The 922,746-nt window shown below is 60.9% G+C and carries 745 protein-coding genes, 89 pseudogenes and 3 riboswitches (1 of these 837 running past the window's edge); of the genes and pseudogenes, 315 read left to right on the top strand and 519 right to left on the bottom strand.

Annotated elements, in window-relative coordinates; genetic code table 11:
• Window positions 1–300: 300 nt before the first annotated feature.
• From A9K68_RS25615 to A9K68_RS25630, 4 genes are all read right to left on the bottom strand, one after another.
• Window positions 301–888 carry a histidine phosphatase family protein gene (locus tag A9K68_RS25615; protein WP_065006208.1) on the bottom strand — a complete coding sequence of 196 codons (588 nt, stop codon included), beginning with the start codon at window positions 886–888 and terminating at the stop codon, window positions 301–303.
• Window positions 889–945: 57 nt separating this feature from the next.
• Window positions 946–1,764 (bottom strand): enoyl-ACP reductase FabI, encoded by an 819-nt coding sequence (gene fabI / locus A9K68_RS25620; protein WP_065006207.1) that lies wholly within the window; start codon window positions 1,762–1,764, stop codon window positions 946–948.
• Between the two features lie 229 nt (window positions 1,765–1,993).
• A complete protein-coding gene (locus A9K68_RS25625; RefSeq protein WP_065006206.1) occupies window positions 1,994–2,914 on the bottom strand; it encodes a DnaJ C-terminal domain-containing protein in 921 nt (306 codons plus the stop codon).
• A 96-nt stretch (window positions 2,915–3,010) separates the two neighbouring features.
• Window positions 3,011–3,484, bottom strand: coding sequence for an RT0821/Lpp0805 family surface protein (locus A9K68_RS25630; protein WP_065006304.1), 474 nt, complete (start codon window positions 3,482–3,484; stop codon window positions 3,011–3,013).
• 41 nt (window positions 3,485–3,525) lie between these two features.
• Between A9K68_RS25630 and pdxH the strand changes: the two genes are divergently transcribed.
• Window positions 3,526–4,143: a pyridoxamine 5'-phosphate oxidase gene (gene pdxH, locus A9K68_RS25635; RefSeq protein WP_065006205.1), complete on the top strand. Its 618-nt coding sequence runs from the start codon at window positions 3,526–3,528 to the stop codon at window positions 4,141–4,143.
• Window positions 4,144–4,229: 86 nt separating this feature from the next.
• On the opposite strand, the gene A9K68_RS25640 is transcribed toward pdxH, so the two are convergent.
• Both A9K68_RS25640 and A9K68_RS25645 read right to left on the bottom strand, forming a co-directional pair.
• On the bottom strand, window positions 4,230–4,979 hold the full coding sequence (locus A9K68_RS25640; protein ID WP_065006204.1) for a crotonase/enoyl-CoA hydratase family protein: 750 nt from the start codon (window positions 4,977–4,979) through the stop codon (window positions 4,230–4,232).
• Between the two features lie 53 nt (window positions 4,980–5,032).
• Window positions 5,033–6,802, bottom strand: coding sequence for an acyl-CoA dehydrogenase (locus tag A9K68_RS25645; RefSeq protein ID WP_065006203.1), 1,770 nt, complete (start codon window positions 6,800–6,802; stop codon window positions 5,033–5,035).
• 198 nt (window positions 6,803–7,000) lie between these two features.
• Between A9K68_RS25645 and A9K68_RS25650 the strand changes: the two genes are divergently transcribed.
• Together A9K68_RS25650 and A9K68_RS25655 are read left to right on the top strand one after the other, a co-directional pair.
• Window positions 7,001–7,237 carry a hypothetical protein gene (locus A9K68_RS25650; RefSeq protein WP_065006202.1) on the top strand — a complete coding sequence of 79 codons (237 nt, stop codon included), beginning with the start codon at window positions 7,001–7,003 and terminating at the stop codon, window positions 7,235–7,237.
• A gap of 172 nt (window positions 7,238–7,409) precedes the next feature.
• Window positions 7,410–8,510: a GH25 family lysozyme gene (locus A9K68_RS25655; protein WP_246811430.1), complete on the top strand. Its 1,101-nt coding sequence runs from the start codon at window positions 7,410–7,412 to the stop codon at window positions 8,508–8,510.
• 20 nt (window positions 8,511–8,530) lie between these two features.
• Here the strand turns inward: A9K68_RS25655 and purD are convergent, their stop codons facing one another.
• Complete coding sequence (gene purD / locus A9K68_RS25660; RefSeq protein WP_065006303.1) at window positions 8,531–9,808, bottom strand: phosphoribosylamine--glycine ligase; 1,278 nt, start codon at window positions 9,806–9,808, stop codon at window positions 8,531–8,533.
• 160 nt (window positions 9,809–9,968) lie between these two features.
• Here purD and ubiA point away from each other — a divergent pair, with 160 nt between their 5' ends.
• The gene (gene ubiA, locus A9K68_RS25665) at window positions 9,969–10,952 is read left to right on the top strand and encodes a 4-hydroxybenzoate octaprenyltransferase (RefSeq protein ID WP_065006200.1); all 984 of its coding nucleotides are present in this window, start codon (window positions 9,969–9,971) and stop codon (window positions 10,950–10,952) included.
• On the opposite strand, the gene A9K68_RS25670 is transcribed toward ubiA, so the two are convergent.
• The 3 genes from A9K68_RS25670 to A9K68_RS25680 all read right to left on the bottom strand — a co-directional run bounded on the left by A9K68_RS25670 (window position 10,953) and on the right by A9K68_RS25680 (window position 14,116).
• Window positions 10,953–11,519, bottom strand: a complete 567-nt coding sequence (locus tag A9K68_RS25670; protein WP_065006199.1) for a DUF6101 family protein — start codon at window positions 11,517–11,519, stop codon at window positions 10,953–10,955.
• Between the two features lie 185 nt (window positions 11,520–11,704).
• Window positions 11,705–13,135 carry an FAD-binding oxidoreductase gene (locus tag A9K68_RS25675; RefSeq protein WP_065006198.1) on the bottom strand — a complete coding sequence of 477 codons (1,431 nt, stop codon included), beginning with the start codon at window positions 13,133–13,135 and terminating at the stop codon, window positions 11,705–11,707.
• A gap of 9 nt (window positions 13,136–13,144) precedes the next feature.
• On the bottom strand, window positions 13,145–14,116 hold the full coding sequence (locus A9K68_RS25680; protein ID WP_065006302.1) for an L-threonylcarbamoyladenylate synthase: 972 nt from the start codon (window positions 14,114–14,116) through the stop codon (window positions 13,145–13,147).
• A 191-nt stretch (window positions 14,117–14,307) separates the two neighbouring features.
• On the opposite strand from A9K68_RS25680, the gene A9K68_RS25685 reads away from it, so the two are divergent.
• Window positions 14,308–14,763 (top strand): hypothetical protein, encoded by a 456-nt coding sequence (locus A9K68_RS25685; RefSeq protein WP_065006197.1) that lies wholly within the window; start codon window positions 14,308–14,310, stop codon window positions 14,761–14,763.
• Between the two features lie 28 nt (window positions 14,764–14,791).
• On the opposite strand, the gene glyS is transcribed toward A9K68_RS25685, so the two are convergent.
• From glyS to A9K68_RS25710, 5 genes are all read right to left on the bottom strand, one after another.
• On the bottom strand, window positions 14,792–17,251 hold the full coding sequence (glyS, locus tag A9K68_RS25690; RefSeq protein ID WP_065006195.1) for a glycine--tRNA ligase subunit beta: 2,460 nt from the start codon (window positions 17,249–17,251) through the stop codon (window positions 14,792–14,794).
• 147 nt (window positions 17,252–17,398) lie between these two features.
• Window positions 17,399–17,671 (bottom strand): DUF559 domain-containing protein, encoded by a 273-nt coding sequence (locus A9K68_RS25695; RefSeq protein ID WP_163603073.1) that lies wholly within the window; start codon window positions 17,669–17,671, stop codon window positions 17,399–17,401.
• A gap of 491 nt (window positions 17,672–18,162) precedes the next feature.
• Window positions 18,163–19,110, bottom strand: coding sequence for a glycine--tRNA ligase subunit alpha (locus A9K68_RS25700; protein WP_065006193.1), 948 nt, complete (start codon window positions 19,108–19,110; stop codon window positions 18,163–18,165).
• 126 nt (window positions 19,111–19,236) lie between these two features.
• Window positions 19,237–21,012 carry a tetratricopeptide repeat protein gene (locus tag A9K68_RS25705; RefSeq protein WP_065006192.1) on the bottom strand — a complete coding sequence of 592 codons (1,776 nt, stop codon included), beginning with the start codon at window positions 21,010–21,012 and terminating at the stop codon, window positions 19,237–19,239.
• Window positions 21,013–21,285: 273 nt separating this feature from the next.
• Window positions 21,286–21,891, bottom strand: a complete 606-nt coding sequence (locus tag A9K68_RS25710) for a TetR/AcrR family transcriptional regulator (protein ID WP_065006301.1) — start codon at window positions 21,889–21,891, stop codon at window positions 21,286–21,288.
• Window positions 21,892–21,994: 103 nt separating this feature from the next.
• Here A9K68_RS25710 and A9K68_RS31900 point away from each other — a divergent pair, with 103 nt between their 5' ends.
• Together A9K68_RS31900 and A9K68_RS31905 are read left to right on the top strand one after the other, a co-directional pair.
• Complete coding sequence (locus A9K68_RS31900; RefSeq protein ID WP_246811235.1) at window positions 21,995–22,759, top strand: MFS transporter; 765 nt, start codon at window positions 21,995–21,997, stop codon at window positions 22,757–22,759.
• Window positions 22,760–22,773: 14 nt separating this feature from the next.
• A complete protein-coding gene (locus tag A9K68_RS31905) occupies window positions 22,774–23,427 on the top strand; it encodes an MFS transporter (RefSeq protein WP_348640729.1) in 654 nt (217 codons plus the stop codon).
• A 39-nt stretch (window positions 23,428–23,466) separates the two neighbouring features.
• Here the strand turns inward: A9K68_RS31905 and A9K68_RS25720 are convergent, their stop codons facing one another.
• Window positions 23,467–24,483 carry a polyprenyl synthetase family protein gene (locus A9K68_RS25720; protein ID WP_065006300.1) on the bottom strand — a complete coding sequence of 339 codons (1,017 nt, stop codon included), beginning with the start codon at window positions 24,481–24,483 and terminating at the stop codon, window positions 23,467–23,469.
• A gap of 166 nt (window positions 24,484–24,649) precedes the next feature.
• Here A9K68_RS25720 and A9K68_RS25725 point away from each other — a divergent pair, with 166 nt between their 5' ends.
• From A9K68_RS25725 to moaB, 6 genes are all read left to right on the top strand, one after another.
• Window positions 24,650–24,874, top strand: coding sequence for a DUF2007 domain-containing protein (locus A9K68_RS25725; RefSeq protein ID WP_029355541.1), 225 nt, complete (start codon window positions 24,650–24,652; stop codon window positions 24,872–24,874).
• Entirely contained in the window at window positions 24,874–25,674 is an 801-nt protein-coding gene (locus A9K68_RS25730) for a tRNA1(Val) (adenine(37)-N6)-methyltransferase (RefSeq protein ID WP_065006191.1), read from the top strand. Before A9K68_RS25725 ends, A9K68_RS25730 begins: the two co-directional genes overlap by 1 nt.
• Window positions 25,675–25,758: 84 nt before the next feature.
• The gene (locus A9K68_RS25735) at window positions 25,759–26,625 is read left to right on the top strand and encodes a S49 family peptidase (protein ID WP_065006299.1); all 867 of its coding nucleotides are present in this window, start codon (window positions 25,759–25,761) and stop codon (window positions 26,623–26,625) included.
• 82 nt (window positions 26,626–26,707) lie between these two features.
• Window positions 26,708–26,893 carry a hypothetical protein gene (locus A9K68_RS25740; RefSeq protein ID WP_065006190.1) on the top strand — a complete coding sequence of 62 codons (186 nt, stop codon included), beginning with the start codon at window positions 26,708–26,710 and terminating at the stop codon, window positions 26,891–26,893.
• A gap of 25 nt (window positions 26,894–26,918) precedes the next feature.
• Window positions 26,919–27,821: a 4-(cytidine 5'-diphospho)-2-C-methyl-D-erythritol kinase gene (locus A9K68_RS25745; protein ID WP_065006189.1), complete on the top strand. Its 903-nt coding sequence runs from the start codon at window positions 26,919–26,921 to the stop codon at window positions 27,819–27,821.
• On the top strand, window positions 27,808–28,365 hold the full coding sequence (gene moaB, locus A9K68_RS25750; protein WP_065006188.1) for a molybdenum cofactor biosynthesis protein B: 558 nt from the start codon (window positions 27,808–27,810) through the stop codon (window positions 28,363–28,365). Before A9K68_RS25745 ends, moaB begins: the two co-directional genes overlap by 14 nt.
• 32 nt (window positions 28,366–28,397) lie before the next feature.
• Here the strand turns inward: moaB and A9K68_RS25755 are convergent, their stop codons facing one another.
• The 4 genes from A9K68_RS25755 to A9K68_RS25770 all read right to left on the bottom strand — a co-directional run bounded on the left by A9K68_RS25755 (window position 28,398) and on the right by A9K68_RS25770 (window position 32,270).
• The gene (locus A9K68_RS25755; RefSeq protein ID WP_065006187.1) at window positions 28,398–29,372 is read right to left on the bottom strand and encodes a hypothetical protein; all 975 of its coding nucleotides are present in this window, start codon (window positions 29,370–29,372) and stop codon (window positions 28,398–28,400) included.
• 256 nt (window positions 29,373–29,628) lie between these two features.
• Window positions 29,629–30,456 carry an MBL fold metallo-hydrolase gene (locus tag A9K68_RS25760; RefSeq protein ID WP_065006186.1) on the bottom strand — a complete coding sequence of 276 codons (828 nt, stop codon included), beginning with the start codon at window positions 30,454–30,456 and terminating at the stop codon, window positions 29,629–29,631.
• A gap of 193 nt (window positions 30,457–30,649) precedes the next feature.
• The gene (locus A9K68_RS25765; RefSeq protein ID WP_348640694.1) at window positions 30,650–31,534 is read right to left on the bottom strand and encodes a cyclase family protein; all 885 of its coding nucleotides are present in this window, start codon (window positions 31,532–31,534) and stop codon (window positions 30,650–30,652) included.
• Between the two features lie 229 nt (window positions 31,535–31,763).
• Window positions 31,764–32,270 (bottom strand): glycosyltransferase, encoded by a 507-nt coding sequence (locus A9K68_RS25770; RefSeq protein ID WP_065006297.1) that lies wholly within the window; start codon window positions 32,268–32,270, stop codon window positions 31,764–31,766.
• A 151-nt stretch (window positions 32,271–32,421) separates the two neighbouring features.
• On the opposite strand from A9K68_RS25770, the gene A9K68_RS25775 reads away from it, so the two are divergent.
• Complete coding sequence (locus A9K68_RS25775) at window positions 32,422–33,576, top strand: PA0069 family radical SAM protein (protein WP_065006185.1); 1,155 nt, start codon at window positions 32,422–32,424, stop codon at window positions 33,574–33,576.
• Between the two features lie 154 nt (window positions 33,577–33,730).
• A complete protein-coding gene (locus A9K68_RS25780) occupies window positions 33,731–34,426 on the top strand; it encodes a ribonuclease HII (protein ID WP_029355520.1) in 696 nt (231 codons plus the stop codon).
• Window positions 34,427–34,700: 274 nt separating this feature from the next.
• Here the strand turns inward: A9K68_RS25780 and A9K68_RS25785 are convergent, their stop codons facing one another.
• The 13 genes and pseudogenes from A9K68_RS25785 to A9K68_RS25840 form a co-directional block, all read right to left on the bottom strand.
• A complete protein-coding gene (locus A9K68_RS25785; RefSeq protein ID WP_065006184.1) occupies window positions 34,701–35,192 on the bottom strand; it encodes a F0F1 ATP synthase subunit B in 492 nt (163 codons plus the stop codon).
• A 10-nt stretch (window positions 35,193–35,202) separates the two neighbouring features.
• Window positions 35,203–35,802, bottom strand: coding sequence for a F0F1 ATP synthase subunit B (locus A9K68_RS25790; protein ID WP_065006183.1), 600 nt, complete (start codon window positions 35,800–35,802; stop codon window positions 35,203–35,205).
• A 76-nt stretch (window positions 35,803–35,878) separates the two neighbouring features.
• On the bottom strand, window positions 35,879–36,103 hold the full coding sequence (locus A9K68_RS25795) for a F0F1 ATP synthase subunit C (protein WP_023799397.1): 225 nt from the start codon (window positions 36,101–36,103) through the stop codon (window positions 35,879–35,881).
• A 78-nt stretch (window positions 36,104–36,181) separates the two neighbouring features.
• The gene (locus A9K68_RS25800; protein WP_029355511.1) at window positions 36,182–36,940 is read right to left on the bottom strand and encodes a F0F1 ATP synthase subunit A; all 759 of its coding nucleotides are present in this window, start codon (window positions 36,938–36,940) and stop codon (window positions 36,182–36,184) included.
• Between the two features lie 71 nt (window positions 36,941–37,011).
• Window positions 37,012–37,410: an AtpZ/AtpI family protein gene (locus A9K68_RS25805; protein ID WP_065006182.1), complete on the bottom strand. Its 399-nt coding sequence runs from the start codon at window positions 37,408–37,410 to the stop codon at window positions 37,012–37,014.
• A gap of 242 nt (window positions 37,411–37,652) precedes the next feature.
• Complete coding sequence (locus tag A9K68_RS25810; RefSeq protein ID WP_065006181.1) at window positions 37,653–38,837, bottom strand: cell wall hydrolase; 1,185 nt, start codon at window positions 38,835–38,837, stop codon at window positions 37,653–37,655.
• A gap of 278 nt (window positions 38,838–39,115) precedes the next feature.
• Window positions 39,116–39,364, bottom strand: a pseudogene (locus A9K68_RS25815) (ribosome biogenesis GTPase Der); the annotation flags it as partial.
• A gap of 2 nt (window positions 39,365–39,366) precedes the next feature.
• Window positions 39,367–40,257 carry an SDR family NAD(P)-dependent oxidoreductase gene (locus A9K68_RS25820; RefSeq protein WP_065006179.1) on the bottom strand — a complete coding sequence of 297 codons (891 nt, stop codon included), beginning with the start codon at window positions 40,255–40,257 and terminating at the stop codon, window positions 39,367–39,369.
• A complete protein-coding gene (locus tag A9K68_RS25825; protein WP_065006178.1) occupies window positions 40,254–41,033 on the bottom strand; it encodes a hypothetical protein in 780 nt (259 codons plus the stop codon). Before A9K68_RS25825 ends, A9K68_RS25820 begins: the two co-directional genes overlap by 4 nt.
• 10 nt (window positions 41,034–41,043) lie before the next feature.
• On the bottom strand, window positions 41,044–41,631 hold the full coding sequence (locus tag A9K68_RS25830; RefSeq protein WP_065006296.1) for a protein-S-isoprenylcysteine O-methyltransferase: 588 nt from the start codon (window positions 41,629–41,631) through the stop codon (window positions 41,044–41,046).
• Window positions 41,632–41,790: 159 nt separating this feature from the next.
• The gene (locus tag A9K68_RS25835; protein ID WP_065006177.1) at window positions 41,791–42,375 is read right to left on the bottom strand and encodes a hypothetical protein; all 585 of its coding nucleotides are present in this window, start codon (window positions 42,373–42,375) and stop codon (window positions 41,791–41,793) included.
• A 142-nt stretch (window positions 42,376–42,517) separates the two neighbouring features.
• Window positions 42,518–42,658: an ABC transporter gene (locus A9K68_RS31910; RefSeq protein WP_082982116.1), complete on the bottom strand. Its 141-nt coding sequence runs from the start codon at window positions 42,656–42,658 to the stop codon at window positions 42,518–42,520.
• A gap of 198 nt (window positions 42,659–42,856) precedes the next feature.
• A complete protein-coding gene (locus A9K68_RS25840) occupies window positions 42,857–43,453 on the bottom strand; it encodes a L,D-transpeptidase (protein ID WP_029355497.1) in 597 nt (198 codons plus the stop codon).
• A gap of 188 nt (window positions 43,454–43,641) precedes the next feature.
• Between A9K68_RS25840 and A9K68_RS25845 the strand changes: the two genes are divergently transcribed.
• A complete protein-coding gene (locus A9K68_RS25845) occupies window positions 43,642–44,397 on the top strand; it encodes a glucose 1-dehydrogenase (RefSeq protein ID WP_065006176.1) in 756 nt (251 codons plus the stop codon).
• A 247-nt stretch (window positions 44,398–44,644) separates the two neighbouring features.
• Here A9K68_RS25845 and der read toward each other — a convergent pair whose 3' ends face one another.
• A complete protein-coding gene (gene der / locus A9K68_RS25850; RefSeq protein ID WP_065006175.1) occupies window positions 44,645–46,078 on the bottom strand; it encodes a ribosome biogenesis GTPase Der in 1,434 nt (477 codons plus the stop codon).
• Between the two features lie 3 nt (window positions 46,079–46,081).
• Window positions 46,082–46,747: a tetratricopeptide repeat protein gene (locus A9K68_RS25855; RefSeq protein WP_065006174.1), complete on the bottom strand. Its 666-nt coding sequence runs from the start codon at window positions 46,745–46,747 to the stop codon at window positions 46,082–46,084.
• Between the two features lie 206 nt (window positions 46,748–46,953).
• On the opposite strand from A9K68_RS25855, the gene A9K68_RS25860 reads away from it, so the two are divergent.
• The gene (locus A9K68_RS25860; protein WP_065006173.1) at window positions 46,954–47,949 is read left to right on the top strand and encodes a polysaccharide deacetylase family protein; all 996 of its coding nucleotides are present in this window, start codon (window positions 46,954–46,956) and stop codon (window positions 47,947–47,949) included.
• A 57-nt stretch (window positions 47,950–48,006) separates the two neighbouring features.
• On the opposite strand, the gene sbmA is transcribed toward A9K68_RS25860, so the two are convergent.
• From sbmA to A9K68_RS25875, 3 genes are all read right to left on the bottom strand, one after another.
• On the bottom strand, window positions 48,007–49,281 hold the full coding sequence (gene sbmA / locus A9K68_RS25865) for a peptide antibiotic transporter SbmA (protein ID WP_065006172.1): 1,275 nt from the start codon (window positions 49,279–49,281) through the stop codon (window positions 48,007–48,009).
• Between the two features lie 122 nt (window positions 49,282–49,403).
• A complete protein-coding gene (locus A9K68_RS25870; protein WP_065006171.1) occupies window positions 49,404–50,564 on the bottom strand; it encodes a YbfB/YjiJ family MFS transporter in 1,161 nt (386 codons plus the stop codon).
• Window positions 50,565–50,669: 105 nt separating this feature from the next.
• On the bottom strand, window positions 50,670–50,894 hold the full coding sequence (locus A9K68_RS25875; RefSeq protein ID WP_065006170.1) for a hypothetical protein: 225 nt from the start codon (window positions 50,892–50,894) through the stop codon (window positions 50,670–50,672).
• A gap of 97 nt (window positions 50,895–50,991) precedes the next feature.
• Here A9K68_RS25875 and A9K68_RS25880 point away from each other — a divergent pair, with 97 nt between their 5' ends.
• The 3 genes from A9K68_RS25880 to A9K68_RS25890 all read left to right on the top strand — a co-directional run bounded on the left by A9K68_RS25880 (window position 50,992) and on the right by A9K68_RS25890 (window position 53,648).
• Window positions 50,992–51,906 (top strand): LysR substrate-binding domain-containing protein, encoded by a 915-nt coding sequence (locus A9K68_RS25880; RefSeq protein WP_065006169.1) that lies wholly within the window; start codon window positions 50,992–50,994, stop codon window positions 51,904–51,906.
• Window positions 51,907–51,989: 83 nt separating this feature from the next.
• Window positions 51,990–53,246: an aminopeptidase gene (locus A9K68_RS25885; RefSeq protein WP_065010117.1), complete on the top strand. Its 1,257-nt coding sequence runs from the start codon at window positions 51,990–51,992 to the stop codon at window positions 53,244–53,246.
• Between the two features lie 45 nt (window positions 53,247–53,291).
• Window positions 53,292–53,648, top strand: a complete 357-nt coding sequence (locus A9K68_RS25890; RefSeq protein WP_065010116.1) for a DUF488 domain-containing protein — start codon at window positions 53,292–53,294, stop codon at window positions 53,646–53,648.
• A 50-nt stretch (window positions 53,649–53,698) separates the two neighbouring features.
• Here the strand turns inward: A9K68_RS25890 and ugpC (A9K68_RS25895) are convergent, their stop codons facing one another.
• From ugpC (A9K68_RS25895) to A9K68_RS25915, 5 genes are all read right to left on the bottom strand, one after another.
• The gene (gene ugpC / locus A9K68_RS25895) at window positions 53,699–54,766 is read right to left on the bottom strand and encodes a sn-glycerol-3-phosphate ABC transporter ATP-binding protein UgpC (protein WP_065010115.1); all 1,068 of its coding nucleotides are present in this window, start codon (window positions 54,764–54,766) and stop codon (window positions 53,699–53,701) included.
• A gap of 31 nt (window positions 54,767–54,797) precedes the next feature.
• Window positions 54,798–55,523 (bottom strand): SDR family oxidoreductase, encoded by a 726-nt coding sequence (locus A9K68_RS25900; RefSeq protein ID WP_065010114.1) that lies wholly within the window; start codon window positions 55,521–55,523, stop codon window positions 54,798–54,800.
• 64 nt (window positions 55,524–55,587) lie between these two features.
• Window positions 55,588–57,093, bottom strand: coding sequence for an extracellular solute-binding protein (locus tag A9K68_RS25905; protein WP_065010113.1), 1,506 nt, complete (start codon window positions 57,091–57,093; stop codon window positions 55,588–55,590).
• 59 nt (window positions 57,094–57,152) lie between these two features.
• Window positions 57,153–58,025, bottom strand: a complete 873-nt coding sequence (locus tag A9K68_RS25910; protein ID WP_029355470.1) for a carbohydrate ABC transporter permease — start codon at window positions 58,023–58,025, stop codon at window positions 57,153–57,155.
• A gap of 1 nt (window position 58,026) precedes the next feature.
• Window positions 58,027–58,914, bottom strand: coding sequence for a sugar ABC transporter permease (locus A9K68_RS25915; RefSeq protein WP_082982563.1), 888 nt, complete (start codon window positions 58,912–58,914; stop codon window positions 58,027–58,029).
• A 155-nt stretch (window positions 58,915–59,069) separates the two neighbouring features.
• Here A9K68_RS25915 and A9K68_RS25920 point away from each other — a divergent pair, with 155 nt between their 5' ends.
• The gene (locus A9K68_RS25920) at window positions 59,070–59,990 is read left to right on the top strand and encodes a sugar-binding domain-containing protein (protein WP_065010111.1); all 921 of its coding nucleotides are present in this window, start codon (window positions 59,070–59,072) and stop codon (window positions 59,988–59,990) included.
• Between the two features lie 182 nt (window positions 59,991–60,172).
• Here the strand turns inward: A9K68_RS25920 and A9K68_RS25925 are convergent, their stop codons facing one another.
• Together A9K68_RS25925 and A9K68_RS25930 are read right to left on the bottom strand one after the other, a co-directional pair.
• Entirely contained in the window at window positions 60,173–60,982 is an 810-nt protein-coding gene (locus tag A9K68_RS25925) for an HAD-IIB family hydrolase (protein WP_065010110.1), read from the bottom strand.
• A gap of 4 nt (window positions 60,983–60,986) precedes the next feature.
• Window positions 60,987–62,315, bottom strand: a complete 1,329-nt coding sequence (locus tag A9K68_RS25930) for a sn-glycerol-1-phosphate dehydrogenase (RefSeq protein ID WP_065010109.1) — start codon at window positions 62,313–62,315, stop codon at window positions 60,987–60,989.
• A 140-nt stretch (window positions 62,316–62,455) separates the two neighbouring features.
• Here A9K68_RS25930 and A9K68_RS25935 point away from each other — a divergent pair, with 140 nt between their 5' ends.
• Both A9K68_RS25935 and A9K68_RS25940 read left to right on the top strand, forming a co-directional pair.
• On the top strand, window positions 62,456–63,439 hold the full coding sequence (locus A9K68_RS25935; protein WP_065010108.1) for a sugar-binding transcriptional regulator: 984 nt from the start codon (window positions 62,456–62,458) through the stop codon (window positions 63,437–63,439).
• A gap of 54 nt (window positions 63,440–63,493) precedes the next feature.
• Entirely contained in the window at window positions 63,494–64,990 is a 1,497-nt protein-coding gene (locus A9K68_RS25940; protein ID WP_065010107.1) for an FGGY-family carbohydrate kinase, read from the top strand.
• Between the two features lie 54 nt (window positions 64,991–65,044).
• Here A9K68_RS25940 and A9K68_RS25945 read toward each other — a convergent pair whose 3' ends face one another.
• A complete protein-coding gene (locus A9K68_RS25945) occupies window positions 65,045–65,401 on the bottom strand; it encodes an ArsC family reductase (RefSeq protein WP_029355455.1) in 357 nt (118 codons plus the stop codon).
• 176 nt (window positions 65,402–65,577) lie between these two features.
• Here A9K68_RS25945 and A9K68_RS25950 point away from each other — a divergent pair, with 176 nt between their 5' ends.
• From A9K68_RS25950 to A9K68_RS25960, 3 genes are all read left to right on the top strand, one after another.
• Complete coding sequence (locus A9K68_RS25950) at window positions 65,578–65,943, top strand: metalloregulator ArsR/SmtB family transcription factor (RefSeq protein ID WP_065010106.1); 366 nt, start codon at window positions 65,578–65,580, stop codon at window positions 65,941–65,943.
• Entirely contained in the window at window positions 65,940–66,425 is a 486-nt protein-coding gene (locus tag A9K68_RS25955; RefSeq protein ID WP_065010105.1) for an SRPBCC family protein, read from the top strand. The genes A9K68_RS25950 and A9K68_RS25955 overlap by 4 nt, the downstream gene beginning before the upstream one ends.
• 123 nt (window positions 66,426–66,548) lie before the next feature.
• Window positions 66,549–66,725: a hypothetical protein gene (locus A9K68_RS25960; protein ID WP_156768444.1), complete on the top strand. Its 177-nt coding sequence runs from the start codon at window positions 66,549–66,551 to the stop codon at window positions 66,723–66,725.
• 210 nt (window positions 66,726–66,935) lie between these two features.
• Here A9K68_RS25960 and A9K68_RS25965 read toward each other — a convergent pair whose 3' ends face one another.
• The 7 genes from A9K68_RS25965 to A9K68_RS25995 are packed head-to-tail and all read right to left on the bottom strand — an operon-like array spanning window position 66,936 to window position 73,562.
• Window positions 66,936–67,913 (bottom strand): 2-dehydropantoate 2-reductase, encoded by a 978-nt coding sequence (locus tag A9K68_RS25965; protein ID WP_065010121.1) that lies wholly within the window; start codon window positions 67,911–67,913, stop codon window positions 66,936–66,938.
• A gap of 2 nt (window positions 67,914–67,915) precedes the next feature.
• On the bottom strand, window positions 67,916–69,466 hold the full coding sequence (locus A9K68_RS25970) for an acyl--CoA ligase (RefSeq protein WP_065010103.1): 1,551 nt from the start codon (window positions 69,464–69,466) through the stop codon (window positions 67,916–67,918).
• Window positions 69,459–70,157: a fumarylacetoacetate hydrolase family protein gene (locus A9K68_RS25975; RefSeq protein WP_065010102.1), complete on the bottom strand. Its 699-nt coding sequence runs from the start codon at window positions 70,155–70,157 to the stop codon at window positions 69,459–69,461. The genes A9K68_RS25970 and A9K68_RS25975 overlap by 8 nt, the downstream gene beginning before the upstream one ends.
• 2 nt (window positions 70,158–70,159) lie before the next feature.
• Window positions 70,160–70,915 carry an ABC transporter permease subunit gene (locus A9K68_RS25980; protein WP_065010101.1) on the bottom strand — a complete coding sequence of 252 codons (756 nt, stop codon included), beginning with the start codon at window positions 70,913–70,915 and terminating at the stop codon, window positions 70,160–70,162.
• Window positions 70,916–70,921: 6 nt separating this feature from the next.
• The gene (locus tag A9K68_RS25985) at window positions 70,922–71,725 is read right to left on the bottom strand and encodes an ABC transporter ATP-binding protein (RefSeq protein ID WP_065010100.1); all 804 of its coding nucleotides are present in this window, start codon (window positions 71,723–71,725) and stop codon (window positions 70,922–70,924) included.
• Between the two features lies 1 nt (window position 71,726).
• On the bottom strand, window positions 71,727–72,554 hold the full coding sequence (locus A9K68_RS25990; protein ID WP_065010099.1) for an ABC transporter permease: 828 nt from the start codon (window positions 72,552–72,554) through the stop codon (window positions 71,727–71,729).
• A gap of 12 nt (window positions 72,555–72,566) precedes the next feature.
• On the bottom strand, window positions 72,567–73,562 hold the full coding sequence (locus tag A9K68_RS25995) for an ABC transporter substrate-binding protein (RefSeq protein WP_065010098.1): 996 nt from the start codon (window positions 73,560–73,562) through the stop codon (window positions 72,567–72,569).
• A gap of 175 nt (window positions 73,563–73,737) precedes the next feature.
• Between A9K68_RS25995 and A9K68_RS26000 the strand changes: the two genes are divergently transcribed.
• The gene (locus A9K68_RS26000) at window positions 73,738–74,430 is read left to right on the top strand and encodes an FCD domain-containing protein (RefSeq protein WP_065010097.1); all 693 of its coding nucleotides are present in this window, start codon (window positions 73,738–73,740) and stop codon (window positions 74,428–74,430) included.
• Window positions 74,431–74,496: 66 nt separating this feature from the next.
• Here the strand turns inward: A9K68_RS26000 and A9K68_RS26005 are convergent, their stop codons facing one another.
• The 7 genes from A9K68_RS26005 to A9K68_RS26035 all read right to left on the bottom strand — a co-directional run bounded on the left by A9K68_RS26005 (window position 74,497) and on the right by A9K68_RS26035 (window position 81,890).
• The gene (locus A9K68_RS26005) at window positions 74,497–75,924 is read right to left on the bottom strand and encodes an aldehyde dehydrogenase family protein (protein WP_065010096.1); all 1,428 of its coding nucleotides are present in this window, start codon (window positions 75,922–75,924) and stop codon (window positions 74,497–74,499) included.
• 38 nt (window positions 75,925–75,962) lie between these two features.
• Window positions 75,963–77,048, bottom strand: a complete 1,086-nt coding sequence (locus tag A9K68_RS26010; protein WP_065010095.1) for an ABC transporter ATP-binding protein — start codon at window positions 77,046–77,048, stop codon at window positions 75,963–75,965.
• Window positions 77,038–77,646: a cupin domain-containing protein gene (locus A9K68_RS26015; RefSeq protein ID WP_065010094.1), complete on the bottom strand. Its 609-nt coding sequence runs from the start codon at window positions 77,644–77,646 to the stop codon at window positions 77,038–77,040. The genes A9K68_RS26010 and A9K68_RS26015 overlap by 11 nt, the downstream gene beginning before the upstream one ends.
• 62 nt (window positions 77,647–77,708) lie before the next feature.
• On the bottom strand, window positions 77,709–78,779 hold the full coding sequence (locus A9K68_RS26020) for an ABC transporter substrate-binding protein (protein WP_065010093.1): 1,071 nt from the start codon (window positions 78,777–78,779) through the stop codon (window positions 77,709–77,711).
• On the bottom strand, window positions 78,764–79,642 hold the full coding sequence (locus A9K68_RS26025; protein ID WP_065010092.1) for an ABC transporter permease: 879 nt from the start codon (window positions 79,640–79,642) through the stop codon (window positions 78,764–78,766). The genes A9K68_RS26020 and A9K68_RS26025 overlap by 16 nt, the downstream gene beginning before the upstream one ends.
• The gene (locus A9K68_RS26030) at window positions 79,639–80,526 is read right to left on the bottom strand and encodes an ABC transporter permease (protein WP_065010091.1); all 888 of its coding nucleotides are present in this window, start codon (window positions 80,524–80,526) and stop codon (window positions 79,639–79,641) included. The genes A9K68_RS26025 and A9K68_RS26030 overlap by 4 nt, the downstream gene beginning before the upstream one ends.
• 83 nt (window positions 80,527–80,609) lie before the next feature.
• A complete protein-coding gene (locus A9K68_RS26035; RefSeq protein ID WP_065010090.1) occupies window positions 80,610–81,890 on the bottom strand; it encodes an FAD-dependent oxidoreductase in 1,281 nt (426 codons plus the stop codon).
• A gap of 225 nt (window positions 81,891–82,115) precedes the next feature.
• Between A9K68_RS26035 and A9K68_RS26040 the strand changes: the two genes are divergently transcribed.
• The 5 genes from A9K68_RS26040 to A9K68_RS26060 all read left to right on the top strand — a co-directional run bounded on the left by A9K68_RS26040 (window position 82,116) and on the right by A9K68_RS26060 (window position 87,466).
• The gene (locus tag A9K68_RS26040) at window positions 82,116–83,273 is read left to right on the top strand and encodes a fumarylacetoacetate hydrolase family protein (protein WP_065010120.1); all 1,158 of its coding nucleotides are present in this window, start codon (window positions 82,116–82,118) and stop codon (window positions 83,271–83,273) included.
• 264 nt (window positions 83,274–83,537) lie between these two features.
• Entirely contained in the window at window positions 83,538–84,470 is a 933-nt protein-coding gene (locus A9K68_RS26045; RefSeq protein ID WP_065010089.1) for a substrate-binding domain-containing protein, read from the top strand.
• 119 nt (window positions 84,471–84,589) lie between these two features.
• A complete protein-coding gene (locus A9K68_RS26050; RefSeq protein ID WP_027152255.1) occupies window positions 84,590–85,576 on the top strand; it encodes an ABC transporter permease in 987 nt (328 codons plus the stop codon).
• 3 nt (window positions 85,577–85,579) lie between these two features.
• Window positions 85,580–86,374 carry an ATP-binding cassette domain-containing protein gene (locus A9K68_RS26055; RefSeq protein ID WP_065010088.1) on the top strand — a complete coding sequence of 265 codons (795 nt, stop codon included), beginning with the start codon at window positions 85,580–85,582 and terminating at the stop codon, window positions 86,372–86,374.
• Window positions 86,375–86,443: 69 nt separating this feature from the next.
• Entirely contained in the window at window positions 86,444–87,466 is a 1,023-nt protein-coding gene (locus A9K68_RS26060; protein ID WP_029355410.1) for a LacI family DNA-binding transcriptional regulator, read from the top strand.
• 610 nt (window positions 87,467–88,076) lie between these two features.
• On the opposite strand, the gene A9K68_RS26065 is transcribed toward A9K68_RS26060, so the two are convergent.
• Window positions 88,077–88,667: a TetR/AcrR family transcriptional regulator gene (locus A9K68_RS26065; protein ID WP_065010087.1), complete on the bottom strand. Its 591-nt coding sequence runs from the start codon at window positions 88,665–88,667 to the stop codon at window positions 88,077–88,079.
• 256 nt (window positions 88,668–88,923) lie between these two features.
• Between A9K68_RS26065 and A9K68_RS26070 the strand changes: the two genes are divergently transcribed.
• The 7 genes from A9K68_RS26070 to A9K68_RS26100 all read left to right on the top strand — a co-directional run bounded on the left by A9K68_RS26070 (window position 88,924) and on the right by A9K68_RS26100 (window position 98,846).
• Window positions 88,924–89,181 carry a hypothetical protein gene (locus A9K68_RS26070; RefSeq protein WP_065010086.1) on the top strand — a complete coding sequence of 86 codons (258 nt, stop codon included), beginning with the start codon at window positions 88,924–88,926 and terminating at the stop codon, window positions 89,179–89,181.
• Complete coding sequence (locus tag A9K68_RS26075; RefSeq protein ID WP_065010085.1) at window positions 89,175–92,351, top strand: multidrug efflux RND transporter permease subunit; 3,177 nt, start codon at window positions 89,175–89,177, stop codon at window positions 92,349–92,351. The genes A9K68_RS26070 and A9K68_RS26075 overlap by 7 nt, the downstream gene beginning before the upstream one ends.
• Before the next feature lie 16 nt (window positions 92,352–92,367).
• Complete coding sequence (locus A9K68_RS26080) at window positions 92,368–93,522, top strand: efflux RND transporter periplasmic adaptor subunit (protein ID WP_065010084.1); 1,155 nt, start codon at window positions 92,368–92,370, stop codon at window positions 93,520–93,522.
• Window positions 93,523–93,751: 229 nt separating this feature from the next.
• Complete coding sequence (locus tag A9K68_RS26085; RefSeq protein ID WP_065010083.1) at window positions 93,752–94,489, top strand: GntR family transcriptional regulator; 738 nt, start codon at window positions 93,752–93,754, stop codon at window positions 94,487–94,489.
• Between the two features lie 56 nt (window positions 94,490–94,545).
• A complete protein-coding gene (locus A9K68_RS26090; protein WP_065010082.1) occupies window positions 94,546–95,652 on the top strand; it encodes a mandelate racemase/muconate lactonizing enzyme family protein in 1,107 nt (368 codons plus the stop codon).
• A 348-nt stretch (window positions 95,653–96,000) separates the two neighbouring features.
• Complete coding sequence (locus A9K68_RS26095) at window positions 96,001–97,323, top strand: homoserine dehydrogenase (protein ID WP_065010081.1); 1,323 nt, start codon at window positions 96,001–96,003, stop codon at window positions 97,321–97,323.
• A 20-nt stretch (window positions 97,324–97,343) separates the two neighbouring features.
• The gene (locus A9K68_RS26100; protein WP_065010080.1) at window positions 97,344–98,846 is read left to right on the top strand and encodes an FGGY family carbohydrate kinase; all 1,503 of its coding nucleotides are present in this window, start codon (window positions 97,344–97,346) and stop codon (window positions 98,844–98,846) included.
• Here the strand turns inward: A9K68_RS26100 and A9K68_RS26105 are convergent.
• Window positions 98,836–99,798 carry a sugar-binding transcriptional regulator gene (locus A9K68_RS26105; RefSeq protein WP_029355395.1) on the bottom strand — a complete coding sequence of 321 codons (963 nt, stop codon included), beginning with the start codon at window positions 99,796–99,798 and terminating at the stop codon, window positions 98,836–98,838. The genes A9K68_RS26100 and A9K68_RS26105 overlap by 11 nt on opposite strands.
• 433 nt (window positions 99,799–100,231) lie before the next feature.
• On the opposite strand from A9K68_RS26105, the gene A9K68_RS26110 reads away from it, so the two are divergent.
• From A9K68_RS26110 to A9K68_RS26145, 8 genes are all read left to right on the top strand, one after another.
• Window positions 100,232–101,242, top strand: a complete 1,011-nt coding sequence (locus A9K68_RS26110; RefSeq protein ID WP_082982562.1) for an ABC transporter permease — start codon at window positions 100,232–100,234, stop codon at window positions 101,240–101,242.
• A gap of 115 nt (window positions 101,243–101,357) precedes the next feature.
• A complete protein-coding gene (locus A9K68_RS26115; protein ID WP_065010079.1) occupies window positions 101,358–102,296 on the top strand; it encodes a sugar ABC transporter substrate-binding protein in 939 nt (312 codons plus the stop codon).
• 17 nt (window positions 102,297–102,313) lie between these two features.
• Window positions 102,314–103,822, top strand: a complete 1,509-nt coding sequence (locus A9K68_RS26120) for a sugar ABC transporter ATP-binding protein (protein WP_065010078.1) — start codon at window positions 102,314–102,316, stop codon at window positions 103,820–103,822.
• 139 nt (window positions 103,823–103,961) lie between these two features.
• Window positions 103,962–104,726, top strand: coding sequence for an SDR family oxidoreductase (locus A9K68_RS26125; protein ID WP_065010077.1), 765 nt, complete (start codon window positions 103,962–103,964; stop codon window positions 104,724–104,726).
• Between the two features lie 12 nt (window positions 104,727–104,738).
• Window positions 104,739–105,524: an SDR family oxidoreductase gene (locus A9K68_RS26130; RefSeq protein ID WP_065010076.1), complete on the top strand. Its 786-nt coding sequence runs from the start codon at window positions 104,739–104,741 to the stop codon at window positions 105,522–105,524.
• 438 nt (window positions 105,525–105,962) lie between these two features.
• Entirely contained in the window at window positions 105,963–106,937 is a 975-nt protein-coding gene (locus A9K68_RS26135) for an ABC transporter substrate-binding protein (protein ID WP_065010075.1), read from the top strand.
• Window positions 106,938–107,012: 75 nt separating this feature from the next.
• On the top strand, window positions 107,013–108,098 hold the full coding sequence (locus A9K68_RS26140) for a glycine betaine/L-proline ABC transporter ATP-binding protein (RefSeq protein ID WP_065010074.1): 1,086 nt from the start codon (window positions 107,013–107,015) through the stop codon (window positions 108,096–108,098).
• A complete protein-coding gene (locus tag A9K68_RS26145) occupies window positions 108,095–110,077 on the top strand; it encodes an ABC transporter permease subunit (RefSeq protein WP_065010073.1) in 1,983 nt (660 codons plus the stop codon). The genes A9K68_RS26140 and A9K68_RS26145 overlap by 4 nt, the downstream gene beginning before the upstream one ends.
• A gap of 360 nt (window positions 110,078–110,437) precedes the next feature.
• Here the strand turns inward: A9K68_RS26145 and A9K68_RS26150 are convergent, their stop codons facing one another.
• Complete coding sequence (locus tag A9K68_RS26150) at window positions 110,438–111,460, bottom strand: IS110 family transposase (protein WP_065010339.1); 1,023 nt, start codon at window positions 111,458–111,460, stop codon at window positions 110,438–110,440.
• A 207-nt stretch (window positions 111,461–111,667) separates the two neighbouring features.
• Between A9K68_RS26150 and A9K68_RS26155 the strand changes: the two genes are divergently transcribed.
• Window positions 111,668–112,270 carry a sulfotransferase family protein gene (locus A9K68_RS26155; protein WP_082982469.1) on the top strand — a complete coding sequence of 201 codons (603 nt, stop codon included), beginning with the start codon at window positions 111,668–111,670 and terminating at the stop codon, window positions 112,268–112,270.
• Window positions 112,271–112,427: 157 nt separating this feature from the next.
• Here the strand turns inward: A9K68_RS26155 and A9K68_RS26160 are convergent, their stop codons facing one another.
• A complete protein-coding gene (locus A9K68_RS26160; protein ID WP_244749587.1) occupies window positions 112,428–113,081 on the bottom strand; it encodes a gamma-glutamylcyclotransferase in 654 nt (217 codons plus the stop codon).
• Window positions 113,082–113,376: 295 nt separating this feature from the next.
• On the opposite strand from A9K68_RS26160, the gene A9K68_RS26165 reads away from it, so the two are divergent.
• Complete coding sequence (locus tag A9K68_RS26165) at window positions 113,377–114,402, top strand: serine hydrolase (RefSeq protein WP_065008323.1); 1,026 nt, start codon at window positions 113,377–113,379, stop codon at window positions 114,400–114,402.
• A gap of 305 nt (window positions 114,403–114,707) precedes the next feature.
• Here the strand turns inward: A9K68_RS26165 and A9K68_RS26170 are convergent, their stop codons facing one another.
• On the bottom strand, window positions 114,708–116,066 hold the full coding sequence (locus A9K68_RS26170) for an NAD(P)/FAD-dependent oxidoreductase (RefSeq protein WP_065008324.1): 1,359 nt from the start codon (window positions 116,064–116,066) through the stop codon (window positions 114,708–114,710).
• A gap of 256 nt (window positions 116,067–116,322) precedes the next feature.
• On the opposite strand from A9K68_RS26170, the gene A9K68_RS26175 reads away from it, so the two are divergent.
• The gene (locus tag A9K68_RS26175) at window positions 116,323–117,030 is read left to right on the top strand and encodes an XRE family transcriptional regulator (protein ID WP_065008325.1); all 708 of its coding nucleotides are present in this window, start codon (window positions 116,323–116,325) and stop codon (window positions 117,028–117,030) included.
• A gap of 212 nt (window positions 117,031–117,242) precedes the next feature.
• Here the strand turns inward: A9K68_RS26175 and A9K68_RS26180 are convergent, their stop codons facing one another.
• The 4 genes from A9K68_RS26180 to A9K68_RS26195 are packed head-to-tail and all read right to left on the bottom strand — an operon-like array spanning window position 117,243 to window position 120,999.
• Window positions 117,243–118,283: a DUF3445 domain-containing protein gene (locus A9K68_RS26180; RefSeq protein WP_065008326.1), complete on the bottom strand. Its 1,041-nt coding sequence runs from the start codon at window positions 118,281–118,283 to the stop codon at window positions 117,243–117,245.
• A gap of 9 nt (window positions 118,284–118,292) precedes the next feature.
• Window positions 118,293–119,258, bottom strand: coding sequence for a PDR/VanB family oxidoreductase (locus A9K68_RS26185; RefSeq protein WP_065008327.1), 966 nt, complete (start codon window positions 119,256–119,258; stop codon window positions 118,293–118,295).
• Window positions 119,255–119,851, bottom strand: coding sequence for a dimethylamine monooxygenase subunit DmmA family protein (locus tag A9K68_RS26190; RefSeq protein ID WP_065008328.1), 597 nt, complete (start codon window positions 119,849–119,851; stop codon window positions 119,255–119,257). The genes A9K68_RS26185 and A9K68_RS26190 overlap by 4 nt, the downstream gene beginning before the upstream one ends.
• A gap of 14 nt (window positions 119,852–119,865) precedes the next feature.
• A complete protein-coding gene (locus A9K68_RS26195; RefSeq protein ID WP_065008329.1) occupies window positions 119,866–120,999 on the bottom strand; it encodes an aminomethyltransferase family protein in 1,134 nt (377 codons plus the stop codon).
• Window positions 121,000–121,166: 167 nt separating this feature from the next.
• On the opposite strand from A9K68_RS26195, the gene A9K68_RS26200 reads away from it, so the two are divergent.
• The 12 genes from A9K68_RS26200 to A9K68_RS26255 all read left to right on the top strand — a co-directional run bounded on the left by A9K68_RS26200 (window position 121,167) and on the right by A9K68_RS26255 (window position 137,082).
• On the top strand, window positions 121,167–122,564 hold the full coding sequence (locus A9K68_RS26200) for an ammonium transporter (RefSeq protein WP_065008330.1): 1,398 nt from the start codon (window positions 121,167–121,169) through the stop codon (window positions 122,562–122,564).
• A gap of 22 nt (window positions 122,565–122,586) precedes the next feature.
• A complete protein-coding gene (locus A9K68_RS26205; RefSeq protein WP_029355351.1) occupies window positions 122,587–122,805 on the top strand; it encodes a hypothetical protein in 219 nt (72 codons plus the stop codon).
• 131 nt (window positions 122,806–122,936) lie between these two features.
• Window positions 122,937–123,833, top strand: coding sequence for a glutamine amidotransferase family protein (locus tag A9K68_RS26210; RefSeq protein WP_029355349.1), 897 nt, complete (start codon window positions 122,937–122,939; stop codon window positions 123,831–123,833).
• A 4-nt stretch (window positions 123,834–123,837) separates the two neighbouring features.
• Window positions 123,838–124,584 carry a GXGXG domain-containing protein gene (locus tag A9K68_RS26215; RefSeq protein WP_065008331.1) on the top strand — a complete coding sequence of 249 codons (747 nt, stop codon included), beginning with the start codon at window positions 123,838–123,840 and terminating at the stop codon, window positions 124,582–124,584.
• A 6-nt stretch (window positions 124,585–124,590) separates the two neighbouring features.
• Window positions 124,591–125,919: an FMN-binding glutamate synthase family protein gene (locus A9K68_RS26220; protein ID WP_065008332.1), complete on the top strand. Its 1,329-nt coding sequence runs from the start codon at window positions 124,591–124,593 to the stop codon at window positions 125,917–125,919.
• Window positions 125,920–125,960: 41 nt separating this feature from the next.
• The gene (gene glnT / locus A9K68_RS26225) at window positions 125,961–127,268 is read left to right on the top strand and encodes a type III glutamate--ammonia ligase (protein ID WP_065008333.1); all 1,308 of its coding nucleotides are present in this window, start codon (window positions 125,961–125,963) and stop codon (window positions 127,266–127,268) included.
• Window positions 127,269–127,360: 92 nt separating this feature from the next.
• Complete coding sequence (locus A9K68_RS26230) at window positions 127,361–128,614, top strand: sarcosine oxidase subunit beta family protein (protein WP_065008334.1); 1,254 nt, start codon at window positions 127,361–127,363, stop codon at window positions 128,612–128,614.
• A 16-nt stretch (window positions 128,615–128,630) separates the two neighbouring features.
• On the top strand, window positions 128,631–128,906 hold the full coding sequence (locus A9K68_RS26235; RefSeq protein WP_065008335.1) for a sarcosine oxidase subunit delta: 276 nt from the start codon (window positions 128,631–128,633) through the stop codon (window positions 128,904–128,906).
• The gene (locus A9K68_RS26240) at window positions 128,906–131,890 is read left to right on the top strand and encodes a sarcosine oxidase subunit alpha (protein WP_065008336.1); all 2,985 of its coding nucleotides are present in this window, start codon (window positions 128,906–128,908) and stop codon (window positions 131,888–131,890) included. Before A9K68_RS26235 ends, A9K68_RS26240 begins: the two co-directional genes overlap by 1 nt.
• Window positions 131,883–132,512 (top strand): sarcosine oxidase subunit gamma family protein, encoded by a 630-nt coding sequence (locus tag A9K68_RS26245; RefSeq protein WP_065008408.1) that lies wholly within the window; start codon window positions 131,883–131,885, stop codon window positions 132,510–132,512. Before A9K68_RS26240 ends, A9K68_RS26245 begins: the two co-directional genes overlap by 8 nt.
• 125 nt (window positions 132,513–132,637) lie before the next feature.
• Window positions 132,638–135,007 carry an aminomethyltransferase family protein gene (locus tag A9K68_RS26250; protein ID WP_065008337.1) on the top strand — a complete coding sequence of 790 codons (2,370 nt, stop codon included), beginning with the start codon at window positions 132,638–132,640 and terminating at the stop codon, window positions 135,005–135,007.
• A 365-nt stretch (window positions 135,008–135,372) separates the two neighbouring features.
• Entirely contained in the window at window positions 135,373–137,082 is a 1,710-nt protein-coding gene (locus A9K68_RS26255) for an APC family permease (protein WP_065008409.1), read from the top strand.
• A gap of 165 nt (window positions 137,083–137,247) precedes the next feature.
• On the opposite strand, the gene A9K68_RS26260 is transcribed toward A9K68_RS26255, so the two are convergent.
• From A9K68_RS26260 to A9K68_RS26275, 4 genes are all read right to left on the bottom strand, one after another.
• Window positions 137,248–138,741, bottom strand: a complete 1,494-nt coding sequence (locus tag A9K68_RS26260) for an aldehyde dehydrogenase family protein (RefSeq protein ID WP_065008338.1) — start codon at window positions 138,739–138,741, stop codon at window positions 137,248–137,250.
• Window positions 138,742–138,808: 67 nt separating this feature from the next.
• On the bottom strand, window positions 138,809–141,955 hold the full coding sequence (locus A9K68_RS26265) for an efflux RND transporter permease subunit (protein WP_065008339.1): 3,147 nt from the start codon (window positions 141,953–141,955) through the stop codon (window positions 138,809–138,811).
• A gap of 248 nt (window positions 141,956–142,203) precedes the next feature.
• On the bottom strand, window positions 142,204–143,364 hold the full coding sequence (locus A9K68_RS26270; RefSeq protein WP_163603074.1) for an efflux RND transporter periplasmic adaptor subunit: 1,161 nt from the start codon (window positions 143,362–143,364) through the stop codon (window positions 142,204–142,206).
• A 53-nt stretch (window positions 143,365–143,417) separates the two neighbouring features.
• Complete coding sequence (locus A9K68_RS26275; RefSeq protein ID WP_065008340.1) at window positions 143,418–144,035, bottom strand: TetR family transcriptional regulator; 618 nt, start codon at window positions 144,033–144,035, stop codon at window positions 143,418–143,420.
• A 275-nt stretch (window positions 144,036–144,310) separates the two neighbouring features.
• Between A9K68_RS26275 and A9K68_RS26280 the strand changes: the two genes are divergently transcribed.
• Window positions 144,311–144,664, top strand: coding sequence for a VOC family protein (locus A9K68_RS26280; RefSeq protein WP_065008341.1), 354 nt, complete (start codon window positions 144,311–144,313; stop codon window positions 144,662–144,664).
• A gap of 186 nt (window positions 144,665–144,850) precedes the next feature.
• Window positions 144,851–145,744 (top strand): PhzF family phenazine biosynthesis protein, encoded by an 894-nt coding sequence (locus tag A9K68_RS26285; RefSeq protein ID WP_065008342.1) that lies wholly within the window; start codon window positions 144,851–144,853, stop codon window positions 145,742–145,744.
• Window positions 145,745–145,867: 123 nt separating this feature from the next.
• Here A9K68_RS26285 and A9K68_RS26290 read toward each other — a convergent pair whose 3' ends face one another.
• A complete protein-coding gene (locus A9K68_RS26290) occupies window positions 145,868–146,323 on the bottom strand; it encodes a DUF417 family protein (protein WP_065008343.1) in 456 nt (151 codons plus the stop codon).
• Between the two features lie 159 nt (window positions 146,324–146,482).
• Window positions 146,483–148,120, bottom strand: coding sequence for an acyl-CoA synthetase (locus A9K68_RS26295; RefSeq protein ID WP_065008344.1), 1,638 nt, complete (start codon window positions 148,118–148,120; stop codon window positions 146,483–146,485).
• 192 nt (window positions 148,121–148,312) lie between these two features.
• Here A9K68_RS26295 and A9K68_RS26300 point away from each other — a divergent pair, with 192 nt between their 5' ends.
• The gene (locus A9K68_RS26300) at window positions 148,313–149,278 is read left to right on the top strand and encodes a sugar-binding transcriptional regulator (RefSeq protein ID WP_065008411.1); all 966 of its coding nucleotides are present in this window, start codon (window positions 148,313–148,315) and stop codon (window positions 149,276–149,278) included.
• An 87-nt stretch (window positions 149,279–149,365) separates the two neighbouring features.
• Entirely contained in the window at window positions 149,366–151,420 is a 2,055-nt protein-coding gene (locus A9K68_RS26305) for a bifunctional aldolase/short-chain dehydrogenase (protein ID WP_065008345.1), read from the top strand.
• A 66-nt stretch (window positions 151,421–151,486) separates the two neighbouring features.
• Here the strand turns inward: A9K68_RS26305 and A9K68_RS26310 are convergent, their stop codons facing one another.
• Genes A9K68_RS26310 through A9K68_RS26320 form a run of 3 tightly spaced genes read right to left on the bottom strand, consistent with a single transcriptional unit; the run spans window position 151,487 to window position 155,182 of the window.
• Window positions 151,487–152,542 (bottom strand): substrate-binding domain-containing protein, encoded by a 1,056-nt coding sequence (locus tag A9K68_RS26310; protein ID WP_065008346.1) that lies wholly within the window; start codon window positions 152,540–152,542, stop codon window positions 151,487–151,489.
• A 60-nt stretch (window positions 152,543–152,602) separates the two neighbouring features.
• Window positions 152,603–153,598: an ABC transporter permease gene (locus A9K68_RS26315; RefSeq protein WP_065008347.1), complete on the bottom strand. Its 996-nt coding sequence runs from the start codon at window positions 153,596–153,598 to the stop codon at window positions 152,603–152,605.
• A 57-nt stretch (window positions 153,599–153,655) separates the two neighbouring features.
• Window positions 153,656–155,182 carry a sugar ABC transporter ATP-binding protein gene (locus A9K68_RS26320; protein ID WP_065008412.1) on the bottom strand — a complete coding sequence of 509 codons (1,527 nt, stop codon included), beginning with the start codon at window positions 155,180–155,182 and terminating at the stop codon, window positions 153,656–153,658.
• A 136-nt stretch (window positions 155,183–155,318) separates the two neighbouring features.
• On the opposite strand from A9K68_RS26320, the gene mtnK reads away from it, so the two are divergent.
• From mtnK to A9K68_RS26365, 9 genes are all read left to right on the top strand, one after another.
• Entirely contained in the window at window positions 155,319–156,590 is a 1,272-nt protein-coding gene (gene mtnK, locus A9K68_RS26325; RefSeq protein ID WP_065008348.1) for an S-methyl-5-thioribose kinase, read from the top strand.
• Entirely contained in the window at window positions 156,587–157,678 is a 1,092-nt protein-coding gene (mtnA, locus tag A9K68_RS26330; RefSeq protein ID WP_065008349.1) for an S-methyl-5-thioribose-1-phosphate isomerase, read from the top strand. The genes mtnK and mtnA overlap by 4 nt, the downstream gene beginning before the upstream one ends.
• 365 nt (window positions 157,679–158,043) lie before the next feature.
• Window positions 158,044–158,871 carry a phosphogluconate dehydrogenase C-terminal domain-containing protein gene (locus A9K68_RS26335; RefSeq protein ID WP_065008350.1) on the top strand — a complete coding sequence of 276 codons (828 nt, stop codon included), beginning with the start codon at window positions 158,044–158,046 and terminating at the stop codon, window positions 158,869–158,871.
• 271 nt (window positions 158,872–159,142) lie between these two features.
• Window positions 159,143–160,084 (top strand): D-ribose ABC transporter substrate-binding protein, encoded by a 942-nt coding sequence (locus A9K68_RS26340; RefSeq protein WP_065008351.1) that lies wholly within the window; start codon window positions 159,143–159,145, stop codon window positions 160,082–160,084.
• 76 nt (window positions 160,085–160,160) lie between these two features.
• On the top strand, window positions 160,161–160,820 hold the full coding sequence (locus A9K68_RS26345) for a DUF2291 family protein (RefSeq protein WP_065008352.1): 660 nt from the start codon (window positions 160,161–160,163) through the stop codon (window positions 160,818–160,820).
• Complete coding sequence (locus A9K68_RS26350; RefSeq protein ID WP_065008353.1) at window positions 160,817–162,373, top strand: sugar ABC transporter ATP-binding protein; 1,557 nt, start codon at window positions 160,817–160,819, stop codon at window positions 162,371–162,373. The genes A9K68_RS26345 and A9K68_RS26350 overlap by 4 nt, the downstream gene beginning before the upstream one ends.
• Window positions 162,366–163,430 (top strand): ABC transporter permease, encoded by a 1,065-nt coding sequence (locus tag A9K68_RS26355; RefSeq protein ID WP_065008354.1) that lies wholly within the window; start codon window positions 162,366–162,368, stop codon window positions 163,428–163,430. Before A9K68_RS26350 ends, A9K68_RS26355 begins: the two co-directional genes overlap by 8 nt.
• A gap of 2 nt (window positions 163,431–163,432) precedes the next feature.
• Window positions 163,433–164,467, top strand: a complete 1,035-nt coding sequence (locus tag A9K68_RS26360) for a Gfo/Idh/MocA family oxidoreductase (protein WP_065008413.1) — start codon at window positions 163,433–163,435, stop codon at window positions 164,465–164,467.
• Window positions 164,464–166,302: a hypothetical protein gene (locus tag A9K68_RS26365; RefSeq protein ID WP_065008355.1), complete on the top strand. Its 1,839-nt coding sequence runs from the start codon at window positions 164,464–164,466 to the stop codon at window positions 166,300–166,302. The genes A9K68_RS26360 and A9K68_RS26365 overlap by 4 nt, the downstream gene beginning before the upstream one ends.
• A 2-nt stretch (window positions 166,303–166,304) precedes the next feature.
• Here A9K68_RS26365 and A9K68_RS26370 read toward each other — a convergent pair whose 3' ends face one another.
• Window positions 166,305–167,018, bottom strand: coding sequence for a transcriptional regulator NanR (locus A9K68_RS26370; protein WP_065008356.1), 714 nt, complete (start codon window positions 167,016–167,018; stop codon window positions 166,305–166,307).
• A 142-nt stretch (window positions 167,019–167,160) separates the two neighbouring features.
• On the opposite strand from A9K68_RS26370, the gene oiaX reads away from it, so the two are divergent.
• The 9 genes from oiaX to dhaL all read left to right on the top strand — a co-directional run bounded on the left by oiaX (window position 167,161) and on the right by dhaL (window position 177,487).
• On the top strand, window positions 167,161–168,411 hold the full coding sequence (gene oiaX / locus A9K68_RS26375) for a 3-oxo-isoapionate-4-phosphate decarboxylase OiaX (protein ID WP_065008357.1): 1,251 nt from the start codon (window positions 167,161–167,163) through the stop codon (window positions 168,409–168,411).
• 4 nt (window positions 168,412–168,415) lie between these two features.
• Window positions 168,416–169,750 carry a four-carbon acid sugar kinase family protein gene (locus A9K68_RS26380; protein ID WP_065008358.1) on the top strand — a complete coding sequence of 445 codons (1,335 nt, stop codon included), beginning with the start codon at window positions 168,416–168,418 and terminating at the stop codon, window positions 169,748–169,750.
• Window positions 169,751–169,919: 169 nt separating this feature from the next.
• Complete coding sequence (locus A9K68_RS26385; protein WP_065008359.1) at window positions 169,920–170,801, top strand: AraC family transcriptional regulator; 882 nt, start codon at window positions 169,920–169,922, stop codon at window positions 170,799–170,801.
• A gap of 90 nt (window positions 170,802–170,891) precedes the next feature.
• Window positions 170,892–171,551: a 2Fe-2S iron-sulfur cluster-binding protein gene (locus A9K68_RS26390; protein ID WP_065008360.1), complete on the top strand. Its 660-nt coding sequence runs from the start codon at window positions 170,892–170,894 to the stop codon at window positions 171,549–171,551.
• Window positions 171,552–171,554: 3 nt separating this feature from the next.
• A complete protein-coding gene (locus tag A9K68_RS26395) occupies window positions 171,555–172,541 on the top strand; it encodes a xanthine dehydrogenase family protein subunit M (protein ID WP_065008361.1) in 987 nt (328 codons plus the stop codon).
• A 9-nt stretch (window positions 172,542–172,550) separates the two neighbouring features.
• Entirely contained in the window at window positions 172,551–174,839 is a 2,289-nt protein-coding gene (locus tag A9K68_RS26400) for a xanthine dehydrogenase family protein molybdopterin-binding subunit (protein ID WP_065008362.1), read from the top strand.
• Window positions 174,840–174,963: 124 nt separating this feature from the next.
• Window positions 174,964–175,210: riboswitch (FMN riboswitch) on the top strand.
• 71 nt (window positions 175,211–175,281) lie between these two features.
• Window positions 175,282–175,773, top strand: a complete 492-nt coding sequence (locus A9K68_RS26405; RefSeq protein WP_065008363.1) for a 6,7-dimethyl-8-ribityllumazine synthase — start codon at window positions 175,282–175,284, stop codon at window positions 175,771–175,773.
• Between the two features lie 56 nt (window positions 175,774–175,829).
• Window positions 175,830–176,837, top strand: a complete 1,008-nt coding sequence (locus A9K68_RS26410; protein WP_065008414.1) for a dihydroxyacetone kinase subunit DhaK — start codon at window positions 175,830–175,832, stop codon at window positions 176,835–176,837.
• A gap of 11 nt (window positions 176,838–176,848) precedes the next feature.
• Window positions 176,849–177,487: a dihydroxyacetone kinase subunit DhaL gene (gene dhaL, locus A9K68_RS26415; protein ID WP_065008364.1), complete on the top strand. Its 639-nt coding sequence runs from the start codon at window positions 176,849–176,851 to the stop codon at window positions 177,485–177,487.
• Here dhaL and A9K68_RS26420 read toward each other — a convergent pair.
• The 3 genes from A9K68_RS26420 to A9K68_RS26430 form a co-directional block, all read right to left on the bottom strand.
• Complete coding sequence (locus tag A9K68_RS26420; RefSeq protein ID WP_029355267.1) at window positions 177,484–177,927, bottom strand: RpiB/LacA/LacB family sugar-phosphate isomerase; 444 nt, start codon at window positions 177,925–177,927, stop codon at window positions 177,484–177,486. The two genes, dhaL and A9K68_RS26420, sit on opposite strands and share 4 nt — an antisense overlap.
• Window positions 177,928–177,954: 27 nt before the next feature.
• Window positions 177,955–178,740, bottom strand: coding sequence for a triose-phosphate isomerase (locus tag A9K68_RS26425; protein ID WP_082982382.1), 786 nt, complete (start codon window positions 178,738–178,740; stop codon window positions 177,955–177,957).
• An 83-nt stretch (window positions 178,741–178,823) separates the two neighbouring features.
• Window positions 178,824–179,591: a DeoR/GlpR family DNA-binding transcription regulator gene (locus A9K68_RS26430; RefSeq protein ID WP_065008416.1), complete on the bottom strand. Its 768-nt coding sequence runs from the start codon at window positions 179,589–179,591 to the stop codon at window positions 178,824–178,826.
• A gap of 292 nt (window positions 179,592–179,883) precedes the next feature.
• On the opposite strand from A9K68_RS26430, the gene fba reads away from it, so the two are divergent.
• On the top strand, window positions 179,884–180,948 hold the full coding sequence (fba, locus tag A9K68_RS26435) for a class II fructose-bisphosphate aldolase (protein ID WP_029355262.1): 1,065 nt from the start codon (window positions 179,884–179,886) through the stop codon (window positions 180,946–180,948).
• A 35-nt stretch (window positions 180,949–180,983) separates the two neighbouring features.
• On the opposite strand, the gene A9K68_RS26440 is transcribed toward fba, so the two are convergent.
• The 10 genes from A9K68_RS26440 to A9K68_RS26485 all read right to left on the bottom strand — a co-directional run bounded on the left by A9K68_RS26440 (window position 180,984) and on the right by A9K68_RS26485 (window position 192,822).
• Window positions 180,984–181,946 carry a TIM barrel protein gene (locus tag A9K68_RS26440; RefSeq protein WP_065008417.1) on the bottom strand — a complete coding sequence of 321 codons (963 nt, stop codon included), beginning with the start codon at window positions 181,944–181,946 and terminating at the stop codon, window positions 180,984–180,986.
• Window positions 181,946–183,463, bottom strand: a complete 1,518-nt coding sequence (locus tag A9K68_RS26445; protein ID WP_065008365.1) for a glycerol-3-phosphate dehydrogenase — start codon at window positions 183,461–183,463, stop codon at window positions 181,946–181,948. Before A9K68_RS26445 ends, A9K68_RS26440 begins: the two co-directional genes overlap by 1 nt.
• Window positions 183,464–183,512: 49 nt before the next feature.
• Window positions 183,513–184,553: a 2-hydroxyacid dehydrogenase gene (locus A9K68_RS26450; RefSeq protein WP_065008366.1), complete on the bottom strand. Its 1,041-nt coding sequence runs from the start codon at window positions 184,551–184,553 to the stop codon at window positions 183,513–183,515.
• Window positions 184,554–184,563: 10 nt separating this feature from the next.
• Complete coding sequence (locus A9K68_RS26455; RefSeq protein ID WP_065008367.1) at window positions 184,564–186,117, bottom strand: FGGY-family carbohydrate kinase; 1,554 nt, start codon at window positions 186,115–186,117, stop codon at window positions 184,564–184,566.
• Complete coding sequence (locus A9K68_RS26460; RefSeq protein ID WP_029355254.1) at window positions 186,117–187,241, bottom strand: ABC transporter ATP-binding protein; 1,125 nt, start codon at window positions 187,239–187,241, stop codon at window positions 186,117–186,119. The genes A9K68_RS26455 and A9K68_RS26460 overlap by 1 nt, the downstream gene beginning before the upstream one ends.
• Window positions 187,238–188,356: an ABC transporter ATP-binding protein gene (locus A9K68_RS26465; protein ID WP_065008368.1), complete on the bottom strand. Its 1,119-nt coding sequence runs from the start codon at window positions 188,354–188,356 to the stop codon at window positions 187,238–187,240. Before A9K68_RS26465 ends, A9K68_RS26460 begins: the two co-directional genes overlap by 4 nt.
• 5 nt (window positions 188,357–188,361) lie before the next feature.
• Complete coding sequence (locus tag A9K68_RS26470; protein WP_065008369.1) at window positions 188,362–189,219, bottom strand: carbohydrate ABC transporter permease; 858 nt, start codon at window positions 189,217–189,219, stop codon at window positions 188,362–188,364.
• A 9-nt stretch (window positions 189,220–189,228) separates the two neighbouring features.
• Window positions 189,229–190,152, bottom strand: coding sequence for a sugar ABC transporter permease (locus tag A9K68_RS26475; RefSeq protein ID WP_029355248.1), 924 nt, complete (start codon window positions 190,150–190,152; stop codon window positions 189,229–189,231).
• Between the two features lie 205 nt (window positions 190,153–190,357).
• A complete protein-coding gene (locus tag A9K68_RS26480) occupies window positions 190,358–191,803 on the bottom strand; it encodes an extracellular solute-binding protein (RefSeq protein ID WP_065008370.1) in 1,446 nt (481 codons plus the stop codon).
• Between the two features lie 44 nt (window positions 191,804–191,847).
• Complete coding sequence (locus A9K68_RS26485; RefSeq protein WP_065008371.1) at window positions 191,848–192,822, bottom strand: sugar-binding transcriptional regulator; 975 nt, start codon at window positions 192,820–192,822, stop codon at window positions 191,848–191,850.
• A 458-nt stretch (window positions 192,823–193,280) separates the two neighbouring features.
• Here A9K68_RS26485 and A9K68_RS26490 point away from each other — a divergent pair, with 458 nt between their 5' ends.
• Genes A9K68_RS26490 through A9K68_RS26515 form a run of 6 tightly spaced genes read left to right on the top strand, consistent with a single transcriptional unit; the run spans window position 193,281 to window position 202,110 of the window.
• Window positions 193,281–194,681 (top strand): SWIM zinc finger family protein, encoded by a 1,401-nt coding sequence (locus A9K68_RS26490; protein ID WP_065008372.1) that lies wholly within the window; start codon window positions 193,281–193,283, stop codon window positions 194,679–194,681.
• Window positions 194,678–196,132 carry a DUF5691 domain-containing protein gene (locus A9K68_RS26495; RefSeq protein ID WP_065008373.1) on the top strand — a complete coding sequence of 485 codons (1,455 nt, stop codon included), beginning with the start codon at window positions 194,678–194,680 and terminating at the stop codon, window positions 196,130–196,132. Before A9K68_RS26490 ends, A9K68_RS26495 begins: the two co-directional genes overlap by 4 nt.
• Window positions 196,133–196,134: 2 nt before the next feature.
• Window positions 196,135–197,214 (top strand): AAA family ATPase, encoded by a 1,080-nt coding sequence (locus A9K68_RS26500; RefSeq protein ID WP_065008374.1) that lies wholly within the window; start codon window positions 196,135–196,137, stop codon window positions 197,212–197,214.
• Between the two features lie 6 nt (window positions 197,215–197,220).
• Window positions 197,221–199,479, top strand: a complete 2,259-nt coding sequence (locus A9K68_RS26505) for a DUF5682 family protein (RefSeq protein ID WP_065008375.1) — start codon at window positions 197,221–197,223, stop codon at window positions 199,477–199,479.
• Entirely contained in the window at window positions 199,472–200,713 is a 1,242-nt protein-coding gene (locus A9K68_RS26510; protein ID WP_065008376.1) for a VWA domain-containing protein, read from the top strand. Before A9K68_RS26505 ends, A9K68_RS26510 begins: the two co-directional genes overlap by 8 nt.
• Window positions 200,714–200,718: 5 nt before the next feature.
• A complete protein-coding gene (locus A9K68_RS26515; RefSeq protein WP_065008418.1) occupies window positions 200,719–202,110 on the top strand; it encodes an FAD-binding oxidoreductase in 1,392 nt (463 codons plus the stop codon).
• A 36-nt stretch (window positions 202,111–202,146) separates the two neighbouring features.
• Here A9K68_RS26515 and A9K68_RS26520 read toward each other — a convergent pair whose 3' ends face one another.
• Entirely contained in the window at window positions 202,147–203,076 is a 930-nt protein-coding gene (locus A9K68_RS26520) for a pseudouridine-5'-phosphate glycosidase (protein WP_082982386.1), read from the bottom strand.
• 30 nt (window positions 203,077–203,106) lie between these two features.
• Window positions 203,107–204,216, bottom strand: a complete 1,110-nt coding sequence (locus A9K68_RS26525) for a carbohydrate kinase (RefSeq protein WP_065008378.1) — start codon at window positions 204,214–204,216, stop codon at window positions 203,107–203,109.
• 164 nt (window positions 204,217–204,380) lie between these two features.
• Between A9K68_RS26525 and murQ the strand changes: the two genes are divergently transcribed.
• The 3 genes and pseudogenes from murQ (at window position 204,381) to A9K68_RS26535 (ending at window position 206,596) form a co-directional block, all read left to right on the top strand.
• A complete protein-coding gene (murQ, locus tag A9K68_RS26530; RefSeq protein WP_065008419.1) occupies window positions 204,381–205,304 on the top strand; it encodes an N-acetylmuramic acid 6-phosphate etherase in 924 nt (307 codons plus the stop codon).
• 37 nt (window positions 205,305–205,341) lie between these two features.
• Window positions 205,342–205,459 (top strand): annotated as a pseudogene (locus tag A9K68_RS31915) (esterase); the annotation flags it as partial.
• Window positions 205,460–205,465: 6 nt separating this feature from the next.
• Window positions 205,466–206,596: an anhydro-N-acetylmuramic acid kinase gene (locus tag A9K68_RS26535; RefSeq protein ID WP_065008379.1), complete on the top strand. Its 1,131-nt coding sequence runs from the start codon at window positions 205,466–205,468 to the stop codon at window positions 206,594–206,596.
• A 17-nt stretch (window positions 206,597–206,613) separates the two neighbouring features.
• On the opposite strand, the pseudogene A9K68_RS31920 reads toward A9K68_RS26535, so the two are convergent.
• Together A9K68_RS31920 and A9K68_RS26545 are read right to left on the bottom strand one after the other, a co-directional pair.
• Window positions 206,614–206,721: pseudogene (locus tag A9K68_RS31920) on the bottom strand (GNAT family N-acetyltransferase); the annotation flags it as partial.
• Window positions 206,684–207,919 (bottom strand): MFS transporter, encoded by a 1,236-nt coding sequence (locus tag A9K68_RS26545; RefSeq protein ID WP_065008380.1) that lies wholly within the window; start codon window positions 207,917–207,919, stop codon window positions 206,684–206,686. The gene A9K68_RS26545 and the pseudogene A9K68_RS31920, both read right to left, overlap by 38 nt.
• A gap of 48 nt (window positions 207,920–207,967) precedes the next feature.
• Here A9K68_RS26545 and A9K68_RS26550 point away from each other — a divergent pair, with 48 nt between their 5' ends.
• The 3 genes from A9K68_RS26550 (at window position 207,968) to A9K68_RS26560 (ending at window position 210,186) form a co-directional block, all read left to right on the top strand.
• Window positions 207,968–208,507 carry an Lrp/AsnC family transcriptional regulator gene (locus A9K68_RS26550; protein ID WP_065008381.1) on the top strand — a complete coding sequence of 180 codons (540 nt, stop codon included), beginning with the start codon at window positions 207,968–207,970 and terminating at the stop codon, window positions 208,505–208,507.
• A 141-nt stretch (window positions 208,508–208,648) separates the two neighbouring features.
• Window positions 208,649–209,188 (top strand): dihydrofolate reductase family protein, encoded by a 540-nt coding sequence (locus A9K68_RS26555; RefSeq protein WP_065008382.1) that lies wholly within the window; start codon window positions 208,649–208,651, stop codon window positions 209,186–209,188.
• 23 nt (window positions 209,189–209,211) lie between these two features.
• A complete protein-coding gene (locus A9K68_RS26560) occupies window positions 209,212–210,186 on the top strand; it encodes a sigma-70 family RNA polymerase sigma factor (RefSeq protein ID WP_082982383.1) in 975 nt (324 codons plus the stop codon).
• A gap of 30 nt (window positions 210,187–210,216) precedes the next feature.
• On the opposite strand, the gene A9K68_RS26565 is transcribed toward A9K68_RS26560, so the two are convergent.
• From A9K68_RS26565 to A9K68_RS26590, 6 genes are read right to left on the bottom strand one after another with little or no spacing between them, the layout of a single operon-like run.
• A complete protein-coding gene (locus tag A9K68_RS26565) occupies window positions 210,217–211,476 on the bottom strand; it encodes an ABC transporter substrate-binding protein (protein WP_065008383.1) in 1,260 nt (419 codons plus the stop codon).
• A 53-nt stretch (window positions 211,477–211,529) separates the two neighbouring features.
• Window positions 211,530–211,958, bottom strand: coding sequence for a DUF4440 domain-containing protein (locus tag A9K68_RS26570; protein ID WP_065008420.1), 429 nt, complete (start codon window positions 211,956–211,958; stop codon window positions 211,530–211,532).
• 8 nt (window positions 211,959–211,966) lie between these two features.
• Entirely contained in the window at window positions 211,967–213,022 is a 1,056-nt protein-coding gene (locus A9K68_RS26575; RefSeq protein ID WP_065008384.1) for an aldo/keto reductase, read from the bottom strand.
• Complete coding sequence (locus A9K68_RS26580) at window positions 213,019–213,378, bottom strand: TIGR04076 family protein (RefSeq protein WP_065008385.1); 360 nt, start codon at window positions 213,376–213,378, stop codon at window positions 213,019–213,021. The genes A9K68_RS26575 and A9K68_RS26580 overlap by 4 nt, the downstream gene beginning before the upstream one ends.
• Entirely contained in the window at window positions 213,379–213,864 is a 486-nt protein-coding gene (locus A9K68_RS26585; protein ID WP_065008386.1) for a DUF3830 family protein, read from the bottom strand. It abuts the gene before it with no gap.
• A 4-nt stretch (window positions 213,865–213,868) separates the two neighbouring features.
• On the bottom strand, window positions 213,869–214,597 hold the full coding sequence (locus A9K68_RS26590; protein WP_065008387.1) for a GntR family transcriptional regulator: 729 nt from the start codon (window positions 214,595–214,597) through the stop codon (window positions 213,869–213,871).
• Window positions 214,598–214,724: 127 nt separating this feature from the next.
• Between A9K68_RS26590 and A9K68_RS26595 the strand changes: the two genes are divergently transcribed.
• The 5 genes from A9K68_RS26595 to A9K68_RS26615 are packed head-to-tail and all read left to right on the top strand — an operon-like array spanning window position 214,725 to window position 219,469.
• Window positions 214,725–215,525 carry an ABC transporter ATP-binding protein gene (locus A9K68_RS26595; protein WP_065008388.1) on the top strand — a complete coding sequence of 267 codons (801 nt, stop codon included), beginning with the start codon at window positions 214,725–214,727 and terminating at the stop codon, window positions 215,523–215,525.
• On the top strand, window positions 215,522–216,289 hold the full coding sequence (locus A9K68_RS26600; protein WP_065008389.1) for an ABC transporter ATP-binding protein: 768 nt from the start codon (window positions 215,522–215,524) through the stop codon (window positions 216,287–216,289). The genes A9K68_RS26595 and A9K68_RS26600 overlap by 4 nt, the downstream gene beginning before the upstream one ends.
• Window positions 216,286–217,194 carry a branched-chain amino acid ABC transporter permease gene (locus tag A9K68_RS26605; protein ID WP_065008390.1) on the top strand — a complete coding sequence of 303 codons (909 nt, stop codon included), beginning with the start codon at window positions 216,286–216,288 and terminating at the stop codon, window positions 217,192–217,194. The genes A9K68_RS26600 and A9K68_RS26605 overlap by 4 nt, the downstream gene beginning before the upstream one ends.
• The gene (locus tag A9K68_RS26610) at window positions 217,191–218,174 is read left to right on the top strand and encodes a branched-chain amino acid ABC transporter permease (RefSeq protein ID WP_065008421.1); all 984 of its coding nucleotides are present in this window, start codon (window positions 217,191–217,193) and stop codon (window positions 218,172–218,174) included. The genes A9K68_RS26605 and A9K68_RS26610 overlap by 4 nt, the downstream gene beginning before the upstream one ends.
• A complete protein-coding gene (locus tag A9K68_RS26615; protein WP_065008391.1) occupies window positions 218,171–219,469 on the top strand; it encodes an FAD-dependent oxidoreductase in 1,299 nt (432 codons plus the stop codon). Before A9K68_RS26610 ends, A9K68_RS26615 begins: the two co-directional genes overlap by 4 nt.
• Window positions 219,470–219,477: 8 nt before the next feature.
• Here the strand turns inward: A9K68_RS26615 and A9K68_RS26620 are convergent, their stop codons facing one another.
• The 6 genes from A9K68_RS26620 to A9K68_RS26645 form a co-directional block, all read right to left on the bottom strand.
• Window positions 219,478–220,314, bottom strand: a complete 837-nt coding sequence (locus tag A9K68_RS26620) for a GNAT family N-acetyltransferase (protein WP_065008422.1) — start codon at window positions 220,312–220,314, stop codon at window positions 219,478–219,480.
• 5 nt (window positions 220,315–220,319) lie between these two features.
• Window positions 220,320–221,066, bottom strand: coding sequence for an aspartate/glutamate racemase family protein (locus tag A9K68_RS26625; protein ID WP_065008392.1), 747 nt, complete (start codon window positions 221,064–221,066; stop codon window positions 220,320–220,322).
• An 8-nt stretch (window positions 221,067–221,074) separates the two neighbouring features.
• The gene (locus tag A9K68_RS26630; RefSeq protein ID WP_065008393.1) at window positions 221,075–221,893 is read right to left on the bottom strand and encodes an ABC transporter permease; all 819 of its coding nucleotides are present in this window, start codon (window positions 221,891–221,893) and stop codon (window positions 221,075–221,077) included.
• Window positions 221,894–221,897: 4 nt separating this feature from the next.
• Window positions 221,898–222,809: an ABC transporter permease gene (locus A9K68_RS26635; protein ID WP_065008394.1), complete on the bottom strand. Its 912-nt coding sequence runs from the start codon at window positions 222,807–222,809 to the stop codon at window positions 221,898–221,900.
• 255 nt (window positions 222,810–223,064) lie between these two features.
• The gene (locus A9K68_RS26640; RefSeq protein WP_065008395.1) at window positions 223,065–224,354 is read right to left on the bottom strand and encodes a PotD/PotF family extracellular solute-binding protein; all 1,290 of its coding nucleotides are present in this window, start codon (window positions 224,352–224,354) and stop codon (window positions 223,065–223,067) included.
• 33 nt (window positions 224,355–224,387) lie between these two features.
• On the bottom strand, window positions 224,388–225,476 hold the full coding sequence (locus A9K68_RS26645) for an ABC transporter ATP-binding protein (protein ID WP_065008396.1): 1,089 nt from the start codon (window positions 225,474–225,476) through the stop codon (window positions 224,388–224,390).
• A gap of 258 nt (window positions 225,477–225,734) precedes the next feature.
• Here A9K68_RS26645 and A9K68_RS26650 point away from each other — a divergent pair, with 258 nt between their 5' ends.
• A complete protein-coding gene (locus A9K68_RS26650; protein ID WP_065008397.1) occupies window positions 225,735–226,448 on the top strand; it encodes a GntR family transcriptional regulator in 714 nt (237 codons plus the stop codon).
• Window positions 226,449–226,616: 168 nt separating this feature from the next.
• Here the strand turns inward: A9K68_RS26650 and A9K68_RS26655 are convergent, their stop codons facing one another.
• The 6 genes from A9K68_RS26655 to A9K68_RS26680 form a co-directional block, all read right to left on the bottom strand.
• Window positions 226,617–227,201 (bottom strand): HupE/UreJ family protein, encoded by a 585-nt coding sequence (locus tag A9K68_RS26655; RefSeq protein WP_065008398.1) that lies wholly within the window; start codon window positions 227,199–227,201, stop codon window positions 226,617–226,619.
• A 37-nt stretch (window positions 227,202–227,238) separates the two neighbouring features.
• Complete coding sequence (locus A9K68_RS26660) at window positions 227,239–227,766, bottom strand: hypothetical protein (protein WP_065008399.1); 528 nt, start codon at window positions 227,764–227,766, stop codon at window positions 227,239–227,241.
• Window positions 227,767–227,768: 2 nt separating this feature from the next.
• A complete protein-coding gene (locus tag A9K68_RS26665; RefSeq protein ID WP_065008400.1) occupies window positions 227,769–228,977 on the bottom strand; it encodes an agmatinase family protein in 1,209 nt (402 codons plus the stop codon).
• 12 nt (window positions 228,978–228,989) lie between these two features.
• On the bottom strand, window positions 228,990–229,802 hold the full coding sequence (locus tag A9K68_RS26670; protein WP_065008401.1) for an ATP-binding cassette domain-containing protein: 813 nt from the start codon (window positions 229,800–229,802) through the stop codon (window positions 228,990–228,992).
• Window positions 229,799–230,611 carry an ABC transporter permease gene (locus A9K68_RS26675; protein WP_246811237.1) on the bottom strand — a complete coding sequence of 271 codons (813 nt, stop codon included), beginning with the start codon at window positions 230,609–230,611 and terminating at the stop codon, window positions 229,799–229,801. The genes A9K68_RS26670 and A9K68_RS26675 overlap by 4 nt, the downstream gene beginning before the upstream one ends.
• Before the next feature lie 105 nt (window positions 230,612–230,716).
• Window positions 230,717–231,781 (bottom strand): putative urea ABC transporter substrate-binding protein, encoded by a 1,065-nt coding sequence (locus A9K68_RS26680; protein ID WP_065008402.1) that lies wholly within the window; start codon window positions 231,779–231,781, stop codon window positions 230,717–230,719.
• Window positions 231,782–231,881: 100 nt separating this feature from the next.
• Window positions 231,882–231,996, bottom strand: a riboswitch (guanidine-I (ykkC/yxkD leader).
• A gap of 550 nt (window positions 231,997–232,546) precedes the next feature.
• Between A9K68_RS26680 and A9K68_RS26685 the strand changes: the two genes are divergently transcribed.
• Together A9K68_RS26685 and A9K68_RS26690 are read left to right on the top strand one after the other, a co-directional pair.
• Entirely contained in the window at window positions 232,547–233,593 is a 1,047-nt protein-coding gene (locus A9K68_RS26685; RefSeq protein WP_065008403.1) for a hypothetical protein, read from the top strand.
• Between the two features lie 210 nt (window positions 233,594–233,803).
• On the top strand, window positions 233,804–234,055 hold the full coding sequence (locus A9K68_RS26690) for a hypothetical protein (protein ID WP_065008404.1): 252 nt from the start codon (window positions 233,804–233,806) through the stop codon (window positions 234,053–234,055).
• A 599-nt stretch (window positions 234,056–234,654) separates the two neighbouring features.
• Here A9K68_RS26690 and A9K68_RS26695 read toward each other — a convergent pair.
• From A9K68_RS26695 to A9K68_RS26710, 4 genes are all read right to left on the bottom strand, one after another.
• The gene (locus A9K68_RS26695; protein ID WP_065010339.1) at window positions 234,655–235,677 is read right to left on the bottom strand and encodes an IS110 family transposase; all 1,023 of its coding nucleotides are present in this window, start codon (window positions 235,675–235,677) and stop codon (window positions 234,655–234,657) included.
• Between the two features lie 148 nt (window positions 235,678–235,825).
• On the bottom strand, window positions 235,826–237,706 hold the full coding sequence (locus A9K68_RS26700) for a hypothetical protein (protein ID WP_065007130.1): 1,881 nt from the start codon (window positions 237,704–237,706) through the stop codon (window positions 235,826–235,828).
• Window positions 237,703–238,203, bottom strand: coding sequence for an ABC-three component system middle component 2 (locus A9K68_RS26705; RefSeq protein ID WP_065007129.1), 501 nt, complete (start codon window positions 238,201–238,203; stop codon window positions 237,703–237,705). The genes A9K68_RS26700 and A9K68_RS26705 overlap by 4 nt, the downstream gene beginning before the upstream one ends.
• The gene (locus A9K68_RS26710; RefSeq protein ID WP_065007128.1) at window positions 238,200–239,201 is read right to left on the bottom strand and encodes an ABC-three component system protein; all 1,002 of its coding nucleotides are present in this window, start codon (window positions 239,199–239,201) and stop codon (window positions 238,200–238,202) included. Before A9K68_RS26710 ends, A9K68_RS26705 begins: the two co-directional genes overlap by 4 nt.
• A 394-nt stretch (window positions 239,202–239,595) precedes the next feature.
• Here A9K68_RS26710 and A9K68_RS26715 point away from each other — a divergent pair, with 394 nt between their 5' ends.
• Complete coding sequence (locus A9K68_RS26715) at window positions 239,596–240,249, top strand: hypothetical protein (protein ID WP_065007126.1); 654 nt, start codon at window positions 239,596–239,598, stop codon at window positions 240,247–240,249.
• A 161-nt stretch (window positions 240,250–240,410) separates the two neighbouring features.
• Here A9K68_RS26715 and A9K68_RS26720 read toward each other — a convergent pair whose 3' ends face one another.
• Window positions 240,411–241,067 (bottom strand): GntR family transcriptional regulator, encoded by a 657-nt coding sequence (locus A9K68_RS26720; protein ID WP_246811432.1) that lies wholly within the window; start codon window positions 241,065–241,067, stop codon window positions 240,411–240,413.
• Window positions 241,068–241,388: 321 nt separating this feature from the next.
• Between A9K68_RS26720 and A9K68_RS26725 the strand changes: the two genes are divergently transcribed.
• From A9K68_RS26725 to A9K68_RS26795, 16 genes and pseudogenes are all read left to right on the top strand, one after another.
• Window positions 241,389–242,516 carry a BMP family ABC transporter substrate-binding protein gene (locus A9K68_RS26725; RefSeq protein WP_065007124.1) on the top strand — a complete coding sequence of 376 codons (1,128 nt, stop codon included), beginning with the start codon at window positions 241,389–241,391 and terminating at the stop codon, window positions 242,514–242,516.
• A 58-nt stretch (window positions 242,517–242,574) separates the two neighbouring features.
• A complete protein-coding gene (locus A9K68_RS26730; protein WP_065007123.1) occupies window positions 242,575–243,699 on the top strand; it encodes an ABC transporter permease in 1,125 nt (374 codons plus the stop codon).
• On the top strand, window positions 243,699–244,625 hold the full coding sequence (locus A9K68_RS26735) for an ABC transporter permease (RefSeq protein WP_065007122.1): 927 nt from the start codon (window positions 243,699–243,701) through the stop codon (window positions 244,623–244,625). The genes A9K68_RS26730 and A9K68_RS26735 overlap by 1 nt, the downstream gene beginning before the upstream one ends.
• Window positions 244,626–244,650: 25 nt before the next feature.
• Window positions 244,651–245,352: an isochorismatase family cysteine hydrolase gene (locus A9K68_RS26740; RefSeq protein WP_065007121.1), complete on the top strand. Its 702-nt coding sequence runs from the start codon at window positions 244,651–244,653 to the stop codon at window positions 245,350–245,352.
• Window positions 245,353–245,361: 9 nt separating this feature from the next.
• Window positions 245,362–246,891 carry an ABC transporter ATP-binding protein gene (locus A9K68_RS26745; protein WP_065007120.1) on the top strand — a complete coding sequence of 510 codons (1,530 nt, stop codon included), beginning with the start codon at window positions 245,362–245,364 and terminating at the stop codon, window positions 246,889–246,891.
• On the top strand, window positions 246,891–247,559 hold the full coding sequence (locus A9K68_RS26750; RefSeq protein WP_065007119.1) for an isochorismatase family cysteine hydrolase: 669 nt from the start codon (window positions 246,891–246,893) through the stop codon (window positions 247,557–247,559). Before A9K68_RS26745 ends, A9K68_RS26750 begins: the two co-directional genes overlap by 1 nt.
• A complete protein-coding gene (locus tag A9K68_RS26755; protein ID WP_065007118.1) occupies window positions 247,552–247,902 on the top strand; it encodes a cupin domain-containing protein in 351 nt (116 codons plus the stop codon). Before A9K68_RS26750 ends, A9K68_RS26755 begins: the two co-directional genes overlap by 8 nt.
• Window positions 247,899–249,728 carry an allophanate hydrolase gene (atzF, locus tag A9K68_RS26760; RefSeq protein WP_065007117.1) on the top strand — a complete coding sequence of 610 codons (1,830 nt, stop codon included), beginning with the start codon at window positions 247,899–247,901 and terminating at the stop codon, window positions 249,726–249,728. Before A9K68_RS26755 ends, atzF begins: the two co-directional genes overlap by 4 nt.
• A gap of 400 nt (window positions 249,729–250,128) precedes the next feature.
• Window positions 250,129–252,135, top strand: a complete 2,007-nt coding sequence (locus A9K68_RS26765; protein WP_246811238.1) for a di-heme oxidoredictase family protein — start codon at window positions 250,129–250,131, stop codon at window positions 252,133–252,135.
• 35 nt (window positions 252,136–252,170) lie between these two features.
• Window positions 252,171–253,018: pseudogene (locus A9K68_RS31925) on the top strand (putative sulfate exporter family transporter); the annotation flags it as partial.
• A gap of 186 nt (window positions 253,019–253,204) precedes the next feature.
• On the top strand, window positions 253,205–253,561 hold the full coding sequence (locus A9K68_RS31930; RefSeq protein WP_246811433.1) for a di-heme oxidoredictase family protein: 357 nt from the start codon (window positions 253,205–253,207) through the stop codon (window positions 253,559–253,561).
• A 45-nt stretch (window positions 253,562–253,606) separates the two neighbouring features.
• Window positions 253,607–254,401, top strand: coding sequence for a phosphoadenylyl-sulfate reductase (locus A9K68_RS26775; protein ID WP_246811239.1), 795 nt, complete (start codon window positions 253,607–253,609; stop codon window positions 254,399–254,401).
• A 200-nt stretch (window positions 254,402–254,601) separates the two neighbouring features.
• Complete coding sequence (locus A9K68_RS26780; RefSeq protein ID WP_065007116.1) at window positions 254,602–255,330, top strand: GntR family transcriptional regulator; 729 nt, start codon at window positions 254,602–254,604, stop codon at window positions 255,328–255,330.
• Window positions 255,331–255,422: 92 nt separating this feature from the next.
• Window positions 255,423–255,959 (top strand): flavin reductase family protein, encoded by a 537-nt coding sequence (locus tag A9K68_RS26785; protein WP_065007115.1) that lies wholly within the window; start codon window positions 255,423–255,425, stop codon window positions 255,957–255,959.
• Window positions 255,960–255,973: 14 nt separating this feature from the next.
• Entirely contained in the window at window positions 255,974–257,461 is a 1,488-nt protein-coding gene (locus A9K68_RS26790; protein WP_065007114.1) for a 4-hydroxyphenylacetate 3-hydroxylase N-terminal domain-containing protein, read from the top strand.
• An 8-nt stretch (window positions 257,462–257,469) separates the two neighbouring features.
• Complete coding sequence (locus A9K68_RS26795; protein WP_065007113.1) at window positions 257,470–257,850, top strand: cupin; 381 nt, start codon at window positions 257,470–257,472, stop codon at window positions 257,848–257,850.
• A gap of 407 nt (window positions 257,851–258,257) precedes the next feature.
• On the opposite strand, the gene A9K68_RS26800 is transcribed toward A9K68_RS26795, so the two are convergent.
• From A9K68_RS26800 to A9K68_RS26815, 4 genes are read right to left on the bottom strand one after another with little or no spacing between them, the layout of a single operon-like run.
• Complete coding sequence (locus A9K68_RS26800) at window positions 258,258–259,436, bottom strand: hypothetical protein (protein WP_065007112.1); 1,179 nt, start codon at window positions 259,434–259,436, stop codon at window positions 258,258–258,260.
• 54 nt (window positions 259,437–259,490) lie between these two features.
• Window positions 259,491–260,501 (bottom strand): succinylglutamate desuccinylase/aspartoacylase family protein, encoded by a 1,011-nt coding sequence (locus A9K68_RS26805; RefSeq protein ID WP_065007111.1) that lies wholly within the window; start codon window positions 260,499–260,501, stop codon window positions 259,491–259,493.
• Between the two features lie 9 nt (window positions 260,502–260,510).
• Window positions 260,511–260,855, bottom strand: coding sequence for a RidA family protein (locus tag A9K68_RS26810; protein ID WP_036267438.1), 345 nt, complete (start codon window positions 260,853–260,855; stop codon window positions 260,511–260,513).
• A gap of 44 nt (window positions 260,856–260,899) precedes the next feature.
• Window positions 260,900–262,219 carry an alanine racemase gene (locus tag A9K68_RS26815; RefSeq protein WP_065007110.1) on the bottom strand — a complete coding sequence of 440 codons (1,320 nt, stop codon included), beginning with the start codon at window positions 262,217–262,219 and terminating at the stop codon, window positions 260,900–260,902.
• Between the two features lie 229 nt (window positions 262,220–262,448).
• On the opposite strand from A9K68_RS26815, the gene A9K68_RS26820 reads away from it, so the two are divergent.
• A complete protein-coding gene (locus A9K68_RS26820; protein WP_246811240.1) occupies window positions 262,449–263,234 on the top strand; it encodes an amidohydrolase family protein in 786 nt (261 codons plus the stop codon).
• On the opposite strand, the gene A9K68_RS26825 is transcribed toward A9K68_RS26820, so the two are convergent.
• The 4 genes from A9K68_RS26825 to A9K68_RS26840 are packed head-to-tail and all read right to left on the bottom strand — an operon-like array spanning window position 263,208 to window position 267,718.
• Window positions 263,208–264,179 carry an ABC transporter permease gene (locus tag A9K68_RS26825; protein ID WP_065007109.1) on the bottom strand — a complete coding sequence of 324 codons (972 nt, stop codon included), beginning with the start codon at window positions 264,177–264,179 and terminating at the stop codon, window positions 263,208–263,210. The two genes, A9K68_RS26820 and A9K68_RS26825, sit on opposite strands and share 27 nt — an antisense overlap.
• The gene (locus A9K68_RS26830; protein ID WP_065007108.1) at window positions 264,176–265,141 is read right to left on the bottom strand and encodes an ABC transporter permease; all 966 of its coding nucleotides are present in this window, start codon (window positions 265,139–265,141) and stop codon (window positions 264,176–264,178) included. Before A9K68_RS26830 ends, A9K68_RS26825 begins: the two co-directional genes overlap by 4 nt.
• A complete protein-coding gene (locus A9K68_RS26835; protein WP_065007107.1) occupies window positions 265,138–266,646 on the bottom strand; it encodes a sugar ABC transporter ATP-binding protein in 1,509 nt (502 codons plus the stop codon). Before A9K68_RS26835 ends, A9K68_RS26830 begins: the two co-directional genes overlap by 4 nt.
• A gap of 19 nt (window positions 266,647–266,665) precedes the next feature.
• A complete protein-coding gene (locus A9K68_RS26840; RefSeq protein ID WP_065007106.1) occupies window positions 266,666–267,718 on the bottom strand; it encodes a substrate-binding domain-containing protein in 1,053 nt (350 codons plus the stop codon).
• A 240-nt stretch (window positions 267,719–267,958) separates the two neighbouring features.
• Between A9K68_RS26840 and A9K68_RS26845 the strand changes: the two genes are divergently transcribed.
• Window positions 267,959–268,759: an IclR family transcriptional regulator gene (locus tag A9K68_RS26845; protein ID WP_065007105.1), complete on the top strand. Its 801-nt coding sequence runs from the start codon at window positions 267,959–267,961 to the stop codon at window positions 268,757–268,759.
• 240 nt (window positions 268,760–268,999) lie between these two features.
• Here A9K68_RS26845 and A9K68_RS26850 read toward each other — a convergent pair whose 3' ends face one another.
• From A9K68_RS26850 to A9K68_RS26890, 10 genes are all read right to left on the bottom strand, one after another.
• The gene (locus tag A9K68_RS26850; protein WP_065007104.1) at window positions 269,000–270,019 is read right to left on the bottom strand and encodes an isopenicillin N synthase family oxygenase; all 1,020 of its coding nucleotides are present in this window, start codon (window positions 270,017–270,019) and stop codon (window positions 269,000–269,002) included.
• A 212-nt stretch (window positions 270,020–270,231) separates the two neighbouring features.
• Window positions 270,232–270,942, bottom strand: a complete 711-nt coding sequence (locus A9K68_RS26855; RefSeq protein WP_065007103.1) for an SDR family NAD(P)-dependent oxidoreductase — start codon at window positions 270,940–270,942, stop codon at window positions 270,232–270,234.
• A 98-nt stretch (window positions 270,943–271,040) separates the two neighbouring features.
• Window positions 271,041–271,913, bottom strand: coding sequence for a hypothetical protein (locus tag A9K68_RS26860; RefSeq protein WP_156768229.1), 873 nt, complete (start codon window positions 271,911–271,913; stop codon window positions 271,041–271,043).
• Between the two features lie 116 nt (window positions 271,914–272,029).
• On the bottom strand, window positions 272,030–272,410 hold the full coding sequence (locus A9K68_RS26865; protein ID WP_065007101.1) for a hypothetical protein: 381 nt from the start codon (window positions 272,408–272,410) through the stop codon (window positions 272,030–272,032).
• Between the two features lie 148 nt (window positions 272,411–272,558).
• The gene (locus A9K68_RS26870; RefSeq protein ID WP_065007100.1) at window positions 272,559–275,237 is read right to left on the bottom strand and encodes an AAA family ATPase; all 2,679 of its coding nucleotides are present in this window, start codon (window positions 275,235–275,237) and stop codon (window positions 272,559–272,561) included.
• A gap of 58 nt (window positions 275,238–275,295) precedes the next feature.
• Window positions 275,296–275,514: a TOBE domain-containing protein gene (locus A9K68_RS31935; RefSeq protein WP_287092629.1), complete on the bottom strand. Its 219-nt coding sequence runs from the start codon at window positions 275,512–275,514 to the stop codon at window positions 275,296–275,298.
• 72 nt (window positions 275,515–275,586) lie between these two features.
• Window positions 275,587–276,168: a DUF1349 domain-containing protein gene (locus tag A9K68_RS26880; RefSeq protein WP_065007099.1), complete on the bottom strand. Its 582-nt coding sequence runs from the start codon at window positions 276,166–276,168 to the stop codon at window positions 275,587–275,589.
• An 82-nt stretch (window positions 276,169–276,250) separates the two neighbouring features.
• Window positions 276,251–277,735, bottom strand: coding sequence for a peptidase S10 (locus tag A9K68_RS26885; RefSeq protein WP_246811435.1), 1,485 nt, complete (start codon window positions 277,733–277,735; stop codon window positions 276,251–276,253).
• A gap of 135 nt (window positions 277,736–277,870) precedes the next feature.
• A complete protein-coding gene (locus A9K68_RS31940) occupies window positions 277,871–278,050 on the bottom strand; it encodes a beta-propeller fold lactonase family protein (RefSeq protein WP_246811241.1) in 180 nt (59 codons plus the stop codon).
• Window positions 278,017–278,967, bottom strand: coding sequence for a lactonase family protein (locus tag A9K68_RS26890; RefSeq protein ID WP_246811242.1), 951 nt, complete (start codon window positions 278,965–278,967; stop codon window positions 278,017–278,019). Before A9K68_RS26890 ends, A9K68_RS31940 begins: the two co-directional genes overlap by 34 nt.
• A gap of 138 nt (window positions 278,968–279,105) precedes the next feature.
• Between A9K68_RS26890 and A9K68_RS26895 the strand changes: the two are divergent.
• The 3 genes and pseudogenes from A9K68_RS26895 to A9K68_RS26905 form a co-directional block, all read left to right on the top strand.
• Window positions 279,106–279,225, top strand: a pseudogene (locus A9K68_RS26895) (amine oxidase); the annotation flags it as partial.
• Between the two features lie 3 nt (window positions 279,226–279,228).
• Window positions 279,229–280,388: pseudogene (locus tag A9K68_RS26900) on the top strand (CaiB/BaiF CoA-transferase family protein).
• A 20-nt stretch (window positions 280,389–280,408) separates the two neighbouring features.
• Window positions 280,409–281,533, top strand: coding sequence for an extracellular solute-binding protein (locus A9K68_RS26905; RefSeq protein ID WP_203546936.1), 1,125 nt, complete (start codon window positions 280,409–280,411; stop codon window positions 281,531–281,533).
• Between the two features lie 20 nt (window positions 281,534–281,553).
• On the opposite strand, the gene A9K68_RS26910 is transcribed toward A9K68_RS26905, so the two are convergent.
• Complete coding sequence (locus A9K68_RS26910) at window positions 281,554–282,390, bottom strand: amidohydrolase (protein ID WP_065007096.1); 837 nt, start codon at window positions 282,388–282,390, stop codon at window positions 281,554–281,556.
• 67 nt (window positions 282,391–282,457) lie between these two features.
• Window positions 282,458–283,246 (bottom strand): IclR family transcriptional regulator, encoded by a 789-nt coding sequence (locus A9K68_RS26915; RefSeq protein ID WP_065007148.1) that lies wholly within the window; start codon window positions 283,244–283,246, stop codon window positions 282,458–282,460.
• Window positions 283,247–283,328: 82 nt separating this feature from the next.
• Here A9K68_RS26915 and A9K68_RS26920 point away from each other — a divergent pair.
• The 4 genes and pseudogenes from A9K68_RS26920 to A9K68_RS26935 all read left to right on the top strand — a co-directional run.
• A pseudogene (locus tag A9K68_RS26920) lies at window positions 283,329–283,751 on the top strand (enolase C-terminal domain-like protein); the annotation flags it as partial.
• Window positions 283,752–283,761: 10 nt separating this feature from the next.
• A complete protein-coding gene (locus A9K68_RS26925; protein ID WP_065007095.1) occupies window positions 283,762–284,091 on the top strand; it encodes an L-rhamnose mutarotase in 330 nt (109 codons plus the stop codon).
• Entirely contained in the window at window positions 284,084–285,160 is a 1,077-nt protein-coding gene (locus A9K68_RS26930; RefSeq protein ID WP_065007094.1) for a Gfo/Idh/MocA family oxidoreductase, read from the top strand. Before A9K68_RS26925 ends, A9K68_RS26930 begins: the two co-directional genes overlap by 8 nt.
• Before the next feature lies 1 nt (window position 285,161).
• Window positions 285,162–285,620, top strand: a complete 459-nt coding sequence (locus A9K68_RS26935; protein ID WP_065007093.1) for a MaoC/PaaZ C-terminal domain-containing protein — start codon at window positions 285,162–285,164, stop codon at window positions 285,618–285,620.
• A 299-nt stretch (window positions 285,621–285,919) separates the two neighbouring features.
• Here A9K68_RS26935 and A9K68_RS26940 read toward each other — a convergent pair whose 3' ends face one another.
• The 3 genes from A9K68_RS26940 to A9K68_RS26950 all read right to left on the bottom strand — a co-directional run bounded on the left by A9K68_RS26940 (window position 285,920) and on the right by A9K68_RS26950 (window position 288,996).
• On the bottom strand, window positions 285,920–287,014 hold the full coding sequence (locus A9K68_RS26940) for an LLM class flavin-dependent oxidoreductase (RefSeq protein WP_065007147.1): 1,095 nt from the start codon (window positions 287,012–287,014) through the stop codon (window positions 285,920–285,922).
• Between the two features lie 67 nt (window positions 287,015–287,081).
• Window positions 287,082–287,735 (bottom strand): PQQ-binding-like beta-propeller repeat protein, encoded by a 654-nt coding sequence (locus tag A9K68_RS26945; RefSeq protein WP_065007092.1) that lies wholly within the window; start codon window positions 287,733–287,735, stop codon window positions 287,082–287,084.
• A gap of 40 nt (window positions 287,736–287,775) precedes the next feature.
• Entirely contained in the window at window positions 287,776–288,996 is a 1,221-nt protein-coding gene (locus A9K68_RS26950; protein WP_065007091.1) for a DNA-binding protein, read from the bottom strand.
• 133 nt (window positions 288,997–289,129) lie between these two features.
• Between A9K68_RS26950 and A9K68_RS26955 the strand changes: the two genes are divergently transcribed.
• Window positions 289,130–289,900, top strand: coding sequence for a DUF899 domain-containing protein (locus tag A9K68_RS26955; RefSeq protein WP_065007090.1), 771 nt, complete (start codon window positions 289,130–289,132; stop codon window positions 289,898–289,900).
• Window positions 289,901–289,906: 6 nt separating this feature from the next.
• Window positions 289,907–290,212, top strand: coding sequence for a hypothetical protein (locus A9K68_RS26960; RefSeq protein WP_065007089.1), 306 nt, complete (start codon window positions 289,907–289,909; stop codon window positions 290,210–290,212).
• 77 nt (window positions 290,213–290,289) lie between these two features.
• Here the strand turns inward: A9K68_RS26960 and A9K68_RS26965 are convergent, their stop codons facing one another.
• The 10 genes from A9K68_RS26965 to A9K68_RS27010 form a co-directional block, all read right to left on the bottom strand.
• Complete coding sequence (locus A9K68_RS26965; protein WP_065007088.1) at window positions 290,290–291,327, bottom strand: phosphotransferase family protein; 1,038 nt, start codon at window positions 291,325–291,327, stop codon at window positions 290,290–290,292.
• A gap of 23 nt (window positions 291,328–291,350) precedes the next feature.
• A complete protein-coding gene (locus A9K68_RS26970) occupies window positions 291,351–292,562 on the bottom strand; it encodes an acyl-CoA dehydrogenase family protein (protein WP_065007087.1) in 1,212 nt (403 codons plus the stop codon).
• Between the two features lie 189 nt (window positions 292,563–292,751).
• On the bottom strand, window positions 292,752–293,201 hold the full coding sequence (locus A9K68_RS26975) for a lipocalin-like domain-containing protein (RefSeq protein WP_065007086.1): 450 nt from the start codon (window positions 293,199–293,201) through the stop codon (window positions 292,752–292,754).
• A 42-nt stretch (window positions 293,202–293,243) separates the two neighbouring features.
• On the bottom strand, window positions 293,244–293,579 hold the full coding sequence (locus tag A9K68_RS26980; protein ID WP_065007085.1) for a hypothetical protein: 336 nt from the start codon (window positions 293,577–293,579) through the stop codon (window positions 293,244–293,246).
• Between the two features lie 117 nt (window positions 293,580–293,696).
• Window positions 293,697–294,026, bottom strand: a complete 330-nt coding sequence (locus A9K68_RS26985; protein WP_245497161.1) for an SMP-30/gluconolactonase/LRE family protein — start codon at window positions 294,024–294,026, stop codon at window positions 293,697–293,699.
• A 16-nt stretch (window positions 294,027–294,042) separates the two neighbouring features.
• A complete protein-coding gene (locus A9K68_RS26990; RefSeq protein ID WP_065007084.1) occupies window positions 294,043–295,005 on the bottom strand; it encodes a 3-keto-5-aminohexanoate cleavage protein in 963 nt (320 codons plus the stop codon).
• The gene (locus A9K68_RS26995) at window positions 295,002–295,949 is read right to left on the bottom strand and encodes a 3-hydroxyacyl-CoA dehydrogenase (protein WP_065007146.1); all 948 of its coding nucleotides are present in this window, start codon (window positions 295,947–295,949) and stop codon (window positions 295,002–295,004) included. Before A9K68_RS26995 ends, A9K68_RS26990 begins: the two co-directional genes overlap by 4 nt.
• 10 nt (window positions 295,950–295,959) lie before the next feature.
• The gene (locus A9K68_RS27000; RefSeq protein ID WP_082982252.1) at window positions 295,960–296,766 is read right to left on the bottom strand and encodes an SDR family oxidoreductase; all 807 of its coding nucleotides are present in this window, start codon (window positions 296,764–296,766) and stop codon (window positions 295,960–295,962) included.
• A gap of 256 nt (window positions 296,767–297,022) precedes the next feature.
• On the bottom strand, window positions 297,023–297,610 hold the full coding sequence (locus A9K68_RS27005) for a sulfocyanin-like copper-binding protein (RefSeq protein WP_245486011.1): 588 nt from the start codon (window positions 297,608–297,610) through the stop codon (window positions 297,023–297,025).
• A gap of 244 nt (window positions 297,611–297,854) precedes the next feature.
• Window positions 297,855–298,526 (bottom strand): GntR family transcriptional regulator, encoded by a 672-nt coding sequence (locus A9K68_RS27010; RefSeq protein WP_065007082.1) that lies wholly within the window; start codon window positions 298,524–298,526, stop codon window positions 297,855–297,857.
• A 146-nt stretch (window positions 298,527–298,672) separates the two neighbouring features.
• On the opposite strand from A9K68_RS27010, the gene A9K68_RS27015 reads away from it, so the two are divergent.
• The 9 genes from A9K68_RS27015 to A9K68_RS27055 all read left to right on the top strand — a co-directional run bounded on the left by A9K68_RS27015 (window position 298,673) and on the right by A9K68_RS27055 (window position 308,823).
• Window positions 298,673–299,260, top strand: a complete 588-nt coding sequence (locus A9K68_RS27015) for an amino acid synthesis family protein (RefSeq protein WP_065007144.1) — start codon at window positions 298,673–298,675, stop codon at window positions 299,258–299,260.
• Window positions 299,253–301,061: an alpha/beta fold hydrolase gene (locus tag A9K68_RS27020; RefSeq protein ID WP_065007081.1), complete on the top strand. Its 1,809-nt coding sequence runs from the start codon at window positions 299,253–299,255 to the stop codon at window positions 301,059–301,061. Before A9K68_RS27015 ends, A9K68_RS27020 begins: the two co-directional genes overlap by 8 nt.
• A complete protein-coding gene (locus A9K68_RS27025) occupies window positions 301,058–302,110 on the top strand; it encodes an LLM class flavin-dependent oxidoreductase (protein ID WP_065007080.1) in 1,053 nt (350 codons plus the stop codon). Before A9K68_RS27020 ends, A9K68_RS27025 begins: the two co-directional genes overlap by 4 nt.
• Window positions 302,107–303,582, top strand: a complete 1,476-nt coding sequence (locus A9K68_RS27030; RefSeq protein WP_065007079.1) for an aldehyde dehydrogenase — start codon at window positions 302,107–302,109, stop codon at window positions 303,580–303,582. Before A9K68_RS27025 ends, A9K68_RS27030 begins: the two co-directional genes overlap by 4 nt.
• 65 nt (window positions 303,583–303,647) lie before the next feature.
• Entirely contained in the window at window positions 303,648–304,652 is a 1,005-nt protein-coding gene (locus A9K68_RS27035; RefSeq protein ID WP_065007078.1) for an ABC transporter substrate-binding protein, read from the top strand.
• 67 nt (window positions 304,653–304,719) lie between these two features.
• Window positions 304,720–305,580, top strand: coding sequence for an ABC transporter permease (locus tag A9K68_RS27040; RefSeq protein ID WP_065007077.1), 861 nt, complete (start codon window positions 304,720–304,722; stop codon window positions 305,578–305,580).
• A gap of 1 nt (window position 305,581) precedes the next feature.
• Window positions 305,582–306,382, top strand: coding sequence for an ABC transporter permease (locus tag A9K68_RS27045; protein ID WP_065007076.1), 801 nt, complete (start codon window positions 305,582–305,584; stop codon window positions 306,380–306,382).
• A complete protein-coding gene (locus A9K68_RS27050; RefSeq protein WP_065007075.1) occupies window positions 306,379–307,458 on the top strand; it encodes an ABC transporter ATP-binding protein in 1,080 nt (359 codons plus the stop codon). The genes A9K68_RS27045 and A9K68_RS27050 overlap by 4 nt, the downstream gene beginning before the upstream one ends.
• Before the next feature lie 468 nt (window positions 307,459–307,926).
• A complete protein-coding gene (locus A9K68_RS27055; protein WP_065007074.1) occupies window positions 307,927–308,823 on the top strand; it encodes an arginase family protein in 897 nt (298 codons plus the stop codon).
• Between the two features lie 60 nt (window positions 308,824–308,883).
• On the opposite strand, the gene A9K68_RS27060 is transcribed toward A9K68_RS27055, so the two are convergent.
• The 13 genes and pseudogenes from A9K68_RS27060 to A9K68_RS27110 form a co-directional block, all read right to left on the bottom strand.
• Window positions 308,884–309,744: an alpha/beta fold hydrolase gene (locus tag A9K68_RS27060; RefSeq protein WP_065007073.1), complete on the bottom strand. Its 861-nt coding sequence runs from the start codon at window positions 309,742–309,744 to the stop codon at window positions 308,884–308,886.
• A 235-nt stretch (window positions 309,745–309,979) separates the two neighbouring features.
• The gene (locus A9K68_RS32510; RefSeq protein WP_348640730.1) at window positions 309,980–310,273 is read right to left on the bottom strand and encodes an oligopeptide/dipeptide ABC transporter ATP-binding protein; all 294 of its coding nucleotides are present in this window, start codon (window positions 310,271–310,273) and stop codon (window positions 309,980–309,982) included.
• A 195-nt stretch (window positions 310,274–310,468) separates the two neighbouring features.
• Window positions 310,469–310,690: pseudogene (locus A9K68_RS32515) on the bottom strand (ATP-binding cassette domain-containing protein); the annotation flags it as partial.
• The gene (locus tag A9K68_RS32520) at window positions 310,587–310,973 is read right to left on the bottom strand and encodes an ATP-binding cassette domain-containing protein (RefSeq protein ID WP_348640695.1); all 387 of its coding nucleotides are present in this window, start codon (window positions 310,971–310,973) and stop codon (window positions 310,587–310,589) included. The pseudogene A9K68_RS32515 and the gene A9K68_RS32520, both read right to left, overlap by 104 nt.
• A 439-nt stretch (window positions 310,974–311,412) precedes the next feature.
• Entirely contained in the window at window positions 311,413–312,447 is a 1,035-nt protein-coding gene (gene proX, locus A9K68_RS27070; RefSeq protein WP_065007072.1) for a glycine betaine/L-proline ABC transporter substrate-binding protein ProX, read from the bottom strand.
• Window positions 312,448–312,586: 139 nt separating this feature from the next.
• Window positions 312,587–313,546, bottom strand: a complete 960-nt coding sequence (locus A9K68_RS27075) for a proline/glycine betaine ABC transporter permease (protein ID WP_065007071.1) — start codon at window positions 313,544–313,546, stop codon at window positions 312,587–312,589.
• Entirely contained in the window at window positions 313,539–314,681 is a 1,143-nt protein-coding gene (locus tag A9K68_RS27080) for a betaine/proline/choline family ABC transporter ATP-binding protein (RefSeq protein ID WP_082982249.1), read from the bottom strand. Before A9K68_RS27080 ends, A9K68_RS27075 begins: the two co-directional genes overlap by 8 nt.
• Before the next feature lie 269 nt (window positions 314,682–314,950).
• The gene (locus tag A9K68_RS27085; protein WP_065007070.1) at window positions 314,951–315,265 is read right to left on the bottom strand and encodes an NIPSNAP family protein; all 315 of its coding nucleotides are present in this window, start codon (window positions 315,263–315,265) and stop codon (window positions 314,951–314,953) included.
• On the bottom strand, window positions 315,262–316,071 hold the full coding sequence (locus A9K68_RS27090; protein WP_065007069.1) for an alpha/beta fold hydrolase: 810 nt from the start codon (window positions 316,069–316,071) through the stop codon (window positions 315,262–315,264). Before A9K68_RS27090 ends, A9K68_RS27085 begins: the two co-directional genes overlap by 4 nt.
• A gap of 1 nt (window position 316,072) precedes the next feature.
• The gene (locus tag A9K68_RS27095; RefSeq protein WP_065007068.1) at window positions 316,073–317,152 is read right to left on the bottom strand and encodes an LLM class flavin-dependent oxidoreductase; all 1,080 of its coding nucleotides are present in this window, start codon (window positions 317,150–317,152) and stop codon (window positions 316,073–316,075) included.
• A gap of 41 nt (window positions 317,153–317,193) precedes the next feature.
• Entirely contained in the window at window positions 317,194–318,705 is a 1,512-nt protein-coding gene (locus tag A9K68_RS27100) for an aldehyde dehydrogenase (protein WP_065007067.1), read from the bottom strand.
• A gap of 20 nt (window positions 318,706–318,725) precedes the next feature.
• Window positions 318,726–319,712 (bottom strand): flavin reductase, encoded by a 987-nt coding sequence (locus A9K68_RS27105; protein ID WP_065007066.1) that lies wholly within the window; start codon window positions 319,710–319,712, stop codon window positions 318,726–318,728.
• A 161-nt stretch (window positions 319,713–319,873) separates the two neighbouring features.
• Complete coding sequence (locus A9K68_RS27110; protein WP_065007142.1) at window positions 319,874–321,667, bottom strand: helix-turn-helix domain-containing protein; 1,794 nt, start codon at window positions 321,665–321,667, stop codon at window positions 319,874–319,876.
• Window positions 321,668–321,832: 165 nt separating this feature from the next.
• Here A9K68_RS27110 and A9K68_RS27115 point away from each other — a divergent pair, with 165 nt between their 5' ends.
• Together A9K68_RS27115 and A9K68_RS27120 are read left to right on the top strand one after the other, a co-directional pair.
• Entirely contained in the window at window positions 321,833–322,423 is a 591-nt protein-coding gene (locus A9K68_RS27115; protein ID WP_065007065.1) for an amino acid synthesis family protein, read from the top strand.
• A gap of 368 nt (window positions 322,424–322,791) precedes the next feature.
• Entirely contained in the window at window positions 322,792–323,691 is a 900-nt protein-coding gene (locus A9K68_RS27120) for a proline iminopeptidase-family hydrolase (RefSeq protein ID WP_065007064.1), read from the top strand.
• Between the two features lie 70 nt (window positions 323,692–323,761).
• Here A9K68_RS27120 and A9K68_RS27125 read toward each other — a convergent pair whose 3' ends face one another.
• From A9K68_RS27125 to A9K68_RS27160, 8 genes are read right to left on the bottom strand one after another with little or no spacing between them, the layout of a single operon-like run.
• Entirely contained in the window at window positions 323,762–325,633 is a 1,872-nt protein-coding gene (locus A9K68_RS27125) for a CocE/NonD family hydrolase (RefSeq protein ID WP_065007063.1), read from the bottom strand.
• Between the two features lie 20 nt (window positions 325,634–325,653).
• Complete coding sequence (locus tag A9K68_RS27130) at window positions 325,654–326,649, bottom strand: oligopeptide/dipeptide ABC transporter ATP-binding protein (RefSeq protein WP_065007062.1); 996 nt, start codon at window positions 326,647–326,649, stop codon at window positions 325,654–325,656.
• Between the two features lie 56 nt (window positions 326,650–326,705).
• Window positions 326,706–327,668, bottom strand: a complete 963-nt coding sequence (locus A9K68_RS27135) for an ABC transporter ATP-binding protein (RefSeq protein ID WP_065007061.1) — start codon at window positions 327,666–327,668, stop codon at window positions 326,706–326,708.
• Entirely contained in the window at window positions 327,665–328,561 is an 897-nt protein-coding gene (locus tag A9K68_RS27140) for an ABC transporter permease (protein ID WP_065007141.1), read from the bottom strand. The genes A9K68_RS27135 and A9K68_RS27140 overlap by 4 nt, the downstream gene beginning before the upstream one ends.
• Before the next feature lie 28 nt (window positions 328,562–328,589).
• Window positions 328,590–329,567 carry an ABC transporter permease gene (locus A9K68_RS27145; protein ID WP_065007060.1) on the bottom strand — a complete coding sequence of 326 codons (978 nt, stop codon included), beginning with the start codon at window positions 329,565–329,567 and terminating at the stop codon, window positions 328,590–328,592.
• A gap of 58 nt (window positions 329,568–329,625) precedes the next feature.
• Window positions 329,626–331,236, bottom strand: a complete 1,611-nt coding sequence (ggt, locus tag A9K68_RS27150) for a gamma-glutamyltransferase (RefSeq protein WP_065007059.1) — start codon at window positions 331,234–331,236, stop codon at window positions 329,626–329,628.
• Complete coding sequence (locus tag A9K68_RS27155; protein ID WP_065007058.1) at window positions 331,233–332,093, bottom strand: hydrolase; 861 nt, start codon at window positions 332,091–332,093, stop codon at window positions 331,233–331,235. The genes ggt and A9K68_RS27155 overlap by 4 nt, the downstream gene beginning before the upstream one ends.
• A 12-nt stretch (window positions 332,094–332,105) precedes the next feature.
• Window positions 332,106–333,707, bottom strand: a complete 1,602-nt coding sequence (locus tag A9K68_RS27160; RefSeq protein ID WP_082982247.1) for an ABC transporter substrate-binding protein — start codon at window positions 333,705–333,707, stop codon at window positions 332,106–332,108.
• 120 nt (window positions 333,708–333,827) lie between these two features.
• Here A9K68_RS27160 and A9K68_RS27165 point away from each other — a divergent pair, with 120 nt between their 5' ends.
• Window positions 333,828–334,730, top strand: coding sequence for an IclR family transcriptional regulator (locus A9K68_RS27165; protein ID WP_163603075.1), 903 nt, complete (start codon window positions 333,828–333,830; stop codon window positions 334,728–334,730).
• A gap of 14 nt (window positions 334,731–334,744) precedes the next feature.
• Here A9K68_RS27165 and A9K68_RS27170 read toward each other — a convergent pair whose 3' ends face one another.
• From A9K68_RS27170 to A9K68_RS27225, 12 genes are all read right to left on the bottom strand, one after another.
• Window positions 334,745–336,601: an adenylate/guanylate cyclase domain-containing protein gene (locus A9K68_RS27170; RefSeq protein WP_065007056.1), complete on the bottom strand. Its 1,857-nt coding sequence runs from the start codon at window positions 336,599–336,601 to the stop codon at window positions 334,745–334,747.
• Between the two features lie 81 nt (window positions 336,602–336,682).
• Window positions 336,683–337,483, bottom strand: a complete 801-nt coding sequence (locus A9K68_RS27175; protein WP_082982244.1) for a FecR domain-containing protein — start codon at window positions 337,481–337,483, stop codon at window positions 336,683–336,685.
• A gap of 11 nt (window positions 337,484–337,494) precedes the next feature.
• Window positions 337,495–338,769 carry a tetratricopeptide repeat protein gene (locus tag A9K68_RS27180; RefSeq protein ID WP_156768228.1) on the bottom strand — a complete coding sequence of 425 codons (1,275 nt, stop codon included), beginning with the start codon at window positions 338,767–338,769 and terminating at the stop codon, window positions 337,495–337,497.
• 313 nt (window positions 338,770–339,082) lie between these two features.
• The gene (locus A9K68_RS27185; protein WP_163603076.1) at window positions 339,083–341,248 is read right to left on the bottom strand and encodes a SulP family inorganic anion transporter; all 2,166 of its coding nucleotides are present in this window, start codon (window positions 341,246–341,248) and stop codon (window positions 339,083–339,085) included.
• Between the two features lie 124 nt (window positions 341,249–341,372).
• On the bottom strand, window positions 341,373–342,560 hold the full coding sequence (locus tag A9K68_RS27190) for a magnesium transporter (RefSeq protein WP_065007139.1): 1,188 nt from the start codon (window positions 342,558–342,560) through the stop codon (window positions 341,373–341,375).
• 351 nt (window positions 342,561–342,911) lie between these two features.
• Window positions 342,912–343,724 carry an SDR family oxidoreductase gene (locus A9K68_RS27195; protein WP_065007052.1) on the bottom strand — a complete coding sequence of 271 codons (813 nt, stop codon included), beginning with the start codon at window positions 343,722–343,724 and terminating at the stop codon, window positions 342,912–342,914.
• A complete protein-coding gene (locus A9K68_RS27200; RefSeq protein ID WP_065007051.1) occupies window positions 343,721–344,722 on the bottom strand; it encodes a sugar phosphate isomerase/epimerase in 1,002 nt (333 codons plus the stop codon). Before A9K68_RS27200 ends, A9K68_RS27195 begins: the two co-directional genes overlap by 4 nt.
• 40 nt (window positions 344,723–344,762) lie before the next feature.
• Complete coding sequence (locus tag A9K68_RS27205; RefSeq protein WP_065007050.1) at window positions 344,763–345,536, bottom strand: SDR family oxidoreductase; 774 nt, start codon at window positions 345,534–345,536, stop codon at window positions 344,763–344,765.
• Window positions 345,537–345,540: 4 nt separating this feature from the next.
• Window positions 345,541–346,638 (bottom strand): sn-glycerol-3-phosphate ABC transporter ATP-binding protein UgpC, encoded by a 1,098-nt coding sequence (gene ugpC, locus A9K68_RS27210; RefSeq protein ID WP_065007049.1) that lies wholly within the window; start codon window positions 346,636–346,638, stop codon window positions 345,541–345,543.
• 10 nt (window positions 346,639–346,648) lie between these two features.
• Window positions 346,649–347,551, bottom strand: a complete 903-nt coding sequence (locus tag A9K68_RS27215; RefSeq protein ID WP_082982243.1) for a carbohydrate ABC transporter permease — start codon at window positions 347,549–347,551, stop codon at window positions 346,649–346,651.
• Window positions 347,544–348,479, bottom strand: coding sequence for a sugar ABC transporter permease (locus A9K68_RS27220; RefSeq protein WP_065007048.1), 936 nt, complete (start codon window positions 348,477–348,479; stop codon window positions 347,544–347,546). The genes A9K68_RS27215 and A9K68_RS27220 overlap by 8 nt, the downstream gene beginning before the upstream one ends.
• 60 nt (window positions 348,480–348,539) lie before the next feature.
• Window positions 348,540–349,805: an ABC transporter substrate-binding protein gene (locus tag A9K68_RS27225; protein WP_065007047.1), complete on the bottom strand. Its 1,266-nt coding sequence runs from the start codon at window positions 349,803–349,805 to the stop codon at window positions 348,540–348,542.
• A 142-nt stretch (window positions 349,806–349,947) separates the two neighbouring features.
• On the opposite strand from A9K68_RS27225, the gene A9K68_RS27230 reads away from it, so the two are divergent.
• Window positions 349,948–351,144, top strand: coding sequence for an ROK family transcriptional regulator (locus A9K68_RS27230; protein WP_163603077.1), 1,197 nt, complete (start codon window positions 349,948–349,950; stop codon window positions 351,142–351,144).
• A 64-nt stretch (window positions 351,145–351,208) separates the two neighbouring features.
• On the opposite strand, the gene groL (A9K68_RS27235) is transcribed toward A9K68_RS27230, so the two are convergent.
• From groL (A9K68_RS27235) to A9K68_RS27250, 4 genes are all read right to left on the bottom strand, one after another.
• Window positions 351,209–352,852, bottom strand: coding sequence for a chaperonin GroEL (groL, locus tag A9K68_RS27235; RefSeq protein ID WP_065007045.1), 1,644 nt, complete (start codon window positions 352,850–352,852; stop codon window positions 351,209–351,211).
• 55 nt (window positions 352,853–352,907) lie between these two features.
• Window positions 352,908–354,125 carry a 5-aminolevulinate synthase gene (gene hemA / locus A9K68_RS27240; RefSeq protein WP_065007137.1) on the bottom strand — a complete coding sequence of 406 codons (1,218 nt, stop codon included), beginning with the start codon at window positions 354,123–354,125 and terminating at the stop codon, window positions 352,908–352,910.
• Between the two features lie 212 nt (window positions 354,126–354,337).
• On the bottom strand, window positions 354,338–354,580 hold the full coding sequence (locus A9K68_RS27245; RefSeq protein ID WP_065007044.1) for a hypothetical protein: 243 nt from the start codon (window positions 354,578–354,580) through the stop codon (window positions 354,338–354,340).
• Window positions 354,581–354,660: 80 nt separating this feature from the next.
• Window positions 354,661–355,263, bottom strand: a complete 603-nt coding sequence (locus tag A9K68_RS27250; RefSeq protein ID WP_065007043.1) for an SCO family protein — start codon at window positions 355,261–355,263, stop codon at window positions 354,661–354,663.
• A gap of 174 nt (window positions 355,264–355,437) precedes the next feature.
• Here A9K68_RS27250 and A9K68_RS27255 point away from each other — a divergent pair, with 174 nt between their 5' ends.
• The 9 genes from A9K68_RS27255 (at window position 355,438) to A9K68_RS27290 (ending at window position 364,693) form a co-directional block, all read left to right on the top strand.
• Window positions 355,438–356,154 (top strand): carboxypeptidase regulatory-like domain-containing protein, encoded by a 717-nt coding sequence (locus A9K68_RS27255; RefSeq protein WP_246811244.1) that lies wholly within the window; start codon window positions 355,438–355,440, stop codon window positions 356,152–356,154.
• A 91-nt stretch (window positions 356,155–356,245) separates the two neighbouring features.
• On the top strand, window positions 356,246–357,391 hold the full coding sequence (locus A9K68_RS27260) for a metallophosphoesterase (RefSeq protein WP_065007042.1): 1,146 nt from the start codon (window positions 356,246–356,248) through the stop codon (window positions 357,389–357,391).
• Between the two features lie 11 nt (window positions 357,392–357,402).
• A complete protein-coding gene (locus A9K68_RS27265) occupies window positions 357,403–357,867 on the top strand; it encodes a hypothetical protein (protein WP_065007041.1) in 465 nt (154 codons plus the stop codon).
• Between the two features lie 130 nt (window positions 357,868–357,997).
• Complete coding sequence (locus A9K68_RS27270; RefSeq protein ID WP_065007040.1) at window positions 357,998–359,440, top strand: cbb3-type cytochrome c oxidase subunit I; 1,443 nt, start codon at window positions 357,998–358,000, stop codon at window positions 359,438–359,440.
• On the top strand, window positions 359,437–361,101 hold the full coding sequence (locus tag A9K68_RS27275; RefSeq protein ID WP_065007039.1) for a cbb3-type cytochrome c oxidase subunit II: 1,665 nt from the start codon (window positions 359,437–359,439) through the stop codon (window positions 361,099–361,101). Before A9K68_RS27270 ends, A9K68_RS27275 begins: the two co-directional genes overlap by 4 nt.
• A gap of 150 nt (window positions 361,102–361,251) precedes the next feature.
• Complete coding sequence (locus A9K68_RS27280; RefSeq protein ID WP_065007038.1) at window positions 361,252–361,476, top strand: hypothetical protein; 225 nt, start codon at window positions 361,252–361,254, stop codon at window positions 361,474–361,476.
• Window positions 361,477–361,628: 152 nt separating this feature from the next.
• Window positions 361,629–361,751, top strand: coding sequence for a hypothetical protein (locus tag A9K68_RS32345; RefSeq protein ID WP_281409489.1), 123 nt, complete (start codon window positions 361,629–361,631; stop codon window positions 361,749–361,751).
• Between the two features lie 30 nt (window positions 361,752–361,781).
• A complete protein-coding gene (locus A9K68_RS27285) occupies window positions 361,782–362,510 on the top strand; it encodes a sulfite exporter TauE/SafE family protein (RefSeq protein WP_065007037.1) in 729 nt (242 codons plus the stop codon).
• 56 nt (window positions 362,511–362,566) lie between these two features.
• Window positions 362,567–364,693, top strand: coding sequence for a cation-translocating P-type ATPase (locus A9K68_RS27290; RefSeq protein ID WP_065007135.1), 2,127 nt, complete (start codon window positions 362,567–362,569; stop codon window positions 364,691–364,693).
• A gap of 8 nt (window positions 364,694–364,701) precedes the next feature.
• On the opposite strand, the gene A9K68_RS27295 is transcribed toward A9K68_RS27290, so the two are convergent.
• The 4 genes from A9K68_RS27295 to A9K68_RS27310 form a co-directional block, all read right to left on the bottom strand.
• Window positions 364,702–365,865 (bottom strand): NAD(P)/FAD-dependent oxidoreductase, encoded by a 1,164-nt coding sequence (locus tag A9K68_RS27295; protein ID WP_246811248.1) that lies wholly within the window; start codon window positions 365,863–365,865, stop codon window positions 364,702–364,704.
• Between the two features lie 111 nt (window positions 365,866–365,976).
• Window positions 365,977–366,282, bottom strand: coding sequence for a c-type cytochrome (locus A9K68_RS27300; protein WP_065007035.1), 306 nt, complete (start codon window positions 366,280–366,282; stop codon window positions 365,977–365,979).
• A gap of 88 nt (window positions 366,283–366,370) precedes the next feature.
• The gene (gene soxZ, locus A9K68_RS27305; protein ID WP_065007134.1) at window positions 366,371–366,673 is read right to left on the bottom strand and encodes a thiosulfate oxidation carrier complex protein SoxZ; all 303 of its coding nucleotides are present in this window, start codon (window positions 366,671–366,673) and stop codon (window positions 366,371–366,373) included.
• A 39-nt stretch (window positions 366,674–366,712) separates the two neighbouring features.
• Window positions 366,713–367,159, bottom strand: coding sequence for a thiosulfate oxidation carrier protein SoxY (locus tag A9K68_RS27310; protein ID WP_065007034.1), 447 nt, complete (start codon window positions 367,157–367,159; stop codon window positions 366,713–366,715).
• A gap of 229 nt (window positions 367,160–367,388) precedes the next feature.
• Between A9K68_RS27310 and A9K68_RS27315 the strand changes: the two are divergent.
• Both A9K68_RS27315 and A9K68_RS31950 read left to right on the top strand, forming a co-directional pair.
• Window positions 367,389–367,680, top strand: a pseudogene (locus tag A9K68_RS27315) (transposase family protein); the annotation flags it as partial.
• A 621-nt stretch (window positions 367,681–368,301) separates the two neighbouring features.
• A complete protein-coding gene (locus A9K68_RS31950; RefSeq protein WP_246811249.1) occupies window positions 368,302–370,191 on the top strand; it encodes an OmpA family protein in 1,890 nt (629 codons plus the stop codon).
• A 312-nt stretch (window positions 370,192–370,503) separates the two neighbouring features.
• Here the strand turns inward: A9K68_RS31950 and A9K68_RS27325 are convergent, their stop codons facing one another.
• Together A9K68_RS27325 and A9K68_RS27330 are read right to left on the bottom strand one after the other, a co-directional pair.
• A complete protein-coding gene (locus A9K68_RS27325) occupies window positions 370,504–372,939 on the bottom strand; it encodes a spermidine synthase (protein WP_065007032.1) in 2,436 nt (811 codons plus the stop codon).
• Between the two features lie 11 nt (window positions 372,940–372,950).
• Window positions 372,951–373,742 carry a protein-L-isoaspartate(D-aspartate) O-methyltransferase gene (locus tag A9K68_RS27330; protein WP_240992519.1) on the bottom strand — a complete coding sequence of 264 codons (792 nt, stop codon included), beginning with the start codon at window positions 373,740–373,742 and terminating at the stop codon, window positions 372,951–372,953.
• Between the two features lie 1,315 nt (window positions 373,743–375,057).
• Here A9K68_RS27330 and nuoH point away from each other — a divergent pair.
• From nuoH to A9K68_RS27345, 3 genes are read left to right on the top strand one after another with little or no spacing between them, the layout of a single operon-like run.
• The gene (gene nuoH / locus A9K68_RS27335) at window positions 375,058–376,044 is read left to right on the top strand and encodes an NADH-quinone oxidoreductase subunit NuoH (RefSeq protein ID WP_065007031.1); all 987 of its coding nucleotides are present in this window, start codon (window positions 375,058–375,060) and stop codon (window positions 376,042–376,044) included.
• Between the two features lie 23 nt (window positions 376,045–376,067).
• The gene (locus A9K68_RS27340) at window positions 376,068–376,634 is read left to right on the top strand and encodes an NADH-quinone oxidoreductase subunit I (protein WP_065007030.1); all 567 of its coding nucleotides are present in this window, start codon (window positions 376,068–376,070) and stop codon (window positions 376,632–376,634) included.
• A gap of 39 nt (window positions 376,635–376,673) precedes the next feature.
• Window positions 376,674–377,114: a CBS domain-containing protein gene (locus A9K68_RS27345; protein ID WP_065007029.1), complete on the top strand. Its 441-nt coding sequence runs from the start codon at window positions 376,674–376,676 to the stop codon at window positions 377,112–377,114.
• A 21-nt stretch (window positions 377,115–377,135) separates the two neighbouring features.
• On the opposite strand, the gene nuoG is transcribed toward A9K68_RS27345, so the two are convergent.
• The 16 genes and pseudogenes from nuoG to A9K68_RS27425 form a co-directional block, all read right to left on the bottom strand.
• Complete coding sequence (gene nuoG / locus A9K68_RS27350; protein WP_065007028.1) at window positions 377,136–379,748, bottom strand: NADH-quinone oxidoreductase subunit NuoG; 2,613 nt, start codon at window positions 379,746–379,748, stop codon at window positions 377,136–377,138.
• 31 nt (window positions 379,749–379,779) lie between these two features.
• Window positions 379,780–381,045, bottom strand: a complete 1,266-nt coding sequence (nuoF, locus tag A9K68_RS27355) for an NADH-quinone oxidoreductase subunit NuoF (protein WP_065007027.1) — start codon at window positions 381,043–381,045, stop codon at window positions 379,780–379,782.
• A gap of 5 nt (window positions 381,046–381,050) precedes the next feature.
• The gene (nuoE, locus tag A9K68_RS27360; protein WP_065007026.1) at window positions 381,051–381,563 is read right to left on the bottom strand and encodes an NADH-quinone oxidoreductase subunit NuoE; all 513 of its coding nucleotides are present in this window, start codon (window positions 381,561–381,563) and stop codon (window positions 381,051–381,053) included.
• Between the two features lie 17 nt (window positions 381,564–381,580).
• A complete protein-coding gene (gene nuoD / locus A9K68_RS27365; protein ID WP_065007025.1) occupies window positions 381,581–382,795 on the bottom strand; it encodes an NADH dehydrogenase (quinone) subunit D in 1,215 nt (404 codons plus the stop codon).
• 28 nt (window positions 382,796–382,823) lie between these two features.
• Window positions 382,824–383,360: an NADH-quinone oxidoreductase subunit C gene (locus tag A9K68_RS27370; RefSeq protein ID WP_065007024.1), complete on the bottom strand. Its 537-nt coding sequence runs from the start codon at window positions 383,358–383,360 to the stop codon at window positions 382,824–382,826.
• Window positions 383,357–383,860: an NADH-quinone oxidoreductase subunit B gene (locus A9K68_RS27375; RefSeq protein ID WP_065007023.1), complete on the bottom strand. Its 504-nt coding sequence runs from the start codon at window positions 383,858–383,860 to the stop codon at window positions 383,357–383,359. The genes A9K68_RS27370 and A9K68_RS27375 overlap by 4 nt, the downstream gene beginning before the upstream one ends.
• Entirely contained in the window at window positions 383,848–384,213 is a 366-nt protein-coding gene (locus A9K68_RS27380; RefSeq protein ID WP_065007022.1) for an NADH-quinone oxidoreductase subunit A, read from the bottom strand. The genes A9K68_RS27375 and A9K68_RS27380 overlap by 13 nt, the downstream gene beginning before the upstream one ends.
• A 152-nt stretch (window positions 384,214–384,365) precedes the next feature.
• Complete coding sequence (locus tag A9K68_RS27385; RefSeq protein ID WP_065007021.1) at window positions 384,366–385,805, bottom strand: NADH-quinone oxidoreductase subunit N; 1,440 nt, start codon at window positions 385,803–385,805, stop codon at window positions 384,366–384,368.
• Window positions 385,802–387,277 (bottom strand): NADH-quinone oxidoreductase subunit M, encoded by a 1,476-nt coding sequence (locus A9K68_RS27390; RefSeq protein WP_065007020.1) that lies wholly within the window; start codon window positions 387,275–387,277, stop codon window positions 385,802–385,804. The genes A9K68_RS27385 and A9K68_RS27390 overlap by 4 nt, the downstream gene beginning before the upstream one ends.
• A 7-nt stretch (window positions 387,278–387,284) precedes the next feature.
• Window positions 387,285–389,045: a Na(+)/H(+) antiporter subunit D gene (locus A9K68_RS27395; protein WP_065007019.1), complete on the bottom strand. Its 1,761-nt coding sequence runs from the start codon at window positions 389,043–389,045 to the stop codon at window positions 387,285–387,287.
• Window positions 389,038–389,292, bottom strand: a complete 255-nt coding sequence (locus A9K68_RS27400; protein ID WP_065007018.1) for a hypothetical protein — start codon at window positions 389,290–389,292, stop codon at window positions 389,038–389,040. Before A9K68_RS27400 ends, A9K68_RS27395 begins: the two co-directional genes overlap by 8 nt.
• Complete coding sequence (locus tag A9K68_RS27405; RefSeq protein ID WP_065007017.1) at window positions 389,289–390,752, bottom strand: monovalent cation/H+ antiporter subunit D family protein; 1,464 nt, start codon at window positions 390,750–390,752, stop codon at window positions 389,289–389,291. Before A9K68_RS27405 ends, A9K68_RS27400 begins: the two co-directional genes overlap by 4 nt.
• 4 nt (window positions 390,753–390,756) lie before the next feature.
• The gene (nuoK, locus tag A9K68_RS27410) at window positions 390,757–391,059 is read right to left on the bottom strand and encodes an NADH-quinone oxidoreductase subunit NuoK (protein WP_023800378.1); all 303 of its coding nucleotides are present in this window, start codon (window positions 391,057–391,059) and stop codon (window positions 390,757–390,759) included.
• Window positions 391,059–391,559 carry an NADH-quinone oxidoreductase subunit J gene (locus tag A9K68_RS27415; RefSeq protein ID WP_023800377.1) on the bottom strand — a complete coding sequence of 167 codons (501 nt, stop codon included), beginning with the start codon at window positions 391,557–391,559 and terminating at the stop codon, window positions 391,059–391,061. The genes nuoK and A9K68_RS27415 overlap by 1 nt, the downstream gene beginning before the upstream one ends.
• 284 nt (window positions 391,560–391,843) lie before the next feature.
• The gene (locus A9K68_RS27420) at window positions 391,844–392,275 is read right to left on the bottom strand and encodes a CBS domain-containing protein (protein WP_065007016.1); all 432 of its coding nucleotides are present in this window, start codon (window positions 392,273–392,275) and stop codon (window positions 391,844–391,846) included.
• Window positions 392,276–392,394: 119 nt separating this feature from the next.
• A pseudogene (locus A9K68_RS27425) lies at window positions 392,395–392,502 on the bottom strand (DUF2161 family putative PD-(D/E)XK-type phosphodiesterase); the annotation flags it as partial.
• A gap of 32 nt (window positions 392,503–392,534) precedes the next feature.
• Between A9K68_RS27425 and A9K68_RS31460 the strand changes: the two are divergent.
• Window positions 392,535–392,708, top strand: coding sequence for a hypothetical protein (locus A9K68_RS31460; protein WP_164759793.1), 174 nt, complete (start codon window positions 392,535–392,537; stop codon window positions 392,706–392,708).
• A 552-nt stretch (window positions 392,709–393,260) separates the two neighbouring features.
• Here A9K68_RS31460 and A9K68_RS27430 read toward each other — a convergent pair.
• From A9K68_RS27430 to A9K68_RS27455, 5 genes are all read right to left on the bottom strand, one after another.
• Window positions 393,261–394,379 (bottom strand): ABC transporter ATP-binding protein, encoded by a 1,119-nt coding sequence (locus A9K68_RS27430; protein WP_065007014.1) that lies wholly within the window; start codon window positions 394,377–394,379, stop codon window positions 393,261–393,263.
• Entirely contained in the window at window positions 394,376–395,449 is a 1,074-nt protein-coding gene (locus A9K68_RS27435) for a carbohydrate ABC transporter permease (RefSeq protein ID WP_082982239.1), read from the bottom strand. Before A9K68_RS27435 ends, A9K68_RS27430 begins: the two co-directional genes overlap by 4 nt.
• Window positions 395,446–396,621 carry a sugar ABC transporter permease gene (locus tag A9K68_RS27440; RefSeq protein WP_082982238.1) on the bottom strand — a complete coding sequence of 392 codons (1,176 nt, stop codon included), beginning with the start codon at window positions 396,619–396,621 and terminating at the stop codon, window positions 395,446–395,448. Before A9K68_RS27440 ends, A9K68_RS27435 begins: the two co-directional genes overlap by 4 nt.
• Before the next feature lie 13 nt (window positions 396,622–396,634).
• On the bottom strand, window positions 396,635–398,107 hold the full coding sequence (locus tag A9K68_RS27445) for an extracellular solute-binding protein (protein WP_246811250.1): 1,473 nt from the start codon (window positions 398,105–398,107) through the stop codon (window positions 396,635–396,637).
• A 2,248-nt stretch (window positions 398,108–400,355) separates the two neighbouring features.
• Window positions 400,356–400,844, bottom strand: coding sequence for a hypothetical protein (locus A9K68_RS27455; protein ID WP_065007010.1), 489 nt, complete (start codon window positions 400,842–400,844; stop codon window positions 400,356–400,358).
• Here A9K68_RS27455 and A9K68_RS27460 point away from each other — a divergent pair.
• The 4 genes and pseudogenes from A9K68_RS27460 to A9K68_RS27475 all read left to right on the top strand — a co-directional run.
• Window positions 400,816–401,163, top strand: a pseudogene (locus tag A9K68_RS27460) (resolvase); the annotation flags it as partial. The gene A9K68_RS27455 and the pseudogene A9K68_RS27460 sit on opposite strands and share 29 nt — an antisense overlap.
• 1,353 nt (window positions 401,164–402,516) lie before the next feature.
• Window positions 402,517–402,813 (top strand): co-chaperone GroES, encoded by a 297-nt coding sequence (gene groES, locus A9K68_RS27465; RefSeq protein ID WP_008871949.1) that lies wholly within the window; start codon window positions 402,517–402,519, stop codon window positions 402,811–402,813.
• A gap of 62 nt (window positions 402,814–402,875) precedes the next feature.
• Entirely contained in the window at window positions 402,876–404,549 is a 1,674-nt protein-coding gene (gene groL / locus A9K68_RS27470; RefSeq protein WP_095780304.1) for a chaperonin GroEL, read from the top strand.
• A 122-nt stretch (window positions 404,550–404,671) separates the two neighbouring features.
• Window positions 404,672–405,448, top strand: a complete 777-nt coding sequence (locus tag A9K68_RS27475; RefSeq protein ID WP_065010507.1) for a sulfite exporter TauE/SafE family protein — start codon at window positions 404,672–404,674, stop codon at window positions 405,446–405,448.
• Between the two features lie 250 nt (window positions 405,449–405,698).
• Here A9K68_RS27475 and A9K68_RS27480 read toward each other — a convergent pair whose 3' ends face one another.
• The 13 genes from A9K68_RS27480 to ccoN all read right to left on the bottom strand — a co-directional run bounded on the left by A9K68_RS27480 (window position 405,699) and on the right by ccoN (window position 418,273).
• Complete coding sequence (locus A9K68_RS27480) at window positions 405,699–406,286, bottom strand: EAL domain-containing protein (RefSeq protein ID WP_245430148.1); 588 nt, start codon at window positions 406,284–406,286, stop codon at window positions 405,699–405,701.
• Window positions 406,287–406,316: 30 nt separating this feature from the next.
• Entirely contained in the window at window positions 406,317–407,498 is a 1,182-nt protein-coding gene (gene ubiM, locus A9K68_RS27485; protein ID WP_065010505.1) for a 5-demethoxyubiquinol-8 5-hydroxylase UbiM, read from the bottom strand.
• A gap of 52 nt (window positions 407,499–407,550) precedes the next feature.
• A complete protein-coding gene (locus A9K68_RS31955) occupies window positions 407,551–408,000 on the bottom strand; it encodes a hypothetical protein (RefSeq protein WP_245430147.1) in 450 nt (149 codons plus the stop codon).
• On the bottom strand, window positions 408,001–409,902 hold the full coding sequence (locus A9K68_RS27495; protein ID WP_065010504.1) for a beta-L-arabinofuranosidase domain-containing protein: 1,902 nt from the start codon (window positions 409,900–409,902) through the stop codon (window positions 408,001–408,003).
• Window positions 409,899–410,021 (bottom strand): hypothetical protein, encoded by a 123-nt coding sequence (locus A9K68_RS32350; protein WP_280952211.1) that lies wholly within the window; start codon window positions 410,019–410,021, stop codon window positions 409,899–409,901. Before A9K68_RS32350 ends, A9K68_RS27495 begins: the two co-directional genes overlap by 4 nt.
• Window positions 410,022–410,241: 220 nt before the next feature.
• Window positions 410,242–410,397, bottom strand: coding sequence for a cbb3-type cytochrome oxidase assembly protein CcoS (gene ccoS, locus A9K68_RS27500; protein ID WP_008871940.1), 156 nt, complete (start codon window positions 410,395–410,397; stop codon window positions 410,242–410,244).
• Window positions 410,394–412,676, bottom strand: coding sequence for a cation-translocating P-type ATPase (locus A9K68_RS27505; protein ID WP_065010503.1), 2,283 nt, complete (start codon window positions 412,674–412,676; stop codon window positions 410,394–410,396). Before A9K68_RS27505 ends, ccoS begins: the two co-directional genes overlap by 4 nt.
• Entirely contained in the window at window positions 412,673–413,170 is a 498-nt protein-coding gene (locus tag A9K68_RS27510; protein WP_065010502.1) for a FixH family protein, read from the bottom strand. Before A9K68_RS27510 ends, A9K68_RS27505 begins: the two co-directional genes overlap by 4 nt.
• Entirely contained in the window at window positions 413,167–414,726 is a 1,560-nt protein-coding gene (gene ccoG / locus A9K68_RS27515; protein ID WP_065010501.1) for a cytochrome c oxidase accessory protein CcoG, read from the bottom strand. Before ccoG ends, A9K68_RS27510 begins: the two co-directional genes overlap by 4 nt.
• Window positions 414,727–414,892: 166 nt before the next feature.
• A complete protein-coding gene (ccoP, locus tag A9K68_RS27520; protein WP_065010500.1) occupies window positions 414,893–415,756 on the bottom strand; it encodes a cytochrome-c oxidase, cbb3-type subunit III in 864 nt (287 codons plus the stop codon).
• Between the two features lie 2 nt (window positions 415,757–415,758).
• Window positions 415,759–415,908, bottom strand: coding sequence for a cbb3-type cytochrome c oxidase subunit 3 (locus A9K68_RS27525; RefSeq protein ID WP_065010515.1), 150 nt, complete (start codon window positions 415,906–415,908; stop codon window positions 415,759–415,761).
• 11 nt (window positions 415,909–415,919) lie between these two features.
• Entirely contained in the window at window positions 415,920–416,651 is a 732-nt protein-coding gene (gene ccoO, locus A9K68_RS27530) for a cytochrome-c oxidase, cbb3-type subunit II (RefSeq protein ID WP_065010499.1), read from the bottom strand.
• On the bottom strand, window positions 416,642–418,273 hold the full coding sequence (ccoN, locus tag A9K68_RS27535; RefSeq protein ID WP_065010498.1) for a cytochrome-c oxidase, cbb3-type subunit I: 1,632 nt from the start codon (window positions 418,271–418,273) through the stop codon (window positions 416,642–416,644). The genes ccoO and ccoN overlap by 10 nt, the downstream gene beginning before the upstream one ends.
• A gap of 414 nt (window positions 418,274–418,687) precedes the next feature.
• Between ccoN and A9K68_RS27540 the strand changes: the two genes are divergently transcribed.
• Window positions 418,688–418,858, top strand: a complete 171-nt coding sequence (locus A9K68_RS27540; RefSeq protein ID WP_156768462.1) for a hypothetical protein — start codon at window positions 418,688–418,690, stop codon at window positions 418,856–418,858.
• Here the strand turns inward: A9K68_RS27540 and A9K68_RS27545 are convergent.
• On the bottom strand, window positions 418,853–419,617 hold the full coding sequence (locus tag A9K68_RS27545) for a Crp/Fnr family transcriptional regulator (RefSeq protein WP_065010514.1): 765 nt from the start codon (window positions 419,615–419,617) through the stop codon (window positions 418,853–418,855). The genes A9K68_RS27540 and A9K68_RS27545 overlap by 6 nt on opposite strands.
• Window positions 419,618–419,774: 157 nt before the next feature.
• Between A9K68_RS27545 and hemN (A9K68_RS27550) the strand changes: the two genes are divergently transcribed.
• Window positions 419,775–421,124 (top strand): oxygen-independent coproporphyrinogen III oxidase, encoded by a 1,350-nt coding sequence (gene hemN / locus A9K68_RS27550; RefSeq protein WP_065010513.1) that lies wholly within the window; start codon window positions 419,775–419,777, stop codon window positions 421,122–421,124.
• A 152-nt stretch (window positions 421,125–421,276) separates the two neighbouring features.
• On the opposite strand, the gene A9K68_RS27555 is transcribed toward hemN (A9K68_RS27550), so the two are convergent.
• The 13 genes from A9K68_RS27555 to glmS (A9K68_RS27615) form a co-directional block, all read right to left on the bottom strand.
• Window positions 421,277–421,549: a DUF2274 domain-containing protein gene (locus A9K68_RS27555; protein ID WP_065010512.1), complete on the bottom strand. Its 273-nt coding sequence runs from the start codon at window positions 421,547–421,549 to the stop codon at window positions 421,277–421,279.
• A 12-nt stretch (window positions 421,550–421,561) separates the two neighbouring features.
• Complete coding sequence (locus A9K68_RS27560) at window positions 421,562–422,773, bottom strand: TrbI/VirB10 family protein (RefSeq protein ID WP_065010497.1); 1,212 nt, start codon at window positions 422,771–422,773, stop codon at window positions 421,562–421,564.
• A 13-nt stretch (window positions 422,774–422,786) separates the two neighbouring features.
• On the bottom strand, window positions 422,787–423,812 hold the full coding sequence (gene trbG, locus A9K68_RS27565; RefSeq protein ID WP_065010496.1) for a P-type conjugative transfer protein TrbG: 1,026 nt from the start codon (window positions 423,810–423,812) through the stop codon (window positions 422,787–422,789).
• On the bottom strand, window positions 423,802–424,533 hold the full coding sequence (gene trbF, locus A9K68_RS27570; RefSeq protein WP_065010495.1) for a conjugal transfer protein TrbF: 732 nt from the start codon (window positions 424,531–424,533) through the stop codon (window positions 423,802–423,804). The genes trbG and trbF overlap by 11 nt, the downstream gene beginning before the upstream one ends.
• A complete protein-coding gene (gene trbL, locus A9K68_RS27575) occupies window positions 424,534–425,856 on the bottom strand; it encodes a P-type conjugative transfer protein TrbL (RefSeq protein WP_065010511.1) in 1,323 nt (440 codons plus the stop codon).
• 29 nt (window positions 425,857–425,885) lie between these two features.
• Entirely contained in the window at window positions 425,886–426,611 is a 726-nt protein-coding gene (gene trbJ / locus A9K68_RS27580) for a P-type conjugative transfer protein TrbJ (RefSeq protein WP_065010494.1), read from the bottom strand.
• Window positions 426,608–429,058: a conjugal transfer protein TrbE gene (trbE, locus tag A9K68_RS27585; protein WP_065010510.1), complete on the bottom strand. Its 2,451-nt coding sequence runs from the start codon at window positions 429,056–429,058 to the stop codon at window positions 426,608–426,610. Before trbE ends, trbJ begins: the two co-directional genes overlap by 4 nt.
• Window positions 429,052–429,324, bottom strand: a complete 273-nt coding sequence (locus A9K68_RS27590; RefSeq protein WP_065010493.1) for a VirB3 family type IV secretion system protein — start codon at window positions 429,322–429,324, stop codon at window positions 429,052–429,054. The genes trbE and A9K68_RS27590 overlap by 7 nt, the downstream gene beginning before the upstream one ends.
• Window positions 429,324–429,632 carry a TrbC/VirB2 family protein gene (locus A9K68_RS27595; protein WP_008871922.1) on the bottom strand — a complete coding sequence of 103 codons (309 nt, stop codon included), beginning with the start codon at window positions 429,630–429,632 and terminating at the stop codon, window positions 429,324–429,326. The genes A9K68_RS27590 and A9K68_RS27595 overlap by 1 nt, the downstream gene beginning before the upstream one ends.
• A gap of 11 nt (window positions 429,633–429,643) precedes the next feature.
• Window positions 429,644–430,612, bottom strand: a complete 969-nt coding sequence (gene trbB, locus A9K68_RS27600) for a P-type conjugative transfer ATPase TrbB (protein ID WP_065010492.1) — start codon at window positions 430,610–430,612, stop codon at window positions 429,644–429,646.
• Complete coding sequence (locus A9K68_RS27605; RefSeq protein WP_065010491.1) at window positions 430,609–431,022, bottom strand: CopG family transcriptional regulator; 414 nt, start codon at window positions 431,020–431,022, stop codon at window positions 430,609–430,611. Before A9K68_RS27605 ends, trbB begins: the two co-directional genes overlap by 4 nt.
• Window positions 431,023–431,142: 120 nt before the next feature.
• Window positions 431,143–433,173 (bottom strand): conjugal transfer protein TraG, encoded by a 2,031-nt coding sequence (locus A9K68_RS27610; RefSeq protein WP_065010490.1) that lies wholly within the window; start codon window positions 433,171–433,173, stop codon window positions 431,143–431,145.
• Between the two features lie 246 nt (window positions 433,174–433,419).
• The gene (gene glmS, locus A9K68_RS27615; RefSeq protein WP_065010509.1) at window positions 433,420–435,243 is read right to left on the bottom strand and encodes a glutamine--fructose-6-phosphate transaminase (isomerizing); all 1,824 of its coding nucleotides are present in this window, start codon (window positions 435,241–435,243) and stop codon (window positions 433,420–433,422) included.
• A gap of 326 nt (window positions 435,244–435,569) precedes the next feature.
• Here glmS (A9K68_RS27615) and A9K68_RS27620 point away from each other — a divergent pair, with 326 nt between their 5' ends.
• Window positions 435,570–435,791, top strand: a complete 222-nt coding sequence (locus A9K68_RS27620) for a hypothetical protein (protein WP_065010489.1) — start codon at window positions 435,570–435,572, stop codon at window positions 435,789–435,791.
• A 430-nt stretch (window positions 435,792–436,221) separates the two neighbouring features.
• Here A9K68_RS27620 and A9K68_RS27625 read toward each other — a convergent pair whose 3' ends face one another.
• The 15 genes and pseudogenes from A9K68_RS27625 to queC all read right to left on the bottom strand — a co-directional run bounded on the left by A9K68_RS27625 (window position 436,222) and on the right by queC (window position 451,085).
• Window positions 436,222–436,521, bottom strand: a complete 300-nt coding sequence (locus tag A9K68_RS27625) for a hypothetical protein (RefSeq protein ID WP_065010488.1) — start codon at window positions 436,519–436,521, stop codon at window positions 436,222–436,224.
• 580 nt (window positions 436,522–437,101) lie between these two features.
• Complete coding sequence (gene rlxS / locus A9K68_RS27630; protein ID WP_065010487.1) at window positions 437,102–439,072, bottom strand: relaxase/mobilization nuclease RlxS; 1,971 nt, start codon at window positions 439,070–439,072, stop codon at window positions 437,102–437,104.
• A 212-nt stretch (window positions 439,073–439,284) separates the two neighbouring features.
• Complete coding sequence (locus A9K68_RS27635) at window positions 439,285–439,971, bottom strand: lytic transglycosylase domain-containing protein (RefSeq protein WP_065010486.1); 687 nt, start codon at window positions 439,969–439,971, stop codon at window positions 439,285–439,287.
• Window positions 439,959–440,507 (bottom strand): S26 family signal peptidase, encoded by a 549-nt coding sequence (locus tag A9K68_RS27640; protein WP_065010485.1) that lies wholly within the window; start codon window positions 440,505–440,507, stop codon window positions 439,959–439,961. Before A9K68_RS27640 ends, A9K68_RS27635 begins: the two co-directional genes overlap by 13 nt.
• A complete protein-coding gene (locus A9K68_RS27645; RefSeq protein ID WP_065010484.1) occupies window positions 440,504–440,773 on the bottom strand; it encodes a helix-turn-helix domain-containing protein in 270 nt (89 codons plus the stop codon). Before A9K68_RS27645 ends, A9K68_RS27640 begins: the two co-directional genes overlap by 4 nt.
• 176 nt (window positions 440,774–440,949) lie before the next feature.
• Window positions 440,950–441,273 (bottom strand): DUF736 domain-containing protein, encoded by a 324-nt coding sequence (locus A9K68_RS27650; protein ID WP_065010508.1) that lies wholly within the window; start codon window positions 441,271–441,273, stop codon window positions 440,950–440,952.
• A 620-nt stretch (window positions 441,274–441,893) separates the two neighbouring features.
• Window positions 441,894–442,367, bottom strand: coding sequence for a hypothetical protein (locus A9K68_RS31965; protein WP_245430145.1), 474 nt, complete (start codon window positions 442,365–442,367; stop codon window positions 441,894–441,896).
• 558 nt (window positions 442,368–442,925) lie between these two features.
• Window positions 442,926–443,345, bottom strand: coding sequence for a DUF2958 domain-containing protein (locus A9K68_RS27660; RefSeq protein WP_065010483.1), 420 nt, complete (start codon window positions 443,343–443,345; stop codon window positions 442,926–442,928).
• A 129-nt stretch (window positions 443,346–443,474) separates the two neighbouring features.
• Window positions 443,475–444,461 carry a zincin-like metallopeptidase domain-containing protein gene (locus A9K68_RS27665; protein ID WP_095780303.1) on the bottom strand — a complete coding sequence of 329 codons (987 nt, stop codon included), beginning with the start codon at window positions 444,459–444,461 and terminating at the stop codon, window positions 443,475–443,477.
• 403 nt (window positions 444,462–444,864) lie between these two features.
• Window positions 444,865–445,581, bottom strand: a complete 717-nt coding sequence (locus A9K68_RS27670; protein WP_065009035.1) for a DsbA family protein — start codon at window positions 445,579–445,581, stop codon at window positions 444,865–444,867.
• 147 nt (window positions 445,582–445,728) lie between these two features.
• Window positions 445,729–446,872: pseudogene (locus tag A9K68_RS27675) on the bottom strand (cation:dicarboxylase symporter family transporter).
• Window positions 446,873–447,294: 422 nt separating this feature from the next.
• Window positions 447,295–448,554, bottom strand: coding sequence for a glycosyltransferase family 9 protein (locus tag A9K68_RS27680; RefSeq protein WP_163603079.1), 1,260 nt, complete (start codon window positions 448,552–448,554; stop codon window positions 447,295–447,297).
• Between the two features lie 745 nt (window positions 448,555–449,299).
• Window positions 449,300–450,034, bottom strand: coding sequence for a 7-carboxy-7-deazaguanine synthase QueE (queE, locus tag A9K68_RS27685; protein ID WP_065010612.1), 735 nt, complete (start codon window positions 450,032–450,034; stop codon window positions 449,300–449,302).
• Complete coding sequence (gene queD, locus A9K68_RS27690) at window positions 450,031–450,387, bottom strand: 6-carboxytetrahydropterin synthase QueD (protein ID WP_065010611.1); 357 nt, start codon at window positions 450,385–450,387, stop codon at window positions 450,031–450,033. The genes queE and queD overlap by 4 nt, the downstream gene beginning before the upstream one ends.
• Window positions 450,387–451,085: a 7-cyano-7-deazaguanine synthase QueC gene (queC, locus tag A9K68_RS27695; protein ID WP_065010615.1), complete on the bottom strand. Its 699-nt coding sequence runs from the start codon at window positions 451,083–451,085 to the stop codon at window positions 450,387–450,389. The genes queD and queC overlap by 1 nt, the downstream gene beginning before the upstream one ends.
• 308 nt (window positions 451,086–451,393) lie before the next feature.
• Between queC and A9K68_RS27700 the strand changes: the two genes are divergently transcribed.
• Complete coding sequence (locus A9K68_RS27700) at window positions 451,394–451,894, top strand: hypothetical protein (RefSeq protein ID WP_245430144.1); 501 nt, start codon at window positions 451,394–451,396, stop codon at window positions 451,892–451,894.
• Between the two features lie 1,069 nt (window positions 451,895–452,963).
• On the opposite strand, the gene A9K68_RS27705 is transcribed toward A9K68_RS27700, so the two are convergent.
• The 4 genes from A9K68_RS27705 to panB all read right to left on the bottom strand — a co-directional run bounded on the left by A9K68_RS27705 (window position 452,964) and on the right by panB (window position 456,258).
• Window positions 452,964–453,593, bottom strand: coding sequence for an acyl-homoserine-lactone synthase (locus A9K68_RS27705; RefSeq protein ID WP_065010610.1), 630 nt, complete (start codon window positions 453,591–453,593; stop codon window positions 452,964–452,966).
• A gap of 94 nt (window positions 453,594–453,687) precedes the next feature.
• Window positions 453,688–454,413 carry a LuxR family transcriptional regulator gene (locus A9K68_RS27710; protein ID WP_065010609.1) on the bottom strand — a complete coding sequence of 242 codons (726 nt, stop codon included), beginning with the start codon at window positions 454,411–454,413 and terminating at the stop codon, window positions 453,688–453,690.
• Window positions 454,414–454,525: 112 nt separating this feature from the next.
• Window positions 454,526–455,425: a pantoate--beta-alanine ligase gene (gene panC, locus A9K68_RS27715; protein WP_065010608.1), complete on the bottom strand. Its 900-nt coding sequence runs from the start codon at window positions 455,423–455,425 to the stop codon at window positions 454,526–454,528.
• Complete coding sequence (gene panB / locus A9K68_RS27720) at window positions 455,422–456,258, bottom strand: 3-methyl-2-oxobutanoate hydroxymethyltransferase (RefSeq protein ID WP_065010607.1); 837 nt, start codon at window positions 456,256–456,258, stop codon at window positions 455,422–455,424. The genes panC and panB overlap by 4 nt, the downstream gene beginning before the upstream one ends.
• Before the next feature lie 173 nt (window positions 456,259–456,431).
• Here panB and A9K68_RS27725 point away from each other — a divergent pair, with 173 nt between their 5' ends.
• From A9K68_RS27725 to A9K68_RS27770, 10 genes and pseudogenes are all read left to right on the top strand, one after another.
• Window positions 456,432–457,394 carry a hypothetical protein gene (locus A9K68_RS27725; protein WP_065010606.1) on the top strand — a complete coding sequence of 321 codons (963 nt, stop codon included), beginning with the start codon at window positions 456,432–456,434 and terminating at the stop codon, window positions 457,392–457,394.
• Between the two features lie 65 nt (window positions 457,395–457,459).
• Window positions 457,460–458,434: a quinolinate synthase NadA gene (gene nadA / locus A9K68_RS27730; RefSeq protein WP_065010605.1), complete on the top strand. Its 975-nt coding sequence runs from the start codon at window positions 457,460–457,462 to the stop codon at window positions 458,432–458,434.
• Window positions 458,431–459,978, top strand: coding sequence for an L-aspartate oxidase (locus tag A9K68_RS27735; RefSeq protein ID WP_065010604.1), 1,548 nt, complete (start codon window positions 458,431–458,433; stop codon window positions 459,976–459,978). The genes nadA and A9K68_RS27735 overlap by 4 nt, the downstream gene beginning before the upstream one ends.
• Window positions 459,975–460,862: a carboxylating nicotinate-nucleotide diphosphorylase gene (gene nadC / locus A9K68_RS27740; protein WP_065010603.1), complete on the top strand. Its 888-nt coding sequence runs from the start codon at window positions 459,975–459,977 to the stop codon at window positions 460,860–460,862. Before A9K68_RS27735 ends, nadC begins: the two co-directional genes overlap by 4 nt.
• A 225-nt stretch (window positions 460,863–461,087) precedes the next feature.
• Complete coding sequence (gene bioB / locus A9K68_RS27745) at window positions 461,088–462,056, top strand: biotin synthase BioB (RefSeq protein WP_176478093.1); 969 nt, start codon at window positions 461,088–461,090, stop codon at window positions 462,054–462,056.
• Window positions 462,053–463,192: an 8-amino-7-oxononanoate synthase gene (locus A9K68_RS27750; protein WP_065010601.1), complete on the top strand. Its 1,140-nt coding sequence runs from the start codon at window positions 462,053–462,055 to the stop codon at window positions 463,190–463,192. The genes bioB and A9K68_RS27750 overlap by 4 nt, the downstream gene beginning before the upstream one ends.
• Complete coding sequence (gene bioD, locus A9K68_RS27755; RefSeq protein WP_065010600.1) at window positions 463,189–463,824, top strand: dethiobiotin synthase; 636 nt, start codon at window positions 463,189–463,191, stop codon at window positions 463,822–463,824. The genes A9K68_RS27750 and bioD overlap by 4 nt, the downstream gene beginning before the upstream one ends.
• On the top strand, window positions 463,824–465,089 hold the full coding sequence (locus A9K68_RS27760) for an adenosylmethionine--8-amino-7-oxononanoate transaminase (protein ID WP_065010599.1): 1,266 nt from the start codon (window positions 463,824–463,826) through the stop codon (window positions 465,087–465,089). The genes bioD and A9K68_RS27760 overlap by 1 nt, the downstream gene beginning before the upstream one ends.
• Window positions 465,086–466,069, top strand: a complete 984-nt coding sequence (locus A9K68_RS27765; protein WP_065010598.1) for a beta-ketoacyl-ACP synthase III — start codon at window positions 465,086–465,088, stop codon at window positions 466,067–466,069. The genes A9K68_RS27760 and A9K68_RS27765 overlap by 4 nt, the downstream gene beginning before the upstream one ends.
• Window positions 466,070–466,396: 327 nt before the next feature.
• A pseudogene (locus tag A9K68_RS27770) lies at window positions 466,397–468,042 on the top strand (MFS transporter).
• Window positions 468,043–468,521: 479 nt separating this feature from the next.
• On the opposite strand, the gene A9K68_RS27775 reads toward A9K68_RS27770, so the two are convergent.
• Window positions 468,522–469,775 carry a type II toxin-antitoxin system HipA family toxin gene (locus tag A9K68_RS27775; RefSeq protein WP_245430143.1) on the bottom strand — a complete coding sequence of 418 codons (1,254 nt, stop codon included), beginning with the start codon at window positions 469,773–469,775 and terminating at the stop codon, window positions 468,522–468,524.
• Between the two features lie 35 nt (window positions 469,776–469,810).
• Entirely contained in the window at window positions 469,811–470,143 is a 333-nt protein-coding gene (locus A9K68_RS27780; RefSeq protein WP_065010596.1) for a helix-turn-helix transcriptional regulator, read from the bottom strand.
• Window positions 470,144–471,038: 895 nt separating this feature from the next.
• Here A9K68_RS27780 and A9K68_RS27785 point away from each other — a divergent pair.
• Both A9K68_RS27785 and A9K68_RS27790 read left to right on the top strand, forming a co-directional pair.
• A complete protein-coding gene (locus A9K68_RS27785) occupies window positions 471,039–472,193 on the top strand; it encodes a porin (RefSeq protein ID WP_065010595.1) in 1,155 nt (384 codons plus the stop codon).
• Between the two features lie 1,058 nt (window positions 472,194–473,251).
• On the top strand, window positions 473,252–475,771 hold the full coding sequence (locus tag A9K68_RS27790; protein WP_065010593.1) for a two-component system VirA-like sensor kinase: 2,520 nt from the start codon (window positions 473,252–473,254) through the stop codon (window positions 475,769–475,771).
• A gap of 117 nt (window positions 475,772–475,888) precedes the next feature.
• Here the strand turns inward: A9K68_RS27790 and virB11 are convergent, their stop codons facing one another.
• The 14 genes and pseudogenes from virB11 to A9K68_RS27860 all read right to left on the bottom strand — a co-directional run bounded on the left by virB11 (window position 475,889) and on the right by A9K68_RS27860 (window position 487,955).
• Entirely contained in the window at window positions 475,889–476,929 is a 1,041-nt protein-coding gene (virB11, locus tag A9K68_RS27795; protein ID WP_065010592.1) for a P-type DNA transfer ATPase VirB11, read from the bottom strand.
• A complete protein-coding gene (virB10, locus tag A9K68_RS27800; RefSeq protein WP_065010591.1) occupies window positions 476,913–478,055 on the bottom strand; it encodes a type IV secretion system protein VirB10 in 1,143 nt (380 codons plus the stop codon). Before virB10 ends, virB11 begins: the two co-directional genes overlap by 17 nt.
• Window positions 478,052–478,933, bottom strand: coding sequence for a TrbG/VirB9 family P-type conjugative transfer protein (locus A9K68_RS27805; RefSeq protein ID WP_065010590.1), 882 nt, complete (start codon window positions 478,931–478,933; stop codon window positions 478,052–478,054). The genes virB10 and A9K68_RS27805 overlap by 4 nt, the downstream gene beginning before the upstream one ends.
• Window positions 478,930–479,643, bottom strand: a complete 714-nt coding sequence (locus tag A9K68_RS27810; protein ID WP_065010589.1) for a type IV secretion system protein VirB8 — start codon at window positions 479,641–479,643, stop codon at window positions 478,930–478,932. Before A9K68_RS27810 ends, A9K68_RS27805 begins: the two co-directional genes overlap by 4 nt.
• Window positions 479,640–479,798, bottom strand: coding sequence for a type IV secretion system lipoprotein VirB7 (locus A9K68_RS27815; RefSeq protein WP_082982598.1), 159 nt, complete (start codon window positions 479,796–479,798; stop codon window positions 479,640–479,642). The genes A9K68_RS27810 and A9K68_RS27815 overlap by 4 nt, the downstream gene beginning before the upstream one ends.
• A 25-nt stretch (window positions 479,799–479,823) precedes the next feature.
• Window positions 479,824–480,711 (bottom strand): type IV secretion system protein, encoded by an 888-nt coding sequence (locus tag A9K68_RS27820; RefSeq protein ID WP_065010588.1) that lies wholly within the window; start codon window positions 480,709–480,711, stop codon window positions 479,824–479,826.
• Window positions 480,712–480,769: 58 nt separating this feature from the next.
• On the bottom strand, window positions 480,770–481,453 hold the full coding sequence (locus tag A9K68_RS27825; protein WP_065010587.1) for a type IV secretion system protein VirB5: 684 nt from the start codon (window positions 481,451–481,453) through the stop codon (window positions 480,770–480,772).
• 13 nt (window positions 481,454–481,466) lie between these two features.
• Window positions 481,467–481,847, bottom strand: a pseudogene (locus tag A9K68_RS27830) (type IV secretion system protein VirB4); the annotation flags it as partial.
• 148 nt (window positions 481,848–481,995) lie between these two features.
• On the bottom strand, window positions 481,996–482,751 hold the full coding sequence (gene istB, locus A9K68_RS27835; RefSeq protein WP_065008691.1) for an IS21-like element helper ATPase IstB: 756 nt from the start codon (window positions 482,749–482,751) through the stop codon (window positions 481,996–481,998).
• Window positions 482,752–482,763: 12 nt separating this feature from the next.
• Complete coding sequence (gene istA, locus A9K68_RS27840; RefSeq protein WP_141246659.1) at window positions 482,764–484,275, bottom strand: IS21 family transposase; 1,512 nt, start codon at window positions 484,273–484,275, stop codon at window positions 482,764–482,766.
• Between the two features lie 194 nt (window positions 484,276–484,469).
• Window positions 484,470–486,467 (bottom strand): annotated as a pseudogene (locus tag A9K68_RS27845) (VirB4 family type IV secretion/conjugal transfer ATPase); the annotation flags it as partial.
• On the bottom strand, window positions 486,467–486,793 hold the full coding sequence (locus tag A9K68_RS27850; RefSeq protein ID WP_065006389.1) for a type IV secretion system protein VirB3: 327 nt from the start codon (window positions 486,791–486,793) through the stop codon (window positions 486,467–486,469). The gene A9K68_RS27850 and the pseudogene A9K68_RS27845, both read right to left, overlap by 1 nt.
• Entirely contained in the window at window positions 486,793–487,158 is a 366-nt protein-coding gene (virB2, locus tag A9K68_RS27855) for a pilin major subunit VirB2 (protein ID WP_065006390.1), read from the bottom strand. Before virB2 ends, A9K68_RS27850 begins: the two co-directional genes overlap by 1 nt.
• 14 nt (window positions 487,159–487,172) lie before the next feature.
• Entirely contained in the window at window positions 487,173–487,955 is a 783-nt protein-coding gene (locus tag A9K68_RS27860) for a type IV secretion system lytic transglycosylase VirB1 (RefSeq protein WP_065006391.1), read from the bottom strand.
• A gap of 1,300 nt (window positions 487,956–489,255) precedes the next feature.
• Here A9K68_RS27860 and A9K68_RS27865 point away from each other — a divergent pair.
• Both A9K68_RS27865 and A9K68_RS27870 read left to right on the top strand, forming a co-directional pair.
• Window positions 489,256–489,981, top strand: a complete 726-nt coding sequence (locus tag A9K68_RS27865; RefSeq protein ID WP_082982151.1) for a response regulator — start codon at window positions 489,256–489,258, stop codon at window positions 489,979–489,981.
• A 155-nt stretch (window positions 489,982–490,136) separates the two neighbouring features.
• Window positions 490,137–491,222: pseudogene (locus A9K68_RS27870) on the top strand (IS110 family transposase).
• A 291-nt stretch (window positions 491,223–491,513) separates the two neighbouring features.
• On the opposite strand, the pseudogene A9K68_RS27875 reads toward A9K68_RS27870, so the two are convergent.
• The 4 genes and pseudogenes from A9K68_RS27875 to A9K68_RS27890 form a co-directional block, all read right to left on the bottom strand.
• Window positions 491,514–492,031, bottom strand: a pseudogene (locus tag A9K68_RS27875) (transposase); the annotation flags it as partial.
• A 127-nt stretch (window positions 492,032–492,158) separates the two neighbouring features.
• Window positions 492,159–495,572, bottom strand: a pseudogene (locus A9K68_RS27880) (Ulp1 family isopeptidase); the annotation flags it as partial.
• Between the two features lie 126 nt (window positions 495,573–495,698).
• Window positions 495,699–497,444, bottom strand: coding sequence for a type IV secretion system ATPase VirD4 (virD4, locus tag A9K68_RS27885; RefSeq protein ID WP_065010962.1), 1,746 nt, complete (start codon window positions 497,442–497,444; stop codon window positions 495,699–495,701).
• Between the two features lie 247 nt (window positions 497,445–497,691).
• On the bottom strand, window positions 497,692–498,552 hold the full coding sequence (locus A9K68_RS27890) for a hypothetical protein (protein ID WP_065010963.1): 861 nt from the start codon (window positions 498,550–498,552) through the stop codon (window positions 497,692–497,694).
• Between the two features lie 2,681 nt (window positions 498,553–501,233).
• On the opposite strand from A9K68_RS27890, the gene A9K68_RS27895 reads away from it, so the two are divergent.
• Both A9K68_RS27895 and A9K68_RS27900 read left to right on the top strand, forming a co-directional pair.
• Window positions 501,234–504,062 carry a molybdopterin cofactor-binding domain-containing protein gene (locus A9K68_RS27895; protein ID WP_065010964.1) on the top strand — a complete coding sequence of 943 codons (2,829 nt, stop codon included), beginning with the start codon at window positions 501,234–501,236 and terminating at the stop codon, window positions 504,060–504,062.
• A gap of 23 nt (window positions 504,063–504,085) precedes the next feature.
• Complete coding sequence (locus A9K68_RS27900; protein ID WP_082982644.1) at window positions 504,086–504,604, top strand: 2Fe-2S iron-sulfur cluster-binding protein; 519 nt, start codon at window positions 504,086–504,088, stop codon at window positions 504,602–504,604.
• A 370-nt stretch (window positions 504,605–504,974) separates the two neighbouring features.
• Here A9K68_RS27900 and A9K68_RS27905 read toward each other — a convergent pair whose 3' ends face one another.
• The 4 genes from A9K68_RS27905 to A9K68_RS27920 form a co-directional block, all read right to left on the bottom strand.
• The gene (locus tag A9K68_RS27905; protein WP_065010966.1) at window positions 504,975–506,012 is read right to left on the bottom strand and encodes a nucleotidyl transferase AbiEii/AbiGii toxin family protein; all 1,038 of its coding nucleotides are present in this window, start codon (window positions 506,010–506,012) and stop codon (window positions 504,975–504,977) included.
• Window positions 506,002–506,598, bottom strand: a complete 597-nt coding sequence (locus A9K68_RS27910; RefSeq protein ID WP_065010967.1) for a DUF6088 family protein — start codon at window positions 506,596–506,598, stop codon at window positions 506,002–506,004. The genes A9K68_RS27905 and A9K68_RS27910 overlap by 11 nt, the downstream gene beginning before the upstream one ends.
• 108 nt (window positions 506,599–506,706) lie before the next feature.
• Complete coding sequence (locus A9K68_RS31975; RefSeq protein ID WP_245430182.1) at window positions 506,707–507,000, bottom strand: hypothetical protein; 294 nt, start codon at window positions 506,998–507,000, stop codon at window positions 506,707–506,709.
• A 1-nt stretch (window position 507,001) separates the two neighbouring features.
• The gene (locus tag A9K68_RS27920) at window positions 507,002–507,346 is read right to left on the bottom strand and encodes a hypothetical protein (RefSeq protein ID WP_065010969.1); all 345 of its coding nucleotides are present in this window, start codon (window positions 507,344–507,346) and stop codon (window positions 507,002–507,004) included.
• 377 nt (window positions 507,347–507,723) lie between these two features.
• Here A9K68_RS27920 and A9K68_RS27925 point away from each other — a divergent pair, with 377 nt between their 5' ends.
• Window positions 507,724–508,245 (top strand): helix-turn-helix domain-containing protein, encoded by a 522-nt coding sequence (locus tag A9K68_RS27925; protein WP_141246647.1) that lies wholly within the window; start codon window positions 507,724–507,726, stop codon window positions 508,243–508,245.
• 282 nt (window positions 508,246–508,527) lie between these two features.
• On the top strand, window positions 508,528–509,082 hold the full coding sequence (locus A9K68_RS27930; RefSeq protein ID WP_245430183.1) for a hypothetical protein: 555 nt from the start codon (window positions 508,528–508,530) through the stop codon (window positions 509,080–509,082).
• On the opposite strand, the gene A9K68_RS27935 is transcribed toward A9K68_RS27930, so the two are convergent.
• Window positions 509,025–509,318, bottom strand: a complete 294-nt coding sequence (locus A9K68_RS27935; protein WP_065010972.1) for a hypothetical protein — start codon at window positions 509,316–509,318, stop codon at window positions 509,025–509,027. The two genes, A9K68_RS27930 and A9K68_RS27935, sit on opposite strands and share 58 nt — an antisense overlap.
• A 618-nt stretch (window positions 509,319–509,936) precedes the next feature.
• Between A9K68_RS27935 and A9K68_RS27940 the strand changes: the two genes are divergently transcribed.
• From A9K68_RS27940 to A9K68_RS27955, 4 genes and pseudogenes are all read left to right on the top strand, one after another.
• Window positions 509,937–510,845: a hypothetical protein gene (locus A9K68_RS27940; RefSeq protein WP_065010973.1), complete on the top strand. Its 909-nt coding sequence runs from the start codon at window positions 509,937–509,939 to the stop codon at window positions 510,843–510,845.
• 615 nt (window positions 510,846–511,460) lie between these two features.
• Window positions 511,461–511,760 (top strand): hypothetical protein, encoded by a 300-nt coding sequence (locus tag A9K68_RS27945; RefSeq protein ID WP_082982646.1) that lies wholly within the window; start codon window positions 511,461–511,463, stop codon window positions 511,758–511,760.
• Window positions 511,757–512,188, top strand: coding sequence for a PIN domain-containing protein (locus A9K68_RS27950; RefSeq protein WP_065010975.1), 432 nt, complete (start codon window positions 511,757–511,759; stop codon window positions 512,186–512,188). The genes A9K68_RS27945 and A9K68_RS27950 overlap by 4 nt, the downstream gene beginning before the upstream one ends.
• Window positions 512,189–512,238: 50 nt before the next feature.
• Window positions 512,239–512,421: pseudogene (locus A9K68_RS27955) on the top strand (DUF5131 family protein); the annotation flags it as partial.
• 8 nt (window positions 512,422–512,429) lie between these two features.
• On the opposite strand, the pseudogene A9K68_RS31980 reads toward A9K68_RS27955, so the two are convergent.
• The 3 genes and pseudogenes from A9K68_RS31980 to A9K68_RS32525 all read right to left on the bottom strand — a co-directional run.
• Window positions 512,430–513,066: pseudogene (locus A9K68_RS31980) on the bottom strand (nucleotidyl transferase AbiEii/AbiGii toxin family protein); the annotation flags it as partial.
• A pseudogene (locus tag A9K68_RS27965) lies at window positions 513,059–513,677 on the bottom strand (type IV toxin-antitoxin system AbiEi family antitoxin domain-containing protein). The pseudogenes A9K68_RS31980 and A9K68_RS27965, both read right to left, overlap by 8 nt.
• A 670-nt stretch (window positions 513,678–514,347) precedes the next feature.
• On the bottom strand, window positions 514,348–514,530 hold the full coding sequence (locus A9K68_RS32525; RefSeq protein WP_065010976.1) for a hypothetical protein: 183 nt from the start codon (window positions 514,528–514,530) through the stop codon (window positions 514,348–514,350).
• A 102-nt stretch (window positions 514,531–514,632) separates the two neighbouring features.
• Between A9K68_RS32525 and glyA (A9K68_RS27975) the strand changes: the two genes are divergently transcribed.
• From glyA (A9K68_RS27975) to metE, 4 genes are all read left to right on the top strand, one after another.
• A complete protein-coding gene (glyA, locus tag A9K68_RS27975; RefSeq protein WP_065010980.1) occupies window positions 514,633–515,970 on the top strand; it encodes a serine hydroxymethyltransferase in 1,338 nt (445 codons plus the stop codon).
• A gap of 54 nt (window positions 515,971–516,024) precedes the next feature.
• On the top strand, window positions 516,025–517,200 hold the full coding sequence (gene metK, locus A9K68_RS27980; protein ID WP_065010977.1) for a methionine adenosyltransferase: 1,176 nt from the start codon (window positions 516,025–516,027) through the stop codon (window positions 517,198–517,200).
• A gap of 108 nt (window positions 517,201–517,308) precedes the next feature.
• Window positions 517,309–518,301 (top strand): adenosine kinase, encoded by a 993-nt coding sequence (locus A9K68_RS27985; RefSeq protein ID WP_065010978.1) that lies wholly within the window; start codon window positions 517,309–517,311, stop codon window positions 518,299–518,301.
• 387 nt (window positions 518,302–518,688) lie between these two features.
• Window positions 518,689–518,890: riboswitch (cobalamin riboswitch) on the top strand.
• Window positions 518,891–519,002: 112 nt separating this feature from the next.
• A complete protein-coding gene (metE, locus tag A9K68_RS27990) occupies window positions 519,003–521,348 on the top strand; it encodes a 5-methyltetrahydropteroyltriglutamate--homocysteine S-methyltransferase (protein ID WP_065010981.1) in 2,346 nt (781 codons plus the stop codon).
• A gap of 138 nt (window positions 521,349–521,486) precedes the next feature.
• Here metE and A9K68_RS31985 read toward each other — a convergent pair.
• Window positions 521,487–521,637, bottom strand: a pseudogene (locus A9K68_RS31985) (IS5/IS1182 family transposase); the annotation flags it as partial.
• 465 nt (window positions 521,638–522,102) lie between these two features.
• Here A9K68_RS31985 and A9K68_RS27995 point away from each other — a divergent pair.
• The 7 genes from A9K68_RS27995 to tdh all read left to right on the top strand — a co-directional run bounded on the left by A9K68_RS27995 (window position 522,103) and on the right by tdh (window position 529,236).
• Window positions 522,103–523,046 (top strand): IS630 family transposase gene (locus A9K68_RS27995; protein WP_245430216.1). Its coding sequence is split into 2 segments (ribosomal slippage): window positions 522,103–522,438 and window positions 522,441–523,046, totalling 942 coding nucleotides; the frame shifts between segments, so codons are not numbered across the junction.
• A 228-nt stretch (window positions 523,047–523,274) separates the two neighbouring features.
• Window positions 523,275–523,436, top strand: coding sequence for a hypothetical protein (locus A9K68_RS28000; protein ID WP_156768248.1), 162 nt, complete (start codon window positions 523,275–523,277; stop codon window positions 523,434–523,436).
• 271 nt (window positions 523,437–523,707) lie between these two features.
• The gene (locus tag A9K68_RS28005; RefSeq protein WP_163603080.1) at window positions 523,708–523,869 is read left to right on the top strand and encodes a hypothetical protein; all 162 of its coding nucleotides are present in this window, start codon (window positions 523,708–523,710) and stop codon (window positions 523,867–523,869) included.
• A 38-nt stretch (window positions 523,870–523,907) separates the two neighbouring features.
• Window positions 523,908–524,069 carry a hypothetical protein gene (locus tag A9K68_RS28010; protein WP_156768246.1) on the top strand — a complete coding sequence of 54 codons (162 nt, stop codon included), beginning with the start codon at window positions 523,908–523,910 and terminating at the stop codon, window positions 524,067–524,069.
• A 511-nt stretch (window positions 524,070–524,580) separates the two neighbouring features.
• The gene (locus A9K68_RS28015; protein WP_065007344.1) at window positions 524,581–525,666 is read left to right on the top strand and encodes an HlyD family efflux transporter periplasmic adaptor subunit; all 1,086 of its coding nucleotides are present in this window, start codon (window positions 524,581–524,583) and stop codon (window positions 525,664–525,666) included.
• 32 nt (window positions 525,667–525,698) lie between these two features.
• Complete coding sequence (locus A9K68_RS28020) at window positions 525,699–527,855, top strand: peptidase domain-containing ABC transporter (protein WP_065007343.1); 2,157 nt, start codon at window positions 525,699–525,701, stop codon at window positions 527,853–527,855.
• Window positions 527,856–528,183: 328 nt separating this feature from the next.
• On the top strand, window positions 528,184–529,236 hold the full coding sequence (tdh, locus tag A9K68_RS28025; RefSeq protein WP_095780367.1) for an L-threonine 3-dehydrogenase: 1,053 nt from the start codon (window positions 528,184–528,186) through the stop codon (window positions 529,234–529,236).
• A 220-nt stretch (window positions 529,237–529,456) separates the two neighbouring features.
• Here the strand turns inward: tdh and A9K68_RS28030 are convergent, their stop codons facing one another.
• Window positions 529,457–530,494, bottom strand: coding sequence for a cytochrome-c peroxidase (locus A9K68_RS28030; protein ID WP_095780368.1), 1,038 nt, complete (start codon window positions 530,492–530,494; stop codon window positions 529,457–529,459).
• A 536-nt stretch (window positions 530,495–531,030) separates the two neighbouring features.
• Between A9K68_RS28030 and A9K68_RS28035 the strand changes: the two genes are divergently transcribed.
• Together A9K68_RS28035 and hemN (A9K68_RS28040) are read left to right on the top strand one after the other, a co-directional pair.
• Window positions 531,031–531,498 (top strand): MucR family transcriptional regulator, encoded by a 468-nt coding sequence (locus A9K68_RS28035; protein WP_065011147.1) that lies wholly within the window; start codon window positions 531,031–531,033, stop codon window positions 531,496–531,498.
• A 204-nt stretch (window positions 531,499–531,702) separates the two neighbouring features.
• Window positions 531,703–533,037, top strand: coding sequence for an oxygen-independent coproporphyrinogen III oxidase (gene hemN, locus A9K68_RS28040; RefSeq protein WP_065011146.1), 1,335 nt, complete (start codon window positions 531,703–531,705; stop codon window positions 533,035–533,037).
• A 456-nt stretch (window positions 533,038–533,493) separates the two neighbouring features.
• On the opposite strand, the gene A9K68_RS28045 is transcribed toward hemN (A9K68_RS28040), so the two are convergent.
• Window positions 533,494–534,327, bottom strand: coding sequence for a prephenate dehydratase domain-containing protein (locus tag A9K68_RS28045; protein ID WP_065011145.1), 834 nt, complete (start codon window positions 534,325–534,327; stop codon window positions 533,494–533,496).
• Between the two features lie 218 nt (window positions 534,328–534,545).
• Entirely contained in the window at window positions 534,546–534,758 is a 213-nt protein-coding gene (locus A9K68_RS28050) for a cold-shock protein (protein ID WP_008874821.1), read from the bottom strand.
• A 518-nt stretch (window positions 534,759–535,276) separates the two neighbouring features.
• On the opposite strand from A9K68_RS28050, the gene A9K68_RS28055 reads away from it, so the two are divergent.
• From A9K68_RS28055 to A9K68_RS28075, 5 genes are all read left to right on the top strand, one after another.
• Window positions 535,277–536,836, top strand: a complete 1,560-nt coding sequence (locus A9K68_RS28055; RefSeq protein ID WP_245430188.1) for a pitrilysin family protein — start codon at window positions 535,277–535,279, stop codon at window positions 536,834–536,836.
• A 1-nt stretch (window position 536,837) separates the two neighbouring features.
• The gene (locus A9K68_RS28060; protein ID WP_082982669.1) at window positions 536,838–538,226 is read left to right on the top strand and encodes a pitrilysin family protein; all 1,389 of its coding nucleotides are present in this window, start codon (window positions 536,838–536,840) and stop codon (window positions 538,224–538,226) included.
• Between the two features lie 282 nt (window positions 538,227–538,508).
• Window positions 538,509–540,350: a HipA domain-containing protein gene (locus A9K68_RS28065; RefSeq protein ID WP_065011144.1), complete on the top strand. Its 1,842-nt coding sequence runs from the start codon at window positions 538,509–538,511 to the stop codon at window positions 540,348–540,350.
• A 342-nt stretch (window positions 540,351–540,692) separates the two neighbouring features.
• On the top strand, window positions 540,693–542,168 hold the full coding sequence (locus A9K68_RS28070) for an NAD-dependent succinate-semialdehyde dehydrogenase (RefSeq protein WP_065011143.1): 1,476 nt from the start codon (window positions 540,693–540,695) through the stop codon (window positions 542,166–542,168).
• A 373-nt stretch (window positions 542,169–542,541) separates the two neighbouring features.
• Complete coding sequence (locus A9K68_RS28075) at window positions 542,542–543,315, top strand: HAD-IIA family hydrolase (protein ID WP_065011142.1); 774 nt, start codon at window positions 542,542–542,544, stop codon at window positions 543,313–543,315.
• A gap of 1,439 nt (window positions 543,316–544,754) precedes the next feature.
• Here the strand turns inward: A9K68_RS28075 and A9K68_RS28080 are convergent.
• The gene (locus A9K68_RS28080; RefSeq protein ID WP_176478106.1) at window positions 544,755–545,270 is read right to left on the bottom strand and encodes a DUF2285 domain-containing protein; all 516 of its coding nucleotides are present in this window, start codon (window positions 545,268–545,270) and stop codon (window positions 544,755–544,757) included.
• A gap of 1,524 nt (window positions 545,271–546,794) precedes the next feature.
• Here A9K68_RS28080 and A9K68_RS28085 point away from each other — a divergent pair.
• The 3 genes from A9K68_RS28085 (at window position 546,795) to A9K68_RS28095 (ending at window position 553,117) form a co-directional block, all read left to right on the top strand.
• Window positions 546,795–548,918, top strand: coding sequence for a prolyl oligopeptidase family serine peptidase (locus tag A9K68_RS28085; RefSeq protein WP_065011140.1), 2,124 nt, complete (start codon window positions 546,795–546,797; stop codon window positions 548,916–548,918).
• A gap of 659 nt (window positions 548,919–549,577) precedes the next feature.
• Entirely contained in the window at window positions 549,578–550,270 is a 693-nt protein-coding gene (locus A9K68_RS28090) for an OmpW family protein (protein ID WP_065011139.1), read from the top strand.
• A 534-nt stretch (window positions 550,271–550,804) separates the two neighbouring features.
• Entirely contained in the window at window positions 550,805–553,117 is a 2,313-nt protein-coding gene (locus tag A9K68_RS28095) for a S9 family peptidase (protein ID WP_163603081.1), read from the top strand.
• Window positions 553,118–554,574: 1,457 nt separating this feature from the next.
• Here the strand turns inward: A9K68_RS28095 and A9K68_RS31990 are convergent.
• The 10 genes and pseudogenes from A9K68_RS31990 to A9K68_RS32010 all read right to left on the bottom strand — a co-directional run bounded on the left by A9K68_RS31990 (window position 554,575) and on the right by A9K68_RS32010 (window position 560,876).
• Window positions 554,575–555,075 (bottom strand): hypothetical protein, encoded by a 501-nt coding sequence (locus A9K68_RS31990; RefSeq protein ID WP_245430207.1) that lies wholly within the window; start codon window positions 555,073–555,075, stop codon window positions 554,575–554,577.
• 66 nt (window positions 555,076–555,141) lie between these two features.
• A complete protein-coding gene (locus A9K68_RS31995; RefSeq protein ID WP_246811255.1) occupies window positions 555,142–556,017 on the bottom strand; it encodes a hypothetical protein in 876 nt (291 codons plus the stop codon).
• Complete coding sequence (locus A9K68_RS32000; protein WP_245430204.1) at window positions 556,014–556,184, bottom strand: ParB N-terminal domain-containing protein; 171 nt, start codon at window positions 556,182–556,184, stop codon at window positions 556,014–556,016. The genes A9K68_RS31995 and A9K68_RS32000 overlap by 4 nt, the downstream gene beginning before the upstream one ends.
• Before the next feature lie 266 nt (window positions 556,185–556,450).
• Window positions 556,451–556,792: pseudogene (locus tag A9K68_RS28105) on the bottom strand (DUF2958 domain-containing protein); the annotation flags it as partial.
• 13 nt (window positions 556,793–556,805) lie between these two features.
• Entirely contained in the window at window positions 556,806–557,000 is a 195-nt protein-coding gene (locus tag A9K68_RS28110; protein ID WP_065007529.1) for a hypothetical protein, read from the bottom strand.
• Window positions 556,997–557,960 (bottom strand): annotated as a pseudogene (locus A9K68_RS28115) (zincin-like metallopeptidase domain-containing protein). The gene A9K68_RS28110 and the pseudogene A9K68_RS28115 overlap by 4 nt, the downstream one beginning before the upstream one ends.
• Before the next feature lie 414 nt (window positions 557,961–558,374).
• A complete protein-coding gene (locus A9K68_RS28120; protein WP_203546867.1) occupies window positions 558,375–558,758 on the bottom strand; it encodes a transposase in 384 nt (127 codons plus the stop codon).
• A 350-nt stretch (window positions 558,759–559,108) separates the two neighbouring features.
• Window positions 559,109–560,077: an omptin family outer membrane protease gene (locus A9K68_RS28125; RefSeq protein WP_065006590.1), complete on the bottom strand. Its 969-nt coding sequence runs from the start codon at window positions 560,075–560,077 to the stop codon at window positions 559,109–559,111.
• A 344-nt stretch (window positions 560,078–560,421) separates the two neighbouring features.
• Entirely contained in the window at window positions 560,422–560,679 is a 258-nt protein-coding gene (locus A9K68_RS32005; protein ID WP_246811256.1) for a GNAT family N-acetyltransferase, read from the bottom strand.
• Between the two features lie 32 nt (window positions 560,680–560,711).
• A complete protein-coding gene (locus A9K68_RS32010; protein ID WP_246811257.1) occupies window positions 560,712–560,876 on the bottom strand; it encodes a hypothetical protein in 165 nt (54 codons plus the stop codon).
• A gap of 593 nt (window positions 560,877–561,469) precedes the next feature.
• Here A9K68_RS32010 and A9K68_RS28135 point away from each other — a divergent pair.
• Window positions 561,470–561,676 (top strand): hypothetical protein, encoded by a 207-nt coding sequence (locus tag A9K68_RS28135; RefSeq protein ID WP_065006591.1) that lies wholly within the window; start codon window positions 561,470–561,472, stop codon window positions 561,674–561,676.
• A gap of 228 nt (window positions 561,677–561,904) precedes the next feature.
• Here A9K68_RS28135 and A9K68_RS28140 read toward each other — a convergent pair.
• Both A9K68_RS28140 and A9K68_RS32015 read right to left on the bottom strand, forming a co-directional pair.
• Window positions 561,905–562,770 (bottom strand): annotated as a pseudogene (locus tag A9K68_RS28140) (adenosine kinase); the annotation flags it as partial.
• A 211-nt stretch (window positions 562,771–562,981) separates the two neighbouring features.
• Window positions 562,982–563,074, bottom strand: a pseudogene (locus A9K68_RS32015) (helix-turn-helix transcriptional regulator); the annotation flags it as partial.
• 225 nt (window positions 563,075–563,299) lie between these two features.
• Here A9K68_RS32015 and A9K68_RS28150 point away from each other — a divergent pair.
• Both A9K68_RS28150 and A9K68_RS28160 read left to right on the top strand, forming a co-directional pair.
• Window positions 563,300–563,536 (top strand): hypothetical protein, encoded by a 237-nt coding sequence (locus tag A9K68_RS28150; protein ID WP_245430202.1) that lies wholly within the window; start codon window positions 563,300–563,302, stop codon window positions 563,534–563,536.
• Window positions 563,537–563,851: 315 nt separating this feature from the next.
• Window positions 563,852–565,519 (top strand): sulfotransferase, encoded by a 1,668-nt coding sequence (locus A9K68_RS28160; protein WP_065006593.1) that lies wholly within the window; start codon window positions 563,852–563,854, stop codon window positions 565,517–565,519.
• Window positions 565,520–565,858: 339 nt separating this feature from the next.
• Here the strand turns inward: A9K68_RS28160 and A9K68_RS28165 are convergent, their stop codons facing one another.
• Window positions 565,859–566,992: a porin gene (locus A9K68_RS28165; protein WP_095780371.1), complete on the bottom strand. Its 1,134-nt coding sequence runs from the start codon at window positions 566,990–566,992 to the stop codon at window positions 565,859–565,861.
• A 315-nt stretch (window positions 566,993–567,307) separates the two neighbouring features.
• On the bottom strand, window positions 567,308–567,955 hold the full coding sequence (locus A9K68_RS28170) for a hypothetical protein (RefSeq protein WP_065008561.1): 648 nt from the start codon (window positions 567,953–567,955) through the stop codon (window positions 567,308–567,310).
• 444 nt (window positions 567,956–568,399) lie between these two features.
• Between A9K68_RS28170 and A9K68_RS28175 the strand changes: the two genes are divergently transcribed.
• Window positions 568,400–568,627 carry an iron-sulfur cluster assembly scaffold protein gene (locus tag A9K68_RS28175; protein ID WP_245430208.1) on the top strand — a complete coding sequence of 76 codons (228 nt, stop codon included), beginning with the start codon at window positions 568,400–568,402 and terminating at the stop codon, window positions 568,625–568,627.
• Between the two features lie 566 nt (window positions 568,628–569,193).
• On the top strand, window positions 569,194–570,222 hold the full coding sequence (locus tag A9K68_RS28180; RefSeq protein ID WP_065006357.1) for an IS110 family transposase: 1,029 nt from the start codon (window positions 569,194–569,196) through the stop codon (window positions 570,220–570,222).
• A gap of 362 nt (window positions 570,223–570,584) precedes the next feature.
• On the opposite strand, the pseudogene A9K68_RS28185 reads toward A9K68_RS28180, so the two are convergent.
• The 13 genes and pseudogenes from A9K68_RS28185 to A9K68_RS28245 form a co-directional block, all read right to left on the bottom strand.
• A pseudogene (locus tag A9K68_RS28185) lies at window positions 570,585–571,597 on the bottom strand (1-aminocyclopropane-1-carboxylate deaminase).
• A 243-nt stretch (window positions 571,598–571,840) separates the two neighbouring features.
• Window positions 571,841–573,091 carry a D-amino acid dehydrogenase gene (locus A9K68_RS28190; RefSeq protein WP_065008916.1) on the bottom strand — a complete coding sequence of 417 codons (1,251 nt, stop codon included), beginning with the start codon at window positions 573,089–573,091 and terminating at the stop codon, window positions 571,841–571,843.
• A 125-nt stretch (window positions 573,092–573,216) separates the two neighbouring features.
• A complete protein-coding gene (gene purU, locus A9K68_RS28195; RefSeq protein ID WP_163603082.1) occupies window positions 573,217–574,101 on the bottom strand; it encodes a formyltetrahydrofolate deformylase in 885 nt (294 codons plus the stop codon).
• A gap of 163 nt (window positions 574,102–574,264) precedes the next feature.
• Window positions 574,265–575,542: a serine hydroxymethyltransferase gene (glyA, locus tag A9K68_RS28200; protein ID WP_065012406.1), complete on the bottom strand. Its 1,278-nt coding sequence runs from the start codon at window positions 575,540–575,542 to the stop codon at window positions 574,265–574,267.
• A 346-nt stretch (window positions 575,543–575,888) separates the two neighbouring features.
• Window positions 575,889–576,308 carry a hypothetical protein gene (locus tag A9K68_RS28205; RefSeq protein ID WP_065012407.1) on the bottom strand — a complete coding sequence of 140 codons (420 nt, stop codon included), beginning with the start codon at window positions 576,306–576,308 and terminating at the stop codon, window positions 575,889–575,891.
• Between the two features lie 4 nt (window positions 576,309–576,312).
• Window positions 576,313–576,696, bottom strand: coding sequence for a hypothetical protein (locus A9K68_RS28210; protein WP_065012408.1), 384 nt, complete (start codon window positions 576,694–576,696; stop codon window positions 576,313–576,315).
• Between the two features lie 281 nt (window positions 576,697–576,977).
• On the bottom strand, window positions 576,978–579,977 hold the full coding sequence (locus tag A9K68_RS28215) for a hypothetical protein (protein WP_065012409.1): 3,000 nt from the start codon (window positions 579,975–579,977) through the stop codon (window positions 576,978–576,980).
• 117 nt (window positions 579,978–580,094) lie between these two features.
• Window positions 580,095–580,244 carry a hypothetical protein gene (locus A9K68_RS28220; RefSeq protein ID WP_156768606.1) on the bottom strand — a complete coding sequence of 50 codons (150 nt, stop codon included), beginning with the start codon at window positions 580,242–580,244 and terminating at the stop codon, window positions 580,095–580,097.
• A gap of 36 nt (window positions 580,245–580,280) precedes the next feature.
• Window positions 580,281–581,333 carry a dipeptide ABC transporter ATP-binding protein gene (locus A9K68_RS28225; protein ID WP_065012410.1) on the bottom strand — a complete coding sequence of 351 codons (1,053 nt, stop codon included), beginning with the start codon at window positions 581,331–581,333 and terminating at the stop codon, window positions 580,281–580,283.
• Window positions 581,330–582,337: an ABC transporter ATP-binding protein gene (locus A9K68_RS28230; protein ID WP_065012411.1), complete on the bottom strand. Its 1,008-nt coding sequence runs from the start codon at window positions 582,335–582,337 to the stop codon at window positions 581,330–581,332. The genes A9K68_RS28225 and A9K68_RS28230 overlap by 4 nt, the downstream gene beginning before the upstream one ends.
• A 1-nt stretch (window position 582,338) precedes the next feature.
• On the bottom strand, window positions 582,339–583,220 hold the full coding sequence (locus A9K68_RS28235) for an ABC transporter permease (RefSeq protein WP_065012412.1): 882 nt from the start codon (window positions 583,218–583,220) through the stop codon (window positions 582,339–582,341).
• A gap of 1 nt (window position 583,221) precedes the next feature.
• Complete coding sequence (locus A9K68_RS28240; RefSeq protein WP_095780372.1) at window positions 583,222–584,163, bottom strand: ABC transporter permease; 942 nt, start codon at window positions 584,161–584,163, stop codon at window positions 583,222–583,224.
• 3 nt (window positions 584,164–584,166) lie between these two features.
• A complete protein-coding gene (locus A9K68_RS28245; RefSeq protein WP_065012414.1) occupies window positions 584,167–585,765 on the bottom strand; it encodes an ABC transporter substrate-binding protein in 1,599 nt (532 codons plus the stop codon).
• Window positions 585,766–586,189: 424 nt separating this feature from the next.
• On the opposite strand from A9K68_RS28245, the pseudogene A9K68_RS28250 reads away from it, so the two are divergent.
• Window positions 586,190–586,309, top strand: a pseudogene (locus A9K68_RS28250) (transposase domain-containing protein); the annotation flags it as partial.
• A 337-nt stretch (window positions 586,310–586,646) separates the two neighbouring features.
• On the opposite strand, the pseudogene A9K68_RS28255 reads toward A9K68_RS28250, so the two are convergent.
• From A9K68_RS28255 to istA (A9K68_RS28265), 3 genes and pseudogenes are all read right to left on the bottom strand, one after another.
• Window positions 586,647–587,026, bottom strand: a pseudogene (locus tag A9K68_RS28255) (3-methyl-2-oxobutanoate hydroxymethyltransferase); the annotation flags it as partial.
• 256 nt (window positions 587,027–587,282) lie between these two features.
• Window positions 587,283–588,038, bottom strand: a complete 756-nt coding sequence (gene istB, locus A9K68_RS28260) for an IS21-like element helper ATPase IstB (RefSeq protein WP_065008691.1) — start codon at window positions 588,036–588,038, stop codon at window positions 587,283–587,285.
• 12 nt (window positions 588,039–588,050) lie between these two features.
• On the bottom strand, window positions 588,051–589,562 hold the full coding sequence (gene istA, locus A9K68_RS28265) for an IS21 family transposase (protein ID WP_141246659.1): 1,512 nt from the start codon (window positions 589,560–589,562) through the stop codon (window positions 588,051–588,053).
• Between the two features lie 335 nt (window positions 589,563–589,897).
• Between istA (A9K68_RS28265) and A9K68_RS28270 the strand changes: the two are divergent.
• A pseudogene (locus tag A9K68_RS28270) lies at window positions 589,898–590,577 on the top strand (hypothetical protein); the annotation flags it as partial.
• Window positions 590,570–591,020: pseudogene (locus tag A9K68_RS28275) on the top strand (L-aspartate oxidase); the annotation flags it as partial. The pseudogenes A9K68_RS28270 and A9K68_RS28275, both read left to right, overlap by 8 nt.
• Before the next feature lie 168 nt (window positions 591,021–591,188).
• Here the strand turns inward: A9K68_RS28275 and A9K68_RS28280 are convergent.
• From A9K68_RS28280 to A9K68_RS28315, 8 genes are all read right to left on the bottom strand, one after another.
• Window positions 591,189–592,135 (bottom strand): IS630 family transposase gene (locus tag A9K68_RS28280; RefSeq protein ID WP_246811258.1). Its coding sequence is split into 2 segments (ribosomal slippage): window positions 591,189–591,794 and window positions 591,797–592,135, totalling 945 coding nucleotides; the frame shifts between segments, so codons are not numbered across the junction.
• A gap of 734 nt (window positions 592,136–592,869) precedes the next feature.
• Window positions 592,870–593,790, bottom strand: a complete 921-nt coding sequence (locus A9K68_RS28285; RefSeq protein ID WP_163603083.1) for an ABC transporter substrate-binding protein — start codon at window positions 593,788–593,790, stop codon at window positions 592,870–592,872.
• 124 nt (window positions 593,791–593,914) lie between these two features.
• Window positions 593,915–594,748, bottom strand: a complete 834-nt coding sequence (locus A9K68_RS28290) for an ABC transporter ATP-binding protein (protein ID WP_065011370.1) — start codon at window positions 594,746–594,748, stop codon at window positions 593,915–593,917.
• Entirely contained in the window at window positions 594,748–595,800 is a 1,053-nt protein-coding gene (locus A9K68_RS28295) for an iron ABC transporter permease (protein WP_082982685.1), read from the bottom strand. The genes A9K68_RS28290 and A9K68_RS28295 overlap by 1 nt, the downstream gene beginning before the upstream one ends.
• A 1,144-nt stretch (window positions 595,801–596,944) precedes the next feature.
• Window positions 596,945–597,727: an amino acid ABC transporter ATP-binding protein gene (locus A9K68_RS28300; protein ID WP_065011372.1), complete on the bottom strand. Its 783-nt coding sequence runs from the start codon at window positions 597,725–597,727 to the stop codon at window positions 596,945–596,947.
• A 2-nt stretch (window positions 597,728–597,729) separates the two neighbouring features.
• On the bottom strand, window positions 597,730–598,704 hold the full coding sequence (locus A9K68_RS28305; protein WP_065011368.1) for an amino acid ABC transporter permease: 975 nt from the start codon (window positions 598,702–598,704) through the stop codon (window positions 597,730–597,732).
• Window positions 598,704–599,909: an ABC transporter permease subunit gene (locus A9K68_RS28310; RefSeq protein ID WP_065011367.1), complete on the bottom strand. Its 1,206-nt coding sequence runs from the start codon at window positions 599,907–599,909 to the stop codon at window positions 598,704–598,706. Before A9K68_RS28310 ends, A9K68_RS28305 begins: the two co-directional genes overlap by 1 nt.
• Window positions 599,910–599,957: 48 nt before the next feature.
• Entirely contained in the window at window positions 599,958–600,914 is a 957-nt protein-coding gene (locus tag A9K68_RS28315; protein ID WP_245430198.1) for a transporter substrate-binding domain-containing protein, read from the bottom strand.
• 560 nt (window positions 600,915–601,474) lie between these two features.
• On the opposite strand from A9K68_RS28315, the gene A9K68_RS28320 reads away from it, so the two are divergent.
• Both A9K68_RS28320 and A9K68_RS28325 read left to right on the top strand, forming a co-directional pair.
• On the top strand, window positions 601,475–602,719 hold the full coding sequence (locus A9K68_RS28320; RefSeq protein WP_065011365.1) for a Zn-dependent hydrolase: 1,245 nt from the start codon (window positions 601,475–601,477) through the stop codon (window positions 602,717–602,719).
• The gene (locus A9K68_RS28325) at window positions 602,719–603,648 is read left to right on the top strand and encodes an ornithine cyclodeaminase family protein (RefSeq protein WP_065011364.1); all 930 of its coding nucleotides are present in this window, start codon (window positions 602,719–602,721) and stop codon (window positions 603,646–603,648) included. The genes A9K68_RS28320 and A9K68_RS28325 overlap by 1 nt, the downstream gene beginning before the upstream one ends.
• A 37-nt stretch (window positions 603,649–603,685) precedes the next feature.
• Here A9K68_RS28325 and A9K68_RS28330 read toward each other — a convergent pair whose 3' ends face one another.
• Window positions 603,686–604,627, bottom strand: coding sequence for a LysR family transcriptional regulator (locus A9K68_RS28330; protein WP_065011363.1), 942 nt, complete (start codon window positions 604,625–604,627; stop codon window positions 603,686–603,688).
• A 330-nt stretch (window positions 604,628–604,957) separates the two neighbouring features.
• Here A9K68_RS28330 and A9K68_RS28335 point away from each other — a divergent pair.
• Both A9K68_RS28335 and A9K68_RS28340 read left to right on the top strand, forming a co-directional pair.
• Window positions 604,958–606,578, top strand: a pseudogene (locus A9K68_RS28335) (FumA C-terminus/TtdB family hydratase beta subunit).
• Between the two features lie 17 nt (window positions 606,579–606,595).
• Window positions 606,596–607,552: a LysR family transcriptional regulator gene (locus A9K68_RS28340; RefSeq protein WP_065011362.1), complete on the top strand. Its 957-nt coding sequence runs from the start codon at window positions 606,596–606,598 to the stop codon at window positions 607,550–607,552.
• Here the strand turns inward: A9K68_RS28340 and A9K68_RS28345 are convergent.
• The 9 genes and pseudogenes from A9K68_RS28345 to purU (A9K68_RS28380) all read right to left on the bottom strand — a co-directional run bounded on the left by A9K68_RS28345 (window position 607,503) and on the right by purU (A9K68_RS28380) (window position 615,304).
• Complete coding sequence (locus tag A9K68_RS28345) at window positions 607,503–608,387, bottom strand: CoA ester lyase (protein WP_065011361.1); 885 nt, start codon at window positions 608,385–608,387, stop codon at window positions 607,503–607,505. The two genes, A9K68_RS28340 and A9K68_RS28345, sit on opposite strands and share 50 nt — an antisense overlap.
• Window positions 608,380–608,778 carry a CoA transferase gene (locus A9K68_RS32530; RefSeq protein ID WP_348640696.1) on the bottom strand — a complete coding sequence of 133 codons (399 nt, stop codon included), beginning with the start codon at window positions 608,776–608,778 and terminating at the stop codon, window positions 608,380–608,382. The genes A9K68_RS28345 and A9K68_RS32530 overlap by 8 nt, the downstream gene beginning before the upstream one ends.
• Before the next feature lie 34 nt (window positions 608,779–608,812).
• Window positions 608,813–609,550, bottom strand: a pseudogene (locus tag A9K68_RS32535) (CaiB/BaiF CoA-transferase family protein); the annotation flags it as partial.
• Window positions 609,547–610,818 (bottom strand): annotated as a pseudogene (locus A9K68_RS28355) (methylaspartate ammonia-lyase). The pseudogenes A9K68_RS32535 and A9K68_RS28355, both read right to left, overlap by 4 nt.
• 15 nt (window positions 610,819–610,833) lie before the next feature.
• Window positions 610,834–611,424, bottom strand: coding sequence for a hypothetical protein (locus tag A9K68_RS28360; RefSeq protein WP_245430197.1), 591 nt, complete (start codon window positions 611,422–611,424; stop codon window positions 610,834–610,836).
• Window positions 611,382–612,485, bottom strand: coding sequence for a glutamate mutase L (locus tag A9K68_RS28365; protein ID WP_095780370.1), 1,104 nt, complete (start codon window positions 612,483–612,485; stop codon window positions 611,382–611,384). Before A9K68_RS28365 ends, A9K68_RS28360 begins: the two co-directional genes overlap by 43 nt.
• 25 nt (window positions 612,486–612,510) lie before the next feature.
• Window positions 612,511–612,801 carry a methylaspartate mutase subunit S gene (glmS, locus tag A9K68_RS28370; protein WP_203546871.1) on the bottom strand — a complete coding sequence of 97 codons (291 nt, stop codon included), beginning with the start codon at window positions 612,799–612,801 and terminating at the stop codon, window positions 612,511–612,513.
• 709 nt (window positions 612,802–613,510) lie between these two features.
• A complete protein-coding gene (locus tag A9K68_RS28375; RefSeq protein ID WP_065011359.1) occupies window positions 613,511–614,416 on the bottom strand; it encodes a bifunctional methylenetetrahydrofolate dehydrogenase/methenyltetrahydrofolate cyclohydrolase in 906 nt (301 codons plus the stop codon).
• A 3-nt stretch (window positions 614,417–614,419) separates the two neighbouring features.
• A complete protein-coding gene (purU, locus tag A9K68_RS28380; protein ID WP_163603084.1) occupies window positions 614,420–615,304 on the bottom strand; it encodes a formyltetrahydrofolate deformylase in 885 nt (294 codons plus the stop codon).
• 452 nt (window positions 615,305–615,756) lie between these two features.
• Between purU (A9K68_RS28380) and A9K68_RS28385 the strand changes: the two genes are divergently transcribed.
• Together A9K68_RS28385 and A9K68_RS32020 are read left to right on the top strand one after the other, a co-directional pair.
• Window positions 615,757–617,088, top strand: coding sequence for an amidohydrolase family protein (locus A9K68_RS28385; RefSeq protein WP_065009120.1), 1,332 nt, complete (start codon window positions 615,757–615,759; stop codon window positions 617,086–617,088).
• 74 nt (window positions 617,089–617,162) lie between these two features.
• A complete protein-coding gene (locus tag A9K68_RS32020) occupies window positions 617,163–617,351 on the top strand; it encodes an MFS transporter (protein ID WP_280952234.1) in 189 nt (62 codons plus the stop codon).
• On the opposite strand, the gene A9K68_RS28395 is transcribed toward A9K68_RS32020, so the two are convergent.
• Window positions 617,348–618,291, bottom strand: a protein-coding gene (locus A9K68_RS28395; RefSeq protein WP_245430216.1) for an IS630 family transposase whose coding sequence is annotated in 2 segments (ribosomal slippage) — window positions 617,348–617,953 and window positions 617,956–618,291 — 942 coding nt in all. Because the reading frame shifts where the segments join, the coding sequence is not laid out codon by codon here. The two genes, A9K68_RS32020 and A9K68_RS28395, sit on opposite strands and share 4 nt — an antisense overlap.
• Before the next feature lie 921 nt (window positions 618,292–619,212).
• On the opposite strand from A9K68_RS28395, the pseudogene A9K68_RS28400 reads away from it, so the two are divergent.
• A pseudogene (locus tag A9K68_RS28400) lies at window positions 619,213–619,467 on the top strand (transposase); the annotation flags it as partial.
• A gap of 240 nt (window positions 619,468–619,707) precedes the next feature.
• On the opposite strand, the pseudogene A9K68_RS28405 reads toward A9K68_RS28400, so the two are convergent.
• Window positions 619,708–620,759 (bottom strand): annotated as a pseudogene (locus A9K68_RS28405) (IS110 family transposase).
• A 65-nt stretch (window positions 620,760–620,824) separates the two neighbouring features.
• On the opposite strand from A9K68_RS28405, the pseudogene A9K68_RS28410 reads away from it, so the two are divergent.
• Window positions 620,825–621,129: pseudogene (locus A9K68_RS28410) on the top strand (IS3 family transposase); the annotation flags it as partial.
• A gap of 154 nt (window positions 621,130–621,283) precedes the next feature.
• Here A9K68_RS28410 and istB (A9K68_RS28415) read toward each other — a convergent pair.
• The gene (istB, locus tag A9K68_RS28415; RefSeq protein ID WP_065009183.1) at window positions 621,284–622,084 is read right to left on the bottom strand and encodes an IS21-like element ISSme2 family helper ATPase IstB; all 801 of its coding nucleotides are present in this window, start codon (window positions 622,082–622,084) and stop codon (window positions 621,284–621,286) included.
• A complete protein-coding gene (gene istA / locus A9K68_RS28420) occupies window positions 622,084–623,370 on the bottom strand; it encodes an IS21 family transposase (protein ID WP_065009182.1) in 1,287 nt (428 codons plus the stop codon). Before istA (A9K68_RS28420) ends, istB (A9K68_RS28415) begins: the two co-directional genes overlap by 1 nt.
• Window positions 623,371–623,569: 199 nt before the next feature.
• On the opposite strand from istA (A9K68_RS28420), the pseudogene A9K68_RS28425 reads away from it, so the two are divergent.
• Both A9K68_RS28425 and A9K68_RS28430 read left to right on the top strand, forming a co-directional pair.
• Window positions 623,570–624,316 (top strand): annotated as a pseudogene (locus tag A9K68_RS28425) (formyltetrahydrofolate deformylase).
• A gap of 74 nt (window positions 624,317–624,390) precedes the next feature.
• Window positions 624,391–625,642: pseudogene (locus tag A9K68_RS28430) on the top strand (D-amino acid dehydrogenase).
• A 219-nt stretch (window positions 625,643–625,861) separates the two neighbouring features.
• Here the strand turns inward: A9K68_RS28430 and A9K68_RS28435 are convergent.
• Window positions 625,862–625,980: pseudogene (locus tag A9K68_RS28435) on the bottom strand (ACT domain-containing protein); the annotation flags it as partial.
• A gap of 225 nt (window positions 625,981–626,205) precedes the next feature.
• On the opposite strand from A9K68_RS28435, the pseudogene A9K68_RS28440 reads away from it, so the two are divergent.
• Window positions 626,206–627,151: pseudogene (locus A9K68_RS28440) on the top strand (IS630 family transposase).
• Between the two features lie 36 nt (window positions 627,152–627,187).
• Here the strand turns inward: A9K68_RS28440 and glyA (A9K68_RS28445) are convergent.
• The 6 genes and pseudogenes from glyA (A9K68_RS28445) to A9K68_RS32025 form a co-directional block, all read right to left on the bottom strand.
• Window positions 627,188–628,465, bottom strand: coding sequence for a serine hydroxymethyltransferase (gene glyA, locus A9K68_RS28445; RefSeq protein ID WP_065009179.1), 1,278 nt, complete (start codon window positions 628,463–628,465; stop codon window positions 627,188–627,190).
• A 216-nt stretch (window positions 628,466–628,681) separates the two neighbouring features.
• Entirely contained in the window at window positions 628,682–628,864 is a 183-nt protein-coding gene (locus tag A9K68_RS28450) for a hypothetical protein (RefSeq protein ID WP_065009178.1), read from the bottom strand.
• Between the two features lie 120 nt (window positions 628,865–628,984).
• On the bottom strand, window positions 628,985–630,565 hold the full coding sequence (locus A9K68_RS28455; RefSeq protein WP_065009177.1) for a carbamoyltransferase C-terminal domain-containing protein: 1,581 nt from the start codon (window positions 630,563–630,565) through the stop codon (window positions 628,985–628,987).
• Between the two features lie 843 nt (window positions 630,566–631,408).
• On the bottom strand, window positions 631,409–632,536 hold the full coding sequence (gene alr, locus A9K68_RS28460; RefSeq protein ID WP_065009176.1) for an alanine racemase: 1,128 nt from the start codon (window positions 632,534–632,536) through the stop codon (window positions 631,409–631,411).
• Window positions 632,537–632,875: 339 nt separating this feature from the next.
• Window positions 632,876–634,093: an arginine deiminase gene (locus A9K68_RS28465; RefSeq protein ID WP_065009175.1), complete on the bottom strand. Its 1,218-nt coding sequence runs from the start codon at window positions 634,091–634,093 to the stop codon at window positions 632,876–632,878.
• A gap of 689 nt (window positions 634,094–634,782) precedes the next feature.
• A pseudogene (locus tag A9K68_RS32025) lies at window positions 634,783–635,092 on the bottom strand (hypothetical protein); the annotation flags it as partial.
• Window positions 635,093–635,152: 60 nt separating this feature from the next.
• Between A9K68_RS32025 and A9K68_RS28470 the strand changes: the two are divergent.
• A complete protein-coding gene (locus A9K68_RS28470) occupies window positions 635,153–635,377 on the top strand; it encodes a hypothetical protein (RefSeq protein ID WP_065009174.1) in 225 nt (74 codons plus the stop codon).
• A gap of 67 nt (window positions 635,378–635,444) precedes the next feature.
• On the opposite strand, the gene A9K68_RS28475 is transcribed toward A9K68_RS28470, so the two are convergent.
• The 4 genes and pseudogenes from A9K68_RS28475 to A9K68_RS28490 form a co-directional block, all read right to left on the bottom strand.
• Window positions 635,445–636,377: a LysR family transcriptional regulator gene (locus tag A9K68_RS28475; RefSeq protein WP_065009190.1), complete on the bottom strand. Its 933-nt coding sequence runs from the start codon at window positions 636,375–636,377 to the stop codon at window positions 635,445–635,447.
• 56 nt (window positions 636,378–636,433) lie between these two features.
• Window positions 636,434–637,441 carry an ATP-grasp domain-containing protein gene (locus tag A9K68_RS28480; RefSeq protein ID WP_065009173.1) on the bottom strand — a complete coding sequence of 336 codons (1,008 nt, stop codon included), beginning with the start codon at window positions 637,439–637,441 and terminating at the stop codon, window positions 636,434–636,436.
• Between the two features lie 733 nt (window positions 637,442–638,174).
• Window positions 638,175–638,647: pseudogene (locus A9K68_RS28485) on the bottom strand (SMC-Scp complex subunit ScpB); the annotation flags it as partial.
• A gap of 2 nt (window positions 638,648–638,649) precedes the next feature.
• Window positions 638,650–639,604: pseudogene (locus A9K68_RS28490) on the bottom strand (DUF1403 family protein).
• Between the two features lie 69 nt (window positions 639,605–639,673).
• Between A9K68_RS28490 and A9K68_RS32030 the strand changes: the two are divergent.
• A pseudogene (locus tag A9K68_RS32030) lies at window positions 639,674–640,006 on the top strand (integrase); the annotation flags it as partial.
• A gap of 8 nt (window positions 640,007–640,014) precedes the next feature.
• On the opposite strand, the gene A9K68_RS28495 reads toward A9K68_RS32030, so the two are convergent.
• A complete protein-coding gene (locus A9K68_RS28495; RefSeq protein WP_082982464.1) occupies window positions 640,015–640,248 on the bottom strand; it encodes a helix-turn-helix transcriptional regulator in 234 nt (77 codons plus the stop codon).
• Between the two features lie 116 nt (window positions 640,249–640,364).
• Between A9K68_RS28495 and A9K68_RS28500 the strand changes: the two genes are divergently transcribed.
• On the top strand, window positions 640,365–640,646 hold the full coding sequence (locus A9K68_RS28500) for a DUF2285 domain-containing protein (protein WP_065009171.1): 282 nt from the start codon (window positions 640,365–640,367) through the stop codon (window positions 640,644–640,646).
• A gap of 315 nt (window positions 640,647–640,961) precedes the next feature.
• On the opposite strand, the gene A9K68_RS28505 is transcribed toward A9K68_RS28500, so the two are convergent.
• Complete coding sequence (locus A9K68_RS28505; protein WP_065009189.1) at window positions 640,962–641,687, bottom strand: LuxR family transcriptional regulator; 726 nt, start codon at window positions 641,685–641,687, stop codon at window positions 640,962–640,964.
• 2,231 nt (window positions 641,688–643,918) lie between these two features.
• On the opposite strand from A9K68_RS28505, the gene A9K68_RS28520 reads away from it, so the two are divergent.
• Both A9K68_RS28520 and A9K68_RS28525 read left to right on the top strand, forming a co-directional pair.
• Window positions 643,919–644,905, top strand: a complete 987-nt coding sequence (locus A9K68_RS28520) for a hypothetical protein (RefSeq protein ID WP_141246639.1) — start codon at window positions 643,919–643,921, stop codon at window positions 644,903–644,905.
• A 3-nt stretch (window positions 644,906–644,908) separates the two neighbouring features.
• A complete protein-coding gene (locus tag A9K68_RS28525; protein ID WP_065009168.1) occupies window positions 644,909–645,592 on the top strand; it encodes an NADAR family protein in 684 nt (227 codons plus the stop codon).
• A gap of 595 nt (window positions 645,593–646,187) precedes the next feature.
• On the opposite strand, the gene A9K68_RS32035 is transcribed toward A9K68_RS28525, so the two are convergent.
• Window positions 646,188–646,328, bottom strand: a complete 141-nt coding sequence (locus tag A9K68_RS32035; protein WP_245430172.1) for a hypothetical protein — start codon at window positions 646,326–646,328, stop codon at window positions 646,188–646,190.
• A gap of 193 nt (window positions 646,329–646,521) precedes the next feature.
• Here A9K68_RS32035 and A9K68_RS28535 point away from each other — a divergent pair.
• A pseudogene (locus tag A9K68_RS28535) lies at window positions 646,522–646,794 on the top strand (hypothetical protein); the annotation flags it as partial.
• Window positions 646,795–647,048: 254 nt separating this feature from the next.
• Here A9K68_RS28535 and A9K68_RS28545 read toward each other — a convergent pair.
• The 21 genes and pseudogenes from A9K68_RS28545 to A9K68_RS28630 all read right to left on the bottom strand — a co-directional run bounded on the left by A9K68_RS28545 (window position 647,049) and on the right by A9K68_RS28630 (window position 669,435).
• Window positions 647,049–647,783, bottom strand: a complete 735-nt coding sequence (locus A9K68_RS28545) for an autoinducer binding domain-containing protein (protein WP_065009167.1) — start codon at window positions 647,781–647,783, stop codon at window positions 647,049–647,051.
• Window positions 647,784–648,985: 1,202 nt separating this feature from the next.
• Window positions 648,986–650,641, bottom strand: coding sequence for an MFS transporter (locus A9K68_RS28550; protein WP_065009166.1), 1,656 nt, complete (start codon window positions 650,639–650,641; stop codon window positions 648,986–648,988).
• Window positions 650,642–650,974: 333 nt separating this feature from the next.
• Window positions 650,975–651,825: pseudogene (gene purU / locus A9K68_RS28555) on the bottom strand (formyltetrahydrofolate deformylase).
• Between the two features lie 75 nt (window positions 651,826–651,900).
• A pseudogene (locus A9K68_RS32040) lies at window positions 651,901–652,052 on the bottom strand (electron transfer flavoprotein subunit alpha/FixB family protein); the annotation flags it as partial.
• A 111-nt stretch (window positions 652,053–652,163) separates the two neighbouring features.
• Entirely contained in the window at window positions 652,164–653,045 is an 882-nt protein-coding gene (locus tag A9K68_RS28565; protein ID WP_065009165.1) for a 3-hydroxybutyryl-CoA dehydrogenase, read from the bottom strand.
• 251 nt (window positions 653,046–653,296) lie between these two features.
• Window positions 653,297–654,703 carry an aminotransferase gene (locus A9K68_RS28570; protein WP_065009164.1) on the bottom strand — a complete coding sequence of 469 codons (1,407 nt, stop codon included), beginning with the start codon at window positions 654,701–654,703 and terminating at the stop codon, window positions 653,297–653,299.
• Between the two features lie 164 nt (window positions 654,704–654,867).
• Complete coding sequence (locus A9K68_RS28575; protein ID WP_245430174.1) at window positions 654,868–655,221, bottom strand: Lrp/AsnC family transcriptional regulator; 354 nt, start codon at window positions 655,219–655,221, stop codon at window positions 654,868–654,870.
• A gap of 33 nt (window positions 655,222–655,254) precedes the next feature.
• Window positions 655,255–655,365 (bottom strand): annotated as a pseudogene (locus tag A9K68_RS32045) (AsnC family transcriptional regulator); the annotation flags it as partial.
• Window positions 655,366–655,852: 487 nt separating this feature from the next.
• Window positions 655,853–657,397, bottom strand: a complete 1,545-nt coding sequence (locus A9K68_RS28580) for a fumarate hydratase (protein ID WP_065009162.1) — start codon at window positions 657,395–657,397, stop codon at window positions 655,853–655,855.
• Window positions 657,398–657,403: 6 nt separating this feature from the next.
• Window positions 657,404–658,837 (bottom strand): NAD-dependent succinate-semialdehyde dehydrogenase, encoded by a 1,434-nt coding sequence (locus A9K68_RS28585; protein ID WP_065009188.1) that lies wholly within the window; start codon window positions 658,835–658,837, stop codon window positions 657,404–657,406.
• A gap of 193 nt (window positions 658,838–659,030) precedes the next feature.
• On the bottom strand, window positions 659,031–659,957 hold the full coding sequence (locus A9K68_RS28590; protein WP_065009161.1) for a LysR family transcriptional regulator: 927 nt from the start codon (window positions 659,955–659,957) through the stop codon (window positions 659,031–659,033).
• A 149-nt stretch (window positions 659,958–660,106) separates the two neighbouring features.
• Window positions 660,107–661,003: a CoA ester lyase gene (locus A9K68_RS28595; protein WP_065009160.1), complete on the bottom strand. Its 897-nt coding sequence runs from the start codon at window positions 661,001–661,003 to the stop codon at window positions 660,107–660,109.
• A gap of 112 nt (window positions 661,004–661,115) precedes the next feature.
• Complete coding sequence (locus A9K68_RS28600) at window positions 661,116–662,273, bottom strand: CaiB/BaiF CoA-transferase family protein (RefSeq protein ID WP_065009159.1); 1,158 nt, start codon at window positions 662,271–662,273, stop codon at window positions 661,116–661,118.
• An 18-nt stretch (window positions 662,274–662,291) separates the two neighbouring features.
• Window positions 662,292–663,545 carry a methylaspartate ammonia-lyase gene (locus A9K68_RS28605; RefSeq protein WP_065009158.1) on the bottom strand — a complete coding sequence of 418 codons (1,254 nt, stop codon included), beginning with the start codon at window positions 663,543–663,545 and terminating at the stop codon, window positions 662,292–662,294.
• Window positions 663,546–663,972: 427 nt separating this feature from the next.
• Window positions 663,973–664,067: pseudogene (locus A9K68_RS28610) on the bottom strand (IS5/IS1182 family transposase); the annotation flags it as partial.
• Between the two features lie 180 nt (window positions 664,068–664,247).
• Window positions 664,248–664,532, bottom strand: coding sequence for a gamma-glutamyltransferase (locus A9K68_RS32355; protein WP_280952218.1), 285 nt, complete (start codon window positions 664,530–664,532; stop codon window positions 664,248–664,250).
• 70 nt (window positions 664,533–664,602) lie between these two features.
• Entirely contained in the window at window positions 664,603–664,959 is a 357-nt protein-coding gene (locus A9K68_RS32540) for a gamma-glutamyltransferase (RefSeq protein ID WP_348640697.1), read from the bottom strand.
• The gene (locus A9K68_RS32545) at window positions 664,952–665,689 is read right to left on the bottom strand and encodes a gamma-glutamyltransferase (RefSeq protein ID WP_348626650.1); all 738 of its coding nucleotides are present in this window, start codon (window positions 665,687–665,689) and stop codon (window positions 664,952–664,954) included. Before A9K68_RS32545 ends, A9K68_RS32540 begins: the two co-directional genes overlap by 8 nt.
• A 572-nt stretch (window positions 665,690–666,261) precedes the next feature.
• The gene (locus A9K68_RS28620; RefSeq protein WP_065009157.1) at window positions 666,262–667,257 is read right to left on the bottom strand and encodes a succinylglutamate desuccinylase/aspartoacylase family protein; all 996 of its coding nucleotides are present in this window, start codon (window positions 667,255–667,257) and stop codon (window positions 666,262–666,264) included.
• Window positions 667,258–667,444: 187 nt separating this feature from the next.
• Window positions 667,445–668,149, bottom strand: coding sequence for a hypothetical protein (locus A9K68_RS28625; RefSeq protein ID WP_163603085.1), 705 nt, complete (start codon window positions 668,147–668,149; stop codon window positions 667,445–667,447).
• 125 nt (window positions 668,150–668,274) lie between these two features.
• Window positions 668,275–669,435: a Xaa-Pro peptidase family protein gene (locus A9K68_RS28630; RefSeq protein WP_065009156.1), complete on the bottom strand. Its 1,161-nt coding sequence runs from the start codon at window positions 669,433–669,435 to the stop codon at window positions 668,275–668,277.
• Between the two features lie 554 nt (window positions 669,436–669,989).
• On the opposite strand from A9K68_RS28630, the pseudogene A9K68_RS28635 reads away from it, so the two are divergent.
• Window positions 669,990–670,606, top strand: a pseudogene (locus tag A9K68_RS28635) (integrase core domain-containing protein); the annotation flags it as partial.
• Between the two features lie 96 nt (window positions 670,607–670,702).
• Here the strand turns inward: A9K68_RS28635 and A9K68_RS28640 are convergent.
• The 3 genes from A9K68_RS28640 to A9K68_RS28650 all read right to left on the bottom strand — a co-directional run bounded on the left by A9K68_RS28640 (window position 670,703) and on the right by A9K68_RS28650 (window position 674,845).
• On the bottom strand, window positions 670,703–672,481 hold the full coding sequence (locus A9K68_RS28640) for an ABC transporter permease subunit (protein WP_065009155.1): 1,779 nt from the start codon (window positions 672,479–672,481) through the stop codon (window positions 670,703–670,705).
• Between the two features lie 21 nt (window positions 672,482–672,502).
• Window positions 672,503–673,552 carry an ABC transporter ATP-binding protein gene (locus A9K68_RS28645; RefSeq protein WP_245430175.1) on the bottom strand — a complete coding sequence of 350 codons (1,050 nt, stop codon included), beginning with the start codon at window positions 673,550–673,552 and terminating at the stop codon, window positions 672,503–672,505.
• Window positions 673,553–673,744: 192 nt separating this feature from the next.
• Window positions 673,745–674,845: an ABC transporter substrate-binding protein gene (locus tag A9K68_RS28650; protein WP_065009186.1), complete on the bottom strand. Its 1,101-nt coding sequence runs from the start codon at window positions 674,843–674,845 to the stop codon at window positions 673,745–673,747.
• A gap of 486 nt (window positions 674,846–675,331) precedes the next feature.
• On the opposite strand from A9K68_RS28650, the gene A9K68_RS28655 reads away from it, so the two are divergent.
• From A9K68_RS28655 to A9K68_RS28665, 3 genes and pseudogenes are all read left to right on the top strand, one after another.
• On the top strand, window positions 675,332–675,985 hold the full coding sequence (locus A9K68_RS28655; RefSeq protein ID WP_065009153.1) for an IS110 family transposase: 654 nt from the start codon (window positions 675,332–675,334) through the stop codon (window positions 675,983–675,985).
• A 103-nt stretch (window positions 675,986–676,088) separates the two neighbouring features.
• A pseudogene (locus tag A9K68_RS32050) lies at window positions 676,089–676,416 on the top strand (transposase); the annotation flags it as partial.
• Between the two features lie 355 nt (window positions 676,417–676,771).
• A complete protein-coding gene (locus A9K68_RS28665; protein WP_065009151.1) occupies window positions 676,772–677,326 on the top strand; it encodes a GNAT family N-acetyltransferase in 555 nt (184 codons plus the stop codon).
• Between the two features lie 135 nt (window positions 677,327–677,461).
• On the opposite strand, the gene A9K68_RS28670 is transcribed toward A9K68_RS28665, so the two are convergent.
• From A9K68_RS28670 to A9K68_RS28755, 17 genes and pseudogenes are all read right to left on the bottom strand, one after another.
• On the bottom strand, window positions 677,462–678,055 hold the full coding sequence (locus A9K68_RS28670) for a hypothetical protein (RefSeq protein WP_245430173.1): 594 nt from the start codon (window positions 678,053–678,055) through the stop codon (window positions 677,462–677,464).
• A gap of 38 nt (window positions 678,056–678,093) precedes the next feature.
• Window positions 678,094–679,152, bottom strand: coding sequence for a Xaa-Pro peptidase family protein (locus A9K68_RS28675; protein WP_348640698.1), 1,059 nt, complete (start codon window positions 679,150–679,152; stop codon window positions 678,094–678,096).
• An 875-nt stretch (window positions 679,153–680,027) separates the two neighbouring features.
• A complete protein-coding gene (locus A9K68_RS28680) occupies window positions 680,028–681,323 on the bottom strand; it encodes an acetyl-CoA carboxylase biotin carboxylase subunit family protein (protein ID WP_065009149.1) in 1,296 nt (431 codons plus the stop codon).
• Window positions 681,324–682,059: 736 nt separating this feature from the next.
• Entirely contained in the window at window positions 682,060–682,335 is a 276-nt protein-coding gene (locus tag A9K68_RS28685) for a hypothetical protein (RefSeq protein ID WP_141246641.1), read from the bottom strand.
• A gap of 222 nt (window positions 682,336–682,557) precedes the next feature.
• Complete coding sequence (locus A9K68_RS28690; protein WP_065009147.1) at window positions 682,558–683,064, bottom strand: hypothetical protein; 507 nt, start codon at window positions 683,062–683,064, stop codon at window positions 682,558–682,560.
• Window positions 683,057–686,122 (bottom strand): sarcosine oxidase subunit alpha family protein, encoded by a 3,066-nt coding sequence (locus A9K68_RS28695; RefSeq protein ID WP_065009146.1) that lies wholly within the window; start codon window positions 686,120–686,122, stop codon window positions 683,057–683,059. The genes A9K68_RS28690 and A9K68_RS28695 overlap by 8 nt, the downstream gene beginning before the upstream one ends.
• Complete coding sequence (locus A9K68_RS28700) at window positions 686,119–686,385, bottom strand: sarcosine oxidase subunit delta (RefSeq protein WP_065009145.1); 267 nt, start codon at window positions 686,383–686,385, stop codon at window positions 686,119–686,121. The genes A9K68_RS28695 and A9K68_RS28700 overlap by 4 nt, the downstream gene beginning before the upstream one ends.
• A gap of 18 nt (window positions 686,386–686,403) precedes the next feature.
• A complete protein-coding gene (locus tag A9K68_RS28705) occupies window positions 686,404–687,660 on the bottom strand; it encodes a sarcosine oxidase subunit beta family protein (RefSeq protein ID WP_065009144.1) in 1,257 nt (418 codons plus the stop codon).
• Window positions 687,661–688,541: 881 nt separating this feature from the next.
• Complete coding sequence (locus tag A9K68_RS28715; RefSeq protein WP_065009143.1) at window positions 688,542–689,972, bottom strand: dipeptidase; 1,431 nt, start codon at window positions 689,970–689,972, stop codon at window positions 688,542–688,544.
• Between the two features lie 566 nt (window positions 689,973–690,538).
• Complete coding sequence (locus tag A9K68_RS28720) at window positions 690,539–691,327, bottom strand: hypothetical protein (RefSeq protein WP_065009141.1); 789 nt, start codon at window positions 691,325–691,327, stop codon at window positions 690,539–690,541.
• Window positions 691,328–691,464: 137 nt separating this feature from the next.
• Window positions 691,465–692,646, bottom strand: a complete 1,182-nt coding sequence (locus A9K68_RS28725) for a Xaa-Pro peptidase family protein (protein WP_065012429.1) — start codon at window positions 692,644–692,646, stop codon at window positions 691,465–691,467.
• Between the two features lie 100 nt (window positions 692,647–692,746).
• On the bottom strand, window positions 692,747–693,487 hold the full coding sequence (locus A9K68_RS28730) for an amino acid ABC transporter ATP-binding protein (RefSeq protein WP_065012430.1): 741 nt from the start codon (window positions 693,485–693,487) through the stop codon (window positions 692,747–692,749).
• A gap of 119 nt (window positions 693,488–693,606) precedes the next feature.
• Entirely contained in the window at window positions 693,607–694,581 is a 975-nt protein-coding gene (locus tag A9K68_RS28735) for an amino acid ABC transporter permease (protein WP_065012428.1), read from the bottom strand.
• A gap of 63 nt (window positions 694,582–694,644) precedes the next feature.
• Window positions 694,645–695,487, bottom strand: a complete 843-nt coding sequence (locus tag A9K68_RS28740) for a transporter substrate-binding domain-containing protein (protein ID WP_065012427.1) — start codon at window positions 695,485–695,487, stop codon at window positions 694,645–694,647.
• 546 nt (window positions 695,488–696,033) lie between these two features.
• Entirely contained in the window at window positions 696,034–697,053 is a 1,020-nt protein-coding gene (locus tag A9K68_RS28745; RefSeq protein ID WP_065012426.1) for an aryldialkylphosphatase, read from the bottom strand.
• 232 nt (window positions 697,054–697,285) lie between these two features.
• Entirely contained in the window at window positions 697,286–697,774 is a 489-nt protein-coding gene (locus tag A9K68_RS31475) for a hypothetical protein (RefSeq protein ID WP_245430209.1), read from the bottom strand.
• 490 nt (window positions 697,775–698,264) lie between these two features.
• A pseudogene (locus A9K68_RS28755) lies at window positions 698,265–699,584 on the bottom strand (aspartate aminotransferase family protein); the annotation flags it as partial.
• Between the two features lie 357 nt (window positions 699,585–699,941).
• Here A9K68_RS28755 and A9K68_RS28760 point away from each other — a divergent pair.
• From A9K68_RS28760 to A9K68_RS28770, 3 genes and pseudogenes are all read left to right on the top strand, one after another.
• Window positions 699,942–701,039, top strand: a pseudogene (locus A9K68_RS28760) (IS110 family transposase).
• 459 nt (window positions 701,040–701,498) lie between these two features.
• On the top strand, window positions 701,499–702,329 hold the full coding sequence (locus A9K68_RS28765) for a 3-keto-5-aminohexanoate cleavage protein (RefSeq protein ID WP_065012424.1): 831 nt from the start codon (window positions 701,499–701,501) through the stop codon (window positions 702,327–702,329).
• A 115-nt stretch (window positions 702,330–702,444) separates the two neighbouring features.
• A complete protein-coding gene (locus tag A9K68_RS28770) occupies window positions 702,445–703,407 on the top strand; it encodes a MurR/RpiR family transcriptional regulator (protein ID WP_065012423.1) in 963 nt (320 codons plus the stop codon).
• Window positions 703,408–703,738: 331 nt separating this feature from the next.
• Here A9K68_RS28770 and A9K68_RS28775 read toward each other — a convergent pair whose 3' ends face one another.
• Entirely contained in the window at window positions 703,739–703,960 is a 222-nt protein-coding gene (locus A9K68_RS28775) for a hypothetical protein (protein WP_065012422.1), read from the bottom strand.
• 220 nt (window positions 703,961–704,180) lie between these two features.
• On the opposite strand from A9K68_RS28775, the gene istA (A9K68_RS28780) reads away from it, so the two are divergent.
• Together istA (A9K68_RS28780) and istB (A9K68_RS28785) are read left to right on the top strand one after the other, a co-directional pair.
• Complete coding sequence (gene istA, locus A9K68_RS28780; RefSeq protein ID WP_141246659.1) at window positions 704,181–705,692, top strand: IS21 family transposase; 1,512 nt, start codon at window positions 704,181–704,183, stop codon at window positions 705,690–705,692.
• 12 nt (window positions 705,693–705,704) lie between these two features.
• Window positions 705,705–706,460 carry an IS21-like element helper ATPase IstB gene (istB, locus tag A9K68_RS28785; protein WP_065008691.1) on the top strand — a complete coding sequence of 252 codons (756 nt, stop codon included), beginning with the start codon at window positions 705,705–705,707 and terminating at the stop codon, window positions 706,458–706,460.
• Window positions 706,461–706,594: 134 nt separating this feature from the next.
• On the opposite strand, the gene A9K68_RS28790 is transcribed toward istB (A9K68_RS28785), so the two are convergent.
• The 3 genes from A9K68_RS28790 to A9K68_RS28800 are packed head-to-tail and all read right to left on the bottom strand — an operon-like array spanning window position 706,595 to window position 710,156.
• Window positions 706,595–707,185: an enoyl-CoA hydratase-related protein gene (locus tag A9K68_RS28790; protein WP_065007546.1), complete on the bottom strand. Its 591-nt coding sequence runs from the start codon at window positions 707,183–707,185 to the stop codon at window positions 706,595–706,597.
• Window positions 707,182–709,371: an acetate--CoA ligase gene (locus A9K68_RS28795; RefSeq protein WP_065007547.1), complete on the bottom strand. Its 2,190-nt coding sequence runs from the start codon at window positions 709,369–709,371 to the stop codon at window positions 707,182–707,184. Before A9K68_RS28795 ends, A9K68_RS28790 begins: the two co-directional genes overlap by 4 nt.
• 2 nt (window positions 709,372–709,373) lie before the next feature.
• Window positions 709,374–710,156 (bottom strand): enoyl-CoA hydratase/isomerase family protein, encoded by a 783-nt coding sequence (locus A9K68_RS28800; RefSeq protein ID WP_065007549.1) that lies wholly within the window; start codon window positions 710,154–710,156, stop codon window positions 709,374–709,376.
• Window positions 710,157–710,376: 220 nt separating this feature from the next.
• Between A9K68_RS28800 and A9K68_RS32055 the strand changes: the two are divergent.
• A pseudogene (locus A9K68_RS32055) lies at window positions 710,377–710,657 on the top strand (transposase); the annotation flags it as partial.
• A 229-nt stretch (window positions 710,658–710,886) separates the two neighbouring features.
• Here A9K68_RS32055 and A9K68_RS28815 read toward each other — a convergent pair.
• Window positions 710,887–712,086 (bottom strand): Xaa-Pro peptidase family protein, encoded by a 1,200-nt coding sequence (locus A9K68_RS28815; RefSeq protein WP_163603087.1) that lies wholly within the window; start codon window positions 712,084–712,086, stop codon window positions 710,887–710,889.
• Window positions 712,087–712,305: 219 nt separating this feature from the next.
• On the opposite strand from A9K68_RS28815, the gene A9K68_RS28820 reads away from it, so the two are divergent.
• Together A9K68_RS28820 and A9K68_RS28825 are read left to right on the top strand one after the other, a co-directional pair.
• On the top strand, window positions 712,306–712,584 hold the full coding sequence (locus A9K68_RS28820; RefSeq protein ID WP_141246658.1) for a hypothetical protein: 279 nt from the start codon (window positions 712,306–712,308) through the stop codon (window positions 712,582–712,584).
• Window positions 712,585–712,667: 83 nt separating this feature from the next.
• Window positions 712,668–713,320 (top strand): annotated as a pseudogene (locus tag A9K68_RS28825) (transposase); the annotation flags it as partial.
• A 65-nt stretch (window positions 713,321–713,385) separates the two neighbouring features.
• On the opposite strand, the pseudogene A9K68_RS28830 reads toward A9K68_RS28825, so the two are convergent.
• The 3 genes and pseudogenes from A9K68_RS28830 to A9K68_RS28835 all read right to left on the bottom strand — a co-directional run.
• Window positions 713,386–713,694, bottom strand: a pseudogene (locus tag A9K68_RS28830) (transposase); the annotation flags it as partial.
• A gap of 3 nt (window positions 713,695–713,697) precedes the next feature.
• Window positions 713,698–713,879 (bottom strand): annotated as a pseudogene (locus A9K68_RS32060) (IS110 family transposase); the annotation flags it as partial.
• A 376-nt stretch (window positions 713,880–714,255) separates the two neighbouring features.
• The gene (locus A9K68_RS28835) at window positions 714,256–714,804 is read right to left on the bottom strand and encodes a GNAT family N-acetyltransferase (protein ID WP_065007544.1); all 549 of its coding nucleotides are present in this window, start codon (window positions 714,802–714,804) and stop codon (window positions 714,256–714,258) included.
• Window positions 714,805–715,601: 797 nt separating this feature from the next.
• On the opposite strand from A9K68_RS28835, the gene A9K68_RS28840 reads away from it, so the two are divergent.
• A complete protein-coding gene (locus A9K68_RS28840; RefSeq protein ID WP_163603088.1) occupies window positions 715,602–716,801 on the top strand; it encodes an IS256 family transposase in 1,200 nt (399 codons plus the stop codon).
• 178 nt (window positions 716,802–716,979) lie between these two features.
• Window positions 716,980–718,008: an IS110 family transposase gene (locus A9K68_RS28845; protein ID WP_065007842.1), complete on the top strand. Its 1,029-nt coding sequence runs from the start codon at window positions 716,980–716,982 to the stop codon at window positions 718,006–718,008.
• Window positions 718,009–718,485: 477 nt separating this feature from the next.
• On the opposite strand, the gene istB (A9K68_RS28850) is transcribed toward A9K68_RS28845, so the two are convergent.
• The 11 genes and pseudogenes from istB (A9K68_RS28850) to A9K68_RS32070 form a co-directional block, all read right to left on the bottom strand.
• Window positions 718,486–719,358, bottom strand: coding sequence for an IS21-like element helper ATPase IstB (istB, locus tag A9K68_RS28850; RefSeq protein ID WP_065008564.1), 873 nt, complete (start codon window positions 719,356–719,358; stop codon window positions 718,486–718,488).
• A complete protein-coding gene (istA, locus tag A9K68_RS28855; RefSeq protein WP_065008565.1) occupies window positions 719,355–720,617 on the bottom strand; it encodes an IS21 family transposase in 1,263 nt (420 codons plus the stop codon). The genes istB (A9K68_RS28850) and istA (A9K68_RS28855) overlap by 4 nt, the downstream gene beginning before the upstream one ends.
• 190 nt (window positions 720,618–720,807) lie before the next feature.
• Window positions 720,808–721,596, bottom strand: a complete 789-nt coding sequence (locus tag A9K68_RS28860) for a hypothetical protein (protein WP_163603089.1) — start codon at window positions 721,594–721,596, stop codon at window positions 720,808–720,810.
• A 289-nt stretch (window positions 721,597–721,885) separates the two neighbouring features.
• The gene (locus A9K68_RS28865; protein ID WP_156768384.1) at window positions 721,886–723,046 is read right to left on the bottom strand and encodes a Xaa-Pro peptidase family protein; all 1,161 of its coding nucleotides are present in this window, start codon (window positions 723,044–723,046) and stop codon (window positions 721,886–721,888) included.
• 704 nt (window positions 723,047–723,750) lie between these two features.
• Window positions 723,751–724,509 (bottom strand): class I SAM-dependent methyltransferase, encoded by a 759-nt coding sequence (locus A9K68_RS28870; RefSeq protein WP_065009139.1) that lies wholly within the window; start codon window positions 724,507–724,509, stop codon window positions 723,751–723,753.
• A 149-nt stretch (window positions 724,510–724,658) separates the two neighbouring features.
• Window positions 724,659–724,910, bottom strand: a complete 252-nt coding sequence (locus tag A9K68_RS28875) for a hypothetical protein (RefSeq protein WP_141246653.1) — start codon at window positions 724,908–724,910, stop codon at window positions 724,659–724,661.
• Window positions 724,911–724,985: 75 nt separating this feature from the next.
• On the bottom strand, window positions 724,986–726,038 hold the full coding sequence (locus tag A9K68_RS28880; RefSeq protein WP_095780377.1) for a lysine 2,3-aminomutase: 1,053 nt from the start codon (window positions 726,036–726,038) through the stop codon (window positions 724,986–724,988).
• Window positions 726,035–727,657, bottom strand: coding sequence for a condensation domain-containing protein (locus A9K68_RS28885; protein WP_065009136.1), 1,623 nt, complete (start codon window positions 727,655–727,657; stop codon window positions 726,035–726,037). The genes A9K68_RS28880 and A9K68_RS28885 overlap by 4 nt, the downstream gene beginning before the upstream one ends.
• A 656-nt stretch (window positions 727,658–728,313) precedes the next feature.
• Window positions 728,314–728,780: pseudogene (locus A9K68_RS32370) on the bottom strand (transposase); the annotation flags it as partial.
• 71 nt (window positions 728,781–728,851) lie between these two features.
• A pseudogene (locus A9K68_RS28900) lies at window positions 728,852–729,725 on the bottom strand (IS630 family transposase).
• An 84-nt stretch (window positions 729,726–729,809) separates the two neighbouring features.
• Window positions 729,810–730,071 (bottom strand): annotated as a pseudogene (locus A9K68_RS32070) (transposase); the annotation flags it as partial.
• Between the two features lie 318 nt (window positions 730,072–730,389).
• Between A9K68_RS32070 and A9K68_RS28905 the strand changes: the two are divergent.
• Window positions 730,390–731,679: an acetyl-CoA carboxylase biotin carboxylase subunit family protein gene (locus A9K68_RS28905; protein ID WP_163603091.1), complete on the top strand. Its 1,290-nt coding sequence runs from the start codon at window positions 730,390–730,392 to the stop codon at window positions 731,677–731,679.
• 688 nt (window positions 731,680–732,367) lie between these two features.
• Here the strand turns inward: A9K68_RS28905 and A9K68_RS28910 are convergent.
• The 5 genes and pseudogenes from A9K68_RS28910 to A9K68_RS28930 form a co-directional block, all read right to left on the bottom strand.
• Window positions 732,368–732,535 (bottom strand): annotated as a pseudogene (locus tag A9K68_RS28910) (IS110 family transposase); the annotation flags it as partial.
• Window positions 732,536–732,741: 206 nt separating this feature from the next.
• A complete protein-coding gene (locus tag A9K68_RS28915) occupies window positions 732,742–733,581 on the bottom strand; it encodes a hypothetical protein (RefSeq protein WP_065006791.1) in 840 nt (279 codons plus the stop codon).
• A complete protein-coding gene (gene ectB, locus A9K68_RS28920) occupies window positions 733,574–734,830 on the bottom strand; it encodes a diaminobutyrate--2-oxoglutarate transaminase (RefSeq protein WP_065006790.1) in 1,257 nt (418 codons plus the stop codon). The genes A9K68_RS28915 and ectB overlap by 8 nt, the downstream gene beginning before the upstream one ends.
• 445 nt (window positions 734,831–735,275) lie before the next feature.
• Window positions 735,276–736,038, bottom strand: a protein-coding gene (locus tag A9K68_RS28925) for an IS5 family transposase (RefSeq protein ID WP_246811259.1) whose coding sequence is annotated in 2 segments (ribosomal slippage) — window positions 735,276–735,699 and window positions 735,698–736,038 — 765 coding nt in all. Because the reading frame shifts where the segments join, the coding sequence is not laid out codon by codon here.
• A 291-nt stretch (window positions 736,039–736,329) separates the two neighbouring features.
• Complete coding sequence (locus A9K68_RS28930) at window positions 736,330–737,076, bottom strand: LuxR family transcriptional regulator (RefSeq protein ID WP_065006794.1); 747 nt, start codon at window positions 737,074–737,076, stop codon at window positions 736,330–736,332.
• A 702-nt stretch (window positions 737,077–737,778) separates the two neighbouring features.
• Here A9K68_RS28930 and A9K68_RS28935 point away from each other — a divergent pair.
• The gene (locus tag A9K68_RS28935) at window positions 737,779–737,940 is read left to right on the top strand and encodes a hypothetical protein (RefSeq protein ID WP_156768207.1); all 162 of its coding nucleotides are present in this window, start codon (window positions 737,779–737,781) and stop codon (window positions 737,938–737,940) included.
• Window positions 737,941–737,996: 56 nt separating this feature from the next.
• Here A9K68_RS28935 and A9K68_RS28940 read toward each other — a convergent pair.
• From A9K68_RS28940 to A9K68_RS28985, 11 genes and pseudogenes are all read right to left on the bottom strand, one after another.
• A pseudogene (locus A9K68_RS28940) lies at window positions 737,997–739,009 on the bottom strand (1-aminocyclopropane-1-carboxylate deaminase).
• 423 nt (window positions 739,010–739,432) lie between these two features.
• The gene (locus A9K68_RS28945) at window positions 739,433–739,639 is read right to left on the bottom strand and encodes an exopolysaccharide production repressor protein (protein ID WP_348640731.1); all 207 of its coding nucleotides are present in this window, start codon (window positions 739,637–739,639) and stop codon (window positions 739,433–739,435) included.
• Between the two features lie 47 nt (window positions 739,640–739,686).
• Complete coding sequence (gene fdxB, locus A9K68_RS28950) at window positions 739,687–740,004, bottom strand: ferredoxin III, nif-specific (protein ID WP_065012178.1); 318 nt, start codon at window positions 740,002–740,004, stop codon at window positions 739,687–739,689.
• A complete protein-coding gene (locus A9K68_RS28955) occupies window positions 740,001–740,204 on the bottom strand; it encodes a CCE_0567 family metalloprotein (protein ID WP_065012179.1) in 204 nt (67 codons plus the stop codon). The genes fdxB and A9K68_RS28955 overlap by 4 nt, the downstream gene beginning before the upstream one ends.
• Window positions 740,205–740,229: 25 nt before the next feature.
• A pseudogene (locus tag A9K68_RS32075) lies at window positions 740,230–740,678 on the bottom strand (DUF269 domain-containing protein).
• Between the two features lie 361 nt (window positions 740,679–741,039).
• Window positions 741,040–742,194 carry a TlpA disulfide reductase family protein gene (locus A9K68_RS28960; RefSeq protein ID WP_065012183.1) on the bottom strand — a complete coding sequence of 385 codons (1,155 nt, stop codon included), beginning with the start codon at window positions 742,192–742,194 and terminating at the stop codon, window positions 741,040–741,042.
• A gap of 603 nt (window positions 742,195–742,797) precedes the next feature.
• A complete protein-coding gene (locus tag A9K68_RS28965) occupies window positions 742,798–742,998 on the bottom strand; it encodes a hypothetical protein (RefSeq protein ID WP_065012180.1) in 201 nt (66 codons plus the stop codon).
• A 1,170-nt stretch (window positions 742,999–744,168) separates the two neighbouring features.
• A complete protein-coding gene (locus A9K68_RS28970; RefSeq protein WP_245430178.1) occupies window positions 744,169–745,431 on the bottom strand; it encodes a class I tRNA ligase family protein in 1,263 nt (420 codons plus the stop codon).
• Between the two features lie 446 nt (window positions 745,432–745,877).
• Window positions 745,878–746,655: pseudogene (locus A9K68_RS32550) on the bottom strand (phytanoyl-CoA dioxygenase family protein).
• A gap of 765 nt (window positions 746,656–747,420) precedes the next feature.
• Complete coding sequence (locus tag A9K68_RS28980; RefSeq protein ID WP_245430177.1) at window positions 747,421–748,665, bottom strand: SidA/IucD/PvdA family monooxygenase; 1,245 nt, start codon at window positions 748,663–748,665, stop codon at window positions 747,421–747,423.
• An 88-nt stretch (window positions 748,666–748,753) separates the two neighbouring features.
• Window positions 748,754–748,915 (bottom strand): hypothetical protein, encoded by a 162-nt coding sequence (locus tag A9K68_RS28985; protein WP_156768581.1) that lies wholly within the window; start codon window positions 748,913–748,915, stop codon window positions 748,754–748,756.
• A 760-nt stretch (window positions 748,916–749,675) separates the two neighbouring features.
• Here A9K68_RS28985 and A9K68_RS32080 point away from each other — a divergent pair.
• Window positions 749,676–749,831, top strand: coding sequence for a GDP-mannose 4,6-dehydratase (locus A9K68_RS32080; protein WP_245430176.1), 156 nt, complete (start codon window positions 749,676–749,678; stop codon window positions 749,829–749,831).
• Window positions 749,832–749,942: 111 nt separating this feature from the next.
• On the opposite strand, the gene A9K68_RS28995 is transcribed toward A9K68_RS32080, so the two are convergent.
• Window positions 749,943–750,809: a radical SAM/SPASM domain-containing protein gene (locus tag A9K68_RS28995; protein WP_065012182.1), complete on the bottom strand. Its 867-nt coding sequence runs from the start codon at window positions 750,807–750,809 to the stop codon at window positions 749,943–749,945.
• Between the two features lie 557 nt (window positions 750,810–751,366).
• On the opposite strand from A9K68_RS28995, the pseudogene A9K68_RS32085 reads away from it, so the two are divergent.
• Window positions 751,367–751,659: pseudogene (locus A9K68_RS32085) on the top strand (transposase); the annotation flags it as partial.
• Window positions 751,660–752,055: 396 nt separating this feature from the next.
• Here the strand turns inward: A9K68_RS32085 and A9K68_RS29000 are convergent.
• A pseudogene (locus tag A9K68_RS29000) lies at window positions 752,056–754,378 on the bottom strand (prolyl oligopeptidase family serine peptidase).
• Window positions 754,379–757,487: 3,109 nt separating this feature from the next.
• Between A9K68_RS29000 and A9K68_RS29005 the strand changes: the two are divergent.
• A pseudogene (locus A9K68_RS29005) lies at window positions 757,488–757,859 on the top strand (LysR family transcriptional regulator); the annotation flags it as partial.
• A 618-nt stretch (window positions 757,860–758,477) separates the two neighbouring features.
• Here the strand turns inward: A9K68_RS29005 and A9K68_RS29010 are convergent.
• Together A9K68_RS29010 and A9K68_RS32555 are read right to left on the bottom strand one after the other, a co-directional pair.
• Window positions 758,478–758,828: pseudogene (locus tag A9K68_RS29010) on the bottom strand (SMC-Scp complex subunit ScpB); the annotation flags it as partial.
• Between the two features lie 347 nt (window positions 758,829–759,175).
• A complete protein-coding gene (locus A9K68_RS32555) occupies window positions 759,176–759,535 on the bottom strand; it encodes a hypothetical protein (RefSeq protein WP_156768484.1) in 360 nt (119 codons plus the stop codon).
• 188 nt (window positions 759,536–759,723) lie between these two features.
• On the opposite strand from A9K68_RS32555, the gene A9K68_RS29020 reads away from it, so the two are divergent.
• Entirely contained in the window at window positions 759,724–761,505 is a 1,782-nt protein-coding gene (locus tag A9K68_RS29020; RefSeq protein ID WP_082982609.1) for an acetolactate synthase 3 large subunit, read from the top strand.
• A 403-nt stretch (window positions 761,506–761,908) separates the two neighbouring features.
• Here the strand turns inward: A9K68_RS29020 and A9K68_RS29025 are convergent, their stop codons facing one another.
• From A9K68_RS29025 to A9K68_RS29035, 3 genes and pseudogenes are all read right to left on the bottom strand, one after another.
• Entirely contained in the window at window positions 761,909–763,075 is a 1,167-nt protein-coding gene (locus A9K68_RS29025; protein ID WP_065010702.1) for an FAD-binding oxidoreductase, read from the bottom strand.
• A gap of 458 nt (window positions 763,076–763,533) precedes the next feature.
• Window positions 763,534–764,520, bottom strand: a pseudogene (locus tag A9K68_RS29030) (NAD(P)-binding domain-containing protein).
• 652 nt (window positions 764,521–765,172) lie between these two features.
• Window positions 765,173–765,450: pseudogene (locus A9K68_RS29035) on the bottom strand (oligopeptide/dipeptide ABC transporter ATP-binding protein); the annotation flags it as partial.
• Window positions 765,451–765,642: 192 nt separating this feature from the next.
• Between A9K68_RS29035 and A9K68_RS29040 the strand changes: the two are divergent.
• Window positions 765,643–766,305 carry a hypothetical protein gene (locus A9K68_RS29040; RefSeq protein ID WP_141246643.1) on the top strand — a complete coding sequence of 221 codons (663 nt, stop codon included), beginning with the start codon at window positions 765,643–765,645 and terminating at the stop codon, window positions 766,303–766,305.
• A gap of 526 nt (window positions 766,306–766,831) precedes the next feature.
• On the opposite strand, the gene A9K68_RS29045 is transcribed toward A9K68_RS29040, so the two are convergent.
• The 9 genes from A9K68_RS29045 to nifH form a co-directional block, all read right to left on the bottom strand.
• Complete coding sequence (locus tag A9K68_RS29045) at window positions 766,832–767,719, bottom strand: universal stress protein (RefSeq protein WP_065010705.1); 888 nt, start codon at window positions 767,717–767,719, stop codon at window positions 766,832–766,834.
• Between the two features lie 97 nt (window positions 767,720–767,816).
• Window positions 767,817–768,602, bottom strand: coding sequence for a response regulator transcription factor (locus tag A9K68_RS29050; protein ID WP_141246642.1), 786 nt, complete (start codon window positions 768,600–768,602; stop codon window positions 767,817–767,819).
• 27 nt (window positions 768,603–768,629) lie between these two features.
• Window positions 768,630–769,109, bottom strand: a complete 480-nt coding sequence (locus A9K68_RS29055; RefSeq protein ID WP_065010706.1) for a NifX-associated nitrogen fixation protein — start codon at window positions 769,107–769,109, stop codon at window positions 768,630–768,632.
• A 17-nt stretch (window positions 769,110–769,126) separates the two neighbouring features.
• Window positions 769,127–769,624, bottom strand: a complete 498-nt coding sequence (nifX, locus tag A9K68_RS29060; RefSeq protein ID WP_163603092.1) for a nitrogen fixation protein NifX — start codon at window positions 769,622–769,624, stop codon at window positions 769,127–769,129.
• Window positions 769,590–770,972 carry a nitrogenase iron-molybdenum cofactor biosynthesis protein NifN gene (gene nifN / locus A9K68_RS29065; protein ID WP_065010708.1) on the bottom strand — a complete coding sequence of 461 codons (1,383 nt, stop codon included), beginning with the start codon at window positions 770,970–770,972 and terminating at the stop codon, window positions 769,590–769,592. The genes nifX and nifN overlap by 35 nt, the downstream gene beginning before the upstream one ends.
• The gene (gene nifE / locus A9K68_RS29070) at window positions 770,969–772,471 is read right to left on the bottom strand and encodes a nitrogenase iron-molybdenum cofactor biosynthesis protein NifE (protein ID WP_065010709.1); all 1,503 of its coding nucleotides are present in this window, start codon (window positions 772,469–772,471) and stop codon (window positions 770,969–770,971) included. Before nifE ends, nifN begins: the two co-directional genes overlap by 4 nt.
• A gap of 62 nt (window positions 772,472–772,533) precedes the next feature.
• Window positions 772,534–774,075 (bottom strand): nitrogenase molybdenum-iron protein subunit beta, encoded by a 1,542-nt coding sequence (nifK, locus tag A9K68_RS29075; RefSeq protein ID WP_065010710.1) that lies wholly within the window; start codon window positions 774,073–774,075, stop codon window positions 772,534–772,536.
• 131 nt (window positions 774,076–774,206) lie between these two features.
• Complete coding sequence (gene nifD, locus A9K68_RS29080; RefSeq protein WP_065010711.1) at window positions 774,207–775,709, bottom strand: nitrogenase molybdenum-iron protein alpha chain; 1,503 nt, start codon at window positions 775,707–775,709, stop codon at window positions 774,207–774,209.
• 92 nt (window positions 775,710–775,801) lie between these two features.
• Window positions 775,802–776,695: a nitrogenase iron protein gene (gene nifH / locus A9K68_RS29085; protein ID WP_065010720.1), complete on the bottom strand. Its 894-nt coding sequence runs from the start codon at window positions 776,693–776,695 to the stop codon at window positions 775,802–775,804.
• A 633-nt stretch (window positions 776,696–777,328) separates the two neighbouring features.
• Between nifH and A9K68_RS29090 the strand changes: the two genes are divergently transcribed.
• The 3 genes from A9K68_RS29090 (at window position 777,329) to rpoN (ending at window position 782,056) form a co-directional block, all read left to right on the top strand.
• Window positions 777,329–778,546 (top strand): MFS transporter, encoded by a 1,218-nt coding sequence (locus tag A9K68_RS29090; protein ID WP_065010712.1) that lies wholly within the window; start codon window positions 777,329–777,331, stop codon window positions 778,544–778,546.
• Between the two features lie 1,385 nt (window positions 778,547–779,931).
• On the top strand, window positions 779,932–780,465 hold the full coding sequence (locus A9K68_RS29095; RefSeq protein WP_065010713.1) for a peroxiredoxin: 534 nt from the start codon (window positions 779,932–779,934) through the stop codon (window positions 780,463–780,465).
• 181 nt (window positions 780,466–780,646) lie between these two features.
• On the top strand, window positions 780,647–782,056 hold the full coding sequence (gene rpoN, locus A9K68_RS29100; protein ID WP_065010714.1) for an RNA polymerase factor sigma-54: 1,410 nt from the start codon (window positions 780,647–780,649) through the stop codon (window positions 782,054–782,056).
• On the opposite strand, the gene A9K68_RS29105 is transcribed toward rpoN, so the two are convergent.
• From A9K68_RS29105 to A9K68_RS29115, 4 genes and pseudogenes are all read right to left on the bottom strand, one after another.
• The gene (locus A9K68_RS29105; protein WP_065010715.1) at window positions 782,035–782,679 is read right to left on the bottom strand and encodes a nitrogen fixation protein NifQ; all 645 of its coding nucleotides are present in this window, start codon (window positions 782,677–782,679) and stop codon (window positions 782,035–782,037) included. The two genes, rpoN and A9K68_RS29105, sit on opposite strands and share 22 nt — an antisense overlap.
• A 424-nt stretch (window positions 782,680–783,103) precedes the next feature.
• A complete protein-coding gene (locus tag A9K68_RS29110; protein ID WP_065010721.1) occupies window positions 783,104–783,673 on the bottom strand; it encodes a nuclear transport factor 2 family protein in 570 nt (189 codons plus the stop codon).
• A gap of 174 nt (window positions 783,674–783,847) precedes the next feature.
• A pseudogene (locus tag A9K68_RS32560) lies at window positions 783,848–784,120 on the bottom strand (ferredoxin); the annotation flags it as partial.
• The gene (locus tag A9K68_RS29115) at window positions 784,015–785,232 is read right to left on the bottom strand and encodes a cytochrome P450 (protein WP_065010716.1); all 1,218 of its coding nucleotides are present in this window, start codon (window positions 785,230–785,232) and stop codon (window positions 784,015–784,017) included. The gene A9K68_RS29115 and the pseudogene A9K68_RS32560, both read right to left, overlap by 106 nt.
• Before the next feature lie 425 nt (window positions 785,233–785,657).
• Here A9K68_RS29115 and A9K68_RS29120 point away from each other — a divergent pair, with 425 nt between their 5' ends.
• Window positions 785,658–786,821 carry an IS110 family transposase gene (locus tag A9K68_RS29120; RefSeq protein WP_163603093.1) on the top strand — a complete coding sequence of 388 codons (1,164 nt, stop codon included), beginning with the start codon at window positions 785,658–785,660 and terminating at the stop codon, window positions 786,819–786,821.
• Between the two features lie 1,079 nt (window positions 786,822–787,900).
• Here A9K68_RS29120 and A9K68_RS29125 read toward each other — a convergent pair.
• Entirely contained in the window at window positions 787,901–788,299 is a 399-nt protein-coding gene (locus A9K68_RS29125; RefSeq protein ID WP_065011121.1) for a hypothetical protein, read from the bottom strand.
• 10 nt (window positions 788,300–788,309) lie between these two features.
• The gene (locus A9K68_RS29130) at window positions 788,310–789,368 is read right to left on the bottom strand and encodes a ChuX/HutX family heme-like substrate-binding protein (RefSeq protein WP_065011122.1); all 1,059 of its coding nucleotides are present in this window, start codon (window positions 789,366–789,368) and stop codon (window positions 788,310–788,312) included.
• A 321-nt stretch (window positions 789,369–789,689) separates the two neighbouring features.
• Between A9K68_RS29130 and A9K68_RS29135 the strand changes: the two genes are divergently transcribed.
• The 10 genes from A9K68_RS29135 (at window position 789,690) to A9K68_RS32385 (ending at window position 798,848) form a co-directional block, all read left to right on the top strand.
• The gene (locus A9K68_RS29135) at window positions 789,690–790,010 is read left to right on the top strand and encodes an iron-sulfur cluster assembly accessory protein (RefSeq protein ID WP_065011123.1); all 321 of its coding nucleotides are present in this window, start codon (window positions 789,690–789,692) and stop codon (window positions 790,008–790,010) included.
• Window positions 790,011–790,192: 182 nt separating this feature from the next.
• Window positions 790,193–791,392, top strand: coding sequence for a cysteine desulfurase NifS (gene nifS / locus A9K68_RS29140; protein WP_065011124.1), 1,200 nt, complete (start codon window positions 790,193–790,195; stop codon window positions 791,390–791,392).
• Between the two features lie 172 nt (window positions 791,393–791,564).
• A complete protein-coding gene (locus A9K68_RS29145) occupies window positions 791,565–792,449 on the top strand; it encodes a hypothetical protein (RefSeq protein WP_245430192.1) in 885 nt (294 codons plus the stop codon).
• Complete coding sequence (gene nifW, locus A9K68_RS29150) at window positions 792,433–792,810, top strand: nitrogenase stabilizing/protective protein NifW (protein ID WP_065011126.1); 378 nt, start codon at window positions 792,433–792,435, stop codon at window positions 792,808–792,810. The genes A9K68_RS29145 and nifW overlap by 17 nt, the downstream gene beginning before the upstream one ends.
• Before the next feature lie 181 nt (window positions 792,811–792,991).
• Window positions 792,992–793,840, top strand: coding sequence for an electron transfer flavoprotein subunit beta/FixA family protein (locus tag A9K68_RS29155; RefSeq protein ID WP_065011127.1), 849 nt, complete (start codon window positions 792,992–792,994; stop codon window positions 793,838–793,840).
• An 18-nt stretch (window positions 793,841–793,858) separates the two neighbouring features.
• Entirely contained in the window at window positions 793,859–794,968 is a 1,110-nt protein-coding gene (locus A9K68_RS29160) for an electron transfer flavoprotein subunit alpha/FixB family protein (protein ID WP_065011128.1), read from the top strand.
• Between the two features lie 11 nt (window positions 794,969–794,979).
• Entirely contained in the window at window positions 794,980–796,287 is a 1,308-nt protein-coding gene (locus A9K68_RS29165; RefSeq protein ID WP_065011136.1) for an FAD-binding protein, read from the top strand.
• Between the two features lie 12 nt (window positions 796,288–796,299).
• The gene (locus A9K68_RS29170) at window positions 796,300–796,599 is read left to right on the top strand and encodes a ferredoxin family protein (protein WP_065011129.1); all 300 of its coding nucleotides are present in this window, start codon (window positions 796,300–796,302) and stop codon (window positions 796,597–796,599) included.
• A 259-nt stretch (window positions 796,600–796,858) separates the two neighbouring features.
• A complete protein-coding gene (gene nifA / locus A9K68_RS29175; RefSeq protein WP_245430191.1) occupies window positions 796,859–798,538 on the top strand; it encodes a nif-specific transcriptional activator NifA in 1,680 nt (559 codons plus the stop codon).
• Between the two features lie 181 nt (window positions 798,539–798,719).
• On the top strand, window positions 798,720–798,848 hold the full coding sequence (locus A9K68_RS32385; RefSeq protein ID WP_280952227.1) for a hypothetical protein: 129 nt from the start codon (window positions 798,720–798,722) through the stop codon (window positions 798,846–798,848).
• Window positions 798,849–798,962: 114 nt separating this feature from the next.
• Here the strand turns inward: A9K68_RS32385 and A9K68_RS32100 are convergent, their stop codons facing one another.
• Complete coding sequence (locus tag A9K68_RS32100) at window positions 798,963–799,184, bottom strand: hypothetical protein (protein ID WP_246811440.1); 222 nt, start codon at window positions 799,182–799,184, stop codon at window positions 798,963–798,965.
• On the opposite strand from A9K68_RS32100, the gene nifB reads away from it, so the two are divergent.
• The 8 genes from nifB (at window position 799,099) to A9K68_RS29215 (ending at window position 809,829) form a co-directional block, all read left to right on the top strand.
• The gene (gene nifB, locus A9K68_RS29180; RefSeq protein WP_246811436.1) at window positions 799,099–800,517 is read left to right on the top strand and encodes a nitrogenase cofactor biosynthesis protein NifB; all 1,419 of its coding nucleotides are present in this window, start codon (window positions 799,099–799,101) and stop codon (window positions 800,515–800,517) included. The two genes, A9K68_RS32100 and nifB, sit on opposite strands and share 86 nt — an antisense overlap.
• Before the next feature lie 32 nt (window positions 800,518–800,549).
• Window positions 800,550–800,744 carry a 4Fe-4S binding protein gene (locus tag A9K68_RS29185; protein WP_065011132.1) on the top strand — a complete coding sequence of 65 codons (195 nt, stop codon included), beginning with the start codon at window positions 800,550–800,552 and terminating at the stop codon, window positions 800,742–800,744.
• Between the two features lie 85 nt (window positions 800,745–800,829).
• On the top strand, window positions 800,830–801,150 hold the full coding sequence (locus A9K68_RS29190) for a nitrogen fixation protein NifZ (RefSeq protein ID WP_065011137.1): 321 nt from the start codon (window positions 800,830–800,832) through the stop codon (window positions 801,148–801,150).
• Window positions 801,147–801,359, top strand: coding sequence for a putative nitrogen fixation protein NifT (gene nifT / locus A9K68_RS29195; RefSeq protein WP_040594248.1), 213 nt, complete (start codon window positions 801,147–801,149; stop codon window positions 801,357–801,359). Before A9K68_RS29190 ends, nifT begins: the two co-directional genes overlap by 4 nt.
• Window positions 801,360–801,397: 38 nt before the next feature.
• On the top strand, window positions 801,398–802,321 hold the full coding sequence (locus tag A9K68_RS29200; protein ID WP_065011138.1) for an SIR2 family protein: 924 nt from the start codon (window positions 801,398–801,400) through the stop codon (window positions 802,319–802,321).
• Window positions 802,322–802,374: 53 nt separating this feature from the next.
• Window positions 802,375–804,237 (top strand): ABC transporter ATP-binding protein, encoded by a 1,863-nt coding sequence (locus tag A9K68_RS29205; protein WP_065011133.1) that lies wholly within the window; start codon window positions 802,375–802,377, stop codon window positions 804,235–804,237.
• On the top strand, window positions 804,237–806,147 hold the full coding sequence (locus A9K68_RS29210) for an ABC transporter ATP-binding protein (RefSeq protein ID WP_065011134.1): 1,911 nt from the start codon (window positions 804,237–804,239) through the stop codon (window positions 806,145–806,147). The genes A9K68_RS29205 and A9K68_RS29210 overlap by 1 nt, the downstream gene beginning before the upstream one ends.
• A gap of 256 nt (window positions 806,148–806,403) precedes the next feature.
• Entirely contained in the window at window positions 806,404–809,829 is a 3,426-nt protein-coding gene (locus A9K68_RS29215; RefSeq protein WP_141246648.1) for a hypothetical protein, read from the top strand.
• A 336-nt stretch (window positions 809,830–810,165) separates the two neighbouring features.
• Here the strand turns inward: A9K68_RS29215 and A9K68_RS29220 are convergent.
• The 11 genes and pseudogenes from A9K68_RS29220 to A9K68_RS29270 form a co-directional block, all read right to left on the bottom strand.
• Window positions 810,166–811,320: pseudogene (locus A9K68_RS29220) on the bottom strand (tetratricopeptide repeat protein); the annotation flags it as partial.
• A 6-nt stretch (window positions 811,321–811,326) separates the two neighbouring features.
• Window positions 811,327–812,271, bottom strand: a complete 945-nt coding sequence (locus A9K68_RS29225) for an IS630 family transposase (protein ID WP_163603094.1) — start codon at window positions 812,269–812,271, stop codon at window positions 811,327–811,329.
• A 77-nt stretch (window positions 812,272–812,348) separates the two neighbouring features.
• A pseudogene (locus A9K68_RS29230) lies at window positions 812,349–813,077 on the bottom strand (adenylate/guanylate cyclase domain-containing protein); the annotation flags it as partial.
• Window positions 813,078–813,607: 530 nt separating this feature from the next.
• Window positions 813,608–814,516: a restriction endonuclease gene (locus A9K68_RS29235; RefSeq protein ID WP_065008522.1), complete on the bottom strand. Its 909-nt coding sequence runs from the start codon at window positions 814,514–814,516 to the stop codon at window positions 813,608–813,610.
• A 180-nt stretch (window positions 814,517–814,696) separates the two neighbouring features.
• On the bottom strand, window positions 814,697–816,082 hold the full coding sequence (locus A9K68_RS29240) for an SIR2 family protein (RefSeq protein WP_163603095.1): 1,386 nt from the start codon (window positions 816,080–816,082) through the stop codon (window positions 814,697–814,699).
• A 348-nt stretch (window positions 816,083–816,430) separates the two neighbouring features.
• A complete protein-coding gene (locus A9K68_RS29245) occupies window positions 816,431–817,387 on the bottom strand; it encodes a hypothetical protein (RefSeq protein WP_065008523.1) in 957 nt (318 codons plus the stop codon).
• Window positions 817,384–818,034: a TauD/TfdA family dioxygenase gene (locus tag A9K68_RS29250; protein WP_065008551.1), complete on the bottom strand. Its 651-nt coding sequence runs from the start codon at window positions 818,032–818,034 to the stop codon at window positions 817,384–817,386. The genes A9K68_RS29245 and A9K68_RS29250 overlap by 4 nt, the downstream gene beginning before the upstream one ends.
• A gap of 150 nt (window positions 818,035–818,184) precedes the next feature.
• Complete coding sequence (locus A9K68_RS29255) at window positions 818,185–818,655, bottom strand: hypothetical protein (protein ID WP_065008524.1); 471 nt, start codon at window positions 818,653–818,655, stop codon at window positions 818,185–818,187.
• Between the two features lie 3 nt (window positions 818,656–818,658).
• Complete coding sequence (locus A9K68_RS29260; RefSeq protein WP_065008552.1) at window positions 818,659–819,624, bottom strand: toll/interleukin-1 receptor domain-containing protein; 966 nt, start codon at window positions 819,622–819,624, stop codon at window positions 818,659–818,661.
• 373 nt (window positions 819,625–819,997) lie between these two features.
• A complete protein-coding gene (locus A9K68_RS29265) occupies window positions 819,998–820,465 on the bottom strand; it encodes a hypothetical protein (protein WP_065008525.1) in 468 nt (155 codons plus the stop codon).
• A gap of 41 nt (window positions 820,466–820,506) precedes the next feature.
• Window positions 820,507–821,196 carry an ATP-binding protein gene (locus A9K68_RS29270; RefSeq protein WP_082982395.1) on the bottom strand — a complete coding sequence of 230 codons (690 nt, stop codon included), beginning with the start codon at window positions 821,194–821,196 and terminating at the stop codon, window positions 820,507–820,509.
• A gap of 443 nt (window positions 821,197–821,639) precedes the next feature.
• Between A9K68_RS29270 and A9K68_RS29275 the strand changes: the two are divergent.
• From A9K68_RS29275 to cas7c, 5 genes and pseudogenes are all read left to right on the top strand, one after another.
• Window positions 821,640–822,921: pseudogene (locus tag A9K68_RS29275) on the top strand (IS1182 family transposase); the annotation flags it as partial.
• A 434-nt stretch (window positions 822,922–823,355) separates the two neighbouring features.
• Window positions 823,356–825,656 carry a CRISPR-associated helicase/endonuclease Cas3 gene (locus A9K68_RS29280; RefSeq protein ID WP_065008527.1) on the top strand — a complete coding sequence of 767 codons (2,301 nt, stop codon included), beginning with the start codon at window positions 823,356–823,358 and terminating at the stop codon, window positions 825,654–825,656.
• 46 nt (window positions 825,657–825,702) lie between these two features.
• Complete coding sequence (cas5c, locus tag A9K68_RS29285) at window positions 825,703–826,371, top strand: type I-C CRISPR-associated protein Cas5c (RefSeq protein WP_065008528.1); 669 nt, start codon at window positions 825,703–825,705, stop codon at window positions 826,369–826,371.
• Window positions 826,368–828,113 (top strand): type I-C CRISPR-associated protein Cas8c/Csd1, encoded by a 1,746-nt coding sequence (gene cas8c / locus A9K68_RS29290; protein ID WP_065008529.1) that lies wholly within the window; start codon window positions 826,368–826,370, stop codon window positions 828,111–828,113. Before cas5c ends, cas8c begins: the two co-directional genes overlap by 4 nt.
• Window positions 828,110–829,066, top strand: a complete 957-nt coding sequence (gene cas7c, locus A9K68_RS29295; protein WP_065008530.1) for a type I-C CRISPR-associated protein Cas7/Csd2 — start codon at window positions 828,110–828,112, stop codon at window positions 829,064–829,066. The genes cas8c and cas7c overlap by 4 nt, the downstream gene beginning before the upstream one ends.
• 4,552 nt (window positions 829,067–833,618) lie before the next feature.
• Here the strand turns inward: cas7c and A9K68_RS29300 are convergent.
• A pseudogene (locus A9K68_RS29300) lies at window positions 833,619–834,080 on the bottom strand (SLC13 family permease); the annotation flags it as partial.
• A gap of 480 nt (window positions 834,081–834,560) precedes the next feature.
• Window positions 834,561–836,807 (bottom strand): heavy metal translocating P-type ATPase, encoded by a 2,247-nt coding sequence (locus A9K68_RS29305; protein ID WP_065008537.1) that lies wholly within the window; start codon window positions 836,805–836,807, stop codon window positions 834,561–834,563.
• A 70-nt stretch (window positions 836,808–836,877) separates the two neighbouring features.
• Here A9K68_RS29305 and A9K68_RS29310 point away from each other — a divergent pair, with 70 nt between their 5' ends.
• The gene (locus A9K68_RS29310; RefSeq protein WP_065008538.1) at window positions 836,878–837,300 is read left to right on the top strand and encodes a helix-turn-helix domain-containing protein; all 423 of its coding nucleotides are present in this window, start codon (window positions 836,878–836,880) and stop codon (window positions 837,298–837,300) included.
• A gap of 522 nt (window positions 837,301–837,822) precedes the next feature.
• Here the strand turns inward: A9K68_RS29310 and A9K68_RS29315 are convergent.
• From A9K68_RS29315 to nifA (A9K68_RS29330), 4 genes are all read right to left on the bottom strand, one after another.
• A complete protein-coding gene (locus tag A9K68_RS29315; protein WP_065008539.1) occupies window positions 837,823–838,938 on the bottom strand; it encodes a Fic family protein in 1,116 nt (371 codons plus the stop codon).
• A gap of 296 nt (window positions 838,939–839,234) precedes the next feature.
• A complete protein-coding gene (locus tag A9K68_RS29320) occupies window positions 839,235–840,263 on the bottom strand; it encodes an LLM class flavin-dependent oxidoreductase (RefSeq protein WP_065008540.1) in 1,029 nt (342 codons plus the stop codon).
• 86 nt (window positions 840,264–840,349) lie between these two features.
• The gene (gene hisC, locus A9K68_RS29325; protein WP_065008541.1) at window positions 840,350–841,498 is read right to left on the bottom strand and encodes a histidinol-phosphate transaminase; all 1,149 of its coding nucleotides are present in this window, start codon (window positions 841,496–841,498) and stop codon (window positions 840,350–840,352) included.
• A gap of 234 nt (window positions 841,499–841,732) precedes the next feature.
• Window positions 841,733–843,514, bottom strand: coding sequence for a nif-specific transcriptional activator NifA (nifA, locus tag A9K68_RS29330; RefSeq protein WP_065008553.1), 1,782 nt, complete (start codon window positions 843,512–843,514; stop codon window positions 841,733–841,735).
• Between the two features lie 1,157 nt (window positions 843,515–844,671).
• Between nifA (A9K68_RS29330) and A9K68_RS29335 the strand changes: the two are divergent.
• The 4 genes and pseudogenes from A9K68_RS29335 to A9K68_RS29355 form a co-directional block, all read left to right on the top strand.
• Window positions 844,672–846,064, top strand: a pseudogene (locus A9K68_RS29335) (dicarboxylate/amino acid:cation symporter); the annotation flags it as partial.
• Window positions 846,065–846,252: 188 nt separating this feature from the next.
• Window positions 846,253–847,317 (top strand): LacI family DNA-binding transcriptional regulator, encoded by a 1,065-nt coding sequence (locus A9K68_RS29340; RefSeq protein ID WP_065011499.1) that lies wholly within the window; start codon window positions 846,253–846,255, stop codon window positions 847,315–847,317.
• 448 nt (window positions 847,318–847,765) lie between these two features.
• Window positions 847,766–847,933, top strand: a complete 168-nt coding sequence (locus A9K68_RS29350) for a hypothetical protein (protein WP_156768530.1) — start codon at window positions 847,766–847,768, stop codon at window positions 847,931–847,933.
• 1,042 nt (window positions 847,934–848,975) lie between these two features.
• Complete coding sequence (locus A9K68_RS29355) at window positions 848,976–849,437, top strand: transposase (RefSeq protein WP_065011504.1); 462 nt, start codon at window positions 848,976–848,978, stop codon at window positions 849,435–849,437.
• Window positions 849,438–849,866: 429 nt separating this feature from the next.
• On the opposite strand, the gene A9K68_RS29360 is transcribed toward A9K68_RS29355, so the two are convergent.
• The 4 genes and pseudogenes from A9K68_RS29360 to A9K68_RS29375 all read right to left on the bottom strand — a co-directional run bounded on the left by A9K68_RS29360 (window position 849,867) and on the right by A9K68_RS29375 (window position 855,121).
• Window positions 849,867–850,709 (bottom strand): TIM barrel protein, encoded by an 843-nt coding sequence (locus tag A9K68_RS29360; protein WP_065011503.1) that lies wholly within the window; start codon window positions 850,707–850,709, stop codon window positions 849,867–849,869.
• A 326-nt stretch (window positions 850,710–851,035) separates the two neighbouring features.
• A pseudogene (locus A9K68_RS29365) lies at window positions 851,036–851,340 on the bottom strand (FMN-binding negative transcriptional regulator); the annotation flags it as partial.
• A 1,340-nt stretch (window positions 851,341–852,680) separates the two neighbouring features.
• Complete coding sequence (locus A9K68_RS29370; protein WP_176478102.1) at window positions 852,681–853,403, bottom strand: B3/4 domain-containing protein; 723 nt, start codon at window positions 853,401–853,403, stop codon at window positions 852,681–852,683.
• 179 nt (window positions 853,404–853,582) lie between these two features.
• Complete coding sequence (locus tag A9K68_RS29375; protein WP_065011497.1) at window positions 853,583–855,121, bottom strand: PLP-dependent aminotransferase family protein; 1,539 nt, start codon at window positions 855,119–855,121, stop codon at window positions 853,583–853,585.
• Between the two features lie 68 nt (window positions 855,122–855,189).
• Between A9K68_RS29375 and A9K68_RS29380 the strand changes: the two genes are divergently transcribed.
• Window positions 855,190–856,428, top strand: coding sequence for a PLP-dependent transferase (locus A9K68_RS29380; protein ID WP_082982704.1), 1,239 nt, complete (start codon window positions 855,190–855,192; stop codon window positions 856,426–856,428).
• Window positions 856,429–856,468: 40 nt separating this feature from the next.
• A pseudogene (locus A9K68_RS29385) lies at window positions 856,469–857,372 on the top strand (dihydrodipicolinate synthase family protein).
• 267 nt (window positions 857,373–857,639) lie between these two features.
• On the opposite strand, the gene A9K68_RS29390 reads toward A9K68_RS29385, so the two are convergent.
• A complete protein-coding gene (locus A9K68_RS29390) occupies window positions 857,640–857,912 on the bottom strand; it encodes a DUF982 domain-containing protein (RefSeq protein WP_348626648.1) in 273 nt (90 codons plus the stop codon).
• 625 nt (window positions 857,913–858,537) lie between these two features.
• Here A9K68_RS29390 and nodU point away from each other — a divergent pair.
• From nodU to A9K68_RS32390, 3 genes are all read left to right on the top strand, one after another.
• On the top strand, window positions 858,538–860,223 hold the full coding sequence (nodU, locus tag A9K68_RS29395; RefSeq protein ID WP_065011495.1) for a nodulation protein NodU: 1,686 nt from the start codon (window positions 858,538–858,540) through the stop codon (window positions 860,221–860,223).
• Between the two features lie 894 nt (window positions 860,224–861,117).
• Entirely contained in the window at window positions 861,118–861,519 is a 402-nt protein-coding gene (locus A9K68_RS31480; protein ID WP_176478104.1) for an MFS transporter, read from the top strand.
• Complete coding sequence (locus A9K68_RS32390) at window positions 861,519–861,641, top strand: hypothetical protein (protein ID WP_280952216.1); 123 nt, start codon at window positions 861,519–861,521, stop codon at window positions 861,639–861,641. The genes A9K68_RS31480 and A9K68_RS32390 overlap by 1 nt, the downstream gene beginning before the upstream one ends.
• A 264-nt stretch (window positions 861,642–861,905) precedes the next feature.
• Here A9K68_RS32390 and A9K68_RS29405 read toward each other — a convergent pair.
• From A9K68_RS29405 to A9K68_RS29420, 4 genes and pseudogenes are all read right to left on the bottom strand, one after another.
• Window positions 861,906–862,102 (bottom strand): annotated as a pseudogene (locus tag A9K68_RS29405) (nitrogen fixation protein NifQ); the annotation flags it as partial.
• A gap of 86 nt (window positions 862,103–862,188) precedes the next feature.
• The gene (locus tag A9K68_RS29410) at window positions 862,189–863,094 is read right to left on the bottom strand and encodes a LysR family transcriptional regulator (RefSeq protein ID WP_095780353.1); all 906 of its coding nucleotides are present in this window, start codon (window positions 863,092–863,094) and stop codon (window positions 862,189–862,191) included.
• Between the two features lie 51 nt (window positions 863,095–863,145).
• Complete coding sequence (gene nolL, locus A9K68_RS29415; protein ID WP_065011500.1) at window positions 863,146–864,267, bottom strand: nodulation factor fucose acetyltransferase NolL; 1,122 nt, start codon at window positions 864,265–864,267, stop codon at window positions 863,146–863,148.
• A 190-nt stretch (window positions 864,268–864,457) separates the two neighbouring features.
• Window positions 864,458–864,869, bottom strand: a pseudogene (locus A9K68_RS29420) (NodA family N-acyltransferase); the annotation flags it as partial.
• Window positions 864,870–864,991: 122 nt separating this feature from the next.
• Between A9K68_RS29420 and A9K68_RS29425 the strand changes: the two are divergent.
• The gene (locus A9K68_RS29425; protein ID WP_095780354.1) at window positions 864,992–865,927 is read left to right on the top strand and encodes a LysR family transcriptional regulator; all 936 of its coding nucleotides are present in this window, start codon (window positions 864,992–864,994) and stop codon (window positions 865,925–865,927) included.
• Here the strand turns inward: A9K68_RS29425 and A9K68_RS29430 are convergent.
• The 11 genes and pseudogenes from A9K68_RS29430 to A9K68_RS29480 form a co-directional block, all read right to left on the bottom strand.
• The gene (locus A9K68_RS29430) at window positions 865,868–866,653 is read right to left on the bottom strand and encodes a TIM barrel protein (RefSeq protein ID WP_245430171.1); all 786 of its coding nucleotides are present in this window, start codon (window positions 866,651–866,653) and stop codon (window positions 865,868–865,870) included. The two genes, A9K68_RS29425 and A9K68_RS29430, sit on opposite strands and share 60 nt — an antisense overlap.
• 57 nt (window positions 866,654–866,710) lie before the next feature.
• Window positions 866,711–867,352, bottom strand: coding sequence for a LysE family translocator (locus A9K68_RS29435; RefSeq protein WP_065010677.1), 642 nt, complete (start codon window positions 867,350–867,352; stop codon window positions 866,711–866,713).
• Between the two features lie 28 nt (window positions 867,353–867,380).
• Window positions 867,381–868,004 carry an FMN-binding negative transcriptional regulator gene (locus tag A9K68_RS29440; protein WP_065010655.1) on the bottom strand — a complete coding sequence of 208 codons (624 nt, stop codon included), beginning with the start codon at window positions 868,002–868,004 and terminating at the stop codon, window positions 867,381–867,383.
• A gap of 465 nt (window positions 868,005–868,469) precedes the next feature.
• Window positions 868,470–869,129, bottom strand: coding sequence for a chitooligosaccharide deacetylase NodB (nodB, locus tag A9K68_RS29445; RefSeq protein WP_065010656.1), 660 nt, complete (start codon window positions 869,127–869,129; stop codon window positions 868,470–868,472).
• Window positions 869,130–869,345: 216 nt separating this feature from the next.
• On the bottom strand, window positions 869,346–869,450 hold the full coding sequence (locus tag A9K68_RS29450) for a hypothetical protein (RefSeq protein ID WP_082982601.1): 105 nt from the start codon (window positions 869,448–869,450) through the stop codon (window positions 869,346–869,348).
• Between the two features lie 492 nt (window positions 869,451–869,942).
• Window positions 869,943–871,130: pseudogene (locus tag A9K68_RS29455) on the bottom strand (PLP-dependent aminotransferase family protein); the annotation flags it as partial.
• 638 nt (window positions 871,131–871,768) lie between these two features.
• Window positions 871,769–873,784, bottom strand: a complete 2,016-nt coding sequence (locus A9K68_RS29460; RefSeq protein ID WP_065010678.1) for a carbamoyltransferase — start codon at window positions 873,782–873,784, stop codon at window positions 871,769–871,771.
• Window positions 873,785–874,076: 292 nt separating this feature from the next.
• On the bottom strand, window positions 874,077–874,865 hold the full coding sequence (locus A9K68_RS29465; RefSeq protein ID WP_065010657.1) for an ABC transporter permease: 789 nt from the start codon (window positions 874,863–874,865) through the stop codon (window positions 874,077–874,079).
• A 3-nt stretch (window positions 874,866–874,868) separates the two neighbouring features.
• Window positions 874,869–875,891 carry a nodulation factor ABC transporter ATP-binding protein NodI gene (gene nodI, locus A9K68_RS29470; RefSeq protein ID WP_082982602.1) on the bottom strand — a complete coding sequence of 341 codons (1,023 nt, stop codon included), beginning with the start codon at window positions 875,889–875,891 and terminating at the stop codon, window positions 874,869–874,871.
• A gap of 49 nt (window positions 875,892–875,940) precedes the next feature.
• Window positions 875,941–877,215 carry a chitooligosaccharide synthase NodC gene (gene nodC, locus A9K68_RS29475; protein WP_065010658.1) on the bottom strand — a complete coding sequence of 425 codons (1,275 nt, stop codon included), beginning with the start codon at window positions 877,213–877,215 and terminating at the stop codon, window positions 875,941–875,943.
• A 55-nt stretch (window positions 877,216–877,270) separates the two neighbouring features.
• Window positions 877,271–877,867: a NodA family N-acyltransferase gene (locus tag A9K68_RS29480; protein WP_065010659.1), complete on the bottom strand. Its 597-nt coding sequence runs from the start codon at window positions 877,865–877,867 to the stop codon at window positions 877,271–877,273.
• A gap of 941 nt (window positions 877,868–878,808) precedes the next feature.
• Between A9K68_RS29480 and A9K68_RS32105 the strand changes: the two genes are divergently transcribed.
• Window positions 878,809–879,102, top strand: coding sequence for a hypothetical protein (locus tag A9K68_RS32105; RefSeq protein WP_163602975.1), 294 nt, complete (start codon window positions 878,809–878,811; stop codon window positions 879,100–879,102).
• A gap of 708 nt (window positions 879,103–879,810) precedes the next feature.
• On the opposite strand, the gene nodS is transcribed toward A9K68_RS32105, so the two are convergent.
• The 4 genes and pseudogenes from nodS to A9K68_RS29505 all read right to left on the bottom strand — a co-directional run.
• Window positions 879,811–880,380, bottom strand: a complete 570-nt coding sequence (gene nodS, locus A9K68_RS29490) for a nodulation methyltransferase NodS (protein ID WP_065010680.1) — start codon at window positions 880,378–880,380, stop codon at window positions 879,811–879,813.
• A gap of 388 nt (window positions 880,381–880,768) precedes the next feature.
• Entirely contained in the window at window positions 880,769–881,950 is a 1,182-nt protein-coding gene (ubiM, locus tag A9K68_RS29495; RefSeq protein ID WP_065010661.1) for a 5-demethoxyubiquinol-8 5-hydroxylase UbiM, read from the bottom strand.
• 415 nt (window positions 881,951–882,365) lie between these two features.
• A complete protein-coding gene (locus A9K68_RS29500; RefSeq protein ID WP_176478101.1) occupies window positions 882,366–882,551 on the bottom strand; it encodes a hypothetical protein in 186 nt (61 codons plus the stop codon).
• 278 nt (window positions 882,552–882,829) lie between these two features.
• A pseudogene (locus A9K68_RS29505) lies at window positions 882,830–883,078 on the bottom strand (ArdC-like ssDNA-binding domain-containing protein); the annotation flags it as partial.
• A 635-nt stretch (window positions 883,079–883,713) separates the two neighbouring features.
• On the opposite strand from A9K68_RS29505, the pseudogene A9K68_RS29510 reads away from it, so the two are divergent.
• From A9K68_RS29510 to A9K68_RS29525, 4 genes and pseudogenes are all read left to right on the top strand, one after another.
• Window positions 883,714–884,389 (top strand): annotated as a pseudogene (locus tag A9K68_RS29510) (aldehyde dehydrogenase family protein); the annotation flags it as partial.
• Window positions 884,390–884,531: 142 nt separating this feature from the next.
• Window positions 884,532–884,938 (top strand): annotated as a pseudogene (locus A9K68_RS29515) (transposase); the annotation flags it as partial.
• A 349-nt stretch (window positions 884,939–885,287) separates the two neighbouring features.
• The gene (locus A9K68_RS29520; protein ID WP_082982603.1) at window positions 885,288–886,259 is read left to right on the top strand and encodes a glycosyltransferase family 10; all 972 of its coding nucleotides are present in this window, start codon (window positions 885,288–885,290) and stop codon (window positions 886,257–886,259) included.
• A gap of 252 nt (window positions 886,260–886,511) precedes the next feature.
• A pseudogene (locus A9K68_RS29525) lies at window positions 886,512–887,363 on the top strand (IS630 family transposase); the annotation flags it as partial.
• Window positions 887,364–887,444: 81 nt separating this feature from the next.
• On the opposite strand, the gene A9K68_RS29530 reads toward A9K68_RS29525, so the two are convergent.
• The 3 genes and pseudogenes from A9K68_RS29530 to A9K68_RS29540 all read right to left on the bottom strand — a co-directional run.
• Window positions 887,445–887,816 carry a hypothetical protein gene (locus A9K68_RS29530; protein ID WP_065010667.1) on the bottom strand — a complete coding sequence of 124 codons (372 nt, stop codon included), beginning with the start codon at window positions 887,814–887,816 and terminating at the stop codon, window positions 887,445–887,447.
• A 55-nt stretch (window positions 887,817–887,871) separates the two neighbouring features.
• Window positions 887,872–889,182, bottom strand: coding sequence for an acyltransferase (locus tag A9K68_RS29535; RefSeq protein WP_082982604.1), 1,311 nt, complete (start codon window positions 889,180–889,182; stop codon window positions 887,872–887,874).
• 103 nt (window positions 889,183–889,285) lie between these two features.
• Window positions 889,286–889,399, bottom strand: a pseudogene (locus tag A9K68_RS29540) (transposase); the annotation flags it as partial.
• Between the two features lie 129 nt (window positions 889,400–889,528).
• Between A9K68_RS29540 and A9K68_RS32110 the strand changes: the two are divergent.
• Window positions 889,529–890,017: a hypothetical protein gene (locus A9K68_RS32110; protein ID WP_246811260.1), complete on the top strand. Its 489-nt coding sequence runs from the start codon at window positions 889,529–889,531 to the stop codon at window positions 890,015–890,017.
• Between the two features lie 24 nt (window positions 890,018–890,041).
• Here the strand turns inward: A9K68_RS32110 and A9K68_RS29545 are convergent, their stop codons facing one another.
• The 5 genes from A9K68_RS29545 to A9K68_RS29565 all read right to left on the bottom strand — a co-directional run bounded on the left by A9K68_RS29545 (window position 890,042) and on the right by A9K68_RS29565 (window position 894,607).
• Window positions 890,042–890,362, bottom strand: coding sequence for a GNAT family N-acetyltransferase (locus tag A9K68_RS29545; RefSeq protein ID WP_245430168.1), 321 nt, complete (start codon window positions 890,360–890,362; stop codon window positions 890,042–890,044).
• 201 nt (window positions 890,363–890,563) lie between these two features.
• Window positions 890,564–890,794, bottom strand: a complete 231-nt coding sequence (locus A9K68_RS29550; RefSeq protein ID WP_141246637.1) for a hypothetical protein — start codon at window positions 890,792–890,794, stop codon at window positions 890,564–890,566.
• 539 nt (window positions 890,795–891,333) lie between these two features.
• Window positions 891,334–892,302 (bottom strand): GDP-L-fucose synthase, encoded by a 969-nt coding sequence (locus A9K68_RS29555; RefSeq protein WP_065010672.1) that lies wholly within the window; start codon window positions 892,300–892,302, stop codon window positions 891,334–891,336.
• Between the two features lie 72 nt (window positions 892,303–892,374).
• Entirely contained in the window at window positions 892,375–893,475 is a 1,101-nt protein-coding gene (gene gmd, locus A9K68_RS29560) for a GDP-mannose 4,6-dehydratase (RefSeq protein ID WP_065010673.1), read from the bottom strand.
• Between the two features lie 142 nt (window positions 893,476–893,617).
• Window positions 893,618–894,607 carry a nodulation protein NodZ gene (locus A9K68_RS29565; protein ID WP_065010674.1) on the bottom strand — a complete coding sequence of 330 codons (990 nt, stop codon included), beginning with the start codon at window positions 894,605–894,607 and terminating at the stop codon, window positions 893,618–893,620.
• Between the two features lie 465 nt (window positions 894,608–895,072).
• On the opposite strand from A9K68_RS29565, the pseudogene A9K68_RS29570 reads away from it, so the two are divergent.
• Window positions 895,073–895,648: pseudogene (locus tag A9K68_RS29570) on the top strand (hypothetical protein); the annotation flags it as partial.
• Window positions 895,649–895,676: 28 nt separating this feature from the next.
• On the opposite strand, the gene A9K68_RS29575 reads toward A9K68_RS29570, so the two are convergent.
• The 6 genes from A9K68_RS29575 to A9K68_RS32120 all read right to left on the bottom strand — a co-directional run bounded on the left by A9K68_RS29575 (window position 895,677) and on the right by A9K68_RS32120 (window position 901,826).
• Window positions 895,677–896,267 (bottom strand): NodA family N-acyltransferase, encoded by a 591-nt coding sequence (locus tag A9K68_RS29575; RefSeq protein ID WP_065010676.1) that lies wholly within the window; start codon window positions 896,265–896,267, stop codon window positions 895,677–895,679.
• A gap of 477 nt (window positions 896,268–896,744) precedes the next feature.
• Window positions 896,745–897,482 carry a 3-oxoacyl-[acyl-carrier-protein] reductase gene (fabG, locus tag A9K68_RS29580; protein ID WP_095780357.1) on the bottom strand — a complete coding sequence of 246 codons (738 nt, stop codon included), beginning with the start codon at window positions 897,480–897,482 and terminating at the stop codon, window positions 896,745–896,747.
• Between the two features lie 310 nt (window positions 897,483–897,792).
• On the bottom strand, window positions 897,793–899,001 hold the full coding sequence (locus A9K68_RS29585; RefSeq protein WP_065008437.1) for a beta-ketoacyl-[acyl-carrier-protein] synthase family protein: 1,209 nt from the start codon (window positions 898,999–899,001) through the stop codon (window positions 897,793–897,795).
• Window positions 899,002–899,283, bottom strand: a complete 282-nt coding sequence (locus tag A9K68_RS29590) for an acyl carrier protein (protein ID WP_065008438.1) — start codon at window positions 899,281–899,283, stop codon at window positions 899,002–899,004.
• A 1,375-nt stretch (window positions 899,284–900,658) separates the two neighbouring features.
• Entirely contained in the window at window positions 900,659–901,396 is a 738-nt protein-coding gene (locus A9K68_RS32115) for a transposase (RefSeq protein WP_246811261.1), read from the bottom strand.
• A complete protein-coding gene (locus A9K68_RS32120) occupies window positions 901,371–901,826 on the bottom strand; it encodes a hypothetical protein (protein ID WP_246811262.1) in 456 nt (151 codons plus the stop codon). Before A9K68_RS32120 ends, A9K68_RS32115 begins: the two co-directional genes overlap by 26 nt.
• A gap of 420 nt (window positions 901,827–902,246) precedes the next feature.
• Between A9K68_RS32120 and A9K68_RS29600 the strand changes: the two genes are divergently transcribed.
• The 12 genes and pseudogenes from A9K68_RS29600 (at window position 902,247) to A9K68_RS32125 (ending at window position 915,634) form a co-directional block, all read left to right on the top strand.
• Window positions 902,247–903,479 (top strand): cytochrome P450, encoded by a 1,233-nt coding sequence (locus tag A9K68_RS29600; protein ID WP_065010997.1) that lies wholly within the window; start codon window positions 902,247–902,249, stop codon window positions 903,477–903,479.
• Window positions 903,480–903,495: 16 nt separating this feature from the next.
• Complete coding sequence (locus A9K68_RS29605; protein WP_065010996.1) at window positions 903,496–904,698, top strand: cytochrome P450; 1,203 nt, start codon at window positions 903,496–903,498, stop codon at window positions 904,696–904,698.
• A 94-nt stretch (window positions 904,699–904,792) separates the two neighbouring features.
• Window positions 904,793–906,082 carry a cytochrome P450 gene (locus tag A9K68_RS29610; RefSeq protein ID WP_065010995.1) on the top strand — a complete coding sequence of 430 codons (1,290 nt, stop codon included), beginning with the start codon at window positions 904,793–904,795 and terminating at the stop codon, window positions 906,080–906,082.
• 1 nt (window position 906,083) lies between these two features.
• The gene (locus tag A9K68_RS29615) at window positions 906,084–906,392 is read left to right on the top strand and encodes a ferredoxin (protein ID WP_065010994.1); all 309 of its coding nucleotides are present in this window, start codon (window positions 906,084–906,086) and stop codon (window positions 906,390–906,392) included.
• Complete coding sequence (locus A9K68_RS29620) at window positions 906,379–907,224, top strand: SDR family oxidoreductase (protein WP_065010993.1); 846 nt, start codon at window positions 906,379–906,381, stop codon at window positions 907,222–907,224. Before A9K68_RS29615 ends, A9K68_RS29620 begins: the two co-directional genes overlap by 14 nt.
• Window positions 907,224–908,567 carry a cytochrome P450 gene (locus tag A9K68_RS29625; RefSeq protein WP_065010992.1) on the top strand — a complete coding sequence of 448 codons (1,344 nt, stop codon included), beginning with the start codon at window positions 907,224–907,226 and terminating at the stop codon, window positions 908,565–908,567. Before A9K68_RS29620 ends, A9K68_RS29625 begins: the two co-directional genes overlap by 1 nt.
• Before the next feature lie 148 nt (window positions 908,568–908,715).
• Window positions 908,716–909,714, top strand: coding sequence for a polyprenyl synthetase family protein (locus A9K68_RS29630; protein WP_065011000.1), 999 nt, complete (start codon window positions 908,716–908,718; stop codon window positions 909,712–909,714).
• A gap of 283 nt (window positions 909,715–909,997) precedes the next feature.
• Complete coding sequence (locus tag A9K68_RS29635; RefSeq protein ID WP_065010990.1) at window positions 909,998–911,548, top strand: hypothetical protein; 1,551 nt, start codon at window positions 909,998–910,000, stop codon at window positions 911,546–911,548.
• A pseudogene (locus A9K68_RS29640) lies at window positions 911,545–912,446 on the top strand (hypothetical protein). The gene A9K68_RS29635 and the pseudogene A9K68_RS29640 overlap by 4 nt, the downstream one beginning before the upstream one ends.
• An 84-nt stretch (window positions 912,447–912,530) precedes the next feature.
• Window positions 912,531–913,577, top strand: a complete 1,047-nt coding sequence (gene fni, locus A9K68_RS29645) for a type 2 isopentenyl-diphosphate Delta-isomerase (protein ID WP_065010989.1) — start codon at window positions 912,531–912,533, stop codon at window positions 913,575–913,577.
• Between the two features lie 81 nt (window positions 913,578–913,658).
• A complete protein-coding gene (locus A9K68_RS29650; RefSeq protein ID WP_245430189.1) occupies window positions 913,659–914,885 on the top strand; it encodes a hypothetical protein in 1,227 nt (408 codons plus the stop codon).
• Window positions 914,879–915,634 carry a hypothetical protein gene (locus tag A9K68_RS32125; RefSeq protein WP_065010987.1) on the top strand — a complete coding sequence of 252 codons (756 nt, stop codon included), beginning with the start codon at window positions 914,879–914,881 and terminating at the stop codon, window positions 915,632–915,634. The genes A9K68_RS29650 and A9K68_RS32125 overlap by 7 nt, the downstream gene beginning before the upstream one ends.
• 303 nt (window positions 915,635–915,937) lie before the next feature.
• Here A9K68_RS32125 and A9K68_RS29660 read toward each other — a convergent pair whose 3' ends face one another.
• The 4 genes in view from A9K68_RS29660 to A9K68_RS29675 are tightly spaced (each overlapping or abutting the next) and all read right to left on the bottom strand, a layout consistent with a single transcriptional unit that may run on beyond the window.
• A complete protein-coding gene (locus A9K68_RS29660; protein ID WP_065010985.1) occupies window positions 915,938–917,164 on the bottom strand; it encodes a Wadjet anti-phage system protein JetD domain-containing protein in 1,227 nt (408 codons plus the stop codon).
• A complete protein-coding gene (locus A9K68_RS29665; protein WP_065010984.1) occupies window positions 917,161–920,595 on the bottom strand; it encodes an SbcC/MukB-like Walker B domain-containing protein in 3,435 nt (1,144 codons plus the stop codon). Before A9K68_RS29665 ends, A9K68_RS29660 begins: the two co-directional genes overlap by 4 nt.
• On the bottom strand, window positions 920,592–921,239 hold the full coding sequence (locus A9K68_RS29670; RefSeq protein WP_065010983.1) for a DUF4194 domain-containing protein: 648 nt from the start codon (window positions 921,237–921,239) through the stop codon (window positions 920,592–920,594). Before A9K68_RS29670 ends, A9K68_RS29665 begins: the two co-directional genes overlap by 4 nt.
• Window positions 921,229–922,746: the 3' portion of a Wadjet anti-phage system protein JetA family protein gene (locus A9K68_RS29675; RefSeq protein ID WP_065010999.1), read on the bottom strand. The gene runs 42 nt beyond the window's last position; only the last 1,518 of its 1,560 coding nucleotides appear in the window; the start codon falls outside the window, past its right edge; its stop codon occupies window positions 921,229–921,231. Before A9K68_RS29675 ends, A9K68_RS29670 begins: the two co-directional genes overlap by 11 nt.

Below are 922,746 nucleotides of genomic sequence, written 5' to 3' on the forward strand. Positions count from 1 at the left end.
TCGTTCACGACACACTCCGTCGGGCAGCGCACCACGCCTGCTCGGCAAATGGGCGGCTCCATCGTCGACATGGCCGGTGAAGAGTTCCGGCTAGATCTCGGCCTGACTCATCCCCGGAGCTCCATCGAGCCAGAGCTTGTTCGCAGCCCTCGACCGGATCGGGGCCGCGATGATCGTCGCCACGGCGTCAAGATCGCCAGGTGTCCTCAATGTCAGCACGTCGGACGGCTTTGCCGGCCGGTGTGAAGCGACGGCGAGAGGGGCTGAACTCGGTCGTTCAGAGTGATTGGGTTTCGACCCCTAGAGCCACTCCAGGCGTCGTCCCTCCAGCCTGAGCAAGCGATCCTGCGGCACATTCAGGTTTGCGGCTTCTTTCTCGGGCATTCCCAGCATCATGCGGAACAGGGCGCGCACGACGCCGCCATGGGTCACGCAGACCGTCTGGCGGTCCAGCGCCTCGAACCACGGCTTTATCCGTTCGAGCAGCATTTGATAGCTTTCGGCGCCCTCGCCAGGCGGCAGGAAATTCCATTTATCGAAGCGCCTCTCCTTGGCTGAGCCCAAATGCCGGGCCTCGAGTTCGGGAAAGGTGAAACCCTGCCAGTCGCCGAAACTCATTTCGACAAGGCGAGGATCGGTACGATAGGCATGCGGATCGAGCTTCATCGCCGCGCGCAGGCGCTCCATGGTTTCGCGCGTGCGCCGCATCGGGCTGGCGACAAAGTCGAAATCCTGGGGGTTATGGACAAATTCGGCCAGCCGGCGCCCGTTGCGGCTAGCCTGCTCGCGGCCGAGCGCATTGAGATCGGTGTCGGCCTGCCCCTGCAACCGCGACTCGGCGTTCCACTTCGTCTGGCCGTGGCGTGCGATGTAGACGAGCGGATACATCAGGTCTTCCGGAAGAGATCGGGAGCAGACAGGCAGGATCGGTGTTCGCGGAAGGAACTAGTCCTTGACGGTCGAAATGTCGGGTGCGTCGACGGCCTTCATGCCGACGACATGGTAACCGGAATCGACATGGTGGATCTCGCCGGTGACGCCGCGTGAAAGGTTGGACAGGAAATAGACGGCTGAATCGCCGACTTCCTCCTGAGTGACCGTCTGCTTCAGCGGCGAATTGTATTCGTTCCACTTCAGGATGTAGCGGAAATCGCCGATGCCGGAGGCCGCAAGCGTCTTGATCGGCCCGGCCGAGATGGCGTTGACGCGGATCTTCCTGGCGCCAAGGTCGACGGCCAGATAGCGCACGCTGGCTTCGAGCGCCGCCTTGGCGACGCCCATTACGTTGTAGTGCGGCATCACCTTTTCCGCGCCATAATAGGTCAGCGTCAGCAGCGAGCCGCCCTCGCTCATCAGCGCCTCGGCGCGCTTGGCGATGGTGGTGAAGGAATACACCGAAATGTCCATAGTGCGCAGGAAATTGTCGCGCGTCGTCTCGACATAGCGGCCTGTCAGTTCGTCCTTGTCGGAAAAGGCGATGGCGTGGACGAGGAAATCGAGCTTGCCCCAATGCTTGGCGATGTCGTCGAACACCGCATCCAGCGTTGCCGGATCGGTCACGTCGCAATGGCCGGCGACATGGGCGTTGAGTTCCGCCGCCAGCGGCTCGACGCGCTTCTTGAACGCCTCGCCCTGATAGGTCAGCGCGATCTCGGCGCCGTGGTCGACGCAAGCCTTGGCTATGCCATAGGCGATCGACCGATTGTTCGCGACGCCGAGGACAAGCCCGCGCTTGCCGGCCATAATGCCCTGTCCACCAGCCATGTGAGCGCTCTCCGCAAGATCTTCTGCTTTGTGGTGAGCCCTATCGCACAGGCACCGAGCCCCTTCAAGCGCTCAAACTGGACAGTTCGGCGGACAAAAGTGTCGCTCTACAGCGCCGCGCGTCCTTTTGGACGCGCAAAGGACGCTGTAGCACTTAATCTTGCGCATGATCCCCAGCGAAAATCGATTCCGATTTTTGCTACGCTGACTTTCGGTTCGGGGTCACGCGCTAGCGTTTTCGGTTGCGCATCAGCGCTTCGAGATCGCTGTCGCCACCTTCAGGCAGCATCAACCGTACATGCGCGTAGAGATCGCCGTGACCGCCGACTTTTTCCGGCAGGCCCCTGCCCTTCAGCCGCAGGACCTTGTCCGAGCTCGACCAGGCGGGAACATTGACCGCAAGCTTGCCGGTCGGCGTTTCGACCGCCACCTTGGCACCCAGCACGGCATCCGCCAGTGCAACCGGCAGGTCGGCATGGAGGTCGCGGCCTTCGACACGATAGCGCGGATGCCGCCGGAAGTGGATCTTGACCAGCGCGTCGCCCGGCTGCCCCGGCCCTTGCTCGCCCTGGCCTTTCAGCCGGATGGTCTGGCCGTCCTCGACATAGGCTGGCAGCTTGACGGCGACCTTGCGTCCGTCGGGGAACATCGCCGTCACCTTCTCCGCAGTCGCCGCTTCCTCGATGGTGACGTCGAGCGTCACGTTCAGGTCGGCGCCGGACGGCGCCTGCCGGCCGGCGCCCGTGCCGGCACCGCGAGAGAAGGTCTCACCGAAAATCTGGCTGAAGATGTCGCTGTTGCCGTCGAACGGGTCGCCGCCCGGACGGCTTGAGCGAAACTCGAAGCGCGAGCCGCCCGGTCCTTGCTGCCGACGGAAGCCGGCGAACGGATCGGCGCCGCCCGCGGCACCCTCGAAGCCCTGGAAACGCGGCTTGCCGTCGGCGTCGATCTCGCCGCGATCGAAAGCCGCACGGTTCTTCTCGTCGCCGACAATCTCGTAAGCCTGATTGGCTGCGGTAAACCGCTCCTTCGCCTTGGGATCCGGATTCTGGTCCGGATGATACTCCTTGGCGAGTTTGCGGTACGCCGATTTTATGTCCTTGGCCGATGCGTTCTTAGCAACGCCCAGGACCTCATAGGGGTCGCGCATGCTTCCTGCCCTGGAGAAGAGAGTCCACGATTGCCACCTATATGCGCTCGCATAGGAAGAAATTCCAGTGGCGCGCGGTCATATGATGGCGGAAAATCAGAGCGCTTTGAAGTCCTGCATCCTCCAGGCGCCGGCGCCGGCCAGGCACACCTCGCCCTTGAACAGGGCGACGCCGTCGAAGCTTTCGCGCGAGGCGGTGAAGCGGCGGCAAAGCTGGCCGTTGTCCTTGAACTCGGCCAGTTCGGTGATCGAGCCGCGCGAACCGGTATCGGAATTCGCCCAGGGAACGGCCTGCCCGCCAAGTTCCTGGATGTCGACGGAGGACACCGCGTTGCGGATCGTCGCCTGGTCCGAGGCGCGATCCTGATCGATCGGCGAAGCAGAAGCAGGCGTGCTGCTGGTGAGGATCGTACGGTCGACCTCCGCCTGCTCCAAACTGAAGCCACCGGCACCGCAGGCGGCAAGCGGCAAGGCGACTAGCACGATCACGACCTTGACCGCAGCCTGGGCGCTGGCCGAAGCAATAAGGCTCCATTGCCTGCTCTCAATAGGTTGCGCGATGCGCGACAAATCGGCAATCTCCCCAGCCGGCAATAGAATTTGGAAAAACTATGAGCGAAACTGAGTTAACAAGCGGTGACTTTACCGAGGCTGCCGAGCCATTCCGCCTGTTTGCCGCATGGCTCGACGACGCGACGAAGAGCGAGATCAACGATCCCAACGGAGTGGCGCTGGCTACCGTCGATGCCGAGGGCATGCCGAATGTGCGGATGGTGCTGCTCAAGGGGTTCGATGAAAGCGGATTTGTCTTCTATACGAATTTCGAGAGCGCCAAAGGCCGCGAGATTCTTGGCAGCATGAAGGCGGCGATGTGCTTTCACTGGAAATCGCTGCGCCGGCAGGTGCGCGCACGCGGGCCGGTGGAGATCGTTACCGAGGCCGAAGCGGACGCCTATTACGCGACGCGTCCGCGCGGCAGCCGCATCGGCGCTTGGGCCTCGAAACAATCGCGGGCGCTGGAGAGCCGCTTCGCACTGGAAAAAGCCGTTGCCGAATACACGGCGCGCCATGCGATCGGCGAGATCCCACGGCCGAAACACTGGTCGGGCTTCCGTATCGTGCCGCAGACGATCGAGTTCTGGCACGATCGGCCTTTCCGGCTGCACGACCGCCTCGTCTTTTCCCGCAACGCGGAGGGCGGCTGGGACAAGACGAGGCTTTATCCCTAACCTTCAGGCCATCAACTTCTTCGGGAAACGATCGGGATGAAAATGCCCATTATCGGATTGAAGAGTTTTGATCGCAGAATGCTAGGTTATTTCTTCCTGGTCATAAAGGCCATCAAGGCCGCGCGGGCCTCGTCGGATTTGAGCCGCTCGCGGAAATGCTCGCTTTCCTGGCCAATACGGGCAACAAGGTCTTCACGCGAGCCGCGCATCAGGTCACGCGCGATCTTCAGCGCTTGCGGCGGCTTAGCCGCGATTTGACTGGCCGCTGCCAGGACGGAGGCTTCGAGCTCGTTCTCCTCGACCACCGTGTAGATCAGTCCGGCAGCTTTCGCCCGCTCGGCAGAAAAACCTTCACCGAGTCCGAGCAGCGCGAAGGCGCCTTGCCGGCCGAGAATCTGCGGCGCAAGCAGGCTCGATCCCGCCTCGGGGACCAAGCCAAGATCGACGAAGGGCGTGCGGAACATTGTGCGCGGCGTGGCAAAGGTCAGGTCGCAATGCAGGTTGAGCGTGGTGCCGATGCCGACCGCGATGCCATCGACGCCGGAAACCACGGGCTTTTCCGTCCTGGCCAGTGCCATCAGGAAATCCCAGACCTCGGTGCCGCCCTCGCCGCCGGTGGCGACGACCATAAAATCGGCAAGGTCGTTGCCGGACGAGAAGGCGCCTGAAACACCGAAGAAGACATGGACGCGGATCGCCGGATCGGCGTCGCCCTCGGCAAGCGCCGCCGACATTTTCGCATACATGGCGCGCGTCAGCGCGTTCTTCTTGTCCGGACGGTTCATGCGGATGATCTGGATGGCGCCCTGGCGCTCGACGAGGATGTGGTCTGTCACGGGTGATCCTTTGTGAACGTCAGCCTTTTCGTGAAACGGCAACCTTGTGGATGTCAGGCAGAAATCAGTGTCTTGCCCGCAGCGGCAAGGCTTTCGGCGCCGCCGATGACGCGCTCCTTCAGCGCGCCCGCCTCGCCAAGCAGGTTTTCGGCGAAGAAACGGCAAAGGGCGACGCGGCTTTGGTCGGCAAGCGCGCCGCGTGCCAGATAGGCGCCGCCCGCCGCAAGCGAGATCAGCCGCAGATACGGCGTAGCACCGGCCAGCGCCTCGTCTGAGCGCCCATCGGCAAGCAGCCCTTGCAGGAAACGTGTCGCCTGGCCGAGGTCATCGAGCGCCCGGTCGAGACCATCGGCGGTGCGGCCAAAACCCCTGGGATTTGAGGTCCGCACTTGATTGGCGACCGCTTTTAGTTCGGCGATGTAACCATGCACATGCTCGCCACCGCCAAAAGGCAGCTTACGCGCCACCAGGTCGATCGCCTGGATGCCGTTGGTGCCTTCGTAGATCGGCGCGATGCGCGCGTCGCGATAAAGTGCTGCCGCACCCGTCTCCTCGATGAAACCCATGCCGCCATGCACCTGCAGCCCGAGCGAGGCGACCTCGACGCCGACATCGGTGGAAAAGGCCTTGGCCAGCGGCGTCAACAGATTGGCACGCTCCTGCCAATGGGCGGCTTCATCGCCACTGGATATCCGCGCGTGGTCAATGGCATGCGCGCAGGAATAGCTGATGGCGCGCGCAATCTGGGTCAGCGCCTTCATGGTCAGGAGATTACGCTGCACGTCCGGGTGATGGACGATCGGCGCCATGCCGTTGCCATTATAGCTCGCGGCCTTACCTTGCCGGCGGTCATTGGCGTAGGCGAGCGCCTTCTGCGTGGCCGTTTCGGCGACCGCCACGCCCTGCATGCCGACGGCGAGCCGCGCATTGTTCATCATGGTGAACATGCAGGCGAGGCCCTTGTTTTCCTCGCCGATCAGCCAGCCGATTGCGCCGGGCGCCATCCCTTCGAAACCATCGCCATAGATCATGGTGCAGGTCGGCGAGGCGTGGATGCCCAATTTATGCTCCAGCCCGGAGCAGAAGACATCGTTGCGCGCGCCCAGCGCGCCATCGTCGCCGACAAGGAATTTCGGCACCAGGAACAACGAAAGGCCACGTGTCCCGGCCGGCGCATCCGGCAGCCGCGCCAGCACCAGATGGACGATGTTGTCGGTGAAATCGTGCTCGCCATAGGTGATGAAGATCTTTTGCCCGAAGATGCGGTAGGTGCCGTCGCCAGCCGGCTCGGCGCGGGCGCGCAACGCATTCAGGTCCGAGCCCGCCTGTGGCTCGGTCAGGTTCATCGTGCCCATCCATTCGCCGGAGACGAGCTTTTTCAAGTATTTGGCCTTCAGCGCCGGTGAGGCGTGCTTGTCGAGCGCCTCGACCGCGCCCATGGTCAACGTCGGGCCGATGCCGAAGGCCATCGCAGCGGAGTTCCACATATCGAGCGCGGCGACGCCCAGCATGGTCGGCAGCGCCTGGCCGCCGAATTCCTCCGGTGCGGACAGCGCGTTCCAGCCGCCGTCGATCCAGCGGCGATAAAGTTCCTTCCAGCCAGGCGGCATGGTGACGGCCGCACCCTTCAGCACCGCGCCTTGTTCATCGCCGATCTTGTAGAGCGGCGCGACCTCCTCTGTGGCGAAGCGGCCGGCTTCCGCCAGAATGGCGTCGACGATGTCTTCGTCAAGGTCGCCAAAGGTGCCGGCGTCAAGCGTCGGCTTCAGGCCTGCCACATGCTTCAGCGTGAAGGCGATTTCCTCGACCGGTGCCCGGTACATGCTGCTCGCTCCTCTTCTGTCCGGCAGGGCAACTTAAGATCCGTGCCATCTGCTTTTGGGTCACCTCTCCCACCTTCTTTTTACGTAAACGTCAAATTTTGTCACGCGGATTTTGCAATTAGCGCTGTTCACGCTAAAATCGGCAAAAGCCGGACAGCTCGACCGGCGACAGATCAAGAATACCGGATCGGACCGCCCGTGCTCGCCAGACCTGACGCCTATCGCTGCATCGAATGCGGCCTGCCCTATCGAGCGGCAGGTTTTTGGCACCATCGGGGCAAGATCGAGGGCGGCTCCGCCTATTGGTCGGATCGCGGCATTCTGTGTTCGCCGCAATTCTCGCTGGCCCATCATCGCAAACGCGAGGCTGAGGGAACGCTGCCGCAGGCGCCGGCGCCCGACCTGTTCCAGATCCAGCCGCTCTCCCCTCGTTGATGGCCAGCAAAACCATAACCGGCCGAATTGCGGCATTCGCCACGGACCGCCGAAAGCATTTCCTTAACCATGGCGGTTCAGGATCAGGCTTTGGCCAGCAAGGATCTGCTGTTTGAAGCCGCCGGCGCACCCTCTCCGCCGCCTAGGATTCCTCGTCGCGACCGCGATGACGATGGTGTTGGAGCCGACACAAGCCTCGGATTTCTCCGCGCCGTGGAAGGCTGCCGACCGGGCGCTGGTGATCGACGCCTACGAATACAATTCCATCGATTGGGCTGAACTTGCGACCGACAAGCGGATCGTCGGCTTCATCAACAAGGCGTCCGACGGGATGCCGCCAGCCTATTTCTGTTTCGGCGACGAGACCGAGACGCGGCTTTGCAAGACGCTGTGGAAGCGACATGCGGTGGCACAGGAACTGTTCCAGACGCGCAAGGTGGTGGCCAAGGCGCTCGGCCTGAAATGGGGCGCTTACCATCTCGCCCGCCCCGGCAACCCCGTGGGACAGGCCAATAATTTCATCAACTTCGCGAAACCTGGTCCGGATGACCTGCTCGCCCTCGACATCGAGGATGACGACCCCACGAAATGGATGTCGCTCGAGGATGCAGAGGAATTCGTCCGCCATGTGCATCGGCGGCTGGGCCGCTTTCCGGTGCTCTACACCAACGGCAAGACCGCCAGGCACATCGCCGACAACAAGTACAAATACCGGCTCCTGTCGCGGCTGCCGCTCTGGTATGCGCGCTACAAGCCGGACATCGGCGTGCATTTTCCGATGGGCAACTGGCAAGGCTACGCACTCTGGCAGTTCTCGGCAAAAGCCAATTGCGGCCGGTTCCGCTGTCCTTACCGGGTGGCCGGCACGCCGAACGATATCGACGTCAATGTCGCACCGATGGATGCCGCCACATTGCGCGCGCAATGGCCCTTCGGCGGCCTGATCGACGTGCAGCCGGACTACCTTGCCTCGATACCGGTGCCTCTCTCGCGCGAGGCCGGCCTTGCGGGCAATGCCATCACCTACGCCACCGTGGTGGCACCACCGACCTTCACCGAAATGACCGCCATGTTCAGCGCCCGCTGGGCCAAGTTCCGCAGCAGCTTTCAAATGCCTGCTGTGAAGACGTTGCTGCGCCTTCCGCGCGGGATTGCCGAATATGTGGCCTGGACGCGGAACGAAAAGCACTCGGCATCAGCGGTTAAAGCCACGCCCGCCGCCGGCGATCCGGTCAGCACCGCATCAACCGAGTTCGACCATCGCCTGCGCTGAGAGTTGAAAGCCGTTCGGCGTCAGCGCGCCTGCTCGCGCGCGACGGCCTGCCAGCCGATGTCGCGGCGGCAGAAGCCTTGCGGCCAATCGATCTGGTCAAGTGTGGCATAGGCTCGTCTCTGCGCCTCGCCGACCGTGCCGCCGACAGCCGTGACGTCGAGCACACGTCCGCCATTGGCGACCAGCGCGCCGCTGTTGATGGCGGTGCCAGCGTGAAAGATCTCGACGCCATCGCCCGCGGCCTCTTCGACGCCGCGGATGACCGAGCCCTTCTCCGGCGTGCCGGGGTAACCCCTTGCCGCCATCACCACGGTGAGCGCCGCCTCGTCGCGCCAGCGCACGGAGGTATGTGCAAGCTGGCCGTCGGCAGAAGCGTTGAGCAGGACCAGGAGATCGTCCTTCAGCCGCATCATCAGCACCTGGCATTCCGGGTCGCCGAAACGGGTGTTGTATTCGATCAGCTTCGGCCCCTGGCCTGATATCATCAGCCCGGCAAACAGCACGCCGGTAAACGGTGCGCCAAGTTCGGCCATGCCGCGCATGGTTGGCTCGACGATCTCGCGCATGGTCCGGTCGATGATCTCCGGCGTCATCACCGGAGCCGGCGAATAAGCCCCCATACCGCCGGTGTTCGGGCCGATGTCGCCGTCACTGAGGCGCTTGTGATCCTGTGCTGTGCCGAACGGCAACGCGGTGGCGCCGTCGCACAGGCAAAAGAAACTCGCCTCCTCGCCGGTGAGAAACTCCTCGACCACCACCTCGGCGCCGGCCTGTCCGAAAGACCCGTCGAAACAGGCATCGAGTGCGGCCAGCGCCTCGGCCAATGTCATGGCGACGGTGACGCCCTTGCCGGCGGCGAGGCCGTCGGCCTTGATGACGATCGGCGCGCCCATCTTTTCGACATAGGCCCTGGCCGAGGCCAAGTCGCCGAAGCGGCCATAGGCGGCGGTCGGGATGTCGTATTTCCCACAGAGGTCCTTGGTAAAGCCTTTCGAACCTTCCAGCCGCGCCGCCGCCCGGGATGGGCCGAAGACGCGAATGTTCGCGGCGCGGAGGTCGTCGGCAATGCCGGCAACCAGCGGCCCTTCCGGCCCGACCACGACGAGGTCGATGTTTTTCTCCGTGCAGAACCGGGCCACCGCCGCATGATCGGCAATGTCTAACGTCACCAGTTCGGCTTCGTGGCCGATGCCCGGGTTGCCGGGGGCCGCGTAAAGCTTCGTCAGCAGCGGCGAGGCCGCGATCTTCCAGGCCAGCGCATGCTCGCGGCCGCCGGAGCCGATCAACAAAACACGCATGCCCAGATCCCTTGCCATTCCACGATCAGGACTGCGCTATTGCGCCCCGGACGATGGGTCAAGACATTTGGGAGAGTTTGAAGCAATTCCACACGGGAACGAGAATCGGTCGGCCTGCTTGATGCTTGACGGCGTTCGCCACTGCTGCCACTCCAACACTATGGAACCTATCCAATCGAAAGCTGCCCAGGGCCGCGTCGCCGATGCGCCGAGCGGCCACTGGGTCTACCGCATTCTGCCGCGCTGGCTGTGGCCCTATGCGCAGCTTGCCCGGTGGGACCGGCCGATCGGCTGGCAGTTGCTGCTGTGGCCGTGCTGGTGGTCGGCAGCCCTTGCCGCGAGTGCCTATTCACGCCCTACCGATACGCTGTTCTCGCTGCTGCCGACACCTTTGTACCTGCTGCTGTTCCTGATTGGCGCCATCGCCATGCGCGGCGCCGGCTGCACCTATAACGATCTGGTCGACCAGGACATCGACAACCAGGTGGAACGTACGCGCTCACGGCCGCTGCCGGCGGGAAAGGTCACGCGCCGGCAGGCCTGGGCGTTTCTCGTTATCCAGGCACTGATTGGACTCGCTGTGCTTCTGCAGTTCAACGGCTTTGCCATCCTGCTCGGCATCTGCTCGCTCGCCATCGTCGCCATCTACCCATTCATGAAGCGGTACACCAACTGGCCGCAACTGGTTCTCGGCCTTGCTTTTTCCTGGGGTGCGCTGATGGGATGGGCGGTCGAGTTCGGCGATCTCGACGGCCCGCCCGTCATGCTCTATATCGGCTCAAGCCTGTGGGTGATCGGCTATGATACGATCTATGCGCATCAGGACAAGGAGGACGACGCCATCGTCGGCGTGCGCTCGACCGCACGCCTGTTCGGCGACAACACCAAGGCCTGGCTCGTCGGGCTTTATGGCGGGGCGCTGGTCTGCTTCGCCATCGCCTTCGCGTCGGCGCAGGCGCCCGTGCCGGCGCTGGCCGGACTGATCGCCGCCGGAGCGCATATGGCGCGGCAAATCGCAGTGCTGGACATCGACGATCCGGACCAGTGCATGCTCTTGTTCAGATCGAACACCCAGGTCGGCTGGCTGATCTTCCTTGGCCTGATCGGCGGCGCGCTGTGGGTGGCGTTGAAGCCGCTGGTGTAGCTATCCGCGCGAAATGATCTCCTGGCCGCCAATCACCAGCCTGAGGCCGAGATCGCCGGCCCTGCGACGGGCGAGGAAGCGCGGACGACGCGTGGTCGAAACCCGACCCTTGCGGCGGCTCTGCGCCGGCAATGTCTTGATGGCGGCGCCAAGCGATTCCTCCAGCGTGCGGGCGATGCCGTCTGATTCGATCAGAAGCATCGGCAGACGGTAGGCATCGGCCCAGGCACGCCAGTCGGCGGCGACATCCTCGAGATCGTCGGCCACTAGCAGCGGCACCGACAGCATCGGATCATTGTGCAGAAGCTCCAGCGTCACCGTGACATTGCCATCCGGATCCTCCATCGCGCGGGCGGCCACGCCACGAAACGCGTTGGCGGGCAGAGCGATGAACGCCGGCAGGCCGCTCATCTCCAGCATGCGGCGAATGACGGCGCCACGGTGGTCGATGGTGAAGGTAACGTCGCCATAATCGTCGCGCGTGGCGTAACTCACCACCTGCGGCAGGCGGAATGGGTCGAGGCGCATGTTGCGCCCGGCCCAGACTGGCTTCAGTCCAGTGTTCATATTGTGCCTTTCCTGTCTCTCCTGAGAGCCGGTCTTCCGGTTCTCCGGGCCGGTTTTTCCAGCCTCGTTGTGGGGAAACAATTAGCGCGGGCTTCTTATCGCAGCGCTTAAGAAAGTCGGTTAAATTTTGCTGATCTCGAGGGGATGGTTATCGGAATGCAACCATTCACAAGACGTCGAAAGGATCAGATAACCTTACCGGGATTCATGATGCCGGCCGGGTCGAAGGCCGCCTTCACCCTGCGCATCAAATCGATCGCCATCGGCGGCGCTGTCGCGATCAATTCATCCCGCTTCAGCTGGCCAATGCCATGCTCGGCCGAGATCGAGCCGTGAAAGCTGCGCACGACATCGTGCACGGCCTTGTTCATGGCGTGATAGAGCCCGAGAAACGCTTCGTCATCGCCGCCGACCGGCCGGGAGATATTGTAGTGGAGATTGCCGTCGCCCATATGGCCGAAACACACCTCGCGCGCACCGGGGCTGACCGATTGAACGGCGCCGGCCGCCTTTTCGATGAATTGCGGGATGGCCGCCACCGGCACAGAGATGTCGTGCTTGATCGAGGCGCCTTCGGGCTTCTGCGCCTCGGGCAGCACCTCGCGGAAATTCCAAAAGGCATCGCCCTGCGCGATGCTCGCCGCAATCACTGCATCGCCGACGATCCCCTGCTCGAGGCCGGCTGAGAGCACCTCCTCGATCAAGGCCCTCGCATCCTCCGCCGAGCGCCCCGACGAGATCTGCATCAGCACATACCACGGCCAATCCCCGGACAGCGGCCGCACGACGCCTGGCGCGTGCAGAAGCGTAAAATCGTAGGGTCTCTGGCCGATCAGTTCGAAAGCGGTGAGTGCAGCGCCGGCGCGATCCATCGCCAGGCTGAACAGGGACAGTGCCGCCTCCGGCGAGGATAGGCCGGCAAAGGCCACCTCGCGCCCCTTGGGCTTGGGGAAAAGCTTGAGCACGGCGGCGGTGATGACGCCGAGCGTGCCTTCAGCGCCGACAAACAGGTCCTTCAGATCGTAGCCGGTGTTGTCCTTCTTCAGCTTGCGCAGATCGTCGAACACCTCGCCGGTCGGCAGCACCACTTCGACGCCGAGGCAGAGCTCACGCGCATTGCCATAGGCAAGCACGCCGGTGCCACCGGCATTGGAAGAGAGATTGCCGCCGATCTGGCAGGAGCCCTGCGCGGCAAGCGACAGCGGAAACAGCCGGTCGGCGGCGTCGGCCGCTTCCTGCAGCGTCTGCAGGATGACACCGGCCTCGACGGTGATGGTGTTGGAGAGGAGGTCGATCTCACGGATGCGGTTCAGCCGCGACAGCGACAGCACGATCTCGCGGCCGGACATATCCGGCACCTGCGCGCCAACCAGCCCGGTGTTGCCGCTTTGCGGCACGACCGGCGTTCCCGTCTCGGTCGCCAGCCGCATGATGCGGCTAACCTCGTCGACGCTGCCCGGCCTCAGCACCAGCGCCGTTCGGCCATGCCAAAGGCCGCGCCTTTCTATGAGATAAGGCGCGATATCCTGCTGGTCCCGAAGCGCGTATTTGTCGCCGACGATTGCCGCAAAGCGGTCGATGAGGGCGAGGTCGATATCCCGGGATATGTCGTTCATAGGTGGAAACTATGGTGGCCAATCGATCTTGTCACGAGGGGCGGCAGCGCGCGAAAGTCGGTCGTTGATCGCCTCGCCCAGCCCGTCGAACGGAATCGGCTCGACGGCGATTGTCTTGGCGCCGCTGCGATCGAGATCCTGCATGTGGGCAAAAAGGTTGGCCGCGGCTTCGCGCAGGTCGCCGGTCTCCGACAGGTTGCGCAAAGCGGCAGCACCTTGCCAGCCTTCGGCACGGCGGGGGCCGAACGCCAGCAAGGCTTCGCCCTTTGCGACTTTTGCGGCGTTGACCCGCACCGCAGCACCCGGCGCGTAATGCGAGGCGAGCATGCCCGGCGCCTCGATACCCGTCGCACCGCGCGACAGCGTCGTGCCGGCGACCGCTTCAATTTCCTCGGCGGCAATGCCTCCCGGTCGCAGCAGCCGCAGCTTTCTGTCCTCGATCTTGACGATCGTCGATTCGAGCCCGACGGACGTTGCGCCGCCATCGACCACCAGCTTGATTTTTGCACCGAGATCCGCCGCCACTGCCTTGGCTGTCGTGGCGCTGATCTTGCCTGAGGAATTGGCGCTGGGCGCTGCGAGCGGGCGTCCGAGCCTGGCGATCAGTTCGCCGCCAAAGCCTTTCGGCATGCGCAGCGCGATCGTATCCAGCCCGGCGGTGACCAGCGGATGAATGCCGTTGCCGGGCCGCTGCGGCAGCACCATCGTCAGCGGTCCCGGCCAGAATGTCTGCGCCAGTCTTTTCGACAGGGAATCGAACAGCGCGATGTGCTCGGCCATCGCCAGATCGGCAACATGGGCGATCAGCGGGTTGAAGCGCGGCCGGCCCTTGACCTCGAAGATGCGCGCCACGCCGACGCCATCGGTGGCGTCGGCGGCCAGCCCGTAGACGGTTTCCGTCGGAATGGCGACGACATCACCGCCTTCGAGCAGCGCCAGCGCCCGCTCCATCGCCTCGCCGGCGGCAAGTATCTCAGCCACTCTCATCACCTTACAGAAGCAAGACCTCGCAGATGTGGGACCTCACAGATGTGGGTGCGTAATACGGTGACGTTTACGGGGCAAGTCCGGGCGTTAGCGAATTACCAAATCGCTAAAATGCTAGCCTTCCTCGCAAGCCCGCATCAATTCCCGGACGGTATGTTGACTGTTTGTTGGGCAGGGGATCTATCATGGTCTGGGTGCGTATCCTGGGAGCGCTTGGTCTCACTCTGGCGGCGGGCGGAGCACACGCTTCGTCCTTCATTGTTCTCGTTGCACCATCCTCGACGCCGTCCGTCGTCAAGCTCGGCGCGCCTGAACCGGTGAAGGTGGCTGGGAGCTCCTCGACGCAATCGATCGTGGCGCTCGGCGAAGCAGTGCCTGATGTCACCTATGAAAAAGTTGCTGCGATCCCGAGCCAGCCCAAGCCCAAGCATGATTTCATGCAAAGCCCGATGATCATTCGCGGCGGCATCGTCGGCGATGCCTTCGCAAAGCCGGCCCCGAGCGCCGCACCTGCCGCGACAACCGCTGCCGCACCTGGGGCGGCCACCAGATCCGACAAAAAGATAACGGCAACGAACAGCCCGCCTGAGCCGGCAACGCCGCAACCGACGCCCATTCCCGAGATCGAGCAGGCCAGATAGCCGTTCGAGGCTATGATAACGCTCGCGCTCAGCCGGCGATTTTCGAGAAATCCGCAACCTGGTCGGTCGCTGCCCGGACGCGTGCCAACAGTGCCAGACGATTGGCACGCACGGCTTGGTCCTCATCATTCACGAGAACGCGTTCAAAGAATGAATCAACCGGTTCGCGCAACGCGCTGAGCGCCAGCATGGCGGCGGAAAAGTCTTGGTTTTGAATCGCTTCGCCGGCTTCCTTCTCGGCCTGATTCACCGCGGCAAACAGCGCTTTCTCGGCCCCTTCCCGGAACAGAGCCGGCTCAGCACGTTCGGCAACCGTCGTTTTCTTCTTTTCCTCGGCGGCCAGAATGTTGGCCGCACGCTTGGTGCCGGCAAGCAGGTTCCTGCCGTCCTCGGTGTCGAGGAAGGAGCCAAGTGCTTGCACGCGGCGGACGATTTGCAGGAGGTCGTCGTTCGGCGATTGGCCAATCTCCCCCCTTGAGGGGGAGATGCCCGGCAGGGCAGAGGGGGGCGCGACAGGATGAGAGGTTGGCGGGACAGCGCCCCCCTCTGTCGGCTTCGCCGACATCTCCCCCTCTAGGGGGGAGATTGGGCGCGAGCCCGCTGACAACACCGCATCGATCAGATCATACCGCGCGCCCTGGTCACGGAGGTAGACCTTCAGGCGGTCGTGGAAGAAGGCGAGGAGATCGGCGCTAAAGGGCCGTCCGGACGCGAGATAGTTCGCCATCTGGTAAGCGCGGTCGAAGAGAGATGTCAGCGCAAGCCGGACACGATTCTCAACCAAAATCCTCACCACGCCCAGCGCCGCTCTTCTCAGCGCATAGGGATCCTTCGACCCCGTCGGCTTTTCGTCAATCGCCCAGAACCCGACGAGCGTATCGAGCTTGTCGGCGAGCGCGACGGCGACCGACACTGGATCTGTCGGCACGCGGTCGGATGGACCTTGCGGCTTGTAGTGTTCCTCAATTGCGGTGGCGACCGAGGGATGCTCGCCTTGCAGCAGCGCGTATTTGCGGCCCATAGCGCCCTGCAATTCGGGGAATTCGCCGACCACCTCGGTGGTGAGATCGGCCTTGGCCAACACCGCGGCGCGCCGTGCGAGTGCGGGAATCTCCCCCCTTGAGGGGGAGATGTCGCCGAAGGCGACAGAGGGGGTCGGTACGCCCTGACGCAACGCTCTCTCGCGGACAGAGGATGCCGGCGCTTCACGCGGGGCGACCCCCCCTGGCCTGCCGGCCATCTCCCCCTCAAGGGGGGAGATTGAACTCGCTACGATCGGCGCCAACTCGTTAGCAAGCCGTGCAATCCGCTCCACCCGCTCACCTTGGGTGCCGAGTTTGGCATGGAAGGTGACGCCGAGATGGTCGAGGCGGGCCATGCGCTGGTCGAGCGGCTTTTTGAGATCGAGCCCGAACTTTTCCGCCGATGCCTGCAACTGGTCGAGATCAGGCAGGTCGGCCTGGTCTGTCTTCCAGAAATAGAGCGCGTCGGACAGCCGCGCGCGCACCACCTTGCCGTTGCCGTAGGCGATCTCCTTGCCGCCATCCTTGGCCTCGATATTGGCGGTCAGGATGAAGCGGTTGGAAAGCTCTTCACCGACGCCCTGCGGCCGCGTGACGAAACACTTCTGGTTGGCGCGGATGGTCAGCCGGATCACCTCGGCCGGAATGGCGAGAAAGTCTTGCTCGAACTCGCCCATCAGCACCACAGGCCACTCGACCAAGCCTGACACTTCCTCGAGCAGCCCCTCGTCCTCGACAAGGTCGAGCCTGTTGGCGAAAGCGAGATTCCTGGCGTCGGAAAGGATGATCTCCTTTCGCCGGTCGGCGTCGAGCACGACCTTCGCCGCCTCCAGCTTGGCGGCATAGTCGTCGAAGCGGCGCACGGTGATCGCGCCCGGGGCGTGAAAACGATGGCCGTAGGTGATGTTGCCCGAGCGGATGCCGTCGATCTCGAAATCGACCACCACCGGCTCCTCGGTTTCCGGGCCGAAGGTGCAGAGGATGGACTGCAGCGGCCGCACCCAGCGCAACGATCCGGGTTTCGCCGAGGCCGGCCCCCAGCGCATCGATTTCGGCCATGGAAAGTCGCGAATGATGCCCGGCACCAACTCGGCGATGATCGCCTCGGCCGCCCGGCCCGGCTTCGCAATATGGGCGACATAGAAGTCTCCCTTCTTCGGATCGGCATGGATATGCGCCTCGGCGATCGAGGAGAGACCGGCCTTGCGCAGAAAACCCTGGACCGCTTGTTCGGGAGCCTTGGTCGAGGGCCCCTTGATCTCCTCGCTGATGTCCTTCGAGCGCGCGGTCACGCCGCGAATGTCGAGCGCGAGCCGCCGCGGCGTCCAATATTCGCGCGCCGCCTCATAGGTCAGCCCGGCCTCGACCAAACCGTCCGTCATCATCTTCTTCAGGTCGCCCGCCGCCTTGCGCTGCATGCGCGCGGGAATCTCTTCCGAACGGAGTTCTAAAAGCAGGTCGGGCATAAATTAGCTCCTCACCCTCCCCTTGATGGGGAGGGTCGGCGCGTCAGCGCCGGGGTGGGGTGGCGGCGTCTCGGTCACCAGCGCCCTCTGCGTTATCTCTCGGGGCGAAGGTGTGATTTCCGTTCTTCCACCGCCGCATAGATCGTATCAAGCACGGAATCCAGTTCGTTTTTTTACTTCACGGTTCCAGAAGCGGATCACGCGATAACCCTGGGTTTCGAACCGATTCGTTCGGACCTCATCATGGCGCTGCTGGTCATCAAAGCTGTGGTGGGCACCGTCGACTTCGATGATCAATTTCAGCCGACGGGACATGAAGTCCGGAAAGTAAATCCCGACGGATGCTTGTTTACGGAAGTGCGTGCCTTCCACGGGGATTCGCCAGAGATGCCGCCACAAGAGGCGTTCCTCATCGGTCATTGCCGCCCGAAGCCGTTGCGCAGACAGTTCGAACCGGTCAAGCTTCGGGATTGGCAAATCGCCCCGGCACCCCCACCCGCCGCTTCGCGGCGACCTCCCCCATCGAGGGGGAGGTAAAGAGGGCATAGCAACTCGGCTGGCTGCTGTCACCCTTCCCCATGCAATCGGCATGTTTACCAACGATTTCCAAAAATATTCTGCTGCCTGTCGGGTCGAAGCGGGGCTGTCCGTCCTTGGATCACAGATTTCCATGAACCGAACTCGGCGCTGAAGCGACCAACGCTCAGGCAGAGGACTATTGGCTGAACGACCATGAAGACGGCATCGACATTCCTGCAGATCCTCGCGCTCAGCGCCTGTTTCGCGGCGCAGGCTCATGGCACGTTCACGATGCCTGGTGTTAGACAGGCGGTGCGGACGATGGCTGGTTCCAGCGGCCAAGGCGTACTGCCAATCAGCGCTTCAGTCGAAATCGCAAATTGTCTCTGGAGCTAAGCCGCCAGCCCACCTGCCTGCGTCAGCAAAAACGCCTCGCCGCAGGCTTTCGCCAGATTGCGCACCCGCAAGATGTAGCTCTGCCGCTCGGTGACGGAAATCACGCCGCGCGCGTCGAGCAGGTTGAAGACGTGGCTGGCCTTGATGCACTGGTCATAGGCGGGGAATACCATCCGGTGGTTCCCCTCCCCCTTGAGGGGGGAGAAAGGCGCGCCGGCTTCGAGCAACGCCTTGCACTCCGCTTCGGCGTCCTCGAAATGCCGAAGCAGCATCGCGGTGTTGGCGAATTCGAAATTGTGCCGCGAATATTCCTGCTCGGCCTGCAGGAAGACGTCGCCATAGGTGACCTTGTCGGCGCCGTCGCGGCCGTTGAAGTTGAGGTCGTAGACATTGTCGACGCCCTGTACATACATGGCCAGCCGCTCCAGTCCGTAGGTAAGCTCGCCCGCCACCGGCGCGCATTCGATGCCGCAGACCTGTTGGAAATAGGTGAACTGTGACACTTCCATGCCATCGCACCAGCACTCCCAGCCCAGCCCCCAGGCGCCGAGCGTCGGGCTTTCCCAGTCGTCCTCGACGAAGCGGATGTCATGCAGAAGCGGATCGACGCCGATCGCCGCCAGCGAGCCGAGATAAAGCTCCTGCAGATTAGGCGGGTTCGGCTTCAGGATCACCTGGTATTGGTAATAGTGCTGCAGCCGGTTCGGGTTCTCGCCGTAGCGCCCGTCCTTGGGCCGGCGCGAAGGCTGCACATAGGCCGCGTTCCAGCGCTTTGGCCCGAGCGCGCGCAGTGTCGTCGCCGGGTGGAACGTGCCGGCGCCGACTTCCATGTCATAGGGCTGGAGAACGACGCAGCCATAGTCGGCCCAGTAGTTATGCAAGGTCAGGATCAGCCCCTGGAACGACCGGCTGGGATGCATATGGGCTGGGATATCAACGGTCACGGCGGCCTCGACGGAGCGGCGGGATGCGGCAACTGTTGGGTGAGACCGCATGATCTTGTCCGAAAAGTCTGCAACTTTTCGGGATCAGGCTCTAGAGCGCCGCCTGCCAAGCGTCAAGGCGAAGGGTCAGCCCTTCGGCGCGGGCGCCGGTTCGGGCTTGACCTTCGGAGTTTCCTGCGCCGTGTTGGATTCGATCGGCGGCAGGCCCTTCAGCAGTTTCTGCTGTAACGCGGCGAGCACGTCGGGATCCGGCTTCAGGTCGCGGGCCTGGTTCCACTGGAAGGTGGCTTCCAGCCTGCGGCCGACGCGCCAATAGGCATCGCCGAGGTGATCGTTCAGCACCGGATCTTCCGGCTTCAGCGACACGGCACGCTCCATTTCGCGCACAGCGTCTTCAAACCTGCCCAGGCGGAAATAGGCCCAGCCCAGCGAATCGACGATGTAGCCGTCGCTCGGCCTGAGGTCGACGGCCTTCTGGATCATCTGAAGGCCTTCCTCGAGGTTGATGTTCATGTCCACCCAGGAATAGCCGAGATAGTTCAGAACCTGCGGCTGGTCGGGGAACATTTCCAGCGCCTTGCGGAAATTCGGCTCGGCCTTCGGCCACTCCTTCAGCCGCTCATAGGCGATGCCGCGCTGGTAGAAAATGTTCCAGTCGGCGCGGGTCGGGGTCTTCAGCATCGCTACCGCCTTGTCATAGAGACCGGCCGCGGAGCGGAAATCCTCCTTCGAGGCATAGACGCCACCGAGCGCCTGATAGGCGCGCATGTCGTCGGGATGCGCTTCGACGAGGGCCTTCAGATGGGCGATGGCCTCGTCATAGCGGTCGAGATCGGCAAGGTTGAGGCCGAGCTGCAGTTCCGAAAGCGGCTTCAGCGGCGAACTGGCCGGGATGCGGCGATAGAAGGCGATGGCGCCCTCGCCGTCCTTCAACTGCTCGGAAACGGCGGCGAGTTGGACAAGGGCCGCGTCGCTGTCGGGCCGCAGTGCCAGGGCATATTGCAGATAGAGGCGGACGAACGGCTCGCCGCCACCGCGATTGAGCGCGGTGGCGAGATCAAGCAGTATTTCCGAGGCGCCGTCGGACGGGCCGGCAACGAAGGGTTCGACCTTCTCGCCCTTGGTGATCCTGTCGCGAAGCGCTGATATCTCAACCTTGCCGGGTGCAAATGCCTCGGCCTGATCGAGCACGGACAGCGCCTTGTCCTTGTCGCCCTTGCGGGCAAGGAAGGAGGCATAGGCCTGCGCATTCCGCATCCAGGTTTCGGGCGCCGCGCTACCGGTCGCGGTGTCCTGCAAGGTGGCGGCGTAGATCGCGTCCGCCTTTTCGGGCAGGCCCGACGCATCGGCGATCAGCGCGCGATGGAAGGATTTGAAGAGGCCGAACCAGTCCGGACCCTGCAGCCTGTCGATGGAGGACATGGCCTCGCTGGGGTCGCCGGCGCCCTGCTTGGCCCAGCCGGTCATAACGCCGGAGATCAGCCGGTCGAGGTCGGATTCGAGCGAAAGCTTGAGCCAGTACTCGGCCTTGGTGAAATCCTTTTTGTGAAAGGAACCGACGGCCAGCGCCAGGCGCGAGAACCGCTCGACGTCGGGAACCGCCTTGAGCTTGTCGGCATAGACCAGCGATTCTTCGAAGCGCCCTTGCGCGATCAGCGACAGCATCAGGCTTTGCTGCAACGAGGTATCACCGGGAGCGAAGGCGAGCGCCTGCTTGTAGTAGGCGATGGCGCTGTCGAGATCATTGTCGCCTTCGGCGACCCGCGCGGCAAGATAGGCGCCCGAGAACGACGTGATATTGACTGGCTCGGTGGTCTCTTTGGCATAGGCAGGCAAACCGGAGATCGCCATGCCCGTCACAATTGCCAGCCCTGTCAGCCAGCGCGCACATCCTTGCCGCATCGTATCCCTTTCAGTCAAAGCCATGGCCGCGTCAGCGGGATCGCCGTAGACTCGATCTTTTCCAGGCAAAGCATGGCCTTTTTGGGGTCATGCTTCAACCCGGCCGAATTCACAATCGGGTCATGCGATCAAAAACCAAGCGAGGAGCGCCAACTGCGACCGTCCAGCGCGCTTCGTTGAAGATTTCTGCGGCAGGCCGGATTTCTGTATACAGGTATCCCCATATCCGCTTGAACGCGCTGCACAGGCCGGCCCATCCACGATGCGTGAAATTCACGGTTTCCCCGAAGGTCTTGCCTCCAGCGACTGCATCGCCACGGTAATCAGAGCGTGCAGCCGCTCTTTAGGCACACCGTCGCGTGCCTGCACCGAGAGACCAAACAGAATCGTGGTGTAGTAATCACCCAGGACCTCCGGGTCCGTGTCCGGTTTGAGTTCCCCGTCCCGAATGCCCTTTCTCAGGCGTTCGACAATGAGTGTATTGCGCGCCCGGCGACGCTCAGCCAGCCAGCGTAGCACACCATCGTTTTCAACGGCGCAGTTGGTCGCCGCCGAGACTACCATGCAGCCCCGCGGCAAATCCGGCCTGGTATAGACTTCGATTGCATCGCGCAGCAACCGCTCGACAAACCGCCGAGCGGTCGGCTCCTCGGCAAGCGCCCGGGTGGCGAAGCTTCCTTCCCTGGTTTCGTAAAGAACGACAGCTTCCCGAAACAGGTTCTCCTTCGAGCCGAAGGCGGCATAGATACGCGGCGAGGCCAGACTAAGCGCCGACACGAGATCGGCCATCGAGGTGCCCTCATAGCCGCGCGTCCAGAAGGCGTCGCGGGCCTTCTCGAGCGCCTGGTCCCGATCGAACTCCCTTGGCCTTCCCGCCATTGCGGCCTCCATTTTTTATCAATCAACAAATAATCCGCTTGACTTCGGAATGCAAACTTAATTCTTTGTCGATCGATAAAGAATCATCAGCATGGAGATTGACATGAGTTCACTCGATCAAGGCGCACCGTTCGGCGCCGCGGCAACAGGAGGAGTCGGCGCGAAGCGCGGCGCCACGCTGGCATTGCTCGCCTTCGCGCAGCTTATCATCGCACTCGACCTCAACATCGTCTTCGTGGCGTTGCCGGAAATCGGCGCGGGGCTAGGCTTTTCGGGCCAGACCCTGCAATGGGTGGTCAGCGCCTACACCGTATTCACCGGCGGCTTCCTGCTGTTCGGCGGCCGCGCCGCCGACCTGATCGGCCAGCGCCGGATCTTTATCTTCGCGCTCTGGCTCTATGCGCTTTCGTCCCTGGTCGGCGGCTTCGCCTGGTCGCCGGAAATCATCATCGCGGCCCGTGCGGTGCAAGGCATCGGCGCCGCGTTCCTGTTCCCGGCCACGCTGTCACTGATCAATCGCCTGTTTGCCGAGGGGCCGGAACGCAACCGGGCGCTTGCGGTCTGGGGCGGCGCCGGAGCGAGTGGCCTGACGCTCGGCTCGCTGGCGGGAGGGCTTCTCACCAGCGCGTTCGGCTGGCCATCCGTCTTCTATGTCAACGTGTTTTTGGCTGGGATCGCCATCATAGCGGCTTTCGCCATCATTCCGCGTGACGGCAAGCGGCATGAACATCGCAGCTTCGATCTGCCGGGCGCGCTAACCGTCACTGCCGGTGCGACCCTGCTTGTCTTCACGCTGGTCCAGGGGCCCGAATATGGCTGGGGTCGGCCGCCATCGTCTTCAGCGCTGCACTGGCGGCATTCTTCCTGATCGCCTTCGCAGCGATAGAGGCAAGGAGCGCCGACCCGCTGATGCCGCTGCGCCTGTTCCACAACCGCAGCCTCGTCGCCGGCATGACGATCACCTTCCTCTTCATGGGGACTTTCGGCGCCCTGCCCTACTTCCTCACCGTGCTTTTACAGAACGTGCATGGCTTCACCGCCTTGCAGGCCGGCCTGGCGTTCCTGGTGCCATCAGTCGCCATCGCGGCCGGCACGCAGGTCGGCGAACGTCTGGCAACGCGTTTTTCGACGCGCGCCACGCTGGTTGGCGGCATGGTCATCGGGGCGATCGGGACGGCCTTGATCGTATCAGGTGCAAACGCCGACAGCAGCTATCTATCCCTCGTACCCGGCCTGATCATCTCCGGAGTCGGACAAGGCATCGTCTGGACCGCGATGTGGATCGCCGCCGCTTCGGGTGTTTCCCATGACGAGCAGGGTGTCGCGTCGGGGATGGCCTCCACCATGCTCAATGTCGGCAATGCGATCGGCATGGTGGTGTTGATCGCGATTGCCAACCGCAATGTCGGCGGATTGACAGGTGATGCCTTGAAGATCGCTGTCGCCGACGGCATCCAGGTCGCCTTCTGGCTCGCTGCGGCAGGCATCGTTTTCAGCCTGCTCGCTGCAATGGTTCTTCCGGGGAAACCAAAATGACGTGCGGACGCCGTGCCGGCCAAATATCGGCGATGCCTCTCAGTTCACCCGGCTGATGCAGAAATCGATGACGTCGATCAGCGCCGATTTCTGCGGCGTCGCTTCGAGCGGCGCCAGCGCGTCGCGGGCGATCTCGCCGAAATGGCCGGCGCGCCCGATCGTGTCGGCGATCGCGCCGTGGCGGGTCATCAATCCGATCGCCTTCTCCAGCCCGGTGCCGTCGGTGACATTGTCCTCTATGGCGCGCTTCCAGAAGGAGCGTTCCGCCTTGGTGCCGCGCCGGTAGGCGAGGATCACCGGCAGCGTCACCTTGCCTTCGCGAAAGTCGTCGCCGACATTCTTGCCCAGATCCTTGCTGGTGCCGCCATAATCCAGCGCATCGTCGATCAGCTGGAAGGCAAGGCCGAGATTCATGCCGTAGGAGCGCAGCGCCGCGCGATCGTTGCGCGTAGCCTGGGCGATGACCGGACCGACCTCGGCGGCGGCCGAGAACAGGGCCGCGGTCTTGGCCTTGATCACCGCGAAATGCTCATCCTCCGTGGTTTCGAGGTTCTTGGCGGCGGCGAGCTGCATCACCTCGCCCTCAGCAATGATCGAGGCGGCGCTGGACAGGATGTCGAGCGCTTCCAGCGAACCGACATCGACCATCATGCGGAAAGCCTGGCCAAGCAGGAAATCGCCGACCAGCACGCTCGCCTGGTTGCCCCAGATCATACGGGCGGTCTTCTTGCCGCGCCGCATGCCGCTCTCGTCGACGACATCGTCGTGGAGGAGCGTGGCGGTGTGCATGAACTCGACCGATGTAGCGAGCTTGACGTGGCCCTCGCCGGAATAGCCGAACATCTGGGCCGAGGCGAGCGTCAGCATCGGCCTCAGCCGCTTGCCACCGGAAGAGATCAGGTGGTTGGCAATCTCCGGGATCATCTCGACGTCGGAACCGGCCTTCGACAGGATCAATTTGTTGACACGCCCCATATCGGTCGACGTCAGGTCGATGAGATCCTTTATGGAGGCGGCATCGCGCTTCCCGTTTTCGATGTTGAGAACGACACCCACCACAAACACTCCCGTCCAGAAGTCACGCGCACGACGGCACCCCGATCCCGCGGCAGACTCTAGGGCGGTACCCACGGGCACGGCAAGAGGCGAATTGGCGCGGTCGAGGCTGGCGTCCGGAGCCACCCACATTTACATAAACGCTGCAACCTGCGAGTTTCGCCCGATGATAGAGCTTATCCGCACCAACGATGCCGTGATCATTTCCTTTGTCGAATCGCTGATGCGCGATGCCGGCATCGGCTGTTTCGTCGCCGACCAGAACATGAGCGTGCTCGACGGTTCGATCGGCATCCTGCCCAGGCGCATCCTGGTTGACGCCGACCAGGCCGATGCGGCGCGGCGCATCCTGACGGATGCCGGCATCGCCAACGAGATCCGCCAGACATAATGTCCGCGGCGCGCGCCACCCTTGTCCAGGACACGCCGGCCCATACGGTCGATGCCTTCCATCGCGGGCGGTTCTGGCTGGTGCAGCCGAAACAAGCCGGCCATCGCGCCGGCATGGACGCCATGATGCTGGCCGCTGCCGTGCCCTCCTCCTTCGCCGGGCGCCTTGCCGATTTCGGCGCGGGCGCTGGCGCCGCAGGCCTGGCCGTGCTGTCGCGCTGTCCTGATGCCGAGGCCGTGCTCATCGAACGGTCTCCGGAAATGGCAGCCTTCGCCGCAACGACGCTTGCCCATCCCGGCAATGCGCATCTCAACGACCGCGCCTCGGTGCTCGCCGCGGACGTTGCGCTGTCGGGCCAAGCGCGAACAGCCACTGGGCTTGCCGACAACTCCTTCGATTTCGTCATCATGAACCCGCCCTTCAACGCCGCCGAGGATCGCGCCACGCCCGACCCGCTCAGGAAGGCGGCGCATGTCATGGAGGATCGGCTGTTCGACAGCTGGATCCGAAGTGCGGCTGCCGTGGTCAGGCCGCGCGGCGGTCTTGCCGTGATTGCCAGGCCCGATCAGCTCGGCGCCATCCTCGATGCGATATCAGGCCGCTTCGGCGACGCCGAGATGCTGTCCGTCCACCCTCGCCCCGAAGCAGCGGCGATCCGCATCGTCGTCAGGGCAATACTCGGCTCACGCGGAAAACTGTCGATCCGCCCGCCGCTGATGCTGCATGCGCGATCGGGCGACGGACCAACGGAGCGGACCGAGATGATCAATAACGGGCTGGCTTCGCTGTTCGGCGACTGAGCCTTTTCTACCAGCAAGCGGCGCGGGCATTGCCGTTGGCCGGCGAATCCCTACATGCCTTCAAGCCAATTGACCGGAGACCCCGTGAAACGCTTCCTAAACCGCCTGCTGCCGAAATCCTGGCGCTCCGACATCGTCGTTATTCCTGTTATCCGGCTGCACGGTACGATCATGCCCGGCGGCGGCCAGTTCCGGCCGAGCCTGTCGCTCGCGTCCACTGCCGGCCCTATCGAGAAGGCGTTTTCCTTCGATGCGCCCGTGGTCGCCATTTCGATCAATTCGCCAGGTGGCTCGCCAGTGCAGTCGCGGCTGATCTTCAGACGCATCCGCGATCTGGCGACCGAGAAGAACAAAAAGGTTCTGGTCTTCGTCGAGGACGTGGCGGCTTCGGGCGGCTACATGATAGCGATTGCCGGCGACGAGATCTTTGCCGATCCGTCCTCCATCGTCGGTTCGATCGGCGTGGTGTCGGCCTCGTTCGGCTTTCCCGAGCTGTTGAAGAAGATCGGCGTCGAGCGCCGCGTCCATACTGCCGGCCAGAACAAGGCGGTGCTCGATCCGTTCAAGCCCGAGAAGAAGGAAGATATCGAACGGCTGAAGGCGCTGCAGCTCGATGTCCACGAGACCTTTATCGATCTCGTCAAGGACCGGCGCGGCCCTAAGCTCAAGGACGACCCGGACCTGTTCACCGGCCTGTTCTGGACCGGTAAGAAGGGGCTGGAGCTCGGCCTTGTCGATGCGCTCGGCGATATGCGCAGCGTGCTGAAGACCCGTTTCGGGCCAAAGACCCAGCTCAAACTGATCACGGCGCCGCGGGGCCTGTTCGGCCGGTTCGGCTGGTTCGGCTCGAGCAGAGCGGGTTTTTCGGCGCCCGAGATCGCCGCGGCTGCCGCAAGCAGCGTGATCGATGCGGCGGAAGAGCGCGCATTATGGGCGCGCTTCGGGCTTTGAAAAGCCGGTAAAAGCGTTTAGCTTGAAAGCTTGAGCGACCCGACCGGCCGCCGCAGTCGGCCTTGTGAGGGAGGAGTTTGACATGCCACAGATCATTTTCTTCATCACCGTCGGCCTGCTCGCCTATTTCGGCTATCGCTCCTTCGTCAGGGAAGCTGAGCGCGTGACGGCCAAGATACGGCGCACCGAAAAGCAGGCTACCAACGGCACAATGGGCACGTTGGTCAAGGACCCGAAGACCGGCGAATACCGGCTGGCCAAGGACTGACATCATCCCCCTCGCGACTGACCCCGTGGAATCCGGCATCACTGTCCGGGCGTGGCATGCGCACGCCAAGATAAATCTCGCGCTGCACGTCACCGGCAGGCGCGCCGACGGCTATCACATGATCGAGAGCCTGGCGGTGTTCACGCGCTTCGGCGACAGGATCGAGATCGAACTTGCCGACAGCGACGGGTTTTCCGCGTCGGGCCGATACGTCTCCGCGGTCCCGCTCGACGACAGCAACCTAGCCGTCAAAGCGCGCGACGCGCTGCGAAAGCAGGCCGGTCCGGCGCAAACGCCGCCGGTCGCCATCAGGCTCGAAAAGAACCTGCCGGTCGCATCCGGCGTCGGCGGCGGGTCGAGCGACGCCGCAACGGTGTTGCGCGGGCTCGCTGAGATATGGAGGCTGGATCTCAACGACGCCGAACTGGCGCGGATCGGCCTCTCGCTGGGCGCCGACGTTCCCATGTGCCTTGCGGCAAAGCCGCTGATCGCGCTCGGCATTGGCGAAGAGTTGTCGGCCGTGCCGGGCTTTCCGGCACTCGGGCTGGTCCTCGTCAATCCCGGCACCGCCGTCTCCACGGCCGAGGTGTTCAATGCCCTTTCTGATCGCCACAATGAGGGCCTGCCGCCGCTGCCGCGCGACCTCGACTTCCACAGCATCCGCAACTGGCTGGAGATTACGCGCAACGATCTCGAGCCCGCGGCGCGGGCAATCCAACCCGCCATCGGCAAGGCGCTTTCGGTGCTCAACAAGGCTGGAGCGGGGTTCACCCGGATGTCGGGTTCCGGCGCGACCTGCTTCGGGCTGTTTGAGACTGGCAATGTCGCCAAGCGCGCGGCCGTCGATATCCGCAGCCGCCATCCCGACTGGTTCGTCGCCGCAACGCGAACCATGACATCTGAGGCTGACACGCATGGCCAGGATTGACGAGAGCCGTTCCTTCATTCCCGTGCGCATCGCGGTGCTGACCGTTTCCGATACGCGCAGCCTCGCCGACGACAAATCCGGCCAGACGCTGGTCGACCGCATCGTGGAGACCGGCCATTTACTGGCCGCCCGCGACATCGTCACCGACGACCGCGAGAAAATTCGAGACAAGGTTCTGGGCTGGTCGAGGGACGAAGCGATCGATGTCGTCATCACCACCGGCGGCACCGGCTTTACCGGTCGCGATGTGACGCCGGAGGCGCTGGAGCCGATCTTCGAAAAGCGCATGGACGGCTTTTCTGAAGTGTTCCACCGCATTTCCTACGACAAGATCGGCACTTCGACGATCCAGAGTCGGGCGACCGGCGGCGTCGTCAACGCGACCTTCGTTTTCGTGCTGCCGGGTTCGCCCGGCGCCTGCAAGGACGCCTGGGACGGCATTTTGAAGCCGCAGCTCGACTACCGGCACATGCCCTGCAACTTCGTCGAGATCATGCCGCGCTTGGACGAACATCTGCGGCGCGGCGGGACCAAGACAAGTTAGGCCAAGCTCCCAAGGCTGTTTCGGGGCCAAAATCAGCGAATAACCGGCTCGCCGTGGAACCGCCGGCGCGAGGGCGGCGAAACGCCGAAGCCGACTTCCATCATCAGCCGCGGCTTGCGCGTCGGCACTGTGCCCATGTGGAAGCCGAAGGGATCCTCGACAAAGCCCAAACCTGCCTCGCCGGTCAGCGTAATCGGGCTCTGCGCGCCGTAGACGTTCAGAACCTCTTCCGCGGGATGGCCGACGAGGAGCGTCAATTGGTGCTTGAGGGCGCGGCGGTTGTGGCTGCCGCGGACATAGACATGCGGACCAGTCCCGGAATCGACCGGATTGAGATAGAAGAAGAATTTCAGCATCCGCCAATCGTCGAGATCGAAGTGGTATTTGCCAAGCGACGCCAGGTTCTTCTCGGCGTCGGAGACGGAGCTCGTCGGAAAGCTCCACCAGACGCGCGTGGTGATCAGCTTCGCCTGGCCGCCGAGATAATGGGCGGCGATGTCGAGAAGCAGCGGATCGCGCTGCACGGTAAGCGCAGCATTGCAGTCGAGAACCCGCTCGAAAAAGTGGCCGCTGAGCAAGGGACGGCCGAAGTGCTTCTCGGCGTCGGCGTGCTCGGCCGGCAGGAACTCCAGCCGTCGGTCGAAATTGCCGAAGCAAGGCGTGCGCTGCGCAAAGCTGGCGATCTCCTGGTGGACCGACGACGGCAGGGCAAGCCCGGAAAAGAGGCCGTCCGAGCGGAGCGCGCCGACCACGGCATCACGGTCGACGCCGGTGAACATCGTCTCCTCAGCTTTTTGTGCCGGTCGAACCGGTTTTGCGCCACGCCAATGCAACCGCCGCCCCGGCATGGTGCGCGCCAGCATGAACATCGGCAGCCATGCCGGATTCTCGCGAACATCCGACAGATAGGTTGGAATCCGCACGGCAATGCGGCGCAGCAGGCTGCCGTTTCGAGCGATCGACTCGAGGCTTGCAGCACCGGATTTGTCAGGGCTTGAAAGGGCCATCAGGATCCTCAGCTATGAGGGCAGCGTCGACGAAGCGTCGGCCGCTCACCGCTCAGGCGTTACCCATACCGATCCGCCCGCATTATAGGAATGGTAACCCCCGGTCAGATTTTGTGCAATGCACAATAAAAGGAGCTGTCGCAAACTTTCCGGCAAGCTTGACAGAGCATTAAGGCTCGTTGATTTCGCGACAGCGAGTGTTTCGAGCGAGGTGGAACGGAGGCCGCGCGCGGCGGAGAAGATCGCGACGAAGCGATCAAACCCCGTCGAGAATGATGATCGTCGGCCGGTCGGGCAGGGTCTTCAGCGAAACCGTCAGCGACCGGCCGGAGAGGAATTCCACCGCGAAATCGTCGCCCATCCTGCCTGTGAATTCGCTGATCGCGGTGGCATGGCGATGCATCGGCAGGATCATCGAGGAATAGAGCCGCGCGGTGATTTCGGTCATCCGGTCAAGCGACAGCGTCATGCCGCCGTCGATAGGCACCATAAGGATATCGAGCCGACCGATGGCGCCGTAATGCGCATCCTCCAGCCGGTGGTGCAGATGGCCGAGATGGCCGATGCAGAGTCCCGCCACTTCGAAAATGAATATGGAATTGCCGTCCTTGCCGAGATCGCCGCCATTACGGATATCCGTGGGCACGTTGCGGATGTAGACATCGTCCACGACAACGGCGTGGCGCGCCGGACCGCCGTCTGGATTCCAACCGCGCAGCACATGTTCGATGGCGGGATCCGGATGGTCCGAATAATGGGTGCGGTGGGCCTTGTTCATGGTCACCACGCGCGGCAGCGGGTCGGCGCCATAGACGCCGGAAAAGTCGGTGGCGATCCTGACGCCAGCGGGCGTCTCGATGATGTAGGTCGAATGGCCGGCATAGGTGATCGTAACGTCGCCGTCGACGAAAGCCTCGGCCAGCAGAGGCGTCTGCGCCTTTGGCGCTGTGAAGCTGGCATAGGTGGCCGACGGCAGCGCTTCGGCGATCGCAACGCATCTCGATGGCGGCGGCTCTTCCTGGGCCGGCGCGGCGAACGGCCAGAAAGCCAGGGTCAGCAGAACGGCAGCAGATGGGCGGAGCATGACTGCCTCCCGTGGCAGGATCGGCGCTCATGCTACGATAACGCTAGCAATTGTGATGGCTATCGTCGGGACAGTCACGTTTTCGCGAGCGCCGGAGGGGTTGGTAGTCTGGACCTTTTGTCCCGACTTGCGCGACAAATCGCGCGGAATGGAACCCGCCATGGCTCGGCCTCCCGACTGACATCGCCAGTGATCAGGGCGTCGGATGGAAGACGCCGTTCTCGTCGCGCTTGAGCGGTGCGGTTTGCCGGGAAAGCGGCACACCAGGCGCTTCGGTGACCGAAACGCCCTCCGTCCAGTCGGCGGGTGCAATAGCGATGTAACGCGCATATCCGCCTGACCCGCCGAGCGGCTTGGCAAAGCCGATTGTGACCAACGCCCCGGCCTCTGGCACCTTATCGAGATTTGCAACGCCTTCTGCCTGCGTGAAATCGTTGTGAAGCAGCCAATGTTCGCCTTCGAGATTGGGCGTGGTGTCGGTGTCGAGCGGCTCATGACCATGAAACAGAATCTTCCGCTCCAGATGCAGAAACTTCAGCGCGTTCAAACTGACGCCTGGAAACGGCTTCTGGTTGAAGCGGGCGGCATCGGACCATTTCTTGTGCCAATCCGAACGCACAAAGACGACCGAACCCTCCGGTATGCGGCCGTGCTCCTTTTCCCATTCTTCGATGTCAGCGACCTGGAGGTGATAGCCTTCGTCAGTCTGCACCTTGCCGCTGATGTCGATTACGACGAGCGGCCGCACGGCATAAGTGGCCGGCAGGTCGCTGATCGTTGCACCGAGTGGGTTCCAGTGGGAGGGCGGATCGAGTTGCGTGCCATACTGGTCCGTCGTCAACTCGTAGGCGCTCGCGACGAACCCATGCTTGTCGTAGGTGAACTCTTCGCCGGCCTTGACGTAGCCCTCGATATCCTTGCCGGCGACAGCCGGTTTGAACTTGGCATTTGCGAAGCCTGGCCATACGGGCTGCACCGGCTCGAAGGCATGGGTCAGATCGATGTACTTGGCCGATTTGAGCGTGTTCTCATAAACCGACCAAAGGGACGATTCCTGCGCCACCGCGATCGCTGGCACTGACCAAGCGGCTCCGAGTAAGGCGATACGAACGAATTGAGATACATTCATCTGCAATCTCCCCTAGACGTCGCCGAGTATCGCGAGTTTCCCGCAGGACGACAAGCATATGCATTCCTCGCGCCAATACGGCTTCCACCAAGCCGCTTTCCGCCCACGGCTTGAGCGCCGCCTCATCCCAGCGGAGGACGCGCTCTTCCCTCGTCCGCTTACCGGAGAGGGACGCCCTTCACTTCACCGGCGCCACCCAGATCTCGGCGTCGAGCCTCTTGGTCGCGAGGCCGCGCGCGATGGCTTCGGCGCTGCGGGCGTTTTTCGACATGGCCGCGGCCTGACGCTTGCTGATCACCAGCCCTTCGGCCAGTGCCCGGTTTCCCGAAAACACCCGCGACAGGAACGGCACGCGGCTGCCGCGCGCCCGCGAGAACCGCGCCGGCATGGTTTGCCTGGCTGTGTGGGCGACGACCTCGTCGATCCAGCCCTCCGCCAGCCGTGCGCCCGGCTCCAGCAGCAGCAGCCAGTCGCCCTTGGCCTGCCTGATGCCGGCAGCAATGCCACCGCTCGCCACATAAAGGCAACCGGCATGTTCGGCAACGCGGTGCGTCTGGTCGGTCGAGCCGGTGTCGCAGACGATGACATCGCGCACCACGCCCTCGACCGCGCCGCCGATCAGCGAGGCGAGCGTGCGGGCAAGTCTTTCCTCGTCATTCAGGGTCTGGATGAGAACGCTGAGCATCGTTAGCCGAATAGCGGAAAGCCGGGCGCAGCGCCAGTTTTTGCGTCGCATCATAAAATTGTTCTTGATTTGTTCCAGTAAACGAAATAGGAATAATTTCATGAACAGAGCGATTCGACAGCCAGCCGACAGTCCCTGGGAGAGGGCGAAAATGGAACAGATCGTGCGTGCCGACATTGCAGCCTTCGGAGCAGGAAGAGCCGAGATGGCCAATGCGATGATCGAACAGAGCGGGATGCGCGTGCGTCCGGAGCGCAATCGCGGCCGTTCCGCGGGCATCAATCCGTCCGGGCGGTTCGAGCCGGTCAGCCGGCATGTCTTCGATGACGGCTGGAATTCGCTGGAGGAGTTGCCGCCGTTCAAGACGGAGGTGCAGGTCGAGAAGCCGCGCACCATCATCACCCGCAACGAATCACCCGATATTTCCTTCGACCGCTCGATCAACCCCTATCGTGGCTGCGAACATGGCTGCGTCTACTGTTTCGCCAGGCCTACGCATGCCTTCATGGGGCTGTCGCCGGGGCTGGATTTCGAATCGAAGCTGTTCGCCAAGCCGGATGCGGCGCGCATGCTCGACAAGGAACTGTCGAAGGACGGCTACCAGCCGCGCACCATCGCGATCGGCACCAACACCGATCCCTACCAGCCCATCGAGAAGCAGTACCGGATCATGCGCGAGATCCTCGAAGTGCTGGAGGCGCGCGGCCACCCGGTCGGCATCGTCACCAAATCCGCGCTGGTGACGCGCGACATCGACATCCTGTCGCGCATGGCCGAGCGCGGACTGGCCAAGGTGGCGCTGTCGGTGACGACGCTCGACCGCATGCTGGCGCGCACCATGGAACCCCGCGCCTCGACGCCGAGCAAGCGGCTGGAGGCGATCAGGCGGCTTTCGGATGCCGGCATTCCGGCCTCTGTCATGGTCGCACCGATCGTCCCTGGCCTGACAGACCAGGAGATGGAGCGCATCCTCGATTCGGCCTACGCGGCGGGCGCGCGTGAGGCGGGTTACGTCCTGCTGCGGCTACCGCTGGAGGTCGCGCCGATCTTCAAGGATTGGCTGCTGCGCCATTATCCCGACCGCTACCGTCACGTGATGTCGCTGATCCGCTCGATGCGCGACGGCAAGGATTACGATTCGGAATGGGGCAAGCGCATGAAAGGCTCTGGCCCGTATGCCTGGCAGATCGGCCGGCGCTTCGAGATCGCCGCCAAACGGCTTGGCCTCAATGCCGAGCGCCGGTCGCTCAGGACCGACCAGTTCGTCGCTGCGGCCAAGGCAACCGAGCAACTGATGCTGCTTTGAAGGCATCATGTGCCGCAGCAGCCGGCGGCACATGGAAAAATCCCGTCCGGCCTGTCCTGTCCCCGGGCTTGCAGACGGTGCCCTCCGGGTCCGGTGCCTCACCGCCCCGGAGGGGCTTGCGGAGAATCGGAGCCGATGCGAACCTCGCCGCAACATGGCTCGCGCGCGTTCTGATTCTCCGCTTCTCTTCGAAATCGTCGAGAGACCCGATTTCTCCTTCGAGACGAAGGCGATGGCCGAAGGTCTGTGGCCGGTGGCGGGAATGGACGAGGCCGGCCGCGGCCCGCTCGCCGGGCCAGTCGTCGCGGCAGCGGTGGTACTCGATCCCGCCAACATTCCCGATGGTCTCGACGATTCCAAGCGCCTCAGCCATCTGCAGCGCGAGGCACTGTTCCTGAAAATCCTCGGCTCCGCTCTTGGCGTGTCGATGGCCTCGGTCAGCGCGGAAGGCATCGATGGCAGCAATATTCTCAAGGCCAGCCTCGAGGCGATGCGCCGCGCTCTGGTCGGGCTCTCGGTGCAGCCAAAGCTGGCCCTAGCCGATGGCCGAGACGTGCCGCCCGGACTGCCATGCGAAGGAAGAGCGCTGATCAAGGGCGATCAACGCTCGCAGTCGATCGCCGCCGCCTCGATCGTCGCCAAGGTGATGCGCGACCGCATGATGTGCGGCTGCGGCAGCCATCACGCGCATTACGGGTTCGAACTGCATATGGGCTACGCCACGGTCCGCCACCGCACCGCAATCGAGATGCATGGACCGGTGGCGCGGCTGCACCGCGCGTCCTTCGCACCGTTCCGGCTTGGCGGAACCGAAGTGCTCGATGAAGAGAGCCTTTCCGGCCTGGACTAGCGAAAGCGGTGGCTAATCTCCTCCCTTGAGGGGGAGATGGCCGGCAGGCCAGCGGGTGTCGCCGCGCGTGAAGCGCCGACCTTCTCTTTCATCCGACGTGTTATCCGATATGACGTCGCGACGCTGAGGCGACCCCCTCTGTCGCCTTCGGCGACATCTCCCCCTCAAGGGGGGAGATTGTGCGCTCGACCGTTTTCGCCAATCTCCACTGTCGCCCAACAAAAAAGCCGCCAGGTTTCCCGGGCAGCTTTCGATGGCTTCTGGATGAAGTCGCTTAATTCAGCTTGGACTTCACTTCCTGAAGAGAGGCCTTGAACAGGTCGGCGCCGGCCTTTGCGTCAATCTTGCCGGCGAGCAGCGTGCGGGCGGCTTCGACGGCGATATCGACGGCGCTGGCGCGCACCTCGCTGATCGCCTCGCGCTCGGCCTGACCGATCTTCTGTTCGGCAAGCGCGGTGCGCCGGGCGACATAGTCCTCGGTCTTCTTGTGCGCCTCGGCAGCCAGCATGTCGGCCTCGCGCTTGGCGGCGGCGACGATGTCGGCGGCCTCCTGCTCGGCTTCCTTGCGCTTGCGCTGGTATTGACCGAGCAATTGCTGGGCCTCCTCGCGCAGCCGGCGCGCTTCTTCAAGCTCGTTGCTGATCTTGTCGGCGCGGGCGTCGAGCGCCTTGGCGATCAGCCTCGGCACCTTGATGTAGACGGCAATGGCCAGGAAAATGACGAGGGCAACGGTGGCCCAAAGCGTCGCGAGTGATGTGGCGTCCATGATGCGCTCCTCACCGGGCCACGGATTTGACGGCTGCCGCGATCTCGGCCTTGCTGGCCTTGCCGCCGACAAGCGCCTCGACGATGGCCGAAGCAGTGTCCTCGGCGATCGTGCCGACCTCCTTCATGGCATTGGCCTTGATGGACGAAATGCGAGCCTCGGCTTCGCCAAGCTTCTGGTCAAGCGCTTCCTCGACCTTCTTGCGGGCGGCTTCGACTTCCGCCTTGGCGGAATCGTTGGCCTGCTGACCGATCGCATTGGCCTTGGCCTTGGCCTCCGCCAGCTCCTGCTCATAAGCGGCAACGGCGGCATCGGCCTCGCCCTTCAGTCTGGCGGCATGATCGAGATCTTGGGTGATGCGGTCGTTGCGGACATCGATGATGCCGCCGACACGCGGCATCACCACCTTCTTCAGGAAGAGGTAGAACAGCCCGAAGGTGATCGCCAGCCACAGAAGCTGCGACGGGAATGTCGCCGGATCGAATGGCGGGAACACGCCGTGCGCCTCGGCAGGCACGCCGGTCCCGGAATGCGTATCACCTTCCGTGCCGGTATGGCCGCCTTCAACGGCGGGCGCGGACTCTTGCGCAAAGGCAGATGTCACGAACATGGACTATCCCCTGATATCAAGCCTGCCGCCGATTGCGGCCGGCCCGTCCAATTCCCAATCTTAGCCGAACAGGGGCTCAGCCGAACAGGGCCAGAAGCGCGATGAGAAGGGAGAAGATGCCCAGCGCTTCAGTCACGGCGAAGCCGAAGATCAGGCGGCCGAACTGGCCATCCGCAGCCGACGGATTGCGCAGCGCGCCCGCCAGATAGCTGCCGAAGATGTTGCCGAGGCCAATACCGGCGCCACCCATGCCGAGGCATGCGATGCCGGCGCCGATGAACTTTGCTGCTTCTGCTTCCATTTGTTCAACTCCTTTGGATCTAAAATTCCGTTGCAATTCCATCCGGCAGCAATGCCGGAAACTCTTGGCCAGCCTGGGTCAGTGCCCGGGATGCAGGGCGTCGTTCAAATACATGCAGGTCAGCACGGCAAAGACGTAGGCCTGCAGGAAGGCGACCAGCAATTCCAGCGCCGTCAGCGCCACGGCCATCGCCAGCGGCAGGACCGATCCGGCAACGCCGAGCGTGCCAAGCGCGCTCAAGCTCACCACGAAGCCCGAGAACACCTTCAGCGTGATGTGGCCGGCCAGCATATTGGCAAAGAGACGAACCGAGAGGCTGACCGGGCGCGAGACGAAGGAAATCACCTCGATCAGCACCACCAGCGGCAGCAGGTAAATCGGCACGCCATGAGGGACGAACAGTTTCAGGAAACCGAGGCCGTGCTTCATGAAGCCGTAGACGACGACAGTTCCGATCACCAGCGCGGCAAGGCCGAAAGTGACGATGATGTGGCTGGTGACGGTGAAGAAATACGGGAAAAGACCGAGCAGATTGGCAACGAGCACGAACATGAACAGCGAAAATACCAAGGGGAAGAACTTCATGCCTTGGGTTCCGGCCGCGTCCCTCAGCATGTTGCCGACGAATTCATAGGCCATTTCGGAGACCGACTGAAGACGGGTGGGAACGAGGCTGCGGCTCGAGGTGGTGAGATAGAGGAACGCCGATGCGACGGCGACGGTCGCGACCATGAAGAGCGCCGAATTGGTGAAGGACAGGTCGTAGCCGCCGATCTCGATCGGAATCAGCTTGTTGATATGGAACTGGTGGATCGGATCGACCTTGTCAGCAGCCACTTTAAATCCCCATCAAAGCCGCACGCGGCTTTAGCGTCCTGTTCACTGCGCCGGCAAGCGGCGCCTCAAGTTCATTCTTTCGGATCGCGGGTTTTGTCGCCCTGTCCGAATTCCGCCATAAGTCCCGCGGAGCGCAGGACATTGAGAACGCCGGCGCCAAAACCCAGCAGCAAAAAAACGATCAGCCCCCATGGCGAGGTCCCCGCCAGACGGTCGATGATCCAGCCGAGACCAGCGCCAACCACTATCCCGGCGATGAACTCGCTGGATAGCTTGAGCGCCTGGCCATATCCGGCCGCACTGCCCGCTTTCGCGTCGTCTTTCCCCTCGAGCCGGCCCGGCCGCCTTGTCGCAAGCGATGCTTCAAGGTTGCGCCGGCGGCGCTCAAGATCGTCGTCGCGGATGTCGGCTTGACGCTGTTTGCCGCGGCCGGTTTCTCCGGTTCCGTCTGGCCCGTTGTTGTCGGCCATCGCAACCCCCTTGCCAGGTCAGATCGTCGCCGTCCGTCCGCTCTTAAGTCGCCGGCAACATAGTTAGAGGGTCCGCGCCCGTCAAGCCACGGGTGGGACTTCAGCCTTAAGTATTTTCCCTATTTAAATCAAGCGCTTGCCAGGGTGCGACATCGTGCCCGCTACCGTCGTTGGCGTGCCGCGAGCGAATCCCTCCGGCAACGGGTGCTCGATCGGCCGCGCCCGGGGCCTTGCCGGAGCGCTCAGCTCCAGCCGCCGCCATAGGTGCGGTAAAAGATATGCAGGCCGATCTTGGTCATTTTTTTCATCGTTCGCGCCCAACCCGGGTTGACGTAGTTGGCGTAGTAATGGGTCGACGATCCGACTTCCGGGATGAAAATCTTGCCGGCAGTGACCGCCATGGCGATATCCTGCGCGGTCTTGTAGTGGGAAGGGCTCTGGATGCGCTTCTTCCTGCCGTCGCAAGCGAAGGAAAACTGGCAACGGTTGAACCATTTGTCGTTCTGGTAGACGACGCCGCAGATCGAGTTCGGATAGGCCGGATTGCGAACGCGATTGAGGATGACCTGGGCGACGGCGGCCTGGCCGCGCACGGATTCACCGCGCGCCTCGAAATAGATGCCGTTGGCGAGGCAAGTCTGTTCCGGCTTGGAGAAGACGCTCGCCGGCAGCGGAGTTTGCATCCACGAATGATCGCCCTTGGCCACCGGCGGAATGAAACGGCCATCGTTCGGCTTCTCGTCCTTAAGCAAGGCCTCGAAGGGCGAAGCCTGCGCATAGTCGGGCGCGGCCGCTGCGTAGGCGGTCGCCAGGACGTCGGGGCGATCGTTGTTGACCAGTGCGGCCAGCATGGCCGGCACCCCAGGATCCGGCTTCTTGTCGACGCGCCTATGAAACGCGGCGGCAATCTGGATTTCCTTGCCTTTGATCTCGGGCTTGGCGAAAGCCATCTTCAAGCCGCTGTCCATGCTCGGGCGAAGCAGCGAGGAGGTGCGCTCGAAAATCGAGCCGGCGTTGAAGTTCTTCGGCGGCGCGACCGGTGAGACGATGATGATGCGGCCCTTCTTGTCGGCGCGCATGATGCGGTCCTCGTCGGGCGTCGTGCTGGCCACGCTGCCCTTGCCGCGAAACGACACGGCGCCGACGCCGGGCAACCGCACGCCGGAACCGGAGATCGAGCCGGTGGTGTCGGAATCGAGGAAAGGCATTTCGGCGGCATGGACCGAGCCGGCGACGGATTTCTCGACATAGGCGTTCCAGCGGGCATTTGGCGCCTTGAGGCCCGAAATCAGGCTCGTCATGTCCTGGTAGGCAATGACATTGGGAAAGCCGACCCAGATGCCAAGTCCAATGACCAAAGGAGACAGAAAGGAACGTTTTTTCTCACCGGCGACAGCGACAAGCCGCTTCAGAACACGTCGATGCACGGAACTCTCCAGAAACGCAACTGACCCCACTGGAGAGGCACAATGATGCATTAACCTTGATGGGGCGTTAACAGGTTGGATCGTGTTTTCCTGTCGATCCCCCTGTCGATCTGAAGTCAGGCGCTTTTGCGGCCATGTTCGGGCCGAAGAAAGATCGGCCAGGCGATCAGCGCGCAATAAGCCGCAGCCAGCCAGACGCCGGTCACGACCAGATGACGACAAGCCCGAAAATGCGAGGCATGAAAGCTGAAGAAAGTGGCTTGATGACGAGACAGCGCTCAGCGGCGTTTTTTCGCCTTGCCGGCGAACGGATTTTCCGAGGTGCGCAAGGCGATGCGGATCGGCACACCTGGCATGTCGAAGGCTTCGCGCAGGCTGTTCGAGAGATAGCGGACATAAGATTGCGGCATCGCGTCCGGCCGTGAGCAGGACACGACGAAGCCTGGCGGGCGAGTTTTGGCCTGCGTGACATATTTGATCTTCAGCCGGCGCCCCGCCACTGCGGGCGGCGGATGATGCGCCAGGATGGTCAGGGGATAATTCCCCGAGGGCCGCGGCGTAGCTGGATCTGGCGGGTACCGCAGCATTTCTTGAACTTCATACCTGAACCGCAAGGACATGGATCATTGCCGCCGCGTTGCAGCCGGGCGATCAGGGGCAGCATCGCTGCGGAAGGCAGGAGCGCCGCCGCAAGGGCAGCCAACTTGGCCGAGATTCCCGGTACGACGAGACGACGACCGGATTTGAACCCTCGCCACGCACGTTCGGCCACATACTCCGGATCCACCTTGGGCAAGATGTTGAAGAGCACCGTCTGATAGGCGCCTGACCTTGCGAGAAACTCCGTCGACACCGGGCCCGGTGCCACGCATGTGACCGTCACGCCGGTTCGGCGCAACTCCTGATGAAGCGCCTCTGAGAAGAAGCGCACGAAACCTTTGCTAGCGAAGTACAGAGCCATATAAGGCCCGGGAACGAACCCGGCGACAGAACTGAGATTGAGCACCCCACCCCGTCGGCGTGCCATCATTCCCGGCAGAAAATGGAGGGTCAGTTCTGTGAGGGAATGTATGTTGAGATCGATGATGCCGAGTTGACCATCAACAGGCAGCGCCGTCACCGCGCCGCGCAGGCCATAGCCGGCGCTGTTGACCAGGACATCACAGACCAGGCCGTGTGCGGACAGAAAGCCCTCCAGGCGCGTTGGCGCATCGCCTGCCACGAGATCCAACTCGAGCGTGAATGCCTCGCCACCCCCCTCCCGAACCTCAGCCGCCGCGGCGGCCAAACCCTCGGGCGAGCGGGCAACCAGCACAACCGCGCCGCGCTCCCGTGCAGCGACGCTCGCAATTGCCCGGCCAATTCCACCCGAGCCGCCAATCACGACGACGGCTGGCCGGAATTCACCGTGCGAAATCATGTCGCGTTCCTCTGTCTTGCAGGAGCGGCAACATTTTGACCGAGCAGCATCACTTCATTGGCGACAGTGCCGTTCAGAATCTTTTCAAATCTCTCCAGTGCTCGTGCGACGTTTGCTCCATCCATGACCCGATGATCGTAGTGGATGCGGACATTCACCGATCCGTCTTTTTCGATCGGACCGTAGTTTAGAAGCGTGGTCAATGGTGTCAGCGGGTTGAGTGATTCCGCACCGAGACCAGAATAGACGGACAGTTGGAAGGTACCGAAGTAATTTGCCCTTTGCCGGCCGATGTTCAACCCTAGCCACATAAGCAGCCACCTGACTGGCGCGGGCGCACCTGCCATCCGCAAGGCACGCCGGAACTCCGGGACCTCCAGGATAGGCCGTGATCGAGCCGCGTGGATGGATTCCTCAAGTTGCGTGATAGAGTAGCGCTCCGGGCACTTGATGCAGCTCAGCAGAACGGCCGGCTCGCCATTATATTCGCGCTCGTGGGCAATCGAGGCTACGCTTGCCGGATACTCGTAAAGCTGCGGCCAGGGCAACTTGACATAGGCGCGTCGTAGGTCCGGCACCTCTTGGGCGAGAAGCGCGTATCCCTTCAGGAAGATCGCGGTCCATGAGGGCCTGGTCTGCTGCGCCATTCTAGCCCTTACGAGTGGGCCGAGGTTCATCTGACGCTGCACCGCGACCCGTGGCACGCCGATCGAAAACCTCATCAGATCGCCAACAAGGCGCCGGGGCGCCGAAAGCTTGAGGGCTCGGCCTCGCATCAAAAGACCTCTAGTAAAGATAAGGGACTATTCGCTTGGTCTTTTCCATATAGGCACGGTATTGCGAGCCGAAATTCTCCAGCATCATACGCTCTTCCTTATCCACTCTCAGCAGGAAAAGCACTGCGAAACCGATCAAACCGGATATGCCCGCAACCCAGTTCGGCAGCAGAAAGACCTGGCCGAGCCCCATAAGCAGGAACGAGGTGTACATCGGGTGACGGACCAGGGCATATGGCCCGGCGTTGACCAGTTCATGCCGTTCGCGAATCTCGAGCGTAATCGACCAGTTACGGCCAAGTTCCCTGTGGGATAGACGAAAAATCCACAGCGCAGAGCAGAAGATGATGGTTCCGAGCGCCACGGACCACGCGCTGGCCGGATGGTCAGCCGCTGCGGGGATGCCGGTGGCGACATAGAAGCCAGGCAGGATCGCGAGGCCAAGGAGGGCCGATGCAAGCCCGACAGTGTCGGAACTTGAGCGGCCGCCAGCTACAATTCGAACGCGCCTTGCCCGGCGCTCGAAGGGATACCGGATCACGTACCAAGCAACGATGCCGATCACCCATATGATCTCGCCAAGTGAGGCTACAGCAATGGTCACTTCAGGTCACCGGAGCCTTTTCTCGATCTGGGACCACGACAAGCTGTCGCAACGATGTCACCGTCCGAATTGTCGACCGATTGACATTCAGAGCGCGTTCCTTTCGGACTTAACCGGGCAATGAGACGCGAAAGCGGTTTTGCCAATCGCATTTCAACCCCCGTTCATCTCCCGAAGCTTGGTTATGAATTGTTGCGGCCGGAGCCAGGTACCGGGGGTCTTATACCCCATGGATCTGGCGATGTCCGCTACGAATGCGTTGCAGTTGTAGAGCGAGGCGTGCCAAAGCGGAGAACTGGCCTGCAACTTTCGTATGCTCGCGACGACTTTCCTATATTCGGCTTCGGTAAGTAAAACTCGCCAGCTTGCCGACCGGTAGGCATCTTCCAGGTCGCCGTCCGTCCACCCGGTCGAGGCTGGCACGGGCGCCAAATGGCCGAGAACATAGACATTGGGATCATCGGACTTCGGAGCGAGCCCCGCGACTTCGGGATTGACCATCCGTCCCGCCTGGTTCAATTGTCCAAAAATCACGTAGGAATGGCCGTAGGTAAGGGCGTATCGGGAGCGGAACTCGATGAAATGCCGCTGGGCCGCGCGCGCCGGCATCGCCGCGGTTTTCAGTGCCCGATCATTGGACACAAAAGTCGGCTGGGGCTTGTTGTCCTGCGACTGACATGACGCCGCGACAAGCGCGAGCAGGGCCACAATTGTTGAACGGCCACTTACAAGCGTCATCTCATCCACAACTCCGAGGACCGCAGACCTAGTGCCAGCCTATGCCCGCCAACCGCAGGCAGGCTGCGAATCCGGCCTTGGCCCCTGCATATCGATGGGGAAGGGCCCAGCGGCCCTTCCCCAAATCACCGAAAGCCGGTGCTTATTTAATCACTGGCTCTTCTACGGCAGCGGGTTCCGGCGGAGGAGCCTTCCCCTTTCCTTTACCGATCCAGCCGTTCGCGCAGCCGCTCAGGCTGGCAACGGCGAGGGTAGCAACCATTACAATCAACATCCTGCTCATCAAGCAATCCTTTCCCCGGGGGCGGAACAGCCTATAGAATCGCCACAAATAAAACGATATGCAGCCCCGCCAAGTTAGCTGCGATCTACACCAACGCCTAGTGCAGAAATGACACAGTCGGCGCCCGGTTGCAGGCGGCACCTTTGCGGTGACGTGCCGGCAGGGCTCACCATCCAACGAAGATCAGGCCTGCCACCATCAAACGACCACCACCGTCGTGCCCAAAGGAGTACGGTCGTAGAGGTCGATGATGTCGTCATTTGTCAAACGGATGCACCCGTTCGATACCGCTGTGCCTATCGTCCATGGCTCGTTTGTACCATGTATCCTGAAGTGGGTGTCGCGCCCGTTGCGATAGAGATAAAGGGCACGCGCACCAAGCGGGTTGTTTGGTCCGCCAGGGACCCCCCCTGCATACTTCACCAGGCGCGGCTTGCGCCTCATCATGTTGGCGGTGGGTGTCCACGACGGCCAGTCCGCCTTGCGGGCGACGGTCGCTGTACCCTTGAACGAAAGTCCCTGCTCCCCGACGCCGACGCCGTAGCGCGTCGCCCACCCGTCGCCCTCGACGGCATAGAGAAAACGTTGCGACGTATCGACGACGATCGTTCCAGCCGGCTCGTTTCCGTCGTACCGCACATGCTGCCGTCGGTAACGGGGACTGAGGCCACTTCTTGGTCCGAACGCGGATGAAATCGGCTCCGTCACCTGTCGTAATGTCGACGTACATCCGGAGACCATCAGAGCCAGACTACCCAGCACGAGCCCGCGGCGCGCAATGTGGTGTTCTTCCATTTTTACCTGCTAGGAAACTGGTCAATCTACCCCGCCCTCGTCTCTACCATTCCAGGGCCTGCGGGCCAAGTCTCGCTGTGTGGTGGCGAAATGAATTCACAGGATTGACAAGCGAATTGGAGCAAAACTTCTTGCGATAACCGTCTGCCTCTGTTCGGTTATGCCACAATGGGCATAGGACAGGGACGATGAAGGCTGACTTCCATGGGAAAGTCGCGATTGTGACCGGTGCAGGCTCCGGAATAGGAGCGGCTGTTTCACGGCAACTCGCGCAAGAAGGAGCCGAGGTTGTTGTCGCCGACCTTGATGCCGAGGCCGCGCGCTGCATGGCCGCCGAAATAAACGCGCAAGGAGGCAGGGCCTACGACTTTGCGGTCGATGTCACGGATGCGGCAGCCGTCGAAAAGTTGATCGAGTTCACTGTCCAGAAATGCGGCGGACTGGATATGGCCGTAAACAATGCAGGTATCGACGGCATTCGAAAAGCAACGGCAGACTATCCGCTCGACAACTGGCACAGGCTGATAAACGTCAACCTAAATGGCGTTTTCTACAGCATGAAGTACGAAATCGCCGCCATGTTGGATCGAGGCGGAGGCGCCATCGTGAACATGTCCTCTGTTCTCGGTTCCGTCGGCTTGCCAACTGCGTCCGCTTACACGGCAGCAAAACACGGGGTCGTTGGACTGACCAAGGTTGCGGCGATCGAATATGCGAGGATGGGCATCCGGATCAATGTCGTCGGCCCCGGCTGGATCGAAACGCCTCTTTTATCGGAGCAAACGGAGGTATTAGCCAGCCGGCGCATGGCAGGTCTTCAGCCGATGGGCAGGCGCGGCAAACCGGAAGAGGTAGCGGCTCTTGTGTGCTTCCTGTTGTCCGATCAGGCCAGCTTTATCACTGGGAGCTACCATCTGGTGGACGGAGCCTACACCGCCCATTAGGTGCAGTGGCTGTCCCCACTGGCTACTGTCAGGGTGATGACGCCGCAGATCGCCGGGCTGCCCGCACTGCCCGAGATGGCGCTGTCCCCGCGTCGCAAGGAAGGCCGAGCCAGACCCGGTGGCGGGGCGACTTGCCGACATCCTGCTGCAGGTTGCGGTGGAATCGCTTGCCCGAAAATGTGCAGGCGCTGCCCGCGAGCCCGCCTGCGAAGCGTAGCCTGATGCTGGCGCCCAGAAGACGCAGCGCTCAGCGGCGTTTTTTCGCCTTGCCGGCGAACGGATTTTCCGAGGTGCGCAAGGCGATGCGGATCGGCACGCCTGGCATGTCGAAGGCTTCGCGCAGACTGTTCGAGAGATAGCGGACATAGGATTGCGGCATCGCGTCCGGCCGCGAGCAGGAGACGACGAAGCCCGGCGGGCGCGTCTTGGCCTGGGTGACATATTTTATCTTCAGCCGGCGGCCTGCCACGGCGGGTGGCGGATGATGCGCCACGATGGCTTCCAGCCAGCGGTTGAGCTTGCCGGTCGAGACGCGGCTGTTCCACACTCTGTGCGTTCTGATGACGGCATCCATCAGCTTGTCGAGGCCGCGCCCGGTCTCGGCCGAGACCGGCACCGCCTGCATGCCGCGCGCCTGCGGCAACAGCCGCTCGGTTTTCTCGCGCAGTTCCGCCAGGAGTTCCTGAGGATGGTCGATCATATCCCATTTGTTGAAGGCGATCACCGGTGCGCGGCCCTCGCGGATGATCAGGTCGGCGATCTGCAGATCCTGCTTCTCGAAGGGAATGGTGGCGTCGAGCACGATGATGACGATCTCGGCAAAGCGGATGGCGCGCAAGCCGTCCTGCACCGACATCACTTCCAGCTTTTCGTGAATCCTGGCCTTGCGGCGCATGCCGGCGGTGTCGAACAGTTTGAGGCGGCGGCCATGCCAGTCCCAGTCAACGGAGATGGAATCGCGGGTGATGCCAGCTTCCGGCCCGGTCAAGAGCCGCTCCTCGCCGATCAGCGCGTTGATCAGCGTCGATTTGCCGGCATTCGGGCGGCCGACGACGGCGATGCGCATCGGTTTGGTATCGTCATAGCTCGGCTCGGCATCCGGATCGGTGATGTCCTCGCCGATCAGCACCTCGCTAGCGGCGGTCTCCTCGTCCGCAACCTCTTCTTCTTCGCCGAAGGCGCGCGCCTCGCCCAGTGCGGCGATCACCGCATCGCGCAAATCGGGCAGGCCCTGGCCGTGTTCGGCCGAGACCGGGATCGGCTCGCCAAGGCCGAGTTCCCACGCCTCCAGCATGCCGCCCTGGGCGCCGTGCGCCTCCGCCTTGTTTGCGACGACGACAACCGGCTTGCCGGACTTGCGAACGATTTCGGCGAAGGTCTTGTCGTCAGGCATCAGCCCGGACTTGGCATCGATCGTGAAAAAGATCAGGTCGGCTTCGCGGATGGCGATCTCGGTCTGGGCGCGCATGCGGCCCGGCAGCGTTGAAGCAGCAGCATCCTCGAAGCCGGCAGTGTCGATGACGTCGAAATGCAGATCGTAGAGCTTGGCGGCATGGACGCGACGGTCACGGGTGACGCCTGGCGTGTCGTCGACAAGCGCCAGCTTCCTTCCCACCAGCCGATTGAAAAGGGTCGATTTGCCGACGTTAGGCCGGCCGATGATGGCGACTTTGAACGTCATCCGTCACGACACGCCGCCCGACCCACGGATCAGCTCGGACATCAACGTCGCCCGCTCGCGCGCGTTGCGCGGGGCGCTGTCATCCGAGGCGATCTGGTCGAACAGTTTCAGTGCGTCCGTCGCCTTGCCTTCCTTCCAGGCGGCAAGGCCGAGCGCTTCGCGCGCCGTGTGGCGCAGCGGATTGGTATCAGCGGTGAGCGCCTCGACGCGGCTCGAGACATCGGCGAACGAACCGTGGTCGACGAGCAGCAATGCTGCCCTGAGGCGCGCCATGTCGCGAAGGCCTGATGGAATGTCCGTGTCGGCGGCGACCTCGTCGAAGTCCTTGACGGCGGCGGCGACATCGCCCTTATCCGCCTTGACAGTTGCCGCGCGCATGCGGGCGAGCAACGGATAGGCGCCGTAGCCATCCTTCTCCAGCTCAGCGAGGGCTGCCAGCGCTTCGTCGCTCTTGCCCTCATTGGCAAGCTTCAGCGCCTGCGAGAAGGCGTCGCCCGAGCGATTGGCGCGGGTCTCGTCCCAATAGCGATAGCTGACAAAGGCGGCGGTGCCAACCACCACCAGTATCGCGAGCGCAAGCAGGGCAGGGCCAAAACGGTCCCATAGCGCATGCGCCTGATCGCGCCGCATCTCTTCGTTGACTTCGCGGATAAAACTGTCGTCCGACATGGATCAAAACCATTCCTGCCCCTGAGGGGGGTACATGAGCCCCGCGTTTTAGCGAAATTTTGTCGGCATGGAAGGGGTTCGACCGGAAAATCGGCTAGTCGCCGGACAGGCGATGTAAAGGACGACTGAAAAGGGCGACCGCACCCGCGCCACATTTCGCCGATAGCTGGTGCTCGAACCCTCCTCACAATCCAGATCAGAGATCGATGCCTCGTTTGTCCCGCGTTGTTGCGTTCTCGATTGTGTCGCTTGCTGCGGCGGACGCTGCTGTCGCCGATCCGCCAGCGCCGGTAACGCCGAAGCAGGCCGTCATCATCTCGTTCGACAGCGCCCGCGATATTTCGCAATGGAAGCGTAGCCGCGCGCTGGCCGCACGCACCGGCGCCCATTTCACCTATTTCGTGTCCTGCGTCTTCTTGCTCTCGCCGGAGACGCGCAAGGAATACACGGCGCCCCGCAAGACATCAGGCAAATCCAATATCGGCTTCGCCGCCTCGAAACAGGAAGTCGCTGACCGGCTCGAGCAGATAGACCTCGCCGTCTCGGAAGGTCATGACATCGGCAGCCACGCTTGCGGCCATTTCGACGGCAAGGACTGGAGCAAGGCCGACTGGCTGAGCGAGTTCGGTTCGTTCAAGCGCATTCTCGAAAACGCCTATTCGATCAACGGCATTGCGCCAGAACCCGCAGGCTGGCGCAAGATCGCGCGTAAGGCGGTCGGCTTTCGCGCGCCTTATCTGTCGGCGAACAAGGCGCTCTACGAGGCGCTGCCAAAGGCGGGCTATCTGTTCGACGCGAGCGGTGTGGCGCGCGGCCCCGCCCGACCGCGTACCGTGAGCGGCATCACGCGCTTTTCGCTGCCGCAAATTCCGGAAGGTCCCGACACAAGGCGGGTGATCGCGATGGATTACAATCTCTATTTCAGGCATTCCGGCGGTTTCGAGCGGCCGAGCAAGGCGGAGGAATTCGCCGACCGGACCTATGACGCCTTTCGCGCCGCCTTCGACGCCCAATACCAGGGAAAACGCATTCCGCTGGAACTCGGCTTCCACTTCACGCTGATGAATGACGGCGCCTACTGGAATGCGCTGGAGCGCTTCGCCGGCGAGGTCTGCACAAAGCCCGATGTCGAGTGCATCAGCTATCGCGACTTTATTTCACGGCGACGTGACGGCGAAAAGCGGGCGTCGGTGGGCGGCTGAACCGGAAGCGGGCGTCGGTGGGCGGCTGAACCGGAAGCGCTCGCCGCCCGCTACTCCTCAACTTACCGGCTGATCTTCAGGGCGCAAGCCGGCTCGCTCTCGCTCCAAATAGTCCTGGTCGATTTCCGGTAGCGGCGCGCCTTCAAGCGTCGCCTCGAACGCGCGCAGGCGCTTGTAGATGGATATCAGCTCGACGATGGTCGGCCAGGAATTCACGAGATATTGGAACGAACTGGCGACTTGGGAAAACGCGGTGACAATTTGCTGAAAAATCCCAAAGGTTATCTTACCAATAGCTAAGGTAGGAACAAGAATGAGGGTAGCGAAAACGTTGTCAACTTGGAGATATAGATAGCGAACCATGTCGAAGTAGACATAATGAGCGTACAACGTGAAGTAGTTCTTCCGAACATTTCTGAAAAGCTCAGCCAGCGTTGGTGGCTGAGCTCGTGCCGTATCGTCCTCACCAAGGACAAGCTCCTTGCGCAGAGCGGCTTCAACACGCTGATTACGAAATTCCAGCCCGGGTAGCTTGATGCCGACCACGGCTAGCAAGCTGGTGCCGAACAGCGACCAAGCGATCGCCGCGATGACCAGCGGATAAGGGATTGCTCCAACTATGGGGAGAGTTTGAACGTGAACGGAAAGGGATGCCAGCAAGGGTAGGAACGCGATTAGGGTCATAACCGAATCGATGAAGTTAACACCCAGCCCCTGCATCGTGCCGGAGAACCGCATCGTGTCGTCCTGAACGCGCTGCGACGCCCCTTCGATATGGCGCAGCCTCGGCCAATAAGCGGTAAAGTAATCGTTCATCGCCGTGCGCCAGCGGAAGACATAATGCCTGACGAAGAAAACATTCAGAACGGCAATGCTCATATAAACCAGAGCCAAAGACAGGAACTGCCACACTCCGTAGTAAAGCTCGGCCGGCGTAACGGATCCAGGCGTGGTAAGCGCCTTCTGCACCATGTCGTAAAACATGCCACGCCAATCATTTAGCGCCACGCTTATCTGCACAATGAAATTGGTGACGAAAATGACCAGGCCGGAGCCAAGGATCGACCAGTTTTGCCAAGGATGTGGGGCATACAGCGCCCAGAAAAGATAAAATAAAGCGATACCCGCGAAAAAGTACCCGTAAAACCAGAGGAATGACGGCACCAGGAATCTCAATGGGCTTATGATAGGCGCCTGCGGATCGACCGGCGGCATGCCAAGCATCGTGCCAAGGTGTTCGCCGCCCAAGAACCACAGGATGACGAGCAGAAGGCTCCATGCGACGGCCGAAATGAAGAACAGCTTCGGCTGCGGGAAGAAGGATACGAACACGGTGGGGAAATCCTCGGTCGATGCGCAAATCAGCGGCGTTGCTGTTCAGCGGGCATAAGGTCACACATCGATCGGAATGAAAATGGCCGGTGCGCGATGCCCGACCCCGAGCAAGACCACAATCATGGCGATTTTGGCGCAGCCGACCACGTGATCGCGCCTGAGACAAGCAGGACGGCGGCGGCCATGATCGATGCGAGGAAGAAGTCGCCCGAGGCTTGCGCAAGCAGCCCGGCAACGATCGGACCGATGATCTGACCGAGGCCGAACGAGGCCGTCATCAACGCTAGGACCCGGCGTGGCGCTTGCGGGGCAAGCTGCCTTCCGGTCTGCAGGCCGAGCGCGGTGATGGCGATGAAGGTCCCGCCAAGCAGAAACCCGCCGAGCAGCGGCCCAATTTGTCCGCCGACGGCGACGCTCGAGGTCACACCGACGACCTCGACGAGGCACCCGAAGGCATAAGCCTGGTAGAGCCCGATCTTTCCCGCAATCTTCTGCCAAAGCCAGACCGAGGGTATCCCGGCAAGGCCGGTGACCATCCAGACCATGGCTTCGAAGACGCGGCTTCCGCCGCCCTGCCGGACGATGGCGACCAGAAATGTCGCCGTCACGATATAGCCGAAGCCGAACAGCCCATAGGCGACAATGATCTTCACCAGCGACCGATCCTTCGGCAGCGCCGGTTCGCGACCATCGGCTCCGTTGGCGGTCGCAGTGCTGCCGAGCAGCAGTGCCACGAGGGCAAAGGCGCCGGCTGAGATCACGGCGGACCAGAACCAGCCCGCCGCCCAAGCGGCTTGTGCGGTGACGAGGCTTTCCATCAGCGCCGAGGACGCCGCTATGCCGAGACCGACGCCGCCGAAATGCAGCGCCTGCAGGTCGTTTCGGCCGGCCGCGGCCAGATGGCCGAAAACGATGCTGGACATGAACACCAAGACAAAAGCGCTAGCCAGACCGGCAAGAAACCGGATGACGAGAAACGCCGCCATCGTTTCGGCCAGGCCCATCAGCCCGGTGAGGACTGCGGTGGCGGCAAGACCAGCCAGCATCAGCAGGCGCTCACGACCGTGCGCCCAGCCGCCGACGGCCGCAAGTGCACCAAAGAGATAGCCGAGATAGTTGGCGGATGCGATCCAGCCGGCATCCGCCGGCGACAGGCCTAGTTCCTCCATCATGCCGGGCAGGATCGGCGTGTAGACGAAGCGGCCGATGCCCATGGCAACGGCCAGGGCAATCATGCCGGCGAAGGCGAGACGCAAAGGGGATGGCGAGGCGGCTTTCATTGCAGTGCACAATAGGTGCACGAGCCTGTCAAACAATCCGCTTGTGTTGGGCCAGGACGGCTCGCAACGGCTGTTGGCAGGTGTCCGCCGCAGAGGGCCGGACCGCTAAATCTGTTTCATTAGCCGCAGGCGACCTGTGATGCCCGTCTCGTAGGCAGTGCGCCGGGCCGTCAGCCTGAACGGCACGTCAGCGAGTTCGCGCTCCGACATGGTGTCGAGCACAGGATGCGACAGCGGATCGGTCGCCCATCGGGTGGTCTCACTTTCATGCGACCGGCTTTGCCGCGCGCCGGCAACGGAAAAGCCCCTGAACAATAATAAAATCTTCATCGGATTTTCCTCGATAGGTCTGGCTGTTTCCTTAAAATCTGCCCTTCCGCCGTATGTTTCAATTGAGATTTCAATCGTGTCGGTTTAGAAAAACTGTATGGCCATGCTGAACCGCGTCCACCTCAACGGCCTGCGCGCCGTGGAAACCGTCGCGCGTCTGGGATCGCTTTCGGCTGCGGCGAGCGAACTCAACGTGTCCGCTAGTGCCGTCAGCCAGCAGGTCAAGCGGACGGAAGAGCAACTCGGCCAGGCGCTGTTCGAGCGAACGGCAAGTGGTCTCGTGCTCACCGAGTTCGGCGCCGTCTTCGCCGCCCGGCTCGGGGCAGGGTTTCGCGAACTCGCCCAGGCGATAGCGCTCGCCGACAAGGCATCGCAATGCACGCTGGTGGTTTCGGTGGCGCCGGCCTTTGCGTCGAAGTGGCTGTTACCAAGACTGTCACGCCACTTCGCCCGGCATCCGGACGTGCTTTTGCGCATCGACGCCTCAGTGCGGATCGCCGATCTCGACCGCTCCGATATCGACATAGCCATCCGCCTTGGCGACGGCAAATGGCCGGGCGGGCGCGCGGAACTGCTGCTGGCGCAGGAGGTCTTCCCGGTCTGCGCCCCGGTGATCGCCAACAAACTGAAATCGATCGAAGACCTCGCCTTGACGTGCGCGATCACCGACGAAAGGTCGATGATCACTTGGGAAAGCTGGTTTGAGGCCGCCGGGGTAAAGCCGGTGACCTTCCTTAAAGGCGCGCGCTTCACCGACCCGATGCTTTGCTTGGAATCGGCGATCGCCGGACACGGCGTCATGCTCGGCTGGCAATTGCTGGCCGCCGACGCGCTTGCCGACGGCCGCCTTGTCGCGCCCTTCGGAGTCCGCGCCAAAAGCGGGCTGGGCTACTGGCTGGTGACCTCCGCCGCCAAGACCGAAAGCCGCAAGGTCAGGGATTTCAAGATCTGGATCCGCGAGGAAACAGCGGCAACGATGGCGCAATTCGGGTCGCACACCAGCGCGAACTGAACCTGCCCCGTGCAATCGCGGTGGAAAGCTCAGGGGCGGCGATCTATGTAGGAACCAGACCCCACATCGCGACAGGCAGGATCATGACCACACATTCGCGCGGCGTTTCCGCAACGATCGACCCGGTGAAGCTCGATAGGCTGGCCGAAGTCGCCATCAAGGTTGGACTGCAATTGCAGCCGGGGCAGGATCTGGTGCTGACATCGTCGATCGCAGCGCTGCCTTTGACGCGACGGATCGTCGAGCATGCCTACAGAGCCGGCGCCGGCCTGGTGACGCCCATTTTCAATGACGACGAGATGACGCTGGCGCGCTTCCGCTACGGGGCCGATGCCGGCTTCGACCACGCCGCCGGCTGGCTCTATGAGGGGATGGCGAAGGCCTTCGCCAACAATGCGGCGCGGCTTGCCGTGCGCGGCGAGGACCCCATGCTGCTGTCGGCACAGGATCCGGCCAAAGTAGCGCGTGCCAACAAGGCGAATTCCATCGCCTACCAGCCGGCGCTGGAAAAGATCACCGGCTTCGACATCAACTGGAACATCGTCGCCTATCCCGACCTGGCCTGGGCCAAGCAGGTGTTTCCGGGCGATACCGACGACGTCGCCGTGGCAAAACTCGCCGACGCGATCTTTGCCGCCTCGCGGGTGGATGTGGAGGATCCGATCGGCAACTGGACGGCGCACAATGCGGCACTGAAGAGCCGGACAGAATGGCTGAACGGCCATAATTTCCATGCGCTGCATTTTACCGGGCCGGGAACTGATCTCACCGTCGGGCTGGCGGACGGCCATGAATGGATGGGCGGCGCTTCGACCGCCAGGAACGGTATCACCTGCAACCCAAACATCCCGACCGAGGAGGTCTTCACCACGCCGCATGCCAGGCGCGTCGAGGGGCATGTCTCCTCGACCAAGCCGTTGTCTTACCAAGGCACGCTGATCGACGAGATCTCGGTGCGCTTCGAGGAAGGCAGGATCGTCGAGGCAAAGGCTTCGAAGGGCGAGGACGTGCTGAAGAAGGTGCTCGACACCGACGAGGGTGCGCGCCGGCTCGGCGAGGTCGCGCTGGTGCCGCATTCCTCGCCGATCTCGGCGAGCGGCCTGCTGTTCTTCAACACGCTGTTCGACGAGAACGCCGCCTGCCACATCGCGCTCGGCCAGTGCTATTCGAAGTGCTTCGTCGACGGCGCCTCGCTCAGCCAGGAGGAGATCGGGACGCGTGGCGGCAACAAGAGCTTCATCCATATCGACTGGATGATCGGTTCGGACAGGATCGACATCGACGGCGTCGGCAAGGACGGCAGCCGCGTGCCGGTTATGCGTAAGGGCGAGTGGGCGTAAGGAGCCGCCAACAAACCGTCACGGCGATCAACCCCGGAGTTGGCAATGAAACTCGATATCAAGGTCAAGCGCATCTACGAGCCGCCTTCGCCTGGCGATGGCCAGCGGGTGCTCATAGACCGCGTATGGCCGCGCGGCGTCCGCAAAGAAGACGCCGCGCTGACGCTATGGCTGAAGACCGTCGCGCCAAGCGATGAATTGCGCAAATGGTTCGGCCACGAGCCGACGCGCTGGATGGAATTCCAGCAGCGATATCGCGGCGAGCTCGACAGGAACAGCGACGCGGTCGGCCAATTGCGCGCGCTCCTCGACAATGGCCGGGTGACGCTGCTCTACGGCGCCCAGGACGACGTGCATAACAACGCAGTGGCCCTGGCTGACTATCTCCGCCTAAAGGGCTGAGGCAGCGCGCACGCTGCCGGGTCACATCGACGCCTTTATCGCTGATCTCCTCAGGCCACACGCAGTTCCGTGGCCGCATCGAAGAGGTGCACTTTGCCCGGCAGTACCGAAAGATTTATCGCGGCGCCGGCGTTGCGGCGCTCGTCACGCGGCACCACGGCGACAGCGTCATATCCCGCCACGCGCAAATGGATCTGAACATCCGCGCCGGTCGTTTCGGACAGCACGACCTCGCCCTTGATCTCACCCGTATCCGAAATGCCGAGATCGTGCGGCCGGACGCCCATGATGACCTTTTGGCCTGGCTTCGCCTTGATCTCCGGTGAGAGGCCGATCGACACGCCTTCGGCGACGAAGCGAGGACTGCCGCCCGCGGTCTCCACAGCGCCAGCGATGAAATTCATCGACGGCGAGCCGATGAAATCGGCGACATATTTCGAGTTCGGGCGCTCATAGACCTCGTCGGGCGTGCCGATCTGCATGATCCTGCCGGCGTGCATCAGCACGATCTTGTCAGCCATCGTCATCGCCTCGATCTGGTCATGGGTGACGTAGATCGTGGTCGTGCCGAGACGATTGTGGAGTTGGCGGATTTCCACGCGCATATGCGTGCGCAGCTTCGCGTCGAGATTGGAGAGCGGTTCGTCGAAAAGGAAGACGGCGGCATTCCGCACCATGGCGCGGCCCATGGCGACGCGCTGGCGCTGGCCACCCGACAGTTCCTTGGGATAGCGCCCGAGATAGGGCGTGAGATTCAGGATTTCCGCCGCCCATTCGACCTTCTTCCTGATCTCCGCCTTTGGCACTTTCGCCACTTCGAGACTGAAGCCGATATTGTCGAACACCTTCATTGTCGGATAAAGCGCGTAGTTCTGGAACACCATCGCGATATCGCGATCGCGCGGGTGAACGTCATTGACCCGCCTGTCGCCGATCAACAGATCGCCGTAGGTCACGCTCTCGAGCCCTGCTGTCATGCGCAGAAGCGTGGTCTTTCCGCAGCCCGACGGCCCAAGAAGCACGACGAATTCGCGGTCGGCAATGCCGAAGGAGACGTCCTTCATCACCTCGACATGCCCGAAATTCTTGGCGATGTTCCTATATTCTACGGTAGCCATTCGCTCTCTCCAGAAGCCCGGATTCGGATCGTCAGTATTTCTGCCTTGTCGGCGTGATGACGATTTCCTGCACGAGGGCGTTCTGCGGCATCTGGTAGGTGTGCAGCATAAGGTCAGCCACGTGCTCGGGCCCGATCCCGCCACCGATCTTGAGCTTGTTGGCCTTGTAGTTGGCGAGCGTCTGCGGATCGAGGACGCCGCTCAGAACTTCGGTTTCGATCACCCCGGGCGAAAGCACGACCACGCGGACGTCATAGTCGGAAAGATAGTCGCGCAGCGACTCCGACACGGCGTGAACGAAGAATTTCGTCCCGCAGTAAACCGTATGGTCCGGATAGACCTTCCGGCCAGCGATCGAACTCATCATGAACAGCGTTCCATGACGGCGCGCCATCATGCCCGCCATCACGGCGTGGACCGAATTCAGCACGCCCTTCGTGTTGATGTCGATCATCTCGTCCCATTCCTCGGGCGGCTGGCGGCCTATATCGGCAAGACGCGCGATGCCGGCATTGGCAAAGAGCATGTCGACCGGTCCGTATTCGGCTTCCGCCTCCTTCACGGCGGCCGCAATTGCGGCGCGGTCCCGGACATCAACCTGCCGGGCCATACTGTCAGGCAGGTTCAGCGCCTCCATGCGCTCCAGACGGCGGGCCATCATGAGAACTGGATGGCCGGCGCGCGAAAACACCTTGGCGACCGCTTCGCCGATACCAGAACTGGCTCCTGTCACTGCTACGAGCTGTTTTCCAGCCATTGTTTTTCCTCATGGGAATTGTCGATACCCGGGGTGGCGGCCCAAGGCCGCCACCCCGGAACACTCAGCCCTTGGCGACGAGATCGTCGACCTGGGTTTTCAGGGCGTCGAGCGACTCCTTGGCCGAGCCCGACTGGCCGGCGAAGTATTTGCCCAGCGCAACGGGGATCATATCGCTCGAGAGTTCTGCCCACGCCGGCAGGTCGGGCTCGGATCCCATGTAGTTGGCGATGGTGTCGCGCACGACCGGCAAATGGCGGGTCGTGCCGGCGCCGACACGCGCATTGGCCAGCACGCGCGGATCATCATAGACGCTGGTGCGCGTTGGCCCCGTACCGCCGCCGAGAACGGTTATCAGCGCCTGGGTATCGGCTGAGGTCGCCCACTGCATGAAAATCCAGGCAGCGTCTGGGCTCTTCGAGTATTTCGACACCGCGAGCGAAGAACCGCCCTGGTGACCAACGCCTGGAATTTCGCCGAATCCGGTCTGTTCGACCGTGCGTGGCGTGGCGGCAGGTTTCGGTGGAACCATCGCTTCCATCAGACCGGAGACCTTGGAAGCCTTGGGATCGTCGAAGAACGGGAAGAATTCGCCCCAAGAGAGCATCGAGGCGGCGACGCCCTGGCCGACCGACTGGCCCTCGCCATCCCATGTCCAGCCGTCGACGCCGGGCGGCATCGTCGCCTTGAGCTTGTCCCAGTAGGCCATGGCGGCCAGGCCAGCTTCGTCATTGCCGGTGAATTTGCCGTCGGGGCCGAAAATCGAACCGCCATGGCCCCAAAGCCACGCCGTCCAATCGCATTCGAGGCTGTAATGGCCCGATTTCATCTGGCCGCTGGTGCCGTACATGTTCGGGCCCTTGGCGTCGGTGATCGCCGCAGACGCCTTCAGCAAATCGTCCAGCGTGGCCGGAGGCGGCAGCTTGAGCTCGTCCCAGACGTCCTTGCGGTACTGCATGATGAAGATCGGGATGTCATAGGGCACGCCGACCATGCGGTCCTCGTACATGGCGATACCGTCGACGAGCGGCTTCAGGAAGTCGTCGATGTTGTAGTTCGGCATTGCCAGATCAGCGTTCTTGAGCTGCTCGCGCGGATCGAAGACGTCCTGGCTGAAGCTCGCCGCCCAGCTCTGGTCGATATAGTAGAGGTCGTAAGTGCCGAGGCTCGACGCCACGTCGAGCGTCAGCTTCTGCAGCACCTGCTCGAGCGGCAGAACTTCGATCTCGACCTTGATGCCGGTAGCCTCCTCGAAATACTGCTTGAGTTGCGTGGCGATGGCATTCGACGGCGGCGTCGATTCGGTGGCGAGACGAAGGGTCGTTCCGGCAAAGGGCTTGCCGACATCCGAGAGCCACTTGGTGATTTCGGCGCTGGGCTTCAGTTCCTGTTCCTGAGCCGATGCCTGGCTGATGCCGTAGAACGGACGTCGTCCCAGGCCCATGCCGAGCGCGCCGGCGCCGAGGCCGAGAATGCTTGCTACGCGAAGAAACGAGCGCCGGTCCATCTGTCCGCGAACGAAGCGATCGGTGACAGAGGCAAGATGCGCCTTTCTGATGCTGTCTTTCATTGTCTACTCCTCCGGTTTAATTCGCGATTTTCACAAGGCTGCGAATTCGAGCCTCCCATCTATTGTTTCAACGATCCCATCGTGAGACCGCGCACGAGGTGCTTTTGAACCAATAGAATGAAGATGAAAGCGGGAATGATGGATGCGGCGCCAAGCGCGGCCATGTTGCCCCAAGCGGTGCCGATCGAGGTGACGAAGGTCGACGAGACGACAGGCACGGTCTTGACAGACGTGGTGGTCAGGGTCAGCGCAAACAGGAATTCGGTCCAGCTGAAGATGAAGCAGAGGACCGCCGTGGCGGCGATGCCGCCCTTGGCCATCGGCAGCACGATCCGCCGGAAGATCATGAACCGGCTGGCGCCATCGACAATGGCGCTCTCGTCGATCTCCGACGGAATGTCGTCGAAGAAGCTCTTCATCAGTAGGACGGCGAGCGGCAGGTTCATCAGCGCGTGGATCAGCACCATGCCGGTATAGGTGTCGATGAGACCGAAATTCTTGTAGATGAAGAACATCGGAACCGCGACCGCGACGGGTGGCATCATGCGCGTCGACAACACCCATCCGACAAAACTGTGCCGGCCGCGGAAGTTCATTCGCGATAGGGCATAGGCGGCAAGCGTGGCGATGGCGACGGCGAGCACGGTCGACAGCGTCGCGATCACGATCGAATCCCAGACGCGGGGCGCCATGTAGAAGTTGCCGCCGCCCGGCGTCACGGTGATGCCGCCGCTGCCCAGCGAAATCCCGAACACCTTCTGGAAATTGTCGAAGGTCGGCGTGAAGGCGATCAGTTTCGGCGGCCGGTTGAAGATGTCATTGCCGTGTTTGAACGCCACCGACGTCCAGTAGTAGATCGGAAAGAAGAAGACTGCGACCACAACCCAGGCGGCGATGGTGCGAAGCATGCGCGTTGAGAAGGAGCCGTTCATTTTACCATCTCACCTTGGCGATACGGATGAAGAGATTGGCAATGACCAGGATGATCACCAGGGTGACGAGACTGAGCGTGGCTCCATAGCCCCATTTTACGAAGCTGAACGTCTGCTGCCATGCATAGAGGGACAGCGAGTAGGTTGACGCTCCCGGCCCGCCGGACGTCATGACGAAGACATAATCGAAGACGCGGAAGAGATCGATGCCGCGGACCAGCACGGCGATTGCGATCACCTTCGACATCATCGGCAGGGTGATGCGCCGGAAAATCTGGAACGACGACGCGCCGTCGATCATCGCGGCCTCGTAAGGCTCCGGCGGCAGCGCCCTGAGACCGGCAAGGAAGATGAGGACCATGAACGGCGTCCACTGCCAGATTTCCGCGACGAGAACGCCGGCTAGCGCGGTCGACGCCGTGGCGAGGATAGGGTTGTTCGGATTGAGCAGGCCGATCGACTGCAGCACGTAGCTGATCACCCCGAACTGCGGGTCCTCCATCAGCAGATACATCATGCCGACGATGGCCGGCGGGATGACAAGCGTCATTGTCAGGACGCCTCGCAGGAATCCGAAACCGAAGCCGTCGCTGTCGAGGAGCAGCGCGATCGCCATGCCGAGCACCAGTTCAAAGACCAGTGCGATGGCGAAATAGGTGAAGGTGATGACGAGCGACTGCCAGAACCGCGTGTCGTTCCAGAGCTGCACCCAGTTTTCCGTTCCGACGAATTCGAGCGCCCGTCGGCGCGGGACGAACTCATGGAAGCTCAGCCAGACGTTGTAGATCAGGGGGTAGACCGTGAAGACAAGCAGGATCGCCACCAGCGGCAGCAGCCAGGGCAGCGGGTGATCCGAAACGACGAAACGTCTGGCTTGGGCAACCCGCACGCGTTCCTCCCGAACCGCTTCGTTTTGCGATCCACAAATGTTCATATCTTGTGCATTTGTTCAAATGCTATATTGTCATCCTGTCTGTGGCAAGCACTTGTTGGCCGGCTACAGCGGCATTCGGATGGGTGCGCCACCAGCATCGGAGGACCCTCATGACGTCGATCGGTCTCCTGGCACGGGTAGCCCATCAGTATTTCGTGTTGGGCGAAACGCAGCAGGCCATCGCCGAGCGGCTGCAGATCAACCGCACCAAGATCCACAGGTTGCTGGCCGAGGCGAAGGAGCGCGGCATCGTCTCGATCCGCATCAACGCCGGGACGTCCCAGGCGCTCGAAATGGAAGAACAGCTCAGGCGGAAGTACCGGCTCGACATATGCAGCGTCACACCGAACGATACCGGGTCGGAGCTCGGGCTCGCCGAAGTGATCGGCATCTATGCCGCGCAGACCGTCGAGACGCTGCTCAGGGACGACATGACGGTCGCCATGGCGTGGGGCCGAACCATGAGATGGCTCGCCTCCAACATCGAACCGGTGGCCCTCAGGAACGTTACCGTCGTACCGCTTCTCGGCTCTCTGTCGCGCCGGTCGTCGATCGACAAATACGACGCCGCCGCCGTCTTTGCCCAGCGCACCCAGGCCGAATCCTATTATCTCCCCGGACCCATCATCTGCGACAGCCGCGACAGCCGCGAGACGATCCTGCAGCAACCGAGCGCGCGCGAGGTTATCCAGAAGGCACTGAACGCCGACCTTGCGCTGATGAGCGTCGGCGGCACAACCAGCTCGACGCTTCGGAGCGTCGGTTATATGACCGACGAGGAATTCGACGATATCCTCAGAATGAAACCGATCGGGAACTTTCTCGGCTATTTCTTCGACCGGCACGCCGAACTCATCGACCATCCCGTCAATGAACGCATTGTCGGGGTTTACCCTCTCGACACAATGAACATCCCCAAACGCATCCTTGTTTCCGGCGGAAAGAATAAGGTCGGCATCATGGCCAAGCTCCTGGAAAAGGGATTCTTCACCGGCCTCATCACCGATCAGGAGACGGGGAGTTCGCTCTGACATCCACCGGCCGGGATTGCGGTAGAAACCAAAGGTGCTGTGCGATTTTGCCTGGTGCACGGCGCTCGCTTTCCTCTGAAAGCAGAATGGCATCGAATCTTTCCTAAGCCGTCCCTGGTTCGGTTCCATCGCCTGCAGCATCCTTTGCGTCGTTTGCGGGCGGCACATTTCGCGCCGGCCGATCAGACCACCCCCGACCTCCGGTTTGCCAGGATCATATCGGCAACCTCGACGAAGCCGCGTCCACCCCGCGACCTGGCGACGAAAGCGGGTTCGGCGTCGATTTGTCCCTGGAAGTCCATGACATTCGCGACCCCGAACGAGGTCGGAAAAAAACCGAACATCGGAGCGTCGTTCGGACTGTCTCCGACGAACGCGTAGGCCTGCCTTTCGCCATCGAGATCGGTTCCCAGCCTCTCGCTCGCAAAGCGGCGCGTCATCGACAGCTTGTCGTATCGGCCAAACCAGCCATTCACATGGATCGACGAAATCTTGGCGACAGCGCCGGCTTCCTCGAAAATCTGCTTGATGTGCATGGCGTCGGAGATCGGCAGAGCTGGAACATCTTCGCAAAAGTCGATGGCCAGATCGGCTTCGCGATATTGCTGGTCGGCGGATACGGCCGAACCCGGCACTTCCTGGACAATACGCTTTTCCAGGTCCGTGAGCCTGCGCCTGTTTTCCCGGCGTTCCTCAGCGCTCGCGGCGAAAACCCGGATCATCTTTCGCGTTGCCTGATCATAAGCGAAGTAAAAAGCGCCATTTTCGCCGACCACGCCGGTCACCGGCCAGAACCGGGCAATCATGTCGCACCAGCCTGCCGGTCTCCCGGTAATGGGAGCAACGACAAGGCCCGCCTCGTGCAGACGTTCGAGCGCACGGTAGGCGTCGGCTGGAAGACGCCCCTCGGTCGTCAAGGTGTCGTCGATATCGCAGAAGACGCCGCGAATGCGCGCCGCAGTTTCGGGTCTGAATTCGGCGAGGTCGCGCATCCCGTCAGGCTTCCCCACGCGCAAAATCCTCCAGCATTCCTGCATCCCCAGCAATGTCGAGGAACGAGAAGCGATTGCGCATCTCCCGGCAATGAACGACGGCTTCGCGGTAGAAATCGGGTGGCGTGCCCAATTCGGCGGCTGAGATCGGCCCGCCGGTGGATTTCAGCAGGCGCTGCATCTCGTCGACCGGCACCATGAATTGCTTGAGCTCCTGCCTGAGTGTCGGCCAGAGCTCCTGCAGCCGCTCGTTGAATGCGGCGGCGGCATTCTCGTCGAAGGCCTTCTTCTTCAGTTCGTCGAGACATTGTGCGGCGACAGCCGGGCTCATGCGGCGGACCATGTCGTCAGGGTCGATCTTCGTCGCCTTCACCACCGGCGGCTTGTCGCTAGCAAGCATTGCTTGCTGCAATCGCGCCATGCTGAGCGAAGCGACGCCGACCTGGGTGCCGTGGAGCGTACCGGGGTGACGCTCGCCGGCGAAGCAGTCTATATAGTGCGATATCTGATGCTCGCCCATGGAACCGTGATTGGAGACGCCGGTGAAGGAAATTCCGAGGCCGCAGAGCGTCAGCACGCGATAGAGATAGCCATTGGCCTCGATGTCGTGTTCGGCAAGCTTTGCCGCACGCTCGTTGAGCGCCGCTTCATCCTTTTCCTGGATGAGAAACGGGACCTGATGGTAAGCAGTGCCAAGCAGACGGTGCGACATCCACCAGTCGATCTGGGCGACCGAGCGGCAAAGGCAGTCACCGAACCCCGCCGCCGACAGATAGGTCGGGGCGGCAGCGGAGACGCCGAGGTCGACGAAAAAGCCTGATGGCGCGTGGGAAGGGAGCGATACCTTCAGGCCGCTTTCAAGTGTGATGGACGCGGTCGTCGATGTGTAGCCGTTCATCGAACCGGCCGTCCCGAACACGCAATAGCGCCGTTCGTTCCTTCCGGTGACGAACTTGCAGAGATCGTTGATCGTGCCGGAACCGACCGCGACCACGGCATCCGCATCCGCGAGTTTGACGGCCAGGCTTTCGACGTTGGCCATGTCGGCGTGCGGGTGGTCCAATATCAGGACATCGACAGGGCCGAGCGTCTTCAGTTCGCGCGCAACGCGTTCGCCAAGCGCATCATAGGTCGCGGCATCCGCGACGACGGTGAACCGCTCACCCAGACCGAGCTCCGAAACGAGATCGGCCGCCCGCCCGTCGAGGCTTTCTTCGATGACGATCCGATCATAAGGCACCACGGCCTTTTTCCCGGTCTCCGGGCTGGTCCAGTTCCCGTCCAAAATGTCGTCGATTAAAGTCGTCCAGGATCCGGCTGCCGGATTCGTCATGGCGTCCTCTTGTGGGGGCAACTCTCTAGTCCAGACACAGGCGCGCTGCGCCATCGAACAATAGTCACCTATCACTGTCTTTTGTCAAGCATCTGCCCGCAAAGCTTGACTTCGTTCTGCAAACCTGCGGAAAAAGGGACATGAATGCCAACGCCGACATCGACGTGGTCCGAACATCTGGGCTCTCGGCACTGCCGCCCGAATTCGACAGCGCGGTGGCGTGGGCTGCCTGGCTCTACTATGTCGACCAGCTCAACCAGAGCGATGTGGCCAAGGTCATGAATGTCTCCAGGGCGAGCGTGGTAAACTATCTGCAGGAGGCACGCGAAAGCGGACTTGTCGCCGTGCAGGTCGATCACGACGCTTTTGCCCGCACGTTGACCTCGCGGCGCCTCATGGAAAAATACGGCCTTCGCGGCGCGGCGGTTATCCCCGACCTCGATCCAAACGATGCCGACCGCCGCATCGGCGAAGCGGCAGGACGGTTGCTCGCATCCATGGTCGATCCGGGTGACACGATCGGCGTCGCCTGGGGAAAAACGGTGCTCGCTGCCGCCCGCTCGATTCCACGATTACGGCATGACCGGAACCTCACCGTCGTCCAGCTCTCGGGAAGCTCGATCGGCACCAGCGATTTCTCGCCGGAATTCTGCACCTCGCTGATGGCCAATCGGCTCGGAGCCCGCTGTATCAACCTGCTTGCCCCGGCGATCGTCTCCACCGACGAACTGCACGACGAACTCATGCAGGAGCCGATGCTCGTCAACCAGTTCCGTATGATCCGTGCCGCCGGCAAGGTCATCTTCGGGATCGGCGATATAGGGCCGGAGAGCACCTATGCCCGAGCCGGGATATCGGATGCCGACGCACTTGCAGGTATGATCGAGCAGGGAGCGCTCGGGGTCATCATCGGGCGGTTCATCGACGCTCGAGGCGCCCCTTTCGCTACTCCGCTCGACGGACGCACCGTCGGCATCACGCTCGATGAACTGAAAGCGGTGCCCATCCGTATCTGCGCCGCCGGCGGCGCCCGCAAGATGGGGGCGATCAGGGCTGGGCTCGGCGGCGGATATGCGACACATTTTGTCACCGACATGGCCACCGCGAACATTCTCTTGGAATAACCGGCACTCGACTAACCAGCACTCGGTGGAACTCATCGTCTCGGGAGGACAATCATGGGCAGCAGCGACGGACCCCTTGTCGTCGGCCTCGACAGTTCCACGCAATCCTGCAAGGCGATTGCCTGGAGCCGGGACGGACGAGCCGTGGCGGAAGGCCGCGCGCCGCTCGATCTGATGAAGCCGAGGCCGGACTATGTCGAGCAGGAGGTCACCGACTGGTGGCGGGCCGCAACAGTGGCGCTGCGACAGCTTGTCGGCGCGGTCGATGCGAAACGCATCGCCGGTATCGCGATCTCGAACCAGCGCGAGACCGTTGCCCTCATCGACGGCGCCGGCGAGCCGATCGGACCCGCGAGCCTTTGGCTCGACGAACGCGCCGCCGGGCTGGTCGACCGTTTCGCGGCGGAAATCGGCCGTGAGCGGCTGCACGCGATCACCGGCAAGCCGATCGATGTGACGCCGGTGGTCTACCGCCTGAAGTGGCTGCGCGAGAACGAACCGAAACGGTTGGACCATGCGAAGAAAATCCTCGACGTGCACGGCTACCTGACGCTGAAACTGACGGGAACGCCGAGTGCGAGCTGGACGAGCGCCGATCCGTTCGGTCTCTTCGACATCTCGCGCAAGGCATGGTCGCAGCCGCTCCTCGATCATCTCGGCATCAAGCCGTCGCAACTTCCCAACGCGGTGCGGTCCGGCACGCGGGTCGGGACCGTCCATGCCGCGGCCGCCACCGCAACAGGGCTAGCCGAAGGAACGCCGGTGATTGCCGCCGGCGGCGATGGGCAATGCGCCGGGCTCGGCGTCAATGCCATGCGCGACGGCGTCGTCTATCTCAATCTTGGAACTGCGATCATCGCGGGAATCTGGTCGCGGGAACCGGTGGTCGGCGCCTTCTGGCGCACCATGACCTCGCCGACAGGCGATGGCTATTTCCTCGAGGCGGTGCAGCGGGCGGGTGTCTATTTCGTCAACTGGTTCGTAGACATGTTTGCCGGCGGACGCTCCAATCCGGCGATCTTCGACCGCCTGGAAACTGAAGCGGCGGCCGTCCCGATCGGCTCGGACGGACTTCTCGCCGGCACCACCCTGGTCGGTTGCATGGACCCGCATTGGGATCCGAGCGCACGCGCGAGCTTCATCGGCATGCACCCCTCGCACACGCTCGGTCATTTTTATCGTGCGGGGCTAGAGGCGATGACGCTGCAAACCGCCAGGGCTCTCGAAGAGATGCGCAGCCATGGTCTTTCGCCGGCGCAAATGGTGGCGATCGGCGGCGGCGCCAACAGCAAACTTTGGTCAAAAATGATCGCGGACGCGACCGGGATCTCGATCCATAAGGGTCACAACGCTGAAGCCTCCTCCCTCGGCGCAGCCATCAGCGCAGCGGTCGGCATCGGATGGTTCGAGAGTTTTGCTGAGGCAGCGGACGCCATGACGAGCATCGCCGAGACAATCGAGCCGGACCCACGCAGACGCGAAGCATGGGACGCGCTGTCGGCCAGGCAGGCCAAGGTCTTCCCCGCGACCCAATTCGCCTGGCGGAATTGAGACCGGCGCGGCAAGCAGGCTCTCGAACTGGAGCGCGAAAAGCGTCCCGTCCCGCTACTTCAACCCGCCCACCGCCTGCTGGTAAACATCAGGCTTGAAGCCGACGAGGATGCGATCGCCAAGTTCGAGGACCGGCCGCTTGATCATCGTCGGGTTGGCCAACATCAGCGCCTTGGCCTTCTTCTCGTCGAGGCTCAGCTTGTCCTTGTCCGACAGTTCGCGAAACGTCGTGCTCGCCTTGTTAAGCAGGATTTCCCAGCCGACTTTGCGGGACCAGCCGTTCAGCCGGTCCGCGTCCAGTCCTTCGACCCTGTAGTCATGAAAGCGGTAGGCGACATCGTGGCTTTCCAGCCAGACACGCGCCTTCTTGATCGTATCGCAATTGGTGATGCCGTACATCGTGATGGTCAAAATTTTGGCCCCTCGGACTGATCGTTCGTCGAATCTGGCGGCACCCTAAACCACCCTTCAGACTTTGTCAGAGACCCCGCAGGCATCCTCAGAACTTTTGGGCTTGCCTATACTAAGGAATTTTCCTAAGTGTTTTCCGAACCATCTTTGGCCATGCGCAGTGGCGCGAGGAAGACATGACCGTCGCAACAAGCCCACAGACCTCGAGTCCTAGCATCCCGCCGATCGACGGCATTTTCCGAGCGCTGGCCGATCCGACGCGGCGGCGCGTGGTCGAGCGGCTGAACCGAAGCCCGGCATCGGTCAGTGAGCTCGCCCAGCCGTTCGAGATGGCTCTGCCCTCCTTCATCGAACATCTCAGGGTTCTGGAAGGCTGCGGGCTGGTGCGTTCCGAAAAGGCCGGCCGCGTCAGGACCTACCGGCTCGCGCCGGAGCCGCTGAAGGTCGCGGAAAATTGGCTGGCCGAGCAGCGCGTACTGTGGGAACGCCGCCTCGACCAGTTCGATGCCTACGTGATGACACTCAAGGAGAAAGACAAATGAGTTCGACCCCGCTTTTCAACCCCGACCCGAAACGCGATCTCGTCCTCGAACGCGTCATCGAAGCGCCGCGCGAGCTTTTGTGGACAGCCTGGACGACGCCCGAGCATGTTCGGCAGTGGTTCACACCGAAGCCGTGGATCGTCACCGATTGCGAGATCGACCTCAGGCCCGGCGGCCTGTTCCGGACCCGCATGCAGTCGCCTGATGGCAAGGAGGTCAACGACCGGCATTGCTGCTACCTCGACATCGTGCCTAACGAGCGGCTGGTGTGGACCGATGCGTTGCTGCCCGGCTATCGGCCGTCAGGGGACCCGTTCATCACAGCGGTGATATCATTGCACCCGGAAGGCAAGGCGACACGCTACATCGCGACCGCCATCCACCGCGATGAAGCCACACGCAAGAACCATGAGGAGATGGGCTTTTTCGAGGGCTGGGGCACCGTGGCCGACCAGCTTGCGGCATATGTCAGAACAATTTGAGGCGGAGTAGTGCCTCGACGAGCGGCGGCTGGCTTCTTTGCGATCTCAACGCGCCATTCGGGCGTCCTGTTCTCGGCGCGCTTCTTCCCGCCCTTCGCTACAAGAGATTTTGGCGGCAGGGTCTTGCTAGATCTGGTGGGGTTAGTCCTCATCCTCACGGAGCAAGCGGTCGAAATTCTCTGGCGGCATCCGCCGCAGCCGCTTGCTGAATTCGGGATCGAAGTGTCGATCATTGGGGTCGAGACCATGTCGGTCACTGGATTTACGGCCTACAGCGGCAACGAACTCAGTTATCTCTGACGCTTTCCGCGCTCGCTTCTGACCAGAATTAAGACGGATGCGCAATTGCTCCGACATGAGGCCTCCGATGTTTTTCGCTAAGCCTATAGGGGCTTTCGCCAACTTTCAAACTACCTGAACCGACGATTCGAGCATCATGACAAAGAGAGAACATGCGAAACGAAAAAATGACCTGGCGAGGATGATGGGACTGCCTGGCCCGCTCCTGTGTCAATAGCAGCCGCGCTCGATGGCGAGGCGGCGCACCAGCGCCAGCACGTTGTCGATGGCGGGCGTTGGCTGGCCAGTCAACCGGCCGAGTTCCTGAACCGCCGTCACCAGCGCATCGATCTCCATTGGTCGGCCGCGCTCTAGATCCTGCAGCATCGACGTCTTGTGCTCGCCGACATCGCCCGCCCCCTTGATACGGCGGTCGACATTTATCGGGAAACGCACGCCGAGACTTTCGCCGATCGCCTGCGCCTCCAGCATCATGGTGCGGGCAAGCGCGCGGGTTGCCTCGTCGGCAGCGATTGCCGCAAGCGTGCTGCCGGTCAGCGCGGAAATGGGGTTGAAGGAGAGATTGCCCCAGAGCTTCACCCAGATCTCACTTCGGATGTCGTCGCGAACCGGCACCTGCAGCCCTGCCGCAACCATCTCCGCAGCAAGCCGCGTGACACGTTCGCTCTTCTCGCCCGAGGGCTCGCCGAGCGAAAAGCGTTTTCCCTCGATATGGCGGACCAGGCCGGGCGCATCCACCTCAGCCGCGGGATACACGACCGAGCCGATGACGCGATCCGGCCCAAGCCGATCCCAGATCGCTCCACCGGGATCCACCGCTTGCAACCGCGTGCCTTCGAGCGAACCGCCGATCTTGTGGAAGTACCACCACGGCACGCCATTCTGCATGGTGACGACAGCCGTCCCCTCGCCCAGCAGCGGCGCGATCTGGTCCAGCGCCGGCGCGAGAGAATGGGCCTTGAGCGCCAGTACGACATAGTCCTGGACGCCTAGCTCCTGCGCTTGCGCGGCGGCCCTGACAGAGGCGACGGATTCATGACCGTCTTCGATCAGGCGAAGTCCGGCCGTCTTGATCGCATCGAGATGAGCGCCGCGCGCCATGATCGACAGATCGACCCGGCCGGCCATGGCAAGTTTGGCCGCGAGATAGCCGCCGATCGCGCCGGCGCCAAAAATGGTGATCCGCATCATCATCCAAGCCCGGGTTTGGCAAGCCCGGGTTTGACAAGACCCAGTTTGGTCGCCAGACCGATGCGCTGCAGCTTGCCCGTCGCGCCCTTCGGGATTTCGTCCAGGATCAGGACAATGCGCGGCACCTTGAAGTCGGCAAGCCGCATCGCGGCGAAGCTGCGGATATCGCCTTCGGTAGCGGCCATGCCCTCGCGCAGCACGATCGCAGCCGCGACCTCCTCCCCGAGCTTGTCGTGTGGCGTGGCGAAAGTGACGACCTGCGCCACCGCCGGATGGTCCATCAGCACGTCATCGACCTCGAGCGGCGAGATCTTCTCGCCGCCGCGGTTGATGATCTCCTTGAGCCGGCCGGTGACGCGCAGATAGCCGTCGCCGTCGAGCACACCCTGGTCGCCGGTATGAAACCAGCCATGCGCGAAGGCAGTGGCATTGGCGTCCGGATTCTTCTCGTAGCCCGCGGTGACATTAGGCCCGCGAATGACGATCTCGCCGGTCTCACCGGGCTTAAGCAATTGCCCGTCCAGCGCCATCACCGCCACTTCCGGTCCGGCGGCGGCGCCGACGCTGCCCGGCTTGCGCAGGCCTGGCGGCAACCGGTTCGAGGCCATCTGGTGGGCGGCCTCGGTCATGCCGTAGGATTCGATCACCGGACAGCCGAAGGTCGCCTCAAGCTCGGCCATCACTTGCGGCGGCAGCGATGCCGAGGACGAGCGGATGAAGCGAAGAGGCGCCGCTGCCAGTGCATCGGCATTGCGTGCCGCCCGCGGCAGGATCGCCTGATGCATGGTCGGCACGGCCGTGTACCAGCTCGGCCGCGCCTCGCCTAGCCAATGGAAGAAGCGCAGCGCGTTGAAGCCCGGCGTGCAGAAGACGCTGCCGCCGGCGGCGAGCGAGGACAGCACCGCCGCGATCAGACCATGGATGTGGAACAGCGGCATGATGTTGAGGCAGCGATCGCCTGATGTCAGGCCGAGCGTCGCGCCGATATGGGCGGCCGAGGCGGCAAGATTGGCATGGCTGAGCGGCACCAGCTTTGGTCGTGACGTGGTGCCTGAAGTGTGCAGCAACAGCGCGATGTCGCCGTCCTCAGCCAGTTCGGGCGCAGCCGGCGGGCCGATCGGTTCGCCCTCGATCCTGAAGCTTCCGGCAGGCGCGTCGCGCAGTGCTGCGAGCCTGAGCACCGCTATGCCCAGGCGCTCGGCAACGGCAATCGCCGGGCCGCTTTCGTCTTCGGCAACCAGGATCGCCTTGGCGCCAATGTCGGTCAAGTAGAAGTCGAGCTCGTCTGCCCGGTAGGCCGGGTTGAGCGGCGCCGTGGACGCCGCCGCGGCCACCGCGACAAAGGCCGTCGCCATCTCCGGCCCGTTCGGCAGCACGATGGCCACCCGATCGCCGCGGCCGAGACCCAGCGCGTGCAGTTGCGCTGCCGTTTCAGAGATCAGGCGGCGCAGTCCGCCATGGGTGAGCGTGATCCTGTCGGGTGCCGAAATCGCCGGCGCATCGTCCGCTCCGACAGCAAGCCGTTCAATGATCGACGCCGCTTCAGACAACGCGAACCTCTAGGTCGCCGACGCCATCGATATGACCGCGAAGAACATCACCGCGAACAACTGCCCCGACGCCCGCCGGCGTGCCGGAAAGAATGATGTCCCCCGGCATCAGCGTGAAGAGACCGGAGAGATAGCTGATCATTTCCGGAACTTTCCAAATCATCTGGTTGAGATCGCCGGTTTGTTTTCGCTCGCCATTGACGTCCAGCCAAATCGCTCCCTGGGTTGGATGACCGATCGAACTTGCCGGAACCAATGGCGTGCATGGCGCCGATGCCTCGAAGGCCTTGCCGACCTCCCATGGACGGCCCATGTCCTTCGCCTTACCTTGCAGGTCGCGCCTGGTCATGTCGAGACCTACGCCATAACCGAACACGCAGTCCAAAGCCTTTTCGGCCGAGATGTCCGTGCCGCCGCTCTTCAGCGCCACGACCATTTCGATCTCGTGATGGACATCGTTGGAAGCCGGAGGATACGGAAATTCTCCTGTCGTATCGAGGTTGTCGGGATTCTTCTGGAAGAAGAATGGCGGCTCCTTGTTGGGGTCGTGTCCCATCTCGACTGCGTGCGCGGCATAGTTCCGTCCGACGCAATAGACCCGGTGCACCGGAAACATCTTGTCAGTTCCCGCCACCGGGATGCTGGGGATTGCGTTCGGTTCGATGACGTAGCTTGAGGTCGTGCCGTGCATGTTCACTGTCTTGCTCCTGCATAGTATTCGACTTTGGCTTCGGCCCTTTCGATCAGTTCGGCAATCAGCAGGGCGAAGGCAAAAAGGATGATGGTCAGGGCCCAGAATTCGGCCATGCGGAAATTTCGCGAGAAGGTCTCGAACAGCGCGCCGTAGCCGACGATGGCGACGAGCAACTGGCCGATGACGACGCCCTTGACGCCGCGGATGAGGCCGAGGCGGATGCCGGCAAGGATCTCCGGAAGCGCCGCCCACAGGATGATCTTGGTATAAAGGGCCGGGCGCGAGGCGCCATAGGAACGCGCCATCTCGATCAGCGACGGCGAGATGTGGCGGACCCCGGCGCGCGTGTCGAGTACGATGATCCAGATCGCAAACAGGAACACCGCCGCAACGATCGTCTGCTCGCCGAAGCCGAACAGGATCATCAGCACCGGGACGATCGCCGAGAGCGGTGCGCTTGAAAAGATATTGACCCACATGCCGAGCAGGTCGTCGGCGATCTTGACACGTCCCATCAGGATGCCCAGAGGCACGCCGATTACGATCGACAGGGCCATGCCCATGGCGAAGGCGCGAAGGGTCGTGACCGTCGCGCTCTGCCAGGACGGGGTCTGCACCAAACCGACCGCGGCAGCCAGCACGTCGCTAAACGGTGGCAGCAGAAAGACAAGGTCCAGCCGGCCGACGATTTCCCATACGACGCACCAGACGAGCAGGGACGCCATCATTGGTACTCGGTAGCCAAACAGGGTCATGACCGGTCACTCCACATACTGCTTCAGCCCCTGCCATATCTCCTCGACCGTATCGAGATAGTGCCTGTCGCGATGAATGCGCTCGGGGTCGCCGGAGCGATCGATTTCCGGTTCAATGATCTGCGACACCCGGCCGGGTCTCGGTGACAGCAAGACGATGCGGTCGGAGATGTAGACTGCCTCCTCGATCGAGTGCGTCACGAAGATGAAGGTCTTGTTCTGGTTGGTGCGCAGTCGGATCAGATCTTCCTGGAACTTCCGCCGGTTCTGCTCGTCGACCGCCGAAAACGGTTCATCGAGGAGCAGGACGTCGGCATCGACCGACAAGGCCCGCGCCAGGCCGACGCGTTGGCGCATGCCACCCGACAACTCGTGCGGGTATTTGTCCTCGAAGCCGGCGAGACCCACCTCAGCTATATAGCGGCGGGCGATCTCCTCACGCTCGGCCTTGTTGGTGCCGCGCAATTCAAGCCCGAAGGCTACATTGCGCATCACGGTCGCCCAAGGCATCAGCGCAAAGTCCTGGAACACGAAAGCGCGTTCGGGGCCTGGGGCGCTGACGCGCTTGCCGTTGATCGCGACAGTGCCGCCATCGGCCCGTATCAGCCCCGCTATGATCTTCAACAGGGTCGTCTTTCCGCAACCGCTGGGTCCGAGAAGGCTGGTCAGCTTGCCCCTGGGAAAGTCGAGGTCGATGCCGCGCAGCGCCTCGACATTGCCGTAGGTCTTGGAAATTCCTCTCACCTCCACGATTGAATCGATCGGTGCGGGAACCGGCGACGGTCCATTTCGCAATGCGGTCGCGCCCATCTTAAGCACCTCTACTCTCCGGCCTGAAAACACGGACTTCCACCCACTGCAGAAAGACGAGCGTCAGGGTGGAAAGCGCAATGATCGAGGCAATTGTTGCGTACATCTCGGCGTAGTCTGCGCGCGAGCGGTGGAAGGTTATGAGGTCGCCGATGCCGGTCGGGGTGATCAGCAGCTCGGCGAGCACCACGCCGACGAACCCGGCAGCGACGCCGAGGCGCAAACCGGCAAAAATCACTGGACTGGCGTCCGGAAGAATGATCTTGGCGACGGTCTGCCAACGTGTGCCCAGGAATGATCGGCACATGACCAGCAGCGACTCGTTGACGTTGCGCACGGCCTTGTAGGTATTGAGCACGATGACCGGCAGCGCCAGGATCATGACGGCGAGCGTTTTGGCGGTCATGCCTATTCCGTAGACGAAGGTGACCATTGGAACGAAGGCGGCGACAGGTGCTGCCTGAAGCACGATGAACACAGGGATCACCAGCCATTCGCCGCTGCGCCACAGGCCACAGATCGTGCCGAGGCCGACACCCAGGAACGCCGACAGGACAACGCCGAGCAACAGCGGCTGCAGTGTCGAAAGATAGGCAGTTGCCAAGCTGCCGTCGGCGAGCAATCCGAAAAATGCGACGATGGTGTCGGAAAAAGTCGGAAAGGCGAAGCTGACGGGAATACGCCCGGCCACTTCCCAAATTCCCGCGAACAGAGCGATCGACACCAGCCTGAGCAGGATCGGCTGGTCCCACGATGCGCCCGTTGCGCTTCGAGTCGATGGAGAAGCGAGGCCGGCAGCCTCGCCGTCAGTTCTGATGCTTACGGCCATCCGGCAGGCGGCCTATTTCTTGCCGAGCTTGGCGACGGCGCGGTCGATTGCGGAGACATCCCAGAAGTCCTCGACCTTGAGGCTCGCGGGATCCCCTTCGATCTGGCCGGCAAGGCTGAAGAAGGCAAAGTCGTCTTTGGCCGCATCCACTCCGCCGCCATTCAGCGCAAGGCTGCCGGCTTCCGCGGTTTCCTTGTAGTATTCGGTGATTTCGCTATCAGCCTCCGCGCCGAGATCCGGCAGCAGTTTGTACTTGTTGCGGAGCTCGACCGCCACGGTTGGATTTTCAGTTATTTCACGCGCGGTCTTCATCAGTTCCTCGACCAGGATGTCGACGTCGGCGGCGTTGTTCTTCAGATAGTCTGCGGTCGCGAAAAGCGCTTCGTCCGAGGCGCCGAGATCCTCGACTGGCAGGACGATGAACTTGCCGGGGGCTTCGGCCTCAAGCGCGCGCCTGTTGGCGGCATCGACGATCGACGCCTTGATGGTCCCCTGCAGCAGCGCATTGCGGCGAACCTCGGAACCCGGGACATAGCTGATGTTGCCGAGCTTGATGCCGTGGTTTTTCGCCATCAGGAGCATGACCGCCTCTGTGCCGGAGCCGCGCGCCTGAACGGCGACTTCCTGCCCGTCCAAATCCTTCCATTCCTTGTAAAATTCGCTGTTGACGACAGGAAAGAAGCGCAGCGTCGATATCTGCGCAAAGATGCGGATCGGCACGCCAACCTTCTGGATCAAAGTATAGGGCGCGCCGATACCGACATCGGCCTGGCCGCCGACAATCGCCTGGGCAGCCAGATCCTCGTCATTGAGAACAATGAGCTCGACATTCACGCCGCGTTCCTTGGCGCGCTCTACCGCGGCGAGCGTCTGGATGGATTCTATACCGGGAAGGTCGCCGAATGCGATGCGCATGTCGCCCGCATTTGCGGCCGACAGGTGCGATGCAAATGCCAGAAACGCAGCGAAAGCGGTGGCAAGGACGGTACGTCCGGTCATGCTGGCCATTGTCATTCCTCCCGTTTGTAACCATTACCTTAATTGGTTAAGGCTGTGGAGCGGATTGGTCAAGGAGAAACTGCGCGATGGCAGATGCGCGGGCCCAGAAAACTCGGCAGTTGACGGTTTCCGCTAATCGTTTTAACACCGGCAAAGGGAAATCATATGCGAATTGGTTAAATTGATGGACGATCCCGGTAATGGCGGCCACGCCGCCCTGGTTCAGCTTCAGGCCTATCTTGCCCAGATGGATCATGCCGGCGAGACACGGCTGCCTGCCGAGCGGGAACTGTCGGAGAGCCTCGGCGTATCGCGCGGCGATCTGCGCAAGGCGCTGGCGGTGCTCGAGAAGGACGGCCGCATCTGGCGTCACGTCGGCAGGGGCACCTTCGTCGGCAGTGGACCGGTCGAGGAGACGATCGGGATTTCGGAAATCGCCGGGCGCACGAATCCGGCCGACGTGATGCGCGCGCGCCTGATCATCGAGCCCGAGATTGCGCGCGAAGCGGCGCTGCACGCCACGCTTTCCGATATTGCCTCGATGCGACAATCGCTGGTGCAGACGCGGGAAGCCGTCACATGGCGGCAATACGAGAACATCGACAATCTGCTCCACCGGCAGATTGCGCAGGCGAGCCGCAACAATGTGCTGCTCGGCCTGTTCGACGTCCTGAACGCCGTGCGCCGAACCGTGGTGTGGGGACGTCTTCGTTCAGAAGGCGCCCGCCCTCCGGCAGACCATCACAGCTTCGCGGACCATGAACGGATCGTCGAAGCGATAGCCGAGCGCGACCTCGGCGGCGCGGCCGCGGCGATGCGGCTGCATCTCCAACAGGTCGAGCGGCGTTTGATCCCCGTCCGCGAAGCCGCCGAATAGCTTGGCTTTGCCCACGCTACGCGCGCGCGTCCTTCTTGGACACGCGGCGCTGTTCGCAGTCTTGCGCTAGGCGCCGTAGCCGATGATGCCCTTGATCTCGAGGAAGTCATGGATCGCCCAGTCGGCATATTCGCGGCCATTACCCGACTGCTTGTAGCCGCCGAAGGGCGCGAATGTGTCCCACTTCGGATAGTTGATCGAGACCTGCCCGGCGCGCAAGCGGCCGGCGATCTTGCGTGCGTGGTCGATGTCCCCTGACTGCACATAGGCGGCGAGGCCATAGACGGTGTCGTTGGCAATCTTCACCGCGTCGTCATCGTCATCGTAGGACATGACCGAAAGCACCGGCCCAAAGATTTCTTCCCGCTCGATTGTCATGCCTGGTGTGACGTGGCCGAACACGGTCGGCCTGACATAGTAGCCGCGATTGAGGTGCTCCGGCCGGCCCGGACCTCCGGTGACCAGTGTCGCACCCTCGGCGATGCCGGCCTCGATCAGCCGCTGGATCTTGTCGAACTGGATGTTGCTGACCACCGGCCCGAGCTTGGTTTCTTCCGAGCGCGGATCGCCGACCTTGTGCGCCTCGGCTGTCTTCTTCGCGATCGCAAGCGCCTCGTCGTGGCGGCCGGCCGGCACCAGCATGCGCGTCGGCGCATCGCAGGATTGGCCGCTATTGCCGAAACAGGCGTTGACGCCCTTGCGCACGGCCTTCTCGAAATCGGCATCGGGCAGCACGATGTTGGCCGACTTGCCGCCGAGCTCCTGCGCGACGCGCTTGACCGTCTCGGCCGCTGTTTTGGCGACGATGATGCCGGCCCGGGTCGAACCGGTGAACGAGACCATGTCGACGTCGGGATGGCCGGCCATGACCTGTCCGACATCCGGACCGGTGCCGTTGACCATGTTGTAGACGCCCTTCAGCGTGCCGGCCGCTTCCATCACTTCCGAAAAGATGACGCCGCTGATCGGCGCGATCTCGGAAGGCTTTAGCACGACCGTGCAGCCGGCGGCGATCGCCGGCGCCACCTTGCAGACGATCTGGTTGAGCGGCCAGTTCCACGGCGTGATCAGCGCGCAGACGCCGATCGGCTCCTTGACCACCATCGTGGTGCCGCGCTTCTCGCTGAATTCGTAATCCTCCAGCGCCTTGATGGTGGACTCCATATGCGCCCTGCCCGCCCAGGCCTGCGCCTCGCGCGCCCAGGTGATCGGCGCGCCCATCTCCTGGCTGACAGCCTGCGCGATGTCCTCGTAGCGCTCGTTGTAGACTTCCAGGATGCGCTTCAGCAGCTTCAGGCGCTCGGCCTTGCTGGTCTGCGAGAAGGCCGGAAAGGCCGCCTTCGCCGCTGCCACAGCGCGATCCACATCCGCCTTCCCACCGACAGAGATTTTCGTATAGGCCTCCTCGGTGGATGGATCGATCACATCCAGCGTTGCCGGCACTACGGGCGCGACCCATTTTCCGTCGATGAAGAAGTTCAGGTGATTGCTCATGGGTTATGCTCCGATTTTTTGGAAGGATGGGGATCAGATCAGCCGGGCAGCATAGGGCAGTTAGCGCCGCGGCGCAGGCTGATATGCGCCACATCGCCGACGCTGAATTGAAAACCTTCCGCCCGGCGTGGCGCATCGATCACCACTGGTATCCCCTGAGACAATTCGGCGTGCAGGCGCAGGGTGCGGCCGTGAAAGACGATGCTGCTCACCCGCACCGGCGCGGTGCCTGTCGCTGCTTCGGTCGTCGCTAAAAGATCCTCCGGACGCACACCGATGGTTCGCACCGCGCCTTCTCCGGGCGCTTCGCCGGTTTCCGACGTGGCTTCGAGCGGTAGAGCGCCGGCGCTGAAACGCAATCGATCGCCGTCACGGCCGACAAAGCGCGACTGCAGAAGATTCATCGTGCCGATAAAACTGGCGACGAATTTTGTGGCGGGCCTGTCGTAGAGCGTGGCCGGCGGTGCGATCTGCTCGATGCGGCCCTTGTTCATGACGGCGATGCGGTCGGAGATCGACAGCGCCTCGGTCTGGTCGTGGGTGACCATGACGAAAGTGGTGCCGAGCCGCGACTGCAGCCGCTTCAATTCGACCTGCATCTGTTCGCGCAGATGCGCGTCGAGCGCCGACAGCGGCTCGTCGAGCAACAGCACACGCGGTTCGCAGACAATCGCACGGGCGAGCGCGACGCGCTGGCGCTGGCCGCCCGACAATTCGAACACGCGGGCACCGAGCTTCTCGGCAAGGCCGACCATGTCGAGCGCTTCGCCGACGCGCTTTGCCTGTTCAGCCCCAGAAAGCTTGCGCAGCGACAGGCCAAAGCCGACATTTTCGGCAACGTCCATGTGCGGAAACAGCGCATAGTCCTGAAACACGGTGTTGACCGGCCGGTCGAACGGCCGCAGCGAAGTGATGTCACGGCCTTCGAGCAACACCCGTCCGCTCGATGGGCTTTCGAAACCGGCGATCACCCGCAGGCTGGTGGTTTTGCCGCAGCCGGAGGGCCCGAGCAAGGTCAGGAACTCGCCGCGGGCAATGTCGAGATCGACGGCGTCGAGACCGACGATGCCGCCGGGGAAAATCTTCGAGACCGCATCCAGCCGGACGAGAGGTTCAGGCGCCATCGCGAACCTCGGACGGCTTGGTCGTGTTGACCCAGAGAATCTGGCAGCGCTCGGCGCCCGCATTGCGGAAGGCATGCAATAAGGTGCTCTTGAAGGCGAAGCTGTCGCCGGTCTTCAGCCCATAGGTGGTTGAATCGACCACGAGTTCGACTTCGCCCGACAGGACGAAACCGAATTCGTGGCCGGGATGGGCGTAGGCTTCGACGGTGCCACCACCGGCTTCCACCGTCACCAGCATGCCGGTGAGCGTGGCGGCCGGCGGCGACAGCAGCGCCTTCGCGATGCCTTCAGTTTTCACCGGGATCTGCCGACGGCTATTGGCCCGCACGCAATAGAGATCGTTGCCGGCACCGTTGCCGTCGGCGATCAGCGCCGACGGCTCGATATCGAGAGCGGCGGCAAGCGGCCAGATCACTTTGACGCGAAGCGAGGACAGGCCACGCTCGATCTGGCTGAGCGCCCCGATCGAAACGCCGGCCTTGGCGGCAAGCTCGGCCAGCGAAAGATTGCGTTCCAGCCTAAGCGCCCGCACGCGCCGGCCGACCCGCACGTCGGCGTCGTCTTTCGGCTTTTCAGCCGCTTCGTTCAGCATGTCCATGCATACTTCCTCGTTTGCCAACGCTTTCCGTTCTCCTCGTTGTGGGAGAAGGAAGAGCGAACTCAGCCGCCTGCCTTGACCTTCTCGAACATCTTGGCGAGTTCGTCATTCTGCTTCATCGGCCCGGTGAAGACGGTGGTCTTCAGCATCACTTCCGGATCGGACGGCAGCTGCAGCTTTTCCAGCTCCTCCTTCGGCACCGCGGCGAAGGCCGAGCTGTTGGAGCTGCCGTAACCATAGGCCTGGATCAAGTATTTTCCCGAATCCGTCTCCAGCCGGCTGTTGATGAAGTCATAGGCGAGGTCGACATTCTTGGCGTCCTTGAGCATGACGAAGCCGCACGCCCAGGTCAGCATGCCTTCCCTAGGCTTCATGAACTCGACAGGCACGCCCTGCTTCTTGAGCGAGGTGGCCGACGCGTTCCAGGTCATGGCGGCGACAAGCTGGCCACTCGCCAGCGCCTGTTCGACCGAGGTCATGTCGGTGGTGTAGTTCGAGAGCAGCGGGCGCTGCTCGCGCAATTTTTCCGCGACCTTGTCCATCTGCTCTGGCGTCATGTCGAACGGATTGACGCCGGCGAGAAGCGCCGCCACCACCGGCGTGTCGTGTACGGCGTCGATCGTCGCCATGCGCCCGGCGTACTGCTTGTCCCACAAAAGGTTCCAGCTCGGTTCCGGGTTCTTCACCAGATCGGTGCGGTAGAGGATCGATGTGTTTCCCCAGTCCCACGGCACCATCCAGACCTTGCCGTCGCCGGCCTGCAGGTCGGGCAGGTTCTTGAAGACCGGAAAGATCGAATCCCAGTTTTTGATGCGCTTGGTGTCGATCGGCTGCAGCAGGCCTTCCTTGTTCCAGCGCGCCACCTTGTCGTAGCACGGATGCGCGACATCAGGGCGGAAGCCGGCCTTGACCTTGGTGAAGGCGTCATCGTCGTCGCCGAACATCGAGGCCTCGACGCCATCGGGGTGTGCGGCGAGGAAGCTCTTGTTGAACTCGGGCAGTTCGTAGCCCGACCAGGTGAAATATTGCAACTTGTCGGCCGCAAGCGCGACGGTCGACGAAAGCGCCAACGCGAAGGCTGCCAATCCGGCTTGGACTGTCTTGCGATTTATCGATTTCAGGTCGAATGCCATTGCAGTTCTCCTCTTTCGGTTTCTTCTGGTTTGGACAGGTCGGCGGGGACCGGCCGTTGGGCGGCGGCGAGCCCGCGATGGCGCAGGATTTCGGCAATTGCCGCGATGACGAATGACACGGCCAGGATGGCCGTGCCCAGCGCCATGACGGTCGGCAGCGACTTGGGGAATCGCAGCTGGCTCCAGATGTAAAGCGGCAGCGTCGGCTCGGTGCCGGCGAGGAAGAAGGCGACGATGAACTCGTCGAAGGAGGTCAGGAAGGCCAGCATGAACGCTGACACAATGGCGGGCAGGCTGAGCGGCAGCATGACCCGTCTGAATGTCGTCCAATCGGAAGCGCCGAGATCGAGCGCGGCCTCGCGGATCGTCTTCGGGATAGCAGCGAAGCGGCTTTTCATGATCACCACCGTCGTCGGCAGCGCCACCAGTATGTGGCCGAGCACGATGGCAGTGCGTGACGGCCCGAAGCCAATGAGGTTGACCAGTATCAGCAGCGAGATGCCGACGATCACGCCGGGGATCAGGATCGGTAGCCGCGCGATGGCGCTGATCGTGGCGGCAAGCGGCGAGCGGCCGTAGAGGTCCATATAGGACACTGTGATGCCGCAGAGCGTCGCGCCGGTGGCGGCAGTTGCACCGATGACGAGGCTGTTCCCAAGCGCGCCGGACAGCGCCGAATTGCCGAACAGCGTCGCATACCATTCCAACGTGAAGCCTTGCAGCGGAAACGCCGCCTGGATCGAATTGTTGATGGAAAACAGCGGGATCAGCAGTATCGGCAAGTACAGGAACACCAGATAGGCAAGGACATAGGCGCCCAGCCAACCGCCGCCCTGCTTTGCATCGATACGCGCCGTGTTCATGTCCGGCTGCCAAATCTGCGGTCGGCGGAACGCACCATCAGCACCACGGCAAGGATGACCAGCATGACGGCGACGGCGAGTGCGGCGCCGAACGGCCAGTCATTGGCCTTGCCGAACTGGGCCTGGATCAGCGAGCCGATCATGGTGCTGGCAGGGCCGCCGACCAGCGCCGGAGTGACATAGTCGCCGACCGTCGGCACGAAGACGACGAGAGCAGCCGCCAGCACCCCCGGCATCGAATTCGGCAGCACGACGCGGCGGAAGCTGGTGAACGGTCTGGCGCCGAGGTCGGAAGCGGCTTCGAGCAGCGATTTCGGGATCGTGTCCAGCGCCACATAGATAGGCAGGATAGCGAACGGCGCATAGGCGTGAGCCAGCGTGACGACGACGGCGGCGGGCGTGTTGAGAAACGCCAGTGTCGGTTCGGACCAGATGCCGCTTTCGACGAGCGCCGAGTTCAGCACGCCATTATAGGCAAGCACGATCTTCCAGGCGAAGACGCGCAGGAGATAGCTGGTCCAGAACGGCAGCGTCACCAGAAACAACAGCAGCCCGCGCCGCCGTCCGGCATGGAAGGCAAGGTAGTAGGCGACGGGATAGGCGGTGACGACCGTTGCCAGCGTTACCAGGCCGGCAATGGCCAACGAGCGCAGCGTTACCGTCCAGTACAGAGGATCGGACGCCACCGTGACGAAATTCGCAAAGGTGAAACCGGCGCCCAGCAGCGAACCGTCATTGCCGCGAAAGGCGAGGAAAAGTACGAGACCAAGCGCAAACAGGATCAGGAAGAAGGTGACCAGCCCGACCGGCAGCAGCATGGCCAACCGGAAACCCGTCGAGGACCGGGACTCCGGCAGTGGCTGCCTTGCAACGATGGTCGACATCGCATGCCCATCGGAATTTGAAATCCCCTAAAGGTTTTTCATAATTATGAAACTGTCAAGGAGATTCCTACGCCGGTATGGAATCAGCGCTCCAGTGCATCCAGCGTACGATACCAAGCGATCGTCGCGGCGACGCCGACCTGCCGAAAGACGTGGAACGGTATCGGCCGGATCGGCGAGACCGGCAACGGCAATTGCCTGGCGTCGCCACTCGCCAGATAGCCGGCAATGCGCTCGCCAAGCGCGGTCATCAGGCCGACGCCACGGCCCTGGCAGCCGACCACGGCCATCAGGCCCTGCTCGGGCTCGTGAATATGCGGGAGGTGATCCGGCGTCATCGCCACCCGGCCAAACCAGCGCTTTTCGATGCCGACGCCGGATAGCGCGGGATAGAGCCGGAGCAGCGCGCGCTCGAGATGCGCCCAGTCACCTTCGCTGGTCGGCTGCGCCATCCGGCCGCGCCCGCCAAGCACCAGCCGCCCGTCGGCACTCTTGCGGTAATAAACGAGGATGCGGCGCGAATCCGACACCGCCTGTCCCTCCGGCAGAATCCCGGCCGCCAGATCGGCCGGCAGCGACGCTGTCGCGATCTGGAAGGAGTGCAGCGGAACGATCGTCTCGGCGAGACCGGGGAGCAGATCGCCGGTATAGGCGTTCGTCGCCAGAATGACCGCCTTCGCCTGCAATTCGGCGCCGCCCTCCGTCGAGATACGCCAAAGGCCGGCGTTCTTATCGAGGCGCACCACCTTCTGGTGCTCGGCGATCTTCACGCCCGCGGCCGAGGCGATTCGAGCCAGTTCCGACGTGTAGGCAAGCGGATCGATCACGCCGGCGCGGCGGTCGAGCCAGCCGCCGAGATAGCCCTGCGCGCCGGTCAACGCGGCGATCTCGGTCTGGCTCAGAAGCCGGACATCGGCGCCGCGGTTCCGCCACTGCCTGTTCCTGTTCGCCGCCGCCTTCAGCGCCGTCTCGGTGTGCGCTGCCTGGATCCAGCCGTTGCGAACGAACGGCACCGCCAGTTTCTCGTCGCGGATCAATTCGAAGACGGCGTCCGCCGTCGAGGCGGCAAAATTGACGAGGATCTCGCCGCGTTCGGGGCCAAAATGCTCCAGCAGCCATTCCGGATCATATTTCAGGCCGGGGATCACCTGGCCGCCATTCAGGCCCGATGCGCCTTGGCCGATCTCGCCGGCTTCCAGCACCTGCACGGCAAAGCCGAACCGGGCTGCATGCAAGGCAGTCGACAAGCCCATGATGCCACCGCCGATGATGACGACATCGACGGGTTTACCGCCGACAAGCGCCTGGGGTGCGGCGGCCGATTCCGGCTTCTGCCAGATCGGATCGGAAAACGGTGCGGGCAAGGATCACCTGGGGTGCAGTTCGTTGTGAAAATCCTAGTCACCATTTCATATTTTGAAAGCTCGTTTCCGCTTCGCAATCGGGACACAAAACTCGCCTTGAGGACGGGATAGACCTTTGGCCGGAATTTGTTGAAAGTGCCGCCGCCGCTGGCCAAGCTATTTGTGAACCATTGGTCCGGCAGCGACGACCGTCGCAGCAGAACCAGACAGCAGAGGACCGTAGCCATGACGAACACCACTCTCCTGCCCAACGAGGGCCTCTTCATCGGCCGCGCCCGGACAAGCGATAGGTCCCATCCGCTGGTGGTCACGGTGCGCGACGGCACGGTGTTCGACATCACGTTGAGCATGGCACCAACCGTGCGCGACGTCTGCGAGATGCCAGACCCGGCAGGGTACGTCCAGGCGGCCAGAGGCGAACCGATCGGATCACTTGATGCGATCGCCGCCAACAGTTTCCAGGTCGCGCGCGATTCGCAAAAACCGTACCTGCTTTCTCCGGTCGACCTGCAGGCGGTCAAGGCGTCGGGCGTCACCTTCGTCGTCAGCCTGCTCGAACGGGTCATCGAGGAGCAGGCGCGCGGCTCGGCGGAAAAAGCCGACGCCATTCGCGCCGACATTGCCGGGCTGATCGGTCACGATCTGTCGAAGCTCAAGCCCGGCTCGCCGGAGGCGATGGAGATCAAGGCAAAGCTCATCCAGCGAGGCGCCTGGTCGCAATATCTGGAAGTAGGCATCGGCCCTGATGCCGAAATCTTCACTAAATGCCAGCCGATGGCGTCGGTCGGCTTCGGCGCCGATGTCGGCCTGCATCCGGTTTCCACCTGGAACAATCCGGAGCCGGAGATCGCCATGATCGCCGCCAGCAGCGGCAAGATCGTCGGCGCGACGCTCGGCAACGACGTCAATCTGCGCGACGTCGAAGGGCGCTCGGCGTTGTTGCTCGGCAAGGCCAAGGACAACAACGCCTCGGCCGCGCTCGGCCCATTCATCCGCTTGTTCGACGCGACATTTTCCATCGATGACGTGAAGCAGGCCATCGTGCGTCTAAAGGTCGAGGGCGAAGACGGTTTCTCGCTGGAGGGCGCCAGTTCGATGGCCGAGATCAGCCGCTCGCCGGAAGAACTGGTCGCCGCCGCCATGGGTCCGCATAACCAATACCCGGACGGGCTGGCGCTCTATCTCGGCACCATGTTCGTGCCGTCGAAGGATCGCGGCGAAAAGGGCAAGGGTTTTACGCACAAGGTCGGCGACATCGTCACCATATCGTCGGAGAAATTCGGCGCGCTGGTCAACCGGGTGCGGCTGTCGCCCGATTGCCCGCACTGGACCTACGGCGCCAGCCATCTGATGCGCGACCTCGCCAGGGCCAACCTCATCTAGGTTCCCGCCCCCCTGCGACATTAGATTTCTCGGCCCTCGAATTGAGGGGCCTCGCTCGTAGAATATCAGCCAAACTGATGCAATCTGATGGGACCGCTGATGGCGCCTTGTCGCGCGCCGACTACCACTGGCAAATGGAGGCTTGCCATATGTCGAAAAAGCGGATGCTCTGATGCATCCAGGTCGGCGCTGGCAAAAATACGATCAGGGTTTGTCGTGATCGTCGTCGGAGGTGGAGGAAGTTTTCAAATGGGAGGAAATCAAATGCTGACAAGGCTACGACTATTTGTATTCGGCTTGATCGTGGCGCTGGCCATTCCGGCGGCGGCACAGGCCAAGACCTTCTACTGGATTTCGCATGGCGGCCCGGCCGATCCGGTCTGGACCTACTTCCTCGCCGGCGCCAAGCAATGGGCGACGGACACCGGCAACACCGTCAACACCTCGTTCCACAATGGCGACGTGTCGTCCCAGCAGGAGGCGGTTCGCGCGGCCATCGCTGCAAAGGCCGACGGCATCACCACCACCAGCCCCGACCCGGGCAGCCTTATCGAGCTGGCTAGGGAAGCACGGGCGGCAAACATCCCGATCATCAACTTCAACACGCCCGATCCGAAGGCGGACTTCAACGCCTATGTTGGCGGCGACAACGTCACCTTCGGCAGGAACTGGGCGCAGTATCTGGTCGACAAGGGTCTGGTGAAAAAGGGCGATTTTGTCTGGATGCCGGTGGAAATCCCGGGCGCCACCTATGGCGTTCAGGAAGAAGAAGGCATCAAGAGCGTGTTCGAGCCGCTCGGCATCACCTATGAAATCACCGAAGCCACGCTCGACCAGGCCGAAGCGATCAACCGTATGGTCGACTACCTCACCGCTAACAGGACCAAGGTCAAGGCGATCATCGGCCTCGGCGATCTGGTGACCGGCTCGATAAAGCGGGTGTTCGACCAGGCCGGCATCAAGCCGGGCGAAATCCCGGTCGTCGGCTGGGGCAACTCGCTCGACACCACCCAGGAGGTGCTGACCGGCTACGTCAATGCCGCACAATGGCAGGATCCGCAGGCGACCAGCTATGTGGCGCTTTCGATCGCCAATATGGCCGCCAGCGGCATTCCGCCCGGCTTCGACGTGATCACCGGCGCACTCTACGAAAAGGACACCGCGCAGGTCTACGACGACATCCTGTCTGGAAAATAAAACCGCGATCGGGATGGTCGCGGCACGCCTGCCGCGGTCATCCCCATCATTCCGCCGAGCCTCGAACCGCCTTGCGCGGTGCCGGGCTTGGCCAGTCCCAACCATGTCGCGGGTCCAACGTGGAAAACAGTTCCATCATCCAACGCTCGATCGCCAGGCCGGAATTCGGGCCCTTCGTGCTGCTCGTCGTCGAGCTCGCCGTGTTCTGGGGGTTCAACCACGACTTCCTGTCGCCGCAGAACATCAGCAACATATTGGCCTTCACGGTCGAGCTTGGCCTGATTGCGCTGGCGATGACGCTGTTGATGACTTCGGGCGAATTCGACCTCTCGGTCGGATCGCTGTTCGGCTTCTCGCCAGTCTTGATGTGGACGCTCTTCAACAGCGGCCTCACCTCGCTGGAAGCTGGCTTCGTCGTGGCCCTGCTGGTTGCCGCCTTCATCGGGCTGGTCAATGGCTGGTTCGTGACGCAACTCAAGATTCCCTCGTTCCTGGTGACGCTCGGCATGCTGCTGGTCGTGCGCGGCACCGCTCTGTTCGTCACCAGCGGATTTCCGCAACGCACCTGGAGCGCCGAAGGCAGCTGGCTTGCCGAGGCGCTGGTCGGCGATTTCTTCATCGGGCCGTTCCGCATTTACATGTCGCTGTTCTGGTTCATCGCAGCAGCGATCGCACTCGGCTACGTGCTGACGCAGAGCCGGACCGGCAACTGGATCCAGGCGGCCGGCGGCAACCCCAATGCGGCAAGGGCGCGCGGCGTCAATGTCAGCGGCGTCAAAATCGGCCTGTTCATCCTGTCCTCGATCATGGCCTCGCTTGCCGGCGTCATCAGCTCGCTGCGCACCTCAGCGGCCAACCCGAACAGCGGCACCGGCTACGAGCTCGAAGTCATCGCCATGGTGGTGATCGGCGGCACGGCGCTGACCGGCGGACGCGGCACCATTATCGGTACCGTGCTCGGTATCCTGATCCTGCGCGTGATGCGCAACGGCATCGTGCTGATCGGCGTGCCAGGGCTTGCCTACAACATCTTCATCGGCGCGATCATCCTCGGCATGATGGCGCTCCACTCATGGCTGGAACGCCGGCATCAGGCGGGGACTTGAACCATGGCCGAACCGCTTGTCCGCATGGAAAACATCCGCAAGTCCTACGGCCGTGTGCAGGCGCTGGTAGACGCCAATTTCCATGTCAATGAAAGGGAGATCGTCGGTCTGCTCGGCGACAATGGCGCCGGCAAGTCGACGCTGATCAAGGTGCTGTCGGGTGCGGTTCCGCTGACCAGCGGCGACATCTTCATCCGCGGCAAGAAGGTGGACTTCCGCAGCACCAGCGACGCCATCGCCCACGGTATCGAGACGATCTACCAGGACTCGGCACTGGTCACGCAATTGTCGATCGCGCGCAATCTGTTTCTCGGGCGCGAGCCGATCAAGCCGCCGCGTTTCCTCAACCGCATGGACCAGGAAGCAATGAACGTGGTCGCCCGCGACCTGCTCAAGCAGGTCGGCATCTCGAAGAACATCCCGCCGACCACGCCGATCGGCTCGCTCTCCGGCGGTGAGCGGCAGGCCGTGGCGATCGCGCGCGCCATGCATTTCGACAGCGACTTGATCATCCTCGACGAGCCGACCAACAATCTCGGCGTCGCCGAGACGCAAGGTGTGCTGAGCTTCGTGCGCAGCGCCCGCGATTCGGGGCATTCCTGCATCTTCATCGCCCATAACATCCACCATGTCTTCCAGGTGGTCGACCGCATCGTCGTGATGCGCCGCGGCAAGGTGGTTGCCGACGATATCGATCCGACGAACACCAACGTCGCGGAAGTCGAACGGATCATCACCGGCATGTCTGACAAGGAGATCCACGACGCCATCGTGCAGGGGAAGCAACCGCAGGGCTGAGTGGCCAGCTGGAAGCCGGGTTGGCCGTATCTCTGGCACAGGATCGCATCGGCTCCTATGACTGCGACAATGAAAGCCACCGTTGCCGACATCGCCAGAAGCTGCGGGCTGTCGACCGCGACGGTCGACCGGGTGCTGAACAACCGGCCAGGCGCCAGCGCGGCCAACCGGCAGCGCGTGATGGAGGCGGCCAAGCAGCTTGGCTATTTGCCGGTCGTGGATCAGGTCACACTGCCGTCGCGGCCGGCGCATCTCGAGTTCTTCCTGCCGATCGGCACCAATGCCTTCATGATGGATCTGGCAAATCATATCGAGGATTATGCGGCACGCCTGCCGCTTGTCGCCTCCTGCCGGATCCACAAGCTCGCAGGCATCTCGCCGAACGCGTTGCAGGCGGCGGTCGAAAACCTCTCGCTCAAGGCAAACGGCGCCGGCGTCATCGCGATCGATCATCCGAGAACGCGCAACATCCTGCGCGAGATCGTCGAGGCCGGCATCCGCCTCGTCACGCTGGTGTCGGACGTTCCGGGCGCACCGCGATCGGCCTATGTCGGCATCGACAACCGTGTGGCCGGGCGCACCGCAGCGCTTTTGATGGGACGTTTCGTGGGCGGGCGCACCGGGCATCTGGCAATGGTCGTCGGCTCACGCTCCTATCGCGGGCATGAGGAACGTGAAATGGGCTTTCGCTCCGTGCTCAGCGAGGAGTTCCCCAATTTGACCGTGACCAGCGCCGTCGAGATCAACGACGAGCCTGATATCAGCTACACCGCGACGATGAAGGCGCTGCACAACGAGCCGGAACTGCTCGGCATCTATTGCGTCGGCGCCGGGCGTTCGGGCGTGGCGAAGGCGCTGCTGGAAGCCAAGCCGCAAAGGAAGCCGGTGTTCATTTGCCACGACCTGACGAGGGCGACACGCGGCTATCTCGTCGACGATCTGCTCGATGTCGTCATCGACCAGAATGCACGACTGATCGCCGAGCAATCGGTCATTCGCCTGCTCGGCTCGATCGCTTCCTCGGCACCCTATCTGACACGAAAATTCATCGAGCCGCGACTGATCTTCAAGGAAAACGTTCCGGTCCAGTGATGCCGCGCAAACGGCTACCGTCAGTTGTTCGAATGGTTAAAATTCTGTTGATACCGCAGATCTGCACATCTGCTATGCATCTTTCGTTGTTGCCGAATCATTGGGCAACTGCTAGTTTCGCAGGTGTCGGCCATCTACTCCTCCCAGATGCGATGCCGACGCTGAGTGCGGTACACCTCCTCCCGTCCCGTATTCGAAATCAAGCCCGCTGCCACCTCCTCCCGGCAGCGGGCTTTTTTGTTCCGGCTCCGGATGCTGGGCAAAGATTGAGGTCACGAAGATCACCGCCTTGATCGGCGTCGAATGACCAATACGGGCGACCGGCTTGTTCGGGAGCCGTCACCAGGGTTGATGCCGCCGGCATATTCGCCAGCAAGGGTGTTGAGCCGCGATCAGCGGATCCGTCGGAATCCCGTCACACTTGTCACTCTCACCAATTCGCTATCGGTTCTATCCTGCCTCACCAACAAGCAACAGGTAGCGCCGGGAATGGTTCGGCGACAGACCGGCAAAGGAGAAGCGCGATGACGGCTCGTCCGAACGGACAAAAGAGCATTCGGCGGTGCGGCTCGCAATGAACACGCTACCGATCGTTTCGCCGCTTGCGAGACTATCTGGCCGCAGCGCCCCGGAAAGAGGCGATCAGGCCTTCCGCCATGCGGACAAATTGCGCGCTGGGGCCTTCGGCTCCGACGCTTTGAAGGCTGACACGGGCGCCTTCAAGCAGCAGCGACAACGTATCGGCGAGAAGCTCTGCCTGGCCGATGCCGGCATCCCGGCACAGGCCGACCAAACGGTCGCGCTGGGCCTGCTTGAGTTCCTTGATCACCCGACGGGCCGGATGGTCGGTCTCGCTCAACTCGATGGCGGCGTTCGCCATGTCGCAACCGCGGCCGTCCACCATCAGGCAATCGGCCGCCATCCGAACCCAGGCGTGCAGTTGCGCAAGCTTGTCGCCCGGATGCTCGGCCTCGAACTTTTGCCACATCGCGTTGGCGCTGCATGCGGTCGCCCGCAGGCACTCGATGACCAGATCGTCCTTGGACTCAAAATGACGGTAGAGCGTCATCTTGTTGGTACCGGCGGCCTCAGTGATCGCGTCGACACCGACGCCCTTGATGCCATGCTTGTGGAACATATCCCGTGCCGTCTCCAGGATGCGATCCCGGGGGCGGATGCGTTCCGCAGTGCCGTCTTCCATCAAAACCTCCTTGCTTCCGGGGTTTCCGAAAAATCCCTCGGTACACCTCTTGACTAGGGTGTTACCGGTCTGTAACTTCTAGATGTTACTTACTGGTAACACCCCCATTGCCTCGTGTCAATCTCGCAGGCGCCTGTGAACAGCCTTCGCCGAATCGGCCCAGGCATCAACTGCGCCCCAGGCGACTTTGGCCGCGAACAGGAAGACCACCCGATCTGCGGCGTCCGCCGCAGATCGCAAGCCAGGAGCCGCTACGATGTCGCAGCGCAAGGATTTGACGATCGACGAAGTTGTGAAGGATCCGATGATCCGGATGCTGATGAAGGCCGACCGTGTCGACCCGCGCTCTTTCGAGACAATGCTGCGTACCCTTGCGGATACGCAAGGCCGCAGCCGCAAGGCGCCGCCTCGTTTCCTGGAAGACCCTGGGCAAAGCCGCAGCCGACGGCTGTCCAGAGTGGCCAAGGCCTTCGGCCAGGCGAGAGCATCGGGCGAGGCGTACGTGTCATGGTAAACTTCTTCATCCACCGACCGATCTTCGCATCGTCGATCGCCATCATCATGGTGCTCGCCGGGGCGATCTGCTATTTCCTGCTGCCTGTCTCGCAATTTCCCGACATCACGCCGCCTCAGGTCGTGGTCAGCGCCAACTACCCGGGCGCCAGTGCGCAGGTTGTGGCCGACACCGTCACGACGCCGCTCGAACAGCAGATCAACGGCGTGCAGGGGATGACCTATATGTCGTCATCGAGTTCCAATGACGGCTCGTCGACGATCACGATCACCTTCGAGGTCGGCTACTCCCTGAGCACCGCTGCCGTCGACGTCCAGAACCGCGTGTCGCAGGCGGCCTCCTCGCTGCCGGCCATCGTCAACCAGGGCGGCGTGACGATCAAAAAGCAGAATCCGAATTTCGTCCTGATCGTCAACCTCACCTCGCCCGACGGCTCCGTCGACCCGGTTGCGCTCAGCAACCTCGCCTACCTGCAAGTGGTCGACCCGCTTAAGCGCCTGCCGGGCGTCGGCGACGTGCAGATCTTCGGCGAGCGGCGCTATTCGATGCGCGTATGGCTCGATCCCGACAAGCTCGCCAATCTCGGCATTACAGCCGTCGATGTCCAAAACGCCATCGCCGAGCAGAATGTCCAGGTTGCGGCCGGCAAGATCGGGCAGTCGCCTGCGCCGGCGGGTACTGCTTTCGAAATGCAGGTCAACGCTGTCGGCCGACTGAGCGATCCCAAGGAATTCGGCGATATCGTCGTGCGCGCCGATGCCGCGAACGGTTCGTTGGTTCGATTGCGCGACGTCGCGCGCATCGAACTCGGCGCCCTGCAATATTCGTCGTCAGCGTTCTTCGGCGAGGATCCGACCGTGGTGCTTGCGGTCTACCAGATGCCGGGTTCGAACGCGCTCGATCTGCAGCAGCGCGTCAAGGACAAGATGCAGGAACTGTCGGCCCGTTTCCCGAAGGGCGTCAGCTACGCCATGCACTACGATACGACACGTTTCGTTTCGGCGTCGATGCACGACGTGCTTGTCACGCTCGGCGAGGCGCTGGTCCTGGTTGTCGCGGTGGTGTTCATCTTCCTGCAGAGCTGGCGCACCACGATCATCCCGACGATTGCGATTCCGGTGTCGCTGGTGGCCACGCTCATCGTCATGTACATGTTCGGCTTCTCGCTGAACATGCTCAGCCTGCTCGGCATGGTGCTGGCGATCGGTCTCGTCGTCGATGACGCGATCGTCGTCGTCGAGAATGTCGAGCGCCAGCTGGAGGCCGGCCTCAAACCGGTCGCTGCCACGCGCGCGGCGATGGCCGAGGTCACCGGCCCGATCATCGCCACGACCGCCGTGCTGATGGCCGTGTTCGTGCCGGTCGCCTTCATACCCGGCGTTTCCGGCCGGCTCTACAACCAGTTTGCGCTGACGGTGGCGATCTCCTTCGGCATCTCAGCCTTCGTCTCGCTGACGCTCACCCCGGCGCTCAGCGCCGCCTTCCTGCGCCACCGCCCGGCAACGCAGTTCGCGCCGTTCCGCTGGTTCAACACGGGCTTCGAACGGCTGTCGCATGCCTATGCCCATGGTGTGCGCATCCTCATCCGCCTGCGCTGGATCATGCTCGGGCTGTTCGCGGCCGGCCTTGTCGCGACCTACTTCGTCTGGCAGCGCCTGCCCTCGACCTTCCTTCCGGTCGAGGACCAGGGCTATTTCTTCGTGGTCATCCAGTTGCCGGATGGGGCGTCGCTGGAGCGCACCGACGCGGTGGCCCGGAAGGTACGCGATGTCCTGCAGAACACGCCCGGCGTCGATATCGTCGGCTCGATCAGCGGCTTGAACTTCCTCACCAGTGCCGCCCAGTCGAACTCGGCGGTGGAATTCGCCATTCTTAAGCCATGGGACGAACGCGGCCCTGACCAGAGCGCCTCGAGGCTCGTCGCCGACGTGCGCTCGAAGCTTATGGAAATTCCGGAGGCCTTCGCGCTGAGCTTCGATCCGCCTTCGATCCCTGGCATCGGCACGACCGGCGGTTTTGAATTCCAGGTGGAGGACCTGACCGGTCGCGGCAGCGCTGCGCTCAACGACGCGACGCAAGCCGTGCTTGCCGAAGCGCGCAAACAGCCCGAGCTCAACCCGCAGCAATTGTTCTCGTCGTTCTCGACCTCGACGCCGCAGTTCAACTACGACCTCGACCGCAACAAGGCGAAACTGCTCGGCCTCAGTCTGCCTGACGTGTTCAACACGCTGCAGATCTATCTGGGCTCGCTTTATGTGAACGACTTCAACCTGTTCGGCCGCACCTTCCGGGTGACGATCCAGGCCGACAAGGATGCGCGTGCGGGTGCTGCCGATATTTCGCGGCTCTATGTGCGCAATGCATCCGGCGGCATGGTGCCGTTGAGCACGCTCGGCAAGCTGGTGCCTATCGTCGGCCCGGAAACCGTCCCGCATTACAACAACAATGCGTCGGCCCTGATCAACGGCGGTGCCGCACCCGGCTTCTCCTCGGGCCAGGCGGTCGCCGCGATGGAACGGGCCGCCGCCACGGCACTGCCGAAGGATTTCGGCTACGAATGGACTGGCATCACCTATCAGGAGCTCAAGGCCGGATCGATCGCCTCGATTGTCTTCGGTCTCGCCATGGTCTTCGTCTTCCTGATCCTCGCCGCCCAATATGAGAGCTGGGCCATGCCCTTCATGGTTCTGCTCGCGGTGCCGCTTGCCCTGTTCGGTGCCTTTGTCGCCTTGTTGATGCGCGGCATGCAGATCGACGTCTATTCGCAGATCGGCTTCGTCATGCTGATCGGGCTGGCGGCGAAGAACGCCATTCTGATCGTGGAGTTTGCCCGGCGCCGGCGCGAGGAAGGTCTCAGCATCGTCGACGCCGCAATGGAAGCGGCGCGCCTGCGGCTGCGGCCCATCCTGATGACCGCCTTCGCGTTCATCCTCGGCGTGCTGCCGCTGATGTTCTCCACAGGTGCTGGTGCAGCGAGCCGCCAGTCGATCGGCACCACCGTCTTTGGCGGCATGGTCGCAGCGACGATCCTGTCGCTGGTGTTCGTGCCGGTCTTCTATGCGGTGATCGAGCAGCTGCGCGAGCGCGGCAGCAAGAGCGAACCCGTTGCCGAACCGACTGAACCAACTGCCGAACCCGCTTTCGAGCGATTGGCCGAAGCGGCCGAATAGGATTGGAGAATTGATCATGCGTAAATGGAAAATTGCATTGGGAGCGGCCGTTGCCGTTGGGGCGATCTCGGTGGCCAGCGTTCACTTGCTCGACATGGGCAATTTCGGGCTCAACGCCGGTACGGCAGGAGCGGCAACGCCCGAACCCGCGGCGTTTGTCATGCCGGTGCCGGTGGTGAGCGTCGTCAAGAAGACGATCCCGATCTATCTCGACTATGCCGCCCGCACAGAGCCGATCCGCAGCATCACGCTGCAGGCGCGCGTACCGGGTTATCTGCAGGAGCAGGTCGCGCCCGACGGCAGCGATGTCAAGAAGGGCGACCTTCTCTACAAGATCGCTCCAGAGGATTTTCAGGCCGCCCTCGACCAGGCGAAGGCTCAGGTCCAGCGCGACGAAGCAACGCTCGACTATGCGCGTTCCAGCCTTGGTCGCGGCACCGAGCTCGCCAAGAGCGGATACATCGCCAAGGATGCGTTCGACCAGCGCACCAGCAGCTTGCGCGAGGCCCAGGCCTCGCTCGCCGTGAACCAGGCGGCTGTGCGGACCGCCGAGCTCAATCTGAGCTATTCCGAAATCAAGGCGCCGTTCGCCGGGCGCGTCGGCCGCAACCAGGCCTCGGTCGGAACCCTGGTCAGCGTCGCCGGCACTGGGCTCAACACGCTGGTGCAACTCGACCCGATCTATGTCACCTTCAATCCGAGTGAAACAGATCTGGTGCAGATCGAGGAAGCCCGCGCGGCGGGGCCCGTCGATGTCGACGTCCTGCTTCCCGGCGATACGGAGCCGCGCCAGAGAGGTCAGCTCACCTTCATCGACAACACGGTCGATCGTTCGACCGGCACCATCACCGCACGGGCGACGATCGGCAATGCCAAGTTCACACTGCTGCCGGGCCAATATGTTCGCGTCAGGCTGCACATCAAGCAGCAGCCCGATGCACTGATGGTGCCGCAGACGGCGTTGGGATCGAGCCAGCTCGGCAAATACCTCTACGTCGTCGGCAAGGACAACACTGTCGACCAGCGCATCGTTTCGCTCGGGCCGACCAATGGCGATCTGGTGGCCATCTCGAGCGGCGTATCGGAAGGCGACCAGGTGATAACAGGCAATCTGCAGAAGATCGGCCCTGGAATGCCTGTCTCGCCGCTGCCAGAGAAACCGGCCACCTGATACCCCCCATCAGGCCCGGTCCAGCGGCGCCCCCGGCTATGCCGAGGGCGCCGTTTTGCTGAGCAGTTCGACAAGGCCGCGACATCGGCGCGATCGGCCTTGGCCGCGAGCATGAACGCGCAATAGGGATCGGAAAGCCGGACCGAGATCTGCCCGAAATCCAAAGATACTGCTTGTTAGATTGTCGACAATCTGCTTCTCTGCTTCCAGCACCTTGTGGAGTTGAGGAATGGGGAAGCTGGATTTTGCTCCGATCGCGAACACGACAAGACGCGCCGAGATCGTGGCGTTGCTTCGGCGTGCAATCCTGACCGGCCAGCTGGAACCCGGGCAGAAACTCAACGAACTCAGGATTGCCGAGCAGATGCGGGTGAGCCGCGCACCGCTGCGCGAAGCGATGCGTGAGCTGGTCCAGGAAGGCATCCTGACCAGCATTCCTTACGCCGGAACCTTCGTCATTGATGTGACCGCCAAGGACATCGACGACGCCTATTCGCTCAACAAGGTTCTGGATGAGTTCGCCATCGAACTGACCTGGCCGCTTCGCGACCAGCGGTTCTTCGATGAGCTGGACCGGCGCCACGAGGCGGTGAAGCAGGCGACGCGCGACCGCGACACCACAAGGCAGATCGAAACGGCGCTGCAATTGCACGGCCTGATCCACGAATGGGCCGACAATTCGGTTCTGCTCGAGACCTGGCAGCGACTGACCAGCCGGCTGCAGATGTATTTCGCCCTGCATCAGCGGGCGCGCAAAGAGCCGGTGCCTGACGAAGATATCCACAAGACCTATGTGCGGTTGCTGAAAGGCGCCGACATGCGCGCCGCACAAAGCCATGCCCGCGAGCATATCGGCCTCGACTTCGAAGAACTGCTCGCCTATGCGCGCAGCCTCGAACAGCGTGCTCCCAATGACACCAATCCCTATCGCGCCGGCTTGACGCGCAACCGGCCAGAAGCCAGCTGAGTCCACCGGCGCCAATTGCGGCTTCGTCAGGACATCACAGACAACGGACAGAGAACGTGCAGATCAGAACCATCAAGGCCTACCATGTCGTGCAGCCCTTCGTGGACGGGCCCTATCGTATGTCCAAGGGTCGTGTCGCCGACGCGTTCGACGCGGTGATCGTCGCCATCACCGCCGACAGCGGGCTGACCGGGTGGGGCGAGATGGCGCCGCTCGGCAATTTCTACTCGCCGGCATTCGCGGCCGGCACTCGCGCCGGCGTCATCGAAATCGCACCGCATCTGCTCGGCCACGATCCCCGCGCCTTGGCCAGTATCGGCAGGCTGATGGACACGGTGTTCAAGGGCCATCCCTACATCAAGTCGGCGCTCGACATGGCATGCTCGGATCTCGCGGCACGCGCCGCCGACATACCGCTGGTAACGCTGCTCGGCGGGCGCGAGAGCGAGACGGCAGAACTATACAAGGTCGTCACCCATGGCACGGTCGATGCGATGGCCGCACTTGCCAAGCGCATCGTCAAGGACGGGTTTCACCGGCTGCAGGTCAAGGTCGGCGGCAACGTCCATGACGACATCGAGCGCGTCACCGCGGTCGCCGCTTCGGTGCCGAAGGGCACCGTCATCTTCTGCGACGCCAATGCCGGCTGGACGCCCTATCAGGCGCGCCAGTTCACTGACGCGACGCGTGCCATCGACTACACGTTCGAGCAGCCCTGCACCACGATCGATGAATGCATGTCGGTGCGCCGCTCGCTCGACAAGCCGATGGTGCTGGACGAATCCGTCGCCTCGCTGGACGACATGCTCGACATCCATCGCAAGGGCGCGGCCGACGGGCTGACGCTGAAGATCTCGCGGCTCGGCGGCGTGACCAAGACGCGCCAGATCCGCGACCTTGCCGTCGATCTCGGCTTCATGATCACCGTTGAAGACACCGGCGGCGCCGAGATCGACACATCAGCCATGGCGCATCTGTCGCTGTCGACGCCGGAGGAGCGCCGGCTGCACGCCATTGCCTTCCACGAATGGGTGACGGTGCGCACCGCAGCGAACATGCCGCCGGTTTCGGGAAGCCGCATCGGCATTCCGGACGGACCGGGCCTCGGCATCGATGTCGTTCCCGACCTGCTTGGCGCGCCCTTCTTCGAGGTCGGCAGCTAAATACTGGCATGCGCCGATCGGGCATGCCGGTTGGCGATACCTGTCGCGCGATTCGTCGTTAGCGTAAGACGCACCGGCAGCTGAGCCGCCATGAAGCAGCTTATCGCCGCACTTGCTCGCTTGCGAGAGGCGATGTCTCGGTCATCGCGGTCTGCATCCCTAGAGATCACCGCCTTCTGCTCCCTAGCTGACCGCGCAGCCAAGCAGCATCCCAAGGGCGCACGAATCGAATCACACAATTTTGGAAAGAAGGCTGCCGAATTCCAGGTTGAAATATTTTTCATTTAGAAATAGGAATGTTCAAAATGACTTGGAGGCCGCGGCGCGGCAAGAGCTGGAGGAAGCGACATGGCCCATCCGCAATTTACAGCGGAACTTTTGCAACGCGCTGAAAAGCAGGGGCCGATCACCATCGGGCTTGCCGGCGCCGGGCAGATGGGCACCGACATCGTCGTCCAGGTGGCGTTGATGCCGGGCATGCGGATCGGCGCCATTTCCGAGGTCAGGCCGCAGGCGGCGATCGATGCAGCGCTGCTCGCCGGCCACGACCGCTCGGACATCGTCCACGCCGGCAATGCAGCTGATATCGACCGCGCCATCGAGGCCGGCAAGATTGCGGTGACCGAAGATTTGCATGCGCTGGCTTCCGCCGGCCGTATCGACGTTATCATCGACGCGACAGGCAATCCCAACATCGGCACGCTGTTCGCGCTCGAAGTGATGAAGAACGGCAAGCATATCGTGATGCTCAACGTCGAAGCCGACATCACCATCGGTCGCTTTCTCAAGGAGGAGGCGCGCAAGGCGGGCGTCGTCTATACGGGTGCGGCCGGCGACGAGCCGGCCTGCACGCTGGAGATCATCGGCTTTGCCAAGAGCCTCGGCTTCAACATCATCGCCGCCGGCAAGGGCAAGAACAATCCGCTGAAGATCGACGCCATGCCGGCCGATTACGAGAAGGAGGCGGCCGAGCGCAACATGAATGCGCGCATGCTGGTCGAATTCGTCGACGGCTCGAAGACGGCGATCGAGATGGTGGCGATCGCCAATGCCACTGGTCTGGTGCCCGACGTGCCCGGCATGCACGGCCCGACCGCGACGCTGGAGGAACTCGCCAGCGTGCTTTGCCCGCGCGAGGATGGCGGCGTGCTGCATCGCAAGGGCGTGGTCGACTATTCGATCGGCAAGGGCGTCGCGCCCGGCGTGTTCTGCATCATCGAGACCCGGCATCCGCGCGTGCTGGAGCGCATGATCGACCTCAAGGTCGGCAAGGGCCCCTATTTCACGATCTTCCGCCCCTATCATTTGACCAGCCTGGAAGTGCCGCTGTCGGCGGCGCGCGCCGTGGTCTACAAGCGCGCCGACATGGAGCCGCTCGACCATCCGGTCGCCGAGGCGGTGGCGGTTGCCAAGAGCGACCTTGGCCTTGGCCAGTCGCTCGGCATGATCGGCGAGAACGACTATCGCGGCTTCGCCATGACCTGGGAGGACGCGCGCGCCCGCGGCGCCCTGCCGCTCGGCCTCGCCGAGCGGGCCAAGGTGGTCAAGCCGGTCAAGACAGGCGATTTCCTCACCTACGAAAACTGTGTACCCGACGATTCGATGGTGATAACCCAGATCCGCCGTCGTCTCGACCAGTCGGACGGACGGTTCGTTACGCACGCCGCCTGAATCCGCTGGATTTCCACCTGATGGACGATGTCGTAATCGGGATCGACGCCTCGACGACGGCCGTGAAGGCGATCGCTTTCACGCGCGACGGCGAGGAACTGTTCCAGGCGCGCGAAGCCTATCCGCTTTCAAATCCCAAGCCCGGCCATTTCGAGCAGGATGCCGAACATTGGTGGACCGCGCTGCTCGGTGCATTGAAGCAGGTCACTGAGGCGGTGGGCGCTTCGCGGGTGGCGGCGATCTCCATCGCCCACCAGCGCGAGACCTTCACGCTGATCGATCACGCCGGCAAGCCGCTTATTCCGGCGATCCTGTGGCTGGACGAGCGCGCGCGCCCGCAAGTTATCAGGCTTTCGGCTGAGCTCGGCCGCGAGACGATCCGCGACTGGAGCGGCAAGCCGCCAGACCCGACGCCCGCGCTCTATGCGATCGCCTGGCTGGCCGAACACCAGCCGCAAACGCTCGACGACGCAGCCGCACTCTTCGACGTGCATGGCTTCTTCGTCCACCGGCTGACCGCACATCTGGTCACCAGCACGGCAAGTGCGGATCCGCTCGGGCTGCTCGACGTCAGGAATGGCACTTGGCACCCTGAGCTCGTTACCGCCGCAGGACTCCGGCCGGACCAGTTGCCGGAACTGGTCGCGCCGGGCGCAATCTGCGGCGGACTTGTCGAAAGTGCGGCACGGCTGACCGGCCTGAAGGCCGGCACGCCTGTTGTCGCCGGCGCCGGCGACGGCCAAGCGATGGGCCTCGGCATGGGCGTTCACGCCGAAGGCAAAAGCTATCTCTCGCTTGGCTCGGGCATCGTCAGCGGCTGTTATTCCGGTAAGATCACGACGTCGAACGCGTTTCGAACGCTGGTCTCGCCGACCGGTTCGGGCTTCATGTTGGAGACCGTGCTGCGCTCGGGCATGCAACTGGTCGACTGGATCGTTCGCACGACCGGCTCGCCGTCGGCCGCAGCGCTGGAGAAGGCGGCGGTCGACGTTTCCGCCGGCAGCGAGGGCCTGCTTGTCATGCCCTATTGGGCCGGTGTCATGAGCCCCTACTGGGACGGCGCGGCGAGAGGCGCCATTGTCGGTCTGTCGCTGGACCATGAGCCGAAGCACCTTTTTCGAGCGGTTCTGGAAGGCATCGCCTTCGAGCAGGCCATCGCCAGCGAAGCAATGGAAACTCAAGCCGGCGGCAAACCGGCGGCTGTGATAGCTGCCGGCGGCGGCACCAACTGCGCCCTGCTGATGCGGATCATGGCAAGCGTGCTCGAGCGGCCGCTCTCCGTCTCGCCGGTCAACGAAGCCGCAGCGCTCGGCGCCGCCATGCTGGCGGCCTCCGCCATCGGATGGTTTGCCTCGCCGGAGACCGCGGCTGAGGCGATGGCCGCGCGGCCAACCAGGCATGTCGAGCCGGTCGAGGGGCTGATCTCCGGTTATCGCGCGCGCAAGGCGATCTACCGCGACCTTTATCGGGCGACGCGCGACATCCATGCCCGCCTCGACGCGCTAAGCGAGGCTAGCGGTTGAGCAGGCCCTTGGCCGCATCCTCGTCGGTGATCAAAACCGATATCTTGGTGTTGGCGAGCGCCGCCCGCATGATGGCAATTTTTTCCTGCCCTCCCGAGACCAGGATGATGGCCGGGATGTCCGACAGGTCCTGCAGCGGATAGGCGCAGACCCGGCGGTTGACCTCATGGTCGACGAGCCGGCCCTCGGCGTCGATGAAATGGCATAAAATATCACCAACTGCGCCGGCCGCCTGCAATTCCTCGAGTTCGCTGGGCTTGATGAAGCCGTAATTGGCGATCGGGCTGTCGTTGGAAAATGATCCGACGCTGAGCACGGCGATGTTTGCCCGGCGCGCGCGGAAGACAACGTCCTGAACGCTGCGCTGGCTCATGAAGGCTTCGCGCTGCTCCGGCCTGTCGGCATAGACCGGTACCGGCAGCAGAAAGCACTCCGCACCGATCTTTTCGGCGAATTCCCAGGCGCTCTCGGTCGGGTTGAGCGGCTGGGCATGGGTGAGGCCGCCCAGCATGGAAACCACCGTCGTCCTGGCGATCGGCCGCCGCGGCAATTCGTTGATGGCGAATTTCAGCGTCCTCCCCCAGCCAAGTGCGATGACATCGCCGGCATTCACATTGTCGGCCAGATAGGCGCCCGCGGCATGGCCGATCATCAGCGGCGTGTTGGTTCGGTCGGCGGCCGACGGCACCACAACCGCCTGGCTCAGTCCGAAACGCTGCTTCAGAGCCTCTTCCAGCACTAAGCATTCGACGACGCTGTCGCGGATGCGGAACTGGACGACGCCCTCCTCACGCGCGGCGGACAGGATGCGATGCACCTTGATGCGACCGATGCCGAGGATCTCCGAAATCCTCTCTTGCGTCAGCCCCTCGACATAATAGTGCCAAGCGGCACGTGCCTTCAGTTCGGCATCCGGGAAGCGCGAGGCCTTGTCATTCTCCGTCATCGCCATCTTTTTGCCCTCCCGCGGTCGTCCGAATCCTTAAATGCCATTCAAGTGGCGTATCCCACCAAGCGCCACGAAATCGTTCTGCGTGCCCAGGATTCAAGATTTATGACATCGACAGGATATCGTCTACAACGCGAGATGAAAGCCAAAATGGTGAACATTTACTTCGTCTTGGCCGTCTCGGCCTGCTCAAGCAGCCGAAACGAAGTCGCGGGATGAGAGCGCACCTGAAACGCGGCATTTCATGCCCTTTCGTAAGGCAAACCGGCTGGCGGCGCAAACCGGCGTGGAATAATGCGGCGGGCCTTGACAATTTTCCGACGAACAGTTTAGCTGAACAAAATTGCATATCAAAGATAAATTGTTCACAGGGAGGTGCCTGGTGAGCAAGAGTGAGCCGACGACGCATCGCCGGATCGCTGATGGAGGAGACAAAATGGCTCTGAGCAACGGTGCAAGCGAGTTAAAGGCCGGCCCAGGTGCGCAGGCCGCGGCGGGCGCGAAGCTTTCGGCCCTGTTCGCCGGGACCATGGGACCGCTGATCGGGCTGGTGCTGCTGTGCCTTGCGCTGTCGCTGGCCACCGACACGTTCCTGACCGTTCGCAACATCCTCAACGTGCTCGACCAGGTCACCGTGCTCGGCATCATGGCGATCGGCATGACGCTGGTCATCCTGATCGGCGGCATCGACCTGTCCGTCGGCTCCGTGCTGGCGCTCGCCGCCATGGTGATGGGGTTCGTCGCCCATCCCGACCATCTCAATCTCGGCATGCCCGCCGGCATCGTCACAGCGCTTGTCGTTGCTGGACTTTGCGGGCTGGTTTCAGGCCTGCTCGTAACCGTCACCAAGCTGCCGCCCTTCATCGCCACGCTGGCCATGATGTCGGTGGCCCGCGGTCTCGCCAACATGATCACCGACGGCTCGCAGATCATCGGCTTCCCCGACTGGTTCACTAGCCTGTCGATCATCCGCCATTTTGGCTTCCTGTCGGTCACCGTCGGCTTGATGATCGTTCTGGCGATCATCTTCGCAATCTTCCTCAACTATCGCGCGACCGGTCGCAGCCTCTATGCGATCGGCGGCAGCGCCGAAGTCGCCAGGCTGTCCGGCATACCGGTCAAATCGCTGACCAACTGGGTCTATGCAATCTGCGGCGTGCTGGCCGGGCTTGCCGGCATCGTGCTTGCGGCACGGCTCGATTCCGTCCAGCCGAGCTCCGGCTTCGGCTACGAACTGGACACGATCGCGGCGGTGGTGATCGGCGGCGCCAGCCTGTCGGGCGGCGTCGGCTCGATCGGCGGCACCGCCATCGGCGTGCTCATCATAGGCGTGCTGCGCAACGGTCTGAACCTGCTCGGCGTGTCGCCCTTCATCCAGCAGGTGGTGATCGGCGTGGTGATCGCGCTGGCGGTGGCCACGGATACGTGGCGGCGCAGAACGCAATGAAGAATTCGCCAGGGTGTCCGGGCGAAAACGGATCGGTGATCCGAACTGGGAGTTGTTCGGCCAAGGGCGCCGTGATGCGCCGGCAGAACAGATTGAACATCAACGGAGGAAACACATGCTGACCAAACGTTCATTGCTGCTTGCTGCCGCGGCCGTCATTCCGCTGCTCGGACTGTCCGAGATGGCGTCGGCCAAGGAGGCCAAGAAGCTTGGCCTTGCCGTCGCCAATCTGCAGGCCGATTTCTTCAACCAGATCAAGCAGTCCGTCGAAGCCTACGGCAAGGAAAAGGGCATCGAAATCATCACCGTCGACGCCAAGGGCGATTCGGCGACCCAGGTCAGCCAGGTGCAGGACCTGATCACGCAGAACATCGATGCGCTGATCTACATCCCGGCCGGCGCCACCGCCGCCACCGTGCCGACCAAGACGGCCAAGGCTGCCGGCATCCCGGTCATCAATGTCGACCGCAATGCCGAGGGCGCACCCGGCGACACCTTCATCGCCACCAACAGCGTGGCATCGGCCAAGGCGGTGTGCGACTACATCGCCAAGCAGGCCGGCGGCAAAGGCGAGCTGATCATCATCCATGGCCAGAAAGGCACGACGCCCGAGGTCGACCGGTCGAAGGGCTGCGGCGACGCGCTGAGCGGCTATCCCGACATCAAGGTGGTCGGCGAGCTGTGGAGCGAAGGCTGGCATCAGGACGAAGGCTTCAAGCTGACGCAGGACCTGCTGCAGTCGCATCCCGACGTGTCGATCGTCATCGGCCAGGCGGATGCGCTGGCGCTCGGTGCCGCGCAGGCGGTCAAGGTCGCCAATCCCGGCCACAAGGTCTGGGTTGCCGGCTTCGACGGCGACGTGGCGGCGCTCAAGGCACTGAAGGGCGGCGTCTTCGACGTAACCGCGACGCAGCAGACACAAGGCATGGGCCGGCTTGCCGTGGACGCGGCGATCAAGCTGGTGGCCGACGAAACCGTTCCCGCAGAACAGCTGCAGGACGCGACGCTGACCACCAAGGACAATGTCGACCAGTTCATCGCCAAGCATCCCTGACAATCGGTAACGAAACGATGGCCTTGGATCCCAGCCATACGCAGACCCCGCATCTGGGGCTCTTCGTCAGCGGCCTCTGCAAGAGCTACGGACCGGTCCAGGTTCTGGCCGATGCGAGCTTCGAGGTGCGGCCGGGAGAGGTCGTGGCGCTGCTTGGAGAAAATGGCGCGGGCAAGTCCACCGTTTCGAACATCATCGCCGGGTCGACCAAACCCGATGCCGGCAGCATCACATGGCGGGGGAAGCCCTATTCCCCCGCCTCTCCCGCCGACGCGATCGACGCCGGTGTCGGCATGATCCACCAGGAACTGAAGCTGCTGCCGGATCTGTCGGTCGCCGAGAACGTCTACGTCGGACGCCTGCCGATGCGCGGCGGCCGCATCGACCGTGCAGCCATGAATGCGCGGGCATCGGCGCAGTTGAAGCGGCTCGGCCTCGACGTTTCGCCGGAGCGCAAGGTGCGCACGCTGCGCATCGCCGCCCAGCAGCAGGTCGAGATCGCCAAGGCGTTGACGCTCAATGCCGAGCTTCTGATCTTTGACGAACCGACAGCAGCACTTGGCAGCGAGGAAACGGAACTGTTGTTCCAGCAGATCCGCAAGCTCAAGGCGGAAGGCATGTCCTTCATCTATATCAGCCACCGGCTGGACGAGATCGCTGAGATCGCCGACCGAGTGGTGGTGATGCGAGACGGGCGCATCGTCGCCCGCCACGAGCGCGCCGACATTCCGGTGCGCACCGTGGTCGAGCAGATGGTTGGCCGCAGCGTCGAGCGGATGTTCCCGCCGCTCTCGGAGCCGGGCAGCGAGACGTTGCTCGAGGTCGAGAACCTGTCCTCGCCGGAACGTAGCTTTCAAAATGTCAGCTTCTCGGTGCAGACCGGCGAAATCCTTGGCATCGCCGGCCTGATCGGCGCCGGCCGCACCGAGCTAGTGCGGGCGATCGCCGGCGCCGATCCGATTTCCTCGGGGTCGGTGCGTGTCGCCGGCAAACCGGTGCACCTCAATGGCCCGTCGGCGGCGATCAAGGCCGGCGTCGTGCTGGTTCCGGAAGACCGCAAGGCGCAAGGCGTGGTGCTCGACCAGACCATCGGCGAGAATCTGGCGATCGGCAATTTCGACCATGTCGCGCCGAATGGCTGGGTATTTCCCAAGGCGGTACAGAAATTCGCCGAGACCGGCATTGGCCGGCTCGGCGTCAAGGGCCGGCCTAACCAGGCGATCAGCAAGCTTTCCGGCGGCAATCAGCAGAAGGTGATTATCGCCAAATGGATTTCACGGCCGCCTAAGGTGTTCATCCTGGACGAGCCGACACGCGGCATCGATGTCGGCGCCCGCGCCGCAATCTACGATGTCATCGGCGACCTCGCCCGCTCCGGAATGGCGGTGGTGGTGGTGAGCTCCGACCTCGAGGAAGTGCTCGGTCTGTCACATCGCGTGCTGGTGCTGAGCCGTGGCCGCCAGCGCGGCATTCTCGACCGCAGCGAAGCGAGCAACGTCGCCGTCATGGAGCTCGCCACAAGCTAGGACGTGACCAGCGATTGGGGAATCGGAATAAAGCGCAGCAGGTGATACCCTCCCAAGCACCGGACCGCGCGGGGCGCCAGCTAGGACTGGCGCCCCTTCCTTGCTAGGCAGCACCGGCGGCTCAACAGGAAACATTTCGATGAAACTATTCAATCTTCATGGGGACGTTGCCCTCGTTACCGGCGCCGGCAGCGGCATCGGCCAAGCAATCGCCATCGGCCTGGCCGAGGCCGGCGCCGACATCGCCTGTTTCGGCCATGCCTCGAACGGCGGGCTGGACGAAACCGCCCACAGGATCTCGGCTCTTGGCCGCAAGGCACTGGTGCTGACCGGCACGGTGACTTCAGAGGCCGATCTCGCGGCGGCGATCGAACGCACAGAGAAGGAACTCGGCGCGCTGACCATCGCCGTCAACAATGCCGGCGTTGCCGCGGCCGAGCCGGCCGAGACATTGTCGCTGGAGAAATGGCAGAAGCTTTACGACGTCAATGTCAACGGCGTGTTCCTGTCCTGCCAGGCCGAAGCGCGCGCAATGCTGACGCGGCGCAAGGGCACGATCATCAACATCGCCTCGATGTCGGGCTCGATCGTCAATCGCGGCCTGACCCAGGCGCATTACAATTCGTCGAAGGCCGCCGTCATCCATATGTCTAAGAGTCTCGCCATGGAATGGGCCGATCGCGGCCTGCGCGTCAACGTCGTCAGTCCCGGCTACACGCTGACGCCGATGAACAAGCGGCCGGAGGTCGCCGACCAGGTCAGGATCTTCGAGCGCGACACGCCGATGGGGCGCATGGCGGCGCCGGAAGAGATGGTCGGCCCGACCGTGTTCCTGGCCAGCCGCGCTTCGAGTTTCGTCACCGGCATCGACCTGATCGTCGATGGCGGCTTCGTCTGCTGGTAGGAGAACAGGCAAGTGCAGAAGCGGTTCGAGGGAAAGACGGCGGTCATCACCGGCGCCAGCGGCGGCATTGGCGCGGCCATGGCCAGGCGCTTCGCGGCTGAGGGCGCGGCTGTCGTCGTCAGCGCCATCGACCCGCGCGTCGACGAGATCGCCGCCGGACTGAAGGCTGAAGGCGCCAAGGTCGCATCGCTGCGCATGGACGTGACCAAGAAGGACGAGGTCGCCGCCCTCTACGATCTGGCCGAACAGCAGTTCGGCCGCGTCGACATCTCCGTACAGAATGCCGGCGTCATCACCATCGCCAGGATCGAGGCGATGACCGAGGCCGAATGGGACAAGGTCATGGCGGTCAACACCAAGGGCGTGTTCCTGTGCTGCCAGGAGGCGATCGCGCGCATCCGCAAACATGGCGACGGCGGCAGGCTGATCAACACCGCATCCGGCCAGGCGCGACAGGGCTTTATCTACACGCCGCACTATGCCGCCTCGAAATTCGGCGTCGTCGGCATCACTCAGAGCCTCGCCAAGGAGGTTGCTAAGGAGAAGATCACCGTCAACGCGATCTGTCCCGGCATCATCGACACCGACATGTGGGCCTACAACGACGCGGCATGGGGCAAGCTGATGGGCGATTACAAGCCCGGCGAGTTGATGGCCGAATGGGTGAAGAACATCCCGATGGGCCGCGCCGGCCGCGGCGAGGACGTTTCCGGCCTGGTCAGCTTTCTGGCCAGCAACGACGCCGCCTACATCACCGGTCAGACCATCAATGTCGATGGCGGGCTGATCATGTCGTGAGCAACGGGGCAGGTTCACGCGTCAGTCTGCTGATATAATCGGCAGGCGGCGAAACTGCAGCCGAATTGCGCGATTCGCGCCGCGTTAGTCGTTGCGCGACATGAACGTTGGTATATATAATTTCATCCCATGAAAATGGCTTCGGCGACTGCCGGCAGCCGACATTATGGGAACTTGATGGCTTGCAAGCTTGAGGGCGCCGCAAAACCGGCGATCGATCCGCGGATCACTGCTTCGGCAGCACGGCAGCCATGACGCGGTCCCGTCCCGCACGACATCTTCATCGAATTGGGCATCATTGCGTCTGCGCCTACTTAGCGCCGACAGCAATTTGGTGCCAATGGACTTGCGCAACGACCAGCTTTTCCAACACAATCAAAAAAGACGCAAGAAGGGAACGAACGATAACTTCCACCAGAGCTTGACAGGAGAACAGGCATGTCACTGCGGAGTATGATTTCGAGACTATCAATGGGAGCCTTAACACTTGCCGCGGCAAGTGCACTCGCGCCTTCGGCCCAGGCTGCGGCGCCAGAATCCAATGATCCGATCAAGATCGCGTTGTTCGACTGGACCAGCGTCAATCTGAACGCCAAGATCCTCGGCGGCATTCTTGAAAAGCTCGGATACACGGTCGAGTACCCGACCGCCGACTATCTCTCCAGCCTGACCACCGGCCTCACCAATGGCGATCTCGCTGTCGCTCTGGAATTCTGGGACACGACTGCCGGCGAAGCCATGAAGGCCTCGGATGCGACCGGGCAGACCGAACGGCTCGGCAAGCTTGGGCCAAAGGCCAAGGAAGAATGGTGGTATCCCGAATACATGAAGGAGAAATGCCCGGGCCTGCCGAACTGGGAGGCGCTGAAGGACCCGAAATGCGCCGAAGCCTTCTCGACGGCGGAAACGGCGCCGAACGGCCGCTATCTTGGCGGTCCAGTGACATGGGAGGGTTTTGACGACGAGCGTGCCGCGGCGCTGAAGCTGCCCTTCACCGTCATCCATGCCGGCACCGACGCCGCGATGTTCGCCGAGCTGGATTCGGCCTACCAGCGCAAGGCGCCGATCATGCTGTGGGTCTATTCGCCACATTGGGCGCCGGCCAAATACAAGGGCGAATGGGTCGAATTCCCCGACTATACGCCGGAGTGCTACAACGATCCGAAGTGGGGCGTAAACCCTGAAGCGAAATATGACTGCGGCAAGCCGCATGGCGAGATCTGGAAATATTCCTGGGCCGGCATGAAGGACAAATGGCCGGTCGCCTACAAGGTCGCGAAAAACTACACGGTCGACACGGACGAGCTCAACAAGATGAGCGGCGAGATCGATCTCGAAGGCAAGACGCCGGAAGACGTCGCCGCTGCCTGGATCGCCGCCCACGAAGCCGACTGGAAAGCCTGGGCCGAGTGATCGTTCCAACTGGAAACTACGAGACCCGGTCATTCATGGCCGGGTCTCTATTCCATATTCCAGAAGGACGACTGCATGGCCGATACGACTGAACAGGTGCTACAAGCAGCAGGCACGCCAAAGGATGCCCGCCCGATAAAGCTCGCCTGCTACAATGTCTGGAAGCTGTTCGGGGCGAACGCGGCCAATTTTATCCGCCAGCGTGACGGCAAGGCCAGCATGGCGGAAGTCGCCGCGGCCGGGCTGGTCGGCGCGGTGCGCGCCGTCGACCTCGAAATCCGCCAGGGCGAGATCTTCATCATCATGGGCCTGTCCGGCTCCGGCAAATCGACGCTGGTGCGCTGCATGTCGCGGCTGGTCGAGCCGACGCATGGCAAGGTCGAGTTCGAGGGCAAGAACCTTCTCAAGATTTCCGATGCCGCGCTGATCGAGCTGCGGCGTCACCGCATGGGCATGGTGTTTCAGAATTTTGCCCTGCTGCCGCATCTGAACGTGCTGGAGAACATCGCCTTTCCCCTGGGCATCCAGGGACAGGACCGGCCGACGCGCGAAGCACGTGCACGCGAGGTCATCGAGCTTGTCGGCTTGCGCGGTCGCGAGCATTTCTATCCGCGCGAGCTTTCCGGCGGCCAGCAGCAGCGTGTCGGCATCGCCCGCAGCCTCGCCACCAAGCCGGAAATCTGGTTTCTCGACGAGCCGTTCTCAGCGCTCGATCCGCTGATCCGCCGTGAGATGCAGGACGAGCTGATGCGGCTGCAGACCATGCTGCACAAGACCATCGTCTTCATCACCCATGATTTCGATGAGGCCATCCGGCTGGCCGACCGCATCGCCATAATGAAGGACGGCGAGGTCATCCAGATCGGCACGCCGGAAGAGCTGGTGGTCAATCCGGCGACCGACTATGTCGCCGAATTCACCCGCGACGTCGACCGCGCCAAGGTGATCTCGGCGCGAAGCCTGATGCGCGCCTGTCATGGCACCGAGCATGGCGGCGTGGTCGCGCCGGACGCCAAGATATCAAGTTTTTCGGCAAGCATTGTGTCGGCCGGCAAGCCGTTCGCGGTGGTCAATGGCACCGGCAAGCCGATCGGCGAGGTCACGCCGCAAGCCGTGATCGATCTTCTGGCCGGGATCGAGCGTCGCGGGGCTAGCGCATGACGGTGACGGCAAGCACCAGCGAGGCGAGATCGCGGCCGGTTCAGCTCCGGCTGGTGGTCTGGGCCTGCGCCTTTGCCGCCGTGCTTGCCGTGTTCCTGCTACAGGACAGGCTGCCCTGGGCAGTCAACTATCCGGCCGGCGCAATCGTTTCCGTCGCCGACTGGGTCAGCGCGCTGATGAACCTGATAAAGTCGAACTTCTCCTGGCTGACGCGGTCGATCACCGCGGCGCTCGGCGTGCCGCTCGATTTCGCGCTCAATCTGCTTGCCAAGAATTTCAAGATCGGCCGTGGCGCGGATATGGTCGTCCTGCCGCGCCTGTCATGGGTCGGCGTCTGCATTGCTGCATTCCTGGCCGGCCGCGCCGCCGGCGGCTGGAAGCTCGGCGCGCTGGTCGGCGGCTGTTTCCTCTACATCGCGCTGTTCGGCCAATGGACCAGCGCAATGCTTACGCTCGGGCTGATCTCCATCGCCGTGCCGTTCTGCATCGTCACCGGATTGTTCGTCGGCATCTGGGCGTGGCGCAAGCCATGGGCTGAGAGGCTGTTGATCTCTCCTGCCCTCGATCTGATGCAGACCATCCCAACCTTCGCCTATCTGATCCCGATGCTTCTTTTGTTCGGCAACAGTCCGGTTTCGGCGATGATCGCGACGGCCGTTTTCGCGACGCCGCCAATGGTGCGCGCGACGATGCTGGGACTGTCGCGGGTGCCGTCCGAGATCGACGATTTCAGCGAGATGGCCGGCTGCACGGCGCGCCAGAAACTGTGGCGCGTGCTTTTGCCGTCGGCGCGTCCTGCGCTGATGGTCGGCGTCAACCAGGTCATCATGCTGGCGCTCAATATGGTGATTATCGCTTCGATGATCGGCGCCGGCGGCCTCGGCTACGACGTGCTTTTGGCGCTGCGCGCGCTGAAGGTCGGCGAGGCAATGGAAGCCGGCCTTGCCATCGTCGCGCTGGCAATCGCGCTCGACCGGCTGAGCCAGGCGATCGCGCGCAATCACGCGCAAGGCCATGTTTATCAGGAGGTGAGCCCGAGCTTCTGGCGCCGCTACCCCAATCTGACGCTGGCCATCGCCGTCCTTGCCGTCACGACGCTGCTTGGCCTGTTTGTGCCGGCGTTCGCGGCGGTGCCGAAAGCGATCACTTTCACCACCGCCCCGATGTGGAAGACAGCGGTGAGCTGGATCACGATCAACTTCTTCGACACGATCGAAGCGTTTCGCGTGGCGCTGATCCTCAATGTGCTGAACCCGGTGCGCGCCTTCTGCGAGGGCTTCCCGTGGCTGGGCGCGGTGTTCCTGCTTGGCCTTGCCGGTTACCAACTCGGCGGCCTGCGCCTCGCCGTCCTGGTCGCCGCGCTGACCATCTTCTGCGCGGTGACCGGCCTGTGGGAAAAGACCATGGCGACGGTCTACCTGTGCGGCATCTCGGCCTTCATCGCTTGCCTGATCGGCATCCCGATCGGGCTGATGGCTTCGCGCAGCGACCGCGTCGAGAAGGTCGTCACGCCGGTCATCGACACGCTGCAGGTGCTGCCGTCGTTCTGCTTCATCATTCCAGTGGTGATGCTGTTCCGCGTCGGCGACGTGACGGCGATGATCGCCACGGTCGCCTTCGCCGTGGTGCCTGCCATTCGCTACACCAATTACGGCCTCCGGCAGGTGCCGCCGGCACTGATCGAGGCGGCAAAGGTGTCGGGCTGCACCAAGCGCCAGACGTTCCTGCGCGTGCAGCTGCCGCTGGCGTTGCCCGAGATCATGCTTGGCGTCAACCAGACGATCCTGATGGCGCTGGCGATGATCATCATCTGCGCCATGGTCGGCACGCGCGATCTCGGCCAGGAAGTGTTCATTGCGCTGTCCAAGGCCGATTCCGGCCGCGGCATCGTCGCCGGATTGGCCATCGCCTTCATCGGCATCGTGGCCGACCGGCTGTTCAACGCCTGGACGGCAAAGGCACGGGCAAGACTGGGGTAGCCGGAAAAATAGGGATCGCGCGCCCCGCGAAACGGCAGCTTGCACAGAAGCTGTCCTTGCCAAGCTGATCGCAAAAATGTCTGCATCGGGGCCGTGTATGGACGGCTCTCCGTTGGCAAGGGTTTATTTGAGCATTTTGCAGTTGCTGGTTGGTGCGGCCATGTATCCGACCTGTAAGTGCGGCTTTTCACGCGCCGCTGGCCATAATGCCATTCGCGCGGCTCAGGTCCCGATCGAAAGCTCGCACTCGAGGTGCACGGCCCCAGTGGGTTTTCCTGATCCGGCGGTTTCAACCGGCTCTGTGCATTAGCTCCTGTTCGCCCTTTCCAACTCGTCGGCGATCACTCGCCCTATCTCGATTTATGCGATGATCGGCTCCTTGTAGCGCTCGCCGTTCGTCATCAGTGCCCAGACCATCCGGGCGGTCTTGTTGGCGAGCGCGACCGCCGCCACCTTCGTCGTTCGTCGGGCCATCAGCTGCACGAGCCAGGGTCGCCTCGTCCCGTGCCGCTCGGCATAGCGGATGACCGCCATCGCTCCGACCACGAGCAGCTGGCGCAGGTATCGATTGCCGGCTTTGGAGATGCTGCCGAGCTTCTCCTTGCCCCCGCTTGAGTTCTGCTTGGGAACGAGCCCGATCCAGGCCGAGAGGCATCGCCCCGACTTGAATGCGAGCGGATCGGCGACGGTCGCGACGAACGCACTCGCCAACAGCGGGCCCACCCCTGGTATCTCCATCAACCTGCGACCCAGCTCGGTCTCTCGTGCACTCGCCCGCACCCTGCGATCGTTCTCGAGGATCTGTGCCTTCACGACTGTGAGCTGCGCCTCGAGCATCCGCAGACAGAGCCGCGCGTCAGCCGGTATCCTCGTGTCGTTATCGTCGTTAATGACGACAAGCAGTTGCTCGATCCCGATCCGCCCGATCGGCGCCACGACTCCGAACTCGGACAGATGGGCCCGCAACGCGTTCGATATCTGCGTGCGCTGGCGGTTGAGCATCAACCGAACCCGGTGCAGCATCATCACGCTCTGCTGCTCGGGTGACTTCACCGGGACGAAGCGCATGGTCGGCCTGGTCACCGCCTCGCAGATGGCCTCGGCATCGGCCGCATCGTTCTTCTGTCGCTTCAAATAGGGCTTCACATACTGTGCCGGCAGCAGTCGCACATCATGACCTCGTGCGGTCAGCTCTCTCGCCCAATAGTGCGAGGAACTGCAGGCTTCGATCCCGACCAGACATCGCGGCAGCTTCTCGAAGAACCCCAGCACTCGCCCACGGGTCAGCTTCCTTCGAATGACAACCTGGCCCACGGCATCTACGCCGTGGACTTGAAACACGGACTTCGCGATATCCAGACCAATCGTCGTACCCTTGTCCATCTCAGCTCTCCTCCAGCTCTGGCCCAGCGACTATAGCCGCAAGGCGGAGGAGAGCCGTCCACCGCATCAAAAGCGGAAGGTCAGCTTTCAGGACAGATGCAACAGAAAGAGGACGTTCCGTACCCGACCCCAGCTAACCTTCAAATATGTAGCGAAATAAAGGGAACAGCGGTATTTTGACCGATTGAAGTCGCCTTGGGGATGCTCATGGCTCTAGATGTCATTGGCGCGGGCATGGGCCGCACTGGCACATATTCGCTGAAGCTCGCGTTAGAGCATCTTGGGTTCGGGCCTTGCCACCACATGGCAGACGTGAATGCCAATCCCGAACAGAAAGTGCTGTGGCGCGCCGCTGGCCAGGGACAACTCCCGAACTGGGATGTGGCATATGCCGGCTATCGTTCCGCGGTCGATTGGCCAACGGCGCATTTCTGGCGCGAAGTGAGCGATCACTACCCTGATGCAAAGGTTGTCCTCACAGTCCGTGACCCCGAAGCCTGGTATAACAGTGTGGCGCAAACGATAGGACTCGCCATGGACGCTGGCAGCAATGACCCACAGTCCTTCGGTGTGGCGGTAGTTGGCAATGGCGTCTTTGGCGGTCGCTTCAATGACCGTGATCAAGCAATAGCCGTCTATGAAGCACATAACGCCGCGGTGAGAGCCACGCTACCTTCCGAACGTCTTCTTACCTATCAGGTCTCCGAAGGGTGGGGATCGCTGTGTGCCTTTCTCGGGGTACAATTGCCTACCGAACCGTTTCCACGCACCAATTCGACTGCCGAATTTCGTGCTCGCATAGGGCGCTGAACGGCGGCCTGGCCTCAGAGCAATCCCGCGACCGCCATCGTAGTCAGATCTCGGTTCCCCCTGCGAGGGTCAGCGCCTCCTCAACGTCCACGCGAGGGCATCAGACTATGATTTCAATCCACTAGTGGTCATGGTCTGAGGGTTGAGCCCCGTGGGCTCATTTCGCGGGAAGATCTTCGGCCGTCGACGCTTCGATGCGTTCGCCTACCAACTCCTGCAAACGCCACAATTGCCTGTCGTGAATCCCCATACCTTCAAGGTGACTTACAGTGCTGTGGAGATAGTCGGCCATGGAACCCCACGGACCGCACGCGAGCGCGAGCGCGTCGGCGATCTGTTCCAGCGACAGCCCGCGGACATAGCGTCCGCTGTTCCGGTTAATCACAAAGGTGATCGCGTGGAGCGGTCCGTTCTCGGTGCGAACATTCACCCAACGCGGCGAATGAGCGGACGGCTTGGCGCGCATCTCACGACGAAAGAGCCTGCCGAGATTTGCCTCAATAGCATCCGGCGGCAGGCGATAGACCGCGCCCTTGCACTGCCCGCCACGGTCGAGCGACAACATGAGACCGGGTTGCCTGTCTGATCCTCGAAACCACCGGTCCCAACCGAGGCAGAAGGAGCGGTGCCACCCGGGCACAAAGCCAACCCGCTGCTCCACGAAATCACAGGCCGGGTTCCACATCAGCGATCCATAGGCAAAGAGCCAGACCTCGTCAGCTGACGGTGCGGCGGCAAGTATCGCCCTGACGGTGTCATCATGGTCGGCGTCGGACGGCGCGGTGAAGGGCTGTGGCAGGGAATCGTCCACACTGAGGACTCTGGCGACCAGCTCGGGCGTTAGCCGCATTTGACTTGGTTTCGGGGCCATGGCTCGCCACACTCGCAGCAGTCGACCAAGGCATCAAGTGTCAGATTCGCACCATTAGGCTGCGGCGAGAACGACTGGAACGGGTCAGAAACTCCGGTTCGGGGAGCTGCTGATGCTCGAATAGCCGCTGCCTTGCCCCGGACGCCTGCCCTATCCGACTATCTTGTGCGAGGCAGACGTCTTTGCTAGCCCGCGTCACCTTTGTCTTGCCAGAAATGCGTCCCAGGCTGGTTTCATGCTGAAGCGCCCCACCGTGAGTTTAGTCTTTCTCCTCATCTTTTCCGTCGCTGCTCACGGTGCGGACGGCCTGGGGGAGCGGCTTGAAAAGCTCTTTGATGAGGCCGAACGCCTGACGCCGCTGCACACAATTGTCATCGCGCATGAGGGCGCGTTGGTGGCGGAGCGTGGCTATCGCGGCCACTCTCCGGCACGTGCTGCCAACATAAAATCGGCCTCCAAGTCGATCATCTCCGCGCTCGTCGGCATCGCCATCGACAAGGGCGTGCTCCAAGGCACTGACCAGAAGATCGCTCCGCTTCTTCAGGCCGACCTGCCCGCCGACGTGGATCCGCGGCTCCAGCAGGTTACGATCGGTCATCTGCTTTCCATGCAGGCAGGGCTGGGTCGGACCTCCGGCCCAAACTACGGGCGCTGGGTGGCAAGCGGCAACTGGGTGCGGGCAGCGCTCGCCATGCCCTTCGACGGCGATCCGGGCGGTACCATGCTCTATTCCACCGGCTCGACCCATCTCCTTTCGGCGATCCTGACGCGGCGGACCGGCCGCTCAACCCTGGAACTGGCACGCGAATGGCTGGGGCCGCAGGAGGGCTTTTCCATCGCCGCCTGGGACCGCGACCCACAGGGCATCTATCTCGGCGGCAACCAGATGGCCATGAGCCCGCGCTCGCTGCTCGCCTTTGGCGAGCTCTACCGCAGCGGCGGGGTGAGCCGCGGCGGACGGCAGCTCGTGCCGGCCGATTGGATCAAGCTCTCCTGGCAGCCACGCACCGCGTCCCGTTTCACCGGTGACGGTTATGGCTATGGTTGGTTCATCCGTCAGATCGCGGGCGAAGCGGTCTTCTACGGGTGGGGGTATGGCGGGCAGATGGTCTATGTTGTGCCCGGGCGCGCTTTGACCGTGGTCATGACATCAGATGAAAACGGCCCCGCCGGCCGCAGCGGCCACCGCGACGATCTGCATGCCCTGCTCGAGCGGATCATTGAGGCGACGAAAGACGTGCGCGAGGCTCGCAGCAACTAGTGCCTCTGCACAGCGGATTTGACGGGTTCGATGGGTTGCAACCTGGGCAGGCTGTCGGGTCCAATGAGCAGTTCAATGCTGCGCGCGAGGCCAAGGTTGCTACGGCGCTGCATGTCGCGTTCGGCCGGCGAGCGACCGTTAAGCATGGCGTAGGTCCAGATAAGGCGAGATACTGGCCCTGCTTTTCGGTGAACTGGGGTTGGGCTCGCAGCTGTCCGTCAAGTAACTGATTCATTTTCCGATCTTCCGGAACCTACATAACCCAAGGAGGCCATTTGATTGCAGCCGGTGCGGTGAGGAAGCTGCTACTCCGCCGCCACCCCTTTCACTTCCAGATAAGATTCCATCGAATCGTCCATCGCCTGCAGCCACGGCGTATGGTGCAGCGGCGCCATCGTGCCGGTCATCAGCGAGCGATAGGCATTGTCGCGGAAGCCCATGATGTTTTCCATCTTGTGGTGTTCCCACTCCATGAAGGTCTGATTGACAGCCTCGACGTCGAAGCCGGGATAGTCGGTCTGATCCATCAATTCCTTGGTGTAGTCGCCCTGGAACCAGATCATCTGCTCGGCGTCCTCCAGCGTTTCCTCTCGCGCCCGCCATTTCCTGCCGTGTTCCGCCATCACTTCTGCCGAAGGCAGCTTGGTGCGGCCCATGATGACGTCGCGGGCGAACCAGGCCTGCGCGTCGAACATGTTGAAGGTGTAAAACTGGTCCTGCATGCCGATATAGAACAGCCGCGGGTTCTTCTCCCAGACGACGCCCTCGTAGAGCCCGTCCGGCCACATGCGGTTGGCGGTCTTGAGCTTCAGATCCTCCGTGAGGAACGGGAAGGAGTGGAGGTAGCCGGTGCACAGGATTATGGCGTCGACATCCCTGGTGCTGCCGTCCTTGAAATGCGCGGTCTTGCCGACGACCTTCTGCAGCAGCGGCACTTCCTTCCAGTTGTCCGGCCATTTGAAGCCCATCGGCTTCGAGCGGTAGCTGGAGGTGATCGATTTGGCGCCGTATTTGTAGCATTGCGAGCCGATATCCTCCGCCGAATAGGAGCGGCCGATGATCAGGATATCCTTGTCCTTGAATTCCATGGCGTCGCGGAAATCGTGGCTGTGCAGGATGCGGCCGTTGAAGGTCGAGAAACCCTCGAAATAGGGGACGTTCGGCACGGAAAAATGCCCCGAGGCGACGACGACGTTGTCGAACTCTTCCGAATAGGTGACGTCGTTGGTGCGGTCATGCGCGGTGACGGTGAACTTTTTCGTCGTGTCGGAGAAGGTCACCATGCGCACCGGGCTGTTGAAGCGCACCCATTGGCGCACGCCGGATTTTTCGACGCGGCCCTTGATGTAGTCCCACAGCACGGCGCGCGGCGGGTAGGAGCCGATCGGACGGCCAAAGTGCTCCTCGAACGTATAGTCGGCGAATTCGAGGCATTCCTTCGGTCCGTTCGACCAGAGGTAACGGTACATCGAGCCATGCACCGGGTCGCCATGCTCGTCGAGGCCGGTGCGCCAGGTGTAATTCCACAGGCCGCCCCAGTCGGACTGCTTTTCGAAGCAGACGATTTCCGGAATATCCGCGCCCTTGTCGGCAGCCGACTTGAAGGCTCGAAGCTGGGCCATGCCGGAAGGTCCGGCTCCAATGACGGCAACACGACTTTTCATTGCAAAGCCTCCCGGTCTCATTTCCCTAACGAAACAAATTTCACTGACAGGACAGTAATTGCCCCTTCGATGCTGTCAACAGGCCTTGTGCTGAAACCACGTTTCCCCAGACCGGATTTTCTGCAAAACCGCCGACGGCCGAAATCCGGAGAGCACGCCGTTCGACATAAAGTGGGTTGCTGTCGCAGTTGCGCTCTGTATCCGCACCGAATATGTTCACCGTGAGTGAAATAAATCCGCAGAACCGGGTGGCGAGATGCCGAAGAAAGCTTCCAATTTCAGGAATGGGGCAGCCGCCAGGGCCAAGCCATCGCCGAAGGGGGTGGTAACGATCCGGACTCCACTGACCCAGGACCCGCACGCCGTTCGCGACACCCGCGAAAAGGTCCTGGAGGTCGCGATCGGTCGCGAGGTGCGGGCGTTTCGCAAAAAACTCGGCATCACCGTCGCCGATCTTGCGGCTGCCACAGACATTTCGCTTGGCATGCTGTCGAAGATCGAAAACGGCATCACTTCGCCGTCGCTGACAACTTTGCAGGCACTGTCGCGGGCGCTCGGTGTTCCGGTCACCGCTTTCTTCCGCCGTTTCGAGGAAGAGCGCAGCGCCGTCTTCGTCAAGGCCGGCGAAGGCCTCGACGTCGAGCGGCGCGGCACGCGTGCCGGCCACCAGTACAATCTGCTCGGCCATATCGGCTCCAACACCAGCGGCGTCGTCGTCGAACCCTATCTGATCACGCTGACCGAAGATTCCGATGTGTTTCCGACCTTCCAGCACGAAGGCATGGAGTTCCTCTACATGCTCGAAGGCGAGGTTGTTTACCGGCATGGCAGCAATCTCTATCCGATGAAGCCCGGCGACAGCCTGTTCTTCGATGCCGACGCGCCGCACGGCCCGGAACAGCTGACGCAACTGCCGATGCGCTATCTCTCGATCATCTGCTATCCGCAGAGTAGTGCGGGTTGAGCGGGTTCGTCTGCGAAGGACTGCGCCTCATTCCAGCGTGGGTTCCTCGCCCCCACGAAGTGGGGGAGAGGTGGCTCGGCGAAGCCGAGACGGAGAGGGGGACTGCGCCCTACGAAGCCCCCTCTCCGGGCGCTTCGCGGCCACCTCTCCCCCGCTAGCGGGGGCGAGGAACCCAGGGCTTGAGGGGCGGCACAAACATAGCAGGCAGAAACTTAGTCCGGCCCAAACCCCGGGCTCGTCGGGCTGCCGTCGTCGAGCTTCGACAGCCATTCGACCAGTGTCCGCCGATAGCGTGTCAGGCCTTTGTAATTGGCGAGCTCGTCGGGAAGGTCGCGGATGACGCGGTGCAGGCGCCGCGCCCATTTCGGCTGCGTCACCAGCTCATCCATCTTGATCAGGTAGCAGCGGATCGGGAAGACGATGCCGTTCGAGCGCGGCAGCCGCCAGAAGCTCTGCAATTCGACACGCAGATGGACCTTATCGCCAACGTTTTCGGGCGTCACCGTCGCCCGGTCCGGGCCCCATTTGTGATAATTTTCCGGACTGGTGTCGAGGCGCGGATTGATCGTCATCGTCCAGTTCAGCCGCCGCGCCGGCTTGCCTTGCTGAATGTTGGTGAGGAACTTCAGCGCCCGGGTGAATATGCCCTTCTCATGCGCCAGCGGCACCGGCGCGTGCCACTCGAAGAAGTTCATGCCAATGTCGAAATCGAGCGACCAGTCGGCCTGGGTTGTGACCATGCCGGCATCCATCCACAGGTTGCCGTCACGCTGGTCTAGGATGCAGAAATCGCCTTGTGATTGCCGCGTGATGTATTCCATCGGCCCGTAAGGCAGAGTCGACACGTCGCCGAAGGTGAAGCTGTCGTCGATGCCGAGCGGCCGGTTTATCCAGCGCCATTTGTCGCCGTCGCGCGTCAGCGTGAAATGCTCGGGATAACCGAGCGCCTGCTGTTCCATTAGAAGCTCTAGCAGGTCCCAGCCGGCCAGGGTCATGTGCGGCAGCGACTGGCAGCGCAGCGGGTCTTCCGCCAGCACCAGCGCGCGGTCCTGCATCTCGGCGACATAGTGCTCGTCGACGTCGATCAGGTTTTCGAGGACGCTGCCTTTCGGCCCCAGAACATGCGGCTCGATATTGACCGCATACATGTAGCTGTCTTCGTGGAACGGGAACGGAAACCGCCTGATGTGCTCCGGGCTGTTTTTGAACGTGAAGTCGTCGCGGAACGTTTCCTTGCGAAAGGTGATTCCCAAGCTCGCCTCCTATCTTTCCAGCACCAGCGACCTGCCCTCGAAGCGCGAGACGCAGGGCATGATCTTCTTGCCGCAACGGTGCTCTTCCTCGCTCAGCCAATGGTCGTTGTGGATGAATTTGCCGTCATGCGCGATGACGTTGGTTTCGCACTGGCCGCAGACGCCGCCGCGGCAGAGATAGGGTGGATCGACGCCGGCGGCCTCGATCGCCTCGAGCAGGCTCTGCTGCTCGCCGACGCGGATCGTCTTGCCGCTGATCGCCAGCGTCACGTCGAAGGGGGCGCCGGGCTGTGGGGCGGCAAAATGCTCGAAATGCACGGTTTCCGTGGGCCAGCCCAGCGCAGCGGCGCGGTCGCGCACCCAGCCGATCATACCGGACGGGCCGCAGACGTAGAGATGTGTGCCGAGCGGCTGTGACGACAGCAGCCGGTCGAGCTCGATGCGCTCGTCGCGGTCGTCGTGATAGAGCCTGACGCGGCGGTCATAGCGCTCTCTGAGCACATCGGCATAGGTGCCAAGCGAGGCGGTGCGGCAGGTGTAGTGCAGCTCGAAATTGCCGCCTTCCGCTGCCAGCTGCGCGGTCTGCGCCATGAACGGCGTGATGCCGATGCCTCCCGCCAGCATCAGATGCTTCCTGGCGCGCAGATCGAGCGAAAACAGATTGACCGGGAAGCTGATCACCATCTCCATGCCGGGCCTGACATGCCTGTGCATGAACAGCGAGCCGCCGCGGCCGACGTCGTCGCGGCGCACCGAGATCGTGTATTCGCGTGTGTCGAGCGGCGAGCCCATCAACGAATAGGGGTTGAGCCTCGTCCGCTCGCCGTCGCGCATCTCCACCACAACATGGGCGCCGCCGGAAAATGTCGGCAAAAGCTGCCCGTCGCGCCGGCGGAAATGGAAGCGCGTGACCAATTCGTTGACCGGAACGACATCGCTCACCACGACGTCAAGCTTGGTTGTGCCGGTGCTCATCGAAAGATCTCCTCCGTCGGAGGAATTTCGCTGCGGTCTTCCGCATTGATGCAGACGCCCTGGAATGCCGCGAGGCGCCTGGAATAGTGATCGCGTACCAGAAGAAGCAGGCCACAATGCGAACACGTTGCAGGCTGCGTCGTCACGTTTTCGGTGATGCCCTTGCAATGGACGCATTGGATGCGGCGCGCCAGCGAGCCGCGGTGCTCGGTCTGGATGGAGGTGTGGTCGATGCCAGCTTCGAGCGCCGCCTGCATGGCCTGGCCAATCAGCCCCTCGGTGCCGGCGAGATAGAGACGCAGGCCCATATGGGCGTTGGCCAGCGTCTGCTTAAGCCGCGGGAGGGCGCTGCCGAAGGAAGGCCCCTGGTAGAACTGCGCCGGCTTCAGCGCTTCGAGCGCGGCGACATGCTTGCTGTCATTGCCGGGGATGAAGATGATATGGGCATCGGCAAAGAAACCATCGGGCGCCTTGGCGGCCAGGTCTGTTATGGCCAGCGCTCCTTCTGCATCCGCCACGAAAAGATGGTGCTTGCCGGGCTGCGGGGACAGGGTTCCGTAGACCGGCCGGCTGATGATGCTTTTCGCTGCCATTCTCTCAGTATGCCTCAGCCTTTCGCCGTGCGCTTGGTCTTCTTCGGATCATCGAAGGGAAGCGGCTCGGCCGTCGCGCTGATGGCGCCGCTCTGGTTGCGGATCTCGAGCCTGGTGCCCTGGACGGCGCAGTCGACATCGAGCCGGGCAATGCCCATCGATTTCTTGACCAGCGGCGAATACATGGCGCAGGTTACCACACCGACCTTTTTGCCGTCGCGATAGACCGGCGCGCCCTCGTCGGCCGGCTCCTTGCCTTCGAGCAGCACGCCGAAGATCTTGAACCGCTCCTTGCCCTTGAGGCGGTAGTGCTCCTCGGCACCGCGAAAGCCTGTCTTGCCGGGGCTGACTGTGAAGTCGAGGCCGAGCTCCCACAGTGTGTCGCCGGGGCCTTCGTTCTCGAACGGATACTTCTGCGAATTGTCATAGGGATAGAACAAGAGATAGCTCTCGACGCGCAGCATGTCGAGCGTGGTGAACCGGCACGCGATGATGCCGGCGCTCTTGCCCTCGTCGAGGATCGTGTCCCAGATCGTGCCGGCATCCTGGCCACGGCAGAAGATCTCGTAGCCGCGTTCGCCGGTGTAGCCGGTGCGCGAGATCATCACCGGAAAACCGAACAGCCGGGTCTGCATGTGGTGGAAATAGTTGAGGTCGCGAATGCCCGGCACATGCTTTGCCAGATAATCGACGGCTATCGGCCCCTGCAGCGAAAGGTCGTGCAGATTGTCGTCGAAACGCAGCGATACATCGCGGCCCATGGCGGCGCGCTGCAACTCCTCATGGCCGGTGCCCGAACCGTGCACGACCATCCAGGCATTCGGGCCGGTGCGGTAGAGAATGCAGTCGTCGGTGAACTTGCCGGCCTCGTTCAGCATGCAGGCATAGGCCGACTTGCCGGGATAGATCTTCTCCACGTCGCGCGTCGTGGCGAGGTCGATCAGGTGCGAGGCATGCGGCCCGGTGATGTGGACCTTCTTCAGGCCCGACACGTCCATCAGCCCGGCCTTGGTGCGGATGGCGATATACTCCTCGTCGGCGTTCTTGTCGTAGGTCCAGGCGGTGCCCATCCCGCTCCAGTCTTCGAGCTTCGAACCGAGCGCACGATGGCGATCCGCCAAGGTCGAAAATCTCCAGGATGCGGTCATGGACTTGCTTCTCCTCACACGATTGCCGGTGTTTCGCCGCTCAAGGGCACTGAGGGCCCGGCGACGGTCTGCGCCATATTGACTCAAAACTCCAAAAGCGCGCAATACTAAGATGCAAAAAGTTTTACTCAGAGGCAAGGAACGCAACTGAACGGAGGGGACATGAAATGGAAGGGAATCTCAACGCTCTAACGACCATTTTCACGGAATTCTATTACTGGGTGACCATCGTCATGATGTTCCTGATCCATGTCGGGTTCTGCATGTACGAGGTCGGCGTGTCGCGCCGGCGAAATCATCTGAAAACGCTTATGAAGAACGCGATGGCGATCCCGCTCGTCACGATCACGTTCTATTTCTTCGGCTGGTGGATCTATTTCGGTTTCCCCAATGGGCCGGGCATCGCCGGCGGACTTGTCACCGCACCATTTGCCGAACCATGGAATCCGCTGATGGGCACCCACCTCTCCGGTGTCAATCCAGGCGAGACGGGGGTCACCCCTACCGATGCCGCGCTGTGGCATCGCCTCAATGGCGTGTTCTGGGGCGCCTTCCTGCTGTTCTCCATCACGACGGCGTCGATCATCTCGGGTTCGATCATAGAACGCGTGCGCTCGGGTGCGTTCTGGATCGTCGCGGTGCTGGTCGGTTCGGTCCTGTGGATCCTCGACGCGTCCTGGGGCTGGCATCCGCAAGGCTGGATGGTGAAGCTCTGGGGCTATCATGATGCCTATGCATCGGGCGTCGTGCACGCGATCGCGGGCGGAGCGGCACTCGCCTTTCTCATCGTGTTGGGTCCGCGCATCGGCAAGTTCAGGCCCGACGGCACGGCGCGCGATATCCCACCTCACAATGTGTGGCTGGTCACGATCGGCCTGTTCCTGATCTTCACCGGCTTCTGGGGCTTCTACGCCGCGTGCAACATTCCGCTGATCAGCCCGGCCACGATTGCCGGCCAGATCACCGGCGAGACCTGGACGGCGACCAACATCTATCTCGCGCCGACCACGCTCTCGGCGATCACCTTCAACTTCCTGATGTCGCTGTCGGGCGGTATGCTGGCCGGCTACATCGTCTCTAAAGGCGACCCCTTCTGGACATTCTCGATGGGGCTTTGCGGCATTATCTCGGCCTCAGCCGGCAATGACCTCTATCACCCGATCCAGGCACTGCTGATCGGCGCGATCATCCCGACCATCTGCTACAAGCTGCACTATTTCGTCGAACGCCGCTTCAAGATCGACGATGCGGTCGGCGCCGTCGCCGTGCACGGTTATGGCGGATTCCTCGGGGTCGTGGTGGCGGGCTTCATGCTGTGGGGACAGCCGTCCTCGCCCTATGAGGGCTTCGCGCACATCAACCCGCTCGGCAATTTCGCTGGTGCGGTGCTGATGTTCGTGCTCGGTTTCGTCCCCACCTTCGTGGTCTGCAAGATCCTCAACAGCATGAACCTCCTGCGCGTACCGGCGAAGGTGGAACTCGAGGGCGTCGACTTCGCCCTCAATCATGCTTTCGAGGCGTCGGTCCGCGAAGTGGGAACCGCCGAAAAAGCCATGATCAAATAGTCAACGGGCAAGGAGAACCGCAATGTCTACCAATGGAATGGAAAGCTGGGCCGTGGACCTCAAGGACGTCGGCGCGATCTACCCGTTTCAGGGTTCCGAAGTCGTGATGGTGATCATCGGCCTCGTCTTCTGGATCGGATGGCACGTCCTCCAGACGCGCCACGAGAGTGCTGAAATCGAGGCCGATATGGCTGCGGATCGCACTGGAGATGAGACGAGAAAGGCGATCGACCGCCATTAAGTCGCCGGCGGTCGTCTGGCGCGTCATTTGCGCCAGACGACTTGTCCAAGATGAAAAAAACTTTCATACGAGTTGAATTCGACTCATGAAGCTGGTAGCAGCTAAATCATACCTCATCTCGGGAGCCTGACATGTGCGGAATCGTCGGACTGTTTTTGAAGGACAAGTCGCTCGAGCCCCGGCTCGGCTCGATGCTTTCGGAGATGCTGATCTCGCTCAGCGATCGCGGTCCCGACAGCGCCGGCATCGCCATCTATGGAGCGCCATCCGGCAACGAGGCCAAGATCACCATCCAGTCGGCCAAGCCGGAGCACGATTTCCGCAACCTTGACGCCGAACTCGCCAGGGCGATCGGAACGCCGGTGAACATCGCAGTGAAATCGACGCATGCGGTCGTCAGGACCACGCCCGACAAGATCGATGAAGTGCGCGAGGCCATCCAGGCGCTGCGCCCCGATATCCGCATCATGGGCGCCGGCGATGTCGTCGAAATTTACAAGGAGGTCGGCTTGCCCGAAGCGGTCGTCGATCGCTTCGACGTGCGCAGCATGACCGGTACGCACGGCATCGGCCACACCCGTATGGCAACGGAATCGGCGGTGACGACGATGGGCGCGCATCCGTTCTCGACCGGCGCCGACCAGTGTCTGGTGCACAACGGCTCGCTGTCCAATCACAACAATGTCCGTCGCGAGCTGATCCGCGAAGGCATGAAATTCGAGACCGAGAACGACACCGAAGTCGCGGCCGCCTATCTCTCCTCGCAGATGGCGCATGGCAAGAATCTCGGCGAGGCGCTGGAAGGCACGCTGAGCGACCTCGACGGCTTCTTCACCTTTGTCGTCGGCACCAAGAACGGCTTCGGCGTGGTGCGCGATCCGATCGCCTGCAAGCCTGCCGTCATGGCCGAGACCGACCAGTATGTCGCCTTCGGCTCGGAATATCGCGCGCTCACCAAGCTGCCCGGCATCGACAATGCGAGGGTCTGGGAGCCCGAGCCCGCAACCGTCTATTTCTGGGAGCATTGAGCTCATGCCGGCAATCAACGTCTCCAAGGCGACCCGCGAGCAAGACCATGGGCAGCGTCGAGCGTCGACGGTCTTCGACCTGGCCGAAATGCCGCTGCGCGAGCTCAACCAGGCGCTACACAATCTGACCCCTGGTTCGAACCAGACCGCCTGGGAAGTGCTGAACCCGAAAGGCACCCATTCGGTCGCCGTCGGCGTCGACCAGCCGATCACGATCGAAGTCCGCGGCAGCGTCGGCTATTATTGCGGCGGCATGAACGACGGCAGCGCCATTACCGTGCATGGCTCGGCGGGACCCGGCGTCGGCGAAAACATGATGTCGGGTTCGATTACGGTCAAAGGCGATGCCAGCCAGTATGCCGGCGCCACCGGCAGGGGCGGGCTGCTGGTCATCGAAGGCAATGCGTCGTCGCGCTGCGGCATCTCGATGAAGGGCATCGACATCGTCGTCCACGGCAATATCGGCCACATGTCGGCCTTCATGGCGCAATCCGGCAATCTGGTGGTGCTGGGCGATGCCGGCGACGCGCTCGGCGATTCCATCTACGAGGCGCGGCTGTTCGTGCGCGGCAAGGTCGAAAGCCTCGGCGCCGACTGCATCGCCAAGGAGATGCGGCCAGAGCATCTGGAACTCCTGCAGGGCCTTCTCGACCGTGCCGGCGCGACCGGCGTCAAGGCGGCGGAGTTCAAGCGTTACGGCTCGGCGCGCACGCTCTACAATTTCAACATCGACAACGCCGACGCGTATTGAGGCTCAATGACCTATCGCAACCCGCCGACGACGCCGCGCAAATCCGCGACTTTCGACGACTACACGCTCTCCGAGATCCGCCGCGCGGCGGCGACCGGCATCTATGATATTCGCGGCGCCGGCGCCAAGCGCAAGCTTCCGCATTTCGACGACCTGCTGGTGCTCGGCGCCTCGATCTCGCGCTATCCGCTCGAAGGCTATCGCGAGCGCTGCGACACCAGCGTGGTGCTGGGTTCGCGCCATGCGAAAAAGCCGATCGAACTGAAAATCCCGATTACCATCGCCGGCATGAGTTTCGGGTCGCTCTCCGGCCCGGCGAAGGAAGCACTCGGCCGCGGCGCGACGCTGTCGGGCACCTCGACGACCACCGGCGACGGCGGCATGACCGAGGAAGAGCGCGGCCATTCCAAGACGCTGGTCTACCAGTATCTGCCATCGCGCTACGGCATGAACCCGCGCGATTTGCGGCGGGCGGATGCCATCGAGATCGTCGTCGGCCAGGGCGCCAAGCCCGGCGGCGGCGGCATGCTGCTTGGCCAGAAGATCTCTGACCGCGTCGCCGAAATGCGCACGCTGCCGAAGGGTATCGACCAGCGCTCGGCCTCGCGCCATCCCGACTGGACCGGGCCTGACGATCTGGAAATCAAGATCCTGGAACTGCGGGAAATCACCGACTGGGAAAAGCCGATCTACGTCAAGGTCGGCGGCGCGCGGCCCTATTACGACACAGCCCTTGCGGTTAAGTCAGGCGCCGACGTCGTCGTGATCGACGGCATGCAGGGCGGCACCGCCGCCACCCAGGAAGTGTTCATCGAGAATGTCGGCCAGCCGACGCTTGCCTGCATCAGGCCGGCGGTGCAGGCAGTGCAGGATCTCGGCATGCACCGCAAGGTGCAGCTGATCGTCTCCGGCGGCATCCGCAATGGCGCCGACGTCGCCAAGGCGCTGGCGCTCGGCGTCGACGCGGTGTCGATCGGCACGGCCGCACTTGTCGCGCTCGGCGACAACGACCCGCGCTGGGAGGCGGAGTACAACGAGCTCGGCACTGCCGCCGGCGCCTATGACGACTGGCATGAGGGGCGCGACCCGGCCGGCATCACCACGCAAGACCCCGAACTAATGAAACGGGTCGATCCGATAGCGGCCGGCCGACGGCTGGCGAATTATCTTAAGGTGATGACGCTGGAGGCGCAGACGATCGCGCGTGCCTGCGGCAAGAACAGCCTGCACAATCTCGAGCCCGAGGATCTCGTCGCGCTGACGATCGAAGCCGCCGCCATGGCCGGCGTACCGCTGGCCGGCACCAACTGGATACCGGGGAAGAACGGCTTCTAAGATATATCAACCACCAAGAATGCCATAAGCGAGGAACTACAATGGGGAACGATCTCGCCGCCTTTGCCAAAGAGAACGGCGTCAAATATTTCATGATTTCCTACACCGACCTGTTCGGTGGGCAGCGCGCCAAGCTGGTGCCGGCGCAAGCCATCACCGACATGCAGAAGGACGGCGCCGGCTTTGCCGGCTTTGCCACCTGGCTCGACCTGACGCCGGCGCATCCAGACATGCTGGCGGTGCCGGATCCGGATTCGGTCATCCAGCTCCCGTGGAAGCCGGAAGTCGCCTGGATTGCTGCCAATTGCATTATGGACGAAAAATCGGTCGAGCAAGCGCCGCGCAACACGCTGAGGCGGCTGATTGACGAGGCGGCCGGCGACGGTATGCATGTCAAGACCGGCGTCGAGGCCGAGTTCTTCCTGATCTCGCCGGACGGCAAGACGATTTCCGACGAATACGACACGGCGTCAAAGCCCTGCTACGACCAGCAGGCGGTGATGCGCCGCTACGATGTCATCGCCGAGATCTGCGACCACATGGTGGCACTCGACTGGGGCCCCTACCAGAACGACCATGAGGACGCCAACGGCCAATTCGAGATGAACTGGGCCTTCGACGACGCGCTGGCGACCGCCGACAAGCATTCCTTCTTCAAGTTCATGGTCAAATCAGTGGCCGAAAAGCACGGCCTGCGCGCCACCTTCATGCCAAAACCATTCCCCGGCCTGACCGGCAATGGCTGCCATGCCCATATCTCGATGTGGGACAAGGACGGCAAGACCAATGTCTTTGCCGACAACGCCATGGAGCTCGGCCTGTCGGCGAAGGGCAAGAATTTTCTCGGCGGCATCATGAAACATGCCTCCGCACTTGCTGCGATCACCAATCCGACGGTCAATTCCTACAAGCGCATCAATGCGCCGCGCACCATTTCGGGCGCCACCTGGGCGCCAAACTCGGTGACCTGGACCGGCAACAACCGCACCCATATGGTGCGCGTGCCCGGCCCCGGCCGTTTCGAGCTGCGCCTGCCCGACGGCGCGGCAAACCCTTATCTGCTGCAGGCCGTCATCATCGCCGCCGGCCTGGACGGCATCCGCTCGAAGGCCGATCCGGGCAAGCGCTACGACATCGACATGTACCAGTTCGGCCATACGGTGGAGGGTGCGCCGAAGCTGCCGCTCAACCTGCTCGATGCTTTGCGCGAGTTCGACAATGACAAATCGCTCAAGGCGGCGCTGGGTGAGGAATTCTCGTCGGCTTATCTAAAGCTCAAGCACCAGGAATGGAATTCCTATGCTTCCCACTTCACCCAGTGGGAGCGTGACCACACGCTGGATATCTAGAGCATCCGACCGAAAAGTGTGAAGCGGTTTTCGGATGATTCCGATGCGCCAAGAAAGGTGCTGCGTGGCGCGAGCGATCTCGGAATAGATTTATGAAATACTCGATCTTCTCCCTCGCCCGCGCCGCGTTTTCCGGTCACAAGACCTGGCAGCGCACCTGGCGCGACGCCAGCCCGAAGGATCACTACGACGTGGTGATCATCGGCGGTGGCGGCCACGGCCTGGCGACGGCGTGGTTCCTGGCCAGCGAGTATGGCATCAGGAATGTCGCCGTGCTGGAAAAAGGCTGGATCGGCTCCGGTAATGCCGGCCGCAACACCACCATCATCCGCTCCAATTACGGGCTGCCCGGCAACACCGGCTTCTACGAACTGTCGATGAAGCTGTGGGAGCGCATGGAGCAGGATCTCAACTACAACACGATGGTCAGCCAGCGCGGCGTCATCAACCTCTACCACTCCGATGCGCAGCGCGACGCCTATGCGCGGCGCGGCAACACGATGCGCATCAACGGCATCGACGCCGAGCTGCTCGACCTGGCGGCGGTCAAGAAGATGATGCCGTTCCTGAACTTCGACAATGCACGCTTTCCCGTGCAAGGCGGGCTGCTGCAGCGGCGCGGCGGCACGGCGCGCCACGACGCGGTGGTCTGGGGCTACGCCCATGCGGCGAGCGCGCTCGGCGTCGACATCATCCAGAATTGCGAGGTGACAGGTTTTTCGCGCGACGCCAACGGCAAAGTGACCGGCGTCGAGACTTCGCGCGGCACAATCGGCGCCGGCAAGGTCGGCATGGCCGTCGCCGGCAGTTCGTCGCGTGTCGCGGCGATGGCGGGCCTGCGCCTGCCGATCGAAAGCCATGTGCTGCAGGCCTTCGTCTCCGAGGCGATCAAGCCGCTGCTCCCCAACGTCATGACCTTCGGCGCCGGCCATTTCTATGTCAGCCAGTCCGACAAGGGCGGGCTGGTCTTCGGCGGCGACATAGATGGCTACAATTCCTATGCCCAGCGCGGCAACATGCCGGTCATGGAAGACGTCTGCGAGGGCGGCATGGCGTTGATGCCGATGATCGGCCGCGTGCGCCTCTTGCGCCAGTGGGGCGGCATCATGGACATGTCGATGGACGGCTCGCCGATCATCGACAAGACGCCGGTGGAAGGGCTCTATCTCAATGCCGGCTGGTGCTATGGCGGCTTCAAGGCGACGCCCGGCTCCGGCCTCGTCTTTGCCCATCTTCTGGCCCGCGACGAACTGCACACAGAAGCGGCGCGGTTCCGCCTCGACCGGTTCCGGCGGGGTGCTGTGATCGATGAAAAGGGCGTCGGCGCCCAACCGAACCTGCACTGAGGACGGTCCAAAAAGCATGCGTATTGTCTGTCCCTTCTGCGGCGAACGCGAACTCGGCGAGTTCAGCTATCTCGGCGACGCCAAGCCGGTGCGTCCGGCAGCCGGCGCCCCGGAGGATGACGTGTTCGACTATGTCTACCTGCGCGACAACATTGCCGGTGCGATAAGCGAACATTGGTACCATGCTGGCGGCTGCCGGGCCTGGCTGAAGATCACCCGCAACACGCTGACACACCAGATTTCCTCGGTCGAGCCGGCGGCGGGCGCAGGCGCTGCAAAGGTTGGCGCCTGATGGTTAGTCACGCGCAGACGCACCGGCTGGAGAGCGGAGGCCTCATCGACCGCTCGGCGCCGCTGAACTTTCGCTTCGACGGCAAAACCTTTGCCGGCTTCCAGGGCGACACCCTTGCCTCGGCGCTGATCGCCAATGGCGTCAAGCTGGTCGGCCGCTCGTTTAAATACCACCGGCCGCGCGGCATCCTGACATCAGGCTCGGAAGAACCCAACGCGCTGGTCGAGCTGCGCACGGGCGCGCGGCGCGAGCCGAACACCAAGGCGACCACGGCAGAACTTTATGACGGTCTGGAAGCGGCCAGCCAGAACTGCTGGCCGTCGCTGCGCCACGACCTGATGGCGGTGAACCAGCTGTTCTCGCCGATCTTCGTCGCCGGCTTCTACTACAAGACCTTCATGTGGCCGGCGAAGTTCTGGGAAGCGATCTACGAGCCGGCGATCCGCCGCGCCGCAGGGCTTGGACGCGCGCCGGGCGTCGCCGATCCCGACCATTACGACAAGGCCTGGGCGCATTGCGACGTGCTGATCGCCGGCTCCGGCCCGGCCGGGCTGGCGGCAGCACTTGCCGCCGGTCGCAGCGGTGCCCGCGTCATCCTGTGCGAGGAAGATTTTGCGCTTGGCGGCCGCCTGCTTGCCGACGGCGGCACGATCGACGGCATGCCGGCGGCCGAATGGACTTCCCGCACCCTGGCCGAACTCGCCACGCTGCCCGATGTTCGCATCATGAACCGCACGACGCTGTTTGGCGTCTATGATGGCGGCACCTATGGCGCGATCGAACGGGTCAACGATCATCTGCTCTCGCCACCCGAACACCAGGTGCGCCAGCGGCTGTGGCGGATCGTGGCCAAGCGCTGTGTCGTTGCCGCCGGCGCCATCGAACGGCCGATCGTCTTTGCCGGCAATGACACGCCCGGCGTGATGATGGCTTCGGCGATGCGGACCTATGTCGCGCGCTATGCGGCGACCCCTGCGAAGAGGATCGCCCTGTTCACCAACAATGAGGATGGCTGGCGCACAGTCGAGACGGCGCTCAGTGCCGGATTGCAGATCGCGGCCGTCGTCGATGCTCGCCCAGACGTGTCCGCCGCGCATCGCGCGCTTGCCGCCAAAGCCGGCTTTCCCGTGCTGAACGGTTCGGTCGCCAGTGTCGAAGGCGGCAAGGACGGTGTCAGGAAAATCTCGATATCGCTGACCGGCGGCGCACGCGCGGAAGTCGAAGCCGACGGACTTGCCGTTTCCGGCGGCTGGAACCCGGCGGTCGGGCTGACGTCCTACCATCGCGGCCGGCCGAAATGGCAGGACGATATATCAGCCTTCGTGCCGGACGGCGCCCCTCCGGGCATGGTGGCCGCCGGTGCTGCCAACGGCGCCTTCGGCCTCGGCGCATGCCTGAGCCAAGGGTTTGCCGCCGGTGCGGCAGCGGCACACAGTGCCGGACACGACGGCAATGCCGGCACGCCGCCAGTCGCCGACGACGAGGCTTTTTCGCTGGCTCCGCTCTGGCATGTCGCAGGCAAAGGCAAAGCCTTTGTCGACTACCAGCATGATGTCACCGCTTCGGACATCGAACTGGCGCAGCGCGAAGGCTTTGAATCGGTCGAGCATCTCAAGCGCTATACGACGCTCGGCATGGCCACCGACCAAGGCAAGACCTCGAACGTCGCCGGCCTCGCCATCCTGGCGGCGGTATCAGGCAAATCCATTCCCGAGACCGGCACGACGATCTACCGTCCGCCCTATGTGCCGGTCGCCATCGGCGCCTTTGCCGGCCATCATCGCGATGAGAACTTCCATGCGACAAGGCTGACGCCATCGCATCACTGGGCAGCAGAACAGGGCGCGGTGTTCGTCGACACCGGCCTGTGGAAGCGCGCGCAATGGTATCCGCGCGCCGGCGAGAAGGACTGGCTGGAATCGGTCACCCGCGAGGTCAAGGCGGTGCGCTCTGGCGTCGGCTTCTGCGACGTCTCGACGCTTGGCAAGATCGACGTGCACGGACCGGATGCCGGCGCCTTCCTCGACCGCGTCTACATCAACACCTTCTCCAATCTTGCGGTGGGAAAAGCGCGCTACGGGCTGATGCTGCGGGAGGACGGCATGGTCTATGACGACGGCACCACGTCGCGGCTGGCCGAGGACCATTATTTTCTGACCACCACCACCGCCAAAGCAGGGCCGGTGATGCAGCATCTCGAATTCTGCCGGCAGGTGCTGTTTCCTCAACTCGACGTGCAGCTGACATCCGTCTCCGACCAGTGGGCGCAATTCTCGATCGCCGGGCCGAAGACCCGGGACCTGCTTCGAGAAATGATCGATCCAGCCGAGGATTTGTCGAATGAGGCGTTCCCGTTCATGGGGGCGCGGGAAGTAGCGCTTCGCGGCGGCATCAAGGCACGGCTGTTCCGCATCTCGTTCTCCGGCGAGATGGCGTTCGAGATTTCCGTTCCCGCCCGCTACGGCGACGCGCTAGTGCGCAATCTGATGCTGGCCGGCAAACAATTCGGCGTGACGCCTTATGGCACCGAGGCGCTCGGCGTCATGCGCATTGAAAAGGGCCATGTCGCCGGACCGGAGCTGAACGGCACGACGACGGCCGCCGACCTCGGTCTTGGCAAGATGATGTCGACCAAGAAGGATTTTATCGGCCGCGTCATGGCCGGGCGCGAGGCGCTGGCGGCAGCGGATCGGCAGGTTGTGGTTGGCATCAGGCCGACCGACAAGACGCGCCGCCTGCGCTCCGGCGCACATATCATTCCGAAGGGCGAGATACCAGGTTTCGCCAACGATCAGGGCTATGTCACGTCGGTCTGCTTCTCGCCGACGCTCGACCAGTGGATTGGGCTGGCGCTTGTCGAGCGCGGGCGCGAGCGGATCGGCGAGATCGTCCATGCGCATGACCCGCTCCGCGGCGAGGATTACGATGTCGAGCTGTGCAATCCCGTCTTTTACGATCCGGATGGAGGGCGCCAGCGTGGCTGAATTTTCGTGGCTTCCCCGCAGTCCGCTGGAACGCGCGCTTGTTGCGGGCGCTTATAGCGAGCGCGAGGTCGCGCCGGGCATTTTCCTCACTGAAGTTCGCAATTTCGAGTTGATCCAGGTGATGGCGCGGCGCGGCAAAGGGGCGGAACTGGCGAGCGCCACCACAGCCCGTTTCGGCTTGGCGGCTCCGGATGTGCCGAAGGCGGTCAGCGCTTCGGACGTGATGCTCATCTGGTCGGGACCGGATCAGTTCCTCGTCTTATCGAAGGGCGGTAAGTACACGATAAACACATTGAGCCAGGTGTTTTCGCAATCCGCCTCGCTGTCGGACCAGTCGCATGCGCGCGCCTGGATCAGCGTCTCGGGAGCCAAGGCGCGCACCATGCTGGCGAAATTGTCGTCGATCGATCTGCACCCGACGGCGTTTCCGATCGGCGCCGCTGCCGCGACGTCGATCGACCATACCAGCGTCAATCTCTGGCGCGGCCATGACGGGCCGGATGGGCAGGCGGTGTTCAATCTTCTGGTGTTTGCAACCTTCGCCGAAAGCTTGTGGCACACAATGCTCGACGCGGCCGCCGAATACGGCGTCGACATCAGGCATTCCGAGGAATTCGCGTAAAGTTTCATCCGCGTGTCTGCGGCCGGCACGAAGCCTCACCTTGCCAAATACGGCCTTGCCGCCTATTCTTGCCGCTAAAATAATTTCACGTACAGGCAAACTTGTTTCTCGAAACTGGGGTTGAGATGAGCCAGTCGCCCTACCCCGCCGTCGCCGCCGGACCGCCCCGGCCGAGCCTGATCCTGCGGCCCGGCCAGATGGCGCTGCCGGCTGGCATGGAGCGCTATTTTGTTCACGGCAATGGCGCGGTGCTTATCGACGTCGAGGCCGGCGACACGATCAGCGTGCGCAATGTCGAAGGCGGGCAGGCCTGCGAGCTGCTCGCATGGGACAAGACCGGCGCGACCGATGCCGGCATTTTCGGCGAGAAATCGAACAGCAATGCCGCCGGCATCAAGGCGCTGCTGGCCGATGGCGACGACAGCCTCGCTTCCTTGCGCCGGGGGCTGGAGCGACGCCAGGTGCAGCTGGACCAGGCAAAGACGGTTCGCGTTTTCGGTGGCGCCACCCCTGCCGGCACCGAACAGAGTTTTACCGTAGCCCGCAATGGCTCGATGCTCATCGCCGCCCCGGGTGGTCCTATGCTGGTCGACGGCCATGACACGGCGACGCCGCTCAGCATCATTGTGCGGCGCGCCACCATTCGCCCGGCGGCGAAGTCGCAGCTTGGGGACCCGCTGGCCGATCCAGTGCTCGACTTGCGCGTCCATTCGGCGACCGCCGAATCCTACTTCGTCAAAGCTGGCGACTATTTGCAGATCATCGATGTCGACGGGCGCCAATGCACGGACTTCCAGTGCTTTTCGGCGCGCAAGCTCGACAAGGGACGCGACCATCCGCTCGACGTGACGACCACCCGCACGCTGATGGGTTCGAGCTACCCGATGCCCGGCCTGCACTCAAAATATTACGACCAGGACATGGAGCCGCTGGTCGAGGTCGTGCAGGACACTTGCGGTCGGCATGATGCGTTCGCGCTCGCTTGCGCTGCCAAATATTACGACGACATCGGCTATCCCGGTCACCCCAACTGCTCGGAGAATTTCAACCGTGCGCTGTCGGACAAGGGTGTAAATCCTCGCGCCGGCTGGATGGCGATCAACTTCTTCTTCAACACGGCGATCGACGCGCATGGCGTCATGGTTTCCGACGAGCCGTGGTCGCGGCCGGGCGACTATGTGCTGCTGCGCGCCTTGACCGACATCGTCTGCGTCTCGTCCGCCTGCCCCGACGACACGACGCCGGCCAATGGCTGGAACCTGACCGACATCCATGTGAGGACCTATTCCGGCCAGCACAAATTCTCGCGAGCGATCGCCAGACGCATGACGCCCGATTCGGAACCGAAAATGACCCGCGAGACATCATTTCATTCGAGCTTTGCCAGGCACACCCGCAACTTCGTCGAGTACAGGGGGTATTGGCTGGCCAACGCCTTCGCCAAGGAGGGGCCGATCGCCGAATACTGGGCCTGCCGGCAGGACGCGGTGATCATGGACCTTTCGCCGCTGCGCAAATTCGAGGTCACCGGCCCCGATTCGGAAGCGCTGCTGCAATACACGCTGACCCGCGACGTAAAAAAACTCGGCATCGGCCAGGTGGTCTATTCCGCCATGTGCTACGAGCATGGCGGCATGATCGACGACGGCACGCTGCTCAGGCTCGGCAAGGATAATTTCCGCTGGGTCGGCGGAGACGATCTTTCCGGCGAATGGCTACGCGACACCGCGACGAAACTCGGCCTCAACGTGCTGGTGCGTTCGTCGACGGACCAGATGCACAATGTCGCCGTGCAAGGACCGAAGAGCCGCGACATCCTGAAGGAGATCATCTGGACTTCGCCGCTGCAGCCGTCGATCGAGGAGCTCGAATGGTTCCGTTTCGCCGTCGCCCGGATCGGCGGCGGCAACGGCATTCCGGTCGTCGTTTCGCGCACCGGCTACACCGGCGAACTCGGCTACGAGATCTGGTGCCATCCGCGCGACGCCGAAAAGGCGTTCGACGTCATCTGGGAGGCCGGCCAGCCGCATGGCTTGAAGCCGATGGGATTGCAGGCGCTAGACATGGTGCGCATCGAGGCCGGTCTGATCTTTGCCGGCTACGAATTTTCCGACCAGACCGATCCGTTCGAGGCCGGCATCGGCTTCACGGTGCCGCTGATGACCAAGACCGACGATTTCATCGGGCGCGAGGCGCTGATCCGGCGCAAGGAAAACCCGCAGAGGAAGCTGGTCGGCCTCGACATCGGCGCCAATGTCGCGGTTGGGCATGGCGATTGCGTCCATGTCGGCCGCGCCCAGATCGGCGAAATCACTTCGAGCATGCGTTCGCCGGTGCTGAACAAGACCATCGCGCTGGCCAGGCTCGACGTCACCCATGCCGCGATCGGCACCGAGGTCGAGATCGGGAAGCTCGACGGCCACAGCAAGCGGCTGCCGGCGCGCGTCGTGCCCTTCGCCCACTATGATCCGCAAAAGAGCAGACCGCGCTCCTGACGGCGGCATCCCTTGCCTTCTCCCCCTGTGGGTGAAGGTGGATCGGCGCGCAGCGCCGAGACGGAAGAGGGGTGCTGGACGGAGTGCTGTCGGTGCCAAGCTGGATCACCCCTCATCCGACCTCGCTTCGCGAGGCCACCTTCTCCCACAATAAGGGGAGAAGGTAAGAGCGTGTTCCGCAACTGCGATGTGCACAGCTTCACAAAACGCTTGACGTGAAAGCATGACGGATCGATCTTCACTGCCAAGAAAAAAATACTACTGAGCGGAAACCGCCTGAGCTCATTTCAACGCGTGCGTCGGTGACGCATCGCGAGGTGTCGGCTGTCGCCGATGGGAAGATCAAAAATGGGGAATCCACGTATATGAGCACAATAGTCTCTGCCCTGGTGCCGCCTGCCGAAGGGCAGCTGCACCGCAATATCGATTGGCGCGGCGCCTTCTGGGTGGCGAGCGGCGTTCCCGCCCTTGTCCTGTTTTCGATCGGCGGCATTGCCGGCACGACCGGCAAGCTGGCCTTCCTGATCTGGACGGTGTCCATGATCATGGGCTTCCTGCAATCCTTCACCTATGCCGAGATCGCCGGCCTGTTTCCGAACAAGTCCGGCGGCGCTTCGATCTATGGCGCCACCGCCTGGCTGCGTTATTCCAAGTTCATCGCGCCGCTGTCGGTGTGGTGCAACTGGTTCGCCTGGTCGCCGGTGCTGTCGCTCGGCTGCTCGATCGCCGCCGCCTATATCCTCAACGCGCTGGCGCCGGTGCCGCTGTTTACCGACGCCTCGCCGGAAGTCGCCGCCTATATCGCGGCTAATACTGGGGCGAGTGCCGCCGATGCCATCACGGCGGTGACCGCGGCCGCCACACCGGCGATCCGCAACTGGACGCTCTACGGGCACACGCTGGGTCCGGTCTCCTTCACCTTCAACGCCACCTTCTTCATCGGCGCCGTGCTGATGCTGATCATCTTCTCCATCCAGCATCGCGGCATCCTGGGCACGGCAAACGTGCAGAAATATATCGGCCTGTTCGTCATCATTCCGATGCTGATCGTCGGCGTCGTGCCGATCGTCACCGGCCAGATCGACTGGGCGAATTTTTCGCCGCTGGTGCCGCTGGCGGCCGCCTACGCGCCGGAGCCCGGGGCGTGGAACATTGCCGGCTGGACGCTCGTTCTCGGCGGCATGTTCATTGCCGCCTGGTCGACCTACGGTTTCGAGACTGCCGTCTGCTACACGTCCGAGTTCAAGAATCCCGGCACCGACACCTTCAAGGCGATCTTCTATTCCGGCCTGCTATGCATGCTGCTGTTCATCCTCGTGCCGTTCACCTTCCAGGGCGTGCTCGGCTTGAATGGCATGCTGGCGACCCCGATCGTCGACGGCTCCGGCGTTGCCGACGCACTGGCCGGCATGGTCGGCGGCGGACAGCTGATCCATAGCCTTCTGGTGATGCTGATGATCCTGGCCCTGGTGCTGTGCATCATGACGGCGATGGCGGGGTCCTCGCGTACGCTCTATCAGGGCTCAGTCGACGGCTGGCTGCCGCGCTATCTCAGCCATGTCAACGAACACGGCGCCCCGACCCGCGCCATGTGGACCGACCTGATCTTCAACCTGGCCGTGCTGGCCATCGCTTCGGCCGACGCGACCAGCTTCTTCTTCATCCTCGCCGTGTCGAATTGCGGTTACATCATCTTCAACTTCCTCAACCTCAATGCCGGCTGGATCCATCGCATCGACAACGGCCATATCGCGCGGCCGTGGAAGGCACCGAGCTGGCTGCTCGGCCTCGGCGCCATCCTTGCCTATGTCAACATGATCTTCATGGGCGCCGGTGCAAAGGTCTGGAACCCGATGGCACTGTGGGCAGGGCTGATCACGGCTGGCCTCATCATCCCGGTGTTCTGCTTCCGGCATTACATTCAGGACAAGGGCAAATTCCCCGACCACATGCTGGTTGATCTCGGCATGACCTCATCCGATCTCGCCGTCAGAAAGGCGGGCATCCTGCCCTACCTGACGCTGATCGCCGGCGTCGTGGTGATGCTGCTCGCCAACTGGCTGTTCGTCATCTGACCTCCGCCTCAAAGATTGAGCGCGCGATGCGCGCTCGATCCCCTTGCACGTTTGTTCTTTCTTTGTTCGGCAGTTATGCTAGTGATTTAGCTGTAGTGCCGATTGGCACCGATAACCCGCCGCCGAGGCGGGTTTTTTCGTTTCATGCCATATCCCGCGTGAGACTCAATCGATCTTGATGAACACGCCCTTGGTGTTGAGATACTCGTCGAGGTGCTCGGCACCGCCCTCGCGGCCGTAGCCGCTCATCTTGTAGCCGCCGAAAGGCATGGCCGGATCGATGGCGTGATAGGTGTTCACCCAGACCGAGCCGGCGCGGATTTTCCTGGAAAGCTGGTGGGCGGTGGCGAGATTTTGGGTGAACACCCCTGCGGCAAGACCGTAGGGCGTGTTGTTGGCTCGCTCGACCGCCTCGTCGAGCGTATCGAACGGCAATGCCGAGATGACCGGCCCGAAGATTTCCTCGCGCGCGATCCTCATGTCGTCCGAGACACCGGCAAAAACCGTCGGCGCGACGAAATTGCCGGCGGCCAGCGCACCCTCCATAAGGCGTTCACCGCCGGTGACGAGGGTCGCGCCCTCCGCCGTGCCGGCCTCGAGATACGAGGCGACCCGTTGCAGCTGTTTTTCGGAGACGAGCGGGCCGATCTCGGTCGCCGGGTCGATGCCGTCGCCGATCCTGAGGCCCTTGGCATAGACCGCCAGGCGCTCGACGAACTCGTCATGGATGGAGCGTTCGACGAACAGGCGCGAGCCGGCGATGCAGATCTGGCCGGAATTGGCGAACACCGACATCGCCGCGACCGGCACCGCCCTGTCGAGATCGGCGTCGGCGCAGACGATGACCGGCGACTTGCCGCCAAGCTCCAGCGAGACGCGTTTGAGGTTGCCGGCCGAGGCGCGGACGATCGATTGGCCCGTTGCCGTCGAGCCGGTGAAGACGATCTTGTCGACGCCCATATGCTCGGAAAGAGCGGCACCTGCCTCCGCACCGGTGCCGGTTACGATGTTGACGACGCCTGGCGGAACGCCGGCCTCGTTCATGATGTCGGCGATCAGAAGCGGCGTCAGCGGCGCCTCTTCCGAAGGTTTCAGCACCACGGTGCAGCCCGCGGCAAGCGCTGGCCCGATCTTCCAGATCGAAGCGGCCGTCGGTGCGTTCCAGGGGATAATGGCGCCGACGACGCCGACCGGCTCCTTGCACGTGAAGGAGACGATTTCGCCCTGCAGCGAGTTCTCAATCGTCTCGCCATGCAGGGACGTCGCCATGCCGGCGTAGTAGCGCAGCATACCGATGACGCGGTTGCGGTTGGCACGGGTACGCACGATCGGCATGCCCATGTCGGTCGTGTCCGAGCGACTGATCTCCTCCCAGTGCTTTTCGAAGAGGTCGGCGATCCTGAGGAGCAGCACTTGTCGCTCGTAAGGCTTATACCGGCTCCACGGCCCGTCGAAGGCCCGGCGCGCCGCGGCCACCGCCAGCTCGATATCATCGCGGTCGCCGCGCGGCACCGTGGCAATGACCGCGCCGGCGGCTGGATTGCGGGTCTCCACGGTGCGGCCCGAGCGGGCGTCGACCCAGGCGCCATCGACGAACATCTGACGGTGGCGTCCGTCGATCGGCTGGCGCAGCGCCACCGGTGTCTGAGCTACGGTCATGACGTCCTCCTCCAGAGCTCTGCCGGTGGGCGGATTTAACCCCTGGACGTCACATCTGCCAACAGCTCTATTCGGCGGCCAGAGCCAGTGGCGGCCTGTCGTCGTTTTCTGCCAGCTCCGGCTCGGCCGCCTGCTCCGCATCCTCGGCCTTCTTGCGCTCCCTGCCGAAGAACAAGGCATAGCCTGCCGGAAGGACGAGGATGGTGAGCACGGTGGCAACGAGGATGCCGCCCATCATGGCATAGGCGAGCGGACCCCAGAAGACGCCGCGCGAGATCGGGATCAGCGCCAGGACCGCCGTCAGCGCGGTCAGCATGATCGGCCGGAAACGGCGGACCGCCGAGCCGATGATGGCCTCCGAGCGCTCCATGCCGGCCGCTATATCCTGGTCGATCTGGTCGACCAGAATGATCGAGTTGCGCATGATGATGCCAAGCAGGGCGATCACGCCGAGGATGGCGACAAAGCCGAACGGCGCGCCACTGATCAAAAGTGCCGCCGCAGCTCCGATGATGCCGAGCGGACCGGTCGCCAGCACCAGTATCGCCTTGCCGAAATGCTGCAATTGGATCATCAGCAGCACGACGATGACGGCCAGCATGATTGGAGCTTTCGCAGCAATGGAGGCCTGGCTTTCGGCCGAATCCTCGGCGCCGCCCTGAATCTCGATGTTGTAGCCGGGCGCCAGACCGTCGCGCAGGCCTTGCATCTCGCTGTACATCTTCATGACGACATCGTTCGACTGCACGCCATCCGGCAACGTGGCACGCACGCTGATGGTCGGCAGGCGGTCGCGCCGCCACTCGACGCCTTGCTCCAGCACCGGGACGACCTTGGCGACCTGCGACAGCGGCACGAAGCCACCGAAATCCGTCGGGACAGAGACCGAGTCGACCGCCGACAGCAGGTGACGGCTTGCTTCCGGTTCGCGGGCGACGATCGAAACGGTCTCCTCGCCGTCGCGGAAATCATCGAGCGGCGCGCCCGACATGGTTGCCTGCAGCATCTGGCGGATGCGCTGCGAGGTGACGCCGAGCGCACGGACGCGATCCTGGTCGATCACCAGCTTCATCTCCGGCACCGGCTCCAGCCAGTCGTCGTGGACGGCGCCGAGCAGCGGATTTGCCTGGAACTTCGCCTTCACCTCGTCGGCGATGCGGCGCACCTCCTGGCGATCCGGACCCATGACGCGCATCTGCACCGGCCAGCCCGTGGGCGGCCCAAGGAACAGGCGGTCAACCTTGGCGCGAACCGACGGGAAATCCTCGGCCAGAATGGTGCGCAGCTTGACGATCAGCCGCTCGCGGGCCGGTTCGTCATTGGCCATCACCAGAAGCTGGGCGAAGTTCGGATTGCGAAGCTGCTGGTCGAGCGGCAGGAAGAAGCGCGGCGCGCCCTCACCGATATAGGTGGCGATGAAGCGCTTGTCCTTGTCGTCCATCATCCTGGTTTCGAGCGCCTTGGCCTGCGTCTCGACTTCCTTGATGCTGGTGCCTTCCGGCAGCCAGAGGTCGACAAGGATTTCCGGACGCGATGACTGCGGAAAGAAATTCTGCGGGATAAACTGGAACGCCCACAGGCTGGTGACGAAGGTCACCAGCGTCATGACCAGCACGATGATGCGGTGGCGCACGGACCAGCTGACGGTGGCGCGAAGCCGGCGGTAAAAGCGTGTGTCGAAGACATCGTGATGGCTGCCGGCGTGTTTTCGCTGCTTGAGGATCATGTGACCAAGCCACGGCGTGAAGTAGACCGCCACGAACCAGGAGACGACCAGCGCGATGCCGACAACGTAGAACAGCGAGCGCACATATTCACCGGCCGTCGAAGCCGCGAAGCCGACCGGGATGAAGCCCGCGGTGGTGATCAGCGTGCCGCTCAGCATCGGGAAGGCCGTCGAGGTATAGGCGAAGCTCGCCGCCTCGATTTTGACCAGTCCTTCCTCCAGCTTGCGCTCCATCATTTCGACGACGATCATCGCGTCGTCGACGAGCAGACCGAGCGCGATGATCAGCGCGCCGAGCGAAATGCGCTGCAGATCGATGCCGATCTCGTACATGATGGCGAAGGTGGCGGCCAAAACGAGCGGAATGGTGATCGCGATCACCAGGCCCGAACGCCAGCCGATCGTCAAGAACGAGACGACAAGCACGATCAGCAGCGCCTCGCCAAGCGCCTTCATGAACTCGCTCACCGCTTCCCGCACGACTTCCGGCTGGTCGGCGATCTGATCGACCGAAACGCCGTAGGGCAACGCTTCTTCGAAGCGGTGATAGGTCGCCTCGACCTCCTTGCCGACATCGGTGACGTTGAAGCCCTTGGCCATGACGACGCCGACCTGGACACTGTCGTGGCCGTTGAAGCGGTATTTGCGCTGATAGGGGTCTTCGAGGCCTGTGGTCACGGTTGCGATGTCGCCGAGGCGCGTCACCTGGTTGCCGGCGCGCAGGCGAAGTTCGCGGATGTCGGCCGCCTCCGTCACGTTGCCTTCGACCGAGATGCGCACCGAACGCTGGCCGGTATCGACCGAGCCTGCCGGATCTACATTGTTCTGGCCCTTGATCGCGTTCTGCAGATCGGTGAGCGTCAGGCCACGCTCAGCAAGCACCTTGGACGAAACGTCGATGTAGAGTTTTTCCGGCTGGTCGCCGATAATCACGGCCTTCTCGACGCCGGGCGTCGTCAGCAGCATGTCACGCGCCTGGGTGGCTAGTTTCTTCAGCTCGGGATAGCTGTAGCCGTCGCCGCTGATCGAATGCAGGGTGATGAAAGTGTCGCCGAACTCATCGTTGAAGTAGGGCCCAAGCAGCCCTTGAGGCAGCTCATTGGCGATATCGCCGACCTTCTTGCGTACCTGGTAAAACGCATCCGCGACCTGCGTAGGATTGGTGTCGCCTTCCACCTGCAAGGTAATGATGGCGCTGCCGGCGCGCGTGTAGGAACGGACGAAATCGAGATGCGGCGTTTCCTGCAGCTTGCGCTCGATCTTGTTGACGACCTGGTCCTCCATCTCCTGGATCGAGGCCCCCGGCCAGACAGCCTGGACGACCATGACGCGGAAAGTGAAGTCCGGGTCTTCCTTCTGGCCCATGCGCATCAGGCCGAGCGCACCGGCAACGATGATCAGGCCGAACAGGAACCGCGCAATGCTCGGGTGCCCGATTGCCCAGCGCGAAAGATTGAAGGGCCGCTTCTCATTGGTGTCGGTGGTCATAGCGCCAGTCCATTTGTCTGATCGTCAGCGCACGCACATGGCATGCCCACGGAGCTTCTAATGCTGGCTTCCGGGCGGCGAGGCTTTCCGAGCGGAGAGACACTCATCGCGGTGGGACGCGGGGATCGATGTGGGGGGTTACATCGACTTGACGTCTCGACAATCGGGCACCTGCCGCCCGGAAACCATGAACCGCTTGACCTCGCGGCTTGCGCCGATGCGAGGAAAAGCCGTTTTATTCTTGGCCGTCAGCGCACGCGCTTGGCGGCGTCGCCATCGTCGTCCGCCGATGCGGACTGCTGCACCGCATCGCCGGTCAGCTTGACCTTCAGATTCTCGGTCATGAATTGCGTGCCCGCCGCAACGACGACGTCGCCGGGGTTCAATCCTTCGGCAACATGCACGCCGTCGGCGGTGAATTCGGCTACCTTGATCGGACGCGCATGGACGGTCTCGCCGTTGCGGTCCACGGTCCAGACGATCTGCTGGCCTTCCTTTTGCGCCAGCGCGCTCAACGGGATCGATACGCTCTGCGGGCTGTTGTTGGCCGCCGAAGCCTCGATGTTCGCGGTCATGCCGAGAAGCACGCGCGGATCGTTGGGCAGGCTGACGCGAACGGCAAAGGTACGCGACTGCTGATCGGCGCTGCCGGCGACTTCACGGACCTTGCCGTCGAGCGTCAGCGCATCGTCGGACCAGAAGCTTGCCTTGACGTTCTTGCCCGGCTTGAACTGGGCGATATCCATTTCCGGAACGGCGATCAGCACTTCCTTTTCGCCATCGACGGCAACGGTCACAACCGGCGTGCCGGAGCCGACCACCTGACCGACATCGGCGGTGACTGATGTGACGATGCCGTTCCTGTCCGCCTTGAGGTCGGTGTAGAGGACCTGGTTCTTCGCCTGGTCAAGCGATGAGCGCGCGGAATTCCGAGTGGCGACCGCCTGATCGTAGCTGAGCGTCGCCTGTTCGAGTTGCGATTTCGACGCGAAGGTCCTGGCAAACAGCTGTTCGGCACGACGGCGGGCAAGGCCCGTTGTCTCGACCTGCCGCTCGGCGGCCTCGAGGCTGGCTTCGGCACTCTTGACCGAAAGCTCGTAGTCGGCCGGATCGATGCGGGCCAGAACGTCGCCCGGCTTCACGCGCTGACCGATGTCGACCAGGCGCTCGGTGATCTTGCCGTTGATACGGAACCCGAGGTTCATCTCGGTGCGGGCGCGCACCGATCCGGAGTAGGAGAGCTCACGGGTATCGTTTGCCTTGGCGATCTCGACGACCTTGACCGGCCGGACGATGTCCTTGACTTCCACTTTTTCTTGCGAGCAACCGGCGAGCCCAAGCGCCGCGACGACGACCAGTGCCGGTCCAATAACCGGCAGCCTGTTCATGATGGATTTGGACAAAGGCACTTGCGTACTCCCGAACTGGAGATGGGTTGTGGACGCCCTGCGGACGCCGCCGGTCATTTCTTCAAAGCCCTGATGGCAAACTCGATAAGCTCGTCCGGCATCGCCCGATTCTTCTTGGCAAGGCACTGGGCGACCATTTGGGGGTGACAGAGGGTAATGATAGCGGCGCCGAAACACCGCGAAGCGACTTCCGGGTCCTGGTCGGGAAACTCGCCTGCTGCGATTCCCTCGCGGATCACCTCCTCCACCAAGCCGCGGATCCTGTCGATATGCTTCTCGATGACATGCCAATCGCGTTCGATGGCAACGACCACCATTTCGTGCACCTTCTCCTGGTCGAGCATGGTGTCGCGGGTCCACTGATAATGCGTTTGCACGTAGCGGCGAAGCCTTTCGCTGGCCGTTCCGGGACTATGGCAGGCGTCGTAGGTCAGTTGGTAGCAGGTAGCGAGCATACGGCCGCAAACGGCTTGGTGGATCTCAACCTTGGAGGCGAAGAAACGGTAAATGTTCGCCGTCGACATGCCGAGTTCACGCGCTATGTCGGCGACATTGGTTTTGCCGTAGCCGTAGTGGCGGAACAGTCGCTCTGCGCAATCGAGGATGCGCGCGACATTCTCCTGCCGGACCAGGTCGGCCGTCGTGGCGAGGGTATCAAGGGTATCATTCATCGTGTTTCAATTAGCTAAATTACGAGTGACGAATTTTGAATTTCGTCACTCGTAATTCGAAATCACCCGCCTGTCAACTGCGACATTATCCGTCTTGGGCGACTGGTGACATCTGTTGACACAACTTGGGCGTGAACAGCGTTAATGAAGCCTGCTGCGGGCCGTGCACGGGCCACCCGCCAGGCTCAGGTGATCGGGCGCCTTATTTTATTCAAGACGTGCTCCGTGGCGCGCAGCAATGCGTTATCATCCAAGCCGCGGAAAGGAGAGTTGGGATGACCGTGCTGCGCATCGTCTCGAATATTGCAACAGACAGCATTCCGGATGTTCGGAAGTTCTATTCCGACCTATTCGGCCTCGATGTTGTCATGGATCACGGGTGGCTCGTCACGCTGGCGTCCCGGGAAACAACCATTCCCCAGATCAGCATCGCCAGCGAGGGTGGCTCAGGGACCCCCGTACCCGATCTGTCGATCGAGGTCGACAATGTCGACGAGGTATATCTTCGCGCAAACGAGATCGGTTGCAGAGTGGTCTATGATTTGACCGACGAACCGTGGGGCGTAAGACGTTTCTTCATTGCCGATCCGACCGGCAAGCTGCTCAACGTGCTCTCGCATCTTCGCTAAAGCGCGCCGCATTTGACCGACCTCACGCGAGGCGCTTTAGGTCGTTGTTTTGTGCACGTCGTTATCGCAAAACCGCTGCACACTTTTGCGCGACATGCATTAGGATTGTTCTGCAATTCGGGACATTGACCACCTTCCAAACATTAGCCGAATAACGGAAACGGGCGGCGGTCACCGGAGGAAACCATGAGCAGAACAATTCCATTTCATTTCGTCGATGTCTTCGCGGTGGCGCCGCTGACGGGCAATTCACTTGCGGTTGTGGACGGCGGTGGCGAGTTGGCGCTCGAGCTCATGCAGAACATTGCACGTGAGTTCAACCAGTCCGAGACCACATTTGTCCTGCCGGCGACCCGGGCGGACGCCGATTGGAAAATGCGCTCTTTCACGCCGAAAGGCGTAGAGGTTTTCGGTGCAGGCGGCCACAACACGCTAGGGGCTTGGTGGTGGCTCGCTGCGGCGGGGCGGCTCGAGCTGGCCGATGGCCCAACATGGTTTCACCAACAGATCGGCGACTTGGTGTACCCATTGGCCATCTGGCAAAGCCAGGGGAAACTCGAAAAGATCATTATGCGGCAAGAAGCCCCAGTGGCCGGCCGGCAGCTCTCAAACCTTGGCGCTCTTGCCACGGCACTCGGGCTTAATGCTGAAGAAATAGCGGACGTTGTGCCCTGCCAGGTGGTCTCGACTGGTGCTGCCCATCTCCTGGTGCCAATCCGCGATCGCGAAGCCGTCGACCGGATTTGGCCTGATGCCAAACAGCTTTTCGACCTGCTCAAGGAGGTCGGCGGGGAAGGCTGCTATGTCTTCTCACTCGATCCGCTACAGCCCGGAACCACAGCGTATGCACGCTTTTTCAACCCGACTGTCGGCATTTCCGAGGATCCGGCAACCGGTACGGCGGCTGGTCCGCTCGCCGCACATCTCGTTGCACACAGTCTTGCACAGCCCGGCGTAATCAAGGTCGAGCAAGGCACTACTCTCGGACGTACCAGCATCATTGAGGTAGTTGTAGATGCCGGCTCAGTGAGCGTTTCCGGACGCGGCATCGTGGTGGCGAGCGGGGCTTTTTCGATCTAGTCGAATGTGTAGTCCGGTGGCCGCGGCGAACCTGTGCCCGTCCCACAAGTTCGCAGTAGCCCGCCATTTGGCGCGGCTATGCGGATGACGTGATTCTGCCACTCGCCTTCGACTTGGATCCGCTTAGGTAGCCGGTCTGTTCAGTCTGTTCAGGCTTTCGCCCAGTATGACAAGCGCGATGCCGAGCAGCGCAATGTCCTTGATCAGGAACTGACCGGCGGGACCGAGCGCGGGAAAGCCGAGCGCAGGCTCCCAGATCGGCAGGGCAACCATGATGGAACAGGTGACCAGGAAAATCAGCGCGGCCAATGCCCCACCGGCCACACCGGCGCGCGTCGACCAGGGAGAGGCAATCAGCAGAAGCGCGGTCGCGATCTCGACGACGCCAAGCACATAAGAGGCACCAGCTTCACCGAATACCGGATACATCCAGGCGAGCCAAGGCGTGCCGCCGATCAGCGGCCTCAACGCCTCGATCTCAACAGCCGTGAACTTCATCCCACCGATCATGAGAAGCGGTAGTATGACCCCGATCAGGGCGAGGATCCGCCCCGCTTTGCTGACCGCGGTGTTCTCCATCGGAATGCTCCTCCTGCTAGATCTTCTTCTGTCGGCTTGGTTTTGTATCGAGGACGATCGGAAGGCACTCGATCCGACACTGAGGGATCTTTTTGCTCCGTTCATGTTGGCTTATCTGGGCCAACAATGATCTGACACGGATTATGGGTCCTGACCTGCCTACCCCTTGGCCATCTCCCTCAGCCTGAACTTCTGGATCTTGCCGGTCGAGGTCTTCGGGATTTCGGCGAAGATCACCGCTTTGGGCACCTTGAAGCGGGCGAGCAGCGCGCGGCAGTGATCGATGATCTCGGCTTCGGTCGCCGTCCTGCCCGGCTTCAGCTCCACATAGGCGACCGGCACCTCGCCCCATTTGTCGTCGGGCCTGGCAACGACGCCGCAGGATGCGACGGCAGGATGCTTGTAGAGCGCCTCCTCGACCTCGATCGAGGAGATGTTCTCGCCGCCGGAAATGATGATGTCCTTGGAGCGGTCCTTGAGTTGGATATAGCCGTCGGGATGCCTGACGCCGAGGTCGCCCGAGTGGAACCAGCCGCCGGCAAAGGCCTCGTCGCTCGCCTTGCGGTTCTTCAGATAGCCCTTCATGACGATGTTGCCGCGGAACATGACCTCGCCGATCGTCTCGCCGTCGGCCGGCGTCTCCTCCATCGTCTTGGGGTCCATCACCGTCAGATCCTCGAGCGCGGCATAGCGCACGCCTTGCCTGGCCTTCCTCGCCACCCTGAGACCCTTCTCCAGCCCATCCCACTCGCCATGCCATTCGTTGACGACGGCCGGGCCATAGGTTTCGGTAAGGCCATAGAGGTGAGTGACCGCAAAGCCCGCATCAGCCATGCCCGACAGCACCGCTTCCGGCGGCGGTGCCGCGGCCGTGCTAAAGGTGACCGTCTGCGGAAATTGCCGCTTGTCCTCGTCCCTGGCATTGATCAGCACCGACATCACGATCGGCGCGCCGCACAGATGAGTGACGCCATGATCGGCGATGGCGTCGTAGATCGGCTTCGGCCGCACCCAGCGCAGGCAGACATGGGTGCCGGCCTGCACGGCCAGCGTCCACGGAAAGCACCAGCCATTGCAGTGGAACATCGGCAGCGTCCACAGATACACCGCATGCTTGCCCATGCCGGCATGGATGGTGTTGGCGTAGGCCATCAGTGCCGCACCGCGATGGTGATAGACGACGCCCTTCGGATTGCCTGTGGTACCGGACGTGTAGTTGAGCGAGATCGCGTCCCATTCGTCGTCGGGCATCGACCAGGCGAAATCCTCGTCGCCGCCCGCGACGAAGTTCTCGTAGTCGAGCGTGCCGATCCGCTGGCCCTTGGGATATGGGGCGTCGGCGGCGTATTCGGGATCGTCGTAGTCGATGACCAGCGGTTCTACCTTAGCCAGCGCCAGCGCCTCGCTGACGACATTTGCGAATTCGCGATCGACCACAAGCACCTTGGTTTCGGCATGGTCGAGCTGGAAGGCGATGACCGCGGCGTCAAGGCGGGTGTTGAGCGAATGCAGTACCGCCTTGGTCATCGGCACGCCGAAATGCGCTTCCAACATCGGCGGCGTGTTGGACAACATCACGGTGACGGTGTCGCCCTTGCCGACGCCGCGCCTCTGCAGCGCCGAGGCAAGCTTCAGCGACCGCCGCCAGAAATCACGATAGGTCGTGCGCTGGCGACCGTGGATGACGGCGACATGGTCGGGAAAGGTCTTTGCCGCCCGCTCCAGATAGCCGAGCGGCGTCAGCGGCTGGTGGTTGGCTGGATTCCTGTCGAGATCCTGTTCGTAGGGATTGCCCATCCCGTCCTCCCAATATCGTTCTCGAACCTTCTAACCACAGGCCTCGGACCCGTCACCATCAACGATGCCACGATAGAGCGCATTTGGCACAATGATGATCTGGATTCCGCGAGCGAAAGAGTATCGTTTACCCCCCCCCGCTCGATTTGACTTTTGTCGAGAGCCATGAATAATGTCAGCGAGGAGATGGGCATGGCGATCCGACCGGCAGAACAGCTTATCCACAAGGCCGCCTGGCTCTACTATGCCCATGGGCTGCGTCAGGACCAGGTGGCCAGCCAGCTCAAGATTTCCCGAGCCTCGGTCGCCATGTATCTGCGCAAGGCGCGCGAGACCGGCATCGTCAACATCTCGACCTCAACCCAGCTTTTCACCGACGATGTCATGGCGCGCAAGCTCGAAGACGCATTGAAGCTCGATGCCGTCTGGATCGCGCCGGAAAACGGCCATGTCGCCGATCCGTCGACCGACATCGCGGTGCTGGCGGCCAGCGTCTTTCTCGAACTGATCAAGAAGGGCGACCGCATCGGCGTCGCGTGGGGAAGGACCGTCTATACGATCGCCGACATCATGTCCTATGCCGATCTGCAGGATGTCACGGTGGTGCAGCTCTGCGGCAATCTGGGAGCCCCCTATTCCTACCGGCCCGACCAATGCACCATGGAAATCGCACGCCGGCTCAACGCCAAGGGGCTCAATTTCTACGCACCGCTGGTGCTGACGACAGAGGAACTGGCACGCGGCCTACGCGCCGAGCCGGTGATCCGCGACCAGTTGTCGGGCATCAGTGCGTGCAACCTGGCGCTTTACTCGGTCGGCACCGTCGACGCCGATAGCCATGTTGTCAAATGCGGCGCGCTGACTGCGAGCGAAATGGAGGTGCTGCGCCGTGCCGGGGCCGCCGGCGTCATCGCCGGGCAGATCATCGACGGGCAAGGCAAAGCGCTCGACTGCAGCTACAACCGGCGGATCATTTCGGCGGAGCTGTCATCGCTGCGCAAGATTGAAAAACGCCTGGTGGTGGTGCAGGAAGACAACAAATTCGAGCCGCTGGTGGCGGCGATCGCAGGTGGGCTGTGCACGCATCTGGTGGTCGGCGCCCGGATGGCGCGACGGCTGCTCGACCATGCCGGACCGGCGGCGGAGAAGGTCGCCTAGATACGCAAAACGCCGGCGCGGGCGCATTGTCATCAAAGCGTCGCGGCGTTCCCGTTCACAAACAAAGAGAAATCGGACGAAGCGAACATGAAGAACCTGTGGAATGACGGTGACGCGGAGAAGCTGGTTGCCGACTATGCAACAAAGGGCGTTGCCCGCGACCTGGCGCTGCGCGTCTATACGACCAGGCTTCTGGGCGGCGAACCGCGGCTTGTCCTGCATGGCGGCGGCAACACATCCTGCAAGACAAAGGCCACCGACCTCGTCGGCGACGAATGGGACGTGCTCTGCGTCAAGGGCAGCGGCTGGGACATGGGCGTCATCGAGCCGCAGGGCCTGCCGGCGGTCAAGCTCGGCGCCCTGCTCAAGGCGCGGTCGCTCAAGAAACTCTCCGACGAGGATATGGTCGCCCTGCAGCGGGTGAACCTCATCGACCCGTCTTCGCCAAACCCCTCGGTCGAGACGCTGCTACACGCCTTCCTGCCGCATAAATTCGTCGACCATACGCACTCGACCGCAGTTCTGGCCATCGTCGATCAGGATGATAGCGAGGCACTGAGCAAGAAAGTCTTCGGCAACAAGATGGGGTTCGTGCCTTACATCATGCCGGGCTTCGACCTGGCGAAGGCGGCGGCCGATGTCTTTGACGCCGACCCGACGGTCGAGGGCCTGATCCTCGACAAGCATGGCATTTTCACGTTCGGCGACGATGCCAAACAGGCCTACGACCGGATGATCCACTATGTGAACGCCGCCGAGGAGTTCATCGCCAGCCACGGCAAGCCGCTTGCCGAAAAAACCGCCTTGCCGGCCAGGCTGGCCAAGCCTGCGGACATTGCGCCGATGCTGCGCGGCGCGGTGGCGGTAGCGCGCGGCGAAGCCCGCTTCGACCGCATGATCAGCGATTTCCGCACCTCGGACGCGATCGTGGATTTCATCAATTCGGCTAGGATTGCCGATTATGCCGGGCGCGGCGTATCGACGCCCGACCTGTCGATCCGCATCAAGACCGGGCCGATGGCGCTGCCGGCGCCCGACGCGGACAAGATCGGCGACTACAAATCCGTCATCCGCCAACATGTCGAGAAATTCGCCAGGGACTATCGCGCCTACTTCGAAACCAACGACGCGCTCGATGATGTGAAGCGCACGATGCTCGACCAGATGCCGCGGCTGACGCTGGTGCCCGGCCTCGGCATGGTCGGCCATGGCCGCACGCTTAAGGATGCGAAGATTGCCTCCGACGTCGGTGAAATGTGGATCGAGGCGGTGCGCGGGGCCGAAGCGGTCGGCGATTTCCGCCCGCTGTCCAAAGCCGACCTGTTCCCGCTCGAATACTGGTCGCTGGAACAGGCCAAGCTCGCCTCCAACAAGCCGAAGCCGCTGACCGGGCAGGTTGTGCTGGTCACCGGCGGCGCCGGCGCAATCGGCGCCGCCACGGCAAAGCTGTTCGCCGACAACGGCGCCCATGCCGTCGTCGTCGATCTCGATGCGTCAAGGGCGGCGGAAGCGGCGAAGAAAGCCGGCAACAGTTCGATCGGCATCGGCGCCGACATCACCGATCCGGCGCAGATGCGCGCGGCATTCGACAAGGCGGTGGCCGTCTTCGGCGGCCTCGACATTCTCGTCTCGAATGCGGGGGCTGCCTGGGAAGGCCGGATCGGCGAACTCGACGACGCGACTTTGCGCAAGAGCTTCGAGCTGAATTTCTTCGCCCACCACTCAGCGGCGCAGAACGCGGTGCGGATCATGCTCGAACAGGGCACCGGCGGCGTGCTCCTTTTCAACACCTCCAAGCAGGCGATCAATCCGGGTCCGAAGTTCGGCGCCTATGGCATCCCGAAGGCGGCGACGCTGTTCCTGTGCAGGCAGTATGCCCTCGACTATGGCGCCCATGGCATCCGCTCGAATGCCGTCAACGCCGATCGCATCCGTTCCGGATTGCTTACCGACGCCATGATCGCCAGCCGTTCGGGCGCGCGCGGCGTGTCGGAAAAGGAATATATGGCGGGCAATCTGCTTGGTCAGGAAGTGACGGCCGAAGACGTGGCCCAGGCTTTCCTGCATCAGGCGCTGGCCGAGCGGACCACCGCCAGTGTGACGACGGTCGACGGCGGCAACATCGCTGCGGCGATGCGGTAGGAAGAACAGTCCAGACGCAAAAGAGCGGCCCGCAAGCCGCTCTTTCCTTTTGCCTGCGATAAAAAGCTACTTGGCGTTCGGGTTCGGCATCCAGGCCGGCATCGCGACATCGGCATGGGCGAACTGCGGCAGCTTGGCCGAAAGGTCTTCCATGTTCTTGATGTCCTTGTCGATCAGATCCTTCTGGGTGATCAGCGTCGGCGGCACGATGACGTTGTGGCCGGGGTCTTCGCCGGCCAAAAGCTGCGCCAGGGCGCGCACCGAAACCTGGCCGACGACGGCCGGATTGGTGGCGGCGGTTGCAGCCCAGGCGCTGTCGGGCTCGCGCATCGCGGCGATGTCGGAGGTCGAGATATCGGCCGAATAGATCTTGATGTCCTTGTTGAACCCCGCCTCGTCGACTGCGATCTTCACGCCCTTGGCGAATTCATCATAGGGCGCGAACATCACCTTGATGTCGGGGTTGGCCGACAACACCGAGCGGGCCTGGTTGGCGACGGAATTGGCGATCGGATTGTCGAGCGTACCGAACATCGCCGCCTCGTTGATCCCCGCATATTTCTTCTTGAAGTCAACCCAGGTCTCGTTGCGGCGGTCGAGCGGCGCGATGCCGGCGACATAGACATAGCCGGCCTTCCAGCTCTCGCCATTGTCCTTGATCGCCTGTTCGAGCGCGAGGCGTGCGAGGTCGCGGTCGGACTGTTCGATCTGCGGGATCTTGGGGTTTTCGACGTTGACGTCGAACGCTACGACCTTAATGCCGGCGTCGACCGCGCGCTGAGCGGCTTCCTTCATGGATTCCGTCAAGCCGTGCTGGATGATGATGCCCTGGACGCCAAGCGCGATGGCCTGGTCGACCATGTCTGCCTGGAGGGCGGCGTCCTGACGGCTGTCAAGGACGCGCAGATCGACGCCGAGCGCCTTGGCCTGTGCTTCGACACCGGACAGATAGGCCTGGAAGAAGTCACCGGTCGAGAGATAGCGGACCAGCGCGATCTTGACGGCGCCGGGCTTGTCGAACGGCGCCGGCCTGTCCTGCGCCATCGCCGGGACCTGCATCAGCAGCGCGGCGCCGGCAAGCCCGAGTGCTGCCTTCCCCAAAAGTCTTCTCGTGATCTTCATGTTGTCTCCTCCACTTGTTGAACTGAAATTTCAGCCGGTCAAATCCTATCCGTCGAAACCCTACCGCTTGCCCCTGCCGGAAAGGGCGAAGGTGAAGACAAGGGCAACCACAAGAACCACGCCCTTGATGAAATCCTGCGTGTAGTAGGGCGCGTTCATCATCGTCAGGCCCTGCAGCAGCACGCCGACAAACACCGCACCGACGGCCGTGCCGAAGGCGTTCGGCTTGGCGGCCCCGAGAACCGCATAGCCGATGAGCGCCGCGGCGACAGCGTCGAGCAGGAGATTATTACCCGAGGCGATGTCGCCGCGTCCAAGCCGGGCAGCGAGCAAAATGCCGCCGATCGAGGCAAAAACCCCTGAAATAACGTAGGCCCAGATTTTGTATGCCTTGACAGGCGCGCCGGCGAGTTCGGCAGCCCGTTCGTTGCTGCCGACCGCATACATCATGCGGCCGAAACGGGTGTATTCGAGAAAAAACCAGATCAGCACCGCAAGCACGAGCAAGACGACTACCGAAACCGGGATGAGGTTGGGGATGAAGAAATCGAAGCGGTGGCGGCCAAGCGCCAGGAAACCAGCGCCGAACGTGCCGTTGGCGACCGCGCCATCGGGCATCGTCATGCCGGTGGCGATCGAGCGGCCCTCGGTCGGAATGCGCTGCAGGCCGACGAGCAGGAACATCATGCCGAGCGTCGCCAGAAGGTCCGGTACGCGCATATAGACGATCAGCCAGCCATTGATGAGGCCGACAACGGCACCGATCAAAAGACAGGCGACAACCGCGACAACGGCGTTCTGCTCCAGCACCACCATGACATAGGCGGCTGCCATCATGGCGCTGGTGGCGACGGAGCCGATCGACAGGTCGAAGCCGCCGACGACCAGGGTGGCGGTGACGCCGAGCGCCAGCACGCCGGTGATGGCGACCGACTGGAAGATGAAGACGGCGCTCTGCGGCGAGACGAAGCCATCGGCGGCGATGGCGAAATATGCAATCAACCCGAACAGCAGAACGATGAAGCCATAGCGGATGGCATGGTCGCGCGCTGCCATCCTTACCAAACCCGAACCCATGCCCTCTCCATTCCACGTCCCATTATCTGCCCGCCCTCACGCTGCGCTGTGCAACGGCCTGCCCGCCACTTCGGCCAACAAGCGCTCGAGGTCGATGTCGGCGTTGCGGTGTTCGCCAACGATTGTCTGCTCCGACATCACCAGGATGCGGTCGGCGGTCTCCAGCGCCTCGTCGAGTTCAGTGACGAACAGCAGCGTCGCACGGCCGTTCGCGCTCGCCCGCAGCTTGGCCGCGATGTCGCGCCTGGCCGAAATGTCGACGCCCTGAAACGGCTCGTCGAGAATGAACAGCTTTGCCGCCTGCGAGATCCAGCGGGCGACCATCACCTTCTGCTGGTTGCCGCCGGAAAGGGCTGACATTTCGTCCTTCTCCGAGCGGCAGACGATGCCCAGTTCCCGAATCTGCTGGCGGGCGGTGGCGCGCTCGATGCGGCGCTTGAGAACGCCCATACGCGACATCCGCCTGTGGAACGGCAGGCTGATATTTTCCTGGATGTTGAAGTCGCCGACGATCCCGTTTTCGCTCCGGTCCTTGGCGACGAGAAACACGCCGGCGGCGATCGCCTCGCCTGTCGAACCCGGAGCATAGGGTTTTCCGTCCAACGTCATGGTCCCGGTGAGCGGCTTGCGGACGCCAAACAGCGTCTCGGCGAGCGCGGTCTTGCCGACGCCGACGAGGCCGGTGATGGCAACGACTTCGCCGTCGCCGAGCGTCAGCGAGATCGGCATGGAGCCTTCTGCAATCCGCAACCCGTCGATCGTCAGGATAGGCTTGGCCGAATTCCTGGCGACGATTCGGTCGAGGTGGATCTTGCGGCCGAGCATGGCGTTGACGGCGCCTTCAAAATCGAGCGGCTTGCGGTCGAAAACACCTGAGATCGCGCCGTCTCGCATCGAGACGATCCGGTCGGCAAGCCGCCTGATGTCGGACATGCGGTGCGAGATGTAGAGGATCGCGACGCCCTGCTCGCGTAGCCTGTCGACCAGCGCGAACAGCCGGTCGGCTTCGGCGCTGGACAAGGAGGAGGTCGGCTCATCGAGGATCAGGACCTTCGGCTGATGCGCCATGGCGCGGGCAATCGCCACCATCTGGCGGTCGGCCAGAGACAGATCGCTGATCCGGGCCTTCAGGTCGATGGCCAGCCCCATGCGGTCGGCAACCGCTTTTGCCTCGCGACGCACCCGGCCCGGATTGAACAGGGTCGGCGCGCCGCTGCCGCTCAGCCTGTCGAGCGTCAAATTGGTGGCGACGTCGAGGTCGGCGACGACACCGTCATTGATGTTTTGATGAACGGTGACGACGCCGGCGCGGATCGCCTCGGCCGGCGTTTTTGGCGCGAAATCCTCCGGCGCGAAGTCGTGGCCGGCAAGGCTCATCGTGCCGCCGCCGCGCTCGTAGACGCCGCTGATAATTTTGACGAGGGTGGATTTGCCGGCGCCGTTGGCGCCCATCAGCACGGTCACTTCACCGGCATGCAAATCGAGCGAGACGCCGCCAAGCACCTCGATATGGCCAAAGGACTTCCTCAGGCCGTGCACGCGGAACACGGCATCATTGCCCATTCGTTCCTCCCTGACCATGACGCTAGGGGCTGCTCCGGCAATTGTCAACACGATTGACAATTGCCAGAGAGCTTCCTAGCTTGGACCAACCGCCTTGGCTCCACTATGATGGGAGCACATCGGCGGGAGGGTAAGGATGACTGGGAAATTGCCGTTCGAAGCACTGTCGGTCGAGACATTGGCGGCACGCCTTGGCGCCAACGAGGCGCTGTGTTCGCATATCGGCAAGGACACGGCCCGCTGGAAGGTCCGCGAGGTCGGCGACGGCAATCTGAACCTGGTCTTCATCGTCGAGGGCGCCACGGGTGCTGCCGTCGTCAAGCAGGCCCTGCCCTATGTTCGCCTGGTCGGCGACAGCTGGCCGCTGCCATTGAAGCGCTCCTTCTTCGAGTATCACGCGCTGACGCGGCAGGAAGCGAGAGCGCCCGGTTCGGTGCCGGCGATCTATCATTTCGACGAAGTCCAGGCGCTGATCATCATGGAATATCTGTCGCCGCACATCATCTTGCGGCGGGCGCTGATCGAGGGCCGCCAGTTGCCGAACATCGCCAGGGATATCGGCTTGTTCATGGCCCGCACGTTGTTTCGCGGCTCCGACCTCAGCATGGTGACCAAAGATCGCAAGGCGGATCTGGCGCTGTTCGCCGACAACGTCGAGCTCTGCGATATCACCGAGAATCTGGTGTTCTCCGATCCCTATTTCGACGCCAAGATGAACCGGCATACGAGCCCGCAGCTCGACGGCATCGTCGCAGAATTGCGCGCGGACCGCGATCTCAAGGTCGAGGCGCAGCGGCTGAAGCATCTTTTTGCGGCCAATGCAGAAACGCTGCTGCACGGCGACCTGCATTCCGGCTCGATCATGGTCACCGACTCAGAAACGCGGATGATCGACCCCGAATTCGCCTTCTACGGGCCGATGGCCTTCGATGTCGGCATGCTGCTCGCCAATTTCTGGATGGCGTTCTTTTCGCAGCGCGGTCACGAACAGAAGGAAAAGCGCGACGCCATGCGCGGCTATTTGCTCGATGTGACGGTCGAGACATGGTCGGTATTCCGCACCGAGTTTTCGCATCTGTGGCGAACCGAGCGCACCGGCATGCTCTACCAGAAGAGCCTGTTCGAGGATCAGGGCGACAGGCTTGGCGCCGAACAGGCGCTCGACCACATGCTGCATTCGATTTGGACCGACATGCTGGGCTTTGCCGGCGTCGAGGTGCACCGGCGTATTCTGGGCCTGGCGCACAACGCCGATTTCGAGACCATTGCCGACGAGGATCTGCGCGCCACATGTGAGGCGAAGGCACTGAAATTCGGCCGTCACATCGCCGTCAACCGGCGCCAGATTCACAGCATCGACGAGGTCAACACATTGGCCGCGCTGATCGAACAGGAGAACAGAATTTGAACGTCGGCGACCGTCACTACCGGACCATCTGGCTGAGCGACGACGGCCGTTCGGTGGACATCATCGACCAGCGCTGGCTGCCGCATGATTTCCGCGTGGAAAAAGTCGGCACGGTTGCCGGCATCGCGACGGCGATCCGCGACATGTGGGTACGCGGCGCGCCACTGATCGGCGTCACCGCCGCTTATGGCGTCGCCATGCAGATGGCCGACGATCCATCCGATGCAGCACTCGACGGCATCTGGAAGGTCTTGCACGAAACGCGCCCGACCGCGATCAATCTGCGTTGGGCGCTCGATGAGATGCGAGGTTTCCTGCGGCCGCTTCCATCTGGACAACGCGCCGAGGCTGCTTACCGGCGCGCCGGAGAAATCGCCGACGAGGATGTCGGCCTCAACCGAGCCATCGGCGTTAATGGACTTGAAATCATCAAGGAAATCGCGGTGCGCAAGCGGCCGGGAGAGCCGGTCAACATCCTGACCCATTGCAATGCCGGCTGGCTCGCCACCGTCGACTACGGCACCGCCACGGCGCCGATCTATTTGGCAACGGAAGCGGGCATTCCCGTTCACGTCTATGTCGACGAAACACGCCCGCGCAACCAGGGCGCTCAGCTGACCGCATGGGAGATGGCCGGCCATGGCGTGCCGCATACGCTGATCGTCGACAATGCCGGCGGCCATCTGATGCAGCGCGGCCAGATCGACATGGTCATCGTTGGCACCGACCGCACCACCGCCGACGGCGATGTCTGCAACAAGATCGGCACCTATTTGAAAGCGCTGGCCGCGGCCGACAACGACGTGCCGTTCTACGTCGCGCTGCCGTCGCCAACCATCGACTGGACGGTGGGTGACGGGCTGGCCGAGATCCCGATCGAACAGCGCTCCAGCGACGAGGTCTCGCTGGTCTGGGGCAAGACCGCGAATGGCGAGATTGCGCAGGTCCGCATCTCGCCGGATACGACGCCCGCGGCAAACCCGGCCTTCGACGTGACGCCGGCGCGGCTGGTCACCGGATTGATCACGGAGCGCGGCGTCGCCAGGGCCTCGCGCGAAGGCTTGAAGGCGATGTTTCCCGGACGCTGATGATCCGGCTTCATTGACTTTTTGAAGCGGTATCAGCGGATAACCGAGAGTCCAGCCGTTGATTGCCCCATCCGCAGCAAGGGCGCGGCTTGCGTCTCATCCAGAGTAGCTCGTCTCTGACAGCCGGCATTTTGGTGACGGCCGATTCTGCGTGACATCCTGGTGCTCGCCTCGCCGGCACGCGGACAAAGTTAAAGCGACGCGATCGTCCGTCGATGCGGTGGGCGATGCTAATAACCTACGACACTGACGGAGCGGGCCGCATCCGATTCCTATCCAGTTGCCAAGCCGTGGTAGTGTGATTATACCAGTTGATTAGATGACGATCGGCCGGGCCATCGTTCGAGATCAGGAGTAACGGCTACATGACAACGATAGCGCTGTTTGGTGCCGGCGGCAAAATGGGTTACCGCCTGTCGACCAATTTTCGCGGCTCTCACTACACGATACGGCATGTCGAGGTCAGCGACGTCGGCCGCGAGCGGCTAAAGACGGGGCTGGGCATCAACGCGGTCAGCGCCGACGAAGCCCTCGATGGCGCCGAGGTGGTCATCCTCGCGGTTCCCGACACCCATATCGGCAAGGTGGCGGCCGGCATCGAGGGCAAGCTTGCTGCCGGCACTATGGTCGTCGTGCTGGACGCCGCAGCACCTTTCGCCGGCCATTTGCCCAAGCGGCCGGACCTGACCTATTTCGTCACCCATCCCTGCCATCCGCCGATCTTCAACGACGAGACCGATATGGCGGCCAAGCAGGACTATTTCGGCGGCGTCAAGGCCAAGCAGCATATGGTCAGCGCGCTGATGCAGGGACCGGAGGAAGATTTCGCCAAGGGCGAAGCGATCGCCAAGATCATCTGGGCCCCGGTCATGCGGTCGCATCGCGTCACGGTCGACCAAATGGCGCTGCTCGAACCCGGCCTTTCGGAGACTGTCTGCGCCTCGTTGCTGGTCGTGATGAAGGAAGCGGTCGACGAGGTCGTCGGGCGCGGGGTCGACCAGCAGGCCGCACTCGACTTCCTGCTTGGCCACATGAACGTGCTCGGCGCCGTCATCTTCGGCGAGACCAAGGGCGTGTTCTCCGATGCCTGCAATAAGGCCATCGAGTTCGGCAAGCCGGTCTTGATGCGTGACGACTGGAAGCGGGTCTTCGAGCCGGAAGAGATTGCAGCGAGCATTCAGCGCATCACCTGAGGCAGGTACATATCATCTGAATTAGTGATTGACTCATCATACCAGTTGGCTTAGCTGTTCGTAAGCTCGGGCCAACCCAGGCCTCGCCAGGGAATTCGAGGCTTGGGCGAGCGGAGGAGGCCGGGACTGTGGGGGGCACGACGATCCGTTCAGAGGAAGCCGGCAAACGGTTTTGAAACTGAGGCGATCCGCGATCTCTTGTGCCGCCTGGCGAATTGAGACGCAGACAGTGGCCTAAGTTGATCAGGGCTTTTTCAAACGGGAGGAAATCATGAAACTCACTCGCAGAATAACACTTGTAGCTTTTGCCGGCATGCTGGCGCTTGGCACCGCCGCACCCGCCAATGCGGCGGATCTCATTGCCATCATCACGCCCTCGCACGACAACCCGTTCTTCAAGGCGGAAGCCGTCGGCGCGGAAGCCAAGGCCAAGGAACTCGGTTATGAAACGCTGGTGCTTGTCCATGACGACGACGCCAATAGGCAGTCGGAGCTGATCGATACAGCGATCGGCCGCGGCGCCAAGGCGATCATCCTCGACAATGCCGGCGCCGACGCCACCGTCGCCGCCGTGCAGAAGGCCAAGGACGCGGGCGTTCCGTCCTTCCTGATCGATCGCGAGATCAACGCCACCGGCGTCGCCGTCGCGCAGATCGTCTCCAACAACTATCAGGGCGCCCAGCTCGGCGCGCAGGAATTCGTCAAGCTGATGGGCGAGAAGGGCAATTTCGTCGAGCTGGTCGGCAAGGAATCCGACACCAATGCCGGCATTCGCTCGAAGGGCTATCACGATGTCATCGACGACTATCCGGACCTGAAGATGGTGGCGCAGCAGTCGGCCAACTGGAGCCAGACCGAAGCTTATTCCAAGATGGAATCGATCCTCCAGGCTAACCCGGACATCAAGGGCGTGATCTCCGGCAACGACACGATGGCGATGGGCGCCTATGCCGCCCTTGCCGCCGCCGGCCGCAAGGATGTCATCGTCGTCGGGTTCGACGGATCGAATGACGTGCGCGATTCGATCGCTTCAGGCGGCATCAAGGCCACAGTCCTGCAGCCGGCCTATGCGCAGGCGCAGATGGCAGTCGAGCAGGCCAACGACTTCATCAAGAACAAGAAGTCTCCGGCCGAGGAAAAGCAGCTGATGGACTGCGTCCTGATCAATGGCGACAATGCCGCCAAGCTGGAAACCTTCGCGCTGACCAACTGAGCCGGCGTAACATCAATCGCAAGGGACGAGCTTCCGGCTCGTCCCTTGCTTCCATTTACTGGGTGCCCTGACCGCCATGCCGAACAAGCCGACATGTTCGATCCTCGCCGCCCCGCTCCTTGCCGTGACCGTCGGCGTCAGCCTGATCGGCTGCAAGATCCTGCCGACACCGTCAGCGGAAAACGGCGGCAAACCTCCGGCCTTCAATGCGGACAAGATGGTCGGCGATATCTGGGCTGCCAAGGCGGTGCCCTATCTCCAGCAGAAGGCCGGGCCATTTCCCGAGGTTCACGCCCTGGCGAAAGCCGATCCAGCGGCTGCCGGCGCCAAGTATGGCAATCCGAAGAAACAGGCGAATTCGCCATGGACCTTCTCGGTTCGCCTCGAAGGCAAGATTGTTGCGGCGAATACACAGTCACGCGCGGCAACCATGGATGTCGATGCCGACGGCGACGGCAAGGCGGATGCGCGGGTGCAGATCGGACCCGCAATGCGTGGCACCGCGCTACGCGACAGTCTCGACTTCATCCAGTTCAACGATTTCACCAACCAGATCGACTTCGCCCAGTTCGGCAAGGCGTTCAACACCTACGCCGACAAGACAGTGCTTTCCAAGCTGCCGCGCGAAGCGCTGGAGGGCCGGAGCGTCAGGGTTGTCGGCGCCTATGTCATCGGCAGCGGCCAGGACCTGCCGCTGGTGACCCCGGCGGAGGCAGAGATCGGGCCGAAGCCATGACTGCCGCCACCGATCACGATGTCATCCTGACGCTGGAAGACGTCTCCAAGGTCTATTCGGGCACCGTCGCGGTCAAGCGCGCGAATTTCGAGGTGCGCAAGGGCGCGGTCAACGTGCTGGTCGGCGAAAACGGCGCCGGCAAATCGACGCTGATGAAGATCATCGCCGGCGTCGAACAGCCGACGCTCGGCCGCATAATCCTGGAGGGCGAAGAGGTTTCCTTCTCCTCATCCGGGGACGCGGTCAATCGCGGCATCGGCATGGTGTTTCAGGAGCTGAACCTGTTCGGCAACCTGACGGTCGCAGAAAATATTTTTGCCACCCGCGAGATCACCAACCGGCTCCGCAAGATCGACAGCCGAGAACAGGAGCGCCGCGCGGCGGAATTCCTCGAGCGGCTGGAAGCCGGCATCCGGCCGGACATGCTGGTCGAGGATTTGCGTATCGGCCAGCAGCAGCTGGTCGAGATTGCCAAGGCGGTTTCGCTCGATGCGCGCATCCTGATCATGGACGAACCGACCTCGGCGCTGAGCGCGGCGGAAGTCGAGATCCTGTTCAAGGTGATTGCCGACCTCAAGGCGCGCGGCGTGGCAATCGTCTACATCTCGCACCGGCTCGAGGAACTGATCCGCATCGGCGACTACATCACCGTGCTGCGCGACGGGCGGATCACCGGCCAGGAGAAGATGAAAAACGTCGACACGCAATGGATCGTGCGGCAGATGATCGGCTCGGACGCCAAGGACTTCGCCAAGGCCGACGGCCATGTTCCGGGCGAAGAAATATTCCGCGCCGAGGACATCTGCCTGCCGCGCGTGACCGGCGGGCTTGCGGTCGATCACGTCTCGCTGTCGCTGCGTGCCGGCGAGATTCTCGGCATATACGGCCTGATGGGCGCCGGACGCACCGAATTGTTCGACTGCATCATGGGACGCCATGGCCATGCCACCGGAACGATCTTCATCGCCGGCAAAAAGATCAGAGAGCGCGACACGACACGGCGGATCCGGCGCGGGCTGGCGCTGATCCCCGAGGACCGCCAGCGCGAAGGGCTGGTGTCGATCCTCTCGGTCGCCAGCAACCTGACGCTGGCCAGCCTGTCGCGGTTTGTCCGCATGTTCCATATCCGTGGCGCCAAGGAAAACCAGGCGGTGACGCAGATGGTGCGGGAGCTGGCGATCAAGGTCGCCAATCCGGCGCAAGAGGTCTCGTCGCTGTCGGGCGGCAACCAGCAGAAGGTGGTCATCGGCAAGGCGCTGCTCACCGGACCCAAGGTGCTGCTGATGGATGAACCGAGCCGCGGCATCGATGTCGGCGCCAAGGCCGACGTCTTCCGCACCATGCGCAAACTGTCCCGCGACGGACTGGGCATACTTTTCGCCACCTCGGATCTCGACGAGGTGATGGCGCTGTCCGACCGGGTCGCGGTGATGAGCAATGGAAAACTGACCGGCATGTTCGATCGCGCCGAGGCGACGGAGGCGGCACTTGTCGCCGCATCGGCGCTTGGCCACGGACCGGTCCCGCACACGGAGAGCCACGCCCATGACTGACATCCCGGCCAAGGCTTCAGTTGCCTCCGCCTCGAGCGGCTCCGTCCTGCTGACGCTGATGAAGGCGAGGACGTTCATTGCGTTGATCGCCGTCCTGATCTTCTTCTCGATCGCAGCGCCGAATTTCCTGTCGGCCGCCAATCTGATCCTGATGTCGAAGCACGTGGCGCTGAATGCGTTCCTCGCCATGGGCATGACTTTCGTCATCATCACCGGAGGCATCGACCTCTCGGTCGGCTCGATCGTCGGCCTGTGCGGCATGGTCGCCGGCTATCTCGTGCTCAACGGCATCGACCTGCAGGTCGGCTATACGATCTATTTCAACGTCTTCGAAATCGCACTGATCACGCTGGCGGTCGGCATATTGATCGGCGCCGTCAACGGATTGCTGATCACCAGGCTGAATGTCGCGCCGTTCATCGCCACGCTCGGCGTGCTCTATGTCGCACGCGGCCTGGCGCTGCTGTCGTCCGATGGCCGCACCTTCCCGAACCTTGTCGGCAAGCCCGATCTGGGTACGACTGGGTTCGGCTTCCTCGGCGCCGGCCGGCTGCTCGGCCTGCCGGTTTCGATATGGATACTTGTCGTCGTAGCACTTGGGGCGGCCTATCTCGCCAAATACACCCCGCTCGGCCGCCACATCTTCGCCGTCGGCGGCAACGAACGGGCGGCGCGGATTTCGGGCGTCAGGGTCAACATGGTGAAGATGTTCGTCTACATGTTCTCTGGCTTCTGCGCGGCGGTCGTTGGCCTGATCATCTCGTCCGAGCTGATGGCCTCGCATCCGGCGACCGGCGAGACCTTCGAGCTCAACGCCATCGCAGCGGCGGTGCTCGGCGGCACCTCGATGTCGGGCGGCCGCGGCACGATCGGCGGCACCATCGTCGGCGCCTTCGTCCTCGGCATTCTCTCGGACGGGCTGGTGATGATGGGCGTAAGCTCGTTCTGGCAGATGGTGATCAAGGGCCTCGTCATCATCGTCGCCGTCGTCGTCGACCAGGCGCAGCGCCGGCTGCAGAGCCGCGTGACGCTGATGCAGATGGCAAAGGCAGGCTGATGGTGGCGGAACTGCGTGGAGCGCTGATCGGCTGCGGCTTCTTTGCCGTCAACCAGATGCACGCCTGGCGCGACATCGCCAATATCTCGATCGTCGCCGTCTGCGACCGTGACCCGGAACGGCTCACGGTTGTCGGCGACCAGTTCGGTATCGCGCGACGCTACACCGACGCGGCAGCACTTTTCGCCGGCGAAAGCCTGGATTTCGTCGATATCGCCACCACCGCGCCTAGCCATCGTTCGCTCGTCGAGATGGCAGCACGGCACGGCGTTCCGGCGATCTGCCAAAAACCTTTCGCGCCGTCGCTTGCCGACGCCAAGGCCATGGCGAAGGCCTGCTCTGACGCCGGCGTGCCGCTGATGGTGCATGAGAATTTTCGCTGGCAGTCGCCGATCCAGGCGGTGCGCGCCGTGCTCGACAGCGGTGACATCGGCACCCCGTTCTTCGGGCGGATCTCGTTCCGCTCGGCCTATGACGTGTTTTCCGGCCAGCCCTATCTGGCGACGGGAAAGCGCTTCATCATCGAGGACCTCGGCATCCACAGTCTCGACATTGCCCGCTTTCTGCTGGGCGACGTTTCGACGATCACGACACGAACCGCTCGCATTAATCCTGAGATCGCCGGCGAGGACGTCGCTACAATGCTAATGGACCACGAGAGCGGCGCAACGTCTGTGGTCGATTGCAGCTATGCGACCAAGCTCGCCACCGAGCCGTTTCCGCAGACGCTGGTCGAGATCGACGGCAACGGCGGCACCATCCGGCTCGAGCAGGATTACCGGCTCACCGTCACCGGCAGGAACGGAACCGCGGTCAGCGACGTCTCGCCACCGCTGCTGCCATGGGCATCGCGACCATGGCAAAACATCCAGGAAAGCGTCGTCGCCATCCAAAAGCACTGGGTCGATTGCCTGGCGAACGGGACCGAGCCGGCAACCTCGGGTGCGGACAATCTCAGGACATTGGCCCTGGTCGAGGCCGCCTATGCGGGCGCTGCGAGCCGTGAGCCGGTGCAGCTCGACACTTTGCTGAAATGACCGCCGACGCCTTCCTCCTCTATGGCACGCGCGCGGTCGAGGCCGAGCCGGTCAGGCTGCGCGCCGGTGCACTCAGCGCCGACTTCGTCAACGGCAATCTGCGCACCATCCGCCACGGCGGCACGGAAGTGCTGCGCACCATCGCTTATGTCATCAGGGACCGCCACTGGGGCACTTACGAGCCGGCGCTCACAGATCTAGTCATCGCCCAGGGTGCCGACACTTTCTCCGTCAGCTATTCGGCAAGTTGCGTCGGACCAAAGGGAAGCCGGCTCGGCTTTCGCGCGACGATCGAAGGTTCCGCCGACGGCCAGCTGGTTTTCGACGTGAGCGCGCGTCCCGAAGACGATTTCGAGACCAATCGCTGCGGCTTCTGCATCCTGCATCCGATCGCCGGCCTGGCCGGCAGCCCGATCACCGTCGAGCACACCGACGGCAGCGTGGTGGAAACGAAGCTTCCGCAGCTGATAGACCCCTGGCAGCCTTTCAAGGATTTGCGGGCGATCGCTCATGAGGTCCGGCCCGGCGTCACCGCCGAATGCCGGATGGAAGGCGACGTGTTCGAGATGGAGGACCAGCGCAACTGGTCGGACGCGTCCTACAAGACCTATGTCCGGCCGCTCGCGCTGCCATGGCCCTATGTGCTGCCTGCCGACGAGACTCTGCGCCAGACAATCAGCTTGCGCATCTCAGGCGACGTGAAGGCGCCGGCTGCCGCAACAGCCGCCGAACACGTCCGCGTCGAGCTCGGCGAAGCCGGACCGGCACTACCGGATATCGGCGTGATCATCTACCCGGATGAGGTCGAGGCGGCGCTGGCAAAGCTTCTGACGCTGTCCGCGCTTGGTCCGCAACAGCTGACGTTTCACTACGACCCGACGTGTGGCCACGGCCTCGAAGCCTTGCAGTCCTATGCCCGGCTCGCCGCAGCCTGCCCGGTCGAGACGACGCTTGAATGCGTCGTTTCCTGCGTTGGCGATCTCGACGCTGAGCTTTCAGGCGTCGCCGATGCGGTGCGACAGGCCGGGCTGAAGCTCTCGGCCATCGCCGTTTCGCCTTCGGTCGACCGGCAGTCGACGCCGCCGGGCAGCGCATGGCCTGAATGTCCGCCGCTCGAGGACGTCTATGCCGCCGCGCGGCGCGCCTTTCCCGATATCCGCCTCGGCGGCGGCATGTTCAGCTATTTCACTGAGTTGAACCGCAAGCGCGTTCCCGCCGACTTGCTCGATTTCGTCACCCACTGCACATGCCCGATCGTGCACGCCGCCGACGATCTCAGCGTCATGCAATCGCTGGAGGCGCTGCCTTTCATCACTGCATCGGTGCGGGCGATCTTCGGGCCAAAACACTACCGGATCGGCCCGTCGACCATCGCCATGCGGCAGAACCCCTATGGCGGTGCGACCAAAGCCAATCCGCACCGTCAGCGCATCGCCATGGCCGACCGGGATCCTCGCCATGCCGGCATGTTCGCGGCAGCATGGACGATCGGCTATGCCGCGCGCGTCGCCCCGGCCGGGCTGGAGATGCTCACGCTGTCCAGCTTCACCGGACCGTTCGGCGTGCTGGCGGCATCCGGGGAACCCGTCGGCGAAGGTGAACCCCGGCCGATTTTCGAAGCTATCAAGGGTCTTTGCGAACTGGCCGGCTTCAGGCACATAGCGGCGAGGACTAGCGATGAGACGCGGGTGCTCACGCTGGCCGGCCGTTCTCCCGCGGGCCAGACCGTCATGTGGCTGGCGAATCTGACGGCGAGCGAAGTGACGGTTGATATTTCCGGGTTCGAACGACGCCACCTTGTGATGCCGCCTTACGCGATCACCCGGATCGGGTGAAATCAGGTGCCGGAATTCATCACGTAGAGCGCGCGCGAGCGCTCGAGGTGCTTGATCATCGCCTTCTCGGCTGCGTCCGCATCCTTCTGCTCGATGCGCCCGATGATCTCTTCGTGCTCGGTCAGCGTGAAGTTTTCCTTGCCGGTCCAGATCAGCATCTCGGTGTGATATTCCTTCAGCCAGCCAAGCATCGCTTCGCTGACCGCGACATAAATCGGGTTGCCGGATATTGCCGCGATCTGGGTATGAAACTTCATGTCCGCGGATATGAAGGCCTCGGAATCGCCGCGAAAGCTCCGCTGTTCGGCAACGGTGGCCCGCAGCCGCTGAACGTCCTCTGCTGTGGCCTTTTCGGCGGCCTCCCTGACCATGCCGCGCTCGAAGAAGATGCGCGCGCTCTTGAGGTGCTCCAGCGTGTCCTTCGACGACGACAGGATGATCTTGGCCGCGCCGTCGACCTGTTTGATGATCGACTTGGCGGTCAGCTGAAGCACTTTCGCCCGCTCGCCGTGCGAGATCGCAACAAGACCCATATTGCTCAACGCCTGCATCGCTTCGCGGATCGCAGGCCTGCCGACTTCGAAGCGCTCCATCAGTTCGCGCTCCGACGGCATGTCGTCGCCTGGCTGCAATTCGCCGCTGGTGATCAGGCGCTTTAGCCTCAAAAATACTTCGTCAGAAAGCTTGCGCCGGACGATCGGCTCCGAACGGTTCATCGTCGCGAATCACTCCTTACCGGCGTCTATTTAGCATTGTCGCCACGATTGCCGGAATGCCTGCGCGAGAGCAGGATATCGCTTGCAATACTCATGTACTCATTATACCAGATTTCAAAGATCGGGGAACTTTTTTCGAGCTATGATCATCCTCACCTATCGCATCGAGACCTCGGCGAGCATCGAGGCGCTGGCGAGCAAGATCGCCAGCGACCAGTCGACCGGAACCTTCGTTGCGCTGGCCGGCGAGACCGAAGAGCTCAAGGCGCGGGTGGCGGCACGCGTCCTGGTGATACGGTCTTTGCCGGACGCCGATCGTCCATCGCTTCCCGAAGCCGGCGACGGTCCCTTCAAGCGCGCGGATGTCGACATCGCGTTTCCGCTGGATGCCATCGGTACCGATCTTTCGGCGCTGATGACCATCGCCATCGGTGGCGCCTTTTCGATCAAGGGCCTGTCCGGCATCCGCGTCGTCGACATGAAGCTGCCGGATGAGTATCGCAGCGCCCATCCCGGTCCGCAATTCGGCGTCACCGGCAGCCGCCGACTGACCGGCGTGGAGAACCGCCCGATCATCGGGACGATCGTCAAGCCGGCGCTCGGGCTTCGACCGCGCGAAACGGCGGAGATGGTGGGTGAGCTGATCGCCGCCGGCGTCGATTTCATCAAGGACGACGAGAAGCTGATGAGCCCGGCCTATTCGCCCCTGTCGGAACGGGTGAAGGCGATCATGCCGCTCGTCCTCGACCATGAGCAGAAGACCGGTAAAAAGGTCATGTATGCCTTCGGCATCTCGCATGCCGATCCTGACGAGATGATGCGCAACCACGATCTGGTGGCGAAGGCCGGCGGCAATTGCGCTGTGGTCAACATCAACTCCGTCGGCTTCGGCGGCATGGCTTTCCTCAGAAAGCGCTCCAGCCTGGTGATCCACGCCCACCGCAACGGCTGGGACATTCTCACCCGTCACCCCGGGCTTGGCATGGATTTCAAGGTCTGGCAGCAGTTCTGGCGGCTGCTCGGCGTCGATCAATTCCAGATCAATGGCATCGCCTCGAAATATTGGGAGCCGGACTGGTCATTCGTCGAATCCTTCAAGGCGGTGACTACGCCGATCTTTTCGCCTGATGATTGCGCGTTGCCGGTCGCCGGCTCCGGCCAGTGGGGCGGACAGGCCCCCGAAACCTACCGGCGAACCGGCCGAACGGTCGATCTTCTCTATCTCTGCGGCGGCGGCATCGTCAGCCATCCGGACGGGCCGGGTGCCGGCGTGCGCGCGGTGCAGCAAGCCTGGCAGGCGGCGGTCGATGGTATCCCGCTGGCGGAGTTCGCCCTGACCCATCCCGAATTGGCGCGGTCGATCGAGAAATTCGGCGACGGCAAAGCAGCCTGACCCCATGCAAAATCTGCTTCTCAGCTACTATGGCGATGATCTCACCGGCTCGACCGACGTCATGGAGGCGCTCGAGCTCGGCGGCGTGCCGACCGTGCTGTTCATGCGCCAGCCCGACGAGGCCCTGCTTTCGCGGTTCCAGCATTGCCGTGCCATCGGCCTGGCCGGCACCAGCCGAAGCGAGACGCCGCAATGGATGGACACGCATCTGCGGGGCGCCTTCGCCTGGCTGAAGACCCTGAACGCCGAGATCTGCCATTACAAGGTCTGCTCGACTTTCGATTCCAGCCCGGCGATCGGCAGCATCGGCCGGGCGATCGAGATTGGCCGCTCGGTGTTCAGCCAAGACAGCGTGCCGCTGGTGGTCGGCGCGCCGCAGCTCAAGCGCTACACCGCCTTCGGCCATCTGTTCGCGGCCTACCGCGACAAATATTTCCGTATCGATCGCCATCCCGTGATGAGCCGCCATCCGACCACGCCGATGGATGAATCCGATTTGCTGATCCATCTGTCGCGCCAGACAGACCTCACCTCGGGGCTGGTCGACCTCGCGACGCTGCAGTCAGCGTTCCGATCGGAAGTGTTCGATCGGCTGACCGAAAATGGCAGCGATATCGTGCTTTTGGACGTCGACAGCCGCGAGACTCAGGCGCTTGCCGGCAAGGAGATATGGCGCGTTCGCACGCCGGGCGGCTATTTCGTCGTCGGCTCCTCCGGGATCGAATATGCGCTGCTGGCCGAATGGGCGTCGAACCATACCGTCAGTGCCGAGTCCAGCTTTTCGCCGCCGGGCGCGGCCGACCGGATCGCGGTGGTCTCGGGCAGTTGTTCGCCGACAACGGAACGACAGATCCGGCATGCTTTGACGGAAGGTTTCGACGGGATCGAGGTGGACCCTGTCGAACTGGTCTCAGAGGATTCCGACAAGGCGATCGCTCGTGCGGCAGCAAGCGGTCGCGCCAGTCTGGAGGCCGGGCGCAGCGTCGTCCTCTACACGGCGCTTGGACCAGCAGCCGACCGCGGCGCCGAAATCGACCGGCAGGAAGGCGCCCGCCACAAGCTTGGCCGCGGCCTCGGCGAACTTCTTCGCGAGCTGACGATCGAACAAAAGTTGCAGCGCGTGGTCATCGCCGGCGGCGACACGTCGAGCCATGCACTCGGCCAGATGGGCGTCGATGCGCTGACGGTGCGGATGCCGCTGCCCGCCTCACCAGGTTCGCCGCTCTGCGTCGCCCACTCGCGCGTCAAGACGATCGATGGGCTGGAAGTTGCGCTCAAGGGCGGACAGGTCGGAACCGATCGCTATTTCTGCGCCATTCGCGATGGGCTCGGTGATTGACAGGAGGCGCGCTGGATTTTCCTGATCTCACGACTTCTTGAACACGGCGCGGTTACCAACGCACGATGCCTGTCCCACATAAGCCGCCGTATGCGTAGCGGCGGGGCGGCGCACAGCGCTCAAGCCGGAGCTGACCACGGCTCCGCGAGTGAACCAGCGGGATGCCGCGATGTCATTCAGACCGTTGCTTGGTAACGGACGGGTTCGGAGCCAGGAAGAGAAATCGGAGCCCCTGCAGACCGCGTCGTGGGGCAGCTCCTCGATTGTATTCGACAATCGGCGGTGGGCGTGCCGGGAGGCGGAACTCCGATGGACAGCCCCTCATCATCTGATCGTGCTGACCGAAGAAGGCGGAACGTCCCATACATCCATCCGGCACGAGGCAAGATCCCTCTACGACGGAATGGATCGTCCCGGAGCCCTCACCTTCGTCCCCGCAGGCGCGGAGCGGCTCGGCTTCTATCGCGATGTAAACCTTTCCTATTCAGCCTTATGGATCGATCCCGATATCGGGCTTCCCGGATGCGAACGCCTGAGAGATTTGCCGATCCTGGTGAACAAGGAAGACGCGGTGATCACCACGCTGCTGAGTTCGCTTCGCGACGAGATGGCACTCGGCCACAAGCCGGACACTGCCTATGTCGAGCATCTGGTCGCCCTGGTCAGCCTCCGCGTGGCCATTCTGAACCGGGATCAACATCCTTCTCTGCGTCACGGCTGCCTCAGCCGTCGGGCGCTTGGTCGAGTTCGAGCTTACATCGATGCACATATGCATTCCGACGTTTCGCTAAGCGAGCTGGCAGCCGCGGGCATGGCCGTCGACAGTTTTGCGCGTCGTTTCAAAGCGACGACCGGCCTTGCACCCTATGCCTATGTGATCGAGGAACGCGTGCGGCGTGCGGAGATGCTGCTGCGCGAAACGGGTTTGTCGATCGGTAGCATTGCCTTTCGGCTCGGCTTTTCAAGCCAAAGCCACTTCACCACGACGTTCCGGCGTCTCAGGGGGATGACGCCTCGGGCCTATCGGGTGAATTCTTCTCCGGAATCCTGACATTGCCGCCGGTTTCTTGAAAGAAAGCCGCCGGCCGCACCCCCACCTCCAGTGTCGATGAGTGACAGAACTGCGACTGGGAGATCATGCATGGCCAGAACAGACAACAGGAGCGGGCCGACTCGTCGGATGGTGCTGGAGGGCGGGGTGGCGACCGGCGTGCTCCTGGCTACCGGTATACCGGTTGACGCCGAGCCGGCCGACAGCGTCACGGCGGCCGCCTCGCCCACGCCGGTACCGACGATGCCGATGTCCCTGCGGATCAACGCGAAGGATCTTGCCGTCGAACTCGACCCGCGGACGACGCTGCTCGACGCCCTGCGCAACCACCTCGGTCTCACCGGCTCGAAGAAAGGCTGCGACCACGGCCAGTGCGGCGCATGCACGGTGCTGGTCGAGGGGCGCCGGATCAATTCCTGCCTCACGCTTGCCGCAATGCATGAAGGCGACGAGATCACCACGGTCGAGGGCCTTGCCGAGGGTGACCGGCTGCATCCGGTGCAGGCCGCCTTCGTCGCCCGCGATGGTTTCCAGTGCGGCTATTGCACGCCGGGCCAGATCTGCTCCGCGGTCGGTATGCTGGGCGAGGCCAGGGCCGGCTGGCCGAGCCACGCGAGCGCGGACGTGGCGGCGGCTTCTGTCGCTCTCAGCGATGCCGAGATCCGCGAGCGGATGAGCGGCAACATCTGCCGTTGTGCCGCTTATCCGAACATCGTCGCTGCAATCCGCGACGCGGCAGAGGAGGCGTGAGCAATGCAGTCCTTCACTTATGAACGTGCGGCAAATGCCGAGCAGGCAGCCGCCGCGGTTGCGGCCCGGCCGGGCGCCAAGTTCATCAGCGGCGGCACCAATCTGCTCGACCTGATGAAGCTCGAGATCGAGCGCCCAGCGCATCTCGTCGACATCAGCCGGCTGCCGTTCGATCGAATCGAGGAGACGGCGGAAGGCGGGCTTCGGGTCGGCGCCCAGGTCCGCAACAGCGATCTCGCCGCCGATCCGCGGGTGAGGTCACGCTACCCGATGCTCACGCAAGCGCTGCTGGCGGGAGCGTCCGGCCAGATACGCAACAAGGCCTCGACCAGCGGCAATCTCCTGCAGCGCACACGCTGCCCCTACTTCTACGATCGCAACATGCCTTGCAACAAGCGCGAGCCGGGTTCGGGCTGCGCGGCGCTTCAGGGCTTCAATCGCATGCACGCCGTACTTGGCGCGAGCGAAGCCTGCATCGCGGTGCATCCCTCCGACATGGCGGTCGCCATGTCCGGGCTCGACGCCAGGATCGAGACCATATCGCCCGGCGGCGAGACCCGCACGATCCCGATCGGCGATTTCCACCGATTGCCAGAGGCGATGCCCCATGTGGAAACCGTGCTCGGCCACGGCGAAATGATCGCCGCGGTTACCCTGCCGCCGCCGCCACCCGGCCGGCAGGTTTACCGCAAGGTGCGCGACCGTGCCTCCTACGCCTTCGCGCTGGTGTCGGTGGCAATAATCGTCGAGAAAAGCGGCGACCGTGTCCTAAGCGCTCGGATCGCCATGGGCGGCGTGGCAGCGAAGCCCTGGCGCGCAACGGAGGCGGAGCGCATGCTCGCAGGAGCGGCGGCGTCCGACGGCGCCTTTACCGATGCGGCCGAAGCCGCGCTCGCCGGAGCCGTCGGATATGGCGGCAATGATTTCAAGATCCCGCTGGCGAAACGGACGATGCGGCACACGCTCGCGGCCGCCGCCGAGAGTACATGAGGTGACACCATGACAGAGACGAAGACCAGCGAGATCCGTCCTTCCGAATCACGCAATGGCGTTATCGGGCGCCCAGTCGATCGCATCGACGGTCCGCTCAAAGTGACAGGTAATGCCACCTACGCCTACGAGAATGCGCTGGATGGCACAGCCTATGGCTATATTCTCGGCGCCGCCGTCGCCAAGGGGCGCATCGCCGAGATCGACACGGCCGAAGCCGAACGGGCGCCGGCAGTGCTGCTTGTCATGACGCACCGCAATGCGCCGGCCCAGCCGGATTTCGGCCCGGCGGTCACGCCGACCGTACCGGAGGTCTTCACGCGCGCCCGCCCCGCGCTCAACAGCGACCGGGTGCGCTACTACGACGAGCCGGTCGCGCTGGTCGTTGCGGAGACGTTCGAGGCGGCACGCGCTGCGGCGGGCCTCATCAAAGTGCGCTACGACGAGGAGCCGGGCCTCTACGATTTGCCGGGGCGTGTGGCCGACGCCTATGCACCGAAGCGGACCAACGCCGGCTTCGAGACCGACAGTGCGGTCGGCGACTTCGAGAGCGCCTTTGCGGCGGCTCCGGTCAAGATCGATGCTACTTACCGGACCCCCTTCGAACATCACAATCCGATGGAGCCCCATGCGACGCTCGCCGCCTGGTCAGGCAACGAGCTGACGATCCATACATCGGCGCAAACCCTGGCGAACTTCCGGGCTGGGATCGCCAGCACGCTTCGCATCCCGCCCCAGCGTGTGCGTATCGTGAGCCCCTTCGTTGGCGGAGGCTTCGGCTCCAAGCTGATTGCCCATTCCGATACAATCCTGGCCGCGCTTGCAGCGCAGGTCCTGCAGCGTCCCGTTAAGATCGCGCTGACGCGACAGCAGATGTTCGCCAATGCCGGTCACCGCGCAGAGATGATCCAACAGGTACGTCTCGGCGCAGACACCGATGGGCGGCTCTCCGGGGTCGCGCACGATGTCTGGTCCGCAACGTCCGGCTTCGAGGAGTTCTGCGAGCAAACGGCAGTTTTTGCCCGCTCGCTCTACGCGGCGCCGAACCGTATCACCCGCCATCGCCTGGTTCCGCTGGATATCAACCGCGGCGAATGGATGCGCTCGCCCGGCGAAGCGCCCGGCATGCTTGCTTTCGAATGCGCCATGGATGAGCTTGCCGAGCGGCTCGGCCTGGACCCGATCGAACTCAGGATCCGCAACGAACCGGAACAGGATCCCGAGCGCGGCGTGCCGTTCTCGACCCGCAATCTCGTCGCCTGCATGGAGGACGGCGCCCGCCGTTTCGGTTGGGAGCGGAGAAACCCGACACCCGGCCGCACCCGAGAGGGCCGGAAGCTCATCGGCTACGGCATGGCGGCGGCGATCCGTCCGAACTACATCGGCGCGGCGACGGCGCGGGTTGCACTCGACCGGGACGGTCGGGTGACGGCGCGGCTCGACATGACCGATATTGGGACCGGCACTTATACGATCCTGACTCAGATCGCTGCGGAAAATCTCGGCGTGCCGATCTCGTCCGTCAAAGTGGAGCTCGGCGACAGCCGCTTCCCGCGTACCGCCGGCTCCGGCGGTTCCTGGGGCGCGGCAAGCGCGGGTTCGGCGCTGCATAACGCCTGCAACGCCCTCAAGCAACGGATCGTGGAGGCGGCGCGGTCGAGCGAAGCCTCGCCACTGCACGGCGCGAACGCCACCGAGGCAAGCTTTGCCGACAGCGAAGTCAGGTTCGGCCAGCGGTCGGCAGGCCTGGCCGACCTCATCCGGAGGATCGCTCCCGACGGGCTCGAGGCCGAAGGCTCCGTAGCCGCAGGCGCCGCCACCCAGTCATACAAGGCTTACTCGCAGCATTCCTATGGAGCACATTTCGCCGAGGTCGCAGTCGATTGCGATACCGGTGAGATCCGCATGCGCCGGATGCTGGCTGTGATGGGCGCGGGCCGTATACTCAACGCCAAGACCGCGCGCTCGCAAATCATCGGCGGCATGACCTGGGGGATCGGTGCGGCGCTGATGGAGCAGACGGTGCTCGACCGGCGCTACGGCCACTTCGTCAATCACGACCTTGCCGAGTATCACGTCCCGATCAACGGCGACGTTCCCGACATGGAGGTCGTCTTCCTCGAGGAACATGACGATAAGGCCAATCCACTCGGCGCGAAGGGTCTCGGCGAGCTCGGCGTCTGCGGTGCGGGGGCCGCTATCGCCAATGCCATTTACAACGCGACCGGCGTGCGAGTGCGTGAATTTCCCATCACCTTGGACAAGGTGCTGCCGGCCTTGCCCGTGATCGCCCTTTGACGCTGAAAGTTATCAGCTCCCCTGCCCTCAGGGTGATCAGGTCGGAACGGATCGCTATTCCTGCGCTATCCGCAACGACGTCGGCGGTTGACAGCGCTCTTCGGCCCTTCCATACAAACGCGGTCAATGTTCTCAGGGCGGGGTGAAAGTCCCCACCGGCGGTAAAGGTTTTGGCCCAAGCCCGCGAGCGCTTTCCAGTCACCGCATCGGCCGAAAATCAGAACTGATTTTCGGAAAGCACGATGCGGAGATTCAAAATGCTAGAGCGTCCTTTGCGCGTCCAAAAGGACGCGCGGCGCTCTAGTGGAGGGTCAGCAGATCCGGTGTGATTCCGGAGCCGACGGTCACAGTCCGGATGGTAGAGGACGAAATGGAAGACGGTCCGCTTTTGCGGCTCGGATTCCGTGTCGTGCGTCCTGATTCTGGATCGAAGGATGGACCCATGAATCAGCATTCCCAGAAAGATTATCAAACGATCCGCGTCGCCGTCATTCGCGCGCGCTGGCACGCCGATATCGTCGACCAGTGCGTTGTAGCGTTCGAGGCGGAACTGGCGGTTCTCGGAGAGAAACGCTTTGCCGTCGATGTCTTCGATGTGCCGGGCGCCTATGAGATTCCCTTGCATGCAAAGACCTTGGCCCAGACCGGCCGCTATGCAGCGATCCTCGGCGCGGCGTTTGTCGTCAATGGCGGGATCTATCGGCATGACTTCGTGGCGAGCGCTGTCATCGACGGCATGATGAACGTGCAACTGTGCACCGGCGTGCCGGTGCTTTCGGCGGTGCTCACCCCGCACAACTACCATGACGGCGCGGAACATCACCGCTTCTTCTTCGAGCACTTCAAGCTCAAGGGCAAAGAGGCAGCCAATGCCTGCATGCAGATCCTGGCCGCGCGGGAACGTATCGCCGCTGAAATGTCCGTCGCCGGGTAGAAATCCCGGTAACACGCTGTACTATCTGAGAAAATACGAAACTCGGGAGGATGCGGGTGCAGACCAAGAAGATCGTCAACGACGGCAACCGCACTGTCGATGAGATGCTGGAAGGCATCCTGGCTGCGCATCCCCGCCATCTCAAAAGCGCGGCGGGCAGCCCACGCTCGATTATCGCCCGCGATGGACCTCGCCAGGGCAAGGTCGGCCTCGTCATCGGCGGTGGCTCCGGCCACGAGCCGACATTCCTCGGCTTCGTCGGCAAGGGGCTGGCCGACGCGGCCGCGATCGGCAATGTCTTCGCCTCGCCGCCGCCCGACCCGATCCTCGAATGCGCCAAGGCGGCCAGCGGCGGCGCCGGCGTGCTGTTCATGTATGGCAATTATGCCGGCGACGTGATGAATTTCGACATGGCCGCCGAGATGGCGGCGATGGATGACATTGAGGCGCGCACCGTGCTGACCACTGACGATGTGGCATCGGCGCCGCGAGACCAGAGACACAGAAGGCGTGGTGTCGCCGGCAATTTCTTCATCTTCAAAGCCGCTGGTGCAGCCTGTGACCGGATGCTGTCATTCGATGAATGCGAGCGCATCGCCAGGAAGGCCAACGATCACACCTTCACCATGGGCGTGGCACTGTCGCCCTGTTCGCTGCCGCAGACCCGCCGGCCGAATTTCGAGATCGGACCGGACGAGATGGAGATCGGCATGGGCATTCATGGCGAGCCGGGCACCGCGCGTGGAAAACTGAAAACGGCCGACGAGATCACTGACGAGATGCTGGACAAGATCCTCGACGAGATGGCGCCGGCGCATGGCGACAAGGTCGCCGTGCTCGTCAATTCGCTCGGCTCGACGCCGCTGATGGAGCTTTACATCATGAACCGGCGCGTGAAGCGTCGGCTGGATGACATCGGCGTGTCAATTCACGCGACATGGGTCGGCAACTACTGCACCTCGCTCGAAATGGCCGGCGCCTCGGTGACGCTGATGCATCTCGACGCCGAATTGCAGACGATGCTCGACCATCCTTGCGACTGCGCCATGTTTCGCGCCGGCTGAAAGTAGCATCCATGACATCCATCGATACGGCCGATCTGAAAAGAATGTTTGATGAAATCGCAGTGGCGATCGAAGCCGACAAGGACAGGCTCTGCCAGCTCGACGGCGTCATCGGCGACGCCGACCATGGCATTGCCATGGGGCTCGGTTTCGGGGCGGTGCGCGATGCACTCGCTTCGCTCGAGCTCGCGGCGACCGAGCCGACAGCTCTCCTCAACACCGCGGCCAAATCGTTCCTCAACGCTGTCGGCGCCTCGTCGGGCCCGCTTTATGCGACCGCCTTCATGCGAGGTGCGGCCGCCGTCAAGGGCAAGGCGACGCTGGCGAGCGCCGACGTCATCGCCCTGTTCCAGGCGATGGCGCAAGGCATCCAGGATCGCGGCAAGGCCAAGATCGGCGAAAAGACAATGGTCGACGCTTGGCTGCCTGCGGCTGAGGCGGCTGCGGTCGCGCATGCCTCCGGCAAGACACTGTCCGAAAGCCTAGCAGCCGGCCTTGAAGCAGCCGAACGGGGCGCCGAGGCGACCAAGGACATGATTGCCGCGAAGGGTCGCTCATCGCGGCTTGGCGAACGATCGCTAGGGCACATCGACCCCGGCGCCGCGTCGGCCGTCACCGTCATTGGCGCGATGCGGAAAAGCTTGGGTTAGCCCAGCTTCGCCGCGTCGAGCCTGTCGATGGCCTGGACATTGCCAGCCGACGGTCCCTTTTCGTCGAACTCCGATGCGAGCCAGGCGTCGACGATCGACTTGGCCAGTTCCGGGCCGATGACGCGGGCGCCCATGGTGATGATCTGGGCATTGTTGGATTTCGCAGCGCGCTCGGCGGAGTAGGTGTCGTGGGTAAGTGCTGCGCGAATGCCGGGCACCTTGTTGGCCGAGATGGAAACGCCGATGCCGGTGCCGCAAAACAGGATGCCGCGATCGTTCTCGCCGTCGAGGATGGTCTGGGCGAGCTTCTGCGACAGGTCGGCATAGTAGCCCGCCTGGCTAAGGTCGCTGACGGTGAGACCGGGTTTGGTGGCGAGATGCGCGGCAATGACGTCGAGCAGCGGCTTGCCCGCGCTGTCGGCTCCAATGGCTATTTTCATTTTATTGTCCTTTCCTGTTCATCGATACTAGATCGCCGCCGAGGCGCGCTGGAGGATGTCGATATAGCCTTCCGCCTGCCAAGCGGAGCGGCCGATGAACAGCCCGTCGATATGCGGCTGGCCGATCAACTCGGCGGCATTTTGCGGATTGACGCTGCCGCCATAGAGCACTGGCGGCACGGCCGGCAGGAGTTCGCCGGCGATCTTCTTGATCAGCGCCTGCTGCCTATCGGCGTAGTCCGCACTTGCCGGAATGCCCTTGTCGCCGATCGCCCAGACCGGCTCATAGGCAAACAGGATCGCCGCCGCTTTCGCCTCGCCTTCGAGGACCTTTAGCGCGCCGTGCACCTGCAAGGCCAGCACCGCATCGGCCTGGCCGCTGTTGCGTTGCGCCAATGTCTCGCCGACGCAGATGAGCGGCACCAGCCCGTGCTTTACCGCCGCAGCTGCCTTGAGGCCGACAGCATTGTCGGTCTCGCCGAAATGCTCGCGCCGTTCGCTATGGCCGAGCTCGACGAGGTCGAGGCCGCAATCCGTCAGCATCACGGGCGAGATCTCCCCGGTCCAGGCTCCGGCGTCGAACCAGTGCATGTTCTGGGCGCCGACCTTGACCCGCGTCGTCGCCAACGCCTTCTTGACCTCGCGGACCGCCGTGAAGGGCGGGATGACGAAGGGCTGGATGCGGTCGTCGAAACCGGGGACGAACCCCGCCAGCGTCTTGGCGAAGTCAGTCGCCTCTGCAAGCGTCTTGTTCATTTTCCAGCTTGTGCCGACCCAGTAAACCACGCGTCCTCCTTCTAGCGCCTGTTCCATCCCGCGTAGCGGGATGGAGCTCTATCTTCTTCTTTGACCATGATCTTTTCCGAAAACCGGTTCCCACTTTTCGGGATCATGGTCTAGTCCTTCTCGACTAGTGTCAGCGAAACGTCGGCGCCATCCAACGCCTCGCGCATCTGCGGTCCCAGTTCGCGACCGGTGAAGACGGCGTCGAACGCCTTGAGATCGGTCAGGAAATGCAGGGCCGTGCGGCCGAACTTGCCGTGATCGACCAGCAGATATTTACGCGCGGCGGCGGCCATCATCAGCCGCTTGGTGTGGACCACTTCCTGGTCCTGGTGGAAGGCGGAAGCGCCGTGGATGGCAGACGACGACAGGAAGGCCACATCGGCGCGCAACGATCTCAACGTGTCCTCGGCAAGCAGGCCGAAAAACCCGTGAAATTTCTTGCTGTACTGGCCGCCGAGCGCAATCAGGGTGATCCCTCCAATGCCTGCCAGATCCTGTATGACGGCCAGATTGTTGGAGATCACAGTCAGCGGGCGGAGATCCGCAAGGTGGCGCGCGATGCTACCGGCCGTCGAGCCGTCGTCGATGATCACCGTCTGGCCCGGTTCAATCATCGCCACTGCGGCAGCCGCCAGGCGCTGCTTCTCCTCACCGGCCTGCTTCTGACGGTAGCGGAAATCGCTTTCGAACAGGCCGCTCGGCTGGATCGAGGCGCCGCCGCGCACCTTGCGCAGGAAACCGCTTTCCTCAAGCTCGTCGAGGTCGCGATGGACGGTCATCTTCGACACGCCAAAGCGCGAGGCGAGGTCATCGACACTGGCCGTGCCAGTGTCCATCAGAAAATCCATGATGCCTTGCCGGCGGCCGCCGCTCTTCATTGTCCAGCCTGTTTCCTGAATCCGGTCCGCTGTGAATCCGCCGTGGCGGAAACCGCGAGCCAAAGCGATTATAACAGAGGAAAACGCATAGGCGTCAAATTTTTTGTGATGATGTTACATTTCTTTGGGATATTATTCGCTTCTGATTGCTGTGCTGTAACAAGAATTGCTTCTCGGTGGCATGGCCAAAGGTTGCGGTTCTCCGGAAATCCGGCCAGAAGCATCAAAGGGCTGAACGACGATCGGACGGCTCGCAACCATAGGCTTGAAACCAAATACGGGAGACTATTGGGTGGCTCGCATCACATTGAGACAATTGCTCGACCATGCCGCCGAACACGGCTATGGCGTGCCTGCGTTCAACATGAACAATATGGAACAAGGCCTCGCCATCATGGAGGCCGCCGAGGAGACCAAATCGCCTGTTATTCTGCAGGCGAGCCGCGGCGCCCGCGCCTATGCCAACGACGTCGTGCTGGCCAAGCTGATCGACGCGCTGGTCGAGATCCACCCCGATATCCCGGTCTGCATGCATCTCGACCACGGCAACAACGAAGCCACCTGCGTGACCGCGATCCAGTATGGCTTCACCTCGGTGATGATGGACGGCTCGCTGAAAGAGGACGGCAAGACGCCGGCCGATTACGATTATAATTCGGGCATCACGGGCCGCGTCGTCGATATGGCGCATTGGGGCGGCGTGTCGGTAGAAGGCGAGATCGGCGTTCTCGGTTCGCTGGAGATGGGCGGCGGCGAACAGGAAGACGGCCATGGTGTCGAAGGCGCTGTCAGCCACGACCAGTTGCTGACCGATCCGGAACAGGCGGTGCAGTTCGTCAAGGACACACATGTCGACGCGCTGGCCGTCGCCATGGGCACCAGCCACGGCGCCTATAAATTCTCGCGCAAGCCGGACGGCGCTGTTCTGGCCATGAACGTGATCGAGGAAATCCATCGCCGCCTGCCCAACATGCACCTGGTCATGCACGGCTCGTCCTCGGTGCCGGAAGAACTGCAGGAGATCATCAACAAATATGGCGGCCAGATGAAGCCGACATGGGGCGTGCCGGTCGAGGAGATCCAGCGCGGCATCAAGCATGGCGTGCGCAAGATCAACATCGACACCGATAACCGCATGGCGCTGACCGGCGCGATCCGCAAGGTGCTGACCGAAAACCCGAGCGAATTCGACCCGCGCAAGTATCTGACGCCGGCTATGGCCGCCATGAGGAAGCTGTGCAAGGAGCGCTTCGAGCAGTTCGGCACCGCCGGCAACGCTCCCAAGATCAAGCCGCTGCCGGTCTCGGAAATGGCCAAGCGCTACAAGTCGGGCAGTCTCGATCCGAAATTCGGCTGAGTTCGGCCGGCTTCATCTGACCGGGGCGGCCCGGTTCAACGGGCAGGGGCCGTACCCTGCCCGTCTCGCGGCAGGAGTGCCGCCCTGCCGGTCTCGATGAACGGCGCCCAGTAGTCGACCGACTCGCGGATCATGGCGACGACCTGGTGATCGACCGGCTCGCGCTCGCGAAACGACAGTTCGAGGCAGATCTCGTTGTCGACGCCGCCGCCGCGGCGAACCGTCTCCAGGAATTTTTCCGGCGTGATGCGGCCGTCCTGGTTGTAGGCGGCGATGAACGGCCAATGACCGCCCTTGTTCATCGACGACTGCTTGACGTGGATGATCGGCGATACGTTGGGGAAGGCTTCGGCCCAGGCATAGGGGTCGATGTCGGCCGGATTGCTTGACGTCACGTCGCCATGGTCAATGTCGACCATCATCTTCATCGGGATGGCCATGCCGGCTGCCTCGATCTCGTTGTGCAGTACCCGGCAGCTGTCGATTGTATGGCCGAATTCGCGCCCGACCGACATCGGCTCCCAGAACAGATAGGTTAAACCGGCCGCTTTGGCGTGCTCGGCGACCTCGCGCCAGCATTCCAGCGCGATGTCGAACAGCCGCGCGCGGCGCTCGGGATCGTCGAAATCCCTGTGCGTGAAGATAGCGAACTGGGTCCCCAGACCGGTCGCGCCGAGCTCGGCCGAAATGTCGGCAAAGGTCTTGAACCAATCGACATAGTAGCGGCGCACATCGGCGTCCGGATGGCCGAAATGGTTGAGCCGCCCATAAGGGCCGGTCATCCCCGACGTCACGCGCACGCCAGTGCGGTCGAGCGCGTTGCGGAACAGGCGGATGAATTTCGAGATCGTCGCCGCCGGCCAGCCGGGATTGACGAATTCATGCGTGAGCTGCACGTCCCGGATGCCGATGTCGTAAGCGATCGCATCGATCAGATCGTCCGGTTCGGCGAAACGGTTGACCAGCGGATTTGTGTTGAGAGAAAGCGTAAAGGCCATCAGCTTGCTTTCACCAGCCGGCTCGCGCACCAGTCCTCGAAGGCGGCTCTTTCTGCGGCGGACAGATGCAGCTCATGCTTGGTGCGCCGTTCGAGAATGTCGGCAGCGGTCAGCGCCCATTCATATTCGAACAAATAATTGGCTTCGCGTTCGAAAAAATCCTTGCCGAAGCACCGCCCCAGATCGGCGACTGACCTGGCCGCACCGACCAGAACGCGCGTCCTGGTGCCATAGAGCCGGCCATAATGCTTGACCAGCGATGCCGGCATCCAGGGATATTCGCGGCCGAGATCGCCGAGAAACTGCTCGAAGTCGGCATTAGCGATATCGCCACCCGGCAGATAGCCTTTCGATGTCCATGGCGTGCCCATTTTCGGAAAGAACGGGGCGATCCTATCCAGCGCGTGCTCGGCCAATTTGCGGAAGGTGGTGATCTTGCCGCCGAAGACGGACAGCAACGGCGCCTGCCCGGCCGATGCGTCGAGCTCGAAAATATAATCGCGCGTTACCGCGCTGGGGTTGTCGGCGTTGTCGTCATAGAGCGGCCGGACGCCGGAAAACGAGTAGATGACATCGTCGCGGGCAAGTTCGCGCTTGAAGTAGCGGTTGACGATTTTGATCAGGTAGTCGATCTCGCTGCTATCAGCCTTCACATCTTCCGGCCGCCCGTCATAGGGGATGTCGGTGGTACCGATCAGCGCCAGATCGTTCTGGTAAGGGTTGATGAAGATCACGCGCTTGTCGCTGTTCTGGACGAGATAGGCCTGCCGCCCCTCCCAGAATTTCGGCACGACGATGTGGCTGCCCTTGACCAGGCGCACATTTCGTTTGGAGTTCTGGCCGGCCACGCGGTTGATGATATCGTTGACCCAGGGACCGGCGGCGTTGATCAGCGCCCGTGCCCGAACCGTTGTCGTCACGCCGGTTCGGCTGTCGCGCATCTCGACCGACCACAGGCCGTTTTCACGGCGGGCGGCGGTGCAGGCGGTCCGGGCAAGGATCTTGGCTCCGCGCTCCGCGGCATCGAGCGCATTGATGATGACGAGACGGGCATCGTCGACCCAGCAATCGGAATATTCGAAACCGCGCTTGAACACATCCTTGATCGGCGCGCCTTCGGGCGCGGTGCGCAGGTTGAGCGTGCGGGTGGCCGGCAGCCGCTTGCGGCCGCCGAGATGATCGTAGAGGAACAGGCCGAGCCGGACCAGCCATGCCGGCCGGTCGTCAGGGCTGTGCGGCAGCACGAAGCGCATCGGCCAGATAATGTGCGGAGCGGATTCAAGCAGCACTTCGCGCTCGATCAGCGCCTCGCGCACCAGCCGGAATTCGTAATATTCAAGATAGCGCAGGCCGCCATGGACGAGCTTTCCCGATCGCGAACTGGTGCCTTCGGCCAGATCGTCCTTCTCGCACAGAATGACGGACAAGCCGCGGCCGGCTGCGTCGCGCGCGATGCCGGCGCCGTTGACACCGCCGCCGATAACGAAGAGGTCGACGATTTCAGTGGCGCCGCTCATCTCGCCGGGTCCTCGGTGTCTGGATTGTGTTTCATGGCTGCCGCGACCTTCAGCATGGATTGACCGGTGGGAGCCCGGCGATGAAGCGGCGCACCTCTTCGGCCGCCTGCTCGGCCGCATAGGTCACCGTGCGCACCGATGCGCCGGCGATATGCGGCGTCAGCGTGACGTTCGGAAGCTGCAGCAGCGGCCAGTCCGCAGGCACCGGCTCGACCGCGAACGTCTCCAGCATCGCGCTGCCGATATGGCCTGAGACGAGCGCATCGTAAAGCGCGTTGTAGTCGACCAGCGGCCCGCGCGCCGTGTTGACGAAGATCACCCCAGGCTTCATTCGGGCGATGGTGTCCTTGTTGATCAGTCTGCGGGTCTCCTCAGTCACCCGGGGATGAAGCGTGACCACATCGGAGCGGGACAGGAGATCGTCGAGCGCGACCAGTTCGACGCCGCCATTGCGGTCTTCGGCGCTCAGTTGCACGTAGGGATCGGTGACCAGGATGCGGCAGCCGAACGCGCGCAGCAGGCGGACAACCTTGGTGCCGATATTGCCGTAGCCGATAACGCCGACGGTCATTTCGTTGAGCTCGCGGCCGGTGCGGTCGGCCCGGTAGAGATCGCCGCGCCATTCCCCTTTGCGCAAGGCTTCGTGCCCGACCCGGATCAGCCGCGTCTCGGCAAGGATGGCACCGATGGTGAACTCGGCCACCGCACTTGCATTGCGGCCGGGCACATTGACGACGGTGACGCCGTGGGCCTTGGCGGCAGCCATGTCGATGTTGATCGGGCCGCCGCGCGATACCGCAACCAGTTTGAGTGTGGGCAGGCGCTGCATCATGGTCTCGGAGAGCGGCGCAAGCTGGGTGACGAATATCTCGGCGTCGCCGATGAAATCGACCACCTCGTCCGGATCGCCAAAATACTCCTTGACCTTGTCGAGGCCGAGCGCCGCATTGCCGAACTCCATCGGCTCGTCGGGCCACGCTGTCTCAAGGGTACGAATGTCGAGATTGTCGCCGCAGGCCTTCTCGATTTTCTCGCGAAACACCTCGGGAAGCATGAAGCGGTCGCCAATGATTGCAATCTTCTTACGCATGCTCGACTTCTCAGTTTGCCCTGGATGCGGCCATCGACCGCCAGACCGGCCGCAGCGCCTCATGCGCCAATGTGTAGGACGGAGCCACCCGCTCATAGATCGCGGCAAGTTTTCGGTCGCGCGGTTCCGCCGCGCCAAGCAGCGGCGTGACCCATTCGCCTACGCATTCGTCCATCGACCTGTATTGGCCGACGCAAACCGCAGCGATCATCGCGGCGCCCGCCGCACCGGCTTCCTCGCGTTGGCTGGTGCGAATGTCGGCGCCGACGACAGCGCCCAGGATCTTGCGCAGAGCCGGGCTCCTGGCCGCACCGCCTGTCAGCCGGATCTCGCTCGGCAGCGGCCCCATGGCGGCGTAGCAATCGCGCGACGCAAATGCCAACCCCTCGAAAACGGCGCGGACCATGTCGGCATAACCGTGCCGCGACGAAATGCCGACGAAACCGGCCCTGGCATTGGCATCGACGAACGGCCCCCGCTCGCCGGCCTCCGACACGTAGGGCTGATAGAGCAGCGAGGCCGGCTCGGATACGGATATCCACTGATCGACCAGCGCGATCATCTCGCCATTGGTGCGCGTAATGCCTTGCGAGGCGAGAATGCCGGAGGCGAGGCTAAGGACCCAATCGATGTTGAGTGTCGCCGCCATGTTCGACTGCATCTGCGCAAAGACGCCGGGCGTCGGCATCGTCATCGTGTAGCCGGTCGCCGCCTCGTTGAGCAGCACCTCGTCCGGCGTCTCCGCAAGCCGCATATGCATGCCGGTGGAGCCGATGATGGAGCAGCCGGGCTTGCGCTCGCGGTCGAGCAGGCCGGCGCCGAGCGCGGTGCAGGCCACGTCGACATAGGCCAGCACCACCGGCGTACCGGAAAGCAGCCCGGTCCCTTCGGCAGCCGCCGCCGAGAGGCCGGCGCTATGCCTGGTGCCGTCGACGATCGGCGGCAGCAGATGCCTGAGATCAGCGACGCCGAGCACCTCAAGCACATCGTCGCAATAGCCACGAGTGCGGAAGTCGCCAAAGGTGAAGGTCCCCTCTGACGGATCGGTGGCGCGTTCCCCGGTCAGGTTGAAATAGAGCCAGTCCTTGCAATGGAATGCCGTCGCCGCCTTGCCAAGCATGTCAGGCGCGTTGCGCTTCATGAAGGCAAGCTGCGGCCCCTGCTGACAGGCGGCCAGCCCGCTGCCGGTCTTTTCGAAACGGAGCCGGTCATCGGGCCGCGCGCGGATCTCCTCGACGATCGCGGCAGCGCGCGCGTCGAGCCACAGCCAGCCCTTCGCGACCGGCTCACCCTCCTTGTTGATCAGCCAGGTGCCATCGCCCTGCCCGGTCACGGCGATGGCAATGGTGCGGCTGGCAAGGTCCGGCACCTTGTCGGCAAGCTGGCGCAAGGTGGTCGCGGTATCGGCCCAGGTGCGCGCCAGATCCTGCTCGGCGCCGCCGCCCGGCAAGGTCTCATACCGGTTCGGCAACGCCGTGGCCGCGAGCTGCCGGCCCGCCGTGTCGAAGGCGACGGACTTGATGACAGACGTGCCGGCGTCGATGCCGATCAGCACATCCCGCATCAGGCAAGCTCCATGCCGTGCGAAATGGCCATGCCGCTGGACTGATCGAAGACGTGCAGGTTTTTCGGATCGATGCTGATATTGATCGGCGCGCCAAGCTCCAGCCGGGTCCGGTCATGTTCGACCAGAACGAGCGAACCGCCGGCGAAATCCGCCGCGATATGCGTCTGGTCGCCGAGCCACTGGTTGGCCGAAACCGTTGCCGGCACGCCGTCCTTCGAGCGGCGAACCGCGTAAGGCCTTATGCCGATGACGACCCGCTGCCGTTTGAGCAATTCGTCGCGAACCGAGCCGCTGAACGCGTCCTTGTCATAGTCGAGCGAAAGTCCGTCGGGCAGCCGCAGATTGATCTTGTCGGCAGCCGTGCCGACATAGGCCTCGAAGACATTCATCGGCGGCTCGCCGACGAAGGTGCCGGTGAACAGGTTGGCCGGCCGCTGCTTGAGCATGTCGGGCGTGTCGAATTGCTGCAGCACGCCGCCTTCCATGACCGCGATCCGGTCGGCAAGCGCATTGGCCTCTGTCTGGTCGTGGGTGACGAGGATCGCGGTCAAGCCGCGCTCCTTGATGAAGTGCTTGATGCGGCCGCGCAGCACGGCGCGAAGTTGCGGTTCGAGCTGGCCCATCGGTTCGTCCAGCAGATGAAGATCCGCCTCGCGGATCAGCGCCCGGCCGAGGCTGGCGCGCTGCTGCTGGCCGCCGGAGATGGAGCTTGGATAGCGCTCCAGAATGTCCTCGATCTCGAGCAGCTTGGCGATGCTGGCAACCTTCGCATCGACGTCGCTTTTCCGCAGTTTGGCCGCCTTCAGCGCAAACGCCATGTTCTCGCGCACGGTCAGCGGCGGATAGAGCGAATAGCCCTCGAACGCCATCGCCACATTGCGCTTGACCGGAGGCAGCGTGTGCACCTTGCGGCCGGCAACCGAGATAGTGCCGCGCGACACCTCCTCGAAACCGGCGATCATGCGCAATGTCGAGGTCTTGCCGCAGCCGGACGAGCCGAGCAATGCGACGATCTCGCCCCTGCCGATTTCCATCGTCAGGTTCTGGACGGCGTGCACGCCCCTGTCGATCGGACCATAGAACTTGTCGACGCCGGAAATGGTGAGTGCGCTCGGGATCATGCCGCTTCTCCGCTGCGCAAATTGACGACGTTCCTGGCGCCGATTCTGTCGCCGCTCGCCTGATCGAACAGCAGGGCGCTTTTGCCGTCGACGGCGATATGAGCCCTGCCCTCGGTCTGACCCGGTGTTCCGGCCGGCCGGGAGACCAGGATTTCACGGCCGCGCACGGTGCGCACCAGCGTGACGATCTTTTCATTGAGCGGCGTCTCCGCCTCGACCGTCACCGGAATGGCAGCGGGCGTTCCTTCGTCGACGAAGCTCAGGGCTTCGGGCCGTAAGCCGATCACGCAGTCGCGGCCGACCGTCGCGTCATAGGCACCCGTCAGATGAACCTGGACGTTCGACAGGCCGACATAGATGCCCTTGGCATCGCGCGACGGCTTGACGTCGAGCAGGTTGATGGTCGGGTCGCCAAACAGCCGCGCGATCTCGATGTTCGCCGGCTCACGATAGATCTGCTCGGGTGTGCCGAGCTGCTTGATGACGCCTTGCGACATCACCGCGATGCGGTCGCCGAGCGCCATTGCCTCCTTGTAGTCCTGGGTGACGTAGACGACGGTCGCGCCACGGTCGGCCAGCAGCCTCGGCAATTCGAGCCGCATTTCGAAGCGCAGTTTGGCATCGACGTTGCGCAAGGGGTCGTCGAGCAGGAGAACCGGCGGCGCGCCGACCAGAGCGCGGGCGAGCGCGGTACGCTGCTTCTGGCCATTGGACAGCGCCCGTGGCTTGTGGCTGAGCACGTGGCCGATCTTCAGCAGCTTAGCGGCGCTCTCGACGCCCGCCTTCATCGCACTCTGCGACGAACGCTTGGCCTGTAGCGGCGTGGCGATGTTGTCGAAGGCGGTCATGTGCGGAAACAGTGCGAAATTCTGGAACGCCATGCCGACGCCGCGGAACTCGGCGTCAAGATCGGTCATATCCTCGCCGCCGATGAAGATCTTTCCCTCGTCCGGGTCGATAACACCGGCGACCAGCCGCAGCAGCACCGTCTTGCCGGCGCCGGACGGTCCGAACAGGACAAGGGTTTCGCCGTCGGCGACGGTCAGCGACAGATTGTCGAGAACAGTCTGGCTCTTGTAGCGCTTGACGACATTTCGCAGTTCGAGGCTGGCCATGAGAACTATCCCTTTACCGCGCCGAGCGACAGGCCTTCGACGAGATAGCGCTGTGCATAGAGGGCGAGCGCCAGCGTCGGCGTGATCGAAAGCACGATCGCCGCCGAGATCTGGCCATACTGGATGCCGGAGGAGGTGATGAAGGCCAGCGCACCGACTGTCACCGGCTGCTTGTCGGCCGAGGCGAGCACGAGCGCGAAGACGAAATTGTTCCAGGCGAAGATGAATGCGAGCAGGCCGGCAGCCGCAATGCCCGGGCCGGCGAGCGGCAGCGCGATCTTGCGGAAGGTGGCGAACCAGGAATGGCCGGCGATGCGATAGGCATATTCGATGTCGGCCGGGATGTCCTCGAAATAGCCGCGCACGATCCATAGGATCAGCGGCAGGCAGATCAGCTGATAGACCCAGATCAGCCCGATATAGGTGTTGGCCAGTCCAAGCTTCTGGAAATAGAGGGTCAGCGGCAGGAGCACCAGCAGCGCGGGCGCGAACCGGAACGACAGCAGCGTAAAGGCAATGTCTTCCGAGCCGCGAAACTTATGCCGTGCAAAGGCGTAGGCCGCCGGAACGCCGAGCAGCAGCGCGACGGCGACCGAGGTGACCGACAGGAACACCGAATTCCAGAGGTTGCGCATGAAGGCGATGTCGAGCGTGCCGGCCGCCGTCGTCAGCGTTCCGGTGATCAGCGCGGTGTAGTTGGCCAGCGTCGGCTTGAAGACAAGCTGTGGCGGAATCCGCAAGATGGTTTCGTTGGTCTGGAACGACATCATTAGGATCCAGACGATCGGGAACATGAAGAAGATCACGACCAGTGTCAGCGCTATGCCGCGCAGTGTGCGTTCGAGAAGCGAGGTGTGTTCCATCTCAGCCTCCTATGCCTGGCCGCGGGCGCGTTCGCGCAGCCGCAGCCAATTCTTGATGAAGATATTCGAGAGGAAATAGGTGATTGCCCACAGGATGATCATCAGCGCTGCCGAGCGGCCGACATTGGTCGACTGGAAGAAGTTGAGATAGGCCTCGACCTGGAAGACGGTCAGCGTGTCGCCCGGACCGCCCTGGGTCATGGCATAGATGATGTCGAACTGCTGGATGGAATCAAGCAGACGGAACAGCGTCGCCGTCAGGATGTAGGGCATCAGCATCGGCAAGGTAATGCGGAAGAACACGAAACTCCTCGGCACGCCGTCAAGTGCTGCCGCCTCGAAGGGCTGCGTCGGCAGGCTGCGCAGGCCGGCAAGCAGCAGGATCATGATGAAGGGCGTGTAGACCCAGATGTCGACAAGGACCACGGTGAAAAGCGCGGTCGACGGCGACGAGGCCCAGCGGAAATCGTGCAGTCCGATCAGACTGGCGAGATAGCTCAGCACGCCGAAGCCGGGATTGGTCATCAGCTTCCACATCAGCGCGGCAAGCGCCGGCGCCGTCATCAGCGGCATCAGCAGCATGATCGAGATGAAGTTGTTCAACGTCGAGCGCTTCTGCAAGAGCATGGCGATGCCGAGACCGAGAAGCAGTTCGAGCAGGACGGTGATACCGGCATAGAGCAGCGATATCTCCAGCGTGTTCCAGAACTTCGGGTCGGTGAAAAAAGAGATGTAATTGTCGCCCCAGTTGAACTGACGCGCCCAGGGCTGGCTCAGCCGGTAGCGCTGGAACGAATAGACGACCGATGTGAAGAACGGGATCAGGATACCGATGCAGACGAGCAAGGCCGGCAGGCTGAGCACATAAGGCAGCACCCTCTTGCTGATCCTGAAGCCGGAAGGCTTGTTTCTTTGCATGGTCGCCGCAGTCATCGTGCTGTTCCATCATCTCTGTTGCTTCGCCCTGCCGACCGCCCAGGGAGCTAGGCGGCCGGTTGGGCGAGTGGCGGTACCGCCAGTGTTTGAGCATCGGATTTTCCCAAAACCGGTTTCCACTTTTGGGTCCGATGCTCCAGGCGCCGCTTCGCAGTGGAATGGCCGGCTGGCCCGCAATAGCGGGCCAGCCGTTCGCCAGGACTTAGCCGAGCCCGGCTTCCTTGAGCTGGCCATCGATGCTGGTGGCCAACATGTCGATGCCTTCGTCGACGGGCACTTCCTTGGCCACCATCTTCTGCAGCGTCGCCGCCCATTCGGTGGTGAGATCGAAGAACAGCGGCTGCGGTGTGAACTTGATGCTGGCGCCGGGCGCCGAGACGTCGAACATCTCGACATAACCCGGGTAGCTCTTGTTCAGCTTCTCGCGGAACATCTCGTCGTTCCAGACCGACTGACGGACCGGATTGACGAAGTCCATCTTGGTCGCGCCGAACAGTGCATGCTCGGGCCCGGATGCCCATTGCATGAAGTACCAGGTGGCGTCCTTATCCTTCGAGAAATTGGACATCGACAGCGACCAGATCCAGATGTTGGGCGTCGGCGCCTTGGCGGCGGGATTGGCCTTGAAGGCGGAGAAGGCGAGCTTGCCTGCCATCTTGTTGTCGCCGCCATTCATGAAGTAGCCGAGGATGTCGGCGTCGAAAATCATCGCCGAGGCGCCGGCGCCAAGATCGGTGCCGACCTGATACCAGGTATAGGTCGACCAGTCCTTGGGGCCGCTCTCCTGGATCATCTGAACCCACTGCTTGTGGAAGGCCTTGGATTCGGCGGTGTTCATCGCGGCCGACAATTTGCCGTCGGCCGAGACATTCAGGTCCTTCTGGTCAAAGTTGGCATAAGCCGAGAGGAAGCCGGGATGGATCGTCGCCCAGGAGCGCGAGCCGCGCACGCCGATGCCGTAGACGCCACCACCGACATCCTTGGTAAGCTTGGCCGCCGTAGCGACCATCTCGTCCATATTGCCGGGAACGCCGACGCCGACCTTGTCAAACATACCCTTGTTGTAGGTGATGTTGTTCTGTTCGAAGCCCCACGGAATGCACCACTGCTTAGCGTCGTCGGAGCCGAGCACTCCGCCGGGCTGGCCGTTCCAGGCGCAGGACTTCCTGACACCGGGCAGGAAGTCGTCCCAGGCATAGTTCACGTTGGTCTTGGTCGGATCCTTGATCCACTCGTTGAGGTCGGTGATCCAGCCGGCCGGGCCGTAGGTCCAGGTCATGTAGGCGCCGGTCATGAAGGCATCGTATTCAGGCGAGTTGGCCGACAGCGCAGCGGTGACCTTGTCGAAATAGACGTCTTCCGGGAAGACGTCGTAGACGACCTCCATGCCGGTCAACTTCTTGAAGTTTTCAAGGTTGGCGATCATCGCATCGGCGTAAGGATGCTTGTTGAGCAAGAGCTTGATGGTCTTGCCCTTGTGCGCCTGCCAGTCGAAATCCGCCGCCAGTGCGCGGGTCTGCCCCAGATTGAGCAGCGTGCCGGCAGTGCCGGCGGCAAGGCCCATTGCGCCGAGGCCTTTGATCAGCCCACGACGATCGACTTGTCCGCGCAGGAACGCGTCGATCAGGTCTTTTTCTTTCTCATGCATTTGTCTTCTCCTCCACAGGGTAGTTTCAATCGAATGGCTGCCGGCTACCCGACCGACTTCTGCTCCACGAGTGATCGCGCCGTCCGCTCATCGGTGACCAAGCCCTTGAGATAGCGGCCCTCCAACACCGACTTGATGGCACGAACCTTCACCTTGCCGCCGGCGACGGCGACAATCCTGCGATTGCTGATGTCTTCGCGCGCCAGCGCCAGCGCCCGGTTGGAAAGGGTCGTCTCGACCGCCTTTCCAGCATCGTCGAAGAAATGGCCGAGCAGTTCGCCGACGCCGCCATTGCGGCGAATCTCTTCCATTTCGCCCTTTTCGATCATGCCGGTGGCGACCAGCGACGCCTCGCGCTCGGCGGTGCCGATGCCGGCAATGAGCAGGTCGGCGGCCTTGCCAAGATCGAAGACCTCACTGATGCCTTTCTGCCCGAGCAGCACGGTTCGATCCTCGACCGTGTTGGCGAACATCGGCACCGGCATCACATAGGCTTCCGCGCCGGTCCGTTCGGCCAGGCGGTGAATGACGTCGTGCGGATTGGCCGAGAATTTGCGTGTCAGGCCGCCAAGCAGTGAGACGAAGCGGGTCTTTTCGGCAGATATGCGCGGCAGATACTCCACGCAGGCGGCCAGCGTGCGGCCGTGACCGACGCCGATCAGCGTATCCTCGCCGCGCTCGATCTCACGCTTGAGAAATTGCGCGCCGGCAATGCCAAGCGCCTTAAGCGGCAGGTCTTCGCCATCGAAGTCGGGAACGACTTCGCAATAGTCGAGGCCGTAGCGGCTGGACAAATCGTCTTCAAGCGCGACGCATTCCGACACTTCGCCGTCGATATAGACTTTGACCAACCCCTCCTGATTGGCCTTGGTGATGAGGCGATGCGCCTTGAGGCTGGTCAGGCCAAGCCGCTTGGCGACCTCCGACTGGGTCAGGCCACCAGCATAATGAAGCCAGGCGGCACGCGTCGCCATACTGGTTTCATCGTCGCGCAGGAGGCCGTTTCCAAAACCAACCATTTCCGCCCCGAGATATTTTTATCAGCTGATGCAAAATTTTTCACAAGGCGTTGCAGGAGTCAAGCACCGCACCGTTCAAATCGCACAAAAAGGCGCCAAAAAGATTCAGCCCGCTGGAGCGCGATCGTGCAGGTTAGCGCCCGTTGAAGTGTCGGGCCTGTCGACCTGAAGGGCAAAGGCTGAACGGCTCGCTCCAAGCGAACCAGTTGCATGGCGGCTAAGGCCTGCTCCCGTCCACTGAGCGCATAACTGGGCTGGCCGACGCCAAACGCCGTTTTGCTGAAATCCTCTGCCTGCCGAAATGGCGGTGCACCGCGCTTGCGGACCAGGTGAATTCGGCCGCATAAGGATAAGATCGAGAAGTATCGATCTTCGCTTCACGAGAGCTACAATAATTCTTCACAAACGGCTATCTATCCTGGCGACAGGCGTTTGGTTCGAGTCACGAGGGGCGCGGCTTGGAATTCGATTTGAAGACCATCGAGGCGCTTGCCCCCGATCAGGCGTCGCTGAGCGCCGCCTCCAAGCTAACCAAACGATCGAGCTGGCCGCGGCTGGAAAAGAATGAGCAGCAGGCGCTCATCTGGGGTGAATGCCAGGGCTCCGGCTCCAATCCTTATCGGGTGGTGATCGACACAGGCGACCACGGCTACAAATGCACCTGCCCGTCGCGAAAATTCCCGTGCAAGCACACGCTGGCCCTGATGTGGATTGCCGCCACTGCGCCAGCCAGTTTTACAGCCGCTGAATCGATACCGGAATGGGTGAATGACTGGCTCAGCCGGCGCAGGAAGACGACGCCACCGCCAGGGCAATCGACATCCGGCGCGGCAGCCAAGAGCATCGATGAAGCCGCACGGACGGACCAGAGCGCCGCGGTCGAAGACGTTGCGGCGGTGGAGCGTCGTGAGGCAGCGCAGCGCAAGCGGGCGGAAGACACACGACAAGCAGTGTCGGCGGCGCTAGATGAACTCGACCAATGGATCACCGACCAGTTGCGGCTTGGCCTTTCGGGTTTTATCGACGGCAGCAGCGACCGTTGCCGCCGGATTGCTGCGCGGCTGGTCGACATGAAGGCAACCGCGCTTGCCGGTCGCATCGACGAGATCCCATCGCGGCTGATGGCGCTACGCAGCGAAGAAAGACCGGATGCGGCGATCCGCGAGCTCGGCAAGCTTGTGCTGCTGGCCAAGGCGTGGCGGTCGGCGCCTGACGATCCGGAGCTGAAGCGCCTCGTATCGACTTCTGAGACCCGCGAACAGGTTCTGGCCAATCCCGATGCAAGACAGGTCGAAAGCTTCTGGGAAGTTCTGGGCGAGAAGATCGAGAGCCGCCGTGACGGTCTCGTCAGCCATTCGACCTGGCTGCTTGATCTGAAGAGCACTACCCCGCAATTTGCCGTGCTGCTCGATTATTTTCCGGCTTCTGCCGGACGCCGGTCCAACGCTTTTGCTCCGGGCGATCGTTTCGATGCCCGGCTGGTCTTCTATCCATCACGCAAGCCGCTCCGCGCACTGGTGGCGGAGCGCATGGGTGAAGTGATATCCGGCGCGTGGCCTGATTTCAGCTTCGGCGCTGCAAAGGACCCACTCGCCACGCATGCTTCCTATCAGGATGCTGCACCTTGGATTGCCGATTGTCCTCTCATGCTGCCGCCTGGTGCGATCCTGGTCGACGACCGGGGCACAGGCTGGTGGCAGGCTGCGGATGATCCGCAAGGGATCGCCTTGCCGATCGCAGGCGCGGTAAATCAAACATTGCTCGGCCTCGACCTTGCCGCCACGGCAGCGCTCTGGGATGGCGCCCGGCTTGACCTTCTGGCGGCGCAAAGCGGGTTCGGGAGGCTTGACCTGTCGTGAACGAGGGCGAGCAAACAGGCCTGGCGACAATGCGCGATTGCTGGATCACCGGCGGCGCCGCTTTCGATCTGGCTCCGACCGCCTGGAAGACGATCGCCGGCGGTGCAAGTCCCGACGAGCAGGAGCGTCGACTCCTTGCAATCGCAGCACAAGCGCTCGACGTCGCCCTGCGGCCTGCGGCGCCGAAAACACTCAAGCGCCGTCCCCCGCTGCCCAGGCTTGCGCTCCCTATGCTGCCGGAGCGGTTGCGGCCGCAGTTGAGAGCCGCTCTGAAACACGCCGTCGACGCGAGACGCAAGACGCGCGTGGTGACGCTTGTCGTCAGCCGCGGCTTTGTCCTCCATCCGATGGACTGGATGCCCTCGGATCAGAACAGTCCGGACGTCTACGCTCCCTGGATCGACTGGAAAGCAAGCTTCGACGGGGAGAGACATGCCCCACTAGAGAAACTGACGGCGGAAAATTGGGATGAGTTCTATCCCGCCGCGCGACGCATCGCGCTGGCAGACATGCGCCGCAGTGAACCGGCTTCGGCTCGACTGCTGGTCGAGGCCAAGGCGTCAGGCGAGTCCGCCGAGGTCAGGCTTGCGCTGATCGAACTCATGCGCTTCGGCCTGAATCCTGAGGACGCGCCGTTCCTTAAAAGCCTCTCCGCCGACAGGTCCGGCAAGGTGCGCGAACTGGCTGGCCGGCTGCTGGCAAGGTTGGGAGAGCACGGCCGTTCAAACGATGGCGGGGAGGGTGATCCCGCAGCTGAACTCGCCGCGTTCATCAGCGAAGGCAAATCCGGCTTCATCCGCCGCCGCAGCATCTACACGCCGGCGAAGTTGAAATCGCCGGCGCAGGAAAAGCGTCGCGCCGAATTGTTCGAGACCTGCAATCTGGTCGACCTGGCCGCGCGGTTCAATGCTACCGAACCTGAGTTCATAGGAGCCTGGCAATTCGGCGCCGACAACAATGCCGACATCCTGATCGCACGAATGGTCGCCGCTTCGGGGAGCGACGACGCGGTGACGCATATGGCGGACGCACTTGTCGCCGATGGCGGCAAGCCAGCGCTGTTCGTACTGCACCTCGCGCCGCGCCTGGACAGTCGCAGAAAACGAGCCCTCGTCCGGCTGATCCTCAAGCAAGCGAATTACCTCAACGCGATCAATCTGGCGGAAGGCATTGATGCTGGCTGGCTGGAATGGGACGATCTTTCGAATGGATCGGCTCTTACGGCGCTGCGCTCCGCCGTTGCGGGAAACGAGGACGCCATGCGCCGGGGCGCCGACGATATACTGGAAACGATCGGCTTCCTTGCCACAGCGACCACAGCGGCAAAATTGATCGACGAGGTCGTCGCAGCCGGCATGCCGCCTGCAGCCCCATCACTCAGTGTCCTGCGTCTCAACGCGGCGCTGCCGAACATCAATCTAGAACCGACACATGATCAATCCGGAGAATAGATATGAACGCTGCCATCCGTCTCCCGGTCGAGCAGGCCTATGCCTCTGAATTGCAGGCGCTGGCGCGCAGTGACGACAGGCAAAAGCCTGCCGGCTGGAGCCTCTCGCCACAGGCTGTGCTGACTTATCTGCTGGGCGGGAGGGCCGGTGACGGCACGCCGGTAACGCCAAAATATGTCGGTCGCCGCCGACTGATGGAGACCGCGGTGGCAACGCTCGCCACCGACCGCGCATTGTTGCTACTCGGCGTTCCCGGAACGGCCAAGTCCTGGGTGTCGGAACATCTCGCCGCCGCCATCATGGGCGACTCGACGCTGATCGTGCAGTGCACGGCCGGCACCGACGAGAACCAGATCCGCTATGGCTGGAACTATGCGCAACTTCTGGCAAAGGGCCCGAGCCAGGAAGCCTTGGTGCCGACGCCGCTCTACCGCGCCATGCAGACCGGCAAGCTCTGCCGGCTCGAGGAACTGACGCGCATGGGCTCGGATGTGCAGGACACGCTGATCACCGTACTTTCCGAAAAGATGATGCCGATCCCGGAATTGAACACATCGATCTATGCCCAGCGCGGCTTCAACATCATTGCCACGGCAAACAATCGGGACAAGGGTGTGAATGAACTCTCCTCGGCGCTCAAGCGTCGCTTCAACGTCGTGGTGCTGCCATTGCCGGAAGACATGGCTGAAGAGGTGGCGATCGTCTCCAAGCGGGTCGATGAGATGGCCGGCGGGCTCGACCTGCCGGTGCCGAAAAATGTCGGCGAAGAGATAGCCCGGGTATTGACCATCTTCCGTGAATTGCGGTCCGGTGCGACCGCCGACGGCAAGGTGACGCTGAAGACGCCCTCGGGCTCGCTGTCGACCGCCGAGGCGATCGCGACGATGGTTGGCGGGCTGAGCCAGGCGGCGTGGTTCGACAGCGGCAAGCTCGGCGCCGAAGGTCTCGCCGCCAGCCTGGTCGGCGCGATCGTGAAAGACCCGGTACAGGACAAGGCAGTGCTTGAGGAATATCTGGAAACGGTGCTCAAGAAGCGGCCTGACTATGCCGGCTACTATGCGGCCTTGAACGCAGCGATCTGACGCGTCATGGGGCACAGCGACGTCGCCTATTTCGGCATACGCCATCACGGGCCGGGTTCCGCCGACAGCCTTGTGCAGGCATTGCAGGATTTGCAGCCTGTCGCCGTGCTGATCGAGGGTCCGATCGATGCCTCCGCGCTGCTGCCGTTGCTGGCCCGCCCGGAAATGCAGCCGCCGGTAGCACTGCTTTGCTATCCGGAGGAGGATCCGGCTTCGACAAGTTTTTGGCCGTTCGCCGAGTTCTCGCCGGAATATCAGGCGGTGCTTTGGGCCGTGAACAACAAGGCGGCGTTGCGCTTCATCGACCTGCCGTCGTCGGCGCGCTTCTCGGAAGCGACGGCCGACAGCACAGAAGAAGCCGATGTCGGCGAAGCGAAGGAAGCAAGCGAGCATGATGATGTGGCTTCGCATCGGCGTGACCCGATAGGCACGCTGGCCCGCGCCGCCGGCTATGAGGATGGCGAAAGCTGGTGGTCGGACATCATCGAGCAGAATCCGGAACCAGGCCCGATATTCGCGGCGATCTCCGACGCGATGATGACGCTGAGGGATGGTGAAGGCTCGATCGCTGAGTTCGAGGCCCAGCGCGAAGCGCATATGCGGCTCGAAATCGCTGCGGCGCGCAAGGAATTCGACGGACCCATCGCTGTCGTCTGCGGGGCGTGGCATGTGCCGGCACTGCAGGCGACACACCCGCAGAAAAACGATCAAGCCCTGCTCAAGGGGATCGCAAGGCGCAAGAGCACGATGACATGGGCGCCGTGGACGGGACCGCGTCTGGCGCTGGGCTACGGCTATGGCGCGGGCGTCGTCGCACCCGGCTGGTGCAAGCATCTCTGGCGCACGCGCGGCCGGCGCGATGCAGCAACCTTGTGGCTTGCAATGATTGCAGCGGTGTTGCGCGTGAAGGGTCACCTGGTCTCGACCGCTTCGCTGATCGAAGCGGAGCGGCTCGCCCGCACGCTCGCCGCGATTCGCGAGCGGCCGAAACCCGGGTTTGAGGAATTGCGCGACGCCGCAATTGCGGCCCTGTTCAATGGCGAAGCGTTGCTGTGGGCCCTGGTCGAGGCAGAGCTGCTTCTAGGTGCGGACGTCGGCGAAATTCCACCCGACACGCCGTTGGCGCCGTTGATCGAGGATCTGCAGCGCAACCAGAAGGCGGCGCGGCTGAAACCTGAAGCGTTGGAGCGGGAACTATCCGTCGACCTGCGAAGCGACAGCGGGCTGTTTCGTTCGACATTGCTGCATCGGCTGAACGTGCTTGGTGTGCATTGGGGCAAGTTGACCGACGCCGGTCGTAGCCGTGGCACCTTCCGCGAGCGATGGACCCTGGCCTGGGAGCCGGAATATGCCGTTCGCCTGGTGGAGAACCTGATCTACGGGCCGACCATCGAAAAGGCTGCCAACGGCCGCCTGATCCAGATGATCGAAGCCGCAGCAACCCTCGATACTCTTGCGGTACTGGTCCAGGGCGCCATCACGGCAGGCCTGTCGGAAGCATCGACGGCCGGTCTCGGGGCCCTGGAGGCGCGCGCGGCGCGCAGCAGTGAATGCCTGGAGATTCTGGCCTCGATGCCGCCGCTCGCCGACATCATCCGCTACGGCGAGGCCCGCGAGACGGAGACGAACCGGCTTTCCGGCCTGATGGAGCGGCTGATCGTCGAAGGTGCGATCGCGCTTCCCTATGCGGCACGCGACCTGGATGAGCAGGCCGCCGCGACGCTGGCTAGCACGATGCGCAAGGCCGACGAGGCGATCAGGCTGGTCGAGCCCGGGGAAGACGTGCTGAACGGATGGCGCAACGGGCTGGCTGCCGTGCTGGAGGGGTCGCGAGCGACGGCGCTGCTGGCCGGATGCGCCGCGCACCTGCTCTATGAGGCCGGCCGCCTGTCCGCCGAAGCCGCGGCCGGGCTGCTCGGGCGACGCCTGTCGCCGGGCACACCGGTCGCCGAGGCGGCAGGGTTCTTCGAGGGCTTCTTCAGCACAGCCGGTCAACGGCTGATCTATGACGAAGGTCTGCGCGGCGCGGTCGATTCCTGGCTCAAATCTCTCGACGAAGATGCTTTCATCGCGCACCTGCCGTTGCTGCGCCGCGTCTTTTCCAATCTGGACAGCATGGAGCGCCGGCGGCTGATCGAAGCGGTTCTCGGCCGCGCCGCGCGCTTGCCGGCTGGCCTGACGCCGATGCCGGATGGCGGCGAGGCATGGCGCCGACACCTGGAACGGCTTGGACCATTGCTCACGGGAGGAAACGGCAATGGATGACGAGGGCGAAATGAACGGGCCCGGCCCACTCACTGCAGATGCCGGAGGGGAGCGCCGCTGGCGCCTGGCGATCGGCGCCGATGACGAGGCGTCGGCGGCACTTTCCAGCGACGACAAACGACTTTCGGCGGCACTCGATGCTCTCTACGGCGATGGTGCCAGCGCGGCGGCCAGTGACCCGCGCAAGCGGCGTGGCGGGCTTGGCCGTTCGGCACCGCGCGTTGCGCTATGGATGGGCGATATCAGGTCGTTCTTTCCCGCGCAGGTCGTTCAGATTGTCCAGAAGGACGCTTTCGAACGGCTGGACCTGAAGCAGATGCTGATGGAGCCGGAGTTCCTCAAGGCGATCGAGGCCGACGTCAACCTGGTCGCCGACCTGATTTCGCTCCGCTCGGTCATGCCGGCCAAGACCAAGGACATCGCCCGCACGATCATCGCCGACATCGTCGTCAAGCTGATGCAGAAGCTGGAGCAGAAGACCGCCGAGGCGATACGCGGCGCACTCGACCGATCGAGGCGCACCAACCGCCCGCGTGCACGCGATATCGACTGGCAGCGCACCATCTCGGCGAACCTTCGCCACTACCAGCCCGAGCATAAGACTATCGTGCCGGAGAAGCTCGTTGGTTTCATGCGCAAGCAGCGCCGGCTGGTCGATCTCGACGAAGTCGTTCTCTGCGTCGACCAGTCCGGCTCGATGGCAAGCTCGGTGATCTACGCCTCGATCTTCGCAGCGGTTATGGCCTCGCTGCCCGTTGTGCGCACCAAGCTCGTTTGCTTCGACACGGCCATCGTCGACCTTACCGAGGAACTCAGCGATCCCGTCGAAGTGCTGTTCGGCGTGCAGCTTGGCGGCGGCACCGATATCAACCAGGCCGTCGCCTACTGCGCCGACCGTATCGAGCGGCCAACCAAGTCGCATCTGGTGCTGATCACCGACCTCTATGAAGGCGGCAATGGCCAGGAGTTGCTGCGGCGGCTGGCGGCGCTGGTTCGATCCGGCGTCAATGTCGTCGTGCTTTTGGCACTGACCGACCAAGGCCGGCCCGGCTATGACCCGGCCATGGCAGGTTCGGTTGCCGCACTTGGCATTCCGGTCTTCGCCTGCACGCCAGATCTGTTTCCGGACATGATGGCGGCGGCATTGCGCCGGGAAGATATCGGTTCCTGGGCGGCGGGAGCCGATATCAAGCTCATTCGCGCCGACGCCGAGGCGCCTAGGGCGGACGAGTGAGCCCCATGTCAGAGAAGGTTGCCGAGCTCCTGTCGCGGCTGGAAAAACGGCTGGACAGATCAGCGATCGTCTCGGCCAACGATGCCGGACCACGCTACCAGGAAGACCCCGACGGCAAAGCCGGCGCACGGCCGGAGTTCGTGCTGCGTCCGCGCACGGCCAGCGAGGTGTCGGACATACTGCGCCTGTGCAACGAGGCGGGGCAAAGGCTTGTCGTCCAGGGTGGCCGAACCGGGCTTGCCGGTGCGGTTCGCATCCAGCCCGGCGAAGCGGTGCTGTCGCTGGAGCGCATGACGGCGATCGAGCCGCCCAACCGCGAGGCGGCGACGATCGTCGCCGAGGCCGGCGCACCACTACAGATGGTGCAGGACGCGGCCGATACGGCCGGCTTGCTGTTCGGCATCGACATCGGCGCGCGCGGCACGGCCACGGTCGGCGGCAATGTCGCCACCAATGCCGGCGGTATCCGGGTGCTGCGCTACGGCATGTACCGCGCGCAGGTGCTCGGCCTGGAAGCGGTACTTGCCGATGGCAGCATCCTGACGTCGCTCAAGGGCTTGTCCAAGGACAATTCCGGCTATGATCTCAACCAGCTCTTCATTGGCAGCGAAGGCACGCTGGGCGTCGTCACGCGCGCCTGCCTGCGGCTGCACCCGAAGCCGGCCACCGAGGTCAACGCCTTCTGCGCGCTTGCGTCGCTCGACGCGGCGATCGCGCTGCTTGCGCTGCTCAGGCAGAAGCTCGGACCCCTGCTCTCCGCCTATGAAGTGAATTTCGCGCCGCTCTATGGCGCCATGGTCGCCGGCATGGATGCGCCGGTGCCGCTGCCCGTCGGCTCGCCCGTCTATGTGCTCGCCGAGATACAGGGCAGCGAGCCCGACCGCGACGGCGAACGTTTTGCCGCTGTGCTGATGCAGGCGGTCGAGGACAGCGTGATCGACGACGTGGTGGTCTCGCAGTCGCCGCGCGAATTCCGCGCGCTGTGGGCGGTGCGAGAGGACGCCAATCGCTTCCTGTTTTCGATAAAAGGCCTGGTCGGCGTTGATGTCAGCATCCCGCTGGCGAGGATGGGCACTTTCCTGCGGGAAACGGAAGCTGCGGTCCAGGCCGTTGACCGCAACGCCGACATCTACGTCTTCGGCCATCTCGGCGATGGCAATCTGCACTATCAGGTCCGCACGGTGGATCCGGCGGCGGCATACGACATCGTCTATCGCAGCGTGGCTGCGGCCGGCGGCGGCGTCTCGGCCGAGCATGGCATCGGCCTCGACAAGAAGGAATGGTTGCACCTTGTGCGCAGCGATGCCGAGATCGCGGCCATGCGGCGCTTGAAAGCGGCTTTCGATCCGAACAATATCCTCAATGCCGGGCGGGTTTTCGATCTCGGGCCTGCCTGAAATCGAAGGCCGGGAGCGCCGGCCGGGGTGCTGAGCCTATTTGGCCATGCGCTTCAACCGCGCATGCGCCACCGCAATACGGGCGGCAAGCGCGGCGTTGTTGCGGACCAGCGCGATATTGGCCTTCAGGCTGCGACCCTGCGAAAGCTCGTTGATGCGGGCGAGCAGGAACGGCGTCAGTTCCTTGCGCCCGATGCCGCGTTTCTCGGCCTCTGCCACCGCTGCCGTGATCGTGCCGTCGATGAAGGCCGGATCGAGCGCATCCACTTCCGGAATTGGATTGGCGACGAGAATGCCGGTGCCCGAGCCGATCTGCTCGTGCAGCAGCATAGCCCTCGCAATGTCCTCGGGCGTATCGAGGCGGTGATCGGCTTTCAGTCCGCTGGAGCGCGTATAGAAGGCCGGAAAATCGTCGCTCTGACAGGCAATCACCGGCACGCGCTGGGTCTCCAAATATTCCAGCGTTTTTGCAATGTCGAGGATCGATTTCACGCCGGCGCAGACGACGGTCGTGCCGGTCTGGCCGAGTTCGGTCAGGTCGGCCGAGATATCGAAAGTGGCCTCGGCGCCACGATGCACGCCGCCGACACCGCCGGTCGCGAAAATGCCGATGCCGGCGAGTGCGGCGATCCGCATCGTCGCCGAAACCGTGGTTCCGGCCGAGCCGCCGCCCACCATGATGGCGGCGAGGTCGCGCCCGGAGGCCTTGACCATCTCCTTCGCCGCCGCCAGCTTTTCCAGCTCAGTGTCATCGAGCCCGACCTTGATCTTGCCGGCGACCACCGCGATCGTGGCGGGCACAGCACCGTTCTCGCGCACCACGGTTTCGACGCCGCGCGCGGTCTCCAGATTGGCCGGATAGGGCATGCCATGGGTGATGATCGTCGATTCCAGCGCCACCACCGCGCGGCCTTCCCGGAGTGCTACGGCGACTTCGTCATTCAGGTGGAGAAGGGAAGGTTTCATCGTCATTTCGCTTTCAGGGTTGGCTCGCGTTCAGGCGGGAATGCGGTCCATGCCGGCGGTGAGGAAGCGCGGCGACAGATCGGGATGAACGCTGGATTCGCTCTCGGTGGTCAGCGTGGCGAGCAGCGCCCCGGTGCGGGCCGCGTCGGGCACGGAATCTCCCGAAAGCACCTTGTACAAGGTGCCGGCAATCATCGCGTCGCCGGCGCCAGTGATATCGACGGCGCGGGCCGGGACGGAGCGCATCGTCGACACACCATTTTCGGTCGCCACCGCAAATCCATGCGCGCCCATTGTCACGATAACTTCGCTGGCGCCAGCGTCGCGCAAAGCGGCCGCAGCCTCCTTCGGCTTCAGCCGCTTGTCGGCATCGATGACGCCAAGCATCATGTTGGCCTCGTCGTGGTTGGTGAACAAGAGGTCGATGCCGGTCAGGTCCTTCGGCAGGCGCGCCGATTTCGGCGACGACACCGTGTCGACGGCGAGCTTGAAGCGCGCGCCCTGCTTGCGCGACATCAGCGCGGCGATCGTTGCGGCCGGCAGGTTGCAGTCGATGAACACCCATGTCGCCGAAGCAAGATGCGGCCAGAAACGGTCGAGATAGGACGGCGAAAACAGATCGAAAATCTCCATGTCGGCGATGCCGAGGACGAGATCGTTGTTGAGATCGAGGATGGCCGCATATTCCGCCGTCGGCCGCTCGGTGGTGGTGATCACCTGGCTGACATCGGCGCCGAGGTCGCGCAGATGCCGTACCAGCGAGCGGCCGGTCTCGTCGTCGCCGATAATCGAGACGAAGCTTATGTCGACGCCGAGGCGGACAAGGTTCTCGGCGACGTTGCGGGCGACGCCGCCGAAGCTGCGATAGCCGTCGACCGGATTCGACGTCCCGAAGATCAGATCCTTCTTGGCGTGGTACTTGCGGTCCAGGACGGCGCCGCCGATGCAGATCATGCGCTTGGAGGCCGGCAACACATAGCCGCGACCAAGAATGTAGCCCTTGTTGACGAGCTGCACGATGTGGGCCGCGACGGTCGAACGGGCAATGCCAAGCGCGCTCGCAATGTCCTGCTGGCCGGCGAAAGGGTTCGCCGCGATGAGATCCAGCACTGCCTGTTCCTGTGCTCCAAGGTCGTCCATCGTCTCACCCGGCCCCGCGCAATTCATGGCTGGACTTTGATCAACAACAGATGATGTTGTCAACATTTGTTTAAAGCGAGGTCCGTCAATTGCTGGTACTGGTCGACGCTTGGCGCCGCATCACATTACTTATTGCCGACGGCAGGAACTTTGAAAGCAAGCGGATGAGCGAACAGGAGTTGATGTCGGAGCTGGAACGGTTGGTTTCCGAGGAGCGGAACCCGAGGACGATGGATATCGACCTGCTGCCGACCATCGAGATCCTGCGCAAGATCAATGACGAGGACAGCGGCGTTCCGGCCGCTGTCGAGAAAGTCATTCCGGAAATTGCTGCCGCGGTAGACCGGATCGTTAGTGCGTTTCAAAAAGGCGCGCGGCTTATCTACATCGGCGCCGGCACGAGCGGCCGGTTGGGAGTTCTCGACGCCTCGGAGTGTCCACCGACATTCGGTGTGCCCGAGGACATGGTGCTCGGCCTGATCGCGGGCGGCCCCAAAGCGCTGATGCGGGCTGCGGAAGGCGCCGAGGATGATCCGCAACAAGGCATGAAGGCACTGCAGGACATCAAGTTGACCGCCGACGATGTGGTGGTCGGCATCGCGGTCAGCGGCCGCACGCCTTATGTGATCGGCGGTTTGACCTACGCAAAGCAGGTGGGAGCGACGACCGTGGCGCTCTCCTGCAATCCCAGATCGACCATTGCCGGCATTGCCGACATTGCCATCTCTCCTTTTGTCGGCCCCGAGGTTCTCGCCGGCTCGACCCGGCTGAAGTCGGGAACCGCGCAAAAGCTGGTTCTCAACATGCTGACGACAGCCAGCATGATTCGGATCGGCAAGAGCTATCAGAACCTGATGGTCGACCTTAATCCCAGCAACAAGAAACTCGTCGCCAGGGCGGTTGGGATCGTGATGCAGACCACCGGCTGCACAGCGCAGGAGGCACGACAGGCGCTCGACCAGACCGGCAAAGACGTGAAGCTTGCGATCCTGGTGACAATCACCGGCATGAGCGTCAAAGAGGCGCGGCAAGCCCTCGACAATGCGGGCGGGTTTCTGCGAAAGGCGATAGGCGAAAAGACGCTGTGAAGCCGCCTGGATACCGCGATACTGGTATACAGGACGGATCGACTTCGACAAAGGCAAGGCATCGACCTTGCTCACCAACCGGATCCATCCGACACGTCAACAGCGGGATTATCGAGATTCGCCAATCGGTCGGCGATCTCGTCAACGGAGCCTAACAAGTGATGATTGCGAAAAGTGGGGAACCAATCTGGGCCGTCGGCCTGATGACCGGCACCGTGCTGGACGGCAATATCGATGTTGCGCTGATCAAGACCGACGGCGAGCGGATCGCGGATTTCGGCACCTACACGCTGGCGCCCTACCCCAGGTCGATCCGGATCCTGCTGGAGGAGACGCTGCGCCAGGCCAGGACCTGGAATTTCACCGGGCCGGAGCCGGCGATCTTTCGCGAAGCCGAGGAAGCGCTGACGCGCGCCCAGTCGGCGGCCGTCAAGGACCTGGTCGAAAGCTACGGGCTGACGATGGCCGATATCGGCGTCGTCGGCTTCCATGGCCAGACCGTGCTGCATCGCGCCCCGCAACCCGGCCGGCTCGGCCAGACCCGCCAGCTCGGCAATGGCGAGTTGATGCATTCTATTCTGGAAACCAAGGTCGCCTATGATTTCCGTTCGGCCGACATGCGCGCCGGCGGGCAAGGCGCGCCGCTGTCCGCTGCCTATCATGCCGCGCTGCTGCGCGATACCGATACCAGCGGCGACACGGCCGTGCTCAATCTCGGCGGCGTCGCCAACATCACCTGGTGGGACGGCAAGGACGATGTCGTCGCTTTCGACACCGGACCGGCCAATGCGCCGTTGAACGATTTCATCAAGTCCAAAGGGCTCGGCGAAATGGACCGCGACGGCGCGCTGGCCCGCGCCGGCACTGTCGACGAAGCGCGGCTGGCCACGCTCTTGCAGCATCCCTATCTGGCCAAGCCCTATCCAAAGTCGCTGGACCGGTTCGACTTCGGCGCAGCCATGGCGGATGGGATGAGCGCTGAGGATGGCGCTGCACTGCTGACGGCCTTCACCGCCGCCGCCGTCGGCAAAGCGCTCGACCTCCTGCCGCACCGGCCGAAGCGGCTGGTGGTCAGCGGTGGCGGCCGCCACAACCCGACGATCATGGCCATGCTCGCCAGCCGTGCCGGTGTCGAAGCCGTGCCGGCGGAGGCACTCGGCTGGAAGGGTGACGCGGTGGAGGCGGAATGCTTTGCCTTCCTTGCGGTTCGCGTGCTCAAAGGCCTGCCGATCAGCTTCCCGACCACCACTGGTGTGCCACAGCCGATGCGCGGCGGACGCCTCGCCGGCTAATCAAGCCGACAATTCTTCTACAGGGAGACGCGGCTGCGGCCGACGGGAAGATCGGGAAGCACGCCGAAAGGCCGATAACCCCGACGCTCATAGACCTTGACCGCCTGGGGATTGAACGTCTCGATCAACCGCGTGGCTCCGCGACTGCACGGACCGCGGCGAACGCCACACCGCCGCTGAGGCCGCGACCAGCATGAGCAACGCTGCGACCATGGCCGATGCCGCAAAACCAAAGCTGGAATAAAGCGGTCCGAAGGCGGTGGTTCCGACAAACACCGCGAGATAGGTCATGGCGCTGTTCAGACCCATGATCGTGCCGCGCCGCGCCGGATCGAGCGCCGAGAGGCGCATCACCAGGACGTTCAGTCCAAAATGATTGGCAAGACCCCAGGCCGCCACCATCGCGATGGTCAGCCCGAAGCTGCCGCTTGCCGCGGCAAGCGCGACATAGACGACCGCAACGAGAAGATAGGCGAACGGCATGACGCGTCGCGCGCCAAGGCGATCGATCACGCCGTCGAGAAGCGCCGCCATGCCGAAGCCGGCGCCATAGGCGAGCGCAGCCAAGCCGTTGGCGCTGACCGGCCGTCCCAAGCCATTGTGAAGATGATCGCCGAGATAGCCGTAGACACCGTAGAAGGCGGTCATGAAGGCGCCGCAGGCGACCAGAAGCGGCACTATGCCGGGCACGGCCAAAGCGCCGAGCGGCGTCGGCGCCGGGCCGCTTTTCCTGACATCGCTCAGCGACGTCAGCGTAAGACCGGTCAATGCGAGCGCCGCAAGGACCGCTACCGCCGCAAAAACAGCGCGCCAATGCACGAGGTCGGCAAGCACCGCCGATAATGAGACGCCGGCCACCATGCTGAGGGTCCATCCGGTCAGCACGACGCCGATCGTCCCGCTTTCGCGGCCAGGCGGCGCAATCGCGGCCGAGCTGGCATAGATTGCCGGCATGGCGACACCGGCAGCGATGCCGGCGAGAAGCTGGGCCGCAACCAGCGTCGTTACCGTCGGCGCGGCAGCGCTGGAGACAAGTGCTATCGCCAGCAGCAGCAACGCCCCTTGCAGCATGCGACGGGCGCCGAGCCGATCGATATAGCGGGCCAGGAACAAGGCGCTTGCCGACGTGCCAAGACCGAACGCAGCGGACGCGATCATGACGGCCGGCACGCTCGTCGTAAACGACGCGGCCACTGCCGGTGCTATCGGACCGAGGACCAGCGAGTTGGAGCCGATCACGGCTATGCATCCGGTCAGCAGATAAGCGAGCGCCGGGATAGGCGGCCTTGCCGTCAAAGTTTCGACTTGATCACTGTTCGTCATATGGCCATAATGGCCGTATTAAATTCTGTATCAATAAGGAACTTCATTATGGATGAAGAAACAGATGGCGTTCCGCAGAACCGGCCAGCTGCCCGCGATGTTGACGCAACCGACCGAAAGATATTAGGCGTTCTGGTCGATGACGCCACGATCAGCTATGCCGAGCTCGGTGATCGCGTCGGCCTGTCGCCGCCGGCAGCGCATGAACGGGTGAAGCGGCTTCGGCGCAGCGGCGCCATCCGCAACACCGCGGCGATCATCGATCCCAAGGCGGTGCGCAAGCCGTTGCTCGCTTTCGTGCACATCGACACCAAGGGTTGGGGAAAGACCCCCGAACTGATGGCGATTTCCGAGCACCCCGAAGTCGAGGAGATTCATTCGGTGGCCGGCGACACATGCATGCTGATCAAGGTCCGCACCGAGGACACTCGGGCGCTCGAAGGCCTGCTGTCCCGGCTTTACGAAACGCCCGGCGTCACCTCGACACGAAGCTACGTGGTTCTGTCGACCTATCTCGAGCGGCCGGTGCAGCCCGGGATCACCACAGAATGGCCGTCGCCCCGGCACATGGCCAAGCCGCTGTATTAGTTCAAACGATCTTCACGCGCGTATCCAAAATCGAACCGGGAACGTCTTAGCTATCGGGTGCCTTGTCACGATCGAGGGACCGGTTCGTTCGCCGGTTCTCGATCATGACGGGAAGGCCCGCTGCGCAACCGGAGACGTGCAATGAGAAAATTGATCGTGGGCAGCTTCATTTCGCTGGACGGCGTCATCGAAGCACCAATGGACTGGGCTTCGTCCTTCTTCGACGAAGAAGCCAGGGAGCATTCTTACCAAAAGGCTGGCGAGGCGGATTTTTTCCTGCTCGGTCGCGTGACCTATGAAATGTTTTCGGCGCGCTGGCCGCAGGTCAAGGGTAGCAAGTATATGGATCGCATGAACGGGCTGAAGAAGCTTGTCGCATCGCGCAGCCTCAAAGACGTGAGCTGGAACGCGTCGCTGATCGAGGGTGATGTCGCCGCCGAAATCGCTAGGATCAAGCAGCAGGCCGGCGGGGACATACTGAAATATGGGGTGAGCAATCTCGACCAGACGCTGCTCGCCAACAAGCTTGTCGACGAGTATCAGCTGTCCATCGTGCCCACCCGTGTGGGCCATGGCAAACGCGCTTTCCAGGATATCGACCCGTCCCTGGTCAAGCTGGAGCTTGTGAACACGCACCGTTTCAAGAACGGCGTCATCACGCTGACCTATATCCCACGGTGATCCGTCTCTGGATATTGATACCCATGAAGATGCAGCCAAGAATCGATCCAACCGGGCTTTTTGACGTCCGCTACGCCGCGTTCCTGGAGACGGTCGCACATTTGCGTGGACGGCTGCACCGCTACTGTGCACGCATGACAGGTTCGACGCTCGACGGCGAAGACGTCATGCAGGAGGCCCTGTTCGAAGCCTATCGGAAGATCGAGAAGCTTGACGATCCGAGCGCTCTTCGCACTTGGCTGTTTCGCATTGCGCATAATCGCTGCATCGATTTCCTGCGAAGCAGACAAGCGCGCGAGCGTGCGGAGGCCAATTTCGTCGAAAACGAAATCATCCTGCCGATCGAGCCGCCGGGCCAGGGCGCCGATCGCGCGATCGAACGGCTGGTGATCCACCTCCCGCCCAAGGAACGCGCCTGCGTCCTGCTCAAGGATGTATTCGACTATTCGCTGGAAGAGATCGCCGGCCTCGTCGGCTCGACCGTGGGTGGCGTCAAGGCGGCGTTGAGCCGTGGACGCTCCAAGCTGGCGATGCTGCCAAACGAACCAGACGTCCGTTCGGAGTCCCAGCGCAATGCCGAGCTTTCAAAATTGCTCAACCGCTATGTCGAGCTTTTCAATCGCCGTGACTGGGATGGCGTGCGGGCGTTGACCAGCGCCGATGCCCAATTGCGGGTCGCGGATTGCTTCAAGGGCCAGTTGTTGGAATCGCCCTATTTTGTCGAGTATGAAAACGCCCAAATGACCTGGAAGATGGTGACTGGCGAGATCGATGGCGAAGCGGTGCTGCTCGTGCTCCACCGCGGCGAAGGCGGTTGGAAACCAGCCCATCCGGTTCGGATCGAAGCGATCGACGGGGTCATAAACCGCATTGCCGATTATTACGCCTGTCCCTGGATAATGCCGGCGGCCAGAGCGGTGTTCGTTTCCATCCCCAACCAACCGGGCGCATGCCCGGGCAACAAACGGGACGATGCAAGTGTCCGGCATCAACCCTAGTGAAATGATGCCGGACAAGACATAGGCGCCTTACTGAAGCTTCGCCTGCAGGGCGTTGACGTCATCCGTGGTCATCTCGCCGTCGGTCGTCACCTTGCCGTCGACGATCTTCCAGAGGCGAAACGGGCCGGTGATGTCGCCGTACTTGTCGAATGCAACCGGGCCGATGACGCCTTCGTAACGGATCGGCTTGCCATCCTTGATCAGGCCGAGCGCTTTGGCGAACTCGTCCTTGCCGGCATAGATCGGCGTGCCGGCCGGATCGACCGCCTTGTAGATCGCGTCCTTGATCTTGGCCGGATCCTCGGAACCGGCAATGGCTATGGCCAACCCGACGATGGCGCCGGCATCATAGGACCGGTCGGCTGCCGGGTTCGATGGTTCGATACCGGAAAATTCCTTGTAGTTCTTGGTGAAATATTCGGTCGATGCGGTCGGGCTGGTGCCCGACGAAGTGCCATAGGCGTCCTTCAGGTAATCGGCGCCGACGGATTCGATGAAGTCCGGGCTGTTCATGCCGTCATTGAGCAGAAATTTCTGGACGCCGCCTTGCGAAATCCAGGTGCGGGCGATGGTTGCGCCGTCGACAGGCGTGCTGACGAGATAAAGCCCGTCCGGCTCGCCTGACATCGCCGCGGTCACTTCCGAGGCATAGCTCGACTGCTTTTCATTGTAAGGCGTGTCGGAGACGATGGTGCCGCCGAGCGCCTTATAGGCGCGCGAGAATTCGGCCACCATGTTGACGCCGAAGTCGTTGTTGACGTGGATGACCGACAGCTTCTTGAAGCCCTTGTCTATGGCATATTTGGCGGCGGCGACGCCCTGCAGCGCATCCGAGGTGATGGTACGGAAGAAGATGCCGTTGGTCTTGCCATCGCGCCCGAGCGCCGTCAGCGTCGGCGACGAGGAAGCTGGCGACACCTGGACGATCTTGGCCGGAGCGGTGACCGAGGTCAGGATCGGGATCGACACCGAGGAGATGATGCCGCCGATGATCACCGGCACCTTCTTGACCTGCACGAGCTGGGTCGCGGCGTCGACCGCAATGTTGCCCTGGCTCTGGCTGTCGCGCGTGTCGGTCGCGAGATCGCAACCGCGAACGCCGCCGGCGGCGTTGATATCGCGGAAGGCCATCTCGACCGATTTGGCGCCGGCTTGGCCGTATTCGCCGGCCGGGCCAGTCAGTTCCATGACGAGGCCAACGGTGATCTTGCAATCGGCGGCTTGCGCTGCACCTGCTGCCGTCAGCAGAGCTAGCGCGGTGGTGATCAGAAGTATCATCTTTGTCATTGTTGTTCCCCTTTCGTCACACGACTCTGGTTCAATTCATGTCTTGAGCCTGTTCAGCCTTCCGGCATCTGCAGCCAGGTTTCATGCAGATGCCGCCATTCAACGCCGTTGGGCGCCGATGAACTGGTGGTGAAAACGGCGCTCGAGCGACGACGGCTGTGCTTGCCGGCGCGCTGCTGTGCCTCGACGTAGCTGATGACGATCGTGTCGCCGGCCTGCCAGCCGGCCCGGATATCCTCGATCGAGATGGCGAAATCGCCGTCACAGGTGGCGCGGCTTGCCTTGATATGATCGAGCACCGCCTTACGATCGAGGACCTGCCCGCTCGGCGCGACCATGCAGAAGCCGTCACCCATGACGCGTTCGAAGCGGCTGAAATCCACCATGTCGGCGCTCGCCCTGTCGAACCAGTCGACGAAGAAGCGATGCAGATCGACGATCTCAGCGCTTGCGCGTGAAAGCAGAGAGGGCTTCTCGTTCATGGCCGCGCTCATTTTCTTCCCGCGTTCAAATTGTAGTGCATGATCGAGCCATGGCGACCGTGGCGGTCGCGCTCCAATGTGTAGACGTCACCCAGAGGCCCGCGGCTTTGCGCGATCACTGCGGCGATCCGCGCCCGGTCCTCGACATCGAGCGCGACGTCCATGATCCCGGCATTGGCAAGAGCGTGCGCCTGGTTGCGGGCGCCGACGATGACGGCCGCCACTTGCGACTGCTCCAGCACCCAGGCGCTGGCGATGGTGGCGATGTCGACGCCGTGGCGGTCGGCAACCGCCTTCAATGCCCCCAGCAGTTCCTGGAAAAGATCCCAGCCGCCGAAATCGTCGATGATTAGCTTGTATTTGACCAGCGACCGGTTTTCGAGCGGCGTCTGCGGCTCGGCGACATCAAGCCATCTCTCGCTGAGGAAGCCGCCCGCCACCGAACCGTAGCAGAGGAAACTGACGCCGTTCTGGCTGGCAAGTGTTGCAAGGCTGTTGGCGGGCCGCTGATCGAGCACGGAATATTGCAGCTGCTGGCTGACCAGCGGCACGCCGGCGGCCAGGATCTCGGCCAAATGCGGCGCGTCGAAATTTGTGGTGCCGACATTGCGCAGCTTGCCTTCGAGACGCAGGTCGTTGAGCCAGCCGATCGCATCGACATAGCCAGGCAGCGCATAATCCCACCAGTGGAACTGGACCAGATCAAGCCGCTCGGTCCTCAGCCGCCGCAGCGACTGCTCGACGATGCCTCTGACATAGTCGCGGCTGATGTTGGAAAGCCTTTCGAGGTCGGGGACCAGCTTGGTGTGCACCTTCATTTTGGCGGCGGCATCAAGGCCGCGCTCATTGGCAAGCCGCAGCCGCGCCGCACCGATCAGTTCCTCGACACCGGTATAGATATCGGCGCAATCATAGGTCCTGATGCCGGCGTCGAACGTGGCGATCAGGTCGGTCACCGCCTGTTGGCGGTCGATCGCGCCGTGCCCGCCGGCGAGCTGCCAGCCTCCGCGAATGACGCGCGAGATCGTATAGCCGGGGCTGAGCTCGAAGGACTTTTCGGTCATCTCTGGTCATTCTCCTTCGGCAGCGGCACCGCCGTGGTCTCGGCATGGCTGAACCGGCGCTTGCCCGCTCTGACGATCCTCAGCCGGCTGGCGCAATTGGGATCGGGACAGGCGATCTCGGCGTCCGACGTCATCCAGTCGTTCCTGTGGGTCGGGCGCTGTTTTGCCGCCAGAAGCGGCAACACAGCAGCGATGGAGTAGATCGAGAAGCCCTGCCCCGCCGGCATCGACAGCATCTCGCCCTTGAGCTCGAAGTAATCGCCTGATTTGGCGCCGCAATAGATCGGCTTGCCCTCGGGGATGACCGCCTCGACGCGAAGGTCGAAAAGTTCGAAACTGTCGTCGCTCTCAGCCATTCAGATCTCCACCCGCGTGAAGGTGATTTCGCAAGCGCCGTTGCGGCGGATCACGCCGCAGGCGACGGCGAACCGGTCGCGCTCCTCGGGACGCACCTGCGCGACCACGCTTCCGGCAAGCCAGCCGATCGGGAACAGCAGACGCGCACCCTGGCCATAAAACAGGCCGATGTCGAATATCGCATTCGGACTGCCGCCCCACATGCGCGGCGGCACGTAGGATAGCACGATGTCGCCCGGCTGCGGCGTCAACGTTGCATTCTCCGCCGGCAACGGCCTGGCATAGGCTTGGCCCTCAATATCCGCTGATGGAACCGGGCAGGAGATTTCCGGCCCTGTCCACATCGCATGGATGCCGGCAACGACGCGCGGCTGCTCGAGATAGGCCAGCAGGAAAGCAGCGTTCTCGGGCGCCTTTTCAGGCAACAGAAGCGCCGTCACGGACAGCTTTGAGCGTGGCTCGGCGATGCTGATGGCAAGCCTCATGCCCTCAATCTTTCGTATTGGCGGATTGAAGCTTGTCGCGCAGGAAAGCGAAGGGCCGGCTGATGTCGGCCACCAGCGCCTCGCGCGCTGCTTTGGCATCCTGCCTTGCAAGCGCTGCGACAATGCTGCGGTGATAGTGGGCGGTATCGACCTCGCCGGCATCCGAAAAGGCGTAGATGGCGACGCGGATACAGGGTCCGGATTGTAGCCACAGGCTCTCGATCATCGGGATCAACACGGCGGAGCCGCAGCAACGGTAGATCTCGAAGTGGAAGCTCTGGTTGAGCGTCGCCTCGCGGTCGATATCCTTTTTGTGCTTTAACGCCCGCATCTCGTCCCACTCGCCGAGCATGGCTTCGACCGAAGCAATCTGGCGCGGATTCATGCGCGTGGCGGCCAGCGCGATCGCTTCGCCCTCGATCAGGGAGCGGGCGCGCAAGAGATCGTCGATACGCTCCAGCGTGATCGGCGGCACGCGCACGGAACGGTTGGGAAGCGCCTCCAGCGCCTTCTCCGTGATCAGCCGTCCGAGCGCCTCGCGCACCGGCATGGTGCTGGTGACCAGTGCGTCGGCGAGGCCGCGGATTGTCAAAACCTGGCTGGGCTCGAAAAGACCGCCGATCAAGGCCCGGCGCAACTCCGAATAGACGCGATCCTGCACGGTCTCGCGGCCGACCGGCGTAAGCTGGGCTGCGATCACCTCATTGTTCTTTTCGATGACGACCTTCTGCATTGCAGTCCCGGTCTCGGCCCGTTTTTCGGCTTGCGGAAGAAATTAAAGCCGAATAGCGTGATCAAAGCAAGTGTGATCACAAATCAAAACCAGAAGGCGGCGACGATCGCTTTCGGCCAGAGGTTCCATGAGTGACACAACCGCACAACAGCGGGCGAACACCCTTACGCCGGTTCTGACGGCCAGGAACGTCGTCAGGCGCTTCGGCGGCCTTGTCGCAGTCAACAATGTCTCGTTCGAGGTCCGGTCGGGTGAGATACTCGGCCTCATCGGTCCGAACGGCGCCGGCAAGACGACGATGTTCGACCTGCTGGCCGGCAGCATCCTGCCGACCAGCGGCGAGATCCTTCTCAACGGCACACCGCTGTCGGGGGAAGCTGCCCATCGCCGCATCGGCCGCGGCCTTGGCCGCACCTTCCAGATCCCCCGGCCGCTGCCCAATCTGACGCTGATCGAAAACGTCATGCTGGCCGAGCAGGGCCAGGCCGGAGAAAGACTGCTCGCCAATTTCCTGACTCCACGGCGGGTCGCCGCCGAAGAAAGAGCGGCCGAGACGAAAGCCATCGAGCTGCTCGAGCTCGTGACGCTCGCCCGCCTGGCGCACGAGCCGGCGCGTCTACTTTCCGGCGGCCAGCGCAAGCTGCTCGAACTCGCCCGCGTCATGATGGCTGACCCGGCGATCATCCTGCTCGATGAGCCGGCGGCCGGCGTCAACGCGACGTTGCTCGAAGTCATCATCGATCGCATCCGCGACATCAACGCCCGCGGCATTACTTTCCTGCTGATCGAGCACAATATCGACGTGGTGACGCGGCTCTGCCACCGCGTGCTGGTCATGGCGAGCGGCCAGCTTCTGTGCGAAGGCACCCCCGATGAGGTGGCGCGCGATCCACGCGTCATCGAAGCCTATCTCGGAGGCGCGGCATGAGCCAAACAGTTCTCGATGTCCGCGATCTCGAAGCCGGCTACGAGCCAGGCGTGCCGATCGTGCGGGGCGCCACAATCACCGTCGACAAGGGTGAGATAGTTGTCGTTCTCGGCCCCAACGGCGCCGGCAAGTCGACCTTGATCAAGGCGATTGCCGGCCTTGTCCCGATCACCGGCGGCACGGTCCTGCTGGACGGCAAGGATATCACCGCGGCGCCCGCCCACACCATGGTCCGCCTCGGCCTTGCCTTCGTGCCGCAGACCGAAAACATCTTCCCCTTGATGTCAGTCGAGGACAATCTGAACGTCGCCTGTGGCATCCTGAAGCCGCGCGAGACCCCTGCCCGCATCGAGGAAATGTATGGGGCCTTTCCCGATCTCGCCCGTCAGCGCAGAACCGCCGCCGGAAATCTCTCGGGCGGACAGCGGCAGATGCTGGCCATCGCCCGGGCATTGATCGTTCATCCCAAGGTGCTGGTGCTCGACGAGCCGTCGGCCGGCCTGTCGCCGAAATTCGTGTCGATGGTGTTCGAGATGCTGGCCGGTATACGCAAATCCGGCGTCACCATTCTCCTGGTCGAACAGAACGCCAAGGCAGCACTTGCCATCGGCGATCGCGCGTATGTGCTGGTCGAGGGCAAGGACCGGCACGAGGGCATCGCCTCCGAGCTCTGGAACGATCCGGTCGTCGCCGAACTCTATCTTGGCCAGCGCCGCCTCAATCCTGAAAGAGACCGGCACTCGGGCAAAGGAAGCGCGGCATGAACCTGCAATTTGTCGTCGACGGACTGCTGGCAGGTTCGATGATCGGCCTCGGCGCCATCGGCGTGACGCTCACCTATTCGATCCTGCGCTTCTCGAACTTCGCGCATGGCGACTTCATGGCCTGGGGCGCCTATGCGACGCTCGCCGTCGTCGGCGCCATCGGCGCGATGTTCGGCAAGATCGCGCCGATGGCTCCCCTGTCCTTCGGCTGGCCGCTGATCGCCGCGGTAATCGTCGGCATGGCGATCACCGGCCTGCTGGCGCTGCTGCTCGACATGATGCTTTTCGCGCAGCTGCGGGCCAAGGGCCAGGCGATCATTGTGGTGATGGCGAGCTTCGGCGCCTCGATGGCGCTGAGAAGCCTGCTCGAATTCATCTTCAGCTCGCGTCCGACCTATTTCAGCCGGGCCATCCAGATCGCCATGCCGGTCGGCTTCGGCATTCGCGTCACTCCCGACCAGATCGCGCTGCTGCTGCTGACCGCCGTTCTCGTGCTCGGCGTGCATCTCTTGATGACCCGCACCCAGACCGGCCGTTCCATGCAGGCACTGAGCCAGAATGCGGCCTTGGCGCGCATTGTCGGCATCGACGTCGCCAAGATCGTGCGCGTCACCTGGATCATTGGCGGAGCGCTAGCCTGCGTCGCCGGCGTGATGATCGGCATTCTCATCCAGATCCGTCCATTCATGGGTTTCGACATGCTGCTGCCGATGTTCGCGGCCGCCATCCTCGGCGGCATCGGCAGCGTGCCTGGCGCTGTTCTCGGCGGATTGATCATCGGTATGGCCGAAGCCGGCGCAGTGCAGTTGGTCGGCGCCGAATGGCGCGCTGCCGTCTCCTTCATCATCCTGATGTCCGTGCTGTTCGTGCGGCCTATCGGCCTTTTCGGAGTGAGAGAACGCTGATGGATCTGCTCGGCTATGGCGCTTTCTTCCTGACGACCGCACTGATCTTTTCGCTCGTCACGCTCGGGCTCAACCTGCAATGGGGGCTCACCGGCCTTTTCAATGTCGGACTCGCGGGCTTCGTTGCCATCGGCGCCTACACGTCGGCACTGCTGACCACGCCCGACGATGCTGCGCGCCTGGGCGGCTTCGGCCTGCCGATCCTTGTCGGCTGGCTCGGCGCCATGCTGGTGGGCGGCATCGCCGCCGCGATTACCGGCATTGCCACGCTGCGCCTGAGATCAGACTATCTGGCGATCACCACCTTCGGCGTTGCCGTCGTCGTGCAGCTGGTGGCGCTTAATGCCCAGAAGCTGACGGGCGGCCCGTTCGGCATCGGCTTCATTCCGCGTCCTTTCGGCGGCCTCGCCGAAACGCCTTTGCTGTTCAACCTGTCGAACCTTGCCGTCGTCTCGGTGGTGACGCTGATCGTCTATCTCGCGCTGGAGCATCTGTCGCGCAGCCCGTGGGGGCGCGTGTTGAAGGCGCTTCGCGAGGATGAGCGGGCAGCGATATCCCTGGGGAAAAGCGCACGCTTCTATCGCGTTCAGGCCTTTGCCGTGGGCGGTGCCATCATGGCACTGGCCGGCGCGTTGCAGGCGCATTTCACCGGCTTCATCGCTCCGGACAATTATTTGCCGGCGCTGACTTTCCAGGTCTGGGTGATGCTGATCGTCGGCGGCTCGGGCAGCAACATCGGCGCCGTCATCGGCAGCATTCTTGTCTGGGCGATATGGGCCGGATCGGGAGCGTTAACGAGCGTGTTGTTTTCGCCGGAGCAGCAGGCCCGCGCCGCCTCGCTGCAGATCGTCGCCATCGGCGTGATGCTGTGCGTCATTCTTCTGGTCAGGCCGAACGGCCTGTTTGGCGACAGGCCGTGGCGGCCAAGATTCGGCAAGCGTGTCCGAGTGGCTACGGGTGAGAGCGGAACAGCGTCATGATCGAGGTTGCCGGGTCTTCCGGCGTTTCCCTCTGGCACGCCGTCAGCCGCAATCGCCGTGACCGGCCTACCCTCGAAGGCGCACTCGATGTCGACCTGGCGATTGTCGGCGGCGGGTTCTCAGGCCTTTCCACCGCGCTGCATACCGCTGAAAAAGGCATCTCCGTCGCCGTCCTCGAAGCGGAAATCATCGCCTGGGGCGCGACCGGCAGGAATGCCGGCTTCGTCGTGCCGAATTTCGCGAAAAGAGACCCCGACGATATCGCTGCCGAGCTCGGACCCGAACGCGGCGAACGCCTTGTCGAGTTCGCCACCGGCAGCGCCGACCTCGTCTTCGACCTGATCAGGCGGCACGGCATCGAATGCGACGCAGACCAGAGCGGATGGATACAACCGGCCCATTCGCAGGCCGCTCTCGAAAAAACCAGGTCGCGCGCCGAACAATGGGCAAGACGCGGAAGAGCGACTGTTACGCTGGACAGGCAGGAAACCGAAGATCTGACCGGCATTCGGGGTTATCCCGGCGGCTGGATGGACCCGTCGGGCGGTGTCCTCAATCCGGTCGAATACGCACGCGGCCTCGCTGACGCGGCGGAAAAGGCCGGAGCCCGCATCTTCGAGCATACGCGCGTTGCATCGATCGATCGCAACGGGGATGGCTGGGCTTTGAAGACGGAATCGGGTTCGGTGCGTGCTGGAAAGGTGCTGATTGCCACCAACGCCTATGGCGGACCACTGAACCGCGCGCTGCAGCGAACCTACTTTCCTCTGAAAATCTTCCAGATCGCGACGGCTCCGCTGCCGCGCGAATACCGCACTTACCTGCTTCCAGGCGGGCAAGGCGTCGGCGACACCAGGCGCAATCTTTTCACCTTCCGCTTCGATAGCGAAAACCGGCTGATAACCGGCGGCATGCATAGTCTTGGTCCCGGCGCCGACGCGCGGGTGCCGCATGCGATCTGGCGCCGGCTTGCAAAACACCTCGATCTCCCGGAAATCCCACCACTCGCCTACAGCTGGTCGGGGATGGCCGCCGTCGAGCCCGACTTCCTGCCGCACCTTGTCGACCTGGGGCCTGGCCTGATCGCGGGCTTTGCCTGCAACGGACGTGGCATTGCTATGACGACGAGCATGGGCAAGGTGCTTGCGGATTGGGCTGATGGAACAAAGCCGCAGGATTTGCCGCTGCCGTTTGCGCCGCCGTCGCCGATCCGGCTCCATGGCCTGATGCGGCATGCGCCAAACATGCTGCTTCCGCTAAGCATCCTGCGCGACCGGCTGGATGAGGGGCGCTAGTCGACGTCTCAACCAAGCTCCAAGGTCGTTATCGCAAAGACGCCGGACTGCGCGAGCTGCGGCGCTTTTCCCTTGTACATTCGAGCCGTTTCAAAGCCCGGCTGGAGACCGGCGGACGTCAGCCGAGCTGCAAATTGCCCACTGGTCTCGGGAACGTCGAGATGGACATTTCCGGGTCCGGAGGCATTGGCGAGCGCGGCGAAGAGACGGCTTGCCACGTCAAGGCTGTTGGAAAAAAGCGGGCCGATCTTATTGCCGTCCCGGCATTGGCGCCCGACGCCGTACCCCGCAATGGCGCCCTCCTCGAGGATCGCAAGTGCCATGTGCGGCGGGCGCAGCCAGTGGTCCAGGAAGGATCGCCTCGAAGCCGGAAAGAATCGGCGGTCATAGTCCAGGACATCCGCGATGAGTTCCGGGCCTATGACGCAAATGCCGCTGTCGGTGGCTGCCGGAACATTTGGCGCTCCAACGAACCGGATCGTCCGGTGGACCGGCGCAAAACCCATGCTGCGATAGTTGGCCTGCTGTTCGACGACGCCATCGAGGCCGATCGTGCGATTGCCGAGCCGCGCCATGCCGGCGTCCCAGACCGCCTTGCCATGGCCCTCGCCGCGCCTGTCCGGCCGACAGATGTAGAGGCCGATGAAGCCGAAACCGCCGCCATAGGCCACAGCCGAAATGCCGGCGACCATCTCGCCATCGACGAAAGCGCCAATGAAGCCCTCGGGATCCGCTGCCTGGAACGCCATGGCATCGCCGAGGCCGGGATTCCAGCCCTCCGCTGCCGCCCAGTCGACAAGGATTTCCACTTCTTCAAGTGCGAGCGTTCTGATCGTTCGGCGCATTGCGATCACTCGGCGGCAACAGAACCGGGGGCGAAGGATTTCAATGCGCCACGATAGGGCTTTGCTAGCGGGTTTGCATAGGCGCCGCGCTTGGACGTCGACAGGCCAAGCGCGACGAGTGCCTCGGCTTGCTTGACCGCCGCGCCGACGCCGTCGATGACCGGAACGCCGAACTCCCGCTGCAGCTCGGCGGCGAGGTCGGCCATGCCGGCACAGCCGAGCACGATGGCCTCGGCGCGATCCTCCTCGAGCGCGCGCGCGATCTCGCCGCGCAGTTTCAGGATCGCGTCCGATGTCGGGTCTTCGAGGGCAAGAACCGGAACGTCGGCGGCGCGCACGCGCGCCCGCCCGGCCATGCCGTAGCGCTGCACCAGCCCTTCGACCGGCACCCGCGAGCGCTCGGTCGTGGTGACGACGGTGAAGCGCTGGGCGATGAACGAGGCCGTGCTGAGCGCTGCCTCGCAAATGCCGATGACCGGCATGTTGGCCATGGCGCGCGCGGCATCGAGGCCGGTGTCGTCGAAACAGGCGATGATCGCGGCCTGCGCGCCCGACCGTTCGCCCGCGGCGATTTCGACCAGCAGGCCGGGCACCGCGAGCGCCTCGTCGTAGTAGCCTTCGATCGAAACTGGCCCCATCGACGAGGTGACGGCGACGATTTCCGTCTCGGCGCCGGCGACCAACCGCGCCGCCGCTGCAATGGTTTCGGTCATGCTGGCGGTGGTGTTCGGATTGACAACGAGGATTTGCACTGCGGTTCTCAAATACGCGCCCGGCGACGGCCGACATAGATGATTGCGCCGAGCGTCAGCAGGATCACCAGGAAGGAAAACATGGTCGTCACGGTGCCAAGCGCATAGAGCACCGGCGTCGTGACATTCGTCGTCATGCCGTAGATTTCGAGCGGCAGCGTGTTGAACGTGCCCGAGGTCATCAGCGTGCGGGCGAACTCGTCATAGGAGAGAGTGAAACCGAACAGGCCGACGCCGATCAGGCTAGGCGCGATCATCGGCAGGACGACATGCGCGAAGGTCTGCCAGGACGACGCTCCGAGATCACGCGCGGCTTCCTCATAGGCCGGTGAGAACCGGTTGAAGACGGCGAACATGATCAGCACGCCGAAGGGCAAGGTCCATGTCAGATGCGAACCGAAGGCGGATGTATACCAAGCGGGACGGAAGCCGATCTGCTCGAAGACGACGCCGATGCCGAGCGAGATGATGATCGACGGCACGACGAGACTGGCGACCGCCAGATAGAACAATGCGGTGGCGCCGCGAAATTTTTGGCGGAAGGCAAGACCGGCAAGCAGCGACACGCCGACGGTCACGATCATCACCATCAGGCCAAGGATGAAGGAGCGTTTGAAACTGCCGCCGAAATCGCCGACCGCCTGGCGCTCGAACAGGTTGGCGAACCAGTGCAGCGAAACGCCGTTCAGCGGAAACGTCAGCCCGCCATTCTCGCCCTGGAAGGACAGGATCAGGATCGCTGAAAGCGGGCCGTAGAGAAACAGCACGAAAAGGGCGAAGAAGGCCGCCAGCACGTAGAATTCAAAGGTGCGTTTCTCCCGGCTCATCGCCTCACAGCTCCTTGCGAATATCGACGATGCGCAGGATGCCGGCGACCATCAACAGCACCAGCACCAGGAGCACGACCGCGTTGGCGGCCGCTGCCGGATATTGCAGCAGCGACATCTGGTTCTTCATCATCAGTGCGACGGATGCGCTCTGCCCGCCGGACATCACCTGCACTGTCGAAAAGTCGGCCATCACCAGCGTCACGACAAAGATGGTGCCGATCGCCATGCCGGGCTTGGCGAGCGGAATGATGACGTTCCACAGGACCTGCCAGCCGGAAGCGCCGGCGTCACGCGCGGCCTCGATCAGCGACTTGTCGATGCGCATCAGTGTGTTGAAGATCGGCGTCACCATGAACAGCGCGTAGAGATGCACCATGGCCAGCACCACGGCGAATTCGGAATAGAGCAGCCATTCGATCGGCTTCGGGATCAGCCCCATCTGAACCAGGGTTGAGTTGACGAGGCCGTTGCGGCCAAGCACCGGAATCCACGAGATCATGCGAATGATGTTGGAGGTCAGGAACGGCACGGTGCAGACAAGGAACAGCACCATCTGCATGGCGGTGGTCCTGATATGGAAGGCGAGGAAATAGGCGACCCAGAAGCCGACGAACAGCGTCAGCGCCCAGACAATGGCGGCGTATTTCAGCGTATTCAGATAGGTTTTCCAGGTGACCCAGGAGCCGAGCGTGTCGGAATAGTTGGTGGTCAGGAAATCCGGGTACATCGCCGCGAAGTCGTAGTCCCAGAAGGAGACCACGGCGATCATCAGGATCGGCAGCAAAAGGAACGCGCCGAGGATCAGCGCCAGCGGCGCCGCCTGCAGGTAGGGGATGAGGCGGGCGACCGAGACGCGGCGGCGACGCCTGGCGGGTTTGGCGGCGGCTATAGGCTGATCGAGAGCCACAGTCATCTGGAACAGCCTTGGTGCGATGAGGAGGGCCGATAATCTGGCAAGCTGTGATCCGTCGCGCCCCACTCTGTCCTGCCGGACATCTCCCCCACATGGGGGGAGATCGGCCGTCGCCGCCGCTTTCGCCAATCTCCAACGTTGCAAGAAGAGGTGCCAACAACGAAGCTGCCAATCTCCCCCCAAGTGGGGGAGATGTCCGGCAGGACAGAGGGGGGCGCCAAGGAATGCAACATCTCAGTTATTGCCTGCCTTGCATCAAGCCGCGATGAACTCGTTCCAGCGCCTCACCATGTAGCGGTCCTCGTCCATGACCGAGTTCCAGCAGGCGACCTTGCCCATGCGCTCGACGAAGGAGCCGCCGTCGCGCACGGCGCCCGCCTTCTCCATGACCTTGCCGTCCGGCGCCATGATGTCGCCCTTGGCCGGCTTGCCGTCGACCCAGTAGCCCCATTCGTCCTCGGACATGAACTGCTTGGCCGTGTCCATGGCGGCCGAGTAGTAGCCCTGGCGGTTGAGATAGGCGCCGACCCAGCCGGACAGGTACCAGTTGATATATTCGTAGGCGGCGTCGAGCTCAGCGCCCTTGAGATGCGCTGCAAGGCCAAGGCCGCCGCCCCATGAGCGGTAGCCTTCCTTGAGCGGCTGGTATTTGCAGGCGATGCCCTTGGAGCGGACCGCCGCGACGGCCGGCGACCACATCGACTGGATGACCACTTCGCCTGAAGCCATCAGGTTGACGCTCTCGTCGAACGATTTCCAGAACGCCCGGAATTGGCCGTCCTGCTTGGCCTTGATCAGGAAGTCGATTGTCTTGTCGATCTCCTCCTTGGTCATGTTGCCCTTGTCGGCATATTTGATGTTGCCCATGGCTTCCATGATCATCGCCGCATCCATGATGCCGATCGACGGGATGTTGAGGATGGCGGCCTTGCCCTTGAAGGCCGGATCCATGATGTCGGCCCAGGTGGTGATGTCGCGGCCGACAAGGTCGGGTCGGATGCCGAGCGTATCGGCATTGTAGATGGTCGGAACCATCGTCATCCACTGGGTCGGCTGCTTGGCGAAGGTCTTGGCGTCCTGTGCCTCGACGAAGCCGACCGTATGCGGCGCGGTGCCCTGGGCAATGACGCTGTCGGGCGTCAGCTTGCCGGTGATGAAGAGCGGTACGATCTTGTCGTAATATTTCAGCTTCTTGACATCCATCGGCTGCATCACGCCGGACGGATACACCTTCTTGGCGATCCAGTATTCGATGTCGGCAATATCGTAGCTGTCCGGCTGGGTCACCGCGCGCTGAGCGGCGGCATCGGAATCGGTCGCCGTCATCTCCAGCGTGATGCCGAGGTCCGCCTTGCACTTGTCGGCGATGGCGTTGAGGTTGGACACGCCGGTGCCGAACTGGCGCAGCGTGATCGGGTTCTGCGCCCAGATCGTCGGGAACCCGGTGATCACGCCGGAGCCGGCGGCAAAACCGACGGCGGCGGCACCTGTCTTGAGCAGCGAGCGGCGGGAAATTCCTGTCTTCTTGTCGGTGGTGTTGGTCATGTCAGTTCCCCTGTTTGGATTGGTTGTTCTGGTTCAGGAATCGAGACGGCCAAGGACGATCGCGTCCTCGGTGTCCCAGGCGATCGGCACGGCGTCGCCGACGGCAACCGGCTTGGCGAAGAAGCTGGTGTCGTCGACGATCACGGTAAAATCCTCGATGCCGGCGCCATTGACCGAGAGCTTCACGGTCGAGCCGCGGTATTCGATATTGGAGACGATGCCGGCGAAACCCAGCCCCATGGCCGGCGGGTCGCCGATCCGCACGTGGTCGGTTCGAATGGCGATATCGATCGGCTCGCCGATCGCCCTGCCCTGCCCGCTGGCCGCTAGCGAGGCGCCACCCGGCACATCGAAGACAACCATGCCGTCGCGGCTGCCACTGACGCGGCCGGAGACGACGTTGTGATCGCCCATGAAACGGGCGACGAACGCGGTGGCCGGCCGCTCGAAGACGACGCGCGGATGCGCCGCCTGCTCGATGCGGCCGTCATTCATAACCACGATCAGGTCGGCGAGCGCCATCGCCTCCTCCTGGCTGTGGGTGACGTGGACGAAAGTGATGCCGAGCGACGTCTGCAGCTTCTTCAATTCCGCCCGCATGCGGATCTTCAGGAACGGATCGAGTGCCGATAGCGGTTCGTCGAGCAGCAGTGCCTCGGGGTCGGTGATCAGCGCGCGGGCCAGGGCGACGCGCTGCTGCTGTCCGCCCGAAAGCTGTGCCGGGCGGCGGCCGGCATAGGCTTCCATCTGCATCAGCTTCAGCATATCGAGCGCTTTGGCGCGGCGCTCCTCCTTGCCGACACCCTTCATCTTGAGGCTGAACGCAACATTGTCGACCAGGTCGAGATGCGGAAACAGCGCGTAGGACTGGAACATCATGGCGGTGCCGCGCCTGGCCGGCGGCAGATCGGTGACCACTGTGTTGCCGAGACGCACGTCGCCGCTCGATATGCTCTCGTGCCCGGCAATCATGCGTAGCGTCGACGTCTTGCCGCAGCCGGACGGGCCGAGCAGGCAACAATAAGTTCCCGCGGGGATTTTCAGGCTGATGTGTTCGACGGCAGTCGTTGCGCCATAGATCTTCGATACGGACACGATGTCGATTTCGGCGGCTTTGGACATCCGGCTTCCTCTCTGCTCAACTTAAGCAAAGCATCATGCATGCCAGTTGCCTGCATCGGCCTCAAACGGTTGATTCTTTGGGTAAATCGGGACTGCATGCGACCGCCCGTCGAAACGGCACTCTTGTGCTATGCACAAAATATAGGCGATAGCTGGCGATTCTCGCAAAAATCGTATGCAATCTTTCCTGACATCGTATTCACTTTAGCCCTCTGCAACCGACCAGATTCAGGGTAGAAAGGTACAGGGACTATCATCATGAATATAGCCGACCAGACTTTCCCTGCTGTCGACAGTGCCAACGAGGATCGCGCCCAGGCGATCCGCGACCAGTTGCGCGACGCGATCGTCGATCGCCGGCTGGCGCCCGGAACCAAGCTGTCGGAAGGCGAGGTCGGCACTCTGTTCGATGTCAGCCGCACCGTGGCGCGCGCAGCACTGCAGATGCTCTCCTTCGAAGGCCTGGTTCGGACCGAGCGCAATCGTGGCGCCTTCGTCGCCAACCCGTCGCCGGAGGAAGCGCGTCAGGTCTTCGCTTCGCGCCGGCTGATCGAGCCCGGCATAGCTATCGCCGCCGCCGGGCGGATGACGCCGGCGCATGTCGTTGCCTTCAAGGCGCAGCTCGATGAAGAGGGCCGCTTCATTGCCGAACGCGGACCAAATGCAAGACGCTCGGAAATCAAAGCTTCGGGCGATTTTCACCTGCTGCTGGCTTCGGTTGCAGGAAACACCATCCTCCAGCGCTTCATGGAAGAACTGGTGGCGCGGTCATCGCTGGTGATCGCGCTCTACGGCCGCTCGGGCGTGTCGAGCTGCGGTCATAGCGAACACATGAACATCCTCGAAGCGCTGGAAAATGGCAATTCCGAACGCGCCAGCGCGCTGATGCTGCATCACATTGACCATATTGAGGCCGACCTCGATCTGCGCGTCAGGAGCGGTCCGGCGCTCAGGCAGGCGCTCGAGTTCTGACGCTCATTTCGACCGGAGGGACGCGAAAACCGCGCCCCTCAAAGCCGCTCGGCCCGGATTTTCAGGATCTGGTACAGCAAATCGCGGATGCGCCGCAGCCTCATCGACAGTTTCTGGCTCATCTGCATTCCAGTTCTGTTTGCCGACTGCCTGCGTTGATCGCCTCACTCAGAAGGTCTGGGCCGCCATGGCCATTCCAACCAGCGAGGTGGCGAGCCCTGCGGTGCGGACCTTCATCGGCCAACGGGCGAGCTTGAAGACGGACAACACCCCGATCGCATGCAGCATCGATGTGCCGAGCACGAAACCGGCGGCGTAGGCGATGCCGCCGGCGCTCTCGGGAATCTCGAGGCCGTGGGCGTTGCCGTGAAAGAGGCCGAACAGGGCGGTCAGCGCCGCGGCGGCGGCCAGCGGCAGCGGCTTGGAAAGGCCGACCATGGCGCCGAAGACCACCAGCGACAGCGCGATGCCCGTTTCAAGCGAAGGCAGGCCGATGCCGGCCATGCCGAGCAAGGCTCCGGCGACCATGGCCGAGACAAAGGCCAGCGGGACAAGGACAATACTGCGCCCGCCGGCGCGAGCGCCAATGATGCCGACCGCGATCATGGCAAGCAGATGGTCCATGCCGAGGAGCGGATGTTCGAGGCCGGCGAAAAAGCCGTGGATGTGAGCGCCGCCGCTATGGGCAAACGCCAGCGACGGTGTGAGGCCGGCGAGAGCTGAAAGGATGCCAAGTCTTGCAAATGTTTTCATGGTTGTACCTGTTCGATGAGAGTGACGGGTTCTGGTTTCAGTGCCCGGGAACGGCGAATTGCGAAGCGGCGGAACGGTCTGCAAGGGCGCGCGCCGCGGCGAAGCCGAGCGGCTTTTGCTCATTGCCATCGTGATAGATGAAAGCGAGGCGGCGGCGGTGCGATGTCAGGCGGGCCGGCAACGGGTGATAGGCGACGCCGGTGCCGCCGACGAGCGGCATGACCGCGCCGACATCGACCAGATCCTCGGTCTCGATGCGAAGCAGATGAAGCCGCACGCCGTCCGCCGTCTCGCCGACAAAGGGTATGCCGGCCAGGCGCAGAAAGCTGGATGGGTCCGGCGCCCGTGCAAAGCCTTCGAGGAAGGCGGTTTCAACAAGATCGAGGTCGACCGTCGCTGGATCAACCGGCGGCTCGTGAGCTTGATCCGGCAGATGCGGCGTCTGCCATTGCAGCGGCTTGCCGGCGGGCCCGTTGTGGCCGGGGGCGTGCGGATGGTCATGATGACCGTTCGGCCGGTGGTGGCCGTCGTCATGGCCATGACTGTGGTGGTGGTCATCGTGCATGGTCAAAAACTCACCGGTTTGTCGATGATCGATTTGTGCTTGCCGAGATTGCCGTGGGCGACCATCGAGCCGAGCGCTTCGACGACGACGCGCACACCGAACAGCGCGGTGATGTCCGACGTGTCGTAGGGCGGCGAGACCTCGACCACTTCCAGGCCGCAAATGCCAGGCGCCGTCACCAGCCCAAGCAGCTTGAGCGCCTCGCGCGGCAGGAAGCCGCCCGGCTCAGGCCAGCCGGTGCCGGGCACGAAACCACAATCGAGGCTGTCGACGTCGAAAGAGATGTAGACGGCGTCGGTGTCCTTCCATGCGAGTTCGAGCGCGATTTCCGCCGCCTTCTCAAGTCCCATCTGCTCGATGTCGGCAATGGTCAGCACGTTGGTGCCGCGTTTTCTCGCCTCGGCGACGCCGTAGCGGGGGACCTGCCAGCCGCCGATGCCGAGCTGCACGAGATTGGTCGCCGAGACGTTCGGCAGGTTGGTCGCCCAATACCAGGGCGTGGTGTGCATGCGCTCGTCGAGATCCTTTTCCTGGATGTCGATATGGCGGTCGAAATGGATGATGCCGATCCGCTTCGAGGTCACGTCGGCGATGCCGCGCACGCAAGGGAAACCGATCGAATGGTCGCCGCCCAGCATGATCGGCAGCGCGCCGGACGAGGCGACATGGCTGACGCCCTTGGTGATCTGGTCGAAGCTCTTTTCGAGGTTGGCGGGAATGGTGAAGACGTCGCCGGCGTCGCACAACGTCATCTGCTCGCGCAAATCGACGCCGAGCTCGTAGTTGTACGGCGTGTAGAGCGCCGAGATGCGGCGAATGCCTTGCGGCCCGAAGCGGGTTCCCGGCCGGTAGGTGGTGCCGCTGTCGAAAGGAATGCCGACGACGGCAGCATCATATTTGCCGACATCGCGGACGTTCTCGACATAGGGTGCCTTGAGAAAGGTATTGATGCCGGCGAAATGCGGCAGCTCGCCGCGCGCGAATGTCGGGATCGACTTGTCGACGATCGACTCCGATCCCGGCAGGCCCATGTCGAGCGCCCATTGCTGCTCCTTGCGCCAGCCGCTTTCCGGCAGCTTGCCCTCGGCCTCGATCGACTTCCATCCCTGCGTGCCGCGGGCGTCGAAATCGGGGTGGTGAAACCGCTCCCGGGCCGCCCGGGCGACGAGCCCTGCCCGGCGGTGGCTGCGTTCGGGGATGTTTCTGGACATTCAAACTCTCCGTTACGACGCCGTCGTCGCCATTGCTGTTTCCGGCCGGGTCGTCCCGACCATCGCGGCCACCTTGGCCAAGTGATGATGAGAGGAAGCCCGGGTCTTGCGGTCGAGCCTCAGATCGTAGGTGATCGTCGCGCCGTAAGCGGACGGGAACTGCGGATCGTGGCGCACCTTGTCGAAGACCAGCACGCGGGTGCCGAGCTTGAAGGCCTCGCCGATATCGTGGGTGACCATCACCACCGTCATGCCATGCTCGGTCCAGAGCTCGGTCAGCAGGTCGTGCATCTCGACGCGGATGCCGGGATCGAGCGCCCCGAACGGTTCATCGAGGAGCAGGATCTGCGGACGGCCAAGCAAGGTCTGTGCAATCGCCAGCCGCTGCTGCATCCCGCCGGAGAGCGATGCCGGATAGAGGTCGCGCGCATGGGCAAGGCCAACCCGCGCCAGCATGGCCTCGGCCTCTTGCCTGGCGTTTCTGCGCCTGGCGCCGAAGACGCGGCCAAACGGCCCACCCGAGCGAAAGTCTTCGACCAGCAGCAGGTTCTGGATTGCGGTCAGATGCGGAAACACCGAATAGCGCTGAAAGACGATGCCGCGCTGTGGCGTCGGCTCGGGCACGATCGGGCCATCGCCGACGATGACGACGCCGCTGCTCTGCTGCTCCTGGCCGAGCAGAATGCGCAGGAACGTCGATTTTCCGCAGCCGCTGGCGCCGACCAGCGACAGGAATTCGCCGGCTTCGGCGGTGACGTTGACCCGCTCGAGCACGCGGGCATCGCCATAACTCTTTTCCAGCCCATGAACGAGGATGCGGCTCATCTGGTCCCCACCGGATGCGCCCAAGGGGAGATTGCCCGCGACAGCCGCGCCAGCAGCCAGTCGGTGATCACGGCAAGCAGCGTGATCCAGGCGACATAGGGCAGGATGACATCCATCGAGAGATAGCGGCGGACGAGGAAGATGCGGTAACCCAGCCCTTCGGTCGAGGCGATGGCTTCGGCGGCGATCAGGAACAGCCAGGCCGGCCCGAGCGCCAGCCGCACGCAAGTGATGAGGCGCGGCATGACTTGCGGCAGCACCAGCCGCAAGACCATGGTCCAGCTGTTGCCGCCAAGCGTCTGCGCCTTGGCCACCAACTCTGGTGGCAACTCCATCACCCGGTTGGCGATGTCGCGCACCATCACCGGCGCGACGCCGACGGCGATCAGCGTGACCTTGGCCGTTTCGCCGAGGCCGAGCGCGATGAACAGGATCGGCAGCAGCGCCAGCGGAGGGATGACGCAAACGACGGTGACGAAGGGCAGCAGGAACGCTCGCACCCGCGGGATGAAGCCGATGGCGATGCCGAGCGAAAGCGCGGCGACCGTCGCAACGCCTACGCCCGCGAACAGCCTGAGGAGACTGGCATAGGTGTCGACCCACAGGATGAGGTCGCCCGAGCGCTTGTCCGGCACCGTGGCAAGGTCAAGAAAGGCCGACCACATCTGTACCGGCGAAGGCAGCAGCTTGTCGCTGGGATTGAGCGCCAGTCGTTGCGCCGAAGCGATCAGATAGGCGATTGCCACGAACAGGAACGGCAAGCCGCCGAGGAACAAGGCGGCGCCGCGCGAGACCTTCGCATTGATCATGCGAAGTCGCACCCTCGGCTTTGGCCGGGAAAGGCGCATGGTGCCCTCACCGCCCGTCGCGGAGGCTTGATCCCTGGCACTCATTCCCTTGGCCAGCATGTCGGGTCAGGGCGTTGCGGTTGCCGCCTCGGCCATGAAGGCTGGATCGAAACGCAGCTTGACGTTCTTGGCGTCGCCCAGCGTGGATCCGTCGGCAAAGCTCATGCCGACCACGTCGACACTCGTCGCATTGGTGCCGAGAATGCCGTGGCTGAACAGGAAGTTGCGGACCAGATCCATCGTCTTCGGCAATTCGCTGCCATTGGTGAACTCGACCGCCTTGGCGGGATCGTAGAACATTGCCGTCGAGGCAAGCTGCGCGTCGAAGCCGGCGAGGTCGGTGCCGGACGCCTTGGCCATCTCCTCCTTGGCTGCCTTGCCTTCCGGCGTGTCGGAGGTCATCAGCTCCATCACCTCGTACCACGCGCCGACAAGCGCCTTGCCCAGCGCCGGGTTGTCCTTCAGCGTCTCGGTGTTGACCACCATCATGTCGATGATCTCGCCGGGAATCTGCGCGGAATCGAAAACCTTGTGCGCACCCGGCATGGCGACGATCTCGGAAACCAGCGGGTTCCAAGTGACGACCGAGGTGACGTCGCTGGTGCCATAGGCGGCGACCATGTCGGCGTCGGATGTGTTGACGACGGTGATGTCCTTCTCGGCGAGATTGACCGTGTCCAGCGCCCGCGCCAGCAGGTAATGCGAGACGGAGAGCTCGACGAGATTGACCTTCTGGCCGGCAATGTCGGCGAGTGCTGCCTTGTCCTTGAGGATCACCGCATCATTGCCGTTGGAGAAGTCGCCGATGATCAACGCGGTGGTGTCGACGCCGCCGCCGGCGGGGATCGACAGCGCGTCCATGTTGGTCATCGAACAGCCGTCGAAACCGCCGGCGGTATACTGGTTGATGCTTTCGACATAGTCGTTGATGCGGGTGATCTCGACATTGATGCCGTTTTTTTCAGCCCATTTCTTCATGATGCCGCTGTCGGAGAGATAGCCCCACGGCATCCAGCCGACATAAATCGACCAGCATATTTTGAAGTCTTTCTTGGGCGCCGCGTCGGCGGCGGAAACGATGGGAAGGCTGAGTGATGCGGCTAGGATGATTGCGGCCAGCTTGCGAAGCATTGCGTACCCCTGTTCGCGATCCGGATTGCGTCCGGACCTTATGTTGGGGCTTACGGAGCGCGCATCCGGGAGAGGTTCGCGCCAGCAAACCCGTGCAGGGTTCTCCCGGGATTTTGGCCCGCCGTGTTCCGCCGGATGCCTCAGTGCATCCCTGGCGGTCGCATCTCTTGGACCAGCACCGCCTTGTCGCGGCCGGAACCCTAGACGCTCTGCACACCATCTACGAAGCAAGGAGCATGCCAAAGCCGAATTATGCCAAATGGCCGGCATTTGTGGAACTGTGCGGCTTCGAGCATTCGCCCGAGTGACGCGAAAATCATCGCATCGCCGACGGATTGGGCAGTTTGCCTGATTGCTGCTAGTTCACAAAATCTGACGCTTGCTTCCGGGGCCGTTAGCCCGCTCAGGGTGGGAAGGAGACCTAACTCACCAGCTCTCCGACGGCGCGTGTGCGCCAGGAGCGGTCCTTCAAGCCGCTGTTATGGAACGACCTGTGTGGGGCCGGAGACTGACCGTCTGCTATCAGGACGGCAATAGCAGAATGCGGTCGTTGCGTTACCGATCTTACTCGGCCATTCGAGAAAAGCGACCGGACGGCGAAAGGCCAGTCGCAAGCCCCACAAAGTTTATGCATAATCAGTGACGGTGCCCTCGACTTTGAGCCCTGCAGTTCTCCATTCGCAAGACCATCGTCGTGCGACGAAGCGAATGCATGCCATAATCCTCAGGCTAAAGACTTTCCCAGCCTCGAAACGGGAGCGCCTGATGGCCGTGTATGATGAGTCAAGGCTGGAGGTCATCAACCTGGAGGAAGCAATGGACGACCAAGACCCGGTCCGCACCGCCAACGAGTGGCTCGACAGCCACAGCGCGCTTCGGATTTTGCAAGACCACTTCGAATACACCACGCGTGAGATCGACGAGCTGTGCTTGCGCTATACGGGTAAGCGCTGCTGTCCCAGCGTCATCTCCAAATTCGTCAATCGCCGTCCTCAGGCGCCCGCGAAACTGCCCGGAGTTTCTCATGTCGCGATCCGGGTTATGGCCGACACGGCTACGGGCATCGCCCGGCGGTCTCTCTTGAACGAACTCGAGATTCGGGCGGCGTCAGCGGCAGTCCTCAAGGCAAATACTCCGGCAAACAGGGCGTATTTGAAACGCCTGCTGCGCGCGGCGCAGTTCGACGTTACTTACGAGCGCCGTCTCATTGCCCAGTTGGCCAGGCCCATCAGTGAGCATGGTAGCACCGAGCGCGATCTCGACCTCGCCTCCGTGGATTACCTCGAAGGCCAGATCAACATCCACGCAGCGCGGCTCTTCGCTTGTGATGAATCTGACAAACTGCAGAGGCTCGGTGTCGGTTTTGCCCTCATGGCAGGCGTCACAAAACGGCTGGACCCAGCTCTTCGGGCGGGCCCTCGGTGCGCCGAAACAATCGATCTTATGCTGGGTGTCAATGCCCGCCTGAACGGCTACTTCGTGGCCTACGAGATCGATGACCTGAAAAAGGACGCCCAATTCGGGACCGCGCGACTAGCCGCCGAAAAGATCGCGGAACCACTGTTCCTCGCGGCAGCAAGGCACTGTGCAACGCTGCAGAATGACCCAAGGGTGCTGTTCAACGCCGCGTCGGGCACCGGTCTTGCCGGACAAAACCATCAGGCGAAGAAGCATTTGGAGCTTGCTGCAGAGCTCGACGGCTTCAAAGGGGACAACATCCTCAACTGGTATCCCGACTGGATGACCGAACGTCTCAGCGAAGCGACCGAATTGGCCGAAGCTTTGAAGCTCATAAATGGAGAACGGAAATGAAGCGAATTCTGATCTTGGCAGCGGCATTCACGCTCGCCTTCAGCATATCCTCTCTGGTCTTGCCTGCCGGCAAGGTAGAAGCGCGCCCGGTCCACATCGGTGTAATCAGCTGAAGCAAACGATGTTTCGGTAACCGCGAAATCGAAACGGCACGCAAGAAGCCGGGTGTTTCATGATCGTGTTCAACTCCATTGAGGAAAGGACACGTACTTGAACAAACTTATCGCCGCTGCCGCTGCCTCGATCCTGATTGTGACCGCTGCACACGCTGGGCAGGAGACGACTGTCTCGGCTGGTGCAACGTACAACACTGACAGCAAGAAGCTGGACTGGAACGCTAGCGCCTCGCAGTCGAACACCACGTCTTCCGAGCGGGGCAGCTCGACGACGAAGGTCGAGGTTTCGACCACCAATGGGACCAGTTTCGGGGGGCAGGCCACCCAGACGACCACCCGCAAGTAATTGCGTTCCGTCACTTCAAAAGCGCTATCTGGAAATCTAGAATTGAAGTAGGCGGGCGGCCTGGCGGGCGGCCCGCCTTACTCTAGTCCAGCAGCGGTGTATCCTCTTCCGCCTTGGCACGAGTGTAGCGGCCCTGTAGCAGGCGCCGTCGCCTCGCGACGAAGCTGTCACGCTACCAAGGCGGGCCGATAAACTGGCCAGAGTCGCATTCACTCCCAAGGATCGAAATGACTGCTCCTGGCGCTACTACGACCTCCAACAGGTCGCCCGAGATGGCTGCTTGCTTCTCTATGCTGACATGGAGACGCATGCCGCCCGGCAGCCCTGGGGCCGTGTATGGACGGCTCTCCGTTGGCAAGGGTTTATTTGAGCATTTTGCAGTTGCTGGTTGGTGCGGCCATGTATCCGACCTGTAAGTGCGGCTTTTCACGCGCCGCTGGCCATAATGCCATTCGCGCGGCTCAGGTCCCGATCGAAAGCTCGCACTCGAGGTGCACGGCCCCAGTGGGTTTTCCTGATCCGGCGGTTTCAACCGGCTCTGTGCATTAGCTCCTGTTCGCCCTTTCCAACTCGTCGGCGATCACTCGCCCTATCTCGATTTATGCGATGATCGGCTCCTTGTAGCGCTCGCCGTTCGTCATCAGTGCCCAGACCATCCGGGCGGTCTTGTTGGCGAGCGCGACCGCCGCCACCTTCGTCGTTCGTCGGGCCATCAGCTGCACGAGCCAGGGTCGCCTCGTCCCGTGCCGCTCGGCATAGCGGATGACCGCCATCGCTCCGACCACGAGCAGCTGGCGCAGGTATCGATTGCCGGCTTTGGAGATGCTGCCGAGCTTCTCCTTGCCCCCGCTTGAGTTCTGCTTGGGAACGAGCCCGATCCAGGCCGAGAGGCATCGCCCCGACTTGAATGCGAGCGGATCGGCGACGGTCGCGACGAACGCACTCGCCAACAGCGGGCCCACCCCTGGTATCTCCATCAACCTGCGACCCAGCTCGGTCTCTCGTGCACTCGCCCGCACCCTGCGATCGTTCTCGAGGATCTGTGCCTTCACGACTGTGAGCTGCGCCTCGAGCATCCGCAGACAGAGCCGCGCGTCAGCCGGTATCCTCGTGTCGTTATCGTCGTTAATGACGACAAGCAGTTGCTCGATCCCGATCCGCCCGATCGGCGCCACGACTCCGAACTCGGACAGATGGGCCCGCAACGCGTTCGATATCTGCGTGCGCTGGCGGTTGAGCATCAACCGAACCCGGTGCAGCATCATCACGCTCTGCTGCTCGGGTGACTTCACCGGGACGAAGCGCATGGTCGGCCTGGTCACCGCCTCGCAGATGGCCTCGGCATCGGCCGCATCGTTCTTCTGTCGCTTCAAATAGGGCTTCACATACTGTGCCGGCAGCAGTCGCACATCATGACCTCGTGCGGTCAGCTCTCTCGCCCAATAGTGCGAGGAACTGCAGGCTTCGATCCCGACCAGACATCGCGGCAGCTTCTCGAAGAACCCCAGCACTCGCCCACGGGTCAGCTTCCTTCGAATGACAACCTGGCCCACGGCATCTACGCCGTGGACTTGAAACACGGACTTCGCGATATCCAGACCAATCGTCGTACCCTTGTCCATCTCAGCTCTCCTCCAGCTCTGGCCCAGCGACTATAGCCGCAAGGCGGAGGAGAGCCGTCCACCGCATCAATAGTGGACTGTCGGCTTTGCGGTAGAGCTAGAGGAAAGCTGACGACTTCGTTGATCCGAATCCAGCCATTCGGTACAGTTATCCTCTTGCCGGAAGAAACAGCCCGGCGCGTCCGGTAGCCGGGTTGCCAGTCAGCGTCTCTACCTTGCCAAGGGATTCTATGTTGGAAGGCAGTTCCACGTTCTCGATGACCAAAAACTGGCAGGTGTCGCCATTCTTGGAGAGATGCTCGAAAAAGAAGTCTTTGAGCGACGTGTTGCTGAGAGCCGCCTCATCCGGTGTCAGCGGCCCTGCTTTGGAATGAATAGGATCTCGGTAGGTAAGCAAGGGCGTATCGAGCAACACGAAGCCAGGATGTGGAAGCTGCCGCTCTCGGCAAAACAAGAACAGTGCCACTTTGAAAGCCGCATGAGTGATCGCGCGTACGCCTTTGCCGTTGTCGCGGCGATGCTTGCCGTCAATGATTAGGTCAAAACTCGTTTCGTCGAAGGAAACGTTGCGCTGTCCGGGAAATTGCCATTCTTCGAGCACAGAACTCACCATCTGTGCAAAATCATAAGCGACGTTGGTCGGTAGACTGAGGTTCGGCCTCTCATTCTTTGCGGCAGGCCGAAGAGCAGCAAGTGCAGTTCGTCGATCGAGGAGTGATGCTCGCTGTTCGATCAATGCGAGGCCCTCGCGAACTTTGTCTCGAACCGACAATGCCTCATGCAATCGCCTTCGTGCTTCATTGGCGGTGGGCGCTAGCTCGGCGAGACCGCGTTCAACGTGAGCAAGGCCATCGTATGCTTCGATAAGCTCCTTTTCGCGTTGCAGCCCTTCGGCATGCAGGTCTGCCAATGCGGTCTCCAGCTCAACACTTTGGTGTTTGATCTTTGCAATTTCCGCACCGGCGGCAGCCCGAGTCTTCTCGATCTCATCAAGACTACGCGCATGCTTTTGGTTCTCTGGAATCGCACCGCATAGCGGACAATCGCGGTCTCCGCCAAGGCCCAGCAGAAAGCCTGCTTCTTCGATAGACTCCAGCCGCAAAACGTCGGACTGGTACACTTCCTGGAGCTGTTCAAATCTTCCGATATTGATATGAATTTCCGCTCGCCTGGCCTCCAGTCGCGAAATCGCATCAGCATAGTTCCGCTTTGCCGCTAGTCTGGCTCGAATAGACTCTTGAGCCTGATCAAACTCACGCCGGGCGTTGTGATACGTCTGCTCCAGTGATGCATTTTGATCGACCAGTTGATCCGCATTGGGAAAATCTGCCGTCAGCTTCTCGTCAAGTGCAGAAATCATATCATCGAGGACTTCAAACTTGCCTGTCGTTGATGCTTTGAAGGTTTTCCTATCGACCACCGGTACAATGGCGCTGTCGTCATCACCGGTGAGCATGAGCTTGAACACGCTTCGTTCGGCAGTGACAGATGTATATTGTCCTGAGAGAGCCGGTGATGTTTCGCTTTGGATCGAGGTTTCATCGACAATGCAAAACTTGGAGAGGTCACGAAAACTAAGTGGACGTTTCTTGCCATTGGCATCCGTCGCGATCTCGCGGCCGGTGAGACCTATTTCATTCAACAGAAACTGAGAGACATTATCCGTGTTCGCGCTGTCGTGCCGTCCTGACAGCGCTCGGATCATGTTCGCTCCGTTTGTGGGAGAAGATGTGACGAGGTCGGGATGGTACTCAAGGGAGCCGCCCGCCAATGCGCGCATGAACGTCGATAATCCTGAGATAGGGAGCTCAAGACCGAGCCAACCACGGTCGTAGGGCGCGCGCTCCGCTATGCCTGGCAGCTCTCTGGCTGCACCGAGAAGAAAGTCCAAAGACTTGACCGAGAACGACTTGCCGGTATTGGACGCCCCATAGAGCACGTAAAGGCCCGGCGAGAAATCCAGTGTGGCTGCCTCGCCGTTGGGGCCTGTAAACGTGAGGCGATTGAGGGTGAGCCACGGTCGTTTCAAGCGCCGTCTCCTAGCTCACCGCCTTCACCTTGGAATTCGACTGTCCATCTACCGATGCGTCTTGAGATCATCTCCGCCAGATCATTGTCGGATCTTTGGCCGACATAATTGGCGAGCCATTCGGCGCGGGATTTTAAGCCTTTGCCGTAACTCGTGCGAAGAGAATCGACGAACGCAGCAGCCTCCTCTCGCGCGACATACATAATCCCGTCGTCCCCGGTCTGGGCATCGACCAAATGGAGCTGACGCATAAGGGTAAGACCATTCTCGACAAGTCGACGCCTCACTAGAAGTTCACCGGTGCGTTGCGGAATATCGGGATGGAGGCTTTCTGGTCCTCCTATGTCCGCCGTATGAACCACTAGATGATCGAGCCAGACCAAATGCGAAAGATCAAATGCGCGCGGAAACGCCGCATCCAACATTACCACCGCGCGGGTTCCCGTCTCGAGGGCGCTGTTGAACAGCGGAGTCCGCTCTGCTTCATAGCTGGTCATTCCTTGCGCCATTTGAGCACGCCTTCATTCGCGAAATGGTGACAAATCCCCTGCTTCACCGGAACGCGGGCATACTTGGCCAGTGCGCCGGACGGCTGAACGTTTGCTGCTTGCGTCATGACAGCGTCAACCCGGCGCAGACTATCGAGATAGTCCGCCTTGTGCGTCTCCGCGACGCCGTGGTGGAGATCTCGACGTAAGATATCGATCTCCTCCTGCATCGTATTGTCCCGATAAAACCGTGTGAACGAGTCGGCGTCGAAAAATCGCTCACGCTGCATTTTCAGATGCAGGCCGTGAATGGCGTGCGTTCGCGCCGCTTCTTTGTCGATCGCACTTCCCTCACGCTCACCGTATGCGTCTAGCAATTGTCCAACGTATGGCAGCTCATGTAGTTCGATCTCGTCGGGCACAGTACCCACCGGCGCTGGACCAGGGTCGATTCCGAACCACGATTGTAGTACCGGCTTGGCCGCAGAATCCGTCAGGATTTCATCGACCATCACCAACTCTACCCGTGAGAAATCCCAAGCCTCGATGAACGCACGCAACTCGGCTGTCAGCGGAATGGTGGGCCCATCCACAATGGTAGTTCCACAGTAAGTATCCCACTTTTCCAGAATTGAAGCTCTGAATTCTGAGGGTTTGGCAATGAGGCGCTTTAGGTTTCGGTTCACACCGCGTGGCGCTACAAAGTAATACTTGGTTGGAGCGGTGAATTCCCCTTTGTAGCTGTAGTACAAAATCTTACCAAGCTCGGCGATTCCTACATCGGTTGCTAGAGATCTTCCGTACTGCTTACACTGATAGTTATGCCATTCACCTTCTAGCTGCTGAACGGTCAGATAGCCGACCACATCGCGGCCCATGTCGCCAGGGCCGGTGAATCGTTGTGCTTTCACATATCCTGCCTTGTGGCCGATCCATTCTCGCACAAAGCTTTCGAGTTGCTCATCGGTAAGCGCGAGGATTTGACGATCTATTGGAACCTTGACCATGCGCAAGAATCAACAGAGTGATGACAACATATGATTGTGCGTACGCTGCCCGAAGCAACTTTACAACTACAACCGCCAATTAATCTCGGCAACGTATCTCGCCGCTATGCAGACGGGCCATCCGTAGCTAGCATTCGCCAAAAATGTGTGCGCGGAAGCCAGGCAAATCGCCCACTTATCTATTACGAATTCCGGAGATCGCGAGCGCAAAGCTGGTTCTGCCTATCCACAGCGTTCTTATAGGGAATAATAATTCCGGCAAATGCTCGGCGCTCGAAGCGATCGACCTGGTGGCTTCCGACCGCATCAATCGTTTCGGCGCAACTGGCGAGCACTATAACGGCTTCTCCTATAAAGAATGCCTTTGACCGAGAGGAGCAAGGGAGGAGGAACGATGACCGAGCGAACTTATCGTCGCTATACCAATCTGGCATCGGCGCTGCACATCCTGCGCAACAAGTGCCTGACGCTATTGAGCCCTAATACATGGGACGACAGGAATGATGCCTTCTTCATGGCAGAATACAAGCGGCTGAAACAAGCAAAGACCATCCTGGCGATTTGTCTCGCAGTCCGAGAGGAGACGTATCACCATTGGCAGGTATTCTCCCATGGGGCAGACGGAGTCTGCTTAGAGTTTGACAGCGAAAAACTGCGTTCAGCCTTTAGTCGGGCAGAGGGCGTGCGCCACCAGATGGTGAACTACCAACTGATCAATCAAGTCAACAAGATGGCGGACGTGGACCTAGAGCGGTTGCCGTTCATGAAGCGCTGGCCATACGGCGACGAGAGTGAGTATCGCGCGGTCTACGTCGACAATGATGAGGAACTACCCGCCTATGCTGTGCCGATTGGGCTAAATGCAATAACCCGCATCACACTCAGTCCTTGGCTCGCTCCAGCCTTGGTCCCTGTCGTGAAGGAAACCTTGATGTCTCTGCCCGGATGCTCGGGGTTACGTGTCTATCGTTCAACACTCATAGACAACGACCAATGGAAAAAGCTGACTGGGCGTGTGACGATACCGGTCATGCCATCCGGAAGTTAAAGCAGATCGCTGTTCTCCACCTTTTTATGGCTGTGTCGATGTCAGCTTTTGGTGAGCAGCAGCGCGGACCTTAACGGCCGCGTTTAGGCGCGAAGCGGCCATTCGCTACACGCAAGACATAGGTCGCCTCGGGGTCAAAACGGTACGTCAGGTTTTGTCCACTAGGGAGACATCCCGATCGAATCCGCTGCCGGCTTCATCGGGTCAACCGCGGCAAAAACGGCGCTCGCCTCGCTGACGATGGAAACGTGATCCTTGGCTGCCTGTCCTGCGGCAGCGCCGTCACCGCGCATGATTGCGGTAACGATGACGTCATGCTCCTGCCAGGATTTGGCCAGGCGGCCCGGCAGCATGAATTGCGCGCGCCGGAACGGCGCCAGCCGGCTGCGCGTCATGAAGGCCAGTTCATGGATGTGCTTGCTGTGCGCGCCGCGATAAAGCCTTGTGTGGAACTCGGTGTTGTAATACTCGTAGTCCTCCTCCGCACCCAGCTGCACAAGGCGCGCGGATGCCTGGTGCTCGATTTCGAGCGCGCGGCGTTCGCCGGCGGTCATGCGCTCGGCCGAGAACCGCGCGCAGATCGCTTCAAGCTCGGCCATGCTCTCGAACATCGAGGCAAGGTGCTCCTGCGTCACCACGGCGACGGTGGCGCCCCGGTTGGGCCGCCTTTCGACCAGCCCCATGGCGCTCAGCCGGCCAAGCGCCTCCCTGACGGGGGTTCGCGACACGTCGAAGCGGGCAGCCAGCGAGGCCTCGTCGAGCTTTTCGCCGGGGCGCAGGAAGCCGGTGACGATCCGGTCGCCGATCGCCCTCACCATCTGATCGACGGTTGTGCCCGACCTGATCAAGCTGCGCTTCGCCGACAATTTTCCTCCGTCCAGGCTTTGCAGAGGCGAGTGGCTCGCCGGAAGTTTCGACTCGGACGCGTCCTCTATGCCTCTATTTTAATCTACCTGTCAAACTGACTATTCGAAAGGCAAAAAGTGCATGCAATTGCCTTTCTCTTAAGCAGGACTGGTCTGTGTATCGACTGATTTCATTGAATAAATTTTAGTTTTGAAACTGGCACAGTGATTGCATGCACTTTTCCGAGAAGGGAATCAATCGACCCGGAAAAGGGTCCAACAGGGAGCATCGACATGACCGAGAGATTCATGCTTAGCCGCCGCGATCTGCTCAAGACCTCCGCCGCCGGAGCGGCGCTCGGTCTCGCCGCGGCGTCATTTCCGATCAGCAGGGCGTTCGCCGCTGCCGTCACTGTCGGCTTTATCTATGTCGGACCGAAGGACGACTACGGCTACAACCAGGCGCATGCCGAGGGAGCCGCCACATTGAAGGCCATTGAGGGCATCTCCGTTGTCGAGGAGGAGAACGTCCCCGAAACGGTCGATGTCCAGAAGACAATGGAATCGATGATCAACCTCGACGGCGCGTCGCTGATCTTCCCGACCTCCTTCGGCTATTTCGATCCGCATATGCTGGCCATGTGCGAGAAATTCCCCGACATGCAGTTCCGCCATTGCGGCGGCATGTGGAACAAGGACAAGCATGCGATGAATGCCGGTTCCTATTTCGGCTATATCGGCATGGGCCAGTACCTCAACGGCGTCGCCGCCGGCCACGCCACCAAAACCAAGAAGATCGGCTTCGTCGCCGCAAAACCCATTCCGCAGGTCCTGCTCAACATCAATTCCTTCCTGCTCGGCGCACGCTCGGTCGACCCGGCAATCACCTGCCAGGTGATCTTCACCGGCGAATGGTCGCTAGCAGTCAAGGAGGCGGAAGCCACCAATGCGCTGGTCGATCAGGGTGCCGACGTCATCACTTGCCATGTCGACAGCCCGAAAGTGGTGGTCGAAACAGCGGCGGGACGCGGTGCCTTCATCTGCGGCTACCATGCCAATCAGAGCCCGCTGGCGCCGGAAAAATATCTGACCGGCGCGGAATGGAACTGGGCGAAGGTCTACAAGATGTTCGTCGACGACCTCGTGGCCGGCAAGCCGCTGCCCAATTTCACGCGTGGCGGACTGGCCGACGGCTTCGTCAAGATGAGCCCGCTCGGTCCCGCCGTCAGCGAGGCGGCGCGCGCACAGTTCGACGGCACGCTCGCCGAAATGATGAAGGGCGGCTTTTCCGTGATCAAAGGTCCATTGAAGAACAACAAGGGCGACGTCGTCGCAACCGAGGGCCAGATCTTCGTCGAGGCCGCGATCGAGCTGGAAAGCATGGACTATCTCGTCGAGGGTGTCGTCGGCTCGACCGCTTGAGGATGGATCGGAGACGGGGGCCATGGCAGACACGGTGAGCAGTGCGGGCGCGCCAGTGATGTTCGGCGCGAAGGCCTATCCGACGGCGCTCGAAGGGATCGCCCGGCGGGCGGAAGCCTTCGTCATCCCGCTCGCCGCGCTGATCGTCGGCATGGCCTTGTTCAGCCTGTTCATCGCGCTGGTCGGCAAGTCGCCGGTGCAGCTCTATGAAACGATGTGGCGCGGCGGCTTCGGCTCGTGGTTCTCGATCCAGAACTCGCTGTCGCGGGCCGCACCCTTGCTGCTAGCAGCACTCTGCGTGGCACTGCCGGCCCGGCTCGGCCTCGTCGTCATCGGCGGCGAAGGCGCGATCGTACTGGGCGGTGTTGCCGCGGCTGCAACTGGCGTGGCCACCAGCGGCACGCCGGCCTTTTTCGTTGTTCTTGCCATGGGCGTGGCGGGCATGGCCGCCGGCGGCATCTGGATCGGTGCCGCCGGCGCGCTACGCCACTACCGTGTCGTCAACGAAACGATATCGAGCCTGTTGATGGCCTATATCGCCATCGCCCTGATGAACCATCTGGTGGAAGGACCGCTGCGCGATCCCGCCTCACTCAACAAACCGTCGACCGAGCCGTTGGCGGAGGCCTACCGCATCGGCAATATTCCGGGCATGGACGTGCATTGGGGCCTGGTCGTTGGCGTCATCGCGTGCATTCTGTCCTGGCTGCTGATCGAAAAGACCCGCTGGGGGTTCGCCGCCCGCATCGCCGGCGGCAATGTCAGGGCAGCCCAGGTGCAGGGACTTGCCGTCGGGCCGCTGATCGTCGGTTTCACCGCGCTGGCCGGAGGCTTCGCCGGTCTTGCCGGCATGCTGGAAGTCGCCGCCGTGCAAGGCAGCGCCAACGCCTCGCTCGCCGCCGGCTATGGGTATACCGGTATACTGGTCGCCTTCCTCGCCCGCCACAATCCGCTCGCCATCATCCCGGTCGCCTTTCTGCTTGGCGGCATCGACGCCTCCGGAGGCTTGATCCAGCGCCGCATGGACCTGCCCGACGCCACCGTGCTGGTGCTGCAGGGCATGCTCTTCGTCGTCATCCTGTTCAGCGAAACCTTCTACGGCCGCTTCAAGGCCTTCAATCCCGACCTCTGGCAGAGGGGCGATCTCTTGAAGAGGCCCGATCTCCTGAAGGGAACTGCCTGATGGACCCAACCGAGATCGGCCTCTGGGGCGTTCCGCTCGCCATGCTCGGCGGCGCCATCCGCGTGTCGACGCCCTTCATCTTCGTGTCGCTGGGCGAAGCCATCACCGAGCGTTCGGGGCGCATCAATCTCGGTCTCGAAGGCACGCTGGTGTTCGGCGCGATGACCGCCTATGCCGTGGCGGTGATGACCGGCTCACCATGGCTCGGTCTGCTGGCCGCCGCCGCCGCCGGTCTTTGTTTCGGCCTGTTCCACGGCTGGATCTGCAAATTCCGTGGGGTTAACGACATCGCCATCGGCATTGCGCTGATGCTGTTCGGCTCGGGTCTCGCCTTCTTCTTCGGCAAACCGTTCATCCAGCCCTCGGCGCCCGACCTGCCGGCCATCCCCTTTGGCGGCTGGTCCGACGTTCCGCAGGTGCAGGCGGCGCTCAACGTCAATGTGCTGTTCCTGATCGGCGCAGCCCTTGCCGTGTTCCTATGGTGGGCTTTCCGCAACACCCGCGCCGGCCTGATCCTGCGCGTGGTCGGTGACAGTTCCGACGCGGCGCGCGCCATGGGCCTCAACCCGAATACGGTGCGCCTCATCGCCACCGGCATCGGCGGTGCGCTGGCCGGTATCGGCGGCGCCTATCTGTCGCTCTACTATCCCGGCAGCTGGACCGAAGGCATTTCGTCGGGCCAGGGGCTGATGGCGGTGGCGCTGGTTATCTTCGCGCGCTGGAACCCGCTCGGCTGCTTTGCCGCCGCGCTGCTGTTCGGCGGCGCCGGCGCGCTGGGGCCGGCGCTGCAATCGGTCGGCGTCACGCAAGGCTACTATCTGTTCTACGCCGCACCCTACATTCTCACCCTCGTCATCATGATCGCCAGCTCGTCGCCGAGCCGTTCGCTGACCGGCGCGCCGGGCGAACTGTCGATCACCAAATGACGTTTCCAGACTGGAGTTTTGCTCAATGAACGCCAGAGCCGAAATCACGCAGCGCTACATCGACGCCGACCCCTATCCATGGCCCTACAATGGCGAGCTTCGGCCCGACAACACGGCGCTGATCATCATCGACATGCAGACCGATTTCTGCGGGCCGGGCGGCTATGTCGACCATATGGGCTACGACCTTTCGCTGGTGCGGGCGCCGATCGAGCCGATCAGGTCGGTGCTGTCGGCCATGCGGGCGAAGGGCTACACCATCATCCACACGCGCGAGGGCCACCGGCCCGATCTCGCCGACCTGCCGGCCAACAAGCGCTGGCGCTCGCGCCGCATCAATGCCGGCATCGGCGACCCCGGACCCTGCGGGCGCATCCTGGTGCGCGGCGAGCCGGGCTGGGACATCATCCCCGACCTCTATCCGGCCGAAGGCGAGCCGATCATCGACAAGCCGGGAAAGGGCTCGTTCTGCGCCACCGACCTGGAGCTGATCCTCAACCAGCGCGGCATCGAAAACATCGTGCTGACCGGCATCACCACCGATGTCTGCGTGCACACGACGATGCGCGAAGCCAACGACCGCGGCTTCGAATGCGTGATGCTGGAGGATTGCTGCGGGGCGACCGACTACGGCAACCATCTCGCCGCGATCAAGATGATCAAGATGCAAGGCGGCGTGTTCGGCGCGGTGTCCAATTCGGCGTCCTTCGTTGCCCAGTTGCCATGAGGTTCGACCATGAGTGATCGCGGCGAAAGAGCAGTTGGCGTCGAGACCATCGGCATGAGCATGCGCTTCGGTGCCTTCACCGCGCTCGACGACGTCTCAATCAAGGTGCCGGCGGGATCGTTTCATGCGTTGCTTGGCGAAAACGGCGCGGGCAAGTCGACGCTGGTCAAATGCATCATGGGTTTTTATCACCCGACCGCCGGCGACATTCTGATCGACGGCCGCGAGGTCGGGATCGCCAGTCCGAAGGATGCCTCGGCGCTCGGCCTCGGTATGGTCTACCAGCATTTTACGCTTGTCCCGTCACTGACGGGTGCGGAAAACCTGGTCATTTCGCGCGAGAAGGTGCCGGGGATTATCGACTGGCGCAACGAGCGCGCCGCACTTGCCCAATTCATGGAGCGGATGCCGTTCAAGCTGCCGCTCGACGTCAAAGTGGCCGAACTCGCCGCCGGCGAGAAACAGAAGCTCGAAATCATCAAGCAGCTTTATCTCGGCCGCAGTTTTCTGGTGCTGGATGAGCCGACGTCGGTGCTAACCCCCGGCGAGGCGCAGGAAGTGCTGGGCCTCGTGCGCGGCATGACCAAGGCGGGCGATCTCACCGTGCTGATGATCTCGCACAAATTCCACGAGGTGACGGCTTTCACCGACGACATCACGGTGCTGCGCAAGGGCAGGCTGACTGGAACGGGGAAAGTGTCGGAGCTGTCTCACAAGCAGATGGCGGCGATGATGATCGGCGATCAGCCGATTGCCGCGCTTGACTCGCGCGCTCCAGTGCCGGCCGAAGCCAGGCAGGTTCTGACGGTGAAGGCGCTGAAGGCGCCCGACCGCACCGGCCTGAAAACCATCAATATCGGCGAGCTCGATGTGAAGTCCGGCGAGATCGTCGGTGTCGCCGGCATTTCCGGCAACGGCCAGAAGGAGTTTTTAGAAGTCCTTGCCGGGCAGCGTACGCGTGATGCCGGCGACGTTCTGGTGAAGGGCTCGCCCTACGGCGCCAGCCGCGCCGAGGCCCGCACGCTCAATGTGCGATTCATCCCGGAGGAACCGTTGCGCAATGCCTGCGCGCCGAGGATGACGGTTGCCGAAAACATGGCTTTCCGGACCTTCGACCTGAACGAGGCCGGCAAGCCGATAAGCTGGATCCGGATGAGCGCCATCAGGGACTATGCGACGCGCCTGGTCGAGCAGTTCAAGGTCAAGACCGCCTCGCTCGCCTCGCCGATTTCATCGCTGTCCGGCGGCAATGTGCAGCGCGCGGTGCTCGCCCGCGAACTGACCGGCGAGGTCGATCTTCTCATCGTGTCCAATCCCTGCTTCGGCCTCGACTTCTCGGCGGTCGCCGAAATCCGCGCCCGCATCATGAAGGCGCGCAATGCCGGGGCGGCGGTGCTGCTGATGTCGGAAGATCTCGATGAGCTGCTTGAACTCTCGGACCGGATTTTCGTCATGTCCGACGGCGCGCTGGTCTATGAGACGCCGATCGCCCAGGCGAGCGTCCAGACGATCGGCGAGCATATGGCGGGACATCACTGATGGCGGAGATCGACGCGCTGCCGTTTCCGTTTGGCTGCAAGCCTGAGGCGATGGCGCTGGTCGTCATCGACATGCAGCGCGATTTCGCCGAGCCGGGCGGCTTCGGCGCCAGCCTCGGCAACGACGTCAGCCGGGTGGTGGCGATCGTGCCGATGGTGAAAAGGCTGATCGAGGGATTTCGCGCAGCCGGCCTGCCCGTCATCCACACGATGGAGTGTCATCGGCCTGATCTCTCGGATCTGCCGCCAGCCAAGCGTAGTCGCGGCAATCCATCGATCCGGATCGGCGACGTCGGCCCGATGGGCCGTGTGCTGATCGTCGGCGAGCCGGGAACGGCAATCCTCGACGAGCTTGCCCCGCTGCCTGGCGAAATCGTCATCGAGAAGCCTGGCAAGGGCGCCTTCTACGCCACCAGCTTCGGTGAGAACCTGAAACGGCTCGGGGTGCAGCAGCTCGTCTTCGCCGGCGTCACGACGGAAGTCTGCGTGCAGACTACGATGCGCGAGGCCAACGACCGCGGCTATGAATGCCTGCTGGCGGAGGATGCGACGGAGAGCTATTTTCCGGAGTTCAAGGCGGCCGTGCTGGCCATGATCAGGGCGCAGGGCGCGATCGTCGGCTGGACGGCGACAACGGACCAGGTGCTCAAGGGAATTGCCGATGCCTAACATTGCATACCCGGCTCTCATCCATGGGGGCTGGCGTGATCTGGCATTCGAGCATTTTCGCGACGGCATCACGGTGCATTGGCTGCTCAAGGGCGGACCGGCCGAACCGTCCGCCGCCATCCTGAACTATCGGCCCGGCGCCGGCGTACCGCGCCATCGCCATGTCGCACTGGAAACCATCGTCATGCTGGAAGGCACCCAGAGCGACGAGAATGGCAACTATCCGGCGGGCAGCGTGATCCTGAACCCGGTCGGGACCGAGCATTCGGTATGGACGAAACACGGCTGCGTCGTGCTGATCCAGTGGAATCTGCCGGTGGTCATTCTGGACGAGACGAAATGAGCGACATCCGCTTCGATATCGGCAGCCTGCACGCGAGCTATGCCTCCGGCATATCGGCCGCTACCATTATTGAAACCGTGTTTCAGCGCATAGCGAAAGCGGACGATCAAGGCATCTTCATCCATCTGGCGAGCAAGGCGGACCTGCTCGCCGAAGCCAAGGCACTCGGCGGATTCGATCCCGTGGCAAAGCCGCTCTGGGGCGTGCCGTTCGCGGTCAAGGACAACATCGATGTTGCCGGCATGCCTACCACGGCCGCCTGCGCCGAATATGCCTACTTGCCGGCGAAAGACGCCACCGTCGTCGCGCGTCTGAGGGCGGCCGGCGCGCTGGTCGTCGGAAAAACCAATCTCGACCAATTCGCCACCGGCCTCGTCGGCGTGCGCACGCCCTATCCGATCCCGAGAAACGCGATCGATCCGAAACTGGTGCCGGGCGGTTCCTCGTGCGGCTCGGCCGTGGCGACGGCGCACGGCATTGTTTCTTTCGCGCTCGGCACCGATACCGCAGGATCCGGCCGTATCCCCGCTGGCCTCAATAACATCGTCGGGCTAAAGCCGACGGTCGGCGCGCTGTCGGCCGCCGGCGTCGTCCCGGCCTGCCGTACGCTCGACTGCGTCTCCGTCTTCGCACTCACCGTCGATGACGCCTACAGCGTCTTCAGGGCCGCGGCGGCAGAGGACGACGCCGATCCTTATTCGCGCGCTATCGCGGCGGCGCCGCTCGGTCCGCGCCCATCCGTGCTGTCTGTCGGCGTTCCGGCAAAGACGGACCGGGAGTTTTTTGGCGACGCGGCCATGCAGGCGGGATTCGAAACGGCGCTGCGGACGCTGGAACAGCTCGGCTGCCGATTGATAGAAATCCCCTTCGGCGATTTCTACGCCACCGCCAACCTGCTCTACGAAGGCGCCTGGGTGGCCGAGCGCTATGCGGCGATCGCGGATTTCATGGACGTGAACGAGGCAGCCATGCATCCGGTGACGCGCCAGATCATCGGCGGGGCGCGAAAACTTTCCGCAGCGGATGCTTTCAAAGGCCTCTATGCGCTGCAGGCCTACAAGGCCAGGCTCGCGCCGGTCATAGCGTCGGTCGACCTTTTCTGCGTGCCGACGGCGCCGACGCATTACACCATCGGCGCCGTCTTGGCCGACCCGATCCTCACCAACAGCCGGCTCGGCACCTACACCAACTTCGTCAATCTGCTCGACATGTGTGGCATCGCCGTACCGACGGGCAAGCGCGACGACGATCTGCCGATGAGCGTCACCTTGCTTGCCGCCGCCGGCAAGGACGCCTTGACGGCGACGCTGGCCAGCGAGCTCCATGCGGCCAGCGGTCTCGGCCTTGGCGCGACAGGCTGGGCGATGCCTGCCAATGTCGCCAAAATCCCGGAGTTCGATGACGGCATGATCGAGATCGTGGTCGTCGGCGCGCATCTGTCGGGAATGCCGCTCAACGGCCAGCTCTGTACGCTAGGCGGCCGAATGAGCAGGGCCGTCAAGACGGTCGCCTCCTATCAGCTCTATGCGCTCGCCGGCCAATCCGTGCCGAAGCCGGGGCTCGTGCGTGTTGCCGATGGCAACGGGAAGTCGATCGATGTCGAGGTCTGGCGGCTTTCGGCGGACGCGTTCGGACGCTTCGTGGCCGCGATCCCGCCGCCGCTCGGCATAGGCACGATCGAGCTCGATGACGGGACATCGGCCAAAGGCTTCCTGGTCGAAACCGCCGGGTTGTCACAGGCTATCGACATTTCAGCCTATGGCGGTTGGCGCAGCTTCATCGCAAAAGCCGGCAGAGAGCGACTGGAGAGCGTTCCGGCCGGCTGAACGACCTGCCACTCGCGCCGGCAGCTGACCTCAAATCATAGCAGCATGCTCGGCGAGCCAGTCACGCCGAATGCCGTAAGCGATCCGTAAGCGCGCGTGTGCGAAAGTTGCACCGTGAGTGGCAGGTGTGACCAAGCGCTTGCCACTGCCGGAGACTTCGCGATGCGAATAGGCAGTGCAGTGGCTCCAACAGATTTCGTCGGGACTCATCAGACCCGGCGATGGTCCGTGCTGTCGGGTTTTTCTTCTCGCCGGACCATCGCAACGGCGGCGATATTTCTCAGCCTGCTGTCGGGTTCGGGGATCGCTGGGGATCAGATCCCCGATTGGCGCCTGAACGCTCGAATCGTCGCGGTCGGGCTGTCCGACGTGGCCGGCGTGCGCGAGGTGGGCCGCTTTCATGTCGGCGGGCCGATACCGGGAAATCCGGAATTTCTCATGGCGACGCGCGAAGGGCGGGGTGCTCGATCCGCTCAGGGTTCTGGTGGCCGTAGGCAGCAATTTCGGCGCACCGCCGGGTAACCCAGCACTTGAGGACGGGGCGATCCTGTCCATCGATCCGCAGGGAACCGAGTCAGGCGACCCCATCGTCGTTCCGGAAGATCTCGCCAGCGACAATCGGGAGAACCGGGTTCAGCTCTACACGGCGCAGAGCGAACGGTTTCTCAACCGGCGATACAATGCCGGGGCTCGAACCGCGCGCCTCGCAGCCGCATCCGGACCGCGATATATTTCGGTCAACAACGCCTTCGGAAGGCCCTGGATCGCTAACGCGCCGAACGGGGTGGCCGGCGAGGGCAGCGTGACGGTCGTCGACCCCGACGGTGCGCCACTCGCCAACGCGCCAAGCCGCGAGGCCGGCGGCGTGTTCGCCGGCCGGCATACCGATCGCGAGCAGATGCCGAAAGCACAGCCCAGCGGCTGGCTTGGCAAGCTGTTGAATTATCAGGCAAGCGGCCAGCTGACATCGGGCGGAATGCAGACGGGCGCGCTCGGAACGGCGTTTCTCGGTCCGTCGCCGGACGGCAGCGGCTTTGCCGTTTTCGCCGCCGTCACCGCGGATGGCGGCGTTGTTCAAATCCATGTCCAGGACGGCGTCGATGGTTTGGCCGGGCCTGGCACGGTGAGTACCGGCCAGGGCACGGCAAGCACCGGCCTTGGCACGGTAAGCGCCGGCCATGGCACGGCAAGCGCCGGCCACGGCACGGTAAGTACCCGCCCCGGCACGGTAAGTACCGGCCCGGGCATCGGCGACGATCCCGGCGTCATCGGCATCGCCTTCAAGTGGAACCCGGACCGCGCTCTCTACATCGCCGATCCGGGCCGCAACCGGCTGGTGCTGCTTGAACTGGAAGACGACCGGCGGCATTTCACGGTCGCCAGGACCCGCACGATCTCGCTGCCGCAATTCGACCATCCGGTCGACGTTGCCGCCGCCATTCCCGAAATCGCCAATCCGCAGTTCTCGAGCCACACGACGCTCGCCGGCGGGTCCGATCTGTTCGTCGCCAATCGCGGCGACGGCTCGTTGCTGCGCTTGAGCCAGGACGGCCGGCTTCTCGCCCGGGCGACGATCGATGTTCCCGGTCTTGGGCCCCTCGGGCCCGATCGTCTTCGCGCGATCGCGACGTCGGCGGACGCGCAGCGGATCTGGATAACGATAGGCGGCGACGCACCGGGATTTCCGGGCCGCGAAGGTGCGCTCATCGAGATCCCCACCTTCGGCGAGCACGGCGCGTCGACGACGATGCGGAAGACGCAAGGCACACAAGCCGACGCCAATCTTGCGGCGCGCGGAAAACAAGTGTTTCAGACCGACTTCACGGCGCAGATGGGCCTCGGCCCATTGTTCAATGCAACGTCCTGCGTGGCCTGCCATCCCGGCCCCGGCGGTGCGAGCATTGATGAAAGCCTCTTTGCGCGCAGGATAGCCCATATGGACCCGGGCTCTGGGCGAATGGTTCCGATCGATCATCCCAACAGTCCGGTCGCCAGACGCCATGCGTTGCGCGATGGCATGGGGATAGTGTCGGCGGCGATCCCAAGCCAGGCCAATGTGATTTCGCTGCGCATGCCGCTCGCTCTCTATGGTCTCGCCAGGATCGACGAGATACCCGACAGCGTCATCGAAGCGCAGGCGGTCAGCAAGGGCGACGGCATCAAAGGCCGCGTGCACCATGTCGTCGACGCCCAAGGCGCATCGCGGGTCGGCCGATACGGCTGGAAGGCTGACATAGCCACCCTCGAAGATATGGTGGCGAACGCTTTCGCAAACGAACTCGGCGTCACCAGCGCGACTGTCAGCCGCGAGGCGGGCACACAGCCGATCGAAGACGATTCCGCACAGATCGACGCGGTCGCTTCCTATCTGCGAGCGCTCCGCCTGCCCGATGGGGCAAAGCCATGAGCCTTGCCCTGACGCTCTCCCATGCACCGGAAAAAATGCGCCCGGTCTTGCCTGGCGTCATCGTTGCTGCGGCACTCGCCCTTGCGGCCGGCTGGATCGCCGGCGGACTGGGCGAGCCGTTGTCGCGCAACCCGGTCCTCGTCGCCATGCTCTTCGGGCTGCTGATCGGCAGCAGCTTCGCCTGTCCGGACGCCTTGCGCCCAGGGCTCGACTTCACCAAGCGCTATCTGTTGCGGCTCGCCGTGGTGCTGGTCGGCTTCCGTATCACGACGCGGCTGTTCCTGGATCTGGGGTTCATGCCGCTCGCGGTGGCTGCCGTCGAGCTGCTCCTGGTGCTGACGCTGCTCTACGCCGTCGCGCGCAAGCTGTTCAGGCTCGACGCCGAGATCGCGCTGCTTGTCGCCGTCGGCAGCGCCGTCTGCGGCGCCGCGGCGATCCTCTCAATGGCCGCGCTCGTGCGTGCGCGCGACCACAGCGCCGGCATCGCCATCGCCTTGATCACGCTGAGCGGCACCGTGGCGTTGCTCGCCTATCCGGTCATGTTCCTGGGCGGATGGCTGCCGCATCTCGACGACCGCCTCTATGGCGTGTTCGTCGGGGCGAGCATTTTCGAGCTGGCGCAGGTCTACGGCGCCTCCTTCGCCGTTTCCGATGACGCGCTTAACACCGCCACACTGGTCAAGCTCAGCAAAGTGCTGATGCTCGTCCCGCTTCTGCTGGCCGCCAGCCTGGTGTTTCGCAGCCGCAACAAGGCGCAAGAGGCCCGCCGATCCCGTTCCCGTGGTTCATCGTGGCGTTCATCGGCGTGGTGATGTTCAATTCGGAGATCACCCTCAATCCGCAACTGCGCCGCGTCATCCTCGATGCCGACCAGTTCCTGTTCCTCATGGTGATGGTCGCGCTCGGCATCACCACCGGGGTCGGCCGGCTCGGAGAGGCCGGCGGCGCCTGGCGCCTGATCGGCGTGGGTTTCGTCGGGGTGGCTCTGTCGGCGGCCCTGGCCTATGGCGCGCTGATCCCCTTCTCGGCGACCTTCCGGGCCGCATCGCCTTCATCGAGCCAGAGCGCGATGCTTGGCAACCATGGCGGACGGCTTTTCGCCTCGACCGGTTGCGCCAAATGCCATGTGCCGGCGCTGGAGGGCATCAACGGCGAGGTCCGGCTCTATTCCGACCTTTTGCTGCACGACATGGGGCCGGCGCTCGACGACAAGATCGTCCAGGGCGATGCGATCGGCGCCGAATGGCGGACCGCCCCGCTCGTCGGCATCCGCCTACGCCAACGCTACCTGCACGACGGCCGCGCGACCACGCTGCGCGATGCCGTCTTCGCCCATGGCGGCACGGCGCAGATCGTGCGCGACCGCTTCTTCGACCTGGACGAGACCGACCGCCAGGCGATCCTCGATTTCGCGGCGAAGCTATGATGCGGCTTTATCACGCCACCACCGTTTTTGATCGGCCGAACCGCCATGTATGAAGCCGTCATCGCAGAGCTGAACCATCTCGACGGACCCGAGTTGCTGGCGCCGCTCGTCACCGACCTGTTTTGTGGAAACATAGCGCTGGTGTCCTCGTTCGGCGCGGAATCCGCGGTGCTGCTGCATATGGCGGCCTCGATCGACCGTTCGCTTCCTGTCATCACGCTCGATACCGGAAAGCTGTTTTCGGAAATGATCGCCTATCGCGCGCAGCTGACGGCTCTGCTCGGCCTCACCGATCTGCGTGTCGTCACGCCTCAGGCGGATGTCTTGCGGGTGCTCGACGGCGCTGGATCGCTGCACCGCCGCGATCCGGACCGATGCTGCCACATCCGCAAGGTTCTGCCGCTCGAAAATGCGCTGACTGGTTTCAAAGCCTGGATTTCCGGCTGCAAGCGATATCATGGCGGGCTTCGCGCGGATGTTCCGACGCTTGAGGAGACTGACGGACGCCTGAAGATCGACCCGCTTGCCCGCTTCACCCGCCGGCAGATCGAGGCCTATCTCGATTACTATGATCTTCCGCGGCATCCGCTCCTCGAAAAGGCTACCACTCGATCGGCTGCGCGCCCTGCACGGTCCAGTGCGGCAGCGCGGACAATCCGCGCGCGGGCCGCTGGAGCGGACTGTCGAAGATGGAGTGCGGGATTCACCGGTCGCCCATTGCCTCTCGCAATTCGGCCCCGTCTGCTTCCTGATTTCCGGTTACGCAGACATCGAGGTCCGCACCCCCCAGGGAATCGGCCATTGCCGCTTCATCTGCGAAGCCACTACGAATTGTCGTAATGATTGAAAACTAGGCAAAGCTCGCGAAAACCAGGAGATCAGCTGCCGGAAACTAGTGGTGAAAAGCCGACACTTGGTTACCCCGATGCAACAGGCGCCCCGGATGGAATCTTGCGGTCTGAGCTGACACCGGAATGTGAAGCTAGCGCCATTTCCGTCGAAAATTAGCTTGATCTTATGGTCGACAACATGTATACATCATGTCTATGTCAAACCCTTATCAATCACAACGCCCTGCCATAGGTCAACGCGCCGATGCTGCGCAGGACGTCGTCTACCGCTGGCTGAAGCAGCATGTGCTGGACTTGCCTAGCCGCGAGGGCACGTTCCTTACCGAGGCTGAGGTCTGCCGCGAGACGGGAACGTCGCGGACGCCGGTGCGCGAGGCGCTGTTGAGGCTCGAAGCAGACGGCCTCCTGCAGATCGTGCCGAAAAAGGGCGCCTATGTACCGCCGATCACCGAGACGGAGATCGAAGCGGTGATGCAGGCGCGCGGCTTGGTGGAAGAGTGGTGCGCGCGGCAGGCGGCCGGCTTCGGCGACATGCTTGCGACGGAACTCGACAGGCTGATCGCCCGGCAGGTGGAGGTGCAGCACGACACCGTTGCGTTCATCGAATGTGATCGGGAATTTCATCGTACGATCGTGCGCGCCGCCGGCAATCCGGTGCTCGCCGACTTCTACGAGAGCCTTCGGGACCGCCAGTTGCGGATGGGCGTGCGCGCTATCACAATCTCCGGCGGCCGTGGCGACAGCGTGCTTGCCGAGCACGCAGCGATCGTCGAGGGCATACGCCGCGGACAGCCCGAACAGGCGGCCGCAGCCGTCGCCCAGCATCTGACGCGGACCCTCGTCGCGTTGCGGCTGCCGATCGCGGCAGGCTGGGGTTCGGTTGCAACCAAGCGCAGTCCGGCGGTGGCAGCGCAGTAAGAGGAAGGCCGCGGCGTTCGCATGGCAGTTGGTCAACGGAATTGGTGAATTGATTATCGTGATTTAACAGATCGGTGCCGAAAGGGCCGGGCATGATCATCCACAGGGAAACGGCTTTCGACGTGCGCGCGTTCCGCCAGGCACTGGGACAGTTTCCGACCGGCGTCTGCGTCGTCACCTGTGTGGCCGATGGCGAGCAGCTCGGCATGACGATGAGTTCGTTCAACTCGCTGTCTCTCGATCCACCTCTCGTACTGTTCAGCATCGACCGTCGTTCAGCCGGCCTACCGCTCTGGCAGAAGGCCGCCAGTTACACGGTCAACGTCCTCTCGGAAAACCAGAAGGACATTTCCAACCGCTTCGCCAAGCCACTTTCCAACAAGTGGGAGGGGATGCGGTTCGAGCAAGGCCGCTCTGGCGCCCCGGTGCTGCCCGGCGCGGCGGCGCTGTTCGACTGCGAGCCGTGGGCCAGGCACGAAGCCGGCGACCACGTGCTGTTCATCGCTAAGGTGAAGCATTTTCGGTCCTTCGCCGACCGGCAACCGCTCGTTTTCGGCAAGGGGCGCTACGCATCACTGCAGCCAACGGAGTTCGCGGCGCCGCTTTGGCCGCTCGACATCCACTACTGATCGCGGAGGGTAAGATGATCAAGACTGGGGCGCAGCATATCGAGATGCTGAGAGACGGCAGGCAGGTCTACATCAACGGGCAGACGGCCGGCGACGTCACCGCGCATCCAGCCTTCCGCCAGACGATCCGGTCGGTCGGCATGCTCTACGACTTCCAGGCGCGGCCGGATAACCGGGCGCTGATGACCTTTGAAGTTCCCGAAAGCGGCGGGCAGCGGGCCAATCGCATCTGGCAGTTGCCGCGCAGCCATGCCGAGCTCGTCGAACGGCGCAAGGCGCTGGAAACCTGGACGGAGCTTCATTACGGCTTTCTTGGCCGCGCCCCAGACCATGTCGCCTCCTGCATTTCCGGCATGTTCATGGGGATCGAGGTCTTCGAGGCGTACGACAAGGCGCGAGCCGCGGCACTTGCCGATTATTACCGCTACGCCCGGGACAACGAACTCTATCTCACCTATGTCATCATCAATCCACAGGCAGACCGCTCGAAGTCCGCGGGTGAGCAGCAAGACCGCTTCCTCACCGCCGGCGTCGTCGACCAGGACGCAGCAGGCCTGACAATCCGCGGCGCCAAGATGCTGGCGACCGGCGGCATCATGGCAAACGAGGTGTTCGTCACCTGCATCCAGCCGCTACGTGAGGGCGACGAGCCCTATGCTGTGTCCTTCGCCGTGCCGATGAATGCCGGCGGGCTAAAGATCCTGTCGCGCAAATCCTACGAGGGGAGCGCCGCCAGTGTCTTCGATAATCCACTGGCCAGCCGCTTCGACGAGAACGATGCCGTGCTCTACTTCGACAATGTGAAAGTCCCCTGGGAGCGCGTATTTATCAATGGGGACATCGCCATGTGCCAACGGCAGTTCCATGCCACGCCGGCGCATGTCTTCCAGAACTACCAGGCGCAGATCCGCCTGATGGTGAAGATGCGCTTCCTTGTCGGCATCGCCCGGCGCATCGCCGAGACCAACGCCGTCACCAACTTTCCGCAGGTGCGCGAGACGCTGGGAGTGCTTGCAGCGCAGAACACCATGGTCGACGCATTAGTACACGCCATGGAGGTGAAGGGCCGCATGCTTGGCGCCTATTTCGTGCCCGACGCGCATACGCTCTATTCGGCTCAGGTGCTGACACAGCAACTCTATGCCGGGGTGATCCTCGCCTTGCGCGACCTGGCGGGCGGCGGGCTGATCATGCTGCCGTCTTCAGTCCAGGATTTCGCCGATCCGGAGCTGTGCAGTCTGATTGAAAAGACACAGCAATCGCCGGTCACTTCGTCGAAGGGCCGGGTAAAATTCTTCAAGCTGGCCTGGGATGCGATCGGCTCAGAGTTCGCCTCGCGCCACACGCAATACGAGATGTTCTATGCCGGCGCCACCTTCGTGACCAAGGGGCACAGCTTCCGCACCTTCGACTGGGACCGCTGCACGCAGCTGGTCGACCACATGCTCGACAGCTATTCGCTGGACGACGAGGTCGACCGTGCCGCTCCGGTTGCCGCTTGAGGTTTGCCATGCCGATCCGAAAGGAACACAAGGAATTTCACACGATCGACATGACCGGGGAGGACTGGCATTCGCCGCCTGGTTACCCGCCCGGCATCGAGCAGAAGATTCTTGCCGGCCGGCTCGACGACGCGGGCAAGACCGGGCACCGAACGCGGCTGCTGCGGTTTGCGCCGGGCGCCTATACGACGGTGCCGTTCGTCCATGAATACTGGGAAGAGGTCTATCTCGTATCGGGAGATCTCATCGTCGGCGGATCTTCAGTCGAAGAGCCGTCGCTGAGTTTTGCCCCGAACACCTACGCTTGCCGGCCGCCTGGCGTCTATCACGGTCCCTTCCGGTCGCATACCGGGTGCCTGTTGCTCGAGCTTCACTACTACGAGACTTAACTTTTCTCGAACGATGTCCGCGCCCAAGCATGCGCCGCCGAGCCGGTAATAGCGCGTCTCTGACGTTCCTAATGTCTGTTGCGGGTCACCGACCGTAAAGGGGTGGCTGCGGGTCAGCCCCGCCTGGATCAACGTGAGGTTCTGGGGGCCGAGGGAAAAGATAAGCCCGAGGCCGAACACGAAGCCGGATTCCGCTGCCGGCGACAACAGGGCGTCGGCTGTCATGTGACGCCACCAGGCTTTTTCGGTCCCGCACCCTTCTGCATCTGCCGCCTCCCACGCGACGTAGTGTGGAAGGCAGGCGCATATGGATCGCTTACGGCAAAGCCGGCAGTCCCGCTCCCAGGTTCACGGTTCGAGGACCGGACCTGGATTGACAGCTAGACTGCGGCACACGGATCGATTGTTCAAACAGCTTGTGCTGCACGCACCCAATCGAGTCTTGCGGCGGGAACAAGGCCGTAATTGTAAAAATTGATACCGTCGACGTCCGGCGCCAGCGCCGGTTTCACCTTGGCGGCGAGGATTTCAGGGCCCGCCATTTCCGGATAGAAGAGCCGATAGCCGGCGCCGAGGAATTTCTCTGCTCCGAGCGCGGTACGGCCGGCCGCCATCAGGCCTGCGACATCGCCGGCCTGCATGTCGTAGGCACACAGGATCGCCCCGTCACAGACCTTGCCGAGCGCTGCCAGATCGCAGCCGCCGAGCCAGCCGTCTTTGAGGTCGATGATGAGGACACGTGTCTCCGGGTCGGCAACCTCGCGCAGCTCGGCGACAAGACTGGTCACCGGCTCGAACCGCCACAACAGATAGGCATGGAGTTGCGGCCAGGGCAGAAAGGTGTCGAGGCCACTTGCGGGAAATTCTGGAAAGCGCCGTTCAGGAACCGCGCGCTCGCACGCCTCGGCAATCCACTGCTTGACGAGCTCACGCGCCGCCTCGCCTTCGATGCCGGCACCGGCCGCACGCGCGAGGCAGGACGGACAGAAGCACAGCGACAGAAGGAAATCGTCTTCCGGCGTCAGCCCGACACCGTCCTTCTCGTGATGGTATTCATGGGCAAAGCCCATGAAGGACGGGCTTTCAAGTTCGATTCTGTCCGGCTTGTAAGTATGCGTGATATCCGCGGCCAGCGCGCGGACGTAGGCGCGAGCATCCGGATGCGATGGGCAGAGATTGTAATAATTGGGGTCGCCAAAGGCGTTGCGGGTGACGGCCTGCGGATAAAGCATGCCGAGGCGGGTATTGTGCAGGCAGACCGTCCAGCACGACACCTGGAGGCCGCCTGCCTCGCGCCGTTGGACAAGTTCGGCCAGAACGTCGCCACCTTCCGTGATCACGTCCGCCACCTTGGGCTGGATCACGAGATCGGCCCATCGCGCGGTGGTTGGTTTGAAGTAGATCGTGCCGTCCTCCGGGAAATAGGCTTTGCGGCGCGGGCTGCGCGGCTGCAGGAACCGGCCGGCATGATAGGAGGTCGCCAAGCTGATCATGTTGAGCCCGGCACGCTCGAACAGATCGCGTTCGACCATCTCCAAGCCCAAATCCTGGACATCCCAGGGATAGGTCCACATCGAAAGCTGCATGAAATATCCTCAGTTTTCTGCAATGGCGCCGTGAAGACGCCGATTGGGCTCCCGTCAGCCTTCCACCGGTTCGGCGACTTGCAAGAGGCAGTCTCCCGCCTCGCACATCGTGTGCAGCCGGCGCGAAAGTACGATACCGCTTTCGGCGAAATGCAGGGCTTCCTCGGCAAGATCGAGCCGTTCGAGGTCGTGATACCAGCCGGCCAATTGTCCGGCGGCCACGCCGTCGCCGAGCCTGACGGCGGGTTCGAACCAGCCGCGGCGGGTGGCGTACAGGCCCTGACTGTGCCGGGAAAGCGAGAGCAGTCGCGTCGGCGCCGAAGGCTTTGACTCAGGCGCAAGGACCGGCGCTTCGACCACGCCGAGGGTGATCATCAGACTGTCGATCGCGCGAGCGGTAATCGCCATCGTGTCGACTGTGGCGGTGCCGCCGCCGCCGAACTCGCCGCTGACGCCAATGGCACCGGCCCGGCGGGCTGCGCCCATGGAGGTCGGCGAGGCCCGGCCATTGTCGGCCACGAACCCATACGGCATGCCGAGCGCCCGCATCAGCTCAACCCCGCGCCCCTGCCGGTCGGGATCGGTATTGCGCTCGACAAGCGCCGTGGGAAGATGCTCCATCGAGGTGCCGCCCGAATGAATATCGAAGATGACGTCGTGCCGGGGAAACAGTTCCGTCTCCAGGAAATTGGCAAGCCGGCTTGTCGGGGTGCCCAACGGATCGCCGGGAAAGGCGCGGTTGAGATTGCCGCCGTCAAGCGGCGAACAGCGTTTGGCGGCCATGACCGCCGGTGCGTTCGCCATCGGCAGAATGGTAACGCGGCCCTTGATCCGCTTGGGATCGAGCCGGCGGATCAGCTTTGCCAGCGACAGCTCGCCCTCATATTCGTCGCCGTGATTGCCGGCCATCAGAAGCAGCGATGGGCCTTCGCCGTTGCGAATGAGGCAGATCGGGACTTTGACCTGGAAATAGGGCGAACGGTCTATCGAGAAGGGAATGCTGAGATGGCCTGATGTCTTGCCGTCCCGGTCGAAGTCGAGCGTATGGGTGACGCCGGTGTGCATGGCGACAACTCAGACAGCGGCAACCGCGGTGACCTCGATACGGAGATCGGGGTCGGCGAGACGAGCCTCGACGCAAGCCCGCGCCGGCAGGCGTTGAGGATCCACCCAGGCATCGTAGATGCTGTTCATTGCGTCGAAGTCGCCGATCTGCGGCAGGAAGATGTTGACCGCCACAAGCTTCGACTTGCTGCTGCCGGCCTCGACTAAGAGCGCCTCGATCTTTGAGAGCACATCGCTGGTCTGGCCTTCGATACCGGCCTTGCGATTGTCGGCCACTTGGCCTGCGATGTGGACGAGGCCACCATAGACGACCGCCTGCGACATGCGGGAGCCGGACTGGAAATACTTGATCATATTGGATCCTTTCGAGGTTCTCTTGGGGCCGCCGCAAGATCCGGTCAGCCGAAATAGGTGGGAAAGGCGTGGCGGACATGGCCGGCCGCGTCGACGCCGAAGATCACGCGATAGCGATCGAGGCAGGTGCAGGGATGGGAGATGCCGAATTCAATGATGTCGCCAACGGCAATGTCGTCGCTGGGTGCAATCGACAGGAAGGCGTGCTGGTCGTTGAGCTTGAAGACCTCGGCGTGCGGTACCGGCAGCGGCTTGCCGGTCCGGAAGACCGCGAGCACCATCGGAAACCCCTGATCGAACGACACGTCGCGCATACCCATGCCGCATATCGCGAGGCCGGACTCCGGCCGCGACAGCACTTCGGCCCATAGGCGCAAAGCCGGACGAAACGAGTTTCGTGCGGAAACACCAACGCCGCCGACTGCAAAGCCCTTGCGAGCATCGAGTGCGCTAAGCGAGCGATCATAGATGCCATGGTCGTGGAAGAAGATGGCGCCGCTGCGCAACACCAGCGTCGCATTGCCGTCCCTGGACACGGCGGACGAAAGCGCGGCGACCACTTTGTCGAAGAACACCGAGCCGCCGGCCGTGACGACCAGCGGCGCAGCGTCGCCGACGCGGGCGCGAAGCCGCAGCAACATGTCGGCGGTCATCGCCAACAAGTCGGAGATCACCTCCTCGGCGCGGCCGGAGTCGGGTTGCGCCGCGGCACCTTCGTAGGTTGCGACACCGGCAATCAGCAGCCGTCCGCCGGCTGCATCAACTGCATCGGTGATCGCCTCAGCTTCGCCAGTAGTCCGCGCGCCTGCCCTCCCCGCACCGAGTTCGACGAGCACGCGCAACGGCGGCAGCATCGCATTGGACCGCCAGGCTTCGGCGAGCGCATTCACGGCGACGGCAGAGTCGGCGAAGACGAAGAGTTCGACGCTTGGCCAGGCGCCAACCAGCGCGGCGAGCCGGTTCGCACCGCCTGATCCACCAACCTCGTTGGCGATGATCAGCCGTGTGAGGCCGGCCCTGAGCATCACCGCGGCTTGTCTGATATCCGCGACGGTCGTGCCCCATGCTCCGGCCTCTACCAACGATCGAGCAAGGTCCGGCGCCATCGGGGTCTTGGCATGCGGCGCGATCATGGCACCATGTTCACCTGCATAGCGCAGAAACAGGTCACGATTGGCGATGAAGGCCTCCTCGTCGAGGGTCAGCACCGGCAGCGACATGCGCCCATCAGCCGGGTGCCAGCGCTCAGATGCGACAAGGCTGCTGTCCAGCCCGAAGGTGCCGGGCGGCACGCCGCGGATGCAATCATCGAGCAGGAACTTTTCATGGGTCGCGAGCGACGGTACGGGTGAGTTTTCGGTCATCCGATGCTAGTCCTTTCGCCTTCGCAGGATGAAGTCCGGATCGATTTCCACCGGCCACAGCAAGAGAGAGATGCGTGCCAAAGCTTTACTCCGGACCGATCATCGATGCCCACCATCATCTTTGGGATCTCGGCCTCGGCCGGCACCCCTGGCTCGCTACAACGGCTGGCGAACGCGGCGGCCTGGGCGAGGTTGGCCCCTTGCGGCGAACTATCTTCCAGAGGATTATTTGCGCGACGCCAGCCGGCACAATGTCGTCGCCACCATCCATGTCGAAGCCGGTTGGGCCGGGGATGACTGCGTCGGCGAAACGCGGTGGCTTGAAACGCTCGACAAGTCGCGTGGCGTGGCCGCCCGCTACGTCGTTCACGTCCCGCTGGCGAACCGCCATGCGCCGGCACTGGTCGAGGCGCAGGCGGCATTCGACCGTGTCGTCGGCGTGCGCGACATACTGAGCTGGGATCCTGACCCTGCCCGCCGTTTCGCTGCCCGTGACGGCATCATGGACGATCCGGGCTGGCGGGCCGGCCTGTCCCTGCTTGCCGGCCATCGGCTGGTTTTCGATCTGATGGTGTTTCCGCGCCAGCTCGCCGGTTCGGCGCGCCTTGCAGCGGCCTATCCGGACCAGTTCTTTGTCCTCAACCACTGCGGCAGCCCGATCGATCGCGATTCCGACGGAATGCGGGCGTGGCGCGAAGGAGTTCGGCGTTTGTCCCAGTGTGACAACGTCGCCATCAAGATATCGGATCTGGTCGCCTACGATCATGACTGGACGCTCGACAGCCTGAAGCCGGTTGTCATGTATTGCATAGACTGTTTCGGCACGCGGCGCGCGATGTTCGGCAGTGACTTCCCGGTGGCCGGTCTGCACGCGTCGTTCGATGCGGTATATGACAGCTTCAAGGCCATTGCCTGCGAGCTTTCCGCAGACGAGCAGACGGCGCTGTTCTTCGGCAATGCAAGGCGCATCTACCGGCTGGACGGTATGTCATCGGCGGGCCTGCTCCCTGCCTGAGAGAAGCAGCAGCCCAAGGATCAGTGAACCGAACAGAATGCTGCGCCAGCCGGGCGATGCGTTGACGACGGTGATCAGAGCCGTGATTGTGACCAGCAGGATGGCGCCGGGGATGGTGCCGGCATAGGTGCCGAGCCCGCCAAGGATCGAGGTGCCGCCGAGAACCACGGCGGCAATCGAGGCGAGGAGATAGGGATCGCCGATCCCGACATAGCCCTGTCCGTTCATGCCGAGCACCAGCACGCCCGCGAGCCCTGAAGTGAAGCCGCTGATGCCATAGACCGCCAGGGTGGTCGAGGCGACGGGAACGCCGGAGAGTGCCGCGGCGAGTGGGTTGGCGCCCATGGCGAAGAGCCGTGCCCCAAAGGATGTGGCATGCATTGCGGCCAGAACGATCACGGAGACGGCCACCCACAAGAGCACGCCTGCGGGAATACCGGCCGGCCGCGCATTGCCGAGCCAGCGGACCAGCGGGTTTTCGGCGGTCACGGCGCTGCCGCCGGCAATGATGATCAGCAGACCCTGCAGGAATGTCGCCATTGCCAGGGTCATGATCATAGGATGAACGCGCAACAGCGCCACGCCCAGCCCGTTCACCAGACCGATTGTCGTCGTCAACGCAAGGACGGCAAGGACGGCGGTGAGCCCGGTCGGATCCGCCTGCCACGACAGCAGCGGCAGGCTGACGGCGCTCACTGTGACGATCGCCGCGACGGAAAGGTCGATGCCGCCGGCGATGACTACGAAGGTCTGGCCGGCCGCAACCAAGCCAATGACCGCGGCCAGTTCGACCAGATAGCGCAAATGGCCATAGGCGCCGAAGCCACGCGAAGCGAAGCTCGCCGCGATCCACACCGCTGCTACGATGGCGACCGTGAGGAAGGGCCGGCTGCACAGGATTGTCAGGGCGCGTCTGCCGCCAACGGTCTCTTTCCATGCTGTCATTGCTGCACCTTGCGGAATTGCGGGATGGCGACCGCCCCGATGATGATGAGGCCCTGGGCGACATACTGGGCGACCGGCGTGAAGCCGAGGAAGAACATGACACTGATCATCAGGCTGAGCAGCAGGCTGCCGGCAAGAGCGCCGCGCATCGTGCCTTGCCCGCCGAGGAAACCGATGCCGCCGAGCACGGCGGCGGCGATGGAATTCAGCGTGAACGCCGTGCCGATGACCGGATCGCCCGAACCCGTTTGCGCGGCGACGAACAGGCCGGCGCCTGTGCAAAGCAGACCGCTGATCGCGTAGGCGGCGATCCGGGCACCGTCGACCGGCACGCCGGAGCGGTAGGCGCCGACCGGATTCTCACCGGCGGCATAGAGGCTCAAGCCAAGCGGCGTGGCGAGATAGAGCTTCCACAGAAGGACGATGAGCACCAGCAGCACGAAGGCCGCGGGCGTGTTGCCGGCAAGCAGGTCCGACAGCCATTCCGGAATGGCGCCGCCGGGCCTCGGCAGGATGAGCAGCGCAGCACCGCCGATGATGAAGGAGCCGGCGAGCGTCACCACGATCGCCGGCAACCGAAGTTTTACGACAATCAAGCCGGTCGCGGCCCCAATGCCGAGGCCGGTCAGCGCCACCGCAGCGGCACCGCCGGCTACGCCCAGCGGCCCGGTCATCGTCGTCGCGGCGATGACGGCGCCCAGGCTGACCATTGCGCCGATGGCCAGGCTGATGCCGCCGGTAAGCATGAGGATCGCCTGAGCCATGGCGACCAGAGCCAGCGGAAACCAGCTCTGGGTGAATTTGGCGAAGCCGGAAGCGGTCAGAAGGCCAGGAAACAGGACGCCATAGGCGACGAGGAATGTCATGACCACGGCGAACAGGCCGCGCACGCCGACATTGCGGCGCAGCTGAACCGGCCAGTAGAGAGCGCCGGTTTGCCTTGAGGAGCCCACCGTACTCATGCCGCCACCTTGCGCTGTTCGGCGCCCATCGCGGCGGAAACGATCGCTTCCTCGCTCAGTGCGCCGCGCTCGAGCATGGCCACGATGTGGCCCTCCCGGACCACCGCGACGCGGTCGCAAAGGTGCACCAGTTCGGGTGTGTCGGAACTGAGCAGCACGACCGCCTTGCCGGCGGCGGCGAAGTTGCGAAGCATCATATAGATTTCGCGCTTGGTCTCGACATCGACGCCGCGTGTCGGGTCATTGAGGAGAAGCACAAGCGGGTCGTGCGGCATCCATTTCGCCAGCGCGACCTTCTGCTGGTTGCCGCCCGACAGGGCCTGTGCCGGCCGGCCGAGGTCACCCTTGATGGCAAGCTGGACGGCGAGACCTCTTGCCGTCTCACGCTCGGCACGGCGGCTGCGCAGCTTCAGCGCCGGCAGTCTTGCGAAAGCGGGCAGCATCATGTTGGTGATGATGGAATGGATCAGGTGCAGGCCTTCGCGCTTGCGGTCGGCCGGAACATAGGCGAGGCCAAGCGTGTTGGCCTTCGGCACACCGGCGGGCAGACCCGAAGCACCGTTGACGGTCGCGGATGCCGTCCTCGCCGGAATGGCACCGTAGAGGCCGAGCAGCAAATCTTCTTGCCCTTGCCCAACCAGGCCTCCGATGCCGAGCACCTCGCCCTTCCTGATATCGAGATCGACATCGCGCATCAGGCCGGCCGAAAAATTGCGAACCGAGATGGCGCTGGCAGCCGATGCCAAAGGCTGCCAATGCGGAAAGAGGTCGCCGGGGTCGCGGCCGACCATCAGCCGTACCAGTCCGCTGGCGTCGGTTCCTTCCAGCGTGCGGTCCGCCGTGCAGGTGCCATCCTTCAGGACAGTGACATGCTGGCACAGCGCCATGACTTCGTTCAGCCGGTGCGAAATGTAGAGAATAGCGATGCCCTCGCCGCGCAGCCTCTCCAGCAACTCCGTCAGGACTTTCGTTTCGGTCGCCGAAAGCGACGAAGTGGGTTCGTCGAGAATGAGCACGCGCGGCCGGCGGTAAAGCGCCTTGGCTATCTCCACCATCTGCCGGCGGCCAAGCGACAAATGTCCGACCGGTATCGAGAGCGGTTCGTGAAGCCCGACAAGATCGCATGCTGCCCTGGCCCGCACGGCGAGTTCGGGATAGTCGAGCAAACCGAACCGGCGCGGATAAGCGCCAAGGCCGATGTTCTCGGCAATGGAGAGGCTGGCCGTCAGGCTGAGTTCCTGCTGGACAACCGCGATCCCCGCCTGTTGCGCATAGGCGGGAGTCATGCGCGACACCGGGCGCCCATCGATCTCGATCGCCCCCCCGTCCGGGCGCAAGGCACCGGACAAGAGGTTGATCAGCGTCGACTTTCCGGCGCCGTTCTCGCCGAGCAGCGCATGCACGCGGCCCGGCTGGAGAGCGATGGACACGTCGCGCAGGACGGGGTTGCCGAAGAAGGACTTCGACACCCCCCGCGCGGCAAGAAGCGGAGCCGTGGCCACCAATTTCTGCGACCTTTCAGGCTTATTGTTCAGCCAGCAGCTTCTTGAACAGTTCCTCGTCGTAGGGCGAATAGATGTAGCCGTCGGCCGGAAAATCGGCCGCCCGGCCGAGGTACTGATCGATGTTGGAATTGTCGATCACCGGCAGCGGGATCTTGACGAAAGCCGGGACATCCTTGCCCTCCAGCGCCTGGACGGCGGTGTAGGCGGCGAAGGCGCCGAGCCAGTTCGGCTGCATAGTCGCCCAGCTCTTGAGGTCCTTTTCCTTCCAGAGTTCGAGGAACTGACGGGCATTCTCGCCGGTGATCGGCACCTGTTCGCGGCCCTGCTTGTCGAGGGCGAGTACCGCACCCGCCGACAAGGCGCCGCCGAGCGACAGAATTCCGTCGATCTCGGAATTGGCGAACAGCAGGCTGGTGACGGCTTCCTGTGCAGGCGCGACGTTGTAGGGCGTGTTGGTCTCGGCAAGGACCGTCACGTCAGGATGGGCCTTAAGCGCCGCGTCAGCGCCTTTGCGACGATCGTCGCTAACCGAAACGCCGGCCGGGCCGTTGAGGATCAGAATCTTGCCCTTGCCGCCGATCGCGTCGATCAGGAACTTGGCCGCCTGATCGCCCCACTGGGCGGAATCGGTGTTGACCTTGGCGGTCACCTGGTCGGTGTCGACGAGGCTATCGAAGTTGATGATGGCGATGCCCTTGGCGCAAGCGTCCGCCAGCACACGCGCCGGCGCGGTCGACGAGCCGGCAATCAGGATGATGGCGTCGACGTCGGAATCGATCATCGACTGGATCTGCTGGATCTGAACGTTGGCGTCGCCCTGGGCGTCGGTCACCACAAGCTTGTCGACCAGTCCTTGCTTCTTCAACGCCTCGACTTCGGCTTCGATAGTGCCCTGTGTCTGCTTCATCCAGGTCGGCACTGAATAAATGTTGGCCCAGCCGATCGTGTACGGCGCCTTGCGGTCGCCCTTGATGCATTTGGCGGCCGCATTGGCCTGCGAGCCGGCGCCGAGGCTCAGGAGGAGACCGAAGCAAAGGGCGCTGGCGGATGCGAAAAACGATGATTTCGTCATGATTGTTCCCTTCTGAGGTTAGGCCTGGACGTGCGGGGTCCGGACGAAAAAGCTCGCCGGTTGCCGCATCCGGAAACCGCCTGTGTTTTCGTCAGAATTTTCTGCGCCTGGCTCGTTATTGTCTGATATTTCAGACAGCATGTCTGTATATCGGACAAATCGGATGCTAGACTGAGCCTTGACATCTTTCAAGCGTCTTGAGACGAGGGCCGAATTGATTTGTAGGCGGATGCGGCCGACATGAGCGATAGCGCCACTGGTCTGATCGAAACGGAAGCCGGCGCCGAGCCGCGTAATGGCGAACGGCGCCGCGGCATCGACCGCGTCATCATGCTGCTGGAAGCGCTTTTACGATACCGCGCGCCGATGCGCGTTGGCGACATCGCCAAGATGATCGGCGCACCGCGTTCGACCACCTACGAAATCGTCAACAGCCTGCTCGAAGCCGAAATGCTCGAAAATGTCGGGACGGAAGGCTACGTCTATTTCGGGCGGGCTATGCATCTGTTCGGCTGGGCCTACTCGCATCACAACGCCCACTACCGACGCATCATCGAGACGCTGGACAAGATGGCCGCTGAGACAGGCGAGACCGTGCAGCTGTGCGGCCTGCGCGGGAACAAATACATCGTTCTCGATTGTCGCGACTCTTCCGGCCCTTTCCGGATTTCAAGCGATGTCGGGGTCGAGGTGCCGATCCCGTGGACGGCATCCGGGCGGCTCTTGCTTGGCCATATGAGTGAGGAAGAGGTGAAGGACTTCATCCCGCCTGGCGACTACAAGCTGCCCGACGGCCGCGTCATTGCGCCAGCCGAATTCTTCAGCGATGTCGCCCTGGCCCGCCAGCAAGGTTTCAGCGAGACCGCTGCTCTGGCCGACCGCTTCACGTGGTGCATGGCCGCGCCTATCCGCGACGGCCACGGCGCCATCAACAAGACCCTTTGCTTCGTATTGCCAGTCGACACAGCGGAAACGCGGCGCAGCGAGTTGCTTGCCCTGCTGTGCGAACGCGCCCGTGGATTGTCGTTGGCGGGAAGCTAATTTTTGAAGAATCGGCCCTGACGCATTCGCCAAGAGAGCGCGGAAAAAAAGGCCGGGCTCGAATCGGCCCGGCCAAAATGAAGGTTACAACCTTCAGAGGGGGAACGCGGTTCAGCGGAATGGGAGGAAACCGTCGAACGGTGTTTACCTGTTTGAGCTTGTTTGGGCGTGTTGGCGACGAACAAAATTCCAAAAGCCGGCGGGATGACGAAAATTCCTGTTCTATTTGCTCTGACGTTTTCAGACAGATGACGCCCTCGTCTCAAGGAGATCGGCATAATATCGGCGCGCCACGTCGGGGTGCGAGCGCAGGCGACTTTTCAGCACGTTGGTTCCGGCGTCGCGAAACAGCGGGTTGTCCGGATCGCTCGCCGGTCCGCGCGCCTCGGCAACCAGTTCTTTAGGCAGTGTCAGCAGCGGGATCGTCGCATCGAGCCGGGCGCTGAAGAAGAAAGGAACGGAAATTCGCTCGACACCGGCCGGCGGCGTGACGACACGATGCACCGTCGCCCTGAGATAACCGTTCGATGCCAGTTCGAGAAGCTCGCCGATGTTGACCACCAGCGTTCCGGGGATCGGATCCACATTCACCCAGCTTCCGTCATATTCGACCTGCAGCCCCTTGTTCTCGTCCTGAAGCAGGAGCGTCAGGAAACCGCCGTCCTTGTGTGCGCCGACGCCCTGGTCGCCCCCGGTTGCGTCGCGCCCGGGATAGCGCACGATCTTCATGCGATGGTTGGGCTCACCGCTATAGATCGGATCGAACGCGTCCTCGGCCTGGTCGAGCGACAGCGCAAAGGCATTCAACAGGCGGACTGCCACCGCCGTCGCCTTGGTCTGCCATGCCAGCAGCGCCGGCTTGAGTTCCGGCAGGGCCGAAGGCCACTGGTTCGGCCCTTGCAGTCGCGTCCAGGCAGGAATGCCCGCCCCCGGTGGTATGGATCGACGCTCGACGCCGATGTCGAGCTGTTCGCGCCAGTCGGCCTTGCCCTTGGTCAGTTCGCCACCGCTGCGCGTGTAGCCGCGGAATTGCGGGGATTTGACCATTTCGATGGCCAGCTTGTCGGCTTCCGGCAAGGCAAAGAACCGACGCGAGGCGTCGAGCACCTCGTGGATCTCAACAGCCGAAATTCCATGCCCGCTGAGATAGAAGAAGCCGACATCGCGGGCCGCCGTGCGCAGGTCGAACAGAAAGGTCCGACGCTCCGACGCGCCCTGTTCGAGACGGCTGAGATCGAGCACGGGTACAATCTTGGCCATGGTCAACCTCCTCCTGCCTCAACCCTTGGATCAGGCCTTACGGTGACACGCAGGTCGTTGCGATCAAAGCTATGGTCGATCCAATCGCGACGCCAATGGAAGAAAGTCAGCGCTGCGTTTGGCGGCCGGCAGGCAAATAACGTCCGAACGGGTATTCCATGGCACGAAGGCATCACGGCAACCATATAGGCGAATTGCAGTGCGGCCGACGCTCAGAAATTCTCGAGCCATGGCCTGAGTTCGAGCTCCCAAGTCCAGGCGCTGCGATGCTGCCGGTGGGTTGCGAGATAGGTTTCGGCGATCGCGTCCGGAGATAGCCGGCGATCCTGCCGGTCGGGTTCGGCTGGCCTGTCCGGCCTATTCTGTCCGGGCTCGTTCGGCGCGATCACGCCGTCGATGATGAAATGCGCGACATGGATGTTTTTCGGGGCAAGTTCGCGGGCCATGGATTGGGCCAGTCCGCGCAGGCCGAACTTTGGCATGGCAAAGCCGGCCGAACCCGGAAACCCCTTGACGCTGGCGGTGGCGCCGGTGAACAGGATCGAGCCGGAGCCGCGGGAAAGCAACCGGCGCGCAGCCTGCTGGCCGACCAGGAACCCGCCATAGGCGCCGACCAGCAACGCCTGCCTGACCGATTCGGGATCGAGGTCGGCGATCGGTCCTCGGGCGCGGCCGCTGGCGTTGAAAACCACAAGCGACAGAGGACCGGCTTTGTCGGCGACGTCGAACAGGTTTTCGACTGACGCGACATCGGCAACCTCCGTTTCGACCGCCAGCGCGCCGGTCTCGTCGACCAGCGTGCTCAGCTTGCCGAGGTTGCGGGCAGCCAGGACCACGCGAAAGCCCTCCTTGGTGAGAAGACGTGCAAGCGAGGCGCTCAGCCCCAGCCCTGCTCCTGCGATAACTGCCACGTCTGATGTCATGGAGCTTCTCCTTTACGGATTCTGGTATGGTACGGATTCTAGTGCGGCGGATTGGCGATTCAGGTCCTACCACTCGTGTTTCTGAGGCAGACCGTCCGTCAGATCGTAAAAATCGGATTTCGAGCCGACGTAAATATGTTCGCCGAGACGAAGGCCGGTCGGCCGATCGAGGATCGACTTGCAGCACGCCATGACGGCAAAGTTGCCGCTGGTGCGCGCGCATTGAGCAGCGACAGGCGATCGGCTGAGCAAGCTCGCCTGCAATCTCGTAGCGCACGCCGGCCGCAGAGACAACGTCCCGTCGCCATCCGGTCCTCCGTGATCCGCCGCAATCGAGTAGTGCGGTTGGATTGTTGTGACATCGAGGGTTTTGGCGGCAGCACAGCCGCTGGTGTGGTGAACGGCCCCTGCGTAGCGAAAAGGACGATGCCCGCATCGCGCAGGAGGTCGATGCGGACCGCTTCTTCAAACTGATGTTCGATCTGCTGCGGGATTAGGGCGAATTCGAACGGCACCCTCCTGATCTTTGCGTGGATCGCAGAGGGCGGCGCTACCGACTTGAAGGATCGGCGCGCGCACCCGCCGACGGCGCGCAATTTCGACGCCGTCGGCGGCCTCCTGTGCCTCACCCCACTGCCCTCTTCCTTCGGATCAGGAAGGCGTGAATGATCTTGGGAGAGTCTTCCACGCTGCGACCCAACTCTATACGTGCCGGCGGGTACGCAAATCGGTGCCATCACCCATTTTTGGGCGGCCGGTTCCCCAGTTTTCGCGGGCGTGTTCTTGCTTTTGCGGGAATTACCTAATTTTCGTGCGGTTCCAGGCGCTAGGCGCCCGTCGGAACGACGCGTTTTTGTATGCAGCGGTATCGCCATGCAATCGGCGGTGGCTCCGATGCTCACGGCGCTTATGAAACCGAGCAGGATGATGGAAATGCAGCAAACAGCGTTGATCGCGAGCGCCGTCACCATCTGCCAGTCCCCCACCGCTACGAGGGTGTAGGCGACAGTGGAAAGATGCGATGCGGCGAAAGGCTCCAGGGCCAATAAGAGACCGCAGTCGCGCTGAGCGGCGGCCCATTACCGGCTCACCGGTCGAGAGCGTCCTGGATCGCTGCTTGTTCCATCGGATCGGCCATCGGAGTGGCAGCGGGCTCGCTCACGAGAACCGTGGCGCCGTCCCGCATGATCTCGAAATCGAGAGATGGCTGGCCGACGGCTTGAGGCAAGGAGATCACCATGTGTTGCCCCGGTCCGAGCGTGGAGACGAAACGCATCGGCTGCGCATCGGCCCCTGAAGCCAGGGTCGCAACGACCCGGTAGCCGTCCTGCTCAACCGTGTAGTAGACGACGCCTTTGACGTGGCCGAAATGGATGCTGTGGCCGTTCCCCGGCGCAAGTTCCGAGGCCGCGGCCACGCTCGTGGTGGCGAGCAAGACCGTCGCAAATGCGGTAGAAGACCTGATCATTGCTATTCTCTCCGATTGGCGAGCTCATGGACTGCTTCGCAGTCTGTTCCAAACTCACAAGCGCAACCTATGCGCGGGGGCATTCGCGCACATCGGTACGGTCACCTAGTTTCCCGGCAGCTGATCTCCTAGTTTTTCACGGGCTTGCCTAGTTTTCACGGACTTGCAGCGCGACTGCCGACGGCAAAAGCCAGGGCTCGCCGCGAAGGCGGAGCAGAATTTCCATCCGGTTTGCTGCGTTGAATTTGCCGAGCACGGCGGAAACCTGGTGCTCGATTGTCCGCGGCGAGCGCGACAGACGCCGTGCCGCCTCCTTGTTGCCCAAACCTTGAGCGATCATTGTGAGTACCTGTTGTTCTTGCCTCGTCAGGCCCAGTGGATGCTGCCTAGCCACGGTGTACGGCCCCCGGCGCTGCTTCGGCAGCTGATTGGCAGCTCCGATGCGCTGCGCCAGCTTTCGCGCCAGCGCTGCCGCGGGGCGCGCTTCGACGCCCTCGAATGTAGCCACGGCGCGCGCCAGCGCCGCGCCGGCATCGGTTCCGCGGACCTGCATGAGGGCGAGCGCTGACTCATAGGGAAGACCCAGGCGGGACCATTCTGCAGAGGCCGCCATTGGGTCGCCGCGGAGTTCCAACGCTTGCGGCAAAGGAATGCGGCCGGCCGGCACCGGCAGCGATCCCGCCATTCCGCAGCGCTGCCACCAGACTGCCAGTTCACCGACATCCCAGGGACGGAAATTGTCGAGGTCCATTTCGGTGAGGGCCGTCAGCTGCTCGTGGCCGGCGCCGGGCTCCTCGGCAAGCCAGGCGGCCTCGGCCAGCGCCAAGCGAACCGGTATGACGCGTTGAGCCTCGCCGGTCGTCAGACCCTCCTGGAGCGCCTGCTCCAGTAGGGCCGCGCCACTGGGTTCACCCAGCCGGATCCGCGCCCTGCCGAGTTCCGTCAGAGCCGGCAGGTGCATCACCATCGGCAGGCGTTCCAGATTCATGACGCCTTGGGCAATCGTCTCGGCCTCGCGAAAGCGGCCCTGCTCGGTACGAAGCTGTGCCTGCCGGCCGAGCAGGTATTGCGCCGCCGAATCGAGGTCGTGCCTGGCGCAATACGCAATCCCTTCCGCGAGCAGCCGTTCGGCCAAGGCGAAGTCCTTGGCCACTACCGCGCATTCGGCGAAGTTCGTATAGGCCCGCGACGCATGGTCGTGAAACCCGTGATCGAGCGCCAGGGTAAGGCTTTCCTCTAACCGCTCACGCCCGCCCGGGCGGTCGGCGAACATCAGCGCTGTGCCGACATTGTTCAGGCCGTGGACGCGTGTCTCGACCTCACCCAACCGGTCCGCCAGGCTGATCGCGCGCTCGCCCCATTCGATCGCCTCGTTGAAGCGATAATGCAGCATGTGTAGCTGCGAGCGCGTGCTGTAGGCCATCGCCAGTTCCGGCCCAGGCGGCAGGTTCTCCACTTCACGCACTGCCTGATCCGCGTAGTCTTCCGCCTCCTGACCCTCTCCGCGGCGCCAGTGGAGACGCGACAGCCAGCGCAGATTGGCCCCGACCTTGTCGATGCGCCCAAGCTCCCGCCAGATCGCAATGGCGCGATGCCGCGCCTCGATGATTTCATCGTAGACGAACAGCGACAGGCCCGCCTCGTAGGCCCAGTCTTCACAAAGCTGGGCAGCCAGCGCCGACGGAGCCTCTGAAACGTATCGGAGTGCGGTCGCCAGATGTGAAGCCGCCTCTCTATGCGCGCCCAGACGCGCGGCCTGCTCGGCGGCCTGCGGCGCGAGTTCCAGGACGCGTTCGCCGTTGTCGGCGCCGCCGGCATGGTGCACCCGTCGCGAAAGTAGAGCGCTTGCCTGCGCCGCCGGAAGTTCGGAGAGTGCCGCTTCGACTTTCGCATGCAGCGACCGTTGGAAAGACGGAGCGAGGCGGTCGAGCGTCGCTTCCCTGGCAAGCTCGTGGCGAAACGTCAGCGCGCCTTGAACATCCCGCCGCAGCAATCCCCGTCCCACGCACTGATCCACGAGAACTTCGGTCTCGTCCCCGAGAAGTGCCCGGATCAGCCACGGCTCAACGCTGCCCGGCATGATGCTCATGACCTCCAGCACCTCGCGCTCTCCAGGGGTCAGGCGCGACAAGCGCGACCAGACCGCATCGCGTATGGAATCGGGCACGCGCCCCGATTCGACCTCACTGCTAGACAGGAGTTCGGTGACGAAGAAGGGATTGCCCTCGGTAATGCGATAAAGCCCGTCGGCGGAGCGGCCGGCCTGCTCGGCCAGCACCGTCACCGCCTGCGAAGACAGCGGCTCCAGGGTCACGCGGCTCACCGAGGCGGACGGAAGGTCGCCGAGCACGTGGGTCAGAGGATGATCGGCACTTATCTCGTCTCTGCGCATGCTGAGCACCAGCATCGTGCGAAGCAGGGAGACGCGGCGACCGAGGTATCTTACCAGGTCAAGTGTCGCATTGTCGGCCCATTGCATGTCCTCGAAGACGAGCACGGTCGTGCCCTTGGTGTGCTGAAGCGCATTCAACAACGCCGGAAAAAGCCGCTCCGGCGCCGCGGTCTCCTCGAGCAGCTCCGCCACGCGGGGGTCTAGCAGGTGCGCCATGTCCTGAAGAGGACCGAGCGGGCGCGGTGTGAAGAGCGCCTCGCACCAGCCCCACAGTATCCGGTAATTCCTGTCCGCGTTTTCCGCGAATTCGCGCAGGAGGGAAGTCTTGCCGACGCCCGCTTCGCCGTCCACCAGCACGGTCCCGCCGTGTCCGGCCGCAGCTCTCTCGGCGCTGGCCAGCAAAGTTCCAAGCGGCCCCTCTCGCTCAAGCAGCATAAAAGCTCACGCCTCCTTAACCTTGAAGGTACAGCAGTAAGCCTCGAGTGCAACAACGTCATTTCACGCGGATTGATTGGAATGACGGCTTTCGTCTATTTCGTCTTCGATCGCATCGTCGATGGCTGCCGACGGCGCGAACGCCGTCGGCCAGGCAGATAGTGTAGAAAGACCTGCTGCCGATGAAGATGACATCCTCGACCCGTCCCACCGCCGATTGCGTGGTGTCGTTGTCCCGGTTGAAGCGGAAGGATTCCGGTCGGATTGAGACGATCACCTTGCCGCCTAATTCGCTGGCGGGAACGATGCTGCTGCGAAAGCGGAGCCCCCGAACCGGTGGCGGGACGCATCAGTCATGGAGCTCCCGCGAGATCGCCGGGCCGACCGAAAAATCGCTGAATGTGACTTCGAAACCTTCGCGTTGTGGCGAACAGCACATCATGCCGATATCGACTGTTTTCGAGGGCGGGAAGTAGGCGAGCCGCACCGGCTTCCAGTGATGGTCGGAGGCATCAAGGTACTGAACACGGATGGTCTCGGCGTGGCGGGTCAGCCGGATCGTGACGCCGTCCGGACCAGCCGGGATGCTGACCAACGACCAGTCGGAAGCATCATTGGTGACGACGACGGAAAAATATGCCAGCCCGTCGGTGAACTCGATGCCGGCCTTGACCCAGTGCGTCTCGCTCAGCCGGACCATCAAACCGGCCTGATCATAGAGCACCTTGTAGTCTCCCTTGACAGTGACTTCGGCGCTGAAATCGCCCTCGACCTGCCGGTAGAGGAAGTGGCCATTGTCGCGCCAGAAGCCATAAAACGTCTCGCGCCAGAAATCAGTCTCCTTGCCGGTCCGCACATGCACGGAGCTGTCGCCGAAAGCATGATGCGGTGGCGGGTTGAGCCAAGTCAGTTCTGCATCCTGAGATGTCATCGTTGCTCGCCTCTCCGGTTCGTGTTGCGTTATCCGTCGAGGCTACGCCCTCATCTGGACCTTTGTACGCGGGTTCGACGTTTCATTTCGGCATTTGGTAAAGCTCGGACGCGGCCTCTCTCAGCGCGCGCCGGCTCTCTGGCCTGAAATACATCATGTGGCCGCCTTCCAGTAGGTCAATGCGGATCGGCTTTGCGCCAGGAAGTGAAGGAATCTGGCCGACAAGGTAGCGGGATGCCAAATAGGGTGTCACCAGGTCGGTGTAGCCGTTGACGATCAAAACGCCGAGGCCGGGGTTCAGCGCTCGCGCCTGCTGAAGGTCATCCATCACGCCGACATAGCCCTGACGCGTCGGGCTCGTCCCGTAATCCCAATTGCCGCTGACTTCACGGTTGAGAAGCCGGTAGCTTATATCGGTGCGGAATTTCAATTCCTCACGCACATAGCTGACAAAGGCGGAAGTGAGCACCGGCACGCTTCGGTCGAGGACCGGATCAGGACCGCGAGGCCTTGGACTTTCCGGGGCGATGTCCGCCGTTTCGATCGTGCCGTCATAGGCGCTGAGAACATTGCCCCTTGCCCGCGCAAACTCCTTGGCGAAGAGTTCGGTGGGAATGCGTGCAAAGTTTCGTTTGACGAGTTCGAGCGGCAGGCCGGTGATTTCGGCCACGCGCGGGCTCGCCAGGCGCCCACCCTGTTCCAGCCCGCTGGCAAGCGCGACAAGATAGTCGCCGAGGGCATAGCGTTCGACATCGGCCAACCGCTCGTGCAGCTCGGAACCGGTGACGCCTTCGCTGCGCAGGCGCACCGCCGCCAGCGACGGGAGCTCAAGCGCCCAGTGGAGCGGCTGGAACTCGTCTGGGCGCACGAGCGTGAATTCGAGCGCCGGCGAGATGAGCACGATGCCGCGAGGACTGACGCCGATATCATCCTGAAGCGTCTTGGCGAGCAGTGCAGCCCGAAACCCGCCATAGCTTTCGCCAGCAAGAAACACCGGTGACGCCGTGCGGCCCGCCTGTGCCAGATAGAAGCGAATAAAGGCGCCCATCGAGGCGGCGTCCTGGTTGACGCCCCAGAAGCTGCGCGCCTCCGTCCCGGGTGCTTCGCGGCTGTAACCCGTTCCGACGGGGTCGACAAAGACCAGGTCGGTCATGTCGAGCCATGTGTTCGGGTTGTCCAAAAGCCTCTGCGGCGATGGGAGAAAACTTCCATTATCCGCCGTCGCCATCACGCGGGGACCGAGCGCGCCGAGATGCAGATAGGCGGAAGCCGCTCCTGGACCTCCATTGAATACGAACGTAACGGGACGCCGGGGGTCAGGTTCCCGGCTTGGCTCGGGACGTAGCGTGTAGGCGACATGAAAAATTTCCGCCGTGACGTCGCCCTTACCGGATAGCAACGAGAGAGTGCCGGCCTTTGCCTGATAGTTCAGCGTACGTCCCGCGATCACGATCGAATGATCAGAGATCTGGGGAAGCGGGAGGAGAGACAGAACTCCACCCGAAGGCGACGGCCGCTCGGCCACTTGCGCATGGCCGGCTGGAAGGCCGCCAGCCAGCAGCAACATAGCAAGGTTGAATTCTAGCAGCTTGGTACGCATGACGACTCCGCAGCGGAAACAACTGGAAGCTATCACGCTGATGGCTCAGCCGAAATCACAGGATCGTGCAGCCCTTAGCTGCTGGAACGAGACCGATGGCTTTCAAGGCACGATCTTCACGCACATTGGCGTGCCGATATCGATGGATCGCCCGGTGTCGGCCAGCCGCCCCATGGCCGCGTCGCGCGCGAAAATCGAGATGCGGTCGGCGTTCTGGTTGGCGGAGAAGAGGTGGCGGCCCGAGGGTGTCAGTGCCAGATGCGCGGCGTAGCGCCCCCGCACGGCGCATAGTCGACGAGCGCAAGCGTGCCTGTTTCCTGGTCAACCGAAAACACCGCAACGCTGACATGGCCGCGGTTGGAACTGTAGAGGAAGCGGCCGTCGGGCGAGATCTGGATGTCGGCGCAATGATTGCCGTCGCGCGCCGCCGCCGGCACGGCCGGTTTCGTGTCGATGACCGAGAGCCTTCCTGGCAGATTGTCGAGCGCAAGCGACACGATCGTTGAATCCAGTTCGTTCATGACGAACACGAAGCGCCCGCCCGGATGCAGCGCCACATGGCGCGGGCCGGCGCCGGGCGCAAGCGCCTGCTCCGCCAGTCTGGTCAGACTGCCATCAGGCCCGATGCGGTACGAGACAAGCCGATCGATGCCGAGATCGGCGACGATTGCCACGCCGCCGGCAATCGTCTCGGTGACGCGGTGAGCATGGGGGCGTTCCTGACGAGCTGTGTCAGGCCCGTTTCCCTCGTGGGCGACGCTCGACAACGGCGCGGTCAGGCCGCCATCCTCGCGCAACCCGTAAACCACGACCGAACGATCGGGGCCGCCCTCGCCCATGCCGTAATTGGCGACCAGCAGCCTCGTCCCGTCGCGCGTGATGGGGTTGTGCGCCGTGATGCTGCCGATGGTCGGCTGCTTGTTGATGTAGGAAAGCGCGGCGGTTTGCCTGTCGAAGCGGTAGGCCGAGACCACGCCCTCGCGCCAGGTGAACACTTCGGAGTTGGCGTAGATGTGGGAGCCGTCCGGCGTCACCGACAGGAAAGTCGGATGGTCGATGTCACCCGTCTCAGTCAGTTTCCTCGTCTCCAGCGTCTCTTCGTCGAAGCTGTAGACACCCAGCCCGACGCCGCGCGCCCCCTGAAAATAAGGCGCCTCGCGGTTGAGGCTGCCGACAAAGACCAGACAGGCATTCCGCATAAATCCTCCCTTGTTCCGCCGGCGTTAGCCGCCACGGATCGCCGCAAAATTTCGCCGAGACTCGCTTGCAACATAATCCCATATGTGAAAATACTATTCATATAAGAAGATTGACGGGAGGACCGGTCATGCAATTCGCTGATCCGCGCCAGCTATGAAGTCTTCAAGGGTGAAGGAGAGCTTGTGCTTTATTGCGAGCACCTGCAGACGGTGAAGTACAGCAATCCGGCCGATTTCGCCGGGAAGACGGAGAAATAGGCGATGGCCGCCACTGCCGAATTGCCGCTGACCGGGCTCGTCGTCGTCGACATGAGCCAGTTCCTGTCCGGACCCTACTGCTCGCTGCGGCTGCTCGACCTCGGCGCCCGCGTCATCAAGATCGAGCGGCCGGATGGCGGTGACCTGTCGCGCCGGCTTTATCTCAGCGACACCGAGATCGGCGGCGACTCTACAATCTTCCACGCCATCAACCGCGCCAAGGAAAGCTTTGCCATCGACCTCAAGGAGGAGGTTGACCTTGCGGCGCTGCGCGGCCTGCTGGCCAAGGCCGACGTGCTGATCCAGAATTTCCGGCCCGGCGTCATCGAGCGCCTGGGCCTGGACTTTGAGGCGGTGCGCAAGATCAATCCGCGCCTGGTCTATGCCTCGATCAGCGGCTATGGCGAGGAAGGCCCGTGGGTCAAGCGGCCAGGGCAGGATCTGCTTGCGCAAGCTCGCTCCGGCGTGATGTGGCTGAACGGCGACGAGGACCAGGGACCGGTGCCCTTCGGCCTGGCGATTGCCGACATGCTGGCAGGCTCCGCCGCCGCGCAAGGCATCCTTGCCGCACTGGTGCGGCGCGGCGTGACCGGCACGGGCAGCCATGTCGAGACCAGCCTGCTCGAAGCGCTGGTCGACTTCCAGTTCGAGGTGCTGACCACGCATCTCAATGACGGACGCCGCCTGCCGCGGCGATCGGCCTACCGCAGCGCCCATGCCTATCTGTCGGCGCCTTACGGCGTCTATCCGGCCAAGGACGGCTATCTGGCGATTGCCATGACGCCGGTCCCGAAGCTCGCCGATCTGCTGGAGCTCGAAGAGCTTGCGCCCTATCGCGATCAGCCGTCGACCTGGTTCACCGCCCGCGCGAGATCAAGGCGATCATCGCGCAAAAAATCGCGACGAAGTCGGTCGACGAATGGCTTGCCATCCTCGAGCCAGCCGACATCTGGTGCGCCAAGGTGCTGACCTGGCCGGAAATGATGGCCAGCGAAGGCTTCCAGGTGCTCGAAATGCTGCATACGGTGACGCGCTAGGATGACGTCTCGATCCTCACCACGCGCTCGCCGCTCAGGGTCGATGGCGTCCGCGCCAAGGTCGAGCGCGCCGCGCCGCGCATCGGCGAGCACAGCGCAAAGATCCGCAAGGAGTTCGGATTGTGAGCGACGTGATGCTCAAAGGCATGACCTGGACCCATCCGCGCGGCTACGACCCGATGATCGCCTGTTCGGCGCTGTGGAAGCAGCGCACCGGCGTCACCATAGAATGGGACAAGCGCTCGCTGCAGGATTTCGAATCCTTTCCGGTCGAGGAACTGGCCCGTGCCTACGATCTGATCGTCATCGATCATCCGCATGTCGGCCAGATCACCGCCGAGAACTGTTTGGTGCCGCTCGACGTCGCGGGCCGCGAAGCGGAGCGCGCAGCGCTGGCGGCGGGCAGCGTCGGCCGGTCCTATCCGAGCTACAACTGGCAGGGCCGGCAGTGGGCGTTTCCGATCGATACGGCGAGCCAGGTGCAGGCGTGGCGGCCTGATATGCTTTCCGCCGCGCCGGCTAACCGGTCCGACGTGCTCGATCTGGCGCGGCAAGGCCGCGTGCTGCTGCCGCTCAGGCCGCCGCATTCGGTGATGGTGTTCTACACGCTTGCCGGCAATCTCGGCCGGCCCGCCGTCGAAGAGCCTGGCGCCCACGTAAATCCTGACACGGGCAGCCGCGTTTTCGAGATGATGCGCGAGGTCGCGGCTCTCGCCGATCCGGCCTGCCTCGGCATGGACCCGATCGACGTCCTGGAGGAGATGGCCAGCTCCGGCTCGCGGATCGCCTGCGCGCCACTGATCTACGGCTATGTCTCCTATGCCATTGCCGGATTTCGGCCCAACCGCCTTGCCTTTGCGGACATCCCGGCTGCGGGCCATGCCGGTCCGGTCGGCTCGGCGCTCGGCGGGACCGGCATTGCCGTGTCGGCCTTTTCGAAGGCGACGCAGGCGGCCATCGACTTTGCCTACTGGATCGCCAGCGGCGAGGTGCAGCGCGGCCCCTATGCGTCGGCCGGCGGCCAGCCCGGCCATGCCGCAGCTTGGGACGATGCAGCCGTCAACGCAGCCACCGGTAATTTCTACATGGACACCCGCGCCACGCTCGAGGGTGCCTGGGTCAGGCCACGCCATGATGGCTACATGACATTCCAGCAGGCCGCGTCCGATCGCATCAATCTCGGCCTGACCGAGAAGCACGATGCCGGCCGCGTCGTCGCCGATCTCAATCGCCTGTTTGTGGAGAGTCCCCGGCACCCGGCGCTGAGCTGAGGCAGAGTTCGCTTACTTCTCTACAAACGCCAAAGCCGCTTCGCATTGCCGGAGAGCAGCTTTTGCCGTTCATCGATGCTTGCACCGGCAAGCAGCGCGTGCGTCGCCGCCACCCAGGTCGCAAGCCCGCCACCAAGCGTGCAGACCGGCCAGTCGCTGCCCCACACGACGCGGTCCCAGCCGAAGCATTCGATGGTGTGCTCCACATAGGAACGCAGCGTTTCGACAGTCCACGATCCAGTGTCCGCATAGGCGACCACACCGGAAATTTTGCCGACGACGTTTGGGCGGCGCGCAACCTCCGCCATATGCTCGCGCCAGGGATGCTCACTGCTGCCCTTGATGTCGGGCACGCCGCAATGGTCGAGCACGAACTGCACGTCCGGCGCAAGATCGACGAGTGCAATCGCCTTGGGGATTTGGTGCGGCAGGACGACGAGATCGAAGGTCAATTGCGTGCCGGCAAGCCGTTTGATGTTTTCCCGAAACAGCGCGCCTTCCGAAAGCTCGTCCGGCATGACGTGGAGCACACGGCGAAACCCCTTGACGAAGGGATCGGCGCGCTGGCGCTCGATATAGGCGGCAAAGCCAGGCTCTTCCGGACGGCAGGAGGCGATCGCCCCGCGCAGCAAACTGTCCTTCTGATGTGACAGCGCTTTCACATGGCTGGTCTCGGTTTCGATGTCGGCTGGATCGACATCGACTTCCATGTGCAACGCGCCCTCTATGCCGGCGCGGCGAGCCTGGACTGCATATTCGTCGTGGGAAAAATCGCGGTTGAGCGCCGGCACGCCGGAAAGCCAGGGGTAGCGCAGCGCCGACTGGTCGATCAGGTGCAGATGGGTATCGAAGATCATGACGGCGCTCTCCTCCTTCGGCGTTTCAAAATCATCTCACGCAGAAATTGTTCATTCAGATAAGAATCTATTTCGCCTGCTTGGCCGATGCTCCCGCCAGTTGCGACAGCTTTTCGGTCGCTACCAGCAACAGTTCTATCGTCCTCGTAATGTCGGGCGCCTTGGGTGCGTTGATCAGAGTTATGTAGGGGATCGACAGCGCGGCGATCGCCCTGCCGTCCGAGCCAAGCACAGGTGCCGACAGGTTGAATACACCGGCGGTCTGCATCGATGCCATCATTTCATAGCCGCGTTGCCGGATTTGCTCGAGTCGGGCAAAGAATTCCGGCGATTGAGGCGGCTTGTGGGTGCTGCGCAGATGTTCGGAGATCATCATCTGCCGCTCTTCCAGCGAGCGGAACGCCAGCAGCACATGTCCGGAGCCGGTGTCGAACAGGCTGACATGCGCGCCGACCCGAATCGAAATGCCCCAGTAGTCCGGCGCTTCCTGCTGTGCGATCACCACTGCGGAACCGCGGTCGAAGACGACGAGTTGGTTTGCCTGCTGCGAGGTTTCGGCAAGTTCACGCATCAGCGGCGTCGCATAGGAAACCAGCCGCCGCACCGGCGCGTGCAGCTGCGCTAGGCCAAACAGCTTGAGGGTCAGCGAATAACGGTCGCCGTCTGGCCGCGTGACGTAGCCGCGTCGCACCAGCCGATCGAGCATGCGATAGAATTCGTTGGGGCTGCGATCGAGTTTCTTGGCGATTTCCGCCTGCGTCAGGCCGCCGTCGACGCCGGCCAGAAGCTCGAGGATGTCGAGCCCCTTGTCGAGCGCCGGGGCGCGATAACGGTCGTCGTCCTCGTCGCCTGCCATAGTCACTTCCCGGTGAATTTCGCCTTTCATATATGCACAATGACCTGCTTCCGGAAGAACTTTCAACTTGACGTCTTTATGCGACATAGACGGCCATGTGCGGCTGTCGAATGCGACGACGCCGATCGCCATCGGCGAGTCGCTCTATTCGATCCGGCATTTCCGCAAATACATGCAAAAAGGCGGCTGCTCGATCGTGCAGGTCGATGTCGGCTGCATCGGCGGCATCACGCCGTGGCTGAAGGTCGCGCATGCGGCCGAGGCATTCGATATCCCGGTCTGCCCGCATTTCCTGATGGAACTGCATGTCAGCCTGACCTGCGCCATTCAGAACGGCCGATATGTCGAGTATATTCCCCAGCTCGATGAACTAACCGGCAAGAAAATGCGCATCGAGGACGGCCAAGCACTGGCACCGGACGAGCCCGGCATCGGCATCGACTGGGATTGGGATGCCGTCAAGGCGAAGAGCATTGCGGAATTCACCACCGAAATAACAAAATAGGGAGCCGGACATGCAGCGGATGGGAATGGTGCTCGGCCTCAAGCCGGAAAAGGTCAGCGAGTATGTGCGGCTTCACGCTGCCGTATGGCCTGACGTGCTTGCCATGATTTCCGCCTGCAACATCAGGAATTATTCGATCTATCTTAAGGAGCCGGAGCACCTTTTGTTCAGCACTTTCGAATACCACGGCACCGATTATGCCGCCGACATGGCGAAGATGGCCGCCGATCCCAAGACGCAGGAATGGTGGGCGCTGTGCATGCCTTGCCAGGAGCCGCTGCCGACCCGCAAGGAGGGCGAGTGGTGGGCATCGATGGACGAAGTCTTCCATCATGACTGACGGCGCTTTTGATCCTGACTCGCTCTCCCAGTCCTGGGCGAAGCCATCGAAGCCGAGGCCGATCGTGATTTTCGGCGCCGGCTCGATCGCCGGCGATGCGCATTTCCCGGCCTATGGAAAAGCCGGCTTTCCGGTCGCCGGACTTTTCGATCCCGACCATACCAAGGCGGAAAGACTGGCGCAGAAATGGGGCGTCGCCACTTACCGGTCGGTCGGGGAAGCCGCAGCGATCAAGGACGCCGTCTTCGACCTGGCGACGCCGCCGGCTCATCATGCCGGCGTGCTCAGGGCGTTGCCAGATGGTGCAGTGGCGCTGATCCAGAAGCCGATGGGCAGCGATCTCAGCGAGGCGACCGAAATCCTCGAAATCTGCCGCTCCAAAAAACTGAAGGCGGCGGTGAACTTCCAGCTCCGCTTCGCGCCGATGATGCTGGCGCTGAAGGATGCGATCGCCAAGGGTTGGCTGGGCGACGTGGTCGATTTCGATGCATGGCTGGCATTGGCGACGCCGTGGCAACTCTGGGAGTTTCTGGTGAAGGCGCCGCGCGTCGAGATCGCCATGCATTCGATCCACTATCTCGACCTGATCCGGCAATTGCTCGGCGATCCCCGGGGCGTTCACGCCAAGACGCTCGGCCATCCCGGCCACAAGGTCGCACAAACGCGCACCAGCGCGATCCTCGACTATGGCGGCACTGTGCGATGCGCACTGTCGATCAATCACGATCACAAATTCGGCCGAAAACATCAGGCCTGCGAATTCCGCATCTGCGGCACCGAGGGCGCCGCCTATCTCAAACTCGGACTCAATCTCGACTATCCGCGCGGCGAGCCTGACATCCTTGAAATCTATCCGAAGGGAGGCTCTGACTGGGTTGCTGTGCCACTCATCGGCCAATGGTTTCCCGACGCCTTCGTCGGCCGCATGGCCAATGTGCATCGCTATGCATCAGGCGAGGACACCGAGCTCGTCAGTTCCGTCGAAGACGGCTGGAACACGATGGCGCTGGTCGAGGCCGCCTACCAATCGAGCGCGGCGCCGGCAACACCAATCGCGGCGAGGCCCTGACATGGAGCAGACTGTCTATTTCGAAGACTATCAGATCGGTTCGTCGCGCATGACCAGCGGGCGCACCATCACCGAGACCGACTTCGTCGTTCATGCCGGCCATACCGGCGATTTTTTTCCCCATCACATGGACGCCGAGTTCATGAAGACGACGCCGTTCGGTCAGCGCATCGCCCACGGCACGCTGGTCTTCTCGGTCGGCGTAGGGCTGACGGCAAGCGTCATCAACCCGGTCGCCTTCTCCTATGGCTACGACAGGTTGCGCTTCATCAAGCCGGTGTTCATTGGCGACACGATCAAGACCCGCACCACCATTTCGGCCAAGGAGGACGACCCGAAGCGGCCAGATTCGGGCCGGGTCATCGAGCGCTGCGAGGTGATCAACCAGCATGGCGATGTGGTTCTGGCGGCCGACCACATCTACATCGTCGAGCGCCGCGACAAGCCGGAGCCGGGCTGAGCTAATTGCTGCCGAGAGCAGTCATATTCGGTTGACCGGATATACCGGCTTGCCACCGCGCAGGACGATGCGACATCGGCAAACACCTTGTTGCGAACCTCAGCGTAAGACTGGGTCGAATAGTGCGCCGCGTGCGGACTGACCAAGGCGGCGGTCGCCGTGATGCCCCAAAGCCGATCTCGTCGTGCTCCGACGCGAGGATGGCGACCGGGCCCGCCACCGCCCGCATCGCCTGCTTGAAGGCGGATTAATGGCGTCGTGCCCATCCGCCCATGTCGTCGGAGTGTCGGCCGCTGGCATCAATTTACGCGAAGCCCGGCCTGGCGCATCAGCGGCAGCACCCGGTCGCAAAAGAAGGGCAATTCGTAGGTGTAGTTGACGAATGTGAGGGCGGCGCCGGAATAACCCTGGTCCATGATTTCAGTGAGATCGTCGACGATTTTTTCCGGTGTGCCGATGAGCGGAAACGTTCCAGCACCGCCGGCGAACCTTTGCCGATACTCAGTGAAGGCCTTCGCGTCGTGGGAGTTCGCGAATTCCTTCTTCTTGCGCATATGCTCGTCGACCGCGCCTTCGTCCGCGCATTCCAGCGCGTAGTGCCGGTAATAATCCTCGGCTTCTTGCTGGGTCTCGCGGCAGACGACGTGGCAGACCGTATAGACGCCGACTTCGCGTCCAACTTCAGCCGCTCGGTTGGTGATGTCGACCACATGCGCGCGGCCATCGGCGATTTCGGAAAAAGTCGAAAACAAATAGTCGCAGTGGCGGGCCGCATAGTTGCGCCCCGGTGCGCCGAAGGCGGCGTTCATGGTCACCGGGCGCGGCGCCTGCAGGCTTGGCGGGCGGCTGACAACCCCCTTCAGATCATAGAACTCGCCGCCGAAGTCGAACGGCTCCCTGGATTGGTAGGCACGCTCGATGATGTTGATCCATTCTTCGGCCTGATCGTAGGTCCGGTCGCCGACCGTCTGCCCGAACATGGCGAACTCGTCCGGGTTCCAGCCGCAGACAATGTTCAAGCCGGCACGCCCGTTGGAGATGTGGTCGACGGTCGCCAGCGCCTTTGCAGCCTGCAGCGGATGAACCAGCGGCACATGCACCGTCATGAACAGACCGATGTTCTCCGTCGCGACGGCGAGACCCGCCGCCCAGGTGAAAGTCTCAAACGACCATTCCCGCACATGCGTCAAACCGCCGAAGCCGCGCCAGCGCGCGATCGGCAGCAGAAACTCCAGGCCGGCGCGATCGGCGATGCAGGCAGCATTGAGGTTGTCTTCCCAGCGGGCGCGCCAGCGCTCAGGAACGGTGGTCATTGCCAGGCCGCCATCGGCATTCATCGAGAAGACGCCGAGCTTGAACCTGTTCGGTCCTTTCAGCGGATGCTGCTTTCTGATCATGATTTTCCCTGCCGCGGGACGCTCTCAGCTTCATCGTCGAACTGTTGCAACGGTGGGCTCAGCTTCATGAACGCTCCTCGGAGCCTCGCCTGGGCCGGCGGATGGCTCTCACCTTGCCGCTGTTTCCGCCGCCGCAGAAGAACTGATCGCCACCATCGGACTCGAGTCCCGACACGCCTGTTCCGGGGGGCATATCAAGCTTCTCCAGGACCTTTCCGGTTTCAGGATCTATCCGCCTGACGTCGCTCTCGTCACCTTCCCAGGTGCCGTGCCAGAGTTCGCCGTCGATCCAGGTGACCCCTGTGACGATCCGGTTGGAATCGATTGTGCGAAGAACTGCCCCTGTCTGCGGGTCGATCTGATGGATTTTGCGACCGCGATTCTGCCCCACCCAAAGTGAGCCTTCGGCCCAGGCGAGCCCGGAGTCGCCGCCGCCACCTGGCGCCGGAATCGTGGCGAGGACGCGGCCTGTGTTGGGATCGATCTTCTGGATGCGATCTTCGGCGATCTGGAACAGGTGCTGACCGTCGAAGGCCGTTCCTGCGTGCGCGGCGACCTCAATCGCGCGAACCACTTTCCCGCTCGCATGATCCAAGGCGTTCAGCCTGTCTCCGGACGCAAACCAGACATGCTGACCGTCGAACGTAACCCCAGCCACCTGGTCGACACCCGGAAAGGGTCCATATTCGCGGAGGACTTCGGCTGCAGAACGTTTCATGCTTCTCCTCCAGGCTCAGATCTGTTGAATTATTCCGACACTAGTAGCCAGATAGTGAGCCGGGGAGTAACAAGATTGTCGGGAATCCCGGCACGGGCGGGGTCATCCAACGGCGCGCTCGCCCGCGACCGAACGATTGCACCTTGCCTGCTGCCGCAAGCTGCTCGAGCGATCGCTGCACGGTGCGCGAGCTGGCTCCGAGCGCAATTGCGAGCGCCGAGCTCGACCACGACTCGCCATCAGCGAGGAAGGCGAGCACCGCTGCATGCTGCTCGTCGACGGGCGGTGCCAGAACCACCACATCGCGTGGGCGGCGCGGCTTAAGCGCAAAGCCTCGCTTGGTCGCGCTCACATCCGCCAGTGACCGCAGCTCCGCGCGAAGCCGACCGACTTCGACCCGCAACCGGGCGCGATGCGATTCATCGGCGTGCTTGCCGCCGAACGCGCGGGCGACGAGCGTGCTTCGCGGCACGTCCGCGGGCCAGGCTTCGCCCAGCGTGCGGGCAAGCGCGAACAAGACCGGGCGCGTCGCGAGCGGGACGATCATGCCGGCGTCCCGCACGATATTGCGGCAGGCGTCGACGACGAGCGCCCCCGACGCCAGCAGCGCTTCGACCTCCTCAAGCAGGAGGGGGCGCTCCTCACCACGCGCGATCAGGCGCGCCGCGGGCGTGTTCATCACGAGGGATGCGCTTTCGACCTCTGCCGTCAGCGCCGGGATGTCCGCCTCGCGGGCGGCATGCTCGGCCCGAGCGAGCGCAGCGCGCGCCGCCTTGGTCCGGAGGCGTCGAATCGCGATCCCCGCAATCACCAGCTCGTGGGCGGCCCTCGACGCGGGTGGGAGCGGTGTGGGATCGAACCCGGCCAACCTGCGCTCGGCCTCGTCGAGGCGTCCGATCAGGAGCAGGCGCCGGACTTCGAGATTGCGCGCATGCGCGGCATTAAAGCGGTCGCCGTGCTTTTCAAGCGTCGCCCGCGCGGCGTCGAGTGCCTTCGCCGGCCACCCGAGGTCACGCGAGACGAGTGCGATCTCGGCTTCGGCGACGACGCACCTCGCGCGGGCCACGGCCTCTTTCGGACCGAAGGCGCGCGCAGCACTTTTGAGGAGAGCCTTTGCTCGAACGAGATCGCCGAGCTGCGCCATGGCGATGCCGCGCAGCGCAAGCGCAGGCGCATCGTCACGCAGGGCGACCCGCTTCAAAGCGCCGAGAGGATCACCCGTTGCGAGGGCGCGCGCCGCAGCGGTGATCAGCGAGTCCATCGGAATCCCGTCACATTTGTAACTCTCACCATTCGATGTCCGGTCCTAATCTATCTCAGGACCAACAGCCAGCGCGCTGTATCGAAACGCGCCGTATCGAAAACGGTGCGAACATCGAGAAAGGAGACGAACGATGCCGACACACAGAACCGGAACACGTGAGGAGTGGCTGGCAGCGCGGCTTGATCTGCTCAAGGCGGAGAAGGAGCTCACGCGACAAAGCGATGAGGTGGCGCGGCGGCGGCAGGAATTATCGTGGGTTCGGATCGACAAGGATTACCGATTCGAGACCGATGAAGGCAGCGCCTCGTTGGCAGACCTCTTCCAAGGACGCTCCCAGCTCCTCGTCTACCACTTCATGTTCGGGCCCGATTACACGGCGGGGTGTCCGGCCTGCTCGGCGATTGCGGACGGATTCGACGGCTTCGTCATCCACCTGGCCAACCACGACGTCACGCTTTCGGCGGTATCGCGGGCACCGCTCGGGAAGCTGAAGGCGTACAAGCGGCGGATGGGATGGACGTTCCCCTGGGCGTCCTCACACGGCGGCGACTTCAATTTCGACTTCGACGTTTCGTTCACCGAGGAGCAGCAGCGCGAGGAAGGCATCGACTACAACTATGTCCGCGAGGCACCTCTCGCCGAGATACCCTCGCGTACGACTGCCGACGGCTCCGAGACGTTCGCTGCAATGAGCGGAACAGACATGGCCACGTACACGCGCGAGAGGCCAGGCATGAGCACGTTCGTGCTCGAGGACGGCGTCGTCTACCACGCCTATTCCACCTATGCGCGCGGATTGGACGGCCTCTGGGGCATGTATCAGTGGCTCGACCGCGCGCCCCGAGGGCGTAACGAGACGGGCGTCTGGTGGCGCCGTCACGACGAGTACGGCCAAGGCTGACGTTCGATGACACTGCACTCCAACGATACGCAGAAGATGCCGCCCGCAGGCAGCGGATCTGCCGATTTCCCAAGCGACAATGTCGCCGCCCGCGGCGCGGCCGACTGGCTATCCCTGGCAGCCGCGCCAACCTTCGCAATGATGGCGCTGCAGACGGCCGTTGCCGGTGGTGCGGACATGATCTGCTCGGCGGCGCAAGATGCGTCGCCGCTGAGCGGAATGGTCATGATGTACTTGCTGATGAGCGCCTTCCATTTGGCGCCTTGGCTGAAGCTGGTCGCCAGCCGACGAAGCGCTGTCCGCCGGTCGTGATCCGGCGTTCGCAAAGCCTCTGGGATTGGCTTGCTAACGCCGCGGGTAGGGAAAGGACCAGGGCGCGAGCGCTCGTCTCAGGCGGCGCTCCACGGTCTTGCCCCTTGGATGATCTCTTGAGCACGTACGGCAAAGCGGCCGGCGAGAGGCCACTTGCCGGCGGCATCGGCCGACGCCGCGCTGCCTGCCCGCGCCCGGTCGGCGATGCCGACGAAGATCACCGCGAAACGGAACAGCGAAAAAACCAGGTGGAAGCGTTGCAGGGGCGCGGTGGGCACGGCATGGGCGAAATAATGGTCGAGGAATTCGCGCTGGCTGGGGATGCCGAGTGCCTCGTGATCGAGGCCGAGGATGCCGCCATATTCGTCCGGGGCCGAATGCCAGGTCATCGAGCAAAAGCCGAGATCGGCGAGCGGATGGCCGATCGTCGACAGCTCCCAATCGAGAATGCCGATCACCTGCGGCTTGTCGGGATGGAACAGCAGATTTCCGAGGCGGAAGTCGCCATGGGCGATCGACAGGCGCCCGTCATCCACGGGCATATGCTGCGGTAGCCAGTCGGCGACCGCTTCGAGTGCCGGAATCCTGTCGCTCGGCGATTCCCTGAGCTGCCTGGTCCAGCGGCCAATTTGGCGCTCGAAATAGTTGCCGGGCCGGCCGTAGTCGCCGAGACCGACCTCGTCGGGACGGACGGCATGCAATTTGGCCATCGCTTCTGCCATGCCGAAATAGATGCCGCGTCGCTGCGCGGGCGAAAGGCCAGGCAGCGAACAATCGTGGAAGATGCGACCATCCAGCCGCTCCATCAGGTAGAAGGGCGTGCCGAGCAGCTCGGCACCGTCGTGATAGAGCACCGGCCCGGGCACCGGGACGTTGGTCGGTGCCAGCGCTTCAAGCACGCGGAATTCGCGATCGACGGCATGCGCCCCGCGCAGGATCGGCCCGGCCGGCTTCTTGCGCAGCACCATGCGATGCGCACCATAGTCCACGAAATAGGTAGGATTGGACTGTCCGCCGCCGATCCGCCCGAGCGACATTGAGGCATCGCCGAAGCGGCTCGCCAGAAAACCCTTCAATGCCGCAGGATCGAAGTCCGCATTCAACGGCTGCGCCATCTTTCCTCCTGAGCGCGCGTCCCTTATGCCTCGCCTTCGACAGTCCAGCGCCAGAAGCCCCTCTCTTCCTCATTGAGGAAACGGTTCAGCACCATCTTGTGGACCTCATCGGCGCCGTCGACCAGCCGCGCCTGGCGAGCATAGCGGTAAATCCATTCGAGCACCGTGTCCTTGGAATAGCCCCGCGCGCCATTGATCTGGATCGCCACATCGGCCGCGTCATGCAGCACATTGGCGACCTGGACCTTGGCCATCGACACTTCCTTGCGGGCAAAGCCGCCGCGGTCCAGTTCCCACGCAGCCTTCATCACCAGAATCCGGCCAATTTCGATGCGCATGGCGAGGTCGCCGAGCTTCAGCTGGACGCTTTCGCGGTCGGCGAGACGCTGGCCGAAACCATGGCGCTCGGCAGCGTAGGCGCGCGCGATCTCGACGCAGCGCCTGGACAGTCCGAGCCAGCGCATGCAGTGGGTAAGTCGTGCCGGGCCGAGCCGCACCTGCGTCACCTTCATGCCCCTGCCTTCGCCGACCAGCATGTCTTCGACAGGGATTTCGAGCCCATCGAATTCCAGCTCGCAATGCCCGCCATGCTCCTCCGGGCCCATGATCTCGATGCGGCGCATGATGCGCCAGCCCGGCTGGTCCTTGTGGAACATCAGGGCCGACAGACCATGGCGCGGGTCGTCCGAGGTTCGCGCGATCAGAATGAAATGGCTGGCCTCCTCCGCGCCGGTGATGAACCATTTGCGGCCGGTCACCACATATTTGTCGCCGCGCCGCTTCGCACGCGTCATAATCATCGAAGGATCAGAGCCGCCGCCGGGGTGCGGTTCGGTCATGGCAAAGGCCGAGCGCACCTTGCCCTCGACGATCGGCTTCAGCCATTTTTGCTTTTGCGCCGGTGTGCCGAGCGCCTCCAGAACCATCATGTTGCCATCGTCGGGCGCTGCCGAATTGAACACCACGGGTCCGAAGATCGACCGGTTCATCTCCTCGTAGCAGACCGCCATGTCCATCTTGCCGAGACCGGCGCCGCCGGATTCGGGCTTGAGCTGCAGGCACCACAGCCCCGCCATCCGCGCTTTGGCGCGAAGCGCCTCCAGCAGCGGCAAGGTGATATTTCCATGCGCGTCGTAGGACATGTTGTCGGCTTCGAGCGGCAGTATCTCACGCTCGACGAAGTCGGCAATGCGGACGCGGTAATCTTCGGTCTGGGCTGGAATATCGAAATTCATGGAAAAAACTCACAGCGATGAAACGAGGCGGCGCCATCGGCCATGGACGAGCTCGCCGAAAAGCATTGGGTCGCCACCTGATGGTGAAATCTGACGGCTTTGTATCCAACACAGGCTCCCGCTTTAGGTGGAGAACCGCCGTTCGACGAAGGTTCAACTGAACGGCTCAAATGTGGACCTTCCGGGCGTTCAATGCGACGACGTCGATGTAATCTTCTCAAATCTAACGGTATGAACGCAATCTTTCCCATCCAGCGGGTTCTGTGCCGGGGCCGATCTGTAGAGGAGCGTTCGACCGTCGGTCTCTAGGTACCGGACTTGTTCGGTACCCTCCCAGCTTTGGTTCCAGCTCATGTCAATATGATGGACGATCCGGTCATGCTCGACAGAGTATGTCCCGGCATAGGCAAACATGGAATCGTAGAGTGCAATCTTTTCATTCGAGGTGGGGACTAGGGCCGCAGGCGTGCTGCGATCTGTTCGAAGGACGAAAACCATCATCCTGCCATCTGCTGAGTAGGAGATTATGCCACGGGGATTCTGCCCCAGGGCATCGAGCACTTCGCCGGTTTCAAGGATCTCATAGACCCATGATGTCATTCTCCAAGATCCAAGTAGCAGCGTCTTCAGTTGCGACATGACAGCCCCCTAGAGAAGGACTTCGGAGCGTAGCACGAGACCTTAGACGTTGCACGGGCAAGGCCCAAACACGCTCCGCCTACCTTTCAAATTGTTTGCATCAAACGAGTACTGGCCACTGTCGCCTGTGATCCTGGTCAGCGCCTCCGACAGCACATCGAGAAGGATCTGCGCGTCGGGGTGATCAGGATCCGTTTTTACAATGATCATGTGCTCGACGTCCAAACTGTAGCTGTGGCGACTTGCTGGCACGACTGGCGGCCATGGCTCAGATTGCCGGGAAAGAACGACCGCTGAGGGCTCAATCGAGCCGTCCGCGATGGTTGTTGCGGACGGCCAGAGTGGGTCGAAACCGGTATTTGGCTCCGATACCAGCATCAGATTTTCACCACTAGAAATCGAGCGAGCGTTCGTTTTCCTTATTCGCCTCTATCCCTTTTTGCAGCCGCCATCAGATTTTCACCACAAGAAATCGACCGAGCGTTCGTTTCCTTATTAGCCTCTATCCCCTTTTGCAGCCGCCGTCACCCGGCGAATCCTGGTTCCGCAACGCCTTTTGATTCCAAGGCCGGTTATAGCGAACAGGCTGCCGCGCAGAACGCCATCGCCGGGGAATCGCGGCAGCGGCGGTTTTGCCATCGAGGTCACGTAAAGGGTGTCGAGCTTCGGTCCGCCGAACATCACGCTGGTGATCTTCTTGACGGGCATGTCGATGGTGCGATCGACGCTGCCGTCGGGTGCGTAACGCACCAGCCGCCCGTCGTAGACGAGGGCATTCCAGGGAAAGCCTTCGGCATCGACGGTCGACCCATCGGCGCCACCCATGCGGCGACAGGCGAGATCAGAACTCGACCTTGTCGCCGCCCTTCAGTGATAGGATTTCGCGCGCCTCGTCGGGCGTCGCCACTTCCATGCCGAGCCCCTCGATGATCTTGCGGGCAAGCACCACCTGCTCGGCGTTCGATTTCGCAAGCTTGCCTTTGCCGGCCCAAAGACTGTCTTCGAGCCCGACGCGGATGTTGCCGCCAAGCGCTGCCGATTGGGCCGCGATCCGCAACTGGCTGGCGCCGGCGCCGAGCACCGACCAGCGGAACTGGTCTCCGAACAGCCGGTCGGCGGTGCGCTTCATATGGGCGACGTCTTCGGGATGCGTGCCAATGCCGCCAAGCAGACCGAACACCGACTGCACGAAGAACGGCGGCTTGACCAGGCCGCGGTCGGCGAAGTGCGAGAGATTGTAGAGATGGGCGATGTCGTAGCACTCGAACTCGAAGCGCGTGCCGTTGTCGTAGCAGGTTGCCAATATGTATTCGATATCCTTGAAGGAGTTGCGGAAGACCAGGTCGCGCGTCGCTTCCAGATGCGGCTTTTCCCAGTCGAACTTGAAGGTCTCATATTTGTCGACGAGGTGGTAGAGCCCGAAATTGATCGAACCCATGTTGAGCGAGGCGACCTCGGGCTTGAACTCGGCGGCCGGGCGCACGCGCTCCTCGACCTTCATGTAGGGACTGCCGCCGGTGGTGATGTTGATGGCGGCGTTGGTGGCCTGCTTGATGCGCGGCAGGAAGCGGGCGAACGCCGCCGGCGTCTGGTCAGGCTTGCCGGTCTCGGGGTCGCGGGCATGCAGGTGCAGGATCGCCGCACCTGCCTCCGCTGCCGCGATCGCCTCGGCGGCGATCTGGTCCGGGGTGATCGGCAGATAGGGCGACATGGTCGGCGTGTGGATCGCCCCGGTCACCGCACAAGTGATGATAACTTTGCCTTTGGGCAGCTGGGCGCCGGGCTTGCGGCTTGTTTCCGTCATCTTCCAAACTCCTGATCCGATTTTTTCTTGTGCGCTGCCAGCGCCATCAGCCGGCGGTCGCGCCATACCTGCCGTTCGACGAGTTCTTCCCGCGGCAGCCGCTTGCGGCGGTCGGCCTCTACCGTTTCGATGACCTCGCCGGCCCAGTCGACGCGGCGCAGCATTTGCGGGAAGATGTTGGAATAGATCGTCTGGTAGCGCTCGACATAGTCGCGTACGCCGCCCGGCGCGTTGAGGTCGATCGTTTCGAACGGACCCATGAACGACCAGCGCAGCGCCAGCCCATCGCGAATGCCGATATCGACATCCTCGACGCTGGCAAAGCCGTCGGCGACAAGTCGAAAAGCTTCCTCCAGCAGCGCGCCCTGCAGGCGGTTCATGATGAAACCGTCGAGCTCGTGCTTCATCACAAGCGGCGCGTGGCCCGCGGCGACGAGGAAGGCGCGAGTCCTTTCGACCGTTTCGGGGGAGGTCCATGGCGCCGGCACGACTTCAGCGGCCGGGATGAGATAGGGCGGATTGATCGGATGCACGACCACGCAGCGGTGCCGCCCTTGCAGATGGTCGGTGAATTTTGACGGCAGCAACGCCGAGGTGGAACTGGCGATCACCGCGTGCGGACCGGCCAGTGCGTCGATCAGGGAGAACACCTCGCGCTTCACTTCGAGGTTTTCGGGCGTGTTCTCCTGGATATGGACCGCATCGGTCAGCGCCTCGCCCAGTTCCGCCACCACGGCGATGCGATCAAGCACGGCGTCGATTGCCTGTCCCCGCAGCAGATCGTTCGCGGCGAGGTCGCCCAGCACGCCGGCGATGTAATCGTGCGCGCCGGCCGTCGCGGCCGGCGACTGGTCCCACATCCGCACATCATGGCCGGCGCGGGCGAAGCTGATCGCCCAGGCCCGTCCGATGAACCCGCTGCCGACAATTGCTACCTTCATCATGGTCCGTTCCTCAAAGCGTTTCGACATTGCCGTCGACGCCGAGCGACTGGCCGGAAATGTTGATGCCCGCATCGGACAGCAGGAAGGCGACCATCGCGGCGACGTCATAGGGGCTGGTCATGCGGCGCAGCGAGATGTTCTGGAGATAGCGCTGCGTCATCTCCTCGTTCGAAACACCGAGCTGCCTGGCCCGGTCGGCGATGACCTTGTCGATGCGTGGTCCCTCGATAATGCCGGGCAGGATGGCGTTGACGCGTATGCCGTGCGGCCCGAGTTCCTTGGCGAGGCTTTGCGTGAAACCGATGACGCCGAACTTGGCCGCCGAGTAGGGGGTGCGGAAAGCGTAGCCGTGGCGGCCGGCGGCGGACGACATCGAGACGATCGAGCCGCCGCCCGCCGCCTTGATCAGCGGCACGGCACGCCGGGCGCACAGGAACTGGCCGGTCAGGCAGATGTCGATGCAGCGCCGCCAGTCCGCCGGATCGATTTCATCGACGCCGCCGGTCGGCCCGGCGATGCCGGCATTGTTGATCAGCGCGTCGAGGCCGCCGAGCTTTTGCTTCACGGTCTCGAACAGCCGGTCGACGTCGTCTTCGCGCGAGACATCGGCCTTGACTGCGGCAACTAGGGCGATCTTGTCCGGAGCAGCGGCCAGAGCCCCGTCCGAAACGTCGCAAACGACGATGCGCGCGCCGAGCCGCGACAGCGTGTCGGCAATGGCCAGGCCGATACCGCCGGCACCTGCCGTCACCAGCACGCGCTGCCCCTTCAGCCCGGTCAGAAAATCGTCCGCCGATGTCGGCGCCCCTTTACTTATCGCCGTCGCACTCATCGTCCCGTCCTTTCTCATTGCAGCCGCCGTTCGCGCAGCGCCATGACAGCGCCCAGAACGACCAGGCCGTACAGAATTGCCCTTGTAGTGACGAAAGCGCTGCCTCGCTGGTGGCTTGGCAAGCAGAAGCAGTTCTAACCTGCTCGGGCACGCCAATACTCTCGAGTTTCCAGATAAGCCGCCTTGGATTTGCATTGATCTCCACGACCACGCCATAATGCGCGGCTAGCTCGCATAGCCCCTAAGGGCGCCCTGGAGGCTGCTCCTGCGGAAAATTGGTTTCGTCTATGATTGCCACGGCCTGTTTGATGCTGTCTCTCACCTCGAAACCGATCCAGTGTCCGTCCATCAGATGCGTTTGTCTGGCACAGGCGAGGAAATAGTTCCCGGCCTGCTGCGCAACAAAGTTGAGTTGCCTCCGCTCATTGATTTTAATTCCCTCCGGCGGATCGGTGTACACCCCCCAGATAGCATCCTCGGCCGTCAACTCCACTGGCATCTCTGACTGAGCGTAGACCCTGGTCACCATCAGGCTGTGCCGGAAAGACGAGGAGCCATTGATGAACTCGATCTCTACCGACCATTCTGCTGGCACGACGATGGTGAGATTGCCGCCCCAGTAACCGTTGAAGTCGATAATGTCGGTCCGGATGTTGTCCCTGCGATACCGCTCGACTTGGTTCCAATCGGCAACAATCTCTATGGCCACTGTCTTGGCTGCAGGATCGTTCTTGATCCAGCTCGGGACGAAAGGCTCCCCAGCCAGCGCAATTCCAGGCAATAATGCCAAGGCGACGGCGAGAAGGGCAAGGTGAGCAAAGCGCGCCATCGCAATCAGAGGCTCCTCCCGAGCGGAGCGGCCGAGCGCAAGCGACCGCCAATCGAGGTCGACCTGGCTTGTTCCCTAAGGAAGAGAATACGCTCGAAATAGCATCCACACCAGCAAACCCAGAGTGCGCTATCAGGAACAACGCCATTGTTGCTGCTATGTCATCGGGTTGGATGCGTGTTGGAATGCCTGCGGTGCGTCAATGCGAGGGCGACGGGCGATTCCCTAATGTGAAGTTTCTGCCTCAGCTATGGCGAAGGGTCTGTTGCGCAATTCGCCACGCCTGCTCCACATGTCGCCGGGCCGCGGCTTCGGCATCATCGCCGTTGCGCGACTTGATCGCGTTCATGATGTCGGTCATTTCGGCGATTGCGGCATCGCGACGATTCACCGAAGCGATCGTCATGGAACGCAGTTGGTTGATGCGGACGTTCAGGCCCTGGACGATCTCCCAGGCGATGCGCTTGTCGGCGGCATCGAAAAGCACTTCATAGAATTTTGTAGTCGCCCGCATCACCTCGATCGGATTGGCTGAGGCCCACGCCGTGAGCAGCACATTCAATGCGCCCTCAAGCGCGGCGATCTGGTCCTGCGTCGCCGTGAGCGCACAGGCACGCGCTGCGATGCCTTCCATCAGAGCGCGCAGTTCGTAAATCTCGTCGGTGCGGCTGAGATCTGGGCGGGCCACGGCAGGTCCGTGGCCAGGTATCATCTGGACAAGCCCCTCGGTCTCCAACTGCCGCAGAACTTCGCGCACCACCGAGCGACTGACGCCGAGCTGGTCGCAAAGCGGCCGTTCGACCAATCTTTCGCCGGGCTGGAAGTGAAACCCCATGATCGCGTCTCGCATGCGCTCCAGCGCCAGTGTTCTGAGCGTTTTGGTGGATCGTTCGATCCTGAGCGTGTCGTCGGCCAATTCTTCTCTCCCAGCATCCGCAAAGAAACAGATTCGATGATCCGTTGACAAGGGATTTGGTTTTCAGTAGTATGGTATACCATAAGATTGTCGAGGCAAAAGGAACTTTTCCGGATGTCTCGGCCCGATCCACCACCGAGGATTCGATGAAGCCGGCCATCCGAAAAATCGTCACCTATGTCGAGAACACGCTGATTGAAGGCGGCAAGGTGGCTCCCCGGGCGCTGCGCCTGATCGGCGTGGCGGCAGTGCTCGACAATCCCTGGGCCGGGCGCGGTTTCATCGAGGATCTTTCTCCCGAGATCCGCGCCTATGCGCCGGTTTTGGGGGAGATGCTGACCCATGAAATTCTCGCAGTCGCGGGATCCGGCGAAGCGATCGAAGGCTACGGCAAGGCCGCAATATGCGGCACTTCGGGCGAGATCGAGCATGCCTCCGCGCTCATCCACACGCTGCATTTCGGCAACCACTATCGGCGTGCCGTCGGCGCCAAGACGTATCTTGCCTTCACCAACCTCCGTGGCGGGCCGAACACACCCATCATGATCCCGCTCATGGACAAGAACGATGAAGGCCGACGTTCGCACTACCTGACAGTGCATTTCCAGATCGGCGATGCACCGGCGCCGGACGAGCTGGTGGTGGCGCTTGGCGCCTCGATTGGCGGACGACCTCATCATCGCATCGGCGACCGCTATCAGGATCTCAAGGAGGTCGGCGACCTGCATGGCTGAGCTGACCGCCCCTGGCTGGCATCGCGGAACGGCGCCTGACGGCACTGGCTTCATCCGTGCCGGATCCGGCGCGCCGGTCCTCCTCATCCACGGCGTCGGCATGAATGCGGCGGTCTGGGGCCCACAGATCGAGCTGATGAAGGACAGATGGGATGTGATCGCGATCGACATGCTGGGACACGGCCGGTCGCCGCTACCACCCGAGGACGCCAGCCTTGCCGACTATGCCGGACAGGCGATCCGGCTTCTTGATCACCTTGGCTTGGGTGCCGTCTCAATCGTTGGCCATTCAATGGGGGCGCTGGTCGGGCAGGAAATCGCTCTCGATGCTCCCGAACGGGTCCGCAGCATCGTGTCGCTCAACGCGGTCTTTCGCCGCCCGGCGGCCCTTGCGCAGGCGGTGCGTGAACGCGCCGCCGAATTGAACGGCGCGAAAAACCCGTCAGGAACGGACGCAACGATCGCGCGCTGGTTCGGCAACCCGGTCCCCGACAGCCTGGCAGAGGCCGCGAGGACGACGCGCGCGGCACTGCAAAGCGTCAACCGCGAAGGCTATGCGCGCACCTATCGACTTTTCGCCCATGCGGATGCGGCGCATGGCGATCGTCTCTCGGGTCTTGCGGTGCCGGCCCTGTTCATGACCGGCTCGCAGGACAGGAATTCTTCACCTGCGATGTCGGCAGCGATGGCCCGCCTCGCGCCGCGTGGTCGCTGCGTCGTTCTGGAGGGCGAACGACACATGATGGCCATAGCCTCGCCTGACGCGGTCACACGGCGCATTGTCGATTTTCTCGAGAGCAACGACAGCACAAGCACATCGGGGCGACCGGCGATGAACACAGCCTTCGACGCGGGCGAATTCAGGCGGGCGCTCGGTTCCTTCCTGACCGGCGTTACCATCGTCACTGCGATCGGGCCGGAAGGGGAGCCTCGAGGCTTTACTGCCAATTCGTTTACATCCGTTTCGCTCGATCCGCCGCTTGTCCTGGTCTGCATTGCCAAGAAAGCGCTGGGTTATCCTGTGTTTTCGACCTCGAAGTGCTTTGCCATCAACGTGCTCTCGGAGGAACAGAGAGCCGCGTCCGGCGTCTTCGCTTCGAAATCGCAGGACAAGTTCTCGGCTGTCGAATGGCGTTTCGGCCCGACCGGCAGCCCGCTGCTCGGTGGATCGGTGGCGACGTTCGACTGTGACATGGAGCAATTGGTCGACGCCGGCGATCATTCGATCCTGATCGGCCGCGTTCGCGAATTTTCCCACAATTCATCGCAGCCCCTCGGCTATTGCCGTGGCGCCTATGTCTCGCCCGGTCTCAGCCAGGAAGCGCTGGCGGCCGCGCCACCCGACATGGAGGTCGGCGCTATCCTCGAAGATGAAGGCCGCGTGCTGTTCTTCGAAACTGTCGATGGCTTTTTCGAATTGCCGGCGGGCCGAGGACTGGGGACGTCCGGCGATACACGAAGCCTCAACGGACGCCTCGCTGCGCAGGCCATCGAGGCTCATCTCGGGTTCCTGTTTGCGGTCTGGGACGATGCAGCAAGCCCATCGCGAACGCATGTCTACTACCGCGGCACGGTAGACACGCCCCACTCCAGCAATGGCCAGGTCCAGCTCGTCGACATCGACAGGATTGCCGGACTGAACATCGCCGACGCTGCTGTGCGCTCGATGCTTGCCCGCTACGTTCGCGAATGTCGGGAGGATGCGTTTGGAGTCTATGTCGGCAACGAGGTCGAAGGTGAAGTCCGTCCGCTCGCCAAGCCGGCACCCATGAACACTTCTAATCCGGGTGAACAGATATGAAGTTCTCGCTCTTCGTCCATATGGAACGCTCGGACTCGGCAAAGCCGCATGCCGAGCTCATCGACGAGCTTGAGGAACTGGTCCTGATGGCCGAGGCGGCAGGCTTCGAGACGGCCTGGATCGGCGAACACCACGGCATGGAGTTCACCATCTCGCCAAACCCGTTCATCAACATCGCCTATCTCGGCGCCAGGACGAAGCGCATCCGGCTCGGCACAGGAACGGTCGTCGCGCCGTTCTGGCATCCGATCAAGCTTGCCGGCGAAGCAGCAATGACCGATGTCGTCACGGGCGGCCGGCTCGACATCGGCATCGCGCGCGGCGCCTACAGCTATGAATACCAACGCCTGTTCCCGGGGCTCGACGCCTGGGGCGCGGGCCAGCGCATGCGCGAGATCATCCCCGCTATCCAGGGCCTCTGGCAAGGCGACTTCGAGACGTCCGGGGAGTTCTGGTCGTTTCCATCGACCACCTCGTCGCCCAAGCCCGTGCAAAAACCGCACCCGCCGATCTGGGTGGCGGCGCGCGATCCCAACTCGCACGACTTCGCCGTGTCCAACGGCTGCAATGTCCAGGTGACGCCGCTCGCCTCGGGCGATGACGAAGTGACCAGCCTGATGGAGCGCTTCAACGCGGCGTGCGCGGCGCATCCGGACATGGCCCGCCCCGATATTATGCTGCTGATGCACACATTCGTTGCCGAGGACGCCGCCGATGCGGAGCAGCTGACGAAGGACCTGTCGCTGTTCTACTGCCAGTTCGGCGCCTGGTTCCAGAACAAGAAGCCTGTTCGTCAAGGCATATTGGAGGCGCTCACCGACGACGAGATCGCAGCCATGCCGCAATATGCGCCGGACAAGATCCGACAGCACCTGGTTATCGGCGAAGCCGAAGAGGTGATCGCCCGGCTGAAGGCGTACGAGGCGCTCGGCTACGACCAATATTCGATCTGGATCGACAGCGGCCTGCCACACGAGCGCAAGAAAAAGTCGCTGCAGCTGTTCGTCGACAAGGTGATGCCGGCCTTCCGGCATGGGAGGCCGCAATGACCCTTGCGGCCTTCAGGAACTTCATAGATGGGGCGTTCGATACGCCGACAGCCACCTTCGAAAGCATTGATCCATCCACCGGGGCGCCCTGGGCGACGATGCCCGCCGCAACCGAGGCCGATGTTGACCGCGCCGTCGAGGCGGCGCACCGGACGCTGCGCTCCGCCGCGTGGACATCGCTGACGGCGACGGCGCGCGGCAAGCTGCTGGTGCGCCTCGGCGAGCTGGTCGTCGCCAATGCCCGCCGCCTGGCCGAACTGGAGACGCGCGACACCGGAAAGATCATCCGCGAGACCCGCGCCCAGATTGCCTATGTCGGCGACTATTATCGCTACTATGGCGGGCTTGCCGACAAGCATGAAGGCTCGCATCTGCCGATCGACAAGGCCGACATGGACGTCACCATCCGGCGCGAGCCGATCGGCGTCGTCGCTGCCGTCGTGCCGTGGAATTCGCAGCTCTTCCTTTCGGCCGTCAAGCTCGGTCCGGCTCTGGCGGCCGGCTGCACGGTGGTCTTGAAAGCCTCGGAAGACGGCCCAGCGCCGCTGCTGGCCTTCGCCGAACTCGTTCACGAGGCCGGATTTCCCGCCGGAAGCGTCAACATACTGACCGGGTTCGGGCACGATTGCGGCCGGCGCCTGACAAGTCATCCACTGGTTTCACGCGTCGCCTTCACCGGCGGCCCTTCGACCGCTCGCGCGGTCGTCCGCAACACGGCGGAAAATCTCGCCTACACGACGCTGGAGTTGGGCGGGAAAAGCCCTGTTGTCGTTTTCGCCGACGCAGACCTGGACAGTACGGCAAACGCGGTCGTGGCCGGGATTTTCGCGGCTTCTGGACAAAGCTGCGTCGCCGGCTCCCGACTGCTTGTCGAGCGTTCGATAAAGGCCGAGTTCCTTGACAGGCTGAAGCACAAGGCCGAGGCCATCAGAATCGCCGATCCGCAGGATCCGGCCACCGAAATGGGACCGTTGGCCACGCCACGCCAGCGGGAATGGATCGAGAAGATCGTTGCCGAGAGCCTCGCCAAGGGCGGGACGCTGGTCACCGGCGGAAAAAGGCCCGACGACCATCCGCGCGGTTTCTACTACGCACCGACCATTATCGACGCCGAGGACACAGGACTGCCTTGCGTGCGCGAGGAATTGTTCGGTCCGGTGCTCAGCGTTCTCACCTTCGACACGGAAGCTGAAGCCCTGGCGCTTGCCAACGACACGCCGTTCGGCCTGGCCTCAGGCGTTTTCACCACCAATCTCGCCAAGGCGCACCGCATGGCGCGCGACATCCATGCCGGCGTCGTCTGGGTCAACACATACCGCGCCGTTTCGCCGCTCGTGCCGTTCGGCGGCTATGGTCAGTCGGGGCTCGGCCGTGAGGGCGGGCTCGACGCCATCCGCGATTACACGCGCTCGAAATCCGTCTGGATACGGATATCCGACGAGCCGATCCCGGATCCGTTCGTCATGCGATGAGGCAGCGCCGCGATCGCGCAATTTCACAACAACAAGAAACCAAGCAACCAACAGAGGAGAATGACATGAAACTGATTTTGACCGGCATTTTGGCCGGATTCTTGGCAGCCACTGCCGCGCACGCCGATGAGATGGTGTTCACCAGCTGGGGCGGAACCACCCAGGAAGCGCAGACCAAATCCTGGGCTGCTCCGTTCGAAGCGAGTTCCGGCATCAAGGTCCTGCAGGACGGCCCGACGAACTACGGCAAGCTGAAGGCCATGGTGGAAGGCGGCAGCGTCGCCTGGGATGTCGTCGATGTCGAAATGGATTTCGCCATCAAGGCGGCCAAGGACGGCCTGCTGGAGCCGATCGATTTCAACGTCGTGCCGAAAGCCGATCTCGATCCTCGCTTCACCACCGACCATGCGGTCGGCAGCTTCTACTACTCCTTCGTTCTTGCCTGGAACAAAGGGGCAGTGTCGGGCGAACCAACGGGCTGGGCCGACATGTTCGACCTGACGAAATTTCCCGGCAAACGCACGTTCTATAAATGGTCGGCGCCGGGCGTCATCGAAATCGCACTGCTGGCCGACGGCGTGCCGGCAGACAAGCTCTATCCCCTCGACCTCGACCGGGCGTTCAAGAAACTCGACACGATCAAGTCGGAAATCGTCTGGTGGGATAGCGGCGCGCAGTCGCAACAGCTGATCGCCTCCGGTGAAGCGGCCTTCGGGCAGCTCTGGAACGGACGTGTCTTCGCCCTCAAGCAGGACGGCGCCGATGTCGGCGCATCCTGGAATCAGAACATGACCGCCGCCGACGTGCTCGTCATCCCCAAGGGTTCGAAGAACAAGGCGAGCGCCATGAAATTCCTGGCCACAGCGACAAGCCCGAAAAGCCAGGCAATGTTTGCTGAAGCAAGCGGCTACGCACCCATCAACAAGGCAGCCAAGGCCGAAATGCCGGCCGATGTCGTCAAGTCGTTGCCGGACGCCTATGTCGACGGGCAGATCAACCTCGACATGAACTACTGGGCTGAAAACCGCGACACGATCGCGGAGCGTTGGTACGCCTGGCAGGCCAAATAGAAGCCGACCTCACCCATGAACCGACGGGGCGTCGCTAGGCGTCCCGCCTGAGCTGCGGATCATCGCCATGTCGGGCAATTTGCTTCATCGACAGCCAATCCTCCGAAGGCCAGATGGCGTCGGCGGCGCCCTGCCAGCGCTGACCCTCATCACCCTGTTCTTCGTGGTGCCGGTTGTTGCGCTGCTGTTGCGCAGCGTAACCGAACCCGTACCGGGCCTGCAGAACTACGCAATCCTGTTTGGCGACGGCACCTATGCGCGAGTCTTCTTCAATACGTTTCTGGTCGCCACAGTCGTCACCGCCGTCACCGTGATCGTGGCGTTTCCAGTCGCCTGGATGCTGGCGATCATGCCGCCTGCCCTCGGCTCGATCGTCTTCGGCATCATCATCCTGTCGATGTGGACCAATCTGCTCACCCGCACCTATGCCTGGATGGTGCTGCTTCAACGCACCGGCGTCATCAACCGGACGCTGATGGATATCGGCCTGATCAGCGAGCCGCTGCCGCTGATCAATAACCTGACCGGCGTCACCATCGGCATGGTCTACATCATGCTGCCCTTCATGATACTGCCACTGGTCGGAACCCTGCGCGCCATTGATCCGATGACGCTGCGCGCCGCCGCTCTGTGCGGTGCGAGTCCCTTCGAGGCCTTCCGCCGCATCCTGCTGCCAATGTCGCTTCCGGGAATAGCTGCAGGCGGCCTGATGGTTTTCGTCATGTCGCTCGGCTATTTCGTGACACCGACGCTGCTCGGCGGCACTTCCAACATGATGCTCGCCGCATTGATCGCCCAGATGATCCAGTCCTTGCTCAACTGGGGGCTCGGAAGCGCGGCGGCTTTCATCCTGCTTTTGGTTACCATGGCGCTCTACGCGCTGCAGCTGCGCCTCGTCGGCGCCAAGCGCATGACAGGAGGTATCTGAGATGCTGCTCGACTACGACCGGCTGGGCTGGCTGCGTGCAGCACTTCTCGGCTTCACCGGCCTGGTTGCCGCGTTTCTGCTACTGCCGGTAGTCTTCATTGTGCTTCTGTCGTTCGGATCGTCGCGGTGGCTGGCTTTTCCGCCGCCCGGCTGGACGCTGAAATGGTATGAGGAGCTCTTCGCCGATCCGGCCTGGCTCGAAGCGGCGCTGACCAGCGCGCGCATTGCTACTATGGCTGCGATCCTTGCCGTCGCCATCGGGCTCCTGGCTTCTTTCGCCCTGGTCAGGGGACAGTTTCGCGGGCGCAACACGCTTCGCGGCCTGCTGCTGACGCCAATGGTGCTGCCGGTCGTCGTGTTCGCCATCGCCATCTATGCATTCTTCCTGCGGATCGGGCTTGGCGGCACCACGGCAGGCTTCGTCATCGCACACACAGTCCTGGCACTCCCCTTCGCCATCATTCCCATCACCGCGGCACTCGAAGGGTTCGACAAATCCATCGAGGATGCGGCGATCGTCTGCGGCGCAAGCCCATTCGAAGCAAAACTCCGGGTCACCTTGCCGGCGATCAAGATCGGGATTTTCTCGGCGGCGATCTTCGCCTTTCTCGCCTCATGGGACGAGGTGGTGGTCGCGATCTTCATGGCCAGCCCCACCTTGCAGACTTTGCCGGTCAAGATCTGGGGCAGCCTGCGCCAGGATCTGAGCCCGGTCATCGCCGCGGCGTCCAGCCTTCTCGTTCTCCTGACGCTGAGCCTGATGATCGTAACCGCACTCATTCGGCGGAAATTGTCGAAATGACCGAACCCTTCCTCTCCATTCGCGACCTGCGCAAAACATTCGGCAGCTTCGTCGCCGTGCACGATGTCACGATCGATATACCCAAGGGCGAGTTCCTGACCTTTCTCGGCCCTTCCGGCTCTGGCAAGTCGACGACGCTCTACGCGATCGCCGGATTTCAGCATCCGACATCCGGCAACGTTCTTCTCGAAGGGAGGTCGCTGCTGTCGGTGCCGTCGCACAAGCGCAACATCGGCATGGTGTTCCAGCGCTACACGCTGTTCCAGCATCTCACCGTCGCCGAGAATGTTGCCTTTCCGTTGCGCGTGCGCCGCCGGCCGGACGCCGAGGTCAAACGAAAAGTCGCCGAGATGCTGTCGCTGGTGCGGCTGGAGAGTTTCGGCGGCCGATATCCTGCCGCGCTTTCCGGCGGACAGCAGCAGCGCGTGGCGCTTGCCCGGGCGCTGGCCTACGATCCGCCGATCCTTCTGATGGACGAGCCGCTTTCGGCACTCGACAAGAAGCTGCGCGAGGAAATCCAGGCCGAGATACGACGCATCCATCGCGAAACCGGCGTAACGATCCTTTACGTCACCCACGATCAGGACGAGGCCCTGCATCTTTCGGATCGCATCGCCCTGTTTCGGGAAGGGCGCATCGAGCAGATCGGCACCGGTGAGGACCTCTATCTGAGACCGGCGAGCGAATTCGTGGCCAGCTTCATCGGAAATTCCAATTTCCTGCCAGCCGAGCATCTTGAAACCATCAACGGCTCCGCCACGATCCGCCTGGCCGATGGCTCGGTTGTCTCGGGCGTCAGGATCGATCAGGACTTCAGCCATGGCCAGAAGACCAGGCTGATGGTGCGGCCGGAAGCGTTTCGGCTGAGACCCGGGCCGGCCACTGCCGGGCTTGCGGTCGAATTCGTCGACACCGCTTTCTTCGGCGAGCGGCGACGTGTCATCGCGCGAACGGCCGCCGGTCAGGAGATCGACGTCAGGCCGACATCCGACATGGCGGAAGCACAGGAAGGCATCGCCTCGAGCAGACAGCAGATTTTTTTCGATCCCGCTGCCGCATTTCTGTTTCCAGCCTGATAGACGACAGTTGACTTCAGCACGGCGTAACTCGCGCTAGGGCCTCGCCAGGTCCGAGATGTTCATCGCCACATGCTGCAGCAACACCACGTCGACGCACCAAGACCTGTCTTCCACGGTCAGAATTTGCGGTTTTGACTTCAAAAGGGAATTGGGCGGGTTGAATTGTCCTCGGCTTTGTCCACTTTCGGTATCAATTGCCCGCGTGGTGCGACTTCCGGCGAAAACAACGCGATCGAATTGACGAGAAAAATACCGTCAGCGGTGCTGGAGACAACGTCGAAGAGCGTGGCGGCCTGAAGCGTACGAGAGGTGTTGCGTACCGAGGCTACGTCGGCTGCGAGGTGAGTTTTGGCCGCAAAAGCATTGCTTATGTGGCCGTTAGACGGGCAGCCTCGGCCCGCAGCGCTCAGTGGCAGAGACCGCCGGCATTGCGCCGGTTCTTATTCGCCATATCTGGAGCATCTGATGCCGACCCGACCCTATGCCATCCTTGAAGCGCCTTCTTCGCTGGGTCTCGCGACCGACGGCGTCGAGGGCTTGCCCGGTCGGCTGCTGGAACTGGGCCTCGCCGACCGCATCCATGCGCGCCATGCCGGGCGACTGGCCGTCCCGCCGAAAGACCCGAAGCCCGACCCTGCCACTCTGACGCTGAATGCCAACGCGATCGCGGCGTGGTCGCCCAAGCTCGCCGACGCCGTGGAGGAGGTGCTGGATGCGCGCGAATTCCCGGTGGTGCTGGGCGGCGACTGTACGATCGTGCTGGGCCCGATGCTCGCGCTGCGCCGGCGCGGCCGCTACGGCCTGTTCTTCATCGACGGCCACGCCGACTTCTTCCAGCCCGAGGCCGAGCCGAATGGCGAAGGCGCGTCCATGGACCTGGCCTTCGTCAGCGGCTACGGGCCGGCGCTGCTGACCGACCTGGAGGGTCGCCGCCCGTTGGTGCGTCCCGAGGACGCTGTCGCCTTCGCATTTCGCGACCACGAAGACCAGGCCGAATTCGGCAGCCAGCCTTTGCCAGCGGAGCTCATGGCCTACGATCTGCACGCCATCCGCCGCCTGGGCGTCGAAGCCGCCGCCCGGGCGGCCGTTGGCCACCTGACGCGGGCGGAAGTCGACGGCTTCTTCATCCATCTCGACGCCGATTGTCTCGACGATGCGATTATGCCGGCGGTCGATTTCCGCGTACCGGGCGGGCTGTCGTGGGACGAACTGTCGGCGGCGCTCCGGATCATCCTGGCGAGCGGAAAGGCGGTCGGGCTCGAGGTCGCCATCTACAATCCGCGCCTCGACGTCGACGGCAGCGCCGGCCGTGGCCTTGCTGATGTCCTGGCCGTAGCTCTCGGCACTGCCACGCCTGCTTAGTATTGAAACCAATAACAAATAAATTTGCTGACGGCGGTCAAATTCGACACCGTGACCCATTCACCTGGACCGGCCCTTTTCCCTGTTGATGAAATCAAGGATCAGGTGAGCTGCCGCTTCCGCACGGGTTTCGAGCAGGAGATGACCGGCGTCGAGGATATGGGCGTCCATACGGGGAAGCGCCTCGATCCAACTCATGGTTTCGGCGAGTTCGAAGAAGGGGTCATGGCGACCCCACACCATCAGTGCAGGCGGCTGGTAGATTTGCAGATAGCTCTGGATCTCTGCGAAGCGGCGCACATAGTTTCCATAGTCCGCCACGAGGGCACGTTGTGCCTTGAGCCGTCCTGGCAGGCTCATCACGCGCCAGTCCTCATCCCAGTTTTCGGCGGCGATGGACTTTGCAATATCGTCGGGCAGGCCCCCGACATACTGATACCGCATCCCTTCCCAGGTCAGATGAGCGGTGGCGGCGGCCTCATTCTCCGCGGTGGGGTTCGACCAATAGGCGATGGTATCTGCCCATTGGCGGCCGAACCCACTGGTATGAGCATTGGCATTCTGGATGATCAGACCCGTCACCAGCACGGGCGCATACATCGCGACATGAAAGCCGACTGGCGCGCCGAAATCGTGAAGATAGATGAAGCGGGGACCGACGGAGAAGTGGTCGAGGACTTCGAGGATTGCCTTCCCCATTGCTTCGAAGGAGGTCGAGGCAAGGACATCGGACTCCCCGAACCCCGGAAGATCGGGAGCGATGACGAACAGGTCGTCGAGGAGCATCGGGGCCAGACGCCGGAACGTGCGCGTTGAGCTGGGAAAGCCGTGCAGCAGCAATAGGGCGGGACTGGAGGGATCCCCTCCGACATCCACCGCGAGACGGCTTCCGCCCATGACACGAAGATAGTGCCGGATCATCGCAGGCCTCCTTCTCTCGCCGAGCCATTGCTCGGTTCGCCCGCCGTTCTCCCGGATTTATTCTAAATCAGTGGGTTACGTGGCGCTATAGCGTGCTTGCGGATACGCCCGGACGGGCAAAAATCACTCCCAGTCGATTGTTTTTGAGGGACAACTTTGTTCCTCAAACACAATCGCCGTCGGACTGTTCGGGGTTCCCAGCCTTCCACCTGTTTTCCCGACGAGATCCCGCGCCTTACCCGCCCCCTGGATGGTGGCAAGCAACCAGGCGACCGTCTCCCGTGCTCTGCAGAAGCGGCCGCTCGTTGCGGCACGTGGAGGTAGAAGCCGGGCAACGGGTGTGGAACCGGCACCCGGAGGGTGGGTTCATAGGGCTCGGCAGGTCATCCTTCAGGACGAGCCGCCCATGCCGCGCCCGATCGACACTAGGAATCGGCACCGCGGAACGGAGTGCCGCAGTGTAGTGGTGCCTGGGTGCCGCAAAGACCAGATCGGTCGGCCCGCTTTCCACGATCGATCCCAGATACATGACGGCCACTCGCGTCGAAATCTGACGCACCACGGAGAGGTCATGGGCGATGAATACATAGGTCAGGTTGAACTCCTCGCGCAGATTGGCGAGCAGATTGACGATCTGGGCCTGGATCGAAACGTCGAGCGCCGAGACCGGCTCGTCGGCCACGATCAACCGTGGCCGGAGCGCCAGCGCGCGAGCAATGCCGATACGCTGGCGCTGGCCGCCCGAGAATTCGTGGGGATAGCGCGACGCGTGCTCGGGGGACAATTCAACCCGGCGCAGAAGCTCGGCGACGCGGTCCGCCATTTCGGATGCCGAGAGGCGCTCATGGATGCGGAACGGGTCGGCCAGCAGATCGCCGACGCGCCGGCGCGGATTGAGCGAGGCGCTCGGATCCTGAAAGACCATCTGCATCTGCCGCCGCAACGGACGGAGTTGGCGCTGGGACGCGTCGGTAATGTCGCGGCCCTCGAACTCCAGCGAACCCGGAGGTGATGTCGGTCAGGCGCACCAGGCATCGGCCGAGAGTGGATTTACCGCAACCGGACTCCCCGACGATGCCAAGCGTTTCCCCGGGCCAGATATCGAGCGATACCGTGTCGACCGCCTGGACCGTCCGGCGCTGCGCCGGGAAGATCGAGCGGCCGACGTGATAGTGTTTGGAAAGGTCGCTGGTCCGGAGCAGCGGGCGCTCCCGCAGCACGCCGCTCATACTGGCGTCTCGATGCTGGCAACCTCGCGTATATGGAACCGTTTGCGGCTGGTTTCCGGCAATGCGCAAGCAGCACGATGGCCGTTCCCGCCGACAAGCGGGGGCTGGACAACGCAGGCATCGTGGCGGAACGCACAGCGCGGGCCGAAGGCGCAGCCTTTCGGGGGTTGGAAAGGGAAGGCGGAGTTCCCGGAATCGCGGCGAGCCGTGCCGGACATCGTTCAGCGCAATAACGCAGATGTAAGCCCCACACGCCAATTCGCTGTCTTGGACCGTCTCGAAACTGGCTCAAGGAACTCAATAGCGAAAGCTCCGCATTTTGCAGTATGGCAAAATCGAATTGCCCCGACGGCTTGCGACGGCGGGGCATTCCTTGCATCGTCAAACCCCGGCGTCGTGCCAAGCTGGCGCGGCTGCCTCGTATCGAGCGCCGTTGTGATCAGCTTGCAATTTTGGCACGGTCAACCCAGGCGTTGAACTGTTCCTGATGGGCTTCGATCCATCCCTGCGCCAGCTTCTTGATGTTGCTGTCGCTGCCGCCCTTTTCACTGATCGTTTGTTCCCAGGTCGACCAGTCGGCCAGCGGGAACGACATCTGCTCTACGAGCTTCTTGACGGCCGGATTGGCTGCAATGAACTTCCGGTTGGCGACGGCGTTCCAGTTCCATGCCGCCATGGCCATGCGGCATGGATCAGCACCGCCAGCGCAACCGCTGACGCCTGGCACCAGGGCAGAGCCCTTGTTCGGGACCGATTCCGGCAAGGCATCGAAGGGCGTCGGCAACCAGACGACATCCTTGCCGGGCACCAGAGCCTTGTTCATCCACGAAGGGCTCCAGGCATAAAAGAATACCGGCTCGCCGCGCTTGACACGGGCGACGGCCTCGACCATCAGCGCCTCGTATTTGCCGCGGACCGAATTGACGCTGCCCTTGAGTCCGAATTTCTCAAGCTGGAAGTCGACGACGTCGCCGCAACTCCAGCCCGGATCGCAATTGATGAGGTCGGCTTTGCCGGTCGTGCCGAAAAGAGCTGCGATCTTCGCATCCTTCATCTGATCGAGCGTGGTGATGTTGTTTGCGTCGGCGGTTTTCTTGTCGATCAGATAGCCATTGATGCCGCCGCCTTGAATTAGGCCACCGCCGACGATCTCCGCCTCCGCCTCGACCTTCTTGTAGCCCGGCTCGCGCTGCGGGAAGTTTATATCGGTCGCGATATCGAGATCGCCTTGGGCCGCCGCCTGGAAGAACAAGGTGGTGTTGAGCGTGCTAAGCTTGACGTCGTAACCGAGTTCCTTCATCGCCGCCATGCCGATCTGGGCAACGACATAATTGGCGCCTAGGCTGTCGGACTGGGCGTACCGCACCATCTTGCCGCTCCCAGGTAGGTCTTCGGCGAAAGCAGTTTGGCCTAGAGAGGCCGCCAGCACCATGCCGGTGACAAAAAGGGAAAAGGTTTTCAGGCTGTGCTTCATCGATGTTCTCCTTCTGGATTTTTCTTTGGACTTCACTGAGTTCGAGGTTTGGCTGTAACGCGGGCCCTGCAAGGCATAGGCAAGTGAATTCCTGTCCGGCGGAACGAGCCGCCGGTGTCTGTCGTCATTCCGGTGGTGGTTACCGCCGGAGCGGTTCCGCTGAATGCGTGCGGTTCGCTGCGGTTGTTGCGATGGCCTCGTGCGATCGCTCTCCCTTGAAAAGATTGAAAAGGTGGCGCAGCACCGACCTGCGCTTGCGGTCGGTCGGCCGGGCAAGCTGCTGGGTGATCCGGTCAAGCATCATGGCGAGCAGGACGATGGCGATGCCGCCGACGGCGGCGCGACCGACATCGAGACGTCCGAGACCTTGGAGAACCACGAGGCCAAGGCCTTCCGCGCCGATCATGGCAACGACTACGGACATAACCATCGCAGTCAGCACGGTCTGGTTCAGTCCTCCGAGAATGGTGGGGATAGCCAACGGCAGCTGTATTTCCCACAGAAGCTGGCGCTTATCGGCGCCGAAGGCGAGACCTGCTTCGACCATTTCCTGCTCTACCATGCGAATACCCAGATTGGTGAAGCGGATGAGCGGCGGTGCAGCTGCTGTTACGACCGCCACTTCGCCCGGCACTGTGCCGACGCCGAACAGCATGACGACCGGTACGAGGTAAACGAATGTCGGTGTGGTCTGCATAATGTCGAGCACCGGCCGCACCACGCTCCAGACCTTGTCGTTACGAGCACACCAGATGCCGGTCGGCACGCCGATGGCGGTGCAAAACACGATGGCCGTGGTAATCAGCGAAAGCGTTGTCATGGCCTCGGTCCAGACACCGATGGCTGCGATCACGACAAGTGAGATGGCGCTGAACACCGCGATGCCGATGCTGGCAAGCCGATAGGCGGCCAAGAACACCAGAACGACGAAGATCGGAAACGGAATTTCGTGCAGTATGTAATCGTTGAACGACAACAGGTTTTCGACCGGCCACTTGATCGCAAGAAACAGTGGACGGAGGTGGAGCGCGACCCATTGGACGGCGTCTGCAATCCACTGGTCCACCGGAAAGATGGCTAGATCATCGGCATCAAGCATTGTGGCCTCCCATCGAAGCAGGCGCTGGTGATCTCGCCGCCGAGGCGATCCGTCCAAGGATATGTTCGGGTTCAAGCATGCCGAGGAAGCGGCCGTCCTCGTCAATGACGGCCATTGCCTTGCCGCTCTGATACAAGCCAGCGACATCCACGAGCTTGGTGGCGCCGCTCACCGCGACGAAATCACGCGTCAAAAGGTCACCGACCGGCTTGCCAGCCTTTACCTGTTGCAGGGCTGCAGCATCGAGACAGCCGACGATGCGGTTCGACGCGTCGATGGCAAAACTCATAGCCTCGGGATGCTCGGCGTCGCCGACGATCCGCGCCGAACCATCGCCCGACACCGTCGAACCGGTGCGCATCACCGACCGTGCATCAAACAATCGCGACCGGTCGACTTCGCGCGTGAAGGCGGCGACATAATCGCTGCCTGGTTCGAGCACGATCGATTGCGGTGTTCCCTCGCGCACCAACTCGCCTTCGGACATAATGGCGATGCGCGTTCCGAGTTTCAGCGCCTCCTGGAAGTCATGAGTGATGAAGAGGATGGTTTTCTTCAGCGTGCGCTGCAGCCGCAGTAACTCATCCTGCATCTCGGTCCTGATCAGCGGGTCAAGGGCGCTGAAGGCTTCGTCCATTATGAGGACGTCGGCATCGGTCGCCAGGGCCCGCGCCAAGCCGACACGCTGGCGCATGCCGCCGGAGAGTTCATGCGGGCGATGATAGGCCCATTTGGCGAGACCGACGATCGCCAGCACCTCTTCAGCGCGCCTGCGTCGCTGCGCGGCGGAAACGCCACGCAACTTCAGGCCGAATTCGGCATTTTCGATCACCGATTTGTTTGGCAACAAGGCAAAATGCTGGAAGACCATGGAGATGCGCGTGCGCCGCAATTCGCGAAGCGCGTCCTCGCGTAGCGGCACGATGTCGATATCGTCGAGCAGGATCTTGCCTGCCGTTGGTTCGTTCAGCCGGTTGATGCAACGCGCCAGCGTCGATTTGCCGGACCCCGAAAGGCCCATGACCATGTAGATCGCGCCCGAGGGAACGGAAAGCGAGACGTTGTTCAGACCGACGACGGCGTCGGTCTCCGCAAGGACACGCGCCTTATCCGCGCCGGTGGCGAGCAGCGTCATGGCTCTGGTGGGTGAAGGGGCGAAAATCTTATACAGATTCTCTACTCTCAATCGCTCTGTCACCATTGGCTCCCATGTTTCAACGATACGGATGTTCCCGATCCGCAATTTTTTGAAGAGGATCAATTAAGGGGCATGTCAGCTAGATCGTCTTCCGCGAACACGGAGGATTTTTGCTGCTACGCTTCCTCCAAACCGAGGTGCATTTACTGCAGTGCAACTCCACCGTGCGCGGTTGGCTTCAGGGTTTGCCTTGCGTTTCCCTTCTTCTATTGAAGTGGTGAAAAATCGGTCGGAAGAAGGATACGGTTTTCCGCGCTTTCGATCAGCGCCGTCAGTTTCGGAATGAAGGCCCGCCAGCGCGAATCTTCCGACAACGTGCGCCGGCGCGCGACGCGATCGGCGAAATCGGCATATCGCCACAGATGGACCACCTGGTTCAGCGCCTCGACCTCGGTGACGAAATAGCCGATCAGTCCGCCGAGAATCGGTTCCTGGATTGCCAGCCCCTCCTCGCGCACAAGCTTCAGATATTCGGAGGTTTTGTCCGATCTTATGCGATAGATACGCTCTTCAACGATCATTTCACGGTCTCCGGCACGGTCAAAAAGTCCGCCATCATCGATGCGACGAGATCGGCTGCTTCCGTCAGGATTGAATGCCGCAGCCCCGGAAGGACGCGGAGCTCGGAGCCAGGGATGCGCTCATGCATATATCTTGCCATGCGCGGATTGGAGCCTGCATCCTCCTCGCCGGTTGCAATCAACGTCGGGCAGCGAATCTGGTCGAGAAAACCGCCGAAGTCGGTCTCGGCGAGAACCCGGTAGGCAGAAGCGTAACAGTCCGGATCGTTCTGAGAATTTCGCTGTCTAAGCGTTGCGATCAGATCGGGATTCTTCTTCTGGAAATCCTCAGTCAGCCAACGCGACAGGGATGCGTCGTAGTGCGATCCCGGTTCGCCGCTGCGAAGAGCGGCGAGGCGGGCGAGGACGCGCTCCCGCTCCTCAGGCGTACGTCCCGCGACCGTCGAGAGGAGAATCAGGCGCTGAATGCGCGGAAGATGCGTCAGTGCCAACCGCTGTGCGATCAACCCGCCAAGCGAAAAACCGGCCAGATGGAAACGGTCGAAGCCGACACTGTCCGCCAACGCAAGTGTTTCGGCAACGAAATCGTCGATCTCGTAGCGGCCTTTGACGCGCGACGAGTTTCCGTGACCCCGTAGGTCGAACGTCAGGATGGTGAACCGATGCTTCAGCCGCTCGACGACCCCGCTCCAGGCTTCAAGGTAGGAACCGACACCGTGGATGAGCACCAGCGGCTCTGCCCCATTGCCGTCAACCCTATAGTTCAGGACCACATCTCCGACCGTATGACGCTGCGTATCAGTCATACTAATACCCTGCCGCGGCCAGTTGCTGGGTTTCGCGCTCGCGTTCCGCAAAGAAGGGCATGACCTCGTCTGTGAACAGGCGAAGCGTCTTCTTCTGCAGTTCGAAGGGCAAGTTGAAGCTGAGGCCGAGACAATATTGATCGACGCCAGCTGCTTCGTAGTCGAGCAGCTTCTCGATCACTTCGTCGGGCGTTCCGAACATCAGGTTCTTGCGGATATTTTCCGGGTTGTAGTTGTCGCGGCCCTTAACGCTTTCGAAGGGCACGGCCTCCGGGAAACCGTTCTTCACGGTGCCAATGTTCTGCATCAGGTTTTCGAAATAGCGACCATAGTTCATGCTGTGCTCGACGGCGAGATGCCAGTCATCGACCTTGTCATAGACACAAGTGCGCCGCTGCATCATGAATTTTGGGCGTTTCACCTCGGGATGATCGGCGACCGCCTTGTTGAACTTGCTGGCGAGCACGCCGATTTCCGCCGCCGGAAGCGAGAGCGGCGTGGAGAGAATGTTGGCGCCGATGCCGAGCGCCCAGTCGAAGGTGCCGGGATCGCGGGCGGCGACCCAGATGCGAGGACCTCCCTTCTGCAGCGGCTTCGGCACCGAGGTCGCTCGCGGAAAATTCCAGTACTGGCCCTCATGCGCATAGTCACCGGCCCAAAGCTTCTGGACCGCCGGCACCAGTTCCTTCATGTAGCCGACGCCCTCCTGCTGCTGGACGCCCGGCGCCATTCGGTCGAACTCGTACTGATAGGCGCCGCGGGCGATGCCGAATTCCAGGCGCCCGTTTGTAAGGTGATCGCACAGTGCGGCCTCGCCAGCGAGACGGATTGGATTCCAATAGGCGGCGGCAAGCGTTGCCGTTCCCAGGCGGATCCGGCTCGTATGCTGAGATAGCCACGTGAGGATCTGAAACGGATTAGGTGATATCGTGCACTCGATTGTGTGGTGCTCCGGCGTCCAGATCGCCTCAAACCCGCCGGCGTCCGCGATTTTGGCAAGTTGCAGCAGATTGTCCATTACGGCCGTCATCGAGGTTTCTGGCGAGAAACGCTCCATGCCCAATGAGACGGCAAATTTCATTTCAATCTCCCTTGGATGGTTTGTCCCAGTGTTTCTGACGGTCAGCGCAGTCGAATGACAAAGGGATCCTGCATGGCGCCGGAATAGTCGATGACGACATTTTTTGCCCTGGAGAACTCGCGCATGACGTCGAAACCGCCACGCCTGCCGTAACCACTTTCCTTGAAGCCGCCATTTGCGGACATGTAGGCTGCTGACCGGTAGGTGTTGATCCAAACGGTACCTGCATCGATCCGGTTGGCGAAGCGCATCGCCCGGTCGATATTCTGGGTCCAGATCCCGGACGCGAGGCCGTAGCGTGTGTCGTTGGCGAGTTCGATCATGTCTTCTTCCGAGGAAAAGGGCATGACACCAACGACCGGTCCGAAAAGCTCGTCGCGCATGAAGGACATATCGTTCTTGGCGTCGATCATGACGGTCGGCTCGAAATACCAGCCGCGGGCGAGTTCTTCCGCCTGAGGACGCTTGCCGCCTGACGCGATCCGTGCCCCTTCCTTGACGCCCGAAGCAACGTAGGACTCGACTTTCGTCAGTTGCGCCGACAGAGCCAGCGGGCCGATATCCGTCTTGTCCTCCAATGGGTGGCCGACGGTGATACGGTTGGTGCGTTCCACCAACGCTTCGATGAAGCGGTCGTAAACGCTGGCCTCCACGAAGCAGCGCGAGCCGGCGACGCAGGTCTGGCCCGCAGCCGCGAAGATGCCCGAAACGACCCCATTAACGGCCTTTTCGATATCAACATCGGAAAAGATCACGTGGGGAGATTTGCCGCCGAGTTCCATCTGGCACTGCGCAAGGTTGGCCGCCGCGTTAGCGGCAATTTTACGGCCGGTATCGGTGCTGCCGGTGAAGACGTATTTTGCGATGCCCTTTTGCCGCGTCAACGCGTCGCCGGTTACCGCACCCGTTCCCGAGACGACGTTGACAACGCCGGCCGGAAACCCCGCTTCCATGATTAGCTCGGCCAAGGCCAGCGTCGAGGCGGTCGCGTGCTCGGAAGGCTTGATGACGATGGTGTTGCCAATCGCCAAACAGGGAGCGAGCGTTCCTGTCAACATCATCAGCGGCGAGTTCCAGGGTGTGATCATGCCGACGACGCCGATCGGTTCGCGCATGTTGAAGTTGAGCTGGTCCAGCTTGTTGACCGGGATCGTATCGCCCTGCAGTTTGTCAGCCATGCCGGCAAAGTAAGTGTAAGAGTCCGGGATCGAGCGCATCTGCGCCCGCATTTCCTTGATCAGCTTCCCATTGTCGCGTGTTTCGATCAGCGCGAGGTCGTCGGCATTGGCGAGAACCAGATCGGCCAGCTTGCGCACCAGCTTTCCGCGATCGGTCTGCGTCATACGTCGCCAGGCAGGATTGACGAATGCCTTTTGCGCCGTCTCAACCGCCAGTCGCACATCGTTGGCGTCGGCTTCCGCAAACTGATACCAGGCCTCCGCGGTGGTCGGGTCGAAACTGTCCAGGTAGCGACCGGATGTCGGTTCGACAAACCGGCCGTCGATAAAGAGGTTGAGGCGCATTCCCTCGAGCGATTTCACCGTCGTCTTCATCGTCGCTTCCTGATTTCGGGTTAGTCTTGAATGGCCTGATGCCACGAGCGGGCCTCGCCCTCGATCATTGCCAGTCGCCCGCCGTCGCCGGAATCCATGTAGATGCCAAAGCGTTCCTGCTTGCGCTCGCGGACATAGCGGCGGAGCATCGCCCGCAATTCCCGGGTCGGGATGAGGTCATAGGGCAGCTTGTCAATGGCAAAGAACCGCAGGTCTTCCGGCAGGTCGCGCCCTTGTCCGCCATCGGCAAGTCGGGCGCGATAGATTAGATAACCGGGGTCGCAGTCAGCAACATCGAAGATCGAGTAAAGAAAGGTGTTGTCTGACAGCAGCTTGAGGGATTTTCCGTCGTTGAGCGGCAGTTCGCTGCCGGCCTTACGGCGTTTGGCCGTTGGCAGAGCCCAGCCACCGCTTCCATCCGCTCGCAGCAGAATCTCGCCGCTGGCTTCGATCAGATAGCCGATGATCATGTTGTGCGAGGCCAGCCAGCCGGACGGCAGCGGATCCTTGACGCTGGCGTATCGGCCGCGGCAAAAGCCGAGGGGCGCTGAAGGGCTCGTGCCGAAAGCCTGCACCTGGCCGATCAGGATGACATGATCGCCTGCATCGACCCTGTTGTAGATCGTGCAGTCGAACCAGGTAAGGCTGTCCGTCAGGATTGGCGCGCCGGTATGAACGCGGTCGTGATTGACGGACTGGAATTTATCGGGGGATTTCGAGGCGAAGATCGCCGAGATGTCGACCTGCCCCTCATGTAGCAGGTTAACGGCAAAGGAATCCGCCGTCGTAAAGGCAGCAAAGCTTGACGCCGATTTTGCGACGCAGACGAGCAGCAGCGGCGGATCGAGCGAAACCGAGGTGAAGGAATTGGCCGTCATGCCGCGCGGATTGCCGTCCGAGTCGCGCGTGCTGATGATGGTGACGCCGGTGACAAAGGTTCCGAAAGCGCGACGCAACGCGATTGGGTCGATGGCCGTCGCAATCTTTGCGGTTCCCGTGGTCAACATGGGATCAGCGCCTCCTGCTGGTTGATAGCGGGAAGGCTAATCGCAAGAAGAGCGAGCTTCTTCCTTCATTCAGCCGGAAGAGCGCGGAATATATTGCTACTGTTTGCGGTAAGAGACGAAGGGTGCCGATCCGCCGTCTCGAGGGTCAGGTCGATTGATCGTCAGCCACGACCTTCCGTGACACCATGCAGGTGAATGGCCAATTCGATGGCAAAGCGCTGCTCGGGCGTCTCGACATTGATGCCGAACATTTCCTGGATTCGCGAGAGGCGATAGCGCAGCGTGGTTACGTGCAGGCCCATCGCATCGGCGCAGGCGCCGCTGCGGCAGCCTTCCCGCAGATAAGTCGACAGCGTTTTCAGATAGGGCGTGCCATGCTGGCGGTCGTGGGCGGCGATGGCGCCGATGCTTTCCTGCACGAAAGCGCGTACATCGTCGGCGCCTGCGGCCGCTACGAGCATCGGCAACGGCCCGAAATCCTGGCCGGACAGCGCACCGGTGCGACCGAACGAACGGGCGATGGCAATCATGCGACTGCAGCGATCCCAAGCCAACGGATAATCCGTCAACGTGGCACAGACGTTGCTGGCGATGACGATTGGTTCTTCGTCAAAATATTGGCCGAGATCCGCTGCGATACGCCGCATCAGTTTCGATGTCCGCTCCTGTTTCCAGATCTCGTCACAGGGAATGAGGCACACCAGCCCGCCATCGATGGCCACCACGCTCGCGGGGACGGAAGCTTGCTGCATGATGCGAGCGAGACTGTGATGCAGATCGACGGACGTTCCGCCAAGATTCTTCGCGCTCTCGGGAAAGTCGACGACGACGATTTGCTGAGTTGTCATGAAATTGATGCCGAGCCGCTGGGCCCGCTGCTGGACATCTGCCGCGTCGCGCCAACGCCGCTCCACCACCTCGAAGAAAAGCTCGGTCTGTGTGCGGGTTTCGAAACGGAATCGGATGAAACTGCGCATCATTTGGACGCTGAGCGCGAACTTGGCGCTGTCAAGCAGCAACTGGTCCAGATCGCTGAAGGCACGCGACGTGGAAAAGATGATCAATGCCCCGACAAGTTGGCGGTCGACCGTCAAGGGCTCGATGCGGGCGGCGAGATTGAGCCGGGAGCAGCCGTCATCGAGAAAAAGCGTCGCCCCGCTGTTGCCGCCCCGCTCAATTGTATCGCGTGCTGCCTTTCCCAGTTGTCGGCTCAGCGGACCCGCCGCTGACGATTGCCAAGCGACATCATCGAACTGCACCTCGCTTGGCGAGCGGCCGGCGACAATCTGGTTCGCAGTAAAATCGACGACGACGACCGGATTGGGCAGCAGGCTGCCGACCATCGCCGACAATGAAGAAACCGAGCCGTCTGCAAGCACGTGTTCAAGTAGTGAGGTGTGCGCCTTGAGCGCCTTTTGCAACCTGTCTCCGGCCTGCCGTTCGGCTTCCAGCCGCTGCTCCCTCTCGATCGCGATGGCGCCGAGATGGACGATCATACCCAGAAACGCCAAATCCTCTTCCGGGACCTCCATGATATCCCGCGACACAACGCTCAGCACCATTGGCCGGCCCTCGAAGTCGCTGCAGTTCATAGGCATGACCAGGACGGTACGGTAGTCTCGCTCGAAAGCTTCGCGGCGATAACCTGGAAACTCCTCGGATTCGCGCACGTCGCGGATGTAGACTGGCTCGTTCCGCTTCAAGGCGATCAGCGAGGGGCTCGTCGCCAGTTCCCAACGGTCAGGGAGCGTTCGCTCGATCAACGTCGGATCATAGCGAACCATCACATGGGCATAACCATGAGCGGCATCGATCGACATGATCGAACCGAGCGTCCAGTTCGCATGGCGGCAGGCGGCGAAAACCAAGTGCTTCAGAATCGTGACAAGATCGCCGCCGGAATTGATCTCACTCGCGACATCTTTGAGAACCGAGATTTGCGCCTTCCTGTCCACGATCGCTCCCTGCGCCACGACCCGCTGAGTTAGGCATGCGACGAAGCTGAATTCTACATCGTTTCGAAGTGCCGGCCATTCTGTTTTTCCTCCCTAACGAAGGAAGACATTCACCGTCGTTGCTCATTAGGTTGCGCCACAATCCAGCGAACAGATGAGGAATCCATGGATCTCGGAGTGAGAAAGTTCTGCACATTCATCGAGGAAGTATTCGTCGAGGGTGGCAAGAAAGCCGACCAACCGATCTCCATGGTGGTGGTCGCAGCCGTCTTGAAGAACCCGTGGGCCGGTCAAGGGTTCGTTGAAAATTTGCGCCCTGAGATTCTCCGGTTGGCGCCGGGTCTTGGCGCCGAAATGACCAAGCGGTTGGTGGCGCTCTTGTCGGCGGATAAGGTCGAGGCTTACGGCAAGGCGGCTTCGGTCGGCGTCAATGGCGAGATCGAACATGCATCGGCGCTGATCCATACCTTACGGTTCGGCAATATGTTCCGCACGGCGGTAAACGGCACGACCTATCTGAGTTTCACGAATACCCGCAACGGGCCTGGCGCCCTTCTTTCCCTGCCGATGACCCACAAGAGCGAAACCGGCAAGCGCTCCCACTTCCTGACGGCCAGTTTCCAGGTTCCGGACGCGCCCGGTGCGGATGAGATACTGATCGCCATTGGCGCGTGTGATGGCGGGCGGGCGCATCCGCGTATCGCCGACCGCTTCCAGGACCTGGCGGAAATGGAAGCTGAGGAGCAGGCACGCTGAGCTTCCTCTTTCGCGGTAATCCCGAGGCGCCGAAATGACCTTCCTCTATGATTGCGATGCGGAACGCGGTGCCGAGTGGGCAGCGATTTTTGCCAAACGCGCGCCCGAAATCGCATTCCACTATCGGGCGGCGCGATCGACCCGCGTTCGGTGAAATATCTCGGCGTCTGGAATCAGCCTATAAACCTAAGCGCGAAGAGCCGGAGCATTGAGGCTCTCCGCCTGAGGGCCACCGGCCCCCGCCAGGCAAACCTATAAACAGTGCTAGCTGTAAATGGGCCGGGCCGCTTAGTACCGTCGGCCGCAAACAAGGCTTGGGAGGGTCCGTCATTCGGTTCCTGCCGCGCCATGACGCGGAGCTTGGAACTGTGACGGCACATGCGACCACCGAAGGATTTAGCGACTACAGGGGCTACCGCACCTGGTATCGCGTAATCGGAGATCTCAACTCGGGCAAGCTGCCGCTGGTCATTGCTCACGGCGGGCCGGGTTGCACCCACGACTATGTCGATTCATTCAAGGAGCTTGCCGATACCGGGCGGGCCGTCATCCACTACGATCAGATCGGCAACGGCAAATCGACCCATCTGCCCGACAAGGGCGGCGACTTCTGGACCGTCGATTTCTTTTTGGGCGAACTCGATGCGCTGCTCGCTCACATTGGCATTGCCGAGCGTTACGCCCTGCTCGGCCAGTCCTGGGGCGGCATACTTTCGGCCGAACATGCCGTGCGACGTCCTGCAGGGCTCAAGGCATTGATCCTGGCCAATTCGCTGGCCTCGATGGCGCTATGGGTGGAAGGCGCGCTGCAATTGCGCGCCGGGCTGCCGGCCGATGTGCAAAATGCGCTTGACCGGCACGAGGCCGCCGGGACCACCGATCACCCGGATTATGTTGCGGCGACCAAAGCCTTCTACGAACGCCACGTCTGCCGTGTCCTTCCGACGCCGCCGGAGGTCGCCCGGACATTTGCCGCAATCGATGCGGATCCGACGGTTTATCACACCATGAACGGACCCAATGAATTTCACGTCATCGGCACGATGCGGGACTGGAGCATCGTCGAGCGCCTGCATCTGATCGAGACGCCGACCCTGGCGTTCCGCGGATTTTACGACGAAGCGACCGAAGCCTGCGTCCAGCCTTTTCTCGATCATATTCCCGACGTCGAAGGCATGGTCTTCCCCAATTCCAGCCATATGCCGCATGTCGAGGAGAAGGACGACTGCCTCGCCGCCGTCGGACGCTTTCTGGCCAGATACGACTGAGGTCCATACCCCCACAGCAGCCTATCCTTGCGCAAGCTCATTGTGCAGGGCTTAGAGCCGCCCGATTTGCTCATAATCTTTCCACGATCAGCCGCGATGGCCGCGTCCCATCGAGAAAAACCGTGTTGCGCGCCACTTGCCGGCTACGGCCGAGGCCAGCCGGCGCACCGGTATTCGGATTGACGTCGAACTTCGGAAAATTGCTCGAAGAGATGTCCAGCCGCAGCCGATGGCCGGCACGGAACAGATTGGCGGTCGCAAATAACTCGATGCGAAGCCGCATGATCTCCCCGGGCTTCACGAGCTCGGCTCTTTCGAATGAATGCCGGAAACGGCAGCGGAAAATCCCGTCTGTCAGGTTCAGGGCAAAGCCCGTCGGATAGTCGGCGCTCGGTGGATAGACGTCGATCAGTTTCGCCGTGAAATCGGTGTCGGTTGCATCGGTCGCCGCCCAGAGCTCCACCGCCACCCGTCCGAGCACGGTCAAATCGTCGGCAAGCGGCTCGGTCTCGAAGGAGAGGACATCGAGACGGGCGGAAAGCGGCAAGCCAAAATTGCGGCAGCCGAAGAACCTGTCGTCCTCTCTCTGGTCGAAGCCGCCGCCGGCGAAGATCGGCTGACCGCTGGTCAGCGCCCCGCCGATGGTCGGGACGGGATCGGCGGGATCGAAATCATAGGTCAGCGCGACGGCGTCGGCCGCAGGAAAGGCCTCCGAGAGCCTGCCGTTGGGGTGCAGATAATAGCTTTGCTCCGTCACGCCCGCCAGCGGCCACCGCTTGGCTTTGATCCAGCGGCCGCCGTGATCGAGACGGCCCGTTTCATTTTTCGTGCCCTTTCCCCCGCCCATGACAAAAAGGCGGATCGGCTCCTCGTCGAGATCGCCCTCCGGCCCGCTCTTCAGCCAGCGATCGAACCAGCGTCGACGAAACTCCAGCCAGCTCGCCGCCACATTGCCGCCGAGCGGAGCGTTCGGTCCGAAATCGACGTCGCCGGCAAAGGACAGATTGCGGTCGCCGTGCAAGCCCGGACCCATGATCAAGGCGAGCGGCCGTTTGCCATTGCTGGCAAGGCCAGCCAGATTCTCGAACGTCGTCGGGACATAGACGTCGAACCAACTCGACATCAGCGCGATCGGAATGTTGGGAATGGCATCGTAAAAGCCCGCTGCATGAATGCCCACCTGCTTCCAGAAATCGTCGAAGGTCTCGTGCCGCCACTGCTTGAGCAGATAGGCCTCGTATTGCGGAGCCCAGCGGAGCGGCGAACGTCCCTCCGACCACGGCATTCTGCCGAACCAGCGATGCAGGTTTTCCGCTCCGAGCGCCTTTTGGCCCAACTCGTCGCCGGCGGCAACGGCGCTCTCGCGGGCTTCCCGGTAGGCCCAGGTCGCCTGCTTCAGCTCGAACGCGCCACCTTGGCGGATGCCGCAGGTGAAGGCGTTAGAGAACCCGCCGGAATCAAGGATCATGGTAGCAAGAGCCGGTGGCGCAAGGCACGCCGCCGCCATTTGGGTATGTGCGGCATAGGAAAGGCCCATGGTGCCGATCCGGCCGTTGCACCAGGGCTGGGCTGCGATCCATGCAAGCGTGTCGTAGCCGTCCGGACCTTCGGAGCGATATTTGACGAACTCGCCTTCCGAGCCATAGCGGCCGCGGCAGTCCTGATAAACGACGATGTAACCATGGCGCACGAAATGCTCGGCGACCGTCGCGCGATCCATCGGTTCGGTCATACCGACCTCGAGCTCGGCGCGCGACGCCATCGCCTTGCCATAAGGCGTCCGCTCAATGATTACGGGAGCTGGCCGGTCCAGCGCGCCGCCTCCCCTTGCCGGTCTGTAGATGTCGGTCGCCAGTCTTACCCCATCGCGCATCGTCACCATGACGTCGCGGCAGAGCACCATGTCATCGGTCACGGACTGGAGCGCCTGGAGGTCGGTCATCTCTAAAAATTCCAAGGCGTTCAGACGGCAGCGTCATTGAGGTGGCATGCGCTCTTGTGTCCGGCAGCAACCACCTTCAGTCGCGGCGCTTCGGTCCGGCAACGAGGCATCGCGTGCGGGCAGCGCGGGTGGAAATGACAGCCGCTCGGCGGCGAGAGCGGGCTCGGCAATTCACCTGTGATGGCGGCAAAGCCGCGTTTGGTGGTTTCGATCCGCGGCACCTCGGCGAGAAGCGCCTGCGTGTAGGGATGGTTGGCCCGGGCAAATATCTCCTGGGACGGGGCCTCTTCGACGATGCGGCCGAGATACATGATCGCCACCCGATCGGAGATGTGCTCGACCACCCCGAGATCGTGGCTGATGAACAGGTAGGTGAGGTTCAGTCTCTCGCGCAGGTCCATGAAGAGATTGAGGATTTGCGCTTGGATCGAGACGTCCAGAGCGGCAACGGCCTCATCGCAGACGAGAAATTCCGGCTGCACGGCGAGCGCGCGCGCAATGCCGATCCGCTGGCGCTGACCGCCGGAAAACTGATGCGGAAAGCGGTGCTTCAATGCCGGATCGAGGCCGGCACGTCGGAACTGTTCATCGACAAAGGTGCCGAGATCGCCGCCGACCAGCCCGTGAACGCGCGGGGCCTCGCCGACGATATCGGCCGCTTTGCGGCGCGGATTGAGCGAGGCATAGGGGTTCTGGAATATCATCTGCACGCGCAGCTTGGCTTCACGCCGCTCGGACGGCGGGAGCGCCTTCATATCCTTGCCGCGCCACGATACCGATCCCCTGGTGGGCGACACAATGCCCGCGACGATCCGCCCCAGCGTGGACTTGCCGCATCCCGACTCGCCAACGAGGCCCAGAACCTCACCCGTGCGAACGGCGAGACTGACACCGTCGATCGCCTGCACCCTTGCCGCCGGTTTGGCAAGTTTGAGCGAGATCGCCAATCGAGCAGCGAGATCGGGCCGAGTGCCGAAGCTGTGAGAAATCTCGTTCAGCTCGATCAGCGGCGTCATCCCGCCAGAACCCGGTGAGGAGCTTTGAATGTTTGCCGCAACCGGAGTGGAGGAGATCATACGCGGAGCTCCGGCAAGGGATGGACGCAACGGTGCTCGCGCGGGCCAGCAGCGAACAGCGGCACCGCCTGGGCACACACCGCATCGGCACGTGCGCAGCGCGGGGCGAAAGCGCATCCGGTCGGCAGCCGCGCAACACTGGGCGCCATTCCGGGGATCTGCCGAAGCCGCTCGCCGCGCTGGTTGCGGCTGGGAACGGAGTCGATCAGACCGGCGGTATAAGGGTGCAGCGGACGGGCGAGAACGTCCGACACCGGACCGGATTCGACGATGCGGCCCGCATACATCACTGCGATCCGGTCGGCGAGCCGCGAGACGACGGCGAGATCATGCGTGATCCAGATCAGCGACGTGTTGTTCTGCGCCACGAGCTTTTGCATCTCGGCGAGAATCTGCGCCTGGATCGTCACATCGAGCGCGGTGGTCGGCTCGTCGGCAATGATGAAGTCCGGCTGGTGCAGCAGCGCGATAGCGATAACGACGCGCTGGCGCATGCCGCCGGAAAACTGATGCGGATAGGCCTGCAGCCGCTCGTCCGGGCTCGGAATCCCGACCATACCGAGCGCGTCGCGCGCCCGCGCCCTGGCATCGGTGCGCGAGACGTTTTCATGCGCCTGCACCGCCTCGATCATCTGCGTATCGATGCGCAGGACCGGGTTCAACGTCATCATCGGATCCTGGAAGATCATGGCCATGCGGCGGCCGCGCAGCGCTCGCATCTCCTCGCGGCTGGAGCGGGTGATGTCGCGGCCGTTGAAGACGATCTGACCGCCGACGATCGTCCCGGGCGGATCGACCAGGCCGATGATGGAAAAGCCAGTGACCGACTTGCCGGACCCGCTTTCGCCAACGAGACCCAGAACCTCGCCGCGCGCGACGCTGAACGAGACGCCGTCGACGGCTTTTGCTTGTCCGAAATGGGTCCTGAGATCGCGGACTTCGAGTACGGTCGCATTCATTCGCGCCCCCGCGGGTTGAGCACGTCGCGCAGCCGATCACCGACGAGGTTGATCGCAACCACGGTAATCAGCAGCGCTACGCCCGGATAGAAGCTGATCCAGGTCATGCCGGAGAGCATGTACTGGTAGCCGTTGGCGACCAGCAGGCCGAGACTGGGCTCGGTGATCGGCACACCCAGGCCAAGGAAGGACAAGGTCGCCTCCAGCGAGATGGCGCGCGCCACCTGCACCGTCGCGATCACGATCAGCGGCGGCAGGCAGTTGGGCAGCAGATGGACGAACAGAATGCGCCATCGTGGAATAGCGAGCGACTCCGCTGCTTCCATGTATTCCTTGCGCCGCTCCACCAGCGCCGTGCCGCGCGCGGCACGCGCGTAGGTCGCCCATTCGACGATCACCAGAGCGAGTACAACGTTGAGGATTCCTTTGCCGAGAAAGGCGAGGATCATCAGCGCAACGAGAATGGAGGGGAAGGAGAGTTGCAGATCGACGATGCGCATGATCGCCGTCTCGGTCCGACCGCCAACATAGGCGGCGAGCAGGCCCAACGAGGCGCCGAACAGCGCTGCGAAAAGCGCCGAGCTGACGCCGACGCCGAGCGATATGCGCAGGCCATAGATGATGCCGGAAAGCATGTCACGACCCTGGTCGTCGGTGCCGAGCCAGAACGTCATGCCCGTCATCGATTGCGAGCCGGGCGGCAGGCGACTATCCATGATGTCGAGCTGGTTCAGGTCGTAGGGATTTTGCGGCGCTATAAGCGGCGCAAGCAGCGCCAGCCCGATAACCGCGGTTAGCAGCACGAAACCGATAACGGCGGCGGGCGAGCGGAAGAATGCCCGCACGAGCACTTGAAACGGCGCCTCTTCACCCTTTTCGGCCTCGACCGGCATCGGCGGCGGCAAGGTGTCGACGCTCATCTCACGATCCCTCGCCCTGGAGCCGCACCCGCGGGTCGAGTGCCGTATAGGTCAGGTCGACGACGAGATTGATGATGACGAAGAAGGCGACGATCGCCATCAGGTAAGCAGTGATGATCGGACGGTCCAGCACGTTGATGCTGTCGATGATCAACTTGCCCATGCCCGGCCAGCTGAAGACGCTTTCGGTGACAACCGAGAAGGCGACGATAGAGCCGAATTCCAGGCCGATAATGGTTACCACCGGGATCATGATGTTCTTCGAGACGTGGACGCCGATCACGCGCGTTTCTTTGAGGCCCTTGGCCCGTGCGAACTTGACGAAATCGAGCGGCAGGACTTCGGCGACGCCGGCGCGCGTCAGGCGTAGAATGAGGCAGGCGTCGAACAAGGCGAGGTTCACCGCCGGTAGGATCAGGTGGGCAAGGCCGTCTTTGGTCAGGAACGCCCATTGGACGCCGAACAGTTCGGCGGTCTGGCCGCGCCCACCGCTCGGCAACCAGCCGAGTTGCACGCCGAAAAACATGATCAGCACCAGCCCGACCCAGAAGGTCGGCAGCGAGAAGCCGAGGATGCTGACGGTCATGATGACGCGGCTCAAGATGCCGTCCGGCCGCAGCCCGGCATAAAGCCCGAGCGGCACGCCGACGACGATGGCGATGAGGATGGCAGCGACGGCCAGCTCGAGCGTCGCCGGCAGTCGCTCCAAAATCACCCTGATCGCCGGCTCGTTGTAGACGTAGCTCTCGCCAAGGTCGCCATGCAGCGCCGCCCAGAGGAAGCGGAGATACTGCTGCCAAAGCGGCAGGTCGAGCCCGAGGGCCTGGACGACGCGCGCGCGCTCGATCTGATCGGCGTCGGGAGAGATCAGAATGTCGACGGGGTCGCCGATGACGTTGATCGCGATGAAGACGATGAGCGTCATGGCGAACATGACCATCACGGCCTGGAGCAGCCGGCGCACGACGGCTGCGGTCATGGCATCGCTCTCCAGCCTGATTGCCGGAAAGGCTCGTCGGTCGTCTGTGCGCGGCACATCACGCCGGCACCGCCATCGCCATGCCGTCGCGCTGCGGATCGGCACCGCCGCGGCAAACTCCGTCTTCGATCTGGATGCCGTGAAGGGCGGCAAAAGCGTAACTTTGCCAGGAGCGCTTCACCTCGTAGCCCCTGCCCTCGATTTCTTCAGTGACATAGCGCGGAATGCGATTGGAGACGTCGATTGTGTTCGACACCGCCACGATCCTCGGGGCGGCCACCGCTTCGGGCATGCTCATATCGAAATCAATGAGGTTCATCAGGCCCTGCGCCATGGACGGCGCGATATAGCTGCCGCCGGGCGCTCCCATGACGATCACGGGCCGGTCGTCCTTGAAGACGATGGTGGGCGCCGCAGAGCTGGCCCGCCGCTTGCCGGGAGCCAGCGATCCGGCCCTGCCCGGCCTTGGGTCGAAGCGGCTCATCGTTCCGTTGTACATGAAACCCAAGCCATCGGTGATCGCCCCCGACGGACTGCCCAGCGTGTGGGTCAAGGCGACGGCGTTGCCCTCCCGGTCGACTACCGAAATATGAGTCGTCTCGCGCGGCGACCGGTCGTCGACGCGCTCGATCCTGGCGCGCAGCCCAGCCTTGATCTCGGCGGCAAGCCCGCCGCAATAATCGCGGGACAGCAGCCGCCCGATCGGAACGTCAACATAGGCAGGATCGCCGAGGTGGCGGTCCTTGTCGATGGTCATGCGCTTCATCGCCTCTGCCAGCAGGACGATATGCTCGGCACCGCCATGCTCCATGGCTCCAACATCAAAATGCGCGAGGATGTGGAGCAATTGCAGCATGGATATGCCGCTGGCGGGCGGCGGGCTGGTCGCGATATCGTAGCCGCGATACTCGCCCCAGAGCGGTTGCGCGGTAGAGAGCTCGTAGCACGCCAGATCATCCGTCCCGATGAGGCCTCGGTTGGCGGCCATGTCGGCGGCGATTTCTTCGGCGATCTCGCCCTTGTAGAAAATGTCCGGACCGGCCGCCGCGATGCGCTCGAGCGTTTGAGCGAGATCGGTGTTGACGACGACGTCACCTGGCAGCTTCACCGTGCCGTCAGAGCGAAAATAGATTGCGCGCCCCGTGTTGCTGAAGCGCAGCTTGTCAAGTGTCCGCACTTCGCCGGTGTCGACGCCGTCCTGCGACCAATACCAGTGGACATGCGGGCGGACCATGAAGCCTCGCCTGGCCTGCGTGGCGGCGGGTGCGACGACATCGGCCCATTCAAAAGTGCCATATCTCGCCAGCGCCTCAGCATAACCCTTGATACTGCCCGGCGTGCAGACGGCGAGGTAGCCGATCTCGCTGATGCCGCCTTCCAGCAGAAAGGCGAAGCCATCGCGAGACTGGCCGACCAGGAGGTCGCTCCACATTTCGGGCGATGCTTTGAGCGGCGCCCTGGCGTAGAATTCAAGCACCTCGTGCACGCCGCGTCGCGGCATGTAGACCTGCATCGAGCCAAACCCCCCGATGCCGGCCATTTGAGGGTCGACGACGCCTTGCATGAAAGCGCAGGCGATCGCCGCATCGACGGCGTTGCCGCCGCGTTTGAGCACCAGCGCGCCCGCCTCGACCGCCTCCGGCTGCGGCGCAACGATCATTGCGTTCATCTTGAGGCGTTCCGTCGTTCCTTGAGCGCCTGGGCCAGGAAATCCTTGACCGGATCGAGAACCGCGTCGCGTTCGTGGGATACCCCGGGCAACAAATCAAAGCGTACGCGCACACCGGCTTCCTCGAACGATCGACACAACGTCCTGAGGCGTTCCGGCCTCGTTTGTCCTGCATCGTTGGCGCCCGGCATCCAATGGGTGCTGCCTTGGACATGCGTGATTTCCCAGGTCTCCAGGTCGGCATCGCCGACGATCATCTGGACCGGCACTTTTGCCAGCGCTGCGGCGTCGAAGGTGATGCCGAACTTCTCCGCCAGGTCGCGAATGCCCACCCACCAGTCCCGCGTCGGATCGAGCAAGGTCACCGAGCCTGGCGCACCGATCGACGCCGCCCAGAGCCTGTCGGGATGGAGGATGGCGAAGCGATGGGTGAAGTGCCCGCCGCCGGAAAATCCGAACATGGCGAAGCGGGTCCAGTCCTGACGGTATTTCGCGACAACTTCCTCGACTATGGCGAGCAGCACCTGATCGTAGCGGATGTCGCCCTCGATCATGTATTTGTATCCGCTGCGGGCGTCGTCGCCGAGAACGCCCATTGGAAACACCGGGCACAAGATGGCGCAGTCGTTCCAGCGTCCGAACTCGGCGAACGCGTCGCGGAAACCCAGGAACGAGGTGCGGCCAGTGCCATGGACGGCCACCAGCAGGTCGACTTGGGCGCCTTCCCCAACCGCGGGCGGTACATACAGGCAATAGTGGAAGCGTGGGTCTGATTTGGAAGCAAAGATGGCGGTCGCGCCAAGATCGTATGTAGCGCGACCGCGATCCGCGACGGATCCCGTGGCGATGCTCGTCAAGTCTACAACTCCTCAGACAGTCTTGGCATTCATCGCCAGCGTATACTGGTCGGCCCGCGTCGTGAACTGAAGGTCCTTCCGGGCAGCCACGACGAGGACCTCGTGGTGCATCGGAATCACAGCGACGTCGTTGAAGACGATCTCGCTGAGCTCCGAGAGCATCTTTTCGCGTTTGGCATCGTCCAGCGTCCGCTTCGCCACAACCAATTTGGCATCGAGATCGGGGTTGGAGTAGCGGCCCGAATTGGCAATACCCATACCGGCATCCGGGTTCTGCGTCGCGACCAGCGCTGTCATCGGGTTAGAGGTTTCGCCCGTGTTGACGCCCCAGGAGTCCAGATTGATGCTGAACTCATGGGCATCCGCCTTGTCGGCATAAACCGACCAGGGCATGACCTCGACGCTGACTTCCAGGCCGATGCGGGAGAACATCTGGGCCACGGCCTGCACGATCTTCGAATCGTTGACGATACGATCATTGGGCCCGTGGATCGTCAGTCGGAAGCCGTCGGGGTAGCCAGCCTCGGCGAGCAGGGCCTTGGCTTTTGCAGCGTCGAATGGAACGGGTTTGATAGCAGCCGAGGTGCCCGGGGCGCCGGCAGGCAGAAACTGCGAAGCGACAATGGCATTGCCCTGCATCAAGCGCTCCACAATGGCGCTGCGGTCGATCGCCATGGACAGCGCCTGCCGCACGCGCAGATCCTTCAGCGGGTTGCGGTCGAGCGGCTTGCCGTCCTTGCCAGTGATGAAGGGCGTGACGTCCCGGAACGTGTCCAGCGAGAAGAAGACGACCCGGCTCGAGACGCCGCGAATGATGTGAAAGCGCTCGTCTTTTTCGATGCGAGCAACACCCTCGTAGGGCACCTGTTCAACGAGATCGAGATCGCCGGCGAGCAGGTTGGCAAGCCGCGCGCCGGCATCGGTGACGATGCGGAGCTCGACGTCCGGCAAAGCAGGCTTCGGTCCCCAGTAGTTTGGATTGGCGGAAAGCGCGACACGGTTGCCGGAAACATATTCCTTCAGCACATACGGGCCGGTGCCGATCGCCGCGGTGCCGTCGTTGAACTGATCGCTAGGGGTATCCTTGAACTTGGCGCGGATGATGCGAATGCGACTGAGGGAATTGGGCAGAAGCGGCTCCGGCTGCTTGGTTTCGATGAGAAGCTTGCCGGGTTGGGGCGAGGTGATCGAGTTGATGTTGCGCGTGTAGGTCCGGAACGACGCCGTGCTTTCGATGGTGTTGGCCCGGTCGAATGAGACGACGATGTCGTCTACGGTGAGCGGCTCGCCGTCGCTGAAGCGCACGTCGGGCCGCAGGTCGAACTCCCAATGGGTGTCGTCGACCACGCGCCAGGCCGTCGCGAGCCCCGGTCTGGAGATCGATTTTTCGTCGTTGATGACGAGCGTGTCGTAGATGTGGGTGGCAAGCGCGTTGTTCGGCGCATTGCTCTTCAGATGCGGGTCTAGCGTCGTCGGCGGAGCAGCCATGCCGATCCGCAGCTGGCCATTTGCCGCGGCCTGGGCAAGCCCCGTCCAGCTGATGCCTTGCAAGACAGCGGCACCCCCGAGCGCCCATTGCATCAGCGCACGGCGCGATATTGTCCGGTTCATCATTGGTTCTCTCCGTGTCCACTCTGGATAGTTCCGTCGGAGGAGTTCTTTTCCGCTGCCGCTTGCCATCATCGAGCCCAGCCCAGGATCCGCTGACGGTGCCGGCCTCCTTCCTGACGGGAGTTGAAACTAAAGCTCCTCCGTTTGTCAATACAGATAAACCATTGTTTCACTGGACGAGACAAATTTTCTCGTTTAGGCTTCAGCATGAGAGTTTTGGCGAGGAAACGAGAAATGACCGATCAGGCAGACACCCGGTACACAGTCGATTCCGTCGATCGCGCGATCAGCTTGCTGCAGACTGTGGCCGGAGAGGCCGATCTTGGCGTTTCCGAAATCGCGCGGCGTTCCGGCGACAGCAAGGCACGTGCTTTCCGGCTTTTGCAGACGCTGGTGCGACGCGGTCTGCTGGCGCGGTCATCGGATGGAAAAGGCTATCGCCTCGGCCTCGCCGCGCTGATGCTCGGCCACGCCGCCAGCGAACAGATGGACCTGATCCGCATTGCAAACCCTGTTCTGGAAGAACTCGGTCAGGCGATCGGCGAAACCACCCAGCTGCGAATCCGCGATGACCAGGAAAGCCTTTGCGTCGCCAAATGGGAGCCGAAGCGGGACCTTCGCGTCAATGCGATTGTCGGCCGCCGGCGGCCGCTACATGCCGGTTCGAGCAAGGCGTTCCTGGCCCATATGGATGATGAGGAGCGCGAGGCCATTCTTTCGGGCCCGTTGAAGCGCTTCACCAAGAAAACTGTGACCGATCCTCGGCTTCTAAGGGGCGGGCTCGAGCAAATCCGCAAGGCGAAGTTTTTCGTCAGTCGCGGCGAGATCAACGACGATCTGATTTCGATCACCGCACCGGTGTTCTTGGCACCGGGCAAGATAATCGCGGCGCTGAATATCGCTGCCCCGGAAAACCGGGTGCCGGAGGAGCGGATAAGCGAACTGGGCGGTATGGTAGCCCGGGCCGCCCATCGTATTTCCGCCGCCCTTGGCTTTCGCTCGCCGGCCAATGAGATAGCGAGTTGAACCGGTGCCAAACATCACACGACTTCCTTGGCGGATTGGGATGAGGGGTGTATCTCCGGAACGGTGAAAATCGACACCTCGCCCTTGAAGCCTTGGAGTTCAAAGGCGCCTGCCTGCACAACCGGCATCGATGCTCCTTGCGCAAATCCGGGACCAAGCACCAGAGGGATGCTCAGCTTTTTGGTGGTTGACTCGAGCCGTGCGGCGCGGTTCACCGGCGAGCCGATCGCGGTGTAATCGAAGCGCCGTTCGGAGCCGAAATTCCCTACGGAGCAGATGCCAGTCTCGATGGCGACGCCGATTTGGATAGAGGGGTGCCCGCGCGCGGTGAACGCGGCGTTTTCGCGCCTCACCCGTTCGATCAGGGCAAGCCCCGCTTCGAGCGCGCGCTCGCGATGATCTGGCTGGTCAAGCGGCGCGTTCCAGAAGGCTAGCACGGCATCGCCCATGAACTTATCGATGGTCCCGTCCCGCTTGAGTATCTCATCGGTCGCAAGGCCGAGGAAGTGATTGACCACCTTTGCGATTTCTTGGGCATCGAGTTGTTCGCTCATCGCCGTGAAGCCGCGTATGTCACTCAGCAGGATTGTGATCTCGCGCTTCTCTCCGGACAGGATCGCTTCGGTATCCGAATTTGCGAGGCGCTGCACCACGGAGGGCGACAGATATTGGGAAAACTGCCGTGCCAGGGTGGACCGGCGCTGCTCGCTGCGCCTGTAGAGGACATAGCCTTCGAAGCCTGCTAAGAGGATCGTCGCAAGCGCCGGCTGTAGTGGGTCGTAGAGCTTACCCTGCAGGCTGTATTCGAGAGCGCCGAACGCGAAGGGCGTGGCAACAAGGAGCGCCAGAGCGAGGGCGCCAAGCATGACACGCTGGGCGAGAACTCCCGAAAGTCCGATGAAAACGATGCCACTGAGGACCAACCACAGCCGCTCGAGCGTACGCGCTTGCGTTGGCTCTGCAAGATAGCGCGCGGCAAGCATCTGGCCGATTGCATCAGCGTGGATCTCCACGCCTGGTCGCGCCGGACGCGTCGGGGTTGGCAGGTACTGCATCAATCCCACGGCCGACAGGTCGACAATGGCGATGGCGTTCCGCAGCAGCGGATCGCCGCGGCCCGAAAGAATACTACTGGCAGATATGCGCGGCGTATTGGTGTCGGTTTCCCAGAGGCGGATGCTGCCCTGCGGCTCGAGTGGCACGATGGTCCCGGCCATCCTGAGCGCGTCAAACCCGGCGGCATTCATCCGGGCTACGTAGCCGTTCTCTCCGGCGTAGAGGCGCAGGAGTTCGAGCGCGAAGGACGGCCAGAGCTGAACGCCTTGAGCCGTATTTCGGAGCCAGAGCAGCGGCACATGGCGTAGTACGCCGTCGGGATCCGGCAAAGTGCGAATTGCGCCGAGGCCTGCAGCGGCGCTCGAGAAATCCGGAAGCGAGCCTGTCAGACCGGTGAAGCCAGGAAGAGTCTCGGGTACTTGCCCGACGATCGACCAGCCGGCTTTGGGCTCTGCTTCTGAAACCGTCGCCTCGTTACCCAGGCTGACGGCGAGCGCCGTTCGATTTTTCGCCAGTGCGCTGGCGAGGCGCTTGTCTCCGGCGATGCCATCAGGAGAGATGTCAGCCTCGGGCAGCATCAGCGCAAGCCCGATCACCGCGGCACCGGACGCGGCGACACCATCGACTAGATCGGCCAAAAGGCCACGGTTCCAAGGCCATCGCCCATATGCCTTAAGGCTCGCGTCGTCTATCGAGACTATGACAACAGGATTGCTCGTCGCCTCGCGCGGAGCGAGAAACTGGTAGAAGTCGTACGTACGCTCGCGCAGGCGCGATAGCGGCCCGTCGAAAGCAAAATGGCAAGCGAGCAGCAAGAGTACGACCGCAAGACCAGGTATTTTCCGCCTGGCAGCCCGCCGCCAATCAAGCGAGGGGCTCATGCCGATCGGCCGGGCTTACCGGCAGTCGGGAAAGCAGTCATCATCCTCATCATCCACCCCGCTGCCTACAGGGGGCGTTGAGCTGTCAGGGAATTCCATGGCCACGCCGGGCAACGCGCCGTCGGTGGACTTGCAGGCTTTGAGCGAGTTGCCGAGTGCTGACGCACAAATCGCGCTTACGTTCAGCCCCGGACCCGGTTCGCCTGGCATGCCGGTGCCGGCTATCCGATCGATGCTGTCCAATATCGGGAAGGCGTCGATACCGCCGTAGCCGGTCAGCAGTTTGCCATTGTCCGACGTGCAGGCGTGGCCCGGGTTTGTGATCACGAGCTTGCGACCATTCAACATGCAGGTCATGCGGCCGGCGCGCAGTATGCCGACGGTCTGACCAGCTATCACAAGCACTTCAATGATGCCGCCTCTGGCTCCGAGCACCATGTGTGGCGTCGCAACTTGCATGTCGCCGCCCTTCGAAACCTGACCGCCGTAGAAACGGGCCAGGCCGCTGTTCATCCTGATGTCGATCTTTCCTGATCGGGACCCCGGATTGTAGACGAATTCATCGATCGTCAGGCTGGTGTTCGGACCAATCTTGGCGCTCGACTCGTCCCGGAACACGAGCATTCCCAGACCGGTGATATTGCTGCGCAGTTGGTCGCCGAGTTCGACGGCAGCGCCGACGTTCATCGCCTCGCGGTCATTGCGGATGATGTCGGTCTGGTAGGCCGTCATGGACCCGACCGTTTCAGCGACAGACGGTGCCGCAAAGCCAAGGCAGGCGATACAGGTGGCTATCTGACGATACAGGGTCCTCATCGCGGTCTCTTTCAGTTGAGCGTCAACGTGTAGCTCACGAGCAATTCGAATGAATTTCGGTCGCGGCTAGCGATATCGAAGTCGGTTTCGCGATAGGCGAGGTCGACGCTGACCTTCTGCCACTCAGTGAGCTGAAAATCGCTTTCCGAGGCAATGCGCCAGAAGTCGCTTTCTATGTTCGTGCCGATGCCGACGGACAAGTCGGGAGTGTCGCTGTGGCCGGCCGAGACGGCGACCTGGTGAGACCATACGAACAGGTCCGGTACTTCCATCAGCACGCCGCCGTACCGGATCTCGCCCATGTAGCTGCGGCCGATTTCGCCAGATCCGGAGGCGAAGTCATTCGAGCCGACCAGGCGCAATCCGAGCGCCTGGCCATTGCGGAAGCGGTAGCTGCCGCCTGCCTCATAAAAGACCCTGCTATCGGCGAAAATGCCTTGCGAGGCGCTTAGATCGATGTAGCCGCCGCCTGCAAAAAGCGTCGTCTCGACGGTCGGGCGCACAAGAAAGCGTCCACTGAGGCCGATGCCGGTTTCGTGGATATCGCTGTCGAAACGATCTGTAACGGTAAACGCCGAAAGCAGCAGGCGCAGCGAATCGATCCCACTGTTGGGCAGCCCCTTGTCCCAGGTGATCGCGGCGTTGCCGTGGATGAAAGTCTCCTTGCTACCCGGAACCGACAGGTCTGGCGTGAAAAAACGCTGTGTCGCCGTCAACGACCCTGAAAGAACGAGAGCGTCGGCACTTGGCGTGCCGAGGTCCCATCGCACAAAGCCTTCCGCCCGCCCATAGGGCGAGACGAAGCTGTCGTCGTCCTGGGCCCCACCGGGCTCAAAATCGGTGAATGCGCTGAACACGCCGCCGGTCAGGGCGAGTTCCCAGGTGACGCCACGCAACGCGCGCTCGATGCGGGCAAGCAGGCGAACAGCTTCCTGCTGCTCAGCCGCGGACAGGCCCCCGACCTCGATGCCGTACTGCACCTGCCGCCGGGCCAATTCATAGGAGCCGACATGATAGTACAACCGGCTGGCCGCAAGCCGGGCGCGGGCATCGCGGGGATATTTGATGAGATACTGCTCGACCGACGAGATCGCCTGATCGTACTGCCCGGCGTTGACGGCAACCGTGACGAACTGGGCGAGCGTTCTGTTGTCGGCCGGACTGGCGATGCGGGCTGAAAAAGCATCGTCATAGGCCGGATAGGGACCTTGTGCGCCGGCCGGCGATATGCCGGTGCAAAGCAGCGCCGCGGCGAAGCCGAAGATCATTGAAAACGAGGAATGCATGCCGAGAAACCCACCCCAACCCGACTAGTGCAGCGATCTAGCACGCCTGCACGAAAAAAAGCGACAGAACTGGCACAAAACCTTCCGACTCTTCAGCAGCTGTTGCAGCTGCGCAACAAACTATCGGGTTCATTCGCATTTCGGCTACCCTGGTTGGCCAAGCATCTTCTCAGCGTTGCTGGACTTCGAGCAAGTATTCGGTACAAACGGCAACTAAGCCAAATCATAATCAGCCGTGGATCGCGCAGCCGACAAGATCAATATTGTTTGCGCGATTCTGCGCATATCTGGTCGCCGCCTGACGCATCAAGTGTCACATGTAGCTCATCCGAAGGTCTTCCGTCGCGTTGCGCAAGCGGTCGGAGAGCTGGCGGGCGATGCTTCTCAGGACGGCCTGCGCAATGTGCGGCCTAGCCTTTGTTATCTTGTTGAACGCCCACGAGGTCAGCTTATAGGCAACAACATCCTCGTCGGCGATCACGTCCGTCGAGCGTGGTCGCTCGGTCAGGAAACCCATTTCGCCCACTGTGCATCCAGCCCCGATGCTCGCCAGCCGGCGCCGCCCGCCAGGCGTAATTACCCAGACGCTGATACAGCCGCGCGTCAGCATCCACAGTCGGTCCGCCGGATCGCCAGCGCGGCACAGCACTGCGCCCTTCGGGAATTCGACGTGGTCGAGATAGCTCATCAGCACCTTCAAATCTTCCGGCTGCGTGGTCATGCCGAAATCGGTGCGTTCGAGTGGCACCTCTATCACGGAGCGGGCTGCACTGTCGGTCCGCTGCACGATTTCCTCTTCGAAGCGCTCCAGCGCTGTTTCGAGGTCGGGGTAGATATTCGGTCCATTAGGTTGCGACGTGCACTCCTCCAGAACCTGGGCATCCTTGAGGTCACTGAAGAACAACCGCTGACCACGCCTGGCGCACCGAGCGGCGATCTGCTGCAATGTCAATGCGCCGGAGGCGTCGATGTCGCTGACGGCGCGGAAATCGAGAATGATCACCCGCACGGCGATGGGCAGCCGGTCGATCTCCTCCGCGAGCTCATCGGCATTGCCAAAGAATAGCACCCCCTGCAGCTCGAAGACTGCAAGCTCCCGCTCGTGGGCCGCCAGCAACTCGTTCTGAGCTGTGGAACGGATGCGCCTGGAGCGCGTCTTGCCGACTATCTCCTTTCGCCGCACCACGGGCCGGTTCATTTCGATCATGAAGACGATGCAGGCCAGCGCCACGCCGACCACGGCGCCGACAACGGGTTGGCCAAGCACTGTGGCGAGCGCCACCGTAGCGACTACGCCGATATTGCGCTGTGCCTGGATGCGGCCCGTCGCATCCTTGCCGAAGAGTGCCTGGCGCGCGGTCCGCAGCGCCCAACGGTCTATGGTATTGATGCCGACGAAAACCAGAATGGCGGCCAGCACAACCAGCGGCATCGAGAAGATCAGACCCGGGAACGCAAGGATGGCCGCAAGCAGCACCGCCCGGCTCGCAAATGTCGAGGCGCGCGTGCGCCCACCGGCACGATGGTTGGCGGCAGTCAGCGAGGCTGACGTGGAGACGAACAGCCCGCCCATAATAGGGGAGACAAGGTTGGCGATGCCCAGCCCGACAAGGGCGCGGTCCGGACCGATCTGAATGTCAGCCAGATTGCGCGCCGTGCGGAGGGTGAAGACCGTGTCAAGCGTTCCCACGATCGCCAGGGTCAACGAGCCGGCGATCAGGGTCCACCAGATATCTCCGAACCCGAGCCGGAGTGCGATGGCAGCGTCGTGTAGGCCTATCGGCGCCCAACCGCCCAGATCGATCGTGCCGACAACGGGGCCGAGCTCAATGCCGGGCGCCCACAGACGGGCAGCATGGTAGATCAGATAGCCGATCAGCAGGCCGGCAAGCAGCGCCGGAATCCTGGGTGCATGTCGCGTGATCACCACCATGGTCGCGATCAGCGCAAGACCGAAGGGAAGTCTTGTCAGAGTAGCGAGGCTGAAATCTGCCGCCGCGACCCCACTCCAGGACGAGACCGCGAGAAGCACCGGGGTCTGACTCTTGATGATCAGGATGCCAACGCCCGAGATGAACCCGGCGACAACCGGGTGGGGGGCAAGCTTGACGATTCGGGCGAGTCCGGTCGCCCCGATGAAGATCATCCAGAAGCCGGCCAGCATTACGCATCCGACGAAAGCAAGCAGCGCCTGGGTCGTGTTGCCGTCGAGAGCGACGAGCAAGGATCCCAGCAGGCTGGCCTGGATCAGTGAGTTGCTGGGCATGGTCGTCACGAAGGACGACCGTTGAAACACGGAAGCGACGATGCCGCCGACAATGGCCGCGATGACGCCGGCAAGCGCGCCTTCCGCCACCCGATCCTCGCCGAGCGGCGAAAGGGCAAGGACGCCGGAGGAGATGCACATTGGCAGCGCTACGCCAGCCGTCGTCACACCTGCGGTCAGTTCCTGGGCCAGAACGCCCAGCCCGGCGCTCAAGCGGCGCGCAAAATCCGTCTGTGTCCCAACCTGCTCAACCACCATTCAGAGCCCCTACAACCTCACGGCGGTGATCCCGCCAACGCCATCCTTAATGTCGGCACGCGTCCGCGGCCGCGACCCACTACAGCACGAGCGTAGTGGCCAGCCCCAGCATCAGGCCCATGCCTACAATATCTGTCACCGTGGTAAGGAAGATCGCGGAAGCCACGGCCGGATCGGCGCCGACCCGCCGCAGGCCCAACGGGATCAGCACGCCGGAGATCCCGGACATGAGGCACGATCCGGACATGGCGAGCAGGATCACAAGTGCCAGCATGGGCGCCTGGGATGCCGACTCCGGTTGCTGCGAGGCGTAGAACCACATGGCCGCGGCCGCCACGAGACCGACGAGCAGGCCGTTGGCGATCCCGAGCGCTCCCTCCCTCAGCACCAGGTGCAGCTTCGATCGTTTGTCCACATCCCCTAAGGCGAGGCCACGCAGCGTAATAGCCAGCGCCTGGCAGCCGGTGTTTCCGCTCTGTCCGGCCAACACCGGGAGGAACGCCGCCAAGGCGACGATTTTCTCGATCGTGCCTGTGAACGAGCCGACCACGAAAGCGGCTATGAAGGCCGTCAGCAGGTTGAGCTGCAGCCACGGATGGCGTTTCAAGAAGGCTGAAAACAGCGGCGTGAAAGAACGCTCCTCCTTCTGGACACCCACCATCTGGCCAGGCTGGGCAGAAATCTCGATGATTTGCTGCTCGAACAGCCGCCAGCCGCGAACCTGCCCGAGCAGCCGGTTCTCCGCGTCCACCACGGGATAGACAGGGTAGTGACGGCGTACCGCCGCCTTGCAGGCTTCGCTCAAAGGCATATCGAGGTGAAGGGCGAATGGACTTGCCAGCATGATCTGATCCACCGTCGCGTCGGCCTCGCTCAGCATCAGATCGCGCAAGACCACCAGGCCAACCAGTTTATCGCCATCGTCCGTGATGTAGAGGTAAGTCAACTCGGTCGGCACCTGCGCGCGCCTGACGGCCTCGACCGCGGCGGCTACCGTCGTCCCGACAGCAACGCTGGCGGGGATCGGGTCCATCAGCTCGACGATGGCCTCGGGGATCGCGAGATCCTTTCCGTCGGTATGAGTTTTAATGGGCCTCCTTTGCGGTGGCAAATACTCCGCCACCTTCCGGGCGTGCCTATCCGGTAACAACTCTAGTGCGTCGCGGATGAACTCGGGAGACTCTCGGGCTAGCAATTCAGCCGCGTCGTCAGGTGCTCGAGCACGCAGCGTGCGCACCAACTTCTGAATGTCGTTCTCTTGCCTCATCTGTTCCCCCAACCTCTAATGTTGCGCCTCTTGAGCTTAAAGACCGCACCGGTTCGCTCTGCCCAGGCGCACGGTGGCCCAAGCGCCTCGATCCGGAAATCTTCGCCTTCTCAGGGCGCCGAGTAGACCGAACCCAGACAAATCTGAGCCATTGCGTGGGTGCATACAGGCGGGCTGTAACGTCAGCGTGTCGCCAAGAGAATTGTCGTGTTGCCGAAATTCACCGTCGATCCCTGGGCTCCGCGAGCACGTCGCAGCCCCAGCGGCGAAGTAAGGTCGGCAATGGGCCGTCGTGGCCCTGTTCATTAGGGTGCGCTCAGCCCGACAGTTTCCGGTGTGAACGGCCGCGCTTTAACCTGGGAAGATGGTGAAACCGCCATCGACGCGAATGACCTGCCCATTGATGAAGCGCGCGCGCGGACCGGCGAGGAAGGCGACCGCTTCGGCGACCTCTTCGGGCTCGGCATATCGGTTCAGCGATTTCTTGCTCGAGTCCATACGCTCCGGATCGACGACGCGGCTCGCCTGGAAGCGTGCCGTCTTGGTGGCGCCGGGGCTCACCGCATTGATGCGCACGCCATCGTCGATCAATTCCTTGGCCAGGCAGCGCGTATAATGGACGACGGCAGCCTTAAGCGTGGAGTAGACCACCTCCGGCGAGCATCCGATATGCGCTGCCGCCGAGGCAATGTTGATCACCGAGCCTGAGCCGCGATTGACCATAGGCGGAATGAACGCCTGGCAGACCAGCATCGTACCGATAAGATTGTTCTCGGTCAGAACCTTGATGTCATCATAGTTGATGTCGAGCGCGTTGTTGGGACTGGGCTTTACCCCCTTGGCGCCGATGTCGCCGCCGGCGCAGTTGACCAGAACATGCACATCGCCGAGGTCCGCCTCGATCTTCCTCTTCATTTCGGCGACGGCTTGCGTGTCGCCGATGTTGCCCGTGACCGCGGTCACTCGTGTCCCATGCTTTTCCAAACCCCTGGCGGATTCGCCGAGGTCTGCGAATTCGCCATATTGGGATGGCCGGGTCCAATCGAGATCGTGAATCGCGACGTTTGCGCCAAGTTCGGCCAAGCGTTCGGCCATCACACGGCCGAGGCCGCGTCCCGAGCCAGTCACGAAGGCAGTCAGGCCACTGAGTTCTCGGGCGGTCATGCTGATTTCTCCATTGCAATGAAATCGAACTTCTTCATGTTGGCGGCGCTGCGCCGGATCATGTCGAGCTCATACGAAACGAGCGCGCCGTCATCGTCGCGCTCCCACGGCGTCCGGTAGTCGGCGTCGTCCGCAAGACGGTTCACGCGCGCAGCACTCAGGCAGGCCGCGAACTCGCGCGCGGTCTTCGGCGCATATCCGTTCCACCAGTCGTCGGTGAGACAGCGAACGTGACGGGCCTCCAGCGCGCCTGGCTCGAGCACGGCCGTTAGCGTATCATGGTGCTCGGCGAGGATGGCTGCCAGTTCGGCGAATGGCACGGCGCCATCGCCGATCGCGCAGCGGACCAGACGGTAGCCCTCATCCGTGAACTGCACGCGATAGTCCTTGAGGTGAACGTGGCGGACATGCGGCGCGATCCGCCGGGTGAAGGAAAGCGGTGCCTCGCCGACAGGGAACGCGTTGCCTGTATCGTAGGTGATGCCCACACCGGGCCCGCCGAGTTCGCAGAACGCGACCAGTTCGTCGCTGCCGAAATCCTGATGGTTCTCGATGCCGAGCACGCGGCCCTCAGCCGCCGCACGCGGTCCCCATTCCGTCAAGGCGGCGCGGATCGTCGCGTTGAACTCGCTCCATTTCGCGCCCCAGACGTTGCGGTCGCCGCACAGGACTGGGGTCAGTGCGATACGGATCGTTGTCGCCTCGAGCAGGCGCGCAGCCCGAAATGCGTTGTGCAACGGACCTGCCAAGAGAAGTCCGCCACTTACCACCGGGACGATGTCTAGCGCGGTCAGACGCCTGCGCAGGTCGACGACCTCGGCGTCCGGCAAATCGGTCAACCACGGTTCGTAGATCTCGAGCGTGTGTGCGCCGAGTTCCTGCGCGAGCGCTATGAAGCCTTCCAGCCCCGCCCCATCCGGATTGTGCCGCGGCGTACCGCGGCCCTGCAAGCCGAGATGGTAGGTCAGTCCGTAGGGATTGAGGCCGAGACGAAGCATCAATTTGGTAGTCCCTTTGAAAGATGTGGAAGCGATCGCATCAGCGCAGACCCGCATCCACGGCGATGGACTGCTTCGTGATCATGCGGCTGTCATCGGCGGCAAGGAAGAGCACGGTCCGTGCAATCTCTTCGCCCAGCAGGACGCGGCGGATCAATTGCCGCTGCACCGTCTGGTCGATCGCGTCCTGCGTCTTGAACCACAACGCGCGCTGCCGCTCGGTGATGACAGCGCCGGGTTCGACTGCATTGACGCGAATGTTGTCGGATCCGAACGACCGCGCCAGCGCGCGCGTCAGCGCCACCACAGCGCCTTTGGCGGTGGCATAAGCCACCATCTGGTCCGCCCCGAAACGCCAGGCGATGGAAGAGAAGTTTATGATCGAGCCAAAGCCGAGTTCCTTCATATGCGGATGCACCGCCTGCGCGGCGAAGAAGTGATGCCGGAGATTGACGTCGAAGCTGCGATCCCAATATTCGGCTGTCACCGCGTCAACCGCATGGCGCTGATCATCAGCAGCGTTGTTCACCAGGACGGCGACCGGACCAAGCTGCGTGCGTACGCCTTCGACCGACGCCTGCAGCGCAGCGACGTCGGTCACGTCGCAGTGGAGGTACAACGGGGCCTGCTTGGCGGTACCACCGAGCTCGCGCACCAATGCCACCGCGGGTTCATCCTGCACATCGAGAAAGCTCACGCGGGCGCCATTCGCCACGAAAGCACGGACCATATCGGCCCCGATCCCGGAGGCACCGCCGGAGATCAGCACGACGCGATCGGTCAAGCTCGGATAAGTCGCGAATTGTTTGGACATCAGATCACAGAAGCGCCTTGGTTGTTGGATCGAACAGACAGGCGCGCGACATGTCGATGCCGAGCGTTATCGTCTCGCCCATGATGGGAGCGTCATCCGGCTCGAAACGGCCAGTGATTTCCAGGTCGCCTAGCCTGAGGACGGCAAGTGTCTCGGCCCCGGTCGGTTCGACCAGTTCGACGGGCGCCTGCATCGACTGCACAGCCGGTTTGCGCGACTTCAAGTCGGTCGTGAAGCGGTAGATGTGTTCGGGCCGAACACCCAGCACCACGTCCTTTGGCGCACCGACAGGCAGCGGAGCGGCAAGGGCAAGAGTGGCGTCGCTGCCGTCAGCAGCGCGCACCGCGATGCTGGTTGTGCCGGTAAGCCGGGCGGGGATGAAGTTCATCGCCGGCGATCCCATGAAACCGGCTACGAACATGTTGGTCGGCCGGTCATAGATCCGCTTCGGCGTGTCGAACTGCTGCACCGAACCCTGGTTCATCACCGCAATGCGGGACGCGAGCGTCATCGCCTCGACCTGATCGTGGGTGACGTACACAGTCGTCTTGCCGACGCGGTGGTGAAGCTTCTTGATTTCGGTGCGCATGTCCACGCGCAGCTTGGCGTCGAGGTTGGACAAGGGCTCATCAAACAAAAACAGCTTCGGGTCGCGTACCAGGGCGCGCCCCATCGCAACGCGCTGCCGCTGGCCACCCGACAATTGCCCGGGCTTGCGGTTGAGCAACTGCTCGATCTGCAGGAGTGCGGCAACCCGCTTTACCGCTTCTGCCTGCTCCGCTTTGGGCACGCCTCGGCTTTCCATGCCGAAGGTGATGTTCTGGCGCACCGTCATGGTGGGATAGAGGGCGTATGACTGGAACACCATCGCTATGTCGCGGTCCTTAGGCTGCACGGAGTTCACCAGCCGGTCGCCAATCCAGATCTCACCCGACGTGACGGTTTCCAGGCCGGCGATCATGGCGAGCAAGGTTGACTTGCCGCAGCCGGAGGGACCGACAAGGGCGATGAATTCGCCGGTCCGCGCCTCGAGATTGATGCCGGCCAGAATCTCGAGGCCGCCATAGCTCTTGTGAAGGTCGCGGATCATCAGCGCGGACATGGGCGATGCCTCATTTGATGGCGCCCTGCGTCAGGCCGCGCACGAAGTATTTTCCACCGAACAGGTAGATCAGCAACGGCGGTAGCGCGCCGATCAGCACGGCTGCGCTCATCACGTCGTAAGCACGGGCGGTCGTGCCGCCGGCAGTGAGCGCGACCAATGCCGCCGTAATCGGCTGCTGCTGGCCGGAGGTGAAGACGACCCCGAACAGATACTCGTTCCAGATGCCGGTGAATTGCCAGATGACGGTGACGATCAAAATCGGCGGCGACAGGGGCAGGATGATCTTGCGGAAAATCCGCCAGAAGCCGGCGCCGTCGATGCGTGCCGCCTTGATGAGGTCGTCCGGTATGCTGACGTAGAAATTGCGGCAGAACAGGGTCGTGAACGAAATGCCCTGAACGACGTGAATCAAGACCAGCCCGTATGTCGAATTGGTTAGGCCGAGTTTGCCGAGCAGGAACGCCCACGGCATCAGCGAGATCTGGCCGGGCATGAAGACGCCGAGCAGCATCAGATTGAACAGAATTTCCGAGCCCTTGAAGAGCCATTTCGACAGCACATAGCCGTTCATGGCGCCGAGAAGCGTGGAGATGACCGTCGCGGGAATCGTCATCCAGAGCGAGTTGAAGAAATTGCGCTTCATGCCTTCGCAGGTGCCGCTGACGCAGTAAGTACTCCAAGCCTCCGCCCAGGCGTCGAGGCGGAAGCTGCGCGGCAGCGAGATGAGGCCGTTGCGGGCAATCTCCGACTGCTCCCGCAACGAGTTGAAGACCACGACCAGCAGCGGTGCCAGGTAGATGACAGCGAAAAGCGTCAGCACCGCATACGTAAGAAAGCGGTTCCAGAAATATCGCCGCGTAGCCGCCGCCGCTTCGGGATCATGCCGGGGGTTGGGGGCAATTTCAGCCATTGCGGCCCTCCGCTCGCCTGCGCCAAACGATCCACAAGGAATAGGGCACCAGCACAACCGCAAGGGCGGCGAGCATCATCATCGCCGCAGCGGCACCCTCGCCGATCTGCCCGCGCTGGAACATCAGGTCGTAGACGTAGATCGCCGGGAATGTAGTGGACACACCTGGCCCGCCCCGCGTCAACGCCGCCACCAGGTCGAACGTTTTGATGGCGAACTGGATTTGAATGACGGCCACCGCCAAAAAAATCGGGGCGATCGTCGGCAGGATGACCTTCCGATAGGTTCGGGAAACCGACGCACCGTCGATCTGGGCTGCTTTGACGAGATCCGGATCGACCGACCGCAGGCCAGCCAGGAAAAGCGCCATTGCGAAGCCGGACGACTGCCAGATACCGGTTATGATCACCGCATAGATCGCGGTGTTTCGGTTGGCCGTCAGGGCGAAGCTGAAGTCGGTCCAGCCGAGCCCCCGCACGAAGGCTTGGATGCCGTCGACGGGATTGTAGAGCCAGCTCCACACAGTACCGGTGACGATGAAGGACACCGCCAGCGGGTAGAGGAAGATGGTACGCCAAACCGCCTCGCCGCGAACGCGCTGGTCGATCAGGATCGCCAGAAGCAGTCCGATGGCCATTGAGCCGACAATATAGAAGCTGCTGAACAGGAAGAGGTTGGTATAGGCGATGTTCCAGCGCCGGTTCGCCCAGAGCGAAGCATAATTGTCCAGACCGACGAACAAATAGGTCGGCATCAGCGACGAGTTGGAGAGCGAGAGATACAGCGTCCAAATCGTGAATACGAAGACGTAGATGAAACTCGCCGCAAGCGACGGCGCCAGCACCAGAATGGGCACCATCGTGCCCAGGCGCTCCCGCCACGGGGTTGCGGGAGACGCAACCGGTACAGTCAGGTCATGTGTGGACATCGGCTGCTCCGGGGAAGTCAGGCCGGGCGCGCCGGCGCCCGGCCATCATCGGCAGCTTCTTCACATCTGAGCTTCGGCCGCATCAGCCATGGCACTAGCTGCGTCCTGCGCGGTCATATCCGGCGTCGCGACGAATTCAGTGACGGTATCCATGATCGCACCGCGCACCTTCTGCGGGATCGTCATGTTATGCGCCATCGAACGGACAAGCGTGCCGCCATCGATCGACGCCTGCAGGTCCTTCTGGGAGAGCTGCTGGCAGGGGTTGAAGCCGTTCGAAAGATCGACGTCGAGACGGGCCGGGATCGAGCCCTTGGTCTGATTGAAAATCGTCTGGAACTCGGGCGACAGGATGGTGCTGGCGAGCAGTTTCTGCCCCTCGACATAGTCCGGATCCTTCTGCTGGAAGAACACGACCGAGTCGGAATTCAGGATGAAGCCCGGCTTGCCCCAATCAGTCGGCGCCTGGGCGCAGACATAGTCGGTGCCCTCCTTGAAGCCGCCGGCCGTGAGCAGGCCGAGCGTCCAGTCGCCCATGATGTGAAAAGCGGCCTCGCCGCGGCCGACCAGATGCGACATGGTATCCCAGTCGCGCCCGTTCATGCCGGGGTCCATATATTTCGTCGTCATCGTGCGGAACTGCTCGAAGGCCTTGACCATGCCGTCGCTGCGCATTGCCTCGACGTCACCCTCGACGAAGGCCTTCTTGAAGAGATCGAGATCCATTCCGTAGACCACGACCTCGAAGACCGTCGAATCGGTCCAGTCGGCGGTCGAGTGCGAGATGCAGATTTTGCCTGACGCCACGATCTTGTCGCAGGCGGCGTTGAAGTCTGTCCATGTCTTCGGCACTTCGGCGACGCCTGCGTCCTGCATGACCTTCGGCGATGCCCACAGCCAGTTGATGCGATGGATGTTCATCGGCGCCGCTACCCAGCTGCCGGTCGGCTTCATCACCGGCAGCAATTCGGGAGCGACGACCTTCTCCCAATTTTCCGCTGTCGCCAGTTCGTCGAGATTGGCTGTCATGCCGGTCTCGTTCCATTCGGCGATCTCGGGTCCCTTGAGCTGCACCGCGGGGGGTGCATTGCCGGCGATCACGTCGGCGCGCAATTTCGCCAGCGTGTTGGCCGTGTGGCCCGCGATGGAGGTCTGCTGCCAGGTGCCACCCTTGGCGGTAAACATCTCGCCGAGCTTGGCGATAGCCTGGGCGTCCGATCCGGTCGCCCATTGATGCAACAGGTTGGTCTTGGGCTCTGCGAACGCGGCTCCCGCAACAAAGGTGTACGCCGCAGCGGCCGCAAGGGCCGTCCTCAGGTATTCCATCGTTTCACTCCCATGTGATGTTACGGTTCGTATCGACCGCCTGTGGACGCAATTTGAGCTCGTCGCAGACGGAGATGCAGTAATCTCCGTTCTTTCCAAGATGACATATTTGGGCTATCAGTCAACGTCCTTTGTGCTCATCATGAACAAACCTTCGCTTAGAAATTGGCTGATCGACAGACCCTCCGCATCACCGGAGAGCCTGATCGTTCTATGTCTACGTGAGCGCGGCGTGCTTTCTGCGTCGCAAATTACCCGCATCACCGGTTTGGCGCGGTCGACGGTTTCAACCGCGCTCAATGGCTTGAGAAAGTCCGGAATGGTGATCGAATCTTCGACCCACCATGACGGGATCAGGGGTATCGGCAGGCCTGCGACGACATTGACACTCAATCCCGCTGCGGGCACCTGTATCGGGATCCACCTAGGCCTTGATGAGATGCGGTGCGTCGTCGCCGACGTCTCGCATTCTGTCATTACCGAACAAACTATCCCCATGGGTCTGGACTACCAACCGCAACAGGCGGCCCAGCTCGCCAAGTCAGCAATTGCCCAATGCTACGAAGAGAACGGTCTGCCGATGGCGGGGCTCCTGGGGGTTGGGGTCTCTGTCTCGGGCCCTGTCAGCCGCGAAGGAGTGGTGCAGCGTGCGAGTATTGTTCCGACCTGGGCCGGGGTCAACATCCGCGATGTGTTCGGGCCGGTTCTCGAACAGCCGATTTTCGCCGATAACGAGAGCAACTGCTCGGCCATTGCGGAGCTGATGTGGGGCGCGGCTGTCGGCCAAGATGATTTCGTGCTGTTCAAGATCGATCTGGGCGTCGGCGGGGCCATTGTCCAGCATGGCCGGCTGGTGACTGGCATCGCCGGCGGCGCCGGTGAATTCGGGCACATCAGCGTTGATCCCAGCGGCGATCTTTGCCGGTGCGGCAATCGCGGATGCCTCGAGCTTTATGCGAGCTTTGCCCGGCCGCTCGAGCAGATTTCGCGCATCATGCGGCGGCCGGTCACGATGGACGAGGTGATCATGATGGCTGAACAGGGCGACGTCGGGGCGCTGCGGATGATCGAGGACACCGCCGAGTTCGCCGGCCGTGGTCTTGGCTTAATCGGCTCGGTGATCAATCCGCCACTCATCATTATCGGTGGCCGCATGGCTTTGGCGGGCGATATTCTCCTGGCACCGCTGATCGCGTCATATGAACGCCACACGCTTATCAAGTCCCGCGATCTCGCGCCCGCCCTGCGCACGCGGATAATTGTTGGCAAGCACACAGAGAACGACGCATTGCTGGGCGCAGTCGGCCTCGTGCTGCGACACAACAGCCGACTGCAATGATCTGGCCTTGCGCCGAGTGGCCTACCGCCCGCCGCCGCGAGCCCGGATTACGACCGCGAAGCGGTCAAAAATCCAAATCCATATCGTGATGATGATGCTCGTGACCGGGAAGCTCCGGCGGCGGCGGGCCAGGCACTTCGACCACCATGGTCTCCGTCATGATGAGGAGGCCTGCCACCGAGGCTGCGCCCTGGAGCGCCGTTCGCACCACTTTGGCCGGGTCGATGATGCCCTTTGACACCAGATCCCCGTACACGCCCGATTGGGCATCGTAGCCATAGGCGTTGTCGTCGTTTTCGAGGATCCCGGCGATGACGACCGAGCCTTCCAGGCCGGCATTGATCGCGATTTGCCGAGCCGGCCAGGTGATCGCCTTCCTGACGATCGCGATGCCGACCTGCTGGTCCTCGTTGCTGCCCTTGAGCTTCTTGAGCGCCCGGCCGGCGCGCAGCAAGGCGACCCCACCGCCGGGGAGAATGCCCTCTGCAACCGCGGCTCTTGTCGCGTTCATCGCGTCATCGATGCGATCCTTCTTCTCCCTGACCTCGACCTCGGTTGCACCGCCGACTCGGATAACGGCGACGCCACCGGCGAGCCTGGCCAGCCGCTCCTGGAGCTTCTCGCGGTCGAAATCGGAGGTGGTTTCCGCAAGCTCGAGCTTGATCTCGGCGATGCGGGCCTCGATCCTTTCCCGCTTGCCGGCGCCGCCGACAATCGTGGTGTTTGCCTTGTCGATCATCACCTTCTTGGTGCGCCCGAGCATATCGAGGGAAGCATGCTCGAGCTTGATGCCCAAATCCTCCGAGATCACCGTTGCGCCGGTCATCAGTGCGAGATCCTGCAGCATCGCCTTGCGGAGGTTTCCGTAGGCCGGCGCCTTCACGGCTGCAACCTTGAGAGCGCCGCGCAACTTGTTGACCACCAGCGCCGCCATCACCTCACTCTCGACATCATCGGCGATGATGAGCAGCGGCTTGCCGGCCTGCACCACCTTCTCCAGCAGCGGCAGTATTTCGTTCAGACTGGACAGTTTCTTCTCGCTGATGAGGACATAGGCATCCTGCATCTCGACACGCATCTTTGCGCGATTGGTGATGAAATGGGGCGAGATATAGCCGCGGTCGAACTGCATGCCCTCGACGAATTCGAGTTCGGTTTCGAGCGACGTCCCGTCCTCGACAGTGATCACGCCGTCATTGCCGACCCTCTTCATGGCGTCGGCGAGGCAGCGGCCGATCTCCCTGTCGCCGTTGGCCGAGATGGTGCCGACTTGCGCAATTTCGACGTTCGAGGTGACCTTCGTGGCTTTGTTTTTGAGTTCCGCGACGACGGCTTCGACCGCGAGATCGATGCCGCGCTTCAGGTCCATGGGATTCATGCCGGCGGCCACCGCCTTGGCGCCCTCCTGGGCGATCGCATGCGCGAGCACGACGGCGGTGGTCGTGCCGTCGCCGGCCTGATAGGAGGTTTTTGTTGCTATCTCACGCACCATCTGGGCGCCCATGTTCTCGAACTTGTTGTCGAGTTCAATTTCCCTGGCGACGGTCACGCCGTCCTTCGTGACCCGCGGCGCGCCGTGCTCCCTGCCGATCGCGACGTTGCGCCCCCGCGGGCCAAGCGTGACGCTCACCGCATTCGCCAGGGTGTCAATGCCGCGCAGCATTCTGTCGCGAGCCTCGAACGAAAACATGATCTCCTTGGCAGCCATTTCCTTGATCCTTAAGACCTAATCTTCGGGGAACGGCGAAGCTTCAATCGGCCGCTCAGGCGAGATTGTCCCGAGGCAGCCCGAGCCGATTCCAGACATCGAACAAAGCTGCTGCGAGCCGATCAATCATGATGTCCTCATGACAAGGTGTCGGCGTGATGCGCAGCCGCTCAGTTCCCTTCGCCACGGTCGGATAATTGATCGGCTGGATATAGATGTCGTGATCGCTCAGCAGCAGGTCGCTCGCCGCTTTGCAATGCGCCGGATCGCCAACTGCCACCGGAACGATATGGGTGTCGCTCAGGATGACCGGCAGCGCAGCGGCACCCAGCGCCGCCTTGACCCGCCGGACGCGGTCCTGCTGGCGCTTGCGCTCCCACTGCGAGGTTTTCAGATGCCGGATCGCCGCTGTGGCCGCTGCGCAGATCGCCGGCGGCAACGCAGTGGTGAAGATGAAACCCGGAGCATAGGAACGAACCGCATCGATCAGCACAGCACTTCCCGTGATATAGCCGCCGAGGCAGCCGAAGGCCTTGGCGAGCGTGCCTTCGATCACATCGATCCGGTTCATGGCGCCGTCGCGCGCGGCGATGCCGGCGCCGCGAGGGCCGTACATGCCCACAGCATGGACCTCGTCGAGATAGGTCATTGCGCCGTACCGATCGGCGATTTCGCAAATGCGATTGATTGGCGCGACGTCGCCGCCCATCGAATAGAGACTTTCGAAGACGATGAGTTTTGGCCGGTCCGGACCCGCCGCCTTCAACAATCCCTCGAGGTGATCGACGTCGTTGTGGCGGAAGATGCTCTTCTCCGTACCGGACTGGCGGATGCCCTCGATCATCGAATTGTGGTTGAGCGCATCGGACAGGATCAGACAACCGGGGATCAGCTTGGCGATGGTCGAGATGCCAGTCTGATTCGAAACATAGCCGGACGTAAAGACCAGCGCCGCCTCCTTGCCGTGAAGATCGGCAAGCTCGCTCTCGAGCTCTAGGAGCGGATGGCTGGTACCGGAGATATTGCGCGTCCCGCCGGCCCCCGTTCCCAGGCGGGTAGCAGTCTCCACCATGGCGGCGACCACTTTTGGGTGTTGTCCCATCCCGAGATAGTCGTTGGAGCACCAGATCACGACGTCCTTCGGTCCATGCGGGGAATGCCACACGGCATTGGGAAAGCGTCCGGCGAGGCGCTCAAGGTCCGCGAACACACGGTAGCGCCGTTCCTCCTGCAGACGCGCGATCGCATCTGCAAAGAAACCGTCATAACTCATATTGCCTGGCCCTAAGATACGGCCTTGCCCATCGGCCTTATCGCCCGCATCTCCGGTCATCGGAGGTCCAAATCGCCGCGACCCAATGACGTTCTTTACGCCGCCAGGTTTGCCGGTGTGCAACGCTGTGGGTTCCGCCATCGCCCGATTCCCCTGCTTGCATCCGAATTATGTCGAAGCGCGATGCGCGCGGATCCTGCTCGCATCGTTCCTCACGAACCGCGTTCAGGAAGGTCGAAGTTGAGCTGCAACATTCGCACGATGTTTATCAGTATCGTCTCGCAGACCTTATCTTGATTAGGATCCAGATATTTGACAGTCCAGTTTGCCCCGTTCTCCTTGGTTTCGAGCCGCTGAATCACAAAATCAGTGACGTGCTCGCATCCCGGCTCCTTATGAAGATCCGCGAGGATCAATGCCTTAAGCTCCGAAGCTTCCTTTGTATGTCTTTGCATGGTCGCTCTCCTTCCGGATGACAACATTGTATGGATCGATCAACTGCATAACCGTGATCTCCGCCATCCCAGGGCTGGTGTCATCGCACCAGTTCACCCAACGTAGCGGCAATGCCGCTGCTTGGTGTGTCAGCGTCTAGCCCCTCCACGAATTGCCCCTGTGGGTTCATGATGTAGATGTGGGTGCCGTGATCCATTAGGTAGTCGTCACCGCCCGCCTCGTCCTGGCGCGCCACACCGTAGGCGCCATATGCCTCCGAAACCGCAGCGACCTGTTGCGGGCTGCCGGTCAGTCCCACGATGCGCGGATCGAAAGCCGCGGTAAAGCTTCCCATCACCTCAGGCGTGTCGCGTTCGGGATCGACAGTGATGAAGAGCGGCTGCAGTTTTGCGGCGTCGGGGCCGAGTTCCTCAATCGCGGCGGCGATTGATGACAGCGTCGTCGGACAGATGTCGGGACAAGACGTATAGCCGAAGAAAACCAGCAGCCATTTGCCGCGATAAGTCTCATCGGTGACCGTCGTTCCGTCCGGCGCCGTAAGCGTGAATGAGCCGCCGACCGTCTCGGGCGTGTCACTCCGCGCGAGCGGTTGGCAGATCGACAGGGCCGCTGCGAATATGATGCAGAAGCGGGATATCGGGGACCGTAGGCCCGGAGCGAGGAGTTCATGCCGTCGGCTCATTAGTACCTCCGGTACCTCGAGAAAGACGCTCCAAAACCCCGCGACGTTTGCAATTAGCAAACTCGCCTAAACTGCCGAACCTTATCATATTTTTTTGCTGAATGGCTAGACATGGTGCTGGTTTGGCCCTATTTTTAAAAGTTGCCCCTCAACCTAATGAAGGAGGTGGCGTCCATGACCATTCGCGAATTGATGAGCGGGCTGGCGGCGATCGCTGTCGTTGCGACAATGTCCGCGCCTGCGCAAGCCTACGAAGTGGGTCCGGTCACGGGAGGCGGAACGATCGAGGGTACGATCGTCTACCGCGGCGACGTGCCGACAACAAAGATCATCCCCACCAAGGATATCGAGGTGTGCGGCGACCCCCGCGAGGAGCCGCTGATCGAAGTCGGCAGCGACCAGGCCGTGCTGAACGCGGCGGTGCAGCTGGTCGACGTGGCACAGGGGAAGGCTTGGCCGGAGCCCGGAAAGCCGCCTGAGCTTAACAACCTCAAATGCCGCTTTGAGCCCGCGGTTCAGATGATACCCGCCGGTTCGCTGGAGGTGGTCAACAGCGACCCAATGCTCCACAACACCCACGGCTATTATGGCAAGCGAACCGCCTTCAACCTGGCGCTGCCCAATAAGGGCCAGCGGATACCCGTCGAACTGAAGCGGGCCGGCACTGTCCGCGTCGACTGCGACGCGCATGGCTGGATGGAAGGCTGGGTCTATGTGGTGGACAATCCCTATTACGCGGTCACCGGCGCCGATGGCAAGTTCAGCATAACCGATGTTCCGCCGGGCGACTACAAACTCGTGGCGATCCACCCCTTCACTGGGCCCATCGAGCAGCCCGTAAAGGTAGAGGGGAATAAGGCCACCAGTCTGACGCTTGAACTGACAAAATAAAGAAAATTTGCGACCGACTGATTCAACAGGGTCGCGCTCCTGCGAGAAGACCGACGCTTTAAGAAACGGTCTGCACTGAGGAGGAACCGTGATGTCTGACGAGCTTGACCGCATTCGGCGCGAAATGCATGCGGTGCTGCAGCCGCCTGGAGTACGGCCCGACGACTCGCTCCAAATCACCCGCCGCACCTTCATTCACAGATCGCTGCTGTTCGGTGCTGCTTCCATCGGCCAGACCTTCGCGTGGTGGCCGCTGCTCAACACTATCGACGTCGCTCACGCCGCCGAAGCGCCCTTCAAATTTGCCTGGATTTCGGACACCCATCTCTACGAGAGATCCCTCAACACGCGCTTCGTCGACAAGGTGGTGCGCGCGGTGCAAGAGGTCCAGGCCATGGATCCGCCGGCCGACTTCCTGATCTTCGGCGGCGACCTGGCCCAGCTCGGAAAGATCGAGGAACTTGAGCTTGGCGTTGAGCTCCTCAAGGATCTGAAGATCAAGAAGTACTACATCCCGGGCGAGCATGACTGGTATCTGGATATGGGCAAGAAGTGGGGCGAGTTGTTCGGCCAACCCAACTGGACCTTCGATCACAAAGGCGTGCGCTTCATCGGGCTCGATACGGTCAGCCGGGGACCGGACTACTGGACAGCGAAGAAGATGACGCCGGAGGAGCGCATGGGCCACATGGCTACCCTCGACGGCACGGTTGCCGGCGCGTGGGCTGGTGTCGGCCGCGAGCAACTCGACTGGATGCAGAAGACACTCGCCGACTGGGATAAGTCCAAGCCGATCGTCATCTTCAGCCACAATCCGCTGTACGAGTACTACCCGCCCTGGAATTTCTGGGTGCGCGACTGGCGCGAAGTGAATGACGTGCTGAAGCCTTATACTAAGGTCACCAACATCCACGGTCACGTCCACCAGGTGCTCTACAACGAGATCGGCAGCATGCGCTCGATCGGCATGCTGGCGACCTCCTGGCCATGGCCGTATGCGCCGGAAGGCGTGCCCAAGCTGACCAAGCCGATGATCCGTGTCGATCCGGGCGATCCCTTCGACGGGGTCGGTTGGCAAACCGTGAACGTCAACGCCGACGACAAGGTCGATGTCGAGTACATCATGTGGGGGCGCAAGGAGGTGTTCGTCCAGACGCCGGAGGACCACGACAAGAGCATTGAGGAGGTCATACGGCCACGCATCGCCGACAATCAGTACCCGTGGGCAAATCCATAGAGGGGGTGGCTATGATAAACACATCGACATTCCTGTGCATTCTGAGGCGTTCCACAGTCGCAGGAGCAGTCGTCGCAGCTGCCGTCGTCGTCGGGCCGGCCAGTGCCAATAAGGATCCGGTGACGCCAAAGCAGCTGAAACTCTATCAAGAAGCGTTCATGGAGGAGGTCAGGAAGGGAGACCTCCTGTTCCACGGTGATGCGGCGATGGCGGAGCAGTTGGGCGTCAAGCTGTCGACCACCGGGTGGGCCTGCGCCATGTGCCACCCGATGGCCTCCGATACCCACCCGCAGGCGTTCCCGAAGTTCCAGCAGTCGATGGCTAAGTTCGCGACACTGCGCGACATGATCAACTGGTGCATCGAGAAACCGAACCAGGGCGAGAAGATCGATCCCGAATCGGAGGCGATGAAGGCGCTCGAGGCGTACATCACCTGGTCGAACACCGGCTCGGTGTTGGTGCCAGGCAAGTACTAGTCTCGTCGATAGCCGGGCACCGGCTTCACGGGAGCTCGAAGCGCGCGTCCCATCGGGAGGGGTGGGGTTGAAGCAGTGTGGTGCGGCCCGGGAACCGCGCGGGGAGGTCTATGCGTTGGCAGAGACTGGGATGGAGCTGCGCGGCAAGTTCGCGAATGTGGACCTGGATGCGCTGGTCGACAACCGGGTCGTGCGGACCTGGCTTTATTTCGGCATGTTCTGGCTGATGGTGACGCCATCCGTCGGCGTCCTGATCTCGAGCACCTTCAACTACCCCGACTATCTCGGATCGGGAAACCTCGAGCTCACCTTCGGCCGGCTGCGCCCGGTCCACGTCAACGGTGTCATCTTCGGCGCCTTCTCGACGCTTTTCATCGGCCTTTGTTATTATCTCGTGCCGCGTCTGTCGGGGGTGCGGGTGATATGGTCTGAGTGGTCGGTTCTCCTCGCATGGATCTGGAACGTCGCAACGCTTGCCGGTTTGGTCGGCTTGCTGTTCGGCGACAGTGACGGTTTGGAAGCCGGAGAGTTTCCGCTCTATGCGAAGGTCGCGTTCTTCATCGTAGTGGCTGTTGCTACCGCGCAATTCCTGATCACGATCAGTCGAAGGCTCGAGCCGGCGATCTATGTCGCGCTATGGTACTTGATCGCCACTTTCGTGTGGACGACGATGAACTTCGTGCTTGGAAGCTTCATCCTGCCGTACACGATCTCGGGCATCAACAGCGCCGCCTTCCATGGCCTCTATCTCCACTACATCGTCGGGCTGTGGCTAACGCCCGCGGGCTACGTGATCATCTACTATTTCCTGCCGATCAGCGCGCGGAATCCGCTCTATGCCCATAAGCTCTCGCTGGTCGGCTTCTGGTCCCTGGCATTGTTCTACCCGTTCGTCGGCATCCACCATTACCTCTACAGCCCGATCGCGGACTGGGCCGAGACCTTGGCGGTCGTCACGTCGATGCTGCTGATCATTCCGGTGTGGACGGTGCTGGTGAACTTCTTCGGCACCATGATGGGCAAGTGGCATGAGTTCGGCAGGAACTTGCCGGCGAAGTTCCTGATCATGGGCTCGCTCATGTATCTCGTCGGCTGCTTCCAGGGCTCGACCGAGGCGCTGCGGCAGCTGCAGCAGCCGACCCATTTCACCGATTTCGTCATCTCGCATTCGCATCTCACCGTGTTCGGCACCTTCGTCGTCTGGGCGATGGGGGGCCTCGTCTATACTTGGCCGCGGCTGTTCGGGCGCGAACTCTGGTCCTTCAAGCTCGGCAACTGGTCGTTCTGGCTGATCACCGTCGGCATCGCGACCATGGGCCTGGTCCTCACAGCGGGCGGGCTGCAGCAGGGTTATCAATGGATGAATGGGGTCGAATGGCTCGACTCGCTCGTCTGGGTGAAGCCCTACTGGCTGGCGCGGACCCTGGCAGGCATCAGCATGGATATCGGTATGTCGCTGCTGGTGGTGAATCTGATGCTGACCGCACTGACCAGCCCGGCGGCTGAGGCGCGACGCGTCCGCGGGCCGGTGGAGGCGCCTATCCCGGCCCCGGCCGGAGGGCCCGCGCAGTGAACGTTCGCTTCTTCGCGCTGTTCGCCGGCGTCTTCTGCATCACCCTTGCGGTGATCACGCAGGGCGTTCTGCCCTTCGTGGAGCCGTCCTCGCGAACTACGCGCGTGACCTCGGTGGTGCGCACGGATTTCGGCCAGCTGAAATGGACGGTTTCAGAGGCGACGGACTACACCGAGCAGCAGCGTCGCGGCCGCAACATTTACCTGCGCGAAGGCTGCTGGTATTGCCATTCGCAATTCGTGCGGCCGGTGACCGGCGAGATCCGCCGCTGGGGACCGGTCAGCGAGGCGGGCGAATACGCCTATGACTTGCCGCACCTGTTAGGCACACGCCGGATCGGGCCGGACCTGACGCGCGTCGGCCTGAAATACAGCGACGAATGGCACCTGGCGCACTTCTACAATCCGCGGATGCTGGTGCCGGACTCGATAATGGCGCCGTATCGCGGCCTCTTCCACGAACCCGATGCAGCCGTCCGTATCGTTGACGACGGCACTGGCAATCGGACCCTGGAAAGGACAGAGGTCACCCAAGGCCTGTTCGACTTCGACAGCCAGCAAGCGATCCAGCTGACGCCGAATGCATATGGGTTGCTGTTCGTGCCGCTGAAGGCGCGCGAAAGAAAGCCGATCATCCTGACGCCGAACGACGAATACACAGGAGAAACCGTCAGCATCGCGGCGGAGACGGAATCGGTGGCGGCGCTCGTTTCCTATGTCCAGAAGCTCGGCATGAACCGGGGTAAATGGCGGGATCTTTTCGAGCCGCAGAGCCTGGAGGTCATGGATGCGACGATGCCGCGCTCCGAGGAATGGATTGCCTATGGCAAGGAAGTCTATGAGCGCCGCTGCATCGGTTGCCACGGTGCCAAAGGCGACGGCAACGGGCCGGCCGCCACCTTTATGTTTAACCAGCGGCCCAGGGACTTCACGTCAGCAGTCTTCAAGTTCAGGTTGACAAAGGAGCCCCTGCCCACGGACGGTGACATGCTGCGCACCATTACTCGCGGCATCCGCGGCACGGCAATGCCCCCGTGGTACGAACTGCCGCTGAACGATCGGCTGGCGGTGATCCAATACATCAAGTATGAACTAGCGGTTGACCGTTCCGACCCCGCCAGTCCTTACGCTTTCTTCGTCGAGGAACCGCCTGGCCCACCGTTGTATATCGGGCGCCCGCCGACCGCGTCGCAGACGATGCTGGACCGTGGCAAGGAGGTTTGGCAGGTGGCGAAGTGCTGGGAGTGCCACGGCCAAGGTGGCAAGGGCGACGGCGAGAAGGCTGCCGGCCTCAAGGATGATCTCGGGTTCGCCACCGTGCCGGCCGACCTCACCAGCGGGCAGTTCAAGTCTGGCCCGGCCGTCGAAGACATCTTCCGGACGATAACTACGGGCCTCAGCGGCACGCCGATGCCATCCTATCGGGATTCCCTTCCGGACGAGGACCGGTGGGCGCTTTCCTATTTCGTGGTGGCGCTTTCCGCCTATAAAGACCCGCTTTCGCTGCAGCCGCTCTCGATCAAGAAGGAGGCCCGCGCGGCGCTGAACGATCTGGAACTGGTCGCTGACAAGCCTGAGCGAGCCTACGTGCCCGATCCGTCGGTGCCGGCGTCCGGCCCGCCAGCGCCGCCTGGCGAGGAACAGGCGCCCGCAGGAGGATAGCCATGCTCGGTTTTGAAGTTACCGGACCCTATGCGGGCGCCATGATGATGAGCCTAGCGGCCCTGTTCTTGTTTATCTGGGGTGTCCTATCCGGCGCGTTGAGCGGCACCGACAAAGCCGCCAACGGGTTTTTTGAAAGGGAAATGGAAAATGAGCGATCTGCAGAGCAGCGATCCGGAGAGCCCGACGCATCCGGAACTGGAAGTGCGTCAAAGCTCGCACCCTGAACTGGAAGACTATGCCGGCGGCCTGATACAGGCGCGTGTGGGATTCATTCCCATATGGCTTCTCGTCGTCTACTGCCTGCTGTTCGCCTGGGGGCTGTATTACATGTATGTCTATTGGGGCGGACTCGGTCCCGGCCGTCTGTTCTAAGAAGACTGTCGCAAGGCTGGTTAGGCAGGAGTGATGGAGATGTTGGTAGCCAGAATTCTTCTTGGGGTCGCCGCATTGAACCTCCTTTTCCTGGCCTTCGAGGTGGCGACAAACGTGCTTCGTCTTTATTTCGGCTAACATAGGAGCAACGGATGCTACAGGACACCGTTTTCAAGCTCGCTGACGTCGGCTTGCCGCAGATGCTCGGCTTCCTCATCTATGGCGGCTGCACCGTCGGCTTTATCATCTATCTTGTCTATCTTGTGCGGCAATAGCGGCGCGGACGCGGCGCTGCGAAAACACCAATGATCTACTACCTCGTGATCTTCGCCGCTGGATTTGCAGGCAGCTTTCATTGCATCGGCATGTGCGGCGGCTTTGCCTGCGCACTGGGCCGCGATCAGCGAGGCGGAGGCGCAACGATCCTTCGCCACCTGCTCTATAATACCGGCCGATTGACAACCTATTGCTTTCTGGGCGGGCTCGCGGGTGCGATCGGTCAGGTCATCTGCACCACGCAAGGTCTCACGGCGGCGCCGCTCTTGAACGGCTCCCTAGACATCGCCCAACGAATTCTCGCGACCGTCGCTGGCCTGCTAATGATTGCCATGGCGTTGCAGTTCTTCGGCTTGCTGCAGGTCTTTCATCGCCTTGCGATCGGATTTGGCGGCAGCACATTTGCATTGTCCCTGCGCGGTCTGTTAGCCGCCCGGAGCAGCGCCGCACCGCTCGCCTTTGGCGTTTTCAACGGCTTCCTGCCATGTCCCCTGGTCTATGCCTTCGCCGCCCAGGCGGCGAGCACCGCCGGAGCGCTTCCCGGGTTTCTCGTCATGGCATGGTTCGGACTGGGAACCTTCCCCGCGATGTTGATGATGGGCGGCGTTGGCCAGATACTCGGGCCAGCCTGGCGGCGGCGCGGCGTGCGGCTGGCTGGTGGCTTTATTCTTTTGCTCGGTCTCATCACGCTCGGCCGTGGTCTTCTGCCTTCCGACGCGCATATCGGCCTTGCCTGGCTGGGCGGACATCCCGCATGACTGCGCATGGCGATATCCTCTGTAGCCATTGTTCGCTGCCCGTCGGCCTGCGCCCGATGGAGCGCAGGCTCAACGGTGAGGCTTGCGCGTTCTGCTGCTACGGCTGTTGCATCGCCTTTCAGGTGAAGAGCGGCAGACACGAAGAGTGGGAAGCCGCATGGCTTCTGATCCAGCTCGGCGTGGGAGGCTTTCTCTCCATGAATATCATGATGTTCAGCCTTCTCCTCTATTCGGACGCGTTCACCGGCGTCGATGCGGGCGTGCTGCCGTGGATTCACCTTTTGCTCTGGATCTTCGCGACGCCGGCGGTGGTGATTCTCGGCGGACCCTATCTGCGCGAAATGTGGCTCAATGGCATTCAGGGACGAGTGACGTCGTCGGCACTCATCGTGCTTGGCGTCGCTGCCGCTTACCTCTATTCGGCATTTGCCGTGTTCGAGGGCAGCACGCATGTCTATTTCGACACCGCCGTGATGGTACTGATGCTATTCACCGCTGGCCGCTATCTCGAAGCTGTTGGCCGCGCCAGGGCGGCGCGCGACCTCGAACCTCTTCTTGCCGCAGAAAGCGAGAGCGCGACCGTGGTCGATGGCGCGGCAGAGATCCGCCGTCCGGTGCGGGAGGTGTCGGCCGGCATGCTGGTTCGGGTCCGGCCAGGCGAGCGCATTCCGGTCGACGGCGTGGTTGTCGAGGGGGAGTCGAGCACCGATGAAGCCGTGATTACCGGAGAAAGCCGGCAAGTGACAAAGGGCGCCGGCTCCAAGGTGATTGCCGGCAGTATCAATATCGACGGCCCGCTCCTGATCCAAAGCAGCGGTGACGGAACCGCAACCCGCTGGGCCCGGATTTGCCGGTCGGTGCGCGAAGCGCTGGGCCGTCGCAGTCCAACCCAGCGCCTTGCCGATCGGATCGTTGGCGTGTCAGTGCCGCTCGTCCTCGCCCTCGGCGGGCTGACGATCGTTTACTGGGCGCAGTCATTGCCGTTCGATGGGGCGTTGCTGATTGGCCTCTCGGTACTGGTGGTTGCCTGTCCTTGTGCCGTCGGCCTCGCTGCTCCGATGGCGACATCACTCGGCATCGGCCGGCTGGCGCGGCACGGCTGCCTAGTCCGCGACCCCGGCGTGCTCGAGACCCTCGCGCGTGTCCGGCTGCTCGCCTTCGACAAGACCGGCACTCTGACGGCGGGCAAAGCGCGTCTCGTCGGCGTCGACTGCGAGGAGGTCGGCATCGACGAAGTACTGGCGCGCGCCGCCGGTCTGGAGCGCCTTTCCGAGCATGGTCTGGCGCGGGCCATCGCGGCAGCCGCCGCTCAGCGGGGCGTCACGCCGCTCGTCACCCGCGATGTCCGGACGGTTCCCGGCCGCGGCGTCCGAGGCAGTGCCGAAGGCCGGCCCGTGGCGGCAGGGAACGGCAGACTGATGAATGATCTGGGCTGGCCGCTTCCCCCGTCGCTTGCCGAGCGCGCGCGGTCGCTGGAGGCGAGCGGTCATTCGGTGGTCTATCTCGGTTGGGGCGAGCAAGTTCACGCCGTGCTGTCACTCGATGATTCACCGCTTCCCGAGGCGCAGGCCGCGATCGCGGCCCTGCGTAAGCGCGGGCTCGACGCCACGCTGTTGACCGGCGACTTGGCGCAAGCGGCGGAGCGGATCGCGGCCCTGGTCGGGATCAAGGACATCCAAGCGGGCCTTTCGCCGGAGGCCAAACGGCTGGCCCTGGATCGGCTCCGCCATGACCACGGTTCGGTGGCGATGGTCGGCGATGGACTGAATGACGGGCCGGTCCTGGCCGCCGCAGATGTCGGTATCGCCGTCGGCTCCGCCACCGATCTCGCCCGCGAGACTGCGGCGCTCGTGCTGCCTGCTGACGGATTGTGGATGCTGCCCTGGATCGTCGACGTGGCCCGCGCGGTCCGCAGAACCATTTTGACCAACCTTATGTGGGCGTTCGGTTACAACCTCGTCGCCCTGACGTTCGCAGCATTCGGACTTCTGCAGCCAATCCTTGCGGCGGCGGTCATGGCCGGCTCGAGCATCCTCGTGGTGGTGAATTCGCTGCGGCTGGAGCGGCTGCCCGATCCTGTTCCAGCGCTGATCCCGGAGCAACGATCCGGTGCCAAGGCGGAGCGTACCCAGCATGGTGCCGGCATTTCCGCAATGGCCGGCCCGGCCGTCGAGCGGAGTTGAGTTTCGTTTCAGCCAAACACGTCGTGCGTGAACGCGTCATACCAGCCTTCCGCCGCGCGCGCAGCCTGCCGGCGGACCTCGGAGCTTTCCTCGACCTTGCTGATGAAGCTAATGACGCTCTTGAGCTTCCCGTCGACGGGCTTGAAGCTGATGGCGTTGCTGAACGCATCGTCCGGGGCGAGATAGGTGTAGCAGGTGTTGAACAAATGCGCCGGGAAACGTGTTGATCCGGTGAGATCGGCCGCGATAGCAAAGGCGCAGGCTTTGGCCTGGCTGTTGGCGCAGAAGGCGGATTTCGGCATATCCCAGCCGATGATCGCGTCGCCGACCAGATGGACGCCGGGCTGCAGCGCCGATTCGAAGGTGACCGGATCAACCGGACACCAGCCCGACTGATTGGCGAGCCCTGCCTGCTGCGCCAAGCGCCCGGCCATTTGCGCCGGGATGACATTGGCCACCGCGGCCTTGAATGTTGCTCCCTCGGTGATCACCGACCGGGTCTTCGCGTCGATCGCCGTGACCCCGCCAGTGAACTGGGCCGGTAGCCATTCGATCATTCCCGGATAGTGGCGGTTCCAAGCGTCCTGGAACAGGTCCTGCGCGTTGAAGCTGTCTTTCGCATCCAGGATCAGAATTTTGGCCTTGGGTTTGCGGCGCTGGAAATAGGATGCGACGAGCGAAGCGCGCTCGTAGGGGGCTGGCGGGCAGCGAAACGGATTCGGCGGAGCAACGAGCACGAACAGCCCGCCGTCCTCCATGCTTTCCAGTTGCTGGCGCAACAGCCTGGTTTGCTGCCCTGCATTCCAGGCGTGCGGCATGATCTCCATCGCCGCTTCGTCATAGCCGTTAAGCGCCCGATCCCTGAATGCGATGCCTGGCGCAACAACGAGACGGTCGTAGCTGAGCTTCGAACCGTTGTTCAGCGCAACGGTTTTCACCGCCGGGTGAATCGCCGCGGCGGACTCATGAATGACGGTGATGCCATATTGTTTTGCCAGCGCTTCATAACCATGACTGAGCGATTCGAGCGGGCGCAGCCCGGCGAGATAGAGATTGCTGAAGAAACAGGTCGCGTAGCTCTGCCGCGGTTCAACCAGGGTCACTTCGATAGCCGTGGCGGTGGCGGCGAGATATTTGGCGACCGTTGCGCCGCCGATGCCGCCGCCGATCACGACGACACGCGCCTTGACCTGGCCCCGCGCCTTCGGCTGGTTGAGCGCCGTTAGCAACGCTGCTCCGGTGAGGCGGCCGAACTCGCGACGGGTCCAGGATTTCATGGCGCGTTACTTTCCCTGCGCTGCGACATAGCGCGCGACGCTGGCGATCTCCTCGTCGTTGAGCGACAGCGCGATAGCGTGCATGATGTGATTTGGACTCTCGCTCGCCCGGTAGGCAAGCAGGGCGTTGGTGAGCCTCTCCTCACCAAGCCCGATGATGCTGGGAATGATTGTGCGGCCGCCATCGAGGCGATGGCAGGACGCACAGGTCGCGGCGAGTTGAGCGCCTTGATCGGCCTCCGCCGCCGCGCCGGATTGGCTGACGAGCAGTACGAGGCCCGTGGCAATCGCAGATCTCGCGACGGGGCGCATGCTGAATACCCGTCTGTTTCGGAGTTTTCGGGTCACGCTCCTGCCCAGCTCTTCACATCAATTCGCGCAGCTGAATTGCGCAACCACCTCAACCGACCGTGAGCTGGTGCGACAACGCAAAGACGGCACCGCCATCTTCTTCCCAAACGAAATCGAGCCGGCCGCTCTCCGTCGCGCGCAAGGAAAATTCGAAGAACGGGTTGGCCGAAATCGCCTCGTGGAGATCGACACTGAACACCACGGTTTCGTTGTAGCGGCAGCCAAACTTGTTGATGATCTTGCGCGGGATCACATTGCCTTGATCATCATGGCGCAGCCCTGTTTCCATCTCATGGCTGATGATGGTCTTGACCTGAAAAATCTCTCCCTTCGCCGCGGCGCTCGGCACGATCACGCGTGGTGTCGGGGTGGTCACTGTCTCTCTCCGATCTCAGGCACAGCCATCCGTGGCGACACGGACCCACGTCGTGGTCATCAGCAAATTGCCGTCATTCATTTCGGCAACAGCGATGACATGTTGCGGTCTGGCAAGACGGATGCGTGTCGACACGCGAGGTAGACTGCGTTGGGGGACGAAATGGAAACTGGCGACTTCGATAAGCGGGTTCCGCGGCGCGAACACGCGCATCTGCCTCACATGGTCGGCCTCAGTCATTGGGCTGTCGATGTAAAGGCTCATGGGCACGGTATAGCCGGTCGGGAAGTCCGTCGGCATTATCAGGTGCAGGCGATCCGACACCGTGGCCGTCCGACCGGTGAGCTGTTCGACGAGATCCAGCGCTTCATCGTTCGCGCGCGCGCTCTGCAGCGAGAAGAGCGAAACCCCGGCAAAACCCACACTCCCGGCGATCAAGACATCGCGGCGCGTCAAGCTCATCGTCCCGGTCTCCAAACCCTGCCACTCTTTAGGCCATTCCAAGAACACATCGGCGGCGGCGGGCGGCGCACTCGGACATATCAGTGCGGCTGCTTCTACCAAATTTAGCACCGACAACCGCTGGGAGCAATCTCGGGGAAGTTGGACACAGGGCTGCGAACTCGGGTTAACGGGCTTTAGGGATTGCGGTTGATCTGATTTCCATGGGGCTTCGATTCAGAGCCCTGCCATGCCCCTTGCCGCCCTCGAAGGATTTGAGAAGCCGCGCCTGAAGGCGCTTCTGGAGCATTTCGCCTCGATCGAAGACCCGCGCGCGCCATGGCGGGTGGCGCATCCGCTGCCGGAGTCCTGCTTCTGGTTGTCTGCGGCACGATCTGCGACTGCGACGACTATGATCTCATTGCCGATTGGGGCGCGGCGCGTCTCAACTTCCTGCGCCGCTACTTGCCCTATCATCACGGCGTGCCGGGCGGGCGCTGGCTGACCTGCTGATGAACCGCATCGACCCGGGCCTGTTCTCGGCCGCCTTCACCTCACGCCTTCCAGCTGACCTCAGACGATACATAGCCTCAACGGACTGCAGCTATCCACTCTTCTGCGACCTTCCCGCGCCGATTTTTAGGAGGTCAATCGGAAGGAGCAACGAGCGCCAATTCCGGACCAACATCGAGGTGACCCTGTCGGTCGCCTCTCCGATCCGTTGGCCGGCCTTCGTGTTGCTTCGCGGCAAGTACCACACAGGGGTTAGCGGTTCGACGTCGCTGCGGGCGAACATAGTAGAACGGTGTCGGCCGATCATTGTCAAAGATCTGACCGTCATCGAGCTTTCCTGAAAGACAAAGGTCGCTTGGACGTGGGTGCGAGATTGGCATTTTCCAGTGTCGCTCGCGATGCGTACGCAGAGGTCCAACATTGTCTTTCGTTCTTGACGATCGATGATCATCGACAGCGGTCCCGTGAAACTCATCAAAAGTGTCGCGCTTCTCGCCATTCCCGGCTGCGGCCGGTGAAGCGCCGCGCTCTGGACATATTCTCGACGGAAAAACGCCTCGAAGCGCCCGGCAACCGACCGATTGGGAACAATCTTACCTGTTTCAAGGTTGGGGATGCGCAAGGGACTGCTCTACGGAATTTTTGTCCAGATGAAACGCCATTTTCGGATTCTTGTCGGTGCCACGGTCGGCCTCACATTGACACCTGCTCCGCTTCCCGCACTTTCGCGCGACGCCCAGCCGCTCGCGGCACCCGTCATTCTGGCCCAAGCCCAGTCGTCCGAAGAGGAAGAGCTGCTGCGCAGGAAGAAGAGAAACGGGGCCAAACGCGACGAGCAGCGGACTCCCCAGGCAGAAAGGCCGGCGCAGCGCGAGCGGGCCAAGCGGCCTGCGGCGCGGGAGCGCGAAGCCATCAAACGGCGTGCCGCCGAACCCGAGCCGGCGATCACCGAGGAACGCCAGAAGCGGCGCAAGGAGCGCGAAGCCATCAAACGGCGTGCCGCCGAACCCGAGCCGGCGATCACCGAGGAACGCCAGAAGCGGCGCAAGGAGCGCGAAGCCGTCAAACGGCGTGCCGCCGAACCCGAGCCGGCGATCACCGAGGAACGCCAGAAGCGGCGCAAGGAGCACGAAGCCGTCAAACGGCGTGCCGCCGAACCTGAGCCCGCGATCACCGAGGAACGCCAGAAGCGGCGCAAGGAGCGCGAGGCCGCCAGACGGCCTGCCGCCGAACCCGAGCCGGCGATCACCGAGGAACGGCAGAAGCGGCGCAAGGAGCGCGAGGCCGCCAGACAGCCTGCCGCCGAACCCGAGCCGGCGATCACCGAGGAACGCCAGAAGCGGCGCAAAGAGCGCGAAGCCGCCAGACAGCGCAACGCCGAACCTGAGCCCGCGATCACCGAGGAGCGCGTGAAGCGGCGCAAGGAGCGCGAAGCGGCGATGCGTCGTCCCGAAAACGCCGCCAGGCTCTTCGACAGCGCCAAGGAAAAGCCGGTGAGGCGCAAGACGGGCGGCGCCGAGCCGGATCAGCCCGCTCGGGCCAGGGCCGAGCGGCTGCCCGAAAGCGACGCCGCGGCGCAGGCGCGAGCCTCGAGAGATCCAGTGCAAATCGGCTCCGTCATCTCCGAGGAAGGCCGCCGCATCGAACGCCCGCGCAGGGCGCGTCCCGAGGTTCCGCAGGGCGCGGAACTCGTGCGCGAGGTCAACAACCGCTTCATCTTCCGAACCGACAACACCTATTTCATCGAGCGGCCCCGCGAGGAGCGATTCATCATCGACGCGCGCGAGGTCTACTACGAGGAACTGCCGCGCAGCCGGCAGCGCGAGGTTGTGGTCCGTCCCGACGGGACGCGGATCGTCACGATCCGCAACCGCTGGGGAGATGTCGTCCGCCGTGTGAAGATCCTGCCCGACGATCGCGAGATCGTCCTCGTCTATGTCGAAGACGACTATTACGACGAGGTGCTGGAATGGCGCGATCCCGGCCTCGAACTGCCGCCCCTCGACCTCGAGATTCCGGTTCGCGACTACATACTGGACGCGGAATGGGTTGAGGACCCCGAAGACTACTATACATTCCTCGACCAGCCGCCGGTCGAGCAGGTGGAGCGCACCTACTCGCTTGACGAGGTCCGGCGTTCGGCGCGCATCCGCGACAAGGTCAGGCGCATCGATCTCGATATCATCAATTTCGAGTTCGGCTCGGCCCAGATCCCGGAAAGCGAGATCGGCAAGCTCGAAGGCGTCGCCGAGGCCATGCAGCGCCTGCTCAAGGAGAACCCGGGCGAGACCTTCCTGATCGAAGGTCACACCGACGCGGTCGGGGCGGAGGTGGCGAACCTGGCGCTGTCGGACCAGCGGGCCGAGGCGGTGGCGACCGCGCTGACCAACGTCTTCGACATAGCGCCCGAGAACATGGAGACGCAGGGCTATGGCGAGCAGTACCTGAAGGTTGAAACCCAGGAGCCCGAACGCGAGAACCGGCGCGTCGCGATCCGCCGCATCACGCCGCTGGTCGCACCCGTGGCGAGCTCCGAATAGGCCCCACCCTTGTTTTGAGCCTGCCGGGAAGGTAGCGCCAGGCTCAGCGTATCGAGCGGGCCAAATAGACGACACGTCCAGCCCGGTCAAGATCCGCTTCCGCCGCCTGTTGCGATATTGAGGTCGAAATCGAGCAACAACTGGGTTGGGTCAAGCCCTGCCCTGCCTGAGTGAACCGGATTAATTGACGCCGAGGAAGTGGGCGGCGCTCGGGCGTGTTAGAGCTGGCGAAGACCTTGCCGGGCGGGACGATCTCGTGGATGCGGCCAATCGGGAGATCGTCGATGGCGCCCCGGTTAGGCGTGAAGAACTTCACGACCGGAAAGGGATCGTGGTTCGGAACCGATTTGCAAGCAAGGCTGGGGCGACAAGATAAAGGACCATGGCGATCATCACGACGCCGGAGAACCCGATATGCATTGCAAGCAGCGTGGCGAGAATCGCGCTCAGCACGGACGCACAGCCGTTGATTCCCCACGCCCAGGGAATGAATGTTTCCGAACGCGCCCCGACATGCCCGAGGCCGAGGGGAAACGGCATGCCCATAAAAAGAGCGAGCGGCGCTATGAGAAGGAGCGCGATCGCGATCTTCGCGGCGTCCGGGAACGCCAGCAGCCTTTCGAATACTGAGGGTAGCGCGAGAAGGTAGGTGGCAGCCAGGACCGCGATAACCCCGACAGCGAGGGCGATGCCGCGCACCGCCGATCCGCGCCCGACAGCCGCTGCCCAGCGTGCGGCAACGGCGCTACCGAGACCGGCGAAGGCGAGGAAGCCCGCAAGCACGACAGCGACAGCGTAGAACGGATGACCGAGGAACAGCACAAAGCGCTGGATGAAGGCGATTTCGATGAAGAGGAAGGCTAGCCCCAAGGCAAGGAAGTAGAGCCCGAAGCGCAGCCGGTGCAAAGCTTTCCCGAGCGCGTGTCTGCGAAGCCATAGCGGCAGGAGGATCAGGACGGCGCTGAGGATGGCAGCCTGGACCAGAGTCGTCACGAGGATCAGGTAGCTCCAGTCGAGCATCGCTGCCCCGCCCTGGGTGCGCAGGGCTAGGAGTTCGGGCAGGGCGCGCCAGCGGAAGAAGTCGAAGAAATAGGGCCGATTGTCGGTCGCCGGTGCGATGGCGAACTTGTAGCGCTCGATGAAGTCGGCGCACTCAGGGCCGAGGAGGGCGAGGGCTCCCTCGTAGAGATATTCCTGATCGAGCTGGTTGAAGTGGTTCACATCGCTCGCGGAGATGCCTGGCACCCAAGAGATGTCGAAGAAGTTCTCGGCCGCGAAGCTGCGAATGGCCGCAATGTCTTCGCCTTTGAAGGGCGACTTGGCGACGAGCAAAGTAGCGGTATTCCAGCTCCGGATCAGCGCCAGGTGCCGGCCCGGCTCGGCCACGCCTTCCGCCTTGAGCGCTGCTATGGCGGTGGCCAACAGCTTAAGGCTGTCACGCGGCGGCACTCGCAGCCATCGTGTGAAAGCGACGACACCATCTGGTCTGAGAATCGCTAGGTAATCCCGCATTGCCTCCACGGTATAGGTGTAGTTTTCATGCAAGCTCTGCACGCCGGCCGCGGCCGCGCTGAAGGAGTCAAGGAGCGGCATCTGGATCAGGTCGTAGCGCTCGCCGGCAGTCGCAGCGAAGGCGCGCGCCTCGGCCAAATGCAAGCGCAGGTTCGGTCGGCTGAAGATACCGCCAGCGAAGTCGGCGAAGCGATTCCGAGCCAAGTCGATCATTTGCGGGTTGACCTCTACCGCATCCACCCTATCGGCCCCGGCGCGCAGCGCCAGCAGCACCTGCTCGCCGCCCCCGGCGCCGAGGATTAGTACCCGCGGCCGCTCGAGGATGCGGTACGGCAGCGCCGCCGTTGTCCGGTCGAGATAGGCGACCTTCGCCGGATCGCCTCCATAGGCGGTAATCGCCGCAATACTGTCGCCATCGGTGAAGACGGCGAGTTGCGCAGGCGGCTCTTGGGTGTTGGCTAGGCTGAGGCCAGGCGCGTAACGGAAGGGGACGGTCGGACTCTCGACAACCGTCAGCAACCCGAGCGGGCTCGATCGCTCCTCGATCACCCGGGCGTTCGGAACCTCCAGGGCCATGCGGAGGCCCTTATACTGCGACATATGCGGCTCGGGGGCCACCCAGGACGGCGGTAGCGATACTGCAACGAACGCCGCCGCCAATCCAAGGCCGCCCGCTGCGAGCCACCGATGGCGGACCATGCCGAACGCGGCAAGGGCAGCCGCCGCGAATGCCAGTGCTGCAACGAAACGCAGCGCCGTAGATGGGAAGACCAGGAACAGGAGCCCGACGATACCCAGCGCACCGATCCCTGCGCCGGCCAAGTCGAAGGCGTAGACGCGTCCGATCTGTCCGGGATGACGGCAGAAAGCAAGGCCGACGCAGGTCGCGCCAAAGAAGAACGGCAGGATCAGAAGCGCATAGCTGGCCGCGAGCCAACCGAGCTGTCGCGGAGCCCAGATGATCTCGAGCGCGTTGAACGGCAGACGTTCGGCGATGGCGAAGCTGGCTACCGCGGTCATGCCGAACAGCGCGGCCGATGCCGCGAAAGCAGCCGGGTACCGCTCCACTAGCCAGCGCTGGGCGAGCGCAATGAACGTACCGCTCGCGCCGAAGCCCAAGAGCGCGATGCTGATGATCATGTAGGCAAAATGGTGCCATTGAACGATCGAAAACAATCGCATCAGCAGCAATTCGTAACCGAGAACCGCTGCCGAAATGAGACCGACTGGTAGCATGCGGCCCGCTCTCACCGGGAGGGACCTCCCCGCAGCGGAACGAAGCTCACCGGCAGCAGCTGCCGGGTCGTGATGCCTCCGCCTAGTCGCTTCTCGACGAGCATGAGAAACTGGGTTGCAAAGGGGCCTCCCACGGGGATGACCATCCGACCTCCTTCAGCGAGCTGCTCGACAAGCGGCGGCGGGATATGGCTGGCAGCCGCGGTCACTACGATGCCGTCGAAGGGCGCGTGCTCAGGCCAGCCGTAATAGCCGTCGTCCACCTTCACCTGAACGTTGTCGAAGCGGGGCACCGCAAGTCGTGCCGCTGCCCTCTTGCCCAGTTCCGGGATAATTTCGATCGAGTAAACCTTGGCGGCGAGGGGCGACAGGACGGCTGCCTGATAGCCCGAGCCGGTGCCGATCTCGAGGACGGTGTCGCCAGGCCGGACATTGATCAGGTCGGTCATAAGCGCGACGATAAAGGGCTGCGAGATCGTCTGACCGTGCCCGATCGGCAGGGGCCGGTCATGATAGGCCGCGCCGCGCTGCGCCTCGGGTACGAAACGGTCGCGCGGCACGGTGCCCATTGTCTTGAGCACCGCCGGATCGATACTGTATGCCGCGGAGCGGGCGTGTCCCTTTATCGTCTCGATCATGGCCGCACGCTCGGCTGCGCGGTCCTGGGCGGGCGCCGATGTCGAAACGAAGGCGGCGACACTCGCGAGAAACGCGGCCAGCAACGCTCGGCACTGGGCTAGAGCACTCATGAACCTCTCCTGGCCCACGACGTCGAGAACAAAGGCGGCGGCTTTTTGAAGCAAACGCCGCTCCGATCTCACACCAAACATGTCGCGGCACCAGGTCCGGATCAACCCCGTTGGAGGTTGGTGGTGCGCCAGAAGGCGTCTTCCGCCTCAGGCGGCGACCGCAAATGGGACGGCAAGCAGCCTGACTGCATTATGCATCCTTCAGGGGTACCAGGGACCTTGCGGTTACCTGCCTGCAAGTCCGCTATCCACTTCATTGCAGCCCCTCCGACGAATCGACACAAAGGTCGGAGCGGGTCATGTCGAGACCTCAAGCAGGACTCGCCAAGCGGCTTTGGCGCAGACCAAATCAGCCGATTGCACGCCAGAGTACGCCGTAGCTCCCCCACGACGGTAATGCCCCTTTACACTCGGCTCCGACCGGGCTTGAGATAGTCTAGTCGTTGGAAGGAAGCTGAGAGCCGTAAGCAGCCAACATCGAACGGAGACCAACTGGGCGCCGAATCTGCGCTATCGCCGCCGTTTGCCCCTACTCCCACTCGATTGTCTACTGCCCTCATAGCTTATTCATTAGATAGAATTCTAATTGGCGTTCCTTTCGAATACCGTCAACAATACCGTCACAAAATGGCTTAAATCCAAATCTGCGACGGAGCACCTCGCAGTATCCGAAACACCGCCGATCGCCGCACGGCCGTGCAGTGTCCTGAGATACCATCTTTCTGTTGGCCTCTGCTGTAGGGATGCCTGTCAGATCGTTAGCTCGGGATCGTGCTGCTTGCCAACCGGGTTTTTTGTGCTCTGACGGGTCCATGGGCTGTAGCGCGGCTTTTGTTCCCATCGCGGCTGAGGAAGCGGGTCGTCAGTCAGGAAATGACCGATAGCATTGACAATGCACCAAACCCTCCTCGCCTTTGGTCCGTTGGACCGATGGCGCTGCCGAGATTTCCCCATTTCTCGTCTGCGTTGTCGGTCTCTTTTTTGGCCGGGCGGGCGGCAACTCGTTCGGATTGCCCTTTAGTGGGGGAGCGTCACCTGCACCGATTAAGCGGTTCAGTGCCCTGCGTTCTGGCCCTTAGGAATGTGTCTCGTGCCGAATGCCGTTGTTGAACGGTAAGAAGGGGGCTGTTTGTGGAGGCGTTCAGTATTAGGCGCTGGGGCCATCTGGTCCCGTCATTGCGTGCCATTGCTCGATGTGCGTGTCCGTTTGAGCGCCCAGCGACACACACCATGGCCAGCAACGGTAAGACTGTGATACCATTGCACAAGTTGCGTCGTCGCCGCCGGCAGACTGTCGTTTCCGCGAAGCCGGACAAGCGCAGTGCTCAGTATCGTAAGTCTCAACCCGATGAACAAGTAGCCGCGGATTATGGAACTTGTCGTCGCCCTTGGCCTGATCGCCTTCAAGGTCGCGTTGCTGATTGCGATCCTGCTGCTGCTGCCTTTGCCGCTGACCTGGGTGGAACGCAAGATCGCCGGGCACATCCAGCAGCGGATGGGGCCGATGCGCGTGGGGTGGCACGGGCTGCTGCAGCCGGTGGCGGACGGCATCAAGCTCTTGACCAAAGAGGACCACATCCCGGCCGAAGCCGACCGCTTCCTGTTCAAACTGGCGCCGATCCTGGCGCTCGCCCCGCCCTTCGTGGTGTTCGTCGCGATCCCCTTCGGCGAAAGCGTCTCGGTCCTCGGCGCCGAGATCACGCTCTACGTCTCCAACATGAACGTGGCGCTCCTTTTCGTCTTCGCGGTGATCGGGATCGAGGTCTATGGCGTCATCTTCGGCGGCTGGGCCGCGAACAGCAAATACGCGGTCCTGGGCAGCCTCAGGACTTGCGCGCAGATGATCAGCTACGAGATCCCCATGGGGTTCGCGGTCGTCGGCGTGGTAATGCTGGCGCAATCCATGAGCCTGCTCGAGATCGTACGGGCGCAGGCCGATGTCTGGAACATCGTCTACCAACCGGTCGGGTTTTTCGTATTCTTCGTCGCCGGGCTGGCCGAAGCGCAGCGCATTCCATTCGACCTAGCGGAGGCGGAAGGCGATCTGGGGGCCGGGTTCCATACCGAATACAGCGGCATCCGCTTCGCGTTCTTCATGGTCAGCGAATACGCCGTCATGCTGCTGGTGTCGGTCCTGTCGGTCATCCTGTTCTTCGGCGGCTGGAACGGCGTGCTGATCCCGTTGCCGCCGCTCCTCTGGTTCACGCTCAAGGTCGCGTTCTTTCTCTATGTGTTTATGTGGTTCCGCTTCACCTTCCCGCGCTATCGATACGACCAACTGATGGCGATCGGGTGGAAAGTCTTGCTTCCACTGTCACTGGCGAACATAATAGTAACAGGAGTTGCTTTCCTTTGAGGGCCACTCCAAGCGAGGCGGCGATGTCGCGCGCACTGCACATACGTGGAACATGGATCGGCTGGGCATTCTTCGCCGATCTAGCGGGCGCTTTGGCGCTGACCTTCGGCTACATGTTCTCCAGATCCGTGACCATGCAGTATCCTGACAAGGAAAAATGGTTGCCCTATTCGCGTTACCGCGGGCATCACTTCCTGACGCGCGACGAAGAGGGCGAGATCAAGTGCGTGGCCTGCGAGCTCTGCGCGCGCATTTGTCCCTGCGACTGTATCGAAGTCATTCCCTACGAGGACGAGAAGGGCAACCGGCATCCAGCAAAATTCGAGATCGACATGGCCCGCTGCCTGTTCTGCGGGCTGTGCGAGGACGCCTGCCCCGCCGACGCGATCGCGCTTGGCCAAGAGTACGAATTCTCGAGTTTTTCCTCGCGTGACCTAGTGGTCGGACGTGACGATCTGCTCGGCAAACCGGGCAAGGCGACGACCGGCGGCGGTGTGGTCGCGGCGCGTCTGAACACCGAACAGGACGTGCTGGTCGAGACGAGTGAGCCGCAGGGATACAACTGGTGGCGGAATATCCGCCGACCGTGAACGCGCGGTAGCCGTCAAGCCGGAGCACAGGAGGCTCAGATGCTTGTCTGCCAAATCTTGAAGACCAAATCTCCCGAGCTCATCTCGGTCACACCAGATCAGACGGTCGTAGAAGTCCTGCGGCTGTTTCGGGACAACAACATCGGATTCGTGGTCGTCAGCAGTTCGCCCGGGGAATGCCTGGGCACGCTGTCGGAGCGGGACTGCTGCTATGCGGTGGCTGAATACGGAATCGAGGCGCCCACAATGCGGGTCGCCGACATCATGAACCGCAGTGTGGTGACCTGTTCGACACAGGATTTGCTGCCCTTTGTGATGTCGCTCATGACCGACCGACGCACGCGCCATGTGTTGGTCATGGACGGCGACGCTTCTGTCGGCGTGGTGAGCATCGGCGACGTGGTCAAGCACCGGCTCGACGAATTGCTCCGTACCGAGCAAGCGTTGAGCGATTACATTGCCGGGACCCCTTATCACTGAGGATACGAACCCGGGAGCCGATTAGGGTGAACTGCCCGGAAGCTCGGCAATGCCTCGGCCGCGACTTTCAGGGCGCGCCTCGACTCCGGTGGCGAAGGCAGTGTGCGCCTTTTGAACCTCCACCGGACAAGGGTATTCGCCCCGCCGCATAAGGCTGTTGAGACGCAGGTCTCTATAGTTTTCCGGCACGAACATGAGCCTCCCGGGAAAATGCCTATTGACCTTGAGCTGCGCCCTCAGTTCGCCCTGGGTGGATCGTACGATCACCTGATCGCGATCCGAAAGGCCAAGCTGTGCGGCGTCCCACGCGCTCATCTCAACATACGGGTCATCCGCCACCGTATTTAGGATCTCCGAGCGTTCGGAAAGATATCCATTGTGGAACAGGCAGTTGCCGGTGACCAACATGAGCCGGTCGGCCGCATTCGGGTTAGGCGGAGGGGCGAAGAACTCGCCAGCCGGCGGCGTCGGGTCCGCCGTGGTGAATGCTCCGTCAGCGCCAAGCCCGTCCTGCGTCAGCCCTTGGTAGGCCGGAACCAGCCGGGCAATCTCGCGGAAGATTTCGCCTTGCATCGACGGTTGCATTGCCTGGTTGCGGAGCGCTGCGACGAAGTCCAAGATCGCCAGATTGCCCCGCGCCTCGAAGGCGGGTTCGCGGAACTTGCGGACCGCCTGGATCCGGCCCTCGTTGTTGGTGAAGGTGCCGGATTCCTCTCCATAACCCGCCGCAGGCAGGACGACATCGGCCAGACCCACGGTATCGGTGAGGAAGGTGTCCTGCACGATCAGGAGATCGGTGGCATCAAGCGCCCGTTTGACGAATCCCCGGTCGGGATAGGTCATCAGGGGGTCGCTTCCGACGATATAAAGCGCGCCTACCCGCCCCTTGTCACAAAGCGCCAGCATTGCGTCGAGATCCGCGCCCGGCTCAGGCGGAATTTCGGCGCCCCAGGCCCGTATGAGAGCTGTGCGCGCCGTGTGATCGCCGACCGGGCGCAGCCCCGGCAGGGCCGCCGGCAGAACCCCCATGTCCCAGGCGCCCAGCTGGTTGGCTCGGTCGAAGAGGAACTGCATCGCCGGGCCCTTGCCGAGCACGCGGAGAACCCGCAGCAGGTTGGCGAGCTGCTGCAGCGTTGCGCGCACTTCGGAAAGCCTCAGGAGGTCGGCGCTGACAAGCACAGCGACGCTCCCGCCGTCCAGCAGCGCAGCGGCTAGACGGTCCGGCCCGTCGCTGCCGGTAGTCGCTGGTGCCCAGCCGGTTGCCGCGCCGACGCCCGCAAGAACCTCGCTCGGCAAGGCTTGGCCGGCCGCCGCCACGAGACCGGCCACCACTGCGGCAAGGGCCGCAGCCTCAGCGCCCGGAGCAACACGAACGACCGCTCGGGCATCGGTGTCCAGCCGGGATGGCCTCGCCGAGAGCATGAGCAACCTGGTCTGCCTCCGCCGCGCCGCGTCTCGCAGCAGGTATTCAGTGACCGGGTTCTCGTCGGTCACGTTGCCACCGACGACAAGCACGCAGTCGTTGCCGATCACCTCCTCCAGCGGCGCGCGGCTGTAGAAGCCCGCCACCAACGGGCCAAGCGTCTCGAAGGGCGTAGACCAGCGCGACGAGCAGTCGATGTTGTTGGTCCGGAATACCGTCCGCATCAGCTTCTGGAACTGATAAAGCACCTCGTTGGGCAGGCGCGGCGAGGCCAGCCCGCCCGCAGCCTTGCTCTCGACGGCCGACAGGCGCCGGCGCAGGTAGTCCCCGGCTTCGTCCCAGGAAACCGGAACCAGTGCGCCGTCACGGCGGATCATCGGCCGCTTGATCCGGTCCCGGCTCCCGACGAAGTCGAGGCCGAAGCGCCCCCGCACGCAGAGCGTTTCGCGATTGACACCATGCTCCCACTTCGAGCGGACCCGCATGAACTCGCCCTTGCGCGCGCCGACGGTGAGCTGGCAGCCGGTGCCGCAATGCGGGCAGACCGTGTCGGTCTCGACCAGATCCCAGGGCCGTGCCTTGTAGCGATAGGGGAAGCTCATCAGCGCGCCGACCGGGCAGACCTCGACACAATTGCCGCACTGGTCGCAACTCGCGAGACTGCCCTCGAAGCCGGTGACGGCGGTATCCATGCCTTTTTCGATGGTGCCCAAGGCGACCGCTCCGACCACGTCCTCGCACATCCGGACGCAGCGCTGGCACTGGATGCAGCGGTTGACGTTCATGATGATGACGGGGCTGAGACGGATGTCCTCGGAGTGGAACACACGTTTGGCATCGCGGAATCGGCTTTCCCGGGGCCCGTATGCCATCACCATGTCCTGAAGCTCGCACTCGCCGCCCTTGTCACAGATCGGGCAGTCGAGGGGGTGGTTGGCAAGCAGCATGTCGAGCATGGAAGAGCGCGTTTCGTCGATTAGCGGCGTGTTAGTCCGCACCACCATGCCGTCGGTGACCGTGGTGGCGCAGGAAGGCTGCAGCCGCCGCTGCCCTTCGATCTCCACTAGGCACATGCGGCAGGAGGCCAGCGCCGGCAGCCGCTTCAGATAGCAGAAGGTCGGGATTGCGATGCCCAAACGCTCGGCAGCCTGCAGCACCGTAGAGCCTGCGTCCACTTCCAGCGTTTGTTCATCGATCGTGACGCTAACCATGACTTCTTGCGGCCTTCTCCCTGCGCGCTCCTTAGTGAAGCGAGCACCTGCCCTCCTCGATATGGGCGACGAATTCATGCTCGAAATGCGCCAGTGCCGCCCGCAGCCCCATAGCCGCGCCGTCACCCAGAGCGCAGAACGTGTTGCCGAAAATGCCCTTGCAGAGCGATTCCAGCTGTTCCAGATCGTCCGGCGCGCCCTGCCCTGTCTCGACCCGGCGCAGCACTTTCACCACCCAGTTCAGCCCTTCGCGGCAAGGCGTGCATTTCCCGCAGGACTCGTGGTGGAAGAACTCGATGATTCGGGTGGCGACCTTGACCATGCAGGTCGAGTCGTCGATCACGATCACTCCGGCTGAGCCAAGCATCGAGCCGACCGCAGCCAGCGAGTCGAAGTCCATCCCGACATCCAGCCCGCGCTCGGGGATCAGCGGCGCCGAGACCCCGCCGGGGATCACCGCCTTGATCCTGCGCCCCGGCGGCGGCCCGCCGGCGCGGTCCTCGACCAGTTCACGCAGCGATATGCCCATCGGCAGTTCGTAAAGGCCCGGGTTCCGCACGTGCCCGCTGAGGCAATAAAGCTTCGGACCGGGGCTCTTGTCAGGACCGATGCTGCGAAACCAGTCCGGCCCCCGCGCCACGATATGCGGCACGCAGACCAGCGTCTCGACATTGTTGATCACGGTCGGGCTGGCGTAGAGCCCCGCGACCGCCGGAAATGGCGGTTTCAGACGGGGCTGCGCCCGCTTGCCTTCGAGCGAGTCGAGCATCGCCGTCTCCTCGCCGCAGATATATGCGCCGGCGCCGCAATGGATGTGCACGACGAAATTAAAATCCGAGCCCAGAATCCGTGTTCCCAGATAACCCTTCGCATGGGCCTCGGCGATCGCCTGCTTCAGCCGGTGGATCGCCAGCACATATTCCCCGCGGATGTAGACATAGGCGGTTTCCGCCCCGATAGCGTAGGCGCTGATCACCATGCCCTCGATCAGTTGGTGCGGATCACGCTCCATGATGATCCGGTCCTTGAACGTGCCGGGCTCGCCCTCATCGGCGTTGCAGCACAGGTATTTCGGCTTGTCGGCCCGTTTCGGCACGAAGCTCCATTTCAACCCGGTCGGGAATCCGGCGCCGCCGCGACCACGCAGGTTCGATTGCTTGACGAGGTCGATGATCTCGTCGGGCGTGTGCTCGCGCAGCGCCTTCGCCAGCGCCTGGTAGCCGCCGCCGGCCTCATAGCTCGAAAGCAGATGGCCATCCGGCACGTCCATGTTTCTGAGAAGGACCGGTTCGAACATGGCGGCTATTCACCCGGCGGTCCTGCGGCGGCGAGTTCGGCGCCAGTCGCTTGCCCTGCCGCCGCGCGCAGCCTGTCCAAGAGCGCGTCGATCCGCGCAATGTCGAGGTCGCCGTGATAGTCGTCGCCGACCTGCATCACCGGGGCCATCTCGCAAGCGCCGAGGCATTCGACGGTCGAAAGCGTGAACAGCCCGTCCGGGGTCGTGCCGCCCTTTTCGATCCCCAGCACAGTCTCCAGATGCCTCAGCAGGTCCTCGGATCGGCGCAGCATACAGGATAGGTTGTCGCAGAGTTGCAGGTGGAACAGACCCACCGGCTCGGTATGGAAGAGGGTGTAGAAGGTCGCCAATTCGTAGACCCAGACCCGCTCGACACCGAGGATGTCGGAGACCTCTTCCAACACCGGGCCGGGTAGATGGCCATGTTCCTTTTGCGCGATCAGAAGCGCGGGCATGATCGCCGAGCGCTGGTCGGGATACCGCGCCGCCGCCGCCTCGATCTGTTCGCGCATGTTCATGGCGCCAAAATCTCCTGCTACTTGTCCACCTCGGCCATCACAGGGTCGAGGCTGCCCAGCACGGCGATCATGTCCGCCAGGTAGCGGGCATTGCCGACCCCGAACAGTCCCTGAAGGTTGACGAATGACGGTGCCCGCACTTTCATCCGGAACGGTTTTTGCGACCCGTCGCTGATGATGTAGAACCCGAGCTCGCCCTTTGGCGCCTCGATCGCCGAATAGACCTCGCCCTTCGGCACCTTGAAGCCATAGGCCGAGAGGTCGAAATGCTGGATCAGCGCCTCCATCGAGCAGTGCACCCTGTCCTTATCCACTGGGAAAGCGATGGTCGGCATATCGATCTGGAACGGCCCCTCGGGCATCTGGTCAAGGCATTGCTCGATGATCCGGACGCTCTCGCGCATCTCCTCGACGCGGCATTGCCAGCGCGCGTAGCAATCGCCCTCATCGCGGGTAATGACGTTGAAAGCCAACCGGTCGTAGATCTCATAGGGCTCGTCGCGGCGGATGTCCCAGTCGACGCCCGAGGCCCGCAAGTTCGGGCCGCTCAGGCCAAGATCGATGCCGTCCTCGGCGGAGATCACGCCGACCCCTTGCGTGCGCTTCAGGAACACCCGGTTGTTCTCGATCAGCCGTTCATAATCGCGGATCCGGTTCGGGAAGATGTCGCAGAACTCCCTGATCTTGGGGAAGAACCCGTCGGGCAGATCCTCGCGCACGCCGCCGACCCTGCAGAAAGAGGTGTGCATACGCGCCCCGCTGATCATCTCCAACAGGTCCATGATCATTTCACGCTCGCGCATGGCGTAAAGCAACGCGGTCATGGCGCCCAGGTCCATCGGCAACGCACCGGTGATCAGGAGGTGACCGGAGATCCGCGCGAGTTCGGCCATCAGCACGCGGATATATTGCGCGCGGATCGGCGCTTCGATGCCCAGGAGCTTCTCCACCGCTAGCGCGAAAGCGAGGTTGTTCGAGGGCGGGCAGAGGTAGTCGAGCCGGTCGGTTAGCGGAAAAATCTGGGTGTAAGTGAAGCTCTCGGCCAGCTTTTCGGTGCCGCGGTGGAGGTAGCCGATGTGTGGGTCCACGCGTGCTACATACTCGCCGTCCAGCTCAAGGACGAGCCGCAGCACCCCATGCGTGCTGGGATGCTGCGGGCCGAGGTTGAGAAGCACCTCCTTTGTGTCGAGCGCCTCACCTGCCGGCCTGCTCAGTTCCGTGACTTCGGTCATCTCACTTCCCGGCGTCGAACGGCCTCCCTTATGGAATGTCCTTGGTGGCGAGATCGGGCTGCGTCGGCGGCGGGCCTTCCGCGCCAAACGGGTTCAGCGTATCCTTGTAGCCCCGGAGCGGAAAGTCCTTGCGCTGCGGAAAGCCCTCGAAGCCTTCCCACATATAGATCCGGCGCAGGTCGGGATGGCCCTCGAACCGGATGCCATACATGTCCCAAGCCTCGCGCTCGTGCCAGTTGGCGGTCCGCCAGACTCCCGTCACCGACGGGACCCGCGGCGGATCGCCGAGGCGGCATTTGATCCGAACGCGCCATTTGTTCGGCAGCGAATAGAGGTGGTATACCGCCTCGTAGCGCAGCGTTTCGGGATAATGGTCGACCCCGCAGATGTCGGACAGGAAATCGAACCGCAGCGTCGGATGGCCCTTCAGGAATTGGCAGAGCTCGACGATCATGTCAGGCGGTGAGGCGAAAGCGTGAACCCCATGCGAGAAGTCAAGCTCCTCGATTTCCCCCCCGAAACGTTCCGCGATCAGGGTGCGGATGAGGGACGTCTCCACGCTCATGAGGCTACAACCCGGTCCAGAGGCGTCCCGGCCAGCGCGCGGGACCTCTTGATCTTCTCTTGGAGCAGAAGAATGCCATGCATCAGTGCCTCGGGCCGCGGCGGGCAGCCGGGCACATGCACGTCCACCGGCACGAAAGTCTCCGCCCCCTGCACCACGGCGTAAGTGTTGTAGACCCCGCCCGAGATCGCGCAGGTGCCCATGGCTATGACCCAGCGTGGCTCCGGCATCTGGTCGAAGAGCCGGCGCACGACCGGAGCGAACTTCCGCGTCACCGTGCCGGCGATGATCATCACGTCGGACTGGCGTGGCGAAGGTCGAAACACCACGCCGAAGCGGTCGAGGTCGTAGCGGGCGCAGCCGGCCGAAATCATCTCGATGGCGCAGCAGGCAATCCCGAAGGTCTCGGGCCAGAGCGCCGACCGCCGGCTCCAGCTGATGACGCTGTCGGCGGTGGTGAACAGCACGCTGTCGCGAATCGTTTCGCCTATTCCTCCCATTCCAGCGCTCCTTTCAGCCAGGCGTAGGCGAAGCCCACGATGAGCAGCAGCATGAAGACAAACATCTCGACATAGCCGACGAGCCCGATCTCCTCCAGCACGACGGCCCAGGGAAACAGGAACATCGCCTCGACGTCGAACACCACCAGCAGGATTGCTAGGATGAAGAACTGCACCCTAAAGCGGCCCCCGGCGGCCTCGCCGGCCGGGTCCATACCGCACTCATAGGGCATGTTCTTCGCGGGATAGGGGTTGGACGGGCGCAGGAGCGAGGAGACGAACAGCGTCGCCACGGCCACCAGGACAATTCCGGCGACCATGAAGAGAACCGGCAGGAATTCCATTCCAGTCATGTCGCGCTGCCCCGGTCACCCACCGAGGGCTTGCTCAAGCTGCGACCGACCAATCTTCTGGCCGGCGGTGCGGCCCTCGTGCAGCGACTAGGGCATCCTTTCGTAGCGCCAAGAGTATTCGGTTGGCCCGTTCATTGCAAATCCAATCGTAGTCAACCGCCGAACACGGAACTCTGGGCAAGCCTCAGAAACCACGCCGGAAAAAGTCCGATGCCGATGGTGCCGGCGGCGGTCAAGGCGAGCGTGGTGCGGACGGACGGCGTCAGGGCAGGCTCGAACGCGCGCCCCGGCTCGCGCATGTAGATCACCATGACGATGCGGATGTAGAAGTAGGCGGCGACGGCGCTCAGCAGCACCGCGATCACCGCCAGCGTGACGAAACCCCGCTCGACGAGCGCCACCAGCACGTAGAACTTGGCGAAGAACCCGGCTGTCGGCGGAATGCCGGCGAGCGAGAACAGGTAGAGCAGCATCAGAAGCGCCAACCCGCGATGCGACTTGGCGAAGCCGGCGTAGTCCTCGATGACCTCGCCGGAGAAATCGCCATTCCGCATCATGATGACGATGCCGAAGATACCGAGATTCATGAAGGCGTAGATCAGCAGGTAGAGCATCACGCCGGCAATCCCGTCGGCGCCACCCGCCACCACGCCGAAGAGCGCGAAGCCCGCATGGGCGATGCTGGAATAGGCGAGCAGGCGCTTGAAATTGTCCTGCACCAGCGCCACGAAGCTGCCGAGCGCCATCGTCACCACCGCGATCACCGCGACGATGATCCAGGCGTCGGAAGCGGCGACCAGCGGGTTGAGGAACACCCGCAGGATCACCGCGAACCCCGCCGCCTTGGGGGCGACCGACATGAAGGCCGTGATTGTCGTCGGCGCGCCTTCATAGACGTCCGGCACCCACATGTGGAACGGCACCGCGCCGACCTTGAAGACCAGCCCCGCGACGATGAAGACCACCGCCAGGAGCAATCCGGGATCGAGCGGGTCGCCGATCACCGCCGCAGCCATCCCGTCCAGCTGCGTCGTGCCGGTGATCCCGTAGATCAACGAGACGCCGTAGAGGAAGATTCCTGTCGAGACCCCGCCGAGAACCACGTATTTCAGCGCCGCCTCGTTCGACCGCCGCTCCTTCCTGAGGAAGCCGGTGAGCACATAGGTCGAGAGCGCCATCAGCTCAAGGCCGACATAGATCGACAGAAGATCGGTTGCCGAGGCCATGATCATCATGCCGGAAAGCGCAAAGAGCAGCAGGACATAGTATTCGCTCAACGCGATCTCCTCGATCTCGGCATATTTTCGCGACAGGAGGAACGTCAGGATGGTCGAAAGGTAGAACACCATCTTGAAGAAGACCGCGAAGCGGTCGGCGATAAACATGCCCGAATAGGCCGGCCGCACCTCGCCCGCCAGTAACAGTGTCGCCAGGGCCGCAACCAGCACGGTTGCAGCGGAAGCCCAGACGAGGAAATACCCCTGTCCCTTTGGCACAAGCTGTCCCAGAATCAGCAAGATGCAGGCCCCAGTGACCACCACGATCTCGGACAGGCTCGCTAGGATCGACTGGAAAACCGTGGCAGCGGTCATTGGCCGCCCCCGTTAGAATGCACCTGCGTGAGCAGATGCCTCACCGAAGGCCCGATGATGTTGAGAAAAGGTTTCGGATAGAGCCCGACCCAGAGCACGAAGACCGCCAGCGGCAGGATCGCCACCAGTTCGCGGGCGTTCACGTCGCGAATCTTGAACCGCACGCCGATGCTGGCTGGACCAAGCGCGACTTTCCTGTACATGCCAAGCAGATAGGCCGCGCCCAGCAGGGCCCCCAAAACGGCGGCCGCGCCGACGGCCAGATTGGCCGCAAACGCGCCCGACAGCACCAGCAACTCGCCCACGAACGAATTCGTTCCCGGCAGCGCCATCGACGACAGGGTGAACAGCGCAAGAAACGCGGTATAGACCGGCGCCGCCTTCATCAGCCCGCCATAATCCCCGATGCTGCGGGTATGGGTCCGCTCGTAGATCAGGCCGACGAACAGGAACAACGCGCCCGTCGTTACGCCATGATTGAACATTTGCAGGATGCCGCCCTCGAGCCCGTGGAGGTTCAACGTGAAAATACCCAGCGTCACGAAACCCATGTGGCTGATGCTGGAATAGGCCACCAGCTTCTTGAGGTCGTCCTGCGCCAGCGCGAGTAACCCGCCATAGACGATTGCGAGCGCCGAAAGCGAAAGCATTAGCGTCGAATAATACAGCGACGCCTCCGGCAGCATCGGCAGCGAGAACCGCAGGAAGCCGTAGGCGCCCATCTTCAGGAGAACGCCGGCGAGGATGATGCTACCCGCCGTCGGCGCCTGCACATGGGCGTCCGGCAGCCAGGTATGGACCGGGACCATCGGCACCTTGACTGCGAAGGCGATCAGGAAGGCAAAGAACAGCCAGGACTGAACCCGGAACGGCAAATCCTGCGCCGTCAGGGCGAGGATGTCGAAAGTCTCGCCGCCGTGGAAATAGAGCACGATGACACCGATCAGGAACAGAAGGCTGCCCGCCAGCGTGTAGAGGAAGAATTTGAACGCCGCATAGACCCGGCCGTCGCCACCCCAGACGCCGATGATTACGTACATCGGGATCAGCATTGCCTCCCAGAAGACGTAGAACAGGAACAGGTCGAGCGCGCAGAACACCCCCAGCATCAGCGCCTGCATGGCCAGCAGGCTGACCATGAACTCCTTCACCTTGCGGTCGATCGCGACCCACGAGGCGAGCACGCAGATCCAGCCCAGTAACGCAGTCAGGAATACAAAGAGCGCGCTGATTCCGTCGATGCCGAGCGCGTAAGTGATGCCGAGCGCGGGCACCCACGGGCGCGTCTCGGTGAACTGCATCTCGTGGGTAGTGGTGTCAAAGCCGGCCAGCATAGCGATGCAGAGAGCGAGGTCGAGGACGGTGACACCTAGCGCCGTCCACCGCACCGTCTCGTCGCTGCGGAGAAACATCAGAACCGCTGCCCCGGCGGCGGGCATGAACACGATGAGGCTAAGCAGCGGGACCGCCATCGCACCCCTACCGCCACACCACAGCGAAGACGGCGATGGCTGCGATCACACCGACGATCATCGCCAGCGCGTAATGGGTCACGACGCCGGTCTGCAGCTTGCGCAGCGCACCGCCACCGCGCAGGATTGAGCGGGCGACGCCGTTCACGACGGCGTCCACACCGTTGAGATCGATCCGCAGTCCGGCCCGTGCGGTTCCGTGCAGGAAGGGCAGCACCGCGGTCTCGGACACGTCGCTCACCGCCTTCTCGTAGCGCGCCAGCGGTTTTTCGGCGAGCCACATGAAATGCCGCGCGCCTTTGCGGTAGAACCAGTCGGTGTCGATGCTGATCGTGTTGTCGGGGTCGAGCGCCCTGAGGAACAGCACGAAGCCCAATGCGGTGAACATCAGTATGCCGAGGCTCTCGGTGATATGGACGCCGGTGTAGGGTTCGAAGTCGACTGGATGGGGCAGCAGCGCGTAAAGTGGTTGGGGGAACACCCCGATCGCGATGCACAGCACCGCCGCCATTGCCATCGCAACCAGCATATTGCGGGGCGGCTCCCGCGCCTCCAGCTTCCGGTCCATGCCGAAGAACATGTAGTATGGGAGCTTGAGCCCAGTGTGCAGGAAGGTCCCAGATGATGCCATCGTCAGCGCCAGCACCACCAGCGCGCGGTGATCCTGTCCGGCGGCGGCCACCACCATCGATTTGGTCACGAAGCCCGAGAAGAACGGAAATGCCGAGATCGCGAAGGCGCCGACCATGTAGAGCGCCACGGTCAGCGGCATGGTCCTGTAGAGCCCACCGAGTTCGGTGAGCTTGCGCCGCCCGGTGACGTGGATCACCGCCCCAGCACCCATGAACAGGAGCGCCTTGTAGAGGATATGCGCAAAGGCATGACTGGAGGCCCCGTTCACCGCCATCTCGGTACCGATGCCGATGCCCGCCACCATGTAGCCCACCTGGCTGACGATGTGATAGGCCAGGAGCCGACGGCAGTCGTTCTCCAGCACCGCGTAGATGACGCCGTAAAGCGCCATTGCCGTGCCGAGCCAAACGAGAAGCTCGGTGCCCGGAAACGCCCGGGCCAGCACATAGACGGCGGTCTTGGTGGTGAAGGCGCTCATGAACACCGCTCCGGTGACGGTCGCCTCCGGGTAGGCGTCTGTCAGCCAGGCGTTGAGAGGCGGCACCGCGGCGTTGAGCATGAACCCGGCAAGGATCAGGTAAGCGGCGACGCCCATCCCCCCCTCGATCGGGCCGAAGAGCAGCGAACCTGTGGCGAGCCCGTGGAGAATGACGCCACCCAGCAGGGCGACGCCGCCGGTGATATGGACCATGAGATACCGGAACCCCGCACGGATCGCCTGCTTGCCGCGCTGGGCAAAGACCAGATAGGCAGAGGCAAACGCCATACCTTCCCAGAACAGGAACAGGGTCAGGTAGTCGCCTGCAAACACCACGCCGAGCGCGCTGCCAACGTAGACGAACGCCGCCACATGCTCTCCGGCGCCCGCCAGGTGCAGCGCGTAGACCATGCCGATCAGCGCCATAATGGTGAAAACGGTGGCGAAGACGATGCTCAGTCTGTCGACCTTGGCGATCAGGATTTCCTGCCCGATGAACTCCGCCGCGCCGTGGCTGCCTGGCTGCACGGTGAGCACGGCGAGGATCGCCAGCGCGGGGATCAGCATCAGATAGGCCTTGCGGATTGATCCTTTCAGGAAAGGGATCGGCAGGGCGCCAAGAATGAACAGCAGGGCGGGATGGACGAAGTCAATCATAATAGTCCTCGCGCCGCATCAACCCGCCCTGATGGCCGAGGAACTTGGAGACGAAGATCAGCAGGACGCAGGACAAGAAGCCATAGACGGCCGACCAGCCCGGCAAGCGGTCCCACAGGTATTCAGCGTGTTCGCGGGGGACCAGAAAATCGGCGATGACGATCAGAACGAGCGCCAGATAAAACAGCCGGCGGCGTTGCTCCGCGTATCTCGCCTCACCAAAGAAATTGACGACACGCCTGATCATCTGACCACTCCTTCCGCCAGGGTGAGAAAATAGCCGGGGAAAATACCCATCGACACCGACAGGATCGCGGTCGCGACCAGCGGGATCGTCACCATCGGAATTTCACGGACCGTCGCCGGACTTTCCTGTGTCTCCGTCCCGAAAAAAGCGACATAGCTGACCGGCAGGAAATAGGCGGCGTTCAGCACCGAACTCACCAAGAGCACGACCAGGAACGCAATCTCCCCCGCCTCCACCGAGCCCAGCGCCAGATACCACTTGCTGACGAAGCCCGCGGTGGGCGGCACCCCGATCATGCTGAGCGAGGCCACGAAGAACGCGCCCATCGTCCAGGGCAGCCTGCGGCCGATGCCGGCCATGTCGCTGATGTTCCGCTTGCCGGACGCGCAATAGATCGACCCGGCGCAGAAAAAGAGCGTGATCTTGGAGAACGCATGCGCCGCAATGTGGATGATCCCGCCGACCATCGCGACCGGCGACAGCAGGACCGCGCCCAGCACGATGTAGGAGAGCTGGCTGACCGTCGAATAGGCGAGCCGCGCCTTCAGGTCGTCCCGCGTCAGGGCGTAGATGGACGCCATCAGGATGGTGAACGAGACCAGATAGGCCGTTGCGATGCCGAGCCCCAGCCCGTCCACCAGCCCCGTGCCGAAGACATGGAACACCACCCGCAGCACGCAGAACACGCCCATCTTGACCACGGCCACCGCATGCAAGAGTGCGCTGACCGGTGTCGGCGCGACCATCGCGGCAGGCAGCCAGGCGTGCATCGGCATCACCGCGGCCTTGGCGAAGCCGAACAGATAGCAGAAGTAGATCACGGTCATTAGCGCCGGCGAGGCATCGACCCCGGCCAGCAGCCCGCCTGGCACGAAGTCGAGCGACCCCGCCAGATGGTAGGTCAGCGCCAGCGCGGCGAGAAGCACGCTTTTCGACGCCCCCATCAAATAGACGAGATACTTGCGGCTACCCGTCCATCCCTCTTCGTCCTCGTGGTGATAGACGAGCGGATAGGTAACGAGGCTGAGCACCTCGTAGAAGATCACCAGCGTGAACAGATTGGCGGCGAAGGCGCCCCCGACGGCCGCCGCCAGACTGGCGGCGAAGCAGGCGAAGAACCGGGTCTGCGCGTGCTCGTTCAGGTGGCGCATGTAGCCGATGGAATAGATCGCCGCCACGATCCACAAGAGCGACGAGACGGTGGCAAACACCATGCCGAGCGCATCGACCCGGAAAGCGAAGTCGATCCCCGGCAGAATCTCGAACAGGCGCAAATCGACCGTCCCGCCGGCCAGCACCGTGGGTGCCATCGAGGCGACAATTGCGAACATGGCGATCGCGGCTAAGGGCGAGACGAGATCGCGGAGTTTCTCGCGGTTGTTCAGAACGAAAACTGCAAGGGCCGCCAGGCCTGCGACGGCGACGGCAAGCAGCGGCCGGATCGATATCACCGGGTCCAAGCCGCTATCCTTTCATCATGGTCACGTCGTCGACCTTGAGGGTGGACTTGTTCCTCACGAGGGCGACCAGAATCCCGAGGGCGACGGCAACCTCCGCCGCGGTGATTGCGATGACGAAGATCGCGAAGATCTGCCCGCGGAAATCGTCGTAGTAACGCCCGAAAGCGATGAAATTGATGTTGACCGAGTTGAGCAGCAACTCCAGCGACATCAGCACGACCAGGATGTTGCGCCTGAGCAGCACGCCCGCCGCTCCGATCACGAACAGGACCACTCCGAGCAAAATATACCACCAGAGCGGAACCATCACCCCTGCTCCTTCCGCGCCAGCACGATGGCGCCGACCAGGGCCGCCAGCAGGATCACGGAGGCGGCTTCAAACGGTAGGAGATAGTCGGCGAAAAGTGTCATGCTGAGCTGCCTGATCTGATCGCCGCCGCGCATCGCGACGGGCTCCGTGACCGAAAAGCGGTCGCTCCAGAGCACCAGTACAAGCATCTCGACCCCAAGCAGGACGAGCAGCACCAGAGCCGGCAGGTTGCCGCCCGGCAAGAACCGCTGCAACACCGCTTCGCGCACATCGATCATCATGATCACGAACAGGAACAGGACCATGATTGCGCCGACATAGACGAAGATCTGGATGACAGCGAGCAACGGTGCCTCGAGCAACACGAAGATTGCCGAGATCTGTAGGAAACACGCCATCAGCGCCAATGCGCTGTGAACCGGATTCCGCGCCAGGACCACGGTCAGTGCCGTGATCACGGACGCCGCAGCGAACAGAAGAAAGAACGCCTGATCCATCGACGCCAACCCTCCGCCGCGATCTGTCCCTCGGCGCAAGACGGCCGGCTTTGAGATAGCTGCGCACTTCAGATGCGTCTACAAATTGTGCCCTAGTATCGGATTTTTCTCAAGATTACATGGTTTGGCGCTACGTATGCCCAAGTCTCAGCATCTGATACGGTGTGCGATCCCGCAGCCTGCTTATCCGTTATTCAGGCTGCCGAAGGAGGTCGGCACGGGATCAGAAACCCTGAAAACCTGAAAAAAGGACGTCGCGGCCAGACGGCGGGCCTTTGGCGAGCTTACCCCGCCCAGATGTAGTGAATAATCTCTTCGGCCTCGTGCTCGACCTCCTCGATGCGCTTCTTCACCACGTCGCCGATCGAGACGATGCCGTCGAGTTGGCCGTTCTTCACCACGGGCAGGTGGCGGAAGCGGCCTGTGGTCATGATCTCCATGACCTGGTTGACCGTGTGGTTCTCGGTGCAGAGCTTGACCTTGGCGGTCATTGCGTGACGGACACTCTGCTCCAGCGCCGCAGCCCCATGCTTGTCCAAGGCGCAGACGACGTCGCGCTCGGACACGATGCCGACCACCTTGCGATCACCATTGGTAACGACCAGTGCGCCGATCCTGTGTTCGGCGAGCCTGTTGATCGCCACGGCGAGCATCTCGTTCGGGCCGATCGTCTCGACGGCTCGACCCTTATCCTCGAGAATCGATTTGACGTTCATGGCTTCCTCCAAGCGCTGCTACGCTCCAGCCCTCCGCCCCATCTCCCTCTTGGTGCATTTCTGCGTCATCGTGCGCCGCGCGCCTTCATATTTCAAGTCCGACTTGCGTGCTCAGGCGCCAGTGCTTCCTGGCGGTAGGCCTTCATGATTGGCTCACACAAACCGCCGCCTGCTACAGGGTCGCCGTGCCGTCGCCGATGCTCATTGATCAGCCGAGAGCGCCGCCGCAAAGGCAGGGCGCATGCAACAGGAGGAAATAATGCAAACCGAAGCCACCCCCGAGGATGAGAGCAAGGACGAATTTTTCGAACGGCTCGCCAAACTGTCGGAAGAAATGGTGACCAAGCACGGCAAGGATTTCAGCATGGGCGCATTGGTGCTTGCCGCTCGCTGGATTGCCGAAAACCGCGTTGGCCAGCTGAAGACCAACTAGGCTCACCACCAACCAATTGCGCTCGTAGCCGTAGCTCCGAAGGAGCTTCAGGCGCGCCGCGGCCTGCGGTCGCCTTGATCTGTGATCGACCGCGGCAACCAGAATACCATGGACTTGCGGAAAATACGGTCAGAGCAGACATGGCTCCTTGAACTGCATTTTTTCTCATAGTTTCAAAGCTTAGGCCGTGGGAAATACCGTCAGCACGCTGATTCACCTGACGGTATGTGGCCCGGCCCGTATCCGAGGCCCAATTGATGATGGATTCAACAAGATCGCGGATAACCTATGCTTTTCCAGCGAATATGGCGGTTTCGCCGAACTCCGCAGGCTTTCCCGCTACTCCATTATATCCCAGCAATTTAAATAGGAATATTTTTTCAGATTTTTTGAGACCGTCAGAACGACCGTCGAAAACTTAGCCTTTTGGCCGGATCGAAGATCCGGATGGGCACCGAATCGAGGGGGTAGGTTTTGACGCCAAGGATAGCCGTCAACGCCTGGCACTTAGACTAGTTCACCAGGTGCAGGCTTGGAGCCTGCAAGAATCGGTCAGAATACGGACACGAGCCGGGCCGCCAGGCGCACACCTGAATGGGCGTCGAACAGAAAGCCTCGATCGAGCGGAAAGTGCACGGCGACAGCCTTGTCGAAGTCGATGTCGTAATCCTTCGGCATCTTGACCGACAGGCTCTCCTTGCCCACCACGAGCGTGACCAACGTCACGTCGCCGGTAGGCTCGGCGGCGTAGACCGTAGCATCGAACAGACCAGCGCCGGGCTTGACGATGTCGGCGTCTTCCGCGCGGAAGCCCATAACCACATCCTTGGCCATGGTTTCCTTATCTGGTGCCACCGGCAGGCTCACGCCTTGGCTCTCGAAGCGATTGTTCTCGATCCGCCCGCGCAGGAAGTTCATCGGCGGCGAGCCCATGAAACCGGCGACAAACAGGTTCGCCGGGCGATCATAGACCTCGCGAGGGGTGCCGATCTGCTGCAGCACACCGCGGTCCATGATCGCAACGCGATGCGCAAGGGTCATGGCCTCGACCTGATCGTGGGTGACGTAGACGGTGGTCACCCCGAGCTGGTGCTGCATGCGCTTGAGCTCGGCGCGCATGAAGCCGCGGAGCTTCGCATCGAGGTTGGAAAGCGGCTCGTCCATCAGGAAGGCCGAGGGCCGTCGCACGATGGCCCTTGCCAGGGCCACGCGCTGACGCTGGCCGCCGGACAGCTGGCGCGGGTAGCGGTCGAGGAGATCCTCCATATGGACCTGCGCAGCAGCGTCGCGGACGGCGAGCTCCCGCTCCTGCTTCGACACACCACGGACCTTCAGCGGGAAATCAATGTTCTCGGCGACGGTCTTGTGCGGATAGAGGGCATAGGACTGGAACACCATCGCCACGTCGCGGTACTTCGGCAGCATGTCGGTGACGTCGGTATCGCCGAGCACCACCTGGCCCGAATCGGCGGTTTCCAGGCCGGCTATGATCCGAAGCCCGGTGGTCTTGCCGCAACCGGAGGGCCCGAGCAGCACCAGAAACTCTCCCGGCGCAACGTCGATACTGAGATCCTTGACGACGTGCACCGCACCGAACGATTTGTTCAGACCGCGCAGCGACAGCCGCTGCGCCCGATGACCGGTGTCGATGCCCCTCTCTTCCACGTTCATCCCTTCACCGCCCCCAACAGTATCCCCCTGGAAATGAAGCGCTGAAGGACGAGCGCCATCAGTACGACCGGAAAGATCATGACGATGATGACCACCGCCATGCTCCACCACAGGATGCCGCGCTCGCCCGCATTCATGGCGGCGACCAGGATAGGCATGGTCTGCGCATTGGACGTCGAAAGGAACAGCGACAGCAGATACTCGTTCCAGCACAGGATCAGCACCAGCAGCGTCGTCGCCGCGAGACCGGGCTTCGCCAAGGGCAGAATGATCTCGACGAAGGTGGTAAAGCGGGTGGCGCCGTCGAGCTGCGCGCTCTCGTCGAGGTCGGTCGGAATGGTGACGAAGAAGTCGTGCATCAGCCAAACGACGATCGGCAGGTTGACTACCGCGTAGGCCAGGATCTGCGCGATGTGGGTGTCGAGCAGCCGAACGCTCTGAAACATCATGTAGATCGGAATGACGGCGACGATCGGCGGCAGGATGCGCTGCGAGATCATCCAGAAGAGGATATCTCCATTCCCCAGCGTGGCCTTGAAATGGCGACCAACGGCGCGGGCGAGAACGAAGAAGACCGCGAGCGCGACGGCAAGCGACAGGCGCCAATCGACCCCCCAACGGCCGACCACCACCGCCATCACGACCAAGCAGAGAACGAAGAGAACGATCGTCGCGAATTTGGGCTTGTACTGAATACGCCCCAAGGCATAGGCGGCCATCGAGCCGATGGTGACGCAAAGGACTGTGGCGAGAAGCGCGATGATGATCGAGTTGATGTAGGCCCTCAGCGTGTCCTCGTAATCGAAGACGAACAACTCGCGCCATGCATGCAGGCTCGGCGTGAAGTCGATCCAGGGCAGGTAGACCGGGCCGGCGTTGACGTCGGCTGGCAACTTGAACGACGTGATCAGGAGCCAATAGAGCGGAAACAGGACAAACACCGCCCAAAGGATCAGAAGGCCGTAGACGATGACGGCCGTGGCCGGCGCCATCTTCTTGATTGACTTCGGCTCGAACCACCGCCTGAGCAGGGATCTCCGGGGTGACATCCGGATGTTTTGCGTGATCATGCCGGCCTCAATCGCTTGAGGACGAGGAGATTGAAGAAGGAGACGCACAACACCACCGTCACGAACAGAAGCAGGTAGGCGATCGCCGCAGAATCCCCGAGGTTCAGCGCCCGCCATGCAAAGAATGAATGAAGCGTCATTGACTCGGTCGCGATGCCGGGGCCTCCGGACGTCATGATGTTGGGGAGGTCGACAAGCTTGAAGGCCTCGATGATCCTGATCAGCATCACCGTGGCGGCAACCGGCGCAATCTGCGGCCAGGTTATTTCCTTGAACACCTGCCAACCGCTGGCACCGTCGACCTGGCCGGCCTCCACCTGATCACGGGAAACATTCTCAAGCGCCGCAAGCAGGATGACGAAGATGAACGGGATCCACTGCCAGGAATCGCCGATCACGATGAACAAGCGGGCAGTCCAGGCATGGTTAGCCCAGCCGAAGTCACCGAGGCCGATCCACTGCCAAACCGGCGAGAACGGACCCTTGGTCGTGTCCGCCAGCATGCGGAAGCTGTAGCCGATGCCGATCGGCGTGATCATCAAGGGGATGAAGAAGACGACGCGGAAGAAGGTCCGGCCCTTGATCGGCTGTGCGCAAAGAACGGCGAGGCCAAGGCCGATCAGGAACTGGATGGTGCACCCGACGATCACGTAGAAGATGGTCACGCCGAGCGTGCCGAACGGATTGCCGCTGAACAGCGTCGCGGAAAAGAGAAGCGCCAGTCCGAATCCCATGCTGGCGGTGATCAGCCGGCCAATAAAGCCGAGGATCGTGAAGTCTCGCTTGGCATAGCGGTAGAGCCACCAGATGAGGCTGGCCGCGCTCGCGATCGTGACGATCCAGCCGAGCAGGCTGATGCTGGTGAAGGTCCCGAAGAAATGGAACTGCTCGGTGCCGAAGAACTGCTTCCGGAAGTTCCTCAGGCCGACGAACTGGACCTGATAGGAACCGGCCCTGAGGCGGATGTTGGAGAAGGCGAGCACCAGCGACGCTATCGTCGGGAACACTGAGAAGATGAGAATCATGATCACGGCGGGAGCGATGAAAAGCTTGCGCGACTGGCGGTCGAGCCACTCGTTCAGCCTCGCCCTCGTCGTGACGGAAGCATTGAGGCCGGCCGGGGCGACACGCCCCAGCCGACTGGTTGTCGTTGCTCCGGTACCGGAGGTCACTGACCCTCAACCCTCAGTTTGTGATGCCGAGCGAAGACTTGTACAGGTTCTTCTGCTCGTCCCGGCCGAAACGCTCTGTGATCTCTTCCCAGCCGGTCTCGACGTTCGCCACCGCCTCGTCAGCCGTGATCTCGCCGGCAAGGAAGCGAGCGAGCTCGCGGTCAAGCACGACACCCTGATACTCGGCGGTCCCCGGGATCTTGAGGTCCGAGGCCATGTTCGGGTTGTTCAGGCTGTCCTTGATGGCGCCAAGATAGTTCTTGGCTGACTCCTCCGTGAACCCGGCCTTGATCCACGGCTCGAGATTGTCTAGCTGCGAGTTGCGGTAGGGGTTGTAACCAGTCCAGCCGATCGTCACGTCGACATTCGATTGGGCCGCCTGGTTCATGTAGGACAGGAAGTCATAGCCGGCCTGTTTCACCTTGTCGTCAGCCTTGGCGTTGATCCCGCCGGTCCAGCCACCGAACGCCGCGAACGGCGAGTAGTTGATGCCGTCGATCGCATGCGGGCAACGGGTGGCATCGCAGTCGACGAGCTTGCCGGTGGCCTTGTCGAGCACCTTCTTGGTGCCCATCATGACGGTGGCGCCCATCTTGTTCTTGATGGCCTCGCCGCCTGGGTCGAGAGACAGGGGGCCGATGTCGCCCCAGTCGATGGCCAATGCACAGCGACCAGTCGTGACGAGTGCCCGGGTGTCACCGATGTCGTGGTTGAGCTCATCGGGTGGTCCGTATTCGCCGTTCTTCTTGTAGATCTTGAAGGCCTCAGCCCAGGCTTCGTTATTGACCAAGGGCTTCATGGTCGCGGGATCGAAGAACATGCCCTCAGAGGTGCCCTGAGTCTGAACGTAGGCGGCAGCGATCGACATGATGGCGAAGTATGACTGCGCGTTCCGCTTCTTGAACATGCAAGAGCCGAAATCCGGCGTGCCGTCGCCGTTCAGGTCCTTGCCGTCGGTCGCAGCAGCAACCGCATGATACTCGTCCCACGTGCGCGGCGGCTTCAAGCCCATCTGGTCCAGAATGTCCTTGCGGTAATAGACCATCTGGAAGTCGCCATCGACGGTGATCAGGTAGGTCTTGCCGCCGACCTTCTGGTTATATTCGCGGAAGAACGGAGCAATGTCGTTGATTTCGATCTTGGTGTCCTTCGCGACATAGTCGGTCAGGTCCTGGAGTAGACCGGCGTCGACATATTCGGGCGCCCAGCTCGAAGCAAAGACGCCGACATCGATGGAGTTGGTGCCGGTCGCCCAGTCGGTGAGAAGTTTCTGGAACAGCTCCGCGAACGGGACCTCGGCGACCTCGATCTTCGCCCCGGTCATCTCGGTGAATTCCTTGCCGCGCTCGACAAGACGCTGGGCAATAACCGGTCCGGGTCGGGTCATGATCCTGACCGTGACGCCGTCATACATTTTCTGCGCTGCCGCAGGCCCGCTCGCCGCGACGCCGGCCATGGCCATTGCGCCAAGAAGGAGTGGGCTCAAAACTTTTCCGACGTAGTACATTGGTTTCCTCCCTTTGTTGGTTCGCTCACCCTGGTGTCATTGATTCCAATGTCTTTTCAAGGACATAGATGTCATTGGGCCCGGAGACGGTAGGCTAGCCGTGTCTTTCGCCTGGCGGTACCCCTCCTGACAGTTGTGGTCTTCGAGCCGTAAGCCTGTCCTTCCGCCGATCCTCCATCAAGGCCAGGTTGGCTCGACTCCTTAAGCCGCATATTCGGTTACGCTCGTGACAGGAGGAGCCGAAGTCGAGACGCCAGGCGCTCCGCGGGATCGGCCGCTTGAAGAAGTCGTGCTCCTTCAGTCTCACCATCAGCATGTCATCGACCTTGCCCTTGGAGGCGACTTCGCCGTCCTTGTCATAGGGCCTGCCCAGAGATTGTAGAACAACTCCGCAGGTCGCGTGAGCAAATTTGTGAATATCTGTTGGGCTACGCAGGCTACGTCGCTGCGACTCTCCATGAATCGATGGAAACGAGCGTGCGCAAGGGCTTGGCCTTCCGCAATGGCTGGGGAGGCGACCGCACGCTTGCGGCCCATCCGGAGATGCGCGGCCGCGGGTTCGGCCGTCTGCTTTTGAATAGATGCCTCAAGGCGCCCAGCCGTCGTGGCGCTCGTGAGCATCCATACGGCCGCCGTTATGAAGGTCGCGTGCCACCAGTATGAGAGAAGCGGCTTTGTCCGCTGCCCCAGATAGGACCTGCTCGCATCTGATATCTTCACCTGGGAAAGGGCGTCGGGTGACAAGCAGGTCATCGCCTATCGGCTGGATCTAACCGCGCCCTCGTTCGGCGACATCTGAAGGGCTCTGAGAGCCTCCCAATTGCACTCCATAGTGCGCCAGAGTACCCCGCAAACTCAAACTCTATTTGCTTCCCGAGCGACCGCATCCAAATTGAACGAAGAGAGCACCCTGACCTTGATCGACTATAGCGAAGAGCAGAGGGCCTACCGAATCTTTCAACCTACGATATGGCCGCCGAGTCGCCTCACTCCCACTCAATGATCAAGTAGGTCTATAACTGCTTGTTTTAATTGAGAAAATATTATCATCCTTCCAAGGAATACCGTCAAGAATACCGTCAGATTGTTAGGCTGTTGAAAAGACTAAAACAATGTGGTCGCCGTCGCGGTATGCACACTTTTGACTGCATTATTTACGACTGCCATTCGGCGAGGTCAAAGCCGGAGTTCACAGACCATAGGGCAAGGACGGTCTTGCTCATGCTCGACAGCCCTAGGTCGAGTAGACGGGAATGGGCTGGCAGGAGATGGGTGTCGTGTCGAATCCTGTCGATCCTCGATCGACCAAAGCTTCGCATTCTCATCTGCTGTGACATTGTGTGGGCACACCTTTTTGAGGTCGTTCATTGGCAGGTCTTTGATGCTTGAAATTCTTCGGTGCTAGCAACATCACGTAATACGCTGGCAGGTTGACGACAAATCTCCTGTTCGATGGAGCTTGTCGTGCATTTTTTGGATGAATCACCGTGCTAGCGTGGACACATAGGCCCAATGATCCTCTGTCCTTCAACGTTTCCGCTTCGGAAGACGACCCAAGAAAGGCTTTCTCGGCAGTACTTTCGCGTACTGAAGTACGGAAAAATTAGAATGCCTCTCCATCTGGTCGGGGAAACGATCGAGAAGACACGCAGAGACGGGCAAACTGGTGAAGCTGATGCGCGGCATCTACGTCGATGCCGATGATGACATCGACATGGTGCTCCTCCGACACGCTGTTCGCATGTCCCAATATCTATACCCGCGTGCTATCTCTCTGCAGCCATTTCCGTGCTGCTCGGCCCAACGCGCGACGGTCGCCTCTTCCTAAGCGGTCGACGTAAGCAGCCGACCCGGCTCCGTTTCACTCAAGATCATTCAGAACGAAGGCCCGCCAACCCCTCTGTCGCACAAGCAGTGATCAACGACATTGTGAACGAGTTCCGGATGGCAGTCTCTTCCTTGCACCAGCGATTCCCCGAGGCCTTTCGGCTACGCACAGAGCATGCAGCGTCAATGGACGACGCCATGCGGGAGGCGATCGCGAATAGGCTCATAGAGGAATACAGCAGCGCGAAGGGAGCGGCAGACGCGGTGTGGACGCTTGCGCGCGAAAACCAATGTATCGCGAAGGCCAACAGGCCGAAGGCTATGTGCTCCGTCGCCGCGGTCGTCCCGGTGCGCAACGAAGCTGCGATGGATCTGATCGTGGCCTGGCCATTGCCGGCAACTATATGCATATCACCGTCGCCGAGGTCCGTTGGGTTCGCCAGCGCGGACGCGTTCGTTGGCGGGATGCGCCGAAGGGGCCTATCGGCGCGAGCAGGTCGTCACAATTCAGACGCTTGTCATTGATCGTCTGCCGGCGTCGGTTCGCTCCGCGATGTTTCCTGCGGATGGCTATTGCGAAATCCGGCCGACCGGGCGCGAGTCGCCGCGTGAGCTTGGATTTCCCCGCAATGTTGGGATTCGTAAACTTGAAGATCGCCTCCTCGACCTTGCACACGCGCAACGACTGCGTTTGGTCGCGCAGCGGATCGATCCCGCGCTGACCCGCTGTTTGCCGGACGCAACTCGGTTCGCGCGCGATCGTCTGCATCAGAGTGTGGTTCTTCATTGGCTTGTCGAGATAGATCGTCGAGCAGGTTGGCACGTCGAAGACAGTGATCCACATGGCGCAGACGAAGACCAGTCTCGACTTCCCCACCTCCTGGAGCATGGCTTCAAGCGGAACCGACGAATTCACCGCCCGGACAGGAGGCCATCAACGGGATGATGCTGGACATGATCGCCGCGATTGCCCGCAAGGACTATGACGACAGGCGGCGGCGGCAGGCCCAGGGTATCCAGAAGGCCAAGCAGGAAGGGCGCTACCGGGAGCGGCCTGAGGACCAGGAGCGCAATGCGGCATAGTGAAGATGCTCAAGGCGGGCCAGTCCTGGAACAACATCGTGGCCGCAACCGGGGCCTCCAGGAGCACCTTGGCTAGGCTGGCGAAGCGGAGCCATTTAGCGCTCCCCTCGCCACGTCATACATAAGCAGGTGGTCCGTACCGTCTGCCCTACGCACTCCAACCGCTGGACAAGGATAGCCCCGCCAGCGCGTGCTCATGTCGGTCTGAGGTACCGCCACCGGGCAGCCTCTCGGCGTCTGGCGGTCGTCTCGCCCGGGCCTGTGTCGTGAAACCGAAGGGGCACGGGGGGATGGGTCGTAAGAAAATTTGGCCCGGATATTCCGACCCCTCCTTTTGACCCCGTTGAACCCGCTCACCCGAATTGTCTATCCGAGCTAGCCCAAGCGGCCGATTTGGGGGCGATCTTTATCGGCTACTAATGACCTGTCGCTTGACGCTGGGGTCAATCGGGTGGGCACTCGTCATTGGGTGGGCACGCGCGTCAGGCCGGAGTGTAGGCTGGGGTACGGAAGTCGCAATCTTTGAAGGCCCGTCCCCGGCCGCACTCTTGAGACAACCCGCCCGGGTGGCCTTGGGGGCGGCACTAGCCGGTGTAAGACTGACAGGGTGCCCAAGGCTCCGCTGTCTGGGTCCTGTCATCGCTCAGTCACTATTTAGTTGTGCTGCCACTGCACCCTGCGAAGGCAGCTCAAAGCAGCGGGGACTAACCCCAAGCCCCCCACCCGGTCCCCGCTGCTCATTTACCGTCGCAATGACGTCAAGGCCCGCGTGACCACCTACAACATCGCAGCACACGCCAGTACCCGGCATGATCGTCAAGGCTTTCCGGTGCCGTTGCGGCTCAACGCGCTGCGTTCACGGCGGAATTCGCGAAGGGAGAAATTCGCGGTGGGCGCACTGGACGGGCGCGCCATCTTGTCTATCTAATCGCCGACGCAAACCTCACCACGGAACAATCCACCTCGATCACGAAATCCCAAACACCGTCCTCAAAACGAGCATTCCTCTCGACCTGCTGATCGGAACCTACCGAACAAGCAAATTGCGAGCACCTTGCTTTGGGATTGCCAGGCGCTTCGGCAGGCATTTGCAGACCATCGATTGCGATAAGCGCTCCTTTTGGCGATGCCACTTAGGTTATGATGAATTGCAAAGAGCTCAAGACTGTGTGGCTGGCCATCGATTCCGGCCGACTGCTCGGCCATTAATTTCACATAATTTCACATTCCAAACAGAGACGAAAGTTGGCCCAGAGCTTACGGCCGAAACGCTCGCTTACGCAGTTGGATGCACCGTAACGGGGGCGAGGCTTCCGCGCCTATTCCAAATCCTTTGCTCTTCGGCCGTCCCCTCGTCCGTCTTGACTAGTACGAGCCCACAGCCTATTTCAGCGCCACGTTAGCACTCTCCACTGGCGAGTGCTAACCACGCTCCGGCAACGGAGAACCTTTCAACCTCCGCACCAGGGATATCCAAAATGGCAAAGTCGAATTTCCGGCCGCTGCATGACCGCGTGGTCGTTCGTCGGGTCGAATCCGAATCCAAGACCTCAGGCGGCATCATCATCCCCGATACGGCTAAGGAAAAGCCGCAGGAAGGCGACATCATCGCCGTTGGTTCCGGCGCCCGTGACGAAGCCGGCAAGCTCGTCCCGCTGGACGTCAAGGCCGGCGATCGCATCCTGTTCGGCAAGTGGTCGGGCACCGAAGTCAAGCTCAATGGCGAAGACCTTCTGATCATGAAGGAATCCGACATCATGGGCATCATCGGCTGAATCTCGGCCTCACCATCACTTAAACCCCAGGGCTCAATTCAAGCCCCTGCCAGGAGCTAAAAATGGCTGCCAAAGACGTAAAATTTTCCCGCGATGCCCGTGAGCGCATGCTGCGCGGCGTCAACATCCTCGCCGACGCTGTGAAGGTCACGCTCGGCCCCAAGGGCCGCAACGTCGTCCTCGACAAGTCGTTCGGCGCACCGCGCATCACCAAGGACGGCGTCACCGTCGCCAAGGAAATCGAACTTGAGGACAAGTTCGAGAACATGGGCGCGCAGATGGTCCGCGAAGTTGCTTCGAAGACCAACGACATCGCCGGCGACGGCACCACGACCGCGACCGTTCTGGCGCAGTCGATCGTCCAGGAAGGCCACAAGGCGGTTGCCGCCGGCATGAACCCGATGGACCTGAAGCGCGGCATCGACCTTGCGGTTGGCGACGTCGTCGCGACGCTGATCAAGAACGCCAAGAAGATCAAGACCTCGGAAGAGGTTGCCCAGGTCGGCACCATCGCCGGCAATGGCGACGCTTCGGTCGGCTCGATGATCGCCGAAGCGATGCAGAAGGTCGGCAATGAGGGCGTCATCACGGTCGAGGAAGCCAAGACCGCCGAGACCGAACTCGAAGTCGTCGAAGGCATGCAGTTCGACCGCGGCTATCTCTCGCCCTACTTCGTCACCAACGCCGACAAGATGGTTGCGGATCTGGAAGACGCCTACATCCTTCTCCACGAGAAGAAGCTCTCCAACCTGCAGGCCATGCTGCCGATCCTCGAGGCTGTCGTGCAGACCTCGAAGCCACTGGTCATCATCTCGGAAGACGTCGAAGGCGAGGCCCTGGCCACGCTGGTCGTCAACAAGCTGCGTGGCGGCCTGAAGATCGCCGCCGTCAAGGCGCCGGGCTTCGGTGATCGCCGCAAGGCCATGCTGGAAGACATCGCCATCCTCACCGGTGGCCAGGTCATTTCCGAAGATCTCGGCATCAAGCTCGAGAATGTTGGCCTCAACATGCTCGGCCGCGCGAAGAAGGTGTCGATCTCCAAGGAGAACACCACCATCGTCGACGGCGCCGGCAAGAAGGCCGAGATCCAGGGCCGCATCGCCCAGATCAAGCAGCAGATCGAGGAGACCACCTCGGACTACGACAAGGAGAAGCTGCAGGAACGTCTCGCCAAGCTGGCGGGCGGCGTTGCCGTCATCCGCGTCGGCGGTGCGACCGAGATCGAAGTCAAGGAAAAGAAGGACCGCGTCGATGACGCCCTCAACGCGACCCGTGCGGCCGTCGAAGAAGGCATCGTTCCCGGCGGCGGCGTCGCACTGCTGCGCGCTTCGCTGGCCATCACTGTCAGCGGCGCCAACTCCGACCAGACCGCTGGCATCAGCATCGTGCGTCGCGCGCTGCAGGCTCCGGCCCGCCAGATCGCGGCCAACGCCGGTGCGGAAGCATCGATCGTTGCCGGCAAGATCCTCGAGAACACGGGCCCGACCTTCGGCTTCAATGCCCAGACCGGCGAATATGGCGACATGATCGCCATGGGTATCGTCGATCCGGTCAAGGTCGTGCGCACAGCTCTCCAGGACGCGGCCTCGGTCGCCGGCCTGCTGGTCACCACCGAAGCCATGATCGCGGAGGCTCCGAAGAAGGAGTCGGCTGGCGGCGGCATGCCTGCCGGCATGCCCGGCGGCGGCATGGGTGGCATGGGCGGTATGGGCGGTATGGGCGGTATGGATTTCTAAGGTCCACGCACTTCAATAATCTCGATGGGCGGCAGCGATGCCGCCCTTTTCTCTGACTCGGAGCCAAGCCGGAAGCCACATCCACAAGGCTACATACGGCGGCACGTTCACGGCGGACACCAATGACTGACTTCATTCTGTTCGCCATTGTCGGCTTCCTCGCCCAGGCGGTTGACGGCGCGTTAGGCATGGCCTATGGCGCGATCTCCTCCACCGTGCTGCTCTCCTTCGGTGTTCCGCCGGCGCAGGCTTCCGCCGCGGTACACGCGGCGGAAGTGTTCACCACGGCCGCTTCCGGCACGGCGCACCACTACCACCGCAATATCGACTGGAAGCTGTTCTGGCGGCTTGCTCCTTTCGGCATTCTCGGCGGCTGCCTCGGCGCCTTCGTGCTGACCTCGTTCGACGGCGACATGGTGAAGCCCTACGTCACGACCTATCTCGCTGTGATCGGGCTCTGGCTGTTCCTCCGGTCGTTCCGCAAGATCCCCAGCAATCCGGTTCCTACCCGTCTTGTGGCGCCGCTGGGTACTGTAGGCGGCTTCCTCGACGCTGCAGGTGGCGGCGGATGGGGCCCGATGGTCGTGACCGGATTGCTCGGCGCCGGCGCGCCGCCCCGCTACGTGATCGGCACTGTCAATGCGGCCGAGTTCCTGATCACGCTAGCGGTGTCCGTCACCTTCATCGTCGCGCTCGTCAGTGGGCACTGGCAGGAAGCGGGGGCGCTGTCGACACATGCAAGCTCGGTGCTGGGGCTGATCGTGGGCGGCATAGTCGCCGCTCCGCTTGCCGGATGGGTGCTCAAGGCGATTGCCGAGCGGACGCTTTTGCGGCTCGTCGGCTGCCTGATCATGCTGCTCGCTTTGTTCCAGACCGCCCAACAACTGGGATTCGTCTGACCTGAGCAAGCGGACTACCCTTCTAAGCCTTCGCTTTGCTTCCGGACATCATGATCGGCGTAACCGAAGTGAATCGCGGACTGGAGGCGACTTGCCACCCTGGAAAACCTAACCTGCGCCACAAACAGCGTATGGCACGCCAGTGATCAACGTGTTTCCCATTTCCGCCTCGCCCGGCCCATCGGTCCTTTTACGCTCTGCTCGATGCAGTGACTGCTCTGCTCGATGCAGTGACTGATGACGGCGGCGATCAACATTGCTTCGCGTGCTCTTTTAGTGCCAATTTAAGCGCTTGGCTCAAAGGCACCGCCTTGGAGAATAGGAAGCCCTGAGCGGTTCTGCAGCCAAGCTTGTGCAGAATTTGCCGGTCTGCCTCTGTTTCGACGCCCTCGGCCATGACATCGATCCCGAGCGCCCGACCAAGATCGATCACCGTTTTGACAAGCAGCCGGTCCTCCCGAGACTTGGCCAAGCCGCGGATGAAGCCTTGGTCTATTTTCACCTTGCGTATCCGACTGTCCTTGAGCGACGCCAACGTGGAAAAGCCGGTGCCGAAGTCATCGAGCGCGATGGAAATTCCGGCATGTGAAAGCCGTCCGAGCTTTTCATCCAGTCTTTCCGGGTCCACTGGAGATTCTTCGGTAATCTCGATTTCGAACATCGTTGCCGGAAGGTCTTTTGCCGCCAGACCATTCAGAACCATGTCGTCGATATCGCCGGCTTCCAATTCGCGCGGTGACAATACCTCTTCGGTGCGACATTTAGGGCCTGCCGCGGGAAGCTGCCGCCTCTGCGTGCAGGGGCAGCGATTACTCCGGCGAATGAGGCCCTCTTTCATCGCGCACGGTCCAAAGCTGCTGGTACGGTTTCATCGCCTAAGCATGGCCGAAATGCCATGCCGCATAAAGGGGGCATGTTGGGCGAACCGAAGCCCCACATGTCGTGCAAGCCGTGCCGCCGGGTGCTCGCTTGAGTAGAGTCCGACAAGAATGTTCGTGCCGTGGAAGAGCGGCGCCGCTGACAGGCGCAGCCACCTTTCGTATCCGTGCAGCATGTCGGGATCGGCAATCTCGCGACCGTCGCGACATGCTGTTAGGATTCCATAGGCGAGTTGCTTCTGGCCGCTGATACCGATGTTGAAACCATGCGCAGTCACCGGGTGCATGCCGATGGCAGCGTCGCCGATGAGTGCGGCGCTGGGAGCTCGGAATTTGTGCGCCCAAGTCGTGACCAGCGGATAGGTATGGCGCTTGCTTGCCAAGGTCATTTTTCCAAGGCGCCCCCGACACCGGTTCGTCAATTCCCTCAGAAACAAATGGTCGCTGAAGGCCAGCAGTCTATCGGCCTCGTTTGAGCGCAGGGTGAGCAGCAGCGACGACACTCCCTCCGCCAGGGGCAACATCGCTATCGTCTGATGGTGATCGAACCATTCGATTGCCACCTGGTGGTGGGGGCGCTCATGCCGCACCCGGCATATTAGCATCGAGTAGCCAAGCCGATTGATATCGGCGCCTATGCCGAGCAGATCACGAGTGGCCGACAGACGTGAATCGGCGGCAACCACAAGGCTAGCGTTCAACTGCACGCCATTCGACAGCGTTACGAGTGCTCCTGTGCGGCTGGTTGTTGCATCTACGACCGAGTGGCCGCACAGCAGCCGCGCGTGATTCTGCACGTGGATTGTCTTGAACAGCGCGTCGCGGATCCGGCAATTTGGGACCAAAACTCCGAGGGGTTCTCCAGACCCGCTGGGAGGATCGAAACGCAGAGCGAAAGGGCTCGAACCGTTGAGCACGCGCGCGCCGTGAAGCTGTGATTTGTCCGAAGCGGGGATGGCATCCCAGGCGCCGATCTCGCGAAGGATTCTGATCGAGGCGTGGGTCAGCGCGATTTCCCGGCCGTCAAAAGGCGGATTGGCGAGAGTATCAATTGAGTTCTGTTCGACAACTGCGACCTTGAGTTGGCTTTGAGCGAGTGATGCGGCGAAGCAAAGTCCGACCGGCCCCGCTCCAACGACAATGATGTCGAAGCTGTCATCGGAGTCGGCCATCAGCGTGGCGCCATCGCGTAGGCTCTCCAGTGCCCAAGCACGAGCTGCGAAATCAAAAAACGCCTCTGATGCTAGTTAAGCACGACGCGCACAAGCTATGGCCGCCTAAATAAGTGGCAAGCCGCCTCATCAGCGGCAGATGCTCACAAAGCCGTTGCTTGACGGCTGTAGCTGGCAAGTAAGCGGTCGATCGGGCCGTTGCTGCGGCGCGATCTCGCGATCCTGGGAACTGCTGCTGCTGCTGCTGATATTGCTGCCGCCGCAGCCTGTTCTCCAGCATCAGTAATTCGTTCTGCTCGACCATCCCATTGCGATTGGCGGGGTTGAGGACTGGTGCCGAGGCGACTGGATCCGGCAACGTCGCCGTTCCCAGCATTCCCGACATGAAGATCGTCAATAGGCGAAATCGCGACATCCGTTCACTCCTGCAAACAAAACTTTGGCATACTCCGCTCACCTGGGCAGATAGCCAGCCAACCCACGGGTTTCTGACCTCGGCCATTCAGCTTTCCAGCAGCCACACTTGCATCGAGCCTTTTGCCCGATTGTTCCAGAGATAGTATGGCAGGGCGGTTAGCCGGCAGTCCGAAGCGATGGGGGGCGTATTTCTGTATAGGCTGTCTCCCCAGCCTTGGTCTTCGACGCGCTGCGCGGAGGCAGTCAGCGTGACCACGCCATCGAAAAGATCGCCCCGTTCCATCGTTTCGATCTTGGACTCTCGCGGCAGTGTGAGCTGCTGCACGGGCGCCCCGGGATTGTCGACCTCTTCAACGCAATAAACCAATGGTCCGCGCTTAAGCGCCACCCGGCCGATATCCTGCTTGACCGAGGGATGAGCATAGATGCGCTCGGGAGAAATCGGTAGTTCGAGGGCGATGGTGTCTCCGGCATTCCATAGCCGCGAGATCGCAAGATAGCCATTTCTGGTGCATGCCGTTACGTCGACTGCACATCCCCCGACCGAAGCTTCGGCTTCATGAGCCCAACCGGGAATGCGGAGGTTGATCGTGAACTCGGCCGGCGCGTCAGGGCTGACCTCGATCCTGATCGAGCCGAAAAATGGATAGGCGCTGGTTTCCCGCAGGAACACATTGCCCGTAGCGAGTTGGATGTTCGTCGAAACGCCGCCGTAGAGATGGAAGGCGATTGCGTTTTCACTGGCCGAGACGAAATAGCCTCCGATCGAAGCAATCAGACGAGACGAATTCATCGTGCAGCATGGGCATGAGTGCCAGGCCCATCTGCTGCGTCGCCCATCGCTCTCGAGCGGATTGGAGTAGAAATAGCGCTCGCCATCGCGCGAAAGGCCGGTCAGCGCGCCGTTGAACAACGCCTGTTCCAGAACGTCGGCGTATCGGCCGTCGAGTTCGAGATGCAGCATGCGATGTGCCCAGAAGATCAGGCCTACCGAGGCGCAGGTCTCCGCATACGCCGTATCGTTCGGCAGGTCGTGATCCTCAGTAAAGCCTTCATTAGCGGCAGCCGGACCCAAGCCGGACGTGATGTAGATTTTCGAGGAGATGACGTCGGCCCAGAGCACCTCGCATGCTTTCTTGAGGCTGTCGTCATTCAGTTCCGCAGCGAGGTGGGCCATGGCAGAAAGCATGTACATCGCTCGGACCGCATGTCCGACCACCTTAGTTTGCTCGCGCACCGGCCTGTGCGACTGGTTGTACTCATATCTTTTCTCCCTGAAATCCCTGGGGTTCTCCCCGCGCGCGACCGCTTCCTGATCGAAGTAGTGCGGCTGACGCCCGCGCTCATTCATGAAATAGGCCGCGAGGTCGAGATGCATTCTGTCTCCAGTCAAGCGATAGAGCTTAACGAGGGCCAGCTCGATTTCCTGATGGCCGCAATAGCCGCGCTTCTGGCCGGGGTTCGGGCCGAATGTCTTGCGCACATGGTCAACATACCGCTCAAGGATGTCCAGGAGCCGGCGCCGGCCCGTCGCGAGGAAGTAGGCGATACCGCCCTCGAGCAGATGTCCAAGATTGTAGAGTTCGTGATTGTCGCGCAGGTTGGTCCAGCGCTTGTCGGGCTCGCGCTGCAGGTACCAGCAGTTCAGATAACCGTCGGGAGCCTGCGCCCTTTCGAGATCATCGACAATGTTTTCGATCCATGCCTCGATGTCGGGATCACGCCTGTGTGACAGCGCGTAGGATGCTGCTTCTATCCACTTGCCAGCGTCGGAATCCCAGAACACCTGCCCGGAATCGTGCTCGTTGCCTGGGACGCTCAGTGGCAACGACTGGTTCGGCAGTGTGAGGGACAGCAATACACCTTGCTTGCCAAGCTGGACGTGCTGGCTGGGGATGGTCCGTGTCAGCACCGTCTCCAGCCGCTCGCGCCAGAATTGCCCCTCCAGCGCGACATCAACGAACCGAACTGGCTTGAACTCGCTCATTCGAACGCATCGGCTCCTGCAATGACGTGGGCCGGCCTGCTCACGGCTTCGAGAATGCCGGCGCCCCCGGCGAACACGGCCAGCACCTGATGCCGCTCAGCTTCCGTCCGGCTAGACATGCGTTCTCCCCTTGAAAAGACTCGTCCATTGAAATCAGGGCGATGAGGAGACAGCACTGATCTGGGTCAGCCAGACACGACAAATCCGCGCCGCCGGTCTATCCGCTCCGTTGCACTTGGAACACGTACATCGCCAGCGCTCGTGCGGCCGTGGGAGGTACTTCGTGGCATCAGCCGCTCGCTTGGAGGAATGGGCGGCGCAGGCCTTCGAGTGACGGAATCAGCGTTCCGGCCTCTCGTCCCGGTCAATGAGGATACGCTCGGCGGCTCCGTCGAGATCCTCGTATTGACCACTCCTCAAGGCCCACAGGAAGCCAGACAGTCCAAGCCCGCCCAACAACAGAGCCACCGGTATGAGATAGACCAGGATTGTCATGAGGGTTGCGTCAATGTGCCGGTGTGGGAGCGGCTATCAGGCGGAGCAGTTCTCCTTGGCACGTCTGGCACAAAACCTTGCAGCCTCGACGCATTGCCAATGACAAGCAGTGATGAGGCCGACATCGCGATTGCCGCAATCAATGGTGTTACCTGCCCCAAAATGGCGATCGGGACGGCAATGGCGTTGTAGACAATCGCGATGGCGATGTTTTGCCGGATCAGTTGTCCGGCCTTTCGCGAAACGTCGAGGGCAAGGGAGACGGCCGAAAGGCTTTCGTGCAGGAAAACGAAATCCGCAGCTTTGCGGCCAACATCGGCCGCCGTGGCTGGAGCGATCGAGACATATGCCGCGCCCAGCGCAGGGGTGTCGTTGAGGCCGTCGCCAACCATGAGCACCTTGTGGCCGTCCTTCGCCAGGTTTTCAATATACTTGACCTTGCCGGAAGGAAGCAGCGCCGGAACAAAGTGATGTATCCCCAACGTCGTCGCGACCTCGCCGCATGCAGCCCCGGTATCGCCCGACAGCATTTTCACGGAAACTCGGGCGTTGTTCAATTGCTCGATGGCCGCCCTGGCGTCCGGACGCAGCGCGTCCTTGAAGACAAAGGACGCCACGATGATCCCGTCTTTGGTCAGAACCGTTCCGCCGTATCTGCTTTCGCCACCGGTTCGGGCCTTCCATCCAGCCCAACCACGCCGCCCCAGTCGCCAGGTGCTTCCCCTCGTGGTGGCTTCGATGCCGAATCCGGGGTGTTCGCTGACAGCTTCGAGCTTTGGCTGACCGGCGAAACCGGCAAAGGTGGCAATGGCATTTGAATGCGGGTGACGGGAGTGCGCGGCCATCTCGGCAGCGATTGCCAGCATGGCCGGATCGATGGAAGACGCGTTGACGAGCCGGGGCTCACCGAGCGTAAGCGTGCCGGTCTTGTCGAACACCGCCGTGTCGATCGCCGCCAAGCGCTCCATGGCCGAACCGTCCTTGACCATCACGCCATTTTCGAACAGGCGCCGCGCGGCGACCACCTGCACGATCGGCACGGCGAGGCCGAGCGCACAGGGACACGTGATGATAAGGACGGCGATGGCGATCGTCATTGCCCGGTGCCAGTCGCCGATGGCCACCATCCAGCCGAGGAACGTCACGAAGGCGGTCAGATGGACCACCGGAGCATAGAGCGCCGAAACGCGGTCGGCGATCCGGCGATAATGCGCGCGCCCCCCCTCAGCGGCTTCCATCAGGCGCACCATCTCGGCCAGGAAGGAGTCTTTTGCGGCGGCTGTTGCTTCGATGGTCAGCGGGCCCGTGAGATTGAGTGTGCCGGCCTGCACGGTTTCCCCTGACGACACGGTTCTGGGTGTGCTTTCACCGGAAACCAGTGAACAGTCGAGATCCGAAGAGCCTCGAATGACCTTGCCGTCGACGGGAATCCGTTCGCCGGCAGCGATCAGCAACTGCATGCCTGGTTCGATCTCGTCAACCGGCCGGTAGTCGCGCGTGCCATCGTCGCGCAATACTGTGGCGCCGCGCGCCGCCAGCCGTGACAGGCCGTTCACCGCGGTCCGGGCACGCTCGCGCATCACGTGATCAAGCGTGCGGCCGATCAGCAGGAAGAACAGTAGCGATACCGATGCATCGAAGTAAGCGTGGTCGCCATGGTTGATGGTTTCGTAAAGGCTCATCGCGTAGGCGAGCGAGACACCAACCGCAATCGGCACATCCATGTTCATGCGGCCGTGACGCAATGCGTTCCATGCCGAGCGGAAGTAGATGCCACCAGCGAAGGCGAGCGCGGGGATGGCGATCAGTGCCGAGACCCAGTGGAACAGGTCACGGGTCGCACCTTCAGCGCCGGACCAGACCGACATTGAAAGCAGCATGATGTTGCCCGCTGCAAAGCCGGCAACCCCCACGGCCCGGATCAGCTCCGATAGCGTCTTGTCCTTCTCCCCTGTCTCGGGCGCGAACAAATGCGCTTCGTATCCCAGCCGTCCAAGCGCGGCGACAAACGGTGGAACCTCATTTCCGCGCCACCGGATCGCAACCCGTTTCGTCGACAGGTTGACACGTACACCCTCGACGCGATCGAGTTTTCCAAGCGCCCTCTCGATACTCTGGATGCAGGCTGCGCAATGCACCGTCGGGACCGAGAGATCGGTTTGGTGCAGATCGCCGCCAAGCGAGCGGCTCGCCAGCCTGACCTCTTGGCTTGATGGCAGGACGGATATGCTGCTTTCCAGATCCAGCGCCGTTTCGGCGCCCGGTGCACAACAGCTCATTGTAACGCTCCATGGGAAATTCTAATTCGACGGACGTCGCGATAGGGTTCTGCCAGACCAGCATCGGCGTCGACTTGGACGATCCAGACGCCGTCCCTTGGCGTATGCTGGGCGGCAAATTCCTGGCTCGTGGCGAGCGCAAGCATGACGGCTTTGTCCTCGGCCTCGTAGGCGGGATGACGGAACAGGAGCCTGACGCCGTGCAACTGGACCGCTTTGCCGGCGGCATCGCTGAGGCCGTAGCGGACCTCGCCCCGTGCGATGGTCAGTTTGCCGGTCCAGCCGAGTGCGGCCTGCGCGCGCCCTTCCTCGGCCATCCGGTTGAACTGCTGGCTCGCGACATAGGTGTTTTCGACGACGAGGCCGGTCCAGCTTGTGCTGGCGAGTGTTGCCATGGTCAGGTTCACACCAACGATCACGCCGAAAAAGCTAAGGATGATACGCAACATATGCCTGCCGGTGAATTCGGGGGGCCTTCGTGCATTGACGCTCATCTAACGATCTCCGGTGCGTTGAACGTGGCCGTGTATTCGTCCGACTCGAAGCTCGCCTTGTCCTCGACCCGAAACTTGAACGTCTGCGCTTGGGCATTGATCTGTTCCGCCGGCTGGCGGACGAAAACCTTCAGCATTTTCAGCCGGTCCGGTTCGACCGGAACGGAGAGGGAGCGATCCGCAGGCATGTCGATCCCGACGACGCTCATCTCGGCATCGGCCAGGCCCTGCATGGTGACGACGATCGTTCTTGGCTCTGGGATCATGTTGAGCAGCTTGACGGTGTAACCATTGCGGATCGAACCATCGGACAGCGTGACGAACTGCGGATTGCGGTCGTGCAGAACGTTGACCTCGAGCCGATCGCGCGTCAGCAGCGAGTAGAGTAAGGCGAGACCGACCGCCGACCACGCACTCATGTAGACGAAGGTGCGCGGTCGAAAGATCTTGCGGACATGGAAATGGGCTAACCTGTCGGAGAAAGCGCCGCCGTCGGTCCGGACGAGCGACGGGTTCACCGAGCAGGAGCCGCCTGCAGTCGCTACCGCCATGTTGGCGTTGTAATCGGACAGCGTCGCATAGGAGATCAGCCCGCGCTCCTTGCCGAGCTTGTCCATGACGCTATCGCAGGCATCGATGCACAGCGCGCAAGTGATGCATTCGAGCTGCTGGCCATCGCGAATGTCGATCCCCATCGGGCAGACGGCGACACAGGCATTGCAATCGACGCAGTCTCCGACCGGCTGCCCCGCGGCCTGGACCTTTTTGGCGTGCCGCGAGCGAGGTTCGCCGCGCCAGTCATTGTAGGTCACGGTGAGCGAATTTTCATCGAGCATGGCCGCCTGAATGCGCGGCCACGGGCACATATAGGTGCAGACCTGCTCGCGCATCAGCCCGCCGAATGTGTAGGTGGTTGCCGTCAGCACGCCGATGGTGATGTAGGCGACCGGCGCCGCGGTGCCAACGAAGACCTCGCCAATCAGCATTGGCGCATCGGCGAAATAGAAGATCCAGGCGCCGCCGGTCGCTGACCCTATGGCCAGCCAGATCGCGTGTTTCGATCCACGCAGCACAAGCTTGCGCGCGGTCCACGGTCCGGCGTCAAGTTTCATGCGGGCATTGCGATCTCCCTCGATCGCACGCTCCACAACCAGAAACAGATCGACCCATACGGTCTGCGGACAGGTATAGCCGCACCAGGCTCTGCCGACTGTGGATGTGATTAGGAAAAGGCCGATGCCGGCCATCACGAGAAGGCCGGCCACATAGAAGAATTCCTGCGGCCAAATCTCGATGAAGAAGAAATAGAAGCGGCGGTTGGCAAGATCGATCAGCACGGCCTGGTCCGGTGCAAACGGACCTCGGTCCCAGCGCAGCCAGGGCGTCAGATAGTAGATCGCTAGCGTGATCGCCATCACCAGCCATTTGAAGCGACGGAAATTACCCGAGATTCGCTTGGGGAAAACCTTCTTGCGTGGGGCATAAAGCGGCTCACGGGTGTTGGGGGAGTCAATCGCTTCTGCTTGGGGCGGTTCTGTCTGCGTTTTATCACGCACGTGGCATCTCCAGTCCCGCTGCCGATGTCAGGGCCGCCCATCGAACAGCCTCGCCGTGGGCGGTCCGCCCGTGTTGATGCAGGTCACAGCCGGAATTGTGTCGAGGCCCGGCTCGCGCCGGGCCTCGTCGCTTGGCAGGGGGAGGGCCGAGAATAGGCTTCCGTTCCTATTCTCCGCCGCCAAGCGAATGGACATAGACCGCAAGTTCCTTGACTGTGACCTCGCCGAGACGCCCACCCCAGGCAGGCATTACGCCTTGCTTTGGCGCGCGAACCTGCGCGGCGATAGCCGTCTCGCCCGCCCCGTAGAGCCAGATCGCGTCGGTCAGGTCGGGTGCGCCAAGCTCCGTGTTTCCCTTTGCATTATCACCATGACAGGCGGCACAATTTTCGGCGAAAACATTGGCGCCGGGTATGACCATTGCTTGATCGCCGACAGCGCCGGAGAGACTCGAGACATAAGCGCTGACCTGTCTAATCTGCTCGGGCGCAATGATGTCACCAAAGGCCGGCATTTCCGACAGGCGCGTGTCGGGGTCGGAGGCAACGCGGATGCCGTGCGTGATTGTCTGCTGGATTTGCTCGGCCTTGCCGCCCCACAACCAATCGTCATCATTCAGGTTGGGAAAGCCCTTCGAACCCTGGGCGCCGGAGCCATGGCACTGAACGCAATTGACCTTGTAGGCGGCGCCACCGGCCGCGATAGCAAATCCGCGCAAAACATCGTCGGCGGCAATCTCGGCGACAGTCTTCGCCTGAAGGGCGGCAACATACTTGCCCTTAGCGACCTCGGCCGCTGCCAGCTCATTCTTGACATCGTTGCGGCTGGAATAGACGAGCACGCCTCGGGTGGCGGAGCTTAATATAGGCCATGCGGGATAAGCGATGGTGTAGCCGATCGCCCAGACAATGGTGACGTAGAAGGTGATCACCCACCAGCGCGGGAGCGGATTGTTGAGCTCCTTGATCCCGTCCCATTCATGGCCGGTGGTCGAGACATCGGAGACTTCGTCAATGTGCTCACCGCTCATGATCAGTCGTCCTTGAGAGGGATTTGAGCAGCTTTGTCGGCTCGCGTCCTGCTGCCGGGACGGAGCGCAAAGGTGATGCATCCGACGAAGAACAGCGCCATAGCGAGCAGGCCCCAAGTGTCGGCAAACGCCCGCATGAAGTTGTAGGTCATCACCATTCTCCTCAGCGGTAACCGGCGGCTTCGTCGTAGTTTTTGAAATCGACCAGAGTGCCAAGCATCTGGAGGTAAGCGACCAGCGCGTCCATCTCGCTGACCTGTTGCGGATTGCCATCGAAGTCACCGAGCTTGGCCTTTGGATACCGCGCTTCAAGACCGGATGTGTCGATGTTGGGATCTGCCTGCGCCATGAGATCGGCATTCGCGCTCGCGATCATGTCGTCGGAGTAGGGCACGCCCACACGCCTGTTCGCGATCAGGTGCGTCGAGAAGTCCTTCACCTCAATCGGCATTTCTTTCAGGAACGCGTAGCTCGGCATTATCGATTCCGGCACCACGGAGCGCGGATCCACAAGGTGCTGAACGTGCCATCCATTCGAATAACGGTCGCCCACTCGCGCGAGATCCGGTCCTGTGCGTTTCGATCCCCACTGGAACGGGTGGTCGTACATCGACTCGGCCGCCAGGCTGTAGTGCCCATAGCGCTCGACCTCATCGCGGAACGGCCTGATCATCTGGCTATGGCAGAGGTAGCAGCCCTCGCGCACATAGATGTTGCGGCCGGCGAGTTCGAGCGGCGAATAGGGCCGCATGCCTTCGACCTTCTCGATCGTATTGTCGAGATAGAAGAGCGGCGCGATCTCGACGATGCCGCCGATCGTCACCACCAGAAGGGAGCCGACGAGAAGAAGCGTGGCGTTCTTCTCGATGACGGCGTGTTTGTCCATCAAGCCCATTTTCTGGCTCCTGATCGCGCTGGTCGGACGGCGGCGATGGGACGCGGCATCGGTTTCTCCTCGCGCTGGTAGCCGAGGATTGTCATGGTGACATTCCATGCCATGATCAGGGCGCCGGACAGGTACATCGCGCCGCCGATGGCGCGCATGATGTAGTAGAGATGCATGGCGGCGACAGTTTCGGCGAACGAGAAGACCAGAAAGCCGTGGTCGTCGTATTCGCGCCACATCAGGCCCTGCATAACGCCGGAGACCCACATCACCGCGGCGTAGACGACAATCCCCAGCGTTGCCAGCCAGAAGTGCCAGTTGACGAGCCGCAGCGAATAGAGCCGCTCGCGGTTCCACAACTTCGGCACCATGAAATAGATCGCGCCAAACGAAATCATGCCGACCCAACCGAGCGCGCCGGAATGCACGTGGCCGATGGTCCAGTCGGTGTAGTGCGACAGCGAATTGACAGCCCTGATTGACATCATCGGGCCTTCGAAGGTCGACATGCCATAGAAGGCTATGGCCATGACCATCATGCGGATGATCGGGTCCGTCCGCAGCTTGTCCCAGGCGCCGGACAGCGTCATCAGGCCGTTGATCATGCCGCCCCAGGAGGGCATCCAAAGCATGATCGAGAACGCCATGCCGAGCGTCTGGGCCCAGTCCGGCAGGGCGGTGTAGTGGAGGTGGTGCGGGCCGGCCCAGATGTAGAGAAAGATCAAAGCCCAGAAGTGGATGATCGACAGCCGGTAGGAATAGACTGGCCGGTTCGCCTGCTTCGGCACGAAATAGTACATCATGCCAAGGAAGCCGGCGGTGAGAAAGAAGCCCACGGCATTGTGGCCGTACCACCACTGCGTCAAGGCGTCCTGGACGCCAGAGAAGGCTGAATAGCTTTTTGAACCCACGAACGAGACTGGCATCGACAGGTTGTTGATCACATGCAGCATCGCGATGGTCACGATGAAGGACAGGTAGAACCAGTTGGCGACGTAGATGTGCGGTTCCCTGCGCTTCAGGATGGTGCCGAGGAACAGGACGAGGTAGGCGACCCAGACGATGGTCAGCCAAAGATCCACATACCATTCGGGCTCGGCGTATTCGCGGCTTTCGGTGATGCCGAGCAGGTAGCCCGTCGCAGCCATGACGATGAACAGCTGATAGCCCCAGAACACGAACCAGGCGAGATTGCCGCCGAACAGCCGGGCGCGGCAGGTGCGCTGTACGACATAAAGGGACGTGCAAAGCAGCGCATTGCCGCCGAAGGCAAAAACCACGCCGGATGTATGCCACGGCCGCAAGCGGCCAAAGTTGAACCAGGGCTCGACGCTGAGATCGGGATAGGCAAGCTGCAGCGCGATGACCACACCAACCAGCATGCCTACGACGCCCCAAAACACCGTCGCGAGGGCCCCGTAACGGATTGGACTGTCCATAAAAGCGGCGGGGTCTATCGGAACTGCAGGCTTGAACTCCGTATTGCGCAACAGGATCGCGGTGAAACCAGCTACGGTGAAGAACAACACCCACATATGCTGGCGGAAAGGTTCATCTACGCCGAACCCGGCAGCCACCAGGGCCGCAAAAGCAAACAGGCTTAGAAGCACGATCTCTGTGCCGAATTTCATCGCAAATCCCGATCTCGAACCCGGCGGACGCCAAATCCGCTGTGCATCAATTGCGCAGCCGCCGCCTGCTCGCCCTGATCCATGTCAGGGGCCGCACGATTTTTCGGCAGCTAGGTTGACCTTCACGGCGGCCGGTGCGCTACGCACGCCTGCCCGACCAGATCGAGCTGACGATCGTCGCAACCAAGAAGGACAAGCCAACCCACTGGGCGCCAGGAAGATTAGGGAGCTCCTGATTCGGAGGCTCGCCGGCGATGTCCGCATACCCTCGAAGAGCACGGCGCATGCCTGCTCGATCGTCACGGCCTGTAAAGCGCGCCCGTCAGCGGCAGCGCTTCGGCACGCAACTATCACCAACGCGTTATGGTGCACGGACTTCTAAGGGGAGTTCCGGCGGGCGATGGTCGACTTGTGATGGTCACCGACCAGGCCTCGCGCTACCTGCTCGCCTGCGAAGCGCTCGAATCGAAGAAGGAAGGACCGGTCATCGAGGCCGCCATCCGCCTGTTCAGGGAACGCGGCCTGCCTTCCGCCATCAGGAGCGACATCGGCCTGTACCTTCTCTTCGCCGAACGGCCTCTATAACCTGTCCAGGCTGTCGGTCTTCTGGCTCAGGCTCGGCATCGCCATCGAGCGCAGCCGGCTCATGCTGTCCACCATCACATGGCGTGTGTTCTCGATCCGAATCACGCCGTCAGCCCGCAATTGCGTCAGCTGCCGGCTCACAGTCTCGTTCGTAATTCCAAGAAAATCAGAGATCTCGGCGCGCGTCAGCGGCAGATCGAAGGACGCTGACCTGGCTACCGAGTCAACACCGGAATCCATATTCCGAGCGATCATGAGGAGAAAACTCGCCACCTTTTCCGATGCGGTCTTGCGCCCCAACGTCACCAGCCACTCGCGTGCTTCATCGAGTTCATTCAGCGTCTGCTTGAGCAGGCGATGCTCGAATTCCGGCGACCCCTTCATCATCCGTTCGACGGCTGCCCTCGGAAACGAGCACAGCGTGACAGCTGTCACCGCTTCCGCATTGATCGAGCTTTCCACCTTAAAAGGACGTCCCAGAAAATGCGGTGCAAACTGGAGACCGACGATCTGCTGGCGACCATCGGAAAGGCTCTTTGTCAGCTTAACCACGCCTGAAACCAGGTTCGAATAGCTGTCAACCGCCTGTGCGTCGCCGATCAGTTCCACTCCTGACTCGATCTGGCGCCGCGAGCAAGTCTTGGCGAGCCCAACCAAATTGTCTGGACGAAGCGAACCGCAGACGCCGCGATGCCGTGCTTCGCAATGGACGCAAAGAACGGGGATACCGGAAGTGTAAATGTCTCGCCGTACTGACATGCGCTCGCTCAACCCGATCCCAAGTGCCGGCAGGATACCAATCTAAGGTAGAAAAATCCTTGCGGCAGTTTGTCCGAGTTGCTGATTGACCGAAATCAGGGCTTTGGCTTGCCAATAAGCCCAGAGTTCCAGCGATGCAAACATGGTGGACCACGACATGCAGTCCGAATTAGCTGCCCGGGTTGGCGAGAACGTCCCGCGCTATACCAGTTATCCGACTGCACCGCATTTCCACACGGGCGTCAATCCTGCGGTTTATCGTGGCTGGCTGGAGGCGCTCAAAAGTGGCGGCGAGATCTCGCTCTATCTGCACATCCCCTATTGCGACAGACTCTGCTGGTTCTGTGCGTGTCATACCAAACAGACGCGCCACTATGAGCCGGTGACGGCCTATCTGCGCTCGCTACACGCGGAGATCGCGACGGTTGCGGGACTCGTCAGCGGCAAGGGCCATGTCCGCGCAGTCCACTTCGGCGGCGGTTCGCCCACCACGCTGAAGCCCGGGGACATGGTGGCGCTTGGCGCGCTCTTGCGGGACAGCTTCGATTTTGTCCCGGACACAAAAATCAGCGTCGAGATCGATCCAAACGACATGGATGAGGCGCGCCTTGATGCGCTGGCCGAAATCGGCATGACCAGGGCGAGTCTCGGCGTCCAGGATTTTGAGCCAAAAGTGCAAAAGGCAATCAACCGCGAGCAAAGCTTTTTGCAAACGAAAGCTGTCGTCAACGGAGTTCGCTCCCGCGGCGTCGGTTCCGTCAATCTGGACCTGCTTTACGGATTGCCTCACCAGAGCAGGGAGAGCGTCTGTTCCACCGTAGCGCAGGCGCTGACCCTGGAACCGGACAGGATGGCGCTGTTCGGCTACGCGCATGTGCCCTGGTTCAAGAAGCATCAGACGATAATCAAAGAGGCGTGGCTGCCTGGCCCCACGGAGCGCTTGGCGCAATCGCAACTCGCCGCGCGAGCGATTGTGGACAAGGGGTATGAAGCAATAGGGCTCGATCATTTCGCCAAGCCAGGCGATGCCTTGGCGATAGCGGCGCGCGCAGGGGCTTTGCATCGCAGTTTTCAGGGCTACACGGAGGATCGCTGCGAGACACTGATCGGGCTTGGCCCTTCGTCCATCGGCCGTTTTCGCCAGGGCTACGTGCAGAACAATATTTCAACCGCCGAGTACGGAAGTATAGTCGCGCATGGCGGGCTGGCGGTTGTCCGCGGTATCGCGCTTTCCGACGACGACCGCGTTCGCGGCTGGATCATCGAGAGGCTAATGTGTGATTTCGCCTTCTCGGCAGTCGATCTGGTGGAACGCTTCGGCAAAGCCGGCCAGAAGCTCCTTCTTGAGTCGAGTACCATGGCCCTCCACGATCCCGTTCGATTGCTTGAACTGGATGGCGACCGTTTCGTCGTGCCGGCTGAAAGTCGCCCATTCGTCCGAAGCATCGCGGCCAGGTTCGACAAATATTTCCAAAGCGGAAGGGCCAGGCACTCGGTTGCAGTTTGAGCCAAAGAGTGCGGTCGCGGTGACGTGCTCCCCTGTTTGCTTCCATTTGTGAGTGAGCCTGTTCACGTGTGATCCTTGACGGATCGGGTTACATATTCAAGCGGAGTTAGTCCATCGAGGCTCGTGTGCGGGCGGTTCACTCATTGCCTTGATTACTCGGAATCTGAGCCTGCCAGACGCCGCGACTTCTCCGGCATGCTGGACGTCGGCAAACCTTCTTTTCTGGCCTTGGCAAACGCTCGGTCGCCTTCCAGAAACCCCGCCAGCATGAAAGGGATGAGTTCTGCCACGGTTTCAGACTCGCCATAGGCCTGACGATAAAGGGCAGCATACTCCTTGAGTGCTCGGCCCAACTCCGCGCTGACGGTGATGGTAATCTTCGAAGGTGTTCGGTCTGGAAGCTTTCCAAGTTTCAAGTTGGCCATATTCACTCCCGCTCAACTCGCGTATGGCCGTAGCACCAGATCCTTGTGCACGATGACGCGCAGTGGCCAACCTGGGCGGATGGTGATGGTGGGCTGAACATTGAGGTTCTTCTCGGTGATGCGCTGGCCGGCTTGACTGACGTTCTGCTGAGTGGATTCCCGGATCGCTTTGACCAGATCGCTTTCGTTTTCTCCAAAACTTAACTCGGTGCCGACGCCCAGCAATGTGGCCAGCGCGACTCCCTTAATCAGCTGCCAGGTGTGGAAATCGATCTTGTCCTCGAGCCCGGCATAGCCGGCAGTGTCTGTCGCCGGCAGATTGTCGATTTCGATCGAAGAACCGTTTGGCAGTATTATTCGCTGCCAAACCAGAAGCGCCCGTTTTTGCCCAAAAGCGACGACGCTGTCATAGGTCCCGATCAGCCGCGAGCCTTGCGGGATAAGCAGGATGCTGCCGGTGAGCGTGTCGTGCACGTTCTCGGTGACCTGCGCGACGACAAACCCGGGCAAGTCGGAATTTATGCCGGTGATGAGACTTGCGGCGATCACGCTGCCGGCCATGAGCTGATTTGGCGAAGCTGGCGTCTGCAATGCATGCGGGTTGTAGATCCCGCTGGTGTTGCGCTGGCTGACAAAATCGAGCTTTCGTTGTTGATTGTTCTGATCGCCCTCAGCCGGGGCAACGGAATCTGCCGGCCGAGCGGCATCAGATTGCGGAGGCGCCCCGAACGGCTGCTGGGCACTTTTCGCATTACCGATGCCCGCCTCCTTGGGTTGATTTTCAATGCGGAAGAAGACTTGTGATTCGCGCGCCTCAATCGCTTGCTGGGCAACACGCTGCTCCTCGGCGGAGTTGTCCTGCCCTGGCGCGATGCCGAGCTGGCGCCGCCGCTCAAGGATGGGGCGACCGAGATCGCCCGGCAGTGGTGGTCCAAGCACAGGATGGTTCGGCTTCACTCCGGAATAGTCCTTGGGAAGTGTTTCAAGTCCTTCAGGGGTTGGCTTGCGGTCAGTGTTGTAGAGATCTTCCGCCTGTTCTTTGAAGCGAAGCGCCGGCCCCTGCAGCGCCATCATCGTGACGCCCAGGATGGCACCGGACCCGACGGCAGCGATGGCGATGATCACGCCGCGCCTGAACCGCACGGCCCGGCGGGGCGAGGCCCGTAACTGCAGCTGCTCGGGATCGAGTTTTGGCGGAGCATTGGATGGGGAAGTGTCAGTCATAAGGCCCCTCTCCTCACCTGCTGGAGCGCGCAAAGAGAGATACGCGACGCGGCGGTTGCCGGCCGTCCGTCCTTGTGATGCGCACCACTTGCTGCTGCTTGGTGCCGAGGCGTAGTTCGGCCGCGGCGAAGAGCCGATCGACAATGTAGTAGTTGCCGCGCATGCGGTAGTTGACGAGCTGGTTGTCCCCGTCAGAGCCGACGATGAAGAGTGGCGGGGCCTCTCCCTGGTCTATGCGGCGCGGGAACTCGATGTAGACCTTGCTGCCATCATCGAAGGCTCGCGTCGGTCTCCAGGGCGGTGTGTCGCCCCTAATCGAGTAGCGAAAGCGAATGTTTTCGAGCGCCACGTTCGACGCCACCGGCATGGTAGCCTCGGCCTGAGCGTTACGCTGGCGGAGCGCGACGATTTGGTCCTCGCTGTACGTCCAGGAGATCGCCGCCATAGCGGTCTTATCGGTGCTTTGAAGCTGCAAGTGGTAGGTGCGTCGTTCCGTGGTGATCACCAGATTGGTGCTAAGCCCCGGCGCGAAGGGTTTTACCAGCACATGGGTGCGCTGGTCGTCACCGGTGCCGCTGACGGTATCGCCGATGACCCAGCGCACCGTGTCGCCGGCCGACACGGCTGTCAGTTTCTCGCCCGGCTGTAGGGCGATATCGGTGACGCGCTCCGGCGCGGCATAGAGCTGATAAAGCGCGCCATCGGTGAAGGGATAGACCTGCACCGCATTGACGTAGCCGTACCGGGTGGGTTGCTGCGTCGCCGCCTTGTTGGCGTCGGCGACGCGTTCTTCAGGAGGGCGCTTGTCGTAGGCGATTTTGCCCGGTTCTGGCTGCAACTGGCCGGGGAGCGGCAACGGCCTTGGCACCTCGACTATCTTGACCGGTGTCTCTGGCGCCTTCTCGATTGCCGCTGCTTTGAAGTCGGCAGCATCATACGAGATCTCAGGCGGCACCGGCTTCGATGCGCAGGCCGAGAGAACTGCTGCCGATGCGGATAGGATCAGCGCGGCACGGAACGATTGGGCTCTATTTGTCATCGGCGGGCTCCTTCGGGGAAACGGATGTCGGTGCGGCACTGTCGAGCTCGCGCGACCAGTCGATGGCGTTGATGAATACACCGAGCGGATTGTTGCGCAGCTGATCCGTATTGCTTGGCGGGCGGATCACGATGGTGAGGATCGCGGTCCAGCGCGTGGTGCTGGCAAGGCTGCCGCGCTCAAAGACCTGCTCAGTCCATTTGACCTGGAACGAGCTGTCGGAAGCCCTGACCACACTGGTCACCTGGACGGACACGCTGCGCGTTCCGATCTGACCGAAGGAATCGTTCGCCTTGGCGTACTCATTGAGGAAGAGTGCCGCACGGTCGGTGGCAAGGTCGTAAGCCGCCAGCCAATTCTGCCGCACCAGCACCGGATCAGTGGAGACGGAACGGACATTCTGGATGAAGCGGCCGAGGTGCCAGGCTATCTCGGCGTCGGAGGGCTCGTAGTCTTGGATAGCCGGCGCGACGGCGCGTGCCTCGCCGAAGCGGTCGACCTCCACGACGTAAGGCACAACACGGCTCTGCATCGACTGCCATACGAGTCCGCCAGAGAGCCCGGTCGCCAAGGCCAGACAGCCGAGGGCCATGAGCCGCCAGTTCCTAGCCTGTACTCGAGATGAGCCGATGCGCTCGTCCCATAGCTGGGCGGCCTTTTGATACGGCGTGACCGGTTCGGGTGTCTTGCCGTAACGTTGAACGGGTCGCTTGAACAGCATCTAGTCATCCTTGTCGTTGAGAGAGGGATTGGCGCTGCCTCCCGGCCTGTCGCCTTCACGGACAGCCTGCATGGCGGCGTGGCGGTGGGCACGGGCGGTCTGTTCGGAACGCAAGCGCCTTGCCCACGTCGGAGCGGCATTAGGATCTGCAGCGGTTGGGTTTCCAGTCATGGACGCGGTGGGCGCACCACCGGTCGCGGTCCATGCCGCTTCCCGGCCGGCATCGGCGCTGCGCCCGAACGTTCCCGCGGCAGCTCTTGCTGCTCGCATCGCGGCGCCGCCGGCGGCACTGGTCACGCCCTGCAATCCAGCAGCCACACCGGACAGGCCGGTGTGGGGCGAGGTTGCTCGCCCGATCTGCCAGGCTGTTAAAGCAGCCGATCCCATCGTTGTGCCGGCCCGAATTGCGGCGAGACTGCCGCCGGCTGCCATGCGCGCGCCAGCAAATGCCGTGCCTCCGGCAACGAGCGATGCACCAGCAGCCGCCGCAGTCGTGCCAAGTGCGGCGCCCGCGCCAAGCTGCGGCGCGCCGGACACTAGACCCGACGCGATGCCGGGCCCAAAGATGCCGAGCCCAAGCAACGCCAGCGCGCCCAGCACCTGTGACATCGCGGCGGCCAGGTCCGGCTCCTTGCCTTGCAGCGCGGAAGCAAACTCGCCGAAGAGTGTGGAGCCGATGCCGACGATGACGGCAAGTACCATCACCTTGATGCCTGAAGAGATGACATTGCCGAGCACGCGTTCGGCCAGAAACCCCGATCGATTCCAGAGTGCGAAGGGAACCAGAACAAAGCCGGCAAGCGTGGTGAGCTTGAACTCAAGGATTGTGATGAACAGCTGAATGGAAAGGATGAAGAAGGCGATGATGACCAGGAACCAGGCCATGAGCAGCACGAAGATGGTGAGCGCGTTGCCGAAGATTTCTGGAAAGCCGAGCAGCTGACTTGCCTGATCAAGCAGCGGCCAAGCGCCTTCGAAACCGGTCGCCGCGATGCGGCCCGGGCGCAGGAGATTGTCTGGGGAGAGATTGCCGGAGGACGCGTTGATGCCGAGGCCGGCGAAGGAGCGATAGACGATGTCGGCAAGGTTCTTAAAATTATTCAAGATGAAGGCGAAGACGCCGACATAGAGCACCTTGCGGGTAAGCCGGCCGAGAATGTTGGGCTCGTCGCCGAGTGCCCAGGCCAGCCCGGCCAGCGTGATGTCGATGCCGATCAGGATGGTGGTGAGGAAGGCGACGTCGCCCGAAAGCAGACCGAACCCGCTGTCAATGTAGCGGATGAAGGTCTCCATGAAGCGATCGATGACGCCAAGGTCGTTCATGCCGCCGCCTTCCTCGTCAGAGTTGGTGATCAATTGCCGGGATAGGCCGAGCCGGTACCCAGGAAGCGCTTGGTCGTCTCGCGGGCGGCTTCCTCGGACTGCGCCTTGCGCGCGGCATCCTCGGCCTCAGCTCGAAACTGAGTCGCGAGCAGCGTTTGGATCTGCATCTGCTGCTGGGTCGAAAGCGCGATCAGCTGGTTGGTGGCCTGGCTTGCCTGAAGCGCACCGGCTGCCCCTTGGCTGCGGTTGACGAGATCGGCAAGCAGGTCGCCGTCGGCGCGGACGTTCTCGACGATCTGCGACTGGACCCGCATGGTCTGGCGGAACGCCTGCATGGCGCTCTGCCAGCGCTCGCGCGCTGCGGTTGCCACATCGCTGACCTTGATCGTGGCCTCGTAGCTTTCTGGATATTGGCTGCGCCACTGGTCTTGAAGCTTGCCCAGATCAAAGCTGAGGCCACTCGCCTGGTCCATCAAACCGTCAATGCGATGGAGCGAACCGGTGAGTTGGCCCACGGAAGAGAAATCCAGACGCTGAAGATTGCGCGCCATGTTCTGCAGCATGGTTGCCTGGTTCTGCAGCGACTGGATCTGGTTGTTGATCTGCTCCAGCGCGCGCGCCGCCGTCAGCACGTTCTGCGCATAATTGGATGGATCGAACACGATAAGGGCGTAGGCCGGCTGCACATAGTCGGCCATTGGCTTGGCGATCAGGGAAACGGTGATCAGGCTGGTGAAAAGACGGCGTCCAATCATGACGATTGCTCCATGTCTGGTTGAGGGAATTGCTGCAGAAGCTCGGCAGCCCAATCGAGGCCGCGCGCGCTCAGAAATCGGGAGGCAAAGCTGTCTTGCCCGTCTTCAGACTGGATTTTGTCGATCAGGGTCTGCGTCGCCGGATCGGAAGCGCCGCAAAGCGCAAGAGTGATGGGGCCAAGCCCGAGCTCGAAGAGACGGTTTCCGCTACGTGACTGAAGATAGTAGTGGCGCTTCGGCGTGGCGCGGGCGATCAATTCGATCTGCCGCTCGTTCAAGCCGAAGCGCTCGTAGGCTGCCCGCGCTTGCGGTTCCACAGCACGATCATTGGGAAGGAAAATGCGCTGGGGGCAGCTCTCGATGATCGCCGGCGCGATTGAAGAGCCCCCGACATCAGCCAGCGATTGCGTAGCGAAAATCACCGAGACATTCCGCTTTCGGAGCACCTTCAGCCATTCGCGGATACGGGCGGCAAAGAGCGGATTGTCGAGATAGAGCCAAGCCTCGTCGAGCATCAGCAGCGTCGGCCGTCCATCGAACCGCTCTTCAAGACGATGGAACAAGTAAGTGAGCACAGGCAGCACAGCGCCTTGGCTCTGCATCAGCTCTTCCGTCTCGAAACACTGCACATTCGATAAGGCCAGCCGATCATCATCGGCGTCGAGCAGGCGGCCGAAAGGACCGTCGAGTGTGTAGGGCATCAACGCGGACTTCAGCCTGTTGGACTGAAGCAGGACCGAAAGGCCGGTCAGCGTGCGTTCCTGCGCCGGCGCGGTGGCAAGGCTGGTGAGTGCCGACCAGATTGCCTCCTTCACCTCCGGCGTGACGGTGACATTCTCATGGGCAATGAGGCCGGCAATCCACTCGGCTGCCCAACTGCGGGCAGCCTGGTCGCCGATATTGCGCAGGGGCTGGAAGGCGAGCGCACCGTCAGCACCCAGCGCGTGGTGTTCTCCACCCGTGGCAAGGACTGCCGCGCGCGCCGAATTGCCTTTGTCGAAGACATAGACCTGCGCGCCGGCATAGCGCCGGAACTGCAGTGCAATCAGGGCAAGCAGCACCGATTTGCCGGCGCCGGTCGGGCCAACGATCAGCATGTGGCCGACATCGTCGACATGGGTGGATAGCCGGAATGGTGTCGACCCGTTGGTCTCTGCGAACAGAAGTGGCGAGGCCTCTCGCTGGGTGACCTTGGCGAGATGCTCGTTCGCCGTAGGACCTGCCCAGACCGACGACAACGGGATGAGATGCGCAAGGTTCAATGTGTGAACGAGCGGCTGGCGAACATTGGCATAGATATGACCAGGCAGCGAGCCGAGCCACGCCTCGACCGCATTGACGCTTTCGCGGATGGTGGTGAAGCCGAGCCCATTGATGATTCGCTCGACCGCGCGAAGTTTCTCCGCGGCGGCTTGATGGTCCTCATCCCACACTGTCACCGTTGTGGTGAGATAACCGAAGCCGACATGGTCGCCGCCCAACGCCTGAAGGGCTGCGTCGGCATCGAGCGCCTTGTTGTCGGCATCGCTGTCGACCAGCGGGACAGGTTCGTTGGTCACGACCTCGCGCAGGATGGCCGCGATCGATTTGCGCTTGGCAAACCACTGGCGGCGCAACCGTGTCAGCGTCTTCGTGGCTTCCGTCTTGTCGAGCGGGATGAAGCGCGTCACCCAGCGATAGGCGAAATCCTGATGATTCAACGCGTCGAGAATTCCGGGCCGGGTGAGATTCGGGAATCCGAGGACGGTAAGGGTGCGAAGATGGTGTTCGCCGAGCATCGGCTCCAAGCCGCCGGTAAGCGGCGCGTCGACCAGGATGCCGTCGAGATACATCGGCGTTTCCGGGACAGCGAGTGGATGGCGGCGGGTCGAGATTGTGCCGTGCAGGTAAGTCAGGGTCTCGGCATCGTCGAGCACGCGCACCTCGGGCATGAAGCCGGACAAAAGATCGAGGACCCGGTCGGTCTCGTCGCGAAACCGCGCCAGCTCCTGGGGCCAGTCTCTCCCGCCGCCAGATTGGTGTGCGTCAACGAGCGCGCTTTCAGCCCTCGCCCGTGCGTCCGGGGGCGGCATGAACAGCAGAGTCAGATGATAGCGGCTCTCGTAATGCGCGACCTTGCCCTCGAAGGCCGCGCGTCGTTCTTCATCGACCAGCCAAGACGCGGCGTCGGGAAAGGTTGAGTTAGGATAGCCGAGCGCCTCTATGCGCTCGGCTTCGAAGAACAATGCCCAGCCGGAACCGAGCCTTCTCAACGCGTTGTTTGCCCGGGCGCAGATGCCGACAAGTTCTGCTTCCGTCGCGCTTTCGAGATCGGGCCCGCGGAACCGTAAGGTCCGCTGAAAGCTGCCGTCCTTATTGAGCACGATGCTGGGCGAGACGAGCGCTGCCCAGGGCAGATGGTCGGCAAGTTTGTCGGCTTTGCTGCGGTATTCTGACAGGTTCAGCATGCCAACCATCCCTTCACACGAAGGTGACGAACGAGCACGCTGGCGAAGTCTGGATCGCGTCTTGTGGCAAAGACCGCCAGCGTGTGGCCGGCAATCCACAGCACCAGCCCAGCGATCCACTGCTGCAAACCGAGGCCGATAGCTGCGGCCACCGTGCCGTTGAGGATCGCCACCGCGCGCGGTGCACCGCCCAGCAGGATGGCTTCGGTCAATGCCCGGTGAACGGGAACCGCGAAGCCCTCAATATGCTGCTCTCCAGCGACCATCAGACGAGTGCTCCGCCGCCAAAGGAGAAGAAGGAGAGAAAGAAGCTCGATGCCGCGAATGCGATCGACAGCCCGAAGACGATCTGGATCAGCCGGCGGAAACCGCCTGCGGTGTCACCGAAGGCAAGGGTTAAGCCCGTGGTGATGATGATGATCACGGCGATAATCTTGGCGACCGGTCCCTGTACAGACTCCAGGATCTGCTGCAGCGGCTGTTCCCAAGGCATGCCGGAGCCTGCTGCGCGGGCTGAGACCGTGAGAACAAGCACGAGCGCGGTGGACGAAAGAAAGCGAAGCTTCTTGCACATGAATTGGCCTTTCAAAACTGCTGAAGTTGCGGGAGCGTCAGTTGGGTGACGGCGTAATCGCCGCTGCCGTCGAGACCGGTGACCTCGGCGATGGCGTCAATGCGGCGCGAGGATCCGCGCCCGGCGATGAAGACAATCAGATCGATGGCATCGGCGATCAGACGGCGTGGTACAGTGACGACGGCTTCCTGCGCGAGTTGCTCGATCCGGTAGAGGGCGGAGCGCGCCGAATTGGCGTGAACCGTTGCGATGCCGCCGGGGTGGCCAGTGTTCCATGCCTTCAGCATATCGAGGGCTTCCGCACCCCGGACTTCGCCGACGACGATGCGGTCGGGCCTGAGCCGCAGCGTCGAGCGAACGAGATCGGCAAGCGTCACCGAGCCCCGTCTTGTCCTGAGTGCAACGCAGTCCTTGGCAGCGCACTGCAGCTCGCGTGTGTCTTCGATCAAGATCACCCGCTCGTCGCATTCCGCGACTTCGGCCAGCAGCGCATTGGCGAGCGTGGTTTTACCCGACGACGTGCCGCCTGCGACCAATATGTTGCGCCGCTCGCGCACGGCCTTCCTCAGCGCATCGGCCTGCAGCGGCAGCATGATTTGGTCGGCGACATAGTTGGCCAACGTGTAGAGTTTTGCGGCCGGTTTGCGGATGGCGAAGCATGGCGCCAGAACGACTGGCGGCAACAGCCCCTCGAAGCGCTCGCCCGAGGGCAGTTCGGCGCTGACGATCGGACTACCCGCATGCGCCTCGGCACGCACATGGGAAGCGACCAGGCGAACGATGCGTTCCGCCTCGGATGGGTGCATATGCACGCCGGTACCGACCCGACCTTCTCCCAGCCGGTCGAGCCGCAGCGCACCGTCGGGATTGACCATCACCTCGACAACAGATGAATCGGCAAGGGCCTCAGCGATTGCCGGGCCCATGGCGGTGCGCAACATGGCACGATGGCGATGGTCGACCTCCGGATGAGAACTCATCCTTCCCCTCCCCCGCCATTATCCGTACCAAGCGACCGTTTGCCGGAGGCGATCTGGCGGCCCACTTGCTCGACGAATTTGTCGAAGCGCTCCTGGGCTATCGCCTGCGTCGCCCTGTCCGGGACTGGCGTGTGAGCATGAAGCGTGATGGAAAAGCGAATGAAGAGCGCCAGGCTCTCTAGGATCATCTCGACGTCGCGTCTGAGATGACCGAGGTCACGAGAAAGACGGTCGAGCCTTACGCCGTAGCGCCGGTCGAGCTCGTTCTCGCCACGCCGCTCGATAAAGGCCTCGACTGCCTTCGCCACGATCGCTGATTTGGTCGTCGATGGATCGCGGTTGAGGTCGTCCAGTTTCTTGCTCAGGTCGGGTTCGAGCAGAAACTGATGACGAATGCGCTGAGGGCTCATGTGGCTCGTTCCAACTGTCCCAGCGCTGTTGCGCGGGCGGGAACGAGCATCGGCGACTTCCTCGAAATTGCTTATGGCCGTTATCTACGCTGATTTGCGCTCTGCCTTCGGCAGCTTCTTTCAGAAGCCGGGCACGATGTCCTTGTTGTCGCCCGTTCCCTCGTTGATGCCATAGGCGCGTGCGGCAGTGGAAATTCGGTCCATCACGCGCCTGTCGGCAACTGCGTCGCTATCATCGTCCGCGGGCTTGAGCAGGTCGTCCCGGTCGGGCTCCAGAGTGACGGCTGTATGCTCTTCAGGCAGACCCGGATGTCGCTGTTGCTGGACACCTCCTTCATCTTCAATTGCCTCGCCCGCGCTTCCGCCGCCGCCAGCCAGACGGCGGTCAACGCTCCGCACCTGCCCGATCCAACAGTCCGGGCGCGGTACTGGCCGATCCGCGTAAGCGCCGTCGCGCAATACCGGCGCAGAAAGCACGCGCTCGGTGAAATTTCGATCCTGGTAGTAGCGCAGCTTCTTCGCCCGGATCGGCGGCAGCCCTGAAACCAACACCAGTTCATCGGCTTGCGGCAACTGCATCACCTCGCCCGGTGTCAATAGTGGGCGGGCGGTCTCCTGGCGGCTAACCATCACGTGCGACAGCCAGGGGGCCAAGCGATGGCCGGCATAGTTGCGCATGGACCTCAGCTCCGTCGCCGTGCCGAGCGCGTCCGAAATGCGTTTGGCCGTGCGCTCGTCATTGGAGGAAAAGGCAATCCGCACATGGCAGTTGTCGAGAATGGCATTGTTGTCCCCATACGCCTTGGAGATCTGGTTCAAGGATTGCGCGATCAGATATGCACGGATGCCATAGCCGGCCATGAAGGCGAGCGCGGTTTCGAAGAAATCAAGGCGACCGAGCGCCGGGAATTCGTCCAGCATCATGAGCAGTTGATGGTTCCTGCTCTTCTTAGGATCCCCCTCCAGCCGCTCCGTCAGACGCCTGCCGATCTGATTGAGCACAAGTCGCACCAGCGGCTTCGTGCGCGAGATGTCCGATGGCGGCACGACCAGATAGAGTGACATCGGTCGCTCAGCATCCAGGAGGTCGGCAATGCGCCAGTCGCAGGCTGATGTCGCTGCCGCCACCGTAGGATCGCGATAGAGGCCGAGGAACGACATGGCGGTCGAAAGAACGCCTGAACGCTCGTTCTCCGACTTGTTCAACACCTCGCGAGCTGCCGAGGCCACGACAGGATGGACCTGGGGCTTATCCGCCGCGCCGAGATGGTTGGTCGTCATCATCCGCCGTAGTGTCGCGGCAAACGAGCGTTGCGGGTCGGACAGGAAGGTGGCGACGCGAGCGAGCGTCTTTTCCTCTTCGGCGTAAAGCACGTGCAAAATGGCGCCGACCAAGAGTGAGTGACTGGTTTTCTCCCAGTGGTTCCGCCGGTCCAGCGCGCCTTCCGGATCTACCAGGATGTCGGCGATGTTCTGGACGTCGCGGACCTCGTCTGGACCTTTTCGTACCTCCAGCAGCGGGTTATAGCGCGCCGACCTCGGATCGGTCGGATTGAACAGAAGACAGTAGGAGAACTTCGAGCGCCAGCCGGAGGTCAACTGCCAGTTCTCGCCTTTGATATCGTGAATGACGGCCGAGCCGGTCCAGGACAGAAGAGTTGGAACAACCAGTCCGATGCCCTTGCCTGATCGTGTTGGGGCAAAGGCCATGACGTGCTCGGGCCCGTCATGGCGCAGATAGCGATCCTTCAGCTTGCCTAGGAAAACGCCGGCCGGCCGAAACAGCCCTGCCGTCTCGATCTCGTGAGTCGCGGCCCACCTTGACGAGCCATATGTGGTGACCGACCCGAGCTGTCGCGCGCGCCAGAGCGAGCCGGCGATCGCGGCGGCACAGCCCAGCAACCCACTGGCGCCGGCAAGCGCACCGGCCTTATCGAAGACCTCGGGCGCATAAGCGTCGAAGTGGAACCACCATTCGAACAGTTTCCACGGCTTGTAGATCTGCCAGCCAGCCGCGACTAACCATGGCGCGCCGAGTGGCGGTTGATGGCCGAGCATGTGGGCGCACCACTGCGTGGCCGCCCATACGCCGAGTATCACGATTGCGAACACGACGGCGATCTGCCCAATCAGCAACTTCGTAGGCGTCATTGGCTTTCTCCGCAGTTCTGGACATGCGGGGCCAAGCATCGCGCGGCGCGATGTGAACTGAAATGCACACTACGCACGACCAGGTGCGATGAGGGAATGGGCTGGATCGCTCAGACTGGAAACTTTCGGTGGAGCAAATATGCCCACTTGGCCGCAGACCTGATCTGCCTCTCGTCGACATCCAAATGCCGGTGACGCTTTGAAGTGTATTTCCGATGTACGCATGCCACCTATGAGCGCGTCACATCATTCGACGGTGACCGATTTTGCGAGATTGCGCGGCTGGTCGACATCTTTGCCCATGGAGACCGCCGTATGATAGGCAAGAAGCTGTATCGGCAGCGAGAAGATCATCGGCGCGATAATCTCGTCGACGGCCGGCAGCACGATCGTATGCATCGTGTCGAGTTTCGACGCAGCGGCCCCATTTTCATCGGTGATGAGGATAATCCGCCCTCCACGGGCGGCCGCTTCCTCCATATTGGAGACGGTCTTGTTGAAAAAACGATCATGTGGCGCGATGACGATCACTGGCATATTCTCGTCTACCAATGCGATCGGACCATGCTTCAATTCGCCAGCCGCATAGCCCTCCGCATGGATGTAGGAAATCTCCTTGAGCTTCAGCGCACCTTCCATCGCCAGTGGGAAACTGGTGCCGCGGCCAATATACAGGACACCATGACACTTTGACAGTTCGCGCGACAGGAGCTCGATATCTGGCTGGATGCTGTTCAGTACCCGGCCCATGACGCCCGGCATTTCGGCAAGGCTCCCGACGAGCGCCTTCACCTCATATTCAGTTAGCGTTCCACGGTCCTTGGCAGCGCCGATGGCGAGTGTTGCCAGAACCGCAAGCTGGCACGTGAAAGCCTTGGTGGAGGCGACGCCGATCTCCGGGCCGGCAAGGATCGGGAAGATCGCGTCGGCCTCCCGAGCGATGGTCGATTCGCGGGAATTGACGACAGCGCCGGTTTTCAGCCCACGCCCCTTGCAGTACCTCAGGGACGCGAGCGTATCGGCGGTTTCGCCGGATTGCGAAATGAAAAGAGCCGCCGATTCAGGCGGCAACGGGATCTCCCGGTAGCGGAATTCGGACGCAACGTCGATTTCGACCGGCAGGCGCGCATAGCGCTCGAACCAGCATTTTGCGATCAGTCCGGCCAGATAGGCGGTGCCGCAAGCCGAGATCGCCAGGCTCGGGATGCTGGAGAAATCTATGCTCGAAACCGTATCGACGCGATTCCCTTCGAAGTTGATGTAATGTCCGAGCGCACGGGCGATGACCTCGGGCTGCTCGTAAATTTCCTTCTCCATGAAGTGGCGACGGTTGCCCTTATTGGCCAGGTATGCCCCGGCCGTGGAAGTCTGGCGCGGACGTTCGACGGGATGGCCATCGAAATCGAAGATATCGGCGCCTGCCTTGCCGATAACGGCCCAGTCGCCGTCGACGAGATATGTGATTGCATTTGTGAAGGGAGCTAGCGCCATGGCGTCGGAGCCCAGGAACATCTCGCCGTCGCCGTGACCGATCGCCAGCGGTGGTCCATTGCGCGCCGCCATGATGGTCGACGGATCATCCTCGAAGAGAATGGCAAGCGCGTAGGCGCCCCTGACGCGCTTCAGCATGGCGTGCATTGCCTCACCCCGTCCCATGCCCTCCCGGCGGTGTCTTGCCAAGAGATGCACGACGACCTCGGTGTCGGTGTCGGTCTGGAACTCGGCGCCCGCCGCCACCAGTTCGTCCTTCAACTCGGCGAAATTCTCGATAATGCCGTTGTGAACGACGGCCACACCGTCCGTAAAGTGCGGGTGCGCGTTGCGCTCAGTCGGTGCCCCATGCGTTGCCCAGCGCGTGTGTGCGATGCCGATGGTGCCACTCAGCGGCTCTTCCTTCAACCTCGTCTCGAGATTGATGAGCTTGCCCTTGGCGCGCCGGCAGTGCAACGAGCCCTCGGTGATGGTGGCAACGCCGGCTGAGTCATATCCTCGATATTCGAGACGCTTCAAAGCGTCGACCAACCGATCAGACACCGGCTGATGCCCAACGATGCCAACAATCCCGCACATGATCGTCTCCGAATTCTTCCCGGTAGCCTCAGCCGACCCGAAGGGCACCGCCCGGCGCTGAGCCTCCTAGTAGAATTCGGTAAAACAGGTAAAATCGATTGTTGGGATGGCTGCCATCCAGCCAGTGGATAGAAGAGGACGTGTTGACCAGCGAGAAACGGTACGCGCGGTGCCGGCTTGCGTCCACCAACCGCCAGTTGGGCCGAGTTTCCGTAGTCGGCTGAGGCGTAACGATCATCGCAATGTCCGCTTTTTACATGCTGTTGACTCGCCCAGTTAACGGCCCTTAGAACCATTGACTGCTACAATGCTTAGGGGTTTTCAAAATGCCGTTCAAACGGGCCGGTCTATACCCTGCCGATCTCGATCTATGCCAACGGGTATTCGACCAGATATGCAGTGACGAGCATATCGCCCGCTCATCGTTGGAGGCGGACAATCTCGCCCTGGATATTTTGGTCACGTTGGAAGAAGAGGCTGACGCGGATGAGGCTGAGCTGCTTGAACTCATCAGATCGAAGCGGCGGGCTACTCGTCATCTCCGCTGAGGGATGCAGTCACCCGGACCTTCCCTTTGCCTGTTCGACTGCCTTGCTGGCCGCCTTGGCAAACTCCTGCATGATTGCTCACGCGCACTGTCGGCCGTCTGGAACTTGCGCCAAACTCATCAGTTCTGGACAATGCCAAACAGCGCGTGGCAACGACCCTGACTTCCATCGGCACGCTGACATCCCGGCCGGCGGCTCAACGCCCCTCAAAGCGTGGCCTGGAAGCGTCGCAGCGCCCGCGGCAGCGCGGCGGCCAACCTTGACTGCGTCTCGACACGAGGTCGGCGCTTCACCGGAAACGACGCAAGGGCAGCGACAAGCACATGCGCAGGAGCCTGCCGCGGCAGTCAACTGAACCAGCAAGCGGCCCCGGGTGTTCTTCCGCTTTCATCCGGGCTTCGCCGTCAACCCAAAGCGGACAGCTGATGTGCTACAAAAACCGGACTACGACAACTTCGGCGTCGAGCTCCGGCCGGAGTTTCGCCACCACCGGGCCGATCCCCATCTCAAAGAAGTAGACAGCCTCTATAGGGGCGTTTGCCGTTTCGAGTTGGGTTCTCAATGGCAGATAGCTGCGGTGAAGGTGTGGGCTGAGCAATTGCGGGTCGGCCGCAGACATGCGCAGCAGCAGTTCGTTTTTATGTGCCGTTGCTGGGTTATGAATCGGCTGCGCACGGTCGCGGTCTTTTGAGTAGGCAAGGCCAATTTTCGAGGTGTTGGGGCTGCTCATGGCTCCCTCCCGAGTTGGGACGGGTGCATGATGCTGATGCTCGCCTACAGCCGACGATGCTCGTAACGTTTATCGCCGATGTCGACATCGTTACACCCTATCGGTGCGACGAGCCTCGCCTTTTCCGAGCATAAGAGCGGTTCACCTCGTCCACCGATCAGCTTGGAAAGCGGCGATACTCTGATGCTCGAAGCGCATGGCCAAACTGCTCGACCTCGTCAGATCGTTCGCGAGCCATTGAAGCGGAGGCGGACTCGTTGCTCGGAATGCCCTTAACCTCATGTCATGTGGAAGGGCATCCACAGCGACAGCAGCTGGGAGGAGCTCGATCCCTTGTTTTTTGTCGAGCTGGTTCAGTAAATGTCCTCGACCTTTGCGCGAGCTCCGGCAAGCTTAACGGCGATCTGGCGCGAGCCCGAGCATCTTGGTTAGAATGGGATCGCAATTGGCCACGGGGCGCGCTGTCCTTGGTCCGATAGACCTACCAGAGCTGGTGGCACTCACGCTATCGGAGCGCCTTGGTCGAACTCTTGCCGGGCCATCGAAGGCACACCGCACTCACGCATGGCTGCCACACAAGTTATGAAACGCTAGGCCCACTCCTTTGCCGACCGATGTTCCAGGAGATACCGTCTCGCTGCACTATGCCAGAAATCTCTTTGCCGACATGCCGCTCGAGCACCGGCCGCCACGGGACGAGGACAAACTCGCGCGATTTCTCGATAAGGGCGTATTTGCCGCTGGCGAGCTCAACTGAGCGGCGGAGAGTGCCTTGTACCCGGTCTCCGGGTCGCACTTCAGCATAGGACAGACCGAGCTCTTCCGAGAGCTGACCGGCAACACGGTTCAGTTCACGCTGGCGGAGGATCGAAATCATGTTGGCGCGATAGACGGTGCGGTCCTGCTCTTCATGCGCGAGACCCTGAGCAATCAGCCATTGCCGCCTGCGGGCTTGCGCCTCCCGCACGTCACGGCCAAAGCCGGAGTTGCGCAGGGCCTCCGGTGAATCGGAAACCATTTCCCGGTCGATCCAGGTGGCACCGTCGAATCCGATTTGCTGATCAAGCGGCATTGATGAGAGCTTGTCGACGACAACAGGCACAGCCATGGCTCGCTTGCGCTCGTAGTCGGCGACTTGGTCGAGATGGTTCGGCGCGATAATCCATGTGCCGTCGGCTTCGCGCCTGACCGTGCCGGTTTCGCGGCGAATGGCTTCCAGACGACGCACATGGGTTTCGGCGAAGCGTTCGCTGGCAGACGGATCATGCTTCAGGTGGATATCAACATTGTAGCGCCCGCCGTGGACGGCAGCGATCTCGGCGACGGTGCGGTCAACCTGCCTCGGCCCGGTGTTTCTCGGCGTGACACGGACGATGCAGCCGTCGGGCGTCGGTTCGGTGGCCTCGCCTTTGCCGACATCGATGTAGTGGCTTTTCCCGTCCACCCCATCCACAATGAGGTAGTGGCGGTCGTTGATCTCGTCGGCAAGCCCGCGCGCCACAAGGCGGCCAACGAAAGGTTGCGCGAGCTGCCCGGATTGATCGTGGATCACACAGTCGGCTGCACTTCGGGATAGTCCTCTATCCGCAATTTCTCGGTGCATCGTCTTGATTATGTCACCGCGCTCGCCGATGCGCTGCAGTGTCGCTTCGAGCTCATCGTCGAGGCGCCAGCGGCCGGAGCTGATCTCCTCGGCCAGACCCATCCGTCCGAGTTTGCGCAGGCGGCCCTGGTGCAGGGTCTGTCGAAAGGCGTCGCGGCCGACCGGAGAAACCAGTCCATCGCTGTTGCGCATGCTGAGCAGCTGCCGGTCGATGCTGGTGAAGCGCTCCTGCTCCATTTCCTGGCGCAGGCGGTGCTCGATCTCGCGATCGGTTCGTGGACCGAGATCGAGGCTGACCAGCTCGGCGGTCCGTTCGCGGATTCCGCTTGAGATATATTCCCGCGCAATGACGAGGTTCTCGCCGCGGTCGTCCTTGCCACGGACGATGAGATGGGTGTGCGGGTGGCCGGTGTTGAAATGATCGACGGCAACCCAGTCGAGCTTCGTGCCGAGATCCTCCTCCATCTGCGCCATGAGCCGGCGCGTGAGTGGCTTCAGGTCGTCATACTGGATGCCGTCTTCGGGTGCGACGATGAAGCGGAATTGATGCCGATCGCCATCGGCACGATCAAGGAAGGCCTTGCTGTCGACGCGATCACTGTCGGCGCCGTAGAGCTCGCCAGGCGCGCCTTCCCGGGTAACGCCGTCGCGTTGGATGTAGCGCAGATGCGCACGCGCCCCACCCTGGCCTTTGCCGGCCAGCTTGACGACGCGCGCCTTGACCACCACCCGCCGCTGCCGGAAGGCAGCATACCTGTCGCGTGATTTCAGCAGCGCGGCGGCCGCTCCGCCGCGCCCTGCCCGGCTGCCGTTAAAGCGGCCGCCGCCCTGCGGCCGGCCGCCGGCTCTGTTAATCGCCGCCCGGACCTGGCTGGCGAAGCGTTTGCCTGCCTTCGAGCCGCGCGAACCTATTCTGCCGAGCTTCGGCCTGAATTCGTCATCCTGCATCGTGGCCTCCCAGAAATTTCAAGCAGAGTCAGTTACTTGCGTGTCCCACACTCCCGGCTCTGCCAGCAGCCTCCGGGAAAAACGATGTGCAGACAAAGACTTCGCCGCCTCCTGGAGGCACTGCCTTTATCTTGCCTTACGCCGCCCTTCCCCCTTCCGGCTTCCGCACCTGCTCTTTCCCGCCCCGCAAAACCGCGCCCCCGCTCGCCGAGTCACCCGCCATTCGGCTCGTTCGTCCGAGCGCGATTGACGCACAGCGGCACAAAGAGATCGCCTTTCGCTTCGCCGGCGCGAACGCCGTTACGAAGGAAGAAGAGCGAGCGGCCGGAGGGAGCGTTTTGGCTGTTTGGCGCCTTGGAGTCCCCTTCGAATTGATCAAAGTCGTCTGCCGAAATCCCCTTCCCCCTGAGCTGTTTAAGATAGGCAGCTGTCTCCTTGGGCAGCGGCTTCCCGCGCTTCAAATGCTCTTCGTAGCGCTCGGGTCCTGCGTTATAGGCGGCAAACAGGCCGGGGAATCCGAAGCGGTCAAACATGGCGCTGAGATAGGCGGTTCCGGCGAGAATATTGTCACGCGGATCCTGCGGATCGGCTCCCAGACCGTATTTGGCACGCATGTCCTCATACGTTTCCGGCATCACCTGCATGAGGCCCATTGCGCCCGCGCGTGAGGTAATTGGGCGGCCGTCGAGCATGGTCTTGCCGCCGCTTTCGGCCTCCATGACCGCGTAAATCCAGGCCTGAGGAATACGGAAGCGTCTGCTTGCTTCGCCTGTGAACTGGTGCCACCTATGAAGCTGCGGAATTTGGGAGATGGCGACCGGCTCAGCGCCGGTCGAGGCGGAACAGGCGCATGGCGCAAACGCGATCGTGCCGAACATCAGGAGGGTCACTCGGTCCATAGCGGCACGAGCCTCCCAATGACATTTGCGCGCGGCACCGGCCCGAAATAGCGGCTGTCGAATGACCGAATATCGTCGCTGCCGAGCAGGAAGATTTCGTTGTCGGCGAGTGTCCGGCACCCGTTCCACCGTGGCAGCGGGCGGCCTCTGGTATCCTTCGCCAGCCGTCGCGCAACGATCTCGCCGTCGATGATGACCGCTTCATTGAAGGTGCAGACTTCGTCGCCCGGCAGCGCGGCAAGACGTTTTACCAGCGGCACGTTGCGGGGCAGATAGCCGCGTTGGGCGGCGAGTTCAGCGAACGATTCTGGCGGGCGGACGAGCGCCAGATCGCCCCGAGCCGGTGCTGCAAACCCGAGGCGATAGAGGCCGACGGGCGCGCTGGCCGAGGCGTTCCAGACCAGCCAGGGCCTTGGTTTGACGGTGCCGGCGAAGCCGATCAGGGTCAGTCCAATCACGGCAGCGGCGATGGTTTTGCGTGCCTGGAGGCGCCGCAGGCGGCTGCCGATCAGACGGATGGAAGGGCGCCGGCTCATGCTCGGCCTCCCTGGCCGGCTTGGCCGGAACCGGCCTCACCACCCTCGTTAACGGCGTACTGCGGGTGTCCTTTCGACCATCCGTCGAGTTCGTCGATGTGGTAGCGGACATAGCGGCCGTGCTTGCGGAATTTCGGGCCGCCGCCCGTGAGCCGCATCTTTTCCAGGGTGCGCTGGGAGAGCCCGATGTAGAAGGCTGCTTGGGCTGTGCTGAGAAAGGGACTGCCCTTTTTGGCGCGGGCCGCGCGTTCGTTTTCGTCGTCCATGGTGATCCTCGTTTCGCTTCGGACAAGCGAGGGCGAGGATGGGCGAGCGAGATCGCCTCCGGGACGGGCGAAGAGTCCGGGGAGAGTTTTCGCCGCCTTTTCGGGCGGACGGGTTTGGCTGGAGCGCCTGGGAATGAGCCCCGCGCCGGCTGGGGCGCGAGGCTCGGGTCGGCCGATCAGTCGGCCGGGTTCCAGATGATGGCGTAGGTGTCGTCATCGTCCTGGCCGGCGGCGCGGCCGAGATTGGCGTAGAGCTTGCGCGGTCCGAACTCCGGCGCCGCAATCGACAGGCTCACATAGTCCTTGCCGGAGGTTTCGCCGGTGCGGATCCAGCCGGCGCCAACTTCGACCCCTTGCGTCAGCACCCGGAAGTCGGGATGGTTGTCGGCGCTCTTGGCCTGGTTGGGGACGATGTCGATGTCGGCGCGGACGCTGAGCGTCTTGAGCTGGCCCTTGTAGCCGCCGTTTTCCTGCTTGTTGACGTAACCGATCGCGGTCATTTCGAAGTCTCCTTTTGCTGTCGCCGGGGACCATCCCCGCCGATGGCGGACCGTAATGGGCGCGTCCGGACCGCCTGAACCCGACAGGGCCGAAGCGATAGCGGAGGACCCGAGCGGGCAGCTTTTTTGAAGCGAAGCGGCGCGAGGAAGCCGCCGCAGGCGGCGGGGAAAAAAGCTGATCGGCGAGGGTTTCGGGCGGCCGGATCCGCCCATAGGTCACAAGCCAGCCGCAGGGGAATGGTCCTTGAAGAGAGCAGGAGATCGTGGGAAACGCGGTCGCTACAGCCAGGCAGGAGGGGCGGGAATTTACAAGGCCTGCGGCTGATCAGGTGCCCACGCCGATCGAGATCGTGACCGCAGGTTGGGCGCAGATCAGGCATCGGGCGGGCGGACCGATCCAGGGATCAGGAGTTTGCCGGCCTGGATTTTGGTGCGCGATGCGGGGCAAAGGAAGCTCGAACACGCAGCCACTGCGACCGGGGTACAGTGCCGAAGGGCTGCTGCCGAGAAGCCGCGGCCGGCCGTGACAGGCTATTCGCAGACGAACAGCGACCTGACCCGTGCCCTTCGATCGGCGGTGCGGAAGCCGCCTCGATCAGTGTAGCTTTCGACCGGGAATTTCATCCAGCACGGCAGCCAGGTCTCGACTTGTCTGCGGCGTTATCGCCCGAAAGAAAGTCGCGGATGATCTTCTTTTGCGTCTTCACCTTTTCGGCGACATTGCCGTCCGCGACATGTTTGCCGCCGACTTCGGCAAGCATGGAATTGGCAATTTCCTTGTCGCGCAACAGGTCGAAGAAGGGGTCGTCCGGTTGCCAGCAAGCGCCGATGTCGACATTCAGATGCTTGCCGAGCGCCTCGATGACGGCGCTGCCGGCTTCAAGTGTCTCGTCCATGACGATGCTGAGAACGCGCACGACATGATCGTCGCGGAGCGCCAGGAGCCGCGCGAAGATGCTTGCCGTGCCGAAATCGTCGCCATTGCCGCCAGCGATTGTGCCATCCTCATCCGGTTGCCCAAGCAGCGCCAAGACCTCGCGCCGTTTTTCGGCGAACGCGGCTTCCGCCCTGCTTCCGGCGAGGCTTGCGGCCACGATCTCGCTGCAAGCGCGCTACGGTTCGCGGCGAACCTGCCACAGGCCGGAACCGCTATCGCATGCGCCACCATCGGGCGAAGTGCTGCGCTCGGATGGTCGAGCAGCCCCAAGCGCACGCCTCTCTGATCAGCCGTGAGAACGTCTCCCATTGCGACGCTTCGTCGGAGTCGAGGCGGGCGACGTTCTCGATCAACGAGGCTTCGAGAGCATCGGCGTCCTCGCCAGCCTCCATGATGGCGCAGGGCAAGGGATGGCTTTACCTCGCCCGTGGGCGAGCGGTTTCGAGGCGAAATAGCGCGCCGTCCGGCGACGAGATCGAAGCTTTCCGGCGAGCCGTTGGGCCGCACCAGAAGCGGCACGAGGACGCCGCGCGCGCGGACGGACGGCAGAATGTCGGACAGGTCGGGCGTGCGTTTTCCGTGGCGCATGTTGAGGGCGGAAATATTCAGTCGGTCGAGTGGAATATGGGCAAGTTTCATGTCTTTCTCCTTCGTTTGGGGCGCGATTGTCCCGCCGGGGAGACCGAAGGCCGATGCGGCGGGGACGGGTTTGCGCCTACCGGCGCTCTGGCTCCGCCGCGTCTGGCGGAAGCTCGGAATGGGATTTGGCAAGTGCTTCCGCTGCCTGCCTCAGAAGCCGCTCGGCTTCGGTGATCTGGCCGGCGCTGCGCGCGGCCTCCGCATAAACGGACAGCGGACAACGCGCTATGAAATAAAGGTCGCGCTCGATGCCCAGTCCGAGCGGACCCTTGATGGATTCGAGTTCGGCAAGGCTGACGCTGCCGAGTTCAGGGAAGCCGAAGCCGAGGTCGCAAAGGCCGAACAGCGTGTCGCCGTCTACATCGAGTTCGGTCAGGAGCCAGATCGCAGGACCGGCCGGATCGAACAGTTTCACGACCGGTGCGTGGTCGGTTTCGGTGTCGGCAGCGCCGTTGGCGAGGAGCCGGGCGCGCAGTTCATCGGTGATCAGGATCATTGCGGAATTCCTTCAAGACGTTCGGGCTGATTGAGTGCGGCTTTTTGAAACAGGCGGATACGAGCGGCTGGTGCGCCGCGCGCGGGCGCGCATCGGCGCGCCGTCAGAAGCGCAAGCGATGGAGCGCGCTCACGCGGCGATCTCGGCATTCGCCTCACCTTCGATCTCGGCATGCGCCTCGCTTTCGACGTCGGCATTGAGGCCAAGCAGGAAATCGGCGGCTTTCGAGGCGTGGCTGGCGGCGCGGAAAATGGCGCGATTGTCCTCGCGCAGCACCGTCAGCCATGAGCCGATGTAATCGGAATGGCGCACGGTCGGCTCGATACCGAGACTGCTGCAGATGAAGGCTGCGGCCATCTCGGCGACCAATTCCTCGCGCGCATAGGTTCTGGAGCCGAATGAGCCTGACAGGTCGCGCGAGAGTCGCGTCGGGTGGCCGGTCCAGTGGCCAAGCTCGTGAAAGCAGGTCCGGTAGTAGTCGATCTGGTGGAAGAAAGCCGGCTGCGGCGGCACCTGAATAAAGTCGCTGCCCGGCATGTAGAAAGCGCGATCGCCGCCAATGCGAAAATCAGCACCACTTGCATGAATGAGCGCCTCGGCTTGCGGGACGATCTGGCGCGCGGGCAGCGGTTCGGCGGCGGCATAGAGATGTTCGGGCAGGTTATCGCACTGCGCGACATTGAAGACGGTGAAGCGCTTCAAATAAGGCACGGCCTGCGGCTCATCGCCATCGGCCTTCGCGCGTTCCTTCTCGTCCTTTGGGACAAAGCGATCGGCATGCACGATGGTGGTGCCGTGTTCGCCCTTCCTGACATTGCCGCCAAGGGCAAGCGCCTGCCGGAACGTGAGCCAGTTCTGGCTGGGGTATGAGCGCTCGATGACGGCGCCCCACAGGATCAGGATATTGATGCCGGAATAGCGCCGCTGGGTGGCTGCATTCCTGGGCAGGCCAAGGGCTGCCTTTGCCCTGCCCCAGGGCTTGACCCATGGCACGGTGCCGCGCTCCAGTTCGGCAATGATGCGGTCTGTGATCTCCTGATAGAGGCTGGCGCCCGTGCGCCCGCCCTTGCCCGCGCCAGCCTCTCGGCTGGCGGAACGCTTGTGTTTTGCACGCATCTTTTGGTCCTCCGCTCTTCAATCCCGCGCCTTTCCCCGGAAGCGGGGTGGGCGGCGAAAGCGACCGGAAAGGCCCGACGTCAAAGGCGGAGCGCATCCGTAGGACCGGAACGAAGAGGAGGACCCGGAGCGCCAAGCGAAGGGTTGCGGGCCGCCGCGGCGGGCCTAGAAGGGAGTGCCGCCCACCCCGTGCCACCGGGGAAGGCCACCACAAAAATCGACGCCGGCCAGCTGGCCGGCGACCGTCAGCAGCCGACAGGCTGCCGGCGTCAAGGGGGCGAAGCCGGATGGCCGAGACCGCCTGAGCCTGTCGAAGAAAAGCGGGCTCGGTGCACGAGCACCCGGCGCGCGCCTTCAGGCGCGCGGGCGCTCAGGACTCTGGTCCCGAGAGCAGTTGATGCGGTCATAATGCCGATTTTGCAGCTGTGGAAGACTGAACCTTGGCGTTTGCGCGCACATCGGCGATGCAGCTTCGCAGCCCGGCCGTCTCTACCACCCCGGCTATCACTTCGTCGCCGACCACCAACGCCGGCGTGCCGGTGATGTACAGCTCGTTGGCGAGCGCGCGATCGCGTGCGATGGCTTCGGTGATGGCCGGGCCTTCCATATCCCGCTTGAGCTGCTCAACATCGAGGCCGACACGTGCCGCAATGACTAGGGTGGTTCTTTGGTTCACCAAGCCGGGAAAAGCAAAAAGGGCGCGATTAAACGCCTCATATTTTCCCTGTTTGTGGGAGGCGAGCGCCGCACGCGCGGCGAATTCGGAAGCAGGTCCCAGGACCGGGAGCTGTTTACGCACAATCCTCAGATTGGAATCATGCTTGAGGGCTTGCTGGAGAATGAGGTCCATTTCCTTGCACAGCGGGCAGTTGTAGTCGAGGAATGAGACCAGGGGGACGTCGCCCTGCGGATTGCCGGCGATTGGCGAGGCGAGGTCGTTGAGGAGTGCGTCGCGATGCTGCGGAATGAGTATCCTCAAGTCCGCCGCGAGCAAGGCGTTCATCTCCGAGCCGTTGCAGGTCGTCAACCTATCTGGCTGTCGCCTTAGCGTTCCCAGCACGGACAGGGCGAGGACTAAAAAACCGATTACGGCGACAAGGCCGGCGTTTTGCTTGGACATGGGTCGGGCTCCAATCAGCCGTTAACGGGGCAGCAACGGCTGGCCTTTTGGCGTGAAAGTTGGTCGTCGCTTTGGATCGCTTGCCCGGCAGTTCCCGCAGTCGCGGGGGGCTCACAATGTCGGTGCCGGCGCCATCTGGCGGTTGCTTTATGGCGGCTTGCTCCAACGGGCTGACTGCAATAGCTGAGCGGCGCTCGCGAGTTGCCAGCCGAGACCACCGGTCATCACGCCGGGCGATCTGCCCTTCAACGCCCGAGCGCCGAAGGACCCGCTCGCGAGAGCCTTTGCCAATCGTCCATCATCCGGCTCGCCCTTCGGGCAACACGAACCTTCCCACTGCGTTGCCGAGAAAAATGGTCAGCACACGGCACTCCGACACAAAGTGGTCGACGCGAAGAATAAGCGTCACGCCGACAGCTGGGGCGGTCGGAACGACAAAGAGCGCCGCGGCCAACGTGAGGAGGCCCGCACCGGTAATGCGAGTTGTTCCCTTCGAAGAGAGCAAGGCGACGAACAGCAGCAGGATCCGACCGCCGATCGACATATCCGTGTTCGTCGCCTGGGCGAGGAAGAGGGGGACCAGCGTCAGGTGGATATTGGTGCCGTGCAGATTGAATGAATATGCGGCCGGGATGCCGAGGCCCACGACCGAACGCCTGGCGCTCGCCCCTTCGACGGGCGCGGCCCTCATCAGAATGCCGACCAGCTTGAACACCGGTGCGAGGAGCGCCTGAAGCAAAGAAAGCACAGGCTTGCCCGTGTCGCCGACCATCGCCAGAGCGATGCCGAACAGCACCGAGAAGAACAGGACCTGCATGATGTCGCCTTCGGCGAAGGCACCAACGATTGACGGCATCAGCAAGCCGGTCACGAACTGCTCGTGGATCTTCGCCGCATAGCCCTTCACGGCCTGAGCATCGAGCGAGGCTGGATCGATGTTGAGGCCGGCACCTGGCTGAACGACATTTGCGACAATGAGACCGACAATCAATGCGAGGCTCGAGAAGGTGAGGAAATAGATCATTGCCTTGCCGGCGACCCGGCCGACCTTCTTGAGATCGTTCATGCCGCCGATGCCGGTTGCAATTGTCAGGAAGATGACAGGCGCGATGATGATCTTCACGAGCTTGATGAAAGCATCGCCGAGCGGCTTCAGAGCCTCTCCGCTCCCCGGATAGAAAAAGCCAACAGCGACGCCAAGGGCGACGGCGGCAAGCACCTGAACGTAAAGCCGCGCAATATGGGGCTTACGAGGCCCGGCGTTCGCGCTGTGGACTTGTGGAGCTAACACCGTTTCTCTCCCTGCCGGATCGGGGCGGGCTCTTCCTCGCTTCAACGCCTCTCACTGGCGGCGCTCCGGTCGAACGCTGCTGCCATCTCGGGCGCAAGTGCCGTGCCAAGCAGCGGCGGCGCGATAACGCGCAGGACCTTTCACGCAGTGCCGCATTCGCCGCAGGCGCGTGCCCTCCTAAAAACAAGGGCAGACCGTCGGCTGACATGCGGCCTGGCAGCGGCCGAAAGGTCGTCGAGGCAACCTGTTTGCCTTGGTGGCTGCGATCGGGATCTAGATGGTCGACACCTGGCTATGGCTATGTCGAAGCCATCGCCCAGTCGGCTGAGCTTGTCGGATATCAAACACCGCCGTCGACAGGGGATCGCTATCGCGATCCGTATAGTCTGGCGCTCCACAGATGGAGTAATCGACCGGCCGGGTTACGGCATGGGCCCTGAGCTGCCTCTTCGCGCGCGATCGTCGTTCTGGCCGCACCGCCCGCGAGCCACAATAAGTTTGTCCCGCCCCTTACAATAATTCATCAAGGCGTCTACCTCGGCAATCACCAGATCGGGCGTGATGTCGAACTTGCAGCGGACTTTGACCGGACAGCGCCGCACTTTGTCCAGACCACATCCGCGACATTCAATAACGCTCATAAGCATGCTGACCAGGGGCCCACGAAATCCCCAAATTTCCGGTAGATGTGACGCGGTGAAAATGCCGACAGTAGGGCGGCCAAGCTGGGCAGCGACATGCCCAGTGCCTGAATTGTTCGACACCACGAGCGCGGCCGAATTCATGAGATGATTGAATTCCAATTCTGACAAGTCGACAGCCGTTCGAATCTCCGCGGCTCCACAGTCGCGAGCTGTCATCGCGACCTCCTCAAGCGCTTCCCGGCTTTCGCCACGGCCGACGAGAACCACCTCACCGCGGGCAGAAAGAGCAGCGACAAGTTTGCCAAAATTTTCAATCGGCCAATCGCGCAGGCTGGAATTCGAAAACGGAGCCACGACGATCGGGGACTTGCCTTCTGCCGAACTCTGTCGGCGGCCCGCTTCACTTTCTGCGTCGAAACAGGCCGCTGCCTTTGCGACCAGAAACAGGAGGATTTCCGACACATGCTGGAGACGTACCTGCTTACGGTCAACGAACCAATCAAGCCATGTGCGAGGGAATTTGTCGGCGATCCCTATTTTTTGGGCCAGCTTGTAGAGGATGGTTCTGCGCAATTTCAGATCGAATGGCGCTATCGCAATATCGATCTGATGCATTCCGTAAGGATCAACTATCGCCGCACGATGCCTGGCGGGGACTTCGAGCAAAATGGGCCTTGTCTCATCCGGGACACGCATATCAATGGCGAGATCAAACTCGCCGGTCAGCAGCGGCCGTATGTCGGCCGCTTTCTTGCGGGTATCGACCTTCGGGTTGCGAGGAAAGAAGTCAAAAGCAACGTAATCGTCGGCGAGGTCGAACTGTTTTGCAGTGTCGATGTTCCAGCTTCCGACCACCAGCGTAATGTGGGCATCGGCAAAGCGCTGACGCAGGTCCATCAGGGGCGCTAGAGACATCCAAAAGTCCCCAACACGATCAAGCTTAAGCGCCAAAATTCTCATCTTGGCGCTTGGCTGTTCCGACTCTTCCCAACTGCGGTATATAATTTGATTGGCGTCGCGCTTTGTAAAGTATCCCATTGCCATTCCGAGGTTATACGTACAACATTGCTAGCCAAGTTATGTGTGTGTAGGTTGGATTCTTCCAATCTGATCCGCGTTAACAATTTAACGCGGCAAACGACTCTGAAACGACTGGTGATTTGCAGTGTTCGCGTCTGCGAACCGAAAGAGGAGTTCCGGCGTCAGCCCCGGTCAGTCCGGAAGCTTTGCCGACCAGCGACGGCAACGACGAGCGGAAAGTGGGCTGTCGAATTTCTTTGCGGGAAGAGGCAGGTGCGGACTGGCCTGAATGAGTTAGGCCTGGGTGACGCCGGTCGTTCAACGGTTCTGAGAGGGGAAAGACTCCGCTAAGAAATCGAGGTCGGACAATTCGAAATCGTCGGCCTGCTGCAACTCATTCCCAGGACAATTTCCAGCGCACGTCTGAGGTCATGCAAAGATTTTCCCCTTTCGGGCCCCTTTTCACGCGACAGAGGCAGCGGATGGTCGATGGGTGCCGGTGCTGACGTCAATGCGAGATTCCGGAAGGTTGAGAAAATCGTTTGTTTCGATGAAGCCCATCCACGCCATGGATAGATGGCTGCCAAAGTTTGCGGCCACAATACAGCGGAGCGGTAGCCTAGCCGCTCCGGTGCGCGCTCACTTTCGAAGCGCCCAGCACCATCTCGGCATCGAGCACCTCCGGAAGTACCCGGCAGCGCCGCCAAATGGCGGCCAACCCGTCGAACCGAAAATCCGCGGGCGCATTCCCGCACAGGCGCGACTAGACGCCTCTCCTGTTTCCCCAGAGCATAACGTGCAACTGCGGCAACACGCGTGCTTCGAACCACCTGTCGTGTGTCACCTTTTCCACAAGCCACTCCATGCGTTTTATTATTCCGTCCAGGTCGACAGGTGCGTCTTCATTGCCAGGGCGCGGTGGCGTGTGGTTGCCGGGTTGCAGATAGACCGGAAGGCGCGGAAATCGCGCGGCGGCGTCTTTGGCATAGGCGTAGTCACTCTCGTCGAAAACAACGAGCTTGAGCACGATTTGCGGCTTCTGCTGCGCCGCTTCTATGCACGCCTCGAATGCAGCCCAATCGGTCCTCATTTCGCTTGACGGCGGCTTTGGGCTGAGAACCAGCACATCAAGATCCGCAAACCAGTCGCTGACCACAGAACCCTGGGTTTCCAGCGCAAAACGGTAACCTTCACCACGGCCTCGCTCGATCAGCCCACCGAAGGGCTGAATGGCCGGATTGCCGCCTGACAGCGACACCATCACTGGCCGGCCACCGGAAAGCCCAACGACGCTTTGCCACACCGCATCGATTGGCATCATCTCCCATTCGTGGCGGAATTGGCTGTCCACCGCATGGAGGCTGTCGCACCAGGAGCACCGGTAGTCACACCCGCCGGTTCTGATGAAGACTGTAGGCAACCCGATGAGCACCCCCTCGCCCTGGATCGTGGGCCCAAATATCTCGCTCACACGGATTGCGGGACGCGTGTCCGTCACGGCCGGTATTCCGCCCAGGTTTTCGGGGTTTCGCTCACCCGTACGGCCGCGGTTTCCGGCAGACGTGCCTTGCACCATTCATAGAAATGTCTGGCCAAGTATTCCGCCGTGACTTGCTCATGTCCCAGCACCTCGTTGAGGTGCCGATGGTCGAGGCTCTCGTCGATATAGCGTTTGAGCGGCGCCAGATCGTGATAGTCGCGCACAAAGCCGTGCGCGTCCAGGTCCTTCGCCGAAAGTTCCACTTCGACGATGTAGTTATGCCCGTGCAGGCGCGCGCACTGATGATCCGGCGGCAAAGAGGTGAGCTGGTGCGAGGCCGAGAAGTGGAATTCCTTGGTGATGCGGAACATCAGGCGCTCCTCCTCCGCAGCGCCTCGAGCCAGAAGACAGGGTCTTCGTAGTCGGTAGGATCAGCGTGCCCCGCGAGATGAAATCCCTCGCGCCGCTCCACGCATGTCCCGCACCGTCCGCAGTGACGCTCGCCGCCCTTGTAACACGACCAGGTCTCCGCAAATGGCGTTCCGCGTCTTGCTCCATCCCGGACGATGTCGCCCTTTGTGAGGTTGACGTAAGGCGTGTAAAGGCGAATCTCTGCGTAGCCTTCCAGCGCGCGGTCTTGCATCATCTGGAAAGCTTCGATGAAGGCCGGACGGCAATCTGGATAGATGAAATGGTCCCCACCATGGACGGCCATCGCCACCGCTTCGGCCTTGTGCGCGGTGGCGAGACCAAAGGCAATTGCCAACATGATGGCGTTCCGGTTCGGCACTACCGTGATCTTCATCGTGTCTTCGGCGTAGTGGCCGTCCGGCACGTCGAAATTATCGGTGAGCGCTGAGCCGGAAAGGCCGCGGCCGATTTCGGGGATGTTGATGATCTGGTGCATAGTGTTCAGTCGCTCCGCGCAGAGAGCGGCGAAGCCCAATTCTTTCCTGTGCCGTTGGCCGTAATCGAAAGACAGGAGGCCGGCGAGCTCGTGCTCCGCTGCCACGCTGTGAGCAAGGGAAACGGAGTCCAATCCGCCGGAGCAGATGACGAGAGTCTTCATCGTGGTATCCTTGTTTTGACCGGGTAAGGCTGCGACCGGAGATTTCTCTGCGGTCCCCCTACCCCAGCTAGTCAACTTTGTGAACCCGGTGGAGTCTGAACGCTGACGTGCCGAGGCGCACCGGGCGCCAGCGGGCTCTTTCATGGATGTCCAAACCCAAGCATATGCTCAGAAGGACAAATCGAAGCGACTCGAGGCATTGCTGGGAAAGAAGCTGACCTATCCAAATCTGCGTTACGGATGCTTGCATAGGCCACACGCGAATTGGCGAAGTAACGAGGAAGGTACGGAGTTCGTTAACGGCGGGAGTGCAGAAGCCCAAGTTCAAGGACAGAGCGCGCGCCCCGCTTCAGGATCAGTTCGATCTGGAACACGAATCCGTCGTTGCAATCACCCCTATATTGCGCGCAATAGCCTACATGGCGTTGGATGAACTGGATTTGGCGATTCTCCAGATGGCGGTCGAAAGCGTCCGCTCACTCTCCCTAAGCTTCAACCAAAAAGCCGCAGAGATAGCCACGAGGAGCCACGGTGTCCTGGTTTTCGACGTGCGGGTCGATGGTGACTCGGAGGTCCAGCGGATCGCAGCCATCCGATATCGAGCCGACCAGACGGGCGTGGTCGCGTTGGACAGACAAGGCCTTGTTACCCGCTCTTGCATGGTCAATGGCACTTTCTCACATTTCATTTCGCCATTGGAGAACTGGGCCAGCATGCCCCTGTCAATGCAGGCCAAGATCGATGTCACCGTCCATGCCGGTCTCTTCCTAGGCGCTTTGCGAAATGCCGGTCATATGCGTGGCAGCTAGCATGACCGGAATGCATCTGCGGATTTTTGGTCCGCCTGCGCGTCCGAGCGACCGGCCACCGAGGCTCCGTGACGCGCGGATGTGTTCGGGGAGAGCGCGACGATCTGCTGCACACGTTCGGATATACCTCACGTGCAGGAGCCGCGCTCCTTAGTTACCTTCTCCTTCACGTTACAGGATTGCGCGAAAATATTCCGCCGGTGCGCCTGCTTGGCGGTTACGCCGCGCTTCTGCAGTTAATTGAGCAGGAAAAGCGCGCAATCAGTGGAGATCCATGAGAACTGGCTTGAGGCGACCCGCTACCTCAACATGGATCATCTGCGCGAGCACAAGAAGGAGAACCTGAGGGCATTGGCCGCCTGAGACGCGGCCCGCCATGTCCGCCGCTCCGCTAAACACGGGGGTTGCGCGACGGACACGCCAACGTCACCGCTAATGCCCTGCCATTTTGCAGAACTCAGCACACTACCGCTGGTGCTTTACAATCAGGTGGCAAACTGATCATGCGATTCACCGATCCTGCGGGCTTCACCCCAGCCTTTGGCTCTTAGGCCTACGGCAGCGTTGATCCATGCCAGCAACACTTCTTACGTGGGAGCATGAATACGAACCCCGTTCGCCGAGCTATTGCGCGATTCACCATTCATTCACTTTATTAGCGCACGTTCAGAAGCGGACATGTTGGTGTAGCTCGTACGTGCCCAAAGCCCCGGCGCATCGACCCAGCGCCGGGGCTTTTTTGGTACCAGAAGGCACCGCTGAGAGGAGCAATCGTCCAGCGGTGCAGGCCTTGGCTGCTTGTGAAGGATCCGGAGTTGCTGCTTTTTTGCGGCGTAAAGAAATCCGGGCTTTTACGGCGTCCAAAAACTCGGGTGTCTGCGGCGGGGCGCGCCATTTGGCGTGGCAACGCTGGAACTGCGGATTGCACCTAAAAACTTCCCGGGCCCAGGTCGTGCGGGAGAATCGACCGGAATAGTCGTAAGCTTCGCACTACGCCGTCCGGCCAGCATATCAACCGTACGTAGCGCACGCGGGCGGGAGCATTGGTCAGGCTGAGCATCGTTAAGCGCTACGCCGACAGGCCGAGAACCGGTTGCCATAATACAGGTCCGTTCAGACGTCCCCTCCAGCGGATGCGCTTGAGGCTAGCGTGGGAAATCTCGAGAAAACCGGCGACCGCCTCCGTGTTACCAACCGGCTTCGGCTGTCCGATGCGCGACAACGGCCACGTTGCGAGACGCAGGATCCGTTCCATGCGCGTATCGGTCACTGTCACAATCCGAGTGAGATTGTTTGCCAAGCCGAATTCGATCATGCCGGCGAAGAGCTCGTACGTTGCTTGCGCCAGTCCGCCAGACTTAGGCGCTGATGGAGGGAGATCGAGTGCGAAACGACTGCTCTCCCAAATGCGGGCACTCGCGGGCGCCGCAGTCTCACCCAGCAGCATCGGAAAGGTGTCGCGCAACATTGTCGGTCCGGTAGTCGGTAAAAGACGGACGCAACCGCAAATTCGCCAGTCAGATCCCTTGAGAAGCAGATAGACTGGGTTCAGGCTGTCAAATGCGTCTGTTTCCATCTCGCTTTCGGTCTGAACTTCCCAATCCAGCCTTTCCTTGAAGACCCGATGCCTGAGCCCGTGCATTTCATTGAGCTCGTTTGGAAACTCGCCATAGAGCTCAGGTGTTATCAGCTGCATCATCTGTCGCCTCCGTGCAGGATGTGTTCCCGCTATCGAAGAGCAAAGCCGACATTGATGCAGCCTGTAGACCTTTACAGCTTTCCAACAAAAGGAGTCAGGATCTCCACTGACGGGACGCAGTTAGCCGTGCTATGCCCTGGTTTATGGTTCGCACGCCAAGCTTTGCCTTGGCGTTTTCCAGATGGAAGGTCACGGTGCGTTTCGAGACGCCGAGGATCTGGCTGATATCCCAGGCGGACTTACCGCGCGCCGCCCATTTCAGGGATTCGAACTCCCGCGGGGTCAGCGTTATGCCATCCACCACGCAATCTTCGGCGAGCTGGCGCCGGGCATGTATATGAAAGTTGATTGCGACCAGCTGCAATGCTTTTTCGTAGCGAGTGAGTGACCGCAAGAGAGGCGGACGGGACTGGTCGGAAGCGAAGGTCAGCGCCGCAAACCGGCCGCGACGGTCATGCATGGACATGGTCAATCCGCCGCGAATGCCAAAGTGAGCTGCTTTTTCCAGGATCTCTTGCTGCGAGGCCGGCAGACACTGGCGGGGTCGATCCACGCCCCAATCAAAAGTATCCCAGCCTTGCAGCCCGCGCAGGATCACCGGATCATGGCTGTGGTAGCGCAGTTGCAGATAGTGCGATGTCCAGGATGAAGGATAATTTGAAATCAATCGCGGCCTCTGGCCGGAGGCCGACGGGTAACTGAAATAGGCGAAGAGCGGAAAGTCGAAGCCGGCTGCGGCGGACGCAATCGCCTCATGGAGGTCGACCGCATCGACGCTTGCAGAGAGTTGCTCGACGAAGTTTTCGAATACGCGATACATCAGCCCCTTTGCGCCACCTCCTCGAATGTTGCTCGACGCCAGGCGGAAACCTGGGTCTAAATGACCCCGCATCGATGCGACGCGGACGATTTGGTCGCCATCATCGCCGGCATTACTTTGTTGCTTCCCCGTGAAGCGAACGCCGCGCACCTGGCCGCATACCAACCGGGGATGTTGAGACGTTATCGATGAGCCGTGTGTCGCCGAGCCAAGCCGCGATAAGCAAGCGTGCTGGTCGGTCAAGCCTTGCTAGCGGCTGCAGGTCTGTTTCGCCGCGAAGTTCCAGGTACTCGACCTCGCGATAGCCTGCCGCCAGAATTGTTGCACGCGCTTCATCAAGCGTGGGCAAGACAGGAGAGCCACGCGCAAGCCGCTCAGCCGTGTCGAGCAAGACCGAAGCCAGCTTTGGGGCAATGGCGCGTTCTGCTGGCGAAAGCCGGCTATTGCGCGACGATAGTGCAAGACCATCGGTTTCGCGGACTGTCGGACATGCGACCACCGTGATCGGGATGTCAAGGTCCCGGACCAAGCGCCTGACAAGCTGAAGCTGCTGGAAATCCTTTTCGCCAAAGAAGGCGAAGTCAGCGCCGGTCTGCAGGAAGAGCTTGGCCACGACCGTCGCCACGCCATCGAAATGGCCGGGCCGGAAGGCGCCGCACAGGCCCTCGCTGAGAGCGGACAGCGAAACGGCCGTGGCGAAGCCCGCTGGATACATCTCGTCTGCATTCGGCACATAGAGCAGATGTGCGCCTGTCGGCACGAGCTTGGCAGCATCTTCGTTTTCCGTCCGGGGATAGGCGGCAAGGTCGGCGGCACTGTTGAACTGCTTGGGATTGACGAACAGCGTCACGACTACCCGCTCGGCCTTCTGAAGCGCGGCACGCACGAGGCTCAGATGGCCTTCGTGCAAGGCTCCCATGGTCGGCACAACGGCGATACGGGTGCCTGAGCGACGCCATCCCGCGGCAACAGCGCGGAGCTCGGCAACGGTTCGAACGATCGGCACGCTCATGTGACGCCTCCGGCCTCCGTCTCGTTGGCGTAGAGATGTTCGGCCGCTGGAAAGCGCCGTTCCCTCACGTCGGCGGCGTAAGCCGCTATCGCCGCATCGGCCTGGTCGCCTAATTCGGCGTAGCGCTTGACGAATTTCGGCCGGAAAGAGCTGAAAAGCCCGAGCATATCGTCGCTGACCAGAATCTGGCCGTCGCAGGCGAGCGAGGCACCGATGCCGATCGTGGGGACGGCGATCTCCGCAGTGATGCGCCGTGCAAGCGGCTCGGGCACTTTCTCCAGCACCACCGAGAAAGCGCCGGCTTCCGTGACCGCACCGGCGTCGCGCCTGATGCGCTCGGCATCGTCTCCCCGCCCCTGGACGCGGTAGCCGCCGAGAGTATTGACCGCCTGCGGCGTCAAGCCGACATGGGCCATGACAGGCACGCCGCGCGCGGCGAGGAAGCGGATCGTCTCGGCCATGGTCTGCCCCCCCTCGAGCTTCACCGCTGCACAACCGGTCTCCGCCATCAGGCGCGCAGCGTTGCGGAAGGCCTGGTCGGGGCTTTCTTCATAGGAACCGAATGGCAGGTCTACGACCATCAATGCTCGCACCAGACCGCGGCGCACCGCCTGGCCGTGCATGATCATCATGTCGAGAGTGACGCCCAGCGTCGACGAGAGGCCGTGCAGGACCATGCCGACGCTGTCGCCGACGAGAACGATGTCGCAGTGTCGATCGGCCAACCTGGCGATCGGCGTGGTATATGCCGTCAGGCAGACGAGTGGAGTCTGGCCTTTTCGCATCCGAACATCCAGCGGTGCAATTCCCTTTCGATCACCAGCTGCGCTCAACCCATCCCTCCTTCCCTAGCGTTACCCGCCGCAGGTGTCGCGTTTGGCACATTTTTGTGCAAGTGCGAAGAGCTAAAAATGGGGATGCAGCTGTGCGGTGTTGACGTGCGGACAGCCTCGCTTACATTAAATCGATTAAGGCTCCCGGGCACGGGTCAACCACTTTCACGAACATGGACGATCAGGCAACAGGAACCAGGAAAGACAAAGCCGGCAAGGCGGACCAAGTCAAAGTGGACCTGATCGCCGTCGTCGTGGCCGTAAATGAAAGTGACCCCTGTCTCCTAACCATCGGGGAGGCTGACACCCTGCCGTCCGGACCTTTTGCGCTTGAGCACCGGTCGCCGCAATCCGGTTTGAGGGGGTGGGTCGAGCAGCAGACCGGCCAGCCCTTGGGGTACATCGAGCAGCTTTACACCTTCGCCGATCGGGACCGAATCGGCGTCGAACGCCAGCAACGCGTCATCTCCATCAGCTATCTCGCTTTGACCAGCAAAGAACAGGCAGCGGGCTCATCCAAGTGCGGTTGGCAAAGCTGGTACGACTATTTTCCATGGGAGGACCACCGCTCCGGCACCCCGCCGGTGGTGCTGGATGTTGTGCGACCGCGCTTGATCGGTTGGGCAGACGGAGCCAGCGACGCGGCCACGCGACGCGAACGCCGGCAGCGGGCGGCGATCGCCTTTGGCTTCGACGACCGTTATTGGAACGAGGAGCTCGTGCTTCAGCGATATGAGTTACTTTATGAAGCAGGCCTGGTCCAAGAGGCCGGAAGCGGACGGGAGACGCCGCTTCCCCTGGTGCCGAGCAAACCTATGGTCGCTGATCATCGCCGTATCGTGGCAACGGGCATTGCGCGGCTGCGCTCCAAGATCAAATACCGGCCCGTCGTCTTTGAGCTTATGCGACCGACCTTTACGCTACTGCAGCTGCAGCGAACCGTGGAGGCGCTCGCCGGCAGGCTCATCCACAAGCCCAACTTTCGCCGCCTGATCGAGCAACAGGAACTGGTCGAGGAGACCGGTGAGACAACTGCGGAGACCGGTGGTCGGCCGGCGAAGCTCTACCGCTTCCGCCACGCCGTTCTCGACGAAAGGGCCATCGCCGGGACAAAATTGCCGCTGGCGCGGGGTTGACATCCCTTATACTCACGGCAAGTATATACCGGTTATCTTCAACTAGAGTATAAGCGGGGGCATCAATGAGCGCCGTGCTGCCTACGGCCGCGTTCCTCTACGAGCGCGTCCGGCGCGTGATCCCGCCGATTGAATGGCCGTCTTTCGTGGACGATATCGAAGCCATCCTTGCGCTGAAGCGCGATCGCAATGCGGTCATCCTTGCGCACAACTACCAAACGCCGGAGATCTTCCATTGCGTAGCCGACATTGTCGGCGACAGCCTCGCACTGGCCCGCAAGGCGGCTACGGTCGAGGCGCAAATCATCGTGGTTGCCGGCGTGCATTTCATGGCCGAGACGGCCAAGCTGCTTAATCCGAACAAGACCGTGCTTATCCCCGACCTCGGCGCTGGTTGCTCGCTGGCCGATTCGATCACGGCACAAGACGTGCGGCTGATGCGACAGAGTTATCCCGGCGTGCCCATTGTCACCTATGTCAACACCTCCGCCGCTGTGAAAGCCGAGTCCGACATCTGCTGCACCTCGGGCAACGCAAAGGCGGTGGTGGAATCGCTCGGCGCGCCGCGTGTGATCATGCTGCCCGACGAATATCTCGCCAAGAACGTCGCCGCCGAGACGAAGGTCGGGATCATCGCCTGGAAGGGTCGTTGCGAGGTGCATGAGCGCTTCACCCCGGCCGATATTCGCGAACTGCGCGCCGCACATCCGGGTGTCATCGTGCTGGCCCATCCCGAATGCCCCCCGGACGTTGTCACAGAGGCGGATTTTTCGGGTTCCACCGCGGCCATGTCGGATTATGTCGAGCGGGAAAAACCACCCCGCGTAGTGTTGATGACGGAATGTTCGATGAGCGACAATATCGCGATCGCGCATCCCGACGTCGAGTTCGTCCGCCCCTGCAATCTCTGTCCGCACATGAAGCGCATCACGCTGGCTAACATTCGCGTCGCACTCGAGGAGAACCGGCATGAGGTTCGGATCGATCCCGGGATTGCAGGGCGCGCGCGCCGCTCGGTCGAGCGTATGCTTTCCATATGAGCCTCGACGTTCATGACATCGGCGGGGCGCCGGTCATCATCGGCGCCGGTGTGGCAGGCCTGATGACGGCGCTTCATCTGGCGCCGGAACCGGTTGTGCTTCTGTCCAATGCGGGGCTGGGAACCGGAGCCTGCAGCGAGCTCGCCCAAGGCGGTCTTGCGGCAAGTGTCGGCGGCGAGGACAGTCCCGAACTTCATCTTTGTGACACCGTCGCGGCCGGCGACGGTCTCTGCGACGTGACGACGGTGCGGCGAACGGTCCGAGCTGCACCTGAAGCGATCAGGACTCTAGAGCGCTTCGGTGTCGCATTCGACCGACGCGCTGACGGCGCGTTGCGGCTCGGGCTTGAGGCGGCGCACTCGCAGCGGCGGATCGTGCATGCGGCGGGCGATGCCACCGGTCGCGAGCTGGTCCGCGCGCTGATCGCCGCGGCACGGCGCACAGCCTCCATCACTATTCTGGAAAACGTGGAGGCCCGCCGGCTTGTCGTGGAAGACGGGGCGATTATCGCCGTGGTCGCGGCCGGGTGCACGGGCGCAATCGCCTTGCCAACGCGCCGCGCGGTCCTGGCGACCGGCGGCATCGGCGGCTTGTTTAGCGATACGACAAACCCGCCTGGCTCATGTGGACAGGGGCTCGCGCTCGCCGCCTGTGCCGGGGCGGAGTTCGCCGACCTGGAATTCGTGCAGTTCCACCCGACCGCCCTCGAGGGTCCGCGGCGGCCGATGCCGCTGGTGAGCGAAGCGGTGCGCGGCGAGGGTGCTGTGCTCATCGACGAGCAAGGAGAGCGTTTCCTCGCTGAAACCCCCGGGGGCGAGCTTGCGCCTCGCGACGTGGTTGCGCGCGCGGTTTGGCATCAGCTCGCTGTCGGACGCCGTGTGTTCCTGGACGCAAGGCAATGTCTCGGCCTCAGATTTGACAAGCGCTTTCCGGCGATCGCCGATTTGTGCCACCAGGCCGGCATCGATCCCGCGACCGACCCGATCCCGGTGCGTCCGGCGGCACATTATCACATGGGCGGTGTCGCTGTAGACGCTGCCGGCCGCAGCTCCATCGAGGGATTGTGGGCATGTGGCGAGGTCGCATGCACCGGTCTGCACGGCGCGAACCGACTCGCCAGCAACTCGCTTATCGAAGCGGCGGTCACAGCGAGCTGGGTTGCTGAAAGCGTCGCCGACGTATCACACACCCGGCGTCCGCGCGTGTGTTCCGCATTCGTGCCTCGACGGCCAGACGCCTCCGGCATCCGCCCAATCGTCTCGGCCGCGCTCGGCATCATCCGCGATAGCGAGACGCTACGCGACGGGGTGGCGGCCCTGTTGCCGATCGCAGCTCACGACAGCGCTGCCTCCGGCCCCGCCTTGGTCGCGCTGATGATCGCCATTGCGGCCCTGCGGCGCGAAGAGAGCCGCGGCTCGCACTGTCGTTCCGATTTCCCCGGACGCGATGCAGATGCGCGCCAGTCACGGCTGACACTGCGCAGCGCAATACAGACCGCCGTCGCACTCAGCTGGCGGGCGCCGATACGGAGCACCCTGACATGAATTCGTTCTCACCCCTTCCCTCAACCCTGATCGAGCCGATCGTGCGCGGTGCTCTTCTCGAAGACCTGGGCAGATGCGGTGATCTGACCAGCGACGCCGTGATCCCGCGTGATCGCACGGCCACCTTGGTGCTCAAGTCGCGACAGATGGGCATCGTTGCCGGTCTCGATCTGGCCGCCTTCGCCTTCATGCTCGTCGAGCCTGCGATCGACATGCACATCTGGCGAGCTGACGGCAGCGATGTCGCGGCGGGCGAGACTATCGCCAAGTTGTGCGGACCGGCGCGAGGCCTGCTCACGGCCGAGCGCACGGCGCTCAATTTTCTGTGCCGCCTGAGCGGCATCGCCACTGCCACAGCGACGATGGTCGAGGCCGTGCGTGGCCACAAGGCGAAGATCGTGTGCACGCGAAAGACGACGCCCGGCCTGCGCGCGCTGGAGAAATATGCGGTACGCGTTGGCGGCGGCGCCAATCACCGCTTCGGGCTCGACGACGCCGTGCTGATCAAGGACAACCACATCGCGATCGCCGGCGACATTCGCACGGCAATAGAGCGGGCGCGCGCCGCCGCAGGCCACATGGTGAAGATCGAGGTCGAGGTCGAGACCCTTGAGCAGCTCGATACAGCGCTCACGCTGGGAGTCGACGCAGTGCTGCTCGACAATATGTCGGTTGAGGACCTTGCCCGCGCCGTGGCAATCGTCGGTGGCCGCGCCATCACCGAGGCTTCCGGTCGGGTGACGCCGAAAACGGCTCCGTCGATTGCTGCGACGGGGGTCGACCTCATCTCAGTCGGATGGCTGACACACAGCGCGCCTATCCTCGACATCGGCCTGGATATGCCGGCGCATCGGCGCGCGCTTGAACTGATGGAGATGGAATGAAAAGCATTCCCACCTCCGCTGGAGCGCGCCGACGCAGGAACTGCTCCATGCGAGCCTGCATCTTCGTGCGGCGCACCCTCCAACTGGTTCAGGCTCATCGGGCTGATCGACGATCATAGCGAACCCGAGGAGGGTCGACAGCCTCCTGCACGTGCTGTTGGACCAGCGACAAAGCTTTTGATGATGACGATTGGAACGAACTCGGAGTGCGACGTGAAGCAAGCCATGCAATCGATCGAGGGGGCACTATCCCGATGGAACCGCAAAGAGGCCGAGGCTATCCACGGGATGCCGTTCAATGACCTGCTCTTCCTGGCTCAGACAATCCACCGCCAGAACTTCGATCGCAACCGGGTGCAGCTGTCGCGGCTGCTCAGCATCAAGACCGGCGGATGCCCGGAGGATTGCGGCTATTGCAGCCAGTCTACGCATTACGAAACCGGCCTGAAGGCGTCCAAGCTGATGGAGGTGGAGCGTGTCATTGCCGAAGCGATCAAGGCGCGGGACGCCGGCGCCACCCGCTATTGCATGGGCGCCGCATGGCGCAGTCCGAAGGAACGCGACATGGGTTCCGTCGTCGCCATGATCGAGGGCGTGAAGGCGCTCGGCATGGAGACCTGCATGACGCTTGGAATGCTGGACCTCAGTCAGGCGCAGCGCCTGAAGGCGGCCGGTCTCGACTACTACAACCACAACATCGACACGTCCGAGCGCTATTACGGCGAGGTTGTTTCAACCAGGACCTTTGCCGACCGGCTGGAAACACTTGGGCACGTGCGCGAGGTTGGCATGAAGGTCTGCTGCGGCGGCATTGTCGGGATGGGAGAGGAAAAGGCCGATCGCATCGACATGCTGGTCACACTCGCGAACCTGCCCGAGCCGCCGGAAAGCGTGCCGATCAACATGCTCATCCCCATCGAAGGCACGCCGCTTGCCGAGGCCGAGCGCATCGATCCGATCGATTTCGTCCGCACCATTGCGCTCGCCCGCATCATGATGCCGAAGTCCTATGTAAGGCTCTCCGCCGGCAGGACGGCGATGAGCGACGAAACGCAGGCGCTGTGCTTCTTTGCCGGCGCCAATTCGATCTTTGTCGGCGACATGCTGCTGACGGCGGACAATCCCGGCGAGGACAAGGATAATCGTCTATTTAGGCGTCTCGGCATTGAGCCGATGCCACGCGAGGCAAGATGAACGAGCCGCCGCTTGCCCGCTATGAAGCAACCTTGCAGGGTCTGGCACGCAAGGGCCGGCTGCGGACGCTGGCGCCGCGCGCCGGGCTCGACTTCTCGTCCAACGATTATCTCGGGCTTGCTGCGTCGAAGAGACTTGGCGATGCAGTCGCGGCGGCAATCGAGGGGGGCACCCCGGTCGGCGCTACCGGATCGCGGCTCCTGCGCGGCAACGCGCCGGAACATGAGGCGTTGGAGGCAGATGCGGCGGCGTTCTTCGGGGCCGAACGGGCGCTGTTCTTCGGCAGCGGCTACATCGCCAACTTCGCCCTGCTGAGCGCCCTGCCGCAGAAGGGCGACCTGCTGATCCTCGACGAACTCGCGCATGCCAGCATGCATGAAGGGGCGCGGGCTGGACGCGCCGAGTTCAGGCCGGCCACGCACAACGACATAAATGCTTTTGAGGACGCGATCAGGCGCTGGCGCGCCGAAGGTGGCATGGGGCATATCTGGATCGCAGTCGAAAGCCTGTATAGCATGGATGGCGACTGGGCGCCGATGGAGAGCCTGGTCGGGCTTGCCGATCGGTACGAGGCATTCATAGTGGTCGACGAGGCACATGCCACCGGCGTCTGGGGACCGGACGGCCGGGGGCTGGCCGCCGCTTTCGAGGGCCGCGACAACATTGTCGCGCTCCACACATGCGGCAAGGCGCTCGGCGCATCCGGCGCACTCGTCACTGGGCCGGGAGTGCTGTGCGACTATATTGTCAACCGCTGCCGGCCCTTTATCTACGCCACCGCGCCATCGCCGCTAATGGCGGTGGCGGCGCGCGAAGCGCTCGCAATCCTGGTCGATGAGCCGATGCGCCGCGTTCAGCTGCATGAGTACATTGCCTTCGCGGGCCGCCAACTGGCCGAGCGCTGTGGCGTGGCGCGCAGCGGCTCGCAGATCCAGCCACTTGTCATTGGTGACGTCAGCCGCACCATGGTGATGGCGGCGGCACTGCAGGCCCGCGGCTTCGACATACGCGGCATTCGCCCGCCGACCGTGCCGGAGGGCACGTCGCGGCTGCGCATTTCGCTGACGCTGAATGTCGGTAAGGCTGACATTTCGGCCATGGTCGAGACGCTCGTCGAGGTGTTGGGCACGGCATGACCACGCGTATCGTCGTCACCGGAACAGACACCGGAATAGGGAAGACCGTGTTTTCGGCTGGGCTCGCCGGGCTGCTCGACGGCTTTTACTGGAAGCCGGTGCAATCGGGTCTCGATGAGGAGACCGATAGTGAGGCGGTTGAACGACTCGCCGGCCTGCCGTCAGGGCGCGTGCTGCCGGAAGCTCACCGGTTGAAGAGCCCGCTGTCGCCGCATCGTTCAGCCGAAATTGACGGGGTCTTGATTGAGGCTGCCGATCTTGCATTTCCGGTCCTGCCGACACCGCTCGTCATCGAAGGCGCTGGCGGACTGATGGTGCCGATCAACCGACACACAAGATTTATTGACATCTTCGCTGAATGGCGGCTGCCGGTCGTTCTGTGCGCCCGCACCGAGCTCGGCACGATCAACCACACTCTGCTGTCGATCGAAGCCCTGCGGGCTCGCTCCATCCCGCTGATCGGCATCGCCTTCATCGGCGAAGAGGTAGCCGATACGCAAAGGACAATCACCGAATTCGGCGCGGTGCGTCAGCTCGGCAGGCTGCCACACCTCGTTCCGTTGACGCGCGAAACTCTGCGGAAGGCGATGTTTGCGGGCTTCGACCTCGCCAAGATTGCCGGAGGCGAATGATGTCGCGGTCGCCGGTCTGGCATCCATTCACCCAGCACGCGATCGAGCCGGCCATGCCGTCCGTTGTCCGCACGGAAGGGGCGTGGCTAGAGACGAATGACGGAAGGCATATCCTCGATGCAATCTCCTCCTGGTGGGTGGTCACCCACGGGCACCGCCATCCACGGATCATGGAAGCAATCCGGAATGCGACTGAGATGCTTGACCAGGTGATCTTCGCCGGTCTCACCCATCAGCCGGCAGAGCAATTGGCCTCGGCGCTGATCGAAATAATGCCGGCAGGCCTCGACTGGGTCTTCTATTCCGACAGCGGATCCACGTCCGTCGAAGTCGCGCTGAAGATGGCGCTCGGCTATTACCGCAACATCGGCGCGCCGCGTTCGCGCATCGTCGTCATGGAACACAGCTATCATGGCGACACGATCGGCACGATGAGCGTCGGAGCCCGCGGCGTGTTCAACGCCGCCTACGAACCCCTGCTGTTCGAGGTCGACACCATTCCGTTTCCGGCCGCAGGGCGCGAGCAGGAAACGCTGGATATATTCGAGGCTTTCTCCCGCGACCGCCGCGCCGCCGCGCTGATCGTCGAGCCGCTCGTGCTTGGGGCCGGCGGCATGCTGATGTATCCGGCCTGGGTTCTGGCCGAACTGAAGAAGATCGCCGAGGCATACGGCACAATGCTGATCGCCGACGAGGTGATGACCGGCTGGGGGCGCACCGGAACCATGTTCGCCTGCGACCAGGCATCGATTTCTCCTGATATCCTGTGCACCTCGAAGGGCTTGACTGGCGGCGCAATCCCGCTGGCGGCCACGCTTGCCACCGACACCATCTTCCGGGCCCACTATTGCGAGGACCGGAAGAAGACCTTTTTCCACTCGAGTTCCTATACCGCCAATCCGATTGCCTGCGCGGCAGCATTTGCCAATATCGAGATCTGGCGTGACGAGCCGGTCGCCGAGCGGATCGCGGCCCTGAGCGCGATGCAGTCCGCCGGGCTTCGACGCTTTCGCAACAATACCAACTTCACAGATTGCCGGGCTACCGGCACGATCGCAGCTCTCGATCTGCGCGCCGGCTCGGCCGGCTATCTGGCCGAGATCGGACCAAAGCTGCGCGCTTTCTTCCTCGATCGCGGCCTGCTCGTGCGCCCGCTCGGTAATGTGCTCTATCTCCTTCCGCCCTATTGCATCACCGGCGAGGAGCTAGACGGGCTCTATGACGCCATCGAGGAGGCCGGCGAACGCTTCGGTTCGCGGTCATGAACCAGTCGTCGCGCATACTCGGCTTCGGTCATCATGCGCCGGCGCGTAAGGTTGGGAACCCGGAGATCGAAAACCGCCTCGGGCTCGAACCCGGCTGGATCGAGCGACGCACGGGAATCCGTTCGCGCTTCTGGGCAACGGGCGAAGACACGCTATCGGGCCTTGCCGCGCGTGCCGGCGACATGGCGCTGGCGAATGCCGGTGTCGACCGTGGCGATATCGGCCTGCTGTTGCTCGCCACCTCGACGCCCGATCACCTTCTGCCGCCGAGCGCACCGCTGGTGGCACACCGGCTGGGACTCGACCGCGCCGGCGCAGTTGACCTCACAGGCGCCTGCGCCGGCTTCATCTATGCCCTGATGTTTGCGGACGGATTCACCCGCCTGCATGGCAAAGCGAGCCTGGTCATTGCCGCCAACATCCTCAGCCGCCGCATCAATCCAGCCGAGCGCGCAAGCGCGGTGCTGTTTGCCGATGCCGCCGGCGCCGTGGTGGTTGCCCCTTGCGAAGAGCCGGATCGAGGCATCCTCGGCGCCGCGCTGGCCTCGGATGGCTCGCGCTATGGACTGATCCAGATTCCCGCCGGAGGAAGCAACACACCATTCCACGGCGGCCTGGACCTCGAGCAGACCTGGATGACGATCGCCGACGGCCGCGAAGTGTTCGCCAAGGCCGTGGAGATGATGTCTCGCTGCTCTCAGGATGCCCTCTCTGCTGCCCGAATGGGATCGCAAGACATCGACCGGTTCGTGCCACACCAGGCCAATGCCCGGATTTTCGATGTGGTCGGGAGGAACCTCGGAATCGCCGATGAAGCAATCGTCAAGACGATCGCCGAGTACGGCAACTCTTCCGCCGCGACCATCCCGCTCTCGCTCTCGCTTTCGCATCGGGCGCAGCCGTTTCGGCCGGGCGAAAAGGTTCTCCTTGCGGCGGCGGGTGCCGGTCTCACCGGAGGCGCCCTCATCCTCGGAATTTAGCGGTACGACGGCCATGCACAGGATTTGTCACGAATGACACTAGCAAAACGGGCCCAATGCGAAAAAAATAGTCGCCGGCAAGCTGCATGGGCGCTGGTTCGGTGACGCGAGAGCGAAAACCCTGCAGACGATTTTCTCGAGCAGGACGATCGGCAAGGCTACCTTGCTGGGCGAGGAGTGGTTTGCGCCAGTCTAGAGAGCGGAGGTATCCAACTCCTCATTGCGATGAAGTCATCCTCGATATGTCGGCCCTTATTGGCCAACATCGTAACGGCAGTAGTGGCAGCCGTGAATTGAATAACCGCCCCCTCGAAGGCATCAACCGTCATGCAGTCCGAAAAAAATGCTCATCTGCCTGTCTCAACAACGCTGGCTCCATTTCGGAACCCGGTGTTTCGCTCGATCTGGACGGCCACACAAATATCCAGCCTCGGGTGGCTCGTGCAAACGGTGGCCATCAGTTGGCTGATGGCCACGATTTCCGCTTCGGATCTGATGGTTGCACTCGTGCAGGCCGCATCCACATTGCCGGTATTCTTCCTCTCAATTCTTGCCGGAGCCATCGCCGACAACTTCAGCCGCCGATGGGTGATGTTTGCGGGGCACTTCCTGATAGCCTTGGCATCGACGACGCTGATGATTTCGGTGGGCCTGGGATTTGTCGATCCCTGGCTCCTACTTGGATTGGGCTTTCTGGCTGGCTGCGGCTTCGCTCTGAATGATCCGGCCTGGCATGCCTCGGTCGGCGATATCTTGGACAAGCGCGACATTCCGGCCGCAGTGACGCTGATGTCTGTCGGATATAACATCATACGCAGCATAGGACCCGCTTTGGGTGGGACGATGCTGGCCTTCTTTGGGCCGCTCGCCGCTTTCGCCCTGGCCGCGCTGAGCGATCTGGTCCCTCTCGGCGCGATATGGCGTACCAAATGGAAGGTTCGCACTTCGCCTCTCCCTCGTGAGCGAATGACGATGGCAATTCATGACGGAGTGCGCTTCACGGTATTGTCCTTGGAGATCAGGGCAGCGATTGCCCGTGCAACCTTTTTCGGGTGGCAAGCATCTCCATACTTGCGCTACTCCCACTAGTCGTCCGGGATCAGCTGAAAAGCGGCCCAATCGTCTACGGCATCTTGCTGGCCGGCTTCGGCATGGGTGCTTTCGTCGCGGGCATGAGCAATAGCTTTTTAAGGCGGATCACGTCTCAAAACAGGCTGGTATCGTTCGCCTCTGTTGCTTGTGCAGCATGTTGCCTTTCCCTTGCACTCACATCATCGGTCGCCGTGGCGGCCATTTCGCTGGCACTTGGTGGCGCGGGTTGGCTTATCACCTGGACCGGCATCGACGTGTCGGTGCAGCTGGCAAGCCCAAGGTGGGTCGTCGGCCGCACACTGTCGATATACTACGCCCTGAGCGCAGGGGGTATGGCGGCCGGCAGCTGGATCTGGGGTACTGTCGCACAGGACTACTCCTTAGCCTGGGCTCTGGAAGGCGCCGCAGGCGCTCTGTTGCTGGTTGCAGCTGCGGGTATACTGTTCCCGGTCCGTCCATGGGAAGAAGCGGATCAGGAAAGTTCGGATTTTCACCCGCCGGAGCTGGCACTCGAGTTGAAGCCGAGGAGTGGCCCCATAGTCGTCAAGGTCGAGTATCTTATAGCCGAAGAGAATATCGAGACCTTTCTGGGCTACATGCGCGCAAGGCGCCATGTTCAGAGCCGTGCCGGTGCGCGAAACTGGACACTCCAGCGAAATCTTCAAACGCCTTCGATTTGGACAGAGACATTCCGCACGCCAACCTGGATGGACTTTCTTCGCCTGAATCATCGGCTCACGGCAGCGGACAAGGAAGTCGGCCAGCGTCTCCTGGCACTGCATGATGGAGAGCGTCCTCCGCAAACAGTGCTTTCGATCGAACGAACGACTGAGGCAGCTCGTATCCGTGCCTCGACAATCTTTTCTCGTCCTCCGAGGTGACGTGATCACGAAAGCGATCGCATCGCGCATTGGGATCTGCCGCGCCGGTCGACTTGAAGCAGCGCGAAGGCCGCATCCCAGTACGCGGAGCCTATGCGTCCGGCGCTCTCTCGCGAATACCCATGCCGCCGCGGGGCTCGAGGCCGGGGGCAGGAACGGTCCGTTCTGGGCCATCTTCGATGCGGCGCGCGACGGCAAGAAGGAGGGCATCGGTTTCGAGCGCTGGTGGTCGCGCCTGCGCACAAGCCGATCAGCATCACGTTCGACGTGCGCTTCAGCAGCGCTGTGCGGCTCAGAGACTGGCAGAGGAGGATCTGACTCGCTACCGGCTGGCGCTGGGCCAGCCGGAACCAGGCCTGTTCGAAGACGGCGCTGGCGCTCGACCTTTCGGCGCCGGACATGGAGTGAGGGTGGGCGACGGAGCACCAGTCGCCTTGACGCCCTTGCAGGACGCCATCTTAACCGCGAACGGCGAGCTTTCAGGGATCATTGCTGCGCCTTTGGGCGGCTTGCCGTTCCCGATGTTCGAACGCGTCGGTGAAGCTATCGAGTTCTTGGGGGGTCATCCCAAGCGCCCGCCCCTCCTCCCGCCATGACGCGACCGCCTTTTCGACTTCTGCGAGTATCGTCTTCGCTCGATCGCTCCTGATCCGGAAATAAGCGATTACCGACATCAGTGCGTCGACAGTCGCTTCGGGCCCAGTTTCTTCGGATATCCAGGTTTTCAGCTCTCGCACGCGCTCAGGGAACGGGTTGATGTCGAATGCAGGCGCCAGGCGCCATTGCCCGCGATGCACATGGAGAAAGCCGTGATTGTGGAGGTGGTCATCGACATTGGTGATAAGGATCGAGAACGCGATGCGCCGCCAAAGCTCTTCGATGTTGGCTGCTGGCTGGCTGCCGTGCTGACGAAGCACATCCACGAGTTCAGTATAGCTATGCTCGCCAACGTCCCCTGACTCTGCGCCGATCATCGTGGCGGCCGAGATATACATGAGTCGATTGCCGTTCGGAGTCCTATCGAAACGCCGTATGAGCGCGACAGGGGCGCCGTCGCTGTCGAGCAGACGTGTCTCAGCAGCATCCACGCCGGCTTTTCTGGCCAAATTCATAGCGAGCACTTCGCCTTTTGTGACAGATCGATCATCGGCAACGCTCGGAAACTTACCGATAGCGAGGCGTCCGTCATCGTCGACGACAGAGCATTTCGGACGAAGGCCCCCAAGAGACGTGCCACGTCCACGCAAATAGGCGAGATCCATTGCCGTCTCGGTGTTCGTCTCGACGGCGTGCGTGGCTGCGAGGAGTTGACCGATTTCAATGAGCGGCGGCGTGGTGCGTCGACCCTCCTCGGTCGTTCTTTGGTAACGCCCTTCTTCGTCCTTCAACCGGAGCGCACCAATGCGGCTCATGTCGTCCACTGCCAAGAGGTAATCCATCGCGTTCAGAGGCCGCGTTTCGGCGACATTTCCCGCCCGGCGCACCTCTTGGCGACGCTTGGCGTGGTCGCGCTGGATGACACGCCGGCCCCATCCGTCCGGCTCCGTGTCGGCGATCGCGTTGTGGAACACGGATCCGTCGCCGGTCTTTCGATGGAATTGAGGGCCAGTAACGAGTGGCAGACCGGGTTCGATCGAGAAGCCTTCCGCTGCTCTCAGCCAACCTCCATCATATTCAAAGGCAGCGCTCTCGCGCGCACCCTGCTGATCATAGCGCAACGTACCCAGTGGCATCGCTTCTTCGCCAATGTGAACAGCAATAGAACGTCTCATATTGCACCCGGTGGCTTCCGCACCCTTACCCTCTTGGGCAAACGTTCGGCGTCGAGGAGCAGGCCTTGCTCATCGCGATGTGCGTCGATGATCTGCGCCAAAGCCTCATCAAAGCCCAAAACGAAAAAGGTCATGGCGTAGGCCCCCATAGCGACAGTCGGGTCTCCTTTTTCGATCTTCAGATAGGTGCTCTTTGCGACACCCAGTCGTTCCGCCATCATCATCACGGTCAGGCTGCGCTTCTTACGGGCGAGCGCAATGTCGGCGCCGAGCTTGCCAAGCGCCCTCTTGACTCTGGGAGGCAATGTATCTGTCACTGTTGAGCGCATGTTTGTCTCATATAAACGACCTTAACTCATTCTAGGGTGCTTATATAAGACCTAAACCGTGATCTGTCGAGAGTTGGCCTGTTTGACCGATCGACAAGGCGGTGGCCCTGCAACCAACCACACTACTCTCGTGAGCATGCATCCATCCGATCCGCAATGGGCGCTAGGTGAGTCGCACGGGGGTGTGAACGATTGCGCCGCTGCAAAACGAAACGGGCCATCCTTGGCACGATCCAGATGTGTGCTGCAGCGGGGCTCCCGCCTGACGTACCGAGCGGCGCCGCCGCATGCTGTCTCGACCCGAGCTTCACAACAAACAGGTGCTGTCGGTATCGAACGAAAGTGTCACATATCGAACATACGAGCCTGTCCCAAAACGTCTGCTCGGTGCTCAGCCTGACCCCCAAAAAGCAAAAAGAAGGGAGCGCGACGAAGTTGCGCCGGCCAATTCAAGTGTCAGCGCGGAGCTACCTCTTCAGGATGGCACGTCGCTTGCTGCTCCGCATCGAACGCCGACGGCCAACCCACAAATAACGGAGATGAATATTGGTTCAGAAATGCTGAACCCCCGGTGTACTGAAAGAATTTGAGGAACGGTTGTGGGAAGCGCGGCAAGGCAATAGGCGATTTTGCCTTTCTTGGATCCGGACGGAGGTCGAATCTCACCTCGTTCGGGCAGTTGGTAGCCAACCACAGTTGTTTCTTCCATAAATCGAACTGCGATAAAGCACAGTACAAGTATCACTTGGCTTACTCACACCGGAACTCCTCTAGTCAACTTAGTATCGCGCATTCCTCAAAGAGGAGCGAGATGCACATGTTTTTGGTCCTGGGATAGGCCGCCGGTTCGCCCTTTGACGCGTCCGCCTTTTATTCTTTGAACTGGAGATCCAGAATGAACGTAAGCAGCCTTCTTCTCGGCTCAGTTGCGGCCCTGATCTCCGTTTCCGTCGCTCGCGCGACGGACGAAGTCTCCGCGCCGGCTCCGACCGAATACGTCAAGATCTGCGACGTCTACGGTTCGGGCTACTTCCATATCCCCGACACCGAGACCTGCGTGCGCATCGGCGGCTACATCCGTTACGACGTCGGCCTCAGCGATGTCCGATCGTATGACGGGATAAGAACCTCCGATGTGAGAACTGGCGAGGCTCAGGGCACCTGGCGAAACAACACGCGTTTCACGTTCAAAACTTGGACGCGCCAGGAGACCGAACTAGGCGCACTGAAGACCTATACTGAAACTCGCGTGAACTTCGGCAACCACAACGCTTATCCGGGTCCGGAAAGCCCTCACAACTATATCTTCAACAGCGGCGTCAAGTTGACTTCCGCCTGGATCCAGCTTGGTGGCCTCCGAGTTGGCAAGGACGATTCGGCCTTCGACACGTTTACAGGCTACGCCGGAAACGTGCTCAATAACGTACTCGTTCCGTACGGCGATTTCGATACCAACGTGGCTCAGTATTACTTCGATGCCGATAACGGCTTTTCGGCTCTGGTTTCACTTGAACAAGGGTCGGGTGTAGTCGGTACTATCGACAGCCATGTTCCGCACGTCGTCTTCGGCGTGAAACAGACGCAGGGCTGGGGCGCGATCACCGGCGTAATCGCTCGTGACAGCGACTACGAAGCTTTGGCCGGCAAGCTCCGAGTCGATGTCAATGTCACAGATGACCTGTCGCTATTCGGAATGTTCGGCTACGGCTCCATTGGCAATCTCAACGATGACCCAACCAACGCGGTCGCCGCTCACGGTCGCGGCATCTACAAAATTTGGAGCGGCAATTGGGCTTTCTGGGCGGGCGCCACTTACACGTTAACCGAGAAAACTTCGTTCAACCTTCAGGTCTCGGGTGATCAGCTCAGGGACTCAGGACTGGCTGCAAACGTCGCCTATATGGTCATTCCAGGTTTCACAGTCACAGCCGAAGTCGATTATGCCCATTACGCCAAGTTCGCTGCCGTCGACCGTTCCGGAATGAACCCGGCTCACGTCGGCAAAAGGAACAGCCTCGGCGGCGTGCTGCGATTCCAAAGCTCGTTCTAACGGAGCGAACCTGAATGTCGGAGGCCCGACTGGAGGCGTCGGTGTCTGGCTTTACGATGTTCAAGATGTGGTTCCGGACGATCATGCCCGGACATTGGTTGCCGGACTTCATAGCCTGATCAGCGAGGCTTCCATAGAGCGCTTAGCAATTCCACTGAATAACTCGTCCAGGACATGTCTCTCGGCCCCATCTGCATCCCTGTTGTGCTACCCTCATTGCGATGAGCGCTCGAGATCGAGAGCTTCGGAGGCACGGCAAGAACGGCTGAGAAATGCCTGGAAGCTTCGTCCAGGCATTCGTCAAGTTTCCTCAGTGGTTCAGAACGACCGTCATTGCAAAATCAGTTCGGTTCAGTAAGATTCTTGTTCTGTTTGGGTCATCTTGAAGGACTAGTGTCTGAGTCGCAGCGGACCGTCCAGAGGCGCGCAAGCCTTTGGTCCTGATCGAACGGAACGCGTGACAGCATAAGCTCGATCTTTAGTCCACGGTGGTGCTACGTTGCCTAGTTCTCCGGCGCGTGATTTGACGCCGAGATATGGCGGATCGAGCCGGCGTCCTCAGCAGCACCGCAAATTGTGCGTGATTGCATCCATGTCGTGGATGTTCTTTATCGAAGCAATCGATTTTTCTGGCTGTCCGATGATGAATATGAAGCGTCACTTGGCGTGGTGGGCGCCATCGGAGTAGTTGCATGGAATGTTTGTCCAGTGTGGCCCGGGTGCCGAGGCGATCTCCGGTGAGGTCGACCATGTGATCAGCAATCGAACGGCAATCGACGGTCGTGGAGACAATGAGCACGGATTCGGCCAGCTAGCTGGGACCATCTACCTGATTATAGCTGCTACAAACCGCATGTGGTCGGCGAGCACGGCTCAGCTGAGGCCCCTGCCGCCGTGAGGGGTCGAAGCACCGCCTGCGAGCTATATTCATCTGCTTCCAAGATCGTGAGGATGTGCTCCGCGTCGCGGAGGCTTTGGGAGCTCATCTCGTCCTGGAAGCGGACCAAGACCAAGTTTGGCAACGGTGTTAAACCGTCCTCATAAGGGGAGAGGTAGGCGTGGCTTTCCTGTTCCAGCAAAATCCGGCCGCATACCGAACCTATAAGGAGCTGGAATTCAGGTCGGACCTTCGCAAGGCGTGCACCACGGATCAAACGCCGTTTCCTTGGGGAACATGGCTCAGTTCCGACAAAGCAATTGTAATCGCCCTAGCTGCCTCGATTGCGCTCTTGGTCGGGACGCAGGGGCCCCAGATCAACGACGCGGTCCTAAGCCAGCTGCGAACGATTCAGATCAACGATGCATTGCTCCGGCGCGACGTCGCCCGCGCTCGGACCGATATGGCATTGGACTACCGTTCGGTTGCTTCTACCGGACAGGCATTGCAAAGGAATCGTGAATACTTGCAACGCCCTCTCGACGTTTCGCCCGATGAGAGCTCCGGGCAATCCAAATTGCTCGCGCAGCTCATAAACTCGATCGAAAACAAAGAGGCTGCCATCTCAGCCTTGATCAAGCAAAATCAGCTTATGCAAAGCTCTCTCGCAGATCTTGCTCGCTCGATTGGTCGCCTCGGGGGGGCACCCTTGGGCAGGGTTGAACTTTCGAAGCTGATCGTGTTTTCGGCTGAACCGGGGCTCACCCTCGCATCACAGATGGATCAGCCTCTCGACCGATTTGCTCCGAACCAGGCCCGAGCTGCCGCGGATGCTTTGGGTAATTTCCTGTCTTCTTTATGGAGGTTGGACGAAGCTGCCAATCAGATCGCATCCCTCGACACGTTCTCCATGGCAGCCGAACTGGAGCGAGAGCATCTGAAAGGCTACAGCTTGGCCAACGCGCAAGCGCAGCGTACGCGACTTTTCTTTGGCTTGGTGTCCATATGCCTTTGCTTGCTTGCGATCATTCGGTCCTCCAGGCAGCATCTGCGGACGAACCGGTTGAAAAGGCGGTTGGAGCTTGAAGAGGCGTTGAATGAGATCGAAGCTCGCTTCAACGATAGTAAAGCAAAGAACGCCTCGGCGCGCTTTTCCGCCGAAGCAGCGCTTAGACTCGTTCAACGCGTTTTCGATGCGGATCAATGCGCGCTTGCTCTGGTGGATCCGAGTCTCAGCAGGCATACCGAGTGCTTTATGGCCAACACGTGCATACCCGTCTGGAACGTCGCGCATATTGATCAAGTCGTTTCACTTGTCCGCCCCGGACGGCCAGTGTTTCGCGTCATTCCGGCGGCGGAAATGGTTCGGACCGCCATAGGCACTTCCGGTGTGTGTCAAATTGTTGGATGCCGGGCCTCCGATCAGCAGGCTGTGGTTTGCATCCTTGTTTTTGAAGGAGATCGCTCACTCCCCTCAGCAGACGACCTCCGGGTTCTTGCCAATGCTATTGTGCGTTTAAGCAACCATCTTGAAATGCAACGTGTAAATGCGGAATGCGACCTTCTGGTGAGTCGATGGGAGCATGTGGAAAGGCTGAGGACTGTCGGCACAATCGCAAGCGGCGCCACACACGAATTCAACAATATTTTAGGAGCAATAATTGGATACTCAGAGATTGCCCAAAGTCTTGTGCGTCGTCCCTCAAGACTTCGTAACCACATCGATCAAATCATCTTAGCTGGACACCGAGCCAAGCTGATCGTTGACCAGATTTTGTCACTCAGCCGAAACCGACAGCGCGTGGCAGTGCCTTTCAATGTCTCTGAAATTCTTATGGATCTTGCGCCATTGCTGCGGGTCACAGTTCGTGCCGATGTTCAGTTGAACTTCAAGATCAACGAGTGGCAAACGGTGGTCGAGGGCAGCCCAACCGAGATACAGCAGATTCTCATGAACCTGTGCAAGAACGCGTCGGAGGCTGTCTTGAACGAGGGCCGTGTCGAGGTTAGCGTTTCTCGCGCCCAGGTGTGCCAAACCAAGCCGCTGGCTCAGGGAACCTTGAGACCTGGAGATTACGTTCTCATCTCCATCAGCGACAATGGCCCAGGAATCGCAAGTTCGATACTTCCGCATGTCTTTGAGCCCTTTTTTACCACGCGCTCTTGCGTCGGCGGGACCGGGCTGGGTCTTGCCGCGGTTGACAGGCACGTGAGCGCGCTCGCAGGATGCCTTGACGTCACCTCGGCTGTTGGCCGAGGTACGCGCTTTGATATTTACTTACCGGCCTCCGAGGAGGAGCCAGTCAGCGCTGACATCGCTTTCGGTCCCTACGAGGGATCACTCGGCAACGGAGGAATCATTGCAGTCGTGGAGCCCGATCCAGCAGAGTTGGAGATCTACAAGGACAAGGTCGCCGCGCTGGGTTATAAGCCGGTCGGCTTCGCGACCTTCGAAAGTCTTTGCAGCTGGATCGAGAGCGGGAAAGCAGCTGACCTGCTAATCTTGGGTAAAATGCCTTTCCTCGAGCGAGGACAGGCCGAATCCGTATGCCCCACCCTCATGACGGTGCCTGTCATAGTCGTCGGTGAAATCGACCCCATGCCGGTCACATCTGATAATCAGGCCTTCGTCCTTTGGCTAGCGAAGCCGGTCTCGTCCAGGACAATGGAGCATGCAATTCGTACAATGATCATGGCATGATGCCGCCGGCTCGCTCGGGCCTCAAGCAATCCGGGAAGGCCTCTCAAAAGACATCGAAGCAGAATAAAATGACGCGTCACATCACCGACTTATCGATCCCGAGACGTTGTTTCAACCTTAGTGCTTGTTGAGAAGGTCGGCTACTGTCTCTCCCCGTCGCCGGGCATCAGCGGCGAGCCATACTTCTCCCACCTCATACACTTCGCCTTGGGTACTGAACGGGACAATGACGTCAACGGCAGCCGACAGCATGTCAAGAAGCGTGCGGTCTTCCACAGCGGCTCCTTGCGCGCTGCTCTTGACGAGTGAAAAGAGCTTCTTGAAGCCTTGGACCGGATCAGCCCCGTGGATGGTTGATATTGATCCCGCATGGCCGGAGACGACTTCGCTAAGGTAAGCCCAAGCAGCATCATCGCGCATCTCGCCGAGCAATATTCGATCAGGGCGCATGCGCAAGCTGGCCTGCAACAGTTGCTCGGCTGTCACCGCACCTAAGCCTGTTCGGTCCTTCGGATAGAGTAACCGGACATGATTCTCGTGCGGGATTGCAAGCTCGAGCGTGTCCTCGATACTGATCAACCTCTCTTGGGGGGGTATAGCATCGATCAAAGTCTTGCTCATTGTCGTTTTGCCGCTTCCAGTAGGTCCGCAAAGCAGCATCGTGAGCCGCCCGCAGACGCAGGCCCGCAAAAATTGCTCCAAGTCACCATGGTCGTAGTGCTGAAGAATCGTTTCGTCCTGCCGCTCCTGGCGCTCTTTTCGTGACCGCCATTGATTCCAACGCGAGTGTTCGTAGCGAGAAGAAACTTCCTTGAGTTCAGTCACACGACTTGAGGGACGCCGTATCGTCAGGCTTATTGTTCCTGAGGGAACGGCGGGCGGCAAACAGATCTGCAACCGCTCTCCGTTCGGCAGCTCAGTCGCACAGAGGGGGCTTTGCGGTCCGACATCTTGCTTGCGCAGCGCTCCAGCGAGGATCGCGATGTCCTCCAGATCGTCATAAGACAGCGGCAGCGGATGTTTCGTGAAAACGCCGGCCTGTCGGACAAAGGCTTCCCCAGGCCGGTTGATAGCGACCTCTTCGGTCCTTGGCTCCTCAAGCCATTTCAGAACGGGCTCGAGAAGCAAACGCAATTGAGGATCAGCCTCCGATTGCATTATTGTCTCTCCGGCGTTTGCGATATTGGGGGGCTGGCGCGACGGCAGTCGCTCTAAGATCGTATACATCTGAGAAATCGAGGTCCCGAGCCACAAAGATGGATACGGCATCTCCCTGGTTTTTCTTCAGGGTTGGCGGAACGTTGATCGTCGCTCTCAGTGTCGTCTCGACGGCTTGTCCACCATTGCTCTGAAAGCTGTTGATGCCGCTTCCTCCGCCAGAGCTGGCCGCGTATTGACCGGCCGCCTGAAACGCGCCTTGGATGACGCTCATGAGCATCGCTCCGCCAAAGCGTTGCCAGAAGTGATTGTCCACCGTGCCAGGCATTCCGGAGCGGCCGAGCTCGTCAGCGCCCGGCGATGCTATCGAAACGAGGGCATGGTCAGGTGTTTCGATGCGCGTCCACAGCACGAAGACACGCGCATCCCCCTGCTGGAGACCGCGCTGGATCTCGCCAATCACGGTCGTCCCGCGATCCAAGAGCACGACATTGTTGGTGGCGCCGCGGACGTCTTTTGGTAAGACGCACTTCACATAGCCGGGTAAATTTGTGTCGACTGCCGTTTGCAAAATGCAGGGAATGATCGTTCCTTGAGTAATCACGAGATCAGGGTGCGGCATAAGTGTGGCCCGGCTCGGCTCCTGTATATCTGGCTTCAATCGGCCTGACAGATCGCCACCGTTTGAAATCTCATCCGCGGTCGCGGGAGTATCCTTATGGTTGTCTTCGCTCCGCTGACCGTCATTGGGCATTTGACTGCTGCTACTGTAGGCGAAAATTGGCGTTTCCTCGGGCGGCGGATCAGCTGGCGCCGGTGGGGGCGGCGTGGATGGCGCAGCATCTGCCGCCTGGGCCGCCTGTACGGGTGCTGGAGGTTCAGGAGCAATCTCAATTGGCACAGGGCGGAATGGCTCGGCGTTGGCGACAATTGGCGGTTTTGGCTGAGACGGATCGTCTTGTGTGCCGGGACGACCTCCGAGCCAGATGAGCGATAGAGATGAGACGAGAACAAGAGCAGCGACGGCCAACTTCTGCAATCCCGAAACATGCCGGCGGGCCGGCTCCGAGACCATCGATCCGGATGCATGGACATCATGTCCCGACTGTGGGCCGGTTTCGTTCATCGGCCCGAGCCTTTCAAAACGCGCCACACGTCGGGTGTCACTGTACCGGTCACTGGCGCTCGTCCCACAGGATCATAAGCCCTGTTGAAAATGGACAAGACCGTATTGCCATCTCTCAGACGCCATTCCCGGGCGACTGCGGATACTTCAACATAGTCCCCTTTGACCGTGTAATTGGCAGCGGCTTCTTTGCCGTCGGGATTGATAACGTAGAGGGAGGGTATGCGGGAATTGCTTGCGAAGCCAAATACGGTCGTAAAGCCATTATCGAAAACTTCCAGCGGCGCCAGCGATCGATCGCCCTTTGCGACGTAGTGGAAATTGCTTTCGTCCGGACTGGCAGTTGCGGCGGGCCGATTCAACAGATCCTGAACTCTCTCGTCTTGCAGCACTTTCGCCCGGGCCTGACCAAGAATCGAGCGCCTTTCTGCTTCCTTTCTCTGAGCAGCAGCCTCATCAGCAGGATAGGTGAACTGCACACTGTAATATAGGTCAGGTTGCTGCTCATCGAGTTTTGGCATCGCTTTCGTTGAAATACTGAAGACGTATCTCCGTGTACCGGACTCACTCTCGGCCAGCACGATGACCGGCTGCGGCGGGAGCATCCGGCTAGCCTTAAAAAAGAGATAGTTGGCGCGCGGGAGCGCAGCCAGGTCTTTGCTGTTGGAAACGGCCACGGCTGCGACGGTCTCGTTGGCCGCGAATGTGACAACCAGCGTTGCCCCCACTGCGGTCGATAGGCGCACCACTTCGTCGGGACGGTAAGCCAGGTAGCGCATTCGCGCATCATGCTTGCCGGCAAGTGGCGTGTCTTCCGCGCACGCTTCCATGGTTAGGAAAAGTGAACAGGCCAGCGCGAGAAATGCTCTTTTTGTCATGGCTGCGCATAGCCCAGGTTCGATACGCTATCTTCCGAGGCTTGATAGGACGTGACGAGTAGACCTCCCGGATTGGTGAGTCTCGATTGGCCAGGCAGACCCGTCAAGCGCTCGTAGCGGATGGTAGCTGTCCAGGTGGTCACTATCGGCATCTGCCCATCGACAACAAGCGTACGCTTGTATCGGATCTGTTGAACGTCCGGACTGATGTCGTTTGAGGAAATATGCCCGACCTCGAGCTTGCCGCGCTTGCCGACCGTGACTTGCGGTGAGGTGGGATTCGGATAGTTGAAGAAATCTTGATATTGCTGTTGCACAGCCGGTGCGCTGAAACTGGACACGAGGTCATAGGCATATTGGGCTGTATCTGCTGTGTAGCCCTCGCGCAGGCGTACATATTCCCACAGCGAAGCATTTATGACGGCTCGATCTTGGGTTGCCGGCAGTCGAGAGATTGACACTTCGCTGTCAACGGTCCCATCCGGCCGTACCCAGAGGAACACAGGTACGAGCTTGGCCAACGGGACCATGGCAGCGATGGTAAATGCCTGGGCAACATTTCCTAGGACCGCCGCTGCGGCAAAGGCTATCAGGGCCTTTGACAGGCGCCGCGCAGACTTCGCTCGTGAAGTTTGAAACGCTTCCACCTTCTTGTAGTGGGCGGCTAGCGTTTCTCTCTCCACCAGAAGGGCATGTTCAGGAAATTTCACTTGGGCTCTTCCGCACATTCGACCTGAAGATCCTCAGGGGTGGTTTCCCATTGTCCCACGTTCAGTTGGAATGGCGCACCCGTGCAGGTCGCAAGCCGGTCGGTTGTCTTGCAGGCCGCCAAAGCGAGGATTGACAAAAGTAGATAAAGTTTCATTTTTGGCACCGCGCTTGTCGATTGGTTAACCACCCGCCGTTTTGGCAAAGTGGCGATTGAGGTTGTTAAGAGGTTGGTTCGCACCTGCCCAAGAGCCGCCGGCGATGCTGCTGGCGATCGTCGGAAGCGCGACGATCAGAGCGTCACCAGCCAGGAAAAGCATGTCGAGCTCGTAAAGCCCGATGATCTTGGCTGCTGTCGTGCCCGAGAATTTGATCACCCCCAGCATGAATACCAGCGAGGCTGCTTCGGCAGCGATAACTATCGTTGCAACGATATTGAGGAGGAGAAGCAGCAGCCCGTACGAGAGCAGTTGGCCGATCCATCTGGTGGCTATGTCTCGAGTGTGATCAAAAAGGTAGCCTACAAGGACCAGGGGGCCGATCGCCAAGAGCACCTTCGTCAGGATTCCAACGGCATCGTAAATCTCGAACGCTGTCCACAGCGCGCCGTAGAAAATCCATTGCGCTCCCTGGAAAGCAAGTATGTCCTGGCCGTTCATAGGCCCAATTTCGGAAGCAATCACCTGAAAGACATACTGACTTGAAGCAAACATGAAGTCGAGCTTCTGGGGGATCGCCATGAAGGGCAAGTCGCTGCCACTGATGTGGTGAGCCAACCTCGGGATCGTGTCGTCGAAGACCGCTTCAATGTACTGCTGGTAGTTGGCCTGCCCTAAGATAAGAGCAACGACAATCGATACCATGATTACGCGCGAGATACCCCCGCGCGCATCGACTTGACCACGCATGACCAGACAGCCTTGGATTATTATCCAAAGCGTGACACACGCAACCAGAGGCGCACTGACCGCCTCTTGGATCTTTTCAAGCACTTCGTGCAGCCCTAACGTAAAGGCCTCATGAAAGATCGTGTGTATAGCCGTGAATGGCGCGGGAATTTTGAAATTCATGGCGTGAGCCTGATTTGTCCCTGATCAGCGCAGCTGAGCCGAATGAACTCTGCGTGGTTTACGGGAGGATGCTAAACATCTTGGCGGTGTCCTGGCGTTCGCGACGCTGCGTGGCGGCCTCCTCCGCGGCGTGAAGGCTGCCTTGTGCAGTGGCCATCGTCAGCAGACTCGTGGCCTGGGCATTTTGGATAATCGCATCATGAATCTGCTTGAGGACCAGACCGTTGGTCACGGTGGCCTGCACAATATTTCTCGAGCTGGAAAGCTGACCAAGCGTGTTGTCGTTAGCCTTAAGGCGCTTGTCCATTACGCCCAGAGTGTCGGCTGCAAGAGCTGCGGCATTGGCGGCACCAGCGATTTGCCCCTCTAACAGTTTCGCTTCTGCATCGGTGCCGGTGACTCTCCGAGTCGGGTCCTGCGCAATGTTACGCGCCATGGTCGAAACTGGCGCCCGAGCATCAAACATCTGCCCCTCCAGCGTATTGCTCGACGGGTAGTGATTTCCTTGGTTCAGTGTGCCCAGCAGTCCCGTGACACCGAATGACGACTTTAGCATATCCACCATTTCGATCGTGGTAGCGAGCGTCGTGATTGACCTCTCAAGGATCGCCGCATTGGAAATCGCTGTTAAGGTCACTTGTGTTTCTGTTACCGGGTCGCTGACGACAAATTGCGACCGGGCCTGTGTGCTAAGCAGAAAGGAAGCAGCAAGCGTTGTTGCTGCAAGCTTGGCAAATCTCATGAATATTCCTCCGTCAGTCTTGAATTTCGTGGTAACGAGCCATGAACTTGTCGAGCCACCCACTTGGGGCATCTCCGTACTGGTCACGAAGCTGGTCGGCAAAGCGCACGGTGTTGGCCCGCCCCGAGAGTACGGCTACATATTCGCGCATCTGCCCAAGATCGAATTCGCAAACAACACTCCCGCTGTCGCGCTTGAGCAAAAACTTGCGGCTGCCAATTGCCATTCCGTGGCGGATTGCCTCGAACTCCTGCGTAGTGCACTTCAAGCCATCGACATACGCCGCTCGGTCCGCCGTCGGTGATGGGTAGAAAATCTTCGTCATGCATTGTGCAACGAGACTAGCTCCGAGGGGCGATTCAAGCACGTGTTCAGGCTGCTGCGTTGCGAGTATGCGTGTTCCGATGAAGCCGGCCACCGATTCCGATTTGAAGCCGGCCAGTCATTCCGATTTCATTCCGGCCGCCATTCCGATTTGAAGGCGGCCATTTTTCGGACTGATCCTGGGTCTCGTTGATGTTTGGGTTGGGTTTTGTTTCAGGTCAAGCTTCGGTGTTTTCGGGGACGATTGGCGGGCGCTGTTTTCGCATGCTTTCACCGGTGAGATCGATGCGATAGGCGTTGTGAACGAGGCGATCCAGGATGGCGTCGGCCAAAGTTGGGTTTGCAATAATCTCCCACCAGCGATCCACGGGCACCTGACTTGTGACGATGGTTGAGCGTCGTTCGTAGCGATCCTCAATGATCTCCAGGAGATCGCGGCGTTGGTCATCATTGAGTTTTTCCGGTCCCCAGTCATCGAGGATCAGCAGGTCGGTCCTGGCAAGAGATTTGAGGATCCTGCCGTATCGCCCGTCGCCTCTTGCAAGCGCGAGGGCGGCGAACAGCCTGGGAACCCGGTGGTAGGCGACTGAGAAGTCTTCGCGGCAGGCCTGGTGGCCAAGAGCGCAGGCAAGCCAGCTTTTGCCGACGCCGGCTGGTCCGGTGACAAGAAGACCGTGATGCTTTCTGATCCAGTCGCAGCCGGCAAGCGCCATGAACATATTGCGGTCGAGGCCGCGTGCGGCGCGGAAGTCGGCATCCTCGATCTGCGCGTCATGGCGAAGCTTGGCAGCCCTGGCGCGAGCCTCGAAACGCTTCTGGCGGCGCATGGTCGCCTCGCGTTCGAGCAGCATGGCAAGCCATTCGCCGTGCTCGAGGCCGCGCACTTCGGGCTGCGTGTCGAGTTCCTGGAAAGCGGTTGCCATGCCGTAGAGGCCGAGCTCTCGCAGCATGTCGATGGTGGGATTGATCAGCATGGGTGGATCTCCTCAATGAAAGTAATCAGGGCCACGCAGATTGGCGTGATCGACGATGGCGGTTGGTTCGGTGGAATGGCGTGCGGCCTTGTGATTGGCGATGAGCGAAGCAATGCTCTTGCAGTTCAAGCCACCGATCTCGACAGCGCGGGCTGACACGGCTTCTGCCCGATTGCGATCGATGTCGCGAAACAGGCGCAGGATGCCCAGACATGTTCGAAAGCCCTGCTCTGGATGCGGACGGCTGGCGAGAATTGCGATGACCAGGCCTTCGGTCTGTGGCCCGATCGACGTGGCCCAACGCCGAAAGCGCTCCGGCGTCCATTCGGCATAGCGCCGGTGGGAACTGGGCATGTGATCCGGATCGGTTCCATGGCGAGGACCTCCATGGCGGCGCTGATGCACCGCGACGCGCTTGCCGCGGTGGAAGATCTCGATGGTGCGCGCCGTTGCTCTCAGATCGACCTGCTGACGAATGAGGCTGTGGGGCACGGAATAAAAGAAGGTCTTGAACTCGACGTGATAATCCGTCGAGACGCGGGCCAAACGCCATTCGGCAAACTCGTAATCCTCCAGTGGAAGACTGGCCAAAGCCGGGCTCTCGACGGTCTCGAAGAGCTGCCGGCGACTGACGCCCAGCCGGCGCATGACGTGGTCGTTGATGCGATCGAGCGCCTGGGCAATGGCGGCATTGGCCTCAGCCAGCGAGAAGAAAGTCTGGTTGCGCAGGCGCCCCAGAATGCAGGACTGGGCGAAACGCACTCCATTCTCCACTTTCGATTTATCCCGAGGCTTTCTTGGCCGTGCCGGAAGAACGCCGACGCCATAGTGGGAAGCCATCATGCCGTAGCTGCGATTGATCTCGGGATCGTAGAAACTAGCGCGACTGACGCCAGACTTCAGATTGTCGGGAATGACGAGTCTGGGAACGCCGTGAAAAAAACGAAACATCCGGACATGCGAGCCAATCCAGTCGGGAAGCGTTTGCGTCCAGGTGGCCTCGGCAAAGGTGTAGCTGGACGCACCCAGCACCGCCACGAAGATCTCCGCCTCGCGGATCTCGCCGGTCTTGCGATCGACAATCGGGATCTTCTTGCCGGAATAATCGACGAAGACCTTGTCGCCGGCCGCATGCTCCTGGCGCATCGTCGGCGAAAGCCGCTGCTCGAAACTGCGAAAGAGTTCGCAGAAGCGACTATAGCCGTAACCGTCGGGATGCGACCCACGATACTCCTCCCACAGGATGAGCAATGTGACGCCGGGCTTCTTGAGCTCGACCGCAAGATCGGCCCAGTTCGGTTCCGTGCGTCGCCGCGTGCCCTGTTTGACGCCGTTGCGACTGAAGAGCTTGTGCTCAAGCGCATCGTCGGTCAGCTCGCCCGGCAAGGGCCAGCTCAATCCAACCGCGGCTGCACGCTGCAAATTATCCTGCACCGTACTGCGCGCTATCCCCAACACGACCGCAATCTCGCGGGAGCTCGTCCCGCTTCCGGCAAGCCGCAGCATTTGTCTCAATTGTCTCATGGTCAGCCTTCTCTTTGCCGGCATCAAAATGTCCCCGTTCATGGCGAGGTGATTGATGCCAAAGTTGCTGACCCAGGAGGTAATCTTCAGTGCCGAAAACTGGCCGGCTTTTGATTGGAATGGTGGCCGGCTTCAAATCGGAACGGTGGCCGGTCTTTGATCGGAATGGCGGCCGGCTTCACGTCGGAATCCGCAGCGAGTATCAACATCCCGTTGTTTTTGCGGACGGTGAGCAAGAACTTGTCAATAACAGCCGAGAACTGGGGGTTGAGCAGATAGAAACGAAATTCGTCGCAGCTCATGACAAACCGACGGCCATCGACAACAGCGCCCACGCGATGCAGAAGATATGCGGCGGCCGGCGCACAGACCTCCTCAAATTCCAGGAGCTGCGTCATGTCGAAGCCTGTAATGGAGGCATCCAGCCTTACTTCGTCCACATCGCCGTCAAACGCCCATCCAAGCGCATTCCCTCTACACCACCGCTGCAGCCGTGCTCCTGCGCCCTCGGAGGGGCTGTGCAGCAGAAATTCGCGTAGGCCCGCAAGTGAGCGCATGACGGGGTCGAACGAAAGTTGACGAACAATGCCACGTTCCAATCGACGGCTTTCCTCCGGCGAGATCGGACCACGGCCGTCACTCTCGATCAGGGCCATCAACCATTCGCGCAGAAAATCCAACGAGGCGGAGGTGTTGTCCAGTCCACGCAGGGGGGCCAAGCCGCTCGGAGTGCCTCTGCGCAACGCCAGATATGTCCCTCCCGTGGCTCGAACCAGCAGTTCACCACCCCGGTCCTTATCGAAAAATACGATGGCACCATCGCGATCGACCACGCTTTGCTCAAGCATCGCGAGGATAAACGTCATCAGCGTCGTCTTGCCTTTGCCGACGGGTCCGAATATCGCCGTCATGCCGACGTCATTCTCATGGGGGATGTAGTCGAATGAAGTTCCACCGTTCGTGCGAAAGCGCGCAACCGCTTTGCCCCAGTGGCCGGAAGTGGAACCGCTTGGGAAGTTTTCAAATGACACAAGCCCGGCAAAATTGTGCGAGGTGATCGCCCCGGGGCGTGTGCGCCACCTGTTGTTGCCCGGAAGTTGGGACCAGTATGCGGCCTCCATGCCGATACCCTCCTGGACGATAACGGCGCCCGCATCGGCCAGCCTTGCGCGCGCATTGGCTGCGCGATCTGCAAGGCTGTTGAGGCTCTCGGCATGGACGCACAGGCTCAGATGATGCGAACCCATGACGAACTCGTTGCTTGCCAGTGCGTCCTCTGCCTCGGCAAGTTCATTGATCTGGGTGAGAGCCTTGTCGCCGGCGCTCGTCATCTGGCTGGACTTAAGGCTAAGCTTCGCATGAGCTTGTGGCCGTGTGAGGAAGGAAAAGCTCTGGCTGAGCACAAGCGGGAAGTTGGCCGACAGCAAGGGATTTAGCATGCCTGGCCGCGTCGTCGCCGGATATTCACGGAATGAAAACAATGATCCCACGGAGCTATCCCCAGGTCTTTGAATCTCAAGCGCCCGCTTCCCGCAGATGACCTGGTCAGTGTAGATCGAGGCGCCGAGTGAGCCGGTAACCATCGGAACCGGAAGAAACCGGCACGTCATTATCAGCCGAAGCGCCTCACCGATTTCGGTGAAGAGCACGTTGCCTTTCTCACGAATACCCAACCGGCGCAGACCGTAACCGCCCAGTGAGCCAGCAATGATCTGCCAGAGGTCTTCCAGGCTTCGAATTTGGGCGGCTAGATCATTGTCATTCCGGCTGGGGGACTTGAAAAGCCGCAAGCCGATCTTGCCGATTGCGCTGCGGGGGAACACGACGACAGTGAGGAAGTGATCGTTGCGAAAGAGCTTTCCCGACAGCACACGGCGCTCGTAGGCCTCGCTCAGACTGCCAGCGAATGCACTTTGAAACTGGCGCGGCGCTGGCGCCGGCACATCATTGTGTCGCACAAGGTGAGCGTATATCGAGACATTGTCATCTGCGATGTTGCGCAAGAGAGTGTTGAACGCGCGGCAGCGCGAGTTGCGCATCTCAGCGTCTTCCAAATCAAACGGCAGCCCGTTCACATGTGCCATGGCCATGATCGATCCGTCTTCCAAAAGGACAACCTGATCGCTTAGATGACCGACATACGGAAGGTAGATCTCGCCAGATCTCTCGGTCCGGCCACTGGCGCCAAACATTACACCATTCCTCTTCCGCGTTTCGGCACTCTGATCGGATTGGCGCTGACGCTCGCGCCGCCCCAGACCGGCCCGTCCACGCTTCTGCCGGCCGTTTGCAAATAGAGGAACGCGACGCTTGCGGCGTTATAGTCACGCTCAACAATCAGCCGTGCTCCGAACCAGAGTGGCACGAGCACGACTTCATAAAGCGGGTTCTTAAGGATAATGATGATGAGCCCCGCCAGCATCATGAGCGCTCCGGCCAGTGTCAGCGGCACCCCCAGAAACAGTGCGGGGCGTGTCGCCGCCACATAGAGGGTGCTCACTTCCAACCGGTCGCTCATCAGCCACCGCCTATGAGCGCCTTGCCCAGGAAGCTGGCGCCAAACATGATGACAATTCCTCCAACAACACCCGCAACCAGGCCAAGTGAAGCACGACCGAACATCCAGGAGATGCCGATGGCCACGAGTCCGAGCACGGCCAGTGATTGTCCGAAGGGACCAAGTATGAAGGCGCAGATATTCTGGACCATCTTGGCAGGATCCGTCCCTCCGGTCACCTGGGCCGCGGCCGGCCCGCTGGAGAAGACCGTCCACGCGACGCCCGCAGCAGCGGCCGGTACATATTCAGCCGCCATGCGCAGCATGGAAAAAGGCGAAGGAACACGCGTTTTAAGTGCACGAAGTATTTTGAGTGGCTTCATCATTGTATCTCCATGTTTCAATCGAATACGAGTTTGTTCGGGTTCGAGGGTTCCCGCTCGTCCGCAGCCTGGCTGCCTGTCGGACCGGAGGGATCGGCCCCGGAGCGGTTTCGCTGATAGGAGCCCCAAACGTCCCACGAATCTTGTGCGGGCTGCTTTTCATTAGTCTGTTGGCTCTGTTCGAGCAGAGGGGGCACGGTTTTCGGACCGGCTGCCTCAAGGCCTGGCACATCTTGAGCGGTCGGCTCCAGCGTTCGCTCAAGGAGACTTGACATGTCCTTTGCGGCCGACTCGACCTTGCGTACATAACCGTTGGTGAAGCCACGCGTGACGTCGCCCGTGTTATAGGCCGAGATGGCACGGCGAAGCGCCAGTTGCTGTGCCACAGCAGTCGTGCCGCCGGCATACCGGCTTTCAAGTAAGTGGGCGGCAGCCGAAAGCGAGGCGCAGGGCTCGAAAGCTTTTTCCGGCGTGAGATTGAGCATGGGAAAGTTGTTGCTGTTTATCTGCATCAATCCAACATCGACAGAATGTTGTGCTTCGAGGCGGTGCTTGATGCCCCGCGTGGCTTCCAGGTGATCTATCCAGCGAAGCTGCTCACCTGTGGTGTTGTCATGAGCCACCAGCGTTTCAAAGCCACTTTCAATCTTGGCAATCGCGGCGAGGGTGGACGGCGCAACCCATGGAGCGCATTTGCGCGACAGGCTGTGGAACTCACGGGGAGAAAGTGGCGCGGGCTCGGCTGGGAGTGACATGGATGTCAACAGGACGATGGCCAGGGGCCAAGCTGCAATAAACATTCCCTATTACCTGCCTTTCCAAGCCGCCGCACGAGTTCTGCCCCTGTCCGGCACGCGCTTATCGGGGAGGTTTGTTACTCTGTGATGTTCAATTTCAGCTTTTCGGTTTCAACTGAAGCAAAGACCGTGTTGGTGTCAGCGTGGGTGGAGCAGCTTGCGCATGCGTGGGGTGGCGCCGGCCCGATCAGCCAGCGACATCTGGAGCATCTTGGTACGATGACTCCTGTGCGGGATTGCTCGTCCCGGCCGTCCGTTGCTCCTGGACCGTGGCCCGCGACTTCGGCGTCATGGATGGTGATGGGACCTTTTGTCAGCGCTAAGCCAAGGACAAAATGGGAAGCTTGGCGGGTTTGTTCAGGCTCGGGATCACCGTGGGGAATCGACGAAGGCGCTAAAGCAGCCCAACTTTGCCGATATGCTGCCGGTGCTTTAAGAGACAGCCATGCGCGGCCCTGCACACTCAGATCATTGTTTGAGACCGCGAGCTCGTCCGCGAAGCTGGCTCGAAGGGGCAAATCCGCGGGGGCGAGGGTCAACTGGGAATACGTGGCGGCGCAGCCCACCTGGTGCGAGCCTGGTTCAGCTGATCGGTCGCGCCGCCAACGGGTGGATCATGCACAGTCCCATCGGCAGAAAACCGCACGCCATTAACGGAGTCCGACGGCGCAATGGACAAGCATAGTGACACCCTCCAGATGGAGGAGTTGCAGTAACTGAGAAATGTTAGCCCGGACGTTCACCACAATCGGCGACCTGCCGGTCGCCCGAAACAGCATTTGGGCCGCCGGCCACCTTGGACGAAGCCGGCTTGGCAGGAGACATACTATTTGGCACAAGGCCGCTGCAGCGAATCACGGTCTTCTTCCGCCGACCGCCTTTCCGATCAACCAAACGCCGCGCTGCTCAACCATGTCCGAGCTGGATCCACGAGCCGGAGGATGTCGAGATGATCCAGGTCCGCAAACTCCAGGATGACAAGGATGCAAGGGCATAGCAGGAAACTTGGCATCCATGAGGTCGAACTCGAATGGTATTGGCAGGCCTGCACCAACGGGGGAGCTCGAAGCGAAAAAGCGAAGGACCACACGGCAGGGTCATCTCGGCGCTTGGACCTGTCTGGTGGCCACGGGCTGCCTGGGTGCGGTCAATTCGCCACGGATGAAAAGACCAGGACGAGCACGGCCTCACATTGGCCGCAGGCAACGGCGAGTGATATCAAGGGGCAGCTGTTCTGCGTCGGTGCCCCAGGGTTGCTCAGAAACAGGTTTAGACAAGGGGATTCAAGATTGAAGGTGTGCCGTTGAAACATGTTCTTGTCATTGACGATGATGCCGCAATGCGGCGCCTCATCGCCGGGTATCTCACGATGCATGCCCTGAAGGTAACCGCAGTCCACGATAGCAAGCAGTTTGACTATGTTCTTTCACATGAGGCAGTCGATCTCGTGGTTGTTGACCTTAACCTAGGCCGGGAGGATGGACTTGCGATTGTCCGCAATCTGGCGACAAGATCGGATGTTCCTATCATAGTGATCAGCGGCGACCGGCTTGATGAGGCGGAAAAAGTGGTTGCACTGGAGCTCGGCGCAACCGATTTCATTCCCAAGCCTTTCGGGATGCGCGAATTCTTGGCCCGCATTCGAGTAGCGTTACGCGAGCGCATTTCCAGTCCGCGAACCAAAGATCAGCGCTCATTTCGCTTTGGGGCCTGGAAGCTCAGCGTCAAGCAGCGGCGACTGATCTGTACGGAGCGTGGCGAGGTCAAGCTTACCGCATGTGAGTTCAATCTCTTGATCGCATTTCTGGAGAACCCCCGCAACGTGCTATCCAGAGAACGGCTTTTGCTCGCGAGCCGTGTGCGTGGAGAAGAGGTGTACGATCGAAGTATCGATGTCCTAATCATGCGCTTGCGCCGAAAGCTGGAGGCTGATGCGGCCAATCCTCGCCTAGTCAAGACATGCCGTGGTGCAGGGTACTTCTTCAACGCTGACGTAGACGTTAGCTACGGAGGCACCCTGGCCGCGTGACAGGTAGTTATGCTGGAGATTGGCTGACGAGGCTGTTCAAGCGTAAGACCGTATGTCCGCTTCTGCCGGTGAGGTGGCTCGCCCTACACTGCGCGTCCGAGGGTTGCTCGGGCGGGCCGAGCCGATCCTCATCACAGGAGGACGAGCCGTGGCAGATTATAGGGAATGTTGCGAAGCAGAGGAATGCCGTCGCGATTGCGGAAGCCGGCCGGGAGGGCGAGGTTCGCTTCTTCGGCGAGGTCGATGCATCGGATACGAGCATGCGCCGCGTTATCCAACGGATCGCCGCCAAGTTCGATCGGATCCACCTCTGCTACGAGGCGGGCCCAACCGGCTATGGCCTCTACCGACTGATCCGTTCCCTTGGCCATGAATGCACCGTAGTCGCGCCATCGCTGATTCCAAGGAAACCTGGCGATCGGGTGAAGACGAACCGCCGGGATGCTCTTTCATTGGCAAGGCTGCTGCGCGCCGGCGAGCTGACCGCGGTGTGGGTCCCCGATGAAGACCACGAAGCCATGCACGATCTCGTTCGCGCCCGGGCCGCCGCGGTCGAGAGGCTGCGGGTCCATCGCCAGCAGGTGGGCGCTTTCATGCTCAAGCATGGTCGTGCCTATCCACGCAGGAAGAACTGGACCATGCGCTAGCTGCGTTGGTTGCAGGAGCAGCGGTTCGATTATCCTGCACATCAGATCGCACTCCAGGAGATGGTCGAAGCGGTGCGCGTCTCGAAAGAGCGTGTGGAACGGCTTGAGCGCGTGATCGAAGAGTTCATCCCGAACTGGTCGCTGGCGCCGATCGTGCGAGCGCTCCAGACATTGCGTGGGGTCGATCTGATCGTCGCCGTAACGTTCGCTACCGAGATCGGCGACGTAAGCCGTTTTGAGAGCCCTCGCCAACTCATGGGGTATCTCGGCCTCGTTCCCGGCGAGCGATCGACTGGAGAGACAATCAGGCGTGGCGGCATCACCAAGGCAGGCAATGGCCGCGTTCGCCACATGCTGGTCGAGAGCGCCTGGACGTATCGACACCCTCCCCGGATCGGCAAAGCGAAGCTGTACCGGCTGGAGCAGGCGCCGCCGAAAGTCGGTGAGATCGCATGGAAGGCTCAAGCCCGCCTGACGACCCGCTATCGAAAGCTGGTCGGGCGAGGCAAGCGAACGACGGTGGTCTGCACGGCGATCGCCCGCGAACTAGTCGGCTTCATGTGGGCCGTCGCCAGGGAGGCACGCTCCACCTGATCGCTCGCCGCGGCAGTGTACACCTCGCGCATGGGCGGAGGCGGGACCACGGCAGGGGAATGCCCGTCAGACGCTTTGTGGCCGGCAAATTGACCGACGCCCGCAGTAAGATAGGAACAGCCCCGGACGCACAATCGGGAATGCGGTAGCCAACCCGCGCATCAGAGCTTGATCACCGACGTCCTTCAGTTCCGCCTCCTCCCATACGCGATCATCAGCACGACAGCCGCTCCCCGGATCGGATGATTTTGTGCGCCCACAGCGTTGACAGCGGTCATCAGAGCGCTGTTCTCAGGCCACGGCTTTGAGCTCGGGCGCCCGGATGCAGGCCCAAGGCAGCAGGTCGTTGATCTGGCTGTTCGGATGGCTGTTGACGATCCTGGTGAGGACGTCGGCGAGATAGCCGAGTGGCTCGACACCATTGAGCTTGCAGGTTTCGAATCAGCGACGCGATGACTGCCCAGTTTTCGGCACCGCCGTCTGAACCTGCAAAGAGCGCGTTCTTGCGGTTGAGCGCCATCGGACGGCTTGAGCGCTCGACGGTGTTGCTGTCGATCTCGATGCGGCCGTCGTCAAGGAAGCGCGAGAGGCCTTCCCAGCGTGAGAGCGTGTAGCGGATTGCCTCGGCGAGCTTGGTCTTCTGACTGATCAGGCCGAGCTTTTCGCGCAGCCAAGGTTCAAAATCGGCGACAATAGCGCGGCTATTTTCCTGACGCATCGCGCGGCGTTCATCGGCCGATCGGCCGCGGATATCGTCCTCGATCTTTATAGAGGTCGGCGATCCGTCTCAGCGTCTGGGCGATCGGCGAGTTCCAGGCCTACATCGCCTTCCAGCAGTGCCAGCCTGATCAATTACGGCGAGAGCTACCGGTCCGGAGATCGGATCAGCGCCTCTGTCGTCAAAAGAGCCGTTCTGTTTGACCCCAGCCATGGAGCTCAACGCCCCGCGTCGGAGCGCTCTCTGCTTCTGAAGGAAGCCATTAGGTCGGCTCGGGCTTGATCGGAGGCTTGGTTGATGGACGTCGTGGTTGCTTCGCTCGGCTGCCGCCCCATGGCGAGGCTTTGCGGATTATCAGTCCTCTGCCTCTTCCCCGGTCTCAATAGCGCTGTGTAGTGTTCATTGTTTATGACGACGCCCCCGCTGTTCACGAGGTTGCTCCTGTCGAGTGTACTCGTCAGCTCGTCCTGGGCCTCGCGAGTCCTGCCCAAGCGCCGTTCAAACGGCGCTGGCGCGACTTGTCGGGCTTGCTGCTCTTGCAACACGGCTTGTTGCACCTGCGACGCGGCTCCAAAAGCTTCCGGGGGGATTGCGGCAAGCTCGTGCGGCAAGCGGCCCTGCCTCAGTCGGTTTTGCAGCGCCTGCCGATCGGCGACGAGGTCGTCGAGGTGCAGCGGCCGCAGCCGTTCCGGAAACTCTTGGTTCGCCAATCTCTGAACCAGCGCGCGCGTGCCGTCCACCACAAAGACTCCGCAATCAACACCGTTGTTCTGCCGGGCCATGGCGGGTGTCACCAGGGTGGTCGCGCCCAGTGTTGTTGCGAGCTCTCGTGCAGGCGCGTCATTGTATCCCCGTCCATAGCTCTGATGGATGGAATCGTAGTGATAGGCGACCGCTCTTTCCGGGTCGCGGCGATCAACGAGCAGCAGCGACCAATGCTCGTTGCGTCCATCAGTTGCCACCGTAGCCAAAGGGTTGCCACTGTTCACCGGCAGGAACACGAAGTCGGCTGCGACGTCGTTGTGATGATAGATGGACAGCAATGTAAGTTGCGGGTCCCGGTCGTGACGGCGCAGTTGCTGGGAGACCAAGGGATCCACCAGCCGCGTTCGGGCGGCGAGCGCTGGGTGGGCCTCCTGCAGGTCCTGCTCCAGCAACCGGTAATCCCTGTGGATATGGGCGTCGCTCAGCAGGTCGGCACCGAGCACCACCCCCTCGGGGAGGTTGGACGAACCTGACGGAAGCGCTGCGATCCGTGCATCGGAGGAGGTGGTCAGATTGACTAATGGAACACCGCGATAGGTGTCTGACAGCCTGGCGTTCGCTGGCGAGGCGGGTTCTGGGGCCTTTGCCAGTACTGCTGCCGCTGCAGCTTCCCTCATCGGACCGCGATCGACGAGCCAAAAGTCGTTGCCCCCTTCTGGCCTCTCGGCGGTGTAGCCGTGACCTTTAATCTCGTAGTTCCATTTCGGGTTTTCCGCATCCGGCAAGAGGCCATGGTGGTCCAAGAAAGGGAGCATCGCGTCTGGGACGGGCTGAGTCCCATGGGAGAAGCCTTTGGGGACGGCGAATGAGACGTTTATGGAGTTCTCGATCGCAGCGGGGGGTGCCTCAAACCTTGCTGAGGGCGCGGCCTCCGCATGCAGCCTTCCGATGTGTTCGGACCCAGTCCCTTGAACGGGTACCCCTTCCAATGGCAATTCACCCAACTGCTGCATGGGGGGCTGCATCGGCACGCGGCCGCCTGAATGGCCGATTTCGCTCAGCGGCTGCTGAATGGCGGCGGCTTGCGGCGTATTCAGGGCCCTCTGCCTCTCCGCTGGCCGCAACAGCGCTGTGGAATGTTCATTGTTGATAAACACCCGCTCGGGTGGCAGGTGGTTGCCCTGGTCAAGCGCATCCGGCCAGGGCCGGATCTGCTGTTGGCTGGCAGCTAACGCTGGCGGGGCGGCGGCCTCAACTCCGGCGTGCCCAGAGCCGGCCGCTGCGAAAGCGTCGGCCACGCTGCTGTTGAGGTTATCCGGTCCAGCGAGATTTCCTGGGTCGCCGAAAAAAGACGAATCGGCTTGATCATCCTGCCGTCGCTGAAGCACTTCGCGGAACCCCTGTTCCAGTCGCAGAAGCTCCTCCGGATTGGTTGGCGACTCGTCAGCTTGAGCGAACAGCCTCCGAGCCTCGGAAACGTCTGACGCGGGCTCCGCATCGCGAACCCGTTCCAGCGCTAAGCGGAGATAGCGGTTGCCTGGAAACAACCTCTCGGCGAATTCGATCCGCGAATAGTGATCCAGCCCAGAGATCGTCTGGCCCCGACTCTCAAGCGCCTCAGAAAATTTGCGAAGATTACGACCATAGATAGCACGGGTGCTTGAGGCCAAGCTGCTGTCACTGGTCACTTGTTCTAAGACATGCGCGTCTGCCTTTGAGGGCACCGGCACTGGCCACCGGCCAGTCGCTGAATAGCCCGGCTCATGATACGCACGCAGGACGTTCAACGCCGTCTTTATATCAACGTTTTGCGGAAAGAAAGTATCTAGGTGATCGACCAGGGATTGGTGATTTTTTAGATCAGTCGCTTGGCCGCGAGCGCCGAGATCATTCGCCAATCGGCGAAGCGCATGCGAGTATATTCGGAGCGTCGCCGCGCTATGGTGTTGCTGAGCCGCAGCGTGGGCGATCGCCTTATCAATCACGTCCCGGTGTTCGCCGGACAGATGGCGATAGCGGGTAGCACGGGCGCCACTCGCGACAGGTTCGGCTCGGCGCGGCTCGGCCACGTGCTGCTCAAAGCTCACGTGCCGGGCCTGGCCCGCATCCGGCAAGGGGTCATGGCGGCCCAAGAAAGAGAGCATCGCGTCTGGGACGCGTTGAAAAGAGAGCATCGCGTCTGGGACGCGTTGAAAAGAGAGCATCGCGTCTGGGACGCGTTGAAAAGAGAGCATCGCGTCTGGGACGCGTTGAAAAGAGAGCATTGCGTCTGGGACGCGTTGAGTCACATGGGAGAAGCCTTCGGGGATGGCGAATGAGATGTTTATGGAGTTCTCGATCGCAGCGGGGGGTGCCTCAAACCTTGCGGAGGGCGCGGCCTCCGCATGCAGCCTTCCGATGTGTTCGGACCCAGTCCCTTGAACGGGTACCCCTTCCAATGGCAATTCACCCAACTGCTGCATGGGGGGCTGCATCGGCACGCGGCCGCCTGAATGGCCGATTTCGCTCAGCGGCTGCTGAATGGCGGCGGCTTGCGGCGTATTCAGGGCCCTCTGCCTCTCCGCTGGCCTCAATAGCGCTGTGGAATGTTCATTGTTGATGATGACCCACCCGGGTGGCAGATGGTTGCCCTGGTCAAGCGCATCCGGCCAGGGCCGGATCTGCTGTTGGCTGGCAGCTAACGCTGGCGGGGCGGCGGCCTCAACTCCGGCGTGCCCAGAGCCGGCCGCTACGAAAGCGTCCGCCACGATGCTGTTGTGGTCACCCGGTCCAGCGGGCATCCCTGGGCCGCTGAAAAAAGACGAGGCGGCGAGATTATCCTGCCGTCGCTGAAGCACTTCGCTCAACCCCTGTTCCAGTCGCAGAACCTCCTCTGGATTGGTTGGCGACTCGTCAGCTTGATCGAACAGCCTCCGGGCCTCGGCAAGGTGCTGCTCATCGCCCACTTGCCGGGCCTGGTCCGCTTGCCCCTCTTCCAACCCGGCGTCCTGCACCTGCGACAAAGCTGTTACACGGGATGGATTACTATTTCGCGGGTCCACACTAGCCTCACATCAAACTGTATCGTCAAAGTCTTGCGCCGATCCACGCAGCGGGTCATCGAGTTGAGATTCTGCGGAGAGCCCCTCGTCTGCTATCGTCAAGGGTACCGGCTCCGGGAGGGCGCCTGTCTGGCTTTCAAAGATGCGTTTCAGGATGCGATCCGAAAAATATCGCACCTTCCTCAACTGCAATGGTGGCAGACCTTTGATGAGAACGATCTCGTACTCGTCATTAAGTAGCCGCACCTGTTCGGGACGCAACAGCGGTGCACCCTGATGTGAATTCTGGATGTTCCAATCGAACGTTCGCGCCTGGCTGTAGGAAATCGATTGGGCTTGAAATGTGTATTCACCGATAGCTTTGGAAATGTAGTTCGGAGTCTCGTCATCGGCAGTGGCCATGAACACTTGCAGTCCGGTATTGCTGAGAAAATTCTGCTTGCCAGCCTCGCCATAGGCCCCCGTCAGTGCGGAGAGGCTCTGGATGATGAGCATGAAGCGACCCTTGTAGCCCGCGATGGTCGTAATTGCGGTCTCGATCGCCTCCAGCTTACCCAAGTGCTTGAACTCATCGAGCAGAAAGAGAACCTCGTTCTTTTCATCCCGGCGGGGCAGCGACCGCTGCAGAATTGAAACGATTTGCTGAAAAAACAAGCGTATCAAAGGCGCGATCACCTCAAGGTCGTTCGGACCAACACAAAGATAGATGCACGTTCTGCGACGGCGAAGATCATAGACCGAAAAGTCCGAGCGACTTGTAGCTGCCTTTACAGCGGGATCCGCCCACAGGTTGAGCCCGCCATCGCCGAGCACGGAAGTGTAGGAGGTCAGGATTTTCGTGTCGTTCCCCGCCATGTCGTCGAATATGCGTTGTGCCTCTTTGTTCTGGGTCTCCATGGCGAGTCGCGCGAAGAGCTTAAACTTCTCCCCCGGCTGGGCGAAGAGATCATAGACGGCGCCGATTGTTGGCGTGCCCCGCTCGATGCAGGCAAGGATCCCCGCGACAAAGATATCTCGCGCGCCGCTGACGAAACCTTCCGCGCCCTCCCCCTTGGCCGTAATCAGGTTTGCGGCCAAGCGGCGGGCTTCGGTGAATTGCTGCTGTGGCGGCAGCGCTATAAGATCCAACAGCGGATTGTAGCAGTTTGTGCGCCGCTCCGAATCCAGCGGGGCGAATTTGAACACGTCGTCGCCTGCGGCTTTGCGCGCCCTCGAGGTGAGCTCAAAGAGCTCCCCTTTGACATCCAGAGCTATCACTGAGCCTTTGAATGTAAGTAGCGTTGGAATGACTATGCCGACGCCCTTGCCAGCGCGGGTCGGTGCAACGATGAGGCTGTGAGGCTGCTCGCCATTGGTCAGGTAGTAGCCAGGCCAGAAAGGGCCACTCGTCTTCCCAAATACCGGGCCTGTCACGCCACGGTATCGTCGCAGATATCCGGTGCGTCGCATTTCATCCACTCGAGCCCAACGAGCCGTCCCGTGGTGTTCGAGCTTGCGGCGCAATACGATCTGCTGAATCAGCAAGACGACCGCGGATGTCGAGAGCACGATAGCCGCGCCCCGATAGAAAACGGGGGTTGCGAAACCCAGATAGAAGGGCGTCTCAAACCAAAAGGCACGGACATCAAACGTCATCAGAGCCTCGCCGCCACCGCCGTGGCGGAAGGTTGCGTACAGACTTGCCGCACAGAAGCCCAAGGCGAGTGAGCAGGCGATGCTAACGGCTATGTTAGGGGGCGTCGTTTTTGTTGAAGGCATTGTTCCATTGCCGATTAGCCGTAGCTAATGCTGCGCTTGCTTCAGACACCGAACCGACGTCGCGCGCGATGTCGCCACTCGACAGATCGATGCCGCGGCGGGTGGTGCGACGCTTGCATCGCACCACCCGGAAGACGTGGTTTTTGGAGTTACACTAAGCAGGTACGTCAACGGCCAGCGACCTGGAAACGGCAAGGCCGTAAACGGAATTCGGGAGAGAAAGCGTCCCTATACCGTGGCCGAGACCTCAACGGCCCTCGCGATCCCTGTTTCTGGTGGCCTCCAGTAGGTCCGCTCGGGCGTGACTGTAGTTGCGGTTTATGGCCTGCCCGATTAGACCACCCCGCTGCAGCTGTTCATAGGAGATTTGCGCGCCTGTCGCACGGGCTGCAGCCTCAAGACCTGCTATGTGGCCGTCCAGATTCGCATTTCGTTCCTCTGCCTCATGCTGCGGCGGAGGCATTTGCCGCAAGATGTTTTCCATGCCGGGAACTGCGTGAGCTTGGGCCTGTTGATTTGCATCGAACTGGTGATACGCGGCTATAATAGCATTGCGTGCCACCGTCCTGATGTTGCCATCCGGATCAGAAGCCAATTCAACGGCCTGATCAAGAATGCGAGATTTGTTTTCCTCATTGAACTTACCGAAGTTTGGCGCAACGTTAAAAGCTCCGAGAGCTTGCGAGGCCGGCTCCATGTTGCCAATGCGATTGACAACAGCATCTTGCATATGTGGCGTTAGGTAATTGGCTATGTTGCTGACCGCTCTGACTTGCTCCAATGCTACGTTATCCGGCCGGTACCCCAATTCGGATGTCAATTTCCAGGTCAGCTCTCTGGCTGATTGTCCGAGCTGATTGCCCCGCCTTTCAAATTTTGCGAGTTCAGTTTCTGACCCGGGTTGAGTGCCCCGAACGGCTGTTCGCGCTTGCCTCCCGAGGTCTTTGAAGCCCGCAAGATTTCGCGCTGTATCGCGTGGGTTAGCGGTTACCAGCCGTTCTGCTACCTCGCTTAATGGCCCCTCTGGAAGGGACAGGATGTTACTGGGTTCCCTCCCGCCTTGGGATGAACTTGCAGCTGCGCGTGCGCGTTTGTTATCGCGATCCATGCTCGGTCTCCAAAGTCGTTATTCTACGCAATGAGGTTACCACCGAAGCTTGACCTGCTGAACCGATATGATGTTACAGTTGTAGTCTGGCAGAGGGTTCCCAGCCCCGTCTAAGCCAAAGATGATGAGGCTGGCATCAAATGCGATGAGTGAGTTCTGCCTGAGCGCATGAATGGCACGCCGTCGCCGACTCTTTGGCTGCTTCCGGTCCTTGCAAGAGCCCGGCATGATGTCCGCCGCAGCAGCTTCTCCTTTGAGCGCAGGTTTGCATGCTCGAGGATTTCATGACGAGGATCGCCCACTCCGGCTGATCAGCCGCGGCCGAGTTGTCGTGCTCCCTCGGCAAGGAAAACAGTCGCGACCTGACCGGTAATTTGCGCAGCGCCGCGCCAATAGCATCACTGTGCCATGCCCGCGACTAAGGCATTCCTGCTGGAGGCCCGTGGCAATCTCCCGACCCAGCCGGCGCTAGGCGAGGAGCAAAGGTCCGACGAGGAAAAATCGCGCGTGGGCGGGCCGCACGGTCGCGCAATGCCGCCCCGTCCTTCACTCGGCCGTGTGTCGTCTATGAGTGCCGCGGTCGTCAGCACCAGCCGGTGGCGAGCCAACCAAGCCTGGGCGATCGCGACTTCTTCAATGCCTTTGGGCCTGGGTTTTCTCAACGGGAGTCGCCTGGCAGCCACCGCGGAACGGACGGCATATATTCAGCGCCACCTCCGCAGCAACATGACCGGCTGCAATTGCCGCGCTGCCCCAATCGCATCTTTGCAGGCGCACCATCGATATAACTTGCTTTGGCTGCATCATCCCTCGCCTTCCACGCCCCTCGACGGTGCAGGACTCACAGAAAATTTCAATTCCCTAAAGACGGGTTCAGTTCTTCACGCTGCAGTCTGGGGCCAACCTTGCACGGTCCTACACGATCGGGTGCAAGGGGGTGAATGAGGGTGCAAGTGGCGCCGACGCGCTCTGCTTGTGAGAAGCGATTGGCATTACTGCCGGAATGCAGCCATCCTGGCCGCCACCATGCCTGTTCATGGGCGCAGCCTGAATTGAAAGCCCTATCAAGGCTCAAATACGCTTCAGCTTACCGTCGCGATCGGCATTAGACACTCTCGCCACCCACATTTCTGCGCGATGCCAAAGCAAACGATCTACGCTAACTGTCAGGCCAGATTTCTCGAGTGGATCCGACCGCAATGATGTATTCGCCAGAGGGAGCATGGGCACGTACTTGTGACGTTTTTGCCTATGCCCCCGCGCCTCACCGCCGAGACGGCTCTGGGCTTGCGTGGTCGCGACCGAAGATCCCAAGCCCTGTCGCCAGCCATGACGACCAGTGTCGGCTTTGCAACAAAGTCAGAGGTCCGACGGACAAGGGCGGCTCCTAAACCGTGTAATTGAAACCTTTTCTTTTTGGCACGCTCAGTGCAGCAGATGATCCTCAAACGATGCACGGAACCGCGATACACAGTGAGGGGAAATGAACATGACAGGCATCATTGCGTCGGTTGCGCTGTCAACTTTGTCTGGCTGCCAGAGGTTGGACCCAGGCCTGATATCGTTAGAGGTCGATCCTACAAAGCGGCATTCCACGTCCTGGGGGACCCCGATACGCAGAGCAACGTAGACGGTCAGCGTGTTTTCACGTGTGAAGGCCTGAGAAGCGGCTGTACACGGTTCCAACATTGATTTCGACCACGACCTGGGGAACGGGGGGCCGATCCCAGGCACAGAGACCGAGATTTACCACGATCACTGCGCCATGACGAAATCGTTGGATCATCAGGCATGGTTGAGGGCACCAACTATGATGGGAGCATCGACAGAGGCGATGGGTATGCAAGCCTGCTTAGCGACCAGCAACAGTTTGCTACTTTGAACGAGCTCTCACAACGAAGGCATCGTAGAGCCGGCCAGAGTTGCCTCTCGCCTGAAGCCGAGGCGCGCCTCAAACCATTTTGCTGTGCAGGTCTTTGCCGCCCCATGCGATTTGGGAGACCACGCATCGTTGAAGCGGATCAGCTTGCTTCTGCTGAGCGCATTTCGGGGGTCGGAAGAGAGTGGTTCGATCCGGCACTGACCCTAGAGCGGGGGGGCTTGGTTGAGCCGGTGCCGGACCGAACCGTCTCAGGCAACGCCGGCTATGTCGTGGGATATTGCGGCAACTCCGTGGCCAAACCGCGGCGGTGATGTGTCGCAGATTCACCGATTCCAACACGCGCATTGCAAACGTGACTGGACGTCCCGGAAACCGCGCAACGCTACTGGGTATGACGGGAGCTCTGCCGGTGGGCGGCCACTCTTGGCTATGAAATTAGCCGCCCGATCACGACAGTCCGATGCAGGAAGGAAAATACTCGCAATGTTGATTCCGTGGGGCGCCTGACGACACACCACCACAAGCCAGCCTGCGTCGCCCGACCCCATCGAGTTCGACCAGATCCTTCGGACGGGCTCACAACAGAGGACATGCTATCCAAACATTCGGATTCGAAGCAGAAGTCATGCGCTTCAATATTGCGGACTGATGCAACAGGCCCGGCGATTTTCATGACCGGGCAAGGCCGTTCCGTTTGTCAGCGATGCCGGAATGGCGGAACGGCCCCGAGTCGGCAGTATACAGGTGAGGCGAGCCAGCCGGGTGTAGGGTCGGGCTCTCGGCCTTTCGGGGAGACCGCATGAGCGGCAGGGTTTCGCGGCGCCAGTTCATCGCAGCGGCGGCTGGCGCGGGGATCGCGGTCAAGATCCGTTTTCTGGGCCGGCCCGCATCGGCTGCGCCCATTGCCAATTCGCCCGGCCATTCGCCAAACTGGATCGGACCGGACGGTCGGCCGCGTTTCAGGATCGACGCCGTGGCCAAGGTCACGGGGGACAAGACCTTCACCCGCGATTTTCGCGCCCGGGACATAACGGGCTGGCCGCACCAACAGAGCCACGCCTTCCTGATCCGCGGCACCTGGGCCGACGCCCCGTTGGACGGGCTGGACCTCTCACTGCTGGGCGAAGGTCTCAAGCCCGACCAATTGATAGCCGGCGAAGACCTTGTGCGCGATGGTCTTGCGCCGCCAGAAACGACGGCTCCCGGCTTCTATGGCGACATGTTCCTGGTGCCGAAGGGACGCATTCCGCGCCTGCTCGGTCAGCCGGTCGCGCTCTTGATCTACAAGGATTTCGCGCGGTTCGACGCGGCCAAGCGGCTGGTCCGTTTCGCCAAGGGCATCGTGCGCTGGGGCGCGGTCGGCGGCTACGACACGCCACCCCATTACAGCGCCAGCCGGTTCGTGCGCATCGGCGGCGCGACATCGAATGAAACCGATCCGCTCGAAGACACCACCATCTACGGCAGTTTCGACGGCGATCGGGTCGTCTGGCCGAAGCCGGATCAGAGCGGCGATGCGGCGGCCCGCGCCCTGTGGGCGGCGGGCGAGATCGAGCGTGAGATCACAGCAACCGGCGACGATGCGTTGGTCCTGAAGCGAAGCTATTTCTCGCAGTCGACCGACGCCTGCGCGATGGAACCCGACAATGGCAATGCCTGGTTCGAGCCGGGCAGTTCGACCCTGCACGCACTCATCGCGACCCAATCGCCTTATGAGGTGGCGACCTCGACGCTGGAAATGCTGTCGAAATCGCGGTTCGCGGTGAAGGCGCTCGACCTTTCGATCGGTTACACGGTCGGATACGGTACCAAGGATCATTCCATCTTTCCCTACTACGCTATCCTGGCAGGCCTCTATGGCGACGGGCGCCCGGTGCGTCTTGCCAACGACCGCCTCGAGCAATTCCAGATGGGGTTGAAGCGCCATGCCTTCTGGATGGAGAATACGCTTGTCGTGGATCGCTCCACGCACGCCTTCCGCATCATGAAAGGCAGGTATCGCATGGATGCCGGAGGGCGGCGCAACTTCTCGCCCGACGTTGGCAAGGTCGGGGCCAGCGCGGCGCAGAGCATCTATTATCTGCCGAAGAGCGATTTCTCGGTCGAAGTCCGCGCTTCGCGCGCTGTCGATGCTGGCTCGACGCGCGGGTACGGAACGCTGCAGACCATGGCCGCGACCGAGATGATGGTTGATGAGGCCGCCGAACTGCTCGGCATCGATCCGATCGAGCTTCGCCTCAAGAACGCGTTCAAGACCGGCATGAAGAACTCGCAGGGCGCCATTGCCGGCGGGGCGCTAAGGACCGAGGAGATCCTGGAGCGGGCTCGTGCCCATCCGTTGTGGAGGGATCGCGATACGAACAAAGCGGCGTTCGATACCGCCAATCCGGGTAAGCGCTATGGCATCGGTTTCGCGCAGGTGCAGAAGGATTACGGCACCGGAGCCGAGGCAGCGGTGACCACGCTGTCATTCGATCCGTCCGGCCGGCTCACCATGCGCCAGAACGGCAATGATATTGGCACGGGCCTGACCACCTCGCAGGCGGTGATGGTCGCCGACATCATCGGCCGGGTGCCGGACGACTGCGCCTTCGGGATCGTCGACTGGCCCGAGATGCCTCTCGTCTCCACCGAGGAGCCCTATACGACGCCGCAGGACAGGGAGGACGCGCTGGCACGCAATCCACGCTGGACGCCCTCGTTTATTTCACCGATGAGCGCCTCAAACAGCGCCTATTTCATCGGCCACGCCACGCGGATGGCGGCGCGCGCGCTGCTGCACCTGTCGCTCTGGCCGGCTGCGGTCGCGCTCTGGTCTAGTGGACCGGGCGGCGGGCGGGCGGGGCCGCTCGCTGTTGACATGGCGGACGTGCGGATCGCAGATGGCAAATTGACGGCTGGAGGGATGGAGCCGCTCGCACTGGAACAACTCGCGGCGGCGGCGCACAGGCTCGGCCTGGTCACGGGGGTCAGCGTCCATGTCTTCAATCGCGGGCAATGGGCCGAGGCGGTGTTCGATGTGCCGAACGTCGGCGCCGTCCGCTTGCCGGTCGACGCGCTTTCGGTCTGCTATGGCCAAAGCGCGCCGGCTGGTTTGAAGGCGCTGATGACCTGCGGCGGCTTCCATTTTCTCGACCGGCGCCAGGTCTTCTATCCGCCGGTACAGCGCCAGAACGCCGCTGGCACCTGTTACACGGGCGTGGCGACGATCGCCGAAGTCGCAGTGGACACCGCCTCAGGCGACGTGAAGCTCCTTTCGCATCATTCCATCCTCGAATGCGGCACTCAGATCGTGCCGGAACTTGTCTCGGGTCAGCTCCAAGGCGGCATGGCTATGGGCGTCGGCCACGCCTTGCTCGAGGAGTTGCCGCTCTATGAAGACGGTCCCGGCGACGGGACGTGGAACTGGAACCGGTATCGCCTGCCGCATGCCAGGGATGTCGCGGTCTGGACACAGACATCGGAGGTATTGGCGCCGCTTTCCGATATCGATCCACCAAAGGGAATGGCCGAGGTTGTGATGATCGCGATCGTTCCGGCGATCGTCAATGCCGTTAACCATGCCATCGGCAAGCGTTTTTATCAGACGCCGATCACGCCAGAGAAGATTCTGCAGGCCCTGCCGTGACCGTTGCCACACGACCACTTTCGATGACCGTCAACAATCGCAAGGTCGGTCCGTTCGACGTACCTGACGATCTCATGATGATCGACTTCCTGCACGAATATCTCAACCTTACGGGCTCGCGGCTTGGCTGCGGCCAAGGCATCTGCCACGCCTGCGCGATCATTCTCGATGGGCCGGAAGGAAGTTCCCGCGAGATCCGCAGCTGCATCACCGGAGCGCATTTCTTCAAGGGCAAGTCTGTCCGCACCATCGAAGCGCATGCCGAACGCGACGCGAATGGCGATGTCGTTCGGCTCTCCGCGATTCAGCAGGCCTTCGTCGAACGTTTTTCGTTCCAGTGCGGCTATTGCACGCCGGGCTTTGTCACCGGTGCAACCGTGCTGGTTGAGCGTCTCAAAGAGAAGCCGGTCCGCAGGGCGGATGTCGAACGCACAATCGAGCAGGCGCTTGCGCCGCACATTTGTCGTTGCACCGGTTATGTCCGTTATTATGAGGCGGTCCGTCACGTGATCCTGAGCAGGCCCGGCCTGGTACAGGGCTGAGGTCCGGCGATGAGGCGGTTCCTGGATATTTGGCCTGCGGCACGCATCAGGTCGACGTGCAGCACGGGCGTTTCTGTTTCCGGCACCTGGGCGTGTCCCTTTTGCTCGCCGCGATACGGTCAAATAGTTCCCGTCCGTGCCTGCGCTTGCGCGGCACGCCTCGCATTGCGGTTCATTACGCTTCCTATGTCGGTGTGCTTGGTCAAGCCTTGTTTGAGCGACAGCGCATCCACATCCATCATCGCGATGAAACCGCGCTTCAGGACTGCCGACCAGCGTTTCCAGTTGCGTCGCGCTAGATGCTTTTCCCGACAAAGCCACGGTGACCGGCGCGTTCATACAAAAAGGACAGCAGGCAGCCCTGCACAGCTCACGCCCTCTTCCTCGCCGAACCCAAGGCACTGTTGATGGCAACTTCCATCTCCTTGCAGCTCTGCACGACCGCCCCGAAATCCGGCGCGTCTGCGGCTGTGATGCCGCTTTCCTGCATGATGCGGTAGTCCTTCTCCAGTTCTTTCAAGGCGGTGCCAGAAGGCACCATAACGATCTCGCCGGAGACCGCCTTGCCGTAGTCCACGATCTGGCCGTCCTTGTCCTTCTCCTTGAAGAAAAATGACTTGTGGCGCGCGACCTTCCTCGCGAGCTCCGCGTCTTCGAGCGCAGATGCCCAATGTTTCGACTTGTAGATATAATGGAGATCATGCCAGTGCCTCGAGAAGCGGTCTTTCTTGAGGTTCTGCTGAAGACAATAAACGTGAGCCGCTGTCGCCTTCTCCCAAAAGGTGCGCTCCACCGCCATCGCGTGGACCGACGCGGTCGGAAACACGAGACCTGTGTTCGCCTGAGCCGCATCGCAAATTATTGCGTGTTCTTCGGCCGGCCGACCTGTGGACCGAGCGCCGAACTCCAAGAGAACCGATGAGCGAACGTAAGAGTGACCATCGAAACGACTCTCAAAGTCGACATTGAGCGTTTCCGAGGAATTATAGGCCAAGGTCACCTTGATGCCCTTGTCGGCCATGGCTCGCGCCATCATCGGAGCGAATTCGCCCTTAATCCACTCCGGCAAGCGCTTCCTGACCATCTCAGTTAGTTTGCTCGCCTGCGATCCGCTCGGAGGAATGCCGTCCTCATCAAAGTTCCCACCATCAAGGAACTTTGTCATGTCATAGGTCAGATCCAAATCTTCAGAGAATCTGTCAATCAGCCGATAGACTTTGGAAAGCGAAGTACCCCCTTTGAAATACAGGAGGTCCCTAAATGCGGAGGTGTAGACAGCGTCAAGCGTCGCGACGACCATGATATCCTTTTCAAGGATATGCGGCTCGCGTCCCAATGTTGCCGAAGCGGCCAGAAGAGCGTCTCTTTGCTGGCCACGTTTCAAATCGAAGAAGGATTCACCGCTCATTTTCTGCTTTCGAGATCGCCGTATGGAGCCAAGCGGGCACTTTCGCCTTGAGGGCGACTACGCGAGTCCATTCCTCGGGGGTCAGTCTGTTCTTGAGCAATTTCGCGTAGTGGACACCGTTAGCTCGGCCAAGGTGCGCGATTGCCCGGATGGCTTCGCCCGACCTGTTCTTTGGCAGGCTCGTGATCCAAGCGGGCGCGTGCTTGAGGCGTATTGTGCGGCGGCCAAGTTTCAGGTTCTTCGACTTTCCGGTCGTGAGAAAGACTTTTTGAACCGGAACTTGTGTCGTCAGGCCCAGCTGGTTCGCCGCCGTAGCACCGGAATTGACGACCTTCTCACCTGACAAGGAAGCGTACGACTTCACGATGGCTTCCGCTTCCGGCAGCACATATCCATACGGCGTCTTCCTTGAGGGCGTGTACATTCCTCTGTAGACGCGCGCCAGTTCGCCCTTTTTCGCAAGTCTGCTCAGAGCTTGATCGGCTGCCGCACGGTTTCCAGAGCCAACGAATTCCTTCGAAGTGAGCAAAGCACCTTCCTTGGCTCTTTTCGTACGCATTTGAACCGCTCGCGTGACCTCTTCCATGGCATTAGCTCCTGTCAGAGAGAAGATTCGAGTTTCTGACCGAATTGGCTCTTATCATATTGAATTGCAAAGAAACAGATCAAGATAGGCTATGGCCAAATCTGGACGCTATATCCCACCCAAATTATGACGCGGCCTGCCTGTCCAAACGGGACGTCTGGCATTGAGCTTTTGGAACGGGATCAGGCTGCCGCAGGTCTTCGACCTTCCTGCATGGATGAATGAGGCATCCGGGTAAGGCGACTGCGGAAGATGGCCCGAGTCATTGCCGCCCTCGCCCGCAACTTCAGGCCCGACGAGGTTGCCGATGATCGGCAGCTCCATTTCGGGGCCGCGGCTCAAGGGTTTTTGGGAATCAAATCGCGACCATCTTACGGCCGCACCAAAGTCGAAATCGGTCAATTCAGAATCCGAGCTTCAGCGTCGGATCCACAGTTTCCCGTGTTTTCCTGAAGGTCTCGGCGAAGTTGTCTTCCAGAGCCACGTTTGCCAGCGCAAATTCGACGAGCTCGGTATCAGATGTCAATCCGCTTCGAGCTTTGGCCTTCTTAATTAGATCAGCACTCACCCGTCCCGCAATCCTGCCGTCCTTCTCAGCGCGCAGGCCGGATTCTTCCGCCCTCTGCAGGACGGCGTTAATCCTGGCCAAGCGACGCATCTGCAATTTCTCAGCCAGTTTGGGAAAGGTTCTCGTCCGCTTGCCCACCGACCCTTGGCCGCGACGCATACGTACAGCTATCTTCGTCATCGGGGTTCCTCGCAGGTCCCATTAACAAAAATCGATTTTAGACAACATAGCCGGCGAGTGTTGCCAGCATCGCGCCAATTCGAAGATCGGTGAGGCCTTGACCCTCGCCAGCACCTGACATGCTTTCTATAAGCAACTTGCGTAGGGATCGCGTGTGCAGCTATGATATCGAACTCATTGTGGACGCTGACATTTCGGAGGACCCTGCCTCCTCTTTGATGTCGTCTAGCCCGATGGCGTGCTTCAGCTATTGGGGGACGTGGAGATGGGCAGCAACCATCTGGTTGTCCGTGACCTGCATATCGGGGGCGATGCCCAGGTCCAATGGGGTTGATCCAAATTGCGCAAGCTCGGTCGAGTGATCGCGGAGAAGCTTAATGTCGACTACATCGAAGTTCATGGAGCGGTTCGGACAACGGGTGCGAACCCGGGACGTCGTCCGGGTGTCGTCAGGCTCTCCCGTCCGGCTGAGCCTCAGCTTTCTACACGGCGCGAATACTCCTGAGGCTGCTCGGGTTCTTGTCAGGAGACAGCTGCCGCTGAGGACGGCCCATGCGGTACTCACGGAAATGGTCGATCACGGCAAGGCGTTCGTAACTGTTCCTTGCGTCGACGACCTGCGGGCACTTAAGGACGAACTCTCGTCCGCAGGAGTGATCGCGAAGGTTCATGCGCCGCGGCCGATAAGCGTTCGCGAAGTTCGGGATCGCACCAAGCTGTCCCAGGAGGCGTTCTCCGTGAGGTATGGCCTCGATCTGGCAACGCTTCGGAACTGGGAGCAAGGTCGCTCGGAACCGGATGCAGCGGCGAATACTCTCCTTTGGACCATCGCCCGGAATCCGGAGGCAGTCGAAAAATCGCTCGACATGGAGGACGAAGTGGCGGCGCCGTCTCCCTAGTAGTCTAAGTCTAGGTAGAGGACTGTCGGAACGGCCACTCCATCGCGCCGCTACTCGGGAGCCAACGCGATGGCCGGCCGCCGGACGGGAGGCAACGTCAGGATCCGCGAGATGAGCGGATCCGGCCTGCTGTAGCGCCTTTCCGTCAGCCGTTTCTCGCCTGACCGCCGCAGTGCCAGAACGGGCCGCCCCGCCTTCCGACGCGTGTAGTGGCCCCGGTCACTCAGCAAGAAACTCGATTTGTTTTCGCGCTGAATATATGCACAGGAAATCAGCATCTTTATGTTGCGCTATATGGCTATCGAAGAACGCAAATATCCCGGCGAGCTAGCGTCGCCACAGCAGGTTCACGAGCTGGCAGAGGAAAACCGCAAGGCGGCAAACCACCTCCTTGAGCTCGGACGACCCGGCAAGCCGCTCACCAGAGCGCCGTTCAGATTGGCGGCGATTCATGCGATCGAACTCCACCTGACCGCGCTTTTGCTCCATCGTGGGCACAATCCCAATCAGATCCGCAAACTGCAGCACGACCTGTCGAGACGCACGGAGCACGCACTGGAGGCGGGCCTGCGCCTTCGCGCGAAGACGGCCAAGCATCTCCAGTCCCTTAGCCAGAACCGGGAATATCTCGTCACCCGCTACGGCCCGGAACGGGCCGCCACCGCCTCGCAGATAAACCGCCTCACTGCCACCCTTGAAGAGGTGGCGGCAAAGGTCAGTGCATTGATCGCGCTGCCCGCGAGATTGCAGCAGGCAGATCCAGCTGCCTCCGGGGAGGTTCACGGCCGGGATTCAGCGGCCTCCTGGTCTGCTTCGACAGTTAGTCCAATGACATGATGCACCAGGAACACGTCGACTAGGTACGCAGCCTCGTCCCGTGAAATCGGTAACATGTCTGCCGTGATTTCATTATCGATATAGGACTCGGCGTCCCAAAGGGTGCGAGTCAGCTTCTCGTTGTCCGGCTCAATCCGCTCAACGACCCTTTCGAACGCGGCGTTGGCAGCCTCGATAAGCACAGTACGGTCGGCCCCGGCGACTGGCAGGGACGCAATAACGGCATGGGAATCCATGACGAACGTTTCCTTCTGGAGTGGCGGTCTCTTGCCTCAGCATTTTCGGTCGCCATGCCGACGCTGGTTCTCGCTGGGGTGGCTCGTCGAAGCGCCAGGCGCCACCTTGTGCTCACATGCGCAGCCGCAGGATACGCGAGAATTCGGCAGATGCAATCCAAGGTGACATCGTCGAGCACGGCAGGGCCAGGGACAGAACAGTGTCGGCGCAGTAGGCGAAAGGCGGTTTCCGAGCTTTAGCTTCCCGCACGAAGCGATCTGGAACCAAGCCTGATCTCCGGAGCCGCCGTCGCGCGTCCCGTCAAGCGCAGGCGCGCGCACTCCGCAAGGGCTTGAGCGGAGCGTCCCTTGAGGACGAGCACGGCTGCGCGAGGGACAGAGCGCGTCGGAGGCGGAGCGGGAGCGGGTTCAGGCGGCCTGATCCTTGGTGTGTCCAGAGCGTCTTCTTTGGTCGGCCGCTTACGCCGTTCCTGGGGGTGGCAACCTGGCCCTATCCTTGTCGAAAGCAACGAGCTAACGGGATTAAGTCTTCCGGTTTCGGCACGCGTTGTCTAGTCGTCGGATAGGTGAGTGTTGTGATGTCTGCTACAATCGAAAAGTAGAGTCGAGGGGGCGACAATGGTTGAAGTGTTCCGCGGAAGGAGCGGTAAACTCGAACACGAAGGGGCCGCGCTCGGTAGAGTCCATGCGCAGGCAAATCACCGCAAGGCGTTGGGGTACTGGCTCGGGTTCTTGAAGGGCGTGATGGCCAGCGAGCGGGTCGAGCGGGCGGAGATGCCGCCACTCAGGGTCGAAGCTGAGCAGTTCCTGTCCCTTCTTCACGACGATGATGCTGCCGAGCTCATCCGAGATCTGGATATTTGGGGTAACGCGCCCGAAGAGATCTACGCCGTCCTTGAAACAATAATCGGCATACGCTCACGGGAGTTTGTCGCAGCTGACGACAAGGACGAAGTCAACGAGTTCTACGGATTCTGTGCCGGTATCGCCTGCGACAACTCCATCACGGCAGCAGAGGTCGAAAAACTGCTGTCCAGGTTGGACTCGAGTGTTGTCCTGCGCAGAGACAGCCGCGTGGCATCTCTCGGAGAAACTGCCAGAAGGTCTTTTGCTGACGGTCGCATAACCGCCGACGAGGCAGAAGACATATGCGGGTGGATTGCCCGTCTTGTCGGCGACAGCGCGACAGACACGGGGCTGCCTACCTTCGGCAATGTGGGTGTCATTGACGGCGCCTTGGAGGATGCAAGCCAGTTCGTGATTCCGAGCCGGATGTTCGTCCTGACAGGAAAATTCGTCATCGGCCCGCGAAAGGTAATCGCTGCGATGATTTGCGAACGCGGCGGTGATTGGAAGGACACCGTCTGCGGCCAGACCGACTACCTCATCGTCGCGGCCGAAGCGTCTCGGGACTGGAAGCACAGCCACGAAGGCACGAAGATCATCAGGGCAATGGAGCTTCGCGAAAAGGGAGGTCGGCCGCATCTGGTTCTTGAACCGACGCTGGCCAAAGCGTTGGGTTTCTGACCGCCTCCATCCGGCAAACGGAAAACCTATTATCTTGGAGGTGCGGCTTCAGAGCCTGGTCGCGTCGGAAGCGCGGAGCTGAACACCTGAGCCTTAGTGAATCGTGATACGGGTGTCTGGGCGCTCGCCACACATTTCTGACAGTTTTAAGGCGAGCAGCGGCGGCACCTGCAGGAACAATATCTCCCGCAGGATCGCGGCACCGTCGTGCTTCACTGGTTCACCGGAAGCAAAAGCGAGGCTCGAACGTGCGGCGATGCTCGGCTGCTATTTCTCCGTCAAAGCCGAGATGACCCGTTCGGATCGCGGCCGCTCTCTCGCCTGCACTTGCCCATCGATCTGATGGTGACAGAGACAGACGGCCCTTTCACTGCCAAATGTTTTCTGGCAACGAGAGAATTTTGAAGTTTCGTAAACTATCGGGACCAGTTGGACGATTTTGCACCTCGCGGCCTCCCGGCGGCTGCTTGACGCTCGTTAAATACCGTCGCGCAACATATATCACGCATCCTAGACCGATGCCATCCAACCGCAAGGGAGCACCGCCCGGACTGCCCGCGCCTTGATCAAACCCTGCGTTCTGGTTATATTACTGGAAATATGTCGGAGGCAACTATGGGCAGCTCGCAAAAACGCGCCATTCAAAACTATCGATCTCGCCTCAGCGAGCGCGGCCTGGCGCGCTTCGAAGTGCTTGGCCGCGATGCTGATCGCGACCTCATTCGATCTTTGGCTCGCCGCCTGGCCGAAGATGGGCCGGATGCCTCTAGCCTGCGCGCTGCTGTCAGCCAGACCATCGCGGGCGAGCCACCCAAGCCTGGCGGGATCCTCGCCGCATTGCGTCGTTCGCCGCTGGTGGGAGCTGACCTCGATCTTTCCCGCCCCCATGAAGAGGGACGGAAGATCGACCTGTGACAGGCTACCTCCTCGATACCAACATCATCAGCAATGTCGTCAAATCGCAGCCGTCGGAATCGCTCCTGGCATGGATGTCGAGACAGCGTGACGAGGATTTGTTTATCGCTTCGCTGACCGTTGCGGAAATTCTTCGCGGGGTTCTGGAGAAGCCGCGCGGGAAAAAACGCGACGCACTTGAAAAGTGGTTCTCTGGGCCTGAGGGGCCGCCGGCGCTGTTTGCGGGCCGCATCCTCTCGTTCGACGACAAAGCCGGGCTGATCTGGGCGCGGCTGATGGCAGGAGGAAAAGCGGCCGGCAAGCCGCGCAGCGGGCTCGACATGATCATCGCCGCTGTCGCCGGAGCGAACGAGTGCGTGCTGGTAACGGATAACGAAAAAGACTTTGCCGGGCTCGAGGTCGTCAATCCGATACGCGGAGCGGTCTGATGCGGCGGCGGGTCAAGGAATGCTCGGGAGGGTAAGATGACTGAACTCAGATAGAGTGGACAGACTCCACTTGGAACCCGGTCGCAGGGTGCTCGATCGTTACGGCAGGCTGCACCCATTGTTATGCAATGGAGATGGCCAGACGGCTTGAGGCCATGGGCATCGCGAAATATGCGGGGCTTACCCGTAAAACGGGAAAGCGCACGGTGTGGAATGGCGTGGTGCGGGAAGACCGCGAGGCGTCGTCGTCGAAGGTGAAGGATCGGCTGAGAATCCAGATGTCGTAGAAGTCCTTCATCCTGCTATTCGCCCGCCCCAGCGCCACCATCGCCTGATATTTCTCGGCAATGACAGTTTCCCGCGCATAAGCCCGCAGCCGGGGCATGGGAAGTCGAGCATGGAAAAATAGTCCAGCTCTTCGGCACCAGGCTCCAGCGCATCGCCAAAGCCGATGTCGATCGTCAGGCTGACCCGGGCGCCGCTGATCGAGGCCGTCGTCCGCAGCCTGAGACCACCATACTCCAGCTCCTCGCGTGTGCGGTCGACCCGGAGTGCGTCAGCGTCGAACTCGACGCCATCGCCGGCGTCCTGCGCCAGGACCTCCCGAAAGGTCGCCAGCATTGGCTCCGCGCTCGGATCGCCAAAATCCAGCAGGTCAAGGTCGCGGGTGCCGCGGTGCGGATCATCGAACCAGCTCATCATCAGCATCGCGTCTTCAGCACGAAACGGTCGGCGTGGGGTGACTGGCTAAGCCGGAAAAGCAGCCGCTCGAGGGCGAAGCGGGTCAGAACCAGATCGAAGCTCTGGCCACTTACCTTGGCGAGTTGCAGCAGACGTGCGCGCACCGAGGCGCCGATGTTCTTGATCTCTTTAGCCATTGGCAGTCAGCGCCTCGATATACGGCCGGATGACCGTGGCGACACCGCCACGCTCGGACTGCCTGGCAATTTCGCCGGGCGTGGCCTTGCGCTGGCGAAGCGCTTCCTGGAGGCCCTCGATCGCCACCGACAGGCCGATCTTGTTGCGATATCGGAAACAGTCCGCGATTGTTGTGACAACCCCAAAGACCTTTACGGTCACGCCCTCGACAACATGAGTTTCGACGCTGTCGTTGAGCAGACTTTCGGTAAAACGCACGATGCGAATGGGTGTGCCGTTGGGTTTGGGAGCCCAGTCCTTCTGGGCCGATGGCCAGCCATACCTGTCTCGGAAGCTGATCGGTCAGCTGGTGGAATGCCAGGGCTGACACAAGGCAGACAACGCCTTTGGGTACGCGCTTGGCAGCCTCGGCTAGGCTATGATTGGCGTCGAGCGGCGCATCGGAGAGCTGGTAGAGGCCGCGTGCGAGCCGGAGCACCTCCCCATCCCGTTCCATGCGACTCATCGTGGCCGCTGTTACGCCGGCGTTGCGCAGCTCCGCGAGACGCGCGATTCCGCGCACTGTCAGAAGTGCGTGGGCGATTTGGCGCTGGGGAGCGGGCTCTGGCATTGATACGAAATCTCGGGACTAAGGGGTTACAGTCCGAGGATTTGTATCACTTGTTGAGAATCAATGAAGCCAATCGTCAGCTGCATTGAGCCTTGCGCCGCAGCCATGCTTTGAGTTCGCCGTGGACGGCGGCGACTTCGAGCAGGATATTGGTTTCCCAGGGATGTGGTCCATCGGGATAGAGATCGGAGCCATGGACAACATGGATTTTTCATCCCCGTCGATGCTGAGCGTCCTGCCCATCGCGCGGGGACCAGCGCATGAAGGCCTCGGCCGTTCGCCGCATCTTCGCAAGCCGGCCTTACCGCGCAGCCGCCGTTGTGCTGGGGCGCATCCTAGCCGGTATGCACGTGTCGCAACAGATCCTTCAAAGAAAATCGCGGACTTTTAGCACTCTAAACCGCTGAGAATATGTACGTTGAGCCTGTCATTTGGGCCGCGGGTCGAGACCGTGGCGTATCGGAAACGATCTGCGATGCGGTCGGGCGTATTGACCTCGCCGGACGGCAAGATTGCCTCTGAAATTAGTGGGAGGACGCCAAATGGACGAAGTCAATACAAGGAGTGCCGGCCGATGGTGACACTGGTCATGCGCCTAAAGGCCGCGGCTCATCTTGATCGACTTCGAATCCTGGGACTTTGTGCGCATGCGGACCTAACCGTCTGCGAGCTAGCAGAAGTTCTGAGTCTGTCTCGCGAGCACGTGGTCGCACACGTCCGCCAGCTCGCCAGAGCCGGCTTTCTTCTCGGCAACGAACAGCGCCCCTGGCCTTCGTACCACCTCGAAGCAGGAGGCTCGGACGGCGGCTTGGTTCAATTGCTGGTTGATCTCCTGCCCCACGGCGATGGCCATCACACACAAGACCTACAGCGCCTGGAGGCGATACAGGGGGCGCGGTCCAAGGTGGCCGCCTGCTTGTCCTGAAACTTAGTCCCAATGGAGCGCGAAGCTGATATGAACAATTCGACTGGCGGCGCCATCGCGGAGCCTGACACTTACGGGTGGCCTCACCTGGCTGCCGTAGATTCTCGCGTTCACGAGCTGCTTGTAAGACAGGAGCGCCAGGAGCGGACGACCCTCAAACTTATCGCCTCCGAGAACTTCGCGTCCTCGGCGGTGTTGGAAGCGACCGGGTCTATTTTCACTAACAAGTATGCCGAGGGATATCCCGGCGCGCGCTACTACGCCGGAAACGAGATCGTCGATGAGCTTGAGAACCTCGCCATCGGGCGATTGAAGGCGCTATTCGGCTGTGAACACGCCAACGTGCAGCCTTATTCCGGCTCGCCGGCCAATCAGGCTGTCTGTCGAGCGCTGTTGTGTCCGGGAGACAAGATGATGGGCTTGACCCTCCCCGGCGGCGGGCATCTGACTCACGGTTGGGTCGTCAACTTCTCCGGCACTGACTATCAGCGAGTTCCGTACGGGCTGCACGAAAAGACGCAGCAGATTGACCATGACCGCTTGCGCGAGACGGCCAAACGGGAACGACCGAAGCTCATTTGGGTCGGCGGAACTGCTTATCCGCGTATCTTTGACTATGAGGCAATGGCCGAAATCGCTTCCGAGGTGAACTCCTATCTGGTGGCCGACATCGCCCACATCACCGGCCTCGTTGTCGCAGGAGTGCATCCGAATCCTGTTGGCCATTGCGATGTGGTCACCAGCACCTCTCACAAGTCGATCCGCGGCCCTCGCGGTGGCTTCATCTTGTCAAGGAATGAAGACCGCTATCAGGCGCTCTATCATTCCAAGAGCAAACACAATCTGGCCAAACGCATAGACCGTGCCGTGTTCCCTCTCCTCCAGGGCGGACCGCACATGAATACGATTGCCGCGCTAGCTGTCGCTCTGCAGGAAGCAGGGAACCTGTCCTTCCGTGTGTACGGTCAGCAGATCGTCAAAAATGCCAAGGCGCTGGCCCAGGCGCTTCTACAGCGAGGTTATGAGCTCGTCACGGGGGGCACTGACAATCACATGCTGATCCTTGATCTTCGGGACCGGCCGCTATCCGGGAAAGCCTATGCCGAGCGCTTGTCGCAAGCGGGCATCATTACGAATTTCAACATGGTGCCGGGCGACCGGCGCCATCCCGCGCTCACCAGCGGCATACGCTTAGGTACGCCAGCAGTGACGTCTGTGGGCATGCGCGAGGCGGAAATGGTGCAGATTGCCGCTTTCATCGACCTGGTCTGTCGCCAGCCCGATGATTCGGACGTGCATGCCAGGGTGCGCAGAGACGTTGCCGACTTCTGCGCTGCGTTCGACGTGCCTGGCATCTCCGACAGGTAAGACGGCCAGATCAACTGTCACATCCAATTCCAACGTTTGAAGCGAGGACATTCCATGACCAGACAATTCGTGTTCTCTTCCGAATCCGTCGGCGCGGGACATCCCGACAAGATGGCCGACAATATCTCAGATGGCGTCCTCGATGCGATCCTCCGCAAGGATCCTACGGCTCGTGTTGCTTGTGAAGCGTTGGTGAAGTCAGGGATGGTCGTTCTGGCTGGCGAGATCACCAGCGACGCGCAGATCGACTACAGCCAAGTTGCCCGCGATATCATCTTGGACATTGGATATGACGACGATGCGATCGGCTTTGACGGCCGGCGTTGCGCCGTGATCTTGGCCTTGACCGAGCAGTCGCCTGACATCAGCCAGGGCGTCGACGAGGGACGAGGGCAGGATCTCGAGCAGGGAGCGGGGGATCAGGGCCTCATGTTCGGGTACGCGTGCAACGAGACCGAAACATTGATGCCGTTGCCAATCCAACTCGCTCACGAATTGACAAAAAAACAGGCAGAGGTGCGCCAAACCGGACGCCTTGGCTGGCTTCGCCCGGACGTTAAATCTCAAGTGTCCGTCCGTTATGAGGGTTTGCGCCCGGTAGCGCTTGATACCATAGTCCTGTCGACGCAGCATGACGAGGAGGTCTCACAAGCCACAGTCCGCGAAGGCGTCATTGAGGAGATCATAAGGCCGGTCTTGCCCCACGACTTGGATACGACGGGGATAAGGTTCCTGGTCAATCCAACAGGCCGGTTCGTGGTCGGTGGGCCGCGCGGCGACTGCGGGCTCACCGGACGCAAGATCATCGTCGATTCCTACGGTGGGATGGGGCGTCACGGCGGCGGCGCCTTTTCGGGCAAGGACCCGTCCAAGGTTGATCGCTCGGCCGCCTATGCGGCGCGGTACGTCGCAAAAAATGTCGTTGCAAGCGGCCTTGCGGATGTCTGCGAGGTTCAGCTTGCCTACGCGATCGGTGTGGCCGCGCCGGTGTCTATCCTGATCAATACCTTCGGAACCGCAAAGATCGACGAAAAAAGGATCGAGCGCGTCGTTCTTGAGCTTTTCAATCTCCGACCGAAAGGCATCATCAAGATGCTTGATCTCTTACGCCCAATATACCGCAAGACCGCGACATACGGACACTTCGGCCGCGAAGAGCCGGAGTTCACGTGGGAAAGGACGGACAGAGCTGAGGACCTGCTGCGTGAGGCAGGACCGGCAGCAGCGTGATGCGCCGATGTTGGATGCAGCGGCATACGGCAACTCCATTCCACACCTGCAAAAACCCGCCCGCGCCCGGCGCGGCAGAGGGTGGGTTTTTGGCGGAGATATGAATAGATGCTGGACTATGACGTGCTTTGTATCGGTAATGCCATTGTCGACATCATCGCCCAGTGCGACGAGGCATTCCTTGAGACGAACGGCATCATCAAGGGCGCGATGAATTTGATCGACATGAGGCGCGCCGAGCTGCTCTACAGCCGCATGGGCCCGGCCATCGAAGCCTCCGGCGGCAGCGCCGGCAACACGGCGGCGGGCGTCGCCAGCTTCGGCGGCCGCGCCGCCTTCTTCGGCAAGGTCTCGAATGACACGCTCGGCGAGATCTACGCCCATGACATGCACGCCCAGGGCGTCGCCTTCGACACCAGGCCGCTCAATGGCGAACCGCCGACGGCGCGCTCGATGATCTTCGTCACGCCGGACGGCGAGCGCTCGATGAACACCTATCTCGGCGCTTGCGTCGAGCTCGGTCCGGAGGATGTCGAGGCGGACAAGGCGTCGGGCGCCGCCGTTACCTATTTCGAGGGCTATCTGTGGGACCCGCCGCGCGCCAAGGAAGCGTTCCGGCAGACGGCGAAGCTCGCCCACGCAGCCGGGCGCGAAGTGTCGATGACATTGTCGGATTCGTTCTGCGTCGACCGCTACCGCGAGGAGTTTCTGGAGCTGATGCGCTCGGGCACCGTCGACATCGTGTTTGCCAACAGCCACGAGATCAAGTCGCTGTACCAGACCGCCTCGTTCGACGAGGCACTGGCGCAGATCCGCACGGATTGCAGGATCGCCGCCGTGACCTGTTCTGAAAAGGGCTCGGTGATCGTGCGCGGCGGCGAGACCGTGGTGATCAAGGCGACCGCGATCAAGGAACTGGTTGACACGACAGGCGCCGGCGATCTCTATGCCGCCGGCTTCCTGCATGGCTACACGCAAGGCCGCGACCTGCAGACCTGCGGCGACCTTGGCTCACTGGCGGCCGGATTGGTGATCCAGCAGATCGGCCCCAGACCCCGGCAGAATTTGCGCCGCGAGGCTGAACAGGCGGGTTCGCTGTAGGGCGGCATTTCCGCCACGTGTTGCCCACCTTCCTGTTGTGCAGGCTGTCCAGACGAGCGCGTGTAAATCGAACGCGTACCAGTCCGAGAAGGATGGCGGTTTTTCTCCAAATTTCTGGTTGTTGAGGCTCAGGAACGTTGTCGCACTTCGGGCCAGTACTGCCCGATCATGAATGGCCAACACGCGCCATTTTTGACGAAGTCGTTTTGGGACGGGATCGTACAAATGGCAGATAGCCCGAGCGGCCAGGCACAGCCTGCGCACACCGGAGAGTGGCGCAGAAGGCTCAGCTCTACGGCGACCTCCGAATTGGGAGCCGCAGGTGAACAGTTCACATAAACACATAAACATTTCTTTATACCTCATTGACAACAAAGCGGGCTGCTGCGATTGTCCGCGTGTCGTGGTTCTCCGCTAGGCGTTGCCGTAGCAGAGCTAAGAGGGAAGCCGGTGCAATGCCGGCGCTGCCCCCGCAACTGTAAGCGGCGAGCCAGACCCATCAATGTCACTGGGGCGAACTGCCCCGGGAAGACGGGGCAGAGGCTGTGACCCGCGAGCCAGGAGACCTGCCACGGTAAACAACGTCACGGGCGGGGTGTCTGGTGGCCGCGGCAGCTCGGCGTTTATGCCGGCCTGCTAGCGCCTTCCTTGTCCCCGCCGCAACCATCGGGGGTGGGATGAATGTCTCCCAGCAAGTTCCCATAGCAACGCTTGGCATGCCGCGTGTCGGTCGCCGGCGAGAACTGAAATTCGCGCTCGAAAGCTACTGGTCCGGAAAATCTTCTGCTGCCAACCTTCTGTCGACGGCGAAGGCACTCCGTGCCGCCAGCTGGAGCGAGCAGCACGACCGCGGCGTGTCGAAAATCCCGTCGAACGACTTCTCACTGTATGACCATGTGCTCGACACCGCAGCAATGGTCGGCGCCGTGCCAGCTCGTTACGGCTGGACGGGCGGCGAGGTCCCGCTCGACATCTACTTCGCGATGGCGCGCGGGACGCAAGGCGATACTGCGGGTTGTGGACACGCCAGTCACGGGCATGCAGTTCAGGGGCAGCGCGTAACCGCGATGGAAATGACCAAATGGTTCGACACTAACTACCACTACATCGTGCCGGAGCTGAGCCAGGATCAGACATTCGCGCTCTCGTCGACGAACCCAGTCGATCACTTTCTGGAGGCAAAAGAGCTTGGCATCCATACACGCCCGGTCATCCTTGGACCGGTCACCTTCCTCAAGCTGGCGAAGTCTCCCGGCCAGGGTTTCGATCCGATAGCGCTCCTACCGCGGCTGCTGCCCGTCTACGAGCAACTCCTGCGGACGCTGGAGCTCTCGGGGGCGGACTGGGTGCAGATTGATGAGCCGGCGCTTGTGCTCGATCTTAACCCGATCGAACGAGCTGCCTTCGAATTCACCTATGGCCAGCTGTCGAAAGCCGCGCCCAAGTTGAAAATTATGCTGGCTACCTATTTCGGGCCGCTCGGGGACAATCTCGAGACCACGCTTTCGCTGCGCCTGGCGGGCCTACATCTCGATCTCGTGCGCGCTCCCGAGCAGTTGGAGACGGTTGGTCGGCTCGCACCGAAGGATCTGGTGCTCTCACTTGGCTTGATCGACGGCCGCAACGTCTGGCGCGCGAACCTGGCTGCCATTCTCGACCGCATCAAGCCGGTCGTTGCCGGCTGGCCGCTGGATCGCGTCGAGATTGCGCCTTCCTGCTCGATGCTTCATGTGCCGATGGACCTGCGGATGGAGACCGCGCTGGATGTGGACGTCAGTTCGTGGCTGGCATTCGCCGCCCAGAAGACTGAAGAGCTGCTCGTGCTGGCCCAAGCCTTATCCGAAGGCAGGGAGGCCGTAGCAGGCTCACTGAAAGCTTCTGCCGAGGCGGCCGCCGCGCGCGCAATGTCTACAAAGGTCCATGATCCGCTCGTCCACGGTCGAATTAGCAGCATTGACGGCGTCATGAAGCAACGAAAGAGCGCATTTGCCAAGCGCTCGAGAGTCCAGGCCGACACGCTCCGCCTGCCGCCGTTCCCGACGACGACCATCGGGTCCTTCCCGCAGACGCCCGAGGTGCGCAGGGCGCGCTCCGCTCACGCGAAGGGCCGGCTGAGCTATGTCGACTACCAGGCCTTCCTGAAGAAGGAGACTGAGGCGGCTGTGCGTTGGCAGGAGGAGATCGGGCTGGACGTGCTGGTACACGGCGAGTTCGAACGACACGACATGGTGCAGCATTTCGGCGAGCAGCTGTCCGGCCTCGCCTTCACCCAGCATGGCTGGGTGCAAAGTTACGGCTCCCGGCTCGTGCGCCCTCCCATCATCTTCGGCGACGTATCGCGGCCCAATCCGATGACGGTCCTCTGGTGGCAATTTGCCCAGTCGCTGACGAAAAAGCCGGTAAAGGGCATGCTCACAGGCCCAGTGACCATTCTTAACTGGTCTTTTGTGCGCGACGACGTACCCCGCGCCGAGGTCTGCCGCCAAATCGCGCTCGCCATCCGCGATGAAGTGGCCGACCTGGAAAGAGCTGGCGCAAGGGTGATCCAGATCGATGAGGCCGCGTTTCGCGAAGGCTTGCCCCTGCGGAAGTCCGACTGGAAACATTATCTCGGCTGGGCTGTCGAATGCTTCCGGCTCGCTTCAACGGGTGTAGCGGACGCGACCCAAATTCACACCCACATGTGCTATTCTGAGTTCAATGAGATCATCGACTCGATCGCTGAACTGGACGCGGACGTGATTTCGATTGAGACGTCGCGCTCCAAAATGGAACTGCTAGACGCCTTCACGAAGTCCAAATATCCGAATGACATCGGTCCTGGCGTCTACGACATTCACTCACCACGTATCCCGGAAGTCGGCGAAATTTTACATCTCGCCCAACTTGCCCGCGCGCGACTGTCGGACGGCCAACTGTGGGTGAATCCGGATTGTGGCCTCAAAACAAGGAAATGGGAGGAGGTCCGGCCTGCCCTCATGAACATGGTCGCTGCCGCATGCGCGCTGCGGGAGAAAGAGCGGGCGCAGGTCGCTGGGCCAGTGTGACCGGCAAACATGTGACCAGCGGATTCGCGGATCGAATTCAAGGCAGAAGGAACGGCATCGAAAAGCCGCGCACTGCTCGAAGACGCGTGCGAGGCCCCCCACCCTTGTCGTCCAGCCGAAGGTCCGCGCGACGACTCAGCGGCGGGCAGGATCTGGAAGCGCTTCTGGTCGTCCGAAGGACGGATGATTTCGCCACGAAATGAAGGAAGACGGCTTTGTCCATGAGCTGCAGCCTCTCACAGGCGCCAGCGGCCAACAGACACTTCACCGAGGGCCAACGCTTGAGGATGCCGCCTGAGCACCGGCACCATCGAGATAGCGGCCGATCCAGTCGAGTCCGTTACAGCCGGACTCGTCGCTTCGATGACGTAGCTTCGGTTGCACAATGGATGTCCCGGTCGCGGCCCGACGTACGAACCCGGACCTCAGCGCCGACCTAAGGAGACCGACGCACCTTGGGTTGGCCCCTACTGTCGGGTTTGTCGAGTTAGCGACACGGCGATGTTGGGCCCGGCGTGTTGCCGCGCTTTCAGTGAAGCCATTGATAACGTGCAGAACAGTTTTTCTGAGGCGCTTCCTACCCAGTTGGCACGACTCTTGATGTTCTAGTGGTATGGCGGCATACGCGTCCGACCGGTATCACTGATTCATGCTCTTATTCAGCACTAGAGCACGTCCGGCGATCGATGAATCGATTGTGATGTGACGCGAATCGGTTTGGCTGATTCAACGTCCACTTTTATGGAGGTGGACGATGGCGAGAGCACTTGGTGAGGATCTGCGGTCACGTGTCGTGAAGGCTGCGGGTGAAGGAGCATCGGCCCGGCAAGCAGCGGCTCGGTTCGGTGTCGGGATATCGAGTGCGATCCGCTGGATCGGCAGAGCCCGGATGGGCGAGACGACACCACGACCGCAGGGACGACGGCGCGGCTCGCGTCTCGACGCCCATGCCGACTTCATCATCGGGATGATCGAGGAGCGCAAGGACATCACGCTGAACGAGATGGTGGAGCGGCTCTTGGCCGAGCGGTCCATGCGCATCGGCCGCAGCACGTTGAGCGACTGGCTGCGGGGGCACGGCTGGACGTTCAAAAAAAGTCCGCACACGCACTGGAGCAAGATCGCCCCGACATCCTGAAGCGCCGGCGTGCCTGGTTCGACGGCCAGCTCGACCTCGATCCGGCAAGGCTCGTCTTCATCGATGAGACCGGGCTGTCGACCAAGATGGCTCGCCTGCGCGGAAGAGCGCTGCGCGGCGAACGCTGCCGGGCCGGCGTGCCGCACGGTCACTGGAAGACCACGACCTTCACCGGCGCGCTCAGGCTGACCGGAATGACCGCGCCCTTCGTCTACGACGGCGCCATGAACGGGGTCGTGTTCCTCGCCTATGTCGAGCAGGTGCTGGCGCCAACGCTGACGCCAGGCGACGTCGTCGTCATGGACAATTTGCCGGCGCACAAGTCCGGGGGCGTGCGCGAGGCGATCGAAGCCGCCGGTGCAAAGCTGATGTTCCTCCCGCCCTACAGCCCCGACTTCAACCCCATCGAAAACGCCTTCGCAAAGCTCAAGGCGCTCCTGCGGGCGAGGGCCGAGCGAACAATCGCAGCCCTATGGGACACCGTCGGCGCGCTCGTCGACCTTTTTACGCCAACAGAATGCGAAAACTACTTCAAGGCCGCAGGCTATGAACCGGATTAAACCGGACGTGCTCTAGAATGGGCCAACAATGACGACCGATATCTCAGCCTATGGTGTGACCGAATTGGCTCCCGAAGAAGCATCTGCAATTTCGGGAGGGATGTTTTGGGCAATAGCTTTCGCGATTTTGGGACGTTCGGCCTTGCAGCTGTAAGCATAGGGGCAAAAGTCGCCGACCCAAATCACTGATTCACCCTTACATTTCAAGCTCTAGGAAAGGAGAAAAAAATGAAGACCAATATGCAAGCTTATGGTGTGACCGAGTTAACGCGCGAAGAAGCATGTGCAACGTCGGGAGGGTGGTTCTGGCTGGCGTCCGCAGTATTTAGCGGAGTTGCTGCGTTAGTATTTGGTATAGCAGCCGTGATAACATATGTTAAGCATCATTAAGATCCATAATATTCGCGACTGCTCTGGGGTTGACCTTTGTCATCTCCAGGCAGCTGTGGCCTGGTTTGTCGCGCTGACAGCGTGATGTTCGGCCCGGCGTGCCGCCGCGCTCTCAATTAAGCCGCCGAAACAAAAAAGCATAAGCGCTGTTCCGGAGCTTCCTGTGCAGTTGGCACGACTCTTGATGTTCTCGTTGGACGGCGGCACACGCCGCCGAGCGTGCATTACTGATTCATCGTATTATTTTGAGCTCTGGGAAAGGAGAAAACAAATGAAGGCGGAAATGTCAGCTTATGGTGTGACCGAATTGGTTCCCGAAGAAGCATCTGCAATTTCGGGAGGGATGTTTTGGGCAATAGCTTTCGCGATTTTGGGGACGTTCGGCCTTGCAGCTGTAAGCATAGGGGCAAAAGTCGCCGACCCAAATCACTGATTCACCCTTACATTTCAAGCTCTAAGAAAGGAGAAAAAATGAAGACCAATCTGCAAGCCTATGGTGTGACCGAGTTAACGCGCGAAGAAGCATGTGCAACGTCCGGAGGGTGGTTCTGGCTGGCGTCGGCAGTATTTGGCGGAGTTGCTGCGATAGCACTGGGTATAGCAGCCGTGATAACATATATTAAGCATCATTAAGAAGATCCATAATATTCGCGCCGCCTGGGGTTGACCTCGGTCACCTCCAGGCAGATGTCGCCTGGTTTGTCGTATGCGTGATGTACGGCCGACGCACTCTCAGTTGGGTTTGGAATAAGCTACAGAACGCCTTTTTGGCCTCTATTTGCGTAGTCGGCATGGGTATTGCCGCCTTTAGGCGCGGGGGAGTGCTGCCGAGCTGCAGAATGATCGCCGACTTTCATCGTTGAATGTTGGAAAGGAAAACAATGGATACCGACATATCAGTATACGGCTTGACCGAGTTAACCCGAGAAGCGGGATCATCGACTTCCGGTGGCCCTTGGTTCATAGCCTCAGTTTCTGCTGTAGGATTCGTTGATGTAGTACGCGCCGAAGACATGGTGGATGATTGGCAACATCATAGATCAATATCATTGTGACCAGCGAGACCGTGATCAATATCTCACTTATTCCTGAACTTGCCAACTGCACTGCAGAGAGCATCCTTTCTCGAGGATCATATAGATCTTTGATCATCTACAAGATTATTTTGCTCTCTGTGGCTGCGGCGCTGGTCTCGCTGCCTTTCATCACAGTAATGGTATCTTTCCAAAGTGCCGGTATTATTCGACCCACCGTCGAGAAGACGCCCCTGGTGGCGCCGGTCTCCGGACGCATCTCCCGCATCCTTGCCGCCGAAAACGATCTGGTTGCTCAGGGGCAAGAGATCCTCGCCCTCGATGATGGGGTGGTTGAGGAAAAGCTCAGGGCGCTTAAAGGCGATATTCGCGCGAAGAGCGATTTTGCCAGTGACCTCGAAACCCTGATCTCCTCCGGCACGCAAGCCAAGGACCCGATCCGCCTCTTAACCGAGTCAGCCACGGCCGAGCGCGCCCATTTCCTCAACCTGCTGCGGGAGAACCGATATGCCCGCGATAATGCGGCCGCGGAACTTGAGCGTGCTAAGCGACTGCTCTCCGCTGCTGTAGCACCGGCAAAGTCCGTTGAGGAAAACGCCTTCGCACTTCAGAATGTCGAGATCCAGGGCGAGATCCTCGCCCGGCGCAAATTGGCCGAATGGAACCAGCAGCTGTTCGACGTTAACCTGCGCCTCCAGGAACTCACGGCCACCGTGCATCAGCTTGAGAGCGAACGGGACCTGACTCTCATTCGAGCCCCCGTATCAGGCGCTCTCGAGCAATTCTCGGGCCTCGCTTCCAGCAGCTACGTCCAGGCCGGGCAAACCGTCGCTTGGGTTTCGCCGGATGGTGAACTGGTGGCGGAAATCTTCGTTTCCCCCAACGACATCGGCTTTGTCCGCCCGGGCCAGTCGGTGCGTCTCCAAGTGGATGCCTTCAACTACAATCAATGGGGTGTCATTGACGCGACGGTGCTCGACGTGGCGCACGACTTCACCCTGCACGACGGGAGACCGGTCTTCAAGGTCCGCTGCGCGCTCTCTCGCCGCCACCTCGCCCTCAAGCACGGGGTCATCGGTAACCTGAAGAAAGGCATGACCGTCCGGGCCCGCTTCCTCCTGGGTGACCGCAGTGTCCTGGGACTCCTGTACAACGAGGCCGACGATTGGCTCAATCCGCTCCTGGCGAGCCACTGATCCTTCATTTTCCAAAAAGTCAGCGAGCCGCTATGTCGAGCAAAGCCATCAAGTTCAAGCAGCGCGACATCACCGATTGCGGGGCCGCCAGCCTTGCTTCTGTCGCGGCCTTCTATGGCTACAAGCTGCCGCTGTCGCGCGTCCGGCAGTATGCCTCGACCGACCGCTCCGGCACTACTGTGCTGGGCCTCATGGAAGCGGCCCGGAAGCTGGGCTTCGTTGCCAAGGGGGTAAAGGGTGGCTTCGACAGCCTATACAAGATCCCCAAGCCCGCCATCGCGCACGTAATCGTCAACGAGGTCCTGCATCACTTCGTCGTAGTCCAGGCGATCAATGCCAGGTGGGTCATCGTCATGGACCCAGCCTATGGTGAAATCCGCAAGCTGGCGCACGAGGAATTCAAAAAGCAATGGACTGGCGCCCTGGTGCTCCTGGTTCCGGCAGACACCTTCAAGCGCCGCGACGAGACCAGCTCACCCCTAGGTCGTTTCGTACGTCTGCTTGCGCCACACAAGGCGGCGATGGCGCAGGCTCTCGCCGGGGCCCTGGTGACGACGATCCTTGGGCTCTCGACGGCCATTTACGTCCAGAAAATCGTCGATCATGTGATTACAGCGGGCAACCGAAATCTGCTCAACCTGATGAGCGTCGCCATGCTGCTGATCTTGATTGTACAGGTCGTAATCAATCTCCTCAGAAACCGGCTCGTCCTGCAAACGGGACAGAAGATCGACGTCCACCTAATCCTTGGCTATTACAATCACATCCTAAGCCTGCCTCAGAAGTTCTTCGACACGATGCGCATGGGCGAAATCATTTCCCGCATGAATGACGCGGTGAAGATCAGGAGCTTCCTGAACGACGTCTCGATCAACATGTTCGTCGACGTGCTAATGATACTGTTCTCGTTAGGACTGATGTTCATCTACTCGTGGAAGATCGCGTTGGTCGTAGCGGCCTCCATCCCGTTGTACCTCTCCGTCTATTGGACCATCAACCGGCTGCATAGGAATCGACAGCGCGCCATGATGGAGAACGCTGCCGAACTTGAAACGCAACTGGTGGAGTCACTCGGAGCTGTCTCCACGATCAAGATCTCCGGCATGGAGAGCTTCGCGAACTTCCAGGTGGAGACCCGCTTCATCAAGATGCTTCATTCCGTCTACAGCTCCGGCCTGATCTCGATCTTTGGAGACAGTACCTCGACTTTCCTCGCAACTCTATTCACCATCGTGCTGCTGTGGTTCGGAACGACGCTTGCCCTCGATCAAACCATCACGCCCGGCGAATTACTGTCCTGCTACACCTTGCTGGGCTATGTCACCCGGCCGGTTGCCAGTCTGATTCAGACCAACCGGATCGTTCAGGATGCTTTTATCGCGGCGGATCGCCTGTTCGAGATCTTCGACCTAGAGCCGGGAAGCGGTGGCGGCATCAATGCCGACAAATCCCACATTGGCGACATCCACCTGGAGAAGGTCACGTTCCGCCATGGTAGCCAGCTCGAGCTTTTCCAGGATCTTAGCGTCACCTTCCGTCAGGGGGAAATGACAGCGGTGGTGGGGGAAAGCGGCTCGGGCAAGAGCACCCTTGCGGCGCTGCTGCAGAATGTCTACCCGCTTGAGGGTGGACACATACGGATAGGCCGCTATGCCCTCCAGGACCTCTCGACCGTATCCCTGCGTAAGGTTGTGGCTGCGGTGCCGCAATCGGTCGACGTGTTCTCGGGCTCGGTGATCGACAACATCGCCCTTGGCGAGTTCGAGCCGGACGTCGAAAAGATTCTCCAAATCTGCGATCAAACAGGGCTGCGGGAGGTGATCGAGCGCTGGCCCGGTGGCTTCCAGGCCTATCTAGGCGAAAGCGGCGTACGCCTCTCCGGAGGCGAGAAGCAGCGCCTTGCGTTGGCTCGGGCTCTGTATCGGGATCCGGAGATCCTGATCCTCGACGAAGCAACCTCCTCTCTTGACTCGGTCGCCGAGGCGTTTGTCCTGCGAGTGGTTGAGGATCTGCGTCGGGGCGGCAAGACCATAGTCATCATCTCTCATCGACTCAGCACCGTCCGTTGCGCCGACAAGATAGTGGTCTTGGACAAGGGGCGGGTTGTTGCGGAGGGAAGGCATGCTGATTTGGTGGCAACTGAAGGCGCTTACGCTCGCTTGTGGAGAGTGCAAACCGAAACCAGCTAACAGCTTCAGGTGAGGACATTGCAGATCCCAAGACCAATCATGGCTTCGCGCTGGTGGGCTCATCAGAACGCCATAGGAGCCGTCGGGAGCGCTGAACCGCCCGTCGGTCGAGCGGTCAAAGAAGATCGGCTCCCGCTAGGCTGTGTAGAAGCGGTGAACCTCCTGCCCTGCCGGTAGCTTCACCAGCTGGGGAAGGCGCCTGCCAGGTCTGCGGGAGGAAGTGGCCCGCTCACGCTCCTTGCTCAGGCTGCCGGCAAGCACGGTGGCGATATGGCGGTCCGTGCGGTCGAGCGGTTGGTCGCACCACACTACGTGTAAGGAGATTCTGATGTCGAACATGATGAAGGCGCTGGTCAAGGCCAAGGCCGAGCCGGGCATCTGGATGGAAGAAGTGCCGGTGCCGGAAATCGGTCCGAACGACGTGCTGATCAAGATCAGCAAGACCGCGATCTGCGGTACCGACGTCCACATCTACAATTGGGACCAGTGGGCGCAGAAGACCGTGCCGGTGCCGATGGTGACCGGCCACGAGTTCGTCGGAACGGTTGCCGATTTCGGCGCGGCGGTCACCGAATACAAGGTCGGCCAGCGCGTATCGGGCGAAGGCCACATCGTCTGTGGCCATTGCCGCAACTGCCGGGCGGGCAGGGGCCACCTGTGCCGCAACACGCTCGGCGTCGGCGTCAACCGGCCCGGCGCCTTCGGTGAATATCTGGCGATCCCGCAGCACAACGTCGTGCCGATCCCCGACGACGTGCCCGACGAGATCGCCGCGATCTTCGATCCCTTGGGCAATGCGGTTCACACCGCACTGTCCTTTGATTTGGTCGGCGAGGACGTGCTGGTCACCGGCGCCGGCCCGATCGGCATCATGGGTGCGCTGGTGGCGCAGTGCGTCGGCGCGCGAAAGGTCGTCATCACCGACATCAACCCGGTGCGGCTGGCGCTGGCAAAAAAGCTCGGCGTCCAGCATGTGGTCGACGCGTCGAAGGAAAAGCTGCGCGATATCATGCCGGCGCTCGGCATGACCGAAGGTTTTGACGTCGGCCTCGAAATGTCGGGTGCGGCACCCGCCTTCCGCGACATGATCGACACCATGAACAATGGCGGCAAGATCGCCATTTTGGGCATTGCGCCGACCGGCTTCGAGATCGACTGGAACAAGGTCATCTTCAAGATGCTGCATCTCAAGGGCATTTATGGCCGCGAAATGTTCGAGACCTGGTACAAGATGATCGCGCTGGTGCAGGGTCCGCTGGATGTCAGCGGCCTGATCACGCACCGCATCGGCGTGGACGACTATATTTCCGGCTTCGAGGCGATGAAGAGCGGCAATTCCGGCAAGGTGGTGATGGACTGGCAGGGCGACTGGTCGATGTGACTTTGCGGAGGTGCTGACGGGAACGCCACCCTGGCTGCCGTCGATCTCCCCGCGAGGGGCATCGCTGGTGCAAGGCAGTGGCTCATGCCACCAACATGCGACGCTCAATCGTGCCGCGACGTATCACGGCCCAATCGGACGGCTGCGCTTGTGGCCATTCGCCCAGATCGGTCAAGGAATGCTCATTGGCCCCCGACGCGATCGCCTGTTTTCCCAATGCCTAGGATCGAGGTCGAGGTGTTGTGGGCGTTTCAGTTGGCAAGATGGGATATGTGATCTCCGGTCGCTTTCCGGTCAGCGAATTAAGGTAGGCAACGATCCGATCGATTTCGATTTGCGTTAGCTCTTGGCCAAGCTGGGTGGTGCCCATGATGGCGACGGCCTCGCTCAGGTCCCAGACCTTGCCCGAATGAAAGTATGGCGCGGTGATTGCTACGTTGCGCAGCGACGGCACGCGGAAAACATAGGAATCCTCGGGTACATTGGTGACGGCGAATCGTCCCTTGTCGTTCTCCGGCAGAATGTCGGCGCTAGGCTTCTCAACGAGGCCGAATGGATAATAGCCTTCCCCACCAATATTGACACCGGAATGGCAGGACGAGCAGCCCTTTTCGATAAAAAGGGCCAGGCCCTGTTTCTCTTTGGGACCGATGGCGGTCTCATCGCCATTGAGGAAGGCGTCGAAGGGGGCCGGCGTGACCAGTGTCGCCTCGTAGTCTGCGAGTGCATTGACTAGATTGTCGAGGGTGATGGGATTGGCCTCATCCGGGAAAGCTGAATGGAACAACTCCACATATTGCGGCATCGATTTGAACGTCTCGACCACTCGATGCGGTGTGTTGGCCATTTCGACACCGGCCTGTATCGGCCCTTTGGCCTGAGCTTTCAGGTCTTCGGCGCGACCGTCCCAAAACTGTGATTTGTTGAAGACAGAGTTAAACACCGTCGGCGCGTTGCGCTGCCCCTTCTGCCAACCATGGCCAATCGAAGTTTCACGATTGTCGTCGCCCCCGGTGGCCAGGTTGTGGCACGAGTTGCAGGAGAAAACGCCTGAGGACGAGAGGCGTGGATCGAAGAACAGTGCCTTGCCGAGGGCAATCCTGTCCGGCGTGCTCGGGTTGTTGGCGAGCGCCGGCGTGAATGGCAAGGGCTTGAAGGTGGCCAGTGCCGTTTCTCTGAGGTCTGGCGGAATGGACTGCGCAGCAAAAGCTGTGGCTGCCACAAGCGCAACAGCCACCGCAGGGAATAGAATTTTCATAAATGGAGTCCTTACGATGTGCACGGAAACCATTCTCCACATGCGGCCTGCGAACGCCCTGCGCTAGATCAGCGGATCGAGGGAATCGTGCCTGTCGACCAAGCCAATCGAGCGGCGGAGACATTGACTGCGATTCATCGCCCGACGGCGGATTCAATGGTGGCGCGCGCGCAGTCGCTGTTTGTTCGCCTGAGGGTTTGGTCGGTTCTGTGGCCTGTCGCCACATGCTGGCGCAACGCCAGCCTGTTTCATACGCGCAAGCTTTTCTGCCCCCATCGAGTGCACGGCTCATGGTTTACAAGCTTTCTGCGTCTTCCCTCTGCAATTCAGACGGACGAGATCGGAACGGAAAGGCGGACACTGGCGCAGTTATGGGACAGCGACTACCAGGCAGATCAGTGTCACGACCGCGTGATGTGGTGCTATAGACCTCAATCTTGGACGAGCAACGAACAATCCTGTCGTGACATTTGTTGCTTTCACCGGAAATCACCACTAGAAGCGACGCTCCGCAGACCAATCCACCGGAGAGTTTCATGCCAGAAGAAGACTTCAAAAACATCGACAACCTCATCCAGCTTACCACAGATGTTGTCTCAGCCTATGTTTCCAACAATCCCGTTCCGGTGGGGGACCTTTCAGCCCTGATCGGCCAAGTGCACGAAGCTTTGAAGGGCACGGCGGCCGGTCGCGTCTCGGCACAAGAGCCGACGGTGTTGACGCCGGCGGTCCCGATCAGAAAATCGGTGACGCCGGACTACATTGTCTCCCTTGAGGATGGGAAGAAATTCAAATCGCTAAAGCGTCATCTGTCGACCCATTACGGGCTGAGCCCTAATGAATATCGCGCCAAATGGGGTCTGCCGGCGGACTATCCCATGGTCGCGCCGAACTATGCGGCTGCCCGCTCTGCGTTGGCCAAGACAATGGGACTCGGCCGCAAACCGAAAGAGCCTGAAGTCTCGGCGCCGGAGAAGCGGTCCAGAAAGAAGGTACCAGCGTGACTTCTTCCTCATCCAGACCCGCTGTGGGGCTGGCGGCTCGATCGGCATGATGTGAGCGAAACATCGAAAGGCGGGATCAAATCCCGCCTTTTCCTTGCACGGTGTGATTACACGGCGCGAAGCGGAATGGAATTGACATAGCGCAGAGACACAGGAGATCGCAGGGGTAAAAGGAGGACAGTTGTCAACTTGGGAGGGAAACTGTTGCAGACTTCTATCCTGAAAGAACATCGCGAGGCTCTCCTGCCTTGGTACACCATCTATCCGACTGTGCCGGAGTTCTCCGCAGCGGTCGGCGCAGAAAGCTATGAGGAATGGCTAAGAGGTCTGCCGGCTGACGATCCGGTGTCGCTCTATCTCCACATTCCGTTCTGCCGATCGATTTGCTGGTATTGCGGCTTTCCGACCACAATTGCCCGCAACCATGGTCCGATCCTCGACTATGTGGCCGATCTGCGTGACGAGATCCGTTTGGTCTCGGAGCAAGTGCCGCAGAGGCTCGTCGTGAACGACGTGCATTTCGGCGGTGGAACCCCGACCCTGATCGGGGCAGCGGAATTCTTGGCCATGATCGAACTCCTGCGCCGCCGCTTCGCGTTCAGGGAGCCCGCTACGATCGCCGTCGAAATTGACCCGCGCACGTTCACGCGCGAGATCGCCGAGGCACTGGGAGCAGCCAATGTGAGCCGCGCGAGTCTCGGGGTGCAGAGTTTTGATCCAATTGTTCAGAAAGCGATCAGCCGGGTCCAGAGCGAGGCGCAGACGGCCGCTGCCGTCGAAGAGCTGCGCCGGCATGGAGTAAGCGGCATCAACGTCGATCTCATGTTCGGTCTCCCGAATCAGACGGTAGAGTCCTGCGTCCAGACTGCGGCGGCAACCGCCGCCATGCGTCCCAACCGGCTTGCGGTGTTCTGCTATGCGCATATTCCATCGGTGATCAAGAATCAGCGCCTGATCGAGAAGACTGCGCTGCCGGACAGCGTCGCCCGCGCCGAACAGGCTGCGGCCGTGGCAGATACGCTGGTTGCGGCCGGCTACCGAGAGATCGGCCTCGACCATTTCGCCTTGCCGGACGACGAACTTACGCTGGCGCAGACCCGCGGTCGGCTACGCCGTAACTCGCTGGGTTACTCGGCCGACACCTGCAAAACCGTGATCGGTTTCGGCGCGTCGGCTATCGGGCGGGTCGGCGATGGTTACGTCCAGAACGAGGTGACACACGAGTCCTACAGCCGGCACATAGCAGGGGGCCGTCTGGCAACGTCAAAAGGCTGCCGGCTCACAGACGAAGACCGCGTGCGAGCCGCAATCATCGAGCGGCTGATGTGCGATTTGGAGGCCGATGTGCCGGCAATCTGTGCGGCCCATGGATTCGATCCAACCCGCTTTCTCGATTCAGCTGAACGCCTGGCGAAGCTGGCCGAGGACGGGGTAGTGGACATCGAAAACGGTCTCATCCGGGTGCGGCAGGAGCATCGCTTCGTGATTCGCGCTGTTGCTGCCGCATTCGATGCTTTTCTCGACCGGGTTGTCCCATAAGCACAGCCAAGCAGCGTGAGGGGCGCCAAAGCGATAAGCTCGTGCCAAACGGCACGCTCGTAAAAATGCCGCAGGCCCCGGTCACGGCGCCCCTTCGCGGATTGAAGTGATGGACCTTCCCGAATGGACGAGCGTGCCGCCCACAACGCGTCACAGTCATACAACGGTCACTGGTTTTGTGAGATGCCCGGCCGGTCGACATCTGTGCCTATCAATACTCCGTTTCGCAGGCAAGAAACTGGCGGGAACGACAAGATCGTCGGCGCGATGATCTCGTCCATGGCTCGCGGCATTACGTGTACATCGCATCAAGTTCGATGCGGCAGCCCCTTGTTCGTCAGTGATGAAGATCAACGTTTTGGGGCTATGGACGGAAACTAGCCTAGCCTAGCCTAGCCTAGCCTAGCCTAGCCTAGCCTAGCCTAGCCTAGCCTAGCCTCGCCTAGCCTAGCCTAGCTAATAGCGACGTGGGTACGATCCGAAAATTCTCAGGCCATCAATCTCCGCCAACGCGGCCAGCGCCGGGTGCGTCAAAACGTGTCCAGCGACATCGATGACATACTGATGGGTGTCCAGCCGCTCGCATGTCGGACGCTGATAGACATTGAGAACGGTTAAATCGTCCTTCGAGAACCTGTTCAGGACACAACTGAGATTTTGCTCTGAAACGCGGAGGTGAAGTGTCGTCCGGTCAAATCCTGTCGGCGCAGGGGTCCTGCGCCCGAGCACCCACCACCGCGTAACGTTATGCAGCCCTTCTTCAATTCCTGTTCGCAATATCTGCAGATTGTACAGCTTGGCACCAAGCCCAGGACCAAATGCTGCAATCGAGGGAGATTTTTGCTCTGCCACGAAAGATGTCGATCCCCGACGGCTCTCTCGCTCGACATTGGGCATGTTCTCGTCGAGCCACCCGGCCCCCTCCTGCAGGGCCACTGGGTGGCCCACCACCTTAGCGATCATCGAGAAACTCGCATCCTTGCTGGCCATGAGGCTGTAGCTCAGGACCTTCGGGTACTCGGCGATAATGGTGGGAGACCTCAAGCTCAAGACTTGGTCGAGGTAGGGAGTGGCTCCGACCAGAGAGGTCGTAGCTGGGACGCATGCAACGTCGACGCAGCCATTCTCATATGCTTCGAACAATCCGTCGCTGAACGGAACGAGTTCAACTTGGTCACCAAAGAGGTCCAGCGAGGCTTGATGGGTCCAGGTCCCCTCAGGGCCAATGTACCCTGCCCTCTTGATCCAGGAGGTGTCGATCGCTGGAGGCTGGCTGAATTGCTCGTTCATTCCCCGGCACGCTCGATCGAGAATGCGATAAACATCTGCTGCAGAAGTAAGAGGGCTGCGACCCGCCCCTCTTCGCTTGCAACATCGTGTGGCAGTAGAACTTAGCAGCTTGCTACAATCCGCTGCCCCAGTCGGCGGGGATCCGTGTTCTTGCCCGCTCCTATGGCGCGGTCAGTGGCACTTCTGCCCGGCTCTTGCCGGGCAGAAGCAGAAAAAGGTCAGCCAGCTTTGCTGAGACTGCCAGCGGATGATTTGCCAGTACGGCGGTCCTGTTCGACCTCGTAGTTGATCTTCTGGCCCTCATTAAGGGTCGAGAGGCCCGCTCGTTCGACAGCGGAAATGTGGACGAAAACGTCCTGACCTCCGTTGTCAGGCTGGATAAAACCGAATCCCTTGGTGCTGTTGAACCACTTCACCGTTCCAGTCGCCATAGCGTATTCCTTTGTAACCATTCAATGTAGGCAGGCCATAAGCCAGGTCCGCTTCATATCCGAGACTTTAGGGCAGCAAAAGCTAAAATAGCAAAAGCCCGGTCAAATCGCTAAAGCGGCTCGCAAGCTCCATGATGACCGCCTGTCGCGGACAGCGTCTCCCGCGCTGGCGCTTCGAATGGCAAACACAAGTTCTGAAACGCTCCGGTAAATTCCAGAACCGCGTCTATCGCTGGTTTGGAGTCCTGTTAGGGACCTGCGATCGGCCGATGTGAGCAAGAGTACGCGGACGACCAGCAACTACGGGCGCGCGCTAACGCCACCATGTTCGCCGCTGTCCTAAGGGTATTTCACCTAGCCACCTCTTTAAGCGGCAAGCGCCCCCCAGTCGGCGGTGTCTGACGTCGGACAATGTCGGAGGTACGCAACACAGAGTCCGTTGAATCGCATCGCCGAAAGGGCTTTCTCATCTGGCACGGTTCCTGCGGGGTCATGCAAACGCGCAGGAGAGTCGTCCCATGATCCCCACACAGAAAAATGCCGCCCCACCTTTCGCCGACCTACTCAAAACTGACATCCAAGCCGGGCCTGGCAGCATTGTGAGGGCTCGTCTGGACCGGCGCTGCCCACCGATCCACCTTCTCCCAGTGGGGGCGACAGGGACGCAGCACCTTCAAATTGAGGGACAACTCACTTCCGTGCGAACTTTGTCCATCGCCCGGTCACCACAACCGAAGCCACCGTCTGCTTGGCTGCGGGGCGCACTTTTTGCGACCGCGCTGGCATTTCTGACGACCGCGCCGTCTCCGGCGGCCGCATATGACATAGCAAATTTCCTGCTCGACAACGGCATGGAGGTGGTCGTCATACCCGATCACCGCGCGCCCATCGTCACCCATATGCTGTGGTACAAGGTCGGCAGTGCCGACGAGCCTCCGGGCAAATCCGGCATCGCGCATTTCTTCGAGCATCTGATGTTCAAAGGGACGGCCAATCACGGCGCCGGCGAGTTGGACCGCGCGGTGGCGGAGATCGGGGGCTCGCTAAACGCCTTCACCTCTTACGATTATACTGCCTTCTACGAAAGAGTGGCGCCCTCGGCAGTGGAGCAGATGATGAGCTTCGAGGCTGATCGCATGCGCAATCTCACCCTCACGGATGACGTCATCAACACCGAGCGGGACGTGGTCCGCGAGGAGCGTCGCTTGAGGGTCGACAACAGTCCGGAGGCGCTTCTCGATGAGGAGGTCGTCACGACCCTCTGGCAGAGCCAACCCTACCGGATCCCGGTGATCGGCTGGATGCACGAGATCGAGAAGCTGGACCGCAACGACGCCGTGGCTTTTTATGACAAGTACTGGCCGAACAACACCGTGCTGGTGGTGGCAGGCGACGTCGAGCCCGAGGCCGTGAAGGCGCTGGCCGAGAAGACCTATGGCAAGGTCCCGCGTGGACCAGATCTGCCGCCACGCGAACGCCCGTCTGAGCCGGTGCAGAACACCAGGCGCACATTGACGCTAAGGGATGGCCGCGTTTCGGTCCCCATCTTTTCCAGATATTGGGTGGTGCCGTCCTATCGCACCGCCGAGCCCGGCGAAGCCGAGGCGCTGGACCTGCTGGCACAGATTCTCGCCGGGGGCAACCGCAGCCGGCTGTACCAGGAGCTCGTTGTGAAGCAGGGCATAGCCGCAGCGGCCGACGCTGATTTCGAGGGCACCATGCTGGATGCTGGCAAGTTCAGCATCCGCGGCTGGCCGCGCGGCAAGGCGAAGCTTGCGGATGTCGAGGCCGCAGTCGACGCCGAGATAGCGCGCATCGCCAGGAACGGCATCACCAGCGACGAACTGGAGAAGACGAAAAACCGCTATATCCGCTCGTTCATCTTCGCCCATGACGAGCAGGCCTCCGTCGCTGGCATGTATGGCGCCACGCTTGCCACAGGCGGCAATGTGAAAGACGTCGAGGAATGGCCGGACCGCATCCGCAAGGTCACGGCCGATCAGGTTAAGGCCGTTGCCGCCCGCTACCTCGTGTCCGACCATTCGACCACCGGCTATCTCCTGCCCAAGGAAAATTGATATGATGACGAACCAATTCCGCAGGGCCATTCCACAAGCATTGCCCTCTCCTTTTGGACAAGGCTGGCGCCTCGCCTCCTGGCTGGCTGTCCTTTGCCTTGCTATTTTCTTCCTCACCCTGCCAGCGTGTACCGCCCGTGCTGCGACGAACATCCAGGAGGTGAAATCTGAAAAGGGGATCACCGCCTGGCTGGTGGAAGACCATACGCTGCCGATCGTCACGCTCCAGTTCGTGTTCGACGGCGGCACCAGCCAGGACCCGGCCGATAAGGAGGGGCTTGTCAATTTGATGACCGGCTTGTTCGACGAGGGCGCAGGCGATCACGACGGCGACACCTTTCAGGTGCGGCTCGATGATGCCGGCGCTGAGATGAGCTTCCACGCGCGGCCTGACGGCATCTATGGCTCGGTGCGCATGCTTTCCCAGCGCCAGGACGCCGCTTTCGATCTCATCAGGCTCGCGTTGAACAGGCCCCGCTTCGATCAGGAACCCTTTGACCGAACCCGCGCTCAGCTTCTCTCCGGCATCATCGCCAACGAGCGCGAACCTCACGCGATCGGCAGGGATGCATGGCGGCGCAGGCTCTACGGCGCGCATCCGTATTCGAGGCCGCCCGAGGGCACCAAGGAAAGCCTGGCCCGCATAACGCCCGCCGATCTAAGCGCCTTCCACAAGGCCGCTTTCGCCCGCGAGGGGCTGCACGTGGCGGTTGTCGGCGACATCGATGCCAAAGCCCTGAGTGCAAGGCTCGACCAGTTGTTCGGCGATTTGCCTCAGAAGCAGGCGCTCGCCCAGGTACCTGATGTCACCCCGAAGCTCGGCCAGTGGACGTTGGTCGCATACGCCCTGCCCCAGACTTCGCTCCAGCTGGCTTTTCCCGGCGTCGGACGCAGCGACCCGGAATTCTATGCCGCGCAGCTGATAAACGATATACTCGGAGGCTCGCCATTCACCTCACGTCTGTTCCAGGAAGTGCGGGAAAAGCGTGGCCTGGCCTACGGTGTGTCCTCCAGTTTGGAAGGCCGCCAGCATTCCAACACGCTTGTCGTGACCACGTCGACGCACGCCGACAGGGCGGCGGAGACACTCGACCTGATTAGACAAGTAATCAAGGAGCTGGTGGACACCGGGCCAACAGCGGCCGAGCTCGAAGCGAGCAAAAAGTATCTGATCGGGGCCTATGCTATCAGCAATCTTGGTTCCTCCAGGGCGATCTCAGCCACGCTTCTCAGGCTGCAGCTCGACAAGCGCGGCATAGACTACATCCAGCACCGCCCGGCCCTCATCGAGCAGGTGACGCTCGACCAGGTCAGGGCGGCGGCGAAGAAACTGCTGTCGGCCGAGCCCGCCATTATGGGCGTTGGCCCGCGGCTACCTGGTGTCCCGTGACAGCGAATAATCCTGCGCTCTAAGAATACTCGCTGAAGGACTCCGCCCACATACGTTTGGCTGATTCGACTATGGTGCGGCAGAATGAACGCCTTGATTTCTGCCTGCTCGCCCTCGCAGATCGGGTTCTCGCCGGGCGGTTCGATTGCCGAGCCGGAGAACGCCCGACGTTCAGAGAAGGTATTAACTTTCGCGTATTTGAAATACGGGAAAGTTAAATTCTCTTACTCTGGAGCTCAGTATGCTAACTTTCCCGTATTTCACATACGAGAAAGTTAGAAAATGGCTCTTCACCTCGTCGGGGAAAACATCGATAAAACCCGCAGCCACTATCAGGCTGAAACGGGCAAGCTCGTTCAGCTAAGGCGCGGCATCTATGTCGATGCCGGGGAGGATATCGAGGCCACGATACTCAAGCACGCCGTCCGCATCGCCAAATACCTGTATCCCAACGCTTACCTCTCGGCCGCGAGCGCTGTCCTTCTCGGCCCGACCCGCGATGGCCGCCTGTTCCTGAGCGGGCGACGAATACAACGCACGCGCTTGCGCTCGCTGGAAATCATTCAGAACGCAGCTCCCGACCACCCATCAGTCGCTCAAGCGAATATCGATGATGGCATGGGAGAATTCCGGATCGACGTCTCCTCGATGCGCCAGCGCTTCCTCGAAGCTTTCCGCCTGCGCAGCGAACACGCGGGATCCATCGATGAGACGATGCGCGAGACAATCGCGAACCGCCTCATAGAAGAATACGGCAGCGCCCAGGGCGCTGCCGACGCGACATGGGCGCTCGCCCACGAAAACCAGTGGTATCGCGAAGGCGAGCACGCCGAGCGCTTCCTCCTCCGCCGTCCAGTGACCGCAGAGCCTGCGCGCAATGAAGCCGCGTTCGATCTGATCGTAGCGTGGCACGGCGCTCCGCTCGGCAATCTCAAACATGATGGTTTTGAGTGGCGCTGGAATCCAGATGATCAGGATGGCCCGCCACTTGTTCGCCAGACCACGCCGGGCAAGCTCCCTCCTTTCATTCTGTCGCTGCTGCCTGAAGGCTGGCTTGAGTCGGTGTTGAATGACCGCGACGAGCGCGCGACGCTGCGCTCGGGCAAACGCTACATGTCCAACATTACCATCGTCGAGCGTGCGAGCGATCTCTCCGCCCTGCCGCCCGACGTCCTGCTAACCCGGCTCGATGGCTTCACTAGAAATTCTATCTTCACTGGCCAGTATGCAGGGCCGGGTCGCGGCGATCTGGAGCAGAGCTTCGAGCGCAATCTGGCGGAGATTTTCGAGCGTACCGATACGCCGCGTTTATCAGGCGTTCAGATCAAAGCGCCGATGTTCCTCGATACCGACGGTACTCTCTCCCCCAGTACCGGCAAACCGTTCACCCACATCCTCAAGCCTGCCGGTACAGGTGGATTTGAGGCCCTGCCGGTTATCGAATGGCAGTCGCTCGCTTTGGGCAGCGCGGCCGGTTTCACGACGCCCGCGACGGCGCTCGTCTCGATGCCTGACAGGATGCCTCCGGCGCTCCTCGTGGAGCGGTTCGACATCAGAACGAGCCTTGACGACAAGCATCTTTTGGCGCTTGAGGATTTTTGCTCGGTGCTCGGTGTGCCCACGGAAGCAAAATACGGCGGCACAATGGAGCGCATCGCGCGGGCACTAAGGCCGCTATCGACCTCTCCCGAAGAAGACGTCCTGCTTGTCCTCAAGCGATCCTTATTCGCCTGGCTGATCGCAGATGGCGACATGCACCTGAAGAACATGGCACTGCTGAAAATCGCAGAGCCCAGCAGCGCGCAGTTCAGCTCAGTCCGCATGGCTCCGCTCTACGACGCGGTCACGACTCGCGTGTTTCCACATCTCGAAAAAGACCGGATGGCCCTCAAGCTGAACGACAAGGACGATCGTCTGCGGCGCGCCGACTTCAAGGCTTTCGCGAGCACGGCTGGCCTTAAGGCTGCCGATGCGGATACCAGCATCGACGATCTCGTTGCAGCCCTCTCACGCGCTCTCAACCACCTCGAATTGCCGCCGCCTCTATCAGACGGCTCTCAAGGCGCGAAGATGGCGGAGCAAATGCGCGCGATTGTCCACGAACGCATCGATGGGTTTGCGTAGATGATAATCTAACTGGTATGCCGGTTTCCAAGGACCGCACTTCCCAGCGTGGTAGACGAGACCTCCCGGACAAAGCTTGGCAAGGGCTCAAAAGTTCCGGCTAGTGATAGATGCTCAGTGGAGGGGCCGTACTAGGGGCCCCAGCCGATGTCCATTGTTCAGTTTGCACATGGTGAGAACCGCAAGCCATCGACCAGAAGAGTTCAAGAATTCTCCCTCTCAAGTTGAGTGGAATGGTCTACCAAGCGTCTGGCCGAGGCCCTATAAGGAACCCGCAGGTGCGGAGTACACGCCGGCGCCCTGTCGACATACATATCCGCCGCGTTTGAGAGGAATCCGGTATTGCCCCTGTGCCTGCCGATGATCCGCCACCTGAAATCCCCGGATCTGTTTGGCGCCCTCGATCGCCTGCCGGCGCTCGGCACGCCGGTTAGCGAGCGGACATTCGAGGTCCTCAACCCGTCGAGCGGCGAAGTGCTGGCAGTACTTCCCGACATGGGTGTGGAGGAGACACGCGCTGCGATCGACAAGGCCTACGTAGCGCAGCCTGGATGGGCGGGGCTGACCGCCCGAGAACGCAGTGACGTTCTGTGGCGATGGCATGAGCTGATCATTGACCACGCCGGTGATCTTGCAGCGATACTCACTGCAGAGATGGGCAAGCCGTTTGCCGAAGCCAAGTCGGAGGTGTCGCATGCGGCCGCGTATCTGCAATGGTACGCCGAAGAAGCCAATCGCATCTATGGCGAGACGATCCCCGCACCATCGACAGACCGTCGGATGCTGGTGATCAAGCAGCCCATCGGTGTGGTCGGCACGATTACGCCGTGGAATTTCCCAGCCTCGATGGTGGCGCGCAAGATCTCGCCGGCCCTGGCGGCGGGCTGCGCGATCGTGCTCAAACCTGCTGAACAGACGCCGCTCGTGGCAGGCGCAATGTTCGCCCTCGCGCACCAAGCCGGCTTTCCCTCCGGTGTCGTCAACCTGATCTATGCGTCCGAAGGTGCTGACGTTGGACGCGAACTCTGCTCCAATCCTAAGGTCCGAAAGATCAGCTTTACAGGCTCGACCGAGGTTGGCCGGCTGCTGATGCGCCAGTGCTCGGACCAGATCAAGAAGGTCAGCCTCGAGCTCGGCGGCAATGCGCCTTTCATCGTCTTCGACGACGCTGATATCGACGCTGCGGTTGACGGCGCGATCCAGGCGAAGTTCCGCAACGCCGGCCAGACTTGCGTTTCAGCGAACCGCCTTTACGTCCAATCGAGCGTTCACGATGAGTTCGTCGAGAAGTTCGTGGAGAAAATCCGGTACTTGTCGGTTGGCGACGGCTTCGCCCCCGGAGTGGACGTCGGACCGCTCATCGACTTGCATGCTTTGGCCAAGATCGAGTCCCACATCGCAGATGCCGTTGCCAAGGGTGGGACAATTCGATGCGGGGCCGAACGTATTGGCAAGGATGGCACCTTCTTCAAGCCCACAGTCCTCACTGAAATCTCCAGCATCATGGCGGTTGCGCAAGAGGAGACTTTCGGGCCGCTGGCGCCGATCATTCGCTTCCACGAGGCGGATCAGGTTGTGCGTGAGGCCAACGACACGATCTACGGCCTAGCCGCCTATTTCTATGCCTCGAACCTGAAGCGTGTCTGGCGCGTGGCCGAGGCATTGGAATATGGCATGGTTGGCATCAACACGGGGCGTATGTCTTCGGAAGCGGCGCCCTTTGGCGGGATGAAGCAGTCCGGCATCGGGCGGGAGGGTTCCCGCCACGGGCTCGAAGACTACCTCGAAATGAAATATCTCTGCATAGGCGGAATCTGATCTCTATGTGGATGGACACCTCAGGCGCAGAATGAACCAAAGGGATGATCGAGCGCTTTGGCGAACCTTCTTGCGGCTGATTCGGGTCGTCTATCGCGATCCGGCCTGCGCGCCTTACGTGTGCATCTAAGCGCCCAGCTACGTTGAACCGCCTCTACGGCGACGAGCCAAGGCGCCGGTACCGGACGGTACGTTGCTCATCCTATCTAACCGCGGCAAGTTTACGCCGCAACCTCCTTATTGCCGCACAAGCAATTGAGCGCCCTTCGCGCATCGCTCTGAATCGCTAGAGTCGCCGGCGTGCTCGCCTGGAGAATATACAGTAGACGTACCCAGGCCGCGCATCCACAGAGACATTGAAGGGTGAGATCCAATGATTATAGCGCATCTGCTCGACATGGACGGGGTCCTGGTCCGCGGCGGCCAACCGATTGCTGGCTCGGTCGACTATGTCGCCGGGTTAGTCGCCAAGGGTGAGCCGTTTCAGATCTTCACCAATAACTCGCGCTTCACGCCCGAAGATCATGCCGAGCGTCTAAGAGCGGTTGGCTTCGCCGTGCAGCCAGAACACATCTACACATCGGCGCTCGCCACTGCGCGGTTCGTGGAACTACAAAAGCACGGATCATCTGCTTATGTCATCGGCGACCACGGTCTGGTCGAGGCCCTGCGGCAGGCAGGCTGCCGGATAACGGAGTTTGCCCCCGAGTTCGTGGTCCTCGGAGACACCACTTCGTACCACTACGAGCAGATCGCAACTGGCGCCGAGCTTGTGGCGAAGGGCGCGCGCTTTCTCGCCACCAATCCGGATGCGACTGGCCCGACCGAGCGGGGCTCCCATCCGGCATGCGGTGCAGTCGCAGCACTAATCGAGAAGGCCACCGGCCGTCAGCCCTATTTCGTCGGGAAGCCGAACCCGTTCATGATGCGCAACGTGCTCGACCGGCTCGGAGTGCGAGCTGTCAATACCATCATGGTCGGTGACCGCATGGACACCGACGTGCTCGCCGGGCTGGAATCGGGCCTGAAGACAGCCCTTGTGCTTACTGGGGTCACGAAACTGGCTGACATAGAGCGGTTTCCATTCAGACCGGACCACGTGGTCGAGTGCCTTGCCGATCTGGGCCAGATCATCGTGAACCAATAAGCCGAGCGCACCTTTACACGAAGACCGAACGCTCCCTCTGCGTTCCGCATGGCGGCCGTCAACCTGGGCAATTATCGGCAGGAACAGCTGGCCACATCCAGAAAAGAAGTGATAAGCATGACAACTTAGTCGAAGTATACCCATGTAGCCCAATGCAGGCCGGTCTTGACCTCTATGAAGCAAGAGTCTTCGACCGAAGAATCTCGCGCGCCGAAGTAGGCTAGTCCAGCGAATGGGCAGGTCGGATCGACCAGATGCGTTCGCTGCGACACTCACGCCCGACACCGCCTTCGTTTCTGTCATGGCTGCGACAACGAGATGGGCGTCGTTCAACCCATTGTAGTTTAGACCGATATCGTCGCCGCCTCGCTCCGGAGGCGATCCTACACGTGGACGCCGTGCAGATTGTTAGTCGTATACCCATAGATCTGACAGACGAGTTCGTCGAAGTCGATCTGCTCTCCCTATCAGCGCATTAATTCCAAGGCCCGAAAGGCGTGGGCGCGTTGTACATTAGGGAGGGGTTGCGCCTCGAACCGCTTTTTTTATGGTGAACAGGAGGACGGGCGACGGCGCGGGACGCTGAACAGCTAAGCAGCCGCCTGACTGGCCGTTGCCGCGGAACAGGCGGCTCGGCGGCTGAGTGTAGCGAGTGGCATCGAAGCGCTTCGAAACAACTTTGAACGGGAGTTGCAATCCGCCTGCCGCAAGTACGTTTTAATGAGATTCAAGCTCCGCGCCTTCCAAATACGTGCTCTTGACCATCCCGTGGTGTGAGGCCGATGCGATTGTCGAGCGCCTGGCGATGCGCGGAATCTGTCTGTCCACAGGTTCCGCCTGCCGCGCTGGCTCCAGCGATCCGTCGTATGTGCTGACGACGATGGGGATCACCTATCAAGATGCTAAGTCTACGCTGCGAGTGAGCCTTTCCACATCTACTCCAAAGGCGGATCTCGAGTGGCAATGGCCGAAATAGTCGCTGCTGTGAATACCGACCGCGCTCGAAGTCTGACAAATCTTCAGCACCAGTTCGCATAGCCGGACGCGAAACATTGCGCCTCTAATTTGAAGTTCTGAACGCGAGTACGTCTGAACACGGATGCCCGGCAGGAGACTGAGCTCGCTGCCGGGCCGGGTACGCCTTGGGAGGTGGCGTAATTCAGCGACTCTCGTGGAGGTGGGAACCACTCAGTCCGCGTGTTTTGCTGAATAGCGAGCATGTACCGTGCCAAGTCAAAAAGCGCTTAAAAACACCCGAGAGTCAGGTTCCTGTACCTTGCGTACTCGACATTGTCGGCTATCGGACAATACGAACGTGCCTCTTGGCATCGATGATGCCTCACGAAGGCCGTTCGCTGCCATGTCGAGCGGGCCAATCGGTGGTGACGGGTTTTAGCTCCGAACTGTTCGCCGGCTGACGCACAGGGCGGATATCACTTTCAAGTGAGGAAATCTCTGTACCCTCCATTCATGAGCGCGCGGCCACGAGAGACGGCGCGGCGAATGCGGTCGCGCAGATGATCGCGAGGATCCCTCCAGTCGGCATGGGCGCGCCGTTGACCAACCAGAGCTTCGGCGAGCTCGCGATGTGATGCCCCGGCAAGTGAGCCGTCGAGCGCACGAAGAACGAAGGTCAAACGAGGACCGCGTTTTTCCCGCGGAAACAAGCGGGCAGGCAGTTGCTGACCCAGACTCAGAACATTGAGGCACTCGAGCGTCCTCAGACGGGGCTTCGAAAGCATCGCTGGCCAGATCGCCTCGGTGCGGAGGCAAACAGGGCGCAAGATATCCGCGCCAGAGACGGCGAGCTGGAGCGTATGTTCCGCATTGCGAAGAAGAACATGCTGGCCCTTGTCGGGCGCCAGCAGGACCGTCGCACGACATGGCAACGCCGAGAGCTCGAACGGCAATGTCGCCGAGGATGCGGACAGCTGTTCTGCAATGACCGGCAGCACATGGACGCACCAGAGCGGAGACCAGAATACGACCGAATTTCGCCCATAAGAGTCGGCGAAACAGGACACCCCAGTGTGACAGGTCGCCGGCGAGCGCGACGACGTCGAGAAAGGGTCGGTAGGACAAAGTATTGGCCTGCTGGCTTGGAGCGGTCACCTCCCGCTGGAATGCTGGATTGCGGCGCAAGAACTCCCAGGCCCATTCGCGCGGCGTCAGACCAGCGGTGTAATCGTACGATCTTTCATCGCGCCAATCAGCCTCATCCGCGCCAGTCACGAGAACTGTAGGCATCACTGTGCTCCCCTGCCCGCCCCCAGGGAGGTCGAAACATCATGCGACCTGGCAAAGCACCGGCGCCGGGGCCACCAGACCCCGATGACGCCATTTGGTCGAAGACTGTGCCATTGGCACCTTGGAGGGCAGAAGGCGCGCGCAAACAGCAAGAACACCGTCGAACCCGCGCAGCGACAGCCAGCGCGGCCTGAGCACGCCAAGGATATCGGTTTCGTATCGGTGATCGGCTCATCCGTCCCGTTCAAGAGGTTCCTTGGAGACGTAGTGGCGTGGCGGTGGATTGCACGCTGCTGGTGGGAAAGTTGTCGTAGCGCCGGCGCTATAAGCTCAGTCATGGAGGTCTCCTCGGGGGAATTTCCGCCATTGGAGGCCAAGTTCCGCGCTATGGCAGCCTGTATAGTTGTACAGGTTAAGCCGACAGCTCAGTGGACCGAAAAACGAACCGGCGAGGCGCGCAGATCGCTTTTTGCCGGTGCTCACGCCGAGCTTTCTTTGCGGACGGTATGGAGATCGAGCGCGGCCGGGGTCCACTAGCGCCTGCTGCAGCTGATTCTTCCAAGCAGACTTGCCCCGCACTGCCCTGTTGCCGCGGCACACCAATGCGTAGCGTCAGGTAGACATCGTCGACCATTAGGCGTCTCGTTGAGATACTACGCCGAGCCCGAGCTCCCCCAATCCTAAACCCTCATATCGGACGGCGGCCCGACATCAGCCCAGGTTGCCATAGGGACGAGTCCCATGCGTTCGCCGGAATGCAGCTTGGTGACTTGATCGACAGACTTCAAGAATGCAATCAAGGGAACGGTGCAGGTCAAGATTGCGGCAGGGCTTGGGCACCATCAGGTCGCCCAAGCGGCGCCCAGCCCTTTCCTCGAATCTCCGGTTTTTTGCCGCTGGACCACAGCCCAGCCACTCCTGCTTGAGTGCTGCACGGTGTCACCGCTCGCGCCGGAGGTTGATCCGGTGATTACGGGGTACGCTCGTTGTCGCATTCGCGACGATGTCTGACATCTGACACAGCGCTGCCAGAGCGATCCCATTGTTCCGTAAGGGATTTCCCAGTTGGCACGACGGTTGCGGTCCTATGCGCAAAAGCACTGCGACGCCGCACCGACTGGGAAGAACTCATCCATGATCACGCTTTTCGAACATGCGGGCGACGCCGCAAACATTGATCCTTCTCGAGCAGGCGAGAGCCATTGCGCCTTCATTCCTCAGGTCTTTCGCACATGAGCGAATTCGATTTCCGCCCAACGCTGAATGCGCCCGACGATGACCCTCATCTTTGGCTTGAAGATGTAGAAGGCGAACCGGCACTTGCGTGGACCGCCAGCCAGTCGGCAAAGACCCTGAAGCACTTCGCGGGAACGCAGTTCGAGCGCGATCGGGCGGCCCTGACAGCGATTTTCGACCGTCCTGACAAGATTCCCACCATCTGGCGCCGTGGTCAGTACCTCTACAATTTCTGGCAAGATGCCGGAAACCCGCGCGGACAGTGGCGCCGGACCACCCTTGCCGCCTACATGAAGGCGGATCCCCAATGGGAGCTACTGGTCGATCTGGACGCCCTCGCGGCTAGCGACGGAGAAGACTGGGTCTGGGGCGGCGCGTCGATCGAGCCGGAGACGCGCGAAAGAGCCGTCTTGCGCCTGTCGCGCGGCGGCAGCGACGCGGTCGTGCATCGCGAATTCGACCTGAGCTCTCTGAGCTTTGTCGCCGACGGTTTCAATCTCCCCGAGGCCAAGGGTGACATTGATTGGCTCGACCCCAACACGCTTCTGCTTTCCAGTGCGCTTGGTCATGGCATGGCCACCCGCTCCGGTTACGCGCGCACCGTGCGACTGTGGAAGCGTGGCGCGGATCCTCTCACCGCGCCGGTAATCTTCGAGACCGGTTCCGAAACCCTGGGTGTGTCTGGCCATCTGGACCGTACCGCCGAGAGCGAGCGCGTGTGGTTCATCGAGCAGCTGGCCTGCTTCGAGAAGATAGTCCGCATTGGCGATGATAGCGGGCCGAAGATTGAGATCGACCTTCCTAAGGACGCCTGGTGGGGTAACTTCGGCGATTGGCTGGCGGTAAAGCCGCGCACAGCATGGACGGTTGCCGGGACGACCTATCACGCCGACGCGCTGATCGGCATCTCGCTTTCCTCTTTCCTGGCCGGCGAACGCCGTTTCAGTACCCTGTTTGAACCGGACGAGAGGCGCTGTCTGCAGTCATTCTTCTGGAATGACGGGAAGCTCATTATCGCCTACCTGGCGAACCTCGTTCCGAGATTCGAGGTGTTCACGCCGGGCCCGCAGGAATGGACGCGCCGAGCCCTGGACACCGTTCCCGTGCAAGGGACTGTTCACCTCTGGTCACTCGATGCCGCAGATCACGAGACCAATGGGGAGGTTCTGGTCGGGGCTCATGATCCAATCACCCCGCCGCAGCTTTTCCTATTCGATCTCAATGCCGCGCCGCCTGTCAGCGCTTCAGTAATCCTGAAGCGCAGCCCGGAGAATTTCGACGCATCCGGCCTGGTGGTCACGCGCCACGAGGCAGTATCGATCGATGGTGAGATGATTCCCTATACACAGGTCGGTCCGGCGGATGGGAACGGGGATGCCCCGGTTCATCTCAGCGCCTATGGCGGGTTCGGCATATCGCTCCTGCCCTCCTACAACTCCTCGCTCGGCAAGCTGTGGCTCGAGCGCGGCGGCACGTGTGTGGTGGCGAACATCCGCGGGGGCGGCGAGTTCGGCACCCGGTGGCACGATGCCGGGCGGAGGGAGGGCAAGCGTCTCGCCCATGACGATTTCGCCGCCGTTGCCGCCGACCTCGTGCGAAGGGGCATTACGCTGCCGAGGCGGATTGCCGCCGAGGGCGGCTCAAATGGCGGCCTGCTGATCGCCAACATGCTTACCCGCTATCCTGAGCATTTCGGCGCGCTGTTCTGCACGGTTCCGCTTATCGATATGCGCCGCTACACCAAGCTCCTGGCGGGCGCGAGCTGGATCGACGAATATGGCGATCCCGACAAGGCTGACGATTGGGCTTTCCTGAAGGAAATCTCCGCCTATCACGCCGCGACGCCCGGACAGCCCTATCCGCCGATCCTGCTCGCGACCACGAAGCGGGACGACCGCGTCCATCCGGGCCACGCGCGCAAGATGGCGGCAAAGCTGCAGGCCCTTGGCTATCCCGCGTACTTCTACGAGCCCGGCGCGGGCGGCCACGGCTCCGGCAAGGACAATCGGGAGCGCGCTGCATTCAGTAGTCTTGGCATCCACTTCCTTCGCAGCGCGATCGGCTGGCACGCCGATAGCTTCCATAGACGACCGGGACAAGCGCGGACTTCGGATGAGTGAGTACAGGTCGAGGACTGCGACAAAGGTGTAAATAATGCGAGCACGGTTTGCGCAAATGTGCGCCCCGCACGCTGTCGATATCAATCAATACTGCAGGACTATAGCAGTCTACCGTTTCTGAAGAGCAAGGAGAAATATCATGGCAACAAAGCGAGTGAAGGTGGCGCGGGGAGTAACAGCGGCCGTCGTCTTGATGCTGCTGGCACAGCCGGCTATCGCGATTCCAAAAGCCCCCTCCGCGTCTCCGCCTCCCCCTCCGCCTCCCCCTTACCCGTGCCCGTCTACGACACCAATCTAAGAGCCAAGCTCTGGGCAGTTCCGCCTGCGCCGCCTCGGGGTCATATTCGGGCTACGTTAATACGGTGCCTTCCCGCTTACTTCTATGGGACCAGCGCAGGCGGGCACAGCTACGGCAAGGACAATCCGAGCGGGCCGCATTCATTGCCTTGGGCGACGATTTCCTTGGCAGCGCGATCGGCTAGCACGCCGATAGCGTTCATTGGCGACCGGCAGGTCAACAAGGGCGAACTTCGACGAAGTGAGTACAGGTCTAACAATGGGCGCAGAATTTGCGAATAATGCGCGCCAGTATTCTGTAGATAGCAATCAACACGGCAGGACTATTCACAGTGAAGTCTAACGAGCAAGGAAACAACATTATGGCAACAAAGCGAATGAACGTGTTGCGGGGACTCACAGCGGCCGTCGTCCTGTTGCTGGTAGGACAGCAGGCGGCCGCGGCAGACCTTGCAGAACCGTGCGACCCGGATAAGGGTGCCTTGTTCACGGAATGGCCAAGCCCTTGGCAGATCCGCCTGCGCGCGTTGGGGGTTATCACTGAGGATTCGGGCTACGTTAACGCGGTGCCCGGCTCCGGTCTTTCCTATTCGAACACCGTAACGCCGGAACTCGATATTTCGTATTTCTTCACGGACAACGTCGCAGCCGAGCTTATCCTCGGCACCACCTATGCCAACATCACAGGCCAAGGCTCGATTGGCGGGCTGGGCAATATCGGCAAGGTTTGGCTGCTGCCGCCCACGCTGACATTGCAGTATCACTTTACCGATTTCGGCGCCTTCAAGCCCTATGTCGGCGCCGGCGTGAACTATACGATCTTCTATCATCAGCAAGCCAGCAGCGCCGATGATCTCAAGGTCAAGAACACGTTCGGCACCGCGCTGCAGGTCGGGTTCGACTACATGGTCGACCAGCACTGGGGCGTCAACTTCGACGTGAAGAAGCTTTTCCTGAAGCCAGACTTCGACGTCACGGTGGCCGGCGCGAAGCAGACGGGAAAGGCGGAGCTCGATCCCTGGCTGATAGGCGCAGGCGTCACGTACCATTTCTGACAACGGAAGGCGAAGGCGGCTTACGCGCAGCCCGAGTCGAATGAAGGGCGCCTCGTGCGCCCTTTGCCGTCGGCCCGACGGTCCACTCTTGTCAACCCGACATACACCCAAGGTCAATGTGACTTGGGGTTATCCGAGCTGTCGGATATGCGACGCGTCGTCCTCCGGACACGGATCAACGGACTGACGCCAGCCATGCAGAGAATGTCGATAGCCAACGCTTTGTGCCTGGCCCCGTTCCGGCCGTTTCCGGTGCAGGAACAGCAAGGGAGTGTGATTGCAAGCGTCATCTGGCTTTGAAGATTCCATCATGTGGACATGGAAAATACCCTGCTGGCTCGGCGCCAACTCTTCAGTCTGGTTCACCCGGCCAGTTCCTGGATATCGGCGTAGGGCGCACGGGTCATGTTGACTGCCGTCTCGGCCGCACCCGCGTGCCGACTCCTTCGAGCAACACTCAACGCTGCTGCACACCGGCGATGAAAAGCCAGATCCAACAATGTGTCTTCCGAAAACCGAAAGAGGTGAACAGATATGGTCAAGATCGGCGCTTTGGCGCTCGCGTCATCAATTCAAGGGGCATCGGGATCGGCAACCGCTCGGGCGCTGGCCCACGGTTCAAACGGCACACATCCACCGCTAGCGCTGAGCGATTGGGAGCGGGCATTGACGATCAACCATCGCTATCGCGGACTCACCGTGAATGTCCCCGAGGGGCCGTTCTGGCTAACTGGAGCCAACGCGTTCGTGTACCGCCGGACTACCCATGGCGAGCGGCAGTTCATGCGGGTCGATGCTGCCACGGGTTTGAAACGGGCCGCCTTCGATCAGGCCCGTCTGGCGGCGGCGCTAAATGAAGCGAGCCATAAGAGCTATCAGGCCGGCGATCTTCCCTTCGAGCGTTTCGAACTGACCGAGGATGGTCGCAGGCTCGACTTCATGATTGAGCAGGTCCGGTGGAGCTGCGACATTGAAAGCTATGCCTGCACCAGCACAAACTTGGATGTGGACGCCCCGAAGTTTCAGCTCAGCCACCACTACACGCCACCGGCTGAGAACAACCGCGACCAGAGGAGCGTCTCGCCCGACGGCAAATGGATCGTCTCTATAAAGAACTGCAATGTTTTGCTGCGCAGCAAGGACGGATTGCAGGATGTTGCGCTGAGCCGGGATGGATCCGAGGGCAATTACTACGTCTTTTCGACACTGAGTTGGTCGCCGGACTCGCGCCATCTCGCGGCCTACCGCGTTCGCCCCGGCTACAAGCGGGAGGTCCCCTACCTCAATTCGTCGACGGACCAGTTGCAGCGCGAATATTCGACAATGGTCTATCCCAAGCCGGGCGATGCCCTTCCGCTGCCCCAGCCGGTCCTGTTCGACATTGCCGGCCTGCGCCAGATCGTGATCGACAACGCCCTGTTCTCCAACCCCTTCGAACTTTCCCCTTTCCGGTGGTGGGCGGACGGTCGCGGCTTTACTTTCGAATATAACCAGCGCGGGCATCAGCTCTATCGGCTGGTCGAGGTAGACGCCGCCACGGGCCGCGCACGCTCGCTGATCGAAGAGACCAGCACGACCTTCGTTGATTACCAGCCGCTGGTGATGAACCAGCACGGTACCGGGAAAGTCTTTCGTTACGATGTCGACGACGGGAAGGAGATCATCTGGGCGTCCGAGCGCGACGGGCACGAGCACCTGTACCTGTTCGACGGCCAGACGGGCGCGCTCAAGAACCAGATCACCAGCGGTGAGTGGGTGGTCCGGGGGGTCAACCATGTCGATCCGGTCAAGCGCCAGATCTGGTTCGAGGCGAGCGGGAGGAACCCGGGGGAGGACTCCTATTTCGTCCATGCGTACCGCATCGGCTTCGACGGTGAGGGGCTGACTGAGCTCACGCCCGAGCCGGCCAACCACCATGTCGAGTTCTCTCCCGACGGCCGCTACTATGTCGATCTCTGGTCACGCATCGATCTGCCGCCCCGCATGATGCTCTACCGCGCCAGCGACGATGTCAAACTGATGGAGGTGGAGACCGCCGACATGTCCGAGCTCGTCGCCGCCGGCTGGCAGCCGCCACTCAGCTTCCACGCCAAGGGGCGCGACGGCAAGACTGATATTTGGGGCGTGATCCACCTGCCCGCCAATTTCGATCCGAAGAAGAAGTACCCGGTGGTGGAGAATATCTATGCCGGGCCCCAGGGCTCCTTCGTCCCAAAATCCTTTTCAAGACGGACAGAGCCGCTCACGCAGCTGGGCTTCGTCGTTGTGCAGATCGATGGCATGGGTACCAACAACCGCTCACGCGCCTTTCATGACGTTGCCTGGAAAAATCTGAAGGACGCAGGCTTTCCCGATCGCATTCTATGGCACAAGGCGGCCGCCGCGAGGTATCCGTGGTACGATATCTCCAATGTCGGCATTTTCGGCGGGTCCGCAGGCGGCCAGAGCGCGGTGAGCGCGCTACTCTTCCATCCCGAATTCTATAAGGTCGCGGTCGCCAACAGCGGCTGCTACGACAACCGGATAGACAAGATCTGGTGGAACGAACAGTGGATGGGGTGGCCAGTCGGCATTGAATATTCCCAATCCTCCGCCATCGACAATGCTTACAGGCTGCAGGGTAGGCTGATGCTCGTCGTCGGCGAAATGGACCGCAATGTCGACCCGTCCTCCTCGCTCCAGCTTGCCGACCGACTCATCAAGGCGGGAAAAGATTTCGACATGGTCTATGTGCCTGGTGCCGATCATGGCGCGCCAGGCATCTATACTGAGCGCAAACTCCTGGACTTCTTCGTTCGCAACATTCTTGGTCAGACCCCACCCGACCGAGCAAAAGAGCAAATATGATGCTTCGGCAGCTTCTGCCTATAGCAATCCTCGCGCCCGTTTTGTTGGCTATGATCGAGGCGGCAAGCGAGCGGAGAACTGCTCGGACGAGGGCCTGCGCCGATTCCTGCGCAATGGTGACCTTAGCAAGACGAAAACGGGAACGACATGGGCGCCCCGCCTCTGCCTGCCTCTTCGATGACGGCACGCTTCTATCTTGCATGCGTCGTTTTGCCTCCGCTCGCCAATCGCGGCTTTCCCCGGAAGCGGGACGGAAGCGGGGCGGGCGGCGAGTTGCGACCGGAAGGGCCGCCGTCCAGGCGGATCGCATCCGAAGGACCGGAACGAAGAGAAGGACCCGAAGCGAGAGCGAAGGGTTGCGGTTCGACCCCAGAGCCTCGTGGGTGGCGATGATATCTTTCACGCTTGGGCCGAGCGGGACGCTCCGGCCGACCTTGGGGATGGCTCGTATCTCTTGAATCATCTTTTCCGCGAAGTCAGAATGTGGATGCGTCTTCGGTCAGTCCGCTGGCCGGCGGTCAGCGCATCATTTCGGTGACTAACCTCGACGAGGCGACGAGGCGGGCCGCCGGACGCACATCACCTCAAGTCAGCGACCCACACGCGACGCATGGCCAAAACCCAACTTCGCCCTGATCCGGAATGCTTGCCGCCAGGGCCTTGGCGATCTGCCGAGCCCTAGATGACCGGCACGAGTATAGGCGAGCCCTTGCGTATGGGGGGCGCTCGGCTTCATCCTCTCAGCGGAGCCGAACCCTACCGCGGCGCAGATACTCGGTAGTCGGCCCTGAACAACGGATAAGGCGCTGATATTGTAGGTATTGCGAATCCGGGAAGACCAGTGGAAGCATCCGATTTCGCCGTTTTCGGCTGGAGTGCTTGCAGGCACCAGGCAAGCCAAAGCGCGAGAACCGTGAGGATCAGGCGCAGATTTTGGCCGCGGCGACGAGCAGCGCATTGATCGCATTGCCAGCATGACCGAGGAGAGCGTGCCATCGATCGACTGCTCGCAAACCGGGCACGCATTGGTGATCGCCCATTCGTCCCGATTGAACAACCGGCGGATTTTCAGCTTTCCTTGTTCTTTTGTGGGTCCCGGGCGAGCACCTCCAGACGCTGCAGATAACGACGAACGTTGCCGCGAATGGCCGCTATCGCGTTGTCCCGCAAGACCGCTTAGGAGACAGGCCGCGCGATCGGTTGACACGATGCCCAAGCGGCGTCGCGGACATCGGGCTTGCGCAGGTTCATACACCGTCGACCAGGGGCGGACGTGGCTATATCCGTGTTGCGCCTCGGCAAGCATCCCGGCGCGGCGTAGGGCTGGCGAAGGCGATGAGTTGGCGTCGGGATGTCGCGTGCGGTGCGCGCCGGAAAAGCCGCAAAGGTGCAGCCGGCATCGCCGAGAGAGGTGCCAGGCGGCGGCACTCGAATTGCCTCCGCCTGGCTTGGCTGGTTCATTCGGCCATGAACAGCGGCTGAACTCTGGCCCATTGATCGGCGGTGCGGAAGCCGCCCCGGGTCGTGTAGCTTTCGGGGGGGAATTTCATCCAGCGCGGCAGCCATGCGTCGACTTTCTCCCTGCTGTTCTCGTCGAACAGGAAGTCGCGGATGGTTGTCTTTTGCGTCTTCACCTTCTCGAAACATTGCCGTGGGCGACATGCTTGCCGCCGATATCGGCGAGTATCAGATTGGCAATTTCCTTGTCGCGCAACAGGTCGAAGAGGGCGTCGTCGGCTTGCCAGCGAGCTGGCCATATCGACATTCAGGTGATTGGCAAGCGCCTCGATGACGGCGCTGCCGGCTTCGACCGTCTCGGCCATGACGATGGCGAGAACGCGCAGGACATCGTCGTCGGACAGCGTCGACAGCCGGGCGAAGACGCGCGCTGTGGCAAAGGCATCGCCGTTGCCGCCGACGACCGCGCCAGCCTCCTCCGGTTGCCCCAGCAGCGCCAAAACCTCGCGCCGCCTTCGCAGAATACGGCTTCGGCCTTGCAGGCTGCGAGGCTTGCCGCCACCGCTTCATTGGCGGTACGCTGCGGCTCGTGGCGAACCTGCCACAGGCCCGAACCTGTGATGGGATGCGCCCCCATCAGGCGCAGCGCGACACCCGGACGGTCGAGCATGGCCGCGCGCACCGCGGCATGGCAATGCAGATCGACATGGTTCTGCATCGGCCCGGTGAGTTCCGGTCGCGACGGCTATGCGGGGGTTTCTTCGTGCTCGCCGCCCTCGCCTTGCGGGCGGGCGCGGCGGGCATCCTTGCGCGACAGCCAGCCCTCGTGGCACTCGACCGCGCTGCGATGCGAGACTGATATGAAGACCTTGCCACCTTTTTTTCTTCGGCGTCTTTTCGTGGTCCCAAGACTTGGAAAAACTGCCCCGGTTCCAGCACGGCCACGTCGGCCAGCCGGCTTCCAGATAGGCGTCGCGTCTGGCAGCGATCGCCTCGTTCTGCTTTTGCCAGAACAGGTCGGCGTCGGCGAAATAGCTGTCCTGGCTGAACAGGTCGCAGACGATCAGGCCCGGATAATCCTCCACGGCAAACAGCGCCACCTCTGAGGAAATCGACTGGCCGCCGAACAGCCATTGTTTCAACTGATCGCCGCGCGGCGCGTATTGCTCCGGATCGGCATAAAGCGCCAGCCAATCCTTCTGCTGCGCCTTGGAGGCCATGGTCAGATTGCGCGCCGTCTCGGCGTCGATTTCCTCGCGCCGATAGGCCTCGCGGATTTTCGGCAAGAGGTCGCCGAGCGCCAGAATGCGTTTGATCAAAAGCTCGGTGATGCCGAAAGTGGCGGCGATGTCGGCGACGCTGCAGCCCTCCTTGATCAGCCGCGAAAACGTCTCCCGCTGCGACACCTCGTCGGGATCGAGCCGGGCGAAGTTTTCGATCACCAGGCCTTGAGCGCATCGGCGTCGTCGCCGTCTTCCATGATGGCGCAGGGCAAGGCATCGCCCTCGCCGCGCTCGTCGGCGAGCGACTTCGCGGCGAGATAGCGGCGCCGGCCGGCGACGATCTCGAAGCTATCCGGCTCGATGTCGGGCCGCACCAGAAGCGGCACAAGGACGCCGCGCGCGAACGGACGGCAGGATGTCCAACACGTCGGGCGCGCTGGAATGGCCCCATGTTGAGCGTGGAAATGCTGAGCCGGTCGAAAGGAATGTGGGCAAGCTGCATGGTTCGTCTCCTTCGTTGGGGGTGGAATTGTCCCGCCGCAAGGGCCGAAGGCCGGCGCGGCGGGGGCGGTTTTGCGCCTTATCGGCGCTCTTGCTCCGCCGCGTCTGGCGGAAGCTCGGAATGGGATTTGGCAAGTGCTTCCGCTGCCTACCGCAGAAGCCGCTCGGCTTCGGTGATGTGGCCGGCGCTGCGCGCCGCTTGGGCGTAAACGGAGAGCGGAAAGCGCGCCTTGAACCAGAGGTCGCGCTCGATGCCGAGGCCAAGCCGGGCCCTGGCGCTTGCAAGCTCGGCAAGGCTGACGCTGCCGAGTTCCGGGAAGCCGAAGCCGAGGTCGCAAAGGCCGAACATTGTGTCGCCGTCGGCGTCGAGTTCGGTGAGAAGCCAGGTTGCTGCCCCGGTCGGATCGAACAGTTGCGGGACATGGTCGGTCTCGATGTCAGTTGCGCCATTGGCGAGCAGCTGGGCGCGCAGTTCGTCGGTGATCAAGATCATGGGAAAACTCCTCTCAAATCAGGTCGAGTTGATTTCTGTCGGCTTCATTGAGCAGCCCGGTATCGAGCGGCTTCTGCGCCGCGCGCGGGCGCGTCGGCCAAGAGGGCAAGGCGGTCGCGCGTGGTGACCGGCCGGACACGGGAATGAGCGTCTGCTCGCCTTGCGGCGTCGATTCGGTCTGCAGGGTGTCGGGATCGGGCGCGCTCATGCCGCGATCTCATCTTGTTGCGCGCCTTCGGTCTCGGCGTTAAAGCCAAGAAGAAAATCGGCGGCTTTGGAGGCAAGGCTGGCGGCGCGGAAGATGGCGCGATTTTCCTCGCGCAGCACCTTCAGCCATGTGCCGATATAGTCGGCATGGCGCACGGTCGGCTCGATGCCGAGCGTCGAGCAGACAAAGGCTGCGGCGATTTCAGCAACCAATTCCTCGCGCGCATAGGTCTTGGAACCGAAGGCGCCGGAGAGGTCGCGCGCCAGCCGCGCCGGGTGGCCGGTCCAGTGGCCAAGCTCGTGGAAGCAGGTGCGGTAATAGTCAATCTGCTGAAAAAATGCCGGCTGCGGCGGCACCTGAATGGTGTCACTGCCCGGCATGTAGAAAGCGCGATCGCCGCCGATGCGAAAATCAGCACCACTTGCATGAATGAGCGCCTCGGCCTGTGGGACAATCTCGCGTTCGGGCAGCGGTTCGGCGGCGGCATAGAGATGTTCGGGCAGGTTATCGCACTGCGCGACATTGAAGACGGTGAAGCGCTTCAAAAAAGGCACGGCCTGCGGCTCGTCGCCATCGGCCTTGGCCCGTTCCTTCTCGTCCTTTGGGACAAAGCGATCGGCATGCACGACGGTGGTGCCGTGTTCGCCCTTCCTGACATTGCCGCCAAGGGAAAGCGCCTGCCGGAAGGTGAGCCAGTTCTGGCTGGGGTATGAGCGCTCGATGACGGCGCCCCACAGGATCAGGATATTGATGCCGGAATAGCGGCGCTGGGTGGCTGCATTCCTGGGCAGGCCAAGGGCTGTCTTTGCCCTGCCCCAGGGCTTGACCCATGGCACGGTGCCGCGCTCCAGTTCGGCAACGATGCTGGTCTGTGATCTCCTGATAAAGGCTGGCGCCCGGGCGCCCGCCCTTAGCCGCGCCAGCCTCTGCGCTGGCGCAACGCTTGTCGTTTGCACGCATTCCTTTCGTCCTCCGCTAACCACTCGCCGCGCCTTTCCCCGGAAACGGGGTGGGCGGCGAGACGCGACCGGGAAGGCCCGCCGTCGGAGGCGGACCGCATCCGAAGGACCGGAACGCAAGAGGAGGACCCGAAGCGAAGCGAAGGGTTGCGGGATGCCGCGGCTGGCCTAGAAGGGAGTGCCGCCCACCGCGCCCCGCCGGGGAAGGCCAACAGACAAACCGCGCCGGCCGCCGGCGACCGTCAGCAGCCGACAGGCTGCCCGCGCCAGCGGGCGAAGCCGGATGGCCGAGACCGCCTGAGCCTGTCGAAGAAAAAGCGGGCTCGGTGCACGAGCACCCGGCACGCGCCGTCAGGCGCGCGGGCGCCGTCAAGCTTAGGCCAAATTGGGTTCTTCCGCATATCTGGTGCAGCGACTACTTTTTTCGGGTGTCCATTTGTCCGGTTGGGTCAAGCGGCTGCCAGAAGTCGGTCCGGAGGAGTGGATAGGCGGCGCGCCCGTACATCTGGCGCTTGATCGTCTTGAGGTGGTTGATCTGGCCTTCGACCGGGCTCGTACTCCAGGGCTGGGTGATTGGCGCCCGGACAGCCTCAATGTCACGGCTGAGACCTGCCGCAAGGGTAGCCAGTTCGCTGTTCATGGCATCGTCTATCCATTGACCGAGGCCTGCATCGTCATTGCCACGTATCATCGCGGCAAAGCGGCGGGCCAGGCCAGCCGCGATTGAAAGTTCCGGAGCATGTTCATGCAGATGGTGGAGGAACCGCTCGGTCTGCTCAGCCGACGTCGCGTGCTTCACGCTCGATCACATCGAAAGAATGGGGCCATTTCCTCGCTGCCGTGAATATTCAGTGCGACGCGCTCTCAGTCGGCGGTGAACAACACGTCCGTTGGTACGGATCGTCCGATAAAGTTGAACGCGGGTTCTGAGTGCGGCTCGACGTTGTTCTGGAAGCCGACGATTGAAGGCTATCAGCTCACAGCTGTCGCAATAGGCCTATTCGATGGCCCATCCGGTTTGCATCTCTCCTGATACCATTTGTCGGGGACAAGGACGACTGCTGCGAGGTCAGAGACGGTCTACCGCGGAACGACAGCTCAGCTGCGCCATGCGGACATCGGTTTGGCGTTCCGGTCGAGTTCGTTCAATCAGAACGAGGTCTTGATGCCGACCATCACTGTCGCCGCGGCAAAATCGCCGCCAACCCTGTCGTCGTCGCCGCCCTTCTTTGCGCCGGTCGGAATGTCATAGGTGTTGTAGTCGCCGCGAGCGGTGAACACCTTTTCGTAGGAACCGGAGACGAAGAAGCTGGTCCGCTCGTTGTACTGGTAGCCGACGCTGCCGCCGACTATCAGAACCGGCGCCGATTCGAAATCTTTCTCGAAGCGCAGGTCACGCAGCCAGTGATGATCGGTATCGCCGGCCGAGAAGGTCGTGCCGCCCTTCAGCGCAAAGCCGAAGTTCCAGCGATCCTGGACATAGGTCGCATCGATGCCGGCGAAGGCGACCGGCAATTTCTGCTGGTAGCTGATGACCTTTGCGCCTCCTGGGTAGTCGCCAACCCGATCCCGGAAGCCGTCATCGCTGGAGACGTAGGAGCCGCCATAGGCAGTCCACTTGACCGAGGTGTACTTAAAGCCACCGTTGACGTTGATCAGCAGCTGGCCGCTGACCTGGAAGTCGTGGCCGAGCGCGACGGTTGCCGAATAGAAGTGATCAAGATCGGTCTCGGAAAAGCGCGAACGGTCGCTCCAGTCGTTCCAGCCATCATTGGTCGAGAATCGCGGGTCCCAGTCATAGTCTTCCATGTAGCTGTCGCCGCTGAAGGCGATCTGGCCGGAAAGCTTGGCGGTCCAGCCGGCCTCGCTGCGCGCCGTCATCTCGGCTGAAACGACCGGAGCGGTGCTTTCCCAGATAAGGTGGCTCAGCTTGGAGCCGCTGCCGGGAGCCCGATAGACTAGCTCGTTGGCCTCGATGTCGATGACGCCGACGCCGCCAATGAAAGAGAAATTGGGATTGTAGGGCGCCGGTTCGCTCACCACCGCGGCACTGGCCATCGCCGGCCAGGCAGCGAGCAACGCTGCCGCTCCACCAAAGAGTTTCGCATACAATTTCATGAAACTACCCTCATAGGAATGATCCGTTATTCGGCTATACGCTGCGTAACCGGGTGCACGTCAGGTGCGGTCGTCTATGCAGCGCCCCTGTAGGTTGGCAGATTGCCGCCCTCGGCTCGGTTCCTCAACACTCAAGGAAAACGCCGTTAGCGTGACCCGATTGACGGCGGTTTTTGCCGATGCGTTCCGGGCGGCCGGCGTGACAGGAACCTTGCATTATCTGAGGCACACATTGCGATGACGATGCTGGTACGATTGAAGCGGCAGGCAGCGACCACGCCGGACCTCAATCCGCTGAGATCGTGGAGGTTGCTTTGAGCCAGTCCACAGCAGACACTCTGAATTTAGATTATCCGACAGAGCCGAGGGCCGACTTCCTCGAACCCGTTCCGCAGATAGAAATCGAGCGTGCGCTTCCATTTTGGTTGCCCGGGCGCTCCAACCTCAAGTCGCTTCCAACCACGAGCATGGCTTTCCTGCGAGGCGACCTCAAGCAGATGAGGGGCAATCCCTTTGGAGCGCATGTCGGGTCGAACATACAGCTCCGAAATATAGCCGAACTTGCCTCCCGCATGGATCGCCGTGCATTCATTCAGCACCATGATGCCGACCGGCTCGTCATCTGCACTTGCGATCACAGCGACCCGCCAGCGTCGGCAAGCACCGTCTCCGCGCTTTGTCTGACGACGTCGGGCGTGGGCGCTTTCCCGCCAGTGAGTTCATCCAGTAGCGCGTGAATGAAACGGGCGACCGTGTCTGCGTCCGTTGCGTTGGCGCTGCGGGTAGATATGGAAGGCATATTCTCTCCTGCTAGTGGTCAAAATCCCAGATCCATGCTGCCATCCCCGCAGGTCCGACTCACTTTTAGATGTAATGGCGGGAAAATGAACAGCGTTTTTTCATTAAATATATGTGAAAGAACTGCAAAACAAATATTACAAGCATGCAGGATTCCGGATGACTTGAGGTTAATTGCGCAGACAGGGGACCTTCTTACCGAAAAGCAACCGTGTTACTTCGTAACCGCACGGTGAAGCGGCCTTGCGGAGGTAAGATGAAGTTGCAAGTCTGGAAAGAGCCTGGGACAAAAGATACAGCCTGAAATGCCCGTGCGGCCAGAACGCTCGGATTATCACAGTCGAGCAAAGAGGACACTTGACGCATAACCTAGGCGATGCACCCGCTAGACCGGTTCCGCGCCTTCCCGGCCGCCTCAAGTACCCGGATGTGCAGATAGGCCTCGATGCCTTCCGGCAATTTGATAAAGCCAAAAACCCTTGCTGGTGTTGAACCAGATCACTTCGCGTCGACAGCGGGCGCGGTTACGGTCGACGAACGCTGAAAGTAGCTTGGCTCGGAAGACCGTTCCGCAAGACAAACCGCGTCATCGTCATGGCGATGCCGGCGTGGCTCGCGATGGTCTTTATGTTTGCCCATGATCGTCTCGACTTGCTTGAACAACGCACTGCGCTCCCGGCAGGAAAATCTCAATCGGGCGATGCGTTCATATCAATTCACCAGTTGGCCGCTTACCCGCTCTATCGCATCAGAATCCCGGCCGACCTGTTGCCACACGGGGTGGTCGACGATGGCGAGTGAGCAATATATGCGACAGGTCGAGCTGCTGATCGGAACGCTTCCCTATATCGCACGGCAGAGGGTTCCACTGGAGGGCGACACCGCCATCAACCTTTTCGATCGTGACATGCCGCGGGCTGCGTCTCACGCGGATGCGCATCCAAAATTTCGATTTACGCGCACTTTCCCCGCACAGCCTGCAGGAGGGGAGACGGGCAGCTTGTCGTTGAGTCGCCCGGCTAGATCAAACCCCGCCTGCTCGGCCTCGCGGCGCAAATTCTGGCGCGGCCTTGGCCCGATCTGCTGGATGACCAGTCCGGCCGCCAGCGAGCCGAGATCGCCGCACTGCTTCAGGCTGCCGCCGTGCGTGTAGCCGTAGAGGAACCCGGCTGCATAGAGATCGCCGGCGCCCGTCGTGTCGACCAGCTCCTTGATGGCGGTTGCCTGGATTACCCGGTCTCGTCGCCGCGCACGATGACCGAGCCCTTTTCGGAGCGAGTGACGGCGGCGATCTTGCAATCCTTGCGGATCTGCGCCAGCGCCTCGTCGAAGGACGCGGTCTGATAGAGCGACTTGATTTCGTGGCTGTTGGCAAAGACGATATCGACGGTGCCGGAGCGCATCAGGTCCAGAAACTCGTCACGGTAACGGTCGACGCAGAACGAGTCCGACAATGTCATCGACACTTCGCGCCCGGCGGCATGGGCGAGCTTCGCGGTCTGCCGGAACGCTTCCTTGGCACCCTCGAAATAGGTGACGGCGGCGCCCGACGCCTTGTCCGCCTCGACATCCTCCGGTCCGAGCTCGACGCAGGCGCCGAGATAGGTGTTCATCGAGCGCTCGCCGTCTGGGGTAACGAAGATCATCGAGCGCGCCGTCGGCGGTTCGCCGTTGAGCGGCCTGGTGTCGAAGGCGACGCCCTGCGCGTGCATGTCGTGGGCGTAGATTTCGCCGAGCGTGTCGTTCGAGACCTTGCCGAAGAAGGCAGCGCGGCCGCCGAAACTTGCGACGCCCGCCGCCGTGTTGCCGGCGCTGCCGCCCGAAGCTTCGATGGCCGGGCCCATGCGGCTGTAGAGCAGCTCGGCGCGCCTCGTGTCGATCAGGTTCATCGCGCCAACATCATTGATGCCGAACTATGACGTGCTTTGTATCGGTAATGCCATCCTCGACATCATCGCCCAGTGCGACGAGGCATTTCCTGGAAACCAACGGCATGATCAAGTCTCCGCACCACCGCCTTTCTGCTATGCCGGCCGGGCGCGGGTCTAGCGAGTTGAAAAGGGTTGCCGCATGCGCTTGATCCAGCGCCCTCACGCTACTGCCGGTCGTGACGATGGTCGGATTTCTGCGGCCTTTTTCCAGACCGCTGATGTACTGCTGGCTGAATCCGGAAATCTCCGCAAGCTGCTCCTACGTCAGACGCTTTTTTTGCCTGATTTTCTGCACATTGCGTCCGACCACCTGCGCATGTCCATGCACGAAGGTCAGCGGATTGGGCAGCTTAAATTTATCAACTATAATATGTAATCATCAACTATAATATGTAATGCACATCGTGCTTCCAGTCCGCTGGGGAAAACCTTCGCGGCGGCCACATTCCGGATATAGAATTAGCGATGCTACAGCCGAAATCGACTACGCCGATTGCTGACGAAGTCCCTCGGTCAGACAGCATCACCAGCTACGACAGGCAACATCGGACCATTTACCCGCATCCTGGACGCCTGCGCCGACAACGCCAGCGTGGAACAAATAGCCGATCTCATTCTTGCCATCGACCCGATCCTTGAACCGGTCCGCGCCCGCAAGGTAGTCCGCAGCCATATCGACCGCGCCAACTGGATGGTGACGAGCGGCAGCAAGCACCTGTTCGGCGGCTGAATACGGCGCGGATTGCCACGCCTTTTCAGACGAGAAAGTCCAGGTACGCCATTCATCAGTGCGCGGCCACGCGAAACGGCGCGGCGGATGCGATCGCGCAGGTGATCGCGAGGATCGTTTCAGTCGGAGTGGACGCGCCACTGGCCGATCAGCGTGAAGGGAGGGCGCTGGCGCATGGCAAAGGCTCGTTCGAAAAGGGCCTTCTTGCTAGCGCGGCACAGTTGCCGCGCAAGCTCCCGCCTTGGCTGCAACTACCGCGCTGGATTCTCCCCGCTCTTTTTGCTAGCGAGATATCTCTTTCGCTAGCGAGATATCATGAACAATCGACCTGCCTGGTCAAAGCACATCAAGCTCGGACCTGCGCCGAAGGTGCCGATAGTGAAGCCTTTGGCCAGCCCGCAGAAAGGAAACGCCCAATCGCGTGCGCAGGCCGACGACGCGCTGCTGAAACAGGCATATACCTTTCAGCAGGCCAAGCGGCTCGACGAGGCTCAGGATCTATGCCTTCGGGTTCTGGAGCGCACGCCAAACCATCCGCTCGCCTTATACATCCTGGGGACCATATACCTGGGTTACGACGATGAGCGGGCCTTGCGATATTTCGCACGGGCGGTCGGCGAGGAACCTAAAAACCCCTACTACCACCTCAGCCTGGGCGAGGCCTATGTGAAGGTCAGCGAGTATGCGCCAGCAATCAAGCATATGCAGTACGCCCTGGAACTGCAGCCCGGCCTTATCGAAGCACTTTGTGCATTGGGGCGCACTTACACGGCGTTTGACAAGCCCGACATGGCTCTGCCGCTTTACGAGAAGGCGCTGAAAATCAACCGCGATCATCCCAAGGTGCGAGCCGGGCTGGCCAGCGCGCTCAGCGGCCTGGGGCGTATGGATGAAGCCGCCGCCTATCTGAAGCAAGCAATCGCACGTCGTATTGGCGTGCCGGCTGCCTACAACGACCTTGTACAGACGCGAAACTTCACCGAGGAGCCCGAGGAGCTCCAATCCATCCTTCGTGAGCTCGGCAATCCGAAACTTGGTTCGGAAGGCGCGCAGCAACTCCATCACGCCGCCGGCAAGGTGCTGAACGACCTCAAGCGCTATGACGAGGCATTCGACCATTTCAACAAGGCGAAACAGGCCTCCGGCCAAAGGTTCGATATCGATCTGTATCGTCGGTGGGTCGATTCGATGATTGAAACCTTCACGCCGGACTTTTTGGCTGCCAGGGCCGGCTATGGAAATCCTTCCGAAGCGCCTGTGTTCGTGGTTGGCATGCCCCGCTCGGGGACGACGCTCACCGAGCAGATCTGCGCCAGCCATCCCGACGTTCATGGCGCAGGGGAGCTTAGCAAGCTGAGGCGGGTCGCGAATGCGATCGGTCTCAAGACATCATCGGCTGGCGATTTGAGCCAGCCGGTCACCTCGATCACGGAAGTCCTGTCCAGAACCTTGGCCGAAGAGCACCTGTCCTATTTGCGCGAGCGGGCGCCTGCCGCGCTTCGCGTCGTGGACAAGACGCCGCACAATTTTGAGCTGATCGGGCTCATCGGGCTTCTCTTCCCCAACGCGCGCATCATTCATTGCCGCCGGGACGCCATCGACAATTGCGTCTCCTGCTTCGTCCTCAACTTCAGCGAGGCACACAGCTACAACACCGACCTGAATACACTAGGCCTGTACTATCGCGAGTATGACCGCCTGATGCGGCACTGGAACGAGCTCTTTCCAGGCCATATCTTCGAAAATCGCTATGAAACGCTGGTTGAGGACCAGGAAGCCCAGTCGCGCCGCCTGATAGATTATCTCGGGCTGCCTTGGGATGACGCCTGCCTGCGATTTTTCGACAGGGATGGTTCGGTCAACACGCCCAGCCGCTGGCAGGTTCGCCAACCGATCTACAAATCGTCGGTCAAGCGCTGGAAGAACTATGAAAACGAAATTCAGCCGCTGATCCAGTCGCTGGGCGATCTTGCAGAGATTTGACTTGAGGTCGGCGATCCGCATTGTGTGGACCGCGGGGGTCGCAAGCGCATAGATTCGCGGGCCGATTTCTAGCGTGCGGCCGGCACCGGTCAGCATCCCTCCCTTCGTCATTTCCAGGGTCTGCGCTCCGCTTTCGCGTCGCTCCGCCCTGGGATGAGGAAGGCATGGTGGCTGATGCCCGTTCGCCGGCGTTGAGATTTAGAAATTGAAGGCCGATCCAGCAAAGAACGACCATGGCTGGTATTGCCGGCGTCATGCATCACGCAGCGCGACAGCCACGCCGATACAGAAAACCCGGCGGTTGCCCGCCGGGGTTCGCGTTCAGTCAAACGCTACTGATTAGAACGAGCGCTGGAAGCGGAGCTGGCCGCCGAAGTTGTCGTCGTCATCGGCACCGGTCCAGTTGCTGACGGTCTCATCACCAACATGGAGGTAGCTGGCTTCGGCCGTGATCGTCAGGCCGGGGACGATATCGTAGGCGATGTTCGCCACGACACCGAGATTCTCGCCCTCGTCATACGAGATCTGGGTGTTGAACGAGGTCTTCTCGTTGATGGTGTAGGTGCCACCGCCCCAGAGTGCCCAATTGCCGCTCCACAGCTTGTACATGCCGCGGCCGTTGGCGGGGATTGCGAAGCCACCATCCGTGTAGTTGTCGTCCGTGCCGTAGCCGGCCATGATGAACAGCGACAGGTTCTCCATCGGGGTGACGTCGAGGCGAACCTTGCCGGCCACTTCTTCATAATTGCTGTCGTAGGCAATGACGCCGGTGATCGCGCCCCAGCCCTGCGTCCACTTCACGCCGCCGACGACATGCGGGACGTAGCTGTCGATCGTGAAGTCGCCGTAACCTTGTTCGAGCGAAACCACGGCGGAGAAGCCGTTGCCGGCGTCGAAGTAGTACTGGACGACGTTGGTGTCGAAACCACCGTAGGGAACCAGCGTATCGTTCAAGACGTTGCCGGCGTAGCCGCTGAACGTATCGAAGGCCGATTCGTCCTTACCGACGCGCAGCCCACCGAGCTGGATCCAGGCGAAGTTCAGCGAGACGGCTCTGTTGTCGGCTTCGTTGAGGAGCGGAGATGTATCGCCTTGGGTGTTGCGGAAGTTGAAGCGGGTCTCGGTGTAGGTCTTCAACGTGCCGAGCTCGGTTTCCTGGCCGGTCCAGGTTCTCAGCGAGAAGCGAGCACGCTTCCAGTAGGTATCCTGCTCGTCGCCGTCCTCGACGTCGACGGTCCCCGCACCGGTGAACGTGCCGACGTCGCCGACGCCGATGTCGTAGCGGACATAGCCGCCGATGCGCAGGCAGGTCTCGGTGCCGGGGATGTAGAAGTAGCCAGCGCCGTAGACGTCGCAGATGCGGACGTATTCAGCGGGTTCCGGCTCGGCGACGACGACGGCGTCGGCGGCACGCGCACCGGAAACTGCGACCAGCGCCGCAGCGGAGCCGAGAAGAAGGCTCTTGATGTTCATTTTGATCTCCTTGAATGATTTGAAAAGGGCGAGGACGTCGATGGACGAACCGCTCCCTTGTCCCCACGATCGAAAAAGATGCGCATCACGAAGCATCCTTTCCGGCTCGGACGCTATTCACCGGACGGAATAGTGCAAGTTCAAACTCCGCTTCCGACCAAACCTTGCAGTATCAGTTGTATTTTTATCACTAAATTCTCAGTATTACTTGCACAAATTGAACAACTATACATTTATACAAATCGCACAATTGGTACATTGACTATTTGCGTACGCATCAAATCTGCACGAAAAACCACCGACGCCTGGCCAACGTCAGACCTCTCCAATCAGAGAAATGGCCTGGACGGCCGACGCAACGACTTCTGTGTTCGTACCTTCCCTGAGCAATTCGATAGGAACGCGGCCTTTGAGAAGAGGCGAGGGATTGATAAGCCACAGCCAAGCCAATCTGGGATCGGAGATCGAGGAGAGCACTTGCCGGATTCCGGGCATGGGCCTGCCGTCGATGAACTGAGCGAGGGGAAATACATGCTTGCGGGAGCCTCTTCGAAAGGCAACCACATCATTGTGCTTCTGCCACCAATGCAGCGTTGACCGCGGTATCCCAAAACGTCTCTCGAGATGCGTCGAGCCAGCAACTGGACCGGCCCACTCTGCAATGCGCGAGCCTTCTCTCGGATAATCTTTCAGTACCAAATGCCCGAGCGGATGATCGGCTGGCCGGGGTCGCGAAGCGATCTCACACGCCTGAGCGTTCAGCCGTCGCGCTGCTTCTGCCTCCAGCCTGCCAAGCAATTCAGCGGCCACGGCAGTCAAATCGGCGGAAGCAGGCGCAACAGCTGCCCTGTCAACCTGCCTCGCCTCATCACATTGGGCGAGAATGCGCTGCACCTCCCTCAGGACAAAGCTTGAAAGCTCGCTCTGGCGCTTTTCATCCGCAAGATTACTCGACCCGGACATACGTGGCTTTCCCAATATCATTCCATCAGCAATCCGCTGAAAGAGCGTTGAAGACCTGAAGCTTGGAGGACGGCGACATGTTGCGTCTTCGTATGCTCGCGACCTAGCAGCCGTCTTGCGGTTTCAACTCGTGCCTCTCAATTAAAAAGGGGAGAACGTCGATGGACGACTGTCTTTGCCCCCACGATCATGGGTGTTTGTCCCCGCCAGCTGCAAGTATGCGCGACGTGGTGTTCAGTTCGCCAATATAATATTCCGGACGATACCATCGCGTTTGCAGATGGCCGCGTCCCATAGACAACTGCCGCTGCTACGCGGGCAAGCCGATCTGGGGGTGTCCAGGGTCCCCAATCTGCGATACGTGCGTGAAATCTCCGAGAGAGTTTTGAAACGTGCAGCCCGTTGCCGGGCGCCGTCGCCTGCGGCGACGGGCTTAAATTGATGATGGGTTTCGCCCCCAAGACCGAGACGATTACTGCCGCAACGTTCCAGACCTTCGGCCGCGGCTCGGCCATAACCGCTTCCTCGACTTTTACCGAATTCATCGTCGGCAAGACCATCGATGAGCCCTTCAGATCACCCATCAGGACATGGCGGATTTTCTCGGCGCCCTGCCCCACACGACATACTCATAGCTCAACCGCCTCATCCTGGAGCGCGGCTTGCGGCTGATGAGCGAGTTCTTCCGTGCTGTGAGGCAGGCTTTCTAGGAGACACCAGGATTCTCACGCCTAATCCTCGTCAAGGCATCATCGCCATGAGCGACGTGATAGCGGCGTTTCTCGTGGTGATAGGCTTCGAGGAACCAGAGACCCTTCCCCGCAGCCTCCACCCGCTGAAACCTAATTCTGCGTGGAGTTCGGGCGAGTGGGTTTTCGGCATCGGGCCCCACGGTGGAACGAGCTGCAAAACGTGCAGTGGGACATTTCCCACATATTGCCGCGTCTCGTAAGCCAGGCGAGATGCTCCCTTGCTCACTCGAAGGCCGCTTAAGCAATGTCATATGCGGCTCTGCGGATTCTGCGACACCGATTTCGTTGGGGTAGATGGCCCCGGCGGACATTTTGCCACCGCACGGGAGCTTGCGTTGGCGGTCGAACAAGCATGGCGCGGGTCGGGAACTGGGCAGCGTCTTGTCGTGCTCACCGAGGCAGATGGGGTGGTTGCCGTCCTCCCCTAACGGCATCGCAATGTGCCAAAATGATGTGGCGTAAGCCACAGAACAGAGAGGACGGCGGATGAAGGATATGTTGATCGGAGTGGATCTGGCAAAGAATGTTTTCCAGCTACACGGGGCGTCGATGACAGGCGATGTGAAGTATCGCAAGAAACTGTCTCGCGGGCAGTTCTTCAGGTTCATGTCAGAGCAGCCATCGGCACTTGTTGTTATGGAAGCCTGCGGCAGCGCCCATTACTGGGCGCGCGAGTTGGTGAAGCTGGGCCATGCAGTCAAGCTGATCGCGCCGCAATATGTGCGCCCGTTCGTGAAGCGGCAGAAGAACGACGCGACCGATGCCGAGGCAATCGTCATTGCGGCCCGTCAGCCTGAAATGCGCTTTGTCGAGCCTAAGACCGCTGATCAGCAAGCGCGGGCGGTTCTGTTTCGGGCGCGCGAGCGTATTGTTCATCAGCGAACGGAATTGGTGAACGCTCTGCGCGCCGTTCTCTACGAATATGGGCAGGTCATTCCGCAGGGGATTGGTCACATCAAGCGCATTGAGGCGATTGTCGAGAATGCTGAGATCGGCCTGCCCGAGCTTGTGCAGGAGGAATGCCGCGACCTTCTGGCTCAGATCGGCGAGAAGACGGCCCGGATCGAAGAAAAGGCCAAGAAGCTCGCGGAACTGTCCCGGCAGAGTGAAACCGCGCGCCGGCTTCAGACCATGCCAGGTGTGGGGCCGCTGATCGCACTGGCCGTCGAAGCTTTCGCGCCAGCGATGCAGAGCTTCCGATGCGGTCGGGACTTTGCCGCTTGGCTCGGCCTCGTTCCACGACAGTTCTCTTCTGGCGGGAAAGAAAGGCTCGGCCGGGTGTCGAAGGCTGGTCAGGCCGACATCCGCAGGCTCCTGATTCTCGGGGCAATGGCCCGCGTGAGTTGGGCGGGTCGCAAACCGCCAGCGCAAGGATCGTGGCTTTCGCGGATGCTCGCGAAGAAGCCGCGCATGCTGGTGGCGATCGCACTGGCGAACAAGATGGCTCGGAAAATATGGGCCATGCTGACGAAGCAGGAAGATTATCGAGACCCGGCTCTGGCTGTGGCGGCGTGACAAGAAACCACGCGGATAACCAGGACTGGCAAGCAGGTGTGAGAAGTCGATGACCTGAATGGGCGCATGATCGAACAGATCTGGACCGGGAAAACCAGAAGTTAACTGAGGGCATAGAGCTCGTTTGGCAGATTTGGACCCGATCCGCAGATCACCATACCGGCCAGCGGCTTCTGAAAGTGCCGCAAATAAGGCCTGACAGAAGACCGCACTCGATCACACGTCAAAAAGGGTCAGACACTACTTGCGCAACGGACGGCAACCACAGAAGTTAACTGCCCACTGCGGTTTCCCAACGGCCTTCGGAAAAAGTTGGCGCAGCGCTGTCACGGCAGACACGGCACGTCGAGATCTGTCGAGCATCAGCCGTTGCGAAAGGTGTAGCCATAACCGTTGATGGCCGGCGCGCCGCCGAGATGCGCGTAGAGGATCCTCGAGCCCTCTGGAAAAAAGCCTTTTTGGATGAGGTCAATCATCCCTTGCATCGATTTGCCCTCATACACGGATCGGTAATCATACCCTCGAGCCGCGCACACAGGCGGATCGTCTCCTTGGTTTCCTCGGATGGAATGCCGTACCGCGGGTGCGCGTAGTCCTCGAGCAACACCACGTCATCCTCGGCAAGTTCCGATCCGAGCTCTACGAGGGTCGCTGTATGTCGGGCAATGCTTAGCACCTGCGCCTTGGTCTTGGCCGGGGTAGCAGAGGCATCGATACCGATCACGTTGCGCTGTCGACCGTCCGCGGCGAATCCGACGAGCATGCCGGCGTGCGTGGAACCGGTGACAGTGCAAACGACAATGTAGTCGAAGGCAAAGCCTAGCTGTTCCTCCTGGGTACGCACTTCCTCCGCGAACCCCACATAACCAAGGCCGCCGTATTTGTGGACAGAGGGACCGGCAGGTATCCCATAGGGCCTGCCGCCGCTTGCCTTGACCTCGTTAAGGGCTTTTTCCCAACTATGGCGGATGCCGATGTCAAAGCCCTCGTCGACCAGGCGCACCTCAGCTCCCAAGATGCGGCTCAAAAGAATGTTGCCGACCCGGTCGTAGACGGCATCGTCATGTGGAACCCAGCTCTCCTGAACCAGGAGACATTTCATGCCGATCTTGGCGGCAACGGCGGCGACCATCCGCGTGTGGTTGGACTGCACGCTGCCGATGGTGAAGAGCGTATCGGCATCCGACGCGATGGCGTCGGGAATGATGTATTCGAGCTTGCGCAGCTTGTTTCCGCCGAACGCCAGACCGGAGTTGCAGTCCTCGCGTTTGGCATAGATTTCGACCTTTCCCTCCAGATGCTTGCCGAGCCGGTCAAGTTTCTCAATGGGTGTGGGTCCAAAGGTGAGCGGGTAACGTTCGAATTTTTCCAGCATGTTCTCTCCGGCGATGATCATTCAGCTGAAAAAGCCACGCAAAACTCGTTCCATAAGCGCTGCTTGGATTGGTCGGCCGCGCTCTCTCCGATCTCCATCAGAGCCTTGGGGATTTCCAGCGCTTTCCTTGCGATTGAGACGAAGCGATCCACATGTCGGCATGCTTCGGTACGGGCTGACCTGAATGTCGGCTAAGTTAGTTGCGGCTTGTGGCTCGGACATCGGTTGGCCCGTATCTCTTCCTCAGTTTCTGTAAACCAACCCTTGCGGGTCGATTTCGGTCTTGCGGCCCGCGACCAAGTCGGCGAGGAATTTTCCCGAGCCACAGGCCATGGTCCAGCCGACATGGCCGTGGCCGGTGTCGAGATAGAGGTTTTTGTAGCGCGCCTGGCCGATCACCGGCACCGAGCTTGGCATCATCGGTCTCAAGCCCGCCCAAAGCTCGGCCTTCTTCTCATCGAAAGCCCCCGGGAACAGCTCCTTGCCAGTCTTGAACATGGCGGCAAAGTCGCGCGGCTGGAAAGTGCGGTCGAAGCCGGTGAACTCGGCTGTCGAGGCGAGCCGCAGGCGATTTCCCAGCCTCGAATAGGCGATCAGTTGGTCTTCGTCGACGCCACCCATCGTCGGCCCGTTGTCCTCGTCCTCAAGCGGCACGGTCGCCGTGTAACCCTTGACCGGATAGACCGGCAGGTCGACACCGTAGCGGCGGCCAAGGAGGCCGCTTTCGGGTCCCATCGCGATGACGACGGCGCCGGCGGCCACTGGACCGGACGAGGTGACGACAGCTCGCACCCTATCCCCCTCTATGTCGAGGCCCTTTACGGTAGTGCCGTAGAGGAATCTTACGCCAAGGTACTCGGCCGCGTAGACGGCGAGCTTTTCAACGAAGTGGCTAGAATCCCCGGTCTGATCGATCGGCGAATAGACGCCGCCGGCTATTTTTTCCTTCGCCGCGGCAAGACCAGGCTCGAGTTCAATTAGCCGATCGCGGCCGACAATTTCGATCGGTAGGCCATGCTCGGCGAGGTAGCGATAATTGTCGGTGCCGGTGTCGAGACTTTTCTGCGAGCGAAAGAAGTAGAGGATCCCCTTCTTGCGCTCGTCGTAGTGGATGCCTGTGTCGACCGAGAGGGCGTTGATGCAGTCGCGGGAATAGAGCGCTAAGCGCAACTTGACCGCGCTGTTGGCCCGCAGACGCGCTACAGTGCACTGGCGCACAAAGCGGAGGCTCCAGGCAAGGAAATAGGGATCGAAGCGCAGGCGTACCTTGATCCCTAAATCGTGGTTCCAAAGGGCCTGCAGGAACGTTCTGAATGCGGCCGGAGAGGCCCAGGCCGTCGCATCACCCGGAGAAACAAGACCGGCATTGGACTGGCTGGTGCCGCGCCCAGCCGTCGGATGGCGGTCGACCACTGTGACCTCATGTCCGTCGCTGGCCAGATAGTACGCGGCGGCCGTGCCGACGACGCCAGCGCCAAGCACCACTACTTTCATGTACGTTCCTCCAAAAAATGTGACCAGCGTGGCGTACATCGAGGCCCCGCTCTTTCACGCGCACGGCGGCTTCGCATCAATTACCGAAGCAGCCCCCGGCTTGCCATCGATGATATCGGCCATGCCTACCCCATTTTCTCCGAAGCGTAGCTCCCCGGGCTTGCCGGGAAGACGACGGTGCGGTTGCCGTTGAGGAAGGTGCGGAAGTGGATATGCGCATGGATGGCACGGGCGAGAACCTGGCTTTCCACATCGCGGCCGATTGAGACGTAATCCTCGGCCGACTGCGCATGCGTGATGCGCGCCGTGTCCTGCTCGATGATCGGACCTTCGTCGAGATCGGCCGTGACATAATGCGCCGTCGCCCCGATCAGCTTCACGCCGCGCTCATAGGCCTGCTTGTAGGGGTTGGCCCCTTTGAAGGACGGCAGGAAAGAATGGTGGATGTTGATGACGCGGCCCGACATCTTCCGGCAGAGCGCATCCGACAGCACCTGCATGTAGCGGGCGAGCACGATAAGTTCGGTGCCGGTCTGCTCGACGATATCGAGCAGCTGGGCTTCGGCCTGCGGCTTGTTGTTCTTCGTCACCTTGACGTGGTGGAAGGGGATATCGTGATTGACCACCACCTTCTGGTAATCGAAATGGTTGGAGACGACGCCGACGATGTCGATCGGCAGGGCACCGATCTTCCAGCGATAGAGCAGGTCGTTGAGGCAATGGCCGAAGCGCGAGACCATGAGCAGCACCTTCATGCGCTTCTTGGCATCGTGGATCTCGGCATCCATGGCGAACTTTTCCGCGATCGGCTTGAAGCCTTCGGCAAGCGCCGGCCCGCCGACCCCTTCCTCCGAGATGAAGGAGACGCGCATGAAGAACTTGCCGGTATCGAGATCGTCGAACTGGCTGGAATCGACGATGTTGCAGCCCTGCTCGGCCAGATAGTTCGAGATCGCCGCTACAATGCCACGTGTGGACTTGCAAGTTACGGTGAGTACGCAATGAGTCATATGGTCATCCGCTCTGAGTTGGCGCCGTTTCGGCACTTACCGCACTGGCGGAGCATGTCCTCGTATCCGTGCCTCTATGTCTCGCCTGACCGGTTAGATTGATGCTGCGCCATTGCCGTTGGGGAAAATGCCCTGGGATAAGCGCTAGAATTTGGCCGACTGGTTAAGTGGGATATAGCGGGAATCTCTCCGCCAGTGCCGACACTCGTTGCGCAATGCTTGCGTTGACTTCCAGTTCCTGCCCCGGCTTCGCTGCAGCGCGATCGAGGACATCGGCAATGATCTCCGCCAGTTCGGATGCTTCCGGTTCAGCCATCCCACGAGCTGCAATTGCGGACGCTCCCATCCGGAGTCCCGAGGTGACATTGGGTGACTCCTTGTCCTGCGGCACGAGGTTGCGGTTTGTCGTCACGCCGTGAGCTTCCAGTGTCTTTTGCGCGACATCGCCTGTCAGTCCACGCGTTCTGAGGTCAATCATCGTGAATGGCGTATCTGTTCCGCCTGTGACAATTCTGTACCCGCGTGCGCTCAAGCTGCTCGCCAAGGTTCGCGCGCAGCTCAGCACTCGTCTAGCGTATTCGGTAAACTCAGGCTGAAGGGCCTCACCGAAGCAGACGGCCTTGCCGGCGATAACGTCAGGGAGCGGCCCACCTTGAATGCCGGGGAATATCGCTGAATCGATTTTTTTCCCAAAGGCCGGATCGCGAGACATTATCAAGCCCCCTCGCGGCCCGCGCAAATTCTTGTTCGTCGTGGTGGTGACAAAGTCCATGTGGGGAAATGGGCTTGGATACTCTTTTGCCGCGATCAACCCGGAAAAGTGCGATACATCGGCAAGGGTGACCGCCCCAACCTGGGCAGCGATCTCTGACACCCTGGGGAAATCAATAGCACGAGGATAGGACGAGCCACCCACAATAATGAGCTTGGGATGATGCTGGCGAGCGAGCTGCTCCATAGTATCGTAGTCAATGAACCCATCAGGTGTTGTCCTGTAGGATATTGTCTTGAACCAACGACCGGATAAGTTGGACTTAAACCCATGGCTCAAGTGCCCCCCCGAGGAAAGGTCCATACTGAGCACGGTGTCGCCAGGTGTGAGTAACGCGAAATACACCGCCTGATTGGCCTGACTACCGGAATGAGCCTGCACATTCGCGTATCCTGCCCCGAACATCGCCTTAGCCCGCTCTATAGCGAGGCGTTCAATGGCATCGACGTTTTCGACGCCGGCGTGGTATCGCTTTCCCGGATAGCCCTCAACTGTGGTGAATACCACCATTGACCCCATCGCTTCCCGCACCGCTTTACTCATGTAATTCTTCGGGGCTATCAATTCTACCTGGCTACGCTGCCTCGACTCGTCTGCCAAGATGTAACGCGCCACTTCGGGATCCGCCTGAGCTAGCGGCTCCTCGAAAAACCATCTCTTTGCTTTCATGCCGAAGTCTCCGTTGGATTGTATAAAATCGGCGACAGCGCAGTCCCAATTAATACCGCTGTTATGCAATTGTCGCGCCGAGGAAAAACTCTTCTGTTCTCTGACCTACTTCTGCCGAGTGGGGAGGACAAATAGGTCGGACCTATCTCAGGCATCGACGGTGCCTATCGCCGAAACGCTGACGAATTCTTCCCTCGAAAAGGCCAGGCTTGCTGGCTCACTCACCAACGCGTAGGCGAATTGCAGCGGCTTCGGCTGGACACAGATTAGGCAGGAAGGCTCAAGCGGCAGCATAATGGATGTTGGTGGTCAAACGTGGAGCTTGAAGGATTTCGCGCAGCGAGTTTCAGTCATGAGCCAGGTTGATTGCGATCATGGAAAAAACGGCAGTTGGCGCCCGGCTGCATCGAGACGGACGCGAAGGCCACGGCGCGGCTGCCGCGCAAATGAGCTTGACCCCACGCAAAGCCTGCAAGCGTTCGACTACCGGCGCGAGTGGCCAGTCGAGCAGGCCGTCTTCGATTGCCTTTTCCAGGCGTGCTGCTCTTTCCCGGCACTGCGACTCTGCGAGGATCAACTCCTGCAGGACAGCTTGCTGACTGCGGAATGAGAAACTCAGTCCATGCAGCCATCTGAGATACCTCGTCCCCCAGGTCTTCAGGCCCGGGTAAATCTTGCCATGTCGCAACAGGAAGGATCGAATCTCCTGCCGCTTTCGGGTTCGGTCCTTCACCGCAGCCTCGCGGGCGCGGATCAGGTCACGCATAGCCTCATGAGCAGCGTCCGGTATCCAGATCTTCCGTCAGTTCACCGGCACGGAACAGCCGGGCGAGTTTCTCGGTATCGCGGCGGTTCGTCTTGACCCGATCGCCAGGCTTGCGCGGGATTAGAGATGGAGCAATCACGGCGCACTCGTGGCCAAGCGCTTCGATCTCCCGCTTCAGACCGTATCCGGTGGGTCCAGCCTCATAGCAAAATCTCAATCGCACACCTGGGCGTCCGAACTTGCGGACGAGACGGCGTACTGACGCACTATCGGACGATATCTCTCCGACATATCGAACCTCGCCGGTACGGCCGCTCTCGGCGGAAGCAACAGCATGCCGATCCTTCGCAACCTCCAATCCTATGAAAACTTCGCTATATTCTTCCATGGTTCGTCCTCCTGGCATGAGGATAGGCTCGACGAGCAACCCTCGCTTCAACACTGCCAGTGTAGGGCGAACCATCTCACAGCCGGCAACCAGAAAGGACATAAGGTCTTACCAGGCACATAGTCGACCTCCCCGACGTGAGTGCTTTCGCAGGAATCCGTCTCGACGATTTTGCAGAGGAGCGAATTTTGAGTACCTAGGGGGCAGGGTGAGTTTTCGATCGGGCTGCTGATCCGCGCTGATCTCGCGAGCCGCTGCGGTCGACGAGCTCGATCCCGACCCTACTTGATCAACTCAGCCCTGAGACTCGACCATGTCGCCAGTGCTGTCTCGACTCTCTGATGCAATCCATCGACAAGCGCCCGTTCCTGCTGTCTGGGCGGAGTGTAGACTTCAAGTTGGTACGGGAAGCAGTAGGCAGAGGCGAAAGAGTTTGTATTCAACTTTACGAGCGTGGCGTCGATCGAGTCCATTTCGCCGGCAAGTTGCGCCAGCTTGGATGCGGATACGCTCATTTTGCCGACATGAGCCTGGTCTGCCGTGCGTGTGCGCCATTTCCTGAGTTCGTTCATCGCTTTGTGGAGCCGATCGATATCCTTCAGTACCGCCAATTGCAGAGCGACCCGTTCCGCGTTTGCCCCTTCACTCCCAGCGGCGCGGGGATCAATGGCCAAGGTCAAAGGCTGCTCGTAAGTCCTTCCGTCAACACTGAGGCGCACCCTGTATCTGCCGGGTGTGACCAGTACGCCGCGAGCGAACCCGCCATAATAATAAGCTCCCGGAACCTGCTCTGGGTCGCTAGTGCGGAAGTCCCAATAAACCCTGTTCATCCCTACTTCGGTGGGGATCCTGTCTGAACGAACGGTGTCTGTGACATATTGGGGAGCCTGTTGCACTTTGCTTGCTTCGATGCTCGAGAGGCGGCGGATCAGCACGCCATGCACATCCAGGATGTCGAGAGTGACCTCTCCCCGGGGTCTTTTTGTCAGCACATAGTCAATCGCGGCTCCCGGGGGCGGGTTCTTGCCAACGGCGTCGGTTGAACCGCGATTCTGGGTGCCTACCATGTAAGCGGTCTTGGGCGCTAAGAGCATGGCTTCGCGCGCTCCCGCTCCGGCAGTGATCTGGCGCAGCGGCGTTACATTGTCGAGAATCCAAAAACCGCGGCCGTGGGTTGCGACCACCAAATCATCATTTTTTACCATGATGTCGTAAATCGGAGTGGCGGGAAGATTCAATTGCAGCGGCTGCCAGTGAACTCCGTCGTCGAGCGAAAAGAAGACCCCGCGCTCAGTTGCGGCATAAAGTAACCCTTGGCGTGCCGGATCCTCCCGCACCGCATGGACAACGGCATCTTCGGGTAAATCGCCCGCAATGGAGACCCAGGTCCTTCCGCCGTCAGCGGTTTTGAAGCCTGAAGGCTTCCAATCGTCGAGTCTGTGACTGTCGATCGCAACATACGCGGCCTCGGCATTGAACCGTGACGGCTCGATCATCGACACGAAGGACCAAGGAGCCACCCCGCCCGGCGTGACGTTGCTCCAATGGGTGCCGCCATCACGCGTCATATTGATCAGCCCGTCGTCCGAGCCAACCCAGAGCAGCCCCTTTCTGAGCGGGGACTCGGCAAGCGAAACAATAGTATCATAGCTGCCCCAAATTGCCTTCCACTGCTGCTTGCTCTTGTCATTTCGCGTGAGGTCGGGGCTGATCGCGGTCCAGTTGTTGCCCTGATCGGCCGATTTCCACACCATCTCAGATGCGGCGTACAGCACGTCCGGATCATGCGGTGAGAGCATCAGAGGGGAGCTCCACCAGTTGAAGCGGTGCGCGAGTTCGGCGCCCACTCCCCAGGGGTCGGGAGCAGCCGAAACGCTGATGTTCTGCCACTGTTCCTTCTGCTTGTCATAGCGGCCGATCATCTCGGCGGTCGCCGAAAAGATAATCATCGGATTGCGCGGATCCGGTATGACGAACCCAGTTTCTCCGCCGCCCGCCGGATACCACCAGCGAGGCCCGATTGCCCCTTCGCTGGAGTAGGAAGCGATTGCTATGTTCCCAAAGTCCTGCTGCGCGCCGTAGACCCAATAGGGAAAACGATTGTCGGCTGCGACATGATAGAATTGGGCGAGCGGCTGATTGTCATATGTCGACCAAGTCTGTCCTTCGTCGGTTGAGACGCTGGCGCCGGTGTCGCTGCCGCTGATGATCCGACGCGGGTCGGCTGGGTCGATCCATAGATAATGATGATCATAACCAGGAAATGGTGCAGGGGCGAAACTCTTGCCACCATCCGTCGAACGCTGCACCGCAGTATTGACAATATAAATGGTGTCCGCGCAGTGGGGATCGGCAAAAACCTTTCCGTAGTACAAGGGCCTGTTCCGAATTCGCGAGTCGTCGCTAGTCCGGGCCCAGTGCTCACCACCATCGTCTGATCGGTAGAGCCCTCCCCTGTCGGGCTCTCCGATTGGCGGGCTACCGAACAGCTTATCCGACCAATCGGCCTCGATCAGCGCGTAGACACGACGCGAATCCGCGCCCGAGACCGAAACCCCGATCCGTCCTAACGGCCCGTTAGGAAGACCGTTGCCTTTAAGTTCAATCCACGTTCTGCCTCCGTCCTGCGAGCGGAACAAGCCGCTACCAGGGCCAGCCGAGATATCCCCCCACGGACGCATGCTGACCTGCCACAGTGAGGCATAGACAATGTCGGGATTGTCCGGATCATAAGTGACATCGGCAGCGCCGGTGTTTTCGTCGCGATAGAGAACCTTTTTCCAGCTCTTGCCGCCATCGGTGCTTCTGAACACACCTCTTTGTGAATTAGGGCCGAACGGGTGCCCGATCGCAGCCACGAGCACGATATCGGCATTTCGGGGATCCACGACCAGCTCGCCAATCTGGCCGGTGTCGGACAAGCCGATATGGGTCCAGCTTTTTCCGCCATCGATCGACTTATAGACTCCTCGCCCATTGGTGATGTCGTTACGCAAAGCCCCCTCGCCGGTGCCGACATAGATTACCTGATGATTAGACGGCGCGACAGCAATCGCCCCGATTGAACTGTCGGGCACCTGATCGAAGATTGGCGTCCAATGTCCTCCATTGTCTTGCGTCTTCCAGACACCGCCCGCCGCCGCGCCGAAGTAGAAGAGACCAGGCTCACCGGGTACGCCGGTCACCGCAATCACCCGTCCCCCACGAAAGGGACCGATGTGCCGCCAGCGTAGCGCTTTGAACAGCGCAGGATCAATCCATCCGGATTTTAATGTTTTCATCAAAATGTACCTCGTTACCGATTCAAATCACCAGCCGCGCCACCGCTCCGGAAGAATTGTAGGGGCGGCCGATCTCCCGCGTGCGCGCTGCGACCCATTTCACGAATTTCATAAGAGCTAGCGGCGGCGCATTGCCGCACGTCGGCGGAGCCAAACGCGGGCGGCCACCATCGCTGCGACTGCGAGCACGACCGCAATGTAGAGCACCTCGGTGGTGCCGTCGCCCCCATCCGGGGCCACGCCGAAAATCCGCTCGATAAAATCCACGTCTGTCTCCTTCCCGGGAATGCTGAATTAGCGTGTCTACAGCACCGAACCGTGTGGCCCTACAACGGGAGCGAGCTGAGCGCTGCCCGCCATATCTTGCCGTCCCGGAAATTCCGCGGATGGAGCGCGCACATGGCAGGCCACGACCCGCCCGTCTGCCATTGGCACAGATGGCGGCACCGTGGTCCGACAACGCTCGACCGCCAGCGGACAGCGCGGGTGGAACGCGCAACCGCTTGGCGGATTGATGGGGCTTGGCACCTCGCCCTCAACGGGCGCCTCCAGCCGAACCCGCGTCGGATCCGGCACCGGTGCCGCCGCGATCAGCGCCTCGGTGTAGGGATGGACCGGTTTCGCGAAGAGCGCCTCGCTTGGGGCGAGCTCCACGATCCGCCCCAGGTACATGACAGCAACGCGGTGCGCGATATGCTCCACGACGCCAAGATCATGCGAGATGAAGACGAAGGCGATGCCCATCTGCTGCTGGAGATCCAGAAGCAGATTCAGAATCTGCGCCTGCACCGAGACGTCAAGGGCTGACACCGCTTCGTCGGCGATGATGAGAGAGGGGTTGAGCGACAGGGCACGCGCAATGCCGAGCCGCTGGCGCTGGCCGCCCGACAACTCTGACGGGAGCCTGTGCATCATCTCAGGCGACATTCCGACCTTTCGGAGAAGGTCCGCGGCAAGCGCGTTGCGCTGCTTCCGGCTTAGGCGCTCAAAATTCTCAACGGGTTCGGTGATTATCTGGCCGGCGGTACGGCGCGGATTGAGCGACGAGTAAGGATCCTGAAACACCATCTGCATCCGACGGCGCCACGCGTGAAGCGCGTGTTTCTTGAGACCCGCAATGTCGGTCCCGTCGATCAGCACGCGCCCGCCAGTCGGTTCCACGAGCCGCATCAAGAGCCGCGCGACGGTGGACTTGCCGCAGCCGGATTCACCGACGATGCAGAGCGTTTCGCCCGCCTCAACGCAAAAGGATACATCCTCCACCGCCCGGATCACCGGAATGCTTTTCTTGAAGATTCCCGAGCCAAGCGGATAGTGCTTGGTCAGATTCTCGACTTTCAGCAGAGGACCGTTCATGCGCCCATCACCTCTTCGGCGCGCCAGCAAGCCGCGGCGTGGCTCGAGCCTACTTCACGCAGGGCGGGCGTCTTGTCGCGGCAAATGTCGACAGCGAACCGGCAGCGAGGAGCAAAGCTGCAGCCCACAATGGGCTCGCGCAGGCTTGGGACAATGCCGGGGATTTCTGGAAGCCGGCGCTGACGGCCGCGCCGCGGATCAGGCACCGATCGCATGAGGCCCTGAGTGTAGGGGTGCGCCGGATGCGCAAACAAATCTATGACGTTCGCTTGTTCTACGATACGGCCAGCATACATCACGATCACGCGTTGGCATGTCTCGGCTACAACGCCCAGATCATGCGTGATGAACATGACGGCCGTTCCCGTTCGCTCCTTCAGATCAACGATGAGCCGCAGGATCTGCGCCTGGATGGTGACGTCGAGGGCCGTCGTCGGCTCGTCGGCAATCAACAGGTCCGGCGAGCAGGCAAGAGCCATGGCGATCATGGCGCGCTGGCGCATGCCACCCGACAGTTCGTGCGGATAGTTGTTAACGCGACGCTCGGGGTCGGCAATGCGGACGAGACGGAGCATCTCTTCGGCCTTTGCCATGGCCACCGAGCGAGACGCTTTCGTGTGGATCTGCACCGCCTCGGCGATCTGGTGGCCAACCGTATAGACCGGGTTCAAGCTCGTCATCGGCTCCTGGAAGATCATGGCGATCTGGTCGCCGCGGATCTGCCGCATCTCGCGATTGGACATTTGAAGCAGGTCGCGTCCGTGAAAGCGGACCTCACCGCCGACCGTCCTGGCGCTCAGCTTCGGCAACAGGCGAAGGATGGACAGGGCGGTGACGCTCTTGCCACATCCGGATTCGCCGACGACGCCGAGCGTCTCGCCTTTCCTGACTTGGAAGCTGATGCCGCTAAGCGCACGGGTGACGCTTTCTTCACCGAAAAAATGCGTTTCTAGGTTTCGGACGTCGAGAAGCACATCATCCTCTACAGATTCTCGCATCAGCATGTCAGTGTCTCCGCTTGGCGCGGGGATCGAACAGGTCGCGCATTCCGTCGCCGAGGAGATTGACCGCGAGCACCGTGACGGCAAGGCAGATGCCGGGGGCGAAGATCGTCATTGGAGCGATGGCGAGATACAAGCGCGAACTGGCGATCATGTTGCCCCAGCTCGGAATCTCGGGCGGCACGCCGACACCGAGAAAGCTCAGCCCCGCCTCCGTCAGGATCGCGCTGGCGCAAACTGTGGCGCCCTGCACCATCAGTGCCGGAATGGTGCTCGGCAGGATATGCCGCCCCAGCACCTTGGGCAGGCGTGCTCCGCCGCAGAGCGCGGCCTCCACATAGGGACGCTCCCGAACCCCCAGAACCACCGAGCGAACCAGCCGCGCGACGGCTGGCGTCTCGGGGATCGCGATGGCGACGATGAGGATGCCGATTCCGGGGCCTGTCAGAGAAATGAGCGCAATGGCCAGCAGAAACGTCGGGATCGACATCAGGCCGTCCATGACCCGCATGACGATATTGTCGAAGCTGCGGCTGTAGCCGGCGATGACCCCGATCAGGAGCCCGACCACGGCCGCGCTCGCTGCCGACAGCAATCCCACCATGAGGGAGATGCGGGCGCCGAAGATCGTTCGCGCAAACACATCCCGGCCCAGATTGTCGCTTCCGAACCACATTTCGGCGGAAGGCGGCTGGAGGCGCTTGAATGGATCCATGTTCACTGGATCGCCGGCGTAAAGTGGGGCAGCGAGCGCCAGAATGATCAGGAGCGCCAACAGGCCGCCGCCGATCATGACCAGCGGATGACGCCTTGCCAGACGGGGAATGTCAGATAGTCGCAGCCGACCGATCGGCGCGGCTTCAACTGGTGCAGAGATGAGCGTCATATCAGTACCGGATCCGGGGATCGATCAGCGTATAGGCGAGATCGACCGCGAGATTGATAAGAACGTACAGACCTGAAGTCAGGATGAGCACGCCTTGAATGATGGGATAATCGCGGTTGTTGATCGCATCGACCACCAAACGACCGACACCAGGTATGTTGAACACCGTCTCCGTGATGACGCCGCCGCCGATAAGATAGGCGAAGCTTATGCCGATTACTGTCAGGATCGGTGCGCCGGCATTCTTCAAGGCATGGTGGAAAAGCATGGCATATGACGAAGCGCCCTTGGCAGCGGCAGTTCGCATATAGTCTTCCGACAGGACCTCGAGCATGCTCGCCCGCGTGACCCGGGCGATGAATGCAATGAAGCCAAGACTAAGAGCCACGGTGGGCAGGATCAGATGCACGAACCATGGCCCTAGCCCGCCACCGATCGGCACATATCCTTGGACCGGCAGCCAGTGTGCCCTGATGGCGAAGAAGTATATGAGGAAATAGCCGATGACAAAGACCGGGACGGAATAACCAAGAGCCGAAAAGGCCGTGAGGAGGCGGTCGACGAGCCCGCCAGTTCGCCACGCGGCAAGGATGCCGAAGGAGATCCCGACCGTCACGGACAGGATCATCGTCAGGATCGACAAGGAAATGGTCGGTTCAAGCCGCTGCGAGATGAGCTGGAGAACAGGACGCCCGGCAAAAACCGACGTGCCTAAATCGCCATTCAGCAGGTTCCCCGCCCATTGCCGGAACTGCACCGGAAGTGGCGCGTTGAGTCCAAGTTGCTCCCGTATATCCGCAACAGTTTGGTCCGTGGCTGACGGTCCAGCGATGATGTCTGCGGGATCACCCGGCGCCAACCTGACAAGTAGGAAGATGAAGACCCCGACCATCGCCATAACGACGAGGGCCGAGATCATTCTGCGAAAGATGTACGTAACCAAAACTCAGTCCTTTCGCATATTCCACATCAGCAAACGTCCTGCCTGCACGCCGATAAGGCCAGTGAGGTCCTTTCGGTATGCCGTTAGCGTGGGAACATGCCCCAAGAAAGCCGTACTCGCATAGTCCCACCAAATCTGCTGCATTTCGCGTGCCAGAGCGCGGTGCGCTTCGATTTCTGTGACATCCGCCCATTTAGCTCGAAGAACCTCATATTGGTCGGCCTGAGGCCAGCCAACCCAGCCCTGCTCGCCATTCATTGCCATGATTGCAGCAGAGTTGGGATTAGTTAGTGAGAAGTCGGGAAGGTCGCTGATAAAAATGCTCCAGCCACCGTTTTCAACCGAGTCTTTCTTAGCCCTCCTGGCAACAAGGCCAGCCCAATCGCTAGATGCTAGTTCGACGTTCAATCCAATCTTACGAAGTTCCGACGCCAAGAATAGCGATGCATTATGGCCCTCAGTCCAGTCGGCGGGGTCGAGAATAACAACTTTCTCGCCAGCATAGCCAGCCTCTTGTAGTAGTTGTTTGGCCTTCTCCGGGTCGCCACCCTTCTGGAACCAGTTGGTGTTTGCGTCGTTGGAAAATGGCGTATTGACTCCAAACAATGATGTCACATTGCGATTGCCCTTTAGAGATGGATTAATGACACTCAGGAACGCATCTTGATTAATAAGATGCAGCACCGCCTGCCGGGCCTTCACGTTGTCAAATGGCTTCTGAAGACAATTCATACGCAAGAAATAGACGGAACCCGACTTGTATAGATCTTCGAGCACAAGGTTCGGGTCACTTTCGATGACAGGGAAAAGATCGGCGGGAGGAAATGCGAGATCGACTTCGCCGGCTTGCAGCGCAGCCACGGCCGTTTGCGGATCGGGGAGCTTAGCCCAAACTACGCGGCGAACCCTAGCGATTTTGGCACCAGCCAGTCCGTCGGGAGCATCGTCGCGCGGGACGTAGCCATCATACTTGTCAAAAGTGATGCTCGCTCCCGGTACATAGAGTTCCTCATTAAATTTAAATGGTCCCGAACCAATATGCGTGGTTACCGCATCCGTAGGAGGGTGACGAGCATCTTGTTCACGCATTATGAAAAGCGGGTACGTCACAACCTGCGCAAGTTGATCAATCAGCACTCCGAGCGGTTTCTTTAATGTGATTACGAAGGACTTTTCGTCGAGCTTTGAGACATCCTTCACGCGCTCATTCACGAGTTGCCCGCCGGGCGTTTGGAACCAACGGCGTAACGAAGCAACACAATCCGCAGCCGTCACCGGGGTGCCGTCGTGCCAGCTTAGCCGATCACGAAGGGAGAAGGTATAGGTCTTCTTGTCGTCGGATTCACTCCAACTATCCAGCATTTGCGGCTGCGGAACAAACTTTGAATCGAGTCCAAATAACATGTCGTAAACACCGAACGCGTAGTCGACTGTATTCGCGTCAGTCGTTGTGTACGGGTCGAAAATTGTGGGCAGACCTCTTGCCCACCTCACCGCGTCTCCTCCGGCATCGGCTTGAGCTCGAAGTATTGAAGGAAACGACAAGGTCGCTCCCACGGCTATTAGGCCCGTATTGACAAGTGTCCGCCGAGTGATGTTCATTTCCTCAGTTCCCCTTTGTTTTCTCATAGATGTGAAGCAGCCCCGTCAATCTCCGGCCATGATCTCCCACTTGACCGGCTTTTTATAGGGCAACTCCAAGATGTGCCGAACCTCTCCTATTCTGCCATCCGAATCTCAGAAACTCACCGATGGAAAGCATATAACATTAGCTATTCAATTCTTTGTGTAAGAGGCTTCGATCCGTGGCTAGGCTAGGGTCGTCCACTTGCATCCTAAGCCATACCTTCCGCTAAGCGACAAATAGCTCAGAACTATTGTAGGCATAGATGGCGTCTATTCATGTGCCTCTCCTTCGCGCCGATCGCGACGGAGAGGCCCTAATCTATGCCGTTCCATCTGCGGCTAAGCCATGAAAAACGATGGCGGAAACGCGCCAGCTCGGCATAGTTCGCGGTCGGCATAAACGGCCAAAATGAACAACGTCGATCCGCTTGCCTGGCTCCCTCAGACGCTAAAGCGGCTGGCGAATGGATGGCCAAGCAGCGAAATCGACGCCCTCATGCCGTGGAACTACGCCGCCTGAACGGCCCCAGCTTGTCGCTTACCGATCACCAGCAGGCGGCGACAATCGGGCGGTTACCACATACAGCACCACGGGCCCAGGGTTCGCCCGGTCGCGCAGTTCGACGAACGAGATCGGACCTCGTCCCGTCGCAATCCTTCGCTAGCCAGCAATCATCGAGCAGGTGCCGTGCTGGATACGGACGAGGCCGGCATCACATTTTTCGAAGTGCTTCCGCGCAGTATTCGACATCAACCCCAGTGCCTGCAGAAATTGATTGCGGTCGATCAGTGATTTGTCTCGATCGCCCGGCTTTTGCGCGAAACGTTTTCCAAGGTCCTTGCGCAAAAATCTTTCGTGAGGTCGTTCCGGCCATCGCCTGGCCGCCCTCGAGCTTGACGGCTGCCGAGCCTGTTTCGCCCATGACGCGCGCGACATTGCGAAACGCCTGCTCAGGACTTTCCTCGTAGGAGCCGAACGGCATGACGACGACCATCAGCGCGAGCTCGAGCCCGCGGCGCACCGCCTGCCCGTGCATGATCATCATGTCGAGAGTGACGCCGAGCGTCGACGGCAAGCCGTGCCATGCCGACGCTGTCGCCGACCAGCACGATGTCGCAATGCGGATCGACCAGCCGGGCGACCGGAGTCGTGTAGGCGGTCAGGCAGCGGCGCTTTGCCCTTGCGCGCCGCAATGTCCGGTGGCGTAAGAGCTCTGGTCTGTCCTGTTGCGCTCACGACATTTCTTTCCCCAGCGTTACCGACTGCGGGTGCCGCGTTTGGCATATTTTTGTGCAGGTGCGAAGACTAAATTGGGATGGCATGCGAGTTGACGCGCCAACCGTTGCGTGTTCCGATGAAGCCGGCCACCGATTCCGATTTGAAGCCGGCCAGTCATTCCGATTTCATTCCGGCCGCCATTCCGATTTGAAGGCGGCCATTTTTCGGACTGATCCTGGGTCTCGTTGATGTTTGGGTTGGGTTTTGTTTCAGGTCAAGCTTCGGTGTTTTCGGGGACGATTGGCGGGCGCTGTTTTCGCATGCTTTCACCGGTGAGATCGATGCGATAGGCGTTGTGAACGAGGCGATCCAGGATGGCGTCGGCCAAAGTTGGGTTTGCAATAATCTCCCACCAGCGATCCACGGGCACCTGACTTGTGACGATGGTTGAGCGTCGTTCGTAGCGATCCTCAATGATCTCCAGGAGATCGCGGCGTTGGTCATCATTGAGTTTTTCCGGTCCCCAGTCATCGAGGATCAGCAGGTCGGTCCTGGCAAGAGATTTGAGGATCCTGCCGTATCGCCCGTCGCCTCTTGCAAGCGCGAGGGCGGCGAACAGCCTGGGAACCCGGTGGTAGGCGACTGAGAAGTCTTCGCGGCAGGCCTGGTGGCCAAGAGCGCAGGCAAGCCAGCTTTTGCCGACGCCGGCTGGTCCGGTGACAAGAAGACCGTGATGCTTTCTGATCCAGTCGCAGCCGGCAAGCGCCATGAACATATTGCGGTCGAGGCCGCGTGCGGCGCGGAAGTCGGCATCCTCGATCTGCGCGTCATGGCGAAGCTTGGCAGCCCTGGCGCGAGCCTCGAAACGCTTCTGGCGGCGCATGGTCGCCTCGCGTTCGAGCAGCATGGCAAGCCATTCGCCGTGCTCGAGGCCGCGCACTTCGGGCTGCGTGTCGAGTTCCTGGAAAGCGGTTGCCATGCCGTAGAGGCCGAGCTCTCGCAGCATGTCGATGGTGGGATTGATCAGCATGGGTGGATCTCCTCAATGAAAGTAATCAGGGCCACGCAGATTGGCGTGATCGACGATGGCGGTTGGTTCGGTGGAATGGCGTGCGGCCTTGTGATTGGCGATGAGCGAAGCAATGCTCTTGCAGTTCAAGCCACCGATCTCGACAGCGCGGGCTGACACGGCTTCTGCCCGATTGCGATCGATGTCGCGAAACAGGCGCAGGATGCCCAGACATGTTCGAAAGCCCTGCTCTGGATGCGGACGGCTGGCGAGAATTGCGATGACCAGGCCTTCGGTCTGTGGCCCGATCGACGTGGCCCAACGCCGAAAGCGCTCCGGCGTCCATTCGGCATAGCGCCGGTGGGAACTGGGCATGTGATCCGGATCGGTTCCATGGCGAGGACCTCCATGGCGGCGCTGATGCACCGCGACGCGCTTGCCGCGGTGGAAGATCTCGATGGTGCGCGCCGTTGCTCTCAGATCGACCTGCTGACGAATGAGGCTGTGGGGCACGGAATAAAAGAAGGTCTTGAACTCGACGTGATAATCCGTCGAGACGCGGGCCAAACGCCATTCGGCAAACTCGTAATCCTCCAGTGGAAGACTGGCCAAAGCCGGGCTCTCGACGGTCTCGAAGAGCTGCCGGCGACTGACGCCCAGCCGGCGCATGACGTGGTCGTTGATGCGATCGAGCGCCTGGGCAATGGCGGCATTGGCCTCAGCCAGCGAGAAGAAAGTCTGGTTGCGCAGGCGCCCCAGAATGCAGGACTGGGCGAAACGCACTCCATTCTCCACTTTCGATTTATCCCGAGGCTTTCTTGGCCGTGCCGGAAGAACGCCGACGCCATAGTGGGAAGCCATCATGCCGTAGCTGCGATTGATCTCGGGATCGTAGAAACTAGCGCGACTGACGCCAGACTTCAGATTGTCGGGAATGACGAGTCTGGGAACGCCGTGAAAAAAACGAAACATCCGGACATGCGAGCCAATCCAGTCGGGAAGCGTTTGCGTCCAGGTGGCCTCGGCAAAGGTGTAGCTGGACGCACCCAGCACCGCCACGAAGATCTCCGCCTCGCGGATCTCGCCGGTCTTGCGATCGACAATCGGGATCTTCTTGCCGGAATAATCGACGAAGACCTTGTCGCCGGCCGCATGCTCCTGGCGCATCGTCGGCGAAAGCCGCTGCTCGAAACTGCGAAAGAGTTCGCAGAAGCGACTATAGCCGTAACCGTCGGGATGCGACCCACGATACTCCTCCCACAGGATGAGCAATGTGACGCCGGGCTTCTTGAGCTCGACCGCAAGATCGGCCCAGTTCGGTTCCGTGCGTCGCCGCGTGCCCTGTTTGACGCCGTTGCGACTGAAGAGCTTGTGCTCAAGCGCATCGTCGGTCAGCTCGCCCGGCAAGGGCCAGCTCAATCCAACCGCGGCTGCACGCTGCAAATTATCCTGCACCGTACTGCGCGCTATCCCCAACACGACCGCAATCTCGCGGGAGCTCGTCCCGCTTCCGGCAAGCCGCAGCATTTGTCTCAATTGTCTCATGGTCAGCCTTCTCTTTGCCGGCATCAAAATGTCCCCGTTCATGGCGAGGTGATTGATGCCAAAGTTGCTGACCCAGGAGGTAATCTTCAGTGCCGAAAACTGGCCGGCTTTTGATTGGAATGGTGGCCGGCTTCAAATCGGAACGGTGGCCGGTCTTTGATCGGAATGGCGGCCGGCTTCACGTCGGAATCCGCAAACCGTTATTGGTGAGAACAAAATTCAATCGGTTCAGCTACTTCTCGGCTTGCCCCAATCACATCAGATATCATGAGCGATGCGTAACAGGGACAACGAAAGGCGGGCGCAGAGGCAAGGCCGACACAGCCAAGGTCGACCTGACCGCGGTGGTCGTTGCGGTGAGCGAGAATGAACCCTGTGTGGGCAGACGGACACTTTGCCTTCCGGGGCGCTCGAGCACCGATCGCTGCGGTCCGGTCTGCGGGCTTGGGTCGAGGAGCAGACCGGTCACCCGCTGGGATATATCGAGCAGCTCTACACATTCGCCGATCGGGACCGGGCCGGCGCCGAGCTTGAGCAGCGCGTCATCTCCATCAGCTATCTCGCACTCACCCGCAAGGAACATGCAGCAGCACCGTCCAGGTCCGGCTGGCAAAGCTGGTACGACTACTTTCCGTGGGAGGACCACCGTGCCGGAACGCCGCCGATGGTGTCGGACCTGTTTCTGCCTCGCCTGATCGAATGGGCGGACGGCGCGAATGACCAGGCCCTACGCCTCGAGCGCCGACGGCGGGCGGCGATCGCCTTCGGCTTCGACGATCGCCCATGGAACGAGGACCTCGCCCTCAAGCGCTACGAACTGCTTTACGAAGCAGCCCTGGTTGAAGAGGCGACGCGCGGTTCGGCCCTCTCCCCGCCGGTTCGCGGCAAATTCATGGTCGCCGATCATCGCCGCATCCTGACGACGGGCATTGCGCGGCTGCGCTCCAAGATCAAATACCGGCCGGTCGTCTTCGAACTGATGCCGCCGGCCTTTACCCTGCTTCAACTGCAGCGGGCTGCACGGCGCCAACCGGCTCGCCAGCAATTCTCTCATGGAAGCAGCGGTCACAGCCGGCTGGGTGGCTGAAAGCGTCGCTGGCGCATCGCCGGGCTGCCGCCGGCGCTTGTTCTCCACACTCGTGCCCCCTCGGCCGGACCCTTCGTGCATTTGCCCGGTCGTCTCCCACGCGCTCGGCATCATTCGCAACGACGAGACGCTGCGCGAGGCCGCGGCGGCGCTGCTGTCGATCGCCGCTAACAACGAGGCTGCGTCCGATCCGGCTGTGGTCGCACTGATGATCGCCATCGCGGCCCTGCGGCGCGAAGAGAGCCGTGGTTCACATTACCGGTCCGATTTCCCTGGGCGCGATGCAGACGCATGCCCGTCAGGGCTGACACTGCACACGGCGACAGGCCGCGGTCGCGCTCGGCTGGCGAGCACCGAAACGGAGCACCTAATATGCAATCATTCTCACCCCCTTCCCTCTAAATGATCGGAAAACCAGTTCGTCGACAAGCGGCCAACACCTTGTGAGCCTTGCTCAGAACGTCTGGATAATTCTCCACCGCGCAAGCGCCCTCAGGGAGGTTCTCGCCTTGCAGATCAACGGCTAGAGCACGTCCGGTTTAATCCGGTTCATAGCCTGCGGCCTTGAAGTAGTTTTCGCATTCTGTTGGCGTAAAAAGGTCGACGAGCGCGCCGACGGTGTCCCATAGGGCTGCGATTGTTCGCTCGGCCCTCGCCCGCAGGAGCGCCTTGAGCTTTGCGAAGGCGTTTTCGATGGGGTTGAAGTCGGGGCTGTAGGGCGGGAGGAACATCAGCTTTGCACCGGCGGCTTCGATCGCCTCGCGCACGCCCCCGGACTTGTGCGCCGGCAAATTGTCCATGACGACGACGTCGCCTGGCGTCAGCGTTGGCGCCAGCACCTGCTCGACATAGGCGAGGAACACGACCCCGTTCATGGCGCCGTCGTAGACGAAGGGCGCGGTCATTCCGGTCAGCCTGAGCGCGCCGGTGAAGGTCGTGGTCTTCCAGTGACCGTGCGGCACGCCGGCCCGGCAGCGTTCGCCGCGCAGCGCTCTTCCGCGCAGGCGAGCCATCTTGGTCGACAGCCCGGTCTCATCGATGAAGACGAGCCTTGCCGGATCGAGGTCGAGCTGGCCGTCGAACCAGGCACGCCGGCGCTTCAGGATGTCGGGGCGATCTTGCTCCAGTGCGTGTGCGGACTTTTTTTGAACGTCCAGCCGTGCCCCCGCAGCCAGTCGCTCAACGTGCTGCGGCCGATGCGCATGGACCGCTCGGCCAAGAGCCGCTCCACCATCTCGTTCAGCGTGATGATGTCCTTGCGCTCCTCGATCATCCCGATGATGAAGTCGGCATGGGCGTCGAGACGCGAGCCGCGCCGTCGTCCCTGCGGTCGTGGTGTCGTCTCGCCCATCCGGGCTCTGCCGATCCAGCGGATCGCACTCGATATCCCGACACCGAACCGAGCCGCTGCTTGCCGGGCCGATGCTCCTTCACCCGCAGCCTTCACGACACGTGACCGCAGATCCTCACCAAGTGCTCTCGCCATTGTCCACCTCCATAAAAGTGGACGTTGAATCAGCCAAACCGATTCGCGTCACATCACAATCGATTCATCGATCGCCGGACGTGCTCTAGTACTGCGGTTCGCTCCAGCCGGAACCAATCAGTCATTTCAGCTCCTCGTCAGACATTGGGTAAACTGAGTTGCAAGCTCGGCGCATTACTTACATGTGTTCGGATGCAGTAAGCACTAAAGGTCTGTACTTGCGATACTACGTTCAGGTGAAGGCGACGGGGCTCCTACGGCCCAATCCATAGCCATTTTCGCAGCCGGCTTCTTCAAGGCACCTAGAGACGATTGGTTGAAATTTTCGATCATATGTGTCGGCTCTTCTCAGCTGGCCTTTTTTTGGGCGCCTCGAACTTCAATCCGTACCGGGAAAGGACGGCGCTCACGAAGCCAAATTCACGCGAGCTCCATCGGGTAAGATTAGATCGCGCAATTGGGACCGCCTTGACGCGTTCTGACACGTTTTTTGACATCTTCCGCCATCGAACGCTTGGTTTGGCGACTCCGCCGCCGTCGGCGGTGCTGGCAGCGCCTTGCGATCGCCATGGGAATGAATTGGGCGCACGGCGCGACGACCCGGCAGAGCTGCTTGCGCCACCGAAAAAGCTGGCTCACATGGTGCGGTTAACCAGGTGCTCGACTTTGTTGCGCTCGTGGTAAGCGGCAATCAAATGCTCGACTTGCTTCGGAAAGTCACCGGTCCGGATCGCTCAGTACGGCGGCTCGGTCATCGGATCCAGAATGGCCGCGACAGTCTCGTCGTCAAGCGGATGGGCAAAGATCGTGGCATAGAAGCGCTTTACTTCGGCCTTTAGGTCGATCTCACCAAAAACCTCCGGGTTGATCGTCCTTGCCGCCCACAGCACAGTCAGCGGCTGCTCCGCCGTGCGATTGCCCCATGTATGCGCGACTACAGGAAGCGGAAAGACGCGCCGGGTCACCACCGCGCGAACGTCCTTTAGCAGCGGGTTGCCGAAGACCTTCTCGACATCTTTCAGCTGGGGAACCAAGATAATATCGGGGTTCCAGGCCAGCACCTGCTCGATGTTGAAGGATAGCACTTCTTGGCCGCGCCCGTCGTCGGAGACGCTGACGCCGCCGGCCTGCCGGATCCACCACTCCGCAATGAGATGCGGCTGACTGATCGTCTCCGGCTCGAAATACAGCACCCGCGGCTTCTCAGTGTGCGCAAGGGATTGCGAAATCGCCGAGACCCGCGCCAGAGTTCGGTCGAAATAGTCGACGTAGGCGGCTGCTTCCTTCTCCTTGCCGAGAAGGCCGCCGATGAGTTCCATCGCCGTCTTCACGTCATCCGGCTCCTGCCATTCAATGACGACCACAGGCACGCCGATGCGCGCCACCGCATCCGCCATGGCCGGATAGGTCGTGAGGATTACATCCGGCTCGAGCGCGATGATCGCCTCCAGGTCTGGTTCCCGGCTCTGCGTCTCGATCAAGGCCGCGTCAGCCAGTTGCGGCGCGAAGACCTTTTGAAAAGTCCAGCGGGGGTTCTGGCCGAACCGCGGCGGCAAACCGCTGACGAGTCGATCTGACGCGCCGACGGCGAACAGAAGGCTGTTTAGTGGCGGCACGGAGCCCATGGCGGCGACCCGCTTGACTTCGGCCGGCACGACGACGCTGCGGCCTGCCATGTCGGTGATGGTGCGGACCCCGGTCGCACCGGCCCCCGGCGAGGCGATGCCTAACAGGAGCAGTAAAAAGGCTGAAATTTTCAGGATGAATCGACACCTCATATCAATTTTCCCTCAGAATTCGGGACTTGCCCAATCGGGAGTTTCGGCGGACAGGAAAACATACGGTCATGGGACCGAAGCCATCGTCACCTCCGCCGACGGACACCACCCGCACCGGCACATCGTACAGCGCGCTCAGCGTGACATCGTTGACCACGTGGCCTACGTCTCCCTGCGCAAGCACGAGCCCGTGCTTCAGCAGAACCGCTTGCGTCGCCGCCGCCAGGGCGTGGTCGGGATCGTGCGTGGAAAATACCACCGTGCGCCCCTGCGTTGCCAAGCCCGCGATGATGTCGAGGATGCGCGTCTGGTTGGCGAAATCGAGGCTGGCCGTCGGTTCGTCGAGCACGATCGTCGCCGCGTCCTGCGCGATTGCGCGGGCGATCAGCGCAAGCTGGCGCTCGCCGCCGCTCGACAGATTGAACGGATGGTTGGCGAGATGCCCGATCCCAAGACGGTCTAGGCTCTCGAAGGCAATGCGCCAGTCATCGGGCGACGGCACGGTGAAGGAGCCGAGATGCGGCGTGCGGCCGAGCACTGCGATGTCTGCCAGCGTGTAGGGAAACACGGCCGCGCCGTGCTGCGGAACGTAAGCGATGCGGCGCGCCCGCTCGCCGTCACCGAAGCTCGGCAGCGGCCGGCCGTCTATCTCGATGCCGGCGCCGCCGCCCTGGAGCCCGACGAGACAACGCAAGAGCGTCGTCTTACCCGACCCGTTTGGTCCAAGGAGGCACAGCACCCCGCCCGCTTCGGCCCGGATCGAAATCCCGCGCAGGGTCGGTGCGACGTTGCCGGCGTGAGTGAAGGAGACATCGCTGGCGACTAACGCGGCCATCAGAACCAATGCCTCCGGGCACGGCCGAGCACGATGGCGAAGAATGGCGCACCGACAAGCGAGGTTACGACGCCGAGCGGCAGCTCCTGCGTCGCCATGCTGCGCGCCAGTGTGTCCATGGCAAGCAGGAACAGGCCCCCCGTCAGGGCGCTGATCGGCAAGAGGCGGTTGAAATTGGGACCGACCAGAAAGCGGGCGATGTGGGGGACTATTAACCCGACCCAGCCAACGATGCCGCTTACGCTGACAGCGAGCGCGGTTAGTACGGTGGCTCCGGCGATGGCAACGCCGCTCACCAGCGGCGCGTTGACACCGAGCGCCCGTGCCGCGTCGTTGTCGGCACCGAGTACGTTTATGTGCCAGCGGAAGGCGTAAAGCTGGGCGAGCATAAGCGCGATAGGAACGCCGATGATGCCGAGATCATCATTACCGATGCGGTTTAGACTGCCCATCAGCCAGAAGGTGATCGACGGCAGCACGTCGAGCGGGTCGGCTATGTATTGCACCACCGCAACCAGCGCGTTGAAAACCGCGGCCACCACCAGGCCCGCCAGGACCAAGGTGATCATCGAGCCACTGCCGAGATGACGGCCGATCAGCGCGGTGGCCGACGTGGCGAGGATACCGGATGCCATAGCCATGCCCATGACGCCCGACCAAGACAGTCGCAACAGCAGGGCCAGCGAGGCGCCGAAGGCTGCGCCCTGGGAAGCGCCGAGGATCGCGGGCGAAACCAGAGGATTGCGAAAGATGCACTGATAAGTCGCCCCGGCCGCGGCTAGGCTGGCGCCGACCAGCAGCGCGCCGGCAATGCGCGGCAGCCTGATTTCCCAAACGACTGTCTCCACTGTCGCGGTCCAATCGGCCTCGCCGCCGATGATGGGGTGCAGTAAGATCCGCAACGCCATCAACGGCGGCACGGAATAACGCCCGGTGGCGAAGGCCAGCACCACCGCCGAGAGCAGCAGCATGAAAAGAATAAGGTAGAGCGGCCACAACGGCTGTTGCCGCGACCTTTTCAGGCCTCGACGCCCCTCATGTGAAGTGGTCATCGTGGCGGCGCCGTTTCTCCCGATGGCGAGACCAGAAAGTAGCGCAAAGTAGCTCGGGCATTGGCAGGTATTGTCATCCATTTACACCTTTTGCAGCTAGCGCAGTTGATCAACGTGACGCTTGTCGACGGTTGGAGGTCGCAGGCAGGGAGGCATCATAGAGACATTTAGCTGCGTGCATTCCGGTTGCGCTAAAGCGGAAAACAATCTGAAGGCGGGATACCTCCAAAACAGCCCCCGCTTTGACCCAAGCCCGCGCGCCCCGATCCAAGGTCGTTCAGATCAGGCTGCATCAGTTCGGGCACGGCGGATGCTCGAACTCTTTTCCGGGATTTATTGCATTGCCTTACTCGTTGCGCTTGCAAATCGCATGCCGCCATTGGAAATGCCAGTAGAGGGATAAGTTCCCACAGCACCGAACCATGTTTTCTTGAAACTCGACTAACCGCTCGCGGTCGCCAAATGGCGGCGCTCGCGACGCCGATTCACGCGAGATAACCGGGTGATGATTAGATCGCGCAAATTAGAATCGCATTGACATTTGCGCGGCACCAACTCGCGCCTCGCCATGCCGTTTACTCCGATCGCTTGGGTCAATGAAAACATATTCGTGCTCCTTTTTTGTTATCAATGAACAATCGGCCCGCCTTCATGGTCCGGCCGGGTGTCCCCAGGCCGGCGCCGGGGCGAGAGCCAGACCTCAGCGGCTCATAGGGGAGGACTCTTGATCGTAGGCGGCACGGCCGGCATCAATCTCGACCCTAGAAGAAAGAGAACTAGCGGCGCTGCGCGTCGAGCCAGCCAGCGGCGAGCAATTGTCATCACTCCAACGGCCAGCACCACCGCGATGTAGAGCATCTCGGTCGTGCCATCGCCCCATCCGGCGCCACGCCGAAAATCTGCTCGATAAAATCCATCTTTGTCTCTTTCCGAATGAATTGCTAATTAGCACTGTCTATCTGCCTCCGTTGCCACACGCGCACGCCAGGGCATCGTGCAAGATGTCCGACGCCGCGGCGCCGCTCGGCGATCACCACTGGATCTTCCAATGTCATGGACCAAAGCTTCATCGGCGTATTGCAGCGTGCCCGGGCGCAGACCATCAGCCTCCCGCGGCGCCGCGCATTTGTGGATTTGCTTGATGTCAGTGCTTGAGGACACGCGACAGGAATGTCCGGGTGCGGTCACTAATCGGTTTGTCGAAGATCTGCGCCGGCGGCCCCTCCTCCACAATGGCACCCTTATCCATATAGATGACGCGGTCTGCCACTTCGCGGGCGAAAGCCATCTCATGCGTGACAATCATCATCGTCATGCCCTCGGTACGGAGTTCGCGCATGACGTCCAGCACCTCGCCGACCAATTCCGGATCGAGCGCCGATGTGGGTTCATCGAACAACATGACGTGCGGCTCCATTGCCAGCGAACGGGCAATGGCCACGCGCTGCTGCTGGCCGCCTGACAACATACCGGGATATTTTTGCGCGTGGTCTCGCAGCCCGACCCGCTCGAGCAGACGCATTGCGGTAGCCTGCGCCTCCTCGCGCGACTTGCCGCGGACCCGCATAGGAGCAAGAGCGATGTTCTCCATCACCGTCTTGTGCGGAAATAGGTTGAACTGCTGGAAGACCATTCCTACGCCGCGTCTGATTTGACGGAGCGCCTTCTCGCCGCCGCCGAATTCAAGGTCCTTGATCGTTGGCATTGAAAATCCCTCAACCACCAACGAGCCGCTGTGAAAGGTTTCCAGTCCATTGACGCAGCGGATCAGCGTGGACTTGCCCGAGCCGCTGGCGCCGATAAGCACCACCACCTCACCAGCCGTCACCGACAAAGTCACATCACGCAATGCCTGGAACGGTCCATAAAACTTATTGACCTTGTCAAAGGCCACTTTTGTCGTCCCGAAATCATTGGATGCTACCATCATCAACGCGTACTCCTATGCATATGGGCCTCCATTCGGCGCGATCCAAAGGTAATCGCCGAGCCGATCACGAAACATACCGCGAACATGAACAAGTAGACTTCATTTGTTTGACTGCTTGCTGCTGGGTCTACCAATATCAATTGTCCTGCACGCAAGAAGTCCATCAGTCCGATGATGAACACGAGCGTCGCCCCGTTGAAAACGTCGAGGACGTTACCAACTAACGCCGGCTGGACCACCCGGAGCGCCTGCGGCAAGACTATCTCAGTCGAAATCGTCCAATTCGACATACCGAGCGAGCGCGCCGCTTCCCGCTGACCGCGCGGCACAGCTTGAAAGCCACTGCGAACATATTCGGCCACATAGGCGGCATTGAAGACAGTGTACCCGATCATGCCGCGCGCGAGTGAGGATATTGAAACTTCCGGCATGAAGAGCGGCACGGTGATCCAAATCCAGTAGACAACGAGAATGAGTGGTACCGACCGCATCACCTCAATATAGCCGGTACAGCAGGCCCGCAGACTGGGATTTCTGCTAGAGCGGCCGAACGCGAGGAGAATGCCGAGCGGCAGAGACGCTGTTGAAACGACGACAGTGAGCATAATGCTGAGCAGAAGCCCGCCCCATCGGTCAAGCCCGGGCGGAACTAGGACAAAAACTGCCGCCCCGCAGGCAATCAACCATATAGCCACACCGAGACGACGGGACCAAGGCAGTAGCACGGCGCCGACCGCTGTGCACAGAAGGGCCAACGCGACCCAGGCACGCCATGTCTGGTCCGCCGGGAACTGCCCTACCAGAAACAGCCGAAGGCTCTCGTAAATCCTCTGCCAGTATGCGTCCCAGATCACCCATCGCAGGAAGACCGTCAAAAGCCAGCCAAGCGCTGCGACGATGAGGATCGAAAGAATGGAATCAATAAGGTTCGCAAAAAGGTTGCGGCGAGCCCAACTATGCAGTGTTGCAATCATCACGCTCCCTCCAGGGCTATCCGTCTGTTTACAAAATTCGCGAGGGCGCTGATTAGCCAACTGAGAAGGAGATAGATCGTCATTACGACGATGACGGTCTCGAAATCACGCCCGCTCTGATTGGCCACAGTACCGCTAACGTTGAATAGCTCCGGAAAGCCAATCGCAATGCCGATGGCCGTATCCTTTGTCAGGCTGATATAGCGATTGGTGAGGGACGGTATAATAATTCGGAAGACTTGTGGGAGCACGATGTCTCTAATCGTATCACCCCGCGACAAACCTAGCGCCGCCGCAGCCTCCCATTGTCCTTTAGCCAGACCTTCGATTCCCCCACGAACGATCTCAGATATATATCCTGCGCTGTTTACGATGATGGTGATCAGGATGGCAGACATCTCTGGGGTGAAGTGCAATCCGCCGGTCGCACCGAAACGTCCAAGCACAGGCCAATCAAGATTAATACCGAAACCTAACGCGTAACTCGCACCAATAGCACACAGTCCGACGCCCAAAAGTGCTATACGCCACCGCGCAGGAAAGCGTCGCAGGCACGCTGCTGCCAGGAATGCGATTGCGACTGCGACGAAAAAACCTGATGCCGGCCCGGCACTGTCGGATAGATGTGGTAGAGGCAGGAAGACGCCGGATTGCTCTACGACGAGCCACTTACTGACTTTTGTGGCGCTTCCGGACGAAGGCAACTGCAGCAACACTGCAAAGTACCAGAACATCAACTGGATCAGTATCGGGGTGTTCCGGATGAACTCGCCAATCGCGAAGGCAAGATTCCGAACTAGCCAATTGGTCGACAAACGCAAAACACCTAGGGCAACTCCAACCAGTGTGGAGAACGTAATCGCCAAAAGCGCCACTTTGAGCGTGTTGAAGAGGCCGGCTTCGAGCATCGCCAGATTTGACGACGAAGCATCGACGCTTTCGAAAATTGGCGCCCACCCCGTCCAGACGGGCGCCAAACCCTCGCTAATGCCGAATCGTGAAGGCGCAGACAAATACGCGAAGCTGAAGTCAATACCCCGACTTGTTAGGTTCTGGTGAATTGCTAACGCAATCAGTATTAGCAACCCAATAACGGCCGCTACTACGGCGCCATGAGTCAGCTTGTACCGAACCCGGGCAACGTATCGCTTAACGGACGGCGTCGCGAGCGAGGACTGCCACAGTTTTGTCTTTGCTTCTATCATACCGTGGCCCGAGGTATTGCAAGTGGATTGATCGACGCCGAACTCCGCCTATTCCCAAGGAGGCGAGTACAGAAGGCCGCCGTTAACCCACGACGCATTGGGGGTGCCGGTTCGGTCAATATAATAGGGCGTCTTCGGCCCCAGGCTGCGGTCGTACATCTCGCCGTAGTTGCCGACGGCCTTGATCATATCGGCCATGAAACTATTGGACACATGGAAGTCCTCGCCCATTCCGCCCTCCACGCCGAGAAACTTCCGGATGACCGGATCGGGTGATTTTTTCATCTCATCCAAGTTGGCGGTGGTAATGCCCCATTCCTCAGCCTGAAACAGCCCGAAGACAGTCCATCTCAAGAGGTTGCGCCATTTCGAGTCATTGGCAACGACGAAGCCGGCAAATGGCGATTTGCCGGTTCCTTCCCTGAGGATTATGTAATCGTCTGGTTTGGGCGAACTGCCGCGCCAACTAGCCAGCGCTGTTTTGTCTGTTGCCATGGCATTGCACCGGCCGCTGCCCAAAGCCGCAAACACCTTATCAGCGGAGTCGAAGGTCAAAACCTTGATATCCGTTATGTCCTGAGACTTGAATAGGTTTGCAAGGGCAACCTCAGTAGCGGTTCCCTGGGTCGTGCAGATCGTTCCACCAGCAAGATCCTTAACCGTCTCAACGCCGGTTGACGCCTTTACCATAAATCCGCCGGCGTCGTAAAAATTGATCGGCAGAAAATCGACTGCGATCGCCGATTCACGAACAGGATAGACAGTTGTGGAGAAAAAACCAACGTCTGCTTGACCGGTTGTCACAGTGTTGAAACGGCTCTTGCCAGTAACGATCACGAAATGAACTTTGTCTGGATCCCCCAGAACCGCAGCTGCGGTCGCTCGGCATAGATCAACATCCAATCCTTCCATCTTTGATGTCTTGGGATTGAGATAGCTGAACCCCGGGATCGCATCGCCGGTCGCGCAGTTGAGCACACCGCGCTGCTTCACGTCATCGAGCACCGAGGCTCGGGCAGTTGGTGCCGCCGCGAGACCAAAAGCAAGTGCTGTGCAGAAGTAACCTATAGTCGATCTTAGACGCATGGCTTTGAATTCCCCTGGTTTTTAACATGTCTTGGCTTGAGGAGGCCCCAAGGAAGCCTCAGGAAAGCATGGCCTTGTTTGAGTGTACAGAAATATTAGCGGCTCGCAGATAGACACTGTCGATGTCTACAATAGCTCTGACCTATTTGTCCTCTCCGCCTATGCGATGGCATGTTCCGACCGCGGAGGGGGCCTTACATGAAGCTTCTTCAAGGTTGTTTCTCGGGCCGGGGCGAAGGAAGTTCCGTCGAAGGGAAGTATAGCTTCAGCCACGCCGTGGTCGACATTCCCGATCGACAGACGGGTCTGGACGGGAGGAAGACCCCGCCCTTAGGAATCAAATTGGGGGCCTGCCGCACTAATGGGCACCGGATCCTGTCCCCATCGGTGCTTCCTTCCCCGCGATCATATTGCCGAGCCTATCGGCCGGTCTGACCGGTGCGACCCGACCTTACCTCACTACCCTGAAAGAGATATCTATGACAATTTGCCCCGAAGCTCGTGTCTCCCTCGACCGTTTCTGGTCGACAATCGAAGCTTCCGCCAACATCGGCAAAGGCCGTCCGAATGGCCTATCGCGTCTGACGCTAACGGACTCAGATCGCGAGATGCGCGATCTATTTTGTGGCTGGTGCCGGGACGCAGGCTTGAGCGTCGATTTCGATGAACTCGGCTCAATCTTCGCAAGGCGTGACGGTACCAACAACGAGCTGCCCCCGATTCTGATCGGCAGTCATCTCGATACCCAAATCAATGGCGGACGCTTCGACGGGATTGCCGGAGTGCTTGCCGGGTTAGAGCTCGTGCGCACGCTTAATGATCTTGGCTATGTCACCAAAAGACCCATCATTGTCGTCGACTGGACCAACGAGGAGGGTGCAAGATTTTCTCCGCCAATGGTGGCGTCGGGCTGTTTTGTCGGGAAGTACGAACGCGACTGGGTCTATGACCTGATTGCCGACGACGGCCCCCGTTTTGTCGATGAGCTTGAGCGAATTGGCTACAAAGGCGACAAGCCTTGCAAGGCGGGGGAGGTTGACGCTTACTTCGAGCTGCACATCGAGCAAGGGCCAATTCTCGATGCGGAGGGGCGCGAAGTAGGGGTCGTGACTGGCGCTTACCCGAGCCACGGCATGCGTGTCCGCTTCGAAGGCGAAACCGCCCACACCGGCCCCACGCCGATGGACCTGCGCCATAATGCCCTGATCGCCGGCGCGAGGTTTTTGACGGCCGTCGACGATATTGGTTGGGAGTTCGCGATAAACGACGGCAAGGCCACTGGATCCCGCCTCGCCGCCTGGCCGAACAAGCCGGGCATTCTTTCTGACACCGCTCAATGCGTCGCGGATGTACGACATCCCGATCCTATGACCGCCAAGGTTATGGCTGAAAGGATGCGTCGTGCCGCTAAGGCCAGCGCTGCCATGGCCGGCTGTGTCGCCGTGATTGAGGACGAATGGAGCTGGGGAGGCGACATATTTGAAGAGGAGCTTATCAGAAGCATCCGTGACGAGGCGATCCGTCAGGGCTACAATTGGCGCGATATACGCTCTCAGGCGGGCCATGACGCGTATCACATGGCAATGCATTGCCCCAGCGCCATGGTTTTTACACCCTGCAAGGATGGAATTACCCACAATAACAATGAATCGTGCGAGCCGAGTGATTTCCTCGCAGGCCTCAACATGCTTCTGCACGCCGTCGTTAAAAGGGCGGATCGTTAATGCAGTTGTTCGACCACGCAGAGATCGACGCACGACTGGATTGGGCGGGGTTGATCGAGGAACTTCGAGCGAATTTCGCTGCAGCCAGGACAGTAGCGCCGGTACGCCAGGTCCTTGAGATCGATCTGCCCAATGGCGACAAGGCCACCCTTCTGATTATGCCTGCCTGGGAGGGTGGTAGAGCCATCGGGGTCAAGGTTGTAACCTTTTTCCCTGGCAATACAGCCCGGGGCAAGCCAACTATCAGCGCCGGCATGCTGATGTTCGACGGGGCTGACGGCCAATTCACGGCAGCGCTAGACGGCGACGCGCTCACCGCGCGACGCACCGCTGCGGCCTCTGCTTTGGCGGCGGATTATCTAGCTCGAAAAGACGTCCAAACCTTGTTTGTCGTCGGGACCGGCCAGTTAGCGCTCTCGGTGGCTCAAGCCCACGCGAGCGTACGCGCTTACACTCGTGTTCTGATTTGGGGACGAAGCGGGGAAAAAGCTCGGTCCTTGGCGGCTGCGCTCGTTGGGCGTGGCCTTCCTGCGGAAAACTGTGAGGATATCGAATCCGGGTGTCGTTTGGCGGATGTGATAAGTTCGGTCACCGCCTCGACAATGCCGATAATCCGAGGCGGGTGGTTGCGCGAGGGATCGCACCTCGATCTCATAGGTGCGTTCAAAGCCGACATGCGCGAAAGCGATACTGCAGCAATTACGGGGGCGCGGGTCTTTGTCGACGGGCGCGCGGGGGCTATTCTGGCGGGGGACCTGGCTCAACCGATTGCCGAGGGCGCATTCCTCGCAGAGGATATCGTGGCGGATCTGACCGAGCTTGCGCAGGGGCACCCGGTTCGCCTAAACGAGATCAGCCGGACCGTCTTCAAATCCGCTGGCCTATCGCAAGAAGACCTCGCCGCCGCGATGAAGGTCGTACGACGTTGATGTAGGCTCTACGATACACCGCTGAGGTGCCACATTTTCAGGACATGTCTGGATAAAGGCACAGTAGTTCCTCAATGAGGTCGAGAAACTTCTGTTCCGGGGGTGTCGGTGAGCTCAAGCTGGAAGAGACGAGGTAAACGTCGGCGCCGAGGGGCTGATCAAACAGTCGCAACGGCCACAGTCGCCCTTGGGCTACGTCATCGTCGGCGGTGAGAACGGGCAAAAGGCCTATCCCCAAACCCGATATCAACATGCGCCGCACCTCGTCGAGCTCGTGGCTCCATCCGCTGACCCGACGTCCGAGACCAAGGCCTTCTCGCAGAAAGATCATTGGCTCAAATCCGCTACTAGCAGCATCATTAGCGCAATCGAAGGCGATGAACGGCTCTTGTTGAAGCCTGTGCACGTTTACTTCTTGAACCCCAAATAGAGGGTGTTCGGCACCGCAAAATACTCCAAACTCCTCGCGAAATAAGTGCCGGCACCGCAGCGTCGGCATCTCCCTTGTCAAAAGGCAGATGCCGATGCCAGCCTTCTGCATCGAGATCTGGCGCACAATGTCGAGCGAGGTCCTGATGTCGATGTGCCATGTGACTGATGGGTATCGCTGATGGTAGAGGCGAAGTGCTTCGTCCACGAGAGGGGATTGCAGCCGGGTAACCATGCTGAGTTTCAGCTCTCCGAATTCGTCATCGCTCTCATCTTGAGAGAGGACGCCGATTCGGTTGACGCACCGGAACATCTCGGAACATTCCTGATAAATCTTTTCGCCGCGCAAGGTCAGCGCAAAACGACGAGGATCGCGGAAGACGAGCTTACAGCCTAGTTGCTCTTCAAGCTTTTGCAGCGCAAGGCTCACGGATGGCTGGCTCATTTGAAGATGTTTTGCGGCGCCGGTAATGCTCCTCTCTTCAGCGATGATGCAAAAAGTGCGCAGAAGGTTCCAGTTCAGCTCACTGATGGTTTGAGCCGTCGCCATCCAGCGTCCTCCTTAAGCGGCATCCAACTCCGTGGGCTGAGTAATTCGGAATCAAGCTTCACCTCTTCGCACATAACAAATATAGAATCAGCCGGACTATCTCAACTCGACTAAATTAAGGCAATTTCAAGCCCGCCGACTCAGTCTTGATTACGGTGATCTCAAGCACTGAGGCGCCGACCGAATTGACCGTAGGTTGCCTCGTTTCCACTCTACCCGGCGAGACCGTCAGGGCACGCCTTTCGGCTCACGGCTCCGGCCTTGAACCAGACTAAGAGCAACATAACATCTCTTTATCTTGCGACAAGAAACATTAAGGACAGCTTATCTATGAACTCCTGTGCCCGTGCCGAGCAAAGGTATCCTTCACTTTTCCAACTCAGCGATGACCAAACCTCTTTCCGACTGATTGGCGAAGAAGGCAATTCCTGCATAGCAGCTGGGTCTTATGACTTTACCCTAGCATCGACCGACCTTCTGAAAGCTCTAATTCGAACTGCCTTCAGCGACGTTTCGCATTTTTTCCGGTCCGCCCACCTCGAACAACTCCGCTCGATCCTGGATGATCCGGATGCGTCATCAAATGACCGCTTTGTGGCTTTGGAACTGCTCAAGAACGCCGTGATCTCAAGCGAGGGCATGTTTCAAGCTGTCAGGACACCGGGACCGCGATGGTGATCGGCAAGAAGGGAGAGTCGCTGCTGATCGATGGCGATATGCATGACGCCATCTGCGCAGGCATCAGCCAGACCTGGCAAACACGAAACCTGCGGTTCTCGCAGATGGCGCCTCTCACCGTGTATGAAGAAAGAAATACCGGTACGAACCTGCCTGCCCAGATCGAGATAGAAGCCGTCCAAGGCGACCGGCTTGACCTCCTATGTATAGCTAAAGGCGGTGGCTCGGCCAACAAGACGTTCCTGTTTCAGGAGACACGCTGGTTGCTGGAGCCGGATCGCCTGATTGCATTCCTCGATGAGAAAATCAGAACCCTCGGAACGACCGCATGCCCACCCTACCACCTTGCAATCGTTGTCGGCGGGTTGTCCGCAGACCAAACACTCAAGACGGTCAAGCTCGCATCGACCAAAGCGCTTGACCACCTTCCGACCACTGGTGACGCCTACGGCCGTGCATTCCGAGATGTGGAACTGGAGCAAAGAGTGTTGGCCCTTACCCAATCGATGGGCTTGGGGGCCCAATTTGGAGGCAAGTATTTTTGCCATGACGTGCGCGTTATCCGGCTCCCACGCCATGGCGGCAGTCTTCCAGTGGGTCTGGGTGTGGGTTGTTCCGCAGACCGCCAGATCAAGGCACGCATCGACAAACAAGGAGCATGGCTCGAGGCATTGGAAAAGGATCCCGCTCGCTTCCTTCCAAAGGTAAGCTTCAACTCTGCCAATGCTGTTCGCATCGAGCTTGATCGCTCCATGACTGCGGTACGCGAACAGTTATCGGCACTCAAGGTATCTACCCCGATCCTTTTGAGCGGTACAATGATCGTTGCCAGAGATCTGGTTCACGCCGAACTCGCAAAGAGACTTGCAAGCGGCGAGCCACTACCGCCGTACTTTTGTGACCACCCGATTTATTACGCTGGGCCGGCTCGGACCCCGAAGGGCTTTGCGTCCCGATCGTTCGGGCCGACAACGGCCGCACGTATGGATCCATATATGCCAGACTTCCAAGCCGCGGGTGGAGCGTTGGTCACCATTGCGAAGGGGAATCGCGCTCGCAACGTTGTCAGAGCTGTAAGCGCCACTCCGGCTTCTTCCTCGGGTCGGTCGGTGGCACCGCAGCGGTTCTGGGCCGGGACTGTATCCGCGAAGTGGATCCGATTGATTTCGAAGAGTTCGGGATGGAGGCGGTCTTCAAGATCCGGGTAAAGGATTTTCCGGCATTTGTCGTTATAGACGATAAGGGGAACGATTTCTTTTCAATGGCCCAGTAGAGAAGGCACGAAACGCGATGTCAGACGCCCTCGACAAGATAACGCTGCGCCAATTGCAAATCTTCCTGGCCGTCGTCGAGCACAAGAGTTTCGTGGGCGCCGCCTCACAACTTAATCTCACTCCCCCTGCCGTCTCGATGCAGATGAGCCGCCTCTCTGACGTCCTAGATGCCCCTCTCTTTGACCGAGACGGTCGATCGATCCAATTGACGCCCGCTGCGACAGCGTTGATCCCCTATGCAGAACGGATGACAGAGGCATTGAACGAGGCTATCAATGTGATCGATGGCTTGCAAGGTAGGCTCGACCGTTTGGTGCGCGTTGCGATGGTGATGACGTCAAGAAACTTCGGGCCGCATCTCCTGAAGGAATTCAGCCGACTGCATCAGGACATCCAGATCGAGACCACGATCGCCAACAGGGAAAAGGTGATCGAGCTCCTGCAGTCGGGCAATGTGGATCTTGCGTTGATGGGTCGCCCCCCGCAGCGCATCGAGGTCGAGGCTGTTCCCTTCGCCTCGCATCCATATGTTCTGATTGGGCATCCGGACCACGTTCTGGCGAGCAAGCAACATATCAGCCGGCGCGAACTGACTGCTTTCAAGTTCATCGCGCGCGAAGCAGGGTCTGGAACCAGGATGATCCATGACTACTATTTCACAAGCCACTCGGTGCAATTGCCGCCCCTGTACGTCGTCATGGACAGCAATGAGAACATCAAGCAAGCGGTCATGGCGGATATGGGGTTGGCCTTTATCTCTGGCCATACGATCGCTCTGGAATGTCAGGCAAAGAAGCTTCGGATCCTGCATGCCGAGGACATGCCGGCGATGCGCGAATGGTTCGCCGTCCACCTGAAAGGCAGGCAGTTGCGACCGGCAGCGGAGAGCTTCAAAGCCTTCGTCGTGAACGAAGGCCCAAGCTTCATGCGGCGGTTTTTTGGGAACTTGCCAAAAGAGCTCTTGCGCGCTTGACGATGGGGAGATCGATCATGGCGCCGTCAATGCTGACCACACCCCGGCCGTGAGCTTCGGCTTCCTCAAAAGCAGCAATGATACGCGACGCGCGTTCAAGTCCAGTGAGCGTTGGACGAAAGGCGGAATTGACGGCCGCAATCTGATTCGGATGCACGCAGAGGACGCCGTCAAATCCCATCTTGCGGGAACGAACTGCAAGATCTCCGAACCCTGCCGAACTGTCATACTGAGCGATGGAGCCTGGCAAGCCGAACGCCTGAACGCCTTGTACCCGGCAGGCGAGGATCAGTTGCTGACAGGGCCCGAACAGATTCTCATAGGTAGGCTCGAAACCGCATTCAGCGCTGAAGTCTTCGGTGCCCAGCCCAAGCCCAATCGTGCGGTCTGAAGCTGCTGCGATTTGACTCGCGCCAGACAGCGCAGCGGGCGTCTCGATCAAGTTGAGCAAACCAATAGACTGCGGGGCCAGCCCAATGTGCCGCTCTCTTTCTGAGATGAACTCGTCTATCAGGGCAACATTGTCTGGACCTCTCACCTTCGGCAGCATGACGGCGTCGACACCGCAAGAGACCGCAACGCCAAGGTCCACGACGCAGTTTGCCAGATCGCGGTTCACTCTAACAACGACGCTTAGGCCGTGTCTCGAGATCCTCTCGATGGAAGTTCGGAGTTTTCCCCTGGCTGTATCCTTGGCAAACGCGGGCACGCTGTCCTCGAGATCGAGGATTACGGCATCGGCCCCGCGGGCGTGCGCCTTTTCGAGGAAGCGCTCTTCGTGGACAGGCACGAACAGCAATGATCGCCAGAGTGTTGCGTATCCGAAGTTAGACATTTGCTTCGATCCGTGCGATTTCGCGCCGTATGGCTTCGCTGTGCTCACCGATCCTAGGAATCCGCCCGAGAGATTTCTGCGCATCCTCAAATGAGTATTGGACGGGGGAACCTACGAGCTCAGCCGTTTCGCCGCTCTCCAGCGTCACGGTGCGACGTTGCAACTGCGGGTGCCGGGAGAACGTTTCGACGGAATTAACGCCGCCATAGGCGACCGCCGCGTCGCGAAGCTTTGCTTCGAGGTCGGCGCGCGTGTTTGCCGCAAAGAACCGGGCGATCAGGGCATCCAATTCGCGCCGGTTCTTCGCCCGCGAAGAGGCGTCCGCAAACCGTGGGTCGCTCGCGATTGCCGCGTCGCCGATGACCTCGGAGACGGACCCATTCCCGCTCATTCTGGATGGAGATCGCAAGGACCTGTCCGTCGGCCGTCGCAAAGCCTCCGTAGGGAGCGATCGATGGTTGATGGAGACCGACAGGTTCGGGTGCTTTGCCTCCGTAGACGGTGTGCATGAGGGGCACCGTCATCCAGTCCGCCGCCGTATCGAAGAGCGACACCTTCACGCCCGAGCCGGTTCCCGTTCGCGAACGGAGGTAGAGTGCCTGCTGGATGCCGATGATGACATTCATGCTGGCGCCGATGTCGCAAACCGAGACCCCGATCCTACCCGGTGCGCCAGGCGCGCCGTTAACGGCGACGAGGCCACTCTCGCACTGCACGAGGAAGTCATAGGCCTTCATATCACGGTAGATGCCGGTGTCACCGTAGCCGCTGATGTCGCACGTGATAAGGCGCGGATAACGGCGGCGCTGGTCCTCGCTGTCGAACCCGGCGCGCGCGCTTGCTCCAGGGGCCAGGTTCTGGATGAAGATGTCTGCCTTCGCGAGCAGGCTGTGCAGAAGGGATGCATCCTCCATGTCCTTTATGTCGAGACACAGGGATTCCTTGCCGTGATTGGCCCAGACGAAATAGGACGACTCCCCTTTGACGGCCTTGTCGTATTTACGCGCGAAATCACCTTCCGGCCGCTCAATCTTGATCACCCTCGCGCCGCCCTCGGCAAAGTGACATGAGCACAAAGGCGCAGCGACCGCCTGTTCGATCGATACGACCAAAAGTCCGGAATATGGCTTTGCATGGACGACGTTCTCCATCTTCATGTTCATTGGCTCGCTCCCATCGCGCCATGCTTGGCCCGCAGAATGGACTGGTTTCGGCGCATTTCGTTGCCGACGATCGTCAAACCTTCGTCAAATCCCATGCCCGGCTTGATCAACACGCGCTGCGGGCGGGTCGCCTGCGCCACATGCAGGCATGCGCGTGCCGAAACGTCGGTCTCGTTGCAGGTGCCGCCGAGATAAGCTTTGACCGCGTGCGCGTGGCAGTAGAGAACGGCTTCGATCGTGTTGTGAATGCTGCCGAGATCCGGCGCGTTGATTTGAACCATGTCGCAGCATTTCGCGTCGACGAATTCGACGATGTCCTGGTGCGTGTTGTACCATTCGTCGGCCACAATTCGAACCTTGCTACCAATATCCCGGAGGCGCGCGCTGATTGCCTTCAGCAGTTCGATTTGACCAGGCTTGTTGCCAACATCCACTGGTCCCTCAATGTAAAGAGGGAACTTGTCCGCTCTCTTTCCAAGGCCATCGAGATAGCTCGCGATCGCCACGGGATCGTTGTTGAAAATCAGGCCGATGGTTCCATAGACATCGATGTGGATGGAAGGTGTGTAACCTTGATCGACACGAAGCTTCTTGATGCGTTGTGCCAACCACGTGACGTACTCCTGAAGTCGTCCGCCATTCTCGCCAAGCTTGCTGGACACGTTGTTGATCAAACCATGCGGGAGCGCGTCCACCCGCTTCATGATCATCTTGTCGACCGCATTATATCGATCGTCGCCGCTTTGCCCGAACAACTTGAGCGGAGACGTATCGATTGGCAGACGATACTCGTGACAAATGACCTCCACCTTGAGCCGATTGCTCGCTTTTGCGGTCGCATCGAGCAGCGCTTGTGACAGGCCATACCGGACTGCGGTGTGGATCGGCCGCCCGTCATCGGTGAGGCTATCAAAGAACCGAGCATTCTCTGTAAAATTACCGACGTCGCGGCCGATCAGCAAAGGCCGCAGATTCGATTACATCCATGGAATATAGGTTTCAGCCGTGAACAGCGGGTCACGTCCGCCGGCGCCTGAATATTGAACCGCAGCGCAATCCCCTTCCGCCCATTGGCCATTTTCCAATTGAAGGAGAACGGAGATGGCTTCGCCTGACTGTCGAATCTTGTCGAAGCCCGGTGTCTTAGCCGCGCCCACATAGGTGAAACCGTCCATACCCGCCCCACCTTTGATCGCAGCCTGGTCGTCAAAGTAGAATGACGAAACACCTGCGCTAAACTGGGCATTTGTGATCTTCATCGTCTTCATCTCTCGATTGGGAATTCACAGCGGCTGAGCGAGGGCATTCGGCCGACCCACCAGTTTGCTTGCGGAAATTGCGCGCACGTCATCGACCACCATGGAGAACGATGCCGTTCGGCCCTCTGCGGTTGCCCGTTCAGCGACCTTGTCCCGGTGCAATGCGATGACATCATCCGGCAAAGGGATATTGCCCTGGTCGAAGATCCGGATGGCACCATTGTTGTCGCGCACCGGCGTCATCAGACCGGCATTGACACTCGCTGGCGCGAACGGAATATCGACAATGCCGGCTTCGAATGCCAGTACAGCGCCCTTTGCCAGGTTTCCCTGGCCGAGTTGCAGCACGCGCGCCATCACCGAATGGACCTCGCGCTCTATGAGCGCAATCTCCTGATCGATTTCGGAAGTTGAAAGATAGCCCTGATCACCGACCATGTTGGTCATCTGTTCGGTCGCTTGCAGGCCGGCGCGGTTTGCCTCCATGGTCGGCACACCGCTCGCCTCATGGGGCGTCTTGACGATGATCTTCGTGGCCCCGCCGAACTTGGCGGCGGCCGCACCGAGAGCGATTACCGAATAGGCCTTCGCCTCATTCTCGGGGAACCCGCCCATCCACTGATGAAACACCGTGGAAAGCGCATAGTCACCAAATCCAAACAATCGAGGTCCCCGCCTTTCAGCAGGCGAACGGCGGCAGTGGCGGCAGCGGCTGGATGCCTTCTGGAAACATTTGCAAGCAGGGGCAGCAGATTCGCGGTATCGCGCAGATAGGATTCGTGTCTCGAAACGAGGATCCGCTTGCCGAACACATCTGTATCGATACCGGAGAGATGGATGCGCGGATCGAAGTCAGCAGAATAAGAGAGATAGCCGCCGGTGCCGATGATGGTTTTGACCGACGTAAGATCGCGCCCGGTTTGCACCGTGACGATTCCATCCGCTGTTGCGACTTCATGGGCGCGGCCCGCATGGCGCATGAGCGATGTCGCTATATTGACGCCTGCCAGCACAGCATCGAAGTGCCGCTCCTGCGGGCTGGCCGCAAGGTGTTCGGGCGACGAAGCCAATTTCCTGACGTAGCTGGATAGGGCTTCGGAGTCTTGCTCCGATAGCTGGAAGAGCTGACCTGCCGCCTCAAAAGAAGACGCTGCGGACACTCGCATTCCCAGATCACCTTCCACCGTTCTCTTGATTGTCGGCTCGGGCAGTCCACGGCGCACAATGCCAGCTATCGGCAGTTCCTCATGATACGAATATACGTCGGTGGTCGCGCCACCCATATCAACCAGGACAAACTCACCCAATTCCGGCGCATGCTTTGCCAGTGAGTGGCAGAATTCGAAGAGGGCAAAGGGGGTCGGACAAGGCTCGCATCCGGTTCGATCGACAATACCATCTAGGCCCTTCCCTGAGGTGATCTTTCTCAGGAATACCTCGCGAATGGCCGCTCTTGCCGGCTCGGGATTTGGTGTGTCCAAGGTCGGCAGGAGGTTTTCGGTGTAGACCACGTCCTTGGCCTGCAAGATCCTCGCGACATATTCACGAGCGCTCCGGTTGCCGGCATAGACGACGGAACATGCGATGTCGGCTTGGGCAATCCTCTCCGCATTGCGAGCTGGATAGAGAACATTGCCCCCGTCAGATCCGCCGGACAGCAGAATAATGTCCGGCACAGCTTTCTTATCTTCAAGAGTGCGGCTACATCAAGCAGGTCCACGGAGGGCGGGAAAACCCGGTCGAAACCCATCGACTTGACAGGTCCTCGACGTCCGAGAACTCGACTTTGCCGATCACTAGATTGCCGCCCACATAGAGGATGATGTCGGGAACACCTCGTTCGATGCAACGACCGCGGAACCCGGCACAATCGATTTCCCCGTGTCCGTAGATAGACGAGACCAGGATCGCGTCGGCGCCTGTTTCGATCGCCGCGTCGATAAATTCGTCCTGGCTGACCATTACGCCGAGATTGACGACGTTGATGCCCAAAGGCTCCAGCACACTTTTGATGATCTTGTGCCTACGGCGTGACAATCCGCGCCAATGACGCCCAAAATGACTTTAAAGTTATTTTCACCCACAACCTGCTCCCGTCGCAGGCAGTGGGAATCTTAAGGCCACCACCCTAGAAATCAGTTTATTTACGGGATTGCATGAAGTCAATATTTCTTACCTAAGTTACTGAATACGAAAGATGCCCTTATTAGTTTGAGTCCCCCGAAAGGCCGGACGCCGAACCCGAGATCGCAGCCACCATCTTCCCGCTAATGCCACATCTCACACACGGTCGGGCTAAGACCTCTTACACGGATCGCCGCTTGTGCTGATCCGCCCCAGCAGACGCGAGTGGCGCATACCTAGATAGCGCATGTCGTGGCGCAAAAATCGTCGTTCTTCCGGCGACCATCTTCGACAACACCTCGCGCGCAGGTTCGGGCTCATCGCTAGCTTACCGCTGGTCAAGGGGGAGAATGTGAGATTCGGCCTTTGCCCAAAACAGGAGTTCAAGTTTGCAGCTATAGCTCGGCATCGGTTCGCAGCGCCGGCCGACATGCCGGTGTCCGATCCCCACTTGACCTCAAAGGAACAAGCCTCGCTGTCAAGTACGCCCCCGCGAAGCTCGCGGTTCCAAGTCCATAGAAATCTCTGCAAGTTTCGAGCGTAAAAGTAGGCTTTGCAGCAGGTTGAGTTCCTCCGGTTAGAATGGAAGCAGGATAACGTCGTTTGCTCGATATGCCGCGGTCACCGTATTGGCCATTAGCATGGCAATGGTCATCGGTCCGACACCACCCGGAACCGGGGTGATGACGGCGGCAACTTCGCCAGCTTCCGCAAAGGCGACATCGCCGACCAGACGGCTCTTGCCCTCGCCCCTTTCGGGTGCTGCGATGCGGTTGATGCCGACGTCGATGACGGTGGCACCCGGCTTTACCCAATCCGCCTTCACCATCTCCGGACGACCGATGGCCGCCACCAGGATATCGGCACCCTTGGCCACAGAGGCGAGATCCTTCGTCCGCGAATGCGCCGTCGTGACAGTCGCATTGGCAGAAAGCAGCAATTGCGCCATCGGCTTGCCGAACAGGTTGGAACGGCCGATGACCACCGCATTCAGACCCGACAGGTCCTCGCCATGCACCAGGCGCACCAGCAGCATGGCGCCGGCCGGCGTGCACGAGATTAGCCCGGTTTCGAGATCGCCGGTCGCCAGCTTGCCGGCATTGACGACATGCAAGCCGTCGACATCCTTCTCCGGCTTGATCGACTGGATAATCGCATCGGAATTGAGATGCTTCGGCAGCGGCAGTTGCACCAGGATGCCGTGGATGGAGGGATCGTCGTTCAGCGATGCCACCAGATTTGCCAGCTCCCCTTGCGTCGTTCCCGCCGGCAGCGTGTGCTGGATGGAATTGAAGCCGCATTCCTTGGCCATGCGGCCCTTGACGCCGACATAGGTGTGGCTGGCCGGATCGTCGCCGACGATGACGACCGCAAGCCCGGTCTTCACTCCGGCCTCTTTCTCAAGCCCCGCCGCCGCAGCCTTCACGGCCTCGATCACTGAAGCCGCCGCTTGTTTCCCGTCGATCACGGATGCGCGCATCATCACTCACCCCATGCGCTCGGAGGCATAGGAGCCCGGGCTTGCCGGGAAGACGACGGTGCGGTTGCCGTTGAGGAAGGTGCGGAAGTGGATATGCGCATGGATGGCACGGGCGAGAACCTGGCTTTCCACATCGCGGCCGATTGAGACGTAATCCTCGGCCGACTGCGCATGCGTGATGCGCGCCGTGTCCTGCTCGATGATCGGACCTTCGTCGAGATCGGCCGTGACATAATGCGCCGTCGCCCCGATCAGCTTCACGCCGCGCTCATAGGCCTGCTTGTAGGGATTGGCCCCTTTGAAGGACGGCAGGAAAGAATGGTGGATGTTGATGACGCGGCCCGACATCTTCCGGCAGAGCGCATCCGACAGCACCTGCATGTAGCGGGCGAGCACGATAAGTTCGGTGCCGGTCTGCTCGACGATATCGAGCAGCTGGGCTTCGGCCTGCGGCTTGTTGTTCTTCGTCACCTTGATGTGGTGGAAGGGGATATCGTGATTGACCACCACCTTCTGGTAATCGAAATGGTTGGAGACGACGCCGACGATGTCGATCGGCAGGGCACCGATCTTCCAGCGATAGAGCAGGTCGTTGAGGCAATGGCCGAAGCGCGAGACCATGAGCAGCACCTTCATGCGCTTCTTGGCATCGTGGATCTCGGCATCCATGGCGAACTTTTCCGCGATCGGCTTGAAGCCTTCGGCAAGCGCCGGCCCGCCGACCCCTTCCTCCGAGATGAAGGAGACGCGCATGAAGAACTTGCCGGTATCGAGATCGTCGAACTGGCTGGAATCGACGATGTTGCAGCCCTGCTCGGCCAGATAGCTCGAGATCGCCGCTACAATGCCACGTGTGGACTTGCAAGTTACGGTGAGTACGCAATGAGTCATATGGTCATCCGCTCTGAGTTGGCGCCATTTCGGCACTTACCGCACTGGCGGAGCATGTCCGCGTATCCGTGCCTCTATGTCTCGCCTGACCGGTTAGATTGATGCTGCGCCATTGCCGTTGGGGAAAATGCCCTGGGAAGCAAACTTCGTGACACAGTGTTGCTGATGAAATAATAATTCCCGCGCACTAGCTCTGGCTTGTATTCAATTTTCTCTGTGAAGGGCTTTGAGCCGCGTCGTAAGGATCGCCCGCTTTCGCACTACGCCATACTTCCGCAATTCGACAGCGACAAATAGGTCGGAACTATCGCAGGTATCGACGGAGCCTATCCCCGGAACTTCGAACCAATCTGTACACCCGAAAGACGCCATGCTTACCTAAACGTCCTTGGGGGCCAATCTCCCTGGGCCTAGTCAACGCCGTGACTCAGAACTCAATCCGAGGAAACTCTATGCCTGACCTCCGCCACCAAATCATCGGTTGCGTTGAACAGACCCCCTTTGTGGACACCCACGAACATTTGATTGAAGAGCGACAGCGCGTCGACGGGGTCGTGCACCCAAAGTGGTTCAAGTCAAACGATTGGTCTTTTTTATTTCAAGACTATGGGGCGGAGGACCTTCTAGTTTGCGGTATGCCGCAGAATGACCTACTGCGCTTCCTATGCCCCAATCTCAAAAATGAAGAGAAGTACTCCCTGCTCGCGCCGTATTGGAAACGGATAAGAAACACCGGCTACGGACTGGCGCTCCGTCACACTTTTCAGGGAATTTACGGAGAAAGCGACATTACAAGCGAGACTTTTCCGCGGATTGCTGAGAAGTATCACGAGTTTGTTAAACCGGGATTTTACTTGGATATACTTAAGCGTTCGAACATAGAATTGTGTCATGTCAACTCGGTGCAACGTACGTTTATGGAGAGTGCCACTCCTAATATTCTCGGACAGGACCTCAGCATCCTGGGTTTCTGCCGGTGCAGTGCCGCAGACTTTGCGCGAATCGAGGAAGAAACGGGCCGACACCCTAGTTCGCTCGACGAATGGCTTTCTATTATTGATGAATATTTCTTCAAGTATGGTACTAAAGCTGTCGCAGTGAAATGCCAGATAGCCTACACCCGTGCCCTGGATTTCTCTCCAGTGACAAAAAGCCTTGCGGCCCGTCTTTTTCCGCATGAAGTTGATCGGACTGGCGCTCGCCATTCCCTTGGCTCAGACGATTTTAAGGCCATTCAAGATTTTCTATTTCATTATTGCGTAAGCAAGGCTGAAGAATACGGCTTGCCGGTGAAATTGCACACCGGATATCTTGCTTCAGTCGGTGTCATGCAAGCCGGTCGTGTTCGAAACAACGCAGCCGACCTATGTCGGCTGTTGCAGGACTATCCGGACGTGAAATTCGTGTTGATGCATATTGGTTACCCGTACGAAAATGAATTTATTGCGTTGGCAAAACAATACCCAAATGTCTTTATCGATATGTGCTGGGCGTGGATGCTAAATCCAGCTGCGAGCACGCGATTTTTGACTGAATTTCTGGTTGCAGTGCCGTCCAACAAGATCTTTACCTTTGGTGGAGATCTTGTAGCTGCCGAACCTATTTACGGACATGCGGTTTTGGCACGGCGCGGAATCGTTGAGGCTGTGTACCAGCTGGTGACGACCGGGTGGTTAGCTGCCGAGGACATGCCGGCACTCATCGAACAAATCATGCGAGAAAATGCGCACCAATTCTTCCCGCACAACCCCTCTGGAACGCATTCTCTAACTCCAATTCGTTGAAGCGTCACGGCGACGGCGTAAGACCCACGTTGGAGGCCAAATACTCCAGCCGCGAATATGCTTGAGGCAGTTGGATCTGGGGCACAGTTGCCCAGAACCCCTCGTTGACCCTGGCGTTGGAAGGCGCCGTTGCGGTCCTGATGCTCGTTGCGGCCGCTGCGTTCGCATTGCCGATAGAACTGTGGGAAGGATCGGAACGGGAAGCCTCGGAGTTCATCCCCCCGCTCGCGCTTGACCTGAAACCTAGAGCACGTCCGGTTTAATCCGGTTCATAGCCTGCGGCCTTGAAGTAGTTTTCGCATTCTGTTGGCGTAAAAAGGTCGACGAGCGCGCCGACGGTGTCCCATAGGGCTGCGATTGTTCGCTCGGCCCTCGCCCGCAGGAGCGCCTTGAGCTTTGCGAAGGCGTTTTCGATGGGGTTGAAGTCGGGGCTGTAGGGCGGGAGGAACATCAGCTTTGCACCGGCGGCTTCGATCGCCTCGCGCACGCCCCCGGACTTGTGCGCCGGCAAATTGTCCATGACGACGACGTCGCCTGGCGTCAGCGTTGGCGCCAGCACCTGCTCGACATAGGCGAGGAACACGACCCCGTTCATGGCGCCGTCGTAGACGAAGGGCGCGGTCATTCCGGTCAGCCTGAGCGCGCCGGTGAAGGTCGTGGTCTTCCAGTGACCGTGCGGCACGCCGGCCCGGCAGCGTTCGCCGCGCAGCGCTCTTCCGCGCAGGCGAGCCATCTTGGTCGACAGCCCGGTCTCATCGATGAAGACGAGCCTTGCCGGATCGAGGTCGAGCTGGCCGTCGAACCAGGCACGCCGGCGCTTCAGGATGTCGGGGCGATCTTGCTCCAGTGCGTGTGCGGACTTTTTTTGAACGTCCAGCCGTGCCCCCGCAGCCAGTCGCTCAACGTGCTGCGGCCGATGCGCATGGACCGCTCGGCCAAGAGCCGCTCCACCATCTCGTTCAGCGTGATGTCCTTGCGCTCCTCGATCATCCCGATGATGAAGTCGGCATGGGCGTCGAGACGCGAGCCGCGCCGTCGTCCCTGCGGTCGTGGTGTCGTCTCGCCCATCCGGGCTCTGCCGATCCAGCGGATCGCACTCGATATCCCGACACCGAACCGAGCCGCTGCTTGCCGGGCCGATGCTCCTTCACCCGCAGCCTTCACGACACGTGACCGCAGATCCTCACCAAGTGCTCTCGCCATCGTCCACCTCCATAAAAGTGGACGTTGAATCAGCCAAACCGATTCGCGTCACATCACAATCGATTCATCGATCGCCGGACGTGCTCTAGAAGCAGATCGATCATCGTCAAGACTGTCTATCTCATAAGTGAGCGGAAGTTGCGCGCACCTTTTCTTTGGACTGAAGTCTTCTGGCCGCCGACATGGATGGACTTAGCTGCGTCTGAACTATCGGATGACGGCAGCGACAAGGAAGTCGGCGAATGGCTCGTTGCTCTCCACGATCGAGAGCTTCCACTGAAGCCAATTCTTTCGATTGAGCGGGCGACTGGCGCCGTGCGCAGTCGCAGTCAACGGAAACGCGCATTTCGCGGCCTTGAGGTGGCTATGGCGATGAGAAAAGCAGTCGATCCGCCGAAAAATTCGATCCGCACGGACTTCGCAACGTGGCGGACCATCCCCAAACCAGGTCCCGACCTGCGCAGGGCTTTGTCTCCGGCTGCGCAGGGCCACTCGGCTGTCGTTGCCCCATTCTCAGTGATAGCCGCTTTTTCTTCGTTGTTCCAGCGATGAGCACGCGACCGTAGCGATGCGGCACAGGGAGACGGTCTCCAACAAGTTTGCCCCCTGCCTTTGCCTCCCAAGGCGCGTGGCTGTCGCCGGACATGTTTCGGTGGCAGCCACATCTTTCGAGACGCCGAGGCGGATCGTCCGTGCCGGCATCTCAAACCACCGAAACAGAACGCGGCGCGCGATAACCTCTGCAACGATGGCTTCGACCGATTTTCGCCTCTCCGCGGTACTGCTGGATAATTGTTCCGGCCCTTATCAGCTCTCTCTTGCACTGATGGATAGGCGACTGGTCTTGTCTGTAACTGACCTGCCACGGGTAATTTCCTCCATCTGAGATTAGAGTCTGGCCCTCGATTGAATGACGGACTGATGAAGAGAAAGCGGTTTACGGAAGAGCAGATCATCGCGGTTCTGCGTGAGCACGAAGTGGGGGCAAAGGCGGGCGACCTGGCGCGCAAGCATGGGATCTCCGAGGCGACGCTGTATAACTGGAAGGCGAAGTATGGCGGGATGGACGTCTGCGATGCCAAACGGCTGAAAGCCTTGGAAGACGAGAACGCGAAGCTGAAGAAGCTGCTCGCCGACCAGATGCTGGAAGCGTCGGCACTGCGCGAGCTTCTTTCAATAAATGTATGGTCCGCCCCGTCCGTGCAAGGGTTCGCGACATCGCAAATGACGATTCCAGTTGCATAAATGTATCCGGCCTCTCGCGAGTGGACTGCGGTTGCAGCCAGGCGATGATGAGATCCGCGCACGCCGTTCCCAATAAATGGTTCGGGCACGAAGCCCGCTTTTTTGCACAGGGCTTACGGCATGCTGATCCACTCATCACTATTCCCGAGCCTTGCAATCGAGCCGGAGGCGTCAGGCGAATGCTGGATCCCTGCGTTCGTAGAGCGCCCCAGGCTTGGTCAGCACAACCCAGACAATACGCGCCATCTTGGCGGCAAGTGCGACAACGGCCTTGTTCGGGTGCATCCGGCTCTGAAGACCATCAAGCCAGCTTCCAAGGCGATCCCGCGTTCGATCCAGATGACGGAAGCACGATCGTGCTCCATGAACCAGGAGCTTGCGGACGAGCGGTTCCCCCGCTTGCTGATACCGAGGAGCTTCTGCTTGCCCCCGGTCGAGTGTTCCCGCGGGACAAGGCCCAGCCAAGCGGCCAGATCGCGGGCCTTCTGGAACTGGCGCCCATTGTCGACGGCCGCAAGAAGGGCGGTGGCGCCCAGTGCTCCGATTCCGGGGATCGTCATAAGCCGGCGGGCAACATCTTCTCGATCTGCAATCCCAGCGATCTCCCTCGTCACGTCGTCGATGCGCTGCTCCAGCTGGCGTAGGTCGGCGAACAGGTCCATGAGCAGTTTGCGCATCGCCGGCGAGAGGTCGTTCGACGCGTCATCCAGAACCAGTGGCAGGTCGAGTTTGAACAGGCCCGCTCCCTGTCTCAACGCGGTGCCATACTCCAGGCAGAACGCTCGCATCTGGTTGATCAGACGGGTTCGCGTGCCGATCATCTGGTCGCGTACCCGATGCAGCGCCTGGAGGTCAGCTTGTTCCTCGCTCTTGATTGCTGCGAACCGCATCGTCGGTCGAGTGGCAGCTTCGGCGATGGCCTCGGCATCGATAATGTCGCTCTTGTTCGACTTCACGTAGGGCTTCACGAACTGCGCTGAGATCAGGCGAACCTTGTGCCCCAGGGCATGCAGTCTCCTGGCGATCCATTGTGATCCTGCGCACGACTCCATCCCCACGACCGCTGGCGCTGCTCGTTCAAAAAATTGCAGCAGCGTGTTGCGTCGGAAGCGAGCTCGCTGGATGGGCTCGCCGCCGCTATCCAGGCCGACGACGTGGAAGATGTTCTTGCCGATATCGACTCCATAGACTGCCGCAGGGCGCGGCGCATTGCCTGGGGACATTGCAACCTCCTTTGGTGGGACCGCCCGGATGATGCTGCGGGAGGACGGGGCGGACCATCCCATTAATGGTAGGGCCCGCCGCCAAGCGCGAAGCCGTCGCGCATCTGCAGGCCGCCATGGGCGTGTCGGAGCGTCGGGCCTGTTCCTTCGTCGGTGCTGATCGCAAGATGGTCCGCTATCAGTCCCGGCGTCCGCGGAGCTGCGCACAAGGTTACGCGACCTCGCCAACGAGCGCCGCCGCTTCGGCTATCGACGCCTGTTCATTCTGCTCAGGCGCGCGGGCGAGGCATCGGGTATCAACCGCATCTACCGGCTCTACCGCGAAGAAGGACTGGCCGTGCGCAAGCGACGCTCCAGGCGCCGAGCGGTTCTGGTCTTGTAAAACTTGGCTCTCGCGGACGCACAGGACCCCTTCCTCGAGGTCGACGTCGGCCAACTCAGAGCGGACTACAATATGACTCAGTACGTACTGTCAAGCGAAGCGAGGATTTGACCCCATTGGCGAAGTGAAGAACTGACCCCCTTCATTGGTTTGCTGTTTCGTTGGTTTCGAGTGCCGGTCCGACCTTCTGCAGAAGGCCGGACCGGCGCTTTTCGCGGAGCCGATAGCTGTCACCGCGGATGGTGATCACCGTGGAGTGATGAAGCAGGCGATCCAGGATCGCCGTGGCCACAACGGGGTCGCCAAAAACACTTCCCCATTCGCCCACAGAACGATTGGAAGTGATCAGAATCGATCCCTTCTCGTAGCGCCGCGACACCAGTTGGAAGAACAAGTGTGCGGCATTGGCTTCGAAGGGCAAATAGCCCAGCTCGTCGATGATCAATAATTTCGGCCGCGACAAGGTCGTCAACTGTTTGTCCAGCGAGCCATCGGCATGTGCCTTGGCCAGCATCGCCACCAGCGTCGCTGCCGTGACGAACTGCACATTGTAGTTCTGGCGGATCGCCTCGCGGCCGAGGCTCACGGCAAGATGAGTCTTGCCCGTTCCGGGCGGTCCGAGGAACAGGACTGTGTCGCCGTGTGCGATCCAGCGGCAGGTCGCGAGTTCCCTGATCTGGCCCTGATCGAGTGAAGGCTGGGCATCGAAGTCGAAGCCGTCGAGTTCGCGCACGAACGGGAACTGGGCGAGCTTGCTCGACATGGAGATGCGCCGCTCGTCGCGACGGGCGATCTCGCGCGACACCAGGAAGGCCAAGGCTTCCCGCAAGGTCATCTTCGAACGGGCAGCTTCGTCCAGCAGCGTATCGAGCTGGTCACGGATCGCCGTCAGCTTCAGCCGATCGAGCGTTGCGATGAGCACGTCATGATCAACGGTCGTCATCACCAGGCCCCTCCAACAACCGCCTCGTATTCCGCGAGCGGTCGCAGCAAGGCGGCTGGAGCGACATCAATGGGAGTTGCACGCACCGGCCCTTCGAAGCCGGCTACACCGACAAAATGAGCGCGATCCACGATCCGTTGTCGTCGCCCACGGCAAAAGGCGTGGTCTGCGACGACCTGGCCCGCATGGCGGATAATCACGCGGCCGGCCAAAACCACGACCTGGACGCTCTCACCGATCAGGCGCCAGGGCACGGAGTAGCTGTTCGTGTCGAGATCGATCGCGCAGTCGGCCTGGACCTTGCGGACCAGATCCCGCAATTGCCCGAATGGGGCACGGTCTGCCAGAGGGCGCAGCGCCTTGGCTTCTTCGGCAAAGCGTTCCGCTGGCGCAACGCCGGTGGTGCCGTGTTCACGCTGGTCGGCGACCTCGCGCGTCCAGCGGTCGAGATGCGCCTCGAATGCCGCCCAGTTCTCGAACCGACGCCCGGCGATCGCGTTCTTCTTGACGTAGCCGACGCCGCGTTCGTCTTTTCCCTTCGTGCGTGCCCGATAGGGAGCACAGGCCCGCGGCGTGAAGCCCCAGTACCGGGCGAACGCATGCAGTCGCGTGTTGAATCGGACCTCTCGCGTCACCGCATCATGGTGTTCGACCAGCGCCTTCGCATTGTCGATCAGCACTTCCGCGGGAACGCCGCCGAACCGCAGAAAAGCGCCTTCAATCCCTTCGAACCAGTCCGCCTGACGCTGCCTCTGCGAAGCCCGGACATGCATCCGGCGCGAATAGCCAAGCGTGGCGACAAACACATGGATCCGCACCCGCTCGCCGCCGATCCAGACCCGAGTATCGCCAAAGTCGATCTGCATCTGATGACCGGGCGCTGTCTCGAAGCGGACCGTCGCCCGCTTCTGCGCCTTTAATTCCCGGCGCCAGCACTTCACCCTCAGCTCCACCGAGCGAAGCCCGATCACAATCCCATGTTCGCTCGCCAGCTCCTGGCGAATGACGTCCGCGTTGCCTTCATGGCGGAAAAACCGCTCCCGAAGCCAATCCTCCAGGCCATCAAAGGCTGTTCGACGCCGGGGCTGACGATAGGCAACAACGCCGCCTTCGCGAAGGTAGCGACGAACCGTATTGCGCGCGCAACCGAACTCCTGCGCGATCCGTTTCGCTCCCCAGCCAATCCCATGCAGTCGCACCATTGCTGAAACTTCTTCCCCCGACCGCATCTCCTCAACCCGCACCGTTTTCGACAACGCGAGCTTCGATGGAAATTCATCGTGCATCTACTGATCCTCTCAAAAACGAGGGGTCAGTTCTTCGTTTCGTGTGGGGGTCAATTTCTCATTTCGCCCGACACGTACTTAACTGTTTGTTGCAAGCAATGGTGGTATTGTAGCTGCGATTTCGACTTTTCTTTCAGAATCAAGGCTGCATATTATTGACAGCTCGCAGTTCGACGACCTCGACACCGGCAAATTCTTCATGCGAGTCGGCTTCATTTCGGAAGAAGGTGTCCTGGCGACGCAACTGAAGGAGAGCTTCAAGCCGATCGCGGATAAATTTGAAATGAGGGTGGAGCTGTTTGACGGCGAAAGCCGGATGAAGGTCCTGCTGATGGTATCTCGCTTCGGCCATTGTCTGAACGATCTGCTCTACCGTTGGAAGATCGGCGCTCTGCCAATCGACGTCGTGGGGGGTCGTCTCCAACCACTTCGACTACCAGAAGGTGGTCGTCAATCACGACATACCCTTCCACCACATAAAGGTAACCAGGGAAAACAAGCCGCAGGCAGAGGCTCAACTTGTCGAAGTTGTCGAACAGACCGAAACCGAGTTGATCGTGCTTGCTCGCTACATGCAGGTTCTGTCGGATGCTCTTTGCAGGCGGATGTCTCGCCAGATCATTAACATCCATCATTCCTTCCTGCCGAGCTTCAAGGGGTCAAACCCATCTAAACAGGCTTACGAGCGCGGGGTGAAGCTGATCGATGCCACGGCGCATTACGTCACGGCCGATCTCGACGAGGGGCCGATTATCGAGCAAGACACAGTTCGCGTCACACATGCACAAATCCCAGAAGATTACGTCTCGCTGGGCCGCGATGTGGAGAGCCAGGTGCTGGCGCGCGCTGTCCATGCGCATATTCATCACCGCTCTTTCATCAACGGCAATCGCACCGTCGTTTTCCCGGCAAGCCCGGCAGCTTTGCGTCAGAACGGATGGGGTAGCGCTTTGGCCTCGTTGACGGCAAGTCGATAGCGGCATGCCGACAATGCGGCGGAAGATTTCTTCGGGGGATGACATGAAGATAACGGTGCTCGGGGCCGGCGTTGTCGGAACGGCGGCCGCCTATTATCTGGCCGCCGACGGCCATGAGGTCACCGTCATCGAGCGCCATCCGGAGCCGGCGCGCGGCACCAGCCAGTCGAATGCCGGCTTGGTGTCGCCGGGCGACGCCACCGCCTGGGCCTCCCCGGCGGCGCTGAAGACCTTTTTGCGCGGGCTCTACAATCATGATCTCGGCATCAAGGTGCGGCTGCGCTTCGATCCCTATTTCATTGCCTGGAGCCTGCGCTTTCTGCGTCAGTGCACAAGAGAGCGCCTGCGCGACAACAGCCAGGTCAAGCTGCGCCTGGCGCTCTATTCGCGAGACTGCATCAACGCCATCTCCGCCGACCCCGGTATTCGCTATGACCAGCGCAAGAAGGGCATCCTCTACTTCTTCCGCTCGCAGCACAGCCTCGACACAGGCACCGACAATTATCGCTATCTGGCCGAGCATAGGGCTGCCGATCGAGATCGTCGGCCGCGACCGGCTGGTCGAGCTTGAGCCGGGCCTTGCCGGCGTGAAGGAAAAGATCGCTGGCGGCGTCTATTCGCCGATCGACCAGACCGGCGATTCCCGGCAGTTCGTCGAAGAGCTCGCCGCCCACGCTGCGGAAAAGCTCGGTGTGAAGTTCCTTTACGGCACGACGGTCGAGGGCCTCGAGATCGAGGGTGACCAGGTGCGCGCGCTGATGACCTCGGCCGGTCCGATTGCCGGCGATGGCGTGGTCATTTCGATGGGGCCGGAAAGCGGCTTGCTCGGCCGCCGCTACGGCATCGACCTGCCCGTCTATCCGGTGAAGGGTTACACCGCGACCGCGCCGCTTGATGACGAGGACAAGGGACCGACCATGGGGGGCGTCGACGAAGACCAACTGATCGCCTATTCCAGGCTGGGCAACCGCCTGCGCCTCGCCTCGACCGCCGAATTTACCGGCTTCGACCGCACGTTCCAGCCGTGCGACTTCGTCCCCATGTTCAGGACCGGCAAGGAGCTGTTCCCAGGCGCCTTCGACGAGAAGAAGGCTGAACTTTGGGCGGGCTTGAGGCCGATGATGCCGAACTCGGTGCCGGTGATAGGCCGGGCATGTTATAAAAACCTCTATCCCGACACCGGCCACGGCCATGTCGGCTGGACCATGGCCTGCGGCTCGGGAAAATTTCTCGTCGATGTCGTCGCCGGGCGAAAGCCGGATATCGATCCGCGAGGGTTGGTGTACAGGAACTGAGGTCGGGGCAAGACGTATCCGGACCGCAAGTCGCCATTGGGGAGAAGAGGTCGAGACTGTCCTTTCCGCGACCCAGAGTGAACTCGGTCGTGCGGCCAAGCACAAGCCGAACGGTGCGCCGCGCCGCGCTGTTGGCCTAAGCAACCGAATCTACGCCAAATCAATCGCTTAAGCTAAATCCGCCAGCCTCAAAGGCCCATCGTCGTGCATAAGACGGGCTAGGTCGTCGAACTGCGAGCTGTCAATAATATTGCAGCCTGATCTGAAAGAAAAGTCGAAATCGCAGCTACAATACCACGCGTTGACTTGCAAGAAACAGTAAGTATGTATTGAGTCATATTGTAGTCCGCTCTGAGTTGCCGTTCTTAGGCGCGCTTTTGCTCCACTGCAGGAGCATGTCCGAGTGTCCGCGCTCTATGCTCGCTGATCCTGCGCCGCTTGCCATGTGGCTCTACCACGGGATAACAGCTAGAGCATCTTCGATGAACGCAGAGTCGGTTTTGGGATTCACTCGGTAGGTTTCGTCTGATTCACTGCTCCTGGTGATTTGCGAGGGGGTGAGGATGACAAGGAGCCTGAGCGCCGACCTGCGCGGGCGGGTGATTGCGGCCATTGAGGATGGCTTATCGACGCGGGAGGCTGCGCGTCGCTTCCGGATCGGGATTTCGACGGCGGGAAGCTGGTATCGCCGCTATCGCGAGACCGGCGAGATGGAGGCGCGCAAGCAAGGCCAGCCGTCGCGTTCGAAGCTCGACGCGCACGAGGCCTTCGTTCTCGGCCTGATCGAGGAGACGGCGGACATCACACTTGCCGAGATCGGTGAACGCCTTGCAGCCGAGCGGGGCGTACGGGTAGCGCCGTCCACTGTATGGCTGTTCCTCGACCGGCGCGGCATCACGTTCAAAAAAAGACGGCGCACGCCGCCGAACAGCAGCCTCCCGACGTCCTGCGCCGCCGCAGGGCCTGGTTCGATGGTCAACTCGATCTCGACCCCGAGAAGCTGATCTTCATCGACGAGACCGCGGCATCCACGAAAATGGCGGGTTGCGCGGACGCAGTCCGTGTGACGAGCGGTGTCGGGCGGCCGTCCCTCACGGTCACTGGAAGACCACGACCTTCACGGCCGGCTTGCGGTTGAACAGCATGGCGGCGCCGATGCTGCTCGACGGTCCCATGAACGGCGCGGCCTTTCTCGCTTATGCAGAGCAGGTTCTCGCACCCGAACTTCGCCCCGGCGACATCGTTGTCATGGACAATCTGCCGGCTCACAAGATCAGCGGCGTGCGCGAGGCGATCGAGAAGGCTGGCGCGCGGCTCCTGTTCCTGCCGCCATACTCGCCTGACTTCAACCCGATCGAGATGGCGTTCTCCAAGCTCAAGGCCCTCCTGAGAAAAGCTGCAGCCCGAACCATCGACGAACTCTGGTCAGTCGTGGCCAACTGCCTCTCGGCGTTCAGCGCCGAGGAATGCTGGCATTATTTCGCAGCAGCCGGATATGACCCGGAATAAGTCGAATCTGCTCTAGAGGAACATTTGCCCCACTGGTTAGGTGGGGTATAGTGGGAATCTTTCCGCCAGCGTCGACACTCGTTCCGCAATGTTTACGTCGATTTCCAGCCCTTGGCCTGGATTTGCTGCAAGTCGATCTAAAACGTCGGCAATGATCTCTGCTAGTTCAGATGCTTCCGGATTAGCCATTCCACGAGCTGCAATTGCGGACGTTCCCATCCGGAGCCCCGAGGTGACATTCGGTGGTTCCCTGTCCTGCGGTACGAGATTGCGGTTGCTTGTCACGCCATGAGCTTCCAACGCCTTCTGCGCGCCATCGCCTTTCAGCCCACGCGTTCTGAGGTCAACCATCGTGAACGGCGTATCTGTCCCGCCTGTGACGATTTTGAAGCCTCGTGCGCTCAAGCCGCTCGCCAGAGTTCGCGCGCAGCTCAGCACCCGTCTGGCATAGTCAGTAAACTCGGGCTTAAGGGCCTCGCCGAAACAGACGGCTTTGGCGGCGATGACGTCAGGTAGCGGCCCACCTTGAATGCCGGGGAATACCGCTGAATCGATTTTTTTACCTAAGGCCGCTTCGCGAGACATTATCAGGCCTCCCCTCGGTCCGCGTAAATTCTTGTTAGTCGTGGTGGTGACTAGGTCCATATAGGGAAATGGGCTCGGATACTCTTTTGCAGCAATCAATCCGGAAAAGTGGGATACATCGGCGAGTGTGATTGCCCCAACCTGCGCAGCGATTTTTGACACCTTAGGAAAATCGATAGCACGAGGATAGGAGGAGCCGCCCACAATAATGAGCTTGGGATGGTGCTCGCGAGCGAGCTGCTCCATACTATCGTAGTCGATGAGCCCGTCAGGTGTTATGCCGTATGATATTGTCTTGAACCAGCGACCGGACAAGTTGGACTTAAATCCATGGCTCAAGTGCCCCCCCGAGGAAAGGTCCATACTCAGCACTGTGTCGCCAGGCGTGAGTAACGCGAAGTACACTGCCTGGTTGGCCTGGCTACCGGAATGGGGCTGCACATTTGCGTGTCCTGCACCGAACATCGCCTTGGCTCGCTCTATAGCGAGGCGTTCAATGGCATCGACGTTTTCAACACCAGCGTGATACCGTTTTCCCGGATAGCCCTCAACGGTGGTGAATACCACCATGGATGCCATTGCTTCACGAACCGCTTTACTCATGTAATTCTTGGGGGCGATCAATTCCACCTGACTTCGTTGCCTCGACTCGTCTGCCGAGATGCAACGTGCCAGTTCAGGATCCGCCTGAGCCAGGGGCTCCTCGAAAAACCGTCTCTTTGCTTTCATGACGGAGTCTCCTTTGGACCTTATAAGGTCCGCGCTAATGCTGGCTCGAATACACCTTTGGTGCGGTAAAAGGCGTCCAGTGGGTTCTACTCTTGTTGAGCGTTTTCGTGCCAGCGCGCTCTGCGGTTCTTTGGTGAAGCGTAGGCCTAATTTCAACAGTGAACCATTGAATGGTATTACTTTTGTAGCCGAAATTATACCGCATCGTGGCACCCATTAAACATCGAGCTTCTCAAGTGAAGCTTTGCTTATCGATAAATTACTGCGCATGTAAACACGCGCCGCAGCATCATCGCCGGACATGGCCGGCTCCGCTGTTTCCATTCTGAATTGCGTTCGCTTTGTTGCTACTTTCTGTCCGCCTTCGACGCCGCCAACAGGGCCGTCCGATGCCGCCATACTCTAATTCATGCTAAACGACTAAGACAAATTATCATGAGGGACCATAGGGGCCGCTAAAGCTGCTACCTTCGAGCGTCGCAAATTCGATAGTGGACATTCCTTCATATAGTCTTTTTCTTATATCGATGCCGCGCGAGCCTCCTGGAAAAGGTAGAAGGAATCATTGATAACAAATCCGTCGAGACCTGCGGCTCGGGCATAGGTCAGCAAGTCGCTTGCACGGTTTATGAAGCCGGTGCCACTGAAGTTAAGCGACGTGTTGCAGAGAACGCCGACCCCGCTTTTTCCCTTGAACGAGGTAAGCAGCTGAAACAGGGAGGGGTTTTGATCCAATGAAATTGTCTGGGCCCGCGCTGTGCCGTCAACATGCGTAACGGCCTCTAGCCGGCTATCGATAACCTTCTGAAAAAGAAGCATGTAGGGCGACGGGCGTGCCAAGTCGAAGTGGAGCGCCACGTCCTGCTCCAGGCAAACCGGTGCGATCGGGCGGAAAGCCTCCCGGTTCTTGATTCGGTTTAAACGCTCATGAGTTGCTTTTGAAAAAGGCGCCGCGAGAATTGACCGATTGCCGAGCGCCCGCGGCCCGATCTCGCAATTCCCCTGCACCCAGCCGATCACCTTGTCATCGAGCAATGCCGAGGCCACTTGTTCGTAGTCGAGTGGATAAATCACGAGTCCGGTGTGGTCAATGTCGTCCAACACGAACGGCTGCCCTGAATACACGTCCCATTTGATCTTTGCATTGCCGGTGAAATACCGCATGGCGTCCACAGCGGTCCCGATCGCCGAGCCCGTATCGTTTGTGCATGGCGGAATGAAAACATCTGAAAAAAGCTCTGTTTCAAGCCAACGGCGATTCCACTCGCAGTTCAATCCACATCCGCCGGAAATCAGCAGCGGGTACCCCTTTGTCAGATTCGTCTTCGCGAAAGTGTGGAACGACTCGAAAATGGCGTCCGAAACTTGCCTAGCAAGGTTAGTGAACTTCTGATCGGTTACGCCAATGTTGTAGTAGGGCGAATTCAGCAGAGTCTCCTTGGACAGCGGGTACAGATCGCTTGGAAGCAAGTAGTCAATCAGTGCCTGCTCTTCCCGGTCAGGCGGTCCGGGCTGACCGTAGGCGCAAAGCGCCATTACCTTGCCGGCGTCCTCGAAGCGCAAGTGTCCTTTGGGAAAGGTGAAGTTCGGATCGGCCAACGCATAGAGAAGAGCATACTTGCTGCCCGGAGCCGTTATTACTCTCCCCAAATGAGCTACCTTCAGTCGCTCATCGATCTCATAGAAATCGCCGATGTCCCCTTCCCAAATCAGGGCATAGCAGGGCATTCCCAGGGGGAACGGCGACATGCCGTAGGATCCCCAGAGATGGGAGCGTTCGTGCGTTGAGGAATAGAAATGCACCTTCCTGCCGAAGATAGATGTCTCGCCGACAATCTCCGATCCGTTGCCAAGGCCATAGTAGCCTGCCGCAACCGGCCTGTGGCTCGGGATTTCGGTGATCGACCAGCCACTCACGGCAATCACATCCGGAATGGCGTGCAAGCGGCCAGCGGCGTCGAGGACCGCTGATGGAGTGATGGTCGAATATCTGGGAAAGCTATCCTTCTCAGCCTCGTATGAATAGATGAGCTCGGCTGCTGACGCATCCAGTCCTGCAATTGTGCCGTCATGGCCCGGCTTAAACGACATTATTCTCATGTTGGATGAGCTCCTACAGAATGAAGACTACCAGAGATATTGCGGAAAAACTTTGACCAAGCCAGGCGCTTTCGCCTCTTGCGGCACCAACTCCTCAAGCCATGCTAGCAAATTGATCGCCAGAAGATCACCGTATATAAAAGGCGCTTCTTCCTTGCAACAACTCTATAGCATGCATGTAGCAAGTTCGGTCTGATCTTGAAAGCCGGCGATGGTCAAGTTTTGTGATTGTCGGCGAAATCCTTGTAAAGATATATGACATTAATATTTCCATTCAAAGGAACGTTGCGTCATCTGCCTCTGGCGAGCGCGTTTCACTCTGTTGGTGGTCTGGGGCCGCCGCGATCGTGGTAGTCAAAAGATCGGGCGCGTGGCGGCGGCAGGAACGGCCTCATTAACAATTTGCTGCGCGACAAGACATGCCCGAGCATTGCACCACTTCAGTCTGCGCTGGTCGAGAAGCTCGTGGAGGTGACGCTCGCCGGCGGGCATCGCGGGCGTAAGGTGGTGAATATCTGACACAACCATACTTCGCGTGTCGCTTCGCCAGGTCATTACCCAATGAGCGCGAGGAGAGCGCTGTCGCCCTCGTCGCGGTCGCCGTTGCATACCTTGCCAAGGCAAACTGCCACCATGGCTCCGCCGCTATAATGGCATAGACGACGTGGCAGTATCGGCTCAAAACCAGTCGGCATCGAGTGCGGCGGGTCCCCGTCAGTGACTTGAACTGGCCGAGGACAACCTTTTGAGATGGATGATTCCCGCACCGCCGAGCGGAAACGGTGCCTGACCCACCTGCAATGCATGGTTCCCCAGCCGATCGCTTTCGAACCCGGCTTGCCATTAATCAGTCCTAACTCTTGACGATCGCATTGCAGAGGGCACATTCAAGTATCGTCTTGCGCAACCGGCGGCGACGCGCATCAGCACTTCCGGAGCATAAGCGTCAGCGGCCGCTGCGAGATCATTCACGGTGAAACTCTCACCCAGCAATTCGACCGAGACGGTCGGAAGACAAACTGCCTCAGGAACGTCCGTTATATCAATCGCGGTGGAGTCCATCGAGGTTCTTCCGACCAGAGGAGCCGAATATCCAGCAAACCGGACGGATATTTTGTTTCCGCAGGCCCATGGAAGGCCATGCTTGTAACCGATGCCCAAGATCGCTATGCGGCTGTCTCGAACAGTACGAAATGTCGCGCCATAACCGATCGCCTCACCCTTGGGCACATTGCGCACATCGAGTATATTTGCCTGAAGTTTTACGACGGGCAGAAGAGGGTTCGGTTGAATGCCGGCGTTGTTGAGACCAAAAAGCGCTGAACCCACCCGGACGATATCGAAATGAAAATTCTTTCCGAGCCAAACACCGGCGGATGCGGCTAGACTGCAACGGGCAGGTTTAAGCAGATTGGAGATCGCCCGAAAGCGATTACTCTGCAACACATTCATTGCGTCGGCAACTTGATCGCTACAAGCGAGGTGACTGAGGACGACTGAGGGGGGGTGCCGCTTAAAAGTGCCGGAAAGATAATTTCTGCGTACGTCGTCAAAAGTAAGCCCGAAGCGAGAGAAGCCGGTTTCCACATTGAGAAAATATGTTTGCGCCTCGCCCGCAGCGCTAATGGCATCCAGTTCACTGGAGTTATTCACTACAGGTGTAATCCGGCTGGATCTATAGTATTTCCTCAAGGTCGTAAATTGATCGCAGAGAACCGCAACCGTCGCGCCTATCTTGGAACTTCTTATGGCCATTGCTTCGTGGAGATCTCCAACGAAAAATAGATCGCATCCGGCGGCGGCCAACGTCCTTGTGACCTCAATAATACCAAGCCCGTAGGCGTCATTTTTAACGACTGCGGCCACCTTTACATGTGGTCCGACCATCGTGGACACAGTCTGGAAATTAGTCTGGACTGCCGCCAGATTGACTTCTAGCACAGCATCGGCGCGCTGCGGGATGGAAGACATCTTTTACCTCATTTTGCAGGTTATTGGAGAAGCATCGCATTTCTCGGAATGGACACAAATCGCCGGATTGCGGGCAAGCTCAGGCTATTACACGCTAGTTCCACTCATGATTCGATATCGCGCGACACTTTCTGCTTTTAATTTAACCGCGGAATAGACAGTTTCCGATGACGGTCTTTATCATCCGAGTTTTCAACTTTGCCTAACGTTATTGGTTGGCATCAGGGGTGGAACAGAGGCGAGCAACGATGTTTTCCGAGGCCCGCTTGGCCATTAAAAATTCACCTTCCACCGTGCGGTTGGCGACTTGGGAGTGGATCGTCGTTGCGAGTAATCCCTCTAGCTGGGATCGCGTGCTAGCGGGCAAGTCATGCAACGGCCGCCACCTCGTCCACGACTGAGCTCTGCGCCCTCGACCGCTATCACTTCAACGCCCGCGCGACTTAGCAATGAATTCGTATTGACGTTGCGGTCGTAGGTAACGACAACGCCTGGCTCGATCGCAATTACGTTATTTGCGTCAGCCCATTGCTCTCGCTCCGCCTCATAGTGATCGCCGCCGGTAGGCACTATGCGGAGGGCCTTAAGTCCTAGAGCCTCGGCCACCACAGACAAAAAGGGTTCATCCTCTTCAGTGACATCGACCATATCCTCAGAATTGCCCGGGCGGAGAGTGAACGTTCGCAGCCCCTCCACCACGGGCGGGTAAATCGTCACTAGGTCTCGGTCGCAGAAGGTGAAGATGGTGTCGAGATGCATGAAGCTACGATGCCGGGGCATCAGAGCCGCAATCACGCGAGTGATTTTGTCGATCTTAAACAAGGCGCGCGCCAATGCCTCGACGGCCTGCGGCGTGGTCCTCTCACCCATACCGATTAGAACAACACCGTCGCCAATTGGCATCACATCCCCCCCCTCAAGACTGAGCACATCGTTTGTTCGATCAGGCAACAGGCGTGTGAAGCTAGCGTCGCGAAATCGAGGATGGAAGCGATAGACCGCCTCAACGTTCTCTGCCTCAGGCCGTCTAGCGCGCCAATACAGGGGATTGATTGAGACGCCGCCATAGATCCAGCATGAACTGTCACGCATAAAAAGCTGGTTCGGTAAAGGAGGTAGAACGAAATCCTCGGGCTTTAGTGTTCGGCCAGTTAGTCCGCGCGGCTCAAACTCAAGATCCTCACGCGCGATCCCGCCAATGAGCAAGGCCGCGAGTTGACTTGGCTGCATCTCGTCAAGCCAGCTCCGCAACTCATTGGCGAAATCCAGGCCGACGACTGAAGGACAGACGCGTCGATTTAGGAGCCAGCCGCGGGCGTCGGGCAACACCATAGTTTCCGACAGCAGTTCGCCCAAAGAACGAACGACGACACCGCGCTCACGAAATTTTTCCACGAAGGCATCGTGCTCCTCTTGCGCACGCTCGACCCAAATCACATCCTCGAAGAGGAAGCCCTTGCAGTTCTTCGGTGTAAGGCGGCGGAGGCTAAGGTCTGGTCGATGAACAAGGACCTCGCGTAGCCGGCCAACTTCTGAATGAACCCCTAAGGTCGTCATATGGCCGTCCCCACTGCCAGTTGAAGGTCATACACCGCCACAAGGTTGGGATTACTGTTGCTTTCTACGGTCGCCAGCGAATAGCTTTCAAATGAAATCGTTTGCGTGGACATAGGCGGCTCCGTTGACGCGAATGAGTAATTCTCCGCCAGCAACAAGTATGCCAACCAAAGACGACTTGTGATCAAGAGGTTGACTGTCGCGTCCGACAGGTAGGCTCACAGGTTTGTCCGGCTCCCTACAAAGGGTAAGACCGTATGTCCGCTTCTGCCGGTGAGCTGGCTCGCCTTACACTGCGCGTCCGAGGGTTGCTTCTCGATTCGGCGTGTTGAAGTCAAGCGCTTCTCGAGCTTTCCGCTTCGCCGGCATCTGAGGTTTTCGCGGGGGCCTTGCTTCTCTGCGGGATCGGCGCTCGGCCGTCGCCTTGATGGGGATCAGAAGAATGAGGTGGAACAATCTCGGAAGCGTCCTAATCGTTGTGATGTGACCGGTACTGCAACCCTCGCGAACTCACCTCATTCATCGTCCCGCGAAGGCCCACCGACTGGTGGAAACCTTATGGGGTGATCCTTGTCACGCTCGCTCTGCGATCATGTTTCATCTCCCTGTTCTACCGTCCCCGACCTGGTTTCGGCTGGGCCGGCGCGCAGTGGTCGGTCAAGGGTGGCCGATGGTCAGCGCGCCGCTACTTACCCTTGACGGGCCACCGGGCGCGCCGGCAGGCTGCAATGGTCGGGGCGCACGATCAGGGCTTTCGGCATGATGTCTTGTCGCCTCCAACGAAACTCGTGCCGTCGCGCCAAATGCGATGCGTGATCACCGCCAGCCGGCGAGCCAACCCGACAATGGCCTTCTGTCGGCCGCGCTGCCTGGCAACATTCATCGCCCACGCCCTCAGCCACGACCATTTTCGTCACGCGCGTCGCCAGTGTCTGTGTGACTTCGTAAAAGCAGCGTTCGAATCATACCGTCGCCGCAGCGGGATATCCGGCCGATGCGGCGGGCGCGTAGCTGCGGGAGGGATCGCACCTCGATCTTATAGGCGGGTTTAAGGCCGACATGCGCGAAAGCGATACGGCTGCGATCACTGGGGCGCGGGTGTTCGTCGACGGGCGCGCGGGGGCGGTTCTGGCGGGCGATCTGGCGCAACCGATCGCCGAGGGCGCATTCTTCGCACAAGACATCGTAGCGGATCTGACGGAGCTTGCGCAGGGCCACCCGGGCCGCCTAAACGAGATCGGCCGGACCGTTTCAAATCCACCGGCCTTTCGCAAGAAGACCTAGCCGCCCGCGATGAAGGTCACTCGACGTTGATGAGACCCTCGATGATGCATTGCTGGGTGCCACACCTTCAGGTCATCTCCGGATAAAGGCCCAGCAGATCGTCAATCAGGTCAGCAAATTTTTGTTCCGGAGGAGTCAGCGAGCTCAAGTTGGAGGAGATGAGGTAGACATCCGCGCCGAGCGGCTCATCGAACAGCCGCAACGGCCACAGTCGCCCCTGGGCCACGTCGTCGTGGGCGGTGAGAACGGGCAAAAGGCCGATGCCCAGACCCGACATCAGCATGCGGCGCACCTCGTTGAGCTCGCGGCTCCATCCGCTAACCCGACGTCCAAGACCAAGGCCCTCTCGCAGAAAGATCATCGGCTCGAATCCGCTCCCATCATTGGTGCAATCGAAGGCAATGAAGGGCTCTTGTTGAAGCCTGCGGACATTTACCTCCTGAACTCCGAATAGAGGGTGTTCGGCGCCACAAAATATGCCAAAATCCTCGCGGAATAAGTGGCGGCATCGCAGCGTCGGCATTTTTTTTGTCAAAAGACAGATGCCGATGCCAGCCTTGTCCATTGAAATCTGTCGCACGATGTCGAGCGAGGTTTTGATGTCGATATGCCAAGTGATCGACGGATATCGCTGGTGGTATAGCCGGAGTGCTTCGTCTACGAGCGTGGACTGTAGCCGAGTAACCATGCTGAGTTTCAGCTCTCCGAATTCGTCATCGCTCCCGTCGAGAGAGAGGATGCCGATTCGGTCAACGCACCGGGACATCTCGGAACATTCCTGATAAATCTGTTCGCCACGTAATGTCAGCGCAAAATGGCGAGGGTCGCGGAAGACGAGCTTGCAGTCGAGTTGATCTTCGAGTTTTTGCAACTCAAGGCTCACGGATGGCAGGCTCATGTGAAGACGTTTTGCGGCGCCCGTGATGCTCCTCTCTTCAGCGATGATGCAAAAACTGCGCAAGAGGTTCCAGCTCAGGTTTTGGCCGCCCAGATTGCCCAAGAGGGCGCCTGGTTTGTCTCCTGGGCATTCACACCCAACCCGCCATTGAGACAATTTCAAGATGTCCAACATGGCCGGGGGATGCCAATTCCGAAGCAGCGCATGTGGGCGACATGGAGGATTCGATTTATCAAGCTTGAGTAACTGTGTCCGGCAGTAATTGCGGCTGTAGCAAAAGTAGAGTGAATGCTGAGCCCCGGCCAGTTAATCTCCAGGACGAACGGCCGGCCGGAGCGATCGATCCGGAGGTCGAGGCGGGCATAGTCCCGGCACTGACAGGCACGGAAGGACGCAACCGAAATATCCTGCAGCAAAGTCGCAAGGCTGCTCGCGATTTGTGCCGGCCAAATCATCGGCCGCTTCGCGGCCGCGAGGTTCTTCTTCTTTTCCCGAGTAAAAAGGCCAGTTTCGCCGAGGTCGATCTCCACCGGGGGAAATACCTCGAGCTCTTCGTTTCCAAGCAGAGCAACGCAGATTTCACGACCCTCGATGTATTCTTCCACAAGCGCATCCTGCGCATACTGCGCGACAATCGCTTCCACAGCCTGACTCAACTGAGCGGGCTCGTGCACGAGCTGTAATCCGCAGCTATCGTCTTCGTGGCGCGGCTTCACTACCACTGGGAAGCGTAGGTCGTCGGTACTCTCGGTGCCGCGACGCATGACCCGAAAGTTTGGCGTCGGCACGCCGCAATCGCGTAAGAGCCTCTTGCTGATGACCTTATCGACCGCCAGCCCATGCCCGAGTGGGCTCGATCCGGTGTAGGGAACGCCCGCCATCTCGAGCATGGCCGGAACGTGGGTGTAAGGGCACTCGCCCTGAATTCCTCCCGCCATGTTGAAAACCATTCCCGAGGGGCGGGCCTGCGGATCGGGGGGCATGAACCGCTCGAGCGTAGCGAGCAGTCCTTTATCGCCTTCGCACAGCAGCGTCTCGTGGCCCCCCTCTTGCAGTGCCGCCACCACGTCATCGAATTTCTCGCAGCCAAGTCCCTCTGGACGGGGCTGACCGAACCGATTGATCACGCCCGTATGATCGTGGTTCCAAACGACGGCTACCCGCATGAGGCTACTCCTTTGATGTTTCGCTGCGTCAGTTCATCGGCTCGGATTTGGTTGTAGACTCCGCGCCTTCACAGTCACATGCAATTTGCGTGCCACCGAAGAGGTTTGTGAAAACAAAGAGGAAGCCTGATTTTCGTGCCGGGTTGGTAATACTCGCAGCTCAGTGTGTCGTGACTCAGACAAAGACGTCTTCAATCGGATACGGCTGAACATGATAGGAAGCGGCCGGCTGAGGCGACTTCTTGGACGACATGCGAACCTGGATGACGCCAAGTGCCATAACGTTCGGGGCCACTACAAGAATCTCAGCATCGATCGCGGATCAATTGGCGGTCGAAGTTATGATCCGAGCCGTGATGCGGCAGGACGTGCTGGCGATATCGTGCCCTACTGGGTCTACCCTGGCGACGCTTAGATCGAGCGCTTGGTCCTGATCCGTCCGTTTAGTCGGAGGTAGAGCGCTACGAGAATCTGAAAAAGTCTCTGGCCACCTATCGATTGGCCTTTAGCCAGCCCCGGCAAGATGACTTGATCGAGCTATTTTCGACGTTCGGATCTGACGTGGTGGAGCTAGCTGACTTACATATCTCGCTCAGACCATCGAAAATTGGCTCTTTTGCCTGTTGATGCGGCGTCGGACTGTTGGCGGGATCGCGCAATCGACAGCTTAAGCGCGCTCGTTTAACGAACCCAGGTCGCCTGGCGCAAGGCGAACAAAGGCGATATTGGGCTGACGCAGCTCGCCGATTAAATCGCGCGTCACCTCCTTGCCGAAAAAGGAAGACAGCTCACCCCGGGTGATCGGTTGGAAATAGGCAATGCACATCAAAACCAGCGCCTCCGCCTGCGACAGTTCTTTTGCCTCCTTTGCCCCCTCGCCCGCTGCCGTGCCGAAGGCTGCGTGAATGGCGTCGCCAAAAGCCTTTCTGGTCCGGTGCTGCCAGCCGCCGGCGACCGCGACCAGCTCATAGGGGCGCGGCCGGCGAGCTCGGCGCGAATGTCGTCGATGATCAGCTCGATATTGCAGTTTCTTCCCACCACCCGCGCGAGGACACTACGTGTCACCGGTTCGCTGGCGGCAAAGATCACCGCTTCGACGCGGCCCATCCATTCACGCCAGCGCAGTTCCGGCGGCAGGTGCTCGAGCTCGGTGTCGAGCAGCGCCGGCTGGTCGTTCGGCTTGCGGCGGGCGGACGCTTGGCTCATCCCTACAATCCAAACAGCCGAAAGGTGGTGCGGCCAGAGAGCTCGCGCACGGCATCCAGTTGCTGCAGCCGCTCGAACAGCCGGCGAGCCGCAAAGCGCGACAGGCTTTTGGTCGTCAGCGATCCGGAGACGGCGTCTTCGTCGAGCAGTCCTTGAATCACATCGCCCGCCCCCCCTTGCCCTGAGCTTCGGTGCGACGGCGATGAGCCGCTCCGCGCGCCGCGACAGCTCGGCGGCCAACCGGCAGGCCTCCGCCGCGGCTTTGACCAGCGCCAGGCAAACCGCGCGCTCAAAACTCTTGTCCGCAGGTCGGATGCGCTTGCCGCCGGCCTCATCGCGAAAAGCCGGAGCAAAGGCCTGAGCCATCAGGAGCGGCAGCGGCCGCGGCCAGCGCAGGCTTTGCGCCAGCACCAGGTCGGCGAGCCACCAGGCAAGAAGTTCGCAATCCGGTCGCGTCGCGACGACGCGAGCGGCGATCGCCGCAGCGGCGAACGGCGCCGGCCGCTGCGACCCTGCCAAAGTATCGATCTCCACGCAAAGCGCGGCGAGCGCAGCACCGTCCCAGTGCAGGCCCAGCTGGTCGACGATTTTTTCGAGCCGGTCGGAGTTGGCGACGGGCGGCTGCACGGAAAGCTGCCGCCAGGCGCCAAGGATGGCGCCGGCGGGACCGGGATCGGCGCCGACCGGGCGCAAGTGCCAGGCATCGCGCAATGCGGCTTCACCCTCGGCGCGACCGGCGAGCCGCATGCTGGCGGCGGCGCATTTCAGCGCCAGCCGCTGGCGCCAGACGCCGGCCCAGCTCGGTTGCCCGCGGGCAAGCGTGTCGAGGGCACCCAGGGCGGCGCCGGCGTGGAAGGCGGCGTCGCCGTCGCTCGGCGCGCCGGCGCTTGTGATCGCCCACACCGGAACGGAGGGCGGCGCAGAGGAGTTGGCGGTCCCGGGATCGAGGCGAATCATAGTTTTGGAGGGTAAAGCGCCCGTGCGCTTTATGCCATCAACTTCGCGCCAAAACGCACGGTCGAGCAGATGCCCAAAAATCACGCCGAGCGAACTTCCGGGCCGCCCCACAGCACGGGCGCCGGGGATAACATTTTGGCCGCGCAGCCGTCGGCCGAAACCGCCGCGCTTGATGCCGGCGATCTCCCTGACATCATCGACGTCGTCCTGGAGATGGGCAGGACGCCGGACGAACCGGCGGCCGAAGCGCCCTCTCCTCTCCCGGCCGTCGCCAATCCCCGCCTGCCGGCGCATCTCGACGCGCTTGCCGGCCGCGCCCGCGACTATGTCGAGGCGGGGAGCTCGGCCAACACCCGCCGCGCCTACGCCACCGACTGGAAGCATTTCGGGAGCTGGTGCCGCTGGGCCAGCTACGTTCGCAGGCTCAACAGAATCTCGCACGGGTCAGCGTCAAGCACTGCAGTTACGTCGAGAAACTCAATGACATCGAGACGTCGCTCTCCACCCTCGTACTTTGCCACGAAAGATTGCGGCCGACCAAGTTTTTCAGCTACCTGCGTCTGGGTCAGGTCTTTGGCCTTGCGCAGCGATATCAGCTGGTCCAGAAACCGCTTGTGGCGGGGAGAGCGAAGAGATTTGGGCATGTAGGCGAACCGGTCAGGTAAAGACCGGCTCAGCCACTAATCCCGGTTCCGGATTATCCCATTTTGGGATATTCTGTCTTGAATCCAGCGATCAACATGCGAGGTTCGCGGCAGACATGAATCGATCAACGGGAACAGATGGGACTCAAAGCTCAACACTGCGCGACGAAGTCCCCTGGTCAGACAGCATCACGAGCTACGACAGGCAGCATTCCACCATTTACCTGCGCATCCTCGACGCCTGCGCCGACAATGCCAGCGTAGCGGAAATGGCCGAACTCATTCTCGGCATAGACCCCGTCCTTGAACCGGTGCGCGCCCGCAAGGCTGTTCGTAGCCATATCGACCGGGCGAACTGGATGGTAACGACCGGCTACAAGGAATTGTTCGGCGGCTGACGCACGGCTGGACCTGTCACGTTTTCAGGCAAGAACTCACGATAGCCCCCATTCCCGAGCGCACGGCCGGAGAGACGCGCCGAATGCTGAGGTGATCGCCAGGATCCGAACAGTCGGCGTGGACCCGACTTCCCCGATCAGCACTTCAGCGATCTCGCGATGTGAAGGTCCGGCGAGCGATCCGTCGATGCCCCGAAGAACGACGTTCAATCGGGGTCCAGGTTTTTCGGCGGAAACAAGGGGCAGGCAGCGCAAGGGCATTGAGGCATTTGAGCGCCAACAGGCGACGCTTCAACGCCGCCGCGCACCGTGAAGCTAACTTGTCAGTGAACCGAAACCCGAACGGGCTAGGCGCCCTATTGCCTGCCGGGTGGTCGTCACCCCAAGCTTCCGGCGGGCATTGCCCAGATGAAAGGCGGCGGTGCGCCGCGTGATCCCCAGGATGCAGCCGATCTCCCAATCGGACTTGCCTTGTGCTGCCCACTGCAGGCACTCATATTCGCGCGGCGTCAGCAAGACACCATCGATCATTCGATCTGCGGACAGTTTGCGGCGAACGAACATATGAAAACAGGTCGCTATATATGGGAGACCTTCTTCGTGGCGTCCTGCGGCGCGGAAAAATACAGCGTCGGGCTTGTCAGCGGCAAACGTTATCGCTGCAAAATTTCCTCGGCGGTCAACAATCGGGATCGTCATGCCGCAGCAGATGCCAAACTGCGCCGCTTCTTCGAACACCTGAGCCCCTGCAGGCTCCTCGCCGCTCAGATCGGATCCCCAACGAAACGGGCATCCTCCACCGCGTGCACGCACAATGACGGGGTCGACACTCTGATATCGGTTCTCAAGATAACGGGCTGTCCAGGGCGCCGGATAATTCGAGATCAGCGTGGGTTTGCCATCAGACCTTGGCGGCAAGGAGAGGTAGGCAAAAGTGAGCAGATCGAGTCCAGAGGCGACGTCGGCCAGGGCGCCGCAGAGATCAGCCTCATCGACGCTTTCTGAAAGCCGTTCCAAGAATCTCTCGAAGACAGCTTGCATGTCTGCCCTTGTCAGCAGCTTTCCTTGGTTCTCCGGCAACGTATCATGTGAAGACGACGTAGATGTCGAAACCTAGAGGCGCCATCTGGATATGCAGATCATCTCTTTCTCAAACCTTCGGCGCGAACGCGCCGCAATCGCCCTCATTCTCAAAAGCGCTCTGAAGGGCTCGCAGGCGCCGTCCGGCGCGGCCTCGCCACCATTGAGGACTAAGCCCTGTTGCCGAGCCGTGACTGTGAGCTTAAGCTGCATTTTTAGTCTAGATCCCTCGACTGATGCTCAGGGGCGAGCGTCAGATGCGTGGCACTATATCAGCACTTCAACCGAGTGGAGCGGCATGATAGCCCAAATTTCGCCCGGGACCGTGTTAACTACTTAACCCCTCCGATGACTATGTTTGGCGCGCACAGGCAACCCGTTCGCATCTGCCAGCTGGGCTGATTCTTTGCCGGTCGCATTGTGAGCGCATGTGTGCGCCAGCCGATCATCAAGCCACTGGCCGGCTTAGGCATTCTAAATTTTACAAAATCTTTGCAATCGCAAATCGCTAACAATGGTACATGCTGAGCCAATGTTCCGTTGCGATGGCGCCGATGATGTGGGGAGATTCGGACTGTAGAGCGCCGGCCCTAATGCACCTGCCTAAGACCAGCAAGCGACAGGCGAAGGACCAATATCAGACATGGAGCGTGGAATGACCCGGTGGTGGCGGGCAGCATTGGGCCGCCGTCGATCGCCGAGCGCCTCAAATCGGAATCCAAGTAGACGTCTACGATAAATCAAGCCCGGGGTCGAGAAAGACGTTGGCCGAAAACGGGCACACCACGCTGCCCGCCCTGCGATGCGACATTCCTTCCTGCCGCTGTCACGCGACGACTGTTTTGGCCGGAATGCCGTCGGAAGGCTCGAGATCGCCCGCCAAGCCCAGGATTGCCGTGCGCTCCCCTTGAGCAAGGTTTCACATAAGGGGGGCTATTTCGCCTAGTCAGCTTCTTCGTCCGCGGGCCATCACAGGCCTATTGCGTTGCGAGGCCGCGTAGCAACTGTGGGATTTCGTATCCATCCCTAGCAGACACATCGGTCCGGGGCAGAACCAAGCGTTTTCAATACAGCCGTTGGAAACGCGCTCTGGCGGAGATGGGCGCCACACACGCGGTGTTAAAATGAAGATTGGCAACTCTCATGAGGCCTAGAGCAAAATTTCCAATCAAAAGACAAAGTTTACCTGAAATGCTGGCCGAGGCTTTGTGAGAGCGGATTCTTAGGGGAGAATTCCTGGGGGGCGACTCTCTTGTGCAAGAGACTATCGCAGAAGAGTATGAGTAAGTAAGCAGAATGCCAGTTCGCGAGGCACTCCGGCAATTGGAGGCGGAGGGATTGGTGGTGCTCAGAATACATAAGGGCGCCACTGTCATTTGAGTGGGACGTGAGAACCTTATCGAACTTCTAGAACTAAGGCTTCTTCTAGAATGCAACATTCTGTCGCACGCACTTCCAAATTTACGAAAAGCAGACGCGTCAGCTGCTGAGGAAGTCTTGAACGAACTGGAAAAGAGTGATCGCTCGCAGGACGTCTCAAAACGCGGGAAAATGAATTGGGAATTTCATAAGGGCTTATATCTTTGTGCAAATCGACCGGAAACGTTATCGGAAATTGAAGGAATAACACACGAACCGTTCGATTTATTCGAGAGCCATATGTTGCATTCGAAGGAATTCTCGCTGCCGAAAAGGAGCATCGCGAGCTTCTGCGACTATGTGCAGCGAGATCCGGCCGCAATAGATTATTTGAGCCGGCATATCCATCAAAACATAAAGTCGTTGTCTTAGCGTTGGTGTCCGACGTTACAGGCTAATCGAACGCGCCGATTGCTCCATTCCAGGCCTCTCGAGTGGCGTAAGCGCAGGGCGCCCACAGCGTCGCACCCTACATCCGCGTTTGAAAACGAGCGGACGGACGCATCAAAAATTTTGGACCTGGCTCAAATCGGGACCTGCGGCTGAGCGCGACCACGTTGAGACGGATACACAACCGCCGTCTCGTCTTGGCGCAACTGTGCTCGTCGCCAACCAATCGAAAAGGCGCTCTGTCATCTAAAAGCCAGATGACGCCAATATAAACATCACATTTGACCAAGCCGTCCGCTCGACCGATGGTCGGACCCGCCCATTGTATGCAACTGCGCTGCGAGTCGCAGATGGGAAACTGATCCGGTGCGAGGGAGGTTGGGGTGACGACACGCAAAGAATTGCTTGGGAGAGTAGTCGAACAGATTGCGGACTTTCGCGCGGGCGAGATTGCATCGATGAGCACCGCCCATGTAAATAAATGGGTTCGTCAATTTCCCGAGGCGTCCCAGGAGCCAATCCTTGCAGAACTTGGACATGTGTTTAGCACAACCTATTTCACCCGCAAGAATGTTGCCAGTTTCTTATCGGGGATCGCCGTCAACGAGAAACTTACAAGCGGCGATCCCAAAGAATTCTGGAAAAACGTTAAGGTATTGCAGCTTCAAACGGCGGGAAATAGCCAGAAGGATATGTTGTCGATCTTCGACAAGGCGCTGCAAAATACCTGCGGCTTGAGGATTGCCGACTGCGGCGGTAACGCGCCAGATACCTTTCTGTACATCGATGACGTTTTGTTCTCTGGTGGGCGGATTAAGTACGATATCGTCAAATGGATCAGGGAGGCGGCCCCGCAGAAAGCGAAACTCGCCATAGTGACGATTGCCTATCATTCGCTTGGCCAATGGCGAACAGGCAAAGACATCGCCGACGCGGCCAAGGAAGCGGGTAAAACTATCAACGTGACCTGGTGGCGCGTATTCCAGATCGAGGATCGGAAGGCCTATATGACGAACTCCGACGTCCTGCGGCCTACAGTGATCCCCGCCGATCCCGCAACGGTAGCTTACGTGCAAAGCTTAAATTCGGAACCGGTTCTTCGAACGCCCGGGCAGGTCGGAGGTTTGGGGTTTTTCTCCTCTGAGAACGGTCGGGCGCTTCTTGAACAGCAATTTCTAATGGCCGGCGTTAAAGTGCGGGCCATGTGCCCCTACCTGAACATTTATATGCGGCCCTTGGGAAATAGCATAATGGGAACGATCGGGTTCGGGTCAACGATAGTTACCTATCGCAATTGCCCTAACAACGCCCCTCTGGTGTTATGGGCGGGCGATCCATGGTATCCTTTATTCCCCAGGAAGACGAACTAGCTCATGGTCCAAGCCGAATTTCGAAGCTATCAACGCGATCAAGTCATCAGCTTCCGCAAGACGACTGAGGATTTCGGCGGCCTATCGAACATGGCGCCTGGATTTCCGATCACAATGCTGGGTCAGCTGATACGCACATCCGAAGCACTCTATCAAGCGTGTAGGTTCCCACATAGACCAGACATCCAGCGGATGGTCATCGACGAAACCAGTCCGATGACAGCCAAGATGAAATCCAAGCCATATCGCAATGATTCCCGGCCGGATTGGGAGGATATCCGAGTTCAGGTGATGCGCTGGTGTCTCCGGGTGAAGCTGGCGCAGAACTGGGAGACCTTCTCGGGGCTTCTGCTGGCGACGGGTGACCGACCTATAGTTGAGGACTCGCGCAAAGACGACTATTGGGGCGCAAAGGCAGCAGAAGACGATCATCTAGCGGGCCGTAATGTGCTGGGCAGGCTTTTGATGGAGCTACGCGAGGTCGTGCGCAGCGACCCGGATCGGATCGACGAGGTGCTACCGCTCGACATCCCGCATTTCGTGCTTCTAGGTCGGCAAATTCCGACCTTAAAGCGCATACCCCACAAGGCGCATAGTCGGGCGGATTCAGCGGACACTATAGACAAGATCACTCAATCGACAGCTGAAGAATCTAGCAAAAAGCCCACACAGGGGGTGTTACTTTAGCCCACTTATCCATGACGCATCTGGGTTTGTTCGGGGACTGCTGGCATCGCGGCGTCTTTTTCCATCGCGGCCGTGTCTGGACTTATGAAAGCGCTGGGGGTTTGAAGCTGTCTTGTTCGACGCGAGCTGCTGCCCCGGCGGTTATGGTCCAGCCGTGTGATGATGTTTGCACGCACCGTCTCGTCCTCCGCTCTTGAATTCCGCGCCTTCCCCGGAATTCCCATGGTCGGGTGCGGCGGCGCTCGATCCCAATCTCGCGTGCTGCCTGCCCGTGAGTGGTTGGGCGGCGAGACGTGACCGGAAAGGCCCGCCGTCGAAGGCGCACCGCATCCGAAGGACCGGAACGAAGCGGAGGACCCGAAGCGATAAGCGAAGGGTTGCGGGATGCCGCGGCGGGTCTAGAAGGGAGTGCCGCCCACCGCGCGCCGCCGGGAAAGGCCAACAAAGAAATTGCGCGGGTCTGATGACTCGCGACCGGCAGCAGCCGACAGGCTGCCTGCGCCAGGGGGCGAAGCCGGATGGCCGAGACCGCCTGAGTTTGCCTAAGAAAGCGGGCTCGGTGGACCCGGAGCACCGTCAGGCGCGCGGGCGCCTGCTACGATCGCAGGCTGGACAGAATCTCGCAGGGATCGGCGTCAAACGCCGCGGTGACGTCGAGAAACTCAATGATCTCGAGACGCAGCTCTCCGCCTTCGTACTTGGCCAAGGGGTGCGGACGACCGAGCTTCTCAGCCACCTGCGCCTAGCTCAAGCCTTTGGCCTTGCAGCGAAAGCAGCTGGGACAGAAACCGCTGGTGGCGGGGCGATTTGGGCATGCAGGCGAACCGGTCAGGTAAAGACCGGCTCAGCGACTAATCTCGGTTCCGGATTATCCCGTTTTGGGATATGTTGTGTTGGCTCCAGCGCTCAACACGAGGTAGGCGGCAGACATGCATCAACCAACCACGACGGATGAGACTCTGAGCTCAACGCTGTGCGACGAAGTCCCCTGGTCAGACAGCATCACGAGCTACGACAGGCAGCATCGCAGCATCTACCTGCGCATTCTCGACGCCTGCGCCTACAATGCCAGCATAGAGGAGATGGCCGATCGGATTCTCGGCATCGATCCGGTCCTTGAACCGGTCCGCGCCCGCAAGGCTGTTCGCAGCCATATCGACCGGGCGAACTGGATGGTGACAACCGGCAGCAAGCACCTGTTTCGGCGGCTGAATACGGCGCGGATTGACACGTCTTTTCTGCCAGTCCTGATCGGCATCTGGCGCTACAGATATGGGCATGTGCCCCCTGCCCGCCTTCATCGCGTGATCATGTCAACTGGCCAAGCACCGGCGCCCACAGCACTGGACCGCCAATACCGCCGTTTTGGTGCATCACCTGGAGCATTGGCGGTGGGACTTCGAGACAGCCTGCCAGGGCGCGGGTGACTCCAATGGTTTGCGGCTCTTCGATCCGGTCAAGCGGTCCGCCGCGCAGCAGCAGGTAGCGCGGCCGCGAGGCGTCGAATGAATCGATTGTAGCCGCCACCGCCTCTCACCTCCCAATCGAGTCTCTCCTTGAAGACGCGGTAGTGCAGGCGATGCATTGCATGCAGGTCGTCGGCAAACTCCTCGCCCTTCGCGGCCCATTGAAGGCACTCATATTCGCGCGGCGTCAGCGACACACCATCCACTGTTCGAACGACAGCGAGCTTCCGTTGAACGAACATATGAAAACAGGTCGCGAAAAACCGCAGACCCTCCTCATAGGATTCCCTGACGCGGAAGAACGACCGATCACGCTCGTCAGCGGCAAAGGTCATAGCCGCAACATTGCGTCGGGGATCGATGATCGGGATCGTTACGCCGCAACAGATGCCGAACTCGGCTGCCTCATGAAACAGCCTTTGCTGGGCATGGGAAATTTCAAAGTCACTGAAACCCAAACCCCATCGAAACGGATATCCGCCATAGCGTGCACGATCAATGACAAGATCGAGGCTGTCGTAGCGCTTCTCAAGATACCGGGTCGTCCAAGACACCGAATAGTTCGAGATCAGTCGGGGCCTGTCAGAAGGTTGGGACGGCAATGAGAGGTAGGCAAAGGCGAGGAGGTCAAATTCTGAGATCGCAGTGGCCATTGCTTCGCGGAAATCAGCCTCATCGACGCTCGCGGACAGTTGTTCCTGCAATATCTCGAAGACATTTTGCATGTCGTTCGCCCCACGCGATTAATCCCTGTTGCTCGTGCTGCAGATCGCCATTCGGGTGCATACCGTGGGCTAATCAGCAGTGCACGAAGCAGCCGATGACCCCAGGATAATCGCGCGCGTCACAACGTCCCCCCTCAACGCCCGCGACGCTTGCAGCATAGCGCCCCGCGGCACGCCTCCATCCGGTCCGCGAAAAGTCCCCTCAGAGGTTTGCTAGGCAGCTGCTATGTTGGTCATCAACCACCCTCCTGAGCCTCATTGGCCGAAAAACTTCGCCCTGCCGGCGGGGAGGTGCGCGCCAGCAGGGCGTGCCGCACAAACATCGCGGTAGTTGGGGAACCGGGACAGTTGCAGCAAAACTATTTCTTGACGGTCAGGTCACCATACGGTCCGTCCTGTAGCATTGACCGACGCTTCCAGCGACGCTGACAAGATCAAATCGGGCCCTCCGCCTTGAGCGCGCGATAGGTGGTTTCGGCTTCGACCCTCTGCTTGGTTCCCAAATTGGTCAGGCTCATTGTCGCTGTCTCGTCACCCCAGCGGAGAACACTCGGTTAGCCGCCTATTGCAGATCACCATACCCGGTAACTCGCCTGATTTTCGCGGGAATGCACGTGCTTAACCGACGAATTCGCGGAATCGGCGTCAACCGCCGTTGAAACCAATGCCGGGGGCGTTCATCGCTTCTCCAGGGCCGATAATGGGATCGGAGAATTCGATTTGACGGGTTTGTTAACGATAAGGCCGCAAGGATCGATTCCCAAGCTCGCCTGCAGCTAACGACGCAACCGAACTGTTCGTCTAGGCATCACGTAATACATCAAGCTGAAACGCGTCGCCCAGCCCAACGTCCACCTCGGGGAAAACACTGTACGAGGCTGCGATAGAACTCCCTCGAATTCCACCAACCCGACTGGTTCGGTTTCATCCTTATTTCCCAATCGCTTTTGCGGCGACTCCGCTCGTCGGGCCCGCTGCATGGATCGAGGTGGAGATGACGGCGCCGACGCCTTTCTGTCCTTTGCCAGCCATTGAAAAATTGAACTTCATCCTCAGACCTCTTGCCCTGCCACCCGTTCAGTCGGAGTACTATGTTACTCCTCGGAAGGTGTATTCCTAGGGAACCATCCGAACGGGGCTTGCTCACCGTCGCGACGTTGCTTCGAAGGATGGCAACGCGCTCACCCGGGATGCAGCCGACGTCAAATTCGCGCTATGAAGGGTGCAATATGATCGGGTTTGCGGGGATGTCCGGCCTGACGCTCGATCGAAAGTTTCATCCGAGGGGGATGCTCCCCCGTGTGCAGCTCCTGGAGACGGTCGTCCAATTCCTTGTCAGCTGTGGTGAGCCGATGGTTCAGTCGAAGGTAATCCGTCCAGGTTGGCGTGCGGAAACTCTCGGTCCATAGGCAAGGCTCTTGAAGGTCTCGCTCAACGGTCCAATGCCGGGCACCGAGGCGACTTTGGGCGCGGCGGCGTTCATGCATGAGGGCCAGGAATGATTTCGTGTTCTCGCCCGGTATTTGGTATTCGATCTTGACGACGATCGGTCCGCTTCTCGGCCTGAGGTCGACGGCGACCGCTGGTGCCTTGAATCCTCCCAGGGGATCGTGGTCCGTTTCCTGGTTCTCGAGGATCGGCAACAGGAACCCGGTTCCGGCAACCAGCACCAGAGCGCCAGCAGACCCCATTAGCGCCCCTGTCAATGAATAGTTCTCGGCTACCGCGCCCCACACCCAACTGCCGGCCGCGATCCCGCCATAGGTCAGGGCATAGTAAATCGCTATGGTGCGGCCTACGATCCACCGGGGACTTGCCAATTGCACACTCACGCCAAGTCCGGACCATGCAATCACCCAACCCGCGCCGCCAAGGGCGAGTACTGTCGCCGCCACCGCAATTGAAGGGGCCACGGCAAGGGACATTGAGCACACCGCACAAGCAAGGCATGCAAGTCTGATCAGCCATTCCTGGGACATGAGCCGTCTGAAGTGACCGGCGGTGATGCCTCCGAAAAAGGCGCCGATCCCGAAGCCGGCCATCAGGACACCGTAGTCGAGGGGACCGCCGTTCAAATGATCGCGAACAACGAGAGGCAGCAGCGCGAGAATGGCGATGCCCGCTAGACCGAGAAGGGCCGCGCGTGTGATCGCTGCCTTGATTTCGGACGAAATCGCCGTAAAACGCGCACCATCATAGATCGCGGTGGTCATCCGCTCGCGGGGCAGCGCTAAGGATCGAACGGACCATTTGGAGCGCCAAATGACGCCCAACGGCACCACATAACTGAGCGTGCTCAGGAGGAGAGTGATCAGAGGCCCGAACGAGGCGACCACGACGCCGCCGAGAGCCGGGCCCACACTGCGGACGGTGTTGAAACCGATATTGATGAGCGTGACGGCAGCCGGAATGTCGCGCCTTTCGACGATATCGCCAATTGACGCCTGCCAGGCTGGATCGTTGAGGGCGAAGCCGCATCCAATCAAAAAGCTGACGCCGAGGATGATCCACGGGTCGACAAAGCCGAGCGCTATGAGAGCAGTCAGTATGGCCGATGCTGCCGCAATCAGCGACCGACCGACGAGCATGACACCGCGTCGGCCGAGATTGTCGGCCATAGCCCCGGCGAATACCGACAGTATGAAGGCGGGCAGCGTGGATGACGCCTGAACCAGCGCGACCATCAGATCAGAAGTCGAGATCGTGGCCATGAGCCAGCCGATGGCAACAGTGTGCATCATCCAGCCGAGGGAGGAGACTTGGGTGGACAGCCAGATCGAGCGAAACGTCTGATTCCTGAGTGGTGAAAAGGTGGTTGGCGTTGCCGCGTCGGCATCCACGTGCGGCCCGGTGCTCATCTCGCTTCAAGCCTTTGCATTGTACGGGGCGCGCTCGGGTGAACACCTTCATGACGACGGATCAGGCTGACCATTTCCATTGCTGAATTTTTCTGGGCCGACGAAGCATCGTGGCAAACGAATATTTTCCGGGATAATAAATCAAAGCGCGCCTGTGACGAATTTCGCCACTCAAGCACAACCCAGTCAAATACTGATTACTGTCCTTCACCATCTCGCTTCTAGATCGCTGTTAACTAAGCAATCAGGTTGCCATCTGATCCAGAGGTTGATCACCCGCCCAGAAACCAGCGCGCTAAAGGCTCTGAAGTGGTTCTCATCGCTGCGGCTCAGTCAGTTTGAGAATACGATTGTTTTAGTTCCATTGAGCATGATCCGCCGTTCCAGATGCAACTTGACGGCCCGCGCCAGGACGCGGCTTTCAATGTTGCGGCCCGTCGCGATAAAATCCTCTGCGCTCATCGCATGCGTTACGCGCTCGGTTTCCTGATCTATGATAGGGCCTTCGTCGAGGTCGGGCGTCACGTAATGCGCGGTCGCCCCGATAAGCTTCACACCGCGCTCATAAGCCTGATGATAGGGCTTTGCGCCCTTGAAGGAGGGCAGGAATGAATGATGAATGTTGATCAGCTTACCGAACAGGCGGATTGACAAATCGTCGGACAGGACTTGCATGTACCGGGCCAGGATCACCAGGTCCGCGCCAGTTTCTCGTACAAGACCCAGCAGCTTTTGTTCCTGCTCAGTCTTGTTGTCCTTGCACACCAATAATGATAGGCGAGTCCCTCCCGCTCGGCGACCGCACGGCTGTCGTCGTGGTTAGAGACGATCGCGACCACGTCCGCGTTCAACCAACCGACCTTGATCTGATAAAGCAGATGAAGCATCGCATGGTCGAATTTCGACACCATGATGATGATCTTCGGTCTACGACGCGCATCGACGGTGTGAACACACAAACCGAAGCGGTCGATTGCCGGTTTGAGCGCACGCTCGGTTGACGCGGTCGAAAGCGACTCGTCTCCTTCAATGGCCAGACGCATAAAGAAGCGATTGCTGATGCGGTCCCAGAACTGGCTGCTTTCGGCAATCTTGGCGCCGAGTGCATTCAATTTGGTAGCGACGGCCGCAACGATGCCGGGCCGGTCGTCGCAGGTTAGGCTTAGGATCTGGAGCTGAGACATTGTACCTTCGGATCAAATCGCTCTCAATAGTTCGGGCAGGATTTGGAACAGGTCACCGACTATTTCGCACGCATTCAGCTTGGCGGCGGCTTCGGCGGCAACCCTGGCGCCCTCGCCGGCGATCAGCACGTCAACTCCGAGGCCATCTTACAGGCGGCAGTCAACGCCTTGGTGGTCTGATCGGAAAGGGTCTGCTTTTCGGGTTCGGCAACAAGAAAAATGGCCATGCTTTTCGTTCCTTCCACTCCTCAAGGAAACGCTTCAACGGCCGGCTCCTCGGTCTTGACGTTGATGTCGTGCGCCCGTTTAACCGGAACTACGATCTTCATGCTCCGCATTCAGCGCGTTGGAACTGGTTTTTCGCCGTGATAATCATAGAAGCCTCGCCCGCTCTTGCGGCCGAGCCAGCCAGCCTCGACATATTTCACGAGGAGTGGGCAGGGACGGTATTTCGAGTCCGCGAGGCCTTCGTGGAGCACCTGCATAATTGAAAGGCACGTGTCGAGGCCGAGGAAATCAGCAAGCTGCAATGGGCCCATCGGATGGTTGGCGCCGCGCCGCATGGCCGTGTCGATTGCACAGACTGAGCCGACGCCTTCATAGAGCGTGTAGATCGCCTCATTGATCATCGGCAACAGAATGCGGTTGACGATGAAGGCCGGGAAGTCTTCTGCCACGGTGAACGTCTTGTCGAGACTTTCGACAAAGCGCTGTGCTTCATCAAACGTCGCTTTCCCTGTGGCAATGCCGCGCACCAGTTCAACAAGCTTTATGACCGGTACAGGGTTCATAAAGTGGATGCCGATGAAGCGTTGCGGCCGGTCGGTCGCCGCCGCGAGCCGAGTGATCGAGATCGACGAGGTACTGGTTGCGAGAAGCGCCGACGGGCTTAATACAGGGCAGAGTTGCTGGAAAATCTTGCGTTTAATTGTCTCATCCTCTGTCGCTGCCTCAATCACCAACTCCGCCTCGATGAATTCTTCAAGCGCGGCAGCAGGAGATACTCGTACTAGCGCCTCTCGCGCTTCCTCCTTCTCGATCTTTCCGGCAGCGACCTGGCGCGCCAGATGCTCTTTGATCTCGGCGATCGCCTGTTCGACACGCACCTCTGAGATGTCATAGAGCTTGACATCGTAGCCCGCAAGCGCAGTCACCTGGGCAATACCGCTCCCCATTTGACCGGATCCGATGATGCCGATTTTCGTGATCTTTCCAACCATGTCGCAAATCCTCTGAAGAGCTACCAGGGTGTTGGCACATCGTCACAGAGCAATTTTAAGCCGCTGAGGTCGTCTAAGGTTCCAGAATTCCGCGCCCTCGAACATCACGGCCTCCTCATCCTTCTAGATTGCGACGGGTGATCTGGGAACTCGTCGCGCCGGCAAATCGACAGGAGGTCCCACCAAATCGGACTCAATCGCCACGTCTCGGTCGATTCGGTCGGTTGGCTATTCACAAGTCCGGGTGAGGATTAGATCGCGCCTTCGGCCTTGAGTGCGCGATGGGCCATCTCGACGGACTTCGCGGTTGCATCGACAATGACGTCGACCTCGTCCCGGGTGATGATCAGTGGCGGGGCATAGCCGAGGATGTCGCCATGCGGCATGGCCCGGCCGATGACACCGTTCTCAAGCAGAGCAGCGGCGGCACGTGCGCCGACCTGAAGTTCGGGTTCAAACGGCACCCGTTCCTTTGGATCACGCATCAGCTCCACGGCGGCCAGTATTCCGACGCCGCGAACCTCGCCGACAATCGGATGCCCCTCCAATTCGGCTTTCATGCGGGACAGCCAGTAGGGTCCGACATCCCTAACATGTTCCACGATGTTCCTTTCCTTGACCAATTGAATATTGGCAAGTGCGGCCGCCGCGCAAAGCGTGTGACCCGAATATGTCCAGCCATGGCCGAGAGGGCCGTGCTTCTCCGTGCCTTCTTCCAAAACCGACCAGACGCGGTCGCCGATGATTGACCCGGATATGGGCAGATAGGCGGAACTCAAGCCCTTAGCGATGGTAACGAAATCCGGGCGCATGCCATAGAGGTGGGAACCGAATTTCTCACCGGTTCGCCCGAACCCGCAGACCACCTCGTCGGCGATGAGGAGAATATCGTACTTGTCGAGCACCGCTTGAATGGAGGTCCAATATCCCTCAGGCGGCGGGACGATGCCTCCCGTCCCAAGCACCGGCTCTCCGATGAAGGCAGCAACCGTCTCCGGGCCTTCAGCGAGAATAAGGGCTTCAAGTTCGTCCGCACAGCGTTTCGAAAACGCTTGCTCGTTTTCGCCATCATGCGCTTGGCGGTAGTGATGCGGCGTCGTGGTATGGCGAACCAAGTCCAGAGGCAGGTCGAAGAAATTGTGAAAGAAGGGAAGGCCTGTCAGGCTCCCGGTGACCAGACCGGACCCGTGATAGCCGCGGTTTCGTGAGATGATCTTCTTTTTTTCGGGTCGGTCGAGAATATTGTTGTAGTACCACACCAGCTTGATATTGGTTTCGTTGGCGTCGGAACCGGAAAGGCCGAAAAAGACCCTCCGCATATTCTGTCCGAAATACTCAACCACCTCCTCCGCCAAACGGGCGACCGGCTCTGTGCCCTGGCTGGCATAGACATGGGCGAACGGCAGCTCGTGCGCTTGCCGGGCGATGGCTTCGGCGATCTCAGCGCATCCATATCCCATATTGACGCAGTAGAGCCCGCCGAAACCGTCAAGACTCTTTCGGCCTTCCGTATCCCAGATGTAGACGCCTTCCGCACCGACCATAATCCGGTTTGGCGTCTCGCCGCGACTATGCTTGGCCAAGTGCGTAGACGGATGAAAGACGAAGCTTCGATCCTTCTTCCGGATTTGCTCGGTTCCCAGATTTCTCAAGAGCATCTTCCCTCTCCTCGCCGTCAGTGGGCGGAGAACACTCGGTCGCCGCCTCTTTAGCAATTTAACATACCGGCAAACACCACCTGAGTTTCGCGGAAATGCACGTCTTTAGCCGACGAATTCGCGGCATAAGCATCGATCGCCGTGGAAACCAAGGTTTCCGGAGTTTACCGTTGTCTTAGTGCTGACAAGGGGATCGGTGAATTGGATTTCACTCGTTTCGTCACGACAAGGCTGTAGTATTGATCGATCCCAAAGCCTGCCTGCAGCAGTCCTTCCATGAATTCCTGATACGCAGCCATAGAAGGAGATGAAACGCGCATTAGATAATCGATCCGCCCCCCGATAGCCCAGCAGTCCAGGACTTCCGGGATTTGTTGAATCGCGGCCTCAAAGTGTCGTTGGTTTTCGAGACGGTGACTATCCAGCACCACCTCTACCATGACGAAGAGCACGCCACCGGTCAGAGCCGGACTCAGCCGCGCATAAAACCCCTCAATAATCCCTGCGGCTTCGAGCATACGGAGCCGTTCCGAACAGGCCGACGCTGAAAGATGAACGCGCTTAGCAAGCTCGCTTTTAGAGATGCGACCGTTTGACTGAACCTCTGAGAGGATCCGGACGTCCCAAGCATCCAGGCGCACAGGATCACATTTCGATTTCATGACCTTTCGCTCTCAAGCCGTTGTCGACAGCGCATTGATGCCAATCAAATGTATCATAATTTGAACTGATCGAATGTAGTGGACGGCATCTGTTCTCGGCTCTAATGCACCAGAGTGGGGTTGTGGAAAATCAGGTGAGGGAGAGCAACCCATAAAGAAGGCTGTAGAAGAAGTTTGGCTATCGCGCCGCCCAACGAGGCGATGACGCAACTGGAAAGTGTAGTAGCCTTTTCGGCGGAGACATCGTCGTAAATAGATAGCGTGTGTTCTCCGCTGCTTTACCTGATCGCAACCCTCGAGAGCGTGGGTGCATCGATCGCGTGGACGGCATGGTCAGAAGCAGTGTTTACATCGGCGCGTTCGTCTTGAAGGCCTTTCTTATCTGCCCTCGCCGAGAAGAAGCTGGGCACCGCAAATGCCGCTCGTGTTCCGCTGCGGCCTAGAATCCGGCGCTGAAGGTCTGGCCGGATCTCCCAGCCGGGAAAATTCAAACGCCGATGTTGCGTGCGATGCTGTCGGCCGCCATGCGCTTACGCCACTCAAGAGGCCCGGAATTGTGAATGGAGTTTCCCTCAACATCGACAGCCATGATGACCGGCATGTCCTGCACCTCGAATTCATAGATGGCTTCCATGCCCAAGTCTTCAAAGGCAACGGTTCGCGCCGCCTTGATCGATTTTGAAATCAGGTACGCAGCCCCACCCACTGCGATGAGATAGGGCGTTCTGTGTCTCACAATCGACTCGATGGCCGCCGGGCCCCTCTCCGCTTTTCCCACCATCGCATATAGCCCGGCCTCGGCGAGCATCTTTTCAGCAAAACCGTCCATGCGGCTGGAGGTTGTTGGGCCAGCCGGCCCGACTACCTCATCCCTCACCGCGCGGACTGGTCCGACGTAGTAGATCACACGTCCCCGCAGATCGACGGGAAGCGGCTTGCCGGCATCGATCAGGTCGACCATTCGCTTGTGGGCGGCGTCACGGCCCGTCAGCATCTTTCCGGACAAAAGGAGGGTTTCCCCGCAGCGCCACGATGCCGTCTCTTCCTTCGTAAGCGAATCGAGGTTAACTCGCCGGACGCCGGCTGGATTCAATTCCCCGATCCCAATGTCGGGCCATTCGCGCAAATCGGGCGGCTCAAGCCTGATGGGTCCAGAGCCGTCCAAGGTAAACTTCAGGTGACGGTTGGCGGCGCATTGCGGAATGAGCGCCACGGGCTTGGACGCCGCATGAGTAGGATACGTCGCAACCTTGACGTCAACGACTGTCGTCAGACCACCAAGGCCTTGGGCGCCGATGCCCAGCGCGTTAATCCGGTCATAAAGCTCAATCCGCAATGCCTCCTCCGCGCTTGACGGTCCCCTGGCGATTAGTTCCGACATGTCGATGGGCTCGTTCATGGCCTCCTTGGCTAGCAGCATCGCCTTTTCAGCGCTACCACCGATGCCGACCGAGATCAGGCCGGGCGGGCACCATCCGCTGCCAAGGGTCGAAACGGTTTCGACCACCCAGTCGGCAACGGGCGCGCTGGGATTAAGGGTGGTGAAACGCGCCTTGTTTTCCGACCCGCCCCCTTTTGCGGCGATGGTGATCTCAATCCGGTTGCCAAGCATGAGGTCGACGTGGATGACCGCCGGCGTGTTGTCGCGGGTGTTAACGCGTCCGGCGAGCGGATCGGCAATGATCGATGCCCTAAGAGGGTTGTCCTGGTCAAGATATGCCCGACGGACGCCCTCATTCACGAGGTCGGCGAAACTGACCGTTGATTTGATGCGGGCGTCCATGCCGACCTTTGCAAATACCACCACGAGGCCGGTGTCCTGGCAGATCGGACGCCGGCCGAAAGCTGCCATGCGGGAGTTCAGCAGGATCTGACCGATGGCGTTCTTCGCCGCCGGGCTCTGTTCGCGCGCGTATGCCTGCGAAAGGTGCCGGATATAGTCGGGGGGATGATAGTACGAGATGTACTGAAGGGCGTCGGCGACGCTCTTTGTGATATCCTTGCCGGCAATGGTCCCTGCTCTTTTATTCACGAAATCTCATCCGAATGAACCGAGCCCGTTGACCATTTTTAAGATCTGGAAGCTCCTCACCCCCTGCTCGCCTCCTTCATAGCCATAGCCACTCTGTTTGACGCCCCCATACGGCGCATCTGCGGAAACCCCTTTCAGGTAATTCACACTGACAGCGCCCGCTGAAAGACCCTCGATCAGCGTCCGTTTCGTATCGGCATTGCCGGTGAAGAAGTAGGCGGCGAGGCCATACTCGGTCGCATTGGCCTCCTCGACGGCATCCTCGATGGTGTCGAAGGGCGCCACGGTGAGGATCGGCCCGAACGGCTCCTCATGGAGCACTCTCGCGTGCTTTGGCACACCAGTCAGGATCGTCGGCGGCCAGTAAAAGCCCGGCTGGTCGAGGCGGGCGCCACCGGTTTCGATGCGGGCGCCGCGATCGAGCGCATCGTTGATCAGACGCTGCATGGCCTCGATTCGCCGCGCGTTTGCCATGGGTCCCATCTCCGTCGCAGGGTCGTCCGGTGGGCCGATCTTGATCTTGCGGGCGGCTTCCGTCATCCGGGATAGGAATTCCTCATAGCGGGTCCGCGCGACGAGGATCCTGCTGGGTGCGTTGCAGCTCTGGCCTGCGCACTCAAACTTGTATTCCGAAATTGCCGGTATGGCGTTGGCGAGGTCCGCATCCTCACATAAAACGACCGGGGAGTGCCCACCGAGTTCAAGGATGCACCGCTGCAAGTTATTAGCGGCGAGCTTGGCGAGCTGTTTTCCAACCGCGGTGGAGCCCGTGAAGGTCAAGACCTTCACGATTGAAGAACTGAGGAGATGCCGCGAAATATGGACCGGTACACCGAAGACGAGATTGACTACGCCGTCCGGGATACCCGCTTGGCGCAAGGCTTCGACGATATGGACGGCGGCGCTTGGCGTCTCTTCCGCCCCTTTAAGAATCACGGGGCAGCCTGCTGCCAGCGCAGGGGCGAGCTTGCGAGCGTTGAGAACGGCGGGATAGTTCCAAGGCGTAAAGGCAGCAACGACGCCAAGGGGCTCCGGGACGATCATCCGGTTCGGGCCCCACGGAATCGGGGCCGACAGCTCTTCGGCGTGCGTGCCGTTCCACTCCAGCGTTTCGACAGCGCGCGCGTACTCACCTGTTGCTTCAGCGATCGTTTTTCCCTGTTCGGTCGACAGTTCCTTGGCTGCGTCTCCCACCTTCGTGGCCAGAATCCTGGCGGCCGCAACGAGGATTTCGCCACGCTTTTTTGCCGGCCGTAAGGACCAAGCCCCGCGGCTTCGCTCTGCAGACGTGAGGGCCTCGTCCAGATCCGACGCCGAAGCCGTGGCCACCGAGGCACATACCTTCTCGATCGCCGGGTTGATCACCGGGAGAGTGGTTCCGTCACTACCGGCTCGCCACCCGCCGTTGATGAAAAGCCGATAGCTCGTGGCGTCGGACATCGCATGCTCCTTGAGCGAATTTTTTTCTCTACGAGCCCGTTCGAAATCCAAACCGCTGGCGCGCTCTTCCGCCAATTTCAACGAGATGGTCGCGGCTGGTCAAATATGGAATATTGCCGAAGACCATCTGGAATCCAGATGGTTGTCGCCCTCGGCCGCCACAGCAATGAGGAGTGCGCGTAATCCGGTTTTGTCAGGCCTTGTCCGGAGCCGTCGCTGACCAGCGCTGGCTCTCAATTAATGTTCTGGCGACCTTGGGAATGAGTTTGCGGACGGCGGAGACGGCCGAAGAACGATCATCTTTCGGGTTTACGGCAAGTACCACGGAACGGGTAATCACTGGATCTACGATTTTCACCGTGCGGACCTGTTCCTGGGAGGCTTCTTTCTGAATGGCCGACGGTGCGAGAATTGAATACGCCTTTCCCTCCATGACCATATTGATGATGGTTGAGAGGGAGTCCACTTCAAACCTGACGTCCAGCATGCAACCATGCTGCGCGATCACATCGGCTACCGAGCGCCTGACGTTGTTATTACGCATGGGAACCGCCAGCGGGAACGCATGCAGGTCCGCAAGAGGAATCGAGTCCTCGAAAGGCGGTTCCCGCGGCGGCACCACCAGACATAGCTCTTCGCGTGCTAAGACCGCCATCTGCCCCACACTTTCCGCCGTCCGGTAAAGAACCGCCAGATTGAAGCGCCCGGCAGCCATCCACTCCTCCAGCGGTCCGGTCATACCCTCGATCATCTTCAAGGAGACCCTGGGCAGTTCGTTTCTTGCCGCTTCAAGCAGTGGCCCGCTGAGGACGCGAGCTGCTCCAGACGGGATGCCAATGGTGACCTCCCCGGCAGGGGAAGCCTTTGTGTTGGTCAGTTCCGCCTCGGTGAGTTGAATTTCCTCGAGAATGCTCCGTGCCCGCTCAACCAGTTTGGCTCCGGACGCCGTCACGCTGACTCCGGTCCTGTCGCGTACCAGCAGTTGGGTGCCGAATCCTTCCTCCAATTGACGGACATGAAGGCTAAGGGCGCTCTGAGCGACATGAAGGAGCGCAGCAGCCTTCGTAAAACTTCCTGCTTCGACCACGCCGACAAAGTATTTTAATTGCCTGATTTCCACGGCTTAAAGAATCCAACTGAGGCACTCTCACTAGAGTTCTCATATCTATCTGGAATCGAGATAGTGGGCAAGGCGCAATCCATGCCGTCAAGCTCAAACCGGCCAACATCCATGTGTGTACCATTGACCACACAGTTATAATAGGTCAGCTACTCGCCGAGATCGAGGATTTGGTGGGCCCGCCGCGCCACCGGAGGATCAATCATTTCGCCGTCCATCGCGAACGCGTACAGACCACGCGCTGCGGCATCCTTTTCCGCGGTGACTACACGGCGTGCCCACTCGATCTCCCTTGGGCTCGGCGAGAAAGCCTCGTTTAAGATCGCCACCTGTGCCGGATGGATCGCCAGAGCGCCCGCAAAGCCAAGCCGTCGGGCACGAATCGCGACGTCACGGAATCTACCGGTGTCCGAGAATTCCCCGATGCTTCCTACAAAGCCCAGAGGGATTAATCCGGCTGCCCGGGCAGCGAACAGCACGGCGAGATTGGGCGCCAAGAGCAAGTCAAAGTCCGGAGCGCCGCCGACAGCAGCACTGAAGTCTTCGGGACCGAGTGCCATTGCGATCATCCTTGGATGCGCCGATGCGATGGCCGCGAGTCTTGGCAGCGCTACCGGGGTCTCGATCTGGGTAATGAGCCGTATCTGTCCGAGTGCAAGATTTTTCTCGAGTTCAACTTCCGCTACGGCAGTCGCGATCTCTGACACCCACTCCGCCGATTCCACCTTAGGGAGAACCAGCGCATCAACGCCCGCCATGACAGCTGCGTCGAGATCGGCAGCCAAGGCGCGCAGGCCATGGTTCACGCGCACCAAAACTGACGCACCGTTGCGACTCACCTTGTTTATGGATTCAAGAAGTTGCCGCCGTGCCTCGGCCTTCCGGTCCTGCGGGACCGAGTCCTCGAGGTCGAGTATGATGCCATCTGCACCGCGCTCATGCGCCTTCTCCACGAACCGGGGGACATGGGCGGGGACAAAAAGCAGGGATCTCCAGCGGGGAACTGAGGTCGCACTATGGACGGCTGGAATGGTGTCCCTTCCCATACAGATTCCCCTACTGTCGATTTAAGTGGCAATTGCCTTTCTCCGCGACCAGTTTGCGACCCAGCCGAGCAGAATGACTTAACTGGGTTGTGAGCGGGTCACCGCTCGCCGCCTATGGTGCGTTCACGCGGCCTTTAGGCGCAAACGCGCCTTGGACCTCCTCGCGAACAACTTCCGTGTGGGCGCCGAGAGCAGGGACGGGCCGCAGCGAAGGCCGCTCGGAGTTGAAAACGGCTGCGGGCGCTATGACCTCGACAGTTCCTTCCGGAGTGCCGACTTTCACCCTGCGGACATGTGGATGCTGAGAGACATCCGCCACTTCGTTGAGTCGGCCATATGCCAGGCCTGCCGTCTCAAGCTCATCCATCGCCTCCTCACTAGAAAGCTCGGAGAAACGCCTTTCGATAATCTCATCAAGTCGAGCACGGTTACCGAGCCGCTCCATGTTGTCCGCAAAACCAGGCTCGCGCGTGAGTTCGCACTGCTTCAGGAACTTCGCGCAAAAGTTCACCCATTCCCGGTCGTTCTGCACCGAGAAGATGACGTCTTTGCCGTCGGCGCAACGGTAGGCGCCATATGGCGCCAACGACGGGTGAGTCACGCCGGCACGCACTGTCCGGTAACTGCTATAGTCGTGCTGCAGAACCGGAACGTTCATCCAATCGGCGACAGCATCGAAGAGCGAGACTTGTATGCCGGCGCCCTCACCTGTCCGCTCGCGGTGAAACAGGGCCTGGAGGATGGCACTATGCGCCGTCATGCCTGCCGAGATGTCGCAGACCGATACCCCTACCCGAGCAGGCCCATGTTGGGTACCGGTAATCGCGCACAGACCTGTTTCGGCCTGGACTATGAGATCGTAAGCCTTCAGGTGGGAAAATGGGCCACCTTCCCCGAAACCAGAGATATCGCAGGTTATCAGCCGCGGAAAGCGTCGGCGGAGATCCGCAGACCCGAAACCAAGTTTTTCGATGCTGCCCGGCTTCAGATTCTGGATGAAGACGTCGGCGTCGGCGATGAGCGAATCCAGGACGGCACAGTCCGCCTCCGACCTCAGGTCGAGGCAAACCGACTCCTTGCCCCGGTTAAGCCAGACGAAGTAAGCGCTTTGGCCCTGCACCAACCTGTCGTAGTTCCGGGCAAAGTCCCCTTCGGGCCTCTCGACTTTGATGACCCGGGCGCCAGCGTCCGCAAGGCGAGACGATGCATAAGGCGCGGCCACGGCCTGCTCCACGGCAACGACAGTTATCCCCTCAAGGCAGTTCTGCATGGCGATACACCGCGCCTTTCATCCAATACTTTCGGCTCGAGCACGACGACGGCTCAGCATCGCCAGTAACCGGCTTTGTTCATTCCCAACGATTGAAAATGCCTCGTCGACACCCATCCCAGGCTTTGCAAGCATCATGTCGGCCTGAGTTGCAACAGATACGTGAACAGAAGTCTGGGCGGAGAGATCTGTCTCGGTACAGCTTCCTCCCACGTAGGCTCCCACCTTGTTCTCCTTGCAGAGGAGAACGGCACGCGCTGTATCGGCTATCGAGCCGACATCAGGCGTCTTGATTTGAATGAGATGCGCGGCCTTCGCTTCGGCAAAGAGCCGAATGTCCTCGAGCGTATTGCACCTTTCGTCCACAACGATGCGTGCGTTGGATCCCCTGTCATTCAATATCGAGGTTATCCGGGCGTAGTTATCAATTTGGGCTTGCGTCGAACCGAAATCCGCGGGGCACTCGATGTTGAGGATGAACCCCGGCACCGTATCGGCAACCGTGCAGATAAAGTCGGCGATACGTTGCGGCTCCGGACCAATTTCCAGGCCAATCCAGCCGTACACATCGAAATGCAGCACCGGACGATAGCCCGGGCGGCCGATTTCGCGTGTACGCGTTGCGACCCACTTCACGAAAGTCATGAAGACCTGGCCGTCGACGCCGAATTTCTGCCTGGAATTTATCAGCCCGTGGGGAAGCACATCCACGGCCTTCAGAATCATCTTGTCCACATTGATTTCGCGTGCATCGCCGCTCTGGCAGTAAATCGGAACCCTTCGCGTCGGCAGCGGCAGGTCATATTCAGAACACACGACCTCTGCCATGGTGCTGTGTTGGATGTGGGCCGCAGCTCGAAGCAGCGCTTGGCTGACGCCGTACTCAATCGCAAGCGGTAGCCGCTTATGTTCGAGAGGCTGGAAGGCGTTCGCGCAGGCGTCGAGGTAACGTGACGCATCGACCTCCAGAAGACGTGGTGCGACCACCCGCGACGTCAAATCCGATATTTGGTTGGCCTCGAACAGAGGATCGCGTCCTCCAGCGCCAGAATATTGAACGCCCATCATGTCGCCCCAAACGACAGTGTCGTCGGTTAGGACAAGCCCAATGCTGAGCGAAGATGCCGGAACGCGGATGCACATGAACCCGGGCGTTAGCGGTTCGCCGAGATAGATGAAACCGTCCTGAGTCGCGCCGGCGCCGATACCAGCTTGGTCGTCGTAAAAAAATGCACCGGTGCCAGGCGCGAGGAGGATATCTTTGATCTGCACTACACTTCGCTCAGTTTTCTCAGATTGCTTTAAGGCATTGGAGGTCGGACCGCCGCCCTATAAGCATGCGTCACTTGGCGTTGAGTTTGCCAATATAATCTTCCGGACGGTGCCATCGCGTTTTCAGATGGCCATGATTGTCCGAGAGAAAATCGCCGTCCTGAGGCTTATTGCAGAGGCCAGTCCAACAAAACCCCTCTAATGCATTCCGTACCTTTAACCCAGCTTGTTTCGAGATACGATACAAACTCACGTTGGAAAAAGTACAACTGAATTCGGCACATTGCCGATGCTCGGCATTACGGGAAGGAGCATGCTTAGCCGATACAGCGGTCGAAAGCTTTGGACGCAGCGAACAGCCGATCCCAGACCCGACTTTGCGCCACCCGACCAACCGGTTGTAGCGTGTGGTGTTGAGACGATATCAATCCGGCACATCCGCCCAGGCGATCCAGTCCAGAAACGAAAAAAACCGTTGAGAACCTTGCGGTCGTCAACACGCGCCACGCCTCGAACCTTGTTTCCATTCAAGTCACCCAATTCGCGTAAGGGCGCATCGTGGCCCCACCAGAAGCTGAATCAGAACTCGCCAGGAAGCGGTGCCTCAATTTGTGAGTTTGCCGCCTTGCTAGTATCCCAACGCGCAGCCGTCGTTGCGCGGCTCAGATCCGCCGATCAAGACGCCGCGATCCCAATCGATCTTTACTGTCTGCGCACCGCCCAAGGCAGGTCGCGGAGGACAATGTCGTGGCCGCGCGCGCGGAGACCGTCGATGGTTCTTTGTGGAATGCTGGTCTCAACCGCAACCCTCTCGTCCCCCCAGAATAGACGAGGACAGTCGATCGCCTGCTGCACATCCATACCGTATTCGAGCATGTTGAGCATGACCTGCACGTGGCCCATCGGCTGGTAGTGCCCGCCCATTACGCCGAAGCTCATGTCGCAACGCCCGTTTTTCATGGCCAGCGCCGGAATGATGGTATGCATTGGCCGCTTGGCTGGGCCAAATATATATTAAGATGGTCCGGCGCAAGCGTGAAGCAGGCACCCCGGTTGGTCAGCAGCACGCCCGATTTGTCGGTACAGATGCCGCTGCCGAAGCCGGAGTACAGCGAGTTGATAAGCGACACCGCAGTGCGGTCCTTGTCCACCACCGCGAGATAGACCGTATTGCTACCGGGGTTGGAGCCGCTGGCAGCGCGCTCCTCTTGTTCATGTCGATGAGCGAAGCCAGTTTTTTGCCCCAGGCCTTGTCGGTTAGTGCCGCGATCGGCGTGCGCATGTGGTCGGCATCGCTAAGATGCGTGTCGCGCACGGCATAGCCGATCCGCGCCGCTTCAAGGACAAGGTGGAAGCGGTCCGGCCCGATCGGGTCGATCGACTTGGCGTCGAAATTCTCGAGGATGTTAAGCATCACCAGCGCGGCCAGTCCCTGCCCGTTCGGCGGGATCTCGACAAGATCGACTCCACGATAACTGGTCGAGATTGGAACGACCATATTGCCGCGATGATTGGCGAAGTCCTCGTCTGTTAGGAAACAGCCTCGGGCGGCAACTGTAGCCGCCATCTCGGCACCCACTGCGCCTTCGTAGAACCCCTTGCACCTTGTTGGCAATGGTCTTCAACGTCTCGGCGAGCGCCGGAAAACGGATTACGTCCCCTTCCTGTGGCGCCATGCCCTTGAACAGGTAGTGCTTCGCGGCGCCTCGACAGGCCGCGAGCTTGCCCGCATTGCGCTGCCAGTCCAAGGCAACACGCTGTGCGACCGGGAAGCCGCCTTCCGCGTACTGAATCGCTGCACGCAACACGCGATCAAGGCCGAACCGCCCGTGCGCCTTGAGGGTCTGCTCCCAGGCGTCGATCGCGCCTGGCACAGTAACGGAATGGACTGAATCACCGATCTCGCGCATCCCTTGGTCGCACAGCGCCTGATAGGACGCCTTGGCGCCAGAGAGCCCCGAACCATTGTAACCCCACGCCGGCTTACCTGGCTTTGAAATCAGCGCGTAGCAATCACCGCCGATGCCGGTATTGGCCGGCTCGACGACGCAGAGTGTAGCGACCGCGGCCGTGCCTCCATCGCGCAGAATGTCAACCGCCGCCAAGGTGGCAAGCGGATGCGAGGTGGCGGCCATACCGTTCATGGCAATGACGGGCGAACGCCCAGGGAGATGGAAATCGCGGTTCTTCTTAGTCTAGATAAATTGCGACGATACTGTCCTGGATCAGGTTAGGTACCGGGTTCGAGCATCTATTTCTTCCTACAAACGCAAAGCGCGGAGAGGGATCACGCTTGCCGGCATCACAACCAGGCATCGCCGGTGAACTGGCCCGGCTGCAGGATCGGGGGGTGCATCGATGATACCTGCGTGCACCGGCCATCGCCAGAGGCAGGACAACCTCGAGCGCTGGCGCCAAACACTTACAATCCCGCTTCCTGCTTGAAACTGCTTGCTGGCCTCTTGCCAAGCGATCTCGAAGTCCAGATCGAAGCCCCATCGAAAACTACAACACTGAGGCCACCACGAGAACCTAAGCAGTCGCACCCCGGCCGACGTGTACTTCGGACTTTGCCGAGCCGGCACTGCGCACTTGTAGCGTCGCAAGTCGCCGGCTAAAATGACAAGACAGATGAGCCACCTCAAAGGTGTCCCGCATATCATCTTCTTTTCATGTTCGTCGCGGCGAATAGCCGGTGGATGCGCGCCCTGGGTTCTCAGAGATTTACTGGTCGTGCAACGAGCGCCACCGCTTCGTCGACATCGACATGCTCTCCGGATCGGAGGCCGCAGACGATGGATGTGGAGGGCGCGCGAATATCTGTTGAACTACTCGACCACGGATCCATCGGGTGAACGATTCCAATCAGATCGCCTTGCTTGATTTCATCCAACACCGAGCAGCGAGGTTCGAAGATGCCGCGCGCAGGCGATTTCAGCAGATCGGAAGGCAACGTCTCGAGTGTCCGGCTAGATTGTTGGTGACGGAACGTAGGACACTCTGTTTCTCCCTCGATAATCCCGAGGGAGATGAGTGCGTTGCGTACCGCAGTTTCGGCGATCACAAGAATGTCCGAGTCGACGGTCCCGGCGCCAAGTTCAGCACAAATGAATACCTTGCCTTGGCTTTGCGCCAACGTATCAAACATACCACGCGTATCTGGTCCGTCCCAGATCAAAGTCACCGGCAACTTGAACGCCTCCGCCATTCGAAGCGTCTTGCGCATTAGATCAGCATCGGCAATAGGATGCGTCGTGCTTGCAGGGGCAAACTCCCATCGCGGTCCGAAGCCATGCAGATCGAATACTGTGTCGACCATTGGCAACAAGACGCGAGAAACCGCATCCGCGATGCGTTCGGACAATGGCCCGTCCGCGCGGCCCGGAAACACTCGATTGAGATTCAACCCGTCGACTGGCGAGTTGCGGCTCCATACCTCAACAGCTGGTGGATTGAGCACGGGTACGATGATGACCCTTCCACACTTCTGGGCATCGGGCAGCCAGTCAAGAAGTCGTCGCGCGATAATTGGCCCTTCCAATTCATTGCCATGACATCCGGCAGTGATAAGGAGACGCGGCCCCTCCCCTTTGTTGAGGCTTAGGACCGGGAGCAGAAGAGCTTCGCTGTCGGCGCCTTTTGGGACAACAAGGTGCCCCTTGCTTATGCCAGGCGTATCGAGATCGAACGTGAGGTGTGGTGCTTCGATCATTGTTGATCCGTATTTCGTGTAACTTCAAGCCGGATATTCGGCGGCTGTAGATATCGCATCTCAGCCGCGACGACGGCTTGCGTCAAATGCCGTTTCTATATTGTCGTCATCTGGCCGCGCGATGGGCCTCCAAGATACATTCCGGCCAAAAGCCTCATCCAGGCCATGCCACCGATGGGTCCCGGGATTAGACAACGGATGCCAGCATAAGCCGACAAAGGTCCGTAATGTCATAGATGGGTAGCGCTGTACGACGGCGGAGTGCGTCCGTGACTACAGGGAATCCCGTGCATTCGAACAGGAGCATTCCGATTTCTGGATGCTCCATGCGAAGTTGCGTCACACAAGCGTCGACCTCGCTCTCGAGCTGATCGCTGTCGGTCCGGATTGGTGGACGCGCCAAAGCATTGCGTAGAAATTCGCCGCCTTCTAGACCGCCAATGACCACTCTCGCTCTATCTGTCGGATCGCTGACGCCAAGCAAATCCGCACTGCAATGTCGCGAATCGGCCGTCACGATCGCAAGCTTATGAGCAGGCGCCAACTGCCGCAGCAACGTAGGAACGAAGAGCAGACTGGACATCGCTACGGGTATTTTAACGGCGGCGGCAACCGCCGCCTGATGCCGGATGAAAAACCCGCAGTCAGAAGAAATCACCCCTGCGCCTCGTTTAACCAACCGTCGAGCGGCTGCGACGCAGGGCCCTTCGACGGAAGGGTCACCACGAATGACGATTTCTGGCCAGCCCCCCTCCACGATTTCCGTGATGACTGGGCGGCCGAAGTTCGTCGGATTCCAGAGGGAGCCGGGCTGCGGAACTCCCAACGATTTCTCGGCCAATAGACCTTCATCAAGTTGAAGGATACCAAGGGCATTGCGGCGTTGAGCCATCAGAACACGCTCCTAAAAAGATCGTCACGTAGTTCATAGAAGACGCCTCCGCCGAAACTAGAGCTTCGGGATTCATTCACTATTCGACTACGGTGAATTTTTAGAGTAGACTGTTCAGGAAATGCTCAGGCTCGATACACAGTGTGCGGAGTCCTGCTCAGTATCTCGGCTCCATTGTCTGTCGCCAACACGCTCTCGCTGCAGCCGATCTGATAACCGTCTTCATCAAAGAGAATGATCGGAATATGGAAGCTCATATTGGGCTCTATCACATCATCGGCCTCTGGTTCGATGCTAAGGTCACCGCGGTCGCTCCAATAGACGCCGATCTGATACCCAGTTCGGCTGCGAAGCGCTTCCGGACGAGCACTCTGCGCCACCACCTTGCGTATTGCCGCACTCACGGCCCCGGTCGTCACGCCCGGCTTGATGGCTTCGACAGCCGCTTCGATTGCCTCTTCTGCGATCTTGTGCAGGGATTCGAGCCCGGGATGACGCCCCAGAACGGCGGACCGGCATAGAGGCGCGCAATAGTCCCTAGAAACTCCGCTAAGTTCTATGAATGCCGCCTCATTCATTCGGATGGGATAGTTTGCCGGCCGAGCATGCGGCAATCGCAGCCGTTCCCCGAACGGTACGTTCAGAGGGGATGCCAATTCATTGCCGGCAGCATTTACTTTTTTTCGAATTGCGGCAGCCATTTCAGTTTCCGTGACACCCTCGCGAATCAATTCATAAAACGTATTGATCGCAAGATCCGTGACGATCGCGGCCTCCCGCAAAGCCTCGATCTCCACCTCGCTCTTTACGGCTGCGACGAACGTAACGAGCTTACTGGCATCAACAATCTTAAGGCCCGGAAGCTCTTGTTGAAGCGCGTTGACATCGGCAGGCGCGAGAGACGAGCGCGCGAGCTCCATACCGACCCGCTTATTATGGAGATTTAGACGTCGCAGAACATCACTGCAGACGGTGGGAAGCTCGTAAGCTTGCGTGTAGGGGATGATATCATCAATGCAACTGAAAGCCCTGATGCTCTCCTCGTCAAACTTGCGTACGACAAAAGTCGGTTCGCGCCCAGGAGAGAGTATTAACGGATGAGGCGCAAAATAGGTACTTGCACCGGAGTCTCCTGTCAAATAGCGGAGATGGCTCTGTGCGGTAACAAGCACCGCATCCAGGCCTGCTCGTTCCACAGCTTCGAGCACCCGCCGCTGCCGCTTCTCATACTCGGATCGATCAAACAATGTGCCGGTACAAGGGATTGTCGCCCGCTTCGTATTCATCGACTGTCTCCATGACCTCTAGGATGTGCGGCCCATCAAAGCATCAAGTTGATTTTGCGCAACACGGGGCAGCCGACGCTGATCAAGCAACTCAGACCGCAGCAATAAGGCAAATCAGGCCTTTCGGTCAGACAATCCCTCCAGCAGTGGCTTACGTCAAATGCAGTTTCTATATCGCCGTCATCTCGGCGCGCGATGGAGCGAAAGAGTCCAATCCACCGCCCACGCTCTTGATGGATTCGAACCGAGAGTCGGCCGAAATCACGGAGCGAAAGTTGCTGGGCGACGATCCAGATGGCCCCGGCGAAGCCAATGCCGAAAGGAGTCCACGCCATGAACAGCGGACACGAAGGTCCCGGCTGCTCACATGCGAGGGCAGCCGGAGACTCATCATATTGACGCCTATTTCGCGTGGATCGAGGCGGGTCAGCGATCAGATGATCAGATGCGCGGCTTCCTCGAAGAAACGCGGCCGAAGTGGAAGCGGATGTTAGCCCACCCGACGTTACACCCGGCGGCCGTAAGTTCGGGCCTCGCACCTAGTGAGCTATCGCAAGTGGGTGCTGCGCATCATGGAGACCAAATGGCCTCGTGCTGCGCGCCATGCCGCCCTACCGCCCGGCCCGAACCCATGACGTGTCGTGTCATCACGTTGGGCTCCAACATCCGCTGGTGTTCGGACCATCTCGAACTGAAATACCGCAACGGGGATATCGTGCGCGTGCTGTTAGTCATCGATGCCTGCGACCGGGATAGCATCGCCTGGTCGGCCCTCGCCCATGGCGACGTCTCGGGCCAGATGGTGCGTTATCTCATGATTGAAGCCGGCGAGCGGCGCTTTGGTGGCATCAAGACGCCGCATCCTGTCCAATGGCTGTCCGACAATGCAGTAATGCAGTGCCTACATCGCCCGGAAAACGGCGACCACCGCACCGGCACTCGGCCTCAGGCTCGCCTTCACTCCCGTCCGCTCCCGCAAAGCAACGGCATCTCCGAGGCATTCGTGAAAACGCTGAAACGGGACTACGCCCGAAACGTCATTCTGCCCGACGCCGAAACTGTGATGGCCTTGTTGCCGAAATGGTTCGACGACTACAATGAAATCCACCCGCGCGCCGGCTTGCGCTTCCTCTCGCCACGCGAGTTCAGGGCTAAGGCCGTTGGTACTTAATGCAACCCGCTGCCTGTCCGGTCAAACGGGAGCCACTCCGTCGCGCTTCTCGGCAAACTTGGGATAGCCGCCGTAGCGTCGACCTGCAGCCTGTTCTCAAACCGAGGGATCCGACAGTGTACGCAGAGCCTTGGGGGCCGACCGCCAACCCATGAAGTAGAGTACGACAAGGCAGATCACGGGTACAAGCATTAGCAAAGACGCCACCGCGGCAATAGTCGGGTCGATCTGATGGCGGATATCCTCATACATCTTCAGAGGCAGCGTGCGGATCGAGAGCCCAGCTATCAGCGATGTAATAACGACTTCATCGAAGGAGGCGAGGAACGCGAACACGGCGCCGCCGATTATGCCCGGTCGGATCAAGGGCAGGGTCACACGCATAAAAGTCCGTATCGGCCCTGCGCGCATGCTCATCGCCGCCTGCTCCAGCCGTGGGTCGAAATTTGCCAGCGTAGCGGAGACGATCACGACGACGTAGCCAATGGCAACTATGCTATGCGCCAGGACGATGCCAGACATCGAGCCAAGTAGCCCGAATTTGACCAACCCGAGATAGGTCGCGATAGCGACTACGATGGCGGGAAAGGTGATCGGCGTCAGAATCGCCATGGTTAGTGAACTGCGCAGCCACGGCAGCGTTCGGTTGAGGCCGTAGGCCGCAAGTGTGCCCACGACAGTCGAAACGGCGGCAACGACTATACCGATCTGTAGCGTTGTCGAAGCGGCGTTGTACCAGAACGGGTCGCTGAAGAACGCGCGGTACCACTGCAGCGAGAGCCCCGAAGGCGGAAATTGCAAAAGCTTCCCCGGGCTGAATGACATGATTAGAACGAGAAGCTCAGGAAAGAGCAAGTAGAACATGACGAGCACTAGAAACACCGTGCCGATGATCTCCGACCAGCGAACGTGGCCGCCTCCCCGGTATAGCTGTGCCGTCCAGCGCTTTGCCCGACGGAGAGTAAGAAGTTCGCCCAGGTAGCGCTTCAGTGGGCCAAATGACAGTAGCCGACTTGGCCAGGATCTCCTCGCGGGTTGCGCAGTGCGGCTCTGCGTACCGGAAAGATCAAGACCAATTATGGAAAGCACGCCAAAGGCTATCGCCAGCAGAATAAAGGCCGCGGCGGCGACGCGCCCCATGTCAAAGAAGGTCTGGACCTGCGACGCAATGAAGGTCGAAAGCATGGCGTCTCCCAAACCGCCGAGTGCGGCCGGCGTGATGTAGAAGCCAAGGCAGATCACGAAGACCAATAGGGATCCGCTGCGCACGCCCGGCATGCTGAGCGGAAAAAAAACGCGCCAAAATGCGGTGAATGGCCGCGCGCCCATGCTGGGCGCCGCGGCCATCAAGGACTTGTCGATACTCATCATGACACTGACTAGAGGCAGGATCATCATGGGAAGCATGATGTGTACCATACCGATGTAGACGGCCTTTCGGTTGTAGATTAGCAGCAGCGGACTAGAGATAAGCCCGAGGTCGAGCAACAGGTTGTTGATTAGGCCGCGATCACCAAGAATCACAATCCATGCATAGGTCCGCACTAACCCACTGGTCAGATAGGGGACGATGACGAGCACGATGAGCGCCATGCGCACGCGCTTCGGAGCGGCCACGATCAGATAGGCCGTGGGATAGCCGATGAGGAGGCAAATTCCCGTAGCAACTGCACTAATCTCGATCGTCTGGTAAAGCACGCGGACATTCGCCGGCTGGCCGAAAAACGCGTGATAATTGGCGAGCGAGAAACCTGGCGCATCGAGGCTAGTCAGGAACAGCAGGATTATCGGCATGCCGAAGACAGCCAGCAGAACTGCGATGGCCGGCACAGTGAGCAAGATGGGCATTCGGCCCAAGTTCTTAAGTGTATCCATCCGCTTTCCCCTCTCGGCGCCTCATGCAGTGACGAAGCGAACGTCGGACCGAAGCCAGTCGAGGCGTACCTCATCCCCAGGCTGAAAAATCTGCTGTCCCGAAGCTACGTGCTCGCGCGTAATGAGCATGATGCTGCCGACGCGCACGTGGTATTTCCGCAACGCGCCGGCATAGATCATATCTTCGACGGTACCGATGATGGACTGTCTTTGGTCCGCATCGGCGCGCCTCGGGGCAGTACGGGCGGCGACGCAGATACGCTCCGGCCGGAGCATCGCGAGAGTGCCGGAGCGCGGCGTGCCATTGTGTTCGACCTTGAACTCAGGGCATTCAAGAATATTGGCTTCCCCCAGAAAGTACGCCACGAACCGCGTAGCGGGCCGGTCGTACAGCGACTCCGGTGTGTCGGTCTGCTCAATCTGCCCGCCGCGCATGACGACGATGCGATCCGACAGCGTAAGCGCCTCCTCCTGATCGTGCGTGACACATACGGTGGTTTTGCCAAACTCCCGATGGAGGCTTTTGAGCTCGCCTTGCATCTGCTCGCGAAGGTTGCGATCAAGAGCGCCCAGCGGCTCATCGAGTAGCAGGAACGGTGGGTCGGCGATCAGCGCTCGAGCAAGCGCCACCCGCTGCTGCTGGCCGCCGCTCAATTGCGACGGCATGCGGTCGCCAAAATCCTCCAGGTGCACTCGCTTAAGCATGCGAACGACGTGGTTTGTTCTCTCGGCAGCCTTCATACCGCGCATTTCGAGTGGAAATTCCAGGTTGGCGCGCACCGTGAGGTGTGGAAATAGCGCATAGCTCTGAAAGACGATGCCTTGGTCACGCCGGTAAGACGGGACTGAGGCAACCGACTTTCCAGCAATGCGGATGTCCCCCTTACTGGGCGCTACAAACCCCGCGAGCAGCATCAGTGCTGTGGTCTTCCCCGACCCGCTTGGTCCGAGTATGGTCAAGAACTCGCCGCGACGAACTCGAAGTGATAGATCTTTCACCGCAGCGATCGAACCGTACATCTTGGTGACACTGCAGAATTCTAGCTGCGCAGGGACCGCAACTTTCTCCAATGCTTGATCCTCGGTGATTACCAGAGTGGCGCCTTCGACATGCAAAGTTACAAATCCTCCAATACGATCGAACTGAGGCGCCAGACGCGCTGCTTCCTAGTCGCGCGGGTGCCCACAATGTGGCTTCATCCATTTGGTCGGTCGGCCAACCAACTGGATCGTCGCCGCCTTTACAACAGTCTTCGTGGATGATTATTGAAGAATCCACTCGTTCCAACGCTGGATAAGCCGCTCTATGTTTGATTTACCGTCTGCCCCCACCTCAGCGTACCATTTGGCATCCGATACTATGCTGGATGCTAGATATTCAGGGTGGCTGGCGAGCTTTCGCCCGAGATCATCCGGTATCAGCTTGAACGCATTTCCGTTCGTTGGACCATAAGGAATAAGCTGTGCAAACGCAGCCTGCCTATCAGCCCGGGTGATGAACTCGATGAATTTCTGTGCGTTTTGCAAATTCGGGCAGCCCTTCGGAATCCCCCAGCTTTCCCACGACAGCACTGACTGGCTTCGATTGATCTCTAGCGGCGCACCTTGGTCGATTAGTAGAGCCGCCCGGCCGTCGTAGGACTCCGCCAAATCAACCGCTCTGTCGTGCATCATCTGCTGAATTTCAGATCCGGTCATCCACCACTTGCGTACATGCGGCTTGATCTTGTCCAGACTGGCGAAAACTCGGTCGATATCCAAAGGAAAGATGGCGTCAGCAGGCACACCATCCGCCAATAGAGCCGGAACCCACGGACCACCACCCTCCGCACCGGACGCCAAGGTGCGAACTCCAGGAAACTTTTCGACATCCCAAAAATCTCCCCAATTGGATGGGCGCGGCTTATCAGCCGGGAATTTTTCGGTATCGTAGACCATGCATTTCGCGAAGACAATTGAACCCACACTATACGGCGTTCTAGTGAAGTCCAGCATGGCATCTAGATTGTCCTTCTTGTAGATTGAGTAATCAATCTTTTCGAGGAAACCTGTCTCTGGAGCGCGAACATCCGTGAATGGTTGCACTGGAACCACATCGACCGAAACACTGTTGGTCGACACCATCAGCTGAAGCTGGGCCTCGGGAACTTCGTCGGTGATCGGCGTCACTTTGATGCCGGTCTCGGCTTCGAAAGGTTTTACAAAGGCTTCAATACACGCCTTTCCGTATTCACCACCATTCAGCGCAACCTTCAGCTCGCCCGCGGACTGCGCAACAGCGCGCGGGATTTCAGAAGACACCGCACCTAGGGCCACAGCGGACGCCGCTTGTATAAAACTTCTGCGGTTCATGGCTAACGTCATTTGCTTGTTCTCCCTCATTGTTCCCACCACTGGACAGGAATCGCTTCTTTCGAAATTGCGCCTACGACGTTGCGTTAAACAAGCAGCGCCGATCGATTAGACTTATCCAATAGCCGATGCTATTAAGCGACGGCTCCAACACTGGATCCTGGGTTGTGCAGTGCGGCAGTCAAACTGTTGGCTACGGAGCATGTAAGCGCCCGGCCGTGCCTCGCGCATGTAGCCGAAAGTCCTCCCATTCCCATCTATGGTCGCCCACAAGCCCGGGCACTCACGAACTGCCGCGTTCAGCGATCATGCAACAGAGCATCAAACGCGCGACGGCTTCGGTCAAATATAGTTTGAATATGTCTGTCATCTGCAAGAGAGATGGTACCCTAGTCCCTATGATTGCTGGGCCTGAAGGTGGCCCGTGATCCGATATGCAACGGTACGAGTTTAAGCCGGCTGGCCGGCGCCGAGCCTCATGCATAGGAGACTGGCCATATGGAACATATCAGATCTGTCGGTTTGGATATTCACAAGGAGCGGATTTCGATCGCGGTGGCAGAGAGCGGACGTGGCGGGTTGGTGGAATATCTCGGCGAGATTGCCAATGACCCTGATGCCATCAAAAAGCTAAGCGATCGTCTGGAGCGTCCCAGCAAGCCGCTGGCGTTTTGCTATGAGGCCGGCCCGTGCGGTTATGGCGTCTATCGCCAACTCACCAGCCTGGGCCATCGGTGCGACGTGGCGGCGCCATCGCTGATTCCGCGGAAGCCTGGCGATCGGGTGAAGACAAACCGTCGCGACGCCACCATGCTCGTCCGCCTCAATCGGGCCGGAGAGTTGACCCTCGTCTGGGCGCCCGATACGGATCACGAAGCCATGCGCGTCTTGATCCGGCTGCGCAGCGTCGTGCGCCAGGTGGTGACGCGAGCGCGTCAACATCTTCAGGGATTTCTGCTGCGTCACGGGCATAAGCACGAGCGTGGGACGGCCTGGCGAATGGCTTACCGGCGATGGCTTTCGACATTGGGCTTCGAACATCCCGCTCAGCAGATCGCATTTCAGGACTACGTCGATGCCTTCATGGACGGTGCTCGATCCCGGGCGAGGACAAACCAAAAAGGGCTACTTCTGGGCGATCGCCTCGGATGACCGGGGTCATGGCGGCGTCAGTCCGCCGATCGTGCTGTTCAGATATGCGGCGGGCGCAGCGGCGCCTTTGCCGAACAGTTGGTTCGAGAAGCAGCTGTCGATGATCTCTTCCGGTTCCCAACTGGCCACTGATATCCGTTGCTACGCGCTCGCTTACCGGGAGAGCCTGACCAGGTTCCTGGAGGACGGTCGCCTGGAGCTGGACACCAACCCGGTCGAAAACGCCATCAGGCCGGTGGCCCTGACGAGAAAAAATGCGCTGTTTGCGGCGCATGAGGTTGGGGCCGAAAATTGGGCGCTGCTGGCCTCCATCGTGGCGACCTGCAAACTGGGCGACGTCAATCCGGTCGCCTACATTGCCCAATCGCTGCAGGCGGATCATCGATGGCCATCCTCAAAGCCGAACCGAGCAGCTCATGCCCTGGAACTTCCCGAAAGTGTCAAGCCAAGACGCATTGGGGATCGGCAATGCGCTTACGCCAATGCCCTCAAAGGATGGGCATTCCATGACAAAAGATAAACTGCACATAACTCAAATTCACACTACGTGCCGCATTGACGCGATAGAGTTTCGGCGATGCCGATCGAGGACGGCGCCCTGAGCCCCAACCCTGCGAACTGCAGCTTTGTGCACACGTGCACGAGTGACAACATCCAGCAAAAGGCTCCGGAGCTGAGACTATGAACGCCTGCCGAGTCCGACCAGTCTTATTTGGTCACGTAGATGCATTTCCCCAAAGCGGTCAAGAAGGGGCATGCGCTTTGCCGACATCGGAAAGCTGACCGATGAGACTGACAACCGAACGTCTCATATTGCGTCCCTGGGAGCACAAAGACCGGAGCCCGATGGCGCGAATTTACGGCAGTGCGCACGTCATGCGTTTTCATTCCAAAGTGCTCACTGTCGAGGAAGCTAACGTCAAGATTGACCGTGCGATCGAGCTTGTCCGGACGGACGGGTTTCATTTTCAGGCGGCAGAGCTGAAGGGCAGCGGCGAGCTTATCGGTATGATTGGACTCGGCGTCCTCTCAGAGGCGGTGCAGGCGGCAAATCCCAATCATCGGATCGTCGAAATCGGCTGGCTTCTCGCAAATGAGCATTGGGGCAAAGGGCTAGCGCCCGAAGGTGCGCGCGCGTGGCTCGACTACGCCTGGTCAATCAATCTACCAGAGGTCGTAGCCATCACAGCCAAGGCTAACGCGCCTAGCCGAAGGGTCATGCAGAAGATCGGCATGATCTATGATCCCGGAGGCGGTTACGAGAACCCCAAGGCCCAAGGCCCCGAGGGCCATTGGTTGCGACCAAATGTGGTCTACAGGAAGCGGAATCCGACATTGTAATGGTTGCAATCTATGGTTGTGGCGAGTAGCTCAGCCATTCGTCTTTCGACCGGATCACTGGAGGCGGTCGCCCACCCCCGGTTCCCACAGAACGTGGCGTGCGGAGCTACCGCACCACGCTTTTCGGCAGTTGCTTCACAGCACCGCAAGCGCCCGCAGCCCCCGGTATGGGAGCCGCAGTTTCGGATGCAGTAGCGGGGTCCGTTCTTTGATCTGGTGGAAGGCGTCCCAGTCAAGGCGACCGCCGTCACGGCTGCGACTGCACAGCATCTTGCGCCAGTAACGCCCAGTGACCCGATACACCTTTGTCAGCGACCGGATATTTCCGGCAACACCATAGTAGGCATAGTGGCGACGCAGGGCAGCGTTTATCGCTCTGACCTGATCACTGATCGCGTGATGCCGTATTTGTCGCATCAACTCCTGCAACGACGACACGCTCCTTTGAAGCCGAGACTTCTCCGTGCGCATGCCAACCTTGAAGTTACCCTTCAGGTTCCGCGTGCAGTACAGCGTCATGCCCAGGAAATAGGTCTCCGGACGGTTTCTGCTGCGTTTGCCCGCGTGTCGTTGTGCGAACCGACCAAACTCGACCAGCTTGGTCTTGGTCGGTTCGAGGGTGAGGCCAAACTTCCCCAACGGGATCCGCCTTGGAGCCTTGCGCCGGGCTCCCGCGTGGGCAAAATAGCTCAGGCTGATGCCGTACCAGCCGGCACCGCGGCCGTCCATATAATCCATCCTTCGCCTTTGATGCGGGTTGCCAAGCGTCATGCGTGATGGAGCGTTGGAGGGGTGTGGCTCAGCAGTTCAGCACCATGCTCTGTCACCAAGACGTGGGCCCCGACCCCAAATAAGTAACCGTTTTCGCTGCACAATATATTTGGCATGTGCAAGGTCATGCCCACTGTTAGGATCTCTTCTGCACATGGCTCCAAACTCAGGTCACCGCGTTCAGCCCAATTAATGCCCGTTTGATATCCGGTACGTTGGCGAAAGACTCCCTGGCGTCCAGATCGCTTCAGCACCTCCCGGCCAGCAGCGTCCATCTGCCCCGCGCTGGTACCCGGCTTAATCGCGGCAACGAGGGCCTCAATGACTTCCTCGGCCAAGGTGTGCAGAGATTCGGTCTCCGGATGGCGGCCAAGTACGGCGCACCGGACCAACCCTGCGGTGTACCCGTGCTTCGATCCGCCGATTTCCAAAAAAGCAGGTTCATTATTTCTAATGGGATGCTGCGTCGGAGCGGCGTGCGGTAACTTCGTCCGCTCCCCAAACAAAATGGTAGCGGGAGCCGGCCCAAATTCGTCACCAGCGTTGCTAGCCTCTGCCTTGATCGCCGCCGCGATGGCCGCAGCCATCTCCAGTTCGGTAACACCTTCGCGTAGCGAGCCCTGGAAGGTTCGCACAGCCAGGTCGGTCATGCGCATAGCGTCGCGCATGCACTCGAGCTCTAGCTCGCCTTTCACCGCCGCTACCGAGGAAACCAGCCGAGTGGCATCAGAGATCTTCAAATCGGGAAGCTGCGCCTGAAGTGCATTGACATCGGCCGGTGCGAAGCCCCAGCAGCCAAGCTCAAATCCGACCCACTTGCTGTGCAGTCCATGCTGGCGAAGGACGTCAGCACAAACCTTGCCAAAATCCTGCTGGTGCGTATAAGTAATTATCTCATCAATGCAACTATACGAACGAACTACCTCCTCGTCGTATTCTCGAACGACATATATCGGTGACCGGCCAGGCCGCAATATTAAAGGAAACGGCGCGAAGTATGCGCCACTTCCATCATATCCGCTGAGATACCGAAGATGGCCATTGGCAGTGACCACAAGTGCATCTAACCTGGCTCTAGTTACCGCCTCCAGCACTTTATGCTGCCGGCGCTCGTACTCTGATCTCGGGAATGGGACACCCGTCAGAGGAATCGCAGAGCGTATATTCGCCATATCTCACCTCAATGATTGCCAGTGTGGTTGGTCGCGCAACAATGCCCACCGGATCGACGTTCGAAACCGTGTAACGTTCCGTGATTTTTGGTTCATTCAACCGTCCCGGTGGTCAATGGCATCAGCGCGACGGACAATTTAGCCCTGCTCGCCGCCGTACATTTTGGTCCGCGGTGAAGTGCTTTGCCAACTAGGACTCCAAACACAGTCAGAGAAAGTGAATGTTGAAAATCACGCGAACAGAGCATTCTGCGGCGCGGCCGCGATAGCGATAATTCCGCCAGCGGAAACGCGACCCGGTCATGGATATCTACTCCTCGACCGGCAACAGGCGGTATTGGCCAAACGAGTCCAGTTCATGTTTCCAGAACCTTTGCGTTGCAATCATCCCTGGTCTCGGTGCGCGGTGGCTCGCTGTCGCGCTGCCGACAAATATTGGCTCCCTTCGGCGGGGAGATAGCGCTCTCAGTTGCGTTGCGGTTCATGATGCCGTTGCTTAGTGAGGTCAAAACATTTTCTTGATTCTAGCCTAAAACCAATGGATGTCGGGCTTTCTACGTTGGAATCGACGTTAGCTGAAATTGCGGTACGCGGCCAAGAGCGGACTGAATACGAAGGTCAGGCAGAAAATGATTGCTCTCGAACAAGCAATTCGCCTCACCGTCTTCAATAACATAGAGGTGCCTAGAGTGACGAGATAAGCACCATTGTTGACGTACCTCCCTCTTGTGTTCTCATGCACCAATCATCTACGACGATCACCTCTTATTTGGTGCCATCTGCGTTGGAGCGGGGAGGTGGAGGGCTGCAGATTGTTCCTGGTCGCCAAGCGTTAAAAAGGGTGTGATCGACCAACTCATTAAGTCGACGGCGCGCTGAAGAATCGCCGCAGTTTGACCAGGGCTGGGTGAAGCGGCGATGATATGTCCCATGCGGTCTCGATAGTCGGCTTTCCTGAGGATCGGCGTCTTGGGTTCAACATACAATTTGACCTCAGCGACACCTGGTATCGCAACCGCCTGGCTGGCGCCCTCGATCCAATCTAGGATGCCGTCGCCCTCAGGAACAAGGAATCGCGCGGCCACAGTCTGCGAATGCCTTCTGCGCAAATCCCACTCCTCGCCGATCACGAGCTTGAGGTGCTCGGCAATGAGATCGACCCCGTAAGCCAGTTGAACTACTCGAGGACCGATCCCACCCGCAAGTCGCGGATTCACCTCAATGACTACTGGCCCACGCTCCGTCCACCGGAATTCGATGGCTGTCGGCCCCCAGCCAAGGCCGAGAACTTGCAAACAGCTCAGCGAAACATCGGCGATACGCTTATATTCGTCATCGCTCAGAGGGGCCGGAAAGGTCATTTCACGAAATACGAAATGCGGTAAAGGGCCGGAGTCAGCCGCGGCAATCCCAATGACCTCATTTCCCATTATGTCGGCGTAATAGAAGGGACCCTGTGCGAATTCTTCGACAAGGATCCTCGGCGAAGACCCCAATGTAGTCTCCCCAGCCAGCAGATAGGCTGTATGTTCGGCCAACTCGTCGGCGTTGCGGCACAATCGGACACCGCAGCTGCCGCTGCCAACGGCTGGCTTAACAATCACCGGTAGGCCGATCTCCGCAGCAGCGCTTTCTACCTCCGTGGCATCCGATGCCAGGCGATAAGCAGGCATTGGAATGCCGGCCGCCGCGAGGAGTTGACGTTGAGTGAACTTGTCGCAGCATTGTTCAATGGATGCCGGGTTAGGTCCTGGCAGATCGAAATGCCGGCAGAGCTTGCCAACTGTCGCATAGATCGACTCGTCGAGGCCCGAAAAGCCAGTAATGCCAGCAATGTCATAGGTCGCACGTAGCCGGGTACATTCGCGGATCAGCGCATCGAGATCTTCTGTGTCGACACGGATAGCCTCAAGGCTTTCCGCCGCAAGATAGTCGTACTGAGCTGGATCGGCCGCCAGGGTAATTGGATGCAGCCCAAGACGCTGGGCTGCTTTCATGTTTGGCAGACCAATAGTCCTGTGGCCTTCAACCAGGATGAGCGCTCTTGTTGCCATTGGGGTCGACCTCCATGTGGGCAGTGCAGCGGCCTGAGCCTAAACAGGCGTCGGTTTGATTTGCGTCTGGCCTCAGACGTAGCGTGCATAGCACTGTCAGCGATCCGCGCTCGCGAAGATTCTGTAAAGTTATTTGAAGGGTGTGTTGCAACGCTGATTATCAGGCAGCGGCAGCGTGTTAGGGAGCGACTCAACGAATATCCCTCGGTGCGATATTCTAATCGCCAATTGAGTCCGCGGTACTGCTTTTGCAAGCGTCGGCAGTTGGCTACAATCTCAGCCTGCGCTATCTGACGAGAAGACCATCCTTGCCGAAGGTATCCGCTTTGCGCTCAGCCACCGGCCTGACCTGACAAAATTCCAGACGCCGCCGTACCGAGCTCGACTCTAATGCTATCGCACGTTTGGATCCGTCCGGTCTCGGTGGTCGCAAAGAACATACAGAACGGCGCGCAGTCTTGATCCCGCGGAATTGCCGCCATACTGCAATGGCGCTTCTCGCCGCGCAGCCAGCCCACACCGCATCCAAGCTCCGTTTCGAGCCTATCCTGCCTTTGGCACGTCCGTGCTCACGCGTCACCGCAACGCTGGCAGGGTGGATGGCAGGGGCCTCGATGTTGCGCGCCCGCAGCCAGCGCGCCAGCCAAAAGCCGCGCGGCCGCCCCATAAGCGACGGCGATCCGCTTGATAGTCTGCCCGGCTTGGCCGGCTTGGTCGCCCCAGCGCAGCAGCAGCTTCAACAATGACGGCGTGTCGGCATAAACCTTCTTCCGCGGCTGGCGCTTGCACCCGGAACAAGCGCGGCAATCAGCCATTTCGCCTTGCTCATTTCGATGACGGCGACGATAGTGTTATCCTGTTCAAAAGCGGTAAGGGACCGGCTCGCGTCAAACAAATGCGACATGGACGCTCTCCTTCTGATGGTGGTTTTTACAGCGCCGAAGGATGCCACATCCTCGCCGCTTGCCCCATAGCATCTCAGCTCCAGCTCCCGCCAAAGGCCGCCAAGCATCTGGCCTTCCCGACGGTTATCGGCCCCGCGGATCCTCCGATCCGGCCCGAACGGCACATCCCAACCTCGATCCCGACCATCCGGCGACGCCTGACAGTGGCCCTGGCCAGCCGCCTACAACGATGTCCGTGCTGCACAAGGGCCATGGACAGTCCCCGTTAGGCCCGCACGTTATGACGCAGTAAGACTAGGTGGCAGCCTTCGACCGCTTCGATGCGGCAGTCAGCATCCGCCCGCGGAAGCGTCGGCAATCCACTCCGTCAGGCTCTTGCTGAAGCTGCGCGGGACGAGAAGATCGCATTCGAATGCGCTGCTGCGCAGCAGCAGGACCGGCATTCGATGGAGGCCGGTTTGGAGTGCCCGTCCCTCGCCCAACGTCTCCCAATCCACCGCGACGCACCGCTCCAGCACATGTTTGAGGCCCCCGCCGGAAAGCTGCAGCCGCACCCTGCCCTCGCCGAGCGGGAGCGCGCAGCCGAGTTCCGGATCGACATCGATAATGGGCGGCGGGCCATCGCAAAGCAGCCAGAACCGGCGTGGCGCAACGCGGATCACGAGCCGGTTGTTATGACGAGCAGTCTCGCCGACTTCGTTCGGCAGCGGCCCGCCCAGCATCCGGTGCAGTTCCGCCTCGAATGGCGCCATCGCGCCGCCCCAGCCCTCGAATTGTACCATCGCGCAATCATACGCTGCCATTTCGAACCCCGCCATGGTCGAACCATCAGCCATGGAGCCGCTCTCCCTTCGGATCGAGGAATATGGGTGAGACTACCCGGGCCCGCACCGTCTGGCCCATGATCGGATAAGCGGCGACGATCTCGGCACCCTCCACCGCTGCTTCCCGGGCAAGCAGTGCAAGCCCCACCCAGACGTCGAGCGTGGGGCTATATGTCACAGACGTGATGCGGCCGAGACCGTGGCCCTGCATCGGCTCGCCAGGCCTGAACAAGATCGCGCCGGCGTGCAACTGCCTCCCAGGTTCAACGCCGCGCAGCCCAACCAACCGCGGGCGGGTCGGGTCGCTGAACGCATCGCGGCGGCCAAGAACCTCCCCCACATAGCCGCTGCGCTTGCCCACCATGCGGCCGAGCCCCAGGTCGTCGAGCGTTGTCCTGCCGTCAATCTCCGGCCCCGCAACGTGGCCCTTCTCGACGCGCAGCGTGCCCAAGGCCTCGACGCCGTAAGGCTTCAGGCCGAAAGGCGCGCCGGCCTCCATCAGCCGACACCACACCTCCTTGCCCAAGCTCGCGCCGGCATAGATCTCGTATGCCCGCTCGCCGGAGAAGCTAAGGCGGATGATGCGCAGGGGCCTAGCGCGATACTTCCCTTCGAGCAGCCCCATATGCGGCAACCCCTCGTTTGAGACGTCTAAATCGGGAAACGCGGCAGCGAGGATATCGCGGCTCTTCGGACCGGCTACCGACATCGCCGCCCATTCGTAGGTGACCGAAGTTACCGAAACGCGCAGGTCGGGCCAGGCGGTATCGAGCAGGAATTCGAGCTGGGACATCACGTCCGCGGCCTTCGCGGTCGATGTCGTCATAAAAAAGTGCCGCTCGCCGAGCCGGGTCGTTGTGCCATCATCGAAGACGATGCCATCGTCGCGCAACATGACGCCGTAGCGCGCGCGGCCGACCGGCAGCTTGGCAAAGCCGTTAACGTAGACCCGGTCGAGGAAGCTGGCTGCGTCCGGCCCCTGTATGTCGATCTTGCCGAGCGTGGAGATGTCCATCAGCCCGGCCGCCTCGCGCACCATCCGCATCTCCGCGACATAGGCGTCGTCCACGTCGCGGCCGGAAGTACGATAGAACCAGGGCCGCATCCAGAGGGCGCCCTCCAGCATCTGCGCGCCGTTGGCGACATGCCAGTCATGCATAGGCGTGCGCTGGATCAGCTTGTAATGATGGCCGATGCTGCGCCCGGCCAGCGCCCCGATGACCACCGGTGTATAGGGCGGGCGGAACGTTGTGGTGCCAACTTCTGGAACCGCCATGCCGCGCAAGGCGGCCATGGCCGAAAGGGCATGGAAATTGCTTGTCTTGCCCTGGTCGGTGCCCATACCGAGCGTGGTGTAGCGCTTCAGATGCTCGACTGACTCGTATCCCTCGCGATGCGACAGCGCGATGTCACTGGCGGTCACGTCCATCTGCAGGTCGACGAAGGCCTTGCCTTCGGTAAGTCCCGCCTTTCGGTTCCCGAACCACCTCTCCCCCGATCGACGGGGTAGAGGATGCTCCGGCCACATGGTAGGGCTCCCGTCCTCTCCCCTCGCCAGGACATGTGCCGAGCGAATCGAGGCGGAGAGGGGGTTGTCATTAGGTCCCGCATTGATCCTAGTAAGTTCGAGCCTGACGCACTGCTGGACTGACTTCGCTATGCCGCAGAAGGCAGATGCCTCGGCCCCTGCACGATGCCCGTCCTCGATCGCGCCTCCTCTTGTGAAGCCTCCCGTCACCCCACCGGCCACGAACAGCCCCGCTCCGAGCTTTCCGGGAACGAAAGTACGTATGTCTTCGCGATAGACCGGCTTCGCCCCAAGGTGGGAGGTCAGATGCACGGTCGGCGACCAGCCGCCGGAGATCGCAACCAGGTCGCTTCTAACCGTGGCTGGACCGCCCGGTTCGGAAAGCGTAACAGCGCGGACGGCACGACTCCCCAAAACATTGGCAATCCGCGATTTCGTGCGGACGGCTATGCCCCGGCGGCGCGCCTGTTCCAGAAGTTCATGTATCGGTTCGGAGCGGCTGTCAGCTATCGTCACCTCTGCCCCGGCTGCCGCTAGATCGAAGGCTGCTCTGTAGGCGCTGTCGTTGTCGGTCGCAACCACCACCCGCGTACCCGCCAGTACGGCAAAGCGGTTCAGATAGATCCGCGCCGCGGAGGCCAGCATGATGCCGGGCCGGTCGTTATTGGCGAAAGTAAGCGGACGCTCAATCGCCCCAGACGCATAAACGATCGATTTCGCTCGCAGAAGCAGTAGCGTCTGGCGCGCTTGCCCTTCTTTCGGATCGGCGGCTCCGGAGCCGTGCCGCTCCACGAGCCCGAGCACGTTGCTGTCATAAGCGCCAAACGCCGTGGTGCGCGTCATCAATGAGACATTCGGCATTTCGGCGAGCCGTGCGAGCATTTCGGAAAGCCAGACCGCGGACTCAGTGTCCGCCGGATCCGACAGAAGCGTGCCGCCGGGTGCAAAATCTTGTTCGATCAGGACCACTCTGGCGCCTGCCTCGCCCGCTGCGAGCGCAGCGGAGAGCCCCGCCGGGCCGCTGCCGACTACCGCGACGTCAGCGAAGAGATGGCGTACGTCGTAGCGATCCGGATCGGGCTCCTCTCCCGCGCGGCCGAGCCCCGCCGCCTTGCGGATGAAGTGTTCATAAAACATCCAGGCCCGCCGGGTCGGACCCATGAAGGTCTTGTAGTAGAACCCTGCCGACAGAAAGGGCGCAAACAGGCCGTTTATGCCCTGGACGTCGAACTTGAGCGACGGCCAGCGGTTTTGACTTTCGGCAACCAGCCCTTTAGCCAGTTCCACCGTCGTAGCCGCTAGGTTGGGTTCGCGGCGACCGCCCGTTCCCAACGTCACGAGCGCATTCGGCTCCTCGGGTCCGGCTGAGTAGATTCCGCGCGGCCGGTGATACTTGAAGCTGCGGCCGACGAGGCGGACACCGTTCGCCAGCAGCGCCGAGGCGAGCGTGTCTCCGCGAAAACCGGTCATCGCCCTGCCGTCGAAGGTGAATTCGATTGGCTGCGAGCGGTCGATCCGCCCACCTATAGGAAGCCGCCTCATGCGCGAGTCTCCCGAGCGAAGCGGCTCGAGGTGATGGCATGGCTCCGCGTGTCGCGCTCGACGACAAGCCATTGCCGGCAGCCCATCACGTGCTGCCAATATTCGCGATGCAGCCCGGCCGGGTTCTCGCGCACGAAGACGTAACGGTACCAGGCTTCGAAATCCGGATCGTCATACGCTGGCCGGTTCACCCAGGCGTCTCCGCCGTAGCGGAACTCGTCGTGGTCGCGCGGCCCGCAGCAGGGACATTCGATGCGCAGCATGATCTTTCCGTCTCTCGATTATTGTAGCCAGGCGAATGGGCCGGCGCCTGCCTCGTCGATCGTGCGACCGGTGCGGAAGCGATCGAGCCGATAGGCGGCGGTGAGGGGATGGGCTTCGCCCTTGGCGAGCGTATGCGCAAAGCACCAGCCCGAAGCGGGTGTGGCCTTGAAGCCGCCGTAACACCAGCCGCCGTTGAGGTAGAGCCCGTCGATGGGCGTCGGGCAGATAATTGGGCTCGCGTCGGGCGTCATGTCCATCACGCCGCCCCAGTGCCGCAGAATGCGCAGCCGCGAGATGCAGGGCATCATCGCGATCGAAGCCTCGGCGACCTCGCGAACGACGCCAAGATTGCCGCGCTGCGCATAGGAATTATAGCCGTCCAGGCCCCCGCCAAAGACCAGTCCGCCCTTGTCCGACTGGCTGACATAAAAATGGTCCGCACCATAGGCGACAACGTGATGGACCAGTGGCTTGATCGGTTCGGTCACGAAAGCTTGCAAGATATGGCTTTCGATCGGCAGTTCGAGGCCGGCCTTCCGGGCGAGCACCGAGGTGTGCCCCGCCACCGCAAGCCCCACTTTTGTGGCGCCGATTCGGCCCCTCGTCGTCTCGACGCCGACGATGCGGTCGCCGTGACGGACGAAGTCCGTCACCTCGCAGCCTTGGATGATGTCGATGCCATGGGCGTCGGCTGCGCGGGCGTAGCCCCAGGCCACCGCGTCATGGCGCGCGGTGCCCGCTCGGCCCTGAAGTATCGCACCGTGAACCGGGAACAGCGCCTTCTCCGAAAAATTAAGATATGGCACCATCCGGCGGACCTCCTCGCGATTAAGCAATTCGGCGTCGATCCCGTTTAGCCGCATGACGTTGGCGCGATAGCCGAAAGTGTCGAATTCGCCGGGCGAATTGGCGGTCAGCAAAAAGCCGCGTTGCGAGAACATCACGTTGAAATTGAGCGCCCGCGACAGGCCCTCCCACAGCTTCATCGAAAATTCGTAGAACTGGGTATTGCCATCAAGCCGATAGTTCGACCGAACGATTGTGGTGTTTCGGCCGACGTTGCCACCACCGATATAGCCCTTCTCCAGCACGGCCACATTGCGGACGCCGTGGTTCTCGGCCAGATAGAAAGCGGTCGCCAGGCCGTGCCCGCCGCCGCCTACTATAACAACATCATAGACAGGTTTGGGATCGGGCGCCCGCCAGGCGCGCCGCCAGTGCCTGTTGCCGGTGAGCCCATTGCGAAGGATCGATAAAGCCGAGTAGCCGCGCATGCCGATTCCGTTATTTAACGAAGGCGTCGGGGGGAAGTTGCAGAAGGTTTTCCCTCGCCCCGCTTGGTGAGGCGGACACATTCGGAGATCGCGATGCCCCGGTCCTTTAACCAGACGCGGATGACCGTGACCCCAGGCGTTATGATTTCACCAACATAGATCATTCGGTCTCAGCCCCCCCCGGCCCGAATAGCAGCTTGGTCGTCATAGACAAATGCTCCATTGCCATGGGCGAGAAGGACATCTTTAATCTGCATGCACTTCACCTTGCGTGAACGGGCGGACCAGTTCGAACCAACTACCGGTCCACTATGCGCCACTTGGCGTGGGACTCACCAACATAAAGTCACGAACAGTACCATCGCGTTTTCAGATGACAGAGGACAGCTCCGCGTGAGAGACTGAGAAGTCGCCGAAACCGACGCAGTTATTGCGCGAGTATGTGTTCTTCAGGCGTGTACACGCCGCGGTATTTCGTGCGGCGTTCTCGTCAGATCTGGCCTTTCACCAAAGACCTGGGACAGCCCCGCGCGACGGCTTTCGTTCAGTCGAGCTTCTCAACCATCATATGACGCTCGGCATGGCAACGTATTGAGTAAGATGAAAGCGTTTACACTCGCCGGCTGGAAAACACTCCGTGTCGGCGAGACTCAATTTGCCAGTGATGTTGCGAAGGACGATTGGCGCGTCTTTGCGTCGCGATGCCAATCGCCGCTGATGAAATGTGCGCCTCGCTCCCTCAACGAGTTCAGTGAGCAGGTTGCTCCACTCGAATTCCAAACGAGCTACCGGACGACAAGTCGACAGGTCTTCATCATGCTAAGATTTCCCAAGATGGGACCGTCTAGCAAGGCTCGTCGTCCGAAGCTCTAAACACTCGCTCAGGTTTTCACTGGCGCCCTCTCGGCCTCTAGGACCATTGATTGAAACTCATCGGCGCTGTATTCACCGAGTTGCTCTAACAACCTTGGCCACACAGAAAGGCCTTCCGTCAAAGACGCCAACCGGAAGAATTCGTTAGGCGCATGAATATCCTCATCCGGCAGGGCAAATCCGAACATCAGCGTTTGGAGGCCCAACAACTCCTGGAATATCACAGTGATGGGAATGGACGCTCCCAGCCGGACAAGCACCGGCTCTTGACCGGTGGCCTCAGACAAGACTTTTTTTGCCGCAAGCACAAGTGGATGCTCGGTAGGGAGGTTGAAAGCTCTGCTCCCAGTTCCCGGGTCGTCGATCGAGATCTCGACGTCTCGGGGGCAAACGGTGCGCAGATGAGCCTTCAGCGCGTCTGAGGCCTCGTCAGGGTCCTGACCGGGGACGATTCTCAACGATAGCTTAGCGTGGGCAGTACTTGGGATCACTGTTTTGCTGCCGAACCCGGTGTAGCCTCCCCAGATTCCGTTTACGTCCAAGGCCGGTCGAAGCGTTAGCTGCTCACGTATCGAAAAGCCATGTTCCCCGTGGGCGCGCGCCCCAACATCCTTGACGAAAGCGGCCTCGTCAAAGGGAAATCTGGCCGTCTCAGCTCTGGCACTCACAGAAACGGAAGGGAGAACCGCCAGCAATCCCGGGATTGCAATCGCGCCATCCTCATCATGTAACGAAGCGATGATCTTCGCCATCTCATGTGCGGCGTTCCGGACCGCGCCGCCGTAACGACCAGAATGAAGGTCTTTATCGGCGGTTCGGATTGAAATCTCAAACTCAACAATTCCGCGCGAGCCGACATTTATCGTTGGTATTTTGGGATGCGCTCGCGCGCCATCAGCGGATATCATTCCGTCAGCCCGGAGCAAATCGCCATACCGCTGGACAATCGGCCGCAGACTAGGACTGTTGGTTTCTTCCTCCCCCTCCAAAAAAACTTTCACATTCACGGGGCAGGCACCCCGGAATTTCAGAAATGCAGCGATTGTTTCGAGTGCGATTGCAGTCGAGCCTTTAACATCAGATGCCCCGCGCGCGTAGAGCCGACCGTCACGGATGGTTGGTTCGAAAGGTGGACTTACCCAGGCTTCTGCCGGGTCGGGAGGTTGAACATCATAGTGTCCATAGATGAGCAAAGTGGGTTTCCCGGGCGCCCCGTTCCAAGCTGCATAAACCGCTGGATGACCGCCGCCATCGAGAAGTTTGACATCGCTCAAGCCCATTCGCTCGAGCCAGTCCACTAGGAACGCTTGCGCGTCCCGCATCCCTCCTGCGAAAGCTGGGTCTGTGCTCACGCTTGGCAGGCGCAAGAAGGCGCACAGTCTATCCACGATTTCACTCTGGCGACCAAGTAGGTCTTGAACGATTGCATCTACATGCATGGTCTTCTCCTGGCATTCTCCGGAAGGACGCCCTTCCCGCTAACGGGAGCACTCATTCTTCTGTATCGATTCGAACGTCCTGTGATTCTCAGTACGCCGCTTCCCTACGCGAGGGATGCTTAATTCGCTATTAGATTGCACACCAATCTTTTCGGCAAGTTGAGAAGATCGCATGAAATATAAACCGCCTCAATACATGATAGCGCTATCAGCTCCGACCACCTCTTCATGTCTTGTCTCATTGGAGATGAAGAATTTGTCGTTCGTCAGATAACTACGTGCGATTGCGCTTTGGGCACTGTCGCCCTTCTTCCCCGGACGAAGCGCCTTGCTTGCGTTTCGCGGCAGCAACGGGACGACGGCAATTGAGGCGATGAAACCCTCATGCCCCCGCGGGGCCAAGCATCACCAGACCGCAAGAGCCGCAGGTGCGTCTAAATCGACGAGCACGGGCGGCAAGCGATCGTCGCAAATCGAACCCGTCGGTACTTGATCCGGCCATCGGCCGCATCAACCTAGTGCGACAAGGGCCGCAGCCTTTCTGCGGCCCCAAGAGCACCCCGTTATCAGAGGAGTCCTGTGAATGGTTTGCGTGTTAGTCCACCGACGAAGAATTCAACCATGGAGGTATAATCAAACACAGCGAGGTCAGTCGCCTCTTGAACCGCAGCCGCGTATGGTCCCAGCCCGCCACATTCAAGCAAGAGCATGCCGATATCCGGCCGATCCTTCTGCAGAGTCAGGATCGCATTGACCACATCAGCCTGGACTGCCTCCACGTCTAGGTCACCATACGGCTCCAGGAAGAAGCCGGCAAACACGGGAGCGTCATCGAGTCCAAAGACAATCACCCTGTCACTAATTTCCGGTCGCACCCCAGCCGCTTTCAACATATCTTGGCTCAGTGCAGCCTTACTTGCCACGACTACGCCAAGTGCCTTGCCCTGGGGAAGCACTTGTTCAAGGAACGGAGTAAGGACAAGGCTAGACAAGAACACCGGCACATCAACCGCAGCGCGCACCGCTTCCTGGTACCGGATGAAATAGCCGCATCCAGCAGTAATGACTCGCGCACCCTCTCGTACGAGTTCTTTCGCCGCCGCAATCACAGCGGATGTTTTTTCCTCGCCATCCGCCCCGAAAATGGCGGTATTGTTGAGCCCCGGTACGGTTTTATAGCGCACGGGAACGCTCCACGTGGAGGCATTGCCGGCGTCTCCGGGGATGTACGGACGGAGGCCGGGTCCCGGCATCCGATCAAGCATCAAAATGCCCACGGGCGCTCCGTGGAACGCCAATCGAGGCCTCACCCAGGACGGCCAGCGCTTTCCTTGGGCACGAGGAAAATCAGTCATCGGTTGTTATCCTTTACATTTGATGTTTAGCATGTTGGGTGATGCCGGTTGCTACCTCTCAACTCGCGCTCATCGGAAGATTGTGGCTCGCCTGCGATTTGGGGCTAGTTTATTGTCCACGCTTGTCATCGACAGTCTCAGTCAATTATGAATAATTTGCGTGGAACATTTGAGAGGAATTCAACCTGGCCTTCAGTGATCAGGATACTTTCGGTAATTTCGATGCCCCAATCTCCGTACCAAAGGCCAGTCATGAAGTGGAAAGTCATACCTGGGCGGAGCTCCGTCTTATCGCCGTCTCGGAAACTGGCGGTGTTCTCGCCCCATGCGGGTGGATAGCCGAGTCCTATCGAATAGCCGGAACGGCCCGTTTTGACCAAACCGTAACGGGCCAATTGACTAACGTAAGCTCTGGCGATGTCTTCGCATTGATTACCAGCTAGTGCCTTCTCGAGACCAGCTTGCATCCCATCAAGAACCGCCTTTTCAGCGTCGAGGATTTGGGGGGTCGGCTTGCCGAGGTAGTACGTCCTTGCGAGGGGGCAATGATAGCGCTTATGAACACCCGCGAGCTCGAAGAAAATGCTTTCGTCGGGTCGGATTGGACGGTCGCTCCACGTCAGGTGGGGAGCTGCGGCGTCGGCGCCAGCCCCGATATTGGGTACGGCCGCTGGATAGTCTCCCCAGTATTCTCCCACACCGCGGGTACCTGCATGGGTCAACTCCGCAACCACATCCGACTGCTTTGCGCCGGGGCGTAGCACCTCGGAAATGCGTTGGTACATGGCTTCGATGATCCTGCCAGCACCGCGCATGTACTCAATTTCTCGTTCTGATTTTACGATACGTTGCCAATTGATAAGTCGGTCAGCGTTTTTGAATGTCGCGTTAGGCAGCGCCGCGGAAAGAACTTCAAACGACAAGGCGGAGAAGTAGTAGTTGTCCTTCTCCACACCGATAGTCGAGGAGCCATGCCCCTCCTCATCGATTATCTGACCAAGAACGGTCATAGGGTGCAATGTGTCGGACTGGACGTAATGGTCTTCGTACGATCTTATTCGATCCTCACCCAGGTAGGTGGTCCGGCGGCATCCGTTGGCGTCCATACCACGGCCGAACCAGAGCGGGTCTTTGTCCTTGGATACAGCTACGCATTGAGGCACATAGAAGGCGTTGCCGTCGTAACCCGTAAGCCATGCCATACTGGCAGGGTCCGTAACGACCAACAGATCGATCCCCGCCTTCTCCATTGCAGCGCGAGCTTTTTCGAGACGGATCTTGTATTCTGATAATTCAAATCGAAGCACTTCTGCGCTCATATAGGGAATCCTCGAAGGACTACGTCCGCCTCGATAAAACTGACTACTTAACCTACCGAAAAGCCATCCAGATCATAACTTAGACAAATTAAACATCACCTCAGTGCTTCAAGATTTGGCTAAGGAAGAGCTTCGTTCTTTCGTGCTGCGGATTGGTGAAAAAGTCGTGGGGCTTGCCCTCTTCAACGATGAGGCCTGCATCCATGAAGATCACTCGGTCCGCAACGGAGCGCGCGAAGCCCATCTCGTGGGTGACGCAGACCATGGTCATGCCGTCGCGCGCGAGGCTGGTCATTGTCTCGAGCACTTCAGCAACCATCTCCGGATCGAGCGACGAGGTCGGCTCGTCGAAGAGCATGACCGCAGGCTCCATGCAGAGGGAACGGGCAATCGCGACGCGCTGCTGTTGTCCTCCGGAGAGTTGACCAGGGAATTTGTTCGCCTGCTCGGGTATGCGAACGCGCTCGAGGAACTTAAGCGCGAGCTTCCTTGCCTCGGTCTCTGGCACACCCTTAATCCACATCGGGGCGGCCATGCAGTTCATCAGCACCGTCATGTGCGGGAAGAGGTTGAAGTGCTGGAACACCATGCCGACGTTCTTGCGAACTTCAGCCACGTCGCGCATTTGGCTATGCAACCTGATCCCGTTAACGGTGATCTCGCCCTCCTGGTGCGCCTCAAGCCGATTGAAGCAGCGGATGAGCGTCGACTTTCCCGATCCGGAGGGACCGCAGATAACGACGCGCTCGCCTTTGCGAACAGTGAGGTTGATGTCAGTCAATGCTCTGAACGCACCGTACCACTTCGAGACCTTCTTGGCTTCGATAACTGTGTCGCTCACCGGCCGCCGCCCTTGGCTCGACGACTTCCTATCCGAACTTGACTCAGGACGCGCCACACCGGCAGGCGCATTGGAATACCTGTTTGGACCGCCCTTCAATTGAACCATGCTGCTGACGCTCATCGTACCTTGCTCCTCGCGTAGTAGCGTTCGATCCTGGATTGGATCAGCTCAAGGCAAATGGACAGAATCCAGTAAATAATGGCCACTGCAATCAGCATCTCCATGTGATTGAAGGTGGTCTGGCCAAGCGTGCGAGCGAGAAACGTCAGTTCCCACACGCCGAGCACCGAGACGAGCGAGCTGTCCTTCAGCATCGAGATAAACGAGTTTCCCATTGGGGGAATGATAACGGGAAGCGCCTGTGGAAGGATAATCCTGCGCATGGTAAGCCCAAAGCCGAACCCCAATGACCGGGATGCCTCCCATTGACCGCGATCGATGCTTTGGATGCCGGCGCGGAAGATCTCTGTCATATATGCTCCGATGCACAGCGAAAGCGCCAATATACCCGATGGCACGGCATCCATAACAATGCCCAACTGCGGCAGACCGAGATAGATCAGGTAGATCTGCATCAGAAGCGGCAGGCCGCGGAAGAACGAGGTGTAAAAGCTGGCGATAGCATAGGCCAAGCCGTTGCTCGACAGTTTCGCGACCGCGGCAATGATTCCGATCAGCGACGCCAACACGATCGAGACCGCCGAAACGTAAAGCGTCGTCACCACGCCTTGCGTGAGCAGGAAGGGCAGGTTATTCCAAATGAACGGTAGACTTAAGTTAAACGTGTCAACGAAGACGAGAAAAAGTATTAGCAGCTCAAACCATACGATGCCGATTTGCATCTTCAACGGCGCAAAGCCGATCATCACGAGATTGAGGCAGAACAGGACCGCAATCACAAACGCGATCGCGAAGCGCCCGTAGAAGCCGCTCTCCAGCGGGTCGCCAATGACCGGTCGCATGAGCTCACCCATGATTGTGCCCGTAAGATTGAACGCTAAAAACAAAGCGAGCACTACTGCGAAGATCGAAGCGACAAACCACGGCTTATGAACGAGAACCTCGGATTCAACCGTGTCTGAATAGAGCATGAGTGGACCTCTTAAAGAAAGAAGCGATCGGGGACAGCCCCGGTCGCTAAAGCGTAACGATCGCTACCTCTCGGTACTGTAGTCCATCCCGTACCACTTAAGCGACAGCTTCGAGAGCGTGCCGTCTTCTTTCATTTTCTGGATAGCCTCGGCGATCTTGCTGCTGAATTCCTTGTCTCCATGAAGCACTGGAAGGGCTCCCGGGGAGGCGAATAGCGGCTCGCCAAGAGGCCTTATTGGATAGCCGGCCTTTATTGCATCATCCATCACAGGTCCGTCAGTCAGGACTGCATCCAGTCGAAGCCCGTCGCCCAGCCGGAGGTCGTCGAAAGCCACATTCGTGGTCGCGTAGGTTTTGATTTCGCCTGGTTTGAATTGAAATTCTATCGGCTTCGCGCCCACCCACTTGGGTTTAAAGGCATGGTTTGCATAGTCCTCTTGCACGGAGCCCGCGGTAACCCCCACCCTCTTGCCATTCAGATCGGCAGGTTTGGACGCCTTGCTATCTTTATGTACAACAGCAACCACCCGCGTGTAGAAGTAAACAGCAGGGAAATCGAACTTCTCAGCTCGAACCGCAGTTGGCGTCATCTGGCCCATGGCGATATCCCAACGACCCTGCCAATTGCCTGACGTGATGATATCCCAGCTGGGGGTCACGAACTCGATCTTCACGCCCAAATGGTCGGCGATGCCCTTCGCAACATCGATGTCGTAGCCTTCGAGTTGTCGAGTTTCGTTGTTCAGGGACGACATCGTTCCCCAGTCAGGCCCAGCTGCGACCGTTAGCGTCCCCGACTCCAGCACCTTATCGAGCACGGCGCCGGCATTGGCTGCGCTCGTCGTAGCCGCGATTCCGACCGCTAGCGATGCCGCAGCGGCAACCATCGTCATAAATCTGTTCATGGCCGTTCCCCTGTCTTTGACTGTTTTCTCGAGCAGCCGGCACGACGCTTTCCTTAGCCGGCCGCATTTTAGAGCCTAGCCTGTGGGGGCCAACTTTGCAACATATGTTTTCGACAGCCATAAAATGGCGCAGATGGATCATACCAAGCGGGCGCGGATGAATGTGTTGCGGGGGAGCCCCGAGGGGAAGGGTGATCAGCCACGCCTTTTTTGGTGTCGATTGCGCGTAAGCACGTAGAAAGCTTAAGGCGGAGCGCGACATCCAAAATAATGTTCGCTGCCAGCTTGCGAATCGGAAGGCATGGCTAGCGAGGCGCTGGACTATCGCGGCCTGACCTCCATGCCTGGCGCAAACCCAGCCTCAGTGCTCGTTCCGAGCATGCCGCATCAGCACGGTCCGGTAGCGAAATTGTCATTGTCACTATCCGGAAAGAGAGAGCGACCGGCCGGACCAAGCCCGTACGCACTCGGCTATCGCGGAAAGCCAGCTGGCGCTCAGATTGGAACCTTACTCTCCGCTAACGAACACTGGCAGCAGGTGCCTCTTCAAACGAAGGTCAGCAGCCGTTGCGGATTATCGATCATGATTGCGTTAATCTCATCCGCCGAGTAGCCACGCTTTCTCATATGGGGGAGGACCTTCTGCTGAATATGGGTATAGCCATGTCCACCGAACTCAGCCAACCGTATTGCGTTGCAGATGTCGTGACTAATCACGATCTGCCCAAGATGTCCGCGATCAATCAGACGCCTGATCGCCTGGATGCGCATGCCATCATTAGGCATGTCAATGTCCGCAAGCGCGTAATAGGTGTTCTCCAGGCCGAACAGGTCCCATTCCAGCACGACGCCGGAGTCCGCTAGACGGAACAGGCGATCGTCGTCGAAAATTGTTCTGTCGATATGATCGATGATCGTGCGTGAAAGATCGGCCCCGTGTTCCTTTAGAAACTCGATGAGCATCCACGGGTGGTCCTCATGGCGGGCCGGGTGGATCGTCAGGGCCGCTCCCGTTTCCTGCTGGGCGATGACGGCGGCCGCCAGCACACGCTTCTCGAGATCGGTCCACGGCCACTGGCAGCCTATCTCGCCAACAATGCCGGCCCGTGCGTGGGTTCCCCAGGCGCCCAGTTGAACTTGATCAATCATCTCCTGGGCGAAGCTCTCGATCGTTCGATTGTGATTACCCGGGTCTTGGCAGTCCTCGACGTAGTGACCGCAGCCCATCACAATGTGGGCGCCACTCTCTCGCGACACCACCATCAGACCCTGGGGGTCAGGACCGATGCCGCCGATCGTTAGCTCGACGATAGTCCCGCCACCTGCCTCCACCATGCGCGCGGCCTCGCGAGCAGCCACCCCGCGATCCCTCTGCCTAATGTCGCGCGGATCGGCGGCGCCACCCATCAATAGTTTCCAGTAGTCGCGCGGGTCCGGACCGCCGGTGGTCGATGCATCCTGTCGACCCGGCTGTATGAAGTCCCAGAAGAGATGCTCGTGCATCAGGGTCTGGCCCAGCGTCGCCGGGTCAACCAGACCCCGGACCGTCTGGGCCTTACCCCTCATGTCATCTCTGCTTAACCGCACGTTTCATCTCCCTTGACCGGGTTCTCAGGATATTCCGAATACACGGAAGCCAATCATGTTCAGGCTTGGCGAGCCTCACCCGCAATACCAGCTCGTGTAAAATGCAGTTTTCAGATTGTTGGCATCTCGCCACACGATGGCCTTACTGTCGGGACAACCCCCTAGTCGAGCTGTGGAATCGGGGTAGCGTGTGTAGATTCACGAAGATTATTCAGGGCAACGCGGGCTTGGCGATGGCCGCAAGGGTGAGCCGGCAAAGGTCCGTAATGTCATAGATGGGTAACCCTGTCTTACGGCGAAGGCCATCTGTCACGCATGGGAACCCTGTGCATTCGAAGAGTAGCATTCCGATCCCTGGATACTCGATGCGCAGTTGTGCAACACACGCGGCGACCTCCTGCTCGATTTGATCAACACTGGTTCGAACGAATGGGCGCGCCAACGAATTGCGTACATATTCGCCCTCTTCGATCCCGCCGACGACCACTCTCGCGCGGTCTGCCGGATGATTCTCGATACCAAACAGATCTTCACTGCAGTGTTTTGCATCAGCGGTTATTACCGCTAGCTTCTGAGCAGGCGCTAGCTGTCGAAGCAACGTTGGAATAAGCAGCAGGCTTGACATCGCCACCGGCACACTGACTGCTGCGGAGACCGCTGCCTGATGTCGGATGAAAAAACCACAGTCAGCAGAAATCATCCCGGCACCTCGTTCGACCAAGCGCCGGGCAGCTGTCACACAAGCCCCTTCGTGGCGGGTGACCGATAATAACAGCCTCCGCCAATGCACCTTCTACCGTTTCCGTGATGATAAGTCGGCCAAAGGTCGCCGGATCCATTAGGGAGCCTTTCCGCGGAATACGGCACGAGCTATCGGGCAACAGACCTTCGTCAAGCTCAAGAATTCCAAGGATCGGGCTGCTTTTCAATGCCATGGATGCGCCTCCTTTGACTCATACGCCAACTGGGATGATCTCAGACCTGCGGCGATGACACATGGCGTTATCCCGGCCAGCAAATTCGAGTTCCAATAGATTTCGCTTCAGCCTGCGGTTCTTGAAGACCCTGCGACGTGTCTTTTCAGCTGCATGGCTGCGGCTTCACATTCGGCGGGAAAGTAGGCCATTGGTTATTCCGTTTTGATCTTCACGGCTACTTGGCGCAGACGATTTGATCATGCGACCGCTACGGGCGACCGCGGCGTCCACGGCATCGCCCAGTCGCTCTACAATCGCGTCGATCTGGCCGGCGCTGACGATGAACGGGGGCGCGAGCAGGATGTGGTCACCTTGCACGCCGTCGATCGTGCCACCCATCGGGTAAACCATCAGCCCGCGTGCCATGGCTTCTCGTTTTATGGCGACATTGACTTTCCGCGCCGGGTCGAACGGCAACTTGTCCCCTCGATCGGCAACGATTTCTATCCCCCGGAAGAGGCCGCGCCCGCGGATGTCACCGACAGATTGATGGTTATGAAAGCGCTCTTGGAGCCGACGGTTGAGCAGTTCCCCCATGCGGACAACGTTGTCGAGGAGGCCATGCTCTCGGACGACGTCCTGCACTGCGAGAGCGGCCGCCGCAGCCATCGGGTGCGCCATATACGTATGGCCATGTTGGAAAAGGCCCGACCCTGTAGCGAAGGCGTCGTAGATACGGCCACCCAAAAGTACTGCTCCGACCGGCTGATACCCGCCGCCCAACCCTTTCGCGATCGCGATCAGGTCCGGCACTATGCCTTCCTGTTCGTATGCGTGCAGCGTTCCGGTGCGCCCCATGCCGCACATTACCTCGTCAAGGATCAGGAGAACGCCGTAGCGGTCACAGATTTCACGGATCCTCTTGAAATAGCCGTCGACAGCTGGTACCGCGCCTGCCGTCGCGCCAACGACCGTTTCCGCAACGAATGCGATCACTTTATCTGGTCCGAGCTCGACGATTTTCGCCTCCAGCTCGTTGGCGACGCGCTCTCCGTACTGATACTCGCTCTCGCCAGCTAACCGACCGCGATATGCATAGCATGGCGCTATGTGGTGAGTTTCGATGAGCAGTGGTCTAAACTGAGCCCGGCGCCACTCATTACCGCCGGCTGCCAGCGCGCCCAGTGTATTGCCGTGGTAGCTTTGACGGCGTGCGATAATGTGCCTGCGCTGACTCTCTCCTTTCTCAACAAAGTACTGGCGCGCCATTTTCAGCGCTGCCTCCATCGCTTCCGAGCCCCCGCTGACCAAATAGACATAATCGATACCATCCGGCGAATCCGCAATGAGGCTATCCGCCAACCGTTCAGCGATTTCGGTGGTAAAGAAGCCCGTATGGGCGTAGGCGAGTTTGTCGAGCTGAGCGTGCAATGCCGCCAGCACGTCCGGATGGTTATGACCCAGGCACGAAACGGCGGCGCCCCCGGACGCGTCGATATAAGCCTTGCCATCGGCATCGAACAACTCGATCCCACGACCGCCAACAGCGACCGGCAGGTCGGCGTGAATCGAGCGATGCAAAATCTTGCTCATGAAAGTCTCATGCTTGCGCTGTTGTTGATAGGCTTTCCCAACTGCACGATCAGTCGGGAGATTTGCTAAACCACCCTGTATCCGTTCGCCGACACTAAGCAGACTCGATCCCTTACGCAACATATGTTTCACATTCTTTCCAGTGCACCGCTCGGATCACTCATCCGAGCGGTGGAGGCGAACGCGGCCTTGCCGCCCGAGCGCTGACCATGATCCTACCCCTCTGAGGCGTGGGCGAGGGGCATACCTAGTCTCTATGATCGTTGGGCCTGAGGGTGGCCCGTAATCCGATATGCAACGGTACGAGGGTTAAGCCGGCTGGCCGGCGCAGAGCCTCATGCATAGGAGACGGGCCATATGGACCATAACAGATTTGTCGGTTTGGATATTCCAAGGAGCGGATTTCGATCGCGCTGGCAGAGAGCGGACGCGGCGGGTCGGTGGAATATCTCGAAGAGATTGCCAATTACCCTGATGCCATCAACAAGCTATGCCATCGTCTGGGGCGTTGCGGCAAGCCGCTGGCGTTTTGCTATGAGGCCGGCCCGTGCGGTTATGGCGTTTATCGGCAACTCACAAGCCTGGGCCATCGCTGCGATGTGGTGGCGCCATCGCTGATTCCGCGGAAGCCTGGCGATCGGGTGAAGACAAACCGTCGCGACGCCACCATGCTCGCCCGCCTCAATCGGGCCGGAGAGTTGACCTCGTCTGGGTGCCCGATACCGAAGCCATGCGCGACCTGATCCGGCTGCGCAGCGTCGTGCGCCAGGTGGTGACAGAGGCGCGTCAACATCTTCAAGGATTTCTGCTGCGCCACGGGCGCAAGCACGAGCGTGGGACGGCCTGTCGAATGGCTTACCGGCGATGGCTTTCGATATTGGCCTTCGAACATCCCGCTCAGCAGATCGCATTTCAGGACCACGTCGATGCCGTCATGGATGCGGAACGGCGCCTGCAGCAGGTCGAGGAACAGATACTCAGCCTGCTCCCGGAATAGAACCAGCGCCCGGTGGTTAATGCCTTGCAGGCAATGCGCGGCATCGCGCTGATCAATGCCATGGTGCTGTCGCGGAGGTCGGCGACTTCACACGCTTCTCCAATCCACGCCAGCTCATGGCCTATTTCGGCCTGGTCCCTGGCGAGCAATCGAGTCCCGTCTGGCGCGGCGGCAGCACCAAGACCGGCACACCCATGCCCGGCGCGCGCTGGTCGAGGGCGCCTGGGCATACAGGATGCGGCCGCGCATCGGCCGGCACAAGGTCGACCGGATCGAAGCGCGTTCGCGATATCGGCTGGCAGGCGCAGGTTCGACTGTGCACCCGATACCCGATATCGTCGGCTGAGCGCGCGCGCGGCAAGAACGCCAACGTCGTCAACGTCGCCATCGCACGCGAGATGGTAGGCTTCATCTGGTCGATCGCCTGCTCGGTTCAATCTGCGCCAAAGGCGGCTTGACCGCTATTTGAAAGACAGCCAGCAGAGGAGACCGCAAACCAATTATCAGCCTCGGCGCGATATGCGGCACTGGAGGCGGGACAATGCCGGGAGCCCTCGTCACCACTATGAGCCTTGACGCTCGCCACCTAGACAGAGGCAGCCCCAAACGAAACCAGGTCATGCGGCCCGACCCGCGGATGAGAGATTGTTGACCGACGTTCAAGTCCCGCCACTTGCACCTCATATTCGCCGTACAAGTGCCTCGACCGCCGATCGGGTCGGCGGGCAAATTTCTACGCCAAAGGCCGTTGTCAGCAATCATGAGTGTGGACTGAATGTCACGTGCGACGGATGTTTCATACGCTTGCAATCACGCTCTGCATGGATCATTGGTAATTGTATCAGGCCCTGACGGGAGCGCGCCTGCGCGTTCACTCCTCGTGCAGTCCGGAAAAAGCAGCCAGGAGGCCGTGTGAAATGTGTGATGTCGAACAGCCGACAGCGATTTGCGTCGCTCCCAATGGTGGCAGGCTGAGTAAAGCCGACCATCCAGCCATACCGCTCGGGACGTTTGAACTGGCGCGGACAGCTCAGGAGTGTCTCGATGCGGGCGCCTGCCTTATCCATGTCCACGTGCGGGATCAAGACGGCGGACATCTCCTCGATGCCTCGGCATATCGCGAGGTCATGCAAGCCATCGGCGAAGTCGTCGGCGATGAAATGATCGTCCAGGTCACGAGCGAAGCGCTTGGTCGCTACACTCCGGAGCAACAGATCGCGGTCATCAAGGAGACCCGGCCGCAGGCCGTTTCTTTGGCGTTACGCGAACTGGTCCCGACCCAGGCTCACGAATCCGGGTTCGCATCGTTGCTGTCTTGGATCTGCGCCGAGGAAATTCTGCCGCAGGTCATCCTCTACGATCCGGACGAGACGTTCCGTCTGAGCGAGTATCACCGCCGAGGCCTGATCCCGTGGAACGATGTTCCGGTTCTTTTCGTGCTCGGCCGCTACACCCCGGGTCAGAAATCGCGTCCGGCGGACCTGTTGCCGTTCATCGACGCGGCTAAGCCGCGTTTTGCCCATTGGAGCGTCTGCGCTTTCGGCGAACGCGAAACCGCCTGTGTGACCGCGGCGGCTCTGCTCGGCGGACATATACGCGTCGGCTTCGAGAACAACCGCCGGCTTGCCGACGGGAAGCTGGCCGAGTCAAATGCCGAGTTGGTCGTTGGTGTAGCGAAAGCTCTCCAACAAGTTGGCCTTCGCAGCGCTGGTGCAGCCGAACTGCGTCAAGCCTGGCAAGACCTGTAGTCGCCTAGTTCGGCCTCCTCGAAAACTTCCCCGCGAGTTGAAACCGGATGGCGGACCTGTGGCGAACGATGGAACACCTGTTGCATAGGTCAACACATTTCGCTACGTCTCGGCAATGGCTGACGGACCCCTTTCGGAGCAATTAGTTACCGGCTTCGACGCAATGTCGGGCCAGTTCCAATTGGCGGCGCGCTACATCATCGATCATCCACATGACGTGGCGCTGCTATCCATGCGGGATCAAGCGCGTCTGGCCGGGGTGCAGCCAGCCACTATGACAAGACTGGCAAAGCATCTTGGCCTGGAGGGTTACGAAGAACTTCGACAACTGTACGCTGACGCGGTTCGCAGCGGCGATGTGGGTTTCGCACGAAAGGCTGACGCGCAAGTAGTCACCCAGAAACGCAAAGGCGACCAAGCTTTCGCTCGCGAGATTCTTCAAAAACAAGCGGAGCAAATAGTCCATCTGACTGACTCCTCCCAACTTGACGCAATAGTGTCGAGCGCGCGGCGCCTTGCGTCTGCCAAACGCGTCTATTGCATCGGCCTGAGGTCGAGCCACTCGATTGTGTGGCATCTGCACTACATCTTGTCCATGATCGGGGAAAAGTCCGTCCTGCTCGATGCGGTTGCTGGCACGGGAACGGATGCCTTTGCCCGTGCCGCCCGGGAGGACGTGCTGTTTGCGACAAGCGTGTTCCCTTACACACGCGTAACGGTTGACCTCGCGAAATATGCGCATCATCGTGGCATTCCCATTGTCGCTATTACCGACAGCGAGGTTGCCCCACTCGCCCGCGTCGCCGACGACGTCGTCCTTGTCCAAACAAAAAATCCGTCATTCTTTCACACAATGACACCCGCGTTTGCAGTGGCGGAAGTGCTGGGGGCATTGATTGCCGGACAGCGTGCACAAGCGGCCCGTGAATCCCTGCTTCGATTCGATGCTCATCTGGCGGATTTCGACACCCACATGAAATCGAGAACCCAGATACGAGCGCTTCGCTCGCCCAAGCCGGTCTCTTCAGCGGCAAGAAATACTGGCGGTCGGAAACAGAGAGGGAAGGGCGCGAACTGATCTCGGAATGCTGGCCTTAGCCGGGGCGAGCGGGTCGGCGGTTATGCGCGACCGCCCCTCCGTTTTCTCAACCTCAACGCGTTCTGAACTGAGCGAGCTCGTGGACGAGAATCTCGGACTCTATTGTAGTCCTGATAGAGCAGGCGGCCCTCTCTCATCAAGAGAGATACGACCAAGGCCAGCCTCGGTCGCTAGTTTTTAGCCCTGTCGCTGACTCTGCGATTAACCGGTTCTGCCGGCGACAATAGAGTTTGCAACGCGACTTGCATCGAGATCGGGGGCATGAACAGAGTGGATCGAAACTGGAAGAGAGCGATTGGACTTGCAGCTGTCAGCGCCCCTGAAACTGGGCGGGGCGCTTAGCCAGGAGCGCCTCGACCGCCTCGAGATGATCCCTCGTCTTGTGGCAGATGCCCTGAAATACTGCACATAAATCGAGGAAATCAGGCAGATCCAAACGCCTCGCTGCCTTCAGCAGCCGTTTTGCAAACCGCAGTGCCTGAGGTGGCCTGCTGGCAATGCGTGCGGCGAATTGCTGCGCTTGGGTTTGCAATTCAGAGGCGTCCGCGATCTCTAGCTGCGGATTCCGACGTGAAGCCGGCCGCCATTCCGATCAAAGACCGGCCACCGTTCCGATTTGAAGCCGGCCACCATTCCAATCAAAAGCCGGCCAGTTTTCGGCACTGAAGATTACCTCCTGGGTCAGCAACTTTGGCATCAATCACCTCGCCATGAACGGGGACATTTTGATGCCGGCAAAGAGAAGGCTGACCATGAGACAATTGAGACAAATGCTGCGGCTTGCCGGAAGCGGGACGAGCTCCCGCGAGATTGCGGTCGTGTTGGGGATAGCGCGCAGTACGGTGCAGGATAATTTGCAGCGTGCAGCCGCGGTTGGATTGAGCTGGCCCTTGCCGGGCGAGCTGACCGACGATGCGCTTGAGCACAAGCTCTTCAGTCGCAACGGCGTCAAACAGGGCACGCGGCGACGCACGGAACCGAACTGGGCCGATCTTGCGGTCGAGCTCAAGAAGCCCGGCGTCACATTGCTCATCCTGTGGGAGGAGTATCGTGGGTCGCATCCCGACGGTTACGGCTATAGTCGCTTCTGCGAACTCTTTCGCAGTTTCGAGCAGCGGCTTTCGCCGACGATGCGCCAGGAGCATGCGGCCGGCGACAAGGTCTTCGTCGATTATTCCGGCAAGAAGATCCCGATTGTCGATCGCAAGACCGGCGAGATCCGCGAGGCGGAGATCTTCGTGGCGGTGCTGGGTGCGTCCAGCTACACCTTTGCCGAGGCCACCTGGACGCAAACGCTTCCCGACTGGATTGGCTCGCATGTCCGGATGTTTCGTTTTTTTCACGGCGTTCCCAGACTCGTCATTCCCGACAATCTGAAGTCTGGCGTCAGTCGCGCTAGTTTCTACGATCCCGAGATCAATCGCAGCTACGGCATGATGGCTTCCCACTATGGCGTCGGCGTTCTTCCGGCACGGCCAAGAAAGCCTCGGGATAAATCGAAAGTGGAGAATGGAGTGCGTTTCGCCCAGTCCTGCATTCTGGGGCGCCTGCGCAACCAGACTTTCTTCTCGCTGGCTGAGGCCAATGCCGCCATTGCCCAGGCGCTCGATCGCATCAACGACCACGTCATGCGCCGGCTGGGCGTCAGTCGCCGGCAGCTCTTCGAGACCGTCGAGAGCCCGGCTTTGGCCAGTCTTCCACTGGAGGATTACGAGTTTGCCGAATGGCGTTTGGCCCGCGTCTCGACGGATTATCACGTCGAGTTCAAGACCTTCTTTTATTCCGTGCCCCACAGCCTCATTCGTCAGCAGGTCGATCTGAGAGCAACGGCGCGCACCATCGAGATCTTCCACCGCGGCAAGCGCGTCGCGGTGCATCAGCGCCGCCATGGAGGTCCTCGCCATGGAACCGATCCGGATCACATGCCCAGTTCCCACCGGCGCTATGCCGAATGGACGCCGGAGCGCTTTCGGCGTTGGGCCACGTCGATCGGGCCACAGACCGAAGGCCTGGTCATCGCAATTCTCGCCAGCCGTCCGCATCCAGAGCAGGGCTTTCGAACATGTCTGGGCATCCTGCGCCTGTTTCGCGACATCGATCGCAATCGGGCAGAAGCCGTGTCAGCCCGCGCTGTCGAGATCGGTGGCTTGAACTGCAAGAGCATTGCTTCGCTCATCGCCAATCACAAGGCCGCACGCCATTCCACCGAACCAACCGCCATCGTCGATCACGCCAATCTGCGTGGCCCTGATTACTTTCATTGAGGAGATCCACCCATGCTGATCAATCCCACCATCGACATGCTGCGAGAGCTCGGCCTCTACGGCATGGCAACCGCTTTCCAGGAACTCGACACGCAGCCCGAAGTGCGCGGCCTCGAGCACGGCGAATGGCTTGCCATGCTGCTCGAACGCGAGGCGACCATGCGCCGCCAGAAGCGTTTCGAGGCTCGCGCCAGGGCTGCCAAGCTTCGCCATGACGCGCAGATCGAGGATGCCGACTTCCGCGCCGCACGCGGCCTCGACCGCAATATGTTCATGGCGCTTGCCGGCTGCGACTGGATCAGAAAGCATCACGGTCTTCTTGTCACCGGACCAGCCGGCGTCGGCAAAAGCTGGCTTGCCTGCGCTCTTGGCCACCAGGCCTGCCGCGAAGACTTCTCAGTCGCCTACCACCGGGTTCCCAGGCTGTTCGCCGCCCTCGCGCTTGCAAGAGGCGACGGGCGATACGGCAGGATCCTCAAATCTCTTGCCAGGACCGACCTGCTGATCCTCGATGACTGGGGACCGGAAAAACTCAATGATGACCAACGCCGCGATCTCCTGGAGATCATTGAGGATCGCTACGAACGACGCTCAACCATCGTCACAAGTCAGGTGCCCGTGGATCGCTGGTGGGAGATTATTGCAAACCCAACTTTGGCCGACGCCATCCTGGATCGCCTCGTTCACAACGCCTATCGCATCGATCTCACCGGTGAAAGCATGCGAAAACAGCGCCCGCCAATCGTCCCCGAAAACACCGAAGCTTGACCTGAAACAAAACCCAACCCAAACATCAACGAGACCCAGGATCAGTCCGAAAAATGGCCGCCTTCAAATCGGAATGGCGGCCGGAATGAAATCGGAATGACTGGCCGGCTTCAAATCGGAATCGGTGGCCGGCTTCATCGGAACACGCACTCTAGCACAATTCCCAACCGCAAAGGTTCTTCAGCGCCCACGAGTCGCCCGGTGAAAATGATTTCCGCTGCCCTCTGTGGGCCGAGCAGGTCCTGGAGGAACCAAGCACCGCCGTCTCCTGGAACAATGCCCAAATTGATGAAAGTCGAGCCGAATACCGCATTATCGGCCGCAATCCGGATATCGCACATAGTCGCGAGATCGAAGCTCGCCCCGATCGCAGCCCCGTTAACGGCGGCAATGGCCGGTACTTCCAAGCGATGCATGGCCAAGGCGATTCGTTGAATGCCGTGGCGGTAGCGATCCTGCACGTCATGGACGTCACCTGCAAAGCTCCCCTTACGGTCCCGCATGTCCTTAACGTTGCCGCCGGCGGAAAACGCCTTCCCGGCCCCGGTCACCACCAACACTGAGACGGCCGCAGAGCCATTAATCCAGTCGACTGTTTGCACAATGTCGTCGATCAGGGCGGTGCCGGTCAGTTCGTTGCGGACGTCGTCGCGGTCCAGTAAGAGCACCGCGACGCGATCGCTCACCCCGAGTTTCGCGTCGATCAGTCTCGGCAGATCGGTCATGCCTCAATCCCTTGCTTGTGTGCCGAGTGCGCTTCGGAAAACTCGGTGAGAAGGATGCGAACGTCTAGGACGGTCAGACCGTTGGGATAGGCAAGGATGGGATTCAGGTCGAGTTCGTCGATCTCTGGGAAAGCTTCAACGAACCTCGAAATACACACCATCAAGTCTGCGAGCGCGCCTCGATCGACCGGCGCTCCCCCGCGCACGCCGTCGAGAAGCGCTCGGGCCTTGATTTCGTCCAACATCGCCAAGGCATCACTCCGGGAGATCGGAAGCGCGCGGAAAACTACATCTCTGAGAACTTCGACAAGGACTCCGCCCAGTCCAAACATCATAACTGGACCATATACAGGGTCACGCACGATGCCGACGACGACCTCAACGCCGCCCTTTGCGGCCATCGGAGTAACTAGGACCCCGGCAATATTCGGATTAGTTGCTGCGGCCTTGGCGTTGGCGACGATCTCGAGGAAACCGCGGCGCACCAATGCGACATCGGTAGCGTCGAGTTTGACACCGCCGGCCTCCGTCTTGTGCAGGATGTCACGAGATACGATTTTCATCGCGACCGGCTGTCCACCGAGCCGGCGAAAAGCCTCTTCGGCCTCACTTTCGTCAGTGGCCAGAAACGTCGGTGCGACATCGAGGCCGAAGTCGCTCAGGCTGGCTCGGCCTTCGTGCTCCAAGACCACCCGCCTACCCTCGGCCGTGCAATGTGCGAGCACCTTCGCGAACACGCCGCCGGGCTCAGTACCAGGCGGCAACGATTCAAAGGTGCGGCCAACCTCACTGTACTCGGCCAAAGCTTGCATGCAGCGGACAGCGATCTCAAGAGAATTGTGCACCGGAATACCGGCTTGATGCATGTTTGCCAGCGGCAGTGGCCGCTGATCTGCTTGAAGCACATTGTACAAACTGTGAACGATCACAGGTTTGCCAAACCGGTGCGGCATCGCGCTGATCATGTCCGTCGCCCCGAGTTCTTGGGCGAGCAAGTCTGGTGAGAAGCGGACCGCATATCCGCCATAGAGGCCCGAGATAAGAAGTCCGTCGACTGCCGAGTCCTGCAGCAGAATATCTGCGCAAGCAGCAAAAACTGATGGATCTGCATCGGTACCGCCGGCAACGTCGATTGGATTGATCACCGACGCGGCCGGAGGAAGCACCGCTGCAAGCCGCCGTCGTGTCTCGTCGCTCAAGGAACTGAGCACCAGTCCACGCTCGGATAAGGCGTCGGCCGCAATCGTCGCGTGACCCCCGCCGTCCGCGAGGATGGCAATGCGGCGCGAGCGCAGCGGCGGTAGCAACGACAGTGCTTCCGCTATCGGCAGGATCTCGTCGGATCGGTGCGCGATGATTGCGCCGGCTTGCCTAAGGACACCCTCGTTGATCGCATATTCGCCAGCCAAAGCGCCGGTATGGGACTTCGCGGCAATGTGCCCTGCACTTGTCCGGCCTGATTTGTAGATGACGACGGGCTTTTCCAACGAGATGCGCTTCAAGGCGTTCAAGAAGCGGCGGCCATTTTTCAGTCCTTCAACGTAAGTGATCACAACGTTGGTGTTGGGATCGGCCGCGAAGTAGTCGAGATACTCATCGAAGCCGATATCGGCCTCGTTCCCGACGCCGACATAGGTGCTCAAACCCAGATGCCCGTTCGCGTGCGCTTCCGTGACGAGCGATAGAGCCATATTTCCGGATTGAGACAAGAGCCCAATACTACCCTTGCGCAGCTCCGAAAAGCCGACGAGGTTACAGGCTTTGTGGGTATTGAAAATACCAGAGGTGTTGGGTCCTATGATCCTCACGTCACCAGCGCGCGCAGCGGCGAGTGCCGCATCCTGGAGCCGCTTGCCATCGTCTCCAGTTTCCGCGAAGCCTCCCGCCAGAATCACGGCGCCGCGCACCTTTTTTGCGGCGCACTCGGCCAGGACTGAAGGGACCGTCGCAGCAGGAGTACAGATCAGCGCAAGGTCGACAGGCCCTGGCACAGTGCCCAGGCCGGATAGACATCGGACGCCACATATTTCACTCTCCTTCGGATTGATCGGGTAAATCGCTCCGGCGTAGCCGTCATCCAACAGTTTTCTCAGCGACAGATATCCGCGCTTCGCAGGATTGTTGGATGCGCCGATGATTGCAATGGAGTTGGGGTACAGAATGGGAAGCAGCTCGTTCGAAACCATTGTTACTCCCCACGGAAGACCGGCGGACGCTTCTCGGCGAAAGCGTTGACGCCCTCATGCCAATCGCGCGTAGTTGAACAAAACATCATGCCCTCAAGCTCAGCAGTAAGCACAGAGTCGAACGTCCCGTGAGCAGCCGACGCCAACTGCTCTTTGGCAAGCTGCATCGAGAATGGTGCCCCCGTTGACAGTTCGGCCGCCAACGAGCGGATGCCTTCGGGAAACTCATCGTCGGGGATACATCGTGAAGCCAGCCCGGTCCGGACCGCTTCTGCTCCGTCGACCTGCTGGCCTAGGAAGATCAGCTCACGCGCCTTTGCCAGGCCGACAAGTCGTGGGAGGATATGCGTGACGCCACCGCCGAGGAATGCACCAACGCCAATCTCGGGAAATGCAATCCGGGCCGAAGCGGCCATCACCATGAAATCGCAAGCGATGGCCATCTCAGCACCGGCCCCTAGCGCATAGCCGTTCACCGCCGCAATAATTGGCTTTGGATGTGAGAGCAGACGTCTACACACCCTTTGTTCGCTCATCAGATATTGCCTCCTCTCGAAGGCCGAGCGGCCGGCTTTGTGCTCCTTCATGTCGGCTCCGACACAAAACGCCCGCCCTTCTCCGGTCAACACAATCACGCGTACGTTCTTGTCCATTTGAGCCCGATCGAGAGCCCCCAGGACGTCGTCGTACAATTGTTGCACCACTGCGTTTAGCCGGTGTGGCCGATTCAGGCGAATTTCGGCGATAGCGTCCTGGGTTTCGTAAGTAATCGTTTCAAACATCATGCTGCCTGTCACCTCGCCCGACACATGGTTGCCCCGGCACGATAACAGGCCCAGTCAAATTTGCAACATATGTTGCACTTTCGCTTGTTTGAACTGGATGGATCATAGCATCGCTTCGGCGATACCTGCCGCGACGGCGGCGTCAGTGAACTGCCCTCCATTTCGACCGGCCACCCGGCATAAGCAGGAGAGCCTCGAGGATATCCTTGAGGAGCGGCTGATATCGGAGGGCTATCAGCGCATCGAGTTGATCAGGGGCACAAGGCGTCAGCGGTACTGGGCGACGCAGCAGAAGCTGCTGATCATCGCGAAAGTCTTGAAGCCTTGAGCCCGGGCGAGAGGTCTCGTCGGTTGCCCGGCGCAGCGGTGTAGCGCCCAACCTCCTCTACTGCTGTCGGCGTTTACTGAGCGAAGGAGGGGCAGCGGCTATGGGATCTAACAAACCTGTCGTGGGCACCTCCCGAGGTGCGCTGCCTCATGAAGCGCGTGCGTGAGCTAGATGTGACCTTTCCATAGGTTGTCCATCCGGTCCGGACCGGGAAAGCTGAGGTTATCGAAGCTTCAGTGATTCCCGGAGGACTGTGAATATCCATAAGAATGCCCGTCTGACGCCGCGCGATCGTCTCGACCAGGTTGCAGGCGAAGACTGAGGGATCACAACATTGGCGTGGCCATGTTGTGCTATACCGACGCACGGTCTTGGCGCTACGCTGGCATCGCTCCTAATACGTCAGCAATTTACCAGCAGGTCGCGTGACATATTGCTCAGCGACTTCGCGCCATCATCGGTCACGCGAACGGTTTCACTGAAGATGTAGCCATCCGTCTTTTCAAAGATACCAATGAGAAGGTGGAAGGTCATGTTGGTCTGGAGCACGGTCTCATCGCCCTCTTGGAAGCTCGGGCCGCCGTCCACCCAATCGATACCTATTGAATATCCAATTCTGGATTCTTTTCGTACGCCTCGAGGTCCAAATTCGCGCCGAAAAGCTCGCTCCACATCACTGCTGGTCACTCCAGCCCGCATAGCTCCGAAGGCAGCAAGGAAACCGTCAAGGCACGCTTGGTGCACGTGTCGCGATCTCACATTCGGTTCTCCCAAAAATACCGTTCTCGACAGGGCGCAGCAATATCGGTGACGGACGGCGCCGAGCTCAAAATTCGTCTGGCAGCCCATCTTGTACTGTCCGTCAGTCCACGTGAGGTGTGGAGCGGCTCCGGGAGAGCCTACTGGCATTGTAACCAAAGGACTACGGGAAGTCCCTCCCGGAAATTCCGGAGTGCCCGCGTATAATGCATGCGTTATATCAGCAGCTACGTCGCATTCTCTGGCCCCAACAGAGATTGCAAGCCTACCGACCTGCATCGCTCTATCGACGATCTTTCCTGCCTGCTCCATGTAGGTGAGCTCAGCAGGTGATTTTATCGCCTTTAGCGCTGCAATCATCCCATCGGCATCGATGAACTCCGATGTGCCTAAACTTTTGCTCAAGGCGGCATGGCCCTTCACTCCAAGTATTTTACCCGATAGTTCGACCCCAATGCGGCCAGATGGGCTGCGCTCGCGAACAAGTTCAGCGATCGGCTGCCATGGCGTGAGCTGGCTCGCAGCTATGTATTTCTCCGGATAGCCGAGGACGTGTGATTGCGGCAGGTACGAGCTGGCGTCTGCACACAGAGTGTCCATCTCACGCAATATGAGCCACGGGTCCTCCTCGTCCTGGCAAACAAGAGCGAGCTGTGGGACGTAATCGGAAAAGCCTTCGTAGCCCGTGAGATAGTTCATATTACCTTCATTCAGGACAAGCAGTGCGTCGATGCCACGCTCAGCCATTTGCTGACGCAGCCGGGTCGTGCGTGCGCGATATTCCTCTTGACTAAATGCAGGCACTAGCTGTTCTCCTGTCTTGATAATGGCGTTTACAACCATGCAACAAATTCTTCGAAGCGTAACATGCGCTACCGTTGAAAGGTCTTACTCCCCGGCCAGATACGCTCACCTGCTCTTCGCACGAAAAGCATTAGTTCAAGCGCCACGGATAAGCAGGGTGTGTGTGACCGCCTTCAATCTTTCTGCTCTTTTCACATTCTCCATAGCCAGACCCTAGACACCATCTTGGCTACACTCGTTAGACATAATCGATGTCGAATGAGCCGTTTCTCTGTCATCAGCGGCACCATTAATTCGACCGAAACCGAGCTGGGATTTCTGGTTGAGGCAGCGCGCCACTCGATTGCCCTCAATCTGCAAATCCGAAGGGCTTCAACGCATCTATTTAATTATGGCCCACAGTTGGTTCTTGCTTTGATAGAGGATCATGCGTCAAGGATGCTTTCGTCAAATATAGATTGTGTACCCGCGGCATCTGGAACCGAGATGGGCGCTAATGCCGCGGTGAGTGTGTCGGTGCAAGATGTTGAGCAATGATTTGATCGGATCGCTTGCGCTCATATGTCCGGCCTTTGTGTCCGGTCGGGACTGTCAGGAATTCTGTGCCTGAGGCCATGATGATGGAAAGGAGAGAATCATCACATGCTATCGACAAGAAACTTCTGGACCAACTGCTTGCCGGCCGCGATCCGAATGAGGTGTTTGCCAAGGACGGATTGCTCGACGACCTGAAGAAGGCGCTTTCGGAACGGATTGTGAACGCGGAGCTTGACGAGCACCTCGAGGATGAACGCGCCGGCAGCGCCAATCGCCGCAATGGCCATTCGAGGAAGTCGGTTCTGATGGGCACGTCGAAGATGACGCTGTCGATCCCGCGCGACCGGGCGGTGACCTTCGATCCGAAGCTGATCGTCAAATACCAGCGCCGCTTTCCCGATTTCGACGACAAGATCATCTCCATTTACGCTCGCGGCATGACGGTGCGCGAGATCCGCGGCCATCTGGAGGAGCTCTACGGCATCGACGTGTCGCCGGACCTGATCTCGGCCGACACCGACGCCGTCCTGGAGGAAGTGGCCGAGTGGCAGAACCGCCCCCTGGATGCGATCTATCCGCTCGTCTTCTTCGATGCGATCCGGGTCAAGATCTGAAGAACCGTGGCGTCGCCGACGTCCTGATCGCCGTGGTCGACGGCCTGAAGGGCTTGCCCGAGGCGATCAACGCCGTCTTTCCGCAGACCGTCGTGCAGACCTGCATCGTGGGCCTGTTGAAGAAGTGCTTTTTTGTCCGGCAATTTCGGGCTCCGAGCCGGTGGCGATCAACCTGTACAACGACGCGTCATACCGCGGCGAGCCTCTGAAATTTGATGCTGACCGCCGAATTGCTGATGAGCAGAAGCTGGAAGCCGTAGAGTGCGACGGCCAGCCGCTTCAGATTAATGGCCGCAGCGGTCAGGAAGGCCTGGATGCGCATCTTGTCCAGTCCTCGGCGCATTGCGCGGGCGAGGCCGTGCCATGTCTTGGCTTCGCCATGCACGCCCTCGACCCGCCAGCGATGACGCTGATAGAGATCTTGTTCCTTTCGACCCCATCCGAGCCGCTTGCGGCGCGCCCTCAGCAATGAAGGATGATCGACGTTGAACACGACGACGTGGTGCGAGGCCCCGCACGCTTCGATCGCAACCACTGTCGGCGGCAGCTTCTCAAAGAACGCCATCATTTCCTTGCGCCGCAGTTTTTTGCGCAGCGCCGGCGCCTCAGCTGCGTTCACACCATGGAGCTGGAAGATGTGTTTTGACGCGTGTCGATGCCAATACGAATAATTTGTTCCACGGACGGTCTCCCTTTGCTTGAGAATCTGTAACGACCTCATTCTGGCACATCGATGCCGTGCGGGGGGGCCGTCCACGCCAACATCATGCGGCGGCCTAACGTCGATCGCGAAGAGAAGCGAGTGACCCGCGGGGCGAGTGGTCCGGAAAAAATCAGGAGGAGCTTGACCTCAACGACCCCAATTAGAGAAGCCTGCTAGGTCGCACATCGGGCGATGCCAGTCTATGGAACCGTCTCATCCCCACGTTGCGGAAATCGCCCGCGTTTGGCATTTCGCGCAGGTCGAGGCTGTCGCTCTCTCGCAGAGACACTCGTTTGACGTCGCGATCTCACCTACGCGGTCCTCTGGCGCTCTTTTCAATCCATTGGTGCCGCCTTACAAAATCGGACTCCGCTTGCGGTAGACCACAGCCGGCCGCAACCAAGGGCCCTCGGCCAATGTCACATCCTCGTAATCACCTGCGGGATCATAAATCATGCCGATCTTCTCCATGACCTTTTGGCTCGGCGCGTTCTCCTTAGCTGTCAAAGCTACGACCTCCGGCAAAGCGATTGACCAGGCGTAGTCGAGCCATGCCCGCGCGCCTTCCGGTGCGAGTCCTTGACCCCAATGTTCCTTTGCGAGCACCCATCCGATATCGACGCGGGGGTGGGTGGGAATTTTGGCCCTCGTTGGCTCGGAGAGGACGCGGAGCCCGATCATGCCAACAAGCTCGCCGCTGCCCTTCAGCTCCGCCGCCTGGAAATCAAACCCGTTTATTTGGGCACGCTCGATCGCAAAATCGATCTCAGAATTCGCTTCCTCGTTCGTCAGCACTTTGGGGTAGAACCGCCTTACGAGAGGATCACTATAAATTCTTGCCATCGCGCTGCGATCATGGTCGTCCCAGGGACGCAATATCAATCGTTCGGTGATCAGCTTCATCTATGAGACCTATATCTCTTTCAACCCGAAATATTCGCCGGCAACTCTTCATGCTGTGTTGATGTAATGTTTGCACCAGGTTCGTGCAGCACGACCGCCGGGTCGCGTCGCGCGTCTTGAGGATTCTTGACCGGGTGTAGGAGAGCCACAGGAGACCCAAGGGAGCCAATATTCAGGACAAGTTCAGATAACGGGTTGAACAACTGCTCGGATGGAAACCAAGATCTGTCCGGGCTAAAAATCGGTCGATTTAGTAGCGAACGACTCTTGGTCGCCTTCGGAAAGTGCATTGCCGGTCCAAGAAAGAACCGCTCCACGCATCGGGCATCGAGAACGGCATCTCCACCGCAGAACCCGGACGGCCGTTCTCGGCAAGCCGGACCTTCATCCGCTCGCTCGCGGCCCCAGCTACTTCCCGCTCGCCGACCGTTCCCGCGCCGCAATACAGCGCTTCGACGTTGCGAACCTTCACTCGCAGTTGCTATTTGATTCCGACCATTGTAGTCAACCACCCTTGCTCCCAAACAAAACCGCAGCATTCGACGCAACAGCCTCAACTTAACCGACCCCGCCCCACAAAGCTGTTCATCAAAATGGCAAGCGCGGCGGTTACGTAGACGTAGAGACCCCGCGTAAGATGTCACACGCCGGCGAAGCCGAGAGCTCGGCAAGCGCTGATAGTGTCCTGAAGGTTCTGCAAAAAGCTCTGGAGAGAGAACAGCCCTTGCCTTGAGGCGAGGGCGGCCATGGCACGCTGGTGGCGTTGCGACCACCGATTCCCGTGGAAGGGGAGTGCCATGACCAATCGAGACGTTAGACTGAGCAGAGGCGAGTTGAAAGCGTTGCTGTTGTCGGATGAGGACGGCTTCCGCAGAGTTTTGCAGGCTGTCGTGCAGGAGGCTTTGGAAGCCGAGATGACGGAGGCGATCGGGGCCGAGAAAGGCGAGCGGACGACGGAGCGGGTTGGTTACCGGTCCGGCTATCATGAGCGTAAGCTTGTGACGCGGGTTGGGGTGCTGGAACTTCGGGTTCCGCAAGATCGGGCCGGCCGGTTCTCGACGGAGTTGTTTGAGCGTTATCAGCGCTCGGAGAAGGCATTGGTGTCGGCGCTGGTCGAGATGTACGTGCAAGGCGTGTCGACCCGCAAGGTCAAGGCGATCACCGAGGAGCTGTGCGGCCATTCCTTCTCGGCCTCGACGGTAAGCCAGGCGACGGCGCGGCTGGATGAAGCCCTGAAGGCGTTCTTTGAGCAGCGGCTTGCCAAACCTTACCCGTACCTCATTCTGGACGCGCGCTATGAGCGGGCGCGCGAAGCCGGCGTGATCGCCAGCCAGGCGGTGCTGGTGGCGATCGGGGTCGACTGGGAGGGCCGGCGCCAGGTGCTCGGTGTCGAACTGGCCAACCGGGAAAGCCATTCGAGCTGGCGCGCGTTCGTGGCAGGGCTCAAGCAGCGCGGGCTCGCCGGCGTCGAGTTTGTCGTCTCCGACGACCATCCGGGGCTCAGGGCAGCGATCCGGGAAGTCCTGCCCGAGGCAGTCTGGCAGCGCTGTTACGTGCACTTCCTCAGAAACGCGCTCGATTATGTGCCGCGCAAGGTCGATGACGACTGCCTGATGGAGCTCAGATGGTTCTATGACCGGCGCGACCTAGCCGAGGTCAAGCGCGACCTGGCGCAGTGGATCGCCAAATGGCAGGCCAAATACCCGAAGCTGGTGGATTGGGTGGAGAACAACATCGAGGAGACGCTGAGCTTCTATCGGCTGCCGCTGCCGCATCACAAGCACATGAAGTCGACGAACATGCTGGAGCGGCTGAACCAGGAGATCAAGCGGCGCACCCTGGTCGTCCGCATCTTCCCCAACCCGCAGAGCTGTCTGCGGCTGGTTCGGGCATTGGCGGTGGAGATCCACGAGAACTGGCTCGAGGCGACCCGCTACCTCAACATGGATCATCGGCGCGAGCACAAGAAGGAGAACCTGAGGGCACTGGCCGCCTGAGACGCGGCCGCCATGTCCGCCGCTCCGCTAAACACGGGGGCTGCGCGGCGGACACGCCAACGTCACCGCTGAATGCCACGCCTTTTTTGCTGATGGGGTGGATGCCAGCCTTCTCCGACGGCATCGCAATGTGCCAAGTTTGTGGTGTTAGCGCCACGCAAAGGAGAGGCAGGCATCCATGGAAAAGGTTACCATCATTGGGGTCGATCTGGCAAAGAACGTCTTTCAGCTGCACGGGGCGGCAGCTGATGGATCGGTTGTGTTCCGCAAGAAGCTGTCGCGCCTGCAGTTTTGCAAGTTCATGGCGAGTCAACCGGCATGTGTCGTGGCGATGGAAGCGTGCGGCAGCTCCCACTACTGGGCCCGTCAGATGGCTCGGCTTGGCCATGAGCCAAGACTGATTGCCCCGGCCTATGTCAAACCGTTCGTCAAGCGGCAGAAGAACGACGTCGCAGATGCGGAGGCGATCGTCGAAGCAGCGCAACGACCGACAATGCGCTTTGTCGAACCGAAGACCAAGGAGCAGCAGTCCCGGGCCATCGTGTTTCGCACCAGAGAGCAGTTCGTGAATCAGAGAACCGAATTGGTGAATGCGCTGCGCGCGCACCTCTATGAGTTCGGTTATGTTGCTCCGCAAGGCATCGGCCACCTGCCACGTCTGGCAGAGATCGTCGAGGACGAGAGCGCAGACCTGCCGGATCTAGTCCGTGACATCTGCAGCGCTCTCCTTGACCAGATCGACCAGTTGAGCAGCCGGCTCGCGGCATTGAAGAAGACGATCGACACGCTGTCCAAGCAAGCTGCAACATCTCGGCGCTTGCAAACCATGCCCGGTGTCGGCCCTATCGCTGCCCTTGCCATTGAAACCTTTGCGCCACCGATGGAAGCCTTTAAGTGCGGTCGCGATTTCGCCGCCTGGCTCGGGCTGGTCCCTCGGCAGAAGTCGAGCGGCGGCAAGCAACGACTAGGGAAGGTATCGAAGATGGGCCAGCGCGATATTCGGCGGTTGCTCATCATCGGCGCCATGGCCGTGGTTCGATGGGCATCTCGGAGGCGCGCACCCGACGGTTCCTGGCTTGCCCGCTTGATGTTGAAGAAACCGCGCATGCTGGTGGCAATCGCGCTGGCCAACAAGATGGCGCGTGGCATCTGGGCCATGCTGACGAAACAGGAGGACTACCGAGATCCGGCGACGGTGCTTGCGTGATTTGCAACAACGCACCTGAGACCGGGACGTCGGGGATGTGAGGAAGGCATGAACTGCATGGGCAAATGATCGATCAGATCGGGGTCAGGAAAACCAGAGTCAAGTTGAGAGCCCACGCAAGCTCGCTTTGCTGATTTGGACCTGATCCGCGCATCACCATACCGGCCCGCGGCATATGGAACGGCCGCAAATTAAGGCCTGACACATGACCGCACTCGATCACATGTCCATACTTCAGGTTCTTCCTTGCAAAACGGCTGGCATCCACACAAGAACTTGACGCACACAACTCAAGCGCTTTACTTCACCCTGTCGAATAGAGAAGCACCCTCGGACGCTCAGCGTAGGGCGAGCCGCCTCATCAGCAGAGGCGGACATACCGTAGTATATAGTGATTTTCCGGTACACTGTGGCGGGTGTCAATGCCGCTCGAATTTTCCCCAAAAGTGCCGAAGTAAAATTCCCCAGTTTCGCCGCTCAGGCTGTCGCGGAGGGGTGTCCATTTTTCGGTGGCCGGCCGCGCGGCCGCGATGGTGGATTTAATGTTGGCGGCGTGATGGAGGCTTTTGATCGCAAGTGTTCGGGCATGAGCTCGGCGTGCTGGCGGAGCCGATAACTCGATCCTTCGATCTGGACGACGACCGCATGGTGAAGCAGGCGATCGAGAAGTGCGGTTGCGACGACAGGGTCGCCGAAGACCTCGCCCCATTCGGCGAAGCCGCGATTTGAGGTGAGAATCATTGCGCCCTTCTCGTAGCGGGCGTTGACGAGTTGGAAGAACAGATTGCCGCCACCGTGGACGACGCGCAGGTAGCCGATCTCATCGACAACGAGCAGAGCAGGCCGGCAGAAGAAGCGGATGCGTTCCTGCAGGCGGCCTTCGCGTTCGGCCCTTGCCAGCGCGGCGATGAGTTCGGCGAGCGTGCAGAAATAGACGCTCTTTCCAGCCTTCACAGCCTCGACGGCAAGCGCAATGGCCAGATGGCTCTTGCCTGTGCCGGGCGGGCCGAGGAAGTGGACGACCTCGCAGCGGGCGACGAAGCCGAGTTGGGCCAGCGTGAAGATTCGATCGCGGTCGAGCGAGGGCTGGAAAGAGAAGTCGAAGCCGGCGAGCGTCTTGATCGTGGCCAGGCGCCCCATGCGCAATGCCGTCTTGATCCGGCTGTTCTCGCGCAGGGTCAACTCTTCCGAGAGGAGGATGTCCATGGCTTCGAGGGCGGCGATCTCGCCTTTCTCGAGCCGGCGCACGACATGATCGAGCGCTTCGAGCGCCCGCGGCATCTTCAGGCCGACGAGGTCGTGGCGGATCCGGTCGATGGTGGATGGCGTGGTGTCGAGCGCGTTCGTCATGGACGTTGCTCCTTCGCCATCACCCGGGCGACGGCGTCGTAGAAGGCCAACGGGCGCTGAGCGACCCTGTCGCCCGAGTCATGAAGAATGACCTCGTCGTTCCTAAGTCTTTGTCGGCGCTTGTGGACGTGGATGTTGCGATGACCCGGCTCGACATGACGCTGGTGCCGGCCTTCGAGAATAGGATGGGTGGCAATCAGTGCGCCGTCCTCGAAGATGCGCAACTCTTCGGCCAGCGTGTGTACCTCGACGACACGGCGCCTGGTGGCGTCGGGCACGCTGTAGAAATTGCCGCCGACGCTGACCATGCCCTCCCGGCTGATACGTCGCTCGAGCTTTAGGACCGATCGGAACGGAGCCAAAGGCAACGGCCGCAGCGCTGCCCGCTCCTCGGCGAAAGCTTCGTTGACGACACGCCTTGTGGTGGCGTGAACCCTCGGGTTTGCGACCGTGTCCAGCCAGTGACGCAACTGGGCGTTCAGGTCTTCGAGATTGCGAAAGGACCGGGCCAGGAAGAAGTCCTCGCGAATGTAGCGGAACGGCCGCTCGACCTTGCCTTTCGTTTTGGCGCGGTAAGGCCGACACGTCTTGGGATGGAAACCATAGTGGCGGGCAAGATCGACGAGGGCACGGTTGTAGACGATGCCGCCGGTATCGCCTTCGCCGATCACAGCCGTCTTCATACGGTCGTAAAGCACTTCGCGAGGAGCGCCGCCCAGCGCCTCGAAAGCCCCGGCATGGCAGCGCAAGACAGTCGGCAGATCCTGGTGGACGACGAAGCGTGCCCAGATAAGGCGACTGAAGCCAAGCACCATGGAGAATAGCCAGACGATTCTCGGCGTGGTCGGCTCATCGGCAAAGACGACAATGAACTGGGCGAAGTCGACCTGTGCCTGCTCGCCGGGCGGGGTCTCGAAGCGAACCTCGTATCCACGCTCCGCCGCGGCAGGACGGACGTCGCGCAGGAAGTCGGTAACGGCCGTGTAGCCGCCGCCATAGCCGAGGTCCTTCAGTTCGCGGAAAAGCCGGCTGCCGGTGAGCCCGGGATATCGCGTGACGCGTTCGCGAAGATAGGCTGTGAAGGGATCGATCACCGCCTGACGCGGCTTGCGCGGTCCGTAGGCCGGAGCCTCGAGCCCGCGCGCAATGTATTTGCGCACCGTCTTGCGGTCGATCCCGCTCTCCCTGGCGATCGCCGACACCGACAGGCCCTGCCGATGCAAATCCAGTATCATCATCATCTCCCCGATCTTGATCACCGAAATCCCTCTCCCGACCATCAGGAGAAGCATCAACGATCACGCGCCGCCGGTCTCCCGGAGCGCGCTCCGGAAGACCGGCGACAGCGCTAAACTGGGGAAGATTCAAACGGCACTTCTGGAGAGTATTGAGCCGGCATCGACAGCGGGGACCGCAGCCCCCTTCTGCGGCCCCAAGAGCTCCCCGTTATCAGAGGAGTCCTGTGAATGGTTTGCGTGTTAGGCCACCGACGAAGAATTCAACCATGGAGGTATAATCAAACACTGGGAGGTCAGTCGCCTCTTGAACCGCAGCCGCGTATGGTCCCAGCCCGCCACATTCAAGCAAGAGCATGCCGATATCCGGCCGATCCTTCTGCAGAGTCAGGATCGCATTGACCACATCAGCCTGGACTGCCTCCACGTCTAGGTCACCATACGGCTCCAGGAAGAAGCCGGCAAACACGGGAGCGTCATCGAGTCCAAAGACAATCACCCTGTCACTAATTTCCGGTCGCACCCCAGCCGCTTTCAACATATCTTGGCTCAGTGCAGCCTTACTTGCCACGACTACGCCAAGTGCCTTGCCCTGGGGAAGCACTTGTTCAAGGAACGGAGTAAGGACAAGGCTAGACAAGAACACCGGCACATCAACCGCAGCGCGCACCGCTTCCTGGTACCGGATGAAATAGCCGCATCCAGCAGTAATGACTCGCGCACCCTCTCGTACGAGTTCTTTCGCCGCCGCAATCACAGCGGATGTTTTTTCCTCGCCATCCGCCCCGAAAATGGCGGTATTGTTGAGCCCCGGTACGGTTTTATAGCGCACGGGAACGCTCCACGTGGAGGCATTGCCGGCGTCTCCGGGGATGTACGGACGGAGGCCGGGTCCCGGCATCCGATCAAGCATCAAAATGCCCACGGGCGCTCCGTGGAACGCCAATCGAGGCCTCACCCAAGAGGGCCAGCGTTTTCCTTGGGCACGAGGAAAATCAGTCATCTGTTGTCACTCCTATGGCAGCCATAATGATGGGCGGTCGTCGTAGCGATGGTTCTCACGCGGCCTTGGCCGACTTCCTTCAATATTGGCAGCGCTATGCCCGGACTTCTGCGCTTCTCGCTTCTTCTGAGCTGCAGCCATTTATTGCGACGCAGAGTTCGCTGGAGCTACATACAAGATTGGCGACGAGCGCCCGTGCGAAACAAGTGCTAGAGTCACAACATTAGCGCAGCGTGTGCATGCCGGCGCATCGTATTGGTGCTGCGCCGGGCATCGCGATCCCAAAAAGTCAGCAATTTGCCAGCAGGTCGCGTGACATATTGCTCAGCGACTTCGCGCCATCATCGGTCACGCGAACGGTTTCACTGAAGATGTAGCCATCCGTCTTTTCAAAGATACCAATGAGAAGGTGGAAGGTCATGTTGGTCTGGAGCACGGTCTCATCGCCCTCTTGGAAGCTCGGGCCGCCGTCCACCCAATCGATACCTATTGAATATCCAATTCTGGATTCTTTTCGTACGCCTCGAGGTCCAAATTCGCGCCGAAAAGCTCGCTCCACATCACTGCTGGTCACTCCAGCCCGCATAGCTCCGAAGGCAGCAAGGAAACCGTCAAGGCACGCTTGGTGCACGTGTCGCGATCTCACATTCGGTTCTCCCAAAAATACCGTTCTCGACAGGGCGCAGCAATATCGGTGACGGACGGCGCCGAGCTCAAAATTCGTCTGGCAGCCCATCTTGTACTGTCCGTCAGTCCACGTGAGGTGTGGAGCGGCTCCGGGAGAGCCTACTGGCATTGTAACCAAAGGACTACGGGAAGTCCCTCCCGGAAATTCCGGAGTGCCCGCGTATAATGCATGCGTTATATCAGCAGCTACGTCGCATTCTCTGGCCCCAACAGAGATTGCAAGCCTACCGACCTGCATCGCTCTATCGACGATCTTTCCTGCCTGCTCCATGTAGGTGAGCTCAGCAGGTGATTTTATCGCCTTTAGCGCTGCAATCATCCCATCGGCATCGATGAACTCCGATGTGCCTAAACTTTTGCTCAAGGCGGCATGGCCCTTCACTCCAAGTATTTTACCCGATAGTTCGACCCCAATGCGGCCAGATGGGCTGCGCTCGCGAACAAGTTCAGCGATCGGCTGCCATGGCGTGAGCTGGCTCGCAGCTATGTATTTCTCCGGATAGCCGAGGACGTGTGATTGCGGCAGGTACGAGCTGGCGTCTGCACACAGAGTGTCCATCTCACGCAATATGAGCCACGGGTCCTCCTCGTCCTGGCAAACAAGAGCGAGCTGTGGGACGTAATCGGAAAAGCCTTCGTAGCCCGTGAGATAGTTCATATTACCTTCATTCAGGACAAGCAGTGCGTCGATGCCACGCTCAGCCATTTGCTGACGCAGCCGGGTCGTGCGTGCGCGATATTCCTCTTGACTAAATGCAGGCACTAGCTGTTCTCCTATGATAAAGACGATTGCACGAGGCGAAGCAATTCGGCTTTGCTTTCCTCGAAGCGTAACATTCGGGCTAACGCGGAAAAGTCTTAATATCCCTCAAGATATCTTGCTATGCCACCATTATGGTCGCATGCGTGCATCTTGCCTGGGATCTGCGAACATCAGCGGTCATCCAAAGGTCGGACGGCAGGACGCCTATGTGCGCCGATCCTAATGGAGGAGCCCGATCGTCTGCCAAACCTGCAAATCCGGAGGGTTCAACGTTGCGCATGTAGTGTTCCCGCTTGTTTTGACGTGCCCCGCTTGGCACTTCTACCGATTTGCGGATGCCTTGTTGAGCATCATAAGGCAGGATGTATTCGTCAAATACAGATTTGTGTACCCGCATCATCTAGAAGCGAGATGGCGGCTGCCACTGGACCGCCGGAGCTGGAGTTTCCGGCAGACTCTGCGCCACTCCTCTATCTTTCGGCCGTGCCGGCAAGCGTCAGAAAACCAATAGGTATTCAGATAACCCGCCCTGAAGCCGCTGTTTAAGGCTTCGATGTAGGACTTGTCGGCGGGCTTGCATGGCCGGCTGAAGTCGAGCTTCATGGCTCTCGCTTGAGCCGTCGTTTAGGTCGCGGGAGACGGAGTCCGAGCCTTGGCGGCGCGGCAATCAAAGTGAGAGCTCGTTCTCACCTTGATTGGTGATATTATTTGTACGCGATAACCACGAGGTGCTCGCTACTAGTTGTAAACGCTCCACCTTCCTGCCCATAAGCTTCCACAGTCTCGAACCCCGCGCCTCGCAACATGCGAACGTAATCGGAAAACCCGTATTGCCTGAAAGAAAGCTGCGTTCGTCGAACGCATCCATTGCGGACGATAATCCTTTCGAGGTTCCGACGATCACCTATCACATCGTTGCTCATTATATCGATTCTTAGATCGTCGTTACGCTGCACAACATAAATGGGCGACTTGTGGCGCAGGAAAGCGAAGCGATTAGCGGAATCGATTAGAAGACGCCCGCCCTTTCGAAGTGAAGAAGCGGCTTCACGAAGAACTCTCTCATTGTCCGCGTCGTCGAAATAACCAAACGTCGTGTACCACAGAAAAACCGCGTCAAATCGATCTCGCCAGGGAAGTGACCGCATATCGCCCAGAACATACTCAACATTTACTCCGCGTTCAGCCGCATCCGCTTCGGCTTTTTTTAGCAAGATCGGCGAGATATCAAGTCCGGCAATTCGCGCTCCTTTTTCAGCCAACCGGTTGGTAATCCGCCCATAACCGCATCCAAGTTCAAGAACTGAGGCGCCTTCTGCAAGGGAAAGAAGATTCCAAATTACTCCTGCCTGTCGATCGCTTGCCTCAGGCGGATTTACCGCATCGCCAAAATGATAGTAATCTTCGCTGAAGTATGACTCAAGCTCAGATAAGGACACCGCATTACTAATCTGATCACACATTTAGGTTCCCATCTACTATTGTGGCTAGTGACATTTCTTTCGCATAACTCTGATAGAATTGAAAGAAAACATTTTGTTAAATCTTTATTATCGTCGTTAAATATTTTGACAATCACTACCTTTAATGAGGAGCTCAAATCGGATAGACTTTAGTAATCCGCAACCTCTTCGGTTAGTGCTGCGATGCCGCGACCGAATGGCCTTTTTCCACGATGTGGATTAGTCGAGTGGCATCGACCTTTCGCGTCTGAGCCCGCCGTCTTTCCTGCGCGGTCATCGCGGTAGTCGATGGAATCGCGGAAGCGAAGCCCCGGCCGCTGCTCGCCCGCCGCATCAATTGCATTCCCACCTGCATCCAGAATTTCCACCCTGACTCCATCGGCGAGCAGGTAAGCTGTCACCACCGGCTCACGGAAACGGCCGGGCTTTTGTGATCCACTCGCTCTTGTTAGCAGTCAGCATTGCGCGCCCTTATCTCATTCTTCGGGCAAATCGTCCAACCAGCTGGCGCCCTCACGGTGCGGTCGGGAAAAGATCTTCCCGATCCTTTTCGGATCTTTGTTTTGGTGATATCGCATATACACGCGGCCATCGGCTCCAAGGTCAAGGATTTCGATCTTCCCTGTGTAATGGGACATAATGTATTTGAACGTCTTTTGGATGCCGCTGAGACGTTGGTTGATGCCGCGCGCAATCTCTAGTCCACGGCGCAGTGGAACCTGAAAATGCGATGCGCCTTTCACCGGCCTGGCCTGAAAGAGATAATAAGGGCGGACACCCATTTGGTGGCAATTGGCGAAGGTCGCAGCCAAGACGTCGGGATCATCGTTTACTTTCGCGAGAAGCACGGATTGGTTGAGGAATTGGACGCCCTGTGCCCGCAGGGAGCGAATGTTGCGCGCTGCATCAATCGAGATTTCACCGATGTGATCGAAATGTGTGACGATCACTGCGGCCTTACCCGCTTCATGGATTCGTTGGAACAAAGCCGATAGAGCTGGATCCTCGAACCGCTTGGGCTCGTAGGCGACTGCTTTTGTGCCGAATCGGATCGAATCTAAATGTGGGATAGGCAGCAGATGATCAAGAATTTTGTCGAGCTTGGCGGTGCTGAGCACGAACGGGTCGCCTCCCGAAAGCAGGACGTTCGTCATCTCAGGACGGCCGCTAATATATTGCGCAATCTGCGCGAAATCAGGTGCAATTTCATCGGAGTCCTTGCCTACGATGCGTTTGCGAAAGCAAAAGCGGCAATATGAAACACAACGGTCCGTTACCAGCAACAACCCGGTCTGGGCGTACTTGTGCTGAAGTCCGGGCACGACAGTGTTGTCATGCTCGCCGCTCGTATCCAGACTGCCGGGACTCTCGAACTCCTCGAACGACGGCTCCACAATATACTTAATCTGGTTGTAGTAACCACTATTGGTGATCTGCTCACGGTAGAATTTTGTGACATGATAACGCGTGATGCTGTTGGCTTGTAGCTCACCATCGGTAACGATGCGCCTTCCCTCGATGAAGTTCATGGCCGCAGTTCCAACTCCCGGATCCGGGTTGGTGGACGATGATCGAGGCGGGCAAGGGTCGTGGTCGCCAGCACGTTTGGATCGAGAGAGCTCAGGCACTGATCCTCGTAGCCGACCGCGATCACCTCCGGATCCCGCTCCTCCTGCGCCTCTAACAACTCTTGAATGCAGTGGTCCTGCGGATAGACCACTTCGGTCGGGTTGGACTCCACTCGAAAACGGTGATGCTCCTCCGCCAACACGAGCGGCGCCGACCAGACCCGCTGCCCGGAGTCAGCCGCCATCTGGCTCAGCGCCTGCTGCAAATACCCTACAAGCCGCTCGACCGTGCTCCGCTCGAATAGCGACGTTGCATAAATCAGCCTTCCGCAGATCGCCTCGCCGACCTCAGCAAGCTCAAGCGCAAGATCATGTTGCGCGACAGGGTCGACGCCGATGTATTCAAGTTTGAGCCCGGGCAGCTCCGCAGGCTCCACGCCATTGTTTTGCCACGCAAGTGTAACTTGGAGGGTCGGGGTGTGAGCTATGCGCGAGTTGACGAGTTCCATTGGCTGCTCAAACGGAAAGTCCTGGTTCGCCTGCGCCCCAAGCGCAGCGGCATTCACCCGCTCCAGCAATGTTGCCAGCATCGGATCGTCCGACAGATCGATCCGTAGCCCCAGCGTGTTGATGAAGAGGCCGATCAGCCCCGCGATCTCGGAGCGCGTGCGATTGCCGCTCGGCGCACCGATGACCAAGTCGTCCTGACCCGACAACCGTGCCAGCACGAGCGCCCAGCTCGCCAGCAAAGTCACGAACAACGTCGTCCTATGACGTCGGCTCAGCGCCTTGATCTGCGTGGTCAGTGGCTCGTGCAACACGAACTCGATGAAATTGCCGCTGTAGTGCTGCTGAGCCGCCCGCGGCCAGTCCGTCGGCCGCTTCAGCACCGTTCGCGCGCCCGCCAGAATCCGAAGCCAATATTCCGACTGACGCTCCAACATCTCGCGCGTCAGCCAACGGCGGTGCCAAAGGGCGTAGTCCGCATACTGCACCGGCAACGGCGCCAGCCGATCCGCGCGGCCCTCCCGGGCCGCGGCGTAAAGTTCGCTGAACGCGCGTGTTAGGATCTTCGGCGACCAGGCGTCCGAGACCATGTGGTGCGAGGTGATCAGCAGCTCATAATAGTCCACCGCCAGGCGCACCAGCCATCCGCGGATAAGCGGCCCGGCTTCCAAGTCGAACGCCGCCTGCGCTTCATGACACATCAGATCCGCGAGCGTCGCCTCCACATCTGCCGCCACCGTCAGATCGTCTTGTTTCGGAGGCAGGCCGACGTCCGCCAGCCCGATCCGCTGGTATGGCTCGCCGTCCTCCATCCCGAAGGTGGCGCGCAGCACCTCATGACGCGCCACCAACCCGTTCAAGGCCGACTGCCGGGCCGACTCGTCCAGCTCGCCCCGAAGCCGAAGCCACATCTGAATGTGACAGGCCTCGCGGCCGCCCGATAAGCGCGGAAGGAGCCATAGCCGCAGCTGGGGGAATGACAGCGGCACCCGCGACGGACGCGGCAGAGCTTCGATTGGCGCGACGGCACTCACGTCCATCGCATTGATTTGGATGGTTCGAGCTGGTTTCATGTGGACCCCCTGGGCCGGAGACTGCAAGACTACTATGGTCGTAACGCATCCTTCACCGGGTTCAATGCAATCGACGTGCCACCGAAAGGTGGGTGGGCAAGCGGCGCGAAACGGTGTATTTCGCGCGGCAACGGCAGAAGACTTGCGCCTCAGTATGTCAGGTTCCGAACGCAGATGTCTCCACCCGGACACTGCTGAACAGGGATCTCGAATGACGGCGGTCGCCTGCGGAGAGATGATGAATCTCGGGTCCGTTTGGCCGGGCTCCCCGCTCAGCCGATCGAGCGCTCGATCCGGAGAAGATAGCGATCACGGTACTATAGACGGGCGGAGCGACATGGTGGAAACGAACGGCGCGCTCTCCAAGGTTCCGAGCCCAGACGTGCCCCAATGGTCCAAGCTTCGTGGGGTGGAACGGCAGCCGCTGGTCTTGCGGAGCCTTGTTCTCCGATCATCGGGCCGCCGGCGGTCGTGGTCTCCGAGTTGAAACGAGAGGGCTCGAAAAAGCGCATGCCCGTAGCAGCCAAGCCGAATGGTTGCGTTGCAAGCTCTAGAATTGCCGGGCGGCGATTGTCTCGAACTGCGTCCTGGGCGAATGAGGTGGATCGAAGGCAGAGCGCACTGCCGCATCCGCATCATTTGAATCATCTCGCTGTTAGATGATGTAGCGCTTGCCGGCGTTTTCTGAGGAAGTGAACGTGCGTAGCAGTGTTGCCAGGCAGCTTCCGGGATCACTTCGCCGATCGCCGCGAACAAGCCGGCATGGTGGTCGGACACGATCAGTTCGATACCCGCTAAGGCCGCGCGCGTTCAGCGAGACGAGGAAGTCCTTCGAGGGCGAGCACCTCTCGCGATTGGCCATCTACCCACGGCCAGGTTCTGGCACCTCGCGTCCAGTCGATGCCGACGGCGATCAGCACCGCCTGGCTCATGATGATGCTGACCAGCGTACCTTCTCGTAGCGGGGGCGTCGGGATGAGGTGCGCAACCGGCTCTTGCAGCGGGCGCAGGGTAAAGGCCTTCAGGCTCTTGTCCAGGCGCTTGCTGATGGCCGAAATCGACGAAGCTGAGAAGGCATGGCCCCACAGCTCTTCCCTGTCGTCTTCACCCTGCGGGTCTACAGCCTTGCACATACCCTTCCGCAATAATGGCCACCGAGGGCGCGCTCCGAAGCTATTGGGTTGAATCTAACGCTTAGTGCACACGTTTGACGGCGGCGATGATTTTGTCGGGGTAGGGGGTCCAGGTGAAGGGTTTGGCCGAGCCAGGCACGCACCTTAGGGTGCTGGGGCGGCGTAGTTGTCGCGGATGACGTGAACGGCCTTGTCGGCCGGCACCTAGGCATCGACGGTGTTGAGAAAGTGAATGAACTCCTGATGGCGGTGGCGCTGCATGTTCCTGCGATGACGGTGCCGTCGAGGACGTTGAGGGCGGCAAACAGGGTGGTCGTGCCGTTGCGCTTGTAGTCCTGGGTCATGGTGCCGAGCCTACCCTTCTTCATGGGCAGGCCGGGCTGAGTGCGGTCGAGCGCCTGGATCAGGCTCTTCTCGCCGACCGACAGCACGATGCCGTGCGCCGGCGGATCCAACGCAAAGACCGATCGCAGCTTGTCGACGGACCGCGGATCGCTAGAGAGCTAGAACTGCCGCCAGCGGTTTCGGCTGCAGCCCGTGCGCCTTCCAGATGCGTCTGACCGCGCTGGCGCTGATGTCGGCTGCTTGCGCCATCATGTCGACGGTCCAGTGCGTCGTTTCGCCGGGCGGGTCCTGCAACGTCAGTGCCACCATGCGTTCGGCGACTTCAGGTCCGAGTGGGGCAATGCGCGAGGGGCGCGTCTTCGTGCGCAACAGTCCCTCGAAGCCTTTCGCGGCGAAGCGCTCCTGCCAGCGCCACACGCAGGTCTTGGACTTGCCGGTTTGCCGCATGAACTCGACGGTGCCACGTCGTCGCTGCTCAACAGAATGATTTCGGCCCGCCAGAGGTGCTTCTGCGGCGCGTTGCGATACCTGACCACCGCAGGCAGGCGCTGGCGATCAATCGACAAACAAAGCGAAATTCCTGTGCGAATCCGGCAGACTCGCACACACGCCGCCAAACGGAAATACCAAGTCGGACTCTTCTGTTAGGTGGAAACACTAGTAACGCTCAATTTCTCCGTGGAGAAACGCCACTTACCGGCCGGAACCCGCAGCTCCAGCTTGCCCGACATGGGTGACAAAGGTGCGCCATAGTATCCCGAGCGGTAGCCGAGCCGCTCTGATGTCAGCTTACCCTTCGAAGGGCCCAACGCTCCTCCATCTCGGCCCCGAGAACCTCCGGCATCACAACACGGATGACTTCATACAGCCCATCCCGGTTCTAAAGCAGAATTTCTTTCACCGCGCCCATGCGGTCTTACTTTCAGCCTTGGCTACGGTAACGTTCCTTCAGGGAATCGGTGATGCGGATTCGCTTGCCCTACGACGTCGTGAGCAGATTAGCTCAAACTCTTAAAGGTCAAAATAGTGTCTCTTGGACATCGCATCCCTTTGACGTTCGTCGAGATGTTCCGTGCTATCCGGCGGCTGATAGCTACGTGGTAACAGATCGTTCAAAAAAACTTTACAGAATCTTTGCGAGCGCGGATCACCGAGAATGCTACCTTCACCGCAACGTCTGAGGTCGAACACGAATGAGGCCGATGCCGTTTACGCTGGAACCGCGCACATCACGCAACGTCGGAGTCATGGCCATTGGCAAGAAGAGCGCTCATCCTGCTCGAAGGTCACAGGAGTATTGGTCTGCTATACATAAAAGCAGCCCAGCGTCTTGGGGTTCATCCAATTACGCTCTCGGCCGATCCAGCTCAGTACGACTATCTTGCGGCGGAAAGCCTTGAGGCTATCCGTGTCGATACAGACGATCTCAATGCGCTGATCCGCGAATGTTCCCGGCTACGTGCAACCTACGACATTGCTGGCATTACTGGCTTTTCGGGCCTCGACGAGTCGATCTATGCGACAGTTGGCAAGCTCTGCCGGCATTTCGATCTGCCAGGACCTAACCCGGCATCCATTGAACAATGCTGCGACAAGTTCACTCAACGTCAACTCCTCGCGGCGGCCGGCATTCCAATGCCTGCTTATCGCCTGGCATCGGATGCCACGGAGGTAGAAAGCGCTGCTGCGGAGATCGGCCTACCGGTGATTGTTAAGCCAGCCGTCGGCAGCGGCAGCTGCGGTGTCCGATTGTGTCGCAACGTCGACGAGTTGGCCGAACATACAGCCTATCTGCTGGCTGGGGAGACTACATTGGGGTCTTCGTCGAGGATACTGATCGAAGAATTCGCTCAAGGCCCCCAGTATAGCGCTGACACAATGGGAAATGAGGTCATTGCAGTAGGTGCCGCTGACTTCGACTGCCCACCCCTTTTCGTCGTTCGTGGTAGCATCTTTCCAGCCCTGCTGACTGATGACGAGCATAAACGCCTTGCCGATGTTTCACTGAGCTGTTTGAGCGCTCTCAACCTTGCCTGGGGACCAGCAAACATTGAATTCCGGTGGACAGAGCGTGGCCTTGTAGTCATCGAAGTCAATCCGCGTCTTCCGGGTTGGACCACTCCTCGGCTGATTCAGCTGGCATACGGCATCGATCTAATTGCCGAGCACCTCAAGCTTGTGATCGGCGAGGAATGGGATTTGCGCAGAAGGCATTCGCAGACTGCGGCCGCGCGGTTCCTGGTTCCTGAGGGCGACGGCGTCCTCGACTGGATCGAGGGCGACAGTCTGGCGGTTGCCATACCAGGTGTCGCCGACGTCAAGTTGTATGTTGAACCCAAGACGCCGATCGTCAGGAAAGGCGATTTCCGAGACACCATGGGACATGTCATCGCCGCCTCACCCAGCCACGCTGAGACCGAGGCGATACTGCAGTGTGCCGTGGACTTAATCGGTTGGTCGATCACACCCTTTCCAACCCTCGGCGAACAGAAGCAATCTGCCGCCCCCTCACCTCTCCGCACCAGGGCAGTTGACGCCAGTTAACGGATGATCGCGCCAAAACCGGCCGGAAGGAACCCGGTCAGGCTGATTTTGGCTCAGGCATGACATGGTGCTGTTGCGGCGAGCCAATGGCCAGCTCGATGGCAGCTCGACGCCAGAGTTTGAGCTTCATCTGGGGCCTAGGCGGCGGTCGTCGGCTGGCTATTGACGGCCGAAGTCCCTGAGAACCAAGTGCGCTCGATTAAATCCAGCTCACCATGGCCAAGCTACCGCTGGCCAACGAGCATGACGACCTGAACTGTCAATGATGCGCTGTCCGCGAGTTAGCCAGCGGCCCCTTGGTCGCTGACCAGCGCGATGCCTTCCTGATCGACGGCGTTGAACCGGCAAACCTGGTGACTGCCCCATCCGCCTCAACTTCCTCGTTCCCGCGAACTCGGCTATTGCTTTTTCGCGCAGGCCTGCGGGCAGCAGCTGTCCCAGCTGATCACGTGATTGCGAGCGCACCTCTGTTATCATCACCACCAATCTCGCCTTCGGCGGATCGCGAAGTGTCTTCGCCGGCCGGCGCCAAGAGGACAGCCGCTACTCATCGGCTGACTGATCACTGATCACTGGGAGATCATCAAGACTAGCAACGAAACTGCTTCGAGAGCCGCACTCAGATCTCACGTTTGGAGTTCTTCCTCCAAATAAAAGCGAACCTCCTTTACGTGACCAGGCTTTGCACCGTCGCGCAATCGATGCCGATTAGGCCCGGCGGCAGTGCTTTGAAGAACCAAGCGACATCATCGCGGCGAAGCTTGCGACGGACAACGACAGCATCAGCGCCATTGACCCCGTGGACCTGAAACACCTGGTTGGCGATATCCAGACCAATTGTGGCAATCTTCTCCATGGACGGCTCTCCCTCATGTGACTTTCGACAGCCACACTTTGGCACATTGCGATGCCGGAAGCGGAGGCCGTTCCACCACATCAGGTCAGGCGCACGCTCAGGCCATTGGAGGGGTCTGTGGCTGAAGGGCCTCCCCGCTATGACGGAGTAAAATGCCTTCACTTGCCGGCGCGGCGCAAATCGGTGGGTCGCTGCCGCACCCGCCTTCATGTCCACCAGAGAACAAGATCCGGCCGCGCAAATCCGAAAAAGCAGTTCAGCAGCACGCGACGCTTCCCGTTGGCCGATTGACCGGTGACCCCATGAACGAAACCGCCATCAAGTAGGGCGATATCCCCAGCCTTGAGCTGGATTTCGCGACTAGGAACGGCCTTGAGGTAGGCTGCCGAGTAAGGATAACCCATGGTTTCCACACCCTGCGACTTTCGATCCGCGACTGTCGGCTTGTGACTCCAGAGCCTCAAGTTTCCACCTTCCTCAGGCATGCTGGGATAAAAGTTGAGTGCTGCGACGGTGTTGTGCGCCACCGCAGAAAGCTCGTAATCGTTCCCGGCACATAGGACTTGAGCGACATCGTCGTGGGGCTCCAACGAAAATGTGCCATTGCCAGACCAGCTGAGAGCGCGACAAATATTAGCCTGGCCGTGTTCCGAACGGGCCGGCCGCAATTCAATGCCCTGGTCGTGCAGCTCGCGCTTCAACGCGTTGAACAATCCGCGGACTGGATCAACTAAATTGCCAAAGAGCGCGTCGACGTATGGCCTCGCAGTTTCCGCCTCCGCGAAATATGTGGCTGCATCCTTCCTATAGTGCGATGCTCCAACATACTGTCCGGGGACGCCATCTTTACGCTCCTTGAGACCGGGATTGCCAACAAAGTTAGCGGTGATCTCCTCGGCTAGTTCGGTGCTGAAAGCTTGCTTGACGTGGAGCGCGGTGATCTCGCCTTTGAGGACCGAGATGATCTCCTTAGTGCTGATCGAGCCGGTCCGTTCTCTAATAACAAGAGGGGAGATGGCTGGCTGTTCAGATACCTGGTTAGGCATTGTCTTGCTCCTGTAGTGCCTGATTGAGGATGGCGATGCCATGATCGAGCTCGTCATCTGAGATGGTAATCGGCGGAAGGACTTTGATGACGTCGCGATTTGGCCCCGAGGATTCGATCAGCAGGCCGTTTTCGAACGCGACATCGTGCACACGGCCAACAACGGCCTGTGAACGGCACTTGAGGCCGGCCATCAGACCACGGCCGCGCTTTTGTTTGATGCACTTGGGGAATTTCGCAACGAGGCGATCAAGGTGGGTTTGCAGTTTGACCGCCGTCCGCTCGACGGCTGTAGTAAACTGCCTATCGGACCACATTGTGCACATAGCCGTGGACGTCACGAAGGCCAGATTATTGCCTCTGAAGGTCCCGCTATGTTCTCCCGGATTCCATATGTCCATGTCGGGACGAATCAGAACTATGGACAACGGATTACCTGAACCGCTTAGCGATTTCGAAAGACACACGATGTCGGGCTCGATTTTCGCGAACTCGAACGAGAAGAAATCACCCGTTCGTCCCGCACCTGCCTGAATGTCGTCGACGATGAAAACAACGCCGTGCTTACGGCAAATGCGCTGAATTTCTGTGAGCCAAGCTGCGGATGCGGTGTTCATGCCGCCTTCTGCCTGGATGGGCTCCAAGATGATTGCGGCCGGCTTTTCTATCCCGCTGCCTGGGTCGCCCAACACGTGATCAATGTAACTCGCGGAATCGAAAGTTTGGTTCGGATAGTTCTCGTAAGGGACACGGATCACATCGTGGCGAGCAACGCCGCCAAGCTGTCTGGTTGACGCTGAACCCGACACCGCCAAGGAGCCGAGCGACATGCCATGGTACGAATTTGTGAAGGCCATGACACTCGAGCGGCCGGTATATTTTCGCGCCAGCGCCAACGCCGCTTCATTTGCGTTCGTGCCGGTCGGCCCAGGAAACTGTATCTTGTAAAAAAGGCCTCTGGGCTTCAGGATACACTCGACAAACGCTTCAATGAAGTCACGCTTTGCCGCCGTATACATATCGAGGGACAGAAGAATGTTCTCACCGACGAGATATTCAATTGCTGGTGCCAGAATATGCGGATTGTTATGTCCGTAGTTGAGTGCGCCGGAACCCACCAAGAAATCTATAAAGGGCTTACCCGTCTCGTCCCAGATCGTCGCCCCAACGGCCTTCGTAAAGACGGTGGGAAACGCCCGGCAATAGCGACGAACGTTAGATTCATGCGCCGTGAAAGCGTCGGTGTTCATTTTTGGTCCTCTGCACGTGTGTCGTTAAACGAGGAGAGCTATGAAAGCGCTTCTGGTTGGCCGTAAAGCTTATGGAAGATCAGAATGGCCGGACAGAACTTCCGTTGGATCGGCAGTTTCGCGGGAGATGGCGATGCCCTCATCGAAATGTGGCCCGTTGTTGCGTTGCTTTGCATGCCGACGCCTCGCTGGATCACTGAAACGAGATCGTTTTTAGAGGCTCTGCGTAAGCACCGATACTACGGTCCCTGGTAGTTGACGCATCCGCTCTGCTTAAAAAAGGTTTCTGTGGTCAGTCAGACGCTTAGTGCGATCGACAGCGTCACGTCACCACAGGTATGTAGCTCGGCGATGGCGAAGCCGCTCGCGAGCGCGCCCTCAATAGAGTGCTATGGGCGGCGGCGAGTGTGTGGCACCCTCGGCGCTGTTGCAAGTCAAGCTAGGGTCAGGACTCATTGATCCAGAAGATGAATGTGGCGGCGAAAGCGATAGCGGACAGGAAGGTGTGAGCGCAGCGGTCGTATCGGGTATGGATTCGTCGCCAGTCCTTGAGGCGGGCGAAGGTGTTCTCGATCTTGTGGCGTTGGCGGTAGAGAACCGGATCGTAGTTATGCTTGATGCGGTGCTTTGCATGGGGCGGAATGCACGGAGTGATGCCGCGCTGGACGAGGGCATCGCGGAAGCCGATCGAGCTATAGGCACGGTCGGCGAGCAGGTGGCGGGCTGGCGGCAGGTGCTCGAGTAGCGCGGCGGCAGCTTTGTGGTCGTTGGCCTGGCCTTCGGTCAGGTACAGCAGCAGTGGACGACCTTTGCCATCGCAGACCACCTGTAGCTTGCTGGTCAGGCCGCCTCGGCTGCGTCCAATACATCGGGTAGAGCCCCTTTTTGAGCAGGCTGGCGGCGGTGCGATGTGCCTTCAGGTGTGTAGCATCGATCATCAACTGGTCCGGGTCACCGGCCCGAGCCGCCAGTTCGGCCAGGATGCGGTTGAACACGCCCATCCGGCTCCAGCGGATGAATCGGTTGTAGATCGTTTTGTGCGGCCCGTAACCGGCCGGAGCATCTCGCCAGCGCAACCCATTGCGGATGACGAACAGGATCCCGCTGAGCACCCGCCGATCATCTACCCGAGGCACGCCGTGCGACAGCGGGAAGTACGGCTCGATCCGCCGCATCTGCTCCGGCGATAACATCAGCAAATCATCCATCGTGGCACCTCCGCCAACAATGAATCAGCCGCTCACCATCAATTCAACCGGATTAATAGGTCCTGACCCTAGCTCAAGATTGTGCGAAGAGACCGACGGCAAGGTGAGGTCGTTCTCGAGTGGCCGATCAAGGCCGACTGGCCATGCTTGTAAGGTTTCCCCGAGATGGCGGGATCGTCTCGGTGGCGTTATGATCGGCGTCAGCCCCAAGGCGGTTCCGCGACAGGTACTCGCTCGAGCCACTCAACGGCGGGACCAAGCGGCGCACCGACATTACGGACGTGTTCCTTGTTATGGTTCGATGATCCCCAGTTTCAAAGCCTTTATCGCAGCCACCGTTCTGCTGGTCGTATCCAACTTCCGCATTACGTTCTTTAAATGGAAATCTATGGTATTTCTTGATCTTCCTACGATCGTTCCTATCTCACTCGAAGATTTTCCTCTAGCCGCCCACAAAAGGCACTCTATTTCTTTAGGAGAAAGGTTATGAGCTTGCCTGGGTGCCACCTCATTACTGAGTTTCGCGACCCTCAGGTGAAACTGTATGGCGGCAATTTGTAGGTGAGTGATGGTTCTATCTTGAAATTCGCAGTCTGAGGATTGAGCAAAACTCATAAAGGCAAAGCTGTCACCCGGGCCATGCAACGGAACGGTGACACCTGACCGCAAGCCGAACGTCGCCGCTTCATCTAGGACGCGGCGTTCGTTTTCAGTTGTGCTTTCATCAGTATACGCCTCGCTCCATCGAAATGCCCCCACCTTCTTTCGACCTTTCTTGATGATCGGGTCTATTCTGGCATAATCCATTTTCGAATAGCGCTCCTGCCATTCATCAGGGTAGTTCCACATAATCGCCGTATCCCGCCGGCCCGGCTCCAAAACCATTTGGTCTGCTGCAAGCGGACCATAGGCGATCCACGGGCAATCGAAATTCTGCGCAAACTCAGACAACAGTTCGAACAGCTGTTCGGATTCAGCGATGTTAGCGGTCGTGTCGAGGAATAGGCCTAACTCGACCGCAATCCGCGGGAGTTCCATGATCTCTCCTTCAGTCATCATCGGCGCAGAGTTTGCTCCAGCTTGGCGAAGCTGAGTCAGCTCCTTCCGTCGGCTGAAGATGGACCTTCAAGAGTCGTGCCAGCTTGGTTTTCTTCCGATATCAGTCGACTGGGGTGCCTAGGAGACTAACCGAGAGCACTGTGTCGCAGAGTGTACAATCCGATAGCAGGCAATCCGATGCTGATACTGGCTGGAAGCGCGTGGACGTGACCCTTGCCTGTGCGCCAAACGGAACCTCGATGCGTCGCCTAGTCGTCAGGCCGGCGCGTGGGCAGTGAGCGCTTTCCGACAAGCCCGCGGTGGCGACAGCGGGGACGATCGGCGAACTGTCCGCCTGTCGGCGGGCGGAGTCAGGCCGGCCCGACTGTCCCAATTTGGGCTTCTGGCGGCGATTTCGCCAACGACTGCGGGAAAGTCGGCGGTCATTTAGATGTGGGGCAGGCGCCGCGCCCTCCCCTGCCGCCGTGACTCACATTTCGCCAAGCGAATCGAGGTAAGCGCAGACTGAAAAGCGAGGTGCTTTCCAGGCGGCCGGAGCCCTTTCTGACCGTACCCTGCCTCACCCTGGCACGAGTGGTTGGCCTTCGGAGTTTTAGCGCAGAGATATCTCCGACCGCGGCCTTCCCCGCTCAAGCTCGTCATCTGCTCCGACGGATTGGATTCCCTTCCTGTGGTCGCAGAATGGCAGCGGTGCACGAACTGGCCGGCATCGTGTCTTTCGATACGGACAACCCCACCGGAAGGAATTGGGGCTCGCGCGCCCTCTGCGCGAACGGTGCTGACGTTATTCACCAGATCATCGACGTCCGCGAAATTGACCGCGGCCTTTCCGGCTCGCGCTGACCGACGTTTTGGGCGCGTCCTGCACGGCAGGGCGGCGCAACGCGAGCTGTCACGCGTCAGCCATTGCGAAAGGTGTAGCCATAACCGTTGATCGCCGGCGCGCCACCCAGATGGGCGTAGAGGACCCTCGACCCCTCTGGAAAGAAGCCTTTCTGGACCAGGTCGATCATCGCTTGCATCGATTTGCTCTCATAGACGGGATCGGTAATCATACCCTCAAGCCGCGCACACAGACAGATCGCCTCCTTGGTTTCCTCGGATGGAATGCCATACCGCGGGTACGCGTAGTTTCGAGCAGCACCACGTCATCCTCGACAAGTTCCGATCCGAGCTCTACGAGGGTCGCTGTATGTCGGGCAATGCTTAGCACCTGCCCCTTGGTCTTGGCCGGGGTAGCAGAGGCATCGATACCGATCACGTTGCGCTGTCGACCGTCCGCGGCGAATCCGACGAGCATGCCGGCGTGCGTGGAACCGGTGACAGTGCAAACGACAATATAGTCGAAGGCAAAGCCTAGCTGTTCCTCCTGGGCACGCACTTCCTCCGCAAACCCCACATAACCAAGGCCGCCGTATTTGTGGACAGATGCACCGGCAGGTATCCCATAGGGCCTGCCGCCCCCTGCCTTGACCTCATTAAGGGCTTTTTCCCAACTATGGCGGATGCCGATGTCAAAGCCCTCGTCGACCAGGCGCACCTCCGCTCCCAAGATGCGGCTCAAGAGAATGTTGCCGACCCGGTCGTAGACGGCATCGTCATGTGGAACCCAGCTCTCCTGAACCAGGAGACATTTCATGCCGATCTTGGCGGCAACGGCGGCGACCATCCGCGTGTGGTTGGACTGCACGCCGCCGATGGTGACGAGCGTATCGGCATCCGACGCGATCGCATCGGGAACGATGTATTCGAGCTTGCGCAGCTTGTTTCCACCGAACGCGAGACCTGAGTTGCAGTCCTCGCGTTTGGCGTAGATTTCGACCTTTCCTCCCAGATGCCTGCCGAGGCGGTCGAGTTTCTCGGTGGGCGTTCGTCCAAAGGTGAGGGGATAACGTTCAAACCTTTCCAGCATGTTTTCTCCAGCAAAATGTTAAGCTGAATCCAGCTCCGGCCTCAGTCATGAGCGTGTTGGTTCAAGACAGCGGCATCTGAGGCGGTGCAGAAGAGCCTCATCATCGTTGGCCAGCGTCTCGTTCGATCGAGACGAAGTAATCCGCATGCCGGCGTGCTGCGACATCGCCTATCTGCTAGGCAACTCGAACGGTTGCCTCCCGCCATTGGAGGGTCAAAGATGCGCCTTTGCCCGCTTCAAGCGCGCCAATTCTTGAACGGTCAGTTCGATCTCCAGGTGATCCGAAGTGGCGCGAATCTAAGTTCTGAACTTCTCAATTCGCCACAGCGGAGCGGCGATAAACACCCGCCCATCCGAATAGCTGAGGCACATCATTCACTGGTCACCTCATGAAGATCTTGGCTGCTATCGAACTTCCCTGCCCTACCGAAATGCTCCGCCCCTTTCACCTGCTCGACAAGCACAGCTGGACCGCCAGGTCAAAAGGAGCACGCTGCCGAAATAGACCACCTGGAGCAGCAGCGAGCAGGCCAGCGTCGTGACGACTGCTAGAGGGATCGAATGCGAAGCTAAGTAAACAATCATTGCGTTGCCGCAAAGGACCAGACCTAAGAGCCGACAAAAAATCATGAAGGGCAACTTCGTTCTCCTGGTTTTGTCTCGTCAAGTCATGCTGCTCATGCTGCGATCTGGTCGGCCGCGACATGGGTCTGGCAGTTCTTAGGGCAGACGCGCCCGCAGGCTCCGCAACCAATGCATCGGCCGGCATGGTCGACGACCATGATCATGCGATTGAGCTCACCATCGAAGTCGTCGTCACCGCCGTCGCAGGCGCCGAGGATTTCACCCGCGTCATCTACGCCGTAAAGATGCATGACCTCGCGCGAGCAGACCTTGAAACAGCGGCCGCAGCCGATACAGATCTTGCCTTCTATAACGGTCAGATATTCCGGCACCCATATGGAGCCGTCGCGGCTGATGAATGTGCTCCTCATCCCAAACTCTTCATTTTGGCGAGCTCTCTCCTGGCACCATCCAACTCGGCATAAACCGCGTGCGTTTTCTCGGCGACCTCCTCTATGTCAGTCCATTTGACCGGGAGACCCTCAGCAAGGTCGCGCAAGTTCGTTTTAGCAATTGCCGCGCGCAGCTGCAGCTTTCGGACTTTCGTCACCATCTCATCCAGGTTTGACATGATCCTCGCTCGAAAATCGGTTTCTTCACGCCCGCGCCACGTCGGCTATAGCTGCAGTCGCATCATCGACCAGTTTCGTGCCGAATCTGCGAGTTTCCGGAAAGTCTCGAAGCCGAAACGGTGGACGTCTCGACAGAACGACCAACTACACCGTGAAAAGCACTCGCCCGTGGCCACATTGGTGTCATCTCTGTGTTGGCGATGCCATCACGCCGGACCGCTCCTCAATCGCAAGCCCCACTGCATGTAGAATATGTCGAGCCTCCACAGCCCGTTCGGATCCGGATCGCCAATGATCGGTTTCGGCGCAGGTCCTTCGTGATGATGAAGTCGGCCAGCAGCTCGTCCGATTTGCCTTCGCAGGCCCCGTTGGACTCGTAAGCACGAACCAGCCGCACAAGGCCTTCAACGAACGGGTGGCCAAGGGAACGCCTGGTCCTCGTTGACAACAGGGCCAAGCGCTGCGTGAGCCATTTCGTTTTCCTCAATTTCTGCTCGTCATCGAAAGACGATTTCTGCTTTCGGGTACGGCGACTTCGGGCTCCGCTTGCGCAGCCGACGTCCGGCTTGGCCTGGCCGATTCCAGGTAAGTGCCGACCCTTTGGCCGACCTTGAGAAAGTCTAGGACTGTGACGTCTTCCACCATGGGACAAAATCGCCTCCAACATCGCGCCCGCGGCGAGCCAATTGGAGGTCACTAAGGCTCGAGCCTTGACCTGCAGCAAACGATCCGCCCTGTGCTGCATGGACATAGTAACAGTGGGCACGCCGCAGCAAACTGGCGAATTGACCAGGGGTTCCATTCCACATGTGATCCCTTTGCCATCTTTGCTCATCATGGGATTGCGCCTTGATCTTCAGGAGCCTTGTTTTGCGGAACCACGCAAAGATCCGCATAGCAGGCGTTCTCACCCGTGTAGTTGGCCATGGCTTGGAGCAATGGGGTAAGGTAGTACTGTTTGATGTGGTCCGGCATTGGCTCCGGAAAATCCAGCGATTTCAGTGCGACCTCGATCAACTCGATGGCGCGCACCTTGTTGCCACACTCAAAATAGTACTGAGCGAGCGGAACGTACCAAATGAATTTAAGGGGGCCGTCACTTTGTGGGGGACTCAGTATCAAGATCTGTTCGGACAGCTCTTTGCCCATCGCGAAGCGCTCAGCAGGGGGAAGATGGGAGTTGTCCTTCGCTGGATCGAAGAGTTGCTTCAGGGCCATGACCATCCAGGACACGGCCTCGAACTTCTTGTCGATCGCGTCTTCAAGTAACTGGCGCATAGCCGGCAAGCCGGTCCGCATGTCGCGTAGCTTGTGGAGCAGTAGATCCGCATGAGTTTCCCGGAACCCGACATAATCGGGCATCAAGGCGAGACCTTCCTCGACGGCCGAGAGTGCGGCCCTCCAATCCTCAGCCTGTGTGGCCGGCTGAAGTTTGGCGTATATCGGCCTGGTCAGCGACAGTTCGCGCGCCCTGCGTTGGTTGCTAGCGATCCGCCCTGTATCGGCGGCTTTCGCTCCATCGCTGCTGCGCCAGCTGCCGTTGAGAACTTTCGGTAAAACGTCATCGAGTTCCGACGGATGTCCGATGAAAGCGATGTGGCCGTCACGGTCGACCACGAACGAGGTGGGAATCCCGACAGAAGAACTGGCTTCCATCGAAAGTCTTTTCATTTCGCCTGTGTAGTCGAACGCGATCCGATAATTCAGATTCGGGAATCTCTCGGTCAGCCACGCATCCAAGTTGGTCCGCGCCTCGTCCGCGGTTGCAGCCAGTTCACTACCTGCGACTCCGACGACCTCAAATTCGATGTCTTCATACTTCTCTTTCAGTTCCACCATAGGCGGAATGGCAGCCACACAGGGTCCGCACCAAGTCGCCCAGAATTCAACAAGGTACACCTTGCCGGGCTGAAAGTTGGCGAGGGGCTCGCCACGCAGCCAGTCGTCCACTTTGATCGGAGGAGCCGGGGACTCCATACGCAACACCATGTTGTTCTCCAAAGCTATTCCCAACACCTTTCCTGGCATTTATGCGCGTGCTGGTTCTTCTCTCAAACAAGCGACACACCGGTCATGGAGACGACGTCACTCGTCTTGCCCATTCGCATGCGGTCAGCCCTCACCCGCTATTGCCGAATGACAACCAGCAAAGGCCGTGCCAGCGCGTCTAGCCCCGCATTAAGTGCAGTTAAGTTGGGAAAAAGGTCCGCGGGCACCAACACGGCCGGTTGTCTTGAACCCGACATGTTTTCTGCCGCTGTCGAGTTTTAGACACGCATCACTCATCGTCAGTCGCTTACGACAGCGAAGAGCTTGGCCGTCTTGCCTGCAGTGAGATTGGCATACCTGCTCATCGAGCAACACCACTTCGGCGCCCTCGATAGCTCGCGGACGACTGGGTTCCCGCGTGCAGCGATGCCTCCTCTGGCTCATGGCTAATCTTTTCTCCTAGACCCGAGTTGATAAGCCCAGCGCATCGGGTGCGAGCCGGATACCGCGTATGCTGTTTCGCTAGACGCAGAACCAGCATTCGCGATCCGATTTTCGCCACAGACCTAGGAAGCATTGCAGGTCCGCCACCGCGTGCGAGGCTTAGCATCTGCTCCGCTCGTGGGCGAAGCGGATGCCGCCGTCGCCGCGAAGAGTAGGCCCGATGATGATGATGATGATGCGGCCCAGGCCTGCTTTCACTGCTGTGCCGTCGAGGAGGTCGTGGATCCGGCCCCATACGGAACGTGAAATCGCGCCGAACGCGGGGCACGACGTAAATCTTTCGGAGGCCTGGATCAGCATGTGTCTGGCTTATCGCTTCTGCCCATCGGCACCGCATCACTGCCTACCACGGGCGGCATTCGACTCGGAAACGGCCATGCCCCGCGATGACAACCCGACACCGGGATCGACAGCAACCCGCAATTGAAGGGCCAATCACAGCCTGGTCGTTGCGCAATCTGATGCCCATCACGTCCCTTGACCCAGGAGACGCCTGGCGCATTATCCATCGGGCCAACCGCCTCGGGGCCGATCCAGGCAATTGAGGATCGAGCATTGGTCGGGCGTAGGCTGGCTTGCGAGTTCGCTTTGGTTGGGAGGACCGGCTTAGGACGCGCCTACGAAACTGGACGTGGCGAGGCCACACTGGAGTATGCCTTCCCTGAAATGGTGCTGCGCTAAGTCAAAGCCAATCCTATTCATGAAACACTGCCTTCGCAGAAATGCTTGCAAAGCTGAGCTTTCTAGCTCCCGACCATTGTGATTAGGAATCGAAAAGTGCGCGGCTCGCATGACGCAGGGGCCGGTGGTCGGACATGCAATGAGCCGGTTTGATGGCAGCGATTCAAAAGGCGTCGAATGATCTGCGAATTTCCGCAGCCACCTTCAGCCGGAGTTTCCCTTGCGGGGGGAGCGATCAACTGCTTTCCTCATGCGGAAGACGGTCGCGTTTGTGGAGAGCTTAGCTCCATCCGCCGGGTGATCTCGTTGAACCTAGCGGCTCGCGCTGCGCAGGGCCTGCGTCTCCGTCCAACGCGCCTGTCTCAGTTGCCGCCCAGGCGTCGAGCCAGTCCGCTGAATCAGCTTGTCCGGTTTGCGGTCTCATAGAGCCTCCGGTTCAAGCTTCAGCTGCAAAGCAAGCAATTCTCGCCCGGGCATAAATCTCTATGATTGGTTCCCGCGCGAGCTGCCCTCGCATCTCATCGCTCACGTAGCTGACTTTCCGTTCCTTGAACCGGCAACGGATCTCGGACGCATGGAGGCCGACCACGACACAGGGATCAGGCTCAACCGGAACGCACCATGGATTTCCGACGTTTCCGAAAAGCCATGCCTCGCCCCAGTCATCAACCAGAGCGGGCGTGAACCTTGTCGCCGAGGCCAAAACTGTCCAGAAGCGCGGCGGCCGCCGCCGCGTATCGTGGTTTGCTAGCCTCGTAGACATAGTTCTACCACCCGGATGCCAGTATCTTATATCGATTCCTGGTGATTGAGAATAGAATTGTCGGATCTGTCGTAGAACCCTAGCATAGGTCCGAGATCAAAGATCGTCCCCGGCGCAAGGCGCCGGACAGACGTGGGCCATGTTTCAGTTGAGAGGCCATCGATGCCTCGCGCCAGCGTGCTGGCAAATCGAGGCATTAGCGGTGCGAGTGTCTGCGCCAGGATCGCAGCGGCCGTGGCTTGAAGCGCGAGCGAAGTCCGGGTGCGGGCGGGATAAAGACGTCGCGCCGCTGCATAGTCTTGCGACTGTCGGTAGATCACGCAATCGCGCACGAAATTGCATGCCTGTGCGGCCGCACGCCGGACCGAGAAGCCATCGTCCGAATAGGCGCGTTCCATCGCCGCTCGATGGATCTCTATCCGAGCAAGGAAGGCGCGGTCGGCCGGAGCCCAGTCGCCTGCGTCGGGCACACGGCCACCAAAGTCCTGCTTGATTTCCTGGTCCAGCCCTTCCAGCCAACTCAGCCAGACCCCTCGGAATATCTCTTTCTCGGTGCGATGTAGCGCCTCCAGCGTGAAGTTCGTCCGCTCACCTTCCGGGCGTGTCAGGCCCAAATGAAGACGCACGATGTCGACTGTCTTCGGGTCAAGAACCTCCTTGCCCCAGACCGCATGGCCCCGGCTGGTCGAGAACTTCTGGCCGTCGAGCAGGTAGAACTCGTTCACATGATAGCGGATGCGCGGCGTCCAATGAGAGAACACCTCGGCATAAAAAGCGGGGTAGAGTAGCGCGTGGTAGAAGGAATTGTCGAAGCCGAAGAAATGGACAATCTGCCAATCATTGCTGGGCATCGCCGCATTCCAGTCGCGCCCAAGCAAGCGAGCTAGCGCCTGGATGTTATAAAGGAATCCGAAAGCCATCTCCGGCCAAATCCAGATCACCTGCCCAGGGACCCCTTCGGCCGGCAGGCCCCAGTCCGAGGGGTGGGTAATGGGCACGGAAAAGTCGCCACATTGGCGCAGACGTGCGAAGAGATCCATGACCCGAACGGGGGCGCCCGACGCCCTTAAATGCCGGTCGATATTGACGTAGCACCGTTCCAGCGCAAGTTCGGGACGGCGCACGGAGCCGACCACCGGCGCCTCGGCCGAGTGCCGCGACCGGACTGCCCCCAGGTCGTGGCATAGGTTCGGCGCGCCGCATTCCTCGCAGATGTTGCCACCAGCGGAGCCGCCGCAATCGGGGCAGAGGCCGCTTACATCCGGTTCGTAAAGGTAGTCGCCTGTCACCGATCGAAGAGCGCGGGGCTCTGGCGCAGATCTACCGCCGTGCTGCTCAGAAGACTACGGAAACACGCGGCTTGAAACTCTGCATAAGCGTCACCCCCCAACGTGGGCAGGAAGCTGTGGACCTCACAGTCGAGAAGTGCAAGCGTGGCTCTAATCTCGTCCGCGTAGTGGCTGCAAGTTACGAAGAGAGGCGGCAGCCCGGCCCCCGTTGGCGGCCCCGCCAGAATAATCCGGCTCTGGCCCCAGGCGGGCGAAGACGGGCGCCCCAGTAGGGCTTTGGGCTTCAGAGAAGACCGCCCGGTGACCACTTCCATGATCGACGTGCCGAAGCGTCTTAACGGGGCTGCGGCGATGCTCCAGTAGCACACAAATCAGAACGCCATACTCTCCGCATTTTCTGAGTGGTGGATCAGTTTCGTGTGCATGCCTCGCCTGGCTGCGTGAGCTCAATCGCGATAGAAAATGCCGTTTGGCGGCTTGAGATTGTCGAGGTCGGCCACTTTGCCCTCTGGCGGATTAAGGGCGCGCTTTAGCACGTTATATTCAGCGCGGGTCGGTCCACCGGTTGAAGCACGCTGGAACACCAAGTAGAGCGTCCGCCGCGAACGATTGCTTTTGTTGGGCTGTGAGTAATGCGGTGCGTAATCGTCGAAGATGAAGATGTCGCCAGCCCTCCATACTACGGGTTCCCAGGAGAATGTGTCGGCGATCTCAGGATCAATCACCCCGCCAGCATCCATGGGAAATATCCCCTTCTTGTGGTTGCCGGGGCTGAAGAAAAGCCCGCCGTTGCCCGGGTCGGAGTCGTCGATGCCTATCGCAACGACCCCATGGACCATCCGGTCGGGGAGTCTCTGTGGAATGTGATAAATGTCCTGATGCGGGCGATAGCCGCCGCTGTCGGGATTAGTGGAAAATCAGCAACTCCTTGAGCCTGCGCGACCCTTCGTCAAGCAGCTCCTCGACCGCAGACCTTATGCGCTGATCGTCGAGGAGCAGACGACGCAATGGATCATGGAAGTCGAGAAAAGTCTCAGCCTTAGAGATCTTTCGATTATCCGTCGTCTTCTCGAACCACATGAGCCATTTATCATCGCTAACACCCCAGCGTGATACGTCTTCAACAAAGCTTGAAATACGTTCCACAGCCGCGGGATCGAAGAACCTTTCGAGCCTGACATATCCGTCTTTCTGCCACTTTTCTCTTTGCGCATCAGTCAACATGCGAAAGCCTCCTGTTGGTAAGACTGGTTGGTCGAACATTCCGGTTAGGGCAGTCGGGCGCTGATCAGGTTATGGGTCGACGCAGACGGTACTCCAAGCATATTAGGACGGCGGTGCTAAGTGCGTTCCGCTCCGGGTGTGTTGCAGGGCTTTGTTGTCCCTCCTCACTGGAGAGATCGTCGAGGCTCGTAACGATATGTGGAGCCGGTACGTCTGCACGGTAGTCACGGCCGGGCATGCTAGTGATGATGCGGCTGCTCGGTAGGGCGACCTTTCGCGCAGCCTGACGCAGCGCAAGCCGTGCGCCACGCGAATTTCTGCGACACGCTCCCATTCGGGCTGGGCGATCAGGGCGGGCACATCCGGGACATGAGCTCCACCGATGCTCCAAAAGCGGGCATTCTCCGCATAAATTCCTCGATTGATTGCATATCCTAGGCTGACCCGGATTCCCCGGGTCCTTAAACTGGCCCCGATCACTTATCTCATCCGGCCCAGCCACGACACGCACCGCTACGTGTGGGAACCCTCCGCTGAGCGCCGACCCAGCAATGGCCACCAAGGCCACTCCGAAGTTTCGAGTGAGCGACCTGCTAGGGTCTTTACGACCGAAGGGGAAATGCACGCCCGCGGAATTGTTAGATGCGCCGCTGAGTCCAATGGGTCGTTCAGTCGCAATGATTTCGGAGAAGGCTCCGGCTTTCGCTGCGGCGAAGGCCGAAATCGTTCCCTGGATGCTACCGCCGATGATCAGTAGTCGGCGGGTCATATCCCGCTGCCCATTTCTTCTGCGATGGGGTCGGACCAGCTTTCGACGGAGGTAGGGCTGATGAAGCCGGGATGCTCAGGGTTGGCGCGCGGCGCGCGCCCCAGAAGGCTGTCGAGGATGCGACGCGCTCGCCAGGCCAGCAGGCTTAGATTCGGATCAGCCAGCCCGCGCTGCCCGAGGCTCGCGTTCTGTACGAAGATGCGTCTGTCACGCGGTCCGTGCCAGCGCACCGAAAAATCTTCGCGAATAGCCAATTCATTGTCGATCTTTTCCAGCCGGTCCGCCATCGGTTCCAAGAAGCCTGGCACCGCGTTCTCGTAACCGGTGGCCAGGATGACGATGTCGGCCGTGACTTCTTCAACCTCCTCCATGCCGTGCTGCAGGGTGAGTCTGTGGCCCGCGCCGGCGTTGATGCAGTGCGAGACAGTGCAGCCCGGCCGCAGTTTGATATCGCATCGGTTTGGCTCTAGAAACGCGTGGCGGTATAGCGCCTGATAGATCGCGCGCAACGTGCTTTCCGAAATGCCGTCCGAAGCAAGCACGAATCGCCGCAGGAACAGCTTGCGCTGCGACTCGCTCATTGCCGCGAAACGATCCGAAAAGCAGGGCATGAACAACTCGTTTGTGAACGGGCTGTTGTCGATGGGCAGGTAGTTTTCGCGTAGCGAGGCCCAAGTGATCGAGGCAGGTCGCCGTTCTCTTGGCAGACCAACAAGGTGCAAAACCACCTCGGCTCCGGACTGTCCCCCGCCGACCACGCAGACATGCTTTTTGTGCACCTCAGGATGAATGTGCAGCAATTCAGATGAGTGGAACAGATTGCGTCCAGTCCAGCCCTGAAACTGCGGCGGAATATGCGCCTGCTTGCCAATGCCGACCACGACGTTTCTGGCGGCGAGAACCGCCTTATCGGTGCGCACCCGAAACTCGCCGTCAAAGCGGATTTCGCGCACCGTCTCGCCGCCGCGGACAAGCGGGTTCCTGTAGAAGGCCCAGTTCAGGTATTGCTCGAACTCAGCTCTGAGCACGGCTTCGAACTGTGCATTCAGGAAGTGGTACAGACGCCCGTTCTCATGCAGGTAGTTCACGAAAGTGTAGGCTGATCGCGGGTTGACCAGCGTGACCAAATCCTTGAAGTGGCTGACCTGGAGCTCCGAGGAATCGAATGCGCTGCCTGGGTGCCAGCGGAAGTCGACTTGCCGATCCAAGAACAGTGCCCCTTGCCCAATTTGCTCGTGCATCTGGCACGCAAGGCTCAAATTAGACGGCCCAGCTCCCACTCCAATGCAAGAGAGCTCCACTTGTCTTGCTCCTCTAGGTGCTTCCCAATTAGGCGATGTTGAAGAAATATCGGCTCTGGCCATCGGCTTCAGTCTCCATGTGGGCATTCTCGACTTCGGTGCCGCTGGATTTGCTAGATTTTGTCCCCGCTTTCGTATGGTCGGGTGTGAAGCCCATGGATCCCGTCCAAGTGATGAGATCGACACTCATGTCCACGACTTGTGAGCGTGGACGGGACCGAAGTATCTGCGGTCGCGCAGATGATCGCGTATCAGTCAGCGAGATGCTTTCCAATCTTATTCCGTGTTTTAATCGGGCGAAGTCGCCCGCCTCCACCATGATGCGCCGACCTTTGACCGACTTGGCTGTCAGCGAGGGCGCGATCTCGCATGCGGCGACAGCATTTTTCCCTGAGCCTGCTCATAGGAGGGCATCCGCTGATGTGTTCGGAAGATCCTCTGCATCAAACGTGCCAGAAGGAAAATTTCATGAAACAACGGTTAGCAGGTTTGTGATCCTGTCGGGTATCCGACAATGAGGGGAAACCTTGCGCCGGTGGCCGATTTGCCGCGTCGCCGTCCTCTTGCCAGGAGCCGGTAGCTAATAGGGCAGCTCCGCATCGGAATTTTCTCTTAGGACGGCCAGCAACCCAGGTTCATAGACTGTGGCGCGGAAAAAGGCTCTTGCCACTCCTCGCGGCGGAAATCTGAAAAGACGCCTTCGGAAGCCGGGGGGCCGCAGGAGGTCTCTCCCGTCTTGCGGAAGATGGAGGCGAGATCCGGATTTTGAGACGCAGAATCCAGCTAAAGACGGTCACACAGCTATGTCGAGGCCGTGCCCCATCCTGCAGCACCACGAGCCTGACGGTGCTCGCGACCAGTGAGACGCATTCGGTCCGCAGCCTTGTCGAGGCTGCCTCCAGGCGGGTCGGGAAGGAGATATTCTGGGAAGGCGCGCAGGTGTTGACGAGTTGGGCCGCGAACGCCGGAATAACCAGGCGCTGATCCAAATAGACAAACGTTGTTTCGGGCCATTCGAGGTTGACCTGCTGATCGGTGATGCCTTCAAGGCGGCCATCAAGCTCGATTGGAAGCCGACGACTACTTTCGATGAGCTCGCCTCGTAAATGATCGAGGCCGACTCCCGCGCGTACGGGATCACGCTCGCGTGACTCGAAAAACGCAGTGATTTCGCCGGGCATTTGCAGTCCAAAGCAGCATTCGCCGGCCCGCCTCTCTCAGGCGGTCGGCCGGCACCCAGTCAGCACCCGGTCGTTTGGATCGGCAAATTCACACATCCTACAGAGCAGAAAACCATCCGCTCCGTTCATGCGATCGACGATTTCGCAAAAGACTGCGCTTTTAAAGAGATCGCCGTATTCGTCGCATAGAAGGTTGCCCAGTACGTGACGCCGCTCGAAATCCATGGAGCAGAGAGTAACCTCGCCGTTTGGAAGGAGAACATTCCGATACTGTCGTTCGTCCACGCATATCAGCCCTCCGACGACTGGCTGCCGTGGTTCTACAATCTTAGGATCTACGCTTCCACCCCTGCTGCTCACCGGTCGCGCGCGAACTAGGGCTTCGGCAGGGATAATGTCGGCGATATCGGGATGGGCCTCGCCCAAAACCACGAATCGAATTGATGGGATGTCGGCGTCGACGAGTTGCCCAACAAAATCGCGATACTTGTCTCCAACAAGGCGGCTATTCATGTGGGCGCCATCATCAAAAACATGAACCACGAATACCCCCAACCGCAGCGCCTGCAAGCGTTGTAGATCCCGCCCCTTCATTCCCACAAGTGTCGTGAAAATCCTGATGCCATGGCCTTTGGCGGAAGCGTGCTCGACCATTTCGGTGCAATCCGGATTGAGCCATGGCTCAGAATACCCGGCAAAACTAATGTCGACGGAGGTTGGTACGCGCGCCAGACAGCGCTTGAAATCTCCAAGACTAAGATACTTCGTATCAGATACTTTTCTTTGCCGGTCAGCGAACTTGTCCTGCGGACAATATGAACATCCCACGATGCATCCTGTGGTCGTCGTTATCTCCAAAACTCTGCCGGCTGGGATAGCAGAGCGCAGTTCCGGTAAAATCATTTGCTACTGACTCCCACTCGTCTGGTCATGCATAACGTCCAGCATAGTGTCTTTGGCTTCATGACACCGACGGTCAATACGTTCCGAATGAACCCAGCCATCTCCGACTGGGCAGCAGTCAACGGCCGGCTTCCTCAATCTGCCGAGCGAACTATCAACGAACTTTGGGCACATCGGCGCGGCAGCGCGGCGCAACCGCAATGTCGCGCGTCAGCCATTGCCAAAGGTGTAGCAGTGACCGTTGAGCGGGCGCGCCGCCGAGATGGCGTAGCAGACCATCAATCGTCTCGCGCGTTCTCATGCGGTCAGCCCCCACTCAATGGTGCCGCATCTCCAGCAAAGGCCGTGCCAGCGCGGTTAGCCGCAGCAACTGCATGAGTAGGCTTCGAGAAACCTCTCGCCCAAGGCGGCCGGTTTTTTTGGACCAGACATGTTTTTTTGTCGCTGTCAGCTTTTGGACATGCCCTGCCGTTGGTTCCAGGATGCGCGCCTCAAACTTTCCACGACTGACCTCTCCGACCGCTGAAGATTGCGCGCTGATAGCGCACACCTGGCGCGTCGGCGCCTTGGTCGCACTGACCTATCGCGCGGCGGTGGACGACCGGATGCGCTTTGGAAAATCCAATACGGTCGGAGCCTACTTCGGGCTTACGCCCAAAATATCAATCCGGTGAAACCGATCGAGACGGTGGTGTAGCAAGGTCGGCGATACCATGGTGCGAACCGGGCGCTTTGAAGCGGCGCACATCATGCTCAAAGCGGGCAACCCGCTTCTCGAGCCTGAAAGACTGGGCGCTCTCCGTGGCGAAACGTCGGGCGCATGGAGCGCGCCAAGGTGGCCCTTGCCCGCTAGTTGGGCATCGTGCTCCATCGCATGTCGGTGGAAGCTACCGAATTCCGTTCAGCAAGGCTGCCAGTGATGGCATAGGAGATGAGGATTTGTGCGAGCCGAACGGCTCTCCTGAGGGTCCGCGTCGCCGGGACGAGAGCCTGGCAAAGTCGCGTGTAGTGCTGTGAATGCTTCGGCAAACCACGTGCTGTATTGCCCAGATAGATTGTGCTGCCGACCCAACGCGTCGATATTGTCGCGGCGAGCCTATCCTCGCTACGCAGCGCAAGTGTTAGACGCACACGCTCGTCGAGCGGGGACGATCTGCTCGCGCGTCCCCCTGATTACAGCCATGAAGGCGAGCGAACAATTGCAAGAGGCACAAGCTACCGGCGCCATCGATCGTAACGATTTGTCTTATTCGAGCTCGACTGGTGTGGCGTTCCAGTCGGGTGGGGTCTGCCTGAGAATGTTGCGAACGAAGAAGTCCAGGAGTTTGCGCTTAGTATAGATGCCTGGCGCGCCGTGATCGGCACCAGGCACATAGACCATGTCGAAATCTTTTCCCGCCTTGATGAGTCGGTCGGCAAGCTGCAGCGAGGAGGACGGGTCGACATTGCGGTCCATTTCGCCCACGACGATCATCAGCTTGCCCCGCAGCCTGTAAGCATTGTCGATGGCGGAGGATTGGGAATATTCAATGCCGACTGGCCACCCCATCCACTTTCGTTCCACCAGATCTTGTCTATCCGGTTGTCGTAGCAGCCGCTGTTGGCGACCGCGACCTTATAGAATTCGGGATGGAAGAGTAGCGCGCTCACCGCGCTCTGGCCGCCTGCGGACCCGCCGAAAATGCCGACATTGGAGATATCGTACCACGGATACCTCGCGGCGGCCGCCTTGTGCCATAGAATGCGATCGGGAAAGCCTGCGTCCTTCAGATTTTTCCACGCAACGTCATGAAAGGCGCGTGAGCGGTTGTTGGTACCCATGCCATCGATCTGCACAACGACGAAGCCCAGTTGCGTGAGCGGCTCTGTCCGCCTTGAGAAGGATTTTGGGACGAAGGAGCCCTGGGGCCCGGCATAGATTTTCTCCACCACCGGGTACTTCTTCTTCGGATCGAAATTGGCGGGCAGGTGATCACGCCCCAGATATCAGTCTTGCCGTCGCGCCCCTTGGCGTGGAAGCTGCGTGGCGGCTGCCAGCCTGCGGCGACGAGCTCGGACATGTCGGCGGTCTCCACCTGCATGAGTTTGACATCGTCGCTGGCGCGGTAGAGCATCATGCGGGGCGGCAGATCGATGCGTGACCAGAGATCGACATAGTAGCGGCCGTCGGGAGAGAACTCGACATGGTGGTTGGCCGGCTCGGGCGTGAGCTCAGTCAGCCCCTCACCGTCGAAGCCGATGCGGTACGCATGGACGAAATAGGGGTCCTCCCCCGGGTTCCTCCCGCTCGCCTCGAACCAGATCTGGCGCTTGACCGGATCGACATGGTTGACCGCGCGGACCACCCATTCACCGAAGGTGATCTGGTTCTTGAGCGCGCCGGTCCGGCCGTCGAACAGATACAGGTGCTCGTGCCCGTCGCGCTCGGATGCCCAGATGATCTCCTTCCCGTCATCGACATCGTAGCGAAAGATTTTCCCGGTGCGGCGCTGGTTCATCACCAGCGGCCGGTAATCAACGAAGGTCGTGCTGGTCTCTTCGATCAGCGAGCGTGCGCGCCCTGTGGCGGCGTCTACCTCGACCAGCCGATAGAGCTGATGGCCGCGCTGGTTATATTCGAAAGTGAAGCCGCGACCGTCTGCCCACCATTGGAGAGCGGAAAGTTTGAAGGGGTTGGAGAACAGGGCGTTGTCGATCACGATCTGGCGGCGGGCGGCAATGTCGAACAGGACCGGCTGGGGCAGCGGAAGGACATCGCCCGGCTTGAGATAGACCATTGCCGAATATTCGCGCTGCAACCGGTCCGTCGACGAATTGAGGTAGGGGACCACCCGGTTGAAGCCGGGGCGAACACGGTAGGCCGCGAGATGGCGCGAGTCCGGCGACCAGCTCAGTGTCGAAAAGACGTAGTGATTGCCCTCGGATCCATCCCGGCTCAGCGCAACATCCTGCAATCCGTCCTTGCTGCGCAGGAAAACATTGTGGTTCTTGATATAGGCGATCCATTTGCCGTCGGGCGACGCGCTGCAGTTGTCGGGGTCGTTCTGCGCCGGCGGCGTGTATAGGTGGCCGAGCGGCCAAAGTTCCGGGTCGTCCGAATCCAATGTGGTGCTGGTACAGTCATAGCTTACAAGGTCGCAGCTCCACCAGGTGTCTTCAATCTGGAAGTCGAGCCTGCGACCATCCTCGGTCAGGTCGAAACGCTCGAAGGGAAGATCGTCGGCCTGATACCGCTTATGGCTCGCCCCGTTTAGCGCCGCCGCCAGACGGGCCTGATCGAAGGGCGGCCGCTTCACGCCCGTGGCGACATCGACCAGCATGAACTGGCGCTTGCCGTGGCTAGTCAGGCGGTAGACGAAGGCTTCACCCCCCGTCAGCCAGAAAGGCATTTCTGGGAGATTGACAGTGAGTCCGCTATAGCGGTCGTTTATGTTAAGTGCCCGCTCAAAATCGGCCGGCGCTGGCGGGGAATGTGCACCGTTCGAACCGTTGGGCAGCGTCTGAGTGGTTGCCGATCCCGATGCCCGCTGAACCAGTAGCCCGAGGGTCAAAGCGCCAATCTCGTCCATGTCTCTTACTTCTTTCGGTTTTCGGAATACGCATTTTGGATTTGGCTTCTCACGCCGGTCCGCAGCACCGCCGAGAGTCGCCTTGGAGGAGAGCCTCCAGGCGGGTGCAGCAGGGCCGCAGTCATCATCACAGAGAGTTCCTTGAGAACATCCAGGAACTGGTCGGGTGACCGATTCCAGAGTCGGCGTCCGCGCCAATAAGGGATCTTCGATGCCTACAATCAGGGAATTCTCAACGCCCGATCACACGTGACGATCACGGCCTCTTTCTTCTTCTGCATCTGGAAAGTCATGCTGTAGGACGCCGGATGTCGCGGCGGCAGAAATCATTGTGCACATGTCGACGCTCTCCGCATGAAGTCGGTCGGATGACACGAAGCAATATGCGCGCCAAAGGAAAAACCCGTTTAGATACAAGGCAACCGATCGAACCGGCTATGTCGCATGTCCGACATTCGTCGGGCGTCGGACAATGCCACCCGACATGTCGCGGGGCGTCAAATTGCCCCTCTTCCTCGACTGTGTGGCTAGACTTCCTGACGGGCAACATGCGTGCTCTAGGGAGTACTGCCCTAAGGGGCTCCTTCATAACCGGAGCCCTTCTCGCGGAGAAGTCCTGATCGCTAACGTGCTCGAATGGGAGCCCCCAGCCAGCCAATCCTCGTCGACGAAAGACCCCTCCGTAATCCCGCCCGCACCGAGGAGGCCCTTGAGGAAAATGCCAGTCGGATTGTGGATGGCATTGAAGAATACTTCCTCCGAGTGCGCATCGAGATGGTCATAGGTGAGTCACGAGAGCAGCGACATGCCGCTGGAATCGTAAAGGTTCTTCGATGCTTCGCCGGTACTGTACCAGTAGCGTGAGTCCACCCTCGAACGAAAAGACTCAGGCCGCCCCGGCTACCGACGCAGACTCGGCGATCACCGGCACCTCGGCAGCGGTGGCGCCCGCCGTCAGGCCAAAAAGCGCCACCTATGTCAAAAACAGTCGCCGCATCTTACCGGCACATCGCATGCCGACGACCTACCTCGAGTCCGCGGCCGGTGGTATCGCGCCCCGGAATCGCACGTACTCCCGCGTATCAGGATGTCTCGGCACCATGCTGTCTCTCCTCTACTCATGCGTCTGCAGCTATTTGCGCATGTTCCGTGCCAAATCTGAAATTATTCGGTTTCAATAGGATAGCTGCAAACCGCCGTGGCCATACCCGACATTGTTAGACTGCAGAAAAAGCGGAATGCGGGGGCGTGCCTTGCTGAGTGGCGTAAGTCGGCGGTGACGAAGCCGCTCGCGAGCGCGCCTCAACAGCGCTGAAGCGAGCGAGCGGCGTGTCGGTGGTCATCGATGCTCCCCGGCAGGGTCGGGTTGCTGATCTTCAACCTGAGTCGAAGGAGCCACCGATGAGACCACATGATGGACCAACGCTCCTCGTGGAGAAGACCCCTACGCTAAATTCGAGCTTTCTGAACGGCACTGCACGGCGGCTCTTCGTTCAGCTCAAGCGGCTCCGGCCAATTGCCGAATACGGGGTGGGCGGTCATGCATCTGTTCGAGCGGGAATGCTCGATGCAGCACCGTTCCACTGCGAGTCGCCTGGCGGCCATCTCCCTTCCCGGCCAACCGAACCGCTCCTGACTCCTCTGCTCGTAGCGATCCTGGCCTGCCGATCGAGGAAGCCCACCTCGCCGATCACCATCGTCTCCAGGCCTTCACCAGCTCGCACTCAAATTCCAACGCTCTCAGGTGCTCGCGGCCAGTTCGAGGCACATCCTATCCCATTTGCGCGGCAGTAGCGCTCAATCCTCTTCCGCACGAGCAACATATCGTCTCACCGCGAGGGCTTTGCGTTCGGTCCTGTCCAATGTCCGACAATATCGGATACGCAACGTAGCTGAGGCGAATTCATCACCTTGCGTTTGAACGGTTTTCACACTTGGCACGGTACATGCGCCGTGATTCGCAGACACGTCGCGGACCAAGGAGAAATCGTTCCATGATCACCTCGCCGAAAGCTGCCGCCGCGGGTCTCCCGGATCCAGCCAACGATGACGCTCAACTGAGGCCCGGCAACATGAAAACGGTTGCTCATCCGGCTCGGCGCCGCCCGCCCATCCACCTTCTCCCACCATGGGGTAGACTGAGACGCAGCGCCTTCAAAGTGAGGAACAATCACTTTGCCGCGAACCTTTCCTCCCGTTCTGCCACCACCGCCACCGTCGATGAAACTTCGGCCTGGCTGGCTGCGCAGGATAGTTGCGGCGGCCGCGCTCCATGATCCAAAACCGAAGCTTTGGGAATTCAGTTCCTGCCCCGCTTAGTTCCTATTTGTGTGTGCTATTCTGCCATGCGCCTAATGAGATTGTCCCACCTGCTGACCGCTCCTAACGTGGTTGTGATCAAAGCCAAGAGCTAGCAGTTAACAGGAGTGACCATCAAGAACATTATGAGCTTATCCATCCCTATGACCCAGAGGCTGTGGCGGCCTCCACGGAAAAGGCATTTCGCATGTCGCCAGAGGAACGGAAAGACCGTTGGAGCGCAATGAAGAACAGTCTCCACGGCCACGATATCCTATCGATGGTGCCACGGCTTCTCGCAAAGCTCTAGGCGGCGGACTTGCCAGCATGAGGCTGATCGCGACCAAGTGAATCAGGGCAGCATTCCGGCCTCGCCGAGGCGTGGTTAATGTGCTGTGGTAACCCCGATGGCGAAGACCGCAGACCAACTACCCAGGTCGGTTGTAGCCGATTGTGCTGGCACGGGAGCGACGAACTTGCGGCTGCGGCCCCTCGTCAAACTAGTTGAGCCGATCCGCAATAAGGGCTCTCGTCGCCGGGTCCGTCGGTGTCGAGCATTCGACTGTCATCGCTTCGCTGATCGAGACCCCGTGTATTGAATATGTCGACCCACCCGGTTGGCGACATCGCTGATGTGCTAAGCAGCATCGACCTACACCGCACGCCAGATCTCAAGACGTTAGCTTGAGCACATTCCATATTAAAACAAGAGGAAAAAGACATGGGTGAGCTCTCTTGCAGTCGGCAGGTTCCTTCAAACGAGCGGCCACGACTGATTGTCGAGGGCGCTCACGCCGCACGGCAACATCAAATGCTGGCATCCATTGACCTGAATTTACTGTTGTCTCTTGAGGCGCTGCTGGAGCACCGCAACGTCACGCATGCGGCTCGGCACGTGCGCTTGAGCCAACCGTCGATGAGCCGAGCGTTGACAAGGCTGCGTGGGATTTTCAATGACGATCTTTTGGTTCGCGGCTCGAGCGGCTTGGTCCCGACGCCGCAGGCCGAACGGTTGGCCCGAATGCTGCCGCCGGTGTTGGATGCGCTCCGCGGGATGTTGAACCGCCAGGGGGGATGGCGATTAAAGACAATAATGCCGATACCCGACCATCAAGCCCTGATCTTGCTGCCGCCTCTCCTACCCCTGCTGCGCGAGCACGCGCCAAATCTCGACATCGTCACCGGCTCGTTTCTACGAATATTTAATACAATGAAGGCATGAACTGCATGGGCAAATGATCGATCAGATCGGGGTCAGGAAAACCAGAGTCAAGTTGAGAGCCCACGCAAGCTCGCTTTGCTGATTTGGACCTGATCCGCGCATCACCATACCGGCCCGCGGCACATGGAACGGCCGCAAATCAAGGCCTGACACATGCCCGCACTCGATCACATGTCCAATGCTTCAGGTTCCTCCTTGCAAAATGGCTGGCATCCACACAAGAACTTGACGCACACAACTGCAGTTCGCGGCGGCGCTGTGGATCAACTACGCCCTTCAATTGTGTCGGCGGGCGCGTGGTCACGATGCAGTTCGCAACCGGGATGGCACATCGAAATTCGCCGCGTTTGGTGCGATGTAGGCTGCGGCCATCGCGACCAGTTCCTCTGCAGCCTTAAGATCAGCGCGATATTTTCAAGCGGTAGAGCAACTCGCCGACTTCGAAGCGCGTAGTGTCATAGACGTCGTGCCCGTCTCGTTCACGCCGAGATAGACACCTCCCGTCGTGTGGATGTCGAGCGCATGTCCGTCTACCCAACTGCCTCTAATCTGTCTCAAGCGTCCCGCATCGTTCTCCAACAGGTTGGCGATCAGATCGCGGCTGATCTCACGGCCAAAAGAAGCTCGACAGCTCACTGCGGGTGATCGGCTGGAAATAGGCGATCGTCATCAGCACCAGCGCCTCCGATTGCGACAGATCGCTGCTCTGTTCGCTCTCGCCTGACGCGACATGAATGGCATCGGCGTAGGCCGGCTACGGTGCTGCCAGCCGCCGGCGATCGCGACCAGATCGTAGGGCAGGCCGCGCAGCTCCTCGCGAATGTCGTCAATGAGCAGCTCGATGCCCCAATTCTTGCCGACGATGCGGGCGAGCGTCTCGCGGCCGACCGGCTCGCTCGCAGCAAAAATCATCGCTTCCACCCGGTGCATCCATTCGCGCCAGCGCGCCTCTGCCGGCAAGTGTTCCAGCTCGCGATCGAACAACTCTTCCTCCGCCGTCCGCCCTCTTCGTTTCGGGGGACGCGTCGCCTATCGCATGGCGCTTGACCATCCTGACCGTATCAACCGGCTCGCCGTGCTCGACGTCCTGCCGACGGAGACAACCTGGGAGAGGCCGACGCGAGGCTCGTATTGGCATTCTGGCCATGGTCGCTGCTGGCGCAGCCCGAGCCGTTGCCCGAGCGCATCGTGTCCGCAGCCGCCGATGCCATCATTGATAATGCGCTCGGAGAATGGGGCTCGTCGCCCGACGCATTTTCCGCTGAAGTCCAAGCAGCCTATGTCGACGCCTTCGCGATCCCTACCACATCCATGCAATCTGCGAGAAACATCGAGCGGCAGCGACAATCGACCGCGAGCACGACAGGGCGGATTGGGCCGGCGGCCGCCGGATTCCCCTGCTCGCCGTTTGGAGCGCCAACGGACCAATCGATACCTGGTATGCCGCAGAAGGCGGACCGATCGCGCTCTGGCGGGCCTGGGCGGATGACGTTCAAGGCAAGAAGCTTGAAGGCGGCCACTTTTTCCCGGAAGGGATTCCCGAACAGACGGCCGACGCTCTCGGCCGCTTCTTTAGCAATTAAAGCCGATAGGCAGAGGTGTCGAATTTGCTCATTGACACCATGCCTTTCCCGCAATTAGTCTCCGCGCCCATGAAGATGACACTCATTCTCGTAGTAGGAAAGCGTGTGGGCAAGGCGGTGTAACCGCCGGGCGAAAACCCCCCATGCGCAGATACAGGCTCCCTCGGGGGCCTTTTTTATTGCCCGAAACACGACTAAACGACCAGCAATCGCCCGATGGCGGACAATACGGGACCAGACCGATGAGCAGTGGACAGAACGAACGGCGCGAAATGACCGGTGCCGAAATGGTGGTGCAGGCGCTGAAGGACAATGGCGTCAAGCATGTTTTCGGCTATCCGGGCGGCGCGGTTCTCCCGATCTATGATGAAATCTTCCAACAGGACGAGGTCGAGCACATCCTCGTCCGTCACGAGCAGGGCGCCGGTCATGCGGCGGAGGGCTATGCGCGCTCGACCGGCAAGGCTGGCGTCATGCTGGTGACATCGGGGCCGGGCGCCACCAACGCGGTCACGCCGCTGCAGGATGCGTTGATGGATTCGATCCCGCTGGTCTGCCTGACCGGTCAGGTGCCGACCTCGCTGATCGGCTCGGATGCGTTCCAGGAGTGCGACACGATCGGCATCACGCGGCCCTGCACGAAGCACAATTGGCTGGTGAAGGACGTCAACGATCTCGCGGCGATTATCCATGAGGCCTTTCACGTCGCGACGACAGGACGCCCCGGCCCGGTCGTTGTCGATATCCCGAAGGACGTGCAGTTCGCCAAGGGCATCTATGTGCCGCCGCAGACGGCGCCGCGCACCAGCTACCAGCCTAAGGTCCAGGGTGACCTGGAAAAGATCAAGGCGGCGGTCGAGCTGATGGCCGCCGCGAAAAGGCCGATCCTCTATACCGGCGGCGGTGTCATCAATTCCGGCCCGGAAGCCAGCCATTTGCTGCGCGAACTGGTCGACCTGACCGGCTTTCCCATCACCTCGACCCTGATGGGTCTCGGCGCTTATCCGGCCAGCGGCAAGAACTGGCTTGGCATGCTCGGCATGCACGGCACCTACGAAGCCAATATGGCGATGCACGATTGCGACGTGATGATCTGCATCGGCGCGCGCTTCGACGACCGCATTACCGGGCGGCTGAACGCGTTCTCGCCAAACTCGAAAAAGATCCACATCGACATCGATCCGTCGTCGATCAACAAGAACGTCCGCGCCGACGTGCCGATCATCGGCGATGTCGGCCGCGTGCTGGAAGACATGGTGCGGCTGTGGCGCGCGACGGCAAGGGCCGACAAGAAGCCGCTCCATCCGTGGTGGGAGCAGATCGCCCGCTGGCGCGCCCGCGATTCATTGGCCTACACGCCCAACGACGAGGTGATCATGCCACAATATGCGGTGCAGCGGCTCTCCGAGCTGACCAAACATCTCGACACCTACATCACCACCGAGGTCGGCCAGCACCAGATGTGGGCTGCGCAGTATTTCGATTTCGAGAAGCCGAACCGCTGGATGACTTCAGGTGGGCTGGGTACGATGGGTTACGGCCTTCCGGCGGCTTTGGGCGTGCAGATCGCGCATCCGGACTCGCTGGTCATCGACATTGCCGGCGACGCCTCGGTGCAGATGACGATCCAGGAGATGAGTTGCGCGGTTCAGTTCGAAGCGCCGATAAAAATCTTCATCCTGAACAATCAGTATATGGGTATGGTGCGGCAGTGGCAGCAGCTGCTGCACGGCAACCGGCTGTCGCACTCCTACACCGAGGCGATGCCGGATTTCGTCAAGCTTGCCGAAGCCTATGGCGGCCATGGCATCCGCTGCGAGAAGCCGGACGAGCTGGACGACGCGATCAGGGAAATGATCTCGGTGAAGAAGCCGGTGATCTTCGACTGTCGGGTCGCCACACTTGCCAACTGCTTCCCGATGATCCCGTCCGGCAAGGCGCATAACGAGATGCTGCTGCCCGACGAGGCCACGAACGAGGTGGTTGCCAACGCGATCGACGCGAAGGGCAGGGAGCTGGTGTAAGTTGGCGGACGCGAGTCCTGCTCGCCGTCGTGCGCCGTCACTGGGATGTCGAGAATGGCCTGCACTGGCAGCTCGACGAGGTCTTCTGCGAGGACGACTGCCGGACCAGAAAGGATCACGGCCCCGAAAACCTCGCTTGGCGCTTTGGCCTTAATACCTTTCGAACGGACAGCAAAAAGGACACCATGCGTGGCAAAATGATGCGTGCAGGCTGGAACGATGCTTATCTCTTCCAACTCATGACTCAAATGCGATAGCCCTGCCCCGTGTGGGGGGAGATTGGCCGTCATCGCTGCTTTCGCCAATCTCCAAGGCTGAAGTTTGGAGCCGCCAGTGAAGCTGCCGATCTCCCCTTGCGGGGAGATGGCCGGCATGCCAGAGGGGGGGCGCTGTCACGCCAGCGTTAGATCACGTTCAATTCCCTGAATGCCCGCCCTTCAGCGACTCGGCTGTACCCAAACGCCGAGCAGTCCACCGTGCGGTAGCCGCCATGCACGATCAGCTCGGCCAGCGCCTTGCCGACCGCCGGCGCCTGCTGCAGGCCGTGGCCGGAAAAACCGTTGGCGAACAGGAAATTCCCGACCTGCGGATGCGGGCCGATCACCGCGTTCTGGTCGAGCGTGTTGTAGTCGTAATGACCGGCCCAGGCGCGCGTCGGCTTGATCGCCTCGAAGGCCGGAATGCGGGTCGCCAGCACCGGCCAGATTACCTCTTCGAACAGCGGCCAGTCGGGTTCGAAATCGCTGGGATCGGCGGGGCCGTCGCCGTCTTCCGGTTCGGCCCCGCCGGTGATGTAGACCGAGCCTTCCGGCCGGACATAGATGCCTGAGGGATCGACCAGCAGCGGCATGTCGTCATATTTCTCGCGCGCCTCGAAGATGAAGACATTGCGCTTGCGCGGTTCCACCGGCAGCACCAGTCCGGCCATTGCCGAAACTTTTCCGGCATTCGGCCCGGCGGCGTTGACGACGATGCCGGCGTCGAGCCTTTCGCCATTGTCGAGGCCGACGCCGGTGACACGGTCGGCCTGCCGTTCGATGCCGGTCACATCGGCGGTGATGAAATCGATCTTTTTGTCGCGCAACGCCTTGCGGAACAGCATCAGCATGGCATGCGCGTCGAACCAGCCCTCGCCGCTGAGGCCATAGGCGCCGGCGGTGATGCCCTCGGCCGACAGCCATGCAAACCGGCGGACGAGCGCCTCCGCATCCTCAAGCACGATGTCGGCGCCCTCGGCCAACTGCGTCTGGTGGTTGGCCTCAAGGATCGGCAACCCGTTCTCGCCGGCAAGGATGAGGTAGCCGCCTTCGCGAAAACCGATATCGGCGTCGGCCCCGAACTCTTCCGTCAGCCGCCGGAACAGTTTCAGCGTGAACTGCGACAGCCGGATGTTTTGCGGAATCGAAAACTGCTGGCGGATCGAAGCGCAGGACAGCGTCGTCGCCGCATGGGCAAACTGCGGGTCGCGCTCGACCAGCGCGATCGAGCCCGAAAACCCTTCCGCGCGCAGATAATAGGCGATCGAGGAGCCGACGATGGCTCCGCCGATGATGACGACGTCGTAGCGCACTTTTCGCTTCTCCAGTTCTAAAGCATGATCCCGAAAACCGGTTTGCTGATCAGGCTCCAATTCATACAGCCGGCAGGATGATCTCGAAGCGCGTGCCGCGCTCGGAGTCAATCAGGCGGATCGTGCCATCATGCCCTTTCAAGAGGGCCAGTACGATGCCGAGGCCCATGCCGGATTTGGCTTTTCAAACGGGCGCGGCTCGTTCTTCGAGGGGCTATCATGGGATGATGTCTCACAAATGCGTTCGAAACTCCCATGCATGAAGCGTGCCGGAAAAGAAGTCTGCCCAAGCAATGAGTTCTCGAATCCAGCTCGTCCGGAACCCGACATTGTCGGATAACCGACGATGCGGGCAGATGGATGCTCGCGCCAGTGACCCTTCCACACCGCAGGCCGGGCAGGTCAGGTCAGGCATCCACGGGCTGGCCCTCCGCGGCAGCATGGCAGGCCAGATATTTTCACTGCGTCGAAATACGGTCGGCCACGTGTCTGGCATCATGCCAGACGCCCCAGAAGAAGCTGGACGCTCTTTGCGACTGCCAAGGTAAACCCAGGCAATAGAGCCGGGCTGGCTCGAGACACCACGGTGGTGCCTTGGCCGGCCCTTCTCGTCGAAGGCGTCGACCTTCAGCCAGCTGCAGTCGACAGCAAAGCCTGTCGCCCAGACGATCGCCGCTATCCCGGCCTCGGCCAGTTCGAGCTCGCGGACCGGATTGGTCCCGCATTCCGGATCCTGGTCGATCCGACGGGCCGCGGGCTCTTCCGAGAGGTCGAGACGGTTGCGAGCGACATAGGCGTCGGTTTCATCCAGCAGCGACATCAAGCTTGCGTCGCCGCGGGCAATGTTTTTCGCCAGATAGGGCGCGAAGCTCATCACGCCGTCCTGGTACTTGCTCTCATACCGAGGAGCGTAAGCCCCTGCGCGGCCAGACGACCGAAGTCGATCGTCTCGCCGCCGCGCGCGCCGCTCACCGCGACCGTGACGTGTTCGGTGCCGGATCCCGGGGTCTCAGTGTCCTACTTGCCGAGGACGCCCAGCCACCATTAGAAGTCGCACCCGCGATAGGCCCGCGGCGGGCGATCGTGACGGGGATCTGGAAAGGTCCGGTCGCGGCGATGATGCTGTTGGCTTCGATCACGCCGTCCGACGTCTCGACGCGGAATCCGGGCCGCCCGACATTGCTTTGCCCGAGCTTGACCTCCACGCCGCAGCGGATCGCGCATTGAATTGCTTTGCATAAGCGACAAAATAGTCGGCGACCTCCTCCTTTGGAGGCAAAGTCATCGGGACCGGTTCCCGGAAACTCCATGCCCGGGAACCGGTCATACCAGGCCGGGCCATTGGCAACGAGGGAGTCCCACCGCTGCGAGCGCCAGCGTTCGGCAATCCGGCCGCGTTCAAGAATTAGATGAGGCACCCCGCACTTGCTCAGGTGCTCGCTCATAGCCACTCCCGCTTGGCCGCCGCCGACGACAAGCGTGTCCTCTTTTCAAGAGTCATATCGTCCTTATCTTCCTACCCAGTTTTCTGCGAATGCGGCGGCGGTCTGATTCTCGATTTACTGAATGGACCCAAATGCGAAAATCAGCATTTCCTGTGCCAAGGGTTAGCCTGTCCCTAATGTTCGGAGGGATTGCCGATGATGTGCAACGGACGGGATGTCCCGGATCAGCACCATTGGAGAAAAGTGATCGAACGGATGTCTGAATTTTTTGCCGTTCCCGCTCAGATCCTTTGTTCCTAACGTCGGCGTGCGTTGCCGACGCCGTTGTCTTCGGCGATCTCTACCCAAGAAGATCCCGTGGGGGGCCTTCGGGAAATTCGTCTCGGTCATTGGTTTGGTTGAAAGTAGGGGCCCTGTCGGGTGAGGAGGGGCACCGGCAGGCGCGCCGCGCCTAAGTCGACCCGGATGGCGACTTAACAGCGATGGAGGCTGTAGAGACGTCGACACGGCCGCACAGCAGCTGGCGCACACACGACCGAATTGATCCTATCCCGATCCCGCCTCTCTCACCCGCCTCCTCTTCGGGCTAAGGCTTGAGTTTGATGACCGGCTCCATCACTGCGAAGACCGCGTCGTCCGGTAGGTGGCACTAGATATTATGGCTACCGGCAGCATTCGGACGGGCGGAACCTCGCGCTCACAAATTTCTCTGGGAACCAGATGCTTGCGCGAACAGCGCGTCTGGAAGGGGCAGCCGCTCGGCGGATCCATCGCCGAGGAAATGTGGCTTTCGAGCACAATGTGTTTCTTGACCACACAGGTGTCGGCAATCGGGATCGCCGACAAAAGTGCATCGGTATAGGGGTGGTAGGGCGGCGACAATGTCTGCTCGACGATGTGGCCGAGATACGTGACCACCACACGGTTGGCGGTTTGGCATCTTGAATGTTCAGATGATTGGCCACCCGTGGGCCGCCGCAGTGCCATGCGCACTGTCGGCGGGAAGGCGAAATGCAGGTGGGAACATTCATCGTGCAAATGAGAGCATAATGGCAATCGATTAGAGCGATGACTCGACGAGCGATATATGGAGGCGCTTCGTCGCGTGGTGGGCTGCAGTCTGTGAGAATTGAGATCAAAAAACTCATCCTACAGCTGAAACGATTTCTTAGCGGTCAACCAGCTTCCGAAGCCTTCGGCAACGAGCGTCACGATGTTAGCTTGGGTTCTAGTGGCATCGACCGGATCGCCGACTGCGGAGGCGACGACCAGTCTTTGACCCGGGAAAGCTATCACGGATCCTGCGGCGAGAAGGCATGGGACGAACTCTCCGCTGACAATGGCCGCGACGAACCGCGCATTTTCGGCAGGGACAATGACAAGCTCTGCGGATCCGGCGCAGATGTTCTCTACGCTGGAAGCAGCAAGGATTATCTGACCGCGCGCGTTGACACACGGCTCCAGGACCGGATGAGCGGCTTCGACCCGAGGTTCGGGTGGAAGGCGCACATCATCGTTCTCGTCGATATCGAACTAGATACCTTCATCTTTCATACGGTGGGGTTCTACAGAGACGGTTTTGGCCCGAACTCCGTTGACAACGCCGGCGTAGTGCCCGGCTATCCGGCGAGTTGGTTTTACAACGGCAAGCCACGTAGGGCCTTTGCCTCGGGCGCGCCGGATAGCGGCGCACCACTGCGCACCCCAACCATCCCGGCCGTGTCCGGAGACCAGACGCGTTTGCCCTCCGGCGAGATCATTATCTTTCCCTTTAAACGACCGTGATTCCGAAGCGTGACAATCGGTCTCGACACTAGACGAGCTCATCAAAGTCGTCTTTGGCTTCCAACCGTGCTTGGTGGCCGCCTTAGCAGCCCTCGCCAATCGGCAGGTCCACCTCGGCATGGACCGAAATAGCCGCTTCTATTCAGATCAGCGCCTGTTTACTCGCGGCCTACCTCGTCAACGCCTTCCCCTTCCAGACGATCTCCCTCCCAACATGCCTGAAGGCAGCCTCGACAAAGCTGCGGATCGAATGCGTCCCGCGGTCGCGAGCACAATCGTCAGCTCGTGGTGCTGCAGGATGCGCCAGGAAAGCGAGCGGTTAAATTGAGTGGTGTACCCTGGGTATCAGAACTGGGAGGACTCCGTTCCACTTTCCGCATTGCGCATGACTGGAGAGATTTCCGGCGGGCGTCGCCTCCCGAGCAATGCTTTTCATGTTCAATGATTGTTTCGATGGAGCGCATCTACGGTATGAATGCGGGCATCACGGTAGAGCTTCGAACAGCATCCGTGCGGCACCGGACCGTCATCGAGCCAAAAACAGCGGCAATGTCGGCTTTTCACAAATCCATCTGGTCACACCGCCAAACAGCCGCTCACGCAGCCGACGGCTGCCATAAGCGCCCATGACTATCATGTCGGCGGACGTGTCGATTGCGTGCTGCGCAAGCACCGTGGCCGCCGGTTTGCCGGCACTTGGCAACAGGTCAACCGACACCCGAGCACCGTGCCGAGTGAGATAGGCAGCGATGTCGGCTCCAGGCTCCGCGCCGTTCCCGTTATAGTTCGCCTTCGGATCGACCAGGGCAACACGAACTTCCTCAGCAGCGCATAAGACACCCAGCGCTTCCCGAACCGCACGGGACGCCTCGACTCGCGAATCCCAACCGACCAGGACGCGCCGTGGCCACAAGGTCGCCTCAGTGCCCTTCGGCACAACGAGCACCGGCCTTCCCGTATCGAACAAGCAGCCGTTGACAACAGGAGGTCCGAGATTCTCGTCATTGAGGAGACACGGTCCGATGATCGTGAGGTCGGCGCAGAGCGCCCGCTGTCGTGCCACTTCGCCGAGGCTTGCCGGATCGCAATAGTCGGTGTCAACGTCATAGGCGAGCGACATAGCTCTCAGCAGTCTCTGGATATCTTTGGAGCGTTTTTCCAGTCTGGCCACGTCCTGTGTATATCGATCGATTTGCCGAAACCGATCGTTCAATCTGGCAATTGCCTGTCCACGTCCTCCAGGCCACTCGGGGACACCATCTCCGATCGACGGATACGACATTAGGAGCATTGGAGGCGGCATAATCAGTACGGAAAGGTGCGCGCCGACTTCGGCACACAACCCGGCGGCAGTTCTAACGTCCTGATCGGAATTGTCAGCGCCGGTCACACAGAGTACGCTTTTAAAAGCCATTTGCCTGCTTCTCCTGAGTATTCGTTTAGGGCGTTTCAGGCCGCAAGACCGGCTCACCGCGCGCGGGAGGGGAGTGGCACCACACCCAGCACTTGATTCAGTCGTCCGGCTTCTCGAGCGAATAGCCAGCCGACCTGACGGTGCGAATGACGCTGCCGGGCGAAGCCGTTTTCAGGGCTTTTCTGATCCGGCTGATATGGACATCGACGGTGCGTGCACCGACATGGATGTTGGGCGGCCAGGCCGCGCCGATAAGTTCGTCCCGGCTGAAGACCTTCCCGGGAGCTTCAATCATAAGCCGCAGCACGTTGAACTCGATGGGTCCGAGGTGGATGTCGTGGCCATTGCCGCGAACCCGGTGGGCGTCGAGCTTCATCTCGAGGCCGCCACAGGAGAGCCAGCCGCCGTTTTCAAGACCATTTGCGCCCCGCTTCGTGAGCGCCAGCCTCTCCCGTAGACAGTCGAGCAGCTTGGCCGGGGCGATCGGCCGCACAAAGCTCTCGTCAATGCCAGCCTTCAGGAGATCGAGGTGCTGGTTCTCGGCGCCGGGCGCGATCAGGGCAATAATCGGCAGCCGGCCGGTCCGGGGCTCGCGCTTGAGCCGGGCGCAGATTGCAGACCCGGTTATGCTCGCTGGCCCGCAGTCCAGCACCACGGCCTTGAATTCCCGTTCGTCGGCCAATGCAAGCGCTTCCTTGGCGCCGCCTGCCGGCTCACTGGCGAAGCCGTCCACCTCCAGTATGTGGCTCAGGAACAGATAGAACTCGGTATCATGCGAGCAGATCAGGACAAGTGGCTTCATCGGCGCTACCTCAAGAGCCCCATCGGCCCGGACCGCGTCGGCTGCGCAGGCTGGCCATGGCGGCTGCTCAAGACTTGTCATGACCCCTTCCCTCGAAAGCTGCTCTCATCACGCGCGCGCTACCTCGGGATAGGTTTCGATGGCTGCGATTGCGTCGCCGACCAGTCTCGTGCCGGCCTCGGCGAGCTTGCGGAGGGTCTCGAAGCCGAACCGATGCACGTCGCGCAGGGTCTTGGACAGAACGACCAGACGCCCGGCGGTGAAAAGCACGCGCCCGAAGCCCTCATGGCTCATTTCGATCATCGGCGATGCCATCAGGCCGGAGCGCTCTTCGATCGCAAGGGCGACGGCAGTGTAAAACTTGTCGAGCCTCCACAGCACGTCCGGATCGGGATCGCCGATTATTGGAATCGTACGGCGCTGTTCCTTGCTGACGATGAAGTCGGCCAGCAACTCGGCGTCCGCTTTGCCGTCCCATGACCCGTGGGAGTCCTGAGCACGGATCAACCGCACGAGGCATTTGACGAACGGGCTGGCAAGGGCCGCCTCGTCCTCGTTGACAGCAGGGCTAACCGCGACTTCAAACATTTCGCTCTTTCCTCGTTTCAGTCCTCGTCCTCGAAGGACGGTTTCTCTCCGGCGACACCTGCCTCAGCCAGCACCTTGCGCAGCCAGGGCGGAGGACATGTCCTCAGCATCGTCTGCGTGCGCAACAGCACCTCTTGGATGGGTTGTGGCTGCGGCACCTTGATCGGATGGATCTTTGCCGAAACAAGCTTGGCTGCCGAAGGTCCGCCGATCGCCAGACAAAACAGGAGATGGCAGCCCTTCAGCGCTTCCACCTTCGGTGCGATGCGGTCATCCCCCTCGGTCCGATGTTTCCCCCTTTCGTCGGAGACGTCGTCGAAGGCCAAGGCTTCCAGGAGGTTCCATTCCTCGCGCGTAACATCGTAGATGACAAAGCGCTTGGCGGACCCGAAATGTGCATTGAGCTCCTTCATGTCCTGGGTTGCGATTGCCACGCGCAAAGCGCCTGCTTGTCGTTCACGCATCGGACCTTGAACCTCGTCAGTGACGAGTGAGAGGCGACGAACGGGGCCCACCTGGCGTTTCCCGCTTGCGGAATGGATCAAGTTCCTCAGGCGTCGGCGCATGCAGGTCGGCTTGGAACATGTTGGCAACCTCGAAAACCAGATCACGGGTCCCTTGATAGAGGATTGAGAGCTTGTGCTGGCTGCCGAGCCGGTCGAACACGGGGAAGCCGACGCGCATGAGCGGAATGCCAAGGCGCTGCGACGCCTGGCGTCCATGTGAATGGGTGACCAGAAGATCAGCGCCGCCGGCAAGCGTTTCCAAATCGCCGAGATCGCCGATCTGAATCGACTCCGCCGGTACCTTTTCCAGAATTTCCGACATATCGGTCGTCGTGACCGCCGCCGCGATTTTGGAGCCCATGCCCGTGAAGAAGGTTGCGAATTGATAGAGTTGGTCTGGTTCAGCAGCGATAGCAATTTTCTTGCCTCCGAAATGGAAATGTCCGTCGAGCAGCGCATCCTGCAATTGCGCCCGCCCGCGGCGCACACTGGCCGGCACAGACTCGCCAGAAATCGTGGACAGCAGGGAAACAAACTGATCGGCGTCCTTCAATCCGGTCAGTGACTCGAACAGCACGTAAGGGACACCGGTCACCTTGTGCAGCACCTCGGCCGGCCGGCGCATATGCTCGCAGACGGCAATGCAGTGCTCGGCCGCGCCGAGCTCGCGGATGTCCTCGACGCTCGTACCGCCATAGGTGGTCGGGACCCAGTGGTCTGGTACAGTACCGTCAAGCGAGCCTGAGAGGTCCGGCAAAATCACCGGGTGCAGCCCAAAGCTTTCAACCATCTCGCGCAAATGCTCGATGTCAGCCACAGTGAGGTTCCAGCCGGGCAGGATTGCGATCTTCTTTGACTGGCGCGCCCGCTTGCCAGGCCGCGTAATGCCTTCAATCATCGCGGTGACAGCCTTGGCCCAGCCCTCTTCGAGGGCGCCGCTGAAATCCGGCGTGTTGGCCAGCACGATCTCCGTACCCGCGAGTTCTTCCGCCCGTTTCAGCCTGATGTCGGCGATGTCGCCTGCGAAATCTTCGCCACGGGTTTCCACCAGCGCCGTCGTGCAGACCCCGATCAGCTTTGGCTTCGTGCGAGTCTTAAGATTGAGGATCGCCTCTTCCAGATTGTCCGACCCGCCGAGGATGGTTGTCACTTCATCCATGGCGGTGGTCTGTAGGGGGATCGTTTCCTTGAAATGCCGCACGAACAGCACGAGGGCGAAGCTGGTGCAGCCCTGGGTGCCGTGGAACAGCGGCACTGCGCCGTCGATGCCGAGAAAGGCCAAGGCGGCACCCAGCGGCTGTGACGATTTCAGTGGATTGACCGAGGCTGATTTGGTCTGGGCAAGGATTCGGGTCATCGGATTTCCTCAACACCAGCCGAAATCGTCGGCGTCGTGCCGGCGAATTCCTGGGCAGCGTGCACCGTCGCGGTCTCGTTCTTCGTGCTCGGCTGTTCGTCCTTCACATCAGGCCGGCAATCCCACGGGGCCCGCTCCCGCACCTGGGACCAGATCGGGTTGTGAATGGCGAGGTCGATCTGGCGTACGAGTTCCACCATGCCGTCATAACCGGCGTATGGGTGTTGGCGCTCCTGGTTGATGTCGAGCCAGGGCGTCTTGGCCTTGAGCGCGACGAATTGCGTGCGCCCACCCGACAGCATGATATCGGCCTTACCTTCTGAGAGCATGGCGTAAAGGTCGCGCGGTGCCATCTGCTCGAACATGTGGTTGTCGTCCTTGAGGATCTGTTTGATGCGCTCCTTGTCTTCGACCGTGGATTTCTTGACCGAGGTGCCCACGATCTCCATGCCGATCTCCATCAGCGCATGGACGACCGACCAGGACTTCACACCACCCGTGTTGAGCAGCACGCGCTTGCCTTGCAGCCCCCGCCGGTAGGCCTCGAGCTTCTCCCATGCAATCGCCTCCTGCTCAGCGATCAGCGTCTCTGTGCGGTCGAGGATCTCCGGATCGGCGCCCTTCCTCACCAGCAGCTCAGCAATTTTGCGAAGTGCTTCCGAAGTGTCTGAAATCCCGTAGAAGGAGCCTTCGAAGAAAGGGATGTCCCACCGCTCGTCCATCTTGCGGGCTAGGTTGATGAGGGCCGTCGAGCACACCACCATAGCCGCCCGGGCGCGGTGCGCAGAGGCAATGTCGAGATAGCGCGCGTCGCCCGGAATGCAGGCGCGAACCCGGATCCCGAGCCGATCGAGGAGCGGCTTTATCAGCCAGAATTCGCCGGAAAGGTTGAATTCACCAAGGATGTTGATGTCGTACGGCCCGGCGTCGTCGGGTTCCACCGTGCCGGTGACATGGTCGAGCAACGCCTCGGCGGCGAGCTTGTTGCCGAGGTTCTTGGAGCCGGCCAAGCCCGGCGCATTGACCGGGACCACGGCCAAGCCGAATTTTTCGGCGGCGCGTTTGCAGACGGCCTCGATATCGTCGCCGATGAGCGCCGTCACGCAGGTCGAATAGACAAAGACTGCGGGCGGCGCATACGCTTCCTTGATTTCGCGAATCGCCTTGAAGAGCTTCCGCTCGCCCTGCCCCATCACTACATCAAGTTCGGTAAGGTCGGTCGTGAAGCTTGTGCGCCATAAGCTGGGCCCAGACGAAGCTGCACCGCGGTTGTCCCAGGAATTGCCCTCGCAGGCGAGCGGCGCATGGACCAGGTGCGCAACGTCAGTGATCGGCTGCAGGACGATCTTGGCCCCGTCAAACGCGCAACCGCCCGCTGCCGCTCCCGGCGTCAGCGGGCTTGTGCAGCCCTCCTTGCGCGCCTTGGCATCCTTTCCACGGTTCTTGTCGCAGGCAGGCTCGTCGAAAACGTCCTGGATCTTGGCACTGAGCGAGGTCATCGCGTCAGTTCCCAAAGCCAATTCGGCAACGACCCGCCTGGGCGAAAAGCCGGCCGTGTGTTCTAGCGGGTGAGGTCATAGGAATAGTCCGTCACGCCCGTCTGGCCCGTCTCGCGATCGAGCTTGTCGAAGATCTTGTCGAGGATCGTCGTCAGCACGCGTAACCCGCCCTGGTAGCCCATGAGCGCAAAGCGATGGTGGTGATGCCGGTCGAAGATCGGAAACGTCAGCCTGATCAGCGGCGTGCCGGTGTCGCGCTCCAGATACTTGCCATAGGAATTGCCGATCAGCAGGTCCACTGGCTCGGTGAAGAGCAGCGACCGCATAGCCCAAAGGTCCTTGCCCGCCCAGACCTGAGCGTCCTTGCCGAAGGGCGATGATGCGAGCAGTTCCTTCAACTCGGCTTCCCACGCCGAGGTGCCGTTGGTGGCGAGGCAATGTGTCGGCTCGCCCCCCGTTTCCATCACGAAGCGGGCCATGGCGTACACGAAGTCCGGGTCGCCGTAGATCGCGTATTTCTTGCCATGCAGCCAGGACTGGCTGTCCGCCATGGCATCAATCAGTCGGCCGCGCTCCAGCCGGATTGCTTCGGGGATTTCCTTCCCGGAAAGCGCCGAGATCTTCATCAGGAACTCGTCAGTCGCCTGGACGCCGAGCGGATAATGGAAGGAAGCCGTGGCCTGCCCAACTTGCCCGCAATAGTCGAGGGTTTTTCGGGTGTTGTAGTACTGCAGTGAAACCGTCGCCTCGGCGTCGAGTGCTGCCTTTACCTCTTCGATCTTCGTGCCGCCGTCATACATGCGGTATTCCCCGTCCGATGGCGTGTCGAACTGGTCAGACGCGTCCTGGATGAAGGTGTAGGACACACCCATCACGTCGAGCAGGCGCTTGAGTTCCCGGTTGTTGCCAACGCAGAAGCCGTCGAAGCCCGGAATGACGTTGATGCTTCCCTTGGCTTCCGTGCGCTCCTGGCCTTTCCAGAAGTGCTCCAGAATGCCCTTCAGCATTCCATCATAGCCGTCGACATGGCTACCGACGAATGCGGGCGTGTGGGCGAAGGGCACGTCAAAGTCGCGCGGGACCGAATTTTCGTCTTTGGCGTTCTCGATGAAACTGTGCAAGTCGTCGCCAATGACCTCCGCCATACAGGTCGTCGAAACTGCGATCATCTTCGGGTCGTAAAGCTGGTAGGTGTTGGCGAGCCCGTCGACCAGGTTCTTCAGGCCGCCGAATACTGCCGCGTCCTCGGTCATCGAGGAGGAAACCGCCGAAGCAGGCTCCTTGAAATGGCGCGACAGGTGCGAGCGGTAATAGGCTACGCAGCCCTGGCTGCCATGGACGAAGGACATGGTCCGCTCGAAGCCCGCAGCCGCGAATACCGCGCCGAGGGGCTGACAGGCCTTGGCGGGATTTATCACAAGCGCTTCTCGGGCGAGGTTCTTCTCGCGGTATTCCCAGGTCTTGGTGAATTCGCCTTGATCGGTAACGATCTGATCCGGGTGCGGACATTCGAAATTCAGCTTCTTCTCGGCGAGCATTTGCCTGTATTCCGGCTCGCGGAACAGGGGAGCGTGGTCGAGAATCTTTTCGGCCGACTGCGGCATTGGTATTCCTCTTTGTAATCTGGCCGCGCCATTCGGCAGCTCAGATAGGTCGAGACGTTTCCGGTAATCCCGAGGCTCACAAGCTCGCGGGGTTCATGGTCTCTCTGGGGGACTAGGCCAGGACAGGGCGCCTATTCGGCAGCTATCGCCCGCCCACGGGGCGGGCGTTCTTTCCAAGGGGCCTGGTAGAGACCCCAGACCGGATTGTTGATAGCAAGATCCACGTCACGCGCGAAAATGGCAAAGCCGTCATAGCCGTGATAAGGTCCCGAATAGTCCCAGGAGTGCATCTGACGGAACGGAATGCCCATCTTCTGCACCGGGTATTTTTCCTTGATCCCAGAGCCCACGAGGTTGGGGCGAACTCCCTCGATGAACTTCTCCAACTCGTAGCCGGTAACGTCATCGTAGATCAGCGTTCCGTTCTTTACGTAATGACCGGTGCGCTGATAATCATCGTTGTGCCCGAATTCGTAGCCGGTGCCGACGATGACCATGCCGAGGTCCTCGTAAGCTGTGATGACGTGGCGGGGGCGCAGGCCGCCGACGTAGAGCATGACGGTATTGCCTTCGAGACGCGGCCGGTACTTGGATATGACGGCGTCGACAAGCGGTCTGTACTTGGCGATCACCTTCTCGGTTTTCTCCTCGATTTCCGGCCCGAAATGTTTGGCTATGTTGCGCAGGGAGGTTTCGATCTGGGACGGTCCGAAGAAATTGTACTCCATCCAGGCGACGCCATACTTTTCCTCCATATGCCGGCAGATGTAGTTCATCGAGCGGTAGCAGTGGATAAGATTGAGCTTGGCCTTTGGCGCGCGCTCAATCTCGGCGAGTGTTGCGTCGCCCGACCAGTTGCCGACCACGCGCAATCCTATCTCCTCAAGCAAGATGCGCGAGGCCCAGGCGTCGCCGCCAATATTGTAGTCGCCGATCACGTTGACGTCGTAAGCACCGGCCTCAAACTCGACGTCCTTCTTGTCGAAGACCCAGTCGCGGATCGCGTCATTGGCGATGTGGTGGCCAAGTGATTGCGAGACGCCGCGGAACCCCTCGCAGCGCACCGGCACGATGGTCTTTTTGTACTCCTTGGCCTTCTTGCGAGAAACTGCCTCGGTGTCATCACCAATGAGACCGATCGGGCATTCGGATTGCACGGTGATGCCGTTGTTCAGCGGAAACAGCACCTCAATCTCGTCGATGATCTGTTCCAGTTTCTTGTCACCGCCGAAGACAATGTCTTTCTCCTGGAAATCGGAGGTGAACTGCATTGTCCCGAACGTGTCGATGCCCGTTGTGCCGACGTAGTAGTTGCGGCGCTGTGACCAGGAATATTGGCCGCAACCGACGGGGCCGTGCGAGATATGGACCATATCCTTGACTGGGCCCCAGACCACCCCCTTTGAGCCGGCATAGGCGCAGCCGCGTATTGTCATCACCCCGGGGATGGACTTGATGTTCGATTTGACGTCGCATTCGGAAAGGATCTCACTTTCCCCGCCAGCCTCATCCCCGCTCTTTGCGATGCTCAGGTGTTTTTTGCGGCGCTTCGCCGCCTTGTCGGGATATTGCGATAGCACCTCCTCGATAAGCTTCGCATGGAGAGCACCATCATTCTCGTATTCCAGGCTCATGGGACCCCTTTCAAGGTGTCTGATGACGCCTCACCGATGAAGCGCCGTTCTTTGCAAGGCGCCCCAACTCGAGAGGCGACCAATGTCGGTCGTTACTGGGCGGCCGCCTTGGCCGCTTCCTTGGCCTGAAGCTCGGCAAGCATCTGCTCGTCGGTCTTCATGATGCCGAAGTCGAGCAGCATGTCCTCGAGCTCCTCCATGGTGATCGGCGTCGGGATGGTGCCCTGGCCAGAATTGGCATGGATCTTCTCGGCCAGCGCGCGATACTCTCCGGCCTGCTTGGAATCCGGCGCATACTGGATAACTGACATCTTCCTGAGCTCGGCGTGCTGGACGATGTTGTCGCGCGGCACGAAATGGATGAGTTTGGAGTTGAGCCTGGAAGCCAGGGCTTCAGCGAGGTCGAGCTCACGGTCGGTTTGACGTTCGTTGCAGATCAGCCCTCCGAGCCGCACGCCCCCCGAATGGGCATATTTCAGGATGCCCTTGGCAATGTTGTTGGCGGCATAGAGCGCCATCATCTCCCCGGACATAACGATGTAGATTTCCTGCGCCTTCCCCTCGCGAATTGGCATCGCGAAACCGCCGCAAACCACGTCGCCGAGCACGTCGTAGGAGACATAGTCGACATCGTCGTAGGCGCCGTTCTCTTCGAGGAAGTTGATTGATGTGATGACGCCTCGGCCGGCGCAGCCAACACCCGGCTCCGGGCCGCCGGATTCCACGCATTTGATGCCTCTGTAGCCAATCTTGAGCACGTCCTGCAGCTCGAGATCTTCCACCGAACCTTCCTGTGCCGCCAGATGCAGGACAGTATCCTGAGCCTTCGAGTTCAGGATCAGGCGGGTGGAGTCGGCTTTGGGATCGCAGCCTACGATGAGGATTCTTTGCCCGAGGTCGACCAGGGCGGCGAGTGTGTTTTGGGAGGTGGTGGACTTGCCGATGCCGCCCTTTCCGTAAAAGGCGATCTGACGCAGACCTGACATTATAGATTTCCTTCCTTCGTTCCATCCGTCGCGGCTGGCCGCAATATGAATGCCGATGGGCAGCTTTTGCAGCCTCACACCGAAAGGGTCTCAAGACTCGTGCCAAGTAGACTTGCTGATAACGAACAGGGATTTTTTCGTTTGTGTCCCGCGAGTTAGCCTGAGCTTCAACAAGTGTTTGCTGCCAGACAAATGATTGTCGTAACAAGCCCTGTAGCGAACCCGACAATGCCCGACACAAGGCGTCAGCTTCGAGACCGACACCTGAAGAACTCGGGCCCTCGAGCTAGAGCCGACCTTTGGCTGCATACAGGCGGCGGCAAAGCGACCGGCTTGCGCGCCTCCGCCGCGGGACATCAGACGTGCGTGCTCGGTAGCTGGTTGCGCATGGCTGGTTCGAGACTGGCCCCCGCGAAGTCGGCATGGAACATGCCTGATGCGACGACTGCCGACGATCACATCCTCGTCCGGCTCGGAGAACCGGCACTGATATTGCACGCGGCGCTGTCACAACATGTCGGGCAGCGATGAACATTCCCTTCGTGCGACGCCGCCGGCAACGGCGTGCTCCATGAATGCGGGTCGCTGCAGCGAACCCATGTTGCAGTTGCACCCAAGCTGGCGAGCTTATTCATGACCGAATCCGCGACAGGCTTCATGGAGATTTTTCTGCACGGCCCAGAAAAGCCGGATCAACGATCTCGTCCCGCATGGGGCGCGGTCATATCGCTTGCCCTGGGCACCTTCGGGTTGGTGGCGGCAGAGCTTTTGCCTGCCAGCGTACTGACGCCGCTCGCGCATGATCTGCATGTCACAGAGGGTGCGGCTGGACAGACGATGACAGCGACGGCGATTGCTGCGGCGATCTCTGCGCCGACGATCGCCTTCATAACAAAGCGCCTGGACCGCAGGATCGTCCTGTGGGCGATGATGCTGCTTCAGATCCTGTCCAACGTTCTGGCGGGTGTCGCGTGGTCGCTGCCGGTTTTCCTAGCGGCACGCGTCGTGCTCGGCATTGCGCTTGGAGGCTTCTGGTCGATTTCGGCATCGCTGGCGATTCGGCTGGTTCCAAATCATCTCCTGCCGCGCGCCCTATCAATCATCCTCACCGGCGTTTCGGTCGCTATCGTTTGCGCGCCTCCAGTCGGCGCCTATGTAGGCGACATCTGGGGATGGCGAGCCACCTTTATGATCGCCGCAGCCGTCAATGGCGTTACATTGCTGGTGCAACTCGTAACCATTCCGACGTTGCCGCCGGTTGAAATGGCTGGACTCCGCGGTCTGCTGAATGTGATCAAGAAGCCAACTATCAGGGTCGCGCTTTTGGTCGTACTGCTGGTCGCTTCTGGGCACTTCGCCAGCTTCACCTATGTCCGGGCCTACCTCGAGGAGATTCCCGCCCTCCGAATCGAGACGATCTCATTGCTGTTGCTCGTTTCCGGCGTATGCGGCTTCTTCGGCAATTTAGCCGGCGCATTCCTGGCGAAACACAGCCTCAAGGCAGTCGCGGCGCTGCCGCCCCTGCTCATGGCGATAGCCGCTGTCTCATTGCTGATGCCTGGAGCATCGGCCTCCGCCTCGGCCATTGCGGTTGCTGTATGGAGCTTTGGCTTCGGTGCGGTGCCGGTGGGGGTACAGACTTGGATGGTGCTGCGCGCCGTTCCCGAGCAGGCCGAAAGCGCCGGTGTGCTGATGACATCAACGTTCCAGATTGCCATCGCAGCCGGCGCGATCTTCGGCGGTTTGCTTGTGAACAATGTCGGCGTCGCCAGTGTGTTTGCCTACAGCGCGGTTGCCACGTTCCTCGCAGCCCTCACGGTGTTCCTATTCGGCCCGAAACGCGCAACCTAACCAACCTCTGACGGGAAAGACCTTCAGCTCAGCGCTCGCGATGCAGCCGCACCAGCCGCGCGGCGCGATCCCGCCCACGACTACTTTGTCGGTTCAGGCCTTCGTCTCGCCTAGATATGACCTGGGTCGCGGCTACCACCCGATGGGGCCTGGACCAGTGCCGGGCGCCTCGCCTCGCCGGTTTCACCGTTCGCGGCTACAGGAAGTGCATCAGCGTTCGCCCGGGCGGAGTTGGTCAGGTTACGCAGCCCGGGCGAGCGCGGGTCGCGCTAGGCAGCTGATGGATGACCAGGTGCCGTTCTTGAGGCGTAGCCTCGTCGATGTCCTGAGATTGCAAGGTGTCAGCGCTAGGGCTTCACCGTCGCGGATAACTATGTCCGACAGCCTCATGGCATGGACTCTTCCCACTGGCGGAGCCGACGAGCTTGGGAGATAGGGCGTAATCTGCTCTTCAATCATCGTTTGAAGGTCAGGCATCGTATGTTCAGCAACCGCGAGCTAGCGAGACGTCAAATCATCTCTTGCAACGCCGACGTTAGGGCGCAGCCGAGGGTCTCGCTCGAATTGCGGACGTCCCACCGACAAGATCATCGACCGCAATTTGCGTGCCCGGGTGGCGCTCCGTTTGCGTTGCGCCCCTTCCCGCTAACCAGCGGCGGCTTGGCGACGTTTCGGTCGGCCTTGCGACAATTCTAGTTCCGTTTCCGACACAGAGGTTTCGATGGACGCGCACGGCGAAGCCAGTTGGAACGCCAAGCATGTCATGATCGTGGCCGAGCCAAATTCGATCCTCATCGACTCGGGATCATGGCGATTGCGGAAGAGCGGCCGCCATGAATTGCTGTCACAGGCGTGCGTTCGCGTCAGTCATGCCTCTGCCAACACCGCTACTAGGAGCGCACTGTGCCCCCTCGCTGCGGTGGTGCCCGCGGCTGCGCCGTGGGCATGGGCATGCGCTGTGTGGTGTTTGCCAGCCGGCGGAAGCGCAAATATCCGCGCTACACACCGACGGCTATGGCGCGCATCCCGCGTGGCGAAAGACGTCGTCCGAAAGGGGAGTGCAGAAGCAGCTTCATTGCAAATGGCATGTCTCTTGCTGCTCGTGCTCAGAGCCCATTGAACACGATGAAAGCGGATACCGAACCATGGCTGGCACGCGAAGCTCTAAACGATCGGCGAAGGCGGCGGTGGTTGTCCTCGCTGAAGACTGCGCATCGCCCGGTTTGGAGATCCGAACATCTGGAGCCGGGCCGTTCCCATAGACCAGAAGGGGGAAAGAATCGGGAGCCGCGTAGGGCATTGTCTCGCGCCCTGGCCTGGCAGCGCGGCAATCCGATAGCCTCAGTAAAATCCAGTGCGCCAGTTTCTTCAAAAGGAGCAAGTTGATGACCGGTCAAAAGAAGGTCCCATTCGTCACGTTTCTGACGCGTGTTCGCGATGATTCAATCCAGGGGCCAAATCCGTACCGTTGGGAAGAAAAAACATCCGACGACTACTTTGCCGGCAAACGCGTCATCCTGTTCTCCCTGCCTGGCGCTTTCACCCCGACCTGCTCGACCTACCAACTGCCCAATTTCGAAGATCTCTACGAGGATTTCAAGAAAGAAGGAGTTGACGCGATCTACTGCCTCTCGGTCAACGATGCCTTTGTCATGAACGCATGGGGAAAGTCCTTGGGGCTGCAGAAGGTCGAGCTGATCCCGGACGGGTCTGGCGAGTTCACGCGCAAAATGGGCATGCTGGTTGCCAAGGACAATCTGGGCTTCGGTATGCGCTCGTGGCGCTACGCGGCTCTGCTTAATAATGGCGTGGTGGAGCAGTGGTTTGAGGAGGAAGGTTTCTCCGACAACTGCGAGACCGACCCCTATGGCGTCTCATCCCCGCAGAACGTCCTTCAATCATTGAAGGACGCTGCGTGACCTGGTGCACATCGACCATGCGCAACTGCGTTTTGGACGACACTGTGTGCAGAGCGCAAAGCTCTGGAGGCGCGCGGCCCGTGAGGTCGTTCAAACGTGACGCGGCTTAGAAGCCGTCGACCTGTGAGAGATCTAATTAGCCACCGCCAAGAGCTTCTTTGACAGGAATACCGAACCGACCATGAAATCGTCCTTCAGCCTACTTCAGAAACAGTCTCTTGCGGCATCGCCTCAACTCATCGAGTCGATTCGCCTGTTGCAGCTGACGCATGCCGAACTGCATCAGTTCGTGGACCAGGAGCTCGAGAAAAATCCGCTTCTGGAGCATGCGCCAAACGACGAAGGGTGGTCTGGCGAGGTTGAAGGACCGAACTGGGCAAGGTCCCCGGACCTGCCCAGGCAAGGGAAATCCCAGCTCAGCACGACGAACACCACGCCGGGCGAGCGTCCTGCCTACGAGGAGTTTGTCGCCTTAGCGGAAACGTTGCACGACCATGTCGCTCGTCAGATCTCCCTCACCGCCTTCACACCGCACGAGCGGCTGATTGCTCATCAGCTTGCCGGGCATCTGGATGACACTGGCTATCTTCGGGTAAGTCCTTCGGACTTGGCTGACACCCTAAACGTCGGGCTGGCCCATGTGGAACGGGTGCTGGGCGTCTTGCAGCACCTCGATCCACCGGGAATTTTCGCACGATCGCTCAGCGAATGTCTCGAGATACAGTTGCGCGAGCGAAACCGGTTCGACCCGGCGATGGCGGTTTTGGTTGCCAACCTTGAGATGCTTGCGCGACGCGATTTTCAGACATTGAAGCAGCGTTGCGGCGTCGATGAAGAAGATCTTCTCGACATGTTGCAGGAAATCCGTGCGCTTGACCCCAAGCCTGGAAACAGATTCCAGTCGGGAACGCCGGAATGCGTGATACCGGACGTATGGGTCCTGCGCTCGCCAGGAGGTGGATGGCAGATCGAACTTGATCAGAACACGCTGCCCAAGGTGCTGATCAACCAAAGCTATGTAGCGGAGGTTTCCTGCCGAGCCGCCAAAAAATCGAAGGACATGACATTTCTCAATGAATGCTTGCAAAACGCGAACTGGTTGATCCGCAGCCTCGATCAGCGCGCCAAGACGATCCTTAAGGTCGCCACGGAAATCGTGCGCCAGCAGGATGCTTTTCTGGAATATGGCGTCGCCCACCTGCGGCCGCTCAATCTCAGGACCGTCGCTGAGGCGATCAACATGCACGAGTCGACTGTCAGCCGAGTGACGTCGAACAAGTACATGGTTACCCCACGCGGTGTGTTCGAGCTCAAATATTTCTTCACTGTCGCGATCGCTTCCTGCGAAGGCGGTGACGCGCACTCCGCTGAAGCTGTCCGCCATCGGATCAGAGCGATGGTCGCCGAAGAATCGCTTGATAACATGCTCTCTGACGACGACATCGCTGACCGGCTCAAGGAATGCGGCATAGATCTCGCTCGCCGCACGGTCACCAAATATCGCGAGGCGATGAACATCCCCTCCTCCATACAGCGGCGCCGGGAAAAGCGCTTGTGGCGCGACGGCGATCAAGGCCTCAAGGCCTCGTGACCAAGAGTGGCCCCTAAATCAAATGTGATGCGTTCTCCGCGTTCGTCCTCCTCCGGGCCGAAGCAACTGTCGAAATCGCTGCATTCCCGGCAATTGGGCGCAGCACATAGCGAAAACCCTTCGGCCTCACAGAGTTTGCGGTAAAAGTACTTCTTCCATTTCATGTTTCGGGTGTTGCCGGCCGCGAGCATCGGAAAATGCGTGGCAAGCAGGCGATTGAGCTCGGCCCGATTGAGAAGACCAAGATCCTGCCACAAATGGTCATCGCGCATGGCACGCCGGGCGACGATCTTGGCGAAGCGCGCGCTCGCCGGGTCGCTCGGCCGGGCATGCGCCAGCAGCAGGCCGCGCAGAAGTTCTTCCTCCATGCCCGGCTCAGGATCGCTGACGTCTTCCAAGGCTAAGGCTGCCAGTGCGGTTGCGGACAAACCCCGGGGCAGGACCTGGCGCAGCTCGGCGAGCGACAGGCCTGTCGACTCCGTCGCAGTCGCTTCGCCACCCTCGACCTCCTTGAGCGCACACGAGAGAACGCAGGCAAGAACATGCTCGTCGAACCCCCTCTCCGGCTCGATGCTGGTGGGGCATTGGCCGGCGCCGACACATGCGTCTTTCTGTGCGGACATGGTCCCGTTCTCCTGGTTTGTTTTCGCGATGCAGCGGCCCTGCCGAGAGCACATGGGTCCGACTACGGGCACGCGCCGGCGCGGGCTCAACCCCAATACAGCGGGCCGCGGGTCGACCGCATGACCAAGCTGGCCTTCGAAGTCACCGGCTAAACCATGACCCATAGCGTTGTTGATGGGGGGATGATCCGGTCTCCCCCAGTTCGGTCTGGCAGCATTGTCCCTGGTCGAAATCTCTCAACTGGGTCCGTAACGCGATTGGACAGGTTCAGGATCGATGAGGGGCTCTGCCAAGCTCCAGCAAATCGATACCACCGGCGTCCTCGGTGCGCTCACGGTTTCAGACCAGAGCGTTGCCGCTCTCACGCGGGGGTTCCTGCCGGCCCGTCTTTCCCTTGCAGGTGGCGCGGTGGCGTTGGAAGTTTCACAGTCCGTAGTCATACTGATGCGGTCCCAAGGTTGTGATGGCACTGTCATGAGAAGCAATGCGACGCTTCCCGAGCGCATAGACCGGATCGTCAGGATACGGTGCTCCAATCGGCTGTCGCGTGCCGAAGCGTTCTGCCTCCAGGACCAAGGATGGGATCTGCTCCTCCAGCCAGTCATAGACAACGGTCCGTTCGGCAATCCGCCACTCCCCTTCCCGCTTTTGAAACAGATCGCAGTAGCGCCCGCATAGAAACATCTGACGCACTTCTCCGTCTTTGTCCGGTCCGCGTTGCAGCGCGGTGAAATAGCTCTCGACCGTGGCCTCCGCCGCGTTGATGAATTCGATCAGGATGTTCGTGACCTGATGGATGTTGCGCGGTCCGGTCTTGAAGACATCCAGCGCATACCGAATGAAGCCCTCGGCCGAGCCGCGATACGCCCCGTGGCTGTCATGCGCGTCGGGCCAGTACGCGCTGCGCAGCACCGCCTCATCGGCGCGGTCTGTCCCGCGGCAATACCGGTAGAGGCAGTCGCGGATCGCCTCGCGGTCGAGCAGTTCGACAATTTTTGCTTGGCCCGTCTGGTCTGTCGCAAATTGGGCGGTTCTGACGTGTTCCGGGACCTCTGTCTTCGGTTTGAGGGTGGCCTCCGAAACGATTCGCGCAGCGGGTGGATCGTCGATTTCCAGCGCAAGTTCGGGGCAGGATCGCACCCCATCCGACGCAAGCACTTGCTCCCCGTCCGCAACCTCGATGTCACCGGGGAGGATGTAACCCGCCTCATCCAGCTTGAAGACTGCCGGCGCTCGCGCCGCGCATTGCGCATGACCCTGACATCTGGCTTGGTGAACGATGATGCGCAAGGCGACCTCCAACGTCTGTGCCCCGGCTTCAGGCCGGGCTAGGTTTAGCCCCACTCCAGGATCAGATTTTCGATCCCGAACAGTTGGCCGCCATGGGTGATGGGTGCTGTTCCCTCCTTGATCCGAAAGGGCGGCAGGCGCGCCAGCCACTCCTCCAGGCCAATGACAATTTCCCGCCGGGCGAGATGTGAGCCAAGGCAACGGTGGGGACCATAGCCAAAGGAGGCGTGGCGGATGCCTTCTCGGGTCAGGTCGACCGTGTTGGGAGATTCGAATTCCGCCGGGTCACGATTTGCAATCATGGTGGCGCAGGAAACAAAGTCCCCCTTGCGGATCGGCGCGCCTTCGAAGTCGATATCTTTCCGTGCCACGCGGATCAAATGGACGGTCGGAAAGGCGCGCAGCAGTTCTTCGGCTGCGCGCACGATCCGGTCCGGTTCTTTTCGGAGCAATTCCTGATCTTCCAGGTTTCGCGCGAGGTAGGCCAAGTCAAAGCCTATGGCTGTAGCGACCGTGTCGAGCCCGGCCACCAAAACGAGCACGCCAATGCCACGGACCTCCTGGTCTGTCAGCCCGCGGCCCTCGACCTGCGCCTGCACAATGAAGCTCATGAAATCGTCGACGGGCTTGTTGCGGCGCATCGCCGCCAGCTCGTCTATGAACGCTACAATCGTCCGAGCCGCCGCCGGCCGTCTGACATCATCGCCATGGAGCAGATCTTTCGCCCAGGCAACAAACGTCTCAAGACGGTGCTCCGGCAGTCCGATGAAGCGAAGGAAGATGCTGACCGCGAAAGGAAAGGCGAAATCCTTCATGACATCGCAGCTTGTTCCCCACGAGGCGATCCTCGTGATAAGCGCTATCGCTCGCTCGCGGATGGCGGGCTCCAGTTCCGTTACACGCTTCGGCGAAAAGAGCGGATTGAGCAATGAGCGAAAGACTGCATGGGAAGGGGGATCGAGTTCGAGCGGGATCGTCGGCCAGTCTTCGCCCAGTGCAGATGCGAAGACGTTGCGATGACTGGAAAAGTTTTCGGTCTCCTGCAGCACCCGGCGCTGATCTGCGGCGCGAGTGATGACCCAAGCACCCTGCCCGGTACGCGTGTTCCAGGGCGAATAAAAGATTCGCGGTCCGGCATGCACGCAAGCGATTGCTGCGTGGGGGTCGCCGTTGGGCGCCGGAGACATGCCTGGCGAGGAAAAAAGGCTGAAGTCGCCCACCATTTCCGGCGGGACATGATCTGGAACCGGGTTGGTTGCCATTTGGTTCTCCTGCGTTCAGGCGTTTACGCTCGGTTGAGATCGCGCAGGCTGTTCGTCACCGCTGAGCTCCGCGCGCACTGCCGACATCGCCTCCGATGACAACGTCGAGCAAATTGCGTGCCGAATAAGCGCACCATTGGCGCTGCTCATATCTCCGTTGTAGCTGCCCTTCTGAGGCTAACCTTGGTACGAATTTCGACATTCATGACTGTTCCAGACACGACAAGGTTTTGCAGAAAAGAATGCTAGCGAGGAGCCGAGTGAAGAGGCTAAGTATCGAACGAGGTCACCTGCGAGAGAGGGTGTAGCTCGGCGGTAGCGAAGCCGCTCGCGAGCGCGCCCTCCACGAGCGCTGTAGATGCTATGGGCGGCGGCGAGCGTGTGGCACCCTCGACGCTGTTGAGCAGCTACCTAAGGAGCGCCCCATGTCACCATCCTTTGATGCAAGCAAATCCCTTACCGCCCTTGATCAGGACAGCACGTTGGTCGCAGTGATTGAGATGAGCCAGACAAAGTGGCTCATTGCTGCGACGGTCCCTGGCTTTGAACGTAACCCTCTCAAGAAGCTCGATGCCGACCCGGATTCGGTGTTCAGGCTGTTGCGCCGCTGGCGCAGCGAAGCCATCCAAGCCGGGCGTGAAGTCCGGCGCATCGTTGTCGCCTATGAGGCTGGACGCGACGGCTTTTGGTTGGCGCGCTGGCTCCAGGCGCGCGCTGTCGAAGCTTATGTCATACATCCATCGAGCGTCGCGGTTTCCCGTGAACATCGGCGTGCCAAGACCGATCGCCTCGATACCGAACTGCTGATGCGCGCCTTTCTTGGCTGGCTGCGGGGCGAGAAGCGCCACTGCAGCATGGCAGCCATCCCAACCATCAATGAGGAGGAGGCCCGCCGTCCGAACCGTGAACGAGACAATCTCGTCCGCGAACGTACACGGATCGTCAACCGCATCAAGGCAATCCTCGCTCGCTTCGGCATTCGCGCCTTCAAACCCAATCTGCGCAAAGCTGCCGAGAAACTGGAGGCTCTGCATACGGCGGAAGGTATGCCCCTACCGGAACGAAGCCGAGCCGAGTTGCGCCGTAATCTCGGACGGCTTCACCTGTTGCGTGAACAAATCCACGAGATCGAACAGGAGCGGTTGCGGCAGCTCTCGGTGGTTCCAGACACGGAGGGTCCGCTCGCGATGGTTCGCCTTCTTGCGCGGATCATCGGTGTCGGTATCGAGACTGCGGACATGCTGGTGAATGAGATTCTCTCACGCGGCCTGCGTGATCGGAGAGCCGTCGCCCGCTATGCCGGACTTACCGGGGCGCCGGATGAGAGCGGCCAACGCAGGCGCGAGAAAGGTCTTGCGCGGGCCGGCAATGCTCGCGTCCGCTATGGCATGATCCTGTTGGCTTGGCGGTTCCTCCAATACCAAAAGGACAGCGCGCTGGCGCACTGGTTTTGCGCGAGGACGGCCGATGGCCGTGGCGGAACGCGCAAGACAATGATCGTGGCTTTGGCGCGCAAGCTACTGATTGCCTTCTGGCGACTTGTCACGACCGGCGAGATCCCGACGGGCGTAGCCCTGCGTCCGGTATAAAGCATGGAGGAGCGTTCGACAGGACGAGCATTGAAGTTTGGCAGCTGCAATAGCGTCTGCCGATAACGATCCGAGGTGGTGGTGATCCCGGTCGCTCACATGGCTTACGACGCCGCGCTGTAGAATGGGCCCACCGCCCGGAGCTTCGCCGCCGATGCGTATGGCTGCATCATGGTTTTTGATCCGCGAGGATCAACCGCATACAAGCTTTGCGGCGCGTTTACGGCGCCGGATGGCGAGCTCCCCTCGGTTTGCAAGTTATAGACCTCTACGAACAGGCCACCTGCCGGCTCAATGTAACGCTGCCGCCGTGCTCGTGACCATCAAGGGCAAGTCGCTTCGCGATGGCCAAAGGCCCACCCTTGACCGTCACTGCGCGCGGCGCCCCCAATGAACCCCGGAGCCAAAGCAGGAACAAATGGGGCGCCACAGCCGAACAAGGAGACGGAACGACTGAAAGATCACCTTGACAAAGATTAGCCCATACAAGCGAGCGAGCGGCTTTGCGGTCGTCATCGCTACTTCGTCGGTAAGGTCGGGTTGCTGACCCAACTAATTCGAAGGACGATCGATGACCGACGGCATGGTGAACCTGCGCGCTCGTGGAGAACGCTCCGGGTCCCGATCTCTTGCGCGAGATGGATTGGATTGCCGTCGAGCGGCTGAGCGAGCCGGAGACGGGCCGCGATCGGCCGCGCCTATGGCAAGAACAAGGTCCACGTCCGCCGGCGCCGAGGCCATCAGGGCGCCCGCAAAATAGCTCACTGCCGAGATCGGCAGCCCCACATACTTCTGCGTCAGGATCACATCGGCCTGGCGATGGCGATCGCCTTGTCGGGCATTTGCTGGTAGCCGGAGAAATCCTCGACCGCACTGGTCGCATCGGCAACCCGGCCGTTGCCTGCCGTGTTGCTGCTCTTGGCAAGAATCTTAGCCGCGCTGAGCCGATAGCGCGAACAGGATCCGCTAAGCGTTCTTTGATAATGCGGGCTGCTTTGGGGCGTGTTCAGCTTTGCTTCATCTCGGACGTTCCTTTTCGAGCTTGGCATTAGACGCCGGGGGCTCTTGCCGCAGAAGGATCATTCGAGGATGCCTTTGTGGAGGCCGTCCTCTGGAAACTTGACGGAGGGACCAATTGACTTCACTTCGAACAATTCCTCCCGCCCGCTGCCGTACAGGACTGGGATGTTGGACAATTGACCGACAATATGCCCCTCCGCGGGCAGCTGATGCATTTGCCTACATTGGGCTGCTTTACCGCGCAGTTTCGGTTGTGACTCATCGCAACGGGAGCAATGATGGCGATCCTCGCCAGGCGCGATGGCGCCCTCGGGAATGGCGCCTCCGATCGGGGCGATCCCCGGCGGGCCGCAAAAGACAGCTGTGCCCTCAATGGCCGCCTCGGCAGGCAGACTGGTGGTCAGCAAAATCCAGAGTAGCGGCGCGGACGCCGAGCGAAAACGCAAATCAATTTGCATCGGCCTCACCTCAAGCGGCGGTTGAACGGGGAATGCGCGGCAGGTTCTCGGCCAGTAGCCGCCAGTCGTGGCGCTCGGGTTCGCCTTCCTTGCGCGTCCCGAAGAACTGGATGATCATCTTGCCGTTGGCGCCATACGCTTCGAGTGACGTGACGTGACCGTCCCTGGTCGGCTTGCGCACGGCCCAAACCTCACGGATGTGGTGGGCCCTGAGATGCAGGTGGAAAGTCTCGTCGAGCACATTGATGCAAGGCCCGATCTGCTTGACCGACTTGATAGGGCCGGAATGAATCTGGATGCAGCCACGATTGCCGACGAAGCACATCATCGGCATCTCGTCCTCGGCCGCACGATGTAACATGGCGCCAACGGCAGCATTGTCGAGCAGCCAGGCGTAATCCTGGCCGACCATGCGCACTGCCTGGCGGCGGCTGAGGTTCAGGGTCTTCAGCATGCCGAAGAACTGGTGCACGTCGGTCAGCCGGCTCCAGTGCTCCCGCAGGTCATCGACTGTAGCGGCTTGGTCCGGAATCTTTGCGATATTTTCGCCTGACCTCCCCATAACCGACACGATCGGTTCCTGGTTCGAGGATTGGAGCTCGTCTGTCAGCTTTTGATAGGCATAGAGGTTGGAGGACGGTCTCAGTTGCACCTTGTGGACTGCCTCGCCTGCGGCGTCGAAGAATTGCAGGCTGCGGTGGATTTCCCCGCCATCGCGAATCTCGACGGCAAAGCCATGCGCCCACAGGCTCGGGAAGATGCGCAAATCAATGTCATTGCCGAGCACCATGGCGTGCTTGCCGGTGAACACCTTATCGTAGATGCCTATCTTCTCATGCACGGCACTGGCATTGCGGGTCAGCGCCATGACCTCGCCGATCGCCTCGAGACCGGTTAGCACATCATTAACGCGGGGCTCGATGCGCACCGTGCCGAAACCGCAGTGTGCCGCGAAAAGCTCCGCTTCCGAAATGCCTAATTGGGCGGCGAGATCGCGGTCGCGGATTGTTGGGCTGTCTTCGCGTGCCCGCCGGATTCTCTCCGGCGACGGTTTCCCGCGCTGGTGCATGTCTTCACCCCTGCTTGCGCATACTATCGGTCGGGCATCGTCGCCCTCGCCAAAAAGAGCTCAAAAGTCGTGCCAATTGCTCGAAGCGTCTCGGAAACCCGGCTTACGAGCCAGTTCCGAGGGAACTTGAGCCCCACCCCCTGTGGCGGTCTCGACAAATCCGACAATACCTGTCGGTTGCCCAACGCCTTGGCGGCAACAGCCGAACCAAAATCGTCGCCGCGTTGGCGATGTCGCACTGTCCGGAAACGGTTTTTTCCCATTGGCACGATCCATGCTTGCTGATCCGCGAAGTGTCACGCACCGAGGAGAAAGCCAGCGATGATTACGCTCACCGACAAGGCCGTTGCCGCCGCCAAGACCGCTCTTTCCGCCGCTAGTGAGCCGGCAGAAGGCTTTCGCATCATGGTCGAGACCGGCGGCTGCTCCGGCTTCAAATACTCGATGGGCCTGGAGAGCGTCCCGCGCGAGGGCGACGCGATCATCGAGACGGATGGGATCAAGGTGTTCGTAGACACCGGCACCCAGCCGCATGTAGCCGGCATGGCCGTCGACTTCGTCATGGGTCTCGAAACCTCCGGCTTTGTCTTCGACAATCCGAATGCGAGCGGGAAGTGCTCCTGCGGCAAGTCCTGTAGTTGATTGCCGAAGAAGGAGAGAGGGCGCCTGAGGTGAGCTTGTCGGTGCGATGGCGGCCCAATCTGCGCCAATCTGTGGGGCACCTGCACCGCTCTGGGTCGTCTCTGCCAGCAACGGCATGCGCAAGGCTCGAAGCGACCGGGTTGCGCCTTCACGTCATTCCGATCCATTGAGGACCATAGCCCATGAAAGTTGTCTATCTCGACAACAACGCAACGACACGGGTCGATCCCGCGGTCGTTGAAGCGATGTTGCCGTTGCTTACGGATCAATTCGGCAATCCTTCGTCGGCGCACGGTTTTGGCGCCCTTGCCGGCGCCACGTTGAGAAACGCGCGGCGCCAGCTGCAGGCGCTGATCGGCGCGGAGTTCGACGACGAGATCACCTTCACTTCGGGTGGAACGGAAAGCGACAATGCGGCCATTCTTTCGGCGCTCGAGGTGATGCCTAACCGGACGGAGATTGTGACTTCCGCCGTCGAACATCCGGCCGTTCTGACGCTCTGCGCGCATCTCGAGGAGACGCGCCGCGTCAAGGTGCACAGGATCCCGGTGGATTGCCAGGGCCGGCTTAACATTGGCGCTTACCGGGCCGCGCTCAACCCGAACGTGGCAATCGTCTCGATCATGTGGGCCAATAACGAGACTGGTACGATCTTCCCCGTCGCCAAGCTCGCCGAATTGGCCAAGGAAGTCGGCGCCCTTTTCCACACTGATGCGGTGCAGGCAGTCGGCAAGTTCCCGATCGACCTGAAATCAACCGCCATCGACATGCTGTCGCTCTCCAGTCATAAATTTCATGGACCAAAAGGGGTAGGCGCACTTTTCGTCAAGCGCGGCGTGCCGTTCCAGTCGCTGATCAAGGGGGGTCACCAAGAGAGCGACCGGCGCGCGGGCACCGAAAACACGCCCGGCATAGTCGGGCTCGGCATGGCCGCCGAACTCGCCTTGAAATTCATGGATGACGAGACCACGCGGATAAAGTGGCTCCGCGACCGGCTGGAGAACGGGCTTGTCCAGCGTGTCCCAAACAGCTTCGTCAACGGCGATCCCCTGGAGCGCTTGCCGAACACCGCAAACATCGCCTTCGAAGGTATTGAAGGCCATGGAATCCTGCATCTCCTCGACCGCGAGGGTATCGTCTGTTCCTCCGGGTCCGCCTGCACATCGGGCTGTGCGGAGCCAAGTCACGTGCTGAGGGCGATGAAAATGCCACATGGCGCGGTCCGCTTCTCTTTCGCGCGTGACAACGGACAAGAAGAGGTGGACCGGGTGCTAGAGGCCTTGCCTTCAATTGTGGAGAAGCTGCGCGACGCCCACAGTTCCGGGTCGAATATACGGAGCACCGAAGGTCTTCAATGCGTACCGGGTCTCAGCGGCAGATGAACCGGCGTCCATTCATGAGCGGTCGGGTCTTTCTCAAGGATACTACCCTGCGCGAGGGCGAGCAGGCATCCGGCGTTGCCTTGACGGTGGCGGAAAGTTTGCGATCGAGATCGACGCAATTTGCGCCGTGGTCGCACGGAGTGTTCCGGAGCGGTTCACGGCAGGGCGCCGGATGACCTCACGGGATTTCCATGCATCAGTCGAGAGCGGCGTCCGTGCCCTCAATCTGTCGTTGCCTGCATCCGATTTCCAGCTTGCCACGAAGGTCGGGCTAGTCCGGGAACGAGCGCTAAAGCTCATCGAGCATATGGTCGGGCGCGCGGCCGCCAACGGCTTTTTCCTCGCCCTGGGCTCTGAGGATGCTCGCATACCAGCCCAGGACTATCTCTCCCGCCTTATTAAGACGGCGGCGCGCGCCGGCGCAAGCCGCGTCAGCCTGGTCGATAGTGTCAGCGCCCTCGATCCCCTTTCGACCTTCGAGCTTGTCACCCCGCTCGCAGCGAAGTCTCCCGTCGACCTCGAATTCCATGCGCATAATGATCTCGGCCTCACTACCGCCAACACGGTGGCCGCGTTCCGCGCCGGCGCGCGCCATGCCTCGGTCGTCCTTGGAGTCGGCGAGCGCGCGGGCAATGCGCACGCGAAGAGGTGGCCGCCGCGATGGCTGTCCTTCAGGAGGCAGATATCGAAGTCGGCTTCACCGCATTGCCCCCCCTGGCGGCCGAGGAGACGTCGGTCGGGGGCCGAGCGCCAGGTCGAGGGCCAATCCGGAGACAGTCGAGCCCATCCCCGCTCGGGCCCTGCGGCCCTTGCGTCAGCCCACCTCGCTCGCTTCCAAGCGGGGCCGGCTGCCTCCATGGAGATCGACCAGTTGTATCGCGCGCCACGTCCGGCCACGGCACCGGAGGCAGTTGTGACGACGAGGCGATTGCCGCGCTGGCTCAGCTCATTTCGTTCATCAGCACGCGTCTTTCGGGACTGCATGTCGAATGTGCGACCAACGCACCAGAAACCACCGTTTCCGACAAAGGGAGAACGCAATGAGTTGTTCCGCTGACGGCAGTTCCATCGACGTCACCAACATCCTCACGCGACTGAAAGGCCTGTCGTCCGCGGAGGAGTTCTTCGCTGTCCTTGGCGTCTCGTATGATCCGAAGGTGCTCAATGTCTCACGGCTGCATATCCTCAAGCGTGTGGGCGAATACCTTGCCGAGGAAGATTTCTCCGGTCTGCCCGACCAGGTGATCGCCGCGCGCATGCGCGCCATGCTGGAACGCGCCTACGAGGAGTTCGCGCTTTCCTCGCCGCTCACGCACCGGGTTTTCAAGGTGCTCAAAGATCACAATCCGAACAAACCTCACACGCCAGGCCGCACATTCGTTCCGTTCGACTCCGTCCTGAAGCGGTTCGGCGAATAAGCTACATAGTTGCGACGCGACAATGTCGACAAGCCAACAATTCGGGCACCGAAACCGGGGGCCTCAGAAAAGATCAATGCAATTTACAAGGAACAGACGTTCGCAAATCACTTGGCACGGATGATGCAAACAAGAACTCGCACCGCCAGCCCGCATCGGGATAACAGCGTAGAGAACGCCAATGCATATCGTCGTCAGCATCAAGCAGGTGCCGGACTCGGCACAGATACGGGTCCATCCGGTGACGAACACCATTATGCGCCAGGGTGTGCCGACCATCATCAACCCTTACGACTTGTTCGCCCTCGAAGAAGCACTCAGGCTGCGCGACGCTTATGGCGGGGAGGTCACCGTGCTCACTATGGGTCCACCTATGGCCGAGGACTCCCTGCGCAAGGCGCTCGGCTACGGCGCCGATCGCGCGGTGCTTTTGACCGACCGCTATTTTGCCGGTTCTGACACACTGGCCACCTCCTTTGCTCTTTCCCAGGCAATCGCGAAGATCGGCGAGACGTACGGCACACCGGACGTGGTCTTCACGGGCAAACAGACGATCGACGGCGACACCGCCCAAGTCGGGCCCGGCATCGCCAAGCGTCTCGATCTCCTTCAACTCACCTATGTCGCGAAAATCGCCTCCATTGATCTTGCTGCAGGCGAGATCACGGTCGAGCGCCGTTGCGAGGGCGGCACCCAGAAGCTGAAGAGCAGGCTGCCTTGCCTCATCACCATGCTGGAAGGCACAAACGAGATGCGCCGGGGCTCGATCGAAGACGCGCTTTGCGCCGCGCGCAGCCAGATTGTGAAATGGAGTGCGGCCGAGGCCGGCATTGAAGATCTCACCAAATGCGGCTTGCGTGGCTCGCCGACGGTCGTCAAACGCGTTTTTGCCCCTAGCGCCCGTTCGGAAAAGGCGGAGCAAATTGAGACGGCCGAAAAGACGCTGCGCGATACCGCAGACGAACTGATTGGTGCAATCTTCACCCGCCAGCCGGCGCTGGAACCGGAACTCGCCTTCGAGGGCGCGTGACGGCAAGGAGCAGACCATATGTCGAGCACGAACTCAGACACCCCTCGCCAGCCCCCCGGCCGAGCCGGGATGAAGAAGGAGCTTCCTGAGCGTTTCAGGGACTATCGGCATGTCTGGGTTTTCATCGAGCTCGAACGTGGCCAGGTCCACCCGGTATCTTTCGAACTGCTTGGCGAGGGCCGCAAGCTGGCGGATAAACTTGGCGTCCAACTCGCGGGCGCTGTGCTCGGACCCCCGGGAGAAGCCACCCAGAACGCAGTCGCCGAGGCCTTCGCCTATGGCGCCGACCTCGTCTACTTCGTTGAGGCGCCGGTGCTCGCCGACTATCGGAATGAGCCTTTCACCAAGGCGATGACAGATCTGGTTATTACTTACAAACCCGAGATCCTGCTTCTCGGTGCAACCACGCTCGGCAGGGATCTCGCCGGTTCCGTCGCAACCACCTTGCTGACAGGGCTAACGGCCGACTGCACCGAACTTGACGTGGATGCTGACGGCTCGCTCGCCGCGACCCGTCCGACTTTTGGCGGTTCGTTGCTATGCACGATCTACACGCTCAATTACAGGCCGCAGATGGCGACGGTGCGACCGAGGGTCATGCCGATGCCCCAGCGGGCCGACAGAGCGATCGGGCGTGTCATCCCGCACAAGCTGTCGCTAGCCGATGATGAAATCGTCACCAAGGTGCTAGGATTCCTTCCGGACGGCCAGTCGGGTATCGCCAATCTCGCCTATGCGGATGTGGTGGTTGCGGGAGGGCTCGGTCTCGGCGGAGCGGAGAACCTGCAGCTTGTGAAGAGTCTCGCGCGAGTGATAGGCGCCGAATTCGGCTGTTCGCGGCCGCTGGTCCAAAAGGGCTGGATGTCGGCCGATCGGCAGATCGGCCAAACAGGCAAGACAATCCGGCCGAAGCTTTACATAGCGGCCGGTATTTCCGGCGCCATCCAGCACCGCGTTGGAGTTGAGGGAGCCGATCTCATCGTGGCCATCAACACCGACCCGAACGCGCCGATTTTCGATTTCGCTCACCTCGGGATCGTCACCGATGCCGTTCGCTTCCTGCCGGCGCTGACCGAGGCCTTCACCCGGCGGCTGTCACCGCACAGTCGCGACAAGCTTGCGAGCTAAGGGAGATGGAGATGATCAAGGAAAAGTTCGACGCCATTGTCATCGGCGCCGGCATGTCCGGGAACGCAGCTGCCTACACTATGGCAAGCAACGGCTTGAAGGTGCTGCAGTTGGAGCGAGGTGAATATCCGGGCTCCAAGAATGTCCAGGGTGCCATCATGTATGCGAACATGTTGGAGAAGATCATTCCGGATTTCCGGGATGATGCACCTCTCGAACGTCATCTGGTTGAACAGCGATTGTGGGTTATGGACGACACCTCCCACACCGGGATTCACTATCGGTCGGACGACTTCAACGAGGTAAAGCCCAATCGCTATACGATCATCCGTGCCCAGTTTGATAAGTGGTTTTCGCGCAGGGTGCGCGAGGCCGGCGCGACGGTTCTGTGCGAGACGACGGTGACGGAACTCGTCCGTGACGCCAAGGGCAAGGTGATCGGCGTCCGCACGGATCGGGCCGGCGGAGCTATCTACGCGGACGTAGTTGTTCTTGCAGAAGGTGTCTGCGGGCTGCTTGGCACGCGGGGCGGCCTGCGCAAGATGCTGAAGCCGGAAGCCGTGGCGCTCGCAGTCAAGGAGATGCATTTCCTGCCCGAAGAGGTCATTGAGCAGCGGTTCGGGGTCAAAGGGAGTGAAGGCTGCGTGATTGAGGCAGTCGGCACGATATCCCACGGCATGGCCGGGCTCGGGTTCCTCTACACCAACAAGGAATCGGTCTCACTGGGCGTCGGCTGCCTCGTCTCGGATTTCGCCGCGAAGATGGAGAGCCCATACGGCCTCCTCGACGCGCTGAAAAACCACCCTTCGATCCGGCCGTTGATCGCCGGTTCGGAGGTGAAAGAATACGCGGCTCATCTCATTCCCGAAGGTGGCTACAAGGCTATTCCGCAGCTCTTTGGCGACGGTTGGGTCGTTGTCGGCGATGCCGCGCAATTGAACAACACCGTTCACCGCGAGGGTTCTAACCTCGCCATGACCTCGGGTCGCATCGCGGCTGAGGCTATCATCCAGCTGAAGAGGCGCAACGATCCTATGACCAAACAGAACCTCGCGCTTTACAAGACGATGCTGGATAAATCCTTCGTGGTCAAAGACCTGCGGAAATACAAAGACATGCCAGCTTTACTCCACACTAACGCCTGCAATTTCTTCACGACCTACCCGCGGCTAATGTCACAAGCCGCGCAGAACTTCATGCGTGTCGACGGCACGCCAAAGATTGAAAAGGAAAAGGCTACCACGGCAGCCTTCATCAAGGCGCGCTCGCGGTTGGGGCTGGTCAGCGACGCGATCCGGCTGGCATTGGCGTGGCGGTGAGGCACTGAACACATGACCAACCCAGTGAGGATATTACGTGTCGAGGACAAGCTCTACCAGAACCGCTATCTGGTGGACTCCGGCCGTCCGCATATAAAGGTGCGACCGCACGAGCAACCAAGCGCGAATCTGCTCGCGCTGACCCGCGTCTGTCCAGCGAAATGCTATGAGTTGAACGACAAAGGTCAAGTTGAAATCACGGCCGACGGCTGCATGGAGTGCGGCACCTGCCGCATTTTGTGCGAGACCAGTGGCGAGATCGAATGGAACTATCCGCGCGGTGGCTTCGGTGTCCTCTTCAAGTTCGGATAATCGGCGTTCGCATCGTTTGATGGGTGTGCACCTGTGTAATCCTGAGGTTACGACCGAGCGCCAGCCTTTGCTTGCACCATCTCGCAAAAGGGAAGAGCGGGTGAACACTGTGCTTCCAGAATTGAAAAGGAAAAGGCGCTTGGGAGGAGCACCCTTGGACCACAACCGCTGAGGTGTTTCCATGGCTCACATACGGCCGGATGATCGGGTCAACGGAGTGGGACCTCGAGACACCTTCCGCAAACCCGCCAGTGATGGGATGTTCGAAGCAGATGACTGGCTCAGGGGAATCTACGAGGTGTCGAAGGCGCTGACGGCTCCCGCCCGGCTGGAGGTTACGCTGGCCAATGTCGCGAACACTCTCCCGTCGTTTGTGCAAATGCGTCATGGAGCAATCTTTGTCCTGGACTCTGAAGGTGAGCCGGAGATCGCCGCGAGTGCCGGCAGCGGCCCATCAGGCACTCACCCCATCATACCAAAGGCGGCAATAGATCAAATCGTCGCTACGGGCACGCAGCTCGTCATCGCGGACCTCAGCACGTCCGAGTTGTTTCAGGCCGAGCTTCAAACACGTCCTGGTGTCAGTTCCCTCCCGATGGCCTTTATCGGCGTCCCGGTTAAGGCTGAGGACAGGATCCTTGGGACGTTGTCGATCGTAAGAGACAGCGCACACGGGTCCCGCTACGATGAGGACATCTGCTTCCTGACGATGGTGGCCAACCTCGTAGGCCGCACTATTCGCCTCCATCGCGGCTTGACTAGGGATCGTGAGCGGCGCGTCGATGAGAGCTGGACAGCGGAGAATTCGTCCGATGAGGACCGGACCGACCCCGTCCCGCATGCACCCGTCAAGATGGATGGGATCATCGGGGAGAGCCCCGCACTCAAGCAGGTGCTCGAAACCGTCTCCATTGTAGCAAGGACGAATTCCACCGTGCTCCTGAGGGGCGAGAGCGGCACCGGCAAGGAGTTTTTCGCGCAAGCCATACATAGGCTCTCGCGCCGGCGGAGGAAGTCTTTCGTCAAGTTGAACTGCGCCGCACTGTCGGAAAGCGTTCTGGAGTCGGAGCTGTTCGGACATGAAAAAGGCGCCTTCACAGGGGCAATTTCCCAGCGCGCCGGCCGTTTTGAATTGGCGAACGGGGGAACGCTGCTACTCGACGAAATCGGCGAGATTTCACCTGCATTCCAAGCCAAGCTGTTACGTGTCTTGCAGGAAGGCGAACTGGAGCGTGTTGGCGGTACCAAGACGCTGCAGGTCGACGTGCGACTTATATGCGCCACCAACAGGGATCTCGAGTCGGCTGTCGTAAGCGGGGAGTTCAGGGCCGACCTTTATTATCGCATCAATGTGGTGCCAATCATCCTGCCTCCGCTCCGAGAGCGACCGGGGGATATCCCTCGCCTTGCGAACGCCTTCCTCGAACGATTCAACAAGGAGAACCATCTCGAACTCGCCTTTGCGCCGTCGGCGCTCGAGTTTATCTCGCAATGCTACTTCCCTGGAAATGTCCGCGAATTGGAGAACTGCGTGCAAAGGACGGCCACGCTAGCGCGTTCAAGGACAATCGCTCCATCAGATTTTGCCTGCAACAATAACCAATGCCTATCTTGGCTCCTCTGGAAAAGAGCTGATCATTCGCACAGCGGCAATACCGGCAACCAGCGCTTTCGGAGCAATATAATGCCCGCCGGATTGCCGATGCCGGCCGGGCGCTTCGGCGCCCCGCAGGATAACGTGCGACCCCATACTGCCGACCCTGCAAACGATCCCGCTCTCCCTGCAATAGGCCCGCGCCTGACGGAACGCGACCGGCTGATCGGCGCGATGGAGAAGGTCGGCTGGGTTCAGGCCAAGGCCGCCCGTGTCCTCGGTGTTACGCCGCGACAGGTCGGATATGCTTTGCGCCGACACGGGATCGAGGTGAAGAAATTCTAGCGTTCTCATGAGGTGGAGAACGAGAACACTGCGCCAGCTACGCGAAATGTGTCGGGCCCGGGCCAAACCTGCGCGAGTGTGTGATGCTGTCACACCCCTTCATCACCCGCCCTTGCCGACGTCTTGCCGATCGCAGAAAGGAGTCACCCCACTCTCCTGAATCGGAACCATGCAGACCCAAATGAGCAGTGGCAACTTCACCGCGGACGAGCTCGCCGTCGCCGAGACCGACATCCTCGTCGGAAGACCGGTCGGGAGTTGTGCCGAGGGCGATCACGGCCGAGCGGTCGACGCGGGATTTCTATCTTGAACTGGTGTCCGGCCGGGTCGTCTTCCTCACTTTCTAACATAGTCCTGTTAGAAGTCCGACAAAGCTATGTCGGAGCAACTCCATGATATCCGACGCGCAAAGCCAATTCGTGAACTAGCGCCACCTTTTCAGTTGGCATTGCTCTTGCGCTTCGAACCGCGACGTTAACCCGTAACGGAGCCCTTCAATGGCCGCACCGGTGATTTCAGTTGAGAGCCTGACCGGCGCGAGGTTCTCCGACCAGTTGCTGGTGAGCGCGAAGTCGGGTGGCTGCGCATCTTCCTCCTGCGGGTCGTCGACAAGGCCGGACGATATGGATCCGGCCATCTGGGACAAGATCAAGGATCACCCGTGCTTTTCAGAAGAGGCGCACCACTATTTCGCGCGCATGCACGTCGCCGTCGCGCCGGCCTGCAATGTCCAGTGCAACTACTGCAATCGCAAATATGACTGCGCCAACGAAAGCCGGCCCGGGGTTGTCTCGGAAAAGCTGACACCCGATCAGGCGATACGCAAGGTGATCGCGGTCGCCAATGAAGTGCCGCAGCTTTCCGTGCTTGGCATCGCCGGACCGGGCGATGCCTGCTACGACTGGGAGAAGACGAAGGCAACGTTCCAACGCGTCGTAAGGGAAATCCCCGACGTCAAGCTCTGCGTCTCTACGAACGGGCTCGCGCTGCCGGACCACGTCGACGAGCTTGCCGACATGAATGTCGATCACGTGACGATCACGATCAACATGGTCGATCCGGAAGTCGGCGCAAAGATCTATCCCTGGATCTTTTACGACCATCGCCGCTACGTCGGCATCCAAGCCGCCAGAATTCTGCACGAGCGGCAGATGCTGGGGTTAGAGATGCTGAGCGCGCGCGGAATCCTTACCAAAATCAATTCGGTGATGATCCCTGGAGTGAACGACCAGCACCTAATTGAGGTGAATAAGTGGGTCAAGCAGCGCGGCGCGTTCCTGCACAACGTCATGCCTCTGATTTCCGACCCGGCGCACGGCACGCACTACGGACTGACCGGGCAGCGCGGTCCAAATGCAATGGAGATGAAGGCTCTTCAGGATCGTCTTGAAGGCGGCGCCGAGTTGATGCGCCACTGCCGGCAGTGCCGGGCAGATGCCGTCGGCCTGCTGGGTGAGGATCGTGGCCAGGAATTCACACTGGACCAGATTCCCGGCGAGCTCACCTACGATGCCGGCAAGCGCGAAGCCTATCGGGAGCTGGTCACGGACGAGCGCCGTGATCGCCTGGCAGCCAGGAGCGAAGCGATCGGAATGGTCAAGACAACGAGCTCCGGCAGGTCCCTCCTCGTTGCGGTGGCGACTAAGGGCGGCGGCCGCGTCAACGAACACTTCGGCCACGCCAAGGAATTCCAGGTGTATGAAGCGTCGCCGATAGGGATCAACTTTATCGGGCACCGCAAGGTTGAGCAGTATTGCCTCGGGGGTTGGGGCGAGAAGGCCACTCTCGACGGGGTCATCGCTGCGCTGGAAGGCGTAGACGTAGTGCTTTGCGTCAAAATTGGGGATTGCCCCAAGGATCAGCTCGCGACCGCCGGTATCCGAGCAACCGACGCTTACGGCCATGATTACATCGAAACGGCAATCGGCGCGATTTACGCCGCCGAGTTCGGCGTCCAGGCACTCGCGGCGACAGCCTGAACCCATCTCATTTACTCGAATCAGGAGTCAAAATGGCTTTCAAGATCATCGCATCCCAATGCACACAATGCGGGGCCTGCGAATTCGAATGCCCGTCGGGTGCGATCAAGTTCAAAGGCGAGAGCTACGTGGTCGACATGCAGAAGTGCACCGAATGCGAAGGAGCTTTCGACACGCAGCAATGTGCTTCGGTGTGTCCTGTGCCGAAGACCTGCGTTCCTGCCTGAGTCCACTGGGTACCAACACAAGTGGCTGCCCCGGGGAATGCCTGCGCGCCTCATCAATGACACTTCAGAGAACGAAGGAACCGCCATGCGGCTCGCACGCGAACAGGAGGTGGAAATCCGCAGACCTCCTCAATTTCAGCCGGGAGAGCGGGTCCGTGCCACTCGTCACATAAAGAACGACGGCACCTATCCTGGCAGGGAGATCGGCGAAAATCTCGTGCGCAAGGGCGAAGAGGGTTATGTGCGCGACATTGGCACGTTTCTACAGCAGTTCTTCATCTACGCGGTCGAATGGATCGACCGTGGGACGGTCGTCGGCATGCGAGCGCGTGAATTGACGAGCCTCGACAAAGCCGACGCTCCCTGCAGTGCCGAAGAAAACGCCAATAAAGGAACGGCCGCATGAAAGTAATGATCCGCAGGACTGAGGCCGGGTTGTCGGCGTATGTCCCGAAAAAGGATCTCGAGGAGCCGATTATCAAGTTCGAGAACCAGGACCTGTGGGGCGGGGTCGTAACGCTCAGGAACGGCTGGCGGCTCCTCCTTCCCGATCTTCCGCCGCATACGCGCCTGCCGATCACCGTCGAGGCAAGGAAGCTTTCCGACGGGGACTGATGCCGCCCGTCAATGAGAGGCGTCAAGAGGAAACGAGCATGAACACGATCCCCACCTCGGGCCACCTAGTCGTCGTCCGGGACAGTTTTGCCCGAAAGCTGCTTGAGCTGGCCAGACGAGCGTTAGTCTCCGATCAGGTGATCCCGTATCTCGGTCCGGGTCTCCTCCGGCTCAGCTCTGCTGAGCCGCCTGTACCGTGTACCCCCGAAGCCGTTGCCGAGGCACTCAACACGCGGGCGCCAGCCCCCTCGAAGATCCGCACCAATATGTGGTCGGTCGCGCAGTTCATCGAACAACGCCGGCATCGCCGCACACTTCAAGCTTGGATGACTGATATATTTGCGGGGCCGGCGGCGCCGAGCATCCTCCACGCCTGGCTCGCAAAACTCCCGCTCTCCCTCATCATTGACAGCTGGTACGAAGGCGCCATGCGCGCGGCGCTAGCAGAGGCCGGCCGAACCGACGTCGTCGAGATACAAGGCGTTACGCGGGCGAACGAAGTTGGCGACATTTGGACCAGAACTTACGACTTGTCGGGAAGGGAACTCGAGGCTGGAACAGCGACAAAGACGGTTCTCTATGCGCCACATGGCAGTATCAGGCCGGCCGCAAATTTCCTCATCGCCGATTCCGACTATGTCGAAGCCCTGACTGAAATCGATATCCAGACGCCTATCCCTGACGTGGTCAAGGAACGACGCGTCGACCGGGGCTTTTTCTTCGTCGGCTGCCGCTTCAATGATCAGATGCTGCGTACTTACGCCAGGCAGATCATGAAGCGCTCAGAAGGCCCCCGTTACGCGATCATGGACGGGCAAACGCTGACCAGAAACGAAGCCCGTTTCCTTGCGGCAAGCGGAATCACGGTGATCGACATGCCAGCGAGCGAAGCCGTGGCGCAACTCGCCGGATCAGCATTTGAGCCGATGGTGGCCAGGATCAACTTGGAGGGACGTCTTTGATGTGAGTCGACCGGCTCGCTTCCGAAGGCGCAAAATTCAGTCGGGGGCACTCGGTGGGCAGTGATGCTGTTGGCACGACCTCTCTCAAATCGTCCGCGCATGTAAAAGCGGCCGGGTGGGGCCGGGGCTTGAGCACGCTATTGCGCATTACGCGCATGAATTTGAGGCACCCGTGGCAGGTCGCGTTAGCTATCGGTTCGACGATGGTAGCCGTAATCCTGCAGTTGCTCATTCCCCAGCTTCTCGGCCGGGCTGTCGACCAGACCCAGGTAGCCATCGGGGGCGCTGTCACGGTGACGGCTGCAGAACAAGCCCTCTGGACTCCTGCTCTCCTGCTGCTCGGCGCGAGTATGCTACGCGGCCTCTTTACGATGGCGCAAAACTACTTTGCCGAAGCCGTCGGGCACCACGTCGCGTACGAACTGCGGCTTGCTTGTTACGACAAGGTCCAGCGCCTGAGCTTTTCCTTTCACGACCGGGTGCATTCAGGCGACCTGATCACCCTCGGCATCCTCGATCTCGACGGCGTGCGGATGTATTTTTCCACCGCTCTGGTTAGGTTCTTTCTACTCACCATGCTGATCGGGATAGGCGCCTGCATGATGATCTCAACCGATCCGGTACTCGGTTTGATCGCGCTGAGCTTCGTGCCTTTCGTAGCTTGGCGATCGTCGGTCACCCAGCTTAAGCTACGCGCCATCTGGCTCGACCTGCAGGAGCGGCTTTCCGTCCTGGGCCGCGTGATGGAGGAAAATCTCGCGGGCATCCGCGTTGTCCGGGCGTTTTCGGGACAGGCTTATGAGATGGCGAAGTTCGACAGCGCCTCGACAAACGCGCTCGAACTCGCGCACGAGCAGGTTGATGTGTACGTGCCCAATACGTCGGCAATGACCATGGCCTTCTTTGTCGCCATGGGGTTGGTCCTCTGGATCGGTTGCGACAAACTCATCGCCGGCCAGATCAGCGTTGGAACGCTCACGACGTTCCTGACGTTCATGACGATCCTGCAATTGCCCGTCCGCCAGATCGGACTGATGGTCAACGGCTTCGCCCGCGCTTACACTTGCGGTTCGCGCCTCTTCAGTCTGCTCGACCAGGACATCACGATCGGGGATGCTTCCGGTGCAAGACCGCTCGAGATCGGTGAAGGCACTCTGCGCTTCGACAATGTCTCGTTTGCATATCCCGGCACCGGAAACCGCGTCATTCTAAAGAATATTACCTTCTGCGCCCGTAGGGGCGAGACGATCGCGATCGTGGGTCCGCCGGGTTCTGGCAAGTCGACAATTGCTCACCTAATCCCCCGCTTTTACGACGTCACTGGTGGCACCATCATGCTTGACGGGCAGGACATCCGCGGAGTCACCCTCGCATCGCTTCGCAAGGCGGTCGCGGTCGTACAGCAGGATGCATTCCTGTTCACAACCACGATCGAGAACAACATCGCTTATGGGGACCCCTGGGCGAAGGAACAGCCGATCGAGCGCGCTAGCGAATCCGCCCAGTTGCACAATTACATTCTCGGCCTCCCTGCTGGCTACAAGACGGTCGTCGGCGAACGTGGCGCCTCTCTCTCGGGCGGCCAGCGTCAGCGTCTCACCATAGCTCGCACGATGATGTTGCGCCCATCTATCGTCGTTTTCGACGACTCAACGGCCGCTATCGACGCCGCCACAGAGCAGCGCATCCGCGCGGCGATACGGCGTTTCGCCAAGGATAGGGTGACGATCATCATCGCCCACCGGCTGAGTTCACTCAAGCACGCCGACCGGATTCTGTTTGTCGACAACGGCGAGATCGTGGAACGCGGCACCCATCAAGAGCTTTTGGCCAAGCGAGGACGCTACAAGGCCCTTTATGATCTTCAGTTGCTCCCGGGAGATGACATTGCGACCACGTTTGGAGGCGCGCCCTGATGGCCAAGCGGCACGCCAACGAACTCGAAATCGAACCGAATGATAGCGGTAGACGCCCTCCGCGCGCGGTCGTCGGGTCCCATCGCATCGAGGAGGAGATCTTTGGCCGGGCTTTCGACAAGAACATCATTCGCCGCATATGGGCCTTCGTTCGTCCCTACCGAGCCATGGCGGTCGTCTCGCTTGCCGCATTGCTGATTTTCACTGGCACGCAGCTTCTCATCCCGCTGATCATCCGCTTCGCGATCGACTACGCCATAACTCCGGCAGGCGCTGATGCCTCCGTCCTGCTTGAGGCCGCCGTCGCGTTTGCGCTTGCCATTCTGGTTAATTTCGGCGCCGCCTACGCGCAAGAAACCATGGTAGGGAAAATGGCCGAGAACGTCCTCTTCGACATCCGCCGCGCCATGTTTGCCCATCTGCAGAAGGTATCGCTCTCCTTCATGGACAAGACCGAGGTAGGACGCTTGATGTCTCGCCTTCAGGGCGACGTCAACTCTATCCACGAATTTCTCGAAAACTCGATCTACTCCGTAGGCGACATTGCGCTTCTCTTCGGCATCATCTTCGTAATGCTGTCGGTCAACTTCAACCTCGGCTTTCTGACGCTCTCGGTCTTGCCGGCCCTGTTGATTATCCGCATCGTGTGGCTGCCGCGTGCCCGCGAGGCCTTCATGGCTGCACAAGAGACCAATTCAGTCGTCAACGGCGCATTGGCCGAAGCGATTCAAGGCGTCCGAACCGTCCAGTCCATGGACCGCCAGTACGTCAACTTCGTATTGTATGACGACAAGGCACATGCCGACCTCACGACCCACCTGACCGCTGCCAAATATGCACAGGTGATGGTCCCGATCGTCGATGGCCTCACCGGCCTCGCCATGGCTGTCGTCATTGTGGTCGGCGGCTCCATGATCATGAATGGCCGCGTCGATGTGGGCGTATTGGTTGCCTACATATTCTATATCCAACGCTTCTTTGACCCAATTCGCTCACTTACTCTGCAATATTCCGTCATGCAGCGCGCAATGGCCTCCGGCAAGCGCCTGACCGATGTGCTCGACGTCAGGATCGAGGTCCAGGACAAACCGGATGCCAGGATCCTTGCGCCCGAAATGGACGGCTCGGTCGAGTTCAGGAGCGTCACGTTCGGGTACGATCCCAAACAGCCGGTGCTGAAAAACGTCTCTTTCCGGGTCAATCCCGGCGAGACGGTCGCCTTGGTCGGGCCGACCGGCTCCGGTAAATCGAGCGCGATGGCCCTCGTCCACCGCTTCTATGATGTTCAGCAAGGCCAAGTGCTGGTTGGCGGACATGATGTGCGCGATCTCACCCAGCAATCGCTCGGCACTCAGATCGCTATGGTGCTGCAGGAGCCGTTTCTGTTCACCGGGACGGTTTTCGAGAATATCCGCTACCACAAGACGGAAGCCACGCGGGAGAAGGTGATCGAGGCCGCCAAGGTGGTCGGCGCCCACGACTTCATCATGAGACTTCCCGACAGGTATCAAACCCAACTCGGCGAACGGGGCGGCAACCTTTCTCTCGGTGAGCGCCAGCTTGTCAGTTTCGCACGCGCCCTCGTCGCCGACGCCAAGATCCTTGTTCTTGACGAGGCCACCGCCAGCATCGACAGCTACACGGAAATGGTGATCCAGAAGGCTCTCAGAAAGCTCCTTGAAGGCCGGACTGCGCTTGTCATCGCTCACCGTCTCGCCACAATCCGTGGTGCCGATCGCATCATCGTGCTTCAGAACGGCCAGGTTATTGAGACCGGCAACCATGAAAAACTGATGGCTATGGGCGGGCTCTATTCCAAACTCTACAATCTGAACTACTCGTCATTCGACGACGTTCCCGAAGAGGAAGCCGAAGCCGATCCGACCGGACAAACCGCCTCTCGTACCTGATGCTCCTTGCGAGCCGTATCTGATCGTCCACTCGTTCAAAGCTGCCACCGACTTCCGTAAGCTGGTGGGTGCCGCGTCTCGTTGACCATGCTTCGAATCCTCAGTTGAAGCGCAGCTTTTGGGGTGGCGCCGGTCCAAAAAATGACCCGGACGAGGGCGCAATGACATTGCTACCGTCTTCGTTCGTGCACTGCGTCAACACGCCCGTCTTCAGGGAAACCTAAGGTGGTCGCTTACCGAGGACTGGCCTGCAAAAATGGAAGTTCACTCGTATCTCGCGAAGAAGGAGAAGTTTAATCATCTTCTTCTAAACTTCCCGCATGAGCAGGCTTGCGATCGACAATATTGTCATCCATCTGAAAGCGATACCGTGACGCGCCCCTTAGTGACGGAACACGTGCGGGGTTTGCTCCGGTACCTCTCACATCCATTCGAGCGCGCCAATGAGGATCTGGCCGTAGCCTATTTCCGAAGCATCTTTGGCGAAGCTTTTCAGCGCCAGGCCGACGCCAAGCGCGCCGATGGCTACGTCGCTGGTGCATTTGTGCTTGAGTTGAAGGGTCGGTCCAACGATTGGCTGAGTGGGCTCCTCCAAGGTCTCGCATATCAGAACGAGGAGCTCGACTTCGCACAGGTCGTCGTCGCCGCGAAGAGCTTCTTGGCAATCTGGCAGGCAAATGAAATCCCGGTAGAGATCCGCTCAGCGGTAGCCGCCGCAACGGGAGCTCCGAACAAGATCGGGCGCGAATTGGCAAAGCGGTATGCTGCCCGAAGGAGCGAGCTCCTTCACTTGGCAGCCTGGAACGGCTCTGATTTATTTACGCCCCTGTTCGAGAGCCAGCAGCAGCTAGTGGCAGAGAGGATCCAGGCCTTCGAGGACGTGCTCCGCAGCGGGAAGCGGGTCCGCCAGAAAATCACGGTGCGGAATTTCACCAACGTACTTCGTGAGATGGTGCCATACTTTGAGGCAGAGGCTCCTGTAAAAGCGGTGCGAGCCTTCTTCAGTATGATCTATGCTTGGAATGAGACTTCAATCGTCCAGATCAGTAATCGTGTCCCGGATCAGGCTGCACTGGGTGGTGAAACAATCGCGAGCCTTGTTCCGGCCATGCGGCAAAGATTCAAGGCGTTCGTGGAGGCCCGCTTCGTCTCGCTCGACGCGAATGCAGATTACGATGATTTCTTCGCACGCTATGACGAAGCGCTGGATGCTGTGGATCCGGAGTTTCGTCGACGGCATGGGATCTTTTTCACTGACCTAAGCCTGTCTAAGTTCGCCATGTGGATAGCGAAGCAGCATATTCCCGGACTAGGAGAGGATTATCTGGTCATTGACCCGGCATGCGGGAGCGGAAATCTGGTGACCAACTGGCGTTCACCACTTGAACTCCGGCACAAGGTTGTCAGCGAAATCGAACCGGAATTGTTGTTTGCTGTCGAACAGCGGATGAAAGGCGACCTTTGGCATAACGGCCGCTTCACCATAGTGCCGAGGGTGTCAGAAAACCGAGGGCTCAACTTCCTGGACCGGAGCGCTGAAGCCTATTTGGACGAACTACGGGCAGCACTGGCCGACAAGGGGCACGCACCAGATAAGCCGCTCGCCATATTATGCAATCCGCCATACCGCAGCGATGACGACCAAGCTGCCGGGGCTATTCCGTACGCCATCCATCCGACGATCTTGAAGCTGACAGGAAGCGACGCATCGAGCGAGCGTTATTGTTGCTTCTTGGCTCAGATGAAACTGGTCTGCGAGGCAGCTCGCTCCAGCGGACTGCCGGGAAATTCGCTCCTACTTCTGTTCACCAAATCTGCATGGCTGACGGACCGTGCAATCTTCCGAAAAATTCGCAGCGAAATGGCTGGCAGCTTTGAGGACGTCTCGGCCGTTCTCGTTAATGGGAGCGAATTCTTCGATGTCCGGGGATCATGGCCAGTCGCATTCACGATCTGGCGGTACAAAGGAGCCACTCAGGTTCTCGACGATCGTCGACCAATTCCGATCAAGGACCTAACGTGGCTCAAGCACCGCGACCTTTCTGAAATTCCCTGGGCAGATCCAGCGGCAGCTGAAAAAGCGTGCCGGAAGGTCATGAATGACGAGCGCTCCAAAGTAGTTGAGCTTGGGCGGGCGCGACCCAGCATACGAAGCTGGTCTGGAATTTCGATGACTGACTTCAAGCGCGACCGAAGGCGCTCGGAAGCCGGACAAGAGATTGTTGGAGGCTTGCCTCTCAATGACGCGCGGCGAGCTAACAAGAAGACGTACGGCGAAGCTAGTGGGCAGTACGCCGGGTTCATGGACGATCTTACGCCATGTCGGGTGAAGCGCTCCGCTCCAAGCAAGCCATGGTTTCGTCTAAATAGCCAGTTTATGGATGTCAAAAGGAACCGTTGCTTCTCGGGCCCCCCGACTCACTGGGGATACTGCGCACAGGACCTGGAGGCCGCGCAGAAGCTTTTCTTCTGGTATTCCCTGGCCCGAACCTTTGTTCAGATCCCATACCCCATGTGGACGGACGCCGATGATTTGTGGGCGCCTGCCATACCTATTCAGTTGGAGCCTCGCGTTCTCGCATGCAGTTCGGCCATCGTCTTCGCCGAGAATGAATGCGTGGAAACCTACTTCCCGGCGAACAATCCGGTCAGTGGGACTCAGGAGATACTTGTCAGGAATCCGCTTTCACCGCTGGACCCAGACTCCTTCTGGTCACAGACGATCCGACCTCGAATCAACGCGGCAGCGTCTCCGGCCGGGCTCGCTCTAATCCAGAGTGTGGACGAAGTGTTCGCTCGTTGGAGCCAATTCCTTGGACGCCGGCGAGAGCTGCCTATCCAGTACGCTCCGCCCTACTTTGTCGATGAGCGCAGCCTCTCCCTTACCGCCGGCTTAGTTCAGATTCGGGACTACGCACGCCACCAGCAGGTTGAGAGCCTTCTAGCTGCGTTAGCTGTCGTGCAAACGCGGCTCAAGGCAGCGAAAGCCGAGTTCTATGACGTTGTCACGGCAGAGTCAGGATTAAATTACTTCGGTCGTGTTCCCCAACGTGGGCGGCTGGAACTTCCTACTGCAACTAGCTTCCAAAAGGTTCTCGCCCGTCGTCTGGCCGTGGCAGGGCTTCTTGTGAAGGAGCTGCACGACGATCCGAACTTCGGCCGCACGAAATTGGCAAAGTTATTCTACCTCGCAGACAAGAGCGCCAGCCTCCAGCTTCAAACGGACTATGCTCGAGACGCTGCGGGCCCGCTAGATCAGCGCGCACTGTACAATCAGCGAGTCGGGGTCGAAGCTCTGGCGGTTCAGCATCAGGTTTTCAAGTCCAAGCAGAGCGGCCGAATGGTGCGATACGAGGGCTTGGCCAAGCTGGGAGCGATCGGCGTTTTTGCTCGTGAACACCTTGGCGACAAAGCAGATCAAGTTATGAAGGTGATTGATACCTGCAGAGGTCTAACCACCGATCAGTCCGAGATAATTGCCACGCTTCATGCATGCTGGAACGATCTTATAATTCGGAAGGAGCCGGTTACTTACGCCTCTATCATCGACGAGTTTCTTGGCCGTTGGCACCCTAAAAAGGCTCGGTTCTCGCAGGGCCGCCTGCGTAAGGCTATCCAATGGATGCACGGTCACGATTTAGTGCCAACGGGTACTGGCTCCCTCACCAGTGCGAAGCGATAACGATACCGAGTGTATCAGCGGTTGCGCCTCTCTCGTTAAGCAACCCTGACACAGCGGCGAGGGAACTCCGGGAAAACGTTAGCAGCATTCTCGATTCGCCTACGCGAGGCACATTGCAGCCGGCAGCCTTGGGGCCGACAGCTGACTGGCAGCTTCGGGCTGCGAATATTCAACAGCGGACATTCAGGTTGTTGTGGGCATCGTCGTGACCTGACCCTTTGCTGTCCCTCCCTTCGCGGAGTTGGAAAGGCCTGAACGGGGGTGGAAAGCGGACATATCGCAGAGACAGATGCATAAACGGTAGGGGCGTCGAAGGCTGAACATCATTCCGTCAGGCTATTGAGTCGGGCTACCCGGAAGGCCGGCGCGCGCGAGGTCAGCGGCGGCTTGATCGAGAATGGAAGGATCTCGGAAGTTCCAGGTCTGCCGCCACGACTGGATCGTCGCATCCGGAGTTGACTTGAGCATCTTCTCGACGGCAGCTCGGGCGTCTGCTTGGCGCCCAACACGCATATAGGCGATGGCTAGTTGCAATGGAGCGTCGGCGAATTCCGTGGTCTTCAGCACCTCAACTGCATCTTCGTTTTTACCAAGCACGATAAAGATGAAACCTCGCACGTAGTTAAAGAACCAGGACAACCCCGGATCCCGCGCGGCTGCAGCGTCGGTCAGCTCCAGCGCCTTTTCGGGCTGACCCGCCTGTAGGAAAATACTTCCTGCATCCGTGAGGGTGAAGGCATTATAGGGTGCGGCCGCGATGGCCTTGTTCATTTCCGCAACAGCCCCATCATGGTCCCGCTTGAGCGTCAGAAGCCACGCGTGGAGCCAGTGTGCCAATCTCGCCACCTGCGGGCTTGGGTTCTTGTTTGAAAGGACCTGGTTGACGAGTCGGTCCGCCTCCTGAAGATCAGCCTGCGGGTCAGAACTGTAAAGCAGCGCAACTTTCAACCAGTGAGACCACCCCAACTCCACGGTCAATAGGGGGGAGCCGGGGAACACCTGCAGCCCCTCGCGCGAAATCTCACCTGAACGCTCGAGACCTTCCTTCGTGTAGAGATTCAACTGGCTTTCCGCGCGCAGGTAGTAGTCGTATTCAGCCAGGTTAGTGCTGTCCTTGCCCCAGGCCTTGCTGTAGTCCGATTTGCGAATGGCTCCGAATTCGCCCGTCATCGCCCCCACGATCTTGCCAGTCAACTCATCCTGAAGCGCCCATGGGTCGGTTCCGGCCTTGTCGAAGCGGTCTGCCCAAACATGGTCCCCCGTATTGGCGTTGATGAGTTGCGAAACGATCCGCACCCTATTGCCTTCCTTGCGCACGCTGCCTTCGAGGACATAGCCAACGTCCAGCTCTTTGCCGATCTGACGGATATCGCCTTCCTTGCCCTGGTAAGCAAAGGACGAGGTTCGCGATACGACCGCAATGTCAGAAAAGCGCGAGAGGATCGCGATGACGTCGTTCGCCACTCCTTCTCCCAAGTAGCCTAGAGCACGTCCGGTTTAATCCGGTTCATAGCCTGCGGCCTTGAAGTAGTTTTCGCATTCTGTTGGCGTAAAAAGGTCGACGAGCGCGCCGACGGTGTCCCATAGGGCTGCGATTGTTCGCTCGGCCCTCGCCCGCAGGAGCGCCTTGAGCTTTGCGAAGGCGTTTTCGATGGGGTTGAAGTCGGGGCTGTAGGGCGGGAGGAACATCAGCTTTGCACCGGCGGCTTCGATCGCCTCGCGCACGCCCCCGGACTTGTGCGCCGGCAAATTGTCCATGACGACGACGTCGCCTGGCGTCAGCGTTGGCGCCAGCACCTGCTCGACATAGGCGAGGAACACGACCCCGTTCATGGCGCCGTCGTAGACGAAGGGCGCGGTCATTCCGGTCAGCCTGAGCGCGCCGGTGAAGGTCGTGGTCTTCCAGTGACCGTGCGGCACGCCGGCCCGGCAGCGTTCGCCGCGCAGCGCTCTTCCGCGCAGGCGAGCCATCTTGGTCGACAGCCCGGTCTCATCGATGAAGACGAGCCTTGCCGGATCGAGGTCGAGCTGGCCGTCGAACCAGGCACGCCGGCGCTTCAGGATGTCGGGGCGATCTTGCTCCAGTGCGTGTGCGGACTTTTTTTTGAACGTCCAGCCGTGCCCCCGCAGCCAGTCGCTCAACGTGCTGCGGCCGATGCGCATGGACCGCTCGGCCAAGAGCCGCTCCACCATCTCGTTCAGCGTGATGTCCTTGCGCTCCTCGATCATCCCGATGATGAAGTCGGCATGGGCGTCGAGACGCGAGCCGCGCCGTCGTCCCTGCGGTCGTGGTGTCGTCTCGCCCATCCGGGCTCTGCCGATCCAGCGGATCGCACTCGATATCCCGACACCGAACCGAGCCGCTGCTTGCCGGGCCGATGCTCCTTCACCCGCAGCCTTCACGACACGTGACCGCAGATCCTCACCAAGTGCTCTCGCCATCGTCCACCTCCATAAAAGTGGACGTTGAATCAGCCAAACCGATTCGCGTCACATCACAATCGATTCATCGATCGCCGGACGTGCTCTAGACTCTTATCGGCACTCAGATCCTTGAATGGAAGGACGGCGACAGACGGGATCGTACTGGATCCCCCAGAAGAGGACATTATCAGCGGATAATACAGCGCCACCCATATAGCCACGACGGCCGCCACGATGGCTGCCGGGACGCCAAGTGCCCGCCATAGTCGGCTTGTCCCGCGCTTGTGCAGAATGCGTCGGCGTGGCGGGGCGTCGATGCGCACGTGATAGACATCGACAAGCTCTTCGATGTTCTTGACCTTCTGCTGCCCAGCCGGGTCGAAGGTAAACGCGAGCTTATTCTCCACCTCCTTCGCCACCTTGCCTGATACGCAGATCCCACCCGGGGGCGCGAGTTGCTCCAGCCTGGCCGCGACGTTGACGCCTTCGCCATAGCGGTCGTCGCCGTCCACGATGACTTCGCCAATGTTGATGCCGATGCGGATGTTGAACCTGTCCTCCTCAGCTACAGAGGCGTTGCGATCTGCCATTCCGCGCTGGAGAGACACGGCACATTCGACAGCGTCAACCACGCTTCCGAACTCCGCGAGGAGGCCATCGCCCATGAGCTTGAAGATCCGCCCATGATGCCGCGCAATCTCGGGCTCAAAAAGCTCAGTGCGTCGCGCTCGTAGGCGGTCAAAGGTACCCGCTTCGTCTTGCTCCATAAGTGCGGAGTATCCGACCACGTCGGCGGCCAGGATTGCAGATAATCGGCGCTCCATGTCTTAGCTCCCAACATGAATTCCGCGCCAAACACTGTACATGATTTTGCCGCATGTTTCACGCGACTACAGAGTTGATCACCAAAAGCGTGGTCTGATGGTTGCATGACTCGTTTACGACAACCACAATTCGCTCACGCTTACTTCGCTTGTGTTCTCGGCCACCGTCGCTGCGGCCTCTGTACCTGCGCTATGAATGTCCGCCTAAGGGTCGGATCGCGAAGTTCCCCGCCGCATTAGCGAACGTCCTAAGATGGCGCAACTACGATGTCCAGGGTGGTCGCAGGCAACGTCATCTATCGGGCAACAGGAAAGATCGCCTCAACGCCGACATGCGGCGCCTTGCGGTCCGGCAGATCCGGGGGCCGCAAGTTGACAGTCCGCAATCGGGTCCAAATTCCGAAAAAAGCCGCCGTTATGTTTGCGACCGCCATGACTGGTTCGCGAACGACGTAGAGGGTCTGATAGTTACCCGCGTCTCAGGGCTTCATCTCGATTTCTATAGAGCACCAACCAAATTGAGACGGCAGTCACACGCCTAGTCCTTCAAGCTCGATGGCATCTATGAGTGCCTTCCGATCCTCCCCATTGGTCTGCCGAAGGGTTCGCTGACTTAAGGTGATGTAAAAGTTGATCAGCCTGTCGTGCGCTGCCTTCGCGTAAGAGTTGGGAGCTGTTCTCATCTGATTGGTGTACCCCGTGATCCGGCGTATAAAAATCAGTGGATTGCAGTAATCAGAAATGTCGTCCCAGGCCGTAGTGAGGCCGCGGTTATGGATAAGATGATCCATACGCTGGTCGCATTCGCCTTTGCATACAAAGTGAACGCTCTCGATGATGGGTTCGTCACCAATGCCGTAGCGGGTCGCAAAGGTTATGTTCCTTAGTGTCTCTTTTGTTACGCTAGCCTTAAGCAGGTCCTTTCCGCAGACGTCACAAGGTAGAGACTGATACCGGCCCAGCAGCGGGTGGATGGGCCGTAGAGACGTGTGACTTTTGGGAAGGTGCTGTAAGAGAACTCCGGACAGCCCAGCGTCATGAAAACCATTTTCAATTCGCGTGCCGTCATAGATCTCGTAGGATTCTATTTTCTTTTGGTCGCGAAGCTCTTTAAGCCTCGTGACGAGCGCAGCGCTTGCCATGGTAGAATAGAACCCGATGAAGCCATCCGCTCCATGCTGCTCTAGGCGATCGGTGATGTTGATTTCGTCAGCGGTTCCGACTGACTTCCCACTAGTTGCGTAGTGTTTGCAGCTAACGAGCCAAGTAAATGGCCGAGACGCAAGAGAGCCGCGCAGCTGTTCTTTGACCAAGAGATCGAGGCCGCCATCTGGCCCTTTGGCAGGTGGAATTTCGACGACCAGGCCTAGGGCTACGAGATAGTCTCGACAAAACGCCTCCCAAGCATCGCCGTCAGGGATTTCTTTGAAGTCGATCATTGGCAGATCTCACCAAGCATTGGGTTGCGGAGCCAGATTTCCCGTTTTCAAATCCATACTAGGGCAGTCGACTTGAAACCTGCTTTCCAGGCTGCCTCTTTGAGGCGCCGTTCTGCTTCCAAACGCAGTCGTTTAACGCTGTGCTGATTCTGATACGGATTAAAAATGGGACGAAATGAATCAATCCCGCAGCTTGTACTCCTTACCCGCGAGCACATTGCGGAACAGCCCGACTGCATCATGCGACCATTTCCTCGTCGCCGACTTTTTCCCCGTCTTAATCCGCTCGTGGTAGCAATTGTCAGAGGCTCGCAAGTCTATTCCTTTCTCATCCTTGATCTTTCTAATGACCGGATTCAGGGCGTTCCATCCCTTGAGCTTGAGTTCGTCCGCGACTTGGGTGAGCGTGAAGGGATGCGTTTTGTTGTCGGTGTCAGCCAAGGTTAGACCGAGCATACGAGGGAGCTGTTCGTCGTCCTGAGCTACCTTTTCCAGGGTGGTATAGTCCACCTCCACAGTTCCACGGGGAATGTCTTTGCGCGTGAGTTTCATCAATCTTGCGGCGAGGGCGCGTAGCAGGGCCGGATTGACCTGTTTCAGCTCGTGCCTTGCGGACAGCAACTCGAAAACCTCCTTCAGAGATGAAACATTGAAGACGCGTAGCCTGTATTGTCGACCATCATCTTCGTCGTCGATGGCCACCTCGGACTGCCACGGACCGGCTTTGAGTTCGGCATGCCAAACCACCTGGGCGACGTTACCTACCAATCCACTTTCGTCCGCTACAATCCGCCCTATGTCCTGAAGCAGTGTTCGGACATTCGGATCGCCCAGGCCATAGCCAAAAATGAAGACCGGATGTTCGACAAAGTACGTCAGGAGTTTCGCAGCGAAGTACCGGCTCTGCTTGTGCCAGTTTTCATAGTCGGCGCTGGTGAGAACGAGGCTCTGCGGATCTTCGGTCATGCCATGAATATGGAAGATTTCGCCAAACGAATTGAGGTCGTACCGAAGGACCCCACGCCCGACGATAGGCTCGTAGCCTTCAAAGATCAGCTCGATCATGGAATCGTAGTTGGTGGTGATGATGGCGTGGGGGCGTATATCCCTCAACGCGGATATTTCTTCACTATACTCCGCCGCAAGACCGCGCCGATCGGACGGGGTAATCTTATTTAGATGCTCCGCGACTATCGACTTCATGAACACGTGTCTGTCTGTGCCCTGGAAAAGCGCGGGGTCGAAACGCTCCCTGCCGTCACTCCATGCCCATTCGAACATCAGATCGGCTATCGCGGTACCGATCCTGACTTTGTCATCCCCGAACTTCTGAACGAAATAAGAATACGGCTGTGCGCGATTGCCGACAGTATCGAGGGCATACCTAAGGGCGCCCTCCCAGTCCGGCGCTCCCATGTACCGGCGAGGTAGACCCGAGCCGACGAATAGGACCGGCTGGACGTCGAACTCCTCAATTATCGCCTGGATTGCTTCTGCAACAGTAGTCGCTGAATCCAATTCGCCGTCCGCCACAACGTCCACGGCGCCAATTTCTTCTTTTGCCATTAAACTTGCCCCCATTTTCTTCGATAGCTGGGAATGAGCCCGTCGGCAATCGAATTGGTCTCAATGACCGGCTCAGTGAATGACAGGTTTCAGGAAGCCCGCGGCCGATCGGGAGTGACTGACATTGGGCGCGTTGCCTTCCGGCTGCTACTCGACGAGAGGGGGCCGGTTCCCGCCCGACAGCTTTCTGCCAGGCGAAGTGCCTTAGCTGCCATTCGCTGCGCTCGAAGGCGCGGTGCAGCGGATTACCGACTTCAGACGGCATATTTTTTCAAGCTCAAACCTCATCGGCCACCGATCGCACCCTCGCGTCTCGTGCCCACCGGCGTGAACGATAGGTCGGCGGCATCAACGCTCATTGTTGTCTTCCTCGTATCCAGCCCACTCGTCCTCGGCCGGGGCGTAATACTCGGCCGCATCGTACACCTGCGTGTTGGTATAACGGTCCGCCAAGCCGACCACGGCGAGGCGCGAAAGGCCGTTCACCTTCAATCCGCACGCGATGCACTCGAAGTGGCTGGGCAGACATTCCTGCTTCTCGACAATCTCATCTTCCGCCAGCTTGCGCACTGGCGCCGATACCGGTCCACCGACCACCAGTGCGCGCGAACCACAGGCTGGGCATTGGACCCGGTGCCCTGCATGGCGGCTCGCCCATAGTTCGGCTTGCGCAGCGAGAATGGAACGTTCATCCGCGCTCTTCGCTTTCCACACCTGAGCATGCGCTTCGACATCGCCTTTTACCGCCTTGGCACTTTCGTCGGCCGCCGCCGCAATGATTGCCTCTGCGACCTTTGCCTCGTCGGCGCCCACGAACTCTTCCAGCGTCAGTCCCATTGACGCAAGCAGCACTGCGCACGTCTGGTAGAATTTGGGCTGCCAAGACGATCCCTTTACGCCATCGAAACCCAACTCCCCGGAGTGCAGTTCGGCGTTGCGGCGGCCGGTATGCAGGGCTCCGAAACTTTCGAGTTCGGCGGAGAACTCGGGCAGCATCGCGGCCAGACGCGTGAATACCTCCGACACAGTGATCGACCGGGGCGTAAATTTCTTCACGATAGGGTTGAATCCCAAGGCACTGATGAGATTCGATCCTGCCCGATCGGGTTCCGCAAGCAGCGCGGGATGGATGTTAGCCAACGCTGCGCGTGCAAGTAGTTCCAGGGCTAGGCCTGACCAGAGTGCATGGTCCCATTCGTCGCTGTCGAGGCCATGCGCCTGCTGCATGTACCGCTCGGCTTTGTCGTACAGCGCCTGCGGATTCCACGCAGCCACCAAGTCACCCGGGTTAATCGTCCGCTTCAATTCAAACTCCCCAGGTACACCCGTTCCAGCCGTCGATCCTCTCGACCGGCGGATATGGCTGGCCGCCCATGTAGCATCCGCCAGTTGTCGACGATCAACGTGTCGCCGGCGTCGACTAGCGCCACGGGTACAGGCACAACCGTCTCCAGATGCTCGCGAATCTTTCGGAAGGCGACCTCTCCGACTAGACTCGCCGGCTTCAGGAATACCTCATCCCATCGAAGTAGATGGCCTGTATCAGTAGTCTCCCAGATGCGAAGCAACCGCATCTCACTCGATTGGGGCCTGCGCGGTCGCACCACGGCGCGTTGAACAATGTCGATCGTCACAGCTTCCACTATGGATCTCCCGTCCACTAGCAGCGTCGGCACGTCGTCGAAGCCCCTTACGCAGCGAAGCATAAGGTAGGGCGGCGGCCGCAGCCAATGCGCCAGGTCGGTGTGGAAGGGGAAGCGGCCCAGGCCGAAGATACCGCTGTAGGTGTTCGGCGTCGAGGACGCTCGCGGAACAAGCTGCTGGACAGTCGTCCGGTCCCACGGAGCTATCGGCACACCGAGAGCGGCGGCAACCAAGGCTGCGTCGGCGACGCCGGCGTGACGCGGAAGGAATGCGTACCCATTCGACTCGACTTGGGCCTTCAGCGCCATGCGTGTCAGCTCATCCTCGCAGTCTCTGTCATTGAATGAGGGCACAACTTCATTCGACATCGTGCGACCGGCGCCGTTGCACCGCTGAATGGATCGCCGTACTAACCAGCCGAAGCGACAGGCAGGCAATCATACAGCATGGCCACGATCTCATTGATCTGCAGTCTGCACGTCGATCTTGAGGAGTATCCGCTTCTCAGCGCCTGCCCCAAGCACGACGTGCCATTTCGTGAACCCGACGCCGCCGTCGTAGGTAGCCGGCAGGTTCGACACGAGCGGCACCGCCCGATGGCCAAAAGATCGTTCCGCCTTGGCGTAGACGCTCAACTGAGTAGCTGCCCTCACCACAGTACCCAAGGGTGAATTGCCATACGCTGCATCGAAGGCAGTCGACTCATCGATCTCAACACGCACATTCGGAATGATCAAGCCAGACCAGTTCTCTGACCCGGCCGTCGGGAAATATTGGAATTGGAACCGATCGCCGAGAAAGAGAGCTGTCGGTGCCCCGTCGAGAAGTCCGACAATGACGCTCGCCTCATGCTTGTTGCGAGGCAGGATCAGGCTTCCCGCGGGAGCCGAGGCAAACGTTCCGGCCGTGAATTCTTCAGGCGCAAGCATCGACTACCACCTTTCCTGCAATGGGCGGATCAGGTTCTCCCAATAGCGCTCCGCAGCGCCTTCACGAGAGAGCTTCTTCTCGTTCTGGCCGCCGAAATGCATCATGCCCGTAGTCGTCAGGTAGATTGTCTGATCGTCGGCTTCGACGTTGACAGACTCGTTGATCGTGTTGCTGGCCGTTGTGTGACCTCGGACGTAGTTGATACCCCGCCCGAAGCTGTCGCCGCCCATGTAGATGGTTGCCTTGGCAATGTCCTTGCCATCACGATAGAGGGTCGCGAAGAAACGGTTTGCGTCGACTCGTCGAAACACCCCTTCGATGCCCGGGTTGCGCTCTGCGAGTTCGGCCAGCGAATTCTCGAAGAAGCGCGCCATGAACTCGCATGCTTCCTCTTGGAAGCGATCTTTGTCCCGCTGCGTGAAGGATTTGGCCAAGCGCAGGTTGCTGGAACGTGGCCCTTCAGCGGTGCGCGGCGCTGGCTGGGAAGTGGCCGATGCATCCGTGGCAGGTGCTTGTGATTGCGCCGTCTTGTTCCGTTGATCTGCCGCCTCCCGGACGGCTTTTGCAACCTGAAGGAACGCCTCGTCGATGTCCGCCCACTGGGTGATCGGCTTGCCGTCGCGCGGCACGGCATTGAGCTTGCCAAATGGCGCATGATGCCAGTCACAAGCCCACAGGATGATCGGTATGACGATCGCCTCTTGCGCCTCATGGCGTTCCATCGCACGCTTCATCTCGATGTCGTAGCAGTAGTTGGAAGCTAGGAAGTCGGCGCTGACGAGCAGCAAGATGATGTCGTCGCGGTTGATCTGCTCGTCGATCGCCTGGGCGATTTCCTGGCCGGCTCCGATCCTGCGATCATGCCAGGTATCGATCACCCCTTGGCGCTTGAGCATCGACAGCTGCTTTTCGAGCTGATCCCTCAGCGCCTCATCAGCGTGAGAATATGAGAAGAATACGCCCGTCAATATGTCCTCGTAAAATGCGTTTCGCCTGTGCTGTTCGACCGCAAAGCCACGAATGCCCAAGGCACGTGAACACGATACGGCCCAATTCAACGGAGTAACGTTGTGGTGATCTACATCATACAAGTCTGATTTGCTACGGCTGCTCAATGCTCTGATCGGGGTTGTCCCAAGCCCACCAAATGTGTCCTTCCGGGAAATGACGCGGTTGGTCTCAGCGTTTGAGATGGGGCGCGTTGCTTCCCGGCAGCCTTGGCCGTAAGCAGACGGTACCTTCGGAAATCCAGTTGGTGAACGCCTGCAGATACCGCACCGACCAGCTTGCAGATGCAAATCGAAAGGGAGCGCATCGATCAGCGCAATCCACGCCACTCGCTTAGCCCGGCAAAATGAGGCGCTGGCGAATCCGCTCTTTAATGTCGTCCGGCAGATCAATGTCCTCCAGAGGTTTGTTCACTCCACCTTGGTAGTGCGATGCGCCGAAGATCTCGTTTTGAATTCTGAGCGCGGACTCAACATCGATTTCCAGGACTTCCGCAAGTGCCTGAAAAGTAAGAAACTGACCCGGCCACTTCATTTCTGCCCTGCTGGAAAGAGTCGCCAGAGTCGTCCTGGAAAAATTAAGCCCCGTTGGGTGAAACGCGCTCTCCTGCATGGTTTTGATGTCGCGCGACAAATTCGTCAGGGTCCGCTCGATGTTCTCCAGCCTTTTGATGCCCTGCTCCAGAACCTCTTCATTCGGGGACTTGATCCTGTAGGTGCTGTGAAAATCCTTGAGATAGTATGTGTAGGTTTTCTGGTGCTGCTTACCGTCCTCGTCGGTGTACTGGAGGTGAACGTCCATGCGATCATCCAGATGCCCCTGCAAGAACTCAAACCCCGCGCCTAGGAAGTTTCTCGTCTCACCGGAATGAATGATCCGGAAAGGCTCGGTATAAGGTCGGTCCAAGCCCGGCGTCCATTGCTGTGCGATACTCGTGTTTTCGATGCCCTCAATCTGGATCGAAACATCGAAAATATGTCCGAGTCCTTCGTTCTTGATCGAGAAGGAGACCTTTCCGCTTTCGAAGGCGACGAAAGGCTGGCTCCGCTCGACAAACTGGAGACTCTTCGCCGGATATCCTCCACCTCGAAAGGGAGCAGCGGGTCAATCCGAAAGAGGCGCCGCGCATAAAAGCGCTTGTCGGCGGCCTGATGGGGGGCGTTTCGCGACGGAGGCACGTCAAGAACAAGAAGGTGCCCGCTTTCCACGTCGATGCGCTCAATCGAAATCTGCAGGCTTGGCGAAATCCGTGATAAAAGACCGTCCTCCAGCCACGTTTCGTTTCTGGATGGATCCTGAATCGGACGAATGTCCGAAATTCGCCGTTCGCTGTCTTCCTCAATACCGATGATGAGGACGCCGCCTATCGCGTTGGCGAATCCTGTCAATTCTTTCGAAAGTGTCTCGAAGACCTTTTCATTCTTCTGCTCGAAGAGCCTGGATGATTTGTATTCGAGCGCTGCACCTTCGGCATCACCGCGCTCTTTCATCTCAAGAATATCGTGATTTGTACGCGGTCGAAAGTAGGCCATCCACTGTATCCGTCTGCTCGATAATGCGCGGTTAACTGCGTGATCTTGCCATATAATTCAAAGAAGGATTCCAACACCAGTGGCTTCGTTGAGGATCGAGCCAATGGCCACTGTATTCGTCACGTAGGCGTACGGTGAACTAGGCCGCGGCGCACGTGAGCTTGCGACCAGTCGTCGTGAGCGGAGACCTGGTGCATTCAGCTGAGCTCGTGCGACTAGGCGACGGGCTGCCCTGCCTGAAGCCGTCGCAAAGAGGCGATGCTGGATAGGAACGTTGACTGCGCAACCTCGTCCTGCAGCCTCGCCACGAGTGTTATGTCTGCTTACCGGCGGCGCCATGGATACTATAAACGGCCGACATGGGCGGATAGTGTTGAAAAAGTCCGGGTTGCAGCGGTCCTGAAGCACTGATTCAATCTTCGTTGTAAGAGGAGATTGAGTCGATGATGGGCGAGCAAAGTGTGATGCAGGAGGAGCTGTTCTATGGCTTCAGCCTGCAGCGGCATGTGCCGGCGGACCACCTGCTCAGAGCGATCGACCGCTTCGTCGATCTGTCCGCCATCCGCCAGCATCTGGCGCCCTTCTACAGCCCGATCGGCCGTCCCTCGATCGACCCTGAGCTGCTGATCCGCATGCTGATCGTCGGCTATTGCTTCGGCATCCGCTCGGAGCGCCGGCTGTGCGAGGAGGTACATCTGAACCTGGCCTATCGGTGGTTCTGCCGGCTTGGCCTCGAGGGTGATGTGCCGGACCACTCAACCTTCTCCAAGACCCGCCACGGACGCTTCCGCGATGCCGATCTGCTGCGCGAACTTTTCGAAACCGTCGTCCGACGCTGCATGGCAGAAGGCCTCGTCGGCGGCGAAGGCTTTGCGGTCGATGCCAGCATGATCGTCGCCGACGCGCAGCGTCAGCGCGGGGTCGAGACGGCCGAGGAGCTCAAGCCTGAGACCAAGCGGGCCGTGGCCGAATACCTCGCCACCTTGGATGATGCCGCCTTCGGGGCCGCCACGCCGGTGGAGCCCAAGTTCGTCTCCCCTGTTGATCCCGCCGCGCGCTGGACTGCCGCTTGGGGTGGCCCAGCCGTCTATGCCTATTGCACGAACTATTTGATCGACGTGGAGCACGCCATCATCGTGGACGTGGAGCCCTCGACCGCGGTGCGCCAGGCCGAGGTGACGGCCGCCAAGACCATGATCGAGCGGGCGCACAACGAGCTCGGCCTCTGGCCGGAGCGGCTGATTGCCGACACCGGCTACGGCTCGGCCGAAATGCTGAACTGGTTGGTGCATGAGCGTGGGATCGAGCCGCATATCCCGGTCTTCGACAAGTCCAGGCGCAAGGATGGCACCTTCTCGCGCGATGACTTCACCTACGACCATAAGGCCGATTACATACATCTGTCCTGGCGGGAAGACGCTCAGGCAACGCCAGAAGACCTATCGGGTGCCGCACCCTCTCGTCGACGAGAACGGCATGATGCGCTATCGCGCCAGCAAGCTGGATTGCGACGCCTGTGCCCTGAAGCCCCGCTGTTGCCCGAAGGAGCCGGCGCGCAAGGTGCCGCGCTCGATCTATGAGCGCGCGCGCGACATGGCCCGCGACATCGCCAAGACCGACGCCTACCAGATCTCACGCTATCAGCGGAAGAAGGTGGAGATGCTGTTCGCGCACCTCAAGCGCATCCTGAAGCTCGATCGATTGCGATTGCGCGGCCCCTGTGGTGAGTGGATCCACGGCTTCATCGCCGACTTCTTCAACACTATCGGCGCAAAGCTGCCGTCCACACTCGATGCCTCCCAAAGTATCCTGAACCGAATCTACTGTCCCACGTCGTCCATAAGCAACCGCAATTCGGGCTGAGCCGCGACCCAGAAAGTTCGAAAAGCTTCCAAGAACCCCAGCCAAACCCAAATGGCCCATTCTGGACACATAGGTTACGGCTTATACCGGAGACATAGTAACACTTTCGGCTCGAAAGGGTTGCCTAGAGGTTCAAGTCTGCATTCTCATCGTCGAATAGCGCCGATCGGCAAACATAAGTTCCCCCTTGTAATTGGCACGCCACAGATCGTTGGGCCGGCGGCTATTGTACCCAGACGAACTCAGCTTGCGTCATATTTCCCAGCCGCACGGCGTTCAATCTTATAGAGGGCACAATGTACTACGCGCATTCGACCACCGAACCCGTTCGCTCCAACTGGCAACCGTTGGATAGCCACCTCATCGCAGTCGCCGGACTTGCGCAACAGTTTGGCGCGCGGATCGGCATCGGGCGCGCAGCCTGGCTTGCTGGCCTGCTTCATGATCTCGGCAAATACACGCCGAAATTCCAGGCGCGATTGTCAGGTGCGCAGGAAAGGGTCGATCATTCCACGGCAGGCGCCGCTACTATCGTGCAACTGGCACAGGCGGCCAAAGCGGACGACAGGATCGTTGCCGAACTGATTGCCTATTGCATCGCCGGTCACCATGCCGGTCTGCCCGACAAACAGGGAGAGACTTTTTCCACACTGTCGGAACGTCTAAATGCCTTTTCGGAAGCGGGGCTCGATCCCATTTGGAAGTCCGAAATCGCGCCAGAGATTGCCAATCTCCTGCCGTCGTTCCCCAACTGGGAGAAGACGGATAAAGCAAGAGCTGCCTTCCAACTCGGTTTCCTCGGCCGGATGATTTTTTCCTGCCTCATCGATGCCGATTTCAAGGATACCGAACAATTCTATGCCCGCACTGAGGGAAGGCAGGTCGACCGCAACTGGCCGGAGCTGCAATCGATCCTGCATGGCCTGATCAAATCATTCGATGCTCATATGGACCAAAAGCGCAATTCGGACACTTCGGTCAACGTCTTACGAACGAACATTCTCGACCATGTGCGTTCGCGCGCAACCGAAAAGCCAGGCCTCTTCACGCTGACTGTGCCGACTGGGGGCGGCAAGACGCTCGCCTCACTCGGCTTCGCCCTCGATCAAGCCAAAGCACACAGGCTTGATCGCATTATATACGCTATCCCTTTTACATCGATCATTGATCAGGCGGCGGCGATCTTTCGTGAAATAGTTGGCGACGGTGTCGTGCTGGAGCACCATTCGGCCATCGAGGATGAGGAGCGCCGCCCACGTGAACCGCCGGATGCCGACAGCACGAAGGCCGACAAAGACAAGCTCAAGCTCGCTATGGAAGACTGGGCGGCGCCTATCGTGGTCACGACCAACGTCCAATTCTTCGAGAGCCTGTTTGCCGCGCGAACATCGCGCTGCCGCAAACTACATAACATCGCCAACAGCGTCATCGTTCTCGATGAGGCGCAGACATTGCCGCGGCAGCTTCTCATCCCTGCCGTTTGGGCGCTGCGCGAACTTGCCGAGAATTATGGCTGCAGCATTGTTCTATGTACCGCGACCCAGCCGGCGCTCGACCAACGGAATTTTCCGGGAAGGCATCCGGCCGGGCTGCCGCTGGAGGGCCGCGAACTGGCGCCGGATCCCGCCGATCTGGCAGAGAAGCTGGAACGCGTCACGTTGGTGCATGGCGGGGTGATGGATGACACGGCCGTTCTGGCCGAACTCGGCAAGACCAATCAGGGCCTGGTCATCGTCAACAGCCGCAAGCATGCGCTGGCGCTCTATCTGCAGGCGAAGGAGACTGGCCTCCAGGGCCTCGTCCATCTGACGACGCGCCAATACGCGGCGCACCGGCGCGAGGTTCTGGCGGCGGTCAAGCAGAGACTGCTGAACAACGAGGCCTGTCGCATGATCGCGACCTCGCTTGTAGAGGCCGGCGTGGATCTCGATTTCCCAAGGCTGTGGCGCGCGGAAGCAGGATTGGATCAAATAGCGCAGGCGGCCGGGCGCTGCAATCGCGAGGGGCGGCGACCGGTGGAGGCCAGCATTGTCACCGTGTTCAAGGCACCTGAAAACCAGCCACCACCGGAGATCGCGGGGCTTTCGAGCGACATGGCCCGGATGATGGCAAGGCACGAAAAACTTCTGTCGCCCGCCGCGATCGAGGATTTCTTCGGCGAGGTCTATTGGCGCGTCGGCCCTGAAGGGCTGGATCGTGGACGCAACGACAGATCGGCTATCGTGGACAAGTTTCGTATCGGCGGCAGCGGCACGAACTTTTCCTATCGCTCGGCCGCCGAGAATTTTCGCATGATTGAGAGCGGCATGGTTCCGGTGATTGTCGCCCGAGCCGAACAAGCGAAAGCGGCGATTGTAAAGCTGAGGATCGAGACGATTCCGTCCGGTGTGATTGCCCGTGACTTGCAGACCTATGTCGTACAGGTGCCGCCGAAGGCACGGGCACGGCTTATCGCCTGCGGCCATGTGAAATTTGCCGAGGAGAGGCTGCGCGCTGACCAGTTTGCGGTGCTCATGACGCCTGGTCTCTATGACCCGGAAGTTGGCCTCGTTTGGGAGGACGCCGAATATTTATCGCAAGAGGCTATTGGCATTTAGTTCCTGATATGTTCCTTGCGTATTAAATGACTCTGGGGAGGGGCAAATGTCTTTTGGCATAATGCTGAAAGTTTCAGGGAGTCACGCCTGCTTTACGCGGCCGGAGATGAAGGTTGAGCGCGTCTCCTATGATGTGATGACGCCTTCGGCGGCACGCGGAATTCTGGAGGCGATCCACTGGAAGCCGGCCATCAGATGGGTGGTGGATGCCATCCATGTTTTGAATGTCATTCGTTTCCAGTCCATCCGCCGCAACGAAGTCGGCAGCAAGGTTTCTGCTCGATACGCCAAGACCGCCATGAACCGCGGCAGCCTCGAAGGGTTGCACCTTCTCGTCGATGAGGATCGCCAGCAGCGAGCCGCCACCGTGCTCGTCGACGTCGCGTATCTCATCGAAGCGCATTTCGAGTTAACCGACAAGGCCGGTCCCGACGACAACGAGGGCAAGCATCTCGATACGTTCAACCGTCGCGCGGCGCGGGGGCAATGCTTCCATCAGCCCTGCCTCGGCACACGCGAGTTCGCGGCAGCCTTCGAACTGCTGCCGCCGGGTGCACCGTTGCCGGACGCGATCAAGGAAACGCGCGACCTTGGCTTCATGCTGTGGGACATCGACCATGGGGCGCCGGACAAGCCTTCGCTGTTTTTCCGTGCTGGCCTCAACAACGGCGTGATGCGCGTTCCGGCTCCCAATTCTTCGGAGATCCGGAGATGAGCATTTTGGCTTCACTTGCCAAGGCCTACGACCGCCTGCCCGACGCGCCACCATTTGGCTATTCCACAGAAAAGATTGGTTTCGTCATCTCGCTCAACCAAGATGGGTCTGTGGCCAGCGTTACCGATCTGCGAGATGGCACGGGCAAGAAGAAACTGCCACGGATGATGCAGGTGCCTCAGCCAACCAAACGCACCGCAGGCATCGCGCCTAATTTCCTCTGGGACAAGACTTCCTACGTGCTTGGCGTCACGGCAGGAGAAGGCAAGCGCACAGCCGACGAGCATGCCGCTTTCGTGAAGCGCCACCGCGTGGCGCTTGAAGATTCGGATGACACCGGCCTGCTGGCGTTGTCTCTATTCCTTGAAGGCTGGGCCCCCGAACGGTTTGTGGAGCCCACATGGCCTGACGAGATGAAAGACCAGAACGTGGTCTTCGCGCTCGACAGTGAAAGGCGTCAGGACGGTTATCTTCATGACCGGCCAGCGGCCAAGGCTTTATGGATGGCCCGAAGCGGCGGCGGGGATGCCGCCTCGATCTGCCTCGTGACCGGCTCAAATGGAGCGGTAGCGCGGCTTCATCCGGCAATCAAAGGGGTGTGGGGTGCGCAATCCTCCGGAGCTTCCATCGTATCGTTCAATCTCGATGCCTTCATGTCCTATGAGCATGAGCAGGGCGACAATGCTCCTGTCTCGGAATCTGCCGCCTTCAAATATTCCACCGCGCTCAACACATTCCTCGCTGGCAAGACCAATCGCATCCAGGTCGGCGACACCTCCACTGTTTTCTGGGCTGATGCGTCCAACGCCGAAGTGGCGCGCACCGCCGAAGGCACCTTCGGCGCGATGTTTTCGGACGTCGATGAAGTCACGCAAGCCGGCAAGGTCGGCGATATCCTCGCTCGCATTCGCAACGGTCTGCCGCTCAAGGAGATAGCCCCCGAACTTGAAAACGGCGTCCGCTTCTATGTCCTTGGTCTTGCTCCGAATGCCGCCCGGCTTTCGATCCGGTTCTGGTTCGAGAACGATTTCGGCGTGCTGGCGAAAAACTACCAGCGCTTCGTTGCCGAAATGGAGGTCGATCCGCCGCCGCGCGACGCGAACCCCGCGCTATGGAAATATCTCGCCGAAACCGCGGTGCTGGGCAAGCGCGAAAACGTGCCGCCGAATCTCGCCGGCGAATGGATGCGATCGATCCTGACCGGCAGCCGTTATCCGCTGACGTTGCTCTCGACGGTGCTGATGCGCATCCGCGCGGACGGAGAGGTGAACGCGCTCAGGGTCAGTATCCTGAAAGCGCTGCTCGTTCGAAACTTCAACAAGGCAATTGGGGAGGCTCCTGTGTCGTTCCAACCGGAGAATAGGAACAAGGGTTATCTGCTCGGGCGGTTGTTCGCTGCCTATGAACAAATACAGACGGCCGCGCTCGGTCGCAACGTCAACGCCACCATCAAGGACAAGTTCTACTCTTCGGCGTCTGCGCAGCCACGCAAGGTGTTCCCTTTGCTCGATCGGGGATCAGCCAACCACCTTTCGAAGGTCGGCAAGCAAAGACCTGGACAAAGGGTCAATCTAGAAAAGGCTATCGGCGCGATCCTCGAACGCATGTCGCCCGACAGCGATCCCTTCCCGGCCTCCCTTTCCGCCGAAGAGCAGGCACTGTTCGGCCTCGGCTACTACCATCAGCGCGGCGAATTCTTCCGCAAACCCGAAACCGTCGACACACAGGATGCCGCATCATGAACGCCCTTTCCAACCGCTATGATTTCGTCCTGCTGTTTGATGTATCCAAAGGCAACCCGAACGGCGACCCGGATGCCGGCAACATGCCGCGGCTCGATCCAGAGACCAATCATGGTCTGGTTTCGGACGTCAGTCTCAAGCGCAAGGTGCGCAACTATGTCGAGTTCGCCAGAGGCGAACATCAGAGCTACAACATCTACGTCAAGGAAGGCGCGATCCTGAATGAACAGCACCGCAAGGCCTATGTCGCGCTACGCCCCGACGACGGAAAAGCCGCCAAGGACGCCAAGCTAAATCCCAAAGACGACGATGAAGGGCGAGCTCTGACAAGATTTATGTGTGCGAATTTCTTCGATGTTCGCACCTTCGGCGCGGTCATGTCGACCGGCATCAATGCTGGCCAGGTGCGTGGGCCGGTGCAGATGACCTTTGCGAGTTCCATCGAACCGATCGTGCCCCAGGAAATCTCCATCACCCGCATGGCGGCAACCAATGAGGCAGAGAAAAAGCAACGAGTGGAGGGCAGCGAGGAAGGCAATAACCGCATCGACAATCGCACCATGGGTCGCAAGCATATCGTACCCTATGGTCTCTACCGCGCCCATGGTTTCGTCTCGGCGAAACTCGCCGAACGCACGGGCTTTTCCGATACGGACCTGGACTTACTTTTCGAGGCCTTGTCAACGATGTTCGAGCACGACCGGTCCGCCGCGCGCGGAGAAATGGCAAGCCGCAAGCTCGTCGTGTTCAAACACGCCAATGCGCTCGGCAACGCACCGGCCCATGCGCTCTTCGATCGCCTAAGGATTGGTCGCAACATTGACGGCCTCTTCCGTGATGTCCACGATTCCGGCATCGACAACTATCCACCGGCTCGGAAATACAGCGATTACAAAATTGAGATCGATCGTGACGGCATGCCGGAAGGCGTGGAGATTATCGAGCGTCTGTGAGCATGGCGCCAGGCGAAACTCCGGTCAGCCAACCCGACGAACGGGATGCCGATCCACCCTCATCATCCGAATCCATTGCAAGCGCGACAGCGCGAACGTGGAGCGTGCCGGAAAATTCCGACGGAGTCGCACCGGCGCTGGTTCTTTGAAATCGTGAAACTATGTGCGTCAAGCCGGGTTTTCGCCCTCCTGCTCAGTCGTGCCACCATGTTCGCGATCTAGCTCATCTTTCTTCAATCATCGCTGAGGCACTGTCGCCCTCTCGCGGAGGCGTGGATCAAATCGATTCATTGCCCCACACACCCCAGCCCGGGCGCGCGTCGTCCTTCTCGCGGGGCGTTGATCGAAACTGCTGGTCAAAGGCGCGCTGCGCATGGGTTACCGTCGCCCTCTCGCGGGGGCGTGGATCGAAACTACCGTCCTGAAGTCGATGCGGCCTTCGATGAGGAGTCGCCCTTCTCGCGAGGGCGTGGATCGAAACTTCACCGGCGTGCCGAGCCATGGCAGGCCGATCTGTCGCCCCCCTCTCGCGGGGCGTGGATCGAAACACTTCCTCGTTGACATGGGTGTGATCGAACTCGGTCGCCCCTCTCGCGGGGGGCGTGGATCGAAACGGTTCGAAGTCGCCGGCATTGACCACTTCGCGCGTCGCCCCTGTCGCGGGGACGTGGGTCGAAACCTCCTGAAGGAACGCAAGCCGCTCCGTCCGCTCTGTCGCCCTCTCGCGGGGCGAGGATCGAAACGCCTGCATCTTCTTCGTCATGACCTTGGCGGCTGTCGCCCCTCTGACGGGGGCGTGGATCGAAACCGCGTCATCGGAAAGCGCTACGGAAACTTGCTTGTCGCCCCTCTCGCTGGGCGTGGATCGAAACACATGACCATCCAGCAATCGGCCACAGCGCTTATCGTCGCCCATCCCGCGGGCGTGGATCGAAACTGGCCGATCGGCTGCAACCATGAGGGCCAGATCGAGTCGCCCCTCTCGCGGGGGCGTGGACAAACGCATGTGGGCGGCCGGTGTGACGGGAGAAAGCACGTCGCCCCTCTCACGGGGGCGTGGATCGAAACGATTGCGGTGGGCGCCAATGGCGAGGAGCCGGAAGTCGCCCCTCTCGCGGGACGTGGATCGAAACGCCCCTGCGTGGTGGGCCTCATCCGGCACGTAGAGTCGCCCCTTGGGCGTGGATCGAAACTAAAGACCCTTACGCCGCCATCCTCGCGCCTTGTCGCCCATTTCGCGGGGGCGTGGACGAAACTTGATGCGGATGTATTCGTCGCCGTCGATGTTGTCGTCGCCCCTCTCGCGGGGGCGTGGATCGAAACCGCTACCGTGGCGCGTCCATCTATAACCCGCACCGTCGCCCTCTCACGGGGACGTGAATCGATACCACGACCAGGACCTGCGTGACACGGCCGTGACCTGTCGCCCCTCTCACGGGGGCGTGGATCGAAACCGTTGAACTTCCATCCTATTAGCGCAGGGTGTGGATCGTCCCTCTCACGGGGGATCGAAAGTCCAGCGCCTGCGAATACTCGAACGCAGTCAGAAGTCGCCCCTCTGACGGAGGCGTGGATCGAAACATGTTCGCTTCCAAGAAGGCTGTCGCCCCGCTGGCGTGGATCGAAACCGAAACCGAGCCGGAGATGAAGGCCGAGCAACGCCGCTCGCCTCTCACGGGGGCGTGGATCGAAACGTCGTCACGACGCAGGGACCCCTTCGAATGTGTCAGTCGCCCCTCTCGGGGGGGCGTGGATCGAAACCACGAGCGATGGCGCTTTGTGACACAGGCAAGGTGTCGCCCCTCTCGCGGGGGCGTGGATCGAAACATGCTCAACGTCGCGCCGTTCTTCATTGGGCGACAGTCGCCCTCTCACGGGGGCGTGGATCGAAACTTCATGGATGAGACCGAAGCCGCGACGATCAAGAGTCGCCCTCTCACGGGGCGTGGATCGAAACTGCTGCTCGGCCGGCATGGCGAGATCCATTTCGAGTCGCCCTCTCACGAGGGCGTGGATAGAAACGGGTCTTTGTCGTAGGTATCGAGCGCAATGCGTCGCCCCCTCTCACGGGGGCGTGGATCGAAACAGATGGAGGCTGTAGGAATGCCGCGCCACCTTGGTCGCCCCTCTCAGGGGGCGTGGATCGAAACATCGCCGAGGCGCAAGTGTTCCTCCCGACCGGTGGTCGCCCCTCAGGGCGTGGACCGAAACTTGCCGTCTACGCCGATCTCGCGCACCAGGCCGCGTCGCCCCCACCACGTGGGCGTGGATCGAAACCATCGGAGGGATAAACGCCAGCCTCGCCCCATCGAAGCTACGATTTCGCAGTCCCACCATCCAAGGCTACGGGTCGCCCCGGGCGTGGATCGAAAACCACATAACCCGTTCGAACGCTGCATTGTGCGCAGTCACCCCTCTCACGGGGGCGTGGATCGAAACTCCTTCGGTGGGCAGGTTTTGCTGGCGTGGAAAAGGTCGCCCTCTCACGGGGCGTGGATCGAAAGGCCTTCGACGCCTTCAAGCTGCGCGTCATGCTGAGTCGCCCCTCTCACGGGGGGCGTGGATCGAAACCTTCCGGAACCGTTTACTACGCGCCGTGGGCGTCGCGGGCGTGAATCGAAACGTCGATCGGAGCTATCCGTTTGGCAAGCCTGACATGCCGCCCCTCTCACGAGGGCGTGGATCGAAACGTTGTGGAGCACGTCAACGGCAAGCGCGCGACGGTCGCCCCACAGGATTTTTCTCGACACCGATATCGAGGATGTCTGTCGCCCCGTGGATCGAAACGATAAACGGAACGACGGGCAGCCCCTTCTACGGCAAATCGCCCCTCTCGCGGGGGCGTGGATCGAAACATCAAGCCGCAAGAGCCGATGCTGGTCGAAACAGGTCGCCCCTCTCGCGGGGGCGTGGATCGAAACTCGTGCTGCAGCGGTTACGACTGCCGCGAGGTGTGTCGCCCCTCTCGCGGGGGCGTGGATCGAAACAATCCGTTGACCGCCATCCGCAACGGTGGCTCGGCGTCCCCCCCCTCGCGGGGGCGTGGATCGAAACCGTTAGGCGCTGAGTACCCAGTCGCTACGCGCCTGGTCGCCCCTCTCGCGGGGGCGTGGGTCGAAACTGCCTTGCGCCGTTCCGCTCGTGCGGCATATGCTGTCGCCCGTCTCGCGGGGGGCGTGGATCGAAATCAGAACCACTACACCGAAAAGCGCATGTACCGCGGGGGCGTGGGTGGAAACCAATAAATGCCGGCCACGCCTGCCACGACGAACGGTCGCGTGGATCGAAACTTTCCACCGCCGAAGCCGCCGCCGCCGAAGCCCTTGTCGCCCTCTCGCGGGGGGCGTGGATCGAAACCTCAAGGAGTGGCTGCCGCACGCGCATTTCACCGGTCGCCCCTCTCGCGCGGACGTGGATCGAAACGCTTTGGGAGTGAATGATAAGTACGCGGTGGACGGCGTCGCCGTGGATCGTAACCAGTGCTCCTTGTGCGAGGCGAGGCAGATCACCAGTCGCCCCTCTCGCGGGGGCGTGGTTCGAAACAACGGCATCAACTCGGCAATTGACTGGATTTTCGTGTCGCCCCTCTCGCGGGGCGTGGATCGAAACTACGTCCGCAATGACAAGGGCATCCTGCCCTTCGAGTCGCCCCTCTCGCAGGGCGTGGATCGAGACCACGAACGAGGCTTGGGCATGGCTGCGGCGCCTGGTCGCCCCTCTCGCGGGGGCGTGGATCGAAACTCACGATGGACGATGACGCCCTGATCGCGCTGGAAAGTCGCCCCTCCTCGCGGTCGTGTCGCCTCTCTCGCGGGGCGTGGATCGAAACAGCACCAGGTCGCGGCCGCTCTTGCCCGGCCGGTGTCGCCCATCTCACGGGGGCGTGGATCGAAACTTCATGGCGTTGCTTTGCCATACTCCAGGCGCGGTCGCGCCTCTCATGGGGGCGTGGATCGAGCCAAAGCGGAAGGAAATTGCCGGCGGGGTCGCAAAGTCGCCCCCGTGGATCGAAACCGCGTAGGCCCGATGGCAAGATCAAAAGTTCTCGTCGCCCCGGCGTGGATCGAAACTTATTTAACCGTGCGGCTTTTCCGGATCCGGAAGGTCGGGGGCGTGGATCGAAACGTTGCGCTCCTCCAATTCCTGCAGGCGCCGCTGCGTCGCCCCTCACACGGGGGCGTGGATCGAAACCTCCTGAAGGAACGCAAGCCGCTCCGTCCGCTCGTCGCCCCGCACACGGGGGGCGTGGATTGAAACTGGTACGACCCGGAGGATCCGGCATTCTTCACCGGTCGCCCCTCGGGGCGTTGATCGAAACTCGTTCTAAACCGGAACGGTACCAATTGAGATCGTCGCCCCTCACACGGGGGCGTGGATCGAAACTTGCCGCGCGTGATGCCGGAAACGATCAGCGGGGTCGCCCCGGGGCGCTCTGTCCGCGCCTAAGGGCAGATCACCGTCAACGGCGACCGGCGCCTTCATGCCGAGGCGCTTCGCGGCTTCTCGAAATCGGTAGCTAAAGTTGGAGTAGGATTGATCCGTCCACCGCATATCAGCTCATTGGCCAGACGATCATGAGCATCGGCACGGCAACAATGACGACGAGGAACGACAGCGGCAGTCCCAGGCGTGGATAGTCGCTGAAACGGTAGCCGCCCGGCCCCATGACGAGCGTGTTGCACTGGTGGCCGATCGGGGTGAGAAAATCGCAGCCGGCGCCAATGGCGACTGCCATCAGAAATGCTTCCGGCCTGTAGCCGAGATCGCCAGCAAACGCGGCGGCGATGGGCGCCATGACCAGAACGGTTGCGGCATTGTTGAGGAACGGCGTCACGGCCATGGCGGCGACAAGGATGAGCATCAATGCGCCGGGCGCCGGAAGGATGGTTCCCAGCTTGGCAAGCTCGCCGGCAATTATGCCGGTCGCCCCTGTACTGCGTAGCGAATCGCTCACTGGAATGAGAACGGCGAGCATGACGAGGATTGGACCATCCAGCGATTGGTAGACGTCTCGGGTTGCACTGGCGCTTCCGTCGGACGAAGATTGACCGGCGGGATGATGTCATCCGAGTACTGCAGGGCGAGCCAACCACAACCAGCGGACCGGGCCTACTGGTGTAGATAGCGAAATTACGCACTCGTCTGCATCGAGCTCAGTAGGCGTTGCTCTTCTTCGCCTAATATAAGCACGCGCAATTCGGCTGAGGCGCGACCCAGAAAGTTCGAAAAGCTTCCAGGAACCCCAGGCAAACTGGACGCCGCGGCAGACAAGGAGGTTCAAAGATAGCCCGGCGAACATCCGCATTAAGTCGGTCAAAATCGGCGACAGAAGAGCGTCCGAAAGAGGGTTCGGCGGCTCCTTCGTGCGAACGAAAAAAGAAGAGAAGCAGAACTTTCGTTGCGCTTTCGCGCGAGCGTCGGAAGCCGCGCATGGCCATGAAGCGCCGGCACGGCTCACTGCGAGCCGTCCCAAAAGAAAATAGAAGGCGGCAATCTACACCCCACCTTTCCAGCGCAACAGCCGCATGGCGTTGGCTGTCACCAGCACCGTCGCGCCTGTGTCGGCGAGAATGGCGGGCCACAGGCCGGTGATGCCGACTACGGTCGTCACCAGGAACACCGCCTTCAGCCCCAACGCCATGGTGATGTTCTGCTTGATGTTGGCCATGGTCGCCTGAGACAGTTTTATCATCGCCGCGACATCGCCGACGCGGCCATGCAGCACCGCCGCATCTGCCGTCTCCAGGGCGACATCGGTGCCGCCGCCCATGGCAATGCCGATGTCGGCCGCGGCGAGCGCCGGCGCATCGTTGATGCCGTCGCCGACCTTAGCGACCATCAGCCCCTGCCCTTTCAACTCGCCGACAATGCGCTGCTTGTCTTCGGGCAGCAGTTCCGAGCGCACCTCGATATCGAGGTGCTTGCCGATTGCTGCCGCCGTGCGCTGGTTGTCGCCAGTCAGCATGACAGTCCTGATGCCAACATCGGTCAGCGCCTTGAGGCCGGCCTGCGCGTCCAGCCGAGGCTCGTCGCGCATGGCGATGAAACCGGCCAGCACATCGTTGATCAGCAGCACCGACACCGACTTGCCCTGGTCGTTGAGTTCGGCGATGTAGGCCGCCTGCTCGGGCGGCAGCGCGACCTTCTCGCCTCCAGCGATCGGCGAGCCCAGGAAGACGTTCTTACCGCCAATGCGACCGACGACGCCCTTGCCGCCGAGCGCCTTGGCCTCCGCCGCCGGCGGCACCGGCACGCGATCGGCCTTGGCCTTTCGCAGGATAGCCAGGGCAAGCGGATGGCTCGATCCGGTTTCGAGTGCAGCGGCCAGCGACAACACCTCTTTTTCGCTGATCTCGATGGCTACGACATCCGTCACCACGGGCTTGCCTTGAGTCAGCGTCCCGGTCTTGTCCAAAGCCACGGCGGTGATCTTGCCCAAGCCTTCCAGCACCGCGCCGCCTTTCATTAAAAGACCACGCTTGGCGCCGGCCGAGAGCGAGGCGGCGATTGCCGCCGGCACCGATATGACGAGGGCGCAGGGGCAGCCGATGAGCAGCAGCGCCAGGCCTTTGTAGATCCATTCGTTCCAGTCGTCGCCGAAGGCCATCGGCGGGACGACGGCCACCAGAGCCCCCACGGCGACGACGGCGGGCGTATACCAGCGTGAGAAATGGTCGATGAAGCGTTCCGTCGGCGCCTTACTTTCCTGGGCCTCCTCGACCAGCTTGACGATGCGGGCGATGGTGTTGTCGGACGCCGCAGCCGTGACGGTGATGCGCAACACGCCGTCGCCATTGATGGTGCCGGCGAATACGTCCGCGTCGACGCCCTTGCGCACCGGCACGCTTTCCCCCGACACCGGCGATTCATCGATGGCGCTTTCGCCCTCGATGATCTTGCCGTCGGCTGGAATGCGATCGCCCGGCCGCACCAGAATGACGGCGCCAACCCCAAGGGCTTCGGCCGGAACTTCGCGCGTGGCGCCATTCTCCTCCAGGAATGCCGTCTTGGGCACCAGCGTAGTCAGCGACTGGATGCTGGAGCGCGCCTTGCCGGCGGCCACGCCTTCCAGCAACTCTCCGACGAGGAACAGGAAGACCACGGTGGCGGCTTCCTCGCCGGCACCGATAATGACGGCGCCGATCGCCGCGATGGTCATCAGCATTTCGATGGTAAAGGGAATGCCGGCGAGCGCGGCCATCACAGCTCGCCGTGCAATCGGCACCAGTGCGATCAGCATGGCGGCAATGAAAAGCCAGACGCGGGTGGCCGGCCAGACATAGTGAATCGCAAAAGCTGCGGCCAATGCGGCGCCGCTGGCGATGCTCAGCCGGCCTTTGGCGCTGTTCCACCAGGGCCCCGTGGCCGGCGTGTGGTCATGGCCATGCAAGCTCTCCCCGTTGTCGTGGCCATCTTTGGCTGTGCCGGCATGGTGGCGGCCAGCATGGTCGTGGCCAGCGTGGTCATGGCCGCCTTTGGTGCCGTGCCCGGCCGGTTTGGCGTTCTGTCCGGCTTCGCTCGTGAGCTGAGCCACAGAATAGCCGAGGCCCGTCACCTTCTTTTCGATCGCGGCGAGGTCGCTTTCGGCAGTGTGCCATACGGTCATGGTGCCGGCAGTGACCGAGACGTTCACATCCTGGACGCCATGCATGCGCCGCAGCGCGCTATCGATTTTCGTCGCGCAGCCGGCACAATCCATGCCTTCGACGCGATAACGGGTTTGTGGGGCGGTTGCAGCCATCGTCTCACTCCTTGAACCATTCCAGCGGCACGCTACATTCTCTAGCGACTAGAGGAGCAAGCGAAAAATCATGCGCAGTGTCCCGATTGGCGAAGCGGCACGACAGAGCGGCGTGAAAGTGCCGACCATCCGCTACTATGAGCAGATCGGCCTGCTGCCCGCGCCGAACCGCAGCGAGGGCAATCGACGGCACTATGAAACCAGCGATTTGCGCCGGCTGGCGTTTATTCGCCATTCACGCGAGTTGGGGTTCGGCATCGAAGCCATCCGCACTCTGCTGACGTTGCAGGATAATCCCAGCCAGCCCTGCGCCACGGCCGACACCATAGCCCAGGCTCGGCTGGCCGACGTCGTTCAGCGGATACGCAGCCTCACGGCATTGAAGGCCGAACTTGAACTCATGGTCGAAGGCTGCCGGCACGGGAAGGTCGGCGAATGCCGGGTAATTGAGGTGCTGGCCGATCACAGCCAATGCGAACACGCCCGGCACTGACTGGATCCGATTTCGAACGATCTAATCATTCGTGAGCCGGCCTTTCGCCACCCTCCAGGTCATGAGGCGCGACCGGACGGCGAGGTGATGGTTTTGACCACGCTAAGCCACCGAGTTGAAGTGCGGCTTGCACTTCGGCAACTGTCCGGAATCGGTAGCAGCGGCCCTCTATTCCTTGCATCGGCGCGTCACAAGGACGTGATTTGCTTTGCTTATATACAAACCAGATGGGCCAGACCGAACGTGATTTGAGAGAGGCGAAGCCCGACGGCAACGCCGATGCGTTGGCCGTTTTGCTTCGGTCGCCCGAAGCGCCATGAACATTGCCGAAACTTGAACATAAAAACGCGCTGAGACCGCAACCGTTGCCCTGAATTTTCAGCGAAATGCAGCACGGACCCGTTTAAGTCGGACTTGGTGCGCTCAGGCTTTGCCCAGCGCGATCCTGAATTCATAGACCTTTTGCTCAAAACTGGCAGGTGTCGCTGCGCGAGTAAGGTGGCAATAAATCTTTGCTGCGGTTTACCTGCGCTCATCCAGAATGTTCAGGGCGTAACGCGTGTGTCGCCGTTCGCCAGTTCTTGTCATCGCGCCCTTGGAAACGAGGTCTTGCAGATCTCTTGTCGCCGTCGCGCGCGATGCTTGAGTGATGGCGATGTAATTCTCGGCGCTGAGTCCTCCTTTGAACCCGTCGATGCCTTCGCGGAACATTCTGGCGATGACTTTTTCCTGCCGCTCGTTGAACTGGTTTCGGTAGCGTTCGTAAAACTTGGCTTTAGCTACGGAGAATTCGACGCGGACCAGCGTTACGCGTTGCGCTTCAAGGACCGTGTTGGCAAAGTAGAGCAGCCAATTTGTTACCGCGTTGCTCTTATTGCTGGCCTGCAGGTTGTCGTAATAGGCCTTGCGGTGGCGTTCGATCGTGTATGCCAAAGCGATGAGACTTGGTTCACCCAGGCTTTGAGCAAGCGCATTTCCGCAGAGGGCACGGCCTATGCGGCCGTTGCCATCCTCAAATGGGTGGATGCTCTCGAAATAAAGGTGCGCGATACCGGCTCGCGTCAACGCCGGGAGCGGCGTCTTACCTTTAGGCGCGGTATCGTTGAACCAAGCGGTGAAAGCATCCATTTCGGCTTTGACCCGCGCTGAGGGAGGTGCCTCGAAATGCACTTTGGGCTTATCCAGCCGATTGGAAACGATCTGCATGACGTCGGCATGCTGGCGGTAATTGCCAATGGTCTCAATACGCAGTTCCCCCGACATCACCATCTTGTGCCAAGCGTAGAGAGTGCGATGCGAGAGGGCATGGCCAAAATGTAAATACACGTCGGCCATCATTTCCGCGATGCCGCGCTCGGCAGGCGGAATGCGCCTGTTCTCGCTGCCCAGCCCAAGTTGCTGGCGCAGGGATGATTGCAGACTCTCGCGGTTGAGGTATTCCCCTTCAATCGCGGATGTCTTCAAGGCCTCTTCACTGATAAGATCGATGCGTATCTGGTCGCGATCGTCAGAACCGACGTGCCGAAAGACACCCAGGAACTCACCCGATCGGAGCAGGAATTCGCTTTCCAGCGGTTCCAATTCTTCCTTATCGTAGGTAAAATGCGGCCAGTCAGCCTGCTCCCAATTCCATACCATGAGTTATAGCGCACCTTTCTATAACTCATAGTGCCTTAAATAATGAGCTATAGCAATCCTCTCTATGCCTCAGAACCGGGGTTTTGCCCTGGTACGCACAAGTTCGCCCTCTCTCGCGAAGCGAAATCGGGGCGATTTCTTAATCGGCAGGCCGGTCGCTCCAACTATCTAGGGCCTCCACAAGCGGGCGCGCCCTCCACCCACACACCAAGCACTATATCAGCATCATGCGCGGGACCGGGAAGGTGATGGTGCGCCGGAGAAATTCAACTCGAACGCGGAACGCGCATTGCACGTCAGGTAACTCGAGCCATGATTTCAGATTGGATCGTCCTTGCGGTGTATAGCGAAGCGTCTAAGGACAGATTCCCAAACGCAAGTTGGCAAAGTAGATAATTAGCACCGGCCTCTTCGAGCTGATCAAGAAGAGCTTGTCGCGCGGAAGATGCCGTCCCCACCACGCACAACTCGCTCTCGATTGCCGCATCCAAGCTCAGCGGCAGATTTGGGGGCGTCTGGAGCGCGTTGAGGTCGTAGAGGAACCTGAAGCTCTTGAGCCATCGTTCGTAAGCGGGGGCCGCGAGCGCATATGCATCTGTTTGCGATCGCGCGATCACGACCATGCGGAGCATCCCAAGAAATGGCCCCCGCTCGTCCGCGTCGGCACTGCGCTCCCGGCAGGCTCGGAATGCATCCGTAATTCTGCGAACCGAAGAGGCAGGTCCCAGGCACGCGATGTTGGCGCCACTAGCAGCGGCCCAGCTGGCCGACTCGGGTCTATTGGTGGCGATCCATGTCGGTGGATGGGGGCGCTGATGAGATCTCAGCGTCAAAGGGACGTCATTCAGCTCAAAATGGCGGCCGCGATAGGACAGCGTGTCGCCGTTCATCGCTTTGATAAGGATTTCGCTGGCTTCCGTATAGTGACCTGGCGCCGCCTCCGCAGCAATCCCGAAGTAACCCAGTTCGACTGGGAGAGAGCCGCGCCCTATGCCCAGTTCGACCCTGCCACCACTCAATTGGTCGAGCATGCAGATCTCCTCGAACGCACGCAGCGGATGATAAAGGGCAAGGAGCATTACCATCGGGCCGACGCGAAGGTGCCGGGTGCGCTGGACGACGCTGGATAAGAACAGATTCGGCGATGGGCTCCTCCCGTGCGGAGTGCAGTGGTGCTCTGCCAGATGATATGCATAGAAGCCAAGCTGATCGCACGCCTCTGCCAAACTCAGGCGATTGGCGTATTGCCGGGCAATCTCGCAGCCGTCCTCGTCCAGATGGTCGAATATGCCGAAGGTCAGGCCCCGGGGGAAGGCATTCTTCACGAATTTTCTCCAACTCTTTGCAACAGTTCGTGGCTCGCAATGATGCAAGCAAATCCAAATTATTGGTGCGCTGAAATTGCGGGGAACTATCGACTGGTTAAGGCAGAAGCAGCGGCCGCTGACGGCCGGCACAGCGGGATCGTTTCCTTCGCCGTTGCAGCTATCTCTGTGGCGACCTCAAGAAATTCATCCATCTCATTTTTTGTGCCGATGCTAATGCGGATGTAATTTTCCAGCCCTGCATCCTCAAAGAAGGCGACGAGTATCTTTTGCCTTTCCAAGGCTGCTTGCCACCATGAGCCTTCCTGCCCCGCTGGCACACGCGCTAGCAGGAAATTTGCGTGAGAAGGTATGACGGAAAATCCGAGTTTCGACAGTGCCACTGTCACTCGCTGTCTTTCATGCTTGATGTGCTTGTGGTTCTCGGCATAGGCGGCGCGGTGCCCAAGCACACTGATGCCAACAGCCTGGCCGATCACGTTCATGTTGAAGACGTTCTGGAGATCCCGCAGCCTGCCAATGACTTCGGGGTGGCCAAGTCCGAAACCGACGCGAATGCCGGCGGTGGCATAGCTTTTCGAGAATGTTCTCAAGATCAGGAGGTTTGGATAGCGATCGAGGAGATGCAGACCATTGTCCGGTGCAAAATCGACATAGGCCTCATCCAAGACAATCAGACGGTCTGATTGTGATACCAGGCGTTCAACATCGGCCACAGGAACAAACGTTCCGGTCGGATTGTTTGGGTTGGCCAGCAGAATGAACTTGGCATCTTTTGCTGGTCCCGAAAGCAAGTCTTCGACGGGCAAGGAATGATCTGCGCACCATCCGATTTCGAGAAATTGAGCACCCTGCAAACGGGCAAGTTTGCGGTTGAACGAAAACCCCGGCGACATCATCGCCATTCTGTCTCCTGGAACCAGGAAAGCTCTGTAGATAAGCCCGAGCAGTTCAGACGATCCGTTTCCGGCGATCACCTGATCCTTCGAGACGCCGTAGGCTTCCGACGCTGCTTGCCTCAAGCTGACGTTGTCGTCTTCTGGATATAGATATTGCCGTTCGAGAGCCGCCATCGCACTTTGCATTATGGCTTTCGGCAACGGAAACGGGTTCTCGTTCGTGTTTAGCTTGACGCAACAAGGATCCGGCGCCGGTTTGTCGGACAGCAGAACATCTAACTGTCCCGCTACTTGCGAAAGGGAAGAAAGCACAGTTTGCAGTTTTGCATCAGACATCAATTTTTCTCCGTTTCGGTCTCAGTGCGTCCGGTACGAGCTGGTGATCAAGAGATGGCCTGGACCACCGACGATAGCGCTGCCGTCAGACCCGGGTGCACGGTGGGGCGACGACCGCGGGGGCAGCGCGGCCTGTGCGATCGGATCGGAATTGCAGGAGCCCCCGCATCACTCGTCTCAAGCCGCCAAGGCACGAATGCTTGATTGTCCCAGCTACTCGGCTCGGTGATTTGTTCAAAGACGCTTGATCTCGATGCCGTATTTCCTCAACACGTAGCCGATCTGGCGCGGCGTCAGTCCGAGCAGGCGTGCCGCCTTTGCCTGGACCCAGCCACATCTCTCCATCGCCTGGATGACACGTTCGGCATCGGCCATTCTCGCAGAGTGGACTACCCCGACTGGGTCCAGCGGCGGCTGCCCTTCGGTCGCTGACGGCGGTGGGACGGCGGCAGAACTAACCCCAGCAGCCGGCGGCATGGCCCGAACCAATGGTAGCGGCCCGATCGGCGAGGGTTGCAGCGCGACTTTGCCAAGTCTGCAATTATGCAGCGCCTCGGCGAAGCATTTGTCTTGGCAGCATGCAAAGTCATCTTTCCCGATTGATGGCCCCGCCGCCAGAACCGCGGTCCGATACACGCAGTTTTCCAATTCGCGAATGTTGCCGGGAAAGTCACAGTTTACCAGTACTTCGATCGCGCTCGGATCGAAGGTCAACATAAGGCCATTCTCATCGTTGAAATTCTTGAGAAACTCAGCTGCGAGGAGCGGAATATCGCTGCGCCTTTCGCGAAGCGCCGGCACCAGCAAGGGAACAACACTGATGCGGTAGTAGAGGTCGGCACGGAACTCGTTTCTGGCAACTGCCTCTTCCAGGTTCTTGTTCGTAGCGGCAATGATGCGGACGTCGACTTTAATGGTCTGGTTGCCCCCGACCCGCTCAAACTCCTGCTCCTGCAGCACGCGCAAGAGCTTTGCCTGGAACGAGGCCGAAATCTCGCCGATCTCGTCTAGGAACAATGTCCCCTTGTCGGCGAGCTCAAAGCGCCCCTTGCGCGAGTTGAACGCACTTGTGAATGCACCCTTTTCATGGCCGAACAATTCGGATTCCAGCACAGTCTCGGGTAGCGCCGCGCAATTGAGTTTGATGAAGGGCCGCTTGGCGCGCGGGGACAACTCGTGGATAGCCTTGGCGACCAGCTCCTTCCCGGTACCGGATTCGCCTCGCAACAGAACCGCAATCTTGGCCTTGGCTACGAGCGCGACCTTCTCAAGCAGACCGCGCAACGCCAAACTGTCGCCAATCATCCCCTCCACGTGAGTGTTACGCTGCGGGGCCAGGCGCTTCTGCTTTGGCAGGGAGTCCTGCTTTGCCATTGGTTGTTCGCGGTCGCCCTCGAAAGAGCGATGCGACTTCACTGCCTGCCCTACCAGGTTGGCGATTAGCGGGAGCAGACAGAGGCTGTAATCGAGCCAAACTCTTGAGCCATGGTGCAGTACGTGGTCGATGGTCAGCGTGCCCACGACATTTGCATCGACGCGAATGGGAACGCCGACGAAGGACACTGGTATGCCGTCGGAAGCCCCGAGCACGTCCATGTCGGCGGCGAAAGCCGGATGAACCGCGATGTTCTCGGTGGCCAGGGGCTTGTCCGTCGCCAAAACCTGGTCGATTGCATTTCGTGGCAGGTACGTCCGGCAGCGCTCACTGCAGCTCTCGGTCCGGCCGGCGCCTGCGATGATCTCCAGTTCGCCATCACCGTCGAAAAGAGAGATGATGCCGTGCCTCATCTGCAGAAACGATCGCAGCAGGTCTACAACCTTGGCCAGCCTGACCTCGAGCCCGGAGGGGGCGGTGAGCGCTTTCGAAATTTCGTAGATGCCGGCAAGCGCGCTCGCGCGCGACGGCAGAATGGCGGGTTCCGAGTCATCCCTTTTGGTGTCGTGCAATGATGTGCAGCTTGACGAAGTCTGCTCAGCACTGTCTTCAGATTGGCGACCATTGTCCTGATCTGACATGTCATCCTCGATCTTGGGCCGCGACAGCAACGCCGCGCCATCTGGATCTGCGATGTCCCCCGGCGTAAACGCATCATCAGATGGCATCAGGGCCCGAGCCACCGATGGCCGGCACCAACAAGAATGTCTTCGCACCGCGAGCCGCAGCATGATTGGCGCACTTGCTTACGGGTGAGAGCCGCTTACCGGAACGCTTGAGACGTTGATGCGGGTAGTCGTGATGTGTCGGCGGGAGGACGCCAGAGTTCCGCAGGCGACATACTGCCTTGCATAAGATCACGTGTGGGTCACGGTTTTGGGCGTCGGTCAGGGCCTGACGAGGGGCAAGCCCGGAAGACGCCGGAGGCAAGGCTTGATGCATGGCTTGGCTATCCCTTACTGAACTGAGGCGCGGTTCAGGCTTCCGGAGCGCAACCACACGTTGCCCTACAGAGCGGGAACGAGGATGGCTAGTCAACCGAGCTTTCCTCGCATTTCTGAAAGGAAAGCAGGAGAACATGATAGAATTCCATCAACTGAGATTTGCCGACAGATCGATCTCGAACGGCAGAGTTACCCCGGCGTGTTCATGGATGCCCCGCGCGGTGAGTGTACGGAGGTCGACGCCTCCGGGATGCTGTCGGCGTTAGGGCGGCTCGTCGGACACTACGGCCCGAAGTGTCGTCGAGCGGCCAAAGTGTTCGCGCTATGAAGCATCTTCTGAGTCGCACTGATGCGCGCCAGGTCCGGTGAATCATTCGGTCTTATCGACGACCCGTCGGGATGCCACGGCTGCAGCGGGAGCGCGGTAAGAGCCAGCCTCGTGTAGGGAATCCTCCACTTCCGTGCCCGGCCGGGTCGCAAATGCGACAAAGAAGCGAGCGAGCACAGCGGATGCCAGAGTTAGCGACTGGTGGCTGTCAGGCTAAAGCAATGGGTGCAAAGCTGGCGTTAGTGCGGGATTTCGCCCGAGATGACGGCAACAGTGCGGAAGCTCGCACAACCCGCCCTTACTGAGGCTGCCTCACCGAGCGGAGGAATACCTTATTGGGCGCGGGCCTTCACTTGGCACGACACTTGCTGTCGACATGCCAGCAGCGCGTGACCGGAGCGCCGCGATGGGAGAAGCGCGGGAGGGAGGAGACCCCACCGCGACCCGGTCAGGGAGAGAAAAGCTGTTGGTTTCACCAATCCGAAGCGCGGGTCCTGCGCCCCGCAAGGCCTTCTGCGCCCAGCCCTACATTCAGGTGCTTACCGCCATCGCACTCGGTGTCGCAGTTGGGTATTTCTACCCGGACGTCGGCGAGAGCCTGAAGCCGCTCGGCGATGCCTTCATCAAGCTCGTCAAGATGATCATCGCGCCGGTGATCTTTCTAACCGTGACGACCGGCATTGCCGGTATGAATGACCTCAAGAAGGTCGGCCGCGTCGCCGGCAAAGCAATGATCTATTTTCTCACCTTCTCGAGCCTCGCATTGATTGTCGGTCTCATTGTCGCAAATGTCGTTCAGCCGGGTGCCGGCCTGAATATCGATCCGGCGTCGCTCGATGCCCAGGCCGTGAAGGGCTATGCCGCCAAGGTCCACGAGCAGTCGGTGACCGGCTTCCTGATGAACATCATTCCCTCGACGATCGTTAGTGCCTTCGCCGAAGGCGACATCATGCAGGTCCTGTTCTTCTCGGTGCTGTTCGGCATCGCTCTGGCGATGGTCGGCGACACGGGCAAGCCTGTGCTTTCTTTGCTTCAGGCGCTCCTCGCGCCGGTGTTCAAGCTGGTCGGCATTCTGATGAGGGCCGCGCCCGTCGGCGCTTTCGGCGCCATGGCCTTTACCATCGGCAAATATGGGATCGGTTCGGTGGCCAACCTCGCTATGCTGGTCGCGACGTTCTATTTCACCGCCTTCCTCTTCGTATTCGGGATTCTAGGCGCGGTCTGCCGATACAACGGCTTCTCGATCTTTTCTCTCGTGCGCTACATCAAGGAAGAGCTGCTGCTGGTCCTGGCAACGTCCTCCTCGGAGGCCGCACTGCCTTCGCTCATCGCGAAGATGGAGAACGCCGGCGCGAAGCGTTCCGTCGTGGGTCTCGTTATCCCGACTGGATATTCCTTTAATCTGGACGGCACCAATATCTACATGACGCTCGCCGCCCTCTTCATCGCCCAGGCAACGAACACGCACTTGTCGATTCCCGATCAGATATTCCTATTGCTTGTCGCGATGCTTTCCTCGAAAGGTGCCGCAGGTATAACAGGGGCCGGCTTTATCACCTTGGCTGCTACGCTCTCCGTAATACCAAGCGTTCCCGTTGCTGGGATGGCCCTCATCCTTGGCGTGGACCGCTTCATGTCCGAATGCCGAGCGCTGACGAACGTAATCGGCAATGCGGTGGCCTCGCTGGTTGTCGCCCGCTGGGAAGGCGAACTGGACGAAACGCGCATGAAAGCTGCCTTCTACGGGAGCTTGCCGAGAGATTAAACCGACCACGCGCCCCAGCAAGATTGCTGCAGCGCGACCAGCCAAGTCGCCGGCTCATCAGCCACCAAACAATCGGCTCGCCGGGTCTAAACAGCGGTTCGCGGGCCACAGATCAGAAGCATCAAATGCGGTGAGGACAAGAAACATGCACGCCCTATGGAAACGGACCGCAGACCGAGACGCGCCCGGGTGCGCCTGGAGCGCTGATCAATGTATAGGCCGTCGATCGGGGAGGATGCCGAAACCACTTTGCCGCCCCAATCCGTCGCCGGCACGCACCGGATGACGGAGCGCCAGCCGATCAAAATCGGAGCGACGGCAAAGCGCCCTACAATTGCCGATCTCGCCCGCGAAGCGGGGGTGAGCGTGGCAACGGTCGATCGGGTGCTGAACGCTCGCCTTCCGGTGCGGGAGGAGACCGCGCGTCGCGTCCACCACGCGGCCCACGCGATCGGCTATCATGCTGCGGGACTTATCAAACAGCGCATGGGAAAGGACCTGCCCCGCTACCGGCTGGGCTTCATCTTGAGGAAACCGGCCCAGCATTTCTACCAGGAGTTCGCGCGCGAGGTCGAGGCGTCGGTCAGTTCGGCCCACTGCTTCCACGGCATTCCGCTCATCGAATTCGCGCCGTCACATTTGCCTGGGGATCTGACGGCACTGCTTAAGGATCTTGGTAGCCGATGCCACGCGATCGCCATGGTGGCGCCAGATCACCCGAAGATCACGGCAGCAGTCGAGGAGCTCAAGGCGAAAGGCATCCCGGTCTTTTCGCTACTTTCTGACTTCGCCGCCGGCGTGCGCGAGGGCTACATAGGTCTCAACAACCGCAGCGTCGGTCGGACGGCAGCTTGGATGTTCTCCAAGGTCGCTAAACGGTCTGGCAAGGTGGCCGTGTTTGTCGGCAGCCACCGTTTCCAGGGTCATGAGCTGCGGGAAAGCGGGTTTCGTTCCTATTTCCGTGAGAACGAGCCAGCATTCGAGGTGCTGGATACGCTCGTCAATCTTGAGAAGCGACAGATCACCTACGAGGCGCTGCTGGATCTTATGCAGCGGGAACCTGAGCTCGTCGGCTTCTACATGGCCGGCGGTGGCATGGAGGGGGCTATCTCCGCGCTCCGGGAAGAGGGCAAAGGCCAGGATCTCGTCGCGATCGTGAATGAAATCACGCCGGAGTCGCGGGAGGCCCTCGCGGACGACATCATCACGATGGCGGTGGCGACGCCACTGCGCCGACTTTGCCAGGAGCTGATGTTGCTGATGGATCGCGCCATCAGGACCGGCACCGCGGAGACGCCGGGGCAGACATTTCTCCCGTTTGACATCTATCTGCCGGAAAACATCTGAAATGATGTGATCTATCGCCATGGCCGACATTCCTTTCATAAATGCCCGCGCAGTCCACTCCACTCGGGACAGTGTGCGCATTTCAAATGAAGTGTACGCTCTGCTCATTCAGATCGAGGCCGAAGCCGTGCTGGGGGATCTCCTCAATTCAATCACGTTAGATGAAGCTAAGCGTGAAGCTCTTACAAAGGAGCTTCGCCAGTTGTGGGAGCAGCGCTGCATTCGGCTGCATCCCTCACAAGCTGCTCGCGTCCGCCGATCGTTTGCTGGACGAAGCATAACGGGCCCACCAAAATGGCTCTTTCGCTTCATGCGGTGTTCCGAACAGGAGCGGTGCGTTGCCCAGAGTCGGACCGCTCACTAATGGTCGGGCGACGCCGAGGCCGGTCGGGGGCAGTTTTGGCGCCGTTTTGCAGCAATGCTTGCTAATGGCTCAGCGAAGTCCCCCGTGATCGCCTGGCTGCCGGAGAGGCAACCAGGCGTGCGTCCTTCAGCATTCCCAAACCTCACCGTCGACATCACGGCCATGATCGGCCTTGAGAACGCGCCATCGATCGAACCGAAAAGCGGGTTGGCAGGCCTTCAGGAGGAGGCGAACACAAGTGAAGCGGCTTGAAGCTCGGCGTGAAAGGGGAAACAACTTTTCCGGACATATCGTGAGCGTGGCAAACTCGCTCCCAAGAGGTATAGCGGCCCGGTGAAGGCTCGGGGAATTTATGCACTCCGCGGGCCACGAAAACGTGCTGCCCAGGGCAAGCCTATATTGGCTTTCCCGATTGCGCACGACGCCGCTGCGTGGCTCCGCAAAATTCACTCGGTCAGTACCGGGACGACGTTCCGACCAGGCGGCCGCCGCCGCGGTACTCGTGAAAGAAGGGTCGCCCCAGCAACGACTGCGGCGACGAGTAGCTTCGGTCAGGCTCCGTTCTTGTCGAAGAAGCCTGTCATGCTCTGCCGCTGCCGGACGACGCTCGATGCGAGTTCGACTCGGCTCGTGCCCTCGCCTCTCCCCGCTCGCCAATTCTGCGCAGCTGTCCGTTCTTCGGCGCCAACCGATGTCGGTTCATGTTTTTAATCAGCAGGCTAGCGTCGGTAGCACCGGCCTTCGGAGGTATGCCGTCCTGCATTGCCAGCGCAGATTGGATCGCAGCTCTTGAGCAGCTCCTTTCAGTTCGGATGCCAGCCGTCGCGCTACCATCGAAAACACGGGAGATAGCTTTTGCATGCTGCAGGAATCCACCATCTCCTCGGTCCCGAGATGGCATTGCATACTTGCTCTTAGGTGCTCATAGGAACCGGTCTGTTCCGGGGTGTGCGTCGCCAGCGGGGCTTGCTCGGGCGGTCGGATGCATATAGCTCGGCTACAGAAGAAGCGGCCAGACCTTCATCCGTCGTCTGCCGCGACTTCCTGCATAATTCGTGTTCACAAGGAACGACCTATGAGGCGGCAGCCCCGAGCATTCACGGTGGAGATTAGACAGAAGCGCAGTTCTCAAAAACGGAGTCGTTCGATCTGGAGCGATGTCGATCTTACCGCAGCAATGGCCGAGACAACAAGGGAACTCGAGGAGATGGAGTTGCCAAATGGTCGCCCTGTTGACTCAAGTGTTGTAGCGCTTGATGCTGAACACTTGCACAAACCGCGAGCGGAGTATCTCATGGCAAATCCCCTGGACGCAGAACCAGAAATAACTGCAACGCAACCGGCAGCCAAGGTAGAGGGGCCTCAAAAGAAGAAAGCCAAACGGTCGCCGAAAGCGAAGGCTGAGCCTAGGCCGCCTGCTCGGAAAGCGCCCAATGCGGCGTCTCAGGCGGAGGAAGCACCAGCAGCGACCGTGCGGACCGGACGTAAGATCTACTCTGAAAAGGAGCGCGCCCAGATGCTCGCCCTGATACAGAAGTCTATCAGTGGCGGCGCCACCCTCAAGAGCGCCGTAAAGCAGGCCGGCATTTCGGAACAGACCTACTATCAATGGAAGAAACCTGCGTTGCCCGCATCGGTTGGTGACGATCTGAAGGACCTCGTCGCGCTTGAGGAAGAAAACAAACGACTGAAGAGCCTGCTCGCGGAACGCCTGCGCAAGGAGAACGCGGAACTGAAGAGGAAGCTGGGGTTTTAATAACGCTGAATCGCAGATCGGAGCGCCAGAATTCTTGTCCGACGCGCTATCGAGAGCTCATAGCTACGGGTCTGGTATCGGCAGTTCTGGTCGGAGGAAGCGGTCGTCGGTGACCCCGGAGAGGCCGCCGAGGTGAAGCAGCTGCTGCGCGACCGCGGTCCTAGAAAAAGATCACCTCAGGACCACCTGTGGTTGGCTTCGCGCACTCGCCCCCTTTGTCCGCCATCAGTTGGTCTTCGTCCGAAAATTCCGAGAGTCCGCCGCCCTCCGCATCAGATCCAACCTTCGCCTTGCGGGCCCATCGAACTACCGCGGCCGCCCAAGGCGGTCCAATGGCCAGTCTTGACAATGGTGATCCGGCAAGCATCTGCATGAGCGGGACACAGGAGCCATCTCGAATGACTTCTCCGCTCAATTTGCCTACGCGCCTTAGACCGGCACTCGCGCCAGTAGCCCGTGTCGGATGAGATCGATGCTGGCGGCAAATGCGCCTGCAGAGTCATTCAACGCGTGGACTTCCTCGACGAGCTCAAGAGAAAAGGGACCTGTATAGCCGCCATCAAGTAGCGCCCGGATCTGGCTGCAATTGTCGGAACCTCCCAGGAGGCGATCCGGGTGAACCCACAAGGTTGGATCGTTTATGCCTGAAATGTGCACGAGACCGGTCAGATCGCAGAAGAAGGACGTCTCGCCAGCGAGTGTGTGGTGGAATGTATCGTGCACAAGCCGGAAGACGGACTGGCCATCAACCCAGGCAATAGCGTTAGCCGCTTCGGTCTTCGACCGAAGCGAGGAGGTCTGGAAGCCAAGCGGTTCGATGAGCCCAACCAGACCCCGTGACTGAAGTATCGGCTTGAGCGCCTTCAAGGCGACGCGGAGATTGCCATTGCGCTCGCCATTGGCGGACCACGAACCGTCGTTCACCGGCACTAGCATGAGCGCCTGGGCGCCACAGGCGGCCGCATAATCGGCGAGCTTGCTGGCCTCGGCCTTGCGGGCGGGAGTCCATTCGTTGAACCGCTGTAGGGCGTTGACTGAGATGATCGTGACGCCCGCTTCGGCAGCGGCAGACCGAACCTCCGCCGGCGGCTTGCCGCGCACAACAGCCTTACTGCAGGGATTATTCCGGATTTGCACGTCGGTCAGACCGAGATCGCGGGCGAGCGCGAAGAACGTCCTGACGTCAAGCCCGGGCGTCGCCATGTGGTCGAGTGCAAACCGAAGTGGCGCCTGGCGCACGGAGAGGCTTTCCTCCATGAAGGCGGCCGCCATTCTCGGCTGACTGGCTTCTGCCGTTTGTTGATTTACGAGGCCGAAATCATCGGCATAGGGAGGCGAATCAATCGAACTGACCCGCTCTTTATTCACACGATTGTGCTTCATTGTGAGCCGACTTTCACGCAGCGGATACTACCGCGCCTCTTGAGAACATTGATCTGCTAGGCGAAATGACCGAAGATCGATCGAGGCTATCCAGCTGCTTCCGCAGAGTAGGCGCCAACCCGGAAAGATGCTGAACCGATCCGGAGCCAAACTGATGTGGCAGGCTGCTTCTTCGTAGCGAGGCCGATGCCCAGCGCGATCATAGCGCGTCCCTTCCAGGTCGGCACAACCTTCCTGGTTTCCCGTTTGGCCGCATACCACGCCGGGTCACGTAAGCATCCGGCCCCATGAAGGTGGCCAAGCCATCGCTCAGCGGCGGAACACGGCACTGCGGATTGGCCTTCGCGAGCTGGCCGTAGATCACGCCGTGCTCGCCCTCGCTTTCATCAAGCAAGAGGGGCAGTGACGAGGCGAAAAGTCATTGGGCCGTGGCAGTGACGAAGTTCGCCAGCGGCGCTGCGCGGACGCTCGCTCGCAGGAAATCGATATCATCATCTCGGAAGGCTGGAGGGGTGTACATCGGGGGAACTCCTTGTGTGCATTGCAGGTCAGATACTTGCAATCTGGCCCTCTGGAAACAGCCAGTTCGTTGCAATTGAAGCCGTCCAGTTGGTGAAGTGGCATGGCGGGGGATCATCGGGCTAACAATTTGGCGGTCCAACAATGAGGCCCTCCGGCTTCTGCGCCCCCGACATCTCTTGGCTTCGCCCAACCGTCCGTGGCTCCGCCGTCGCCAGCGTACCGCTACCGATCGAGTTGCCGGCGATAAAGATAGAATCAGGGGCAGCCTTTCTGGCGGCCCTGATGGGGTGCTGTTGAAGACACCTACCCGGAGATGGCGCATCTCGTGCGGCTCGTTCAAGGGAGGAGGAGCGGCCAGTGCATTATGGCCCACGGTCACAAAGAGCACATGCTGCTGCCGATCGAGCGGGGCACGGCGCCCGGTGCCGTGATGCCATGCTGTCGGCCGGCCGGCTTAGCCGACTGCGCTACGCATGTAGGTCGGGCGGCAGCAGGGCGTCGTTGCGGTGGCTGGCCGTTCCCGGGGCAGCACGCGATTACCCGACGTTGCAGATCCATCGGATTGTCGCCGAGACTGCAAAAGCGCCAACCCCGTAAAGGGGCCCGGCCGGCACACGCTGCGTCACAGCTTCGCCAAGCCTGGAGGCCGGCGCCGAAGTCGGAGTTACCCGGGTCCTGCTGGGGCTCGACCCGCAGATATGCTGCAGGCCAGTCAGCTCGAGAACTTAGCCTTTTCAAGGAGGCGGAGAGCTCGCCCGACGGGTGAGCGTGCGGCGACTCGATCGAGATCGCTCCGTGCTGCCCGGCCTGCCTATCAGGTCGCGTATGCAGGCCAGCTCAGCCTCGGCAGCTCAAGGTCATGTCGGCGATCGAGCACTGCCGCACGGCAGGTGTTACGCGGCCAACGGCAGATCGGGCACAACTGCCGTGGTCGTCACACACGTCGATGAGGCAGGCGGAAATAGATCGTAATCCGCATCCCCCTCGGCGGAGAGCGAGTCTCCCCAAGCATGGCAGATGTCTCGCAACCGCTTCGATCCGAATTAATCCGGCTTTCGCGACGAGATGTATGAAGGCTCGGAGTGCCAGGACTGAAGCTCGCCCCGGAGCGTCTGACGTCGAGATTGATCAAAGCAGCAACCCGAAGATGTGCGCATCTTTGGACCGTGGCTACACTGGGTCGATTCGAATTATGAATGCGGTGCACCTTCCGCTGGCCTGTACGAAATGGCCAGAGGGGTTACCTCCTATCGACCTTCGCAGCCCCAGGAGACCCAGCTCGCAAAGGAACGCAGACTGCTTGGAGTGAACCGATTATCATCGGGGCGGGCACGTTCCTCAACCGACCCGCCTGTCGAGACTAGCGACCGAGGCTTTAGCGGTGGTGATTTCCTGCTTGTAGACCTTACACCCTGGTGCCAGCTCTCTCAGACCGCTCACGAGCATGTTAGCCGCCTGCTCGAGCGCCTCTTCCGGCATCGCTGCCAAGCTTTCCAAAATAAACCACATGCGGCCGCCCACCGTCTCCAACCGGGTGCGCGTGCTCTGCCGCCAATTCCAGCGGCGACATGTAGCTCCCAGATCGTCGCGCCAGATGACCTCCCCCTTGGAAGCGCTTTCGACGACCGCTTCCCCATTCAAAACAGTGTGGAAGGACTCCGTTCCTACGGCAATCGTCAGCCGCGGTTTGCCGACATATGCATCGAAATTTTCGCCGCCAATGGGTATTGAGAAACGCAGGCTCACTGCATTGTAGAGGTCAACGACAGGATTTATTGGTGGGATGCGGCCATCCTTCTCCACCCGTTTTTTCAATGCCTGCGCCGAGCACGGCGTCCGGTTTGGTTTCGCGCCGAACCGGACGTATGCCTCCGCCCAATTGGCCAAGTGCGCTTCTCCCCAGGCGGGTCCCCCCGCTCGGGCGAAATCGCAAGCCTCTCCCAACACGTCCCGAGCCATGACGCCTCGCGCACTGTCCTCTGCATCAACAAGAATGCTGATTGCGCGAAAGTCAGGTGCGATCTCTGCTATTTCTTCGTCGATCAGCGGAAAATCCAACAACGCTTCCTCCTTTAAGCCGGCCGCGATGGCGCCTCTGCTTCCACTGGATTTTAGAGTCTCCTCAAGAATTCCTTTCCCCAGGTCCCAGGGTCAGAGTACTGCCCGGACCCGGACTGGCCGACAGAGCCAGTCCTGGCAAGTCTTGCTGGTCTGCGATCACTGCCGGCGTGACTCCGGGGTCACGAGCCAGGCCCGTTCGCTGTCAGGGCGGGTATTGAGCATCTTGCCGAATCCTTGGCAAAGCTTTTTACCCGTTGGACAGCGCCAGTAAGGAGCCGAACGCCATTCTCGATCTGCCGAATCGTCAGGGCGGAATAGCCCATCACCAGTCCAATCCGGTCAGCACGGCCTTCATCTCGGATGTACAGCAATGAAATCGGATGGATGCCAACCCCGACCCGCCGCGCCTCTTCAACCAGGACGTCCTCCAGCGACCGAGAAAGATCCTTGAACCAGACGACGACATGCAGCCCTGCATCGGCCCCCTCGATGGCAATGCTGTCTGCGAACGCGCGTCGAAGGACGGCAAGCAGTGCCTCTCGCCGCTCGCCGTTAAGACGGCGGACGCGGCGGACATGGCTTTCATAACCACCGCTCTCGATGAGTGAGGCCAGGGCCTCCTGTTCCGCGACCGGAGAATGCCTGTCGAGAAGCTGCTTGGCCATCGCAAAGACGTCTTGCAACTCGGCCGGAACCACCAGGTAGCCGATGCGCAGCATCGGCGACAGTGTCTTGGAGATCGTGCCAACATAGATTACGGAACTGCGGTCTTCCAGCTTGTGCAGCGGGGGCACCGGTCGAATGTCGTACCGGTACTCGCCATCGTAATCGTCCTCGATAATATAGGCGTCATTGCGCCGAGCCCATTCGAGGAGCTGATACCGCCGCGAAATCGACAAGACGGCGCCGAGCGGGAACTGGTGCGACGGGGTGACATAGGCCAGCCGCGCTGGGATCTCCTGCAGCAACTCGGTCTTCATGCCCTCGCTATCGACGGCGACAGCGACGGGCGTGGCTCCTGTGCTGGCAAAGACTTGGCGCGCCATTCTATAGCAGGGATCCTCGATCACGAAGCTGTCAGAAGGATCGAGCAGCAGGCGCGCGCACATATCGAGGCACTGCTGTGATCCGCTGACGACGAGGATCTGCTCGACCTGGCAGCTAAGCGCTCGGGCACGCCACAAATATCCCTGCAGCGCCTGGCGCAAGCGATGCGAGCCGCGTGGATCGTGATAGGCCAGCCTTCCGGGGCTTTGTGACATCGCCGCGTTCATCGCACGCTTCCACGTCAGCGCCGGGAAATCAGATGGGGCGAGGTCGCCATAACGAAAATCGACCTTGAGGCGGTTGGGGAGGTAATCGCGCCGTGGCGGACTGGCGCGCAGTCGCTCGCCGTAACAGGAAAGGTGGATCGGGCCAGTCCGTTTCGGCACCGCGCTGGTCTCTTTACTCCGGACTAGCGAAGATGCAACGCGAGGTCTTGCGCCTTGAATGACCTCGATGAAACCTTCGGCGACCAGCTGATCATAAGCCACGGTGACGGTGGTTCGCGACACACCGAGTTCATTTGCGAGGCCGCGTGACGACGGCAGCTGGCTGCCCGTTTCATAGATTCCACCCAGGATCTGCTCGCGAAGAGCTTCGCAGATCTGGCGCGCGCCGAGACCTTGCGAGCGAGCTGCCGACGCTTCAGGAGAAGGCTGGACCATTTCTTTCATCGCCAACTGGACGTTCCATCTGAGTTAGTGTGACGGCATTGTCCCCGAAATCAAGAGGGTTAAAGCCGATGACCAGCGCCGAAGATCAGCTTGAAGCCGAGGCAACATCAACGCCGTCCCGGAACGACGTCGGTCTCGCATTCGCCACCCGGGCCATCCATCATGGCTACGATCCGGCCGGCTTTTCCAATTCTGTTCAGACGCCGGTGTTTCTTACATCGACGTATGGATTTGAAAGCGTTGCAGCAAACGAAGCCGTCGCAGCGCTTGGCGGAAGGCTCTACGCACGCGAATACAACCCGACCACCGAGATCCTCGAAATGCGGCTCGCCAATCTCGAAGGAGCCGAAGCTGGGCTGGTACTCGCCTCGGGGATCGCCGCCTTCGGCACGCTGATCCTTTCGCTGCTTTCGCAAGGTGACGAACTCATTGTCCACAAGACACTCTATTCAAATACGCTCGCCATGGTCGAGCAGGGGCTGCCGCAGTTTGGCATCAAGGTCGTTGCCGTCGACCTGTCGAATCCGAGCAATCTCAATGGCGCCATCACTGACAGGACCCGGCTCGTGTTCTTCGAGACGCCAATCAACCCGCTGAGCCGTATCCTCGACATCGCTGCCATTGCCGAACACGCCCATTCTCGCGGCGTGAAGGTCGCCGTCGACAGCACCTTCGCCTCGCCCGCCCTCCAGCGTCCGCTGGAACTCGGAGCCGACATCGTGATCCATTCGCTGACCAAGTACATCAATGGCCATGGCGATGCTCTGGGCGGTGTGATACTGGGCGATGCGAAAACACTGCACCTGCTGCGCGAAACTGGCCTGCGCTATCTCACCGGGGCAGCGCTCTCGCCCATGTCGGCGTTCCTGATTTTGCGCGGGTTGAAGACACTCACGTTGCGTATGGAGCGTCACAGTGTCTCTGGGCTTGCGGTCGCTCAGGCGCTTGAGGCGCACCCGGCTGTGGCTTGGGTTAGCTATCCATTTCTCGGCTCTCATCCCGACCATGAGATCGCGCGCAGACAGATGTCGCAAGGCTCGGGTATGTTGGCTCTCGGCCTCCAAACGGGGTTCGAGGGCGCGCGCCGTATGATGGACCGGCTCAAGCTGATCATCAGGGCGGTCAGCCTCGGCGACGCTGACAGTCTCATCTATCATCCGGCAAGCCTGACCCGCTCGCGCGAGTCAATCCGCAAGGACGCGCATTTGCCTGACGGAGTCGGCGACGACCTCATGCGTCTGTCGGTAGGGCTCGAAGACGCCGCCGATTTGATCGCGGATCTAGAGCAGGCGCTGGACGGGGTCTGATGCCCAACGCTTCACCCAATCTAACAACGGGAGCTTCAGCATGGCTTTCCTGAGCGGCCTTTCGGCCTTCCCAATAACGCCAAGCGACAGTGACGGCGGCGTCGATGTCCTGGCGCTTCGAAAGCTGATAGCGCGGCTTTGCGCAGCAAAGGTGGATTCCATCGGCCTGCTCGGTAGCACCGGCACCTACATGTATCTGTCGCGCGCGGCACGCCGCGGGGCGATTTGCGAGGCGCTGGACGAAACGCGTGGACGAGTCCCGCTCGTGGTGGGCGTGGGCGCTTTGCGCACCGATGAAGCGATACACTATGCAAGTGATGCGAAGGCCCTTGGCGCAGCCGCGGGGTTGCTCGCGGCTGTTTCCTACACCCCGCTCACTGACGACGAAGTTTTCGAGCATTTTTCGACAGTGGCGCGCGAAAGCGGCCTGCCGATCGTGATCTACGACAATCCTGCAAACACGCATTTTCGCTTCACGCCAGCGCTCATCGAGCGTCTGGGACAGCTGCCTGAGATCCTCGCTATCAAAAACTCAGTCGACAGGGGCGATGCTATCAAAGGCCAACTTGCGCACCAGAAAAAAAATTGTGCCGAAAGGATTCTCGATCGGCTACAGCGGCGACTGGAATGCCACCGAGGCCCTGATCGCCGGCGCCGATACATGGTACAGCGTCCTCGGTGGCATCTTGCCCGATCCCTGCCTGAGGATGGTCAGAGCCGCTCAGCACGGCGACCACGCAGAAGCACACCGGATCGACGCCACCCTGGCCCCGGTTTGGGAGCTTTTTGAGACGTTCTCGAGCCTTCGCGTCGTCTACGCAATCGCCGAGCTCCTCGAAATCTGTTCCGCCGAGCCCCCACGGCCAATCAAGCCGCTTTCCGCTGCCGCGAAGGGCCAGCTCGCCGGCGTCCTGGACCGCCTCGGATCAGGTGTTGGATCGTAAGCCGCGCAACTTCATATTGCCGAGGGAAAAATGTACGCACCGACCCTTTCGATGACTAGCCGAGATGTTCTCCATAATCTGATCGGGAACAATGCGCGGCGTGCTGATCACGACGCCAATCACGTCCTCGTCAACGTGTTCGATTGGCAGAACGTCTTATCGGCGAGGGAGGTAGGCTTTCCGAGGCCGCCAACGCCTACATTTCTCCGGATGAGTGTGCAGGCCAGACGACTTCCACTCGAAGCATCAAAGCCTTGATGACAGCATTCAATCGCTGCGCAGGATCTTTGCTTCAAGCGCGGCTGCCACAAAAGCCCTTCGAGCAGCAGGTGGATGGGCCTCACCACGCAATACCTGCAGACAAGCGTCCATCGCTACCCTCCGTTTCTCGGTCCGATGATGAAGGGCACGGATCAGGATAGCGGCCGCCTGGTTGACATCGAATACGATACGCTCAGAACTGTGGCGGCCAACCTGAACAACGACCGCCCTCTCAAATCTGTGCAAGCCGGTCATCTCTCCGCCCCCCAAGGCGATCATCCGTCAATAGGGCCCAGGGTCGTCTTCTTTGCCGAGCCGACACTGCATCTGTGAGCCGAGACAATGCCCTTTTGACCGACCCCGCGCTAGCCTCACACGCGCTTACCCGCTCTGTTCCGCTGCCGATCTGCAGGCGGGATCCATCGGTTGTCGGAGGTTGTTCCTCCAACATGACGGCGCGATTCAAAAAGCCGAATAGGCCCTTTGGGCGCTGCCCTCGCCATCGAAAATCTTGTCGATGACCTAAAGAGTAGCTTGATCAGGGAAGGCTCTCTTCTAGCGCGACAACCTTCGTGCTCAGCACGCGCGCTCGGTGCCGAGGGAGCGCGGCACCTCCCGTGGCGCGGGTGATGTGTGACCGTGCACATCCTTGCCCAGCGCTTGCGGTGGCGAGGCCTTCTACAGTGCCGCACAGCGATGCCTCGCAATTCTGGTGATTTTTGCGTGTCAGCCATTTTGTTCTAGATCACGCGGCAGACCTGATCATTCACCGCGCGGATGCCTCACATCCAAACAATCTAATTTACCGGTTCCTCATGATCCTGCATAGCGCGACAAAACCCACGGCTATGTTTTCCAGCCGTTTTCTGCGGTTGCTCTACGGTCACCTCGACAAGGATCTGCTATGCGCATTTGCGGTATCAAGCTGACTCACGACGGGGGAATTGCTGTCGTGGAAGACGGCAGATTACTCTTTTGCATCGAGATGGAGAAGCTCGACAATAACCTACGATACCAACATATCGAGCGGCTTGAGACGGTCGTCGCCGTTTTGACGGAAAACGGGCTTGCTCCGCGCGATATCGACCGGTTCGTTATTGACGGATGGGACGGTGAAATCCAGTCAGAATTCCAGGTTCTGAGTAACGGCTCCCCTATCACTCTCAACGGCGCGCCATATGTGGAGCGGGACGCCGAAGATCCCCTGACAGCCTATCAAGGTTCCGGTCTCATGCTCGACAGTGGGGTATGTTCTTATGAAAGCTACCCGCATGTTGTTGGGCACGTGGCTTCCGCATACTGCACCAGCTCATTCGCCAAAGCTGAGGAACCGGCATTTTGTCTGGTATGGGACGGCTGCATCTTTCCGCGGCTTTACTACGTCGAGCCAAGTGGAGTCCGATTTGTTGGGTGCCTGTTTCCGATGATAGGCCATGCCTATGCGGCCGTGGGCCAACATTTCGGTCCTTACAGGCGAGAACTGCGGACTGGCTGGAATCTCGGTATCGCCGGCAAGTTGATGGCCTATATTGCGCTCGGAGTGGTCCATGAACACATCGTGAATGTGTTTCAGGAGCTTTACGACGACCATTTTGCCTGGGATACGGACCTTGCTTTTGGCTACGGGAACAACAGCCACAGCGAAGACGCGTTACTCACGGCTGTGCACGACTTCTTCGATGCAAGCGCGTCGCGGCTAATCCCCGAAACGCCCGAGGACATACTTGCTTCGTTCCATGCCTTCGTGGAGCGTCTTCTCGTCCGGGGAATGACAAGGGCGCTGCGTGGGTACTCAGTCCCCAAAACCCGAAACCTGTGCATCGCCGGCGGATGCGGGCTGAACATCAAATGGAACAGCGCCCTTCGGGCGAGCGGTTTGTTCGACGCAGTCTGGGTGCCTCCGTTTCCAAACGACAGCGGATCGGCGATCGGTGCCGCTTGCTGTGCGCTGGCCGCCGACAAAGGTTTCGTGAATCTCGACTGGTCAGTCTACAGCGGGCCAAATGTGAGCCATGGCAAGGTTCCGCCTGGTTGGCAATCTGCTGCTTGCAGCCTGAAAGAACTTGCCGGCGTGCTCGCCGACAACAAGCCTGTGGTGTTCCTTGCAGGTCGCGCAGAGCTTGGTCCACGTGCTTTGGGAGGCAGAAGCATTCTGGCGGCCGCAACTTCGCCGGAAATGAAGGACCATCTCAACAAAATCAAAGTTCGAGAGCATTTCCGACCGGTAGCGCCAATATGCTTGGAGGATCGTGCACCTGAGATGTTCGATCCCGGCACGCCGGATCCTTACATGCTGTTCGATCACCGAACCCGTTCGGAGTGGAAAGAAAAAATCCCGGCGGTCGTCCATCTCGACGGGACTGCGCGCCTTCAGACAGTTTCGAGAACTTCTGAACACCCAATTGCAGAACTTCTGATAGAATATGAGAAACTCACGGGCATTTCGCTGCTCTGCAACACGAGTGCAAATCTCAATGGACGTGGTTTTTTTCCGGATGCGGCTGCCGCCTGTGAGTGGGGATGCGTAGACCACGTTTGGTGCGATGGGTTGCTGTTGACCAAGACAGGTGCAAGTCAATTCGAGGGCTGAGCGGCGGGCTGTAACGAACTTGAGTTACCGCGCTCTAGCGCTGCAATGGCCGGCAGCATCGCTGAGGGAGCCGGATACTGCGGGTGCGTGCGGTTACGGCTTTTGAAAGTGCCCTGATCTGACGAACGAATCTGATCGTCATGGCCGATAAAGCGCCGAGACTGTGCTGTTGAGCTGGCAAGCACGCGAATGCTTTTGCTTAGCGATGTGAATGGAGGGTTCGAACACCAGGGCCTGCACCGCCCTGCCGACCGGCACGCCATTCGTCTGCTGCGGTGGTGACAAGCTTGAGCGAATTAGCTGTTTGAGCTCCTTCTGCCAACGGAATCCCGCATTGCCTGCGCCTGCCGCGTTAATCCCTGGAAGCGTCCGCCTTGCCGTCCGCGACTTTGCTCAGCACCGAACCACTCCGCCATGGCGTCGGGCATGTGGCCGACCACGTTGACCCGACACCCTCCGTCAGTGTCAGCAAGTCGGAGTAGAGGTCCACATCCTCGAGCATGCTCCTTGCAGGACCCATATTGCAGCAACCCTATGCCGAAGAGCACAATTGCCAGCGCACGATTGGTGCCGTCGCGGGGTCGCTGCCGGTTCTTCTGACCGCCCGCGTCGTGCTCGGAATAGCGCTCGGAGGCTTCTGGTCGATGTCGGCAGCGTTGGCGATGCGGCTCGTTCCAGGTCACCTCCTGCGGCGCGCCATGTCGATCATCCGCACCGGCGTACCGTCGCTACCGTTTGTGCGGTTCAATCGGCGCCTATGTCGGCGACGTCTGGGGGGTGGCGAAGCGCCTCCATGATCGCTGCAGTCTTCGGCGCGTTACACTGGTAGTGCAACTCATGACTTCTCCGAGGCTGCCTCCGATTGGAGCAGCCAGCTTCCGCAGTCTGCTGGATGTGGCCAAGAATCCGATAATCAAAGTCGCGATTTTGGTCGTCCTGCTGGTCGCTTCCGGGCACTTCGCCGGCTTCATCTGTATCCGCGCCTTCCTCGAGAATGTTCCCGCGCTCAATATCGAGACGATCTCGCTCGTGTTGCTCGCCTTTGGCATCGGCGGCTTCTTCGGCAATTTGGCCGGCGGATTCTTGGCCGAGCACAGCCTCCAGGCAGTCGCGGCCCTGCCGCCCCCTGCTCATAGCGATGGCCGCTGTCTCGCTGCTGATGTTGGGAGCATCGGCCTGGGCCTCGGCGATTGCGGTACCGTATGGGCCTTTGCCTTCGGCGCGGTGCCGGTGGGACTGCAGAATGCATGGTGCTGCGCGCCCCTCCCGAGCAGGCCGAAAACGCCGGTGGGCTGATGGCCGCAACGTTCCAAGTGGCCATCGCCGCCGGCGCGATTTTCGGCGGACTGCTGGTGGACGATGCCGGCGCTGCCAGTGCCTTGCCTACAGCGCCGTTGCCTCGTTCCTCGCTGCCCTGACAGTGTTTGCTCGGACCGAAGCGCGAACCCTAGACCGCCTGACACAGGCCAGTGCAGCACGGGGAAAGATGCAATCGCATCAGCCGCGCGGTGCGATCCTGCTCACGATTTTTTGGCGGTTGCAGCCGTCGTCTCTGCGCGATCGCACGTTGTTGTCCGGTCGATTTCGACCAGCGGCGGCGAATGATGGTGCCGACGAGAGAACCTAAGAGTGCCGGACCGAAGCGGACCGCCTCGCCGTCGACCGCTCGCCTCGTACGGCTATTAATACAAGGGCGAACCCGTGCTTGATCCGTGTGAGGCGGCTTTCCATGCCTCCGGGGCGAAGCAGCTTTTGACTTGATTGCATTCCCGGCAATTGGGCGCGGTGCATAGGGGTAGACCTTCAGACTCGCAAGCCTGCGGTAAAAGTACTTCTTCCACTTCATGTTTTTGGTGTTGCCGGCTACCAGCGTCGGAAAATCAGCACCACACTGTCATGCAAACATCATCGAATTGGAGTCAGACCCAATTTTTTGCGTGCCGTTCGCCAGGAGCGCCCGCGGCTTCACATGCGGGATGCCTCCTGCAACATTATCTGCCGCATCCAGGTGCTTGCCGGATCACTGTTGTGAAGGGTGGGCCATTGGACGGCCTCAGTGAACGTGGGTAGTGGCAGGGGAAGTTCGACGATCCGCAGAGGGAAAGTCTTTTTGAAATGCTGAACCAGCCGGAAGGGCATGGTCGCTATACGATCTGTGCCTGAGACCATCGGCGGGATCATGCTAAAGGCCTGCACGATAATCTCGACACGTCTCTTGAGACCATGTTCAAGCAAAAACCGTTCCTCGATGGATGGCATCTGCGCACGGCCGACCCTGAACGCAATGTGCTTCATCGACACGTACCTCTCGAATGTAAGCTGCTGTGGCAGCTGCTTGTTCGTGGGGCAGCCTACGCACACGAATGTCTCGTCGAACAGCACCGCTCTTGGATGCGCGCTCGACATGAACAATTCCGGAAGAATCAGAAAATCGACGTCACCGCGCCGGAGAAGCTCATCGAGATCGTCGTCGAGCGGCAGCAATTCGAAGCTGACGGCGGGTGCTTCGCGTGCAACACGCTCCACGACCTTTTCAAAAAACACGAGTGTGGCGAAATCGGAAATCATGATCCGGAAGCGGCGATCGGATTGAGCCGGTTTAAACGGATCCCAAGAAATAATCGAGCACTGTATGTGCAAGAGTGCGCCGCGAACAGCGGGGGCGAGTGTTTCCGCACGCGAGGTTAGAACACGTTCGCGGCCGCTCATCGTAAACAGTTCATCGTTGAAATAATCGCGCAGCCGGCCGACGGCCGCGCTCATGGCCGGCTGACTTAGGTTGATGCTGCTTGCCGCCGCCGTGAGGTTGCGCTCGGTCAGCAGTGCGTCGAGCACAACGAGAAGGTTCAGATCAAGGCCTTTGAAACGCATGCCTCATCTGTCCGTAACGTGGTTGCTTGTCATCGCGACCATTGTGGGTGGCTAATTTATTGCAGGTTGAGATTTGAGCAGACTTGGGCGTGGCGGCGCTCCGACAAGGATCTGCGACACATATCCAAGGTCGCGCGCAATCTTGCGAATTGCCATCGCCGTGACGACAATCGCCACTCCAACCACACTTGCGAACGCGATTCTGGTCGTGAGATTCCAGAGTTCTCCAAACTGTATCACATCCATGAGGCGAAACACGGCACCCTGGACCAGGTACAGCAGCAGCGTGCTCTGACCAAGCTCCACCGCGACATACTGAGCTACTCTAGTTGAATGGACAATTCTCCAGCACTGGAACATAAGCTGCATCGCTACTGCAGAAGCTGTTGCAGAGCCAGCGAACATCATAAACACTTGTTTAGCTGACTGTTCATCATGAATTAAAACAAGATTGTTGTAGACGTAAGTCTCCTTGCCCCACCCAAGGAAGCATAAGAAAGCTGTTATCGAAAATAAGACCAAGAAAAGCGATTTGTGGCGCCAGACGATATTTTTCTGCCATCCGATCGGCTGGGCAAACAAGAACCCCAAACAATAAAATGGGTAAGTGTATCTTAACGACGGGGTTATTGACAATGTGATGGGCGCCAATGCGACCCCAATTGCGGATGCGCTTATGATCCACATCGATAGTCGATTGAAAGTTGCAAAAAATCTAACTAGAACGAACGAAATAAACGCCGCCCATATGAACCAGTATGTTCCAATGACCTCCTTCGATATGTCCAGCAATACACCAGTTAAACTCTTCGTTGGATAAATCATGGCGGACTTTAGTGCGAAAATAAACGCACACCAAAGAAACATTGGCAGTAGTAACTGCACTGCTCGATTACGGACCCCTTGAATGAACGTTTTTCGCAAAATTGCCCCAGAAGAAACATATCCACTTATCGCCATAAAGAGAGGCATATGAAACATGTATATCGTCTTATAATACGGAGACATCCAAAAATCGTCAGTGCCTCGATAAATTATATATTGTAATAGGTGCCCAATTATCACTAAAGTAATTAGTATACCTTTGGCGAAGTCAAGGCTTAGGTCTCGGTCGTTTGTCTCTGCTGGGCGCGAGCCGCGTCCCTTCGCTCCGACTGTTATTTGATCAAGCATCAGACTCCAGCCCATCTGTTGCGGTTGCTACCGGCCGTTTCTGGGCACGGCGAGCACGCCAGTTTCGGTGAAAAGGATCGAATTTTACGCGGATCGCGGCGTGGTATCGAGGGCCGACTGGCTGCAACCGAGCGGACGAAATCCCAGTGCCTGATCGCAAACCTGGAGCGCAGTGGCGGTCGCGATCATGTGTGGCGACGCGATGGCCCGGCACTATGGTCGCCAGGACGTCTCTGCAGAACCTCTCAAGATGATTCCGCAGCGCGTGCCGAACCGTGCCAAAAGCGAATGGAATGCCAATCTGCTGCTGCACCGGACGCATGACGTGGATAGAATGGCTCATTCCGAGTCTCTCAAGATCCGGATGCACCCTGTACAATCCGAGTTCGCCTACCAAGAAATCAACCTCGCCAACCGTAGTGAACGGCGCAGCAGGTCCAAGTGAGCCGCTACGCCGTGCACATAGAGCCGATTGCGCGAACCTCCGGCCTTGCACCGGCCCAGCTACGACCGCCTGAAAGCCCCTGTCGGCCCATAGGCCTTTCGGAAGAAAGCGGAGAGCTCGACATGATCGGCTACTTGCAAGTCATTTCCCAGCACACGCTACAGAAGCCGTGGCGTGATCGGGTGCATGTCAGGTCCGGTCATCTATGCAGCGCCCTGGAAGTTTGGTAAAATCGATTGTTTAGATCGCGAGCATTCACGCTATGGATAAGTGAAAGCGATGCGCTTCAAAGGCCTTGATCTGAACCTTCTCGTCGTGCTCGACGCACTGCTGACCCAGCGCAACCTCACGGCGGCGGCAAGCAGCATCAACCTAAGTCAGCCGGCCATGAGCGCGGCCGTCGCCCGGCTGCGCGATTATTTCAACGATGAACTGTTTACGATGAGCGGCCGCGAACGTGTTCTAACCCCACGTGCGGAAACACTCGCCCCCGCTGTTCGCGGCGCACTCTTGAAAATCCAGAGCTCGATTATTTCTTGGGATCCGTTTAATCCGGCTCAGTCCGATCGCCGTTTCAGGATCACCCTTTCCGATTTCGCCACACTCGTGTTTTTTGAAAAGGTCGTGGAGCGTGTTGCACGCGAAGCACCCGCCGTCAGCTTCGAATTGCTGCCGCTCGACGACGACCCCGATGAGCTTCTCCGGCGCGGTGACGTCGATTTTCTGATTTGTCCAGAATTGTTCATGTCGAGCGCGCATCCAAGAGCGGCGCTGTTCGACGACACGCTCGTGTGCGTAGGCTGCCCCACGAACAAGCAGCTGCCGCAGCAGCTTACATTCGAGAGATACATGTCGATGAGGCACGTTGCGGCCAAGTTCGGGCAGAAGCCCTCCGTCGAGGAGCGTTTTTTTCTTGAGCATGGCCTGAAGAGACGTGTCGAGGTTATCGTGCAGGCCTTCAGCATGATCCCGCCGATGGTCTCAGGCACAGCTCGTATATCGACCATGCCCTTCCGGCTGGTTGAGCATTTCAAAAAGACTTTCCCGCTGCGGATCATCGAACTTCCGCTGCCGCTTCCCGCATTTACCGAGGCCCTCCAATGGCCCGCCCTTCACAACAGTGATGCGGCAAGCGTCTGGATGCGAGAGATATTGTTACAGGAGGCGTCGAGAATGAGTTCTCCGCGGGACGCCAAAAAGGGTCGCAAGCCCTGATTGACTACCGCGTCTCACACCGGCACTCGTGTCAACAGGCGTGTCGAACGAGATGATAGTCGCGGAAAGAGCGCCTGCGAGATCGTCCAGCGGGTGGGCTGCGTCGACAAACGGTGCGAATGAGAAGGGGCCCGCATAACCGCCATCAAGCAGCGCCCGGATCTGGCTGCCATTGTCGGAACCGAATAGGACGCGATCCGGGTAGATCCAGTGGATTGGATCGTTCACTCTTGAAATGTGCACGAGACCGGTCAGGTCGCAGGAGAAGAACGGCTCCCCGGCGAGCGTGTGATGAAACGTGTCGTGCACGAGGCGGAAGACGGACTGGCCATCAATGGCGGCAATGGCCTTAGCCGCTTCGTTCTTCGATCGAAGCGAGCAGGTCTGGAAGCCCAGCGGCTCGATGAGACCGATCAGGCCGCGCGACTGGAGGATCGGCTTGAGCGCCTTCAAGGCAAAGCGGAGATCGCCCCGGCGCTCGCCATTGGCGGGCCAGGAGCCATCGTTGACCGGCACCAGCATGAGCGTCTTGGCGCCGCAGGCCGCCGCATAATCGGCGAGCTTGCTCGCTTCGGCCTTGCGGGCGGGTGTCCACTCATTGAAGCGCTGCAAGGCATTGATGGAAATAACCCCAACGCCTGCTTCGGCGGCGGCAGACCGGACGTCCGCGCCTGCTGAGACATCGCCTGAATCGGTAATGACCGAAGCTGGCTCGCAGCCATCCATCTGCTTCAAACTAACCCGCCGATCCGGAGAGATGCCCAACCAGATCGGATGCAAAATTCAGGCAGCAGGGTGCTTCGCCAGAGCGAGGCCGACGCCCAGCGCAATCATCGCGCCGCCCGACGCCTCCCTCAGGCGGCGGATCAACCTGGGACGCGCTGCCGCGCCGTCTTGAATGCCGCTGGCCACGAAGGCAACCACGATGTCGGCGAGCGTGTTGAGCGCAATCGACACGGAGCCAAGCACCACGAATTGCAGAGCTACGTGCCCTGCGCTCGGGTTCACGAACTGCGGAAGGAAGGCTAGAAAAAAGGCTGCCGTCTTCGGGTTGAGAGCCTCGACCAGCACCCCTTCACGAAACGCCCGCCGGGGTCCGACTGAACGCACCGGGGCGCCATCATCGCCAGTCGCTCGGCGCGCGGCTTGAAAGGTGCGAAAGCCTAGCCAGACGAGGTAGACCGCGCCGAACAGCTTCAATGCGGAGAACAGTTCCGAGCTCTCGAGCACGATCGCGGAAACACCTAGGCTTGCTGCGAGGACGTGGATCATGCCCCCCAACCCCGTGCCGAAGCTGGAAGCGATACCCTCCGGACGACCGCCGGCGAGCGTGCGCGCGGCAACATAGAAGATGCCCGGACCGGGCGTGATGGCGAGCACGGAGGCCGCGGCGAGGTACAGGGCGAATGGGGCCAGTTCTGGCATCATGGGTCGATTCCGACAAAGTTCATGATTATTTTGGGATGAGAGCGGCGAGCTCGCGGTCAGATGCCCGCTCGCTCGCCGCAAGGCCCGCGGCCACGCCATCGCGGTCGGCCGCGTTCCGGTTCTGACTCAGTTTGCGCTTGCCCTCCAGCCTCGTGATCGGCATGCGCAGGCCGACGATTCCGCGGAGTTGCGCCTGTACAAAATCCGGCGGTGCGTCCGACACCGCCCAAGGCGAGGCGCGCTCGCCCTCGTGGTGGTCGGTCAGACGATTCACGACGTCCAGCAGTCTTCCCGCATGCTCGAAGAACTCGACCGGACCATAGGCGTGGACGGCGATGTAATTCCAGGTCGGGACGACCTTCCCGGTTTCCCGCTTGGTCGCATACCATGCCGGCGTCACATAAGCGTCCGGCCCCATGAAGATGGCCAAGCCGTCGCCCAGCGGCGGAACATGGCACTGGGGATTGGCCTTCGCTAGGTGCCCGTAGATCACGCCGTGCTCGCCCTCGCTCTCATCAAGGAAGAGGGGCAGTGGCGTTGCGAGCGGCCCTTCCGCCGTGACTGTAACGAAGTTCGCCAGCACCGCCGCGCGGATGGTCGCGCGCAGGGACTCCTTGTCGTCGTCGCGGAAAGCGGGAGGGATGTACATGGCGAAGCTCCTTGCGTTACCAGTCAGATACCGGCACTCTGGCCTGCAGGAAACAGCCAGTCAGAAGCTATCGACGTGGTCCAGTTTGTGAAAGATGGCATCGCACCCGATCATCGTGACGATCGAGGAGCAGATCCACAGCGGGGTGTGCGAGTCGGAGAACCCCTGGTCCTTCGCAGCCGAGGGGTCGGGCATATCACGGCAATGGCGACTAGTTTGCCAAACCTTGTGGACGCAGCCCGCGATCCCGGAGACCATATTGAAAGAATCGTCGAAGAGGTTCCGGCGACGCCAGGCAATGCCGAGAGGCTGCGCGGGTCCTCATTGTAGCAGGTGACAACAAACGTCTACGCTTAGTCAACGGGTCGGAGCCGACAGTTCGTCCGATGTCGGCGAAGCCTGTAAGCCTTCATAAGCGAGACCCAAGGCACTGGCTGGGAAAGCAGGTCCATAGGATCTCGCATTTCAGTGATGTTCTGGAAGCGGGCGAATTTCATATCCGCAGGCATCTAATGCCGGAATCAGATTGGATAGCGCCATAACGGTCTGGTTGCGCAGACCGGCTTGAGTGCTCCGTCTCGACTCGTCGGGAGGACAACCGTCGTGCAAGAGCACGATTGCGCCGGGCCGGACCGAGGCGAGCACAGCATCGACGATCGCATCGGTGCCGGGCCGCGACCAATCTTTTGGGTCTATCGACCAATGAAGGGCCGCCAGCCCGGCGATCTCTGACGCAGTGAACACTTCTTCGCTCCAGGCGCCGTATGGCGCGCGAATGTAGCGGATCGAGGCCTGGGGGCATGCTACCATGATGGCACGGTTCGCCTCAAATACCTCACGTTGGACGTCGCCCAAGCCGCATTTGGACAGATCCGGATGAGACATCGTGTGGTTGCCCACCTCATGCCCTTCTGCGATCATTCGCTGGATGAGGTCCGGGTGCTCTGCGGCGTAGGCACCAATCACGAAGAAAGTCGCTGGCACCCGATTTTGCGCCAGCACATCGAGTATCTGTGGTGTGAAGAATGGATCGGGACCGTCGTCAAACGTCAGATAAACGCTCCGACGGCCGGTTCCATCAGCGCATTCACTCTGCACCTCCCATCCGTCATCAAGATGTTTCATAGCTCCGGATCCTTCCGGTCAATTGTTGCATCGGTCGGCCATTCGCTCATCGGCCGCGCAATCGGGCATAATCACGAGGAGCACGTCCTCCACGCGAGGCGGCATGTCGAGATCCAGCACTTCTGAGAGGGACCGCACGCGAACATCGATACATCGTGGCCGGGCCGTCTCTGCAGAACGTCTCAAATTACCAGCGCATAGCTTTTCATTGCAGGGTCAGTCCCCCCGATAGGGTTTTCGGAAGAACTCGGAGAGTCCGATATGATCGGCTACTTGCAACTGGTTCTCCCGGCACAACCTCCACCGTCCTTGGGAGCGCATGGGAAACCTCGACTTGTTGATCCTTGGGGTAGGCGCCTACGCTAGTTGGGGGCTTGTGGCGAAGCCGACGCGATGCAGCTTGCGCGATCACCGACGTACCTGGTCGAAAAGGGGATCGGCTCGCTCAATGTTCGGCGCAGACCAGAATGCACACACCAGAAAAATGCTCCTCGGAGCCAACCGCATACATCGACAATCTCCCTAGCCTGCATCCTTGAATTCTTCCTATGCAATGTCCTGTCCGATAGTCAAAATCGAATGTTTCGATGACAAGCATCCATGTTGCGGATAGATGAGACAATGGCCCTTGATGTGAAGCTCCTCGTCGGCTCCACGCACTGCTGACCGAGCGCAACGGCACGGTGGCGGCAAGCCGGATCAGCTAATTCAGCCGGCCATGAGCGCGGCCGTCGCCCAACTGCTTTCAACCATGACCTGTTTACGATGAGCGGTCGCGAATGTTCTAACCCCGCGTGCGGAACCGTCGACGTCTCAGAGTTGAGCGACGACGTCGCGCAGCATCTCGACGCCTTTTTCGATCTGCCGGATGCTCAAGGCGGAATAGCCCATGACAAGCCCGGCGCGGTCGGCTTCGCCTGCTCCCGGCTGCCGATGATAAAGCGGCGAAATCGGGTGCAGCCCCAGACCGGCATGTCGGGCGGCTTCGACCAACGCTGTTTCACGCGATCGCGGCAGGTCGTTGAACCATATGACGACGTGCAGTCCAGCGTCGGCCCCTTGGACGGCGATCCGATCTCGGAAAATCCGCTTCAGGTTGGAAATACCTCCCGGCGCTCGCCGTTAAGGCGGCGCACGCGGCGCACATGCCTTTCATAGCCGCCGCTCTCGAACAGAGAGGCCAATGACGCCTGCTCCGCCACCGGAGAATGCTGGTCGGCAAACTGCTTGGCGGTTTCGAAAACCTGCTGCAATTCCGCCGGGACGACGAGATAGCCGATGCGCAGCATCGGCGAAAGCGTCTTGGAGATGGTGCCGAGGTAGATGACGGCCCCATGATCCTCGAGGCTGTGCAGCGGGGGAACGGGGCTGATATCGTAGCGATATTCGCTGTCGTAGTCGTCCTCGATGACATAGGCGCCCTGCTCCCGCGCCCATTCCAGAAGCTGATGCCGCCGCGCCATCGGCATGACGCCGCCGAGCGGAAACTGATGCGAGGGCGTCGCATAGGCCAGCCGGGCCGCGACCCCCGCCAGTTGCTCCGTCTGCATGCCGTCCTCGTCAACCTCGACGGGAACGGGCGTAGCACCTGTGCCGGCAAAGACCTGGCGCGCCATCCTGTAGCAGGGGTCCTCGATGACGAAGCTGTCCCCTGGGTCGAGCAGCAGGCGCGCGCAGAGATCGAGCCCCTGCTGCGAACCATTGACGATGACGATCTGCTCGGGTTCGAAGCGAACCGTACGGGCGCGCCAGAGATAGCCCTGAAGTGCCTGGCGCAGCCGGGCGCGAACCGCACGGATCGTCATAGGCGAGCCGTGCCGGCCGCTGCGCCATCGCCGCGTTCATCGTGCGCTTCCAAACCGAGGCTGGGGAATCTGAGGCCGCCAGGACGCCATACCGGAAATCTACCTTCAGCGTGTTCGGCAGGTGATCCCGCCACCGCGGATTCCCACGCAGCCGTTCGCCATAGTCAGACAAGTGACCCGGGCCGCCCCGTTTTGGGGGATTAGCGGCCCATTCCGATCAGGCGATTGCCCGAGAGCAGATGTCGGGCATCGCCAACGCTAACCCCTGCGTGACCTTGACCAACAGACCCTCGGTTTCCTGAAGATGGCGTCGTCGAAATCTGCACCGGCGTCGTATTGCCGTAAATCAAGGATGCCAACAACAGGGCCGGATGATTGGAGGCCGAAGCATCAAGCCGCATAAAGACAAGATCGTCGCCCCACCGACGCATTTTGCCAAAAGCAGCTCAACGACGAACATGCCGGCTTGGCGCGCCGAAGGGCCGCCGCCTTTCCCGCAAGCGGCCCAGCCCGCTCGCCACCGGGGTCAACCCACGCCAATCTATCCACCAACGCTCGTCCCATCCGCTATGCGCAACACCAAGCTGATGTCGCAGGGGCGGTCACCGACCCGGTACGCCGTCGAGAAACGACGAACTCGTGCTGTCTTGAGCCACCGGTAAGCAAATCCATTGCTGATCCGCGTCTGCAATAAGCGTTAGCTGGAGCGAACATGCATGCTCGCGGCAGACGCAATCATCAGGACCCTTGCCTCGGTCAATTGGATTGGAGACCATCATATGAAGGTGCAGACCGGTGTTTGGGCAGCTGTTATCGGTCGTCCAGACTTTGGCATCAGTTTTGGTGGACGCGAGCAGCTTGCGAGGGATGCATCCGAACGTGGCGCTGCTCCCACAATCCTCGCAGCTCTCCTGTGAGAGCCTCGCGCTGGCCCTGATCCAGCGTAATTGTGTCGAGGAGATCCGCGAGCACGGCTTCGCCTTCGATCCGCGTCAGCAGATCGAACAGGTCATGTGAAATACGCGCACAGTCACGGTGATCCGTTCGGATTTCGCAGACGGTCTCGTGGCGATCCTGCGCCGTGTATGCGCGGACTTTATGCAGGGATACATAGGGCGGCAATGAAACAGCGAGCGCAGTCCAATCCTGCAGCGTTGCGGCCCGTTTTTTGACGAGGTACGGCCCGACCACAAGTCCATCCAGCTCTGTCGTCAGGAACGTGGCAATCGAGTCTGCAACTGAATCCACGATCGGCTCGGCATTGTTGTTAAAGGACGTATTGAGCAGAATTGGGATGCCTGTCCGCTGCTTGAAGGCATTGATGACGTCCCAGTAGGCCGGACTGGCCTTGCGCGATACTGTTTGCAGCCGAGCCGTACCGTCGACATGCGTGATGGCGCCGAGCAAATCACGCTTGGAATCGCGCACACGAACTACGAAATTCATGAAGGGAAATTCGCACGCACTGCCCGGGAGGTCGAAAAATTCGCGCGCATCCTCCTCCAAAACTGATGGGGCGAACGGGCGATATCCTTCCCGCTTCTTGACCATAGCGTTGATCCGGTCCTTGTTTGAAGCGGGCCTGGGGTCGGCAAGAATGCTGCGATTTCCGAGCGCTCGCGGCCCGAACTCCGAACGACCTTGCACCCAGCCGATCACGGCGCCACCGACCATCCACTCGGCTGCCCTATCCGCCACCTCCTCAGTGCGTTCAAACTCCAGGTGCCCCGCCCATGCCTTTAGTTCCTCTTCGACAGCGTGATCGCTCGCGAGTTCCGGCCCCCAATAGACCTCCTGCAATCGCCTACGCGGCGCTGGGCGGCCCAACTCATTAGACACGATTAGCGCGGCGCCTAATGCGCATCCAGCGTCATGCGATGCGGGCTGCACGAAGATGTCTTCGAAAAGTCCTGAATAGAGCAGCTTGCCGTTCATGGAGCAATTGTGCGCAACTCCGCCGGCCAGGCACAACCGCGTCATCCCGGTGGCCTCACGATAATGGCGAAGAATGTGAAACACGATGAGTTCGAGCGCTTCCTGTAACGACGCACTCACATCCATATGCTGCTGAGTGAATGGCATTCCCTTTTGCCGAACCTGAATGCTGCGGAGCAAAGTCGGACCGATGCGGTCCAGGTGGACGCGATACTCGCCGTTTGCAGAGAGTTCATAGAATTTCTCGAAAAGCTCGCGATAGGGAACGGGATCGCCGTAGGGGGCAAGCCCCATTACCTTGTATTCATCGAACAAGCCGTAGCCGAGATACCGGATCGTCTCGAGATAAAATTGCCCGAGAGAATTGTTCTCCGGGAAAGTCGCAAGTTGCGTAATTTCAGTACCAGATCCTACCGCCACAAGGCCCGACAGGAAATCACCAGAGCCATCAATCGCGAAAATCAGACTTTGCTCGAAGCCCGACATTGCAAAAGCACTCACGGCGTGCGCCTGATGATGACTTACAAATGAGATACGCGAAGCGTCGAGCTCGGTACCGAACTCCTGCGCCAACAGCCTCTGCATCAACAGTTTAGCGTCCAACGGAATGGAGGCGTCCGGCTGGGAAGCTAGCATGTTTTCGAGCATGGCGTTGCTATAGGCTTCGGTAGCGTAGAACGCCACACGATCGATTTCGCTGAGCTGAACCCCAGCGGCTGAAAGACAGTATTGAGCCGCACTAATTGGGAGCTTGTTGGAATGTTTGATCCGATTGAGGCGCTCCTCTTCTACCGCCGCAATGACCTGTCCGTCCCGGACGAGCACCGCAGCGCCATCGTGCATGAATGTGTTTGAAATCTGAAATCTGTTTTCATAGACTTTGTCCAATCCGCCGTTCAATCCTAGACACAGCATCTCGCTCTCCATTTGTCGTACAGGAATATTAAATTGGCCGTCTGATCAGAAACACAGGCCGCGTTGTCGTTCGCGCCACGAACGCCAGTCAAACATGATCGGGCTCAAAGAAATTCTCTTCGGCCGGGATCAACATGACATCCTGTGATCGAGGTGCCGGGCGGCCCATAACGTTGATAGATTGAGTGGATGCCACCGAAGACCCTCCGTGGCATGCCGATTTCTGTTGGCGATGTCGTTTTTATTGGCAGCACGAAGTCCATAGCGCATCGTTTATCTCCTTCTCTTCGCGTCAGCGCATCAGTCGGCGGCGCAACAGCGCCATCGAGAGGAAGAATGGCAACAGCGCGTACAGGCCGAGCACCCCGATGTGCAGGGCGATGCCGACGATCGGGCGATCAAGCATAACCGGACGAATGAGGTCGATTGAATGTGACAGCGGCATGCATCGCGCTATCTTCTGAAAGGCGTCAGGCAGCTGATTCAATGGGAAAACGGCACCGGACAGGAACAGCATAGGTGTGAGGACAAGCGTCTGGTAAAACACGAAGTAATCGTAGCTGGGCGAAAGCGCGGTGACGACCATCGCAAGGCTCGCAAACACGCACCCAGTGAGAGCAATGATTGGCAGCGCATAGAGGACGGACGGCCAGGCTGCATAACCCAACGTTGCGGTGACAATGGTGATTGCCGTACCGGCCAAGAAGGCCTTGGTGGCTGCCCACGCCAGTTCACCCAGAACGATGTCGCCGAGGGTAACGTGCGTGTACAGCATTGCTTCCCAAGTGCGCTGAGAGTGCATGCGAGCGAAAGCCGCGTACAATGTTTCGAGGGTAGAGGCGGTCATCGCACTTACCGCGACCATGCCGGCCGCCAAAAAGGCGATATATGACGCACCGTCGACGCGGCCGACCATTATGCCGAGGCCGGTGCCGAGTCCGAAAAGGTAGATTATAGGATCGGCAAGGTTACCGAGAATCGTCACGAGTGAGACTTTCTTCCATGCCAGATAGTTCCGGCGCCACACCGCAACCCAGTTCCACGCATTGGACGGCAGCGCCGCCGCAAAATCTTCAATCATCGTTCACTCCTCTATCTCGCGCCCGGTCAGCCGCAAGAAAACATCCTCGAGATTGGCTGGACGCAAAAGAAGGCGCAGACCTGCTCGCCCCTGCAGTTGCGTGCGCACCTGCTCAGGGTCGGGCGCGTAGCAATAAAGGGTTTCGCCGCTCACCTCGATGCGCTGGGAATGTGGCTTGACCAGCGAAAGCAACTCGTGCGGATCGCCGCCGTAAATCTCCATGACCTGGCATCCGATATGCTCGTCGATCAGCGCCTGCGGGCGGCCTTCGGCGATATTGCGACCCCTTTCGAGCACACACAGCCGATCGCATAATCGCTCAGCCTCTTCCATGAAATGCGTCGTCAGGATAATCGTCTTGCCGCGTGCCAACAGGGCGCGCAGCCGCTCCCAGATCAGGTGGCGCGCGTGCGGATCGAGGCCGGTGGTCGGCTCGTCCATCACAATGAGCTGGGGGTCGTTGATCAACGCCCGCGCCATCGTCAGGCATCGCTTCATGCCGCCGGACAGTTCCGAGACGCGCGCATCCGCCTTGCGCTCGAGGCGAGCGAACTCGAGAAGCGACGGGATGACCGCTTCGCTCTCGCGTGTGCTCATGCCGAAGTAGCGTCCGAACACCAGCAAGTTCTCGCGTACGGTGAATTCCTGGTCAAGATTGTCGAATTGCGGGACCACGCCAATGCCCCTGCGTGCCAGCCGAGCGCGCGCCGGCACTGGCACGCCGAGCACCGTGATCGCGCCCGCGTCAGGGCATGTCATGCCGAGGAGCATACGCGCAATCGTGCTTTTGCCCGCCCCGTTTGGTCCGAGGAGGCCGAAACACTCTCCCGACGCAACGGAGAACGACAGTTCGTCGACAACGACCTTGTTCCCATACGACTTGGTTACGCCGGCAAAATCGACTGCCACGGTCGACAGAGAGTCAGGCACGGAGCTTTTCGCGCTTGTCTGCCCGTGAAACTCCCGTTCGATCGGACCAGTCTCGATCCGCCGCAAATCCTCTGGGTCCAACTTCCGACTCAACATTTGATCTTCCTGGTCCTGGCTCAAAACTCTTCCACCTGCGATCACGTGACTATTGCTGTTCGCTGTAAGCTGCGTCAGATGCCACCAAGGCGGGCTTTGGAAGGGCGCCGCCGATGTCTGTCACAGTGGCGGCCGAGCTTCGCGACAACCAATCGCTATTGCTCAATGTACACAGCGCGTATGCTTTCAATGGGAGCAAGAGAAAGATGTTGATGAGTGTGTGGAGCGAGAATCCGAGAAATCGAAGTTGGCGCGCACGAAACGCTGCCACGCTGCAGCGAACTATAGTCATGACCGCGATCGTCAGGCATGCCGTCCAGGGCACAGTACCTGTCGTTATGAATTGCGCGAGCCCAGCCAGGAGCGACAAAGAGAGCAATAATGGGCCAAGATTCTGCCCAATCACGTCCAATGTGAGATAAATATTAAGGCCGCGCAGCAGTTGGAGCGCCAGCAACGTGTCCCGGAACGTGCTCCGGGCCCAGCGAAGCTGTTGGCGCAGATAGGGACCCATGCTGCTGGGAACGACTGTTGCCGCGACGGCCTCCGGGACATACTCTGTTCGAAAGCCTGCTTTCAGCATCAGGATCGTAAGGTGGCGGTCCTCACCGAAGTCGCTCGGCTTCCCTCGAAAGCGCTGCGTCTCGTATTGATCCAGGAGCGAAACAAGCGCGGATCGCCGGTACATGGCACACGGACCGCAGCAACACATGACGGCACCGAACCGAGCCTGCGCTGCCCGCTCTTCGTTGCAGGCGAGCCAGTATTCCATGTCAATCAACCGCGTCAGCCAAGTTTCACTGCGATTGCTAGCCGCCAACTGGCCCATGGCGGCGCCAATCGCTTGATCTTGCATCTTTAGCGCAAGCCTCGTGACGACGTCCGGCGCGAGTATCGTGTCCGAATCTACATTGAGCACCAAATCTCCGCACGAGCGGCGAACCGCCGCAATCTGTGCCTTGCGCTTTCCGACATTCTTTGGGAGCGCAATGAAGTTGAACCTCGGGTCGCGCGCGTATTCCTCGTGTATACCTACGAGGGCATCGTGGTTTCCAGAACCGTCATCAACAACATAGACCTGCAGTTTTCCGGCGTAGTCCTGACTTGCAATGGAAGCCAGGCAGTCCGAGAGGGTGCGAGGAGCCTCGTTGTAGCACGGGATAATGACATCGACGCTCGGCCAAGGCTCACAGCCGGCGGGTTCGCCCGAGGTCGGCGGTACGTTTGTAGGCAGGGTATAAAACACCTGCGCGGTCTTATAGACGGTCGACAGCAGCGCATAAGAGCAGACTGCAACAATACTGGCTGGGGCAAAGAGGTTCATGAGATCTCAGATTTTTCTGTGAATTTGAGGAAGCGAGCGGATAACAAATCCGAGGTCATAGCTCTGGACCGTTCCGATCGATCAAAGTGCCGGCCGGCCACTCGCTCATCGAGCGTCCAATTGGGAGCACCATGAGGAGTACGTCGTCGTCGACTCGCGTCGTGGAAGGCAGATCGGGGTACACGTCCGGGAGGGTTGAACGCACGCGAACGCCCGTCAGAATGTTCGCCAAGCCTTTGCGGCAGAACCTCCCAACATGGTTCCGGAGCGCTTGCCGAACCGTGCCGAAAGCGAATGGAACGCTAAGCTGCTGCAGCACTGGGTACATGACGCTAATCGAATGGGCGATTCCCAGCCCCTCAAGATCCGGACGCACCCCGTATAGACCGAGTTCAGCGACCAGCAGATCAACGTCGCCAACTTTGATGTATCGGCGCAGCAGGCCCAAGTGAGCGGCTACCCCGTGCACATCATAGCCGATTGCGCGGACCTCTGGCCTTGCACCGGCCCAACTTCGACCGCCTTCGAATTGCATTCCATTGAAGGCTCCGGTCGGCTCATAGGTCTTCCGGAAGAACTCAGAGAGTTCGAGGTGATCGGAAAGCTGCAACTCATTTTCCCAGCACAACCTCCACTGCACGTCATTGCGCATGCGAAGACTTCCTCTTTTTGGGTTCTTTTGTGCACCTCACGCGGTAGAGCAGCGGCGGTGCATGTCATGTGGGGGTCTATGAACGACCCGCCCAGATTGGTAAAATTGATTGTTTAGATCGAGAGCATCCACGCTATGGATGCTAAAACCATGCGTTTCAAAGGCCTTGATCTGAACCTTCTGGTCGTGCTCGATTGGCCCCGATAGCGGCGACGCACCGATGGCAGCTGTTGGTGACACAACCTGCCTCAAGAGCGGCCGCCAGCGGCGTGGCTGCGCCTCGTGCCGAAGCAGCGATCAAGTGGAGGATGGGCCCGATAGGCGTCAGCAAACGCGGCGAGCGTTGACGTACGATCGCGCAGCTCTGGATCGCCGGCGGCAAACAGGTTCCGCGAAGCTCTGGCTCGACAAGTTGCGGCAAGACGGCATGCCAATGGTGCGATGGTCGCACTCGCCAACAGGAATCGTCTGGTCAACGCTCTCGAGTGTTGCCTGTCAACCGGACTGTCGGTGAAAGCACCTGGAGAGCGGGAAGGAGGGCGCACCCGGATGGCGCTACTTCGAACGAATTGTTTGAGGTTTTGGCCGACTGGAACACCCAGCTTGAGCACCTGAGGCCTGAAATGCGCGAAGGAGCTGGCCCCTAAGTTTTCATTCCGTGCGAGGGATCAAAGATCGCCGCACACAGAAGAGGCAGCCTAAGGAGCGTCAGCACTTGCGCCGGCCGAAGGGCCGGGACGCGGGACTGGCTGCAACGACGAGATCGGTTAAAAGGGCAGCCGGTAGGAGTGTCAGCATAGCGCCGCCGAAGGCGGGACACGGGACCGACGGCCCCCGACGAGGAGTGCCGCTTTCCCGGCTAGGGATCGTCACCCACCTGGGCCGAAACACCTTTGAGGTTCGGTGGCGGCAGTCATAGAGCCCGTCCCGCATAGGGGGCCATGCAAAATAAGGACTTCGCTCCATCTGGGTATTTATCGGTCATTTATTGGGTAAAGCCGTTTCTTGATTTTTTGGGTATTTTCAAAGGGGCTTGGCGGGCCTTGGCACGCTCGCGCCAGAGCGCCTATCGGCTTTGCGCCGTGTTGCGATCATCGAGAGCATTGGCTCTTCTACTGAAACAGGTTCAGCAACATGTCACCGAACTGACATGCGCCGTCATGAACACAGTCACGCATATGGGCTGGCAATTTCCAGGTTCGCCAGGCCCCGGGAATCCCATCTTTGAAAAGTAGCCAAAGCCTTGTGGTGTGCGCAGATCTCGATGAGAGGGAGGGAGAGATCCGCTTATGCGTGTACCGGTGGCAAGACGCCGGCGGCATCTAATCCGCGCAGGCTTGGTCAGGGCTCCAAGGGGCTCGAAGGCCCTTTGGTTCGTCTTCATGTGCGAAATCATGATGCGGGGCCAAGGCGGCATACGCCTTGGCTGCGATCCAACGGCAATCACGTTGGTCTGGGCGGGGTCTTGGGAGGGGCAGGAATGCCCCGCCTCCAAGCGCGATGAAACGGCGGACGTTTCGATGGTGTGATGAGGCTCGATGCCGACAGAACCGCAAGGCCGGAAGGGTGCACGGGAAACGCGACAGCGGATTTCCCTGCCAAGGTTGCGATACTACACCGCACATCCTTGCAATGCGCCTTACGCAAAATGGCAGAGGTGGGGGAACGGTCACCCCGTCGCTTCCGACCCTGATATGTGGAGCGGAAAGGCTTCGGCCGACGTCTGGGGGCCGTTGAGGTGGAAGTCCGCGAAACCCCCTCGAGGCTCGCGGCCCTGAACATCGAGCCCCATGAAGACGCCGGATATACCTAAGCAGAAGTGACCATCGCCCGGACCCGGCTAACTTGTCGCAATCGGGCGCTCTTATACGTCCACATATAGGATCAGCTTGACACCACAGAAGCGCACAGTGTCTCCAAATCAACTTCGACAATTCGTTTCATCAGAAAGCGGAAATCGGCTTTCGGAAGCGGGCCAGCAGGCAGTCTTCATTGATCGACGCGCCCCGGCACTCGATGCACTCGATCTCGGTCAACGATTCGTTCAGCATGGCGATAGTGGTCTCTGCACCAGCAGCGTGCCCCCAGCGTTGGCAATTGGCGTCACGTGCCGACCCGAAAACCAGGTGCCCGCCTGGCGCAAGCAGGCCTACCAGGTTGCGGACTGCTGCGCGGATCTGAACGAGGTCTCCTACGTAGTAAAGAACTTCCGCCACGACGATCAGGTCGAACAGCTCATCACTCGAAAATTGTTGAACATCGGAGATTATCCACCTGATGTGCGGCGGCTCCTTCATGCGTAAACGTGCTCGCGTAATCGCTGGCTCCACGACATCGATCACAGTGAGCCGCTGGCAAATGGGGGCTAGCCGTTCCGTAAAAGCGCCAGCAGCGCACCCGACTTCGAGCCCATTTGCGACAGGACCTTGCGCAAGTGACAACCGGAGAATTTGCGTGTGGCGCTCCCGCTCGAACGGGTTGCCATCGAGCCGCCATGGATCGTCTGCGGCCATTTCTCGATTCAGCAGTTCATGATCGATTTTATGGGTCAAATTCCCACCTCGCTAAGGCAGCAATCACCGGCGCTGCAAATGCCGTCAGATGTCGCTAGCGTCGGGGACCCGGGCACACCAATCTGAGAAGCGGGGCCGCTTCCTGCACCGGGCAGACCTGCGGGCCGAGGCACTTGATTTCGGTCACGCTCCTAATAGGGTCCGCAGGATTGGCAAAATTGATTGTTTGGATGATAACCATCCACGCCGTAAACACATCGAAGGCGGAATTGGGCGTGGCTGGGACCACGTCTGGGTGGCGCCGGCCGACAAATTTCTCACATCGAACCAAACTCGCCAGCCTGTTACGACGCCAGCACGCTGACGATGATGCTATGATGACTGCGGTTCACCGCCTCAGCATGGCCGCAATGCCATGACGGACAAAGGGAAGATGCTGGCCGAAGCGCAGCCCCACATGTCTTGCAAGCCGTGCCGCCGGGTGCTCGCTTGAGTAGAGTCCGACGAGAATATTCGTAGCATGGTAGAGCGGCGCCGCCGACAGGCGCAGTCGGCTTTCATATCTGTGGAGCATGTCGGGATCGGCAATGTCGCGACGGTCGCGCCATGCTGCCAGGATACCACGGGCGAGTTGCCTCTGGCCGCCGAGGCCGATGTTGAAGCCATGCGCGGTCACCGGGTGCATGCCAATGGCAGCGTCGCCTATCAATGCGGCGCTCGGCGCCCGGAACATGTGGGCCCAGGTGGTGACCAACGGATAGATATGGCGGCTGCTTGCCAAGCTCATGTTGCCGAGGCGCCCTCGACAGCGCTTCGTCAACTCCATCAGGAACAACTCGTCGTCGAGGGCAAGCAGTCCGTCGGCCTCGTTTGAGGGCAAAGTCAAAAGCAGCGACGACATGCCTCGCGCGAGGGGCAACATCGCTATCGTCTGATGGTGGTCGAACCATTCGATCGCGATCTGGTGGTGGGGGCGCTCGTGCCACACCCGGCAAATCAGCATTGAGCTGCCAAGCCGATTGATATCGGCGCCGATGCCGAGCAGATCGCGGGTGGCGGACAAACGCGAATCGGCGGCAACGAGAAGCCGAGCGGTCAGCTGCCTGCCGTTGGAGAGCGTTACGACTGCTCCCTGATGGCTGTTTGTTGCACGCGCGACCGAGTGGCCGCACAGCAGCCGGGCATGGCCCTGCAAGCGGATGATCTTGAAAAGGGCATCGCGGATCCGGCAATTCGGAACCAGAACGCCCAGTGGTTCCGTGGATCCGTCGGGGGAATCGAAACACAGCGCAAAAGGACTCGATCCGTTGAGGACGCGTGCGCCTTGAAGCGGTGACTTGTCCGAAGCGGGGATAACATCCCAGGCGCCGAGCTCGCGAAGGATTCCAGTCGAGGCGTGGGTGAGCGCGATCTCGCGACCGTCGAAAGCCGCACTTGCCAGTGTTTGCAGGGACTGCCCTTCGACAACCGCCAGTTTGAGCTCGCTGTGGGCAAGCGATGCGGCGAAGGAAAGTCCGACCGGCCCGGCGCCAACGACAATGATGTCGAAGCTGTCGTCAAAGCCGGCCATCAGCGTGCCGCCAGCGCGTTGGCTATCTTCGTGAGACGTTGCTGGAGTCGAGCCGCATGTCGCGCATCGATTGCGCTGCGATCCAGTGCCCGCCGCATCGCCTCAAGCGGGTTTCTCACGTCGGTTCCTGGCCGGTGAATCGTCATTTTCCCGCCGTATGGTCTGGATTGTCAAGACGTTGGGAGCGACGATCAGGCTGTCGGTCAGCACATGCGTTTTCCCTTGAAGGACTGTCGATCAAACCACGCCGACGAGGACATGGCCTTGATCTGGGTCAGTCGAGGCGGGACCGGCGTCAGATGACCTCGATCCAATCCAGTCGTGTGCCAGCTGACCCCATGACGACGCAATGGCACCAGCTAAGGGGAACCAGGCGCGTCTGGTCTGGGAAGGGTGTTTCAGGACTTTTGCGATATCAGCGAATGACCGGCTCGCCATGGAAGCGCCGGCGCGAGGGCAGCGACACGCCGAAGCCGACTTCCATCATCAGCCGTTGGCGTGCGCGAAGGCACGGTGTATATGGAGCCAAACGGATCTTCGACGAAGCCAAGCCGGCTTCGCCGGTCAGCGTGATCGGGCTGTCATCGCCTCGTTTTCGCATCAGCCAGTATTCCAGCGGCAGGCAAGCGGGGCGGCGGCACTCGAAAGAGCCGCCGCCCGGCTTGGCACCTATTCGCGGACGAACAGCGGCTGGACCCCGGCCCATTGATCGACCGTGCGCCCAGTCGATGCTCAGATTGGTTGCCGACCGCTTCGACCACGGCGCTGCCGGCCTCGAGCGTCTCGGCCATGACAAGACGTCGTCGTCGCAAAGTGCGAGCAAACGGGCGAAGACGGTGGCGAGGGCAAAGGCGTCGCCATTGCCGCCGGCTATCGCTGTGAGCGCTCGATGACGGCGCCCCACAGGATCAGGATATTGATGCCGGAATAGCGCCGCTGGGTGGCTGCATTCCTGGGCAGGCCAAGGGCTGCCTTTGCCCTGCCCCAGGGCTTGACCCATGGCACGGTGCCGCGCTCCAGTTCGGCAACGATACGGTCTGTGATCTCCTGATAGAGGCTGGCGCCTGAGCGCCCGCCCTTGCCCGCGCCAGCCTCGCGGCTGCCGGAATGCTTGTTGTTTGCACGCATTGTCTGGTCCTCCGTTCGCCAATTGCGCCCTCCCCCGGAAGCGGGGTGGGCGGCGAAAACGACCGGAAAGGCCCGCCGTCGGAGGCGGACCGCATCCGAAGGACCGGAACGAAGAGGAGGACCCGAAGCGAAGCGAAAGGGTTGCGGGATGCCGCGGCTGGCCTAGAAGGGAGTGCCGCCCACCCCGCTTCCGGGGAAGGCCACCACAAAATCGACGCCTGCCGGCTGGCCGGCGACCGTCAGCAGCCGACAGGCTGCCCGCGCCAGGGGGCGAATCCGGATGGCCGAGACCGCCTGAGCCTGCCGAAGAAGAAGCGGGCTCGGTTCACGAGCACCCGGCACGCGTCGTCAGGCGCGCGGGCGCCGTCAAAGCTTAGGCCAAATTGCCGCTTCCCGCGGATGCGTGGATGCCATGCCTTGCGCTGCGGTTATTAGGTCGCAGGGCTCAACGCTCGGTGCCCCCGCCAGGCGTGCGGGCGAGAAAGGCGCTGAACAGGAATTCTCGTTCCAGGAACGGTCGTTCCTGTTCCATAACGCGGTCGGCAGGTCGACAGGGGCCCGTCGCTCGAGGTCCTATGCGAAGTGCGGTTACACATCCTGACGCAGCCAACCGCCGTTTTGAAGAGAAAGCCGGGATGCCTGCGTGCCAGCCGCTGATGCGCCATCTGAAACTCCCCGACCTGTTCGGCGCTGTCGACCGCATGCCGACGCTTGGCACGTTGTTGGGTGAGCGAAAGTTCGAGGGTCTTTAATCCATCCACCGGCGAAGTGTTGGCAGAGCTACCCGACATGGCCGCTGAGACGCGCACGGCGATCGACAAGGCTTATACGGCGCAGGCTGGATGGGCGGCGTTGACCGCCCGGGATCGCCGGGACTCGCTCTGGCGCTGGCATCAATTGATCATCGACCACGCCGACGACCTCGCTGCCATCCTCACAGCTGAGATGGGCAAGCCGCTTGCCGAAGCCAAGTCGGAAGTCTCGCATGCGGCGGCATATCTGCAATGGTATGCCGAAGAGGCCAACCGCATCTATGGCGAGACGATCTTCCCGCCCTCGACTGACCGGGGCATGCTGGTGGTCAAGCAGCCAATCGGCGTTGTTGGCACGATCACGCCATGGAATTTCCCGGCTTCAATGGTGGTGCGCAAGATCTCACCGGCTCTGGCGGCGGGCTGCACTGTGATATTGAAACCTGCCGCACAGACGCCGCTTGTTGCAGGCGCAATGTGCGCGGCCGGCTTTCCCGAAGGCGTCGTCAACCTGATCTTTGCTTGCAAAGGCGATGCCGTCGGCCGCACACTGATCAACCGATGAACTTGATCCACAGGCGCTTGAACCATGCGACGATGGCCTTGAGCCCTTCGGCTGGGCGCCGCGCTTGAGAAGGCGGTCATAGGCACGGCCGGCTTCGATCTGCTCGCGAGACATCTTGCCGGCCCAATGGATCGATGATGACTGCCTGCAGGTACTGCGCTGGATGTATGACCGGCGCGACCTTTCCGAAGTGCGGCCCGACCTCGCCCAATGGCTGGCCAAGTGGGAGACGCGCTGCCCCAAGCTGTGCCAGTGGGTGGAGGACAACATCGAGGAGACGCTCACCTTCAACCGGCTGCCACGGCAGCATCACAAGCGCCTGAAGAGCACCAAGATCCTGGAGCGGCTCAATCAGGAGATCAAGCGGCGCATCCATGTGGTGCGCATCTTTCCCAGCGCTGAGAGCTGTCTGCGGCTCGTCCGCGCGCTCGCCGTCGAAACACACGAAAACTGGCTGGAGGCCATGCGAATCTCAACATGGAGCACCTGGCCGAGGACAAGAAGGAGATGCTGCGCAAGCTGGAGCAGCCCAAGGCCGCCTGACGGCGGCGGGCGGGCTGGGCGCATGCGTTACTTGAAGACGCCGCGCCTGACCCGCCAACACCGGCGACCGTGATCGCAAATTTGCAGAAGACTCTGGACAGAACTCCCAAACTGCATCAAAAATAGTCAGAGCTAGATTATGGAAGCCGATTGAGATGGAGGAGGAGGGGTTACAAGCCTTTGTGCAGTTCTCCCAAATTTTTCGATATCGAAGGGCTTACCTGCGTCCCGTTTAGCCATCGATTCCGATCGTTTTAGCTTCATCTCACGACGGGAATAGGCGCAGAGAGGTCTGGCCCTGGTGCAGAAATTACTGCCGGTACCACCGAAGTGAAGGGGTCGAACTACTTTGTCTAGCGCCAAATTGCTGACGGAACGTCCGGCGCCCATTGTTGCTGCATGCCTCGATTCTTGGGGCGGTCTGGATGACGCCATCCACCATCTCACTCCAAAGGGCAGTGGAATCTGGAATGATGTCGCTTTTGTCCGCAAGACATCCTTCACGCCGGATTGGCATATAATCTTTAACTCTCCTTCTGTTTTTGGACTTCCTGTTGATATCGAGGCGAGCCCGAACAGGACAATTTTTGCGATCGGCGAACCGCCGACGAAAGCTCATCGCGCCCTCCATCTAGGGCAGGGGGAAAATACCATCGTTTTGACGTCTGACGCAGAGTTGGTAGCCCAGCAGAATGCAGGGCGTCGGTTCGTCTTGTCTCCACCTATCACTCGGTCTTGGTCTGTAAGAAAGTCATATGACCAACTTCTGGTCAGCGAAGTCGTTGACAAGCCGCGTCGGCTCTCATGGATTACCAGCAACATCGCCCTGCTTAAAGGACATCGATATCGGCTGGCGTTTTTGGAGCGGCTGAGAGAGGAGATCGAGTTCGACCTGTTCGGCCGAGGTTTTCACCTGATTGGAGATAAATGGGACGCACTTGCACCTTACCGCTACAGTATAGCTTTCGAGAATACTAGAGCTGATTACTATTTTACAGAGAAGCTTATGGACTGCTTCGTTGCTGAAACAATGCCGATCTATTACGGCAGCCCGGCAATCACGAGGTTCTTTCCGCCGGATTCAATGGTTCTGATTGATCCAGAGGACAAGAACGTAATTCAAAAGATCCGAGAAATAATCAACTCGGACCTCTGGAAGGAACGTCGCGATGCAATACGAGAGGCGAAGCGGTTGGTACTTGAGAAGTACAATATATTTGCTTATCTCGCGGGCTTCATCGAAAGCGTTCAGGACAAGCCTTTGCCGCCTAAAGTTATGCACATCGGTACGCCCGAGGTCGATTTTGGGGTAGACGAATGAACTGCAAGGTTTCGCTTCGCGCGCCCGGCGGTTGGTGGTCTCGCAGGGGTCCGTTACGGAACACTCGGCGGAGAATGCCTCGAGCATCTTCGATTAAAACAGGGTCGGTTTGGGAATGACGCGAAGATCCTGTCTGATTCACTGTCCCGGTGATTTACGAGGATGTGATGATGATGAGGAGCCCAAGGGCGGACCTTGTGGGCGCGTGATTGCGGCCATTGAAGTCGGGATTCGACGCGGGAGGCGACGCGTCGCATCCGGATCGGTATTTCGATGGCCGGGAGTTGGTATCGCCGCTATCGCGAGACCGGCCAGATGGAAGCGCGCAAGCAGGGCCAGCCGTCGCGTTCGAAGCTCGATGCGCATGAGGCCTTTATTCTTGGCCTCATCGAGGACGCGCCGGACATCACGCTTGCTGAGATCGGGGAGCGCCTTGCCGCCGAGCGTGGCGTGCGGGCAGCGTCGTCCACGGTCCGGCTGTACCTCGACCGGCGCGGCATCACGTTTCAAAACAAGACGGCGCACGCCGCCGAACAGCAGCGCCCCAATGTCCTGCGCCGCCGCAGAACCTGGTTCGATGGCCAGCTCGATCTCGACCCCGAGAGGCTGATTTCCGTCCATGAGACCGCAGCATCCACAAAGATGGCGCGGTTGCGTGGCCGCAGCCTGCGCGGCGAACGATGCCGGGCGGCCGTTCCTCACGGCCATTGGAAGACTACCACCTTCACGGCCGGCCTGCGGCTGGGCGGCATGGCGGCGCCAATGCTGCTCGATGGCCCTATCAATGGTTGTGCCTTCCTCGCCTACGCCCAGCAGGTCCGCGCACCCGAGCTTCGCCCCGGCGACATCGTGGTCATGGACAACCTGCCCGCCCACAATATCAGCGGCGCGCGCGAGGTGATCGAGAAGGTTGGCGCGGCTCCTGTTCCTGCCGCCATACTCGCCCGACTTCAACCCGATCGAGATGGCTTTCTCGAAGCTCAAGGCTCTCCTGAGAAAGGCTGCAACCCGAACCATCGACGAACGTCGGTCGTGGCCAACTGCCTCGCAGCTTTCACGGCCGAGGAATGCAGGCACTATTTCGAGGCAGACGGCTATGACCCCGGAATAAGTCGAGTCTGCTCTAGCTGCGCAAGCGGGCCGAGACGGGCGCACGACAATCGTATGCCACCGGGCTGCTGCTGATCAGGCGAACTGGGGAAGGCCGGGAACGGAATTGAGGACCTCGTCCACGAGTTCGTCGCCGGCATGTTCCTTGGCGAAGGCGATCGTCTCGTTAGCAAGGCCGGCGATATTTCCCAGGCTGAGACCCTCGTTCATCAATTGCTGGCCGAAACCCACCACGCCGCCTCCGGCGAGGACGCTGCCGCTCTCTGCGTCCTCACCATCATGCTTCGCCACTAATTCCGAAGCTCCGGGAATGGCCTCGATCATGCGCGCAGCGGGACCGTCGGCTGCCTCGCGTTGCAGGAAACCCAGCATCATGCCAACGGCCTTGTCTGCGAGAGCCGGGTCGACGCCGACATTGGTGGCGATGCGTGATACGAATTCTTCCAAGGCAGGGCACCTTTCGTTTTATTGAGGTCAGAATGATTAGCTATGTTTGTCCCGCTCAAATGGTTGAGCGCAGCGCCAGTCTACGCCTCCGCAGTCTTACGCAAAAACCTCTCAGGTATTGGTCCACCCTCTTGGCTACTTCCATGGACTTCACGTCTACAAGGCGCTGAAACGGCACCGCAGCAATGATGGTGGTTACAAGTACAATGACGACAGTGCTACTAGCCGCAATGGCATGCCCCCATTGGATAGTCCAGAGATAGACAAAGCACCCGAGGGAACAAAGGACAGGGAAATGAAGAAGGTAGACCGAGAACGACAATCGACCTAGGAGTGGGAAAAAGTATGACGAGAAGGCTCGCTGAAGCGATGGAAGCGCGAGAACGCTAGCGACAAGGAAGGCTGCACCGACGCAGTGCATTGCGTCCTTCAGGGGATTAAAGTCGATTGGGGAGAGTTTGATGATCGGCTCATACCAGATGGCGTTTGAGAAGCCGCCAAGATAGATGGCAGCAAGAAAGATTACGATCTTAGCTTCGTGAGGCCATTTCGCTGCAGAAACGCGAGTCAGGAGGACGCCGACCCCGAACGACAAGGCGAAGGGCAGGTAAGCTATATGGACCGCAAAAGAGAGAGCCGCGGCAAAAACTGTGACGAGGGCGAAGGTGAACCACCTCGCAGCGAAGGCGAACATGAAGGCTAAGTATGAACCCACGAGCTCAATGGACATTGTCCAGAGTGGTGAATTGAGTTTGTTCTTACCGAGAAATAAGGACTCATATAGGGCCTCCTGGGCGATGGTCGCGGCCGTAATTGAGCTAGGGTAATACCAGGTCAGCCAGACCGAGCCCGTGAGTGGGGCAACTTCAAGATTTCTCATCAGCCCCATGGCAAAAATGGTACCGGCAAAAACGATTGAAGCTGCGATTGGAATGCCGAGGCGGGGTATCCGTCGGATTGCTCTGGATACAAGCACCGACGCATTTCCAGTGTCAGCAAAAGACTTGGTAAGGACGAAGCCGCTTAGAACGAAGAATACACAAACCGCAAAGCTTCCGTTGATAAGCATGCTGAATGGGGGGAGAGTTAGAAGCTGAGCAGGCCATCCGATTTCTGGCCACGCTGCTTGCGCCAACGGGTACATGGTTTTGAATATCCCTGGCTCGACAGCGAAGAGGGCGTGAGACAAGAGGACGCCAACTGCAGCCAGCCCCCTCAACCCCTCTAAAGCAATAAAACGCCCAGATCCGGCCTGCCCCGCCGCCATTCCGTTCATGGATACTCTGCCCCTTATGATGCGCCGGTTTCGCCTTGGTCTTCCTACAAAGTCCACGCTCGTGAACGTGAGCTGGAAAGCACGGGACATTGGCTTTCCTGTACGGCGCTATGCAGCATCATGACGGATGGGTAAACTTGATTGTTTGGATATAATGCATCCATGGGATGGATATGCGGGCCATGCCCACCGGCGACAGCCGGTCCTGGATCTGACACTCGGCCTGATCGTCCGAGAGACAGTAGAGCGCCTGCAGCACCATGATCTTCAACATCATCACCGTATCAAAGGGCGGCCGTCCGCCCTTGGCGCCATCCGCTCGATGAGCATCGTATCTTCGTCGAGTGGGCCCCGGGCCGGCGCAAAGGTGAAACGCGCGCAAAGGCGCTCCTTCGATCGCCGACGGCGACATGCGGCTCCGAATCTGATCGACCGGTTGCTGGCAATGACGGCTCCGCTGGTCTCTCGTTCCACCCAGCAGGACCGCAACCGTCTGTTCCTGGTGAAGAGCGAGAAGAAGGACGCGGTGACGCTTATTGCCGAGGCGACCTTATCGCACGCCCTGAAGCCGTTCATCAAAAGCTCCAATGCCCGGATCGCCGTCTGGACAAGGCCGCACCCGAGCGGGCCCGGCAGCTCGCCCAGCAGCGATGGCTTCCAGGTTCTGCAGATCGAAGTGCGGCGCCTGGGCACCGAGAACGCCGCTCTGCTGAAGCGTATCCTCGAAGCCGAAACGGAGGTCGATCGCCAGAGGCGTCACAATGCCCGCCTCGTCGCAGAACGCGAGGAAGTCCAAAGCCAAAACGCTGATGCAAAAGGCCCCGACGGCCCTAACCTGCGAAAATGGCCAACTATCGACCATTCGGCTGTAGCATTAATATGGTTCCGCTTCCGTTCCGTCACATTGTGCGGCAGGTTGCTTTGAGCCAGCCTATAGCAAACTCTGAGTCTAGATTATCCGACAGAGCCGAGGGCCGACTTCCTCGAACCCGTTCCGCAGATAGAAATCGAGCGTGCGCTTCCATTTTGGTTGCCCGGGCGCTCCAACCTCAAGTCGCTTCCAACCACGAGCACGGCTTTCCTGCGAGGCGACCTCAAGCAGATGAGGGGCAATCCCTTTGGAGCGCTTGTCGGTTCGAACATACAGCTCCGAAATGTAGCCGAACTTGCCTCCTGCATAGATCGCCGTGCATTCATTCAGCACCATGATGCCGACCGGCTCGTCATCTGCACTTGCGATCACAGCGACCACGCCGGCGTCGGCAAGCACTGTCTCCGCGCTTTGTCTCACGACGTCGGGCGTGGGCGCTTTCCCGCCAGAGAGTTCATCGAGTAGCGCGTGACTGAAACGGCCGACCGTCTCTGCGTCCGTTGCGTTGGCGCGGCGAGTAGATATGAAAGGAATATTTTCTCCTGGTAGTGATCAAAATCCCGATTCATGCTGCCATCCGCGCAGGTCCGACTCATTCTTTTAAGTAACTCGGACTAATGAACAGCATTTTTCGTAAAAGGTATGATAATGCCAATCGAGCCAAGCCAAGCTCACCGCATAGGCGGTCACCTGCCACTGCCATCCCAGAGCATCAGGATGATCGCGCTGCGCGACAGCTTGGCGAGCTGCAGACGCGAGCGACTGGTTCAGGGCAAGCCGCTTCGCCATCAACGAGACCCGCTGCAGCAGGGTTGTAAATGCCCGCACCATGGCGCCGCAAATCCGCGCTTGTGGCGCCATGACGTTGAGGCGAGTGAGTTCGGCGCTAACAACGCCGACTGAATCCGATCGGAAGGGTGCCCGACCGCGCCGAAAAGGCGCGATCTTGGATGGCGACGCGATCGCCTGCGGATAAGCGCGAGTTGACCGTCGACGTCCGCCATTTCCGTTTGCACCGCCTTGGACAAGGACTGCCCCGGGGCATGATGCGGGCCTGGTTGGCGTCCGTGTCGAGGCCAGGTTCGTAGGCAGCGGCTCCCGTGAGGTTGAGCAGTTCTAACTCGTGGCTTGAGTTGACGGCGCTCACGCACAGCCGTTCCAGGTGCGCCCCGTTGTGCGGCCTTCCCATTGGCTTGGCCAAGCTTCTGGGTGATCCTCTGCATCGCCGGTGGCAGAGAGGTCCGGTTTGCAACGTTAGCACAGGCCAATATTGCGGCCCCCTCTGGGCATGTATGCGTCCCTGTTTGGCCTGACTGAGCCAGCTTGCACCCGGTCGGACATGCAGTCCAACCAGGATGCGCGCATCCACGTCAAGCCCCATGAAGGCGGAGAAAATCCTCGTATGTCGCTTGCAACCCGGCACCAAGGGACGTTTTGGCTTTCCAGCCAAGGTTACGCAAGCGCGTTACGTCCAGTAACTTGCGCGGAGTACCATCTGGCTTCGTCGTGTCGAATACCAAATCGCCCTTCCAGCAGACCGCCGCCTTGACGAGTTCCGCCACCTCGCGAATTGTGACGTCCTCGCCAACGCCAACATTAATCAGGGGCGCAGTGTCGGGGGCAGTTAAGGCGTCAAAATCTGAATCTGGCAGGCCAAGCAGGAACGCAATGGCATCGCCTACATCCGACGAATACATAAACTCTCGCCGAGGGTTTCCGGATCCCCAGACCTCCACCGAGGAATCGCCGTTCATTTTAGCTTGATGAAACCGGCGTATCAGAGCGGGCAGAACGTGGCAATTTTCGGGGTGATAATTATCGCCGGGACCATATAAGCTGGTCGGCATCAACGCGAGATAGCGCGCCTTGTACTGCCGGTTGAAAGACCAGCATGATTCGACACCTGCGATTTTTGCCAAAGCGTAAGGACGATTAGTCGCTTCAAGCGGACCGGTGAGAAGGTATTCCTCCCGTATCGGCTGCGGACAGTCGCGTGGATAGATACACGAGGAGCCAAGAAAAATCATCCGTTCGACGCCGGAAGCGTGAGCGGCATCAAAAACACTGACTTGAATCGCGAGGTTGTTATGAAGGAAATCGACAGGGGAGCTAGCGTTCGCCAGTATACCACCAACCTTTGCGGCGCACATTACGACGTAATCAGGCCGCCGCGACATGAAGAACCTGCGCGTCTCGCTCCGGTCAAATAGATCCAGTTGGTCGTGAGTACGTGTTATTATCTCATAGGAACCTAAAGCCTCGAGGGCTCTCATTGTGGCGGATCCAACAAGGCCGCGATGGCCTGCCACATAGACTTTCTTCATCTTTTTGTTTTCCATTGATAAGGCTCTGGACTTTCCTTAAGAAGACCACAATATCACTGACAACAAGCCAGCATGGCGCCACCATTATCAGCATAACTCTCGTGGACTGTGTGAATAATAACCCTGCTTCATCAGCACTGCGTCACGCTCTGCCATGCGCAAATCTTCCCGAACCATCTCCCTAACCAATTCGATGAAGGAGATTTTGGGCGCCCACCCAAGTTTTTCTTTGGCCTTGCGGGCATCGCCGAGAAGTGTCTCGACTTCTGCAGGACGAAAATAACGGGGATCTACTTTTACGATCAGAGCTCCCGTCTTTGCATCGTACCCCTCTTCGTCGACCCCTTCCCCAACCCAACGAACATCGATGCCGAGTTCAGCGGCCGCGACGGTGACGAATTCGCGCACCGAATGTTGCTCACCGCTAGCAATAACAAAGTCTTCAGGTTGCTCCTGCTGCAGCATCAACCACTGCATCTGGACGTAGTCTCGAGCGTGCCCCCAATCGCGACGCGCATTAAGGTTGCCCAGGAATAGAGTCCGCTGCATTCCAAGCTTAACCCGAGCCAGGGCACGCGTGATTTTGCGCGTTACAAATGTTTCACCGCGCGCGGGTGACTCATGATTAAATAAAATACCGTTACATGCATACAAATTGTAAGCTTCTCGATAATTTACGGTGATCCAGTGAGCATACAATTTGGCAACAGCGTAGGGTGATCGGGGGTAGAACGGTGTCGTCTCGGTCTGTGGCGTTTCCCGCACCAGCCCGTAGAGCTCAGACGTCGAGGCTTGGTAGTAGCGCGTATGCTCGACGAGCCCCAGGATCCGAATTGCCTCGAGGATACGCAGCGCACCCAAGGCATCGGAGTTCGCGGTGTATTCAGGTTCTTCAAAGGAGACTGCAACGTGGCTCTGAGCTGCCAAATTGTAAATTTCGTCCGGCTGAACCAGTTGAATGACGCGCGTAAGGCTGGACGAATCTGTCAAGTCCCCGTGGTGAAGTGTAAGATCAACGCCAGTTTCATGAGGGTCATGATAGAGATGGTCTATACGGCCCGTATTAAAAAGAGACGATCGTCTCTTTATCCCGTGCACAGAATAGCCCTTTTCTAAAAGCAATTCTGCGAGGTAAGAACCGTCTTGGCCCGTGACCCCGGTGATTAAAGCGACTTTTCTCTTTGACAAGCTTGAATCCTTTTGATTTTGACGCGCCCAAGAAAATACTCGCCTGCGGCGGGATTGCGTGGCGAAAAATGGGGCGCATTGGCAGGGCGAACGGGGCCTCTGCGCGAAGGCTAGGGAGAGTTCGAGCGGGCTGCCAACCCTTTCATGGAGCCGGGGAACGTTCGAAAGAGTTATCAATCAAGATCAAACGACGCGGGTCATTCAAATCGAATTCGACAATTCGTGGCACGAAGAGGCGGGCATAGCGTGTGAAGGCGCTAGTCGGAGGAAAGCGAATTACAGTGTCGCATCTACCGAGGAGATACATCTCAACGAGAGCGGAAAAACCCCCGTCGGTGCCCAGTGCTGCACTGTGTAAGGGGCCGGCCTGATCCGCTTGGAAGCGTTTTGGGACGGTGAAAAGTTCGGGAAATACGCCCGACAAGTGATCAACAACCTGGGCGCTGTCTGTACACAAGAACACCCTTACAGGCCTTGGATGCGGTTGCGCTTTGGCCATACGAATGGCAGTGCATACCTGCTCTAAGGCAACCTTTGGATCAGCCCAGTAAGGTGCGTGATCCATAATACCTTCGCCGTTGCCGTGGCGGACATGGACTCCAATTATGCTGTGCCCGTCAAAATGTTCCTGGTAGAGCGCTTCAATCCGATCCTCAATTTCGACCCTCGGTCTGATGCTCCGAAATATCGTTCGCTCGGCTTGCTCATCGCAGCGCCACATCAAGCAAGCATCACACACTACCGTGTTGGCTTCACAATCATCTTGGGCCTGGAAAAGATCGTTAAGCTCGTCACGTTCTTGGAAAATCTGTTCATCCGGACGGTACACGCAGTCGATGGATGGCTTGTTCCACCACGACGGGAAGAAGGGACCGGGGAATGAGACGTGGTTGATCTCGTCATCGCAAATGACCCGTACACCACCGATCTCTTCAATTGGCTTGAAGAAAGCCGGAAAGGCATTCGCAAACGGGTTGTCGAGGTAACAAGAGCCGCGCCAATCTATTGCTAAAGCCCGTCCCGTCCGATGTGCGTAGTCCCATGCCGACGCGAGAGACCACAGGCAATCACCGAAACCCGTGCGCCGTCGAGAAACAACGAACCGATCCATCCTTGAGCCATCAACAAGCATCTAAATTGCCTCTTTCCAGAACACCACAAGCCTCAGCTTTGCTGCTGTCTTTGAGGCAAGCGCCTGCGCAATTCGGGGAAGCTTGTCGTGCTGCGCCAATGCGATGTAGCTTGCGTCGATCGCGGAAGTGCCTGGCCGCGATGGACGCGCGCCTGGACGGGTCTTCGACGCAGACCAGAGAATGCTCTTCGGAGCCAACGCAAACATCAACCACTTCCCTAAGCCTTACATCCTTGAATTCTTTCTATGCAACGTGCCGTACCATCGGTAAAATCGTCTGTTTCGATGAAACGCATCCACGTCATGGATAGCTAGTGACATGGGTTCCAGGGCGTTGACCTGAACCCTCTCGTTGTGCGTCACAGCTAATCCCAGCGGAACCTTACGGCGGCAGCACGCAGCATGACCCACGTCAGCCGGCCATGAGCGCGGCCGCGACGACGACATCCGAACGGAGCCGTTGACATGACTTCACTTGCACCACTTCCTCAGATCATCATGGAGCCCATCGTGCGCCGTGACCTGCTGGAAGACCTGGGCAGAGCCGGCGATATCACGAGCGATGCAATTATCGCCGCCGATTGCAAAGCCAAGCTTTCGCTTAACGCGCGCCACGCGGGCAAGGCTACGGCCGCGTTTGTCGAAGCGATATGCGGTCAGGCGCCAATCACCGCTTCGCGCTCGACGACGCGGTGCTCATCAAGGACAACCACATCGGCCATTGCCGCGACATCCCCACCGCAATCGAGCGGGCGCGTAGCGTCATAGGTCACATACAAGATCGAGGTAGAGGTGGACAGGCTGGACCAGTTGGAGATAGCCCTTACAGTGGGCGTCGACGCCGTGCTCCTCGACAACATGTCGGTCGAGGAGCTTGCGCAGGCTGTGGCTATGTCGGGCGCCGCGCGATCACCGAGACCTTGGGCCGAGTAACGCGGGCGAGCGCCCCGGCAACTGCGGCGACCGGCGTGGACCTCATATCGATTGGCTGGCTTACCCAACAGCGCGCCCATTCTCGACATCGGTCTCGCGCTTGGCGCCGGCGCCATCACCCGGCACTTCAAGATGTTCATAGCTCCGGACCGTTCCGAACGATCAGGGTGCCGGATGGCCACTCGCTCATCGAGCGTCCAATCGGCACAACCACTACGAGCACGTCCTCCACGCGCGTGGGCGGCAGGTCGAGATACACATCTGCGAGAGTGGACCGCACGCGAACGCCCGACACAATCGCCGCCAGGCCGTCTCTGCAGAACCTTTCCATATGGTTCCGCATCGCGTGCCGAACGGTGCCGAAAGCGAATGGAACCCCAAGCTGCTGCAATACTGGATATACAACGCGCATTGAATGACTGATCCCTTGTCCCTCAAGATCCGGACGCACCCCGTACAACCCCAGGTCGGCCACTAGGAGCTCGACCTCGTCAACCTTGATGAAGCGGCGTAGTATGCCGATATGAGCCGCTACGCCGTGCGCGTCGTAGCTGATTGCGCGGAGTTCCGGCCTCGCACCGGCCCAGCTACGGCCGTCTTCGAATGGCTCTGAGTTGAAGGCCCCAGTCGGTCCGTAGGTCTTTCGGAAAAACTCGGAGAGTTCGACATGATCGGCCTGTTGCAACTCATTTTCCCAGCACAACCTCCACCGCACGTCAGAGCACATGGAAAACCTCATCTTTGTTGCTATTTTGTTGGGGAAGCGCCTAGCAGGGGGACGCTTGTCGAATCGAGCCGGCTCGATGTAGCTGGCGCACCGAAGAAACTAGCCGCAATGAACATGCGACCCCGTTGTGTTCCGAGCACACCGGAAGGCGCACACCAGAACAATACTGCTCTGAACCAATGCAAAAATTCGATAACTAGCTATGGCTTACATCTTTGAAATCTTACTATGCGACGTTCTGCGGCATTGGCAAAATCGTTTCTTTGGATTAATGCATCCACGCTATGGATAGGAAAAGACATGCGGTTCAAAGAACTTGATCTAAATCTCCGCCCACGGCGGCCTTGATCAGGAGGCTTCGACCCGGCCAGTTGCCCGACCGACCCGCTCGTCAGTTGCCAGACCAACCGACTGCTATGGGTGCGAACCTTCCCCCACTGTTGATAGCCGTCATCGGGCCGCACTGAACTTTTCACGCTAAATCATCGCCATGCCGCCATTGACGTGAATGGTCTGGCCGGTGACATAGGCGGCTTCGTTGGAAGCGAGGTAAGCGACGGCGGAGGCAACTTCGGCGCTGGTGCCCATGCGCCGTGTCGGAATCGCCGCCATGATCGCCTCTTTCTGCTTGTCGTTGAGCTTGTCGGTCATCGCCGATTCGATGAAGCCGGGGGCGACGCAGTTGACGGTGATGTTGCGCGTGGCGATCTCCTGCGCCAGCGACTTGGAAAAGCCGACCATGCCGGCCTTGGAGGCGCAGTAGTTGGTTTGGCCAGGATTGCCGGTGACGCCAACCACAGAGGTGATGTTGATGATGCGGCCATGCCGGCGCCGCATCATCGGATGGGTGAGTTCGCGGGTCAGCCGGAACACGGCGGTCAGATTGACCTCGAGCACCGAATCCCAGTCGGCGTCCGACATGCGCACAAACAGCCCGTCCTTGGTAATGCCAGCATTGTTGACGAGAATGTCGACGCCTTCGAGATCGGCCTCGACCTTCTGGCCGAGCGCCTTGACCTCTTCGCGATTGGAAAGGTTCGCCGGGAACAGCTTGACCCGGTCGCCGAGCTCGGCCGCCAGCGTTTCCAGCTTCTCGACGCGGGTGCCGTGCAGGCCGACGACAGCGCCCTGCGCATGCAGCACCCTGGCGATCGCCTCGCCGATGCCTCCCGATGCGCCTGTGACGAGCGTCTTGCGGCCGGTCAGATCGAACATTTATCGATTCCCTTTCTAAGGACCGGCTTCGCACGGGAGCGGTCACTGGCGGCCCTGCGCCTTCCAGACATTATCGGGTACAGCTTTGGACAGGCCCTCGAGCCGAACTCGAAGGGCCTCGCTAAACCTTCCGGGTAGCGGTACGTCCAAGTCGCTTCAACAGTTGAGAATTTTGAAAAAAACGGACCCCGGCTCGTCCAGCTTCCGCTGCCACTTGGCGCATTCCCCGAGGCGGTCCAAGGCGACGTCCTTTACAATCGTGATCCGGCCATACGAGAGATAGAGTTACTGGAGGCATCTCGAATGGCTTCTACACCTGCTTGAACGCCAGAACTGCGTTCATGCCGCCCATGGCGAAGGCGTTGCTCAGTGCCACGCGCACCTTGCGCTCGCGCGCCCCATTGGGCGTGACGTCGAGATCGCAATCGGGGTCCGGCTCGCGATAATTGGCGGTCGGCGGCACGACGCCCTCCTGGATCGCCATCACGGAGGCGATCATTTCAAGTGCGCTCGCTGCGCCGAGGCAATGCGCGTGCATGGACTTGGTGGACGAGACAGACATCGAATAGGCATAGTCTCCGAAGACGCGCTTGATTGCCGCCGTCTCGGTCTGATCGTTGGCCTTGGTGCCGGTGCCATGGGCGTTAAGGTAGTCCACGTCCTCGGCATTCAGCCCGGCGTCGGCAAGGCAAGCGCGCATCGCGGCCTCCGGCCCCTCGATAGACGGCGCGACGATGTGGAAGGCATCGCCGGAAAGGCCGATCCCTGCGATCTCGGCAAGCATTGTGGCACCGCGCGCCGCGGCATGCTCGTAGCTTTCCAGCACGGCCATGCCCGCACCCTCGCCTATCACCACTCCCTTCCTGTCGGCGGAGAAGGGCCGGCAAGTATCCGGAGCGAGCGCGCGCATTGCTTCCCATGCCTTCATCTGAAGGCATACGAGCGGCGCTTCGGCGCCCCCGGCAAGCATCACGTCGGCCCGGCCGAGCCTGATCTGATCCGCCGCCGAAGCGATCGCATGGTTGGCTGATGCGCATGCGGAGGCGATGGCAAAGACCGGGCCGCGCAGGCCGAGGCTCATGCTGACCTGGCTGGCAGCGGCGCTCGGCAACCCCCTTGGTGCAGTGTAAATGCCAGCACGCTTCGCGCCGCCCAAAAGGAGGGCGCGGTAGGTGTCTTCAACCGTTCCCCAGCCCCAGCCGCAGACACCCACTGTCGCGCCGAAGCGATTCGGATTTCCCTGATCGCAGGAAAGTCCAGCGTGTTGCATGGCTTCGCGCGCTGCAAGCACAGCGAGCAAGCCGACGCGGTCCATGGAGACGAGCTGGTTGCGGCCGATGTCGTGCTCGGGCAGTTCCTTGATCTCGGTACCGACAATGCCCTTCATCTCATGAAGCTCGGAACTGACCATCGGGCGGATGGCGGAGCGGCCTTCGCGCATCTCTTTCCAGATGGAGGCGGCGTTGTTGCCTAGGCCGCAAAGTCCGCCCATCCCAGTAATGACGACTCGCCTGTCCAATCAGACCTCCTTCGCGAGCAAACCGCGGACGGCTTCCACCATGTCGCCGACATTCTTGAGATTCGACCAGGCGTCGGCCGCGTTCATGTCTATCTTGATGTCGTAGGCCTGCTCCACATCCCAGAGGAGATCCGCCAGACCCAGCGAATCAACTCCGAGCGAGGTCAGTTCCGTGGCAGTCGTTATTTCGCCGATGATGGACACACTCTTTCCCTGGCCGCTCTCCGATTCGAGGCGGTTCTTGATCGTGGCAATGATTTCCGTTGCGAGTTGATCAGCCATTCTGTTCCTTTCCATAGCAATGCCTTTTGACGTGGGTGCGGCGTCATACCTCTGCCAGTCACGTCGCGAAAATCGTCCTGACCAGGCTTGTGCCACTCACCAACAGCAATCGGATTAAAGAGACCTGATGAGTTCCGGTTGGTCTGCGGCGTAGGCATCCAACTGCAACTCATTCGGATTAAAGAGACCTGATGAGTTCCGTTGGTCTGCGGCGTAGGCATCCAACTGCAACTCATTTTCCAGGGGCAACTTCCATCGCACGTCTGAGCTCATGGAAATTTCACCTTTCGGGCTCTTTTTTCGCAGTCGTCACACGATAAGGGTAGCGGGCGATCAGGGCGTGTGAGGTGCTGTCAATGCGAGATTCCGGACGATTGATAAAATCGTTTGTTTCAATGAGAGCATCCACCCTGTGGATAGAGATACATTTCAATGAACGGGCAAGCCTCTGGTTGGGGGAGATAATGCTACAGGAGACATCCCGCATGGCTCCACGCAAGAGCTCGGCACGTCTCGGGCGCTGGTAGATGCTCAGCGCCTCACACTCGCTCTCTACGGTGCGACGAAGCGCCCTGGCGGTCGCGGAAGGCACAAAGGTTACCGATTCGCAGGGTGGATTCATCCTGTGGGTCGAGCTTCCGAACACCATCGATTCGCTCGACACTTTCAGGGCTGCATCGCGGCGGCGGCATGGGTGGTATGGGTTTCTAAGGTCTGCGCCTCTCACCAATCTCAAAGGGCGGCAGCAATGCCGCCCCCTTTTTTGGAACGGAGCCGGTCGGAAAAGGTTTGGGGCTTGGTCATCGGTGGTTCCTTCGAATCAGGTTGTGTCAGCAACCCAACGCTACCGAAGAACATCGATGACTGCCGCTACGCCGCTCGCTCGCTTGTATGGGCTAATCTTTGTCAAGGTGATCTTTCAGTCGTTCCGTCTCCTTAGTTCAGCTGTGGCGCCCCATTTGTTCCTGCTTTGGCTCCGGGGTTCATTGGTGGCGCCGCGCGCAGTGACGGTCAAGGGTGGCCGTTGGCCATCGCGAAGCGACTTGCCCTTGATGGTCACGAGCACGGCGGCAGCGTTACATTGAGCCGGCAGGTGGCCTGTTCGTAGAGGTCTATAACTTGCAAACCGAGGGGAGCTCGCCATCCGGCGCCGTAAACGCGCCGCAAGCTTGTATGCGGTTGATCGTCGCGGATCAAAAACCATGATGCAGCCATACGCATCGGCGGCGAAGCTCCGGGCGGTGGGCCCATTCTACAGCGCGGCGTCGTAAGCCATGTGAGCGACCGGGATCACCACCACCTCGGATCGTTATCGGCAGACGCTATTGCAGCTGCCAAACTTCAATGCTCGTCCTGTCGAACGCTCCTCCATGCTTTATACCGGACGCAGGGCTACTCCCGTCGGGATCTCGCCGGTCGTGACAAGTCGCCAGAAGGCAATCAGTAGCTTGCGCGCCAAAGCCACGATCATTGTCTTGCGCGTACCGCCACGGCCATCGGCCGTTCTCGCGCAAAACCAGTGCGCCAGCGCGCTGTCCTTTTGGAATTGGAGGAACCGCCAAGCCAGTAGGATCATGCCGTAGCGGACGCGAGCGTTGCCGGCCCGCGCAAGACCTTTCTCGCGCCTGCGTTGGCCGCTCTCATCCGGCGCCCCGGTAAGTCCGGCATAGCGGGCGACGGCTCTCCGATCACGCAGGCCGCGTGAGAGAATCTCATTCACCAGCATGTCCGCAGTCTCGATACCGACACCGATGATCCGCGCAAGAAGGCGAACCATCGCGAGCGGACCCTTCTCCGTGTCCGGAACCACCGAGAGCTGCCGCAACCGCTCCTGTTCGATCTCGTGGATTTGTTCATGCAACAGGTGAAGCCGTCCGAGATTACGGCGCAACTCGGCTCGGCTTCGTTCCGGTAGGGGCATACCTTCCGCCGTATGCAGAGCCTCCAGTTTCTCGGCAGCTTTGCGCAGATTGGGTTTGAAGGCGCGAATGCCGAAGCGAGCGAGGATTGCCTTGATGCGGTTGACGATCCGTGTACGTTCGCGGACGAGATTGTCTCGTTCACGGTTCGGACGGCGGGCCTCCTCCTCATTGATGGTTGGGATGGCTGCCATGCTGCAGTGGCGCTTCTCGCCCCGCAGCCAGCCAAGAAAGCGCGCGCATCAGCAGTTCGGTATCGAGGCGATCGGTCTTGGCACGCCGATGTTCACGGGAAACCGCGACGCTCGATGGATGTATGACATAAGCTTCGACAGCGCGCGCCTGGAGCCAGCGCGCCAACCAAAAGCCGTCGCGTCCAGCCTCATAGGCGACAACGATGCGCCGGACTTCACGCCCGGCTTGGATGGCTTCGCTGCGCCAGCGGCGCAACAGCCTGAACACCGAATCCGGGTCGGCATCGAGCTTCTTGAGAGGGTTACGTTCAAAGCCAGGGACCGTCGCAGCAATGAGCCACTTTGTCTGGCTCATCTCAATCACTGCGACCAACGTGCTGTCCTGATCAAGGGCGGTAAGGGATTTGCTTGCATCAAAGGATGGTGACATGGGGCGCTCCTTAGGTAGCTGCTCAACAGCGTCGAGGGTGCCACACGCTCGCCGCCGCCCATAGCATCTACAGCGCTGTTGAGGGCGCGCTCGCGAGCGGCTTCGCTACCGCCGACCTACACCACGCGGTGGGACACGACCTTAAGGTCGGCTAGAGGGCTGGCTGACCATGGCGTTAATATATTGCGGCATTATGAAATTTTAGACATTCCAGTAACAAATAAACTTAACATTCTTTCGCTTGAGTTTTGGGGCTTGTTATTCAATTAACTAGGGCGCCCGAACCCGGCAAGATCAAGCGGGTTAGTCGAAATCCAATTTTGCTGGTGCTTGTTGAGGGATGAGACGCTACGCATTTGCGGGAAGCTGCAAATGATTTTGTAGCTTTATTACATAATGGTTCTTTAAGGAGTTGTTGGCATGCGCGTAGAAAACGATCATTGCGATGTGATCGGTGTCTCGGTCGCTCCCACGCAACTTAATAGTCTGTCTGCTGCGATCCTGCGGCAGCGGGGGATGGCGCGAGTGTCGCTGCCAGGCAATGTGGTGACCTGGGCGGCAGGCCGTCACCAGACGCTCAGGCGGATGTTTTCCGACCAGCGTTTCAACAGGGACTGGCGACAGTGGCGGGCGCTGCAGGACGGCGAGATTCCCGAGGATCATCCGCTGATCGGGATGTGCAAAGTGGACAACATGGTCACGGCGCATGGCGCCGATCACCGGCGCTTGCGCGGCCTGCTGTCCAGGAGCTTCGCGCCCAGTCGTATCGCCTCGCTGGCGCCACGGATCGAACAATGCGTCGATCGACTCCTGGCCGAGATGGCGCAGCGCGGCGGCAGTGCCGATCTGATGTGCGAGTTCGCCGTTCCGCTGCCCACCAACGTGATCGCCGAACTGTTCGGTTTGCCGGACGAACAGCGCGAGGAGATCGTCGCGCTCACCTACAGCCGGGCCAACACCTCCGCCACAGCCGCAGAGGTGCGACAGACGCAGCAGCGCATCCCGGAGTTCTTCCGTCGCCTGATCGCGCTCAAGCGGGGCCAGCTCGGCGACGATCTGGCTTCGGCCCTGATCGTCGCGCGCGACAACGGCGAGCTCGTTTCCGACAGCGAGCTCATCGACATGCTGTTCATGGTGCTCTCTGCGGGCTTCGTGACCACCACCGGCGTCATCGGCAATGGCGTGCTGGCATTGCTGACGCATCCACAGCAACTGCACCTGGTGCGCAGCGGCCAAGTTCCGTGGTCACAGGCGATCGAGGAGATCTTGCGCTGGGGCAACGCAGTGGCCAATCTGCCGTTCCGCTATGCCACCCAGGACGTGGAGATCGACGGAAGCATGGTCCGCCGGGGCGACGCCGTCCTGATGGCGTTCCATGCGGCGAACCGGGACGAAAAGGCCTTCGGTCCCGGCGCCGACAGGTTCGATGTCACCCGGCGGCACAACCCGCACCTGTCGTTCGGCGAGGGGCCGCATTCCTGCCTGGGCGCTGAGCTGGCGCGCCTGGAATTGCGCTGCGCCTTCCCCGCGCTGTTCGGGCGGCTGGAAGATCTGGCGCTGACCATCGCCGCGGAGGACGTCGTCTACATGCCGTCTTACGTCATTCGCTGCCCGCAGCGCCTGCCGGTCACCTTCCGCCCGTCCATCGCTTAAAGAGTGAGGTGCCACCATGTCCGAACAATCCTTGCCGACGCTGCCGATGTGGCGCGTCGATCACATCGAGCCCTCGCCCGAGATGTTGGCGCTATGTGCCAATGGTCCGATCCACCGCGTGCGGTTCCCGTCCGGGCACGAAGGCTGGTGGGTGACAGGCTACGACGAGGCCAAGGCGGTGCTGTCCGACGCGGCATTCCGGCCCGCGGGAATGCCGCCGGCGGCATTCACCCCGGATTCGGTGATTCTCGGTTCGCCGGGGTGGCTGGTCTCGCACGAGGGGGGCGAGCATGCCCGGTTACGCACGATAGTGGCGCCGGCCTTCAGCAACCGCAGGGTGAAGCTGCTCGCGCAGCAGGTCGAGGCGATCGCCGCGCAGTTGTTCGAGACGCTGGCGGCCCAGCCCCAGCCCGCCGACCTGCGGCGCCACCTCTCCTTTCCGCTTCCAGCCATGGTCATCAGCGCGCTGATGGGCGTGCTCTACGAGGATCACGCCTTTTTCGCCGGGCTGTCCGACGAGGTGATGACGCACCAGCATGAAAGCGGCCCGCGCACCGCGTCGCGCCTGGCCTGGGAAGAACTGCGCACCTACATTCGCGGCAAGATGCGGGACAAGCGCCAGGATCCGGGCGACAACCTGCTGACGGATCTGCTCGCGGCGGTCGACCAAGGCAAGGCAACCGAGGAAGAGGCGATCGGCCTGGCGGCGGGCATACTGGTGGCGGGGCACGAGAGCACTGTCGCGCAGATCGAATTCGGCCTGCTGGCCATGTTCCGCCATCCGCAACAGCGCGAACGCCTGGTCGGCGAACCGTTCCTGGTGGACAAGGCGGTGGAGGAAATCCTGCGCATGTACCCGCCGGGCGCGGGCTGGGACGGCATCATGCGCTATCCGAGGACCGACGTGACCATCGCGGGCGTGCATATTCCCGCGGAGAGCAAGGTGCTGGTCGGCCTGCCGGCGACGTCGTTCGATCCGCGCCATTTCGACGACCCGGAAATCTTCGACATCGGACGCGACGAAAACCCGCACCTGGCGTTCTCCTACGGGCCGCACAACTGTACCGGCGCGGCGCTGGCCAGGCTGGAACTCAAGGTGGTGTTCGGTTCGATCTTCCAGCGCTTTCCCGCGCTACGCCTGGCCGTGTCGCCCGAAGAGCTGAAGTTGCGCAAGGAGATCATCACTGGCGGGTTCGAGGAGCTCCCGGTGCTCTGGTGACGCGCGGACGCCGCCGGGATCGGGATCTTCTCCGCAATTTGCCGGCGCGCCTGGGCGCGCACCGGTCAGATCAGCCAGCCAACAGGTAACCAGGATGGACGTGCAAGAAACCACAGCAGCATGCCGGGACGCCTTCGCCGAACTGGCGTCGCCAGCATGCATCCACGACCCGTATCCGTTCATGCGGTGGTTGCGCGAGCACGATCCGGTGCATCGCGCGGCGTCGGGCCTCTTTCTGTTGAGCCGCCACGTCGACATTTACTGGGCGCTGAAGGCGACGGGCGATGCGTTTCGGGGACCGGCGCCGGGCGAACTGGCGCGCTATTTCCCCCGTGCGGCGACCAGCCTGTCGCTCAATCTGCTGGCGTCCACGCTAGCGATGATGGACCCCCCGACGCATACGCGTCTGCGCCGGCTGATCTCGCGCGATTTCACCATGCGCCAGATCGACGACCTGCGGCCGAGCATCGCGCGCATCGCTACAGCGCGCCTGGACGGCATGGCGCCCGCGCTGGAGCGCGGGGAGGCGGTGGACCTGCATCGGGAATTCGCGCTGGCCTTGCCCATGCTGGTCTTCGCCGAACTGTTCGGCATGCCCCAGGATGACATGTTCGGGCTCGCCGCCGGCATCGGCCCCATTCTGGAAGGCCTGAGCCCGCACGCCAGCGATCCCCAGCTCGCCGCGGCGGACGCGGCCAGCGCCAAGGTGCAGGCCTACTTCGGCGACCTCATACAGCGCAAGCGCACCGACCCCCACCACAACATCGTGTCGATGCTGGTCGGCGCACACGACGACGATGCCGACACGCTGTCGGATGCGGAGTTGATCAGCATGTTGTGGGGCATGCTGCTGGGCGGCTTCGCCACCACTGCTGCGACCATCGACCATGCGGTCCTGGCGATGCTGGCGCATCCCGAACAGCGGCACTGGCTGCAGGGAGACGCCGTGGGGGTGAAGGCATTCGTGGAAGAAGTCCTGCGCTGCGACGCGCCCGCCATGTTCAGCTCCATTCCGCGGATCGCCCAGCGCGACATCGAACTGGGCGGCGTGGTGATTCCGAAGAACGCGGACGTGCGCGTGCTGATCGCGGCAGGCAATCGCGACCCGGACGCCTTCGCCGATCCCGACCGCTTCGATCCCGTGCGGTTCTACGGCACCAGTCCTGGCATGTCGAGCGACGGGAAGATCATGCTGAGCTTCGGTCACGGCATCCACTTCTGCCTCGGTGCGCAACTGGCCCGGGTGCAGTTGGCCGAGAGCCTGCCGCGGATCCAGGCGCGCTTCCCCACGCTGGCATTGGCCGAGCAGCCGACCCGGGAGCCCTCCGCGTTCCTTAGGACGTTCCGCGCGCTGCCGGTGCGGCTGCATGCGCAGGGGGGCTGAGATGCGCGTCGTGGTCGACCAGGATCTGTGCGGAACCACCGGGCAGTGCGTGCTGACGCTGCCGGGGACCTTTCGCCAGCGCGAACCGGACGGCGTGGCTGAAGTGTGCGTGGTGACGGTCCCGCAGGCGCTGCACGCCGCCGTGCGGCTCGCGGCCGGCCAGTGCCCGGTCGCCGCCATTCGGGTCATCGAAAGCGACTCTGGCGATGGCGAGCGCGCCAGCGCCAACCCTGCGCCTTCTCCGGCGGAGGCCTATCGGCATGCCGCGAAAGACCAACGCAATCCAGGAGGACACGATGGGACGGTTTGAAGGCAAGGTGGCCGTGGTGACCGGCGCCGGCGCCGGCATCGGCAAGGCATGCGCCCTCGCCCTCGCGCGCGAGGGCGGCAGAGTCGTGGTGGCCGACATTGATGGCTCGGCGGCCATCGCCTGCACCGCGCAGATCGCGGCCGAAGCCGGCCACGCGCTGGCCCTGGCCATGGACATTGCCGATGCGCAGGCGGTGGCAGCGCTGTTCGAGACGGCGGAGCGGCACTTCGGTGGGGTCGACCTGCTGGTGAACAACGCGAGCGCCATGCATCTGACCCCGCGCGACCACGCGATCCTCGACCTGGACCTGGCGGTCTGGGATCAGATCATGGCGACCAATCTGCGCGGCACGCTGCTCTGCTGCCGGCAGGCCATCCCACGGATGATCGCCCGCGGCGGTGGCGCCATCGTCAACATGTCGTCGTGCCAGGGGCTCAGCGGTGACACCGCGCAGACGTCCTACGCCGCGTCGAAGGCGGCGATGAACATGCTGTCGGCCTCGCTCGCCACCCAGTACGGTCACGCGCAGATCCGCTGCAACGCGGTTGCGCCGGGTCTCATCATGACCGAGCGTCTCCTCGCCAAGCTGGACGAGTGCATGCAACGGCATCTGCGCCGGCACCAGCTCCTGCCGCGCGTCGGCCGCCCCGAGGACGTGGCCGCGCTGGTGGCTTTCCTGCTCTCCGACGATGCTGCGTTCATCACTGGCCAGGTCGTGTGCATCGACGGCGGCATGCTGGCGCATGTGCCGACATACGCCGACGGTGGCAACAGCCGCGCCGCGCGGCCTGCCGGCGACATCGCCGAAGCGGCCGCGGCGCCGCGCTGCTGATGGACATGCTGCTCAACCCGCTGGATCGTCGGCACCGGCTGCGGCACAAAATCCCGATCGTGCCCGGCGCTTTCCCCCTCGTCGGGCATCTTCCCGCCATCGTCTGCGACCTGCCGCGCCTGCTGCGGCGCGCGGAACGGACGCTGGGCAGCCACTTCTGGCTGGATTTCGGCCCTGCCGGCCACCTGATGACCTGCACGCATCCGGATGCGTTCGCACTGCTCCGGCACAAGGACGTGTCCTCGGCGCTGATGGAAGAGATCGCGCCCGAATTGCTTGGCGGAACGTTGGTCGCCCAGGACGGCGGCGCGCACCGGCAGGCGCGCGATGCGATCAAGGCGGCGTTCCTGCCCAAGGGGCTGACCCAGGCCGGCATCGGCGACCTGTTCGCGCCCATCATCCTGGCGCGGGTGCAGGCGTGGCGCGAGCGCGGCGACGTAACCATCCTGCGCGAAACCGGCGATCTGACGCTCAAGCTCATCTTCAGCCTCATGGGAATCCCCGCGAACGACCTGCCGGGATGGCATCGCAAGTACCGGCAACTGCTGCAGTTGATCATCGCGCCCCCGATCGACCTGCCCGGACTGCCCTTGCGGCGCGGCCGCGCCGCCCGCGACTGGATCGACGCTCAGTTGCGCCAGTTCATCCGCGACGCGCGCGCGCATGCCGCGCGAACCGGGTTGATCAACGACATGGTGAGCGCCTTCGATCGCAGCGATGATGCGCTCTCCGATGACGTCCTGGTCGCCAATATCCGCTTACTGCTGCTTGGCGGTCACGACACCACCGCCTCGACGATGGCCTGGATGGTGATCGAGCTGGCGCGGCAGCCTGTGCTGTGGGACGCCCTGGTCGAGGAGGCGCAACGCGTGGGCGCGGTGCCGACCCGGCACGCGGACCTGGCGCAGTGTCCGGTCGCCGAGGCGCTGTTCCGCGAAACGCTACGCGTGCATCCGGCGACCACGGTCCTGCCGCGTCGCGCGCTGCAGGAATTGCAGCTCGGCCAACGGCGTATTCCCGCGGGCACCCATCTATGCATCCCGCTGCTGCATTTCTCGACCTCGGCGCTGCTGCACGAGGCGCCCGATCAGTTCCGCCTGGAGCGGTGGCTGCAACGCACGCAGCCGATCCGGCCGGTGGACATGCTGCAGTTCGGTACCGGCCCACACGTCTGCATCGGCTATCACCTGGTATGGCTGGAACTGGTGCAGTTCTCCATCGCCTTGGCGCTGACCATGCACAAGGCCGGGGTGCGGCCGCGGTTGCTGAGCGGCGTCGAAAAGGGCCGGCGCTATTACCCGACCGCACATCCGTCCATGACAATCCGCATCGGATTCTCATGAGCTGGCATCGCACGCTCCGTGTGGCGAGGCAGCGGCGCCGGCGACGCCCGGCATTGCTGCCTCGGCGCGCGCGCTCGGTGCGACACCGGCAACACCGCGGCGGCTCGGCGCTCGCCGTGGCCGTGTCAGGTACAAGGACATGAACAACATGCAGACCGGTTCGACGCTACACGACGACCGAACTGGCGTTTCCGCGCTCGGCGGATTGGGCGCGCAGGCGCGCGGCGCGTCCGGCAGGCTGCTGCCGGAGATCTGGATGCAGGACGGTGCAAAGCGGGTCGAACAGGCGCTGGCGCGTCTTCTCTGCGCCGAAGACGACGGTGAGACCGAGCTGATGACGGCGATGCGCTATGCCACCTTGCATGGCGGAAAGCGCACCCGCGCCTTGCTCTGTCTGGCTGCCGGCGCACTGGCCGACACGCCGGCGCACATGCTCGACGACGTCGGCGCCGCCATCGAGATGATGCACGCCTGTACCCTGGTCCACGACGACCTGCCCGCGATGGACGACGACGTGCTTCGCCGCGGCCTTCCGACCGTGCACGTCAAGTTCGGCGAAGCCACTGCGATCCTGGTCGGCGATGCGTTGCAGGCGCACGCCTTCCTGACCCTGGCGAGCCTGGATGCGCCGGACCACAACCGTATCGCGCTCGTGCGCGAACTGGCGCAGGCGGTGTCCGCCGAGGGTGCCGCAGGCGGGCAGGCCATGGATCTGTCGCTGGTCGGAAAGCAGGTCGAGCTGGACAGGATCGTGGCGATGCACCGGATGAAGAGCGGAGCGCTAGTGCGCGCGTCCGTTCGCATGGGCGCGCTATGCGCCATCGCGGAGGATGCCGCGCACGCTGCGCTGTACTGTGCGCTCGATCGCTACAGCGCCTGTTTCGGCCTGGCGTTGCAGGTGGTCGACGACATTCTCGACGCGACAGCGGATACCGCGACGCTGGGCAAGATCCCCGGCAAGGACGCGGCGGCGCAGAAGCCGACCTGCGCGTCGATCATGGGGCTGCAGGCAGCGCGCCAGTTCGCGCTGGATCTGTTGCGCGACGCCGGGCAGGCCATCGCCCCGCTGGGGCCGCGTGCGGAACGATTGGCGCAGATGCTGCAGCGGGCCAACGCGTATCTGTTGAAGCACGCGCCCTGCGCATGAGCGCGCGCGTCCGCATGGAGCCGCCCCTGTGCCGCTGCGATCGGCTGGCGGCAGCGGCGCATGCTGCACTGTGTCCGAGTCCGCGGCGCCGATCGCAGCGGTTGCCCAGCACGGCCACGGCGCATGCGGCGGACCGGCGCCGGCATCGGGGCGCGTCGCCGCGCCGGAGCAGGGCGGCCGGCCGGCGCTGCCCGTGCGCCGGGCCGCGACCGGCCTGTGGCGACGAGCGCGGCGTCTGCGTGATCCTGGTTCTCGTCAACCGTCTGCAGAAGGAACATCCCGCGTGAACGCGCTGTCCGAACAGATCCTTTCCGAATTGCGCCACCTGCTGAGCGAGATGAGCGACGGCGGCAGCGTCGGTCCGTCCGTCTACGACACGGCGCGAGCTCTGCAGTTCCACGGCAACGTCACCGGTCGGCAGGACGCATACGCGTGGCTCCTCGCGCAGCAACAGGCCGATGGCGGATGGGGAAGCGCGGACTTCCCGCTGTTCCGCCATGCGCCCACGTGGGCGGCGTTGCTGGCATTGCAGCGTGCCGATCCTCTTCCCGGCGCTGCCGATGCAGTCCAGGCTGCAACCCGGTTCCTCGAGCGCCAGCCCGATCCCTACGCGCATGCGGTGCCGGAAGACGCGCCGATCGGCGCGGAGCTGATCCTGCCGCAGTTGTGCGGCGAGGCCGCATCCTTGCTGGGCGGCGTGGCGTTTCCGCGTCACCCGGCGCTGTTGCCGTTGCGGCAAGCGTGCCTGGTCAGGCTGGGGGCGGTGGCGACGTTGCCGAGCGGCCATCCGTTGCTGCACTCCTGGGAAGCCTGGGGGACGTCGCCGACCACCGCATGCCCCGATGACGACGGCAGCATCGGGATCAGTCCGGCGGCCACCGCCACGTGGCGTGCGCACGCCGTGACACAGGGGAGCACGCCGCAGGTCGAGCGCGCCGACGCGTATCTGCAGGCGGCATCGCGGGCGACGCGCAGCGGCATCGAAGGTGTCGTTCCCAACGTCTGGCCGATCAATGTGTTCGAGCCATGCTGGTCGCTGTACACCCTGCATCTGGCCGGGCTGTTCGCGCATCCCGCGCTCGCCGAGGCGGTGCGCGTGATCGTCGCGCAGCTCGACGCCCGCCTGGGCGTGCGCGGTCTGGGCCCGGCCTTGCACTTCGCGGCCGATGCGGACGACACCGCCGTTGCGCTGTGCGTCCTGCGCCTTGCAGGCCGCGACCCGGCGGTCGATGCGTTGCGCCATTTCGAAATCGGCGAGCTGTTCGTCACCTTCCCCGGCGAGCGCAATGCCTCGGTGTCGACCAACATCCATGCCCTGCATGCGTTGCGACTGTTGGGAAAGCCCGCCGCTGACACCAGCGCCTACGTCGAGGCCAATCGCAACCCGCACGGCCTATGGGACAACGAAAAATGGCACGTCTCGTGGCTGTATCCCACCGCGCATGCGGTCGCTGCGCTGGCGCAAGGCAATCCCCGGTGGCGCGACGAGCGCGCGCTGGCGGCGCTGCTGCAGGCGCAGCGTGACGGCGGCGGCTGGGGCGCCGGTCGCGCGTCCACATTCGAGGAAACCGCCTATGCGCTGTTCGCGTTGCACGTGATGGACGGGAGCGAAGAGCCGACAGGGCGCCGGCGCATCGCGCAGGCGGTCGCGCGTGCGCTAGAGTGGATGCTCGCCCGCCATGCGGCGCATGCATTGCCGCAGACGCCGCTGTGGATCGGCAAGGAACTGTATTGCCCCACCCGGGTCGTGCGCGTGGCCGAACTTGCCGGGTTGTTGCTGGCGCTTCGTTGGGGGCGGCGCGTCCTGGCCGAGGGACCAGGAGCGGCGCCATGATCCAGACCGAACGGGCGCTGCAGCAGGTGCTGGAGTGGGGGCGTTCCCTGACCGGGTTCGCCGACGAGCATGCCGTGGAAGCGGTCAGGGGCGGCCAGTACATCCTGCAGCGTATCCAACCGAGCCTGCGCGACACCAGCGCCCGCACCGGCCGCGATCCGCAGGACGAAACGCTGATCGTGGCGTTCTATCGCGAACTGGCGCTGCTGTTCTGGCTCGACGATTGCAACGACCTTGGCCTGATCGCGCCGGAGCAGCTCGCCGCGGTGGAGCAGGCGCTGGGGCAGGGCGTACCGTGCGCGCTCCCCGGATTCGAGGGCTGCGCTGTGCTGCGCGCTTCGCTGGCCGGGCTCGCCTACGATCGTCGCGACTATGCTCAGCTTCTCGACGATACCCGGTGCTACTGCGCGGCGCTGCACGCCGGACACGCGCAGGCGGCAGGGGCGGAACGCTGGTCCTACGCCGAGTACCTGCACAACGGCATCGATTCGATCGCCTACGCGAACGTGTTCTGTTGCCTGTCGTTGCTGTGGGGGCTGGACATGGCGACCTTGCGCGCGCGTCCGGCGTTTCGCCAGGTCCTGCGGCTCATCTCCGCGATAGGGCGCCTGCAGAACGATCTGCATGGACGCGACAAGGACAGGTCGGCCGGCGAGGCCGACAACGCGGCGATCCTGCTGCTGCAGCGCTATCCGGCTCTGCCTGTGGTGGAGTTCCTCAACGACGAGCTGGCCGGCCATACGCGCATGCTGCACCGGGTGATGACGCAAGAACGCTTTCCCGCGCCATGGGAACGGTTGATCGAGGCCATGGCAGCCATACGCGCGCAGTACTACCAGACCTCGACCAGCCGCTACCGCAGCGACGGTGCGGGGGAGGCCAGCGTGCGCCGGCCTGAACGCGCGGGAGACGGCGGCGTGCGCGCGCTGCCGTCGGTCCGATCCGACGCAACGCCGTCGCCCGATGGGACGATGGAGCGAGCATGAGCGACACCGCCCTGAGCCGGCGCAAGGACGACCATCTGGACATCGTACTGGATCGGCGAACGGCGCCGGCCACGGTCGCCGGCTGGGAGTACATCCGGTTCGAACACTGCGCATTGCCCGAGTTGGACTTGACGCAGATCGACCTGCGCGCCTCGCTGCTGGGCAAGACCATGCGCGCGCCGCTGCTGATCAGCTCCATGACCGGCGGCATGCCACGCGCCGAGGCCGTCAACCGGCATCTGAGCGAAGCAGCGCAAGCCTTGGGGATCGCCATGTGCGTCGGTTCGCAGCGCGTGAGCCTGCAATCCCGCAACTTCCAGGGGCTGACGCGCGCGCTGCGCCGCCTGGCCCCAGACATTCCCTTGCTGGCCAATATCGGCGCCGCGCAACTGCGCGAGGCCGACGGCCTGGACCTGGCGCGCCGGGCGGTGGATGCGCTGGAGGCCGATGGACTCATCGTCCATCTCAATCCGCTGCAGGAAGCGGTACAGCCGGAGGGCGACCGCGACTGGCGCGGCGTCCTGGCGCAGATCGCTCGCGCCGCGCGCAGCGTGGGCGTGCCGATCGTGGCCAAGGAAGTGGGGGCGGGCCTGTCCGCCTTGGTGGCCTGTGCGCTCGTCGAGGCGGGCGTGGCGGTGATCGATGTCGCCGGCGCCGGCGGCACCAGTTGGGCCGCGGTGGAGGGCGAGCGCGCCCGCGATGCCGCCGACCGTGCAGTGGCGATGGCGTTCGCCGATTGGGGGATTCCGACCCCGGCCAGCGTGCAGGCGGTACGTCGGGCGCTGCCAACGGTGAAGCTGATCGCGTCGGGCGGGATCCGCGACGGCGTCGACGTGGCCAAGGCCATCCACCTGGGCGCGGACATCGCCGGGCAGGCGGCCGGCGTGCTGCGCGCGGCGACGGTGTCCACCGAGGCGGTTGTCGCACATTTCGAGATCGTCATCCGCCAGTTGGCCGTCGCCTGCTTCTGCACCGGCTCGGCTGATCTGGCGGCGCTGCGTCAGGCGCGATTGTTGCCCTCGGCGCATCTGCCCGCCGGTTGATGCCGGCGTCGCCCGCACGTGGCGGCGGGCGCCTAGCACGCTGCTGAAATACCTACGCCAAACATAGACTACTGATCCATCTTGGCGAAGCGGTTCGATGCGCGGGAGCGATGTGTTCATGGAGCAGCTGTTCACGATGAAGCGTTGGAGGATTTCGTTCCAGCCGATCATCCACTGCGCCCGGTCCGGCTGATTTGTCGAAATCCTATTCTCTCTCGAGCCGGTGTCGTAGAAAGCGACTCATACCTAACAGTGCATGTACATTTAACAGAAGCGCTGTTAAATAGGGGCATGGTGTTAGAAAGAATTCCTGCCGCGCGGCTAGAAGCGCTCGCTCAGGCGGCGGAAGCGTATGTCCAGCACGCCTTCGGGCGGCGGCTCGAACTCACGCCGATAGCGCCTACAAACGTCCCACACTTCGTGCTTGACCGCTACATGTTGTGGGAAGGGTTGCTGGACGGTCGCACTCTGGTTGTCATGGCGATTTGCGAACCCCGGCAAGGCGCCACAACGGATTACCTCAAGCATCGTGATCTTGTCCGTCGCCAACTTGGCGTCGATCTCATTCTGCTGCTGCTTGACCATGTGCCGAACGCCGTCCGGCGCCAGATGGTGGAGCGGCAGATCGGCTTCATCGCGCCGGGTGCGCAGCTTTATGTCCCGGAAGCATTGCTCGACCTGCGCGAGCGAGCGCGGACGACCGCGATCGCCCCCGCAGACCAGATCAGCCCTACTACGCAATTAGTGCTCCTCGCGGTCCTGCAGGGTATCGCCCTTGAGGAGGAACACCTCACCGACCTTGCCGAGCGACTCCATGTGTCGATCATGAGCATAAGCCGAACACTTGATGAGCTTGAGGCACTCCAACTTGCAAAGGCTCGCCATGTCGGCCGACAACGCCGTCTGCACATGCTTCTGGGTGGTCACGAACTATGGGAGGCAATCCAAGAGCGGTTGCAATCCCCAGTGCGCAAGGTTCGCCTTGTTAGTGGCCGGGTCGAAAACCAAATCGCACCGCTCGCTGGCGAGAGCGCGCTTGCCCGCTACACCATGTTGGCGGCGCCAAGGGTCCAGACGCGCGCCATTCTGTCGATGCGTTGGAAGCGCCTCAAGGAGAGGCTCGCACTCAGCCCAGCCACGGCGTTCGATGACGACCGGTTAGAGATTCAGACCTGGACCTACGACCCGCAGATCCTCGCGCGGGATGCTGTCATAGATCGGCTCTCGCTGTATCTCAGTGTTCGGGGGAGCACGGACGAACGCGTCGCGCAAGCGGCGGAAGAACTATTGGAGAGGTTTGAATGGTGATCGGGGTGGACCGCTTCCGCGCTCATTTCGCGGGCCATGAACATCAATATGTGCTGATCGGTGGTGCCGCCTGCGAGCTTATCATGAACGAGGTCGGCCTGGACTTCCGCGCCACCAAGGATCTCGACATCGTGCTGATCGTCGAGGCGCTGGACGCTGCCTTCGCGGAGCGCTTCTGGGCCTTTGTCGAGCACGGTGGGTACGAGATCAGAGAGCGAAGCCAGGGGGAGAAAGTCCTCTACCGCTTCCAGAAGCCGAAGACCGAAGATTTCCCTGCCATGCTCGAGCTGTTCTCGCGGTCGCCCGAAGGGCTGACGCTTGCCGAGGACTCGCATCTTACGCCGCTTCCTATCGACGAAGCGGCCGCGAGTCTGTCGGCGATCCTGCTCGACGAGGACTATTACGCCTTTCTCAAGTCGATGGTGCGCGATGCCGGCGGCATCCCGGTGCTCAACGAGGCAGCGATCATCCCGTTCAAGGCCCGCGCGTGGCTCGACCTTAGCTGGGAGCGCGATGCGGGCGGCAAGGTTGACGAAAAGAACATCAAAAAACATCGCAACGACGTGGCACGGCTGCTGCAAGTCTTAAGCCCCGAAGCCAGCTATCCGCTGCCCGAGACCGTTGCAAAAGACATGCGGGCGTTCGTCGAGCTGGCGACAGCGGAGGTCGATTATAACCCCGAGCAGTTTAAGGTGAATATGACGCGAGAGGATGTTGCAGACCGGATCCGTGCCGCCTACCAGCTCTGATGGCATCCCGCGGTCATCTCCGTCTATCTCTTCAGAGCTAGAAAATCCCGGATGTTAGCGAATGTATCTGGATCGTAGATTGCAGCCCTTAGATGCTCCCGTAGCGACTGATCATCCCGGAACAACTTCACCATGTCGCGAATGAGAAATTCAGCCAATTTTCTAGTCCTACCGCTGAATTGGCTATCTAGCAGGTGGCGCAGATGTTGCCATGAGAGATCGTCCATTCTGCCACCTGAGATTTGTCGGGCACTTTAGCAGAAGCGCCGTCGTTCGGCCCCAGCCGTCCTCCTCACCCAAGCGTTAGAGGCTTTTTCCGAGCTCCGCGGTAGCAAGAGTCTCCGTGATCGGGCTTATGGGATCGAACTCCTCCTGCTCGTGCACGAGACCACTCGTGGTGAGGAGGTCCGCCAAGCCCGCGATCGCGCTTGCGAGCATGTCGCCGACAGGACCGGCCACACCCGGTGCGGGTCTCCCGAAGCGGCGGAGCAGGTCGACGTTCATCATATGGGCGCGCAGCGGAATGTCGACACCGGCAAGATGTCTTTCGAGGTGCCGGAATATTCGGACCCCTCCGGCGTCCATATCTCCCCAGTGAAACGTCGGCACCTGCGCTTGGGCCGCCAGCCTTGTGACCGTCGCGAGCGTCGGTCGCGAAGGGAAGCCACCGGAATAGATAACGAGGGCCCGTTCGGACCGTGCGACCTCCCGAATGTGCCGGACGAATGACGCGAAGTTCTCGATCGTCAGGACGTAGTCGGGCTTCGTCAGGAGACTGATCCCGCCGGCGCAGTCGGTAGGTATTCCGACATAGGGCATCGCCGGAAAGGACCGCCCGTCCAGCGATACGTCACCGTGCAGCAGGATTGGTTGCGGCAACCGCCTGATACCGGCGCTGGCAAGCAGTTCCTCCGGATCGAGGCGAGTCTGCTCCTCCATGCCCACCAAGATCTTCGCCATTGCTGCGGCGACTTGCCGAACATTCTTCTCCAGCGCTTTACTGTCGCCGACCGTCAACCGCGAGAACGTCCGGAAGTCCTGCTCCCCCTGCGGATCGCCCGACATGCGACCGCGTGCTGCGATGGCGAGGCCGATCACGTTTGCAAGCGTTCGCCCGTCTCCATTCCGAATTCCGATGTGGGAAACGCCCCGCGTCCAGGCCGCGACGGCGTCATCGATCAAACTGGCGGCGCCGGCCGGCAGCCCCGGCTGCGACCGCAGTTCTGAGACGGCTCGGTATGCCAGTTCGCCAGCCGGCCGTCGTTCGACCTTGCGGTAGAGCACCCCGGCATCCTTCAGCCTTGCACCGGTCACCCGACGCTCCGTCTTCGGGCCGGTTTGGACCAGCTCGATCCCGCCTGCTCGCTCTAACGCTGCGAGTTCCTCATCGAAGGCGTCCCGCAGGTCCATGTTGGCGAAGCCGTCATTATCAATCAAGGCGATCAGGTTTCGCACGGCGGGGTTGCGTTCATGCCGCGTGAGCAGATCGTCGATGAGTGAAATGACGGTCGAAAACCCGCGCCGTCTCATTCGGCCGCCTTCGCCTCGAGACCAAGTCGCTCAGCGAGTTCGTCATCCGTCGCGTGCTGGGGGTTGATGGCGCGCATCTCCTCGCGGACGCGGTCCTTGACCCGGATGGATTCGGCGAGGGAAACGTCGCCGCTGCGGAATACGTCGATGATGTAGTCCAGGTTCTCGTAGACGACCGCGCGTTTCTCGGTCGGCGCGGCGATGACGACCTGAAGGCCGATCGCCCGGTAGAATTCGAGCAGCGTCCGCTGGTTGGGACCATCCATCTTGCTGAAGGCCTCGTCGAACACCGCAAGCCCTATTCCAAGATCGCTTGGAGCGGTTGCCTGGCGGACGCCGTGGTAGGCGCTGGCGAGGGCCGCTCCGATGACGACGTAGAACGGCACCTGGCGTTCGGCACCGCTGGCCACGCCGCGTCGGCGGTCGAAGCTCGTCGTCCGCCCGGTGGCGACGTCGCGCATCCTGAGATCGTACGTGAAATAGCTGCGGTAGTCCTGAAAGATGGTAAAGTCGAAGGACTCGTCGGCGAGAAGCTGTTCTATCTGCCTGAGCGCCCGCGCGTGCCGCTCGTCGCGAGGCTCGGCCCGGCCGAACAGAGCATCCAGCACGCGCTCGTCGGCCTCACTGTCCTTGGCGAGATGATAGAGGTCGTCGAACTCCGGTTTGACGAGCTCCGCCAGACGATAGATCTCACCGTGAAGGGGGCGTGTGCGGAGCGCCGCCGAAAGCTTCTCCATCTCCGAATGAAGCTGCCCGAAGAGGCTGTTCAGCTCATGAATGAAGGTCGTCTTGAAGAGACGTGAAACCCGATCTGCCGCCTCGTCCGCTTGCTCGCGGTACCGGATGAGTTCGTTGTCTTCCAGCATCGCAATGCCGTCTAACACCCACGGTTTCACCGTGCCGATGATCGGCACGTCCGCATAGCCCTCGAGTGCGTCGGGGAAGTCGATGGCATACCTCCCAAGGGCCGCCCTGATGTCGTGACTGAGCTCTCGATACCCCTGCTTCGCATCGCCCGCAGCCTTCTCCATGTCGGAAGCAATCCTGGCCGGATTTCTAGCGGGATGCCCCCTATATCGCTGTCGGAGCGATCGCATTTGTGCCGCGGAGGTCACGACACTGCGGAACTGTCGACGGCGATGGGCGAGGCACAGGTAAGAGCCGACGCTCTGCTCGCCCGCGCCCAGCCTCTCCTTGACCTCCTCAATCTTCGTTCTGAGCGACGCGCGACTATCGATCAGTTCATCGCGATCTGTCTTGAGGCTGTTCAATAAGGCCTGCAACCGCTTCTCCGCGTCGAGTAGTTCAGGGTCGACCTGGGCCGATATCCGATCGAGTCGGCGCCGCGCGTCGGCACGCCTGTCTGCCAGATCCCCCAGCGCCAATGTGAGCGCTTCCAACTTGTCTTTTTCATCGACCGGTCTGCTGCAATCCTCGAGCCGCCGCATCGCGTCCTCGAAGAAGCGTTTCTTCTCAAGATGAATCCTCAAAAACTGCGAACGCTGTTCGATCCGCTCCCGGAGCGTGGTCTCCATCAGTGGTGCCGCAGCCCGCCCAATCTTAAGGCCGTCCGGCCGGCGCATTTCGGTGATCAGGCCGTCGTAATACGCACCATCGGCCATTACTGCGCGGCCGCTGCATAGAAGCTCATCCTGGTTCTCCGCAAGCCGAACGTTGCCTATCCTGAAGACTACGAACGCCATGGCCAGCTTATCGTCGCTGCGGATCATCGAAGCTAGCGTACCGCCCTCGGGCACGGTGGATCTCGACTGGAGCTTGCGGGTGTTGGCTACGCGGCATCCCGGATAAGCGTCGCGTCCATGCCGCAGGATCTCGGTCGCACGGTACGCGTGCTCTGGATCAACAATAATGGCCTCGCGGTCGCGGGTGAGCAGCGCCTCTAGCGCATTGCGCCACCGTTCGTCGACGATGTCAGCGACTTCACAGAGTGTGCGTGGCGTCATGCCTTCGCGGCGCAGGGCCTCCATAAGTCTCGAAGTTGCGGCATTAAGGGTGATCTGTCCCCGTCTGGCGTTGGCAAGCTGCTTGCTATCCTCGGCTGCCTCAGCCTCAAGTTGCTTGACCCAGACGATGGCCTCGTCTCGTTGGTCGGTCGCCTTTTCCATCCGGGCGCTCGCGGCTTCTGAGACTGCACCCAGCAGTTGCTCCATCTTCGCCGGATCGCGTGGCCAACCGGGCGGCGCGATCCCACGGCTGGCCTCTTCAACGCGCTCGAGCGCACAGAACAATTCGCCTGGGTATATGACGCTCAGCTTGTCGCGCAAATCCAGGAGTTGGATCGCGCGCGCAGCGCTGAGGTGCCGAGTTAGGAGGCGCTCCATGACGCCCGCATGGTCCCGCTCCAGCCCTCTAATCTCCTGCTCAACGATGGCGCGTTGTCCCTGCGCGCCGGTCGCAGCGAGCTGTCGCTGGACGGATGCGAGCGCCTCGGTCTGATGTTCTATTTCTTCCTCTATCCGCGCAAAATCCTCCATGACCACGCGAATCTCGTGCGCCTTCGACCTTTTTTCACCGATATTCGTCAACAGCCTGGCGAATCCTTCGACCAGCAGGGCGGTCCTCCCAATCGCGCGGCAGGTAAGTTCCTCGGCGAGAAGCCGGTCGAATTCCTCTATCTGGGCGCGGATTGCGCGAAGCACCTCCAATCTTCGATTGAGGTCGGCAATGGTCTTCTGGATCTCGCGGTAGCGGCGGATAGAATCGCGTAGCTCGGCGATGTCGATCGGCTTGGGTTCGAGCAGGTAGCGGTGCACGAACTGCTCGACAGACGAGATGTCCGTGAAGGAAAGCGCGGCCACGAATGTGCGGACAAACCGCTCGGGATCCGACGCGCGGCGCCCTGTGAACAGCGCGCGCATGTACTCGCGAATGAACGTCTTGGCGTCGTCCGGCGTGAGAAGCTGACCGCCCATTTCACTGCAGGCCTGGTCGAGCCGACGGCGGACGACAGGCCACACGGTCGGCCGGGACGCGTCTTCGCTGATATCCAGCAGCATCGAGGTGTCGACGCTAATACCCTCGGCGACGAACCGTCCCAGTACCTCTGTCTGTTGTCCGCGGGCGGCCTCAATGGACAGCCCGAGACTCACAGGCATCCGCCGCCTTTCCGTGTCCTCGAAGACAAGCGCGATGTGGCTTCTAGCCTGGTTCCTGAGGAAAATGTCCTGGTTGAGTTGCCCGAGACAGTAGCCCCCGAGCGTGCGGTCCGAACGGCCGCTGCTCTCGCCAGCGGACCGGTTGAACCGGTACAGACGCGACGAACCGCCGGCCATGATCGCCTGTATCAGATCGATTATTGTGGACTTGCCGGATCGGTTCTGGCCGAGGATGGCCGCATCGCCAGCCAGATCGAGGTCGGCCCGTACCATCATGTGCCAGTTCACTAGGACGATGCGCCGCAGTTCCATCATGCCTCGCCTCCCACGACCTGATCGTCTGCGTCGGGCGTGGTGGCGACTGGACGCGACAAGATCTGCTCGAGCGACGCGACGAAGTCGTCGCCGGCGACGCTAGTGACGAGCGCGCGAATGTCGAGATCCATATTCTGCGCGTCCGCGTCGAACTCACCGAGGCGAACGATCGCCTTGCGTTCGAGCATCCGGAGCACGTCGCGGAACTCGTTTGGCGCAAGCGCCGCGCGCCGGCTGCCGGCGACTATCCCCTGATAGGCCGCATACGCCTCGTTGAGTGTCGTGCGGGTGGTTCCGTTGGTGTAGATTTCGCCGAGTTGGAGTGCCTCTTCCCAGAGCCGTCGCATGATGAGTAACGCGATCGTCTCATCAATGCGCAGCCGCGGCAGCGCCGTGCGCTCCGGATCGGGCAAGATCCCCGCCCAGCCTTCGGTCTCCCGGTGGACGAGACGGTAGCCGCCAACATCAAAGTAAGCCTCGACAAGCTTTGCGAGTTCCGACCGGTGCAGCGTTTCCAGCAGCGTCGCGGCCCCACGGTCTTCCACGTGGACGAACTGGTTTCGCATCAGATGTGCGATGAGTTGCGTGACCTTTAGGAAACCGCGCGGGTTCGAGTTTTCGAGGGCGTTGAACTCAAGCAGCATGCTCGACCTCGAGAGTGATGCTGTCGTCGAGGCGCTTCACATGAAAGCCGCCGCAGTCCAGCCACTCGTTTGACACTGCGTCGTCGGACACCACGAACTCGAACCGGTCCTTAAGCGTCTTCGCGAGCCGCGAGTCGGCGTCGGCACCGAGGCCGCCGGCGACCATCACTCGGATGGCTTCGAAGGCCAGGAAATCATCGACGGTCTCGATTCTCAAATAAGCCGCCGTGGTCTCGCTAAAGGGCCGTACCCGTCTTTCGAGGAAACGGCTAACCTTTGCCGGCGAGATGGTCAGGCGATCCAAGTATTCCCGCTCGAGCTGACGCCTGAATTCGCGTATCGGATCTGGCGGCGGAAGGGCAAGGTCGGCGTCGGCGATCTCCGGCCGCGAGCCGCGCGGCTTCGCGAGGAGCTCGGGCGCAACCACGGTCATCCGGGGCTCAATCAATCCTCGTACCGCAAGATCGTCCACGCCCCGCGAGAGAGCATCGTCGAGCCCCTGGATCACATGCTCGCTGCGTTGGAGGAAGTTGGTCCGGCGCCCTGCGTACCTGACCACGTTACGCAGCCGCGTCTCGAGCCTGGACCGGTGCTGCTGGATCGCCTCGAAGGATTCCTCGATCCGTTCGAACACGCGGCGAATCCGGAACAGGTCCTCCTGCACGAGGTCGCGCGCCGCTTGCCCATCGGGAACGAGCCGGGATTCTAGATACGCGTCAGCTACGGCGGCCAAGTCAATCTCGGAATCCTCCAACTCGTCGAGCGAGGCGAGAATGGTCCGCCGATGCCGATAGGGATGCGCCGTGGTCGAGATGGACGTGTAGTCTCGCAGGAGCACCCGCTCGACGAAGTCCTCGAAGTAGTGTCGCAGCCGCTCGGCAAGCGTGTCCGAGGAGAGCACCTGCCGATCAACCTCCCGCAGGGCCGCGAGCACGCTTCTCATGTAGCGTCCGAAACGTGCCGAGTCATGGGCGGCCTTGTTGAGGCCGAGAGCGTTCTCCGCCGGTTTCTCCCGCACCGCACGGATCGCATTCCTCACCTCCACCACAAGGCCGCCGAGTTGCTCGGCGCCGCCCTCCTTCAAGGAGCACAGGAATTCGGCGAGACGCATCGCGCCTGACGGCATCTCTACTGTCGTCTTGAGGCCATAGCTCGCCTCGTCCAGCCAGCCCGTCTGCAGCATCCGGTTGTAGATGTGCCGGGACCGGCTGATCGCGGTCCCGGTGGCTTGATTGTCCACGCCTAAGACGCGTCGACGCCTGACCCGTCGACCGGTCCGCGTGACGAGGCGGTCGAGATCGACGGCGGCTTCGTCCTCGGCCCAGAGGCTAGGCTCCCGCGTGATGCAGTTGTAGATCACGCCGACTACCTCTGCCTCGGTCGGGAACAGGAGGTCGGACCGGTAGAAATCGTCGTAGACGGCGAGGATCGCACGCTCATAGAGCAGCCGGTTCCCGCCAGAGAACACCGTAAAGACGTCCGGGCCGAGTTGACCGAAGAGTTGCGG

Source organism: Mesorhizobium sp. AA22, from assembly GCF_001672375.2.
In the GTDB taxonomy this organism is placed as follows: Bacteria; Pseudomonadota; Alphaproteobacteria; order Rhizobiales; family Rhizobiaceae; genus Mesorhizobium; species Mesorhizobium wenxiniae.

Bases quoted from the DNA above. Each gene is read 5' to 3' on its own strand.
- A9K68_RS25615 (WP_065006208.1), bottom strand. From the start codon at position 888: ATGTATCCGCTCGTCTACATCGCACGCCACGGCCAGACGAAGTGGAAC.
- fabI (WP_065006207.1), bottom strand. From the start codon at position 1,764: ATGGCTGGTGGACAGGGCATTATGGCCGGCAAGCGCGGGCTTGTCCTC.
- A9K68_RS25625 (WP_065006206.1), bottom strand. From the start codon at position 2,914: ATGCGCGACCCCTATGAGGTCCTGGGCGTTGCTAAGAACGCATCGGCC.
- pdxH (WP_065006205.1), top strand. From the start codon at position 3,526: ATGAGCGAAACTGAGTTAACAAGCGGTGACTTTACCGAGGCTGCCGAG.
- A9K68_RS25645 (WP_065006203.1), bottom strand. From the start codon at position 6,802: ATGTACCGGGCACCGGTCGAGGAAATCGCCTTCACGCTGAAGCATGTG.
- A9K68_RS25655 (WP_246811430.1), top strand. From the start codon at position 7,410: ATGGTGTTGGAGCCGACACAAGCCTCGGATTTCTCCGCGCCGTGGAAG.
- purD (WP_065006303.1), bottom strand. From the start codon at position 9,808: ATGCGTGTTTTGTTGATCGGCTCCGGCGGCCGCGAGCATGCGCTGGCC.
- ubiA (WP_065006200.1), top strand. From the start codon at position 9,969: ATGGAACCTATCCAATCGAAAGCTGCCCAGGGCCGCGTCGCCGATGCG.
- A9K68_RS25670 (WP_065006199.1), bottom strand. From the start codon at position 11,519: ATGAACACTGGACTGAAGCCAGTCTGGGCCGGGCGCAACATGCGCCTC.
- A9K68_RS25675 (WP_065006198.1), bottom strand. From the start codon at position 13,135: ATGAACGACATATCCCGGGATATCGACCTCGCCCTCATCGACCGCTTT.
- A9K68_RS25685 (WP_065006197.1), top strand. From the start codon at position 14,308: ATGGTCTGGGTGCGTATCCTGGGAGCGCTTGGTCTCACTCTGGCGGCG.
- glyS (WP_065006195.1), bottom strand. From the start codon at position 17,251: ATGCCCGACCTGCTTTTAGAACTCCGTTCGGAAGAGATTCCCGCGCGC.
- A9K68_RS25695 (WP_163603073.1), bottom strand. From the start codon at position 17,671: ATGACCGATGAGGAACGCCTCTTGTGGCGGCATCTCTGGCGAATCCCC.
- A9K68_RS25705 (WP_065006192.1), bottom strand. From the start codon at position 21,012: ATGCGGCAAGGATGTGCGCGCTGGCTGACAGGGCTGGCAATTGTGACG.
- A9K68_RS25710 (WP_065006301.1), bottom strand. From the start codon at position 21,891: ATGGCGGGAAGGCCAAGGGAGTTCGATCGGGACCAGGCGCTCGAGAAG.
- A9K68_RS31900 (WP_246811235.1), top strand. From the start codon at position 21,995: ATGAGTTCACTCGATCAAGGCGCACCGTTCGGCGCCGCGGCAACAGGA.
- A9K68_RS25725 (WP_029355541.1), top strand. From the start codon at position 24,650: ATGATAGAGCTTATCCGCACCAACGATGCCGTGATCATTTCCTTTGTC.
- A9K68_RS25730 (WP_065006191.1), top strand. From the start codon at position 24,874: ATGTCCGCGGCGCGCGCCACCCTTGTCCAGGACACGCCGGCCCATACG.
- A9K68_RS25740 (WP_065006190.1), top strand. From the start codon at position 26,708: ATGCCACAGATCATTTTCTTCATCACCGTCGGCCTGCTCGCCTATTTC.
- moaB (WP_065006188.1), top strand. From the start codon at position 27,808: ATGGCCAGGATTGACGAGAGCCGTTCCTTCATTCCCGTGCGCATCGCG.
- A9K68_RS25755 (WP_065006187.1), bottom strand. From the start codon at position 29,372: ATGGCCCTTTCAAGCCCTGACAAATCCGGTGCTGCAAGCCTCGAGTCG.
- A9K68_RS25760 (WP_065006186.1), bottom strand. From the start codon at position 30,456: ATGCTCCGCCCATCTGCTGCCGTTCTGCTGACCCTGGCTTTCTGGCCG.
- A9K68_RS25770 (WP_065006297.1), bottom strand. From the start codon at position 32,270: ATGCTCAGCGTTCTCATCCAGACCCTGAATGACGAGGAAAGACTTGCC.
- A9K68_RS25775 (WP_065006185.1), top strand. From the start codon at position 32,422: ATGGAACAGATCGTGCGTGCCGACATTGCAGCCTTCGGAGCAGGAAGA.
- A9K68_RS25780 (WP_029355520.1), top strand. From the start codon at position 33,731: ATGGCTCGCGCGCGTTCTGATTCTCCGCTTCTCTTCGAAATCGTCGAG.
- A9K68_RS25785 (WP_065006184.1), bottom strand. From the start codon at position 35,192: ATGGACGCCACATCACTCGCGACGCTTTGGGCCACCGTTGCCCTCGTC.
- A9K68_RS25790 (WP_065006183.1), bottom strand. From the start codon at position 35,802: ATGTTCGTGACATCTGCCTTTGCGCAAGAGTCCGCGCCCGCCGTTGAA.
- A9K68_RS25795 (WP_023799397.1), bottom strand. From the start codon at position 36,103: ATGGAAGCAGAAGCAGCAAAGTTCATCGGCGCCGGCATCGCATGCCTC.
- A9K68_RS25805 (WP_065006182.1), bottom strand. From the start codon at position 37,410: ATGGCCGACAACAACGGGCCAGACGGAACCGGAGAAACCGGCCGCGGC.
- A9K68_RS25820 (WP_065006179.1), bottom strand. From the start codon at position 40,257: ATGATTTCGCACGGTGAATTCCGGCCAGCCGTCGTCGTGATTGGCGGC.
- A9K68_RS25825 (WP_065006178.1), bottom strand. From the start codon at position 41,033: ATGCGAGGCCGAGCCCTCAAGCTTTCGGCGCCCCGGCGCCTTGTTGGC.
- A9K68_RS25835 (WP_065006177.1), bottom strand. From the start codon at position 42,375: ATGACGCTTGTAAGTGGCCGTTCAACAATTGTGGCCCTGCTCGCGCTT.
- A9K68_RS31910 (WP_082982116.1), bottom strand. From the start codon at position 42,658: ATGAGCAGGATGTTGATTGTAATGGTTGCTACCCTCGCCGTTGCCAGC.
- A9K68_RS25840 (WP_029355497.1), bottom strand. From the start codon at position 43,453: ATGGAAGAACACCACATTGCGCGCCGCGGGCTCGTGCTGGGTAGTCTG.
- A9K68_RS25845 (WP_065006176.1), top strand. From the start codon at position 43,642: ATGAAGGCTGACTTCCATGGGAAAGTCGCGATTGTGACCGGTGCAGGC.
- der (WP_065006175.1), bottom strand. From the start codon at position 46,078: ATGACGTTCAAAGTCGCCATCATCGGCCGGCCTAACGTCGGCAAATCG.
- A9K68_RS25855 (WP_065006174.1), bottom strand. From the start codon at position 46,747: ATGTCGGACGACAGTTTTATCCGCGAAGTCAACGAAGAGATGCGGCGC.
- A9K68_RS25860 (WP_065006173.1), top strand. From the start codon at position 46,954: ATGCCTCGTTTGTCCCGCGTTGTTGCGTTCTCGATTGTGTCGCTTGCT.
- A9K68_RS25870 (WP_065006171.1), bottom strand. From the start codon at position 50,564: ATGAAAGCCGCCTCGCCATCCCCTTTGCGTCTCGCCTTCGCCGGCATG.
- A9K68_RS25875 (WP_065006170.1), bottom strand. From the start codon at position 50,894: ATGAAGATTTTATTATTGTTCAGGGGCTTTTCCGTTGCCGGCGCGCGG.
- A9K68_RS25880 (WP_065006169.1), top strand. From the start codon at position 50,992: ATGGCCATGCTGAACCGCGTCCACCTCAACGGCCTGCGCGCCGTGGAA.
- A9K68_RS25885 (WP_065010117.1), top strand. From the start codon at position 51,990: ATGACCACACATTCGCGCGGCGTTTCCGCAACGATCGACCCGGTGAAG.
- A9K68_RS25890 (WP_065010116.1), top strand. From the start codon at position 53,292: ATGAAACTCGATATCAAGGTCAAGCGCATCTACGAGCCGCCTTCGCCT.
- ugpC (WP_065010115.1), bottom strand. From the start codon at position 54,766: ATGGCTACCGTAGAATATAGGAACATCGCCAAGAATTTCGGGCATGTC.
- A9K68_RS25900 (WP_065010114.1), bottom strand. From the start codon at position 55,523: ATGGCTGGAAAACAGCTCGTAGCAGTGACAGGAGCCAGTTCTGGTATC.
- A9K68_RS25905 (WP_065010113.1), bottom strand. From the start codon at position 57,093: ATGAAAGACAGCATCAGAAAGGCGCATCTTGCCTCTGTCACCGATCGC.
- A9K68_RS25910 (WP_029355470.1), bottom strand. From the start codon at position 58,025: ATGAACGGCTCCTTCTCAACGCGCATGCTTCGCACCATCGCCGCCTGG.
- A9K68_RS25920 (WP_065010111.1), top strand. From the start codon at position 59,070: ATGACGTCGATCGGTCTCCTGGCACGGGTAGCCCATCAGTATTTCGTG.
- A9K68_RS25925 (WP_065010110.1), bottom strand. From the start codon at position 60,982: ATGCGCGACCTCGCCGAATTCAGACCCGAAACTGCGGCGCGCATTCGC.
- A9K68_RS25930 (WP_065010109.1), bottom strand. From the start codon at position 62,315: ATGACGAATCCGGCAGCCGGATCCTGGACGACTTTAATCGACGACATT.
- A9K68_RS25935 (WP_065010108.1), top strand. From the start codon at position 62,456: ATGAATGCCAACGCCGACATCGACGTGGTCCGAACATCTGGGCTCTCG.
- A9K68_RS25940 (WP_065010107.1), top strand. From the start codon at position 63,494: ATGGGCAGCAGCGACGGACCCCTTGTCGTCGGCCTCGACAGTTCCACG.
- A9K68_RS25950 (WP_065010106.1), top strand. From the start codon at position 65,578: ATGACCGTCGCAACAAGCCCACAGACCTCGAGTCCTAGCATCCCGCCG.
- A9K68_RS25955 (WP_065010105.1), top strand. From the start codon at position 65,940: ATGAGTTCGACCCCGCTTTTCAACCCCGACCCGAAACGCGATCTCGTC.
- A9K68_RS25965 (WP_065010121.1), bottom strand. From the start codon at position 67,913: ATGCGGATCACCATTTTTGGCGCCGGCGCGATCGGCGGCTATCTCGCG.
- A9K68_RS25975 (WP_065010102.1), bottom strand. From the start codon at position 70,157: ATGCACGGCACGACCTCAAGCTACGTCATCGAACCGAACGCAATCCCC.
- A9K68_RS25980 (WP_065010101.1), bottom strand. From the start codon at position 70,915: ATGACCCTGTTTGGCTACCGAGTACCAATGATGGCGTCCCTGCTCGTC.
- A9K68_RS25985 (WP_065010100.1), bottom strand. From the start codon at position 71,725: ATGGGCGCGACCGCATTGCGAAATGGACCGTCGCCGGTTCCCGCACCG.
- A9K68_RS25990 (WP_065010099.1), bottom strand. From the start codon at position 72,554: ATGGCCGTAAGCATCAGAACTGACGGCGAGGCTGCCGGCCTCGCTTCT.
- A9K68_RS25995 (WP_065010098.1), bottom strand. From the start codon at position 73,562: ATGGCCAGCATGACCGGACGTACCGTCCTTGCCACCGCTTTCGCTGCG.
- A9K68_RS26000 (WP_065010097.1), top strand. From the start codon at position 73,738: ATGGACGATCCCGGTAATGGCGGCCACGCCGCCCTGGTTCAGCTTCAG.
- A9K68_RS26005 (WP_065010096.1), bottom strand. From the start codon at position 75,924: ATGAGCAATCACCTGAACTTCTTCATCGACGGAAAATGGGTCGCGCCC.
- A9K68_RS26010 (WP_065010095.1), bottom strand. From the start codon at position 77,048: ATGGCGCCTGAACCTCTCGTCCGGCTGGATGCGGTCTCGAAGATTTTC.
- A9K68_RS26015 (WP_065010094.1), bottom strand. From the start codon at position 77,646: ATGGACATGCTGAACGAAGCGGCTGAAAAGCCGAAAGACGACGCCGAC.
- A9K68_RS26020 (WP_065010093.1), bottom strand. From the start codon at position 78,779: ATGGCATTCGACCTGAAATCGATAAATCGCAAGACAGTCCAAGCCGGA.
- A9K68_RS26025 (WP_065010092.1), bottom strand. From the start codon at position 79,642: ATGAACACGGCGCGTATCGATGCAAAGCAGGGCGGCGGTTGGCTGGGC.
- A9K68_RS26030 (WP_065010091.1), bottom strand. From the start codon at position 80,526: ATGTCGACCATCGTTGCAAGGCAGCCACTGCCGGAGTCCCGGTCCTCG.
- A9K68_RS26040 (WP_065010120.1), top strand. From the start codon at position 82,116: ATGACGAACACCACTCTCCTGCCCAACGAGGGCCTCTTCATCGGCCGC.
- A9K68_RS26045 (WP_065010089.1), top strand. From the start codon at position 83,538: ATGCTGACAAGGCTACGACTATTTGTATTCGGCTTGATCGTGGCGCTG.
- A9K68_RS26055 (WP_065010088.1), top strand. From the start codon at position 85,580: ATGGCCGAACCGCTTGTCCGCATGGAAAACATCCGCAAGTCCTACGGC.
- A9K68_RS26060 (WP_029355410.1), top strand. From the start codon at position 86,444: ATGAAAGCCACCGTTGCCGACATCGCCAGAAGCTGCGGGCTGTCGACC.
- A9K68_RS26065 (WP_065010087.1), bottom strand. From the start codon at position 88,667: ATGGAAGACGGCACTGCGGAACGCATCCGCCCCCGGGATCGCATCCTG.
- A9K68_RS26070 (WP_065010086.1), top strand. From the start codon at position 88,924: ATGTCGCAGCGCAAGGATTTGACGATCGACGAAGTTGTGAAGGATCCG.
- A9K68_RS26075 (WP_065010085.1), top strand. From the start codon at position 89,175: ATGGTAAACTTCTTCATCCACCGACCGATCTTCGCATCGTCGATCGCC.
- A9K68_RS26080 (WP_065010084.1), top strand. From the start codon at position 92,368: ATGCGTAAATGGAAAATTGCATTGGGAGCGGCCGTTGCCGTTGGGGCG.
- A9K68_RS26085 (WP_065010083.1), top strand. From the start codon at position 93,752: ATGGGGAAGCTGGATTTTGCTCCGATCGCGAACACGACAAGACGCGCC.
- A9K68_RS26095 (WP_065010081.1), top strand. From the start codon at position 96,001: ATGGCCCATCCGCAATTTACAGCGGAACTTTTGCAACGCGCTGAAAAG.
- A9K68_RS26100 (WP_065010080.1), top strand. From the start codon at position 97,344: ATGGACGATGTCGTAATCGGGATCGACGCCTCGACGACGGCCGTGAAG.
- A9K68_RS26105 (WP_029355395.1), bottom strand. From the start codon at position 99,798: ATGGCGATGACGGAGAATGACAAGGCCTCGCGCTTCCCGGATGCCGAA.
- A9K68_RS26110 (WP_082982562.1), top strand. From the start codon at position 100,232: ATGGCTCTGAGCAACGGTGCAAGCGAGTTAAAGGCCGGCCCAGGTGCG.
- A9K68_RS26115 (WP_065010079.1), top strand. From the start codon at position 101,358: ATGCTGACCAAACGTTCATTGCTGCTTGCTGCCGCGGCCGTCATTCCG.
- A9K68_RS26120 (WP_065010078.1), top strand. From the start codon at position 102,314: ATGGCCTTGGATCCCAGCCATACGCAGACCCCGCATCTGGGGCTCTTC.
- A9K68_RS26125 (WP_065010077.1), top strand. From the start codon at position 103,962: ATGAAACTATTCAATCTTCATGGGGACGTTGCCCTCGTTACCGGCGCC.
- A9K68_RS26135 (WP_065010075.1), top strand. From the start codon at position 105,963: ATGTCACTGCGGAGTATGATTTCGAGACTATCAATGGGAGCCTTAACA.
- A9K68_RS26140 (WP_065010074.1), top strand. From the start codon at position 107,013: ATGGCCGATACGACTGAACAGGTGCTACAAGCAGCAGGCACGCCAAAG.
- A9K68_RS26145 (WP_065010073.1), top strand. From the start codon at position 108,095: ATGACGGTGACGGCAAGCACCAGCGAGGCGAGATCGCGGCCGGTTCAG.
- A9K68_RS26150 (WP_065010339.1), bottom strand. From the start codon at position 111,460: ATGGACAAGGGTACGACGATTGGTCTGGATATCGCGAAGTCCGTGTTT.
- A9K68_RS26155 (WP_082982469.1), top strand. From the start codon at position 111,668: ATGGCTCTAGATGTCATTGGCGCGGGCATGGGCCGCACTGGCACATAT.
- A9K68_RS26165 (WP_065008323.1), top strand. From the start codon at position 113,377: ATGCTGAAGCGCCCCACCGTGAGTTTAGTCTTTCTCCTCATCTTTTCC.
- A9K68_RS26170 (WP_065008324.1), bottom strand. From the start codon at position 116,066: ATGAAAAGTCGTGTTGCCGTCATTGGAGCCGGACCTTCCGGCATGGCC.
- A9K68_RS26175 (WP_065008325.1), top strand. From the start codon at position 116,323: ATGCCGAAGAAAGCTTCCAATTTCAGGAATGGGGCAGCCGCCAGGGCC.
- A9K68_RS26185 (WP_065008327.1), bottom strand. From the start codon at position 119,258: ATGAGCACCGGCACAACCAAGCTTGACGTCGTGGTGAGCGATGTCGTT.
- A9K68_RS26190 (WP_065008328.1), bottom strand. From the start codon at position 119,851: ATGGCAGCGAAAAGCATCATCAGCCGGCCGGTCTACGGAACCCTGTCC.
- A9K68_RS26195 (WP_065008329.1), bottom strand. From the start codon at position 120,999: ATGACCGCATCCTGGAGATTTTCGACCTTGGCGGATCGCCATCGTGCG.
- A9K68_RS26200 (WP_065008330.1), top strand. From the start codon at position 121,167: ATGGAAGGGAATCTCAACGCTCTAACGACCATTTTCACGGAATTCTAT.
- A9K68_RS26205 (WP_029355351.1), top strand. From the start codon at position 122,587: ATGTCTACCAATGGAATGGAAAGCTGGGCCGTGGACCTCAAGGACGTC.
- A9K68_RS26210 (WP_029355349.1), top strand. From the start codon at position 122,937: ATGTGCGGAATCGTCGGACTGTTTTTGAAGGACAAGTCGCTCGAGCCC.
- A9K68_RS26215 (WP_065008331.1), top strand. From the start codon at position 123,838: ATGCCGGCAATCAACGTCTCCAAGGCGACCCGCGAGCAAGACCATGGG.
- A9K68_RS26220 (WP_065008332.1), top strand. From the start codon at position 124,591: ATGACCTATCGCAACCCGCCGACGACGCCGCGCAAATCCGCGACTTTC.
- glnT (WP_065008333.1), top strand. From the start codon at position 125,961: ATGGGGAACGATCTCGCCGCCTTTGCCAAAGAGAACGGCGTCAAATAT.
- A9K68_RS26230 (WP_065008334.1), top strand. From the start codon at position 127,361: ATGAAATACTCGATCTTCTCCCTCGCCCGCGCCGCGTTTTCCGGTCAC.
- A9K68_RS26235 (WP_065008335.1), top strand. From the start codon at position 128,631: ATGCGTATTGTCTGTCCCTTCTGCGGCGAACGCGAACTCGGCGAGTTC.
- A9K68_RS26240 (WP_065008336.1), top strand. From the start codon at position 128,906: ATGGTTAGTCACGCGCAGACGCACCGGCTGGAGAGCGGAGGCCTCATC.
- A9K68_RS26250 (WP_065008337.1), top strand. From the start codon at position 132,638: ATGAGCCAGTCGCCCTACCCCGCCGTCGCCGCCGGACCGCCCCGGCCG.
- A9K68_RS26255 (WP_065008409.1), top strand. From the start codon at position 135,373: ATGAGCACAATAGTCTCTGCCCTGGTGCCGCCTGCCGAAGGGCAGCTG.
- A9K68_RS26260 (WP_065008338.1), bottom strand. From the start codon at position 138,741: ATGACCGTAGCTCAGACACCGGTGGCGCTGCGCCAGCCGATCGACGGA.
- A9K68_RS26265 (WP_065008339.1), bottom strand. From the start codon at position 141,955: ATGACCACCGACACCAATGAGAAGCGGCCCTTCAATCTTTCGCGCTGG.
- A9K68_RS26275 (WP_065008340.1), bottom strand. From the start codon at position 144,035: ATGAATGATACCCTTGATACCCTCGCCACGACGGCCGACCTGGTCCGG.
- A9K68_RS26280 (WP_065008341.1), top strand. From the start codon at position 144,311: ATGACCGTGCTGCGCATCGTCTCGAATATTGCAACAGACAGCATTCCG.
- A9K68_RS26285 (WP_065008342.1), top strand. From the start codon at position 144,851: ATGAGCAGAACAATTCCATTTCATTTCGTCGATGTCTTCGCGGTGGCG.
- A9K68_RS26290 (WP_065008343.1), bottom strand. From the start codon at position 146,323: ATGGAGAACACCGCGGTCAGCAAAGCGGGGCGGATCCTCGCCCTGATC.
- A9K68_RS26295 (WP_065008344.1), bottom strand. From the start codon at position 148,120: ATGGGCAATCCCTACGAACAGGATCTCGACAGGAATCCAGCCAACCAC.
- A9K68_RS26300 (WP_065008411.1), top strand. From the start codon at position 148,313: ATGGCGATCCGACCGGCAGAACAGCTTATCCACAAGGCCGCCTGGCTC.
- A9K68_RS26305 (WP_065008345.1), top strand. From the start codon at position 149,366: ATGAAGAACCTGTGGAATGACGGTGACGCGGAGAAGCTGGTTGCCGAC.
- A9K68_RS26310 (WP_065008346.1), bottom strand. From the start codon at position 152,542: ATGAAGATCACGAGAAGACTTTTGGGGAAGGCAGCACTCGGGCTTGCC.
- A9K68_RS26315 (WP_065008347.1), bottom strand. From the start codon at position 153,598: ATGGCAGCGCGCGACCATGCCATCCGCTATGGCTTCATCGTTCTGCTG.
- A9K68_RS26320 (WP_065008412.1), bottom strand. From the start codon at position 155,182: ATGGGCAATGATGCCGTGTTCCGCGTGCACGGCCTGAGGAAGTCCTTT.
- mtnK (WP_065008348.1), top strand. From the start codon at position 155,319: ATGACTGGGAAATTGCCGTTCGAAGCACTGTCGGTCGAGACATTGGCG.
- A9K68_RS26335 (WP_065008350.1), top strand. From the start codon at position 158,044: ATGACAACGATAGCGCTGTTTGGTGCCGGCGGCAAAATGGGTTACCGC.
- A9K68_RS26340 (WP_065008351.1), top strand. From the start codon at position 159,143: ATGAAACTCACTCGCAGAATAACACTTGTAGCTTTTGCCGGCATGCTG.
- A9K68_RS26345 (WP_065008352.1), top strand. From the start codon at position 160,161: ATGCCGAACAAGCCGACATGTTCGATCCTCGCCGCCCCGCTCCTTGCC.
- A9K68_RS26350 (WP_065008353.1), top strand. From the start codon at position 160,817: ATGACTGCCGCCACCGATCACGATGTCATCCTGACGCTGGAAGACGTC.
- A9K68_RS26355 (WP_065008354.1), top strand. From the start codon at position 162,366: ATGACTGACATCCCGGCCAAGGCTTCAGTTGCCTCCGCCTCGAGCGGC.
- A9K68_RS26365 (WP_065008355.1), top strand. From the start codon at position 164,464: ATGACCGCCGACGCCTTCCTCCTCTATGGCACGCGCGCGGTCGAGGCC.
- A9K68_RS26370 (WP_065008356.1), bottom strand. From the start codon at position 167,018: ATGAACCGTTCGGAGCCGATCGTCCGGCGCAAGCTTTCTGACGAAGTA.
- oiaX (WP_065008357.1), top strand. From the start codon at position 167,161: ATGATCATCCTCACCTATCGCATCGAGACCTCGGCGAGCATCGAGGCG.
- A9K68_RS26380 (WP_065008358.1), top strand. From the start codon at position 168,416: ATGCAAAATCTGCTTCTCAGCTACTATGGCGATGATCTCACCGGCTCG.
- A9K68_RS26385 (WP_065008359.1), top strand. From the start codon at position 169,920: ATGTCATTCAGACCGTTGCTTGGTAACGGACGGGTTCGGAGCCAGGAA.
- A9K68_RS26390 (WP_065008360.1), top strand. From the start codon at position 170,892: ATGGCCAGAACAGACAACAGGAGCGGGCCGACTCGTCGGATGGTGCTG.
- A9K68_RS26395 (WP_065008361.1), top strand. From the start codon at position 171,555: ATGCAGTCCTTCACTTATGAACGTGCGGCAAATGCCGAGCAGGCAGCC.
- A9K68_RS26400 (WP_065008362.1), top strand. From the start codon at position 172,551: ATGACAGAGACGAAGACCAGCGAGATCCGTCCTTCCGAATCACGCAAT.
- A9K68_RS26405 (WP_065008363.1), top strand. From the start codon at position 175,282: ATGAATCAGCATTCCCAGAAAGATTATCAAACGATCCGCGTCGCCGTC.
- dhaL (WP_065008364.1), top strand. From the start codon at position 176,849: ATGACATCCATCGATACGGCCGATCTGAAAAGAATGTTTGATGAAATC.
- A9K68_RS26420 (WP_029355267.1), bottom strand. From the start codon at position 177,927: ATGAAAATAGCCATTGGAGCCGACAGCGCGGGCAAGCCGCTGCTCGAC.
- A9K68_RS26425 (WP_082982382.1), bottom strand. From the start codon at position 178,740: ATGGAACAGGCGCTAGAAGGAGGACGCGTGGTTTACTGGGTCGGCACA.
- A9K68_RS26430 (WP_065008416.1), bottom strand. From the start codon at position 179,591: ATGAAGAGCGGCGGCCGCCGGCAAGGCATCATGGATTTTCTGATGGAC.
- A9K68_RS26440 (WP_065008417.1), bottom strand. From the start codon at position 181,946: ATGGCCTTTACGCTTTCTCTCAACACAAATCCGCTGGTCAACCGTTTC.
- A9K68_RS26445 (WP_065008365.1), bottom strand. From the start codon at position 183,463: ATGAGCGGCGCCACTGAAATCGTCGACCTCTTCGTTATCGGCGGCGGT.
- A9K68_RS26450 (WP_065008366.1), bottom strand. From the start codon at position 184,553: ATGCGTAAGAAGATTGCAATCATTGGCGACCGCTTCATGCTTCCCGAG.
- A9K68_RS26455 (WP_065008367.1), bottom strand. From the start codon at position 186,117: ATGCGGGATGTGCTGATCGGCATCGACGCCGGCACGTCTGTCATCAAG.
- A9K68_RS26460 (WP_029355254.1), bottom strand. From the start codon at position 187,241: ATGATCCCGAGCGCACTCACCATTTCCGGCGTCGACAAGTTCTATGGT.
- A9K68_RS26465 (WP_065008368.1), bottom strand. From the start codon at position 188,356: ATGGCCAGCCTCGAACTGCGAAATGTCGTCAAGCGCTACAAGAGCCAG.
- A9K68_RS26470 (WP_065008369.1), bottom strand. From the start codon at position 189,219: ATGGAACACACCTCGCTTCTCGAACGCACACTGCGCGGCATAGCGCTG.
- A9K68_RS26475 (WP_029355248.1), bottom strand. From the start codon at position 190,152: ATGACTGCGGCGACCATGCAAAGAAACAAGCCTTCCGGCTTCAGGATC.
- A9K68_RS26480 (WP_065008370.1), bottom strand. From the start codon at position 191,803: ATGCATGAGAAAGAAAAAGACCTGATCGACGCGTTCCTGCGCGGACAA.
- A9K68_RS26485 (WP_065008371.1), bottom strand. From the start codon at position 192,822: ATGGTTGGTTTTGGAAACGGCCTCCTGCGCGACGATGAAACCAGTATG.
- A9K68_RS26500 (WP_065008374.1), top strand. From the start codon at position 196,135: ATGAACGCTGCCATCCGTCTCCCGGTCGAGCAGGCCTATGCCTCTGAA.
- A9K68_RS26505 (WP_065008375.1), top strand. From the start codon at position 197,221: ATGGGGCACAGCGACGTCGCCTATTTCGGCATACGCCATCACGGGCCG.
- A9K68_RS26510 (WP_065008376.1), top strand. From the start codon at position 199,472: ATGGATGACGAGGGCGAAATGAACGGGCCCGGCCCACTCACTGCAGAT.
- A9K68_RS26515 (WP_065008418.1), top strand. From the start codon at position 200,719: ATGTCAGAGAAGGTTGCCGAGCTCCTGTCGCGGCTGGAAAAACGGCTG.
- A9K68_RS26520 (WP_082982386.1), bottom strand. From the start codon at position 203,076: ATGAAACCTTCCCTTCTCCACCTGAATGACGAAGTCGCCGTAGCACTC.
- A9K68_RS26525 (WP_065008378.1), bottom strand. From the start codon at position 204,216: ATGGACGACCTTGGAGCACAGGAACAGGCAGTGCTGGATCTCATCGCG.
- murQ (WP_065008419.1), top strand. From the start codon at position 204,381: ATGAGCGAACAGGAGTTGATGTCGGAGCTGGAACGGTTGGTTTCCGAG.
- A9K68_RS26535 (WP_065008379.1), top strand. From the start codon at position 205,466: ATGATTGCGAAAAGTGGGGAACCAATCTGGGCCGTCGGCCTGATGACC.
- A9K68_RS26545 (WP_065008380.1), bottom strand. From the start codon at position 207,919: ATGACGAACAGTGATCAAGTCGAAACTTTGACGGCAAGGCCGCCTATC.
- A9K68_RS26550 (WP_065008381.1), top strand. From the start codon at position 207,968: ATGGATGAAGAAACAGATGGCGTTCCGCAGAACCGGCCAGCTGCCCGC.
- A9K68_RS26555 (WP_065008382.1), top strand. From the start codon at position 208,649: ATGAGAAAATTGATCGTGGGCAGCTTCATTTCGCTGGACGGCGTCATC.
- A9K68_RS26560 (WP_082982383.1), top strand. From the start codon at position 209,212: ATGAAGATGCAGCCAAGAATCGATCCAACCGGGCTTTTTGACGTCCGC.
- A9K68_RS26565 (WP_065008383.1), bottom strand. From the start codon at position 211,476: ATGACAAAGATGATACTTCTGATCACCACCGCGCTAGCTCTGCTGACG.
- A9K68_RS26570 (WP_065008420.1), bottom strand. From the start codon at position 211,958: ATGAACGAGAAGCCCTCTCTGCTTTCACGCGCAAGCGCTGAGATCGTC.
- A9K68_RS26575 (WP_065008384.1), bottom strand. From the start codon at position 213,022: ATGACCGAAAAGTCCTTCGAGCTCAGCCCCGGCTATACGATCTCGCGC.
- A9K68_RS26580 (WP_065008385.1), bottom strand. From the start codon at position 213,378: ATGGCTGAGAGCGACGACAGTTTCGAACTTTTCGACCTTCGCGTCGAG.
- A9K68_RS26585 (WP_065008386.1), bottom strand. From the start codon at position 213,864: ATGAGGCTTGCCATCAGCATCGCCGAGCCACGCTCAAAGCTGTCCGTG.
- A9K68_RS26590 (WP_065008387.1), bottom strand. From the start codon at position 214,597: ATGCAGAAGGTCGTCATCGAAAAGAACAATGAGGTGATCGCAGCCCAG.
- A9K68_RS26595 (WP_065008388.1), top strand. From the start codon at position 214,725: ATGAGTGACACAACCGCACAACAGCGGGCGAACACCCTTACGCCGGTT.
- A9K68_RS26600 (WP_065008389.1), top strand. From the start codon at position 215,522: ATGAGCCAAACAGTTCTCGATGTCCGCGATCTCGAAGCCGGCTACGAG.
- A9K68_RS26605 (WP_065008390.1), top strand. From the start codon at position 216,286: ATGAACCTGCAATTTGTCGTCGACGGACTGCTGGCAGGTTCGATGATC.
- A9K68_RS26615 (WP_065008391.1), top strand. From the start codon at position 218,171: ATGATCGAGGTTGCCGGGTCTTCCGGCGTTTCCCTCTGGCACGCCGTC.
- A9K68_RS26620 (WP_065008422.1), bottom strand. From the start codon at position 220,314: ATGCGCCGAACGATCAGAACGCTCGCACTTGAAGAAGTGGAAATCCTT.
- A9K68_RS26630 (WP_065008393.1), bottom strand. From the start codon at position 221,893: ATGAGCCGGGAGAAACGCACCTTTGAATTCTACGTGCTGGCGGCCTTC.
- A9K68_RS26635 (WP_065008394.1), bottom strand. From the start codon at position 222,809: ATGACTGTGGCTCTCGATCAGCCTATAGCCGCCGCCAAACCCGCCAGG.
- A9K68_RS26640 (WP_065008395.1), bottom strand. From the start codon at position 224,354: ATGACCAACACCACCGACAAGAAGACAGGAATTTCCCGCCGCTCGCTG.
- A9K68_RS26645 (WP_065008396.1), bottom strand. From the start codon at position 225,476: ATGTCCAAAGCCGCCGAAATCGACATCGTGTCCGTATCGAAGATCTAT.
- A9K68_RS26650 (WP_065008397.1), top strand. From the start codon at position 225,735: ATGAATATAGCCGACCAGACTTTCCCTGCTGTCGACAGTGCCAACGAG.
- A9K68_RS26655 (WP_065008398.1), bottom strand. From the start codon at position 227,201: ATGAAAACATTTGCAAGACTTGGCATCCTTTCAGCTCTCGCCGGCCTC.
- A9K68_RS26660 (WP_065008399.1), bottom strand. From the start codon at position 227,766: ATGCACGATGACCACCACCACAGTCATGGCCATGACGACGGCCACCAC.
- A9K68_RS26665 (WP_065008400.1), bottom strand. From the start codon at position 228,977: ATGTCCAGAAACATCCCCGAACGCAGCCACCGCCGGGCAGGGCTCGTC.
- A9K68_RS26670 (WP_065008401.1), bottom strand. From the start codon at position 229,802: ATGAGCCGCATCCTCGTTCATGGGCTGGAAAAGAGTTATGGCGATGCC.
- A9K68_RS26675 (WP_246811237.1), bottom strand. From the start codon at position 230,611: ATGATCAATGCGAAGGTCTCGCGCGGCGCCGCCTTGTTCCTCGGCGGC.
- A9K68_RS26680 (WP_065008402.1), bottom strand. From the start codon at position 231,781: ATGCTTCGCAAGCTGGCCGCAATCATCCTAGCCGCATCACTCAGCCTT.
- A9K68_RS26685 (WP_065008403.1), top strand. From the start codon at position 232,547: ATGGCCGTGTATGATGAGTCAAGGCTGGAGGTCATCAACCTGGAGGAA.
- A9K68_RS26695 (WP_065010339.1), bottom strand. From the start codon at position 235,677: ATGGACAAGGGTACGACGATTGGTCTGGATATCGCGAAGTCCGTGTTT.
- A9K68_RS26705 (WP_065007129.1), bottom strand. From the start codon at position 238,203: ATGACCAGCTATGAAGCAGAGCGGACTCCGCTGTTCAACAGCGCCCTC.
- A9K68_RS26710 (WP_065007128.1), bottom strand. From the start codon at position 239,201: ATGGTCAAGGTTCCAATAGATCGTCAAATCCTCGCGCTTACCGATGAG.
- A9K68_RS26715 (WP_065007126.1), top strand. From the start codon at position 239,596: ATGACCGAGCGAACTTATCGTCGCTATACCAATCTGGCATCGGCGCTG.
- A9K68_RS26720 (WP_246811432.1), bottom strand. From the start codon at position 241,067: ATGGTGAGGGCGATCGGCGACCGGATCGTCACCGGCTTCCTGCGCCCC.
- A9K68_RS26725 (WP_065007124.1), top strand. From the start codon at position 241,389: ATGACCGAGAGATTCATGCTTAGCCGCCGCGATCTGCTCAAGACCTCC.
- A9K68_RS26730 (WP_065007123.1), top strand. From the start codon at position 242,575: ATGTTCGGCGCGAAGGCCTATCCGACGGCGCTCGAAGGGATCGCCCGG.
- A9K68_RS26735 (WP_065007122.1), top strand. From the start codon at position 243,699: ATGGACCCAACCGAGATCGGCCTCTGGGGCGTTCCGCTCGCCATGCTC.
- A9K68_RS26740 (WP_065007121.1), top strand. From the start codon at position 244,651: ATGAACGCCAGAGCCGAAATCACGCAGCGCTACATCGACGCCGACCCC.
- A9K68_RS26745 (WP_065007120.1), top strand. From the start codon at position 245,362: ATGAGTGATCGCGGCGAAAGAGCAGTTGGCGTCGAGACCATCGGCATG.
- A9K68_RS26750 (WP_065007119.1), top strand. From the start codon at position 246,891: ATGGCGGAGATCGACGCGCTGCCGTTTCCGTTTGGCTGCAAGCCTGAG.
- A9K68_RS26755 (WP_065007118.1), top strand. From the start codon at position 247,552: ATGCCTAACATTGCATACCCGGCTCTCATCCATGGGGGCTGGCGTGAT.
- atzF (WP_065007117.1), top strand. From the start codon at position 247,899: ATGAGCGACATCCGCTTCGATATCGGCAGCCTGCACGCGAGCTATGCC.
- A9K68_RS26765 (WP_246811238.1), top strand. From the start codon at position 250,129: ATGTCGGCGGGCCGATACCGGGAAATCCGGAATTTCTCATGGCGACGC.
- A9K68_RS31930 (WP_246811433.1), top strand. From the start codon at position 253,205: ATGCTTGGCAACCATGGCGGACGGCTTTTCGCCTCGACCGGTTGCGCC.
- A9K68_RS26775 (WP_246811239.1), top strand. From the start codon at position 253,607: ATGTATGAAGCCGTCATCGCAGAGCTGAACCATCTCGACGGACCCGAG.
- A9K68_RS26780 (WP_065007116.1), top strand. From the start codon at position 254,602: ATGTCTATGTCAAACCCTTATCAATCACAACGCCCTGCCATAGGTCAA.
- A9K68_RS26785 (WP_065007115.1), top strand. From the start codon at position 255,423: ATGATCATCCACAGGGAAACGGCTTTCGACGTGCGCGCGTTCCGCCAG.
- A9K68_RS26790 (WP_065007114.1), top strand. From the start codon at position 255,974: ATGATCAAGACTGGGGCGCAGCATATCGAGATGCTGAGAGACGGCAGG.
- A9K68_RS26795 (WP_065007113.1), top strand. From the start codon at position 257,470: ATGCCGATCCGAAAGGAACACAAGGAATTTCACACGATCGACATGACC.
- A9K68_RS26800 (WP_065007112.1), bottom strand. From the start codon at position 259,436: ATGCAGCTTTCGATGTGGACCTATCCCTGGGATGTCCAGGATTTGGGC.
- A9K68_RS26805 (WP_065007111.1), bottom strand. From the start codon at position 260,501: ATGCACACCGGCGTCACCCATACGCTCGACTTCGACCGGGACGGCAAG.
- A9K68_RS26810 (WP_036267438.1), bottom strand. From the start codon at position 260,855: ATGATCAAGTATTTCCAGTCCGGCTCCCGCATGTCGCAGGCGGTCGTC.
- A9K68_RS26815 (WP_065007110.1), bottom strand. From the start codon at position 262,219: ATGACCGAAAACTCACCCGTACCGTCGCTCGCGACCCATGAAAAGTTC.
- A9K68_RS26825 (WP_065007109.1), bottom strand. From the start codon at position 264,179: ATGACAGCATGGAAAGAGACCGTTGGCGGCAGACGCGCCCTGACAATC.
- A9K68_RS26830 (WP_065007108.1), bottom strand. From the start codon at position 265,141: ATGAGTACGGTGGGCTCCTCAAGGCAAACCGGCGCTCTCTACTGGCCG.
- A9K68_RS26840 (WP_065007106.1), bottom strand. From the start codon at position 267,718: ATGACGAAATCATCGTTTTTCGCATCCGCCAGCGCCCTTTGCTTCGGT.
- A9K68_RS26845 (WP_065007105.1), top strand. From the start codon at position 267,959: ATGAGCGATAGCGCCACTGGTCTGATCGAAACGGAAGCCGGCGCCGAG.
- A9K68_RS26850 (WP_065007104.1), bottom strand. From the start codon at position 270,019: ATGGCCAAGATTGTACCCGTGCTCGATCTCAGCCGTCTCGAACAGGGC.
- A9K68_RS26855 (WP_065007103.1), bottom strand. From the start codon at position 270,942: ATGACATCAGACGTGGCAGTTATCGCAGGAGCAGGGCTGGGGCTGAGC.
- A9K68_RS26860 (WP_156768229.1), bottom strand. From the start codon at position 271,913: ATGGTGACGGCGCTCGCGATCAACGCTGTTTGCTGCATTTCCATCATC.
- A9K68_RS26865 (WP_065007101.1), bottom strand. From the start codon at position 272,410: ATGATCAGGTCTTCTACCGCATTTGCGACGGTCTTGCTCGCCACCACG.
- A9K68_RS26870 (WP_065007100.1), bottom strand. From the start codon at position 275,237: ATGCTGCTTGAGCGAGAGGGGCCGCTTGGAACTTTGCTGGCCAGCGCC.
- A9K68_RS26880 (WP_065007099.1), bottom strand. From the start codon at position 276,168: ATGACATCTCAGGATGCAGAACTGACTTGGCTCAACCCGCCACCGCAT.
- A9K68_RS26885 (WP_246811435.1), bottom strand. From the start codon at position 277,735: ATGTTGCTGCTGGCTGGCGGCCTTCCAGCCGGCCATGCGCAAGTGGCC.
- A9K68_RS26890 (WP_246811242.1), bottom strand. From the start codon at position 278,967: ATGCGGAATGCCTGTCTGGTCTTTGTCGGCAGCCTCAACCGCGAGGCG.
- A9K68_RS26905 (WP_203546936.1), top strand. From the start codon at position 280,409: ATGACCTGGACCCATCCGCGCGGCTACGACCCGATGATCGCCTGTTCG.
- A9K68_RS26910 (WP_065007096.1), bottom strand. From the start codon at position 282,390: ATGATCTTCGATACCCATCTGCACCTGATCGACCAGTCGGCGCTGCGC.
- A9K68_RS26915 (WP_065007148.1), bottom strand. From the start codon at position 283,246: ATGGCAGGCGACGAGGACGACGACCGTTATCGCGCCCCGGCGCTCGAC.
- A9K68_RS26925 (WP_065007095.1), top strand. From the start codon at position 283,762: ATGCAGCGGATGGGAATGGTGCTCGGCCTCAAGCCGGAAAAGGTCAGC.
- A9K68_RS26930 (WP_065007094.1), top strand. From the start codon at position 284,084: ATGACTGACGGCGCTTTTGATCCTGACTCGCTCTCCCAGTCCTGGGCG.
- A9K68_RS26935 (WP_065007093.1), top strand. From the start codon at position 285,162: ATGGAGCAGACTGTCTATTTCGAAGACTATCAGATCGGTTCGTCGCGC.
- A9K68_RS26945 (WP_065007092.1), bottom strand. From the start codon at position 287,735: ATGAAACGTTCTGCAGCCGAAGTCCTCCGCGAATATGGACCCTTTCCG.
- A9K68_RS26950 (WP_065007091.1), bottom strand. From the start codon at position 288,996: ATGGACTCGCTGATCACCGCTGCGGCGCGCGCCCTCGCAACGGGTGAT.
- A9K68_RS26955 (WP_065007090.1), top strand. From the start codon at position 289,130: ATGCCGACACACAGAACCGGAACACGTGAGGAGTGGCTGGCAGCGCGG.
- A9K68_RS26960 (WP_065007089.1), top strand. From the start codon at position 289,907: ATGACACTGCACTCCAACGATACGCAGAAGATGCCGCCCGCAGGCAGC.
- A9K68_RS26965 (WP_065007088.1), bottom strand. From the start codon at position 291,327: ATGGCGCAGCCGTTGAATGCGGACTTCGATCCTGCGGCATTGAAGGGT.
- A9K68_RS26970 (WP_065007087.1), bottom strand. From the start codon at position 292,562: ATGAATTTCGATATTCCAGCCCAGACCGAAGATTACCGCGTCCGCATT.
- A9K68_RS26975 (WP_065007086.1), bottom strand. From the start codon at position 293,201: ATGTCGCAACTGAAGACGCTGCTACTTGGATCTTGGAGAATGACATCA.
- A9K68_RS26980 (WP_065007085.1), bottom strand. From the start codon at position 293,579: ATGCTGGTATCGGAGCCAAATACCGGTTTCGACCCACTCTGGCCGTCC.
- A9K68_RS26985 (WP_245497161.1), bottom strand. From the start codon at position 294,026: ATGGGTGGCGCCGATGGGTCGACCGTCGATGCCGAAGGCTTTCCCTGG.
- A9K68_RS26990 (WP_065007084.1), bottom strand. From the start codon at position 295,005: ATGACGGAAACAAGCCGCAAGCCCGGCGCCCAGCTGCCCAAAGGCAAA.
- A9K68_RS26995 (WP_065007146.1), bottom strand. From the start codon at position 295,949: ATGATGAAGGTAGCAATTGTCGGCAGCGGGTTCATCGGACGGGCCTGG.
- A9K68_RS27005 (WP_245486011.1), bottom strand. From the start codon at position 297,610: ATGGCGCGCTTTGCTCACCTTGCCCTTCTCGCCGTCGCCTTGGCATTA.
- A9K68_RS27015 (WP_065007144.1), top strand. From the start codon at position 298,673: ATGAAGCCGGCCATCCGAAAAATCGTCACCTATGTCGAGAACACGCTG.
- A9K68_RS27020 (WP_065007081.1), top strand. From the start codon at position 299,253: ATGGCTGAGCTGACCGCCCCTGGCTGGCATCGCGGAACGGCGCCTGAC.
- A9K68_RS27025 (WP_065007080.1), top strand. From the start codon at position 301,058: ATGAAGTTCTCGCTCTTCGTCCATATGGAACGCTCGGACTCGGCAAAG.
- A9K68_RS27030 (WP_065007079.1), top strand. From the start codon at position 302,107: ATGACCCTTGCGGCCTTCAGGAACTTCATAGATGGGGCGTTCGATACG.
- A9K68_RS27035 (WP_065007078.1), top strand. From the start codon at position 303,648: ATGAAACTGATTTTGACCGGCATTTTGGCCGGATTCTTGGCAGCCACT.
- A9K68_RS27040 (WP_065007077.1), top strand. From the start codon at position 304,720: ATGTCGGGCAATTTGCTTCATCGACAGCCAATCCTCCGAAGGCCAGAT.
- A9K68_RS27045 (WP_065007076.1), top strand. From the start codon at position 305,582: ATGCTGCTCGACTACGACCGGCTGGGCTGGCTGCGTGCAGCACTTCTC.
- A9K68_RS27050 (WP_065007075.1), top strand. From the start codon at position 306,379: ATGACCGAACCCTTCCTCTCCATTCGCGACCTGCGCAAAACATTCGGC.
- A9K68_RS27055 (WP_065007074.1), top strand. From the start codon at position 307,927: ATGCCGACCCGACCCTATGCCATCCTTGAAGCGCCTTCTTCGCTGGGT.
- A9K68_RS27060 (WP_065007073.1), bottom strand. From the start codon at position 309,744: ATGATCCGGCACTATCTTCGTGTCATGGGCGGAAGCCGTCTCGCGGTG.
- A9K68_RS32510 (WP_348640730.1), bottom strand. From the start codon at position 310,273: ATGTATCTGGGATCGATCGTGGAAAGCGGGCCGACCGATCTGGTCTTT.
- A9K68_RS32520 (WP_348640695.1), bottom strand. From the start codon at position 310,973: ATGAGCGGCGTGCTGCGGGAGCGCCCGCTGCTCCGGACCAGCGACCTT.
- proX (WP_065007072.1), bottom strand. From the start codon at position 312,447: ATGAAGCACAGCCTGAAAACCTTTTCCCTTTTTGTCACCGGCATGGTG.
- A9K68_RS27075 (WP_065007071.1), bottom strand. From the start codon at position 313,546: ATGCTTGATGCCGATGATCTAGCCATCTTTCCGGTGGACCAGTGGATT.
- A9K68_RS27080 (WP_082982249.1), bottom strand. From the start codon at position 314,681: ATGACGCTGCTCGCCACCGGCGCGGATAAGGCGCGTGTCCTTGCGGAG.
- A9K68_RS27085 (WP_065007070.1), bottom strand. From the start codon at position 315,265: ATGATCGTTGAAGAGCGTATCTATCGCATAAGATCGGACAAAACCTCC.
- A9K68_RS27090 (WP_065007069.1), bottom strand. From the start codon at position 316,071: ATGACTGATACGCAGCGTCATACGGTCGGAGATGTGGTCCTGAACTAT.
- A9K68_RS27095 (WP_065007068.1), bottom strand. From the start codon at position 317,152: ATGAAATTTGCCGTCTCATTGGGCATGGAGCGTTTCTCGCCAGAAACC.
- A9K68_RS27100 (WP_065007067.1), bottom strand. From the start codon at position 318,705: ATGAAGACGACGGTGAAATCGCTCGAGGGAATGCGCCTCAACCTCTTT.
- A9K68_RS27105 (WP_065007066.1), bottom strand. From the start codon at position 319,712: ATGTTGACCACGGGAACCGCAAAGATTGCGACGGCCATCGACCCAATC.
- A9K68_RS27115 (WP_065007065.1), top strand. From the start codon at position 321,833: ATGGATCTCGGAGTGAGAAAGTTCTGCACATTCATCGAGGAAGTATTC.
- A9K68_RS27125 (WP_065007063.1), bottom strand. From the start codon at position 325,633: ATGACCGACCTCCAGGCGCTCCAGTCCGTGACCGATGACATGGTGCTC.
- A9K68_RS27130 (WP_065007062.1), bottom strand. From the start codon at position 326,649: ATGACGCCGCTGATCGAGCTGAACGAGATTTCTCACAGCTTCGGCACT.
- A9K68_RS27135 (WP_065007061.1), bottom strand. From the start codon at position 327,668: ATGAATGCGACCGTACTCGAAGTCCGCGATCTCAGGACCCATTTCGGA.
- A9K68_RS27140 (WP_065007141.1), bottom strand. From the start codon at position 328,561: ATGCCGGTCGAGGCCGAAAAGGGTGAAGAGGCGCCGTTTCAAGTGCTC.
- A9K68_RS27145 (WP_065007060.1), bottom strand. From the start codon at position 329,567: ATGACCGCAGCCGTCGTGCGCCGGCTGCTCCAGGCCGTGATGGTCATG.
- ggt (WP_065007059.1), bottom strand. From the start codon at position 331,236: ATGAACGCAATGATCGTTGCGCCGCAGCCGGAGGCGGTCGAGGCGGGC.
- A9K68_RS27160 (WP_082982247.1), bottom strand. From the start codon at position 333,707: ATGATGAACCGGACAATATCGCGCCGTGCGCTGATGCAATGGGCGCTC.
- A9K68_RS27175 (WP_082982244.1), bottom strand. From the start codon at position 337,483: ATGAGGACCCTGTATCGTCAGATAGCCACCTGTATCGCCTGCCTTGGC.
- A9K68_RS27180 (WP_156768228.1), bottom strand. From the start codon at position 338,769: ATGCATTCCTCGTTTTCAATGATCTTCGGCTTCGCCGCGGCGCTGCTT.
- A9K68_RS27190 (WP_065007139.1), bottom strand. From the start codon at position 342,560: ATGAGGCAAGAGAACGACATTCAGAAGTTGGTGCGCACGCTGCGTGCT.
- A9K68_RS27195 (WP_065007052.1), bottom strand. From the start codon at position 343,724: ATGACCGCCCGAGAACTCAGTGGCCTGACTGCCTTCGTGACTGGCTCG.
- A9K68_RS27200 (WP_065007051.1), bottom strand. From the start codon at position 344,722: ATGCTTCGTCTCGGCCTCAATCCCTACGGACTGACCTACCATCTCGGC.
- A9K68_RS27205 (WP_065007050.1), bottom strand. From the start codon at position 345,536: ATGTCCAAACAATTCGCGACTTATCCGAGCTTGACCGATCGCGTCGTG.
- ugpC (WP_065007049.1), bottom strand. From the start codon at position 346,638: ATGTCCGCGCTGATGATCCGCGACCTTCACAAGAGCTATGGCGGCCTC.
- A9K68_RS27215 (WP_082982243.1), bottom strand. From the start codon at position 347,551: ATGGCTGAAATTGCCCCCAACCCCCGGCATGATCCCGAAGCGGCGGCG.
- A9K68_RS27220 (WP_065007048.1), bottom strand. From the start codon at position 348,479: ATGTCCACACATGACCTGACTGTACCGGTTGCGTCTCCCGCAACCCCG.
- A9K68_RS27225 (WP_065007047.1), bottom strand. From the start codon at position 349,805: ATGGAATACCTGAGGACGGCCCTTGCGGCCGCTGCGGCGTACACCTTT.
- A9K68_RS27230 (WP_163603077.1), top strand. From the start codon at position 349,948: ATGAACAAACCTTCGCTTAGAAATTGGCTGATCGACAGACCCTCCGCA.
- groL (WP_065007045.1), bottom strand. From the start codon at position 352,852: ATGGCTGCCAAGGAGATCATGTTTTCGTTCGAGGCTCGCGACAGAATG.
- hemA (WP_065007137.1), bottom strand. From the start codon at position 354,125: ATGAGTTATGACGGTTTCTTTGCAGATGCGATCGCGCGTCTGCAGGAG.
- A9K68_RS27245 (WP_065007044.1), bottom strand. From the start codon at position 354,580: ATGCAAAGACATACAAAGGAAGCTTCGGAGCTTAAGGCATTGATCCTC.
- A9K68_RS27250 (WP_065007043.1), bottom strand. From the start codon at position 355,263: ATGAGCCGACGGCATGAACTCCTCGCTCCGGGCCTACGGTCCCCGATA.
- A9K68_RS27255 (WP_246811244.1), top strand. From the start codon at position 355,438: ATGACCATTCGCGAATTGATGAGCGGGCTGGCGGCGATCGCTGTCGTT.
- A9K68_RS27260 (WP_065007042.1), top strand. From the start codon at position 356,246: ATGTCTGACGAGCTTGACCGCATTCGGCGCGAAATGCATGCGGTGCTG.
- A9K68_RS27265 (WP_065007041.1), top strand. From the start codon at position 357,403: ATGATAAACACATCGACATTCCTGTGCATTCTGAGGCGTTCCACAGTC.
- A9K68_RS27270 (WP_065007040.1), top strand. From the start codon at position 357,998: ATGGAGCTGCGCGGCAAGTTCGCGAATGTGGACCTGGATGCGCTGGTC.
- A9K68_RS27280 (WP_065007038.1), top strand. From the start codon at position 361,252: ATGAGCGATCTGCAGAGCAGCGATCCGGAGAGCCCGACGCATCCGGAA.
- A9K68_RS32345 (WP_281409489.1), top strand. From the start codon at position 361,629: ATGCTACAGGACACCGTTTTCAAGCTCGCTGACGTCGGCTTGCCGCAG.
- A9K68_RS27285 (WP_065007037.1), top strand. From the start codon at position 361,782: ATGATCTACTACCTCGTGATCTTCGCCGCTGGATTTGCAGGCAGCTTT.
- A9K68_RS27290 (WP_065007135.1), top strand. From the start codon at position 362,567: ATGGAGCGCAGGCTCAACGGTGAGGCTTGCGCGTTCTGCTGCTACGGC.
- A9K68_RS27300 (WP_065007035.1), bottom strand. From the start codon at position 366,282: ATGCGCCCCGTCGCGAGATCTGCGATTGCCACGGGCCTCGTACTGCTC.
- A9K68_RS27310 (WP_065007034.1), bottom strand. From the start codon at position 367,159: ATGAGCTTGACGCGCCGCGATGTCTTGATCGCCGGGAGTGTGGGTTTT.
- A9K68_RS31950 (WP_246811249.1), top strand. From the start codon at position 368,302: ATGAAACGCCATTTTCGGATTCTTGTCGGTGCCACGGTCGGCCTCACA.
- A9K68_RS27325 (WP_065007032.1), bottom strand. From the start codon at position 372,939: ATGCTACCAGTCGGTCTCATTTCGGCAGCGGTTCTCGGTTACGAATTG.
- nuoH (WP_065007031.1), top strand. From the start codon at position 375,058: ATGGAACTTGTCGTCGCCCTTGGCCTGATCGCCTTCAAGGTCGCGTTG.
- A9K68_RS27340 (WP_065007030.1), top strand. From the start codon at position 376,068: ATGTCGCGCGCACTGCACATACGTGGAACATGGATCGGCTGGGCATTC.
- A9K68_RS27345 (WP_065007029.1), top strand. From the start codon at position 376,674: ATGCTTGTCTGCCAAATCTTGAAGACCAAATCTCCCGAGCTCATCTCG.
- nuoG (WP_065007028.1), bottom strand. From the start codon at position 379,748: ATGGTTAGCGTCACGATCGATGAACAAACGCTGGAAGTGGACGCAGGC.
- nuoF (WP_065007027.1), bottom strand. From the start codon at position 381,045: ATGTTCGAACCGGTCCTTCTCAGAAACATGGACGTGCCGGATGGCCAT.
- nuoE (WP_065007026.1), bottom strand. From the start codon at position 381,563: ATGAACATGCGCGAACAGATCGAGGCGGCGGCGGCGCGGTATCCCGAC.
- nuoD (WP_065007025.1), bottom strand. From the start codon at position 382,795: ATGACCGAAGTCACGGAACTGAGCAGGCCGGCAGGTGAGGCGCTCGAC.
- A9K68_RS27370 (WP_065007024.1), bottom strand. From the start codon at position 383,360: ATGAGCGTGGAGACGTCCCTCATCCGCACCCTGATCGCGGAACGTTTC.
- A9K68_RS27375 (WP_065007023.1), bottom strand. From the start codon at position 383,860: ATGGGAGGAATAGGCGAAACGATTCGCGACAGCGTGCTGTTCACCACC.
- A9K68_RS27380 (WP_065007022.1), bottom strand. From the start codon at position 384,213: ATGACTGGAATGGAATTCCTGCCGGTTCTCTTCATGGTCGCCGGAATT.
- A9K68_RS27385 (WP_065007021.1), bottom strand. From the start codon at position 385,805: ATGACCGCTGCCACGGTTTTCCAGTCGATCCTAGCGAGCCTGTCCGAG.
- A9K68_RS27390 (WP_065007020.1), bottom strand. From the start codon at position 387,277: ATGGCGGTCCCGCTGCTTAGCCTCATCGTGTTCATGCCCGCCGCCGGG.
- A9K68_RS27395 (WP_065007019.1), bottom strand. From the start codon at position 389,045: ATGATTGACTTCGTCCATCCCGCCCTGCTGTTCATTCTTGGCGCCCTG.
- A9K68_RS27400 (WP_065007018.1), bottom strand. From the start codon at position 389,292: ATGATCAGGCGTGTCGTCAATTTCTTTGGTGAGGCGAGATACGCGGAG.
- nuoK (WP_023800378.1), bottom strand. From the start codon at position 391,059: ATGGTTCCGCTCTGGTGGTATATTTTGCTCGGAGTGGTCCTGTTCGTG.
- A9K68_RS27415 (WP_023800377.1), bottom strand. From the start codon at position 391,559: ATGGATCAGGCGTTCTTTCTTCTGTTCGCTGCGGCGTCCGTGATCACG.
- A9K68_RS27420 (WP_065007016.1), bottom strand. From the start codon at position 392,275: ATGAACGTCAAATCGATTCTCGAGGATAAGGGTCGAGCCGTCGAGACG.
- A9K68_RS31460 (WP_164759793.1), top strand. From the start codon at position 392,535: ATGCAAACCGAAGCCACCCCCGAGGATGAGAGCAAGGACGAATTTTTC.
- A9K68_RS27430 (WP_065007014.1), bottom strand. From the start codon at position 394,379: ATGAACGTGGAAGAGAGGGGCATCGACACCGGTCATCGGGCGCAGCGG.
- A9K68_RS27435 (WP_082982239.1), bottom strand. From the start codon at position 395,449: ATGATCACGCAAAACATCCGGATGTCACCCCGGAGATCCCTGCTCAGG.
- A9K68_RS27455 (WP_065007010.1), bottom strand. From the start codon at position 400,844: ATGCTCCAGGAGGTGGGGAAGTCGAGACTGGTCTTCGTCTGCGCCATG.
- groES (WP_008871949.1), top strand. From the start codon at position 402,517: ATGGCAAAGTCGAATTTCCGGCCGCTGCATGACCGCGTGGTCGTTCGT.
- groL (WP_095780304.1), top strand. From the start codon at position 402,876: ATGGCTGCCAAAGACGTAAAATTTTCCCGCGATGCCCGTGAGCGCATG.
- A9K68_RS27475 (WP_065010507.1), top strand. From the start codon at position 404,672: ATGACTGACTTCATTCTGTTCGCCATTGTCGGCTTCCTCGCCCAGGCG.
- A9K68_RS27480 (WP_245430148.1), bottom strand. From the start codon at position 406,286: ATGAAAGAGGGCCTCATTCGCCGGAGTAATCGCTGCCCCTGCACGCAG.
- ubiM (WP_065010505.1), bottom strand. From the start codon at position 407,498: ATGGCCGACTCCGATGACAGCTTCGACATCATTGTCGTTGGAGCGGGG.
- A9K68_RS31955 (WP_245430147.1), bottom strand. From the start codon at position 408,000: ATGGCCGAGGTCAGAAACCCGTGGGTTGGCTGGCTATCTGCCCAGGTG.
- A9K68_RS27495 (WP_065010504.1), bottom strand. From the start codon at position 409,902: ATGAGCGAGTTCAAGCCAGTTCGGTTCGTTGATGTCGCGCTGGAGGGG.
- A9K68_RS32350 (WP_280952211.1), bottom strand. From the start codon at position 410,021: ATGTCTAGCCGGACGGAAGCTGAGCGGCATCAGGTGCTGGCCGTGTTC.
- ccoS (WP_008871940.1), bottom strand. From the start codon at position 410,397: ATGACAATCCTGGTCTATCTCATACCGGTGGCTCTGTTGTTGGGCGGG.
- A9K68_RS27505 (WP_065010503.1), bottom strand. From the start codon at position 412,676: ATGAGCTGTTGTGCACCGGGCGCCGAAACGGCGCTGGATCTGGAAAGC.
- A9K68_RS27510 (WP_065010502.1), bottom strand. From the start codon at position 413,170: ATGAGCGTCAATGCACGAAGGCCCCCCGAATTCACCGGCAGGCATATG.
- ccoP (WP_065010500.1), bottom strand. From the start codon at position 415,756: ATGAGCGGTGAGCACATTGACGAAGTCTCCGATGTCTCGACCACCGGC.
- A9K68_RS27525 (WP_065010515.1), bottom strand. From the start codon at position 415,908: ATGACCTACAACTTCATGCGGGCGTTTGCCGACACTTGGGGCCTGCTC.
- ccoO (WP_065010499.1), bottom strand. From the start codon at position 416,651: ATGGGCTTGATGGACAAACACGCCGTCATCGAGAAGAACGCCACGCTT.
- ccoN (WP_065010498.1), bottom strand. From the start codon at position 418,273: ATGAAATTCGGCACAGAGATCGTGCTTCTAAGCCTGTTTGCTTTTGCG.
- A9K68_RS27540 (WP_156768462.1), top strand. From the start codon at position 418,688: ATGGTCACCGACCAGGCCTCGCGCTACCTGCTCGCCTGCGAAGCGCTC.
- A9K68_RS27545 (WP_065010514.1), bottom strand. From the start codon at position 419,617: ATGTCAGTACGGCGAGACATTTACACTTCCGGTATCCCCGTTCTTTGC.
- hemN (WP_065010513.1), top strand. From the start codon at position 419,775: ATGCAGTCCGAATTAGCTGCCCGGGTTGGCGAGAACGTCCCGCGCTAT.
- A9K68_RS27555 (WP_065010512.1), bottom strand. From the start codon at position 421,549: ATGGCCAACTTGAAACTTGGAAAGCTTCCAGACCGAACACCTTCGAAG.
- A9K68_RS27560 (WP_065010497.1), bottom strand. From the start codon at position 422,773: ATGACTGACACTTCCCCATCCAATGCTCCGCCAAAACTCGATCCCGAG.
- trbG (WP_065010496.1), bottom strand. From the start codon at position 423,812: ATGACAAATAGAGCCCAATCGTTCCGTGCCGCGCTGATCCTATCCGCA.
- trbF (WP_065010495.1), bottom strand. From the start codon at position 424,533: ATGCTGTTCAAGCGACCCGTTCAACGTTACGGCAAGACACCCGAACCG.
- trbL (WP_065010511.1), bottom strand. From the start codon at position 425,856: ATGAACGACCTTGGCGTCATCGATCGCTTCATGGAGACCTTCATCCGC.
- trbJ (WP_065010494.1), bottom strand. From the start codon at position 426,611: ATGATTGGACGCCGTCTTTTCACCAGCCTGATCACCGTTTCCCTGATC.
- trbE (WP_065010510.1), bottom strand. From the start codon at position 429,058: ATGCTGAACCTGTCAGAATACCGCAGCAAAGCCGACAAACTTGCCGAC.
- A9K68_RS27590 (WP_065010493.1), bottom strand. From the start codon at position 429,324: ATGGTCGCTGGAGAGCAGCATATTGAGGGCTTCGCGGTTCCCGTTCAC.
- A9K68_RS27595 (WP_008871922.1), bottom strand. From the start codon at position 429,632: ATGTGCAAGAAGCTTCGCTTTCTTTCGTCCACCGCGCTCGTGCTTGTT.
- trbB (WP_065010492.1), bottom strand. From the start codon at position 430,612: ATGAGTTCTCATCCGGAGGTCGACCATCGCCATCGTGCCATGTTGCGC.
- A9K68_RS27605 (WP_065010491.1), bottom strand. From the start codon at position 431,022: ATGAGCCCTCAGCGCATTCGTCATCAGTTTCTGCTCGAACCCGACCTG.
- A9K68_RS27610 (WP_065010490.1), bottom strand. From the start codon at position 433,173: ATGACGCCTACGAAGTTGCTGATTGGGCAGATCGCCGTCGTGTTCGCA.
- glmS (WP_065010509.1), bottom strand. From the start codon at position 435,243: ATGTGCGGGATTGTTGGCATCGTTGGGCATCAGCCGGTGTCTGATCGG.
- A9K68_RS27620 (WP_065010489.1), top strand. From the start codon at position 435,570: ATGCCGTTCAAACGGGCCGGTCTATACCCTGCCGATCTCGATCTATGC.
- A9K68_RS27625 (WP_065010488.1), bottom strand. From the start codon at position 436,521: ATGAGCAGCCCCAACACCTCGAAAATTGGCCTTGCCTACTCAAAAGAC.
- rlxS (WP_065010487.1), bottom strand. From the start codon at position 439,072: ATGCAGGATGACGAATTCAGGCCGAAGCTCGGCAGAATAGGTTCGCGC.
- A9K68_RS27635 (WP_065010486.1), bottom strand. From the start codon at position 439,971: ATGGACCGAGTGACCCTCCTGATGTTCGGCACGATCGCGTTTGCGCCA.
- A9K68_RS27640 (WP_065010485.1), bottom strand. From the start codon at position 440,507: ATGAGCCGGCGCCCTTCCATCCGTCTGATCGGCAGCCGCCTGCGGCGC.
- A9K68_RS27645 (WP_065010484.1), bottom strand. From the start codon at position 440,773: ATGGACGACGAAAACGAACGCGCGGCCCGCGCCAAAAAGGGCAGTCCC.
- A9K68_RS27650 (WP_065010508.1), bottom strand. From the start codon at position 441,273: ATGACCGCGATCGGTTACGTCAACAAGCAGGAAAACGGCGGCTACAAG.
- A9K68_RS27660 (WP_065010483.1), bottom strand. From the start codon at position 443,345: ATGATCCTGATCACCGATGAACTGCGCGCCCGGCTCCTCGCCAACGGC.
- A9K68_RS27665 (WP_095780303.1), bottom strand. From the start codon at position 444,461: ATGCGTGCAAAACACAAGCGTTCCGCCAGCCGAGAGGCTGGCGCGGGC.
- A9K68_RS27670 (WP_065009035.1), bottom strand. From the start codon at position 445,581: ATGTCCAAGCAAAACGCCGGCCTTGTCGCCGTAATCGGTTTTTTAGTC.
- A9K68_RS27680 (WP_163603079.1), bottom strand. From the start codon at position 448,554: ATGGGATACTTTACAAAGCGCGACGCCAATCAAATTATATACCGCAGT.
- queD (WP_065010611.1), bottom strand. From the start codon at position 450,387: ATGTTCCGCATCACCAAGGAATTCCACTTCTCGGCCTCGCACCAGCTC.
- queC (WP_065010615.1), bottom strand. From the start codon at position 451,085: ATGAAGACTCTCGTCATCTGCTCCGGCGGATTGGACTCCGTTTCCCTT.
- A9K68_RS27705 (WP_065010610.1), bottom strand. From the start codon at position 453,593: ATGATGCAGCTGATAACACCTGAGCTCTATGGCGAGTTTCCAAACGAG.
- A9K68_RS27710 (WP_065010609.1), bottom strand. From the start codon at position 454,413: ATGTATCGCGTATTCGAAAACTTCGTCGAGCAACTCTCTGCAAGCGTC.
- panC (WP_065010608.1), bottom strand. From the start codon at position 455,425: ATGAGCGTGCCGATCGTTCGAACCGTTGCCGAGCTCCGCGCTGTTGCC.
- A9K68_RS27725 (WP_065010606.1), top strand. From the start codon at position 456,432: ATGGACGATCAGGCAACAGGAACCAGGAAAGACAAAGCCGGCAAGGCG.
- nadA (WP_065010605.1), top strand. From the start codon at position 457,460: ATGAGCGCCGTGCTGCCTACGGCCGCGTTCCTCTACGAGCGCGTCCGG.
- A9K68_RS27735 (WP_065010604.1), top strand. From the start codon at position 458,431: ATGAGCCTCGACGTTCATGACATCGGCGGGGCGCCGGTCATCATCGGC.
- nadC (WP_065010603.1), top strand. From the start codon at position 459,975: ATGAATTCGTTCTCACCCCTTCCCTCAACCCTGATCGAGCCGATCGTG.
- bioB (WP_176478093.1), top strand. From the start codon at position 461,088: ATGCAATCGATCGAGGGGGCACTATCCCGATGGAACCGCAAAGAGGCC.
- A9K68_RS27750 (WP_065010601.1), top strand. From the start codon at position 462,053: ATGAACGAGCCGCCGCTTGCCCGCTATGAAGCAACCTTGCAGGGTCTG.
- bioD (WP_065010600.1), top strand. From the start codon at position 463,189: ATGACCACGCGTATCGTCGTCACCGGAACAGACACCGGAATAGGGAAG.
- A9K68_RS27760 (WP_065010599.1), top strand. From the start codon at position 463,824: ATGTCGCGGTCGCCGGTCTGGCATCCATTCACCCAGCACGCGATCGAG.
- A9K68_RS27765 (WP_065010598.1), top strand. From the start codon at position 465,086: ATGAACCAGTCGTCGCGCATACTCGGCTTCGGTCATCATGCGCCGGCG.
- A9K68_RS27775 (WP_245430143.1), bottom strand. From the start codon at position 469,775: ATGCCACTGGGTACGTTGCGCTATGATCAGCAGGGTGCGCGCGAGAGC.
- A9K68_RS27780 (WP_065010596.1), bottom strand. From the start codon at position 470,143: ATGCGCTCAACAGTGACAGATACATTGCCTCCCAGAGTCAAGAGGGCG.
- A9K68_RS27785 (WP_065010595.1), top strand. From the start codon at position 471,039: ATGAACGTAAGCAGCCTTCTTCTCGGCTCAGTTGCGGCCCTGATCTCC.
- virB11 (WP_065010592.1), bottom strand. From the start codon at position 476,929: ATGCAATCGGAGGCTGATCCTCAATTGCGTTTGCTTCTCGAGCCCGTT.
- virB10 (WP_065010591.1), bottom strand. From the start codon at position 478,055: ATGAACGAAACCGGCCCACAGTCGGGACATGATGTCCATGCATCCGGA.
- A9K68_RS27805 (WP_065010590.1), bottom strand. From the start codon at position 478,933: ATGACAAAAAGAGCATTTCTCGCGCTGGCCTGTTCACTTTTCCTAACC.
- A9K68_RS27815 (WP_082982598.1), bottom strand. From the start codon at position 479,798: ATGAAACTTTATCTACTTTTGTCAATCCTCGCTTTGGCGGCCTGCAAG.
- A9K68_RS27820 (WP_065010588.1), bottom strand. From the start codon at position 480,711: ATGAATTTCAAAATTCCCGCGCCATTCACGGCTATACACACGATCTTT.
- A9K68_RS27825 (WP_065010587.1), bottom strand. From the start codon at position 481,453: ATGAGATTTGCCAAGCTTGCAGCAACAACGCTTGCTGCTTCCTTTCTG.
- istB (WP_065008691.1), bottom strand. From the start codon at position 482,751: ATGCTGATCAATCCCACCATCGACATGCTGCGAGAGCTCGGCCTCTAC.
- istA (WP_141246659.1), bottom strand. From the start codon at position 484,275: ATGAGACAATTGAGACAAATGCTGCGGCTTGCCGGAAGCGGGACGAGC.
- A9K68_RS27850 (WP_065006389.1), bottom strand. From the start codon at position 486,793: ATGAGCGACCGGTTGGAAGTGAGCACCCTCTATGTGGCGGCGACACGC.
- virB2 (WP_065006390.1), bottom strand. From the start codon at position 487,158: ATGATGAAGCCACTCAAAATACTTCGTGCACTTAAAACGCGTGTTCCT.
- A9K68_RS27860 (WP_065006391.1), bottom strand. From the start codon at position 487,955: ATGTTTATTGCAGCTTGGCCCCTGGCCATCGTCCTGTTGACATCCATG.
- virD4 (WP_065010962.1), bottom strand. From the start codon at position 497,444: ATGCCTTCAACAAAAACGACGCCCCCTAACATAGCCGTTAGCATCGCC.
- A9K68_RS27890 (WP_065010963.1), bottom strand. From the start codon at position 498,552: ATGGATCGCGATAACAAACGCGCACGCGCAGCTGCAAGTTCATCCCAA.
- A9K68_RS27895 (WP_065010964.1), top strand. From the start codon at position 501,234: ATGAGCGGCAGGGTTTCGCGGCGCCAGTTCATCGCAGCGGCGGCTGGC.
- A9K68_RS27900 (WP_082982644.1), top strand. From the start codon at position 504,086: ATGACCGTCAACAATCGCAAGGTCGGTCCGTTCGACGTACCTGACGAT.
- A9K68_RS27905 (WP_065010966.1), bottom strand. From the start codon at position 506,012: ATGAGCGGTGAATCCTTCTTCGATTTGAAACGTGGCCAGCAAAGAGAC.
- A9K68_RS27910 (WP_065010967.1), bottom strand. From the start codon at position 506,598: ATGGAAGAGGTCACGCGAGCGGTTCAAATGCGTACGAAAAGAGCCAAG.
- A9K68_RS27920 (WP_065010969.1), bottom strand. From the start codon at position 507,346: ATGACGAAGATAGCTGTACGTATGCGTCGCGGCCAAGGGTCGGTGGGC.
- A9K68_RS27925 (WP_141246647.1), top strand. From the start codon at position 507,724: ATGTCGACTACATCGAAGTTCATGGAGCGGTTCGGACAACGGGTGCGA.
- A9K68_RS27930 (WP_245430183.1), top strand. From the start codon at position 508,528: ATGTTGCGCTATATGGCTATCGAAGAACGCAAATATCCCGGCGAGCTA.
- A9K68_RS27935 (WP_065010972.1), bottom strand. From the start codon at position 509,318: ATGGATTCCCATGCCGTTATTGCGTCCCTGCCAGTCGCCGGGGCCGAC.
- A9K68_RS27940 (WP_065010973.1), top strand. From the start codon at position 509,937: ATGGTTGAAGTGTTCCGCGGAAGGAGCGGTAAACTCGAACACGAAGGG.
- A9K68_RS27945 (WP_082982646.1), top strand. From the start codon at position 511,461: ATGGGCAGCTCGCAAAAACGCGCCATTCAAAACTATCGATCTCGCCTC.
- A9K68_RS32525 (WP_065010976.1), bottom strand. From the start codon at position 514,530: ATGGCCATCGCCGTGGGGCAGGAGATCAACCAGCAATTGAACCAAGCC.
- glyA (WP_065010980.1), top strand. From the start codon at position 514,633: ATGAACAATTCGACTGGCGGCGCCATCGCGGAGCCTGACACTTACGGG.
- metK (WP_065010977.1), top strand. From the start codon at position 516,025: ATGACCAGACAATTCGTGTTCTCTTCCGAATCCGTCGGCGCGGGACAT.
- A9K68_RS27985 (WP_065010978.1), top strand. From the start codon at position 517,309: ATGCTGGACTATGACGTGCTTTGTATCGGTAATGCCATTGTCGACATC.
- A9K68_RS28000 (WP_156768248.1), top strand. From the start codon at position 523,275: ATGAAGACCAATATGCAAGCTTATGGTGTGACCGAGTTAACGCGCGAA.
- A9K68_RS28005 (WP_163603080.1), top strand. From the start codon at position 523,708: ATGAAGGCGGAAATGTCAGCTTATGGTGTGACCGAATTGGTTCCCGAA.
- A9K68_RS28010 (WP_156768246.1), top strand. From the start codon at position 523,908: ATGAAGACCAATCTGCAAGCCTATGGTGTGACCGAGTTAACGCGCGAA.
- A9K68_RS28020 (WP_065007343.1), top strand. From the start codon at position 525,699: ATGTCGAGCAAAGCCATCAAGTTCAAGCAGCGCGACATCACCGATTGC.
- tdh (WP_095780367.1), top strand. From the start codon at position 528,184: ATGTCGAACATGATGAAGGCGCTGGTCAAGGCCAAGGCCGAGCCGGGC.
- A9K68_RS28030 (WP_095780368.1), bottom strand. From the start codon at position 530,494: ATGAAAATTCTATTCCCTGCGGTGGCTGTTGCGCTTGTGGCAGCCACA.
- A9K68_RS28035 (WP_065011147.1), top strand. From the start codon at position 531,031: ATGCCAGAAGAAGACTTCAAAAACATCGACAACCTCATCCAGCTTACC.
- A9K68_RS28045 (WP_065011145.1), bottom strand. From the start codon at position 534,327: ATGAACGAGCAATTCAGCCAGCCTCCAGCGATCGACACCTCCTGGATC.
- A9K68_RS28050 (WP_008874821.1), bottom strand. From the start codon at position 534,758: ATGGCGACTGGAACGGTGAAGTGGTTCAACAGCACCAAGGGATTCGGT.
- A9K68_RS28055 (WP_245430188.1), top strand. From the start codon at position 535,277: ATGATCCCCACACAGAAAAATGCCGCCCCACCTTTCGCCGACCTACTC.
- A9K68_RS28060 (WP_082982669.1), top strand. From the start codon at position 536,838: ATGATGACGAACCAATTCCGCAGGGCCATTCCACAAGCATTGCCCTCT.
- A9K68_RS28065 (WP_065011144.1), top strand. From the start codon at position 538,509: ATGGCTCTTCACCTCGTCGGGGAAAACATCGATAAAACCCGCAGCCAC.
- A9K68_RS28075 (WP_065011142.1), top strand. From the start codon at position 542,542: ATGATTATAGCGCATCTGCTCGACATGGACGGGGTCCTGGTCCGCGGC.
- A9K68_RS28085 (WP_065011140.1), top strand. From the start codon at position 546,795: ATGAGCGAATTCGATTTCCGCCCAACGCTGAATGCGCCCGACGATGAC.
- A9K68_RS28090 (WP_065011139.1), top strand. From the start codon at position 549,578: ATGGCAACAAAGCGAATGAACGTGTTGCGGGGACTCACAGCGGCCGTC.
- A9K68_RS28095 (WP_163603081.1), top strand. From the start codon at position 550,805: ATGGTCAAGATCGGCGCTTTGGCGCTCGCGTCATCAATTCAAGGGGCA.
- A9K68_RS28110 (WP_065007529.1), bottom strand. From the start codon at position 557,000: ATGAGCGCGCCCGATCCCGACACCCTGCAGACCGAATCGACGCCGCAA.
- A9K68_RS28125 (WP_065006590.1), bottom strand. From the start codon at position 560,077: ATGAAATTGTATGCGAAACTCTTTGGTGGAGCGGCAGCGTTGCTCGCT.
- A9K68_RS32005 (WP_246811256.1), bottom strand. From the start codon at position 560,679: ATGGTGCTGAATGAATGCACGGCGATCCATGCGGGAGGCAAGTTCGGC.
- A9K68_RS32010 (WP_246811257.1), bottom strand. From the start codon at position 560,876: ATGCCTTCCATATCTACCCGCAGCGCCAACGCAACGGACGCAGACACG.
- A9K68_RS28135 (WP_065006591.1), top strand. From the start codon at position 561,470: ATGGCGATGCCGGCGTGGCTCGCGATGGTCTTTATGTTTGCCCATGAT.
- A9K68_RS28160 (WP_065006593.1), top strand. From the start codon at position 563,852: ATGAACAATCGACCTGCCTGGTCAAAGCACATCAAGCTCGGACCTGCG.
- A9K68_RS28165 (WP_095780371.1), bottom strand. From the start codon at position 566,992: ATGAACATCAAGAGCCTTCTTCTCGGCTCCGCTGCGGCGCTGGTCGCA.
- A9K68_RS28170 (WP_065008561.1), bottom strand. From the start codon at position 567,955: ATGTCCGGGTCGAGTAATCTTGCGGATGAAAAGCGCCAGAGCGAGCTT.
- A9K68_RS28175 (WP_245430208.1), top strand. From the start codon at position 568,400: ATGGGTTTCGCCCCCAAGACCGAGACGATTACTGCCGCAACGTTCCAG.
- A9K68_RS28180 (WP_065006357.1), top strand. From the start codon at position 569,194: ATGAAGGATATGTTGATCGGAGTGGATCTGGCAAAGAATGTTTTCCAG.
- A9K68_RS28190 (WP_065008916.1), bottom strand. From the start codon at position 573,091: ATGAAAGTAGTGGTGCTTGGCGCTGGCGTCGTCGGCACGGCCGCCGCG.
- purU (WP_163603082.1), bottom strand. From the start codon at position 574,101: ATGACTCATTGCGTACTCACCGTAACTTGCAAGTCCACACGTGGCATT.
- glyA (WP_065012406.1), bottom strand. From the start codon at position 575,542: ATGAAAGCAAAGAGATGGTTTTTCGAGGAGCCGCTAGCTCAGGCGGAT.
- A9K68_RS28205 (WP_065012407.1), bottom strand. From the start codon at position 576,308: ATGCGTGACCTGATCCGCGCCCGCGAGGCTGCGGTGAAGGACCGAACC.
- A9K68_RS28210 (WP_065012408.1), bottom strand. From the start codon at position 576,696: ATGGAAGAATATAGCGAAGTTTTCATAGGATTGGAGGTTGCGAAGGAT.
- A9K68_RS28215 (WP_065012409.1), bottom strand. From the start codon at position 579,977: ATGAAAACATTAAAATCCGGATGGATTGATCCTGCGCTGTTCAAAGCG.
- A9K68_RS28225 (WP_065012410.1), bottom strand. From the start codon at position 581,333: ATGAACGGTCCTCTGCTGAAAGTCGAGAATCTGACCAAGCACTATCCG.
- A9K68_RS28230 (WP_065012411.1), bottom strand. From the start codon at position 582,337: ATGCTGATGCGAGAATCTGTAGAGGATGATGTGCTTCTCGACGTCCGA.
- A9K68_RS28235 (WP_065012412.1), bottom strand. From the start codon at position 583,220: ATGACGCTCATCTCTGCACCAGTTGAAGCCGCGCCGATCGGTCGGCTG.
- A9K68_RS28245 (WP_065012414.1), bottom strand. From the start codon at position 585,765: ATGAACATCACTCGGCGGACACTTGTCAATACGGGCCTAATAGCCGTG.
- istB (WP_065008691.1), bottom strand. From the start codon at position 588,038: ATGCTGATCAATCCCACCATCGACATGCTGCGAGAGCTCGGCCTCTAC.
- istA (WP_141246659.1), bottom strand. From the start codon at position 589,562: ATGAGACAATTGAGACAAATGCTGCGGCTTGCCGGAAGCGGGACGAGC.
- A9K68_RS28290 (WP_065011370.1), bottom strand. From the start codon at position 594,748: ATGGCCGCGTTAGTCGCCAGCGATGTCTCCTTCACTCACGCCGGCAAC.
- A9K68_RS28295 (WP_082982685.1), bottom strand. From the start codon at position 595,800: ATGACCACTTCACATGAGGGGCGTCGAGGCCTGAAAAGGTCGCGGCAA.
- A9K68_RS28300 (WP_065011372.1), bottom strand. From the start codon at position 597,727: ATGGTAGCATCCAATGATTTCGGGACGACAAAAGTGGCCTTTGACAAG.
- A9K68_RS28305 (WP_065011368.1), bottom strand. From the start codon at position 598,704: ATGATTGCAACACTGCATAGTTGGGCTCGCCGCAACCTTTTTGCGAAC.
- A9K68_RS28310 (WP_065011367.1), bottom strand. From the start codon at position 599,909: ATGATAGAAGCAAAGACAAAACTGTGGCAGTCCTCGCTCGCGACGCCG.
- A9K68_RS28320 (WP_065011365.1), top strand. From the start codon at position 601,475: ATGACAATTTGCCCCGAAGCTCGTGTCTCCCTCGACCGTTTCTGGTCG.
- A9K68_RS28325 (WP_065011364.1), top strand. From the start codon at position 602,719: ATGCAGTTGTTCGACCACGCAGAGATCGACGCACGACTGGATTGGGCG.
- A9K68_RS28330 (WP_065011363.1), bottom strand. From the start codon at position 604,627: ATGGCGACGGCTCAAACCATCAGTGAGCTGAACTGGAACCTTCTGCGC.
- A9K68_RS28340 (WP_065011362.1), top strand. From the start codon at position 606,596: ATGTCAGACGCCCTCGACAAGATAACGCTGCGCCAATTGCAAATCTTC.
- A9K68_RS28345 (WP_065011361.1), bottom strand. From the start codon at position 608,387: ATGTCTAACTTCGGATACGCAACACTCTGGCGATCATTGCTGTTCGTG.
- A9K68_RS32530 (WP_348640696.1), bottom strand. From the start codon at position 608,778: ATGAGCGGGAATGGGTCCGTCTCCGAGGTCATCGGCGACGCGGCAATC.
- A9K68_RS28360 (WP_245430197.1), bottom strand. From the start codon at position 611,424: ATGGGCGGGTTCCCCGAGAATGAGGCGAAGGCCTATTCGGTAATCGCT.
- A9K68_RS28375 (WP_065011359.1), bottom strand. From the start codon at position 614,416: ATGATGCGCGCATCCGTGATCGACGGGAAACAAGCGGCGGCTTCAGTG.
- purU (WP_163603084.1), bottom strand. From the start codon at position 615,304: ATGACTCATTGCGTACTCACCGTAACTTGCAAGTCCACACGTGGCATT.
- A9K68_RS28385 (WP_065009120.1), top strand. From the start codon at position 615,757: ATGCCTGACCTCCGCCACCAAATCATCGGTTGCGTTGAACAGACCCCC.
- istB (WP_065009183.1), bottom strand. From the start codon at position 622,084: ATGACGACCGTTGATCATGACGTGCTCATCGCAACGCTCGATCGGCTG.
- istA (WP_065009182.1), bottom strand. From the start codon at position 623,370: ATGCACGATGAATTTCCATCGAAGCTCGCGTTGTCGAAAACGGTGCGG.
- glyA (WP_065009179.1), bottom strand. From the start codon at position 628,465: ATGAAAGCAAAGAGACGGTTTTTCGAGGAGCCCCTGGCTCAGGCGGAT.
- A9K68_RS28450 (WP_065009178.1), bottom strand. From the start codon at position 628,864: ATGGCGGCATCGGACGGCCCTGTTGGCGGCGTCGAAGGCGGACAGAAA.
- A9K68_RS28455 (WP_065009177.1), bottom strand. From the start codon at position 630,565: ATGAGAATAATGTCGTTTAAGCCGGGCCATGACGGCACAATTGCAGGA.
- alr (WP_065009176.1), bottom strand. From the start codon at position 632,536: ATGTCTTCCATCCCGCAGCGCGCCGATGCTGTGCTAGAAGTCAATCTG.
- A9K68_RS28465 (WP_065009175.1), bottom strand. From the start codon at position 634,093: ATGACGACCTTAGGGGTTCATTCAGAAGTTGGCCGGCTACGCGAGGTC.
- A9K68_RS28470 (WP_065009174.1), top strand. From the start codon at position 635,153: ATGCGCGAAAGCGATACGGCTGCGATCACTGGGGCGCGGGTGTTCGTC.
- A9K68_RS28480 (WP_065009173.1), bottom strand. From the start codon at position 637,441: ATGCGGGTAGCCGTCGTTTGGAACCACGATCATACGGGCGTGATCAAT.
- A9K68_RS28495 (WP_082982464.1), bottom strand. From the start codon at position 640,248: ATGCCCAAATCTCTTCGCTCTCCCCGCCACAAGCGGTTTCTGGACCAG.
- A9K68_RS28500 (WP_065009171.1), top strand. From the start codon at position 640,365: ATGAATCGATCAACGGGAACAGATGGGACTCAAAGCTCAACACTGCGC.
- A9K68_RS28505 (WP_065009189.1), bottom strand. From the start codon at position 641,687: ATGCAAGCTGTCTTCGAGAGATTCTTGGAACGGCTTTCAGAAAGCGTC.
- A9K68_RS28525 (WP_065009168.1), top strand. From the start codon at position 644,909: ATGGTCCAAGCCGAATTTCGAAGCTATCAACGCGATCAAGTCATCAGC.
- A9K68_RS28545 (WP_065009167.1), bottom strand. From the start codon at position 647,783: ATGCAAAATGTCTTCGAGATATTGCAGGAACAACTGTCCGCGAGCGTC.
- A9K68_RS28550 (WP_065009166.1), bottom strand. From the start codon at position 650,641: ATGAGCACCGGGCCGCACGTGGATGCCGACGCGGCAACGCCAACCACC.
- A9K68_RS28565 (WP_065009165.1), bottom strand. From the start codon at position 653,045: ATGGTTGGAAAGATCACGAAAATCGGCATCATCGGATCCGGTCAAATG.
- A9K68_RS28570 (WP_065009164.1), bottom strand. From the start codon at position 654,703: ATGCTCTTGAGAAATCTGGGAACCGAGCAAATCCGGAAGAAGGATCGA.
- A9K68_RS28575 (WP_245430174.1), bottom strand. From the start codon at position 655,221: ATGCTCGAAGCCGCAGGGATTATTGAGGGGTTTTATGCGCGGCTGAGT.
- A9K68_RS28585 (WP_065009188.1), bottom strand. From the start codon at position 658,837: ATGTCCGACGCCACGAGCTATCGGCTTTTCATCAACGGCGGGTGGCGA.
- A9K68_RS28595 (WP_065009160.1), bottom strand. From the start codon at position 661,003: ATGGGAAGGGACACCATTCCAGCCGTCCATAGTGCGACCTCAGTTCCC.
- A9K68_RS28600 (WP_065009159.1), bottom strand. From the start codon at position 662,273: ATGCAGAACTGCCTTGAGGGGATAACTGTCGTTGCCGTGGAGCAGGCC.
- A9K68_RS32355 (WP_280952218.1), bottom strand. From the start codon at position 664,532: ATGCATACCATCATTCCGGCGCTGGCCATGAAAAACGGGCGTTGCGAC.
- A9K68_RS32540 (WP_348640697.1), bottom strand. From the start codon at position 664,959: ATGCTTAACATCCTCGAGAATTTCGACGCCAAGTCGATCGACCCGATC.
- A9K68_RS32545 (WP_348626650.1), bottom strand. From the start codon at position 665,689: ATGAACGGTATGGCCGCCACCTCGCATCCGCTTGCCACCTTGGCGGCG.
- A9K68_RS28620 (WP_065009157.1), bottom strand. From the start codon at position 667,257: ATGATCGAAGCACCACACCTCACGTTCGATCTCGATACGCCTGGCATA.
- A9K68_RS28625 (WP_163603085.1), bottom strand. From the start codon at position 668,149: ATGGCTCAACGCCGCAATGCCCTTGGTATCCTTCAACTTGATGAAGGT.
- A9K68_RS28630 (WP_065009156.1), bottom strand. From the start codon at position 669,435: ATGAATACGAAGCGGGCGACAATCCCTTGTACCGGCACATTGTTTGAT.
- A9K68_RS28640 (WP_065009155.1), bottom strand. From the start codon at position 672,481: ATGGATACACTTAAGAACTTGGGCCGAATGCCCATCTTGCTCACTGTG.
- A9K68_RS28650 (WP_065009186.1), bottom strand. From the start codon at position 674,845: ATGACGTTAGCCATGAACCGCAGAAGTTTTATACAAGCGGCGTCCGCT.
- A9K68_RS28655 (WP_065009153.1), top strand. From the start codon at position 675,332: ATGGAACATATCAGATCTGTCGGTTTGGATATTCACAAGGAGCGGATT.
- A9K68_RS28665 (WP_065009151.1), top strand. From the start codon at position 676,772: ATGAGACTGACAACCGAACGTCTCATATTGCGTCCCTGGGAGCACAAA.
- A9K68_RS28670 (WP_245430173.1), bottom strand. From the start codon at position 678,055: ATGGACGGCCGCGGTGCCGGCTGGTACGGCATCAGCCTGAGCTATTTT.
- A9K68_RS28680 (WP_065009149.1), bottom strand. From the start codon at position 681,323: ATGGCAACAAGAGCGCTCATCCTGGTTGAAGGCCACAGGACTATTGGT.
- A9K68_RS28685 (WP_141246641.1), bottom strand. From the start codon at position 682,335: ATGCTTGGCGGCCTTTGGCGGGAGCTGGAGCTGAGATGCTATGGGGCA.
- A9K68_RS28690 (WP_065009147.1), bottom strand. From the start codon at position 683,064: ATGGCTGATGGTTCGACCATGGCGGGGTTCGAAATGGCAGCGTATGAT.
- A9K68_RS28695 (WP_065009146.1), bottom strand. From the start codon at position 686,122: ATGAGGCGGCTTCCTATAGGTGGGCGGATCGACCGCTCGCAGCCAATC.
- A9K68_RS28700 (WP_065009145.1), bottom strand. From the start codon at position 686,385: ATGCTGCGCATCGAATGTCCCTGCTGCGGGCCGCGCGACCACGACGAG.
- A9K68_RS28705 (WP_065009144.1), bottom strand. From the start codon at position 687,660: ATGCGCGGCTACTCGGCTTTATCGATCCTTCGCAATGGGCTCACCGGC.
- A9K68_RS28715 (WP_065009143.1), bottom strand. From the start codon at position 689,972: ATGCATGTAGATGCAATCGTTCAAGACCTACTTGGTCGCCAGAGTGAA.
- A9K68_RS28720 (WP_065009141.1), bottom strand. From the start codon at position 691,327: ATGACTGATTTTCCTCGTGCCCAAGGAAAGCGCTGGCCGTCCTGGGTG.
- A9K68_RS28725 (WP_065012429.1), bottom strand. From the start codon at position 692,646: ATGAGCGCAGAAGTGCTTCGATTTGAATTATCAGAATACAAGATCCGT.
- A9K68_RS28735 (WP_065012428.1), bottom strand. From the start codon at position 694,581: ATGCTCTATTCAGACACGGTTGAATCCGAGGTTCTCGTTCATAAGCCG.
- A9K68_RS28740 (WP_065012427.1), bottom strand. From the start codon at position 695,487: ATGAACAGATTTATGACGATGGTTGCCGCTGCGGCATCGCTAGCGGTC.
- A9K68_RS28745 (WP_065012426.1), bottom strand. From the start codon at position 697,053: ATGAGGGGTAAGGCCCAGACGGTCCGGGGTCTGGTTGACCCGGCGACG.
- A9K68_RS31475 (WP_245430209.1), bottom strand. From the start codon at position 697,774: ATGATTTCTGCTGACTGTGGTTTTTTCATCCGACATCAGGCAGCGGTC.
- A9K68_RS28765 (WP_065012424.1), top strand. From the start codon at position 701,499: ATGTGTGATGTCGAACAGCCGACAGCGATTTGCGTCGCTCCCAATGGT.
- A9K68_RS28770 (WP_065012423.1), top strand. From the start codon at position 702,445: ATGGCTGACGGACCCCTTTCGGAGCAATTAGTTACCGGCTTCGACGCA.
- istA (WP_141246659.1), top strand. From the start codon at position 704,181: ATGAGACAATTGAGACAAATGCTGCGGCTTGCCGGAAGCGGGACGAGC.
- istB (WP_065008691.1), top strand. From the start codon at position 705,705: ATGCTGATCAATCCCACCATCGACATGCTGCGAGAGCTCGGCCTCTAC.
- A9K68_RS28790 (WP_065007546.1), bottom strand. From the start codon at position 707,185: ATGACCGATCTGCCGAGACTGATCGACGCGAAACTCGGGGTGAGCGAT.
- A9K68_RS28795 (WP_065007547.1), bottom strand. From the start codon at position 709,371: ATGGTTTCGAACGAGCTGCTTCCCATTCTGTACCCCAACTCCATTGCA.
- A9K68_RS28800 (WP_065007549.1), bottom strand. From the start codon at position 710,156: ATGATGTTTGAAACGATTACTTACGAAACCCAGGACGCTATCGCCGAA.
- A9K68_RS28815 (WP_163603087.1), bottom strand. From the start codon at position 712,086: ATGGTTGTAAACGCCATTATCAAGACAGGAGAACAGCTAGTGCCTGCA.
- A9K68_RS28820 (WP_141246658.1), top strand. From the start codon at position 712,306: ATGAGCCGTTTCTCTGTCATCAGCGGCACCATTAATTCGACCGAAACC.
- A9K68_RS28835 (WP_065007544.1), bottom strand. From the start codon at position 714,804: ATGAAGCTGATCACCGAACGATTGATATTGCGTCCCTGGGACGACCAT.
- A9K68_RS28840 (WP_163603088.1), top strand. From the start codon at position 715,602: ATGACCAATCGAGACGTTAGACTGAGCAGAGGCGAGTTGAAAGCGTTG.
- A9K68_RS28845 (WP_065007842.1), top strand. From the start codon at position 716,980: ATGGAAAAGGTTACCATCATTGGGGTCGATCTGGCAAAGAACGTCTTT.
- istB (WP_065008564.1), bottom strand. From the start codon at position 719,358: ATGACGAACGCGCTCGACACCACGCCATCCACCATCGACCGGATCCGC.
- A9K68_RS28860 (WP_163603089.1), bottom strand. From the start codon at position 721,596: ATGACTGATTTTCCTCGTGCCCAAGGAAAACGCTGGCCCTCTTGGGTG.
- A9K68_RS28870 (WP_065009139.1), bottom strand. From the start codon at position 724,509: ATGTGTGATCAGATTAGTAATGCGGTGTCCTTATCTGAGCTTGAGTCA.
- A9K68_RS28880 (WP_095780377.1), bottom strand. From the start codon at position 726,038: ATGAACTTCATCGAGGGAAGGCGCATCGTTACCGATGGTGAGCTACAA.
- A9K68_RS28885 (WP_065009136.1), bottom strand. From the start codon at position 727,657: ATGAAACCAGCTCGAACCATCCAAATCAATGCGATGGACGTGAGTGCC.
- A9K68_RS28915 (WP_065006791.1), bottom strand. From the start codon at position 733,581: ATGCCTAACCAGGTATCTGAACAGCCAGCCATCTCCCCTCTTGTTATT.
- ectB (WP_065006790.1), bottom strand. From the start codon at position 734,830: ATGAACACCGACGCTTTCACGGCGCATGAATCTAACGTTCGTCGCTAT.
- A9K68_RS28930 (WP_065006794.1), bottom strand. From the start codon at position 737,076: ATGGAACTCCCGCGGATTGCGGTCGAGTTAGGCCTATTCCTCGACACG.
- A9K68_RS28935 (WP_156768207.1), top strand. From the start codon at position 737,779: ATGGCAGCGGTGCACGAACTGGCCGGCATCGTGTCTTTCGATACGGAC.
- A9K68_RS28945 (WP_348640731.1), bottom strand. From the start codon at position 739,639: ATGATTTTTTGTCGGCTCTTAGGTCTGGTCCTTTGCGGCAACGCAATG.
- fdxB (WP_065012178.1), bottom strand. From the start codon at position 740,004: ATGAGGAGCACATTCATCAGCCGCGACGGCTCCATATGGGTGCCGGAA.
- A9K68_RS28955 (WP_065012179.1), bottom strand. From the start codon at position 740,204: ATGTCAAACCTGGATGAGATGGTGACGAAAGTCCGAAAGCTGCAGCTG.
- A9K68_RS28960 (WP_065012183.1), bottom strand. From the start codon at position 742,194: ATGGTGTTGCGTATGGAGTCCCCGGCTCCTCCGATCAAAGTGGACGAC.
- A9K68_RS28965 (WP_065012180.1), bottom strand. From the start codon at position 742,998: ATGCTGATCCAGGCCTCCGAAAGATTTACGTCGTGCCCCGCGTTCGGC.
- A9K68_RS28980 (WP_245430177.1), bottom strand. From the start codon at position 748,665: ATGCACGAGCAAATTGGGCAAGGGGCACTGTTCTTGGATCGGCAAGTC.
- A9K68_RS28985 (WP_156768581.1), bottom strand. From the start codon at position 748,915: ATGAGTGTCGATCTCATCACTTGGACGGGATCCATGGGCTTCACACCC.
- A9K68_RS28995 (WP_065012182.1), bottom strand. From the start codon at position 750,809: ATGATTTTACCGGAACTGCGCTCTGCTATCCCAGCCGGCAGAGTTTTG.
- A9K68_RS29020 (WP_082982609.1), top strand. From the start codon at position 759,724: ATGAGCAGTGGACAGAACGAACGGCGCGAAATGACCGGTGCCGAAATG.
- A9K68_RS29045 (WP_065010705.1), bottom strand. From the start codon at position 767,719: ATGGCTTTTAAAAGCGTACTCTGTGTGACCGGCGCTGACAATTCCGAT.
- A9K68_RS29050 (WP_141246642.1), bottom strand. From the start codon at position 768,602: ATGACAAGTCTTGAGCAGCCGCCATGGCCAGCCTGCGCAGCCGACGCG.
- A9K68_RS29055 (WP_065010706.1), bottom strand. From the start codon at position 769,109: ATGTTTGAAGTCGCGGTTAGCCCTGCTGTCAACGAGGACGAGGCGGCC.
- nifN (WP_065010708.1), bottom strand. From the start codon at position 770,972: ATGACCCGAATCCTTGCCCAGACCAAATCAGCCTCGGTCAATCCACTG.
- nifE (WP_065010709.1), bottom strand. From the start codon at position 772,471: ATGACCTCGCTCAGTGCCAAGATCCAGGACGTTTTCGACGAGCCTGCC.
- nifK (WP_065010710.1), bottom strand. From the start codon at position 774,075: ATGCCGCAGTCGGCCGAAAAGATTCTCGACCACGCTCCCCTGTTCCGC.
- nifD (WP_065010711.1), bottom strand. From the start codon at position 775,709: ATGAGCCTGGAATACGAGAATGATGGTGCTCTCCATGCGAAGCTTATC.
- nifH (WP_065010720.1), bottom strand. From the start codon at position 776,695: ATGTCAGGTCTGCGTCAGATCGCCTTTTACGGAAAGGGCGGCATCGGC.
- A9K68_RS29090 (WP_065010712.1), top strand. From the start codon at position 777,329: ATGACCGAATCCGCGACAGGCTTCATGGAGATTTTTCTGCACGGCCCA.
- A9K68_RS29095 (WP_065010713.1), top strand. From the start codon at position 779,932: ATGACCGGTCAAAAGAAGGTCCCATTCGTCACGTTTCTGACGCGTGTT.
- rpoN (WP_065010714.1), top strand. From the start codon at position 780,647: ATGAAATCGTCCTTCAGCCTACTTCAGAAACAGTCTCTTGCGGCATCG.
- A9K68_RS29105 (WP_065010715.1), bottom strand. From the start codon at position 782,679: ATGTCCGCACAGAAAGACGCATGTGTCGGCGCCGGCCAATGCCCCACC.
- A9K68_RS29115 (WP_065010716.1), bottom strand. From the start codon at position 785,232: ATGGCAACCAACCCGGTTCCAGATCATGTCCCGCCGGAAATGGTGGGC.
- A9K68_RS29120 (WP_163603093.1), top strand. From the start codon at position 785,658: ATGTCACCATCCTTTGATGCAAGCAAATCCCTTACCGCCCTTGATCAG.
- A9K68_RS29125 (WP_065011121.1), bottom strand. From the start codon at position 788,299: ATGCAAATTGATTTGCGTTTTCGCTCGGCGTCCGCGCCGCTACTCTGG.
- A9K68_RS29130 (WP_065011122.1), bottom strand. From the start codon at position 789,368: ATGCACCAGCGCGGGAAACCGTCGCCGGAGAGAATCCGGCGGGCACGC.
- A9K68_RS29135 (WP_065011123.1), top strand. From the start codon at position 789,690: ATGATTACGCTCACCGACAAGGCCGTTGCCGCCGCCAAGACCGCTCTT.
- nifS (WP_065011124.1), top strand. From the start codon at position 790,193: ATGAAAGTTGTCTATCTCGACAACAACGCAACGACACGGGTCGATCCC.
- A9K68_RS29145 (WP_245430192.1), top strand. From the start codon at position 791,565: ATGACCTCACGGGATTTCCATGCATCAGTCGAGAGCGGCGTCCGTGCC.
- nifW (WP_065011126.1), top strand. From the start codon at position 792,433: ATGAGTTGTTCCGCTGACGGCAGTTCCATCGACGTCACCAACATCCTC.
- A9K68_RS29155 (WP_065011127.1), top strand. From the start codon at position 792,992: ATGCATATCGTCGTCAGCATCAAGCAGGTGCCGGACTCGGCACAGATA.
- A9K68_RS29160 (WP_065011128.1), top strand. From the start codon at position 793,859: ATGTCGAGCACGAACTCAGACACCCCTCGCCAGCCCCCCGGCCGAGCC.
- A9K68_RS29165 (WP_065011136.1), top strand. From the start codon at position 794,980: ATGATCAAGGAAAAGTTCGACGCCATTGTCATCGGCGCCGGCATGTCC.
- A9K68_RS29170 (WP_065011129.1), top strand. From the start codon at position 796,300: ATGACCAACCCAGTGAGGATATTACGTGTCGAGGACAAGCTCTACCAG.
- nifA (WP_245430191.1), top strand. From the start codon at position 796,859: ATGTTCGAAGCAGATGACTGGCTCAGGGGAATCTACGAGGTGTCGAAG.
- A9K68_RS32385 (WP_280952227.1), top strand. From the start codon at position 798,720: ATGAGCAGTGGCAACTTCACCGCGGACGAGCTCGCCGTCGCCGAGACC.
- A9K68_RS29185 (WP_065011132.1), top strand. From the start codon at position 800,550: ATGGCTTTCAAGATCATCGCATCCCAATGCACACAATGCGGGGCCTGC.
- A9K68_RS29190 (WP_065011137.1), top strand. From the start codon at position 800,830: ATGCGGCTCGCACGCGAACAGGAGGTGGAAATCCGCAGACCTCCTCAA.
- nifT (WP_040594248.1), top strand. From the start codon at position 801,147: ATGAAAGTAATGATCCGCAGGACTGAGGCCGGGTTGTCGGCGTATGTC.
- A9K68_RS29200 (WP_065011138.1), top strand. From the start codon at position 801,398: ATGAACACGATCCCCACCTCGGGCCACCTAGTCGTCGTCCGGGACAGT.
- A9K68_RS29210 (WP_065011134.1), top strand. From the start codon at position 804,237: ATGGCCAAGCGGCACGCCAACGAACTCGAAATCGAACCGAATGATAGC.
- A9K68_RS29215 (WP_141246648.1), top strand. From the start codon at position 806,404: ATGGAAGTTCACTCGTATCTCGCGAAGAAGGAGAAGTTTAATCATCTT.
- A9K68_RS29225 (WP_163603094.1), bottom strand. From the start codon at position 812,271: ATGGCGAGAGCACTTGGTGAGGATCTGCGGTCACGTGTCGTGAAGGCT.
- A9K68_RS29235 (WP_065008522.1), bottom strand. From the start codon at position 814,516: ATGATCGACTTCAAAGAAATCCCTGACGGCGATGCTTGGGAGGCGTTT.
- A9K68_RS29240 (WP_163603095.1), bottom strand. From the start codon at position 816,082: ATGGCAAAAGAAGAAATTGGCGCCGTGGACGTTGTGGCGGACGGCGAA.
- A9K68_RS29250 (WP_065008551.1), bottom strand. From the start codon at position 818,034: ATGGCGCTGAAGGCCCAAGTCGAGTCGAATGGGTACGCATTCCTTCCG.
- A9K68_RS29255 (WP_065008524.1), bottom strand. From the start codon at position 818,655: ATGCTTGCGCCTGAAGAATTCACGGCCGGAACGTTTGCCTCGGCTCCC.
- A9K68_RS29265 (WP_065008525.1), bottom strand. From the start codon at position 820,465: ATGGACGTTCACCTCCAGTACACCGACGAGGACGGTAAGCAGCACCAG.
- A9K68_RS29270 (WP_082982395.1), bottom strand. From the start codon at position 821,196: ATGGCCTACTTTCGACCGCGTACAAATCACGATATTCTTGAGATGAAA.
- A9K68_RS29280 (WP_065008527.1), top strand. From the start codon at position 823,356: ATGTACTACGCGCATTCGACCACCGAACCCGTTCGCTCCAACTGGCAA.
- cas5c (WP_065008528.1), top strand. From the start codon at position 825,703: ATGTCTTTTGGCATAATGCTGAAAGTTTCAGGGAGTCACGCCTGCTTT.
- cas8c (WP_065008529.1), top strand. From the start codon at position 826,368: ATGAGCATTTTGGCTTCACTTGCCAAGGCCTACGACCGCCTGCCCGAC.
- cas7c (WP_065008530.1), top strand. From the start codon at position 828,110: ATGAACGCCCTTTCCAACCGCTATGATTTCGTCCTGCTGTTTGATGTA.
- A9K68_RS29305 (WP_065008537.1), bottom strand. From the start codon at position 836,807: ATGGCTGCAACCGCCCCACAAACCCGTTATCGCGTCGAAGGCATGGAT.
- A9K68_RS29310 (WP_065008538.1), top strand. From the start codon at position 836,878: ATGCGCAGTGTCCCGATTGGCGAAGCGGCACGACAGAGCGGCGTGAAA.
- A9K68_RS29315 (WP_065008539.1), bottom strand. From the start codon at position 838,938: ATGGTATGGAATTGGGAGCAGGCTGACTGGCCGCATTTTACCTACGAT.
- hisC (WP_065008541.1), bottom strand. From the start codon at position 841,498: ATGTCTGATGCAAAACTGCAAACTGTGCTTTCTTCCCTTTCGCAAGTA.
- nifA (WP_065008553.1), bottom strand. From the start codon at position 843,514: ATGTCAGATCAGGACAATGGTCGCCAATCTGAAGACAGTGCTGAGCAG.
- A9K68_RS29340 (WP_065011499.1), top strand. From the start codon at position 846,253: ATGACGGAGCGCCAGCCGATCAAAATCGGAGCGACGGCAAAGCGCCCT.
- A9K68_RS29355 (WP_065011504.1), top strand. From the start codon at position 848,976: ATGGCAAATCCCCTGGACGCAGAACCAGAAATAACTGCAACGCAACCG.
- A9K68_RS29360 (WP_065011503.1), bottom strand. From the start codon at position 850,709: ATGGCGGCCGCCTTCATGGAGGAAAGCCTCTCCGTGCGCCAGGCGCCA.
- A9K68_RS29375 (WP_065011497.1), bottom strand. From the start codon at position 855,121: ATGAAAGAAATGGTCCAGCCTTCTCCTGAAGCGTCGGCAGCTCGCTCG.
- A9K68_RS29380 (WP_082982704.1), top strand. From the start codon at position 855,190: ATGACCAGCGCCGAAGATCAGCTTGAAGCCGAGGCAACATCAACGCCG.
- A9K68_RS29390 (WP_348626648.1), bottom strand. From the start codon at position 857,912: ATGATCGCCTTGGGGGGCGGAGAGATGACCGGCTTGCACAGATTTGAG.
- nodU (WP_065011495.1), top strand. From the start codon at position 858,538: ATGCGCATTTGCGGTATCAAGCTGACTCACGACGGGGGAATTGCTGTC.
- A9K68_RS32390 (WP_280952216.1), top strand. From the start codon at position 861,519: ATGGCCGCAACGTTCCAAGTGGCCATCGCCGCCGGCGCGATTTTCGGC.
- A9K68_RS29410 (WP_095780353.1), bottom strand. From the start codon at position 863,094: ATGCGTTTCAAAGGCCTTGATCTGAACCTTCTCGTTGTGCTCGACGCA.
- nolL (WP_065011500.1), bottom strand. From the start codon at position 864,267: ATGCTTGATCAAATAACAGTCGGAGCGAAGGGACGCGGCTCGCGCCCA.
- A9K68_RS29425 (WP_095780354.1), top strand. From the start codon at position 864,992: ATGCGCTTCAAAGGCCTTGATCTGAACCTTCTCGTCGTGCTCGACGCA.
- A9K68_RS29430 (WP_245430171.1), bottom strand. From the start codon at position 866,653: ATGGATGGCTGCGAGCCAGCTTCGGTCATTACCGATTCAGGCGATGTC.
- A9K68_RS29435 (WP_065010677.1), bottom strand. From the start codon at position 867,352: ATGCCAGAACTGGCCCCATTCGCCCTGTACCTCGCCGCGGCCTCCGTG.
- A9K68_RS29440 (WP_065010655.1), bottom strand. From the start codon at position 868,004: ATGTACATCCCTCCCGCTTTCCGCGACGACGACAAGGAGTCCCTGCGC.
- nodB (WP_065010656.1), bottom strand. From the start codon at position 869,129: ATGAAACATCTTGATGACGGATGGGAGGTGCAGAGTGAATGCGCTGAT.
- A9K68_RS29450 (WP_082982601.1), bottom strand. From the start codon at position 869,450: ATGCGCTCCCAAGGACGGTGGAGGTTGTGCCGGGAGAACCAGTTGCAA.
- A9K68_RS29460 (WP_065010678.1), bottom strand. From the start codon at position 873,784: ATGCTGTGTCTAGGATTGAACGGCGGATTGGACAAAGTCTATGAAAAC.
- A9K68_RS29465 (WP_065010657.1), bottom strand. From the start codon at position 874,865: ATGATTGAAGATTTTGCGGCGGCGCTGCCGTCCAATGCGTGGAACTGG.
- nodI (WP_082982602.1), bottom strand. From the start codon at position 875,891: ATGTTGAGTCGGAAGTTGGACCCAGAGGATTTGCGGCGGATCGAGACT.
- nodC (WP_065010658.1), bottom strand. From the start codon at position 877,215: ATGAACCTCTTTGCCCCAGCCAGTATTGTTGCAGTCTGCTCTTATGCG.
- A9K68_RS29480 (WP_065010659.1), bottom strand. From the start codon at position 877,867: ATGCGCAATGACGTGCAGTGGAGGTTGTGCTGGGAAAATGAGTTGCAG.
- A9K68_RS32105 (WP_163602975.1), top strand. From the start codon at position 878,809: ATGCAAAATAAGGACTTCGCTCCATCTGGGTATTTATCGGTCATTTAT.
- nodS (WP_065010680.1), bottom strand. From the start codon at position 880,380: ATGGCCGCAGACGATCCATGGCGGCTCGATGGCAACCCGTTCGAGCGG.
- ubiM (WP_065010661.1), bottom strand. From the start codon at position 881,950: ATGGCCGGCTTTGACGACAGCTTCGACATCATTGTCGTTGGCGCCGGG.
- A9K68_RS29500 (WP_176478101.1), bottom strand. From the start codon at position 882,551: ATGCGAAAACGAGGCGATGACAGCCCGATCACGCTGACCGGCGAAGCC.
- A9K68_RS29535 (WP_082982604.1), bottom strand. From the start codon at position 889,182: ATGTCCCGTGCTTTCCAGCTCACGTTCACGAGCGTGGACTTTGTAGGA.
- A9K68_RS29550 (WP_141246637.1), bottom strand. From the start codon at position 890,794: ATGGTGCGGGCATTTACAACCCTGCTGCAGCGGGTCTCGTTGATGGCG.
- A9K68_RS29555 (WP_065010672.1), bottom strand. From the start codon at position 892,302: ATGGAAAACAAAAAGATGAAGAAAGTCTATGTGGCAGGCCATCGCGGC.
- A9K68_RS29565 (WP_065010674.1), bottom strand. From the start codon at position 894,607: ATGCTTGTTGATGGCTCAAGGATGGATCGGTTCGTTGTTTCTCGACGG.
- A9K68_RS29575 (WP_065010676.1), bottom strand. From the start codon at position 896,267: ATGTGCTCTGACGTGCGGTGGAGGTTGTGCTGGGAAAATGAGTTGCAA.
- fabG (WP_095780357.1), bottom strand. From the start codon at position 897,482: ATGTTCGATCTGACCGGCCGCAAGACGCTCGTCACAGGCGCATCGGGA.
- A9K68_RS29590 (WP_065008438.1), bottom strand. From the start codon at position 899,283: ATGGCTGATCAACTCGCAACGGAAATCATTGCCACGATCAAGAACCGC.
- A9K68_RS32115 (WP_246811261.1), bottom strand. From the start codon at position 901,396: ATGGCAGCCATCCCAACCATCAATGAGGAGGAGGCCCGCCGTCCGAAC.
- A9K68_RS32120 (WP_246811262.1), bottom strand. From the start codon at position 901,826: ATGTCACCATCCTTTGATGCAAGCAAATCCCTTACCGCCCTTGATCAG.
- A9K68_RS29600 (WP_065010997.1), top strand. From the start codon at position 902,247: ATGCGCGTAGAAAACGATCATTGCGATGTGATCGGTGTCTCGGTCGCT.
- A9K68_RS29605 (WP_065010996.1), top strand. From the start codon at position 903,496: ATGTCCGAACAATCCTTGCCGACGCTGCCGATGTGGCGCGTCGATCAC.
- A9K68_RS29610 (WP_065010995.1), top strand. From the start codon at position 904,793: ATGGACGTGCAAGAAACCACAGCAGCATGCCGGGACGCCTTCGCCGAA.
- A9K68_RS29615 (WP_065010994.1), top strand. From the start codon at position 906,084: ATGCGCGTCGTGGTCGACCAGGATCTGTGCGGAACCACCGGGCAGTGC.
- A9K68_RS29620 (WP_065010993.1), top strand. From the start codon at position 906,379: ATGGGACGGTTTGAAGGCAAGGTGGCCGTGGTGACCGGCGCCGGCGCC.
- A9K68_RS29625 (WP_065010992.1), top strand. From the start codon at position 907,224: ATGGACATGCTGCTCAACCCGCTGGATCGTCGGCACCGGCTGCGGCAC.
- A9K68_RS29630 (WP_065011000.1), top strand. From the start codon at position 908,716: ATGCAGACCGGTTCGACGCTACACGACGACCGAACTGGCGTTTCCGCG.
- fni (WP_065010989.1), top strand. From the start codon at position 912,531: ATGAGCGACACCGCCCTGAGCCGGCGCAAGGACGACCATCTGGACATC.
- A9K68_RS32125 (WP_065010987.1), top strand. From the start codon at position 914,879: ATGGTGATCGGGGTGGACCGCTTCCGCGCTCATTTCGCGGGCCATGAA.
- A9K68_RS29660 (WP_065010985.1), bottom strand. From the start codon at position 917,164: ATGAGACGGCGCGGGTTTTCGACCGTCATTTCACTCATCGACGATCTG.
- A9K68_RS29665 (WP_065010984.1), bottom strand. From the start codon at position 920,595: ATGATGGAACTGCGGCGCATCGTCCTAGTGAACTGGCACATGATGGTA.
- A9K68_RS29670 (WP_065010983.1), bottom strand. From the start codon at position 921,239: ATGCTGCTTGAGTTCAACGCCCTCGAAAACTCGAACCCGCGCGGTTTC.